Source organism: Croceicoccus sp. Ery5 (assembly GCF_020985325.1).
In the GTDB taxonomy this organism is placed as follows: Bacteria; Pseudomonadota; Alphaproteobacteria; order Sphingomonadales; family Sphingomonadaceae; genus Croceicoccus.
This window is the reverse complement of the sequence record NZ_CP087587.1, coordinates 32,501-946,573: the sequence shown is the minus strand read 5'-3', so window position 1 is coordinate 946,573 and position 914,073 is coordinate 32,501. Positions and strand designations below refer to the sequence as shown.

Here is a 914,073-nt window from a genome sequence, read left to right as displayed (position 1 = left end):
CGCTGCTCAAGATCCTGCGTTACGCGAAACTACCCTTCACGGTGCACGGCTTTCGATCTGCGTTCCGAGATTGGGCCGCCGAGAAGACAAGCTACCCCGGCGAAGTGGCGGAAGCGGCGCTAGCGCACACGGTCAGCAACAAAGTGGAAGCGGCCTATCGCCGTACCAACTATTTGGACAAGCGGCGTGAGCTGATGCGCGAATGGTCAGACTTCTGCGTCGGAAGATAAAGAAGCGCTCTCGTGGGCACGACGGCTTTGCGCCCTCATCCCAGTCATTACGGCCGAACCGGCGATTGCCCGAAAGTAGACGTAGCTATCGGTTGATTTGGCAGCGGGCTTTGGGACTCTCCTGCCGTTCCGGCGTGATTTGTCGAATGGCAGGTCCCGCTAGGGACCGACGCCCAGCCCTGCACCGACTGGCTATCAGTGAGCGACAGAGGCTGAGGAGCAGGTGGGGGAACTCCTGCTGTTCATTCTCCAGCTCCGCCTTCGTGCGGGTGTGCCCCAACCGGGACGCGTGAGATCGATCGTCATAAGGTTTTCCTAAACTGGCCGAATGGGATCGCTGCGGCGGTATGGAATCAGGTGAGGCGCGGACCAGCTGCTCTGATCATTTACTTCTTCCCTTCTGGTGAAAAAATTCGGAAACTGCCGCGTTCATTATGAATGACTTCCACGATCTCTCCCCTCTCGATTTCGAAGAACTCGTCCGCGACTTGCTGCAGGCCCATTGGTCACGGAGACTGGAGAGCTTTGGGCCCGGCAGGGATCAGGGCGTCGACGTAAGATACATGTCCGGACCGCATCAGATCGTCGTGCAGGCGAAGCACTACGCCCGCAGCGGCCCGGCGGCTCTGGTGCGGGCGATGCGTCTTGAATGCCCCAAGGCGATCACTCTCTCGCCGAGCCGATACCTGTTGGCAACCTCCGTCTCTATGACGCCGGCGCTGAAGGCCAAGATCGTGGCGGCGATGCCGGAGGTGCCGCTGGCGGAGGTCGACATCTTAGGCCGCGAGGATCTCAATAATCTCCTCCGCCTCCATTCTGAGGTGGAGCAGCGCCATTTCAAGCTGTGGTTGGCGAGCTCGGCCGTGCTCGAGCGTATCATCCACAGCGGCGTCTTTAACCGGACGGCGGCGGAGCTGGAGATCATCTGCGGCATGATACCGCGCTTTGTTCAGAACCAGAGCGTGGCCGACGCCGAGACGCTGCTGGCGGACACAGGGGCCTTGATCATCGCGGGCGCGCCGGGCGTCGGGAAGACTACGCTGGCTCAGATCCTGCTATGGCGTCATGCCGAGCAGGGTTGGCGGATCTTCGTCGTGGACGATATCGAGGAGGCAATGGCTGTCGCTAGCGAGGGCGAGAGGCGTCTGATCTTCTTCGACGACTTTCTCGGCCAAGTCGCCCTCTCCGCGGACCACGTCCGCGGCTTGGATGCGAGGCTGCCGCCCTTGTTGTCGCGAGTGGCGGCCCAGAAGGATCTCAAGTTCATCCTCACAACGCGCGATTACGTGCTTGCGCAGGCGAAGATGCTATCGGCCCGCCTCGACGCGGCAAAGGGAGTCCGCAGCTACGTCCTAAATGTCGGCGCCTACACCCGCGAGGCGAAGGCGCGGATTCTCTACAACCACATCCACTTCTCAGGCCTGACCGAGACCCAGAAGGACGCCATTCTAGAAGACGGCTTCTATCTGGCCATGATCGACCACAAGAACTTCAATCCGCGCCTAATCGAGATGCTGACGCGGTCCGAATATCTCGCCTTGGACGAGCGGCCTACGCGCGAACTGATCCAGCAGGTCCTCGACAATCCGCACGAGCTCTGGGACCGGCCCTACAGGCAGCATATGTCCGAGGATGCAAGAACGGTGCTTCTCGCGATGGCGATCAACGGCGCGTTCGTCGGAATCACTCTTTTGAAAGACAGTTTCGTGCGCGTCGCCACGGCGTTGGGCAACACTCTGCGCACCTCGGAGATCGAGGCTAGATTCCGAGCCGCCTATCAGGAAATCGAGGGCTCTGCCCTCAGCCTTCTCAACAGTCTCGTCCACTTCACCAATCCTGGCCTCCGCGACTATCTTCGCGGCGTCATTCGGTCAGATCGCTTAATGCCGCTTATCGTCCCCTGCATCGAGACCGCCAACGAGCTCGGCGAGTGCTTCGCGATCTTTCGTGTCCATCGGGACGACTGGGAGGGGTCAACGACGGTCTGGACCGCGGCACTCGACAGGGTTCGCGATGGCGGCAGGGTGCAGCGCTTAGCGTATCTGGAGCTCGCCCTCGACCTCTGCGACGAGTTCCGTGACCAAGGGCTGATCGACAGGATGCTCACGGCGCTGATGGGGATCGAGCAGGAGGGCGTCGACGAGGCGGAGGTCCGGGAGATCTGCTCGCTACTCGAGAGGTCCGCGATGACGCTCCTGCCGACCGAGGTGGAGGCGCGCGTCCGATCAGTCGCCACGGAGGCTGCCGCCACAATGCTTGAGAAGAAGGCGATGTGCCTGCCACTCGAGGACATCGAGAGCATGGACGAAGCGCTGTTCACCTACGGCAACGACCAAGAGCGGGCCGCGACCGCCGTCCAATCCGCCATGTGGACCTTCACGCGCAGCATGGACTGCGACCTCGAGGCGATCACGACCCTCGACGACCTCGACGAGTTCGAGAGGAGCCTGCTCGCACTGTTGGAGAAGCGCGGATTCTCGTCCCACACAGTGAAGCGCGACATCCGATGGCGGCGGGAGGCGTTGGAGGAAAACGAGCCGCGGCACGATCCGGAGGAGGGATACAGGGGAGGCGGCGTCACGTCCCATCGCAATATGAGTGATGTGGAGATCCGGTCTATGTTCAATGGCCTGAAGGGCTGATACCCACACCGTCCTGTGCTAATTTACGCATAGGAGGGCAAATGCTTACCCAAATAAAAAAGATCAAAGGCTTTGGAGTCTTCGACAACTATTCGGCGCCAGATGGATTGCCGATCTTTGGGCGCTTCAATGTCATTTACGGGGAAAATGGCTCAGGAAAAACGACCTTGTCTCGCCTACTGGCTTGCTTGCAGGCTGGGACGCATCCCGATCATCCAGCGCTCGAATTCAGTGTGGAGACAGAGTCCGGCCCGCTGACTCACGGCCAAAATTATCTACGTAAGGTGCGCGTCTTCAACAGCGACTTCGTCGACGCGAATATCGGGCGTTTCGACGGTCCGCTCCGCCACATTCTCATACTCGGCGAGGAGAATAAGGCGATCGCCGAGGACCTGAAAGCGGAGATTGCAACGCGCGACGGACGTCTTGCGACCATACGGACCCAGAATGCAGCTCTCACGAAGCAAGAGGCCGACAAGGGAAAAGTCTTCTCCAAAATCGCTCAAACGATTGGCGAGGCCACCAGTGGCTCGACACTTCGCACATATCGGAAGCCAGATGCTGAGGCCGCCTTCGCCAAACTTACAGAGGATTCCAAATCCCTCAGCAATGAGGAGCTTGAGGCGCATCGAGCGACCGTTCACCAAGAGGAAATGCCGGCCGTCGGTGCGCTAACTCAACCCGCCATCCAACAGCCGGATGGCACTCCACCGATTGGGGTAGTCGCCGCTGCTGGTGGGGCGGCCGAGCGAGCCGGCATACTGACAAACAGGACCGCGCAATCAGCCGTTATTGAGAGGCTCGCCAGCAAACCTGCCGTTGCGGCCTGGGTAGAGGATGGAATCAAGCTCCATAAAGAACACGGTTCCGAGAGCTGTGAGTTTTGCCAGCAGACCTTGCCAGCAACCCGCTTGCAGGCCCTTGCGCAGCATTTCAGCACCGAAGATCAGAAGCTCAAAGAAGACATAGAAGCCGAGAGACTTTCTCTTGCTGGAATCCGGGAGGCGCTCGGCCGCTTCAAGCTGCCCGATCGCCTCGCGCTCTACTCTGAGCTCCGCGCGGACTACGACACCGCGATCGAAGCCGTTGGCAAACAGACTAGAATGTTGATCGAAAAGCTCGACGAAATCGATGCAGCGCTGAAGGTCAAGTTGACTCAGCGCACAACCTCTTATGAGCCGACGATGGTGTCTGACACCGAGCGCCTAACGGCAGCATTGCAGGCTGTCGCAGACATCCTGAAACGTCATGATGCAAAGACGAGCGCATTCGATGCTGAAAAGGCCAATGCTCGAAACGCGGTTGAAGCGCATTACCTCCTGACAATTAGGGATCAGGTGAAGGAGCAGAGCGACTCAATCGCAGCACTGAAAGCAGAGATTCATCTGCTCACCAATGGCGGCAACGGCCTTCCAGACAAGCGAAGCCTTGCGGATCTGTCGCAGTCGATCATCGACAAACAGGCAAAGGTCTCAAATGAACACGCGGGCGGAGCTGACCTCACCGAACATCTGAAGCAATTTCTGGGGCGCACCGATTTGCGCTTTGAATCCGGCGCGGATGGCTATCGCGTCCTCAGGCGTGGCAAGCCTGCCAAGCGCCTCAGCGAGGGAGAAAAGACCGCAATCGCGTTTCTCTATTTCCTAGTGCAGCTCAAAGATCAGGATTTCGATCTCGCCGAAGGCGTCGTCGTGATCGACGACCCGATCTCAAGTCTCGACGCCTCAGCGATCTATCAGGCTTTTTCATTTCTGAAGAATAGTGTCCAGGGGGTGAAGCAGCTTTTCATCCTCACTCACAATTTTGAGTTCCTTCGGTTGCTCATCAACTGGGTGAGAAACATCCCCGGTCCCAAAACGGACAAAACCTACACAATGGTTCTCTGCACCGAGACGGCCGATGGCAGGTCTGCCCGTCTCGCTCCGCTCGACAAGTTGCTGATCGACCACGCTACGGAATATCACTACCTCTTCAAGGTTCTCTATACCTTTCAGTCCGACGGCACGATTCTGGGTTGCTATCATGTCCCCAATATCGCTCGGAAGGTTCTCGAGACCTTCCTCGATTTTCATGTGCCGTCTAGCAAGAGCCTCTATTTGAAGTTGGAGGAAACAGACTTCGACCCCCACAAAAAAACTGCGATCTATAAGTTCGCGAATGATCTGTCCCATCACACAGGAAAAGGCTTCGATCCGGCCTTGGTGGCGGAAGCCCAGAAAAATACCGCCTACCTGTTGGACATGATCAAAGCCGTCGCGCCACTTCACTATGCAGGCCTAAAGAAGCTTTCCGAGGCGTGAGCGAATGGCCCCATTGCGTCAAGTGTTTCCTTCAAACAACCTACCGCGAAGCCTGTCCCTCTACGGACGATATGCAACATTTTCGAACCGATAACTGCCTGTCTGCAATCGGCCCCATTTCATGCCCTTTCGCTACAAGCCAATCTCGAACGGCTTGATCCGCTCCTTGGTCAGCTCAGGTTCCTTATCTCGTTCGACCTTCGGTTCCTGGTTGGCCGCTTGGATCTGACCCGCGCGCTGTCCCTTGGCTGCCGCTAGGCCAAGTCGCTCGGTGATTTCAGCGGCTGATGTCTTCTCGCCCAGATTAGTCGCAATCCCTCGCCCAACCTTGTCCCGGTTGTCGACAATCAGCGTGAGCTCGTCTCGCAGACGTGTGATCGTGACAAGGAAGTTGCTCTGCGAGAGCAGGCGCCGCTCGCGGCTGTCGAGCACGGCAATGCCCTTATCTGCTGTGAGGCCCTGCGCCATATGGGCGTTGAGCGCATAGGCGAGGTCGATCCGCTTCAGCATCGGGTCGTTCGGCTTCAGTTTATGCTCCATGCCGCTGGAGCTCGTGACCGTCACGCCGTCCTGGTTGATCGCGGTCACTATTGCGGTGTCGGCATTTATCAATCCGCGTTTATGGTCGCTCGCCGTCCAACGGATGGCGTCCCCGGTATAGAGATCGAGATCCTTCTTCTCGAACAGCTGCAATGTTTGGTCGCTGCCCTTCGACGACAATTTCGCTGGCACGAAGCGGCGCAAGTGCCCTCGCTCATCGCGAAGCGTAACAACACCCTTTTCGGTATCGACGGCGGCGACCTCATGGCTTCCTCGTCCGAGATCATGCCGCGATTGGCGGCTTGCCACTTCAAGCACCATTCCCGGTTGATAGTTGCGCGCGTAGCGCAATTCCTCGCGGGTCGCGTTCACACGGGACAGAACTGTAAGCCGTGCGCCCGCCGGTCCGATTTCGCCATTGGCGGCGAGCCCGGTTTGAACCGCGGCATTTATCTCAGAGCGCAGACGACGACCTGCCGCAAAGATCGACGTGCGTTCGCGCTCGGCAGGCGGAAGGGACAGCCAACGTTCCGCCGCAACGATTGCACTGTCTTCCTGGACCTCGACGATATGATCCTTGAGATGTTCGAGTGCATCGCTGGTTTTGCCTGACTGGGCCGCCTGCTGCGCCATCTTCAATGTATCTGAGCGCGCACGAAGATTGTGATCCATGCGCGCCGTTTCGGTCCCAGCGCGCTGCGCCAGAGCGAAGGGCTTCCCCGCTTCGACAGCCCCCAGCTGCTTTTCGTCGCCCATGAGGACGAGGCGATCAAGCTTGAGCAGATTGGCAAGCCGGATCAGGCGGTCCTGTTCGCGGGTAGAGACCATTGAGGCTTCATCGAGAACAAGAACAGTGTCGCGAAATTCCTCGCGCGCAGCGGCTATCTCGGCTTTACCTGCCGAGCCATCAAGCAGCTTACGATTCTGCCCGAGAAAACGGTGCAATGTCATCGACGGAATGCCGGTATCCTTTTCCAGCATGCGGACCAGAGTATTCTGAACACCCAAGCCGACCACCCTTTTGCCGTGTTCTTCCAGAAGCTGATTTAGTGGCCGCAGCACGGTTGATTTGCCGGCCCCTGCCACACCTTGGACGGCTACCACGCGATTGGTCGAAGACAGGATCAACCGGCCTGCTGCTTCCTGACCGGTATTCAATTTCATGCCGTAGTTGATGGCTGCCGACGCTTGCAGATATGGCCCGGCAGTGTCCGCGTTGAGGATCGGACGAACTGCGCCTTTTCCCTTCTCGATCTCGGCCAACATGCGGGTCTCCAGCGCCAATGCATTGGATGTGGTCAGCCACCCCTTCTGCGTGCCACGCCCACGCAGCAGCGCACCTTGTTGCGCAAGTTGACCGATGCGCTTTTCGACTGACTTCATCGTTGTCGGCAAGCCGAAATCGAGCGCAGCTTTGGCAAGATCAGTTGCCGTAAAGGCGGATTCTCGTTCGGACAAATGCCGCACCGCCGATGCAACCGCGTGAGCCGTCGCAATTTTTTCCCGGCCTTTCAGATGGATCCGCTTAGGGATGAGCGGATCGCCCTCCTTGATGCCCATTCGCTCGGCGACGCTGGCGATCATTGCCTTGCCCCGTTCAAGTAAAGTGGGGCGATCATTTGCCCGCTTGGCAGCCGCAACAGCCAGCTCGTGCGAACGCAGCTTGGCGTCGCGCACCATGCCTTCAAGGTCGAGCCCCTGATCCCAGGCCTGCCCCTCCCATTGAGCCATCAAGGCACCGCGATCCACATCGCTTTGTTTGGCCTGCCGTGTCGCCAGCGTCGCCACGACGCCCGCCTCAAGCCCGCCGCCGCGTCGGGCTTCGAGCACCTCCTGCCGCCGCGTCGAGAAGGCCATCACCGCATCACGGTCGATGCCCTTGGCTTCGAAGTTGCCGTGCTTTCCGAATGCGCCGATCCGGTAGCCAAGCTTCTCTACCTCGATCCGGAAGCGCGCCATCGTCATGGCGTTGAGCAAGGTATTGTGCTGCCACAGCTTGTCATTGCGGAGCGCCCTCCACTTGCCATCCTTGTCCTGCGTCATATTGGCGACGACGGCATGAAAGTGCAGGTTCGGTTCCTGATTGCGGTTGGTGTCGTGCTGGAACAGCGCGACAGTCAGGTTGTCGCTTGCATGCAGCCGTTCTTTGCCACCCTTCTCGGTGCGAAACTGGGCCGCATTTTTCTCCGCCCATTGGAGGGTTTCGACGACCGCCGAACGGTAGGCGTCAATGATCCGCTGATCCTTGCCGACGAGTGCCAGAAGCGACCAGCTCTTTGGCAGTGAAAAGGTCAGATCGATCCCCGCCCGATGGTACTGTCCCTGGTGCCCGATCCGTTCGCCAGTGGGCAGTTCCCCGCGCAGTATTGCCTCGAACGCCTTGCCATCGACCGCGCCTGAAAGACCCAGCAGCTCCGCACCTTTGCCGACCCAGATTCCGGACCGATCAGCGTCTGCCTTGGTGTAGTAATTGTCGTTGGCGAAGTAGTTGGCCGCACCGCCAGCCGAGCGCACATTGGCAACCGAAAGCATCGCTCAGCGCCCCTCGCGCTTCGCGGCTTTGCGCTCGCGATATTCGCGAATGCGTCGTTGGTAAGCGACCACAACCCGGTCCCGCAGCTCCTTATCCTTGTGGGTTCGGAGCCAGCCATCGAGGGCGATCTTGGTGAAGAGCAGATCGGCCAGAACCTGATCGCGGAACGCCTCGTCCTGGGGCTGCTCGAGCGCCTCGATGACGGTGAGCTTCAGCCATTGGCTGACGCTCATATGCGCTGCATCAGCAGCGGCTTTTACAAGGGCATGAAGGTCTTCGTCGACATAGCATTGAAGGGCAAACCGCACGGCGTCACCTGACGTTTGGCCGCCCCTCCTCGGCCCAATGACCCCTCTCGACTGACATCAGTCTACGGCAGCGACCACCCTGTAGGAAAACGCTAATTTTCGATTTCAAATTAATAGCTTAGATCCGAGCAACTCACATGTGAGTTGCGGATCGAGAAGTGACATCAGATGACAATACTTGGCGACAGATGGTCAAATGGCTGCGAAACCCGCAGAAATCCTGGCATCCCAAACACCGGATCTCCGGGTACGGTGTGCCATCAAATTTCCCGTAACGGCCCCACGTGACCAGTCATTTCGGCAGTGCATTCTGAAGGATTTTCGAACGCATTTCCGAAGGATTTCCGCGCCCGCGCGGCGCAGGAGCGTCGTATGCCTGAAACAATCATACCTCAGCCTCTACTGCCGATCTCGCAATCGCAATTGCCTCTTCGAATCTGAGCCTCGTCGGCTGTCGGAGCCGAGCCAATTTGAACGCTTTGGAGAAATGCGCGAGAATATCTTCGTCTGATTTCTTCGAACGGATTCCGGGTAGCGCCAAACTCGCCAACTCAATCAATGGGATATCCCGGTGCGATCTCCAGTCGGATCTTGAGGGCCTTAGGGGTACGATGGTCTCCGGGCTCGAATGCTTGGAAAAAAGGACAAGGCGATCCCCATCGTGCGACCGTCGGCATTCGGCTGGTACCGCAGCAACGACCCTCTCCTGAATTATCCTTCCCGCCTTTTGCTTCCCGTGCGCGCGGGCGACCCGCTCGACAACTAAGTCTAGGTAGACAGGTCCTTCGAGTTCGATGACTTCCCCGACGATTGATTCCAGCCGTCGTTGATAGCCATCTTCATAAATCTGATCGCCATCGCCTTCGGGCACTGACAACTCGGAAAACTGGTACTCTTGCCCCACCTCGTGAAGGGGCAAACGATAAACCGCTCCAGGCGATTCCACGGACCGATCATTCGAGGTCTGCGGCTCATCTTGACCAGGCAAGGTGGCAAGCTGGTGAAGCCCCCTTCCTCGGCTTTCCACCAACCCGCGCGAATGGAGCGAGTTGCCGCGCGATGGAGAAAGTGCGTTATTAACAAGCTCCTCCCATTTCTCTTCGTGCGGCCTGAATGCAGCAGTTTCGCGGTCTGCAGGTGACAGTGGAAGGTGGTCAGGCAACGTCCGCTTCAGCTGGGCGTTGCTCCAGACCTGTCCATCCGACATCAACTGCAAAATCTCCGCCTGAACTTGGCCTTCAGTGACCCTGGTCGAGTTGCGATCCTTGTCCTCAGCAGGCGAATGCTGAGCAGCTTCATCATTCGTGGTGGCCTGGTTACCGTCACTAGTGTCAGCGGTTTCATCAGGCGCGAAAGTTTGCTCTGCGTCGTCACCTCCAGCTGCGTCAGTAGTACGCCAGGTACGTTGCTCAACATGTCGACTTGTCCACTCGTCGAAACCGCCAACTGGCTGAATGCCACGCTCGGATAAAAATCCGACCAGTTCCTCCAGGACTTGTCCTTGGTCCCTGACGAAACGAGATGCGAAGCATCTCCAGACCGTCCAACCAGCTCTTTCCAAAATACGCTGCCGGTTCATGTCGGCGGCCCAGCGATCAGGGCCGTGATATCTATCGCCGTCGCATTCAATGGCGACACGCCGGTCATTCTCGCCCTCGACGACGAGGTCGATCCTAAAGTCCCCTACCTTGACTTGGGTGTCGACCCTGTACCCTCTCTCGACCAACAAATCATACATCTCGCGCTCAAAATCGGACTCACACTTCTCCCGCCGATCCTTGGCCTCTTGGCCATCAGATGGGAACGGCATCCGGAAATGGTCCAGCAGCGCGCGGCGCAGCTGATCGGCATGTCCAAGGGCTTCTACGTCTACTGAGCGCACAAGATACGTTCGATCACATGCTCGCGAAAGGGCAACGTTGAAGCGTTGCTCAAATCGGACTCCTGACAGAGCGCTGCCGCCCGCTTGAGCAACCAAGGATATGAACATGATGTCTCGCTCATCACCCTGAAACGCTGTGGGATCGCCAACGCGTAGGTGGTGTTGCTCGATCACCTCTGGTCCGAGTTTTTGCTCGATCAGGCCATAAATGTGAGCTGCCTGCTTTTGACCCAATAGGGTTGTTACGCCGATTGTCCGCTTTGCCATCTTTGGGTCGGATGCGATTCTCTCAATTTCTTCGACGATGTAAGCCGCTTCGGGAGGATTTATGTCTCCCTGTCGATATCCGTCTTCAATTCGAACGTCGATCAAGGGAGGATCAAGTCGTTCTGAAGCAGTCGGAAGCCGCAGAGGATTCAGCCTATGATTGTAGAACTGCGCCTTGGAAAATTCGATGATGGGCGCGACGCAACGGAAATGTTCGGTAAGCATGATCGCCCCACCGGCGAAGACCACTTTGCCAAGATCGTACAGCGATTGTTCTTCGCGTAGCGAAGCCCGATAATCGGGGACTTGCCCAGAAAGGTGTCGTGCCGCGAGTTCATCTGCACGCGTCTGGTCGCGTCCGACAAGGTCTGGACTGACCTGTTTATCATCGCCAACGATTAGGATTGCCTTGGCGCGTAGTAGGGCGGGTAATGCCGCTACCGTCGATTGCGACGCTTCGTCAACGATCACGAGATCGAAGAGTCCCAAATCTGCTGGAAGGGACTCTGAAACCCGATAATGCGGCATAATCCAGCAAGGCAAAGCGCCCTTGGCGCGATCGGATGCCTCACGCGCTTGGCGCCTGTATCGGCCAGCACGTTTCCCAGTACCTCGTCCAATTCTACGAACCGCATCTGCATAGGCGGCAAGTGCCGCCTTGACCCCATCACTAGCCTTCTTGCTGAGTTCCAACCAGGTTCGCAGTTCAATCGAGCGTTCGTATGCTCGTTTGAGGAGAACCTCCTTCTCGCTGCGATCAGTGCCGAGTTCCCTGAGTCGGTGATGCTTGTCGTTCGTATCCAGCCACCTCTCTAGGCGACGAAGACGCCACCGGTTTTCCCAATCACCGGGTAGAAGTTCGTCCTCAACACCATTGACCGGATTGGACCTCAAGCGCTGAGCCCATTTTGATGCACCTGATTTCTCAACGAGGTCTGTTGCCTTCGAAACCTTCGCGAAAGCTTCGTGCTTCCCTTTTATTTCTCTCAGGCGCGTAATGAGCGAATTCCACGCTTCTGCCAGTGCATCGATTGAGATTTCCGGGCTGCCCAAACGCGTAGCTGCCAGGGCACGAAGCTCCGTGCTGATTTCGTATTCGCAAGGCTCGAGCTCGGAGAGGAGAGAGGTGCGCAAACCTTCTGCATCAGCCAATCGATATCGCAAAAGATGAGCATCGACGGCTTCAAGTAGGCTGTGAATGGCCTGCTGATCACCATCCCGCAGAGCAGGGAACGAAACAAATGTCGCATCGACTACTGCCCGGATCTTTCGGCGACTGGCTATCAATGCATTGGCAGCGTCGATATGGTCGAACTGACGTTTTGCGAGTTGCGCCACGCCCAACTCTTGCCCCTCCAGGCGATCACCGATCCCGCCAGCCACCACGTTGTTCCACGCTGCCTGAAATCGCCGAATTGAAGCCCGTGCTATGATAAATCGTTGAACGTCGCTCCAGTCCTCGGCGGCTGAAGCTGGTTCGCCCAACACAGTGACCTCACCCAGCTGAGCCTTGAGTTTCGAAGCGAATAACCCGCCAACGAGTCCGACTGCCGGTTTACCTTCGGCCTCTTTCTCGATGGCAACAAGAAACTTTGGATCGCCAAGTGCTTCTTCAGGCACGAAAACCGGTCTGGTCAGGAAGTATTGATACTCGGCTCCAAGCCTTAAAGCCTCTTCGCGCAGGCTCTCCAACGCGGTTAGACGGTCGTCCGGTTCGGTTTGCCCAAGACAAAGAAGCAGCTCGTTAGTCCATGCAAAGGGTGCCCCTGATACCCGTTGCTCCTCTGCAGATAGTGACTTCAGTTTTGCCGTCAGATCTCGCAGGCGCGAAACAGTGTCATCCCGGTCCGCTCGCAAAGCCGGAAGTTCGCCCTTGCTTATCCTCTCCCTTATCTGCTCGGCTTTAGACAGATCCTTGTGCGCATTTAGGAGCGCTTCAACTGTGGGAAGGCGTTCAAGGTCCGGAAGACGCGCGTTTATATAGACGAGGTCGTCGCCTACGACCCTCCGAGCCGTCCTGAGTTCGGCGATGTCGGAATCGGAAAACGCTGGATCGCAGGATGAAGACACATCGAGATCATCCGGCATCCAAGCTGTTAGTTCCGGCGAGGCTGCGACCAGCCGGGCGGCGCGAATTGGTTCGTAAGTGTCGCCATCCAGCGTGATTGGCGAAATTGCCGCGCGACCAATCTTGTCGACCTCTGTATCGATCAGCGCCAGTTGCCGGTGCAGCCTGTCAATCTGCTCGTCGAGATCATCGATCTCGTCCTGCAACTCGTGGCGCCGCAGGCGTTGGAGCTTTTCGGCGATGATATCGACGGATTCCTGAAACTGTTTGAGACCGTCCCGATCGCTTTCGAGCAGGCTCACCGCGAGCGGACGCACCGCTTCCGGTAGTTTGTCTCGCAAAACCTTCAGTGCGGGCGCCTTTTGCGATGTGACCAGGACGCGCTTACCGAGGGCAAGGTAGTGGCTAATGATATTTGCAATGGTGTGTGTCTTGCCAGTCCCCGGCGGCCCTTGAACAACTACACCAGGGCGCACTTCCAGGCGCTGTACCACTTCGACCTGTTCTCGGTTGAAAGGCAAAGGAAAGAACAGATCCTTCCCTTCACCTGTCGAGGTCGTTACACCGGGAATGCTGGAGATGCCGCGAAACTCGGGGTATTCCTCTTCGCTCACCGCATCGGCGGGCTCAACAAGCAGGGAGGCCACTGCGCTCGGCAGCTCCGGCGCCTCTTCCCCGTCTTCAAGAAGTGAGCGGAACCGGCGCAAATCTTCCATCAACTGCGTGGCACGACGCTCTCGCTGGAAGAATGCAAAGGCATCGCCAATGCGGAACTGTGGTTCGACCGAAGGGATGATCCCGGACTGCGGTGGATCCTGATCGGGAAGGTACACAGCGTCAGGGTCGAGCAAGGCAGCGGCTTGGCGAAGCGGCGGCGCAAACGTCTCCGAGGCGAATGGAGACAGGCTCTCTTCCTCCAGTTCGTCAAGAAACTTCTCGGTGGCAGAGCGCCATTGATCGAGCGCACCCAGCCCCATCTTGTCCAGAGCATCCAGTTCGAGGCCAGGATCGGCTTCCATGCGAGGCCTCACCTCAATTGCATGGGTCAACTCATTCAGGCTGATTTCCTGCGCTACAGTCAGCAAGGGGTACCGCAATCGCTTGCCGTCACGAAACAGCGTAGCGAAGCCGATGCCGCACGTAAGCTCAAGCGGGATATCGCTAACGCCTTCGAGTTGCTGGCGCAGCATGAACAGCGCATTATAGAGCGCGATTGTCGCGCGGCGAGGCGTCTCGGTCTCGACCCAACTCGCCCAGGCATTTTTCAGCCAATACTCGAAAAGGAGTTCGACCTCCTCGCGCTCGGCAAAGTGCTCGAACGAAACATGCTCGGGAGCATCTTCGGCCGCGATCAAGCCAGCCTCAACAAGGACGGCTCCTGCGACTTCGCTCTTTAGTCGCGGCTCGCTTTTTGGATCGTCGCGATAGGTCAACCAGACCGATAGCTCAGCGTCCTCCGGGGCTGGCGGCGCCTTCTTTGGCAACCGGTCGACACGCAACCATATCGGATCGTCATCACGGCCCACGTCGAGCGCGACGCCGGGCAACCCTTGAAGCTCAGCGCCGGTTTTCCGGAAGGCCTTGTGGTCCTGATAATCCAGCACGGTCTTCAGCTTGTCGCGCTCGGTGGCTTCGACGTAGTCGATCAGGTCAATCAGGCGATTGATTTCGGGTGCGACTGGAGCGTGCATCAGCCGTTCGCCCTTTCCTGATTGAGCCGGAACAGGCGCGCCAGAATCTCGTCGTCGGTCAGCAAACCGGCGCGGTAGTCGTCGCCCCAGCCGTAGGCTTCGGCAACCGCTTCATCGAGCGCGCGGTGGGCGTGGTCCAGCCATGCGGGGCGGGCATTGTAGAGGTTGGTGAGGGTGCGCTTCTTCAGCTCTCTCGCGGCGGCCTCGTCCTTTGGCAGGATGCGGTCGGGATAGCCTTCAACCACTTCGGGGACGCGCTCGACCAAGTCTGGCGGATTGAGCCAGTTCTCGCGCATTTCATTGAGCCGGGAAGCGGCTGTTGCGATGGCTTGCGCTCGCGGATCATCGGCATAATCGGCGGTCGGGACATCGGGCGTAAGTCCTACCGGGAAAGGGAAGGTCGCGAATACCGAGGTATGAGTATACCTTGGACGGTCTTGGAGGTCAGAACCCTTCCGCAGCGCCCAGAGCTCATGGAACCGGCACTGCAAAATACCAAAGGTCGTATCGTCATCACGCGGGATTACGATCAAGTTCTTGTCTGGCAGTATCGGCAGTTGGAGCCATACGAAGATCCGATACTGAGCAGTTTCTGGCGTGACGAGATATCGATCAACCGCATGGATCTTTGCCCGCATTTCTGGACGTGGCCAATGGGGTTCCCACCATCGTGGGCCCGCCCGATCGCCAAGCTCCGCGCGAAGCTCTGCAATTGTCTTTCCGTCCTCGTCATTGGTTGTTCGGATGTGTTCGAACGGGCTCGCGAATGCGGATGCGTCTGCTTCGCTAAGGCCGAGCGGTAGATCGATGAGCCAAAAATCCCTTGGACGCCCGGTTACATCATCTCCGTTCCAGTATGGCTTCAATATCTCGCTGTTAGGCAAACCATTGGGGTTTGTAGGCTCAGCCAACCATACTCTCGCCATCCCTCCCGGAACGTCGAAAGGACCACTCTTCTGGATCCCAAGATAGGCACCATTCCTGTTCTCGGGTACCGCACGCGCCAATGTTAGATTTAGTCCAGTGGTCAAATCCGGGTTGATTGAATCGACCTCCTGGCCGTTGAGATAGGCTGCCTGCCCACTGTCACCAAAACAAACGAGCGATACGTCGACTGCCGCGCCATCGATGGTCCATTTCTCTTCGCTCCACGCCTCGAAAATCCGCGAGTCATTTAGAATGCGCTTCATGACTGGAAGGTTCGTATTCTTTCGGATGGAGTTCGTGGCAACCAAGCCCGCTCGCTCACAGCGCCCTTCGGAAATTTTCTCTCTCGCCTTCTCAAACCAGTAACAGGCAAGGTCGGTGAAACCGGGCAATCGCCCTTCAAATGCAGCCCGAATTTCTTCCGTCTCTTTCACGCCCAGCAGACGCTTCATAAGCTTTGCGCCTAGGAAAGGTGGATTGCCGACAATTGCATTTGCATCCGGCCATTGTGTTTCCGCCCCATCGGGTGCCAAGATCGCATCTCTGCACTCGATGTTCCCAAGGCTGCGAAGGATCGGGTTTTTGGCGGCCTCAAACCCATTGCGGCGCATCCACTGGATTTCTCCAATCCAGACCGAGACTCGTGCTAGTTCTGCAGCGTAGGGATTGATTTCAATTCCCATGACGTTTTCCGGCCCGCTTGAGGGAAAGCGTGCAGCAAGCGCCGGTGAGAGCGCTTCGGCCTCAAGGTTCGTGCGATGCTCGATATCCTTGAGCGCCAGCAAAGAGAGATAGAGAAAATTGCCCGATCCGCAGGCGGGATCAAGGACGCGGAAATTTCGGAGCCGTTCGTGCCACTCAGCCTGATGGCGCTTGGCCTCGGTCTCTGCCCGCGTCCTCGCGCCGCCAGTGGCTTTTTCGGCCTTGGCCAACGCTTCCTCGATCTTTGCCCGAACCACATCCCATTCCGCCATTAGCGGGCGAATGATGACCGGCTCGACAATCTGCATGATCTTGTCGCGATCGGTGTAATGCGCACCCAACTGGCTGCGCTTGTCAGGGTCCAGCCCACGCTCAAACAACGTGCCGAGGATTGACGGATCAATCTCCGACCAGTCCAGAGCGGCGGCGGCAATCAGGTTGTCGATATCGGCGCGTTCGAGGGGCAAGGCGCTGTCTTCATCGAACAGGCCCCCATTGAACCATTCGACTCTAGTGAAGCCGACCAGTCCGCCGGTTTTCATTGCCCCGAACAGGATGGCTGCGTTGGTTGCGAAGCTATCCGGCTTCCCGACGCTGGCCTTGAGCATGGCAGTGAACATGTGGTCGGGCAGCAGGCCAACGTCCTCGGCGAACATGCAGAAGACGAGCCGATTGACAAAGTGGGCGACGGCATGGGCCTCATGCCCGCGCGCGCGCAGACGTTGGGCAAGCTGGGAGAATTCCTCTGCTGCCTCTTCGGTCAGCATCTGGCGCGTCTTTGCTGGCTTCAGCCGTTCAGGATCGAGGAAGCAATTGCGCAGGAGATCGCGGGTGGCGCCATCGAGCAGATCATCCAGCGCGAATTCGTGGACCTCCTGCACCGTGTTCGTCCAGTTGGTGTGGATGCGGAAGCGGTCCATGTCACTGACGATCAGCAGCGGCGGATTGTCGAGCGCGATGGCATATTGCTGCAATTGGGCGAATGCGCGGTCGAGGTCCTTCTTCTTGCCCTTGTATTCCCAGGCGAAGCATTCCTTGCGCCAGACATCTGCCCAGCCCTCGCCCCCGCCGGTTTTGGAAGCGCCCTTTTCAAAGGTGAACCATTCGCCCTTGGGGTCGGCGGTGATCGGGTCTTCGATGTCGAGCAGACGGCAAATGTCGTTAAAGTGCGACTGGGAAGCCGTACGCTCTTTCAGGTCAACGGCGCGCCATTTCTGGATAAATTCTGCAGGGGTCATGGGTAGTGGTTACTCCGCAGCCTCTAGCTCTTCTTCCGCGTAGTAATCCTCTTCGTCATGGTCGGATGGAACCTCGGCCTCTTTCAAAGCCTCCTTGCCCATCGCGTTTTCGATGATGGTCAACAGCCTCTGGCGCCGATCATCCATGAACCCCTCGAAGTCGTCGGCATGCAGATAGCTTTCCTCGATCTCGTGGCTCTGGAGGATCGCGGTCAGGCGATCGGGGGCAATCGCCGGATTGTTGTCATTACCCTTGGTCAACCTGCCCAGATAGGAGGAAGGGGCAACACCGCCGAGCATCCTGTTGGTGCCAGACGCAATCGGCGTCTTGTTGACGATGCTGTTGTAGATCTCCGGCCCAATCCCGACACTCTTGCACCACGTTTGCGGGAAGATGTGATGGATATCGACATTCTCGTCGAAGAACACCGCCTGGTCATAGGGCTGGCCCGATTTGAAGTCTTCCGCCCCGCATTTCATCAGCAGCGCATGAACACCTTTATAGGCTGCGGAAAGCCTTGAGCGAAGGGTCCGCAACCTGCGCTCCTCGAAGCTGGCTCGCTGAACAGTCTGAGGCTCGGCACCACCGGACAGCCAGGGCTTGAAGTCGCGAATGTCTAGCGCGAACCGGCTTTCCACCGCCGAACCATACAGTTCACCGAAAACGCCCGACCAGTACCAGCGAGCAAGCTTCTGCCGGACTGCGTCGTTTTCCCAAGTGTTCCCAAGCTCCGCCAGGATGGCAGCAAGGGGGACAAGCTGGGTCTGATAGGGAAGATCACGCGCCTTGAAGATCTTCAGCGAATGAAGAAACTTGGCCGCTGCAATGTAGCCAGCTTCGACCTTGGGCGCGAACTTCTGATAAGCCGAAAGTGGCACTTGGAGCAGACTATTGCGCGTGGCGCTGATGGCAGGCGGCTCTTTGCCTGCTGCGATGGCTGCCTCGCGCACTTCCTTAGTATGAAGCAAGGAGATTGCCTGGAGAAACTCGACGGGCTCAATCTTGTCTAGGACCGGCTGGGTCAAAACCAATCGCTTGCGGCGTTCTTTCCAGTCGTCGCGGAGATGGAATTCCTCTGCCGCATACATGGCTGTCACGAGCTCGAATGCATCGAGCGGTTTTCCGCCGGTATTCACCTTCTCAAATACGAGGCAGACCGCCGCTCTGCTCGTGTCTTTGCCCAGCTTGATCACGGGCACTTGATACTGGTCGAAGTTTCTAACCACGCCTTGCATGAAGGCATTGATCAGCTTCAAGTGTTCACTCCGCTGGTCCAGCTCCTTGTAAATCCAATCAATCGCGTTCGTTTGCCAATCCTGAGCGCCGAACATACGGTCGATCGGAAAATGCAGGTGTTCGAACTCGTTCTCCTCGGTGGAAAGGTCGAGCTTGATATCCCGGCCAAAATTCTCCCGAATGATCCGATCTTCGGGAACAGGCACGATGGCTTCACTGCGCGGGACATCGGGATCGAGCGCTGCGCGAATATCGAAGTAGAAATGCAGCTTGATCGGTCGCTTCTTCACAGTCTGGGTTGAGACTGGAACGGTTGTGTAGGTCGACTGGTAGAGCGAGGTCATACGCTGTTGGCCATCAAGCAGGTAAGCCTCGATGTCCTTGGAGGGAGAGGGCGCGCCCTCAACGGGACGAACCGCAAACGACACCTCGCCAGTTGCATCCAAGGTCATGAGCGCACCCACTGGGAAGCCCTCAGAAATCGAAGCCAAGAGGTCTGTGATGCGATCCTGGTCCCAAACCCAACCACGCTGAAAATCTGGTAGCTGAAGTTTGCCTTCATGGCATTCGCGCATGAGGTCGCTGAGCTTATACGGGTTAGTCTGAAATGACGTCGTCAAGATTGCCCCCTTGCGATCTGATTAGCGGTTGTTTGAATTGATAAAGAAGTATTTAGCAAGAATGTAATTGGCATAATTTGCCCTCGATTTTGCCCATTGTGATGATCAACGGTTGGTTTGGCTCCATCAATTCTCACACTCACGCTTCCAAAAGCTTCAGTGCAGCAGCGCTGGCGCGGGTCGATAATGCTTCGGCAATTGGCGCGACAGCATCCTCAGGCGGATTGCCGGGCACCTGAACGCCCTTCTCAATTTCCTCCGTCACTGCGTCAGCAAGGTCACTCACCCTGCGGCGAATGTACGGAGCACCTAGCCCTGCTTCGTCCGCGAACCTCGCCACGCATTTGCTGTCAAATTCTTCGAGGGTCGCCGCGTTACCAAATCTCATTGCGAGCTTGGGGGAGAGCTCCTTCCACATATGCGTGGCGACAAGATCGTAGAGCGGGGCAAGCACCACCTCGCCGTTTTCCCGGCGCAGCAGACTGTAGTTCTTAGCGTGGGCATCGGCGTTGCCGATGATGAGATTGAAGATCGCCGCGTCGGCGAGCTTCAGCACTTCGCGCGCTGGCCGCGTCGCAGCGCTGCGCAACAGCGCGAAGCTATCGCGGAAAGTCGGCCCGCCCTCCGCCGCGTATTTGCGGTTTGAGGGGACGCTTAGTGCCTGAGCGAAGTCTTCCTGATGCAAGCGTTTCGTTTTTCCCTCGACCGACATCCGGTCATAGCGTTCGACCAGCAGCAACGGCTTCCCAGCCACCTCGCGCCACTCTGCAGTGGCAGCATCAATGCCCGCCGCGCGCGCCAGTGCGAGGCAGAAGGCCTCATTCGCAGCTAATCCGGCAAAGCGATCCGGTTCAGGCTTGATCAGGTGCGTGGATGGTTCTCCAAGGCGAGGGATCGCAATGCCACCGTCCGCAGTGACCAGCACTGGCAGTTTGCTCTGTGCGCCTGCAAGGCTGAGCCTCGCGCCGCCCTCGCCTGCCAGCATGGGCACAGCTGGCAACCGATCGAGCAGTTTCGCTAGCTCGCCCTCTTGGAGTGGTTCTGGAGTGGTCTCGGAGCAGTCCTGGAGCGGTTCTTCGTGTTTGGGCAGGAAGGCTAGAGCACCGGCAACATCTCCGCCCAAGGCCTCAAGCAGGCGAAAAGGATTGTCGGGCGAAACTCCAAGTGCCCGAGCGATAGCGGTGCGCTGGCTTTCTTCGGGAAGCAGCCCACCAAAAACGGCCTTGCACGCATGGTCCTTAAACGACTCTTGCTTCTTAGGCATCGCATGGGAAAGCGCCGGGGCAGTTTCATCAGCCAGCCATTCAGGCGTATATGCGAAATGCATCGCGCCACCTTTGTCGATCCAGAGTTCGCCTGCCTTGCGCTTGTCCCACCAGACCATAAGCGTATCCAGAATTGGCAGCGTCACTCCGCCTCATCCTTCTTGGGCGCGACCGCTCGACCCGCTATCACGATCCCGTCAGGCCGCTTGATTTGCAATTCACAACCAAGTGCGGCGAGAACATCGAGCACTTTGCCCATCTGGACGGTTACCTTCCCTCGCTCCAGTTCAACGAGGAAGCGCAAGCCGACGCCGCTTGCAGCAGCCAACTCGTCCTGTCGCAGACCAAGCTCCTTGCGTTCATCGCGAATGATTTGGCCAATAGTGGCAACATTGAGCATGAGCATCACCTTTCCCGAACGGGAAATCTATGCGGACAGTGTATCAATTTCAAGATAATTTTCCCGAAAGGGATATTTGGTGCTCGAAGAGCGGCTATGGAGGCCGCGCTTTCCCGTGCGGGACATATTCTACGTCTCCAAAATTTTGTGATACTCAGCCAAAAGTTACCCAAAAACGGAGGCTCAAATCGCAATTCAGCGAAGTCGGGGAACAATTGTGGTAAATTGCCCTCGAAACGCTTCCCATTTCCGTTAAACAACAAGCCGTTGCATCAGCCCACTTGCCACCTCCGTCTCCGCCATTTTCCGACCATTGCCGGCATGCTCCGCTTCCTCATGCGAAGACGCGGGTGAAGATCAGTGCAAGGCTGGTCACGATTCCCATGGCCGGTACGATCGCGGGAAAGCATCGCACGCCTTGGGGCGCGGGTTCGCCGCGGGCCTTGATCACCAGCAGCGCGGCGCAGGCGGCGGTAAAGATCAGCAACATCAACAGGCTGGTGCCCGCCGCAAGCTGTTCGGTGGGAAAGGCCAGTGCCAGCAGGGCGACGACCGCCCCGCTAAGGATTGTCGCCAGAACCGGCGTCGCTGTGCGCGGATGTATGCGCGCAAGCCACGACGGAGCCGCCCCGCGGCGCACGCCAAGGTCGTAGATGACGCGCGATGCCATCACGATCTGCGCCAGCGCGCCGTTCAGGATCGTCACCAGCCCGATCAGCGCCAGCAGATCGGCCGGGCCGTCATGCGCCGCCAGAATATCGCTGAGCGGTGCGCCGCTGTCGCGCAGGGTTTCGGGCGGAACGGCCGATACCGCGATGGCCGAGACCAGCAGATACAGCACCAGCGCCCCTGCCAGCGAAACGACGATGGCAAAAGGGATCGCACGCTTCGGGTCGCGCGCTTCCTCTGCCAAGGTCGCCAGATCCTCGAACCCGATAAAGGCATAGAATGACAGCACCGCGCCTGCCATCACGCTGCCTGCCAGCGGTAAAGCCGGGGCATGGTTCAGCGCGGCACCGAAAGCGGCTGGGAAATGCGCAAGTTCGCCGCCCAGAAACCCGATCACCAGCAGCAGGCCGCCGATTTCCAGCGCCGTGGTCAACGCCATGAACCATGCCGCCTGCTTCACCCCCATCGCGGCCACCGCGGTCAGCACGCCCGCGACCAGCGGCACCACCAGCGCGTCGGGCAAGGCCACGAAGACGGACAGATATCCGGCAAATCCCGTGGTAATCGTCGCGGCCGATACCAGCCCCGTCAGGATCAGCGCCCAGCCGGTGATGCCGGTCAGCCAGCGCCGGTTGAAACCGCGCGCGATATAGGCCGCAGAACCGCCGCTTTCGGGGATGCGCGCGCTCAGCTCGGCATAGGACAGGCCGGTGAATCCCGCCGCGACAGCCGCCGCCAGAAAGGCCAGCGGCGCCAGCGCCCCCGCCTCGCCCGCGACCTTGCCGACCACGACGTAAATGCCCGCGCCAAGGATCGTGCCGATGCCGTAAACGGCCAGCATCCCGCGCGACAGTGCCGGTTTCAATGCAGTTTCGCGATTGGCCATACCGTCCGCATTCCCCTTGTTGCCGGTGCGCATGCGTCACCCGCCCACCACCAATACGACCTTTCGCCGATGGACCGGAAGGCCCGACAGGCATAGCGTGCCCGATTGCCATGACACAGACGCGACCCAACGCACCGGCCGAACCCGACGAATTGCGCGGTTTTCTTGCCAGCCATCCGCCTTTCGCGCGGCTTGGCGGCGATGCGCTGGCCGCGCTGATGCAGGGGTGCGAAATCAGCTATCACCGGCGCGGCAGCACGGTGACGCGGGCGGGCGACGACAACCGGTTCCTGTCGGTGGTGCGCTCGGGCGCGGTCGAATTGCGGCTGGGCGGCACCGACCTTCACGCGCGTCTGGGGGAAGGCGAATGCTTCGGCTATCCCTCTCTCATCCGCGGCGGCCCTGCGCAGAACGAGGTTCTGGCGATCGAGGATACGCTGCTTTACCGCATCGCCCGCCCCGCCTTTCTGTCGCTGCGAGAGGCCAATGCCGATTTCCGCGCCTTTTTCGATACGGACGAATCGGGCCGGTTGCGACGCGCGCTGGAAGCGATGCGCCGCCAGGTGCAATCGGGCGATCCCGCGGCAGAGGTGCTGGGCGTGCATGGCCCCGTATCCTCGCTGCATCGCAGGCGAGAGGTTGTGACCGCCACGCCCGATATGTCGATTGCCGATGCCGCGCGGCTGATGGCCGATCGCGACGTATCCACCCTGCCCGTCACCGGTGGCGGGCAGTTGCAGGGCATCGTCACCGACAAGGATTTGCGCCGCCGCGTGCTGGCCCCCGCGCTCGATCCCGCGCGCCCGCTGGCCGATATCATGACCCGCGATCCCGTCACCGCGGTCGAGGATACGCCCGTGCTGACCGCGCTGGTGATGATGGCCGAACGCCAGATCCATCACCTGCTCGTGACGGACGCCACCGGCGCGCTGGTGGCGGTGATTTCTTCGAATGACATTCTTGCACGACTGGGATCGAACAGCCTGCTGATCGCCAAGGAGATCGCCGCCGCCGCCGATGCGAGGGAAGTGGCGCGCGCCGCCGCACAATTGCCCGATGCGCTCGGCGGGCTGGTGGCGGCGGGCGTCGATGCCGATCACTTGTCGCGCTATGTCTCTACCATCGGCGAGAGTGCGCACCGGCGCATTCTGGCACTGGCCGAGGAAGAGCTTGGCCCACCGCCTGCCCCCTATGCGCTGGTCTGTTTCGGATCGCTGGCACGCGCGGAACAGGCGTTGGGATCGGATCAGGACAACGGGTTCGTGTTCGGCGACGGTGACGGATCGGCGGGCAGCGATCCCTATTTCATCGAACTCGCCCGCCGCCTTGCCGACGGGCTGGACGGTGCGGGATACCGGTATTGCCCCGGCGACATCATGGCGACCAATCCGGCCTATCGCCGCAGCGTTACCGAATGGCAGGCCCATTTCGATGGCTGGATGAATGCGCCCGACCCCGATGCCATCCTGCAAAGCACGATCTTTTTCGACATGCGCTGCCTTGCGGGCGATGCCGCGCTGGTCGAACGGCTGCGCGCGCATGTGTTCGCCGCCGCCGGCGCCAATCGCATATTCCTGTCCTTTATCGCCCGCGCCGCCGCCAGCACGCGCGTGCCGCTGGGTTTCTTCCGCAACTTCCTGCTGCAGGACGACGCGAACGAGGGGCAGGTGCTGGATCTGAAGACACAGGCCATCGCCCCCATCGTCGATATCGCGCGGGTCCATGCGCTGGCCAATGACATCACGGCGACCAACACGCTGGAACGGCTGCGCGCGGCGGTTGATGCAGGCAGCATGGACGCCGATCCCTCCCGCGATCTGGCCGCTGCATTTGAATTCGTGCGCGATGTGCGCCTGCGCCATCAGGCCGAACAGGTGGCGCGGGGCGAAGCGCCGTCGAACAAGCTGCCCCCTGCGCAATTGTCGCGTTTCGACCGCGAACATCTGCGCGATGCGTTCAAACTGATCCGCGACCAGCTGGACCGGACGCGCAGCCGGTTTGCAGGGGGCATCACGTGATCCTGCCCTTCTGGCCGGGCCGCGAGGGGCGTTTCCGCCGCCGGTTCGATCAGGCCGCCGCAATGGCGCCCGCCGGTCCGCTGCGCGCGTTCTATGCCGCCCCGTTGCCTGAATTCGACACGGATGCGCATGCGCTGGACATGATCGCCATCGACCTCGAAACCGACGGGCTGGATTTCGCGTCCAGCGCGATACTGGAGGCAGGCATCGTTCCCGCCCGCATCGGATCGATCGCGGCATCGGGGTCGCGTCGCATCCGGTTCCGCCCCGCGCAGGCGTTGCAGGCCAGCAGCGTCGTCGTTCACCGCATCACCGACGACGCGCTGGCCCATGCCCTGCCCGAAGAGGATGCGCTGGCCTATCTGCTGCCCGCGCTGGCGGGAAAGGTGCTGGTCGCCCACTTTGCCGAGATCGAGGCGGGGTTTCTGAATGCCGCGTGCCAGCGCGTCTATGGCGCGCCCTTTGTCGCGCCCTTCATCTGCACCATGCAACTGGAAAACCGCTGGTTTCCGCGCACCCGCGCTGCCGACGGGCTGCGCCTCGGCAAGCTGCGGGCGGGCTATCGGCTGCCTGCCTATCGCGCGCATGACGGGCTGACCGATGCGCTGGCCTGCGCCGAATTGCTGATGGCGCAAATCGCGCACCACGGTGCCGAAAACCTGACATTGGCCGATCTGCTGCGGCGGTAGGAACAGGCGCGTGTCCCTGCTGTCGCCGCCGCCGCTCCGGGCATTAGACCAAAGTCGCTCTGTAAAAGAGGTCCCCGTTCCTTAACCCTTCCTGTCAGATCGCGCCTGAAACCGGTGTGGTTCCCACAACGAAAGATAAGAGGGGGAGGACGATATGTCCGACGAAAGTCCCGAGGACGCCGTAGCCGGTAACGGCCACGAAGGCGCCTATTGGAAAGAGAATATACGTCTGCTGCTGACCCTGATGGCGATCTGGTTCGTCGTCTCGTTCGGGTTCGGCATATTGCTTCGCGATTTTCTGGACCAGTTCATGCTGGGCGGGTTTCCGCTGGGCTTCTGGTTCGCGCAGCAAGGTTCGATCTATGTCTTCATCGTGCTGGTGTTTTACTACGCCTGGAAGATGAAGAAGATCGAACAGCGCTACGACCTTCACGATTGAGCGGGAGGCGGACATGTCCACACAGACACTGATCTATATCTTCGTCGCCGTCAGCTTCGCGCTGTATATCGGCATCGCCATCTGGTCGCGCGCCGGTTCGACCAAGGAATTCTATGTCGCCGGCGGCGGGGTTCACCCCGTAGTCAACGGCATGGCCACCGCTGCCGACTGGATGAGCGCGGCAAGCTTTATCTCGATGGCGGGTCTTATCGCCTTCATGGGCTATGACGGTTCGGTCTATCTGATGGGCTGGACCGGCGGATATGTGGTTCTGGCCTTGTTGCTGGCGCCCTATCTGCGCAAGTTCGGCCAGTTCACCGTGCCCGATTTCATCGGCACGCGTTACTATTCCAAAGTCGCGCGCACGGTGGCGGTGATCTGCCTGATCTTCATCTCGTTCACCTATATCGCCGGGCAGATGCGCGGCGTGGGCATCGTGTTCAGCCGGTTCCTCGACGTGTCGGTCGAACTGGGCGTGATCATCGGCATGTGCATCGTGTTCTTCTATGCGGTGCTGGGCGGCATGAAGGGCATTACCTATACGCAGGTCGCGCAATATTGCGTGCTGATCTTCGCCTATATGGTGCCTGCCTTCTTCATCTCGATGCTGATCACGGGCAATCCCATTCCGCAGCTTGGCCTCGGCTCGACCGTCAATGACGGGTCGGGGATGTATGTCCTCGAAAAGCTCGACAGCTCGCTTCAGGCCATGGGTTTCGGCCCCTATACCGACGGCAGCAAGTCGATGATCGATGTGTTCTGCATCACCGCCGCGCTGATGATCGGCACGGCCGGCCTGCCCCACGTGATCGTCCGCTTCTTCACCGTCCCCAAGGCGTCCGACGCGCGCAAGTCGGCCGGTTGGGCACTGGTGTTCATTGCGCTGCTTTACACCACGGCCCCCGCGGTCGCGGCCTTTGCGCGCCTGAACTTCAACGACACGGTGAACAACACCGCCTATGCCGAAGCGCCGGGCTGGTTCACCAACTGGGAGAAGAACAATCTGATCGCCTGGGTCGACAAGAACGACGACGGCGTGATGGAAGTGGCCAAGGGCGACCCGTTCAAGGGCGCGCCCGAATTCGCCGAAGGCACCGGCACCAGCGGGCAGCGCCTGCTGAACAACGAAGTCCTGACCGACAACGCGAACGAGGTCTATGTCGACAAGGACATCATGGTGCTGGCCAATCCGGAAATCGCCAATCTTCCGGGCTGGGTGATCGCGCTTGTGGCGGCGGGCGGTCTGGCCGCGGCGCTGTCGACGGCGGCGGGCCTGCTGCTCGTGATCTCTACCGCAGTCAGCCACGATCTGCTGAAATCCACCTTCAAGCCGGAAATCTCGGAAAAGGGTGAGCTTTTGGCGGCACGTCTGGCGGCAACGGCGGCGATCGTGGTGGCCGGCGTGCTGGGCATCTATCCTCCGGGCTGGGTGGCACAGGTCGTTGCCTTTGCGTTCGGCCTTGCAGCGGCATCGCTGTTCCCCGCGATCTTCATGGGCATCTTTACCAAGGCCATGAACAAGGAAGGCGCGATCGCAGGTATGGTGAGCGGCCTTGCCTTCACCTTCATCTACATCGCCTATTTCAAGCTGTGGAATCCGGATGCCAATGTGGCCGAAAACTGGCTCTTCGGCATCTCGCCCGAAGGCATTGGCGTGATCGGCATGCTGATCAACTTTGCCGTTGCCATCGCGGTGATGAAGATGACTGCCAAGCCGCCGGTGGAAATCGCCCGACTGGTCGATTCCATCCGCGTGCCGCGCGGCGCCGCCGGGGCCCATGCGCACTAGGCCCCAACGCGCAAATCCGGACATTACGCACCGGAACTGAATGACCGGAAGGGGGCGGCAGGAAATTGTCGCCCCCTTTCGTTTTTGCGCTATCACGGCAAACCGCAAAGCCGAAAGGATGCCGCCGCCCCGATGTCGATCTGGATCATTCCCCTGGTCGCGATCGCCTATGCAGCACTGCTGTTCTGGGTGGCCGACGCGGGCGACCGTCCGCAGATCGCCCGCTTCGCCGAACGGCACAAGCGGGTCATCTTCGGCCTTGCGCTTTGCGTCTATTGCACCAGCTGGACCTTTTACGGCGCGGTCGGAACCGCGACCGACAGGGGGTGGCAATTCCTGCCGATCTATCTTGGTCCGATCATCATGTTCACCGTGCTGGGCCGTTTCGTCGAACGCATCCTGCACACGGGCAAGGCGCAGCATTCGACCTCCATCGCCGACTTCCTCTCCGCCCGCTATGGCAAGAGCGCGTGGGTTGCCGCCATCGTCACCCTGCTCGCCCTGTTCGGCGCGCTGCCCTATATGGCGCTGCAGCTGAAATCGGTCAGCCAGACGCTGGGCGCGCTTTCGCCCGAACTGGCGGCCGTGCTGGGCCCCGATCAGGTGGTGCTGGCCGTCGCCGCCGTGCTGGCGCTGTTCGCGGTGCTGTTCGGCACCGGCAGGCCCGAACTGACCGGCCATAACCGCGGGCTGGTGCTGGCCATCGCGCTGGAAGCCGTGGTGAAATTCGCCGCGCTGATCGCTGTCGCCATATTCGCCGCCGTGCTGCTGCACGATATTCCAGCCGGTGCCATCGCCGCCCATGCCGCGCAAAGCTATTCCCCCGCGCAATTCGACCTGCATTTCGCGGTCATGACATTCGTGTCGGCCATGGCGGTGCTGTGCCTGCCGCGCCAGTTTCACATGCTGGTCGTCGAAGCGCGCGAGGATCGCATGCGCGGCGCCGCGCGGTGGCTGTTCCCGGCCTATCTGGCGCTGGTATGCGCTGCCATCGTGCCGGTGATGCTGGCAGGCGGAATGTTGGCCCCTGCGGAAGCCGCGCCCGATATGCTGCTGATCGCGCTGCCGCTGGCCTTCGATGCGAACTGGCTGGCAATCTTTGCCTTTATCGGCGGGCTATCGGCGGCGACCGGCATGGTGATCGTGACGGGAATCGCGCTGTCGAACATGATCACCAACGATCTGGTCGTCCCGCTGATGTTCCGCGACCAGATGCGCCAAAGGGGCGCGGCAGAGGCGCTGGGGCTGGCGCTGGTCAACGCCCGCCGCGCCACCATCGCCTGCCTGTTCGTGTTCGCCCTTCTCTACCTGTCGGCCATCGACCGCGAGGCGACGCTGGCCGGTCTGGGCGAGATTGCCTTTGCGGGCGCGGCGCAATTGTCGCCGGGCCTGCTGTTCGGCCTGTTCTGGCGCAAGGCCAATCGCGCGGGGATGATCGCGGGTCTGTGCGGGGGATTTGCGCTGTGGCTGCTCTATCTGGCGCTGCCGGTATCGGGCATCGCGCTGGTCCCGCCGCTGCCCGGCGACGATCCGCTGGTGGCGGGCATCCTGCTCAGCCTTGCGGTCAATGTCGCCCTGTTCGTGCTGTTCTCGCTGGGCTGGGAACCGGCATTGATCGACCGCGTGCAGGCCGTGGCCTTTATCGACCGCGGCCAGCCCGACCTTGGCTATCCCCGCCTGTCGACGCGCACGCGCGTCGCGGATTTCCGCCTGTTGCTGGAACAGTTCGTCGGGGCCGAACGCGCGCGCCAGACGATCAATGCCTTGCGACTGACCACGGGCCATGCCTATGGCGATGCCGACGCGCCCGACGATGCGCTTGTCGACACCAGCGAGCGCATGATCAGCGCGATTATCGGCAGTTCGTCGGCACGCGCGCTGGTCCAGTCCACGCTGGAAGGCGATCCGGTTTCGATCGAGCAGGTCGTCGCCATGTTCGACGAAACCTCTCAACGCCTGCAATTCGGCGCGGAGCTGCTGCAGATCGCGATCGAGAACATCGATCAGGGCATCTCGGTCGTCGACAAGGAGCAAAGGCTGGTCGCGTGGAACCGCCGCTATGTCGACATGTTCGGCTATCCGTCCGAACTGGTCGAGGTAGGCCGCCCGATTGCCGATCTGTTGCGGTTCAACATGCGCAATCTGGGCGTGGCGGAAGATGCGATCGAACCCGCCATCGAACGCCGACTGCATCATCTGGGCAGCGGCAGCCGGCACAATACCGAACGCGAGCTTGGCGATGGCCGCATCCTGCGCATTCTGGGCAATCCCGCGCCCGATGGCGGCTATGTAACGAGCTATACCGACATTACCGCCGACCGCATGGCCGAACAGGCGCTGGAGGCCAAGATCCGCGAACGCACGCTTCAATTGACCGAAGCCAACGAAGCGCTGGCCAGTGCAACGCGGTCGAAAACGCGCTTTCTGGCCGCGGCCAGCCACGATCTGGTGCAACCGATGAATGCCGCACGGCTTTTCGCCAGCGCGCTTGCCGACGATATCGCGCCCGACCGCCGCAACGAGCGCGCGCTGCTGGGCCAGATCGACCGGTCGATCGAAACGGCGGACCGCCTGCTGCGCGCATTGCTCGATATCTCGCGGCTCGATGGCGGCAAGGCGGCGGTCGATCCCGAACGCTTCGCGCTCGACCTTGCCTTTGCCGATATCGCCAACGAGTTCGAGATTCAGGCGGAGAACAAGGGTCTGGCGCTGGTCACCGTGCGCAGCGGCCTGTGGCTCGAAACCGATCGCGGCTTGTTTATCTCGATCCTTCAGAACCTTGTGACCAATGCGGTGCGCTATTCGACCAGCGGGCGCATATTGATCGGCGCGAAAAGGCGCGGGCCGATGGCGGAAATCATGGTGATCGATCAGGGCATGGGCATCGCCCCCGAAGACCAGAGCGCCATTTTCGAGGAATTCACGCGGCTCAATCGCATGGGCAGAAGCGCTGGTGACGGCGGCGATGATGGCGGTCTGGGCCTTGGCCTCGCCATTGTGCAGCGTATCTCGCTGATGCTGGGGACCGAAATTCGCCTGCAATCCGCGCCGGGGCGGGGAAGCTGCTTTTCGTTCCTGCTGCCCGTGGTGCCCGCCGGACCCGCCAGACCGGCGCCGGTTCCCATGCGCGAAGCGCCGCGCACCGAAAGCGGCGGCCATGTACTGTGCCTCGACAATGATCCGGCATCCCTCGCCGCGCTGGAAAGCCTGCTGATGCGCTGGGGCTATGCCGTGTCGACGGCATCGCATCCCTCGCAAGTGGCGCAAAGCGCGCCGCCCGATCTGTTGGTGATGGATTACCATCTCGATGACGGGCTGACCGGCGACGATGCCGCGCGGCTGCTTTATGCGCGTTGGGGCGGTCCGGTGCCGACCGTGCTACTGACCGCAGAGGATAGCGCGGCGACCAAGGCGGCGGCGGGATCGATCGGGGCGGAACGCATGATCAAGCCCCCCTCTCCGCCTGCATTGCGGGCGCTGATGGGAATGCTGTTACCGCATTGAACCCACGCGGTTCAGGCATTGGCTCCATCTAGCGGAGGGAGACCCGGATCATCCAGCTTCCCTGCCATCAGCACCGCCTGTGTCCGGTTGATTACGCCCAGCCGCCGGAAAATGCCCGTCAGATGCGCTTTGACCGTGGCCTCGGAAATCTGCATTTCATGCGCGATCTGCTTGTTCAGCCTGCCTTCCGCGACAAGCGCCAGAATGCGCCGCTGCGCGGGCGTCAGGCGCGACAGGCGGGCGAGCGCATCGTCCTCTTCTCCGCTCACCTCGTCCATATGTTCGGGAAACCACAAATCGCCGCTGGCCACCGCCGACAGCGCTTCGCGCATCAGGTCCATCGGTGCGCTTTTCGGGATAAAGGCCGCCGCGCCCAACGATTTGGCGCCTTGCCAGATGCGTGCCTCCTCGCTCGCGGATATGATCGCGACGGGCATGGCGGGGAAATCCCTGCGCAGATCCATCAGCGTCGTCAGGCCCGCGCTGTCCGCCATATGCAGGTCCAGCGTCATCAGCGCGACCTCGCCCTTTTCGGCTTCGGCACGGGCGGCGGCGGCATCGGGCACCTCGACAATGGCGTGGCCCGGCCATGATTTTTCGACCGACGCGCGGATGGCCGCGCGCATCAGCGGATGATCATCGGCAATTACGATCGTCGGGCCCGTCACTCCGGCCTCCCCTTCTCCCCGCCGGCGGACCGGCCCATGGATGTTAGCGGCAGCGGACCGCCGCAATCAAGTCACTGCTGCGCGCCCTTTTGTCGCATCGCCGCACAGTCCGAACGCACGGCTTGCCAAGTCCGCGCATCGGGCGCAGAGCTTGCCGACATTACCGGAACGGGTCGCGACAACCGGAATGGAGGATATCTTCATGTCCAAGGCACCCCCTTTTGCACTCGCCGCGGTCCTGTTCGCCGGACCTGCGCTTTTCCTGCCACATACCGCTCTTGCGCAGGATGCGGCCGAAACCGCCGTGATAGTGTCTGGCAGCGCGCAAACCGGCGCGGCGCAGAAATCCTTGGGCCGCTCGGTCCGATCGGGCATCGGCAATGCCGCCAATGCGGTGGGCAGTACGAATGCGGCAAGAACGACGCGCCGGGCTGCTCCCTCCACCTATCGCGCCGCGCCGCGCGGCAGCGGTGGCAGCGTTCCGGCCGGTGTCGATCCGCTCGCCAACAGCGATGCGGCGACCTATGCGCTCGACAACGGGGCGACGATCAAGGTCAGCGGCGGGTTCAGACCGGCGACCGGCGCACATTGCCAGCGCAATTGCCCCACCCCTGCTCAAGCCGCCCCTGCACAGGCCGAGCCCGTAAAGCCAGCGCCGGTTACGCCCGTCACTCCCGAGGCGACAGGTCCCGCTCCGCAGCACTGATACGGTCAGCGGTTCAGCCGCCCTTCGATCAGCCCGTCCACCAGCGACGGATCGGCCAGCGTCGACGTATCGCCCAGCGATCCGAAATCGTTCTCGGCGATCTTGCGCAGGATACGGCGCATGATCTTGCCCGAACGGGTCTTGGGCAGCCCCGGCGTGAAATGCAGATGATCAGGCGTGGCGATCGGCCCGATCTCGGTCCGCACCCACTGGCGCAATTCCTTGGTCAGATCGTCATTCGCCTCGACCCCAGCGTTCAGCGTGACATAGCAGTAAATGCCCTGCCCCTTGATGTCGTGGGGAAAGCCGACGACCGCCGCCTCTGCCACCTTTTCATGCAGCACCAGCGCGCTTTCAACCTCGGCCGTGCCCATGCGGTGGCCCGACACATTGATCACATCGTCGACGCGGCCCGTGATCCAGTAATAGCCGTCATCGTCGCGGCGGCAGCCGTCGCCGGTGAAATATTTGCCGCGATAATTGCTGAAATAGGTCTGGATGAAGCGTTCATGGTCGCCATAGACGGTCCGCGCCTGCCCCGGCCAGCTGCGCGTGATGCACAGATTGCCCTCTGCCGCGCCGCCTGTCGTTTCGTCGGCCAGCACCGCACCGTCATTGTCGACCAGCTGGGGCGCAATGCCAAAGAACGGCCGCCCCGCACTGCCCGGCTTCATGCCATGGGCACCGGGCAGCGTGGTGATCATGATGCCGCCGGTTTCGGTCTGCCACCACGTATCGACTATGGGCGCGTTGCCGTGGCCGACATGCTGGTGATACCAGCGCCATGCCTCGGGGTTGATCGGTTCGCCCACGCTGCCCAGCACACGCAGCGAGGACAGATCGTGCTTGTCGACATGCCCGTCCCCCTCGCGCATCAGCGCGCGGATCGCGGTGGGCGCGGTATAGAAGATGTTGACCTTGTGCTTGTCGACCACCTGCCAGAACCGGCTGTGATCGGGATAGTTTGGCACGCCTTCGAACATCAGCGCGGTCGCGCCGTTCTGCAGCGGGCCATAGACGATATAGCTGTGCCCCGTGACCCAGCCGATGTCCGCCGTGCACCAGTAAACCTCGCCCTCGCGGTAATCGAAGACATAGCGGAACGTCGTCTCGGTCCAGACGGCATAGCCGCCGGTGGTGTGCACGACGCCCTTGGGGCTGCCGGTCGACCCCGAGGTATAGAGGATGAACAGCGGGTCTTCCGCCTTCATCGCCTCGCACGGGCAATCGCCGGCCACGCCCTCGCTCATCTCGTGATACCAGTGGTCGCGGCCTTCGGTCATGTCCACTGCGCCGCCGGTGTGGCGGATGACCAGCACCGATTTGACCGGCACCTTTTTCAGGGCGGCATCGACATTGGCTTTCAGCGGGATCGCTTTCGACCCGCGCAGCCCTTCATCGGCGCAAATGACATAATCGGACCGGCAATCCTCGATCCGGCCGGCGATCGCGTCGGGCGAAAAACCGCCGAACACCACCGAATGCACCGCGCCGATCCGTGCGCAGGCCAGCATGGCGAATGCGCCTTCGGGGATCATCGGCATGTAAATCGTGACGCGGTCGCCCTTGGCCACGCCCATTTTCTTCAGCGTATTGGCCATGCGGATCACTTCGCCCTGCACTTGCGCATAGGTAAAGCGACGCACCGGCGTTTCGGGGCTGTCGGGTTCGAAGATCAGGGCGGTGCGGTCGCCCTTGCCTGCCTGTACATGCCGGTCGACCGCATTGTGGCAGATGTTGATCTCGCCATCCTCGAACCATTTGATCTCGACCGGATCAAAGCTCCATCCCGAAATTTTCGAAGGCTTGGTGAACCAGTCCAGCCGTTCGGCCTGCTTCATCCAGAACGCATCGGGATCGTCCATGCTTTGCGCATACATGGCGCGATACTGGTCAAGCGTGCAGTGCGTGCCGTCCAGCGCCGCTGCGGGGACCGGGATCATATCGGTCGCGGGTTCCATCGTGTCCTGCATGCTATCTCCCGTATGCTCTTTTCATGTGGCCGCCCGATGCGCGCAATTGCCGCGGCGCCCCGGTCGATCCTGTGTCCGCCAGCCTATATCCTAAAGCCCCGCGCGGTCATTGCGACCAAAGTCTTATAGACCATTCGCTAGCTGGGAACGCCCGTCCCGCCCTGCAAGACCCGATGCACCGAAGCATCAATGAAACGCCCGCGCAGACGGGTCGAAACGCATGGCATTGCGGGGGGAGGCTAAGATGGCAAAACAGGCAAAAGCCGTTTGGAAGACCGCTTTCGCGGCAGGATTGATGGGCGCAAGCGCGCTGGTGCCCGCGGGCGCCATGGCGCAGGACGCGGCCGGTTCGTCGAAAGGGTCGATCGAAGACCGGCTCGACCGGCTGGAAGCGATGATCGGCAGGCTGGAGGCGCGCATGGACGCAGCCGAAACGCCGGACGCCGAAAACCAGGCCATGGCACAGGAAATGCGCGCCGCGGTCGAGGAAACACGCGTCGCCGCCGCGCAGCAGCAGGAACTTGAAACCCGCCTTGCCGCGGTAGAGGCCAAGGACACACAGGGTTTCCGCGTGGGCGAAACGCAGTTCACCATCGGCGGCTATGTCAAGCTGGACGCGATCACCCAGCGCACCAGCGCGGGGCAGATACCCGGCGATTCGATCAACCGCGACTTCCTGATCCCCAGCCTGATTCCGGTCGGCGGCGATCCATCGGGTTGGGACACCCATTTCCAGGCCCGCCAAAGCCGCATCATCATCAAGGGCGAAACGCCCGTGGGCGACCAGAAGCTGGGCGGCCATCTGGAAATGGACTTCCTTGTCACCGACGGCGGCGACCAACGTGTGTCGAACAGCTATGTGCCGCGCCTGCGTCAGGCCTTCATCACCTATGGCGGGTGGACCTTCGGGCAGGCGTGGTCGACGTTCCAGAATGTCGGGGCCCTGCCCGACAGCGTGGATTTCGTCGGCACCATGCCCGGCACCGTCTTCAACCGCCAGCCGATGATCCGCTACAAGACCAAAAGCGGCATTTCGATCGCGGTCGAACAGCCCGAAACGACGATCACCAATGCGACGGGCGGACGCATCCTGCCTTCGGACGACCAGATTCCCGATGTCGTCCTGCGCTATGACCGCGGCGGCTTTGCCGTGGCGGGCATCCTGCGCCAGCTCCACGCTTCCGACCGGGTACTGGCCGATGGCGGCGACAGCGCGTTCGGCTATGGCGTCTCCGTCTCGGGCAAGATCCCGCTGGGCGAGCGCGACGACCTGCGCTTCATGGCCACGGCGGGCGAAGGTCTGGGCCGGTATATGGGCGCCAATATCGTCAATGACGCGGCCATCGATGCCAGCGGCAATCTGGACCCGATCGCGACCTATTCGGGCTTTGCCGCGTTCCGTCATGTGTGGAGCGACAATCTGCGTTCGACCATCGCGGGCAGCTATTTCAAGGCCGATAATCCGGTCGATCTGACGGGCGGCGCGCCGACCGACAACGTCTGGAACGCGCTGGCCAATATCATCTACTCGCCCGTCCCCAAACTCGATCTCGGCCTGGAATACATGTATGCCGAGCGCGAGAACGAGGCAGGCGACAGCGGCAATCTGCAGAAGATACAGGCTTCGGCCAAATACAGCTTCTGACCGGCAGCGGAGCATTCGATACCATGGATTACAGGGCAGTCCTGAACGCGGCGGAAAACGATCCCGAAGCCTTCTGGCTGGATGCGGCCAGGGCGCTGGACTGGGACGGTTTTCCCGCCACCGCGCATGACGGCGACGGCGACCTCTGGTTTCCCGACGGCACGATCAACCTGTGCCACAATGCCGTCGACCGCCATGTCGCGGCGGGGCGCGGGGATCAGGCGGCCCTGATCTATGAAAGCCCGATCACCGGCAAATCGGCCAGTTTCAGCTTTCGCGAATTGCTTGGCCGTGTGTCGCGCACGGCAGGCATGCTGGTCGATGCCGGAGTCGGGCGGGGCGACCGCGTCGTCATCTATATGCCCATGGTGCCCGAAGCCGTGTTCGCCATGCTGGCCTGTGCCCGCATCGGTGCGGTGCATTCGGTCGTCTTCGGCGGTTTCGCCGCGCCCGAACTGGCCAAGCGGATCGACGATTGCCAGCCTGTCTGCGTATTATCGGCCAGCTGCGGGCTGGAACCGGGGCGGACCATTGCCTACAAGCCGCTGCTCGACCATGCGATCGAACTGTGTACGCACAAGCCCGATAGTGTCATCGTGCTTCAGCGCGACGAATTGCGCGCCGAACTGACCCCCAATCGCGATATCGACTGGCATGCCGCCTTTTTCGCGGCCCGGCCCGTCGATTGCGTGCCGGTCCGGTCGACCGATCCGCTGTATATCCTCTATACCTCTGGCACGACCGGCACGCCCAAGGGCGTTGTGCGCGACACTGGCGGCTATGGCACCGCGCTCGCCTGGTCGATGGAGCATATCTATGGCGTCGGCGCGGGCGATGTGTACTGGGCCGCATCCGATATCGGCTGGGTCGTGGGCCATTCCTATATCGTCTATGGCCCGCTGCTGGCAGGCTGCACCAGCGTGCTGTTCGAAGGAAAGCCCGTGGGCACGCCCGATGCGGGCATTTTCTGGCGCCTGATCGACAAGTTGCGGGTGAAGGTGCTGTTCACCGCGCCCACCGCGATCCGCGCCATCCGCCGTGCCGATCCCGACGGGGCCTTTATCGCGCAATCAGACCTGTCATCGCTGCAGGCGCTGTTCCTTGCCGGAGAGCGGGCCGATCCCGATACGCTGAACTGGATCGCGGACCTGCTGCACAAGCCCGTGATCGACCATTGGTGGCAGACCGAAATCGGCTGGCCCGCCATTGCCACCTGCCACGGCCTTGGCGAGAGCGAGATCCGGCCCGGCAGCGCGGGCCGCGCAGTGCCCGGTTTCCGCTTCAAGGTGCAGGACGACAACCACCGCGAAGTCGATGCGGACAAGGTCGGCAATCTGCTGATCGAACAGCCCTTGCCGCCCGGCGCATTTCGCGCGCTGTGGAACAATCCGGAAAAATTCGCGGCCGGTTTCGCCGATTTTCCGGGCCATTACACATCGGGCGACGCGGGCATGATCGATGCCGACGGCTTCATCCATATCATGGGGCGGACCGACGATATCATCAATGTGGCGGGCCACCGCCTGTCGACCGGCCAGATGGAGGAAGTCGTCGCCGCCCATCCGCAAGCGGTGGAATGCGCGGTCGTCGGCGCGGCGGACCAGCTGAAGGGGGAAATGGCGGTCGCCTTTGTCGTTACGCGTCCCGACAGCGGCGACCGCAACGCGATCCGCAAGGAACTGGTCGCCTCTATCCGCGAGAATATCGGACCCATCGCCAGTCCGCGCAGCGTCTATTTCGTGGACGGGCTGCCCAAGACGCGTTCGGGCAAGATCCTGCGCAACCTGCTGCGCGCCATCGTCAATGACGAGGAGATCGTGGTACCGCAAACCATCGAGGATCCCGCCGTGATCGACGCGCTGATCGCGCAGCTAGCCGGGGCCGAGGCGGCATCGGGGTAAGGACCGGGCAGGCGGAGGACCGGAAACCGGCGGTTATGCCTGTTTGCGCGGCCATTTCAAAAGGCCCAGACCGACCAATATGCCAAGGCACACGCCCAGTCCCATATTGTCGATCAGCGACCCGAATATGATGCCGCACACGATGGCCATCGGAAAGCCGATGCCTTTCCGGCTGCCACCGCTCTCACCCGTGTCTTCCGTCTCTTCCTGCAATCCGGCCCCCTATCGCCTGACCCATGGTTCTTCGGTGCGCGCCATCGCAATCGCTCCCCGATAGGGCGCGCATAGTTCCTTTGCCATGTCGGGCGCAGCGTTGATCCATTGCGCCCTGTCGTCCGGCGATACGATCACGGGAGACCGGTCGTGGATGCCCTCCATCGCAGGGGCGGCATCGGTCATCACCATGGAATAGACAGGCCCCCATTCGTCGCTGTCGCGCCAGATGGCCGCGATGGTGAATACGGGCTGGTCGGGCAGGCTGAACCATGTCCGCGTCTTGCCGCCCTTGGGGCCCTCCGCCTCGGCAAAGGCGGTCAGCGGGATCAGGCAGCGCCGTTCGGCAAAGCTGTATCGCCACATGAAACTGTCGAGCTTGTCCGAGCGGGTATTATTGACCGGTCGGGGTTTCAGCATCCGGCCCGACTTGCCCTTGACCGAAAGGGGAAAGCCCCAGCCCATGCTGCGCAGGGCGGTGCCGTCGAACACCAGACCCGGATAGCCGGGATAGACTTCCTCTGCCGCGTTCAGACCGCCGGGTGCCACTACGCCGAACAGCTTCGCAACCTCTGACGTGGCCTTGGTCATGCGATAGAGATTGCACATGCGCCAAGGCTGCCCCCTGCGCGGGCGGATGTCAAAGCACTGCCGGAATTGCGCCCGTTAGAGCCGGACGTCTTTTGCTGCCCCGCGCCGGTCGCAATGCCGGCGCGGGGCAGCGCAAAGGATCAGTCGGCAGCCGAAAGATTGACTGCGCTGGCCTTGCCGTTGCGGCCGGTTTCGATTTCGTAGTTCAGGCGCTGTTCCTTATCCAGCGTCTGCATCCCTGCGGCCTGCACGGCCGTGATATGGACGAAGCTGTCCGCCGTGCCATCGTCGGGCTGGATGAAGCCATAGCCCTTGTCGGCATTGAAGAATTTTACGGTGCCGGTCTTCGACATGATGTGTTCCTTTCAAGAACGGTGTGGTTTGCCCGACGCGAAATGCGACAGGGCGGTCGTGCGTAAAGTCGTTCAAAAAAAGGAAGTCGCCGTCTAATTTACGCCGGACTGGTCAACAGTATGGGCGGTCGTCAAATGCCGAAGTCCGTCGCTTGTTTTCGACGTCAGCAGGCGCGGGCAATAGCAGGGTTTGGCTACCGAACCTAATTCTTATTGAAACCCAGTCTATATCGGACTTGCCCGTTCTACTCGTCGGCAAAGGCGAACGGCACGCCCGACTGGCGATAATGGTCGAACCGCAATTCGCGGCCCATCGGCGGGGCGGACCGCGCGATGCATTGCGGGCGGTGGCAAAAGCGGCAGGCGATACCGATCGGCGTCGGCTCTTCCGCGTCGGGCGCATTGCCATAGACCAGCTCTGCGCTGCGGGCATCGGCACAGGCCAGCGCGACGGCGCGGGTCACGCGCTCTGCCCGAAAGCTGCCGCCGCCCGAGATCACGGTGCGCGCGACCGACAGATAGCGTTCTCCATCGGGCAGTTCGATACGCTGGACCAGCACCTCGCCCTCGCGGTCGAAAGCCTTGTGCACGTTCCACAAGGGGCAGGCCCCGCCGTGCCGCGCGAATGGAAAGCCTGCGCCGTCCAGCCGCTTCGACACATTGCCCGCGCGGTCGACGCGGATGAAGAAGAACGGCACCCCCTCTGCCCCCGGCCTTTGCAGCGTGGTCAGCCGGTGGGCGACCTGTTCATAGCTGACCTGAAACTCAAACGTCAGCGCGTCGATATCGTACCGCAGCCTCTTCGCCGCATCGAGGAACGGGCGATAGGGCATCAGCAAGGCCGCCGCCCAATAGGATTCCAGCGCGCGGCGGGCCAGCACCTTGCCGTTCCCGCCTTCGAACCGTCCCTCGGCAATCGCGGCCTCGATCTCCTCGCCCCGTTCCAGCACCGCCAGTTGCAACGCCAGCTGGAAGCGGCGCGCCTTGTGATCCAGCTGGCGCGAGAACAGCACGCGGCGGCGATGGTAATCGTACCAGCGCATGGCCCCCATCAGCACTTCGGGCGGCGCGAAGGAAACGTCGAGCTGGTGCCGGTCCCTGATCCGCGCGATCATCGAGGACACAGTGGGCAGGTCCTGCGCCGCGAGCGATGCGCTGTCGTCGAGCGCGGGAAAGCAATTGCGCCGCGCGGCGAGGAAATTGCGCGCCTCTGCAACCGGATCGGGCGCGGTCGGCCCGGCTTCGCCCCCCGCACCGTCCTCGCGCCGCGCGGCCAGCGCCAGTTGCTCCTCGCCATAGGCGGTGTGAAGGCGCAGCAGTGCCTCGGCAAACGAAGGGAAGCTGGTGGCGATATCGGCCACGTCGAGCGTGGGCAGGTCGATATCGGCAAAGATCGGATCGCGCAGTACGGCCTGCAGGCGGGTCACCGTCTCTTCGCTGTCGTCGCTGGCCAGATCGGCGATATCGATGCGATAGGTGGTCGCGATTTTAAGCAGCAGATCGGCGGTCACGGGGCGCTGGTTACGCTCCATCAGCGCGATATAGCTGGGCGAGACATCCAGATCGCCCGCCATATTGGCCTGCGTCAGCCCCAGTTCGCGGCGCATGCGTTTCAGCCTTGGCCCCAGATAGATTGCTTTGCGCGCCATGGCTGCACACCCGCTATGAATGACTTTACAACTATACAATCAAATCTTGTAAAGTTTGACAAGAGCACACCGCACGCAATTTCCGAAAAGCATTTTGCACTGCACAAGACCGGTCATGCCCCGCATCCGGCAAAGGAGAGGCAGGGGCGAACGAATCACTTTTGCAACGAAGGCCGATCACCAATGACTTACGCAGCAGAAATCCAGCGCCAGCGCGGCACCATCGCCAGCCTCGGCCAGAAATGGGCCGCCATCGAACCCGAAATGGCCGCCCGCATGGCCGTGCAGAACCGTTTCCGCACCGGGCTCGACATCGCGCGCTATACCGCAAAGATCATGCGTGAGGACATGGCCGCCTATGACGCGGACCCCGCCAATTACACCCAGTCGCTGGGGTGCTGGCACGGGTTCATCGGGCAGCAGAAGATGATCGCGATCAAGAAGCATTTCGGCACCACCAAGGGCAAGTATCTGTACCTGTCCGGCTGGATGGTCGCCGCGCTGCGCAGCGAGTTCGGCCCCCTGCCCGACCAGTCGATGCATGAAAAGACCAGCGTTCCCGCCCTGATCGAGGAGCTGTACACCTTCCTGCGACAGGCCGATGCGCGCGAACTGGGCATGATGTTCCGCGAGCTGGACGATGCCAAGGCTGCGGGCGACGTGATCAACACGCACCGCCTGCTTCGCGAGATCGACGACCACCAGACGCATGTCGTGCCGATCATCGCCGATATCGACGCCGGTTTCGGCAATGCCGAAGCAACCTATCTGCTTGCCAAGAAGATGATCGAGGCCGGTGCCTGCGCGCTGCAGATCGAGAACCAGGTTTCGGACGAAAAGCAGTGCGGCCACCAGGACGGCAAGGTCACCGTTCCGCACGAGGACTTCCTGCAGAAGATCCGCGCGATCCGTTACGCATTCCTCGAACTCGGCGTGGAAGACGGCATCATCGTCGCCCGCACCGACTCGCTGGGCGCGGGGCTGACCAAGCAGATCGCATTCAGCAAGGAACCCGGCGATCTGGGCGACCAGTACAACGCCTTCCTCGATTGCGACGAAGTCGATCCGGCGAACATCACCAATGGTCAGGTGTTCATCAGCCGCAACGGCAAGCTCATGGCGCCCAAGCGTCTGCCGTCGAACCTTTACCAGTTCCGTTCGGGTACCGGTGAGGACCGCTGCGTGCTCGACTGCATCACCGCGCTGGAAAACGGGGCGGACCTGTTGTGGATCGAAACAGAGAAGCCCCACGTCGCGCAGATCGGCGGCATGGTGAACCGCATCCGCGAGGTGATCCCGAACGCGAAGTTGGTCTATAACAACTCGCCCAGCTTCAACTGGACGCTGAACTTCCGCCAGCAGGTGTTCGACGCGTGGAAGGCCGAGGGCCGCGACATGTCTGCCTATGACCGGGCAAAGCTGATGAGCGTGGATTACGACGGCACCGATCTGGCCGCCGAAGCCGACGAGCGCATCCGCACCTTCCAGAAGGACGCGGCACGCGAGGCGGGGATTTTCCACCACCTCATCACCCTGCCGACCTATCACACGGCGGCATTGTCGACCGACAATCTTGCCAGGGAATATTTCGGCGAGGCAGGCATGCTGGGCTATGTCGCAGGGGTCCAGCGCAAGGAAATCCGCGAAGGCATCGCCTGCGTGAAGCACCAGAACATGGCCGGTTCCGACATCGGCGACGACCACAAGGAAGCCTTTGCCGGCGAAGCGGCCCTGAAGGCCGGCGGCAAGGACAACACGATGAATCAATTCGCGGCGTAACACCGCGCGACACCAAGAAGGAAGGAGACTAAAAATGCCCGAACCCGCACTTGCCCGTCCGGTCTTCTCGACCGAAGATTCGCGCCTGATCCGCCGCGCTGTGCAGGAATTTATCCGCAACAATCAGGATGATATCGAAACGCCCAAATTCGTGAACCTGCACCACCGGCTCGGCCGGCTTGGATAAAGCGAATTAACTGACGAAAATACATGGAAAGACCCGCCCCTCGAAGCCAGCGCGCTTCGGGGGCGCGGTACAGGAAGGACGAGTTATGCTGACCGATTTGCACCACGAGAGCGAGACCCCCGGCGGGGAGGCTGGGACCGTGTCGCGTGCCGGGTTGCAAGTCGACCGGTCCCTGGCGAGCTTCGTGGAAAAAGAAGCCATGCCGGGGACCGGTATCACTCCCGACGAATTCTGGCAGGGGCTGGCGGCGCTGGTCGCGCGTTTCGAACCGCGCAACCGCGAACTGCTGGCCACCCGCGACAGCTTGCAGGCGCAGATCGACGCATGGCACCGCGCCCACGCCGGTGCCGCCACCGGCGCGCCCGAAAGCTTCCTGCGCGAGATCGGCTATCTGGCGCCCGAACCGGCACCCTTCACCATCGGCACGCAGAATGTCGATCCCGAAATCGCCAAGGTCGCGGGCGCACAGCTTGTCGTTCCCGTGCTCAACGCGCGCTTCCTGCTGAACGCGGCGAATGCGCGCTGGGGCAGCCTGTATGACGCGCTTTACGGCACCGACGCGCTGGATGGCTCGCTGCCGCAGGGCAAGGCCTATGACGAGGAGCGCGGCGCGCGCGTGATCGCATGGGCCAAGGCGTTTCTGGACGATGCGGCTCCGCTGGCCCAAGGGTCGTGGGCGGACTGGACAGGCGGCGCTCCGGCTCTGGCCGATCCGTCGCAATATATCGGCATGCGCGGCGACAATATCCTGCTGCGCCGCAATGGCCTGCATATCGAAATCGTGGTCGATCCCGCCCATTCGATCGGTCGGTCAGACCCCGCCGGTATCGCGGATATCGAGCTGGAATCGGCACTGACCACCATCGTCGATCTTGAGGATTCGGTAGCCGCCGTCGATGCATCTGACAAGACCGACGCCTATCGCAACTGGCTGGGCATTATCCGGTCGGACCTGACGGCCGAATTCAGCAAGAACGGCGAGACGATGATCCGCCGCGCCAGCCCCGACAGGACATATGCCACCCCCGCTGGCGAGCTGACCCTGCCGGGCCGCAGCCTGCTGCTGGTCCGTAATGTCGGCCATCTGATGCGCAATCCCGCGATCCGGCTTCCCGATGGCAGCGAAATCCCCGAAGGGATCATGGACGCGGCGATCACCAGCCTGATCGCCATGCACGACCTGAAAGGGTTGGGAGAGAATACCAACAGCCGCGCCGGTTCGGTCTATATCGTCAAGCCCAAGATGCACGGGCCCGACGAATGCGCGTTCACCAACGAACTGTTCGACGCGGTGGAGGACATGCTGGGCCTGACGCGCCACACGATCAAGGTCGGCGTCATGGACGAGGAACGCCGCACCAGCGCGAACCTTGCCGCCTGTATCCATGCGGTGAAGGACCGCGTGTTCTTCATCAACACCGGCTTCCTCGACCGCACGGGGGATGAAATCCATACCTCGATGCTGGCAGGCCCGATGCTGCGCAAGGGCGAGATCAAGCAGGCCGGATGGATCAGGGCGTATGAGGATCGCAATGTCCAGATCGGGCTGGCCTGCGGCTTTGCCGGACGAGCCCAGATCGGCAAGGGCATGTGGGCCGCGCCCGACCGGATGCAGGCGATGCTGGCGGAAAAGACCGGACACCCGCAATCGGGGGCCAGCACGGCATGGGTGCCATCCCCCACGGCGGCGACATTGCATGCGACGCATTACCATCGCTGCGACGTCGCCGCGCGGCAGGCAGCGCGCGCGCAGGAGAGCATCGCGCCGCTGTCTGCCCTGCTGACCGTGCCGCTGGCAAATGGGGCCAACTGGTCGGAAGACGAAATCCGCGAGGAGGTCGAGAACAATTGCCAGGGCATATTGGGCTATGTCGTGCGCTGGATCGATCAGGGCGTCGGCTGCTCCAAGGTGCCCGACATTCACGACATCGGCCTGATGGAAGACCGCGCCACCTTGCGCATTTCCAGCCAGCATCTTGCCAACTGGCTGGAACATGGCGTGATCACCCGCGACACGGTGGAAGCCGCGCTGTGGCGAATGGCCGAGGTGGTCGACCGCCAGAATGCGGGCGATCCGTCCTATCGCCCGATGATCGCGCGCGGCCGCGACTGCCTGCCGATCAGGGCCTCGCGCATGCTGATCCTTGAAGGGCGCGACCAACCCAATGGCTATACCGAGCCGGTGCTGCACCGGATTCGGGCAGAAGCCAAGGAAGCCGCCCGCGAATTAGCGAGCTAATTCGCCGGAGGCGGCGACCCGGCCGGCGACAGCGCGGGCGACAATGCCCGCGCTGCCGTTCGACGTCACAGCCGCGGCTCTGCCGTGGCTGCGGCTGCTTTCGGGCGCACGGTTTCTACGCGGCAATGGCTGGAATGGGGTGGGAAGCTGACATTTTGACTTTACCAATCGACTGGGATTGGGAGGGTCTTTACAAGCTTTATAATGTCGCGGTTTCGATCCGCGTATCGCTCGTAGTCGCAGCCGAAATCCGCCAGATAATGAGTGTCAGAGGTGGCCGTGTGCCAACGAGCATAGAATGCACCGGCATCAGTTACTGAAGGGACACCTTTTGGGCAGGTGCGCTCGATGAACTCCATTGCACTCTCATCCGAGAACGGCACCGATAGTTCTCGATAAAGCTGAAGGCTTGCTAGAACCTTCGTCAACTCATCTTGATCAAGTTTGAAATGACCTGTCGCCCCGTCCGGAAATGGTTCGCTATCCCTGTAGGTCCCATTACCTTCTTCATCGATCACGATGTCGAGCGAAGACCAGCCAGAAAGCCGCATTTCGAGCCGTTCAATTTTCTCGTTGCCAGTGTCTGGCATGCAACTTGAAGCTACGAGCAATACGAAAGAAGCAAACAACGCGCGCATGTAGCTGCGTTATATCAATTCGTAAATGTCCGAAACCGGTCGTTAGCAGAAATTCCGCTCCCAGCACAAAAGCCCCGCGAAGCTGCCGTTCCAAACCCCAATCCACACCCCCAACCACCCAATCGGGCAAAAGCCCCCGCTCCTCTCTTGGGCCTCGGCCAACCAGCCGCTAATCCCGCAGCAGTGGATTCGCATATTGTCATAGGTCAGGACGCGCACGGGGCAGATGTGCGCGTCGATATAGAGGAACTGCTCGCCACGCGCCTGCTGGTGCAGGGCAATTCGGGTTCGGGCAAATCGCACCTCCTGCGCCGCCTGCTCGAAGAAAGCGCGCAGATGGTGCAGCAGATCATCATCGACCCCGAGGGCGATTTCGCCTCGCTCTCCGACCATTTCGGCCATGTGGTGATCGATGCCAGCGCCCATTCGGCGGCAGAGATCGTGGCGCTGGCCGCGCGCGTGCGCGAACATCGCGCCTCGGTCGTGCTGGGGCTGGACGGGCTGGATGTCGAATTGCAGATCCGCGCCTCGGCCCAGTTCCTGAACGCGCTGTTCGATGCCCCGCGCGAGCACTGGTTCCCTGCGCTTGTCGTGGTGGACGAGGCGCAGATGTTCGCGCCATCGGCCAGCGGCGAAATGGCCGAGGATACGCGCCGCCTGTCGCTGGGCGCGATGACCAATCTGATGTGCCGCGGGCGCAAGCGGGGCCTTGCCGGCATTGTCGCCACGCAGCGGCTCGCCAAGCTGGCCAAGAATGTCGCGGCAGAGGCGTCGAACTTCCTGATGGGGCGCACTTTCCTCGACATCGATATGCAGCGCGCCGCCGATCTTCTGGGGATGGAGCGTAAGCAGGCCGAACAGATCCGCGATCTGGAGCGCGGGCGCTTTCTGGGGCTGGGCCCTGCGATCACGCGGCGGCCCGTCGCCATCAAGATCGGGCCGGTAAAATCGGGTTCGCGCGTCAACGCCAGCGCGCTTGTGCCGCTGCCCAGCGCCCCGCCAGAGGAAATGGAAGCGCTGCTGCACAAGGAACTGGACAAGGTCGTCCCGCCGCCCCCTCCCCCGCCGCCGCCGCGTCAGGATCCGGAGGAACTGGCCCGCCGCATGGAGCCTGCCGCACAGGCACGTGCCCCCTCTGGCGGACCTGCCGCGCCTGCCGTGACTTCGGCGGAGAGCGAGGCGATGCTGGACGAAATCCTGGCCGAAATGGCGGGCGATACCAATATCACCTTCCAGCCCGCCGCCAGCCAGTTCCAGAGCTTTATGATGGCCTGCCGCCGCAGGGGCGCGACCGCCGCGCTGCTCGACATGGCGGCATTCCGGCGCCGTTTCGCCATTGCGGTGGCGGGGCTGGACCATCTGGACGACGACATGCGCGAACGGGTGCTGGGCCTTGGCGCCATGGTCGATGACGATCTGCTCGCCCCGTTCCTGCTGATCGCCCGATCGGCGGCGCAGGGCATGGAATCGCCCGACGAGGATGAATTGTCGCGCGCCTATGGCACCAGCTCGCCGGGGCGCATCCGGCGGTTGCTGGAACATCTGGAACGCAAGGGCCTGATCGTCACGCGCGAGGATTACGGCGGCGGGCGCACGATCAATGTGCCGGGCTTAGAGTTGGCCTAGGCTTCTTCGACCCAGCCGCTGCGCAGCTTCGGCCCCGCCAGCAGCATCAGCAGCCCTGCCAGCAGGTAAAGCGTCAGCCCCAGCAACATCGAATAGCGCAAAGCCTCGTCACCATAGACAGGCGTCAGCAGCGTGGACACCTGCCCCAGCGCATAAATGCCTCCGCCAAGACCGATCAGATTATTGATCAGCAGGAACAGCGCCGATGCCGTCGCGCGTGCGGGCGGGGGAACAAGATGCTGGACAGCCGACAACACCGGCCCCAGCCATACATAGACCAGCGCCTGCGGCAGGATGAACAGCGCAAAGGCCAGCATCACGCTGCCGCTCATGATACCAAGCGCGAACAAAGGCGCGCCGATCAGGAATGCCGCGCCGGGAACCCACGCGAACCATTCACGGTCGCGCCCGCCCAGCCGGTCGCCGATCCAGCCGCCCAGCAGCATGCCCGCCACCCCGCCGATCAGCAGGACAAGGCCAAAGAACCACGCAGCCTCTACCAGCGTCAGTCCAAAGCTGCGCTGCAACAGGCTGGGCAGCCAGAATGCAAGGCCATAGCCGCACATCGAACTCGACGCAGCGCCAAAGGACAGGAACCAGAACGCGGGCTTTTTCGCCAGCATGCGCGCGGTTTCGGACAGGCGGGGCTTGTCGATCACCGGCTCGCCCGCTGCCACCTGCGGACGATTGTCGCGCACCAGCAGGCGGAAGACGGGTGCGATCAATATGCCAAGAATGCCGACTGCCAGAAACGCCATGCGCCAGTCGACCCGCGCGGCGATATAGCCGCCCGCCAGCACGCCCGCCGCCGAACCCAGCGGAATGCCCAGCGAATAGATCGACAGCGCAAACGCCCGCCGGTTCGACGGGAAATAGTCCCCGATCAGCGCATAGCTGGGCGCAACGCCCCCCGCCTCGCCAATGCCGACCCCCAGCCGCGCAAGAAAGATGTGCCAGAACCCCTGCGCCGCGGCGCATGCGGCGGTAAACCCGCTCCACAACACCAGCGATACGGTAATCACCCCACTGCGGCTGGTGCGGTCGGCCAATGCCGCCAGCGGCACGGCAAGGGTGGAATAGAGGATCGCAAAGGCCAGCCCGCCCAGAACGCCCATTTCGGCATCGCTGAGATCCAGATCGGCCTGGATCGGGGCGGCAAGGATCGACAGGATCTGCCGGTCGACGAAATTGAAGATATAGACGACCAGCAGCATCGCCAACACCACATTGGGGCGCGATTGCCGGGGATTGGCTGCGGCGTCGGTCATACCGGATAATGCTCCGTCAGGAATGTTTCGATCGCTTTGCGCGCCGCAGGCTCGTTCAGCAATGGGGTATGGCCGCGAAGGGGCACGTCGACCGATGCAAAGGGGCCTTCGTGCGTGCATTCCATTTCCGCGACCGTGGCGGCGGACAGCAGACCGCTCATCACCCCGCGCACGACCAGAACGGGCAGCCCGTCCATGGCCCGCCATACGGGCCACAGATCGACCTCGCCATTGCCGGATTCGTTCTCGGCCTCGATCGGAACGGCGATGGCGGGATCATAGTCATAGGCAACGCCTTCCGCCGTTTCGCGGCAGGTGCGACGGGCGAATTCCATCCAGTCGGTATCGGTGAAATCGGGAAAGACCGGTCCGTTCACCGCGCGGCATCCCGCCGCCGCCTCGTCCCAATTGGCAAAGACGGTCGATTTGCCGACATAGCCGGCGATGCGGGCCAGCGCGTCGGGTTCCAGATGCGCGCCCACATCGTTCATGATCACCGGCCCCACGCGCGGCGGCAGATCGCGTGAGCGTCCGCGATCCATCGCCGCCATGGCCATTGCGATCAGCCCGCCCATCGACGTGCCGATCAGCCCCGCGCTGTCGATGCCCAGATCGTCCATCAGCGCGAACATATCCTCGGCATAGACGGCGGGGTTGTAATGCGCCGGTTCGGGATCGCGGTCCGACAGGCCGCGACCGCGCACATCGGGGACGACCAGCCGGTATCTGCCACCCAGCCAGTCGATCAGCGGTTCGAAATCGGCGCTGTTGCGGGTGAGCGCATGGATCAGCAGCAGCGGCCGGGCGGCGCTGTCCGTCCCGGGATAATCCCGGGCGAACAGGTCCAGCCGCCCGTCCGCACTGCGGAAGCGGTGGGATCGGTAATCCGTCATGACAATCCGGTCCGCGTGCGGATCAGAAACGGATTTCGCCGGTCACGAACACGCGGCGCGGGTCGCCATAGAAACCGGTCAGCGTCCCTTCCTGCCCCAGCGTGGGCGCCCCATTCGCGCCGATGAAATTATAGCCCGACACGATATAGCGCTTGTCGAACAGGTTCTTGCCGTGGACCCCGATCGAGAAGCGGTCGGAATCGTCGGTATAGACCACGCTGGCGTTGACCAGCGTAAAGCCGTCCTGATCCAGATAGGGATTGGGCACTTCGAACTGGCTGGCATCGCTGCGCATCGAGACCGAGCCGATGAAATCGACGATGCCGCTTGCCACCGGCAGGCCAAGGTCGAAACCGGCGTTGACGGTGAATTCGGGCGTGTTCTGGAACACGCGCTCGTCCGCCACGTCATTGCCGAATGCGTCGATGTATTCGTTGAACTTCGCATCCAGATAGCCCAGCGCGAAATTCACGTTGAACCGGCTGCCCATCCCCGCGAAATCTCGACCCATCAGGGCGTTCATCTCGAACTCCACGCCGTTGACGTCGGCGTCGGCGGCGTTCGATGTGATGCCGATGAACGTCTCGTTCACACCGTCGCCGTCGGAATCGACACCGGCCGAACCCGGGATCTGCACATCCTTGTACTGCGACATGAAACCGGCAAGGCTGATGTTCAGGCGGCGGTCGAGCAGCGAAGCCTTCCACCCCAGTTCAAAGCTGTCGACCGTTTCGGGGTCGAACTGCATGAAGTCATAGACTTCGTCATACGAAACCGTGCCGTCGCCATCGAAATCGGGGGCGCTGCTGGTCTGGCCGCGCGGGTCGAAACCGCCGCCCTTGAAGCCCTTGGAATAGGTGAAATAGAAGTTGTGATCGGGCGTCGGCATAAAGCTGATCGACGCGCGCGGCGTGAATTCCTTGAACGTCGCGCTATCGTCGAAGTCCGAGGTAACGGCGATCGGGATGGACCCTTCGGCGAACAAATCGGAATAGCCGCCGATGAATGTAGTGCGCAGCACCCGCGACGAACGCTTGTCATAGGTGTAGCGGCCGCCGACCGACAGGCTGAGCTGGTCGGTAAGGTCATAGGTGAAATCGCCGAACACCGACCATGTCTTGGTGTTCACATCGCCCAGCGTCTGCGCGGTCAGGCCCGGCAGGCTGATCAGATCGCCCGTGGTCCAGATGCCCACGTCGAACGCGGTATAGGCATTGGCGTCAAGGTAATAGGCGCCCAGCACACCCGAAAGCCGGTCGCCTTCGTACAGCAATTGCAGTTCCTGGCTGAACTGGTCGTTCTTGTAGATCGCGGGCACGTCGACATCGACCGCGGGCAGCGAATCGAAGTCGATGGGCGAGGTCGATTCATCCTTGCGATAGCCGGTGATCGACTTCAGCGTGATCGTGTCGGACAGTTCGAGCGCCATGTTGAGCGCACCGCCATAGGCCTCCACTTCCTGATCCACGACATCCAGACCAGCGCGCGTGTCATAGGGATCGTCCAGAACCGGCGCGCCGCTGACCATGCCCTCGATCAGGCGGTGGCCCTGACGGGCGGCGGAATCGTCCTTGACGTAATCGCCCGACAGGCGTGCGAAAAACGCGCCGCTCTCAAACTCGATGGTGCCGCGCGCGGCCCATACGTCCTTGTTATAATTCTCCACCCCGTCCTGATAGAGATTGTCGCCGAACCCGCCGCGCGACAGGCGCGCGCCGCTGGCGCCGATCTTCAGATTATCGCCGATGGGCGTGGAGGCGGTGACGATCAGATCGGCCTGGTTATAGGAGCCATAGGTGCCGCGAACCTTCACCTCGGTCTCGTCCGGCAGCCGCGCGGTGACATATTTGATCGCGCCGCCGATCGTGTTGCGGCCGTAAAGCGTGCCCTGCGGACCGCGCAGAACCTCGATCCGTTCGACATCGTAAACGTCCAGAACGGCAGCCTGCGGGCGGTTCAGATAGACATCGTCGACATACAGACCGACGCCCGCCTCGAAACCGGCGACGGGGTCCTGCTGGCCCACGCCGCGGATAAAGGCAGTCAGCGTGGTATTGGTGCCGCGCGATACTTCCAGCGTCAGGTTCGGGACCTGCTCGCCGATTTCCTCGATCGTCTGCGTGCCCTGCTTGGCCATGGCGTCGCCGCTGATCGCGGTGACGGAAATCGGAACGTCGATCAGCCGCTCTTCGCGGCGGCGGGCGGTGACGACGATGGCATCGCCGTAATCGACGTCATCGGTAATCTCGGTTTCGGCAACGGCATCGGCAGCGTCCTGCGCAAGGGCGGACGGCGCGGCGATGGCGGTGGAAATGGCAAAAACACACGCGGTCGTATGCCGCAGACGGGCCTTCAGCATCCAATATTCTCCCATTTGGAACCTTTGTTATGAGGGGTTGAATATTGAAACCCGAACCACCTTTCAACTTTAAAATTTTGCCAAGCGCGATTTTGCGGTTTAGCGAGTGTCCTTATGACCACAGATCGCCCCGCCATCGCCCTTGCCGGCGGCAAGCAGCCGCGCACGGAACGGGGCCGCAAAAGCTTGCGCAAGTTGCTGGATGCCGCCGCGCTGGAGTTTGGGGAAAAGGGGTTCCACGATGCCTCTATCAGCGGGATCACCCGCCGCGCGGGCATGGCGCTGGGCAGTTTCTATACCTATTTCGACAGCAAGGACGCGCTGTTCCGCGCCTTGGTGAACGATCTGTCGGCCCGCGTCGGGGAAGAGGCTGGCAAGGCGCTGGCGGGCGGCCACGATGCGCTGGGGGCCGAACGCGCGGCGTTTTCCGCATTCCTCAACTTCGCGCGCGAGCATCAGGAAATCTATCGCATCATCGACGAGGCTGAATTCGTCGATCCCGACAGCTTCCGCGCCCATTACGAATCGGCAGCGCAGCGCATTCACGAACGTTTGCAACGCGGCGTGGCATCGGGCGAATTCCGCCCCGATCTGGACGAGGCTTGCGCATGGGCGATCATGGGCATGAACGTGTTCCTCGGCCTGAAATACGCGGTCTGGTCCGATGGTCGCGCAACCGACGATATTGCCGGCATCGCCAGCGCCTTGCTGGAAAAAGGCATCGTAAAGCGTTGAAAAACCGTACCGCCGCGTAACGAAATCGCATCATTCAGCCGCGATGCAGGATCGGCCTGACAGCTTTCGGGCCGGCTTTGGCGCGCATAATCCGTTGGGGGACGATCAATGAAGCATTTCAGACTGGCACTGGCACTGACTTTGGGCACGGGCTGCACGGCGATGGCGGCCTTTGCGCAGGATGCCAGCGACCCCACCGGTAAAAGCCAGCAGGGCGACGTTTCGGTCACGATCTATAACGGCGATACCGCTCTGGTGCAGGATGTGCGCGATCTGTCGTTTCCGCGCGGGCGGACGCGGATCGAATTTCCCGACGTGTCCAGCCGCATTCGGCCCGAGACATTGAGTTTTGCCGCCGACAATACGGGCATTGTCGAACAGAATTTCGATTTCGACCTGCTGACCCCGTCGAAGCTGATGGAAAAGGCGGTGGGCGAAACGATCACGCTGGTCCGCACCAATCCCGCCACGGGCGCCGAAACGCGCGAACGGGCCAAGGTCCTGTCGGTTGCGGGCGGCGTGGTGGTGCAGATCGGCGACCGGATCGAGGTGCTGCGCGACGACGGCCTGCCGGTGCGCGCGGTGTTCGATCGCGTGCCCGACGGGCTGCGCGCCCGCCCCACCCTGTCGGTCACCGTCGATTCGGGCACGGCGGGGCGGCGGCCAGCCTCTATCCGCTATCTGACGACGGGACTGGGCTGGAACGCCGACTACGTGTCGCTGTATGACGAGGCTTCGGGCACGCTGGACATGCAGGGCTGGGTCACGCTGACCAATAATACCGGCACGACATTCGAAAACGCGAAAACCGTGCTGGTGGCCGGCGATCCGTCGGCCGGGCGCAGCAATTACAGGCCTCAGCCGCCGCGCAATCAGGTCCGGAGCATCGGCACCGAAAGCGCGGATCGCGAGCGTCTGGCGGATTATTATCTCTATCCGCTCGACGCGCGGACCACCATCGCCAATGCGCAGACCAAGCAGGTCAGTTTCATGGACGTGCAGGGCGTGCCCGCGCGCAAGATCTATGCCCGCACATTGAACTGGATGCAGAACGACAGCGATCCGGTGCAGGTGGAAAGCCGCCTCGCCTTCTCCTCGTCGCGCGAGGGCGGATTGGGCGATGCGTTGCCTGCTGGCACTGTGCGGTTTTACCAGCGCGATGGGCAGGGCACCCCGCAATTCATCGGCGAGGACGCCATCGGCCATACGCCCATGGGCAGCGAGATGAGCCTGAAGCTGGGCGATGCGTTCGACATTTCGGTACAGGCCAGCGTCACCGCGCGGGCGAAGATCGATTCCGAGGAATATGTCCGTTCGGCCCGATACCGCGTGATCGAGGATGACCGTGTCCGCCAGATTACCGTCGAGCGCGCGCAGACATTCTATCGCACCACCATGCAATATCGCGTGACCAATGCGAAAGCGCAGCCGGTGACCGTCGATGTCGCACAGGCGGGGCTGGATCGTGGATGGTGGAGCAACGACTTTCGCGTCGTCAGCGAAAGCATCAAGGGCGAACAGATCAATCTGGACAAGCGGCAATGGGCCGTGCCCGTTCCCGCCAATGGCGAAACCGTGCTGACCGTGGTTTACGAGACGCGATACTAGGGGGCAGCGCAATGCGGCGCTTCGCTTTCCTGATCTGCGCGCTGGCGGCGACGGGTGCTGCGGCGCAAGAGCCGCCCGCGCGGCTGGCCGTCGACGCCTCTGCCCCGTCTGACATCGCGGTTACCATCTATCGCGACGAGAGCCGTGGCGGCGATCCCATCGACGTGCGCTGGGTGGGCGGCTTTGCCATGATTTCAGAGGTGCGACAGGTCACCCTGCCGCCCGGCCATTCGCGCATCCGCTTTACCGGCGTGGCCGAAAGCATGGTGGCGGTCAGCGCCATCGTAACCGGCCTGCCCGGCGGGACCATCGAAAAGAACCGCAACGCCGATCTGCTGTCCCCCGCCGCTTTGGTCGACGGCACCTTGGGCAACCGCGTCACCATCACCCGCACCAATCCCGCGACCGGAGCCGAAATCAGCGAAAGCGCGGTGATCCGCACGCGCGCCGATGGCGGGCTGGTCCTGCAAACGCGCGAGGGGTATGAGGCAGTGCGTTGTTCTGGCCTGCCCGAAGGCCTCAGCTTTGACCGCGTGCCGGAGGGGCTGTCGTCCGACCCCGTGTTCAGCGTCGATACGTACAGCGCGGGGGGCGGGACCCATACGGTCACGCTGACCTATCTGGCGACGGGGTTCGACTGGCAGGCGAATTACGTCGCCACTTTTGCAGAGGCCAGCCGCGAGAAGGATCGCACGCTGGAACTGATGGCGTGGCTGACCGTGGCGAACGGCAACGGGCAAAGCTTTCCCGATGCCGAACTGATGACCGTCGCGGGCCGGATCAATGTCACCAGCGATTACGAGGATCTTTCCGATCCGCCCGTTGCCCGCCCCTTGCGGCTGAGTTGCTATCCCATCGGCAGCACATCGCGCGGCACCTATCCGCCGCCGCCTGCACCCCCGCCGCCGCCAGCGCCCGCCCCTGCGATGATGGCGGACCAGATCGTCGTGACCGGCAGCCGTTTACGGAAGGCCGAGATGGAATCGGCCATGGCCGTGACAGAGGTCGAGGCGGGCGAGGAAGCGCTGGGCGATCTGAAGCTCTATCGCGTGCCGGTAGCGGTCGACGTGGCCGCGCAGTCGCAGAAACAGGTGAAATTCCTGACCCTCGACGCGGTCAAGGGCGAATTGATGCACACGGGGCGCTGCGTGGCGGAAATGGAAGAGGCGCTCGCCGGTATCGAATTGCGCAGCCGCAATCTGGAATCGCAGGGTCTGGGCCGGTCGCTGCCGCAAGGCCGGATCGCCGTGTTCGAGCCCAGCGCCCATGGCCCCCTGCTGGTGGCCGAGGACGATATGCGCGACCGCGCCGTCGGCGAGGATGTGGAGATCGCTCTCTCTCCCCACAGCGCGGTGATCTATGCCTGCCGCCCGCGCGGCGCATCCTCTGCCAGCAACCGCGATACCGCGCTGGAGGCATGGCGCAATGCCGTCGCCAAGGGAAAATGGGCCGCGATGGAAGCCGATGTCACCAATCCGACGAGCGAGCCATTGCGCTTCGAACTGGCGCTTGGCCCGGCAAATGCGATCGCCCTACGCCGCGCCTCGCAAAAAATCGCGACCTATCGCGGGCAACAGGTGCTGCGCATCGACGTGCCCGCAGGTGCGACGCGGCGGATCACATGGCAGATGCGCGATCCGAACGCGTCAGAAAACCCTTAGCCAATATTGCATCGCCTTGGGCGTCTCCGCCGCCTCGCCATGGTCTTTCCATGCAAGCCGGGTCACCAGACCCCCCACCGGCGTATAGCCCCGCCCCGTCCAGAACCGGTCATGCGGGTGGTATCTGGCAGGGCGCAGCGGATGATCGTCGGGCCTGACGACCGATGCGAAACACGCCGATGACGCGCCCCATGCCTGCGCCTGCGCTTCCCTTGCGTCAAAGAACGCATGGCCGATCCCCTGCCCGCGATATTCGGGCAGCAACACGCTCTCTCCGAAATAGAACAGGCTTGCCGTATCGATTCCGCGCGCATCGAACGGTGCGCGGAATTCGGGCTTTTGCGATGCCATGGGCGATGCCGTTGCCGCGCCGACAATGCGCCCTGCATCTTTTGCGGCGATCAGTACGCTGTCGGGCTCTGCCATGAATTCGCGGACATATGCCCGTTCGTATTCCGCGCTGCCGTCATAGAGATAGGGGTATTCGGCAAACACCGCGATGCGCAGCGCCGCCAGCGCATCGACCGCATCGTGCAGTGCCGCGCCCGTCAGCACATCGATCGTTACAGCCACATTGAAATCCCTTTAAAGTGAACCGCACCGGTTCTTTTATTTTCCTACTTCCCGCCGATTCGGCACAGCACCCACTGGCCTGCCACAGCAACGGGAAAATGCCATGCCCCTTATTGAATCGCTTATCGGTCCGATCTCAAAGATCATCGACCGCGTCATCCCAGACAAGGAAGCGCGTGAACGCGCCAAGCTGGAACTGCTGCAACTGGAAAACAGCCAGGAACTGAAAACGATCGAGGCGCGCCTGTCCGCCATCGTGACCGAGGCGCAATCCGCCGATCCCTGGACCAGCAGGGCACGGCCCGGTTTTCTGTATGTGATGTACGCGCTGATCCTGTTCGCCATCCCCATGGGATTTATCGCCGCGTTCCGCCCCGATGCCGCCGATGCCATCGCGCGTGGGATGACGGGCTATCTCGGCGGGCTGCCCGAACCGCTCTATGCGCTCTTCGGTACCGGCTATCTGGGCTATACCGCCGCGCGCCAGTGGGGAAAGGCCAAGGGCACCGATCGCTGATCGCCTGATGGCCTGATCGCCTGATGGCCCGCTCCCCCGATCGATTTCGCTCTCTGTCCACCACGATTACCCCTTTACTTATGGGCCATCGTGGATCACAAATCATGCCATGCGAATGGTCGCGTTCAGGGAGCTGACCGTTTCCGCCCTGCTTGCGCTGACCGGCGCGGCGGGCGGATTCACCGGTCGGGAGGGGCCTTCCACACCGGATGCCGCATCGATCGACATTGCGGTATCCGGTGTGGAACGGTCCGCAGGCCGCGTCGTCGTCGCGATTTGCACGCCCGACAGCTTTACCCGCGAAACCTGCCCTTTTCGCGCATCGGCCCCGGCGACGCGCGGCACCACACAGGTCACCGTAGCCGGCGTGCCGCCGGGCACCTATGCCGCGCAGGCCTATTGGGATGCGAACGGCAATGGCAAGGCAGACCGCAATTTCGCCGGCTTGCCCACCGAACTGGTCGGATTTTCGCGCAATCACAAGGTCGGCATGTCGCGGCCACGGTTCGAAGGGTCGGCTTTTACCCATTCAGCCAAGGGTAGCGCCCTGGCGATCACGCTCCGTACGATTCCCTGAAAATATCGTATTTCCAGACAATTACAGCCCGCCATACCGCAAAAGGCGATTGTCGACCGGGTGCAAGTTTCCGCACAAACGCCCCGCCCCCTCTTGCCCTTGGCCAAGCACAAGCGCATAGGCCCGTCCCATTGTGCAACCTCAAGCGAGGCGATGGATGAGCGACGGAAAGACCGCTCCCGGCAAGACGAATTCGGGAATGAACGTTGATAGCGCGCTGGTGCGCGAACTGGCCGAGCTGCTCGGTGAAACCGGCCTGACCGAGATCGAGGTCGAAGATGGCGATCGCAAGATCCGCGTATCGCGCGCGGGCGGCGTGGCGGCCTATGCCGCGCCTGCGCCCGTGATGGCCGCGCCTGCCGCACCGGCCGCCGCCCCCGCGGCAGAGGCCGCCCCCGCCGCCGCTCCCGTCAATGGCGACGCGGTGAAAAGCCCGATGGTCGGCACCTGCTATCTGGCGCCCGAACCCGGCGCCGCCGATTTCATCAAGGTCGGACAGAGCGTGAAGGCAGGCGAAACCCTGCTGATCGTCGAAGCGATGAAGGTGATGAATGCCATCCCCGCGCCCCGTGCAGGCACGATCGCGCAAATCCTTGTCGGCAATGCGGACCCGGTCGAATTCGACCAGCCGCTTGTCGTGATCGAGTGACGGCGGGCCGCTGATCATGGCCATCAAGCGTATCCTGATCGCCAACCGGGGCGAGATCGCGCTGCGCGTGCACCGCGCCGCGCATGAAATGGGCATCGAAACCGTCGCGGTGCATTCCACCGCCGACGCCGATGCCATGCATGTGCGCCTTGCCGACCATTCGGTCTGCATCGGCCCCGCGCCTGCCAGCGAAAGCTATCTCAACATCGCCGCGATCATTTCGGCGGCCGAAATCGCGGGTGCGGATGCGATCCATCCCGGTTACGGTTTCCTGTCCGAAAACGCCCGTTTTGCCGAGATTGTCGAGGCGCATGGCATCAAGTGGATCGGGCCCAAGCCCGAACATATCCGCACCATGGGCGACAAGGTGGAAGCCAAGCGCACTGCTGGCGCGCTGGGCCTGCCGCTGGTGCCGGGCAGCGACGGCGCGGTCGACAATGCCGACGAAGCGCTGAAACTGTCAGCGGAAATCGGCTATCCCGTGCTGGTCAAGGCGGCCAGCGGCGGCGGCGGTCGCGGCATGAAGGTCGTGCAGACGCCCGAGGAACTGCCCGCCCTGATGAGCGCGGCGCGGTCCGAGGCGAAGTCGGCATTCGGCGACGACACCGTCTATATCGAGAAATATCTCGGCAATCCGCGCCATATCGAATTTCAGGTGTTCGGTGACGGCAACGGCCAGGCAATCCATCTGGGCGAGCGCGACTGTTCGCTGCAGCGCCGCCACCAGAAGGTGCTGGAAGAGGCTCCCTCGCCCGTCATCAGCGCGGAGGAGCGCGAGCGGATGGGTGGCATCTGCGCCAAGGCGATGGCCGACATGGGCTATCGCGGCGCGGGCACGATCGAATTCCTGTGGGAAGACGGCGAGTTCTATTTCATCGAAATGAATACCCGCCTGCAGGTCGAACACCCGGTAACCGAGGCGATCACCGGCGTCGATCTGGTCCGCGAACAGATCCGCATCGCCGACGGCAAGCCGCTGTCGGTAAAGCAGGACGAGTTGGTCTTTTCGGGCCACGCCATCGAATGCCGCATCAATGCGGAAGACCCGTTCAACTTCACCCCATCTCCGGGCGGCGTGACCAGCTATCACGCGGCGGGCGGCATGCATGTGCGCGTCGATAGCGGGATCTATGCGGGCTATCGCATTCCGCCTTATTACGATTCCATGATCGCCAAGCTGATCGTCTATGGCCGCACGCGCGAAGGCTGTATCATGCGGCTGAAACGCGCGCTGGAAGAAATGGTGATCGAAGGGGTCAAAACCTCGATCCCGCTGCATCAGGAACTGATCCGGCAGGACGATTTCCTGAACGGCGATTATTCGATCAAATGGCTGGAGGAATGGCTCGCGGAGCGCGAGGCATAGGCCGGCGGCATTCTTCCAATTCTAAAAGGCAGGAAGCGTGACCGATCGCGAACGCACTGGCCCCGACCAAAGGGTCACCTTCCTGCTGGTGGCGATGCTGGCCGCCGGGCTGCTGCTGATCGAATCCGGCGAAATCGCGAACCTCGGCTATGGCTATTTCGCGGTCCTGCTGGCGATCCCCGCGGCGCTGGGCGCGTTGATCCTGAATCTGGCCGATCCGGGCGGTCATAACAGCCTTAAGGGCTGTTTCCTTACCCCGACGCTGTTCCTCTGCGCCGTGGCGGGCATTGCCTATCTGCTCTTTGACGAGGGCGCTTTGTGCATCGTCATGATCCTGCCGCTATGGATTCCGGCGGCGCTGGCCGGTGCCCTCGTCACGCGCCATAACGCCCGTCGCCGCAAGGGGCGAGAAGGTGACCGCCTGTTGCTGGCGGGCTGGGCCGCCTTTCCCTTCGTCCTGTTCGGGATCGAGGCGCAGTCTCCTCCCCAATGGGAATATCGCGAAGTCGTTCGCGAAACATCGATCGATGCCGATGCGGCGACGGTCTGGCCCTTGCTGGTCAGCATTCCCGCCGTCGCCCCGCACGAAGGCAAGGCCAATCTGACGCAGGACATATTGGGCGTTCCGCGGCCCAGCAGGGCGCAATTGGTGAACCGCGACGGGCGCATGGTGCGGCTGGCGCAATGGGGACACGACGTCCGCTTCGAAGAGATCGTAGAGGAATACAGGCCGGGACATGCGATCGGGTGGCGCTTTTCCTTTCCCGACGATTCCGTTCAGCGCCATACCGACCGCCATATCTCACCCGACGGCCCGCTATTGAAGGTGGAGAGCGGCGGTTACGAACTGCTGCCGCTGGCCCATGGCAAAACGCGGCTGCGGTTGACCACACGCTATCGCATGCGCGCCCGTCTCGGCTTCTATCTGGCGTGGTGGGGAGAGGTCCTGCTGGGCGATGTACAGGAAAATGTGCTGACCATCATCCGGGACCGCGCCGAACGGGCCGGTATGAGCTAAAAAGCCCAGCTTACGCGGACATGGGCCAGGCGGCCCGATTTCTTCTGGCCGCCGCCCAGCGCGGCGAGCTCCAGCGCGGGGCCGTCTTCGACGGGGCGGATCGACCATTCGCGTTTCAACCCGTCGTCCACCCAAGGCTGGCGCGGCATGGCAGGCGCTTCGAGCGCGCCTTCCCCTGCTTCTGTTTCGGCCTCTTCGGCGGATGCGGCTTCGGCATCGGTGGCGTGCAGCGCTTCGGCACGGTCACGTCCTGCAAGGTCGAAGTTCATCGCCAGCAGGGCAGCCCCGCCGACGCGGGCCAATGCCGGATCGTCCCGCAAGTTCGCCGGTTCGGCACAAGCAGGCAGCGCGGCCATGCCGGCACCGCAACAGCAGCCGGCAAAGACAAGGCGCGAATAAATCCTGTTCGACATGACGGATGGCATGGATGTGTCCCGAAGCTCCGCAACGCGTAATTTCTATCCTATATCCATTTCCAATGCGAATATTGTGTGACGGTTCCCCCGACGAAGCGAGATATTTGCGGGGGAAAACGATCGATGCCCCGTCCGTACCCATTTCGCGATTGCGCCCCAACCCGCCGCGCCCTAGTCAGCGCGCATTATGGAAACATCGCCGCTGGCCCGCCCCTTTCCCGCCCTTCCCGCCATCGCGGGCGCCGTGCCGCGCGTGGCGCGGGCGGGTTACAAGAACTGGGGCCGCTGCGACCTGACCTTCGTGACCCTGGACAAGGGGACGGCCGTTGCGGGCGTGTTCACGAAGAATGTGTGCTGCTCGTCCGAAGTCGAACTGGGCCGCGAACAGGTCAAGCTGGGCCGTGCCCGCGCGCTGGTGGTGAATGCGGGCAATTCCAATGCCTTCACCGGCTATCGCGGGCGCGAGGCGGTGGAGACGATCATGGCCGAGGTTGCCGCCCATCTGGACTGCGAGCCGAGCGATGTGTTCGTCTCCTCCACCGGCGTGATCGGCGTCCCCCTGCCGCAGGACAAGGCGCGCGAAGGGCTTGCCCGCGTGTTCGGCACGGAACCCTGCGGCTGGGAACAGGCGGCAGAGACGATCGGCACCACCGACACATTCACCAAAGGCGCGCATGCCAGCGCGATGATCGGCGGCACCCGCGTCGAATTCAGCGCCATCATCAAGGGCAGCGGCATGATCGCGCCCGATATGGCGACCATGCTCGGCTATGTATTCACCGACGCGAATGTCGCGCCCGCGTTTCTGCAACAATGCCTGTCCGCCGCGAACGAGGCGACGTTTTCCTGTATCACGGTCGACGGCGATACCTCGACCAGCGACACGGTGCTGGCGTTCGCCACCGGCAAGGCCGGGAACGAGGAGATTACCGGCCCCGACAGCCCGGGCGCGGATGCGTTTGCCGCCGCGCTGCACGATATCTGCCGCCAGCTGGCCCATCTGGTGGTGCGCGACGGCGAAGGCGCGCAGAAATTCATCGAGATCGCGGTGACCGGCGCGACATCCGACGAAAGCGCGCGCCGCGTGGGGCTGGCCATTGCCAATTCGCCGCTCGTCAAGACGGCCATCGCGGGCGAGGATGCCAATTGGGGCCGCGTCGTCATGGCCGTGGGCAAGGCGGGCGAACCGGCGGACCGCGACCGCCTGTCGATCGGCTTTGGCGGCATATGGACGGCAAGGGACGGCCAGCCGGTCGCCGGATATGACGAAGCGCCCGTCGCCGCCCATCTGAAGGGCGAGGATATTCGCATCGATGTCGACCTTGGCCTTGGCGAAGGGCGCGCGACGGTTTGGACATGCGACCTGACGCATGGCTATATCTCGATCAATGCCGATTATCGCACCTGACGATTCACCTTCCGGTGCACCCGAATGGCTGACGGGCGGCTGCCTGTGCGGCACGGTGCGGTTCCGCCTTGCCGCCGCGCCGCGTGATGCGGGCTGGTGCCATTGCCGCTTGTGCCAGCTGAATTCGGGCAGCCCCGCCATGGCCTTTGCCGCCATCGCGCAGGACGATTACCGGATCGAACAGGGCGAAGGGGCGATCAGATCGGTACTGTCCAGCCCGCGGCTGGAGCGTTTGTTCTGCGGCGAATGCTGCACGCCGCTGCTGACCCGCGAAGCCAACGTGGGCGGGGACGCGAACGGGGGCGGAGGCGGGGGCGACTATCACTTCAACCTGCCGACGCTGGCACTTCAACCTGCCGACGCTGGACGATCCGGACGCGGTGACGCCGCAATTTCATATCTATTATGCAAGCCATATCGCATGGGCACCGGCGGCGGACGACCTGCCCCGCCACGCTGCATCACGCCATGACAGCGACCCTGCCGGGGCATAGGGACAGGAGGCCGGAATGCTGACGATCTGGGGACGGCTCAACTCGCATAACGTCAAGAAAGTGGTCTGGTTTGCCGAGGAACTGGCCATCGATTACCGGCGGCACGATGTCGGCGGTGCGTTCGGGATGGACGCGGACTATCTGGCGAAAAACCCCAGCGCGCTGGTCCCGACGATAGAGGACGGCCGCGTGACATTGTGGGAATCGAACGCGATCCTGCGCTATCTGGCGGCCAGCTATGGCGGCGAACGCTGGTGGCCCGCCGATCCGGTGCTGCGCGCCACCGGCGACCGCTGGATGGACTGGCAGGCCGATTACGCCGAAATGCAGCGTCCCGTTTTCTTGGGCCATGTCCGCACACCAGAGGAGCGGCGCGACCATGTAGCGATGGCGAAATCCGCCGCCGCATCGATCGCGCGCATGGCGATCCTCGACGGGTTTCTGCAACAGGCCCCATGGCTGTCGGGCGGTGATTTCGGGATCGGTGATATTCCGATGGGCGTTTACGCGCACACGTTTTTCACCCTGCCCATCGACCGGCCCGCCCTGCCCGCTGCCGAACGATGGTATGGCGCGCTGCAATCGCGTCCCGGCTATGCCGCCAATGTGATGATCCCGCTAAGCTGACAAAGGTTTTTCGATGACTGCCACCCTTACCGATCAAGTCGCCGCGCTGATGCGCGAGGTGGCGGAAAAGGCGATCTTGCCGCGCTATCAATCACTGGCCAGCAGCGAAATTATCGAAAAGGCGCATGACGATCTGGTCACCGTCGCCGACCGCGAAAGCGAAGTGATGCTGGCCGACGGGCTGGCGCGCATCCTGCCCGAAGCCGCCATCGTGGGCGAGGAAGCGGCCCATGCCGACAGCGCGGTCATGGACCGGCGCGGCGCCGATCTGTGCTGGATCATCGACCCGCTGGACGGCACCAATAATTTCGCGCGCGGCAAGGCCCCGTTCGGCATCATCATCGCGCTGGCCGCCGGCGGCGTGACGCAGGCTGGCTGGCTGTGGGATCCGCTGGGTCAGCGATTGTGCCACGCCGAACTGGGCAAGGGCGCGTTTGTCAATGGAGAGCGCATCGACGCGCGCCCGACGGGCGAGGACAAGCCCGTGGCCGCGATCAGCACGGTATTCATGGACGAAGCGCAAAGGCACGAGGTTCAGCGCAATGTCGCCCCGCATTTCCGGCTGGTCGACATTCCGCGCTGCGCGGCGGAGCAATATCCGCGGCTGGCGCTGGGCGTGAACGATGTGTCGGTGTTTCAGCGCACCCTGGCATGGGACCATGCGGCGGGCGTCTTGTGGCTGAACGAAGCGGGCGGAATGGCCGCGCGGATCGACGGTTCGCCCTATCGGCCGGACCAGGACGGCACCGGCCTGCTGGCCGCGGCGAGCCCTTCGCTGTTCGAAAAGCTCGCCGCCTGTATTCCCTGATTAAAGCTCGCTTTCCAGCCAGCCCTTCAACTGGCTTTTCGGCGCGGCGCCCAGCTTTTGCGCGACAGCCTCGCCGTTCTTGAACAGCACCATCAGCGGGATCGACTGCACGCCGATCTGGCCCGGAACGCCGGTATTTTCCATGATGTCCATCTTGGCGATGGTCACCTGCTCGCCCAGTTCCTCGCTGATTTCCTCAAGCGCGGGGGCGATCATCTTGCACGGGCCGCACCAGTCGGCCCAGAAATCGACCAAAACGGGCTTGTCGGACTTGAGGACGTCTTCCTCGAAGCTGGCGTCGGTGACGGCGATAGTGGCCATGAATCAATCTCCAGAAATGCGCAGGGGCGTGAATAGGTCTTGGTCGTATAGATAGGGCCGCATGCCGCAGACGCAAACGGCGGGCGGGCAATGGATTCTACCCCCCCCTTAACGCGGCCTTCTCGCGCTCCAGAATTTCGGGCGGAATCGCGAAAATGCGCGGGGCATGGGTATAAAGCAGCAACGCCTCTACCGTGCGGGCGGGGTGGATCGCTTCCAGCGCGCAGGCATAGGCAGCCATCTGGCGCAAATAGGCTGGCGGAACCTGATCCAGGCGTTCGGGCGGGCGGCGCGCGGTCTTGAAATCGACAATGCGGATCGGGTCGGCAGGTGTATTGCCCAGATGCAGACGGTCGACCGTGCCCGCCACCACCCGTGTGCCGACAGTGGCGGAAAGCGACACTTCCGCCAAAGCCTCGGGTGCGAACAGCGCGGCGCAGGCCGGATCGTTCAGCGTGCGCACCGCCGCCTGCACCATTTCGGCGCGCGTTTCGTCGGACAGATCCGCCGCCTGCCGCGCCAGCCAGCGCGTGGCCGCGTCGGCGCGGCGGTCGCCCGCCAGTTCGGGCAAGCGTTCCAGCAGCCGGTGGATCAGCACGCCGCGCCGCGCCGCATCCACGCCGATCCCGCCCATGGGGGCAAGCGGCGGCTCGGCCGCTTCATGCGGGTCACCCAGCGACGATGGCGCAAGCGGACGCGGCGGCGCGGGTTCCGCGCCCGCCGGTGCCAGCGCCCAGCCGGGCAGCAGGGCGAAACCCGATTGCTTTGCGCCCGCGGGCATGCCGGGAGTGCGCTGTGCCCCCTGCCCCAGCCGTTTCGCGCCGCCCCACACCGGATCGGCCAGCCAGTCGTCGCTGTCCCCGAACAGAGGTGCCAGCCGCGCATACCAGCTGTTCGCGGGCGGCTCGGTCTTTTTCGCCCGCAATGCGCCCGCGATGAACAGCGCTTCCTCCGCCCGCGTCATCGCGACATAAAGCAAGCGCCAGTGCTCCTCGCGCTCCTCGCGTGCGGCCTCTTCCTCGGCCGCGGCGATGGGGCCGAGTTTTTCGGATTTCTTCAGCGAGGGCAACGGAATGGTGCGCGGCGCGAAACCCGCCATGTCGGGCAAGGGCTCGGCCAGTTCCAGCGTGCGCGGCATCGCCAGATCGGGATCGTCGGCGGCGTCGGCCAGAATGACGATGGGGGCCTGCAATCCCTTGGACCCGTGCACCGTCATCACGCGGACCAGCCCGCCCTGCTGGTCGGCCTCGCGCTTCAGCTCGCCGTCGCCTGCCTCGAACCAGCGGATGAAACCGGTCAGGCTAGGCGTCTGGCTGGCGCTGAAGGCCATCGCGGCATTCAGCATCTCGTCTATGGGATCGTTGACTTCGCCGCCCAGCCGCGCCGCCAGCCTGCGCCGCGCCTGCCACGGCCCCACCAGCATCCAGTGGAGCAGCGCCTGCGGCGTATCGTAGTCGGCCAGCCGCAACAGATCGTTCAACATGGCCAGCGCCTGACGGGGGCGGGCTTCGGTGCTCTGGCGCAGCCGGTCATAGAGCCTGACACCCTTTTCGCGCCAGCCGTGTTCCAGCAGCTCTTCCTGCGTCCAGCCGAAGATCGGCGATACCAGCAGGCAGGCGAGCGAGAGATCATCCTCGGGCTGGGCGGCAAAGCGCATCGCCGCCATCAGGTCGCGCACCCCCAATGGCGCGCCCAGCCGCAGCCGGTCCACCCCCGCGACCGCGACGCCCTTGGCATGCAGCCGCGCGACGATCAGCCCCGCCAGTTCCTTGCGCTTGCGGACAAGCACCATCACATCGCCCGGCCCCGCCAGCCGCTCGCCGCCCTTTACCAGCGGAAAGCCCGCATCGATCCAGTGGCGGATCTGGGTCGCGATATTTTCCGCCACGCGGCGGTCGGGGCGCGAGAGCCAGCCCTCTTCACCCTCGTCAGCTTCGTCATCCAGACCGACGGGATCGCCGACCGTGCGCCACATCACCACCTGCCCGGGCCGCTTCTCGCCCAGATGCACGCCCGGATCGTCGGCAAGGCCCAGCGCCTCGGGCCCGATTTCAGCAATCGCGGCATCGACGAAATCCAGAACGGGCTGCGCGGTGCGATAGCTGCGGGCAAGGCCATATTCGCGGAAAGGGCGATGCTCTTTCGCGCCGCGCGTAAAGGACAGGTTCTCGATCGCGACTGCCATCCGTTCTTTCACGCGGTCGCGCGCCAGCTTGAAATTTTCGGGACTGGTGCCCTGAAAGCGGAAGATCGCCTGCTTGTAATCGCCCACCACGAACAGGGTCCGCAACCGATCGCCCCGCGCGCCTTCGCCAGTGAAGAATTCCTCGGTCAGCGCGTCGATCACATCCCATTGCGCGCTGTTCGTGTCCTGCGCCTCGTCGACAAGGATATGGTCGAATTGCCGGTCCAGCTTGTACCGGATCCAGTCGGCCATGTCCGACCGTTTGAGCAGGCGCGCCGCCTCCGCGATCTGGTCGTCGAAATCGATCAGGCCCGCCCGCGCCTTCGCCTCACCCCATTTCAGCGCGAATGCGCGGCCAAGCGTCAGCGCGGGGGCCAGCCACTGCGCCAATGCGCCCAGATCGCGGCAGGCGATAACGCGGTCGATGGATGCGCGCACGGCTTCGACTGCATCGTCATAGGCAAAGCTGTCCTTCACCAGCTTGCGCGGCTCGCCCTTTTGCGTGAACAGCGCGTTGTAGAGGTGGTCGAGCGTCTCAAGCCGCTTGTCCGCATCGCTGGCCAGCCACGCGGCGATGGGTTCGGCCGCATCCAGCGCCTTTTTCCCGCCCTTGTCGCGCAGCATCGACTCGGCCGCTTCCAGCGCGCGGCAATCGAACGCATCCGGCCCGCACAGCGCTGCCACATGCGCCTCGCAATGATCGGGCTTCAGCCCCAGCAGGCGATAGACGCGCGGCAGCAGCGGCGGCACCCAGCTTCCGGTCCCTTCCCATGCCGCGCGCGCTTCGGCGCAGGCCATCAGGAACCGTTCGATTGCGCCCTGATCGGCCCGCAGCGACAGGGTCGCCAGCGCATCGGTCAGCGAAGTATCGCCCCGCTCCTCGGCCTGGATCAGCAATTCGGCCAGCGTGTCGCGCAGCAGCAATTCGCGGTCGCGGTCCTCCATCGGGCGCGTGCCGGGGACCAGCCCCGCCTCCAGCGGAAAGGCCGAAAGCAGCCATTGCGAGAAGGCATGGATCGTCTCGATCCTGAGGCCGCCGCCGGGGCAATCGAGCACGGCGGCAAAACGCGTGCGGGCGCGGGCGATATCCTCGGGGCCGAAATCGGCGCCAATCGCCTTCAGATCGGCGGCAAGGTCGATCTGGTCGGCGCGCACCCAGCTGGCCAGCACGTCATTGACGCGGTTCGCCATCTCCGCCGCGCCCGCCTTGGTAAAGGTCAGGCACAATATCTGCGACGGTTCGACATCTGGCTGAAGCAGCAGGCGCAACACGCGGGCCGACAGCACCTGCGTCTTGCCCGTCCCCGCGCTGGCCGACAGCCAGACCGTATCGGCGGGGTTCACCGCCTCGCGCTGGCTTCCGGCAAGCGGATAGACCTTGGCGGGACCGCTCATCCGGCTTCCCCCTCAGGCGAACCGCGCCCCTGCCATTCGTCCAGCCGCATCAGCTGATCGTAATCATTATATCCGGGCAAATCGGGGTTGAGGCGCGCCGTAAACGGCTCCTCCCCCACGATCCAGCGGTCGAGCGCGTCGTGCAGCAGCCGTTCGCTCTCGGTCAGGAACGCCTCGCGCAGGATGCCGCTTTTCTTGCGGCCTTCCAGTATCGGCTCGTCGCGATAGCCGAACTCGCCCGTCTTGCGGTCGCGGCCCAGCGACCAGTATTCGAAATGCGTCGGTTCGCCGCGCAAGCCCTCGAACCCCTCATGCGCTGCGATCACGCCCGTCGTGCCAAGCTGCAACGCATATCCCGCCGCCACTTCGGATGCGCGCGGCGGGTGGCCCGTCTTGTAATCGACAATCGCCAGATCGCCATTGGCCAGCCGGTCGATCCGGTCGGCCCGCGCGCTGATCTCCACGCCCTTTACGGTAATGCGCCCAGATTGCTCCACCACCGCGATCTCGCGCCCCTCGGCGCGCAGGGCCTGCGTTTCGGCATCCAGCCATTCCAGTGCGGCCAGCAGGCGCGGCTGCCATAACCCGCGCATGAACGGATGGCCCGACAATTCGCGCAGCCGCTCTTCCGCCAGCGGCACCAGCGCGCCGGGGGCGGCATCGTGTTTCTTGTACCAATCCTCCAGGATCGTGTGCACCGCGCTGCCGCGCCATGCGGGCGTCGGCTCCTCGTCGATGCTGTCCAGCCCTTTCAGCCGCATGATGTGCGAGGCATAGAACTGGTACGGGTCCGATCGCAGCCGGTCCAATGCGGTCGCGCTGATGTCCACCTTGCGCTGCACCGCACTGGGCATGGGTTCGGGCTGCGGATGCGGCGGAACCGGCTGGGCGAAATCCATCTGTTCGGCCAGAGCCGGTATCTCGCGCTCCATATGCTTTTCCAGCAATTCGCCCAGCATGGCGCGCACGCGCAGCACAAAGCGGCTGGCAATGGCGGGCCCGCTGGCGTCCTTGCGCGCATAGGACAGCACCACTTCCGGCGCGCCAAGCGCGGCGGCAAGGTCATGCGCCGAAAGCCCGATGCGGAAATCGCCCCCCGGCACGCCCAATGCGCGCATCACGGCGGGCGCGACCAGCGGATCGCGGGCAGGCGGCTGGGGCCAGCTGTTTTCGGTCAGCCCGCCGCAAATGACAAGGTCGGCGCGGCTCATCCGCGCCTCGATCAAGCCATAGATCGCGATGCGCGGGTGCCCGCCATAGGGCGGCCGGACCGAGATCGTGTCGATCGCATCGCGCAGCACCAGCGACACCTCGGCAGGGGCCAGCGCGGTCGGCACCTCGCGCGCGGCGCTGCGCAGGGTTTCCAGCGCCGCGGACAATGCGCGCCCGTCCGCCTCGGCCCAGATGCGCATGTCGCAAAGCGCTTCGCCCGCTGTCGCAATCGCGGACAAAGCCTCGGCCATGTCGACCACTTCGTGCTCGCCCAGCGCGACCAGCGGCTCGATCACCGGCTCGACCGAGGCTTCCCACCAGTCCAGCAGGCGCGTGCTGCCGCGATCCCTGGCGTGTTTTTCCAACTGGGCACGGATCGGCATCAGGCCGGTATCGATGCGCGGCCCGCGCAGCAGCTTCTCGAACCGGCGCAGATTGCGCAGCCATGTGCCGCGATCATCCCCCGTGCCGCCCGCCAGCGGGTGCGACAGCGCCGCGACCAGCGGCACCGGCGACGCGCGGGTGGCCAGAATTTCGGCCAGCAACAGCGCCATGCGCCCTGCCGTGGTGTGCGGCATGGGTCGGCCCGCCGAATCGTCGGCCTGAATGTTCCATCGTTTCAGATGGGCGATCACCCGCCCCGCCAGCCCGCGATCGGGCGTGACCAGCGCGACGCGGCGTTCGGGCGTTTCCAGCGCCTCGCGGATCAGCAGGGCAATCGATTGCGCCTCATGCTCGGGCCTTGCCGTTTCCATCAGCCGAACCCCCGACAGGCGGCGGCGTTCGGGCGGCAGATCGACCCAGCTTGCGCTTTCCTTTGGCGGCAGGAACAGGCTGGAAAGCGCACGGCTGCGCTCGGGCGGGGCGGCGGATGCGCCCCGGCGGTGCCAGTTGCGCACCTCTCCGCGTGCCACGCCCATGCGGTTCAGCAGCAGCTTTAAATGATATTGCGGGTGGGTCACCGCATCGCCCGCGCCCAGCGGCGCATCGCCCGGTTCGGCGCCGATACCCGCGCGGCCCAGCGCGTCCCACACCTCGTCATCGAGCGAGAGGTCGAGATCGGGCAGCACCACCGCCCCGTTCGGCAATCCGGCAATCGCCCGCAGCAATCCGGCAATGGCGGGGCTGGCGCTGGTGATCCCTGCCGCGACAATCGGGCTGGCGGGAGGGGTTTCGCGCCAGCGGCGGGCGGCATGGTCGAACAGCGCATTACGGCGCGCGGGCGTGTCGGTTTCGCCGCGTTCCTGCAATTCGGCCAGCCATAATGCCTGCACCGTCGCAAACAGATGCAGGTTCTGTTTCCAGTGCTCCGACAACTCGCCCACAATATCGAGCACGCGCTCGCCCAGCAATTCCTCGGGCCCGATGCCTTCGACCAGCAGCCGGTCCATCGCGCGCCCGATCTCGCGCGCTTGTCGCAACAGGGCAGAGGCAACGGGGATCTGCATCCCTGCCCGCTCCATCGCGGCGCTCAGCAATTCGGCCAGCCGCAACCAGCGCCGCGTGGGATCGGCGGCAGGGGGAATGTCGGCCCCTTCCCCGATGGGGTCGAGCAGCGGGCCCAAAGTCTCGTCCAGATCGATATCGCCGATCACCGCCATGCGCGGCAGCAACAGGCCGGTCCGGCCTTCGTCGCCCATCAGGCGCGTAAACGCCTCGGTCATGGTGCGGATCGCGCGGCGGCCGGGCAGCAGCAGGGTCAGCCGCGCAAGGCCATAGCCATCCTGGTGATAACGCGGCACCAGCCCCGCTGCGAGCGCATCGGCAAAGCCGCGATGGGCGGCAATGGAATAGATCGAGAGCTGCTGCGAACCCACGATTAGAGCGTGTCGGAGAACAGGGCCTCTGCGGGCGCGATATGCTGCGGTTCGCCGATCTCGATCCAGTCGCCCTGATGGACCACGCCATACAGGCGTCCGTCCTCTATCGCGCGGTTCCAGAATATATTGGTCGAGAATTTCGCCTCTGCCGGCGGATCGCGCAGCAATGCTTTCGATACCAGCTGGATGCCGGTGAACACATAGGGGGCGACGCGGCCCGATTTGCGGCGCGAGATCCGGCCATGCGGGTCAAGGTGGAAATCGCCCTTGCCGCGATAATTATGCGCCCGCTTGTGCGGCACCATCAGCAACAGGGCGTCCATCCGCTCCGCGTCCCATGCGGCCGACAATTCGTGGAACACGTCGACCGGCCCGTCCAGCCACATCGCATCGGAATTCAGGCAGAAGAACGGATCGGCATCGATCAGCGGCCATGCCTTGACCAGCCCGCCGCCGGTTTCCAGCAATTGTTCGCGCTCGTCCGAAATCGTGACCTGCGGGCGGCTGCGCAAATGCATGTGCCCCTCGATATGGTCGGGCAGGTAATGCACGTTCACCACGACGCGCGCGATGCCCGCATCGGCAATCTTGTCCAGCGCATGGTCCAGCAGCGGCTTTCCCGCGACCTTGACCATCGGCTTGGGGCGGCTGGCGGTCAGCGGGCGCATGCGCTTGCCCAGCCCTGCGGCCATCACCATCGCCACATCGGAAACCAGCGGGGGCTTGCTGCTTGCCATGAACCTTACGCCTCTTGCGTTGCGCCGCCGGCCGAGCGGAGGTGGCCGGGAATATTCGCTTCCATCCAGCGCGCCACCGGTTCCAGCGCGGGATGCGCCAGATCGCGCTCCATCAACGCCCAGACGCGCGGGATCAGGTTAAGATAATGATGCTTGCCGTCGCGGCGCGACAGGCGGACGAAAATGCCGACGATCTTGGCATTCCGCTGCGCGCCGAGGATGGCGTAATCCGACAGGAAATTTTCGCCCGCGCCGGTCTGCGCGCGATAATGGTCCAGCATTTCAGCTTCCAGTTCCGGCGCGACATCGCGGCGCGCGTCCTGCAGCAGCGAGACAAGATCATAGGCAGGGTGACCGACCAGCGCGTCCTGAAAATCCAGCAGGCCCTGTTCTGTCAAACCCTGTTCGTTCAGGCCGTCCAGCAGCATGACGTTTTCGGCGTGATAATCACGCAGCACCGTCACCCCGCCGCCGGGCAAACCGGCCTGCGTGTCGAGCACGGGGGCCAGCACCTCGCGCCACGCGGCCTCGAACCCGTCGTCGTCCACGGCAAGGCCATGCGCGACGCAGAACCATTCGGTGAACAGCTTCGCCTCGCGCAGATAGGTGTTGAGGTCATAGGGATCGAACGGGCCCGCGGGCGCCTTGGCCAGCCGCGCCAGCACATCGACCGCCCCTTTATAGACCGCGCCTTCGTCATCGCCCGCCACGTCCAGATGGTCGCGCATGCGCCGATGCCCGAAATCTTCGAGGAGGACGAGACCCTGCGCCGCATCCTCGGCCAGGATGGCGGGCGCGCGAAAGCCGTGATCGGCAAGGTAATGCGCCGCCCGCAGGAAAGGGCGCGGATCTTCGTGCGGCGGTGGCGCGTCCATCAGCATGGCGCTGTCCCCGCCGCGCAAAATGCGGAAATAGCGTCGGAAAGAGGCATCGCCCGGCAGCGGTTCGATCACCGCCCCGCCCCAGCCCGCCGCGTCGAGGAACGCGCGCGCATGCGGGGGGAACGGGCGGGAACTGGATACGGGCGTGCTCATCCCCAGCGCCTTAGCCAATCGGCCCCCGCGCGGGCAATGGCGATCCGCCCTGCTTCACCCGTTTCGATGTGGATTTGCAGGCAGGCCGGATCATATTCGAACCCGCCCGCCATCTCGGGCCATTCGGCAATCAGCGCGGCATCGTGGCGATAATCGTCAAGGCCAAGCTCCTCGGCCTCCATCGGATCTTCCAACCGGTAGAAATCGGCATGGACCAGCGGCAGCGACACATCCGGCGGATCATATGTCTGGATGATGGCAAAGGTCGGGCTGGGCACCTCTCCCTCATGCCCCAGCGCGCCGATGATCGCGCGGGCCAGAGTGGTCTTGCCGGCGCCCAGACCGCCGCTCAGTGCCACGACATCGCCTGCGCGCAGCAGGGCCGCGATGCGTTTGCCGAAAGCCGCGGTCGCGGAAAGGTCGGGCAGCGGGTGGCGGGTTTCGTTCATGACACTCCGGCGATCATGGCAGGTTGATCGTCACCACGACCCGCCCGCGCGCGTCCTGCGCATAGTCGAGGCTGCCCTTGTGCGCCTCGATCAGCTCGCGCGCCAGCGGCAGGTTCAGCCCCGCATTGGTGTCCGCGCTGCCCGATACGCCTTCCTGCGCATTATCGTGGGTGATGATCACGGCCACCCCTTCGCGGCGGCGGCGCAAATCCATATTGATCCGCCCCCCGCGCGGAGAGGACGCGATCGCATTGTCGACCAGATTGCCAATGGCGCGCGCCAACTGCCGCTCGTCCCCCTTGACCATACCCGAGGACCGGTCGCCGCGCAGGTTGAAGCTGATATCGGCTGCCTCGATCGACTTGACGCGGTCCTGCACCAATGCCGTCACCAGCGGCATCAGCTCGACGTCCTCCTCGGCCAGCGGCATCAGCCCCGCCTCGCTTTGGGTCAGGTCCAGCACTGCCTCGATCTGCTGCGACAGGCGGGCCGTGGAATCGAGGATCGCGTTCACATATTCGCGGCCGGTTTCGCTCATCTCGCCCGCCACGCCCTCGCGCAGCATTTCGGCAAAACCCGCGATAGAGGTCAGCGGCGTGCGGAATTCATAGCTCATATTCGCAAGGAAGCGGGTCTTGACCGCATCGGCCTCGACCAAAGCCTCGTTCCGCTCGATCAGCGCGGCCTCGGCCTTTTGGGAATCGGTAATGTCGAGGCTGGTCAGCATGCCGTTCCCGTCAGGCAGAGGCACGCCCATCAATGCCAGCGTGCGCCCGTCGGCCAGATTGACGCGCCCCGTCGCGGGCTGGCGCTGCAAGGTCGCGCTTTCGACCAGTGCGCGGATGCGGCGCGTATCGGCCCTGTCCTTCAGCAACGGCCCCATCGCGTCGAGCAGCGCATCGATATGGGGGTGGCCTGCCAGCATCCCTTCGCGCAGGTCCCATTCGCCCGCGAAACGGCGGTTCCAGATTTGCAGGCGGCCATCGGGGGCCAGCACGACCAGCCCTTCGAACAGATTGTCGAAAGTGGCCGTGCGCGTGCGCAGCAGCGTGTCGCGCGCGCTGGCCAGTTTCAGCTGTTCGGTCCGGTCCTCGACGATCATCACCAGCCCGCCGTCGGGCATGGGCTGTGCCACCACGCGCAAATGGGTGCCGTCGGCCAGCACCCATTCCTCGTCCTTCACCTCGCTGGCGGTGAACCAGCCCTCGTGCTCGGCGCGCCATGCGGGGAAGTCGCGCACTTCGGGCAGGCGGCCCGCATTGCGCATCATGTCGAACACGCGTCCCACGGGCAGCGCTTCCTGTCCGATATTGGGCGGCAGGCGGAAGATGCGCTGCATCGGCAGATTGGTGAAAACCAGCTGCCGCAGATGATCGAACTGCGCCACGCCGCTGCTCATCTGGTCCAGCAACGCGCGCTGCGCATTGCGAAAGGCGCGATATTCGCGCTCCAGCAGCTGCAGATCCTCGACATCCACGGCATAGCCCGCGACGCCGTCATCGCCAACCGGCAGGTCCGACACGCGAAAGGCACGGCGTTCGCCGTCGATGGTGATCATCGCCTGCCGTTCCACTGCCTGCTGCGACGATTTGGCCTGTTCGGCCACTTCGGTCGCGGTCACCCCGTCGACCGTTTCGACCAGCTCGATCCCGCCCGACACGACTTCTTCCGCGCTTTCGGCCCCGACCGCGGCGACATAGGCGGAATTGACCAGCCGCAGCCTTCCGTCGGTATCGCGGAACCACATCGGCACGGGTGCAGCCTCGATCAATCCGACCAGAGCGTGGAAGTCGTGGCGCGACCGTTCCGCTTCCGCCGACAGGCGCGCGATTTCCTCTGCACTGTCGCTGGCGTCGAACACCCACAGCATCACCGCCCCGCCGCCCGCGACCTGCGGATCGGCCAGATGCCCGATAACGGACAGCGCATGGTTGCGCCCGCCGGGATGCAGCATCATGCGCAAGGGCGCCGCGGAGGACCGCGTCTTTTCGACCGCTTCCCACAGGGCTTCGGCTTCTTCCACCGGCAGGCCCGATTCCGGACCCGCCAGCCCGTGCAGATGTTGCGGCAGGCTGGCACAGCCGAACCACGCCGCCAGCCGTTCCGATGCCTCTATCCGCCCGTTCGACCGCACCAGCAGCGGCAGGGCGGGCGATTCGTCGATCATGCGCGACAGGCGCAGATTCGCCTTGCGGTCGCGTCGCGCGCGGCGGAACTTGCGCTGCGATACCACCAGGGCCCAGCCTGCCGCCGCCGTCCACGCGGCCAGCAACAGGCCGATCAGCAGCAAGGCGGGCAGTCCCAGTGTAAACCCTTCGGCAGCGGTCGTTGCATTCATGGCGATGGGCTAGGACAGCTGGGGCGCAAGGGCAATCGCGTTAAGCGCGCTTATGCGCCGCAGCTTCGATGGGGCCGGTTGGATTGGGCCAGTTGGATTCGGCAGGTTCGATACGGCTGGCCATTGCGATGCCCCGCGCCTAGTGGCGATCAGGCGATCGCGACGAGGGAACGCAAGGGGTGGGTAACGCATCGACATGACGGGAAGATTTGCACTGGTCGCCCTGACCCTCGCATGGATCGCGGGGCTGGCCGCATCGGGCTGGCACCCGCACGACCGGCTGACCTGGTGGATGGAAGTCGCCCCCGCGCTGATCGCCCTGCCGGTCCTGTGGTGGAGCATGTCGCCCGCTGCCGCGCCGCGCTTTCGCCTGACCACGCTGGCACTGGTGCTGATCGGGCTGCACGGGCTGATCCTGATGCTGGGCGGCGCCTATAGCTATGCGCGCGTGCCTGCGGGTTTCGCGGTGCAGGACTGGCTGGCGCTCGACCGCAATCCCTATGACCGGCTGGGCCATTTCATGCAGGGATTCATCCCCGCCATCGTGTTGCGCGAATTGCTGGTCCGGCTGGGCGGCCTGGCGCGGGGCGCATTGCTGGCGGTGGTGGTGCTGGCCTGCTGCCTTGCCGTCAGCGCCTTTTACGAGCTGATCGAATTCGCCGCCGCGATGATGCTTGGCCAAGGCGCGGAAGAGTTTCTGGGCACGCAGGGCGATCCGTGGGACACGCAATGGGACATGCTGACCTGCCTGATCGGCGCAATAAGCGCTCTTGCCCTGCTGACGCGGCTGCATGACCGGCAGATCGACCGTATTCAGCCCCCCCTATATTGCCATTGACCCCAACACGCCGCCGCTCATACTTCGGCGCGAGAGAGCGGGGACCGGCATGATCGCAAATATTCAGGCGCTCCGCGCTCTGGCCGCCCTGCTGGTCGTCATCGTTCATCTTGAACTGTTGCTGGCGCCCGTCGGGATAGAGCCGCGCCATATTATGTTCGGCGGCGGCGGGGTCGATCTGTTCTTCGTGATCAGCGGCTTCATCATGGTCTATACGACCGGGCAAAGCTGGCCCAGCACCGGCAATTTCCTGCTGAACCGCGTCATCCGCATCGTGCCGCTTTACTGGCTGATCACGCTGGCGGTCTTTGCCATCGCGCTGGCCGCCCCGTCGCTGCTGTCCAGTACCGAGCCGCGCCTCGATTTTCTGGCAAAATCGCTCGCCTTCATTCCCTATGTAAAGGCGAATGGCGCGGTGGAGCCGATCCTGTTCCTCGGCTGGACGCTGAATTACGAGATGTTTTTCTATCTGTTCCTCGGCATCGGGCTGACGTGGAAGGGGCGCGGGCTGGTGGCGGTGGCGCTGTTCTTCGTCGCGCTGGTGATTTTGGGTGCGATACTGCGGGCATCGGCCGATTTCGCCGATCCGGTGGCGCGCTTTTACACGGCGCCGATCCTGCTGGAATTCGTGTTCGGCATGGGGATCGGCGCGGCTTTTCTCGCCCCGCGCCACGCGGCGATATGGACCCGCACGCCGCGCCTGCTCGCGGTGGCCATGGTCGCGGGCGGCATGGCGCTGCTGATCGGTCTCCCCTTTGCGCAGCCGACGCTCGACCGCGCGATCTATACCGGCATACCTGCGGCCTTGGTGGTAACCGGTGTGCTGATGCTGGAACGACAGGGGACGATCGTACGCGGGCGGTGGGTACTGCTGCTGGGCGATGCCAGCTATGCGATCTATCTGACCCATCCCTTCGTCACACAGGCCATGACCAAGCTGGCCGATACATCGGGCCTGCTGACGCCGGCAGCACGTCTGTCGCTGGTGCCGGTCGCCTATGCGGGCGTGATCGTCACCGGTGTCGCGGTCCATCTGATGATCGAAAAACCGATGAGCCGCTGGCTGCGTCAGGCGATCCATCTGCGGCGCAAGAGCGCACCCGCTGGCGGGATGTAGCCGGCCGGACCGCCGCGCCCCGAACGAAAACGGCCACCTCCATGGTGGAGGCGGCCGCTTGACCGGATCGAGGGTTGCCCGCGATCAGTAACGGTAATGCTCGGGCTTGAACGGCCCTTCGACCGGCACGCCGATGTAATCGGCCTGACGCTGCGACAGCTTGGTCAGCTTCACGCCCAGCTTGTCGAGGTGAAGCGCCGCGACCTTTTCGTCGAGGTGCTTGGGAAGGATATGGACCGAATTGTCATACTGGTCCGCCTTGGTGAACAGTTCGATCTGCGCCAGCGTCTGGTTGGTGAACGACGACGACATGACAAAGCTGGGGTGACCGGTGGCGCAGCCCAGGTTCACCAGACGACCCTTGGCCAGGACGATGATCTGCTTGCCGTCAGGGAAGGTGACGAGATCGGTGCCCGGCTTCACTTCCTTCCATTCGTAATTGTCGAGTGCCGAAATCTGGATCTCGCTGTCGAAGTGGCCGATATTGCACACGATCGCCATGTTCTTCATGGCTTCCATATGGGCGCCGGTGATCACGCCTTCGTTGCCGGTGGCAGTGACGAAGATGTCGCAGCGCTGCACAGCCTCGTCCATGGTGACGACTTCATAGCCTTCCATCGCGGCCTGCAGGGCGCAGATCGGATCGACCTCGGTCACCATCACGCGGGCGCCGCCATTACGCAGCGAATCCGCCGAACCCTTGCCGACATCGCCGAAACCGGCGACGCAGGCGACCTTGCCGGCCAGCATCACGTCGGTCGCGCGGCGGATCGCGTCGACCAGCGATTCTTTGCAGCCATACAGATTGTCGAACTTCGACTTGGTGACGCTGTCGTTCACATTGATCGCGGGGAACGGCAGCTTGCCGTTCTTGGCGATGTGATAAAGGCGGTGGACGCCGGTGGTGGTTTCTTCGGACACGCCGCGGATATTGGCGACGGTCTTCATCAGATAGCCCGGATGCTTGGCGACGAAGGCCTTCAGCGCGCGCTGCATCTCGATCTCTTCGGCGTTTTCGGGATCGGGCATGGTCTCACCCGCGTCCAGACGCGCACCCCACAGCGCGAACATGGTGGCATCGCCGCCATCGTCTAGGATCATGTTCGCCGTCTCGCCGCTGCCGTCGGTGGCGCCCCAGTCGAAGATGCGGCCGACATAATCCCAGTATTCGGCAAGGCTTTCGCCCTTTACCGCGAAGACGGGAATGTCGCTGGCCGCGATGGCGGCGGCGGCGTGGTCCTGCGTCGAGAAGATATTGCAGGTCGCCCAGCGGACCTTTGCGCCCAGCGCGGTCAGCGTCTCGATCAGAACGGCGGTCTGGATCGTCATGTGCAGCGAACCGGTGATGCGCGCGCCCTTCAGCGGCTGGGCTGCGCCATATTCCTCGCGCAGCGCCATCAGGCCCGGCATTTCGGTTTCGGCAATGGCAATCTCGTCGCGGCCATAATCGGCAAGCGACAGATCGGCGATGACATAATCCTTTTCAGCGACGGTGGCCACGGCGGGTGCTCCTGATCTTCGGGCTTTGGTCAATGGTGGCGCGATGCGCCCCTGCTTGTGCAAGCCGCTCTACAGGGACAGCCGCGTTAGGGCAAATATAAAGCTTTCTTTATATCGCTCCGCCATTCCGGCCGGCACGCACGAAAAAGGCCGGAGCGCGATGCTCCGGCCTTTCCCGGCAGGAAGGTGGAATGGATCGCCTTCCTGCGCGCGCCCCCTTCACCGGGGAAAGGGCCCCCGTTTGCGCGGGGGATGGAAAAGCAGCTGTCAGTCCACCATGGCGAATTGCGCCGGACGGGCAGGAGCCAGGAGATGCTCCGCCGCCAGCAGCAGTTCGGCATGGCCGCCATTATGCGCAAGGTCCTGCGTCACCTGCTTCAACTGGTCGCATTCCAGCCAGGGATGGCCCAGCCCGTACTGGTTCGCCATGCCCACGCTGATCTTGTCCATCTCGCGCTTGGCCCCGCGCTCGCCCAGCCGCGCCACATGGCCCGATTTCAGCGTCGCATAGGCCGATTTCATGATCGGCAGACGCTTGGCCGAGAATTCATTGTAATCCGCCTGAAAATCGAACGCGCCCTTACGGCAGCGCAGCGAGGTGACCATCAGCATGATGTCCAGCTTGCGCAGGCTTTCCGCCTGCGAAACCTCTGCCTGCGTGGCAGCCGTCGCCGGAGCGGCGACCAGCATGGCGGCTGCCGAAGCGGCCGCGGCGATTTTTCCGAAAGTCCCCATTGTGCACGAACCCCATTTGCCCGGACCACCCCTCGGCCCATGGCGGCAGGATCGCGCAAAGCGTTTACGCAAACTTAAACCCGTGCGGTAAACCGGTTTTTACCATAAAGCGCCGATGCGCCGGTGCAGGCGATCGCGCGGGCGGACTGGCTGGCACGCGAACATGGCGCATGCCGCTTCTTGCACCTTGGCGCTTTAACCCTATGTCTCGGCCTGACGCGCGGCAAAGCGCGGGACACGGGAAAGAAGGACCCCAGAATATGACCATCCAGCAAGGCCAGAAGCTGCCCGATATCACGCTGATCAAGCCCACCGCCGATGGCCCGGAAAAGGTTCAGTCGGGCGAATATTTCGCCGGCAAGAAAGTGGCCCTGTTCTCCGTCCCCGGCGCTTTCACCCCAACCTGTTCGGCCAAGCACCTGCCCGGATTCGTCGAAAAGGCGGACGAGCTGAAGGCCAAGGGAATCGACGAGATCGCCTGCACCGCGGTCAACGATCCCTTTGTCATGGGCGCATGGAACGAGCGTGACGGCAGCGCGGATGTCACCATGCTGGCCGACGGCAATGGCGATTTCGCACAGGCGCTGGGCCTGACGATGGACGGTTCGGGCTTTGGCCTTGGCCAGCGCGGACAGCGCTGGTCGATGGTGGTCGACGATGGCACCGTCACCGAACTGAATGTCGAAGATCCCGGCGCGTTCGAGAAATCGACGGCGGAATATATGCTCGGCCAGCTCTGATCTCATCGAACGGCTGATATTAAAGAAAGGGCGCTTCCGGCAAAGGAGGCGCCCTCTTTTGCGGGCGATTAAACCGTGTCGCACCGGCGCGCGGGGCCATTCCGCAAAGGCGCGCGGGCCGCTATGCAGGCGGCATGGACGGCGCGAACGACTGGGCCCTGCAATGGGATATGGCCATGCATCTGCTGGCCGCGATGGCCTGCGGCCTGCTGGTGGGGATCGAACGCGGCTGGCGCCAGCGCGACGAGGCAGAGGGCGCGCGTGTCGCGGGGGTGCGCACTTTTACCCTGATCGGCGCGGGCGGCGGACTGGTCGCGCTGTGTTCGGCGGCGCTGTCGCCGGTGCTCGCCGCGATCCTGCTGGTCGCGCTGGGCGCGATGCAGGTCGGCGGGTTCCTGTGGCCGCGTCAGACACGGATAGAGCGCGACGCGACCACCATGATCGCCGCCATGGTAGTGCTGGGGCTGGGCCTGCTGGCGGGCGCGGGACTGGCGGCGCTGGCGCTGGCGGGCGCGTCGGTCACGGTGCTGCTGCTGGCTGCGCGCAGGCCGATGCACGGACTGCTGCGCGAACTGACCGAGACGGAAGTGCGCGCCATCGCGCGTTTCGCGGTGATCGCGCTGGCCGTGCTGCCCTTTCTGCCCGATCGCGGCTTTGGCCCCTATGACGCGTGGAACCCGTTCCGCCTGTGGCTAGTGGCTTTGCTGGTCACGGGTTTTTCCGTCGCGGGCTATGTCGCCAATCGCGTGATCGGGCAGCAGCGCGGCACCATCGTGATGGCGCTGATCGGGGGTGCCTATTCCTCCACTGCCGTGACCGCCGCGCTGGCGACGCAATTGCGCGCAAACGGCGGGGGCGGCAGTTTCGGCACCGGCATCGTGCTGGCAAGCGCAGTCATGTATATGCGCGTCACCGTGCTGGCTGCCGTGCTGGCCCCGTCAGCCGCCTTGCCCGTCGCATCGCTGCTGGCCCCGGCGGGCGCGGCGACATTCGCGCTGGCATGGCTCGTCTGGCGCAGGGAACGCGCGGCGCGGATCGGGCCGGTAGAAGCCGAGGCAGCGCAGGCCGGGGGAGCGCAGGGTAGCGCCCCGTCTGCGGGCGAACCGACGAAGCTGACCGCGCGACCGTTCGAACTGCTCCCCGCGCTGGGCTTCCTGCTGGCGATGGCGGCGGCGACATTGCTGGTGCGATGGGCGCAGGCCGAATTCGGGCAAAGCGGCGCGGCGGTATCGCTGTTCATAGCGGGCAGTTTCGATGTGGACGCGGCCATCGTCGCCTTTTCCGCCCTGCCCGCAGGCGCGATCGCGCTGGCGGTTGCGGCACTGGCGCTATCGGGCACGGTCGCGGTGAACATGGCATTCAAGACCGGCATCACATTCGTGACCGCCGGAAAGGCCGGCCGCACGGCAGGCCTGGCATTGCTGGCCAGCACGCTGATCCTGACCGTCACGCTTGCCCTGCGCGCGCTGATGCTGTTCGTCTAGGCCGCGCTAGACCGGGGCCCGTAACCGGCGGAACAGCGCGGGCCGTCTGCTCTTCGCGCCGACGATAGGCTCGAAGAAATCCGACGGGTCCTCGGGGTCCAGCCATTCCTCGTCCGCCATGCGCTTTTGCAGCCCGTTCAACTCGCGCATGGGCAGCGGTTTCAAACGGCGGCCCGGCTGGGGATGCCGGTCGATCAGCGCATGCATCGATCCATAGCGTTCGATCAGCGGCCCCACCTCTTCCGCCTCCAGCCCGATATGTTCGCCCAGCAGCGAATGGCGTATGCGGCGGATCTGTTCGTCGCAGCCCGCGTTCGCGGGGCGGTTCGCATCGATGAACAGGTCGCATTCGCTGTCCAGCCCCAGCGAGCGGTTGTTCATATTGGCCGACCCCACTTTCAACATCATGTCGTCGACAATGGTCAGCTTGGCATGGACATAGATCGGGCTGTCACCATCGGTATGCGGAACATAGATGCGAAAACGGTTCTGCTTGTCGACGCGGCCGATGGTTTCCACCAGACGCTGGCGCGCGGTATCCATCGCTTCCTGTTCCAGCCAGCCATCGGCGAACAGGGGATTGATCAGCACGACTTCGGGCGGATCGGGTTCGCCCATCCGCTGCGCGATGACTTCGGTAATCCGGCGCGACGCGAAATACTGGTTTTCGGCATAGATAAAGCGCTGCGCCTTGCGGATCATGTCGAGGAACAAGGTCTCGATCTCCGCGATCTCCTTGTGGTCCTTCCACTCGGCGCGGGTGCGGGCGATGCCGATTTCGATATCGGTGAACTGCGGCTTTAACTCGGGCGGCCACGCGCTTTCGGGCTGGTGCGGCAACGGCGGAATGTCTTCGCCACCCGCTATGTGCCAGCGATTGCGCCCCAACTCGTCCAGAGCGCCCGCGACCTCGCCCTCCACCATCATGGTCACATCATGCCACGGCATATAGCGTTTGCCGCCCGGCGCGCGGCGCAGCCTCTCCCCGTCGCGATGCGCGCGCGTGTCCCAGCGTTCGGCAGTCATGTCGATCCCGCCGCACACGGCAAAGCGGTCGTCGATGATCACGATTTTCTGGTGGTGGCTGCATCCGACCGGATGGGCGGCATCGAATTTGAACGTGATCCGCCGGTTCTTGAACCAGCGCCACAGATCGATGATCATCGACCCGCGGAAAAACATCTTCACCGCCGCGAAATTCCATTTCAGCACGCGGATCTTCAGATCCTTGTTCTGCTTGGTCAGCCAGACGATGAACGCGCCCAGCCTGCGCGGCGGGTGGCGGCGTTTGAAGATATTCATCCACCCGCGCCCGCGCCCCAGCGCGATGCGCGTATCGAAATCCCACCCGATCAGCATGATGCGCCGCTGCGCGCGCAGCATCGCCTGCTGGATCAGCAGGAAATAATCCGCCGCATCGACGACCAGCGTGGCACGCGTGCAATGTTCGTAACGCCAGACCCCGCGCTCCTCGCTTTCGGGATCGGCAGGACCGGGTTCGTCCTCGGGCGGCCAAAGAGGGGCAGGCTCCGTTCTTTCGGGGCCGTCCCTCTCGTCATTGTCACTGGTCAAGCGCACCTCCGGCGGTCGATGCGGGTGGGATATTGTCGGTGCCTACTCTTTCGCGTCGGCCATGGCGACAGGGGTTACCTCGGCCTCCTCGCATTCCTCGGCCTTATGCTCGTCGAATATCTTGCGCATATGCGCCTTGTCGGCCTCGGTCAGGTAATTGCCGAAATCGGGGAAATGCTCTTCCTCTTCCTCGTCGATATGATGCGTATAGCGATGCGCCAGCTTGTCGAACTTGGCCAGCCATGCGCTGCTGCTCATATCGGTGGCGGCCAGATCGTTCAGCATTTCCTCGATCTCGTGATGCTCGGCGACCGAATGGCGCGTCTCGTCATTCGTGGGCGGCTTGCGCAGCGTAGTGGAATAGAGCGCCATTTCCTCGGCCGCGGCATGGGCTTTCAACTCCTTGGTCAAAGTCTCCAGCAATGCGCGCCGGTCCTCGCTGTCGCCATGCGTCTCGGCGATCTGCTTCAGCAATTGGCGATGCTTGTCGTGATCTTCGATCAGACGGTCAAAAATCTTGTCGGCCATTATGCGGCTCCTGTTGAATGGGTGTTTGCCCGATCAACAGGTAAAGGCGCGATTGGGTTCCGAAACGGCCGCGGACGGCCCCCGTCAGATCCCCGCATACCAGTCATACCCCACGCGGTCCTCCCAATATCCGCCCTTGCCGCCGCCGATGGGGGCCAGCGAATCGACGATCTCGATCGCCTGCACATATTTGGCGTGCTTGTACCCCAGCTGCCGTTCCACACGCAGCCGCAAGGGCGCGCCATTGGCGACGGGCAGCAACGCATCGTTCATGGCCCATGCCAGAATGGTTTGCGGGTGGAACGCATCGATCAGATCGATCGATTCGTAATAGGGCGTCCCGCGATAGAGGTCGGCGCAGCGAAACAGCGCATAGCGCGCCTGCGTCTTCAGCCCCGCGGCTTTCAAAAGCAGCGACAATGGCGGGCCATGCCATTTGCCGATGGCGCTCCACCCCTCCACGCAGTCGTGGCGCGTGATCTGGGTGCGGGCGGGCATGTTGCGGATTTCGGCCAGCGACAGCGCCATCGGGCGTTCGACCAACCCGCCGATGGTCAGCACCCAATCGGCAAAACCGTTCGCGGCCATGGCGTTGTAATCCGCCGTATCGGGATCGCGCGTGCCATTGGCGCGGAACACGGGCGACATCTCGCTCTCGGCATATTCGCGGGCCAGCGCGTTCCGGTCCATGATCGTGCGTTGCAGCGCCTGATGCGCCTTTTCCCCGCTGAACAATAGCGCGCGGCCCGCGCCGCTGTCCTGAAACGCGTCGCATCCGGCCAGCGCCGATCCGGCCAGCCCGCCGATCAGCGCGCGGCGGGTGAATTTGGGATCAATGCGCATCGGGAATTCTCCAGCGGCCCGTGATCATGGACCGGATTTCGTTCACCGGCCCCGCCAGCAACACCAGCAGCAGGTGAACGACGATAAAGACCATGACCGCCCAGCAGGCGATGAAATGGATCGAGCGCGCCGATTGCCGCCCGCCGAATATATCGAGCAGCCAGGGCCATGCCGCATTCATCGCGGGCGAAAGCGTCAGGCCGGTCAGCACCAGCAGGGGCAGCGCGACGAAGATCACCGAAACATAGGCCAGCTTCTGCAATATATTGTAGGCGGCGGGCCGTTCGGGATCGTGAAAGCGCAGCCGCAGATGCGCCCTGATATCGGCCCACAAATGCCGCGGCGCGATGTCGGCAGCGCGGATGCGCAGGTCGCGCAGGATATGTCCGTTCAGCAGGCTGGCGATCATGAACACAGCCAGATTGAACGCGAACAGCAGCGCAAAGGTCAGGTGCCAGCGCCGCGCCATGGCAAGGTTATACTCGCTGGGAATCGTGATCCAGCCGGGAAAGCGCGGCGGATGCAGCCATGCCGGATCGAAATTCGCCCCGAACTGCCCCCAGTACAGATGCGGATGCGCGTTCGATATCATCAACCCGCTGCCGATCAGCACGAAAACCGCCAGCACGTTCACCCAGTGCCACAGCCGCGTCATGATCCGGTGCCGATAGATGCGCTGCGGCGATTCGCTCTGGCTCACATCCTTCTCCCAACAGGTCGCAGGCGATTGCCCGAACGCAGCCTAGCGGGATCGGATCGTTGCGTCACCGTGGGCCCGCGCAGCTTTTTTCGCATCTCGCGCAAAAAGAGCCACACAAGGGGTTGCCAAGGTTCAAAGCCCGCCCTATTGGCCGCCCTCCAGAGCGCGCCCGTAGCTCAGCTGGATAGAGTACCTGACTACGAATCAGGTGGTCGGAGGTTCGAATCCTTCCGGGCGCGCCAACAAAACACCCGGCTCCTCACCAGAGGGGCCGGGTGTTTTGTTTTTCAGGTCACGGCAGGTTCGAACTGTTCGGAGTCGAAGGCGCGAAAGCGCCGGAGACGGCCAGAGCGAAGCGGCGGCCAATACTTCCGCGCGCCGCCGCCTGCACCACGCCCATCACAATCCTGCCTTCAACTGCCCCAGCAAAATCCGGTCCAGCGGCGCCAGATCCAGCGAATCGATCTCGGGAATCGCGAACCAGCCCAGCCCGCCGCCTTCCAGCGGAGCGGGTTTTCCGGTCCAGATTCGGCAGCTGTAAAGAAGCAATACAATGCCGCGCGCCGGTTCCGGCGGTGAAAAATCGCGTGTTTCATGCGCAAATCCGCGCGGCGAAAATGCGCTGTCCGAAATTGTTACACCCAGCTCCTCGGCCAGTTCGCGGGCGAGCGCGGCAGGCGGCGTTTCGCCTGGCTCGACCTTGCCGCCGGGAAATTCCCACAATCCTTCCAAGTGCTTACCGGCAGGTCGCCGGTGCATCAGCACGCGGTTCGCATCGTCGATCAGCGCGCCCGCGACGACCAGCATCGGCGGCAACACCGCGCTTTCGGCCGCAATTTCACTCCGATCTGTCGGCCCCTTTTTCAACTCGTGCCCCCGCATCAACCAAATCTTAATTTCTGCACGTGATTTTGATGATCGGACCACATGAGGAGGCCCGATTAGCAATGACGAACATCGTTCAACAGATGCTGCAAGACGAACAGGGTGCAACGGCCATCGAATATGGCCTGATTGCCGCTCTGGTCGCGATTGCCGCGATGAGCGCGATGAACGCTTTTGCCGGTTCGACCATCACCATGTGGATGACCGTTTCTAGCAAGACCCTGGATGCACAAACTCAAGCGGCAGGTTCGTAATTTACGAATAATTCAGGATCTTATTCTAGGAAGAGTGGGCTTGATCCAGACTTTGGGGGCACCGGAATTCGTGAGGACTTCCGCCAAATACGGAAAGAGCTGGTGAATTGAAGTACTTTATTTGACCAGGAGAATGACCATGAAGCTTTTCAACGAAATCCTCAACGACGAATCCGGCGCGACTGCAATCGAATACGGCCTGATCGCTGCTCTGATCGCCGTTGCTTGCATCACCGCGCTGACCTCGCTGGGCGGTTCGCTCTCGAACACCTTCGGCGAAGTCGACAGCAGCCTGGCTGACGCGACCGCCTAATTAACGGTTCTTCCGTTACTGAGCGGAGGGGTGGCAGGAAACTGCCACCCCTTTGTCGTTTGGGCATCGGGATTTTACGGCGTCCGTGCGTTCCACGCCTTCTGCGCTGTCCGCTCCGGGCCCGCAAACTCAATAAACGACCAGCTTCACCTTCTGCCCCGGCTGCAGCACCGAATTCTGCGTCAGCGAATTCAGCACCAGAAACCGCTCCAGCTTCGCATTGTCATAAGCCATGCGATTCGCCAGACCCTGCACCGTGTCGCCCGATTTGACAGTCACGACATCGATCCGGCGCGGCTTCACGGCCGATGCCTCGCTGGCCGAAATGCGGCGCATCGACGAATACATCGGGTTGAACACACTCGCCCCGCCCGCCTGCGTGATCGTCACGAAGTGGAAGGCCTGCGATTTGGAAAATTCATAGGCGAACACGGTCACATCGACCGATCCGTTACCCGTATTGGCGCGCGCGGTGCCATAGGCGGCGGGAATGCCGTTCACCGTGGTGCGCTGGATTTGCGCAGGCTGAATCTTTGCCTGCCCCTCGCCCGTAAGCTCTCCGAACACGCCGCTGATATAGCTGTCCATATTACCCGAATAGGGGCGACCGGCCAGTTGCCCCTTGCCCGACTGCCCGCTGATCGACACGGCCTGCGTGCCGTTCACAAGGAAGAAACCGCTGGGTGCCTTGAACGCGAAGCGCAGTTCGGGATGAATGAAATTCGCCCCGTCGACGATGCCCTGCTTGGGATCGTCGCCATATAACATGCCGTCGATCGCGGTCAGGAACATGTCGCGATTGGTCACGGTGCCGGGCTTGCCCTGCGCATCCTGATACGCGCCGCGCACGCGGCTGGCGGGATCGGGGTGGGTGCTGGCCCATTCGGGCACCTGATTCGAACTGCCCATCAGCTGTGCGTCCAGCGTATTTTGCTGCGCCAGACTTTCCAGAACGGTCGCCATCGCGGTCGGATCGTAACCCGCGCTCGACAGATAGGCGATGCCAAGATCGTCAGCCTGCAATTCCTGACTGCGCGAATATTTCAGGGTCAACAGCTGGGACCCCTGCATCGCCAGTTCCTGACCCAGCTGTCCCAGTTGCGAATCGCCCAGCAGAACGCTGGACACAACCGCACCCAGCACGCCCAGAATGCTGTTCTGCTGCGCCGCCTGTTGCCGCTGCTGCGAATGGCGCGCGGCGACATGGCCAACCTCGTGCCCCAGCACGCCTGCCAGCTCCGCCTCGTTATCCATCAGCGCGACCAGCTGGCGCGTGGTATAGATATAGCCGCCGGGAATCGCGAAAGCATTGTTCACCGGGCTGTTCAGCAGCGTCACCGTATAGGCATCGCGCGCGCTGGCGAGGCCGGATTGCGCGGCGATATTCTTGCCCACGCGCTCGACATAATTGGACTGCGTACCGGTATAGGCACCGCCGAACTGGGCAAGGAACTGGGGATGCGCCTCGCGCCCGATCTGCTGTTCCTGCGCGGTAATCGCGCCCGCCTGCCCCGGCGTTACCGGCGCGGTGGTCGCCCCGACGCATGCGGTTAGCCCAATGGCCAGCGCACTGACCGAAGCGATGGCTATGCCCGTTTTACGCGAAAACGGGCGGAAATGGCGGCGGTTCATCGGCATCGGCTCCCTCGATTGGCATCCTGACAGGCGCAATCGGCGCCGCCCGCGTCGGGCAGCGCCGAAGTCCCCATGACGGGTAAAACAAGGTTATGACAGCATTTGTTCCCGCAAGCTGAACGGGAATGCATCAGGGTTGCAGGGCCAAAGCCGCCCCTAGAAACCCGAGCCGATCTGCAGGAAACGCTCCGCCCGGCGTGCCTGCAACTGCGCGGCATCATATTGGGCAAGCCCTGCCAGTTCCTCGCCGATTGCGGCGCCAAGCGCCTCGGACGCGGCTGCCGGATCGCGATGCGCGCCGCCCAAGGGCTCGGGCACGATGCGGTCGATCACGCCCAGCTTCTTCAAATCCTGTGCGGTAACCTTCATCGCTTCGGCCGCGTCGGGCGCCTTTTCCGCAGTGCGCCACAGGATCGATGCGCAGCCTTCGGGGCTGATCACCGAATAGACGGCGTGTTCCATCATCAGCACGCGCTCGGCAGAAGCCAGCGCCACCGCGCCGCCCGATCCGCCCTCGCCCACGATGGTGGCGACCATCGGCACCGGCAGGTCAAGGCAGGCCTGCGTCGCGCGGGCGATCGCCTCGGCCTGACCGCGCTCCTCGGCCTCGATCCCCGGGAACGCGCCCGACGTATCGACCAGAGTGACCACCGGCAGGCCGAAGCGGCCTGCCATTTCCATCAGGCGCACTGCCTTGCGATAGCCTTCGGGTTTGCCCATGCCGAAATTATGTTTCAGCCGCGACTGGACATCATGGCCCTTTTCATGGCCGATCAGCATCACTTTCTGCCCGGATTTCAGCGTGGCGAAACCGCCCAGAATCGCCTGATCGTCGGCAAAGCTGCGGTCGCCGCCCAGCGGCATGAAATCATCGGTCAGATGCGCGACGTAATCGCGAAAATGCGGGCGCTGCGGATGGCGGGCGACCTGCGTTTTCTGCCACGGCGACAGGCTGCGATAGATCTGGGCGCGCTGGTTGGCGGCCTTGGCTTCCAGCTTTGAAACCTCGGCCTTGATGTCGACGACATCGTCCTTGTCCGCCGTGTCGCGCAGCGCCTTGATCTGGGCTTCCAGCTCGGCCAGCGGCTTTTCGAATTCGAGATAGGAAATCATGCCATCGCGCTAAACGCACATTTCGCAATGGGCAAGAGCATGCGTAGCGCCCCTCCCTTACGATGCCCCTCCCTAACGGCGCGCGCCGCCAGATCCGCCCGCCAGCGGATGCTTCGCGTTCACAAGCTCCACCAGCCGCGCCGAATCGACATGGGTATAGATCTGCGTGGTCGAAATGTCGGAATGGCCCAGCAATGTCTGCAACACGCGCAGATCGGCCCCGCCTTCCAGCAAATGGGTGGCGAATGCGTGGCGCAGCACATGCGGGCTGACCGCTTCGGGGGCAATGCCCGCCCTGCCCGCCAGATCGCGCAGCAACTGGAACAGGCGCACCCGGCTGATATGGCCGGTGCGCGAGGGGAAGAGGAAGCGCGCGCCCTTGTCATTCTTCGCCGGAACGATGCGTTTTGTAAGCCATGCCGACAAGGCCTGCCGCGCGCGCGTCGAAACCGGCACCATGCGCTGCTTCCCGCCCTTGCCCGTCAATGTCAGCAGCGGTGCATCGCGCGGCACGCTGTTCAGGGGAAGCGACACCAGCTCGGTCGCGCGCAGGCCCGATCCATACAGCAGTTCCAGCAGCGCCAGCATGCGCACCGCTTCGGGCTTGCCGGTCTGCGCCTCTTCCTCGGCCACGGCGAACAGCGCGGCGATCTGGTCGTGCGTCAACAGGCGCGGCAGCGGGCGGCGGGTGCGCGGGCGGGGCAAGGCGTCCGAAGGATCGTCCTGCCGCAGCCCCTCGTCCACCAGAAAGCCATAGAACTGGCGCAGCGCCGAACAGCGGCGCGCAAGGCTGCTGGGTGCCAGATGCGCCCATTCGCTGCCCAGCCCCGCCAGCGCGTCGCCATCGGCATGGACCAGATCGGGCACCGCCTCGCGCGCGGCATCAAGGTCGCGGGCATAGGCGGCCAGCGTATTGGTCGCGGCCCCGCGCTCCGCCGCCAGATGGGCAAGGAATTCCTGTATGGCGGCGCGGCTCATGCGCGCACCGCCTCAGCCGCGGGCCACGGCTTCTGCCGCGATCATCCGTGCTTCGGCTTCCAGACCCGCAGCCTTCATGGCCGAGACGATGTGATACAGATGCAGCGGCGTCATCTTGGACCAGCCGGAGCCCTGCATGCCAAGACCAGCCAGCATCGTCACCAGCACCGGATTGCCCCGTTCGCCCGCGCGGGCGATCGCGCGGGTCCATGCGGTTTCGCGGTTCAGGTCGAACGCCAGCTCGCCCGACAATTCGCCGGTATTGGCCGGTGTCATCCGCCCCAGCCCCGCCAGCCCCGCGACCAGAAAGCGCGAACGGCGGCCCGCGCCGTCATCATCCATGAAACTGCGGATCGCGCCTTCCTCTACCGGCGTGTTGCGCGCGGGCGCGGCCAGCGCCAGCAGCGCCCAGCCATCGCTGCCCACCGGCACGACACCGGCCCAGCGCATCGCATTGCGGTCCAGCCCCGCCGTCAGCATCGATGCGATCAGATCGCCCGCATCATCGGCCATTCCGGCATTCACCGGCATGCGCGCCGCGGCATAGGCAGTCAGCACCAGCCGCGCATAATGCGCATCGTCGTCCGCATCGCCCCAGATGTCCTGCATCGCGGCCAGACGCTCTGCCGGTGACCCGACATAGGCTTCGCGCAATTGCGCGGCGCGCGCCGCCGCGTCGCCCGACAATTCGGTATCGTCGTAGATCTGCGCATAAAGATCGACCATCGCGGTGCCCGACAGGATGCCCCGCCGCCCCGCCAGATCGGACGCGCCCGCCCGCTCCACGATATTCACCGCGGGCGAACTGGCCGCCATGACAAGGTAACGCGGCCCGCCGGACGCGCGCAGCCCCTCGGGCACTTCGGCCCCCGTCGCCGTCGCCAGCGCATAGCGCCACGGGCTCAGCCGGTCGACATTGTCCCATTCCAGCGTGACCGCGCGGCGCTGCCGCCCGACCGCGCCTGCGTATTTCTGCGCCAGCAGCGCATCGAAACGGTTGTCGTCGCCGCGCCGGACCATGCGTTCGATGCGGTCCATCCCGCCGCTCTCCCCCGAATAGGTCGAGCAGATGGCGCGCCACATATCCCAATGCGCGTCCTCTCGCGAAGCGCCGTGAATGCGCATCATCGGGCATGCGCCGGTGATATCGCCGGTGCCGAGATAGGCGTCATAGGCCGCGGAAATCAGGCGTTGCGAATAATCCGCCGTATCGACCTCTTGCACCAGGGCGCGGGCCACCGACGGTTCGCCCATGCGGTTCAGCAGCGCGGCGCGCAATGCGGCGAATTCCACCCCGTCCATGCCCGCAGGCGCGATCATCCGCCCTGCCAGCGCGCGGCGCAGCGCGATATGGCCCCAGCGCGACACCAGCGGGCCTTTCGTTCCCGCCAGCACATTGCGCACGAACAGGGCGCGCGTATTGGCCAGCGCCGCATCGCCCATGCCGCCTTCGTTCGCGGCCAACAGGCCAACCCGCGCGGTCGAACGGCGCGCGGCGGGCGGGATATCGAACGTCGGCTTCAGGCCAAGCAATTCGTCCAGCGCATCCGTGTCCATCTCCTCCAGCTCTTCGAGCGAGGGGAGACTTTCCAGCAAGCGGCGCGCAGCCTCTGCCCGCGACAGGGCGGGCGGCGCAGCGTTCGCACCGCTAACATCCTGCACCACCGGCTGCGAAACGCTGCTGCCCGTGGCGGGCGCGGCAGGGGGCTGGCCATTGGCAGGGCGTGCAGACGGTGCGGGCGCAGGCGCGGCCCTGGGGGCCGGAGCCGGTGCAGGGGCGGGCGCCGGAGCAGGCGCGGGATCGTCGAAACCCGGCGGCAACAGCGATTCGGGCGATTGCTGCGCCATCAGCACTGCCGCAGGGGTCGCCGCCATCAGCGCGGCGACGGTCAGCCGCATCCTCATGCGCCGTCACCCTGCATGGCGTCTCCCTGCGCGGTGACGGGATGCAATTCTTCCTCGATCAGATGGACATCGCGATATCCGCCGTCGATCCACGCATAGACGATCACGGCCAGCACCACGCCGCCCGCGATCAGGGCCCAGCGCGGCAGACGCGTCTGTCTCCGGCTGCCGGAATACCGGCCCGACGACAGCTTTTCATAGGGGGATTTACGCGAAATCGTACTCACCATCACCTGCTTTGCGCGCATATTCGGGACCTTGCCCGCCGCACCCGCTCAAAATTCACGGCATGGCACGCGCTTGCAAGACCGGTTAGCCCAACTATAGGCATTGCTCAATGTCCCAGCCGAGCAATTCATCGCCCGATATACACAATATGCACGCCGCCCTTCCCTTGCCCGATGCCGCGGCGCTGTCCGCACTGGCCGCGCGCGTGGACCGGCCGGTGGTGTTGGTGGGGCTGATGGGCGTGGGAAAATCGACCATCGGGCGGCGGTTGGCGCAATGTCTTGGCACTCCCTTCGTCGACGCGGACGACGAGGTGGTGGAAGCCGCGCAAATGAGCATTCCCGAAATCTTCGACCGTTTCGGCGAAGCCTATTTCCGCGACGGAGAGCGCCGCGTGATTGCCCGGCTGATCGAGGATAATGCGGGCCGCCCCGCCGTGATCGCCACGGGCGGCGGCGCCTTTGCCGACGACGAGACCCGGGCGCTGATTCTGGATCGCGCGATCGCGGTATGGCTCGACGCCGATATCGACACGCTGGTCGCGCGCGTCAGCCGCAAGAGCACGCGCCCGCTGCTGACGGGCAAGGACCCGCGCGCCGTGCTGGAAGATCTGTTGGCGAAACGCGGCCCCGCCTATGCCGAGGCACCGATCAGGGTGATCAGCGACGGCGGGCCGCAGACGAATGGCGTTGCGCGCATTCTGGCCGCGCTGGGGGACTATCTGGCATGACGATCTTTACCGTGCCCGTCGCGCTGGCGGGCCGCAGCTATGACGTGCGCGTGGGCAGCGGATTGCTGGGCGATCTTGCCGCCGAATGCGGCCCCCTGCTGCGCAAGGCCGCGGTGCCCGTCGTCACCGACGAACAGGTCGCCCCATTGTACCGCGACGCGATAGAGGCATCGCTGGCGGCCAGCGCCAAGGAAGCGCGCTGGATGATCCTGCCCGCGGGCGAGGCGACGAAGAACTGGGCCAGTCTGGAAGCGGTGTGCGATTTCCTGCTGGCCGAAGGCGTCGATCGCGGCGACCATATTCTGGCGCTGGGCGGCGGCGTGATCGGCGATCTGACGGGCTTTGCCGCATCGGTGCTGAAACGCGGCTGCGGCTTTATCCAGCTGCCCACCACACTGCTGGCGCAGGTCGATTCCAGCGTCGGCGGCAAGACCGCGATCAACACGCGCGCGGGCAAGAATCTGATCGGCGCGTTCCACCAACCCGCACTGGTGCTGGCCGATACCGGCGCGCTGGCCACGCTGCCCCCGCGCGAATTGCGCGCAGGCTATGCCGAGGTGGTGAAATACGGGCTGATCGACGATCCCGAATTCTTCGCATGGTGCGAAGCGCATGGCGCGGCCCTGCTGGCAGGGGACGAGGCTTTGCGCGGCGAAGCGGTCCGCCGCTCGGTCGCGGCCAAGGCGCGTGTCGTCGCCGCGGACGAGCGCGAGACGACCGGCACCCGTGCCCTGTTGAACCTTGGCCATACGTTCGGTCACGCGCTGGAGGCCGAATGCGGCTATTCGGGCAGGCTGCTGCATGGCGAGGCGGTGGCGATGGGCATGGTGCTGGCCGCGCGATATTCGGTGCGGCGCGGCGAGATGCACGGGCAGGACGCGGAACGGATCGCGGCCCATTTCAGGGCAATGGAGATGCGCGCCGACCTGACCGAGCTGGGCCTCGATTGCGATGGCCGCCAGCTTGCGGACCACATGCTGCACGACAAGAAGATGGATGCAGGCACGCTGCCCTTCCTGCTGATGCGGGGGATCGGACAGGCCTATCTGGCAAAGGATGTCGCGCTGGACGACGTGGCCGCATTCCTGAACGACGAGTTGGCCCGCCAGGCGGCCTGATCCCCATCACCTGATTTCTTCATAAAGCAGGCCGTCACGAAAAAGGCGCCCTTCCCGCGGGGGAAGAGCGCCCTTTTCTTGCAGACGGACCGTTCGATAACGGGCCGTTCCGCTTAGTTGCTGGCCGCCTTGGCGTTTTCCAGCTTGGCCATCGCGCCTTCCAGCGCCTTGTGCAGGCTCAGCGTGTCGGCGCCCTGGCTCGGCGGATATTCCTGAAGGCTCTTCAGATGTTCCGCGATAAAGGGCGTGGCTGCCGTCGGTGCCCACAGCTTCGATGCCATGAACTTGCGCCCGACATAGCCCCATTCCTCGCTTTCGGGATCCATCTTTTCCAGCGGATCCATCAGCAGGTTGAACACATAGGGGACCGAGGGATAGCTGCGTTCGTTGAACCAGCTGTTGTTCATCTTCACCCCGATGTGCATCTTCCAGCCGTCGATACGCACGGCGGTCAGCTCGGTCTCGTCGTAATAGAAATGGGCGCGGCGGGCCGATTTGGTCGACTTGCCGGTCCACATGTCCAGCTGGCTGAAACCGTCGAGGTGAACCTTGAACACGGTTTCGTCGTCGCCCAGCGTCGTGCCTTCGAGCAGCTTTTCCTTCACGTCGCCCATGCCGGCGGCCGAAGCCAGCGTCATGAACACGTCTTCATGGTTCTGCAGGCCGTTGATCGAGCTGCCGGCCGGAATATTGCCGGGCCAGCGCGCCAGCATCGGCACACGCACGCCGCCTTCCCAGGTGGTGCCCTTCTCGCCGCGGAACGGGGCATAGCCGCCGTCGGGCCACAGCATCAGCTCGTTACCGTTGTCGGTCGAGTAGATGACGATGGTGTCGTCGGCGAGGCCGTTTTCGTCGAGCCAGTCGAGCAGGCGTCCGACCTGTTCGTCATGCTCGATCATCTTGGCGCGGACCACGTCTTCCTCGGCGCGGCCTTCGTCCACGGCCATCTGCGTGTACTTCTTGGGCGGGTGCGAGAAGATGTGGATCGCGGTGGTGTTGAACCAGCAGAAGAACGGGCCTTCCTTGTTGCGGTCCAGCCAGTCGATGGTCTTGTCCAGCACTTCGCCGTCAAAAGTTTCCATGCGCTTGCGGGTCAGCGGGCCGGTGTTTTCGATCTTCTGCTTGCCGCGGATGCCGAAGATGCCGTCATCGGTATCGTCGAACTCGTCCGTCGCCCATGCGTGCAGCACGCCGCGCGGGCCGTATTTCTTCTGGTATTCGGGGTTCTTCTGGCCCGGATAATCCAGCTCTTCGGGCTCTTCCTCGGCGTTGAGGTGATAGAGATTGCCGAACCATTCGTCGAAACCGTGCGACGTGGGCAGGAATTCGTTGCGGTCGCCAAGGTGATTCTTGCCGAACTGGCCGGTCTTGTAACCCGCAGTCTTCAGCACCTGCGCCAGCGTGGGATCGCCCTTTTGAATGCCGCGCGGCGAACCGGGAATGCCGATGGTGGTCATGCCGGTGCGCACGGGCAGCTGGCCAGTGATGAATGCGGCGCGACCCGCGGTACAGCTGGGCTGGCCATAGTGGTCGGTAAAGACCGCGCCTTCCTTGCCGATGCGGTCGATATTGGGCGTGTGACCCATCATGCCGTGGGTATAGGCACCGACGTTCCACACGCCGATGTCGTCACCCCAGATGACGAGAATATTGGGTTTTCCGTTAGGCATTCACTCTACTCCAGGCTGAAAGGCGCTTTGGATGCAACCTTGTCGGCCCGTGCGCTGCCGAACCCCATCAGGGATTCTCCCGAGTTCTGCGGGGGGACATCCTCTGGCAGGCGAAATTTTCCGATCGGAGAACGGGCGTTATCCCGATTTACCCGCCCGGCTGCCGGTAAAAATGAATAAAATATGACAATGTTACGCTTTGCTGGCAGGCTGCGCGTGCTTTTGGCAATGCGCGGCCCGCGCTGCCCCCGACCGGACCAGAGGGGCGGTTCGCGTGACTATCGGAGCGAAGCACAACAATGGCTTACCGCCTGCGCCGTAAGGACCGTTCGATCGAGAAAGCCGTCCGCCGCATCGCGCGCGAACAGATCGGCAAGGCGTTGAACGCGATCGAGGATTGCGAAAATCCGGCCGAACCCGTCCATGACATCCGCAAGCATTGCAAGAAATTGCGCGGGCTGCTGCGGCTGGTGCGCGGGGATTTCGCCGATTACGCGCAGGAAAATGCCGCCTTCCGCGATATCGCCGCGCGCCTTGCCGCACCGCGCACCACACGGGTGACGCTGACCATTTTCGACCGGCTGCGCGACGATATGAACGGCACGGCCAAGGGCAAGGCGCTGGCCGATTACCGTGGCTTTCTGGCCGAAGCCATTATCCCCGACAGGCCCGCCGATACCCCGGCCGCCGCGCTGGACGAATGCCGCGCATTGCTGGAAGACGCTGCGCAGCGCGCGCGCAAATGGCATCTGGACGATGACGGGTGGAGCGCGATCAGGGGCGGACTTGCCCGCAGCTATTCGCGCGGTTTCGACCGTTTCGCACGCCTGTCCGCCGATGTTTCGGATGGCCCTTCCGCCAGCGCGCTGCACGATGCGCGCAAGGATCTGAAGGATCACTGGTATCACACGCGGCTGCTGGAAAATCTGGACCCGGCGAAAATGCGCGCCCGCGCCCGCATCGCGCACCGGCTGACCGAAGCGATGGGCGACCATCACGACCTGTCCGATTTCGAAAGCGCGCTGAATGCGGCGGGCGATCCGCGGCACGAGGAATTGCGCGAAATCTTGCTGGTGCTAGCCCGCCGCGACCGCGCCATTCTGGAAGAGCGCATGCGCGAACTGGGCGCGAAACTGCTGACGCCCGCCCCCGATGCGCTGGTGAAGGACTGGCACGGATTGTGGAAACGCTGGCGTGGCGGACGGGGCTGATCCTCTCCGCGCCCCTGCAATAGAGGTCGAGCGCAAGTTCCTTGTCACCGGCGACGGCTGGCGCGCGCAGGCGGGCACCCGCAGCCATATCGAACAAGCCTATCTGGCGCGCACCGCCGAACGCGAGATTCGCGTGCGCATTATCGACGGACGGGACGCCGTGCTGACGGTAAAATCGGCTCGCCCCGATATGATCCGCCGCGAAGTCGAATGCCCGCTGCCCCCGGACAAGGCCCGCGAGCTGATCGCCATGGCCGACGGACGGATCGAGAAATACCGCCACCGCATCGCGGCGGGCGGGGCGCTATGCTGGGAAGTGGACGAATTCATCGTGACGGGCCGGTCGACGGATGGCAGGTCGACGGATGGCAGGTCGACGGATGGCCAGTCGACGGGGGGCGGGTTGATATTGGCCGAAATCGAACTTCCCGCTCCCGACACCCCGTTCGACCGCCCCGACTGGCTGGGCCGCGAAGTGACCGGCGATCCGGCCTATTACAATGCCGTGCTGGCGGGCGGATGCCCGCAATAATCGGGCCCTCTGGCTGCAATTGTGCTGTCCTACACCCCGCGGTCCATGCAAAAGAGCCGCATCGCGAAATGGCGATGCGGCTCTTTGATCATCGTGTGAATTTTCGCGGCATGTGACCGTGTCAACCGACAGGCCAAATCGGGCCAAAAACGGCGGTTTTCCGCGCTTTCGGTAAGGGTGACACTGTTGCGACAAGTGTCACCTTTGTAACCCTGAAAGCCCGAATTACCGGCCCTTGATCGGCACGCCCGGCTTGTTCTTCGCCGTCCGGATCACCAGCGAGGTTTTGACGCTGGCCACATTGGGTGCGGGCGTCAGACGGCTGGTCAGGAATTCCTGAAAACTTTGCAGATCGTGGCTGACGATCTTGAGCATGAAATCGATCTCGCCGTTCAGCATATGGCATTCGCGCACTTCGGGCAGCGTGTTCATATGCTCCTCGAACGCCTTCAGCGATTCCTCGGCCTGACTCTTCAGACTGACCATCGCGAAAACGGTGATCGTATAGCTGAGAGCGGCGGGATCGAGTTCGGCGTGATAGCCGCGAATGATGCCCGCTTCCTCCAGCGCGCGGACGCGGCGAAGGCAGGGCGGCGCGGTCAGGCCGACTCGGCTGGCCAGTTCCACATTGGTGATGCGGCCTTCCGATTGCAGTTCGGCCAGCAGATGGCGGTCAATTTCGTCCAGAATCATAAGGGTTTATTCCTTTGCCGTCTTCTGCGCCATCGCCATGCTCCCCAGCGGGCGGGACGGATGGTGAGACATATAACAAAGTTTTCGGCGTGTTTCTCGGCAATTTTTTAACATCGATGCAATCGGCGTAAGGGTTGTTCCAGTTTGCAACGTGCCCGCCAACGCAGTTTTGCAATGTTAAGAGTTTGTTTACCTCTTGCGCTGCGGCAGACAGGCGTGCGTTTCCCCGTCCTGTTTGCCGCACTTTTCGGGCCATGTTCGGGTTCGGGTTCGGGTTTTTGGGGGTTTGATGACACTGGACGATCGCTTGCGCACGGTTCTGGGGGTCGCCGTCGATGGCGAACGTGCCGCGCTTGCGCAGTTTCGCCAGCTTGTCGACTTGCTGGGATCTGGCGGATCGGTGGCCGATGGCCAGCTGGTCGCATCGGCCTTTCTGCGGCTGTCGGTTCTTTCCCGGCGCCTGCCCGTCGCCGAACGCGTCGCGATCCTGCACGAACCGGGCCTGCGCCTGCGCACGGCATCGCTGGTCGCGCAACTGTGCGAAGGCGATCCGCTGGTCGCCGAAGCCGCCATCGATTCGGCCGTGCTGGATACCGACGGTTGGGACGCGGTGATCCCGATGCTGTCCAACGGCCTGCGCACCCACGCCGAAAACCGCCGACTGCATGCAAGGGCAGAGGTGGAGGAACCGGCAGCAGCCGATGCCCAGCCGGATATCGACACCGATCCGACGGCCGAACTGGCCACTGCGGAGGCCGCGCCCGTCGCCCCGACCGTTGAAGAGCCCATGCCGACAACGGCGCCCGCCCCTGCGGCAACGCCCGCTCCGGCAGACATCGCGACCGCCGCATGGCGCGCGCCGCGCCCTGCCGCCTCTTCGGGCACTGCCGATATCGCCAGCCTCGTTCAACGGATAGAGGATTACCGCGAACAGCGCGCCAGCCGCGCCGCCGCGATGGGGCTTGCCGGTCCGGTCCGCCCTGCCGAAACGCCGGCTGATATACATATCGCAATGATCGATTGCCGCATCGGCCCCGACGGCCGCATCGGCTGGGCAGGCACGCTACCCTCGCTGCTGACGGGGCTGACGCTGGCGGGCGCAGGGGATGCACCGGCGCGGATCGATATGCGCTCCGCCACTGCACTGCGGCGACAACAGGTTGTGCGGTCGGGACAGGTCACGCTTGAAGGCGCGCCCGCGATAACCGGCAACTGGCGGCTCGACGCCGTGCCGCGCTTCGATCAGGCAGGCCGGTTTCTGGACCATCACGCACGCCTGACTCGCCAGCCCGAAAAGCGCGAGGAAAGCGATCCGCGCGGTGACGAGGTGCGGCAGGCGCTTCACGAATTGCGCACGCCTCTTGGCGCGATTCAGGGTTTTGCGGAGATTATCCAGCAGCAATTATTCGGTGACGTGCCCAACCGCTATCGCGCGCAGGCCGCCGATATCGCTGCGGAAAGCGCCCGCCTGCTGGCAGGGCTAGAGGAAGTCGAGCGGCTGGTTCGCATGCGTAAAAGCGCCTTTGGCACCGGCGGCGAGGCGATGGCCGAAGGGGAAACCGCGCTGGCGGCCCTGCTGGGCCAGCTGGTCGATCAGTTCGCATCCATCGAACAGGGCAATGGCGCGCGATTCGTGCTGGATGCCCCCGGTGCCGATCTGCAGGTGCCGGTCGACACGGACGAGGCGGAAACGATGTTGTGGCGTTTGCTGGCCACCTTGTCGGCGGCCTCTGCTGCGGGTGAGCGGCTGGAGGTGGTGTTGAGCGGCGAGAGTTTGGCCGAACTGGCGATCACCCTGCCCCGCGCCCTGCGCGGTACCGCTCTGTTCGATGCCGATGTGGGGATCAGCGAACGCGGCGAACCGCTGCTGGGCATGCTGGGCGCGGGCTTTGCGCTTCGCCTCGTCGCGGCAGAGGTTCGCGCAGCGGGCGGCAGTTTCGGTCATGACGACGAATATGTCATACTGCGCCTGCCCATCGCGCGCGCCAACGCAGCTGACCAAGTCGCCGCCAGCCGGAAAGCCAGCGCGGCCTGAACCGGATATTTTGCGTCAGCCCGACCATTGGCTTGCCAAGCCAAAACTCTGCGGCTAACCGCCTTGGCGCGATGGGCCTGTAGCTCAGCGGTTAGAGCTGGCCGCTCATAACGGCTAGGTCGCGGGTTCGAATCCTGCCGGGCCCACCATCCGCCTTTGCAGGCATCAGCGTCGGGGAGTGGCGCAGTCCGGTAGCGCGCCTGCTTTGGGAGCAGGATGTCGCAGGTTCGAATCCTGTCTCCCCGACCATTTCCCTCTTCGCTGACAATTTCCCCTTCGCCGGTTTGCCTTTCTGAGCGGGAACGCCTTTGCTCTACCGGCATTGCACTTGCGAATGGTCTGCCGCATCACCCGATGGCTGTTGGCCACTGGCCGAGAAGAAGGAACGATTTCATGACAACCCGATTTGCCGCCACTACCATTCTAGCCAGCGTGGGCGCGCTGGCATTGGCCGCTTGCGGGCAGGAGCCTGCGCCCGCCGATACCGAAACCGAAATGCCGGTCGAGGAAGTGGCCACGCAAACCGCGACAGCCGTTCTGAAAGATGCCGAGGGAAATGAAGTCGGCACCGTGACGGCCACAGGGCACGACGATATGCTGATGATCTCGGTCAGCGCGAGCGGCCTGCCCGAGGGCGAGCATGGCGCGCATATCCACCAGACGGGCGATTGTTCGGCCAGCGATTTCACCAGCGCGGGCGGCCATTGGAATCCCACCGATGCCAATCACGGCAGCGAAAGCGAAGCGCCCAATCCGCATGCGGGCGATTTGCCCAATCTGACCATCGCCGCCGATGGCACCGGTTCGATGGAAGGCACTTCGACGGGAAGCTTTGCGGGTCTGATGGACGAGGACGGATCGGCCTTTATCATCCATGCCGATCCCGATGATTACAAGACGCAGCCCACCGGTAATGCGGGCGCGCGGCTTGCCTGCGGCGTGTTCACCGCAGGCTGATCCGCGCATCCACTGCGCAATAGAAGGGCCGGCCTTGCGTAAGGGCCGGCCCTTTTTGCATCATTCCGCGGTCAATTCACCCGGCGCGTTGGCCAGCAGGGCGACCGTTGCCGTCCATGCCGCCACGTTCTGGCGCAACTGCGCCGGATCGATCTTGTCCAGAGTATCGTCGGGCGTGTGGTGCAAATCGAAATAGCGGGTGCCGTCCTGCTGCAAATCGATAACCGTCGGTTCGACTGCCGCCACGATCGCGCCGGTATCCGCGCCGCCCGTCGCGGGCTGCGTACCGCGAACGACACCCATTGGGGCCAGCAAGGCGGCGAGCCGGTCGGCCAGCGGCTTGCCCAGACGGGTGCTATCGACACGCCACACCTTGTCAGCGCCGAAGTCGCTCTCCATCGCAAAGGCATGCGCTTCGTCCTTATGCGCCGCGCCATAGGCCTTGCCGCCGAATACGCCCACTTCCTCGGCCCCTGCGAACAACAGGCGGATCGTGCGGCGCGGCTTGCCCATGGCGGCCACGCGCTTGGCGGCGGCGGCAATGATGCCGCAGCCCGCGCCATCATCGAACGCGCCCGTCGCCAGATCCCAGCTGTCCAGATGGCATGCCAGCAGGGCAACGCCCGCCTTGGGGTCGCTGCCCGGAATCTCGGCAATCACATTGCCGCTGGTCGTCTCGCCCAGATTGCGCGGGGTCAGCACCAGTTTCAGCATCAGCGGCTTACCGGCCGCGCCCGCACGCTGCGCCATGCGTTCGAGATTTTCGGCGTCGGGCAGCGATAGCGCACCTGCCGGAATCGGCTGTTGCCCTTCGTCCCAGGTAGTGCCGCCTGCATGCGGATTGCGGTGGTGGTCGGTGCCGATGGACTTGATCACGATGGCCGAAGCCCCCTTGCGCGCTGCCAGTGCCGGACCGGTCCACCGCGCGGGACCGGCAAGCCCGTAACCCGAACCGTCCTGCGTCGGCTTCATCCCGTGCGAGATATAGGCGATCTTCCCGCCAAGGCTGCCATCGGGCACCGCCTCCAGCGCCGCGCGCGAAGCGAATACGGCCACCTCACCGGTCAGCCCCTCGGCACCGGTCGAAGCACTATTGCCCAGTGCGGTGACATGCATCGGCTGCGGATAAGGGGATACGATCTCAACCTCTTCCTCCCCGCGCACCCATGTCTGCATGGAAAAGGCCTCGTCCCGCACATTGGCGAAACCCTGCGCCTTCAGCCACGCCATTGCCCACTTGCGCCCGCGCGCCTCGTCCTCGGTCCCCGCCATGCGCGGACCGATTTCGGTGGTGATGCCTTCCACGAAATCCCATGCCACATCGTCATTGGCCAAAGCCTCGTCCCGTGCGGCGGCGATTTCCGCGTCGGGCGCGGATTGCGCCAGCGCGGGGCCAGCGGCAAGAGTGGATACACTGGCGGAAAGCGCGGCAAGCGCGAGGAGCTTTTTCTGCATGGGCAATTTGCTAATGCCCCCGCCCCCGCCTGTCGAGCCGCCAAAAGACGCATTTCCCCGTCAGCGGCGCAAGTTTACCCGTCAACGGTACTGGCGGCGCTAACCGCTTGCCCGAAGCGGCCGCATTCCCTATCTGCGCGGCAACTCTTCCGCACACCATTCGTCACGAAGGACGCCCGATGGCCGCCCAATACGCATATGTCATGAAGGACATGACAAAGACCTTCCCCGGCGCGCAAAAGCCGGTGCTCTCGAACATCAACCTGCAATTCTATCAGGGCGCCAAGATCGGCATCGTCGGCCCCAACGGTGCGGGTAAGTCGACGCTGATCAAGATCATGGCCGGCATCGACAAGGATTTTCAGGGGGAGGCCTGGGCCGGTGAGAATATCACGGTCGGTTATCTTGAGCAGGAGCCCGAGCTGGACCCGACCAAGACCGTTCTGGAAAACGTCAAGGACGGCGCGCGCGAAACCGCCGACATGGTCGAACGTTTCAACGCCATCGGCATGGAAATGGCCGAGGAAGACGCCGATTTCGACGCGCTGGGCGCCGAAATGGCCGAGCTTCAGGACAAGATCGACGCGGTCGATGGCTGGACCCTCGACAACCAGCTCGAGATTGCGATGGAGGCATTGCGCTGCCCTCCCGGCGACTGGCCGGTGACCGATCTGTCGGGCGGTGAAAAGCGCCGCGTGGCCCTCACTCGCCTGCTGATCCAGAAGCCGTCGATCCTGCTGCTCGACGAACCGACCAACCACCTCGACGCGGAATCGGTCGAATGGCTTGAAAACCACCTCAAGGAATATGCCGGTGCGGTGCTGATGATCACCCACGACCGCTACTTCCTCGACAATGTGGTGGGCTGGATCCTCGAACTCGACCGCGGGAAGTACTTCCCGTACGAGGGCAATTACTCGACCTATCTGGAGAAGAAGGCCAAGCGCCTTGCTCAGGAAGAGCGCGAGGAAAGCGGGCGATCCAAGGCTCTTAAAGAAGAGCTGGAGTGGATCCGCCAGACGCCTGCCGCCCGCCAGACCAAGTCGAAGGCGCGTATCCGCAAGTTCGAAGCCCTGCAGGACGCGCAGGCCGACCGCCGCCCCGGCAAGGCCCAGATCGTCATCCAGGTGCCCGAACGGCTTGGCGGCAAGGTGATCGAGGCGAAGAACATCTCGAAAGCCTATGGCGACAAGCTTCTGTTCGAAGGTTTGTCCTTCATCCTGCCGCCGGGCGGCATCGTCGGCGTGATCGGTCCGAACGGCGCGGGTAAATCCACGCTGTTCAAGATCCTGACCGGCAAGGAAACGCCCGACAGCGGCAGCGTGGAGATCGGCTCGACCGTGCATCTGGGCTTCGTCGACCAGAGCCGCGACCACCTGAACGACAAGAACAATGTCTGGGAGGAAATCTCGGACGGGCTCGACTATATGAAGGTCAACGGCCACGACATGTCGACCCGCGCCTATGTCGGCGCGTTCAATTTCAAGGGCGCAGACCAGCAGAAGAACGTCGGCAAGCTGTCGGGCGGTGAACGCAACCGCGTCCACATGGCCAAGATGCTGAAGGAGGGTGGCAACGTCCTCCTGCTCGACGAACCGACCAACGACCTTGACGTCGAAACTTTGGCTGCGCTGGAAGACGCGATCGAGAACTTTGCCGGTTGCGCCGTGGTCATCTCGCACGACCGCTTCTTCCTCGACCGTCTGGCGACGCACATTCTCGCCTTCGAAGGCAACAGCCATGTCGAATGGTTCGAAGGCAACTTCGAAGCCTATGAAGAAGACAAGCGCCGCCGTCTGGGCGATGCGGCGGACCGTCCGACGAAACTTCAGTACAAGAAGCTGACGCGCTGATCGCGCGAAAGCTGATCTGCCACGGAAAGGTCCAGGGCGTATTCTATCGCAACTGGACCGTTTCCACCGCGCGCGGGCTTGGCCTGACCGGCTGGGTCCGCAATCGCGGCGACGGAACGGTCGAGGCAGTGTTGGAAGGCGATGATGCGGCGGTCGAAGCCATGATCGCCGCCATGCACGAAGGCCCGCCCCGCGCGCGGGTCGACAGCATCGAATGTGAAGCGGTAGAGGCCATGGGCTTCACCAGCTTCGAACGCCGGTAATATTCAAAAGCTAGGCGGCAGGCTCACCGCGTTTTACCTTGCCCTCGGCTTTCGACAGGATGGAGCGGGGAAGGAAGTCGCGCGCCAGCTCGTGATAAAGGCGCTTGCGGCAGACCATCGAACCGGCCCAGTCGCCGATCAGTGCCGTGGCGAACAAGGGCAGGATCGCATGGCTGCTGCCGGTCGCCTCGCTCAGGATGATGACCGCGGTCAGTGGCGCGCGCACCACGCCGGTGAAATAGCCCGCCATACCCAGCAACACGATCAGCCCTGCCCGCTCGGTCGGGAACAGCGGGGCCATCAATTCCCCGAAACCGGCGCCGACTGCCAGCGACGGGGCGAATATGCCGCCCGCGATACCGCTGGCACTGGTCGCCAATGTCGCGGCGAATTTCGCCGGTCCGTACCATAACGGCCCGCCCTCGCCCTCCAGCATGGCGCGGGTCGGTTCATAGCCGGTGCCTGCGGTCAGCCCGCCGCTCGCCAGTCCCAGCAGCGCCACGATCAGCCCGCAGACCAGCGCGGTCAGCAAGGGGCGCGCCTTCAGCTTTGCCGCCAGCGTCGAACCCGGCCCCCGCAACGCCAGCATGGCCCGCGTGAACAGCCCGCCCAGCACGCCGCCGACGATCCCCGCCAGCGGTGCGGCGACCAGCACCGTTTCGATCGACAGCCCGCCACCCATCTGCCCGAAATAGACGTAATTGCCCGCCAGACCCTGCGCCGTCAGACCCGCGATCATCACCGCGCCCATCACCAGCACGGCGACCCGCTGTTCATAGGCGACGGCCAGCTCCTCGATCGCAAAGGCAATCCCCGCAAGCGGCGTGTTGAACGCCGCTGCCACGCCCGCCGCACCGCCCGCAATCAGCACGCCCGGTGTCATCGGCACCCGCAACAGGCGATGAACCGCCACCATGATCGCCGCGCCCAGCTGTACCGTCGGCCCTTCGCGTCCCACGGCCCCGCCGCCCGCCAATGCGCCCAAGGTCAGGAAAATCTTGCCCACCGCCGACCGCACCGACACCAGCGCGCGCGCCGCGCGACCGCGCGGTTGGCGACTGGCGGCGATCACTTGCGGAATGCCCGATCCGCGCGCTTCGGGCGCGAGGCGGGATTGCACCACCGTGATGCCGACGAAAATCGCAGGCGTCAGCACCAGCGGGATGAACGGGTTGATATCGCGCACCCGCATGAACAGGACATGCGCCGCATCGGCGGCATGGGCGAATAATATGGCGATCACGCCGACCAGCACCGCGCCGATCAACGTTGCCATCCGCCGGCCCCATTCGCGGCGGCTGATCAGCAGTTCGGTAAGATGGTCCGGCAAAAGGCGGCCGGAGGGCCGGTTGCGCAACATGCAAGCTCACCTATGGACCCCGCGCCGAGTCGTCCACCCCGCGTTCGCCCAAAACTGCCCGCAGCTTGCGTTGCAGCCATGCCGTTCAGAAAACTTACTAGATGAATGAATGGCTGCAGGCCGGTTCAGACTTGCGACAGACGGTTACATTTAGACATCGACCCATAGCAAAAGGCGCGAGGCAACCGGCACCGGCACCCCCCGCCCATTCGGTAACTTTCGGAGAATGCCATGATAAGGGTTGAGAGCTTGAAGAAGCTGACCGGTCTGGCGCTGGCGACCACCATGCTGGCCGGCGCGCCGGTCGCACAGGCCGCGGAAACGCGCATTGCACAACAAGCCGCCACGCAGGCTGGCAGCCCGCTGCTACCCGTCGCGGGCTATGCCGAGGCGCAGGACCGCAACAGCCGCAGCAATAGCGCGTGGCAACGCGCCAAACAGAACGCGCAAAGCAGGCAATCATCGAACCGCCAGTCGTCTAGCCGCCAGTCGTCTAACCGCCAGTCGTCGAGCAGGCAGCGCAGCGAGCCGCGCGGACAATCGAGCCAGGCGCGCTCTGCCAACACGCAAAAATCGTCGAACCGTCAGGCTTCGGCCCAGCGCGCGCAGGACCGCCCCGCCACCCGCTCCGGCAGTCAATCGATGTGGCAACCGCGTTCGACCGCAAATCGCCCCGACACGCGCCCCGCGCAGGGCAACAATGATCGCAACCGCAGCTATTCGGACCAGAACCGCAATCGCAGCTATGCCGATCGTGGATCGGACCGGGACCGCAAAGAATATCGCAATCGCGACGGCGACCGGGACCGAGACCGGAATTATGACCGGAACCGCGAACGCAGCGATCGCGACCGGTATGATCGCAACCGCAATGACCGGGACCGTAACGACCGCAACCGCTATGACAATGACCGTCGCGATAATGATCGCTGGCGCGGCAACGACCGGAACCGTCATGCCGATTATCGCAAGGATTATCGCCGGTGGGACCGCAATTGGCGTCACAACAACCGGTACAACTGGCATAACTATCGGTCGTACAACCGGAACATCTATCGCGTCGGCGCGTATTATGTTCCCTATCGCAACTGGAGCTATCGCCGGATCAGCATCGGTTTCACGCTAGGGTCGCTGTTCTACGGCTCGCGGTACTGGATTAACGATCCGTGGCGCTATCGCTTGCCGGAAGTATACGGCCCGTATCGCTGGGTCCGTTACTACGACGATGTCCTGCTGGTCGATATGTACAGCGGGCAGGTCGTGGACGTGATCTATGATTTCTTCTGGTAGGGCCAAGAGGGTCGCAGCCCTTATCCCGCAAGGGATGGCCTGACAGAAGCGGGGCCCCTGTCCGAACGGTGCTGTCTGGCGGCGGCGCTGACGGGCGGGGGCCCTTGCCGGTATGGCCGCATATTGATTGCAACCCGTTCGATGTGCTTTAGCAGGCAGCGATCCACCCCTCCCCCGACGGATGTCTGCATAGGCTGACCATGGCCAGAATCTCGAAAATCGACGAAACGAACCGCAAGCAATTGCAAGCGATGAACAGCGCCACGCTGGCACGCATCCGCGCGGATGACAGTGTGCAGGTGCTCTGCGACGAGGGGTTGCAGCTTTTCGGCATTCCCGACTTCTTCTCGCCCGAGGAATGCGAGCGGCTGATGCGCATGATCGACATGGTCGCACGCCCTTCCCCGGTTTTCGAGATCGACTACGGGCGGCAGGCGCGCACCAGCTTCTCGGGCGACCTTGACCACAATGACCCGTTCGTGCGCAGCCTCCACCGGCGCATGGACGATCTGCTGGGCGTGGACGAGCAATTCGGCGAAACCCTGCAGGGCCAGCGTTACGAGGTAGGTCAGGAATTCAAGCCGCATCACGACTGGTTCGATACCAGTCAGGACTACTGGAAGGGCGAAGTCGCCAGCGGCGGACAGCGTGCATGGACGCTGATGGTCTATCTGAACGAAGTCGAGGAAGGCGGAAACACCGATTTCCCCAAGGCCAATGTATCGATCCCGCCGCAACCCGGCACGCTGGTCATGTGGAGCAATGTGCTGGCCGATGGCAAACCGAACATGGATACGCTGCACGCCGGCACGCCGGTGATGAAGGGCGTCAAATATGTGGTGACCCGCTGGTATCGCGGGCGGAAATGGTTCTAATCCGGCACGCTGTCTTCCAGCGCGTGCATGTCATCGTCTGACAGGCCGAAGTGGTGGCCTATTTCATGGACCACCACATGGAAGATGAGCGCATCCAGCCTGCCACCGCTTTCGATCCATTCGGCAAGCAGCGGCAGGCGGAACAGCGTAACGATGGGCGGCATCGCGCCGCTGTCCCATATCGATTGCTCGTCCAGCGGGCGGCCGTGATACAGGCCGGTCAGTTCCCAGGGATTGTCGATCCCCAGCTCGGCCAGCACATCCTCATCCGCGAAATCGGCGATTTGAACGACCACCCCTTCGACATGCGGTTTGAACGCGTCGGGCAGCCGTGCCATCGCGGCCAGCGCCAGCGCCTCCAGATCGGCGGCGCCGGGCGGTTCGCCGCCGATGCGCCCGTCCGTCACGCCCGCTCCAGCGCCTCGGCAATCAGGCGGCGGCTGTTTGCGACGCCGTAAAGCGCGATAAAGCTGCCCATGCGCGGCCCCTGTGACGATCCCAGCAGCGTTTCGTACAGCGCCTTGAACCAGTCGCGCAGATTGCCGAAACCGAACTCTTCGCGCTTGCCGATCTCGTAAACTGCGGTCTGCAAATCTTCCGCCGGTGTATCCTCCGCGAACGCGGCCAACGCTTCGTCCAGCGCTTTCAACGCCTCCGCCTCGTTCGCTTGCGGGGCGCGGCGTTGCAGCGTGGGGGCAACGAATGCGTTGTTATAGGCCAGCGCCGAGGTCACCAGCGCGTCCAGCGCCGGATGGGCCGCAGGATCGGCATTCGCGACATAATTGCCAAGATAGGCCCAGACCTGTTCGCGCGTGGCATCGGCACCCAGCACGCCCACCAGATTGAGCAGCAACCCATAGGTCACCGGCAGGCTGTCGCCCGCGCCCGGCGGCAATCCGTTCTGCCCCGCATGACCGCCATTCGCGCCCAGCAAATGCCATGCCGGATTGCCCAGCTGCTGTTCCACCGGCTGTTCGGGCAGCTTTTCGCGAAACTGCCAATATTCGTCCACCGCCCGCGGGATCACGCCCACATGCAATTGCTTGGCGCTCTTGGGATTGGCGTAGAGATAATGGCCAAGGCTCTCTTCGGTACCGTATTGCAGCCATTCCTCGATCGTCAGCCCGTTGCCCTTGGACTTCGAAATCTTCTCGCCATTCGCGTCGAGGAACAGCTCGTAGATCATGCCCTCGGGCTTACGCCCGCCAAGGATCTTCGCGATCTTGCCCGACTGGGTGACGCTGTCGGTCAGATCCTTGCCGCACATTTCGTAATCCACGCCCAGCGCGACCCAGCGCATCGCCCAGTCGACCTTCCACTGCAGCTTGGACTGTCCGCCCAGGATCGACTGTTCCACCACGCTGCCGTCGCTGTCGGTAAAGCGGATCATGCCCGCGTCGGCATCGACCACTTCGACCGGCACCTGCAGCACCACGCCGGTCGCCGGGCTGACGGGCAGCACCGGAGAATAGGTTGCGCGGCGTTCTTCGCGCAGGGTGGGCAGCATCACGCCCATGATCGCATCGAAATTCCGCAGCACGTTCTTCAACGCATCGTCGAACTCGCCCGAGTTATACCGGTCGCTGGCCGCGACGAATTCGTAGTCGAACCCGAAACGGTCCAGAAATTCGCGCAGCATCGCATTGTTGCGCCCGCCGAAACTGTCGTTGCTGCCGAAGGGGTCAGGAATGCGCGACAGCGGCATGCCCAGATGTTCGGTCAGCATCTCCTTGTTCGGCACGTTGTCGGGCACCTTGCGCAGCCCGTCCATGTCGTCCGAAAACGCCACCAGCCTTGTCGGATGGCCGCCCGTCAGCACTTCATAGGCGCGGCGCACGAACGTGGTCCGCAGGACTTCCTGAAACGTGCCGATATGCGGCAGGCCGCTGGGGCCGTATCCGGTTTCGAACAGCACCGGCACCAGATTGCCATCGGCATCGCGCTTTCCATCGGGAAAACGTTTGGCCAGCCTCTGCGCCTCTTGAAAGGGCCAGGCCTTGGAGTTCGCGGCTGCTTCGCGCAGCTGATCGGCAATCATCGTGTCCATGGCGCGGCACTTGCGGGAAACCGGCCCGAATCGCAAGAGCCAGCACGCGCATCCCGCCCTGTTTTCGCCGCAATCATGTCCGGATCGTTTCTGCTTCGTGAACCCCAGATAAACCGGCGATAAACCGTAGATGAACGCCTTCCGACCGGCGATTGTGCTGCACGATCTGCCGCTTCGCCGCTGGGCGGGGCGGGGTTTCGCACCCATATTGCCATTCGACCCGATGACGGCAGCGCATGCCGGCATCGCGATCAAGAAAGGCCGGATGGTCCGCACTCAGTCCCCCTCCCCCCTTGTGCGACGCCATCCGGCCAAATTCTCCTGAACCTCCCTGAAAACCCCAACGCTTCCGAAAACCATGTTGAGCGTCAGATGCTTTCGCCTAGAGTGGCGTCCATCTTGGCGGGAAATCAGCGAAAGGGTTTCGAACTATGCGCGCTTTGCTTGTGATGATGGCCGGCACCCTGCTGCCTGCCGCGCTTTCGGGCTGCATGGCCTATGACGATGGCGCGGCAGAGCCTGCGATCCCGCCTGCGCCGACCTGCCCTGCCGAAACGAAGGAATGGAGCGCGTTCATCAACGCGATGCCGGGCCCCGGCGCGCAACCGACGCTGATCGTTACCGGCAGCGCGCTGGTTCCGGCGGGCACCACCGCCACGCTGACCGCGGGGCCGACCGATCGGGCCATGCCGCCTTCGCAGCGGATCGTGCTTGCGCTGGCATCCTCGCCCGATGCGGCGGGCGGCTGGCAGCAGCTTCGGGCCGAGATCAAGCCCGCGCTGCCGCAATATCGCTCTGTCATCGTGGGTTGCGACGGCAATGCGGTGGCGACCATCACCGATATCCAGATCGCGCAGTAAGCGCGCATGGGCGACATCAAAAAATCGGAGTATTACGACGCGCTCGACCTGCTGGAGCTGGAGCTGGTCGCCATGGCGCGCTGGGCCAAGGCCAGGGGCGAGCGGATCGTGGTGGTGTTCGAAGGGCGCGACACGGCGGGCAAGGGCGGCGCGATCAAATCGATCGCCGGATGCCTGAACCCGCGCCAGTGCCGGATCGCGGCCCTGCCCAAGCCTTCGGAAGACGAACAGGGCCAGTGGTATTTCCAGCGCTATGTAAAGCATCTGCCCACGGCGGGCGAGATCGTGCTGTTCGACCGCAGCTGGTATAATCGCGCAGGGGTCGAACGGGTGATGGGCTGGGCCAGCGAGGACGATGTGGCCAAGTTCTTCCGCGAGGCGCCGGTGTTCGAAAAGCTGCTGGTGGACGACGGGATCAGGCTGTTCAAATACTGGCTAAGCTGCGATCAGGCGCATCAGGAAGAGCGGTTCATGGAACGGCTGAACGATCCGCTGAAACGGTGGAAGCTGTCGCCCACCGATGTCGCGGCGCGGCCCAGATATGCGGATTATACGGCAGCCAGAGAAGCGATCTTCGCCGAGACGCACAGCGGCTGGGCACCGTGGACGATGGTCGATTTCAACGACCAGAAACGCGGGCGGCTGACCTTGATCCGCAACCTGCTGGACCGCCTGCCCGACACCGAGGTGCCGCCCGAACCGATCGAATGGAGCGAACTGGGCCACGAACCGCTGGGCGAGGATTTCGACCGGCTGAAACCGATCCCGCCGTTTCCGATGAAGGATTGAGGCGCGGGATTTGGCCGCGTTTCGGGTGACAAAGGTGACAGTTGTCACCCTGTCCGTAACCCCGCATTTCCCGCAGAATTATGCGGGTTTGAGGCGCCTGGGCGGCAGGTGACACTATGCGGCAAAACACATGAGGTCATGAGGGACGGACAGTGGGAAAGAGCGGTGTCCGTTATGGCAGGGTGTGGGGGTGTAGGAAAATAATCGCTGACTAAAACATACTTGGCTGTGATGGATCAATAATCCGATATCCGCGAAGATCGGGTTCGCGAGTATCTGCTCCTCTTTCCGCCGCAAGTGCGACGCCATTAACGTATACATCTAGCAGTCTGTTGATTGTATCCACGTCAAAACGATGTCGGTCACAACCATGCACTGCTTGAAACATACGGGCCTGCTTGCGTCCGCTTAGCTTTGGCCCAGGTCCTGCATAAAGATATTCAAAATCAGCTGCCGCATAGTTACCTTCTGACAAAACTTCCAATGCAACAGAACACGCAAAATCAATTTCAATATCGCGAGGCCGGTGAGACATTCGGAAGCCGGGAACCACCATAAAAGCTTGATCGCCTTCGACACGAATCAAAGGCGCTTTAATTTTTGCAAAGACGGTTCTTGCAGAGTAGCGACCAACAGCTACGGCAGTTAGGCCTGTCCGATAACACCGAGATTGGTGCTCAAGTATATAAGGCATCACAGCCTTAATCGCACTAGCGTTTTGCGTGCGTCCTTTCGGATTGCCATTCACCAAGCAGTGATTAATGGCGCTTTCAGTAGTGTGGCCGCCACGAAAGGCATCATAGACCGCCTCAATCGACGTATCGTAGTTAAAGCCCCCGCCCTTAGAGCCTTGATAATTCGCCATAATCCAATCCGCCACCGATTCCGGTGTCGCAGCGAAAGGCCTTTGACCCAAACTGCGGGCAACATCGAAAATATCCAGACTACGAACAGTTGCCATGTGACCCTCGGTTAATGCGAAACGAATCTATTTGGCAGTTGGACAAAATAGGAACGAATTGCCTCATCGTCGATACGAAGCGCCAAGTTTCCCACGGGTTTGTCACTATTCCAGACGTTGTCCCAAGGCGATCCAGGCTCGTGAGTAATATCCGAGAGGGTCCACCCATCGTAATCTCGGTAAGAATTAAATATTGTTATTATAAACTCTCGATCCAATTCATCAGAAACTACGGGAGCCTCGAATACCTCACCAGTGAAAATGTCGAATACCTCTGCCTTTACGTCGATACTCCGCTTCTCAAACTGCCTAAATTGATCACGCAATATCCTTAATACAGGACCATAACTCCAAGCTTCAAAGCTTTGTTTTACTAGCTTTCGCCCCTTTACAGCCAGATACCAACCGTGGGCGAAGTAGACAATTTTATACAATTGCATCTGCGTTAACGAAACATTGCTCTCGAACGCATGTTCGAGAATTGTGTTCGCTATCGACCGCGCATCGTAGGGCGGCACTGTGGGCTCTATCTCTGGCGACATAATTGACCAATTAACCCGCCGACGGAGAGTGTTCTTCTTACGTTCTAGTTTATCGACAATATATTCGCAACCCTCACTCCGCCGCTTCGCTATCCCCGAACAGCCCCGGACCGTCGCTCTCGATGGCGTCGTTGGCGCCGTCGCCCTTCGATGCCTTGCGGCGGTTGTCGAAATTGGCCCAGACGGTGTTCCAGTCGCCCTTGGTCGCGCCCTTGGAATATTCGGTCGCGCGGGTTTCGAAGAAATTGGCGTGCTCCACCCCGTTCAGCAGCGGCGACAGCCACGGCAGCGGGTGCTCTTCCTGCATATAGATCGCGGGCAGGCCAAGCTGGCCCAGACGCCAGTCCGCGATATAGCGGATGTATTTCTTGATTTCCTTGGCGCTCATCCCCGGAACCGGACCCTGTTCGAACGCAAGGTCGATGAACGCATCTTCCAGCCGCACGGTTTTCTGGCAGATGTCGATGATGTCTTCCTTGACCGATTTGGTCAGGCAGCCACGTTCCGCGCAGAACGCATGGAACAGGCGCATGATGCCTTCGCAATGCAGCGTTTCGTCGCGCACCGACCATGCGACGATCTGGCCCATGCCCTTCATCTTGTTGAAGCGCGGGAAGTTCATCAGCATCGCAAAGCTGCCGAACAGCTGCAGCCCTTCGGTAAAGCCGCCGAACATGGCGAGGGTGCGGGCGATATCCTCGTCACTGTCGACGCCGAACATCTGCAGATAGTCGTGCTTGTCCTTCAGCTCGGAATATTCGAGGAACATGCCATATTCGCTTTCGGGCATGCCGATCGTGTCGAGCAGGTGCGAATAGGCCGCGATATGCACCGTCTCCATATTGGAGAAGGCGGTCAGCATCATCTTCACCTCGGTCGGTTTGAAGACGCGTCCGTATTTCTCGTGATAGCAGTCCTGCACCTCTACGTCGGCCTGCGTGAAGAAGCGGAAGATCTGCGTCAGCAGATTGCGTTCATGGTCCGACAGCTTTTGCGCCCAGTCGCGGCAATCCTCGCCCAGAGGAACTTCCTCGGGCAGCCAGTGAAGCTGCTGCTGGCGCTTCCAGAAATCATAGGCCCACGGATATTCGAACGGCTTGTAGGTCTTGCGGGCTTCGAGCAGCGGCATGGGCTTTGCGTTCCTTGATTCGTGTGGCCTGTATGGGCGGGGGCGGACGATACCGGTGCCTATATCTGGCGTGCGTTTCGCCCGTGCCCCCGCGCGAACCACAATATCTAGCATCAATTGCCCGCCCGCGCGCCCCGCCCGCGGATAGAAAAAACGCTTATCCCCAACTGGACGAAAGCGTGCCGGAAACAGGCGGGATTGTGGCCGTTTCGCGGCGGTTTTGTTGCGGTTTGCGATGCGACGAACCGTTAGTCGCGCTGGCTTGGCATCTGGTCGCAAACCCGTGCGAATATGGCGGGAATCGGGCGGGATTCAAGGAACGGGGCGCGTGCGACCACGTTCTCATTGCAAGCCGCCGCGACGTGTTTCCCCTTCGCGTCGGGCGGCAACCGATAAAGCAGGATGGAGAGAGAGACCATGGCGCAGCGCGGCTCTGATCGGGCGGCGGGGAAGGAGCCGGCACCAGCCCCTTCGGCGACGGCCCCGTCGGTCACGGCCAAATGCTGGCACGGCGGAAGCTATCTGGGTGCGCCGCCGGTGAATGCGCGGGCCGATCTGGCGCAAGGCGGATGGGGCGCGAAGTCGAAGGAGGATGCGGTGCTGCGCTGCCGGTTCTCGGTCTGAAGTCTGTCTGAAGAGTGCCAATATCGACCCGGACGTTCGGTCCGCCGAGGTCGACGGGAAACAGGACCGACGATCATGCAGATAGTGCATGGCCCTTCTGGCGGTTCGGGGCCATGTCTTCCCCTCCCCCACCATAGCGTGCGGGGAGGGGTTTTCTTATGCGCCGGGCGCGTTTCGGAACGCCTACTTCCAGAACCAGCGCGGTTTCAGCTTTCGCTTGCCGCGGTTCAGCCACATCTGCACATAGAGCCAGAGGCCCGAAATGCTGAAGAAGATCAGCGCAAGGCCCGACAGGACCGAGATGGTCGTGCCGATCGGGCCAAAGGTTTCGCCCGAGTGCAAATGGTGGAACGTGCCCACCATCGAACGAATGCCGGTATTCGACGCGCGCGGCGGCATGCAGCGCCAGCCTTCGGGGCAAACGAAGCCTTCCGGCGGCTGTGCGGCGGCGGCGGCCTCGGCCGAGGGTTCGCCGGCGGGCCAGAGCACCGCGACCTGGCTGAGAAAACCGGTCGCCGCGATCCAGAGCATGAAGACCCCGAAGAAAACCGAAATCCAGCGATGCCATTTCCGCATGGGCAGCCCATCCTTTTTGCCGAGTGAAACCTGCGTGGCGCTCTGCATGTCAGGGCGCGGCATCGCAAGCGCCAAACTGTCGCAAAGCGTAACCGGCGGGGTCCCCGACCCGTGCATCAGGGGCGACGGGCCGAGGAACGGCGGCGGGGGTCCGCCCGTTACTATTACGAACGTTAAATCAACGGGTTGAACAAGACCCGGAAAGGATATTCATGTTTGAGAAGCTGCGCATCAAGGAGCATATGGAAGTCGCCAATTCGGCCGGTCAGCACGTCGGCACCGTGGATGAGGTCGAGAATGACCGCATCAAGCTGACGAAATCGGACTCGAACGACAACATGCACCATTTCATCGCGCTCGACGATGTCGAGAGGATCGACGACAACCGCATCTATCTGAAAGACACCGCGCGCATCCCCGCCGGAGTCTGACGGACCGGATCCAATAGCAAACCGGCCCCGCCGCCATCGCGCGACGGGGCCGGTTGCGTTTGGGTCACCGGATCAGGGCCTTAAATCAGGGCCCTAAATCAGGGCTTGGCCAGCATCTTTTCGGCGCTGACCTTCACGAAGTCGCCAATCTGGCCCGACATCATCTTCAGGAAGGCGGGCACGGTCACATCGGCGTCCAGCCGGTCATCCTCGATCAAAATGGTCACGGGCACTTTCTGGCCCATCGCATTGATCACAAGATCAAGCTGGTTGTCCGACACGAATTCCGACGTCAGCGACCCGCCGCCCGGAATATGCTGCTCCAGCTTGGGAAGGCCCGCTTCCAGCCGCCGCCGTGCTTCCTCGCGGCCAAGATCGTGGGGAACCTGTACTTGCATTGTTTCTATCCTTCCTCACCCGTATCGGCCCGTTTGCGGCGGGGCGACAGCAACAGGGTCGATGTCGCGCTGGCATAGACGCGGTCGTTCGCATCGAACAGCTTCGCCTCTGTATGGGCGACGCGGCTGCCGATGCTGACCACCGTGCCGATGGCGCGGATCGGGCCGGTCTTTTCATGCATCGCGGCGTGATAGGAAATCTTCAGTTCCAGCGTGATGCAATCGGTGGGCACTTTCGTGGCCGAATTGGCCGCCAGACCGCACGCGGAATCAAGGATCGTCGCCGCAAAACCGCCATGGACCGTACCGATCGGGTTATACAGCCTGCGCGAGGGGATCGCGGTAAAGACCACGCGCCCCTCGGCCACCTCGGCCAGATCGATGTCGAGCAGGTCCATCATCGGCGGCCTGATGCCGCGTTCGATCATGGCCCCGATCTCGTCCAGTCCGGTCATCGGCCCAGTCCGGTCATCGGTTTCGCCTTTACCGCCTGTTCCGCCCGATCAGAACTCATCTTCGGTGAACGCCATCATCGATGCCTTGCCTGCGCGGATCGACAGGAAATGCGCGGTCGCCTGCGGCAGGATGCGTTCAAAGAAGAAGGTCGCGGTCTTGATCTTCGTTTCGTAGAACGCCTTGTCTTCCGAACCGAAGAACACTTGCAGACCCGCGATCTTGGTCGCCTTGGCAAAGCAATAGCCCATCGCCACCAGACCCATCAGCCGCAGATATTCGGTCGCCGCCGCACCGGCTTCTTCCGGATCGGCCAGACCCTTTTGCGCGATGGTCGCGGTCGACAATTGCAGCGCGCCGAACGCTTTTTCCAGCGCGTCGATCATCGGCTTCATCGGGCCTTCGCCCTTCGATTCCTCGATGAAATTCGACACGGGATGGAAGAAGCTGCGCAGATTGCGCCCGAAATGCGCGCCCATCTTGCGCCCGACAAGGTCCAGCGCCTGAATGCCGTTGGTGCCTTCATAAATCTGGGTGATGCGCGCATCGCGGACATATTGCTCCACCCCGCTTTCGCGGATGTAGCCGTGGCCGCCATAGACCTGCACCGCCAGATTGGCGCTTTCGCTGGCCAGATCGGTGAACAGCGCCTTGACCACCGGGGTCATCAGCGCGGTGAATTCCTCCGCCCGCTGGCGCACTTCGGGATCGGGCGAATGTTTCTGCGCGTCCAGCGCGCGCGACACCCATGCCGACAGCGCGCGGCACCCTTCGTTATAGGCGCGCATCGTCATCAGCATGCGGCGCACATCGGGGTGGACGATGATCGGATCGGCGGGCTTGTCGGGATATTTGGTGCCCGACAGGCTGCGCCCCTGCACGCGGTCCTTCGCATACCATACCGCCGACTGATAGGCCGCCTCACCCACGCCCAGCCCCTGAATGCCCACCGACACGCGTTCGGTGTTCATCATGGTGAACATGGCGGCCAGACCCTCGTTCGGCTCGCCCACCAGCCAGCCGGTGGATGCGTCGAAATTCATCTGGCAGGTGGCCGATGCCTTCAGGCCCATCTTGTGTTCGATCGCCGCGCATTGCACGCCATTGGCAGGGCCGACCGAGCCGTCTTCCTTTGGCATGAACTTGGGGACGAGGAACAGGCTGATCCCCTTTACCCCCGCGGGCGCATCGGGAAGCCGCGCCAATACCAGATGCACGATATTGTCGGTCAGATCATGCTCGCCTGCCGAGATGAAAATCTTGGAGCCGGTGATCTTGTAGCTGCCGTCACCCTGCGGTTCGGCCTTGGTGCGCAGCATGCCCAGATCGGTGCCGCAATGCGGTTCGGTCAGGCACATGGTTCCCGACCATTCGCCGCTGACCATGCGGGGCAGCCATTCCTGCTGCATGTCCTTGCTGCCATGCCCCTCGATCGCGGTGGTCGCGCCATGGGTCAGGCCGGGATAGAGGCTGAACGACAGGTTCGCCGAACAGATCATTTCCTCGACCAGCTTGTTCACCGCCTCGGGCAGGCCCTGCCCGCCCCATTCGGGATCGCTGGCAAGCGCCGCCCAGCCGCCTTCGACGAACTGGTCATAGGCTTCCTTGAAACCGGCAGGGGTGCGAACCCTGTTGATTCCATCCGGGCCGTTTTCGTGGGTGCAGCCTTCCTCGTCACCCGAACGGTTCAGCGGCAGCAGCACTTCCTGACAAAGCTTTGCCGCCTCTTCCAGAATGGCGTCGGTCAGGTCGCTGTCGAATTCCGCATGGGCAGGCAGATCGCCGAAACCGTCGTCATTATGCAGCTCGTTCAGCACAAAGCGCATGTCGCGCAGCGGAGCATTATAGACTTGCATCTTCTTATCCTCTCGTGACGCGCGATCAGTTGCGAAGCGGCTTGCCGGTTTCGAGCATATGCTCGACCCGGGCCTGCGTGCGGGGATCGCGGACCAGCGCCATGAATTTCTCGCGCTCCAGCGCCAGAATATCGGCTTCGGTGACGATATCGGTCAGATCAGCGTCGCCGCCCGTCAGCACCTCTGCCAGCGCCTCGGCCACCACGGCATCATAGGGCGTGGCCATGCCGCGCTTGCGGAACCCCTCGACCGCCAGCATCAGCGCCGCCTTGCCGCTGGGGCCGGGCAGCTGGAATTCGGGCGGTTCGGGCGGGGTATAGCCATCGGCCAGTTCCAGCGCCTTTGCCTTGGCGTCGGCCAGCAGGCGGTCGCGGTTCATCGTCACCCCGTCGCTGTCGCGCAGGAAGCCATAGCCCTTGGCCTCTGCCGCCGATTTGGCGACCGTGGCGGTCGATACGATTTCGAACACCTTGGACACGGCGGGCATCGGGCCCTTGGGCTGGCGCGGGTTCTTGCGCCAGCGGTCGATCATCTCGCCGCAGCCGCCCCATCCCGGCACGATGCCGACACCGCATTCGACCAGCCCGATATAGCTTTCGGCATGGGCCTGCACAGCATCGGAATGGAGCAGGATTTCGCACCCGCCGCCCAGCGCCAGACCGGCCGGCGCGCTGACGACGGGGAACGGGGCGTATTTCAATGCCTTATACGCATCCTGCCCGCCCGCGACCAGTTTCTCGATCTCGCTCCACGCCGCGATATTCACCGCGAACATGGCAAGGCCCAGATTGGCGCCGGCAGAGAAATTATCGCCTTCGTTATAAACGACCAGCGCCTTGTAATCGCTGGCCACCAGCGGGATCGCCTTGCCGATCAGCTTCATGACCTCGCCGTCGAGCGCGTTCATCTTGCCGGTGAATTCGAACACCGCCACGCCGTCGCCCGCGTCCCACAGCGCGGCTGAGGCGTTTTTCATCAGCGGCTTGGCGTTCAGCTTGATGTCTTCCAGCAGCAGCACGCCATCGGCGCGCACGACATCGTGATAGTCCCCGTCAAGGCCCAGATACTGGCGCGTCCCGTCCTCCACGCGATAGAACGGACGCTCGCCCGCAGTCGTAAGGATAGCGGGAACATCGCGGCCTTCGTCGGCCAGACGTTTGGCCAGCATGCCCGGACCCAGCCGGTCGATCAGTTCGAACGGGCCGTATTTCCAGTTATAGCCCAGCTTCATCGCATCATCGATGGCGACGACATCATCGGCGATCTCGCCCACCAGCGACGCGGAATAGGCCAGCACCTTGCCCAGCACTTCCCAGGCATAATCGCCCACCTTGCCGGGGGCGGCGACCAGCGCGGCCAGATCGCGTTCGGCCTTGCCGGGCAGGCGCGCGGGCTTCACGGGTTCGCGATATTCGCCGCTGTCCAGATCGACGGCGTATTTGGTGCGGGTTTTCTTGTCGAAGCGGTAAAAGCCCGAGCCCGATTTGCGGCCCGTGCGCCCTTCGGCGATCATCCGGTCGATCAGCGGCTGGTCGCGCACCGTATCGAAATAGGGATCGCCTTCGGGCAGGTTCGCCGTCAGGCTTTGCGACAGCAGCGGCATCAGGTCGATACCGACAAGGTCGATCAGCCCGAAAATACCGGTCTTGGGAATGCCCATGGGGCGCCCGCCGATCTGGTCGGCCTCTTCCACCGTCAGCCCCTGATCCATCGCGGCATTGACCGCGACCGACAGCCAGTATGTGCCGATGCGATTGGCAATGAAGCCGGGGGTGTCCTTGGTCGGCACCACGCGCTTGCCCAGCTTGCGGTCGACGAAATCCTCTACCCTGTCGGCCACGGCGGGATCGGTGTGCGGGCCGCGCACGATCTCGATCAGGCGCATATAGCGCGGCGGGTTGAAGAAATGGGTGATCAGGAAGTCACTGCGAAACTGTTCGGTCCGCCCGTCGACCAGCTGTTCCAGCGGAATGGTCGATGTGTTCGACGACACTGCCGCGCCGGGCTTTTTCAGCTGCTCCAGCCGGGCATAGAGGCCCTGCTTGATGTCCAGCCGCTCGACAATGGCCTCGACGATCCAGTCGCATTCGGCCACGCGGTCCAGATGGTCGTCGATATTGCCGGTTTCGACCAGCTTTGCCGCTGCCTTCGACATGAAAGGCGCGGGATCGGTTTTCAGCATTTTCGCCACCGCGCCCTTGGCCACGGCATCGCGATCTTCACCGTCCTTGGGCACGATATCGAGCAGCAGCACCGGCACGCCCGCATTGGCGACTTGCGCGGCGATGCCGGCACCCATGGTGCCCGCACCGATCACGCAGACTTTTTCGATCTGCCCAGCTTCGATCTGCCCAGCTTCGATCTGCCCAGCCATTATACGGCCTCCAGAACCGTGGCGATGCCCTGACCGCCGCCGATGCACTGGGTGGCGAGTGCGTATTTGCCGCCCTCGCGCTTCAGCAGCGATGCCGCCTTGCCCACGATGCGCGCGCCGGTTGCGCCCAGCGGGTGGCCGATGGCGATGGCGCCGCCGTCCAGATTGATCTTCGACTGGTCGAGGCCAAGGTAGCGGATGCAGGCCAGCGACTGGCTGGCGAACGCCTCGTTCAGTTCGATCACGTCAAGCTGGTCGGCGGTGATGCCCGCCCGCTCCAGCGCCTTGCGGCTCGATTCGATGGGGCCAAGGCCCATGGTTTCGGGGTTGCAGCCCGACACGGCGACCGACTTGATCCGCGCAAGGATCGGCAGGCCATGTTCCTTCGCATAATCCTCGCTGGTGACAAGCACCGCGCTGGCCCCGTCGGTCAGCGGAGAGGACGTGCCCGCCGTAACCGAACCCTCTGCATCGAAAGCAGGCTTCAGACCGCCCAGTGCGTCCGCCGTCGTGCCGGGGCGCGGGGTGCCGTCGGTGTCGACGGTGCCGTTCTTCGTTTCGATGGGCACGATTTCATCATCGAAATGGCCGGCAGCGACTGCCGCCGCGGCCTTGTCCTGGCTGGCCACGGCAAAGGCGTCCTGCTCCTCGCGGGTCAGCTGGTATTTCTGCGCGACATTTTCGGCCGTCTCGCCCATCGACATATAGGCCGCGCTTTTCCTGGCCAGCGCCGGATTGGGCATGGGATTGAACCCCGTCATCGGCACACGGCTCATGCTTTCGATGCCCGCGCAGATAAAAGCCTCGCCCGCGCCCAGCTGGATCTGGCCCGCCGCGATGTGAATGCTGCTCATCGACGAACCGCAGAAACGGTTCACCGTCATCCCGCCGACCGAGATCGGCAGATCGGCCAACAGGCCGACCAGACGCGCGATATTGAAGCCCTGCTCGCCTTCCGGAAAGGCGCAGCCCATCACGATATCCTCGACATCTTCGGGTTTTACGCCGGTCTTTTCGATCAGGCCGCGGATGGTCTGGGCAGCCAGATCGTCGGGCCGGACACGCGCAAGCGCGCCCTTGCCTGCCAGATGGAAGGGGGAACGGGCATAGCCCGCGATGACGACGTTACGCATGGATCGAAACCTCTCCGGATGTTTCGTGACTCGATGTCTGAGTCGGTGAATAACCTAATGGTGGCTAAATTGACCTATACGTCAAGTGGCCAGTGGATTTTTGTTTTCAAGACCGGCTGACCCAAGGCGAAGCCACTATGACCGGAACCACCCTGCCCTGCCAACCGTTCCGGACTTGTCACCGGTTCAACTGCCCAATTCTGCAACGATTGGTCGCATATGTGACTATTCTAACGTTTTGACACCTTGACTAACCTATACGTCACCCTGATGTATGGGTTCAACCGATTCGCCATCACGATGGCCCGAATATCGGACCCCCATGTGACGCCGGACCAACCGGCGCGCTTGTCGAGAGGATTTGCATGTCGATCATTTTCTCCCTGCTCGCAGCAGGGGCAGCCACGATGGCAACCGCCGCACCCGACGATGTCGTGGGCCGCTGGAAGACCGAAAGCCGTGGCGGCATCGTCGAAATCGCGAAATGCGGCAGCTCGATCTGCGGAAAGCTGGTCAGTTCCGACGGGCTGAAGGCCGATCCCGCGCTGAAAGACGTCAACAACAAGGACGAAAGCCTGCGCAGCCGTCCGCTGAAGAACCTTGTCCTGCTGAAGGGGTTCACCCGCAAGAAGGACGAATGGTCGGGCGGCACAATCTATAATGCCGAGGATGGCGGCACCTATAAGGCCACCATCACCATGCAGGATGCCGACCATCTGAAGCTGAAGGGCTGCATCGTCTGGCCGCTTTGCAAAACCCAGACGTGGACCCGCATTGGGACCCGCATCAACTGATCCGCGTCCGGCAACCGAACAATCAAAATTACCATCCGGGAGACATCCGAGTGAACACTCGCCTGAAATATCTGATCACTGCCTCGACCCTCGCGGCGGGCCTTGCCGTGCCGCAGGTCGCCAGCGCAGGCGGTTTCTATCTGCAGGAACAATCGGTGCGCGGTGCGGGCCGCGCCTTTTCGGGCGAAACCGCCGACACGGGCGCCGCGTCGCTGTGGTGGAACCCTGCCGCCATCGGCGGGATCGACCAGATCGAGGGCCATTTCGCCGTCAGCGTCATCCTGCCCAGCGCGGATATCGAGAATAACAATACGCTGATCGTCCGCCCCCAGCAGCAGCCCGCCCCCGTCGGCGGCGACCAGCTGTCGAGCGATCCGATCGAAACCGGCGTGCTGCCCGCGGGCGCGGTCGCCATGCCGATCAACGACCGCCTCTCGGTCGGCCTTGCCGTTTCCTCGCCCTACAGCTTCACGACCGATTACGATGCGACCAGCTGGGTGCGCTATACCGCGTTGAAGAGCCATCTGCGCACTTACGACATCCAGCCCTCGGTCGCCTATATGGTCACCCCCGAGCTTAGCGTCGGTGCGGCGCTGAACATCGAATATTCGGATGCGGAACTGACCAATGCGCTGCCCAACCTGTCGGCGGCGCTGCCCGATGGCGAACAGGAGCTGAAGGGCGACGGCTGGGACCTCGGCTGGTCGGCGGGCGTGCAATATCGCTCCGGCCCGCTGATGCTGGGCGCGGCGTACAAGTCCAGCGTCAAGCACAAGCTGTCCGGCACGCTGACCCAGTCCGGCCTGCTCGGCCCGCTGGAAGCAAGCAACGGGGTGATCGACACCGACGCCACCTTCCGCACGCCGTGGCAGGCCAGCGTCGGCGCGCGCTATGCCGTTTCGGACCAGCTGACCCTGAACGCACAGGTCGTTCGCATCGGCTGGGGCGAATTCGACGCGATCCGCCTTGGCGAACCCGTCAATGCCGCCATCCCCGAAGATTACCGCAATACGTGGAGCTTTGCGGGCGGCGTCGATTATGCCGTGTCCCCCGCATGGACCGTGCGCGCGGGCGTCCAGCATGACCAGACCCCCACGCAAAGCGGCGACCGCGACGCGCGCGTGCCCGATGGCAACCGCTGGAACTTTGCCGTCGGCACCAGCTATGACGTGACCCCGGGCTTCACCGTGGACGCGGCGTTCAACTATCTTGCCATCGACGATGCAACGATCGACCGGACGACGGCCGCCTATGCCGGAACGCCGGTACAGACGCCGATCATCGTCGACGGCACGGCCAGTAATGCCAACGCACTGATCTTCTCGCTTGGCGGCCGGTTCGCATTCTGATCGGGGAGCAATAATTCATGAATTCAGCAGCGGCCTCCTCCGGTCTGACACTCACTAATCCGGAGGACATGACGCCGATGGATGGGCCCGCCTATGGCAACAGGCTCATCACCGACCTGCTCGACAGGGCGGTCGAACGTTTCCCCGAGCGTATCGCCATCGACTTCATGGGCCGCTGCTGGACCTATTCTGACATCGGCGATCTGGTCGCGCGCGCCGCACGCGGCCTGCAGGATGCGGGGTTGAAACCGGGTGACCGGTTCGGCCTGTGCCTGCCCAATTGCCCCTATTTCGTGGTGCTGTATTTCGCCGCGCTGCGGGCAGGCGCGATCGTCGTGAATTTCAACCCGCTTTATACCGAAAGCGAGCTGGAGCATCAGATCAGGGATTCGGGCACGCGTTTCATGGCGGTGCCCGATCTGGCGATGATCCACGACAAGGTGGAACATGTCGCCGCCTCTGCCGGTCTGGAACGGATCGTGCTGTGCCCGATGCGCGACATGCTGCCGTTCCTGCAGGGGATCGGTTTCGCTCTGGTCAAGCGGCGGGACCATGCGACCATCCGGGACGAAAGCCTGCACATCCGGCTGAAAGCATTGCTGGCCAATCGCGCCGCGCCCGATCCGGTAAACAGCAAGCCCGACGATGTGGCGGTGCTGCAATATACCGGCGGCACCACCGGCGTGCCCAAGGGCGCGATGCTGACCCATGGCAATCTGACGGCGAACAGCGGCCAGATGGTGGCGCATGTCAGCGCCGCGTGGCCCGACGAAGCGGGCTGGCAGGCAAAGCAGGAACGCACGCTGGGCGTGTTGCCCATGTTCCATGTGTTCGCGCTGACCACCGTGCTCAATTTTTCCATCGATACCGGCGCCGAAATGGTGCTGCTGCCGCGGTTCGAAATGGATCAGGTGCTGGCGACGATCAGGCGCAAGCCCCCGACCCAGTTCTTTGGCGTGCCCACGATCTATGTCGCGATGAACGCCCTGCCCGACAGCAAGATACCCGATCTGTCGATGGTGAAATCCTGCGTCTCGGGCGGCGCGCCGCTGCCGCTGGAAGTGCGCGAATCGTTTGAACAGCGCACCGGCGCCAGCGTGGTGGAGGGGTATGGCCTTTCCGAAACCTCGCCCATCATCACCTGCAATCCGCTGCGCGGGCTGGTCAAGGACAACAGCTGCGGCCCGGCCTTTCCCGGCACGGTGATCGAGATTCGCGATCCCGAAAACCCCGGCAATCTGATGCCGCAGGGCGAGCGGGGCGAGATCTGCGCACGCGGCCCGCAAGTGATGAAGGGCTATTGGCAGCGCCCCGACGCGACCGAAGCGGTCTTTACCGACGGCGCGATCCGCACCGGCGACATCGGCTATCTGGACGAGGACGGCTATCTGTTCATCGTCGACCGGATCAAGGATGTCATCTTCTGCGGCGGCTATAACGTCTATCCGCGCATCATCGAGGATGCGGCCTATCACCACCCCGCCATTAAAGAGGCGGTCGCCATCGGCATTCCCGACCCATATCGCGGCCAGTCGCCCAAGCTGTTCGTCGCACTGGCCGAGGGCGAAAGCCTGAGCGAGGACGAGTTGCGCGCCTTTCTGGCCGAACGGCTGAGCAAGATCGAAATGCCGCGCGAATTCGAATTCCGCGAAAGCCTGCCCAAAACGCTGATCGGCAAGCTGTCCAAGAAAGAGCTGGTCGAGGAAGAACGGAAAAAGCTCGCCTGATGGGCTGTCATTTGTCAATCTATCCGATCAGGACGCCGCAAACGGGATCGCGGCGCCGGATAGGCAGCTTGGGACGGACGCAAGAGTGGCGATGAACGGAACGGGCACGCAGCCCGTAGTACATGAGGACAGCGATGCCCCGCCCGGCGAAGGCCGCAATGGGGGCGACGGGGTTGGCGATAATGCGCTGCTGGGTATTCAGGATGTCGCCCGCAAGCTGGGCGTTACCCTGCGGGCCCTGCGCTTTTACGAGAAAGAGGGGCTGATCAAGCCCGAGCGCGTGGGCACCACCCGCGTCTATACCAAGCGCGAGATCGGGCGCATGCAGCTGATCCTGCGCGGCAAGAGGCTGGGCTTTTCGATCCGCGAGATCGGCGAGTTTCTTGATCTTTACGACGCCGATCCCGAACATCAGGAACAGATGGAACGGCTGATCGAAAAGGTGCGCGAGCGTCTGGCCGAATTGCGCGAACAGCGCGTGGCTCTGGAACTGACGATCGAGGAACTGACCAGCATCGAACGCGAAGCGGCAGCCCGGCTGAAGCGCTAGCGCGGCATAATGCGCGCGGCCCCCTTGTTCCGCGCGCGCATCGCCTCTATCGGTTTCAGCCGTAGCGGATCGGGGGACATCGACTAGCCGCGCAGCGAAATACGAGGTCTATGTCCACGCGCCATCCCCGTGGCCCTTCCCGTCAGAGGGGCCGTTTTCTGGAAAAATTCACCGATCGCTTCGGCGAACGCAGCGTCAGCGTGGCGCTGGCCATCGCGATCGAGGTGCTGCTGATCCTTGCCGTGCTGACGATGGGATCGAACGCCATCGGGGTGAAGGACGGGCAGGAAAACCTGACCAGCATCGATTTCTCTGCCAGCCCCCCGCCGCCGCCGGCCGAACCGGAGCCCGAGCCCGAACCGGCCCCGCCAGAGCCCGAGCCGGTGCCCGAAGTGCAGCCCGAACCCGAGGTCCAGCCCGAACCGGAGCCCGAGCCCGAGCCCGAACCCGAAATAGTGCCCGAGGAAACGCCCCTGCCCCCGCCGGTCGTGAAAACCCCGAACAAGACCGCCCCGCCCCCGCGCGCGAAACCGGCCCCGCCGCCGCCCAAGCCGGCCCCGCCGATACCCGCGCCAACGACAACCGTTTACGGCCCCATGGCCCCGTCCTCGCGCTCGTCCGTGCCCGACAGCCAGCGCGTGGGCACCGCGCCCGATGGCGAACCGCTCTATGCGGCGCAATGGTATCGCCGCCCGCGCGATGACGAGCTTGGCGGCTATCTCTCCACCGCCAGCGGCCCCGGTTGGGGCATGATCGCCTGCAAGACCGCGCCCGGTTACCGCGTGGAGGATTGCGTCGCGCTGGAGGAATGGCCGCTGGGATCGAACATCAACCGCGCCATACTGGCCGCCGCATGGCAGTTTCAGGTGCGGCCGCCGCGTCTGGGCGGCCAATATCTGGTGGGCGAATGGGTGCGGATCAGGATCGATTACAACACGCGCCATAGCGGCCCGCAATAGCGCCGCCCGCCACCGGCAAACGGTGCGGCGGTCAGAACACCAGATCGCCGCGCTGGTCCACCCGCAGCGAGGTATAGGGGATCTGCGCGTAATCCAGCGCCGACCATGCCGCCTTGCCGAACTTGCCGTTCGACCCGCCGAACAGCAATTCGCCCACGTTCAGCCCGACGCCCACGAACGCATGGCGCTTGGGGATCAGCCCCGCCTCGCGGTCCTCGGGTTCGAAATCCGAACCGAAATAGCCGACCTGCAAATCCAGATAACGCAGCGGCGTATCGTGCAATTCCTTGAACCCCGAACCTTTCAGCGCGAAGAAGAACCGCTGCTGCTCGAACCTCTTGGGCCCGCTATAGGTCCAGACTTCCTCGTTCGGCATGATCTCGATCTTGAAGGCGAGTTTTTCCTTCACCCCCGGCACGGTGTTGCGGATGACCGAAAACCCTGCGCCCAGACCGTTCATCAGAATATCGTTCCACGACCAGCCGCTATCCGGCTCGATCGCGTCGGAAATCTCGTTATAGGCCACGAAACCGAAGGCCAAAGTCGCCGCCGTGACGGCATCGCCCTCTGACGCATTGGCCTTGCGGTGCAGGCGGTTGTGCAGGATTTCGGCAGCGAGATAGGTGTTCCACGCATGGGCGAACTTGTCGACGCCGACATATTCGGTGTCCTTGCCGAACCAGCCCTCGTCCTTGAAATGGAACCCCTCGGTCTCTCCGAACAGCTTGGTGCCCGCGCGGATCGTGAAATAGCCGAACATCAGCAGCGCTTCGGTCTTGATCGCGCCGACCTGCGATCCGAATGTCGGATGGGTCGCATATTCGCGCGGCACGTGATCGGCCCAGCGGGTCGGCTGTACCAAGGGCGTCACGGCCGCGACTTGCGGCACGTTGCCCGTCGGCTGCGGCGGCAGCGGTCCTGCGACCGGCGCCTCGCCGTTTGCATCATCACCGGCAAATTCATCGGTGCCAAAATCTTCCGGCTGGGTCAGGCGCTGCCCGCCGCGTTGATGCGCGGCGATTTCCAGCAACTCCCACCGCTCCGCCACTTCGGGCGCCAGCCAGCGTGCACCGCCCTGGCGCGGGGCGATATCGGGGTCGGCATCGGCATAGTCGGCCGACCAGTCGGGAAAATCGCCGTCCAGATCGGCCAGCTCGCCCGCCTGTGCGCCGCACGCCCCTGCCAGACTGCCTGCCAGCGACGATACCGCCAGCGCCAGCGCGCCAGCCGCGCCCCCGCGACCGCCTTTGGATCGCAGCGCCGCAAAAGATAGCATTACCCTCATCAGGCGTGGGCATTTAGTCTTTAAACCGTAACATTTCCACCCGCCGCCCAACGAAAAGGCCAAATAAAAAGGCCGGCGGAATGCGCTCCGCCGGCCTTTGACCGTTCAACAGGATTACCGGCCTGTTATTGGCAGGCGAGGCATTCCTCGTAATCGGTTTCGCCCGAATTCAGCTCGTATTTGGCTGCGTCCAGCGTGTTGTCCGCCTCTACGCCGCCTGCGAAACCGGCGCGCTGCACCGACTTGGACCGCAGGTAATAGAGCGACTTGATGCCCATTTCCCATGCGCGGAAGTGCAGCATCAGCAGGTCCCACTTGTCGACATCGGCGGGGATGAAGAGGTTAAGGCTCTGCGCCTGGTCGATGAAGGGCGTGCGGTCGGCCGCAAATTCGAGCAGCCAGCGCTGGTCGATTTCGAAGCTGGTCTTGAACACGGCCTTTTCTTCGGGCGTCAGGAAGTCGAGGTGCTGCACCGAACCGCCGCGTTCGAGGATCGAGTTCCACACATTGGTCGAATCCTTCGACTTCTCCGCCAGCATCTTCTGCAGATGCGGGTTCTTGACGACGAACGATCCCGACAAAGTCTTGTGGGTATAGATGTTCGCGGGGATTGGCTCGATACAGGCGCTGGTGCCGCCGCAGATGATGCTGATCGACGCGGTCGGCGCGATCGCCATCTTGCAGCTGAAACGCTCCATCGCGCCCATGTCCTCGGCGTCGGGGCACGGACCGCGCTCCTTGGCCAGCATCATCGACGCCTCGTTCGCCTTGGCGTTGATATGCTTGAACATCTTCAGGTTCATGGCCTTGGCCATGGCGCTTTCGAAACCGATGTTCTTCGACTGCAGGAACGAATGGAAACCCATCACGCCCATGCCGACCGAACGCTCGCGCGCGGCGGAATATTTGGCGCGCGCCATCTCGTCCGGCGCGCGGTCGATATAGTCCTGCAGCACATTGTCGAGGAAACGCAGCACGTCCTCGATGAACAGCTTGTCGCCGTTCCACTCGTCCCATGTCTCAAGGTTCAGGGAGGACAGGCAGCACACCGCCGTGCGGTCGTTGCCAAGGTGATCCTTGCCCGTGGGCAGGGTGATTTCCGAACACAGGTTCGACGTCGAAACCTTCAGCCCCAGATCGCGGTGATGCTTGGGCATCATGCGGTTCACCGTGTCCGAAAACACGAAATAGGGCTCACCGGTGCGCAGGCGCACCTCGACCAGTTTCTGGAACAGGGCGCGGGCATTCACCGTCGAACGGACCGAACCGTCCTTGGGGCTCTTGAGGTCGAAATCGGCCCCGTCGCGCACCGCTTCCATGAATTCATCGGTCAGCAGCACGCCGTGGTGCAGGTTCAGCGCCTTGCGGTTGAAGTCGCCCGTGGTGGTCCGGATTTCGAGGAATTCCTCGATCTCGGGGTGGTGCACGTCGATATAGCAGGCGGCCGAACCGCGGCGCAGCGACCCCTGCGAGATCGCGAGCGTCAGGCTGTCCATCACCCGCACAAAGGGGATGATCCCGCTGGTCTTGCCGTTCAGGCCCACCGGTTCGCCGATGCCGCGCACATTGCCCCAGTATGTGCCGATGCCGCCGCCCCGCGATGCGAGCCAGACGTTTTCGTTCCATGTGCCGACGATGCCTTCTAGGCTGTCGTCGACGCTGTTCAGATAGCACGAGATCGGCAGGCCGCGTCCGGTGCCGCCATTCGACAGCACGGGCGTCGCGGGCATGAACCACAGCTTCGAGATATAGTCGTACAGGCGCTGCGCATGGTCCTGATCGTCGGCATAGGCATCGGCCACGCGCGCGAACAGGTCCTGATAGCTTTCGCCGGGAAGCAGATAGCGGTCTTCCAGCGTTTCCTTGCCGAATTCGGTCAGCTTGGCATCGCGGCTGGCATCGGTAACGATGGTAAAGCGGCGTTCCGCCACATCCTTCGACGTCAGCACCTTCTTTTCCGCCGGAGCATCCGTCAGCGCCTTGGCCAGCACCTCGCCCGCCTTTTCAAGCGCGCCGTCGGTTGCCCCGCCGGCTACGGGTGCCGTCTCTACATCGCTGCTGCTCACCTGAACCTCACCGTCATGGCCTGTGTCACCGTTCCTGAAATCCATAGTCGCCGCCCCGTCCTTCAAAATCTCGCATGTGGCGGGGCGCATTTCGGGCCCGGTTGTCATGCAGACCGGATCGTCGAAAATAGCCCCTGCGGCCGATGCAAACCCGTTGCCGCGCCGCCCTGACCTGCCATTCGCCCCTTGTCGGGGGTTTCCGGCGGCAATTTACACTGCACAAGGTCTAGCGGTTCGCTTCATCAGCCGACCGCTAGGGATAGTGCCTCAACCGCTTGGCCAAGCAAGCGCAAGTTTTCCACCGCCTTGCCGCATGACCGGCAAGTGACAGCGCGACCCCTTGGCGCAAGAGCGATGCAAGACCCCAGACATCGTGAAAAAAACTTTTCCACCACTTCGTTGCAGGGTTTCGCCAGCACGCGATATGAGGTCTGACCCGTGGAATTTCCATGAAAGGCCACCGCGAAACAGGCGGGCCGAAACACGAATCAGGCGAAAGGCGAAATACCCATGCTCAATATCATCGGCGCGCTTGTCAGCGGGCTTGTCGTGGGGGCGCTGGCGCGCTGGTTCTATCCCGGCGACGTCGACATGGGATGGATCGAAACGATCCTGCTGGGCATTGGCGGCGCATTGGTCGCAGGGCTGCTGACCAGCCGCGGCCGCCGCGATTTCAGCCGTCCGGGCTGCCTCGCATCGATACTGGGTGCGATGGCGCTGATCCTGATCGGGCGGCTGGTGCTTTAGGGCACCAACAATGTGTCGCGCGCCTCGGGCAGGGTTTCGGGGTAATCCAGCGTATAGTGCAGCCCGCGGCTTTCATGGCGTTTCAGCGCGGAATCCACGATCAGCCCCGCGCACTGGTGCAGATTGCGCAATTCGATCAGATCGGTCGAAACGCGGAACGAACCGTAATAATCCTCGATCTCGCGCTCCAGCAAAGCGATGCGGTGCGATGCGCGTTCCAGCCTTTTGGTGGTGCGCACGATCCCGACATAGTTCCACATGAAGCGGCGGATCTCGGTCCAGTTCTGCTTGATGACGACTTCTTCGTCCGCTTCGGACACCCGGCTGGCGTCCCAGTCGCGGATCGGGGGCGGGCTGTCCAGATCGTCCCAGCAGGCCAATATGTCGCGCGCCGCCGCATCGCCGAACACGAAACATTCCAGCAGCGAATTGGACGCCAGCCGGTTCGCGCCGTGCAGGCCGCTTTCGGTGCATTCGCCCGCCGCCCACAGGCCCGGCAGATCGGTGCGCGCATCCAGCCCGATCAGCACGCCGCCGCAAGTGTAATGCTGCGCGGGCACGACGGGGATCGGTTCCCGTGTCATGTCGATACCAAGGCCCAGCAGCTTTTCGTGGATCGTGGGAAAATGGGTCGCCACGAATTCGGGTGCCTCGTGGCTGATATCCAGATGCACATAGTCGAGGCCGAAGCGCTTGATCTCGCTGTCGATGGCGCGGGCGACCACGTCGCGCGGGGCCAGTTCCATGCGTTCGGGATCGTAAAAGCTCATGAACCGCTTGCCGGTGCGCGGATTGATCAGCCGCCCGCCCTCGCCCCGCACAGCCTCGGTAATCAGGAAATTCTTGACGTCGAGATTATAGAGGCAGGTCGGATGGAACTGCATCATTTCCATGTTCGACACGCGCGCGCCCGCGCGCCATGCCATGGCGATGCCGTCGCCCGTCGCGCCGCGCGGCGCCGTGCTGAACTGATAGACGCGGCCCGCGCCGCCCGCCGCAAGAATCGTGGCGCGCGCGACATGGGTTTCCACCTCGCCCGTGTCCTGATCCATCGCATAGACGCCCCAGACCCGGCCCGATCCCGAATATTTCTCCTCGTGCCGGCCGGTGATCAGATCGATGCACGCGCGGCCGGGCAGCAGGGTGATATTGGGGTTCTCCTCCGCCGCCTTCAGCAGCGCGGCCTGCACCGCCCAGCCGGTGGCGTCGTTCACATGGACGATCCGGCGATGCGAATGGCCACCCTCGCGGGTCAGGTGCAAATCGCCCTCTTCCCGGTTGAACGGCACGCCCATCGCGATCAGCCTTTCGATCGATTCGGGTGCGCGTTCGATCACGAATTCCACCGTCTCGCGCCGGTTCAGCCCTGCGCCCGCGATCATCGTATCGCGGATGTGGTCGTCGAACGTATCGCCCGCGTCCAGCACGGCCGCGATGCCGCCCTGCGCCCATGCGGTCGATCCCGATTGCAGCGTCCCCTTGGCCAGCACCAGCACGCGCAGCCGTTCGGCCAGCACCAGCGCCGCCGACAGCCCCGCCGCGCCCGATCCGATAATGATGACGTCGTGATCGCGCGATCCGGTTCCGGTATTGGGCGTCATGGCTGGTCAGGAATCCTCGATTGTCGTGACGGTCCTTAACGCCGCCGGTATGCCGCACCGCCTTGCCACCGCGCGGGGGCGGCAGGCAAGTGTTTCGCAAATCCGCCGGATTGCCGATCGCGTCATGACATTTAACGCCGGAACTGGACTCGCTTTCCGCATCTGCTAACCCCACATCGCAAACGCACCGCTTCCGATGCGATGGTCGGGGGCCGCGTGCCGCATTTCATCCGGCCCGTTCGCGGCCAACGCACAAGAGGATGCACCATGACCGACGTCTATCTCGTCTCTGCCGCGCGCACCGCGGTCGGCACTTTCGGCGGATCGCTCAGCAATGAAAAGCCGGGCGAGCTGTGTTCGCAGACCATCAAGGCCGCGCTGGAACGCGGCGGCGTTTCGCCCGAGCTGGTCGAACATACCGTCATCGGTTCGGTCATCCCGTGCGAGCCGCGCGATGCCTATGTCGCGCGCATCGCGGCGGTAGAGGCGGGCGTGCCGCATGCCGCCCCCGCGCTGACGCTCAACCGCCTGTGCGGTTCGGGCATGCAGGCGATCGTGTCGGCGGCGCAGCACATCATGCTGGGCGACCACCAGATCTGCATCGGCGGCGGCGCCGAGATCATGAGCCGCGCACCCTATTTCGTGCCCGGCATCCGGTTCGGGCTGAAGATGGGCGACGGCCAGTTGCAGGACGGCATGCTGGGCGCGCTGCACGATCCGTTCCACCGCTATCACATGGGCATCACGGCCGAAAACGTGGCCGAGAAATACGAGATCACGCGCGAGCAGCAGGACGAATTCGCCGCCGAAAGCCAGCGCCGCGCCATGGCCGCGATCGAGGCGGGCTATTTCAAGGACCAGATCGTTCCGGTCGAAGTCAAGGTAAAGCGCAAGACGGTCGAGTTCGATACCGACGAGCATGTGAAGGCAGGCACCACGGCGGAAACGCTGGCCGGCCTGCGCCCCGCGTTCAAAAAGGACGGCGGCACGGTGACGGCGGGCAATGCTTCGGGCATCAATGACGGCGCGGCGGCGACCATCCTTGCCAGCGAGGCCGCGGTCAAGGAACACGGGCTGAAGCCGCTGGCGCGCCTTGTTTCCTATGGCCATGCGGGCGTCGATCCGGCCTATATGGGCATCGGTCCCGTTCCGGCATCGCAGATCGCGCTGAAAAAGGCGGGCATTCCCAAGGATGTGCTGGACGTGATCGAATCGAACGAAGCCTTCGCCGCGCAGGCCTGCGCCGTGTCGAAGCAGCTCGACCTCGACCCGGCCAAGGTGAACCCCAACGGTTCGGGCATCTCGCTGGGCCACCCCATCGGCGCGACGGGCGCGATCCTTGTCACCAAGCTGGCCTACGAACTGCAGCGCACGGGCGGCAAATACGGCCTTGCCACCATGTGCATCGGCGGCGGCCAGGGCATCGCAACCGTATGGGAAGCGGTGTGATTTTGGGCTGGTTTCGCGGTTGAAAACATGAGGGGGGCGGCTTCGAAAGGGGCCGCCCTTTTTTCGCTACGCGCCGTTCCCATCCTTCAGATAAATGAGCACCGCGTCCGCCGGAAGCTTTAGCGTCACATTTCCACGTACAGCAGCGCCTTTGGTGTCTCGCTGGCCGGACCAGTCGTTCTGCTGGCAGAACTGCCAAGGATCTACGTCGAGCCCCTTGTCGGCCCAGGCGCATCTGGTAACGCCACCATCCTCGTCTATCTGCATTTTCAACTCCACCGTGCGGATCGGCTGAAAATCGAGTTTCAGCGTCTGGATCGACGACACTGGATTGCCGTCTGCGTCCAGCGCAGCGTAGAAATGGCTTCCGGTCACGAAATAGCCGCATATATTGCTATCGAGCGAAGCGATCCGGCTGCTCTGCTCGACATGACAAGCTCGCACACGCCCGTCCTCGTTGATATCGAGCCGAACACGTGCTGACGTAGCAGTCTGGATTACGCCGACCCCGTTCTGAAACGCAATCCGTCGCGCGACTACCTCGGGATCGCGAAACATCACGGCATCGCGCGGATAGGTGTCGAGCACGGCAGGATCGATCCGATAATCGGTATCGTCGACCATTCGATCCAATGCTTTCTCCATCCTGTCCGCTTCGGAAGGGGAAGAATTGTCAGCGGATGTGGGCATCCCGCTCGCCAGCAAGCTGACAACGCCCCCGATCAGGACCAGTATGATAATAAACTTGTGCTGCGACCTCATGCCAATATCTTGCCGAGCAGGCGGCAAAGCACAAGGCCTCCACAGCTATGGCTGGGCGACTTACAACAACCCCTCCACCGCCCCGCGCAATTCCGCAGGCTTTGTCGTCGGGGCGAAGCGTTCCACCACCCGCCCTTCGCGGTCGATCAGGAATTTCGTAAAATTCCACTTGATCGCCCTGGTCCCCATCAGGCCCGGTGCCTGATCCTTCAGCCATTTATACAGCGGCGATGCGCCATCGCCGTTCACCTCGACCTTGGCGAACAGGGGGAAGGTCACGTCATAGTTCAGCCTGCAAAAGCTGGCGATTTCCTCGGCATTGCCGGGTTCCTGCTTGCCGAACTGGTTGCAGGGAAAGCCCAGCACGACCAGCCCGCGATCCTGCAAATCGCGATACATCGCCTCCAGCCCTTCATATTGCGGGGTAAAGCCGCACTGGCTGGCCGTATTGACGATCAGCAGCACCTTGCCGCGATAATCGGACAGCGCCGCCTCGCTGCCGTCGGGCCGGATCGCGGAGAAATCATAGATGTCGGTCATGGCGCTCTCCCTTGCTGCATCTGCCAGCATTCCCGATCCGCGCCGCGCTGTCCACGGGAACCGCAGCCCCCCGCCGCTGCGTTACATACATGTACGCCCCCGCAACCGGAAGACCGACATGAACGCGCCCGTCACCCGTCAGACCGCCCGCCTCTATCGCATGGTGATGCCCGGCCATATCTGCCCCTATGGGCTGAAGTCCAAGGATCTGCTGGAACGCAAGGGCTATCGCGTAGAGGATCACCATCTGACCACGCGCGATCAGACCGATGCGTTCAAGGCGCGGCACGATGTGAAAACCACGCCGCAAACCTTCATCGGGGACGACAGGATCGGCGGCTATGACGATCTGCGCCGCTTTTTCGGCAAAAGCGTGCCCTCTGACAAGGACACCAGCTATTGGCCGGTGCTGATGATCTTTGGCATGGGGCTTGCGATGGCCTGCGCCGCCGCGCTTGTCGCGTTCGGCACATTGCTGACCGCGCATACGCTGCGCTGGTTCGTCGCCTTCACCATGTGCCTGCTGGCGCTGCAAAAGCTGAAGGATGTGGAGAGCTTCTCCACCATGTTCCTGAATTACGACCTGCTGGCGCGGCGTTTCGTGCCCTATGCCAAAATATACCCGTGGGCCGAGGGGCTGGCGGGCGTTCTGATGATCGCCGGTATCATGACATGGCTGTCGGCCCCGCTGGCGCTGTTCATCGGCACGATCGGCGCGGCCAGCGTGGCCAAGGCAGTCTATATCGACAGGCGCGAGCTGAAATGCGCCTGCGTCGGCGGCAATTCCAATGTGCCGCTGGGCTTCGTCTCGCTGACCGAAAACCTTGCGATGATGGGCATGGGGCTTTGGATGGGGGGTCGGGCGTTGTTCGGGTAACCGGCAATATCAGGCGATCGAGTAGATAGAGCGCGCAACATAGCGCCATTCGCCTTCTTCACGACGAAAGGCCAAGGTGGCGTATGATGCACAAAGCGGGCCGCAATTCATGGCTTCATTGACGAGAGCAATGTCTCCGCTCACCTCGGGATAGCCAAGGTGAACTCTCGTTTGGCAATCGGCTCCCTCAAGATCGCGGGGATCGTACAGATCAACCGCAAGTCCTTCTGCCAGCCTGTCAGGGATGCGGACACGGACAGGCACCGTCGACTTGGGCTGCGAATAGATTTTGTAGGAAGCACTTTGCAGTTCCCGCCCCAGTTTCTCGGGCAGTTCCTTCAGCGCAGGCCGTTCGTTCGAGCCTGTATCGGGACCCCACCATCCCGATCCATCCTGCAATATGCGCTCGATCTCTGCCGGGCCGAGTTCCGGTTCAAGTTCCTTAAGCGTATCCCGAAATAGGTTAGCCTCTTCGGCATCGATCAAATTGCCAACACAAACGGGACGGCCATAGCCGGTCTCGCCACCAATCTCGGCCAAGGCGGCACGAATGATCTGGCTATTGTCTGGCTGGGACCGGACCGAGCGATAGGCAGCGGGATCGCCGCAGGACGCCAGTGCAAAGCTGGCCAACAGCACTGTAGAGGCGAAGCGCCCGCTCAGCTGATGAAATCCGCCGCCTTGTCTTCCATCAGCTCATAGGCTTTTTCATACCATTCGCTGCCGGGATAGTTCGCGCCCAGCACGGCGGCGGCCTTTTTCGCTTCTTCGGGAAGGCCGATGGCCAGATAGCTTTCGGTCAGGCGATAGAGCGCTTCGGGTGCGTGGCTGGTGGTCTGGTATTCGTCGGCCACTTCCTGAAAGCGCATGGTCGATGCCAGCCATTTGCCGTTCTTTTGATAGAACCGGCCGACCGCCATCTCCTTGCCCGCCAGATGGTCGTTCACCAGATCGAGCTTCAGCTGGGAATCGGCGGCATAACCGCTGCCGGGATAGCGGCGGATCACTTCGGTCAGCGCGGTTTTCGCCTGCATGGTGATCGCCTGATCGCGCTGCACGTCGCTGATCTGCTCGTAATAGCAGAGCGCGATCAGATATTGCGCATAGGGCGCGTCCTTGTTGCCCGGATGGATCGACAGGAAACGCTGCGACGCGCGGATCGACGATGTGTAATCGCGCGCCACGTAATAGGAAAACGCGCTCATCAACTGGGCGCGGCGGGCCCATTCGGAATAGGGGTGCTGGCGCTCCACCTCGTCGAACAGGGCGGCGGCCTGCTTGACCTGTCCGCGGTCCAGCCGTTCCTTGGCCGCGAAATACAGCGTTTCGACATCGCGCGCGACATAGGCGGTATCGGGCGTATTCGCCCCGCCCCCGCTGCCGCCGCATGCCGCGACCATCAGCACCGGTGCGGCCAGCAGCGCGGCGCGCACAGCCATCCGGCCGGAATGAAGGGCGGAACGGCGGACGGCGGGTGCGCGAAATTGGGCAGTCATGCCGTGGCCTATAGCCCTGCCGCAGATGAACGCCAAGTGAAGTTGGCGCATCCATCCACGGGGTTGGCCACCGGGTTGGCCACGGGGTTGGCGCCGCCGCGCAAGCCGGTGCCGCCACACGCGACGAAAAGCGCGTTAACCGCGCCGGTAATCCCCCCGATATCTTTGCCTTTCCCGCCGCGCGTGCGAAGATGGCGTCATGGTCCTGATGAAGAACCTCTTTCCGGCATCGCTGAACGGGTCCGCGCAGAACATCACCGGCGGCTCCTCTGCGCCCGAATTCCGGCGGGTCTATGCGATCGGCGATATTCACGGGCGGCTCGACCTGTTCCGCAGGCTGATCGCCGATGTCGCGATCGACAACCGGCTGCGCGATCCCATGATTACCGGCATCGTGCTGCTGGGCGATGTGATCGACCGCGGGCCGCAATCGGCACAATTGCTGCGCGCCTGCCGCGAACTGACCCGCATGACCGACCGTTTCGTCATGCTGAAAGGCAATCACGAGGCGATGATGGTCACTGCCCTGCGGCACGACCTGCGCGCGATGGGCCCGTGGCTGCGCTATGGCGGGCGCGAGACGTTGCACAGCTTTGGCATGACCGATGCCGAGATCGACGATCCGGAACCCTTCGACCTTGCCGCCGACGCGCGCAGCCGCATTGGCGAGGATCTGCTGGATTGGGTCGATTCGCTGCCGGTTACGCTGCGCGCGATGGATTATCTGTTCGTCCACGCCGGAATCCGCCCCGGCATCCCCTTGAAAGAACAGGAAGAAGACGATCTCCTCTGGATACGTGACGAATTCCTCAATTGGGATGAGGACTTTGGCGGGCTAGTCGTGGTACACGGACACACCGTGTTCGAAGGCAAGCCCGGCATCACCGATCACCGCATCGGCATCGATACCGGCGCCTATTACACGGGACAGCTTACCGCCGTGGGGCTGGAAAGGGGCGAAGGGTGGATCTTTTCCACCAGCGACCCCGAACAGCCGCGGGGGCAGGCCGATGATTACGATCCCGTCGCGGAACTGGCGCAGGCAAACCAGGGCTGAACCGGCGACCGGCGGGCGCGTTGCAGCGGATCGGGATGGGGGCATCCCACCTGCTGCCGGCGCGTATGACCCGTTCTTCTACCGGCCTGAGGGGGCAGCGTTGGAGATGATGCGATGGAGCTAGGTCCGATAAGGCCGCGCCGCCTTGCCGCTTTCGGTGAGGATGCGCTGGACGCCGATCTCGCCTCGATCCTGATGGATCAGGACGGGCCGCAATCGCCCGTGGCGTGGCTGCACGACTGGTGGCACCGGCCCGATGTCGAACGCATCTGGCAACCTCCGCCCAACTGGCGCGACGATCTGAAATATTACGCGGTGGCGCTGGTCGTGCTGCAACTGGTGCTGGCGGTATCGCTGATCCTGCGCGACGGATCGCTGTCGGACGATTTCGGCACGCTTGCCAGCATGGCCGGGATTTAGGGGCCAGCATGGCTGGAATCTAGCGGCCAGCATGGACGAGATCTAACCTTCCCCCACCCGCGCGATCAGCGCATCCAGCGCCGCGCGGCCCGCGCGCAATTCGGGCAGGATCTGGCGCAATTCGTGATTGGTGATCCGCCGCCCGCCCTCGCTATGCGCGGCCTGCATTTCGACGATCCCGTGCAAAGCCTCGACAATGGCAAGCGTGGGATTGCCCGCAGCTCCCTTGCCGCCACCATGCCCCGTCGCCAGACAACGCACCCCCGCCAGCGCCAGCAGGGGATCGATCGCGCCGGGGCCGAATTGCTGCTCGATCCGGATCAGCACGGCAGGGTCCAGCGAAGTCGCCTCTATCCGCGCATTGCGAATCGTGCCCGCCGAACAGTCCAGCCGCTGCGCCATCTGCCGGTCGGACAGCCCCTCTGCCTTGCGAATCGCCGCAATGATGCGCCCTACCGCATGGCGGTACCTTTCGGTCGTGACCAGAGTATCGTTCGGTTTGGCCATGGAATATTTCGCCTTTGACGAATCTTGCCACGTGCAAGATGATGATCGTTCCATCCCCGCTTTGTCCAAGACCTTGCTTGCATGGTTAGTCTATCCGCAGAAACCATGAATTTCAGCCGCCGTAATTTCATCGCATCCGCATCCACCCTGCTGGCGACCTCCGCCACGGTTGCACGCGCCGCACCGGCACCGCTGGTCTCGCAGCCGGTGGTACAGCCCGTCGGGCCCGAACCGGTCGCCCTCGATCTGGTGCGCGGCAGCGGCGTGCGGCCCGATCTGTTCATGTCCGCGATGGAGGCGCTGGACCGCCATGGCGCGCGCGTTAGACGCGACCGCATCGGCATCGTCGATTTCTCGGCCCATTCCTCCCTGCCGCGCTTTCACCTTGTCGATCTGGACAAGGGTGAAACGCAATCGCTCCTCGTCTCGCACGGTAGCGGGTCCGACCCGGGCTATAGCGGCTGGCTGCAACGCTTTTCCAACCGTCCGGGATCGAACGCCACATCCGAAGGCGCCTATGCGACCGCGAATTACTACACCGGCAAGCACGGGCATTCGCAGCGGCTGATCGGGCTGGACCCGACCAACGACAATGCGATGAACCGCGCCATCGTGATCCACAGCGCATGGTATGCCGAACCCGAAATTGTCGAACGCAGCGGCAAGCTGGGCCGCAGCCAGGGCTGCTTCGCCTTTTCGCGCCGCGGACTGGATCAGGTCTTCGCGCATCTGGGCGAAGGGCGGCTGATCTATGCGCGCAAGATGGGCGGCCTGGCGTCTGGCTGATAGGCTGGGGCTGGGCCACGGCAAAGCCGCGGCCCAGACGTCGAACGGCACGCTTCGGGCTTAGGCCCGCGCGGCCGCCGGCCGGATTGATTGCCTCTTGCTTACAAGGCGACGCATTGTGTGCTGGACAATCAATTTATTTTCCTATTCCCCGTTTCTTTTTCATCCCGTTGCGCCCTTCTTGCCGGAGCGCAACGATGACCATCGACAAATCCCGCCCTTCCCTTCCTGTGTCTGTAACCGGACAGCCGCGCGGCACCTTGCCCGAATTCACGCCCGTCCCGCGCCACTACAACCGGCACGACGGCTGGACGCCCGACCGCCAGCGGCGTTTTATCGAGGCCTTGGCCGACACCGGCAGCGTCAAGCGCGCCGCCCATGCGGTCAATATGACGCCCGAGGGAGCCTATCTGTTGCGCCGCCACGCACAGGCAGGCGAATTCCGCGCCGCATGGGAAGCCGCGCTGGCCTTGGGCGTCCAGCGTCTGGAAGATGTCGCCATGGAGCGCGCCATCCACGGCGTGGAAGTTCCCGTCTATCATTTCGGCCAGATCGTCGGCACGCGGCGCGTCTATAATGACCGGCTGCTGATGTTCCTGCTGCGCAACCGCGCGCCCGAACGTTTCGCGGCGGATGGCGCGAAAGGGCTGTCGGCGGTGGACCGCGCGCGGCTGGCGCGTTTGAAGCGCGAATGGCGCGCAGAATGGGAAGCCGAACGCGCTGCGGCACAGGGGCCGAGCGAGCAGGAGGTGATCGAGAGTATCAATCGCAAGCTGGATGCGATGCGGGAGCGGATGAAGCGTGAGGATGCCGAAACTGGGCGAGCGGACGAGGCAGATGAAAAATGACCCGTCAATGCGTCATTCCCGCCCTTTTCGTCGTTCCCGCCCCTTTTCGTCATTCCCGCCCCATTTCGTCATTCCCGCGAAGGCGGGAATCCGCTAGCAACGCCGCAATGCAGCGCAACGCCCAGCCCACTGTCTACATCATGGCATCCGCGCGCAACGGCACGCTCTACATCGGTGTTACCTCCGATCTCCTCCAACGCATCGCCCAGCACCGCGACGGCAGCTTTGGCGGCTTCACTGCCCGCTATGGTGTCCACCACCTCGTCTGGTTCGAACAGCATGCCACGATGGAACCGGCCATCACGCGCGAAAAGCAGCTGAAAAAATGGAACCGCGCATGGAAAATCCGCCTGATCGAGGAAGACAATCCGGAATGGCGCGATCTGGCGACGGATTTCGGGTTCGCGGCGTTGCGCTGACTGGATCCCCGCCTTCGCGGGGATGACGAGGGTGGGTTTGCATCGAGGGGAATTGGCACCATTGCCCGCTCCACCTTCGTCAGTCCACTCACCTGCGTCATTCCCGCGAAGGCGGGAATGGGGTGGTAGGCAGTCAGGGTGTCACTTACCCCGCAAAACGCGCTGACGCGATTTAAGAGTGCTGGCGATGGCTGCTATCCCAAAGAGCGTATAGCCACCGACAAGGACACCCATATCGAACTCTTCAGACTCGCTTAGGGCAAACGAGAGCGCCAATGCCCCTGAGATGATGATCGCGAGAGAATAGCGCCAGCGAGCATTGTTGAAGTTATAGAAATCCTCAACGATTTCTCCCGTGCGATTTTCCATTCCCCAAGCGGCGTGGCCGATCACATGTTCCCACGACCAATCCATCAAGAGCAATACGCCAAGATTGGATATACCGATAGCCATTGGTGACGACGGCGGGGCGGAAGTCAGCATCGGGAAGGCTATCAGCGAAAGGCTCAATGCCAGCAAAGCCCATCTCATTTCCAATTAGTGCCCTTGATCCAAAATTTCCGCAATCGGTCATTACCGGAAAGTCCGCTTTTCGTCACCAAACCGCCAAGGCTGCCCTCACACTCTTCTTGTTCCGTCATCCCCGCGCAGGCGGGGATCCAGAGCGATCCTACGCTGCGGACCGCTGGCCCCCCGCCTGCGCGGGGGTGACGAAGGGGCGCGGGGTGACGAAGGGGCGCGGGGTGATGGATGGGCACGGGGTGATGAATGGGCGCGCGAATGGCTTTACGTTTTCGGAGTGGCAATGACTGCCAACTCCAGCCACGGCAAAGCCGCGGCTGTCACGTCGAACGGCTCGCGGCGGGCTTTTGGCCCGCGCGGCCGCCGGCCGGAGTTACCGGCTCTCACTTCCAGCGCTGCGCGCTAGGCGCGGGCCGTCACTCTTCCCCCATCCGCAGCGCGGCAATAAACGCCTCCTGCGGGATCGACACATTGCCGTATTCCCGCATCCGCGCCTTGCCCTTTTTCTGCTTCTCCAGCAGCTTCTTCTTACGCGTGATGTCGCCGCCATAGCACTTAGCCGTCACGTCCTTGCGCAGCGCCGCAATGGTCTCGCGCGCGATGACCTTTCCGCCGATGGCCGCCTGGATCGGGATCTTGAACAGGTGACGCGGGATCAGGTCTTTCAGACGCTCGCACATGCCGCGTCCGCGTGCTTCCGCCACGCTGCGGTGGACGATCAGCGACAGCGCATCGACCGGCTCGTTGTTCACAAGGATGTTCATCTTGACCAGATCGCCCTCGCGCAGGCCGATCTGTTCATAGTCGAAGCTGGCATAGCCGCGGCTGATGCTCTTGAGCCTGTCGTAGAAGTCGAACACCACTTCGTTCAGCGGCAGTTCGTAGGTCACCTGCGCGCGGCCGCCGACATAGGTGAGGTCTTTCTGGATGCCGCGACGGTCCTGACACAGCTTGAGGATCGGGCCCAGATATTCGTCGGGCGTATAGATCACTGCCTTGATCCACGGCTCCTCGATACTCTCGATCCGGTTCACATCGGGATAATCGGCGGGATTGTGCAGATAAAGCTCGCGCGCCTCGTCGGTGCGCGATGCCGATAGCTGCAGGCGATAGACCACCGACGGCGCCGTGGTGATGAGGTCGAGGTCATATTCGCGGCTCAGCCGTTCCTGAATGATCTCAAGATGCAACAGGCCAAGGAAACCGCAGCGGAAACCGAAGCCCAGCGCCGCGCTCGATTCCATTTCGAACGAGAAGCTGGCGTCGTTGAGGCGCAGCTTGCCGATGCTTTCGCGCAGTTTCTCGAAATCCGCGGCGTCGACGGGGAACAGCCCGCAGAACACCACCGGCTGCACTTCCTTGTACCCCGGCAGCGCCTGCGTCGCGCCGTTCTTCACCGTGGTAATCGTGTCGCCGACCTTGGCCTGCTCCACTTCCTTGATCTGCGCGGTGATGAACCCGATTTCGCCGGGGCCGAGTTCGGGCAATTGCTCGATCTTGGGCCGCATGCAGCCTACGCGGTCGACCAGATGGGTCGTGCCGCCCTGCATGAACCTGATCTGGTCGCCCTTTTTCATGACGCCATCCATCACGCGGACCAGAATGACGACGCCGAGATAGGGATCGTACCATGAATCGACCAGCAGCGCCTTCAGCGGCTTGGTCCGGTCGCCGCCGGGCGCGGGGATGCGCTTGACGACGGCTTCCAGCACTTCCTCGATCCCGATGCCGGACTTGGCGCTGGTCAGCACCGCGTCCTGCGCATCGATGCCGATAATGTCCTCGATCTCGGCCTTCACCTTCTCGGGCTCGGCAGCGGGAAGGTCTATCTTGTTGATAACGGGCACGATTTCATGGTCATGCTCGATCGACTGATAGACATTGGCCAGCGTCTGCGCTTCCACGCCCTGCGCCGCGTCCACCACCAGCAGCGCACCCTCGCACGCGGCAAGGCTGCGGCTGACTTCATAGGCGAAATCGACGTGGCCGGGCGTGTCCATCAGGTTCAGCTGATAGGTAACGCCGTCCTGCGCCGTATAGTTCAGGCGAACGGTCTGCGCCTTGATGGTAATGCCGCGCTCGCGCTCAATGTCCATGTTATCAAGGACTTGCTCGCTCATCTCACGGTCAGTCAGCCCGCCGGTGACCTGGATCAGCCGGTCGGCCAGGGTCGATTTGCCATGGTCGATATGGGCGATAATGCTGAAGTTGCGAATGGTGGAGAGGTCAGTGCTCATGGCAGCGCCGTTAGCAGCGTGTTGCCCCCCTGTCAGCAGGGATTGATCGGGCAGAGCGGGCAATCGCATGTTGTCCGCAAGAGCAGGCGGTCTGTCCCGATGGAGGCTGTCCTGCGCTGCACCTGCGTGCTAGCGGGCAGACATGGAATTCGACTATCGCGACATAAGGGCCGGCGGGCTGACGATGCGTGCCGCCCTGCTGGATGGCGGAAACGATGCCGCGCCGCCCTTGCTGATGCTGAACGGCATCGGCTTCAACGCGGAATTGATGGAGCCGCTGGCGCTGGCATTGGCGAAACCGGGGCCCGATGCGCCGCTGGGGCGCTCGATCGTCATTCCCGACATGCCGGGATGCGGCGGATCGCCCGATTCGAACGCGCATGTGATGATGTACGGCCTGTCCGAGGCCGTGATCGGAATGATGGAGGCGTTGCATCCCGGTCGCCACTTCGATTGCATCGGCTTTTCATGGGGCGGCGCGCTGGCGCAGCAGATCGCGGTTCAGGCATCGCGCCGCGTCACGCGGTTGGGGCTGGTATCGACCACGTCGGGCCTGCCGCTCGCGCCCGCCAACCCGGATGTGATCAAGCGGCTGTTCGATCCCAAGGAATATGTCGATCCGCGCCGCCTTACCGCCAATTTCCGCGCTCTGCTGGCCGAGGGCGGTGCCAATGCGACGCTGATGCAGCGTTTCCGCACACCTACCCCGCAAGGGCTGGGCAATCAGCTGCTGGCCCTGACGGGATGGACGGCCGCGCCGATGCTGCCCTTTATCCGCGTGCCGGTCGCGTTGGTGGGCGTGGCGGACGATGCGGTCGTGCCCTATGCGCATCACACCATGCTGGGATGCCTGCTTCCCCATGCGCAAAAGATCGAATTGCGGTCGGGCGGCCATCTTTCCGCGCTGGCCCGGCCCGAACGGGTTTCGCCCGCTTTGCGCGAATTTCTTGCCGCCTGACCCCCGCGCCCCCTTTTCATTTGCGAGCCATGCGATAGCCTGTCGCTTCGCACCCGAACGGGGCGAGATGGGAGAGAACATCGATGCGGCATATCGCGATAATCGGGTCGGGGCCTGCGGGCTATTACACGGCGGAAGCGGCGATCAAGCAGTGGGGCGACGACATACGTGTCGACGTGTTCGACCGGCTGCCGGTTCCCTACGGGCTGATCCGCACCGGCGTCGCGCCCGATCATCAGACCATCAAGGCGGTGTCGCGCCGCTATGAAAAAACCGCGCTGACCGATAATGTCCGCTTTGTCGGCAATATCGCCATCGGTCAGGATATTTCGCTGGCCGATCTTCAGGCGCTGTACGACGCGGTGATTATCGCCACCGGCGCACCGCATGACCGCGATCTGGGCATTCCCGGTGCGGACCTGCCGGGCGTGATCGGCAGCGCCGCCTTTGTCGGATGGTATAACGGCCACCCGAATTTTGCCGATCTGAACCCCGACCTGTCCGGCCGGCGCGCAGTGGTGATCGGCAACGGGAATGTGGCGCTGGATATTGCGCGCATATTGTCCAAGACCCGCCGCGAATTCGAAGGGTCCGACATTACCGCCCATGCCCTCGACGCGATCGAGGGATCGAAGCTGGACGAGATCGTGATCCTTGGCCGCCGCGGGCCGCATCAGATCGCCATGACGCCCAAGGAGCTGGGCGAGCTGGGCGAACTGGAGCGGGCCGCGCCGGTGGTCGATCCTGACGATCTGCCTGCGGTGACAGACGACGATCCACTGGAGCCCGGCCAGCGCAAATCGGTGCAATGGCTGCGCCAGTTCGCCGCGAACCGCGTTGAGAAACCGCTGCGGATCAGCTTCGATTTCTTCGCCCGCCCCGTCAGCATCGTCGGCAAAACCCGTGTCGAAGGCGTCGAGGTCGAACGGACGAAAATCACCGACGGAAAACTCGTCGGTACGGGCGAATTCTATATGGTCCCCTGCCATCTGGTGATCAGCGCCATCGGATATCGCAGCGCGCCCATTCCCGGCGTGCCGTTCGACGAAAAGGCGGGCCGGTTTGCCAGCGATGACGGACGCATCGCCGTATCGCCCGAAACCGGCGGACTTTATGCCGTCGGCTGGGCGCGGCGCGGCCCCACGGGGACCATCGGCACCAACAAGCCCGACGGCTTTGCCATCATCGCCAAGCTGGCCGAGGATATCGCCAGAGGCGCCATCGGCCCCGAAGGCAAGGCGGGCCGCCCCGGTTTCGATGCGCTGGCGGCCGAACGCAAGCTGGACATCGTGACTTTCCGCGACTGGCAAAAGATCGAGGAAGCCGAAGTCGCCGCTGCCCGGTCCGGCGCCCCGCGCGAAAAATTCACGCTGGTCGAGGAGATGATCCGCGCCGGACGGTAACGGGATCAGCGCCCCTGCGTCTGGCCTTCGGGCGGCTGCATGCCGTCCATCATGGCCTGCAGGCGGGTGCTGAAATCGGTCGCCAGCGGCGCGCAAAGCTTGTTCGCTTCCTCGACATCGCCGACCAGCCCCTGAATCGTCTGCGGATTGATCTGCTTTTCGATCTTCCCGCCGGTCCCCTGTTCATAGCGGCCGACGAAATAGGTCATCATGAAGCCAAGCGCGCGGCGCTTGCCCTGATCCTGTTCCTGCGCGCTGGCGACCAATGCCCATGCGGCGCAGCGCAGGTTCGTGTCAGTCGTGCCCTGCGCCTGTGCCGAAGGGGCGGCAAGCGCGGCGCTGGCAATCAGGCCAAGGGCAATGGCGGTGCGTTTCATTCGAATTCTCCGTCCTCTGGCGCTGCCCATGACGGGGCGGCCCGTTCGGTTCAAGACATGGAAGGCGCCATTTGGACGAGGCGGGCTTTCACCGCGATGAAGCACGCCTGCCACCCGTCGCATCAATGGCCCGCCTTGCCCCGCAATTCGTCCCACAGCGGGCGGTCCAGCGTCAGCACCGCCATTTCGGGCCTGCCAAGGCCCAGCCGCTTCATCGGATGGCCGCCATGGCTTTCGTCGCTGTCCGCGATATCGCGCCACGGGATCAGGGCGGGGGTGTTCATCGGTCGCAGCCACGGCATCGGATAGATCCGCAGCCCACGGCGACAGGCGTGGAGTTCAAGCCCGCGCCCGATCGTTACCCCGCCGATGCGGCCCGATGCGCGTTTCACCACCAGCAGCGGTTTATCGCCGCTGTCTGGGCCCCTGTCGGGATAGCGCCGCAGCACCGCGTTCCAGCCGGAAGACTTCGCGATCCGCCGCCCCAGCATGCCGATCACCAGCCAGAACAGCGCCGTGCCCGCGACGAATAAAAGGGCAATGACGATGGTCAGCACATCGCCTGCCCGCCTTCGCCAGCTCTTTCGGGTCCGGTCAGACCCGCATCGGCATCAGCACGTAAAGCGCGGGGCTTTGCGCGTTCTGCCGGATCAATGTGGGCGCGCCCGCGTCGGCCAGATGCAGTTCCACATTGTCACCCTCTATCTGGGCAAGGATGTCTTTCAGATAATTGGCGTTAAAGCCGATCTCCAGCCCGTCGGCACCATAGTCGGCGGCGATTTCCTCGGCCGCGGTGCCGTTGTCGGGGCTGGTGACCGACAGGGTCACGCGGTCGGTATCCAGCGCCATCTTGACCGCGCGGGTCTTTTCGGTGGCGATGGTCGCCACGCGGTCCACGCCTGCGAAGAAGCTCTTGGGATCGACTTTCAGCAGCTTGTCATTGCCGGTCGGGATTACGCGGCTGTAATCGGGGAAGGTCCCGTCGATCAGCTTGCTGGTCAGCACGATGCCGCTTTCGCCGCCAAGGGTGAAGCGGATCTTCGATGCCGAAAGATCGACCGCCACATTGGTGTCGAGCGATTCTTCCAGCAGCTTGCGCAGTTCGGCCACGCATTTGCGCGGCACGATCACGTCGGGCATCCCCTCTGCCCCGTCGGGACGGGCAATGGTGAAGCGGGCAAGACGGTGACCGTCGGTCGCCGCCGCCTTCAGCTGCGCCGCGCCATTCGGGCCATCGTCGGCCACGTGCAGGAAGATGCCGTTCAGGTAATAGCGCGTTTCCTCGGTGCTGATGGCGAAACGCGTGCGGTCGATCATCTGCGCCAGTGTCGCGGCGGGCAGCTCGAAGCTGGTTGGCAGATCGCCCTCGACGATAACGGGAAAATCGTCGCGCGGCAGGGTCGGCAGCTGGAACCGGCTGCGCCCTGCCTTGACGATCATGCGGTTCTCGCTCGTCTCAAGGCTGACCTGCGATCCGTCGGGCAGCTTGCGCGCGATATCGAACAGCAGATGCGCCGATACGGTGATCGCGCCCGCGCCTTCGACCGATGCGGCGGGCATCACCTCGACCACTTGCAGGTCAAGGTCGGTCGCCATCAGGCGGACATTGCCATCGGCCGAAGCCTCGATCAGCACGTTGGACAGGATCGGGATCGTGTTGCGGCGTTCCACCACCGACTGCACATGGGACAGGCTGTGCAGCAGGGTTGCCCGTTCGATCGTCGCCTTCATTTCAATCAGATCCCCCTAAGCCCGGTGGACATTGGAAACCCGACCGGACGAGAATTTCGGTCAAACTTTCCTAGCGGATGGGCCATTGCGAACAAGGCGAACGGAACGAGAACGCTTCGATTCTGGGGATAAAAGCCGGTGATAGCGCCGGATCGGAGCGGATTCCCCGCCGGTTGGCCCATCGGGGCTATGCGAAAAACGCGCGCGGCTCATCGGCGTAATGGCCAATCATCCGGTCCGGGCCGGTCATGGAGCGGACGACCGCGAATCTCCCGCTCAACCGGCATTGCGGACATCGGACGCGTCGGTCTTGCCCGTCCTGTCAGGCTTTCCCGCGATCAGATAGCGATAGACGCCCACCGCATTGATCGCCAGCAGGCCGATGTTCTGCCAGCCGATGCCCTCGCCCTCGTCATTCAGAAAGCCCCACGCGATCAGCGCGATCGAGCTGGTTACGAAGATCACGAACGCCCAGCCCGTCAGCCGTACGCCCAGGTTCAGCGAGACGAGAAACGCCGCCAGCAGCGCCGCCCCCGCCCCGTAATATTGCAAGATGTCGAGTGCCGTTTCGCTCATCGCCTTACCTTTGTTCACCGTGTCTTGCAGGCTGCGCAAAACAGCCCCGCATCGGCATAAACCCCGATTGTCGCGCTTTGCTCCGCATCATATCGCGCGAGGGAAGCCGGAAAGACGATCCGAAATCACCGGCGGTTTTTCGAGGAATGAGGGATATGCGCAAGATTTTTACAGGGTCGCTGGCCATGGCCGTCGCCGCCGCAATGGCCGCAACGCCTGCCGCCGCACAGGAAGCGGGCGAATGGGAATTCACATTCCAGCCCTATATCATGGTGCCCGCCATGAACGGTGACGCTGCCGTGCGCGGGATCGATGCCGAGGTCGATGTGGGCCGCAAGGACGTGGTCAAGAACCTTAACATCGGATTTCTTGGCTATGTCGAGGCGCATAATGGCGCGATCGGCTTCGGCGTCGATACGAATTACATGAACCTCGACGCCAATGACGACGATGCACTGGTCGCGGCCAATGTATCGCAAACGGCGGTCCAGCCGATGATCTTCTATCGCGTGGCCCCACAGCTCGATCTGCTGGTCGGCGCTCGTTATAACGCGATCAAGCTTACCACCGAATCCAATGTCGAAATTCTGGACGGCGTCAGCCGCAAGGCGGACTGGATCGACCCCATCGTCGGCGTGCGCTTTCGGGCCCCGGTCAGCGACAGCATCGATGTCGGACTGCTGGCCAATGTCGGCGGGTTCGGCGTGGGTTCGGACATTGCGGTGCAGATCAGGCCGATGGTGAATTTCGGTGTGGCCGAGAACATCACCATCGATGCGGGCTATCAGCTGATTTATATGGATTACGAAAAGGGATCGGATGACCGCCGCTTCGCCTATGATGTAACCACCGACGGGCCGATCATCGGCGCGACGTTCAAGTTCTGACCCTTTGCCGGGCGGCGGTGGATCAGAATGCCACCACCGCCCGCAGGTTGAAATTCACGGCATCGGGCGCGTTGGCCAGCACCGGATCGACCAGCTGGGCCGAAGCGGTCAGTTGCAGCATGTCGCCCAGTTGCGCCGCGTAATAGATTTCGCCCCCCTGCTCGTCCCCCACCGGCAGAACCGGTGCCAGCCCGTCGGCGATGCGGTCTTCCAGCGAGAAACGGAAATAGCCGATGCCGAACCGGTCGCGCGGGCGGGCGGCGATGGGCACGCTGCCTGCCAGCCCTGCCGTCATGCTCCAGTCCAGCAGGGCGGGCGCGCCGATCGAAATGCCGGCATGGCCGAACAGGCCAAACCCGCGCTTGGGGTCCGACGGATCCTGCCACAAATAGTGCTGCACCGCATACCGCAAATGGGTGCCGCCCCTGTCGCCCGACAGCAGCGGGGCCGACCCTTCGGGCGGGCGGATATCGGGCAGCCCCTCGGCACTGGGCTTGCGGCTGGTGGCGAATATGGTGACGGTGTGAAAACCCTGTTTCCCGCCGATCTTTGCCGGAAGCGTGCCTGCGACCATGCCGCTGACGCCATTGCCGAACAGGCCGCCATCGATAAATTCGCGGGTCCAGTCCTCGGGGTGCCAGACGCCCGCGCTGATGACCACGCGGCCCGCGGGAACGGTGACGATGCCGCCGAAAATCTTGGGCGATGCGATCAGGCCGGGCGGCGCGGCAAGGCCGATGTGCTGGAATCCCACCTTGCCCCCGCCGGCGACAATGGGAATGGCCGAAGAGCTGTCGAGCAGGTTGATCTTGCCCAGTTGCACCCGAACCTTGCCGATGCGCTGGACGATATTGACCGACAGGTCGAACGCCTCGTCATCGTTGACGGGAAAATTCATCGCGGTGTTGACGGGCAAGAGCGTGCGCGAACCGACGCGGTTGACGCTGTTGCCATAGATGAACTCGCCCTGCGCGTTGATCGTCAGGCCGTCGACGATACCCGCCGCCCCGCCGTCGATTTTGGCATAGAGGTCAATCCGCCCGCCATAACGCGTTTCCCCCTCTCCATTGCCTGCCGCAACGGTAGAGAGGAACTGGCTGAACTGTCCGTCAACGGTGACGATATCGGGCGCGGTTTCGGGTACGGTTTTCGGCGCTTCTTCGGGTGGCGGATCGCCCTCTTGCGCATGGGCCGACAGCGGCAGCCATGCCAGCGCAAGCATCAGCCCCGCGCCCGTTCGATATGTCATGCCAGCTACCTGCCCCGATGATCCCTGCCGCTTCCATCGGTCAGCGGGCACCGCGCTGCAATCGGGGTTTACCCCCAGAAGGCGCGGACCACAGGCGCCGGCACGAAAACGCCCCGCAAGGCCATCAGGCGATGCGGGGCGTTCCGATGGGTCCGGCAGGGCGGATCAGGCGGCAGCCCTGATCTCCACCAAGGTCAGGCCAAAGGTCAGATCCTCACCCGCCAGCGGGTGGTTGCCGTCGGCGGTCACCGTCTCGTCCCCCACGGCGGTGATGGTCAGGTTCATCTCGCTGCCGTCCTGCTGTTTCGCGGCCAGCGTCATGCCGGGCTGCGGCGCGGGTTCGGGCGGAAGGGTAGAGCGCGGGATTTCGATGATCAGATCGTCGCGGCGCTGGCCGAATGCCTGATCGGCGTCGATCGTCACATCCTGCTGCGCGCCGACTTCCATGCCTTCCAGCGCCGCTTCGATAGAGGGCATGATCTCGCCCTTGCCCATCGTAACGGTTTGCGGCCCGTTCTGGTCGGTGCCGCCGACCACGCGGCCATCGGCAGTGGTAACGGAAAAATCGATGACGACGATATCGCCGGTCTTGGGGGTTGCCATGGGTATTCCTTGGATCTTGCGGGTTCCGGCGCCTGCCCGTGTTTCAAAAGGGCGCGCGCCGCTCGACTGGTGCCGCCCCTATATCGCGCAGGGCGGGCACCGCTTGGCCACAAGACTCGCAAGGCAGGGCGGCGAAGTCAAACGAAGTCGGCCGCCCCGCCCCGATGGCAGGCTGAACCCCTGCCTTAGATCATCACCATGCCGCCGTTCACATGCAGCGTCTGGCCGGTGACATAGCCGGCTTCCTTTGACGCCAGATAGGCTACCGCCGCGCCGATATCGTCGCCCTCGCCCATGCGGCCCATCGGAATCTTGCCGTTCAGCGCGGCCTTTTGATCGTCGGGCAGCACATCGGTCATGGCCGTGCGGATAAAGCCGGGGGCGACGCAGTTCACCGTGATGTTCCGGCTGGCCAGTTCCTGCGCAAGGCTTTTGGTCATGCCGGTCAGCCCCGCCTTGGCCGCGGCATAATTCATCTGGCCGGGATTGCCGGTGGTGCCCACGACGCTGGTGATCGAAATCATGCGGCCGAATTTGGCCTTCATCATCGGGCGGGTCGCGGCGCGCATCAGGCGGAACGCGGAATTGAGGTTGATCTGCATCACCGCATCCCAATCCTCGTCCTTCATACGCATCATCAGCCCGTCACGCGTGATACCGGCATTGTTCACAAGGATGTCGAGCTTGCCCAAAGTGTCGATGGCGGCAGGGACCAGTTCCTCGACCTGCGTCGGGTTCGACAAATCGCAGGTGATCTCGACATGGTCGCCGCCAATCTCGTCGTTCAGCTGTTCGCGAAAGCTGCGCAGCTTGCTGGCGTTGGTGCCCGAAAGGGCAAGACGCGCACCCTGCTGGGCAAGGCTGCGCGCGATGGCGGAGCCGATGCCGCCGCTGGCGCCGGTGACAAGGGCGGTCATGCCGGTAAGGTCGAACATCTCTGGATAATCCTCTCGTAAATCTGCGCGGGGGTTCGGGCCTTACAGCGCCTTGGCCAGCGCCTCGCAATCTTCCATCGTGACCACGCTGATCACATCGGTGTCGGTGGTCGAACGTTTGATCATCGGGGCCAGCACCTTGCCGCCCAGTTCCACGAATTGCGACACGCCCACATCGGCCATCGCGCCCATGCTCTCGCGCCAGCGGACGCGGCCCATGACCTGTTCCACCAGCAGTTTGCGGATCTGTTCGGGATCGGCAACCGGCTGCGCGGTGACATTGGCAAAGACCGGCAGGTGCGGGACACGGGGCATCGTCGCCTCGAATGCGGCATCCATGGCGGCGGCGGCGGGTTCCATCAGCGGGCAATGGAACGGGGCCGACACGGGCAGCGGCACCGCGCGGCGTGCGCCGTAATCCTTGGCCAGTTCGATCGCGCGGGCAATCGCGCCCGCATGGCCCGACAGCACGACCTGCGTCGGGTCGTTGTCATTGGCGACGGTGCACACTTCCTTTGCGCCGGTCGCGGGATCGGTCGCCGCGGCCTCGGCCAGTTCGCCCGCCTTTTCGATATCCGCGCCCAGCAATGCGCACATCGCGCCGACGCCCACGGGCACGGCCGCCTGCATCGATTGCCCGCGCAGTTTCAGCAACCGCGCCGTATCGGAAAGCGAGAACGCGCCCGCCGCACACAGCGCCGTATATTCGCCAAGGCTGTGGCCCGCGACATATTCCGCCTTGTCCGCCAGCACGATGCCGAAATCCCTTTCCAGCACGCGCAGCGTGGCGATGGCATTGGCCATGATCGCGGGCTGCGCGTTTTCAGTGAGGGTCAGCGTGTCTTCGGGCCCTTCGGCCATGATCGCGGCCAGTTTCTGGCCCAGCGCATCGTCCACTTCCTCGAACACTTCACGGGCGGCGGCGCTGGCGGCGGCGAGTTCCACGCCCATGCCGATTTTCTGGCTGCCCTGTCCCGGGAACACGAATGCGCGCATCTGTCATCTCCTCTCGCGGGCCCTTTTGCGAAAGGGACCTGAATTCGAATGGGGCGCGTTATTGCCAAGAACGCGGCTTGCCAAGAGCGAAACCGGCCATCCCCAGCGGGGCATCGCGGTCGGTGCGCCCGAACGGCACGATGCGATTGCCCGCATCATGGCCGATATCGGCTTCGCCCAGATAGGCCATGCCCGATCGTTCGCACCAGTGGCGCGCAATTTCCTCTGCCGTCATGCCGAAGTCGCGGTCGTTTTCGGGGATGTCGCTCACCCGGCCCAGCCGCAGGCCAAGGATCGATTTGGGCAAAGCCTCGGTCACGTGGAAGAACAGCCGGTCGACGGCATAAAGATATTCGCTCACTTCCTCGACCATCACGACATGACCCGACAGATCGGGCATCAGCGGCGTGCCCGACAGCATGGCCAGGGTCATCAGGTTGAAGGCAACCGTCGGCCTGCCGTCGAGATGCGGTTCCAGCCGCCCCAGATCGCCCGACAGCCATGCCAGCACGCAGCCGATCGCCTGATCCCCGTTGTCGCGCCGCACGTCCAGCGGCATCGGGGCATGGACCGGCCGCCCGATCCCTGCGCGATACAGCGCGCCCAGCAGATATCCGCCGTCCGAACTGCCCAGCCACAGCTTGTTATGCGCAGCAGGCCCCATGCGCGCGATGGCATCGCCCGCGATGCGATTCGATCCGTAACCGCCGCGCGCGAACCAGACGGCATCGAACATCGGATCGTTGGCGCATTCGACCAGTGCGGCCAGCCGCAATTCGTCGGACCCTGCGAAATGCCCTTGCTCGGCAAAGCACTGGTCGTGGAAATACAGCTCCACATCGCCGAAACCGGCGGCCACGCCCTGCACCTGCGCGGCCAGTTCGCGTGGAAAAGCGGCAGACGGTGCACAGATGGCGACGCGGATCATGAAAACAGTGCTAGGGCCGCAGGCGCGGATTGCCAAGCGCGGCCTGTATCAATAGCCAGCATGGGCATGAGCGTTACCGATCTTTCCGCGCTGCTGGCGCGCCCGTTCTTTTTCTGCGGCATCGGCGGTTCGGGCATGTTGCCCCTTGCCTGCATATTGCGCGGGCGCGGCGCGGCGATTGCCGGATCGGACCGCAGTTACGATCAGGGCCGCAGCCCCGAAAAATTCGCATGGATCGCCGATCAGGGCATCCGCCTGTACGAACAGGACGGCAGCGGCATCACCAGCGCCGACCAGATACTGGTCGCCAGCGCCGCCATAGAGGACAGCGTGCCCGAAGTGCGCCGCGCGAAGGAACTGGGCTGCCAGCGGATGAGCCGCGCCGAATTGCTGTCAGCCCTGTTCAACGGGGCGGACACGCGCATTGCCATCGGCGGGACCAGCGGCAAGTCGACCGTGACCGGCATGACCGGCTGGCTGCTGACGCAGGCAGGCCGCGATCCGACCATCATGAACGGCGCGGTGATGAAGAATTTCCGTTCGGACGATGCCTTGTTCGCCAGCGCGCGGGTCGGCAGTGGCGGCGCCTTTGTGTCCGAAGTGGACGAAAGCGACGGCTCCATCGCGCTATACCGGCCCGGTGTGGCAGTCTTGCTGAACGTGACGCTGGACCACAAGAGCATGGACGAATTGCGCGTGCTGTTCGGCGATTATCTGGCCGCGTCGGAATGCGCCGTGGTCAATGCCGACGATGCAGAGGCGCTGGCGCTGGCAGGCCGCGCAAAAACCGCGATCACCTATGGCATTGACGCGGCCGACGCGCGCATCGGCGTGGCGGGCGGATCGATCCGCGAAAGCGCCACCGGCATAGGCGCAACCGTGCTGGACCGCGCCAACGGGCGCGAGGCGGCGCTGACCCTGCAAGTCCCCGGCAGGCATAATCTGTCGAACGCGCTGGCCGCACTGGGCGCGGCAATGGCAGTGGGGGTCGATTTCGGTGCGGCGGTCGATGCGCTGGGCGGGTTTACCGGCCTTGCGCGGCGGTTCGACATTGCGGGCACCAGCGCATCGGGCATCACCGTGATCGACGATTTCGGTCACAACCCCGACAAGGTGCGCGCTACTTTGCGCACATTGCGCGCGCATGACGGACGCGTCATCGCCTTTTTCCAGCCGCACGGTTTCGGCCCGATCCGCCAGATGGGCCGCGAACTGGCGCAGGTCTTCGCCGAAGAGCTGAACGACGAGGATCGGGTGATCTTGTGCGATCCGGCCTATTTCGGCGGCACGGTCGACCGCAGCATCGGCGGGGCCGATCTGGCGCAATGGATCAGGGACGCGGGGAAAGATGCCGAACATTTCCCGCTGCGCGAAACATGCGGCGACCGCATCGCCGAAATCGCGCGCGGCGGCGACCGCATCGTGGTCATGGGCGCGCGCGACGATACGTTAAGCAGCTTCGCACGCGCCCTGCTGGACCGATTGCCCTAGGCCGTTATTCCGCCGCAACCGACGAACCGGGGGCCGGAGCCTTGGGCGCGTCGGGGGCGAAATTCTCGCCGAAATAATTGCCTTCGTACCACTTGGGCGCTTCGTCGGCATTGGCGGTGATCTTCACGATCTCGTAATTCAGCAGCGCGAATTTGCGCGCCGATTCCCAGTTGAGCGGCTGGGTCAGATCGTCGGTTGGCTGATGGTAATTGGTCGACAGGAATTCGGTGAATGCCGCCTTCCCGCCGTTCTGCACGCCGGTCATCAGGAACAACGCGGGCACCCCTTCCTTGACGAAGCTGTAGTGGTCCGAACGGGTGAACAGGTTCTCCTCGGGCATGAAATCGGGCGACACCCCGATGCCGGTGGCCGCACCCGCCTTGATCAGCGTTTGCCCCATGGTCGAATTTTCGGCGCCGAAACCGACCACATCGGCCAGATCGTACAACAGGACGGGCATGTCGAAATTGACGACGCCGACCGGCTTGCCGTCTTCGCGCACGAAGTGGCGGGCCAGATATTCCGAACCCAGCAGTCCCTTTTCCTCGGCCGTCAGGGCGGCGAACAGGATCGGGCGGCGCGGGCGATGCGGGCTGTGCGCGATCACGCGGGCGACTTCCAGCATGGTGGCAACGCCGGTCGCATTGTCCATCGCGCCATTATAGATCGTGTCGGTATCCTCGCCCTCTTCGGCATCGGACAGGTGATTGCCGACATGGTCCAGATGCGCGCTCATCACCACATATTCACCGGCCAGCGCTGGATCGGAACCCGGCAGCATGGCGACGACATTGGCGCTGGTCTTGTCGTCCCAGTCGGTGGTGACGCTCGCTTTCGCCTCGCCCGTCATGTCAAAGGCGGCGGGACGGCTCTTTGCCTTGGGATCGTCATAGATTTTCAGCAGCGCATCAAGATCCTTGCCCGATGCCGTCATCAGCCTTGCCGCCGTTTCGGGCGAGATATAGGCCTGCAGCTTCAGACCCGGGTCCTGCACATTGGCCTGACCGTCAGGGCCCACCCACGTCTCGCGCGGTTCCTGAAGATAGGTGACCAGCTTGTCGAACGGCAGGCGTTCCAGCGATTCCTTATTGCGGATCGAAATCATGCCGACCGCGCCATTCTCGCTGGCATATTTGGTCTTGGTATTGGCCAGCGTCGCCGCGACCTCGCCCGAAACCGTCTTGGGCGCGCCCGATACGATCACCACGATCTTGCCCGCGATATCGACGCCCGCATAATCGTCGATGCCGTTTTCGGGGCTGTGGATGCCCTGCCCGACGAACACCATCGGCGCGGTCAGATCGACCTGCCGGTCCGTAAAGCTGCCGCCCGCGACGAAATCCTTGCCCGGTTCCAGCACCATTTCGCCGTCGGGCGTGGTGATGGTCAGCGCAGACGATGAAGTGCTGGCATTGCGAAAAATGATGTCCTGCATCCAGCTGCCATTATTGGCAGGTTCCAGCCCCATGGCGCGATAGCGCGAGGCGACATAGGCAGCGGCAATGTCGTAATATTCGCTGCCCGTGTCGCGGCCCTGCAGCAGATCGTCGGCAAGGAATGTGACGGTGGCGGCAATTTCGTCCGCGCTGATCGCGGCGGCGGCAGGATCGGAGCGTTCGGCCGGAGAAAGCGTTGCCGATGACGGGGCGGTTTGGCCATGGGCGGCAACCGGCGAAAAGGCGCAACCGGCAAGCGCGGCGGCGAGGATAAGCTTGCGCATTGGGAAGGAAATTCCTCTCAATTGAGACTATATGCCCCGTTTAGCAGGTGAACCGTTGCTGGCAATGCCCGCGTCTGCGGCATCCTCGTCGCGGCGCCGGATCGGGAACAGCTGCATATAGGTAAGGCAGCGCCACAGCCATTCCAGCGGGCCAAAGCGGAAGCGGTCAAGCCAGGGCGCCGACCACAGCAGCATCAGCGCCATGCCGCCTGCCGCCCATGCCCACAGTGCGAGCCGGTGCCAGTCGCCATAGAGCCCCAGCCCCCAGCCAAGGAACACCGCGCCCATCAGAACCGAGGAAGCGATGTAATTCGTGAACGCCATCCGCCCCGCCGCTGCCATACGCCGGCCCAAAGCCGTCCGGCCCAGCGCGGGCGCAAAAGCCACCAGCAGCGCGGCATAGCCCAGTATCATCGGCAGACGCAGCAGCGAGGCAGGGCCGAATTGCACCCAGAAGCTGACGGCGGGATAATGGTTATGCTGCATGCCCATGACTGCCAGTGGCAGGGTGAACACGACGGTCGCGACGATCCCGGTCGCCCCCCACACGATCATCCCGCGCCTGCTCCACCCGCCCGAGAAAAAGCCCATGCGGTACAGCGCGGCGCCCAGCAGCATCAGCCCCAGATAACCCGGCCCCGTCACCGGCATGAAGGCAATGCGGTCCCACGCGCTGCGCGTTTCGTGCCGGCACGCGACCAGATCGGTAAAGCTGCCCGTCTTGCGCACCGCATCGCTGGCGTGGCTCTGGCCGCGCATCGCCTCGACCTCGGCCTCATATGCTGTGCGGGCCTCGCTGGCGGCAGGGGCGTTGAGCGCGGCCAGCTCGTCCGCGGGCCATAGCGCGATGCCGCCCATGATCCCCATGTAAAAGCTGGCGAACAGGCCGATGAACAGCAATGCCCGTGCGCCCAGCGGCAGGAACAGCATCGCGACCAGCCCGACCACCGCATAGTCCAGCAATATATCGCCGAAAAACAGCAGGTAATAATGCAGCGCCCCGAACAGGGCGAGCCACAACAGCCGCCGCCCCTGCAACAGCAGCGCGCCCGCCATGCCGCGCCGCGCCGCCGCGCGGTCGACAAAAATCGCCATTCCCGCCCCGAATAATAATGCAAACAAACCGCGCAGCTTGCCGTCGAGGAACAGGTACTGGAGCAGCCACCCCGCCTCTTCCCAAAAGCCCGCGGGATGCAGGATGCCCCAGTAATAATAGGGCCCCGTGCGCGCGAAACCGACGACATTGGCCGCCAGAATGCCCAGCACGGCGAAACCGCGCAGCAGGTCGAGGCTTTCGATACGCCGCGCACCCACCGGCTGGTCCGGTGTCGCGCCCCCGATGTCGCTTGTCGCCAATGTCTGCCCCCTCGATTCGAGCGGGCAGCCTAAACGCTATTGCGCGTCAGGCGAAACTCTTGACCAGCAGCATCAGCGACGGGTCGGCCTCGAAGCTGCGCGCCTCGAACCCTTTTTCGCGTTCGAGTTCGATGGCGGCGTGGTTTTCGCGGTCCTCGATCGCGATCACTTCGCGCAGGCCCCGTTCCTCGGCGGCATGGCTCAATACGTCCAGCATGGCCCAGCCCACGCCGCGCCCGCGATAATCCTTGTGCACCGACACGGCGACCTCGCCCGTTTTCATCGCCGTATCGCAGGCCAGCAATGCCGATGCGACCAGCGCGCCGTTCACCGTGTCGAAGGCAAGGAAATTCTCGGTCTGCCAGTGGTCAACGCTGACCAGCGGGTCCAGTTGCCGGTCGCCCAGACGCGCGCCTGCGTTCAGAAAGCGGAAGCGGCGGTCTTCCTCGCTGACATTGCCGAAGAATTCTTTCAGCAGACCCTGATCGTCCGGCTGCACGCTGCGCACGGACAGGTTTACCGCATCGCGGGTAACGACTGTTTGCTCTTCCATGATCTGCATCCCTTCACCGGTGTTGCCGCGGGGGCTCTATCCCCCTTGATCCGCGGTTTCCTTGACCCAAGCCAAGAAACGCGGCTTTGGTTCCGCCAACGCGGGTGCGGCGCAATTGGGCCATGGTCTTATCCTGCCCGCCCTTGCTTTTCCGGCCAGACCCTGTATGGCGCGCGCTTTCCCGAATGGCGCAGCGGCGATTCCGCCCGCGAATTGAAGGAAAACGAAGAAAGCCGGAGGGGCCTTTCGCCATGGGGGCGTAGGTCAGCGATCGGTATAGACAAAGGAACAGGCGCATGCCGCTTTACGAGCATGTGTTCCTTGCGCGTCAGGATCTCTCGCAGAGCCAGGTCGACGCGCTTGCGAACACCGCGACCGAGATTGTCGAGGCAAACGAAGGCAAGGTCGTCAAGACCGAGACCTGGGGCCTCAAGAACCTCGCCTACAAGATCGAGCGTAACCGCAAGGCACACTATGTGATGCTGAACATCGACGCACCCGCCAAGGTGGTCGAAGAGCTGGAACGCCAGACCCGCATCAACGAAGACGTGATCCGTTACATGACGATCCGCGTCGACGAACACGAAGGTGGTCCGTCGGTGATGATGCGCAAGAATGACCGCGAGCGTCGCGGCCGTCGGGGAGACCGCTAATGGCCCGTCCTTTCTTCCGCCGTCGCAAGAGCTGCCCCTTTGCAGCCAAGAACGCACCCGCGATCGACTACAAGGACGTGCGCCTGCTTCAGGGCTTCATGTCCGAGCGTGGCAAGATCGTGCCGTCGCGCATCACCGCCGTCTCCGCCAAGAAGCAGCGCGAGCTGTCCAAGGCGATCAAGCGCGCACGCCACATCGGCCTGCTGCCCTACATCGTCAAGTAAGGAGGGTCTGACCCATGGATATCATCCTCCTGGAACGGATCGAAAAGCTGGGCACCATCGGTGACGTTGTCACCGTGAAGGACGGCTATGCCCGTAACTTCCTGCTGCCCAACAAAAAGGCCCTGCGCGCCAACGAGGCGAACAAGAAGGTCTTCGAAGCCAACCGCGAACGCCTGGAAGCCGAAAACGCCGAAAAGCGCACCGAAGCCGAAAAGGCCGGTGAAAAGGTTGCAGGCACCGAAATCACGCTGATCCGCGCGTCGTCGAACGCCGGCCAGCTGTACGGTTCGGTCAATGTGCGCGACATCACCGCGGCCCTGAACGAAAAGGGCCACGACATCGACAAGAAGATGGTCATTCTTGGCCACCCGATCAAAACGATCGGCATGTTCGACGTGACCGTCGCCTTGCACCCCGAAGTGCACGTGACCATCAAGGCCAATGTGGCCCGTTCGGACGACGAAGCCGCGCTTCAGTCGGAAGGCGTGGACGTTCTGGCCGCGATGTTCGAGGAAGAAGCCGCCGAACAGACCGGTTTCACCGAAGAGCGTGACCCCGATGCGGAACCCGGCGAAATCGCCGTGGACGATGCCGCAGAAGGCGAAGAGGAAGCCGGCGAAGAACAGGCCTGACCGGCCACTTCACCGCTTTCGCGACAGACAGGAAGGGCGCGGACGGCATCGGCTGTCCGCGCCCTTTCCTTTTTGAAAGGGCGGAATTTTCGCATGGTGCGTCATGCCGCCTTTGAAATGTCGGAACGGGGCGGTTATCTCTTGTCGATGAATACAGCTGATGAAATCATTGCCGAACTGGTCCGGCTTTACGACGCGGCCCGCGCCGCTTTGAAGGACGACATGGTCGCCTTTGCCGCGACGGGCGCCCTGCCCGACCGCGCCCGCCGCAACGACGGCACCTATGCCTATCCCGAATTGCGGCTGCGCTTTTCCGGCAGCAGCCGGCCTTCGGAAGTGAACCGGTCTTTCGCGCGGCTGTCGACGCCGGGCCGCTATGTCACCACCATCACCCGCCCTCAGCTGTTCGCCCCCTATTTGCGCGAACAATTGTCGCTGATCATGGAAGACCACGATGTCGAAATCGCGGTCGGCCCTTCGCGGCAGGAAATTCCGTTTCCCTATGTTCTGGACGGAGAGGCGGCGGCCGAGCTTGCGGGCGTATCGCCGCGCGAACTGGCCCGGCATTTTCCCGCGACCGAACTGGCGCTGATCGGGGACGAGATTGCCGACGGTCTGGACGTGGGCGATGTCGACGATCCGATGCCGCTTTCGCTGTTCGACGGGCTGCGCACCGATTTCAGCCTCGCCCGCCTTCAGCATTATACCGGCACCAATCCCGAACATGTGCAGCGTTTCGTGCTGTTCACCAATTACCACCGCTATGTCGACGAATTCGTCGACTGGGCGGCGCAGCAGCTGGACGGGGTAAATTTCACTGCGCTGTCCGGCGCGGGCGGGCTGTATCTGGACCAGCGGCGCGACAATGCGCGCAGCCTGCTTTCCGATACCGCATGGCGCAGGCACCAGATGCCCGCCTATCACCTGATCGCGCCCGATGGCGGCGGCATCACGCTGGTCAATATCGGTGTCGGCCCTTCGAACGCCAAGACGATCACCGACCATCTGGCAGTCATGCGGCCCGAGGCATGGTTGATGATCGGCCATTGCGGCGGTCTGCGCGACAGTCAGAAGATCGGCGATTATGTGCTCGCCCACGCCTATCTGCGCGACGACCATGTGCTGGACAGCGTGCTGCCGCCAGAAATCCCCCTGCCCGCCATTGCCGAGGTGCAGCAGGCCATGGCGAAAGCCGCGGAAGAGATCAGCGGAACCGAAGGCGTGGATCTGAAACGCCGCATGCGCACCGGCACCGTCGTCACCACAGATGACCGCAACTGGGAATTGCAGGTATCGACGATCGGGCATCGCCTCTCGCTGGCCCGCGCCGTCGGGATCGACATGGAAAGCGCCACCATCGCCGCGCAGGGCTACCGGTTCCGCGTCCCCTACGGCACGCTGCTATGCGTTTCGGACAAGCCGCTGCATGGCGAGTTGAAGCTGCCGGGACAGGCCAACCGCTTTTACGAGCAGGCGATTGCGGGCCATTTGCAGATCGGCATCAGAAGCTGCGAATTGCTGAAGGCCGAGGGTGAGCGCCTGCACAGCCGCAAGCTGCGCGCGTTCAACGAACCGCCGTTCCGGTGATTTTCAGGCTGTAAAGAACCGCACCAGTTCGCGGCCCAGCGCCTTTTCGGTCACGCAGGACATATGCGTGCCGGGAATCCACGCCATCTCCGCATGGGGAAGCGCCGCTGCCAGATCCTCGGCCGATCCGTTGTCGTCATCCTCTGTCCCGCACAGCACCAGCACGGGCATTTGCGGGATGGACAGCTGTTCGCGGGTGATGCCCAGCCCGCTGGCGGACAACAGCAACCGCGCCGCCACGCGGTCGATCTTCATCGTCTTCATGAAGGAGACGGCGAAGAAATGCCTGTCCCCGCGCTTCGCCGTTTCGAAATTGTCGATGGCGTCGATAAAGAACCCCGCGCGCCGCCGGAAATCGAGCAAACCCTCCAGCCCCATCCCCACCAGCGCCAGCCGCCGCGGCGTCAGCCCTGCGATCACCCCGCCCAGCGACGTCCGCGAACCGAGCGAGAAACCCGCAAGGTCGTAATCGGTCAACGCGTAATGCGCGACCACATCCTCCAGATCGTCGACCAGCACGGTCGGGGGATAGCAGGCGGGATCGTGCGGCGCGGCGCTATGTGCATGGGCGCGCAGGTCGGGCATGATCAGCGAAAACCCCGCCTCTGCCAGCGCGCGGGCATGGCCATATTTGATCCAGTTGATCTCGGCGCTGGAAAACAGCCCGTGCAGCAGGATCAGCGTACGCTGCGCCTCGCCCGTCGCGGGCTCCATGCGGTGCACGGCAAGGCTGGTGCCGTCGCGGGCGGTAACGGTTTCGGTGGTGACGGGAAATTCGGCAGTCTGGCTCATGCCCGCGTGCCTAGCGGGTTCGCCGCCACCCGCCAAGCGCGCCGGTCGCCAATTATCTCGGCCATAAAGCAACAGCCGCCCCCGCACATGGCAGGGACGGCTGTCATGTTTCCGCCAGTGGTGCGGGTGATCAGCCCTTCTTCAGGTGCCGGCGGCCCAGCAGTTCCGCAATCTGCACTGCATTCAGCGCTGCGCCCTTGCGCAGGTTGTCCGACACGCACCACAGCGCAAGACCGTTATCGACAGTCGAATCCTCGCGCACGCGGCTGATATAGGTGGCATAGTCGCCCACGCATTCGACGGGGGTAACATAGCCGCCATCCTCGCGCTTATCGACCAGCATCACGCCCGGTGCCTCGCGCAGGATGTCCTGTGCTTGGCTCGCCGAAAGCTCGTTCTCAAACTCGATATTCAGCGATTCCGAATGGCCGACGAACACGGGGACGCGTACGCAGGTGGCCTGCACCTTGACCTTGGGATCGAGGATCTTCTTGGTCTCGGCGACCATCTTCCACTCTTCCTTGGTGGAACCGTCATCGAGGAACACGTCGATATGCGGGATCACGTTGAAGGCAATCTGCTTGGTGAACTTGGCGGGTTCGACTGCATCGCCGACAAAGATCGCGCGGCTCTGTTCGAACAGCTCGTCCATGCCCTGCTTCCCCGCGCCCGACACCGACTGATAGGTCGAGACGACGACGCGCCTGATCGTGGCCGCATCGTGCAGCGGCTTTAGCGCCACCACCATTTGCGCGGTCGAGCAGTTGGGATTCGCGATGATGTTCTTCTTGGTATAGCCGTCGATGGCGTCCGGGTTCACTTCGGGCACGATCAGCGGCACATCGGGGTCCATGCGATAGAGCGACGAATTGTCGATCACCACGCAGCCTGCCGCCGCCGCCTTGGGCGCATATTCCGCCGTCGGGCCGCTGCCCGCCGCGAACAGGGCAATGTCGTAACCGGCAAAGTCGAAATGCTCGATATTCTTGCATTTAATCATCTGGCCGGTGTCGCCAATCTCGATCTCGGTCCCGGTCGAGCGGGGCGAAGCGACCGCCGCAATCTCGTCATAAGGGAAGGCCCGCTCGGCGAGGATGGCCAGCATCTCGCGCCCGACATTGCCCGTGGCTCCAACAACTGCCACCCGATAACCCATGATACTTGCTTTCTTGTTCGTGAATGATAATTGCGCAAATGTCCGCCAGCCCTGCCAGCGGAATGCGCGCGGTAGTCAAACGCGGCATTTTGCGCAAGCAATTGCGGGTTTCAGGGGTGTGAAGCTGGGCTTGCACGCCACGGCAAACCCGCTCACGCCTCGGACAGCGGTTCCTTCACGGGGGCATTCGCATCGGGGGCGAAGAAGCTGCGGGCATTTCGTTCCACAGCATCCGCCAGGGTTGTCCGATCGAGCACGGCCAGGAATGCGTCCATCGCATCGCCAAGTATCGGCGTCAGCCCGCAGCCACGCTTCAGCACGCAATTGCCGCAATCGGCGGCCTGCATGCCCGGTTCGGTCTGTCGTACGACATCCCCCAGAGTGATGCTGCCGGGATCTTCAGCCAGCCAGAATCCGCCCCCACGGCCCCGCACCGTATCGACCAGACCCATGGTGGCCAGCTGGTTGACGACCTTCATCAAATGATTGCGCGAGATCCCATGCCGCTCGGCCACATCGGCAATAGAGAGGCGCACGCCCGGATTGGCGGCGGCCTGCATCAGGATGCGCAACGCGTAATCGGTATGCAGGGTCAGCTTGATGGTAAAATCTCCATTTGATGCATCCGGTTTACATCTATTTGCGTGTCGAGTATAGATGCATTTCCAATGCATCAATAAGGATCGACAATGTCCCGTACGCTTTCCGCCGACACCATGACGATCGTCAAGGCCACGGCCCCTGCGCTCAAGCAGCACGGCCTTGCCATTACGCAGCGTATGTATGAACGCATGTTCGACCGCCATCCCGAGGTGAAGGCGATGTTCGACATGGCAGCGCAGGAATCGGGCGAGCAGCCCAAGCGTCTGGCGGCGGCGATCATCGCCTATGCCGAGAATGTCGATAAGCTTGAAAATCTAAGCGGGCCCGTCCTGCGCATGGCTCGCCGCCATGTCGAAACCCACGTTAAGCCAGAGCACTACCCCATCGTTGCGGAAAACCTTCTCGCCGCGATCAAGGACGTGCTGGGTGATTCGGCGACCAGTGAGATCCTCGATGCCTGGGGCGAAGCCTATTGGTTCCTGGCAGATATTCTGATCGCAAAGGAAGCCGAGTTATATGCAGACGAAGCCGAAGGCTGAACGCTGATCATGGCCGTGCCGTACAAATCCACTCCGCAGTTCGACGAGCAGAGCCTGCCCGATGCCATCCGCAATGCGCATAGCACCAAGGCAGGTGTCTGGGGCTTGCTGGTGGTCGACGAGGGGGCGGCACGGCTCATCTTTCACAAGCCCCGGCGTGAGATTGCTGTCGCGCCGGACAAGCCGGGTCTCATACCTCCGCAGGCTGTCCATCATGTCGAGACTTTTGGCCCAGTTCGCCTGCATGTGGAATTCTACCGGGAGAACCCGCTGGACCGGGCCGACCAGTCCTAGGGCGCAGACCGCAGCGGGCTCGCCTCTGCCAGTATCACCATGAACTGGCTCTCATGGTCGTTCCAGCGGTCCACGGGCGTCCAGCCGCCTGCCAGCAGCAGCGCGGCGGCAGAGCGGCGGCCGTATTTGTGGCTGTTCTCGGTATGGATCGTCTCGCCCGCCTGCATGGTGAACGCGCGGCCTGCGACGGTGAAGCTGATATCATGCTGCGCCTCAAGATGCATTTCGATGCGCGCGATATCGTCGTTCCAGATCGCGCGGTGGCGGAATGCGTCGACCGGCATGTCGCCCGCCAGCTCGCGGTTGATGCGGGTCAGCAGGTTGAGGTTGAAGGCCGCCGTTACTCCCTTGGCATCGTCGTATGCGGGGATCAGGATCTTGCGGCTCTTGATCCGGTCCATCCCGATCAACAGCAGCGGCGGGTGGCCATCGGGGCTGCCGCGTTCCAGCGTTTCACGCATGTCGCGCAGCAAATCGACGGCCGTGCGCGGCACCATATTGCCGATGGTCGAGCCGGGGAAGAAACCCAGCCGCGCCACACCCTCGATCTCGGCGGGCATGGTGACGGGCTGCGTGAAATCGGCTTCCACCGGATGGATCGGCAGGTCGGGCAGCTTTTCCGCCAGCCTGCGGGCAGAGGCGCGCAGGAAATCGCCCGAAATATCGATGGGGACATAGGCCGCAGGTTCGATGGCCTGTAACAGCAGCGGCGTTTTGGCCGAGCTGCCCGATCCGAATTCCACCACCGCGCGGCCCGCGCCGATCGACCGGCGAAAATCGCTGCCGTGGGCGCGCAATATCTCTTTCTCTGCCCGCGTCGGGTAATATTCGGGCAGGCGCGTGATTTCCTCGAACAGTTCCGATCCGCGCTCGTCATAGAACCAGCGCGCGGGGACCGCCTTTTGCGGTTCGGACAGGCCGCGCAGCACGTCGCGCCGGAACGCGTTGTCGATGCCTTCCTCGTCCTCGTCCACGATGCGCAAGGCTTGCTGGACCGTCATGCCGGATTATCCCTATATGTCTTGCGCAAGGCGCAGGCCGGTGAATTGCCAGCGCTGGTGCGGGTAAAAGAAATTGCGATAGCTGGCCCGCGAATGACCCCGTGCCGTGGCGCAGCTGGCGCCTTTCAGCACGAACTGCCCGCTCATGAACTTGCCGTTATATTCGCCCACCGCGCCATCGGCGGCCGTAAAACCGGGATGCGGCAAGTAGGCGGATCGCGTCCACTGCCAGCAGCTTCCGAACAATTCCGGCGTGGCCGCAGGCTGCACCGCTTCGGCGCGGTCCATTTGCTGGCCCGCCGATGGGTCGGCGCGGATCGCGGCCACTTCCCATTCCGCCTCGGTCGGCAGACGGCTTTGCGCCCATGATGCGAAAGCGTCAGCCTCGTAATATGAGATATGGGTGACGGGGGCCTGCGGGTCGCGGGGTTGCCAACCGGCCAGGGTGAACTGCTCGTCCCCGTGCCAATAGAGCGGTGCCGTCACGCCTTCCCGCTGCACCCATGCCCAGCCGTCCGACAGCCACAGCGAGGGCGTGCGATAGCCGCCATCGTCGATGAATGCCTGCCAGTCCGCATTGCTGACCAGCCGCCGCGACAGGCGGAACGGCTCCAGCAGCACGCGGTGGCGCGGACCTTCGCAGTCGAAGCAGAAACGGTCGGTCCCGCAATCATGCCCGATCCGCGCGATACCGCCCTGATGGTCGATCCAGCCGTCGGCAGCATGATGCGCGGTTTCAGTCAGGCGGCCGAACATCGCCGGGCCGAGCGGGTTCTGGAACAGGGCGTGCTTGATATCGGTCAGCAGCAATTCCTGATGCTGCTGTTCATGCGCGATGCCCAGCTGGATCAGGGGCGCGCAATCCTCGCGCTCCAGCAGCGGTTCCATCGCCGCATCGACGGCGCGGCGGAATGCGACAATCTCCTCCAGCGAGGGGCGCGACAGCATGCCGCGCGAAAAGCGGGCGATGCGTTGACCTTCCGCCTCGTAATAGGAATTGAACAGGTAAGGATATTTCCCGTCGAACAGGCGGTATCCGTCCAGATGGTCGCGCAGCAGGAATGTTTCGAAAAACCAGCTGGTATGCGCCAGATGCCATTTGGCGGGGCTGGCATCTTCCATCGACTGTATGGTCGCATCGGCGTCGGACAAGGGCGCGGTAAGATCAAGCGTCAGGGCGCGGGTCGTGCGGAACCGGTCCGCAAGCGTGGCGGCCTGCCGGTCCGCTGTATCAGCCGGTCCGGTCGGTGCGGGTCTGGTGGCGATGCCCATGCCATGAAAAATGCGCGAGGCAGGCTATGGTGCCCGCCCCGCGCAAATTTAACTATTGTCGCCGGCCTAAAGGCGGGCGCTCAGGCCGGATCGCGGCGAAGTGTCAGGCCGCGTCGCGGCGGGCGACCATCTCGGCATTCAGTTCCTCGGCCAGCAGGAATGCCAGCTCGATCGACTGCGCGGCGTTCAGGCGCGGATCGCAATGGGTGCGATAGCGGGCCGACAATGCCTCGTCCGTGATGGCGACCGCGCCGCCGGTGCATTCGGTCACGTCCTGCCCTGTCATTTCCACATGGATGCCGCCTGCATGCGTGCCTTCGGCGCGGTGGACGGCGAAAAAGCCCTTCACTTCCGAAAGAATGCGATCGAACGGGCGCGTCTTGAACCCGCTTTCCGACTTGATGACATTGCCGTGCATCGGATCGCACGACCAGACCACCGGATGGCCTTCGCGCTTCACCGCGCGGACCAGCGGGGCCAGCCCCGCCTCTACCTTTTCGTGGCCGAAGCGGCTGATCAGCGTGATCCGCCCCGCCTCGCGCTTGGGGTTCAACGTGTCGAGCATCGACAGCAGCGCGTCGGGCGACAGGCTGGGGCCGCATTTCATGCCGACGGGATTGCCCACGCCGCGCAGGAATTCGACATGCGCCGACCCTTCGAAACGGGTGCGGTCGCCGATCCACAGCATATGCGCGCTGGTGTCGTACCATTCGCCGGTCAGCGAATCGCGGCGGGTCAACGCCTGCTCATAAGGCAGCAGCAGCGCTTCGTGGCTGGTATAGAAATCGGTGGCCTTCAGCTGCGGCACGGTGGCGGGATCGACGCCGCATGCCTCCATGAAATCCAGCGCTTCGCTGATCCGGTCGGCAGTCTGCGCAAAACGCGTTCCCCACGGCGAACGGTCCATGAAATCCAGCGTCCACTGGTGCACCTGCCGCAGATTGGCATAGCCGCCACCGGCAAAGGCGCGCAGCAGGTTCAGCGTCGCCGCCGCCTGGCTGTATGCGCGCACCATGCGTTCGGGATCGGGCTGGCGGCCCGCCGCATCGAACGCAATATCGTTGATGTTGTCACCGAAATAGCTGGGCAGCTCGACGCCGTCCTTCACCTCGACATCGCTGGAACGCGGCTTGGCGAACTGACCGGCCATGCGGCCCACTTTCACGACCTTCTGCTTGCTGGCAAAGGTCAGCACCACTGCCATCTGCAGGATCACGCGGAACGTGTCGCGGATATTGTCGGGATGGAATTCGGCAAAGCTTTCGGCGCAATCGCCGCCCTGCAACAGGAAACCGCGACCCTGCGCGACCTCGCCCAGCTCGGCCTTCAGCGCACGGGCTTCGCCGGCAAAGACGAGCGGGGGAAAGCGGGTCAGCCTGTGCTCCACATCGGCAAGCGCCGCCGTGTCGGCATAGGTGGGAAGATGCTTTGCTTCCTTCGATGTCCAGCTTTCGGGGCTCCAGTCCGCCGTCTTGTTCACTTCGTCACTCCATCGCCTGCCGGGCCTGTTGCCTCGGCAGTTTCTCTCTCCATCCGAAATGTCGGAATGGAGCCGCCCTTACCCCTTGGGGATAGGCTTTGCAAAGGTTTCAGGCGTTACCGTATCAGCGCGAGGCCGCCGCATCCCCCGATCCGTCACCGGCACGCGCGCTGGCGCCCGGCACGATTTCGATCCGCATGGCATCGCCCGTCAGATAGCGATGGGCCAGCGCCTGCATCTCTTCGGGAGTGACCTGCGAATAATCGCGGATGATCGTCCTGATCTGGTCGATCCGGCGCGGATCGCGCGATGCGCCGCTCAACTCGCTCAACCAGAAACCGTTACCGCTCGACACACGCTCGATATAGCTGCGCAGCGGTTCGGTGACGCGGGCGATTTCCTCGGCGCTGGGCGGATTGGTTGCAAGGTCTTCGGCAATGCTGGTCGCCGTGTCGAAGAACACCTGCACCTCGTCCGGCTCGACCTGCGCCATGGCGATGATCGATCCGCCCGTTTCGCGGTCCAGCGGCCAGCGCGAGGCGACATTGGGCGAATAGCTGGCGCCCAGCTTTTCGCGCATCGCATCGAACAGACGGTTGGAGAAAATCTGCGTCAATACCTGCGTCTTGCGCGACAGGGTCACATCGTCGCGCCCGCCACCCGTGGGCCATGCGACCACGGCCGCCGCCTCGTCCGCGTCGCCGCGATGGGTCAGCACGACGGGCGTGTCGCTTGTCTTGGGCGGGGTGGACAATTGCGGCTTGGCCGCCGCCGGTTCGCGCGGGGCCAATGCGCCGAATGTCTTTTCCAGCGCGGCAATCCCCGCAGCGCGGTCGAAGTCGCCGAAGATTTCAACCTGCACCGGTCCGCTCGCCAGAACGGGCGCCCAGGTCGCCTTGAAGTCCTCGGCGCTCACGGCTTCCAGTTCGGCCGGGGTGGGCGATCTGAAACGCGGGTCCTCTCCGCGCAGCAGATATTCGAAGTCGCGGTTCAGAATGCCCGACGGGCTTGCGGCAAAGCTGTCATAGCTGATCGACAGGCCCGCCTTGGCGCGTTCCAGCGGGGCGGTATCCCAGCGCGGATCGGCCAGCTTGGCCGCGAACAGATACAGCTGATCCTCAAGATCGGCGGCACGGGTCTCGCCCGCGAAGACGAATTCGCTATCCTCGATCCCGAACTGCAGGCCCATCTTGCGGCCCGTGGTAATCCGGTCGAGCGCGTCCTGGTCCAGCTCTCCGGTACCCGCGCCCATCAGGGCAACCTCGCCCAGCGCGATCTCGGCATTGTCGTCCGCATCGAACGCGCCATAGCCCGCGCCGAAACGCACCCGAACGCTGACTCGGCCCGGTTCCGCCGTGCTGGGCCAGATCATCGCGGTGACTCCATTCGACAGGCGCAGCAATTCGATCTCGAACAATCCGGTCGCGGCATTTGCCTCCACGCTGCCCGGCGTGCCGAGCGAGGGAAGCTCGTCAAACGAAATCGCGGCAGCGGGAACGCGTGCGGAATCGTCGGCCTCCACCGGTTCCAGCAGGGCGGCGCGGAACGCGGCCTCGTCCGCTTCGCTGGCGTTGGGCACGCTCATCAATCCGCGCACGACATCACCGCTGAACAGCTGTCTGGTATGCTGCAACAGGACATCGGGCGTTAGCTTGGGCTTCATCCCCTCGAACACGCTCAACACCACTTCGGGCGCGGCGACGGTTTCGCGGATATTGATCGCCTCGACCACATTGTCGACAAGATCGGCGCCCTGCTGCACGTCGCGGGTTTCCACGCCGACGCGGAACGCGTTTTCGAACTCCGCCGCCTCGCGGTCGATCTCTTCCTGCGTGGGCGGGTTTTCGATCGCGTCCCTGATTACCGCGCGCACGTCCAGCAACGCCCCCTTCCAGTCGGCACCCAGCGGGGTGATCGACACAAAGGTGGCATCGGTCGAACGGTTCAGATCGTCCTGCGCGACCGACGCGGCGAGATAGCTGCCCCCTGCCCGCGCCCGTGATTCAAGCCGGCGGTTGATGATCGACATCGCCAGCTGATCGGTCAGCAGCCCTTCGTTATAGACGATGGTGTCGACCACCGGCCGCCACGGTCGCATCACGGCATAGCCGATATTGCGCGGCAGATCGGGTTCGACCAGCACGCTGACCTTGTCCACCGGCGCCAGCGCGCCGGGTGCGGTTTTGGCATCGGGGCCGGGCACCGGATCGCCGAAAGCGGGCGCGGGGGTCGCCTTGCCCGAAACCTTCCAGCCGCCGAACGCCGTCTTCACTGCCTGTTCCAGCACCGCCGTCGGGAAATCGCCCGCGACCACGATGATCGTGTTGTCGGGCCGGTACCAGCGGTCGTAAAACGCCTTGACGCTTTTGCCATTGGCGGCCTGCAGCGTTTCCACCGTGCCGATGGGCAGGCGTTCGGCAATGCGCTGGCCCGCGAAATAGGTTTGCTGCGTCGCTTCGGAAATGCGCCGCCCCGCCGCGCCGCGTTCACGCCGTTCGGCCAGCACGATGGGCAGTTCGGTCTGCACATTGGCATCGGTCAGCACCGGCCCCGTGACCATGCCCGACAGCAGGCGGAACACTTCGGCCAGCTTGGCCTGATCCGTTTCGGGCACATCGACATTGAACACGGTCTGCGTGGGCGACGTGAACGCCCCCGTATCCGCGCCGATGGTGGTGCCCAGTTCGCGCCAGCGTTCGATGGCCTTGCCGTTCGCCAGATATTTGCTTTCGCGGAAAACCAGATGTTCCAGCAAATGGGCAAAGCCGCGCTCGCTATCCGCCTCGTGGATCGAACCGGCGTCAACCGCGACGCGCACCGAAACCTGCCGCGCGGGAATGTCGTTATGCCGCACCGCATAGCGCAGGCCATTGGGCAATTCGCCGAAGACCCATTCCTCGTCCACCGGAATGTCGCTGCCGCGATAGAGCCACGGACGATCCTGTTCCACTTGCGGCCAGTCGCGCTTGGCCTCTGCCGACGGGGCGGGCTGGGCGGCGGCGGGAACCGCGACGAGCGAGGTGGAAGCAAGCAGGGCGGAAAGCGCGGCAATGACCGCTTGGCGGGATTGGAATTTCATGAAACCTGTATAGGAAGCGACGCAATGAAGCGCCAGTGAATAGGATTTCCGGCAGAACCGCCGAAAGCATCACCCGTTCCGCGCCGGAAAGCCGCTCTATCGCCCGTGCAAGCAATCGCCGCTTGAATGGCGCGCCGCTTCCCCTAAATCACCACCATGTTTATCGAAACCGAAACGACCCCCAATCCCGCCACGCTGAAATTCCTGCCCGGACGGCAGGTCATGGCATCGGGCACCCGCGACTTTGCGGACCCCGAAGCGGCAGAGGCTTCGCCGCTGGCATCGGCGCTGTTTTCGATGGGCGATGTGACGGGCGTGTTCTTCGGTTCGGATTTCGTATCCGTCACTGCCGCGCCGGGGGCCGACTGGGCCGCGCTGAAACCGCAGGTTGTGGCCGTTCTGCTTGATCATTTCGTGTCCGAAGCGCCGCTTTTCGCGGGCGGCGATGCGGCAGGCTTTGCCGTTCCGGCAGAGGGCGAAACGGTTGAGGACAATCCCGAAGACGCCGATGTGATCGCCCAGATCCGCGAGCTGATCGAAACCCGCGTGCGCCCTGCCGTCGCGGGCGATGGCGGCGATATCGTCTATCGCGGGTTCCGCGAAGGCGTGGTCTATCTGCAGATGCAGGGCGCCTGTTCGGGCTGTCCCTCCTCGACAGCGACGCTGAAGCAGGGCATCGAGGGGTTGTTGAAGCATTACGTTCCCGAAGTGACCGAGGTGCGCGCGGCCTGACCGGCGGCGCAAGGGCCCTCGCCGCGGCGGGGCGCTTGAGGGGGTAAGGCGCGGAGTGCGAACTCTCGTCATCGATTGCGCGACCGAGAATTGTTCCGCCGCCCTGTTCGAGGGCGAGGGCGAGGGCGATATGCTGCGCCTGATCGACGGGCGCTGCGAGACGCTGGGGCGCGGCCATGCCGAACGGCTGGTCCCGATGATCGCGGAATTGCCCGATGGCGGGCGCGCGGACCGGATCGCGGTTTCGACAGGCCCCGGCAGCTTTACCGGCATTCGCGTCGGGCTGGCCGCGGCCAAGGCACTGGCGCTGGCATGGCGGGCCGATCTGGTCGGATTTCCGACACTCGCCCTGATCGCTGCGCAGGCGCGCGCGCAATCGGGCGCCGTGCCGGTCGGCGTGGCCAATAATGCCGGCCATGGCGAATGGTTCGTGCAGGAATTCGCCGCCGACGGGCTGCCCCGTTCGGATGCGCGCTCGCTCCCTCCTCCCGAAGCGCAGGCCGCGCTGACCGCGGAACAGGTCGCAGGCAGCAAGGCCGAGGCGCTGGTCGCCGCGCGCGGGTTCGGACAGGCGTGGCCGCTGCTCCCCGATGCGCGGCAGTTTGCAGCCCTGCCGCAAAGCCTGTTATTGCCCGATCCGCACCCCGCCTATGGCCGCCGCCCCGATGCGGCGATCCCGAACAAGGGCACCACGGGAAGGCGGGTCGACAACAGCCAAAGGGCAGGCTGATGCCCGACCAGAAGATAGCCGATGCGATCATGCGCGTCATGGAAGTGGCCTTCGATCCGGTTTACGGCGAGGCGTGGAACCGTTCGCAATTGCTGGGCGCGCTGGTGATGCCCGACACGCGGTTCGTGCTGGTCGACGATACCGGCAATCTGGCTCCGCATGATCTGGACAGGGTGACTGGCTTTGCCCTGCTGCGCCGCGTAGTGGACGAGGAAGAACTGCTGCTGATCGCGGTCGCACCCGAATCGCGGGGCAAGGGGCTGGGCGGCAGATTGCTGGATCGCGCGGTGGAAACATCGCGCGATCTGCGCTGTTCCAAGATATTTCTGGAAATGCGCGACGACAATCCGGCGCGCCATTTGTATCACGCCCACGGTTTCAAGCCCGTGGGGCTAAGACGCGACTATTATTCGGGACGCGACGGGAAAAGGCGAAACGCGATTACTTTCATGCGCATTATTAACGCATCTTAAATCCATCTTTCCCGCTGCCGCAGCTTGGCATTCGCAACACGGACCAGAATTCGCACGGCGATCACTCCGGAACTTAAAATTAAAATTTTAACAAGCGGGTTTTTCAATGAAAATCCCGCAGTGAATAGTTGTATTTTAATAAATGATGGACCAAAAGACGCGCATCGCCGACGGCATTCGGGGTGGTCAAGCGGCGAAGAACCGTACTGAAAGGATTTTAAGTCATGGATAATCCCGTACTCGACGTGAACGAGACGCTTATTACGCTTACGTCGGACATCGTGGCCGCTCACGTCAGCAATAATAACGTGGAAGTCGGCGACGTCCCCTCGCTGATCAGCAATGTCTATGCGGCGCTTGCCGGTCTTGGCGAAGCGGCACAGGAAGAAGAAACGCCGCCCGAACCGGCCGTGTCGATCCGCGCATCGGTAAAGCCCGATTACATCGTGTGTCTTGAAGACGGCAAGAAGCTGAAAATGCTCAAGCGCCATCTGATGACGCATTACAACATGACCCCCGACGAATATCGCGCGCGCTGGAACCTGCCGGCCGACTATCCGATGGTTGCCCCCAACTATGCGGAAAAGCGTCGCGAACTGGCGAAGAAAATCGGCCTGGGCCGCAAGCCCGGCAGTCGCCGCAAAAAGGGCTGAACGCCCGCAGAAAAGACGGGGGCAGTCATGGCCCCCGCATCGCCCCGCCGGTTTCATCCCCCACCCCCACACGACCGGCACGGGTACAGGAATTCAGGGCGGTTGCGTTGACGGCGGCGCGGTCTATGATCGCGGCAAAGCGGCGCCATCGCCCTTTATTCTTTTCCAACTGCTATCCAAGGCTGTAACCCAGTGCCCAACCCGATCGACATCGAAGCGATCTGCGCCGAACGCGGACTTCGCATCACCGAACAGCGCCGCGTGATTGCCAAGGTGCTGTCCGAAAGCACCGACCATCCCGATGTCGAAAAGCTGCACGAACGCGCATCGGCCATCGATCCCGGCATTTCGATCGCCACCGTCTATCGCACCGTGCGCCTGTTTGAAGAGGCGGGGATTCTGGACCGCCACGATTTCGGCGATGGCCGCGCCCGTTACGAAGCATCGCCCGAGGCGCATCACGACCATCTGATCGATGTCGAAACCGGCAAGGTGGTCGAATTCGTCGATCCCGAACTGGAAGCGCTGCAGCGCCAGATCGCGGAAAAGCTGGGTTTTCGCCTCGTCGATCACCGCATGGAACTTTACGGCGTCCGCCTCGACCGGGATTGATCCTGACATGGGCTGGCGCGCGCCCGTGCGGCTGGCGGCCATGGCGATCTGGCTGCTGGCCTGCGTGATCGCCTTTGCGCTGCTTGCTCCGCTGCCGGGCCGCAATCCCGTGCCGCCGGTATTTCTGGCAGGCATCGCCTTTATCGCCGGGGTTGAGATTACCGTGCGCGGCACCCCACCGCGCCGCGCCATGCTGCTGGCCAATCACGTCAGCTGGATCGACATTACCGCGCTGGCCGCCACCGCGCGGTCGGCCTTTGTCGCGCATGACGGGCTACAGGGGCATCCGGTGCTGAAGAAATTGTGCGAGATGAACGACACCGTGTTCATCGCCCGATCGCGCCGGCACACCGTGTCGCAGCAGGTCGACCAGATCCGCGCCGCCATCGACGAATGCGATGTGCTGACCCTGTTTCCCGAAGGCACCACCGGAAATGGCGACGGATTATTGCCGGTCAAAAGCAGTCTTTTATCCGCGATCGACCCCGCGCCGCAGGGCGTGCCCGTCGTTCCGGTGGTTCTGCATTACCGCGACGCGAAAGATATTGCATGGGTGGATGACGAGGCGGGGGACGCCAATTTCCTGCGCATATTGTCGCGCCGCGATCCGGTGGAACTGACCGTGCATTTCCTGCCGCCGCTGGCAGGCGGGGAGCTGGCCGGACGCAAGGCCATGGCCGCGGCGCTGACCGAACGGTTGGAGAGGGGACTCGCCATCGCGGACGCAAAGGCGTAAGGGCGCGCCCCATGAAATCCCTCTCCGAACCCAAAAGCTATCGCATCAAAAGCTTCGGCTGCCAGATGAACGTCTATGATGGCGAACGCATGGCCGAATTGCTCGGCGCGCAGGGCATGTCCGCCGCGCCCGAGGGCGAGGATGCCGATCTGGTCGTATTGAACACCTGCCACATCCGCGAAAAGGCCGCCGAAAAGGTCTACTCCGATATCGGCCGCTTGCGCCGCGACGATGGCTCTGCCCCGCTGATCGCGGTTGCAGGCTGCGTTGCGCAGGCCGAGGGCGAGGAGATCATGGCGCGCAGCCCCGATGTGCGCATGGTCGTCGGACCGCAAGCCTATCACCGACTGCCCGCGATGATCGAAAAGGCCCGTGCCGGTGAGCGCGTGACCGATACCGACATGCCCGCCAATGCCAAGTTCGGCGTGCTGCCGACGCGGACGAAGCGCGCCCCGTCGGCCTTCCTGACGGTGCAGGAAGGCTGCGACAAGTTCTGCACCTATTGCGTGGTGCCCTATACGCGCGGCGCAGAAATCAGCCGCCCCTTCGCCGATCTGGTCGAGGAAGCGCAGAAACTGGTCGATGCCGGCGCGCGCGAGATCACCCTGCTGGGCCAGAACGTCAACGCGTGGGACGGCGAGGACGACAAGGGGCGCGCCATCGGCCTGGACGGGCTGATCCGCGCGCTGGCGGCGATGCCCGATCTTAAACGCATCCGGTACACGACCAGCCATCCCAACGATATGAGCGACGCGCTGATCGCCGCCCATGGCGAAGTGGGCAAGCTGATGCCCTATCTCCATTTGCCGGTGCAGTCGGGCAATAACCGGGTGTTGCAGGCGATGAACCGCAGCCACAGCGCCGAAAGCTATATCGCGCTGATCGAACGGTTCCGCGCCGCGCGGCCCGATATCGCGATCAGCGGCGATTTCATCGTCGGCTTTCCCGGCGAAACCGATGCGGAGTTCGAGGACACGCTGAAGATGGTCGACACCATCCGCTATGCCGCGGCCTTCAGCTTCAAATATTCGCCCCGCCCCGGCACTCCTGCCGCGACCATGGCGGACCAGATCGCCAAGGAAGTGATGGACGAGCGGTTGCAGCGGCTTCAGGCCGCGCTGCAGCGCGACAGCCTTTCCTTTAACCAGGCGTCGGTCGGCAGGACCTGCGAGGTTCTGGTCGAACGCAAGGGCCGCAAACCCGGCCAGTGGCTGGGCAAGACGCCATGGCTGCAATCCGCATGGTTTGAGGGGGACGCCGCCATCGGCGACCTGGTGCAGGTCGAGTTGCTGGCTGCCGGGCCCAATTCGCTGGAAGCGCGCGTCGTTTAGCTTTCGGGCGCGCCCAGCCTGCGCATCGAATCCCACGCGTCCTGCGCGATCAGGACCGTGCCTTGCTCTTCCTGCAGGATGGCGGGCGGCACGGTCGGGTTCGACGGATAGCGGATACCGTCGAAACGCAAAACGGCATTGCCGCTTTCGCCTCCGCCGCCGCCGACCCACACGGTCAGATCGCGCCAGCCGTGGCTGCTGCTATCCAGCACGGTCACCGGCAGTTTCGACACGCTGGCGTCCATGCGCACGGTAAAGCCCTCACCCGCAGGTTCCAGCACAAGCACATTGCAGCCGCCCGATCCGCACAGCATCGGCCCGCTGGCATAGGCGACAATCTCGTCCATGCCGTCGCCGTTCAGGTCGATGGCGGTCGTTGCGACCGAAACCTCGCCATCATCGGCGAAATGCTGCGCCAGAAAGCCATCGGCCGCGTCGGCCACGGGCACCGCATTGGACGGACCCTCCGGCATGACCTCAGCCGCTGTTGCCTCGGCCGTATTCTCCTGCACCGGCGGCGACCCGCATGCGGTGATGGCCAGCATTGTGACGGGGGCGAGCATGGTCGGGATAATGCGCATGGCCCCTTATATCGCTTGCGGGCCCGCAGGGGAAATGCGAACGAACGCCAGCATGAACCGCCCGCCCCGCCCCGATCCCCGCGCCCTGCGCAAGGTGCTGAAATTCGTGGCGCTTTGGCTTGCGCTGGGCGGCGGCGCATGGCTGGGCGGATGCGATGCCGCACCCGAACGCGATACCGTGGCCGACCCCCTGCCCCTGACCGCACCCGCGGTGATGGAGGATGACACAGTCGACCCGCCCCCCAATCCCGACGGGCTGCAACTGGCGCCCGGATTCGCGCCTCTCGCCTTCGATCTCGCGGGTACGGGCTGGCTGGTCACGGCGGTCGACGGTGTGCCCACTGCCGATTTGCAGGACGACCTGGCGACGGTGCATTTCGGCGGCTCCTATCTGCGATGGCTTGGCTGCAACCAGATGGAATCGCTCTATATTCCCCTCACCCGCAGCTTCGCACTGGGCGAGCCGCGCCAGACGACGCATGATTGCACCGATAGCGCGGTCGATGCCGCAATGGCGTCCGTGCTGGCGGACAAGCCGCTGATCGGCCGCAACCGCGAGGGGAAGATCATGCTGGCGGGCAAGACCCATGCCATCACGCTAAGCCAGATCGACAGCGGACCAAAGGATCCCGAGGCACCGCCACTGGATGCCGCCCCGTTCGAGATCATGTCCCCCGGCGCGCCCGGCGGGAGGCCCGTTCTGGCGCTGAAAAACGGCAGTTTCGCCATCTGGATGGATTGCCCCGCCGCCATTTCGGGCAGCTTGCGCCTGGTCGAGGGTAAATTGCGCACCGGCAATGTGCAGGTGAAGGAGTGCGAGAGCTATCGCAGCACCGCGCGCGATGCGCTGGCCGATTTCTTCCGCGTATCGCCCGCCATCGCACGCGGTCGCGGCGGCGAATTGCTGCTGAGCGACGGGAAACAGGTGATCGCCGCGCGCCAGTGCAGCAACGGATCGGCCGCATGCCGCCGCACCGCATCGGCCATCCACGCAGCCGAAGCGCAGGAAGACGGCGGCGATACAGCGGTTATCCCCAGCCGCTGACCCTGCGGCGACTTGCCTAACCCCGCGGTGCACCTATCTTGATCCCAGCAACAGGCCGGTTTTCAGCAGCGGTCCGAGTCGGTTCCGCATTACCCTTGCCGGTCATGACAAGGAGCACGAGTGAGCCGCAAGAACGCGCGCGTTGCCGCACCCACGGCCCCCACGGGCAACTGGCCCGCCGACCGAACCGCCACCGCGGGAACCCGGGCGCGGACCGAGATGGAATTCCCCGATGCCGAAATGCTGGGCGCATTATTCGGGCAGTTCGATCGCAATCTTGTCCAGCTTGAAGACCGCCTCGGCGTCTATATCGCGGCACGCGGCAATCGCGTGCAGATCGAGGGGACAGAGGAAGCCGTCGCCCGCACCCGCGACGTTCTGGCAGGCATGCAGCAACAATTGCTGTCGGGTTTCGAACTCGACGCGGGCGCGGTCGACGCGCTGATCGCGATGAGCAGCGAGCCCACGCTGGACGGCATCGTCAAGGGCGAGGACCAGACGGGGCTTGGCGCGGATCTGGGCCGCAATGGCCGCCCGCAGATCATGATCCGCACCCGCAAGAAGACCATCGCCCCGCGGTCCAAGGCGCAGGAAGCCTATATGCAGGCGCTGGTCAGCAATGACATCATCTTTGCGCTGGGTCCGGCGGGCACGGGCAAAACCTATCTGGCAGTGGCACAGGCGGTTGCGCAGCTGATCACCGGCAGCGTGCAGCGCCTGATCCTGTCGCGCCCCGCGGTCGAGGCGGGCGAGCGGCTGGGCTTCCTGCCCGGCGACATGAAGGACAAGGTCGACCCCTATCTGCGCCCGCTTTACGACGCGCTGTACGATTGCATGCCGCCCGAACAGGTCGAACGCCGCCTGGCATCGGGAGAGATCGAGATCGCGCCCATCGCTTTCATGCGCGGACGCACGCTGGCCGATGCCTTTGTCATTCTGGACGAGGCGCAGAACACCACGCGCGAACAGATGAAGATGTTCCTCACCCGTTTCGGTCAGAACAGCCGCATGGTGGTGTGCGGCGATCCGCGGCAGGTGGATATTCCCGGCGGCGACCGCCATTCGGGGCTGGCCGACGCGGTCGAACGGCTGGAAGGGGTCGAAGGAATCGCCGTCAGCCGCTTTACCGCAGCCGATGTCGTGCGCCACCCGATCGTGGGCCGCGTGGTCGAGGCCTATGAAGGCTCGGGCGTGCCCGGTTGAACGGCGCGACAAGCGAATCCGCGATGACTGCTCCGACACTGGAAACCGATGTATCGCCCGAATGGGGCGACGATATCGACTGGGACATGCTGGCCCACCGCGCGGCAGAGGCGATTGCCGCCGAAGCGCCCGAGCTGGCCGATCCCAACATGCTGGTCAGCGTGGTATTCGCCGACGATGACGAGGTGCACGCGCTGAACCGGCAATGGCGGGCCAGGGACAAGCCTACCAATGTCCTGAGTTTTCCCATGCTTTCGCGTGAGGAAGTGCTGCGCGCCGCCGAACGCAAAGACAGCGGCGCACCGGTCATGCTGGGCGATATCGTGCTTGCGTTGGAAACCTGCGCGCGCGAGGCGGATGAAAAATCTGTTGCACTTGCAGTTCATGCAACGCATCTGGTGATTCACGGGCTGCTTCATATCGCCGGTCACGATCACGAGCTTGGCGATGCCGAGGCCGAGGCGATGGAAGCACTTGAAACGCGGGCCCTGGCCCGGCTGGGGATCGCAGATCCGTATCATTCCTGAAACCGGCTGCCGGAAACCCCGCTGGCCGGTTCTTTGACGAAGGGTTCAAGAGGCCATCATGGCCGACAGTCACAGTACCGACACCGGCTCTCAGGAGCCGGACAGGCGCCTTCTCTGGCATCGGATCCGGTCGTTCTTCGACGGCAGCGAGGGTGAGCAATCGCTTCGCGCCCAGATCGAGGAAGCGATCGACGAGCACGAGGAAGAGGAAGGCCGCGAAGGCCCCATCCACGAAAACGGCGATCTTTCGCAGATCGAGCGGCAGATGCTGCGCAATCTCCTCCATTTTTCGGAGAAGGACGCCGACGATGTCTCGATCCCGCGTGGCGAGATCGTGGCGATCGACCGGGCCGCCAGCTGGGACACGCTGGTCGCGACATTCGCCGAACACGGCCATTCGCGCATACCGGTGTTTTCGGAAACGCTGGACCATGTGATCGGCATGATGCTGATCAAGGACGTGTTCCCCTTTCTGGCCGAAAACCGCCCCCCGCCCAAGGACTGGACGACATTGATGCGCCAGCCGCTTTACGTGCCGCAGGCGCGCGGGGCGCTGGATGTGCTGGCCGACATGCGCGCGCGGCGCGTGCATCTGGCCATTGTGGTCGACGAATATTCGGGCACCGACGGTATCATCACGATCGAGGATCTGGTCGAGGAAATCGTCGGCGAGATCGAGGACGAGCATGACGACGCCCCTGTCGAATTGCTGGTCCCCATCGACGAGGGGATGTGGGACGCCGATGCCCGCGCGCAGCTGATCGATGTGGCGCGCAGGGTCGATCCGCATCTGGCCGAAGTCGAAGAACAGGTTGACACATTGGGCGGTCTCGCCTTCGTTCTGGCAGAGCGCGTGCCCGAAGTGGGCGAAGTGCTGGAGCATGACAGCGGCTGGAAGCTGGAAGTGATCGCGGGCGACGAACGCCATGTCGAACGCATCCGCCTTCATCCGCCTGTCGGGGATCAAAAAACAGAAGACGAAAGTTCCGATTGATGGCGACACGCCGCCTGCCACCTCTCAGATCGCTGGAAGCCTTTGTCCGCATCGTGCGGCTCGGCTCGGCCAAGGCTGCCGCGGCGGAATTGGCGCTCAGCCCGTCGGCCCTGTCGCGCCGCGTGACCGCGCTTGAGGATTATACCGGCCGCAAACTGTTCAACCGCGGCCACCAGACCATGAAGCTGACCGAAGAGGGGCAGGCCCTGTTCGACGCGGTCGCCCCCGCGCTGGACGAGCTGGCCGAGCAGGTCGGGCGGCAAATGGCCGACAACAAGATCATGCGCCTGCGCCTGAACGTGCTGCCCCTGTTCGGCGAACAGCGGCTGGTGCCGCGTCTGCCCGAATTGCGACAGCTGTATCCGGCGCTGCACATCGATATCGACAGCTATCCCAACCCGCTGGCGCGTCTGGGCGAATCGGTCGATGCGGCGATCATCATTGCCGATAATGTCGATCCGAAGCTGCATGCGGTGCGGCTCGACCACAATATGGTCCACGCCATCGCATCGCGCAAAACGGCCGAGGAAGTGGGCGACGTGCCCGATCCGGCGAAGCTGGAGAAGATGAACTACCTCGTCCATTCGGACATGGACCTCAGCTTTGCGGCATGGCGCGAGGCTGTGGGCATCGACATGCGCAAGGAACCTCTGGTCGATCATTTCGATTCGGGCGCGCTGATCCTCGAGGCTGCGGCACAGGGGCTGGGCATCGCGATCATGCACGGAGACCATCTGACCCGCGCGCGTGACGAACGTCTGGCAAGGCTGTTCCCCGACCTCGAGATCGAGAGCCCCTACAGCTTCTGGTTCGTCTGCCGCCCCAAGGCGCTGGAGACGAGGCCGGTCAGGATTTTCAACGACTGGCTAGCAAACGCCAAGCTGTAGCCAGCGATCTTAGACGAGGATTGCGAAGCAGCCGCAGTCTAGGATCGCAGAGGCGAAAGTCCGGCCGGCGGCCGCAGAGGGCCATCAGGTCCGCAGCAAGCCGTTCGACGTGACAGCCGCGGCTGCGGCTGCTTTCGGGCATTCAGCTTTTACGCGCTAATGACCGGAACGGGGTGGTTTGCGGACCTTTTCTCTGCAAAATCGAAAAATGGCATATTGCTTTAGAACGCGGCTGTTCATCTCGGGCTTGAGCCTTGCATTTTTATGGAGTTGTGACGCTCAGGTTCCGGTCTTGTCCGATAATGAAGTTGCTCTTTTACGGGAACACTCTCCCGGAATGACAGATGAGTGCGTCGAAAAAGCCCGATTTGGTGGGTTCGCTGCCATATCCAGCCTAGCTGTTGACCAGTGTTTCGAGATGGATACGGCTCAAACCTACCGCGGGCTTTGGCGCGACGATTTTGAAGGGTCAAGGTTTTGCCCGAGTCCCCAGACCGAATGCACTCAGGAGACGTCGGGCGAAGCGATTTGGCTAACGTTTTCGCCAGAATTGGAAGGGCGTGAAAATGTGGCGAGAGGCATGAGCGGTAACCTCTATGCCATCGAGTTTATAGGCCGGATGACAGCGCACCGTGGTCACTATGGCCATATGGGCATGTTCAATCGTGAAGCAGTCGTCGATGAAATAACGTCAATCCGACCTCTCACGCCCGGACAAAAGTCACGTTAGGTCAAATGTCCGCAATCGGTCGCCAGCAGACGTTCCGTTTTTCCAGCACCAAAGACCAACAGCAGCCCCCCAACACCACACCAAAAAAGAGGCGCCCGAAAGCGCCCCTCCTTCAATCGTCGCTGACGGCCCGAATTACGAAACCGTAGCCTTCACGATCTTGCCCGGGTTTGCCGGCGGCTCGCCCTTGGGCAGGGCGTCGACGTGGTCCATGCCTTCTTCGACCTCGCCCCATACGGTGTACTGGCGGTCGAGGAAGCGGGCGTCGTCGAAGCAGATGAAGAACTGCGAATTGGCGCTGTGCGGATAGGACGTGCGCGCCATCGAACACACGCCGCGCGTGTGCGGGTGGTCGTTGAACTCGGCCTGCAGGTCGGGCTTGTCCGAACCGCCCATGCCGGTGCCGTTGGGGCAGCCGCCCTGTGCCATGAAGCCGGGGATCACGCGGTGGAACTTCACACCGTCGTAAAAGCCTTCGCCAACCAGTTCCTTGATGCGCGCGACATGGCCGGGGGCCAGATCGGGGCGCAGCTTGATCACGACATCGCCGGTCTCACCATTGCCGGTGTCGAGCGTGAGGGTGAGTTTTTCCTCGGACATGAATTCTCCTTTGTCGCCCCCTTATGCGCCGCCCCTGTTGGCGGGGCCGCGGAGCGTGTCTGCGGGGTCGGCATCGCATATAGGCTATCGCCCGCATATGTCACGCCCGCGACTTTCCACGCCTGCCCACAAGCCATGCCGCCCGATCCACAGGCTTGTACCCCGCTTTCCCACAGCATGGCCCACCGGTTCGTCCACAAATCATCCACACGTGCGAAACCCAAGTTTCCCGGTTGATTTCGCGGTGCAGCAACCTAGACACCGGCACTGATGGAGCGCGACGACCAGAACCTTGCCAAGGAGCATGACGCCGAAGAGGCCGCGATCGCGTCATACGTCGCCAGCGACGATGCCGAGCATATGAGCGAGGCCGAAGAAGCCCGCGCCGAACGGCTGGACGAGGATGACCGGCTGAAGCCCGAATTCGTCGAGGCGGTGCGCGAGGCTCTGGACGAGGACGCCGAGACCGACGTCCGCGATCTGGTCGAACCGCTGCACCCCGCCGATATCGCCGATCTGTTCGAAATCCTGCCGCGCGAGGACCGGCCTGCGCTGGCCCGCGGCATCGCCGATCTGATGAGCGGCGAGGTTATTTCCGAGCTGAACGATTACGTTCGCGACGATCTGCTGGAAGCGCTGCCGCCCGATGCGGTGGCGGGCATTGCCGAACAGCTGGAAACCGACGACGCCGTCGCGCTGATCGAAGACCTTGACGCCAGCGATCAGGCCGCCGTTCTGGCCGAGCTGGACCCCGAAGACCGCGCCGCCATCGAAAGCGCGCTGTCTTTTCCCGAGGAATCGGCAGGCCGCCTGATGCAGCGCGATCTGGTCGCGGTGCCCGAACATATCACCATCGGCGATCTGATCGATTACATGCGCGACAATGCCGATCTGACGACCGAGTTCTGGGAAGTCTTCGTCGTCGATCCCGCGCATCGCCCCGTCGGCACGTGCCAGCTTTCGTGGATACTGCGCACCCCGCGCAGCGTGCCGATCGCCGATGTGATGAAGCGTGACCAGACGTTGATCCCCGCCGATCTGGATCAGGAAGAAGTCGCGCTGCGCTTCCAGAAATACGCGCTGATTTCCGCCGCCGTGGTGGACAAGGGCGGGCGGCTGATCGGCCAGATCACCGCCGACGACGTTGCGCATATCATTCAGGAAGAAGCGGGCGAGGATACGCTGCTGCTGTCGGGCGCGGGCGAAGGCGACATCAACGAACCGATCCGCACCTCATACTCCCAGCGTGTCCGCTGGCTGGTCGCCAATCTGGGTACGGCGCTGGTCGCATCGCTGATCATCGCGGCATTCGGCGCGGCGATCGAACAATTGGTGGCGCTGGCGATCCTGATGCCCATCGTCGCCAGCATCGGCGGCAATGCGGGCACGCAGACCATGGCGGTTTCGGTGCGCGCGCTGGCGATGAACCAGCTGACGCAATCGAACACGCGACGCGTGATCTGGCGCGAAATGCGCGTGGCCCTGCTTAACGGGCTGACCGTGGCGGCACTGATCGGCACGGCGACGGCACTGATCTTTACGCCCATGCTGGGCGGGGTGATCGCCGCGGCCGTGGTAATCAATATCATCACCGCGGGACTTGCGGGCGTGATGGTGCCGGTGATCTTCGACCGGCTGGATCAAGACCCTGCGGTCGCATCGTCGGTGTTCGTCACGATGATCACCGATTCGATGGGCTTCTTCGCCTTCCTCGGCCTTGCGGTCGCGTCGGGGCTTGTCGGCTGACGGGTTGAGGCGGGGCGTATTCGCCCTATCTTGGGGCGATGCCCCTGCACCTCACCAAGATTGCCTTTGGCGCGCAAAGCTATGACGATATCGAAAGCTGGTTCGCCAATCGCCCGCGCGTATCGCTGAACACGCGCTATTGCCCAAAGCGGGTGGAGGAGTTGGAAGGCGGGTCGCTCTATTGGGTGCATGAACATGCGCTGGTGGCGCGCAGCCCGATCACCGGTTTCGAACAGCAGGATAACGGGCGCTGGTGGATCCACCTTGCCCCGCAGCTGATCCGCGTGCAGGCCCGCCCGCGCCGCGCGCATCAGGGCTGGCGCTATCTGAAAGACGAAGACGCTCCGCCCGATCTGGCCGAAGGGGCCGACGCGGGCGATGTGCTGCCGGGCAAATTGCTGGGGCAGCTGACCAAGCTGGGCCTAGTTTAGCTAATCCGCATAGCCAGTCCGTTTAGCTGATCCGTCCGGCTAGTCCGCGGGCCGGTCCAGCCAGTCGCGCAGCAGATAATGCGCGATGGCATGCGGCGGCGGCGGATCAAATGTCTTGCCCGGCAGCCCTTCCAGCGCGGCGAACAATTCCCCGCGCGTTGCCCAGAATGCATCGTCCAGCTCGGTCCGGTCGATCGCAAGGGTCGCGTGATCTGTCACCGCGTGGCAGCCGATCATCAATTGCGACGGAAACGGCCAGGCCTGGCTAGCGCGATAGCGGACCGAATGAACCTTCAGCCCCGCCTCTTCCAGCACTTCGCGCTGCACGCCCTGTTCGATGGTCTCGCCCGGTTCGATAAAGCCCGCCAGCGCGGAATAGCGCCCCTCGGGCCAGCCGAGGCCGCGACCCAGCAGCACCAGTCGCTCGCCATCGGCAGTGGTGTGTTCGACCGTCATGATCGCCACCGGATCGGTGCGCGGGAAATGCGAAGCGCCGCAATCGCGATCGGTGCAATCGCGCTGCCAACCGCCCTTGCCCTGCACCGTCATCGAACCGCAGCGCGCGCAGAACCGGTGTGTCGCGTGCCAGCTGGCAAGGCTGCGCGCGGCCGCGAAAGTGGCGAAATCCTGCGGGTTCAGCTGCCCCGCCTGCAGCCATGCCTTGCCCCGCGCATCGCCCGCGCCGGTGCCGCGCGGCACGGCGGCGAAACAGCCGCGATCGCCATCAAGGCCAAGGAACACCAGCTCCGCCCCTTGCGGCGCATCGTCCAGCGTGCCCCATTCCAGCCTGCCGTCATCACTGACCAGCGGGTCGCATTCGTCCATTTTAAGCAGCAGTGCGCGGTCGCCCATCAGCGCGCACAGAGCATCGGGATCGGCGCGGACGTGATCGGCGCGGTCGATCCGGCGCGAACGGCGGCGGTCGCCGTCGGCCTGCACAATTTCGCCGTCCATCGGGCCGTTCACCATGGCTGTATCCCTGTATCGAATGATCGCTTCAACCCGCGCGGCCTAGCCCCGCCCGCAGGCGAAATGCAATCACTGGCAGAACTTCCCTACCATTTGCTTGTCCCTTATTCGCATTTCGACATGGCCCGGGCGGCATTGGCGAACAGCGTGGGCAGACCGGCATCGTCCAGCCGGTCGATTGCCCACCATTCGCCGTCAAGCCGCTCTGCCATGGCGGGCGGCGCATCGCGCATTGCGCTGATCCGCATGTCGAGGACGAAATGGGTAAACACATGCCGCACGCTGGCACCGCTGTCGCGCCAGCCGCCATCCGCCGGCGGCACCCCGTCGCCATCGCGCCGTGCGGCCCAGCCATCGTCGGGCAAGGCGCGCATGCCTGCCAGCATCCCTTTGGCAGGGCGGCGCACCAGCAGCACATGACCGTCCCGTTCGATCCAATATGCCGTGCCGCTGCGTTGCGGCTTGGGCTTCTTTGCGGCCTTCACCGGCAGGCTGGCGGCAATCCCCCTGCCATGGCCGATGCAATCGCCTTGCAGCGGGCAGATCAGGCATTTGGGTTCGCGCGATGTGCAGACGGAAGAGCCGAGATCCATCATCGCCTGCGCGAAATCGCCCGCGCGCGCATCGGGTGTGATGCTGTCGGCAGCCTCGCGGATTGCGGGGCGCGATGCGGGCAAGGGATCGGCTATGGCGAACAGGCGCGACACGACGCGTTCGACATTCGCATCCACCGCCACGGCGCGCTGGCCGAATGCGATGGCCGCTATCGCCGCTGCGGTATAGGCCCCCACACCCGGCAGGGCGCGCAGCCGTTCCTCGGTCTCCGGAAAGGAACCGCCTGCCCCCGCCACCATGCGCGCGCAGGCAATCAGATTGCGGGCCCGCGCGTAATAGCCCAGCCCCGCCCACGCGGCGAGCACATCGGCTTCGGGCGCGGCGGCCAGCGCGGCGACATCGGGCCAACGCGCGGTAAAGCCGTCAAAATAGGGCCTTACCGCCGCCACCGTCGTTTGCTGCAGCATGATTTCGGACAGCCACACGCGATAGGGGTCGGGCGCTTCATTGCTGCCCGGCGGCACCCGCCACGGCAGCGTTCGGGCATTGGCATCGTACCAGCGCAGCAGATCATGCGCGATGCGCGATGCGCCGGCGCCTGTATGCGTTGCGGGTTTCTTGTGAAGGGAACTGGTCACGACCGGCACGCCTATGGCATGGGCTGGCGGGTCATGGAAAGCGACTCTGAAAAACCCCGCAGCAAGGCCGCAAGCAATGGCGGCGCCAAAAAGGCGGCGGGGCCCAAACCCTATGAACGCCCGCGCGGCGGGGCGGCCAGACCCATCGGCGATCTGATGCCCCAGATCGGGCGCACCGCGTTTCGCCGGTTCGGTTTCGTGCAATCGTCGGTCGTGTCGCGCTGGGCCGAAATCGTCGGTCCCCAACACGCCCGCGTCTCCGCGCCAGAGGCGATCCGATTTCCCCCCGGCGAGAAATCGGGGGGCACGCTGCAACTGGTCGTGCTGCCTGCCCACGCCCCGCTGATCCAGCACGTCATTCCCGAAGTGATCGAGCGGGTGAACCGCTTTTTCGGCTATAGCGCGGTGGCAAAGGTGAAAATCCGGCAGGGTCAGGTTCAGGTACCCGATTCTATCGCTGGCGATGGCAAGGCCAAACCGCCGCCGTCGCTCAAACCGATTCCGATGGAATTGGGGGATTCGCTGCGCGATATCGGCGATCCGGAATTGCGCACGGTGCTGGAATCGCTGGCCCGTTCGCTGGGCGGGACCGTGCCGGGCGGGAATGACAAGGGATGACGATGAAGACGGGTTTGAAAATTCTGGCCTTGGCCATGGCGGGCGCGGCCGCGCTCACCGCGCAATCGGGCACTGCCGGTTCTGCGGCTGCCGCTTCGGGCGCCGCGCAATCGCCGCAAGGCGTGACCCGCGTCGAACCCGGCGTGCACCGCATCGGCCCTGCCAAGGCGCCGGTCACCCTGACCGAATATGTCAGCTATACCTGCCCCCATTGCGCCCATTTCGAACAGGAAGCGGGCAAGGAGCTGGTGATTGCCTATGCCGCGACGGGCAAGGCATCGGTGGTCGTGCGCCATCTGGTACGGGATCAGGCCGATCTGGCCGCCGCGCTGGTCACCAATTGCGGGCAAAGCGACCGTTTCCTTGCCAATCATTCGGCGATCATGTCCGCGCAGCCCGTATGGCTCGACAGATGGTACAAGGCGACTTCGGCGCAGCGCGCGCGTTACCAGACGGGCACCGTCGGCGCGCGCATGCAGGCCGTCGCCCGCGATCTGGGATTCTATGACATCATGGCCCGCCGCGGCTATTCCAAGCCGCAACTCGACCGCTGCCTTGCGGACGAGGCGCTGGCAAAGACCCTGTCGGAAAAGACCGCCGCCTATCTGGCCAGCGGCGTTTCGGGCACGCCCAGCTTTGACATTAACGGCGTGCTGCTGGCCGGAACGCATGACTGGGCCAGCCTGAAACCGCAGCTGGATGTGCGCATGAAATAGGGGTGATTCGCCCGCATCGCGCACGAACAGGCGCGCTGGCGGCGCATTATTGGCGTCACAAGGCGCTGAAACGCCTGGATCGGGTGCGGTGCTTGTGCAAAACCGGCCCGCATTTTGGCCCCCGTGCTTCCGCAAGGTGCCCCGCTTGCGCTAGCTTCTTCAGATTGGAAAGATTTCGATGATCAAAGCCCGTTTCAACCGCCCGCTCCTCGCCCTTGCGCTTGCGCCGCTGGCGATGCTGGCTGCCTGCAATTCCGCCGAAGAGGCGACCGTCGGTTCGGTCGAAAGCGATCCGGTAGAGGCTGTGCCCGCTCCCGAAGGGCAAAGCTGGTCGCAGATCGTGGTGCCGACCGAACAGGGCGGGTACCTGATGGGCAATCCCGACGCGCCGATCAAATTCGTCGAATATGGCGCGCTGTCGTGCTCGCACTGCGCCGATTTCGCCGAGACCGCGGGCGAGGAACTGCGCAGCGAATATGTCGACAGCGGCCGGGTCAGCTTTGAACTGCGCTTTGTCATGCTGAACGCGATGGACGTGCCCGCCGCATTGCTGGCGCAATGCTCCGCACCCGAAGCGACGATCGCGCTGGCCGACCAGTTCTGGGCAAATCAGGCGATGTTCTTCCAGAATGCGCAGCAGGCGGGCGACGGGGCGTTCCAGCAGGTTTCGGCCCTGCCCCCCGAACAGCGCCTTGTAGCCATGGCGCAATTGTTCGGCATGACCGATTTCTTCGCAGCGCGCGGCGTTTCGCGCGATCAGGCCAATGCCTGCCTGACCGATCTGGATGCGGCGCAAAAATTCGTCGAAACGTCGAACGGGTACGAGGTAACCTCGACCCCGACGCTGGAAATCAACGGCACGCGGCTGACCGGCGCTCCCACCTGGGAAGAGCTGGAGCCTGCCCTGCAACGCGCCGGCGCCCGCTGATGGGGCATGGCGGCGACACTGTGATCTGATGCAGTTTCGCCGCCTGCGCCTTTCCGGATTCAAAAGCTTTGTCGAACCGGCAGAGCTGCGGATCGAACCGGGGCTGACCGGCGTCGTCGGCCCCAACGGTTGCGGCAAATCCAATCTTCTCGAAGCGATCCGCTGGGTCATGGGCGAAAGCTCGGCCAAGTCGATGCGCGGATCGGGGATGGAGGATGTGATCTTTGCGGGCACGGCCAGCCGCCCGCCCCGCAGCTTTGCCGAAGTCTCCCTGCTGACCGAAAGCGCCGATGGCGAGGAATTCGACGTCACTCGCCGGATCGAGCGGGGCGCGGGCAGCGCCTATCGCCTGAACGGCAGCGATGTCAGGGCCAAGGATATCGCGCTGATGTTCGCCGATGCGGCGACCGGCGCGCACAGCCCCGCGCTGGTATCGCAGGGCCGCATTGCCGCGGTGATTGCTGCCAAGCCCGCCGAACGCCGCCAGATGCTGGAGGAAGCCGCGGGCATTTCGGGCCTGCATGTCCGGCGCAAGGATGCCGAACAAAAGCTGCGCGCGACCGAAAACAATCTTGCCCGGCTTGAGGATTTGCTCGCCCAGCTCGACAGCCGGATGGGCAGCTTGCGGCGGCAGGCCAGGGCGGCGGAAAAATATCGCGAGCTGTCGGACCAGATCCGCGTGGCCGAAGCGCAAGTGCTGTTCGCGCGCTGGCGCGAGGCGGCGGCGGCGGCAGATGCGGCGCGGGCCCTTGCAAAAGAGAGCGAGGCAGCGGTGACCGCCGCGCAGGCCGCGACCTCTGCCGCGCAGCATGCCCAGCAGGCCAATGCGGTCCGGCTGGCGCAGGCGCGCGAGGACATGGCCGACCGGCGCGACGATGTATCGGCACAGGCGAACCTGTTGACCATGCTGACCGGCAGGCTGGAAGCGGCGCAGGAAAGGCTGGCCGATCTGGACCGGCAATATGCGCGGCTGAACAAGGATGAGGGCGACGCGGAGGAAAACACCCGCAATGCCGCCGAAGCCATGGCGCGGTTGACCCGGGAAATCGCCGCCAGCCAGCGCAATCTGACCGAAGATGAGCAGCGGCGCCCGAAGCTGGCTGCCGCGCAGGACGATGCCGAACGCGCGGGCCGCGTCGCCGAACTGGCACTGGCGCAGGCGACTGCCGATCAGGCGCGGGTCGAGGCCGACTGGCGCGTGGCCGAGGCTGCCGTCGCGCAGGCGCAGAACAGTTTGGCGCGTGCCCGGCGCGAGCTGGAGCGGAGCGAGGCCGAGCGCGACGGATTGGGTAGCGAGGAAGAGGCGAATGCCGCATTGCAGGCCGCCTCTGCCCGCGTCGAACAGGCCAGCGCCGCGCGCGCCGCCGCGCGCGCCGCGATCGACGAAGCGCGCATCGCCCGCGACGCCGCCAGCGCCCGCCGCGACGCCAGTGCCAGCGCGCTCGCCTCTGCCCGTGCCGAGCTGGCGGGCGTGGAGCGCGAGCACGATGCGCTGCTGCGCGACCGCACCGCGCGTGAAAAGGCCGACAAGGGCGCGAAGGGGCGCAAGCGCGCGATCGACGCGGTCAAGGCCGCGCCCGGTTACGAACGCGCCCTTGCCGCCGCCCTTGGGCGCGACGGTGCGGCCCTGCTGGCCGCGCCCGCCGATGGCGAGGAAGGGCGGTTTTGGACCGGCTCTGCCGTGCCGCAGCCGCATGGCGAAAGCCTTGCCGCCCATGTGACCGATGCACCGCCCGAATTGCAGGCCCGTCTGGCGCTGGTGCGCGTGGCGGACGAGGATAAGGGTCAGGCGCTGGAGCCCGGCGAATGGCTGGTGACCCGCGCGGGCGCCCTGCGACGGTGGGACGGTTTCGTCGTGCGCGGCGAAGGCGCGGCGGAAGCGGCCATGCTGGAGGCTGCGAACCGGCTGGATGCGCTGGCCGCGCGCTTGCCCGCTTTGCGCGATGGCCTGGCCAAGGCGGAAAGCGACCAAACCGATGCCAGCGCCGCATTCGAACTGGCGCGCGAGGCCAATGCCGACGCGGAGCGGGCCATGACGGCGGCGGCGGACGAGGAACGATCTGCCATGATGGCGCGCGGTCAGGCAGAGGCGGCGCTGGACCGTTTGCAACGCGCCCGCGCCGATCTGGCCGGGCGGCTGACCGAACTGGCCGCCCGCGTCGACACGGCAAGGGAAGAGCTGGCCGATGCCGAAAGCCAGCGCAGGGCCCTGCCCGATCCCACCGTGCAGCGGCAGGCGAGCGAGGCAGCGCGCGCGCGCAACGATGCCGCCCGCACCCGCCTGCAACAGGCGATGGCCGAACATGCCGCGCTGGAACAGGCGCTGGCCGTGGGGCAGGAACGCATCAATGCGATGCGCACCGACATGCGCGGCTGGGAAGCGCGTTCGGGCGATGCCGCCCGCCGTCTGGCCGATGTCGCCCGCCGGCGCGAAGAGATCGAGGAAGAGCGCGCCATCACTGCCGCCAAGCCCGAAGCCCTGATGCAGGATATCGAGCAGGCAAGCGCGGCGCGCGACCGGTTGACGGCCGAGCTGGACAAGGCGCAGGCCGCCCATTCCGCCGCCGAGGCCGCCGCGCGCGAGGCCGATGCCGCCTTCGCTGCCGCCAATGAAACGCTGGCCGCCGCGCGCGAGGCCCGCGCCGGTGCCGCCGCCCGCGCCGAGAACGAGGAAGCCCGCCGCGGCGAGCTTGCCCGCGCCAGCGGCGAACGGTTCCACTGCCCGCCCCCGCTGCTGCCCGAACGCATCGGTTTCGACAGCGCAGAGGCCGCGACGATGTCCGCCGAACGCCATGCGCAGCAATTGGAAAGCCTGACCATTGCGCGCGAGCGGCTGGGCCCTGTCAATCTGGTCGCCGCGGACGAGCTGGCCGAGGCCGAGGCCCAGCACGGGTCGAGCGCCGCAGAACAGGCCGAACTGGCCGAAGCGGTGCACCGGCTGCGCGGATCCATCGGCAGCCTTAACCGCGAGGGGCGCGAACGGCTGCGCGCCGCATTCGACGCCGTGGACGACCATTTCCGATCGCTGTTCGCCACGCTGTTCGGCGGCGGTCAGGCGCATCTGGCGCTGGTCGACAGCGACGATCCGCTGGAGGCTGGCCTTGAAATCTATGCCCAGCCGCCGGGCAAGAAGCTGCAATCGCTGACCCTGTTGTCGGGCGGCGAACAGGCGCTGACCGCGGTGGCGCTGATCTTTGCGCTGTTCCTGACCAATCCGGCGCCGATCTGCGTTCTGGACGAGGTCGATGCGCCGCTGGACGATGCCAATATCGAACGTTTCTGCGACTTGCTGGAAGCGATGACGAAGCAGACGCAGACCCGTTACCTGATCGTAACCCACAATGCCGTAACCATGAGCCGTATGCACCGGCTGTTCGGTGTGACCATGGTGGAACAGGGCGTATCGCGCCTTGTCAGCGTGGATCTTGGCGGGGCAGAGGAATTGCTGGCCGCAGAATGAAGACGGACACCGATCAGGACAATATGACCCAGCCGCTGACCCCGCTGCACCCCTCGCACCGCACCGCGCTGATGATCGAGGGGGCGATCGTCGCCATCCCCCTGCTGATCGCGGGGGTCGTGATCGAAATCGCCGCGCCGCTGCCGATGGGCGTGGCCATCCTCCCTGCCGCTCTGGTCGCCCTGTGGTGCCTTGGCTGGGCGCCGATGCGCCGTTACCGGCACAAGGGGTTCGCGATGGGCGAGGACCGTTTGCGCGTGGTCAAGGGCTGGCTGTTTCACCGCGACACGGTGGTTCCGTTCGGGCGCGTGCAGCATATCGACGTGAACCGCGGGCCGGTCGAACGCATGCTGGGCCTGTCGACGCTGGTGCTGCACACGGCGGGCACGCATAACAGCTCGGTCACCTTGCCGGGCCTTTTAGACGAAGATGCCCAAGTCATGCGCGAGGCGATCCGCAGCCACATCACGCGCGAGACCGAGGGTGTCTGACCACGCGGAAACACGCCCGCCAACAGCGGGACAACGGACCGAGATTCTGGGCCTTGTCCCCGCGATCGGCAAATCGCTGGCGCAGGCCGTGTTCGCCATGGTCGCCGTCACCATCGGGTCGAGCGAATTGCGCAGCTATCCGCTGGCGCTGATCGGCATTGCCATGCTGGTAATCGGCGGAGCACTGGGTTCGGCGTTCCTGCGCTGGTGGCGGACCGAATATCGCGTGGGGGCCGACGACATCCGGCTGGAAACCGGCCTGCTCTCGCGCGAGGCGCGGTCGGTTCCCTATGAGCGGATACAGGATGTCAGCATTGCCGAACCGCTGCTGGCGCGGCTGCTGGGGCTGGTATCGGTCACTTTCGAGACGGGCGCAGGCGGCAAGGACGAGATCAGCCTTGCCTATGTCACCCGCGCAGAGGGCGAGCGGCTGCGCGCCGTGGTGCGGCGGCAGCATGAAGCGCCCCGCGCGGCGGTCGACGCGCCCGCCGATACAAAACTGTCCGCCCCGCCAGAAACGCCTGCGCAGACGCTGTTCGCCATGGATCTGAAGCGGGTCCTGCATTTCGGCGTGTTCGAGTTTTCGCTGGTGGTGCTGGCCGCCATCGGCGCGGCGTTGCAACAATTCGATTTCCTGCTGCCCTTCGACATATGGAGCGCGCGCTTCTGGACCGGATTGTTCGAAGTGCAGGCCGACACGATCCGCCATTGGGGCTTTATCGCGCAGGCGCTGGGCGCGGTGCTGGCCGTGGCATCGCTGCTGGTGCTGGGCGTGGCGACGGGCGTGGTGCGCACGGTGCTGCGCGATTACGATTTCCGGCTGGAGAAGACCGATCGCGGCTTCCGGCGGCGGCGGGGCCTGCTCAATCGCACCGATGTGGTCATGCCGGTTCACCGTGTGCAGGCGGGCGTGCTGGCGACGGGGCTGGTGCGGCGCTGGTTCGGCTGGCACTCGCTGGCCTTTGTCAGCCTTGCCAATGATGCGAAATCGGCCAGCCACGATGTCGCCCCCTTTGCCCAGCCGGACGAAATCGCGCCGGTCGCGCGCGCGGCACGGATCGCGCTGCCGGGGCCGGAAACGCAATGGCACCGTCCCAGTGCGCGCCCGTGGGTCGACTGCTTCGCGCTGTTCGCCGTGGTGCTGATCGCGGCAGGCGCGGGCATGATGATCGGCGGGGTCGACTGGTGGTACACGCCATGGCTGGTGGTGCCGGTGCTGGCGGGATTGTTCACCCTCAACTGGATGCGGCGCGGCTGGGCAATGGAGGACGGGCAGGTCTTTGTCCGCACTGGCCTGCTGGCCCCCGTGATTACCTCTGCCCCCGCGATCAAGCTGCAAAGCGTGGAGATCGCGCGGGGGCCCCTGGGCATGCTGCGCGGCTATGTCGCGCTGAAATGCGGGCTGGCGGGCGGCAGTCTGGAGTTGGACGGGCTGATGGCCGAAACGGCGGAAAGCCTGCGGCAGGCGATACTGGCCGAAATCGCGCGGGTCGATTTCTCGCGGCTCAATACGCCCCAACCCGCGGTCAACAGCTGACCGGTCAGAAATATTCGCGAATGGCGCGCATCAACCTTGCGGGCAGGGTCATGCGCGCAAAACGGCTTGCGCTTTGCCAGCCGCCCGCGCTGGTGCGGATGTCCAGCGGGTCTGCCGCGGCATAGAGCACCAGTCCCGACAGGCTGGCGAAACCCGGTGTCGCATGCGCTTCGGGCAGGCCGCTCATCCTGGGGGCCGCACCGGTGCGTACCGGCTTGGCCAGCGATTGCTGCATGTAATCGGCCAGCCCCGCCAGCTCGCCGCCGCCGCCCGTCAGCACGATCTGCCGCCCGTTGCCGCCACGCCCCGTCACGAAACCCAGCGATTTCAACGTCGCCGCCACGTCCTGTGTCCAGCGGGCAAGCTGGCTGTTGATCACCGCCACCAGATCGGCGCGCAGGATCGTTTCGGCGCTTTCGGCGCCCCCCCGCTCGCCCACATTGCCCAAGGGAATGCGTTCGCGGTGGTCGGTCGGGCTGGCGATGGCCGATCCATAGACGCATTTCAGCCGTTCGGCCTGCGTGCGGCGCACGCCGAAAGCCGACGCGATGGCATCGGTGATGTCGCCCGATCCGTAGGCCAGCACCGACATGCCCACCAGCACGCCGCCGACATGAACCGATACATGCGTCACCTCTGCCCCGAAATCGACCATGGCGACGCCGAGCTCGCGCTCTTCCTCTGACAGGCAGGCGTGGCCGGTTGCGATCCCTGCACCGACGACGCCCTCGACATTCAGGTGGGCGTTTTGCACCGCTTCCATCAGATTGCGCAAAGGCCCCGTCTCGGCCTCCATCACATGGACGGCGACAGCCAGACGTTCGGCATGCAACCCGCGCGGATTGCCCACGCCATGCGCACCGTCGAGGATGTAATGCGCCGGCTGCGCATGCAGCACCACGCGCGGCGCACCCGCAGGCGGGATGATCTGTTCACGCGCATCGTTCATCAGATATTCGATGTCGTCCTGATCGATGCGGCGCCCGCCCACTTCCAGTTCGATTTCGCGGATTTCGGACAACAGGCCCGCGTTGCCGCAGCCGATCCACACCGATTCCACCTGCGCATCGGCGGCGCGTTCGGCGCGTTCGATGGCATCGCGGATCGCATGGGTCGCCGCATCCATATCGGTAACATAGCCGCGCCGGATGCCCTCTGCCGCGCGGTGGCCGCTGCCCAGCACGACCAGCTCGCCATCGGCCGTCAGCCCCGCGATCATGGCGGAAATACGGAACGAGCCGATATCGACCGCCCCGATGGTCTTTTCTATGCGCATCGCACCCATGGTCCCCGCTTAGCCCCCGATCTCTTCGCCCGATTCCTGTGCCGCCGCGGCCTGCGCAGCCTCACGCTCCAGCCGCTTGCGCTGTGCTTCCATCTCGGCCTCTTCCGCCGCGCGGCCCGGCACGCGCATATAGATGCGGTCGTCGGCGCGCATGTCGAACACGGTCACCTTGCCGCCCAGCAGGCGGTTCATCCCGTCCATCCGGGCAAAGCTGACCAGCGCGTCCGACGATTCCTTGTCCCCCTCGGGCAAGGCGACGACCTGCCCCGTCTTGAAGGTCAGGTTCCAGCGGCGATGGCCGACCCATTCGGCGGCGCGCACCTGCGGTTTCAGCGCAGGCGCGGCATCCAGCAATTCGGACAGTTCGGCAGCCCGTTCTGCCGCGCCGTCGCCCGACAGCACCAGCATCTTTTCCGCTTCGCCGCGCTTCACCGGTTGCAGGCGGTGGCCCGACGGGTCGATCAGCACGAATTCCTCCCCCTCTTGCAGCACGGCATGGGGGCGGCGTTCGACGATGTCGATGACCAGCGTATCGGGCAGCTGGCGCGATACGCGCGCATCGGCCACCCACGGCAATTGCAGCAGTTCCCCGCGCAATTCATCCACATCCATCAGGGGCATGGGCACCTGTTGCGCGGCGACGGCGCGTTCATAGATCGCCTGCCGGTCCATCCGGTCCACGCCGCGCACTTCTACCTTGCGCACGGTAAAGCCCGCCTCGTCCGCCATGCCGCCCACGCGGTCGCGCACCGCTTCGGGCAGGCCCGCATAGATGGCCAGCGCGACCAGAGAGGCGGCCGCCAGCAGCACGAATATGCCGATGAAGAATTTCTGCAGGCCGGTTTCGGAAATCGGCACCTTGTTCCATGCTGCACCGACCGCGCCGCCGGTCTTCTGCTTTGCGCCCTGAACCGCACGGGCCTTGCCCTTGGCGGCGGTGGCGCGGCGCACGCCCTTGCCGCCGCGACGGATGGTGGTCGCGCTCATCGTGCAGCCTCCTCGCAGGCAACGTCTTCGGCGGTTAGCCCGACCCGGCGGATTTCCCATTCCAGTTCGATGCCGCTGTTGTCGCGGACTCGGCGGCGCACTTCCTCGCCCAATGCCTCGATATCGGCGCTGGTGGCGTGGCCGTTGTTGATCAGGAAATTGGTGTGCTTCTCGCTCACTTGCGCGTCACCGATGGAAAGCCCGCGGCAACCCGCGCGGTCGACCAGTTCCCATGCGCGTTCGCCCGGCGGGTTCTTGAAGGTCGAACCGCCGGTCTTGGTGCGCAACGGCTGCGACGCTTCGCGCGCGGCGCTGATGCGGTCCATCTCGGCCTGAATGACGGCAGGTTCGCCCCTTTCCCCGCGCATGGTGGCGCTGGTGACGATCGCCCCTTCGGGCAGGTCCGAATGGCGATAGCTGTAATTGAGATCCTCGGGCGTGAATACGCGCCGTTCGCCGCTGGGCAGCACGGCTTCGCATTCGATCAATATGTCCTTCACCTCGCGCCCATAGGCGCCGCCGTTCATGCGCACGAAGCCGCCCACCGAGCCGGGAATGGATTTCAGGAATTCCAGCCCCGCGATGCCATGGTCTCGCGCGCTGGAACTGGCCAGCACGCCCGATGTGCCGCCGCCCATTTTCAGCGTCAGACTGTCGATTGTCTCGACTCCCGAAAACCCCTTGCCCAGCCGCACGACCACGCCGTTCACGCCGCCGTCGCGGATGATCAGGTTCGAACCCAGCCCCAGCCCCATCACCGGCACCCAATCGGGCAGCGCCGTCATAAAGGCGGCCAGATCGTCGGTATCGACCGGCTCGAACAGCAATTCGGCAGGGCCGCCGGTTTTGAACCATGTCAGCTTTGCCAGCGGAGCATTCTGTGTCAGCCGCCCGCGCGGGCGCGGCAGCGTAAAGCTGCCCTGGCGCAGCGACAGTTGCAGATCGCCGATGTCCTGGGGACTGCTGGCCATCATCGCCTCTTGCCTACCTCATCCGCCAGATCGGCGGCCCAGCGCGTGATATCGCCTGCGCCAAGGCAGACCACGATGTCACCCGGTTCGATCATCGGGGCCAGCGTGTCGGCCAGCGCGGCGGCATCCTCGACAATGCCGGTGTGGCGATGGCCGCGTTCCTTCAGCCCCGCGACCAGCGCCTCGGCGCTCGCACCCTCAATCGGCTGTTCGCCCGCGGCATAGACGGGGGTGATATAAACGATATCGGCATCGTTGAACGCGCTCTGGAATTCTTCCATATGGTCGTTCAGGCGCGAAAACCGGTGCGGCTGCGCCACGGCGATCACGCGATTGCGCGCCCCTTCGCGGGCAGCGGAAAGCACGGCGCGGATTTCGACCGGATGGTGGCCGTAATCGTCGATCACGACGGCAGGATCGGCTCCGTCAAAGGCAATCTCGCCCACTTTGGTAAAGCGCCGGCGCACGCCGCCGAAACGGGCGAAACCGTCGCGGATCGTATCGTGCACGCATTGCATCTCCACCGCCACCGCCACGGCGGCCAGCGCGTTCAGCACATTGTGGCGGCCCGGCATGGGCAATTCGATCCCCTCGATCCGCTCCACGCTGCCGTCGCGCTGGCGCAGCACCGCGTCGAAACGGTTGCCGCCGGGGAACGGGGTCACATTCTCGGCCCGCACGTCGGCCTGCGCCGAAAAGCCATAGGTGACCGTGCGCCGGTCGCGGATCTTGGGCAGGATCGCCTGTACTTCCGGATGGTCGAGACACAGCACTGCCGCGCCATAGAACGGCACATTTTCGACAAATTCGACGAAAGCATCCTTCACCGCGTCGAAGCTGCCGTAATGGTCGAGGTGTTCGGGATCGATGTTGGTGACGACCGCGATGGTGCCGTCCAGCCGCAGAAAGCTGCCGTCGCTTTCGTCCGCCTCCACCACCATCCAGTCGGATTCGCCCACGCGCGCGTTCGAGCCATAGCTTTCGATGATGCCGCCATTGATCACGGTCGGGTCCACCCCGCCCGCGTCGAGCAAGGCCGCGATCATGGAGGTGGTGGTCGTCTTGCCATGCGTGCCCGCCACCGCGACCGTGCGTTTCAACCGCATCAGCTCTGCCAGCATTTCGGCGCGGCGGACGACGGGAATGCGCGCTTCCAGCGCGGCAACGACTTCGGGATTGGTCCGCTTGACCGCGGTTGAGATGACGAGGACGGCGACGCCCTCCACATTCTCCGCCTTTTGACCGATGGTAACGGGTATGCCCTTGGCCCGCAGGCTTTCGACCACGGCGCTCTCCCGCATGTCGCTGCCCTGCACCTTATAGCCGAGGTTGTGCATCACCTCGGCAATGCCCGACATGCCGATGCCGCCGATACCGGCGAAATGGATCGTCCCGATGTCGAGCAGCGGGTCGGAGGTAATCGCCTTCACTGCGCATCCTCCATCGCCTTGGTCGCGGCAGGCGCGGCGGTGGCGGCAGAGGTTTTTGCAGGCACGGACTTGCCGACCTTGATCACATCCATCAGCGGCGTGCCGCCGAAACCCTCGACCAGATCGGCCAGATCGCGTGCCGCATCGGGGCGTCCGCAAATCCACGAACGATGCGCGGCATTGGCCAGCGTCTCCGGCTCCTCGGCCATGGCCATCAGCTGCGCGGCCAGCGCGTCGGGCGTGAATTCGGGCTCGGCAATCGAAAGCGCCCCACCTGCCTCGGCCATCTCGCGGGCATTGGCGGTCTGGTGATCGTCCATCGCGATGGCGAGCGGGATCAGGATCGCGGGCCGGCCCACTGCCGTCAGCTCGGCAATGGTCGATGCACCCGCGCGGCCCACGAACAGATGCGCGTCGGCAAGGCGCTGGGCCATATCCTCGAAATAGGTGCCAAGCTCGGCGGGAATGCCGCTGTCGGCATAGGATGCGCGGACGGCCTCGATATCCTCGGGACGGCATTGCTGCGTGATCTGCAGGCGGCGGCGCATCTCTTCGGGCAGGACGGCGAAACCCTGCGGCACCACGCGGCTGAGGATGCGGGCACCCTGGCTGCCGCCGGTGACGAGCACGCGCAGCAGCCCCTCTTTCAGAAAGGGCGGAAAGCTCCGGTCGCGCAAGGCCAGCACTTCCTCGCGCACCGGATTGCCGACAAGATGGATCTTGCCCGCGGCCTTGGCGGGCATGCGGTCGATCCGTTCATAGGCAGTGGCGACTGCCGCCGCGCTGCCTGCCAGAAAGCGGTTCACGCGGCCCAGCACGGCGTTCTGTTCGTGGATTACGAACGGCACATTCGCGGCCTTCGCCGCCAGCAGCGTCGGCATCGCGGGATAGCCGCCGAAACCCACCACGCAGGCCGGCTCCATCTCGCGGATCAGGCGCAGCGCCATCGCGCGGCCCTTGCGGATTGCGTTCAGCCCGCGGATCTTGCCCAGAATGCCGCCATCCATGCGCCCTGCGGGCAGCACGAAGGCGTCCATGTCCTTTGGCATGCCGGGAATCGCCTCTCCCCGCGTATCGGTGACCAGCGCCACCTTGTGCCCGCGCGCGATCAGCTCGCTCGCAAGGGCAAAGGCGGGAATCATGTGGCCGCCGGTTCCTCCGGCTGCCAGAATATAATGGCGGGTCGCGCGCGGCGCGGCCTGCTTGCTCATCGTCTCATACCTCCATGGCCGACGGGCAGACCGTCGCGCGTAAGGAAAGGGTTGCGCCGCGTGACCGCCAGCAGCAGCCCCACCGTAAGGCAAAGCGCGATCATCGACGAGCCGCCATAGCTGATCAGCGGCAGGGTCATGCCCTTGGACGGAAAGAGTTGCAGGTTCACCGCGATATTGATGAATGCCTGCCCGCCCAGCAGCGAGGCCAGCCCCGTCCCCGCAAGGATCGTGAACAAGTCTTCCTCGTCCTTCAGCCGCCACAGCACGCGCACGACCAATGTGCAATAGAGCAGCGCGATGGCGCTGACCGCGATCAGGCCGAATTCCTCGCCAATGACCGACAAGATGTAATCGGTATGCGCTTCGGGCAGCGAATTCTTGCGCGTGCCCATCCACAGTCCCTGTCCGAACCACCCGCCCGACAGCATGGTGCGCCGCGCCAGATCGACCTGGCTATATGCCTCGCTGCCGCCCAGAAAGGCATCGATACGGTGGCGGGCATTGTCATAGAAGAAATAGGCCGCGATCACGATGGATACGATCAGCCCCACCGCGATCCCGATCCGCTGCACCGGCAGGCCCGCCGTGATCACCAGCACAAGGCATACGCCCGCCAGCAACATGGCGGTGCCGAAATCGGGTTGCAGCATCAGCAGCCCGACCGATGCGAGCAATATGCCGAAGCAGATCGCGATCGTCGGGATTTGCGGATCGCGCACGCGCCACGACAGGATCCACGCCAGCAACACCGCATAGGCGGGTTTATAGAATTCGGATGGCTGGAACGATGCGCCCACATTGATCCAGCGCCGCGCGCCGTTGATTTCATGCCCCACGAAAGGGGTGACGATCAGCAGGGCGAACATGCCGCAAGCCAGCAGGATCGCAAATCTGCGCGCATTGTCGCGCGACAGCATCGACGATCCGAACATCACCGCCAGACCCATGGTCAGCCATGCCAGATGCTGTTTGAAGAACATCAGATCGTCCAGCGTCTTGGCCGCCGTCGACAGGCGCTTGGCGCTGGCGGCCGACCCTGCGGCCACGCCGATGATCCCGACACCCATCAACGCCAGCACGGTGAACAGGATCACGCGGTCGATCTCTCGCCACCAGACCAGCAGATCGTGCATCCGCCCCTTGCGGCGGCGGGGATTGCGCTGGGCGATATGGACGCCGTCGGCGCCGCGTTCGAAATGGGGTGCAACGTTCAACTTTCCCGCTCCCCTTGGCTGTCGCCTTGTGCCAGCATGGCGACAAGGCTGACAAAGGCCTCACCGCGTTTTTCGTAATCGCGGAACTGGTCGAAACTGGCGCATGCGGGCGACAGCAGCACCACATCGCCCGGCTGCGCGGCAGCGGCGGCGGCGCGCACGGCCTCTCCCATCATCTCGGACCGCTGAACGGGCACGCGCCCTTCCAGCAGGCGGGTGAACATCGGCCCCGCCTCTCCGATCGTATAGGCCGCCGCGACATGGTCCAGCATTCCTTCGCATTCGCCCAGCGTGTCGCCCTTGGGCAGGCCGCCGACGATCCAGTGGATGCGCGCACGCCCGTCCTGCGGCGGATATGCCGCCAGCGCGGGCGCAGTAGAGGCCGGATTGGTCGCCTTGGAATCGTTGACGAAGGCGACCCCGCCAATCTCTGCCACCCGCTGCATGCGATGCGGCAGGCCGTGAAAGCTTTTCAGCCCTGCCTCGATCTCGGCCTCTTCCACGCCGAAACGGCGCGCGATGGCGACCGCGGCGGCGGCATTGCCGCGATTATGCGGCCCCTGCAGCGATGGCCATTCGTCGGGATTGCCGGGCAGGGACACATCCTCGATCACCACGGGCGAACGATGCGACAGCGCACGGGCGACTGGCGGCATTTGCAGGCTGGCCCGATCGACCAGCGCCATCGCCCTGGCATCCTGCATGCCGAACAGTCGCACCTTGCTTTCGGTATAGGCCTCGAAACTGCCGTCATAACGGTCGAGGTGATCGGGCGAGACATTCAGGATCGCCGCAGCCTCGCACGACAGGCTGTCGGTAATGTCGATCTGATAGCTCGACAATTCGAACACATAGATCGCCGGGCCCTTGTCATTGGGCTTGAGCGCGCTGGTCGACAGCACGGGAATGCCGATATTGCCACCCAGCCGCGTGGCATAGCCCGCGCTTTGCAGCAGATGGTGCAGCAGCGCGCAAGTCGTCGACTTGCCATTGGTGCCGGTGATCCCCGCCACCTTGTGCGACGGCAGCAGCGGGCGGGCCTGTGCGAACAGTTCGATGTCGCCGATGATGGCAACGCCGGTGGCGCGGGCGATATCGGTAACCGGATGCTTGTTCAGCGGTACGCCGGGCGACACGACGATCCCGTCGAAACCGGCCACCGAGTAACGGTCGATCTCTCCCACCCGCAACAGGCCGCGGCAATCGCCCGCCAGCTGCTCGGCCAGGCGGCGCGCATCGGGGTCGCGGTCCCACGCCAGAACGCGCGCACCCGCGTCGCAAAGCGCGCGGATCGCGGCCATGCCGGTGCGGGCCAGCCCCAGAACGGCATAATTGCGCCCCGCGAAAACGGCAGGTGGCAGAATAGCCGAAGAGGAGGCGCCGGTTTCGCTCATCGCACCTTCAATGTCGCAAGGCCGATCACGGCCAGCACGATGGCCACGATCCAGAACCGGACGACCACGGTGGATTCGGCCCAGCCCTTTTGTTCGAAATGATGGTGGATCGGGGCCATCCGGAAAACGCGGCGGCCGGTACGCTTGAACCAGAACACCTGCACGATCACCGATACGGCTTCCAGCACGAACAGCCCGCCGACGATGCCCAGCACCACTTCGTGATGGGCGGCGACCGCGATCGTGCCCAATGCCCCGCCCAGCGCCAGCGAACCCGTATCGCCCATGAACACGGCAGCCGGCGGCGCGTTGAACCACAGAAAGGCGAGCCCCGCCCCGATGATCGCGGCACACAGGATGGCCAGTTCACCCGCGCCTTCGACATAGGGGATGCCCAGATAGGCCGAGTAATCGGCGCGGCCCACCAGATAGGCGATGATTGCAAATGTGCCGCTGGCGATGATGACGGGCATGATGGCCAGACCGTCCAGCCCGTCGGTCAGGTTCACCGCATTGCCCGCCCCCACGATCACGAAAGCGGCGAACAGGTAATAGAACGGCCCCAGCGGAATGCCGAAGCTGACGAAAGGCAGATAGAGCGTCGTCTCTCCCACCACCAGCCAGGCCGCGATGCCCGCGATCACGAATTCGCCCAGCAGCCGCACCTTGCCCGATACGCCCTTGTGGCTGGCCTTGCGCACCTTGTCGTAATCGTCGAGGAAACCGATCAGTCCGAAACCCAGCGTGACCGCGATACAGGCCCACACCTGCCAGCTGGACAGGTCCATCCACAGGAACATCGAAACCGATACGGCGGCCATGATCAGCAGCCCGCCCATGGTCGGGGTGCCGCGCTTGGCCAGATGGGTCTGCGGCCCGTCCAGCCGGATCGGCTGCCCCTTGCCCTGCCGCACGCGCAACAGATCGATAAAGCGCGGGCCGATGATCAGCCCGATCGCCAGCGCGGTCAGCAGGCAGGCGCCCGCGCGAAAGCTCTGGTAACGGACAAGATTGGCCAGCCCTTCGAATTCGAGCCACTGGGCGATCAGGTAAAGCATTTGCGCTCCTCGGGCACCGCTTCAAACTTGCGGTAACGCAGCCATAGGCAATGGGCTATGCCAACGGCCATGTGAAGCGCCCCTTTCAGCCTTTCCCCACCTGAACGACGGCTGGATTTGCCCCTGTTGGCGGGGTTGTCGACCTAAACCGCCACGGCGAGCGGCTGTTCATCCTCTTCCACATGGCCGCACAGGGCCAGTGCCGCCGCGCCAAGCGAAGCGCCCGCCGCGCGCATCGCGCCCATAATGGCCAGCGATTCCAGCGCGTCGCCTTCCTCGAACAGCCCTTCGGCGAGCGACCAGCACATTGCGCGGCCCATCATATCGGCAGTGACCAGCACCGAACCGTCGTCCAGCGTCACCGTGTCGATCAGGCGGATGTCGGCGCTGGGCTTGCGTCCATAGCCATAGACCTGCGCGCCCGCATCGAGCGCGGCGGCACGCCAAGCAGCAAAATCGCAGCTGTCGGCAGGCAGCACGGCCGCGCCGCCTGCCTGCAACGTGGCTGCGATGCTTTCGCCCACCTTGTGATCCAGCGTCGGGCCCGACACGAACAGATGCGGGCGCAGCGCGCGGGCATCGTCGGCATTGTCGAGTGTGAAGATCGCATGGTTGCGGTCGGCCGCCAGCGTGCACAGCGAAGCCGCCATGCCCAGTTCGGCATCCGCGCTCCACGCCATGCCGCGGCTGGCGCGGTCCAGCGCATCGTGCAGCACCGTATCGATGATCGAATCCGCCGCGAAACCGGCCAGCGCCGTCATCGTGGCGCGCGATCGGTTGCGCGATGCCCGCGCGATGCGGGCCAGCGCCAGATGGATATCGTCGACCAGCACATGCGGCCCGCGCAGGCGGTGCACCGAAAGACAGCCGGCCGCGCCGTTCTGCAGCGCTGCCATCGCATCGACCTCGCCCTGCGCGATATACAGGGAACCGCGCTGCACCTCACCGGGGGTGAAGGCGACATGGTTGGCCGCGAAATCGCCATGCACCGTGCCATCGGCAGCCATCGCCAGCGTATGGGCACGCCACAGCGGACGCTCGCCGCCCGCGTCGCTTTCCTCGATAATCGCCATTCGCATCGCATCGGGCACGGGCCTGATGGTCTTGAGCGCAGGGTTCTTGACCGCTGCGTTCTTGACAGGCTGGCTCTTCAGGGCGGCGGTCTTGAGGACGGATTTCATTTGAGCTCCACTCATGCTGCGCACTCTCTTGCTATGGTGACATCGTCGAAAGGGTGGACGCGGGTGGCTTCGCCGCGTCCATAAATCTGGCCCTGCTCGTGGCCCTTGCCGGCGATCAGGACGATATCGCCCTTGCCGGCCTGTGCGGTCGCGGCGGCAATGGCTTCGCGCCGCCCCGCAATCTCGGTGATATTCGCGGCCCCTTGCGCGCCTGCCAGCACGGCGGCGCGGATCGCGGCCGGGTCTTCACCGCGCGGATTATCGTCGGTTACGATGGCGATATCGGCTTCGCGCGCGGCTATCGCGCCCATCGGCCCGCGCTTGCCCGCATCGCGGTCGCCGCCCGCGCCGAACACGATGATCAGCCTGCCGTTCGCGCCGACATGCGGGCGCAGCGCGGCGATGGCGGCTTCCAGCGCTTCGGGCGTATGGGCATAATCGACATAGGCGGGCGCGCCCGCGCGGTTCAGCGCTGCGCGTTCCAGCCGTCCGCGCACGGGTTGCAACCGCGCCATGGCATCGAACACCTGCGCTGCAGCAGGACCGGCGGCACCGGCCGCCGCGATCACCAGACCCGCCGCCACCAGCGCATTCGCCGCCTGATAGGCACCGATCAGCGGCAGTTTCACCCGATAGTCCGCACCGGCAAAGCCTAGCGCCAGTTCCTGCCCCAGCTCGGTCGGGGTGCGGCTGTGCAGACGGATGCCATCCGCGCCTGCCCGATTGCCGACCGGCAGAACGGAGAGGCCGCGCGCCGCAGCGCGGGCGATGGCCGCATCGCTATGCGCATCGTCGGCCCAGACCACCGCATGACCGCCATCGGACACCACCTCGTCGAAAAGGCGCATCTTGGCGGCGAAATAATCGTCCATGTCGGCGTGATAGTCGAGGTGATCGCGCGACAGATTGGTAAAGGCGCCCGCCGTAACCTGCAGCCCCTCGTTACGGAACTGCGACAGCCCGTGGCTCGACGCTTCATAGGCGACATGGGTCACCCCTTCGCGCGCCAGACCCGTCATATTCGACAGGAATGTCACGATGTCGGGCGTGGTCAGCCCCGTTGAAACGCTTTCGTCGGGGGTGGTCACGCCCAGCGTGCCGATGCTGGCGGCGGAAAATCCGCACATGCGCCAGATCTGGCGCGTCATCTCGACCGTGCTGGTCTTGCCGTTGGTGCCCGTAACCGCGACGACGGTCGAGGGAACCGGCTGAAAGAATTGCGCCGCCATGCGGGCAAAGGCGCGGCGCGGCAGCGGATCGGCCACGTGCAGCGCGCCTGTCACCTCGGCTTCGGGCCGTGCGACAACGGCCACTGCGCCGCTCGCGACAGCGGCAGGGATGAAATCCTCGCCATTGACGCTGGCGCCCTGAAACGCGCCGAACACGGTGCCGGGGGCGACCTTGCGATGGTCGATGGCAAAGCCGGTGACATTCGCATCACTCGCGCCATCGGCCCGAATGGCAGCCCGTTCCAAAAGGGTCGAAAGCCGCATCAGTGCGCTTCCTTTCCGACCAGCGGGCGCAGATCGGTCAGGTCGATGTCGCGGCTGTCGTCGGGATAGACGCCCAGCATCGGGCCGATGCGGGGCACGACATTGCCCACCACCATGGCCGCGTTCCACGCCGCCGTGCGCTGATAGGACGTGGCTGCCGTGCCCTGCGGCTCGTCCATCATGGCGACGACGACATAGCGCGGATTATCCATCGGAAAGGCGCTGGCGAACGTGGTGACGAGCGAGGTGCGCTTGTAACCGCCTGCACCCGGCTTTTCGGCACTGCCGGTCTTGCCGCCAATGCGGAAACCCGGCGCGTCGGCCTTGCGCCCCGTACCGTCGGTGACGATCATGCGCAGCATCTGGCGCATGCGGGCGCTGGTCGCTTCCTTGAACACGCGGCGGCCCTGCGGCACTTCGCCCGCGTTCAGCTTTTTCAGCGTGGCGGGACGCCAGATGCCGCCGTTCACCATCGCGGCATAGGCACTGGCCAGATGCAACGGGGTCACCGCGATGCCATGGCCATAGGACACGGTCATCGTCGTCAGCCGCGGCCATTCGCCCGAACGCCAGATCGGAAAGCCGCGCGCAGGCAGTTCGATATGGGGCCGCTCGTTGAAACCCAGCTGCTCCATCTTGGCCTTCATACGCGCCGAACCCAGCTCGTCCGCGATCTGCGCCGTGCCGATATTCGACGAATGCATCAGGATTTCGGGCACGTTCAGCGTGTTGCCGATCTTGTGGCTGTCACGGATGGAAAAGCGGCCCACGCGCAGCGGCGCGCCGGTCGGCCAGCGACGGGCCAGATTGCCCACCGTCCCCGCATCGATCGCGGCGGCCACCGTCAGCGGCTTGAAAGTCGAGCCAAGCTCGTAAACCTGATTGGTCACGCGGTTGAACATCAGTTCCATGCCGCGTTCGTCGATATGGTTGGGATCAAAGGTCGGCAGCGATGCCAGCGCGACCACTTCGCCCGTATCGACATCCATCACGATGCCGCCCGCGCCCTTGGCCTGCGCCAGGCCCATCACACGGTAAAGTTCGTCCTCCAGCGCGGCCTGAACGCGGGCATCGATGGCCAGCGCCACCGGCGCACCGCGCGTCGAGGGATCGGTCAGCTGCTTGTCGAACACTTCTTCCATGCCGACATGGCCGCCGCCGTCCGCCCCCACATAGCCCAGCACATGGGCGGCCAGCGTGCCTTCGGGGTAATAGCGGCTGGGTTCGGCAGGCGGGTTCAGCGCGGGCTCGCCAATGGCATGCACGCGATTGGCCTGTTCGGGCAGGATGCGGCGACGCAGATATTGCCCCTTGCCGCTGGCAAGGCGGCGGGTCAGGTCCGCCTCGTCCATATCGGGAAAAATCCTGACCAGTTCGCGCGCGATATCCCCGGCCGGACGGGTCAGCGGTTCGCCGCCTTCCATCGCCTTGGGATTGAACCAGAGCGCATAGCTTTTGAAATCGCGCGCCAGCGGGATGCCGTTGCGATCGGTTATCTCGCCGCGGTCGGGCACCAGCAGGCTGGACCCGCTGGCATGGGCGGTATCGGCCTCGAACAGGCCGAGCATGCCGACACGCAGGACCAGAACCGCGGTCGCGGCGGCGAAGATAAAGGCGATCACGATGGCGCGCTGCTTCGCCATTTTCAGCGTTTCGGTGCGCAGGTTATAGCGCCGCGCGGGCGGCGGCGGCGCCATCCCGCTGTCACCTGCGTCCAGCGCGGGCAGGCTGGCCGCATTCAGCGCGCGCGCCGCCACACCCCGCAGATCGGGCAGACTGGCCGAGGGAAAGAGCGGCAGCGTGGCCATCAGGGGTGCTTCGCGCCCGCTTCGGCGACGACGCCCTGAAAATCGAAGCTGTCGGCAAATTGCCGCGCGGTCTTGGGCGCGGGCTCGGGTGCCAGACGGCGCGCGATATCGGCCCGCTCGCCCGCACTCAGCGAGGCGGGCCTGGCGGTTTCGGCAGCGGCAAGGCGGACAGGATTCGAGCGCACCGGATCATTGCGGTCGGGCTCACCCTTCAGCGGCTTGGCCACACGTTCGCCGGCAGGCGCGGTCTTGTCGTCGCGCGCGACCAGCTGGCGCATCATCTGCGGCGCAGCCTTGTCGGCAGCGGCAAGGCGAATGCCGTCGGCGGGCGCCTTTGCGACATCCGATGCATCGGCCATCAGCACGTCGCCCGCACCCGACGGCGCGATATCCAGCGGCTTGCCCAGTGCGGCCAGTTGCGTGCCATCGGCAATGAACTGGCTGGCATCGGGCGCGCTATAGCCAAAATCGACTTCGTTCCAGCGGGCCAGCTGCTGCTGCCGCGCGCGGGTCTGAAATTCGGTTTCCAGCACCGCGATCTCTTCCTGAACCGATGTGATCTGGCGCTCGGTATCGGCGATATCGCTTTTCACAGCGGTCACCTGCAGCATCAGCGCAAAGCAGATCGCGCCCGACACGCCCAATGCGCCGGTCCACAGCACGGAATGCAGGCGGTTGCGATTGGTCATGCGAAGGCCCTTTCGGAAGCGGGACGAGCAGGAGCAGCCGTGCGCACGGCAGCGCGCAGCACAGCAGAACGGGAGCGCGGGTTGCGCAGGATTTCGGATTCGGTGGCACGAACGGCGCGCATCGGCTTTTCGAATGCGGCACGTCCGGACGACCGCAAATCGGGCAGATGGCGCGAAGGCGCAGCACCGCTATTAGACGCATCGCGCAGGAAACGCTTTACCATGCGGTCTTCAAGACTGTGGAAACTTACAACTGCCAGACGGCCGCCTGCGACGAGCAGCTCTTCCGCTGCGCCCAGCCCCGCCGCCAGCTCGTCCAGCTCGCCGTTCACATGGATGCGGATCGCCTGAAAGCTGCGGGTTGCCGGGTCCTTCGGCATATGCGGCTTATAGCCCAGCGCCTTGCGCACCACTTGGGCAAGCTGGCCGGTCGTTTCCAGCGGGCGGGCCGCGACGATGGCACGGGCCACGCGGCGCGATTGGCGCTCTTCGCCATATTGGTACAGCACGTCGGCGATCACGCCTTCGTCGGCAGTATTGACGAAGTCGGCGGCGCTCTCGCCCTCGCGGCTCATCCGCATGTCCAGCGGCCCGTCGAGCGAGAAGGCAAAGCCGCGTTCGGCCTGATCGAGCTGCATCGACGAGACGCCGATATCCATGACCACGCCATCGACCTGCGCCACACCCGCATCGGCCATGGCGCCGGTCATTTCGGAAAAGCGGCGCGGATGCAGGATCAGGCGCGGCGCATCGCCCGCCAGTTCGGGCCATGCGGCGGGATTATTGTGAACGGCTTCGATCGCGGTGGGGTCACGATCGAAGCCGTGCACGATTGCGCCTGCATCAAGCAGGGCGCGGGTGTAACCACCGGCGCCGAAAGTGGCATCGATGATCACATCGCCGGGCCGAGGGGAGAGCGCGGCGAGAACTTCGTCCAGAAGAACGGGAATGTGGGGGGCGTTGGGATCAGCAGGACCGGTCACTTGCGCCCCCTTCCCTTGGAAGGCTTGGCGGCATCGGCCATCATCGCCTTGCAGGCAGCCTTGGCGGCTTCCCATTCGGGGCCCATCGCCATCAGGCGTTCGGGGTTCCAGATGGTGAAGAAAGCGCCGCCGCCCTGAAAGAACAGCTGGTCGTCCAGCCCGCCCAGATCGACCATGAAATCGGGCAGGATGAAGCGGCCCGAATCGTCGAAGGGTACTTCCTGAAAACCGAAAAGCTGGGCCGAGCGCGTGTCGCGGTCGAACGGGCGTCCGGCCTGATAGGCACGGTCTTCCTCGCGGTCCAGCTCTTCCTCAAGCCGGTCGAGGCGCGACAGGCCAAAGCCGGTCAGACAGTCGAAACGGTCATGCTTGGCAACGCAGAGCACGCGCTGGTCTTCGGAACTTTCGCGGATCACCTTGCGGAAGCTGGGCGGCAGGACGAACCGGCCCTTTTCGCCGCGAAGCGAAAAGCCCTGCCCCCTGTAGATGAATGGCCTTGAAGCCACTTGCACCACCCCTGCCTAAACCTGATCCGTCAGATCCCGAAACGCCCCCCCGAAAGCCCGTCATGCGCAGCCGTCCCCGCGCCGGGGCGCACGATCCCGTGGCCCGGCGCACCCCCGGCGGGTGCGACAAACGAAACATCCGATTGATGGAATCGGTCTTACATTGGGATGATCGGGGATGAAAGGGGAAATTACGGGAAATTGCGTTCACAAGCGACGAAACGGTGGAAATCCGCCATCTTGCACCGCTTGCCAAACCGTTTCGCAAAGCGCGCAAACGGCCATAAAAGCCGCAGAATCGCTAGGATTCCGGCGCTCTCCCGTCAATTCCCCGATATGGGCTTGTGGATTTCCCGTCATTTCCCCGATTTGCACCGGAACGGGCGTGTTTCCCTATGCGTCGGGTGCCCCGAACGCGCTGTCCAACAGCTTTTCCAGCGCCGCGCGGGCCGACTCGTCGGGGTGATCCCCGTCCTCTACCAAGGCGGCATCGGCCAGCAGCAGCACCGTGCCCGCACCGATCTGACAATGCGCCACCAGTGCATTTTCGCTGAGTTTACAGCGGCTTTCATGGCCGCCGCCGGTCAACCGCCAGCGCCCCGCCATCCTGACCGGAATGGCAAGCGGCCCGTCCGAAACGCCATTATTCGGGGACGACGCGGGATCGAAGGTCAGTTCCAGACCCCAGCGCGCCAATATCGGGGACAATAGCGCGACCGGCTGCGGCGCGCGCGCATCGCCAAGCCCGTATTCGCTATGCGCCGTCAGCATCGGATCGGCGAGGAACAGCGCATGACCGCCGCCGCGCACCCAATCGTCGAGCGCCACATTCTCGTCCCCCGCAAGCGCGCGCGGCTGCGCCAGCAACAGAAAGTCCCGATCCCCAATCTGCGTCAGCCGATCGACCGGCACGGGGCGGAAACGCGACTCCAGCGCCTGTTTCACCCAATGTCCCGCATGATCCCCGGACAACATGGCGCCCACATCGCCCTCGGCCCAGAAAATCGGCAGGCTGGTCATGACCGCCAGCTCCGGACGACCGGCGGTCGCGGGCGCGGCCTGCTGCGCATCGCAGCCCGCCAGCGCGAGCGCGATACCGGCGAAAACGACATTCAACCTATTGATCGATCGCCTCGGCATCGGCGGGCGTGTTCGCGGGGGGATTTTCGGACACCATCTGTTCGGCGGGAAGATCGGGAACGATGATCTGTTCCGACGGCAATTCGGGCACCACGCCCGCATCGACCAGCGGATCGCCGGTTTTCGATTGCGGCTCCGCCGCCGCCTCGGGCTTGGCCGGATCGTCGGCCTGCCGCGCCTGTTGCATGATCGTGCTGGCCAGCCCGACCACCAGCACCATGGCCGCCAGCCCGCCGATCCCCACTTGCAGCCGCTGCATCGCCTGCGTGCGCGTGCCGCGCAGATCGGGCGGTGTCATCTCGGTCAGCGGGGACTTGGTATCAGCCATGGAACGGTATCAGTCTTCCAGCCACGGAAACACGGGCAGACCCTTTTCGCGCAGCCACGCCGCATTATACAGCGTGGAGAGATAGCGGAAACCCGTATCGCACAGGATCGTCGCCACCCGCGCCGGACGGCCCAGCCTTGCGGTCAGTTCCTGCCCCAGCCGCACGGCGCCCGCGACATTGATGCCCGACGACAGGCCCAGCGCCAGCCCTTCCTCTGCCAGCAGGCGGCGGACCCATTCCAGCCCTTCCTCGTCCGAAATGCGATATTGCAGGTCGACCGGCGCATCTTCCAGATTGGCGGTAATCCGCCCCTGCCCGATGCCTTCGGCCACCGAATTGCCTTCGGCTTTCAGCTCGCCATGGGCGTAATATTCATACAGCGCCGCGCCATGCGGGTCCGACAGGGCAATGGCGATATTCTCGTCAAACGCCTTTAGCCCCATGCCGACGCCCGCCAGCGTGCCGCCGGTGCCGACCGCGCAGGTAAAACCGTCGATCTTGCCACCCATCTGGTCCCAGATTTCGGGCGCGGTGCTTTCGATATGGGCACGGCGGTTGGCGATATTGTCGAACTGGTTGGCCCAGACCGCACCCGGCGTTTCCTCTGCCAGGCGGCGCGAGGTGTGGACGAAATGGGCCGGATTGGCGAATTTCGTGGGCGGCACGGTGACCAGTTCCGCCCCCAATGCCCGCAGCGTCGCCATTTTCTCCTGGCTCTGGTTGTCGGGCATGACGATGATCGTCTTGTACCCGCGCGCATTGGCGACCAGCGCGATGCCGATGCCGGTATTGCCCGCCGTACCCTCCACAACAGTGCCGCCCGGTTTCAGCTCGCCGCGTTCTTCCGCGTCGCGGATGATGCCCAGCGCCGCGCGGTCCTTGACCGAGGCGCCCGGGTTCGCGAATTCGCATTTGCCAAAGATGTCGCAGCCAGCCGCTTCGCTGGGGCCCTTCAGGCGGACGAGCGGCGTATTGCCGATAAGAGAGACGGTGTCAGGTATCGTGTTCATTATGCGTCTTCAGGTAAGGTCGCACCGGCGCAAGGGCAAACAAGAATTGCTTTCACGCCGCCCAAGCCACGCGTTTCGCCGCTATTCCCGCGCGGCGCGGATCGCGGCGCCCGCGGCAAAGGGCGCGATGGCCAGCAGCACAAGGCTGACCGCGCCCGCCAGCGCGATGCCGCCCGCACCCTGTTCCTGCAATCCGCCCGCGCCGAAGATCAGCACCGGCACCGCCAGCGGCAACAGCAACAATCCTGCCAAAGCGGCCCCGCCGCGCAATCCCGCCGTGATCGCGGCGATCATCACGCCCAGCGCCGCCAGCCCCGGCGTACCCGCCAGAAGGCCCAGTTCCACGCGCCACAACTGATCGCCCGGCAGGTTGAACAATGCAGCGGCAGGCAGGGCCGCCAGCATCAGCAGCGGTGCAAAGGTCAGCCAGTGTGCCGCAATCCGCGCGGCCATGGTCCATTCCTCGGCCATGCCGCGCAGCGCCCATTGGTCGAAGAATCCCTGATCCAGATCGGGTTCGACCAGCCGGTCGAGCGGCAATATGCTGGCCAGCAATGCCGCGACCCAGATGACGCCACCGCCCGTCCGCGCCAGCATCGCGGCATCGGGGCCGATGGCGAAAGGCAGCAGGATCGCCACCGACAGGAAGAACAGCACCGGCAGCATCGCCCCGCCGCGGCGCCCTCCGCCCGTCAGCAACAGTGCCAGATCGCGGCGCAATATCGCCAGCCACATGCGCATCATGCCGCGAAATCCGCGACATTCAGCACGCGCCCGCCCGGCAGTGCGATCGGCTGGTGCGAGGCGGCGATGCAGATGCCGCCCGATGCGCAATGGCGGGCGGCCAATGCTTCGACCATGGCCACCGAAGCATTGTCGAGACCGTTCAGCGGCTCGTCCAGCAGCCACACCGGCGCCTGGCCTGCGATCGTGCGAGCAAGGGCGGCGCGCTTGCGCTGACCGGTGGACAGGAAACGCACCGGCACATCGAGCAGTCCGGTAATCGCGGTGGCCTGCGCCACTTCGTCAAGACGCGCTGACGGGACGCCGTCGCAGCGCGCCCAGAATTGCAGCGCGCGGCCCAGCGGCAGATGCGCGTCGAGAGCGGGCCGTTCGTCGAGCAGCGCGATCCGTCCCTTGCCGGTCACCGTTCCCGCAAAGGGCCGCAACAGCCCGGCCAATATGCGCATCAGGCTGGATTTGCCGCTGCCGTTCGGGCCGGTCAGGTGCAGCGCCCCGCCCGCCGTGACATCCAGCGAAAGACCGGCGAACAGCATCCGGTCGCCGCGCACGCAGGCAAGGCCGGTGGCAGCGATCGAACAAAGATCCGTCGGCAGGTCTGTCGGGGCGGCGGCTTCCATCGCTTTGGCCTCTATGCCACAGCACCGGTTTCGCCAAGCATGTTGGAGTTTGCACTATGGTCGCCCGTCTGACCGAGACCGAAATCGCCGCCGCCCTTGACGATCTGACCGGCTGGACCCTGCGCGGGGACGGGCTGGCGATCACCCGCACGCTGACATTCAAGGATTTCGCCGAAGCGTTCGGTTTCATGAGCCATATCGCCATACTGGCCGAAAAGGCGGACCATCACCCCGAATGGTTCAATGTCTATAACCGCGTCGACATTACGCTGACGACGCATGATGCCGGCGGCCTGTCGGCCCGCGATGTCGCATTGGCGCGCCAGATCGACGCCGCCGCCTGACCGGATCAAAGCGTGGCGCTGTTATAGGTGTGCCATGCGAAAATCGCTGCCGCGCCGCGATGGGGGCGAAACGCCTCTCCCATCGCGCGGGTCTGCTTTTCGCTTGGCCGCTCGTCCATATCGGCCAGCCGCCCCACCGCGATCTGCACCGCCAGATCGCCCGCGGGCCAGATATCGGGCCGCCCCTCGGCAAACAGCAGATAGATTTCGGCCGACCATCGCCCGATGCCCTTGATCCGCACCAGCTGCGCGATCGCGTCCTCGTCGTCATCGGGCAGCGAGTTCAGGTCGAGCTCGCCGCTTTCCACCAGCTCGCACAGGGAACGCGCATAACCCTGTTTCTGGCGCGACAAGCCGCAGGCGCGCAAATCGTCGAAACTGGCCTGCAACAGTGCGGCAGGCGCGATGTCCTCTCCCAGATGGCCGGTCAGCTTGCGCCACACCGAATCGGCTGCCGCCACCGACACCTGCTGCCCGACAATGGTGCGCAGCAAGGTGCGATAGCCGGTGGGCCGGATTCGTTCCTCAGGGTATCCGTGCTGCGCCAGCGCCGCGGCCCAGCGCGGTTCGCGCGCCGCAATCGCGTCCAGCCCCGTGCGGATATCGGCGCTTTTCAAGCCCATCGGCGGTTCCGATCCTGTTTCGCGATGCTGCGTATCACCGGCGCAAAAAACGAGCACCCTTGCCTTTTCATGCGGTAGCCTTTAGCGAGCCGCGACGAAAACTTGCCCGTCCCTAACCGTCGGCGCATCAATCGAACAGGGAATTCCGCTTTATATGCCCAGCATCATCGTAGTGAACCGCGAAGGTGAAGAACGTAGCGTAGAGGCGGATGTCGGCCTGAGCGTTATGGAAGTCATCCGCGACAATGGCTTCGACGAATTGCTGGCCCTGTGCGGCGGCTGCTGTTCTTGCGCGACTTGCCACGTCTATGTCGACGAAGGGTTCAAGGCCAAGCTGCCCGCCGTGTCCGAGGACGAGGACGACCTGCTCGACAGTTCGGACCACCGCAACGATAATTCGCGCCTGTCCTGCCAGATCCCCGTGACGGCAGAGCTGGACGGCATGCGCGTCGAGATTGCACCGGAAGACTGATCCGGCATTCCATTCGGCCCGACGGCGCTTGCGGTCGCGGCCCTCCGTCTGGAGAGGAAGCCCCGGCACATTTCAAATGTGTCGGGGCGGATTTTTTGGTTGAGTGTCGCCTGCGATTGCGCGCGATATCAGTCGCGATAGGGCGGCGCGTCCAGACCTTCGGGGCTGAGCGTGAATATCTCGCACCCGTCCTCGGTAATGCCGATCGAATGTTCGAACTGCGCCGACAGGGACCGGTCGCGCGTCACCGCCGTCCACCCGTCGTCCAGCAGCTTGACCGCGGGCTTGCCCAGATTGATCATCGGCTCGATCGTGAAGAACATGCCGGGTTTCAGTTCGGGGCCGGTATTGGGGCGGCCCGCGTGCACCACTTCGGGTGCGTCATGAAACAGGCGGCCCAGACCATGGCCGCAGAAATCGCGCACCACGCCGTAACGCTGGCGTTCGGCATGGCGCTGGATCGCCGCGCCAATGTCGCCCAGCCGCGCGCCCGGCTTGGCAAGGTCGATGCCGATCTGCAGGCATTCATAGGTGACCTGCACCAGCTTTTTCGCCTTCAGCGAAACGTCGCCCGCCAGATACATGCGGCTGGTATCGCCGTGCCAGCCGTCGAGCAGCGGGGTCACGTCGATGTTCAGAATATCGCCGTCCTTGACCTGCCGGTCGCCGGGAATGCCGTGACACACGACGTGATTGATCGAAATGCAGCAGCTGTGCGTATAGCCGCGATAGCCAAGCGTTGCCGGAACCGCGCCGCCATCCAGCGTCATTTCGCGAACCTTGCGGTCGATTTCCGCCGTGGTCACACCGGGCTGCACCACATCGACCATGGCATCCAGTATCTGCGCAGCCAGCCGTCCGGCCTTGCGCATGCCTTCAAAGCCTGCGGGGCCGTGCAGCTTGATCGTGCCGTCACGCGGCAGCATGTCGGTTTCGTCAACAGTCATATATTCGGTCATGCGGGCCTATGTAACGATCCCGCCCCGGTTTTGCGAGGGCTGTTATTGCGGTGAAGTCAGCTGCGCCCCGCCGCGAATCAGCCGCCGGGGGTAAAGAAGCGCTGATATTCCGGTTTGACCGCATCGATCAGCGCGGCATCCACCGCCAGCGTCACTTCGTAACTCCCCTCGGCATAAGGGCCCGCATTATAGGGCGGAACCAGAAATCCGACGCGGTCGAAGCCCTGCCCCGATGCCGACCCCAGAATGACCGTGCTGTTCGCCACCGGAGCGATGCAGTCGGAAAAGCTGTCGTCGCTGCGCTTCACCGGCGCGCCGCGTTTTTTCGCGCGCTGACGGTCGAGTTCGGCGCAGAAACGCGTCTGGACCGCGCGGTCGAGCGACCCTTCGGACAGAAACATGTCCACCGGCTTGATCGCCGCGGCCGCCTGCCGGTCCCAGACCAGCGCGTCGGAATAGCTCATCCCGTGGGCCCCGCCGCTATAGGTATAAATGCCCGCCGACAGCGACAGGAAGCGCGGCAGATCGGTCACCACCTTCCATTCCTTGGAAAACGCATAGGGCGGTGCGCTGAACCCTTCCTGCGCCGCCTGTTTCTGCCAGTCCTCGGCCTCCTGCTTCAATTCGGCGCGCTGCTTGTCGCGCTCTTGCGTCAGCCGTTCGGCCAGCGGCGCGATCGCGCCCGCAGGGGCGGGCCAGCTATAGGCAAATTCATAGGCATCGGTCTTTTCCTCGACCGCCTCTGCCTCGCCCGCAACCGGTTCAGGCACTTCGGGAGGCGCGGGCGGCTGTGCCGTATCGGCGGCATTTTCGACTGCCCCGGGGGCTTCGTCGGGCTGACATGCGGCCAGCAAGGCGGCCAGCAATGCAGTGGGCGCAAGCATCATAAGGGTCGCTGCGGTTCCGGACCAAAGGCGCATTCGATCTCCTCTCGCCATGATCGGCACTTTGTTCTCGCCATGCATGCAGGGCACGCGCTACAGGGCCTAGCATGACCGAAAAGACTGCGCTGATCCAGCCCGATCGCGGACAGGACGCGATCCCCATCCATCTTGTGAACAAGGACGGTTTCGACGACTGGGCCAAGACCCTGTCGGGACCGCAACGCGCCGCGCTGAAGGCGCAGGGGTTTAGCGGCAAGGGGTATGAAACCGCCATCGTTCCCGACAGTTCTGACGCGGGCTGGTTCGCGGTAGGCGGCGTGGCCGACCCCGATGCGCTGTCAAGCTGGTGCATGGCCAAGCTGGCAGAGAAACTGCCCGCGGGCACCTATCGCCGCGCGGGCGGCGAACCGGGTCCGGCCCTGTACGGCTGGCAGACCGCGCAATACAGCTTTACCCGATACCGCGAGGACAAGGACGCCGAAGGGCCGCGCATATTGCTGACGGGCGAAGTCGCGCTGATCGACGAAGCCATGGCCGAGGCCGCTGCCGCCAGCCTTGTGCGCGATATGGTGAACACCCCTGCCGAGGATATGGGCCCCGAAGCGATCGAGGCCGAGGTCGCGCAGGTCGCCAAGGCATTCGATGCCGATATCACCGTTACCCGCGGCGACGCGCTGGAAAGCGGATATCCGATGGTCCACGCCGTGGGCCGCGCCGCCGCCCGTGCCCATGCCCCCCGCCTGATCGAGATGGAATGGGGCCCGAAAGACGCACCCCGCATCGCCATCGTGGGCAAGGGCGTCAGCTTTGATTCGGGCGGACTGGACGTGAAGAGCAGCGCCGGCATGCTGCTGATGAAAAAGGACATGGGCGGCTCGGCCCATGCGCTGGCGCTGGCGAAGCTGGTGATGGAACGCGGGCTGAAGGTGCGGCTGCATCTGATCATTCCGACAGTCGAAAACGCCATTTCGGGCAATGCGTTTCGCCCGGGCGACGTGCTGAAATCGCGTAAGGGCCTGACTGTCGAGATTACCAATACCGACGCCGAGGGTCGCCTGATACTGGGCGACGCGCTGACCCGCGCAAGCGAGGAAGCGCCCGAGCTGATCGTCGATTTCGCCACGCTGACCGGCGCGGCGCGCGTGGCGCTGGGGCCGGACCTGCCGGGCCTGTTCACCCGCCGCGACGAAACGGCGGATGACATGCTGGCCGCGGGCAAGGCGCATGACGACGCGGTCTGGCGCCTGCCGCTGGAGGAAACCTATCGCGACATGCTGAAAAGCGGCATCGCCGATATCGCCAATTCGGCCAGCGGCGGATTCGCGGGCGCGACCACGGCGGCGCTGTTCCTTGACCGCTTTGTCGGCAAGGACATCGACTGGGTGCATTTCGATACATTCGCATGGCGCCCCGCGGCCAAGCCCGGAAGGCCCAAGGGCGGCGCGGCACTGGGATTGCGCGCAGCGTGGCACATGTTGAAGGCGCGCTACGGGCGGCCCTGAACGACGGGTCGCCAAGACGGGTCACCAACAGGGGGCGCCGACGGGTCCGATCGGCCACAGTTCTGGCCCGACATGTGACGGTCGGGGCGCGAACCTTGCCCTTGCGCCCCTGCCGGTCTAAGCGCGCAGCCATAATCCGTTCCGCCCAAAACCGTTCAGCAAGAACCCAAGAACAGAACCACGCCCTTGACCGACCATGCCGCCAGCACACTAGCCGGACAATCGTTCGCGCTTTCGGGGATCAGCACCCGTTTCGATCCGGCCCATACGCCGGTACGCGGCGATCTTGCGCATGTGGCACTGGCAGGCAAGGTGTTCGTGCCGCATTATGCCGTGCCCATGCCGCACAGCGCGATACAGGCGACGCCCGTCTTTCTGAAGGCATCGAAAGAGGCCGATCCGGTCGGGGCCCTGACCGAAGGCGGCGTTTTCGACGTGCTGGATATGGCGGGCGACTGGGCGTGGGGTGTGATCTCGGGCAGTGATAATGGCGATCCGCTCGAATTCGGGCCGGTGGGCTATGTACCGCTTTCCCTGCTGAAAGCCTGGGCGTGACCAGCGTTTTCATCGACGGGGCGGCGGGCACGACGGGTCTGGAAATCGCCGAGCGGCTGGCCGGTCGAAGTGAATTGTCGCTGGTGATCCTGTCCGACGACAAGCGCAAGGACGATGCCGCAAGGGCCGAGGCGCTGAACGATTGCGACATTGCCGTGCTGTGCCTGCCCGACGATGCGGCGCGTTCGGCGGTGGCGATGATCCGGAATGATACGACCCGCGTGATCGATGCCTCTACCGCGCATCGCGTGGCGGCGGGCTGGACATACGGGTTTCCCGAACTGGTCGGGCGCGACGCGGTAGCGGGTGCACGCTTCGTCGCCAATCCGGGATGCTATCCGACCGGCTTTCTCGCTCTGGTCGCGCCGCTGGTGCGCGCGGGGCTGCTGCCTGCCGACTGGCCTTACACGATCAATGCGGTGTCGGGTTATTCGGGCGGCGGCAAGGCGCTGATCGACCATTTCGAAAGTGCGAAATCGCAGGGCAAGGGCATCGCCTTTCGCGCCTATGGCCTCGCCATGGGACACAAGCACGTGCCCGAGATGAAGGCGCTTGCCGGTGTTTCGCACGATCCCCTGTTCGCGCCCGCCGTGGTCGATGCCTATCGCGGCATGGTCGTCGAAGTGCCGCTGCCGCTGTCGGCGATGAAGGGCGCGGCGTCGCCCGATGCGATGCGCGATGCGCTGGCCGAATTCTATGCCGATAGCCCGCTCGTCAGCGTTTCGCGCGAAGTTCATAGCGAGCTTTTGCTGCACAGCGACACGCCCGCCAGCGACTGCCTTGAGCTCTTCGTCTTCGGCGCGGCCGACGGGGCACAGGCGCGTCTGGCCGCGCGGCTCGACAATCTGGGCAAGGGTGCGGGCGGTGCTGCGGTACAGAATCTCAATCTGATGGCCAGCCTGCCGGAAACGCAGGGACTGCGCATCGCGCCTTTGGGTTGAAACCCGACCTCGAACGCCGCTTAAACCAAGGGCACTGCCCATTTTTTAGGCAGCAATTGCACAAGCGTTAAACACCTTATTGCGCCCCTCGCAACGATGTTGCGTGTGCAGCTGCAAAAACCCGCCCGAATCGTTAATCGGCCCCTTTCGCGCCTCTTTTTCAGCGCCTAGTCTCCGCTTTCGACTTCGGCGCGATTCTCGTGGCGCCGATACCAAAAAGACGAATAATGCGGGGGCTCAGGCACAGAGCGTGAAAAAGGTCGAGGCGATTATCAAGCCGTTCAAGCTGGACGAGGTGAAGGAAGCGCTGCACGAGGTCGGTGTCTCGGGCATCACCGTGACCGAGGCGAAAGGCTTCGGACGTCAGAAAGGCCACACCGAACTGTATCGCGGCGCCGAATATGTCGTCGATTTCCTGCCCAAGGTAAAACTGGAAGTGGTGGTCCCCAGCGAAACGGTGGACCGCGTGATCGAGGCGATCGTGGGCGCTGCGCAGACGGGGCGCATCGGCGACGGCAAGATCTTCGTCTCGCCCATCGAAACCGCGATCCGCATCCGCACCGGCGAACTGAACGCCGACGCGATCTGATTTCCCCTGCCTCCGCGAACCGACACAGCGGTGAAACGGCGGCATCCCACAACGCAAATACCCCGGTGACAGACACCGGGCACCATGAAAGGGATCAAAATGGCCTCTGCAAAGGACATCCTGAAAAGGATCAAGGACGAAGAGATCGAGTGGGTCGATCTGCGCTTCACCGACCCCAAGGGCAAGTGGCAGCACCTGCAGATGCTGGCCGCCCCGCTGGGCGAGGACGAGCTGGAGCAGGGCCTGATGTTCGACGGTTCGTCGATCGAAGGCTGGAAGGCCATCAACGAATCGGACATGATCCTCAAGCCCGACCTTGATGCGTGCTATGTCGATCCGTTCTCGGCGACCCCGATGCTGGTCCTGTTCTGCGACATCGTCGAACCGTCGACCGGCGAACTCTACGCCCGCGACCCGCGCGCAACCGCCAAGCGCGCCGAAGCCTTCCTCAAGACCACCGGTCTTGGCGATACCGTCTATGTCGGCCCTGAACCCGAATTCTTCATGTTCGACGACGTGAAGTTCTATGACGGCTACGACGGCTCCGGCTTCAAGATCGACGACATCGAACTGCCCGGCAACACCAACAAGGACTATGAAGCCGGCAACCTGGGCCACCGCCCGCGCGCCAAGGGCGGTTACTTCCCCGTCCCGCCGGTCGACAGCTGCATGGACATCCGCGCAGAGATGGTCTCGACCATGGTGGAAATGGGCCTGCCCATGGACAAGCACCACCACGAAGTGGCCTCGGCACAGCACGAGCTGGGCATCACCTTCGGCACGCTGACCACCACGGCCGACCGCGTGCAGATCTACAAATATGTCGTGATGATGGTCGCGCAGGCCTATGGCAAGACCGCGACCTTCATGCCCAAGCCGATCAAGGCCGACAACGGCAGCGGCATGCACACCCACATGTCGATCTGGGACGGCAAGACCAACACCTTTGCCGGTAACGGTTATGCCGGCCTGTCGGACACCTGCCTGTATTACATCGGCGGTGTCATCAAGCATGCCAAGGCCCTGAACGCCTTCACCAACCCGACCACCAACAGCTACAAGCGTCTGGTGCCGGGCTTTGAAGCCCCCGTGCTGCTGGCCTATTCGGCTCGCAACCGGTCGGCTTCGTGCCGTATTCCTTACGGCGCGGGTGAGAAGTCGAAGCGCGTCGAGTTCCGCTTCCCCGATCCGCTGGCAAACCCCTATCTGTCGAGCGCGGCGCTGCTGATGGCCGGCATCGACGGGATCAAGAACAAGATCCACCCGGGCGAAGCCATGGACAAGAACCTCTATGACCTGCCGCCGGCAGAGCTGGCCGAGGTTCCGACCGTTTGCGGTTCGCTGCGCGAAGCGCTGCTGGCACTTGAAGCCGACCACGACTTCCTGCTGGAAGGCGGCGTATTCACCAAGGACCAGATCGACGCCTATGCCGAACTGAAGTGGGAAGAAGTGCTTCGCTTCGAAACCACGCCGAGCCCGGTCGAATACGACATGTACTACAGCGCGTAATCACGAGGCCGATGGCCGGTGCGAACCGGCCAAAGGGGCGCGGAAGGCTTTGGCTTTCCGCGCCCTTTTCGTCGCACTTGATGCCAGTCGCTGACCCTGTCCCGTCCTGCGACAGGGCGGGCGGGACGACCGACCGGCTGCGACAAGATGCGACGACCAGTGGAACGCCTGTTGCGGCAAGGCGTTCGTGGAGAAAGGAGTCTGCAAGGTCCGTATCGATGCCTCATTTCCCAAAGCTCATGCCCGCCGTTCCCCTGATAAGAGGCCAAGTGATGATCGCCGGCATGGTCGCCGCTGCCCTCTGCGCGGGGAGCGTGCTGGCGCAGCCGAACGGCAACGGGAACGGACATGGTAACGGCAATGGCGGAGGGCACGGCCAGCCAGCCGCACAATCCAAGGGTGGCGGCAACGGAAACGGACCCAAGGCGGATCGCGGCAACGGAAGTGACAGCAAGACTGCGCGGCCCGCGAAGGGCAATGGCAATGGAAACAAGCCCGCGCAGGCCAAGAGCGATGCCCGCGACGTGCCGCGCCAGCCCGCCAAGACGCAAGCCAATGTGACCAAACCGCGTAACAACGGTAATGGCAACGGCAACGGCAACGCAAATTTCAACACCCGTGGCAATGGACAAAACAGCACCGCCCTGCGCGATATCCAGCGCGCCACCGCGATTTTCGCCGGTAACGACCGACTGATCCGCGAACGGGGCCTTCTAACTGGCTGTCCGCCGGGCCTTGCCAAGAAACGCAATGGCTGCACCCCGCCCGGCCTCGACCGGCGCAACGACTACCGCTACGACCGCGCCGGATGGTGGGGCCTCCCGGGCCTTAACGACGGGCGATATCGTTATTACGGCGGCAATCTGGTGCGCCTGTCCGATGCGGGGTCGATCCTTGGCTATTACCCGCTGTTGGGCGGCGCTCTATCGGTCGGCAATGTCTGGCCCAGCTGGTACGATGCGCAGCCACTGCCCCGCTATACGCAGGATTATTACAGCCTCGGCCCCAGCTATCGCTATGCCGACAATGTCGTCTATCGCACCGATCCCAACACCTCCGCCATCACCTCCATCGCGGCCCTGCTGACGGGCAGCGATTTCCAGATCGGGCAGCCGATGCCTTCGGGCTATGACATCTATAATGTCCCCTATGGCTATCGCGACCGGTATCGCGACGGGCCCGACGCGCGCTATCGCTATAGCGACGGCTATATCTACGAAGTCGATCCGACGACCCAGCTGATCAGGGCAGCGATCGAACTGCTGGCTTAGGGAGAGATATATGACGAAGACGCTGGCACTGACTTGCGCATTGGCCATCGCTCTGGGCAGCACGCTGACTGCCTGTTCCAACGATGGCGGCGATGCGGGCGAACCCCCGGTCGGGAACGAAACGCTGGCCGCCGCGCTGGCCGATGGCGATTCCGTGCGCGAGATGAGCGACGCGCTGAAAGATACCGGTCTTGCACAAGTGTTCGACGGCAGTGCCGCCTATACCGTTCTGGCCCCCAGTAACGAGGCTTTGTCTGCGCTGGAGGATCAGAACGATCTGTCCACCGACGAAGGGCGCGCGGTGCTGGCCGCCGTATTGCGCGAACATGTGTTGCCCGGCGCGCTGACACCTGACGACATTGAAAATGCGATCGCCGTTCAAAAGGGCACGGTATCGATCCGCACCATGGGCGAGGGCGCGATGCGTTTTGCGATGGACGGCAGCACGCTGACCGTCACCGACGAAAGCGGCAAGACTGCCCAGGTGAACGGAGATGCGATCCTTGCCAGCAATGGCGTGGTCATCCCCATCGACGGCGTATTGAAACAGCCCTGATATCACCGTCGGCGTTGTAAGGGCCTGTGATCAGTAATCCTTGCTGATCTCTGCCGATACGGCGTTATAGCCCAACGACGACACCGTGCCCAACAGCGACAGCCAGCTGGTCACGCGGAATTCCAGCTCGGTCGCACTGTACCCTTTGCCGTCGGTCACCAGCTCGACATAGAAATCGCGCCCGATATATTCGCCCACCGCGACGCTGGTGCCGCGGCCCAATGCCTCGTCCGCGCCGATCACGCGCAGCCGGTCGACCCCGATGGCACTACGCAATTCGTTGATCGGGTCCATGCCCCCGCCCCCGCTTTGAAACGCGGCCAGCGCGGCGCCCAGTTGCAGCGCCTCGGGGGCCGAAATATTGGCAACCGAATCCCCGAACAACAGGCGCGACAACACTTCCTCTTCCGGCAGTGCGGGCACAGAGGAAAAGCTGATTTCGGGCGCATAGGCCGTGCCTTGAATCAGGATGGTGGCATTGATATCGTTGATATCGGCCTCCGCCTCCACATCAAGGCGCGGATCGGGCGGATTCTCGCCCGAGAAGCTGATCCGTCCGCGCGTCAGGTCGAACCTCTTGCCCGCGAACTGGTAACCGCCGCGCACAAGATCGGCTTGTCCGAAAATCACCGGCGCATCGGTATTGCCGCGCAGCCGCACATCGACGCCCCATTCGCTGTCCAGCCCCATGCCGGTGACGGTAAAGCGGTTATTGGCCTGCACATCGATCAGATATTTCCACGGCGCGCTCGACGCCTTGCGTGTCTGACGGTCGGCCGGCAGGTTGATCTCGCGGCGCGGAATGCTGGGCAGGTTTTCGACCGCCGTCGTATTGCCCAGCTTCCAGCGGCCCGAAATCATTTCAAGCCGTCCTGCAACCGTGCCGACATTATCGGTTGCCACCACGCGGATCGGCCCGCTGACAACGGCGGCCATGTCGTCGCGGTTCAACAGGCGCGCATTTTTGGCCGCAAGCCGCAGATCCATGCTGACGCCATCGGTAAACAGGCGCGACAGGTCGACCGATCCGCTGCCCGAAACCGTGCCATTGCCCGATACGCCGCTGAAACGCGGCAGGCGCAGCACCGAGCCGTCGAAAGTGCCAAGGATCGCGATATCCGTGACATCGGTGCCCGTCAGCGTGCTTTGCAGGCGCAGCCCTTCCCCGCGCAGGGTGCCGCGTATCCGGGGCTGGTCGAAACTGCCGCGAATATCGCCCGCGATCCGCACATCGCCGGTCACATCGAACAGTTCCACCGCTACCAGCCGCCACAGCGCATCGGCAGGCCCGCCATAGCGCAATTGCGCGAACAATGTTCCGGCGCGCAGCCTTTCGACCAGCGTCCCGTCGGCAGGCAGGTTCGACAGGCGCATCTGCAGACGGCCATGGCGGGTCGCATCCTCGCGGATAATGGTGCGCGTCTCGAAATCGTCCGCCGTCAGCTCGGCCACCATGGCCAGATCGACGGGGCGCGAGGTCAGCACCAGACCCGAACGCGTCAGATCATCGAACAACAGCCGCGCGCGTGCCGTGGGCGCAGCGCCTGCCGTCCGCCGGTAATCGACCACGCCCGATGCCTTGCCGCCGATATCCAGATCGTCGACGAACAGGTTCGCGACATCCAGCGGCATGTCGACCACGCGAACGCTTGCCGCGGTCTCTTCGCCAAAGCGCCCTTCGGCCTGTATGGTCCCGCCCGCGAAATCGATCTGGCTGCGCTGCAGGTTCCAGCCGCTTTCATCGCGCAGCACGACCAGCGCGCGAGGCATGGAAATGCGCCGTCCGGCATAGCGTCCGCGCGCCGCCACCTCGACCCGATCGTTTGACACTTCGCCCGCGATGCGCAGGAAAAAGCGGCTGCCGCGCCGGCCCGCGACCATGGCATTGAATGTGCCTTCGCCGTCTTCCAACCTGCCTTCTGCCGCGAAACGGCCCAGAAACAGATCGCCGCGCCCGATACCCTGCGCATTGATCGCCGCGTCCAGTGTGGTCGCATCGCCCAGCACGCCATTGGCCTTGATATGCGCCAGTCGCACGGTGATCGGCGGCTCGCCCTGAAAACTGGCGTCGCGCAGGATGATATCGGCGTCGATCCCCTGCCCTTCCGCTTGCGGGGCCAGCGCGACAGTGCCCTCCACCCCGCCACCGCTTAGCGCCAGTTCGCCCGCGACGCCGCCTTCCTCAACCGTCAGATCGCCCGACATGGTCGTATCGCTCAGGGTAAAGCGATTGACCGCGATGCGCACCGGCTCGTCAGCGGCAGAGACGATGCCGATATTGCCCGTGAACGGCCCCAGCATAGACTGACCCTCGGCGTCGATCAGAAAGCCGTCTTCGTCGGGTGCCAGCGCGATGCGGACATCTTTGACTCCGGCCGCGGGCAATGGCTCGGCAAAGACCAGTTCGGCGTGCGGTCCCTCGCCATCCATCGTGCCGTCGACGGTAAAGGGTCCGAAATCCGCATGCCGCCCTTCGCCTGCCAGCCGCACCGTGCCGTCCACCGCGCGCTCGCCCGATAAAGAGAGGTCGAGCCTGGGCGCGTCCAGCCGTGCGCTGCGGATCAGGATCGGGGCATTGGCTGCCATCGACACATCGGCATTGAACGCGACCGGCGCGCCGACATAGTTCTCGAGCGTGGCGTTGGTCACACGGCTCATCCGCCCGTCGACCTTCGCCGCCAGCGTCCAGCCTGCATTGCCGCCCAGCACCGCGTCGATCTGCGCCCGCGCATTGGCGCTGCCCAGCCCTTCCAGCACGACGCCATTGGCGATGACCGGCCCCGTCAGGCGATATCGCCCCTGCGCCACATTGCCGTCGAGCGCCAGCCGCGCACCAAGGCCCGAGGAATCGAACACGATATCGGGGGCAACCAGCCGGTCTCCGCTATAGGTTAAGGTCGCGCCCAGCTTTGCGCCGCGCAGCCGCGGATCGACCATGGCACTGCCCGTGGCGATGCTGCCCGCCGTGGCGGCAAGCGGCAGTTGCAGGCGCGACCCGTTCCAATTGCCATTGCCCGTCGCCACGACGCGCGTGGCATGGGCATCGCCCGCGCCGATGCGCGCTGCCTCCACCGTATAGGCGATGGCCAGATCCTCGCGGAAATCGCCGTCCAGCCCCAGCCGCGCCTGCAAGCCATCGGTGCGCAGGTCGGGGCCCGTCAGTGCCGGATCGGTAACCCGCGCCAGCACGCCAAACCGGGCAAGGCGATTGTCGTTCAGGTCCACGCCGCCGCGCGCCAGCACTTCGACCCCTGCGCCCACCAGCACATAGCGCCCGTCGATCACGCTATCCCTGAAGGTGCCTTGGGCATTGATGCTGACCACTTCGCCCACGGCATCGGCGGCCACGCCCGACAAATAGCCGTCGGGCCGAATCTGGCCGAGCAAGCCGTAAATCTCGCCCTGCTTGGTCAGAGTCAGCGCGGCCAGATTGCCTTCCCCCTGACGCACGCGGGCATAGCCCTTCCAGGCGGTCCACTTGCCCTTGCCGCCCATGGCAATCTGCAAGTCCTCGCTCGCCCCTGCCATGCCCGCCAGCAAGCCGCCCGCGGGCGCATTATAATCGACCAGCAGATCGATTACATCGCCGCTCTGGTCCGCATCCAGCCGCGCCAGCAACCGGTCCTCGCCGCCCAGATCGCCCAGCATTTCTATCCTGGCGCGCCCGTCGGTGATGTCTGCCCGGGCCCGGAAATCGACGGTGCGTTCCATACCCGCGACCGCCTCGTCCACGCGCAAATCCTCGATCGCCAGCCGGTCGATGCGTATGTCGAAATCGGGGAGGATCGGCGCGTCGGGGTCGCCGGGGTTCAGTTCGGGCATGCGCATCAGATGCCCGCGCCGCGCAACCAGCCTGCGCACGTCGAGCCCGCGCGTGAACCAGTGCAAGGGTCGCCAGTCCAGCTCTACCTCGGGCACGCGCAGGAATTCGCCCTTGGGATCGGACAGTACGACGTCGGTCAGTTCCGCCTCGCCCAATATCGAACCCTCGATCCGGCCGATCTTGACCCGCAGGCCCGATGCGGGGGCATAGCTGGCAAGGCTGTTGGCGATAAAGCGATGACCGATAGGACTGTCGATCAATACCGCGCCCAGACCGATCACACCGAGCAGGGCGATCAGCCCCGCCAGCAGCCGCGTGCGCCAGTAACGCCCCCAGTCGCGTCCCTGCTTCACAGCCTGCGCCGGTGCGGGCGTGCCGTCGGGCGGCAGATCGCCGGTCTCGCCCGCCATCAGAACGCCTGCCCCAAAGAGATATAGACCGCGATATTGCTGTCACCCGGCCGCGGGTTCAGCGGCGTTGCCAGATCGACGCGCAGCGGACCGAAATTGGTGTGATAGCGAACGCCGACACCGGCACCATATTGCATGTCGGACAGGCCCGGCGTGCTGTCGTTTTCCACCGTGCCCGCATCGATGAAGGGCACCACCGATATGGCCCCGTCAAGCAAGCCGGTGCGATAGCGCGCCTCCAGCGAAAACTCGCTTAGCGAAAGGCCGCCGGTGGGATCGCCCAGATTGTCCTGCGGTCCGATTTCCTGATAGCCATAGCCGCGCACCGAACCGCCGCCGCCCGCGAACAGCCTGCGCGATGGAGCGATATTTTCGATATCGGTGCCGGTGATCGTGCCAAATTTCGCGCGCCCCGCCACGACCAGCTTTTCGTTGACCGGCTGGTAATAGCGACCCTCCAGCCAGCTTCGCAGATAGGTCGACCGCGAACCGCCCGTGTGCGAGATTTCGGGCGATGCGAACAGCGATACGCGCCAGCCCCGTGTCGGATCGAGCAGATCGTCGCTCTTGTCGTAAATCACCTCGCCCGGAAGCGCGGCCACGAAATAGGTTTCGCGCGGGCCGATAGCCTTGCCGCCCAGCGTGCCTTCGCGCTCTTGCGTCGCGACCAGTTCGAGGCCGACCGACCACGACAGCACCTTTTGGTACAGCAGCGTCGACACGCGTTCGAACTTGGCCACGCCCGAAATCGTGCGCGCCTCGTAAGCGTCGCGGTCGATGGTGTTGGCGAATACGTCCAGCGTCAGCACGCGGTCGCGCCCGTGCCAGTTGTTGCGGCGGAAAGTCGCGCCGACCAGCTGTTCCTGCGTGCCCGCGATCGCATGCAATTGCAGCATGCCTTCGGGCGGGAAGAGATTGCGGTGCTCCCAGCTCGCTTCGGTCCGGATGCCGCGGCCCGTGTCATAGCCGATGGCCCCCGCTATGGTGCGCAGGGGTGCCTGCTCGAATGCAACATCGACATCGACGACGCCCGGTTCGCCATCGGCAGGCGCGACCACTTCGCGCGGTTTGACGACCAGAGACGAAACGAGGCCGGTGCCCAGCATCGCCTTGCGCAGGTCCTCCACCTCGCTCGCCTTGTAGATATCGCCCGTGTCGAATTGCGAGATTTCAAGAAGGTGCCTGTCCGACAGGAATGCCGGATCGCTGCTGTGCACTTGCCCGAAACGATATTTGCCGCCCGTGGTGACGGGCTGGGTCAGATCGCCCTCGTCGCGGGCATGATCGATCAGCAGGTCGGGCTTACCCATTTCGACAAAAGGATAGCCGGTTTCGCCCAAAGCGACTTCGAGGTCGATCCCTTCATAGACGATCCGGTCTTCCTGAATGAAATCGCCCGATGCAATCTCGAACGCGGCGCGCATCTCGGCATAGTCGTCGCCCGCCGCTTCCAGACCCGGCAGCTCGACCGCGCCATATGTGTAACGCTCGCCCGGATCGATGGTGAAGATAAAGCGCGCATCGTCGGCAACCACCGTGCCGCCCTCGCCCGAACCCTCGCCTTCTGCCGGAGTTTCGACGCGCTGGCGCACATCGGCATCGTAAAAGCCATAGGCCGCCAGCATGTCGGACAGCAGCGCGGTATCTTCCTCGGCCCGATTGGCAAGTTGCGCGAAATTATCGTCGCCGTCGCGCAGGTTTTCGATATCCGAAAGCCCTTCGAAGCGCGTCTTGAAATCGTCGAACTGGCCGAATTCGGCAAAGGATGCCGGATGGCTGAGGGTAATGCGCTTGGACAGGCGCGTCTCGACCGCCTCTTCCTCTTCGCTTTCGTCTTCCCCGCCGCGCTGCGCCATGCCGGGTAGCGCCAGATCGGCGGCAGGTCGTCCATTCTCGCGGCTGAGGAGTTGCGCAAGATCGGGATCAATCGCGATGTCTTCCAGATCGACCCTGAAATCATCGTCCTCGGGCCAGGCGAGCGAGAAGCCGTCCTCTTCCATGGGCGAATCGATGTCGTCCTCGGCCGGAACCGGCGTCGCGGCGGCGTCGGTCTCCATCGCCCAGCTTTCGGCATCGTCCAGCGCGCTGTCGGGGATCAGCGCCTCAAGCTCGGCATCCGCATCGCGGCTTTGCGCGCGCGCAGGTCCGGCCATGCCCAACAGCATGCCACCGGCCAGAACCATGGCCAGCGCATGACACGCCGTTTGCGATAGGGGGATCAGGCGGTTTTCAGCCTTCGAGGATGCGGTACTGGTCTTGGGCGCAGGGCATATTGTCCTTGCTGCCGCCGACGCGCGCGTCTTCGCCTTCGGTGCGCGGCTGCGACACCGTTGCGGCGATAAGCGCATCCTGCCTGCCCGCATCAAAACGTTCCCAGCCTTCGCGACCCAGCCGCTCCAGTGGCCGGTAACGGATCTTGTACTGCATGCGCGAAGACCCCTCGATCCAATAGCCCAGATAGACATAGGGCAGACCGGCCTTCGCAGCGCGGTCAATGTGGTCGAGTATGATGTAATTGCCAAGTCCGGATCGGTCGGGATGATGCGGATCATAGAACGAATAGATCATTGAAAGACCGTCGTTCTGCCGGTCGGTCAGGCACGCGCCTACCAGACGGCCCGGGCGCCCGTCCACATCCGGTTCGCGATATTCGACGACATAGGAGGTGACCGGCGTCTGCTCGATCATGTCGGCGTAATCCATCGAATCCATCGCGGACATGCCGCCACCGGGATGGCGCGCCTTCAGATATTGTTGCAGCAGATCATACTGCTCCACCGTCGACCACGGGCGGCAGGCGGTGGCGACCAGATCGGCATTCTTCTGCATGGTGCGGGTCTGCGTGCGCGACGGCACGAATTCCTCTGCCACCACGCGCACCGAAACGCAGGCGTTACATCCCGCGCAACTGGGCCGATAGGCAACGGTCTGGCTGCGGCGGAACCCGATGCGGCCAAGCGCATCGTTGAGGGCGTCGGAATCGGGTCCGGCAAGTTCCGTAAAGACCTTCCGCTCCTGACGCCCCGGCAAATATGGGCACGGAGCCGGGGCAGTCACATAGAAGCGGGGGAACCTCACGGGTGCGGACACGAACTTGGGCCTGTACCTCTCAACCGTCGATCCGGTGGTCGACCGATGTTCCGGACTGCCCGGCCGGTGAAAGCCACGATGGGCACCGCGCGGCAGGCGGCGACCAGGAAAAGCCAGCCATGCCGCGCGTAGGACCTATATGCCCGCGATCGTTCAAATATTAAAGGCCGTTAACTACGATTCGAACAAAAATGGCCATTTTGACCGTATTTGACGCTCGCCCTGCCCCTTTTGGGCGCAATTCGGGCGGTGGGCCGGGAAGGTGCGCGCGTTCGCCTTCAGGCCAGTTCGACCGTGCTGACCTGATAGCCCTTGGACCGCAGATCGGCGATCAGACCGTCGATCTGCGCCCCGTCGCGCGCCTCGCATTCGATATCGGTGATCAGCCCCTTGGCAGGCAATGTGGTAAAGATGCGCTGGTGATAGATCTCGATAATGTTCACATTATGCGCATCGAACGCATGCATCACGCGGAACAAGGCGCCCGGCCGGTCCTGCAATGTGATGCGCAGACGCGCCAGACGGCCCGACCGCGCCAGATCGCGCAGCAGCACATTGGCCAGAAGCCGCGTATCGATATTGCCGCCGCACAGCACCAGGCCGATTTTCTTGCCCGCGAATTTCTCGCGATTCGTCAGCACCGCGGCCAACCCCGCCGCGCCCGCGCCTTCGACCACGGTCTTTTCGATCTGCAACAATAGAGAGACGGCGTTTTCCAGCGCGCCTTCGTCGACCAGCAATATATCGTCGACCAGCTTCGCCACGACCTTCGCGGTCAGTTCGCCCGGTGCCTTGACCGCGATCCCCTCGGCCAGAGTATCGCCGCCGCACTGGTGCTCCTCACCCCTGATCCGCGCGAACATCGACGGGTAGAGCGCCGATTGCACGCCCACGATCTCGATATCGGGGTTCATGTCGCGCGCGATGGTCGCGATGCCCGAAATCAGGCCGCCGCCGCCGATCGGCACGACCAGAGTGTCGAGGTCGGGCTGATCTTCCAGCATCTCGAGCCCGACCGTGCCCTGCCCCGCCGCGACGAACGGATCGTCGAACGGATGCACGAAGGTCAGCCCCAACTCTTTCTCAAGCTTGCGGGCATGTGCCGAAGCATCGTCGAAAGTCTCACCTTCCAGCACGACATTGCCGCCGACGCTTTCGGTCTGCATGATCTTCACCGTCGGCGTGGTGCGCGGCATCACGATGGTGACGGGCACGCCAAGGCGCGTGCCGTGATAGGACAGGCCCTGCGAATGGTTCCCCGCGCTGGCCGCGATCACTCCGCGCTCGCGCTGCTCCTGCGTCAACTGCAAAAGCGCGTTCAGCGCGCCGCGTTCCTTATAGGCAGCGGTGAATTGCTGGTTTTCGAACTTCAGCCAGATTTCCGCACCCGAAATCTGCGACAGGGTCAGCGATTTCAGCATGGGCGTGCGCACGACCTGTCCGGCAATGCGGCGGGCGGCGGCCCGGACATCGTCGGCATTGAACGGCAGTGCGGCTTGCGCCGTGTTGGCGGTATCGGTCTGAAGATCGGACATAGGGCAAAGCCCCTATCGGATATGGCGCGACTTGCAAATGCGGTTTAGACCCCGTCGCCATGACTGCACCCGTTATGTCCGCGAAACGCCTGTTCGCAACCGTCACCGCCCTTCTTACCGCCACCCTGCCCGCCGCCGCGCTGGCCGATACTCTGATCGAGAATGTGGACGGCATCCGTGTCGAGCGTGACGGCACGGTCGAACGCTTTACCGCCATGCTGATCGACGACGACGGCAAGGTCGCAAAGCTTTATCAACGCCGCGACAAGCTGCCCAAGGAAGTCGATTACAAGCTCGACGGCGACGGGCGCGTCCTGATTCCGTCTTTTATCGATTCGCACCTGCACCTGACGGGTACGGGGCTGGCGGCGATGATCCTCGACCTGTCGGAGACCGCATCTCTGGCCGAGGCGCAGGAGAAAATCGCGGATTATGCCGCACGCTATCCCAATCGCGGCTGGATCATCGGGCGCGGCTGGAATCACGAGAAATGGGGACTTGGCCGCTTTCCCACGGCCAGCGATCTGGACGCGGCCGTCAGCGACCGGCCCGTCTGGCTGATGCGCGCCGACGGCCATGCGGGCTGGGCGAACAGCGCGGCCATGGTAGCGGCAGGGGTCACCGCAAAGACCGTCGATCCCGAAGGCGGGCGGATCATCCGCGATGCCGCCAAGGCACCATCGGGCGTGTTCGTCGACAATGCGATGGGCGCGGTCGCCGCACTCGTGCCCGAACCGCGCCCCGAAGAACGCGACATTGCGCTGGACAAGGCACAGCAATTGCTGCTCGCCCACGGGATTACCGCGGTGGCCGACATGGGCACCACGATCGACGACTGGCAGGCCTTGCGCCGGTCGGGCGATGCGGGGCGGCTGCGCATCCGCGTGATGGGCTATGCCGGCGGGATCGAGCAGATGGTGACGATTGCAGGCGCCGAACCGACGCCGTGGCTTTATGGCGACCGGCTCTTTCTGGGCGGGGTGAAGCTTTACCTCGACGGCGCATTGGGATCGCGCGGCGCATGGCTGCTGGCCGATTATGCCGACGCGCCGGGCGAACGCGGGCTGCCGCTGAGAAACGGCACCCAGTTGCGCAATATGATGAGCCGCGCCGCCATGGCCGGTTTCCAGCCCGCCGTGCATGCCATCGGCGATGCGGCGAATCGCGAAGTGCTCGATTCGATCCTCGAACTCAACGAAACCTATACCGGCGACCGACGCTGGCGGGTCGAACATGCGCAGATCGTCGATCCGATTGACCTGCCCCGATTCGCGCAGCTGGGCGCAGTGGCCTCGGTACAGCCGGTGCACCAGACATCGGACCGCCAGATGGCAGAGGCGCGGCTGGGACCCGACCGGCTGCAGGGCGCCTATGCGTGGCGATCGCTGATCGAGAGCGGCGGCGCCGTGGCATTCGGCTCCGATTCGCCGGTCGAACCAGTCGATGTCTGGGCCGGAATCGCCGCTGCGGTCACGCGGCAAGGGCCGGATGGCGAACCGTTCGGCGGGTGGATGCCGCACGAACGGATCAGCCGCGAACAGGCCCTGGCGGGTTTCACATCGGGCGCGGCTTGGGCAGGCAAGGCGGACGGGCGCTTCGGCTCTCTGGCCCCGGGCGAATGGGCCGATTTCCTGTTCGTCAGCGCCGATCCGCTGCTGGCGGCAGAAGGCGAATTGCGCACCATCGCGGTCGAGGAAACATGGATTGCCGGTCGCAGGGCCTATCGCCGCGACTGACGGAAACACTATCAAAGGTTGTTGCGCAAATGCGGCAATCGCTTGCTGCAAAGCAAAAAAATGATGCTTCACATGTGCTTGGAGCGATTAATGGCGTTGACACTGCACGCTGGAGTCGTATTTTCAGCCTGCAAATCCGGAAGGGTCGCCATGCGCCATGCGTGATGACCTGAAAGGTGTCATGAATTCGTCGCTTGGGGGACATAGCTACGATTCGTGATTGAAGATTCGGTTCGGGGCAGGTTCAGGCCCGCTCGGATTCGAAAAGAATTGAGCGAACAAGGAGATAAACTAATGATCCTCCGCAAGATGGCCACTGCCGCGACCGCGCTGGCTCTCGTTTCGGCACCGATCGCCGCCACTGCTGCCGAAGGCGAACAGCGCGCTGCTGCTCCCGCTGGCGAAACCAGCGAAATGGGCGGCTCGCCGATCCTCGCTGTGCTGGCAGCCGTTCTGATCGGCGTCGGCATCTACATCGCCGTCGATGGCGATGATGACGATCCGATCAGCGTCTGATCTCTCGTCAGAGACACGATACAAAAGGGCGGGGCTTCGGCTCCGCCCTTTTCGTTTGCGCGGCTCGGATATGCGTTTCAAATGCTCGGGCGCGCTTCGCAGACCGGCAAGGCCGCCGGATCGCCACCTGGCCTGAAACCCTCAACCCAAACCCAGCGGCTTGCAATCAGGCCTCGGCGCTCTCGGCTTCCGGCGTATCCTCTGCCTTGGCCGCCTCGCGCGCCTGACGGCGTTCGGTGATCCGCATCAGGAACAGCGACCCTTCGAACAGCAGATAGAGCGGTAAGGCCAGCACCAGCTGCGACCCCGGATCGGGCGGAGTGATGATTGCGGCCAGCGCCACGATACCGACGATCACATAGCGCCGCGCCTTGGCCAGCGAAGCGCGGCTGACGATGCCCGCACGATTGAGCAGCATCAGCAGAACGGGCAGCAGAAAGCTGATTCCGAAGGCCAGAATGAACTGCATCACCAGCGCCAGATAATCGCCCGTGCCCGGCAAAGCCTCTATCTGCAGGCCGCCCGCATCGCCCTGAAAGCCGATGAACCAGCGGAACGCATTGGGCATCACCACGAAATAGGCGAGCGCGGCTCCGGCGGAAAACAGGATCGGCGTGGCGAACAGAAAGGGCAGGAACGCCTTTTTCTCTTTCGCGTAAAGCCCCGGTGCAACGAACTGCCACAGCTGGTTGGCGATAATCGGAAACGACAGGAAAAAGGCCGCGAAGACCGCCACTTTCAGCTCTACGAAAAACGCTTCGTAAAGCTTGGTATAGATCAGCCGCCCCTGCCCGTCGGGAAACGCCTGCGTCAGCGGGCGGACGAGGATGGCGAAAATATCGTCCGCAAAGGGCAGGCAGATCGCAAAGGCCACCACCAGCGTCACAAGGCAGCGCAGCAGCCGGTTGCGCAATTCGATCAGATGATCGAGCAGCGGCGATTCGGTTTCGTCCAGATCGGAAATGCGGAACACGGGCTTCACCGGTCTGCCCCGTTGTCGGCGGGCTTGGCGGCTTCTGCGCCGGATATTTGCGCATCGACCGGCGCGGCAGGTTCGGTTGCTTCGGCCACCGGCTCCATCTGCGGATCGGCGGGCACTTGCCCCGCACCCTCTACCGCCGGTTCGGGCAGAGCAGGCGCTTCGCCGTCATGCGCGGGGCGCACTGCCTCGGGATGTTTGGCCATGATCTCTGCGTTGCGCTTGTTCCATTCGGCCTGCATGTCCTCCAGCTCCGCCTCGCGCACCATGGCGTCGATGCCCGAACGGAAATGGGCCGAAACCTTGCGGATCTTGCCGATCCACCGGCCCGCCGTGCGCATGGCCATGGGCATATCTTTCGGGCCGATGACGACCACCGCGACAATCACGATGATCAGCAACTCGATCGCGCCGATGTCGAACATGAAGAAAGCGTCCTAACGCAGTGCCGCAATGGCGGCTCAGCTGCTCTTTTCGGAATCGCCGGTCGCGGTCGGCGTCTCGACAGGGTCTGCCTTTTTCTCGCTGGCCGTCGGCGCGGGCGACTGATGGTCGATCCGGTCGGGGGCGCGCGCTTCCTCGTTCATGCCCTGCTTGAAACTTTTGATGCCTTTGCCAAAGTCACCCATCATTTCCGAGATGCGCCCGCGCCCGAACAGCACGAGGATCACGATGGCGACGATCAGCAATTGCCAGGGTCCAACATTCATTTGAAATTCTCACTAACACGGGGGTTACCCACCCCGTTTAGGCCGATTCATCGCCCATATCCAGAGAGGGTTCGTCAACACCCTCTACTTCCGCGTTTTCGCCTTGCGCTTCACCGGCTTCGGGCATCGTTTGCGCCATTTCCCGCTCCAGCGCTTCCTCGACCGGTTCCAGCAGGCCCGCAGCCCGCAATTCGGCAAGGCCGGGCAGGTCGCGGCGGGTGGCAAGGCCGAAATGGGTGAGGAAATCGGGCGTGGTGGCATAGATCACGGGCCGCCCCGGCACTTCGCGCCGACCGGCGGCGCGGACCCAGCCCGCTTCCATCAACACGTCCAGCGTGCCCTTGGCCGTCTGCACGCCACGGATCGATTCGATCTCGGCACGGCTGACAGGTTCGTGATAGGCGATGATCGCAAGGCATTCGGTCGCCGCGCGCGACAGGCGCTTCACTTCCTCCCGTTCGCGCCTCAACAAATGGGCAAGGTCGGGCGCGGTCTGCAAATGCCAGCGGGGTCCGCGCTTCACCAGTTCCACACCGCGCCCGTCGTAATGACCGGCAAGCTCGGCCAAAGCCTCGCGCACATCGGCGCCGCCAAGATGATCGCCGATCTCCACCGCCGTCATCGGCTCTTCGGCAGCGAACAGCACGGCCTCTACCGCGCGGACCAGATCATCGGGTTTCCGGTCGGGCGCTTCCCCGCTCATTCGCCGTTAGCCCCGTCACGCCCTGCCAGGGCACGCAGCCGCAGCGGACCGAACACTTCGTCCTGCGCGATTTCGGCCCTGCCCTGCTTCGCCAGTTCCAGCGCCGCGACAAAGCTGCTGGCCAGCGCCGATTTGCGCAGGCGCGGATCGGCATGGGGCGGCAGGAACTGGCGCAGTTCCATCCAGTCGAGCGATACGCCCAGCATCGAGGACACGCGCGACAGCGCGCTTTCCAGCGTCATCACCGCACGATCGCGCACCATGTGTACGACGGGCGCGGTGCGGGCCTTTACCTGCCCATAGGCCTGCACCAGGTCGAACCATTCGCAATGCCACGCCCGCTTTTTCAACACGCGCAATCCTTCCGGCGCGCCGCGGGCAAAGGTGTCGCGCCCCAGCCGGTCGCGCGCCATCAGCCGCGCCGCCACATCGCGCATCGCCGCCAGCCGCTCCAGCCGCAATTGCAGGCGCAGGGCCAGTTCCTCGGGGCTGGGGTCCTCCTGCTCTTCCTTGGGCAGCAGCAGCGCGGATTTCAGATAGGCCAGCCATGCCGCCATCACGAGGTAGTCGGCGGCCAGTTCCAGCCGCATTTCACCCGCGCGGTCGATAAAGGCGAGATATTGGTCGGTCAGCTCAAGGATCGAAATGCGGCGCAAATCGACCTTTTGCCGCCGCGCCAGATCGAGCAGCAGGTCGAGCGGCCCTTCCCAGCCGCCCAGTTCGACGTAAAGCCGCTCGCCCTCCTCGCCCGCGGTGGCAACGTCCTCTACCCAGCCCTCTGCCCCTTCGCCCCACAACAGGCCGGGTTCGGAGCCATCGGCGATCATGCCTCGACGCCCGCCGCCACTAACAGCGCATCCCGCTTGGCGATGCATTCGGCGCGCCGTTCCGCGCCGCCGAACGGGCCGACATCCTTGCCAGCCATCGCCGCATCGAGGCGGCGGCGCGCATCGGGCGCGATTTCGCCGCACGCTTCGACCGTGGCGATCATATCGGGCATTTTCGCCCAGCAATTCAGCACCAGATCGCATCCGGCCTGCAAAGCCCTGACCGAACGGTCCGCGATGGAGCCCGACAAAGCCTCCATGTCGATATCGTCGCTCATCAACAGTCCGTCGAAACCGATCCGCCCGCGGATGATATCTCCGATTATTCTGGCCGATTGCGTCGCCGGATTTTCGGCATCCCACGCGGTATATTTAACATGCGCGCTCATCCCCATGGCCGCATCGCGCAAGGCATGGAACGGCGCGATATCCTGCTCCAGTTCTGCCTCGGTTGCGGTAACGACGGGCATTTCTTTGTGACTGTCGGCACAGGCGCGGCCATGGCCGGGTATATGCTTGACGATGCCCGCGACCCCTGCCGCTTCCAGCCCTTCCAGCACGGCGCGGCCCAGCGCGGCAACGCGCATCGGATCATGGCCAAGCGCGCGATCCCCGATCACGTCATGGGCCCCCGCGCAGCGCACATCCAGCAAGGGCAGCGCATCACAATTGAGCCCTGCCTCGGCCAGATCGAGGCCGATCGCCTCGGCATTCACCTGCGCTGCCTCTATCGCAGAGATCGGCGCGATATCGTAAAGCCGGTCGAACACGCCCTGCGGCGGGTATTTCGGCCATACCGGCGGCTTCATCCGCGCGACGCGCCCGCCTTCCTGATCCACGGTGATAAGCAGGTTGGCCCGCCCCGCGATGGCGCGCAATTCATCGGTCAGCGCGCGCATCTGCGCCGCATTTTCGCAATTGCGGGCGAACAATATATAACCCGCCGGATCGGCATCGCGGAAAAAGGCGCGCTCGTCGCCGGTCAGCACGGTGCCGGAAAGGCCGAAAATCGCAGGCGTCATAAGGGCGCCAGATTCGCGGAAATCGCGCAAATGCGCAAGTTTCGGGGGCGGGACCGCGCCCCTTATCCCCAAATCAGCGCTTTACCTGACACTCGATGCCATTGGCCTTCAGCTCGGAACACAGGGCATTGGCGGACGACGCATCGCCCGTCACCGCCTGCAGCCGGAACACGGTGCCGATATCGGCCCGCCCCTCGACGATTCGCCGGTTGAAATCGCCCAGCCGCTGGTAACGCTGGGTCAGCGTCTGCCACCCTTTTTGCGCCGCTGCCTCGGTCGAATAGGCGCCGACCTGCACCCCCACGCCCGATATTTGCGGCGCAGGCGCCGGCGCCGGCGCCGGCTTTGGCGCTGCTTCGGCCGCCTTGGCCGCTGGCGGCGCGACGGGCACAGGATCGGGCTTTTTCTGGGCGATCCGCGCCTCGCGCTCGATCCCCTCGCCCACCTTGTAACTGGTGTCGCCGGTACCCGCGAAAGTCTTGCCGCCCGGATTTTCGGGCCGCACCTTATACGGAGTGTCAGGCGCGGCGATCACCGAACCGTCGCCTTCGGGCGGGGCCAGTTGCCAGTCGCGCAGCAGCCAGATCGCCAGTGCCGACAGCAGGACGAAACCGGCCACGCCGCCCGCGAACTTGCCGATGCGGGGCCAGTCCAGCCCTTCGTCGCCATCCTCGTCCGCCGGTTCCAGCCAGGGCAGCCGCAGGTCGGTCTCGTCGAGCGCAAGCTGCGCCTCGCCGTCACCGCCATGGCTGACCTGTGGTATCATCTCTTAAAGCCGCTCCGCTGCCTCAACCCCCAGAATCGAGAGGCCGTTGCGGATAACCTGCCCGATTTGCGCCGCAAGATACAGGCGCACGCCCGTGTTTACCATATCGTCTTCCACGATAAAGCGACGGGCCGGATCGTCATTGCCCTGATTCCACAGCGCATGAAACGCAGCCGCCAGATCCATCAGAAAAAAGGCGATGCGATGCGGTTCGCGCGCGCGGGCCGCCTGTTCGACCACGCGCGGGAATTGCGCGGCCTGTTTCATCAGCACCTGTTCGTCGGTGTGCAGGATGCCCTCATTGCCCCAGCTCTGGACTCGCGCCGCTTCCGCCGTGTCGGCCAGCCCCGCTTCTGCCGCCTTGCGCAGCACCGATGCGATGCGGGCATGGGCATACTGGACATAGAATACAGGGTTATCCTTTGACGCTTCGACCACCTTGGCAAAGTCGAAATCCATTTGCGCTTCGGGCTTGCGGGTCAGCATGGTGAAACGCACCACGTCCTTGCCCACTTCCTCGACCATGTCGGCAATGGTGATGAAATTGCCCGAACGCTTGGACATCTTCACCGGTTCGCCATCGCGCAGCAGTTGCACCATCTGCACCAGCTTTACGTCGAAGGGCTTTGGTTCGCCATATTCCGCGCCAGTCAGTGCCGCGACGGCGGCCTTGATCCGCTTGACCGTGCCCGCATGGTCCGCGCCCCAGATGTCGATCAGCGCATCCGCGCCCTGCGCCTTTTGGAAGTGATAGGCCATGTCGGCCCCGAAATAGGTCCATGTGCCGTCGGACTTTTTGATCGGCCGATCCTGATCGTCGCCAAATTGGGTCGAACGGAACAGCGGCAGTTCCACCGGCTCCCAGTCTTCGGGCGTCTTGCCCTTGGGCGCTTCGAGCAGGCCGTCATAAACGAGGCCCTTTTCGCGCAGGAACGCTTCGGCAGCCTCCGGCTTGCCCTCGGCCTGCAATTTCGCTTCCGACGAGAACAGGTCGTGATGGATGCCCAGCATGGCAAGATCGGCACGGATCATGTCCATCATCGCATCGACCGCACGGGTGCGGAACAGGTCGAGCCATTCGCTTTCGGGCGCGTCCTTGTATTGCGCGCCGAATTCCTCGGCCAGCTTCGCACCGATGGGCTTCAGATAATCGCCCGGATAGAACCCTTCGGGAATCTCGCCGATGTCGTCACCCAGCGCTTCGCGGTAACGCAGATGCGCCGACCGGCCCAATGTCTGCACCTGCGATCCGGCATCATTGACGTAATATTCGCGGATCACGGCAAAACCGGCGAATTCCAGCAGGTCGGACAGCGAATCGCCGACCACCGCGCCGCGACAATGGCCCATATGCATCGGTCCGGTGGGGTTGGCCGAAACATATTCGACATTCACCGTCTGCCCCGCCCCCATCGCACTGCGGCCATAGGCATTGCCCAGCACGGCAATCGCATCCAGCTCGGCTTCCCATGCGCTGGGCGCGATCCGCAGATTGATAAAGCCCGGCCCCGCGATTTCGGCCGCGGCGATATTGGCTTCCTTCGACAATTCGGCGGCCAGCCCCTCGGCCAGGCCGCGCGGATTGGTCCTGGCGGGTTTGGCAAGCACCATGGCGGCATTGGTCGCCAGATCGCCATGCGCGGGATCGCGCGGCGGCTCTACCGTCACATTGCCGCGATCGAGACCGGCCGGCAGGCTGCCCGCCGCCTCCAATACATCGAGGGCCTTGTCCACCGCGGCGGAAATGGCGGCGTGGATGGTGAGGGTCTTGTCAGTCGTCTGCGTGCTCATGGCCGCGCGACTAGCGGGGAATCGGACGAGTGGGAAGGAGAGTCTTTTGGCGACTATCCGGCATTGCTACGCAACGCCTGCGCCCGGCACCAGCCCACTCCCCCACCCGACCACCCATAGGGTACGATCGTTGGGTGGTCGGGTGGGGGAGTGGGCTGGTGCCGCCTCGGCCGTCCTGCCTATCGACTTGCAACAGGTTTCGGCACGGCCGGAAAATCAACGCGTCGCGTTATACGCCAGCTGTGCCTCGGTCAGCTGGAAGCCGACCAGAACCTCGAATGTCGAACGGGCAACGGCGGCCTTCACCTCGGGGTCGGCCAGCGGGTCCAGTGCCGCATCGGGGTCGCCCGGACGGCGCTTGCGGGTGATGCGCTCGCGGATATCCTCGGGCAGGGTCGCGGCGGCGGCGTCGATGAACGCGCCGCCCTTGCCTGTCACTTGCGCGCGGTCCTGTCCGGCAGCGAAATTCACCGTCACCGTCCCCACGCGTTTCGACTGCACCGTATTACCGCCCTGCAGAACGGTCACGAAAAACGGCAGCTCCACACTGCGCGCGGTGCTGGCGTCACGGCGGGTGGCCAGCACGTCGAAGCTGGCTTCGGAATAGATCTTCGCGCCCGAATCGTCGCAGGTCGCGCGCAGATTGGTCATCGTCGCGGCCACGTCCATCGACGCCAGCGATGTATCGTTTGCCTGCGCGAATGTCGTAATATCGCCGGTATAGGCGGGAATGCCCACTGCCGGACAGCGCGAACGCACGGCGGTCACGCCCACGCCTTCCTGAATGACCAGATCGCCCTCGCCCGAACAGGCGGACAGCGCGGCGGCACCCCCGACCAGCAAGGCGAAACGGGCAGAACGGCGGGACACAATGTTCATCGGCGGCGAAACCTTTTGCCTTGAATTCGGGCGGCCATGGCGGGCCGCCTTTGCAATAATCCTGCCTGCCCTAGCCGCAGCCATGCCCAAGGGCAACGCCGCGCGCAGGTTAGACCCCGAACTCTCTGGCGATGGCAACCTTTACCGCGGCTTTACGCGCGGCCCATCGGGGCGCTAAAGGCCTGTGTCATGGACACCCCGCATATCGACACGGCCCATGCCGTGAACGCCGACGCACCCGATACCGATGCGCGCCCTCCCCTGCTGGTGCTGCTGGCCGCGCCGCGCGGCTTTTGCGCAGGCGTGGACCGCGCGATCGAAATCGTGGAGCGCAGCCTCGAGAAATATGGCGCGCCCGTCTATGTCCGGCACGAGATCGTGCATAACCGCTATGTCGTCGACAGCCTGAAGGCCAAGGGCGCGATCTTCGTCGAAGAGCTGGACGAAGTGCCCGACGGCGTGCCCGTGGTGTTTTCCGCCCACGGCGTGCCGAAATCGGTCCCTGCCCATGCCGAACAGCGCGGCCTCGACTATCTCGACGCGACTTGCCCGCTGGTCAGCAAGGTGCACCGGCAGGCCGAACGGCAGGTCGAGGCAGGCCGCCATATCGTCTTCGTCGGCCATGCGGGCCATCCCGAGGTGATCGGCACATTCGGACAGGTTCCCGAAGGCGACATGACCTTGGTGGAAACGGTCGAGGATGTGGCAAAGCTGGAATTCGCCCCCGGTGCAGAGCTTGCCTTTCTGACGCAGACCACTTTGTCGGTGGACGATACGCACGCCATTCTGGAGGCGCTGAAGGCGCGTTTCCCCCAGATCGTCGGGCCCAAGGCCGAGGATATCTGCTATGCCACGTCGAACCGCCAGTCGGCGGTCAAGGTACTGGCCCCGCAGGTCGATCTGGTTCTGGTCATCGGCGGCGCGAATTCGTCCAACTCGCTCCGGCTGGTAGAGGTTGCCGAACGCCTCGGCACCACTGCCCGCCTGATCCAGCGGGGCGAGGATATCGAGGAGGGATGGCTTCACGGTGTCGGTGCCATAGGCCTGACCGCCGGCGCCAGCGCGCCCGAAGTGCTGGTGCGCGAAGTGATCGGGCGGCTGTCGCAATTCCGCTGTGTGGAAGAGCAGGTCGTGACCACGGCCGAGGAAAACATGATCTTCAAGCTGCCCCGCCAGCTGACCGACTGACGCGTTCATGGCCGTCTATACCCGCATCAACAGCGAGGACATGGCCGCGCTGGTCGCAGAATTCGGCGTGGGCGAGCTGGTATCCGCCAAGGGCATTGCCGAGGGCGTGTCGAACAGCAACTGGCTGGTGGAGACGCGCGGCACGCCCGATGCGGGGCGCTTTATCCTGACCGTTTACGAAGAACGCACCGACACGCGCGACTTGCCCTTTTTCCTGAACCTGCTCGACCATCTGGCGGCGGCAGGCTGCCCGGTCCCGCGCACTATTCACGACCGGAACGGCGCGGCATGGCGCACGATCGACACGCCGCAGGGCGAAAAAATGCTCGCGCTGATCGAATTCCTGCCCGGCGTCAGCGCCGACGATCCCAGCCCGGCACAGGCCCATGCGGTGGGCGCGGCACTGGCGCAGGTGCATCTGGCGGGGCACGATTTCGCGCAGACCCGTGCCGATGGCATGGGCCCCGACGCGTGGCGCGGCTTCGTCCGCGATTGCGCGGGCCGGTGGGGAGAGATCGATCCCGCGCTGGAGCAAGTTCCCGAACTGGTCGATTCCGCCATCGCCCGCTGGCCCGATGCGCTGCCAGTTTCGACCATCCATGCCGACCTGTTTCCCGATAACGTGCTGCTGGTCGGCAATGACGTATCGGGCATGATCGACTTCTACTTCGCCTGCACCGGCCCGATGGCCTATGACATTGCGGTTACCCATGCGGCATGGAGCTTCGCGCCCGATGGCCGCAGCTTTGACCGTTCGGTCGGCGATGCACTGCTGGCGGGCTATCGTTCGGTCCGCGTCCCCGGTGAAGCCGAACGCGCTGCCCTGCCCGCGCTGGCCCAGGCGGGCTGCCTGCGCTTTCTGCTGACCCGCGCCTTCGACCGGCTGAACACGCCTGCCGACGCGCTGGTCACACGCAAGGACCCGCTCGCCTTCCTGCGCCGGCATGAGTTCTATCGCCGGCAGGGCGCATCCATTTTCGATGCGCTGGACTGATCATGGCTGAAGTGCAGATTTTCACCGATGGCGCGTGCAAGGGCAATCCCGGTCCCGGCGGCTGGGGCGCGATCCTGCGCAAGGGATCGACCGAACGGGAAATGTCGGGCTCCGAAGCCGATACGACGAACAACCGCATGGAGCTGACCGCGGTAATCCGCGCCCTGTCGGCGCTGAAACGGCCCTGCCATGTCGAGCTGTATACCGACAGCAAATATGTGATCGACGGCATCACCAAATGGGTGTTCGGCTGGCAGAAGAAGGGCTGGAAGACCGCCGCGAAGAAGCCCGTTCTGAACGAGGATCTGTGGCGCGAACTGCTGGATGCCACACGCCCGCACCGGATCGACTGGCACTGGGTGAAAGGGCACGACGGCCACCCCGAGAACGAGCGCGCCGACCAGCTTGCCAGCAATGCGGCGCTGGCAGTCAGGGCCTGTGTCGCGGCGCCCATAAGTTGTCGAAACGACCCCCCATAAGATCTCAAATCAGAATGGTGGCCCCTTCAGATGGGCATTTTTTCCACCAGACTAATCGGACGTTGAGCGCGTCGATGGCGAATGATGATGGTGAATAAAGTCGCTGAGATCTGCGAAATAAAGCGTCAGCAATGTCGGACGATCCGGAAGGGCAGGTTTTAGGAGGTAAGTATAGGATAGCAGACATTCCTATGCTACCTGATTAGTCAACCGAGCGCCCTGATCTGGCCAACTTTGCTCTTATGACTAATGTCGGCGAGCTGACCGCTTGCTCGCAAAATCGGCTGGCTACCAATTGCCATGCCCGCACACGCTATGCGCCAAGTCAGCCGATGGCAGCACGAAAGCGCGCATCGATCACCTCCCAGTCGAGGTTGGCCATGAACGCATCGATATATTTGGCCGCCTGCGTCCCGTAATCCATATGATAGCTGTGCTCATACATATCGAGTGTGATGAGCGGTGCGCTAGTTACCGCGCCATGCATATGGTCCCAGGCCCAGTAATTGTGGAGCGAGCGGGTGTGCCGGTTCCAAGTGAGCACGCACCAACCCGATCCGCCCGCGAGCGACAGTGCGGTTCTACGGAACTCCGCCTCCCATGCGTCAAAGCTGCCAAACGCAGCGGCAAGCGCATCGCGTATGCTGCCTGCCGCCTTCCCGTTGCCGCCAAGTGCGTCGAAATATAGTTCGTGCAGCACAACCGAACCGGTGCGGTGCAATTCCTCGCGCTTCAAACCCGAGTAGATGACGTTGGGGAAATCCTTGTCCGCCATTGCCGCCGCAAGGCGGGTTTCGACCGCGTTCAGGCCCTTGACCGAGCCTTGGTAGTTGTTCTCCCAGTGCGACAGGATCAGCTTCTCCGAGAGACTCGGCAGCTTCGCCGGATCGAAACGCAGTGGCTTCGGCTTGTGATTGCCCGCAAAGGCAGGGACCAGCGTCGGCGACACTGATTGCGCTTGCGACTTCCCGGCCAATGCGGTTCCCGCCGCACCGAGGATTGCCGTTCCAATTGCACCTCGCCTTGTCAGATCTTCCATGATCGGCTCCTCAAGAAAGGACTTCGATCAGCAGTCCGATCCCCGCGCACACAGCGAGGACGCGGATTACCGGCCAGTGCAAGGCGAATACCAGAAGAAGTGCCATCGCTGCCAGCAGGCCAGCGCGCCAGTCGAAACTGGTCCACTCAGGCAATTGGAGGTGCAGCGGACCGATCTGGATATCGTCAACGCGTGCGAACAGCACGTGTAGGGCGAACCACAGGCTGAGATTGGCAATCACGCCCACCACCGCCGCCGTCACCGTGGCAAGTCCGCCCTTCAATCGCGCCACATTGCCCAGCCGGTCGATCCACGGGGCCAGCGCGAAGATCCACAGGAAGCATGGCGCAAATGTCACCCATGTCGTCAATCCTGCGCCGAGCAATCCGGCGACCACCGGTGAAAACGGCTCAGGGGTGCGATAGGCGGCGAGATAGCCGACGAATTGCGTGACCATAATTAGTGGCCCCGGCGTCGTTTCGGCCAGACCGAGCCCGTCAGCCATCTCGCCTGGTCGTAACCAGCCGAAGCCTTGCACCGCTTCCTGTGCCATATAGGCGAGCACAGCATAGGCGCCGCCGAAGGTGACCACGGCAAGCTTCGAGAAGAACGCGCCGATGTCCCACAGCACGTGGCCACGCCCCAAGGTAAGCGCGATCACCACCATCGGCAGTGCCCAGATCGTCCCCCAGATCGCGACCGAGACGAGGGTTTCGCGCCACGGGCGAGGCCCAACGTCAGCGTAGGCGGTGCCCTGCTTGAGTGCGAGCCAATCGGGCCGGAGTTTTACGACGATCATTCCGATCCCGCCTGCGCCGAGCACCACCAGTGGGAACGGAAGTGCCAGCATAGCAAGCGCGACAAACGCGGTGACAGCGACGATCCGCTTGAACCCCGTATCAAGTGCCCGCCCCGCGATGCGTAGCAATGCTTGGAGAACAATCGCCAGAACGGCTGCCTTCACCCCGATGAACAATGCAGCGAACCAGTCGAGGTTCGCCGCCACAGCATAGAGCATCGACAGCAGCAGGATTACAATCGCTCCGGGGATCACAAAGAGCAGTCCCGCGGAGAGCCCACCGCGCCATCCGTGTAGCCGCCATCCGATCCAGGTTGCGAGTTGCTGCGCCTCCGGTCCGGGCAAAAGGTGGCAGATGTTGAGTGCGTGGAGGTAATCGGCTTCGCTGACCCATCCACGCTCCTCGACCAGCTCGCGATGCATCAGCGCGATCTGGCCTGCCGGACCGCCAAAGCTGAGCAATCCAATCCGCATATAGACGCGAAGCGCCTCTCGGAAAGAAGGATGGTAAGCACTAGGGTCGGTCACAGGCACCTCGCAACAAGGACCGCGCCAAGGGGCACGGTGACGAGGCAACTCTTGGGCACATGGCCTGACCGGGAGGTTGCGATATCCCGCTTGGCAAGGCTAGCAACGATTTGATTGTCAGGGAAGCGTGAACGGGAGCGCGTGTGTTCGCGGCTCGCAATCAAAATGCCGGATGGCTATCAAACCCTGCCCGGCCAACTGCTATGCAGATCGTCGATGACGAAATCATGCCGATGTTCGGTCTCACCATGTTCCAATAGGTGCGGATGCCCCGCCGCAAGTTCCGGATGTTCGTGAGGCAGATCGCTCTGATCACGGACCGGCCAAAGCCGGAAACCAAGCACCAACCCGATCCCTGCGATTGCGGCAAGCAGCAGGAATGCCGCCGTCATTCCGAAATGCGCGCCGATCTGGCCCGCGACCGGATAGGCGACCAACCAGCAGACGTGGCTCAGTGCGAATTGGGCAGCAAACAATGGTGGCCGATCCTCATCGCGTGACGAACTTCGTAACAACCGTCCACCGGGAGTGACGCATAACGCATAGGCAAAGCCCATCACCAGCCAGCCGGCTAGCAGGAACGGCCACAGGCTATGCGAAGAAAGTCGAGACAGCCCCAAACCGAAAGCCAATAGCACTGCCGAGAGGACCGCGGCTCCGGCAAGCATTGCGGATCGTTCGCTCATCGTCTTGAGGGCGCGTGGCAAAAAGAGGGCGGCCATCATCGATCCGCCGCCATAGGCCGCCAGTGCCAACGCGACATCCTCTTGCGAACGCCCCATCCCCTTCACGATCACCACGGTGTTGACGATGACCATGGCGCTGCCCGCAGCTGCGGCCAGTGTGACTGCCAGCAGGCCGACCAGGCGCGGTGTCTTCAAATATATGCGCGCGCCTCGCGTGGCTTTGTGCCACGCCCCCTCTACTGCCCTTGTCACGACACGCCGGTGTGGCAGCGAAGTCGTGACGACTAACGCGGCCGAGGTGAAAAATCCAATGGCGGTGCCGCCGAACAGCCAATGAAAGCTGATCACGGTCAGAAGCGCTGCGGCCAGCATCGGGCTCAGCAGGCTCTCGAGATCATAGGCCAGACGCGATAGAGAAAGCGCGTTCGTATATTCCTCTTCATCCGGCAGGATTTCGGGGATCGTCGCTTGAAACGTAGGGGTGAACGCCGCGGACGCCGACTGAAGCAGGAAGATCAGTACGTAAATCTGCCAGATGGCATCCACGAACGGCAAGACCAGCGCGACAGCGGCCCGCATCAAGTCCATCGCGACCAGCAATCCCTTGCGAGGGAGACGATCGGCATAAGCGCCGACCAACGGCGCTATACTGATATAGGCGATCATTTTGATGGCGAGCGCCGTACCGAGGACCGCACCCGCATCGGCACCAGCAATGTCATAGGCAAGCAGGCCCAGCGCAACCGTGGCAAGCCCTGTCCCCGCAAGGGCGATGACCTGCGCCAGAAACAAATGGCGGTATGTCCGGTGGCGCAAGATCGCAAGCATCACAAATTCCTCTCGAACGGAAACGACTGCCGGGACCGGATGATCCGGCCCCGACCGTGTGGTGATGCACCGTACGCGCCGGTCAGAGCACCTTGCTGATGTCGCTGTATGCTCCGTCGGTGCGAAGCGTGATGGTGACGGTGCTTGCCGAACGGTTGCGCCAATACCAGCCGTGCTTTCCGTCAAACGCAGCAACCAGAGTGCCTTCCTCGCCTGTCGAGTTCCTGCCCTTGCCATAGCCGTGGTAGTCGATGCCCGGCGCATCTGCATGGGTGTCGAAATTGACGGCACCACCGGCGGTCGACCATTCGAACGCCATACTCGCATCCTTGGCCATGGACGCCTTGATTTCAGCCGCCTGGCCGGGAGCAAGCGTCAGTTCCGTAACATCGGAACGGCTGCCGACAGTTGCCGGTTCAACGCCGGCCGCTGGCGCTGAGCTGGCAGGGGCAACGGTAGCCTCAGCCAAAAGCGCGTCCGCTGCGGCTTCTTGTGCAAGCTGCTCCTTGATTTCGCCCATCTGGGTGAAGCCAAGGGCCTTGCCGACACCGGTAGGATCGATGGCATATTCAGCCGGCAGGACAACCGTAACCAGGATCGCTCCTGCGGCGACAAAAGCAAACGCCGACGCACGCAGCAGCTGGTTGGTAGTTGGCAGATCGTCCGCCGAAGGGCGCTGTGAATTGAACATCAAACTTCTCCGAAAAATTCTGAACTAGGCGACGGCGTAGCCGACGAGCTGATAGCCCGCGAGAATCAGGCCGGCGGTCATGAGGAGGGTATTTGCGGCAAACGCATGCCGCATGAAGCTGGTGGTCTTGCGCCAATATCCCATGATGATGAGGATCGCGCCGAGAGCCAGCAACTGGCCCATTTCAACGCCGACATTGAACGCGAGAAGGTTGGGAATGAGACCATCCTGCGCGATCTCGAATTCGATGATCTTGGTGGCGAGGCCGAAGCCGTGAAAGAAGCCGAAGACCAGCGTGGCGATCTTTGTGTTCGGCTGAAATCCGAACCAGCGCTGGAATGCGCCCAGATTGTCGAGAGCCTTGTAAACGACCGACAGGCCGATGATCGCGTCGATCAGATAGGCATTGGCCGAAATCCCGGTCAGCACACCGAACAGCAGCGTGGTCGAATGCCCGATGGCAAACAGTGTCACGTAAATGCCAACGTCCTTCAGGCGATAGAGGAAGAAGATCACGCCGAACAGGAACAGCAGGTGATCATAGCCCGTCACCATGTGCTTCGCGCCCAGATAGATGAACGGCAGGATCTGGATGCCGCTCGTTTCCTGAATATAGCCCTTGTCGCCTTCCGCGACATTATGGGCCCATGCATCGACGCCAGAGCATAGCAGCAACAGCATCACTATGGCGGCGAACAGATATCGTCCTCTGACATCGTTTACCCTGCTGAGTATGGGTATTTGCATCAATCAAATCTCCGTTTGAATTTGGGTACGAGATGAAAGTTTAGCTGGCCGGGAACTCGGCCGTTTCGGATGATGAAGTGGCGGCAGGTTCCGCGTCGCGCCCTCGTACCAAGCGATAAAGGGCCGGCAGCACCAGCAGGGTCAGGATGGTCGAGGAAATGATTCCTCCGATCACCACGGTCGCCAGCGGTCGCTGCACCTCTGACCCAAGGCCGACGTTGAGCGCCATGGGCACGAAGCCGAGGCTGGCGACCAGCGCCGTCATGAGCACCGGGCGAAGGCGCGCCAGCGCGCCTTCGCGCACGGCTTCCTCCAGTGGTTTACCCTCGTCCATCAGCTGGCGGATGAAGGTGAGCATCACCACGCCGTTCAGCACCGCCACACCCGACAGCGCGATGAAACCCACGCCTGCCGAGATCGAGAACGGAATGCCCCGCAGCAGCAGCGCCGCGACCCCGCCGGTCAGCGCCAGCGGCACGCCGGAGAACACCACCGCCGCATCGCGGGCCGAGCGGAACAGCGCGACCAGCAGGCCGAAGATCAGCGCCAGTGCCAGCGGCACGACGATCTGAAGGCGCGTGGCCGCGGACTGCAGCTGCTCGAACGTGCCGCCGTAGTCGATCCAGTAGCCTTCGGGCAGCTCGACTTGGGCGTCCACCTTCTCGCGCAATTCGGCGATGAAGGAGCCCAGATCGCGTCCGCGCACATTGGTCGTGACGACCGCGCGGCGCTTGCCGTCCTCGCGGCTGATCTGGTTCGGGCCTTCGATCCGCTCGATGCTGGCAACCTCGGCAACTGGCACCGAACCGCCACCGGGCAACGGGATCGGCAGGCGTTCGAGAACCTGTGCGTTCTCGCGCAGATCCTCCGGCAGGCGAACGACGATATTGAAGCGCCGGTCACCTTCGAAAATCTGCCCCGCAGGCGCGCCGCCAATGGCGGTAGAGACCACGGTCTGCACATCATCGACGTTGAGCCCAAGCTGGGTCAGCCGCACCCTGTCCGGCACCACCTGAATGAAGGGAAGCCCGGTCACCTGCTCGGTCTGCGCATCCTCCGATCCTTCGATTGATGTGACGACACCCTCGATCTCGGCGGCGGTGGCGGCAAGCTGGTCGAGGTCGTCGCCATAGACCTTGATCGCCACATCGGCGCGCACGCCCGCGATCAGCTCGTTGAAGCGCATCTGGATCGGCTGAATGAACTCATAGCGCGAGCCGGGCACCTTCTGCACTGCCTCGTTCAATTCGGCCACCAGCTGCACCTTGGGCTTCCTCGGATCGGGCCACTCGCTGCGCGGCTTCATAATGATGAAGGTATCGGCGACCGATGGCGGCACCGGATCGGTCGCCACATCGGCGGTGCCGATCTTGGCAAAGACCTTGTCTACTTCGGGGAAGGTTTTGATCGCGTCCTCCACCGCCGATTGCATCGAGATTGCCTGCGACAGGCTGGTGCCCGGAATGCGCAGCGCGTGCATGGCAACATCGCCCTCGTCGAGGTTGGGAATGAACTCCGACCCCAGACGCGTTGCCGCAAGCCCCGACAGCACGACCAGCGCCGCCGCCCCTGCCAATACAAGCTTGCGCTGCCGGATCGCCCAGTCGAGCAAGGGGACATAGCGCGACTTCGCCACGCGCATCACCCGGTTCTCCTTCTCCTCGACCCGGCCTGTCACGAAGGTGGCGACCGCGGCGGGCACGAAGGTCAGCGAAAGGATCAGCGCCGCGGTCAGCGCCATCACCACGGTGAGCGCCATGGGATGGAACGTTTTTCCTTCCACGCCCTCCAGCGCGAAGATCGGGACATAGACGATGGTGATGATGAGGATGCCGAACAGGCTCGGCTTGATCACCTCGGCAGAGGCGCTGGCGGCGAGCCTGAACCGCTCGTCACGATTGAGCAGACGTCCCAGCGAATGTTGCGCCTGCCCGAAACGGCTGAGGCAGTTCTCGACGATGATAACCGCGCCATCGACAATCAGGCCGAAGTCCAATGCGCCAAGGCTCATCAGATTGCCCGACACATCGCTCTCGACCATGCCGGTGATGGTGAGGAGGAACGACAGCGGAATGACCGCCGCCGTGATCAGCGCCGCGCGTATATTGCCCAGCAGCACGAAGAGCACGACGATGACCAACATCGCCCCTTCGGCCAGGTTCTTCTCGACCGTGCCGACGGTCGCCTCGACCAGCTTCGACCGGTCATAGACAGTGTTCGCGATCACACCGCCGGGGAGCGAGCGATTGACCTCTTCCAGACGCTCGGCGACCGCCACGCTGACGTCGCGGGCATTCTCTCCCACCAGCATATAGATCGTGCCCAGCACGACTTCCTGCCCGTCCTTGGTGGCTGCGCCGCTGCGGATTTCGGAGCCGATGGAAACGTCGGCAACATCGGCGATGCGCACCGGCACGCCATTGCGCCACGCGACGATGATGCCCGCAAGATCGCGCTCGCTCTCGGCCTGACCGGGCACGCGGATCAGGAACTGCGAACCCGACCGTTCGACATAACCGGCACCGACATTGGCGTTGTTCTTTTCGAGTGCAGAGATGACGTCTTGCGCCGTGATGCCGAAACCGGCGAGCCGTTCGGGCAGCGGCGAGACGACATATTCCTTGCGATACCCGCCAACCGAATTGACCTCGGTCACACCCGGCACGGTGCGCAATTGCGGCCTGACAACCCAGTCATGCAGCGTGCGCAAGTCCTGCGCGGTATATTGCGTGCCATCGGGCTTCACCGCCCCCGGCTCGGCCTCGATCGTATACATGAAGATCTCGCCAAGGCCGGTAGCGATGGGGCCAAGTTCAGGCTCGACCGCCTCGGGCAGGTTCGACCGCACGGCCTGAAGCCGCTCGTTCACCAGCTGGCGCGCGAAATAGATGTCGGTCCCGTCCTCGAACACGACCGTGACCTGCGACAGGCCATAGCGAGAGACCGAGCGGGTGTATTCCAGCCCCGGCAGCCCCGCGATGGCGGTCTCGACCGGAAAGGTGATGCGCTGCTCCGCCTCCAGCGGAGAGAAGCCGGGTGCGGAGGTGTTGATCTGCACCTGCACATTGGTGATGTCTGGCACGGCATCGATTTTCAGCCGCCCGAAGTTCCAGATGCCCAGCGCCGCCAGCAAAAGCACGGCCACCAGCACGGCGATGCGCTGCCGGATCGACAGCTCTATGATTTTCTCAAGCATGATCCGCGCGCCCCTTAATGGTCATGGCTCGCGCCGGACTTCTCGATGTCCGCCTTGATCACATAGCTGTTCTCAGCCGCGTAGACGGTGCCCGGCTTGATGCCGCCCAGCACTTCGGTCCACTCCGGCCCCTCCTGCCCCAGTTCGAGCATACGCACCTCGTAAGTCTCGCCGATCTTGGCGAAAACGACGCGGAAATCGCGGAACTGCTGGATCGCATCGGTGCGCACGGCCAAGGGCACGGTGCGCTGGTCGATGGTGACCATCCCGCGCACCGCCATGCCGGGACGCCAGTATTCATCGCGATTGGGCAAGGATGCGCGCGCGGTGATCGACTGGCTGCTCATGTCAGCCAGCGGCAGGAAATCGCGGATCGTGCTGCCCTGCGAACGCTGCCCTTCAAGCCCGCTGATCTGCACCGGCTGGCCGGATCGGATCTTTTCCATGTCACGCGGGAATACCGGGAAGGTCGCCACGGTGCGCGAGGGGTTAGCGATCACGAACAGCGGGCTTTCCCCCGCGATCGTGCCGACATTGGCGTTGCGCTGGGTGATCACGCCCGCAATCGGCGCATAGATCGAATAGGTCTGGAGCGAATAGCTGCTCTCAACCTTGGCGAGTAGCGTGCCCTTGGCCACTGCATCGCCGACGTTCCTGTGAACCGAGACGACCGGGCCGGGAAACTTGGCGCCCACTTCGGCGCTACCCGACGGGTCGATCTCGACCCTGCCGATCAGTTCGACGGTCTCCCCCACCTGTTGCGGGCCGACGGTTTCGGTCGTGATCCCGGCGGCCTGCGCCGCGGCATCGGAAATGGTCGCGCGGCCTTCATAGGATGCGAAATCCCATTGGTGGTTGCGGCCACCTTCGCTCGCCGCCACCGACACGTCGAAACTGTGTGGTTCGACCAGCGTGGCCTGTCCGCGCAGGAAATCGTCCTGCGGCTTGAAGCTGAAGGTCGTCACCTCGCCGTCAAGGCGCTTGATCGTGACGCGTGCCTGCACCTCTTGCGGCTCGACAGGCTTGTCGTCGCGATAGGCATAGAGGCGATATTCGGGCGGCACGCCGTCCTCGAACACGGTCACCTCGATGGCGAAACCCTCGTCACGCAGCATACGGCCATTATGCGGTCCGCGCTCGTAATCGGCGGCGGTTGCTTCGCCTTCGGCTTCGGTCGGCGTTTCGGCGCTTTCGCCGCAAGCCATCAGGGGCGCGGCCAGCAGCAGGGCGGAAATCAGATGAAACTTGCGCATGGTCAGTTACCCCCAACAAGACCCGCAAACCGGCCGGTCAGCCGGTCCAGTTCGATCCTGGCAAAATGATATTCGGTCAAAGCATCCACGAAGCGGACGCGGGCAGCGTGCAAAGCGGTCTGCGCGGCCGAGACATCGAGGAAGGTGAAGCCACCGCGACTATAGCCTGCGCGCACTTCCTTCAGCGTCTGCTCCGCGCCGGGGACGACCTTGTCCCGGATCGCTTCGGCCTCGTGCCGGGCTTCCTCCACCCGCTCGACCGCAAGGGCGAGGTCGCGCCGGCGCTGATAGCGTTCGACGGCAAGGTCGGCTTCGACCTGCCGCTGCTCGGCTGCTGCGCGCTCCATGTTGGCCCTGTTCAGCGCGCGGTTGGCAAGGGGTAATGAAACGCCGGCTACCACCGCGACATCGCCGGTGCCGATATAGCGCGGGCCCGCGAATAGGGTGGGATCGGTGGAGCCATTGGCCTCTTGAAGACGAAAATTGGCGTCGGCCCGCTGACGCCTAGCCTCGAACAGAGCGAGGTCGACGGAGCTGAGGTCCGAACCGGCCCCGACGGGGGAGGACATGTTCAGAAACCCCTCCGACGCGATCTCGGCATTCGCGGCATCAATTCCGGTCAGCAGGGCCAGACGTGCTTTGGCCGCATCCCGCGCATGCTCGGCCAGTTCAAGATCGACCTCAGCCTCGGCCAGCTCAGTCCTTGCGCGGGTTCCGGCAAACAGCGGATCGCGGGCCTCGTCGACGCGGCGCTGGACTTCCTTGCGCAGCGTTTCAGCAATCTCGACCCGGCTCTTCGCCAGTTCGATGTTCAACGCCGCGGCCTGCGCCTCTACATAAAGCTCCTGCACGTCCTGCGCGAGGTCGAGCCGCCGGATCAGCGCCTCGGCCTGCGCGATCCCGATCTCGCCCTCGGCTAGCCGGATGCGCGCCTGACGTTTGCTGCCGCGTTCGAGCTGTTGGTGATAGGTCGCATCCACCTGGAACTGGTCGAATCCGGCCGTGCCGATATTCTCGACGGTACCCTCGATGGTGGGGGCAGGACCGGTATCGGCAGCATCGCGCGCGGCGTTGAGGCCTTCGATGGTCGCAGCCGTCGCCTCGACTTGTGGCGAGCCGGCGATTGATGCGCGGATGGCCTCTTCAAGTGTCAACTCCTGTGCCTGAACGGCACTGGTAGACAGAAACGTGACCGCCAGCAAAGCGGCACGCGTAATCGCGTTCATTATGGAAACTCCTGAACTTTCCGAAACAGACGCACCGGACGGATTCCGGGCGTGAAGAAGGAAAGATCAGGCTAAGGGTGGCTGGGTGAGAGGTGCCGAACTGGTGCCCACGAGGGGAGCAGCGGGCAAAGGCACGGGAAGGGTCCCTGCATAGTCAACAGGAGCGAAGTGCGCTCCGGGTTCCGGCATGCCTAGAACCGCGTGGCCGTGTGGTGCGGGATGGGAAGCTGGTTCGTCACTTTTTGCAGCGTCAGCCGCAGCCATCTGCGAGACCACTGGGTGGTCGGCTTCTGCTACGGCGTGATCTGAAGCGGGCAGATGATGGCCCGCTTCGGAATGTTCATGCCCATGCTCATGCGAATGGTCCACATGCGGCATCGCGCCCGAAAATCCGCCGTGGGATACGAGCATCAAAACTGCAAGAAGAAGGCCAAGAGCAGTGCGCATGAGGGTTAAGCTTATGGTGCCTGTTCAAACGTTGCAACGCTGAACATCGTCTCAGCTCTACCAATTGTGGCCAGAGCGGACATTGTTCAGCGTTGCCAGAACCTTACCAGTCGGGATCCATCTCGGAAACGCCGGGGAAGTGCACGACCTTTTCGCCATACAGCGGATCGTAGTAGTGCCCGCCTTCCTTATAGTCCGGGTTCCACTGCTTCCGACCCTGCTCGTCGAGGCGATAAACGAACGGCGACATCAGCAGCCGTTCAAGGTGCCAGCGGCCTTCCTCGCCCGAAGGAATATCCTCACCAGCGCCGTAAAGCATCAGCCCGCCTTCGGCGTAGATTTCATGCGCCGGATTGGTGGTTTTGTACTCGTGGCTGACGTTCATCACCTTGTGCCCGATTTCATGGGCAATCGTCCGGCGACGGCGGCTCGGAGTCGAAAGATTGGTGATGCTGATGATCCCGCGCAGACGCTCAGGAAGCGTGTCGTGATAGGAATATGTCGGGAAGGAAAGCCCGCCCGTCCGCACCATCTTTACCGTCCAGTTCCGGCCCTCGGCCACTTCCAGGAACGGGAAGATCACGTCCTGAAGCGCAACGAGATAGACGGTGCGCGAATTGGCAACGTCCGGCTCGATAATGCTCTCAAACGCTTCCTTCGCCATATCCGTCATTTCGGAAGGGTGACGCTTCGAAGCCACGTAGGAATTGACGTATTCCGTGTCAGGGATGCGCGGAATCTCGTTCGATTGGATGGCGAGAAAGCGTTCGTCGATCTCGCCCGTCTTCACGAACAGCAGGTTCAGTTGCACGCCCGTCGGAGCATAAATCTCCTTGGCTGCCTGAAACGCTTCCATCATCGAGGGCAAGGTAACCTTCTCGAACCCCTCGTCGAAGTTAGACGGAATATAGATGCCGATATCCACCGTCGGACGACCTGCAACCAGGTCTGAATTGATGGCGGCGACATCCACGCCTTCAGCCATGCTCCACGAAACCGGTGAAGTGGCTGCGCTCTCAGTCGTTTCAGCCGCCGCAGGGCTGGCTCCCGCGCCGCAAAGCGCGAGAGCCAGGAGGGCGGCGGAACAGATCGTTCTGCCATTCATTATCCTCGATCCCCCCAATCAGTCGATCTGTGCGAGGACGGAATCGAACTCGGGATTCACGCTGCGCGCGAACTTGATCGCGGGGTGATCTTCTTCGAGCACATCGTAGTAATAGGCGCCGCCCTTCTGGCGGTCGGCTTCGACCGTCTGCTGCATGTCCTTGATGCCTTCGTTGAAGACCTTGTAGTCGGTGGACTCACCCTTCGGCTTCACGATCAGCAACAGGGCCGGCTCGTTGAACGGTGCTTCCCATCCGGTGGGCATGCCGTCGCCGAAACGGAACAGCGAACCCTCTTCCATCACTTGGCGCTTGCCTTCGCTGGCCAGAACCCACTTGCCGCGAACGGTATAGACGATGCTGCCGATGGGATGTGGATGTTCGGCCAGGAACATGCCGGGCTGAAGCTCGATAAAGAACGCACGCGTTTCTTCAGCGAACAGCAGCGGACCGAACAGGCCCTCGTGGGTCATGACCGTAGCCGGCGATTTTACGGCCGCCTCAAGGCTGGGGATGACTTCGACATTGGTTGCCAGCTGAAGATACTCGGGCGAGATATCGGTGGCAGCGACGAGTTCCGCGTCCTTGATATCGCCTTCGGCAACGGCGTCGACATCATGCGTGTGGCCGCCTTCGCCGTGGGTGTGACCCGCCTCTTCGGTCGGGGCTTCTTCAGCGGTATTGCAGGCAGCAAGCGGAATGGTCGCGCCAAGCAGAAGTAGTGCAGCAAGTCTCATTAATCGAACCCTCCAGTTGGAAATTTGAAATCATACGTAATCGTCGGGGCAGCTTGAGCTTAACCGGCGGAGGTCAGAGGTGGTTTGGACTTCATCGGGCTTGTTCGCTTGAGCCATTTGAAGTCGCGACGGTTGAATGATTTGAAAAGGAGGTAGAAGCCGGTGCCAGACAGGAACAGGACGCCAAAGGCCACCGCGATAATCAGCGGGTGATTGAAGCTGGTCCTGTTCATGTAATCCATGTTGTGGAGCATCCAGAAGAAGTCCCACAGTCGCCAGCCATCTCCGCGAGCCACAAGAAACTGGCCGGTGTCCGCACTGAAATAGGCGCTGGTATTTTCAGCATCATTGAAGTCTACACGCCACATGGGCCCGTCGAACTCGCGTGCCTCCAGATTGGCAGCATCGAGCAGGGATACTGACCGAACGGGGGCGCCATCGATCAGTCCGGCGCGCTGCCGGATAAGCGCTTCGTCGACCACGATGGCATCGCCGCTTCTGCCGTCCAAGAGACGGACTACGCCGTTCTCGGCAATTTCATAGATCGGCCGCCCATCCGACATGTGCAGGCGGATCGATCCAGCCAATTTGCCCAAACCCAACTGGTCGGGATCCAGTAACCCTTCAGCGACGATCGGATGGGAGAAAACCGGCGGCTGCGCACGGACGTCTTCCATATCGACAAACGCCATCATCGCGCCGCTCAGCGACCAAAGAAGGAATTGGATGCCCAGCACCAAACCCACCCATTTGTGGACGCGCCGGAAGAACAGGGGCGTGAACCTTATACGCTTCATGCGCTTTTCTTCCTTTTGCGGCGGCGGGGAAAGGCCCAGATCAGCAGCCATGCGCCGCTGACCGCCATGGCAGTCGCGAGCCACGTGCTGGTGCGCAGCAGTAGATTATTCACATCGCTGCGGTCGTCATAATCCATGATGTGCAGCATCCAGGCGAAGTCGAAGATCCGCCAGAGGGAATGGCGCCGTGAAATAAGCTCGCCGGATTCGGGGGAAATATAGAGGGTGGGACTGTCCCACCGATCGAAAGTGACCTGCCAGTATGGCGGTTCGCGACCTTGCATTTCGATTGGGGCCTCGGTCAGCAAGGCGACGGACTTCACGTCATCATTGGAAGTGTACAGGCTGCGCGCAATGGCTTCCGCCTGGTTCGCATCGATTTGCTCCAGCCGCTCTCCGCTTGCTGCGTCGAACAGCTGGGTGCCCTCGGAATTTGTCACGCGCCATACCGGGCGATCCAAAAGGGTTGTACTGCGTATGTCGGTTGCATCCGGCACAGCCGCAAGAACTGCGCCGGGTGCGACGACAGATGAAAGGTCCAGAGCAGGTCGCTCAACCGTCTTGACGAGGTGATCGCCATGAATCCGGTCGATATGGACGACGACCATGTAGAAACCGGTCGCCGTCCACAACACCACCTGCAGGCCAATAACCAGCGCCAGCCACTTATGCAGGCGACGGACAAATAGTGGCCAACGGATCTTCATTATATTTTCCAACCCGACCGATCAGAAACCGGTGCGGATGCCGAGGTAGAACCTCCGGCCCATCAGATCGTAGGTCATCGTGTCGGTGTTCGCATCCGTGTAGCTCTGGATATAAGGAGCCTTGCGGTCGAAGATGTTGTCAACGCCGATCGAGAAGCGGGTTGCATCGTTCACTTCGAAGGCGATCTGAGCATTGTGATAGAACACGTCGGGCGTCTCATAGCCGATGTCACCCGGATCAGCATTGAAGTCGGTTGCCGAGCCAATCCACTGGGTGGACCATGTGCCGATCACCGGGCCGTTGGCCACCGACAATACGCCATATCCGCGCCAGTCCGGATAGCCGCCATTGCCGCCGCCGATGTATCCATCAAAATGGATTGGGTCGCCGCCCTCGAACGGATAGACAACATATTCGTTGAGCCAGGTAACGTTGAGATTGAGCGAAACCTGGAAATCGCCAATCGAACGGTCGTAAATCATACCCAGATCGAGCCCGCTCATCTTCTCGAGACCCGCGTTAACCGACTGCGCCTGCAGATAGGTCACTTCCCCAGTCAGTGAACTGCGCGTAAAATCGTCGCAGAACTGGCTGCTGAGATTTTCGCTCGCATAGCAGACAGCCAGCTTGGTCGATCCGGGGATGGTCCGGATAGCGTCCTCGATGTCGATGTCGAACCAGTCCGCCGTCAGCGTCAGGCCCGGAACGATGCCACGTGGCTGAAACACTGCGCCCAACGTCCAGGTGGTCGAGCTTTCAGGCTGCAGATCGGGGTTGCCGCCGGTGGTCGTAAGCACGGTGTTGCCCAGTTGGACATATCCGGCAGGAACGCCCGATGCCTGACAATTGGCAATCAGCGTCGCGTTTCCACTGGTGCTGTAACCGCTGCACGGATCGGTTGTCGTCAGATTGCCCTCGGAAACCCCGCTGAACAGTTCAGGGACATTGGGAACGCGGAAGCCGGTGCCATAGGTTGCACGCAGGCGCAGGCCACCGGTGATTTCCCAATCCGCGCCCAGCTTGTAGTTCCAGTCTGTGCCGAAAAGGTCGTAATCCGACAAGCGCAGCGCGCCGTCGATTGTGAAAGCCTCTGCAAAGGGCGCGTCAGCGAGGACGGGGATCGACACCTCGGCGTAGGCTTCCTTCGCACTGATCGAGCCTGAAATCGGATCCTGCTGGTTGGTGTTCGCAATGCCTGCCACCGTCAGCGGATCGGGATTACGCCAGCCTTTCTCCTTGCGATAGGTAACACCCGACGCGAAGCCGACCGAGCCTGCGGGCAGCTGGAAGAGTTCGCCAGTGATGTCAGCGGTGACCGAGAAGAGTTCGTTGCCACCGGTTCCGACCGAGGTGAAGAGCAGATAGTCGAGCACGTCAGGCGTCAGATCGCCGTATCCAAGGATATCCGCACAAGGGATGCCGCCGGTGCCGCAAGTATCCGGGTCTAGAGCAAGGCCGACATTCTCAAGATTGGCGACATTGGTCTGACCTTCCTTCGCCGTATTGCGCCCCCATGTCGCAGCAACTTCCCAGCTCCACGCGCTGGACAAATCGCCACGGAAACCGCCCGTACCCTGAAAGGTTTTCGTATCTTGGAAGAACTGGCGAGGTCCGGCCTCGGCCAGACGACGCTGAACCAGCAGGATGTCTTCGCCGGTGGGGTTGATCGGGTTGTCCGCCGCGATCGCGATATTGCGCAGCGTACCGGGAGTAGCGATCTGGTTGGTGTCACGCTTCGTATAGAGGAACTCACCGAATACCTGAATGGAATCGGTCAGCTCCCAATCGGCGAATGCCGCGATGCTGTAACGTTCGATCGGATTTACGGCATTAAGCGCGGGGTTGCCATTATAGTTGTGCTTTGCCGCACTGTACGGCTCATAGAAGTCGCCGTCGCCGCCGAGTTCCTGATTGAAATTGATCTGCGTGCCATCCGGCAATGCTGCACGCCCCCCGATCGTGGATGCACTGTTACGGCACACCAGCTGCCCATTCGATTCTGAAAGGCCGCACGGCGCGCGGGTCGCCATATTGATCGGGTCTGTATTTTGGTAGCTGGCCGCCACCATGACACCGCCGCGCTCTCCGCGCAGGCCGCCCATGAAGTCAAGCGTGAGATCGCCGCCATCACCCTCGTCGGTGATGCCATAGCGTCCGCCCGCGGTAATGCCTTCGAAATCCGTCCGCGTGATGAGGTTGACCACGCCAGCCACGGCATCCGCGCCGTAAACGGCCGATGCGCCGTCCTTCAGCACTTCGGTGCGGGCCAGCATGTTAACGGGGATCATATTGAGATCAGGCGATGAGTTGGCCCCGGTGCCGCCAGCGACAAGCCGGCGGCCATTCAACAGCACCAGCGTACGCTTGATGCCAAGGCCGCGCAGGTTGACCTGCGAAGTGCCCCAGCCGTTGCCCGTCCAATAGGCAGCGGTCTGGTTGCCGGCCTGACCGGCGTTGGCCGGAAGGCGTTGCAGCAGCGTCTCGACATTGACGATACCGGTGTTCTCGATTTCCTCGGCCGTTACGACCGTCGTGGGGCCCACGCCCTCGATATCGGCACGACGAATGCGCGATCCGGTGACGATGATCTGCCCGGATTCCTCCGAAACGGCCTCGGTCAGGGCGGCGCCATCCTGCGCCTGAGCAGGTGCAGCAACCGCTGCTGCAAGTGCGCTACCAGTGAGCAGGATAGTCTTGAAATGCATGTGGTTGCCTCCCTTGGCCTGAATTCCGGCGGTAATGAAACAGTCACATGAGGAACGGTCAACCGTTTTTTTGTATATACAAGAATTTCCCGCCATATTGTTGTTTTAAAAGGGGGCGACGGACACATTCCAGCATTTCTGGTGACGTCAGACCGGAAAAAAATTATAAATGTGTAATATTATTGCTGACTCGCACCAAAGCGAGCAACCAGGCTATACGAATCGCCAAGGAACAATTGCCGCACTGCGGTAATGTGCTCACCCGCTCGCCATGTGCGCCGAATGACGCATAGGCATGGCGTGTTTTCCGGCACTTTCAGATATTGCGCTGCGCTATCGACAGCACCGGTCGCTGTTATGTGCGTTTCCGCTTCGGTCCATGGCACGTGCCGCAGTAGCCACGTGCCGGGCCCTTCGGGATCAAATACCGTATCGTCGATTTCAGGCACGGCGGTTAGGCTGACCGCACGACTTTCATGAGCAAACGGCTCGCCGTCGGCCAGATGCACGCCAACAGTCCAGAGTACATCGCCTTCGATTTCCAAAGAATCGTCGACTTTGCCAGCATCACAAATTTCCCGATGGAGCAGGCGATAGCGATACGTCTGGCCACGCCCCCGCACCTCATTGGCGAGATCGGGAATGTCCAGGACCATGGCATGGGCGCTGGGGACAGCCACAAAAGTGCCAGCCTTGCGGCGCCGCTGTACTAGTCCGGCAGCCGCGAGTGCGGAAATCGCCTTGTTCACGGTCATCCGCGAACATTCGTATTGCTCCATGAGATCATGCTCGATGGGCAGCCTGTCGCCCGGCTGTAATTCTCCTTCGAGGATACGGCTTTCGATATCGCTTCGGATACGTTCGTGGAGTGACGTCATGCCAGTAGTTCCGTCAGCACTTTTCGATATTCCCTCTCGATCCTGTCGCGCGCGACATGACTGCCCCCGTGGACGACGCAGCGACCACGGCGCCACACCCGGTCTATCGCCCCTGATACAGCGGCAAAGATAAGCTGATCGAGTACCGCGTCTTCATTGACAGCGGACCTGTACACAGCGTTCATGTCCACTGAGACAATGTCTGCAGATGCGCCAACGCGTATACCGGCCACTATCCCCAATGCCGATGAACCGCCCTCGATCGCAGATTGATAGAGGAAGCGACCGGTCGACCGGAAATCGTCCGACGTCATAATATTACGGCTTTGCCTGCTTAAACGTTGCCCATATTCCAACAGTCGCAGTTCCTCGCTCATGTCGATGCGGACGTTGGAATCGGATCCGATTCCGAATTCCCCTCCTGCCTCGACAAACTCCCTGGCAGGAAAGATACCGTCACCCAAATTGGCTTCTGTAATGGGACAGAGGCCAACGCTCGCGCCTGATCGGGCAATCCCTATCACTTCGTCATCGGTCACATGGGTCGAATGGATCAGGCACCACCTTGCTGAAACTTCGGCGTTATCAAGCAGCCACCGGACAGGCGTGGTGCCGAGAGCAGAGCGGCAATCTTCAACCTCGCGCAGTTGCTCGGCGATATGAATATGGACCGGGGCGTCAGGGACGAGTTCCTGCAGACAAGCAAGTTCGTCGCGGCTCACTGCGCGCAATGAGTGGGGGGCGATGCCTACTATTGCATCCGGCAACCTCTGTGCGGCCGCCTTGCATGCATCCAGCAACCGGTCAAACCGGTCCAGATCGCAAATGAAACGGCGCTGCCCTTCCGTGGCGGGCTGACCGCCAAATCCGGAATGAGCGTAAAATACGGGCAAATGCGTTACACCGATGCCGGTCTGCTCGGCAGCCGAGAGGATCGCGTTCGACATTTCGGCGATATCGGAATACTCATCGCCGGCGGCAGTGTGATGAACATAGTGAAACTCGCCAACGCGCGTGAATCCGCTTTCCAGCATTTCCATTTGCGCCATAGCGGCAATCGCATGCAACTGGTCTGGACCGATTGAACCCGCAAGCCGGTACATCCCCTCTCGCCAGCTCCAGAAATTATCGCCGCCGGGACCACGCGTTTCCGCCATCCCCGCAATGGCCCTCTGGAAAGCGTGGCTGTGGAGATTGGGCATGCCGGGAAGGGCAATCGCATGGCGCTCCGCTTCGTCGGGCGGCGGACAGCCGCTCTCGATTGCTGAAATCACACCATCCGTGATCGAAATGGCGACGTGTGAATGCCAGCCGTCATGAAGCAGCGCGCTTTCGAAATGGAGCGTCGAGTGTTGGCTCATTCTATCACCGCCATCATTAGGAGTTATTTTTTGTCTATACATTAATGCGACCCTATGCAACAGAATGGTCGGCGAGGAGATGCTGCTCATGCTGCAATGCGAAACGATCTGGACCGGAGCCAGGCTGGTCTCGATGGCGGAAAATAGCCCGACGGTAATCGAGCAAGGGCTTGTGGCCGCCAATAACGGCCTGATCGTCTATGCCGGGTCGGTGGCGGAGGCGCCTGACCTCTCGGCCACGAAGGTCGTGGCATGCGAAGGTCGGCTGATTACGCCAGGGCTGATCGATTGCCATACCCATCTCGTCTATGCCGGCGATCGCTCCGCCGAACATGAAATGCGCCGGACCGGCGCTTCATATGAGGAAATTTCCAAGGCCGGGGGCGGCATCCAATCGACCATGCGCGCAACTCGCATGGCTAGCGAGGACGAGCTGCTGGCAGAAGCCTTGCCTCGACTGGATGCCCTGATCGCAGAAGGCGCGACGACGGTTGAGGTGAAGTCTGGTTATGGTCTCGATCTCGATAGCGAGATGCGCATTCTGTGGATCGCACGACGATTGGCCAAGGAGCGCCCCGTAACGATCAGGACGACATTCCTTGGTGCCCACGCGCTTCCGCCGGAATTTGCGGGACGGGCTGACGATTACATCAGTCTCATCGTCGAAGAGATGATTCCCGCTGTTGCCGAGGCTGGTCTTGCCGATGCGGTCGATGGCTTTTGCGAAAATGTCGGTTTTACGCCGGATCAGATCGAGCGGGTGTTCGAGGCTGCCAAGTCAAACGGCCTGCCGGTGAAGCTCCATGCCGAGCAGCTTTCGAACCAGAATGGAAGCGCCTTGGGTGCACGCTATCATGCGCTTTCGGCCGACCATCTCGAACATCTGGACGAGGCAGGTGTAAAGGCGATGGCCGAAGCGGGCACCGTCGCGACCCTGCTGCCCGGCGCATTCTATTTCATGCGGGAAAGCCAAAAGCCGCCCGTCGAGTTGCTGCGAAACGCATCGGTACCGATTGCTCTGGCGACCGACTGCAATCCGGGCACTTCGCCCCTCACCTCCTTGCTGCTGGCGATGAACATGGGGTCGGTCCTGTTCGGCCTGACGGTCGAGGAATGCCTCGCCGGAACGACTATCAATGCCGCCCGCGCATTGGGGCTGGCGGGCACTGTCGGTTCGCTGGCGGCAGGGCAGCAATGTGATCTTGCAATCTGGAATGTCGGTGATCCGGCAGAACTCGTGCATCGGATGGGTTTCAACCCGCTGCATGCTCGCGTGTGGAAGGGACGATGAAAGAAATTAAACTCATCCCCGGTGCCGTCACCCTGGCTGATTGGCGCGCAATCTATCGTGGTGCGCGTCCTGTGCTCGACCCAGAGTGCATGACGGCGGTGGACGAAAGCGCCGCAGCGATCGAGCGCATTCTTGCGCGCGGTGAGCCGGTCTATGGCATCAACACCGGCTTTGGTAAGCTGGCCAGCGTGCGGATCGAAAATGACGATCTTGCCACGCTCCAGCGCAATATCGTCTTGAGCCATGCGGCGGGCGTGGGTGAGCCTTCTCCGGAACCCGTGGTGCGACTGATGATGGCCTTGAAGCTGGTCAGCCTTGCGAGGGGAGCGTCCGGCATAAGGCCTGAAACGCTGACATTGCTGGAGGCGATGCTTGTCCAAGGGCTCACCCCGATCGTGCCCTGTCAGGGATCGGTCGGTGCCAGCGGCGATCTCGCTCCGCTATCGCATATGGCGGCAACGATGATCGGCGAAGGCGAGATTATTCTGGGCGGCGAGCGCATGCCTGCGGCGGAGACCCTGTCGCGTGGCGGACTTGCCCCTTTGACCCTTGGCCCAAAAGAAGGGCTGGCGCTCCTCAATGGTACGCAGTTCTCCTGCGCAAATGCGCTGGCGGGCCTGTTCGAGGCTGAAAATCTGTTGCGCAGCGCGCTTGTGACCGGTGCGCTCTCGACCGAGGCAGCCAAGGGTTCGGACACGCCATTCGACGCACGCATCCATGAATTGCGCGGTCATGCGGGACAAATCGAAACCGCCACTGCCTTGCGCCAATTGATGGCCGGTTCCGCAATTCGCGCCAGCCATCTGCAAGATGATGAGCGGGTGCAGGACCCCTATTGCCTGCGATGCCAACCGCAAGTCATGGGCGCTGCGCTCGATCTTATGCGGCAGGCGGCGAATACTCTGGCTGTCGAAGCGAATGGCGTTTCGGACAATCCCCTGATCTTCGCCGATACGGACGAGGCCTTGTCGGGCGGTAATTTCCACGCTGAACCCGTAGCCTTCGCCGCCGACATGCTGGCGATGGCAATCTGCGAGATCGGCTCTCTGTCCGAACGACGTGTCGCCATGCTGGTTGATCCGGCGCTGTCGGGACTGCCGGCGTTCCTGACGCCCAAGCCCGGCCTCAATTCGGGCTTCATGATCCCGCAGGTGACCGCAGCGGCACTGGTCTCGGAAAACAAGCAGCGCGCCTATCCGGCGAGCGTCGATTCCATTCCGACTTCGGCCAATCAGGAAGACCATGTCTCGATGGCGGCGCACGGGGCGCGGCGCCTGGCCGAGATGGCGGTCAATGCCGCCAATGTCATCGCGATCGAAGCGCTGGCCGCGGCGCAAGGGATGGATTTCCACGCATCGCTTAAATCCAGCACCGCGCTGGAGGCTGCCCGTGGGCTGGTACGAAGTGAAGTGCCCACACTATCGGATGACCGATATTTCCATCCCGATATGGAAAGAGCCGCAACACTGGTGCTTTCCGGCGGGCTCGCTGCCGCGACCGGAATGGAACTGCCGGGGGTAGCATGACCGACTGGCTGGAGATTCATCGCGGCCATGCGCCGCTGTTGGTGGCGTTTCCCCACACCGGCATGGATCTGGCTGATGTGGAGGGCGAGTTTCGTTCCCCTTGGCTGGCCCGGCGGGATGCGGACTGGTGGGTGGACCGGCTCTATGGGTTTGCCCGCGATCTGGGCGCGACAACGGTCCGTACCTCGATCACCCGCAGCGTCATCGACGTGAACCGTGATCCTTCAGGCGCGTCGCTCTATCCAGGACAGGCGACCACAGAACTCTGCCCGACGACGACTTTTGATGGCGAGGCCCTTTACGTTGGCGAGGGTCCGAACGAAGCCGAGGTGATGCGCCGCAGGGAACGGTGGTTCGCGCCTTATCATGCGGCGATTGCGGAAGAGTTGGCGCGACTGCGGGGTACGCATGTCAATGTCGTCCTGTTCGACGCCCATTCAATCCGCAGCCGTATTCCCCGCCTGTTCGATGGAGAGCTCCCGCAGTTCAACATCGGGACGAATGGCGGACCAACCTGCGATCAGGCTCTTGCCGAAGCGGTCGCTGCGATCTGCGCGGATAGCGGCTGCAGCCATGTGCTGAACGGTCGCTTTCGCGGCGGCTGGACGACGCGCCATTATGGGCAGCCTACCAAGGGTATCCACGCGATCCAGATGGAACTCGCCATTCGCGGCTATGCCGACGAGCCGGTAGAACCGACGCCAGCGAATTGGCCGACTCCATACGATGCAGACCGTGCCGCTCCGCTCGCCGCAATCCTCACCGAAATTCTGAAGACATGCATTGCCTTTGCCCAAAACGATAAGACGCAGGAAGACTGATTAATGACCCGTATCGACAATTCGCGCGTGATCCGTCCCGCGACCGGCACCCAGCTATCGGCGAAAAGCTGGCTGACCGAAGCGCCGATGCGCATGCTGATGAATAATCTGCACCCCGACGTTGCCGAGCGGCCCGAGGAATTGGTCGTCTATGGCGGCATCGGCCGCGCGGCACGCGACTGGGAAAGTTATGACAAGATCGTCGAAACGCTGAGGCGGCTTAAGGACGACGAGACGCTGCTGGTCCAGTCGGGCAAGCCTGTCGGCGTGTTCCGCACCCATGCCGATGCGCCGCGCGTGCTAATCGCCAATTCCAATCTCGTGCCCAAATGGGCGGATTGGGAGCATTTCGGCGAGCTCGATAAGAAGGGCCTCGCCATGTACGGCCAGATGACGGCCGGATCGTGGATCTACATCGGCACGCAGGGCATCGTTCAGGGCACCTATGAGACCTTCGCCGAAATGGGCCGCCAGCATTACGATGGCGATCTTGCGGGGCGCTGGCTGCTGACGGCGGGGCTTGGCGGCATGGGCGGCGCGCAGCCGCTGGCCGCGGTGATGGCGGGCGCGTCGTGCCTTGCCATCGAATGCCAGCCCAGCCGGATCGAGATGCGACTGCGCACCGGCTATCTCGACCGCAGCGCGGAAACCATCGATGAGGCCATGACGATCATCGGGGAGGCCAAGGCGGCCAAGAAGCCCGTGTCGGTCGGCCTGCTGGGCAATGCGGCAGAAATCCTGCCGGAGATGTTCAGGCGCGGCATCCGGCCCGATCTCCTGACCGACCAGACCAGCGCGCATGATCCGGTGAACGGCTATCTGCCTGATGGCTGGACTGTGGCCGAATGGATCGAACGCCGCGAGCGCGAGCCCGAAGCCGTCGCCAAGGCCGCCAAGGCATCGATGGCGGTGCATGTGCAAGCGATGCTCGATTTCCAGTCCGCAGGCGTGCCCACGGTCGATTATGGCAATAATATCCGGCAGGTCGCCAAGGACGAGGGCGTGGAAAACGCCTTCGACTTTCCCGGCTTCGTCCCCGCCTATATCCGCCCGCTGTTCTGCCGCGGCGTCGGCCCCTTCCGCTGGGCCGCCCTGTCTGGCGATCCCGAGGACATCTATCGCACCGATCAGAAGGTGAAGGAACTGATGCCTGACGATGCGCATCTTCACCGCTGGCTCGACATGGCGCGGGAGAAGATCCATTTCCAGGGGCTGCCCGCGCGCATTTGCTGGGTGGGGCTGGGCGACCGGCACCGGCTTGGCATGGCATTCAACGAGATGGTGGCTAAGGGCGAACTGAAGGCCCCCGTCGTAATCGGACGCGATCACCTCGATAGCGGATCGGTTGCCAGCCCCAATCGGGAAACCGAGGCGATGAAGGATGGCAGCGACGCGGTCAGCGACTGGCCGCTACTGAACGCCTTGCTCAACACCGCGAGCGGCGCGACATGGGTGTCGCTGCACCACGGTGGCGGCGTCGGCATGGGCTATTCGCAGCATTCCGGCATGGTCATCGTTGCCGACGGGACCGAGGCAGCGGCCAAGCGACTTGAACGCGTGCTCTGGAACGATCCGGCGACCGGCGTGATGCGCCATGCAGATGCGGGCTATGATATCGCGATCGATTGCGCGCGCGAGAAGGGGCTTGATCTTCCCGGCATTCTCTAAGGGGTTTGGCGAGAGCCTGCTTCTTGCAAAGCCAGCGCAGCTTAAAAAGACCTGACCACTACCCGGCATCGCGACACAAGATTCGATGCCGGGGAATGCTCAATACTCGGACGGAAGACCTTAATGGGGGCCGTGGCCTGCGTGCGGATCATGCGCGCCCTGATCATGCCCCATCGCACCATGATCCATCGTCGAATGGTCCATCATCTGGCAGACCAACTTGCCGTCCTTACCCTTGACCATCACGCCTTGCATCTTGGTCGTTCCGTGCATCATTTCACACGTCTGGGGTTTGGGAGCGGGTTTTGCGGTTTGGCTGGGCTGTGCAGTAGCGGCCGGTTGGGCATAGGCCGATGTCGCAAGTATTGCGGCGGCGGTGACTGCCATGAAACTACGATACATTGTTGTTCTCCAGGTTTTGATCAGTTGTAATTGCTGAATACGGACAGCCCGTTCGCTCCAAAGGCGATGACCTGATAAGGTTGCTTGTGATCGCCCATTTCCATTCCGGGCGAACCGACGGGCATCCCGGCTACAGCCAGCCCGGCCACGCCTTCGGGCTTTTCGCGCAATAACCGCGCGATGTCGGTTGCAGGGACGTGCCCTTCGATTACATAACCCTCGACGATCATGGTGTGGCATGAACGAAGATCGCGCGGCACTCCGTGCCGATCCTTGATCGCGGTCATATCGGTACTGTCCTGCACCGACACTTCGGACTGCATGTTTTCGGCAAAGTGCTCTGCCCAATCCTTGCAGCATCCACAGTTGGGATCGCGAAACATCGTGCTGCCAGCAGCCTGTGCAGCGCCCGAACAGGCCGCCAATGCCATCAGCAATGCTGCGCCGACGTAGGAAAGCTGCGGAACGCGATGTTGTTTTGACATGTTCATATCGGCCATTACGCTTTGGCCCCGTGCACCCCTCAATTATTTTTGAGGGTTCGTCGCAGTGTCGGCGTAAGGAAGGGCAGCAAGCAGGATCGAGGCAAAATGCAAGACAGCCGACTGGACATGGCCCTGAAGGGAGTAAGTGGCTCTGACGAAGCCGCGATAGCCGATGATTTCATGGATGGAGTCTGGATGCAGGCGGGCCGGTTGGAAGAGATGTCGGCTCGCCGCCGCCGCCTTGCGTTGATGGGGGTTATGATGTTCGTCGGGCTCGGCGCCGGCTTTTCGACCACGCATACGCCTGCCCGCGCGGAAACCGCCGGAAATCGCCTGATCGATGGGACCGATCTGTCCCCCGCTGCTCTATTGCACGTCGCACCGTGAAGTTCGGCGGTCTTCAGCTCTTGCTCGCCATCGCCCTGGCGCTGGCAGCCGGCGTTCTGGGTGCAATCGCCGCCAGTGAACTGCGCGACACAGGACAAAGCCAGACGCTCCACCACTTTGTGCATGAAGAGCTGGACCTGACCGACCGGCAGAAGGCGCAATTAGATCAGCTCGAGGATAATTTCGCGGTCGAGCGCAAGGATATGGAGATTTCATTGCGCGCAGCCAATTCACAGCTCGCGGCGGCGATGGAAGACGAGCATGAATATGGCCCCAAGGTCGTCAGTGCGATTGACGAGGTTCATGACCGCATGGGTGATCTGCAAAAGGCAACGGTTCGCCATGTCTTTGATATGAGAGCCTTGCTCGATCCGCAGCAGCAGTTGCGCTTCGATCGGCAGGTAGCCAATTCGCTGACCAGCGAACCCGGTGAATGACCCGCGGTGCAGGTCGGGCCTGACAAGGATGAGCGTGATCTGATCGGCAAGGCGAAAGAGGGCAATAGGTCCGCTTTCAGCCGGCTTGTACGGCCGCATCTGCCGCGACTGATAGTGCTCGCCCGCCGCATGCTGGGATCCGCGGAAGATGCCGAGGACACCGTCCAGACGGCGCTGGCGTCAACGTGGATGGCACGGGCGAGGCTCGATCCCGAACAACCGATCGCACCATTCTTGACGACGGTCACGCTGAACAAATGTCGCGACAGGATCAGGCGGCGCAAGGTGGCACGGCTGGTTGGCTTGTCCGATGCGATTTATATCGTTTCCTCTGACGACCCGGACCAGTTGCGAACTGCGGCAGGCCGTGAATTACTGACGCGAACTGCGCAAGCGATCGAGGGGCTGCCACTGAAGCTGCGCGAGGCGCTGGTGCTGGTCGCTTTGGACGGACGCAGTCAGGCAGAGGCGGCCCGGCTTTTGGGCGTGACCGGGAAAACGATCGAAACGCGTATCTATCGCGCCCGGCAAAAATTGCGCGAGAAAGTCGATTTTTCCTGAGGGGTCTTTGCCGCCTACGCGTAAGCACGGGTTATGACATTCACGACCGATCGCAAACCACTCTCACTGCAACGTCGCCGGTTCCTCGCCAGTAGCGCTGGTGCTGCCGGCCTGATCGGCCTTGGGCAGGCCGTGCCTGCATGGGCCCGCGCAAACCATGGCGGCACGATGGCGCGCAAGGGCAGCGATGTTCTGTCGGGTGACCATCTCACCATGACGGTCAGGGATGCGGCCTTCGCCACCGGCAAACGCCATGGTCCGGCGGTAACGGTGAATGGAACGCTGCCCGGTCCACTGCTGCGACTGACAGAAGGGCAGAACCTTGTCGTCGATCTGCTGAACGAAAGCTCGGGTGAGACGTCGATCCATTGGCACGGGCTGCTGGTGCCCTTTCTGATGGATGGCGTTCCGGGTGTATCGATGACCGCAGTTCGGCCGGGAGAGAGCTTCCGGTACGAATTCCCGATCCGTCAGGCGGGGACCTATTGGTGGCATGCGCACACCATGCAGGAGCCGATGGGCCATTACGGGCCCATTATTATCGATCCGGCCGATGGCGATGCGCATAAGGTGGACCGTGACTATGTGGTGATGCTGTCCGACTGGTCGCCGATGCATCCGCATACGCTGATGAAGAAGCTGAAGGTGGGCGAGGCACCGTTCAATTTCCAGAAGACCACCGCCAGCGACGACTACAAGCTGTCCGGGGCAGACCGCCGGATGTGGGCGCGGATGCGCATGATGCCGACCGACATCTCCGACGTGTCGGCGCCGCTCTACAGCTATCTGGTCAATGGTCATGGCCCCGATGACGGGCTGGAATTTGCCTTCAACCCCGGTGAACGCGTGCGGCTGCGCTTCATCAATGGTTCGGCGATGACCTTCTTCAATGTGCGGATTCCGGGCGTGGCGATGCAGGTGGTCGCCGCCGACGGTCAGGATGTGCGTCCGGTCGAAGTGGATGAATTCCAGATCGGCAATGCCGAGACGTATGACGTGATCGTCGAGCCTCGCGGTGCGGACGCCTTTGCCATCGTCGCAGAGGCGATGGACCGCTCTGGCATGGGGGTCGCGATGCTGACCGCGCGGCAAGGCACCAGCGCCGCAGTCCCGCCGCTGCGCGATCCGCCGCTGCTGACCATGGCCGACATGGGGATGAACCATGGCTCTGCGGATGGCGCGATGGATCATAGCGCCATGGGCCACGGTGGTATGGATCAATCCGGTAGCGGCGCCATGAACGGCATGGAAATGCAGGACATGGACATGGGCGGCATGACCATGCGCGATACCTCGCTGCTTCCGCCAGAGGTGAAGGTCGGGCCCGGTCTCGACATGGTTTCGATGAACCCCGTGGACCGCATGGGCGATCCGGGCATCGGTTTGGCCGGCGTCGGACACCGCGTGCTGAACTACCGGCAACTTGTTGCCGCGCGCATGAACAGCGACATGCGTCAACCGACGCGGCTGAAGGAGATTCACCTGACCGGCAATATGGAACGCTATATGTGGTCGTTCGACGGCAAGAAGTTTTCTGCCGTTACCGATGATCCGATCCGCTTTGCGTTCAATGAACGGGTCCGCGTGAAGCTGGTGAACGACACCATGATGGCGCATCCGATCCACCTTCACGGCCATTTCTTCGAACTGGTGAACGACGCCCCGCATGGCCACCAGCCTTTGAAGCACACTCTGATCGTGCAGCCCGGTGGCAGCGCGCAATTCGACCTGACCGCGAATGAGCCGGGTGACTGGGCGTTTCACTGCCACCTTATCTACCACATGCATAATGGCATGTTTCAGGTCGTGACTGTCCGCCCCTTGCAGGGAGAGGAAGGTTGATGCGCATGGCTGCCATACTTGCCCTGCCATTGATTGCGCTGCCCTCCGCGGCGCTGGCGCAGGATCACGGCGATCAGCACGTTATGCCGGATGCGGAAGTGCAAGCAGAAACAGATCGCTGTCCGTCCGGCGCGGACACGGCGATGCCGGTGACGGATTGCTCAGACCAGTCCGGGCAATCAGCCTTGGACCACGCGGGCATGGACCACTCGGGCATGGACCATTCGGCGATGGGGCATGATACCATGCCCCAGCCGGAAGTGGATCACAGCGCCATGGGCCATGACCAGATGGATCACGGCTCTATGAATCACGGTCAGATGGATCATGGGGCGATGGATCATTCGGCAATGGGTCACGCTGGAATGGCGGGCGGAAACGATCTTCCCAATTCTCCGCCGCCGCCCGAAGCCTTTTCGGGTCCGCTGCATGCGGCAGACGCTTTCGTCGGGGCAGAAGCGATGGCGGCGTCGCGCGTGACGGTGACGCGGTCGGTTAGCGGAATGCCGGTGTTCTGGCTGCAGGGCGACAGGGCCGAATATCGCGCGCGTGCGGGAAGTGACGGCTATCTGTGGGACCTTCAGGGCTATTACGGCGGCGATATCGACAAGCTCTGGTTTAAGAGCGAGGGCGAAGGCAGCTTCGGCGAAAGTCCGGAATCGGCTGAGGTTCAGGCCCTGTGGAGCCACGCGATCGGCCCGTGGTGGGATGTGCAAACGGGCATCCGTCAGGACCTGACCGGTCCGAACCGCACCCATGCGGTCATCGGCGTGCAGGGGCTTGCGCCGTATCTGTTCGAAGTGGATGCAGCGGCGTTCCTGTCGAATAGGGGCGACCTGACTGCCCGTATCGAGGCAGAGCTCGACCAGCGCATTACCCAGCGACTTATCCTGCAGCCGCGCATGGAGGTCGGCTTGTCCGCGCAGAGCATTCCCGAACTGGGCGTTGGCGCCGGTTTCGACGCGGTGGAGGCGGGCATTCGCCTGCGCTACGAGATCGCCCGCGAGTTCGCGCCCTATGTCGGTGTCGAGCAGGAATGGAAACTGGGCGATAGCGCCGACTATGCCCGTGCCGGCGGCGAGGATGCCAGCGTCACAAATTATGTAATCGGGGTACGTTTCTGGTTCTGAAACACCAGGAAGCGAATATCTAACTGGCTGAATAGAAGAGCTTGATCCAATGGATGGCCAGTTTACCCAGAAAGGCAAAGATGGGCGAACGGCAGCTTTAAGCTGATGAACTTTGGAGCAGGAATGACCGGTTTGTCGGCGGATGTGTCCGGCGGCCAAATGATCGGCAGTTCGCACCCGAGGCTCCAGCGAAAGTTGTTGTACAGTTCCTTTGAAGCTTGTTCGCTGATCATACATTCATACGTTTGTCATGAGGCCTGTTTACCCGCGCGTATCCATTCCCTCGGATATTGGCATTGCCTCAGCAAGAACTTTCAAGTGATGCGTTGGCCGATCGGTCGGACGACCGTGACTGGGCGGTTGTAAGAGCTCGGCTGAACGCTTTTTTACGGGCCCGCGGTGCGCGACCGGAATTGATCGATGATGTAGTTCAGGAGACGCTGGCCCGGCTCCTGTCTATCAGCCGCGAGAAGGAGATCGCGAGTATTTTCGCCTTAGGCTTTCGTATTGCCGAAAATCTGCTGATCGATCAGTACCGCGGTGAGGCAAGACTGGCTGGTGAGCCCGATGTTGAATGGAATTGCGACCGGCCCTCGGTCGATCGCGTACTGGATTCCCGGCGGGCAATGGAAGTGTTCCAGCGTTGCCTGAACAATATGCCGCCGCTGCGACGCGAAGTGCTGGTGCGCAGGCGCGTTCGGCAGGAAACCTGCCGCACTATCGCTGACGATCTTTCCATGAGCGCGAAGGCGGTCGAGAAACATATCACGCGCGGATTGATCGATCTGCGCCGGGCTATGGACAAGGCGGGTATCGATCCGACAGGATGGTCTGAATGAAGCCGGAAAAAGCCCACGATATCGACAGCGAGGCTGCGGTCTGGATCGAGCGGATGAGCCGTGCGGTACAGGATAGCGAAATTGCCGCTGCATTCGACTGCTGGATCGTCGCGGATCCGCGCCATGCCGAAAGCTATGCGCGTCTTTCGGCCCTGTGGCATGCGGACGCGTTGGAACAGGCGCTGTATTCCGGCGTCCCGCTGAATGACAATGATCTGTCGGAATCCGCAGATAACGGCGCGGCTATGTCAGCACCGTCTATCGTTGGCGCGGTTCGCAGGTGGAGCGGCAATCGGCTGGCAGGCATTGCGGCCGCTTTCGCCGCCGCCATCGTCGCCGTTCCGCTGGCGCAAGGCGTGATGGCTCCCGATATCGCGTATAGCGCGCCGCGTGGAGAAAACCGCGCTATCAGTCTGCCCGACGGGTCGACGATTACTTTGGCAAGCGGCGCGCGGCTGAGTGCCCGGATTACGCCATGGTCGCGCCGCGTGACGATGGAGAGTGGTGGCGCTTTTTTCGATGTCGCGCATGAAAATCTGCGCGGTTTTGAGGTCGACACAGGCACGGCCCGCGTCGCCGTGCTGGGGACAGCGTTCGATATCGATCTTGTCGAAGACGGCGGGCGCGAAGTCCGTGTGTTCCGCGGCGAAGTGAGCGTTGAGGCGGGCAATGGTGAATGGCGGCTTCCGGCGGGCAGTGGTCTTGCCATTGGCGCCAATCGCGTCCGCAGCCTCGACGATGTAGAGGGCCAGCGCCCTGCATGGATTTACGGCTGGTTCGATGCGCAGGAGACGACTCTGTCACGGCTGGTCGAACGGCTCAACCGGAATTCCCCGCATGCCGTACAACTGTCCGAACCGGAGCTGGGCGAATTGCAGGTTACGGGCCGCTTCCGCTTGAACCGGCCCGAGGAAATGCTGGAAACGCTGGCGACCATCCACGGGCTGACATGGCGTGAAGAGGGCGATCACTACATTCTTTCCCGTCGCTGAGTTCGTCCTCTACCTGTCTTAAAAATAACATAGAAAATTCATGTAGTTGTAACAAAACTTTTTTGTCGGGTTTTGTGTTGCAACTGCGTCTTCCCCCTGCTTTCGAGCTTTCAGACGGGGAAAATCATGTTTCGCGTAGACCATATTCGCAGCGGCGTTTCGGCGCTGGCTCTTTCGCTTGCCTCTATGCCGCTTGCTGCAACCTTTGCGCCGGCCCATGCTGCTACCGCGCAGAGTTATAGCTTTGCCATTCCCGCGCAGAATCTGGCCAGTGCGCTTCGCCAATATTCACGCACGACTGGCATCCAGATCGCCGCATCGGCCGATACCTTGCGCGGGCGTCGCAGTGCGGGCGTTTCGGGAACGCTCACGGCCGAGGCTGCGCTGGAACGGATCATTTCTGGCGCGGGCGTTGCGGTGCAGCGGCAGGGCAGCACGATTATCGTTACCGAAGCTGCCGCTACGCTTACTCATGCCGCGCAGTCGAACGCCGCTACCGGTGCCGGACAGGTGACTGGACCGGAGGGTCAGGACATTGTCGTCACCGGCTATTTCGAGGCGCTGCAAGAGTCGGTCGAGAAGAAGCGCGATACCGATGTTATCTCCGACACGGTCAGCGCGGACGACATGGGCAAGCTGCCGGCCAATAACGTCTCGGAATCGCTTGCGCGTCTGCCCGGCGTGAACGCCGTCCGCAATGCCACGACTGGTGAGGGTGACCGCATCACGGTGCGCGGCCTATCGACTGAACTTAACAATTATTCGATCAATGGCGTGCGACTTGGCGGCGCGGGTTCGCGTGACGAAGTGTTCTATCGTGGTGTGCGCCTGTCAGTATTGCCGCCGGACGGGATCAAGGAAATCACCGTCTTCAAAACGCTGACTCCCGATCGCGATGGCGACGCATTGGGCGGATCGGTCGATATATCGACGCCCACGGCCTTTGATCAGGATCCCACCTATTTCCGCCTGTCAGCCCAAGGCGGGATGCTTGACAAGTTCGACGATCGCAAATCGGCGCAAGTGTCCGCCGCTGCATCGCGTCAATTCTCGGACAGTTTCGGCGCTTTCGTTTCAGGCAGTTGGAGCAAGCGCCGATCGCAGTTCGAACAGAACGGGGTGGACGGCGATAACCAACCCGACACATGGTATGCTGATAGCGAAACGCTCGGGTGGGACCCGAACCGGTTCGTGCTACGCGGCATGGATCTGGGCTTTGGCGATACAGAGGTGGAACGTTGGGGCGTGAACTCCAGCGTGGACTTCCGTTCGGAGAACCACGATTTCCATTTGCGCGGCCAGTACAATGAATATCGCCAGACCGAATTCCTGAACCGGCTGAATTTCCGTAACGATACCACGCGCAATTCGACCCGCCTGTCGCAGGTGGACGCCGGTCAAACCGGCTTGCTTCAGCCCGAGGATAATATCGTCGGCTATGACGATGCGCTGGGTCGCATCTATGGCTATACGACCGGCCAGATCGCCGATCGCGACGGTGATGGGATCATCACCGATGCCGACCGTTCCGCCCGCTCGACTTATAGTCTTGTCGGCAGCTCGGGACAATGGGACCCGCAAGGCTTCCGCCTTCGTCGATTTTGGGAAGGATCTAACGAAACCGGTACGCTGGGATCGGCCAATTTCGGCGGCGTATCGCGCTTTAACGCCATTACGGTCGACTACGACTTGTCCTATTCGCAGTCCGAGGACAATCTGGACGACGGATATGAGCTGGAATTCCGCAGTGACAAATATGGCTGGCTTGGCAACAAGGGCGTGCTGTTTTCGGCTGCCGAGGATGCGCGCTTTCCGAAATGGCTGTTGAACGATGCGGGTCTAACCGGTGTGCAGGACCCGGCCGAATATAATTTCAGCGGGCTCGAAGGCGAAGTCGGCGGTTCGAACGAAAAATTGTGGCAGGCCCAGTTCAATCTTGAATGGGAACTCGGCGGCGGCCTGCTGGACACGGTGAAGACGGGAGCGAAATATTACAATTCGCGCCGCCGAACCTACGAAGGCTCGTTCCTCGACCTGAATGCCGATGGCACTCTGGCGGATTTTTCCGGCCTGTACGGCAAGGAGATCACCAGCCTGTTCGGCGGCGCCTATAGCGGCGATTACCGTCTTGGCGTAACATTGGACAATGATGCGATGATGGACGAACTGCAGCGCGCCGAAAGCGGTGAGAGCAGCCTGTTCGACGGTTTCGCGGTCGATCCCTCGCAAGCCGATTTGTCGGACGAGGACAGCTTCCATTTCGACGAGCGTGTGATCTCAGCCTATCTGATGGGAACGGCGCAGATCGGCAAGGCACAGCTGATCGCTGGGCTTCGCATGGAGAATACCCGCAATACCATCGATGCGTGGAATATCGATCCGGTGCTGGGCGAACGTTTCGCCAATGACCAGTCCAGTTTCACCAACTGGCTGCCTTCGGTTCATGTCAATTACGATTTCGACAATCGCACCAAGCTTCGCGGCGCAGTATGGACCAGCTTCGCCCGCCCCGATATCGCGCGCATGAGCTCTGCCCGCGAATATGCCTATGATCAGGACCCCGATGGTGACGGCGTGCTTAACCCGACAAGCGACTGGGTGCTGGTCGGAATAGAGATGGGCAATCCCGATCTGAAGCCTTTGACATCGACCAATTTCGACCTGTCGCTGGAACATTATGCAGGTCGTTCGGGTGCTTACTCGGTTGCTGTGTTCTATAAGGACATCAGCAATTTCCTGTTCCGTTCATCGTCGAGCAATATCCGCAACGGGACGGCAGGGGTTAACATCAACCCCGAAGGCGTTGTCGTGACAATGCCGAACAATGGCGAATGGGCCAAGGTTTATGGCGTTGAAATAAGCGCGCAGCAATTGCTGCACTGGCTGCCGGGCGTGTTCGGTTCGCTGGGCTTTGCGGGCAATCTTACCCTTCAACGGTCGGAGGCGAAGACGGGGCTGTCCTGGCATCCTGATGATTACACGCTGCCCCTTATGGAAACGCCAGAAACTATCGCGAACCTGCAGATATTCTGGGAACGCGACGGTTGGGAGATTTATGGCGCTTGGAATTACCAGTCCAAGTTCCTCGCCGGGATCAATGACTTCGGCAACGATCCATACGAGCAGGCATATGATTTCGTGGACCTGACGTTCCGAAAGAGCTTCATGGAAAAGTCGTCGGTCCAGTTTCAGGTGCAGAACCTGTTCGATTCCCACACCTATTGGCAGACCGTGTCGACGGGTGAAGGGGCGAGCCGCGCCTATATCAAGAACGGACGGTCGATGTCGCTCGGCTTCAACCTGATCTTCTGAACGGAGCGAGCAAGATGAAACCGGCTTTGCTATATCTTTTCGCCGCCAGCCTGTTGTTCACTTGCGCCGTCCCCGCGACGGCGCAGGATACCCAACAGCTCGCACTTGCGCCCGCAACCGTCGCACCAGAGCGTATAATCCTGAATCTGACCGAGGATACCGCGCATGAAATGGCAATCAGCTGGCGCAGCGCCCCCGGCCTTGTCGGCAAGGTCGAATTTGCGGTCGCAACGGCAGGGCCGGATTTCGCGAAAACTCCGAGGATCATTGCGGCAGTGACCGATGACGCGACCTATGCGGTGCAGGAAAACCCCGCCTTTAGCGCCGCCTATCATTCAGCAGTGTTGCGCGATCTTCAGCCGGAAACTGTCTACGCCTATCGTGTGGGCGACGGGACGAACTGGTCGGAATGGTTCCAGTTCCGCACCGGATCCGAAACGCCCAAACCGTTCAGCTTTATCTATCTGGGCGACATGCAGAACAATGTATTGTCCGAAGCATCGCGGACCTTGCGCATGGCGTTTCGCATGGGGGGCGAAGCGGCATTTGTGATCCACGCAGGCGATCTGATCAATCGCCATAATTCCGACCGTGAATGGGGCGAATGGTTCGCAGCGGGCGGTTTTCATTATGCCCAGACGCCGCAGATGCCGACGCCCGGCAATCACGAATATGGCAAGGACGAGGCCGCGGCCGCAGGTTCTTCCGTGACCGGCCAGTGGCGCCGTCAATTCACTCTGCCCGAAAACGGACCGGCGGGGCTGGAAGACGGAGCCGAGACCTACTGGCACACCGATTACCAAGGGCTTCGCTTGATTTCGATCGATTCCCCCCAACTTGACAGGAATGAGGAGGCGCGGGCCGAAACGCTGGCATGGCTGGAAGGTTTACTGGTCAACAACCCCAATCGCTGGACGGTTATTTTCCTGCATTTCCCGCTGTTCTCCAGCGAACCCGACCGTGACAATCCCAAAATACGCGCTGCGCTGAAGCCCTTAATCGACAAATATCGCGTCGATCTGGTGCTTCAGGGTCACGATCACGGCTATGCACGCGGCGCTATCGACGCAAATGGTCCCGCCGATGATGGCGAGGGCGCGACCTATGTCGTATCGGTCGCGGGCCCCAAGATGTACGAGGTAGGCAAGCTGGATTGGGCACGTAAATCGGCATCACGTACGCAGAGCTTTCAACTGATCGATGTGGACGCTAACGAGCTGGTTTATCGGTCATTCACGGCAAATGGCGATCCGCTGGATGCGGTGACGTTGCATAAACCCTGATCAACACGCGGCATTATCCATCGAACTCGACCTTCGACAGCTTCCTCTTGCCGGATCAAAAGCTAAGTATACATAGAAAATAAGTTATTTTTGTTAAAGAGGTTGTTCGGTGTTGTCTGTGGGGTTCATCACGGAACGATTGAATGGACGGCAGCTTGCGAAATTCTGATCCGTCTCGCGGAACGTCAGCTTTGTCGGCGTTGACCGACGAACCGCCTGCTTGAACGTCCGCAATCTGCCAGATCGATCCTAAAAGCGGCCGATCCCGCAATCGGCCAAGGGCCGTCATCCGCCTAGGCCGTAGACTCATAAACACGGAGCCACAGCCGCATTGAGGCGAGTTGGACCATGGCCAGGAAGTTTTCGGCCAGCTTGTCGTAGCGGGTGGCAACGCGGCGGAAGTGCTTCAGCTTGGAGAAGAAGCGCTCGATCAGGTTCCGCTCGCGGTAGAGCCAAGTGCTGAAGTACGGTTTTGATCGGCGGTTGGACTTTGACGGGATATTGGCCAATGCTCCTTTCTCGCGGAGAGACGCCCGGATGCGATCGGCATCGTAGGCCTTGTCCGCCAGAACGATTGTTCCGGCTCCAACATGATCGAGCAGATCATCAGCGGCTTGGCCGTCATGGCTTTGCCCTGCGGTCAGGGTGATCCGGATCGGGAGGCCTTGCCCGTCGACGACCGCATGGATTTTGGTCGTGAGCCCGCCTCGGGAGCGACCGAGACAATGATCTCGATCCCCCTTTTTGCCGTCGCGGCCTGTTGGTGGGCGCGAACGGAAGTGCTGTCGATCATCTGAATGTCGCCATTGTGAGCGGCGGTGATAGCGTCCATCATCCGGTCCCATACCCCCGCCTTCCGCCAGCGCACGAAGCGGTTGTAGCAGGTGGTACGTGGGCCGTAACGCTCGGGTAGATCGCGCCACGGCGCACCGGAACGCAGCACCCAGAATATCCCGTTCAGAACGCGCCGATCATCGACGCGAGGCACACCACGAGGCTGTTGGGTAGCAGCGGTTCGATCACGCGCCATTCAAAGTCGGTCAGCTCATATCGGCTCATGTGGAGCCTGAATCAGATTCCGCCGTCGAGTAAAAGATCCTAAGTTCGGATAGCATACGGCAACGAGGTGCCAATGACGGACTTTAAGGTGATAGACGTCCCAGGAATGCTGAGTGTTCCAGTGATATCCTATAACGCTGATGGCAACCAAATCCCCGACGATGGGGAATGGCACCGCCACGTTTCCACAAGTTTATACGTTTTTGCAGAGCTATTGGCCGCCAAGGGGCTCACACCGGGAAGGAGTGTTATCGCCCGCACACCCGATCTCGTAATCAAATGGTCCGAGTTGAACGACGTGGGTCAAGCCTTTGTGAAAATGGCCTTCGATAAATGGCTTAGATCGATCGACGACATCCGAACGACCGAAGCTACGATGGTCCAAAAACTGGAAAAGCGGTGGCAAAAATTCGCTGCGCAGCAATCCGTTTCGTAGCCCGCTTTATGGGTTCACGACCTAATCTCTTTCCAGCCATCCACGATAGTGGACCAGCCTGCCGATCAACGGCAGCGAAATGGGCACGTCAAAGTGAAAGCGGCCATCCTCTTCCCATTCGCTTGCCAGCGAGCGCGGTGCGAGGGCGAGTGGAAGGGGCACGCCGAGCACCGACCAGCCCTTCATGATCATCTTTAGTCCGGTTGCGCTGCTGGGCAGATCGAAAGCGAACCGCAGCGGGCCGAACCTCTCGGTTAGCGCGCCGTCTCGTTCCTCGAGCACGCTGTGGAACAGGGTTTTCCCGAAGTGGCGGGCCCATGTCTCTGTGCCGTCACTTTCGTTGAAGGTCACATGCAGCTCGTAGCGCCCTGCGCGCGGGAAGCCCACGATGCGCGAGATCAGGGCGCCAATGGCATTGGCCGCGCCCGTAACCTGCGCCTCCCCAAATGCGCCGCCGTCGCGCAGTACAGCATGCATCCCGCGAACCGAAGGCGGCAATCGATCGAACCTTTCGCCCATCACCTTGCGATAGGTTGGCCCTGGCAGGGCGATGTCCTCGCGCGTCCGATAGATCGAAAGCCCGGCGAAGGCCTCCTCATAATCTGCCAGCGTCATGACTTCCCCGGCATCGCGGGCGCCGTGGGGAACCTTACCGGCGAGGAGCTTGCCGACCAATGGTGCGATGGTGAGTGTCGGAATTTCCGGCCCGTCGCCATTCTCTGCGATCAGGGTCCAGCGCCGCTCCTCTCTTTGGCCGCGGCTCACCCCGAAAAGCCGCACCTGCATGGCCGAACGGTCGCTCCCCAGCCATGCGGTGATGCGCTGCACCGGCAGCAGCCAACGGGCGAGAGGTGCAAGGCTCGCGGTCCAGCCACGGCGCACCGGCCAGGAAAGGAGCCACAAGGCGAGGTTCTGGAATCCCAGTTCGCCCCCGGCACGAAATACGACCGATGGCTTGCCCGACAGGCGCGCGGGCAAAAGCGCCACATCGGGCACATCGACCAGCGCAACGAGGCGGCCCTTGATCGGCCGCCGGCCCTCGATCGTGAAATCCTGCCGGCGCAGCTCCTGCCAGCCATGAACCGTTAGCCAGCGGCGCCCCCGCCAAAGCTTGAAAGGTTGCCCGACCTGTCCGATGATCGCAGCGGCGACCGATCCGCCCGCGGTGGCACTGTTGGATGCGGAGATCGCGATCTCGACCTGCGATATCGTGTCTACCCCCTCGGCCAGTGCCCGTACCACCGCGCCCGACAGGGCGGGAACGCTGGACGCACCGGACAGGACCGTGACGCCGGCGGCCCTGGCATCTGGATCGAGCGTAGCGATGGCTGTGACGAACGAAGTACTGTCGGCAATGTCGCAATAATGCACCCCCGCCGCGATCGCGGCGCGTGGCACGGCAAGGTCCATCGCCTGAAAGGGCCCAGAGGCATCGACGACAACGGCAGGCCGCCACTGCGCCAGGCCTTCGGCGATGCGCGCCCGCTCCAGTTGCGCGGGGACGAGCGCGACCTTGTTCTTGCAGTAGGACCTCGCCTTTGCCAGCGACCGGCCCGCCACGATCACCTCGAACCCCTTTCGCGCTAGTCGGAGGCAGATCCGTCCGCCGAAACCGCCGTAGCCACCCAATACGAGGATGCGGGTCACAGGCATCGGTCCGACCAGCGGGAGTCGGGCACGAAGCACTGTTCGTTCCGACCGAACAGGCGATTTCGATTGCGAGCGACCCAGCAATAGACCGTATCGCGCAATCGGCGTGGAACGATCCGGGATATCGCTAGCGCGCGCCAAGGCCAGCCAAGTCGCCGCCAGATCGCGATGACCGCATCGCTGTTGCGAAAGGCCATGCCGCCATCAATGACGATCAGCGTTTCGGGGGCCTGGGGATCGACGCCGCAGCGCTGCAGAATGACCGCGCCCTGCATCGCGGCAAGGCGAAAATGGCCATGCCGATCGTTGCGCAATATGAAGCGCGCATTTGCCGAACACAGGACCCAGTGCCCGTCGAACACGATCACCGGGTGGCCGGCGATGCTGTCGTCCGCGTCATGCATCGGCCAGCCCCAGCCCGGGCAGGGGATTGGCGACCAGGCCGGCAACCATCGCGGCCTGGATCCTGTTCGTAGGCCAAAGACGCGACAGCGGCCCGACCAGACGGTCTCTCACGAAGGGCAATATGCGGCTGTCGGATTGATAGACCGGCGTGAACAGCCACGTTAGCGATTGATATATCTCGACATGACCGCGGCGCAGGTCGACCGCATCGCGCAGGGCTGTCGCAATATCACTGTTTCGGGCCATCGCCACGGACAGCGCCCATGCATCGAGCAGCGCCATGTTTGCTCCTTGCCCCAGCTGCGGACTGGCCGAGTGCCATGCATCGCCGATATGGATCATTGCCTCTTCTGCGGGGCGTTCCAGCGTTCGGTGGGCATAGCGCGCAAAGACGAACTGCGCCGGATCGCTGATCCGATCCAGCACCGGCTCGCATTCCGGCCAGAGGTCGCGGACCTGCGCCTTCCACTGTTCCAGCCCTGCATCCCGCCATCGCGCATGGTCGCTGCCTTTCAGAGACCAGAAGAAGGCTAGCCGGTTGCGCGTCTTTCCCCCTCGGCCCAGCGGCAAGACGCCCGCCATCACGCTAGATCGCCGATAATGCTGCGAAAGCGTATCGGTTGGCAGACCGAGGTCTTCGGGCCATTCAAGCGATGCCCAGAGCGCGCCAAAGGGCAGTTCACCGGAATCGCCGGGTGCGAGCGTCGAGCGAGTGCCCAGTGCGTCGACGATCAGGTCGAATGGCTCGCTGATCTGTCCGTCAGCGAAATGCAAGCATCGCCGGCCACCCGTCATCGACGATCCGGTGATTGCGTGATTAGTGCGAAGGTCGATGCCTTCGGCTTGCAGCGCGTCGTGAAGGGCGGCGAAAAGGCTGGCGCGGTGAATGCCGATGCCGAACATCGCAGGCTTCGCCTTCAGCGCCTCATAGCCGACCGAGAGCACCACGCGCTTTCCCGCCATCCCGTGCAGCCGCTCTATTCGAGCACCTTCGCCAACGATCTGCTCGGCAAGGCCAAGCTTGCGCAGCACCGCAAGGCCGGTTGGCTGGATCATCAGGCCTGACCCGATCGGCGTCGGCTCGGCAAAGCGCTCAAACACCAAGACCCGATTGCCTGCCCGTGCGAGCAATAGCGCCGAGGCCAGGCCACACGGCCCGCATCCGGCAATCGCAATCGAACGCCCGTTCATGCCGCCATCTCTTATAGTTACGTCAGTTAAGGGCAAGTTGAATGGATAGCATTTTGTCGCCGCTCAGTAATGTCTTCTAGCCACCGAAAGGCGGCTGTCATGATTTCGTTTCCAAAAGTTGCCGGTCCGCATTTGGCCATCACCGCCATCGGCGAGCACCTGAACGGAAGGCAGCTTTTGCGGAGACAAATCGAGCTCGCGAACGGCAGCTCTGTCGGCGACAGCGGCTTTATGCTGGGATGGGAACGCATCAACCTCACCAGAGAATATCGCTGGCCTAAATCCTTAGCTTAGGATTTCGTCGCCTCCCGCAAACGCCCCGGCGGCTGACCAGCAGCTTTTCCATCTCAAGCACGATGAACATCCCGGCCCCGATCGCGATCACCGTCAGACCCTGCACGATGGTCAGCGGTCGTGTGTCGAACACACCCTGCAACGGCGGCCAATAGGTGAAGGCCAGCTGCGCCACGATCACCACCGCTAGCGCGATCAGCACGGGCTTTGTGCCCAGCACGCCCTGCCATGTCAGCGATGCGCCATGCAGGAAACGGACGTTGAACAGGTAGAATATCTCGGCCACGACAAGCGTGTTCACGACCATGGTGCGGGCAGTCTGCAGATCGTCGCCCATCGCCTGAGTCCCGAAAAACACGGACAGAACCACCACCGTGAACAGCACCGACACCAGCACCACCCGCCACAATATCTCGCGCGAGATCAGCGGTGCATCGCGGGCGCGTGGGGGGCGATCCATAACGCCGGGCTCGGGCGGCTCAAAGGCCAGTACCAGCCCTAAGGTGACGGCAGTAACGAGATTGATCCAGAGGATCTGCGTCGCCGTGATCGGCAAGGTGAAGCCGGCAAGGATCGCAAGGATCACGACAATCGCCTCCCCGCCATTGGTCGGCAGGGTCCATGCGATCACCTTGCGTATATTGTCATAGACCGTGCGCCCCTCGTGCACCGCCGCGACGATGGAAGCAAAATTATCGTCCAGCAGTACCATTTCCGATGCTTCCCGTGCCGCCTCCGTCCCTGCGATCCCCATGGCAGTGCCGACATCGGCCTGTTTCAGCGAAGGGGAATCGTTCACCCCGTCGCCCGTCATCGCGACGATATGGCCATGCGACTGAAGGGCGCGCACGATGCGCAGCTTGTGTTCGGGGCTGGCGCGGGCGAACACGTCGATTTCCTCGACGCAGGCGGCCAGTTGCGTGTCGTCAATCGCCTCGATCTCCGCGCCGGTCAACGCGTGTGGATCGTCGGCCAGATCAAGCTGGCGGGCGATGGCGATGGCGGTGCCCGCATGGTCGCCGGTGATCATCTTGATCGCAATCCCGGCGGTGCGGCACTCGGCGATGGCCAGTCGCGCCTCTTCGCGCGGGGGATCGACGAAGCCCATCAAGCCCAGCATTTCTGCGCCGCCCAGGTCGCCGTGACGCAGCGAGCCCGTATCGGGTGACATCGCCTTCATTGCAAAACCCAGCAGCCGCTCGCCGTTGGATGAGGATGTCTCAATCGCCTCGGCCCAGTCGTCGGGCGTGGTTTCGGGGCAGAGCGCGATCACCGCCTCTGGCGCGCCCTTTATGAAGGTGTAGGGCTGCCTGTCCGGCCCCTCTGCCAGAACGGCCATGTAGCGATATTGCGCGTCGAACGGGATCTCGTCGATCCGCCGCCAGCCCGAAAGCCCGAACTCCCCCGTCTTATAGCCCAGCGAGAGCAGCGCCCCCTCCATCGGGTCGCCCGCGACCTTCCAGCTGCCATCTTCCTCGAACAGGCGCGCATCGTTGCAGAGCACGCCGCAGAGTACCAAGGGCGCGGCAGCCCCGATGCCATCCGCGGGCGAGATCGCGCCGTCAGGGTCATAGCCGCTGCCGCTGACGGTGAATTCGTGGGCATCGGTGAAGAGGTGCACCACCGTCATCTCGTTGCGCGTCAGCGTGCCGGTCTTGTCCGAACAGATCACGCTGGTCGCGCCCAGAGATTCCACGGCGGGAAGCTTGCGGATCACGGCATGGCGCTGCGCCATGCGCTGCACGCCGATGGCAAGGGTGATGGTGATGACCGCTGGCAATCCCTCGGGGATCGCACCGACCGCGATGGCGACGATGGCGATCAGCGCATCGTCCCAGTCGAAGCCTTGCACGAAGACGGCGAACAAAAACAGCAACGCACCAATGCCGAGTATGATCAGCGTCAGCCAATGCCCCAGCCGGTCGATCTGGCGAAGCAGCGGGGTGACCAGCGGTGGCACGCGCTGCAGCATGCCGCTGATACGCCCGATCTCGGTATGCTGGCCCGTCGCGACGACCACGCCGGTCGCCTGCCCGCGCACGACCAGAGTGCCCGAATATCCCATCGATGACCGGTCGCCCAATGGCGCATCCTTCGCCACCGGAGGTTCGCTTTTGTCGGCCGAAAGGGATTCGCCCGTTAGCGCCGCTTCCTCGATAGATAGGCTGCGCGCGCGCAGCAGGCGCAGATCGGCGGGCACGCGGTCGCCCGCATCCAGTTGCACGATATCGCCCGGCACTAGCGCGGCGGCGTCGATCGATTGCTTCTCCCTGTCGCGCAACGCCAGCGAATGGGGTGAGAGCAGGCTGCGCATGCCTGAAAGCGCCTTTTCCGCGCGCCCTTCCTGCACGAAGCCGACTACGGCATTGACCACCACGACCAACAGTATGACGACGGCATCGACAGCGTGCTGCAACAGGAAGGCGGCCACGGCGGAGGCGAGCAGGAAATAGATCAGCGTATTGTTGAACTGCGAGAGGAAGCGAATGAGCGGATGGACCTGCTTCGCTTCGGGTAGGCTGTTCGGGCCGAAGCGCAATTGCCGCTGCCCAGCATCCTCGCTGGTAAGGCCGCTGATGCTGCTGCCCAGCTTTTCCAGCACTTCGGACGCGTGCATAGCATGCCAGGGGCGGTTCGCTTGCTCGGTCATCAATCCCCCAAAAGGTCAGGCGGTGGTGTTGAACCCCGCATCCACATAGATCGTTTGGCCCGTTACGAAGCGCGCCTTGGGCGAGAGCAGGAATGCCGCCATCTCGCCCACCTGCTCCAAAGTCACGAGGCTGCGCAACGGCGCACGTTCGGCGGTGGTGCGCATCAGTTCGTCAAAGTGCGAGAGGCCCGATGCGGCGCGCGTCTTCACCGGCCCGGTCGAGAGCGCATTGACGCGGATTTCGTATACGCCAAGGTCATTGGCTAAATAGCGTACCGTGGATTCCAGTGCGGCCTTCACCGGCCCCATGAGGCCGTAACCGGGCACGACTTTCTCGGAGCCGTAGAAGCTCATCGTCAGGATCGAACCGCCGTTCCGCATCAGCGGTACCGCCCGCCGCGCCAGCCGGACCAGTGAATGGCAGGAAATATCCATGGCAATGCCGAAGCCCTCGCCGGTGCAATCCATAAAGCGCCCGTGCAGGTCTGCCTTGGGCGCGAAGGCAATCGAATGGATCAGGAAGTCGAGCCCACCCCACTCCTGCGCGATACGCTCGAATACCGCGTCCATCTGCCCTTCGTCACTCACGTTGAGCGGTAGCAGGAATTCCGCGCCCAGCCGATCCGCGACAGGCTGCACATGTGGTAGGGCCTTGTCGTCCAGATAGGTCAGCGCAAGGCTGCCTCCCATGTCGCAAATCGCATCGGCGCAGCCCGTAGCGAGCGAATGCTCATTGGCGATCCCGACGATTAGGCCGCGCATGGGCCGGGGCTCCGGGTGGTGATCTCGGTCAGCAGGTCGCGCGCATCGATGGCCATCATCCGCTCCTCGTCGGTTGGAATTACCAGCGTTTCGAATGGCGGGAGAAAGCCCAGCCTTGCCGTAACATCATTGCGGATCGCCGCGGCATTCTCGCCGATCCCGCCAGAGAAGACGATGGCGTCTAGCCCACCCATTGCCACCGTTAGCTGCGCCGTGAATTGAGCAACTTTCATTACGAAGAAATCGACTGCGAAGCGCGCCATCGGTGCATCGCTGGCCAACAATGCGGCCATGTCATTGGTCAGGCCCGAAAGACCTTTCAGACCGGATTCGTTGTAGAGGATGCTCTCGATCTCCTCCGGTCCCATGCCTCGGCGGCCCAGTTCCGTGACCACCCCCGGATCGATCGCCCCGCATCGCGTGCCCATCGGTAGGCCGTCCAGCGCGGTCATACCCATCGAGGTTTCGACACTCTTGCCGCCGACCATGGCGCACAGGCTCGCCCCATTGCCGAGATGCGCCATCACGATCCTGCCATCGGCCAGATCGGGGCGCTGGATCCGCAACTGACGGCTGAGCCATTCGTAGGAGATACCGTGGAAGCCGTAGCGGCGAATGCCTTGGTCCCGTATCCGCCCGGGCAGGGCAAATGTGGTGAAGAGCGGGTCCTGACCGGAATGAAAGGCCGTATCGAAACAGGCGATATCGACCGCGCCCGGCGCGAGAGCGCGCGAGGCGATAATGGCATCGATATTGTGCTGCTGGTGCAGAGGGGCGAGTGGGACCAGTTCCTCCAGTGCGGCAAGGCAGGCATCGTCAACGATGGCGGGCGTACGAAACCGAGACCCGCCATGCACGACGCGGTGGACGATGGCCCGCAGATGCCAGTCGTCGTCATGGCGGTCGATAAATTCCAGCACGGCGGTCAGGGCGCCATGATGGCCTCCACCCTGCGACATGGGGAAGGATCTCTCGTCCGGATAGGTCACCTTGAACCGCGGATTGGACCCAATTCCGGTCACCTTGCCGGACAGCACCACGCTGAGATCGTCCAATGCGAATGCCTTGAACTTCAGGCTGGAGGAACCTGCATTCAGCGCAAGGATCGTATCGCTCACTTGATCCGCCCCATGGCGCGCGCCTTGGCCAGAAGGACGGCGATGGCGCAGGACACGAGCCGGGATCGCGCACTGTCAGCTCTGCTGGTCAGGATCACCGGAACGCGCGCGCCCAACACGATACCCGCAGCCTCCGCGCCGCCGAGGAAGGTGAGTTGCTTGGCCAGCATGTTCCCCGCCTCGATATCTGGGACGATCAATATATCCGCCGCTCCCGCGACATCCGAAACGATCCCCTTTTCTGCGGCCGCCTCGGAGCTGACTGCATTGTCGAAGGCCAGCGGCCCGTCGATCACGCAGCCGGTGATCTGGCCCCGGTCGGCCATCTTGCAAAGTGCCGCCGCATCGAGGGTGGCCGCCATCTGCGGGTTTACAGTCTCCACCGCCGCCAGCACGGCCACCTTCGGAAGGGCGGCAGAGCCCGGGTAAAGCACGTGCCAGAGATCGACGGCGTTCTGGACGATATCCGCCTTGGCCAAAAGGTTCGGCGTGATGTTCACCGCGGCGTCTGTGATGATGAAAGGACGCGGATAGGAGGCGATCGTCATCAGATAGGCGTGGCTGATCCGCCTTTCGGTGCGCAAGCCCGAGCCTGACGACACAATGGCGCCCAAGAGCTCGTCCGTATGCAGGGCACCTTTCAGGATCGCCCCTACCTGCTGGGCGGCGGCCAACTCGGCCGCGACCTCAGCCGCTTCGTGGCTATGCTTGGTCGGCCGGATCTGCCAGCGCGACAGATCTGAACCGCTTTCCGAAGCCGCTGCCTCGATCCGATCGCGCGGGCCGATCAAGATCGGATCGATCAAACCTGCGTTGTAAGCATGATCTATCGCGGTCAATGTACGTGAATTAACCGGATGGACCACCGCGGTGCACAGCGGGTCGCAATTGTCGCAATCCGAAATGATGCTATCCAGCGATACGGTCATGAGCCCCACTTCGATGGCTGGTCTCCAATATATGGACGTGTTGCATTGCAGCGCAACTACAAAGCCGTCAGATCGGCATCAGACATCAGTGCATATTGGGTCAGCCCCAGGCTAGCGGTGAGGATTGACGCACCTGATTTCGCATGAACGACGCATTTCGGCCTGACGTCAAAAATACAAGAAATGCACAACGCTTGTTCGAGAAACGCACAGACGCTCCAATCGAAAAATTGCTCGTCTTCTGTATTGACGGTCGGCCAAATTCGCCAGTTTGATCGGCCTTAACTAGTACGCAGGAGAAGAAATTCTTCAGGAGAGGCTTAGCATCCGCATTTCACCATCAATGGGAACATGTATGGATGGCAGCTTTCTATGTCCGTCGTCCTACACAGGAATGACCGAAATGTCGGCGGTTCCGGTCGCTCGGTCAGCCTCGTTGGCAAAGCGCCAGGACCAAGCAAACCATCGCGACGATGCATGAGATCGTGCGGACATGATTCCAACGGACCCACTCACGCATGTACCGTCGCCACATCGCGTCCGCGTTGGCGCTATCGGCAGGCGTTGCTTCAAGCGCATTGTTGAGCGGCACATTCTTGACGACGGTGATGACGAACATCCCTGCGACATAGACCCCCGATCCTGTCAGGACAGACACTGCGCCAGTGCGCGCCGTGTCAAAAGCCATGATGGTGAACAGGATGCAACACAGTGCCGTGCTACCAAAGAAGAGTGGCAGGAATGCCGATCGCACGATCACGCGATTGATAGACTGCATGGCAATCATGGCAGAGGGCATTCCAATCACATCGAGCGAACGCATCACGAATGCCGAAAAGCTGAAATACACGCCCGCCATGAGCGCGACCGAAACGGCAGACAGCCAAAGCAGGCCATCGATGATGTGGTCCATAATCACCTTTCCCTGCGTCCTGTCAGACCCCGACGGCAGTATTGCGCCGCGCCTCTCCGCGATACGCGCGCGGCGTTTTTCCTGACCATCGCTTGAAAGCCCGCGTGAACGAACTCTGCTCGGCAAAGCCAGTCAGAAAGGCAATCTCGATCAGAGAGTGACTGCCATCGGCGACCAGCTTGAGCGCAGCTTCGCGCCTTGCCTCGTCAACCAGAGACTGGAAGCTGTGCCCCATATCGGCAAGTCGCCGCTGCAAGGTTCGATGGCTCATGCCCAGATCGCTTGCGACGTCGTTGAGGCGCGGGACGCCGTCGCTAAGGTTCTTGGCGACCTGCATTACGACCCTGCGATCTATCAAGTCGGACTTAGTATTGCCGATGATCTCTGCCAGATGTTGGCTAAGGAAGGTCCATATGTGTTCGTCACCGATCCGATTGGGCCTGTCCAGATCGCTGCGGTTGATTACGATGGCGTCTATCTCGGCCCCGCATCGGACCGGGCATCGAAAATATGCTTCGAGCGGTGCCGGATCGCCTACAGGACCGTGCACGAACTGAACGGCAGCAGGGCTAAAGTCATTGCCATTCGCATCGCGCCATAGGGCGACGAATGTTCCGAACGCGGCTTCATTGGAAAGCTGAAACCCATCGCTGGTCACAGCGGTACTCTTTCGGGTCCACATTGAATATTCTCCGCGTTCCTCCAACGAGAAATGCGAGACCGGATTGTAGAGGCGCGAATAGCGATCCAGCCTCTCGAATGACCGACGCAGAGTAGGCGCAGACTTGATCGTCAGTCCGACTGGTCCGAAATCCTCACACCGCATCGATCCCGATGTTCGCATGTGAAAGGCAATCTGCGGACGCTCGGCCTCTGCCAGCGCCTCGAAAAGGGCGAAATGCCGTTCTGCGGGGATGAGCGTTGCGGGATCAGCCAGCTGCTCGCGCGTCAATCCGGCCTGGGCCAGCGCGCGATCGGCATTGTCCGTGTCCGTTTGCGCGATTGCCTTCCGTGCGAAGAGCGCCGCCACCTCCACCATTCGTCCCTCGATGCCCCCGAAAACATGCTGCCTGCCGCGTAGCTTTTGGCAGACATAGACGAAGGGGTTCGCTTTGGCACCACACGTCAAGAAATTGGCATCGCCGATCAAGAAGGCGTGATGACATGCGGACTATTCGCCTCTTCGCCAGCCCAATGGACAAGCCTGAAGGCCGGCGCCGGGCTCACTTTCGGCAGTACCCCCGAAACCCCAAGCAAAGGAGAAGTGAAATGCGCAGACTGTCCGCCCGTTTAGGCTCTGCCTTGGCCATCACCGCCCTTATCGCCGTACCCGCCTTCGCCGAGGACGAATATAATGTCACCTCGGGCCAAACGTTCGAAGGCGCGGGGCTTGGCGTGCATGGCGTCGATACCGTCGGGCTCGGCACGCTAGGCGCTGTCGTACCTGGCGATGCGGCCCTGGCGGTCGTGAACGATGGCGTAACCTACTATTTTGCATCGAAGATCACACGCGAACAATTCATGGCCGATCCGCAGCGCTACATGCCGCAATATGGTGGCTATTGCGCCTATGCGGTGGCGCTGGGGAAGAAGTTCGACGGCGACCCTCGCTTTGCCGATATCGTAGATGGCAAGCTCTATCTGTTCGTCAATGCCGTCGCCTTTGAGAAATACCTGGCAGACAAGGACAATACGCTGCGCATGGCGGCCGAGAAATGGCCGGATATCCAGCACATGCGAGTTGAGGATCTCTGATCGCGGCCCTGCCGCTCATGGCGCGCCAGCACGCTACCTTCCTTCGAGACGTAACGCAGGCCTGCGCTGCGGCGCATGGCATTTCATTGGAGACAAGTGATGACCTATTTCGACACGCACACGATCAATTCTGCACCTGACGGGGCCAGGCCGCTTCTGAACCAGGCAAGTGGAATGTTCGGCTTCGTTCCGAACCTGCTGGGGACCATGGCCGAAGCACCGGCCCTGCTGGAAGGTTACATGACGCTATCGGGCATCTTCGACAAGACCGAGCTGAACGACACCGAGCGCCAGATCGTGCTGATGACGAACAATCGCCTCAACAACTGCGGATATTGCATGGCCGCCCACACCGTCATTTCCCGTGCGGCGGGCGTCCCTGCCGATGTGATCGAGGCGCTGAGATCCAACGCCCCGTTGGCCGATTCACGGCTTGAAGCGCTTCGCAGTTTCGCAGAAGTCATCAACGAAACGCGTGGATGGCCAAGCGATGCCGATGTCGAAGGCTTTCTGGCGGCCGGCTATTCCAGGCAGTCGGTGCTCGAAGTCATCCTCGGCACCGCGCTGAAGGTGATGTCGAACTATACGAACCACGTCGCTGCAACCGAACTCGACAAGGCCTTTGCCGGTGCCGCGTGGTCGGCCGCGGTGGCCGAACCGGCCTGATCGGCCCGCTTCCATCACGCCTTTCCGGAGCGGGTGGCGAGCCATCCGCTCCAGATTTCCGGTTCGATCGGCGGGTCTTTCACCGGACCGCTCGCTCAATAGGGAGTAATCGCATTGACGACGATCATACGAACAGGTGCGGCGACCTTGGGTGCGATGGTCGTCTGGTCGCTGGTGGTCCTGTTTGCCGCCAACGAAGGCTGGTTCAAGACACCGCTTACGCCTTCGTCATCGCCCGAACGGTTCATCGCTGAAGTTGCCCAAATCGAAAAGACCGAACACCGCGGCAATTTCAGCATGCTCCTTGTCGAGAATGGTCAGATTGTAGGCGAATATCACGCATCATTGGGACAAAAGGTGGATCATGATTCCGTATTCCAGGTCGCCTCGCTCAGCAAATGGCTAACGGCCTGGGGCGTGATGACCCTTGTCGATGACGGGGTGGTCGATCTCGATGCTCCAGTTGCGGATTATCTGAAGCGTTGGCGCATTCCATCCGGCGAATTCGATACGGATGGAGTCACGGTCCGCCGGTTGTTGAGCCACACGGCCGGGCTTGACGACGGGCTGGGCTATTCCGGTTTCGCAAACCGTGACGAAGTTCAAACTCTTGCGGACTCGCTGACTCAGGCGGCGGATGCGTCAGAGGGAAAAAGCGGAATGGTCCGGGTGGGCCACGAGCCGGGCTCGAAATGGCAATATTCCGGTGGCGGTTATACCTTGTTGCAACTGCTTATCGAGGATGCATCGGGCGAGACGTTCACCGAGTATATGAAACGGCGGGTCTTCGATCCGCTTCGGATGACGCGCACCAGCTTCGATTTCGACAGGGCAGCCGAGCTTGGTCTGGCTGAAAACTTTGACACTGCGGGCGTTCCAATCCCATTTCGGCGCTATACAGCCCTTGCAGCGACATCCCTTTTCACCACCACGCGCGACATCGGCCTGTTCCTGATGGCTCAGGCACCCGAAGCGTCGCAGCCGGTCCTTTCGAAAGAAACCTTGGCGGCAATGCAAGTGCCACAGGCCCAATCAACGGGCGCCGATATCTGGGGCATTGGTCCGATGTTATTTGCCCCCAACGATCACGATGGCTTCATCATTGGCCATGACGGCAACAATGAACCTTCGATCAATACTGCCGCGCGGCTGAACCCTGCCACGGGTGATGGCATCGTCGTGTTCGAAACGGGTAGTCCACTTTTCGCAACCCGCATTGCAGGGGAATGGGTCTTCTGGAAAACGGGCCGAATTGACAACCTCGCCTTTGTAATGGGCCTTGAAGACACGATCTTTCTTGCGGCGGTCGGTTCCATCTTGATCCTGATCGTCGGAGCGGCATGGGCATCTGTGAAGCGGAAGAAGAACCGTGTTCAGCATTAGAATGTCTCGGCCCGGCGAAGGTGAACGCGCGATCGAGACTTGGCGCAGGGCGGTCGATGCTACGCATCATTTCCTGACGCCTGAGGATCGCCTCGAAATCGATGAGCAGGTGTCCGGCTTCTTGCCCCAAGCACCTCTTTGGCTTGCGGTGGATGCAAATGACTGCCCTTTGGCGTTCGTGCTAATCGACGACGGGCACATGGAGGCGTTGTTCGTCGACCCTGATCACCGAGGGTCGGGCATCGGTTCCGCCCTCGTTCGCCATGGCCTTGCGCTTCATCCAAAAATGACCGCCGACGTCAATGAACAGAATGGTCAGGCTGTCGGTTTCTACGAGAAGATGGGTTTCAAGCGTACCGGTCGATCAGCGCTCGATGACGACGGCAGACCTTACCCACTCATTCACCTCCAGTATTAAGGCAGTGCGCCGAATAAGTTGACCGAGCCACCAATCCCGAGTTTAACGAGTTAAAAGCTGCAGCTTTGTGAAGCGTGGCGATCAACGGCAGATTTTCAGCGGGGTGGCACCGCAAGCCGATAGTCCGCACATTGTCGTAAGCGTCCGCGATCCATCCCGAGCATGAATGTACGACCGGTTTCAGCATGTACGTTCAACGCTTGGGATGACCGCTTTGGCGGCGCATCGAGCCTTTCACTGAAGGGTTTCAACGAATAGCTAGATCATCACTTTCTATTCAGAAGCCGCCGTTCCGTACCTGACAAAATTACCGTCCTTCCGTTTAAAGTTCCCGCCACCGTAATCCGTCGATGACAAGCCTAAATGCCGCCGAACCGTGGCGCCGGTGCGGGTAATAGAGATAGTATGGCGGTAAGTCCTCACTCCAGTCGGCCATAACTCGCTGAAGTTGGCCCGAGCCGAGAAAGCCCTCGACCTGATCCAACGGCAGGTTCGCGATACCCAGTCCAGACAGCGCTGCAGCTTTAATGGGGCTGATGGCATTGAAAGCCATCTGCCCCTCCAGACGCGCATGGACTGTCTTGCCATCCTTCGACAGCCTCCACTCGTAGAATGTGCCCGATGTCGGCATGCGCAGATTGAGGCACACATGTTGGCTGAGTTCGCGCGGATTGGATGGAGCCGGATTCCGCGCGAAATAATCGGGCGAGCCGACGATCGCCATCGGGATTGGCGGCGAGATGCGCACCGCGATCATGTCCTTCTCGACTTGCTCGCCAAGCCTGACCCCGGCGTCGAAGTGGGAAGCGACGATATCCTTAAGGCCATAATCCACTTCGAGTTCGACCTTGACGTCGGGATTGTCCGGCAGGATTTTCGCCAAGGCCGGGACGATATACTGGCTCGCCGCGTGCTCCACCGTGGTGATGCGAACATTCCCTGCGGGCCTTTCCTTGGTTTCGCTCAAGGCCTCGATACTCGCATCGAGATCGCGCAACATGGGGGAGAGGGTTGAAAGAAGCTGCTTGCCGACTTGTGTGGGCGCGACACTGCGGGTTGTACGCGCAAGCAATCGCAAGCCAAGCCGTTCCTCAAGCCGCTGCACAATCTGGCTCAGCGCAGATTGTGACAGGCCTAGGCGCTTCGATGCGCGCGTGAAACTCTCTTCTTCGGCGACGACCGCGAAGGCCGCGAGATCGGCCATGTCGTCTCGCCTCATTTATCACCTCATCGATAAGGCTAAGAAGAATTCAGTACCTAATCGAATTCCAATGGGCGGTCTATCCTCAAGCCAACACAAAGGAGAATACCGATGACCTCGATTTCAAAAGGAAGAATGCAGGCCGCTCTAGAGCAGGAAAAGTCGATATCCGCCGAAGACCACCAGAAGGTAAAGGGCCTGGCGGCTCTCGTGACTTCGCCGCGCAGCTTCATCTTCAAGGATCCCGACTACTACGGCATCGAAGGCTGGGAAGACCTGACGATCCCTTCGGCCGACGGCACCCCACTCGCGGCCTGGTACATGCCTGCCAAGGGTGGCGAGAGCGACAAGCTCATTATCTTCAACCACGCCCTGCCGATGTGCCGCGCTGGATTTCCCGGACATTTCGGCGAACCGTGGAGCAACCTCGACGATTCCGAGATCGACTTCGTGATCCAGTACAAGCACCTTACCGATGCGGGTTACAACGTCCTGACCTATGACTTCCGCAATCACGGCCAGAGCAGCGCCGCCAATGGGGGCGTTTGCGGGATCGGCCAATGGGAATGGCAGGACTGCGTGGGCGTGAAGAAATTCGTCGATGCCCATCCGCGCCTCGGCAAGATGAAGGTCGCGCTTTTCAGCCAGTGCCTTGGCGGCGTGTCGCAATATGCCGCGATCACCAAGCACCCCGAACTCTTCGAAAACGTGCTTTGCATGGCCAGCCCGCTGGTGCCGAACATGTCTGCGATCTTCCAGGCCTTCGGCGAATTGCAGGGTATCGAGCAATATCAGGAGCTGATCGATCTTGAGGTGATCAAGCTTGGCGGCTTTCCTGCTGCGGACATGTCGGGTGCACTTTGGGCACAGGCGGTGAAGATGCCTGTGCTGATGTGGCAGGTGCGCGATGATGCGTGGACGAAGAATCCCGATGATGCACAGCATACTTTCGACCGCCTCGGCAGCGAGGACAAGGAGATGATCTGGATTGAGGGCACGACCCGCCGCTTTAGGGATGGCTACAATTGGTTCGGCCGCAATCCGGAGAAGGTGCTGTCATTCTTCGAGAAGCACTTCGCCGAAGCGCGCGTTGCCAAACCTGCGAAATAAATGATGGAGGGGGCCGTGGACTGCGCCCCCTTTCCAGCCGCACCCGCTGGCCCCGCCAATTCTCGTCGTTGAAAGCTTTTAAGTCTACGCGTGAAACCCGCAGTTCGTTGCCATATCGGGGCTCATGAACCGAAGGCCGGTTACGATGACCTACTATTGCGGTGCGAACGGCAGCTTTGTCGGCGATTTCCGCAGCAGATCGAACTGCGCTGGAGCCGGCAGCAACCGACCAGACCCGGTCGTTCACTCCGTCTGTGCCGAACTTCGGGTTTTAACGGAAGCTGCCGTTCGCTTCGGTCAAATCGGACGATCGGAAACTGCGCCCAACTCAACACGTTCAAGCTCAGCAGGGTGAATGCTGAAAGCTGCCGGATGCGGCTCGGAACTTTCAAGCCGTTTGCGACATGGTCATGCGCAGGCCGGGCGGCGCAAATTCTACTGCTTGTCTGCGGTCAGGTCCAGCACCACCACTTCGATGAGCGCGCGCCGCGCTTCCGGAATGCGGTCGATCAGCATCGCGCGCATCTCCTCGGCGCTGACTGGTGCCGGTAGGCCATCGGGATGGACTTTCAGCCGCCGGTTTGTCGCCGCCGCCACATCACCGAACCACAAGACGCAATATATGCCGCGCTGCTCCGAGCGCCAGTCGATCAGATATTGGGCATCGAGTTGGTCCGTTGCCGCATCCCAAACCTCGGCATGCCACTGCCCCTTGACCTCCACCGGCAATTGCATGGTCCCACTCGCGAAGGCGAGATCGGCGCGCTTGACCTTAGGCATGTCCGCTTCGGTCATGCGCTGGATATCGTAACGCATCAGCTCGGGGCCGACCATCGCCGCCAGCCGGTCGCGGCAACGATTCTCGTCGCGAGGCACACCCTGATCAGTCCAGAACTCGACCACCGAATCGAGATCGTCGCCGATAAGCTTGGCTTGTGCGACCTGCATCTCTTCCAGCACCAACGCCTTGAGATCCTCGATATTCCCCGGCGGGCCGTCATCGAGCAATGCAGCGAGATCGGCTGGCGCCAGCGGCGAAAAATCCTCCTCGGCGCGCTTCTGGCGTTGCTCGGCTGCCATGTGCCGGATCAGTTCGCTATAGCTGTCGACAGGTCCAGCGATCAGACGCTGCAGCGCCTCGCTCGCGGCGATGCTGGTGTCGTCGGCAATCCGGTTGATCAGGCCGCGCAGGAAGTCGGTCGCGTCATATGGATTGGTGTCGCCGGACCCGCTCCCTACCAGCGTCGCGTAGGGCCATTTCGCGCGAAACATCGCAACGATCCATTCCGCTTGATCAATCGACACGGGGAGCATGTCCTGGCGTCGCTCAAACCGGAGCCGATTGCGCAAGAACCAGAGGAATTCGGGATTGCGCGTCCCGATGCCTTCGAGATCGGGGCGGACCGCGTCAAACCGCACCAGTACGTCGATCGCCAGCCACGACAGCATATGGTCGAAATTGCGGGCGACGGCCCCGACGCGTGCCTTCGCGACATCGCGCAGCGCGTCGAGTGCGCCGGCATGGGTGAGGCAATCGACCAAACCTGCTTCGACCGATTCAGGTAAGTCGGGAAAGCCGGTCAGCCACCCGGCGGCCAGTGCGCCGCCGGTTTCCTGCCATTCGGGATCATGCGCGAGCTTGTAGAGACCCTCGACATGCGTGGCCTTGGCGCCGAGCGACGGCTCAATCCATGCGCGCGCGAACGCCTTTCGGGCATCGAGTGTGGGGATCACCCGTGCTTCGAGCGCCTTTTGCAAGGCTTCCTTCTCGTCCTCGAGTTTCCACCCGCGATCGCTATGGCTGAGCAGCAGGCCGGTCAGCAGGGTCGGTTCGGGGAGATCGTCGAAACCCTTGCCGCTGCGCAACCGCTCATAGAGCCCGGCCATGAGCGGGTAACAATAATTGTAGACCGTATTCTGGGCGAAGCCCTCGGCGATCTCGGCCATGGTCGGCAGATCGGGGCGATGGAGTGTGGCTTCGAACCCGACTAAAGCATCGTCGCGAAGCGCTTCCCCGAGCCACTCCGCCACTCGCTCCGCGGGCGCCAGATCGCGCGACAGATCGTTAAACCGTCCGAAATAGGCCTCGGCCAGTGGGAAAATTGCGCCGAACTCGCCCGCGCGCATGTCGGCGCGCACCGCCGCGAAATCACGCCGATGCGTAGCGAAGGCGACCGCCTTTTTCCGAGCGCGCTTGGCAGCGTCCTTCTCCAGTTTGACCTCCCACGCTGGTTTCTTGGGGTTCTCGACCTTGCCGATGAAGGTTGCGAGCTGCGCATCCCCGCGCCGGAATTTTTCCGCTGCCGCGCGCACCGCCGGGTCAGGGCCGTTCGCGCCCCATCCGAGGCGGACCACATCCTTCCAGTCCTTGCGCAGCGCGTTGTCGTGAGTCTTGCCGAGCGCTAGCTTCTCGAAGATCGCGACCAGATCGTCGGGATGTGCCGACATTCCGACCAACCTGCGCTGGAGATACATTTCGGTGACCCAGAGACTATCCTTGCGCCGGTCATGGACGAGGACATGATCCTGGACCGCGCGGCGTAGCGGGCCGTTCGCTGCGAGGCGCTCGGCGAGCGTCTTCTTGATATCGTGATGGAAGCGGATCGCCTGCTCGACCGGTCCGAGCCAGCGCCAGAGGGACGGCGCATCCGTCGTGCCGATTACACCTTCATCGATCGTACGCACGATCAGATGCGCGACGATATCGGCAACGTCGTTGGCGTTCCGCCAGTCATCGCCACCGAGCAATTCGACATAATCGACGACGAGATCGAGCACGCCGCCCAGATGGGCCGCAGGGATCGCGTCGAGGAAGCGATCATAATGCCGGGCGGTATGGACGCGGCGCCCCTTTTTGCGCGGCAGCGGGCAACTGGTCGCGCCCATCTCCGCAAACAGCGTCGCGACCAGCAGCGCATCGGGCACATCGGCATCGATCCGCTCGATCAGCTGGCGTGCGATCCGCGGCCCATCTTCACCACATTCGTCGGTCAGCGCTGCGATCGCGCGCTGCCACCACGCGCGGTCGCGGTGGGGAAACAGGGCATCGGCCGCATCGTCGCGCTCGCGATAGAAGCGTTCGGGCGAGAGCAGGATCGCTTCCAGCGTGTCCGCCAGTTGGCCTGCGAGCACGGTCCCATCCAATCCCTCGATCAGCAGCGACCGGAAATGCGAATTGCTGTCGGCCGAGCCGATGACCGCCTTGATCTTGGGTTCGAGCGCCGGGATCATCAGCCCGGCTGCGGTCTTGCTGTCCCAATCCGACGCGCGGAAATAGGGGTCGATCTTGGCGAGCGCGGACAAGGCTTCGAACAGGCGGTCCGCCAGATGCGGCGTGAGCGCTGTGGTCTCGCCATAGCGGATGAGACCGAACGGGTCGGCAGCGATGATCCGCTCGGCCATCACCGGGCTGTGATAGGCGAGCCAGGCATGAAGCCCGCGCAGGCTGGCAGTGACGCCGCCGCTCCCCTGCAGTTGCGCCACCAGGCGACGCTGCTGACGCGGCGTCGGGGCCTGCCGCGCCAGCCAGCGCGCGGCCAGAAATTCGGCGATGACACGGTGGATCGGTTTGGCGCGCGAAGGGCCGACGCTGTGGAACAGCTTAGACGAGAAGATCGCCCGCACCGCCTTGGCCTGCGCCAGTTTCTCGATGTCGGTGAGCCGGACATCGCCCGCCTGGACCTGCGCCGCGCCGGCAATGCTCGCTGCCTCGGCACCGGCAAACAGAAGCGCGGCGGCTATGGCGCCGGCCGCGTCCAGCGCCTCTTCGTCGGCCAGTTGCGCTAGACCGAGATACTGACGATCGGGGTCATGTTCCGGCCAGACGAGTGTGCAGACCCGTTCGAACAGGGCGGCACGGGTTGCCGGTAACTGCGTGTCGCTTTCGGCGACCCGTCCCATCAATCCGAGCGTTAGCGGATTGCGATAGAGATCCTCGAGGTTGTGCGCTTCCAGATGCTCAAGGACGTACTCGGCATCGGTCGTACGATAGCGGGTGGTAAGGAAATCGCAGGCTTCGCGCCGACGGAACGGTTCGAGCGTCGCGAAAATCGGATCGGAGCCGTAGAGCTGGCGCAGGTTGGTCACGGTGCGCGCCTGCCACTCGCGCGAGCGGCAGGAGAGGATGAAGGGCGGCGCGTCGGCTTCTTCGAGCTGCGCGAGGATTGCGTCGATCGCATCGCCTTCGCGCCGCGACATCGCTTCATCCAAGCCATCGATCAGCAGCGGTTTGCCGGCCGACACCAGTTTGCCTGGGGTCTTGGCGGCGATGAACCGCACGGCGGTGACCGGCTTGACGCCTAATCGTCGACCAAGCTCGCGCATGAGCTCGCTTTTGCCCATGCCGGGCTCGCCGAGCACGATCTTGTTGTCCATGAGCGCCAAAAGACCGTCCTCATCGAGGCTGTTATCAAGAATGGACGCATCGCTAATCGCCACGCGCCGCGTAAAATAGGCCGATCCCGTTGAACCTGCCAAATTTGCTACCGTATCTTTCGTCATGTCAGTCCACGCGCCGCCGGATCACTGTGCTCAGCGCGCAGCATAGCGTACAGATGTCCAGCTTTCACTTGAATCCATGGGAGGCGGCTAGCTCGCGCGCCGGCCAGAACAACGATGATCCCTACGCGATTATCTGGAACACCGACGCCTGATACGATCCCGGCCTCGCACCAAGATGCGGGGCCGCTGCGTGAATTTGGCTGGCGAAAAGAGCGAACTCTATGCGAGGATTGGCGATGACCTCCTCATTCGGGCCTTTCGGTGACAGTGACCCGCCTCCGATCGGCGTGCATTTCGTCCACCAATATTATCCAGGGTTCATCGATGTCCGACCGCATTCTCTTTACCTGATCGACGGTGAAGGCTTGCGCGGCGGGGTCCAGGTGCTTCGCCACGTCCGACCGCTCGTAGTCACCGATTTCGCCAATGAGCTTATCCGCGTTCACGCTGACGACGGCACAGTCCATACGCGCTTGGCGCGGCCGATCAGCGATATCGACCAGGCGTCAAACGCCATCGACGCGAAGGGACTAGAGGGTCGTAGCGCAGCGGCCCTCGCGATCGAGAAAGGAGCCGACGGTCGCATTTTCTATCAGGACGTGTTCACCGAATTGCAGACGCTGACCGAGATCGCGGCGCCCGATTCTTCGGCGGGTCTCGTCGCGCACGAACAACTCGTCGGCCGCTTCGTCGCGGCCTATCGTTTCATCCACAAGGATCCACGCCTGGAAATGCCGTCGGGCATCCCGATCGAGACCACCCCGCTTCGCGTGGGTCATTATTTCTATTCGGCAAAGGAGCGGGCGCTGCCGTTCGACCAACGGATCGCAGAGGCATGGCCGGGCGAATTGCAGCTCTCTATCGCGGCTCTGGGCCGCGGCGTGCGATCGCTCCGCGATCACAACGTCGCGCCAGACTTGCTCGAAAAGCGCTCCTACGACCTGAACGCGCACCTATGTAACGGCTTCGTGCTGAGCGAAAACTTGCTCGAACTCGAACGGCTCGTTGATCTCGCCTTCAGCGGCGGGCGTCGTCGTGCAGCGATCGTCGAGGCCGTGTCTCTCCTCGAAGTTGGCTTGTTGCAGGCGCGGGATCGGTTGCCCGTTGGCGAACGCGCCAAGAGTTCGCGTAACCTCACGCCGGACGATTTGACGCTTAAGATGCTGGTCAATCGGGTGCTGCCGCACCTGCTCCATCATTTCGATGGTGATCCCAAACCGCTCATCAAACGCGCGAACGAGATGCGCGATATCCGCAACAGCGTGGTCCACCAGCGTCTTGAGCCCAGCGCGGAACAGACCAATCACGTCCTCTCTGTCGTCCACACGATCCTGGCGATCCTGGAGCTGCCGGATCGCTTCAAGGGCAATTGGAAACGAAAGTCTGCCGACTGACGCTGTGACCTATTCGGTCGAGACACCGGGTTCATCGGGAAGTTCGGGGAGCCGGAACGGCCTTGCCGCCGCATCGTCGGTAAAATGGAGGATGAGGTGATCGTCGTCTTCATCGGCGCTGCGGGGCGCCATCTCGGTGGCACTGATCGTCAAGCCCATGTCGAGCCAAGTCTTGAAGATGTTCTTGCCCTCATCACGCGGATCGAGCTGGTGCCGAAAACGCTCCTCGCTGAGTCTACCGGCTAGCAGGTCAAGCAGCATCCGCGCGGGGAATTCGACGCTGAATCTCCCGCTCCAGTGGTTGGATCGTATCGTCATGCCGAGATATTGTCCTGTCTTGGCCGGAGAGAAGGCGCCTTGCCGGAAGAGAGATCGCGCCTGATAGCCTTCATAATGCGGCTCCGGCAGCATCGCGGCGAGCGTTAGGAGCGCCGGCGGCGGCTCGGAGCGTTGTGGCGTCCCAAAGAATGCGACCGACCATCGCCGCGGCTTGCGTTGCTTTTGTAGAAAGCCGCCGAACCTTGGCAAATCCTTGTGGGGCGAGAACGTGACGACGGCATCAACGCTGCGCGTACGCGCCTAGAGGAAATGAAGGATGATCTCGCCCGCCGACACGAACCGACGTGTCGGGTCCATATCACGACCGCGTCCTACACGATTGAGCAAGGTCGATCCGACATCGGCGACGAACAGGACGCGGAGCGTAACGCCTATCGCCACCGCCTATTCGTAAACGAGGGAACGGTTCGGCGCATTTTCACCAAGCGGTCTGCATCAGGATATGTGGCGGGTCCGTGTTTCGCGTTCTCGCCGCAGGTACGGCACGGCATGTGGTCGTGCAGGATGAGATGGTCGACATTGTCGCTGAAGGCTTTGACTCCGGCATACGCTTTGGCGGGCGGGTGCCGGAGAACATGATTGACATGTCGATTGGAAGATCCTTGCTCTGAGTTATGGTGGCGACACCTGCCTATTCTCGGCACCTGTGGGAGAGCATTGCCGTCAGGCCAGAGAGCCTTATTGATGTTTGTGCGAGGCGCGGCGCAGATACTGCCGCGTAGGTGCTGATATTGCGGTGTCTTCCGCCCCTTGCGCTGAATCGCCCGAAGGCTTGTCGGCCTAGTAGTTGACCATCTTTCACACGCTGCTTGATAGCGTTGATGGAGCCGCCGCACGGCGCCCCAGGCAATTTGAGAACGCCATAATCATCGACCAGATCGCAACTTGCCAAAATCGCCTTCCGAAGCCGGTCTCTCTTTGCCGCCCGCTCTAATTCCCTGTCGTTCATTGTGAAGTTCATCTTCAACAACCATCGCTCGACCCACCGCCTCGGTTCAGTCCAAAACGAGATTGAGCGTTTGATCGGCAGGACCCAGTACGACCTCGCGGCCCCATCCGAATTCGATGAAGTCCTGCTCGATCCCGTCGGCAAAGATCGTCCCGCCATCGTTCATGCGAGATATGACCGATAGGCCTTCTCCCGCCAGCTTGCCTGAACGCATGTTGGTCCCGGTGGTAACGCTGGGAAATGGTTCACGAACCCAGAAACCCACGGATCGCTCTTCGGGATGCAGATCAAGCTGCAGGTCAGTCGCGTCCGCAATTGACCTGCCCCAGCCGGTTGCACCTGTCCCACTCGCCACGATCAAACCGGACGAGCTCTGGACTTCCGACTTTTCACCCGCTTCGATCCGATAGCGTGCTGACTGGTGACTGCGATGCCCGACGAACACTTCATTGAGAGCGAGCAAGCGCTCACCATTGTCGAGGCGAGCCTGCACCATGGTACGGGCTTCGATGCGGACATCTTCGGCGACACATGCGGGAAGCACTTTGGCCAGCCGATCAACATCGAGCCTCACGAGGATGCCGTCATAGGATGCGGGATCAGGATTGATGCCAAGCACCTGCTGACCGCCGAGGTATTTGGCGACATTCGCGATCAGGCCGTCCTGACCGACTGCGCAGATGATGTCGGTCGGCGCAAACAGAACGCGGTTGAGATCATCGCGCCGCACCAGAACCTGACGCCAGTCATCTGGTACTGCCATTCGCGCGGCTGCAAGCACATCATGAAATCGATCGTGCGCTGCTTCGACAGCCGCAATCGACTGATCGCGTGTCTCGAGGAAAAACCGCGCCTGTGCCTTCGTCGCATGACGCGCAATCAATACCTCGTACTCGCTCTCACGTGTGACGAAGACGACCCGCGGTGCCAGAACTGCCATAGTCATCCTCCGAAAATCGTCGACGCTACTGCTAAATGAACCTCGTCCCGCTCAGCGTGTAAGCCTTGGGGAAGGCTTGCGGAATTCAGCGATGGCTGCGGCCAGCAGATCGGGAGAGACATTGAAGTGCTCGACGGTCTCGAGGGTCTCAGCCAGTTTCTGCGAGGCGAGGCCGATCAACATGGCGGGCGGGAGATCCCGATAGATGGCCACTCGTGCCGCTTCTGCCTCCGTCTTCGCCATCAGGAGCTTGCCGATGGAGTCCGCTTCAGCACTAGCCTCGACACTGCTGGTCTCAGCCTCAGCCTTGGCCTTGGCCAGCGCATTATTCGCCTCTTCGGCGATCAGATCCTTCTGGCGGCGGGCAAGCTCAATCTTAGTGGCGAGTTCGTTCTCGGCAATGGCCCGCTCCTTCTCGACAGCGAAAGCTCGGCGTTGGAACATGGCTTGGTCGGCCTTCTCCTGCAGAGCCTCGAATGTCGGTGTTTGCAATGCCCGCTCCAACTCCGAGGATGGAGCGAGATTAGCCAGTCGAACGGACACGACGGCGATGCCAATTTCGGCCAGACTATCATTGTCGGACAGTGCCTCTTCGAGCGTGTGCCGCAAAGGGCCCGGGCCAGCATCCAGCAACGCCTGCACCGATGCTTCGCTTAGCACCTGCAGCAGCGCTTGGTTGGCGATCCCGGTGATGCGCGCTTCGATCGCCTCGACAGGCTCGCGCTGCGGCTTGCCCGTCGTCAAATCGATAGAGAAATCGATCCGTTCAGCCAGCCTCTGCGAATCGACAACATGCCATCCGATCGATCCCTGCACCGAAACTGCCTGAAAGTCCTGGCTCCGGCCACGCAGAAACAGGGTCATCTCGCGATCATCCATGGGAATCTCGACGATGCTGGCCGATTGCAGTGCGAACCAGAACACGAGGCCACGACCGCTCTGTTTTACCCTGCCGCTACTAAAGCGAATGACATGATTGCTGACCTCGCTCTTGAGCTGCGCAAACAGGCCGAAATTGCGAATATGTGCCATCACCATCTCCATACAAACCGGGTTGATCTCTCGGATCGAGCCCGACGTGAAAGCATTCAAAAGTCGGAACAGTTGGGAGCAAGGATCGCCAAGGTGACCATGCAGCGTTCAATGAGGTCGACAGCCTCCACGGGCAATCGTGTCACGCCGAATATGGCCAGCGCCTCTTCGGTCGCATCGATCGGGTAGTAGGCTTCGGCAAGCCCCTGGACATGATCGTTGCAGTCTAGGCCGTGCTCGTTGAGCAGGCGACGATACGCGATGAGCTGGTCAAATTCGGCAAACCGGGCCGAGATGTTGCTCTCGGCCATTTGTCGCGCAATCTGGTGTGCGATGCCCAATCCTGCGGCGGAAGGGACCACTTTCAGGATAGTGAGTTTCTTCTGTTCCTGCCAGATTCCGCCCGTCTCATGCAGGATGGTCCTCCACCCCGATGTTGCCTCGGCTGGGGCCTTTCGAGCGAATGAAAGGACCAAACAGCAGTCCGACCTAGCCGAAGCCTGACTGCGCCCGCTCGACTGCCACTCCGCCAAGCATGTGATTGAGAAATCGGGCAGATCTTCAATGGAAACTTCGCCTCTTTGACCCGGTACACTCTCTGAGCCAAATGATGATGCGACCGAGGGAAATCGAACGTTGGTCGTGGGACGCTGGCTGAAATGCCGTCTTTCATAAATAGTCATGTTCTAATCCTGTAGAGAATCGAGAACAAAATATGAACACACAACCTATGCTAAGTCAAACCCCTTGCATTGTAGGAAAACAAAAAATTTTAAAATAACGTCATCCTAAAAATATAGACCGAGATCAGGAATTAGCCTTACTAACACTTTATATGTGGATAAATTCCGTTGCATAATGGAAATTATGCCCACTTTGTACATCATCTGTCCAATGAAATTAAAATAGACATAATTTCGAACGCACTTATAGCCAGCCGGTTTCAGACGAGATGGAGGACTTGGTGAGACATTCGCATGTATACAAACCGCCCAGAGATCCTGCTCCTCTTGAAAGACCTGGTATTTCTTGGCGGCTATGCTATCCGCGAAACTTAAAAATCGGTGGTCAGAGAGAATGCTTCACTTGGTCGCGCCACCATGCCGAAACTTCCCGAGTGCATGTCAGACCAGACCGAATAAAAGCATCACTCATGGGCCGCGCTTCGGCGCGGCCTTCTTGCTCGTTCCTACATTATTCTGACCTTTAAGGAGCGCGGCAATGGTAATAGCCAATGCACAAGTTCGAGCGCCACACGCACGTGCTATGGCCCACAAGCTCCGCCAACGAGCACCTTGGCCCGGGGGTTTGTCAATTTCAGACACCCCACTTCGACGAGAGGTGCGACGAGGAAATCCTAATCCGGCTGGCCACATTCTTTCCGCCAAAATGGGGCGGAAGCTTCAATATATTTCCCCAAATGAGAGAGCTTTTCTCCTGCTCTGCGAAATAGACCCGAACGTAATTCGAATCGCCGACAGGCCGATAGAGAGTTGCGTTACATTAAATGGCAAAAATGATCGTCATTTCCCCGATTACGCCGTCCTATCCGGAGGAAAAGTCGAAATACATGAGGTCAAGAGTGACGAGGTTTATTTTAGCGATCGGATTTTAATAGATCGCCTCTCTCGTCACGCAAGGGCAATCGAAGATGAGGGCGCCATCTACAGTGTTGCTCTAAGGAGCGAAATTATGGCAGAGCCCCAATATGAATGGGCAGCGCGTTTGTGGCCTTTCAGTACACATCGCATTAGCCTCCAAGCAGCAAATGCCGTGCTGATGACGGTGCAGGGCGGTCCGATTGTCGTAGCCGATTTAATGTCCAGTCTCTCCCGCAGTCTGGGATCAAACGCACCCTCGCGAGGATCTGTCTTGGGAATGGCCGCGCGCGGGGAGATATTTTGCGATCTCAATGGCCCCGTAGGCATTGAAACTGTTGTTCGCCCGTACGATCCGGCCGCCATGCCTGCACGCTTGCTTCCCATTCGAAGGCCAATTGACGATCTGCGAGATCGGTACGAGGTGGCTTCGTGAATTCGAATGAACCCACCGGCCAGCCATCCAAGGAAGACCAAGGACTCGTGCGACTGAAGATCCATCGCGGCTGTTCGCTCCTATGGAAAGGGCGCGTTGCCCGCTTCGAGCGCAGACAAGGATGTATCCTCGAATGGCGAGTAGACCAGACGTTTGAACATCTTCAGTTTACCGACCTCGAAATTGCCGAAGGCATAGCGTCTGGCGAAATCAAAATAAGCTCACCGAGTGACGCCGAAAGGCTAGATGCTGGCGAAGCAGTGTTACGCACGCGTATTCGCAACTTCAGCAAAAAGTCCATTGCGGAGGCCGACCGCAAATTACGCTACATGGTCGCAGCAAAGAATCTCGGCATCATAAACTGCTCTAAGAAGGAAAAGGAGAGGTTTCTCGAAAGGTTAAGAAAGGAAGCAAATCCCAAAGAACTCTCGTTGCCAAGCGTATCGGTTAGGACGCTTGAACGTTGGCTACTCGAAGACAATGGGCAATGTGAACGTACCCGCCTCATACCCAAACACCACTTGAAGGGTAATCGCAGCGATCGTCTATCGGAGCCGGTCCGAGAGATCGTCGAGCGTCGAATTGATGAACTTTGGATGGTCCGTCCTCGCGCGAACTTTAAAACTTTGCAAGCATTCATCAATGGTGACATCGACAGCTTGAATGCCACGCGCCCACCGAACATTAAGTACGATCATGTGGGTAAGAAAGCTCTCCGAAGCTCTTTAAGTCGGCGCAATCCAAGAGAGCTCGTAGCAGCTGAGTTCGGCGCTGCTGCTGCTGATGCTAAGTTTACCGGCCGCAGGACGCTTGCCGATCCAGATTTACCATTGGACCGGCTTGAGCTGGACAGTACTAAGGCGGACATTATCGTGCTTGATCCCGAAACCAGTCTTCCAATTGGAAGACCGTGGCTTGTGATCGCCACAGACCGCTGCACACGAATGCCAGCCGGCTTCGCGATAAGTTTCGATCCGCCGAGCATCCATACTGTCATGGAATGCTTGCGAAATGCGATCTTCCCTAAAACCTATCTTGTTGTGATGCGTCAGGAGCACGGATGGATCATAAAGCACGATTGGCCAGTTTATGGGAAGCCGCGTACGATCGCCTTGGACCAAGGGATGGAAAATCTGTCTGATTCCGTTCTCGAAACTTGTCTCGATATCGGAATCAACGAGGTCGCGATCATGGGCCGCCGCAGACCCTGGGAGAAAGGCGCCATCGAGCGGCTCATCGGAACGCTGTCCCTCGGGCTCTTTCATACAATTCGAGGCACGACCTATGCCAATATTTTGAAACGAGTTGGGTATAATCCGGAAAAGGATGTCGTAGCAACGCTAGAAGAGCTCGAGCATGGACTTCATGCATATCTTATCGACATCTATGCTCGCTCAGAACACAAAGGGCTGACCACTGGTGTACAGGGGCGCCCCATCGACGCGTGGAATGCTTTGATTGATGAGCAAGAGATCGAGATGATCCCTGACATTACTGAAGCACATCAGTTATTTGGCCGCAGCTTTGAAGCAACAATTAGCACCTCGGGTATACGTTACAAATCCATGCAGTATTATTCAGCCGAGGTGGTTGATGCACTAACAGATCGCAGTTTTTTAAAGCTCTCGCCGCGCCGTCGCGTGCGATGCCGCCTAAGCACCGGTGACATCAGTCAAATTTTCGTGGAGCTACCTCATACCGGAGAACTGCTGCCAGTGCCCATCGCTGAGAAATGGACAAAATATGCAACTGGGCTTTCCATTTGGCAACATGAACGGATCGTAGAGTATCGAAACGAGCAAATCAAAGCGGGTGAAGAAGCAGACGATCTAGCTGGGTGTCGCAGGCGGCTGTCAGAGGAAATGACAAAGGTCAAGCGAAACAAATCCGGACACAGGGTTTCAGCGAAACGATGGGAAGGCGTGTCGCGGCGGTCCCGAGCCGGCGGCAACTCTTCAACCACAGTTGCGGGTTCGAAAGCCCATGAACATGCGCAGAAAACGAAGGCGAAAAGATCCAATTCTTACACCAGCACGGCTGAGTTTTCGCCTCACAGTCGAATTGGCCCGAACGGTGACGCCTCGACTGCAACGGCGGCCCCTTCGCCGTACACCGGTCGCACAAAGAGTATCTTACAATGAGGCGTGACGAACTGCGAAACCGTCAGATGAAACTCTTGGGGAATGCATTTGTGCATCGCAAAGTTGAGCGCGACATCCATGCAGCGCTCGACATGTTGCGCGCCACTCGACTTGACACGAGAGAGCCCAGCAATGTCGTTATTCATGGGGCACCTGGTGTGGGCAAAAGCTTTATTATCGAACAGTACCTCTCGCAGCGACGACACATTAGCCGAGAGAACGGAAGCCTTCGGCAAGATTTGCTTGCAATCGAATTGGAGGGCGCCACGTCTCCTGTCCTAATAGCCGCTGAGATGGCTGCCCAGCTAGGACTGAGCGAGCTTCCGAGGGGGCGTATTGCTTCCGATACGGGGCCCATAACACACGCGGTCAAACATCAAATGCTGATGCAAGGTGTCGAGATGATCATCATTGACGAATTTCATCATATCGCACCTAACGAAGGGTATGGCACCGCTAGCCGAATAGCTCGTTGGGTGAAGAGCCTTTCAAAGAAGAAGGAGCGCTCCCGTCAAGCCCCATTCGGCCAACGCGAGGCAAATATTCCAATCGTGATGGTTGGAACAAGAAAGGTTCATGACTTAGTATTAAAAGATCCTGAGCTTCTGAGTATCACACCTTACTTCTTTGAGATCGGTCGATACACTCATGATACTCCCGAAGAGCAAAGAAGGTGGCAGATGCTACTAGCTGATCTCGACGACAAATTGCCCTTCAGTGAGTTTTCAGGCCTTGGGAATCCTGTTCTCGCATTTAAAATTCATCAGGTAACCTATGGCTTTCTTCGCCAGCTCAGCCAATTGATAATGGAAGCAGGACGTCTCGCGATAGAACGTGGCCTGTCTCGAATTGGCGAGGCCGAACTGTACGAGTCCGTGAACAATCAACGTCTTCTCCTAAGAGTCGGAAATATTCTCGACTGTGGCAGCCACACAGAAAGGAGTAGCATCTCCAACCCATTCGATAGCGGCCAATCTAAACCCATGGAAAGCTAAGAAGTTCTTCGACACCGAGAGGATCTTGAACTATGTCGCAATTGCCGCAGAGATTGTACCCCCGCTCCGGTGAATCCGTACATGGTTTTACTAGGCGTCTCGCGGAAATTAACGGGATTACATTGTCGGCAGTTTTGAAGCTGGCAGGTATCGGTCAGATCACTGCTGCTTGTGAAGATGCTCGGTGGGAAAATCTAGCAAAAGCGGCAGGAATCGCAGCAGATTCTTTTACGCAAATGCAATGTAGACCAGCCAATATCCCTACAGCTCCAGGAGCTGTGACATTCATGGGACATGCGGTTCGGCCTAGCCATCTGGCACGAAATAGACTTCGTGTCTGCCCAGAGTGCATTCGAACTGGCGGAACGCTGCAAGATGCATGGTCCATTTGTCATGTCACATGTTGCGCTACGCATAAATGTCAACTTCTCGATACCTGCGACAAATGTGATCGCAAGCTAAGTTTTTACAATGCGGGTACGGAATACGCTTGGTCTTGTGTTTGTGACAAAGAACTCGCCGACCTCCCCGTACTACCGGCGTCCAAGCTGGCCGTAGCAACCACGGAGCTTCTTTATCCAATCCTCGGTCGTACAGAGGTAACTGGCTATGTCTCTTTGGCAAAGGAAAATACTACAAAACATTCACTGTTTAGCAAGTTATGCCTAAACGATCTACTAGCGACGATTGACCTAATCGGCACGGCAGCGTGTACTCCTGCTGATCTAGATGAAATTATCGGTCATAATAAGGCGGCTTATGGCTCAGCGGGGCCGGCACGGCGAATAGAAGATATAGCTTCCAGAACCGAGGTCGCCATTCGGATCATGCAAGATTGGCCAAAGGCGTGGTTCGAGCTGCTAGACGATATTGCATCCAGAACGCCCGCACCCCCTGCCGGCGCAACTGCGCGCGATATCCTATCGACGCGCATTGGGCGGCAATGCTTAACGCCCGTGCGGGGTTTGAACGGCATCCCCCTAACTGTCATCGCCTCCACAACCCACGCTTGGCTGAAGACTCGCCACAACTGTAATATTCGAAAGGGTCCAGCGACTATCCAGAATTCGGTCGCTCTTCTAATCGGTCGAGCAATGCCAGCCGGTGCAATCGTGAAGCATCTGGGAGTGCGATATTACTTTGCGGATTTTCGCCGTATTTACCAACAGACATTGGACATAATGGCTGAGGAGAATGTTAGTGGGTCGCCTGAGGCGCTTGGTGCCGAATTGCTCGAGCGTGTCACGCAGCAATGGTTGAGACTAGAGCGGACAGTACCCTCATTTGAAGCGTCAGAAATGATCGAGGGTTTGGCCCGAGAACGGCGATTGACGGGTTGGGACCATCCGAGTCTGATAATGCCCGCTTCTGAATTCAACCAGTACGCCAAGAAACGTAAGTCGAGTTATCATGTGGAAGACGTCTCTAAAATTCTAAATAGGATAAAAGAATTTTCTCTAAAAGTTGATGACACCAATGGCCTACACCACTTGACGACAGATTTAATGCGAAGAACACTCACGCCTTATTACACAAAGACGCAGTTTTTACTCGACATCTTTAGTCGCCATATTCCTACATACAGGACAGTCGACCACCCTCGTCTATGTGATCTATATGCGAAATTGGATGATACAAGGTGTCGTGGTTCTTCTTATCGGGCGATTGGTCTTTTTCAAGCTGACGCAATGCTGCAAGCGCGACCGCTCAACAACATGATCGAGTTACAATGGGGTGAGGACGTTCGATTGAAGACATCCGACAGCCGTTTACTTCGAGAAGCGGAAAAAATTCGGTTCGAAGAAACAATAATTTGGAATAAAACCGAAAAAAGATTTCATGTAAATTATCGCTATAGCGTCCGAGATACATTACATTATTTCAAAGAGGCCGTTGGCAGCCCTCGCGATCCGGACTTGAATGTCTTTCTTGAAAATTCGATTAAAATAAGTCAGTTAAACAAAAGCTAACCGTATTAAATGCGTTATGATCCCGCAAATGTTGGACGCCCAAATCTGGACCGCAGAAATGGATCCGCAGCTCCGGCCACGCCTTTGTTAGCCTGAGATCGAAGCGATCGTTCCAACCTTTCTAATCCCGCAAACTTCTTGACGATCAACCGACACTGTCTGGTTGATAGGCTGCGCCAACTTATGGGCTTTGTATTTTACCCCGCGCCAACTTATGGGGGTATAGCAGCGACAGCTTATGAGAGCATCATTCCAATCAAAATTGAAGATTTTCAATATCTTCGCTGCGCAGCTTATGCGAGCCCCGACAGCCTGATGCGACCGGAATGAGGGCGATTGGTCGCGCGCCCTTATGCATCCTGTTTGGCAGAGTGCAGTTCTTTCCCTGATCGCGACTGGCGAATGGCGGTCGCCAGCGCCTTGCTGTGGCCGGGCGACGAAAAAAGGATCGCGGCTACCTCACGCAAGTCTCGCGCCAGCCTTACATCCTGCCAGATCGCCGCAAGCTCGTGCAGACCGATCCAGAACGGATTGCGGCTGTCCAGCCGATGGACAAGGCCGTAATCCGGACGGCGATCCTTGCGCTCTGCACGGAATGTACCGAACAGGCGATCGAATACGATAACCACGCCGCCGAAGTTGCAGTCCAGATATTCGCTTTCCCTGCTGTGGTGACACCGGTGGTGGGACGGTGTGTTGAGCAAATATTCAAACCAACCGAGCCGGCCGACAAGTTCTGTATGGAGGAACAGCTGGTAAAGCAGGTTGGTCCCCAGCAGTCCCGCCACCATCAGAGGAGGAAAGCCGACAAGCACGAGCGGTACGAAGAACAGCCAGCTCCCCATCAGCGTGCCGAACCAGCCGAGACGGTAGGCGCTGGGCAGGACGAACTCGTTAGAGGAATGATGAACCGCGTGATTGGCCCAGAACCAGCGCACGGTGTGGCTGAAACGATGGAACCAGTAATAGGCAAGTTCGACCCCGATGAAGCAGGCGGCCCAGACCCGCCAGTCATTCATGGGCAGGTGCCACGGCGCCATCTCTTGGGCACCGAACAGGACAAACCCCGTCACCACCCCGCCGATCTGTTTGGGGACTATACCCAGCAGCATGACACCCATGCTCGCCGCCGCCGCGCGCAGGTCATACCCCCTCCGAGATGCCCAGCGCCGCCACCCGAATTCAAACAGGGCGACCGACAGGACCAACAAGAGGATGAGCGGACGAAACTCGCCCGCCCCGTCCATAAGGCCAATGTTAGTCACCGGTTCTTCGACGTGTTCTGGAGCGTCGCGCGTGCCGCATCGAGCTCCTGACTGGTGACATAGCCGTCACGGTTGGCATCGGCCATGTCGAACGCGGTGGTGGCCCCGTTGTCGAACTCGCTGCGCGAAATGACGCCGTTGCCGTCGGCATCCAGGCCGGCGGTGCGTTCCTTGATCATGCGGGCAGCCTTCGCCATGCGCGGCATATCGCCATCGTCGAGTACGCCGTTCCCGTCGCGATCCAGACGATCGAACTGCTGGGACCGGTAGCTTACGAACTCGGCCTTCGAGATTTTGCCGTCATGATCGGAATCGGCCTTGGCCATCTGGTCCATCATGCGGGTGCCGTCCTGCGCAGCGGCAGGTGTGGCGAGAGCCAGCAGGAACGCGCTGGCGCCAAGGGAGAGAGCAATCTTCATGTCTGTTTCCATGTCATCTTGTTCCGGGTGCATGACTCCCCCCGCAGGCCCGGGCGGGAGTGTACGGGACGGCCAGAGCGGACGGAGCCATGCGTTCGGTGAGGCGTGTGGAGAGGTTTGTATGGGGTCAGCGGGTCGGGCAGGCGACGGGTTCGCCGTTTGCATTGCTGCACGAATGGCTATGCACGGGCTTTCCGGTATCGGGATCGATGGTCGTCGCGCCATTATAGGTGTTGCCTGACGCATTGCCGGTCACGCTCGTCTCGCTGCCACCGCTCCACGATCCATCTGCATTGCGAGAGAAATCGCTGCTTGTCGCAGCGCTTCCGCGTTCGCCGCTGGCACTGGCGGAGCCGCTGCGGTTCCAGCCTTCGCCGCGCGTGCCGCTCGTGCTTGACTGCCTGTTTGCCGTCGCACCCGTAGCGGTCTGCACCGCCGCGCCGCGCTGCGCGGAATATGCGCCCGTGGCTTCGTCATAGGTTGCGGTTCCGGCGCGAGCGGCCCTGCCGCCCTGTGCAGTCCGCCGCGCGCCGCCACTGGCGACAGTCGTCGACCCGTCATCGTTCTGTACGCGGCCCCGGCCGCGCACCGCCGCGCCGCCCGCTGCGTTCTTTGTGGCAGTCACGGTGCCATTGCTGCCGCGTGCCTTGACGCGCACCTGCGCATCGGCGGCACCGGCGGCCAGTACGGCCGACATTGCTGCAACGGCGCTCATGATCCTGATGGTTTTCATTGCGGTAACTCCTGCTCTTCATGGGGCAGGACCACATCGGCCCTGCTGACGGGCCCGTTTCACCACATGGATGTATCGCGGGAATGTCGCGGGAAGGCCGATTTGCTACCGGTGATTACAGACCGGCCTTCTCGTCACATTTCGAAACATCTTCGTCTCGCGCCTTTGGTAGAGGCATGGCAAAAGAGGGCCGATGACATCGACAGCCCCTCCCGAAACGAAACCCGCGCGCGTGCTGGTCGTCGATGACGATCCCGAATTGCGGAGCCTCCTGCAGCGCTTTCTGGGCGAACACGGTTTCAAGGTGCGCACCGCAAGCGGCGGGGACGAGATGGACCGCGAACTTGCCCGCCAACCGGTGGATATCATCGTGCTGGACCTGATGATGCCGGGCGAGGACGGCCTTGCCCTGACGCGCCGCCTGCGCGCGGCGGGAGAAAACGTGCCGATCCTGATGCTGACGGCTCGGGGCGATCCGGTGGACAGGGTGCTGGGCCTTGAAATGGGTTGTGACGACTATCTGGCCAAGCCGTTCCTCCCGCGCGAACTTGTCGCTCGCCTGTCCGCGATCCTCAGGCGGATGGGGCCTGCCGTGGCGTCAGGCGAAGACATGGTCGTCTTCGGGCCCTATCGCCTTGATATAAGCGGGCATTGCCTGACCCGGGATGGCGCACAAATCGCTCTTTCCTCGCGAGAGTTCGCGCTATTGGCCGCGCTGGCGCAGGCACGGGGCCGCACATTGTCGCGCGCGACGCTTGTCGAGCGGGCTATCGGACGCGATGCCGAAGTGACCGACCGGGCGATCGATGTCGCCATCGCGCGGCTCAGGAAGGCGATTGGCGACGATCCGCAGGACCCGCGATGGGTACGCACGATCTGGGGCAGCGGTTACATGCTGGCCACCGGCGCCGAGTAATGTTGCGCTCGCTCTTCGGCCGAAACTTTACGCTGCTTGTCGTAATGGTGCTGATGGCCCAGCTTGCCGCGGGGCTTGCGTTTTCGGCTTTCATCATCCGTCCGCAACTTGACCGCGCAACTTCCATCGTGGCCGACATGGTGGTCAATCTCTCGCTGACGCTTGAGGCTGTCCCAGCGGATCGACGGGCTGAGGTGGTCGCGCAATATGCCCGCCAGAAGTCGGTTATCATCCTGCCCGACAGCGCGGAACCTAAGGGGGAAGGGCACCGCCCGCGCCTTCTGGAACGTGCCTATTTGCGCATGCTCTCGGACCGGCTGGAGGAGCAGGGGCCGATATCGTGGCAGATGGATGCGAACCAGAGGCTATGGCTTCGTATCAGGCTTGCGGACGAAAAATACTGGATGGCACTGGAAAGCCCGCGCCTGTGGACACCGATCACGACGCTCAGCCTCGTGATCGTGATCACGCTCATAGCCGCCGCGATTGCAGGGTATCTGGTCCAGAAGCGCCTTTCGGCCCCTCTGGAAAAAGTAGCACGCGCCGCTGACAGCTTCGATCCGCAGCACCCGCTCGAACATCTGCCCGAAGACGGCCCGACAGAAGTTGCCAGGCTATCCGCATCGTTCAACCGCATGAGCGACAGGCTGAGCGCAGTCGAGCGCGAACGCGAGATCATGCTGGCAGGGATAAGCCATGACCTGCGCACGCCGCTTGCCAAGCTTCGCCTGTCGATCGCCATGATGGGCGGCGAAGAGCCAGATCTGCTCGAAACATGCGACCGGCAGGTCGATACGCTCGACGCGATGCTGAGCCAGTTTTTCGATTTCGCTCGCGGTTTCGACGATGAACCGGTCGCACATGTCGCGCTTCTCTCGCTCATCGCCAACGCCGTCTCGCGCGCCGACGCTGAGGAAAGGGTTGCCGTAAACTGCCCCGCAGAGCTGTATCTGCCCGCACGCCCCGAGGCTCTGACCCGCGGGATTTGCAATATCGTGCGCAATGGCGTGGTTCATGGCGCACAACCGGTGACAATCGATGCCCTGCGGATGAAAGATGCGGTCGAGCTGCGCATTTCGGACAATGGCCCCGGCTTTGCCATCGAAGAGGAGGCACGCATAACCGCCCCCTTCACTCGCGGAAATGCCGCGCGCAGCACGGCCGGAACGGGGCTGGGTCTTGCCATTGCGAAAAGAGCGGTCGCTGCCAATGGCGGCTCGCTCAGCTTCGAGCGTAACGGCACTTTCACCGCGGTTCTGACGATACCGGTCCAGATCTGACCGCAGAGCAAACCCTGTCGTTTGCCCACATTCGAGCGCAGGCCAAATCAGCCAGCAAACCGGGCACAATAACCCGCGCCGGTGTTTGGCGAACATTGCGAAGCAGCCGGTTATCCGCCTATGCGGAGCGGATGGGAAACGGATCGTCCGCCCCGGACATATCTGCGAACCCGTTGCCGCCGCCTATCGCAGCCGTCGTTTTCCCGTGCACATCTATGACCGATATGTGGTCGGCGCCGGGCCATCACCACCGTCCAGAGCTTTGCTCTACGCTTGAACAGGGACTGCCAGATGACGAATTTTTGCAAGCTTCGGGACAAGGCCAATGGTCTTCGGATGCGGCATGCAGCCATCTGGAGGGCGATAACAGCAAGCGCCATAATAGCCGCAAGCCTGCCGTCTGGAGCAAGTGCATCCGCTGGTGACACCCTGTCCGAAGCCACCGATCAGCGTCCTGGTGAAGAGGATGATGGATACGCCGGTTTTCTAGCGAAATATGTCGCATGGTCGAGCACTGTGGAAGCCGAGGGACTGGAACAGGGAACGCCGCTAACGGCGACACAGATCGAGCTCGCCAGTCTGATCGGGATCGAGCATCCCGAAAAAGTGCGTCTGGTCTATGCTGACGCCGTCCCGTTCCCGAACGAGGACGAGGAGATGCGAAAAATCGGCGAGAATCTCGGCTTTATCGGGCCTGGCATCACCAATAATGCCCAGGCATTTGGCTACACGATCTGGGTGCGCAACGGCTTCACGCTCGACCGTCCCAGCCTGGCCCATGAACTGGTGCATGTCGCGCAAATCGAACGGGCCGACAGTTTCGGCGATTATGTCGAGGAGTATATGAAGCAGCTTCTCGAATATGGACATGCCGACATGCCGCTGGAAGTCGAAGCATACGAAGCCAATCGGGAGTATAAAAAGGATTCGATCGGCTAGGCCATCTTGCCTTTGCCGGTCCGCTTGCCATCCGTTCAAAACTTATTGCAAACCGGCTTTAGCCAACTGCTCCGGCGCGGCAGGTGGGGGCTTTGCCGGCGGGACGGGCCTATTGCGCCTGGCAAAAAACGGCTCGGCACGACGCGCATGACTGCAAACTGTCACCTTGGCCACCTATCCGGCGCGCGGAAACACGCTTTTGAGGTGCGGAATGGCCTGGCTCCGTCCAATCGACCAATGGTTCGCCGACCGGGTCTTCGTCTTTCAGTCGAAACATCGCGCCTATGCCATGCGGCTGACCGGCGATCGCGACGAAGCAGAAGATCTGGTGCAAGAGGCCTATGCCCGCCTGTTCCGCCTGACCAACTGGGCGGAAATCGCCAATCCGCACGCATTCACCATGCGCGTCATCCACAACGAGGCAGTGGAACGCTTTCGCAAGGCGCAGGTCGTGCAACTCGACCGGTCAATATCGCTTCAGGCGCTGGAGCCGGTGGACGAACAGCCTCTGCCGGACCGCATCGCCATCGCGCGGGACGATCTGCAACGCATGGCGGGCCATTTCGAAAACCTTCCCGAACGTTGCCGTGAAGCGGTGCATTTGCGTAAGATCGAAAATCTTTCGCCTCGCGAAGTAGCGGCAAAGATGGAAATTTCCGTCTCGACCTTGGAGAAGCATTTGTCCAAAGGTCTTCGTCTGCTGGCCAAATGGCAATCCGTTGATGGCCACGGCACCGACGAAACACGCGTAACGGAACCCGCTGACGAATGTCGCACGATGCGAAATCACGGGACGAAATAGCGGCGACGGCCGCCGGTTGGCTCGTCCGGCTGGATGCCGGCTCGGCGGATCCCGCCGACTTCGATGCCTGGCGGAACAGCGATCCGCGCCATGCTTCCGTTTTTGCGCAAATGGCCGCCACGTGGAAGCAATCGGGCGACCTTCGCTGGGCGGCTGCGGCCGAAGAGCCTGCTGCGCCCCCCGATCCCACGCCGGATTCCACCGCTGTTGAGGAAGCCGCTCCGGCATGGCCGGGCATGAACCGCCGCACGGCGGTTACCGGGCTTGCCGCGGCCGTCGCCGCCATGGTCGCGGGTACCGGCTATTGGATGCAAACGCGGCGCGATTCCGCCGCCACCGGCATTGGCGAGCGGCGCATATTGCGCCTGCCGGGCGGTGCGCTGGCCAATCTCAACACCGGAACAGAGATCGCCTGGCGTATTGGCGACACGCTCGAAGTCTGGGTCGAAAAGGGCGAGGTCGCGCTCCAGCTGGCTGGCGAAGGGGCATCGCGCGCGGTGCTGCATGCCGCCACGATCCGCGCTGAACTGGCGGGCGGCGCCTATAATCTTCGCCTGTTCGATCAGGGCCCCCGCCTTGCGGTCATGGCGGGTACGGCCGTCGTCAGCGGGACGAACGGCTTTGCCGAAACGCTGCGGGCGAACGAAGTGCTGACCGGCGATGCGTCGGGCTATACCAAGGCGCCGCTGAGCAGCGAGGAGCGAGCGCAGGCCGATGCATGGCAGCGCGGCGAGATCATTTTCGACGGCATGGAACTTGCCGACGCTCTGGACGAGTTCAACCGCTATTTGTCGGAGCCGATCCGGCTGGCCGATCCGGCGATCGGTGCCATCCGGCTGGGCGGGCGTTTCCGCACCGAGGATCCGTCCGGTTTCCTGCAAAGCCTGAACGACGGTTTCGGGATCGAAAGCAGGCGCGGCGATTCCTCTATCCTGCTGTACCAGCAATAGAAATCCGCGCCGATGGAGGGCCGGGAGCCTTCCCGTGCGCTCCCTGCCAAAAAATTTTGCAGCCGCGATAGCGGAATTCCCGTCCGCCTCCGTCTTGGGGGCAGGGTGTTCAAACACAGGCCCGGCAGTGCCGCCATCCGGCGCGCGCGCAGCAATGCGCAGCGCGATTCCGGACGCGGGTAAGTCGTGTCTGAAGCAGGGACGCCCGTGAACGGATTTCACCTCATGGGGGTTTTATGAAAAAGCAGTCTATCGCGGTTTCGGCCATTTCCCTGGCGGCGGCTCTGGCCGTTCCCGCCTTCGCACAGGAAGCCTCTCCACCGCAGGAGGACGCGGCGAGCGAAGGACAGCGGGGCGGCGGATTCGACGAGATTATCGTGACCGGCCGTGCAGGCGGTGCGGAATTGCGCAAGGCCGAAGCCAGCTATGCCATCACCACGCTGAGCGACGAGGCGCTGCGGGTAACCAACCCCGTCTCGGCGGCGGAGACTTTCAAGCTGGTCCCGGGCTTCTGGGTGGAATCCTCGGGCGGCGAGGGTTCGAACAATGTCCGCGCACGCGGCATTCCGACCGACGGCTATTCCTCGGTCTCGTTGCATGAAAACGGCATTTCGGTGCAATATGACGGCGGGCTCGGCTATCTGAATGCCGACCAGTCGTTCCGTTTCGATGAGACGATCGCCCGTGTCGAAGCGGTGCGCGGCGGCCCCGCTTCGATCTATGCGCCAAATGCTCCGGGCGGCGTAGTCAATTTCATCACCCGCAAGGGCAGCGACAATCCCGGCGGCCTCGTGAAATACACATGGGGCGATTACGGGCTGAACCGGGTCGATGCCTATTACGGGACCAGCCTTGGCGACAGCTGGGGCGTGTTCGTCGGCGGATTTTATCGCGAAAGCGACGGCATGCGCGACATGGGTTTCAAGGCCGAAAAGGGCGGCCAGATCCGCGGCACGATCGACTATGACGACGGTCGCAACAGCTTTGCGCTGGATGTGAAACATATCGACGACAAGGTCCCGTTCTACCTGCCGGTGCCGCTGACCTATGACGAGGATGGCGACATTACCGACGTACCGGGCTTCGACTCGCGCTCGGACACTCTGGCAGGCGGCGATACGCGCCGTGTCGATATCCTGAATGTGGGCCAGCCCTATGATTTCGACCTGTCAGAAGGCACGCACACCCAGCTCACGCAGGTTACGCTGACCGGTTCGCTGGCGCTGGGCGATGTCGTCACACTGGAATCGAAAACCCGCTACAAGGATGCCGACATCCTGCGCAACGCCGTGTTCCCCACCGGCAATGTGACGCCGCTTGACGATTATCTGGCATCGCTTTCGGGCGCGCTGGCCGCATTTCCGGGCGCGAGCGAACTGCAGGCCCGCTATGTCAGCGACGGCGCAGTGCTGACGTCGGCAACGAACGGCAACGGGCTGGTTGTCGGCGGCAATCTGCTGTCCGTTTCGGTTCCGATCGAGGAAATCATCACCGACAATCGCCTTGTCGCGGATATCGAGGCAGCCGGCACCCATAATCTCGCGCTGGGCATGACCTATGGCAGCGCCGATTATCGTTTCGACCGGTATATGGGGACAACGCTGCTAGACGTGCAGGGCAATGCCCGCTTCGTCGATGTGGTGGCGCTCGATGCCAATGGCGAAGTGGTGGGTTCGGTCACCGACAATGGCTTCCTGCGCTATGGCTCGATCTATGACAACGTATCAATGGGGGCGGAAAACTTCGCCATTTATGGCGGCGACGAATGGCAGGTCACGCCGGAACTGCGGATCGACGCCGCGGCCCGCTGGGAACGCACCAGCATCAAGGGCGTGGTCGCGCAAAAGACGACCGTCAGCCTTGGCGATGACAGCACCCTGGCCGATGATAATGTGCTGACCGGCAGCGGCGCCTATACCACGGTCGACCAGTCCTTCGACGACTGGGGCTGGACCGTCGGCGTGAATTACCAGTTCTCGCGCTATGCGGGCGTTTTCGCGCGCTATACCGATACGTTCCGCCTGCCCAGCGCCGGCGAATACAACGGCAATCCGACCCGCACCGACCAGCGTTCGGTGCCGATCAAGATGGCCGAGCTCGGCTTCAAATATGGCAGCGATGTCTTCAACCTGTTCGCCACCGGTTTCTACTCGAAGTTCGAAGGCGTCAGCTTTACCAATTACCGCTTCAACGAAGAAACGAACCAGTACGACGATCCGCAGGTCGTGATCGCCGATACCGAGACATGGGGCGTTGAACTGGAAGCGCTGGTAAAGCCGGTGGAGTTCTTCGATTTCGCGCTTCAGGCGACATGGCAGGATCCGCAGTACAAGGGCTTCACCTATACGGATCAGGGCGGCAATGTCGTCGATTACGATGGCAACCAGCTGATCCGCGTGCCGCAGCTGGCCCTGCGCGCCGTGCCGGGTGTCAACCTGTTCGACGGCCGCCTGCGCGCCGAACTGGAAGTGGAACATTACACCAAGCGTTATCCCGATATCGCCAACAACCAGACGCTGCCATCCTATACGCAGCTTAACATCAATGCGCGGGGCGAGGTTACGGAGAATATCGTGCTCGGCCTCAACATCATGAACCTGACGGACGAGCTTGGCCTGACCGAGGGTAATCCGCGCGCCGGATCGTTCGACGCAGGCGATGCGAATTCGGAATATTTCCTTGCGCGTCCGGTGTTCGGCCGCACGGTCCGGGCATCGCTGAGCTTCCGGTTCTGATGCTTGCCCGATGGATGGAAAGAGTGCCGGCCTTCGGGTCGGCACTTTTGTTCGAAGCATGGGCGCTGGCGGCGCTGCCGGTTCTGACCGGCGGCGCACTTGCGCCTGTCGCCGCCTCTGCGCAGGAGGCGCGGGCCCTTCCCGTTCGCGACGCCGATCTCACCCTGACCGGCAGGATCACGGGCGAGGATCACCAAAGCTATCAGCGCGCCCCGTTCACCATGCCCGAAGGGGTGGACCGTCTGGTGGTCGCCTTCGACTATGACGGGCGCGAGGAAAAGACCGTCATCGACCTTGGCATAGAGGACATGCACGGGTTTCGCGGGGCAAGCGGCGGCAACAAGCCCAGTTTCACCATCGCACGCAGCGATGCGACGCCATCCTATCTGGCGGGCCCGATCGACGCAGGCGAATGGGCGCTGTCGCTGGCGGTCCCCAATATCAGGCAGGGCGTGACGGCGCACTGGAGCGCGCGGATATGGTTCCTGCATGGGGCAGAGGCGCAAATGCCTCCGGCGCCAACCGCAGGACGCGGGCCCGGCTGGTATCGCGGCGATCTGCATATGCACACCGGCCATAGCGACGGTTCCTGCGACAGCGAGGCCGGAAGGCGCGTGCCATGCCCGCTGTTCCGCACGGTCGAGGCGGCAAGGGCACGCGATCTGGACTTCATCGCGATCACCGAACACAATACCACCAGCCACGCGGGCGCGCTTTACGAGGCGCAGGCATATTTCGATCGCACCCTGCTGATCCCCGGGCGCGAGATCACGACGTTTTTCGGCCATTTCAATATTTTCGGCATCACCAGCCCGATCGATTTCCGCATCACCAAGGAAGGTGCAATCGGGTTCGACCAGATTGCCGACAGGGTGCACGAGCTGGGTGGCATCGTATCGATCAACCATCCCGCCCTTCCCAGCGGCGAAATCTGCATGGGCTGCGGTTGGACGATGGACAATGTCGACTATGCCAAGGCTGACGCGTTGGAACTGGTGAACGGGTCGTCTCTGGCATCGGCTGACCGCAATGCGGAAGGGATAGTCTCTGCCATTCCGTTCTGGACGAAGCTGCAAGCGGAGGGTTTCGCCCTGACCCCGCTGGGGGGAAGCGACAATCACGATCCCGATGTCCATGATCTGGGCGCGGTGGGCGCGCCAGTTACCATTGTCGAGGCGCAGGACCTGACGCCGCAGGCACTGTTCGACGGCATCCGCATGGGTCGCAGTTTTGTCGCGGTCGATCCGTCCGTCCTCCCCCTGCACGCCGATTTTTCGGCCATGGGCGAAGGGCAATCCGCGCGCATGGGCGGAACGTTGCAGCTTGCCGGACCCCTCGTGCGATTGCTGCCGGATGTTGAGGTGCCTGCGGGAAGCGTGATCGAATTCCATGATGGCGGCACGCTTGTCGCCAGATTGCCGATTGCCGATGCCTCGGCGGGAGTGGAAGTCGATCTGGCTGCCGGAACGCATCCAGTGCATCTGCGCATCCGGTCTGGATCGGGCGATTTGCTGGCCATCGGCAATGCCATCCGGATCGATGTGGCGCGCTGAACCGGGCGCGTTACTGACACGATACTGACCCAAAGGCCGGATAGGGGCACACGATGCCTGGCCCAGTGCGCAATGCGTCGCGTGCCCTTTCCCCCGCCTATGCTCTTGCCTTTGGCCTGCAGCTTTGTTCGGGCATTGCCCTGTGCGCGCTTCCCGCGCCTGCTCATGCGCAGGAAGGACTGCTGGAATTCGACATTCCGGCGGGCGATCTGGCCAGCGCTTTGCAGCTGTTCGCGCGGCAGGCGGGCGTGCAGATCCTGTTCCCCTATGACGCTGCCGAGAGGAAGCGAAGCCCCGCCCTGAAGGGTCGCATGACAGCGACCGCCGCGCTGGACCGACTGCTGGAAGGTCAGGGGCTGGCCGTAGCGACCCGCGATGCACGGCGCATTACCCTGCGCGCGGCGCCGGTGCGGCGCGCTGCCCGCCCCCGCCCGCAGCCGGCGGCGGCACCACGACCGCCCGTGCCTGCTCCACCGCCACCAGTCGACATCGTGGTGACGGGCCGAGCCGTGGATGTGCCCGTTGCCGCCAGTGAAATGAGCTATGCGCTGACTTCCATCCCGCGAGACGGGCTGGACATGTCCGCGCCGCTATCGACTGCCGCGCTGTTCCAGCAAGTGCCCGGATTCTGGGTCGAGTCCTCAGGCGGAGAGGCGGGCAATAATATTCGCTCGCGGGGAATCCCGACTGACGGCTTTTCGGCCATCGCCTTCGCCGAAAACAATATTCCGGTGCAATATGACGGGGCGCTGGGATATCTGAACACCGACCAGTCTTTCCGCATCGACGATACGGTCGCGCGCGTAGAGGCGGTGCGCGGCGGACCGGCCAGCCTGTTCATGCCCAATGCGCCGGGCGGCGTCGTCAATTTCATCACCCGATCCGGCCTCGACGAACAGGGCGGCCGCGTCACGCTGACGGGCGGAGACAACGGCTTCCTCCGCTTCGACGGCTATCACGCACTCCGCCTCTCGGACGAATGGGGTATCGTCGCGGGCGGTTTCTTTCGCAGCGACGGAGGCCGGAGGCCGCCGGGCTATACCGCCGACAGCGGCGGGCAGATCCGATTCGCGCTGGATTATCGCGGCGCGGGCAACAGCCTGTCGCTGGATGTGCGCCATCTGGACGACCGGGTGACCTTTTACCTGCCCGTGCCGCTTCGTCTGGGCAAAGATGGCAAGCCGGAACCGGTTGCCGGTTTCGACCCGCTGCACGATTCGCTGGCCGGTCCGGAGACGCAGACTCTCCCGCTTTACAACGGGCGCGTTCCGACCGATTTCGACTTGTCCGAAGCGACGCATACCAGGCTGACGGCGATCACCCTGCGCGGCACGGCCCGTCTGGGCGGTGGCAGCGAATGGCATGGCGGGCTGCGCTGGCGTAGCAGCGATACCGCGCGCAATGCGCTGTTCCCCACCGGCACGCCGATGACGGGCGCGGCCTATCTTGCGACCATCGAAGACCGGATGCAGGCCGCTTTTCCCGATATGGCGGAACTGGCGCTGCGCTATGCTCTGGACGGGGCGGAATTTCCCGATGCGGCCAATGCGCTGGTGACGGGCGGCAATCTTCTCGCCGTTTCCGTGCCGCTGGACGAGGTTCTGGCCGAAACAAGATTGACCTCCACGCTGCAGGCGGCCGGACGCCACGATGTCGCGCTGGGTATAGGAGCGGCGCATTACGCCTATCGCTTCGAGCGTTACATGGGCACCTTGCTGATGGAACTGGCGGACGAGGCGCGATTGATCGACGCCGTCGCGCTCGATGCCCGCGGGGCGGTTACGGGGCGCTATACCGATGGCGGGGTGCAGCGTTACGGCTCGCTTTTCGATGCCGCGCGCATGGCGGTTGACGCGCTGGCGGTCCATGCATCCGATGAATGGCGCCTGTCGCCCGACATGCGCGTCGATTTCGGGGTGCGGTGGGAAGTGAACCGCATCGACGGGAAGGTCGCTGGCCAGACCTTGGTCGACCTTGGCGACCCGACGACGCTGGCGGATGACCAGTTACTTGTGCCCGACGGTTCCCTCGTTCGGCTTCGGCGCAGCGACAGCGGTTTTGGCTGGTCGATCGGCGGGAATTATGAACTGTCGCCCCAGCTGGGTGTGTTCGCCCGCTATACGCACAGCTTCCGGCTTCCCAGCGCCAGCAATTTCAACACCGCGCCGCTGCGCACCGATCAGCAGACAGTGCCGATCGCCATGACGGAACTGGGCCTCAACCTTGCAGGCGACACATTCGACGTGTCCGCCACACTGTTCAGCACCCACTTCCAGCGCCTTCCTTTCAGCGATTTCCGCTTCGACACCGGAACCAACACCTATGTCGAAACGACCGAGATTGCCGACACCCGCACCGTCGGAGCCGAGCTGGAGGCGGTTTGGGACCCTGCAGGACCGTTCGATCTGGTCATGCAGGCGACGTTGCAGGATGCGCGCTATCGCAATTTTGCCTTCACCCAGCTGGTGGATGGCCAGCCGGTGGAGCGCGACTTTTCCGGCAATCGCCTGATCCGCGTGCCGCGCCTGTCCCTGCGGGCGGTGCCGGGCATCGCGCTGGTGAAGGACCGTCTGCGGGTCGAAATGACGGGCGAATATTTCTCCAAACGCTATGCCGACATCGCCAACGCACAGGCGCTGCCCGCCTATCTGTTGATCGGCCTCAACCTCCGCGCGCTCTTGACCGACAGGATCGAGATGGGCGTGCATGTCACCAATTTAACCGACGCATTGGCCCTGACCGAGGGAAATCCCCGCAACGGTTCGTTCGATAGCGGTGTGTCAGACGACGGATATTTTTACGCCCGGCCCGAGTTTTCAAGAACGGTTCGCGTCGAGGCAGCTTTGACGTTCTAGACTGTGGCGGCGAAACGAGAATTTGACCCGCCATCGGGTCTTGCCAGTCTTCCCGATAGCGTTACCACGACCTTTCAGTTCGCCACCGGCCGACGGGGCACTTTGAATCGTCGTGCTAAGAAGTGGTCAGTCTCGCAGCGAACCACCGCATTGTCGCGACCGGCCTATGCGCGAATGCCTGACTTTTTCAGCTAAGGGTTGGGGCCGGAACGGAACGGTCACGCTCCGGCCTCCATAAGCCGGTCGGCTCAGGTCGTGGTATCGACCACTTCGGCACCGGGGCCGTTCTTCAGAATGGATTCGATCGCATTCTTGGCACTGGCTTTCGAAGTATAGCCCTCGGTCCAGAACATGGTTTCGGAGTTATAGCAGAAATAGGCGACATACTCGCCCTTCTTGTTCTGCCGGATTTCGAAGCGATGCGCCATTACGTACTCCCGTCATTGGCCTTCAGGAAATCTGCATTACCTTGATAGCAGTGCGATTCGCCGGTGCAACCCCGCTTGGCCGCCCCTATCGAAAACGGTCGACGCGATAGGGTGTCGGGTCGATCCCCGTGGCCGGACCCGTCGCATCGCGCCCCAGCAGCATGGCGGCGGCCATGTCGGCGGCGGCAGGCGATGTCTGGATACCGAAACCGCCCTGCCCCGCGCACCAGAAAAAGCCCGCAACCTCGGGATCGAAGCCGTAAACGGGCGCGCGATCGGGAGAAAAGCTGCGCAGCCCCGCCCATTTGCGCTCCACCGCCTCTACCTTCCAGTCGACCGCATGTTCCAGCCGGTCGATAGCGACGGCGACATCCAGCTCCTCGGGCGCGGCATCGCAAGGGGGCGTGGGCGTTTCGTCATGCGGGCTTAGCCACAGGCGCCCGCTCTCGGGCTTAAAGTAGAAGCTTTCCTGAATGTCGAGCACCAGTGGCAGCGCGGCGGGAGCGGCAGGCTGGCAGCGCAATTGCACCACCGTGCGGCGCAGCGGCGTGATGCCGACCGGCCGCGCACCGGCGATGCCGGCAATCTCGTCCGCCCATGCGCCCCCGGCATTGACCAGAATACAAGCCCGCACCGTGTCGCCATGCCCGATAGCCAGCGTCCAGCCATCGGCTCCGCGCTCTGCCGATTTCAGCCGCGCACCGGTTTTCAGCATCGCGCCCTGCGCCCTGGCGCGCGACAGGAAATGCGCATGCAGCGCCGCCACGTCGATATCGGCGCAGCCTTCGCTCCATGTGCCGTGCACCCATTCGGGTTTCAGGCCCGGCACGATCTCCACCAGACTATCGCGGCCCAGCTTGGCGATGTCCGCGCCCAGTGCCTGAAACCGCGCCATAAAGGCGTCGATCGCGCCCTCGTCCCCTGCGCGGCCGATATGGAGCACACCGCGCTGGGTAAGAAATCCGCCTTCGCGCAGATAGGGGCCGCTGCCCACCGTCAGCGGAAAAATCTCCGGCCCGCCATAGGTTTCTTCCCAGAACGCGGCCGAACGTCCGGTGCTGTGATAGCCGGGCGCATCCTCGGCCTCGATCATGATAACCGAAGCCTCGCCCGCAAGGCTGGCGGCAAGGCTGGCACCGGCCATGCCCGCGCCGACGATCGCAATATCGTAAGTCCCGCTCATGCCCCGCCTTCTACAGACAGTTGCGCGGCAAGAAACCCGTCGATCTCGGCAAGGGCGCGGTCGCGAACGGGATCGCTCTCGCGAAGAATCTCATGCGCGGCCTCTGCCCCGAATTCCACCAGACGGGCATCGGGCAGCAGGCGCGCGGCGCGGCGGATGGCCCGTTCACTGACCAGCCGGTCGGCGCTGGTGCCAAGGATCAGCACCGGCAATGTCACCCGCGCCAGCACATCGGCCCGCGCGGTGCGGCGCATCGATTCGGCAGCACGTTCGACCCAGCCCCAGCTGGGCGCGCCCAGCCGCAATTGCGGGCGTTCGTTGCGCCAGAACAGCTCGTCCTCGTACCGGCTGACATCATGGGTCAGGATCGACTGGCGCATCGCGGCGGGCTGGCCGGGCTTCTCGCCCGCCTTCCACGCGGGCCTGCTCGCCGCGCCCAGCGACGCCATCAGATGCGCTGCTGCGTGCCACATCCATGGCGGCAGCGGCGGCCCTGCAAAACCCAGCATCGGCGCGACCAGCACCAAAGCATCGGGACAGGCCGCCCCCTCTGCCACGCCGCGCAAGGCCAGCTGCCCGCCCATCGAATGGCCGATCACGGCACAGGGCGCATCGGGCGATTCGGCGCGCCAGTCACGCCAGAACCCGCGCAGATCGTCGATCCAATGGGCGAAATCGCCGATATGGCCGGTCGCCTCGTCATCGCCCAGCCGCCCCGATCCGCCTTGCCCGCGCCAGTCGACCGCGGTCACGCGCCACCCTTCGCCGAACCAGTATTCCAGCGTCTCCAGATATTTCTCATACGCGTCGCCGCGCCCGCCCAGAAACAGCAGCACGCCGCGCGAATCCGCCGGTTCGGGCCAGTCGATCCGGCGGATCGCGTGCCCGTCGGCCGCATGCCATACCGATTCGCGCGCATGGGCGGGAATGGCGCGGCGCGCGGCGGCAGGATCGACAGAAAAGCGGGTCAAGGCAGCGGGTTCACTTGGGTAACGACATCTTCGCGGGCATGGTTACTGTTTGGTAAGTCCTGCCCTTTAAACCGGCCCTCGATCAGGGGGTTCCGGTTGGACATGAACACGCAACTTATCGCTTACGGATTGCTCGCAGCCTTGGCAATCGCGGTGCTTTACGCAGGCATTACCGACCTGCGGCATCGCAAGATCACCAACCGGTTGACGGGGGCCATCGCCATCGCCGCGCCGTTGTTCTGGATCGCCAGCGGCCTGCCGCTTTGGCCCGGCATCGCGATCCAGCTGGCGCTGGCCGTGGGCTGGTTCGTCTTCGGCGCGGTGCTGTTCAAGATCGGCCAGATGGGCGGCGGCGACGTAAAGCTGTTCACCGCGCTGGCCCTGTGGCTCGAACCCTCGCTTTTCATGATGGTCGTGCTGTTGACCATGATCGTCAACGGCGTGGCCACGCTGATCGTATGGCGCGGCGTGCGCCGCGCGCGACGCGAAGGGCGCAAGGTGGAAGCGCGCTCTACGCCATACGGCGTTTCGGCCGCGCTGGTGATGCTGGTGATGTTCGCGATCCGTTACGGACCCGCCGTTCACACCGCATTTTCCGGTTCTTCGACGAATTTTGCCTGATGTGCGGGTCGTTTTGACCTGATTTTAACCATTGCCGGTGAGTCTGGCAGCACGGACGGGGGCGAAACCCCCATTGGATTGACGAAGGGGCTTTAAGGCCATGGACAAGAAGAAGCTGATCCTGCTGGCAGTCGCGCTGGTCGTCGCGGTGGGTACCGCGCTGATGGCGCGCAGCATGTTCGCCGGGGGCTCCGCCCCGCAGGCAGAGGCCGCCGTGGCCGAACCCGAAGGTCCGCGCGTGCTGGTCGCCCAGCGCGCCCTGCCCGTCGGCACGATCATCACGGCCGATGCGCTGCAGTTCAAGATGTGGCCCAAGGAAATGGTGCAGGACGCCTATTTCGTCGAGGGCGAGGCCGATATGCAAAAGCTGCTCGGCACTGTCGCGCGCTTCCCCGTTACCGCTGGCCAGCCGCTGACCAAGGGCACGCTGGTGCAGCCCGGCGATCGCGGCTTTCTGGCTGCCGCTCTTGGGCCGGGCATGCGCGCCGTGACCGTGACCGTGTCGGAAAAAACCGGTGTCGCGGGCTTTGTCTTCCCGGGTGACCGCGTTGACCTGCTGCTGACGCAGGCGATCGGCGGCGGCCGCGACGAGCCCGGCTTCAACGCCACCGAAACCGTGCTGCGCAACCTGCGCGTTCTGGCGACCGACCAGTCGACCGAGACCCAGCAGGTGGACGGCAAGACCGTCGTGACCAAGTTCCGCACCGTCACGATCGAGGCCACCCCGCGCATTGCCGAGAAAATCTATGTCGCACAGGAAGTCGGCACGCTGTCGCTGGCCCTGCGCTCGATCGCGGACAACCGCGCCGAACTCGACCGCGCCATCGCATCGGGTGAGCTGGTCGTGCCCGAAGGCGCCTCGCCCGAGGAAGAAGAGGAAATCCTGCAACTGGCGATGAACCGCCCGCAGGAAGGCCGAACCACCTTCCAGACCGGCGGCGACGTATCGCGCTTCCAGTCGCGCTATATGCCGACGGCCAAGAGCAGCGGCGGCGACACGGGCGTCGCGACCGCAGCCGCACCCGCCGCTGCCCGCCCGACCGGACCTGTCGTTCGCGTCAGCCGCGGCAACAACACCGTCATCGTGCCGGCCGGCAAGTGAACGACCTCGACGGGAGCGCGCAAGCCGTGATCAAGAACCGTAACAATGTGTCCAAGGGGGGACATAAGATGAAACGCCGCCTGCTTTCGGGCCTCGTGCTCACTGCCACCGTCCTGGCGCCGATCGGCCCCGCGGGCATCGCGACCACCGCGACCGCGCAGACCATGCCGACGCCTGCCGACCAGATCGTGCTGTCGATCGGTCGCGGCCAGTTGGTCAATGTGGGCGGCCGGATGGCCGACATCTTCATCGCCGACGAAAACGTCGCCGACGTTCAGGTCAAATCGACCAACCAGATCTATCTGTTCGGCAAGGCAGGCGGCGAAACCACCGTCTATGCCAGCGACGCGAACGGCGCGATCATCTGGTCGGCCAATGTGCGCGTGGGCACCAATATCGACAGCATCGACCAGATGCTGGGCCTTGCGATGCCCGAAGCCAAGATCTCGACCGCGACCATGAACAACACGGTCCTGCTGACCGGCACCGTCGCGGCCCCCGAAGACGCTGCCGAGGCGGAACGCCTTGTCGCCGCATTCGTGGGCGATGGCGTCAATGTGATCAGCCGCCTGAAACTGGCGACGCCGCTGCAGGTCAGCCTGCATGTGCGCTTTGCCGAGGTGAGCCGCACGCTGGTCCGCGCCATGGGCGTGAACCTTGCCACCTATGACGGCACCAGCGGATTCAAATTCGGCCTGTCGCAGGGCCGCGACGGCTTCCTGCCGCAATGGAGCGTGGGCGGCGGTGTATTTGCCGGCGGAACCGAAGCTTCGGACGGCGCAAGCCTCGTCACCGGCAATGGCAGCGGCAGCACCATCGCAGGCTTCGGCAAGTTCCTCGGGCTCGACATCGCGGGCGCGCTGGATCTTGGCGAACAAGACGGTCTGGTCACCACTCTGGCCCAGCCGAACCTGACCGCGCTTTCGGGCGAAACCGCCGAATTCCTTGCGGGCGGCGAATTTCCGATCCCGATGAGCCAGGGCCTTGGCACCGTGGCCATCGAGTATAAGAAATACGGCGTCAGCCTTGCGTATACGCCGACCGTGCTGGCCAATGGCCGCATCTCGATCCGCGTCCGTCCCGAAGTGTCGGAACTGTCGAGCGCGGGTTCGGTCACGCTGGAAGGTTTCGAAGTGCCTGCCCTGACCACCCGCCGCGCCGAAACGACGGTGGAACTGGGTTCGGGACAAAGCTTCATGATCGGCGGCCTGCTGTCGAATTATTCGAACAGCACCATCGACAAGACCCCCGGGGTGGGCGATCTGCCGATCCTGGGCAATCTGTTCCGCTCGACCAGCTTCCGTCGCGGCGAATCCGAACTGGTGATCGTGGTCACGCCCTATCTGGTGAAGCCGGTCGATGCCAAGGACATCGCCCTGCCGACCGACGGCTATAAGAACCCGACCATGCTGGGCCATCTGATGGGCATGCAGTCCGACGGCGAAACCGGCGGCGTGCGCCGTCCGATGCCCAGCGCCAGCGAAGCGGCCCCGACCGGCCCCGTCGTCGGCATGAATTCCATCCCGCAGCAAGCCGCCCCGGTTCGCAGCGCCGATGCCGGCGATGCCAAGCCCGGCTTCAACTTCTGATCGCAGGAGCAGCAAGGTGACCAAGATGATCAAGACCATCACTGCGCGCAAATCGGCAACCGCCGCGCTTCTGCTCGGCGCCTCGGCCGCCCTTGCGGGCTGCGTCGGCGGAACGGCCTCGAACCGCTCGCTGAATTCGGTGCACCAGCCGGTCGTGTCGCGCACCAATTACGTGTTCGACGTCATGACCAGCTCCTCGGGCGTTCCGATCGGCGAACAAAGCCGCCTTGCCGGTTGGTGGGAAGCGATGGACCTGTCCTATGGCGACAAGGTTTCGGTCGACACCACCAATATCGGCCCCGCGGCCAAGGCTGATCTGATGTCGCTGGCCGACCGGCAGGGCATCATCCTGTCGGAAGCGCCGCCCGTAACCGAAGGACAGGCCGGCCCCGGCGTCGCCCGCGTCGTCGTGACGCGTTCGACCGCAGCGGTCGAAAACTGCCCGCGCTGGACGGACAAGAGCGATTTCAATCCGAATAACGCGACCAGCGACGGTTTCGGCTGTTCGGTGAACACCAATCTCGCCGCGATGATCGCCAACCCCGAAGACTTGCTGACGGGCCAGAAGGGCACGGGCGAGACCGTGGTGATGAGCTCGACCAAGGCCATCGACAGCTATCGCCAGCAAGCGCCCACCGGCGAAGGCGGCCTGCCCAATGTCTCCTCCACCAGCGGTGGCGGCGGCAGCGGCGGCGGCGGCGGCGGCGGCAATTAACGGACTCGCGAAGGAGAAGCTTTGATGAACCAGATGTCATCCGGAATGGGCGAGCGCGATTCGTTTGCCGCCTTCGTCAGCGACGAAGCGACCATGGAAGTGGTCCGCACAACCGTCTCGAACCTCAACATGCCGCATGAAAAATGCAACATGGGCGGGCTTCGCAATGCAGTGCAGACCCTGTCGGTTTCGGCCAGCCCGCAAATCCTGCTGGTCGACCTGTCGGAATGCGGCGACCCGCTGTCCGACATCAACGCGCTGGCCGAGGTTTGCGAACCCGGCACGGTGGTGATCGCGGTCGGCCAGATCAATGACGTGCGCCTCTATCGCGACCTTACCGCCAGCGGGCTGCAGGACTATCTGCTGAAACCGCTGAGCGAGGAAGCGCTGCGCGATTCGCTGCTGCAGGCACAAAGCGTGCTGAGCGCGCCGCGCCAGTCGGCCGACGCCTCGGTCACGCGCAACCATATCATCAGTGCCATTGTCGGCACTCGCGGCGGGGTCGGCGCATCGACCATCGCCACATCGCTCGCGTGGCTGTTCAGCGCCGAACACAAGCTTCCGACCGCGCTGCTCGACCTCGACGTGCATTTCGGCACTGGCGCACTGACGATGGATCTGGAGCCTGGCCGCGGCCTTTCGGACGCGATCGAGAATCCCTCGCGCATCGACGGCCTGTTCATCGAACGCGCGATGGTGCGGGCGAACGACAATCTCTCGGTCCTCTCGTCCGAAGCGCCGATCCATTCGCCGCTGATGACCGATGGCAGCGCCTTTGTGCAGCTTGAGGAGGAGTTCCGTCAGGCCTTCGACATGACCGTCGTCGATCTGCCGCGCAACATGCTGATCAATTTCCCGCATGTGCTGGCCGATGCCGATGTGTTCGTGCTGGCGACCGAACTGACCCTGTCGGGCGCGCGCGATGCGATCCGCATTCTTTCGTGGGTGGCGACCAATGCCTCGCACATGAAGCCGATCGTCGTTGCCAACCGCGTCACCAGCGGCGCGGGCGAAATCAGCAAGGCCGATTTCGAAGCCTCGATCGAGCGCAAGATCGATTTCATCATGCCGATGGACGTCAAGACCGCGACGCAGGCGGCCAAGGTCGGGCAGGTCTTCGTCGAAGCCAACCGCGCCAGCAAGGCATCGGCCGTGCTGCGCGATCTGGCCCGCACCATCATGGCGGCCAATGGCGACGAAAAGGCACCCGCCGGTGGCGGCGGCGCGTCGAACAGCGGCTCGCTGATGGAAAAATTCGGTCTGGGCGGAATGAAGGCCAAGACCAAGCAAAAGGCCTGATGCGCGTATCCCCCGTCCCGTTCGCGGGCGGGGGACGCCATCGGAATGATTAGGGTACCGGAGGTTCACGGGCGATGCAGTTTGCACAGATATTCATAGTCGTTGTCGGCATGATGCTGGTGGTCGGCGTTGCCTTCTACGCGCTCTATGGCTCGGCCTCCTCGCGCCAGCAGGCCAAGCGGCTGCAACAGATCCGCTATCGCCATTCGCAAAGCGCGGAATCACGGGTCGAGGCCCAGCTGAAAAAGGCGATTTCCGCCCGCAAGCCGCGTGCGCGCCATGCCGCCGGCTCGGATTCGCGCATCGCCGCATTGGCGCTGCGCCTGCATCGCACGGGCAAGAACTGGACGGTGCCGACCTATTTCTATGTGTCGGGCGGGCTGTTTCTGGGCATTGGCGTGCTGATCCTGATCAAGACCGGCGCGCCGCTGATGGCGCTGGCGGGCGGCGCGGTCGTCGGCCTTGGCCTGCCGCATTTCATCGTCGGCCGCCAGATCAAGAAGCGCCTCGCCAATTTCAACGCGCGCTTCCCCGACGGCATCGAATTGCTGGTGCGCGGCCTGCGCTCGGGCCTGCCGGTAACCGAAACGCTGGCCGTGGTCTCGACCGAAATTCCCGGCCCCGTCGGCGAGGAATTCAAGGCGATCACCGACCGCGTGAAAGTGGGCAAATCGCTCGACGATTCGCTGCAGGAAACGGCGGACCGCCTCGATATTCCCGAATTCAAGTTCTTCTGCATCTCGCTCGCCATCCAGCGCGAAACGGGCGGTAACCTGGCCGAAACGCTGGCGAACCTTGCCGAAGTGCTGCGCAAGCGTATCCAGATGAAGCTGAAGATCCGCGCCATGAGCTCGGAAGCCAAGGCCTCGGCCTATATCGTCGGCGCCCTGCCCTTTCTGGTGTTTACCATCGTCTACATGCTGAACCCCGATTACCTTGGCGGCTTTTTCACCGACGACCGTCTGATCGTCGCGGGCCTGTTCGGCCTGTGTTGGATGAGCATCGGCGCCTTTGTCATGTACAAAATGGTCAGCTTCGAGATCTGAGCGGGGAAAGGCGCGAGAATTATCATGCAGACAACCGGCCCCACCCTTCTTGGCGTTGACGTCATTCTTGTCGGATCGATTCTGGCGGGCATCGCGGCGCTTGCCACCATGATGGCGATCTATGCCGCGCTGACCGTGCGCGATCCCATGGCGAAGCGCGTCAAATCGCTGAACGCACGGCGCGAAGAGCTGAAGCTCGGCCTGATGACCGAAGCGCAGGTCAAGCGCCGCACGCTCCGCCGCAAGACCGATCTGACCGACAAGGTCCGCGACTACCTCTCCAAGTTCTCGATGCTGCAGGACAGCCAGATCAAGGAGATCGAACAAAAGCTGATGCAGGCCGGTATCCGCCGCAAGGAACTGGCCTATGTGGTGGTCGCCGCGCGCGTCGTGCTGCCGATCGTGTTCGGCTTTGTTGCCGCCGTGCTGGTCTACTGGACCGATACCTATCCCGAATGGGGCCCGATGAAGCGTCTGGCCGTGTTCGCGGGCAGCCTTGCCGCCGGCTATTACGGCCCGGGCATGTATCTGAAGAACCTGATTACCAAGCGCACCGATGCGATCCGCAAGGGGCTTCCCGACGCGCTCGACCTGCTGGTGATCTGCGCCGAGGCGGGCCTGACGGTCGATGCGTCCTTCAACCGCGTCGCCAAGGAACTGGGCCGCGCCTATCCCGAACTGGCCGACGAATTTGCACTGACTTCGATCGAGCTGTCCTTCCTGACCGAACGGCGCATGGCGTTCGAAAACCTGACCTATCGCGTCGATCTGGAAGCGATGAAGGGCGTGACGACGACCATGGTGCAGACCGAGCGTTACGGTACGCCGCTGGCATCGGCGCTGCGCGTGTTGTCGGCCGAATTCCGCAACGAACGCATGATGCGCGCCGAGGAAAAGGCCGCGCGCCTGCCCGCGATCATGACCGTGCCGCTGATCCTGTTCATTCTGCCGGTGCTGTTCATCGTGATCCTCGGCCCCGCGGCCTGCTCGATCTCCGACGCCCTGCTCTAGGGGGTCGACACACAGGGGCGGCCACGCAGGCCGCCAAAGAAAAGGGGCGGCGCCGGATATCCGGTGCCGCCCTTTTCGTGTCCGCTGGTGCCGGTGCGGCACGGCGGATGCGCGATGGCGCAATCAGTCTTCGGGGTCGATGTCGCGAACCTGCGCGAACAGCTTGTCCAGCGTCCTGCTGAACTCGCGCTGTTCCTTTGCGGTCAGGCAGTTCATGATTTCCTGCTCCATCTTCAGCGCCAGCGGCATCACCTGAGCGTGAATTGCGCGCCCTTCCGGGGTCAGCTCAAGCAGATGCGAGCGACCGTCGAGCGTATTGGGATGGCGGCGGACATGGTTGTTTTCGACCAGCACCTTGCAGGCGCGGTTCACGGCCACCTTGTCCATGAATGTCGCCCCCACCAGCTGGCGCTGGGTCAGCGGGCCGACATCGCCCAGCACGGCCATAACGCGCCATTCGGGGACTTTCAGATCGAACTGGGCGCGGTATTCCACCGCGATACGCTGGCTGATCGCGTTCGACGTGATGGACAGGCGATAGGGGAGAAAACGCGAAAGGCTGAGCGACGAGTTCATGACACCCGACATCCGGCAAGACAGCAATTCAGAATTCTAGCAGCTTTTGTTTCCACTGGCCCGTTCTCCGCCCAAACCCGACCCCCGATTGCGACCGCCCCATGCGACCTGTTGCCATCCCGACCCCGCACCGCCTAACGACGGTGCAGCACGCGAATGAAAGGTCGCCCAAACGTGCCCAAGGAATTGTTCAGGCTTAACCCTTCGCTGGATCGCGCGGCATTTGCGGATCGTTACAGATGTAACGGCCGTGTGCAAGTGCGTAACGTATTAACCGAAGCGACAGCGGCCGAAATTCGCAAGATTCTTGCGGCCCATACGCCGTGGGGTATCGCAGGACAAGCCGGTACCCATGCGCGTCCCGATGCGGTCGAAGCGCCCCAGATGCGCACGCCCGACGGCCAGGCCAAGGCACGCAGCATAATCGAGGCCGCGCACAAGGCCGCGGCAGGGGGCGATTACGCCTGCCGGTTTGGCCGCTATCCGATCCTCGAGGCCTATCAACAGCAATGGTCGCCCGATTCCCCGCATGACCTGTTGCTGGAATATCTGAACGCTCCCGATTTCCTGGGACTGGTCCGCGACATCACCGGCATCGACAATCTAGTAAAGGCCGATGCGCAGGCCACCATGTTCGGCCCCGGCCATTTCCTTGGCCGCCATATCGACAGCCATGTGGCCGAAGGGTGGCGCGTCGCCTATGTGCTAAACATGGCAGGGGACGATTGGCATCCCGACTGGGGCGGCTATCTCAATTTCCTCGACGAGGATGGCGACATTGTCGAAGGCTGGCGACCGCGGTTCAATACGCTGAACCTGTTTGCGGTGCCGCAGGCCCATTCGGTCGGCTATGTTCCGCCCTTCGCGCCCGCACAGCGCTTCGCCATTACCGGTTGGGTGCGCGACCGGTGAATGCAGCCGCCCTTCCCCCACAGCAATGGCACGAGCGCGCGATGGCGGCAGAGCGCGGGGGCGACCCGACCGGCGCGGCAGCCATCTATCGCGCGGCGCTGGAACAGCATCCCGACCATGCCGACCTGCTGAATTCGGCAGGTAACCTGCATATGCGGCTGGGCGATCCGGCCACGGCGGCCGAATTGTTCGGCAAGGCGCTGGCCGCGCGGCCGGGCACTTTGGCCATGGCGGTCAATCGCGCGCTGGCGCTGACTCAGGCTGACCGTGCGCAGGAAGCGGCGGAACTGCTGGCCGGATTTGCTCAGCAGGGGGCGAACGATGCGCGTTTTCATTCGACCCGTGCCAATGCGCTACGCTCTGCCGACCGGTTGGACGAAGCGGCGGCAGCCTATGATCGCGCGCTGGCGATCGATCCCGCGCGGGCGATTGCGCTGCACGGAAGGGCTCGGATTGCGCTCGAACGTGCCGAAAGCGACGCTGCCGCGCGCTTCGACCGCGCATTACAGGCGCATAATGCCGACCCGAATGCATGGCTGGGCAAGGCGCAGGCAATGGAAGCGGCAGGCGATGCCGCCGGGGCGCGGGCGATCGCCGAACAGCTGGTGGCACAGGCCCCCGCATGGCACGACGGGCTGCGGTTTCTGGCGCAATTACGGCTGGCTGCGGGCGAAGCGGATTTCGCCAGCCATCTTGCCGATGCCGCCCGCCGCCTGCCGCAAGATGCCAGCATCGCCTTCCTGCACGGCGAATTGTTGGCGGGGATCGACCGTAACGCCGAAGCGGCAGAGGTCGTTCGCGCCGCTCGCCAGCGCCTGCCCGACGCGCCGCGCCTTACCTTGCTGGAAGCGATCTATGCGGGGGCCGCCGGTGACGACGACCGCGCCGAAACCCTTTTGGCCACGCTTTCGACCGACAGTTTCGAACGCCAGCTGCACGAGGCACGCCATCGCATCCGGCGCGGCGAATATGACCGGGCAGACGATCTGCTGACCAGGGCGCTGGACGCCCGGCCGTGGGATATCGGCGCATGGGCGCTGCGCGGCATCGTATGGCGACTGACGGGCGATATCCGCGCGATCTGGTTGCACGAGCAGTCAGGATTATTTGCGTTGCGCCCGCTGGAAGGCGATCCGCAAGTGCTGGCCAATGCCGCGCGCGTGCTGCACGGGTTGCACGACCGGTCGGTCTTTCCGCTGGGCCAATCCCTTCGCGGCGGCACACAGACGCGCGGGCGGCTGTTCCACCGGATGGAGCCCGAACTGCGCCGCCTGTCCGATGCGATCCGCGCCACGCTGGACATGCATCGCGCGGGCCTTCCCCCACAGGACGATACCCATCCGCTGCTGCGCTGGCGCAATGCGCAATGGCGGATCGAGGGGTCGTGGTCGGTCCGCCTGCATGGCGGGGGCGATCACCACACGGGGCATATCCACCCGCAAGGCATCCTGTCCTCCGCACTCTATATCGATTTGCCCGATGTTGCAGGCGATGGGGAAGAGGCGCTGCTGGAACTGGGCCGCCCGCCTGCCGATCTGCGGCTCGATCTGGGACCGCTGGCCGTTTTCCGGCCAAAGGCGGGGCATCTCGCCCTGTTTCCCAGCACCCTGTATCACGGCACCACGCCCTTTGCGGCGGGCCGCCGGATGACCGTGGCGTTCGACGTTACCAGTCACTGACGACCGTCTGACCGTCCACTATCAGCAAAGTCGCAAGCAAAAGAAAAAGGCGGCGACCGTTTCCGGTCACCGCCCCTTCCTTGTTCATGCGATCTTCGATCAGAAGCTCATGCTTGCTGCGACGAAGAAGTCGCGACCGATGACGTCATAGGTACCGGGCCAGGTGTTGGTCTGCTCCTGGTTGTCACCCATCGTCGGCGGCTTCTTGTCGAACAGATTGTTCACACCTGCGGTCAGGTTGAACGATTCCGTGACGTCGAAGCCGAAGGTCAGGTCGAACAGGTCATACGCGCCGATCTTCTCGACAGCGTAATCGGTGCTGTCATCGTCATCCTTGACCGAACCCACATGACGCCAGCGGAAGCTGGTGGTCAGCGGACCGTCGATGAACGAAAGACGCGACGACCACTTCCACTCGGGGATCGGCTCGCCACAGGTCAGCACGCCGAACTTGCCAGCACACTGGAACACCTCGTCCGGAAGCTCGGCCACCGGCGTGTAGAGGTAATCCATGGTGTAGGTGCCCATGAAGCCGAACGAGATGCGCGATTCTTCGCTCATCAGACCGAAGTCGAGGTCGGTGCCATAGTTCAGTTCGAAGTCGATACCTTCAACTTCGAGAGCACCGGTGTTGGCGTTCAGAATGGCCGGTGCGTTCACACCGTCCAGCTGACCCAGCGCGTTACGCGTGCCAACAAAGGCCTGACAGTACTGGCTGTCGATGTCCTGGATGATGTTGTAGCACAGGTTCAGCGTGTTCGCGAGACCGCCACCAAGGGTGTCGATCGCGCCATCGACGGTGATGTTGTACCAGTCAACCGTAGCGCTGAAGCCGGGCAGGAAGGTCGGGCGCAGCACGACACCAGCCGTCCACGTGTCCGAAGTTTCTTCCTGCAGGTCGGGGTTACCGCCGAACAGACCCTGAATCTGGGTGTTCAGCTGGATGTTGCTGCCCCATACCGCGCCCGAAGGAACGCCGGTTGCGATACACAGGTCGCGGACTGCATCGGTCTGCAGAGCGTCGGCCTGGTTGGCACCGCAAGGATCGGTCGCGCCCGGGAAGCCCTGTGCGTTGCCGCCGAACAGTTCCTGCACGTTGGGTGCACGAACCGCGCGCTGATACTGACCGCGCAGCATGACATCCGCGATGGGAGCATACTTGACGCCGCCGCCATAGGCCCAGACGCCGCCGACTGCTTCAAGCGAATAGTCGGAATAACGCGCAGCGGCGTTCAGTTCGAGGCGGTGGATGCCGGGCATGTAAGCCGCGACCGGGATCAGAAGCTCGCCGAAGACTTCCTTGGCGTCATAGCTGCCCGCGGTCGGTTCACCGGCGTTGAAGCCGATGACGTCGCCCGACGACAGTGCCGTGTCAGGAATATATTCGGAAGTCATCTTGCGGTATTCGACGCCGAACGCGAAGCCGGCATCTTCGGCACCCATGCCAAGGTTGAACAGCGAGCCGTTGATCGACGCGTTGGCCACCTGCAGCGACGAGGTATCGCCGTTCTGCGCCAGGATCGAGATCTGGTCGACCATGTCGGGGGTCAGCGTGTTCGGGCCGAAGATGTTGATCGCCGGAGCCGAACCGTCGAGGCCAGCCTGGAACGCCGAGCGCGAGATGTTACCCGCCTGGACGTTCGAGTTGCGGGTGCGCGAATACAGGTAATAGGCGTCGTAACCGATGGTGTCGGTCAGTTCGCCGCGAACGCCGGTCAGAATGCGGAACGAGTTACGCTCGTCCAGCGAGTTACGGCTGCCGCTTTCGGTAACGCGACGCTGCACAGCCAGCGGCACAACGCCGTCGCCGTCGGTGTCGATCGCGTTCAGAGCAGCAACGTCATCGGCCGAGATGAAATCGGCGACCGAAGCGATGTCGACATTGAACGTGCCGGTCACCGGCGTTGCAGCCAGTTCGTTGGCGACGCGGTTGTTGACGAACGAAACTTCGGTGTAGGCGGTGTGGCCGTCAGCGAATTCGTAGTCGGCATAGCCGCCCATCAGGTAACGCTCTTGCGGGACCATCAGGTAGTTGACCGGACCGTAGTTATACAGGTCGGCGCCGGTACGCGGCGAGCTTACGCCGGGATCGCGGTAAACCGCACCGGGCGAGCAGAACACATTGCCGGCGGGGCACAGCGTTGCCGTCGGGTCGTCCGACTCGGTCGGCAGGACCGAAGTGAAACGGCCGTAGGGAACGGTCGACGAACCGCCGGGCACGATGCCGCCTTCATAGTCGTCCCAGTTGACGTTGCGCGAGAAGTCGCGGCCCTGCGCGAAGATCGCGCCGCGCTTGTAATATTCGCCATAGACGGTGGCATGGCCACGGCCGTCGGCGAATTCCGAACCCAGTGCGATATGGGCCTGGTAACGCTTGCCGTCGCCTTCGCCGGTGATGCCGTACTGGCCACCGACTTCAACGCCCTGCACGTCCTTCAGACGGAAGTTCACGACGCCTGCGAGAGCGTCCGAACCGTAAATGGCCGAAGCACCGCCGGTCACCACGTCGACATTGTCGATCAGGAAGGTGGGGATGGTGTTCAGATCGACGACCTGGTTGGTATCGTAGAACATCCAGCGACGGCCGTTGACCAGCACCATGCTGCGCTCTTCGCCCAGACCGCGAAGGTCGAGCGTCGAGACGCCGCCACCGGGGTTGTTCGAGAACGAGGTCGTGCCGGGAATGACCTGCGGAAGGGTGTTGATGACCGATTCAACGTTCACCGCACCCGAAAGCTTGAATTCTTCGTCAGAGACGATTGCGAGAGGGGCCGAACCCTCGAGGTCACGGCGCTGAATGCGCGAACCGGTAACGACGATGGCTTCACCAGCCGTTTCGTCGGCGGCTGCGACCGTCGCGGTATCTTCGGTGCTTTGTGCAAGTGCGGGGGCACTTACAAAGGCACCGACCATGATGGTGCCTGCAAGCAGCGACGCCTTGGTCAGACGATTGGACATGAATTTCCCCTGAGTGAAACGGCGCGTTATGCGCCTGCTCTATGGTTATTCCGGATCGAGTCCGTGGCGGGGTGGTAAGTGCGCACTGGTTCCAACTGCAACGATAATCACAAATCTGCAACGAATCCCCTCGTTACTGTTGCAACTAGGTTACACGCGCTGTGCGGGTGGACTTTCGGCAATTTTATGCCATGACCAATGGCACTTAGGCATGTTTCATGCCGTATACAGTGGAAGAGGCACCGTGCAGATTTTCTCCGCGAAGTCGTTGATTGGCCTGAAATCCTTGGCCGGCATGTCGCTGTCCGCAGTGGCGGTGATCGCGACGCCTGCGGGTGCGCAGGACGCGCCCGCCGCCGATAGCGCTCATGTCGACAAAATGCGCGAATGCAGCGGAATCGCGGACGATGGCGCGCGCCTTGCCTGTTATGACGCGGCCAGCGCATCGCTGCTGGCGGACTTCGACGACGGCAGCGTGCGCCTTGTCCGGACCGAGGAGATCGAGCAGACACGGCGCAGCGTTTTCGGGTTCTCGCTCCCCACCATCACCCTGTTCGGAGGCAAGGACGACGATGGCGAGGATGTGGAACCGCTCGACACGCTGACCTCTACTATTACCCGCGTGTCGCGCATCGGCGAGGACAGCTATCGCTTTACCATCGAGGAAGGCGACGCGGTCTGGGAAGTGCGCGATGCCCCTGCCCGCTTCCGCATGCCCAAGGTGGGCGACAGCGTGGAATTCGAACGCGCGTCGCTGGGTTCCTATTGGGTGCGCGTGAACGGAGCGATGGGCGCGAAGGGCAAGCGGGTTCAGTGAACCTTAACCCCCTTTGGTAATCTTAAAGCGAGGATTGGTTCTGGATCGCCCGTTCACGGATGATTCATGTGACAATTGCGCAACATTTTGCGCAAAATCGTTCCATTTGACACCAGTTAGCCCTTTGTTTTGAACGCCCATTCGGGTGAAGTCCCCTCAATCGCGCCTGCCAAGCGCGGGGTACACAAGGGGGGCCCGGATAACGGGTTGCCAGGCACAAGGGACTGAATCATGACTAAACTCGTGTTGAACGGGCGGCACAGGCTGTTTGCCACCAGCTCGCTCGCCGGCATCGCCGTTCTGGCCGCTGCCGTTCCGAATATCGCAAATGCGCAAACCGCCGATCCCGAAACGATCGAGGAAGAGGTCGCGCAGAGCCAGGTCGATAACGGCGCAGGCGCCATCGTGGTCACCGGCTCGCGCATCCGCCGTGACGAATTCTCGGCCGCCGAACCGATCACCGTCATCACCTCCAAGGAAATGACGCAGGCCGGCTTCAACTCGACCGCCGACGCGCTGCAGAGCAATTCGGTCACCGCGGGTGCCAGCCAGATCAACAACTATTACGGCGGCTTCGTCACCGACGGCGGCGTCGGTGCGAACACTCTGGGCCTGCGCGGCCTGGGCCCCAACCGTACGCTCGTCCTGCTGAACGGTCGCCGTCTGGCACCGGGCGGTACGCGCGGTTCGGTGCTCGCAGCCGACCTTAACGTCCTGCCGAACGCCATCGTCGACCGTATCGAAGTGCTCGAAGCGGGTGCATCGTCGGTTTACGGTTCGGACGCCGTTGCCGGCGTTGTGAACATCATCACCGATAACGAGCTTCGCGGCCTGCAATTCGAAGCTTCGGGCACGCTTCCCGAAGTGGGCGCAGGTTCCAGCTATCGCCTCGCCGGCTCGTTCGGGTTCGAGGCTGACCGTCTGACCGTCATCGGCTCGCTGGAATATTTCAAGCGCAATCCGATCTCGCGCAATGATGTCGACTTCTTCAACTGCCCCATCGGCGGTTACCTGAGCGGTGAAGGCACGGCATTCGGTTCGGGCGACTATATCGATCCCGCAACCGGCGAACCGGCCTGTTTCTCGCTCGACAATGGCGGTGTGACGATCAACACCATCGGTGTTTCGACCCGCACCTCGCCCGATCGCCTGACCGGTGCACTGGGTTCGTACAACCGCCTGGTGCCCGACGCCTCGAACACCGGACCGTTCACCCCGGGCTATACGGGCGTCGATTACTACACGCGCGACACCTATGATCCCGAGCAGGAAGAAGAATATCTCGTCACCCCTGCCGAGATTCTGACCGGCTATCTCAGCGCGAATTACGAGCTGGACGCTCTCGGCAATGCCGAAGCCTATGTCGAAGTGCTCGCGACGCGCCGCAAGTCGAGCTATTATCTCTATCGTCAGCTCGCGCTCGACTATCCCATCTATCTGAATGCGGATTTCACGCCCACCGGTCGTGACAACCCGCTGGTTCCCGACCAGTTCAAGAACTCGGTCATTGCATTCCCGAACGAGACGACCGGCGACGGTTACCTCGGCGTTCGCGCGTTCATCGGCTATGGCCTGACCGAGGGTCGCCAGCAGGTCGATTATGTCCGCGCAGGCGGCGGTCTTCGCGGCGACTTCTTCCTTCCCGACTGGCGGTATGATTTCTATGCTGGCAAGTCGTGGAACGACGGTACGTACGAGCTGGAATCGTTCCTGATCGACCGTATCGCCGCGTCGCTCGACGTGGTGGAAAACACCGACGGTTCGATCAGCTGCGCCTCGGCCGCGATCAACGCGAACTGCGTTGCCGCACCGCCGCTGAACGCAGACACGGTCGGCGGCAACCTGCCGCAGGAATACAAGGACTGGATCCTTGTGAACACCGTGGGCCAGACCCGCTTCCGCGAAACGACCTTCGCGTTCAACGTCGACGGTCCGATCTTCGCCCTGCCGGGCGGCGATGCGGCGCTGGCAGTGGGCCTTGAATATCGCAAGCAGTCGATCAACGACACGCCCGATGCGAACTCGATCAACGGCAACCTGCTGGGTCTGACCGCGGCAACGCCGACGATCGGCTCGGACAATGTGAAGGAAATCTACGGCGAACTCTATCTGCCGCTTCTGGCCGATATGCCCTTCGCTTACGAACTCTCGATCAACGGTTCGGCCCGTTACACGGACTACGACTCCTACGGCAGCGACACGACCTACAAGATCGGCGGTCTCTGGTCGCCGTTCCGCGGTGTCAGCTTCCGCGGCAGCTATGGCACGTCCTATCGTGCCCCGGCTCTGGCTGAGCAGTTCCTGGGTTCGACCAGCGGCTTCATCAGCGCGGGTTCCGACCCTTGCGATTCGGACGGCTTCCCCGCCGATCCGGCCGACTACAACACCAACCAGCAGATCATCGCGGCAAACTGCGCGGCGGTCGGTATCGACGTGGCGACCTTCACGCAGAACAGCGGTATCACCGTCCTGCGTCGCGGTGGTGCGGAAACCGGTCTGTCGGCGGAAACCTCGACGAACTGGAGCGTTGGCGCCGTGGTCCAGCCGCCCCTGCCGTCTTCGGTGGGCTCGCTGTCGCTGTCGCTCGACTACTTCGACATCAAGGTTAAGAACGGCGTGGCCGATCTTGCTGGCGGAACGATCCTCAATCGCTGCTACAGCGAGACGAACTTCGATCCGAACAGCGGCTTCTGCTCTTTCGTCGACCGCGATGCGAACGACATCCTGACGGTGACCAGCAGCTATGTGAACCTTGCCACGGACATCGTGAAGGGCTTCGAGTTCAACGGCCGTTATGCCCGCGACATCGGTTCGGGCCAGCTGACGCTGAACGCGAAGGTCACGAAGTACACCGAACAGTCGAGCAAGCTGTTCCCCGAGGAATATCTGACCGACGCCAACGGTGCCTATTTCGCACCTGACTGGGTCGGCAGCTTCGATGCTCTCTATGCCATTGGCAAGGTTACCCTGCGCTATGGCCTGGACTGGATCGACGGGGACAAGGACGCGACCTACGAATATTACGCGTTCGACGAGACGACCGGCATGGTCGACGAAGCTCTCGAACAGTCGTATCGCGACAACTACAAGTTCGACGTGAAGGATTACTTCACCCACACGATTTCGGGTGCAGTTGCCATCAACGAAGATCTTGAGCTGACCGTCGGTGTGCGTAACCTGACCGACAAAATGCCGCCCAAGGTGACCGCGGCCGTTACCACCATCGGTAACGCCCCGCTGTACTCGGGCTACGACTATGTCGGCCGGACGTTTTTCGCGAACATCACTGCCGGCTTCTGATCGAAGCGACAGCGTAAAAGGAAGGGGCCCCGGCGCAAACCGGGGCCCCTTTTTTGTGCCCGTAACCGTGAACTAAGGGCCGGTCAGGCGACGGAGATGTTCAGCGCCCCGTCCCCCTCGTCGATATTGACCGTCGACCCGTCAGGAATATCGCCCGCCAGCAACATCTCGGCCAGCGGGTCCTGAAGATAGCGCTGCACCGCGCGCTTCAACGGACGCGCGCCATAGACCGGATCGTAACCGACCCGCCCCAGCCAGCGCTTGGCCGCATCGGTCAGGTCAAGCACGATCTTGCGATCCTTCAAAAGCTTTTGCACCCGCTTTACCTGAATCTCGACGATCGGGGCCATGTGTTCGGCGGCAAGGCGGTGGAACAGGATGATCTCGTCCAGACGGTTCAGGAATTCGGGCCGGAAATGCCCGCGCACCACGTCCATCACCTGCGGTTCGACATCCTCGACCTTCTGGCCGTCTTCCATATTGGCCAGATACTGGCTTCCAAGGTTCGACGTCAGGATGATCAGCGTGTTCGAAAAATCGACCACGCGGCCCTGCCCGTCGGTCAGACGGCCATCGTCCAGCACCTGCAGCAGCACATTGAATACATCGCTGTGCGCCTTTTCGACCTCGTCGAACAGCACGACTTGATAAGGCCTGCGCCGCACCGCTTCGGTCAGCACGCCGCCTTCTTCATAACCGACATAGCCCGGAGGCGCGCCGATCAGTCGGGCAACCGCGTGCTTTTCCATGAATTCCGACATGTCGATGCGCACCATCGCGCTATCGTCGTCGAACAGGAATTCGGCCAGCGCCTTGGTCAGTTCGGTCTTGCCGACACCCGTGGGGCCAAGGAACAGGAAGCTGCCCAGCGGCCGGTTCGGATCCTGCAATCCGGCCCGCGCACGGCGGACTGCCTTGGACACGGCGACAACCGCATCTTCCTGACCGATGACGCGCTTGCCGATCACTTCCTCCATCTTGAGGAGCTTTTCGCGCTCGCCTTCCATCATCCGGTCGACCGGCACGCCGGTCCAGCGGCTGACGACACCGGCGATGTCATCCTCGGTCACTTCCTCGCGCAGCAGCGCGTTTTCGGATTGCGCGGCAGCTTCGGCCAGCTGCTTCTCCAGCGCCGGAATGCGCCCGTATGAAAGCTCGCCCGCCTTGGCGAGGTCGCCCGCACGCTGCGCCTGTTCCAGCTCGATCCGCGCGGCGTCCAGCTCTTCCTTGATCTTGCCCTCGGCCGCGATCTTGTCGCGCTCGTTCTGCCAGCGCGTGGTCAGCTCGCTCGATTGCTGTTCAAGGTTCGCCAGCTCCTCGCGCAAAGCGGTCAGCCGGTCTGCGCTGGCGGCGTCGGTTTCCTTGGAAAGGGCCGATTCCTCGATCTTGAGCTGGATGATCCGGCGGTCGAGATTCTCGATTTCCTCGGGCTTCGATTCCACTTCCATGCGGATGCGCGATGCCGCCTCGTCCATCAGGTCGATGGCTTTGTCGGGCAGGAAACGGTCGGAAATATAGCGGTTCGACAGGGTTGCCGCCGCCACGATCGCGCCATCGGTGATGCGCACGCCGTGGTGAAGCTCGTACTTCTCCTTCAGCCCGCGCAGGATCGAAATCGTGTCTTCCACGGTCGGCTCGCCCACGAACACGGGCTGGAACCGGCGCTGCAAGGCGGGGTCTTTCTCCACGTACTTCTGGTACTCATCCAGCGTGGTCGCACCGATGCAGTGCAATTCGCCGCGCGCCAGAGCGGGCTTCAGCAGATTGCCCGCATCCATCGCGCCTTCGGATTTTCCCGCGCCGATCAGCGTGTGCATCTCATCGATGAACAGGATGATCTCGCCCTCGGCGCCCTTCACCTCGTCAAGCACAGACTTCAGCCGCTCTTCGAACTCGCCGCGATATTTCGCGCCCGCAATCAGGCTGCCCATGTCGAGCGCCATCAGGCGGCGATCCTTCAGGCTGTCGGGCACGTCGCCATTGGCGATGCGCAAGGCGAGCCCCTCGGCGATGGCGGTCTTGCCGACGCCGGGTTCGCCGATCAGGGCGGGATTGTTCTTGGTCCGGCGGGCAAGGATCTGCACCGTGCGGCGGATTTCCTCGTCGCGCCCGATCACGGGGTCCAGCTTGCCGTCACGCGCTGCCGCAGTCAGGTCGCGGGCATATTTCTCCAGCGCGTCATAGCTTTCCTCGGCGCTGGCAGTATCGGCCTTGCGACCGCCGCGTAATTCGGTGATCGCGGCCTCCAGAGCCTGCGGCGTCAGATTGGCGGCTTTGAGCGCCTGTCCAGCCGACGTGGTGGTGGCCAAAGTCAGCGCCAGCAGCAGCCGTTCCACGGTGACATAGGAATCGCCCGATTTGGTCGCCAGCTGCTCTGCCTGGTCCAGCACGCGCACCGCATCGTTATCAAGGCCCGGCGTCTGCTGCGCCCCGCCGCCCGAAACCTGCGGCACTTTCGACAGCGCCTCGTCAATTTCGGCGGTTGCGAAACCGGCATTGCCGCCCGCCCGCTGGATCAGGCCCGAAGCCATGCCCTCGCTATCTTCCAGCAGCGCTTTCAAAATATGCGCCGGGCTGATCCGCTGATGGTTCATGCGGATCGCAACGGTCTGCGCCGCTTGCAGAAATCCCTTGGCGCGATCGGTGAATTTTTCCAGATTCATGGGTTTCTATGCCCCCTCATTGCCATAACAGGCCAATTACCGCCGAAGGCCCAACAGCGGCACCTTCGATCCGCCTCAAGATAGTGTTGCCATTTTGCAACACAAGCCTCTCCGGTAAAATTTTTGCGCACCATGACGCGGCCACTTCCGGTCCGGCCCGATAGAATTTCGGAGACCGTCACCCGATTTCAACCCCGCTGAAACCGGCGCGGATCGACAAAATGCAGATTCCCATCGACGAATGTCCTCTATTGGCTGGAAACCGCCGTTTCTTTTGATATCAATGGTTACCAATCGCGCAGGGGGGCGCATCCGCCACGGGCTGGTCGGGTTTGCTGGGCGCGTTACACCGGACTGGAGACATCATGCGTTTGAACACTCGGCTGCTGATCGCAGCATCGGCCCTTTCGATCATGGCCGCGCCTGCCGCCGCTCTCGCCAATCAGGCCGCGCCCGCCGCCGAAGTCGCGCCCGCCCCGCTGTCCGAACTGATCGCGGGCGTCGACATTCCTTATGAATCGTTCAAGCTGGAAAACGGGCTGACCGTGCTGGTTCACGAAGACCGCAAGACCCCCGTGGTCGCCGTCTCGGTCTGGTATGCGGTCGGCTCCAAGAACGAGCCCAAGGGCAAGACCGGCTTTGCCCATCTGTTCGAACATCTGATGTTCAACGGATCGGAAAATGCACCGGGCGACTTCTTCGAACCGCTGCAGCAGGTCGGCGCGACCGATTTCAACGGCACCACCTGGTTCGACCGCACCAATTACTTCGAAACCGTGCCGACCGGCGCGCTCGACCGTGCCCTGTTCCTTGAATCCGACCGCATGGGCCATTTGCTGGGCGCGGTGACGCAGGCCAATCTGGATAACCAGATCGGCGTGGTGCAGAACGAAAAGCGGCAGGGCGACAACCAGCCCTATGGCATGGTCGACTATGAACAGCTCGAAACGCTGTATCCGTCGGGCCACCCCTATCACCATTCCACCATCGGTTCGATGGACGATCTTTCGGGCGCGACGCTGGACGATGTGAAGGGCTGGTTCACCAGCCACTACGGCCCCAATAATGCCGTGCTGGTGCTGGCGGGCGATATCGACCTCGCCACGGCCAAGCAGAAAGTGAACAAATGGTTCGGCGCGATCCCCGCCGGTCCCGCGATCGAGCCGGTGAACGCACCCGTGCCCACGCTGGATGCGCCCGTGACCAAGGTCATTTACGATCAGGTCGCTACCCCGCGCATCTATCGTTACTGGGCGATCCCCGGTCTGAACGACAAGGATGCCGTGCCGCTGGAAATGGCGGGACGCGTGCTGGGCGGGCTCGCTTCCTCGCGCCTCGATAACGAGCTGGTGCGCGGCAAGCAGCTGGCCGTGGCGGTCGTCGCCAGCACCAGCAGCTTTGAACAGGCTGGCCAGTTCGAAGTCTATGCCGATCTGAAACCGGGCGTGGAACTGGCCGATCTGGAAGCCGCGCTGGACGCCGAAATCGGCAAGATGATCGCCGAAGGGCTCACAGCCGACGAATTGCAGCGCGCCGCAACGCAATATGCCGCTGCCGAGATCCGCGGCCTCGACACGCTGGGCGGCTTCAACGGCAAGGCGCCGACACTGGCGCAAGGCCTGCTCTATTCAGACGATCCGGAATTCTATAAAAAGCGCCTCGCCCGCATCGCATCGGTCACCCCTGCCGAAGTGCAGGACGCGGCCGCCCGCTGGCTGAAACGTCCGGTGTTCAAGCTGACCGTGATGCCCGGCACCCGCAAGGAAGGCGGCGAGAATCGCGGCGGCTATGTTATCGCGGGCGATGCGCCGTCCAGCGCCCCGCAATATTTCTGGAACCCTGCCAGCATCGCCGGCCCCATCTCGGCAGCCCCCGTCGTGGCCGCACCCAAGGCCGATCCCGACCGTTCCTCGCTGCCGGCGATGGGCGATCTGGCTCCGCTCGATTTCCCGGCCATCCAGCGCGCCGTGCTGGATAACGGCATGCAGATCTATCTCGCCCGCCGCGAAGGCGTGCCGATGGTGACCGCGCGGCTCAGTTTCGATGCCGGCGCCGCCGCCGACCCCAAGGACGCGCTGGGCACCCAGTCGCTGATGCTGCAAGCGATGGACGCAGGCACCACCAGCCTCGACGCGACCGAGCTAGCGATTGCGCAGGAACGCCTTGGCGCATCGATCAACGGCAGTGCCAGCCGCGACAATACCAGCTTTACCCTGTCGGCGCTGGAGCCGAACCTTGGCCCCAGCTTCGCCCTGCTGGCCGACTATGTGCGCAACCCGGCCTTCGACGGTGACGAGCTGGAGCGCGTGCGCAGCCAGCAGCTGAACCGCATCAACGCCGAAAACACCCAGCCGCTGGCGCTGGCGCAAAAGGTGCTGGCACCGGCGCTCTATGGCCCTGCCCACCCCTATGGCTCTCCGCCCAGCGGTCTGGGCAGCGCCGATATCGTATCCGGCCTGACCACGCAGGATCTGCGCGAATTCCACGCCACATGGCTGCGCCCCGATACGGCGCGGCTGTATGTCGTGGGCGATACGACGATGGAAGAGGTTGTCGAACTTGCCAATCAGGCATTCGGCAACTGGGCGCGCCCCGGCACGCCCGCGCCCGCCAAGAATTTCGACATTGCCATCCCCGCTGCAAAGCCGCGCGTGATCCTGATCGACCGTCCGGCATCGCCGCAATCGCTGATCCTTGCGGGCAAGGTGATCGACAAGAAGGGCACCGACGATCTGGTCACGCTGGATGCCGCGAACAGCGTGCTGGGCGGCAGCTTTCTCTCGCGCCTGAATTCGGACCTGCGCGAGACCAAGGGTTGGTCCTATGGCGTGCAGAGCCTGTTGATGGCTCCTGAAGAAAACGTGGCCTTTGCCGTCTATGCGCCGGTTCAGGCCGACCGCACCGGCGATTCGATCGCAGCCCTGCGCGAGGATATGTCGAAGTTCCTGACCACTGACGGCGTGACCGAGGACGAGCTGGTCCGCACCGTCAACGGCGAGGTTCGCGGCCTTCCCGGCACGTTCGAGACGAGCGGTGACGTGCTGGGCGGCCTTGTGAATATTGTCGAGCTGGACCGGCCCGACAATTACTACGAACTGCTTCCCGGCAAGTACGAAGCGCTGACCCCTGCCGTTCTGGATCAGGCCGCGCGCGAGCAGAAGCTGGACGATGGGCTGGTCTGGGTCGTCGTCGGCGATGCGGAGAGCGTGCGTCCGCAGCTCGACCAGCTGGGCCTGCCGGTCGAAGTCGCAAAGCCCGCACGCACGGGGGAGTAATTCCCCCGCCTTCGGGCGGGGCCTTCGGGCGACAGTCTGGATAAAAAAGGGGCGCCGGTCGGACATGACCGGCGCCCCTTTTGATTCGGTCGGGATGAAGCGGGTTCAGCCGTCCAGCTTGGCCTTCAGCACCTCGTTCACGACCTGCGGATTGCCCTTGCCCTTCATCGCCTTCATCGTCTGGCCAACGAAAAAGCCGAACAGCTTGTCCTTGCCGCCGCGATATTCGGCAACCTTGTCCGCGTTTGCGGCCAGCACCTCGTCGATCACCGCTTCGATCGCGCCGGTATCGCTGTTCTGCTTCAGCCCTTCGGTCTCGGCAATTTCATCGGGTTCGCGGCCGGTCTTCAGGACAATCTCATAGATCTCCTTCGCTTGCCCGCCCGACACGGTATTGGCCGCCGCCAGCGCAAGGATCGCCGCGTTGGCCGCCGTCGTATCATGCACATCGTCCGCGCCTTCGGTAGCGTTCTTGACGCCCGGCGCGACCGAAAGCACCCAGTTCGCGACTTGCGTCGCGACATCCTTTTCGGGCTTGCCGGTCTTGTCCGCCGTCGCGCCCAGAACATCCTCGAACCGCTGGTACACATCGACATCCGCCGTCAGCTGGCCCGCATTATAGGCGCTCAGCCCCAGCTCGTTCTCATACCGGTGCCGCTTGGCATCGGGCAGTTCGGGCAGACTCTCGCGGCAGTCGTGCAGGAACGCATCGTCCAGTTCCAGCGGCAGCAGATCGGGATCGGGGAAATAGCGATAGTCATGCGCGTCCTCTTTTGACCGCATGGTCCGCGTCGTTCCGGTATCAGGGTCGAACAGGCGGGTTTCCTGATCCACCGTGCCGCCCGATTCCAGCACATCGACCTGCCGGTTCGCTTCATATTCGATGACCTGCATCACGAAGCGCACGGAATTGACGTTCTTGGTCTCGGTCCGCGTGCCGAATTCCTCGCCAGCCTTACGGACCGAAACATTGACGTCGGCCCGCATCGAGCCTTCTTCCATATTTCCGTCGCACGAACCGACATAGCGCAGGATCGACCGCAACTTGCGCACATAGGCACCGGCCTCTGCGGGCGAACGCATATCGGGCTTCGACACGATCTCCATCAGCGCGACGCCGCTGCGGTTCAAATCGACATAGGACATGGTCGGGTGCTGATCGTGCATCAGCTTGCCCGCGTCCTGCTCGACATGGATCCGCTCGATCCCGATGCGCTTGGTGCTCTCGGGGTTCTTGTCGTCCAGCGCGATATCCAGATGCCCCTCGCCCACCAGCGGGTGATAGAGCTGGCTGATCTGGTAGCCCTGCGGCAGATCGGCATAGAAATAGTTCTTGCGGTCGAACCGGCTCCACTTGTTGATCTGCGCATCGATCGCCATGCCGGTACGCACTGCCTGCCGGATGCATTCGCGGTTGGGCACGGGCAGCATGCCGGGCATCGCGGCATCGATCAGCGACACCTGCGTATTGGGTTCGGCCCCGAAGGCGGTGGCAGCCGATGAGAACAGCTTCGCCTGCGAAGTGACCTGCGCGTGAACTTCAAGGCCGATCACGACCTCCCACTCGCCGGTTGCGCCGTGGATTCGATAGTCAGTCATCGCTAATTACTTTGCCTGTCTTGGTATCGAAGCGAGCTTCTCCGATTCCATTTTGTCTGCCGAAGTCATCCAACTTCCCAAGAAGCCATCCGAGTGCATACATGAGAAGCCCAAGGCCTGCGCCAGTCGGTATGTTTGAAATTCCGCCTTCCCAGATCCGCGCATAGTAGACCCATACGGCGAGAAAGGCGAAACACGCCAAACGATAAAGCCAACGGCTCACCACCACCGTTCCGGCGTCGCCACGAAGCCCGCCGCCTTCTCGATCGCAAGCCCCGCGTTCAGCACGCCCTGCTCGTCGAAAGCCTTGCCGATGATCTGCAAGCCCAGCGGCAGACCTTCGCGGTTAAGCCCCGCCGGAACGCTCATCGCCGGAAGCCCTGCCAGCGAGGCGGGCACGGCAAACACGTCGTTCAGATACATCGCCAGCGGATCGCTCGTCTTGTCGCCCAGCGCGAAGGCCGCGGTGGGGCAGGTCGGCGCAAGGATCACGTCGCACTGTTCAAACGCCTTGGCAAAATCCTGCGCGATCAAAGTGCGGATCTTCTGCGCCTGATTGTAATAGGCGTCGTAGAAACCGGCGCTCAGCACATAGGTGCCGATCATGATGCGGCGCTTTACCTCGGGCCCGAAGCCGTCGGCGCGGGTGGCGGCATACATGTCCTGCAAGCCTGCGCCATCAGGCAGGTCGCGCAGTCCGTAACGCACGCCGTCATAACGGGCGAGGTTCGACGAAGCCTCTGCCGGGGCAATGATGTAATAGGCTGGCAGCGCATATTTGGTGTGCGGCAGGCTGATATCGACGATCTCGGCCCCCGCGTCCTTCATCCACGCAATGCCGTCGTCCCAGCTTTTGGCGACATCCTCGTCCATCCCGTCCATGCGATATTCGCGCGGGATGCCGATTTTCTTGCCCTTCATGTCGGGGTTCAGGCCCGCTTCCCATTCGGGGACCGGCATGTCGAGGCTGGTCGCGTCCTTCGGGTCGAAGCCTGCCATCGCCTCAAGCATGATCGCACAGTCGCGCGTATCGCGCGCCATCGGGCCCGCCTGATCGAGCGAGGAGGCGAACGCCACCACGCCCCAGCGCGAGCAGCGGCCATAGGTGGGCTTGATGCCGGTGATGCCGGTGAAAGCCGCAGGCTGGCGGATCGATCCGCCCGTATCGGTGCCGGTCGCAGCCGGTGCAAGCCGCGCCGCAACCGCCGCAGACGAACCGCCCGACGAACCACCGGGGGCCAGAGCCGCGTTTCCGCCGTCTTTCCGGCGCCACGGGCTGATCACATTGCCGAAATAGCTCGTCTCGTTCGACGAACCCATGGCGAACTGGTCAAGGTTCAGCTTGCCCAGCATGCCCGCGCCCGCGTCCCACAATTTCTGCGAAACGGTCGATTCGTATTGCGGCTTGAACCCTTCGAGGATGTGGCTGGCCGCCGTGGTCTGCACGCCATGCGTGGCAAACAGATCCTTCATGCCGATCGGCACGCCGCCCATCTTGCCCAGCGCCTCTCCCTTGGCGCGCTTCGCGTCCACGCCTTTCGCCGCCTCGACCGCCGCATCGGGGGTCGCCACGATAAAGGCGTTGAGGTCGCTGGCCGCCGCGACATTGGCGTTGAACGCCTCCGCCACCTCGACAGCGGTGAAATCGCCGCCCGCAACGCCGTCGCGGATCGCCGCGACGCCCAGCTCCGTCAGAGCGCTATTGTTGGTATCTGGCATTATTCGATCACCTTGGGCACGCCGAAAAATCCGTGCTCGGCAGCGGGCGCATTGGCCAGCACCGCGTCACGGCGATTCCCGCCCGTCAACGGGTCGGCATCGACCACGTCATCGCGCAGGCGCAGCGTGTTGGGGATCACCGCGGTCATCGGCTCGACGCCGGTCACATCGACCTCGCCAAGCTGTTCGACCCAGTCGAGGATCTGGTTGAGTTCGGGAACGAAGGCCTCTGCCTCGCCATCGCGCAGCGCGATGCGAGCCAGCGAGGCGATCTTTTCGACCGTTGCTTTATCGACAGACATGGCCGCGCGATTAGCCAACCATCGCGCGTCTGCCAAGCGTCTGTTGCAAGCCCCGGGCGCTTATTCCCCGGCGGGAGGGGCGCCAGCGGGCCCGCCCATGCCGCCCAGACCCATCTGCTGCATCTGCTGCTGGATCGCGCGCAGTTCGGCCTCCGAACGGAAATCGATCAGTTCGACCGTGAAAGTCAGGTCGGCATTGGGAGGAATGCGATCGCCCGCACCCTGCGCGCCATAGGCCTGATCGGAGGGAATGAACACTTCGTACCGGCCGCCGCGCTGCATCTGCTGAAGCGCCGTGCCAAAGCCCGGCACCACGCCCGAAACGGGGAAGACCGCACCATCGGCCGAATCGAAAACCGTTCCGTCGGCCAGCCTGCCTTCGTAATTGACGTTCACAATGTCATCCATTGTGGGCGAACCGCCGGTCCCGGCAGACAATGTGGTGACTTCCAGCCCCTGATAGCGGGTCGCCCATGCAGCGCCGGCAGCCAGCAGCAGCGCGATCACGATGCCGATCCAAAGCTTGGAGAGGATACCCTTGCCAATCGGCTGCAGCGGGACGCGGGTGATTTCGGCCATGATGTGATGCGCTTTCCGGATTAGATGCAAAAAAGGCGCGGGAAGAAATATCCCGCGCCCCTTTGGCGTATGCGGCGATCAGGTTCAAGCGGCTTGCGTAATCAGGCCGCCCGAAAACCCCGAACCTTAACGAACGCCGTCGCGTTCCATCCGCTTGCGCTCCAGCTTGCGGGCGCGGCGGACAGCAGCGGCCTTTTCACGGGCGCGCTTTTCGCTGGGCTTTTCGAAGTGACGACGCAGCTTCATTTCGCGATAAACGCCCTCGCGCTGCAGCTTCTTCTTAAGCGCGCGGAGAGCCTGGTCGACATTGTTATCGCGAACGATGATTTGCATAAAACGCTGCTACCTCGGTTTCTGTCAGGGCACCTGCAGGAAGCGAATCGCCCGCGAGTACCGGATGAACTGATTTTAAATGTTATACGGGCCGAATCCCCACGGGATCAGCCTGAACCGGCGGAGCCGCTACCAGCACAGTCCCCGCAAAGCAAGCATGCTTATGTCGAGAATCAGCCGGAGGCACCCACCAACTGTTGCGTTACTACCACAAAACGGCCATCGGGACCAAATTCACTGCATCACCCGCTGCATCGAATGCGGCGGACCGGGAACGGCGCGTACCTCTTTCGCAAGGCGCTTCGGCCCGTTAAACGCAAGGGTTCCATGGCAACGCCGCTTTCATCGCTGTCCGCATCCCTGCTTGTCGCGCTTGGCGGCGGGACAGGGGCCGTGCTGCGCTTTCATCTGGGGCGGCTGATCGCCCATCTCGCGCCCGCGCAGGCCATGGCCTTTCCATGGGCGACGCTGGCCGCCAATACGCTGGGCAGCGCCGCGATGGGCATGCTGGTCGCGTGGCTGGCCCGCCACGACTCGGGCGCAGGAATATTGGGTGGCGGCGTGATCGGGGGCCCCGAAAACTGGCGCCTGCTGATCGGCGTGGGCCTTTTGGGCGGATTCACCACTTTCTCCAGCTTCTCGATGGAAACGGTGCTGCTGTGGCAACGGGGAGAGGCAGGGCTGGCACTGGCCTATATCGCTGCATCGCTGTTGCTGGGCATCGCAGGCCTGATCGCGGGCATCACTTTTGTAAGAGGCACGCTGTAATGGCCGATGGACCTTTGGCTCCCGAAGATACGATCCGCCGCTTTACCGTCGGACATGACGACGATGGCGCGCGTCTGGACCGCTGGTTCAAACGGCATCTGCCGCAAATCGGCTTCAACACCATCTCGCGCTGGGCGCGCACCGGCCAGATCCGCGTCGACGGCAAACGTGCCCGCCCAGAGGATCGCATCAGCGCGGGTCAGGAAATCCGCGTCCCCCCCGGCGGCGAAAGCGCCAGTGGCGGCGCACCCAAACGCCAGCGTATCCAGCTGACCGAGGATGAGCTGGCCGAAGCGGATGCCATGGTGCTGCACCGCGACCGCGCGGCCATCGTGCTGAACAAGCCGCCGGGCCTTGCCACGCAAGGCGGTACCGGCACCAAGCATCATGTCGACCGGCTGCTCGAAGCCTTCGTGCCCGAAGAGGATTCGAAAGTGCCCCGCCCCCGCCTCGTCCACCGGCTGGACAAGGATACCAGCGGCGTGCTGCTGACGGCGGCAACTCCGGGCAGCGCGGCGTTTTTCTCGAAACGCTTTTCGGGCCGGAGCGCCAAGAAGGTCTATTGGGCGCTGGTAACGGGCGTGCCCGATATCGCGGCTGGCACGATCGATCTGGCGCTGGCCAAGCAGCCCGGCACCGGCGGCAAAAAAATGATGCCCGACGAAGAGGGGCAGCCCGCGCGCACCAAATATCGCGTGGTCGACCGCGCCGGAAACAAGGCCGCCTGGGTAGAGCTGGAACCGCTGACTGGCCGCACGCACCAGCTGCGCGTGCATATGGCCGCGATCGGCCATCCCATTGTGGGCGACGGCAAATATGGCGGTCAGGCCGCGTTCCTGACGGGCAGCATCAGCCGCAAGATGCACCTTCATGCTCGCCGCCTGATCATCGATCACCCGGATGGCGTGCCGCTGGATGTCACCGCGCCGCTGCCCGACCACTTCGCCGCCAGCATGGAACAGTTGGGTTTCGACGAGACTGCAAGCGACGCCCTGCCCGAAGAGGGCCCGCCCCCGCCCACGCGCGAAGAAAAAAAGATCGCAGCGCGCCGCCATGCCAAGGATATGCGCAAGGAACGGCGCGGAGAGCGCCGCCAGCGAACCGCCGGAGCGCCGAAAATGGGCAAGCCGACCACCAAGCGCTCTGCCGCGCCCAAAAAGGGCGGCGTGAAAAAGGGCAAGGGGAGCCCCGTTTCCAAAAAGCCCGCCGGAAAGCCGCGCGGTAAATGACCCGCGTTGCCATCTTCGATTGCGATGGCACTCTGGTCGACGGGCAGGCCAATGTGTGCGAGGCGATGGAGGAAGCCTTTGCGGCATGTTCGCTGGCTGCCCCGCCCCGCACGCTGATCCGCCGCGCGGTCGGCCTTTCGCTGCCGCAGGCGATGGCGCTGATGCTGCCCGACAGCACGGCCGAACAACAGGAACTGCTGGCCGAAAGCTATCGCATCGCGTTTCGCGAACACCGCCGCCTTGGCCGTATTAACGAGCCTTTGTTCAACGGGATCGCCCCGCTGCTGAACCGGCTGCATGCCAATGGCTGGCAACTGGCCGTCGCCACCGGCAAATCGCGGCGCGGCCTGCAGCATTGTCTGGAAACGCATGGCATCGCCCATCTTTTCGGCAGTTTGCAGACCGCAGACGACCATCCGTCGAAACCCGATCCCGCGATGATCGCCGCCGTGCTGTGGGAAACCGATCTGGAACCGGCGGATGCGGTGATGATCGGCGACACCAGTTTCGACATGGCCATGGCGGGCGCGGCAGGCGTGCGCGCCATCGGGGTCGACTGGGGCTATCACCATGCCGAGGAATTGCTGGCAACCGGCGCAGAGGCGGTTGCCGAAACGGTGGAGGAACTGGGGCTGATGCTGGAAGACGCAGATGGCTGATCCGGCGGCAGGACGCTTTTTCGCGATGCAGATCGCCCGCATGGGCGGGGTAGCGATGGCCGTCTATGGCATGCTGGTCGCCGCGTCCGACGTGCCATGGCCCGACGGCCTGCCCCGCTGGCTGGGCTTTGTCCTGCTGGCTGTCGGCATGGCCGACGCGCTGCTGGTGCCGCGCATGATGGCCAAGACATGGAACAGCGAGGCCCTGATCCAAAAAGAAAACGTCGCCAGGGAAATGGCCCGTAAAGAGCAGGACCGGTCGCGCCCATGAAACGTTTTTACCGCGAGGTGACGGTCCAGCCGCAAGTCAATGGCTGGCAAGTCGCGCTGGACGGGCGCGGCATGAAGACGCAGGGCGGCGCACCGCAGATCGTGCCTACCCGCGCCATGGCCGATGCGCTGGCCGCCGAATGGGCCGCGCAAGGGGATGAAATCGATCCCAAAAGCCTGCCGCTGCGCGATATGGCCGATTACGCGATCGACCGCGTTACCCCAGACCCTGCCTCCGCGATTGCCGCCATCATGCCTTTCGCCGAAACCGACACGCTCTGCTATCGCGCGGACGACGGCGATGCGCTGCGCGAGCGGCAGGAGGAAGCGTGGGAACCGCTGGTCGCCGCCGCTGAAAAGCGCCTGGGGATCGAATTCTCCCGCGTTGCGGGCATCAGCTACACGCCGCATCCCCCCGCCACCCGCGCGCGTCTGGTGGAAGAGCTGGAGGAGATGGACCCGTTTACGCTGGCCGCGGTGCAAAACCTGTCCAGCCTTGCCGCATCGCTGATCGCCGCGCTGGAATCGCTGCGCAACGGGCAGGACGCCGAAACGCTGTTCGCCACCGCCAATCTGGAAGAGGACTGGCAGGCGCAGCAATGGGGGTGGGAGCATGAGGCGCTGGCCCGCCGCGACGCGCGCGCGCGCGGTTTCGCGCTGGCATGTCAATTCGCGCTACTGGCGCGAGGCTGACCCGCGCCCGCCCGTCACCCGCGCCTCCTGACGATCAGCTAAAGCCGTTCATCCATTCGGCGACCGACCCTGCCACCTCGTTCGCGGCATTGTTCAGCGCGGGCGCGACATAGGCCGCATCCGCCGAAATGCCGGGAACGGTCGAGGAAAAGCGCTGCGCATTGATCTTGCCTTCGGGATCGACCCGCACCGCATCGAAAGTGACGGTGACCGACATGGCCTGCGCGTCATATCCCATCTCGACCAGCTTGCCATACAGGCGCGTGCGGCGCGGCAGGCCGGGATCGGTGCCCTGTATCACCAGCCGCCCGCTGGTGACCCGCAGGGTTTCGGCCAGCAAGGACTGGAACAGCCGCGCCGGACGGTCGACGTAAAAGGCATTCTGCAAATAGGCGAGGCTGGACGCATCGATCTGCACCGGCACACGCTTGACGTCCAGCCGGTCCTCGACCTCGGGCTCGAACACGAAAATCGCGCTGTCGATCGTGCCTTCGCTGGCCGATCCGGCAGGTGCCTTGGCGGCAGGGGTCAGTGTGATCAGCTGTTCGGGCGGCTCCGCGCCCGATCCGATGCTGACGCAGGACGACAGCAACAAGGCACCGGCGCAAAGCGGCGCGAGGGACAGGAAACGCATCTTCATCCTCACGGCTGATACTCCGGCAAAGGCTGGCTGTTCAGAAAGGCGCCCGCGCCGTCGTCGTCCAGCTTTTCGGTTACATTGCGAAGGGCGCGGGTGGTGGCGCGCAGGTCACGGATCGCCGCCTCGGTCTCGGGCAGCGTGCTGGACGAGAATTGCTGAGCGGCCGGGCGCACGTCGTTCATCGTCGCTTCCAGCGTGACCATCGCGCTCTCCGCGCTTTTCAACGTCTCGCGAAGCTGGTCCGCCAGCGACTGCCCCTCGCCATTGACAAGCTGGTCGGTCGATTGGGCGACCTTCTCGAATTCGGCCAAGGTCAGCGTCGCCTGACGCAAGGTGCCCTGCAATTCAGCCATGGTCTGTTCGAAACGCGGGCTCGCCTCGGCCAGATTGCGGGTCATCCGGTCGGTGTTCTGCAGGATGCCCTCGATCGATTCCTGGTTCTTGTCCGACAGCATCATCGTCAAACGCTCGGTCAAAGTGGCCAGCCGTTCCATCAGCAAGGGCGCATTGGTCAGCAATTCGCCCAGCCCGCCGCGCCGCGTGGGGATAACGGGCACACCTTCGGGGCCCTTTTCGGTGATCGGCGGCGCACCGCGCACGGCCCCTTCCATCTGGATCGTCGAAACGCCGGTGAAACTGCCCTGTATCGTCGCGGTCGTGCCCTGCAACACCGGCACTTCGTCATCGACCGACACGCGCACGCGGACGAATTCGGGGTCTTTCTTCCACAATTCGATCCGGGTTACCTTGCCCACGGGAACGCCGGCATAGGCAACCTCCGACCCGCGGGCGAGGCCGCTGACCGATTGTTTGAAAAAGATGTCGTATTCGTTCTGCGCGCCTTCGTTCAGGCGCGCGATCCAGATCACGAAGGCCGCGGCCAGCGCCAGCAGCACAAGGGTCACTGCCCCCACCCAGATATGGTTTGCCCGCGTTTCCATGCCTGTCTGCCCCTATGCCCCCGCGGGGCCCTTCTTGTCCATCGCACCGGTATCGCGCGTATAGCTCGCTTCGGCCGCGCGGCCGCGCGGTCCGTTGAAATATTCCTGAATCCACGGATGATCGGTCGCCAGCAATTCGGGGATCGTACCCACCGCGATCACCTTTTTATCCGCCAGCACCGCCACGCGGTCGCAAATCGCATGCAGCGTATCCAGATCGTGCGTGATCAGAAATACCGTCAGCTTCAGCGTATCGGCCAGTTCGCGCGTCAACCGGTCGAACGCGGCAGCGCCGACCGGGTCCAGTCCCGCCGTCGGCTCGTCCAGAAACAGCAATTCGGGATCGAGCGCCAGCGCCCGCGCCAGCCCAGCACGCTTTTTCATGCCGCCCGACAATTCGGAAGGATATCTGCTGGTCGCCGTATCGGGCAGGCCCGACAGCACGACCTTGTACCGCGAAATCTCGTGCCGCAGCTCTTCCGAAATTTCGGGATAGAACTGCTTTAACGGCACCTCGACATTTTCGGCCACGGTCAGGGTGGAAAACAGCGCCCCGCCCTGAAACAGCACGCCCCAGCGCGAACGGATGCTCTCGTCGTCGCGATTGGCGGGGTCGAGTATATTGCGCCCCAGCACGTCGATCTGCCCTTCGCGCGGGGTCTGCAACCCGATGATCGATCGCATCAGCACCGATTTGCCGGTGCCCGATCCGCCGACCACGCCCAGAATCTCGCCCCGCCGCACCTTCAGCGACAGGTCCTGATGCACCACGAAATCCCCGAACGCATTGGTGATATTGTCGACCACGATGGGATATTCGCCATCGAACTGCGGCGGTTCATGATCGGTGTTGGCCGCGTCATTGGCCTGTTCGATCAGATGTTCGGCGTCTTCGCTGGCCATCAGCCCCACCCGATTTCGGTAAAGAACACGGCGAAAAAGGCATCGAGCACGATGACCATGAAAATCGCCTGCACCACCGCCATGGTGGTGCGCAGGCCCACTTCCTCGGCATTGCCGGAAACCTGCATCCCCTGATAACAGCCCGCCAGTGCCACGATCAGCCCGAACACCGGTGCCTTGATCACGCCGACCCAAACATCGGTCAGCGGCACGACTTCGCGAATGCGCAGCAGAAAGGTGAAGAATGGGATATCCAGCGCCACGCTGGCAATGAATGCGCCCCCGATGATCGCGATGACGGATGCGAAAAAGCCAAGCGGGATCATCATGAACACAGCCGCCAGAATGCGCGGCATGATGAGACGTTCCATCGGCGACACGCCGATCACGCGCATGGCATCGACCTCTTCGGTCAGCTTCATCGTGCCGATCTGGGCGGCAAAGGCGCTGCCCGAGCGGCCCGCGACCATGATCGCGGTCATCAATACGCCCAGCTCGCGGAAGGCCAGCCGCCCCGTTAGGTTGATCGTATAGATTTCGGCCCCGAACTGGGCGAGTTGCACCGCGCCCTGCTGTGCGATCACGATGCCGATCAGAAAGCTCATCAATCCGATGATGCCCAGCGCCGATACGCCGACCAGCTCGAACTGCCGGACCAGCGCGGTCATCGGAAAGCGGCGCGGATGGCGGATCAACGACCCCATCGCCAGCACCGTCGCGCCAAGGAAATCGACCACGCCGACCACGCCGCTGGCCCAGTTGAGCACGATTTTGCCCATCGATTCGGCCACGCGGTCCACCACCCCGTGGCGCGGCGGGGTGATATCGGCATCGGTGGCGCAATCGTCGACCGCGTCCATCAGGCGCTTTGCCTTGCGGCTGGCGCCGTCGATCCGCGCATCCAGTGCATGGGCGGCGCGCATCACGACCCATGCGCCGACCGTGTCGATGTCCTGCACTTGCGAGATATCGATCGCCGCCAGCGAATCGCTGGCGCGCAGGTAATCGTCCAGCGGTGCGACCGACGAAACCGTCAAAGGCCCCGTCACCACCAGCACCGGGCCGCCGTCACCCTCTTGCGTTTCGAATTCCGCCCATACGCGCATGCGACGGGTCATGGGCGAAAAAGCGCCCGCTCACAAGCGTCTGGCGACGGGCGCACACAACCCATCGCCCCTTCCCCTTGGCGATTGCCGCGTTTCTAGATGCTTGCCCACGGGGCACAGCGCTGGCAAAGCGCCGCAGATGAACGATATTGCGACCCCCGCCACCCAATTGCCCAAGACTTTCGATCCGGCGGAGATCGAAGCGCGCTGGTATGCGCATTGGGAAGAAAACGGCCTTTTCCGTCCCGAACGTCCCGATGCCGAGGGTTTCACCATCGTGAACCCACCGCCGAACGTGACGGGCAGCCTGCATATCGGCCACGCGCTGGATAACACGCTGCAGGATATCGTGATCCGTTACGAACGCCTGCGCGGCAAGGATGCGCTGTGGGTCGTGGGCACCGACCATGCGGGCATTGCGACGCAGATGGTGGTGGAACGCAACCTCAACTCGCAAGGCATCAAGCGCACCGACATGAGCCGCGAGCAATTCCTTGACCATGTGTGGGAGTGGAAGGGCCAGTCGGGCGGCACGATCACCCGCCAGCTGCGTCGCCTTGGATGTTCGATGGACTGGAGCCGCGAACAGTTCACCATGGACGAACATTTCTCCAGGGCGGTGCTGAAGGTCTTTGTCGACCTGTATAACCAGGGCCTGATCTATCGCGACAAAAGGCTGGTGAACTGGGATCCGGCGCTGAAAACCGCGATCTCGGACCTTGAGGTCGAAACGCGCGAGGTTCAGGGCGGCTTCTGGCACTTCAAATACCCGCTGGCCGATGGTGTGACATTAGCCAACGGGCAGGATTTTATCGAGGTTGCGACTACGCGCCCCGAAACCATGCTGGCCGATATGGCGGTCGCGGTGCACCCGTCCGACGAACGCTATGCCAGCGTGATCGGCAAGGACATTCTGCAGCCCATCACCGGCCGCCGGTTCAAGGTGGTCGCGGACGAACATGCCGATCCCGAACTGGGCTCGGGCGCGGTGAAGATCACGCCGGGGCACGATTTCAACGACTTTGAAGTCGGCAAGCGCGCGGGGATCGCGGCGGGGCAGATGCTCAACATGCTCGATGGCGAGGCGCGGGTGGTGCAGACCGCCGACGGGCTGGTCCCGGACGAGTTCCTCGGCCTCGACCGCTTCGATGCGCGCAGACTGGTCGTACAGCGCATGAAGGAACAGGGCTTCCTGATCCCGCATGTCACCAAAGATAAAGAAGGCAACGAAACCGAACACGACGCCGAACCGCGCACCATCGCCACGCCCTTTGGCGATCGCGGCGGGGTGGTGATCGAACCGTGGCTGACCGACCAGTGGTATGTCGATGCCGAAAAGCTGGCCGTCGGCCCGATTGAGGCGGTGAAGGACGGCCGCATCGAAATCGTCCCCAAGAGCTGGGAAAAAACCTTCTTCAACTGGATGGAAAACATCCAGCCATGGTGCGTGTCGCGCCAGCTGTGGTGGGGGCACCAGATACCGGCATGGTATGCCGATGACGGCAAGGTCTACGTGGCCGAGACGGAGGAAGAGGCGCAGGCCCTTGCCGGTGACGGCGTGGCGCTGACGCGGGACAATGACGTGCTCGACACGTGGTTCTCCTCTGCGCTGTGGCCTTTCGCCACGCTCGGCTGGCCTGACGATACGGCGCTGGTGAAAAAGCATTATCCCAACTCGCTGCTCGTCTCGGGCTTCGACATCCTCTTTTTCTGGGATGCGCGCATGATGATGCAGGGCATGCATTTCATGGGAGAGGTGCCGTGGCCGCGCCTCTATCTGCACGGCCTTGTCCGCGCGGCGGATGGCGCGAAAATGTCGAAGTCCAAGGGCAATGTCGTCGACCCTCTGGGGCTGATCGACCGATATGGCGCCGATGCGCTGCGCTTCTTCATGGCCGCCATGGAAAGCCAGGGCCGCGACGTGAAGATGGATGAAAAGCGGGTCGAGGGTTACCGCAATTTCGCGACCAAGCTGTGGAACGCGGCGCGCTTCTGCGAAGCGAACGGCATAACCGCATCCACCGGCATCGCAGCACCCGCCGCGACCAGCGCGGTCAACCGCTGGATCATCGGCGAAACCGTTGCCACGCTGAATGCGTTGGACGAGGCCATGGCCGCGCTGCGTTTCGATGCGGCGGCGAACACGATCTATCAATTCGTCTGGGCGAATTTCTGCGACTGGTATCTGGAACTTATTAAAGGCCAGATGGACGAAGAGACCAAGGCCGTCGCCGGCTGGGTGCTCGACCAGATTCTTGTCATGCTGCACCCGTTCATGCCCTTCATTACCGAGGAGCTGTGGTCGAAGCTGGGCGAGCGCGACGAATATCCGCTGATCACCGCGAAATGGCCCGAACCGCAAGCCGCCATCGCCCCCGCCGCCAAGGCCGAGGTCGACTGGCTGATCGCGCTGACCACGGCGCTTCGCGGCGCCAAGAACGAGCTGGGCCTTGCGCCGGGCGCGAAGCTGGATGCATTCCTGCCCAGCCCCAGCGAGACCGCGAAACTGGCCATTGCCGCCAATCCCGCTGCGATCGACCGCGTGGCACGGCTATCTTCGGTAACATTCGGCGATGCTCCCGCGGGCGCGGCCATGCAGGTGACGGCGGGCGACGATACTTTCGTCATTCCGCTTGAAGGGCTGATCGATATCGACGCCGAAAAGGCACGGCTCGAAAAGGCGCTCGCTGCCTCTACCAAGGAAGCCAGATCGCTCGAAGGCCGTCTGTCGAACGCGAATTTCGTCGATCGCGCCAAGCCCGAAGCCGTGGAAAAGGCCCGCGCCGACCATGCGCATCACTCGGCAGAGGTCGAACGGCTGACGGCGGCTCTGGCACGGTTGGGGTAAGATTTGCCGATCGTCCTCGCCACGACAACGCCGGGCGAGCCGGAGATATTCGCCTCGCTACAGGGCGAAGGACCGTCGATCGGGCGGCCCAGCGTGTTCGTGCGCCTGTCGCGCTGCAACCTCGCCTGCCACTGGTGCGACACGGCCTATACGTGGCGCTTTACCGGCGACAACCGCCCGCATCGCAGCGGGGAAAGTTTCGCGCGCAAGGCGAACCAGATCGCGATGGGCGAACGCGACGCGGCGCAGGCCATTCTGGCACTTGGCCCCGAACGGCTTGTGATCACGGGGGGAGAGCCCCTGTTACAGGCGTCGGCCCTCACCAAACTGCTGACGCTGCTGCGCGAAATCCGTCCCGACTTGCATGTCGAGATCGAAACCAACGGCACGGTAGAGGCACCGCCCGCGCTGGACGCGTTGATCGACCAGTATAATGTCAGCCCCAAGCTGGCGCACAGCGGCAACACGCCCGATCTGGCGCTGATCCCCGAACGATTGCAGGCCTATGCCGGCGACCCGCGTGCCTTTTTCAAATTCGTCATCGCACAGCCCGGCGATCTGGAAGAAGTGCTTGAACTGAAAAGCGAATATGGCATCCCCGCCACCCGCCTGCAGCTAATGCCGGAGGGGACCGATTCGGCCACCCTATACGACCGGATGCACTGGTTGGCCCCGCTGGCGATGCGGCACGGGCTGCGCATGACCGACCGGATGCATATTCATATTTACGGCGACACGCGCGGCACGTAAGGGGCGCGACCCTCAACTCTCGTTCCGCGATTCCCCCCTTTTCGAACGTCCCCAAAATGTCTTGATCACGGCCTATTGGCCGCTGATCGCCCCTGCGTGAGCATACCCTCCATGAAAAGCTGGATTTTGTACAAGGACTCGGCCGCTGCGCTGAAGCCCGAAGCCTATGAAGTGCGCCGCCTGATCGAAACCGGTGCCAAGCGCGGGCACGAGATCGAGGTGTTCAAGCCCGAACAGTTCGAACTGCTGGTCACTGCCGCCAACGAACGCAGCCTGATGGTCGATTCGGCCATCGTCGACCTGCCCGATGTGCTGCTGCCCCGCATGGGCGCGGGCACAACCTATTTCGCATTGTCTGTGATCCGCCAGTTCGAACGGCTGCGCGTGCCAACGTTCAACACCGCGCTCGCCATCGAAACCGTGCGCGACAAGCTGTTCACCCACCAGCTTCTCGCCCGCGCCAACCTGCCCATTCCCAAGACCATGCTGGCCAAGTTTCCCGTCGATGTCGGTCTGGTCGAACGCAAGCTGGGCTTCCCCATCGTCGTCAAAACGCTGAGCGGCAGTCAGGGCAGCGGCGTTTTCCTGTGCGAAGGGCGGCAGAATTTCGAGGATCTGATGGAACTGATCCGCGCCACCCAGTCGAACGCGAACCTTATATTCCAGGAATTCATCGCCGACAGCCGCGGGCGCGACGTGCGCATCCTTGTCATCGGCGGGCGCGTCGTCGCCGCGATGGAGCGGCGTTCGGTCAACGATAATTTCAAGGCGAATTTCTCTCTGGGCGGCGAAGTCGTGCCGTTCCAGCCCGACCGCAATGCCGAATGGCTGGCGCTGGAAAGCGCGCGACTGCTCGGCCTCGATATCGCCGGCATCGATTTGCTGTTCGACGGCGACGGCTACAAGATTTGCGAGGCGAACAGCTCACCCGGGTTCGAAGGGATCGAAAGCTGCTGCGACGTCGATATCGCGGCCGAAATTCTCGATTTCATCAACTTCCGGCTTTGATGAAAGGGCATCAGCGAGGGCGCTTGTTCCGCGCCCTCACCCTGCGTTGCAGCGCCTGATAGATCGCGTCCAGATCGTCGACATCGATATCCAGCACCTCGTCCCAATCGGCCAGCACCGCCTCTATATCCTCGCGCGTGTGGCGCAGGCCCGCCGCGGGCGCGGTCGGCACGACCGGGCGGTGCGGCCAATTATGGCCCGTAAGATTGTTATAGAGCCAGCCAGTCCCCGCTAGCGCAAAGACATTGAACATGATCGCCAGCATAATGGGCCAGCCCCACGCCTCCGCCCCGGACGCACCCAACGCGCATAGCAGGGCACACGCCCCGCCCGGCGGGTGCAGGCAGCGGGCGAAAGACATGGCGGCAATCGCCGCGCCCACCGCCAGCCCGCCCGCCAGCACCGGCATGCCCAGCGCATGACCCATGGCCAGCCCGATACAGGCCGACAAAAGATTGCCGCCAATGACCGACCATGGCTGCGCCAGCGGACTGGCCGGAACAGCAAACACCAGCACCGCCGATGCCCCCATCGGCGCATAGAGGACCGGGAATCCCGCCGCATTCGATCCAAGCAACAGCATGGTGACCAGCCCCGCGACCGCAATCGCCAGCCCGCCGCCGATTGCCCCACGAAACCACCCCAGATGGCCGCCCGCGCCTTGCGGCAGCAGCGATGCGGATCGCGAAATCAGAAATTCAAACATGGGGCGCCCATGGCAGCAAGCGCCGTGTATGGCCAAGCCATTATCGCCTTGCCCTAATCCCCCATTTCGGCCAGTTCGCGTGCCAGTTCGGATAGATCGGCGTCGGGGCTGACGATCCGCCATTGCCCCGGCGTGCGTGTGTCGACCAGTACCACGCCCTGCTTGGGACAAATATCCAGACACGGGACCTCGACGATCCCAAGCCGCGCCTTGCGGGTCTTTCCGGCGCCGGTTTCCTTTTTCAGTGCCTTGGCCAGACTGGTCTTTTTCCCGCCAAAGCCATGGCCGCGCTTTGCCTGCTTGCGGCTGCATTTGCGGCACACCAGAATGGCATGCGACCAGTTGGCGCGAATGTCCTGCTTCACCGTGCGCCCTCTGCCACCGGCGCGTCGAAGATCGACCACCCCGCCCGTGCCGCCAACCGTTCCAGCGCCAGCTTGCCCAGTTGCGAATTGCCCTTGGCGTCCAGCCCCGGCGACCAGACGGCCACGCTTGCCTTGCCCGGCGCGATGGCCAGAATGCCGCCGCCCACGCCCGATTTACCGGGAAGCCCGACGCGAAAGGCGAATTCGCCCGAACCGTCGTAATGCCCGCAGGTCAGCATCAGCGCATTGATTCGCCGTGCCCTTTCGGCGGACACGACGTTGAAACCGGTTTCCGGATTCACCCCGCCCCGCATCAGGAACCGGCCCGCCATCGCCAGCTGCCTGCAACTCAGCGCCAGCGAACATTGGTGGAAATACACGCCCAGCGCCCGCGCCGGATCATTCTGTAAATTGCCGAACGCCTTCATGTAATTGGCCAGAGCGAAATTGCGGAAACCGGTCTGCTGTTCGGCGCGGGCCACAGTCTCGTCGATGAAAATATCCTCGTCCCCCGCCAGCGTGCGGATGAAACGCAGCATTTCCCCGATCAACTCGCGCGGTTCGTGGCGGGCGAGCAGGATATCGGACACCACGATCGCGCCCGCATTGATGAACGGATTGCGCGGGATGCCATGTTCGGTTTCCAGCTGGACGATCGAATTGAACGCGCTGCCCGAAGGTTCGCGGCCCACGCGCGACCAGATGCGATCCCCTTCGCGGCCCAGCGCCATGGTCAGCGCGAATACCTTGGATATCGACTGGATCGAAAACGGCATATCGGCATCGCCCGCCAGATGGCAGGTGCCATCGGCCTCTATAACCGCCATGCCGAAACGGGCAGGGTCCACACAGGCAAGCGGCGGGATATAATGCGCGGGCACGCCCCTTTCAGGGGCTGCCGCCATTTCCGCACCAATATCCGCGACAATCGCAGCAAGATCGACCATGCCGCCGCCTTAGCCCGGGCGGGGGATGCGCGCCAGCGCAACCGCCCGCTTGCAGGCTAGCGCGACTGGGCGCGCCAGCGCATGACCGTGCGTTCGACCGCATCTTCCTCGCCGCCGGACTTCGACCACAGCTCGCTGAACAGCGGGTCTTCCGATGCCGGACGCTTGCGCTCTTCCAGCTCGTCGAATGTGACGCGCATCGGAATGGCCGTGCCCTCGCCGCAGACGATGCATTCGCGGTTCCGCAAGGCCGGAATACTGGCCAGAAAGCCGCGCGCGCCTTCGGGCATGGCGGCCTTCACGAAATCCTGGTCGCGTTCGTTGTTAAGGCGCATCGACAGGATCGTGCCGCACTGCGACAGCACACCTTCGGCAAGGTCGGACGGGCGCTGCGTGATCAGGCCCAGCGAGATACCGTATTTACGACCTTCCTTGGCGATGCGCGACAGGATCTTGCCGACCGAGTTGCCATCCGAATTGCGTTCGTTGGGCACGTAACGGTGCGCTTCCTCGCACACCAGCAGGATCGGCCGCGTCTGTTCGTCGCGGCTCCAGATCGCAAAGTCGAACACCATGCGTGACAGCATGGCGACCACCGTGCTGGTAATTTCCGACGGGACGCCCGACACGTCGATGATCGAGATCGGCTTGCCGTTCGTGGGCATGCGAAAAATGCGCCCGATCACATCGGTCATCGTATCGGCGACCAGCATGCCCGAGAACATGAACTGGTAGCGCGGATCGGCCTTGATCTCCTCGATCTTGCCCTTCACGCGCAGATAGGGCGCCGTATTGGTCGCCTTGTCCAGCTTGCCCATGTCTTCCTGAATGGCGTTGGTCAGATCGGACAAAAGGTAGGGAATGGGCGAGTCCACGGTCAGCTTGCTCATCCCGCCAGACATCTTGTTCTTGCCGCGCGCCTTCAGCAGGCAACGGGCCAGAATGTCCATATCGGCCATGCGGTCCGATCCTTCGGAGGTGATGAACACCTCGCAGTGCTCTTCGAAATTCATCAGCCAATAGGGCATGCGAAGGTTCGAAACGTCGAGCAATTCGCCAAAGCCCCGGAACGCGGCATTATATTCGCCGTGGGGATCGATCATCACGATATGACCCTCGGGCGCAGCTTCGCAGATGCGGTGAAGGATCAACGCGGCACTGGTCGATTTACCCGTACCGGTCGATCCCAGCAGGGCGAAATGCTTGCCCAGCATGGCATCGATATACAGGCCCGCGCGGATTTCCTTGGTCGGAAACACCTTGCCGATCTGGATATTGGCGCGCCCGTCCGACGCATAGATTTGCGCCAGATCGGGATTGGTCGCGGCATAGACCTCTGCTCCCGGGATCGGGTAATTGGTGATACCGCGCGTGAAATTGCGCACGCGGCCGGTCAGCTTTTCTTCCTGCCCCTCGCCCAGAAAGTCGATCTCGGCAATGATCTGACCGGTGCTGCGGTCAAGCGACTGGGTGCGCACGCTGGCCAGCAGCCAGATCTGGCCCACCCGCACCTTGATCTGCGAGCCGACAAGGCCGGCAAGCTGCACGGTCGGATCGCTGTCGGTCCGGCAATCGACCAGCCGGTCGCGTTGCAACATGACGCGCGACATCGAACCCGCAATGTCGAGCACCTCGCCGATCGGCGTCGCGGCCTGGCTGGGCTTGCGCTCTGCCGGATCGCGGGCGGCCTCCTCATCCCCATCGCCGGTGCCATCGGCCCGATCGAGCGTTTCAGCGACCTGTTCGGGATCGGGCGCGCGGTCGGTTTCAGGCGCGCTTCGGGCAGGCTCGGTTCGGGCGGGCGCAGCCCGGCGCACCGGTTCGGGCTCCGGCTCCTCCATCGGGGGACGGGGCGGTTCCACGGGGCGGTACATGCGGTCTTTTTCGCTCACTTCACCGGGGGGAAGCGGGGCACCGGTTTCGCGCACCATTTCTTCGCGATACGACGAAGATTGGGGTGGCGCGGGCGGCAATTCGGACGGAGGCGGCACCGGTACGTGCGGGCGGGCCGGTTTCAGCATTTCCGGATCGGGTTCGGGCGCGGCATTGCGAAAGCGGTTGAGGCGCGCCATGGCCGGAGACTGGCCGGAAGATTGGCTCGGAGATTGGCCCGGAGATTGGCCCGGAGATGAGTGCGCACCGGCCTGCTGGCGGCGATCTTCGGTCGGCGCGGCGCCCTCGTCCTGCGGCAGCGTGTCGGTGGTACGGCCAAAGGGCGAGCGCCTCGGGAAATCGGGGTTGCCGCCAAAAGGACGTCCCGAAAAGCGGGAAGTATGGTCGTTCATTGCCGCGCCTCGCTATGGGGCCGCCAAACGCGGCGACCCGTGAATTACGCAAGGCAGCTTAGGGGAGCAGGGTTAATGCGGTGCTAATACGCATGCACGCCGCGGGCCCTAGCCCAGCGCGAAAATGCGTCCCGCGGCCCAGCCCATGAACACCGACAGCGCCACTGCCATCAGGCCATAGATCAGGCTGTATTCGCGGGACCAAAGCTCTACCGCGCGTTCGAAACCGCGCTTGGTCACGGTCACCTCGCTGGTGGCAGAGGCGATCACCCGCCCGCGCGAGATGGCAAAGGTTTCGGCAGTGTAATTGCCCGTCAGCACGCTGGACGGCAAAGGGATGCGCGCCTGATAAAGCACGCCTTCGCTGATGGTGACCGCGCCTTCGTCCTGAACATACAGACCGCTGGCGACCCGCTTCGCGACCAGACCTGCGACGAAGCGGGACACTTCCTCGGGCCGGATCGCGCCGATGGGTGACAATTGCAGCGATTCGAGGCCCAGTTCGTAAATCGCCGCAGTCCGCGTATCGACAATCTCGGACAGCGGGCGCGAGGAGGCGACCGCGTAATAGGATGGCGCGGACCGGAACTGCGCCGAATCGGCGTTGATCCACATGCCCCAGATGCGCCGCTTTTCGCGCAGGTTGATCGCCTCGGTCGGGCCTTTCAGCACGACCACGATGTCATAGGGCGTATCGCTGCCCGCCCGTCTGCCATCGGGTTGCAGGACGGCGCCGTAAAGCAGCAGATCGGCACCGGTGAAGCCCTGCCGGACCACGACCTCGTGCTGGGAGATTTCGGGAATGAGGATGGGATCCCGCCCCTGCGCCATCGCCGGCATGGCCGCTATCGTGCCACAAAGGGCAAGGATCAGCGCCAGCCATTTCATAGCGGCGACACGGTGAAAATCTCGCCCGGGCGGAAGGTCAGCGTCACCGCCATTTGCAGCGCCACCGCCAGAACGATCGCCGCCAGCACCGCCCGCAGCAATTCGGGGCGCGCATTGAGCGCAAATTTGGCACCGATTTGCGCACCCGAAACCGAACCCAGCAGCAATAGAGCGGCCAGAACGATATCGACCGCATTGGTCGTCAACGCATGCATCATGGTGGTTGCGATGGTCGTAAAAAGGATCTGGAACAGCGAGGTTCCGACGACCACCGCCGCGCTCATCCCCAAGCCATACAACATCAGCGGCACCAGCAGGAATCCGCCGCCGATCCCCATCAGCATCGTCAACGTGCCCACCGCCATGCCCAGCAGCACAGGTGCCAATGGCGAGATATAGAGGCCCGATTTGTAAAACCGCCAACGCCCCGGCAGGCTGGTCACGAACGGATGATGGCGCCTTTTACTGGGCGGGCGCTTCAGGCGTTCGAAACGGTGCGACAAAAGTTCGGGCACCGATTCCATCGCCATCTTGATGCCGACGCTGCCCAGCACGACGACGTAAAGTATGGCGATGGCGACATCGATCTGGCCGATCGATTGCAACAGGCGGAACAGCAATGCGCCAATGCCGGTGCCGACGATGCCGCCGCCCACCATCATCGCACCCATCTGGTAATCCACCCCGCCACGCTTGGCGTGAAAGATCGCGCCCGAAACGCTGGCACCCGTCACCTGGCTGGCGGCAGAGGCCGCCGCGACCGTTGGCGGGATGCCGTAAAAGATCAGCAGCGGCGTCGTCAGAAACCCGCCCCCGACGCCGAACATGCCCGACAACAGCCCTGTCAGACCGCCCAGCAGGACGATGACGAGGCCGTTGACCGACAAATTCGCAATGGGAAGATAAACGTCCATGGCGGGGTTCAGAAGGTCCGGGCGGCGAAACAGCGACTTGCTGCATCATCGCTTATGCAACATGCGCGCTTTCCTGTCTGCCCATGGCGCGGCGATATCGCAAACTTATCGGCGGGTGGCGCAAAATGGTCGCAATCAGAAACCGGTCGACACCGTAATGACCGGACCCGACGCCGGCTGCGCATCGCCAGCAACGCGTTCGCGCCAGTCAATGCTGGCCCGCGCAAAGATGCCGCCGCCCACTGGCGCGGTGACTGAAAGGCTTGGGCCGATATCGATACGCTCCACATCCTCTTGCGCGCCGCCCCAGACGCCCGCACCTGCCTGCACGGTGGCAGGCCCGACATCGATGCTGCGCGTCACCCGCGCCTGCCCGTCGGCAAAACCCGTGGCGTTGCTGCCGCCGACATAGCCCGCCTGCGCATAGAGTTCGATATCGAGGTTAAGCGGCAAAGCCTGCGGTGGCGGTCCGAACACGCCGACCACGGCTGGCCGGACCAGCGTATCGCCCGAAAATCGCCCGACGCGCCCCTCTGCCAGAATTTCGAGCGGCAGCTGCTTTACCGGTTGCACGCCAACACCCGCGGCCAGTTCCCTGTCGGGCGTATCCAGTGCGCCCGTCGCGCGCATATGGGCACGGGGTTGCAGCGTATTGTCATGCGCCAGCCGATAGCGCAGCACCGCACCCGCCTGGCTCGCGCCATAGCTGAGCGCGCCCGGCACATTCGTGGCGCCCTCGCTTCCCTTGCGCCAGAGAAGCCAGCTGTCGGCCGACCAGCGACGCCCCGATGCTTCGCGCGAAGAAGGCGAGAAAGGCAGAAGCCTTGGCGCGATCGCAGGGGCCGATCCGGCAGGGACTGTCGCAGCCGGCGGGGCAGTGGGCGGTACGGCCACAGGCGTATGTGACGGGATCGCGGCAGGCGATGGAAAGAACACCGGCGGCGGGGGAAGCGTTAACGGCAAGGGGCGGATCGTGCGCGCTTCGTGCGGCACATCACTGTTTACAGGCGCGCTCGCCGCGGCTTCGGCTTCCGGCCTGGCCGGAGTAACCGCTTCGGCCATCACCGGCGCGGGTTCGCCCACCCGCTTTACCACATTGGGCGGCACCGGAACGTCGAGAAAATCGCCCGAAGGCACCAAAGCGCGCATGGCGACCCATCCGCCCATCAGACCGGTCAGCGCGACCAGTGGCTGCCCCCGCCGTCTTGCCGCCGATGTCACGAAATGGTGCCCGCCTCGGCAGGGTGGCGGTCATGCTCGGTCTTGTCCCAGACCTTCCCCTTGCCCCGCAAATCCGCGATATAGCGCATCAGCGCCCGTCGCGCCGAAATGATCGCGATGACATTGGCAACGGGAATGCGGATGACCGCGGCGACGCCTTCTCCCCAGCCATATTCGCGGCCCACCAGCACAAATCGCATGAAGGCGCGCCACAGGAACGCAAATGTGGTGAAGATCAATATCCAGTAGATCAGCGGCGGCAGCCGCGATGGCTGATAGATGCCTGCGGCCTCGCCCAGTCGCAACACGCCCGTCAGCAGGACCAGCGCATAGGCGCATAGCAAGACCAGCGCCACCAGCGGCCCCCGCCGGTCGCGCAGGCGCATCCAGAATTCCAGCGGGCTGCGGCTCCACCCCAGCTGTTCCCACCCGTCGAATGCAATGCCCTGCACCCATCGCGCCTTTTGCCTGACAGCCGCGTCCAGCCGGTGCGGGAAATAGGCGCGCGTCGCGATCAATGATCCGTCCACGGCCCGCGCGCGAATGAAGCTGCCGCCCCTGCCACGCTCGTCCTTCCGGCCGATGAGCATGCCCAGCTCGTAATCCTCGGTCAGGGCAGCGGGATCGAACGGCCCCGCTTGCTGGCCGCGCCGCGCGATGATCCGGTCGAGCGCGTCACGCGCAAAGGCGCAGCCGACGCCCGCAGCGGGTATTCCCGCGCCCAGTTCGGCTCGCACCACCATCTCTCGCGCATGCGCGTCGGTAAATTCGTCGCAATAATGGCCCGATATGAATTGCGATGCCTCGTGCCGTTCGGGTCTGACAGGAATCTGTACGAAATCGGCGCGATCCAGCTCTGCATCTATCAGCGACAGGGCCTGCGGATGGACCAGATCCTCCGCATCATGCAGCAGGACGGCACGAAACCGCCTGCCCGTGCGCTGTTCATCCACGACCATCGCGGCGAAGCATCTATTCAGACAGTCGCCCTTCGTCGTCGGACCGGGCGTTTCATTGATGACGATGCGAAGCCGCGGATCGACCGATCCGTCAGTGCGGATACAGGCGTCGGCAATTGCGGCCTGCGTATCGGGATCGTTGACGTAACACCCGGCATAGATGCGCAATTCGCGGTGCGGCCAGACCGACAATGCATGCCGAAGCATCGGGCCGATCACCCGCGCCTCGCGCCATGCAGGCACGAATAATGCGATGGGGGCAGTCAGTTCGGCCGCTAGCGGCGCGGACAATTGCCGCGTTTTCCCCCGGCCGGTCAGCTTGAGCCAAAGCCATGCGCTATCGATGGCCAGCTCGTCCAGCGCCCCGATCAGGAACCAGAAACCGGCGAACAGCAGCAGTTCCAGCCGAACCGCTTCCAATATGGAAAAAAGCGGGGTTACAACCCCCGCGCCTGCGACCATCGATGCCCCCGTCCAGGGACGCGTCACTTCCGACGGACAACGCGCCCCAACATGGCGGGTCTAGCTGCGCTTCAAACGGGCCGCAAGCGAGGCGAACGACTTGTTCGCCTTTGGCGGAATCACCTTACCAGCTGCCGGTGTTTTCCATGCTGGCCCACGGTTCGGCCGGCTCCAGATGGCCGTCCTGCAGCAATTCGATCGAAATGCCGTCGGGTGTTTTCACAAAAGCCATGTGTCCGTCGCGCGGCGGGCGGTGCACGATATGGCCCGCATCCATGATCCGCTGGCAGGTGGCGTAAATATCGTCGACGCGGAACGCCAGATGGCCGAAATTGCGACCGCCCGTATAGGTTTCGGGTTCCGATCCGTCTTCGGCAGGCCAGTTATAGGTCAACTCGACCTCGGCCACGTCCTCTTGCCCGGGTGCGGACATGAAGATCAGCGTGAACCGGCCCTTCTCGCTCTCCATGCGGCGCGTTTCCTCCAGCCCGATCAGGCGGAGGAAATCGATGGTGGCGTCGGGGTCCGTAACCCGGATCATCGTGTGCAGATATTTCGTCATGCCGCGAAACTAGGAAGCCAGCCCCGCCATGCCAAGGGTTCAGGCGCTGCGAACGGCAAAAACAGGTGCACCGTATGAAAAGGGCCCGCGCTCCGTCGGAACGCGGGCCCCAATTCTGCCAGTCCCTCAGGACCGGATTCTATCGATCAGAAGCTGGCCGACAGGGTCGCGACGATCGTGTCGTTCATGACCGGACCAAACTGGATATCGTCGTTCGAAGGCGCTTCTACGCCGACATAGGAGATACCAGCCTCCAGCGGGCCGAAAACCGCCATCGATGCGCCGATCGACCAGTCGAATGCCGTCTGGTCATCGGTGCCGAAATCCGAATAGGTTTCGGGCGACCAGACACCATCGGTATAGCCGAGGTGGCCGCTGATCGTGACCGGAGTGCCGGGGACGCCGAAGCCGACATCGGTGTACAGGTACAGATTGTCCTGATTGGCCGTCGAATCCTGATCCCATGCATAGGCAACGCCGGCAGTCACTTCTGCCGGACCCAGTGCAGCGGTGACCGATGCATAGGGCTCGTAATAATCGGTGTCGCCCGAAGCGCTGGGGTACATGTAATACAGCAAGCCGACATCGAACGAGACCGTATCGTTGATCGCACCGCTATAGCCGCCATAGATGTCGACTTCGGTATTGCCATAGCCGGTCGAGGTCGGCTCGAGCGAAGATGCCCATGTGCCGATGTAGAAACCGCTGGAATGGGCGATGTCGAAACCGCCCTGAATGGCAAAATCGCCACCCGAATAGCTGACGCCGCGGAAACGATAATCGGTCACCATCGCAACATTGGCGGATACCGAAATTTCGCTCTCGTCCTGTGCAAGGGCCGGGGTTGCGACCAGGGCCGAACCGGCGAGCAAAGAGGCGGCGATGGCACCGCGAAGAAGAGTCTTCATATTTTTTCCCTCATTCTTTGTCCAAGGATCCTCGCCCCTCCTGACAATTCCCCGCCGCGCCTTATTCGTGTGGCGCGTGTCGGGGACATGCACTATCCGCAGTGCAATCACTTGCTGCACTGCACAAGGCAATTTTTAACTTTCTGTGTCAAACAGGCCGGTTGGTGTGGATTTCTTGCAACGCAACGCGCCTTCACGCACCAAATATGTCATAGATGCCGGAAATGCCGAACCTTTTGCCGACACACCTTGTCGCGCGATTCAGCGATTATTAACTAGGTTCGATCAATGGCCACGACTGCACTATGAATTTTTTTCGCGACATTCTCGATCGACAGCGCGCCGAGCCGCTGCATGGGCCAACTGTTCCGGATGGTGAGCGCGTCTATGCCGTCGGCGATATCCACGGACGCCGCGACCTTTTCGATCGCATTATCGCCATGGTCGACGCCGATGACGAGCAACGGGGCGAGGCGAATACGACCGTCATCCTGCTGGGCGATCTGATCGATCGCGGCCCCGACAGCGCCGGGGTGATCGCCAGGGCACGCGAATGGGCCACGCGGCGCAAGGTGCGCATGTTGATGGGCAATCATGAAGAGATGATGCTGCGCGCGCTCGACAGTGACGAGAATCTGCGCCACTTCCTGCGCGTCGGCGGGCGCGAGACCCTGCTCAGCTATCCGATTCCGCTGAAAAGCTATCGCACCGCATCATTGACGCATCTTGCCGAGCTGGCGCGCGAGGCCGTGCCGATCGAGGATATCGAACTGATCGAATCGATGGAGGATATGATCCGCATCGGCGATTATCTGTTCGTGCATGCAGGCATCAATCCGACCGTTCCGCTGGAAGAACAGGTGGGGCGCGACCTGCGCTGGATCCGCGAGCCTTTTCTCAGCCATGACAGCCCGCTGGACGTGTGCGTCATCCATGGCCACACGATCCGCGAGGAAGTTGAAATCGGCCCGCGCACCGACCGGCCCAATCGCATCGGCATCGATACCGGCGCATTCCGTTCGGGGCGGCTAACAGCCATCGGACTGGAAGGCAGCCAGCGCTGGTTTATCGAGGCAAGCGAAACGCCCGCCTGACCGGGCATCGCCCACGCGTCACAGCAGGCGCGCACCATCGGGCACCGGCCTGTCGGGTGAGAACAGCGTTATCCGCCCTTCCGCATCCGCAAATCCCAGTGTCAGCACTTCGGACATGATCGGGCCGATCTGGCGCGGCGGAAAATTCACCACGCCTGCCAGTTGCCGCCCGACCAGATCTTCGGGGCTGTAAAGCGCCGCGATCTGCGCGCTGGTCTTGCGCAGACCCACGCCCGGTCCGAAATCGATATGCAAGATCAGGCTGGGCTTGCGCGCCTTTTCAAAGGGTTCGGCCTTTACCACTGTGCCGATACGGATATCGACCTTCAGAAAATCGTCGAAGGCGATCGTATCGGCAGGCGGCGTGCCGGCGTTTTGGTCAATATGCATTCATTCCATTTCAAGGATGATCGCATCGACCGCAAGCGAATCTCCGGCCTTGGCGTTGACCGATTTCACAACGCCCGATTTCTCCGCGCGCAGGATGTTTTCCATTTTCATCGCCTCGACCACCGCCAGCGGCTGGCCCTGTTCGACCTTGTCGCCCTCACCCACGTTCAGCGATACGAGCAAGCCCGGCATCGGACAGACGAGGAATTTCGACATGTCGGGCGGAATCTTTTCGATCATATGTTTCTGATAACGCGCCACATGGGCGGGCAGCACGCGCAATTTGTGGCGCGCGCCGCGCGTCGTCAGTGCGAAACCGGCCGGTATCGGCTCGACCTTCACGGTCAGCGGATCGCCGCCTTCGCCCTCTTCGTCGGCATCGAACACGGCGCTGACCAGGCGCTGGCCGGGCGTGTATTCCATGGCGATATCGATTGCATCGCCGTCGACCGTGACGGCATCTTGCGACAGCGTCACCTCGTGCCTGGCATCGCCCAGTTCGACCACCCAGTCGGCGGGCGGCGACAGGCGGTTACCCAGCTGCCCCTCGATCCGGCGGGCGCGGTCGGCGTGGGCAGTGGCGATAAAGGCCGCGATGGCCGACAGCTTGCGCCCCATGGCCGCATCGGCAGGCGCACCCGTAAAGCCCTCAGGATATTCTTCGGCAATAAAGCCGGTGGTCAGCTCGCCGCTGCGGAATCGGGGATGCTGCATGATGGCCGACAGGAAATCGATATTATGGCCCAGCCCTTCGATGTCGAAGGCATCGAGCGCCGCGACCTGTAAGTCCGCTGCCTCGTCACGGGTTTCGCCCCATGTGATCAGCTTGGCGATCATCGGGTCATAGAACATGCTGACCTCGCCGCCTTCGTAAACGCCGTCGTCCACGCGAATCCCGTCCACACCGCGGCGGCCATTCTCGCTACCGTCATCGGTCCAGCCATTGACCGGCGGATCATAGCGGACGAGGCGGCCCGTGCTGGGCAGGAAACCGCGATAGGGGTCTTCGGCATAGACGCGGTTTTCGATGGCCCAACCGTCGATCTTCACATCGTCCTGCGTCATCGCCAGCTTTTCGCCCGCGGCCACGCGGATCATCTGTTCGACCAGATCGACGCCGGTAATCGCCTCAGTAACCGGGTGCTCCACCTGCAGGCGGGTGTTCATTTCAAGGAAGTAGAAGCTTTCCCCGCTGGGGTCCGCGCCCGAAACGATCAGCTCGACCGTTCCGGCCGAATAATAGCCGACGGCCCGCGACAGCGCCACGCATTGCTCGCCCATCGCCTTGCGCATCTTGGGCGTGACGAAAGGTGATGGCGCTTCCTCGACCACCTTTTGGTGACGGCGCTGGATCGAACATTCACGCTCGTTCAGATAAAGGATATTACCGTGCTTATCGCCCAGAATCTGGATTTCGATGTGGCGCGGGTTGAGGATGAATTTCTCGATAAAAACGCGGTCGTCGCCAAAGCTGTTCAGCCCTTCGCGCTTCACGCTTTCGAAACCCTCGCGCACGTCCTGTTCGGAATAGGCAAGGCGCATGCCCTTGCCCCCGCCGCCCGCGCTGGCCTTCATCATCACCGGATAGCCGATGTCGTTCGAAATCTCGACCGCATGGTCGGTGTCGCGGATCTCGCCCACGAATCCGGGGACGACATTGACGCCCGCTTCCTTGGCCAGCTTTTTGGATTCGATCTTGTCGCCCATGGCGGCAATGGCACCCACGGGCGGGCCGATGAACTCGATCCCTTCTGCGGCCAATGCCTCGGCAAACGACGTGCGTTCGGACAGGAAACCATAGCCCGGATGCACGGCTTCGGCGCCGGTCTGCTTGCAGGCGGCAATGATCTTGTCCGCGATCAGATAGCTTTCCGACGCGGCCGAGGGGCCGATGTGAACAGCCTCATCCGCCATTTGCACGAAGGGCGCGCGCGCATCGGCGTCGGAATAGACGGCAACCGTGGCAATGCCCATCCGGCGCGCGGTCTTGATCACCCGACATGCGATTTCGCCGCGATTGGCGATGAGGATTTTCTTGAACACTAACGGCTTCCTCTCTGGGTCAGTTCGTCTGCGCGAGCGCGCGCAATTGCGCGGTTCGCGTTTCGGTCAGTTCGGTCATGCATCGGTTGTGGATTAGCGGCAGGATCGACCCGCCGGCATAGGGAGCAGCCACCGCCTTGCATTGCGCGTCGCGGAAGGCGATCCACGCGCGCTGCGCCGCCAGCAGGCTGTCGAATGTGTCGCGCTGCTTCGCCACTGCGCGTGCATCGGCCCATGCGGCATTCAGCGCGCCATCGGCGGCCTGATATTCCTGCATGGAACAGGCGTTCATGTCCGCCTGCGTCATCGCATTGTCGCAGGCGGCGGGTTGAACGGCAGTGGCAAGAAGCAGCGCTGCGATCACTCGGCAGCCTCCGCGGGCAGTTTTGCGCAGGTCGCGCCGGTGTCGGGCGCCGCCATCGGCTCCAGCCCCAGCCTGTCGAACAGCGCATCGTCGCTGTCGTCGCCCGCATTGGGCGCGGTCAGCAATTGTTCGCCCGAAAAGATCGAATTCGCGCCTGCAAGGAAGCACAAGGCCTGCGTCGATGCGCTCATGCTCTCGCGCCCTGCCGACAGGCGAACCATGGATTCGGGCATGGTGATGCGCGCCACCGCCACGGTGCGGACGAATTCAATCTCGTCGATCTGGGCCAGCGGCGTATCGGCCAGCATGTCGCCCAGCGGCGTGCCCTTTACCGGCACCAGCGCGTTGACCGGCACGCTTTCGGGATGATCCTCCATCGTGGCCAGCACATGGACAAAACCCACGCGATCCTCGCGCGTTTCGCCCATGCCAACGATACCGCCGCAGCACACGTTGATGCCCGCCGCGCGCACATGTTCCAGCGTCAAGAGCCGGTCGCCCAGGCTGCGCGTGGTGGCAACGCGGTCGTAATATTCGGGGCCGGTGTCGATGTTATGGTTGTAATAATCAAGGCCCGCATCGGCCAGTTGCCGTGCCTGCGTGTCGGTCAGCATCCCCGCCGTCATGCAGGTTTCCATCCCCATCGCCTTTACCTGCCGGACCATTTCGGTCAGCGCGGGCATGTCGCGGTCCTTGGGATTGCGGAAGGCCGCACCCATGCAGAAACGGGTGCTGCCCATGTCCTTGGCCTGCGCCGCCGATTGCAGCACCTGCTGCACTTCCATCAGCTTGGTCGCCTTCAGCCCGCTGTCATTATGGGCGGACTGGCTGCAATAGCCGCAGTCTTCGGGGCAACCGCCGGTCTTGATCGACAGCAGGGTCGAACGCTGCACCGTGTTGGGCCGGTGATGGGCGCGATGCACTTCGGCCGCGCGGAATACCAGTTCGGTGAACGGCAGGTCGAACAGGGCGGCGATTTCCTCGCGGGTCCAGTCATTTCGCGGTTCGGGACGCGTTTCAGAACGCGGTGCGGTTGCGGTTTGGGGGTTGGTCATGCGGCTTTCCTCTGGCGCGCCTCTGCATAGGCGGAAAGCGCGCGTGCATAATGGGGTGCGGCGCGCCGGTCACCCTCGCCCGCACCGAAACCGTGGAGCGTTTCGGCAATCCGCGCAACGCCTGCGTCGCTCAGGCTGCCAAGCGGCGCGACATGCACGCCGATGGTAAAGACGATGGCCTGCGATTTCGGTAGCCGTCGCAACGTCTCTCGCTCGCAGCGCACGAACAGGGTTTCGCCCGCGTTCTCCGGGGTGACATGGGCAAAGCGCTGTGCAGGATCGTCGGTGGGGAGATAGCGCCACAATCCGTTGGGCATCACAAAGGCATTGGTGCGGCCGAAAATATGCGGCGCGCGCAATCCGTCGAGAAAGCGGTCGACACCTGCGGAGAGCTGCTCGGCATAGCCGTCGATGGGTTCATGCACCTTGGCGACGGCTTGGCCCATTTTGTCGGAAAGGTGCCAGTCGGTCGGAAATGCCACCGCCGCGCCGGTCAGTCGAAAAGGCCGACCCGGCGCATCCTGGGTCAGGATGCAGAAATCCTCCCAATGCGCGCGGGCGGCCTGTTCGATGCCGCCCGATACGCCGAGCATGTCGCACAGTTCGGTTTCGGCAGAGCGCGCTTCGGGAAGGACCTGCACGGCATCGGGATGCGCGTCGAAAGCGGCATTGCGGGTCGCCAGGTCGGGGGCTTTCACCAGCCACTCACTCTCGGCCAGACGCACCAGCCCCATGCGCAGCGGGCCAGAGACCCGTGCGTCAGGCAGCAGCGTCTCGACCGAGAAACCGAGGGATGGCTTGGGGGTCATTGTGCGAATGCCTTTCGCAGCAACGCGATCGAACCCACAACAACCGTCAAAGCAGTCAGCTGCGATCCGGGAAAATGCCAGAACTTTTCCATGGTGGACCATTCACAGGCCGTGTTGCTGGAAAACGCCGGGCAAATCCCCATCTGCCAAACGAACAGATGCCCCAGCGACCACGCAATCGCGGCGAGGATCAGCAAAGCCACGATTGCCTTTGCCCAAAGCGGCAAGGTTGGATGGTGATAGCTCACTCAGCAGCCTCGTCCAGATCGGCGGGCGGCATGTTGTGGCCCAGCAGGCGCAGCACGTCGGCTGCGCATTCGACCACGTTGGAACCGGGCCCGTAAATGCCCTGCACGCCCGCATTGCGCAGATATTCGTAATCGCTGGGCGGGATCACACCGCCAGCCGTCACCTTGATGTCGCCGCGCCCTGCGTCCTTCAGCAGGCGGATGAGTTCGGGGATGAGCGTCTTGTGCCCCGCCGCCAGCGACGATGCGCCGATCAGGTCAACATCGGCCTCAAGCGCCATTTCCAGCGTTTCCTGCGGCGTCTGGAACAAGGGACCGGTGGTGACGTCGAAACCCATGTCGCCAAAGGCCGACGCGATCACGTTCGCGCCGCGGTCGTGGCCGTCCTGCCCCATCTTGGCGATCATCACGCGCGGCTTGCGGCCCATGCGGCGGCCCACCGCTTCGACACCATCGACCACGGCCTGATACCGGCTATCGTCGGCATAGGCCGCGCCATAAATGCCCTTCACCGGCTTTGGCATGGTGTCATAGCGGCCGAAAGCAGCCTCCATCGCATCCGAAATCTCGCCAAGGCTGGCGCGTTCGCGCGCGGCATCGACGGCCAGCGCCAGCAGGTTGCCGTCGGTCTTGGCCCCTTCGCGCAGCGCGTCCAGCGCCGCCTGACACTTCTTCTCGTCACGCGTGCTGCGCATCTTTTCCAGACGCCTGATCTGCGCCTCACGCACGGCGGTATTGTCGATGTCGAGCGTCTCGATCGGGTCTTCGTCTTTCAGGCGGAACTTGTTGACGCCGACGATCACATCTTCGCCCTTGTCGACACGCGCCTGACGGGCGGCGGCGGCTTCCTCGATCATGCCCTTGGGCCAACCGGCTGCCACGGCCTTGGCCATGCCGCCCTCGGCCTCGACCTTCTCGATGATGGCCCATGCCTCGTCCACCAGCGATTTGGTCAGCGCCTCGACGTAATAGGAGCCACCCAGCGGATCGACGACATTGGTCATGCCGGTCTCTTCCTGCAGCACGATCTGCGTGTTGCGGGCAATGCGGGCGGAGAAATCGGTGGGAAGCGCGATGGCTTCATCCAGCGCATTGGTGTGGAGCGACTGGGTGCCGCCCAGCATCGCGGCCATCGCCTCGACCGTGGTGCGGATGACGTTGTTATAGGGGTCCTGCTCGGTCAAAGACACGCCGCTGGTCTGGCAATGGGTGCGCAGCATCTTGGACCGCTCGGACTGCGCGCCCAGCTGCGTCATCGCGCGGTGCCAAAGCGTGCGAGCCGCACGCAGTTTCGCCACTTCCATGAAGAAGTTCATGCCGATGGCGAAGAAGAAGCTCAGCCGCCCCGCGAACTTGTCGATATCAAGCCCGCTGGCCACGCCATATTTCACATATTCCATGCCGTCGGCGATGGTGAAGGCCAGCTCCTGCACCTGCGTCGCGCCGGCTTCCTGCATGTGATAGCCGGAGATCGAGATCGAGTTGAACTTCGGCATGTGATCCGCCGTATAGGCGAAGATGTCCGAAATGATCCGCATCGAAGGTTCGGGCGGATAGATATAGGTGTTGCGGACCATGAACTCCTTCAGAATGTCGTTCTGGATGGTCCCGGTTAGCTGCTCGGGCTCTACCCCCTGCTCTTCCGCCGCGATGATATAGAACGCAAGACACGGGATCACCGCGCCGTTCATCGTCATCGACACGCTCATCTGGTCGAGCGGGATCTGGTCGAAGAGGATCTTCATATCCTCGACGCTGTCGATGGCCACGCCCGCCTTGCCGACATCGCCGACGACGCGCGGATGGTCGCTGTCATAACCGCGATGGGTGGCAAGGTCGAAGGCGACCGACAGGCCCTTTTGCCCCGCCGCCAGATTGCGACGGTAAAAGGCATTCGATTCCTCTGCGGTCGAGAAGCCCGCATATTGCCGGATCGTCCACGGACGGCCCGCATACATCGATGCCTTCACCCCGCGCGTGAACGGTGCAAAGCCGGGCAGGCCGGGGTCCCAGCCTTCATTGTCCGCCGCCGTGTAAAGCGGCTTGACGTCGATCCCCTCGGGCGTGTGCCAGGTCAGATCGCGGCCCTTCACTTCCTTGTCGGCGGTGGCCTGCCAGTCGGTCAGCGTCGGTTTCTTGTCACTCATGATAAACCCTCTCAGCGCCCCTTGAAGATGGGGCGGCGCTTGTGCGCAAAGGCGTCCAGCGCCTCCTTGAAATCCTCGGTCCGGCCGGCAATCGACTGGTTCGCGCGTTCGCGCTCCAGCATCTCGGCAAAGCCGGTGTCCAGCGCATCGCCGATCTGCTTGCGGATCAGGCCGATCGCCTTGGCAGGCCCCTTGGTCAGCCGGTGCGCAATGGCCTGCGCCTCCTCCAGCGCCTTGCCATCGTCGGTCACGCGGGTAATCAGGCCCATCGCCCTGGCATCCTCGGCAGTAATCTCCTCACCCAGCAGCGCCAGTTCCAGCGCGCGGGCACGCCCGACGGCGCGGGTCACCAGCCAGCTGGCACCCAGATCGGGGACCAGCCCGATATTCACAAACGCCAGCAGCAGAAACGCCGAACGCGCCGCAACGACGATATCGCCCGCCAGCGCCAACGACATCCCCGCACCGACCGCAGGACCGTTCACGGCCGTGACCAGCGGCACGGGCAGATCGGCCAGCTTGGCCACGAACGGATTGTAATGATCGTCGAGAAGCTCGCCCAGATCTTCGGGCAGGCCGGTATATCCGGCGCCATCGGCACGCAGATCGGCGCCCGCGCAGAAAGAGCGCCCCTCACCCGTCAGCACCAGCGCGCGTGCGCCGCCATCGATGGCCTTGTCGATGGCCTCGGTCAGCTCGGCCATGACATTGGGGGTCAGCGCATTCAGCCGGTCGGGCCGGTTGATCGCGATGGTGACCACGCCGCCATCGCGTTCGGACGTGATGAAACGATAGGACATCAATGCGTCTCTTCGGGGGTTTCCATGATTTCGGTCAGCATGCCCATCATGTCCTTGGGATGCACGAAGAAGATCGGCGTGCCATGCGCACCGATCCGCGTCGGGCCCAGAATGCGCTTGCCGATGCCATCGAAATAGGCGCGCGCCTCTTCGATGTCCGGCACTTCAAAGCAAACGTGGTGCTGTCCGCCCAGCGGGTTCTTGGCGATAAAGCCCGCGACGGGCGAATTTCCGTCGAGCGGCGACAGCAGTTCGACCTGCGTGCCTGCGGTGCCGTTCCCGTCTTCTCCGTTTCCGGGCGTGTGGACGAAGCACACTTTGACGCCCTGCTCCGGCATGTCGAACGGCTCGGTCACGACCGATGCGCCCATCACATCGCGGTAATGCGCGATGGCGGCATCCATGTCCGGCACGGCATAGCCGAGGTGGTTCATCCTTCCCAAGGTGAATGCGGGTTTCATTCCTCAGCCCTCGATAATCGGTTCGATGGTCATGGCGCTCTTCAGGCTGTTCGCGATGATGCAGCTTTTATGCGCCTTGTGGTGAAGATGCTCGATCTCCTCTGCACCAGGCAGTGTCTCGCCGGTAAAGGCAGCGTGCGGGCGCATCACAATGGTCGACACCCACGGATCGCCTGCCTCGTTCTTCTCGACCTCGCCCACCGGATTATCCTCGTAGGAAGAGATCGAGAAACCCGCCTTGGCCGCATAGGCAAGGAAATAGAGCATGTGGCAGCTTGCCGCCGCAGCCAGCAGCGCCTCTTCGGGATCGACCGCGCTTTCGTCGATCAGCGCGGCCGGCAGATAGCCCGGCGCCGCGCTGCCCGGCACCTTCGCTCCGCCGTCGAAGCTCCACACATGGGCGCGGCTGTATTTGTTGGTCGGGAAATCCTCGCCCTCGGAAATCTCCCAACGGACATTGGCGGTATAGGTACCCATCTCCCGTCACTCCCCACAATCTGTCACTGGATTACAGCGGGATATTGTCGTGCTTTTTCCAGGGATTCTCCAGCTCCTTGTTCCGCAACTTGCGCAGGCCCAGCGCGATGCGGCGGCGGGTGGAGTGAGGCATGATCACCTCGTCGATGAAGCCCTTGGACGCGGCTACGAAGGGATTGGCGAAGCGGTCTTCGTATTCCTTGGTCTTGGCCGCGATCTTTTCCGGATCGTCGCGGTCCTGCCGGAAGATGATCTCTACCGCGCCCTTCGCGCCCATCACCGCGATTTCGGCGGTCGGCCATGCATAGTTGAGGTCGCCGCGCAAATGTTTGGACGCCATCACGTCATAGGCCCCGCCATAGGCCTTGCGGGTGATGACGGTGATCTTGGGCACGGTCGCCTCGGCATAGGCGAACAGCAGTTTCGCGCCATGCTTGATAATGCCGTTATGTTCCTGATCGGTGCCGGGAAGGAAACCCGGAACGTCGACGAAGGTCAGGATCGGAATGCCGAACGCATCGCAGAAGCGCACGAAACGCGCCGCTTTTTTCGACGAATTGATGTCAAGCACGCCTGCCAGCACCATCGGCTGGTTGGCGACGATACCCACGGTCCGCCCCTCGACCCGACCGAATCCGCAGATGATGTTCGCGGCATGCTTGGGCTGCACTTCGAAAAAGTCGCCCTCGTCCACCACCTTCCGGATGACCTCGTGCATGTCATAGGGCTGGTTCGCCGATGCCGGAATGATCGTGTCGAGGCTGTCTTCCAGCCGGTCCCACGGGTCGCTGGTGGGGCGTTCGGGGATTTCGTCGCGGTTCGACAGCGGCAGATAATCGATAAAATCACGCGCCTGCAGCAGGGCGACGATATCGTTCTCGCACGCCAGATCGGCCACGCTGGTCTTGGTGGTATGGGTCGATGCACCGCCCAGCTCTTCCTGCGTCACAACCTCGTTCGTCACCGTCTTGACCACGTCGGGGCCGGTCACGAACATGTAGGAGCTGTCCTCCACCATGAAGATGAAATCGGTCATTGCGGGGGAATAGACCGCACCGCCCGCGCAGGGGCCCATGATCAGCGACAATTGCGGCACCACGCCCGATGCCAGCACATTGCGCTGGAACACTTCGGCATAGCCGCCCAGCGAGGCGACACCTTCCTGGATGCGCGCGCCGCCGCTGTCGTTCAGGCCGATGACGGGCGCGCCGACTTTCAGCGCGGCATCCATCACCTTGCAGATCTTTTGCGCGTGGCGTTCGGACAGCGAACCGCCGAAAACGGTGAAATCCTGGCTGAACACATAGACCAGCCGGCCATTGATCGTGCCCGATCCGGTGACCACGCCGTCACCGGGAATGTGGCCCTCGTCCATGCCGAAATCGACGCAATTATGCTCGACATACATGTCCAGCTCTTCGAACGATCCGGCATCGAGCAGCACGTCAAGCCTCTCTCGGGCAGTAAGCTTGCCCTTGGCGTGCTGGGCATCGATGCGTTTCTGGCCACCTCCCAGATGGGCGGCGGCGCGGCGACGTTCGACTTCGGCGATATTGGCAGACATTGCGGACGAGGGCCCCTCTCCATGGTGCTTACGGGTTGCGAAGACGGCAGGCGCCGCCGTCTTGCCAGATTGCCTATTGCTGTCAGCAAATTGCAAGTCCAATGCGAATTTGCAAAATCGTGGCGGCGGGTTTTGCAAAACCGCTGTCACCGCGTTACGAAAGCGCGATGAACCGACCGCAACGCATCTTTGCCGGCAAGACCCTGCGCGCCCTGCGCGGACGGCGGACCATGCGACAGGCCGAGATGGCGGCAAGGCTGGGCATTTCGGTTTCCTATCTTTCGCAGTTGGAAAGCGACGACCGCCCGCTGACCCCGCCACTGATCGCCGCGCTGACGCGGCATTTCGATCTGCGGCTCGACGATCTGGGCGGCGACAGTTCGGACAAGCGGGCAGAGGCCCTGCGCCGCGCCGCATCCGATCCGATCTTTGCCGAGCCGCTGGGAGAGGATGCCGCCGCCCGCGCCGTGCGCCAGCAGCCGCATCTGGCCGAGCGTTTCGTCGCTTTGCATGCCGCGTACCGGCAAGCGGGCGAGCGCTTGCAAATGCTGGACGAGACGCTGGAATCGGGCGAAACCGCGCAATCGGGCCGCCTGCCGTGGGAAGAAGTGCGCGACTGGTTCCACGGCGCGGGCAATTACATCCACACGCTGGACCGCGGGGCAGAGGATCTGGCCGCGCGCATTGCCGATGGTGCACCGCCGCTGACAGAAGCGGCCTTGCTGCGCTTTGCGGAAAGGCTGGGCCTGAATGTCACGCAGGGCGAAGGCGGGCTGCGGCATTACGATGCGGCGCGTCATGCGCTCACCCTCGATCCCGCGCAGCCTGCCGAAACGCGGCGGTTTCAACTGGCGTGGCAATTGGCGGGGATCGCGCTGGCCGATGAAATCGCGCTGGTCACCCGCCAGTCGGGGCTGGCTTCGGCAGGGGCGCGGCAATTGTTGCGCATCGGGCTGGGTAATTACGCGGCCGGTGCCTTGCTGATGCCCTATGAACGGTTTCGCGCTGCGGCGCTGGCCGAACGGCACGATATCGACCGTTTGCGCCAGCGTTTCGCGGTCAGCTTCGAACAGGCGTGCCACCGGCTGTCGACGCTGCAACGCGAAGGGGCGCGGGGCATTCCGTTCTTTTTCTGCCGCGTCGACATGGCGGGCAACATCACCAAGCGCCATTCGGCGACGCCGCTGCAATTCGCGCGTTTCGGCGGGGCCTGCCCGCTGTGGATCGTGCACGAGGCGGTGGCGATACCCGACCGCATATTGACGCAACTGGCCGAAACGCCCGACGGGGTCCGCTATGTCTCGATGGCCAAGGGGCTGGTGAAGCCTTCGGGAAGCTATGCCCGCCCGCCCCGCCGCTTTGCCGTGGCGCTTGGCTGCGAGGCGAAGGATGCCGCCGATTTCATCTATGCCGACGGTCTGGACGTCACGGCACGCGGCGCGGCGACACCCATCGGCATATCCTGCCGCCTGTGCCCCCGCGAAAACTGCGACCAGCGCGCCTTTCCGCCGGGCGACCGCGCCATCGTCGTCGATCCGGGCGGGCGCGGCGTGGTGCCCTATCGCATCGGCTGAGGCGGTCTGGTCGCGCTTCGGCCGGCACGCTTAGGGTTACAAAGGTGACAGGCTGTCACCCGCCCCAAATCCGCGAAAAACGGCGGGTTTCCGCCCTTGGTTGACGCCATGGGGGCCGGACAGATTGACGCATGTGAAAGAGCCGTTGCCCCGCCTTGCACGACGGACAAGGTGATCGCGTTAAAGGCGCGGCGGCGTGAAGGAAAATAAAACCGGCCATTGGCGTGGCGGCAACCCGACGGTCACCGCCACGCGATGATCGCTTACCCCTCGCCTTCCAGCGCATCCGCATCGCTGGCGGCTGTGGGAGTTTCGGCCGGAGGGGCCGGTTCGGCGGCGGGGGTGGCGGCCACGGCGGGCAGGCCCGCTTTGGCCAGCCCTTCCAGCGATCCGCCGTCGAGGCCCAGCTCCTTCATCAGCCCGTCGATCACCGGCGCCTGCGCGCGATACGACAGCGCGGCGGTCAGCGCGTCGCTGGCCAGATTGCCGCCGCCCGCATTCGCGCCGCCAGCCAGCAATGCCTTGGGATCGCCGCCCTTTGCGCCGGTCAGCCCGTCGACCTGCACGATCTTGATCGAATCGATGGCCTCCAGCGGCTTGGCGCTTTCGCGCACCAGTTCGGGCAGGACTTTCAGCAGGGCGAGCTTGGTCTGAAGCGAAATCTGCCCGTCGGACAGGATATTCGCCGCCTCGTTCACCGCGCGCTGGCCGGCGGCTTCGACTTCGAAGCGGATGCGGTCGGCCTCGGCGCGCAATTTCTCCGCCTCGGCAGCGCCTTCGGCTTCCAGCCGGATCGCCTCGGCGCGGTTGCGCGCGGCGTCACGCTCGGCTTCGGCTTCCACCTTTACCTTGATCGCGTCGCGCTCGGCAGCCTTGGCGGCCTCGATCAGCTGGATGCGCTTGTCACGCTCGGCCACTTCGGTTTCGCGGCTGGTCGTGACCTGTTCCTCGGCAGCGACGGCCTTGGCGCGGGCCTCGTCGGCCTCCGCCTTGGCCTGGCTTTCCTCGCGGCTTTTGTTCTGGACCGCGATCTGCTGTTCCTGCCGCGCGATTTCCAGCGCGCGCTGCTGGTCGATGCGCGCTTCCTCGACAAGGCGGTCGGCCTCGATCTGCTGGGCGTCGACCTGCTTCTTCGCCTCGATCTTGGCGGCATCGGCTTCGCGGTTGCGCTCGGCCTGTTCGCGGGCGATCTCGGCCACCTGCGCGGCGCGGCGCACCTCGACCTCGCGTTCCTGTTCCAGCCTTGCATATTCGGTATCGCGGCTGATCTGGAACGAGCGCTGTGCCGCCTCGAGGTTCTTCGATTCCATCTGGACGCGCGTGTCCTGCTCGATGTCGTTGCGCAGTTTCTTGCGCGCCTCGATCTGCTCGGTCAGCTTGGTCAGACCCTCGGCGTCGAAAGCATTGTTCGCGTTGAAATGCTCGATGCTCGTCTGGTCGAGGCCGGTGAGCGACACCGATTCCAGTTCAAGCCCGTTCATCGCAAGGTCGTTGGACGAGACCTGCTGCACCTTCTGCACGAATTCGGCGCGCTGTTCGTGCAATTCATTCATGCTCATGCCCGCGGCCACCGACCGCAGCGCGTCGACGAACTTGCCCTCGACCAGATCCTTCAACGCCTCCGGGTTCATGGTGCGCTGGCCCAATGTCTGCGCGGCCATGGCGATGGCGCCTGAATCGGGGCGCACGCGGACGTAGAATTCGGCCTTCACGTCGATGCGCAACCGGTCCAGCGTGATCAGCGCGTCGCTGTTCTTGCGCTCTACCGCCAGGCGGACGGTGTTCATGTTGACCGGCATCGTCTCGTGCAGCACGGGCAGGACGAGCGCGCCGCCGTTCATCACGACCTTTTCGCCGCCGAAACCGGTGCGGACAAAGCCCACTTCCTTGGTCGCGCGGCGATACAGCCGCGTGATGGTGAAGGCGATGATCAGCAGGACGGCGAAAACCGTGCCCGCGTAAATCGCGATGGTGACCAGCTGGTCCATTATGCAAACCCCCTATTCAATCGAGCCGGAACGGACCGGTGCCCGTCACGGCAAAGAAAATCCCACCCTCGCGCCGCACCAGCAGGACTTCGTCGCCCTCGGTAAATTCGGCGCTGTCTTCATGCGGTTCGACCATCACATTATGCGGCTGACCGAAATGGTCCTTCACCAGCACGCGCGCGGGGCTGCCGCGCCGCGCGGTGCCGATGGAAACGGTGCCGCGCTTGCCCACCAGCCGGTCGGTGCTGACGGCGCTCGTCTCGTCATGCGGCCAGATTTTCGACAGGGGCCGCGCCAGCAGCGATGTTGCCGGAACGCCGATCAACAGCCCCAGCCCCGCCGCGGGCAGCGCAGGCAAAGGCGCGCCCAGCAGGTTTTCGATCAATTGCTGGCCCGACCAGCCAAGCAGCGCGAAACAGCCGAGAAAAACCGACAGCCACGCCATCAGCGGCAAGCGGTTGAGGCCCAGCAGGCTGGCCAGACCGCCCGCGATATCGGTGCCCTCCACATCGATATCGCCATCGACATCGGTATCGAAATCGCCGCCGAAATCGGACAGGCCGACAGACTGCATCAGCAGCAAAAGCGCAAGCAGGGCCAGCGCCACCGCGAAGGGCGTGTTGTGTGCGGCAAGTATGTCCAAGATGCGACCCCTTTCCCCGTCAGCGACACTGGCAGGAAAAGGTTACGAAATAAACTGGTTTCGGACGATTTCCCGCCCCGCGACCGGGGCCGCTATTTCAACAGGACCAGCTCTTCCGCCATGGTCGGGTGGATGGCGACGGTGGCGTCGAAATCCTCTTTGGTCAGCCCTGCCTTTACCGCGACGGCGGCGGCCTGCATGATTTCGGCCGCGTCGGGGCCGATCATGTGGATGCCGACGATCTTGCCCGAATTGCTGTCGCAGATCATCTTGTACAGCGCGCGTTCGTTGCGGTTCGCCAGCACGTTTTTCATCGGGCGGAAATCGGACAGATAGACCTTTACGTCGCCCAGCCTGTTGCGGGCCTCGCTCTCCGTCATGCCGACGGCGGCGATGGGCGGGTGGCTGAACACCGCGCTGGGGATACAGTCATAGGATACGCTGCTCGGCTTGCCGCCGAACACGCTGTCGGCAAAGGCCTGCCCTTCGCGGATGGCGACGGGGGTCAACTGCACGCGGTCGGTCACATCGCCCACGGCATAGATATTGTCGACATTCGTCTTTGAAAAACGGTCGACCTTGATCTCGCCCCGCTCGCCCAGTTCGACGCCCGCATTCTCAAGGCCCAGCCCCTCCACATTGGGCACGCGGCCCGTGGCGAACAGCACGCAATCGACTTCCATATCCTCGTGATTGGTCATCGACACTTTAAGGCACCCGTTGTCCAGCTTTTCGATCCCGCGGAATTCGGCGTTGAAGCGGAAATCGATGCCCTTCATGGTCGAGATTTGCAGCAGCCGGTCGCGCAGGCTCTCGTCATAGCCGCGCAGCAGCTTGTCCGACCGGTTGATGATCGTGACCTTGCTGCCGAATTCGTTGAAAATGCCGGCGAATTCATTGGCGATATAGCCGCCGCCCGCGATCAGCACCCGTTTGGGCAATTCGTCGAGGTGAAACGCCTCGTTACTGGTGATGCCGTGTTCGTGGCCGGGGCAATCGGGCACGCGCGGGCGCGCGCCGGTGGCGATCAGGATCTTGTCGGCAGTCACCGTGCGTCCGCCCGCCAGTTTCAGCGTATGTGCATCGACCAGTTCGGCGCGTTCGTCGAAGATCGTCACATCGTGATTGCCAAGGGTCTGGGTATAGAGGCCCGAAATGCGCGTCACATCGTCAAGCACCGTGTCGCGCAGTTTTTTCCAGTCGAAGCTGGCCTTTTCGACCGTCCAGCCGAATTGCTGCGCGTCTTCCAGATCCTCGGCAAAATGCGCGCCATAGACCAGCATCTTCTTGGGCACGCAGCCGCGGATGACGCAGGTGCCGCCGATCCGGTGCTCTTCCGCCACGGCGACACGCGCGCCATGGGCCGCCGCGACGCGCGATGCCCGCACCCCGCCCGAACCGGCGCCAATGACGAAAAGGTCGAAATCAAACTCGCTGTCGGCCACGCAAAGCTCCTGTGTATTGCAGGGGCGCATATGGAAACGGCGGGGCCCGATGCCAACCGGCAGGGCGTAATTCAGCGTGCGGCGCGCCTTGCCAGCCAGCGGTCGAGTGCGATCAGCAGCGCGGCAAACACCGCGAACGACGCGGCCAGAACGATCACCGACAGTGCCAGCGCCCCCGCCCCCTGCTGCGTCGGATCGAGGAACCAATAGGCATACCAGCCGTCGAACGCCCCGCGCAGCAGCGCATAGCCCGCATAGGCCAGCGCCCAGCCCATCGGCCATGCCAGCGCCCGCCATTCCAGCCCGCCATGCGGAGCGGCGAGCCACGTCAGCACCATCAGGACCGGCGTGGCGCGGTGCAGCAGCATGTCGGCCACGAATTGCGCGCCCGTCGGTTGCCACAAATCCTGCAGGGCCAGCCAATAGACCAGCCCGACCAGCGCAATCCCCACCGTCGCCATCAGACGCACCGGCGGTGCGCCCATCCGGTCGGCATGCCCCAGCGCAAGATGCCCCGCAACAAGGAACACCAGCAGATTGGTCAACAGGGTGAAATAGCCCGCGAACCGCCACAGGGCCGCGCCCAAGGTCATGGTCTGGCCCATGATGTCCAGTTGCAGCAGCAGCGCATAGATCGCGGCCGCCGCCGTCAGCCCCGCCAGAATGCGCGCGACAAGGCCGATGCGCATTCCGGCGGGGACCGGATCGGGATGGGCGGCGGTCATCAGCCCTTAAGGCCGGCCGCCTCCAGCAAGGCTTCGGTGCTGGGATCGAACGGATCGCCCTTGCCGCTTTCGATCTGTTGGGCGATCTGCTTGCCCAGTTCCACGCCGAACTGGTCGAACGGGTTGATGCCCATCAGCACTGCGTTGCAGAAGGTGCGGTGTTCGTGGAACGCGATCAGCGCGCCCAGTGTCGCCGCGTCCATATCGTCGCACAGCATGGTCGCGCTGGGGCGGTTGCCGGGATAGCTGCGCGCCGGATCGTCACTGGGCTTGCCCGCCATCAGCGCCGCGCCCTGCGCGAAACAGTTCGTCAACAGGATGCGGTGATGTTCGGGCGAAAGCTCGTCCCCCGGTGCGATGCTGGCGATGAAATCCACCGGCACCAGCACCGTGCCCTGATGCAGCAGCTGGAACACCGCATGCTGCGCATCGGTGCCCACCCCGCCCCATGTGATCGGCGCGGTCGGTCCGTCGACGGGCTGGCCGTCCATCGTCACCAGCTTGCCGTTCGATTCCATTTCAAGCTGTTGCAGATAGTCGGGAAACAGCTTCAGCCTTTCGTCATAGGCAAACACCGCCCGCGTCTGGCAGCCGCGCAGCCGCGTATAAAGCTGGTCGGCAAAGGCAGCGCGAAGGCACAGATTGCCGCGCCCTTCGGTATCGCGGAAATGCACATCCACGGCCTGCGCGCCTGCCAGCATTTCCTCGAACTCCTCCCAGCCCAGCGCGATGGCGACGGGAAAGCCGATCGACGACCACAGCGAATATCGCCCGCCCACCGTCTCGCTGAACGGCAGCACGCGGGTTTCGTCGACACCCCATTCCACGGCCTTTTCGGGACTGGCGGTCAGCGCGACGACGCGGCCATAGGGATCGGCCACTCCGCCCGTCCTGAGCCAGTCGAGCGCGCTTTCCGCATTGGTCATCGTCTCGATCGTGGTGAAGGTCTTGGACGCGACCGCGATCATCGTCGTTTTGGGATCACAGGCATGCATCGCGTCTTCCAGCGCGCAACCGTCGATATTCGACACCACATGCACATTGATCAGCGGCGCATCCACGTCGCGCGCCAGCATGGCGAGCGCGCAGGCGGGGCCCAGCGCCGACCCGCCGATGCCGATATGGATCAGATGTTTGACATGGCCCAGTTCCTGCGCGCGGATCGCCTCTACCAGCAGCTTCATACGCTGGTGCAGCGCCATCGCTTCCTCGACGCTGGCGTCATTGCCCACGCCGCGCTGGGCCGTGTGTTCGGCGGCACGCCCTTCGGTCGGGTTGGCGATGCCGCCGTTCAGCAGCACGTCGCGGCGGCCGGCGAAATCCATCGCATCGGCCAGTTCCTCGAACGCGGTCAGGTGCGCCTCGTCCAGATGGGTTTTCGACCAGTCGAACAGGATCGAGCCTGCAAATTCCCCTTCGCCCCAGCCGATCCGGCCGGTCAGCGCCGACAGCCGCCGGGGGTCGGCGGCGAAAAGGTCCTGCAATGTCGGCGTGGGCAAAGCGTTGAGGCGGTCGCGGATCGCGGCGGCATCGGTCATGAATTCGGTCCCTCACTGGCCGTAGAATCAATGAAAGCGGCAGGTTTTCGCTTGGCCGCCGTGCGTTTCCTGCCCTATGCCGCGCTGCGATACCAGACCATCGGCAGGCGAAAACAGGTTACATGCAAATTTCCGGCTCCAGCAATAATGGCGAAAACGCGCCGCAGGGCGACCCCGTCGGTCAGGCCCCGGCAGGCGGCGATCCCTTTGCCAAGCCCGCCACCACGCAAAAGCCGAAGAAAGAGAAGAAGGAGGACAGCTTCCCCGTCTTCCTGCTGAAGCTGGCGGTAATCGTTTTCATCTTCCGCAGCTTTATCTTTTCGCCCTTCAACATTCCGTCGGAATCGATGCTGCCGCGCCTGTTGATCGGCGATTATCTGCTGGCGTCGAAATGGTCCTATGGCTTCACCCGCTATTCGCTGCCCTTTTCCATGCCGCTGATCCCGGGCCGCATTCTGGCCAGCACGCCCGAACGCGGCGATGTCGCGATCTTCAAGGCTCCGCCCGACCAGTCGAACGATTACATCAAGCGGGTGATCGGCCTGCCCGGCGACCAGATCCAGATGCGCGGCGGGCAATTGTTCATCAATGGCGATGCGGTGCCCAAGAAGCGGATCGACGATCTGTTGCTGCCCGTCAGCCAGAACATGATCGACGCATCGCGCCTGTCGGGCCGCGGTTCGGCCTGCGTCGATGCACGGTTCGAGGAAGCGCAGCCGGACGGGTCGCTGACATGCCGCTATCCGCGCTATGTCGAGACTTTGCCCTCGGGTCGCAGCTATCAGGTGCTGGACCTGATCGACACGCCGCAGGACGATACCGGCGTGTTCACCGTACCCGAAGGCCATATCTTCGCCATGGGCGACAATCGCGACAATTCGGAAGACAGCCGTTTTCCGGCGCAGATCGGCGGCGGGATCGGGATGGTTCCGATGGAAAACCTTGTCGGCAAGGCGCAGATCATGATGTTCTCTACCGACGGTTCGGCCAGCTGGGTCAAGCCGTGGACATGGGTTTCGGCCACGCGCTGGAACCGCATTGGCGAGACTTTCTGACGGCAAAGGACATGACGGCAAAGGACAAGCACGACCGCATCGCATTCGAACAGGGGACCCGCGACTGGATCGAGACGCAGACCGGCGCGCCGCTGCGCGACGAATGCGTGTGGATCGCGGCGCTGACCCATGGCAGCACGGGCGAGGCATTCGATTACCAGCGGCTGGAATTTCTGGGCGACCGCGTGCTGGGCCTGACCATTGCGGAATGGCTGTATGAACGCACCGACGGGGCCGAGGGCAAGCTGTCGCAGCGGCTGAACGCGCTGGTCAGCCGTGCCGCCTGTGCCAAGGTGGCGCGCGCGGTCGGGCTGGCCGACCATATGCGGCTGGGCAAGCAGGCGCGCGCCGATGGCGGACTGGACAGCGACAATATCCTTGGCGACGTGATCGAGGCGCTGATCGGCGCCTGTTTCCTGGAACACGGTTTCGAAACCGCCCGCGCCATGGTGCGCCGCTGGTGGGACGAAGCGGTCGAAGGGCGTGCGGGCCAGTCGAAACACCCCAAATCGGCCCTGCAGGAATGGGCCGCGGGCAATCGCCGCAAGATGCCGGAATACGAGCTGGTCGAACGCAGCGGCCCCGATCATGCGCTGCGCTTTACCGTGCGCGTATCGGTCAGGGGCGTGGGCGAGGAAACCGGCACGGGCATATCCAAACAGCAGGCCGAAACCGACGCGGCGGCCCGCTTTCTAGAGCGTCACGGATAGACACGATGGACGAGACAACGAACGAAACCGCCGCAACCACCCGCTGCGGCGTGGTGGCCGTGCTGGGCGCACCCAATGCGGGCAAATCGACGCTGGTCAACGCGCTGGTGGGCCAGAAGGTGGCGATTACCAGCCCCAAGGCGCAAACGACGCGCGCACGCCTTTTGGGCATTGCGCTGGCCGATGGCCCCCTGAGCGATGGCGCGGGGAGCGATGGCGCGGGTGGCGATGACGCGGGTGGCGCGCCGACCCAGATCGTACTGGCCGACACGCCCGGCATTTTCGCGCCGCAACGCAGGCTGGACCGCGCGATGGTCAATGCCGCGTGGGAAGGGGCCGAGGCGGCCGATGCGATCCTGCTGGTGATCGACGCGGTGAAGCTGCGCCGGCACGAGCTGATGCCGCTGATCGAAGCGCTGGCTTCGCGCCCCGAACGCAAGCTGCTGGCGATCAACAAGGTCGATGCCGCGAAGAAGGATGCGCTGCTGCTGCTGGCGCAGGAATTTGCCGAAAAGGGCAATTTCGACGAGATTTTCTTCATCTCGGCGCTGACCGGCGACGGCGTGCCCGAATTGAAGGCGCATCTGGCCGCGATGATGCCCGAAGGCCCGTGGCTTTATCCCGAAGATCAGGTGTCCGACGCGTCGCAGCGTCTGCTGGCGGCGGAAATCACCCGCGAACAGCTCTATCGCCAGCTGCGCGACGAACTGCCCTATGACAGCGCGATCCGGCCCGAGGCCTATGTCGAACGGCCCGACGGTTCGGTCGAGATCCGCCAGCAGATCGTGCTGGGCCGCGAAAGCCAGAAACCCATCGTGCTGGGCAAGCGCGGCGCGCGGATCAAGGCAATCGGAGAGGCTGCGCGCGCCGAGCTGGCCGAATTGCTGGGCCAGAAAGTGCATCTGTTCCTGCATGTGAAAGTGCAGGAAAACTGGGCCGAAGACCGCGAGCTTTACGAAGTGCTGGGCCTTGACTGGGTGAAATAGATCAGGCCCCCGTCTCGACATAGCGGGCCAGATTGCGCGCCTTGATCGTGCGATAGCGTGCAAGCGAGCACGCGCCTGCCACCACGGCGAGCGCGATGGCGAGGTAGAACGGCACCGGGCCAAGCCCCAGCCCCAGACCCAGCATCAGGCCCGCCAGCGCCGCCGCATTGGCCTGCCCGAACAGGCGCGACGTCGACAGCACGCCCCCTGCCGCAGCCGCGCGGTCGCGGGGGGCGCTGCCGATCAGCAGGCGCGAATTGGGCGGCATGAAAAACGCAAAGCCGATCGCGCAGGTCACCAGCCGCCATGCGACATCGGAATAGGTCCCGTCGGCAGGCAGAAAGATAAAAGACGCGAAACCCGCGATCAGGACCGACAGGCCGAACAACCCCAGCTTGGTCGGGGCGATCCGGTCGGACAGCCAGCCGGTAAAGGGCGCGAAAAACAGCATGGTCAGCGGAAAGGGCAACAGCAGCAGCCCGACCTGATCGGGCGTATACCCAAGCTTTTGTTCAAGGATGAAGGGCAGCGACACCGTCAGCAGGGCCGTCGCGCAAAAGGCGACCGCTGCCGCCAGTGCCGACAGGCCCACCGCGGGCAGCGCCAGAATATCGACCGGCAGCACGGGCCGCGCCTGCCGCCTTTCGCGCCGGACGAGGTAGATTGCCGACCCCACGCCCGCGACAAATGCGACAATGCCCGGAACCAGCGTTCCGCCATGGGCCGCCAGTTGCACCCCGCCGATCAGCAAGGCGACCGTCAGCGCGCTCCACACGCTGCCCGTGCCGTCCAGATCCGCACCGGGGCGCGCATTGGGCAGGCTGCGTCCCAGCACCAGCGACAGCAGCGCGAACGGCACGGCGACCACGAACACATATTGCCAGTCGAAATCGGCGATGATGTAGCCGCCCAGCGTCGGCGCCAGCGCGGCAGAGGATGCGACCACCACCGAATTGACCCCCAGCCCGCTGCCAAGGCTCTTTTCGGGATAGATATTGCGGATCATCGCCGATGCGACGGCCAGCGCAAGGCTGGCCCCCAGCGCCTGCAACGCGCGCAGCACCAGCAGCATGGCAAAGCTGTCGATGAACCACACCAGCCCCGATGCCACGCAGAACAGGACCTGCCCGATCTGGTAGATGCGGCGGTGGCCGATCCGGTCGCCCAGCTTGGCAAAGGGCAGCAGCCCCATCACCATCACCAGCTGATAGACGGTGACGACCGCGGTCACCGCCCCTTCGTTCACGCCCAGTTCGCGCGACAAGGTCGGCAGGGCGACATTGGCAATGCCCGAATCGAGCACGAACAGCGCCGTGCCGAAACTGACCGCGACGATCGCCCAGAACCGGCGCGGCATCGGCAGGCCTTCGCCCTCGGCGCGTTCGGCAGCGGTTTTCACATGCGGCTTCGGTTCTGTCGCGGCTCTCGCCAATTCCTGTTCCAATCGCAACTGCCGCTTTGATGATGGCCGCGTTCCGAAAACGCGCATGGATCAAAGACGGCAGCGGCGGCAAATCGTTCCGCCGCCGCTATCCGCGACGTGACTATCGGGCCCGCGATCAGCCTTCGGCTTCGTCCGCCTTGGCCCCGGCATCCTTTGTCGGGGCTTTCTTTTTCGTTGCGGCCTTCTTTTTGGCAGGCGCCTTTGTCGCAGCGGCCTTTTTGGCAGCCGGTTTTTTCTTCGCACCCTTCTTCTTGGCAGGGCCCTTGGCGGCGCGTTCGTCGATCAGGCGGATGGCGTCCTCGGCAGTGACATCCTCGGGCTTCATGTCGCGCGGGATGGTCGCATTGGTCGTGCCATCGGTGACATAGGGGCCATAGCGGCCCGCCAGCAGCTTGATCTCGCCGCTGGTCGGATGCTCCCCGAATGTCTTCAGCGGTTCGGCCTTGGCCCGGGCGCCGCGTCCGCCGCGGTTCTGCGCCTCGGCCAGCAGGGTGACCGCCGCGTTCATGCCGGTGTCGAACACATCCGCCGTGCCCGCCAGCTTCGCATATTTGCCGTCATGGCGCAGATAGGGGCCATAGCGGCCGATGTTCGCCTCGATCTCCTTGCCCGTTTCGGGATGCTCGCCCACGATGCGCGGCAGCGACAGCAGCTTGACCGCCCATTCAAGGTCCAGCTCGGGAATATCCTTGGGGATCGACGCGCGCGCCGCCTCTTTCCCTTCGCCCATCTGGATATAGGGCCCGAAACGGCCCGTCTTGCGCTCGATCGCAAGGCCCGTGTCGGGGTGCTTGCCAATCTCTCCGTCCGCGCCCTCGCCATCCTCTCCGGGCTGGCCGAAGCGGCGGGTATATTTGCATTCGGGATAGTTCACACAGCCGATAAACGCCCCGTTGCGCCCGCCGCGCAAGTGCAGTTCGCCCCCTTCGCGCCCGTCGGCGATACATTGCGGGCAGGCACGCGGCGCCAGCCCGTCGTCGCGCGGGGGGAACAGATAATCGGCAAGGAATTCGTCCAGCGCCACGGTGATGTCGCTGGGCTTCTGCTCCATCACCTCGTCCGACTTCGGCTTGAAATCGCGCCAGAACGCTTCGAGCACGTCGTGCCAGTCGGCCCGCCCGCCCGATACGTCGTCCAGCTCGTCCTCCATCCCCGCTGTGAAGTCATAGGCGACATAGCGGGTGAAAAACCGTTCGAGGAAGGCCGTCAGCAAACGGCCCGAATCCTCGGCAAAAAAGCGGTTCTTCTCGGTCCGGACATAGTTGCGGTCCTTCAGAACCTGCAGCGTCGCGGCATAGGTCGACGGGCGGCCGATGCCCAGTTCCTCCAGCCGCTTTACCAGGCTGGCTTCGGAATAGCGCGGCGGCGGCTGGGTGAAATGCTGCGCAGCATCGACCGACTTTTTCGCCGGACGGTCGCCCGGTTTCATCTGCGGCAGCAGACCCTCGTCGTCGTCGTCGCTCTTCTGGTCGAGCCCTTCCTCGTACAGGGCGAGAAAGCCGGGGAACTTCACGACCTGACCGGTCGCGCGCAGCTCGTGCTGGCCGGTGCCGTCGCGCATGGTGACGGCGGTGCGTTCAAGGCTGGCGGCGGCCATCTGGCTGGCGAGAGCGCGCTTGTAGATCAGATCGTACAGCTTGGCCGCATCGCCGGTTCCGCCACGCGCCTTGGTGAAATCGGTGGGGCGGATCGCCTCGTGCGCTTCCTGCGCGTTCTTGGCCTTGGTCTGATACTGGCGCGGCTTTTCGGGCAGATAATGCCCGTCATAGCGGTCGCTGATCGCCTTGCGCGCCTGGCTGATCGCGCCGGGGTCCATCTGGACGCCGTCGGTCCGCATATAGGTGATGAGGCCCTGCTCATACAGGCCCTGCGCCAGCCGCATCGTATGGCTGGCCGAATAATGCAGCTTGCGCGCGGCTTCCTGTTGCAGGGTCGATGTGGTGAACGGCGGGGCGGGATTGCGGCGGACCGGCTTGGTCTCCACATCCTCGACCGTGAAGGCGCCGTTCATCACCGCCGTCTTGGCGCGGATCGCAATGCCTTCCTCGCCCAGCGACAGGCGTTCCAGCCGGTTGCCCTCGAACTTGACCAGCCGTGCCTCGAACGCGGTGCCGTCGTGCTCCATCTGCGCGATGACCGACCAGTATTCCTGCGGAGTGAACCCCTCGATCTCGCGCTCGCGCTCCACGATCAGGCGCAGCGCCACCGATTGCACGCGGCCCGCCGATTTCGCGCCGGGCAGCTTGCGCCACAGCACCGGCGACAGCGTAAATCCGAACAGATAATCCAGCGCGCGGCGGGCGAGATAGGCATCGATCAGATCGCGGTCGAGGTCGCGCGGCTTTTTCATCGCGTCGGTCACCGCCGTCTTGGTGATCGCGTTGAACGTCACGCGCTCGACATCCTTGGGCAGGGCCTTGCGCTTTTTCAGCAGTTCCAGAACATGCCAGCTGATCGCCTCCCCCTCGCGGTCAGGGTCGGTGGCCAGGATCAGGCGGTCCGCCTCTTTCGCGGCATCGGCGATGGCGCGCACCTGTTTCTGCTTGTCGCCATACAGCTCCCAGTCCATCGCAAAGCCTTCGTCGGGCTTTACCGAACCGTCCTTGGGCGGCAGGTCGCGGACATGGCCATAGCTGGCCAGAACCTTGTAGTCCGACCCAAGATATTTCTCGATCGTTTTGGCCTTGGCGGGCGATTCTACGATGACAAGTTGCATGTTACTTCAGATATTCCCGATGCGGGCAGGTGCTGTTCCTGCCCCTCTTACGCGTATACGCGCGAAAATGGGGATGGCTTGCGGTGGCCGTCAAGGCGGTTAAGACCCCTAAATCAGCGATACCCGCCCCCCTGCATGGCGCTGGATGCGCCCTGCAAGCTCCATTTCCAGCAGTGCAAGCTGAACCGCAGAGGGCGCGGCGCCGCTGGTGCGGATCAGCTCGTCCACGCTGACGGGAGCGGACGAGATCAGCCCCGCGATATCGGCGGGGGCAGCATCGGCGATCGTGTCTGCCGCTTCGTCCGGCGCCAGATGCGCGAACACGGGCGTCTCCTCGCGAAAGCGGCTGCGCGGACTGCCGGTAAAGCTGTCGAGCAATTCGGCAATGTCCTCTGCCCCCTGCACCAGCACGGCCCCTTCGCGGATCAGATAGTTGCAGCCCCGCGCCCGTGCGTCGCGCGGATTGCCGGGAACGGCCATCACCTCGCGCCCCGCCTCTGCCGCGATGCGCGCGGTGATCAGGCTGCCCGATTTGGGCGCGGCCTCGACCACCACCGTGCCTGCCGTCATTCCCGCGATGATGCGGTTGCGGCTGGGGAAATGGCGCGCCTGCGGCTGGGTGCCGGCAGGTTGTTCGGCGATCAGCACGCCTTCTGCCGCGATGCGGTCCTGCAGGGCGGCGTGTTCGGGCGGATAGGCGATGTCGATGCCGCTGGCGATCACGCCGGCGGTTGCCCCTTCGGCCAGCGCCCCTTCGTGCGCGGCGGCATCGATCCCGCGGGCAAGGCCCGACACGACAAGCCGCCCCTGCGCCGCAAGTTCGCGCCCGAACTGCCGCGCCAGCGAGATCGCGGCGGCAGAGGCATTGCGCGCGCCGACGATGGCGACGGCGGGTTTCTGCAGCAGCGCCAGATCGCCCCGCACCGTCAGGATCGGCGGGCCATTGTGCAATTCGGCCAGCAGCGCGGGGAATGCCGGATCGTCGTGGAACAGATAGCGTGCGCCTGCCGCGCGAACGGCGGCCACTTCCGCGCGCACCAACGCCTCGGGCGCGACCTGCCCCTTCCCGCCCCCGCGCGAGGCCATCTCTGGCAAAGCCTCCAGCGCGGCGACCGCATTGCCGAAACGCGCCAGCAACTGGCGAAAGCTGACCGGCCCGACATGGGGCGATCGCAACAGGCGGATGCGGGCAAAAGCCTCTTCCTGCGAAACCGGCATGATGCTGGGTGCTGCCCTTTGCGCCTATTTCTTGCCGACGCGCGGTTCGGTGCCTGCCAGCAGCCGCCCGATATTCGCGCGGTGCCGCCACAGGACGAATGCCGCCATCGCCGCCAGCGCCAGCGCATAATGGGGCCAGCCCAGACCATAGGCGGCGAGAGGGGCCGCGACGGCCGCGCTCATCCCTCCGGCGCTGGAAATGCGGGTGATCGCCAGCATGCCCAGCCACACCACCGCGAACGCCAGCCCGACCGGCCACGCCAGCCCCAGCGCCACGCCCATCAATGTCGCCACGCCCTTGCCGCCGCGAAAGCGCAACCACACCGGCAGGCAATGGCCGATCACCGCGGCCAGCCCTGCCCAATGTTCCGTGCCCGGCCAGATCGCGCGGGCGACCAGCACGACCGCCACGCCCTTTGCCAGATCGAGCAGCAGCGTCGCCGCCGCCAGCCCCTTGCGACCGGTGCGCAGCACATTGGTCGCCCCCGTGCCGCCCGAACCGATTTCGTGCAGATTGCCCGCCCCCGCCATGCGGGTGAGGATGACGCCAAAGGGGATCGACCCCAGTACATAGCCGAAGACCAGCGCGGACAGCAGATCGATCATGGTCACGCGGGCACACTCCCAAAATGATGAAACCTGCCGTTAGCCGCTTGGCCGGTGCGGCTCAAGCGCCGGAGCGGAACGAAGCCGGGCCGTGCCCTTGCGGTTGCAAAGCGCCGTCTTGCCAGACCGCCCCCGCTATCGCATGGCATGGGGCATGAGCCAGACTGTCCCGACGATCCGCCCCGATGCCCCCGTGCTGGTGTTCGATTCGGGCGTCGGCGGGCTGACCGTGCTGGATGCGCTGCGCCGGATTTTGCCCGAAGCGCCCGTGATCTACGCCGCCGACAATGCCGGCCTGCCCTATGGCGAAAAGAGCGAGGCGGAAATCGCCGCCCGCGTCGCCGGATTGCTGGGCCGCATGACCGAACGGTTCCAGCCGCGCCTTGCCTGCATTGCCTGCAACACGGCCAGCACCATCGCGCTGGGCATGGTGCGCGACGTGCTGCATATCCCCATCGTCGGCACCGTGCCCGCCGTCAAACCCGCCGCCGCCGCCACGAAAACGGGGGTGATCGGGCTGATCGGCACGGGGGCGACGATCCGGCAGGCCTATGTCGACCGGCTTGAGGCGGAATTCGCGCAGGGCAAGACGCTGCTGCGCCTTGCCGCCCCCGGCCTTGTCGCCGCGGCAGAGGCCAAATTGCGCGGGCGCACGCCCGATCCCGCCGTGATCGCGGGCGTTCTGGCCGAATTCCGGGCCATGCCGGGCGGCGACAGGATCGATACGCTGGTTCTTGCCTGCACCCATTTCCCCCTGCTGGCGGAAGAGCTGGGAGAGGCGTTCGGCCCCGACGTCGCGCTGGTCGACGGGGCCGACGGGATCGCGCGGCGGATCGCCACGCTGACCGGCGGGCAGGAATTCGTGCGCACCGGTCCCGATATCGCGCTGTTCACGCGTGCGGAACAGGGACTGGCAGCGCTGGAACCGGCGCTGGCGGCACGCGCCCTGTCGCGGATCGAGGTGCTATAGCCACGCGATCGCGGCGGCGTTGATGCGAAAAACGGGTCACACTCATCGCCAATCATGCTTTGCATGGCTGTGGACAATGCAGTAGGGGCTTTTCCCTGATTATCCGTTGGCCCAGTCATTTTCGGGGCCATGGGCGGGCGCGGCGCGCGAAATTGATCTGGCGCAATGCGTTCGGGGGTTGACCCTGACAGGACGGCACCCGGCCATCCTGCCAAGCGAAATCCGGCGGATGGGCGGCCACGGAAGAGCAATACGACGTGAACTACGACCAGATTTTCGACCAGGCGATCGACCGGCTTCATGCCGAGGGGCGCTATCGCGTGTTCATCGACATCCTGCGCAACAAGGGCGCCTATCCCAATGCGCGCTGCTTTGCCGGGCACAACGGGCCCAAGCCGATTACCGTGTGGTGTTCGAACGATTATCTGGCGATGGGCCAGCACCCCAAGGTGATCGAGGCGATGGAAACCGCCCTGCACGATGTAGGCGCGGGTTCGGGCGGCACGCGCAATATCGGCGGCAACACCCATTACCACGTCGATCTGGAAGGCGAGCTGGCCGACCTGCACGGCAAGGAAGGCGCGCTGCTGTTCACCAGCGGCTATGTCTCGAACGACACCACGCTGACCACTCTGGGCAAGCTGCTGCCCGGCTGCGTGATCTTTTCGGACGAACTGAACCATGCCTCGATGATTGCGGGCATCCGCAATTCGGGCTGCGAAAAGCGGGTGTTCCGCCACAACGATCTGGCCCATCTGGAAGAGCTGCTGGCCGCCGAGGACGTGGCGACGCCCAAGCTGATCGCGTTCGAAAGCGTCTATTCGATGGACGGCGATGTCGCCCCGATCCACGCGATCTGCGATCTGGCCGAGAAATATAACGCGCTTACCTATATCGACGAAGTCCACGCGGTAGGCATGTACGGCGCGCGCGGCGGCGGCATTTCCGAACGCGACGATGCCGCACACCGGATCGACATTATCGAAGGGACGCTGGGCAAGGCGTTCGGCGTGATGGGCGGCTATATCGCGGCGGACAAGCGCATCATCGATTGCGTGCGCAGCTATGCGCCGGGCTTCATCTTTACCACCTCGCTTTCGCCGGTGCTGGTGGCGGGCGTGCTGGCATCGGTCCGCCATCTGAAATCGTCGAGCGTGGAGCGCGATGCGCAGCAGGCATCGGCCGCTTACCTCAAGGCTGCAATGCGCGAGGCGGGGCTGCCGGTGATGGAATCGACCACCCATATCGTTCCGCTGATGGTGGGCGATCCGGTGCGCGCCAAGAAGATCAGCGACATTTTGCTGGCCGAATATGGCGTGTACGTACAGCCGATCAATTTCCCGACCGTACCGCGCGGCACCGAACGCCTGCGCTTTACCCCCGGCCCCGCGCATACCGAGGAAATGATGCGCGATCTGGTCGGCGCTCTGGTCGAAATCTGGGACCGGCTGGAACTGGAACTGCGCGCCGCGGCTTAGCTTGATCTAGCCCCTCAGGCGCCGGGCGGGCCCCATGCGTGGGCCATGGCTACCTCGCATAGGCTCGGGCGGCCGTTCGGCCTCGCCGGCGTTGGCTTCGGCGCCCGGCTGCGCTTGCCCTACAGCGATTTATCGGGGTCGCTTGCCCCGACAGATATGCCGTGCCAAGCATGAACGATGCTGGCGCGCGTTAATTTTCTGTTGGTCTGCGCATTGATCGGCCTGTTTTACATTCATTCGGCCACCCAGATCCGTCATCCCGTCAGGTTGGCGCTGACTACCGACCGCCCTCCCTCTGAGATCGCAGGATGCATCGACCGGATCGGATGGTGGTCGACCCGCGACGACACGCTTCCCCGACCAATGAGACCCTCACCGATGCGCTATTACCGAAGCGGGTCCCGCGCACTGGGCTTTACCAAGTCCAGTACTGACGGATCGACCAGGGTTTCGCTCGACGTGGCTTTCACAGGAAATCGTCTTACCGTCCGGTCACAACATGACCTGCCCGCCACAACGCTTTGCCGCGTGAGGGCCTGCGCGCAGCATTCGCCTGCCGGTCAGTCCGCCGATGCGCGCTGCGCGTTGCGGTCGGCTGTCGCTTACCGCTAAGCAGCCTTCGCATGCGCCGCGGCAATTCGCGGACAAATTCGGGAACATGGCTTGAAACATATGGTGCGCGGGCACTTCTTTTCTGTGGCAACCAGCGGCCTTGCCGCCGCGCTTGTACCCGCCGTTGCGCTTGCCCAAAGCGCCCCTGCCGCGCCGAAAGAGCCCGACGCGCCCGCTGCCCCCGTCGAAGATGACGTAAGGGAGCCGCAGGATACCCCCGCACCCATTATCGTCACCGGCAAGGGTCTTGATGCCAGCGTCGCCGCGCCCGCCTATGCCACGCGGCAGATCGGGCGCGAGCAGATCGTCGCGGCCGCTTCGGGCAGGATCGAGGATGTGCTGTCGTCGGTCGCGGGGTTCCAGCAATATCGCCGGTCCGACAGCCGCTCCGCCAACCCCAGCGCGCAGGGGGTCACGCTGCGTTCGCTGGGGGGCAATGCCACCAGCCGGGCACTGGTGCTGCTGGACGGGGTGCCGATGGCGGACCCGTTCTTCGGCTATGTCCCGCTATCCGCCATCGCGCCCGAACGGCTGGGCGCGATCCGTGTCACGCGTGGCGGCGGTTCGGGTTCGTTCGGCGCGGGCGCGCTGACCGGCACGATCGAATTGGAAAGCGCCGGTGCCGACATGCTGGGGCCGGTATCGGGCCACGCGCTGGTGAACGATCGGGGAGAGAGCGAGGCCGCCGCCACCATCGCGCCAAGGCTGGGATCGGGCTTTGTCGAAGTCTCGGGCCGCTGGGACCGCGGGCAAGGCTTCTACACCACCCCTGCCGACCAGCGCGTCGATGCCACGTCGCGCGCTGCCTATGACAGCTGGTCGGCCGGCATTCGCGGTGTCGCCCCGATTGCCCCCGATACCGAAGTACAGGCCCGCATGCTGGTCTGGCGCGATGATCGCACGCTGCGTTTCGACGGGGCCGACAGCGCGACCGAGGGGCAGGACGCATCGCTGCGCATCGTCGGGCGCGGCGAATGGTCCTTCGATGCCGTCGCCTATGTTCAGGCGCGCAATTTTTCCAACGTGGTGATTTCGTCCACGCGCTTTACCCCCGTGCTCGACCAGTACAACACCCCCAGCACGGGCATCGGCGGCAAGTTCGAATTGCGACCGCCCGAAACGGCGGGGCACCAGTTGCGGCTGGGCGTCGATTATCGCAGCGCATCGGGCACGATGATGGAAAACGCGATCAGCGCCTTTACCGGCGCGGTCACCGCACGGCGCACGGCGGGCGGGCGGAACGAGGATATCGGCATTTTTGCCGAGGATGACTGGACGCTGGGCGCACTGGTGCTGACCGGCGGAGTCCGCGCGGACCGGACCGCGATAACCGGCGGCTATTACACGGCCCGCGATGCCGGTGGCAGCATCGAAACCGCCGAAACCTATGACGACCGCAGCGACTGGACCGTCACATGGCGCGGCGGGGCGGTGTGGCAGGCGGGCGATGGCATTGCGCTGCGCGGCGCGGCCTATCGCGGGATCCGCCTGCCGACCCTGAACGAGCTTTACCGGCCCTTCGTCGTCTTTCCCGTCACGACGCAGGCGAATGCGGCGCTGCGGAACGAGGAACTGCTGGGGTTCGAGGCCGGTATCGACCTGACGCCGGTGGACGGCATCCGCCTGTCGCTGACCGCGTTCGACACCCGGATCGAACACGCCATCGCCAATGTCACCATCGCGGAAAACCTGCGCCAGCGGCAGAACCTGCCCGCCATCGACGCGCAGGGCTTTGAACTCGATGCCGTGCTGGGCAACGGGCCGGTCAGCCTGACGGGCTCGCTTGCCTATACCGACGCGGCGGTCGACGGATCGGGCGATGCGGCGGAGCTGGACGGGCTGCGGCCCGCGCAAACCCCGCGTCTGACCGCCAGTGCGACACTGGCCTATGAACCGTCGTCCGCGATGCGTCTGGCCGCGACCCTGCGCCATGTGGGCAAGCAGTACGAGGACGATCTGGAAACCGACGCGCTGCCAGCGGCGACCACATTCGATGCCTTTGCGCGGGTGCGGCTGGTGTCGGGCCTGTCGCTGGTGCTGCGCGGAGAGAACCTGCTGGACGAGACCATCGTCACCCGCAATTCGGGCGGCTCGATCGACCTTGGCGTGCCGCGCACCGTGTGGGGCGGCGTGCAGTGGGGCTTTTGACGGCGCGCGCCCTTGAATTCGTCAGGCGGTTCAACCCGGCAGGCGCCTTATCCCAGCAGGCGGGCCCTTGCCTCGGCATATTCGCGTTTGAACCGCGCGATCCGCTCTGCTGCGGGGACCACCGCATCGACCGCGCCGATGCCCTGCCCGCTGCCCCAGATGTCCTTCCATGCCTTGCTGCCGCCGAAATCCATCGCGCTGGGGTCCGAAGTCGCCAGATTGTCGGGGTCCATCCCCGCCCGCTCGATCGAACCGCGCAGATAATTGCCGTGCACGCCGGTGAACAGGTTCGAATAGACGATATCGCCCGCCGCGCTGTCGACGATCATCTGCTTGTATTCGGGCACCGCCACAGCCTCTTCGGTGGCGATGAACGCGCTGCCGATATAGCCGACATCGGCGCCCATCGCCTGCGCCGCCAGTATCGACTGGCCGTTGGCGATCGCACCCGACAGGGCGAGCGGTCCGTCGAACCATTCGCGGATTTCGGACACCAGCGCGAATGGCGAGATCGTGCCCGCATGGCCGCCCGCACCCGCCGCCACCGCGATCAGACCGTCGGCACCCTTTTCGATGGCCTTTTTCGCATAGGCATTGGTGGTGATGTCATGCAGCACCAGCCCGCCATAGGAATGGATCGCCGCATTCACTTCCTCGCGCGCGCCCAGCGAACAGATCACCACGGGCACCTTATACTTCACGCATAAGGCCAGATCGGTTTCCAGCCGCGGATTGCTGCGATGGACGATCAGATTGACCGCGAACGGCGCATCGTCATCGGTCAGTTCGCTGTTCAGCCGTTGTAACCATTCCTCGAACACGCCGTCGGGGCGGGCATTCAGCGACGGGAACGACCCCACGATCCCGCTGCGGCATTGCGCCAGCACCAGTTCGGGCTGCGACACGATGAACATGGGCGCCGCGATGGCGGGCAATTGCAGGCGGTTCTTCAGCCAGTCGGGCAGGCTCATACTCGGTCAAACTCCCATCACTTGTGACGGGCGTTAGCATCGCGATCAGGCCAGGAACAGGGCGACCGAACCGATAAGGTTGAAAGTCATATGCGCTGCCACCGCAGGCAAGAGCCGCCGCCCGCAAATCTGGTAGAGCGCCCCCAGCACCAGCCCGATCAGCCCCGTCACCACCGCGCCCGAGGGGCCATAGCTGTGCGATGCGCCGAATGCGGCGGCGGAGATCAGGATCAACAACGGCACCGCGCCCTTGCCAAAGATCTTCGCGCCCCAGCCGATGACGAAACCGCGATACAGCACTTCCTCTGCCGCCGCGCTGGCGAGGGCGATCACCAGCGTCACCGCGAACACGGCGACATTGCCCGCCACCGCATCCAGCGCGCCGGTATCGACGCCCTTGCCCAGCAGCCCTTCGACCAGCGGGCGGATCACCTCAGCAATCCCTACCGCCAGTGCGCCGCCGACCAGAATGCCCAGCAGCACCGACATCCAGCCTTTCTTCCAGACCATCGCCAACGTCGCCTGCCGCGACGATTTCATCACCGCCAGCACTGCCACCATGATCGCCAGCGAAAACAGGAAACCGAAGGTCGGGATCGCGATCGCGGGCACCAGCGCGCCAAGGCACAGCAGGGCGGGAATCCACTGGCGGGCGGGCAGCGATGCGGCAGAGCTTGTCATGCGCAGGCGATAGCGCGGGTTTGGCTAATGCTTCGTTAGCGGGCCGGATTGCCGGTAATAAAGGCGTGCGGACAATGGCTTGGGCAATATCAGCAATGAAAAACGCCTGATGCGATTGAAACGACGCATTCGATCTTTAGACTGGCATCAGTGATCATCGGGCGGGGAACAGTTCAGATCACAGCATAAACGGGGGACGATCGATGAATATCGCAGTACGATGCGCCATGATTGCTTTTGCGACCGGCGGCCTTTTCTTGTCAGGCGGCAGCGCCCGTGCGCAGACAATTGCCATTCCGGGCGACATGTGCGGCAAAGCCGCCGCCAACAGCGCCGAACCGCTGGCGGGAAAATGGCTGGCGGTCAATCGCGATGGCGGCGGCGCGGTGGGGCCATTCGGCTTTGCACTGAAAAGCAGGCCGACCGAAAACCTGACCCTGCTCCACCCCAGCGGCGGCATATTGACCTTTACCGGCAAGAACGATCTGGGCGACCAGCGGCTGGACATGCAGCCGCTTCCCGTGGCCGAGGCCTTGCCCGACGAGTTCGACGTTCAGCTGGAATCGGGCCGGATCGAAACGGTGGACGTCAGCGCGCTGCTGCCCTGCGCATGGAGCGAGATGCCGGGATACAAGGGCCATATCGATTATCCCCTGCAAGGTCAGGGAGAGATGCGAATGACCGTGATGTTCAACTTCCCCAGCCAGAACGCAGGCTTTGGCCTGTTGCATTTCACCGGCAATATGATGGGCAATCCGATCGATGTGTGGCGCTATGTCACGCTGACGCGCGAGAACAGCAAGGGGATGACATTGGGTTGCAACCCGCTGGAGCCGGTGTGCCGCAAGGCCATCGCCTGTCAGGAGGACGAAGACGGCAACAAGCGCGAGCCGGAAATCTGCGACGCGCCCTGACGCGGACGGAGCCGCCATCGAACCGCCATTGAAAGGGGCGCTTGCCTGTCCTAGATCGGGCCTGCGGCGACCACGTTCCCGCCCCGCGTTCAGGGGATCAAGACCGGGACGGCCCGGCAGCTGACGAAAGGCTGCTGCATGGCGTGGGTAATCCTGATTCTGGCCGGACTGTTCGAAGTGGTCTGGGCCTTTTCGATGAAACTGTCCGAGGGCTTTACGCGGCCCGGTCCGTCACTGGTGACACTGGGCGCGATGGCGGCCAGCTTTATGCTGCTGGCAACCGCCATGCGCAGCCTGCCCCTTGGGACGGCCTATATGGTGTGGACGGGCATTGGCGCGATCGGCGCATTCGTGCTGGGCATCGCGATGCTGGGCGAAGCGGCCAATCCGCTGCGGATCGTCGCCGCCTTGCTGATCGCAGTCGGGATGGTGCTGATGAAGCTGGCGACGCCGAACTAGCGCGAAAAGGGCGGGTACCGCATGCGGCCCCGCCCTTTGATGTTTTATGCCGCCGCCTTTTAACGCAGCGAGATCACATTATCCGAAACGCGCGGATCGGCGCGGTCGCCGCGATACAGGCTGCTCATCGGCTCGTCCGACACGGTTTCGACCGGTCCGTCGCCAAAGCCGTTGAAGCCGGTGCGCATCGCTGCGCCATAGGCACCCAGCATGCCCACTTCGATATAGTCGCCGGCGCGCATGTCGGCAGGCAGCGGGAACGGGCCTTCCATGTAATCGGCATCGTCGCAGGTCGGGCCATAGAACGCGAAATCGGCCGTCTCGGCGTCATTCTCGGGCCCCGCCACGCGGCGGACGGGGAAGCGCCAGCCGATATGGGCGGCATCGAAAAGCGCGCCATAGGCACCGTCATTGATGAACAGCTCGTTCTCGCGCCGCTTTTCGACGCGCACGATCATCGAGTTATATTCCGCGCACAATGCACGGCCCGGCTCGCACCACAGTTCCGCGTTATAGGCGATGGGCAGTTCATAGAAATGGCGGTGGATCACCTGAAAGTAATCTTCCAGCGGCGGGGGTTCCATGCCGGGATAGACCGACGGAAATCCGCCGCCTACGTCGATCATGTCGATCACGACGCTGGCTTCGGCAATCGCCGCGCGCACGCGTTCCAGACCCTGCACATAGGCAAAGGGGGTCATCGCCTGCGATCCGACGTGGAAACATACGCCCAGCCAGTCCGCCTTTTGCCGGACGGCCTGCAGCAGTCCGGGCGCGTCGATCAGATCGACACCGAACTTGGCCGCCAGCGACAGTTCCGAATATTCGGACGAGACGCGCAGGCGCACGCACAGGCGCAGGTCCCTGGCCTCTACCCCGTCGCGGGTGGTGGCGCGCACGATCTTGTCCAGCTCGTCATGGCTGTCGAGGCTGAAGGTCTTGCAGCCGTGGTCGAAATAGGCCTCGGCAATCGCGCGCTCGGTCTTGACCGGATGCATGAAGCAAAGCGTCACATCGGGGCCCAAGGTGCTGCGCACAAGGCGCACTTCGGCGATCGAGGCGACGTCGTAATGCGTCACACCGCCATCGTTCAGCACGCGCAGCAGATCGGGCGAAGGATTCGCCTTCACCGCATAGAGCACCTTGCCGGGGAATTTCTGGACGAAAAACTGCGCAGCACGCCGCGCAGCATGCGGGCGGTTCAGAATAACCGGTTCGTCCGGCGACAGGGCGCGGGCTACAGCAGTTGCGTCGGGATAGATGGACAATTCAAGGGACCCCCAGAGGTAACATTCAACAAGAGCTGCCTTGCGGTTTGGAAGTCCCCATGGGGCAGCGAAGGGGGCGCATATAAGCACCGGTCCGGAAAACGCAAGGTAATTTCACGCGTTCCGGCGGGCCAGAGATAGCGCGACAGGCCGGATTCTGTGTTCGACCAGCGGTTTGAAACGCCGGTTTTTTCCGGTCAGAACCGCACTTCGGGCACCTGGTCCACGGTGCCCACTTCCGAATCGTCCAGCCGGTGGAAATCGGCCTGCCGGAACCCCAGCGCGCCCGCGAACATCACGGCGGGGAAGCTTTCGATACCGGTATTGTACCGCGATACCGCCGCATTCAGCGCGCGGCGGGCGGCGGCGATCTTGTCCTCGATATCGGCAAGCTCACCCTGCAACTGCTGGAAATTGCTGTTCGCCTTCAACTCGGGATAGGCTTCCGACAGGGCGAGCAAGCGGTTGAGCGCCATGGCCAGCTGCTCCTCGTTCCCCGAACTGGGCGCGCCCGATGCGGCGCGGTTGCGCGCGGCGATCACTGCCTCCAGCGTTTCCGATTCGTGGGCGGCATAGCCCTTTACCGTGCTGACCAGATTGGGCACCAGATCGTGCCTTTGCCGCAATTGCGCGTCGATATCGGCCACGCCCTGCCGCACCGACTGGCGCAGCGAAACAAGCCTGTTGTAAATGCCGATCACAAGGATCGCGATCGCAACCACCACGATCAGAACGATAATCCAGCCCGTCATCGACCGCATTTCCCCTTGCGAATCCTTGCCGTTGTGCCCAGCCTAGGCATTGTGTGGCTTCATGGGAAGGGTGCGCCGTCGCGGCGCGCCTTTCCCATCCTGTTTCCCGGCCCGGCCGATAATCCGGGCGTCGGAGTGTGCGATGATCGAATTGCCGCAAGCACAAAGCCTGATGGCCGGCCCGCTGGGTGGCTGGCTGCAACAGCAAAAGGACATGCGCAGCGAGGCGCAGGCCGAATCGCATCGTCGCATGTGGAAGGCCGCCATCGTGCTGGGGCCGGTCCTGATTTTCGCATGGATCGCGATACCCGTTCCCATGCAGTTGAAAGCGGTGGTGACAGGCATGGTCTTTATCGCCGCCACCGCATGGACGCGCCGCCCGATTGCCGAGGCGCGCAAATCGGTGAAGGACGGGATCAACCGCGCCATCGCGCAATCGCTGGGCCTCAGCTTTACGATCGACAGCCTGCCGGGCACCGGTTTCCGCCGCGCCAAGGCGCTGGGCATGGTCCCCCGCCACGACCGCGCCCATTTCGAGGATCACTGGTCGGGTGAAATCGCGGGCCATCATTTCGAACTGCACGAGGCGAAGCTGGAAGAGAAGCGCGGCAGCGGCAAGAACCGCCGCTGGGTCACCGTGTTCCGCGGCGCGATCATCACCATGCAATATGGCCGCGGCATCCATTCGCGCACGCTGCTGCTGCGCGAGGGGAAACATCGCGGCTTTTTCGGCGGGCGCAAGGATGCGGTGAAGCTGGACGGAGAGCGGTTCGAATCGGTCCCCATCGTCCATCCCGAATTCGAGGACGCGTTCGATGCGTGGACCACCGATCCGGTCGAGGCGCGATATCTGATCCACCCGTCCTATGTCGAAAGGCTGCTGGAGATCGAGAACAGCTTTGCCGGCAAGGACATCTGCGCGCTGTTCGACGGGCGCCACGAACGCGGCGATCTGGTGATCGCGGTGAAGACGGGCAATATGTTCGAAAGCGGACACATGAATGCCGCGATGGACGAACAGATGGTCGCCCGCACGATCGAACAATTCGGAACGCTGGCACGGCTGGCCGAAACGATGAACGAGTTTCGCTAGGAATCCCGTATCAGCCAACAGACCGTCAGCCCGTCACCCCATCAAACCGGCTTTGGTCGAACCGCGCGACAATGTGCCCGGCGCGATCATGAAAAGCTGTTTTCCCGCCTTCTGCGCCTCGGGCCCGACGTCGCGATAGAGAAAGGCGCGGCGCTTGTCGTCGTCGATGGGGTCGACGGGTTTCGCCTCTTCCTCGGCCATGCGCTTCATCGTCGCATTATCGGCCTCTCTGTCGCCCGACAGATCGCCCAGACGTTCCAGCACGATCGGCAGTGCGGCAGGTGTGCGATTGGCGTCCAGCGCCGAAAGCAGCAGCAGCCCTTCCATCGATTCGGCGCGCGGCAGGGGCACGCCCTTCAGCACGACGATCAGCGGGGTGCGGCCCACCGGATCGAACAAAAAGACATAGAGATTGCCCGACATGGGGAACATCCAGCCGGTAAAGCTCAATCCCGCTCCCTCCATGATGACTTCCATCATGCCGTCGGCCGTGCGGCGGAACAGTCCGTAATCGTGGAACGGCTGATCGGGCATCAGGACCGAGGGGCGCGTGGTGCGCCAGAACCCTTCATAGGCCGGCGCGCGCGCCGCCAGATCGCTGCCCGATGCTTCGACAATACTGGCGAACGGCCCCTCGGCGCGCATTTCGGGGCCGGTCGGGATACCCGCGCGCATGGCAACGCCCGCCTTTGCCGCAAGTCCCGCCAGATCCTGATACCAGTCGGCCAGGGTCAGATCGGGGAAATTGTCCTGAAACACCGCCGTCAGCCGTGCCAGATTATGTTCGCCGGGATGGACCGTGCCCTTTACCCAGCGGCCGACCAGCGATTTATCCACCCCCACGCGCTGCGCCAGCGCCACGCGGCTAAGGCTGGACGCCTTGAGCAGCAGGTCCAGCTTTTCGGAAAAGGCGTCGACGCGTTGCATCGGGCGCATTTGCGCCAATCGGGACCGGAATGCAACCGGGTTGCATCGGCATGCAACGCGATGCACCGCTTGGTGCACCTTCAATTTTGAACGATCGCGGCGCAATAGGATTGCGCGTGATCGGGGGCCAATCGGGGGACTGGCGCCTGCGGGATCATACCCGGTGTTCGATTATTTCGAAAATATGACGCAAAGGTCCGTAGGGGGCGATTGCTGCCACGGGTCGCATCGGTCCGTTAGGCCTATCGAGTCCGGCTGGCGGCAATGTTGGCAGATGCGGTGTTACGCCCACCGCATGTGGCCGCGGCGATCATCCGTCCATCGCCATGCGCCATCGATTGTCAAACCTGTGGTCGGGCAATCCGTGCGGGGTTCATCCATGGCCCCACGCGGATTGCCCGAAACCCCTTCAAACCGCTCCGTTCAGCTCAACCGGTCGCGGAAATCGCGATAGCCGAAGGTCTTCACCTTCTCGAGCAGGCCGCTTTCCGAATCCCACAGCCAGATCGACGGCAGCGGCACGCCGTTGAACGTGGTGGTCTTTACCATCGAATAATGCGCCTGATCCAGAAAGGCGAAACGCGCACCGACCTCGGGCTCGACCGGCAGGCCGTAATCGCCGATCACATCACCCGCGAGGCAGGATGGACCGCCCAGCCGGATCGGCTCCACATCGTCGCGTTCCCCCAGCATGGCGGGGCGATAGGGCGCTTCCAGCACATCGGGCATGTGGCATGTGGCCGAGATATCGGTGATGCCCAGCGGCATGCCGTTCCAATGCGTATCGAGCAGCGTGCCGACCAGAATCCCCGCGTCCAGCGCCACCGCTTCGCCCGGTTCCAGATAGATTTCGCAGCCCGTCGTATCGCGCACATCGATCAGGAACTGCACCAGCTCGTCCCGCTGGTAATCGCTGCGGGTGATATGGTGCCCGCCGCCGAAGTTCAGCCATTTGAGGTCGGGGATGACATATTCAATATGCGGCAGCAGCGCGTCCCACGTGCGCTTCAGCGGTTCCAGATCCTGTTCGCACAGGCTGTGGAAGTGCAGCCCGTCGATGCCTTCCAGATGCTCCTCGGTCAGCTGGTCGACCGGAAAGCCCAGCCGCGAATGCGGGGCACACGGATCATAGCGCGGCACCTCGCCCTCGGCATGCAGGGGGTTCACGCGCAGACCGATGTCGAATGTTTCGCCGCGGTTGCGCGCCGCATCGATGATATCGGCAAAGCGTTCGCGCTGCATCGGCGTGTTGAAGATCACATGATCGGACAGGCGGCAGATTTCCTCCATGTCCTCTTCCTTATATGCCGCGCAGAAGGTCGCGATCTCGCCATCGTAATGCTCGCCCGCCAGCATCGCTTCCCACAGGCCCGACGTGCACACGCCGTCGAGATATTCGCCGATCATCGGCGCGACCGACCACATCGAAAATGCCTTGAGCGCGGACAAGACCTTGCAGCCCGAACGGTCGCGGATATCGGCCAGCACGCGCAGGTTCGACCGCAGCTTCGCGGCATCGACCACGAATGCGGGACTGTCGACAAGGGTCAGGTCGAAATCGGCGAAGGCTCCGGGATCGCCGGCGCGGGTTTCCATCAATCAAACTCCTGCATTCGGGACTGGGCTGTGCGTCAATCGACGCAGATCGCGCGCACGGCCTTGCCATCGACAACTTCGGCATAGCAGCCGAACAGCGCGTCGTCGGCCTGACACGTGCCTACGATCTGGCCATCGGGCCCGTCGTCGGGGGCAGTCACGCATTTGCCGGTGCATTGCTGGTTGTCGCGGCACGCCTTGCCCGCATCGGGATAGGGATGCACGCACATCAGGGTCTGCGCCCTGCCCCGCCGGTCAAGCGCGCCGCCCTGCGCCTCGCAGCTTTGCGCATCGGGAAGAACCGGCGACGATATGGCGTCAACCGGCGGTTCGGGACCATCGTCAGGCGCGGAATGGCTGTAACAGCCGGTCAGGGCCAGACTGCATGCCAGTGCGATAGCCGACCACGATAGTTTCATTCCCGCTCCTGCCATGATGCGATCCGGCCCATCATTGCGCGTCCAGTTCGGCATGGGCCAGCCAGTCGCTGACCAGCCCCGCAAAACGCGCCGGATCGCTTTCGGGCAAAAGATGGCCCGCCCCTTCCACGACTTCAAGACGGCCCCGCGGCGCAAGACCGGCGAGCGCGCGCGTCGGGATGGCGAATGCCGGGCGGGTTTCGGCGCCCATCGCGGCGATCACCGGAATGTCCAGCGCGCGGACTTCATCCGCCGAAATCTTCACCGGCGGCGCGCCTTTGCCCATCAAAAGCGGCATCATGCGCGCATTATCGAGCGCGAGGCGGCGGCGTTCCGGCGCCATATCGGCGATAAAGCCCCGTTTGCCGACCTGATCGAACAGCGCATGGGCCGCGGCTTCCTCCCCGCCTTGCGCCAATGCCTCGCCCACCGGACCAAAGCATGCTGCGGCGTCGGCGCCAAATTCGGCACGCAGTCCCTCATCCTCGATAAAGCTGGCGAATGCGGGTTCGTACAGCACAAGCGCTGCCACCAGATCGGGGCGGCGTTTGGCCAGCAGCAGCGCGGGATGGCAACTGTATGACCATGCGACCACCACCACGGGGGCGTCCATGGTGGCGTCGATGAATTGTTCCAGATCCTGCGTGTGCCGTTCGGTGCCGAAAGCGCTGCCGTCGCCCGACCATGCCGCCGTGCCGAAGAAAGACAGCGTGATCGCCCGCGCATCCACGTTCCACGGCAATGCGTCGAGCACCGGCCCCCATGTGCGCGCATCGCCCAGCGCGCCATGGACGAACAGGATCGGCGGTCCTTCCATCGGTTCCGCTCCGGTCAGAAGGGCAGCGGCCCGTCCAGCTCCTCGACCGTCCACGGCAGGCCGTGCTTGTTCAACATGTCCATGAAGGGATCGGGATCGAACTGCTCCATGTTGAACACGCCCTCTCCCTTCCACTTACCGGTCAGGATCATGGCCGCGCCGATCATCGCCGGAACGCCGGTGGTATAGGAAACCGCCTGGTTACCGGTTTCGGCATAGGCATCCTCGTGATCGCAGATGTTCCTGATATAGAACGTCTTCTCGCCGCTACCGTCCAGCGCCTCGCCCGTGGCGATATCGCCGATATTGGTCTTGCCCTTGGTCGTCTCGCCAAGGCTGGACGGTTCGGGCAGCACGGCCTTCAGGAATTGCAGCGGGATGATTTCCTGCCCGTTATACATCACCGGATCGATGCGCGTCATGCCCACGTTCTGCAGCACGGTCAGGTGCTTGATATACTCGTCGCCGAACGTCATCCAGAACCGCGCGCGCTCCATCTCGGGCACGAAGCGGGCAAGGCTTTCCAGCTCCTCGTGGTACATCATATACATGTTTTTCGGGCCGACTTCGGCAAAGTCGAACTGCTGCTTCACGCCCATCGCGGGGGTTTCGACGAACTCGCCGTTCTCCCAATGCCGGGCGGGCGCGGTCACTTCGCGGATATTGATTTCGGGATTGAAATTGGTGGCAAAGGCCTGACCGTGATCGCCGCCATTGCAGTCGAGGATGTCGAGCAGGCGGATGGTCTTCAGCTTGTGTTTCTTGAGCCACATGGCGAACACGCTGGTCACGCCCGGATCGAAACCGCTGCCCAGCAGCGCCATCAGCCCCGCGTCCTTGAACCTGTCCTGATAGGCCCACTGCCAGTGATATTCGAACTTCGCGACGTCCTTGGGTTCGTAATTCGCGGTGTCCATGTAATGCACGCCCGCGTTCAGACAGGCATCCATGATCGACAGGTCCTGATAGGGCAGCGCCAGATTGACGACCAGATCGGGCTTCACCTGTTCGATCAGCGCGGTGGTGGCCGCCACATCGTCCGCGTCGATCGCATGGGTCGGCACGGTCACGCCGGTCCGTTCCTTGACGCTGGCGGCAATGGCATCGCATTTGGAAACGGTGCGGCTGGCCAGCACGATCTCGCTGAAAATATCCGCGTTCATGGCCATCTTGTGCACCGCGACCGAACCGACACCGCCCGCGCCGATCACCAGAACCTTGCCCACAACGCATCTCCTTGACTTCGCGGCCCGCGCCGCGGCGGACCAGTAACAGTTGAGTGCGCCGATATAGACCCGCAACGGTGACACGCAAGCGACAGCAGCGCCCCCGCGAAGCCGAATGCAAAGCTTTTGACACCGCGATCAGCGGGCGGCAGTCTCTGGCGCGGCGCGATATTTGGGGGAAACCATGGCCGATACAGCAATTCTGGTTCCGGCAGCCGTGCTGCTGGTGTGGACCATGGTGATGTTCGTCTGGATGCTGGTGCATCGAAGCATGCTGTTCCGCCAGCATGGCATCAGGCTGGACAAGATGCCCCCCGGCGCGATCGGGCGCGATATCCCACGCACCGCGCCCGATGCCAAGGACTGGGTGGCGCAGAATTACAACCATCTGATGGAACAGCCGACGGCGTTCTATGCCGCCTGCGTGATCCTGTCGCTGGGCGGCGCGACGGGATATGATGCGGGGCTGGCGTGGTTCTATGTCGTGATCCGCATCGCCCATTCGATCTGGCAGGCGCGCGTCAATGTCATCACCATCCGCGCTGCACTGTTCGTGGTGTCCAGCCTTGCGCTGGCGCTGTTGTCGGTCCGCGCATTGCTGTCGGTGCTAGGTTAATCCCTGATGAAAAGGCTGGCCAGCTCCACGTGCGTCGACCAGCGGAACTGTCCCACGGGGCGCAGTTTCGCCAGCCGGTAGCCGCCCGCGACCAGCGCCGCGGCATCCTTGGCCCAGCTCGACGGGTTGCAACTGATATAGCAGATCCGCCCCACCGCGCTTTCGGCCAGCCGCGCAGCCTGTTCCTTTGCCCCCGCCCGCGGCGGATCGAGCAGCACCGCATCGAACCGCGCCAGCTCGTCCGCCTGAAGCGGATTGCGGAACAGGTCGCGGTGCATGGCAAAGACTTGCCGCTGCGAAATGCCTGCCGCCGCCTTGCACGACAGATGCGCATCGCGCGCAGCCTCTGCCGCCAGCACTTTCGCTCCGCCTGCCGACAGCGCAAAGGCAAAGGTGCCCAGCCCCGCGAACAGATCGGCAGCGTTTCTCGCCCCCGCCAGCCATTCGCTGGCGGCAGCGACCAGCGCGGCCTCTCCCTCTCGTGTCGGTTGCAGAAAGCTGCCGGGCGGAAGGCCCACGGGCACGCCCGACAGGGTCACGGTGACGGGTTCCGGCTCCCAATGGGTTTCGGGGCCATACCCATCGTTCAGCGTCAGGCGCGCAAGGCTGTTCCCTTGCGCGAAACCGATCATGGCCTCCGTCTCGGCCAGACCTTCGGGCGTATAGCCGCCGATATTGCAGTCGACCCCCTGATCGCACAAGGTCATCTGGATATCGATGGCAAGCCGCTTGCGCCCGAAACCCGCAATCAGCCGGCGCAGCGGCGCGACCATTGCGAAAAGTTCGGGAGCCATCACCGCGCATTCGGCCATATCGACGATATTGTGCGAGCGCGCTTCGCGGAAACCGATGCGGACGGACCGACCGCGTGCCTCGGCGTGCAGGGTCACGCGGCGACGGCTGGCGGGCGGGGACAGCTCGGCAGGCTCAGGCACATCGGGGGTCAGCCCCTGCCCCTCGGCGGCATTGGCGACGCGCGCCGTCACGAAACCGCGCCAGCTTTCCTCGTCCAGCTGCTGCAACTGGCAGCCGCCGCATTGCGGGAAATGGCGGCACGCGGGGGCGGCGTGGTGCGGGCCGGGAATGATCGTGCCATCGGGCGCGACATCGTCGCCCGGCGCGGTCAGCGCGACAAAGCGCCCGTCTTCGGTCTGGCCATCGCCCTTTGCGGCAATGCGCAGAACCTTGCTGATTGAATGTGCGGTCATAGGGCCGCGCCCATAGCATCGCGTACCGATTCCGCCAGCATCGCCGCGGTAAAACCGGCACCGGCCTGCCGCGCAGCCTCTTTATGCAGCCAGACTGCCTGTTGCGCGGCGCGGAATGCATCGCCCGTCACCGCCAGCCGCGCCGCGACCAGCCCTGCCAGCACATCGCCCGTGCCCGCCACCGACAGCCAGCTCGACGCGCGCGGCGCATAGGCCAGCGCGCCATCGGGCGATGCGACCAGCGTGTCCGCGCCCTTGGCGATCACCACGGCATTCGTGGCCTTTGCCAGCGCAAGGGCGCGGGCCTGCTTGCCCCCCTCTTCCGGCAATCCGAATGCCTGTTCCAGCCGCGCCAGTTCCCCCTCATGCGGGGTCAGCACCAGCGGGGCCGTGCGGCCCGCGACATTCGCCAGCCGCAACAGCACCAGCGCATCGGCATCCAGCACGGCGGGATGGCCCGATTCCAGCGCGGCCTCCATCCGTTCGCGCGCCTGATGGTCGCGGCCAAGCCCCGGTCCGCACAGCACCGCGGCGATCCGGTCGTCCGACAGGGCCTGCGGCAGGGTCATCATGCCGGGGGACCGCATGACCACCAGATCGGCGGGCGCGCTGAACACGCTGTCCTGCGCCAGCATTTTGACATAGCCCGCCCCGCCCAATGCCGCAGAGCGGGAGGCCAGCATGGCCGCCCCCTCCATCGCGCCGCCGACCACGGCGATCAGGCCGCGCGTATATTTATGCGCGTCCGCAGCGGGGGCATGGATCGCGGGCCTGCCGATCAGATGCGCCGCGCCGCGCTCTTGCCCGCATCCGATATCGACCAGCCGCGCCGCGCGCCAATGCTGCATCGCGGGCATCAGGAAATGGGCAGGCTTCCACGCGCCCAGCGCGATGCACAGATCGTAATGCGGCAAGGTGTCGATCAGCATCGCCCCGCTGTCGGTCGCAACGCCGCTGGGCAGGTCGATGGCGATACGCTTGCCGTGGCGCGCGGCCAGATCGTGCAGCATGTCGCGCAGCATGCCGGTGACTTCGCGGTTCAGACCGCTGCCGAACAGGCAATCGACCAGCACCGCACCCCCGGCTTCCGCCGGATCCGCCCTGGCACCGCGATAGAGCGATGCCGCACGCCGCGCCGCATCGGTGGCGGGCGGCAGCGCGGCGACGATATGCACGGGAAATCCGCGTTCGTGCAAAGCCTGCGCGATCACATAGCCGTCGCCGCCATTATTGCCGGGCCCGCACAGCACCGTCACCGGCGCGCCGCCTGCGACCCGCCAGACCCATTCCGCCGCTCCGCGCCCCGCCCTTTGCATCAGCGCGTGGACATCGGTGCCCGCATCCATCAGCCTGTGTTCCGCATGCAGCATCTGCGCGGCGGTCAGCACCTGATCGGGTGCGATCGGGTGCGGCTGATGGTGCATGGCGGCCGGCCGGTTAACGGCGGTAAAGCTGGTCGACGTCGCGCACCGCGCCGCGCGATGCGCTGGTCGTCATCGCGGCATAGGCGCGCAGCGCTTCCGAAACCTTGCGCGGGCGCGGATGGGCCGGCTTCCACGCCGCATCGCCCTTTGCCTCCATCGCGGCGCGGCGTTTGGCCAGATCGGCATCGCTGATCATCAGGTTGATGCTGCGTCCCGGAATGTCGATGGCGATGGTATCGCCCGTTTCGACCAGCCCGATCGCGCCGCCTTCGGCCGCTTCGGGCGACGCATGCCCGATCGAAAGCCCGCTGGTGCCGCCCGAAAAGCGTCCGTCGGTAATCAGCGCGCAGGCCGCGCCAAGACCCTTCGATTTCAGATAGCTGGTGGGATAGAGCATTTCCTGCATCCCCGGCCCGCCGCGCGGCCCTTCATAGCGGATCACCACGACTTCGCCTGCCTTCACCTCATCGGCCAGAATGCCGACGACGGCGGCTTCCTGGCTTTCGTAAACGCGCGCGGGGCCGGTGAATTTCAGAATGCTTTCATCCACGCCCGCCGTTTTCACGATGCAGCCGTCCAGCGCGATATTGCCCGACAGCACCGCCAGCCCGCCATCTTTGGAAAAGGCGTTCTCGGCATTGCGGATCACGCCCGATGTGCGGTTGGTATCCAGCGATTCCCAACGGCGGTTCTGGCTGAAGGCGGTCTGGGTCGGCACGCCGCCCGGCGCCGCGGCATAGAAATTGCGCACGCTGTCCGAATTGGTCTGCGTAATGTCCCAGCGCCCGATCGCCTCGCTCAGGCTGCGGCTGTGCACCGTGGGGCATTCGCCGTTGATCAGCCCTGCGCGGTCCAGCTCGCCAAGGATCGCCATGATGCCGCCCGCGCGGTGCACGTCTTCCATGTGCACATCGGACTTGGCGGGCGCGACTTTCGACAGGCACGGCACCCCGCGCGACAGGCGATCGATATCGGCCATGGTGAAATCGACCTTCGCCTCATGCGCGGCGGCCAGCAGGTGCAGCACCGTATTGGTCGACCCGCCCATCGCGATATCAAGGCTCATCGCGTTTTCGAACGCGGCAAAGCTGGCGATATTGCGCGGCAGCGCGCTTTCGTCGTCCTGCTCGTAATAGCGTTTGCACAGATCCACCACCAGACGGCCTGCTTCGCGGAACAGCGCCTCGCGGTCGGCGTGGGTGGCCAGCATCGAGCCATTGCCGGGCAGCGACAGGCCCAGCGCCTCGGTCAGGCAATTCATCGAATTGGCGGTGAACATGCCGCTGCACGAACCGCAGGTCGGGCAGGCCGAACGCTCGATCGCGGTCACTTCCTCGTCGGTATAGCTCTCGTCCGCGGCGGCGACCATGGCGTCCACCAGATCGAGCGCGTGTTCCTTGCCCTTCAGCACGACCTTGCCGGCCTCCATCGGGCCGCCCGACACGAACACCACCGGCACATTGATCCGCAGCGCCGCCATCAGCATGCCGGGCGTGATCTTGTCGCAGTTGGAAATGCACACGATGGCATCGGCGCAATGGGCATTGACCATATATTCGACGCTGTCGGCAATGATGTCGCGGCTGGGCAGCGAATAGAGCATGCCGTCATGCCCCATGGCGATCCCGTCATCGACCGCGATGGTATTGAATTCCTTGGCCACGCCGCCCGCCGCCTCGATCTCGCGCGCGACAAGCTGGCCCAGATCCTTCAGATGAACATGGCCCGGCACGAACTGGGTGAAGCTGTTGGCGATGGCGATGATCGGCTTGCCGAAATCATCGTCCTTCATCCCCGTGGCGCGCCACAGCCCGCGCGCACCCGCCATATTGCGGCCATGGGTGGATGTGCGGGAACGATAGGCAGGCATTGTCGGGACTCCGGTTCACATAAATTGCGCGAAAATACGCTTTGGCGCGCCCTTAGCGCAGCGGGCACCATAACCGAAGCAAGAATTGCTGTCCCGCATCCCCGTCACAGCTTGTCCGCTGTCGGAAAGGACGGTCAGCCGATCAGTTCCGCCGTGCGTCTGGCCACATCGGCGATCATATCGGCCCAGCGCGCCTGTCCGCGTTCGTTGCGGATCAGATCGTTACGCACCTCGATCGCCAGATAGGGGCGGTCATGCGCTTCTGCATGACGGTTCATCGTCGCATTCAGCAGGCGGCCCGAATAGGGTTCGTTATCGCCCACCGTCAGCCCGTATTCCGCGAAAAGCCGCATCGCATGGCGCGCTGCCGTGCCCTGTCGGTTATACAGCAGGCCCACGTGCCACGGGCGCATGCTGTCGGGGTCGCTCGCCATCGCGGGGGTAAAGCTGTGGAGCGAGACGATCAGCCGCGGCGCCGCGCGGCCAAGCCAGTCCTCCATCGCATCGTGATAGGGGCGGTAAAACCGGTCGAGCCGCCCTTCGCGGTCCGCACCGATATTGCCGGGCACCAGCACGCCGTCGCTTTCCGTGGGGATCAGCCTGTCGTGGTCTTCCTCGCGGTGGAGGTCGACGACAAGGCGGCTGACATTGCCGAGATGGGCGGCAATCCCATGGCGGCGGGCCATGCGGTCGGCCACGCCCGCTACGCCGATGTCCCAGCCGATGTGATCGTCGAGCTGCGCCTGCGTAATGCCCAGTTCCATATCGTCGGGCACGCGGTTCGATGCGTGGTCGGATACCAGCACGATGCCGCCATGGACGGGCGTGCCGATGCGCCGCCAGCTTTCGGTTTCCTCGATCACCTGAGGGTGCCCTTCATCCGCCACCAGTCCGGATAGCGCATCGCGATTTCGGCATCGGCGGCATCGCGCGCCTCTGCGCTTTCGTACAGGGCAAAGCAGCTTGCGCCCGAACCCGACATGCGCGCCAGCCACGGATGGGTGGCTTTCAGCGCGCCGATTATCTGCCCGATGGCGGGGACGAGGGCACGCGCCCCGTCCTCAAGATCGTTGCGCGCCTTGGGCACGATGTCGCGCAATGTCCCTTCGGCCAATGGCCCCTGATCGATGCCGTTCCACGCCTTGAACACCGGACCCGTCGCCAGCGGTTTGCGCGGATTGACCAGCAGCACGGCCATGCCGGTCAGCTCGCTATCGATCACGGTAAGTTCGGTGCCGGTGCCGGTGCCGCGCGCGGTCTGGCTGATGACGCAGGCGGGCACGTCCGCGCCCAGTTTCGCCGCGCGCTCCTGCCAGTCGTCGGGCCAGCCGTGGCTGTCGCAGATCAGCCGGATCAGCGCGCCCGCATCGGCACTGCCCCCGCCCAGCCCCGCCGCGACGGGCAGGTTCTTTTCCAGCGTGACATGCCAGCCGTCGTGCCCGTTCCCGACCGGGCGGGGGAACGCGCCAAGAACCTGCATCAGAATATTGTCGCCCACCGGCGATCCGCCCAGCGCATCGGCAAATTCGCCCGCCACCTGCAGGCGGTCCTCCGCCTGACCGGTGCGTACCGACAGCACATCGCCCGCGTCGACAAAGGCGAAAATCGTCTCGATATCGTGATAGCCATCGGCCCGCCTGCCCCGCACATGCAGGGCAAGGTTGATCTTGGCGTAACCGGTGGCTTTCACGTCGCCGCATGCTCCCATGACGGGGGTCTTACATATTGGGATAGTTCGGCCCGCCGCCACCTTCGGGCGTTACCCAGTTGATGTTCTGCGTCGGGTCCTTGATGTCGCACGTCTTGCAGTGGACGCAGTTCTGAGCGTTGATCACGAATTTGGGGTCGCCCTCTTCCACGCCGACATATTCATAGACGCCCGCGGGGCAGTATCGCGCGGCAGGACCGGCAAAGACCGGCAGGTTGATCTTCAGCGGAACATCGGGGTCCTTCAGCTGAAGATGGCAGGGCTGGTCTTCCTCGTGATTGGTGTTCGACAGGAACACGCTCGACAAACGGTCGAAGCTGATCACCCCGTCGGGCTTGGGATAGTCGATCGGCTTGAACAGATCGGCACGCATTAGCATGTCGCAGTCGCGGTGATGTTTCATCGTGACGGGCAGGCCGATTTTCAGTGTGCGCATCCACATGTCGACACCCGCGACCAAAGTGCCCAGCGCACCGCCGAACTTCGCCAGCGCAGGCTCGGCATTCTTCACCTTCTTCAATTCGTCCGCGATCCAGCTCGACCGCAGGGTGGTTTCGTAATCCAGCACCTCGTCGCCCGAACGGTCAGCGGCGATGGCGGCGGCCACGCTTTCGGCGGCCAGCATGCCCGATTTCATCGCGGTATGGCTGCCCTTGATGCGGGGCACGTTGACGAAGCCCGCCGAACAGCCGATCAGCGCGCCGCCGGGGAAGGTCAGCTTGGGCACCGACTGCCAGCCGCCTTCGTTGATGGCCCGCGCGCCATAGGATACGCGCTTGCCCCCTTCCAGAATGCTGCGGATTTCGGGGTGCTGTTTCCAGCGCTGGAATTCCTCGAACGGGAACAGGTACGGGTTCGCATAATCCAGCGTGACGACGAAACCCAAAGCGACCTGTCCGTTCGCCTGATGATAGAGGAAACCGCCGCCCGACGCGTCATTTTCGGAAAGCGGCCAGCCCTGCGTATGCAGCACGCGGCCCGGCACATGCTTCTTGGGATCGATGTCCCACAATTCCTTCATGCCAAGGCCGTAGGTCTGCGGCTCGCAATTCGCCTCCAGGTCAAAACGCGACTTCAGCATCTTGGTCAGATGGCCGCGCGCACCCTCGGCAAACAGGGTGTATTTGCCGTGCAGTTCCATGCCGGGCTGGTAATCGGGTTTGTGGCTGCCGTCGGCGGCAACGCCCATGTCGCCGGTCGCCACGCCCTTGACCGAACCGTCCTCGTTCCACAGGATTTCCGATGCGGGAAAGCCGGGAAAAATCTCGACGCCCAGCCCCTCGGCCTTTTCGGCCATCCAGCGGGTCAGGCTGCCCAGCGATCCGGTATAATTCCCCTCGTTCGACATAAAGGGCGGCATCATCAGATGCGGCATGGCGAACTTGCCCTTGGCGGTCAGCGCCCAGTGCCAGTTATCGGTCACCGGCGTTTCGGCCATCGGGCAACCGTCGTCGCGCCAGTCGGGCAGCAGCTCGTCCAGCGCCTTGGGGTCCATCACCGCGCCCGACAGGATATGGGCACCGATCTCCGACCCTTTTTCAAGGATGCAGACGTCCAGATCGGCATTGACCTGCTTTAACCGGATGGCGGCGGCCAATCCCGCCACGCCGCCACCGACGATGACGACATCATAAGGCATGGATTCGCGTTCGGACATCAAAGGCTCCCTCAAAATTTCATCCAATAAGGCACTGGCGCAATAAGTGCCCGCTTTTCGCGTCAGGGCTTGATTGCAGAACGCCGCGTGGTCAAGGGTGACAATGAAATATCGGCATTCTGACCGGACAACGAATTGACCCCTTATTCCGATCCTGCGGCCCCGAACGGAGAAGCCATGGCCGACGCCGACGGGCGGGCGCTGGTGGAAAGCTGGGCCGCGTTCTGGGCCGATGCGGGCGTCGATCTGGCATTCGACGACGATCCGCATGACTGGATCGCCGAAGGTGCGCCGCCCGCCGATGCCAAGGACAAGACGGACCGCGATGCGCCGCGCCCCAAGCCGGTGCAACGACCGGCCCCGCCCGCGCCGAAAATCGGCGGACCGGCGCAGGGCTGGCCCGGCAGCCTGCCCGCGTTCCGCGACTGGTGGCTGGCCGAACCGCTGGTCGACCGCGGGCCGCTGGCGGGCCGCGTCGCGCCTGTCGGCGACAGGGGGGCAAGGCTGATGGTGCTGGTCGCCGATCCCGCGCAGGACGATGGCGATGCCTTGCTGTCGGGGCAGGACGGGCAGCTTCTGGATGCGATGCTGGCGGCGATGGGGCTGAAGCGCGCCGATTGCTATCTCGCCTCTGCCTTGCCCCGCCATACGCCCGCCGCCGACTGGCGCGGCCTATATGCAGAGGGGCTCGGCGCATTAATGCGGCATCATATCGCATTGGCCGCGCCGCAAATGCTGGCCGTTTTCGGTGAAGACGTGCTGAAAATGCTGTCCCCCGAACGATTCGACAAGGCATCGGCGCAAGGCGCGATCGCGGTGGAAAACGGCGGAATCGACGGGGCCGGCACACATGAAATCCCCCTGCTGGCAAGTTATCCACTGGCCGTCATGCGCAGCAGGCCGCAGGCAAAGGCGGTTTGGTGGCAACGGTGGCTATCGCTCTCGCGCCCGTCTTGACGAAAACCGGCTGCCGATTCACTTTTCCTTGAGTTTCGCCTCTTTACCCTTGCGCCACGGGGATCGCACCCGCTTCGCGCTGGCAGGAACAGGCAAGAAGGAACCGCTGATCCATGACTGTCAAAGTCACCCGCATCGTGTCGGGCACGCTGATTTCATTGCTGGCGATGACCGGCACGCTTGCCGGCGCGCCCGCCGCATGGGCGAATACCGCCAATACGATCGCCGCCGTCGAACAATCGGCCCAGATCCCCGCGCAATTAAGTGCCGAGGACCGCGTCTTTTATGCCGAGGTGTTCCGCCAGATCGACGCGGAAAACTGGGCGCAGGTCGATTTCATGCTGGCGCAGAAGCCCGACGGCTTGCTGACGCAGCTGGCTCTGGCCGAATATTACCTTGCCCCCACCTCGCCAAAGATAGAGCTGCCCGCGCTGAACGCATGGCTGGCGCGCGGCACCGAATTGCCGCAATCGGGCCAGATCGGGCGGCTGGCGCTGAAACGCGGGCTTGAAACCGCGCCCAGCCTGCCCAGCACGCAGCGGCTTGTATCGATCCGCGCACCGGAAAAACGCACCCGCCCGCGTTCGGTGGGTGACGGTTCGATGCCCGATTCCATCGCCAATGCCATTCTGGAACGGATCACCAATGACGATCCCAATGGAGCGCGGCTGCTGCTCGACGGAGTGGATGCGGGCCTGTCGTCGGGCGCGCGCGCGGAATGGCGCCAGCGCGTGGCGTGGAGCTATTATATCGAGAACGACGACGCCAACGCCCTGACGCTGGCGCGCAATGTGGCCAATGGCGGCTCCGGCCCGTGGGTGGGCGAGGGCTGGTGGGTCGCGGGGCTGGCGGCATGGCGGCTGAACAATTGCGAACTGGCCGCCGACGGCTTTACCCGCGCGGCGCAGACCGCCGATAATCAGGAATTGCGCGCCGCTGCCCATTACTGGGCCTCGCGCAGCTTTACCCGCTGCCGCCAGCCCGAAGAGGCCGCGCCCGCGCTGCGCCGCGCGGCGGGCTATTCCGAAACGCTGTATGGCATGCTGGCCGCCGAACAGCTGGGCATGCGCCTGCCGCCGATCCATTCGCAAAACGGCTTTGACCGCGGCGACTGGACCGCGTTGTCGGGCAACACCAACATCCGCTCTGCCATCGCGCTGGTCGAAATCGGGCGCGAGGGCCTGGCCGACGAAGTGCTGCGCCATCAGGCGCAGATCGGCAGCCCGCAGCAATATCAGCCGCTGGCCCGGCTTGCGCGCACATTGGGCCTACCCGGAACGCAGCTGGCCATGGCCTATAACGCGCCGCCGGGGACGAAGCCCGATTCCGCCACACGCTATCCGCTGACCCGCTGGCAACCGGTCGACGGCTGGCGGGTCGATCCCGCGCTGGCCTTTGCCCACACGCTTCAGGAATCGCGGTTCCAGCCCGAGGCGGTCAGCCCCGCGGGCGCGGTCGGGCTGATGCAGATCATGCCGATCACCGCGCGCCAGCACGCGGGTCTGGGTCTTGGCCAAAGCACGTCGGCGCTGAAAGATCCGGCGACCAATATGAGCTATGGGCAGAAAAACCTTGAAATGCTGCGCGATGCCAGCGGCACGCAGGGCCTGCTGCCAAAGATCATGGCGGCCTATAACGCGGGGCTGTCGCCCGTGCAGCGCTGGAACAGCGAAGTGAACGCACAGGGCGATCCGCTACTGTGGATGGAATCGATCCCCTATTGGGAAACGCGCGCCTATGTCGCGATCGTGACGACCAATTACTGGATGTACCAGCGCCAGATGGGCCGCGATTCCGACGCGCGCGAGGCCTATGCCCAGAACCTGTGGCCCCGCTTTCCGGGCGTTACGGGAACGGGCGCGGTGGCGATGCACGGGAAAGAGGTGACGTCCTCTACCGTCGGCAACGGGGGCTGAGGCGATGGCGATCGACGAGACGCGGGCGTTCAAACCCGTCAATATCGCGCTGCTGACCGTGTCGGACACGCGCACCGGGGCCGACGATACCAGCGGCGATATTCTGGCCGACCGGATCACGCTGGCAGGGCACAATCTGGCCGACCGCGCGATCATCCGCGACGATGTGGAGCTGATCACGGCCGAACTCCATCGCTGGATCGAGGATGAGGCGATCGATGCCGTCGTCACCACCGGCGGCACCGGCCTGACCGGCCGCGACGTCACGCCAGAGGCGCTGATGCGCGTGAAAACGCGCGAGATCCCCGGCTTTGGCGAATTGTTCCGCTATCTCAGCCTGAAGACCATCGGCACCAGCACGATCCAGTCGCGCGCCTGCGCCGTGGTGGCGCGCGGCACCTATATTTTCGCGCTGCCGGGATCGAACGGCGCGGTGAAGGACGGGTGGGACGGCATATTGGCCGAACAGCTCGACAGCCGGAACCGCCCCTGCAATTTCGTGGAACTGATGCCCCGTTTGCGGGAGCGTTAGGGACGCCTTTGGCGGAGAACCGACATGGCCGCCGGAACGACCAGCAACCGGCATATGCGCAAGGCGATCCGCGACATCGTCGAACCGGCCTTGCACGCCATGGGTTTCGACGGCGACTATCCCGTCTTTCACCGGCTGACCGGCACCGAATGGCACGGGCTTGCCATTCGCACCGATAAATATGGCGGCGGCTTTTCGATCGATATGGCGCGCGGGCCATTCAGCCGGGCGCGCTATCTCCGGCTCCGAAAAACCGATCCGGCGCAGGCCCGCTTGCCCGATATCGCGGACTATGACCGTCGGCAGCGCGCGTCATTGTGGCATGAGGATGCATCGGGCCGGTGGAGCGGCGATTTCCGCTATGACACGATCCGCGACGACCCCGATGCCTGTCGCGCCCTTGCGTCCGAACTGGCTGCGCTGTTGCCCGAAGCAGGGCTCTGGCTGGGCGAAGGCCGGATCGGGCCGCATGTCAGCGCGAATTTCGCCGATCCCCCCGGCCGCCCCGACAGCCAGCGCAGCCGCACCGCTGCGCGCACGGTGCTTCGCATGCTGACCGGATGGCCCCGCCGCGACAAGGACGGGGTTTACCGGCCCTAGTTCCTTTTGACCCCCATCGCGTCAATCCGCGCGATCAGATCGTCCGCGGCCCCGTTCAGCGCGGCCTTGGGAACGATGTTGAAGAACATCTCGGTCTGATAGAGCAGCACGATATTCTCCGTCTCGTCCCAGCGGTACAGCTCGGCCATCGGGATGTTCGCATCGCCCCTCTCGCTGGTGAAATGGATCGCGCCGCCATCCCACGCGATGCCGGATGGCGCGCGCAGTGCCGCGCTCTGGCGGAACTGGCGGCGGCCCATTTGCGGCACCAGCCACAGGTTGATGATCGCCAGAGCCAGCGGCACCGCAATCACGAAGGCCAGTGAAACTGGCGAAAGCCGCCCGTAAAACAGCAGATCGAGCGCGACGAGCACCGCCAGCAGCACCAGCACGGCGATGAACAGCTTGCCCACCAGCCCGTGTGTCATGCGGCGGATCATGTGCCGGCGCATGGCCTCTACGACCAGATCCTCTGTCACTTCGAATTGATGGGGTCCGTGCATCATGCTGGCTGGATAGGCGGGCGCGGTGAACAAATCCATAAGTTCTTGTTTTGTTCTGAAGGCGTGGGTAAATTGCGACCATGCCGACTCGCCCTCACCCCGATCCCGCGCTCCATCGCGCGCAAAAGGGTCGCGGCGCGCCCAGCAATGCGGTGCCGCAGCGTTTCGGGCTGGCCGAACGGCTGGATGATGGCGACTGGCTGGACGCGGCGCAGGACATCGATGGCGCCGCCCCGCGCCCGCGCACCACGGTGACGGAGGAACATCCGCGCTCCATCCTGACGTTCAATACATCGCCCGACATCGGATTCGACCGTTCGATCAATGCCTATCGCGGGTGCGAGCATGGCTGCATCTATTGCTTCGCGCGGCCCAGTCATGCCTATCACGACCTTTCGCCCGGTCTGGATTTCGAAACGAAGCTGTTTGCAAAGCCGAATGCCGCCGATCTGCTGCGCAAGACGCTGGCCAAGCCCGGCTATACGGTCAGGCCCATCGCCATGGGCACCAACACCGACCCCTATCAACCGATCGAGGGCCGCTATCGCATCACGCGCCGTATACTGGAGCTGTGTCTGGAAGTCGGCCACCCCGTCACCATCACCACCAAGTCCGACCGCGTGCTGCAGGATCTGGACCTGCTGGCCGAACTGGCACGGCGCAATCTGGCGGCAGTGGCTGTTTCGGTCACCAGCCTCGACCCGCGGCTGTCGCAATCGCTGGAGCCGCGAGCGCCTTCGCCCGCAAAGCGGCTGGCGGCGCTGGCGCAGCTGGCAAAAGCGGGGGTGACGACGCATGGCATGATCGCGCCGGTCGTGCCCGCGATCACCGACGAATTCATCGAACGCACCGTCGCGCATCTGGCAGAGGCGGGCGTGTCCAGCGCGAACTGGATCATGATGCGCCTGCCGCACGAGGTCGCGCCGCTTTTCCGCGAATGGCTGGACGTGCATTACCCCGATCGCGCGGGTAAGGTGATGGCGCTGGTGCAGCATATGCGCGGCGGACGCGACAACGAACACCGTTTCCACGAACGCTTTCGGCCCAAAGGGGCATGGGCGCAAATGCTGCGCGCGCGTTTCGATCTGGCCGTCAGGCGCAGCGCCATTCCGCAGCGGCGGCTGGCGCTCGATTGTCATGCGTTCCGCCCGCCTTCGCTCGACGGGCAGCTGGCCTTGTTCTGATCGCAAATGCCAGACCTGACCGGCATAAAGCGTACGAAAAAGGATTAGGCTGCCCTGCAGCTGCCGATTCCGTTTTGCATAAACGCCAATCGGGAATAAATCCTGCGACGGGGTATCTTCCCCCGGGGACCAATAAAACATATGAATTTGAGGATGCTGGCGCTGCTTGCATGCAGCGCATCGCTCTCCGCCTGTGGTGGCGGGGACGGCGGCCAGTCGGGCTCGCCGGTCGTAACGCCTTCGCCGACGCCCTCGCCCGGCCCGTCGCCCACGCCCTCGCCCAGCTATCCCGCCTATGGCGAGCTGACCGGCGACCAGAGCTTTCAGGCGGCATGCCAGACGACGGGACAGGGCAGCGGGGCGTTCATCCTGCTGAACCCCACCCCGTTCTATGCCGATCCGGGCGTCACGCTGGATTACGACGCTTCGGAAAGCACCTATCGCCTGACGGCCTATGGCATCGACGAAAGCTTTGGCCCGGCCGATGTGGACGACACCATCGCCAATGCCGAAAAGGCATATCGCCGCACGGGAACCGACGGTTTTACCACGCGCATGATCCTGTTCGCCCCGCAACCGGGCGGCAGCACGGCGGATTATACGCGCGTCCTCTATGCGTTCGCGCGCAATACGATGACCGGCTATGTCGAAACCTATAATTGCATCTTCGGCGTTCCGACGCTGCTGACCGATCAGCCGTCGCAGACGCAGGTGTCGTTCACCGATTTCAGCACGGGCGGCAATGCCTATCGCCTGTTCCCCGACAATACGGTCGCGCTTTACCGGCTGACCGGCAGCGCGGAATCGCTGAGCGTCAATCTGACGACGGGTGCGGTCAACCTGTCGGTACGCGTGACAGGCCAGTTGCAGAGCGTTTTCGGAACGGGCACCGCCGTACCGTCGACCTATGACTTTGGCACCTTCACGGGCGAAACGTCGCTGGATGACGAGACGCGCGGCTTCGGCGGCATTCTGAATTACCAGAACCCGACCCTGTTCGCCCCTTACGAAGGCTGGTTCTTCGGGCCGCAGGGGGCAGAAGCCGGACTGACGGTCGGGCTTTCCGATCAGGATCAGGACGGGGTTCGCACCATCGGCCAGTTCACCATCGTGGGCGCGCGCTAGGCGAAAAAAGGGGCAGGCGGTCCGGTACGCTTTCGGACCGCCCGCACCCTCTTCGCATCACAGGCTGACGCGAAGGCTCAGCTTGAAATTGCGGCCTGCCATCGGCACGAAATCCTTTGTCGCGCTGGCATGGCGGCGGCCTTCGACGTCAAAGATATTGTCCGCCTGCGCGATCACGGTCAGATTGCGGTTTCCGCGCCACGGCTTCCACGCCAGCGAGGCATCGACCATGGTGAAACCGTCGGTCTTGGTCTCGTAATCGGCCACGCGGTCCTGATCGTCATACAGGCCCAGTTCGACGCGCCCTTCCAACTGGCGCGTCTGCGCGGTCAGCGCATAGCGCGCCGACAGCGGCGGGATCAGCGGCACGGGCGAACCGTCGTCCAGTTCCGCGCGCACATAGCTGGCCGACATCTCGCTGCCGATGGTCACATCGCCCAGCGTGACAAGCGGGAAACTCGTCTCCGCCTCGAAGCCGATGTAATCGGCATCGTCCTGCATCTGCTGATAGACGGGCAGATCGTCGGCTTCCTCGCCTGTGGCGGCCAGATAGATGTAATCGTCGAATTTCGTCGCAAAGCCGGTCAGCGAGAATGTGGCCGGACCGAAACTGCCGCGCAGATACGCCTCGACCCCCAGTGCCTTTTCGGTGTCGAGGAACGGGTCGCCCACTTCATATTGCTGGGTCGCGGGATGCGGCCCGTCGGCGAACAGTTCCTCGCCCGCGGGCGCGCGTTCGACGCGGCTGGCGTTCAGGCCAAAGCGCAAGCCGCCCGATGTTTCGTGCCATACGCCGACCGCGCCTGAGAAACTGTCGAAATTGCGCGATGCAAACCCGTCCGCCGACAGATCGGCATGCTCATAGCGCCCCGCCAGCTCAAGCGTGACGGCATCGAGATCGAATTCCTGCAGCGTGAACAGCGCATATTGGCTGGTCGTGCTGGGCGGCACAAAGGCTTCCTCGCCCGTGGCGTCCAGCTTGCGGCGGTAATATTGCCCGCCGACCGATCCACCGCCTTGCGCGCCCAGCAAGCCGCCACGCTGGACCAGTTCGACACGGCCTTCCACGCCGGTCACGTCGAACACGGTTCCCGTCTCGCCATTCTCCAGCTCGGTATGGGTATAGTTGTTGACGCCCCAGCGGGTCTTTATCTCAGAGAACGGGCCATCGTCGAACGACAGCGAACCCCGCAGGTCGCCGCGCCACTGGCGCATGTCGATATCGACGGTTTCGTGCTCGTGGCCCTCTTCCTCATGCTCGTCGTGATCCTCGTCGGCGTGATCCTCGCCCTCTTCCTCGTGGTGATGGCCTGCGCCCGGACGAAGCGGCACGCCGTAGAACGTATCGTACAGCCCGACCGAAACACCCAGCGTGGCGCGATCGCCGATCCACGACAGGCCCGCGCCTGCCGACCATGTTTCGGTGCCCGAATTCTCAACGATACCGCGCACATTCGCGGCCTCGACCAGCTCCTCGGCTTCTTCGGGTTCGTCGGCATGGTGTTCTGCCTCGTGCAGCAATTCGGCGCGCAAGGACTTGCTGGCGGCATAGCCGGGAATGTCCAGATCGTCGGTCTTGCGCCATGAACCGTCGACATGGACCACGAATTGCCGGCCCAGCGGCGCATCGATCGATCCGCCCATTTCGCGCAGATCGGTGGCGGTATCGGCCGCCATCGTGCCGTCGAAATGGATCGGCTCGTCAGGGATGCGCAGCGGGATACGGCGGTCGATCACATTGACCGCGCCGCCGATGGCCGAACTGCCATACAGCAGGCTGGCGGGCCCGCGCAGCACCTCGATCCGGTCGGCGGTCAGCGGGTCGATGGTGACGGCATGGTCGGCAGAGGTATTCGATGCGTCGATCGCCCCGATCCCGTCGGTCAGCACGCGCACGCGCTCTCCCTGAAAGCCGCGAAGCACAGGGCGCGAGGCACCGGGCGCAAAGCCGGTGGCCGAAACGCCGGGCAAATCCTCAAGCACCTCGCCGATCTGGCCGGCCATCTTGCGCTGCAATTCGACGCCAGTGACGACCGAAGTCCCCGCCAGAATGTCGAGCTGCCCCACCCCGCCGGCGGTCACGACGATATCGGGACCGTGAAAATCGTCGTCGTCGTCATGGGTGGCGGTCGTGGGCGCAGGCGTTTCGGCCTGCTGCGCGCGGGCGGCGACCGGAGAGGCAGCGACCGGCAGGGCAAGGGCGGCAACGCCGATAAGGAGGGGAAGGCGGCGGGCGGTTCGTGCATGATATAACATATCATCGCCGTTAGCGTCAGCAACGCGGGCGGGCAAGCGGTTTTTGCGCTGTCGCTGGCGAATTTCCTGCACATGCGCGCAGCGGCGAGGTCACGCCGAATTAACCCTAGCGATAGTTTCCGCCCGTAAGACCACACTGTTCAATGCCGACGGGGAGGCAGTATGAAAGACCTATTGATCGGGGGCGGTGCGTGCGCCGTGGTGGGGCTGGGCGTGTTCTTTTCGCCGCCCTTTACGTTCGGCACGACCGAAGTGATCGACATCAAGAACGGGCCGGTACTGGTCGCGTCGAATGAGGAAATTGCAGGTCATTTGATGGATGCCGCGCTGGTCGACGGCAAGCCGCCGTTTTACCGGCACAAGACCACGCGCGAGCGTGTCGGCACCGACGCCGTCGCATTCAAGACCGAAGCGGGCATCGATTGCGTCGCCCGCATTCACCGGCTCGACGATCAGCGCGCACAAGTGGTGCCGCAATGCACAACGCCCGCCGCAGGCAAAAGCGCGCAGGGCGCGGCGGTGCAGGACATCATGACGCTGACCTTCCGCGAATTCGTGTGGGCCCGGCTGGAAAACCGCCCCTATGACGAAAAGAAGGTCCGCACCCAGATGGGCGGCGCCGCGATGAAGCACCTGCCCGCCATGCGGCAGGAAGCGATCGAGGCCAACATCCAGATGCACGAGATGCAGGCCGAAATGGGCGCGGCCCGAGATGCGCGCGAGGCGGAGAAAGGCTGGTAGCCCGGGGCCCTCAGGCCACCAGCTTCATCTGCGCCACGGCGCGCGCCTTCAGCGCGACCGACGACACGCCATCGATCTCGCTGATCCGGTCGGTCAACTCGCCGTCCAGCGCGAAATTGCGCCCCAGCAGCACGCGGGCGTGGCGCCCCTCGCCCAGCAAGAGCGTCGCGACCACCTCGCCATTGGCCTTGGGGTCTTCGGCCAGCGCCAGCGCGAGTTCGGGCAGCGCCGCCTCGTTCGATACCGTCAGCGAAAGCTCCATCCGCGCGCTGCCGGTCACTTCGGACAGGGGCCGCGCGCCGCGCACGGTAATGCGCGGCGGTTCGTCGGGATTGGGGCGGTCCAGTTCCACGTTCAGCAACACGCATTCGCCTGCCGCCGCCCATTTCTGGAACGGTTCGACCAGGGCTTCCTCGAAACAGGATGCCGAAAAATTGCCGGTCTGGTCGGAGAATTCGGCCATCACGAAATCATTGCCGCGCTTGGTCTTTCGCTTGTTCACGCTTTCAACCAGCGCGGCCATGACGGCGGCGGAACGGCTGCCGCCGCGCTGCCCCTTATGCGGTTGTTCGACGGGCGTTTCGGCCACGCCCCCTTCGATCAGGCTGGCATGGCTGCGCGCACCATTGGCGCTGGCCACCGCGCGCCATTGCGACACGGGATGCGCGGCAAAGTAAAAGCCGAAATTCTCGCGCTCCTTCTCCATCTGCTCCTTGCGCGGCCAGGGCGGACATTCGGCCAGCCGCAGATCGGCTTCGGCATGGTCCTCGCCGCCGAACAGCCCCGCCTGCCCGCTCGCCTTTTCGCGCACGGCGGCATCGGTCACGGCCAGCAGCAATTCGGCATTGGCCGTCACCTTCGCGCGGTTCGGTTCCAGCGCGTCGAGCGCACCGGCCGCGGCCAGGGCCTCCAGCTGGCGGCGGTTCATCGAACCGGCAGGCAGGCGTTCGAACAGATCCTTCAGACTTTCGAACCGGCCTCTCGCCTCGCGCTCTGCCACGATGGCGTCCATCGCCTTTTCGCCCACATTGCGCAGCCCTGCCAGCGCATAGCGGACCTGATGCCCTTCCTGTGTCGGTTCGACCGTATATTCGGCTTCGGAATGGTTGATGCAGGGGCCTGCCAGCGCGATGCCCGCCCGCCGCATATCGTCGACGAAAATCGACAGCTTTTCCGACTGGTGCATGTCGAAACACATGGCGGCGGCATAGAATTCATGCGGGTAATGCGCCTTCAGCCACGCAGTCTGATAGGCAAGCAGGGCATAGGCGGCAGCGTGCGACTTGTTGAAGCCATAGCCCGCGAACTTGTCGATCAAGTCGAACAATTCGTTCGCCTTCTTCGGCTCGATATCGCTGACGGTCTTGCAGCCTTCGACAAAGCGGCTGCGCTGCTTGTCCATCTCGGCCTGCACTTTCTTGCCCATGGCGCGGCGCAAAAGATCCGCGTCGCCCAGCGAATATCCGGCAAGGATCTGCGCGGCCTGCATCACCTGTTCCTGATAGACGAAGATGCCGTAGGTCTCGGCCAGAATCCCTTCCAGCTTGGGGTGCGGATATTCGATCTCCGCCAGCCCGTTCTTGCGCTGGCCGAACAGCGGGATATTGTCCATCGGGCCGGGGCGATAGAGCGAGACGAGGGCGATGATATCCTCGAACTTGGTCGGCTTTACGGCTGACAGCGTGCGCCGCATGCCTTCCGATTCCAGCTGGAACACGCCGACCGTATCGCCGCGCTTCAGCAGTTCGAACACGCCGGCATCGTCCCATGCGAGACCGTCGAGATCGACCGCGATGCCGCGCCGCGCCAGCAGATCGACTGCCTTGCGCAACACCGACAGGGTTTTGAGGCCGAGGAAGTCGAACTTCACAAGGCCCGAGCTTTCGACATGTTTCATGTCGAACTGCGTCACCGGCATGTCCGAACGCGGATCGCGATAGAGCGGGACAAGCTGCGACAAGGGCCGGTCCCCGATCACCACGCCCGCCGCGTGGGTCGAACTGTTACGCGGCAGCCCTTCCAGTTGCATCGCCAGATCGACCAGACGCTTTACATCGCCGTCGCGCTTGTATTCGCCGTGGAAATCCGCCGCCCCGTCCAATGTCCGCTTCAGCGTCCATGGATCGGTGGGATGGTTTGGCACCATCTTGGTCAGCCGGTCCACCTGCCCGTAAGGCATTTGCAGAATGCGTCCGCAATCGCGCAGCACGGCGCGGGCCTTCAGCTTACCGAAGGTGATGATCTGCGCGACGTGATCGTGGCCATATTTGGCCTGCACGTAACGGATCACCTCGCCCCGCCGCGTTTCGCAGAAGTCGATGTCGAAGTCGGGCATCGACACGCGTTCGGGGTTCAGGAAACGTTCGAACAGCAGGCCGAGGCGCAGCGGATCGAGGTCGGTGATCGTCAGCGCCCATGCCACCGCGCTGCCCGCACCCGAACCGCGACCCGGCCCCACCGGAATGCCGTTGTCCTTGGCCCATTTGATAAAATCGGCAACGATCAGGAAATAGCCGGGAAAGCCCATCTGCACGATGATGTCGATCTCGAACTCAAGCCGCTTTTCATATTCGGCGCGGGCCTCGTCGGTCAGGTCCTCATAGAGTTCCAGCCGCTTTGCGAGACCAGCGCGCGCCGTTTCGGCCAGTGCCTTGGCTTCACCCTCGAAATCGCCGGCAAGGCTGGGCAGGATCGGCTTGCGATAGGGCGGCGCGACCGCGCAGCGCTGCGCGACGACCAGCGTATTCACCAGCCCCTCGGGCAAATCCGCGAACAGTTCCGCCATCTGGTCCGACGGCTTGACCCACGCGTCGCGCGGGGCGCGGGGCCGGTCCTCCGTATCGATATGGGTGCTGTTGGCGATGCACAGCATGGCATCGTGCGCGGCGTGGAATCCCGCCTCGTCGAACAGGGCCGGATTGGTCGCCACCAGCGGCAGGTCGCGCGCATAGGCCAGATCGATCAGCGCCTCTTCGCTCGCCCGCTCATGCTCCGCGCCGCTGCGGGCAATCTCTACATAAAGGCGCCCCCTGAAATACGGGATCAGCGCATCGGCATAGCGGTTCGCCGCAGCCGCCTGTCCATGCGCGAACAGGCGGGCCAGCGCGCCATCGCCCGCGCCGGTCAGGCAGATCAGGCTGTCGCTATGCCCCTCCAGATCGGACAGGGTAACATGCGGCTCCAGATGCAGCGGGCGTTCCAGATGCGCCTTGGACACAAGGTGGCACAGATTGTCATAGCCACGCTCGTCCTGCGCATAGAGCGCCAGCCAGTCGACTGCCGGATCGCCGTTCGTATTCTCGCTATCGGGCCGCGCCACACCCAGCAGCGTGCCGATGATCGGCTGCACGCCCAGATCCTTGCACGCGCCCGCGAACGCGATGGAGCCATACAGCCCGTTGCGGTCGCAAATCGCGATCGCCGGAAACCCGCGATCCTTGGCAAGTTTCGCCAGCTTTTTCGGATCGATCGCCCCTTCCAGCATGGAGTAGCTGGAGAAGACGCGCAGCGGGATATATCGAGCCAGAGTCGGACGTGAGGATGCCATCGCCCGAATATGGCAATGCCATACGCGGCGGCCAAGGCACGCGGCGCGCTATGTGTGGATAGGGTCGGGGAAATCAGCCCTGCGCGGGCAGATCGGGACGTTCGGGCAGATCGGGACGGCGGGCCAGGGTCATGATCTCACCCAGTTCGAACAGGCGGTCGCCCGATTTCTGGATCACCAGCCCTTGCCGGTCCGCTTCGGGAAGCGAGGCGACGAAGCGGATCATTTCGGCAAAGGTGCCGTCGCGGATGATCGCGAAACCGCGCAGCATGTCGCTCTTGTCGCCATCGGCGCGGCGGTGAAGCGTGGCGCGGTCCTGCCAATCGATGCCGTTGGGCACGTCGGATTCGCCGTGAAAAGTGGTGGGGCGGGTCATGGTCATGGTCTTTCTCACTCGGTCTTGCCAAATCAACGCAAGACCGTGCCGCAAGGTTCCGCCCCATGGACCGGCCCTAGCCCTGCGCCAGCACCCCTTCGTGCAGGCGCACCACACGGTCCATCTTGGCCGCAAGCCGTTCGTTGTGAGTCGCGACCAGCGCCGCGCTGCCCTGCCCGCGCACCAGCCGCAGGAATTCCTCGAGCACGCGGTCGCTCGTTGCCTCGTCCAGATTGCCGGTGGGTTCGTCCGCCAGCACCAGTTGCGGCTTGTTCGCCAGTGCGCGGGCCACGGCCACGCGCTGTTGCTCGCCGCCCGAAAGCTGGCTGGGGCGATGGTCCATGCGCGCGCCAAGGCCCAGTGCGGTCAGCAGCTCTTCGGCCCGCGCATTGGCATCGGCGCGCGGCGTGCCCGCGACCAGCTGGGGCAACACCACGTTTTCGCGCGCGTCGAAATCGGGCAGCAGATGATGGAACTGATAGACAAATCCCAGATGCTCGCGCCGCAGCGCCGTGCGCGCATCGCCGTTCGATTTCTCGGCCGATTTGCCGCAGATCGAAATCTCGCCCCCGAACCCGCCTTCCAGCAGGCCCACGGCTTGCAGCATGGTCGATTTGCCCGACCCCGACGGGCCCAGCAGGGCCACGATCTCACCCGGCATGATCGACAGGTTCACGCCGCGCAGCACATCGATGGTGACCCCGCCCTGCGTGAAGCTGCGGGTCAGGTTCGACAGGACGACAACCGGATTATTCATAACGAAGCACCTGCACCGGATCGGTGCTCGCCGCCTTGAAAGCGGGATAGAGCGTGGCAAGGAAGGACAGCACCAGCGCCATGATGACGATGGTCGTCACCTCGGCCGGATCGGTGCGCGCGGGCAGCGTGGTCAGAAAGCGGATCGACGGATCCCACAATTCCTGCCCCGTAATCGCCTCTACCCCCCGCACGGCAGACTGGCGGAATGCCAGGGCCAGAAAGCCCAGCCCTAGCCCCGCCAATGTGCCCAGCGCACCGATCAGGAAACCGGCGGTGACAAAGATTTTCAGGATCGACCGCCGTGTCGCGCCCATCGTGCGCATGATGGCGATGTCGCGGGTCTTGGCGCGCACCAGCATGATCAGGCTGGACAGGATGTTGAACACCGCGACCAGCACGATGATCGACAGCACGACGAACATGGCGACGCGCTCTACCGCCAGCGCCTCGAACAGCGAGGAATTGATCGTCTTCCAGTCGGACACCACGGCCTGCCCCTGCAGTCTGCCGCGAATGGGGGCAAGCGTCTCGCCCACCGTATCGGGATCCTCGGTCGTAATCTCGATCATGCCGATCTGGTCGCCCGTCAGCAGCAGGGTCTGCGCATCCTGCATCGGCATGACGACGAAGGCCTGATCGTAATCATAGATGCCGATTTCGAATATGGCGGAAATCTCGTATCCGATCTCGCGCGGGACGGTGCCGAACGGGGTGGAGCGGCCCTGCGGATTGATGATGGTGATGACATCGCCGATCCGCGCGCCCAGATTCTGCGCCAGCCGCGACCCCACCGCCACGCGCTGCGCACCGGGTTGCAGCGCATCCAGATTGCCCAGCACCTTCTTGTCGCCCAGCCGCGCAATATCCTCGGGCAGATTGCCGCGCACCAGCACTGCCTCTACCCGCCCGTTAAAGGTTGCGAGCAGCGGCTGTTCGATCAGCGGCGAGGCGCGGGTGACGCCCGGCGTCTCGCGCACCTCTTTCAGCACGTCCTGCCATTGCGGCAGCCGCCCGCCATAGCCCTGCACGATGGCATGGCCGTTCAGGCCGACGATCTTGTCCATCAGCTCGGCGCGGAAACCGTTCATCACGCTCATCACGATGACCAGCGCGGCAACGCCGAGCATCACCGCCGCAAGGCTGATGCCCGCCACCATGGCAATAAACGCCTCGCCCTTGCCCGGCAGCATATAGCGTTTGGCGATGGTCCATTCGAAGGGTGAGAGAATCAAGAAGACAGCTCCGGATGGAGTAAAACGGACAGGTCCGACAGCACCCGTGAAGGGGCCTGGATGAGAGGGAGATGAACTAGGGGGCGCGGCGGCAGGTGGCAATAGGTGGCGTCGGTTCGTCCGCTTCGCTCACAGCGCCCGGCACCAGCCGCTTCGGGCCGGGCTGGCCCGCGACAAGAGACATTTCTCCTTCAGGCCCGCAAACCACATCTCCGGTTGTAATCATAACGAAACATCGGCAAAGGCCGCGCATGACGTTGGCGCCCACATCTGTTAGGGCGGAACGATGCAGGCCCCAGGCTATACAGCGGAACATTGAAGGCATGATGTCCACGGACTTCGTCCACCATCCCTTTCACGACGAGGATGGGGATTCCCTGCGCGAGGAATGCGGCGTTTTCGGCGTCGTCGGCGCGCGCGACGCGGCGGCGGTCACGGCGCTGGGGCTGCATGCCCTGCAGCACCGCGGACAGGAAGCGGCGGGGATCGTTTCCTATGACGGTCAGGAATTCCACGTCCGGCGCGGCAATGGCCACGTGGCCGAAAATTTTTCGACCGGCGAGGCGATGGCCGAATTGCCCGGTACCATGGCATGCGGGCATGTCCGCTATTCCACCACGGGCGGATCGGGCCTGCGCAATGTGCAGCCGCTTTATGCCGAACTGGCGACCGGCGGTTTTGCCATCGCGCATAACGGCAATATTTCCAACGCGATGCACCTGCGCGGCGATCTGGTGCGGCGCGGCGCGATCTTTCAGGGAACGGCCGATACCGAGGTGATTATCCACCTCGTCGCGACCAGCCGCTATCCCACGCTGCTCGACAAATTCGTCGATGCGCTGCGGATGCTGGAAGGGGCCTATTCGCTGGTCTGCACCACGCCGCAGGGCATGATCGCCTGCCGCGATCCGCTGGGTATCCGCCCGCTGGTCATGGGCCATATCCCCGAGAAGAAGGGGAAAGGCGCGGTCGTCTTCGCATCCGAAACCGTCGCGCTGGACATCGTGGGCGCCATTTTCGACCGCGAAGTCGAACCGGGCGAGCTGATCGAGGTCGACCTCGACGGCAAGACGACCAGCCACCGGCCTTTCACCAAGACCGCGTCGCGCCCCTGCATTTTCGAGCATGTCTATTTCTCGCGCCCCGATTCGATTTCGGCGGGCCAGTCGGTCTATTCGGTGCGCAAGGCGATCGGCCAGCAGCTCGCCATCGAATCGCCGGCAGAGGTGGATCTGGTGATCCCCGTGCCCGATTCGGGGGTGCCCGCGGCCATCGGCTATGCGCAGGAATCGGGCGTGCCGTTCGAACTGGGCATCATCCGGTCGCACTATGTCGGCCGCACCTTTATCCAGCCGTCGGACGGCGCGCGGTCCAGCAGCGTCAGCCGCAAGCATAATGCCAATCGCGCACTGGTCGCGGGCAAGCGCATCGTGCTGATCGACGATTCGATCGTGCGCGGCACCACCAGCCTGAAAATCGTGCAGATGATGCGCGACGCGGGCGCGACCGAAGTGCATATGCGCATCGCCAGCCCGCCCACCATGCACAGCTGCTTCTATGGCGTCGACACGCCCGAAAGGAACAAGCTGCTCGCCGCGCGGATGGATATGGATGCCATGCGCGAATTCATTCAGGCCGACAGCCTTGCCTTTGTCTCGATCGACGGCCTGTATCGCGCCGTGGGCGAGGAGCAGCGCCAGCCCGCCAAGCCCGCCTATTGCGATGCCTGCTTTACCGGCGATTATCCGACGCGGCTGACCGATCTGGCCGACCGGACCAAGGCGGGACAGCTCGACCTTGCCCCCGGCAAGGCGGAAAAGGTCGCCTGATCCGATGAACGAACAGACCGACAATCGCCCGCTGGCGGGCAGGCTGGCCCTTGTCACCGGCGCATCGCGCGGCATTGGCGAGGCGACGGCACTGGCGCTGGCATCGGCGGGCATGCATGTGGTGATCACCGCCCGCGACGACCGCGCGCTGGAAGCGGTGGAGGAAAAGATCCACGCCGCCGGCGGAAGCGCGACCATCGCGCCGCTCGACCTGGCCGAACCCGATGCGGTGGCACGGCTGGCAGCGGCGATTTCGGGCCGCTGGGACCGGCTGGACGCGCTGGTCATCAATGCGGCGATCCTGCCCGAGCTGACCCCCGTGACCGATATCAGCGCCAAGCAATTCTCTCAGGCGCTGACGGTGAACGTGCTGGCGACGCAGACCCTGCTGTCGGCATTCCACCCGATGCTGAAAGCGGCCGAAGCGGGCAAGGTGATCGGCATCACCAGCTCTGTCGGGTCGGCTCCGCGCGCGTTCTGGGGTGCCTATGGCGCGTCCAAGGCAGCGTTCGATGTGCTGCTGTCCTGCTATGCGCAGGAAAACGAGAAGATTTCGCGGATCACCACGGCCATCGTCGATCCCGGCGCAACCCGCACCGCCATGCGCGCCCGCGCATTTCCCGGCGAGGATCCGAATACGGTAAAGACCCCCGATGTCGTGGCGCAGGAAATCCTAGGACTTGTCCGCGACTCGTTCGTAAACGGAGAGAAATTTCGCGTTAAGCAGCCGTCTTAACCGAAAAATAACCTCGAATCTTCTACCCTGTCCCAATCAGGAACGAATCCGTCCGCCTTCGGGCACGACAGTCCGGTTCCTTGTGCAAGAAGGACAGCGGCCATGACCGACTATAGATTGAGGGATCGCTATAACACGACCGACCGCTATTACGCGGCCGCGCAAGAGGATCGCTCCTCGCCGCGCCTTCGTGTCGCCATTCCGGCCAATCTGCGCCCCACGGGCGGCCACGGTTTTACGACCGTCGTGAACGACCTGTCGCTGGGCGGCTTTTCGGCCGAATGCGTCAACCGGCTGGCGATCGGATCGCTGTGCTGGCTGAAACTGCCCGGTCTGGAAGCGCTGCAATGCGAAGTGATCTGGTGGCAAAGCAATCTGGTCGGCTGCGCGTTCCAGAACCTGCTCAGCCCCGTGATCTATGACGATATCGTCTCGCGCTATCGCGAAGGTGCGGTGCGCCGCAGCACGCTCTGAATTCCGACTTCGCTCCGCCGGGTTCACTCCCTCTCCCGGCGGGGCGGACGACCTGCTTTTCGGGCCGCATGGCCCGGCACGGCGCGTCAGGCGGGTTTTACCAGCGTCACCTGATGCACGTCGATCCCGCCGCCGCGGAACCCGCCCTCGCAATACATCAGGTAAAATCGCCATAGCCGCGTAAATGTGTCGTCAAAGCCCGCGGGCAGGCGCCCCTGTTCCACCGCGCGGTCGAAACGCAGCCGCCAATCGGCCAATGTGCGCGCATAATCCTGCCCGAAACGCGCCTCGTCGCGCCATTCCAGTCCGCGTGCTTCGGCCAGACGGCGGAATTCGGTGGTCCGGATCAGCATGCCGCCGGGGAAGATATAGGTCTGGATGAAATCGGCGCTGCGGGCATAATGGTCGAACAATTCGTCGCGGATCGAAATAAACTGGATCGCCGCGCGCCCGCCCGCTTTCAGATTATGCGCGATGCAATCCATAAAGGCGGGCCAGTATTCGCGGCCCAGCGCTTCCACCATCTCGACACTGACGATGGCGTCGTAACGCCCGTCGACATCGCGGTAATCCTGCTTGCGGAACGCGACATCGGGGGCGGCTTCGCGGGCGAAGGCCAGTTGCTCGTCCGACAGGCTGATCGCCTCTACCTCGTGCCCGCGCGCGGCCAGCAATGCCGATAACGCACCCCAGCCGCAGCCGATTTCCAGCACGCCCGGCCCCGGCGCGCCCGCGATCCGGTTGGCCATGGCGTTCATCTTGGCCTGCTGCGCGGCATCCAGCGTCAGCGCATCGCTCCAGATCGCGCTGGAATAGGCCATCGTCCGCCCCAGCCAGGGCGTATAGAAATCATTGCCCAGATCGTAATGCGCCGCGATATTTTGGCGCGAACCCGCCTTGGTATTGCGCCGCATGCGGTGATAGGCCTGCGACACCATGCGCCACGGCCCCTTGGCCCGCGCGGCATTGCCCAAAGTGTCGGCATTGGCCATGAACAGGGCGAATATCTTCACCGGATCGCTGCTCGACCATTCGCCCTTTTCCCATGCGCGATACCAGCCGACCGATCCGCCCGTCGCCAGCCGCAATATGCAGCGCCAGTCGTGCACGGCGATATCGGCATCGAACCCGCTGCGCTTTCCGCCCAGCGTGATGACATCGCCGTTCGGCAGCCGCGCCGTGATCGATCCGGTGGCCAGACCGTGGTCGATGCGGCGCAATATCCTGGCCTGACCGCCCGAAATCAGCCGCGCCAATATGCCGGTCGAATCGCGACCTTCCCCCGCCGCACGTGTCAGATGTACGCCCCGCCTCTCCATAAGGATAAGAGATATGCAAGCACGGCGCAGCGGGCAAGCGAGTGCGGGTTTTATTCCCCCTTGGCCTGCCGGTATGCTGCCAGCGCCCGTTCGCGCGCTTCGCGGTGGCCGATGATCTTCGCGGGGTAATCGGCCGGGCGGTGGCTGTCGTCGGGATCGTGGATCTGCGCATCGGACAGGTCGGCCAGTTCGGGGACGAATTCCCGAATATAATCCCCTGCATCGAATTTTTCGGATTGCGACAGCGGGGCCATGATGCGCGGGAACATATTGCTGTCCACCCCCGTGCCCGCCACCCATTGCCAGTTCACGCCATTATTCGCGTAATCGGCATCGACCAGCGTGTCCCAGAACCATTGCTCGCCATGGCGCCAGTCGATCAGCAGGTGCTTGATCAGGAAACTGGCCGCGATCATCCGCACGCGATTGTGCATCCATCCGGTCTGCCACAATTGCCGCATGCCCGCATCGACGATGGGATATCCGGTTCGCCCCTGCTGCCACGCTTGCAATTCTTCGGCGATCACATGGCCGCGATTGGGATTGCGCCACAATGCCTCTCCACCCAGATCGCGATAGGATTCAGAAGGATAGGCAGGAAACTGGCAGATCACGTTTTGCGCATAATCGCGCCAAAGCAATTCGCCGCGATAGGTTTCCGCCCCCTCGCCCGTATGGCGCGAGAGCCGGTCCCAGACCTGCGCGGGCGAAATCTCTCCGAAATGGAGGTGCGGCGACAGGCGGGAGGATCCGTCGATCGAGGGCTTGTTGCGATCGTCGTCATAGGCAGCGACGCGGTCGGTGAAATCGTCCAGCTGCCCGTGCGCCGCAGCTTCGCCCACCTGCCATGCCTCACGAAAGCCCGCTGCCCAATCGGGCTTGGTTGGCAACAGGCCCCAATCGTCCGGATCGTCGGATGCGGGCCATGTATCGGGATTCGTCAGCGCGGGTGCGTCCAGCACCTCGCGCTGCGGCAGGCACTGCCGCGCCGATTTCGCGAAGGGGGTATAGATCTTGTACGGATCGCCCGATCCCGTCGTCACCGTGCCGGGCGGCAGCAGATAATTGCCGTCATACAAATGCAGGTCGATGCGCTTGGCCAGTTCGCCCTGCGCTTTCCTCCACCACGGTTCGTAATGGCGGATCGCATGGACGGCGGCCGCACCCGTTTCATTGGCAAGCTTGCAAATCTGGTCCACCGCATCGCCGCGCCGCAGGATCAGCTTTGCCCGGTGCTTGCCCAGTTCGCAGGCCATCGCCGCCAGCGAATGATGCAGCCACCAGCGCGACGCCCCGCCCATGGCACGACTTCCCGCGCGTTCGTCATCCAGCACATAGACGCAGATCACCGGCCCCTGCCGGGCAGCGGAATATAGGGCGGGCTGATCGGCAAGGCGCAGGTCGCGGCGCAGCCATACGATATGCGGGGCGGTCATGCGGGGTGAACGGGCCGGACGGGGCGGGGTTCCTTAACGCAGCGGTATGCAGGGCGTATCGGGAAGCTCGACCATGAAATTACCGCGCGTCGGTCCAAAGAAAAAGCGCGCGTCATAGACCGTCACTCCGCCATCGGGATTGCGCAAGGCGAAAGGTGCCTGACTCCAGAACAGGAACGCGGCGACGTCGGGGCGGTTCGCGCTGGCATGGCGCGCATCGGGCAAGTGGCAGCGTGTCCCCGCCGGATAGCGATAGCCATAGCCGAATTCACGGCCGCTCCAGTCGCTGGCAATCCAGTCGCCACTGCCCCGCGATGCCAGTATATTGCGATGCCAGAATTTGATCGGTACGGGCGCGGCAATAACGGTCTCCGGAAAGGGCTCCGTCAACGTGGCGCGCGCTTCGTGCCAATGGGTAATCCCCGCATTCACCCCGATATAGGCCAACGCCCCCGCAATCGCCGCCCGAGCCGGAGCTCGCCAGTTGCCACCCCGCTTTTCCCGCCGCAGCGACAGGATCAGCCCGATCCCCATCATCACCCACAGCCACACATCGATGATGAACAGCACGTCGCCATGGAACCAGCGGTACGAAAACGGCTCCAGCAGGCGGATGCCATAGACGTTCATCCAGTCGAGCGCCGGATGGGTAAGGCAGGCCAGAAAGGCCAGCGCGAACAGCCAGCCGAAATGCACCTTCAGCCGCTCCTCCGGCCGTGTGCCGCGACTGGCCTGCCAGCGGTCGAACCACCACAGGAACCCCGCCAGCGCCAGCGGCAGCAGCACCAGCGCGATCGGCCCGTGAGTCAGCCCGCGCCGCATCGCAAGGCTTTCGGTGCCCCAGACGACACAGCCCGCGTCGATATCGGGCAGGTTCGCACCGAAAATCAGCGCGGGCATGGCAAGGCCGGTCCTGCGCTTGAGGCCGGCCTGCCCGATCAGCGCGCCGACAAGCCCGTGTGTCAGATTATCCATCGGCGCGCGTCAGGATCAGACCAGTTCCCGCAGCATTTCGGTGCGATATCCCGAAAGCCGGTCCATCGCCCCTTCGCGCACCTTTTCGGCCCAATCGGGATTGGCGATCAGCGCGCGGCCCACCGCGATCATGTCGAACTCGCCTGCTTCCATCCGGCGTTCCAACTGGCCCAGATCGGTCGCTTCGGTCGTCTGGTCCTTGAACGCGCCGAAGAAATCGTCGGACAGACCAACCGATCCCACGCTCATCGTCGGGATGCCGGTGAGCTTCTTGACCCAGCCTGCGAAATTCAACCCGTTCTCGCCGTCGATGTCGGGGAACTCCGGCTCCCAGAAACGGCGCTGCGAACAATGCAGCATATCCGCGCCCGCATCGACCAAAGGCTGCGTCCACGCGGCCAGCTCGTCCGGCGTCGGCGCAAGGCGGCGGGTGTAATCCTGCTGGCTCCACTGGCTGATGCGCAGGATCAGCGGCGTATCGCCAATCGCGGCGCGCACCGCGCTGACGATCTCGGCCGCGAATTTCGTGCGATCGGCAAGGGTCGGGCCGCCCCATGCGTCGCTGCGCTGGTTGGTGCCCGCCCAGAAGAACTGGTCGATCAGATAACCGTGCGCGCCATGCAGCTCCACCGCGTCGCAGCCCATCGCAGCCGCCGCGCGGGCGGATTCGACGAAGGCCGCGATCGTGTCGATCACATCGGTCTCGCTCATCGCCTGACCATAGGGTTCGCCCGGGCGGAACAGGCCCGACGGCCCCTCGGGCGTTGTCGGTCGCGGCTTGTCGCGGAACTGCTCGCGCACAAGGCCGGTGTGCCAAATCTGCGGCGCGAACAGCCCGCCTTCGCCATGCACGGCATCCACCACCCGCTTCCAGCCCACCAGCGGTTTTTCGCCGTGAAAGAACGGAATGCCGGGATCGTTGCGCGCCTCGGGCCGGTTGACGACGGTGCCTTCGGAAATGATTAGCCCCACGCCCCCCTGGGCGCGGCGGCGGTAATATTCGGCCACATTCGCGCCCGGCACGCCATCGGGCGAGAAATTGCGCGTCATGGGCGCCATCGCGATGCGATTGGGAATTGTCAGACCCCGCAGCGTGAACGGGGTGAAGAGGATCGACATAATCAGATTGGGTCCTGTGCTGTGCCGGAAACGGTCCAAGTCTGACCCTTGGCAAGCAACCCCGCCAGATCGCCTTTGCCTTTCGCGCGGGCGGCCTGCATCTGCTCGGCAATGGCCGCGTCATAGGTAGGGCGCGGATCGTCATATATAACCCCCAGCACCATGGGGAACGGGCCGAATTCCAGCTCGACCAGCATATGGGCAAGGCTGCGGTTGGTCTGGTCGTGGACCATCACCCCCGCCGCCTGCCAATCGCCATCGGTGATATCGACCACTTTCAGCGCCATGGTCGCGGGATCGAGAGCGAGCCCCTTGGTCGGCACCTTGTCCTTGCCTGCGCCGAACACCAATGGCTGTCCGTGGATCGCCCAGACCTGTGTTTCGGCGGCGACCTTCTTCTGGGTGAAATCGTCGAACACATCCTTGTTATAGACGATGCAGTTCTGGAAGATCTCGACAAAGGCCGCGCCGCGATGCGCATGGGCGGCCACCAGCACATCGCCCAGATCCTTGGAAACGTCATAGCCGCGCGCCACGAAACGCGCGCCCGAACCCAGCGCGAATGCGCAGGGGTTGGCGGGCCGGTCGACGCTGCCGCCGGGGCTGGTCGGGCTGGTCGTGCCGCGGCGGCTGGTGGGCGAATATTGCCCCTTGGTCAGGCCATAAATCTCGTTGTTGAACAGCAATATCTGGCAATTCAGATTGCGGCGCAGCAAATGCATGGTGTGATTGCCGCCGATCGACATGCCATCGCCGTCGCCCGTCACCATCCAGATATCAAGGTCGGGATTGGCCAGCTTGATACCGGTCACAAAGGCAGGCGCGCGGCCATGGATCGTGTGAAAGCCATAGCTTTCGACGTAATAGGGAAAGCGGCTGGAGCAGCCGATACCGCTGACGAATACGGTGTTCGCCGGGTCCGCGCCGATTTGCGGCAGGGTGCGCTGCACCGCCTTCAGGATCGCATAGTCCCCGCAACCGGGGCACCAGCGGACTTCCTGATCGGTTTCCCAGTCCTTGAGCGTGGTTTCGATTTTCGTGAATTCGTTCATCGTTCTCGTCCCTTCGCTCTTACTGTTCCACCGATTCCGGTGTCGGCAACTGGCTGTCGTTCACCGGCACCTCGCCGCCGATGTCACTGGCCCGCGGTTCGCCCAGCGCGTCGCAGATCGCATCCTCGATCTCGGCAATGGCAAAGGGCTGGCCGCTCGTCTTGGTCAGCGGCTGCGCATCGACAAGGAACTGGTCGCGCAGCACGGTCTTGAACTGGCCGGTGTTCATTTCAGGGACCAGCACCTTGTCGAAACCCTTCAGCAGCGGGCCAAGGTTCTTCGGCATCGGCCAGACATGGCGGACATGGATATGGCTGACATCCAGCCCGCGTTTCCGCGCCCGCCGGACCGCCTGATGGATCGGGCCATAGGTGCTGCCCCAGCCGACCAGCACCAGCCTGCCGCTGTCATTGCCAAGGCAGACGTCCTGATCGGGCACCGCAATGCCATCCACCTTGGCCTTGCGCGCGTCGGTCATCGCCTGATGGTTCGCCGGATCATAGGAGATATTGCCGGTCAGCGCGTCCTTCTCGATCCCGCCGATGCGGTGCATCAGGCCGGGGGTGCCGGGCTTGATCCACGAGCGCTTGCCGGTGTCGTCCCGCTGATAGGGCAGCAGGGTATCACCGTTCTTTTCGGTCAGGAACTGCACCGGAAACGGTTCATAGGTGGCAGGATCGGGCACTTTCCACGGCTCGGCCGCATTGGCGATATAGCCATCGGTCAGCAGCATGACCGGCGTCATATATTGCACCGCGATCCGGCACGCCTCTATCGCGCATTCGAACGCATCGGCAGGGCTGCGCGCGGCGACGACGGGCATGGGCGCATCGCCGTTGCGGCCATAGACCGCCTGATACAGATCCGATTGCTCGGTCTTGGTGGGAAGGCCGGTCGACGGCCCGCCGCGCTGCGAATTGACGATCACCAGCGGCAATTCGGTCATGATGGCCAGCCCCATCGCCTCGCCTTTCAGCGCAATTCCGGGGCCGGACGAGCTGGTCACGCCCAGATGGCCTGCATAGCTCGCGCCGATGGCGGCGCAGATGGCGGCAATCTCGTCCTCTGCCTGAAACGTGGTGACGTCGAATTCGCGAAGCCGCGCCAGATGGTGCAGGATCGCGCTGGCCGGCGTGATCGGATAGCCGCCGAAGAACATCGGCAATTCGGCCAGCTGCGCCCCCGCGACTAGGCCCAGCGACACGCTTTCGGCCCCCGTGATCGTGCGATACAGCCCCGGCTCGCTGGCCACCGGATCGACATGGACCTGTTTGACCGGCCCCGAAATCTCGGCCGTCTCGCCATAGGCGTGGCCCGCGTCCAGCGCGGCGATATTGGCGGCGGCAATATCGGGCGCCTTGGCGAATTTCGCCTTCAGCCAGTCATGGATGGGCCCACGCGGACGGTCGAACATCCACAGCGCCAGGCCCAGCGTCCACATGTTCTTGCAGCGCAGCGCTTCCTTGTTGCCAAGGCCGAAAGGCTTCACCGCTTCCAGCGTCTGGGCGCTGATGTCGAAAGCCAGCAGGTCCCATCTGGCCAGGCTGCCATCTTCCAGCGGATTCCCGTCGTATTTCGCCTTTTCCAGATTGCGCTTCGAAAATTCGCCGCTGTCCGCGATGATCAGCCCGCCGGGTTTCAGCGCCGACAGGTTCACCTTCAGCGCGGCGGGGTTCATCGCCACCAGCACATCGGGCGCGTCCCCCGCGGTTTCGATGGCGGTCGATCCGAAATTGATCTGAAAGGCGGAAACACCGAACAAGGTGCCCTGCGGCGCGCGGATTTCGGCGGGAAAGTCGGGAAAAGTCGCCAGATCGTTGCCCGCCAGTGCCGTGGAAAGGGTGAACTGCCCGCCGGTCAACTGCATCCCGTCGCCGGAATCGCCGGCAAAGCGCACGGTTACGGATTCGGGGACCGGGACGGGATTCGTCGTTTCTGCCATCGCGTTCACTCTTCCATCTGCGGACCGCCTCGTTCGGCGGGCGGTCGTCCTGTCGGGGCATTCCTGCCCGCGCAGTCCACGCGGGAGTGCCCTTTTTTTATCCACGCTATGCCCCGATCGTGTGGCGATCGAGAAATGTTTTGCGCCCGGCGAAGCTGCGCCATATCTGGGCACTTGCGCAAGGGGGCTTGTGCCCTGCACAGGTGTTTTGCGCTTTTGATGCAAGATTACAGCTTTGATGCAAGATTGCAGCTTTGATGAAAGATTACAGGCGGACTGCACCCATATGACCTCTGCCCCCGAAACCAACCGTGACCCCGCCCGGTTCCGCCCCTGCGCGGGCCTGATGATCGTGAACGGGCTGGGCCGCGTTTTCGTTGGCAAAAGGATCGACACCAAGGAAGGCGACTGGTGGCAAATGCCGCAAGGCGGGATCGACAAGGGCGAGGATCTGCACGAGGCGGCATTCCGCGAATTGCACGAGGAAACCGGCATTACCCGCGACAAGGTGGAAATCGTCGCCACCACGCGCGAGGAACTGTTCTATGAACTGCCGTCCCATCTGCACGGCAAATTATGGGGCGGAAAATATATCGGCCAGCGGCAAAGCTGGTTCCTGCTGCGCTTTTCGGGCGAGGATGCGGATATCGACCTTGCCGCGCACGACCCTGCCGAATTTTCGGAATTCCGCTGGATCGAACCCGAGCTGCTGCCCCAGCTGATCATCCCGTTCAAACAGCCGGTTTACGAACAGGTGCTGGCGGAATTCCGCGATCTGATCTGACGGCTGGCTGCCTAGATCAGAAACAGGATCAGAATAGAGACCGAAACGCCGATGCCGAAAGCCTTGACCCGCCAATCGCGGCTCAATTTCTCACGTTCGATGTGCAACCGCTCTTTATCGGCGATCAAATAGCAGAAAACATAAGCCCCGACCGCGCCAAGGAGCCAGCCCATGGCCGTACGCGGTCAGTTCTTCTCGGCAGGTTTCTTGCCCCCCGGGCCGTTCATCGCATCATGCGCACCGGCATCGGCCGATTTCACTTCCGGCAGCGGGCCGCGCGCGATCACGGCGGCGAGTTCCCCCGCCTCTGCGCAATTGCTGCCGCACAGGCTTTGCAGCTTGGCAAGGTTCTGCTCCGCCTTGGCGGTCGCGCCCTTTTCGGCCATGGCCGCCCCTTCACCCGCGATGGCCTGCAGATTGCCGGGGTCGCGGGCCTGCGCCTCGCGGTAATAATGGATCGCCTGCCCCTGCATGCCGCGCGCGCGGGCAGCATCGGCCAGTTCCAGATAGGTCGGCGCAAATCCGGGGTCGAGCACCAGCGCCGCCTCGAACCGGTCGGTCGCGGCATCGGCATCGCCCGATGCAAGGGCAGCGCGGCCCATGGCCAGCAATTCGGTCACGCGCGGATCGTCGGTCTGCGGCACTTGCCCGAAACCCGTACTGGCCGTCACCGCAACGGCAAGCGACAAGGCGAGGGCAAGGGGCGAATAACGCATCAAAAGCTCCATCCATGTGGAGCGCCGTTCAACTGGCGCAGTCCCGTAATGGCTGTCCGGAAATTCCGTTCCACCCGCGCCGACCGGCCCGTCAGGACCGAATGTCTGGCCCGAATGGCCGGTGCTTACCGGAACGTCAGCCATAATGTTTAAGGCTATCAGACCTTCGCCGCCCGCGCGAAGAAAAATCCGTCCGTGCCGTCATGATACGGGGTCAACCGCATGCCCCGCCCCCTTGACCGCCCGGCCGAAAGCGTCAGCGGGCTGGCCGATATTTCCGGATAAGAATCTGTAAAACGGTCGAAAACCTGTGAACCCTCTTCATCCAGCAGCGAACAGACGACATAGACCAGCCGACCGCCGGGGCGGAGCAGTTCGCTGGCGATTTCCAGCAGGCGGAATTGCAGGATCGACAGCTTCCCGATCTCTTGCGCGGTGATCCGCCAGCGCGATTCGGGATTGCGCCGCCATGTGCCCGTGCCGCTGCACGGCGCGTCGACCAGCACTGCATCGGCTTTGCCGCGCCATTGTTCCAGCGCTTCCATCTCGCGCATCGGGTTCAGCAGCAGTTCGGTGATATTGCCCGCGCCCGCACGCTCGGCACGGGGTCGCAGCCGGGAAAGGCGCTGGCGATTGGTGTCGCAGGCGATCAGGGTTCCGCTGTTCTTCATGGCGGCGGCCAATGCCAAAGTCTTGCCCCCCGCGCCCGCGCACAGGTCGACGACGGTCTCGCCCGCCTGTGCATCCAGCGCCAGACAGGCAAGCTGGCTGCCGCCGTCCTGCACTTCGATCAGCCCGTCCCGATAGGCATCCCATTGCTCGACCGGCGTACCGGCAGGCAGGCGCAGGCCATTCGGGGTGAGCAGGGCTTCGCCATCGACCGGCAGGGTCAGCCCGTCGCGCGCGGCTTTCAGCGTATTGACCCGAATATCCAGCGGCGCACGGCCCAGCAGAGCCTCTGCCTCCTCGCCCGCGATATCCGATGCGGCCAGCCGCCGGGCCAGCCATTCGGGCGCGACGCCGCCCTGCGCCGCAACCTCTTCCGCGACGACCGGCGCGGGACCATAGGGCGCACCGTTGAACAGTCCGGCGATGTCGGGCTGAACCTGTGCCAGCCGCAGCATCGCCGCGCGGCCGTTTTCCGGCACCGGTCCGCAGACGCGGATCGCGCCATAGACCAGTTCGCGGATCGCGCGGCGGTCCTTCGATCCGGCATAGCGGCGGGCGCGCAGCCCGTCGGCCACGATGCGATCGGCAGGGGCACCGCCTTCGCGCGCGGCGGTGATGATACCGTCCAGCAATTCGATGGCGGCCTGAACGCGGGCTGCGGGGGTCATGGCCGTTCTACCCCTGCAATCTGGCCGCGCCGCCATTCCGGATGCGCCGCCACCGCGCGGCGATACAGCGTTTCGCAGCGGGCGATGAAGCCGATCTTGGCGAAAAAGCTGGCCAATGCGCCAGAGAAACAGGCGATCACGTCGAACATCACGATTCCATAAATGGCCACCACTGCGCCCAGCCCTGCCAGCACGTTCCAGCCATGAAACTTCCAGACGGCGAGGCCGGCGTCGGCCAACCCTTCACGCCCGATCCACAAACGCTCGCCCCAGACGGCGCGGCTCATCCACGAACGGTCGTCCCGCGCGGGCGGAAAGCTGAGCGGGTTGCGCCACAGCCACAAGGCCGCGACCAGTGCCAGCGGCACGGCCCACCAGCCGATCCACAGACGGCTCCACCCCACGGCGATGATCACCGGCCATCCGGTGATCATGCGGCTCCACCCGCTCCACGGATTGGCGTGACGGTCCCAGCCCGCATCGTCCAGCCCGAAAGCCTGCGCAAGGCGGGCTTCCCAGCGCACCGCCGCCTCAGCGGCCCTGATAGTTGGGCGCCTCGCGCGTGATGGTCACGTCGTGGACGTGGCTTTCCGACAGGCCCGCATTGGTGATGCGGATGAATTCCGCCCGCTGCCGCAGCGAGGGGATATCGGCGCAGCCGGTATAGCCCATCGCCGCCTTGATCCCGCCGACCAGCTGGTGGACGACATCCTTGGCGGGGCCCTTATAGGGGACCTGACCCTCGATGCCTTCGGGAACCAGCTTCATCTGGTCCTTGATGTCCTGCTGGAAATAGCGGTCGGCGCTGCCGCGCGCCATCGCGCCCACGCTGCCCATGCCGCGATAGCTCTTATAGGCGCGGCCCTGATACAGGAACGTCTCGCCCGGCGCTTCCTCGGTTCCGGCCAGCATCGATCCGACCATGATCGTCGACGCGCCCGCCGCAATCGCCTTGGCCGCATCGCCCGACGACCGGATGCCGCCATCGGCGACGACCGGAACGTCGTTCTTGATCGCTTCCTCGGCGCTTTCCATCACGGCGGTCAGCTGCGGCACGCCCACGCCCGCGACGATGCGCGTGGTGCAGATCGAACCGGGGCCGATGCCCACCTTGATCCCGTCCGCACCCGCGCCGACCAGCGCCTTGGTCGCCTCTGCCGTGGCGACATTGCCGGCGATCACCTGCACGCTGTTCGACCGCTTTTTGACGCGCGTTACAGCGGCGGCGACATCCTTGTTATGGCCATGGGCCGTGTCGATCACCACGACGTCCACGCCTGCATCGACCAGCGCCTCGGTCCGCGCAAAGCCCTTGTCGCCCACGGTCGAGGCGGCTGCCACGCGCAGGCGGCCCGCGCTGTCCTTGGTGGAATCGGGATAGGTCACGGCCTTCTCGATATCCTTGACCGTGATCAGGCCGGTGCAGTGGTAATTATCGTCCACCACCAGCAGTTTTTCGATGCGGCGCTGGTGCAAAAGGCGGCGTGCCTCTTCCTGCCCGATATCGGCGCGCACGGTCGCCAGATTATCCGCCGTCATCAGCTCTTTCACAGGCTGCGCGTCATTTGCGGCAAAGCGGACGTCGCGGTTGGTCAGGATACCGACCAGCCTGCCCGAAGCCTCGACCACCGGAATGCCCGAAATACGGTTCGCCATCATGATCGCGCGGGCTTCGCCCAGCGTCGCTTCGGGCGCGATGGTGATGGGGTTCACCACCATGCCGCTTTCGAAGCGCTTCACCTGGCGCACGGCGGCGCATTGTTCCTCTACCGTCAGGTTCCGGTGCAGCACGCCCATGCCGCCCATCTGCGCCATGACGATGGCCATATCCGCTTCGGTCACGGTGTCCATCGCGCTGGACAGGATCGGGATGTTCAGCGCGATATCGCGGGTGATGCGCGTTTTCGTATCGGCCATGCTGGGCACGATATTCGATTCCGCGGGACGCAGAAGAACATCGTCAAAGGTGAGACCCAGCGGGATTTCGGAAGTGATGCGGTTCGCCACGGGACACCTGCCTGCATGATCTGGAAAGGGAGAATCGTGGCGGCCCATGTAACCAGATGACCCCCCTTTCGCTAGAGGGGGACGATGCATTTATTTCACCCCCGTTTGCCTTTCGCCAAACGGGGGTGCGACTGTCCGATAATTACCCGACCGGCGCTTATTGCGCAGTCCATCCGCCATCGACCGAAATATTGGTGCCGGTGATATTGTCCGCCGCCTTGCCGCACAGGAACATGGCGACCGCCGCGATATCCTCTGCGGTCGAGAATTTCTTGGTCGGCTCGCGTTCCAGCAGCACGTCCTTGATCACCTGATCGCGGGTCATGCCCCGCGCCTTCATCGTGTCGGGGATCTGGTTTTCAACCAAAGGCGTCCAGACATAGCCCGGGCTGATGCAATTGGCGGTGACGTTCTGTTCGGCCAGTTCCAGCGCAATGGTCTTGGCCAGCCCCGCCAGCGCGTGCTTGGCCGAGACATAGGCCGATTTGAACGGAGAAGCCGTCAGCGAATGGGCGCTGGCGGTAAAGATGATGCGGCCCCAGCCCTTTTCCTTCATGCCCGGAATGGCAAGGCGCGTACAGTGAAACGCGCTCGACAGGTTCAGCGCGATGATCTGGTCCCATTTTTCGACCGGAAATTCGTCGACCGGCGCGACATATTGCATGCCCGCATTGCAGATCAGAATGTCGACCGTGCCGAACGCGTCCAGTGCCGCCTGCATCAGGCTTTCGCAACCTTCGGTCTTTGTCAGGTCGCCGCCTGCGAAGATCGCCTTCGCGCCGCTGGCGGCTTCCAGCGCGGCGCGCTCCTTTTCGATCTCCGCCTCGTCGCCGAAACCGTTGATCACAAGGTTCGCCCCCTCGGCCGCGAGCGCCTTGGCATAGGCGAGCCCGATGCCCGAGGTGGAACCGGTGACGAGCGCAGTCTTGCCGGAAAGGAACATTTCAGTCTCCACTATGGTTGGGAATTCGTTAGGGTTTTGATCGAGCAGGCCGAATCGCGTGCCGCTTTTACGATATTGGCCAATACGGGGGTAACGATGCGGCTGAATGACATTTCCCGCAATATTCGCGTTCGCGACCAGCGCGGATCGGGCGGCGGCGGTTTCGGCGGAGGCGGGGGCAAGCTGGGCTGCGGCGCGGTGGTGCTGGCGATCGCGGGCTATCTGATCTTCGGCCTCGACCCGATGACGACATTGGGCACGGTCGGATCGATGGAAACGACAACGGCCCCGCAAGCGGGCGGCCAGACGCTGGAACAAAGCTGCTCGGTCAACGAATACAGCCGCGAGACCTGTGCCGCGCTCTCCTCGCTCGACGCCACATGGCAGCCCCTGTTCGCAGAGGCGGGGATCAAATTCACGCAGCCCACGCTCAATTTCTATGACGGGCGCGGTTCGTCGGGCTGCGGCGCGGCGCAAAGCGCGATGGGGCCGTTCTATTGCCCGTCGGATCAGGGCATCTATATCGACACCAGCTTTTACGACCAGCTCGACCGGCAACTGGGCGCGGGCGGCGATTTCGCGCGCGCCTATGTGATGGCGCATGAATACGGCCACCATATCCAGACGCTGACCGGCACATCGACGCAGGTGCGGCAGGCGCAGCAGCAGAACCCCGGCGCGGCCAATCGCATACAGGTGGCGATGGAACTGCAGGCCGATTGCTATGCCGGCGTATGGGCGGCCAAGAACCGGAACCTTATGGAGCCCGGCGACATTGAAGAGGGTATGACAGCGGCAGCATCCATCGGCGACGACCGTTTGACACAGGGCCGCGTCAGCCCCGACAATTTCACCCACGGCACCAGTGCCCAGCGCATGGAATGGCTGCAACGTGGGCTGCGTACAGGTGACGAGGATCAATGCGATACATTCGGCGCGCTTTTCGGCTGATCTATACCGCTATGGCGGGGGCTGCGATGACGCTGTCCCCCGCCGCCCTGGCTCAACAGACACAGGGCGCACAGGCCGAAGCGGCCCAACCCGACGCCGACCAGCCCGACGCGAGCGGGCCGGTCGTCAGCGATAATGTGAAGTTAGAGGATATTCCGCTGCAACCGCTGCGCGACCTCAACCTCGATCAATCCGAAATTCCGCCGCTGCTGGTCGATATCGGCAATCATCCCTACTCCACCGGCGGGCTGACCGATTGCGCCACCATCGGCAAGGCCATTGCGGATATCGACGTGATGCTGGGCGACGATATCGACGTTCCGAAGGAGGAGCGGTCCGACCTGCAAAAGGGCGCGAACAAGGTGGGCGAAGTGGCGCAGGACATCGTCGGCGGGCTGATCCCGTTTCGCGGCATCGTGCGCGAAATCACGGGGGCCAAGGCGCAGGAACAATATGTCAGCGAGCTGGTCGTGGCCGCCACGGTGCGGCGCGCATTCCTGAAAGGCATCGGGCTGGAACGCGGATGCAAGGCACCCGCGCGGCCCGCAGCCGAATAGAAAGGCGCGGGAGAACACTGCCCCCCGCGCCCATCATCGCATTCAGTTCTCGGCCATTCGGTATCAGGCCGGTCAGTATTGAGAGGGCCGCGCGATGCCCGACCAGTCGATATTGCGCGTGGCATACATCACGCCCGCCAGTGCCGCGAACAGCAGCAGCGAACCGATCAGCAGCGACCATGCCTCAAGACTGAGCAGCACGAACAGCAGCGCATACAGCCCTGCCAGCAGCACGCCCATCACCCGCGCCCGCTTCCAGCTTTTCAACACCGACGCGCTATAGGCCGTGATCAGGCCGACAATGGCGGCGCTGGCCACCAGATAGGCGATGGTAAAGCCCGTCACCTCGGCAAAGGCGAGCAGCAGCACGAAGAACAGCACCAGCCCCGCGCCGGTCAGCAGATATTCCGCTGCCGCCACGGTCACGCCCGCGACCACGTCGAACATCAGAAAGGTCAGAAAGGTGAAGCCGATGATCAGAAAGCCGTATTTCACCGAACGGTCGATCCGGCTGTAGAGATCGACCGGTTCGACCAGCCCGATCGTGGCGACGCGCGCCTGCGATCCGCCGTGCATGTCGGGGTCCATGTAAATATTGGTCACGACGGGCGGTTCAAGATCGCTGGTCATGGCCAGCCCCTGCCCCAGCGCCAGATCGGGCACCGCAAATTCAGCCGCGAAGCCCGCATCGGATATTTGCGGATCGCCGGGCAGGAACCCGCCCGAAAAGCTGGGATGCGGCCAGCTGGATGTAACCGACCATTCGGTGTTCCCCCCGCGCGGCACAAGGCTGATCGTTTCGCTGCCGCGCAGGCCATAGGACCATGCGACAGTCATCGCCTGACTTTCGTCCCAGTCGGGAAAGCCGTGAAAACCCGCCCCGCTGGTCGCCGCCGGACCGCCGCCGGGCCGCGTGGCCAAAGCCTTGCCGTTCACCGTTACCGCGCTCTGGCTTTGCAGGCCGCGCGGGTCGGACACGCCGAAACGCAATTCGGCGCGTTCGGGCATCAGCGCGTCGGGATCGATCCCCTGTCGCGCCAGATCGGCAGGCAGTTCGAACCGCGCCGTGCCTTCGACCGCGGCGTTATACAGCACCGAGGCATAGATCGATTTCTGTTTAAGCTGCGGGTCCAGACCGGTCGCGATCTTCTGCTCGACCGGAGAGAGATACAGCTCGCGCGTTACCCTCGTCAGCTTTGACGTCTGTTTCCCGTCGACCACGCTGTTTTCGGCGACCGTCTCTTCATAGGGGATCACCAGCACCGGCCCCGTCACCAGCTGCGCGCCGCCCCAGCCCTGCGTGATCGTCTGCCGCGCCGTATGCGACTGGTCCTGCCGGTCCCAGACCAGCGCATAGACCATCATCAAAGGCACCGCGAGCGCGCCCGCGACCAGCAGGGTGAAGAGTAGTTTTATGCCCGGCGACCGTTGTCGGCCGGATTGATGCGATTGTTCATAGTCCGACACGATGTCGTCTCCCCTTTCGGAATAGCCATTCAGGTGGGCCATTCAGTATGGAGAGACGAACCGTGGTATTCTGTCGATGAATTGAAAGTGAACTACCCGAAATTCAGCGCGCGCCCATTTCCTTGCGCAGCTCGGCCAGTTCGGCATCCAGCTCGGCCATGACCTCGGCGCGCACATCGGCGGACAGCGATCCGCTCGACGCGATGGCAAGGCGCGCGCCTTCGATCCCGGCGATCGCAGCCTGCATGGCGCTGCGCTCTATCGCGGCTTCGTCGATGACGTGTTCCTGCACCACCAGATCCTTGCCGTCCGCGCTCTTGCGGGTGACGCGGATCGTGCGAACGCCATCGGACGATACTGTTTCGGTCACTTGCGGCGCGGCAGCGGCGGCGCGTTCGGCCTCGGCAATAGCGCGGGTCGTTTCGCGGCTGGACCGGCGGATGTCGGCGCGGGCACGTTCCATATCGGCAGCAGCGCGCTCCAGATCGCGTTCCAGCTTCGCGCGTTCCGCGGCGCTCAATTCCTTGTTGCTACGCACGACGCGGATCTCGCGGCGGATTTCCTTTTGCCCCTCGACCAGATCGGCGTCGGCTTCGCTGAATTCGCGCTCGGTCTCGAACACCCAGCTGTGGGTGCCATCGGAATAGACGCCGTGTTCGGGCGGCACAGGCGGGGCCGGTGCGACGGGCGATTCCGGCGGCAGCGGAGCCTCGGGCGCTTGTGGAGCCTCGGGCGGAAGCGGCGCCTCGGGTGCGGCGGGAACCGATGGCGGCGCGGGCACTTCCGCGATTTGCGCCTCGGCATAGGATACCGATGCGGTCAGCGGCACGGCGATGCACGCTCCCGCGCCGACAAGCAGCAGACCGGTGCGACGGCGCAGGCGGGAGGGGGACATGGCAAGACTCCTGAGACGATGGACAATGGCTTTTTCGCCCAGCAAGGGCCCGATCTCCCGAAATCCGGCCATGGGGGCAGCAAGGGCAAGGTTCTGTTCGCGCGCCGATGCGGCGATCACGCTGCCGTAATGCGCGCGGGTGGCGGCATCTCGGCCCTCTATGACCCGCGCGTCGCAGGCCGCTTCCTGATCGCGCCGCATCGCGCGCCAGCCCAGCCACGCGACGGGGTTGAACCAGTGCAGCGCCAGAACCGGCTGTGCGACGATATTGGCCAGCAAGTCGTGGCCGCGGTGATGCGCAATCTCGTGCGCGATGGCCAGATCGCGGCCAGCGCTGTCGATACCGGCCATAAAGCCGACCGGCATGGCGATCACCTTGTCGAACACGCCGAACGCGACGGGGGCCGCAACGGCATCGCTTTCGATCAGGCGGATATCTTCCCATTCGCCCACCGGACGCGCGCCTTTCAGCAGCATCCTGCGCATCGCGTGATAGGACGACCAGCGCCACGCAAGGAACAGCGCCGCCACGCCCAGCCAGACACAGATCGCCCCGCCGACCAGCATGTCGGGCGCGACCAGCGCGGGGGCCGGATCGCCCATGGGAATGTCGCCCATGGAAACGCCCGATACCGACGGTGCGGCGACAGCCGAAACCGCATCGACCGGCGCGGGCGCATGATCCGCGAACAGGGGAACATGACCGGCGCCGCCCGCGACCGGATCGGCAGGGCGCATCCATGCAGGCAGCACCAGCGGCGGCAGCATCAGCCGGATCAGCGGCAACAGCCACAAGGCATAGGCCGCGCGCGGGCCGAACCAGCGCGCCACAGGGCGGCGCAGCACCAGCGCGGCGGCGATCAGCACGCCGGTCCCGACCAGCGTATCGACCGCAAAGTCCAGAAGGCCAATGTCTCCCGTCATTTCCTGAGCTCCCTCAGCAGTCCCTCGATCTCGTTCAAATCGCGCTCGCTCAGCGCCTCGGCCTCGACCAGATGGGCGAACAGGCTGGATGCGCGCCCGCCGAACAGCCGGTCGAGCAGGCGGCGCGATTCGCTGCCCAGAAAGGCATCGCGCCCGATCAGCGGCGTATAGAGAAAGCGGCGCCCGTCGGGCTGGGTCGCAATGGCGTTCTTGGCCACCAGCCGCGACAGCAGCGTCTTGACCGTCGCCAGGCTCCACCCTTTTTCCGCCCCGACGCGGTCGGCAACCTGCGACGCGGTCAGCGCCTCGTCCGCATCCCATAATGTTTCGAGCACGGATTGCTCGGCTTCGGAAATGCGGTCTGCGGCAGCGTCGGCCATGATCGTCCCTTTAGGCGTGTCGTTCGATTACAGATGTAAACGCAATCGACTACAGCTGTAAACGCCCGATCGCGGCCAACCATGTCGCCGGTCGAGCGGTCTATGTCGTTCGTCGGCGCCCGCCCGCTTCGATCCGTGCTTGCACCTGCGCGGCGGCAGCGCGATAGTCGCGCGATGATCCGCGCTCTGATCCCGGCTCTCGCCCTTGTGTCCGGCCTGCTTGCCGCGCCCGCCTTTGCGCAGGAAGCGCCTGCCGCGCCGCTGCCCGATGCTGCCGAAGCGCCCGCCCCGCGGACCGAGCTGGTCGCCATCGAAACCGCGCTGGGCACCATTACCATCGCGCTGGAAGTCGAACGCGCGCCTGTCACCGCTGCCAATTTCCTGCGCTATGCGGCGGGCGGGAAATTCGACGGGGCCGTGTTCTATCGCGCGATGCGGCTTGAATGGGGAGAGCAGCCGAACGGGCTGATACAGGGCGGATCGCAGGGCTATCCCGACCGTGTGCTGCCGCCCATCGCGCACGAGCCGACGGACGAGACCGGCATCACCCACAAGCGGGGCACGATTTCGATGGCCATGCTGGAACCGGGCAGCGCGACCGGCGACTGGTCGATCCTGCTGTCGGACATGCCGGGGCTGGACGCCGATCCCGACAATCCCGACCCCGCCCGCCGCCCGGGCTATGCCGCGTTCGGCCATGTGGTCGACGGGATGGAGGTGGTCGAGGCGATCTGGAACGCCCCGCTAGACCCCGATGCGGGCGAAGGGTGGATGAAGGGGCAGATGCTGGCCGATCCGGTGACGATGATCACCGTACGCAAGGTGGAGGATTAGCCCCGCGCCGCCTCGCGCTGTTCGCGCAGGATCGCCCAGCCGGTCATGAACAGACCCGCGACGACCGGCCCCACGACGATGCCGGTAATGCCCAGCGCGGCAATGCCGCCCAGCGTGGTGACCAGAATGACCCAATCGGGCAGGCCCGTATCGCGGCCCACCAAAAGCGGGCGCAGCGCATTGTCGGCCATGCCGATGACCAGCACGCCAGACCCGATCACCACCAGCCCCTGCCAGATCGCGCCCGTCGCCAGCAGATAGGCCGCAGCGGGCACCCAGACGATGGCGGGCCCCACCGCGGGCAGCAGCGAGAAGATCGCCATCAGCAATCCGAACAGCAGAACGGCGGGCAGCCCTGCGATCCAGAACGTGATCGCCCCCAGCGCGCCCTGCACCAGCCCGACCACGATCGAACCCTTGATCGTCGCGCGCGTCACCGCCGTGAAATTCGCCACCAGCCGCTGCGCAATGGCCGGTTCCATCGGCAGGCTGGCCGTCAGCGTCGCTGTCAGGCGTTCGCCGTCGCGCAGAAGGAAAAAGGTGACATACAGCCCCATCGCAAAGGCCAGCGCAAAGCCCAGCACCCCGCCGCCGATTTCCAGCGCCTTGCTGGCGATCAGCCCCACGCTTTGCTGCAGCAGTTCGACCAGCCTGGCCTGCAACAGCTCGAACTCGCCATAGCCCGAATTGTCGACCATGGTCTGCAGCCGCGCGGGCAATGCGTCATAGCCCCAGCGGAAATAATAGCCCGCGTCGATCTGCTGGTCCTGCAAGGCGACGTAAATGCCCGTCGCCTGTCGCACGATCATCGACCCGATGATCATGGCCGGAATGATCACGGCAAAGGTAATGACCAGCAGCGTCACGAAAGCCGCGCGATTGCGCCTGCCGCCCATGTTCCTCAGCACGCGTCGGAACAGCGGCTGGAACATCATCGCGGCCAGCATCGCCCAGAACAAGGGCGTCAGGAAGGGCCACGCGATCAGCGCCAGCAACACGGTTATCGCGGCAAGGAACAGCAGGAAACCGCCCCGTTCCGTTACGGGCCCGCCCTTGGCCATCGGGTCCGGTTCCATCGTCATACCCCTTCCAGCAGCCGTTCGGCCTGTGCCCGCGCCTCGGGCGTGATTTCCGCGCCCGACAACATGCGGGCGATTTCCTCGACCCGCTGGCCCGCATCCAGCATGCGGACCGATGTGCGCGTCACCGTGCCCTCGCTCGACTTGGCGATCATGTAATGGCTGCCCCCGCGCGCGGCGACTTGCGGGCTGTGCGTAACCGCCAGCAATTGCGCCGCAGCCGCCGCACCGCCGCCCGCCGATCCGCCTGCAAGCCGCGCCAAACGGTCACCGATGGCGCTGGCCACCGCGCCGCCGACGCCGCGGTCGATTTCGTCGAAGATGATGACCGCCGCGCCGCCCTCTTCTGCCAGCGCGACCTTCAGCGCGAGGATGAAGCGCGACAATTCGCCGCCGCTTGCGATCTTGGCCAGCGGAGCGAAGGGCGCGCCCGGATTGGTCGCGATCAGGAATTCCACCCCGTCCATGCCATGCGGGCCCCAGCGTTCTTCGGGCAGACGCTGGACCGATGTGCGGAATTTCGCGGCATCCAGCTTCAGCGGCGCCAGTTCGGCCGCGACCGCCTTGTCCAGCCTGCGCGCTGCCTCGGCCCTTGCGGCAGACAGGGTTTCCGCCTCGGCATGGTAATGCGCGCCCGCGTCGAATGCCTTGCGCTCCAGCATGGCGATCCGCTCGCTGCTATGGGTGATCGCGTCCAGCGCCTCGCGCATGGCGTCCAGCCTTGCGGGCAGCGCGTCGACCTCCACCTCGTGCTTGCGGGCCGCGGCGCGCAGGTCGAACAGGCGGCGCTCGGTCTCGTCCAGCACCTTGGGGTCGAAGGCCAGCGCCTCGCTCGCCCGCGCCAGCGCCTCTTCCGCCTCGCCCCCTTCGATCAGCGCGCGGTCCAGCGCCGCCAGCGCATCGCCCAGCGCGGGGTGATCTTCGGCAATGCGATCCAGCTTGCGGGCGGCGGCGCGCAATTGCGCCAGCGGACCGTCGGACCCTGCGAACACATGGCCAAGGTCCGAAAGATCGCCCGCGAGCCGCTCACCCTTTTGCATGTCCGCACGGGCGAGGGCCAGTTCCTCCTCCTCGCCCGGCACGGGGTGCAGCTTTTCCAGTTCCGCGACATGGGCGGTCAGCAATTCCTGCTCCGCCTCGGCATCGGCGGCGGCCTGCTTCGCCTCGGCCAGCGCGTCCTCCACCTTGCGCCATGCGGCCCATGCATCGGCAACGCGCCCCTCGTCCGCTCCGGCATAGCGGGTCAGCAATTCGCGGTGTCCGCGCGGGTTCACAAGGCCGCGGTCGTCGTGCTGGCCGTGCAATTCGACCAGCGCGGGGGCCAAAGCGCGCAGCACCGCCACGCCGACGGGCTGGCCGTTGACGAAGGCCTTGGACCCGCCCCCATCGTTCCCTTTGGCCGCCTTCACCTGACGGCGTAACAGCAGCGGCTCGCCCGGTTCGATTTCGACGCCCGCATCCTCCAGCACTTCGGCCAGCAGGGGCGGCATTTCGGCAAATTCAAAGGCGGCGGTCACGCTGGCGCGGTCTTCGCCCGCACGAACGAGCGACGTTTCCGCGCGATTTCCCAAAACCAGCCCCAAAGCGTCGAGCAGGATCGACTTGCCCGCACCCGTCTCACCCGTCAGCACGCCGAGTCCCGCGCGGAAATCGAGGTCAAGCGCCTCTATCAGAACGATATTGCGGATCTGCAGGCTGGTCAGCATGGTTGCCGTCCTAAATGGACTGTCGCGGCGGATTTCACCACAGCGTCCCCCGCCTGCTCACACCCCGCCCCCAGCTTTTCCACAGCTTTGCCCCGTCATCCGTCACGCGGCTGTCACAACGTCCCCGAACGGAAACACGCGGCAGGCAGGGCAGAATCACACGAAAGGCGAAATTGGCGCGGCACAACATCAGGGGGCCGGAACATGCGGAACACTGTCTTTACGCATCTTGGATCTGAAAGTTCGATTGCGGTTCCGGGCGCCTTGCCCGACTGGCTCGACTTGCCCGAACCGCGCGGTTTCAGGCCCAAACGCAAATTTCGCACGATCTATATTTCCGATGTCCATCTAGGCACGCCGGGCTGCAATGCCGAACTGCTGCTCGACTTTCTGGCGGGCGTGGAATGCGAAACGCTCTATCTGGTCGGCGATATCGTCGACGGCTGGCGTCTGAAAAAGGGCTGGTACTGGCCCGACGCGCATAATGAAGTCGTGCGCCGCATTCTGAAAATGGCGCATCGCGGCACGCGGGTCATCCTTGTCGCGGGCAATCATGACGAAATGCTGCGCAGCTATGCCGGGATGCATTTCGGCGGGGTGGAAATCGCGAACGAGGCGATCCACGTCACCGCCGATGGCCGCCGCCTGCTGGTGGTGCATGGCGATGCGTTCGACGGTGTGGTGCTCTATGCCCGCTGGCTCGCCTTTCTGGGCGATCAGGCCTATGCTCTGCTGCTGAAATCGAACATCTGGCTGAACCGGTTCCGCCGCGCATTCAAGCTGCCCTACTGGTCGCTGTCGGCCTATATGAAGCACCGCGTGAAGAACGTGGTCCAGTTCGTCTGCGATTTCGAGGAAGCGGTCGCCCATGCCGCGCGCGAACGCGGGGTCGACGGGGTGGTCTGCGGCCACATCCATTGCGCCGAAATCCGCCAGATCGGCGATATCGAATATTACAACGACGGCGACTGGGTCGAAAGCTGCACCGCGCTGGTCGAAAACGCCGACGGTTCGATGCATATCATCGACCACGCCGCCGAAGTGCGCGAACGCGACCGCGCCGCGCGCGAGGAACGCCAGCGTGTCGACGCCCCCGTTTCGGCCGAACCGGAAGCGGCCTGACGTGCAGGAGGGCGAGAGTAGCATACCCATGCCCCGCCGACTCCTGCTGGCCAGCGATGCATGGGCACCGCAAGTGAACGGCGTGGTGCGCACCTTGCAGGAAACCGTCACCAGGCTGCGCGCGCGCGGCCATGTGGTCGAACTGGTCACGCCCGACCTGTTCGTGAACATGCCCATGCCGTTCTATTCCGAAATCCGGCTGGCCATGGTGCCCGGTTCGGGCGTGACCCGCCGGATAGAGGCATTCGCGCCCGATCTGGTCCATATCGCCACCGAAGGGCCGATCGGCTGGGCCGCGCGGCGCTGGTGCCGTAAGCATGACATGCCCTTTACCACCGCGTTCCACACGCGCTTTCCCGATTATGCCGCCGTGCGCACCGGACTGTCGCCGGAACGGTTCTGGCCGATCATGCAGCGGTTTCACGCCCCGTCGCGCACCGTGCTGGCCGCCACGCCCAGCCTGCGCGCCGAACTGGGCGAACGCGGCATCGGCCCCGTCGCCCCATGGTCGCGCGGGATCGATGCCAGCCTGTTCAATGCCGGTGTGGTGCCCGATCCCGCGATCCGCGCGCTGGAAGGGCCCGTGCTGATGTATGTCGGCCGCGTCGCCCCTGAAAAGGGGCTGGACGACTTTCTCGGCTCGCGCCATCCCGGCACACGCGTCGTCGTCGGCAACGGTCCCGCTCTGGCCGGATTGAAGGCCAAATATCCCGATGCGGTCTTTACCGGAAAGCTGACGGGCGATTCGCTGGCCAGCGCCTATGCCGCCGCCGATTGCTTCGTCTTTCCCAGCAGGTCCGACACGTTCGGGCTGGTCATGGTAGAGGCTTTGGCCTGCGGCGTTCCGGTCGCGGGCTATCCGGTGCAGGGGCCGATCGACATCGTCGGGCCCAAGGGGCGCGGCGGGAACAGCGAACTGCACCGTTCCATCGGCGCGGTCGACGATCATCTCGACACCGCGATCGCGCACGCATTGCTCGCCAGCCGCGAGGATTGTGCCGCCTATGGCGCCAGCTTCAGCTGGGAAGCCGCGACCGACCAGTTCATCACCGCGCTGGGCAATGTGCTGGAAGACGATCACGGCGCGCCGATCGCGGCCTAGGTCGGAAAATTCGGAACAACACGGCCATTCGCGCATCTTTCCCATAGAGGATGACGCCGATTGGGCCGCCCGGAAATCTCCGAACCGGCGCCATCATTTTCACTCACGACAGAGGGAGAATGACCATGGCAAACACTATCGAACGCAGCACCGGAACCGCTTCGGTCCGCGATCTGGTCGATGCGGGCCACGCGATGGAACGCGACGAAGGGCGCGACCTCATCTCGTCCGACCGCGTGGACGGGACCGCCGTCTATCGGCCCGATGGCGAAAAGATCGGCCGCATCCATCACCTGATGATCGGCAAGCGTAACGGCCGCGTGGAATATGCCGTGCTCAGCTTTGGCGGCTTTCTCGGCATGGGCACCGAACGCCGCCCCGTCCCGTGGGAAGCGCTGGATTACGATACAAGGCTTGGCGGCTATGTCGTTTCGGCCGAGGAAGACGTGCTGAAAGCCAGCCCGTCCTTCATGGAAAACGAAGACCCGCAGTGGGACCGCGCCTATGCCGCCCATGTCTATGGCTATTGGGGCGTGCCCTATTGACCGGCCCGACAGCCCGCATCACAGGGGCGGCGTCATCACGCTATAGACAAAACCGATGGTGCCCGCGCCGAACACGGCGGCACTGGCCAGTTGCGATGCCATTCGCACGTGACGGTTCCGGAAAACGGGCAGGAAAAGCAGCAGCGCAAGGCCGATGGCCATAAAGATTATGCCGAACTGGATCATGTCGGTTCCCCCCAACAAACGCCCGTGACCACACATCGGGCGAGCCCCAAGCTGATGCCGCGCGGCTTAACGGAAACCTGAAATTAAGCATGAACGAGTGCGGCTAACGCGTTTACCCTGTCCGCCCCCGCACCATTCCCGCCCCATGAAATCGGCATGGCTTTCGCATCGCGCAGTGGACAAGCGGCTTCGCATTTGATGAACTCCCCCGATGCAAGCGCGGCAGGGAGCGTCGGGTGCCGAAAATGGCCCGTCCCTGACAGCGCGGACAGGGACGGATGCGTCGGGGCGCGTTGACCACCATCAGGGGAGGGACCTGATCGATGCTGCACGACCAAGACCATGACATGCCAGATACCGAAGCCGCCGAAGAACTGCGGGCGCGCGGCTATAACCGCCGCCAGATCGGGCGCATTGCCATGATGCTGGGCGGGGGCGCCGCCATGGCCAGCTTTGGCCGCCCCGCCGCTGCCCAGCAATCCGGCCCCGCCGTGGTGGGCGCGGTGCGGATCGCGTCGAACGAATGCTGGACCGGCCCGTTCAGCGAAGGGGTCGCCGCTGCCGCCATGCTGGCAAGGGAAGGCAACCGGTACGAACCCGACAACGACCACGCCCGCCTGACCGCCGCCGTCGCCGAGGTAGAGGGCGTGCCCGAAGATCACATTCTTGCATGGCCGGGGTCCAGCGATCCGTTGAACCGTGTCGTGGTCACCTTCTGCTCGCCCGAACGGGGGCTGGTCACTGCCAATCCCAGCTATGAACAAAGCTGGCGCACCAGCGACTGGCTGGGCGTGCCGTTAAAGCGCGTGCCGCTGACGGCGGATTACCGCCACGATGTCAGGGCCATGCTGGCCGCCAATCCGCAGGCGGGGCTTTACTATGTCTGTTCGCCCAACAATCCCACCGGCACCGTTACCCCGCTGGAGGACATCGTCTGGCTGGCCGAGAACAAGCCGAAAGACGCCGTTCTGGTCGTGGACGAGGCCTATATCCATTTTGCGGGCACGCCCAGCGCCGCGCCGCTGGCTGCCAGCCGCGACGATGTGATCGTGCTGCGCACATTTTCCAAGCTGTTCGGCATGGCGGGGATGCGGCTGGGGCTGACCTTTGCGAATCCGGCGCTTTACGAACGCATGATGCGCTATGACGGGCAGCAGGTGACCTTCATGGTGCCGATGACCGCCATCGCCTGCGGCACGGCCAGCCTGAAACTGGCCGACAAGATCGCCGCCCGGCGCGCGGAAATGATCGCGGTGCGCGAAGAGACGCTGGCCCATCTGAAATCGCGCGGCATTCCGACCGTCGGGTCGCAGGCGAATATGTTCATGGCCGATTGGGGCAGCATCGCCGCCCCTGCCCAAATGCAAGAGAAATTCCTGTCGCACGGGGTGCAGATCGGCCGGTCATGGGACGCATGGCCGACGATGAGCCGGATTACGGTCGGTTCGGCAGAGGATATGCAGAAATTCCGCCTCGCCCTCGACAAAATCCTGATGGCTGAGGCCTGATGCCAAACGAGTGGCGCGCCGTCCGTACCGGCGGCGCGCCGGCCCCGATCAGCCTTTTTTCCTGAACAGCAGCGTCATGCGGTCGCTCTCGCCAATGGCCGCGCGTCGGGCACGTTCGGAATCGTCGTCCGCACCGCGATAGCTGGGTGGCAGCGACCAGACGCCGCCTTCCCAATCGGCGGGGTCCTTGGGGTTGGCGTTGACCTCGCCCGCTTTCACCAGCTCGAAACCGTGGCTTTCGACCAGCGCGATAACATCGGCCTGCCGCAGATAACCCTTGCCGCCGGTGACATAATCGTCGGACGCATCGGCCTTTGCGCGGTGCTGGACGATGCCCAGCATGCCGTCATCCTTCAGCAAGGCATGGATGCGGTCCAGCTCTGCGCCGACGCTGCCCCAGCGCTTCAGATTATGCATCTCGCGAAAGATCAGCACGCGGTCCACCGTGCCGTTTCGCGCCTCGCCCAGATCGGCGCTCGACAGGTTTTCGACCGGCGCGCCCGACAGCGCCCATGTCGGGCTCTGTGCGGCGAAATTGCCGACCAGCTTCGAGCTATAGGCCTTGCCCCCTTCGTCCGAGATCAGCGCCGGATCGGGGTTCAAGCCGATATAGCGCCCCTCCGCGCCCAGATAAGGCACCAGAACGCGCGTGTACCAGCCGCTCGACGGCATGAAATCGGCGACGGTCATGCCCGGTTTGACGTCGAAAAACGCCAGGGTTTCAGCCGGATGGCGATATTGGTCGCGCGCCTTGTCCCCGGCGCGGTTTTCCTGCGCCAGTGCGGCCTGCATCGCCATATGGGCAGCATGATCCTGATGCGCGGCATGCCCCTGATGGGCGGAATGGTCCTGCGCCTGCGCGGAAACGGGCACGGCCAATGCAATGGCGGCGGCGAAAAGGGTGAAACGCATCGAACTCTCCTGCAACTCCATGCGGTAAGGGTTAGGCGGCAACAGGGGCCCCGACAATGTCAAACCGGCCCATCAATGAAAAACCGGCCCGAAGCATGCTCCGGACCGGCCTTTCGTCGCATGATGCGATGGTTACATGCCAACCGCGTCCTTGGCGACGCCCTCGGCCTTTTCCTTGGCCATGCTTTCGGCCTTGTCGCGCACGATGGCTTCGGCTTCGTCCATGGTGGTCGGGTCGGCCTCGTCCAGCGCTTCCAGCTCGGCATCGGCTTTCGCTTCGACGGCTTCGCCCATGGCGTCGGCTTCCTCGTTCGCCTCGACCTGATCCTCGGCGGCGTTTTCGGCGGCGCTGTCGCAGGCAGTAGTGGCAAGACCCAGAGCGGCAACGGCCGCAATGCTAACGAATTTCTTCATCGAGAATCCCCTTCTCACTCGAATTGCATGACCCAAGCTTCGGGCATAGGGCCGCTATCCGCACGCGCCAACTCGCGGTTACTTACCAGTTTCGCCGGTAATAATGCCGATGCCGCAGCACACGGAGGCCATTTACTGGGTTCTTGTTATGACAGGCGCATGACTGAACGGCGCCTTTTCCAAGGCCCGACGGCTCAGTTCCCGCGCAGCAGTCCCGCGCCCAGCAGCAACAGCAGCTTGACGTCGATCGCCTTGCCCGCCTGCCGCGCGTCGGCGACGAATTGCTCCAGCCTGTCCAGCGGTACGCGATGCGGGGTGATATCCTCACCGCCGACACCGCCGCCCGCGCCGATTCTGGTCAGCCCCCTGGCCAGCACCAGCGTAAAGCTCTCGCTCACCATGCCGGGCGAGGAATGATATTCGCCCGCATCTTCCAGCACGGCGGCGCGATAGCCGGTTTCCTCTTCCAGTTCGCGCCCCGCGGCTGCCAGCGGGTCTTCGTCGGCCGCGCTGTCATCGTCGCCGATCAGGCCGGCGGGCAATTCGATGCACGGCTTGCCCAAAGGCACGCGATATTGCTCCACCAGCAGCACATGCCCGTCCTCTACCGCCAGGATCACCGCCGCGCGGATCGATCGTGCGCGCGACACATATTCCCAGCGGCCCCGCTGCTTGGCGATGATCCACTTGCCTTCCCATGCGATATGTTCGGGCGCGTCACGGTCCGCGGTCATGCAATATCCTATAACTCGATCAGGCGGTCGGGGATTTCGTTCTCGTCATCCTCGGCGCGGGGGAAATGCTCGGCCAGCACCCTGCCCACATGCTCGACGCCCGACACCATGGCGGCGGCGGTGCGCCCTTCCTTCAACTCGCCCAGCATGTCGATCATCGCCTCGCCCCACACGGCTTCGGGCACGCGATGGGCGATGGCGGCATCGGCCACGATCTCGGCGCGGTGTTCGCGCATCGACAGATAGATCAGGATGCCCGTGCGCCCGTGGGTGCGCCGTTCGGCCCCGACCTTGAAGAACGACACGGCGCGGGCATGCACGCGCTTTGTCTTGATGCGTCCGGGGACGAGGATCAGGCGGAAGGGCCACCATGCCAGCACGATCATCGCGCCCGCGAATTGCAGCGCCGCGAACAGCCCCGCCATCCAGAACAGTTCCGACGGCGTATGTTCCGCGCCCCATTGCCCCGTCAGCGTGTCCCACACGCGCAGGTAGAAATCGGCATTCATCGCCAGCGCCGCCAGCCCGACCAGCGAAGCCGCCGCCGCCCAGCACAGCGCGACATCCAGATAATCGTCCGATTTCTCGGTCAGGATCGTCACGATCTCGCCCGAAGTATGCTGTTCCGCCGCGCTGACGGCGGCCGTCACGCGAAGATGATCCTCTTCGCCCAGGTAGATCGGTTTCTGTGCCATCCTTACCAGCCCCCGCTCGCGCCGCCGCCGCCAAAGCTGCCGCCCCCGCCGGAAAAGCCGCCGCCGCCGCCAAAGCCGCCCCCGAAACCGCCCCCGCCGGAACCGCCGCCCCAATGGTCGTCCCCGCCCCAGATGATCACCGGCCCGCTACCGCGATACCGGTGCCCGCCGCGCAGGCCGCGCAGCAGCGGAATGATGAAGAAGAAAAGGAAGATCAGGAGGAAGATGATTTCGAACATATTGATCCCGTCGCCCTCGCGCTCGCCATCGGCCTGTTGTTCGGCCTGCGCCGCGACTTTCGCTGCCTCTTCGGGGGGAAGCTCCAGCTGTTCGATCACCGCATCGGCGCCCGCGACGATACCGCCCGACATATCGCCCGATTTGAAGCGTGGCAGGATTTGCCGGTTGATGATCAGGAACGACAATCCGTCGGTCAGTACGGGTTCGAGGCCATAGCCGACCTCGATCCGCACCTTGCGTTCATTGGGCGCGACGATCAGCAGGACACCATCGTTGCGCTCTTGATCGCCGATGCCCCATGCACGGCCCAGCCGGTACCCGAAATCGGCAATGTCATACCCTTGCAGGTCGGGCACGGTCGCCACTACGAACTGCCGCTGCGTGCGGCTTTCGAACTCGGCCAGTTTCTGGCCCAGCATCGCTTCTTCCGCGGCGGGTATGATATCGGCCGCATCGACCACGCGGCCCGTCAGCTTGGGGAAATCCTGCGCAAAGGCGGCCGGTGCGGTGCACAGCGCGACCGCAAGCCAGATCAGGGCAAATATCCGTTTCATGTCACATCCGGACCGCCGGCCTTGGCCAGCAGATCCTCGACCCCTTCTATTCCGGTCAGCGCCGCACCCTTGAAATCGCCCGCGCGGGCCAGCGGCTTCATCGCATCGATGATCGCCTGCCGCTGCGCTTCGTTCGGGCGGACGGGCAATCCATGGCCGGTCGACACGCCCACCAGCCCGTCCGAAGGCGACAGGAACACGATCGCCGCATCGTTGCGGCCCGTGCCGCGTTCCCATCCGGCATGGAACCGGCTGGCGTAATGGTTGAAATTCTCGCCCCGCAAACCGCGCGTCGTCATCACAACGATCCTTGCGCCCGTATCGGTGCGCGCCTTGTCGACCCTTTCGCGCAAGGCCCCCGCCTCTTCGGCAGAGAACAGGCCGATCGGGTCGATCACCGGCTCCACCGTCCGCACCGGCAGCGGCGCTTCATCGCCTGCCCCTGCCGTTTCGCCCACATAGCGGAAGGCGCCGCCGCTCCATGGCAGCAAGGCGCCCGCCGTCAGCATGAAGGCCACCGCGAACCAGCGCCAGTGGCGCAGCGGGTGCCGGACGATGTCGCCTGCTGGGGTCAGAGCATCTCACCCAGATCGGGCGCCTGTTCGGCATTGGGCGTCACCGCCTCGAACGGCTGCATCGGCTCTGCCCCATGCACCAGCTTGGCGCCGATGATGTCGGGGAAGGTGCGGATGGTGGTGTTATATTCGCGCACCGCTTCGTTATAATCGCGCACGGCGACATTGATGCGGTTCTCGCTGCCTTCGACCTGGCTTTGCAGCATCTGGTAATTGGTGATGCTCTTCAGATCGGGATAGGCCTCGAAATTGGCAAGCAGACGGCCCAGCCCCTGCGACAAGGCGCCCTGCGCCTGCGCATATTCGGCCATCTTGGCGGCATCGCCCAGATCGTCGGCGCTGACCTGGATGCTCGTCGCCTTGGCGCGCGCCTCGATCACGTCGGTCAGAATGCCGCGCTCCTGCTCGGCCGCGCCCTTGGCGACGGCGGCAAGGTTCGGGATCGCCTGTGCCCGCCGGTCATAGGCGTTCTGCACATCGGCCCAGCGCGCCTTGGCCTCTTCCTCGGCAGTGGGCACGGAATTGATGCCGCATGCGGCCAGCATGCTGGCCAGCGCAGCCGCAAGAACGATGCGCAGCGGATTGGTGATTGCCATGGCGGTCGGTTCCCCATTCTCGGTCGACGAAAGACAGTTGCGGGAATACGGCCATCCGCACCCCCTCTCTCGACAGATACTATAGGGTGCGCCGCGCGCTCAACAAGGGCGGAGCGACCCTGAATTTAAAAGGGGATTCCTACCGGTCGGCCCAGCCCTATTGCCATATGCAGTCCAGCCGTTAACTCTTGCCGCCTTGCAGACAACAGGGGAAACGGCGTCGCATGCTAACCGAATTCAAGAAATTCATCGCCCGTGGCAATGTGCTCGATCTGGCGGTCGGCGTCGTCATCGGCGCGGCTTTCGGCAAGATCACGACCTCGCTGACCGAAAATATCATCATGCCGCTGCTGGGCTGGATTTTCGGCACGATGGACTGGTCGAACCATTTCATCCTGCTCGGCTCCATCCCCGAGGGGTATGAGGGCGATCCCGCCAATTTCGCTGCCCTGAAAGAAGCGGGCGTGCCGATGATCGGCTATGGCGACCTGATCACCCAGATCATCAATTTCCTGCTGATCGCCTTTGCCCTGTTCCTGCTGGTGCGCGGCGCGAACAAGATCATCGAGGAAGCCGAAAAGCAGAAGAAGGAAGCCGAGGCGACGAGCGAGGAAGAAGCGGTCACCACCGATCCCACGCTCGACGTGCTCAAGGAAATCCGCGACCAGCTGGCCGCCAAGGGCTGATACGCTTCGTTCAGGACAGGAGATAGCAGGATGGAAGAGCTTCCCGGCTGGCTTGTAATCGGCTGGGGGCTCTTCGTCCTCGGCATGCTGGTGCAGATCGTCACCAGCCTCGACAAGATCGCCAAGGCGCTGGACCGCAAGGAACCGCCCGAAGGCGAGTAGCTGCGTATCGGACAAGCGCGATTTGTTTCACGCTCACTTCACATTAATATCGGGATCGCTATATGGGGCGTGCCGGTTTCGACCGGCTATGGCGATAAATTGCGGTGTGCAATAGGCACAGCGGACCCGGGGGCAGTACCCGGCGGCTCCACCAAATACACCCGTTGTCGGGGAATTGGTATCAGGGGGCCGAACCAGGATCGACGTGTGTTGAAAGGCACTGTTTTCGCCCGGGCTGAGTAACCCGTTAAAGGCTCAAAACCTACAAGTGCCAACGACAACGAAGCACTCGCTCTCGCTGCGTAATTTTACGGCCTAACGGCCCGAATTTACAAAGCTAAAGCGCGGTTGGACCCACCGGGCAACAGAAGCGGATTCCGGGGGCTCGGGGGCGGGCCTAGCAACAGAATCGCCCCCACTTCCTCCATTTCAGCCGGGCCCGCCCTGCTACCAGCGGACGATCTGGCCGACGGCATCGCCGATCCTTTGCGGCAACGAGCGCGGGCGGCCGGCGTGCCCGAACATCGGTCCCGCCGGTGCCATATCCGCCGGTGCCGAATCTGCCACTACGGCGCGGGGCGCGATGCCGCGTTCGGCCAGCAGTCTTGCGACCAGCCGTGCCTCGGGCGCGGGGCCGTGGGCGCTCATCCTTGCCATGCGCGGATCGCGGGTAATTTCGGCAAGGCGGCTGCCCCAATCGGCTGCCAGCATGCGATGCGAACGGCGCAGTGCGTCCTCTTGCCTAAGGTCAGAGACGAGGAAACTGGGAAAGGGCCATGCCCCGCGCGGACAGCTGCCCAGCCGCGCCAGCACCGGATCGGTGCCGGGGCGGTCGACATCGGGCGGCTCGACCAGCACCGCGCCCAGCACCGGATTGCCGCAGGCGGGACGTTCATATTCCGCCCACCATGCCGCCACGACACAGCCGATGCCATGCGCCACCAGCACCACGGGCCGCCTTGCGCGATAGACGGCAAGGCTGATGCGGTTGACCAGCGTGTTGCGGTGCAAGCTGTCGGATGTGTAGCCGCCGGTTGTTCTGGCACCGGATGTCTGGGCACCGGATTTCGGGGGAGGGGATTTCGGGGGAGGGGATTTTTGGCCGCCATCGATATCGACCGTCCGGTAATCGATGCCGGTCAGTTCCAGCGAGCGCCAGAAATGCCGCCGCCTTTGCCTGCCGCCCGCCAGCACAAGGATCAGCGGCGGGTGCTGCAATGTTTCTGTATCGAGTTCGAGATAATGGGCCATGTCCTGCCCTCCTGTTTCAAGGGGAAGAGTGGCCGTCCAAGTCGTATGGTCCGACAGGCTCCCTATATTCTCGACCAATTCGGTTGAGAATAGCTTTGCGACGAACCGATTGCGCCATGCGACCTGCGCCTTTGGCCGGTCATTGGTCTTCCGGATAAACGGAGCGGCAGGTTTTACTGTCCTACAGCGCGGGTCGGGCCTAGGCATGCGGGGCGCTTCGACAGCGGGCGCGACGCTCCTTGAAACGGTCGATTTCGCGCACAACTGTCACCGTCAACCGACAGGGCAAAACCCGCGCAATCCTGCGGCTTTCGGGCGGGTGACAGGTTTGTAGGACATGTCACCTTTGTCACCCTGATCGGGCCGGATACGTCGGGGAGCCTGTAAGCCGGGTTCTGTCATGCGAGCGGTATGTGTTTCAACACCAGCCCCGCAAGGGCAGCCATTCATCTCGGCCCTGCGTTGCCGCAGGGCTCCAGCAACCAACCCGGGCGATCACGGGGCGAAACACCCCTGCCCTGACCTTGCGGCCGGGCGCGCCGCCCCTATTCGGTCTTGCTCCGGATGGGGTTTGCCATGCGGACCGCGTTGCCGCGTCCCCGGTGCGCTCTTACCGCACCCTTTCACCCTTGCCTGTGCCGGTTACGGCCATCGGCGGATTGCTCTCTGTGGCACTTTCCCTCGGCTTCGGACGTTCCGGCCTGAACCGTCGTATCCCCGCCGGGCGGGCGTTACCCGCCATCCTTGTTTCGTGGAGCCCGGACTTTCCTCGACGAAGCGAACTTCGACGCGGCTGCCCGGCCCCCCGACGCGCTGGCTTGATAGCGCGAAACACATGGCTGACAAGTGAATTAAGCGGCGCCGCGGCCTAGCGCGTGACGCCGCGGTCGCGGTCGAGCAGCAAGGCGAACAGCATGGCGCGAATCTCGCCATCGACCTCGCCGTCGATACATTCGGGGCGAAACCGCCGCTGGAACGCGCGCACCGCCGCATGGCCATCGGAAATGTCATAGCCGAACCGTTCCAGCGCCAGAAAGAACGCCCCGTCATTTTCGAACGGATCGCCCAGCCGTATATCGGGACGCGGCAGCGCCAGCCGGTGCTTCGCAAGCCGTGCCCAGTCGAACAATTCGCCGGGGTCTACCTTGCGCTGCGGGGCCACATCGGAATGGCCCACCACATTCGCCCGCGGAATATCGTGCCGCTTCACGATATCGGCCAGCAGGATGCACAGCGTTTCCATCTGCGGATCGGTAAAGGGCTCATAGCCCCATGTGTGGCCGGGATTGTCCATCTCGATCCCGATGCTGGCCGAATTCACATCGGTATGGCCGCGCCAGTACGATTTGCCCGCATGCCACGCGCGCTTGTCCTCATCCACCAGCCGCACCAGCTCGCCCGTGCGCGTGATGCAGTAATGGGCGCTGACTTCCGCCTCGGGGTCGCACATGCGGGCGATCGCCTCTTCGACATCGGGCATGTCGGTATAATGCATGACCACCATGCTGACGGGCAGCTTGCGGACATTGAAATTGGGCGAAGGGCAATCGCGGACCATCGGCAGCCCGTCGCCCGGTTTTGCGCCCTTTTCAGCCACAGGGCAAAATGGCGCCCAGCACCAGCGCCCCGCCCGCGCCTTCTGCCAGGGTCAGCGCGTGCTGCACCCCGCCGCCGCATTCCTGCGCCAACAGGCGGACCAGCATGGCAGGGGCGGTATGGGCCGACAGATCATCCATTGCGATCCCGCCTTCCAGCGCGCGGCCGATATCCTTGTCGAATGCGATCCGCATCCCTTCTGCCCGGACGGCGATTTCATAGCTTCCCTCGCGCTCTTCCGCCGCGATGGCCAGCGTTCCGCCGCGCGGCAGGGCATCGATGCCGATCAGCGCATAGTTCAAAAGCACCTTGGCCGCCGACTTGGACAATTCGGCCACGGATACGGCCCATTGCACGTCGATATCGCGCCCCTCGGCCGCTTGCGCGCGGACCAGCTCCTCGATCTCCGCCGCGGGAAGCTGCGCGTCAAAGCCGCCAGCCGCGCCGAACGCCAGCCGGAAAAAGCGCAGCCGCGTCGCCGTTCGCCGCGCACCTTGCGCCAACAGATCGATGCATTGTTCGCGCATTTTCGGGTCGGTTTCGTCGACCAGCAATTCGATGCCATTCGCCATGCCGCCAACGGGCGACAACAGGTCGTGACACAGGCGCGATGCGATCAGGCTGGCAAGCTGGATGGAATCCGTAGACATTACAAAGGTTCAGCGCTTCCTATTGGCTATACCCCCGCCATAACCCGATTGTCGGGGGCAAGAAAGCGCCATGCCCCACATTCCACGGCGAATAGCGGCTTTTCGGGCCGGTCAGGGCAGGATTTGCGGCACCAGCGGCATAAAACCCGCCACGTCGCTGACGAACCAGCCGATCGCGCCATCGGGCGTAGCGATGGCCCAGACCCGCCCGTCGCGCGCCGCCTGCGCCCGATCGGTGGCGGACGGTTCGGGCAGACCGGTGGGATGCGAATGGAAAAAGCCGATCAACCGTTTGCCGCCGGCCCTTTCAACCTTGTGCGCGGCGATCAGGGCCGCGGGATCGATCTCGAAATGGCGGGCGGGGTCGGGGGCGACATTGGCGGTCGGGCGAAAGGCATCGATATGGCCGCCCTGCCCCAGCAACAATCCGCATGCCTCGTCCGGCACAGCCATGCCGGCGGCAGCGGTCATCGCGTCGATCACGGTTCTTGTCACGGAAAGGTCCAGCACCCATCTTCCATAGCATGGGGGGCAAGCCAATCACCATGGCCGACGACGATCTGGCGGACGGCGACGATGCCGAACGGATCGAAGGCACGGTCCCGCCGGGCGAAAGGCTGGACAAGGCGCTCAGCCATGCCAGCGGATTGTCGCGCGAAAGGATCAAGGCGCTGATCGCGGATGGCGCGATCATGCTGAACGGCAAGGCGGTCACATCGGGGTCGGCCAAAGCCGCCAGCGAAAGCCCCTTTGCGATCGTCGTCCCTGCCCCCGCGCCCGCACAGGCGGTCCCGCAGGACATCCCGCTCAACGTGGTTTTCGAGGATGAGCATCTGATCATCGTCGACAAGCCCGCGGGTATGGTCGTCCACCCTGCGGCGGGCAATCCAGACGGCACTTTGGTCAATGCGCTGCTGCACCATTGCGCAGGGCAATTATCGGGTATCGGCGGCGTGGCCCGCCCCGGCATCGTGCACCGGATCGACAAGGATACATCGGGCTTGCTGGTCGCTGCGAAAACCGATCTGGCGCATGAGGGGTTGGCGCGGCAATTTGCCGACCATTCGATCGACCGCGCCTATCGCGCCGTGGTCAGGGGACAGCCCATTCCCGCTGCAGGCACGATCGAGGGACGAATCGGGCGCAGTAGCAAGGACCGCAAGAAAATGGCGGTTCTGGATGACAATGATACGCGCGGAAAACATGCGATTACGCATTTCCGGACAATGAAACTTTTGACGGGTGCGACTTTGGTCGAATGCACGCTGGAAACAGGGCGCACCCACCAGATCCGCGTTCACATGTCGTCAATCGGTCATGCGCTAATAGGAGACCCTGTCTATGGGCGCTCCGATTCCCGATTTCGACCGATTCTCAATCGGCTATCCTTTCACCGTCAGGCCCTTCATGCGGCCATGCTGGGATTCACCCATCCCGCAAGCGACAAACGGATACAATTTTACAGCGAGATTCCGCACGACATGGCGGAACTGATCGATACACTCGCTCGTAGATAGTGAGAATTTAGGCGGGAAATTCGGGGAAAATACGCCTATAAGAAGATTGTGGTCAGGATTGGGGATGCCCGATTGGGGTCCCACGACTCTGATCGACGCAAGGAAAGGTTTCGCAGACGTGACGAACACAAAACCAACCGTTCCGGCCCTTGGCGGCGAACAAAGCCTCAACCGCTACCTGTCGGAAATCAAGAAATTCCCGGTGCTTACGGCTGAGCAGGAATATATGCTCGCCAAGCGCTATGCCGAGCATGAAGACCCTGAGGCAGCGGCCCAGCTGGTCACCAGCCATCTGCGACTCGTGGCGAAAATCGCCATGGGCTATCGCGGCTATGGCCTGCCCGTGTCCGACCTGATCTCCGAAGGCAATGTCGGCTTGATGCAGGGCGTGAAGAAGTTCGAGCCCGATCGCGGCTTCCGCCTCGCCACCTATGCGATGTGGTGGATCAAGGCCTCTATTCAAGAGTTCATCCTGCGGTCCTGGTCGCTGGTCAAGATGGGTACGACCGCGGCGCAAAAGAAGCTTTTCTTCAACCTGCGCCGGATGAAGAAGAACCTCGAAGCCTATGAGGATTCCGATCTTCACCCCGACGACGTGGCCAAGATCGCAACCGACCTCGGCGTGCCCGAGCAGGAAGTGATCAATATGAACCGGCGCATGATGATGGGCGGCGATGCGTCGCTCAACGTCTCCATGCGCGCGGACGAGGAAGGGTCGGGCCAGTGGCAGGACTGGCTGACCGACGATCGCCCTCTGCAGGACGAAACGGTCGCCGACGCGGAAGAAAAACAGGTCCGTCACGACATGCTGGTCGAGGCGATGGACGTGCTCAACGACCGCGAGAAGCACATTCTGACCGAACGTCGCCTGACCGACGATCCGCAAACGCTGGAAGAGCTTTCGCAGGTCTATGATGTCAGCCGCGAACGCATCCGTCAGATCGAGGTGCGCGCTTTCGAGAAGATCCAGAAGGCGATGAACCGCATTCTGGAAGACCGCATGAGTCCCGCACTGGCCTGATTCTAAAAGCCCCCGTTACTGCGGGGACTCAACCGGAAACCTTCGCCAGCAGTTTTTCGCTGGCTTCCCAGAACCGGTCGGGCAGGCCATCCTGCTCGACCACGGGATTCGGTTTGCGCGGTTGGCAGTCCGACCAATAGCCCCCGTTGCATTCGCCCGCTTCGGGCGAAATCGCCAACCAGACCAGAGTTTCGGCACCCTGTTCCGGTGTGATCTTGGCCATCGCGTCTGTATGGCGGCGCGTTTCCGCCGGAACATGGGTAAAGAAATTGCTGTCGACCGTGCCCGGGTGAAAGGCATGCGCCATGATCCCGTCTTCCCCCCAACGCTGCGCCAAAGCGCGGGCGAACAGCACATTGGCCAGCTTTCCGGTGCAATAGGCTTTCCCGGGACTCCAGCCGGACAGGCTTTGCAAATCGTCGCAGTCGATGCCGGGGATCATTTCCGACCCGTCCGACGACGTCATCACCACCCTCGCCCCGCCATCCTTGACCGCGGCAAGCAGAAGAGGTTGCAACCGTTGGGTCAGCCGGAACGGACCGAGATGATTGGCGGCAAAATTCTCTTCCAGCCCTTCGGCAGTCATGCGCTGCGCGTCGGCCATACCGCCCGCATTATTCGCCAGTAGGTTTACGTGGTCGGTCAATCCGCCGATCGCCGCCGCCAGACGGTCGGCTTCGGCCATTAGGGACAGATCGCCCTGCAGCATGGTGATATCCCCATCGGGCATTCTGCTGCGTAACATGTCCTGCGCCGCAGCGGTGCGCACGGGATCGCGGCCCACGCCGATGACGCGCCATCCCCGCCGCAGCAAAGCCTCTGCCGCGGCCAGCCCGATGCCCGAGCTTGCACCGGTAATGACCGCCGTTTTGACCTGACTGCCTTGCATCGCTCGCTCCCGCTTGTTCCTGTTATGGGGCAGGCAGCCTAGCGAAGCGGCGGCGCAGGCAAAGGCCGAATGGCAACGCACCCGCGATGATCCGACACGGCAACAATGGCAGAACCGTTTTGCACCGGGCAAAGCTGCGCTAGATGCAGCATCATGATCCGACGCATCACATTCTTCATCGTCAAGCTGATACTCGCTCTTGTCGTACTCAGCCTCCTCCTCACCCTGATGTTCCGTTTTGTGCCCGTGCCGGTCACCGCCACCATGGTCATGGACGAGAACGGCATCACCAAGGACTGGGAGCCGTTGGAGAATATCGACCGCAATCTGGTCCGCGCCGTGATCGCGGCAGAGGATTCAAAGTTCTGCACCCACGACGGTTTCGATGCCGAAGCCATCGCCAGCGCCATGGCGCGCAATGCGCAGGGAGGCCGTATCCGTGGCGGCTCCACCATCAGCCAGCAAACCGCGAAGAACGTCTTCCTGTGGCAGGGCGGCGGCTATTTCCGCAAAGGTCTGGAAGCCTGGTTCACGCTTTTGATCGAGAATATCTGGGGCAAACGCCGGATCATGGAAGTCTATCTGAATGTCGCGGAAACCGGCATCGGCACATACGGTGCAGAGGCCGGATCGCAGCGCTATTTCAAGCATTCCGCCGAAACGCTGAGCCGCAGCGAGGCCGCGCGCATGGCCGCTGCCCTGCCACTGCCCAAGGAGCGTGCCGTGGTAAGCCCGTCGGGCTGGCTGCGTCGCCACGGCAATACGATCGCATCGCGGATCAATGTGGTGGCGAACGAAGGGCTGGATGGCTGCGTTTACGAATAGGGGAAAAACGCAAAGCGGCGGCGCTTCCGTAGAAGCGCCGCCGCCCTGTTCTACGCCGTTCGGCTGTTGAGGCTTAGAAGCCCCAGATCAGCGAAGCGGTGAAGGCGCGCGGCGCGCCAATGTTCACATATTCACCCGAGGTGGTCAGGCCGGTCGGAGCCGAACCGATATACACCTCGTCGAAGATGTTGGTCACGTTGAACTGCACATAGCTTTCCTCCAGTGCCTCCGCGAAGTGACCCAGCGCCAGGCGCAGGTCGAGGTCGGCAGTGGTATAGCCGGGCAGCTTGATGGTGTTGATGTCGTTCAGGTAACGCGAACCCGTCCGCTTCACCTGCGCACCCAGTTCGACCGGACCCAGCGTACCCTGCACGCGACCACCGATCATATAGTCGGGCGCACCTGCCTCACGCATACCGGAAGTTGCGGCAAATTCTGTGGCACTCGTCTGCACATCGTCTTTAATCTCGGATTCGAGATACGAGCCCCAGACATAGAACAGCAGGTCGCTGATCGGACGATAGGCGATGCTGCCGTCGATACCGTATTTCTCGACCTTGCCGAGGTTACGGGTGATCGTGCAATCGCATTCCAGATTGTATGCCGATGCCAAACGGTTCTGGTAGCCATTAAACCAGCCGGTCAGCTGCGCTTGGATGTTGCGGTTCTGCCAGCGAAGGCCAAGATCGAACGAATCCGACGTTTCCGGATCGGGCTCAAGATCAGCGAAGATAGCACCATACAGCGCATCCGTGCCGGGAACGGAGATGTTCTTGGCATAGCTGGCGAAGATGTTGAAATCATTCGTGATATTGAAGGTCGCGCCGACATTCGGCAGGAATTTGCTGTAGTCTACAGTACGCGACGTCGGGCCGACATAGGTCGGGTTCGCAACAAGATAATCGTCAATCGCGTCGGCACCGTTGATGCAGTTCACATTGCCACCCGAGTCGGTGGTAACGCAATACTGGTTTAGCTCGCGCTTGAAGAACGGCACGCGGGCACCCAGCAGGACGGTCAGCGCATCGTCGAAGAATTCGCCACGATATTCGCCCGAAATCTGGTGAAGTTCCGCAATTGACTTACGGTCGCGCTTGTTGACCTCAATGCCGTTCGCATCAAGGATCGGATCGTTGACGGGGAAAACGTCATAGGGCTCGGCATTGCGATAGAGGTAGCCGAGTTGTCCAGTCTGACGGTGACGGGCACGGTCATAAGTATAGGCGACGCGCACGCGGTTGAAGTCGTTCAGTTCCCAAGCGAGGTTGGCGATCACGCCATACCGGTGCGTCTGGGTCTGGCTCGGCGAAAGTGCGCGGACCGCATCGAGCAGATCGCCATCACCGTTCAGATCGATGCCAGTATAATAACGGCCACCTATAACGCCAAAAATGCCGCCACCATTCGAACCGTCGACGTCAAGGTCGCCCTGCCCATACTCATAGGCAGTGGACGTGCCACCGCCATTGGCTTTTACATACTGGTAGAAAGGATCGACAGTCAGGACCAGCGGATCAGCCAGCGTGAAACGCGAATTGATGCGCACGTTGCCGGTATTCGAAGGATTATAGCGGCGCTCGAACGGGCTGCCGCAGCTGTTAGTCGTATCTGCTACGCCAGCTTCGGGTTCGTCGGTCTGGCAGGGCGTGCCGTCATACAGATCGTAAAAGCGGTCTTCCGGATTCTGAATCGGGCTGGGTTCACCAGTGTAACGGAAAGGCGAACCGTTGAAGTTGTTGCGGTTCTCGTTGTAGTGGCCCGCCACCGCAACGAAATCGCCATTGTCACCGAACGGCTGGAAGATTTTGCCGTTATACTGCTGCTTGTCGACGCCGCCGTAATTCGAGAACGTGGAATCGTTCTGCGTCTTGGAAGCGGTGAAGTAAGCCTTCAGACCGCCCGCCGTCAGTTCGCCGGTCTCGACCTTGGCGAAGACGCGATACATCATGCGGTCGCCCGGATCGCCGCGCGAGATGATGTTGCCATAGGTCAGCGCAGTCATGATGCCGAAATCGTCGTCGGGCGTCTTTGTGCGGATGTTGACGGTGCCGCCCGCTGCCGAAGCGGTCGGGCTGTCGACATCGGTCGAACCCAGGCTGACGGTCGCGCTCTCGATGATCTCGGGATCGATCATCTGGTTGGTGTAAAGGGCGTAGTTACCCGAATCGTTCAGCGGAATACCGTCGAGCGTCTGCGAGATGCGGTCAGACGAGAAGCCGCGAATGGTGAAGCTGCCACCCAGCGAACCGAACGGATCGTTGTTGGTGAAGCTGACACCGGGGACCAGGTTCAGCGTATCGTTGATCGTCTGGCCGGGCACCTGGCGCAGGATCAGTTCGGAATCGAGCTGCACCTTGGCCTTGGGCGTGTCGGGAATTTCGACACCGCCGACATCGGTCGACAGAGCGCCGGTAACGATAATCTCGTCTTCGAAGTCGATCGAGCCGGTCGACTGTGCGTGCGCGGCGGCAGGCACTGCCACTGCGATGATCGCGGTGCTGCGAAGAAGCAATTTCTTCATGGCTGAATTGGTCCCTGAATGGTTTTGCGAACGGCAGGCCGCTTGGAAATTCGCGCCCTTGCTGCGCCGCGCCATAAGCGGAGAATTATGACGAGCAAGTGACAACAGAAACCGGTTTCGCTGACTTCCTTTTGTCACAGGCTCGCAAATCCGCAGTTTTCCTTGATCTTCAAGGCGTTTCAGGCGCGCGCAATTAAATGCCGGGGACTGACAGATAGGTCAGTTCATTGTGCACTGCGGCATTTTTGCAACGATTATCACAAGCCACTTTCGCCTTGCGCATAAGCCGTTAAGAATCGTCGGCATGGGTTTCGCGCATCATCATTCACACGATCATCACCATGGACATTCGCACGGGCATGGGCACGGGCATGGGCACGGCCATTCGCACAGCCATGCTCCCGCCAGTTTCGACCGAGCCTTTGCGATCGGCATTGCACTCAACACCGTGTTCGTCGCTCTGGAGGCGGGGGCCGGTTTCTGGTTCGGGTCGATGGCGCTGGTGGCCGATGCGGGGCACAATCTGTCGGATGTGCTGTCGCTGCTGATCGCCTGGGGCGCCAGCGCAGCGGCCCGCAGACCTCCATCGGAACGCTTTACCTATGGCCTCAAGTCCAGCTCGATCCTTGCCGCCATGGCCAATGCGGCGCTGCTGCTGGTCGCGCTCGGGGCTATCGCGATAGAGACCGTACGACGGCTGTTCGATCCCGCTCCGGTCGAACCGGGCGCGGTCATGATCGTGGCGGGCATCGGGATCGTCATCAATACGGTAACCGCCCTGCTGTTCATTCGCGGCAAGGACGACGATCTGAACATACGCGGCGCCTATCTGCATATGGCCGCCGATGCGGCCGTTTCGGCAGGCGTGGTGATCGCAGGGCTGCTGATCGCGCTGACGGGGCTGAACTGGATCGATCCGGTGGCGGGACTGGCCATCGTGGCGATCATCGCGGTCGGTACGTGGGGGCTTTTGAAGGATTCGGTGAAGATGGGCCTGCTGGCCGTCCCCGACGGGATCGACATGGCCCAGGTGCGCAGCGTGCTGGAAAGCGAAGCGGGCGTTGCCGCCGTCCACGATCTGCACGTCTGGCCGATGAGCACGACGGAAAATGCTCTGACGGCCCATCTCGTCATGCCGGGCGGCCATCCGGGCGACGAAGTGCTCGACGCGCTGGCCCACAGGCTGGAGCATGATCATGGCATCGGCCATGTTACCTTGCAGGTCGAAACGGGCCATGCCGGTTGCCGGTTGGCCAGCGATCACATCGTCTGACGCTTGCGATATAGCACTGCTCTCTCGCTGATAGTGTCGATGCGGCGATCGTCGGGGCCGTACAGCAAGGTCATCGGGTCATGGTCCGCCATGGTGAAGCGATCGGCTTCATAGGCGGCAGCAACCGCGCAATCGGCAAAGCGGAAATGGCTGTGCCAGATCGCCAGCCATCCGCCTGGCGCCAGTACCCTGTCCAAACGCGCAACGCCCGCCGCAAACCGCGCGAAGGGCATGATCGCGGTGCAGGTCGCAGGCGCGTCATCCTCCAGCGATCCGTGGCGAAATACGGCCATTGCCAGAATGGCGTCGAATGTCTCGTCCGGATCTGGCGCATCGGCAATGCGATAGGAAGACAGCGGGTGCCCGTCCCGCTGGCGCGCCTTGCCGATGGCCAGCCTGTTCGGATCCAATCCCACGATCTCGGCGTGCGGCAGATGGCGACGCAGGCTGCGTACTTCCTCACCCGAAGCGCAACCGTAAGAGAGAACGCGCGGCCTTTCCATGCCGTCCAGCTTGCGGGCCAGTTCGGCGAACAGCAGCGGATAACGGTCTTCCCCCGTGGTCGGAAAGGGCTGAAAGAGGTCGATCGACGGATCGTTCATCAACCGGTGCTTTTCGCGCCGCACGGGGTCTAGCCGGCGCATGATCGCACGCGCGCAGGGGGCCAGAATCGGGATCGCCCCAAGAAAAGCGCGGCCACGACCGGTCAAATGGTCGGGCCGCGCCAATTCTTGTCCGCCAATGCTCGCCTACGCGATTAGGCGGCCGCTTCCTTGCCCTTCAGAACCTGCACAGGCTCCTTCCGGCCATCGACGACGTCCTTGTCGACCACCACTTCAGAAACGCCTTCCAGCGTGGGCAGATCGAACATGGTGTCGAGCAGGATCGCCTCGACAATCGAACGCAGACCGCGTGCACCGGTCTTGCGCTGGATCGCCTTTGCGGCAATCGCTTCAAGTGCATCGTCGGTGAAGGTCAGTTGCACATCCTCAAGCTCGAACAGCTTCTGGTACTGCTTGACCAGCGCGTTCTTGGGCTCTTTCAGGATTTTGACCAACGCCTCGACATCAAGGTCTTCCAGCGTGGCGATCACCGGCAGACGGCCGACGAATTCCGGGATCAGCCCGAATTTCAGAAGGTCTTCCGGCTCTGCCTTCGACAGCAGTTCGCCCACCTTGCGCTTTTCGGGATCGGCGACATGCGCGCCGAAGCCGATCGAACGCTTTTGCAGACGGTCGGAAATCAGCTTTTCCAGACCCGCGAAAGCGCCGCCGCAAATGAACAGGATGTTCGTCGTGTCGACCTGCAGGAATTCCTGCTGCGGATGCTTGCGCCCACCCTGCGGCGGAACGCTGGCAGTGGTGCCTTCCATCAGCTTCAGCAAAGCCTGCTGCACGCCCTCGCCCGATACGTCGCGCGTGATCGAGGGGTTTTCGGCCTTGCGCGTGATCTTGTCGATCTCGTCGATATAGACGATGCCGTGCTGCGCCTTCTCGACATTATAGTCGGATGACTGGAGCAGCTTGAGGATGATGTTCTCCACATCCTCACCCACGTAACCGGCTTCGGTCAGCGTCGTCGCGTCGGCCATGGTGAAGGGCACGTCGAAAGTGCGCGCCAGCGTCTGGGCCAGCAGCGTCTTGCCCGAACCGGTCGGACCGACCAGCAGGATGTTCGACTTCGCCAGTTCGACGTCGCTCGACTTCCCCGAATGGCGCAGCCGCTTGTAATGGTTGTGCACCGCGACGGAAAGCACGCGCTTCGCCCGGTCCTGACCGATCACGTAATCGTTCAGTGTCTCGAAAATCTCGATCGGAGGGGGAACGCCTGCATCTTTCTTGCCCGCGATGCCTGCCTTCGTTTCCTCGCGGATGATGTCGTTGCAAAGCTCGACACATTCGTCGCAGATGAAAACGGTGGGTCCGGCGATCAGCTTGCGCACCTCGTGCTGCGACTTCCCGCAGAAGCTGCAGTACAAAGTGCTCTTGCTGTCCGATCCGCTAACTTTGGTCATAAAAGTCTCGTAAAACGCCCGCAGATTCGGGCCAAACTCAAACTTACGCGGCTGTCACAGAGAATCAACCGCAGGCGCACAACACACCCGGCCATACAGTGCATAATTGCAACGCTCTGTATATCCGATTAAAGAGTCAATGCGCATAGCGAAAATGCTAAGCCGGGCGGGCATCGCATGCCCCTTTCGGGCCGGAATGCGACTGCGCCGCATATGCCCGAGAGCAACGGGATGGCCGGCAGGCATGCTGCGCCCGCCGGCCACCCGTCAAGCGATATCAGGCTTCGCCGCCCGCCGCGTCGGCGCGCGACACGAATACCTTGTCGACGATACCGAATTCCTTGGCTTCCTCTGCCTCGAGGAAGGTGTCGCGATCCATCGCACGCTCGATCTCTTCCAGCGGCTTGCCGGTGTATTTCACGTAAAGCTCGTTCATCCGGCGACGGATGCGCAGGATTTCGCGGGCCTGGATCTCAATATCCGATGCCATGCCCTGCGCGCCGCCCGAGGGCTGGTGCACCATGACGCGGGCACTGGGAAGCGCGATGCGCATGCCCGGTTCGCCTGCAGCCAGCAAGAAGCTGCCCATCGACGCCGCCTGACCGATACAAACGGTCGATACGCGCGGCTTGATATATTGCATCGTGTCATGGATCGCCATGCCCGCCGTGACGACGCCGCCCGGCGAGTTGATATACATCGAGATATCCTTGGTGCTGTCTTCCGATTCAAGGAAGAGCAGCTGCGCCACGATAAGCGATGCCATATGGTCTTCGACCTGTCCGGTTACGAAGACGATGCGTTCGCGCAAAAGGCGCGAGAAAATGTCGAAGCTGCGTTCGCCGCGGCTGGTCTGTTCGACGACCACGGGCACGAGCGCGCCGGTTTCGGGGTCGATCCGCATGTTCCCGATCTGATTCATGAAATCCTCTGTGCAATCTGGACCGCCTATGTCGGGCCTTGCCTGCACATGTTCAACCCCGTTTACCGCACCCTCCACCGCATGCTGCATCCCTTGGGCGATTCGGCCCCATATCAGGACAGATCAGGGGCCGCTGACGCGCCGTTCGGCACAGGAAGAACGCGGCGGAGGGTGCGGGCAGACCGGCACCGCTTCCCGAGTGTGAGAAGTTGTGGCTTCCTCAGGTCGCGATACCGACTGTCACTTCGGCCGTAAAACCCGCCGTTACCGATCCGCTGGCGCTGGCGGTCATCGCTTCCATCTGGTCGGTGGTGTTGTCGCCGAACACATTGTCGCCGCCGATCGATTCGCCCGCATAATTCGACTGGCTGCTGGCATAGGCCTGCGTCGCATAGACCGTCTGATTGGCGTCATCGGGCATGGCAATCTGCGATATCAACACGGCATAACGCCCGCTGGTTGCGTTATCGATCGAGGAATAGACCTCGAAATGAATATGCGGGAAGCGCCCGTTATAACAGCCGGGCCAGATCGTGGTGAAGGTTACCTCGCCGTTTTCATCGGCGACCTGCACACCGCGCAGCCAGCTTTCGTTCGGCTGGTCGTAAAGCGAGTAATCGCCTTCTACGTCGCAGTGCCACAGATAGACGGCATAGCCTTCCAATGCGCCGCAGCTGTCGTTCACATCGGCCAGACGCAGCGTGATCGTCAGCTCTATTCCCTCGGCCACGGTCGTCGATCCGCCCAGAAAGCTGGAGCGGATATCGCTGCGGACCACACCGCTTTCGACCAGGACATTCGAGCTTAAGCCGCGCGAACTATTGGTGCCATCGGCGGGATAGGGGCCGTTGGTCTCGCTCGCAAAGGCGGTGCAGCTGCCCGACGAACTGCCGGTGGCGGTCGATCCGGTCGTTCCAGTGCCCGATCCCGACCCGGACGCGGCCGTCCCGCTATCGCTGACGGTGACATTGCTGTCACTGGTCGCGGATGCTTCCGATCCGCCGCATCCCGCCAGCACCAATGCGCCACCGCCCGCACCGATCAGGCCCAGCGCCCGCCGTCTGCCCAATCTGATCCTTTCGATCTCGATCAGATCGGCCCGTAGCCCCGCGTCATGTTGCTCGCTCATCTTCAAACCCGTTCAGCATAGCCGGTCCATCCGGCATCGGGTCCGCTCTGGATCGAATATTCGCGGTCAATCAATAGTGCGACGGGCCCCTGCGACACGATGCGACACAATGATGAGCGCGGGTTACCGTGGCGATGGACGCGATACACCGGAAATCGCCCTGCGACGACAAGGCAGCCGCAGAAACTGGCACGGCAACCAAAGAAAAAGGGCCGCAAGGCTGACGCCCGCGACCCCTTTCCCTATGCTTTCGGGCCTTGCGAAACCTTATTCGGCGTCGGCCTTCTTGGCGGCAGGCTTCTTGGCCGGAGCCTTTTTCGCTGCAGGCTTGGCAGCGGTTTCGCCGTCAGCCGCCTTCTTGGCGGGGGCCTTCTTCGCCGGAGCTTTCTTGGCTGCGGGCTTGGCTTCGGCCTCCGCTGCATCGTCCGCCTTCTTGGCAGGCGCTTTCTTCGCAGGCGCCTTTTTGGCGGCAGGCTTCGCTTCGCCTTCGGCAGCGTCATCGGCCTTCTTGGCGGGGGCTTTCTTCGCCGCCGGCTTCTTGGCCGGAGCCTTCTTCGCAGCTGGCTTCTTTTCCGCTTCGGCGCCTTCCTCGGCCTCGATCGCGGCCTGCAGCTCCTCGCGCGTCACTTCGCGTTCGGTCACTTCCGCCTTGTCGAACAGGAAGTCGACGACCTTGTCCTCATACAATGGCGCGCGCAGCTGGGCGGCTGCCATCGGTTCGGACTGGACATATTCCATGAAGCGCTGACGGTCTTCGGGACGATATTGCTGCGCAGCCTGCTGCACCAGCATCGACATTTCCTGGCCGGTCACTTCCACGCCATTGGCCTGGCCGATTTCCGACAACAAAAGGCCCAGACGCACGCGGCGTTCGGCGATCTTGCGATAATCGTCCTTCTCCGCCTCGATTTCCTTCATCGCGGCTTCGGGATCTTCCTCGTGGCTCGCTTCATGCTGAAGCTGCTGCCAGATCTGCTCGAACTCGGCTTCGACCATCTGGCCGGGGACAGGGAAATCATGGCCGGCGGCCAGCGCGTCGAGAAGCTGACGCTTCATCTGCGTGCGGGTCAGACCGGCGGTTTCCTGCTCCAGCTGCGCCTTGAGCAGTTCCTTCAGCTTGTCGAGACCTTCGAGGCCGAGCGTCTTGGCGAACTCGTCGTCGATCTTGGTTTCGCCCGGAACCTTCACCGCCTTCACGGTGATGTCGAAGGTCGCTTCCTTGCCTGCCAGATGCGCGGCAGGATAATCTTCGGGGAAAGTGACCGTGATGGTCTTTTCCTCGCCGGTCTTCGCACCGGTCAGCTGTTCCTCGAAACCGGGGATGAAGCGGCCCGCGCCGATTTCCAGCGGAGCGTCCTCGGCCTTGCCGCCTTCGAATTCCTCGCCGTCCAGCTTGCCGACGAAATCGATGATCAGCTGGTCGCCTTCACCGGCCTTGTGCGTTTTCTTCGCATCGACAAAGCTCTTCTGACCTTCTGCGAACTTGGCCACCGCCTCGTCCACGGCTTCGTCGCTGACGGGAACGACCAGGCGCTCCAGCTTCAGGCCGTCGGTATTCGGCGTTTCGATCGCGGGCAGCACTTCCAGCTCGATCGCGACTTCGGCGTCCTTGCCTTCTTCATAGCCTTCGCCAAGCGTCACGGCGGGCTGCATCGCGGGGCGCAGCTTGTTTTCGGCCATCACCTTGTCGACGCTTTCGCGCACGGTCTTGTTCAGCACGTCTGCGTGGATCGCCTCGCCATGCATCTTCTTGACCAGATTGGCGGGCACCTTGCCGGGGCGGAAGCCGGGCATGCGGACCTGCGGAGCGATCTTCTTGATCTCGGCAGTGACCTTGTCGGCGATCTCGCCGGCGGGGATCTTGACGGTGTAAGCGCGGGCAAGCCCGTCATTCTTGGTTTCGGAAATCTGCATGATGTCTCTTTCAGGCGTCGCTGTATTGCGTTCTGTGTGGGTCGCACAGACGACAAAGGGCCGCGTCCATTGCGCAGCGAGCCTGGTGCGGGCGAAGGGAATCGAACCCCCACATCTTGCGATACCAGAACCTAAATCTGGCGCGTCTACCAGTTCCGCCACGCCCGCATTGCCCCGTGCCGCCCAGCGGACAGGATTCTCAGGCTCGCGGGCCTCTATCGGACGGGCGGCAAAAGAGCAAGCGCGTTGGCGGAATTGCGCGTTTCGCACCGTTGATAGATTGCGGATCGTTCCGAGCGCCCAAGCGTTTCAGCGATATGGCAACGAACCCGAACATACCCGCGCCCGACAGGATCGAGCCCGCGGCCCCGCCCGAAACACCGGCCACACCCGCCCCGCTGGAAGCGCCGGAAATCGACCCCGCACGACCGGACGAGATCGAGCCGCCCGCACCCGATTACGACAATCCCGATCCGGGACTGCCCGAAACGCCGCCGCCTGCGGACTGACCGTTACAGCCCCGTCCGCGCGACGACCGCCTGCAATAGCGATTCGCCGCGCTTTGCATCGGGGGCTGCGAAAGGCGCGGGGCATGCCATGCAGCGCGCCTGCATGCGCGGGCTTTCCAGCAATGCCAGCAGATCGCCCGCCGCACGGCCAGCCGCCATATCGCGCCGCGCCATCATCACCGCCAGCATATCGCCATCGCCGCTCGATTCCGCCGGTTCGGTCATCGACTGGACAAAGGCGGTGAACGGGTCAGGCTCGTCCTGAATATAGTCCGCGTGCCAGTCGCCTTCTTTCAGCCCCGCCTTTTCTGCGGCAAATGCCAGCGCATCGTCCAGATTGCCGAAACGGTCGACCAGCCCCACCTGTCGCGCGGGTCCGCCAGCCCATGTGCGCCCCTCGGCAATGTCGCTGCGCAATTTCGCCTTGGTGATCTTGCGGCTGTCGGACACCAGCCCGAGGAACATGTCATAGCTGTGCTCGACCTGCGATTGCAGCACCGCATCCATCTGGGGCGAGAATCCGCCGAACAGGTCGGGCTGCCCCGACAAGGGCGTTGTCCGGATCGAATCGGGGGTCACGCCCCATTCGGGCAACGCATTTTCGGCGCTGGGCACGGCAAGGAATACGCCGATGGACCCGGTGATGGTCGACGGATCGGCGAAAATCGCGTCGGCAGGCGTCGACACGTAATAGCCGCCGCTGGCCGCCACATTCGCCATGGAAACGACGACGGGAATGCCCTTTTCCTTGTGGCGCAGGATCGCCTGCCGGATGCGTTCCGATGCCGTCACCGAACCGCCCGGCGAATCGACACGCACCACCAGCGCGGCGAGATCATCCTCCAGCGCATCGTCGAGCAATGCCGCGATCCGGTCGCCGCCCGCCGTGCCGGGGCCGGCCTCGCCGTCCACGATCTCGCCCGCGACGGTGATGACGCCGATCGCCTTGCCCTTTTTCGACGGCGCAACCGCCTTCACCCAGTCGGTGTAGAATGTATGCGCGAAGCTATGCGCATCGTCGGGTGCATCGGGATCTTCGCCGACCAGCTCGCCAACGCGCGCCGCGAAATCTTCGTACGAACCGATCTTGTCGACCATCCCCGCCGCCAGGGCCGCTCTGGCTCCGTCGCCGCCCGCCGCCTGTATCGCGCTTACCGGATCGAGCGCCACTTCGCGCGCCTTCGCCTTGGGGCGGGCCTTGGCGACCTCGTCAACCCAGTTTTCCCACAGCGCGCCATAGGTCCCCTCGATATCGCGGCGCGCGGCATCGGAAAACCGGCTGAGCGTATAGGGTTCGACAGCACTCTTGTACTCGCCCGTGCGATAGACATGGACATTGACCTTCAGCCGGTCGGCAATGTCGCCATAGAACAGAAAGGTCCCGCCCGGTCCCGCGACAAGCGCGCCGCCCAAGGGATCGACCCAAACCTCGCTGGCGTGGGCAGCCAACTGCATTCCGTCGCCCGTATAGGCATAGGCATGTGCCAGCACCGGCTTTTTCGCGGCACGCACCTTGTCGATCGCCTTGCCGATTTCGGTCATATGTACCTGACCGCCGCCCAGAAAATAATCGAGGTCGAGCACGACGGCCTTGATCCGGTCGTCCGTCGCGGCTCCTTCGATGGCGCGTATCACGTCGCGCGCGCGGTGCTCGCGGATGGGCGTGCCGGTCGATAGCAGCATCGAGAACGGATCGACTGCCTCCGGCTCTTCCACCACCACGCCGTCCAGCGCGACCAGCAAGGCCCCTTCCTGCACATGCGCGCCATCGACGGGCCGAAAGCTGAGCGCCGCATAGAGCAGGCCAAAGAACAGCAGCATGAACAACAGGACCAGACCGTCCTTGATCGCCACCAGCAGTTTCCAGACCTTACGCGCGAACGCCATTTTCATATTCCCTTCACGAAAGACGCATGCACGCCTTGGCATTTCCGGCAAGTTAGGATGGCGGGGCCGATGTCGCAAATGCGAAACGCCTCTCATTTTGTAACCGGTGATTTTGTGGCCGGCATCGTCCCATCGCCCTTGCCCGATGGCCCAAGGGTGATTAGACGCCCGATTTCAGAATGAACGACGCGCCCTCTCCTTCCTCCACCCGCTATCCCGCCGGTGGCGATGCGTTCCGGCACAAGGATCTGATCGGCATTGCGCCATTGGCTCCATGGGAAATCCACTACCTGCTGGACGAGGCTGAGCAATGGGTCGCGCTCAACCGCCAGCCTGCCAAGCATGCCGACGCGCTGGCAGGGCTGACCATCATCAACGCTTTCTTCGAAAATTCGACCCGCACGCTGCTATCGTTCGAAATCGCGGGCAAGCGGCTGGGCGCGGATGTCGTCAATATGCATGCCGCGCAGTCCAGCGTGAAAAAGGGCGAGACGCTGATCGATACGGCGACCACGCTGAACGCGATGCGCGCCGATGCCATCGTGATCCGCCATTCCTCGTCGGGCGCGGTGCAGCTGATCGCGGACAAGGTGGACTGCCCCGTGTTGAACGCGGGCGACGGGCAGCACGAGCACCCGACACAGGCGTTGCTGGACGCGCTGACCATGCGGTTCTGGTTGCGCAGCGATGCCTGTCCGCTGGGCGACGAGTTCGCCAAGCTGAAAATCGTGATTTGCGGCGATATAATGCACAGCCGCGTGGCGCGGTCGAATATCCTGCTGCTGACCGCTTTGGGCGCCGAAGTGCGCGTCTGCGCGCCCCCCGCGCTGATGCCTGCCGCGGTCGAGCAGATGCGCGTCAAACCCTATACCGATTTCAATGCCGCCATCGACGGTGTGGACGTGGTGATGATGCTGCGCCTTCAGATGGAGCGCATGGCGGGGCCGTTCATTCCCTCTGCCCGCGAATATCGCCATTTGTTCGGCCTGACGCCCGAACGGCTGAAGCGCGCGGCACCGCACGCCCTGGTCATGCACCCGGGCCCGATGAACCGCGGGGTCGAAATCGATTCCTCGGTCGCGGACATGCTGGAACGGTCGGCGATCACGCGACAGGTTGAAATGGGCGTGGCCTTGCGGATGGCCTGCCTCGACGTGCTGACCCGGCGCGCGCGCGGAATCGCGGGATGGGGGCCGCTCACGCGGGGAGAATGGGCATGATCCCGCGCGAACCCCTGACCATCACCGGCGGACAATTGCTGACCGGCAGCGGCGCACCCGTCGCCGGATCTATCCGCTGCGAAGGCGACCGCATCGTCGCGGTGGGCGACACCGCTGCGCAAGGCGGCGATCGCAGCTTCGACGCGTCGGGGCGGATCGTCATGCCCGGCATCATCGACCTTGGCGTGTTCGAGATCGACAAGCCCGCCTTTCACTTTGGCGGCATCACCCGCGCCGCGCTGATGCCCGATCAGAACCCGCCGCTCGACTATCCGGCGCGGGTCCGTTTCGCGGCCAGCTATGGCAAGCCCGATTTCTGGGTCCACCCCATCGCCGCCGCCACGCGGAGCCTTGCCGGACAGGAATTGCCCGAACTGGGGCTGATGCAGGATGCAGGCGCGCGCGCCGTATCGTCGGGCCGGAAATGGCTGGGCGATTCGGGCATGATGCTGCGCATGATGCAATATGCCGCGATGCTGGGCCTGCCCGTCATCGCCCATGCCGAAGATGCGGGGCTGACCGGCGACGCCGTGGCGACCGCGGGCGAGATGGCAACCCGCCTCGGCCTGCCCAGCGCACCGGCAGAGGCGGAGGCGCTGGCGATCATGCGCGACATCGCGCTGGCCGAGATCGCGGGCGCGCATCTGCATATCAGGCAGGTTACGACGGCGGCAGGGCTTGATCTTGTGCGTTCGGCCAAGGCCCGCGGCCTGCGGCTGACTTGCGGGGTGACCCCTGCCTATTTCATGCTGTCCGATCTGGCGACGGCGGGTTTTCTGACCTTTACGCGCCTGTCGCCCCCGCTGCGGAGCGAGGCCGACCGCCATGCCGTGCGCGCCGCGCTGGCCGATGGCACGATCGACACCATCGCATCGGGCCACGATCCGCGCGGACCGGAAGACAAGCGCCTTCCCTTTGCCGATGCCGCCCCCGGCATGGCGGGCGCGGAAACGCTGCTGCCGCTTACGCTCAGCCTTGTGCGCGACGATGTGATCGACATGGCGCGCATGTGCGAATTGCTATGCGTCAATCCCGCCCGCATTCTGGGGGTGGATGCCGGCAGGCTGGAGGCGGGGCTGGAAGCCGATATCGCGGTAATCGATCCCGATCGCCCGTGGATCGTCGATTCGAACCGCATGGAAGCGCAGGCAGGCAATACGCCGTTTGACAAGCAGCCCGTGCAGGGCCGCGCCACTGCCCTGTTCAAGGGTGGTCAGCGAATTGGCGGCGGTCAGCGCGCCGAACATTAATCGGCGGCGGCACCCGCCTGCGACAGGGAAGCCTCGTCCGGGCCCGGTATCGTCCAGATCGTCACATTGATCGCTAGCACCACGGCAAGCACCAGCATCAGCCCGCCCTGTTTCTTATCGCCGCGCCGGAACGCGAAAAACGCCGCGACGCTCATCACCACGGCGCACAGAACCATCAGGGAAAGGGCAAGATCGGCCATGCGGCTGCGCATAGACCGGCGGCGGCCTGCGGAACAAGGCGAAATAGTGCTGTGTTTGTAGCATTGGCTTGCTACCAACACTGCGGGCTTGGACGGACGACAAGGAGTTCAAGATGGGTATTTTCAGCAAGATGCGCGATTCGATCTTCGGCAAGAAGGAAGAAAAGCCGAAAGCCGCTGCTCCCGCTGCCGCGCCGAAACCGGCTGCCGCGCCCGCTGCCCCTGCCAAACCGGCGCCCATGGCCGAAGTGGATGTAGAGGCAAAGCTGGCAGGCATGGCCGAGGGCAAGACGCTCAACTGGCGCACCTCGATCGTCGATCTGATGAAGCTGCTCGACATCGATCCCAGCTATGCCAATCGCAAGGAGCTGGCGGTCGAACTGGGGCGAACCGATTACGAAGGATCGGCCGAGGACAATATCTGGCTGTACAAGCAGGTCATGCGGGAACTGGCCAAGAATGGCGGCAAAGTGCCCGCCTCGCTTACCGACTGATCCGCGAAAACAGAGGTCCGGGCGGGCATTGCGCCCTGCCCGGACATCGATGGCGCCTATTTCTTGCCGAAGAAACCCTGCGCCATGCCCATGATATCGTTCAGCGGATTGCCGTCGCCGTCGCGGTCCAGCATGTCCAGAATACCCGCCGCCTGCGGATTATCCTTCAGCATTTGTGCGAAATGGGTCAGCGATCCCTCGCCCCCGATCTGCTCGACGATGGTCGACAGGATCGATGTGTCCATGCCGGTGCGGACCGATGCCAGTTCGACCGTATCGCCGGGTGCCTGATGCGCCTGCCCCAGCGCGGCGATCGCCTTTTCGGCCATGGCGGGCTGAATGCCCAGCTTGGTGGCAAGATTGGCGACATCGGGGGTCTCGCTCGAAAGCTGGCCCAAAAGCTGATCGAATACGGCCATGTCCTTTACTCCTCGCAACGGTGGATTCAGGCGGCGGCGTTCACTGCCGCGCGTGAATACTAGACATTTTCGCAGGGGTGGCCACTCACAATGACCGGTTGAAGACAATCGACACCTGTTTCGCGCAAAAGAAAACGCCCCGAACCGCAATGGCCCGGGGCGTTTCGCATTCCAGCAAGCGGAGTTACTAGGCCGCCGTCGGCGCCGCCTTGCGCACGCCTTCGTCGACATGGCTTTCGAACTGGGCGAAATTATCGACGAACAGCTGCACCAGCTTATGCGCGGTCGCGTCGAAATCGTCCTTGTCGGCCCAGGTCGCACGCGGGTCGAGGATGGTGTCATCCACACCGGGAACCGCGACCGGAACCTCGAAACCGAAATTGGGGTCCTTGCGGAATTCCACATCGTTCAGCGACCCGTCGAGCGCGGCATTCAGCAGTGCGCGGGTCACCTTGATCGGCATGCGATGGCCGGTGCCATACTGGCCGCCGGTCCAGCCGGTGTTGACCAGCCAGCACTGCGCGCCGCCCTGCGCGATACGTTCTTTCAGCAAATTGCCATAGACGCTGGGGTGACGCGGCATGAAGGGCGCGCCGAAACAGGTGCTGAACGTCGCCTGCGGTTCGGTCACGCCGATTTCGGTGCCGGCGACCTTGGCGGTGTAACCCGAAAGGAAGTAATACATCGCCTGATCGGGCGTGAGGCGCGCGATCGGAGGCAGCACGCCAAAGGCATCGGCGGTCAGCATGATCACGTTCGACGGCACGGGGCCAAGGTTCTTTTCCGACGTGTTCGGAATGAACTCGATCGGATAGGCGCCGCGGGTGTTTTCCGTCTTCGACGTATCGGTGAAATCGATGGTACGCGTTTCTTCGTCCATCGCCACGTTTTCAAGGATCGTGCCGAACATCTTCGTCGTGGCGTAGATCTCGGGCTCGCCCTCTTCCGACAGGTCGATCATCTTCGCATAGCAGCCGCCTTCGAAGTTGAAGACCGCCGAATCCGACCAGCCATGTTCATCGTCGCCGATCAGCGTGCGGCTGGCATCGGCCGACAGCGTGGTCTTGCCGGTGCCCGACAGACCGAAGAAGATCGCGGTCTTGCCATCCGCACCGACATTGGCGGAACAGTGCATCGGCATCACGCCCTGTTCGGGCAGCAGATAGTTGAGAAGGCCGAATACGCCCTTCTTCATCTCGCCCGAATATTCGGTGTTGGCAATCAGGATCAGCTTTTCGGTGAAGCTGACGGCGATCATCGTGTCGGACACGCTGCCGTGGCGTTCAGGGTCGGCCTTGAAGCTGGGCAGGTTGATGATGGTGTATTCCGGCTCGAAGCCGTCCAGCTCTTCCCTGGTCGGGCGGACGAGCAGCGTGCGGATGAACAGATTGTGCCATGCCAGCTGGTTGATGACGCGCACATTGACGCGATATTCGGGCTGCGAACCGCCGAACAGATCGGCCACATACAGCTTTTCCTCACCCTTCAGCGCGTCGAGGAAATCCGCCTTCAGATTGGCGAAATGTTCGGGCGACATCGGCTGGTTGATCTTGCCCCAGTTGATGGTGTCGGCCGTCATCTCGTCCTTGACGACGAACTTGTCCTTGACGCTGCGGCCCGTGAAACGGCCGGTGTCGACGACCAGCGGCCCGTCGGCGGCAAGCTTGCCCTCGCCATTGGCGAGCGCATGTTCGACCAGTTGGGACCGGCCAAGATTGGCAAAAATCCGGGCATTGGTGACAATGCCCTGACCAAGCAGGGTGGAATCGTTCGGCACGTAGCTCTCCTTTCAGAGACCCCTCTCCAGACGGGGCCGACCGCGCGGCGCAAGCGCGGGCAATTGATGCAATCCTCTCGGGATGGTTCCGAAGTCGAGGAGCACAGGCCTCTCGCCCCGATTTGTTTGATTTTCAGATGCTCACAAATCGCATGTGAGTCAATTATTCTGCGGAAGACTGTCACGAATTGCAGCGCTTGACCAGATTGGTAAGATTCGGTCCACGCCTTCCCCCATCGGATTATCGATCCGAAACGCAACGCAAAGGCCATTTGGCGCTGGCGCGCGAATTGGCTAAACCGAAACGCAAATGGCGGTCGGTGCGTTGCAAGTCACTCTGATCGCGAAAAGAAGGTTTTGATATGGCGCATGTAATCGCCCTGGTGGACGACGACCGGAACATACTGACGGGCCTGTCGATCGCGCTGCAGGCCGAAGGGTTCGACACGCGGGTCTATTCCGACGGGTCCGCCGCGCTGGAAGCCCTGATCGAAAATCCGCCCGATCTGGCGGTATGCGATATCAAGATGCCGCGCATGGACGGGCTGGAACTGCTGCGCCGCCTGCGCGAGAAATCGTCGCTGCCGGTCATCTTCCTCACCTCCAAGACCGACGAGCAGGACGAGGCGCTGGGCCTTGCCATGGGGGCCGACGATTATATCGCCAAACCGTTCAGCCAGCGCCTGCTGATCGCCCGCATCCGCGCCTTGCTCAGGCGCGAGGAGCTGGTGATGAACCGGCTGTCGGGCGATACCAGCCAGCCGCCCGCCGAACTGATCACACGCGGCCGCCTGACGATGGAGCCCGAACGCCACCGCGTTACATGGGACGGCCATCCCGTTTCGCTGACCGTCACCGAATTCCTGATTCTGGAGGCTTTGGCCCAGCGGCCCGGCGTGGTGAAAACGCGCAATCAGCTGATGGATGCGGCCTATCAGGACGATGTGTTTGTCGACGACCGGACGATCGACAGCCATATCAAGCGCCTGCGCCGCAAGTTCCGGCAAGTCGACCGGGAATTCTCCGGCATTTCCACGCTTTATGGCGCGGGCTACAGCTTTGCGGGGGACTGATCCCCATCACGATGCCAGCGAGCGGGCCGACGCGCCCGCCGCTTTGGCGGCGTTGAGCGCGGCCAGCGACAAGCCTGAAGGCAACCGGCCGGAGGGAAGCAGACCGGTAGGCAACAGACTGGGGGGCACCAGATTGGGCGGCGGCGATGCCCCCGATCCGCTGTTCTGGACGCGGCGCTTTTCGCTCACCACGCGTATTTTGGCGGTCAACCTGCTGATCGTCGGACTGGTGCTGGGCGGGCTGTTTGTGCTCGACACCAATCGCAAGCAGCTAATTGCCGAACGCTCGCGCCTTGCCCGTTCGGAAGTCGAGATCATTGCCAATGCACTGGCAGAGGCGCCCGCCAGCGAACATGCCGCGCTTTTGGCGCGCATCGGTGACCAGCAACGGCTCCGCCTGCGCACATTCGACGCGCTGGGGCGGCTGCAGACCGACAGTTTCGTGGTGGGCGAGCCGGTATTCTCGTTCGCCGATCCCGAACAGCAGGATTGGACCCACGCGCTGGCCCGCACCATGGACCGCGTGGTCGACGCGCTGGTCTTTGCGCCGCCCGTCCCGCCCTATGATCCTGCAAAGGATGAAGAGCCGACCACCAAGTCGCAATGGCCCGAGGTATTCGTGGCCGAACAGGCACGCGCGGGCACGGTAATGCTGCGCCACGCACCCGACCGCACGCCCGTCATCACGGCGGCGGCGCCCTATGGCGCGCAGGGCGAAACGCTGCTGACGATGCGCAATGCGACCGACATCACCGCCGCGATCCGCGCCGCGCGACAATTGCTGCTGGTGCTGCTGACGCTGGCGGTGCTGTTTTCGGTGCAATTGTCGCTGTTCCTTGCGCGCACCATCGTCCAGCCGGTCCGCACCCTGTCGCGCGCGGCCACCCGCGTCAGCGCGGGGCGCGAGCGCGAGGTAGTGATCCCGCGCCTTCCCGAACGCCAGGACGAGATCGGCAATCTTGCCCGATCGCTGTCCGACATGACACAGGCGCTGCGCGACCGCATCGACGCGGGCGAGGCCTTTGCCGCCGATGTCAGCCACGAGCTGAAGAACCCGCTCGCTTCGCTGCGCAGCGCACTGGACACGCTGGAAACGGTGGACGATCCCGATCTGCGCCGCCAGCTGGCCGAAATCGCGCAAGCCGATCTGCGCCGCATCGACCGGCTGATCACCGAAATTGCCGAGGCAAGCCGCCTCGACGCCGAATTGTCGCGCGCCTCGTTCGAACCGGTTGACCTGCTGGCGCTGGCCCGCAACGTGCTGGGCGGACGCACTGCCGCCACGCGGCTGAGCGCCGAACGCGACTTGCAGTTCCATGTCGAAAGTGCACCCACCAGTGCCACCATGGTGCGCGGAGACGAAGCGCAGCTGGAACGCGTGCTGGAAAATCTGGTCGACAATGCCGCCAGCTTTTCGCCCCATGGCGGCACCATCGCCATCGCCTTTCGCGATCTGGGCGACAAGGTCGAAGTGACCGTCACCGACGACGGCCCCGGCATTGCCGAGGACCAGCGCGAGGCAGTGTTCGAACGGTTTCACTCGCACCGGCCCGAACCCGAAAGTTTCGGCAAGCATTCGGGGCTGGGCCTTGCCATCGCGCGGTCGATCGTCACCGGCCACAAGGGCACGCTGGTCGTACGCGGCAGAGAGGACGGAGCCAGCGGCGCGGTGTTCGTCATAACCCTGCCCGCACTGGACAGCGGGGCCCGTTCATGACCCTGATCGCCGTACCCGATCACGCGGCCAGCCATCAGGCAACGGTCGTCGCCATCGGCGGCCGCGCGATCCTGATCGAGGGAGAGCCCGCCAGCGGCAAGACCAGCCTTGCCCTTGCGCTGATCGACAGGGGTGCGGTGCTGGTGGGCGACGACGGTGTGCTGCTGGCCGATATGGCGGGCACGCTCTGGGCTTTTCCCCATCCGAACACGCGGGGCATGGTGGAAATCCGCAATGTCGGCATCGTCACCATGAATGCCGCCCCCGCGCCGGTCGCGCTGGCCATCACGCTGACGCATGATGCCCCGCGCCATATCGACGGGGTTGCCCAGCAACTGATCGGCGGCGTGCCGGTCCCGTCGCTGACCTTGTGGCCCGATACGCCGGTGATCGCCCTGCGGACGGAATGGGCCTTGCGCGAACACGGGCTTCCGCTTTCGGGCGCAATCGGGGATAGCAGCCCGCGATGACTGCCGAATCGCCCATCCCGCCCGACAGCGATCCTGCCGGGGACAAAAAGCCGACACGCATCCTGCTGGTCACCGGCCTTTTGGGGGCGGGCAAGACCACCGCCTTGCGCGCGCTGGAGGATCTGGGCTGGGAGCCGGTCGATAATTTCCCGGTACGCCTGCTGCCCCGCCTCGTCTCGACCGCGCCCGGTCCGGGGCACGATCGCAGCGGGGCGGAAAGCCCTCCGCTCGCCATCGGGTTCGATTCGCGCACGCGCGGCTTCGATCCGCAGCAGGTGATTGCCGAAGTCGATGCGCTGGCACGGCGCGACGATATCGCGGTGTCCACCCTGTTCCTGGATTGCGGGTCGGAAGAGCTTGAGCGCCGCTATAACGAAACCCGCCGCCGTCACCCGATGGCGGGCGAACGCCCCGTCGCCGCAGGCATCGCGGCAGAGCGCGAACTGATGGCCCCCTTGCGCCGCTGGGCCGATGTGGTGGTCAACACCACCAGCTTTTCGACCAACGACCTTGGCCGCACGATCCGCGAACTGTTCGCCCCCAGCGCGCCGCAGGGCATGACGATTACCGTGTCCAGTTTCGGCTTTGCCCGCGGCATGCCGCCGCTGGCCGATCTGGTGTTCGACATGCGTTTCCTCGACAATCCGCACTGGGTGGAAGATCTGCGCCCGTTGACGGGCCGCGACGCACCGGTGGCCGACCATATCGCCGGCGATCCGGCATGGCAGGACAATTTCGCCCGCATCCGCGATCTCGTGCTCTCGCTGGTCCCGCTCTACGAAGCGCAGGGCAAGACCTATCTGCATATCGCCTTTGGCTGTACCGGCGGAAAGCACCGGTCGGTGTTCAGTGCGGAATCCATGGCACAGGCCTTGCGCAAAACGGGACACAATCCCGGCGTGCTGCATCGCAACCTTGACACCAGTGCAAGTGATCTGGTCGAAGGCGGAACGCGCGCGCGGTAACGGATGTTGGCTTACTACCGCTGCGCCATTGCAACGAATGCACGATCAAGCGCACGCCATAAAAGGGCGGCGCCGTTTTTGGGTGAGGCCATAGTGAGCTTTGGCTGTTTAGAAGGACGGACATGATTGGCCTCATCCTGGTGACCCATGGTGACCTGGCGCAGGAATTTGTCGCTGCGATGGAACATGTGGTGGGCAAGCAGGACCGGATCGTTCCGGTCTGCATCGGCCCGAATGACGATATGGAAGCCCGCCGCAGCGAAATCGCCTCTGCCATTACAGAGGTGAACGACGGATCGGGCGTGATCGTGCTGACCGACCTGTTCGGCGGCACCCCGTCGAACCTTGCCATCTCGCTGCTGGAAACGGGCAAGGTAGAGGTGATCGCTGGCATCAACCTGCCCATGCTGATCCGCCTTGCCGGTGCGCGTAACGACATGGCCGTGACCGACGCGGTCGTTGCCGCGCGCGATGCGGGCCGCAATTACATTACCGTCGCCAGCGAATTTCTGGGTCAGGACGCATGAGCGATTCCGGCGCCCGCTTCGCACGAGAAGGAGATGCGCCGGATATGCTTTGCCGCAAAGTGATGATTTCCAACCGGCGCGGCCTGCATGCGCGCGCCAGTGCCAAATTCGTCGGCGCGGTGGCCGAATTGCCGGCGGGCACCACGGTCCGCGTCGCACGCGAAGGCAACGAGGCGGCGGGCGGATCGATACTGGGCCTGATGATGCTGGGCGCGGCCAAGGGCGACGAGATCGAGATCCGCACGTCGGGCGAGGCTGCGCAGCAGGCGATGGACGTGCTGGTCGCGCTGGTCGAAGGGCGTTTCGGCGAGGAATAAGGGCACGTGCCCTTTGCAGCCGGCAATAAAGCAGACCAATCGATGAAGACCATCAGCGGCCTTTCCAATCCCACCGTCAAATATCTCCGCTCCCTGCGCGATAAAAAGCACCGGCGGCGCGAAGGTGTGTTTCTGGCCGAAGGGCTGCGCCTGTTGACCGATGCGCGCGAAAGCGGGCGCGTGCCGCAAATGCTTGCCATGGCAGAGGGGCGCGATCCGCACCCCTTGCTCGACGCGCTGATCGCGGCGGTCGAGGAAACCGGCGGCGAGGTGCTGGCCATGTCGGAGGCCGCGCTGGCGAAGATTACCGGCAAGGATAATCCGCAGGCCGTCTGCGGTGTTTTTGCCGAATTCGACACTTCGCTTGACCGGCTGGACCGCGATGCCGCGCCGATCTTTCTGGCCGCGCAGGCCCTGCGCGATCCTGGCAATCTGGGCACCATGCTGCGCACGGCCGATGCGGTCGGCGCGGGCGGACTGGTGCTGATCGACGATTGCGCCGATCCATTTTCAGTAGAGGCCGTGCGCGCCAGCATGGGCGCAATCTTTACGGTCCCGCTGGCCATGGCCCGCTGGGAAGAGTTTCTGCCATGGCTGCGCGGCGGCTCGGGCGGGCAGCTGGTGGCGGCATCCTTGCGCGATGCGGTCGATTATCGCGGCGCGCCCTATGCCGCGCCCTGTTTCCTGCTGGTCGGCAACGAATCGCGCGGCCTGCCCGAAGAATACGAGATGGCGTGCGATTTGCGCGTTACCATCCCGATGCTGGGCCGCGCCGACAGCCTGAATGCCGCCATCGCGGGGGCCGTTCTGGCCTATGAGGCGCTGGCAAGCCTGCGGTAAGATATTGGGCCTGCGGTAAGAGATCGGGCCGTCGATACGATACAGGGCGCCGGATGGACCGGCCATCCGGCGCCCCGAAATCAGTCGCCGGTCACAAAGGCCGTGACCTTCCAGCCATCGTCGCCCCGATTGGCAAGGATGCGATAGGAGCTGACCGGACGCAGGCTTTCCGCCGCGACGAAGCCGCTGGTCGCACCGTCGAGCGTGCTCACCTCGATGAATTCGGCATCGGCGGCAGGCCCATCGCCCGCCAGCTTCACCAGATCCCAGCCGATGGTGCCCGTACTTTCCGATCCGGCATCGGCGGCGGCAAGCACCGGCGCGTCATTCGCGGTGACGAGATAGGTCGAAAGACCGTCGGCCCCATCGGGCAGGCTGGCGAAGATCCACGGCATGGTCACCGCCGTATCGCCCTGCGCGGCACAGCCCAGCGCGATGGCGTCGCCCATTTCGCCCCACAATTCGGGATCGTCGGCCAGACGCTTCTTCAGCTCCTCCACGCCCGCACCGCCGCCAAAGTCCAGCTTGATCGCCGGATCGGCCAGTGCGGCAATGCTGTCGACATTCTGGAAGGTGATCGCACGGCGCAACTGGCCGCGGAAACTGTCAAAGCCGTAAAGCGCGCCGCAATCGTCCTTGGGCGCGAAAGGCCCCTCGGCATTGGTGACGGCATCGGCCAGCGTGGGCGCTTCCTCGACCGGCGCGACCGCTTCGGTCACGGGGGCTTCGTCGGCAGGGCTGTCGCCGCAAGCGGCCAGCAGCAGCGAAAGGGCGCACAGGCCAGCCATCTGGCCGGAAATCGGGTATTTCATGGGGAGGATTCGTCCGTAAGTCGTTTCAGCTCTCATGCGGAGGCTGCGGCATTGCAGCATTCTCTGCCTGAGACAAGACAGGCACATCACTGTGACCGTAGCGCGGCGAACTCTCGACCTGCGGCACATCCTCGATCTCGCGCTTGCCGATTTCGATATGCTTGTCCTTCAACCGGCGACCCGCCGACAGCACATTGCGCTCGAAAGAACCGACGAACTTGTTGTAATTATTGACAGCTGTCTCAAGCCCGGACCCGACACGCTTCATATGCTCGGCCGCGACGGCCAGCCTGTCATACAGCTCACCGCCCATCCGGCCGATCTCCTGCGCCTCTTTCGCAAGCCCGTCCTGCCGCCAGACCTGTGCGACGGTCCGTGCAATAGCCACGAGGTTCGTCGGCGTCGCCAGCAACACGCCTTTTGCAAATGCGAAGTCCCAAAGGGTCGGATCGGCTTCCAGCGCGGCGGCGACGAAATGCTCTCCGGGCACGAACATCACGACATAGTCGGGTGCTTCCTCGAACTGGCTCTGGTACGATTTTGCGCCCAATTGCTGCACATGGGTGCGCATGGATGCCGCATGTTGCGCCAAAGCCGTGTCGCGCGCGTCGTCATTATCCGCCTCGAACGCAGCCTGATAGGCGTTGAGCGACACCTTGGCATCGATCACCAGCATCTTCTGCCCCGGAATGCGCACGATGGCATCGGGGCGCAGCCGTCCGTCTTCGGTATCGATCGAATGCTCGAGGTGGAAATCGGTATGTTCGGCAAGGCCGCAATGTTCGAGCACGTTTTTCAATTGCTGCTCGCCCCAGCGGCCCCGCGCCTTGGGCGCGTTGCGCAGCGAATTGCCCAGCCGCGCCGCTTCGCGCCGCACGTCTTCCTGTCCCTTGCGCATCCCTTCGATCAGGCCGGACAGCTGGCCGAACGCATCGACGCGCTTCGCCTCAAGCTCTTCGACCTGCTTGCGATAGGTGTCGAGCCGTTCGCCCACCGGCGAAAGCAGCGCGCGGATCTTTTCGGCATTGGCCTTCTCGCTCGCCTCGAACCGCTCGTTCGCGCGTTCTAGGAAACGGGCCTGCGCGCCTTCGAGCGCCTTGTTGCCCAGCGCCTCGAACTCCTTGCCCAAGGCCTCGCGCGCTTCGACCAGAAGCTTCTCGCGCTCGGCCAGATTATGGCGGTCACGCGCAGCCTCGGCGATTTTCACGCGCAGCCCGTCGGCTTCCTGCCGCGCCGCACGAAGATCAGCGTCGAGCGCGGCCGCACGCTCGGCCCGCTCGCTCATCGTCGCAAGCTCGGCAATGGCGCTGCGGAATTTCTCGTCCAGCGCCTTCGCCTCTGCATCGCGTTCGCCGTGTCGAGCGCGCCAGTCGGCCACGGGCCGCGATCCGAAGAACCAGCCCAGCGCGGTACCCAGCACCAGCGCGACGAAAGCAACTATGAAAGCAAGCATGTCCATGCGCGGAACATAGCCTGAACACCAACGCATTCAAGCGCAACAAGCCCCGAACCGGACCTTGTCCCCCGCTATCGAAAGATCAAATCGAGGCGCGAAGTGACATCCGTAAGGATATCAACTCGGGGCGCGAAGCGATACCCGCAAGGCCGACCGGCCGCCGCCGCTTATTGCGGCGAAGCCAAGCGGGCCGGATGGCCCGCGCCCGGCGTCTGACGGCCCAAGAAAATCAAGCCGCGGCGCGCAGTTTCTGCAGCTTCTTCATCGCCATGTTCCGCTTCAGACGCGAGAGGTGGTCGATGAATACGATGCCGTTCAGATGGTCCATCTCGTGCTGGATGCACACGGCCATCAGCCCGTCCATATCCTCTTCATGGGTCTTGCCCTCAAGATCTTGCCAGCGCACGCGGCAGGTGGCGGGGCGGTCGACCTCGGCAAAGATTTCAGGGACGGAGAGGCAGCCTTCCTGATAGGCTTTCATTTCTTCCGACGGGTCGAGAATTTGGGGATTGATGAAGACCCGCGGTTCCTTTTTCGTCGGCTGGTGCGTGTGCTCGTGCCCGCCGTGATTGCACGTCTCGGGCTCCGCATCGGGGTCGTCGGGCTGCAGATCGATCACCAGAACGCGCAGCGGCACGCCCACCTGTATCGCCGCAAGGCCGATGCCCGGGGCGTCGTACATCGTCTCGAACATGTCCTCGACCAGCTGCTTCAGCTCGTCGTCGAACTTTTCAACGGGGTCCGACACGCGCTTCAGCAGCGGGTTCGGCACTTCAAGAATTTCGCGGATAGCCATCGCCCCTATTTAGGGGGCGCAGCCGGTTCCGGCAATGATTCGTGAGATGCCGCCCGTCACCCCACCGGACGGCGCGCGCGCAGCGCCTGTGCCAGCGTGCCCTCGTCCAGATAATCCAGCTCTCCCCCCACGGGCAGCCCATGGGCCAGCTGGGTGATGCGCACGGGCCGGTCTTCCAGCCGTTCGGCGATGTAATGGGCCGTGGTCTGCCCTTCCAGCGTGGCATTCATGGCCAGCACCACTTCTTCGATACCGCCGCCATCGTCGCCGCGCGCATCCAGCCGCGCCAGCAATGTGCCGATGGCCAGATCTTCGGGCCCCACGCCGTCCAGTGCCGACAGCCTGCCGCCCAATACGTGATAGCGCCCGGGAAACAGCTTCGACCGGTCGAGCGCCCACAGATCCGACACTTCCTCCACCACGCAGAGCGAACGCGCATCGCGGCGCGGGTCGGCGCAGATACCGCAGGGGTTCTTCGTGTCGATATTGCCGCAGATGTCGCATTCGACCAGCAGTTCCTGCACCGTGGCCAGCGCCTCCAGCAGGCGCGGCAGATCGGATTCGCGCCGTTTCACCAGCCACAATACCGCCCGCCGCGCCGAACGGGGGCCAAGCCCGGGAAGGCGCGCCAATGCGCCAGCGAGGGCTTCGATCTCTTGCCCACCTGATACTTGAATAGCCATTGACGGATAGATAGGGACTGCCGCTCTTTCCGGAAAGCCGTAAGTCTATGCGCATTATTTTCATGGGGACGCCCGATTTCGCCGTGCCGGTGCTGGACGCGCTGATCGATGCGGGGCACGATGTTGTCTGCGCCTATTCCCAGCCGCCCCGCCCCGCTGGTCGCGGCAAGAAACTGCAACCCACGCCCGTCCACCTTGAGGCAGAGGCGCACGGGATAGAGGTGCGCACGCCCGTCTCGCTGAAACCGCAAGAGGAAAAGGATGGCTTTGCCGCGCTGGAAGCCGATGTGGCGGTGGTGGCGGCCTATGGGTTGTTGCTGCCCGTCGCCGTACTGGAAGCGCCCAGGCACGGATGCCTGAACGTCCACGCCTCGATCCTGCCGCGATGGCGCGGGGCGGCGCCGATCCAGCGCGCGATACTGGCGGGCGACCTGACGACGGGGGTGACCATCATGCAGATGGAAAAGGGGCTGGATACCGGCCCGATGATCGCCACGCGCACCACCCGGATAGAGGACAAGACCGCAGGCGAGCTGACCGACGAGCTGTCGGTTATCGGCGCGCGGCTGATGGTCGAGGTGTTGGCCGACCTGCCCCGCCGGACCGCCACGCCGCAGCCCGCGCTGGGCGTGACCCATGCCGCCAAGATCGACAAGGCCGAGGCGCGTCTGGATTTCACCCATGACGCGGCCCTGCTGGAACGCCAGATCCGCGCATTCGCCCCCCGCCCCGGCGCGTTTTTCGAGCTTGAGGGCGAACGTATCCGCGTGTTGGCTGCCGAAGTGATCGGACGCGAAGGGGTTGCGGGCAGGACATTGGACGACGAGCTGACCATTGCATGCGGTTTCAGCGCGCTGCGCCCCACCATCGTGCAGCGCGCGGGCAAGCCGGCGATGGAAACCGCCGCCATGCTGCGCGGCAAATCGATACCGGCAGGCACCGAAATACGGTGAGCCGCTACGCCCTTACCATCGAATATGACGGCAGCGCCTTTTTCGGGCTGCAACGGCAGGCCGATGGCCCGTCGGTGCAACAGGCGGTCGAGGAAGCCGCACTTGCCATCACGGGCGAGGATGTGCGTATGCATGCCGCGGGGCGCACCGACACGGGCGTCCATGCGGTGGCGATGCGCGCCCATATCGACGTGGCAAAGGATATCGCCCCCTTTCGCCTGATGGAGGGGATGAACGCCAGGCTGCGCCCCGATCCCGTCGCCATCACCGCGTGCGAGGACGTGGACGACGACTGGCATGCGCGCTTTTCCTGCACGGGGCGGCGCTATCTTTATCGCATCATCAACCGCCGCGCGCCGCTGGCACTGATGAAGGACCGCGCATGGCAAGTGCCGCAGGAACTGGACGCCGCCGCCATGCACCGCGCCGCGCAGCATCTGGTGGGGCTGCATGATTTCACCACGTTCCGTTCGGCCCATTGCCAGTCCGCCAGTCCGGTGAAAACGCTCGACCGGCTGGACGTAGAGGCAGTGGCAGGACCGTGGGGCGCGGAAATCGCGATCCACGCTGCGGCGCGCAGCTTTCTCCACCATCAGGTGCGGTCGATGGTCGGCTGTCTTGCGCTGGTCGGCATGGGGCGGTGGAGCGAACAGGACATGGCCGACGCACTTGCCGCGAAAAGCCGCGCAGCACTGGGGTTCAATGCGCCGCCGCAGGGGCTGTATTTCATGGAAGCGCTATACCCGTAACGCGCCGGCAGGTCGGCAGGTCAGGCGCCGGGCACGGCACGTTGCATAAAGGCCTTCCAGATGCGCGCAGGCGCGTCGCCGCCCGACAGGCCGGTGCGGTCCTTGTCGTCCGCCTCGGCATAGACCCACACGCCCGCGACGATGCCGCCGGCCCAGCCGACGAATACGGCATTGCGGTTCTGCTGGCTGGTGCCTGTCTTGCCGAAATTCGGGATGCCCAGCCGCGCCGCCTTGCCCGTGCCGTCGTTCACTGCCGCGCGCAGCATATCGGCCATCTGGGTGCGCACCCGCGGGTCCAGCCGGTATTTGCCCGAATGGTCGATCCACTGCCCGTCGGCATCGACGACCGCATAGGGCACCACCGGATATTCCCCCCGCGCCACGCCCGCATAGGCCGCCGTCAGTTCCAGCAGCGACACATCCGCCGTGCCCAGCGGGATCGAGGTATCGTTGGGGTCCATCTGCGCCGAAATGCCGAAGCGCTGCGCCAGATCGACGACTGCGTCGCCGCCGATCCCCTCATACAGGCGCGTCGCCGCCACATTGCTCGATTTCGCAAAGGCGCGTTCCAGCGTGATATTGCCTTCGTAGTGCTCGCCCGAATTGCGCGGGCCACCGGCCAGCGGCGTATCGGCCACGACGGTGCCCGGCGTCATCCCCGATTCCAGCGCGGCGAGCCAGACGAATATCTTGAAGGTCGACCCCGGCTGACGCCCTGCCAGCGCATGGTTGAACTGGTTCGAATTATAATCCTTGGACCCCACCATCGCCAGCACCGCGCCATCGGGCCGCATGGCGACGATGGCGACTTGCGCATCGCCCACATTCACCGATTTCACCGCCGCTTCCGCCGCGCGCTGGATATCGACGTCGAGCGTCGTGGGGATGATCCGCGCATCGGGGTCATAGCCTTGCTTGGCCGCCTCTTGCCGGATCCAGTTGGTGAAATGCGCATAGCGCGGCAGATCGCGCTCACGCGTAAGGCGGAACTGTGCGGGGCCGATGGCGCGCGACTCCGCAGGGGTCAGATAGCCTGCGTCGACCATGGCCTGCTTCACAACCGCCGCGCGTTTCCTTGCCGCTTCGGGGTGGAAGCTGGGCGCGTAATTGCTCGGCGCCTTGGGAAGCCCTGCCAGCACCATGGCTTCGGCCGGGGTCAGCGCTTCGGGTGCCTTGTCGAAATAGCGCAGGGAAGCGGCGCGAATGCCATAGGAACGGTCGCCGAAATAAATCTTCGACAGGTAACGTTCGAGAATCTCGTCCTTGGTCAGCCATGCTTCAAGCCACAGCGCCGTCGGAATTTCCAGCAGCTTGCGGCCCATGGTCTGGTCGTGCGTGAAATAGGTCACCTTGGCCAGCTGCATGGTGATCGTCGAACCGCCCTGCCGCGTGCCCGAAAACAGGTTCGACACGAAAGCGCGCGCCATGCCGCGCGGATCGATGCCCCAATGCGACCAGAACCGGCGATCCTCGGTCGCGATAAAGGCGTTCACCACGTGATCGGGCAGCAGTTCCGCCTCTACCGGCGCCAGCACGACATCGCCGCCCCGCGCAATCGGTTCGCCCTTCTGGCTGACCAGCACATAGGGATCGCCATGCGGCTCCAGCGTGCGTTCCACCGGCTTGGTCAGCGCCAGCCAGCCGACCAGCGCCAGCACCGCCACCGCCGCGCCGATCGCCAGCCATTTGATGAACAGATAGGCCAGCCTGAACGGCAGGACGAGCAGCCACAGGCACCCCCTCGCCGTGCGCCCGGCCAGCGACGGCCCCCTCGGTTCGGGCGGAACGGCATCGCCGTCCAGTCCGTCGAGGTCGTAATCCGCCTCGGTCCGGTAGAATTCCTCGTCCAGCGAATCGGGTTCCGCCCCGCGATGGCGGCGCGAACTGGCGATAATGTCCCGTGCCTGAGAGAGGAGATCGCGGTTCTTCACGCTGGCGAACTAGCAGCCGCAATCTTTCGCGGCGATGAGCGGTGGCCGGTAGTCGACAGCTTGTTGGAAGCAAATTGGCATCACGCGCCCAAGGCTAAACCCCTGCGCGTGCTGCACAAGTGCCGTTTATCGAGCCATATGGGCCGTTGATTGGCCCGAACGCACGCGTTTCAGGCGCGCCCGACCACGCTTTCGGGCAGATCCACGCCGAACACGCGCTGGTAATATTCGGCCACCAGCATACGCTCCGTCTCGTCACATTTGTTGAGGAACGAGAGGCGGAACGCGAATCCGATATCGCCAAAGATTTCCGCGTTCTGCGCCCAGCTGATCACCGTGCGCGGGCTCATCACCGTAGAGATGTCGCCATTGATGAAGCCCTGCCGCGTCAGATCGGCGGTGCGCACCATCTTGGCGAGCGTTTCCTTTGGCGTGTTCGGCACCTTGGTGGACACGATGGTCACCTCGGTATCCTCGGGCAGATAGTTCAGGCCCACCACGATGTTCCAGCGGTCCATCTGGCCCTGGTTGATCGCCTGCGTGCCGTGATAAAGCCCGCTGGTATCGCCCAGCCCCACCGTGTTGGCGGTGGCGAACAGGCGGAAATACGGGTTCGGCCGGATCACGCGGTTCTGGTCCAGCAGGGTCAGCTTGCCCGCGGTTTCCAGCACGCGCTGGATCACGAACATCACGTCGGGACGGCCCGCATCATATTCGTCGAACACCAGCGCGGTCGGCGTCTGCAGCGCCCAAGGCAGCAGGCCTTCGCGGAATTCGGTCACCTGCAGCCCGTCGCGCAGCACGATGGCATCGCGGCCGACAAGGTCGATACGGCTGATATGCGCGTCGAGATTGATACGGACGCAAGGCCAGTTCAACCGCGCCGCAACCTGTTCGATATGGGTCGATTTACCCGTGCCGTGATAGCCCTGCACCATCACGCGGCGGTTAAAGGCAAAGCCCGCGAGAATCGCCAGAGTGGTATCCGGATCGAAGACATAGGCCTCGTCCGTGTCGGGCACACGTTCGTCCGCACGGGAAAAGGCAGGCACTTTCATATCGATGTCGATCCCGAACGTCTCGCGGACGTCAAGCTCGATATCGGGGGCCTGCAGCAGGGTTTCGTGGCTGTTGGTGTTCTGGATCAGTTCGTTCATCGCGGGCACGGGTTATACGCGCCGATGCTGGCGGGCAAGGGGCTTGCTGCAACCGCGTTTATCGCATTGCGGTATCGTCAGGCGGCGCGATCTTGGGCGGCAGGGAGAAAACGGCGGCAAAGCGCAGCGCGGCGTCGCGGTCGCCATGGATCGACAGGCCGGTCGTGGCGGCCACTTCATCGGGATCGCGCTTGCCATAGAATAGCGGCAGGATCGCGCCAGCGGCAGGCGCGCGGAAAAGCGCATCGACGCCTGCCAAATCCTCGGCGCGGCGTATGGCCAGCTTGCCATGGGCCAGTTCGGCGATGAAACGATCGGCTCCGAAATCGAACCCGATCCGCGCCGCCAGCCCCGCCGCTTTTGCCGGATCGAGCATGGTGCGCAGCGACAGCATCGCCGACACCGACGTCAGCGGCAGGGTCGGATCGTGCAGCGGCGAACGGACCGACCAGCGGCCCAGTTCCTGCATGAAGGGCTCTGCCATATAGCCCCATTCGGACAGCTCATAGACCTGGCTGGCGGCGGGCGGCGGCAGTTTCCGGCGGATCAGCACGCCCAGTTCCTCCAGCCGCGCCAAACGCTCTGTCAGCACCTTGGCGCTGATTCCGGGCAATGCGGCGCGAATATCGGAAAAACGGCGTGCGCCCAGCATCAGTTCGCGCATGACATGCATCGACCAGCGTTCGCCGATCAGTTCGAACGCAAAGCTGGCAGCGCAGGCATCGGCATACCAGCGGCCATGTGCCGAAGGGGCCGTGGCGGTACCGGGTTCGGCCTGCCGCGCATTACTTTCATTTTGAAACTTCATGGTTGCTTTTTGTAACTCATGCACGCACGACTCGCAAGCAGAGGGCGACGCGGCGATTCGTGCGCAGGCCCGAAAACAGCGGATAGAGGAGCCTGCATGCCCGTCACGCCCGACGCCGATATCGAGATCAGCGGCTATAACTGGGTGCCGCCCTTTGCCGCCGGTTTCGTTCGCGATCTGCGCGCACGCTGGTTCTGCGAAGAGGTCGGTCTTCCCTATCGCCAGCGGCTTATCAGCGTGATGGACAAGCCTGCCGACTGGCGTAGCGAGCAGCCGTTCGGCCAGGTGCCCGTCCTGCGCGATGGCGAAATCCATCTGTTCGAAAGCGGCGCGATCCTGCTGCATCTGGCGGAAAAGACGGGCCGGCTGCTGCCCGCGACTGGTCAGGCGCGGGCCAATGTGCTGTCGTGGCTGTTCTCCGCCTATAACAGCGTGGAGCCGGTGCAGTTCGAATTGACGGCGATAGAGGTGTTCAATCCCGACAAGGAATGGGCAAGGCTGCGCCGCCCCGAGGTGCAAAAGAACCTGCACAAGCGGCACAAGGCGTTGGGAGAAGCTTTGGCCGACCGCGACTGGCTGGCGGGCGATTTCTCGATCGCGGACATCGCCATGGTATCGGTCCTGCGGTCAAGTGTAACGCTTGGAACGCTCGAAAATCATCCGACACTGACCGCCTATGTCGAACGCGGCACGGCGCGCCCTGCATTCCAACGCGCACTGGCCGACCAGATGGCCGGTTTCGACGACCTGTTCGCACCAAAGATGGAGAAAGCGTGATGTATATTCAGGGCTTTGTGATTCCCGTCCCCGCAGAGAAGAAAGACGCCTATCTCGCGGTTGCCGACCGGTTCGACAGCTGGCTGATGGAACACGGCGCGACCGAAGTGGTCGAGGCTTGGGAAGAGCGGGTGGAGGACGGAAAGCAAACCGATTTCCGCCGCGCCGTCGCCGCGGTCGAGGGGGAAAAGATCGTCTTCTCATGGGTTATCTGGCCCGACCGCGAAACGGCCGAAGCCGCCGAAAAGGCGATGGAAGGCGATCCGATCATGGCCGAAATGGGCGAAATGCCGTTCGACGGAAAGCGCATGATCTGGGGCTGCTTTGCCCCTATTCTCGAACGGGGTCGCTGAAACCCCGATACAAAGCGGGAGAGTGCAAATGGGCAACCGCCATGGAGAGCCGGTCTGGTACGAGCTGATGTGCCGCGACCTGTCGGTCACCGAGCCGTTTTATGCTGCCGTCGTGGGCTGGAATTTCGTCGATACGGGCATGGATAACGCGCCGGGCTATCGCTTTATCAGGCATGGCGCGGGCGATTACGACGCCATGGGCGGTGCGCTGGCGCTTACCGACGAGATGCTGGCGGGCGGGGCAAGGCCAATGTGGGCGGTCTATTTCGCGGTCGAGGACGTCGATGCGACCGTCGCCGCCATCACCGCACGGGGCGGCAGCGTGCTGATGCCCGCCTTCGATCTGGAGCATGTGGGGCGCATGGCCTTTGTCGCCGATCCGCAAGGCAATCCGTTTTATGTGATGCGCGGTTTTTCCGACATGGAAAGCAGGGTTTTTGGAGAAACCGGCGAGGACACCGGCCTGTGCGGCTGGAACGAGCTGATCACGCCCGATGTCGAACCGACGCTGGGCTTTTACCGCGATATCCTGCGTTTCGACACGGAAGAACGCATGCCGATGGGCCCCGAACTGGGCGATTACGTATTCCTGAAAACGGGCGAGAGCATGATCGGCGCGGCCATGATGAAAACGCCCGACAGCCCCGCCGGCTGGCGCTTCTATTTCCGCATCGCCGATATCGAAGCTGGCAAGGCCGCAGTCGAGGCCAATGGCGGGACCGTGGTTTTCGGACCGATGGAAGTGCCGGGCGACGAGATGATCATCATTGCACTCGACCCCGAAGGCACGATCTTTGGCCTCGTCGCACCGAAAAAGGACTGACCCATGGCCGACATCAGCTTCTTCCATAATCCGATGAGCCGGGGCCAGATCGCCCATTGGGCCCTGCACGAGTCGGGGGTCGATTTCGATATCGTGCCGGTGGAGTGGGACGCCAAGCCCGAAACGCTGCTGGCCGCCAACCCGATGGGCAAGATCCCGACCATCGTCCACCACACGCCGTCACGCGACATCGCCGTGACCGAAGCGCCCGCGATCTGCCATTATCTGGCCGTAATCGCTCCCGACAAAGGCCTGCTGCCGCGCGAGGAAGAAAGCGGCGACTACTTTCGCTGGATGTTCTTTGCCGCGGGGCCGCTGGAACAGGCGATCATCGCCAAAAGCATGGGTTGGAATGTGCCCGACGGCCGCGCCGGCATGGTCGGTTTCGGCAGCTATGACCTGACGGTCGCCACGCTGGAAGACTGGCTGGCAACGCATGATTACGCCTGCGGTACGCGTTTCACCATGGCCGATGTCTATGTCGGTTCCGCCGTCGACTGGGGGCTGGCATTCGGCACATTGCCCGACCGCCCCGCCTTTGCCGCCTATGCCGAACGGCTGCGCGCCCGCGACGCCTATCGCGCTGCCAAGGCAAAGGACAATGCCGCCATCGCGGAGAAGCAGAATGGCTGACATCGCCCACGATCCGGCCAGCGCCAGCGCGACCGTGTGCCTATGGTTCGATGGCGAGGCAGAGGCCGCCGCGCATTTCTATGCCGCCACTTTCCCCGACAGCGCGATGGGAAGCATCCAGCGTGCCTCTGCCGATTTCCCGGGCGGCAAGGAGGGCGATGTGCTGGTGGTCACGTTGAAAATCTGCGGACTGTCGTTCCTGCTGCTGAATGGCGGGCCTGCCTTTCGACCCAATGAAAGCTTCTCGCTGCAGATCCATACCGATACGCAGGAGGAGACCGACCGGCTGTGGACTGCGATCACCGGCTTTGGCGGACAGGAAAGCGCCTGCGGCTGGTGCAAGGACCGGTGGGGATACAGCTGGCAGATTACGCCCCGCGCGCTGACCCGCGGCATGGCCGATCCCGACCCCGCCGCCGCGAAACGGGTGATGGAAGCGATGATGACCATGGGCAAGATCGACATTGCCGCGATCGAGTCTGCCCGGCGGGGTTAACCGGGGCGGATGGTCGGCGCAGACGAACGGAGATACCCGATGCACGAGCTGACAATCACCCGCCACATCGCCGCGCCGCTCGAAACCGTCTGGGCGGTGATGGCCGACCGGCAGGAGGAATGGTGGTGCCCCAAGCCGTGGTCGATCACCATGATCGCGCAGGAACGCCGCGCGGGCGGGCGCAGCGCGATGGTGATGCACGGCCCCGATGGCGAGGAAATGCCACAGGAAGGCGTGATGCTGGAATGGGTCGACGGCGTGCGCTTTACCACCACCGATGCGCTGCGGATCGATCCTGCAACGGGCGGCTTCGTTCCGGCGGACCCGTTCATGATCGGTTGCTGGGAAATCGCGCCCGACGGGTCGGGCACGGCCTATACCGCCAGCGCGCGGCACTGGAGCGCGGAAGCGATGGAGAGCCACCGCGAGATGGGGTTCGAGGACGGCTGGGGCGCCTGCGCCGACCAGCTTGCCGCCATTTGCGAGGCCGAAAGCGCCCGCAGCTAAGCGAAATGACGCGCCTTGCGCAGATGTTGATAGGCATCGACCACGCCCTGCAGCCGCTGTTCATGGCTGCGGTCGCCGCCATTGCGGTCCGGGTGATAGCGGCGCACCAGTTCGGAGTACCGGCGCCGAAGCGCGGGCCGGTCGGCATCGTATGACAGGCCCAGCACGTCCATAGCCTCGCGGTCGGCACCCGAAAGGCCCGAACCGCGCGCTTTTTCGGCCCGTTCCCAATCCTGCCGCGCCCGGCTTTTGATATTGCGCGCACGGGCGGAGATCGCATCGAGCGGATCGTCGAAATCGGCCCAGCGCGGCATGCCGTCGATGCCGGCGGTGGCGGAAAAGGCGCTGCGACCGCGCGATCCCCCTGCCCCCCAGCCATAGGCGGGCGATTGGGCGTCGAGTATCTCGTCCGCGCTCATCCCGTCGAAAAAATCATAGCCCGCATTGAACGCGCGCACGTGATCGAGACAGAACCAGCGCCACTCGCCCGGCCCGTCGAATCCCGACGGGCGCGAACCCGGCGCGCGGAATTCGCCTGCCTCTTCGCAACCCGGCGCATCGCAGTCGCGCCCCTTATTCTCGAATCGCCCGTGGAACCTGTCTTGCTTCATCGCCCTTGAGATGAGGGCGCGAGCACCCAAATGGAAGCCCCCGAAGCCGACACGAAAGCCAATCCATGCCCGAAACCGGACCGATCGAAGGCGAAATCCGCCAGCTTTTGACCGATGCCTTTACCCCCGAAACGCTGATCGTTTCGAACGACAGCGCGATGCATTCGGGCCATGCGGGCGACGATGGCAGCGGGGAATCGCATTTCTCGGTCCTGATCCGCGCCGCCGCCTTTGACGGTGTGGGCCGCTTGCAGCGCCAGCGCATGGTGCTGGCCGCGCTGGGCGATATTCCCGGCCAGCGGGTCCATGCCTTCGCCATCAGGGCGCTTGCACCTGCCGAGCCGCTACCCGCCTGATTCGCGCCATTCCCAACCGCGCGGCGCAGGCGTATCGTGCCGCCTTATCCGGCATACCGATCAGGAGCAGGCCGAGTCATGAGCGAATTGTCACCCGAAACCGCCATCGCCCTGCAAGTCGATCCGGTCAGCCACGATCTGGGCGCGTTCGACGTGCGCCGGGCCGTGCCGCAGCCGAAATGCCGCATGGTCGGGCCTTTCGTGTTCATCGACCAGTTCGGCCCGGCGCAATATGACATCGGCAAGGGCATGGATGTACGCCCGCACCCGCATATCGGCCTGTCGACCGTGACCTATCTGATGCAGGGCGCCATCGATCACCGCGATTCGCTGGGCAGTTTCGCCACGATCCGCCCCGGCGCGGTCAATCTGATGACGGCGGGCAGCGGCATCGTGCATTCCGAACGCTCGCCCCAATCGGAGCGCGACGCGGGCGGCAAAATCTATGGCACGCAGACATGGCTGGCCCTGCCCGATGCGCTGGAGGAAACTGCCCCTGCCTTCGAGAGCGTGGCAGCAGGCGATCTGCCGGTGATCGAGGATACATGCGCCAAGGCGCGCGTGATCATGGGCAGCCTGTGGGGCGTGACAGCGCCCACCACCTGCCACGCCGCCACGGTCAATGCCGACATCATCCTCGGCGCGGGCGGCGCGATGCCGATCGATGCCGATGCCGACGAACGTGCCCTGCTGCTGGTCGAGGGCGAGGCGGAGGTCGATGGCGAACCGCTGGCCCTGTTCACGCTGGCCGTCTTGCGCCCGGGCCGCGCCATGGTCCTGCGGTCGGGCAGCGGCGCACGCGTTGTGCTGATGGGCGGAGAGGCGATGACCCGCCGCCACGTCTGGTGGAACTTCGTGTCGTCGTCGCGCGACCGGATCAATCAGGCCAAGGATGACTGGCGCGCGGGCAGGTTCCCCAAGGTGCCGGGCGACGAGGAAGAGTTCATCCCCCTGCCCGACGTGCCGAAAACCGTCAGCTATCCGTAACGCCCGTTCGCGACATACCCATTCGATTGCGCATTTCCGCCGCATTGCGTAGAGGGCGGCCATCATGACCCAGCCGCTGACATTCGCCGTGCCCAAGGGCCGTATCCTCGACGAAGCGCTCCCGTTGATGGCGCGTGCCGGAATCGTGCCCGAGGCGGGGTTTCACGACAAGAAGAACCGGTCGCTGTCTTTCGCCTGCGAAGACCCGTCGATGCGGCTGATCCGCGTGCGCGCATTCGATGTCGCCACCTTTGTCGCCCATGGCGCGGCGCAGGCGGGGATCGTGGGCTCCGACGTGATCGAGGAATTCGATTATCCCGACCTCTATGCGCCGGTCGATCTGTCGATCGGTCATTGCCGCCTGTCCATCGCGGAACCCCGGGATGCCGCCCCGACCGAATTGCGCAATGCCAGCCATTTGCGCGTCGCGACCAAATACCCGAACCTGACCCGCCGCTGGTTCGAAGCGCGCGGCATTCAGGCGGAATGCGTCAAGCTGAACGGCGCGATGGAGCTGGCGCCGATGCTGGGCCTTGCCAACCGGATCGTCGATCTGGTCTCCACAGGCACCACATTGCGCGAAAACGGGCTGGTCGAAACCGCCGAGCTGCTGCCGGTTTCGGCACGGCTGATCGTCAATCGCGCGGCGCTGAAAACCGATAGCGCGCGTCTGGGCCCGCTGATCGAGAAGTTCCGCGCACTAGCCGCACAGCCGCTGGAAGCCGCATAAATGAAGCGTCTGAAATCCAGCGATCCCGATTTCGCCAAGGCCTTTGCCCGCATCGTCACCGACCGGCGCGAAGCGGATGACGATGTCAGCCGCGATGTCGCGAATATCATCGACCGCGTGAAAGCCGATGGCGATGCGGCGCTGGCCGATTACACGACGCGATTCGACCGCTGGACCCCCGCCAGCGATGACGACTGGCGCATTTCGAAAGAGGCTTGCGAAGCCGCTTTTCACGCGCTGGCGCCCGAACTGCGCGGCGCGCTGGAAACCGCGGCGACCCGCATCGCTGCCTATCACCGCGAACAATTGCCCGCGCGGCGCGATTACCGCGACGATCAGGGTGTGCGGCTGGGCGCGATCTGGCGGCCGGTGGATGCGGCAGGCCTGTATGTCCCCGGCGGGCGCGCGGCCTATCCCTCGTCCCTGCTGATGAATGCGATCCCCGCCAAGGTCGCCGGTGTCGAACGGCTGGTGATCGCAACGCCGACGCCCGGCGGACAGGTCAACGATCTGGTGCTGGCCGCCGCGCATCTGGCGGGCGTGGACGAGATCTGGCGCATCGGCGGCGCACAGGCGATCTCCGCGCTGGCCCACGGCACGAAACGCATCGCCCCCGTCGATGTCGTCACCGGCCCCGGCAATGCATGGGTGGCAGAGGCGAAGCGCCAGCTTTACGGCACGGTCGGCATCGACATGGTCGCAGGGCCCAGCGAAATCCTTGTCATCGCGGACAAGGATAATCGCGCGCGCCACATCGCTGCCGATCTGCTGAGCCAGGCCGAACACGATCCGATGGCGCAATCGATCCTGATCACCGACGACAATGATTTTGCCGACCGCGTGGCCGATGCCGTCGGCGTGGAACTGGCGCAGCTGGCCACCCGCCGCGTGGCCGAAGCAAGCTGGCGCGACCATGGCGTCATAATCGAGGTCGCCTCGCTCGACGAAGCGCCCGCGCTTGCCAATGCGCTGGCGGCAGAACATGTCGAGCTTGCAGTGGCGAACCCCGAACCCATGCTGGAATCGATCCGCCATGCCGGCAGCGTGTTCATCGGCCGCCACGCCCCCGAAGCAGTGGGCGATTATGTCGCGGGCCCCAACCACGTGCTGCCCACCGGCCGCCGCGCGCGTTTCGCCAGCGGGCTGTCCGTGCTCGATTTCATGAAACGCACCAGCTTTATCGAACTGGACGAGGCCGCGCTGGCCGCCATCGGCCCCGCCGCCGTCGCACTGGCCGAGGCAGAGGGGCTGCCCGCGCATGCCCGATCGGTCGCGCTGCGTCTGGAAGGAGCGAAGAAATGAGCCTGTCGCTACACGCCGCCACCATTCCCGCCTTTCTGCGCATGCTGGCCAATATGGACCATCTGATCGGCAAGGCCGAGGCATGGTGCGAGGCGAACGGCAAGACCGAAGCCGATATCTGCGCCGCGCGGCTGGCCGAGGATATGCTGGATTTCGCCTATCAGGTGAAATCGACCGTGGTGCATTCGGTAAAAAGCATCGACGGCATTCGCGCAGGCGTCTTTTCGCCCGATCAAAGCGAGCCGCCCAAGGATTTCGCAGGGCTGTGTGCCATTCTGGCCGATGCGCGCGAACAGCTTGCTGCCTTGACCGTGGAGGAAATGGACGCCCTCGGCGCGGCCGATATGGAATTCCGCATCGGCGACAGGCTGGTGGTGCCCTTTACGGGGCAGGAATTCCTGCTGTCGTTCTCCATCCCCAATTTCTATTTCCACGCGACCACCGCCTATGACATTTTGCGCCAGATCGGCGTTCCCATCGGCAAGCGCGACTATCTGGGACCGGACTGGACCAAGAAATGAATGCCAAATCGCAATCCCGCTCTGCCGCCCGCCTTGCCGCGGTGCAGGCGCTGTATCAGATCGATATGGAAGCAACGCCGCTTGCCCGCCTGCTCGACGAATTCCACCAGCACCGTCTGGGCAAGGAGATCGAGGACGAGCAATATGCCGATGCCGAGGTCGCCTTCTTCGACGATATCGTAAAAGGCGTCGATGCACGGCGTGAGGAGATCGACGGACTCATTGCGGGGAAGCTGGCCGAAGGCTGGTCGCTGGGCCGGCTGGACAAGACCATGGTGCAGATCCTGCGCTGCGGCACCTATGAACTGCTGGCGCGGCCCGATGTGCCCAAGGCGGCGGCAATCACCGAATATGTCGATGTCGCCCACGCCTTTTTCGAAGCGCGCGAGGCCAAATTCGTGAACGGCCTGCTCGACGCCATCGGCAAGGACGTGCGGGCCTGAGCGGTTCTGACATATCCGGCGAGGAAGCGTTCATCGCCGCCCTGCGCGAACTGGCGCATGATCCGGCGGCACGCGGCTTGATCGATGATGCGGCGGTGCTGGATGGCACCGGCCCCATGGTCGCCACCCACGATACCATGGTCGAAGGGGTTCACTGGCTGCCAGGCCAGGACCCTGCCGATGTGGCGTGGAAACTCGTCGCGTCGAACCTGTCCGATCTTGCCGCAAAATGCTGCCGTCCGGCGGGCCTGCTGCTCAGCTTCATGCTGGGCGATGCGTATTGGAACAGCCGTTTTCTGGCCGGTCTGGGCGATGCGCTGGCCGCATTCGATGCGCCGCTGCTGGGCGGCGATACGGTATCGCCCCCCGCGCCCGATGCGCCCAAGGTGATCGGGCTGACCGCACTTGGCCGCCCCATGCGCGATCCGCCGCCGTCGCGCGCCGATGCGCAGGCTGGCCAATCGCTGTGGCTTACCGGCCGGTGCGGCGCGGCGCTCGCGGGGTTCGAGGCTTTGCGCGCGGGCAACAGCGACGATGCGCTGACCGCCCCCTTCCGCCGCCCGGTGCCGCGATTGGCTGCGGGGCAGGCCCTGGCCGCAACGGTCGGCGCGATGATGGATGTGTCCGACGGGCTGCTACTCGATGCGCAGCGCATGGCCGATGCCAGCGCCGTGACCATCGCCATCGAAACTCGCCTCGTCCCCGTCCACCCCGCCCTCACCCGCCGCAAGCGCGAGGCGATGGCATGGGGCGATGATTACGAATTATTGTTCACCCTGCCCCGGGACGCGCACTGCCCCGTGGCCGACGATTCGGTCGGCGCCACCCGCATCGGCACGATCCTGCCGCGCGGCGCGCATAGTCTTTTGCTCGACGGATCGCCTCCGCCTGCGGGGCGGTCGCTGGGTTACCGGCACGGCGAATAATGAATGTGCGCTTGCGCAAGATCGTTTAGCGTGTAGCTTTCCCCGCCACGACGCCCGCAAAAGGGCGCGATAAACATAGGAGGGGATGCGAAGTGAACCTTGTCACGATCGCGATTGCACTCGGCCTTTTGGCCGTCATCTATGGATTCGTCACCAGCAGACAGGTTTTGGGCGCGGACGCAGGATCCGCGCGCATGCAGGAAATCGCCGCCGCCGTGCAGGAAGGGGCGCAGGCCTATCTGAAGCGGCAATATACCACCATCGCCATCGTCGGCGTGGTGGTTGCGGTGATCGTCGGCGTGTTCCTCGGGCCGGTCAGCGCGACAGGCTTCGTCATCGGCGCGGTCCTGTCGGGCGTGGCGGGCTTTATCGGGATGAACATCTCGGTCCGGTCGAACGTGCGAACCGCCGCTGCCGCGCAAAAGGGGCTGCAGAACGGGCTGACCCTGGCGTTTCGCGCGGGTGCGATCACCGGCATGCTGGTTGCGGGCCTTGCCCTGCTGGCAATTGCGGTGTTCTATTACTACCTGACCGCGATCGCCGGTTTCGGCGTGGGCACAGAAGACCGCACCGTCGTCGATGCGCTGGTCGCGCTGGCCTTTGGCGCGTCGCTGATCTCGATCTTCGCGCGACTGGGCGGGGGCATTTTCACCAAGGCAGCCGATGTCGGCGCGGACCTTGTCGGCAAGGTCGAGGCGGGCATCCCCGAAGACGACCCGCGCAACCCCGCGGTGATCGCGGATAATGTCGGCGACAATGTCGGCGATTGCGCGGGCATGGCGGCCGATCTGTTCGAAACCTATGTCGTCACCGTCGGCGCGACCATGGTGCTGACGGCATTGTTGCTGGCCGATACGGCGGGTGCCTTGCTGGGCAATCTTATGGTTCTGCCACTGCTGATCGGCGGGGCCTGTATCCTCACTTCCATCGTCGGCACCTATTTCGTGCGGCTTGGAGGCGGCACGAATATTATGGGCGCGATGTACAAGGGTTTCCTTGTCACTGCCGTGCTGTCGATCCCTGCCATCTGGTTCGTGATGCAAATGGCTCTGGGCGACATGAACAATGTCATCGGCGGCCAGACCATCAGCGGAGCCATGCTGGTGGTCGAGGACGGCAATATCGCCGAAGAAGGCCTGTCGGCGCAGGTTGCGGGCTTTACCGGATGGGACCTGTTCTGGTGTTCGATGCTGGGCCTTGTCATCACGGGGCTGATCATCTGGATCACCGAATATTACACCGGCACCAATTATCGCCCCGTGAAAAGCATCGCCAAGGCATCGGAAACGGGACACGGCACCAATGTCATCCAGGGTCTGGCCATCAGCCTTGAATCCACCGCGCTGCCCACCATCGTGATCGTTGCGGGCATCATCATCGCCTATCAGCTCGCGGGCCTGATCGGCATTGCCTATGGCGCGACCGCGATGCTGGCACTGGCAGGGATGGTCGTGGCACTGGATGCCTATGGCCCCGTAACCGACAATGCGGGCGGCATCGCCGAAATGGCGGGGCTGGACGACGATGTACGGGCCAAGACCGACGCGCTGGACGCGGTGGGCAACACTACCAAGGCCGTGACCAAGGGCTATGCCATCGGATCGGCGGGGCTTGCAGCGCTGGTGCTGTTCGCGGCCTATACGACCGACCTTGCGCATTTCTTCCCGAACCTCGACGTCGATTTCAGCCTTGAAAATCCCTATGTCATCGTCGGCCTGCTGCTGGGTGCTTTGCTGCCCTATCTGTTCGGCGCGATGGGGATGACCGCCGTGGGTCGCGCGGCGGGCGATGTGGTCAAGGATGTGCGCGACCAGTTCGCGGCAGACCCCGGCATCATGGCGGGAACGTCAAAGCCCGATTATGTCAGAACGGTCGATCTGGTGACCAAGGCCGCGATCAAGGAGATGATCGTGCCCTCGCTGCTGCCGGTGCTGGCGCCGGTCGCGGTCTATTTCGTGATTACGCTGGTCGCAGGCGCGCAGAACGGCTTTGCCGCGCTGGGCGCGCTGCTGCTGGGCGTGATCGTGGGCGGCCTGTTCGTGGCGCTGTCGATGACAAGCGGCGGCGGCGCGTGGGACAATGCCAAGAAATATATCGAAGACGGCAATCACGGCGGCAAGGGGAGCGAGGCCCACAAGGCCGCGGTGACCGGCGACACCGTGGGCGATCCGTACAAGGACACGGCGGGTCCCGCCGTGAACCCGATGATCAAGATCACCAATATCGTCGCCCTGCTGCTGCTGGCGGCACTGGCGGCCTGATCGCGCCGCAAGGCAAGGGAGCCCCCGTCCGGCGCGGTCCGGGCGGGGGTTCTTCTTTGCGCGGGCGATTGACGGAAACATCATGCGGGGCCATGCGCAATCTATGGAAGACGACGACAATCCCATGCCCGATACGATGAGCGAGGCGGAAAAGACCGCCGCCATCGTTCGCCTGCTGACATTGGACAAGCAGACCGACAACCATTTCCTCGGCCATCGCAAGCCGGGGGGCGTCGGTCGCATCTTTGGCGGACAGGTGGTCGCACAGGCCATGGCCGCCGCGCAAAGCACGGTCGATCCCGCGCGCCGCCCCCATTCGCTCCACGCCTATTTCCTGCGCGGCGGGGACGAGGATTATCGCATCGAATTTTCGGTCGAACGCGATTTCGACGGCGGCAGCTTTTCCAATCGCCGTGTGATTGCGGCGCAGAACGGCGTGCCGATCCTGAACCTGACGGCGTCGTTCCACCGGCACGAGGACGGGCTGTCGCACCAGATGCCGATGCCCGACGTGCGCATGCCCGAAGAGCTTGAGACCGAGGAAGAGGTGATGGCGCGGCTGGCACGCCCGATCAAGGAGATGATCGCCTTTCGCCGCAACCGCGCCTATGAAATCCGCATGCCGCCCATCACGGCAGAAGGGACATTGCACGACCGCGACCATGCCTATTTCTGGTTCCGGATCAAATCGCCCCTGCCCGACGATATGGCAATGCACCGGCTGGTGCTGGCCTATCTGTCCGATTACGGCCTGCTGTCCGCGCCGATGACGGTGCACGGGCGGGCATGGTGGCGCGGCGGGTTTCGCGGTGCCAGCCTTGACCATGCGGTCTGGTTCCATTCCGATGCGCGGATGGACGACTGGGTGCTCTATGCGATGGATTCGCCGTGGTCGGGCAATGCGCGGGGTTTCGGGCGTGGCATGTTCTTTACCCGCGACGGTCAGCTGATCGCATCTACCGCGCAGGAAGGGCTGATGCGCGTGGTCGAACCCAAAAGCGCATGAAAAAAGGGCGCCGCCTTTCCGGCCGCGCCCTTTCTTTCAAGGAAGTCCTCGATCCTTAATCAACCTTGGCCAGACGCGCCTTGTTCGTGCTGTTGCTGCCATTCGCCTGCGCGATCGGGATACAGCCATTGCCGCCTGCCTTCACGGCCGAACACATGGCGTTCGCGCCCTGACGGTCGAAACCGCCTGCGGCCACGCGCCAGTAATCCTTGCCGTCGACATTCGCCTTGGTGATCACCGGCTCTGCACCGCGCAGATTGGCATAGCGCGACTGGAACACTTTCCATCCGGCATTGGCCTGCTCGACACTGGCGTAAGAGCCAAGCTGCGCAATATGCGTGCCGCTGGCGGCGGGCGTGGGAAGCTGCGGCTTGGCTGCCGGTTTCGGAGCCGCCTTGGGCGCGGGTTTCGGCTGGGCCGCGGGCCTGGCCTGCGGAGCGGGCGCAGCCGCCACGCGAACCGGTTCCGGCGCGGGCTTGGCCACGGGCGCCGCTTTTGGCGCGGCTTCGGATGTCGCTGCCGAACTTGCGGGCAGCGAGGCGACCACAACCGGCTTCGGCGCATTGCGCGACGAAGGGACCGCTGCGGAAGCGGGCTTGGGCGCTTCGACCGGTGCGGGCTGCACCACTGCCAGCGAAACCGTCGACGGCTGGGCCGGAACGGCAGGCTTGGGATCTGCCTTTACGGGCGGCAATTCGGCATCGACCGGTTCTGCCGCGGCGACCATCACCGGCTTTGCCGCCGGAGCGGGCGCAGCCGCCATTTGCGGGGCCGGAGCCGCCTGCGGCATCGCGGGCGCCGAATTCGACAGCGCCAGATGCTGCGGCATGCCGGTATCGGCCACGGCCTCTGCCCCCATCAGCGCGGCGACGCGCTGGGCATAAAGGTCGGGACGGGCCGTGCTGGCCCATTCGGTCATGCGGTCGCCCAGCTCGCCTGCGGGCACATCCTGTGCCGCCATGGCGCGCGCCTCGCGCCAGCGCCCGTCGAGAGCGAAGGCATAGGCCAGATTCTGCCGGGACTTGGGCGTGTTATTGCCCGCGCGGATATCGGCAGAAATAATCTCCACGCCGCGTGCAGTTTCACCCGCCAGCGCCAGCGCCAGACCGCGATCGGCCGCGGGAAAGGCGCTGCCCTGCATATTGATGGTGCCGACGGCCAGCCGGTTCTCTCCCGAACCCGCTTGCGCCAGTGCCAGCATCAGCGCGGTGCGCGGCGAGGCATCGCCGAGTTCCACCGCTGCCGCCAGCGAATCGCGGGCCGACACCATGCGACCGGCCTTGAGATAGGCCTGCCCCAGCAGCACGCGCATTTCGGGGTCGCGCGGGCTCTCCACCACGGCGCGCTCGGCATAGGACACGGCCTTGTCGGCGTTTTCCTTGGCCAGCGCGGCCTCTGCCTTTTCGGCATTGTCGCGCGCGGCGGCACCCATGGGAAGCGCCATGGCAGTCGCGCCAGCCAGCGCGATGATCAGGGCGTTGCTGCGGATACGGGTCTTCATGATAAAGTCCTTACCTATCGCTGGCGGTCAGGCATTGCCCATCACGTGCGACGACGTGAAACCGCTTTTGGGCGTGGTGTCGACATAGCGCAGGATCGCACGCTCGGCGATTTCCACATCGCTGCATCCTTCGCGGGCGGCAGCATTGGCGATCTTTTCGCGCATGGCATGATCGGGATGCACCACCAGAACGGGGCCGCGACCAAAGATCATGGCGAACAGATGCACGAACATGGCACGCACATGGCCCAGCAGTCCGACGGGCGATTCGATTTCTTCCGCGACCGGCTCGGGGCGCGTGAAGGCGGGCTGTTCAAAGCTGGCCGTTGCGCCATTGGCAAAGGCGGGTTTCGGCGCAGGCGCCGCCGCCTCGCGCAGGCGGTTCTGCATCGCGCCGACAGGATTGGGCGCGGCGACCGGCGCGGGCGTCCAGCCCGGTTCTGCGCGCTGGTCCTCATCATAACCCTCGGCTTCGTCCCAATCGTCTCCGTTGGAATGAAGATAGAGCGAATCGGCCTTGTCGCTAACAGGCGTCAGCCCGATCACGCCATGGCTCTGGCCAGGCGCGTGGGCAGGCGTATCGCCCATGTCGTTCCAGCCGCAATCGTCCTCGGCACCCGTCAGCCAGCCCGAAAGGCCGGCCATGTTGCCGCTGCCGAAACCGGCCTGCTGAACCTGCGACTGGCGGCGCATGGCGGGTTTCGCCGCGCCTTTCTTGGCAAGCAATCCTGCGGGCATGGCGTCCATGGTCACTCCGTTCATCATCGCCCCCCGATTACGAACCGGCCGCGCGGCGGCCGAAACCGCCACCCGTGCGCGGCGTACCCATCGTAGGGGCAGCGCCCTGCTGGCCGGCGAACACATTGCGGCGGAAATTCTTTTCCAGACGCTCGGCAAGGAAGGCCCAGAGCTGTTCCATTTCCTGCGCCGAACGGCCGTGCGGATCGATTTCCATTACCGTGCGGCCATCGATCATCGAAGCGGCGAAATCGGTCCGGTGATGCAGCACCACCGGCGCGACCGTACCATATTGCGCCAGTGCGGCGGCGGCTTCCGACGTGATCCGCGCCTTTGACAGGGCAGAGTTCACGACGAACACCAGCGGCTTGTTCGCACGGGCGCAAATATCGACCGTGGCGCCCACGGCGCGCAGGTCATGCGGGCTGGGGCGCGTCGGCACGACAACCAGTTCCGCGACCGAAATCACCGACTGGATCGCCATGGTGATCGCGGGCGGCGTGTCGATCACGGCCAGCTTGAACCCCTGCTGGCGCAGCGTCGCCAGATCGTTTGCAAGGCGGGCGACGGCGGTCTGGGCGAATGCGGGGAATTCATCCTCGCGCTCGTTCCACCAGTCTGCCAGCGATCCCTGCGGGTCGATGTCGATAAGCACGACCGGACCGGCGCCGGCGCGCTGGGCCTGAACGGCCAGATGGCCGGACAGCGTGGTCTTGCCAGAGCCACCCTTCTGTGAAGCCAATGCGAGAACGCGCACCAAGAATCCCCCTGAACATTGCGGTCGAACGTCAATCTTGCCGTTCAAACCTAATTTTGGGTTAACCGATGGCAATATTCCCCAAGAACCGATGTAAAAAGTGAGTCGCAAGGGGGCCGCGCGGGTACGGAAATGTCGATCCCGGACGTGCTGTTGCAATTCACTCGCAGAGGTCTTGCTTTTGATATCCACTCGCATTAGTAAGGGATTCGAGAACAGCGAGAGGGTCTTATTCCACGATGATCATCTGCATCTGCAATGCCGTTCGCGAAGGCGATCTACGGGCTGCCGCACGCAGCTGTTCGGGCGATGCGGAAGCGGTCTATCGCTGCATGGGTGTCGAACCGCAGTGCCGCCAATGTCTGGACGAGGCTGCCGACATCTGCATGGAAGAGCGCGCCTGCGCGGCGTAATCCTTTCCCTCCCCTTTCGGAAAACCCGCGGAAACCCTTGCTAATTCGAACGTCTCGCAACAGGCGTTTATGCTTGCATGCCCGCCCCGCTATGCGCGAATAGAGGCGTGAAGCGGCCGGTTTGACCGGCCATGCGATGCCATCGAATGCAAGGAATACGGCCATGAAAAGCGATCCCAAAGTCGTCGAGTACCTGAACAAGGCGCTCACCAACGAGCTGACGGCGATCAACCAGTACTGGCTGCATTATCGCACGCTGCACCATTGGGGTATGCGCAAGCTGGCCGATTACGAACGCCACGAATCGATCGACGAGATGAAGCACGCCGACGTTCTGGCCGAACGCGTGCTGTTCCTTGACGGGCTTCCCAATTTCCAGGCGATCCACAAGCTGAAAGTGGGCGAAACGGTCGAGGAAATCCTGAAGGCCGATCTCGCGCTTGAGATGGAGGCGATCCCGCTGCTGCGCGATGCCATCGAATATTGCGAAAAAGTGCGCGACTATGTCAGCCGCGAGATTTTCGAACGCATCCTTGAAAGCGAGGAAGAGCATGTCGATTTCCTCGAAACGCAGTTCGACATGATCGAACGCATGGGCCTGCAGAACTATGTCCAGTTGCAAAGCCGGCCCGCTGGCGATGACGAGGAATAAGAGGTTGGCGTGACTGTAACGGGGGCAATGTGACATCGATCGGTGAGCCGCTGAGAAAGCAGCGGCAAGGCCGGTTCAAGGGGGCGATGATCCTCGCCATGGCGTTGCTGGCGATTACCGTGCTGGCAGCGATCTGGCTGGCGATCGCTGCCGATGCCCCCACGATCGTCGAAACCGACCCCGAAACAGGCACGCTGGTCATTTCCGGTCCCGAACAGGAATTCGTGGGCCGCGTGGACGGGCGCTATCAGGGACGGAACGTGTCGGTGATCGGCCTGCCGGCCTATGGCGAGCTGATCGAAAATGCCGAGGCCCTGGCGGCGATCTGCGCATTGCGCACCGATCCCACCGCGCAATGGTCCGAAAACAGCGAATCGCTGCGCGCCCATCTGAACGGGCCCGAACTCGACCGCTATTGCGTCACGGGGCCATAAAAACCCCGCGAAATCAGTCCTTATTGGCGTAGGGGTTCTTTGCGCTGCGCAGCATCAGGCGCACGGGCACGGCGCCAAAGCCCAGTTCGCGGCGGATGCCATTGACCAGATAGCGGCGGTAGCTTTCGGGTACATCGTCGAGCCGCGTGCCGAAGATCACGAAACGCGGCGGGCGGGCGCCGACCTGCGTGATATAACGCATCTTGATCCGCTTGCCGCCGGGCGCAGGTGGCGGATTGGCGGCAAGGGCATCGTCGAACCAGCGGTTCAGCGCCGCCGTCGGCACACGACGGTTCCACTGTTCACGAATGTCAAAGGCTGCCTGCAACAGCTGGTCGGTACCCTTGCCGGTCTTGGCCGATACAGCGACCAATGGCACGCCGCGCACCTGCGCCAGCCCTTCGTCCAGCGCGGCGCGGATGCCGTTGAACAAGGCCGACGGCTCTGCCGCCACGTCCCATTTGTTGATGGCGACGATCAGGGCGCGCCCTTCCTCGACAGCATGGGCTGCGATTTTCAGGTCCTGATGCTCCAGCCCCAGGGTCGCATCCAGCAGCAGCACCACGACTTCGGCGAAATCGACCGCGTGGCGCGCATCGGCCACCGCCATGCGCTCCAGCTTGTCGGTCACTCGGGCGCGCTTGCGCATGCCGGCGGTGTCGATCAGCTTCAGGTCGCGGATCTCGCCGTCGCGCGGATCGGTCCAGTGCCAGTCGATGGTGATCGAATCGCGCGTGATCCCGGCCTCGGGACCCGTCAGCAGCCGGTCTTCCTGCAGCAGCCGGTTGATCAGCGTCGACTTGCCCGCATTGGGGCGGCCCACGATGGCCAGCTTCAATGGGCCGAGCGGCTTTTCCTCACCGTCATCCTCGACCGGAAACGCGTCTTCCGGTTGCAAAGGGTCGAGAATAGGCAGGATCGCTTCGAACAGGTCTGCCACGCCTTCGCCATGCTCGGCCGACATCGCCACCGGGTCGCCAAAGCCCAATGCGAAACTTTCATACAGGCCCGCATCGCCCGCGCTGCCCTCGGCCTTGTTGGCGACCAGCACCACCGGCACGCTCTGACCGCGCAGCCAGCGGGCGATTTCCTCGTCCAGCGGTGTCAGCCCCGCGCGCGAATCGATCACGAACAGCGCCAGCGCCGCGCCGACCAGCGCCGCCTCGGTCTGCTTGCGCATCCGTCCGGGCAGCGTTTCGGCCTCGTCATCCTCCCAACCGGCGGTATCGACGATCTGGAATTTCAGGCCCAGCAGCTCCGCATCGCCGAAACGGCGGTCGCGCGTCACCCCCGGCTGGTCGTCGACCAGCGCAAGCTTCTTGCCGACGAGCCTGTTCCACAGGGTCGACTTGCCCACATTGGGGCGTCCGATGATGACGACTTCTGGTAGCATCATGCGAGAGGTGGCGTTTATCGCGCCACCTTGCAACTCAATTGCACGGCAGCGCCGATGTTCAGCCGGCTTTCGCGACCGGAGCGTCTTCGCCCAGATCCTCGAACCAGGCCTCGACCGGGCCGTTCAGCTTGATCGTCAGCGGGCGCCCCTTGCGGTCCATGGTCTTGCCCGCCTGCACGCGGACCCAGCCCTCGGAAATGCAATATTCCTCGATATTGGTGCGCACGGCGCCCTTGAAGCGGATGCCCACGCCGCGGCGCAGCACATCGCCATCGAAATGCCGGCTGCGCGGATCGATCGCCAGATGATCGGGCGGCACGTCGGGCCCGGTGGTGGCCGGTGCGGCCTCGGCCGCGGAATCGGGAGTGGTGTTGTCTTCGGTCATGTCGGTTCGGGCCTCTAGCGGTAACGGGATGCTTGTCAACGGCTTCGCGCTCTGGCAAAGGCGCGCCTCTGCCGACGCAAGGGTGATTCTTCTCGCCCTTTATGACCGTCAGCGGGCGCGTAGCTCAGTGGTAGAGCACACCCTTCACACGGGTGGGGTCGCAGGTTCAATCCCTGCCGCGCCCACCACGGATTGGGCGCCGCCCATAATTCGCTCACATTTGCCTGCTTCGCTATGGGCTGTTGTCCGTCCTGCATTTGGCTGTACGGACGGACGGAAATCCATGCGCCTTATACACAAGCACTTCCTGTTCTTCTCGCTCACCGCGATGCTGGCCGCCCTGTTGATGGCGGGGGTGCTGGCGTGGAATCTTGATCGCGGTTTCGACCGCTATCTCGACGCGCGCGACGCCGAATTGCTCGAAGGGTTCGCGGGGGATTTCGAGACTTTTTTGCAGGAAAAGGATGCCGCAGGGGATTTCGCGCCCGATCCGGCCAGCCTGAAGGCCGCCGTCCGGCAAATGGCGGACGAGGGGCGCATTCGCGGCTTTCCGCCGCAATTCCTGCGCGAACGGCTGGAACAGGAAGGACGTCCGTTTCGACCGTTCTTTCAAAAAAACGGCCCGCCGGAGCCAAAGGGTCAGGAACCTCGCCCGAAAGGTCCCGACGGCCCGCCGCGCATGGGACCGCCCCCGCCCGACATGTTCGCCCGCCGCTTGCAGCTTTACGATACCGCCGGCAGGCTGATCTTTAGCGGCGCGACCGATCCCACGCCGCAATCCCCTTCATCCGGCGCATCCGACGCATCCGGCCCGTCCGAGCCCATCCGCTTCGACGGCAAGCCGGTTGCCACCGCACGGCTCGCCCCGCGCGGCCCTGCCCCGCGCTCGATCGAATTCGTGTTTCTGCGCGGCCAGTTCCGCGGGGTGATCATCGTCACCGGCCTTCTGCTGATGCTGTCGGGCCTGTTCGCATGGTTCCTCGCCCGCGCCACGGTGCGCAAGATCGCAGCGGTGCAACAGGCGACCAATGCCATCGCCAGCGGCGATTTCGCGGCGCGGGTCGAAACGCGCGGCAGCGACGAGATTGCGCTGATGGGCCAGAACATCAACGCCATGGCCCAAGGGCTTGCGCGCTTGGAAAGCGCAAGGCGGCGCTGGCTGGCCGAGATCAGCCATGAATTGCGCACGCCGCTGACCGTGCTGCGCGGCGAGCTGAACGCGCTGGAAGACGGCATCCGCCCCATCGATATGAAGGCAGTGAAGTCCCTTTCCGAGGAAGCGCAGCGGCTGAACCTGCTGATCGAGGATTTGCATTTCATGGCGGTCAGCGATCTGGGTGCGCCCTCGCAATGTCTTGCGGAAACCGATGCGGTGCTGTTGGTCGAGGGGATCACCGCCCGCTTCGGCGCCGCTTTGGACGAGGCGGGTCTGGATATCGAAACCGACAGTGGCCCCGACCTTGCCTTGCCCGTCGTTTGGGACCGGCAACGGATCGAACAATTGCTGGGCAATGTGATCACCAATGCCATCCGCTATACCGATGCGCCCGGCATGGTGCGGGTGACGCTGGCATCGGACGAAGAGACAGTGTCGATCACGGTGGAGGACACCGCCCCCGGCGTGCCTGCCGACCAGCTGGAGCAGATGTTCGAACCGCTCCACCGGCTGGAGGAAGCGCGCGACCGGATTTCGGGCGGAAGCGGCATGGGGCTGGCAGTGGCGCGCGCCATTGCGGCGGCGCATGGCGGCACCATTGTGGCGGGTCCATCGGATCTTGGTGGGGTGAAGATCGCGATCACCCTGCCCGTCAATGCACGGACGCAAAGCGCATGAGCGCCGCAAGATCCATCTTTGTCGTGGAGGACGATGCAAAGATTGCGCAGATCGTGGCCGATTATCTGGCAGGGCACGGCCACCGACCGCGCATATTCCCCGATGCCCGTTCGGTGGTCGATTGCGCGCGCCGCGAACCGCCCGCCGCGATCATCCTCGACGTGATGCTGCCTGCGGGCAACGGCGTCGATCTGTGCCGCCAGTTGCGCGAGTTTTTTCCCGCCCCGATCCTGATGCTGACCGCGCGGGTGGAAGAGCGCGACAAGCTGGAAGCACTGGACATCGGTGCCGACGATTATGTGACCAAGCCCTTCAGCCCCGCCGAAGTGGTCGCGCGCATCAACGCGCTGATCCGCCGGTCGGAAGGGCGCATGACCCGCAATCCCGAAGCGCAAGCGTTTCTGGTGGACGAAGATGGCCAGCGCATCGCGTGGCATGGCGCATGGCTGGATCTGTCCCCTTCGGAGTTTCGCCTGTTGGGCGCGATGATGAAATATCCCGGCCGCGTCTATTCGCGCGCGCAATTGCTGGACCAGCTTGGCGAACATGCGCTGGAAAGCGGGGACCGCGCGATCGACAGCCATGTGAAGAATATCCGCCGCAAGATGGCGGCGGTGAACGCGGATGCGGGCGGGATCGGTTCGGTTTACGGGTCCGGCTATCGCTTCGAACCGACGCGACCCGCGCGCAAGCCGCGCTGACCGGCATTTTCGCCGGCCAGTCGTCCCGACATATCAATCGGCGTTGTCGTCGGGCGTGCTGCGGGGACCGCCCTGGCGCCCAGGCGGCGGCCCCATGCCTTCGGGCAGGCAGGCAGGCGCCTTGCCCTTGGGCGCGCGGCAAGTGCCCGCAACCTCGGTTCCGTCCGCATTGGCAACGCTGCATGCATCGGCCTCTTGCTTACCGCTGCACGCCGCCAGCATCGCCTCGCTCGGCCCACGGCCGCCCTCGGGTCGCTCGGGCCGCTGCTGTGCCGCGGCGGGGCTGACCGTCTGCGCCCAGATGGCGGTGCCGAACAGCACCGGTGCCGCCATCGATGTCGCGATCCGTCCTAAATTCATATCCATTCCTTTCATCGCGCGCCGCATGTTGCGGCGACAAGCCGGTTTCGGCGCGCAATATGGACACATTATGGACGCATTCTTGCTGCACTAACGCGCCGCCGGATTCTGCACCGGCACAGGCACAAAGGCGGTTTGAACGCCGCCCGATCGGGCCTTTGTCCGAAGCTCTCCGCAACGGCTCGTCGCACAAGCCGGTCAAGCGGACCACTCAACTCGTCGTCCTGCAAAAGCTGTTCATCTGACAGCAAGGTTAAGGTAAACAGTCAGCACTGGCGTTCTGGTGCGGCAGCGATGTCGCATGAGTTTTTCAAGTGGGGTGAGAGATCTGACAGTCGGACACGCATCACGGGGGGAAGCGGGGCAGAGCGGCCCGCATTCAACGCGATGATCGGCTGATCGAACTGAAGGAGTGACCTGTATGAATGCCCTTTCCAAACGTTCCAAGGCAATGTTGCTGCTGGCCGCGATGGCCCTGCCCGTAACGGGCGGCGTTGCCGCGCATGCGCAGGATCAGGCCAGCGGCGATGTGCTGACCAGCTCGTATGGCTCGCAGATGCCTGCCCTGTCGCAAATGACCGATGGCCCCGACATCGAAGGCATGATCACCGCGCGCAGCGGCAATCAGATGCAAATCACGGCGGAAGACGGCACCAAGACCGTGATCACCGTGACCGACGAGACCAAGATCAAGTCGAGCGGCGGCTTTCTGGGCCTGAACAAGGACCGTCTGGCATCGAACCAGCTGCTGAACGGCCTGCCCGTTTCGGTCGAGACGCTGCAGTGGAGCGGCGGTCTTGTCGCGGGTGCGATCGATCTGAAGTCCAAGGACCTGAAGACCGCCGAAATGATCGCGAACGGCACCGGCCAGCGTTTCGCCGAGAATGAACTGGCGATCGAAAAGAACGCCGCCGCGACCGAGGCTCTGCGTGGCCGGTTCGGCGATATCGACCAGTACAATGTCAAGGCGGTCACCAACGTCAATTTCGCCAGCGGCAAGTTTAACCTGACCGAAGAAGCGAAGCAGGCGCTGTGCAACACCGCGACGCAGGCCGAGGGCATGGACAATGCCCTGATGCTGGTGGTCGGTTACACCGATTCCGACGGCAGCCAGGAATATAACCAGGTGCTGAGCGAGAAGCGCGCAGGCCGCGTGGTGAACCATCTGCAGCAGGCCTGCGGCTGGAAGCCCTATCGCATGCTGACCCCGACCGGCATGTCGGAAGCCGACCCGACGGCCGACAACTCGACGCCCGAAGGCAAGGCACAGAACCGCCGCGTTGCGGTGAACGTGCTGGTCAGCAAGGCCGTGGACGATATGTAGTCTTTGCGAGGAGGCGGGGTTTCGGCCCCGCCTCTTTCCATTCGGCTGCGCGAGCGGCCCGGCGACCCGACAACGGCATCGCCAGAGACCGGCCTTCGCGCCGGTCTTTTTGTATCTAAAATCCCCACTCTTTATTGCAAATGCGAGCCAATCGCAGTAATGGGTGACTAGCTGGATCAGGGGCAAGCGCGGGTTCTGGGCGCGCGCAAGCCCTTGTTACCGGCGGGCGGGACGGCAATCGGGGGATGGCCTTCCCGCCCAAATCCACCCGCGACAGTCACACCGGCTGACCCTGTATAAAAAACCGAAACCACCCCTTGCGGCAAATTAGTTAGGTGCCTAACTAATGAATATGCCCAACCGCCCGAATCTTGCTGCCGCCCTGCCGGCCGAAGTCATCAGCCTCGCCCGCGCATGGCGGCAATTGGCCGACCAGGTGTTGGCCTCGCTCAATATCTCGAACTCGACCGGCTATGCGCTGCTCCACCTCGAACGTCTGGGCGACGGGGCGCGGCAGGCCGATCTTGCCCGCGCCATTGGCATTGCCGAGGCTTCATTGGTCCGCACGCTGCAACATCTGGAACGCGCCGCTCTGGTCCAGCGCCGCACCGATGCCGATGATGCGCGCGCGAAAACGCTGCATCTGACCGCAGAAGGCGCACGGCTGGCGCGGTTGATCGATGAGCGGCTGATGGATTTGCGCGCCGAACTGCTCGGCGGCATTTCCGACGCCGACCTGCAAACCGCAGTCGACGTGCTGACGCTCGTCTCCGAACGCGTCGCGCAAAAGCGGCCCCGCTGATGATGGGCAAATGGGGCATCGATGCCGCGATCTTCAGCCTGAAGTGCTTTATCGCGGCCATGCTGGCGATGTTCGTCGCCTTTTCCATCGGGCTGGAACGGCCATATTGGGCGTTCCTGACGGCCTATATCATTTCCGGCCCGTTCGCGGGCGCAGTCGTTTCCCGTGCCAGCATCCGCCTGATCGGAACGCTGGCGGGGGCGGCGTTTTCGGTGCTGGTGGTGCCGCTGTTCGTGCACGCGCCGGTCATTCTGGTGTCGGTGATGGCATGCTGGCTGGCGCTGTGCGTCTTTGTCTCGCTGCTCGACCGGACGCCGACATCCTATATCTTCGCGCTGGCGGGTTATACCGCAGGGCTGATCGTGTGGCCCACCGTGCAGGCGCCCGACCATATCTTCGACGTCGCCTCGCTGCGGGCGCAGGAAATCGCCATTGGCATCACCTGTTCGGCGCTGGTCCATGCGGTCGTTTTGCCGCGATCGGGCGCGCAATTCCTGATGGGGCGGATAGCCGACATTCTGGCCGATGCCGAACGCTGGAGCCGCGACACGCTGCAACCCGCTCCCGACCCGTCGGTCGATGCAGAAAGGCGGCGGTTGGCGCAGGACATTACCGAACTGCACCAGTTCGCGACCCATCTGCCGTTCGAGACGAACCGCCCCGCCCCGCGCATCCGCGTGATCCGCGCGCTGGAGGATAATCTGGCCGCGCTGATGCCGCTGGGAGCAGCGATTGCGGATCGCATCGCCTTTCTGTCGGGAGATCGCGGGCTGGCACCGGCTGTCGACCGACTGATCGCCGATGCCCGCGCATGGGTGGCGGATCCGGGCGGCGACCCCGCTATCGTGGAAGAAACGGGCCAACAGCTGATCGACCGCTGCGCCGCGCTGGAACCGGTGATCGACGGTAACAGCGACTGGCACGCCATGATGGAATTAAGCCTGATCGCGCGCCTGTCCGGCCTGATCGAGGCGCATGTCAATTGCCGCCTGTTGCACGCGCAGCTTGCCAGCGCGACGCGCAAACCGGTGTCGCCGCGCATTCCCGCCTTGCTGGAAGGCACAGGCGCCAGACCGCTCAACCGCGATGTGGCGGGCGCGGTGCGCGTAGCATCGGGCGCCGCGCTGACGGTGATTATCGGCTGCACATTATGGATCGGATCGGGTTGGCACGACGGCGGCACATTCGTGATGCTGGCATCGGTGTTTCCCGCGCTGTTCGGCGCGCTGGACAACGGGCTCGCACCGGTCGTCGGCTTTCTGAAAGGGACCGCCATCTCGGTCGTGCTGGGCGCGGCCTATGCCTTTGCGATCCTGCCCTCTATCGACGGTTTTCCCGAAATGGTCGCCGCACTGGCCCCGCCATTGCTGGTGCTGGGCAGCATGCTGAGCAATCCGCGCTATATGGGCCTTGCCCTGCCCGCGCTGCTGGGTTTGGGCAGCCCGTTTATCGTGTCGGAACAATTCGGCGTCGATATCGGCCCCGGCGTGCCTGCCAATTTCGCGACATTCATGAATTCGCAGGTCGCCATGATGGCCGCGATACTGTTCGCGGCAGTGATGATGCGGATCATGCAGACGGCGGGGATCGAACATGCGATCCGGCGTAACCTGCGGGCCGGCTGGACCGATATCGCGGACCATAGCGACAATTGGGCGCGCCCCGATATCAAGGGGTGGATCGCGCGCATGCTGGACCGGCAGGCGTTGCTGGAACCGCGCCTTGCCGCGATGGGCAAATCAGCGGGGGAACCGCTGTACGATATTCTGCGCGACCTGCGCACGGGGGTTGCCATCGGCGAATTACGCGCCTTGCGCCGTGATGCAGCCATTGCTCCCCGCGCCGCACTGGCCGACGTGCTGGGCCGCATCGGCGCATTCTATCGCAGGCTGGTCCCCCACCGCACGCCGCAGAGCGATCCCGCATTGCTGCATGCGATCGACGAAGCGCTGCGCCAGTCGGTGGCATCCGGCGCGCCCGACGTCCGGCGGCGCGGCGTGCTGGCGCTGATCACCCTGCGGCGCACCATGTTCGCCGATGCTGCCCCTTTCGCTGGCCGGCAGGAGAATCGCCCGTGAACGGAGAGTATTCCCTCAACGGCATTTTCGTGCCTTCGCTGCTGGTCTTCGGCCTTGTCGCCCTTGTGCTGACGGTGCTGCTGATCGGCCTGTTCAACCGCCTCGGCCTATATCGCTTTGTCGCCTATCGCGCGCTGGTCGATCTGGCCCTGTTCGTCATCATCTTCGGCGCGGTTGCGCTGATCCTCCCCCTGACCGGTTTTGCCCCATGAAAAACATTCTGCCCAAACTGGCCCGCAGCGTGGCCACCATTGTCATCGTCCTGATCGCACTGTCCGTCGCGGTCTGGATGTGGAACCATTACGAAAACAGCCCATGGACCCGCGACGGCAGGGTACGCGCCGAAGTGGTGCGCGTGACGCCCGATATTTCGGGCCTCGTCACCTCGGTGGAGGTACATGACAACCAGCATGTTGCGGCAGGCGACCTGCTGTTCGTGCTCGACAAGCCGCGATACAGCCTTGCCGTGGAACAGGCGCGCGCCAGTGTCGCCAGCGCAAAGGCCACGCTGGCGCAGGCCCGGCGCGAGGCTGCGCGCGACCGGGCGTTGGGCGATCTGGTCGCCGCCGAAACGCATGAACAGAATGTCGCCCGCGTCGCCGTCGCCAGTGCCGCTTTGGCAGAGGCGAATTCCATGCTGGACGGCGCATTGCTGAACCTGCGGCGCACGCAGGTGCACGCGTCGGTCGACGGCACCGTCACCAATCTCGATCTGCATCCGGGCGATTATCTTGCTGCCGGAACGCAGGCGATGGCGCTGGTCGACAGCGGATCGCTGCGGATCGAAGGCTATTTCGAAGAAACGAAGCTGCCGCTGATCCGCATCGGTGCGCCCGTCACCGTGCATCTGATGGGTGAGGACAGGGATATCACCGGCCGCGTCGAAAGCATCGCGGCGGGCATCAATGACAATACGCGGGGCAGCGCGGGCAATCTGCTGCCCGATGTCGAGGCGACCTTTGCATGGGTGCGCCTGCCCCAGCGCATACCCGTGCGTATCGAGCTGACCGATGTGCCCGATGGCATCCGCCTGATCCCGGGCCGCACCGCGACCGTCACGGTCGAACCGGTCCGCGAAAAGTCAGGGACGGCGGCATGATCCGTTTTCGTTTCCTGTCCGCGAGTGCCGCCGCCGCTCTGGCACTGACGGGTTGCGCGACGGCGGGGCCCGATTACGCGCTGCCCGCCGACAGCATCGCGGTCGCCCCGTCGGCGCAAGGCGCGTTCGATGCGGGCGACAATCCCGCCTTTGCGTCTGATCCGCTGCCCGACCGCTGGTGGCAATTATACGACGACCCCCGTCTGGACGATCTGGTGCAACAGGCGCTGGCTGCCAATGCCGATCTGCGCGCCGCAGATGCCAATCTGCTGCGCGCAGAGGCAGTGCTGCGCGAAACGGCGGGAGAGGAAGGTCTGGGCGCATCGGTCGAAGGTTCGCTGATGCAAGAGCGCAACCATTCGCTGCGATCGGCGGGCGCAGGGCTTTCGGGGGTGCTGACGGGCCAGATCGGGCTACAACTGACATATCCGCTCGACCTGCATGGCAAGATCACCCGCGCAATAGAGGCCAGCAGCGCCGACCGTGACGCAACCGAAGCCGCGCGCGACCACGTGCGGATCACCGTCGCGGCTGCCACCGCGCGCGCCTATGCCCAGGTATGCGCCGCGAACGACCAGATCGCCACCGCGCAGAATATCGTCGATTTGCAACAACAAACGCTGGATGCGACGCGCAGGCTGCAACAGGGCGGCCGCGGCACGGCATTTGACGTCAGCCGCGCACAAAGCGCGGTGGACAGCAGCAAGGCTGCCCTGCCCGCCCTGCGTGCGCAGCGGCAGGGGGCGCTTTACCTGTTGGCGACATTGCTGGGCAAACCGCCTGCGGATTATCCGCGCGACATTGCGCAATGCGATGCGCTGCCCCGGCTTGCCCGTCCGATGCCGATTTCCGATGGCGCGGCGCTGATCCGGCGGCGGCCCGATATCCGGCAGGCCGAACGGATGCTGGCCGCCGATACGGCCCGCATCGGGGTGGCGATGGCCGATCTCTACCCCTCGGTCAGCATTGCGGGCGGCCTGATGCTGTTCAACCGGGTCGGCGATCTGCCCGATACCGATTCGATCAGCTTTGGCCTTGGCCCGCTGCTCAGCTGGAACTGGCCCTATCGCACGCAGGTCGATGCCCGCATCGATCAGGCCGATGCGCAGGTACAGGCCGACAAGGCGCGCTTCGATGCCACCGTGCTCGATGCGCTACGTTCGGCAGAAACGGCACTCGACAGCTATGCCAGCGATCTGGATCAGGCCGCTGCCTTGCAACGCGCATCGCAAAGCGCGGCATTGTCGGCGGATCAGGCTGCGACGCTGTTCCGCTATGGCCGCAGCGATTTCCTCTCGCTGCTCAGCGCGCAGAGTGCGCTGGCATCGGCCGAAGCGCGTCATGCCACGGCAGAGGCTGTGCTGGTCGACGACCAGATCGCGATCTTCCTTGCGCTGGGCGGCGGTTGGCAGACCGGCTGACCGCGCTTCAGATGCCGAGCGCCGCCACGCCATCGCGCGGCCCGCTGTCTGGCCATGCCTGCCCTGACCTGCGCGCGTCTGCCGCAATGATGCGGGCAATGCGGGCGCAGGGATCGGGCCCTGCGAAGCGCGCGTTCCCATCGGCATCCCAGACGATCCCGCCGAACGCGGCGCGCGCGCGTTCCTGTTGCAACGCAGCATAATCGGGCCAGCTGTCAAAGGCATGCTGTATGGCGGCGACCGGATCGTCATCGGGTTCGATCACGGGGCCAAAGCGCCACATCGCGTAATCGGGATTCCCGCGCCATGCGGCATGATGGCCGTTGACGAACAGGCATGGGCGCGGACGGACCAGATATTCGTAAACCTGACTGCTGACATCGCCAATATACAGGGCAGCACCAGCGGTATAGCTCATGTCCACCGACCGCGCCGACCCCAGATCGACCATAACGCGGCCCGCCACATCCAGCGCCTGCCACCGCGCCTTTTTATCCTCGCCCCAGCCTTGGGCCATGCGCACATGCGGCGCGATGACCAGATTATAGCGGTCCGACTCGCAAACGGCATCGGCCAGCCGCCGCGCCATTACCTCTCCAGTGCCCATGCGCCGGTGGAAATGCGGGTTATACAGGATCACGGGCCGGTCATCGGGGAAGAGCGGCGGTCGCTCAGGTGCAATGCGCATCATCTCGGCCAGCTTGACCGGACCGCCGACCACGCAATTTTCGGGCGTGGCACAGCCTTGCGCGATCAGGCGGTGGCGGTCCTTGTCTCCGGCGACGAACACCTTGTCGAACAGGCGAAAGCGGTCCTCGAACCCCACGGCACGGTCGCCTGCGCCATGCGGAATATGAAGCAGCGGCGGGCAGCGTCCGGGCATGCGTTTCAGCATGGTGCTGGTGCGTTCGGCGCACAGGATCGCATCGCAATCGCGGATCCGCCCCGCCGCCAGCAACAGCCGCGCCACCTTATGCGCAGCGCGCGGCAGGATCGCGGCCAGCGGGGGCGGCAGGTCCATGACCCATATTTCGGGCCGCGCGGTGCCCAGCTGCTCCGCCAGATCGGCAATCCGGTCCGCATCGGCAGCCGATGGCGCGAAAATGCGCACGATACATCCCTCGGTCGCGGCCAGTTCGAACGCGACGGGCAGGAAATGCAGGAACTGGTGCGCTCCGCCAATGGCGGGGACATGGATGGTCGCGGTCATGGAACCGCGCGCAATCGGAACGGGAACAGCCATGGGCGCCGCTGTCGCAGGCAAGGCTGATGGCAGCATGGGCGAAACATTTGAATTTGCCCATGTTCGTATGCCCATAAACGTCTGAAAGTCGCATCTCGACCCGCGGGCGGGCACCCTCTATCGTCGCGGCCAACCGCCGGCCTTATTGCGGGCAATCGCGGCGCTGGACCGGGACGCATGGCCGAATGCAGATTTTGCTGATCGAGGATGACGACGCTTTGGCCGCCCATATCGGCGGCGGGCTGGAACAGGCGGGCCATGTCGTCACTCTCTGCCGCGACGGGCGGCAGGGGCTGTTGCAGGCCAGCAGCGAAACCTATGACGTTATCGTGCTCGACCGGATGCTGCCGCATGTCGACGGGATGAAGATACTGGCCGCACTGCGCGCCACCGATGACAAAACGCCCGTGCTGATCGTCAGCGCGCTGAGCGATGTGGACGAACGGGTCAAAGGGCTGCGCGCGGGCGGCGACGATTATCTGCCCAAGCCCTTTGCCATGTCGGAAATGCTGGCCCGTGTCGAAGTGCTGGCCCGCCGCAAATCCGCATACCCTGCGGCCGATAGCAGCCCGATCCTGCACGCCGATCTGGAAATCGACCCGCTGGGCCGGACCGTCCGGCGCGGGGGCAAGCGGATCGAGCTGACGACCCGCGAATTCGGCATATTGATCGAACTGGTGCGCAATGCGGGCCGCGTCGTCACGCGCGCCATGCTGCTGGAACGCGTGTGGGATTATAATTTCGACCCGCAAACAAATATCATCGATCAGCACATCAGCAATCTGCGGCAGAAGCTGGACGGCGACGGACAGGCACCGCTGATCCGCACGGTGCGCGGGGCCGGATACCGGTTCGGCCCCTGATGGACAGGCTGTTCAAATCGCTCTCGTTCCGGCTGGCGCTGATCTATGGGGCGCTGTTCTGCGGCTCGCTCGCCCTGTTGTTCGCGGCCTATTTCTGGCTCGCCGTCGCGCGTCCCATGGGCGCGATCCGCGCACAGGTGAATGAAGAGCTGGCAACGCTGGAGGCGCTTTACGCGCAGCAGGGCACCACCGCGCTGGCCGAACGTCTGGACGCGCGGGCAGAGGCATCGACACCCTTCGACCGCGCGTTTCACACGCTGATCGCGGCGGACGGACGTGTCGTTACGACCAATCTTCCCAGCTGGCCCAGCACCGCGCGGCGCGGATTTTATTCGATCGAGGCCGATGTCTATGTCGAAGGGGGCGAGATCGATTTCAGCGCCCTGTCGCGCGACCATGTCTTTCCCGACGGCACCCGCCTGATCGTGGGCCGCGATGCCGAGGATGTCGAAGACCGCGAGGATCTGGCACTGGCGCTGTTCCCCGGGATGATCGTGCTGGTCCTGCTGCTGGCCATTGCGGGCGGCTATCTGATGAGCCGCGCCATCGGCCACAGGATCGAGGCGATATCGGGCGCCGCGCGCAAGGTGATGGCGGGGCGTCTGGGCGAACGCGTGCCCGTGCATGGCAGCGGCGACGATTTCGACCGGCTGAGCGATACGCTGAACCTGATGCTGGAGCGGAACGAGGCATTGTTCGATTCGGTCCGCCGCGTGTCCGACAATATCGCGCATGAATTGCGCACGCCGCTGTCACGCGTACAGGCCAGCCTGGACCGAGCCGCCACGCAAGGCGAAAGCGACGGTACCGATTTACTGGCCACCGCACGGGCAGAGCTGGCGCGGTTGCAAGCGATATTCGATGCCCTGCTGCGCATCGCGCGGATCGAGGGGGGACGCCATGACGCGGGTTTCGCCCCCGTGGACCTGGCCGCCATAGTGCGCGATGCAGTCGAACTTTACGAACCGGCAGCCGCGCAGCACCGGATCGCCATCGCGCTCGACGCGCCGCCGACCCTGCCGGTGGCGGCGGACCGCGACCTGCTGTTTCAGGCGATCGGCAATCTTCTCGACAATGCGGTCAAATACGGGCGCGGTGGCAGCACCATCCGCATCGCGCTGACGGGCGACGCAGACGCGGCCCGTTTCGTGATTGCGAATGAAGGCGTGCCCCTGCAAAAAGGCGAGGCGGAGCGGTTGACCGAGCGGTTCTTCAGGGGATCGGCTGCGGGCGACCTGCCGGGGCACGGGCTGGGACTGACGCTGGTGGCGGCCATCGTCCACCGGCACCAGGGCACGCTGCGCATCGCCGGCGACCATGCGCGTACCGCCATTGAATTGACCCTGCCCGCGCAGCGCTCCAACTAGAAGGGCCCGCGCAGCGCTCCGACTAGAAGGGCCCGCGCAGCGTCCCGACTGAAACCGGCCGCAATCGGGGTTGACCCCTCAACGCTTCAGGCTGGACGCCCACACACGCATATCCTGCGCAAAACGGGTCAGCACATCCTCGTCCTCGAACGCCGAATGCCCTGCCGGATAGGCGATGGATTGGCGCTGCGACGGGCCGATACCGGCGGCGTTCAGCGCGAAAATGCCGGTGTGGACGGGCGTGGTGATGTCGTAATACCCACCCACGGTCAGCAGGCTGATGTCCGGCTTCTGTTCGCGGGCGGCCACCAGATAGGGCACATATTCGCGCGTGGCATAGGTCTGCCGGTCGCCCCAGTTCCACTTGAAATTAATGCCCAGATTCAGGCTCCGATAGGGGGCGGGCAGCGTATAGCCCAGCTCGTCGCCCAGATAGCGGGCGATGGTATTGCCGGTTTCTGTCCCAAGGCTCATCGAGGGATCGTCGAAGGGCGGATGGAAATTCGATTCCGCAACGGGCCGCGTCACCCGCCCGTCAAGCTGGCCGGTTCGCAATCCCTTGTCGGCCAGCAGCCCCAGCATGAATGCCTGCCGGTCCAGCTTCAGCCCCGATTGCAGGAATTGTTCCGCCGGAAGGCCAAGGAAACGCTCCATCCCTTTTGCAACGCGCTGCCGCTGCGCAGGCTCTGCCGCTGCGCCCAGAATCAGCGCATCGGCATACTCGCCCTGCGCAAAGGCCAGCGCCTTGGCGAAAAATTCGTCGACACCCATGCCGCCCCGGTCGACGGCATCATGATACCACGCGGTCGCGGCCAGCGTCGGGAACAGCGAGACATCGGACATCACCGGCCCGTCACCGCCACCGATCGACAGGGAAAACAGCGCCACCCCGTCGGGCAGCGGCTGATCGCCCTTTATCTGGGCGCCCAGCATCGCCAGTGCCCGGGCCGTGCCATAGCTTTCGCCCACCAATGCAAAGGGGGCATTCTCTCGCCCGTTCGCCACCCGCCATTGCTGCACCATATCGGCCACCGCACGCGCATCGCCGTCAACCGAAAACAGGCTGGCCGGATCGCGCCCCTTGACCGGCATGGATGCGCCGGTGCCGGGAGGGTCGATGAAAACAAGGTCTGCGACATCGATGAGGCTGTGGGGATTATCCGCCATCCGCGCGCTGCCATTGTCCCCGGTCACCATGCGGCGCGGGCCGAATGCGTTCATATGCAGCGGAGAGGACGATGCCCCCGGACCGCCATTGAATATGAACAGGACCGGCCTGACCTGATCCTGCGTCCCGCCTTCGGCGATATAGCCATAGCTGACCGCGACGACCGCGACCTCGCCCGCGTCGTTCCTGACGGGCGTTTCGGTGACGATCGCGCGATAGGGGATGGTCCGTCCGCCGATGACGATGCTGTGATGCGTTTCGACCGTGCGGACCGTATCGCTGTCGCGCGGCTCCATCGGTTCCATCGCGCGCAGAAACGCGGGCGGCATCGGCAGATCGGGGTTCTGCGCCGATGCGGGCGCTGCCAGCGCGGCGGCGGCCATGATCGTTGCGGCGGGGTTCGCCAGCAGGCTTAAAATGGTGCGCAGGGTTTTCATCGGCATCCTGTCAGGATTGGTCGGTGGCATGGGAACTGGCTGGCGGCAGGGCATCGAGCAGCCGTTCGATATCGTCCTGCGTATTGAAAAACGACGGGCACACGCGGAACCGGTTGCGCGACAGCGTGATCTTTACGCCCGCCCGCTCCAGCGGTTCGGACAGGCGCCGGTATGCCCCTTCCAGCGCGCAGGTCACCAGCGGAGTGCGGCTTTCGCGCGGCGTGACGGTTTCATACCCCAGCGAGGCCAGCCCGTCGTGCAGGCGGTCCAGCAGCGGCATGCGGGCCTGCACCAGGCGCTCGACCCCCTGTTCCAGCAGAAAGCGCAGCGACCAGTCCAGCTGTGCCATGACCGCGTGCGATCGCGTGCCCATGGCGAACATCCCTTCGGCATCGTTGCGCGGTGCGGCATCGGCAATCGTGTCGCCCGGCGGATCGAACGGATAGACATGCGGCTGAAAGCTGCCGATCTGGTAATAGCCAAAGCGCGGGCGTTTCAACTGCGGCAGCAGGTCGGGGCGGACATACAGGAAGCCCAGACCGAAATCGCCCATCAGCCATTTATAGCTGGCCGTCGCGGCGAAATCGACCTTGGCTGCGCGCAGATCGACCGGAACCGTCCCTGCCGCATGGATGATATCGGCATAGACCAGCGCGCCGCGCGCATGGGCAATCTCGCAAATGCGGGCAAGATCGTGTTCGAAACCGTTATAGGTCGACACCAGCGACAGGCTGACCAGCCGTGTATCGCCAGTGATGCGTTTTTCATATTCGTCGGGATCGATGCGCCCCGCAACCGGCCTGATCCAGCGCACATCCATGCCCCGTTTCGCCAGCTCTTCGTACAGATAGAACGAGCCGAAGAAATGCAGCGTATCGGTAACGATCGAACCGCCGCGCGCGGGAATATCCAGCGCATCGATCACCAATTGCTCGCCCGCGGTGGTGCTCTGGACGAATGCAAGTCCGGCCGGATCGGCATTGACCAGCCGCGCGAACCCCGCCTTCACCCGCTCTTCCACCTCGTGCGAGGGCCAAGGCGATCCGTTGGCCCGTGTCGCCAGATAGGCGTCGACCGATGCCTTGGCGGCCAGCGGCACGGGATGCATCGTGCCGGAATCGAGGAAACTGCGAAAAGCCATGGGGGCGAAGCCGGTGGGGGATCCGGCTTCGCCCGGCAAGGCCGCCCTGGCAAGGGAAGGAATGAGGGGCATTGCTGCCGTTCCCGCCACCAGCGACCTGCGCGTTAAATTCATTGCCGCATGCGAACCGCGACCATGTTGCGAACCGCGAATGTCGTTCATGGGGCGAACCTATCGCAATTGCCGGGAATAGATAATGCATGTTTCGGCGCAAACTCGCGTAAACCTGCCCGATTTCCGGATCGCAATGCGCCTTGGAACCGCCTTGCGCATAAATCTTCCCGCGATTGGTGGTACCATGGCGACGACAAACCATCTTTGGGGCAATTCATGAAATCCATCGTCTGGCTCACCCTCTCTGCCCTTGCGCCGCTGTTGGGCGCCTGCGCGCATGTCCCGCCGCCGGTCGCTGCCTGCCCCGGCGATGCAATTGCCACGCAGCATAGCGTGAAGGCGGGGGATGACACCCTGTCCTATCGCGCCTGCGCGGGCACGCTTCCCGTCGATGACGCTTCGGGCACGAACCAGGCGGATCTGTTCTATACGGCCTATTTCCTAGACCGGTCAGATGCTGGGCGCCCGATCGCCTTTGTCTGGAACGGCGGCCCTGGTGCGGATTCGCGGCTGCTGCATTTCCACGCGATGGGGCCAAAAGTGCTGAAGGGCGGGGCACTGGTCGATAATCCGGTGACCCCGCTTGTATCGGCCGATCTTGTTTTCCTCGACCCCGCAGGCACCGGCTTCAGCCGCGCGGCCGGTAAGGATGCGGGCAAGGCGCTATATGGCACCATGGGCGATATCGCGGCGACCGCCCGCTTTGTCACACAGTTCCGCGAAGCCGCCGGACGGCAGGCTTCCCCTCTCTATCTGGCAGGTGAAAGCTTTGGCACGTGGCGCGCGGCCGGAACGGCGGACCTGCTGGCCGGATCGGGCGTCGAAATTGCGGGCATTGCGCTGATTTCGGGCGGCATTCCGCAGGGCGATGCACCCGAACGTGCGCTGATGCGCGCCTTGTCGCTACCCAATCGCACCGCCACCGCCCTGGCGCTGGGGCGGTTGCCTGCCGATCTGCAGGCGATGGGAGACAAGGCGGTTGCTATGGCAGAGAAATGGGCGCTGGAAAGCTGGTATCCCGCCCTTGCCGATCCGGCATCGCTGCCAGCCGTTCGCAGGCAGCAAGTGGCGCGCGATCTGGCGCGCTTTCACGGGCTGGACGAAGCGCAGGTCGATGCCGAAAGCCTGTGGATCTCTCCCCGTGACTTCCGCCAGAAACTGCTGGCTGACAAGGGGAAGACGCTGGGCATTTTCGACATGCGGCAAACGGATGCGGGCGCGGACGAAGCGCAGGCCGATGCCGCGATCATTGCCTATTACCGCGAAGTGCTTGGCTATCGGAGCGGCGAATATGCGGGGATCGAGGTTCCCGCCATTCCGGTCGGCGCGCAATGGCAATATGATCAGGCACCCGTTACCGAGGAATCGCTGGCCCGCGCCATGGCGGGCGAAGGGCCGCCCAGCCCGTCGCAGCCATGGGTGGCGCAGCTTTTGGCCCGGTCGCCCGACACGCGCGTACTGGTCGCCACCGGACTTTACGATTCGCTGGGCAGTTGCGCCGCGAACCGCGCGGCTGCGGCGGCTTTCGGGCCGCAATGGCACGGCAGTTTCGTCCTGCGCTGCTATCGCGGCGGGCATATGATGTACGAGGAAGCGTCGCAGGCACCGCTATTCGGCCGCGACCTGACCGCTTTCTTCGGCAATTCGCCCCTGCCGCCCCAAACCGGAAATTAATTCGCTCGCAGTCCGATTTCGACAATTTTGATGCGCGCCGCCCCTTGGTGGACGCATGTTTGCAATCCCTATCGCCCCGACCGCCTGTAACCTTGCTGTAATGGACAAGACGGGTCGTAAAGGACGTGAGGGAATGATGACCGATTATCGCAAGCGCCAGCTTCTCAATTGCCGGACCGGATTCGCCGTGCTGCTCGCATCGACGTCCGCGCCCGCATTGCTGCTGGGATCGACCGCCGCCCACGCACAGGACATCGCGCCGCCCGCCGCAACGGCCGAAGCCGACAGTGCGGCACCGGCGGAAGAAATCGTCGTCACCGGGTCGCGCATCCGCCGCGATCCCGCCGATGAAACCGCGCCCCGCATCGTGGTGAGCGAACAGGAATTCGCCGATCGCGGCTATACCAGCGCGGCAGAGGCGCTGAACCAGATCACATCCAACTCGCCGCAACTGAACCAGGCCGACGGAAGCGGCGAGCAGAGCGGTTCGGGACAGCAGTTTCCCGATCTTTTCGGCCTTGGCGCAGGCCGCACGCTGACGCTGGTCAACGGCCGCCGCATGGTGACCAGTTCGTCCGGTCTGGGCGATGCGCAGGTCGATGCCAATATCATCCCCCTCGGCCTGCTGGAACGGGTCGAAGTCGTGCAGGGCGGCGGCGCAGCGGTTTATGGTTCGGATGCCATCGCGGGCGTGGTCAACTATGTGCTGAAAGACGATTTCGAAGGGATCGAGCTGGACGCGCAGAACGGCATTTCCTCGCGCGGGGATTACCACACCTACAGCCTCAGGGGCACCATCGGCACCAATTTCGCGGACGGGCGCGGCAATATCGCTCTCGACGTCGGCTATGCGCATTCGCCGCTGCTGCGCTTTACCGATCGCCCGCTGTCGGCACTGGGCCGCCTGACGCAAAGCAATCCCGACGACACCGGTCCCGATGACGGCATTCCCTCTGTTCGCGAATTGCTGGATGCGCATTTCTGGGAATTCAACGGCAATGGCGTGATCTTCAACATTCCCGCGCCCTTCCCCTTTGCGCTGACGGGCGGCGGGCTGCAATTCGCGCCCGATGGCGGCGTGACCGGTTTCGACCCCGGCACCAATGTCGGCATTCCCTTTGCCAGCGGCGGCGACGGCTTTGCCTATACCGATCTGGTCGGTCTGCGCACCGGCGTCGACCGGCTGACCGCCAATGCGATCGGACATTACGACCTGACCGATGCGATCACCCTGCGCGGCGAATTTCTCTATGCCAATACCAAGGGGACCGAGATTCCGCAGGGACAGAGCCGCACCATACTCAACAACGGCACCTATGCGGGGCCGGTGGTGTTCACCCGCAACAATCCGTTCCTGACGGCGGACGCCATCGCCACGCTCAGCGCGGCAAGCCCGTCCTTTGCGGCAGGCGCACCGCTCTTCCTGTCGAAATATTTCTTCGACCTGACTCCCGATACGCAGCAGACGACCGAAACCGACACCTATCGCGGCCTGCTGGCGCTGGAAGGCGATTTCGGGCTGGGCGACCGCGATTTCTATTGGTCGGTGTCGGGCAGCTATGCCCGGGTCGAAGGCGAATCCTCCTATTGGGAAGTCGACAACGCCAAATATAACAATGCGATCAATGCGGTGCTGTCGGGCGGGCAGATCGTATGCGCCATCAATGCCGATGCCGATCCGTCGAACGACGATGCGGCCTGCGCCCCGATCAACCCGTTCGGTTTCGGCAATGTCAGCGCCGATGCGCAGCAATATGTCAGCGTGCGCGCAGGCATGGATTACACGAACGAGCAGATCGATTTCCTGGCCACTCTGGGTGGAGATATCGTCGAACTGCCCGCGGGCATGGCGAAATTCAGCGTCGCATACGAACACCGCGACGAACAGGCGACCTTCACGCCCAAGGAAGCCAACCGGCTGGGCCTGTTCGGCGGCGGCACGATGGAGGAAATCCAGTCGGGCGGCTATGACACCGACGAAATCTCGGCCGAATTGCTGATCCCGATCATCAGCCGCGACATGGCAATCCCGCTGGTCCGCAGCCTCGAGCTGAACGCGGCGGGCCGCTATGTCGACAACTCGCTCGCCGGGGGCGAGGAAGTGTGGGATCTTGGCGCAAGGTGGGAGATGTTCGAGGGCGTCACGCTGCGCGCATCGCGCAGCCGCAATTTCCGCGCCCCCACGCTGACCCAGCTGATCGCGCCCAGTTCGACCGGCCTGTCCAACGCGGGCGTCGATCCGTGCGATGCCGACAGGATCAATGCCGGCCCCAATCCCGACGTGCGTTATGCCAACTGTCTTGCGCTGTTTCAGGCCAACCCCGGATATGGCACCGGCCCCGATGGCGCGAACGACGGGTTAAGCGCCGAGGACCGGCTGGCCGCGTTCCAGGACCCTGCCGAGAACTTCCAGCGCACGATGGTGACGACGGGCGGCAATCCCGACCTGCGGAACGAGGTGTCGGACACCTTCACCTATGGCATCGTGCTGCAACCCTATTTCATCCCCGGTCTGACGATCAGCGCCGACCGGATCGAGATCGATCTGGAAGACGGGCTTTCGGCCTTTACGACCGAGGATTTCATGGCGGCCTGCTATGACAATACCGATCCCGATCCGGCGGTCTGCGATGCCTTTACCCGCCTTGACGTCAGCGATGGGATCAGCCCCGGCGGCACGGTGGTCACCGGCACGACGACCACTTTCAACGCAGGCGTCGTCAAATATCGCGGCGAAATCTATGCAATCGATTACGTCTTCGCGCCCGAAGGGCTTGGCGACTTCCACATCGGCGTCAACGCCACGCATAACACGCTGCTGACCACATCGGTCACGGGCGAAACCTTTACCCGTACCGACGGCACCTATTTCAAGCCGGAGTGGGAAGGCCGCTTCAATCTCGACTGGCAAAAGGGGCCCGTGCGCCTGAGCTATCAGGCCTATTACCTCGACAAGACGCTGAACGGTCCGGATGCCACGATCGAGAATAATCCGAACCCCGTGCTCGACAGCAATCTGACCCACAGCCTTTCGGGACAGTATCAGGCGGGCGCGTTCACCCTGCGCGGCGGTGTCGATAATTTCACCGATGAAGAGCCGTCCTATCCGCGCATCAGCTATGGCGACATACTGGGCCGCCGGTTCTGGATCGGCGTGAACGTCAAGATGTAACGGCCACGCCCCTGCCCGTCACGCGGCGGGCGGGGGCATTTCCAGAACGCCCCGAATGTCCGGATCATCCGAGTTCCCATCCATGGCCACGCTTTCATCCCGCCCGCCCGAGGCAACATTCTCGCAATGGGTGCGACAGGCGATCCGGCGCAATCGTTCGTGCCGCGAATTGCAGGTCAACCTGTTCGAAAGCTCGGTCGCAGAACCGACCGAATTGTTGCGCAGCCAGATCATCGAGGCTTTCGGAGGCGAGATCACCACGCGCTATACCAGCACGTTCGACGGCGGGAATCCCTATGTCGTCAAACATCTGGCGAAGGGGTATGGCGTGTCGGAAGACCAGCTTTACACCACCACGGGTGCGACCGGCGCCATCGCGCTGATCTATCATGCGCTTGTCCGTCCGGGCGAGCGTGTGCTGGTGGAAAATCCGGGTTTCGACCTGTTCGGCAATCTGGCCCATGCGTTCGGCATTCCGTTCGACCGTTTCCAGCGCAGCGGTCCCGGTTTCGCCATCGACATCGACGCGCTGGAACGCAGCATCGGCCCCGCCACGCGGCTGGTCGTGATATCGAACCTGCACAATCCCACCGGCGTGCTGACGGGCGAGGATACGATCCGCGCATTGGCCGCGCTGGCCGAAAAGCACGACCTGTATGTCGTGGTGGACGAGGTTTACGCGCCCTATGCGGGCAACAACCTGCGCCCCGCGGCATCGCTTGGCATTTCGCCGCGACTGATTTCGGTCAACAGCCTGACCAAGATTTTCGGGCTGAGCACGCTGCGTTGCGGCTGGCTGATCGGCGACAGCGAGACGATCGCCCCGATCAAGGCGTTCGGCCACGAATCCGAATTCACCATCTCCAATCTGTCGCACGCCATTGCCGCGCTGATCATGGAGAACCCCGATCCCTTCATGCAGCACACCATGGACACGCTGGCACAGGCGCGGCCCGTGATGGAATCCTATTATGCCCACTGGCGCGACGAAGGCTTTATCGAAGGTGACCTGCCCGAATTTGGCTGCATCGCCTTTCCCCGCCTGACCGGCATCGCCGATACGCGCCGCTTTTCGGACTGGCTGGCCGATCGCAGCGGTGTACTGGTCGCACCCGGAGAGTGCTTTGGAGCGCCGGGTTATGTAAGGCTGGGCTTTGCGATGGATCGCAAAAGGCTGGTCTATGGACTGGACGCGCTGACCGACGGGCTGAAATCCTATCGCGCGGCACCGCTGTCCCGCGACGGGGCTTGAAGGGAGCGATCGTTCCGATCATGGACCGCAGAATGAAACCCCATTGGCAAGTGCTGCCGCTGGCCGTGATCTTTGCGCTGCTGTGGGCAGCGGTCGCATGGCTGTCGCCCGCACATGCCCAGGATGGGCCATCCGCGGCTGGAAACACCCGGCGCGGTCAAGCACAAAACGAAACGGCAAGCGCCGGAATTCTTGCCCGCAGGCCGCTTGCGCTGGCGGGCATGGACGGGCCGCTGATGGCCGAAATGGGCGTGTTGCCCGTAACCGCCGGGCCCGATACGCAGGGCGCGACGGCAGGCTATCTGTCCTATCGCGCCGAAAATGCGGATGCGAACAGGCCGGTGATTTTTGCCTTCAACGGCGGGCCGGGGGCAGCCGCGGCGTTTCTGCACATGGGCGCGCTGGGCCCCGTGCTGGCACAGGTCCCGCAGGACCCCGCCGCCGCTGCGCCGGAAGAACCCGTCTGGCTGTCGGGCGCGGCGGAACTGTACCGCGTGGCCGATATCGTGTTCATCGACCCGCCCGGCACCGGCTTTTCGCAGCGCCCCGCAGGTGCCGGCGAAGCACCCTATCGCAGCGTGTCGGGCGACGCGCGCGCCAATGCCGAACTGGTCGCCGCATGGTTGCACCGTCAGGAACGCACCGATGCGCCTGTCTATATCCTTGGCGAAAGCTATGGCACGATCCGCGCTGTCGCCATGCTCGACGCCTTGCAGGAACTGGGCCTTGGCGACCGGCTGCGCGGGGTGATCCTGCTGGGGCAGGCGCTCAACATGATCGAGACATCGCAGCGCCCCGACAATATGGTCACCTATCCGGTATCGCTGCCCACGCTGGCCGCCATCGCCTGCGGACATGGCAGGATCGCCGCCCCATGCGACCCGCAGGACGCAGCCGACGCCGCCGCGCGGTTCGGGCGCGAAACCTATCTGCCCGCATTGTTCATGGGCCGCGACCTCCCCGCTTCCGAACGAAGGCGGATCGCGCAAAGGCTGGAAGAATTGAGCGGCATTTCCGCGCAATTCTACCTCGCCAACGACCTGCGCATTTCCAAGGAACGCTTTCGCGTGGAATTGCTGCGCGAACAGGGGCAAGTGACGGGACGCTATGACGCGCGCTATACCGCGCCGCGCTCCGCGGATGTGACGGTGATGATGGGCCCCGATCCGGCCTCGGTTATTTCGGACATTTATGAAAAGGCGATGCGCGATTATCTGCGCGTATGGCTGGGGATCGCGAATGCGGACGCATACAAGGTCATTTCGCGCTTTGACCAGCCCTGGTCCTATGGCGGCGCGGACAGCCCGTTTGCCGATTGGCCGTTCATGCAGACCGTCGAAACCCATGCCGCGCAAAACCGCTGTCTGCGCCTGTTCGTCGGCACCGGCCTTTATGACCTGACGACCACGGTGGGTGCGGCGGATTATCTGTTTGCGCAATCGAACCTGCCGCGCGACCGCTGGCGGAACGAGGTCTATGGCGGCGGCCATGTGTTCTATTCCGACGATGCCAGTCGCACCGCATTTCTCTCCGACCTCACCGGCTTTGTGCAGGACGATCCCTGCCGGTGAGCGATAGCGCATCATCGCTGCGCAAGGGGATCGGCCTGTGGGGCGTGGTCTCGCTGGGGCTTGGCACGGCGGTCGGCGTGTCGATCTTTTCGGCCATTTCGCCCGCAACCGCGCTGGCAGGCCCCGCCATGCTGCTGTCGGTGGTCGTCGCCGCGCTGCCAATGTATCTGATCGCGATCAGCTATGCCTTTCTGGGATCGGCCATGCCCGTTTCGGGCGCCAGCTTTGTCTGGCCTTCGCGTTTCCTGCATCCGGCGCTGGGATTCATTATCGCGTGGATGCGCATTATCGCCAATATGGGCGCGATGGTGGTGCTGGCGCTGGTGGTGGTCCGCTATGTGTCGATGGTGGTCGACCTGCCGGTAAAGCCGACCATGTTCGCGGTGCTGCTGGCATCCTATCTGGTCAATCTGGCGGGCGTGCATATCGCCGCGCGCGCGCAGACCGCGATGATCGGCGCGCTGGTCGTGCTGTTCGGCGTGTTCGTCGCATGGGGCGGCGCGGTAGCGGCGGAACCGGCGCGACTGGCGCCGTTCGTGCCGCATGGCTGGGGCGGCGTGCTGGCGGCGACGCCGCTGCTGATGGGCCTGTTCTTCGGGCTTGAAGCCGCGACCGAGGCAGGGGCCGAAGTCGCCGACGGCCGCCGTTCGATCCCGCTGGGAATCGCGCTGGCCATCGGATCGGCCACGCTGCTGTATATCGCGGTCGCCTTCGTCGCGCTGACCGTTCTGGGCGCCGACACGCTTGCCACCAGCGAGGCACCGATCCTCGACGCGGCGGCGCAATTCATGGGGCCGCTGGCAAAACCGGTGATCGTCTGCGCAGCGGTGGTTGCGATCGGCACCAGCCTCAACGCCATTTTCACCCTGTTCAGCCGCAGCCTGTTCGCCATGGGAGAGGCCGGCGTGCTGCCCGCGTTCCTGACCCGCGTTCATCCGCGCACCCATGTGCCGCATGTCGCGCTGCTGGCGGTATTCCTGATCGGCTGTGCAGGCCTGTTGCTGCCGATGGAGCTGACCTTTCTGTTCCTTGCGGTCAATATTCCCAATCTGGTGAAATATGGCAGCATCTGCCTAGTCGCGGCGCGGGTCGCGTCGGGGCATTCCGATCTGCACGCGCAGGCTGCGTTCCGCCCCTCGCCCGCTGCGATGACATGGCTGGGTCGCGCAGGGGCGCTCTGCGCGCTGGCTCTGGCGCTGACGGGGATAGAGGCGGACTGGCGCCCCTATGTCCTCTTGCTGGCATGGGGCGCGGCGGGCGCCATCTGGTATTGCCTTCGCCCCCGCCGCTAGGGTCGATCAGAACGCATCCTGATGATCGTGCACCCGCCCCGCAGGAACGTGCGCGGCGGTAACGGAAGGCTGCGCGACGGATGGCGGGGCGGCAAAGGGTGCAACGCCCACTTCCTGCCAGATTTCCGACGGGTAATAGACCACCCCCCCTTTCACCACCATCGCCATGCGATGCAGCGCGGTCATATCCTCAAGCGGATTGCCGTCGATCAGCGCGAAATCGGCCAGCTTGCCCTTGGCCACCGATCCGCGCGACTGGTCCAGCCCCATATAGGCCGCCGGACCCAGCGTGCCGATCCGCAGCACATCGGCAGCCGGAATCCCCGCCTCGGCATAAATCTGCAATTCGCGGTGAAGCGACAGGCCGGTGCCATCGTCGGTTCCGGGCAGCAGGGTAATGCCGCGCGCATGCATATCGGCCAGCAGCGCCTTGATCGTATCGAACGCGCCCTCATAGGCGGCCAGATCCTCCGGCCCTTCCATCGGCGCAATGCCCTGCAGGCGGCGGCGCTTCAGGCTGACGGGCAGATGATCGTAATAGGACCGCACCGCAGGGGCGACCGCGCCGTCGCGGCTTAACATCAGCAGTTCCAGCGTAACGGCCGTGGGGTCCAGCGCAATGCCGCCCTTTTCCATCGCGTCCAGCGTGGCATCGACCCGCGGCGCATGGATATCCAGCCCCGCCGTCCGCCGCATCGCGGTCAGGCGCAGCGGCGTGCGCGTGTCCTCGTCCGGCCGCAGCACCCAGCCCAGCATCAGCTGATTGATATGCGTAATCTCGTCATAACCCGACGCGATCATCGCATCGGCATTGGTAAAGGCGGGAATATGGCCGGTAACCCCCATGCCCAGCCGCTTCGCCTCTTGCGTAACGGCAGGCACCCAACCGGGATCGAAGCTGTTATAGATCTTGATCTGCCAATAATTGCGCGCCGCATACCAGCGCACCGCATCCAGCGCCTCTTCCTGCGTGGCGGCAATCAGCCCGTTGCGCGCGCTATATTCGCTGCGCCCTTCCAGAAAACCGTTGCGCACGATGCGCGGCCCCGCCAGCTCGCCCCCTTCGATCCGGCGTTGCAGGTCGAGCAGCACGTCATTGTCATTGCCCATGTCGCGGACAGAGGTGACGCCCGATGCAATATAGAGCAGCGCGCTTTGCATCGACAGATGCGCATGCATGTCGTTGAGGCCGGGGATCACCGTGCGCCCCTCTCCCTCGATCAGCACCTCGCCCGCGCTGGCGGGGCTGTCCACCGGTTCGACCGACGCGATGCGATCTTCGAAAAATACCAGCGATGCGGGCTCGCCCAATGTGCCGCTAAGGGAATCGAATATGCGCACGTTGCGCAGCCGAACGGGCACATCGAAACGATGGGCCAGCCGCTGCTGCAACAGGGCAAAGCGCGCGGCGCTGCGCTCGGCAGCGATCGCGGACAGCGCCTCGACATGGCGTTCCAGCCCTTCGCGGATCGTCGCCCCGCCCGACGAATAGCTGGCCACCAGATCGCCGCTGTCGTCCAGCAATATGGCCAGGGGCGACATGCCGATGCCCTTGATCAGGAACGACCGGTATCGGGTGCCGCCCAGATCGACCGGCGCTTCCTCTTCCAGCGACAGCATCCCGCCCGGTGCCGATGCCATGGCGTGATCGGCATCGGCCAGCAATGCGCGCGCATACAGGCCCAGCGACCACGGGCTGCCTTCCTGCGCGACATAGATTACCGGTCCGTCTGCCTCCAACGATCCGGTGCCGGTCGAATCGCGCCAGCGCAACATCGCGCCATCGCGGCCAAAGCTTTCGTCGACCGTATTGCCGAATGTGCCGCTGCCGGTCAGGCTCCATGCCGTCGGCAGCCCGTCTTCACCCAGAACGATCCGCTCCTGCATGGTGGGGCCGCGTCCGTTGTTCTTGACATCATGGTCTATCGCCACGCTGTCCCCGTCGATATCTGCGACGACATGACCCACCCGCTCGCCCCCGCTGATCACGACGAACGATTGCTCCTCCGCATGCGCGACCGCCGCGAAGGACAACGCCGTCGCGGCAAGCAGGGACAGGCGGCAGAGGGGAAAGCGGTGCATCAATTGTCCTTTTCGGCCAGATTCTTGCGATAGACATAGGCGGCGGCGGCAAGGTCCTGCACCGCATGGCCCAGCGATTTATAGATGGTGATCTGATCGCTGGCGCTGCGCCCCGCGACTATGCCCAGCAGCACCTCGCCGATTTCCGCGACGATATGATCGGGGCCGACCAGCCCGGCATCCTGCGCCACCAGAAATTCGGCCGCAGCGTCGAGTGCGGATGCCTTGCTGTCGGCAATGTAACGCGCCGCGCAAACAAGCGCGCTGTCGATCTCTACCGGTCCCGGGCCGCTTGATCCCACGATATTCACATGGGTCCCCGCGCGCACCCATTCGCCCGCCAGAACCGGCTGTTTCGCACCGGTCAGCGTGCAGATCACATCGGCCTGCCCTGCCGCTTGCCGCGCGTCACCGGCAGGCTCTACCGGCAGCCGGTCCTGCCAGCGCGCCACCACCGCGTCGACATGGGCGCGGTTACGGCCCCAGATCGCGATACGGTCGAATTCGCGCACCAGCGGCAAAGCCTCCAGATGCGAATGGACCTGCCCGCCCGTGCCCATCAGCAACAGGGTGCGCGCATCGGGCCGCGCCAGCGCATCGGTCGCAACGGCCGTCGCGGCAGCGGTGCGGATATGGGTAATTTCCTCGGCATCGGCGATGCACACGGGGCGCCCCTCGTCCGGTTCGAACATGGCGACCACGCCGCGATGCCGCCTGACGCCCGGATTGCCGGCCTGCGCGAATACGCTGATCATCTTGGCGCCGAACATGTCGTCATCGCCCAGCGAACCGGGCATCTGCGCAAAGGTCCGCCCCTCGCCCATATGGATCATGGTGCGCAGCAATTGCCGCGTCCGGCCCTGCGACAGCGCCTTCATCGCATCGGCCACCGCCGCGATACAGCCCGGATAGTCGAGCAGGCGGGCAACATCCGCCCCGTCGAAAATGGCGACTTCGTCCTTACGCATGATGGTCCGGCCTTTTCCCTTGGCGAACGGGCAGTTGGATCAGTCTAGCCGCAGGGGCGGCAACGCCCGTGTCTTTCCTGTCGCCGTTCAAGCTGTCATAGAATTACCAAGCCAATAAACCATCGACAGGAGCATAATTATGCCTGCGCCGCTTGACCGGCTCGATATTAAGATACTCGACCGTTTGCAGATCGATTCCTCCGAATCTTCCAGCGAGATTGCCGAACGGGTCGGCCTGTCGCAATCGCCCTGCTGGCGGCGGATGCAGCGGCTGAAGGACGAAGGCTATGTCACCGGCAATGTCTCGATCCTCGACCGGTCGAAATTCGGCGAATCCATGTTCATTTTCGCCCAGCTGAAAATGTCGCGCCTGTCGGACCACGAACGCGACCGCTTTGTCATCGCGATCGAAAACACACCGCAAATCATGGAAGCCTATACGCTTTTCGGCGAGATGGACGTGATCCTTAAAGTGCTGGCCCCGAATATGGCGTGGTATCAGAACTTCACCTTCCGCACCCTGCTGCGCCTGCCGGGGGTAGAGGATGTGCGGTCGACCGCCACCCTGTCCGAAATCAAATGCACCCATCGCCTGCCGCTACCCGACGAGACAGGTGCCGGAGCATAGCCTATGCGCAGGCAGGTGCGGATGGCCTGCTGTTCGTGGATGCAATTGCGCCCGACCGGCCTAGGCTGACGGGCATGATGAACCGGTCCCCGCTTTCGTTCGCAGCCATGCTGCTGGCTTGCTCCCTCTCGCTGGCGGCGCTGCCCGCTACCGCGCAGGACGCGCCCGATCTGCACATCCATTTGTCACCCGCCGCGCCCGATGCACAGGGATATATCCGCAGTCTGGACGTCGCGATCAGGATCGAAGGGCTAGCCCCCGATGCGCAGGTTGAAATGCCGGTGCGGCGCCACACCGTCCCGACATCTGCCGATATGCTGTCGGCCCTTGCCTTTTCGGATGCAAAGGGCGTGCTGGCGGTGACCGCCGGCGATGAAGGCGGGGACGGGGATGACGCCAATCGCGCGCGGCACTGGCGCCCCTCGCGACCGGTCGAGGGCGCATTGACCGTTGCCTACCGCGTCACGATCGACCCTGCGCAGCCGCTGTTCTCGCTTCCCCAATACGAACTTCGCACGCGCAACGGCGTGCTGTCGGGCGCTGGGCTGTCGTTCCTGATGCTGCCTGACGACGAGATCGCGCGCGACACCGATATCGACTGGCATTTCGCAGCGACGGATCGCGCTCGCCGCGGGATTTCCAGCCTTGGCATCGGCAATGTGCAGTCCGGTCGCCCGCAAACCGCGCAGGATCTGCAATCCTCCTATTTCATGGCAGGCACACCCCATGCCTGGGAAAAGGGCACTTTCTTTGCTGCATGGGACGGCGATTTCGCATTCGACGGGAAAGAGATCATGGGCTGGGCCGCACGGTTGCAGGACTTCTATGGCGATTTCTTCCGCCAGCGCCCCGATCATTTCGGCGTCTTCGCCCGCGTCAACGAAACCAATCCGGGCAGCGGCATCGGCCTTACCGACAGCTTTGCCTTTACCTTCGACGACACGATGGAGCCCGATGCGCTGAAGGGGCTGCTGGCACATGAAATGCTGCACGCATGGGTCAACTCGCTCGATGGCAAGATGAACGAACCCGACGGCTTCGCCTCGTCCTGGTTCGGAGAGGGTCTGGCCGTCCACTACCAGCGCCTCCTTCCTTTCCGCGCCGGGCTGATATCGCGGCAGGACTTCCTCGACGATCTGAACAGCACGGCGGGGCGTTACTATACGAATGTCATGATCGGCACGCCCAATGACGACATCGGCGCCGGTTTCTGGCGCGACACGCGCATTCGCGTGCTCCCCTATGATCGCGGATCGCTCTATTTCGCCGAAACCGATGCGGCGATCCGCGACGCATCGGGTGGAGAACGCTCGCTCGACGATATCGTGCGCGAAATGCTGGCAGAGCGCGCATCGGGGCAGCCGATGGATCTGGCGCTATGGGAACGGCTTTTGCATCGCGAACTGGGCGATGCAGGCATCGCGCGCTTTCACGCCATGTTGGCAGGAGCCACCGTGCTGCCCCCGTCAGACGCCTTTGGCCCGTGTTTTCGCCGCACGACCCAGCCGATGCGCCGCTTCGATCTGGGATTCGATCCCGCCAGCCTGCTGACGCAGGACCGCCGCGTAACCGGCCTCAAACCCGGCTCGAACGCCGAAAAGGCTGGCCTACGCGAGGGAGACCGAATCCTGAACCGCTTTTCACAGGACGGGCTGCAGGGCCGACAGGACGGCGTCCTCGATCTGGAAATCGAACGCGGCAGCAAACATCTTTCGATCTCCTACCAGCCAAGGGGCGAAGAGGTCACCGCCTATCAATGGCAAACCCAACCCTGCCCCGAATAGCACACGCCGCAGCCCAACCGAGCCGCACGCAGGAAACCGCCCGACGGGGCAGCTTTCTGCGTGTGTTCACAACATGTTGAGAAGTGATGGTGCCAGAAGAGGCATCACATTCGAAATACTTTTCTACGTTTTTTCAAATAGTTAGGAATTTGGCTGTTTGCAAAAAGTCCTCAAAAGGCCCTCAAAAGTCGTATAATGCATTGGTTCGATGCCTTTTTCAGGACTCGGAATTGTCACAGCGGCTTCGATGGCAAGGAAGTTCAATGTCTCCTTTGCGCCCTAATGTCGGCCATTTAAGCTCGCTTGAATCTTTTCCGAAAGCTGCCTGTCGTCAGCATCAGCCCAGATGGCAGCTTCGCACCTTAGCAACCACTCCTTGCGATCGGCGTGCTGTCCCCCCCGAGAGTGGGCGTCGGTTCAGCACAAGGGATCGCTGCAAATGTGCGCTCCTATTGCGACCGCCTTGGTCGGCAGCGCCGAGGCATTGCATAACAAATGCAACGATAACGGGTCGGTATCCTCGCTAGAACGGGGATAGTTGTGGGGCTGCGATTAATAGAACTTATACAGTTATCGCGCCTTCGCGTTGGGATTGTCAAATGGCTCGGAGAAAAAGGGCAAGAAGCCGTGTGCATTAAGCTACAATGGCGAAATGCCTCGCCAACTCGTGCGTGATGCGGTGCAGCTGCCGTGTTTCTCGGTCGATGCAGCACAGGGTCGTGTCCACTTCGGCGACAGACACGCTGCCGCGGCTGAACTGTATTTCGAATTGCGAGCGGGACCCACGAAAGCCCCTGAGGAGGACTTTCGCCTCGAGCTGGTCGCCGAGAAACGCCTCGCTGCGATATCTGATGTCGTGGCGCAGGGCGATCCATGCGATCTTTGCGACCTCCTCCGCCGGCGCATGTGCGACCCAATAGGCGGTGATCGCCTGCTGCACCCAGGTCAGATAGACCGCATTGTTGACGTGATCGAGCTCGTCGATCGCATCAGGGCCGACCGTGATGGGATAGACGAAAGCCGAACCGCCCTCCTGCCCCCTCTGTGGGTTCATGGGCTCGCGCCTTCGTCCCATGCGCCGTCGCCAATCCAGCGCAGGGCCGTGAGCGAGGGCATGAACATGTATTCTCCGCCGCGCAGCCGGTTGAAGGTGGTCACGCCATCGATTTTTCGGCGCACCGGCGTTTCGGGAATGGTGAAAGTCCCGGGCGTCTGGTGCAGACCGACGATCGGATCCCGTTCTTCGCCCAGGTCGACGAAGTTGCCACGGTTGATCCATTCCTGCTGGAGAAATTCGATCGTATCGAATGCCCTGGCGCTGATGAAAATGAAGAACAGCCCGCGATCCTCCTGCGCATCGGACTCCGACGTCACGTCGCGGCTCCATTTCGGACCGTAGGTAGATGAGCGCCTGATGATGCGGTGGATGTTCACATCGCTGAGGATCGTAAGCTGGCTGTCGCGCGGATTGAGGCGGCGCATATGCGCGGCGTGCGGGCAGACGAGGCCGCGATGATCGTCTTCGTAGGAGAAGTCGTTGTTGCGTCGGGAATCGGCGCCAAGTTCCGGATCGTCCCGGTCCGGCGCTAACGGCAATGGCGCACCGCTCTGCCACCGGCCGAACATCTTCGCGGCTATATAATCCTGCTCTCCTTCGTCGGCGGATTGCTCGCGCAGGAAGTCGTTAAACGCGCCGACGCGGCTCTGATATTTTCGCAGCACGATGTATGACCCGTTGCGCCCAAGCGGTGCGGGTTGCGGCATGGCGAGCGGGCTACCGGTCTCGCTGTTCTCGCCCAAGATGAATTCTCCAGGCGCGATCGCGCGCTCCTGACCGGGCAAGGGGTCGACCCCGCTCCCGTCGACCAACGGCTGCGAAATGCTGTCGCGAAAGCCGAAGGGGTTCTTTGCGTCCTCGTCGGCACCGAAACGGTGCGTACCGATCAGCGTGATGCCGGTGGATTTTTCCAGTTCGGCCTCGGCCTTTGCCAGCACGTCGTCGAGCGCATCGTCGTCGCGCGCATAAATGGTCAATGCGATATGGCAAGTGCCGGGGCGATAGGGATCCTCCCATGTTTCGGGCGCGTTTTCGCCGAAATCGCGTAGCTGCTCGGCGCGGGCGGCCATGCCTTGCTGGAAGGCCAGCGGAAAACTCTCCAACGAGGTTTCGGGCAGCCCGAGCGCCTTTAAGCCGTCATAGCTGATGGCGACGCCGGTCCACGAGTCCAGCTCGTCCGTCCAACCCGATGCAGCGGGGATATGGTCGGCCAGGCGGCGCAAAAGATCCCGCCCTCCGGCGGCCTCGTCGACATGGATCATCGAATGGATGCCGACATAGGGTTCGGGCCGGGATCGAAGGATCAGCGCCTGGATATCGTCGAGTTGGAGCTTGACCTTGTCCGGACGGAAGCGGGCGGAAAGTTCTTGCAGAATGCCCATGTCAATAATCCACGCCTTCGGGTTGCGCGATGGCCGTGCTCAGCTCGTCGAGAGCCTTGCTCGTGGCGGGATCCATATCCGCATTCGCCCGGGATTTTTCGAGGAAGTCATCCAGCGCGTGCTCCATCCGCTGGTACCGGCGGGTATCCACAACCGTCACTTGCGGATTGGCCACAAACCATCCCGATGCATCGATCTGGTGATCGGCGATAAAGTCCTTCACCTTGGGGCTGTCGATCCCCGGCCAGCCTTCGACATTGGCGAACAGCAGGTCCATCAACCCCGGAATCTTGGTGGCGAAATCGTTAATATAGGTGTCCCAGTCGCCATCATAGGTTGTGGCGAACAGGATGCGCGTGTCGTCGTCGAAAAATACGAAGCGCATATCGTGCAAGGTCGACACCCGCTGCGCGCCGTCCATATTGCCGTTGGTGAGGTCGAAGATGCGACGCAGGCGGTCCGCCCCGCCGGGCTTGACCTTGGCGATGGCGGTCAGTTCGGACACATTGCCCGACTGCATTCCCGCGCGCCCCGCCTTGTTGGCGGTACCCTTGTAATCGGGATTGTGGTCGCGGATCATCGCTTCCAGCGCGATTTTCGCGAGCTGCGGCAGGTCTTCTGCCAGCTCGCGCGCACGGCGGCGGATTTCTTCGGGCTTGCTCTCATCGGCAAGACGCGGATCGGTGCTTTTGGTCATGGCGCGCTCCTTTTGCGCTTGGTGGTCAATCGGGAATGTCGGACAGGGCCTGCGGCTCTATGCGCGGGCGATCGTTCTGAGTGTGACGATAGGTGCTGGACCGTTCGTAGGCCGCGCGGCGAATGCGCATGATGCCGCCCAGCGGGCGATGCGCCTCGACGCCGTTCCATGGATTGAACGACAGCACATCGTCGCCGAAAACCTGGCGTGGCGGGCTGTAGGGGTCCTGGCTGTCGAAGCGCAGCGTGGCGATGGCACGATGGGGAGACTTTTCCTCTTCCCACAACACGGCAGCATCTTCCACCGGCATCGTTTCGAGATCGGTGCAGAGCTGCGCGCGCAATTCATATTCGGTGCCGTTCGCGCGGAAAAAATCGCCGATTACGTCGCGCATGGTCGAATATTGGACGTCTTCGAGATCCCGACCGGTCAAATCGCGCACGGATTGGGATTTCGGGGCGAGCGACAGTTTGGCGACATGGTCGCCGAACCGGACAGCGGCCTGCGTATGATAGGTTTCGCCGAGAGGATGATTGTTGTCGCGCGCCAACCCCTCGAGCGTCGCGCTCGGCACCTTGCCCACCGCTTCCACCGCATCCTTCGCGCCGCGCGCCACGCCGGCAACGAGGCGTTGGAAGAAATCGGGCGCATGCGCGTTCTTTTCGAGCAGACCCAGCATCTGCTTGTATTTCGGGATCGTGCCGAAGGCGAGCACCGGGAAATTCACCATCAGGAAATCCTGGTTCTCGCCACCGATGTCGGGCGAAAGCCGGTCACCCGGAACGCCGATCACCTTGATCGCGAAACCGCGCGGGGCCGGAACCTCGTCCGAATGGATATCGCCCGGCGCGGACGAAAGCCGCGCGACGACCTCGTAGGTCTTCGGAGAAGCGAAGATGCCCTGCGCAAGCTCAGCCGACAGACCGTCGTGCACGGTCATGCTACCCTTAAGGATCGCGTGCGATTTCGCATGGGCATCGCGATGGGCGTGCCGATGCCGTTCGAACGCGTTGCGCGCCGTCGCATTCATCTGTTCGACGATCTCGCGCGTCAGCCGCTGTTCGTCGGGATCGACTTGCTCGACATTGGGGGTGAACCGTATGGGCTGCATGGGCAACAACTCCTGCCTGTTTTGCCTGCTGAAAAGGATCGACGGGAAACCGATCCTCTGGCCGGGCATTTGAAATATCAAGTGATATCTGAAAATTCGGTTCCGAAAATCAGGACTTTTGAGACGGATCGAGCACCATGAGCGGCGAAACCACCACCAAATCGCGTCGGCAAAGCCAGGCGGAAACACGCGCCAAGCTGATCGAATCGGCCGAGCGGCTGATGATCGCCCATTCCATCCCGGCACTTTCCGTGCGCCAGCTCTGCGCCGACGCCGGATTTACGCAAGGCGCCTTTTATTCGAATTTCGAGAGCAAGGAGTTGCTGCTGCTCGAAGTCATGGAAGGTCACTTGGCCGAACAGCGGGACCGACTGGAAGACCTCGCCGCCTCGATCCCGGAAGCCGATATCGATCAGGCCATGCAAACGCTTGCTGCGTGGCTAGCCGACATCCCCGATCGCCAGGCCTGGGCGGCGCTGGCGCTGGAATTGCAGCTCTATGCCTTTCGCAACCCGGAATTCCGCGCGCAGTACAAGGCTGCGGAGGCGCGTGTAACGGCCCAGTTCCGGGTTCTGATCGAAGGCCTGGCCGCCCAGTTTGGGCAGCCACTCCGCTTGCCCGCCGATGTCATCACCGAAACCTTGCTCATACTCTGGCATACTGCGGTCTTGCGATCGGGCGACGGCACCCAGCCGGAAGAAAGTTACGTGAAGGTCTTCAGGCAGATCATGTTCGGCGAACCGTCAGCCGGATAGCGTTGCGTGACCACCACCGTACCGCGTCACCCTTGCCCGGTTTCGTCCTTGCGCAGGTAAAGGGTCTGTGTCGGGAAGGCGAACCCGATGCCTGCCTGTTCCAATCGCTCGTAGATGTCGAGCATGAGATCGTTGCGGATTCTCAGGCTTTCGTCGAAATCGGCGGTCATGATGTAGGCAAAGGTTTCGATCGCCAGCGAGTCCGTTGCAAAATAACGTAATGTCGCCCGGCGCGGCTCCGGGGCGATGTGCTCGTTCTGTGCGAGCGCCTCTTCTATCAGGCCAATCCCTTCACGCAGCTTGGCCGCATCCAAGGCGTATTCGAGGCCGATCGTCTCGTTGAAGAGGAAACGTTCGCGCTTGGTATAGTTTTCGATCTGGCGTGAGGAAAAATCGCCATTGGGGATCGTGACGACGGTTCGTTCCAGCGTCCTGATCCGGGTCGACCGCATCCCGATATCCTCGATCGTGCCGAGCACATCGCCGACCTTGCACACATCCCCGACCTGCACCGGCCGGTCGGCCAACACGGATACGGTGCCGACCAGGTTCTCGACCGTCTTCTGTGCGCCCAGCGCCAGAACCAGACCGCCGATGCCGAGCGCTGCCACACCGGCGGTGACATCGAAGCCGAGCGTATCGAGGATGCCGAGCGCCCCCAGGACCAGCAACCCGGCCTTGATAACCCGGCGGGCAAAGACGATGACCGACGCGCTCTGGTACCGCGCGCGCCGCGTCATGCGCAGCGACAACCACCGGGCGAGCGCATCGACCAGGCGGAACAGGAACCACAGGAACACGATCCACGCTGCGAGGCCGAGATAGCGCAGCACGACCTGGCGCGCGACGATCGAGATCGGCGCAGCGTCCGACCACAGCCGGAAACTGACAATGGTCACAACCAGCGCCAGTGGTGGCAGGGCGGCATCGAGAACCCGGTACACCGCCCCATCGCGCGAGAGGACCTGCCGCAGACCGAACAGGAACAGCGCGGCCAGCAACCGGGTCGCGATGAAGACGGCGATCAACAGCCCCAGCAGCTTGACCCAATCCAGCGCAGGGGCACCGGCGACGATGGCCTCTTCCTCCGGGATCGCCTGCGGCTCGATATCCGGGAGGGCCTGTAGCGTCTCTGCCGACAGTTGCCAGATAGCGGACCCGTCCGTGCCGCTGCTCTGTGTCAGTAGGATGGGTATCTCGCCCCCGGCGAGTGTCCCGACCTGTTCGCTTGCCGGGTCGAGGCCATCGTCGAGCCGCCCGTTGGGCTCGTTGGCCAGTTCCTGATAGGTGGCGAGCGTCCCGCCCGCATCGAGCGCAGCGCGCAGGCGCGGCACGACCTCCGCGCGATCCATACCGGCAGGCAAGTCGAGATAGGGATCGAGGGCACCGGGATCTTCGCTCGCCAGCACGCCCAGCAGGTTGGTCACGGTCGAACGCGGCGTTTCCCGCCCGAAGGGATCCATCGCCACCTGCGCCTCGGCGGCGTCCCCGGACGACGGAAGAATCGACGTCGCGGCGAAAGCTGCGACGCCGCAAGTGAGCAGTACGGTTGCCAGCAAAGCATGGAAAAAGGCGAGGATCTTACGCATTTTGGGGGAATGTTTGGCGCGCGAGTGGCGGTTTTTCAACAGCAGACGTGCTCACCATTGTGGTACAGGTAACCTCCTGCGCTGGAGAGCTGTCCTGTTTGCCCGAGCAGGCGGGTAGGACACGCGCGCGCCTCCAGCGTCAGATATCAAGGCACAGCAAGAAACCGAAGTCGTAGCATATGGCTCGCTGGATGCGATGTCGGACCCCCGGGCGGTTCGCATGTTCATCAACGAACCTTATCGCGAATGGCAGTTTGCCGCCGCCGCCGGACTGCCCGCAGATTTTCCTGATGGAGAACCCGTGGGCCCCATGCCGCGGATAATGGAAACCACCGATAGCTGGTCGTTCGACTGGTCTGGATTTAATACAATCGTCGCAACGCCGTCAGGCCGCAACGAAGCAAGCGATAACAACTATCGCTTCGAGCGGGATGGACTCAGTTGGCGTCTCGTTGCCATCGAACTTATCGTGCCCATCCGATAAAAGACCATGAGGGGGAGCCCAAGCTGCTCGAGGGCTCCGAGCCTAGAATAGGTTAGGATGCCGAATGTCGACTTACTGCCGTCTGAACACCGGAAGCGGACTGCCTCTTCCCGGCGCGGTCCCAGCCCTCGAAAAAGGTCTATTGGGAGCTAATTCGGGCCGGGGTGCGATCCTCGACAGGGGCTGCGTCCAAATTTTGTGCTATTTGTCAAACATTTGAGCAAACATCACGATAGCTTTTTTGGGACTCGAAACTTAGAATCTCCCCGCCTGTCACTTGACGCATTACCCCATACAACGAGCTAGCGGCGACGCTTCCGCTTTACCCATTCATCATGTGGGATCCAGTCGCCGCGCACCCTCTTGGCCGCCTTCCAATCGTTGATCTTGTCGATCTTAGATGACCTGCGATTTACTACCACGGCACCTCGTGAGAGGCCTCTGAAGATAGATGAAAATATGCCCATTTGAACTGTCTCCTACCCGCGACCTCGACCCACATGCTCAATTCACGCCAAGCCAATTTCCAATCGCCTCTTCGGCAGTCTCTCCAAGTGAAAGGCCGAGCGAGGATGCACGATCGAGGACTGCACCGCGAAAAGCCGCCCCAATAGCCTCAGGACTGGGCGCCAACTCGGAATCGAGCCTAACGCCCCCAAACTGAGCACCGCGCATCACGTACGCAAGCGAATTGCGACCGACCTCAACGCCTTCACCCGCCAGCGCATCACGGCACCACCGCGTTGCTTCGGTTAGATTGAACTCATGGGTCTTGGCGTATTGTGCCAGTACGGCGAAAACCTTGGGCCAGTCAGCTCGATCAATTCTCGGCAGGTCCAGTTCTCTAGCAAGCAGGCCGACGTCGGCTGGCAAGCCGGCGCTCTCATCAGTCCTGTCAGCGGACGGCGGTTGATGTCGTTCGGCATCCCACATGTGATGCTGCGAGAACTGCACATTGGGTAAGTCCAAGGCCACAACCGCTGCAGTGAAGCTTCCGGCTCCGAACCATCCTGATTGCTTTGCATCGACGCATTTTCGCGCTGCATCGAGCGCCAGGGCGGCGAGATTCAAGGGGGCACTTGCCTCTTGATAACGCGTCCGGATCAATGAACTGAATTCGGCTCGACTATCTTCTTGCTCGGTCTCGCCTTGGCTCGGACCAGATTTGTCGACGTCCCCTAGTGCTAGGTCTGCATCTGCTCTTAGGAGTTCTGTGATTGCTTCGAAGCCGACAATGCGATCGGCGATAGAGGTATATGCTGCCGACAAATACCCCGGGGAGACGATCGTTATCCGGCGGTCTTCAGCACGAAGCTTTTGCAGGAGCGGCGTAAAATCGGAATCGCCTGAAGCGAGGACAAACTCATCAAAGTGTGTTCGATGATCGAGCAACTCCAGGGCATCAACAACCATGCGAATATCCGCGGCATTTTTGCCTCCTCGGGATACTGCTGGACAATCGATGACCTCAAAGCCTGCGCGTACCAGTCCCGGCCGGAACCGTGAAAAGTATAACCTCTCGTTGGCGTCTCCAGGGGCGCGGGCAAAGCCCGCCGGGTTCAGGTAGCAACGGGCAACAAGCCAGCGCCTTGGATCACTGATGACATGCGTGTTCGCCAGCACTTGAAGCCAGTCACCCGGCTCTGAAGCAAACCGCAGTGCCGCTTCGCGATCCAATTCCCATAAAGTCGTGAAAACATTGTCGAAATCGACAAAGATGGCGCACTTCGCCAGCATATAAAATCTCCAACATAAAATGAAGAAAGCAACCGAACAATTCGTTTGATTTCCTACACTTCGTCGTCCCAGAAATGCCTAGCAACAGGCTACGCATTAAATCTCGACTCGGTGCGCCTTCAGCATACACGGGTGGTTTGCGTTCGAGAACTGGCAGCTCGGCATGAGAAGGACGGTTGATAGAACCGCTCACTCCCTGTCACGGAGTGAATGTACCCGCTGGCTCGGCGTAGCTCTTGATGATCCTTTCAGGACTTTCATGCCAGCCGATGTTGAATGCCCAATAGGTCGGAAAGAAATAGAGCGTCGAGTAAGGCAGATGCTCATGGATCCATCGAGCGAGGATCCGCCAATCGCCTTGCTCTTGGTGCTTGGCCCAGAAACCAGGAACGACCACGCAAGCCATCGCCCCCATGTGGCCGTTCTCGTCGAGGCGATCCCAGATGTGCCCCGCGAAGTTGCTCTCGTTCGAAGCACAGGTGTAGCCGGCCTTCTTCTTACGCTGCATTGCGTTGCAAAAGCCATTCACCTCACACGAGCGATACGCAGACCGGATCGCAACCCTGCCCCAATGGTCTTGAAGGGGTTCGAGCAATTCCTCGCAAAGGCGTTTGCCCGCCTTGATCGCCAGGTCTGGATCATCTGGGGCATTGTTGAGCCCGTGGATCATTGCGACCTCGGAATAGAGCATGTCCCGCATGAAGAAGGACTTTGACAGTTGGACCCGGCCCAGATCTGTCAGCTTGGGAACTGTCCTGGCCGTTCCGAGCCTGGTGTGCGGGCCGTCGTTCGCCTCCGCAACCCACCCAATACGAAGCGCAACGTCGTCACGAATTTTCGGTTCGCTGATCGCGCCCACTTGGGGGGAAGAAAATCCTAGGGCACTTGCGAATGCACTGAAATCATCAAACCACGAACGACGCGGACAGAAGCTTTGCACCATCATGACCGCGTCTTGTGCGTGGTAGCGCTTAGCTTCGATGATCGCCGATGCTGTCCGGTGAATGAGCTGATACCGCAACGAACCGACTGTGGCAGGATCGAGACCAATCATGCCGCACAGCCGATCAAGTCGAGCCGTCCTGGTAGGAAGATCACCTTTCGGGTCAGCCAGCCATTCTGCGACGGTTGGACCAAAGGTCTCGTCGACTTTCGCTTCGATGGCAATAACGCCAAGCCCGCTCTCGTGACGAACGATAGCCATCAGGTCTGTCTGGCTTGGCCGTTGACCGTCACCGAGATCGACAGAGCGCTCAAGGAAGGCATCCAGCAATCTGCAATCGTGAAGCACGGCATCGGCACTCAATGCAGCCAGTATGGACGACGGCAACGCGTTCGCAGAAAACCAGAGGTCGACCACAGATTTGGCTGACCTTCCGGGCTGCCAATGGGTCGGCGAACCGAGGTGATGGATTGCGTCCTCCGGTCGGAGCAACGGCACGTGCACCCTCGGGATCGAAGTCTCGTCTTGCATTGCCAGTCGCCCACATTCCCCGCTTGTAGCCTTCGCCAATCCAAGGATACTCGAGTTCCGCATCTCGTCTGCAACAAAATGGAAAGAGCAGGAGCGTCATCCGACCAATATGCTGTGCCAGGCAAAGAAGCACCTGTTATAACAATTGATCTGGCTTGGTCTGCGGGGTAGCAATTGAGCGATGGCAGAGACGGTTCTTGAACAAGTGCGAGCGTTCGTCGAGCGTTTACGTCCGGATGCAGTTTGCGATGACTGCATTGCCGATCGTTTAGGGCTGTCAGTGAGGCAGCACGCCAATCACAAGACGCGGGAATTGGCCGGGTCACCGGGTTTCCAGCGCCAGGTTGATACCTGCACGCTTTGCGGTTCTCGCAAGAAGGTTATCCGTCGCGCTTGACGAGGGTTGAGGCGGACTGGCCATATTTATCCCGCAAATCCCGGAAACCTGAAAATGCGGGATAAACCGTTGCAGCCCGGAGCAAAGGGGGCGGGGACAAAACTTGGCTGGGTGCTCGATTCAAACAACAATCACCCGCTTCGACAAGAAGAGACCGTCAGATTTTTGGGATTCGAACATGACCAAATGGCGGCTCATCGTTCTAGATTTTCGCGTGATATCATGTTGAATATACGAAAATTCCCTCAAGCACGGACCTCAGGATTTGTATAAGAAATTGGCCGCCGGTCACGCCACAAGCTTCATTCAAGAACGGCCCAGCCTCAACGAAATTACAAATTGGCTGGCTTCGCCACGTCGGGAAGCAGCGGTGTTGGCTTTCCGCGAGTCGGCGTTCTCGAAGAAACCTGGAAGGGTTGTGAAACGCGTTTCCAAGCATGTGCGCCCTGCTTTCGAAACGGTGCACCTGGCCCAGTGGGACAAAGTGTTGAAGGCAGTTTTCGGTGTTCGCTTGGCATCGGTTCGGGAAACCGATGTCTTCGCCATGTACAACGACGAGGAAAAGGCGTTCTCCGAACGATCAGTAATCATCTCGGATCTCATGTTCGTTGCGAGAGGCCACGAAATTCAAACGACCATAAACATTTCAGCTAATATCTCTCACCACGCCATCTCACGCCTACTGGAACGAGGGGCGTCGACACCAGAAACGATCGAGCGAGATGTCCTACAGATCCTCCAAGAAGCTAGGGCACTAAGGAACTTCTTGTCGTCTGGAGTTGACCATAGTCTCGATAAGCTCATGGATGACATGACCTATGATTTGATGGTCCCATACGGTGAAGGTGGATTGGTCCTGCGCACCCTCCGTATTAATGCAACTCAGAAGTCGTTCTTTTCAGATCCTATGCCTGTTTTTTCCGTTCGAACATTCCTGGACAGGTCGATGTTGTCCTCCCGCCAGTACGAACGCATGGAAAACTTTCGATTATCTCACGATCCTCTTATTTCCGAAGAAGACTGTCGGCATACTGTAGCTTGGCTTAGAAAGAATGCCGAAGAGACTGACCCAAGAAGGCGACTGGTAGTCGAGTAGGCGGCCGTAATTGTCGTTTTCATAGGGGGATCATCGAGGCGAGAGTCACGACTGTAACAAAGGGCAGGATAGTTGAAGAGTGAGGAAATGATAGCGGCGCTAGAAGCCACCGGCGATTTCAAAGTACTACGGCGACTTCGACTGCCGCCCCAGGCAGCCAAAATTCCAGATAATGCCCGGCGAGCCATCTTTATTGATGTGGAGACCACGGGCCTTGATCCTAAATGCGATGAAATCATCGAACTCGCGATGGTGCCATTCTATTATTCAGACCAAGATGAAGTAATCTCGATCGGTGATGCATTCTCTGCCCTGCGACAGCCGGAAGCTCCGATCTCCGAAGAGGTCACGAAGATCACCGGGATCACCGATGCGATGGTCGAGAACAAGTCAATCGATCAATCAGACGTCGCCAAGTTCGCGGGCCGCAGCCTCATTATAGCGCACAACGCAGCGTTTGACCGACCTTTTCTCGAGCGCTTTTGCCCGGCGATGGCACAAAATCCGTGGGCTTGCTCGATGAGCGAGGTCGACTGGCGCGACGAGGGCTTTGAAAGCACGAAGCTCGCCTTCTTGGCGCTCAGCAGCGGCTTCTTTTACGATGGCCATCGCGCCGAAAATGACTGTCGAGCGGCAATTGAACTCCTTTCGAGAAAGTTGCCGAGCAGTGGCAAGGGAGCATTGTCGCAGCTCCTTGCTTCAGCGCGAGGCAACTCCTTTCGCTTCTGGGCCGAGGACGCTCCATTCGAAACCAAGGATCTGCTCAAAGCACGCGGATATCGATGGAATGGCGAGGCAAACGGCCAACCTCGGGCTTGGTGGAAGGACGTATTTGAAGCTGACGTAGAGCGCGAAAAGGCTTTCTTGCGGTCCGAGGTCTATCGGTCTGGCAAGACAGTTCGAACCGCAAAACTCACTGCGCATGAGCGCTACTCGCGGCGCATAATTCCGAACGACTGAAAAAAATGGCATATCGACAGAACCAACGCAGAGAATTCGGGCTACCGATTCAGCAATCCTTGATTGGATCTGTTTCAGACAACTGACGAGAAAGAGCCGGTGTTGCGATTGCTGGCCGGCAGGGGGACTTTGTGATTGAATTAACTGGGGAGCAAAGCGCCGCACTTGAAGCTATCGAGAGCTTCTTGCGCGACGATGACCTCGATGCTTTCATTCTGCGTGGGAGCGCCGGAACCGGCAAAACAACGCTCATTGCCAAATTGATGGACACGATGGGCAAGATGAACTTGTCCTGTGCGCTGATGGCGCCCACTGGCAGGGCGGCACGGATCATCGGCCACAAGGTCGGACAGATGTCCGGCGCCAGTGCTCACGGCAGCTCGACCATTCACGGCGAGATCTATGGATCTCCCAAAGTCAGTGTCAACGAAAGCGCCGAAGCGGAAAACGACCCTGGGGTCCGGATGGTGTTTCCGCTCAAGACCGACGAACCGACGGCCGCGATTTTCGTAATCGACGAGTCTTCTATGCTTGGGGACAAGGAGCAGTCCGGCGATTTCATGCAGTTCGGCTCGGGAAGGCTGCTTAGCGATGTGGTGAAGTTTGTAAGGGCGAAGCGGCCGGGGCGCAGAGAGCGACCTTTGACGAAGTTGTTGTTTGTCGGTGATCCAGCTCAGCTGCCCCCGGTGGGCGACAACACATCGCCGGCCCTCTCAGACGAATATCTTACGCGTGAATTTGGCCTTCGGGTCGCCACATTCGAACTGCGAACAGTTATGAGACAGGCGCAGGAAAGCAGCATTCTAGCGTGTGCCAGCGACATTCGAGATGCCATCGACGCAAAAACCTTCAACCGGTTTTCATTGGCATCCCAAGGCGACGACATCCAAAAGGCCGACAGTCGGCAGGCTGTAGACCTTGTCGAAAGGCATCTGCGCGACCGCGAGCCGAGCGTGGTTGTCGTCTATTCGAATTCGATTGCGCTGGAATATAACCGAACCATCCGTGAGCGCTGGTGGGGCGATGCGAACATGCCGATCCAGGTCGGTGAAACGCTTCTGGTCAATAAGAACAGACCTCCATTGAGCAACGGCGATCTGGTCCGCGTGATGAGGGTCCGTTCCGATCCGGAGACAGTGACCGTTCCTTTGCGAGGAGGACATCGCGTCAGCCTTTCATTCCGCGAGGTCACTCTGGCGTATCGCGAAGCTGATGGAACTATCGTCGCACAAGATACGCTTGTCCTGGAAAATCTACTCGACGCGCCCGGTCGCCAGTTATCCGCGCTTGAACAGCGCGCGCTGCTGGTCGATTTTCGGAACCGGCACCCCGATCTTCGGCCATCGTCCCAGGAATTTCAGCAAGCCATTCGCGCTGATCCATATTTCAATGCGGTTCAGGTGAAGTACGGCTACGCCATGACCTGCCACAAGGCGCAGGGCGGCGAATGGAAAACCGTTGTCGTCGATTTCAACGGCTTTGGCGATCCTCGCAATGAGCATTTCTATCGATGGGCCTACACGGCAATCACCCGAGCAGCGGAAAGTTTGGTTCTCATAAATCCTCCGGAGTTCGCGCCGTATAGTGACCAGATCTGGCGTGGGAAGGATCAACAAAGCACTATTCCCGTGGAAGCCAGTAAGGACCTCTCGGGCGATCCCGACTGGGATCGCTTTTCATTCTCCTCCTCACTTGCCCCACTGATGGAAGTTCACCAAAGACTACGGGCAGCTTGGAATGCGCGAGGAATCGAAATCGACCAACTGCGCCACTTGGACTATTGCGAGCGTTATACACTGACGCGCGAAGGCAAGCTTGCTTCAGTGCAATATCATTACAATGGACAATTTAAGATCAGTCGATCGGGTGAAGCTCCGGGGTCAGTGTCAGACCGCCTGCTAGCAGATGAGGCGCTGAGGATTCTTGCCGAGGTTGCCGGGAAGAAGGATGACATCCGGCCCGACGAATTCATCCAGGAGTTCCTTGATTTAATGGAGGAAGCGCTGGCAGGTTCATCCATCGCACGTACCGGCTTTCAATTGTCTCCATACCGTTTGCGCGTAAGTGTCGCCGATAGCTCACGCAGCGGGGATATCGACTTTTCGTTCAACGGAAAGTCGACCTGGACGTCCGCGCAGGAGGTTGGCGGTTCAGGGCGCACCGACGGCCTGTACGAAGATGTGCAGCGGTTGATGTCAGCAAGTGCAGCGACAAACCAATGACATCTGACACAATTTTTAAACTACGGAAGCAGGGTTGTTCATCCGAGGCGCTGGCTGTCGCGAGAGAAAATTACGATGCGAATGCTCGCGATATCTGGTTTCTGCGCGCATATGCTTGGGTTCTCTACGACCAGTTGAAAGATGTGGTGGGGCGCTTCGAGACGGGTCATTTGTCCGCGACTGAATTGAACAACCAATTTACGCCAACCATGCGGGAATTCGCCAGGTTCGGAGACCTGCTGCGACGCGACACCGCCTTTTCCCAGATCCTGCGCTTAGCGGGCAAGGTTTCGAAGGACTGGCGCGAGTTTCTCGGATTTGCGCGCTGGTCCGGAACGGATGATTTTTCCGATGATGACCGGCAGCCGTTCGTCAATGACAAAGGCAAGACGATCGACAGTCTGGAACAGCGCTTCCGACGAGCAATCTGCAGGGAAGCAGTCGCCCATCTTGCCGATGGTCAATCTTCGTCCGAATTAGTCGACTGGGGACTGGGCATTCTCGATGAGTCGCTTGCCGAAAATCCCAGCGACCAGTGGCTAAATTACTACCAGAGCAAAGCTCACCTGGCGCGCGGAGAGGACGCACTTGCGATCAAGCGCTTGGTGCCCGTCTTACGGCGCCAGGCCCGCGCTGCTTGGACCTGGGCCTTGCTCGGCGAGATACTCGAAAAGTCACAGCCCGACGATGCGCTGGTCTGTCTTGTGTACGCCACGCAACTCGCGAGAGAAGAGCAAGAGGTGGCAAAAGTGCGCATCCATCTCGCTCATCGACTTGCGTCGCAAGAGCGCTATGCCGAAGCCGCTCACCAGATATCCCTTGCACTCAAATACCGCGAAGACACTGGGTTTAAGATCCCCCAGGAACTGCAGCAGTTGGCGAGCAGCGAGTGGTATTCACGCGTCAATGGCGATGGCAGCATGCAGGACTTGCCCGATGTGGGCTCAGCGGCAATGGCGCTTCTTCGCAATTTGGATCGCAAAAGCCTTACGTATGTTCAAGGGGTCGTGGATGACGTGAACAACGACAAGGCGCTCAGCTATATTGCTACGGGCGTAAATACGGGGATGGCGCTGAAACATGCCAGATTCCCGCAGATTGCCGACCTCGTGCCGGGTACCATTTTGGAAGTGGGGCGGGCAGAATCCGACGGACCACCGTTGGACTGGCGACCCTCACAAGCTGTCGAGTTGCCGGGTCTTTGCGAAACGATGTCGGGCCAATTGGAGCGCCATGACGGCAATTCCTTCGCATTCATCCGCGCTTCCCGAGACGATATTTTTGTGCCGCCTGATTTAGCGGCAACTTTCGATACCGGGGGAAAATACGAAGTTACCTGCCTTGCAATCAAGCGTTCGGCAAAATCGGGAAAAATTGGTTGGCGTGCTGTGCAAATCTCTTCCAGCTCTAATAGCCCTTAAAGGGCTGGACGCCACGTGGTTTCAAAGATCTGCCGACTGCTGGATCGGCCTGGTGGCCTTTCCCTCCCGAGAAGTTTGGGCATCTGGTTCCTGGGTGGGGCTCAAATTGAACATTACGAAAATGGGGGTTGGGTTTGATCGAAATCGAAACGCAGGATCCATCCAGAGAATTCTTGGCCATGTGGCAGGCGGCTGGACGACACATCCAGAGCTTTTTTCAAGATGGGCTACAGAGTTGGCTCAAGGTTGAACCTCACCCGCCTTTTCTCGAGCACCTATCATTCCGCATCGGCAATCAGGTGTTCTTTGTGCGCCTGGAAGATGTGGAAGACAAGGCAGAGACCCCGGGCAATCGGGATGGTCTTTTAAGTGTGGCCGAAGGCTGGAATGGCTTTCCGTGCCTTATGCCAATGAGAAGGACGCTGACAGGCTGGAAACCGGAGTTGGGCGGTTGGGGCTTGATGGACCTTAGAAACGCTCAATCGGTCGATCCGTTTTCCCTGGTCTCTGATGAACTCATTGAGGTCACCGACTGGGAACTCCTTGATTTTGCAGTTCAAGTAGTCAAGCAATGGCTCCAAGGGAAGGGTTTCGAGATCATGTCCACTCACTCAAATCCCAAGGTCGATCCGAACATCTGGTTTGTCGGAGACAATGGACCTGAGTGGGTAATCGTACGAGCAGCGCGATATCCAGAAAAGGTGGCTCAGATACCGAGCAACGTAGAGGCCATCGCTAAGCAATGCGAGGCTCTCAGTCACTTGGGGAATTTCGCATCTGTGGGCTTTGCGTTGGCGGAAAACGTTGAAAGGCCCATCTGGCGGGGACATGCCGCCGATGTCCAATTTAGTGGAATTGAACGGGTTTGAGCGAGTTGTATTGCGACGCGCGGGTGCATGCTATCTCGCGGGCTAATTGAATGCACTGCTATGGAAGGCAGAAATATTTCACACTAGAAAATTCGCAAATATGGTCCCTGTTGCGACGAAGAATTTTGAGGAAATTGCAATGCCATTCAATTTGCGCGGAGGAAGACCCAAGAATATGGGTCAAGGGATATATTGGACACAGCGTCATTTGGCCGACACGCGTCGAAGGGCTACAAGCCGCAACGCCGCAGAGCGATTTAACGAGAGGTTTTTCCGCATAGATCGAGAGTTCCACCGCATTTACGATGCCCTAGCGGACAAAAAGGGGAACGTACCGGTCGTATCTGGGAGTAAGCTTGATATCGCATTAGACGAATACAGTTCTATCTTAGCTTACATTAATTCAGATCCTTACGCTGCAACGCAAGGAGATCTCTCGAAACTTGCCACCAGGGCGAAACGCATCCTGATTGAAATTGCCAAAGACCGCGGCCTAAGGCACGAATGGGATGCAAAAGAGAAAATCCTTACGATTGATGCGCGATCAATCGATCTTGCATAATCGTCTGCATGAAATTCAAAAGGTCGCGATCCGATGACTGTTAAGCCAAAGTTTTCGCTCTCAATCGCAGACCTCGATAAATTGGACATGTGTCTCCTCTATAACGATGGGATACGCCCGGTTTTGCTTGAGCTTACCGGGAGGTCTACCAAGAAGCGCCTTACAATGCGCGATGCCACGTCCTCGCTCAAAGACCCGATAAGCGTTCGTCAACTCCTGGTTCCGGTAGCGCGCGTGGCACAGACAGATGCTGTCGTGAAGGATCGCCTGACGGGCTTCATAAACGATTGCGCCACAAGAGCCCTACTCAGCTTCGAGAAAGAATGCCCTTCGGACGACCGACCTAGAAAGGCGATTATCGCAACCAGGTCTTTTCGATCCGGCGAGCTCGACGAGGGTGGCTGGGCGGAAGCATACAAGGAGGGGCTCGCCGCCTGGGCTGGCTGGTTCGCGCCGAAAGGCTTTTATGCGAGCGCAGAATGGGCCGCCCTGGATTTCTCGAGTTGGCATTATCCAAGAGTACGCGGTTCGGCTTGGGCTATCTGGGCAGAATGGGGGGCACTCAACCTGCTCGCCTATCTTGGAATGGATTATCGCAAACGTGAAAAGCCAGACGAGATCGACGATGAAAATGCGGAGGCCCATCAGTGGGCTGTCGAGCGTCTCGCGCTTTGGTTGGAAGAGGACGCACCAGAGCCCCTTCCTCTGCCAGATCCGCGAACCGCAGCACGAGGGAAGGACACGCAGGCACTTTGCGAAGCTAAATACGTCCAGGAATATTACATGGAGTGGCCGACCATCGCTGCCTACCCGACCGGGCTTCAAGAAATCGGCAGACTTCAACTGGAACGCAACGCCAGTATCGAGATTCCGGAGGGAGTTACAAAGATCGGCGAAATCGATGTCTCCGATCATCCTGTCGTGAAACTGCCCGCCAGCTTACGAACGGTCGGAACCGTGGATGCCTCCTACGACGGATACGTCGAACTTCCGGAAGGCGTCGAAACGGTCGAAAGCATACGGCTTTATCTCGACTCGGTCGTGCACCTTCCAAACTCGATCCGCAGGGTCGGTAGCATCAACACCGAGGTGGAATCGCACATCGAAGATGTAGGCGTAGACGACGAGGATGAGTTTTGGGAAGGTATTGAACAACAGGAGACCGAGGGTGTGAAGGATTACCCGTTCTATGACTCTTTCGTCTCCTACAACGGTCGCTGTTTTATCAAGGCGAGGCAAGAGCTGACCTTCGATTGAACTCAAGCCTGTTGAGGCTCACCGAGCCTGCCTAATATCCACTCTTCGACCTCGTCTTCGGCCCAAGCGACCGAGTAGCCGCCCAGCTGCACCGGTTTCGGAAACTTGCCTTCGCTCATCCAGCGATAGATCGTCGAACGGCCAAGCCCGACGCGATGCTGCACCTCGGGCAAACGAATGAGGCGAGTGATCCTGCGGGCTTCGGTCGCTTCCTTGTCGATCTCTTCACCCACGATGGCTTCCTTCTGCACCAGCAAAGACATCGCCAAGGAGCGCGTCCTTGCGCTCGAGCTCGTCGATGTGATCGGAAAGCAAGCGGGCGACACGATGCGCGGTGCCCTTGGCCCACCGCGGCTTCACGTCGTGAACCTGGTTGCCCAGGACACGTTCGAGCGCTGAAGGCAGTTCGCCGGAAAAGTCCTCGAAGAATTGCGCGAGGTCCGATTGCAGCCACGCAATCGCGTGATCGCCGCTGCTGACGAGGAACAAAAGCAGGTGTGCGTGCGGCGCGACGCCGCTCGCGGCAAGAATGCGCAAGGCTTCGCCGAGGCTGGCCGAGCGCTCGCCGGCAAGGATGCGGCGCAGGGCATCCTTATGGATCTGCGCGTCACGCGCGATGTCGCAGCGGGCACGGCCGCTGCCTTCGACAGCGGCCAAAAGCAGCCGGGCGAGGTCGGTGCGAACCTGTTGTTCGGCAAAGAGCACCATGTTGGTCATCGACGAATCCTTATCCCTAGAAGTGATCGACTCCCGGGCTAACCGCGAAGGAAGCCTGTAGGAAAACGAAAAGAACATTTGGAGAACATAGAGGAAAGAACGAACCAGCTTCCTTCGACGATTCGCGCGAATTCCGGTCGCGTTCACGCGCATCGCGGCACGCTTCGCGCTAAACTCGGCACAGGCGGCGCTGATCCGCGATCAACCTGCGCGAATCCCGGCCAATGCACCTTCTGATGTCGCTTTTTGCTTGGTCGGCAGCCCTAAAATCCAATTCCCGATTTCCTACAGCCCGGCTCCGGGGAGAGGAAAGAACATACAGCGAACGCATCGCTGGCTGATGTTCAATCCCTCGAAAGGTTCCATCCATGACCACCAAGACTGCCCTTCCGGCCCAGCAGCGCACGACCAACGGTGCTCGCGGCCGCGACTACATTCTTCCCGCCTGCGTTGCGCTGGCTTGCGCCGGTGCAGCCTTTGCCGGCGCCGACACCACCTTCGATCCCGCGTTGACCAAGTTCACCGACTTTCTCGAAGGCTCGGGCGGCAAGATCATCACCGTGCTCAGCCTCGCGGGCGGTCTGATCGGTCTCGCCTCCGGGCGCTTCTCGCTCGGCCAGGTCGCGGTGCCGGTCGGCGTCGGGATCGGCGTCGGCACCGGCGTGCCGATCGTCACCTCGGTCGTGACCGCGGTCATCTGATCAGCGGATCCGGTCACGACAGGAGGGCGGCATGGCCGACAGGTACCTCGTTCCACGGCGGCTCGACGACCCGGAGCTCATCGGCTTCTGGACCATCGACGAGTTTGCAGGGATCCTCATTCCCTTCGCCTGGGGCATTCTCTCGCAGCATATCTTCATCGGTATCGGCCTGGCCGCCGGGGCCTGGCTTGCCTTGCGGAAGGCAAAGGCACGCGGCGCCGGTTCGGCACTGGTGCATGCTGCGTACTGGCACCTGCCCGGGAGCTTTCTCGGGCTGAAGGCCACGCCGCCCTCCCACTGCCGCCTGTTGGCGGGCTGAGGGAGGCGACCCATGCGAGCAGAATTCGCGCACGAACAGGCGCAGACCTACCTCCGGCAACGCAATCGTTTTGCCGTGCTGGCAGGTGTCCTTGGCCTGACCACGCTGGTCAGCCTCGGCGCGGCGGTCACCCGCGACAAGCAGGTGGTGCTGGTCCCGATCACTGCTGAGCGGATCACCGTTTCGAGCGGCGGGATAGATACGCCCTATCTCGAGCTCGTCACCCGCGACACGGCGCTGATGCTCCTCAACCGGGCACCCGAAAGCCTCGACTACTGGATGGCGAACATCCTGAAGCTCGCCGATCCCGCCGCGCACGGCCGCCTCAAGGCCGAGCTCGTCAGAATCGTCGAGGAGCAGCGCGGCTCGGACATCAGCCAGGCCTTCGTGATCGCCGAAATGCATGTCGACCCCAAGGCCCTGACCTCGACCGTCACCGGCACACTCAAGACCTTTGTCGGCGCGCAGGTGATCGCGAGCCAGCGCCGCTCCTTCCGTTTCCGCTGGTCGAAGCGTGGTCTCAGCCTCGCGCTCGCCGGCTTCGAGCAACTTCCCACCGACAAGGAGGAACCCGGCCAATGAGCCTTCTCCCATCTCCCCTCGCCGCTGCGCTTGCCGGAACCGGCCTTGCCTGTTTCGCGATCGGCGCGACAAGGCGCCCCGATCCCGGGCTCAAGCTGACCGGCCTCGCCGTCCTCGCCTTCGCGATCGCGCCAGTCCCGGCGCATGCCGACCAGTTCGTCGAAGCAGCCGACAATGCGACCATCGACTGCGAGCTCGCCCGCGGCGAACTCACCCGGATTGCGCTCATCGATGACGGCTTTGCCAATGTCTCGAAGATCGCGAGCGGCTTTCCCTACAACGACTTCCAGGTAACGCACGAGCCGGTGCGTGGAGACATCTATATCTCCGTGCCCCCGCAATTTGCCGCTGCCCGGGTCAGTTTCTTTGCGACCAGCAAGGCGGGCTATGTCTACAAGTTCGCCTGCCGCCTCGGCGGCGAGGAAGCGACCCAGCTCTTCGTCACCAATCCCGCGCTCACTAAAGCCGCGGCCACCGAATGGGAGACCGAGACCGGGCCGGAGGATGCCGCGATTCGCCTGATCGAGGCGATGGCGAGCGATGCCGTCCTGCCCGGTTTCACTGCCCGCGCTGAACTTTCGGCTCCGCGCCGTACCGACGGGATCGAGGTCCAGCTGGTCGCCGAATACCAGGGCGATGAGCTTACCGGACAGCGCTTTCTCGTACGCAATCTCGGCAAGGAGAGCCTTGCGCTTGGCTCCGAGCGCGAAGGTCCCGCAGGCGCGCTCGCTTTTGCCTATGGCCGCGATGCACTCGCTCCCGGTGAAGCGACCAGTGCCTTCCTTGTCTTTGCCAAGGGAGGGCTCGACTGATGGCCGAGGCAACACAGAAGGACGCCGAAAAGAGGCCTCTGCCGGGCTCGCCCGAAGCGCGTGAAAGCGGACGGCGCAACCTCAATTCGCAGATCGCGCAGCGCCAGAAGATGCTGCTCGCCGGGATCGGGGCCATCGCGCTCATCGGCGGCGGGATGTTCATCTTCGGCGGCGACGGCGAGGAGGGCGGCAGTGATGCCAATGGTGCGGCGACGATCGACACCGGCGGCCTCGTCAATCGTAACCTCTCGCAGCGCGAATTCGTTGCGAGCTACGGCAACCGGCTCGATGCACAGGGCCGCGCGATCAAGGATCTCCAGCAGGCCCAGCTCCCGCGCCCCGAGATCGAACAGGAGCTCGAAGCCTTGCGCAGCGAGAACGCGCAGATGCGTTCCGACGGCCAGGCAGCGATCGACGCGATCTCGGCCGAGAATGCCAATCTACGTTCACAGCTCAGCGACGCTGCAAAAGCACCTGCAGCCGCACCGCCGCTGCCGCCGCCACCGGCCTATGGCCCCGGCGTCGGCAACGGCGGAGCTGTCCAGCCACAGCAAGGAGCGCCGGAAACGCAGGGCGGACAGCTCAGTCTGATGAGTTTCGGCGCGGAGACGGGCAAGGACAGCAAGCCGCGTGCGGCAGAGACTGCGCCCGCACTGCTGCTCGAAGCGAGCCGCGATTACCTTCCGCCCAACAGCTACGCACCGGCAACGGTCATCGTGGGCGTCGACGCCTCGACCGGCGTTGCCAGCCAGAGCGATCCGCTTCCCGTAGTGCTCCGGATCACCGGTCCGGCCCGCTCGGTCATGCGCGGCAACAAGCTGCTCACCACCGACATTACCGGCTGCCTCGTCAATGGCGCGGCGCGCGGCGATCTCTCGGCCGAGAAGGTCTACGTCAAGCTGGTGCGCATGACCTGCGCGCAGCCCGGTGGCCGCTTCGCGGTCAGCGAGGTCAAGGGGTTCATCTCCTTTGCTGGAAAGTCGGGTGTGCGTGGCCGCGTGGTCAGCCGCGAAGGCAGCCTCGTCAGTCAGGCACTGCTGGCCGGGATCGTTGGCGGCTTCGGGCGCGGATTTTCCGCCAACGCCAACGGCATCTTCACGCAGCCTGTCGGGGCCAACGGTCAGCGCGAGGCGCTGTCGCCGACCGACATCCTCGCCGGTGGCTTTGGCCAGGGTGCCGGCGAAGCCGCCGACACCGTCAGCCGATACCTCATCGAACGCGCCGAACAATACCAACCCGTCGTCGAGATGCCGACCGGCATCGAGGTCGAGATCGTCTTTCTCGACGGCGTCCACGTCAGGAGCCCCTCCAAATGAACTACAATGACCACCGGCCGGGCCTGAAGGCCCGCGCCGCCCACCTTGCCCTTGCCCTTTCGAGCGCCGCCGCCGTGCTGACGCTCGGCGTCTCGGCCGTCACCGCTATGCCTGCGAGCGCTGCAGGCATGGCGAGCGATGTCGCGCGGGCGCTGAAGCTGCGGCTGCCCAAGACCCCGATCGATGCGATCAGCTGCGACACGCTAGGCCCCTGGTGCGAAGTCGTCTCGGGCGACACGCTGTTCTACATCGACGAGACCGCCCGCTATCTTTTCGTGGGCCGTCTCTACGACATGGAAGAGCGGCGCGACGTGACCGCCGCCCGCCTGCTCGAACTCAATCCCGACCTGCTCGCGGCTGGTGCGGCGCGCGTAGCGAGCGATGCACCGGCGGGACGCGACGAAGCGCCGGTCCAGGCGGCCTCCAACCATGTCGACCTCTCGTCGCTTCCGGCTGCAGGCGCGATCCATTGGGGCAACCCCAAGGGCGAACGCCTGGTCGTCTTCTCGGATTTTCAGTGCGGCTACTGCCAACGCCTGACCGCTGAACTCGCCAAGGCCAAGGTCCATGTCGAAGAGCGACCGATCTCGATCTTTGGCGCGGCGAGCCGCAAGATTTCCGAGGCGGTGCTGTGCGCCAAGGATCCGGCAAAGGCACTGCATGCGGCCTATTCCGGCCAGGCTCCGGCGACCGGCAAGACCTGCAAGGACGCCAAGGCGCTCGATGCCAACGAAGCCTTCGCGAAGGCCAACGGATTTGCCGGAACTCCGGTCATCGTGCGTGCCCGCGATGGGGCGGTGCTTCATGGCTACCGCGATGCCGCGGCGATCCGCCGCTTCGTCGCCGAAGGCAAGGGAGTGGCGCAATGAGCCGGCTTCCGATCCTTCGCGCCGTGGTGCTCGCTGCGCCGCTCCTCTTGGCCAGTGGCTGCGCCAGCCTTGGCGGCAATGTGAAAGGCAGCTTTGCCTGCCGTGCTCCCGAAGGGACCTGCGCGCCTACCTCCACGATCGATGCCGGGGCGACCGGCATCGAGAAGGCCGACACGTCTGGCGCGCATCGGACGGTGACCCTGACCGGCGAAGCGGTTCGCCGCCTGCAGATCGTGTTGACGCCCTACCGTGACGCGGCGGGCCGCGACCATGAGGCGCGCGTCGTTCACCTGACGCTGCCCGAACAGGCAGGGACAGGCTGGCGCGCGCCGCAGGGCCGCCGCGAAGTCCTGCGCTCGCTGGCATCGACTATTGCCGCGGCGCGCGAGGGCAACCCCACACCCGATTTCCAACCAACAGACACATTGCCGGAACAGCTGTTCATCCCCTCGCAGCCCGTTCCGGCGATGCCCGGCGCTGACGCGCCGGGACCCGGGGGGCCTGGCTCGTTTTCCCCTCCCCGCGAGCCGGTCCCCCACCCTGACATGACCGAAGGAGAGAGCCAGTGACGCTATCCCTTGCTGCTGCGCGCGACGCGCTCTCGCGTGGCCTGTTTGCCGACACGGCACGGCCTGAGAAGCCCCAAGCACATTTCGGGCTCGACATGCTCTCGGACTGGCTGCCCTACCGGGTATATGACGAGGGGGCGAAGCTCTATCGCAACGCCCGCTCGAAGGGCTTCGTGCTCGAAGTCACCCCGCTGATAGGGGCCGACGAGCGAACCGGCGAGATCCTCGGCCAGTTCTTCTCCGAAGGCCTGCCACAGGGCGCCTGCCTCCAGGTCCTGAACTTCGCATCTCCGCGGATCGGCAGCGTGGTCGGCCCTTGGTTTGCTCCGCGCTACGAGCAAGGCGGGATCTACGAGGCGATCGCCAAGGCGCGCACCAAGCGTCTTTACGATCTCGTCTGGAGCTCGGGCTCGGCGCATGCGCCCTTCCATGCCCGCAACGTCCGACTGATTGTCTCGCTCGGCGTGCCGGTGCCCGGCAGCGTAACCGACGCAGAACTCTCCGAATGCCGCGAAGGGCTGATGGGCATGCTCCATTCGCTCGGCCTCTTCGCGCAAGAGCTGCGTCCGGGCGGACTGCTGGCGCTGATCGACGAACTCACCTCGCCGACCACCGCGCACGAGACCGACATCCATGCGTGGAATCCGCACGATACGCTCGATGTCCAGGCCATCCGCCGCGACATCGAGCTCGAGGTCAGCGACGATCGCCTGATCCTCAGGACCGAGCGCTTTCGGGAGACCGGCCGCGATGAAGAGGGCAATCCCGAAGTCGGCGAATGCTATCCCGACCATTTCGACGTGCGGCATTATGCCGTGCGCTCAACCCCTGAGCGCTGGGCGCCCTGGGAATGCGCGCGGCTCATCGGCGACATGTTCACCGACAAGCTGCGCTTCCCCTGTCCAACGGCGACCATGCTGTGCCTGGTCTACCCCGACCAGGAAGCCGCCTCGGCGCGCGCGGGCTTCAAGTTCATGCGCACGACCAGCCTCAGCCAGATGAGAACGGCGGAGCAATATTCGGCCACGCTAGCGGCGGGATAGTCCTGCTGCGGGCGGCGTAAAAGTCGTCCACCTTGAAGCCTTTCTGCCAAGTCAGGGAGGTGTGGGGATCTACAGCGTGGAACTTTATCTTCAGGTCCGTTTGGCTTGCGCGGATGGCATGAGCCAGCGGGCGGCGGCGAAGCGTTTCAATGTGTCGCGCGATACGGTGCGCAAGATGCTGTCGTTTTCATCGCCGCCGGGTTACCGGCGTCAGTCTGCACCGCAGCGCCCGAAGCTGGACGGGTTTGTGGGGATCATCGATGGATGGCTTGAGGGGGATCGCGGTGTCCCGCGCAAGCAGCGCCATACGGCGAAGCGGGTATTCGACCGTTTGCGCACCGAGCATGGTTTCACCGGCGGCTATACGATCATCAAGGATTACATCCGGGAGCGCGAGCAGCGCAGCCGGGAGATGTTCGTGCCGCTGGCGCACCCGGCGGGAGATGCACAGGCCGATTTCGGGGAAGCTCTGGTGGAGATCGGCGGGGTGGAGCAAAAAGCCTACTTCTTCGCGCTCGATCTGCCGCACAGTGATGCCTGCTATGTGCGAGCCTATCCGGCGGCGGTGGCGGAGGCCTGGGTGGACGGACATGTCCATGCCTTCGCGTTCTTCGGCGCGGTGCCGCGCTCGATCGTCTATGACAACGATCGCTGCCTTGTGGCGAAAATCCTGCCAGACGGCACGCGCAAGCGTGCCACGCTGTTCAGCGCTTTCCTGTCGCATTACGTGATCCGCGACCGCTATGCCCGCCCGGGCAAGGGGAACGAGAAAGGCAATGTGGAAGGGCTGGTAGGTTACTGCCGCCGCAATTTCATGGTGCCGATCCCGAAGTTCCCGACCTGGGAGGCCTTCAACCTGTGGCTGGAGGAGCAATGCCGCAAGCGCCAGCAGGACAAGGTGCGCGGGGAGAGCGAGACGATCGGTGAGCGCTTGCAGCGCGATCTGGCGGCCATGCAGCCTCTGCCCGCTACACCCTTCGAGGCCTGCGATCAGACGAGCGGGCGGGTCTCCTCGCAATCTCTGGTGCGCTACAAGACCAACGATTATTCGGTTCCGGTAGTCTGGGGCCATCAGGAGGTCTGGATCAGGGCCTATGTCGATGAAGTGGTGATCGGATGCCGCAGCGAAGTTATCGCCCGTCATCCTCGTTGCTATGCCCGCGAGGAGGTTATCTTCGCCCCGCTCCACTATCTCCCGCTGGTCGAGCAGAAGATCAACGCATTCGACCAGGCCGCCCCTTTGCAGGGCTGGGATTTGCCCGAAGCGTTCGGGACGCTGCAGCGGTTGATGGAAGGGCGCATGCACAAACATGGCAGGCGCGAATATGTGCAGGTGCTGCGCCTGCTGGAAACGTTCACCCTCGCCGATCTCCAGGCGGCGGTGGAACAGGCCATCGCCCTTGGCGCCATCGGCTTCGATGCCGTCAAGCACCTCGTCCTGTGCCGGGTCGAACGCGTACCGCCCAGACTGGACCTGGACATCTATCCCTTCCTGCCTCGCACCACGGTCGAGAAGACCGTTGCCAGAGCCTATCTGAGCCTGCTCTGCGACAGGCAGGAGGCCGCATGAGCGATCAGGCACCGGAGATTCTTCTCGCTCACCATCTCAAGGCCCTCAAGCTGCCTACGTGCCTGCGAGAGCATCACAAGCTCGCCCGGCAATGTGCCGCTGAAGGCGTCGATCATATCCGCTTCCTCGCCCGTCTCGTCGAGATGGAGATGATCGACAGGGAGCGTCGTATGGTCGAGCGGCGCATCAAGGCCGCGCGCTTCCCCGCCGTCAAAAGCCTCGATAGCTTCGACTTCGCCGTCATCCCCAGGCTCAACAAGATGCAGGTGCTCGAGATGGCGCGCTGCGAGTGGATCGAGCGGCGTGAGAACGCCATCGCTCTGGGGCCATCGGGCACCGGGAAGACGCACGTAGCTTTGGGGCTCGGACTGGCAGCATGCCAGAAAGGACTGTCGGTGGGCTTCACCACTGCGGCGGCGCTGGTCAGCGAGATGATGGAGGCGCGCGACGAGCGGCGTCTCCTGCGCTTCCAGAAGCAGATGGCCGGATACAAGCTGCTCATCATTGACGAACTGGGCTTCGTACCGCTCTCCAAGACCGGTGCCGAACTGTTGTTCGAGCTGATCTCCCAGCGCTATGAGCGCGGCTCCACCTTGATCACCAGCAACCTGCCCTTCGACGAATGGACCGAAACCTTCGGATCCGAGCGCCTCACAGGCGCGCTCCTCGATCGTCTGACCCATCACGTCAGCATCCTCGAGATGAACGGCGAAAGCTATCGCCTCGCTCACAGCCGGGCCCGAAAGGCCAAAACCAGACCCTGAAAATCAAGCCAATGCCGGGGGGAGTGGCCTTCGGGCTACGCCCTCACGCCACTCCCCCCGGCATGTAACACCGTGGCCTGGTTTTACGCCGCCGCATGGCCGACTTTTGCTCCGCCGTTGACAACGACCGCATGAAAATGCAGGTTCGGCTCCTGGTTGCGGTTGGTGTCGTGCTGGAAAAGACCAATCGTCAGGTTATCTGTCGCGACCTTCCCGTAGCCAGCCTGACTGCCCGTCCGGGTCTGCGCCGCGTTCTTTTCTGCCCAGCGCAAGGTCTCGATGACGGCCTCGCGATAGGCATCGATTATCCGCTGGTCGCCACCCACCAGCGCAAGCAACGACCAGCTTTTCGGCAGTGAGAATGTGAGGTCGGTTCCCGGCCTGTGGGCTTGGCCCGCATTGCCGACCTGGATACCACCGGGAAGTTCTCCCCGCAGCAAGGCATCGAACTGCTCGGCGCTGACGCGGCCCTCGAGACCAAGTCGTTCCGCTCCCTTCCCGACCCAGGTTCCGGAACGATCGGCATCGGCGCCGGTGTAGTAATTGTCTGCCGCGAAATAGCTCGCAGCAGCCGAAGGGGAGCGCACATTGGCGACTGAAAGCATTTTGCCTGGTCCTCGTCACGGCTCCCCCCGTGGCCGGTAAACCCCTCCCCATTTCGTCTTCACATGTCGGGCTCGAACTCGCCGAAATCCTTTTCGGGAGGATCTGCGACCGCGCCTTCGCGTAGGTCTTTTTCGACCGGTGTGAGAGGCTGGCGCCCGTTGGCAGCCGAACGGGCTTGAGGCTTCGAACCATCCTTTTCCCCTGCGTCATCACTGGCGGTTCCTGGTTCGGACAGATGCTGTTCCGCGCCTACTGCTGGTGCATCCTCACCGGTTCTTAATGCGGCGAGAGGTAGCGTTGGACCTGCATCCAGATGAGCATCGGAGCGGGTTTCGGCACCGAGATCACCAGAAGCGCGCCCTGCGTTCAACTTTTCAAGCGGCACAAGCTCCTGCCGATCCTGCAGTTGATCGGCGACGCGGCGCTGCCCCTCCAGGTCGAGTTTGAGCTGCCTTAAATCGACAGGCTTACCAGCACCGTCATCGTTCGAGGCGGGATGCTCGTCATTCGGTTTCGAACCCGGTTTTGCTTGGAGCGTCGTTGCCGCCGGACCTTGGCCAGGCTTTACGAGCCGTTTCTCGCGGGCGATGAATCCCTCGGCAATACGACCACGTGTGCGCGGAATGAGCGAGACCGGCGCAGCGGGGAATCCGTCGGGAAACTTGATGTAGGCTGACAGGCGCGGAAGGTTCATGAACTGGTCGGGCAGGAGCAACGGCTCGATCTGCCGCCGGGGGGTCAGGCTGACTGCGTCGCGCGCATTGTTGTATCCGTAGCTGTAGCCTTCTTCCATGTCGCGCACCTGCCGGTGGCCGATGAAATCGGAGCACCAGGTCGCCGTTTCGCGATCGGCTGTCGCCAGGATGAGCTTGGTGCGCGCAAGCGAGGACAGGGTCATGGCCGTGTTCTCGCCGTAAACTTCCTTGAGCTTGGCAAACGCATGCACGCCGGTGACGATCGCTCCGCCGAAGTTGCGCGCGGTTTGCAGCCCCTTTTCGAGGGCCGGTAGTCGGTGAAGGGCACCGAGCTCGTCGATCAGGAACCACATCCGCAGGTCCTGTGTGCGCTCGAGCGTCATGAGCGTATTCATCGCCGTGTCGAGCCATAGCGTCAGCAACTGCGAGGAGATGCTCATGTCGACATAGCGGGCAGAGAGGAACAGGATCGAGCCCGCCTGGCAGTCGCCTTTGACCCAGTCGCGGACCGAAAAGCGCGGTCCAGATGAGGGCAAAAGTTTGAGCACTTTCGCATTCGCATTGAACACAGCGCGGATCGATTCCGCCATGCGGGCGGCTTCCGGAGCGGTCAGCGGATCGGCCATGGTACCGCGCATCAGCTTATGCACTTCGGCCAGGTCAGCGGTCATCAGCCGCCGCGCCAAGGCCTCGTTGGTCGCCGTGCCGGTACGGGCAAGATGGAGACACATCTCGACGAACAGCATGCGCGCCGCGAGCACCCAGAACTGTTCTGAACCACCCCCGTCATGGGGCACGAGCGCTTCAGCGGCGGCGTGAAACTCCGCTTCCGTCGTGCAGTCGTTGAACACGCTCCACAGGGGGCACCGCACATCGACAGGATTGAGAATGACGTCGCGCGCGGGATCGTAGAAGGCCTCAATGAAGGCCCCTGTCAGGTCGAAAATGACCGCGCGCTGGCCGCGTTCACGCGCTTCGGCAACAAGTTCGGTAAGCGCCACGGTCTTGCCGGTTCCAGTTGTGCCAATGAGCATGGCGTGGCTCTGTGGACTTGTAACGGTTTTGCGCCGGTCACCTGAGCGATTTAAGCTCGCAAGAGGAGACCGTCGAGATGATGAAGCATTCAGAAGAGTTCAAGCAGGAGGCGGTGCGGATTGCGCTGACCAGCGGGTTGTCGCGCGAACGGGTCGCAGCGGATTTAGGGATCGGCAAATCGACGCTCGGCAAATGGATTGCACGATATCGGCCGGGAGAATTGGTGGCCGCGCCGCAGGCTGATCTGGCGCGGGAGAATGAACGGCTTCGCCTGGAGAACCGCGTGCTGCGGGAGGAGAGGGAAGTGCTAAAAAAGGCCACGCAGTTCTTCGCGAGCCAAAAGCCGTGAGGTTCGCTTTCGTGCACAGCTGGCGGCACCGTTGGCCAGTGGAATTGATGTGCCGTGTCCTGCAGATCAGCGAGCGCGGCTATCGGTCTTGGCGCTCGCGTCCGATCAGCCGGCGGGAACGAACGGATATGAAGGTGCTGGCGCATATCCGCGAGCAGTACAGCCTGAGCTTGGGCAGCTATGGCCGCCCCCGGATGACAATGGAATTGAAGGAGGCCGGCCTCGATGTCGGCGAGCGCCGGGTAGGACGGTTGATGCGGATCAACGCCATCAAGCCGGTTCGTACCCGCAAGCACAAGGTCACGACCGACAGCCATCATCGCCTGGGTGTCGCCGCGAACTGGCTTGATGGCGACTTCGTCGCCGATAAACCCAACCGTAAATGGGCTGGCGACATTACCTATGTGTGGACGCAGGAAGGCTGGCTCTACCTTGCCGTCATCCTCGATCTGCACAGCCGCCGCGTTGTGGGCTGGGCGGTCAGTGATCGGATGAAGAAGGATCTGGCGATCCGGGCGCTGGACATGGCGGTGCGGCTGCGCAATCCGCCGCTAGGCTGCTTTTTCCATTCCGATCGCGGCAGCCAATATTGCTCGTATGATTATCAGAAGAAACTGCAGGCCTATGGCTTGCGACCATCGATGAGCGACAAAGGAAACTGCTACGACAATTCCGCTGTCGAGACATTCTTCAAATCGCTGAAGGCAGAGCTGATCTGGCGGCAGAACTGGCCAACGCGGCGCCAGGCTGAAGCCGCGATCTTCCAATACATCAACGGGTTCTACAACACCCGTAGACGCCATTCATATCTGGGCGGCATCAGCCCGCTCGCGTTCGAAGCCAAGGTGGCATAGTGAAATAGGTGACCGGCACAAAACCGTTACAAGTCCACTGCTCGAGCCGCCACGGCCAGCTTACACCGGCGAGATGTGCGGGTTGGTAGTGGCCCGCTTCGGCGAGCGCTGACGAGCTCGCAAGCCGCCACTTCCAGCCGAACTTGCGTCCAAGTTCTTCGGCCCGGAATGCCTTGTTGTGACGCTCGATTTCTTCTTCGAGTTCGTCGAGCGAAACAAGCATGGCCCCGCGCTCGTGCTTGCGCTCCTTCGACCGACCGCCAAAGCGCTCGGCAAACCACCAGAAGAACACGAATGCCGGGATCAACAGTACCGCCGAAACGAGCAATCCCTGCTTCACTGCCGAACGAAACGCCTCGACTGCCTCGCGCATTGGCGGGAACTCACGAACGATGCCAAACGGGAGGCCGACCCTTTCGCCGTCAAGCAATTCAAGGTTGACCAGTTTGGCCGGATCGAACTCCATGAATGCATAGAGACTGGCATAGATATGCATCCAGACCAGGTAGATCTGGTGATCACTCAGAGCCGACCGCACTTCCCAATAGCAGGTGCCGACGGCAACCAGGCCGGTGACAATCAGAGGACCCTTCAACCCCGCTGCAAACATGAAACCGAAGTGGCCGAGCAGCTGGCTCCCGCGGGTGAAGTTCAGGAGATTATGCTTCATGGGAATGGCCTCCCATGCTCGCGTTGACGGGGAGGCCAAGACGCTCGAGGCGTCGCCGGTACGCTTCGTGAGTACGGTCGCGCAAACTCGTATCAGAATGGCTGGCCAGAAGCGCATCGAGCGCCACCGAAATGAAGATAGCCTGGCGCGCGGGATCGAGCCCAGCGGGCCGGTCCTTCGCCTCGTTATCGCGCTGCCACGCTGCGACAATGAGGTCACGGATAAAGACGCTGACACTAACGCCATGGTCCGCGGCACACTGGCGAACCCAGTTACCAACGGAGAGAGATACGAATGTCTGAAGCCGATCTTGTCGGGTCATGAAACAGGTTCCTTGTCGGGCCGACGAAACCTGGCTCACCTTGCGGAAGGTGCCGATGAGAATAAATCGTGAACAACTCGCAGTCAATCGAAAGATTCAGACTATATTTCAGCGTTGTAGAGAGATGCGAGTTGTCTGCGGATCAGCGCAAAGCCGCTCTACTCGCAGACGGGTTGATTTCGCCCAAAGCCACATTCTTCAGCAATACCAAAGGGATAAATCCCGAAATCGCGGGGTAGGGTGTGCTCCCTTGTTCCCAAGCGCGCGAGGTGGTCCAGACAATGAGGGGGATTGATCAAGGACGACCTTTCCCGATCGCCATGTTGGAGCGCGAGCAACTAGGCCTGGCACCTCTTCGGATGCAGATCGAGAGCATTTCGACGCCTCCAGCCAAAGACAGCACCTGCGAAAAAGGCAGCGGCCAAGGGCGCGTGGGAAGCAAGGCAAGCGGGGCATGTCGCGTGCCCAGCTTCCCGCCGCCCGACCCGGTGCCGGTTCGCAAGTGCGCGCGGGGCCCAAGAACAAATTACGTCGCACCCTCAGGAACGCATCGCAAGATGCGCGGGACAGAGTGCGTCCACAGCCCCGCTCCATTTATCGGGCGCCGCCGCATTGCGGTGGGCGACCGTCAGAGCAACCGACCGAACGGGGTTCTTGTGCTTGGTTGGACTACCCGGCGAACAAGAAAAAAGGGCAGGAACCGTTCCCGGTTCCCGCCCTGTCTATAGTCTCAGAACTCGTCGAGCATGCCGCCGTGGACCGTGTGGACCACCCGCGCTGCGAGATGCGTTGGCAATATGTTGTAGTCGCCCTCGTCGAGGGCAAAGTACCCGAGTTCGTCATCCTCGATAACGTGCTGATCGAAGAAGCTGTGCAGCGCTCTCTTCTCGGCTGTTTCCAGAGCCTCGAAATAGCTCCGAGACGGAAGGGCGCGATGCATCGAATAAGCCATGATAATCCTCCTGATTTCTGTCGTGAGACGACAGGAGGTGCGCGCGATGGTCTTGTGCATCCCGGGTCAGGGATCGCCCGAATGGGCGACCGCGAAAGCGGCGGTGGGGGTAACGATTTTGTTCGCTGCCGGATGCAATCCGGTGGCGGGCAAAATGGTGGGGCCCCGCCGTCCTTGAGGCGGGAGGCGCAAGGCCATCATGCTGGGAGAACCGTGAGCCAGGACCCACCACCTCTGCCCCAATATCGAACGTCTGCTGGGTGCGAATTGCCTTTCCTACACCCCGGTGACGCGGGCATGGAAACAACCGGGGAGCAGAAGCGAGGGGGAAAAGGACAAGAAACATGCCCCGAAACAGGAGCGCGATTGCAGCCCTGCAAAAACTCGAAGCGGACCGCGGGGCGCTCGACGCCAAACAACGCGAACTTGAAGTGCAAGCGGCCAAGGAACTCGGCGAAATCATCCTGGGAAGCGGCCTCGAAAGCTTCTCGAAGAAGGGCCTGAGGAAGGTTGCCGAAGAACTCGGGAAACTCGGCGAGGATGCCACGATCGAGAAACTGACGGCGCGCGGTTCAACCCGTGCTTCGAATGCAGCGCCGGGATCCCAGTAACCACAGAAGAAGAGGCCCTGCCGCTCGCGGCAGAGCCTCTTCGTAAGGGGAACGACCGGCATCGATGTCAGTCGATATCGGGAGCGTCGGTGTTGTCGTTGTCGTCGCTCGACCCGTTACCGCGGGAGAGGAAGTCGACCTTGTCGGCAAGGATCTCGGTGCCGTAGCGGGTGACCCCGTCCTTGTCCTCCCACTGGGTGTAGTGGATGCGGCCCTGGACGCTGACCAGCTGGCCCTTGGAGCAGTACTGGCCGACGGTCTTGGCGAGGCCGTTGAAGCAGGTCACCCGGTGGAACTCGCTTTCCTTGGCGGTATAGCCGTTCTCGTCCTTGTAGGTCTTGCCGTCCTTGTCGCGTGCGGGGCGATCGGTGACGACGGTAATCCCGGTGACATTGGTGCCGCCCTTGGTCTCGCGTGTTTCCGGATCGCGAGCGATGCGTCCGGTGAGGATTGCGATATTGGTCATGATGATATTCCTTCAGTTCCTCAAACCGGAGACCATCTCCGGCTTGCGAACATCCAGAAGAAGCAGGGCATGGGAGGACTGCACCGCAGGAGCGAAGCTCCAAGGGGAACCTGTTCATGACGGGTGGTGCGGGCAGGCAGCGCAGCTGCCAACACGGCCGGAAAGGAACGGGTTGCCGTCCTCAGCTGACCTGGTTCAGGACTGTTCGCGAAGAAAGCCGGATGGGTATCGGGTGCGGGTCTGAAGGTGCCAAGACCCTGCCGTAATCAGCCTGCTACATCGCCTTCCGAGGCCGCCAGGAGATCCATGAAGTTGCGCGCAGCTTCCCGGTCTTCCTCGTTCTCGAAAGCCACATCGAGATCGGGGGCGGACCCGAACATGTGCAGAAACGACCACAGTGCAAAGCGCTTGCCCCGGTCTTCCTCAAGGCCGAGATCGACCCGGCAGTGCTCGATGCCGGCTGCAAAGGCGTCGGGAGCAACTCCGGAGAGGTCAGTGGTGGCAAAGTAGCGCTGCAGCAGATCGTCAAGTTGCATGACCGGTCCATAGTCGGGTCGGCGCCGAATGCACATCCAGGCAATTTAGATGCAGATGATGAAGGGCCCCTCAGGAGCCGGGAGAGGTGCCCAACGGGCCACGACGATCGACCACGGTGATCCGGCGCGTCTTGGCATCGATCACAAGGCGTTCGGTCACGCCATTGCCCGGAAAGGCGACGAGATAACGCGGATTGAGCGAGAGCATCTGCTCATTACGTTTGAACCCGGCGCGGGCACCGAGACGACGATCGAGCGAATAAGTCAGCTGCTGGACTTCGCGGCGCTCGGCCCAACTCGCTGCCAGACGATCGGCACCCTTGCCGTCGCCGCCATGGACCAGGAAGAGATCGGGAACCGCATCGCGAACCTTGTCCAGCGTCGCCCAGATGTTCTCGGCGTAGGCGCGCGCGTCCTCGGCGCTTTCAAAGCTCTGGCGACCACCCGCAAAGACGACTGGAGTTCCTTCAGGGATCAAGGCGTGACGCCGGCTCTCGGCGCGTGCGCGGAGGAAGTCGCGGGCATCGATCACGGCCGAGGTAAGGTGGCGCGAATGGCTCGCGCGCGAGCCGGAAACGGGCTTCCAAGAGGAGCCGGTCTCGTCGCGGTAAAGTGCTGCCGCCGCCTCGCGCATCTGCTCAAAGGCAAGCATGCTGGCTTCGGCAGCCTGCGCGCGCTCAACCTGCTCTTCAAGATTGCTCGAATGCACTTCGGACCCGTCGGCTGATGCGAGGAGGACCCGGATCTCGTCGCTGGCCCGATCAAGTTGAGCCGACTTGCGGCTGGCTGCGCGGTGGAACAGATTGACCATGCCCCAGGCAATATCCTCGGCATCGGCTTCCAGGGCTGTGTCGGAAAACATCGCGAAGAGGTCGGACCATACGGCGCCAAGCGTCTGCTCGATCGCGTCCTCGCAGGGAAAGTCGGTCTCGTTGAAGGGGGCCGGCCTGATGCTCAGGCCTGAGAGATCGAGGCCGCTCAACTGGTCGATGAAGCTGTCGTACATGGGGTGTCTCCTGATCGCGGGGACAAGGAGAGGAGGCACCATTGCCTCGGCCCTGTCCGCCGGAGCCCGATCAGGGCCGGGAAAAGGGGGCGTGACGCACCGCGCAGCGGGAAACCTGCGGTCCTAGGCTGGCGCGGGCAACACGGGCCGACGGGCCGCAGGTTGCGGCTCGCCCCGACCGGCCCAAGGGCCTCTCCCGGCGGACAGGGATGAGGCAGGATCAGCACCCGGTATCGCAGGTGGATCGGGAGCGCTCGAAGATCGCTTCGCCATTTGAGAGCCGACCGATGAGGCGCAACTCACCAAACAGGTCGATGAACCTTCCTGAGACTTGGCCAAGCCAGTGCCGTGCTCTCGCCGTTCGTGGGTTGTAGAAGTCGGCCTCCCAGTACTGGGCATCGTCGCGTTCGGCGAGCCAGATCGCTGCAAGGCCGCACCAGGTCGATATGCCGCAATCGGCGAAGGCATTGCGAAGGAGGATGCGGTCCTCGCGGCCGCGCCATCCATCGAAGCGCTCGAAGGAAGGAAAGGCCGCCTTCGCAGTATCGATGACTTCGTCGACGAGGCACTCATAAGCCCAGTCGGTGTCGTCCACTTCGCCGTCATCGAGCAGGCGAAAGGCCACTACGGAGCCGGTCGGGTAGCTGACGGAACGTCCCATCTCACTGCTCCTCAGGCTGCATCAGCGAGATCGATGTCAGTCTCGCCTTCGTTAGATTGCTGGCCACCCAGTTCGAGCAACAGGCTGGCCGCTTCCTCGGCCTTGGCCGCAGCGGTGAGGATCGCGCGCTCGTCCGATTTGAGGATCTTGAGCCAGGACGCGATGTAGCTGGCGTGATGGTCGAGATGGGTAACGGGAAGACCCAGTTCTGCCCCGAGAATGGCCGAGGACAGCTCGGCGATCAGTTCCTCGGCAGCATAGGCGTCGCTGCCGAAGCGGTTCTTGAGATCGCGGTCGAGCCGCGAGGAATGCCCCGTCCAGTGCGACAGCTCGTGCGCGAGCGTCGCGTAGTAGTGGTCGTAGGCTTCGAAAAGTTCGGCTGGCGGCATGGTGACGCGGTCGCGCAGCGGCTCGTAATAGGCCTGGGCGCCATGATGGCGCAGGTCTGCGCCAATCTCTGCGAAAAAGGCATCAAGCCGCTCTTCGCGTCCTTCGGGCTCCAGCGCGTCAACGAGTGGCTTGGGATGATAGAACTCGGGGAGGCCATCGCACTGGTCAGCGTTGAAAACGGCGTAGGCCTTGAGCACGCGCCGGTTCTCGGTGTCCACTTCGCCTTCGGCGTTCTCGACCTCCTTGGTGTAGCTCTTGTAGAAAATCGCGATGGTCGATTTCTCACCCTTGCGGACCTGTCCGCCGAGCGCCTGGCACTGGCGATAAGTCATCCAGTAAGGCGAAGCGTAGCCACAGCCATCGGCTACCATCCACAGCCAGAAGGTGTTCATGCCGCGATAGGGCGTCCCGCAGGAGCGCAACGGCCGCGAGACGGGGACACCGCGCCACGGCTTGACCCACGGCTTTGTGCCCTGTTCGAGCTTTTCGATAATGGCGGCGGTGATGCGCGCGGCAGGCGAAGTCGATGCAGTGCGGCGGGACTTTTTCATGGGAGTTCTCCTGATCGCCGGAACGGACATGCCCCGGTTCAGGAAGAGCAAAGCTCCCTCCCCTCTTGTTAATTATTGCCGCTATGCGCCCTAAATTCGGTCATTTTACGGGCAGAATGCTGATCCCGGAAGCGGGCATTCCGGGAAGACATCTTCACACGATGAACGAGAGCGAATTGCCGAAATTGTGAAGCAGAACCGGCAGGAGCAGGCTTCCGGTGCGCAAACGCAGCCAGACCGCGATAAAGGCTGGGATTGCCGTCAGCGCCATCGTGATGGGATCGAAGGCAAAGCTGTCGTCCGAGAAGCCACAGGCATGTGCCAATCCGAACAGGAAGCACGACAGGACCGCGCCCCATCCCCAATCGACCCGAGGAACCGTCTCCTTCCGGTGAAAGCCTGATCCAGCGCGAACAGCAGGATGCCACGATAGAAGAGCTCCTCCTCCAAACCCGGCATGGTGAGCTGAAACGCGATATCTTCGCCGCTAGCCGGGTTTCCAGGGAAGATGAGAGCTATGACGTAGTGTCGCCGAAGCCGTTCGGTCTTCATGCGACCGCCATGCCTACCGCTGCTTAGTCAACTGAGGTAGATCGACGCCAAAGACAGATACGCTGATCTTAGATGCGGTTTGGCTTCGAGCGCTTCCTGCGATCAAGTGCAAGCTAGGTCGCGACAACTTGCAGGTGATGGATAGCGAGGCCAGGCGAGCCTTCGAATGGTCCTAGATGGCGGTGCGGGAGCATGCTTTCATCATGGTCAACTATTTGAATATTGGCTGAGACCGCTACTTGTCATCGGGCCGCCCGCTTTCTGGGTCGCTGAGCGGCGGCTGCCGGGCATCGCTTGTGGTTGATCCCGTCAACAACCGCGCCCCGCGTCCGTAAGTAAACCATGCCCAAGCCCAGTTGACATAGACGACCAGGCGGCTGCGAAAGTCCACAAGCAGCATCAAATGTATAAGTGACCAGACCAGCCAGGCGAGAAATCCCGTGAGCCGGAGCCTGCCGAATTGCGCCGCCGCACGCGAGCGCCCGATCACCGCCATGGTACCATAGTCGCGGTAGCGGAAGGCGCCGGGCTCGCGCCGACCGGCGATACGGGCCGCGAGCAGCTTCCCGACATATGTGCCCTGCTGCTTGGCAACTGGTGCAAGAGCCGGCAAGCGCTCGTCGCCGCCTGCTTCGAAACTTGCGACGTCCCCGATCGCAAAGATGTTTGGATGACCCGGCACCGAACAATCGGACCGGACCGTTACAGCCCCGTTGCGGACCCCATCGATTCCAAGCCATTCAGCAGCCGGACGGGCCTCAGTGCCGGCACACCACAGCACGGCTCCGGTATCTATCCGCTCGCTACCGAGCACCACGCCGGTGGGATCGATTGCCTCGACGGCCGTGCCAATCCGCACCTCCACCCCCATCGAGGTTAGAGCTTCGGTCGCATAGGTCGAAAGCGCGGGATCGAAACCCGACAGCAAACGGCCGCCCGCCTCGCATAGGACCACACGCGTGTCGCGCGGATCGATGCGAGAGAAATCGCGCGCCAAAGTCGCGCGTGCGAGTTCGGAGATGGTCCCAGCCAGTTCCACGCCAGTTGGGCCGCCCCCAACAATAGCAAAGGTCAGGAGGCGTCGTATCTCTGCGTCGTCGGTCGACTGCTCGGCCCGCTCGAACGCTTCCAGCAACCGCGCGCGGATGGCAAGCGCATCCTCAATCGTCTTGAGAACCAGCGTGTGTTCGCGCCAGTTGTCCTGTCCAAAAAAGCTCGAGGCCGATCCCGTGGCGAGTACGAGATAATCGTATGGCAACCGATGCCCATCGCGCAGCAGCACCGAGCGCGCCCTGATATCGACGCCTGTAACCTCCGCCATCAACACACTTAGGTTTGACCCACCGCGCATCAGCACACGATTGGCCGTAGCGATATCGGACGGGGAAAGCGCCGCAGTCGCGACCTGGTATAGCAGCGGTTGAAACAGGTGATGATTGGTTTGGTCGATCAGCGTCACTTCCGCGGCATTGCCGCGAAGAGCGCGCGCTGCAGCCATGCCGCCGAAACCGGCGCCGACGATGACGACCCGGGGGCGGTTCGCCGATTCGGGATGAGACAGGTTCAGCGAAAGCGTTTGGCCTTGCAATTGGGTCTTCCTATTGCGACGAGCGATGATATGTAAACTTATTCGTTTCATTTTGGGCGCATGTCAAAGTCTGATTCGCGCCGAACCGTTTTTGGGCCCAAACCCTTCATGCTGCGCATATTCGTTTCGCTCATTTTCACATGTCTGATCGCAGGTTGTGACAACGCCCCCGTTCCGGAGGAGGCCGATCGGCGTCCCGTCAAACTCTACACCGTGGCGACAGGCGGCCAAGCCAGGACTTATGAATTTCCCGCGATTATCGAGGCAAGCACATCTTCGGATCTAACCTTCGATGTTCCGGGCAAGATCGTCCGGCTAACGGTGGATCAGGGCGATTTCGTCAGGGCCGGCACGGTGATCGCGCAGCTCGACCAGACCATCGCGCGCAACCAGCTCGTCCAGGCACGCGAACAGTACGAGGCGGCACAGGATGCATTCCGCCGCGCCGACGCGCTGGTCGGCGAAGGCGCGATTCCGCGGGCAGTGCACGTTCAGCGCGAAACGCAGCGCGACACTGCGCGAGCCGAACTTGACAATGCGCGCGAGCAGTTGGAGAAGACCGTCTTGCGGGCGCCCTTTTCAGGCCGCGTGGCCAGGCGACTGACCGAGCCGTTCGAATATGTTTCGCCGCAGCAGCCGGTCGTGACCTTACAGACCGCCGGTTCCGCCAAGGCGGTGGTCCAGGTTCCCTCGTCCATCGTTGCCAATGCCGAGCAGCGGGCCCCGATCAACGCGGCGATCGCGCTCGACAGTCTCCCTGACAGGCGGTTCGCGGCCCGGTTGGGCTCGTTCGCCACCGACGCCACGCGTCAGTCGCTCACCTACGAGGCGACGTTCCTGTTCGATCCGCCTTCCGGCGCGCTGATCCTGCCGGGCATGACGGGAACACTGCATGTCGAGCTCGATACCGATGATGCCGAGATGCCGGCTGTGCCACTGGAAGCGATCGTTGGGCGTGACGAAAAGACATTCGTCTGGCGCGTGGACCGCAGGACCGGAGCCATCGCGCTGCGCCGCGTCACCGTAGGCAAGGGAGCAGGCGGAATGCTGCCTGTAACTGCCGGCATCGGCCGCGGAGACCTGATCGTAGCCGCCGGGCTCGCCAATCTCGAAGAGGGGATGAAAGTCCGCCCCTACGAGCGGGACTGAGCCATGTCGTTTAATCCCGCCGTCTTCTCGATCAGGAATCGCCTGCTCATCCTGCTCGTCATCATCGGGACGATCGTTGCCGGGATGGCGGCCTATGGGTCGCTGCCGCGCTTCGAGGATCCCGAGTTCACCATCCGCCGCGCTGTCGTGGTAACACCCTATCCTGGCGGATCGCCGATGGAGGTCGCCACCGAGGTCACCCAGCGTCTCGAGCGGGAGATCGGGCAGATGCAGGAGGTGAAGGAGATTGTTTCGACCTCCGAGGCGGGCCAGTCGCGCATCGAGGTGGAGATCAAGTACGAGTTCGGGCGCAACAAGGAACAGCTCCAGATCGTCTGGACCAAGCTGCGCAACCGCGTGGCCGATGCCGCCCGGCTGCTTCCGCCCGGGGCAGGTCCCTCGATCGTCAACGACGATTTCGGCGACGTCTTCGGCATCTTCTACATGCTAACCGCCGATGGTTATTCGCCGGCCGAGCTGTACGACTATGCCGAAAAGCTGCGCACCGACCTGAGCGGTGTGGAGGGTGTGGGCAAGGTGGTGCTGTCGGGCGAGCAACGCGAGGCCTTCTATGTCGAGATCATGCGCGAGCGGGTCGCGGCGCTGGGGCTGTCGGTGCAGAGCGTCTATCAGGATCTAGCACAGCAGAATTCCGTCGTCGCAGCGGGCAGCGTGCGCGTCGGCGACCAGCGTCTGGAGATCGTTCCCACCGGCGAGATCGATTCGGTCGAGGAATTGCGCGATCTGCCGGTGATGACCGGCCAGGAAGGCGCGGTCGTGAGACTGGGCGATCTGGCCCGCGTGACGCGCGGCTATGTCGATCCGCCGATGCAGATCCTGCGCTACAATGGCAGGCCGGCGGTGGGCATGGGCATCTCGAATGCGACCGGCACAAATGTGGTCGAGGTCGGCGAGGCGATCGAAGCCAAGCTGCGCGCGAGCGAGAGCGACCGCCCGATCGGCATCGAGATCCACGAATTCTACCACCAGGGCAAGGTGGTGTCGGACGCGATCGGCGATTTCGTGATCAATGTCGCGACGGCGCTCGTCATCGTGGTGGTCACGCTGCTGATCTTCATGGGCTGGCGCTCGGCCGTGGTCATCGGCGCCGTGCTCATGCTCACCGTCGCGGCGACGCTGGCTGGGATGAATGCCGGCGGGATACCGATGCACCGCATCTCGCTGGGCGCGCTGATCATCGCGCTGGGAATGATGGTGGACAACGCCATCGTCGTGGTCGAGGGGATGCTCGTCGGCCTCAAGCAGGGCAAAAACAGGCTGGAGGCGGCGCGCGCGATCGTGGGCCAGATGCTGTGGCCGCTACTAGGAGGCACGCTGGTCGGCATCATCGCCTTCGCCCCGATCGGCCTCGCCCCCGGGCAGGTCGCCGAATACACCAATCACCTGTTCTGGGTGGTGATGATCTCGCTCTTGTTCTCGTGGTTCTTCGCGGTCACCGTAGCGCCTTTTCTCGCCAACTGGCTGTTCGAGAAGGAGGAGGATGCTGCCGCTTCCGGCACTGATCGCGAGACAGGATTCGATGCAGGCCACGACGGTCTCGAGGACGAGGCCGCCCCGCAGCGCGAAGCCGGCCGGATCGGCACCGCCTATCGCGAATGGCTCGCGCGCGCGCTGCGCCATCGCTGGCGTACCATGGGCCTGACCGGGGGGTTGTTCGCCGTCTCCCTTGTGGGCTTCGCGTTCGTGGAACAGGGTTTCTTTCCCGCCTCCACCACGCCGCATTTGATGGTCGATTACTGGCTGCCTGCGGGCACCGATATCGAGCGGACCAATGCCGACCTGGAGGAGATTGAGGAGGATCTGGCGACGATGGACGGCGTTACTGACGTTCAGACCGTGGTCGGCATGGGTACCTTGCGTTACAAGCTGGTCTATCAGCCCGAGGCGCCGACATCCTCCTTCGGCCAGATGATCCTGCGGGTTGAGGACGCCTCGACGCTCGAGCGGCTGCAGGCAGATGTGCATGCCTATTTGCAAAAGAACGCCCCCGAAGCGCGCGCCAAGGTCTGGCTGTTCGAACTGGGGCCGGGTGGCGGCTCGAAGATCGAGGCGCAGTTTTCGGGGCCCGATCCGGCGGTTCTGCAGAGCCTGGCGCAGCAGGCCAAGGATGTCTTCGCCGAGGACGAAGCGGCCATCCTCGTGAAGGATGACTGGCGCGAGCAGGTGCCGGTCATCCACCCGCTCTATTCCGAAACGCGCGCGCGTCGCCTTGGCGTCAGCCGCGAGGACGTGGCCGAGGCCTTGCAGGGCACGTTCGCGGGCCGTCCGATAGGCGTCTTCCGCGAGGGCGACGACCTGATCCCGATCATCGCCCGCTCGCCCGAAAGCGAAACGCGCGACGCGCAGAACATGGAAGCAATCCAGGTGTTCAGCGCCAGCGGCGCCTCGCTTCCGCTGCAGGAAGTGATCGACGGTTTCGAGACCCGCTGGCGTCATTCGCAGATTCAGCGGATCGATCAGCGCTGGGCAATCAACGCCCAGGCCGATCCCGCGCCGGGCGAAACCGCCAACCGTCTGCTCGATCGCGTGCGCGGAGACGTCGAGGCGATCGAACTGCCTTCCAGCTACCATTTCGAATGGGACGGCCAGGAAGGAACGAGCACCGAGGCGATCGATTCGCTGATTGGCGTGGTCCCGCTCGGTGTCATCGGCATGGTGCTGGTGGTAATCGTGCTGTTCAACGCAGTGCGCCAGCCGGTGATCATTTTCATGATCGTGCCGCTGGCGATCATCGGCGTAACCATCGGCCTGCTCATCACCGGCATAGCGATGGAGTTCATCGCCATTCTCGGTGTGCTCTCGCTCTCGGGCCTGCTGATCAAGAACGCGATCGTGCTGGTCGATCAGATGGATATCGAGATCGGCGAGGGCAAACCGCGTTTCGATGCCATCATTGAGGCAGCCTATGATCGCGCCCGCCCGGTCATCCTGAGTTCGCTGACGACGGTACTCGGCGTCATCCCACTGCTGTTCGACGCCTTCTTCAAGGCGATGGCCGTGGTCCTGGCCTTCGGGCTGGCCTTCGGGACGGTACTGACCCTGTTCGTGGTGCCGGTCCTCTATGCAATCTTCTTCAAGATCGGCCCTGACGAGACCGCAGCCGAGCCACAGGGGGCAAGTTGAACCATGCGCATCGTCCCTCTCACCGCCATGTTGCTCGGCCTGATGCTGGTGTCAGGCTGCTCGCATCCCGACAGGGTCGGCGATGGTCCGGTCGCACCCGCCCGCGCGGCCCTGCCGCCTTTGCCGGAACGCTGGCGGGCAGTCGCCGATGCCGCAGGGCCGGTCGCGGACGGATGGGTCGCCGCCTTCGGCGACCCGCGCCTCGCCGCGCTCGTGGCCGAAGCGCAGGAGAAGAACAGTGATCTTCAGGCCGCCGCGGCGCAGGTCCAGCGCGCCGCAGCACTTGCCCGTCAGGCGCGTTCCGGGCTGCGTCCGGCCGTTCAGGCGGTCGGCCTGGGTTCGCGCAGCCATATCGAGATCGATGATATCGAAATCGGCGGGCAGGCCGGACTGCCGGTGCCGTCCAGCATCGAATATGACAGCACCAGCTTTCTGGGACTGGCGCAGGCGAGTTGGGAAATCGACCTGTGGGGCAGGATCAGCGATGGCTGGTATGCCGCGCTCGAGAACGAGGCGGCTGCCCGCGCCGACTATTTCGCGGCCCGGCAATCGATTGCCGCGGGCGTGGCGCGCGCCTATCTGGTCTCGATCGAGGCTTCGCGGCAGGTGGGGCTGGCCGAGGAAGCGGTTGATACGCTCGAACATCTGCATCGCCTGGTGGGTCTGCAGGTCCGCGAGGGCGTCGCGATGGATGGCGATCTGGCACTGATCCGCGCCAATCTCGAACAGGCGCGCGAGGCTCTCGCACGGGCACAGGGCGCGCGGCGCGAGGCGATCCGTGCTCTCGAACTACTGGTCGGGCGCTATCCCGCGGCCGAGTTCGCCTCGGGAATTGACTTGCCGCCCATGCCAACGCCGCCGCCTGCCGGGCTGCCTTCGACGCTGCTCGAGCGGCGGCCCGATCTGGTCGCGGCCGAGCGGCGCGTCGCCGCCGCACTGCATGCCGAGGACCAGGCCAGCAAGGCGCGCCTGCCGCGCCTGTCGCTCACGGGGCTGGCGGGCGCGGTGTCGGACGCCCTTGAAAATATCTTCGATCCTACCGCGACCCTGTTCAGCATTGGCGGCAATGTCGCGGCGCCGATCTACCAGGGCGGCGCGCTGGCTGCCGGCGAAAACATTGCCGATGCCGAACTGCGCGCGGCGATCGCGCAATATGCCGGCGCCGCGCTGGCCGCTTTCGAGGAGGTGGAAACCGCGCTCGACAGCGGCGTGGTGCTTCGCCGCCGCCGGGACGCGGCCGTCATCCGCGTGCGCGAGATAGAGGAAGCGCTCAGGATCGAGGATCTGCGGTACAGGGTCGGCGAAAGCAGCCTGCTTGACGTGTTGCAGATCCGGCAGCAGGCGATCACTGCGCGCAGCGATCTGGCGACGATCGAGCGCATGGAACGCGAGCAGTTCGTCACGCTCAATCTGGCGCTCGGCGGAAGCTGGAACGCGCCGGAGGCTGATCCCCCAGAGATTTCCGAGAAGGATGGCGATGCGAACCCGTAAAGAACTCCGCCTGACCATGATGCCGGGACAGGCCATCGACCTGGTGCGAACGCTCGTCCTGGGAGTGCTCGGCCCCGCATTGCTGCTTGGCGGTTGTGCCAGCTTCGACCGGCAACCGTTCGAGGCCGCGCAGATCGAAGCCGCGCACGCGCCGGATTCGCCGAAAATCCGCCATTGGGCCAATTCCCCCGACCTGTTGACACAGATCTCGATCGCCCCGCCACCGCCGGGCGAGCCACTGCGCGTGCTCGCGCTGTCGGGCGGTGGGGATGACGGGGCCTATGGTGCGGGTTTTCTCAACGGATGGTCGCAAACCGGCAAGCGACCTGAATTTGCCGTGGTCACTGGAGTCAGCACCGGGGCTCTCATCGCCCCCTTCGCGCTGCTCGGGCCGGACTACGACGACGAGCTGAAACGCGCCTATACCGAGATCACGCCCGACGACATTTACAAGGACCGCTTCGCGTTGGCGATCCCGTTCTCGACCAGCGTCGCGACGACCGGGCCGCTCGAGGCTCTAATCGCCCGCTTCGCCACTGATGCGGTGATCGATGCCATCGGCGAAGAGCACCGCAAGGGCCGGCGCCTGTTCGTCGGCACCGTCAGCCTCGACCGCCCCGGCAATGCGATCTGGGACATGGGAGCGATCGCGGCCGGTGATGCGCCCGGTCGCTATGCCCTTTTCCGGCGCATCCTGCTCGCCAGCAGCTCCGTCCCGGTGCAGTTCCCCCCGGTGCTGATCGAGATGGAAGCGCAGGGAGAGCGAATCAGCGAACTCCATGTCGATGGCGGCACCATTGCGACCCTGATGGCCGCTCCGCCGGTCGCGAACGACCAGATCCTGCGGGACAGCCAGTCCCCAACGGAGCTGTATCTGCTGGTCAACGGCAAGATGGCAGGCGAGTTCGAGCTGATCGAAGCAGGTCTCTCCAGCATCGCCAAGCGGACGCTTGAGGTGATGCTCTTCTCCAGCCTCCAGGACCGTGTGGCCTCGGCCTATGTCTGGGCGAGATCGACCGGCGCCGGATATCACTTGACCTTTATCGAGCAGGACTTCGACGCGGACGAGCACGATCTTTTCGAGCAGGATTATATGCGCACGCTGTTCGACTATGGCGTGGAGCGCGGTCGGGCACAGGCATGGCAGGATAGTCCGCCATCGTCGGATCCGGACACTGTCGCATCAGCCGTGCCCGAAACGACGAGTTCCGAGGATTAGCGCCCGTCATGGCACCGGGACGAACATACCGCATGAGCTTCGCCTTTTCCGATATCCCCCATCAATCCGGACGGCCGGCCGTCGTTAACGGCGCCAATAGCGGCACCGGCTACGAGATCGCCCCGCACCTGGCGATGAAAGGCGTGCGCGTGCTGCTGGCGTGTCGCGATGCCGAGCACGGCACTTTGCGTGTCTTACAGGCCGTGACCGATCCGCAAGCGGAAGGCGGCGACCATCCCGGTCCTTGCGGTCTCATGGGGATGCGTGGCCAGACTTCGGGTCGCGCGGTCGTGACAGACCCGACTCGCGACCGAAAGATGACGAGAAAGCTGTGCAACAGGTCGGTTGCACTAACCGGAACAGAACCGGACATTGGCCCTGCTGTTCCGTCGCAGACAACGCCTCCCGACAGCGCACCGTAACGCGGATGCGCGACCGGCACCCTCCGTTCATGATACAGCGCGCAGCTTCTCATGCGTTCGGAAATACGGCACTTTCCGCAATCGGCTTAAGTGTCGCTAAGCACGCGGTGGGCCATCCCGGCCTGACGGGCGTTGCACTTGTCGAGGACGGCATAGACGCGTTTGCCATCCGCTCTCGACTCATCGTCGCGGCCGAAAGATCGATCGACCTGCAATATTACATCTGGCGCGACGATCTGACCGGTAATCTCCTGCTGGAAGACTTGCGCAGAGCGGCAGCGCGGGGTGTACGGGTCCGTCTGCTGGTTGACGATAACGGCATTCCCGGCCTCGACCGCAAATTGCGCTGGCTGGCCAGCGACCGCAATTTCGAAATCCGCATTTTCAATCCGTTTCGAAACCGACACTTCAAGCCGCTCGATTTCCTGCTGGATTTCCACCGCGTCAATCGCAGGATGCATTCGAAAAGCTTTACAGTCGACAATCAGATAACCTGTGTCGGCGGGCGTAATGTCGGAGACGAGTACTTCGCCAACCGAGAGCAGGGGATTTTTGCCGATGTGGATGCGCTTTGCGTAGGCGCGGTGGTGCAAGAAGTCTCCGAATGTTTCGATGCGTTCTGGAATTTTCCCGCTGCAGTCGAAATCGACTGCATCGTGAAGGAAGATCCGAAGCAGTACGCGGCAAGCGGGGCAACTGATTTCACGCGGTCAGTTTCCGGCCCCTCCGCGACCGATTATCTAAGCCGTGCCGCCGGATCTGTTTTGCTAGAGCGTGCGCGGGCCGGACGGATTGAATTCGAATGGGTGCCCGTCGAGCTGGTCAGCGATCGGCCCGCCAAGGTTCTCGGACAATCGCGTCAAGGCGATCTCATGGCTAGCGTCCTCAGGGGTCTCATCGGTCAACCGGAAAGGGAATTGCTCGTCGTTTCGGGCTATTTCGTGCCGACCTCATCAGGTGCCAGGGCCTTTGCGCAAATGGCACGCAACGGGGTCGATGTGCGCGTCCTGACCAATTCCTTTGCTTCGACCGATGTCGCTATGGTTCATGCCGGATATGCAAAGCATCGGCATTTTCTCGTGAAGTCGGGGGTGCGTCTGTATGAGATGCCTGCCCCTGGAGACCGGCCCAAGACCACCCGCAAATCTCTGCGTCGACCTTCGCCGCGCAACACAAACGAGAATGCCACCCTGCATGCCAAGATGTTCGCTGTAGACGGCCGTCGGGTCTTTGTCGGTTCTTTCAATTTCGATCCGCGCTCTTTCGCTCTCAATACTGAGCTCGGGATCGTCATCCAGAGTGAGAATCTGGCGGCACAGATGCACCACGCCTTCGATACCATGATCGCGTCCGGCTCCTACAAAATCGTCGTGGATGACAAAGGCCGACTGAACTGGATGGACATGCGCGACGATGTCCGTCAATGTGAACTGGCCGAGCCTGGAACCACATGGTGGTCGCGAGTGCTCACTCGCCTTCTCAGCAAAACGCCGATCGATTGGCTGCTGTGAATACCATCTGGGCGCGGCGACCTACGCGCCGACGTCATTCTCCTGGGTCACCAAATGGACCGTCCGCGTCGGGTAGGCGATAGCGAGACCGGCTGCCTTCAACCTCTCGAAAATGGCCAGCAGCAGTTCCTGCCGGATCAGTCGGCTTTCCGCGTAATCGGCAACCATGATGTAGGACCAGATCTCGATATCCAGCGAGCTCTCGCCGAAATGAGCAAATCGAGCACGGAGGCCATCCTTTTCAATCAGGTGGTGATCGCGCAGGATCTGCTCGATAATCTCCACGGCCCGGCGCAGCTGGCCTGCGGAGATACCGTATTCGACGCCGATCGTGGGATTGAAGAGAAAGCGGTCGCGCTTGGCGAAGTTTTCGATCTCGCGGGAGGAAAAATCACCGTTCGGGATGGTGACGAGCGTGCGTTCATTCGTGCGAATCCTCGTCGAGCGCATACCGATATCCTCTACGGTGCCGACAATATCTCCCGCGCGGCAGAAGTCTCCGACCTGAACAGGGCGGTCTGCGATGACGTTCAGGCTGCCGATCAAATTCTCCACGGCCTTCTGTGCGCCTAACGCCAAGGCGATGCCGCCAATGCCCAATGCGGCAATGCCCGTGGTCACATCGACCCCCAGCGTGTCGAGGACCGCTACCGTCGCCAATAGGAAGAGCACTATCTTTGCCGTACGCCGCAACAGGACGACGACCGACACTGCCTGCCGCCGCTGGCGGCGTTCCATCCGGGCACTAGCAACGCGTGCGATGGCATCGACCAGGCGCAGCGCAAACCAAGCAAGCGCTACCCAGCCAACGATACCGATATAGCGCAGCAAGGTCTGGCGCGCGACGATGGACGCCTCGATGCTGCCCGTCCACAGGTGGAAGGTCACCACTGCGAGAAACAGGCTGAGCGGCGGCAAGGCGGCCTGCGTGAAGCGGTAGATCGCGCTTTTCTCGCGGTCGGCCACAAAACGCCGCATGATGGCCAGAAGTCCGGCCGATATAAGCCAGTAGAGAAAGAAACTGCCGGCTGCGCTCCCGAGCAAGAGAGCCCAGTCCTGCAGCGGGGCTCCGGCCACCTCGGCGCTTTCACCGTCTTCCGGTTCAGCCGGATTTGTCGCCGCCACAGACACTGCTTCGAGAGCTTCAACGGTCTCCTGCGAAATCCCCCAGACCTCGCTGCCGACAGGGCTGTCGGTCCGGGTGAGAAGGATCGGCAGACTTTCCTCGCCGCCGAGCCTGCCTACCTCTTCGGTGTCGGCCGGCAGTTCATCGTCGAGACGCCCACTCGCTTCGTTCGACAAGGCACCGAAAGGCAGGAGCGTCCCCTGTTGGTCGAGCGCGGCTTGCAGCTTGGTGGCCCAGATCGCTCCTTGATCGACAAGTTTAGCCTCATCCTCTTCCGCAGACAGGTGGAAATAGTGAGCAGCCCTCGTGTAGTCCTTCGCCGCCAGGGCGCTGATCAGGCCGGTCACCGTTCCACGCGGCGTCTCGCGACCGAAAGGGTCGGTAGCCACTTCAGCGGCCTGCTCGGCCATCGGCTCCGCCACAGGAGCGATTTGAGCGGAAGCCGGTGTTAAGGCGGCGCAGGCGACCAGCAATAAAAGGGCAGAAAGACGGAGAACCGATATCGGTCCGATCGGGATATTATCTGGAAGGCGCTGGCCATCGCAGTTCCGCAATGGCTTCAACCCTACGAACCTACGAAAGACAGAGATTGCATTCCAACCGCTAAAGCTCGGCTCACTGATCGATCGGAGAGATTGCCTTGGGGGAAAGGCCATTTTTGCTGGCGCCGGCGATGAAAGAAAGTAAACTCACCGGTACCATGCCGTTTTCCGTTGCGGCAGGCAAGCGTTCATGTGGGCATCATTAGTCCGCGTTGCCCGCTGCGGAGCTTTGCCTGGCCATACCACAAAGGCCTCGTCCTACTGGGCAGCAGATCAGATGGCCGAACCAATGCAATAGTGAGAGAATAGATGTCACTTCCCCGCAGAACCTCAAGCGGCGGTCGTCCTTCAAAAGAGGAGGCCGAGAAACTAGGCGAGCACATATTGCAGGAAGCGCTGCAGGAATTTATCGCTAAGGGCCTCGATGCGTCCCGGATGGACGCGATCGCCGCTTCGGCCCACGTATCGAAGCGAACACTTTACGCACGCTACAAATCCAAGGATGAACTGCTATGTGCGACGATGGACTATGGTATTGCGAAGCACATCCGTCCGGTGAGCACTCTTCCTGCCAATGGCCCCATTCGCGAGCGCCTCGAAGCCGTTGCGCATAAATTTCTAGAAGCCTCGCTCACCGCAGAAGGCCGCGGCATACAGACCTTGCTGACATGGCTTGCCAATTACCGCCCCGATTTGCAGAACAAGATCAGGGCCAAAGCCGTGGCTGACGTTACCGGCGTTATGAACCAAATTCTAAAGGACGGCTACGCAAACGGAGAAATTGCGTTCTCAGACTTCCCGGCGATCGCTAAGATAGTCTTCGACTTATTATTCTCCTTGCCGAATTATGAAATACTGAGGGGCATGGGTCCCGAATATCATGGCAGCCAATCCGTCAGCCTGGACAAGGAACTTGATTTCGTGATGGCTGCACTTCGCACTGGCGTCGTCTTTTCGACGAATGGGCGGTAAGCTGGCGCATATCTTATAAATCAGTAACTTCGTTGCATTGGTTTGAACCTAAAGATATTTCAGTATCCTTCGGATTCATCGTGATCGGAGTGTCCAGAAGATGGCCCCGGCTCAATGTGCTCTGGAATCTCGTCGAGCAATGTTCTGCCAGAGGCGTACCGCCGCCCGAGCGTCTCGATAAACCCTTAGTAACGCTTCGCATCACGATCTCCTACAGATCAATGCCGTCGTCGGGGTTGCGAGGCCTGTCGCGCCAGCCCTTGCATCCGTCGCCGCAAGGCCGATGCGCGCGCAGCTTCATCCGGGTCATCGTCGAAAATCGCGAACTCGCCGGTCGGTAACGAGTCCGGCGTTTCTCGTGCGATATCGAGATGATCGGGCAGTTCGGGTTCGCGGCGGAGCCCATGAGTTTTCTCCATGACGGGCCGGTCGGGAGCCTCTCTCCTGACCTCAAAACTTTCACGAAGCGCAGCGTCGCCCTCTTACTATAAAGAGAACGACGCCGCGGTCTGGGCGACGGTGGAGGTCAACCTTACGGCTCTGACTGGTGATCTATTGGCGCTGCATTCAGATGAGGACCGCATCGGCCTCGACCTTTCGCCGGCAAGCCATGTGCTGGGTGATCCCACCGCGCTCGGACGGATTTTTGATAACCTCGTCGATAATGCCCTGCGCCACGCCTCGACCGTCACGGTAAGGAATGTTTCGGATGGCGGTAAGACCTGCTGGTCGTTTGAGGACGATGGCCCGGGAGTTGCGCCCGACCAACAACTGACGTTAGGCACGGCCTATGCCCGTTTCGATCCGTCACGCGATCGACAGACGGGCGGAGCCGGCCTTGGCTTAGCGATCGTCTGCGGACTTGCCGAAGCCATAGGCGGCTCCGTCTCGTTCCGGTCCAAGCCGGGCCGAGGACTGCATGTGCAAGTCGTGCTGTTGTCGGCGGGTAGAAGCTCAGAATGAGCGAGACTCCACTGCAGACTGATAATAATCGGAGGAGTAAATCAAATTGATAAAATTGAGGATCATCAACGATGAGTATCGTCGCTCAACTCGCGATCGGAACGGTGACCGTTGCACTTACCATCATCATGCAAGCGTGTTTTGCCGCAATAGCCTTCTCAGTCGATGATCGCTTCACGCCGCCTCGCACGCGAACAACACGCTTTGGAGCGACCTTGCTTCTTGCCGCTTCTACGATATGGATGCTGCTCGCTATCACGCTGGCGGCTTGGATTTGGGCGGGCCTGTTTATTGTATTGGGTGCCTTCGAAGCGCTGGAACCGGCGCTCTATTTCGCAACGGTTTCCCTGACGACGCTAGGCTTCGGCGACGTTATCCTCTCGCAGGATGTGCGGCTGCTGTCTGCGATCGTGGCTGCCAACGGCCTCGTCATGTTCGGTTTGAGCACTGCGTTTCTTCTCGAATTCGTGGGTCAGGTGCGCGAGGAGAAAGGCAGTTCGAAGCGATCCCACATTTCGACGGCAGAATGACTTCGTACAGAACCGGCTCACTTTGGCTAGCATAAACGATTGTGCCTGCCCACTCTACCCGCATCGCCTTGTCCAAGTAGAAAACGCCGATCCGCCCGGGTTTCGACAAATAGTCTGGGGCTTGGCGCTTGCGTAGACTGGATGGTCAAAAGTGGAATGGCGGGTTGCGACTCTAATGTCGGTCCTAACCACCAACTCGGCGGTTCGCCAGAAGCAGATGTTCGCATGGCATGCGCTCAGGTCGGCTTCGCCCTCTCATCCCAGTCATCCGAGCATTGAGGGCTACGTTCCGAAAGCGGACGTCGGTTCGAGGGCGTCGGAGCGATGCCCATATCGGACAATAGGATTAGTCGGCTTAACGGAGATGGATTGGGCTTAAGGACATCTCGAACGGTGGCAACAAAGCGACCTGGGTTCGGTCTTTATCCGCCTTTGACTTGTGCAGGGTCGAGCGCCTGCACCGGGGTTGCGAGAAAGCGGAATGGCTCGGCGGTTCCTTGCTTCGCGGCCGCGACAGCGTTGATGAGCAGCGCCGCCGAAGCGGCAAACCCTTCGATTGAATTTGCCTTGCCAAGCCAGACCCGCGAGGCCTTGGGCGACACGCCCACGGTAACTTCCAGCGCGGCATTGCGCGAACGCGCGGCCGACCGGTAGAAGCTCTGGTCATCAAAGGGGTCGAGCGAATAGTCCAGATCCTGTCCGGCAAGGATCTTGGCATCGGCCTTCGTGGCACTTCTCCGGTGAACGCCCGACAGCCACAGGGTCCGCGCCTGGCCATTCTCCAGAAATGCGGCGGCCATGGTTGAACGGGATATCGGCAAGAGCCAGGTCGGTGGAACGGCTCGACGTCTCTGACCTTGCCGATTCATCGGAAAGCCTCGCGGTTTGGCTGAAGTGCGATCTCACCTTTGATGCTACCGAGATTGTCGCGAACGTCGACTACGCCAACCTCGTCTTCCAGCAGCGCCTGCACGTCCTGCGACAGCTCTTGCAGCTTCAACATGTCGGGGCCGGTCAGGACGATTTCGATCGGATCGCCCGATGTTGGCTGTCCGGTCTCGGGTGCCACCAGTAGAGTGGCACCGGCGACATTGCGGTCGAGATAGGTCTGTAAAGTCGGGTCGGCAGTCCTCATTTACGCGGGCGGGCGAGAGGAAACGAACTGCATCGCAAGGTCGCTCGACTATCGCCAAGCGTCCCAGTGGACGCCCCACGAAGATCGGACAGGCAATCCTCGCAGACGTGCGACACCTGCTGAGAGGCTTCACCTCTTCGAGCCGGTTTGCTCCGCAAGCAGTTCGACAAGCCTGCGCACGCTGTCCCGCAGTTCGTCAATCCCTTCGGATTTGCGCCCCCTCGCGAGGGTTTCGGGAACATACACTGCCTGGTTGCGCAGTATTTTTCCACTCTCGGTCAGTTCGATAACCACTCGGCGCTCGTCTTCCGGATCGCGTGTTCGTCGAACCAGGCCGGCGGCCTCCATACGCTTCAGCAGAGGGGTGAGAGTTCCGCTATCGAGGTAAAGCCGCGCGCCGAGGGAGCCCACCGTCTGGGGTTCTTTCTCCCATAATACCAGCATGACCAGATATTGCGGATAGGTGAGACCCAGCTCCCGAAGAACAGGGCCATAGAGGCGGCTGAGGAGGTTGGTGGCAGCATAAAGGGGAAAGCAAACCTGTCGATCGAGCAACAAGGGATCGCGCGGGTCCTGTGCTGCTGCCACTCCGTCATTCATTGGGCGAACACATTAATTTTCACATCGACGTTTCCGCTAACTGCGTTGGAATAGGGGCAAGCAGCGTGGGCGTTCTTCACGATCTCGTCAGCCTTTGCCTGATTGACCCCGGCAATTTCGACATCCAGTGTGACAGCGAGATTAAACCCGTCATTACCATTCGGCAAGAGGCCGACCTGGCAGGAGACTTCAATGTCGTCGTCACCCACCTTGTCGGTCTGTGCCCGCGTTACATGGATCACGGCATTTTCGAAGCAAGCCGCATAACCAGCAGCGAAGAGTTGCTCGGGATTAGTCGCGTCGCCCTTGCCACCGAGTTCCTTCGGTAGAGCGAGGTCGAGCTCGAGAATGCCATCTTCGCTTTTGACCTTTCCGGCGCGGCCACCATAGGCGTTAACGCGAGTGTTGTAGAAATTTTTCATGTTAGCTCCTTACGGTTAGACAGCAGGATAAATAGTATCCAATTATATTGTGCGCAATATATAATTTGCAAGGCGCGTCATGCTGGCAGACACGCCTTTGCGTCAAATTCTGACCGCGTCACCTGCCCAAAGCCCTCAGAATAGTCTTCTCGACCGGCGAGTAGCTATTGTCGGAACGCTCGAGACTGATCGGCTCACGCGGTAGCAGTGGCGGCTGCGCAATGAAGCGCGGCTGCTTACCGTAATCCTTATATGCAGAATGCACGAGGAAAGGGTGGCACAGATACACCTTGCCGGCCGGACCCGTTGCCAGTTGCTCCAGGCGATGGGCCGATCCGGCGAATCCGTCCGAGGCCAACTCTCGAAGGGTCAGACCGGCTTCCTTGGCCGGTGCGAGTTGTCGCGCTGTATCGATATGCGAGCCGACCCGAATGCGCGTTGAGGAATCGTGAATACCCACATCCGAGAATAGGAACAGCATCAACAGGGCGCGGCCCTTGCGGTGCACATTGGCCCGCCACTCCATGAAGTCGGGCTTCTCATAAGCGAAGCTGACCTCGATGTGCCACCCGTCGTCTCCAGGTTCTTCGGCAGATGGAAAGCCAACAGCAAATGTTCCGAGTCCGCCCCGCGGCAGCCACCGACCTTTGCCCACAAGCTGGTCGAATGCTGTATGCAGGGCGGTTGTGTTTGCCGCTTCGTGAAACGGAGCCTGATCGAACCGCTCGAGACGGGCCGGGTCCAGGTGGTCGAGTCATCGGGATCGCATCCCGTGGCCACCCACAGGATCGCGCGCACTTCTGCGGCCACCTGGGATGAAAATGCAGCACCCACCCAGACGAAGCCGTCGCGAACGAAGCGGGCAATGGCATCTGCGCCAAGCGCAGAGAAGTATCGATTAGGCGCGTATGGTCGAGCGGCATTGCTGCTTCACGAGCCGGAAACCCGGCCAGCTCAGCCCAACGGAAAGGGTCGAGGCGCGATTGAGAGTGATGAACTTCATGGGCTTCTGCTACCTGATGTATTGTAGAGACACGACAAACGGCTGCCATTGAACAGGTGCTGGGCATACATGGGTGGTCTGCCATGGGGTCGGAAGCAAAATGGCCGATTTGCATTGGTTGCCTGCCCAAAGCAGACAGTCAGCAACCGGCCCAATCTGCACCATCTCGAGCGTTCTCCCTCTGGCCAATCATGGCCAAGGAGAAACAGAATGGGAAACTCAGGATTTGATGCAGCGACGCGGCATCGTCAGGCTTGGAACGCTGGCAAGAATGTCGGAACGAAGCGCCCACTGACGCAGAAACAGATTTGGGCGATCCGCTTCCATCTCGATCGCGAGGAACGATTGAGGGACAAGGCTCTTTTCGATCTCGCCATCGACAGCAAGCTACGCGGCTGCGATCTGGTGAAGATCAAGATTGGTGACGTGGTTGCGGGCGCTGAGATACGAAATCGCGCTACCGTCATTCAGCAGAAGACCAATCGGCCCGTGCAGTTCGAACTCACGGCCGACGTTCGAGCCACGCTGCTAGCATGGATCGAGCGCCGGGGCGGGTCGACAGGCGACTATCTGTTCCCGAGCCGTGTGGATTACGCCGGCCATATGGGCACGCGACAGTATGCGCGTTTGGTTGATGAATGGGTGACTGCGATTGGACTGCGAAAGGCAGAATACGGGACGCATTCGCTGCGCCGAACGAAGGCGGCTATGATCTATCGTGCCACCGGCAATATCCGGGCTATCCAAATTCTGCTCGGCCACACGAAGATCGAGAACACCGTCCGGTATCTTGGCGTAGATGTCGAAGACGCCTTGCTGCTGGCGGAGAGAACCGAAATCTGACGAAAGGAGCGGTCGCTCAGCAGTACTGATCGACCGCTTCTAGGTTCCTCCGCATGCGAGAAGCGCGACAAGCTTTGGGTGGAAAGCTGCTATTCACATTGGCGCGGGGGCTCGGCCCGAACCTGTTGTAGCCGGTTGAACCCGGCCAGAGCAGGAACGCTAGGACAAGAAGATTTCCGAGCCCCACTAGGATGCCAAGAGCTAAGCCTATCGGTTCTCCACTTTTGACGATCCCTGTTAAAACGGCAGGAGCCCATGCGAAAGCCCACCAGCCGCTGCGGTTCTGATCATGCAGCCTACGCACTAATAGTGCTGGGAAGGGGATTAGTAAGATAGCCGAAAGTACAAAAACGGATCGTCCGATGTCGCCGCCGTAAGAGATAGCTTCATGCAGGACAAAGGGGATCATGCCCACTGCGGCTACCGCAACCCAATAAAATATGAACTCGCTCCGGCGAGAGCGTCCCGACAATCGGAATGTGTTGGCGACGGTCGACTTAACGCTTCTCATGAAGTGTTCGGATTCGATCCGCCCGGCAGGCTGACGCAACATTGTCCCCCCAATTTCAATCGCCTTTTTACGCGCGCAAAGAAATGTCCGCAATGGGGTCGGAAGCTGAATGGCAGCTTTCCGCCGGTGCCACACCAAGAGCTGCCAGACCGCTAACGGCCCCAAATTTGACATGCGAAAGGCGGCCCGTCCCGATTGGGACGGACCGCCCGCCGAGTGACCTGGACCTGTCAGGAGGGGTCAGGCAGCCTGCTCGGCAATTTCGTCAGTTGCTTCCACGTTGGCCGCCTCGTCGCCTCCGTGGTCCGCCAGTTCGGCTTCTTCAGAACCGGCGAAACGCATTATAGGTGGAACCCAGGCCTGCGCCCGTTCCTTGACCTCGGGCTCGCCAATGAAGTTGCCGGAGAAGATGCGCTCGGCAGCGCTCGCCAGTTCGGCCTTCTTCGATGCGGCATAGCGACTGACGAGTTCGGGACCGCCGGCGCCATCGAGCGCTTCGAGCGTGCGAGCCTTGGCCACGCGGTCGAAGTAGTTGGCCGCCGTGGGACGCCACCAATGCGCGGTCTCGATTTCAAGTAACGAGCCAAGCGCCTCGTGCAGCGGCACCGAACGTTCGCCTTCGCACGCAAGGCTTGCAACTAGAGTGCGCGAGACGACATGGCCGAGCCAGGCCGAACGCGCCTCATCGGAAAGCGCCCGGAACCTCGCAAACCGCTTCACGTCGCATTCACCAGCACGCCAGCTTTCATCGAGCGACCCGGCAAACTCGGCCAGGGCAGCGCTCGCCGGCGCATCCTTGGCCTCAAACCCGGTGACCGGGCCGGAAGCGACAGAGCCGACCAGCGTCGACGCTTTCTTGGCGCGCCAGTCATGTCCATCGACATCGGCAAGCGTGAAGACCATGAAGTCGAGCGCCAGTGCCGGATCGTTGGCGAGATGGATCGCAAGGATGTCGCGGCGCTGCATGGCCAGTTCGTCGAGCAGGCGCTGGGACAGCGAGCTGCCCTTGGGCTTCGCCGCTCCACTTTCCTCGATTGCCTCGACAACACCTTCGTCAGCGATGACTTCGGTCTCGGTGTAGAACTGCGGGACCAAGGTCGGCTCGCCATTGCGCGAGAGGACTAGGAAGGCACCAGCCTCGGATTTCAGTTCGTCAGCGAGGACCGGCGGCCGGTCATTGAGCGCGCGCATGGCCCGGTCGATGACGACCAGTTCGCGTTCGGCTTTGGCGATCTCCTCTTCGTCGCTGTCCTCGTCTTCGAGCACGGCGGCGACGCGGTCGTAGTCGGCCTCAAGTTCTCCGAGTTCCCGTACTTCCTTTTCGGTCATCGGCGCAGGTTCGCAAGGCAAGCGGCTCATACCTTCGACAAGGTCATGGCTGACATAATTGCCAAGCGTCGGACGCACCCAGGCAAGGCCAAATTCGAGCGCGGCCTTTCCTGCGGCTTCTTCCATGGCTTTGTGCGCGAGATCCTCGAGCAGCGCGACATCGATCCAGCTTTCACTGGCATCATCATCGAAAAGTTCGCGCTCGATCCGGCCACCCGCTGCGATGTAGGCATCGCGTCCGACGAGCACAGCTCGCGGATCGGAACCGCGCACCGTGGCATCAAGCACCATGCGGCGGATCGTGTCGGGCGTGATCTGGTACCAGGCGTCCTGCAGCTCGGCATAGACATGCGCCTGGCGCTCGACGTCGGAGATCGCGCCGTAGGCCTTGGCCATGTCGAGCGTGATCGTGCCTTCGGCGAGCGCTTCGAAGACGCAGGGTGCCAGACTTGCCAAACGCAGGCGCCCTTCGACGAACCGGAGGGTGAGGCCGAAGCGGCGCGCCACGTCTTCGGTGGTAGCTCCTGCTTCGATGATGGAGGCGAAGGCCTGTGCCTCGTCGGCCGGGTTCATTGCGAGTCGCTGGAAGTTCTCGGCAAGGCTGGCTTCGCGCACTTCGCTTTCCTCGCCTTCGATGACGAGGCAGGTGACTTCGTGCGTGTCAGGCAAGGTGCCCTCTTCGGCCAGCGCCTGCAGCGCGGCGAGCCGGCGACCGCCAGCCTCGACCTCGAACTTGCCGCGCTTTCCTTTGCGCACGACGAGGTTCTGCAGCAGGCCGCGCGCGGCAATGTCTGCCCGCAGCTGGAGGTCGGCCAGCACGTCGCTCGACTTGCGAACGTTACGCGGGCTCGGGACGAGCTTCTTCAAGGGAATCGACTGGATCATGGGTGTTCTCCTGATGGAATGAAGGCGCAGGTGAGGATCACGAGGCCCACAAGCCCAAAGGGCTCCCTCCACTCTCATTCTGAGACTGGCGTCGGTCCGAGGGATCAGGCGGCAAGTGCGGGGAGGACCAACGAGGCTCCGGAAACTGGCACGAACAGCCGCGTGCGGTAACGGATGATCTCGGTGAAGCAGCCCTTGTTCTTGTACCAGTCGAGGCGATCGGGCGAGAATCCGGTCAGTTCAAGGCGCTGTTCGCCGCCAACCAGCGCACGCTTCACTGTGAGTGGATCGTGGCTTGCGAGGCCCAACGGTTTGCCGCTGGCGAGGACGAGGTCGCCGATCTGATCGGGTGCCGGTCCGACAACCCCGGAAAGGCCAAAGGTCTCGGCAATTGCGGCGAGATCGACATTGAGCACTTCGCGGCCGATGATTGACTGACCGTCCTCGGCAACGAGCCGGGTAACGCGGACATGATCGCCGGGGAGGCGCTTCCAGACCGGAAGCAGAAGTCCGGTGGCGAGATGGACGCGCTCGGTCACCGGTGAAGCGGCGGCCTCCTCTTCCTCGGCCCGCCAGGTGCTGGTGAACGCGGTGACGCCAATTTCTTCCCAGTGGCTCTCAGCGAGTGCCTCGAATGTCCAGTTCGCGGACTTGAGCGGGCGTAGCAGGCGTCGGCGTTCGATCACGGCCCCGTCGTCGGCGATGAGGCGACGGGCCGGAACCGAGAGCGCGACTTTGCCCGAGCGCGCATTGCGCATCGGGATCGCATGCAGGTTGCCAATCTCGTGCATCCGGACGAGGCGCTGCAATTGCAAAGGCCGAAGGTACCTCGTCACTTCGAGCGAGATGAGACGTGTTTCTGCTCCGGTCACGGGGTCGGTGCGCAGGAGTTCATCTGCCAGGACCGTGAAGCGATCGACCCTGACAGTCTCAAGCCCCTGGTCGAGCGTTCCGGCTTCGCGTGCGGCTTCGATCCGCGCTTCGACGAGGCCAAGATATTCGTCGAAGATCGCGTTCTGAAGCGCGATCGGTAGCGCGAGAATGCGATTGAGCCAGCGCTGGATGGTGGGGAGATTGTCGGTCAGCCCGCCATCGGGGCTTTCAAGCCGGAGGCCGGTGCGCTCGACGAAGTTACCGAAGCTCGTGGCTTCGAGCTTGCCGTCATAGAGCAACTGGAACCAGCGGCTGAGCGCATCTCGCGCATAGTCGCTTTCGAGATTGTCTGCCGGATCGAACAGGTTCTGTCCGCCGGTCTGGCGCTGGCCGCGCGTAAGCGCGCCCAATGCATCGAGCCTTCGCGCAATGGTCGAGATGAAACGGCGTTCGCCCTTTACGTCTGTGGTAACCGGGCGGAACAGCGGGGCCGAGGCCTGATTGGTGCGGTTGGTACGACCGAGCCCCTGGATGGCGTTGTCGGCGCGCCATCCCGGTTCAAGCAGGAAGTGAACCCGGCGTTGCTGGTTCCGGCAGCCGAGGTCGGCATGGTAGGAACGCCCCGTACCGCCCGCATCCGAGAAGACCAGGATGCGCTTGGTCCCTTCCATGAAGCTTTGGGCTTCGGCGACATTGGCGCTGGGGCTACGCCGTTCGAGGCGCTGCTCACCATCGCGGCCCAGGACAAGCCTGCGGGTCCGGCCCGTGACTTCGGCCACGGCGTCGGTTCCGAAATGTTCGATAATCGCATCGAGCGCAGTGGCGATGGGCGGCAGTGCGCAAAGCTGTTCGATCAGCGCATCGCGCGCAGCAATTGCGCGCGGGCAGAAAACGGGATTGCCCTCTCCGTCGCTCATCGCCTCGGAGCGAAGATTGCCGTCCTCGTCGGCGAAGACCTGCATCAATCGTATCGGGAAGCTCTTCGTAAGGTAGTCGATGACGTATTCACGCGGGGACAGATCGATATCGAGAGCTTCGCGTTCTTCCACGGTAAGGTCGGCAAGGCGCCGGTCGAGCATGGCCTCGGCGGTCGAGACCAGCTGCACGACAACCGAATGCTCTTCGCCAAGCGCTACTTCCATCGCGGGGATCAGGCTCGGCAATTTCATCGAAAGCAGGAGCTGGGCAAAGAAGCGCTGCTTGGTGCCTTCGAAGATCGATAGCGCCGCAGTCTTGGCATTGCGGTTGAGCGTGTCGCCGCTGTCCTCGTCGACCACGCGGGTTGCTTCGAGCGCCGCTTCGAGGTTGCGGTGGATGATCGCCCAGGCATCAGCATAGGCATCGTAGATCCGTACCTGTGCTTCGGTCAGGCTATGTTCGAGGATGTCGTACTCGACCCCGGCGAAGGACTGGACTTGTAACGGTTTTGCGCCGGTCACCTGAGCGATTTAAGCTCGCAAGAGGAGACCGTCGAGATGATGAAGCATTCAGAAGAGTTCAAGCAGGAGGCGGTGCGGATTGCGCTGACCAGCGGGTTGTCGCGCGAACGGGTCGCAGCGGATTTAGGGATCGGCAAATCGACGCTCGGCAAATGGATTGCACGATATCGGCCGGGAGAATTGGTGGCCGCGCCGCAGGCTGATCTGGCGCGGGAGAATGAACGGCTTCGCCTGGAGAACCGCGTGCTGCGGGAGGAGAGGGAAGTGCTAAAAAAGGCCACGCAGTTCTTCGCGAGCCAAAAGCCGTGAGGTTCGCTTTCGTGCACAGCTGGCGGCACCGTTGGCCAGTGGAATTGATGTGCCGTGTCCTGCAGATCAGCGAGCGCGGCTATCGGTCTTGGCGCTCGCGTCCGATCAGCCGGCGGGAACGAACGGATATGAAGGTGCTGGCGCATATCCGCGAGCAGTACAGCCTGAGCTTGGGCAGCTATGGCCGCCCCCGGATGACAATGGAATTGAAGGAGGCCGGCCTCGATGTCGGCGAGCGCCGGGTAGGACGGTTGATGCGGATCAACGCCATCAAGCCGGTTCGTACCCGCAAGCACAAGGTCACGACCGACAGCCATCATCGCCTGGGTGTCGCCGCGAACTGGCTTGATGGCGACTTCGTCGCCGATAAACCCAACCGTAAATGGGCTGGCGACATTACCTATGTGTGGACGCAGGAAGGCTGGCTCTACCTTGCCGTCATCCTCGATCTGCACAGCCGCCGCGTTGTGGGCTGGGCGGTCAGTGATCGGATGAAGAAGGATCTGGCGATCCGGGCGCTGGACATGGCGGTGCGGCTGCGCAATCCGCCGCTAGGCTGCTTTTTCCATTCCGATCGCGGCAGCCAATATTGCTCGTATGATTATCAGAAGAAACTGCAGGCCTATGGCTTGCGACCATCGATGAGCGACAAAGGAAACTGCTACGACAATTCCGCTGTCGAGACATTCTTCAAATCGCTGAAGGCAGAGCTGATCTGGCGGCAGAACTGGCCAACGCGGCGCCAGGCTGAAGCCGCGATCTTCCAATACATCAACGGGTTCTACAACACCCGTAGACGCCATTCATATCTGGGCGGCATCAGCCCGCTCGCGTTCGAAGCCAAGGTGGCATAGTGAAATAGGTGACCGGCACAAAACCGTTACAAGTCCAGACAGCGCACGGGCAAGATAGAGGCCCTGGGCCTTGAGATCACGGGCGACGAGCTCCATCGCCGCGACGCCGCCAGCGCGGATCTCGGTCATGAATGCCTCGTGGGTCGGAAAAGCGGTCTCGGGTCCCCAAAGGCCGAGGCGGGAAGTGTAACCGAGGTTGGCAATATCCGAAGCGCCAGTGGCAGAAGCATAGAGCACGCGGGCGCGCGGGAGATGGTTCTGCAGCCTGAGGCCCGCCATCCCTTGTTCGGAGCCCTTGGCCTTGCCGCGGATTGAAGAGCCCCCGAGCGCATTGGCCATGGCGTGGGCTTCGTCGAAAGCGATCACGCCATCGAAATCCTCGCCCGCCCAGGCAAGGATCTGGTCGAGCCGCGTATCGTCGGCGCGCCCCGAGCGCAGCGTCGGGTAGGTGACGAAGAGAATGCCTTCGGACATCGTGACGGGCTGGCCGAGTTTCCAGCGCGAGAGCGGCTGGAGATCGAGCGGCAGCCCGCCAAGCGCTTCCCAGTCGCGGCGTGCATCTTCGAGCAGCGCCTCGTTCTTGGTGATCCAGACATGGCGGCGCTCGCCTGCGAGCCAGCGATCCATGATGACTGCGGCGATCTGTCGTCCCTTGCCCGCTCCGGTTCCGTCGCCGAGGAAGAAGCCCTGTCGGTAGGCGTGCCCATTCCCCGACAATTCGAGCGAGGTGCCTTCCTGGCTGACCTTGAAGCGCCCCGGGAGATCGCGTGCGAATGCCTGGGCAGCATAGACCAGTGTCTCGCATTGCGCTTCGGACAAGAGGCCATTGGCCTGCCAATTTGCGGGGAGACGCGGGCTAACGTTCGGCTGCGGAGCCGCAACCGACCCCATGGCGACCGATTCCACGAGTGGGGTGGGATGAACCGGCGCGCCTTCGAAAGCGATTCGGCTTGGCCGGTAAGGTAGGTAGATGCCTGTCTGTTCGGGCACCGGCGCGGGTTCGGCGAGGACCGAATAGGTGAGGTCGATCGCATTCGCTGCGGCTTTTGATGTCGCTGCGAAAGGCGCCAACGGCCGGACCGGCGTGCGTTGGTTCGAAGTCTTGCCAACGAGGCGCAATGGTTTTCCGACTGGCAGGCGATGGAGGTTGGCGGATATATTCGCCCTTGGCGAAAGCTTCGTGACAAGCGCGTGGAGCGCGATCAGGTCGCAGGTATCCCCGTTGATTGCGGGCGAAGACGCAGTCGGCGTCTTGTCGATGACGACCAGGCGAACGGCAATCCCCGTCCCTGTCCGGCGAAACATCTGCTGCAAGCGAACATGGAGGAGCAGCGACGCTTCTTGCTGTGACTTGGCGAAAGTGGAAGCATCGAAGCCTTCGGGCATGATGGCGACTATCCTTGCGCCACTGGCCGCGGCCCGGATTGCACTACGAAGGTGGCGCTGCGCCGTCTCGCCATCCTTGCCGCGTTCTTGGCTACGCGCGAACGGCGGATTCATCAGGACGACCGACGGAATGGGGCCGCGATGCAGGTCGGCGATCAGTTCCCCGTCATGCGCAGTGATCGTGGCCGAAGGGAAGATGTGGGCCAGACCATCTCGTCTTGCCGGATCGATCTCGTTGAGGAGCAGCGAAGCATTCTGGAGGGAGCTCCAGAGAGCGAGGGCGCCATTGCCGGCGGATGGTTCGAGGAGTGTGTCTTGCGCGCATAAAGCTGCAGCCTTCGCCATCAGCCAAGCCAGCATCGGCGGGGTCGAGAACTGCTGGAGCTCGACCTGTGTTTCGCTGCGCACATGCCGCGGCGGCAAGGCTGCTTCGAGCCAGTCGAGCCGCGCGTCGGCTTCGTGCACGCTTGTTGCCAGATCGATGCATGAGGACTCCCTAAGCCAGAGCAGTGCGCCGATCTCGACCGCGTTGTTGTAGTCATCGATGGTCCAGGCGCTTCCCCAGTCCGGGGTGCCGGTCTCTTCGGCGAACAGCCCGGAAATGTCGGCACGGGTAAGATGCCGTCCCGAAGCGAGTAGTTCGGCAACTCGGGTGCCGATAGCGTAGGCCAAAGGCATTGACGGCAACTGCTCGCCGGTGGGAAACAGGTCTGATTGAAACATGGCAATTCGTCCTCCTGATGAAGGCATCGGGACACGCCCTCTGCCGGATCAGGAATTCGAGAAGCCCTCTCTCCTCTACGGCGCCGCCTTGCGGCGCAGCCATGCTGTGAGTTCGTCGTTCCAGTCGGTGTCGTGGGAGGATGGCTTGCGCACATGGATCGTCCGGCCTTCTTGTTCGTAGGCAGCCAGGCCACGCGACGCAGCCAGCTCGCCGCCAGCGTCGTGATCGACGAAGAGATGAAGCTCGGTCACGCTCTCGGGCACACTGACGAGGCCGAAGCGCTCATTCCCGAGGGTCGCCCAGACGGGGACACCGGTGAGAGCATAAGCCGACATTGCGCTTTCAATGCCTTCAGCAAGGCCGAGCTTGCCAGAGGCCGGAGCGAAGAGGCGGACAGCAGATTCACCGAGCGCGCCAAGCGCGCGTTTCGGCTTGTCGAAATCGGCCTTGGCATTGCCCGAAAGGAACGTTCGATGGACGGCAATCGGCCCCTCGTCGAGGCTGACCGCCGCAATCATCGCCGGCAGCAAGCGGGTTCGGCCTTTCGGGCCAAGCGGCGTCCGTGGATGGAAACGGAGCGCCGACGATGCGGCGAGGATGCCGCGGCTCTCAAGATATGCCTTTGCCGGACTGGCACACAGTCGCTCTGCATCGCGCCAGATCCTCAGCGCTGCCGTCGAGGGTTTGCGCGTTCTGGTCGGCTCGGGAAAGTCAGCCGCCTTAGACCCTGAGAAGAGCGCAGGAGCCTCGAAACCTTCACGCGCCAAGGCGGCAAGTACGCTCTGCTGATCGCATCCCGCAAAGCAATGGAAGAGGATAGCCTGTCGGCCGATCGACACACCGAGCGAGGGCGTGCGGTCGTCATGCGCAGGGCAGCAAGCCATGCCCTTTGTGCCGGACCATTTGCCCCCTCGCGATTCACAGATGCAGCGAGCGGTCTCAACAAGCGACCGGTTGGGATGAGTTTGGATAGACAGGGACATGCGAGCTCCTCAGCATGCAAAGTGGCCCCCTCATCAGCGTTCCTCTCCTCTCCCGAAGGCAAGCATTCGCAGCTTTCCTACAGGCTCATGTTCTATTTATGTTCCATTGCGATTCGAATCAATGGAGCACAAATCGAGATGACCTGCCTCAATCGTCTGACTGCGATATCGGTAGCTTTTTTGGGAATGATCGCGACCTCATCACAGGAAGTCCGCGCTCAGGATTTCACCTTGTTCGAGCACGCGATCGTTCCGCCGAAGACGGACCAGCAGCCGGCAAGGGAATATCTTCCTGCAATCTACCAGGCCGAGCCAGCAAACGTATCCTACCGGGAAGGCTTGTATATGGCGGCAATAGCCGAGGCCGAGCGCCGTTACGGGCTTCCGACCAATCTGCTTCGTGCTCTCATCTGGGCTGAGTCCCGCTTCAATCCGATGGCTGTGAGTCCAGCTGGTGCTGCCGGGCTTGCTCAGCTTATGCCAGCCACGGCGCGAGAACTGGGCGTCCGGAACCCTCATGACCCTTTTGCATCGATCGACGGTGGCGCCAGGTACCTTCGCGACATGTTGGACCGGTTCGACGCGGTCCACCTGGCCTTGGCTGCTTACAATGCTGGCCCAGGTGCCGTCTCCCGATCACGCGGCATTCCGAACAATGGTGAAACGCCGCAATATGTCCGGTCTGTGTTGGGACGTTGGCAAGCAATTGGTACGTACAATTGACGAAACTACCTGATTTCCGGCTATTGTCTGAAATCATGTGGCGGAATGAAGACGGACAACGCTAGTGAGTGAGCCCCCCGGTGAGCCGTTCGACTTTCGCAAGGCGTTGAAGGCACAAAAGCGCCGGAAGCTGAGAAAGGAGATCGCATTGGGTTTGGGAGCATTCGCGATTGTATTTGCTGGAGGGATGCTGGCACTCAACTGGCCAGTCCATGATGCCAGCCTTGCTAACGACGTTCAGCAGCCTCAAACTCTATTCCAGCAAGCGAGCTCCCCACAATTCGACATCTGCGGATCGATCCGGCGCACATGCGTCGTGGATGGAGATACTTTCTGGCTTGATGGCGTGAAGATCCGCATTGCCGACATCGACACTCCCGAGATCAGCGAGCCTCGTTGCGACTATGAGTACCAACTCGGCATGCGTGCAACGCACCGCCTTGTCGAATTGCTCAATGGCGGGCCCTTTGAACTGAGAACCATCGGGAGCAGAGATGAGGATCAGTACGGTCGCAAATTGCGGGTTGTTACGCGCGACGGTCGCTCGCTTGGCAATCAGCTGGTCAGCGAAGGCCTGGCGCGAACCTGGACCGGGAGACGTGAACCATGGTGCTGAACCGCGATCAGGAATTGTGGGCCGTCGCGCTCTGGGTCGACAAGAACCATGGCGAAGAGGGAACCGCGTATATCGCGCAGCAAATCCAGCGCCTATCCAACGAAGGGGACGAGGCAGGCATAGCAACGTGGAAGACTATTGCTGAGCGCTTCGATCAGCTTAGCTGCCAAAGCTCTACGAACTGAGGCTCGGCACGATGCGGAAGTGGCTTAAGGTCTGGGGCATCAGAATTGAGTTCGCCTTGCTCGCGTCAGTGTCCCTGATAGGGCTGGTCCTGGGCCTTCAATCCTGCACTGGCTGAGAAGAAATTCGATCTCCCGATCAACCCTTCGCAAACTTCCCCATGATGACCTTTCCTCCAGTCCGGAGCTCATCGAGGTAGTCGCTCCACCATTGAGCCATCCGCACGCGCTCGTCCCAATGCTTGCCGCGATGGTAGATGCCACGCACAACATTGCTGTCGCCATGTGCCAAGGCACGCTCGATCGCATCCGGATTCCAAAGTCCCGACTCGTTCAGGAATGTCGATGCTGTCGCCCGGAGTCCGTGCGCGGTGACTTCTTCCTTCGAATATCCCATGCGACGAAATGCGGCATTGAGCGTGTTTTCACTCATGGGACGCTTGGAGCTGCGCGCAGATGGGAAAACATATCCTTCGCGGCCGAGCATCTCGGCCAGATCAGTGAGATAGCCTCTAACCTGCTTGGAAAGCGGGACGGCATGCGCTCGGCGCGCTTTCATTTTACCGGCAGGGATCTTCCAGACCCCATCGACGAGGTCGATCTCATGCCATTCGGCGTGCCGGAGTTCGCCGGGGCGTACGAACACATGCGGCGCTATCTGCAAAGCTAACTTCGTCACCATGTAGCCAGTGAAGTCGTCGATTGCGCGCAGCAGCCCGCCTAACTCGGTGGGCTCGAGGATGGCTGCATAATGCGTGGCTCTCGGCGTTACGAGAGCGCCCTTCAGCATACTGGTCGGATCGGATTTGCAGCGGGTGGTAGCGACACCGTAGCGAAACACGCGGCCTGCGAACGAGCGGCATTTCTTTGCAGTCTCGTGCTTACCAGTGGCTTCCAGACGCTTGAGAGGAGCCAGGACTTCGAACGGCTCGATCTCGTGGATGGGTCGGTTCCCGATGGCAGGGGCAAGCTTGTCGAGGAAATAGTTGGCCTTGACGATCGTGCCATCGGCGCGGCCATTCTGAACCATCATCTGTTCAATGTACTCGCGTGCGACTGCCTCGAACGTCTGTGCGGAAAGGAACTCGGCGCGGATTTTCCGCTTCCGCTTCTCAAAGGCCGGGTCGCCCCCAGAAGCAACAGCTCGACGCGCCTCGTAGGCCGCGTCTCGCGCTTGCTTGAGGCTGATGTCGGGATAGCTGCCGATGCAGAGCTTCTTTTGCGCGCCGCCGATCCGGTATCGGAATCGCCAAAGTTTGCCGCCGGTCGGCGTGACCTCAACATATAGGCCGCGCTCATCGGTTACCTTGTACGGCTTATCCTTGGGCTTGAGTGCGCGGAGGCGAGTATCTGTCAGCGGCATGTGGGGGCCTTTTCATCTGGGCCTTTGCGAAACGGCCTCAAAAGGCCCACAAAAGTGTCTGGAACTCCCGAGAACAGGCGGGACGATCCGGAACGATCCAAGGGCCAAATCCCTAGGATTTCTGCGGGTTTTATAGATTATTTGGGAGAACGTGAGAAGAACAAATGGTGCCCAGAAGAGGACTCGAACCTCCACGCCCTTGCGAGCGCCGCCACCTGAAGACGGTGCGTCTACCAATTCCGCCATCTGGGCACTTTTGCGATGCGGCCAGTGTGCCGCTTCGCAGGTAGGAGCGCGCAACTAGGGCGCGGGTTGATTCGTGTCAATGGCTCCGGACCGAAAATCGACGCGCCCGATAAATTTGCCTGAACTTTTCGCGATCAGCCCAGCACCTCACTCGTCGGCGCATGATCATAGCCCAGCTCTTCGGCCACCGCGCGATAGGTGACGCGGCCTGCGTGCACGTTCAGCCCTTCCGCCAGATGGGGGTCGCGGCGAAGTGCGTCCCTCCAGTCGCCCGCATCGAATGCCGCCGCGATGCGCAGCGCGTGAGGCAGGGTCACATTGTTCAGCGCATAGGTGCTGGTGCGCGAAACCGCGCCCGGCATATTGGCGACGCAATAATGCACGATATCGTCGATCACGAAGGTCGGGTCGTCATGCGTGGTGGGATGCGACGTTTCGAAACAGCCGCCCTGATCGATGGCGACATCAACCAGCACCGCGCCCTTTTTCATGTCTTTCAGCATCGCGCGGCTGACAAGCTTGGGCGCGGCGGCGCCGGGGATCAGCACCGCGCCGATAACCAGATCGGCATCGGCGACGACTTCGGCCAGATTGGCCTTGTTCGAAAAACGGGTCTTGGCGCGGCTTTCGAAATAAAGGCCCAGCCGCTCCAGCTGTTCGGGGCTGCGGTCGAGGATGGTGACATCCGCGCCCAGACCCACGGCCATTTGCGCCGCGTTCCAGCCGACGACACCGCCGCCGATCACCGCCACCTTGCCCGGCGCCACGCCCGGAACGCCGCCCAGCAGCACGCCGCGCCCGCCATGCGCCTTTTCCAGCGCGGTCGCGCCTGCCTGCACGCTCATCCGGCCGGCCACCTGGCTCATCGGTTTCAACAAGGGAAGCGTGCCGCCCGCGCCGGTCACCGTTTCATAGGCGATGGCCGTCGCGCCAGATTTCACCAGATCGGCGGTCTGCGCCGGATCGGGGGCAAGGTGCAGATAGGTATAAAGGATCTGCCCCTCGCGCAGCATGGCGCGTTCCACCGCCTGCGGTTCCTTGACCTTTACCACCATGTCGCAGCGGGCGAATATGTCTTCGGGTCCGTCGGTGATGGTCGCGCCTGCCGCGATATAGGCGGCATCGTCGGCGCCGATGCCCAGTCCGCCGCCGCTTTCGACCAGCACTTCGTGGCCATGGGCGACAAGTTCGGTCACGCTTTCGGGGGTCAGGCCGATACGATATTCATGGTTCTTGATTTCACGCGGGGTGCCGATGCGCATGGGATGCTCCGTTGCCGTCGGAAAGGGTTGATATGGCCCTTCGTTAAACCCGAAACGGCCTGCGGATCGACAGGTTTCCGCGCGTTTTCGCGAATGTTGTCGAGATTCCCGCGATCCGGCTTTCGGGCGGTTACCGCGCAGCATTTGCGCGCAAGATTTTTTCCCCACTGGACAGGGCGGACCCGCTTTGGCCATAGCCGCGACCATATGCACGACATCCGCCTTGTACGGGACAATCCCGAAGCCTTTGACGCCGCCCTAGTAAAGCGCGGGGCCGCGCCCGCATCGGCCAGCCTGCTTGCGCTGGACGAGGATCGACGCGCACTGCAAACCCGCGCACAGGAAGGGCAGAATCGCCGGAACGAGGCTTCGAAGGCGATCGGCAAGGCGATGGGCCAAGGCGACAGTGCCACCGCCGATGCACTGAAGGCCGAAGTGGCGACGCTAAAGGAAACGCTTCCCGCGCTGGAGGTCGAGGCCAAGGAGAAATCCGACGCGCTCGACGCCATGCTGGCGGCCCTACCCAACCTCGCCGCCGATGGCGTGCCCGATGGCGCGGACGAGGAATCGAATGTCGAGATCGCCCGTTGGGGCACGCCGCGGGCGTTCGATTTCGAACCGAAGGAGCATGCCGATTTCGGCCCCGCGCTCGGCCTCGATTTCGAGACGGCGGCGGCGATCAGCGGCGCGCGCTTTACCTTTATGCGCGGGCAAATGGCGCGGCTGAACCGTGCGCTGGGCGCGTTTATGCTCGACATGCAGGGCGCGGCGGGCTTCGTGGAGTGCAACCCGCCGCTGCTGGTGCGCGACGAAGCTGCGTTCGGCACGGGGCAATTGCCGAAGTTCGAGGAGGATCTGTTCAGGACCACCGATGGCCGCTGGCTGATCCCTACTGCCGAGGTCAGCCTGACCAATGCCGTGCGCGAACAAATCCTTTCGCACGACCAGCTTCCCATGAAGCTCACCGCCCTCACCCCCTGTTTCCGCAGCGAGGCGGGATCGGCGGGGCGCGATACGCGCGGGTTGATCCGCCAGCACCAGTTCGAAAAGGTCGAGCTGGTCGCCATCACCGCGCCCGACCAATCAGAGCAGATGCACGAGGATATGACCCGCGCTGCCGAGGCGGTGCTGGAAGCGCTGGAACTGCCCTATCGCAAAATGCTGCTGTGCGCGGGCGACATGGGGTTCAGCGCGCGCAAGACCTATGACCTTGAAGTCTGGCTCCCGGGGCAGAATGCCTATCGCGAGATCAGCTCGATCTCGAACTGCGGGGATTTTCAGGCGCGCCGGATGAAGGCGCGGTTCAAGCCGCTCGATGAAAACGGCAAGCCTTCGAAAAAGACCGAATTCGTCCATACGCTGAACGGATCGGGCCTTGCCGTGGGCCGCACGCTTGTCGCAATCCTCGAAAACTATCAGGAACAGGACGGGTCCGTCACCATTCCCAAGGCATTGCACCCCTATACGGGCGGCCTCACCAAACTGGAGCCTGCCAATTAATGCGTATCCTGCTGACCAATGACGACGGCATCCACGCCCCCGGCCTCGACGTGCTGGAGGCGATCGCCCGCGAACTTTCTGACGATATCTGGATCTGCGCCCCGTCAGAAGAAATGTCGGGCGCGGGCCATTCGCTTACCCTCACCCGCCCCGTGCGGTTGAGGAAGCATGGCGAAAAGCGCTTTTCGGTCACCGGCACGCCGACCGATGCGGTCACCATGGGCCTGCGCAAGGTGATGCCGGAAAAACCCGACCTGATCCTGTCGGGCGTCAATCGCGGGGCGAATCTGGCCGATGACATCACCTATTCCGGCACCGTTTCCGCCGCGCTGGAGGGTGCGCTGGCAGGCGTACGCTCGATCGCGCTCAGCCAGGTTTACAGCCACGAAGCTGCGGGCGAGAACGTGTCCTTCTCTGCCGCGCAGCATTGGGGGGCAAAGGTGCTGCGCCCGCTGCTCGACATGGAATTTTCCGAACGCACGCTGATCAACATCAACTTTCCCGCCATCGCGGCAGACGATGTGCGCGGCATCCGCACCGTGCGTCAGGGCTTCCACGATTACGGTCGCGGCACGCTGGTCGAAAGCACCGATCCGCGCGGTTTTCCCTATTTCTGGTTCGGGCTGGAATCGATCGAACACACCCCCGGCCACGAAACCGATCTGGAAGCGGTGCAGGACGGCTATATTTCGGTCACCCCGCTTCAGCTCGACCTGACGCATTATGCATCGCTCGACCGGCTGGCCAGCCGCTTTGCGGATGCCAATGGCGGCTGAGGAACAGCCCCTCGACAAGGCATCGCCCGAAAGCAGGACGATGCGCCGCCGCCGCGAACGGCAGCGGCTGCACCGCCCGTTGCGCCGCCGCGTGAAAGTGCCCGTCTGGGCTGATGTGTTCCTGCGGCTGGGCGCGGCGCTGGCGCTGGTGTTCATGGTGGTGCTGATCCACTGGTGGGACCGCACCGGACTGGTCGACAATGTCGACGGCCATGTCAGCTTCCTTGACGTCGTCTATTTCACCATGATCTCGATCACCACCACCGGTTTCGGCGACATCGCCCCCGTGTCCGACAAGGCGCGCATGGTGGAAGCGATCATCGTGACCCCGATCCGCTTTGCCGTCATCTTCATTTTCGTCGGCGCCGCCTATAATTTCGTCATCAAGAGAAGCTGGGAGAAGTTCCGCATGGCCCGTATCCAGCAAAGGCTGACCGATCACTATGTCGTGCTGGGCTTCGGCGTGTCGGGATCGGAATCAGTGGCAGAGCTGATCGCGCGCGGCTGCGATCCCGAATGTATCGTCGTAATGGACACCAGCGAGGAACGTCTGGCACTGGCCGAACGGCTGGGCTGCAACGTGATAGAGGCGGATGCCACGCGCGACGATTCGCTGCGTGACGTGCGGATCGATCAGGCCGCGACCGTGCTGGTCAGCGCGGGGCGCGACGATGCCTCGATCCTGATCGTGCTGACCGTGCGCCATCTTGCGCCCGATGTGCCGATCACCGTGGTGATCCGCGCGGCTGACAACGAGCTGCTGGCGAAGCAGGCGGGCGCGACCAATGTGATCAATCCGGTGCGGATGACAGGGCTTTTGCTGGCGGGATCGGCCAGCGGCATGCATGTCGCCGATTACCTCGCCGATCTCGCCTCCGTTTCGGGCCGCGTGCAACTGATCGAGCGGGAGGCGAAGCCCGAGGATATCGGCAAGCCGCTGCGCCATCTGGGCACGGGCAGCATCGGCGTGCGCCTCTATCGGCAGGGCCGCGCCATCGGTTACTGGGAGCCGGAGGCGGAGGCCGTGGAAAAAGGCGATATGATCGTGGTGATCCGCCCCACGCCCGACATGGGTGAAGGCGTCCTTTAATCCGGGGCCAATGAAATCCCTTAGGGGCAATCCCCTGCATTTTCTGTTATCTTTTTAACAGAAATTTCATTTTGTCATGGAATTAACAGCATCTGTTCGGAAATCCGTGCCGATTTTCGATCCGTTAACCATGTCCGGAAAGCAACCGGGAAATAATCCTGTTGTATTTCCCGCCACTATGAACTGGTCGCACACCGCCAACACAATCCGCCGCTTCGTTGCTCGCCTTCGCGAGGATGCGGGCGCATCGGTCACCACCATCGTGGCGCTCAGCCTGCCCGTCGTGATCGGCGCGGTCGGCCTCGCCTTCGATCTCAACCGCGGTTACGGCCAGCGGGTGATGAACCAGCGCGTGGCCGACATGGCGGCGCTGACCACTGCGATGGAATATCAGCGCGACGATTCGGTAGACATCGACGCCGTCGCCAATGTGATCGCCATGGCCAACGGGCTGCAGGGCGCGACTGTCGATGCCGAATTGCTCAGCGACTTCCCGAACGAGGGTGAGAGCTCGATACAGGTCACCGTCTCGCGCGATGTGCCCTTTGCCCTTGCCTCGGTGCTGGGATTTTCGGGCAGCTATACGGTCACGGCGGACAGCGCGGCCATCGTGTCGGCACAGGCCAGCTATGCCACGCCCTGCTTCCTCGCGCTGGATTCGGGCAATGCCTCGCTGGTGGTGAACGGCGGCGCGTCGATCGTGGCGCCCAATTGCTCGGTCGCGGCGATTGGCGATCTCGACCAGAAGGGTTCGTCGATCCAGGCCAGCGACATCATTTCGGGCAGCGGGGACATCACGCTCAACTCGGGCTCGCTCGTCGCCAATTCGCTGCGCTATGCGGGCAGCCTTAACGTGCCGCAGTGGAACAACGCGCTGCCCGGCCCCGACGACCGGCATAATGTGGCCACCGGCCTTGCCGATCCGTGGGAGAACAATGTCGAACTGCTGGCCGCGATCGCACAGATCGGCGATGCCGACCCGCTGCCCGCGCTGGCCGATCCGACGACGCCGACGGGCAGCGACTATACGTTTTCGTGGAGCCCCAGTTCGAACGCCGTACCCTTCCGGCAGGGCACCAGCGGCAATTTCATCGTTCCGGCGGGCAACTACACCATCAAGAAGCTGACGGTGGGCGGCGGCAACAGCCTGACCTTTGCCTCCGGGTCGACCATTACCGTGTCCAAGGGCGTGTCGATCGGCGGCGGATCGACGGTCAATTTCGGGGACAGCAACGTCTATATCAACGGCGGGTTCGACAGCGGATCGAACGGTGTGACCTTCGGCAATGGCGTGCTGTGGATCGGGTCGGGCACGGTGTCTTTCAAGGGCACCAATAAAAAGGGCGACGGCGACGTCATCATCAATGGCGACATGTCGCTGGGCGGCGGGCATTATTTCTCTGCCGGCAAGGGCAATCACAGCTTTAAATCGATCACGCTGGGCGGCGGCGGCAATACGCTGCTGGGCGACGGCGATCTGACCGTGCTCGAAGGGATCAAGATCAACGGCAACAGCGAGCTGAATGCGGGTGACGGCGAATATAACATCGGCGCCAGCAAGCAGGGCTATGCCATCAAGCTGGAAGGGAGCGCGCGGCTCTTCATGGGCGATGGCGCATTCTCGGCCCACGGAGACATCGACACGCAGGGCGGCAGCGCCATCGTGTTCGGCGAGACGAACAACCATTACATCACCGGCGATCTGAAAATCGCGGGATCTGCCTTTTTCGGACCGGGCCGCTACACCATCGACGGCGATTTCGAAAACGGCACCGGCGGCACTACCTGGCCGCAGACGTCCAGCCTGAACGGCGAGCAATATGGCAGCTGGGGCGCGGGCTATGACATGGCCGGCTATGATGTCAGCTTTATCGCATCGGGCACGCTGAAGCTGGCGGGCGGCGCGAAAAGCAGGCTGCTGGCCGCCGCGCAATCGGTGCTGGGCGGCGAGATCGGGACCATGCTGTTCCATTCGGACACGACCAGCAAGGCCAGTTGGACCGGCGGATCGGGCAATATATTCGGCGGCGTCGTGCATATGCCCAATACCGAAGTGTCGATGACGGGCGGCAATTCCACCAATGGCGGCGGCGCGTGCTTCATGCTGATCGCGGGCAAGATCAAGGCTGCGGGCGGCGCGGTCGCGGGCAGCGCCTGTGTCTCGTCCGACGAAACCAGCAGCGGTTCGGGCAACACCACGGTAAAGCTGGTGAAATGAGCATGCTGAAAACCCTGCGCCGGATTCGCGACGACGAAAGCGGCAATGCCGCCGTCGAATTCGCGCTGTGGTCGGTCGGCCTGTTCTTTCTGGTCGCGGCGGGGCTCGATTTCGGCCTGTATTACATCGCCCGTAGCCAGGTCGACGAATCGCTGTCGGCCACCGCGATCAGCGCCTTCGACCAGCGCAGCAATGTACCCTTTACTAACCTGCCCACCTATGCCCGTGCGCTGGCCAGCGACGATACGCTGTCGGTCACGGTACGCTGCAACGGCGTGGCGGGGGCCTGCACCAATATCTCGCGCGCCTGCGCCTGCCTGAACGCCGATGCCAGCTTTACGGCGCAGGCATGCGGCACCGTTTGCACGGCCAATGGCACGACCGCAGGCTATTACCTGACACTGGATGCGACGACCAATTTCAACTCTGTGATCGTGCCCGGACAAGCCGTGGGCAATGGCCAGATTTCCCGCAGCATCACGCTGCGGCTGGAATAACGATGCTCAGGCCGCTTTTCCGCGACGAACATGGCGGTACCGCCATCGAATTCGCCCTGCTGGGGCCCGTTCTGGTGCTGATGCTGTTCGGCCTGATCGAAACGGGCCGGCTGTTCTGGACGCAGCACACGCTGGACGAAGTGGCCTATGCCACGGTGCGCTGCATGTCGATTTCCACCGATTGCGACGATCAGACCGCGCAACAGGATTTCGCCGTCGCCCGCGCGGGGTCCTATGGCATCAGGATCGCGGCATCCGATGTGGTGGTGCAGACCAATACCACCTGCAAGACATTCGGCAGTTCGAACCGCGTGATCATCGACAAGGGGTTCAATTCGGTGATGAACCGTCTGGTCCCCAGCTATCCCGAAGAGATCGAGGCCGAAGCCTGCTTCCCCAATCTGGCAGAGGCCGGATAGGGCGGACCGCCCCGCCACAAGACAACGCGGCGGGGCAGCGGCGCCATCAATCCATCGCGGTCGCCATCTTGAAGCGTTCCATGCCCGACGGTTCCTTCACATCGTCAAAGGCAAACCGGACATGTTCGATTGTGCCGGTAAAGGGGAAAAGGCCCTTTTCCTCGTAATCGGCGCAGACGGGCGATACGCAATCCATTCCGACATCCAGAGTTTCGGTGCCACAGCGCATCGGGATCTGCTCTTCCAGCCGCGCGACATCGACCACCGCGCCATCGACCGACAGGGCGATTTTCGCAGGCCCGCCGGGATTTGCGGTTTCGGGCAGGATCGATACCATCAGCTCGTGTTTGCCCGCAGACAGGGCTTCGGACAGCAGATCGGTGCGCTGAATGCCGAAGAAGTTGTAATGGAAACGCGCCTTGCCTTCCCACATGAACAGCGCAAAGCCCGCCGCGTCGCCACCAAGGGCAAAGATCACCCCTTCCGCACCGCCCTCGGGCACTTCGACCGGCGCGGTCAAGGTCAATGCGCGGCTCACTAGATGCGGGCCGCTGCCTTCGGGCAGACGGGTCATGCCGGGATAGAATGTCACTTCCTGCCGTCCCGCGAAATAGCTTGGTCGCAAGGTTACGTCGAGGCGTTCGGCAAAGCGGTCATCGATCGGCAGCACCTGATATTTGGTCGCCTCGCTCAGGAAAAGGCGGCTCATGAAATCGATTTTCTCGGGGTGCTTGTCGGCCAGATCGACTGCCTGGCTGAAATCCTCTTCGATATTATACAGCTCCCATTTGTCGTCGTCGAAACTGAAGCTGCCCGACGTTTCCCACGGCAGACGGCCATGTCGGCACGAAGCGATCCAGCCATCGGCATAAATCGCGCGATTGCCCAGCATTTCGAAATACTGGACATTGCGCGTGCTGGGCGCATCCTTGTTGGCGGCATCGAACGTATAGGCAAAGCTCGTGCCCTCGATCGGCTTCTGGATATAGCCGTTGACTTCCTTGGCCTCCTTGATGCCGACGACTTCCATCAGCGTGGGCATGATGTCGATCACATGATGGAACTGCGACCGGATCGCGCCCTTGTCCTTGATGCGGTCGGGCCATGACACGATCATCGAGTTGCGCGTGCCGCCGAAATGCGATGCGACCTGCTTGGTCCACTGGAACGGCGTATCGCCCGCCCATGCCCAGCCCACGGCGTAATGTGGCGACGTACCGGGCAGGCCCCAGCGATCCTTGAACCCGATAGACTCCTCGATCGATGGCTGACGCCCGTTCAGGCTCATCAGCTCGTTCGGCGTGCCGACCAGCGATCCTTCGCCGCTCGATCCGTTATCGCCCAGGATGTAGATGACAAGCGTGTTGTCCATCTCGCCCAGATCCTCGATCGCATCGACGACGCGGCCGACTTCGTAATCGCAATGTTCAAGGAAATCGGCGAAATTCTCGGCCTGAACCGAAAACAATTCCTGTTCCTCGGGCTTGTGGCTGTCCCACGCGGGGATCTGTTCGGGCCGCCCGGTCAGTTTGGTGCCAGCGGGGATGATGCCCGCATCCAGCTGCCGCTGGTGCACCTGCTTGCGATATTCGTCCCAGCCCATGTCGAACCTGCCCTTGTTCTTGCCGCGCCAGTCCAGCGGCGGCTGGTGCGGGGCATGGGCCGCGCCCGACGAGAAATAGGCCATGAAGGGCCGGTCAGGCGCGATCGCCTTTTGCTGACGGATCCAGCCGATGCATTCGTCGGCCAGATCGGTGGTCAGGTGATAGCCTTCATCGGGCCGCTTGGGCGGTTCGACCGGCGTGGTATTGCGAATCAGCGAGGGATAGAACTGGTCCGTCTCGCCCGAGATAAAGCCATAGAAATAATCGAAACCCTGATTTGTCGGCCAGTTGTCGAACGGGCCGGCCGCGCTGGTCAGATTATCGGGCACGTTATGGTTCTTGCCGAACCACGAACAGGGATAGCCTGCCTGTTTCAGCATTTCGGCAAAGGTCGTGCAGCTTTTGGGGATGATCCCGCAGTAACCCGGAAAGCCGGTTGCCATTTCCTGGATCACGCCGGTCGCCACCGTGTGATGATTGCGCCCCGTCAGCATGGCGGCGCGGGTGGGCGAACATAGAGCGGTGGTATGGAACTGGTTATAGAACAAGCCGTTTTTCGCCAGCTTTTCGGCAGTCGGCATGCGAACCAGCCCGCCGTTCACGCTGGGCCAGCCGAAACCCACATCGTCCAGCAGCACGAGCAGGATATTGGGCGCGCCTTCGGGTGCCTGCTTCATCGGGGGGAAATCGGCCTGCGACTTGTCGGCGAACACGCCGATCTTCGCATTGGGAAATTCCCATTCGGGTTCGGGCAGCTTGTTGCGGTCGATATGCAGCGGGAACGGCTTTTCCGGTGTCGACATGCTGAACTCCTCGATGACAGCGATGGCGCCGTGCCGATACGCAAAGGCACCTGTGGATCGGGGCAAAGTGTGTCGAAGCGCGGCGGGCGATGACATCGGGGATTCCCCGCAAGCAACGCGCTGCCCATACCGACAGCTGGCTGTGGAGGTTAGGCTAGCAGCGAAAGCAAGCATCGTTTCGCTGCGCAACATAATCTTACAAACGGGCCATGCCGCAGCAAAACGGCCCCTTTATCCGCAGCCCTCCAAACACAACAATATCGTTTGCAGGACAGGATAAATCTATGAAAACCGGTGCCTTGCTTGTCGCGGCGGCCGCCTTGGCCGGTTGCGCAACGACGCCTTCCCCACAGTTCAATTCCAACGACACCGCAGCGGAAAGCCCACGTGTCGATCGCTGCATGTGGGCCAAGCCGCGCTGCCGCGCGAAATGACTTCGGGATAAGTCCACCCCGTCCCTTGGTTGCCGGACTTATCCCGATATCAGGCCTGTTGCCGCTTTGACGTGGCGGGTTAATCCCTCTTCCCGCCACACCGGTCCCGATACCGGCACGGGGCGGCGACAGGCCGACCAATTTACGGAGAAGACCCGTTCCAAATCCCTCCAGCCGTTTCGCCCCCCTGATCGCCGCCATGGCGCTGACAGCCATCATCCCCGCCGCAGCGGAGGCCCAGTCGGGGCCGACCATCGATTTCGAAGCGGTGACCGACTACCGCGACCGCGGTCTTAGCTGGAGCGACGGCGAGATCGCCGCGCGCGCGCGGATCGAACTGCCCGTCACCACATCCATCGACGTATCGGTGCAGGCGCTTACCCTGCGCGGATCGGACCGGCATGGCGGCGCCGATGCGGGGTTCGACCTTGCTGCCAGCTATTCGGGTTATGAAGGGCTGATCGACTGGCGCGCGGGCGCGGTCTATCATGTATTCGCGGGCGGAAACGGCGATCTGGACTATGTGGAGGTTGAGGCAGGCGCAGGCGCGTCGCTCGGCCCCGCAGTGGTCGATGTATCGGCCAGCTATGCCCCTTCGCAGGATTCCATCGGCGGCAGCAATTTCTATGGGCGGATCGGGGCCAGCCTTGGCATTCCCGCGACCCCGCTGGTCGTCTATGGCCATGCCGGGCGGTCGAGCGGAACGAACAACGGATCGGGCAATGTGACGCGGCTGCGTCCGGCAGGCTCCTATGCCGACTGGGCCGTTGGTGCGGAATATTACATCATGCCCTTCACAGTCAGCCTGACCTATAGCGACACCGACATTCACCGCGACGAATTGCGCGTTCCGGTGCTGGATCATCACTATGGCGAGAAGCTGGTGGCGGGCGCGTCGATCCGGTTCTGATCCTGACAGGCGGTGGAACCGGCACGGGCGAGCACCGTGCCGGACAGTGATCATCGCGCAAATTGTTAAGCCTGCAGGCGTATAAGATTTCGAGACTCGTTGCGCTTTCATGCGGCAGGCTTAAGGTTTGGTGCGCATGCTTGATGATATTCCCGCGCACTGGATCCTGCTTGTTGCGCTGGCGGCGTTCGCAATCGCGCCCGCACGCTATATTTTCGACTATATCCGCCATTCGCCCCGCCACCGCGACATTACCCAGCCTGACGAGGATCTGGCATGGCGCAACCGGACCGATTTTGCGATCAGTGCAGCGATCCTGTCGCTCCTCCTCGCGATCGCGGTTTTCGCCGTAACCCGGACGGAAGAGCTTGAGCGCTCGGACGGCTTCCCGTCACTCCTTTTCCTTGCGATCGGCGGTTTCTGCCTGTTCGAAACAGTCAGACATCTTCACCGGCGCCACGCTGTTTTGATGATCAAGGGGCTCGACAAGCAATTCGACCGCGAAACGCAGCCGCGCCGCTATTGGGCGACCATTGTCTGGAACCTGTCGCTTTCGGGAGTGATGCTCGCCATACCGCTGGTCATCCATTCCGGCAGAGAGGCAGCGGATTGCGAAAACCGCGGCGAACGGCTGGATCGGGAAGCGCAGGTCGCGGCATGTTCGTCCGCCATCGCAACGGCTGGTAACGGCTGGCTCGACCGCGTCCGTTCAACGCTGGGCCTTACCGGTCAGGATACGCGCGTGGCACGGCTTTACCTCAATCGCGGCTATGCGCGCCACCGGATGCAGGACTATCGGCCTGCCATCGCCGATTACGATGCGGCCATCGCGCGTGTCCCCGACGACAGCTATGCCCTCTATAATCGCGGTCTGGCTTATGATGCACTGGAACAGCACGAACACGCGCTACGCGACTATAGCGCATCGCTGGCCCTGCGCCCGGACAATGGCGACGCCTATTTCTTTCGCGGCATGCTTTATTGGCGCGCATCGCGGCCCGACGACGCTATCGCCGATCTGACACGCGCGCACGAACTCGATCCCGAAAGCATTCCGCCGCTCGCGCAACGCGGGGTGATATATGTGTGGCAGGGAAATCCCCACGCAGCGCACAGGGATTTCGCACGGATTGAAGCGCTCTCACCCGGCAGCAACGGGCTCTTGCGCGGCGAGGCGATGCTCGCCTTTCGTAACGACGATCCGCTCGCCGCCATCGCCATGCTGACGCAACTGCTGCACATATACCCCGACGATCGCACGGCGCTGCGCATGCGGGCCGATCTTTATTGGGATACCGGCAAAGAGGATAGGGCGCGCGATGACGACGACCGGATATGGGCTCTCGCCCGCTGAGCTATCGCGCGCATAGCGATGCGGGTCGCGGGCCTTGCGGGTTTTACTGTCCTACTGCTGCGACATCTGCATAAAGGGCCGGGCCTGACATCGGGCTTCCCGCTCTTTCACAATGTCGAAATTTCGCGTCCCCTTTGTGGTGTCACTCAATCGGCCATGACGCCAGCATTTACGCGGGTTTGGGCCGGGTGACAGCGATTGTAGGACGTGTCGCCTTTGTCAACCGAACGCCCGTCAACCAACGTGCGTCAACCGACCTGCGGGATTGCTGCCTAAAGGCTGCGCAGCCAGAACACCACGCCCATCGCCAGATAGGCTGTCAGCCAGAAGCCCGCATCGATCAGCGCGATGCTGCGCGGATGTCGCTGGTGCAGATAGTTGGTCCACAAGGCCGGTATCACGAAGAACAGCGCCACCCCGCCGGTCATCATGAAATAAAGCCACCATTTCGACGGATCGGACAGCCGGGCGAACATATGCGCGATCATGAAAGCCGAAAGCTGGATCAGAATATAGGTGCCGCCGATGGTGACGAACGGCCTGCGCCGCACTTCCAGCCCGCCCGGACCCGCGCGCACGGCCAGCGGTCTGGCGAAGATGCGATACCATCCCGCCGCCACGGCCATGGCCGCCAGCGCGGCCAGAATGCCGCCGATCCAATCCACCGGTCCCATCCGCTCTCCCGCCAGTATGAATGCAATTACGGCACGCTATCAGGATGTGCTGACCGCAATGTAAACAAGTCGCGTAACAAATGAAAAGATATCGGGCCGGTTTATTCCCTGCGAACCGGTCCCGACCGGTCCGCTTTGTAATCGGCATCACTCTTTCTGGCGCGTTGCCGCGATGCGGTGTAGGGGCGCGCCATGGCAACCGATACCGATTCCACGCCCAGCCGCATTGCGCCCTCGCCCAAGGTGGGCATGGTCAGCCTTGGCTGTCCCAAGGCGCTGGTCGATTCCGAACGCATCCTCACCAGACTGCGGTCCGACGGCTATGCGATGAGCCCCGATTACGCCGGTGCCGATGTCGTGCTGGTGAACACCTGCGGCTTCCTCGACAGTGCCAAGGAAGAAAGCCTTGAGGCGATCGGCGAGGCCATCGCCGAGAACGGCCGCGTGATCGTGACCGGCTGCATGGGTGAAGAGGCCGAGACGATCCGCGCCCGCTTTCCGCAAGTTCTGGCCGTGACCGGCGCGCATCAGTACGAGCAAGTGGTCGAGGCGGTGCACGAAGCGGCCCCTGCCGAACGCGGGCCATTCGTCGATCTGATCCCGCAACCCGATGTAAAGCTGACGCCGCGCCACTACAGCTATCTGAAGATTTCGGAAGGCTGCAATCACTCCTGCGCCTTCTGCATCATCCCGCAATTGCGCGGAAAGCTGGCCAGCCGCCGGATCGATGCCGTCTTGCGCGAGGCCGAGAAGCTGGTGGCGGCAGGCACTAGGGAATTGCTGGTCATTTCGCAGGACACATCGGCCTATGGCGTCGACGTCCGGCATGAGGAACGCATGTGGAAGGATCATGCGGTCCGCACCCATATGACCGATCTGGCCCGCGAACTGGGCGGATTGCGCACGGCGGACGGCGTGCCGCCATGGGTGCGGCTGCACTATGTCTATCCCTATCCGCATGTCGATGCGATCATCCCGCTGATGGCCGAGGGGTTGATCACCCCCTATCTGGATATCCCCTTCCAGCATGCCAGCCCGTCGGTTTTGCGCGCCATGAAGCGCCCCGCGAACGAGGCAAAGGTGCTGGACCGGCTAAAATCATGGCGCGAGATTTGCCCCGACCTCACCGTGCGCTCCAGCTTCGTGGTCGGCTTTCCGGGCGAGACCGAGGACGATTTCAAATATCTCCTCGACTGGCTGGAAGAAGCGCAGCTGGACCGCGTGGGCGGCTTCCGCTTTGAACCCGTCGAGGGCGCGCAGGCTAATGATCTGCCGAACCCCGTGCCCGAGGCTGTGAAGGAAGAACGCTACGCCCGCCTGATGGAAGTGACCGAGCGGATCAGCGCCGCCAAGCTGGCGGCCAAGGTGGGCCGCATCATCCCCGTCATCATCGACGAGGTGGGCGAGCCGGACGAGGACGGCGACATGGGTGCGACCGGCCGTTCGCAGTCCGACGCGCCCGAGATCGACGGCAATGTCTTTATCCGCGATGTGGATGCGGACCTGTGCGAAGGCGATATCATCGAGGTGGTGGTGGAAGAGGCAGACGCCCACGACCTCTATGCCGCGCCCGTTGCCTAAGGTGTTCGCATAGACACCGGTTGATTCGAATCGGGAAAGCGCCTATGCGCGCGCCTTCCCAACAGACATCGTCGGGAAACCTGCGGGAGGAGGCGAGCAGCCTCTGCCTGACCGCTTAACATGAGGGTCTTTCGCCAGATCAAAACGGCGCACGATCCGATAGTGTGATAAAGGAGTGGCCCCATGGCCAAGAAGATCGAAGGCTATATCAAGCTACAGGTGCCTGCCGGCACCGCCAATCCGTCCCCGCCGATCGGCCCTGCTCTGGGTCAGCGCGGCGTGAACATCATGGAATTCTGCAAGGCGTTCAATGCCGCCACGCAGGAACTGGAAAAGGGCATGCCGATCCCGACGACCATCACGGTCTATGCGGATCGCTCGTTCACTTTCACCACCAAGTCGCCGCCGGCCTCGTTCCTTCTGAAGAAGGCCGCGAAGCTGAAGTCGGGCTCGAAGGAGCCGGGCAAGGTTTCGGCCGGATCGATCAAGCGTAGCGACGTGCAGGCGATCGCCGAGCAGAAGATGGCCGATTTGAACGCGAACGATATCGACCAGGCCATGAAGATCATCGAGGGCAGCGCCCGTTCGATGGGCCTTGAAGTGGTGGAGGGCTGAACCGATGGCAAAGCAGACCAAGAAGCAGAAGATGCTGGCCGAAAAGCTGGATTCGGAAAAGCTGTACGGTTTCGACGAGGCGCTGACCACGCTGCGCGACCTGCAGACCGCAAAGTTCGACCAGACGCTGGAAGTCGCCATGAACCTTGGCGTCGATCCGCGCCACGCCGACCAGCAGGTCCGCGGCATGGTTTCGCTGCCCGCAGGCACCGGCAAGACCGTGAAGGTCGCCGTGTTCGCGCGCGGTGACAATGCCGAAAAGGCGCTGGAAGCCGGTGCCGACAAGGTTGGTGCCGAAGACCTGATGGAAGACATGCAGGCCGGCAACCTCGACTATGACCGCGTGATCGCGACTCCCGACATGATGGGCGTCGTCGGCCGTCTGGGTAAGGTGCTGGGCCCCAAGGGCCTGATGCCGAACCCCAAGCTGGGCACCGTGACCCCGAACGTGGCGCAGGCCGTGAAGGACGCCAAGGGCGGCCAGGTCCAGTACCGCGTCGAAAAGGCCGGTATCATCCACTCGGGCATCGGCAAGCTGTCGTTCTCGGACGCTGACCTCAAGGCGAACTTCGACGCTTTCGTCGATGCCGTCATCAAGGCCAAGCCGTCGGGCGCGAAGGGCAAATATGTCCAGAAGATCTCGGTCTCGTCCTCGATGGGCCCCGGCCTGAAGATCGACACTGCCGAGGTGCAGGGCGCCTGATCGCCTGCCCCCCCCGACAGAACTGCAGAGAGCCGGGAAGCCAAGCGCTTCCCGGCTCTTTCTGTCTGTAGAGCGTAAAACTCTATCGCAGGCGCGCCCGTTTCTTTCTGCCCGTTGTCAAATTCGTAAGTCCGCGCCACTATCTGGGGACGGGAACGCGGCAACGGGGGTTGCGGCGAACGGGGGACATTCATGCTGTTACGGGTCGCAGCCGTGGTTTCGATGCTGCTTGTCACGCCGGCGCAGGCACGCTGGCTGCAGGCAGAGAGCGAACATTTCGTCATTTACGCCGAGGATAGCGAAAAAGACCTCATCCATTTCGGCGAGATGCTCGAACGGTATCACGTGGCGATGGAGATACTGACGGGCAGGGAAACCGAAACGCCCAGCCCGTCCAATCGGGTCACTATTTTCGTTCTGGGCAACCAGCGCGAAGTGCAGGAGGCCTATGGCGGCGACAGCCGGTTCATCGCGGGCTTCTATGTTCCCCGCGCGGGCATGTCGCGGGCCTTCGTACCCCAACTCCGCAAAACGGGTGGAGAGCCCGACTTCTCGCAGACCGTGCTGATGCACGAATATGCGCACCACTTCCTTGCCTCGACCTCGCGGTTCGCCATGCCACGCTGGCTGAGTGAAGGCATGGCGGAGTTCTTTGCTTCGGCCAAGCAATTGAGCGGCGATGCATTGCAAATCGGGCGACCTGCCAACCATCGCGCGGGAGAACGCCGTTACGCGCGCCCGGTGCCGATCCGCCATATGCTCGACAGCGCATTGTATGACGAATACCGCAATGGCGAGTTCGACTCGTTCTACGCCCGCAGCTGGTCGCTGGTGCATTACCTCTGGTTCTCCGAAGGCCGTCGTAACCAGCTCAATGCCTATTGGAGCGCCGTCTCGGCAGGAACGCCGTCGCTGGAGGCGGCGGAGGCAATTTTCGGCGATCTCGACAAGCTGGATGACGATCTCGAACGCTATGTGAAGCAGCGCAAGCTGACCGCCTACACCCTGATGCCTGAACAGCTCCCCATTGGCGCAGTGACGGTATCGAATGTCAGCGAAGGCATGAACAAGATGCTGCCCATCGTCGCCCGATCGCAATCGGGCGTAACGCGGGAGGAAGCACTGGAGCTTTTGCCCGAAGCGCAGAAAATCGCGGCCAGCTATCCCGGCGATCCGCGGGTATTGGCCGCGCTGGCCGAAGCGGAATTCGATGCGGGCAATCACGATGCCGCCATCGCCGCCGCCGATCGCGCTCTCGCCTATGATCCGGCACAGCGGGACGCATTGCTCCAAAAGGGGCTGGCGCTGTTCGATATGGCGGATGAGGCGGACGACATCGATGCGGGCTATCGTGAAGCGGTGGAAGCCTTTACCGCGCTCAACGCACTGGAGCATGACCATCCGCAGCCGCTGATCCACTTCTACATGTCATATGTCGCCAGAGGTGCAATGCCCTCGCCGCAGGCCAAACAGGCACTGGTGCGTGCAGGCGAACTGGCCCCGTTCGACAAGGATATCGCAATGCAACTCGCCTTCCTGTTCGCGCAGGAAGGACAGATCGCCGTGGCACGGCAGATGCTCTCACCGGTCGCATCCGACCCGCATGGCGGCAATCGCGCGCAATTCGCGACCATGTTGATGGAGCGACTGGGAACGTCGCCCGAGGGGCAGCCTTTCGATTTCGCGGCGCTGGCGCGGGAAACCGAGGGCGTGACGGGTGAAGCGCCCGCGGGTGACGATCCGGCGGACGGGGGCTAAATGCCCCCCGGCGTGAACTCGCGCCCCAATTCGCCCAACCCTTCGCACAAAGTGTGGACGCAACTGGCCAGCATGTCCGCATCGGTCGAACGGATCACGAAATTCGCCCCGACCTTGCCTTCGCGGAAAAACGGATAGCTGCCGATCTGCACACCCTCATGCGCCTTTTCGACTTCGCGCAGCAAATCGGCCACTTCGCTTTCCGCGATCCAGCAGCCCACGGTTTCGGACAGCACCGGATCGCCGCCTTCCAGCGTGCCGGTCAGTGCGTCGAGCATCCCCGCGGTGATATTGGGGACCCCCGCCATCAGAAAGACATTGCCTACGCGAATGCCGGGCGCGCCCGAATAACGATTGGGGATCAGCTCCGCCCCCTCTGGCGTGCGCGCCATGCGCAGCCGCGCATCGTTCAAACCGCCGCGGGTTTCGTAATAATCGGCCAGGATCGCCCGCGCTTCGGGGTGGACGATGGCCTCAACCCCCAAGGCTGCGGACACGGCATCGACCGTGATATCGTCATGCGTCGGCCCGATACCGCCCGTGGTGAATAAATAATCGTTGCGCGCGCGCAGCGTGTTCACTGCCTCGACAATGGCGGCCAGATCGTCGGCCACCACGCGCACTTCGGCAAGGCGGATGCCCTGCACCTGCAGCCAGCTGGCCACTTGCGCGATATTCTTGTCATGGGTGCGGCCCGACAGGATCTCGTCGCCGATAACGACGAGAGCGGCGGTCCATATCTTTTTGGATTCGGCCATGGCCGGAGGCTTAGCGCGCGATCGCGCGCCATGCCACCGCCAGATTGCCGATCGTGCTTACTTGACCAGTTCGACCTGTTCGAAGTCCAGCTCGACCGGCGTTGCGCGACCAAAGATCGAGACCGAGACCTTGACCTTGTTCTTGTCGAAGTCGAGCTCTTCCACCACGCCGTTGAAGCTGGCGAAGGGGCCGTCGAGCACCTTGACCGAATCGCCGATTTCGTAATCGACGCTGATCTCGCGCTTGGGCGCGGCGGCAGCTTCGTCGCGGGCGCCGAAATAACGGGCGGCCTCACGCTCGGAAATCGGCTGCGGCTTGTTGTTGGCGCCAAGGAAGCCGGTCACCTTGGGGGTGTTCTTGATAAGGTGATAGACGTCGTCGTTCATCGCCAGCTTGGCAAGGACATAGCCCGGCATGGTCTTGCGCTCGGTCTGTACCTTCTTGCCGCGCTTCACCTCGGTGATGGTTTCCGACGGCACTTCCACCGCTTCGACCAGAGCCTCAAGGCCGGTGCGTTCAGCCTCGGCCAGAATCGCTTCCTTCACCTTGTTCTCGAAACCCGAATAGGCGTGGATGATGTACCAGCGAGCCATTGGTTGTCCTTCAAATCCGTGTTGCGGCGCGTCGCGGCCGCGAAATCAGTGTGAGGCCCGGGCGTTACCCCGGTGCCCGAGGCCGAGAAATCAGGCCAGCGTCAGCAGCCAGCGCATGATCGCGCCGAATGCCGAATCGATACCCAGAAAAAACAGCGACAGGATCAGCATCATGATGCCGACGAAGATCGAGGTCTGCACCGTCTCGCCCCATGTCGGCCAGACGACTTTCGAACCTTCGGCGCGAACCTGGCGGATGAACTCGCCGGGCGATGTCTTGCGCTTCTTTTCGGGCTCAGCGGGCTTTGCCACGGGTGTTTTGGCCATTGCCTAATCCAGATCCTGTTCTTCGTGCGGGCCCTGTCGCCAGGGCTCTTTCGCCATCGGCTCATCGCCGCGCCAACCGGAGGTTGGAGACAGCTTTGAATATTCCCGATGACTGGAAACGTTGGGCACATAGCCCCGCCCGTCCCCGTGTGCAAGTGCATCCGCAATGCCCGAAGCCCTCGTCAGGTCAGGAAATAGGGCATGTTGCGCGATTGTTGCTGGCCATCGGGCCATGCAACAGGTAGCCATTGCAACTAATTAGTCATGACGGACTGGGGAAACGCGGAAATATGAGCGCAGAGGCAGAGCCTTCGGGCCTGATCGATCACGTCACCAATATCTCGGATTTTATCTGGGGCGGCACATGGGGCGGGGCAGAAATCATTCCCGTTCCACCGATGGTGATCATGTTGCTGGGCATCGGCCTTTACATCATGATCGGCCTGCGTTTCTACCCGATCGTCAAGCTGGGTAGCGCCTTTGCCGGCCTGTTCAGCAGCCGCAAGAACAAGGGTGAGGGCGAGATCAGCCCCTTTGCCGCGCTGTCCACCGCCCTGTCGGGACAGGTCGGCACCGGCAATCTGGCGGGCGTTGCCACCGCCATCGCGCTGGGCGGGCCCGGTGCGGTGTTCTGGATGTGGATCACCGCGCTGATCGGCATGGCTCTCGGCTTTGCCGAGGGTTCGCTGGCCATCCGTTACCGCGAAAAGACGCCAGAGGGTAACTGGCGCGGCGGCCCGATGAGCTATATCATGCAGGGCCTTGGCCCCAAATGGACATGGCTGGCCATCGTCTTTGCCATCGGCACGCTGTTTTCCGGCCTTGTGACCGGCAATTCGATCCAGTCGAACGAAGTGGCCAGCGGTCTCAACGAATTGTTCGGCATCGAACGCTGGCTGGGCGGGCTGATCGTGGCGATCGCCGTGTTCATCGTGATCATCGGCGGCATCAAGTCGATCGGCTCCATTGCCGAGAAGGTCGTGCCCTTCATGGCGGTGTGCTACATCATCATGGCGGTGATCGCGATCATCCTGAACATTTCCGACATTCCCGAGACCTTCAGCCGCATTTTTGCAGGCGCGTTCTCGGCCCAGTCGGCCAGCGGCGGTTTCGCGGGCGCGGCCATCATCATGGCCATGCGCGCGGGCGTGGCGCGCGGCTTGTTCTCGAACGAGAGCGGTCAGGGTTCGACCCCGATCGCCCACGCGGTCGCCCAGACCGACGATCCGGCACAGCAGGGCCGCATGGCGATGATGGGCACGTTCATCGACACGATCATCATCTGCACCATGACCGCGCTTGTCATCCTGACGGTCGAGGGCCCCTTCACCCATAACGGCGAGGCGGTGAAGCATGTGTGGCAGTCCGATCTGGGCACCACCGCGCAATCGGGCTTTGTCACCACCAGTGCCGCTTTTGCCGCGGCCTTTCCCACGCTGATCGGCAATATCCCGCTGGGCACGCTGGTCGCGTCGGTCGCACTGATCCTGTTCGTGTTCACCACCCTGCTGACGTGGAGCTATTACGGCGAACGCGCGATTACCTTCCTGTATGACCGTATCCCCGGCTCGACCGCGGGCGGTGAGAAAAAGCTGCACGTGATCTGGCGCGTGCTGTGGTGCATCGCGATCTGGTTCTCCGCCACGCAGCCTTCGCAGCTGGTGTGGCGTCTGGGCGATATCTCGAACGCCACCATGGCGCTGCCCAACCTGATCGCGCTGGCCGCGCTGTCGGGCGTGGTGTTCGCGCTGGCACGCGGCGACAAGACGGCGGGCAAGGACTTTCACGTCGACCCGCGCGAGGATTGATCGCGCACCGCGCCGCCAACAGACACAAAATCGAAGGGCCGCGGGAACGATCCCGCGGCCCTTTTGTTATGCACGGTGAAGGCCGCGCCGCCTCACTGGCGCAAAGCGTCAAAGAACGCGCGGCCGACAATCTTTCACCGAACTATCTGGAACCCTCCGACGCTCGTCGGGCGGGCGCTTTCGCGCCTGCCGGGAAGTTCGCGTCTGTCCGGAAGGAAATGGCAGGGGTGACAGGATTCGAACCCGTGGCCCTCGGTTTTGGAGACCGATGCTCTACCAGCTGAGCTACACCCCTGCAGGAAGCTGGCCCTCTATAGCGAAGATGCGGCGCTGACAAGCACCGCTTTTGCCCAAACGCCAGAATGCGTCGACATCGGCGCGTTCCGGCGGCATTATCGCAGCTAATGAGCAACCGCAGTCGCCCCGAAGACGCGCAGGACGTGATCGATCCGGAATTGCTGATGCTTGCCTATCGCAGCGGCATTTTCCCGATGGCCGAATCGCGCGACGACCCGGAAGTGATGTGGATCGAGCCGCGCGAACGGGCGATCATCCCGCTGGACGGCCTGCACATATCGCGTTCGCTGGCCAAGGCTTTGAAAGCGGACCGCTATCAGGTCACCTGCAATGCGGCCTTTGCCGAGGTGGTCGACGCCTGCGCCGCCCCGCGCCGCCCCAGCCAGATCGACGATGGCACCGACAGCTGGATCAGCGAACGGATCGCGGCCAGCTATCGCCTGTTGAACCGCATGGGCCATGCACATTCCATCGAATGCTGGCGCAAAGGCGCAACCGGGAGAGAGCTGGTGGGCGGGCTGTATGGCGTGGGTTTTGGCCGCGTATTTTGCGGCGAATCGATGTTCAGCCGCGCCAGCGATGCATCGAAACTGGCCCTGTGCTGGCTGGTCGCGGCGATGCGTGCCGCGCATATGGAATTGCTGGACTGCCAGTTTATGACCCCGCATCTGGCGACCATGGGCGCGGTGTCCATGCCGCAAGCCGATTATCTGAAACGTCTGGAACACGCGCTGCGCCCCACGACCGAGTCCAGCTTCGCCAGCCTGCCCGACGGGTTTCACTCGCTGGGGGCTGCTTCCTCGCCCGGAAAGCTCATCGCGCAATCCTTGACCCAAACGTCATAGACCGGATGCTCGACCACGTTCAGCGACGGGCTGTTCAGGAATAGCCAGCCCGAAAAGATGCGCTTGAACTGCGCATTGCTGTCCTGCCCCGCATCGCGCACCGCGACTTGCACGAAAGCGCCCGTTTCCGGTTCGGGGTCCCATGGCGGCCTGCGCTCGCAACTGGCCAGCTTGACCATTACATCGTCGATCACGGTCTCTTCGCCCGGCTTCAGCTCGAACTCGACCGTCAGATTATTGCGCTTGTTCAAAAGGCCCAGCGTGGCGACGCGTTCGGCAAGCGGCGTGCCGGTCGGCACTACGTCGCCGTCAGCTTCCTGATCGGCATCGATCGTCTCGTTCTCTGCCTGAGTCGCGATGGCGGGCGCCTCGGCCGTTACGCCATCCTCGGGAACGGGCACGGCCTCATCCTCGCCGGACGTGCCGCAAGCCGCCAGCGCCAGCAGCGTGGCGGCAGCGGCCAGCGGGCGCAGCAGGATCACTGGTCGGGCGACCAGGCTTCGTAATCGCCGGTCGCGCGGGCGCGCACGCCGCCCTTTTCCAGCGCACCGGCGGGGCGATAGGCCGTGGCGGTGCCGGTGGCATTGGGGGTGTAATCCACTTCCCAGATGCGCGGCGGGGGCAGATTGCTTTCGGGCACATTTTCGCCGGCACCGTGCAGCCAGCCGTGCCATTCGGCAGGCACGCGGCTCGCATCGTTTGCGCCGCTATAGATGACCCAGCGGCGTTCCTGCCCCTGCGCACCCTTTTTACGGCCACGGAAATAGCGGTTGCCCTGCGCGTCCTGGCCCACTTCCTCGCCGTTGCGCCAGCTGTCGAGCAATGTGCCGATGGTGGCGCCGTCCCACCAGGTGAAGATCTTCATGAGAATGTTCATCGCGCCATTCCGTTAGCCCGAGCCGCGCCCCATCGCAACGCCAGAAGCGCGCGCGCTATGCGTAAAACTGTGGCGGATCAGCCCGCCGGTTCGTCCCAGACCACCTTGTCGCCGGGTTTCAGCCCCAGTTCGGCGGCCCGCCCGCCTGCCAGTTCCAGCACCGCGATCACCGGCCCCTGCGATTCGATGGTGTCCAGCGAATAGGGGACGGCATTCGCGGCAATGCTCTCGATCGTCGAATCGGCCTTGATAAAGATCAGGTCCAGCGGGATGACCGTGTTCTTCATGTAAAAACCGCGCGGCGCGGGCGGCGCGGCGGGGTTCATGACCTTGTTGGGGAAAATCATCCCCTCGTTCGGGCCCAGTTCGGTGCGGAACATCAACCCCTTCATCTGCGACTGGGGGGTCGTGGTATATTCGACGGTAAAGGCGATATCCTTGCCGCCGCTGGTAATCGTCAGCGGAACAAGCGGCAGGCCCGATTCGGGATGAACCGCCGCGGTTTCGGTCGCTGCCGCGCTGGCGGGTGCCTCTGCCTGCGTGCAACCGGCCAGTCCGCCCGAATGACCAAGGGCCAGCGCCGCCGCTGCCACCATCATCTTGTTACGAAGCGACATTCAGAATTCCTCGTCGAAAATGCCCGCCCATTCCAGTGCGGATTGCCGGTCCGGCGCATCGACCAATTCGCGGGCGCTGTCCAGTGGGTGACCGGCGCGGATCATGGCCGCAACCTGTTTTTCGCGCAAAGCCCTGTCGGCAGGCGGGGTTTCATCGGGGCCGAACGGTCCGAACCGCCGCTTGCGCGCCAGTCGCAGCGCGGCACGGCGCGCCTCCCCCTCGTCCAGATCGCCGCGCTGTTCCTCGGCCACGCCGGCATGGTCCAGCGCGGCATGAATGCGCCGCGCGCCATAGCCGCGCCGCAGCAGCCCGCCCTGACGGATACGGGCATATTCGCTGTCGTTGACATATCCGTTGCGAACAAAGCGTTCGACCAGCCCCGCGACATCGGGCTGCAGCTCATCCTCTGCCCATCCGCGTTCGCGCAGCTTGCGCCTGCAGTATCGTTCCAGACCCTTGGCCGTGGTGGCGAAACGGGCGACATAACCCAGCGCCATTTCCTCAAGACGGGCGGCATCCAGCGGCCTTACCGCTCTTGCGCGGCGAGATGTTCGTGGATAAGGGCCCGCATCCTCTGTCATCGCGCCTTAATCGTGCCACAATCCGGTAACAATGGGAACGACCCGACGAATTAAGGTCGACATGGGGTTAATGCTAGACTTCTAACGGGTTGCGCAACACGGGGAGCAGGGAAAAATGCCGCTTTCGATGCGTGGATCAGCAGTTGATGCAAACCGATACCGTGTTGGTGCAAACCGATACAATGTCGCGCGCAGCGTGACGGGGCCGCTTCATTCGGCGTTCAGCCCCCGATCGGCTAGGCAGCGCACTCCATTGCCGGCAGCCCAGCGGCTTGCCGGTCAGATAGTTTAAACGGGAAAAGCAACACTATTATGACGCAGACCCCCGAACGGGCCGAGGATCTCGTCCCAACCCCGAACGAAGACGCGCTGGAACGCCGCTTCGCCGATTTCGGCACTTTTGCCGAGGCGCTGGATTATGCGGCCCGCGGGACACGCGGCCTCAACTTCCATGACGCGCGCGGCCGTCTGGTGCGCCCCTACCCGTTTTCCGAACTGCGCGACGACGCGCTGAAGATGGCATGGCGCCTGATCGCCGCAGGGATCAAGCCGGGCGACCGCATCGCGTTGATCGCCGAAACCGGCACGGATTTTGCCGCCCTGTTCTGCGGTGCGGTCTATGCAGGCGCATGGCCCGTTCCCCTGCCGCTGCCGACCAGCTTTGGCGGCAAGGAAAGCTATATCGACCAGCTGGCGGTCCAGCTGGCCAGCTCCGATCCCAAGGTGCTGTTCTATCCCGAAGAAATCGCCGCCATGACCAAGGCGGCGTGCGATCGTCAGGGTTGCGAGGGGATCGACTGGAACAGCTTTGCGACACGCGACGCGGTGGAAACCGCGCTGCCCGAACTGTCGGGCGACGATATCTGCTATCTGCAATATTCCTCCGGCTCGACCCGTTTTCCGCACGGCGTGGCAGTGACGCATACCGCGCTGCTGAATAATCTGGCGGGCCATTCGCATGGCATGGCGCTGTCGGATAACGACCGCTGCATCAGCTGGCTGCCGTGGTATCACGACATGGGCCTTGTCGGCTGTTTCCTGTCGCTGATCGCCAATCAGGTGTCGGGCGATTACCTTAAGACAGAGGATTTCGCCCGTCGTCCGCTGGCATGGCTCGACCTGATCAGCCGCAACGAAGGCAAATCGATCAGCTATTCGCCGACCTTCGGTTACGACATTTGCGCACGCCGCATTTCCAGCCAGTCGAACGTGGCCGAACGGTTCGACCTGTCGCGTTGGCGGCTTGCGGGCAATGGCGCGGACATGATCCGCCCCGACGTGATGCAGAATTTTGTCGATGCCTTTGCCGATGCCGGTTTCAAGGCCAATGCCTTTACCCCCAGCTATGGCCTTGCCGAAGCAACGCTGGCCGTGACGATCATGCCGCCCGGCGAAGGGATCAAGGTCGAACTGGTCGAGGAAGAGCGCCTGTCGGGCGTGCCGCGCGATCTGTCGCGCCCTGCCCGCTATCGCGCTATCGTCAATTGCGGCAAGGCCGTGCGCGACATGGAAGTGGTGATCCGGGGCGAGGACGGGCACACGCTGGGCGATCACATGATTGGCAAGGTGTGGTGCCGCGGCCCCAGCGTGATGCACAGCTATTTCCGCGATCCCGAAGCGACCGAGGCCTGCCTGGTCCCAAGCGATGACGGAAAGGGCGCATGGCTGGATACCGGCGACATGGGCTACATGGTCGATGGCTATCTGTTCATCGTCGGCCGCGCCAAGGACATGATCATCATCAATGGCAAGAACCATTGGCCGCAGGACATCGAATGGGCAGTGGAGCAGCTTCCCGGCTTCCATCAGGGCGATATCGCCGCCTTTGCGATTCAGGCCGACAATGGCGAGGAAGTGCCCGCCGTGCTGGTCCATTGCCGCGTGTCCGATCCCGTCGAACGCGTCCGCCTGCATGACGAGATCCGCGACAAGGTCCGCGCCATCACCGGCATGAACTGCGTCGTCGAACTGGTGCCCCCGCGCACCCTGCCGCGCACCAGTTCGGGCAAGCTGTCGCGCGCCAAGGCAAAGAAGCTCTATCTCGCCGGAGAGATCGAGCCCTATCGCCTCGCGGCGTAAGCGTGTTGTCTGGCCGCCTAGCTGGCGAACAGCAGCGGCCAGAGCACCATGCCCAGCCCCACAAGGCTGACCAGAAAGCACAAGGTCCGCACCACCGGAACGCCGGCCCAGTATAGCGGCAGGTAGACGATCCGCGCGCCCAGCCACAACCAGCCGCCCAGCGCCGTCATCGCGCTAGTCTTGTCCGCAACGACCACGCCCAGCAGGGCAATGACGGCGATGGGCAGCGTTTCCATGTAATTGCCGCGCGCGCGGCCCAGCCTGCCCGCGATCTTGTTCAGCGGGGGCAATTCCTCGTCCCGCGCGCCGGTGTTCCAGCTGGTGCCATATTGTTTCGTCTTGGCATGGGCTTCGGCGAAAATATGCACCAGCAGCAGGATCGCCGCATAGGCAAGGATACGGATTTCGACAGCCATGGGCGAGTTCTCCCTTATCGTCTTCAATCGGCGGTTATGGTCGGCACGATCACTTCCTCGGGCACCGGCACGGCAGGGGTGTCGGGGCTGGCCCAGCGCAATTGCACCCGCCCGCTCGGTCCGCCCGCGACGGGCACGGTGGCGACACCATCGGCCGCCAAAAGACGGCGCACCAGCAGCACATCCTCGTCGTTTCCGGCCACTTCGATGGGCGATGCGATGCGTTTTCCGGCCCATTCGACCAGATCGAAGGCCTTGGCGCCCTGTTCGTCCGGGCCGTCGCCGTTCAGCGTGATATCGGGCAAGGCACGGGCGGGCGGCACCAGCGTGATGCGCCATTCGGGCAAGCGGCCCGCGATCCGCTGCTCCAGCTCGCGATAGGCAAGCAATTCGGCACCCTCCAGCGGCTTGGCCATCACTTGCGCGCGGCGATTGTCGCGGTCGACCAGCACATCACCCTCGTCCACGCCCGCCACCAGCGCCATCAGCTCGACCAGATCGCGCACCTCGCGGTCGCTGGCCTCCTGCGCCTGCGCGCGGGCGGCGGCCAGCTGCGCTTCCTCGGCCGCGCTGGCGCTGGTGCCGACCTTGAACTGCTCGATAGTGACCAGAACGGGCTCTTCCATCAGCCGCGACAGCCGCCGCTGGACCATTTCCTGCGCGCGCGGGGCGATTTCCGGCGTCAGAACGGTGGCGTTGACGGCGATATTCTCCCCTTCAAAATCGATATCGATCGAAGAGATGCGCGCCCTGCCGGTAAAGCTGTCCGAAATCGCCGTATTCGCCTGCCGCGTGAACAGTGCTTCCTTGCGGATCTGGTTCAGCGACAGGCCCAGCGGTATCGCCAGCGCGACGAAGGCCGCGATCACCACCACATCCTGAAGGCGCGTCTGGTTCTTGTTGAGGTTCGACCGGAACCCGTAAAGCCGGGCCATCACCGTCGCGGTCAGCGCAATGGTGATAAGGTTCGTAATATACAGCAGCAGCGCGCCCGAAAACACGGTCCAGTTGAATGTCGCGAGGCCAAAGCCCACCACGGCCAGCGGCGGCATCAGGGCGGTGGCGATGGCGACGCCCACCACGGCGCCCTCGCGCCCGCGGATCATCGCATAGGCACCGGCCAGCGCCGAAAACAGCGCGACGAACAGGTCGAACAGATTGGGCCGCGTACGCGCCGCGATCTCTGCCGTCACCGTCTGGATCGGCGACACCGCCACGATCAGCGCAGTAAAACCCACCGCCAGCACCGAACCGATGGCCAGCGCCTTGGCCGATTTGCGCAGCCAGCCGAAATCGCCCGTCGCCAGGCTGAACCCCAGCCCGATGATCGGGCCCATCAGCGGCGACAGCAGCATCGCGCCGATCACCACCGCAGGCGATGACAGCAACAGCCCCAGCACCGCGATCCCCGCCGACATCGCCAGCATAAACAGATAGCGCGCGGATATCACCGCATCCTCGCGCCGCTGTTCGATCACCTCTGCCTGATCGACGCTGGCGCAGACCGTATGGCGCCACCACAGCCGCCACGACAGCAGCACATCGGTAAAGCTGGTCATTTGCCTGCGGGGCGTTTCCTGCACGGGCACATTGGCGTCACTGGTCGTCATAACGCCTGATTGCGCTTGTTTTTTTGCAGTGTCGAGAGCGCGAATGCCAAGATTTGCGCAGCTTTGCCCTTCACAGCGGCGCATCGAAACGCCAGACATTGCGGTGATGAACGATCCGAATCACGTAACCGCCGCCGTCTCGCGCGAGGTTCCGCCGCCGCAGCGCGCCTCCGCATCGCTCGATCTCTGGCCGATCGGCAATTGCCAGTGCTCTGCGCTGATCGATACCGAGGCGACTTTCAGCTGGGCCTGCCTGCCGCGCGTCGATGGCGATCCGGTGTTCTGTTCGCTGCTGGATCACGGCAAGCAGGGGGACGAGGATCGCGGATTCTGGTCGATCTCGCTCGAAGGCGGGAAAGTCGTGGGCCAGTCCTATCTTCGCAACACGCCGATATTGAAGACCAGCTTTGCCGACGACGATGGCAACGCATTCGACGTTTACGATTTCTGCCCGCGTTACAAGCATCGCGGGCGCATGTACCGCCCCGTTGCATTCGTGCGCATTGTCCGGCCCGTCTCCGGCTCTCCGCGCATGCGCATGCGGCTGCGCCCGGCCTGCGAATATGGCGAAAGCACGCCCGAACGCAGCTTCGGCTCCAGCCATGTGTCCTATCGCATGCCTGCCATGGGCATGCGGCTGACCACCGATGCGCCGGTCGGTCTGGTGCAACAGGAAAGCCCGTTCCGCGTCGAGAACGATCTGCATTTCTTCTTCGGACCCGACGAAAGCTTTTCCGACGCCATCGCCTCGGGCATTTCCGACATGATGGCCCGCACGGTCGATGAATGGCAGCATTGGGTGCGCGGTCTGGCGATACCGTTCGAATGGCAGGATGCGGTGATCCGCGCCGCCATTGGCCTGAAACTGTGCCAGCACGAGGATTCGGGCGCGATCGTCGCCGCGCTGACGACGTCGATCCCAGAACATGCCAATTCTGGCCGCAACTGGGATTACCGTTACTGCTGGATCCGCGACGCCTATTACACGGTGCAGGCGCTGAACCGGATCGGCGCGCTGGATGTGCTGGAAAGCTATCTCGAATATTTGCGCAATATCGTCGACAATGCGCAGGGCGGGCATATTCAGCCGCTGTACGACGTACGCGGCAATGGCGAATTGCTGGAATGGGAAGCGCCGGGCCTTGCGGGCTATCGCGGGATGGGGCCGGTTCGCGTCGGCAATGACGCATGGCGGCAGGTGCAGCACGATGCCTATGGCCAGATCATCCTCTCATCGGCGCAGGCCTTTGCCGATCACCGTTTGCTGCGGATGTCGGGGATAGAGGATTTCCAGTCGCTGGAACGTGTGGGGGAACGCGCGTTGAAAGTGTGGTCCACGCCCGATGCGGGGCTGTGGGAACTGCGCAATTCCACCCATATCCATACCTATTCGGCAGCGATGTGCTGGGCAGCGGCTGACCGGCTGGCCCATGCGGCGCAGGCACTGGGCCTGACCGAGCGGGAGGAATATTGGAAAAGCCACGCCGCGCGTGTGCAAGAGGCGATCCTGAAAGCCGCGTGGAACGAAAAGACGGGCGCCATTGCGGCCACTTTCGGCGGCGACCAGCGCGATGCCAGCCTGCTGCAATTGCTCGACCTGCGGTTCATCGGCAAGGACGATCCCAAGTTCCATTCGACGCTGGCGGTGCTGGAAAAGGCATTGCGGCGCGGCGATCACATGCTGCGCTATGACAGCGAGGACGATTTCGGCCTGCCGCACACCGCCTTCAATGTCTGCACCTTCTGGCTGATCGAGGCGCTGCACCACACCGGCCGGAGCGAGGAAGCGCGCACCCTGTTCGAAGCCATGCTCGACCGCCGCACCGGCGCCGGCATGTTGAGCGAGGATATCGACCCGCACAGCCTTGAGCTATGGGGCAATTACCCGCAGACCTATTCGCTGGTCGGCATCATCAATTGCGCGGTAATGCTGACGAAAAGCTGGAACGAATACCGCTGAGCCAAAGCCGCCCGGCGGCGGCGATCAGTCGATCGCTTCCTCGCCCGCGCGGCCGACCGAGCTGATATCCTCTCCCAGTCCCTGCACCGTGTTGCAGGCGGCGAGCGCCAGAAGGGTCGCGGTCATGGCGGCGGTGAACACGGTCTTGCGGAACATCTTTGGTCGTCCTGAGGAATTGGCCCGAACATGGGCTCTTGCCCGCAAATCTAGCGCAGCGTGCGAATTGCGCAATATGCGCGGATGCGGTTGCGAACAGCCATGGTTTGTCGCATTCCTTGGCCCGTCACAGTCCCCTGCCAGAATGGCATGCCGCGAATGACCGGCGGCAGGCATTCTTGAAACGACTGTCTTATATTGCTAATACACCATTCCTATCGGGGCTTCCCCGGCAAGAGATCAGGAACACGATGGCCGACCAGACCGTACCTACCGCGACTGCGACCGAGACCGAGCTGACGCTGGAAGCGCCCAGCCCCGTGCCCGAGGTAAAGCCCGAAAAGGCAGCGGGCCTCGTCCCCGTCAGCGAAGAGGTGAAGTCGAAGCTTGAATCCAAGGTCGAAAGCTTTGTCGAGGATCTGATCGCCGCCGACGCCAATTCGCCCGAATTCGGCAATAAGGTCGACCAGTTGACCAATATGGGCCGCAAGGAAATCGTCGCGGCGGCGGGCCAGTCGAACCGCTTTCTCGACCGTCCGGTCCGCGCCATGGATCAGGATACGGGCGTTGGCGCCGATCTGGCGGAACTGCGCCGCACGGTCGAGGAACTGGACCCCGGCCGTCAGGGCAAGCTGTCGGGCCCGCGCAAGATTCTGGGCATCATCCCCTTCGGCAACAAGTTGAAGAACTATTTCGACAGCTATTCCAGCGCGCAGACGCATATCCAGTCGATCCTGACGCGCCTTGCCAGCGGCAAGGACGAGCTGTTGATGGACAATGCCGCCATCGACACCGAACGCGCCAAATTGTGGGAAGCGATGGGCAATCTGGAACAGATGATCCACATTTCCAAGGCGCTGGACCGCGAGCTTGAGAATGCGGCGAACGAGCTGGACGTTTCCGACCCCGCCAAGGCCAAGGCGATCCGCGAAACCGCGCTGTTCTATACGCGCCAGCGCACGCAGGACCTGCTGACGCAAATGGCCGTGTCGGTGCAGGGCTATCTCGCGCTCGACCTGGTCAAGAAGAACAATGTCGAGCTGGTGAAGGGCGTCGATCGCGCCAGCACCACCACCGTTTCGGCACTGCGCACCGCGGTGACCGTGGCGCAGGCGATGACGAACCAGAAACTGGTGCTGGGGCAGATCACCGCGCTCAATACCACCACGGCGGGAATCATCGATTCGACCAGCACGCTGCTGAAACAGCAGACGGGCACGATCCACGAACAGGCCGCATCCAGCACGATCCCGCTGGAAACGCTGCAACGCGCGTTCCAGAACATCTATGACACGATGGACACGATCGACACTTTCAAGGTGAAGGCGCTCGATTCGATGAAGCAGACCGTCGACACGCTGTCGGACGAGGTGGAAAAGTCGCGCGGCTATATCGCGCGGGCAGAGGGCGCCAACCGCGCCGCTGCCGAAATCCAGCAGTCCGACCTGCTGAGCATCGAAGGTTAAGGCAGCGCGCATGGCCGACAGCACCCATGATTCCGACCGCATCCTCGCCTCGGCCAAGTCCAGCCTGACGCATCAGCGCGCGGGCGGAAGGCGTGTGGGCGGCGGGTCGATCGGCAAGGGTTCGGCCAGAATCAAGCGCGAGCATCTGACCGGCAAGCTGCTGCGGCTGGCCATGGCGCTGGCGGCGATCGTGGTCGCGTCGATGGGCTTTGGCCTGTTCGTGTCGGCGCTGGGGTTCGAAGGGCTGTTCGTCACCGTCCTGCTGATGATCGTCGCGGCGTTCTTCTTCCTGCGCTATCCGCGGATGAAAATGCCCAAGCGGGAGGAGCTGACCCGCGGCAATCTGAAACAGACGGTCGCCCGCACCGAATTATGGCTGGAATCGCAGCGCCCTGCCCTGCCCGCACCGGCGGTCAATCTGGTCGAACAGATCGGCAGCCAGCTCGACGGGTTGGGCGTGCAGCTGACGGGGCTGGACGAAAACACCCCCGCCGCTGTCGAAGTGCGCAAGCTGGTGGGCGAGCATCTGCCGCAAATGGTGGCCAGCTATACCGCGATCCCCGCCCATTTGCGGGCCGAGGCGCGGGCGGGCGGCACGCCCGACCGGCAATTGGTCGACGGGCTTCAGCGGATCAGCGGCGAGATCGATGTCGTCACCCGCCAGCTGGCCGAGGGCGCGCTGGACGAGCTTGCGACCCGCAGCCGCTACCTCGATTACCGCTATGGCGGGCCGGACATGCCGCTGGGAGAGGTCTCGCCCCCCGATACCGCGCTGCCCCCGCCCTCTGCCAGCGATACGGCCCTGCCCGAAGCCGACGGCGACAGCGGCGTGCCCCTGAATTTCGACAAGAGCCCGCTGCCGTCGCGCAGCAAGAGCTGAGACCCGAGGACAGTCCCCGATATGCGCGTCGCCGTTCCCCATTCGCTCGACCGTGCCGAAGTGCGCCGCCGTCTCGACACGAGGCGCGACGATATGGCCGGTTTCATCCCCGGCGGGCTGGCGCAGATCGAAACGTCGTGGTCGGGCGAGGACCGGATGATGATGGTGATCCGTGCCATGGGTCAGGAACTGACCGGCCATGTCGATGTGGAAGATACGCAAGTCGTGTTCGAAATCGACCTGCCTCCGGGCCTGTCCTTTGTCGAACCGATGATCAGCGGCGCGCTGGAAGACAAGGGGCGCAAGCTGCTGAGCTGATGGCTGCCGCTATAGCTTGCGGTGGCTTTCCAGCAATTCGGCCGGAATGCGCAAGGTGCTGGACGCCAGCCGTGCTTCGGACAGAAACGTCACCAATGCGACCATCAGCAGGCTGAGCGCGAGGAGGAAGAACAGCCCGTCCAGCCAGCCCAGATCCGCCCAGTAATAGGTCGTCAGAAAGATCGACAGGACGGTCAGGCCGATCATCAGCGCCGATACCACCAGTAGCAGCATGGCGCGATTGATCATGGCAATGCGCTGATCCACCGACCTGATCTCGCGCACGACCTCATCATGCTCCGCGCCCTGGGTTTCCTTATATTTAACTTGCAGCACGCGGGCGCGATCGACCACGCGGCCAAGGCGGCCTGCCAGCAGGTTCAGGATGTTCCCGATCGCGACCAGCACGAACACGGGCGCAAGGGCGAGTTGAATGGTCTGCGCGATCATGGCCGCAAATGTAATCTGGCGCGGCGCGGGTGCAAGACGCGATCAGCGCGGACAAACCGTTTCAAAGTGCGCGGGCGATCAGGCAACGGCCTGAGGGCGGAAAGCCCACATCCTCAATGCTTTGCGCCAGCGCGCATTGCCCGGGTTCGACCATATCCGCCCCGACCCGAACCGGCCCGTCGCGCGGAATGACCAGCAAGGCACCGGGATAATCGCCGAGGATACCGGCATCGGGCAGCCCGTCGAGCCGGTCGAGAAGGAAAAACGGCCCGTCGACCAGCCTCATCGTGCCGCGATCGGGCACGTGAAAACGCAGCGACGGATCGTGCGGGGCGCCCTTGGCCACGGCCATTCCCTCGTCCAGATGCAATTCGCGCGGACGGCCATAATCGTACAGCCGGTAGGTAATGTCCGAATTCTGCTGCACCTCGATCAGGCTGACGCCCGCGCCGATGGCATGTACCGTATTGGCCGGAATATAAAAGAAATCGCCAGCCTTCACCTCGTGCCAGACCAGCATATCCTCTATCGAGCCATCCAGCGCGGCGGCGCGCATCGTATCGGCATCCACCTCTTCGGCAAAACCCACGCCCAGCGTCGCGCCGGGGTCTGCGTCCATCACATACCAGCATTCCGACTTGCCCTGACGCCCCATGCCGACGGCTTCGGCCTGATCGTCGTCCGGATGGGTCTGGATCGACAGCTTTTCCGATGTGAAGATATATTTGACGAGCAATTCGTCCAGTTCGGCAGGCGGTTCGAACCATACCTCGCCAATGCGCTTGCCCGCAGGTGCCGCGAACGGCGCCGGAAGCTTGTCGCGGCCCCAGACCTTTTCGACTTCGCGCGTGGGCAGGATCGTCATCGCCCCAACCTCGATCATGGCCGCCGACATCATTTGCCCGATGCCCGGATCATTGCTTGGCCGCGCCTTCCAGCTTTCCGACCTTTTGCGCGCCGGCGGCGGTGGTCACCAGCACTTCGTCACCATCCACCACCACGACCACATCGTCCAGTCCAATTACGGATACGCGCGGACCGTCGCTTTCGACATAGACATTCTTGCAATCGACCAGTTCCGCACGGCCATTGACCGTGTTGCCCGAACCGTCGCGGATCAGCGCATCGCGCAGGCTGGTCCAGCTGCCAATGTCGGACCAGCCCATGCTGGCGGGGACCATGGCAGCACGGCTGGTGTTTTCCATGACCGCATAATCGACCGATTCGGATTCGATGGCGGCAAATGACTCTGCATCGGGGTGGAAACGCCGTCCCTCGACATGGCCTGCCTCTGCCGCCTTGCGCGCTGCGGCAGCGATGGCGGGACGGTGGGCTTCCAGCTCTTCCATAAAGCGGTCGGCGCGAAAGGCGAACAGCCCGCCATTCCAGCTATACCCGCCGTCCGCCAGGAACTGCTGCGCCCGTTCCAGATCGGGCTTCTCCACGAAACGCTCGACCTTATAGGCGCCGTCCCCGATGGGCTCGCCCCGCTTGATATAGCCATAGCCCGTTTCGGGCGATGTCGCGGTAATGCCGAACGCGACCAGCCAGCCTTCATCGGCCAGGTCCGCTGCACGCTTTGCTGCCTGCGCAAAGGCGGCGGTGTCGGCGATATGGTGGTCCGACGGACAGACCAGCATCACAGTCTCTGGCGGCAGGCGGCAGGCGGCCATGGCGATGGCGGCTGCGGTATTGCGGGCCATCGGTTCCACGATCACGCTGGCACCGGGGGCATCGCCCAGCTGCGCGTCGACATGCGCCAGATGCCCTTCGCCGGTGACCACGATGGGCGGTCCGAAACTGTCGGCATCGGCGCAGCGGGCCAGAGTGCCCTCGAACAATGTATTGTCGCCAATCAGCGGCAGAAAGGGTTTGGGAAAGCTTTTACGCGAGCGCGGCCAAAGCCGCGTACCGCTGCCGCCGCACAGCACGACCGGAACCATCTTTGCCATTGCGGGGCTTCACTCCATCATCGCCAGTAGTTCGTTTACAGAGCAGCTGGCAAAGCCGACCGCGCTGTCCGAGATACCATATGGAATCAATAGACTGCCGCCCAATTTCAAGGCCCCGCAAGTATATACCACATTAGGCACATAGCCCGACCGGTCGTCATCCTCCGCCGCCAGCACCGGCGCGGGACTGCGCGCCAGCACCTTCGACGGGTCGTCACGGTCCAGCAGGGCACAACCCAGCGAATATTTGCGCATGGCCCCCACCCCATGGGTAAACAGCAGCCACCCTTCGTCGGTAAGGATGGGGCTGCCGCAATTGCCTATCTGGATGAATTCCCAAGGATATTTCGGGCCCATCAGCATGGTCCCCTCATCATCCCAGTTCACCAGATCGTCGGAGAATAACAGGAACAAATTCTTGCCATCCTGCCGCCCGACCATTGCATAGCGGCCACCGATCTTGTTCGGGAACAGCGCCATGCCCTTGTTACGCCCCGCCGTGCCCAGAATCGGCTCCAGCGTGAAGGTGCGGAAGTCGCGCGTGCGCATCAGCTCGGACCGGATCGAGTGGCCGGAATAGGCGGTATAGGTGCCGATCCATTCAAAATCCGACGCACCGTTCTCATCGGGACCGTGGTCGAATCGCACCAGCCGCAAATCTTCCAGCCCGCCCGCCTGCTGTTCGGTAATGGGAAAGATCACCGTGTTCGACAGGCTGCTGTCCGGATGGCGATGCACCTCGACCGCGCAATCGCCTTCGGTCGAGCAATCGGCGGAGTTGGCGGCAGTGGCAAAGCTGGATTGCGGCCACAGGCGAAACGATCCGTCCGCCTCCATAATGCCTTCGCGAAACGCGACCGAGCTGATGTGCCCCTCGCCCACTGCGCGAAGGCTCATCACGAAACGGCAGGAATCGGCGCTCATCCCGCTCTGGTCGGGATGCGGCACGATCGACGGGTTCATCAGCGCCGCGGCGGCATAGGTATACTCATGGCAGAAATAGCTGCCGATCAGCTTTTTGCGCAGATCGGAATAGGCCGCCGGATCAAGCTCCAGCGTCTCCTCTACTTCGGCATAGCGTTCCAGGAACATCTGTTCCGTTTGCCAGTGCCGTTCCAGAAAATCGTGGCAGACATGTGCATATTCCGCTGCGGCCGCTTCTTCCGACAGGCTGGCGATATCCTCGACCAGCCGCATGGCGCGATTGCCATCGGCGGTGCGGGCCTGCCAGCCCAGGTGAAACGGTCGAAGAACTACGCGTGAATGGTCGGCAAAGAGCCTGCTGTCAGAAATTCGCAGCGGGCTTTTCGGATAATCGCCTTTTCTCAAGGATCTCTCCCGCGTGAAACGCCATAGGCTGGTCGTCCGCTTCGGCATCGGGCGACTCCGACTCGCCCGATTGCGAACGTGCCAGCGCTACCACGCCGTAATGCGCAAGCTGAAACGCCAAAATCGATTCCGCACCGCAATTGCGGTTGGGACCGCGCGGAGTGATCCCGTCGCGGCATTGTCCGTTGGCCAGATCGGCCAGCACCGCGCCGCGATCGTTATGGCCGAAAAACCAGCGATAGGCCGTATGCGCATGGTCGATCCAGCGCTGCGATGGATCGGCGCGATAGGCGCTGGCCGCTGCCTCGACCGCCGCTTGCGCTTCCAACGGTTGTTGATCGAAGGGCAGCGCTTCGTGCGGATGGGTAAAGCTGTCCGAACCGACAGGGCGGAACTGGCCGCTGGCCGAAAGCTGCATCGTCGAAATCCAGCGCAGGCTGGACAGCCCGGCCAGCACCCATTCGCCATGTCCGGTGATGCGGCCCGCCTCTATCAACGCCTGCGACAGGCGTGGATTGTCATAGCCAAGCACGGTTTCGAACCAGCCCCAATCGGGTCGGCGCGATTCGGCCAGCAGCCGGTGAAGGAACTCGCCGCTGCGATTCAGCAACGCCAATGCGCCCGCGTGATCCGGTTCGCCTTCGATCCGGCAAGCCGCGCCCAGCGTGGCAAAGGCGATGGCGCGCGGCGATTCGATGGCGCCCATCATCGCCAGCGCTTCATCGAACAGGCCGCGTGCCCACCAGCGCAAATCCTCGCTCCGCCCGCGCAAGGCGGTATGGCCCAGCGCCCAGAGCGCGCGACCATTGGCATCGTCAGAGCCGCATTCCTCGACCCAGCTGCGGTCGTAATGCATGAAATTGCGGAACCGCTGCGCTTCGGGGTTCCATGCATGGTTGATAAAGGCGGCGAATGTCGCGCCAAGGCGGTCCGCGGTCGGCGTGTCCATCGCCTCCGCCTCGCTCACCAACATCAGTGCGCGGGCATTATCGTCAAGGCAATAGCCATGCCGACGGTCGGGCACTTGCCCGATGGCGTGCTGGACCATGCCGGTATCGTCGCACATCGCGACAAACCCCGACAGGCCCGGCGTCCGTAAATCGCAGGTCGCCAGTTCGATCATCGGGCGGCGCGGCGCGTCGGCAGCGACATGATCGATCATGCGCACCACCGCATCGGCATAGCGGGGCCAGATCGTCTCCCGCCCGCGGGCATAGGCACGGCGTTGCAGCGCTTCCAGCTCCGCCGGATCGTCCAGCAAGCTGTTCACCGCATCCGCGATCGCACGGCTCGAACATGGCTCGATCAGCTCGCCCACGCCGTCCGCCAGCAATTCGGCGGCATGCAGATAGGCCGTTGAAATCACGGCCTTACCCAGCGCAACCGCATAGCTGAGCGTGCCCGATGTCGATTGCTGGAGATTGGGATAGGCAGTGACATAGATATCGCTCGCCTCCAGCTGGTCCAGCAATTCTTCCGTCTCGACGAAGCGGTCGACCCATTCGATATGGTCTGCCACGCCCAGATCGTCGGCCAGAGCCTTAAGCCTTTCGCGATAGGCTTCACCCTGCTCTGCCACCAGATTGGGGTGGGTCGCGCCGACGATGCGATAGAGGAAATCGGGATGGCGCGCCGTGATGGCGGGCATCGCCTCGATCACATGCTCCAGCCCCTTGCCGGGCCCGATCAGCCCGAAGCTCATCATCACCTTGCGGTTTTCGATGCCCAGCGCCTGTTTGAACAAGTCCTGCCGCCCGAACGGACGGTCGGGCGCGCCATGCTCGATCACGGTGATGCGGGCGTCGCCCACATTATACATCTGCATCAACAATTCGCGCGAATGGCGGGCCATCACCATCACTTGCGAGGCACGGTCGATCAGCCGCTCCAGTATGGCGCGCTGGCGCGGCGAGGGATCGGCCAGCACCGTGTGCAGCGTCACGATCAGCGGCGCGGCCACACGGTCGACCAGATCGAGCACCATCTCGCCGCAATCGCCGCCGAAAATGCCATATTCATGCTGCAGCCAGACCGCATCGACACCCGAATCGTTGATCCGGCGCGCCATGCGGGCGTAATCGGCGCGATCATCCTGCAGAATTTCGCCCGCAATGGATCCGTGATCGACGGGCCTTGCCGGATCGGCCATCGCATAGACATCGAAGGTCACATCAGGATGATAGAGTGCTGCCTGTTCGACGATATCGCCGGTAAAGGTGGCGATGCCGCATTTGCGCGGGACATAGGTGCCGATCAGGGCAACGCGGCGGCGCGCGGTCTGTGCGGCGGGATCGGAAAAAAGACGAATGACTTCGCTGCCACCCTTATCGGATGTTCGCAGCCCTTGGCCCGGCTGGCGCGGTGGTAGATCCTTCGAAGTCCCGTTTCCCATATTTGCGTAGTCCCCGGCGTTGAGGCGATATTCCCCCCAATGCGCCCGACCTGCTTCCGGTTCCTTCGCGATTGCAAAATTATCGCAAGACTCGGGCGACTGGGCGCATCGTAACCCGCTTTATCCGCCCGACAAAGCAACCAAAGAGGGGTAGAACAAGATTTCGCAGGTGCAAAAAGCTAAGTCCCTAAAAAGAAAGACTGCCGCCATCCGGTAGTATCGGGGACAGGATTGCCATTTCGATCGGTGGCAGGTCTGTAACGAAATCTTTGTTCGATCAGGCGACATGTTATGCGATCCGCTTCCGGATCGCCGCTGGGTCTGGCGATCCGGCAATTGCGTGGAATGCCATCGGTGCCGACGGTGTAATAAACAGTGACCGACGTGCCCGATCGCGCCTTGCTGCCGCGTCGCGGATAATCGCGCGCATCGACGATATCGCCCGCGATCTTGACCGCGCGGCGCGCGACGATACCGCCCATGCCGGTGCCCGATCCGCCGCTGCCCGTGCCGAAACCGGCACCGCCGCCGCCCGATCCGCTGCCCGCATCTGCCGCGCCCGAACGTGTTTCGGTTCCCTCGGCCGGAGCGACCGGCAAGGGCGGGTCAGGCTTGATCACCTGCTTGGGCGGCGGCGCGGCCTTGGGTACGGGCTCTGCCCTGGGTGCGGGGGCTGCGCTGGCGCCCTCAGGCTCCGGATCGGGTTCAGGTGGCGGAGGCGGAGGTTCGGGCGCGCTGACATCGAAGGCCATGATCGAACGGGCCGATTGCGGCAGCACATCGATATCGAATGCGCGCAGCAAGGCATAGATCGCGCCCAGATGGATCAACGCCACCAGCGCGATCACCGCCATGCGCTGTCCGCGCGATTTGCCGTTTCGGGTCGATGGACGGGGCGGAAGGGTCATCGGGAATCAAATCCGCAGGTGTTTACCCCGTTCCCTTCCTGCGCGCTGCCCCCTGCAACAATCGCGAAAGCGGCATTCAGCCGGGCCAGAATCCCAGCGCCGGAACCGACACGACCGCGAAAATCCCGCCCAGCGCAATCGCCACGCCATAGGGCAGCGGGCTCTTGCGCGAAACGGGCTTGCCGCGAAGCTTTGCCCAGACCAGCCATGCGACGATCAGCAGCAGCCCCGCAATGCCCAGTCCGACCAGATAGGCTACGGTGTGCTGGATCGGGATCCACAATGCGCAGACGGCAAAAAACTTCGCATCGCCGCCACCCCATGCGCCAATGGCGAACAGGCCGATGCCGACCACAAGCGCTGCCGCGAAATGCGCCAATCCCCATGCCAGACCCATCCAGCCGAACATCACCGGCACGGCGACCAGCCCGACGACCAGAACGACAAAGTTCAGGCCATTAGGTATGATCTGCTTGCGAAGATCGGTCCATGCCCCCGCAAGGGCGAGCAGGCAGAACACCGCCAGATAGGCGGCCGGCAGAAATGACACGATCTATCAGTCCTGTGCAGACAGCGATGCCTGATTATCGTTGAAGACGAGGCGGATCGGATAGCCGCGACGGGCCGCCGCGCTGCGCCGTGCACGCGCGATCACCGCACGGCTTTCGCTGACGGTTTCCGCGCGAACGGCCGTGCGTACCGGCGATGCGGCTTTGACCGGCGCAGCGGCGGGTGCAACGCGAACTTCGCTGCGCGACACGCGCACCGCATCGCTGGCAGGCCTGCCAGCAACGGCAATGCCCGTCGCGGGCTTTGCCCCGATGGTGATCGCGCCCCGCTTCTCAAGCTCGGGCTCCGCCGCGATGGCGGGCAGTTCGGGCAGCGCCATTTGCGCCATTTCAACCTGCTGAACCTGCGGCATCGCATCGGGCAGCACTGGCGTGCGGTTTTCCAGCCGCGCCAGATTGCGCGAAAAGCGGTCGTCGTTCGGCGCTGCGGCCACAGCCTGATTGAAATAACGATGCGCCAGATCGGTGCGGCCCAGCTGGTCATAGGCAATGGCCATCCCGTTATAGGCCTCGCCCGCAAAGCGCGGATCATAGGAGGCCTGCCGGAACGCAGTGATCGCCTGCGTCGTCAGCCCCTTTTCAAGGTAGTACCGCCCGACCGCGAGGCGACCTTCGAAATAATCGCCCATATCCACGGCCTGCGGATCGCTGCGCGCAGCAGTCGACGGCCCGAAAATCGCCTGACAGCCCGACAGCGCCAGCGCGGCAGCAACGATCCCCGTCGCGGCCATGGCCTTTCTGGTGTTGGTTTTCAGCATCTTAGGATACCCCCCTATCCTTACCCGTTCATCAGCGGGAAAATGTCGCGCACGACACGAATGCTCGCGGGCAGCATCAGAACGCCGATCATCGTCGGCAGCATGCATACCACAAGCGGCACGGAAATCAGGACCGGAATGCGATGCGCCTTTTCCTCGGCGCGCATCCGGCGTTTTTCACGCATTTCGCTGGCATAGACGCGCAGGGTGGACGAAATGCTCGTCCCCAGCTTGTCCGATTGCACCAGCAGCGTGGTGAAGGAGCGGATTTCGTCCACGCCGGCCATATCGGCCATTTTGCGGAACGCTTCCTCGCGGCTGGCCCCGGCGCGCAGGCGCAGCACGGCGACCGACAGCAATTGCGATACCAGCGGGTGCGACTGCACCATCTCGCGCCCCACGCGGTCCATCCCCGCCTCGATCCCCAGCCCTGCCTCTACGCAGACGAGCAGCAGGTCCAGGCAATCGGGAAAGCCGTTCACGATCTGCTCGCGCCGCCGGTCCGCCTTGGCCTGGACATAGATATTAGGCAGATACAGGCCCAGAAAGCCCAGAATCGCGCCAAAGAAGTACACCGTGAAAAAGCCCGGAGGTTCGGGCCGCGAATAGACGATCAGCACAAAGCCGATCACCAGCACGAAGGGCAGCACCAGCCGCGTCAGCGTGAAGATTCGCGGTGCCGAAGGATGGGTGTATCCCGCCTCGATCAGCTTGTCGCGCAGCCGTTCGCTTTGGGTATCGGCCAGGCTCAGGCCCGTCCGCTCCACCATGTCGGCCAGATTGCTCCAAGCCGAATTATTGTTCGATTCGCGCAGGCTTGCCGCCGTTTGCGCCTCGCGCCGGTCGGTGCCCAGCGTCTGCAACCCCGCACGGATCTGCGACCGGCGCGAAAATGCACCAAGCGCCAGATAGACCAGTGCGGCGACAATCGCGAACAGGCCGACAAGCGTGGCGATGCGCGCGGTCTGGTTGGCAAGGATGAAATCAATCATGGCGTCAGACCTTCAGATCGATGATCTTGCGGATCCACAGGAACCCGGAAACATACATCACCATCAGCACGATAAAGCCGATAATGAACATCCGGTCCTCTGCCACCGACAGATAGAATTCGGGGTTTACCATGAACAGGCCGATAAAGGCGGCGACCGGCAGGATCGTCAGCATCCAGCCCGTCATGCGCCCTTCGGAACTCAGCGCGCGAACCTTCATATACAGGCTGGCGCGGGCCCGGATCACTTCCGACAGGTTCTGCAGGATTTCGGCCAGATTGCCGCCGGTTTCGTTCTGTACCGAAAGCGAGACAACGAACATGCGTATATCGTCGAGGTCCCAGCGTTCGGCCATGGCGGTCAGCGCGTCGGTCAGCTCGGCGCCATAGGCGACTTCGTCTGCGACCAGGCCGAATTCGCTGCCGATGGGGTCTTCCAATTCCTCGGTCAGCAATTCCAGCGCGGCGGCGATCGGATGGCCCGCGCGCAAGGCGCGGACGAACACGTCGAGCGCGATGGGAAACTGTTCTTCCACACGCTTGCGCCGCTTGGTCGCGATCATCGACAGCACCATGACCGGCAGCACGAACGAAGCCGATGCCGCCAGCACGATCGACAGCAGGATCGTGCCCGCCGTAAAGCGGAAACCCGCCCCCCCGATCAGCAGCATCAGCAAGGCTGTCAAAACTATAAAGGCCGCGCCCATCACCATGATCATCTGCGGCGGGGTAAAGCCGACCTGCGCCGCCATCATGGTGCGCTCCAGCTTTTGCAGCAGATGCGCGATAACGGGCGGCAGGTTGGCATGGTCCTGCGGCGTGTTCTTGCGCAACCGCGCCAGAATCTCGTCGCGGCTGGTGCCTTCGCGGATCATCGCCAACCGCTTGTTGACCGCGCGGCTATGGGCAGTTTTCGACCAGCTGTAGTTCAGGCCAAGTTGCACGATCAGAAAGACCGTGCCGAAAATCGCCAGCAGCGTCAGCGCCTTGAGAAGTGTCTCGATCATGAGCCCATCTCGAAGTCGGGACGGAACAGTTCAGGCTGAAGATTGATGCCTGCCGACAGTGCATCGGCATGGAACTTGGGCCGGATACCCGTCGCCTCGAACTTGCCGATGACGTTGTTATTCTCGTCTCGGCCCGTGATCTTGTAGCGATAGATCTCCTGCATGGTGATCGTCTCACCCTCCATGCCGGTCAGTTCCGACAGGCTGAGCACGCGGCGGCGACCGTCGGCAAGGCGGCCGACCTGCACCACGACATTGATGGCCGATGCGATCTGCGCACGCGCCGAGCGTGGCGGCATGTCGATGCCGCTCATCCCGATCATCTGTTCCAGACGCGACAGCGCATCGCGCGGCGTATTGGCATGCACCGTAGTCATCGACCCGTCGTGGCCGGTGTTCATCGCCTGCAACATGTCGAACGCTTCACCGGCGCGAACCTCGCCGACGATGATACGGTCGGGCCGCATACGCAGTGCGTTCTTGACCAGCTCGCGCTGGGTCACCTCGCCCTTGCCCTCGACATTGGCGGGGCGCGTTTCAAGACGGGCGACATGTTCCTGCTGAAGCTGAAGTTCGGCCGAATCCTCGATGGTGACGATACGCTCGCGCGGATCGATATAAGAGCTCATGGCGTTCAACAGCGTCGTCTTGCCCGACCCCGTACCGCCCGAGATCAGCACGTTGCGGCGCGAGGCGACCACGGCGCGCATGACATGGGCCATCGGTTCGGGCACCGAGCCCAGTTCGATCAGCCGGTCGATACCGATCCGCTTCTTGGCGAATTTACGAATGGACAGCAGCGATCCATCGACCGCCAGCGGCGAAACGATGGCGTTCACGCGCGAACCGTCGGCCAGACGCGCGTCGACGAAGGGCGAGGATTCGTCGATGCGGCGGCCCACCGCGCTGACGATCTTCTGAATGATGCGCATCAGATGCTTGTCATTCTGGAACTCTGTGGGCGCGCGTTCCAGCAGGCCGTTGCGTTCGATGAAAACGATTTGCGGGCCGTTCACCAGAATATCGGTAATCGAATCGTCCTGCAGCAGCGGCTCCAACGGGCCGAGGCCGAGCAATTCGTCGAGCACATCCTCGACCAGAGCCGTGCGTTCGGTGCGGTTCAGCGGCTCTTGCCGCTGCATCAAGATTTCGCCGATGATCTCGGAAATTTCAGTCCGGATCTGCTCGCGCGGCATTTGCTCCAGCGCGGACAGGTTGATCTTGTCGAGCAAGGCCCGGTGGATCGACACCTTGAGGTCGAGCGCGCGTTTCTTGGATTCGTCCTGCTCGCCATCCAGCGTTTGCAGCGCCGCCATCGACACCACGCCCTCGGGCTGGACGGATTGCTCCGCGCGCTTGACCGACCATTTCATCAGCCTTGACCCCCATGACGCTGGCACATCATTTCGGCCAGCTTTGCGACATCCTTTACGAAGGGTGCCTTCTTATTGACCTCACCCAGCAGGATTCCCTGGTCCTGCGCGGAATCGAGCCCCGCCTTGTCCTTCGCGATGGTCGCGGCGACAGTGCGATGCAGCGTGTCCGACACTTCGTGCACGCCGATCGACTGGAACATCTTCTTCTCGGCCCGGTTGACGATCAGCCGCATATTGTCGCGCGGCACATCCATCATGTCGAACAGTTCAAGACAGCGCTTGGTCTGGCGCAGTCCCGTAATGCTCTGATCGGTCAGGACCAGCATATCGGTGCAGGCCAGCGCGGCCGATAGCGACCAGTTGGTCCAGTTCACCGGCAGGTCGAGCAGCACGTAATCATATTCGCGCCGCGCAAGCGTCAGCATGCGCAGCAGGCGGTCGACGTCCACATCCTCCAGCGGTGTGATCTGGGCAGGCGCGGCGATGATGTAATGGCCGTATTTGGTCTGCACAGCGGTATCGCGGATCAGATCGCCGTCCAGTCGTTCCCCCGCTTCCAGCAGGTCCAGAACGCTGTTCTGCGGGGTCAGCCCCATCTGCGTCGCCACCTCGCCGAATTGCAGGTCGAGGTCGATCAGGCAGACGCGCGAACCGCACGTGCCTTCATCGGCAATGGCCGAGGCCAGATGCGTCAGGATCGTGGTCGCGCCCGTGCCGCCGACGGCATGCACCATGGTCGCCATCGGGGCCAGCCGGTCCATGCCCGCGGCATGGCTGTTGGCAGCCGCGGCATCGATCACCTGCGTAAACAATTCGTCGAAATCGAACGGCAATGCGACCACATCGGCCACGCCCTGACGCAATAATGCGCGCACAAGGCGCAGATCGGCGTTTTCGACAGCGGCCAGCAGCGGCAGATTGGGACGTTCGCGGCGCACCTGCTCCATCCGCAGCAGCGAGGCTTCGCTATTGGGATCGATTTCCAGCACCAGCATCTCGGCCTGATCCATCACATTGGTCGGAACGGGCTGGCCGGCATCGAGTGCGATCGTGTTGAGCTTGCTTGTCCGGCTGCCCCCGACCGCACCGTCAAGGCGTGCGATATGGGCCGGACTTGCGACGACGAAAGCATTCATGGGCAGTTCGGTCCCGCTATTGCCTGCGATGTTGAGTTCACTTCTCATCTGCCAAAGCCTTAATTCGAAAAATCACCTTCGCCATCTTCCATGGTCAGCGTGTAGCTGAGGTCCGGTAGGCCGAAGTTAAATATTCCCGCAAGGAAGATTGGCCGGAAAGCCACATCCTTAACGGTCACTGTTACCAGAGGGTCGACATCCGATCCAAAAGGATCTCCAGAGTATCCCAATCCGGACCAGTCATAATCTATTTGCACGTTTTCGTTACTGATACCGCCGTAAATCTGGTTCATTCTTCCAACAAGATTGGTAAACGAATCTCCGGTGGTCACCGTCGAAAATGAACAGGCCGCTTTACAGGTGCACGTTACTGCTCCCGCAGAAGTACTGGTGCAGGTCACGCCGGGAAAGCTGGACACGGGCACGACATCGCCCTGAGGCACCGCACCCGAAATCGCGAAGCTGTAATTCTTCAGTCCGTTCGCGGTATCGTCGCCCGGTATAATATCCGTCGCCACTGCCCAGCGCGTGCCGATCTGCACGGCCTTTTCGACTTCATTGGTGTTCCAGATAAAGCGGCCGACATCGATAATGCCCAGCAGGAACAGGATCATCACAGGCACGACGAGTGCGAATTCGACCGCCGAGGCAGCCCGGTTATCCGCATAAAGGCGGCGCAATGCGCTGGTCCGGATCATACGCCCGCCACCGCCGCCTGCGCCTGTGCGCGCACTTTTACATTGCCGGTATCGAATCCCAGCAGACCAAGGATCGCCGGATAGGTGACCACCGTGCTGACCATGACGCGCGGCGCGCCGCCGGTAACGCCTTTGTACAGGCCCGTCGTGGTCGACGAATCGCAACTGACCGTGATGGTGATGTCGCTGTTCGTCCAACCCTTCACCTTGGGATAGGCCAGCCCGCTGGGCAGACCGGTGCGCACGACATTCTTGATATTGTCGAGCGGAATATCGGTTGTGCCCGTAGGTGCGGTCGACGCGCAATTATAGCTGGTGAACGGCAACCGCGCCGCATAGCGGGCCCCCTGCCGCACGCCCTTGATCACCTTGTGTTCGGTCCAGAGGTAATAGCCCCCTTCGAAACAGGTGAACATCAGCGCGAAGACAACCGGCGTCATCAGGGCCATTTCGACACTGGCAACGCCGCGACGGTCGCGCAGCAACTGGCGGATCCGGCGGATCATTCGATCAGGAAGGGCTTGTCCTTGCGAACAGTCCCCCCTGTGCTGGACCCGGCACCCAGATCGTTGACGCGGATCACTTCCATATAAAGCCCGTCCTTGACCGAACCGTTTGCCCGTTCGTCCACGATGGGTTCGACCAGAAACATATCCAGCCATTCGCCGATGTTCACAGCGGTCGAGCTTCCCGACAGCGACGCGCAATTCGTAACCACCGCAACGGTCAGCACACGGCGATCGGCGGTTTCCCCACCGCCGCGCGATTGCGAGCAGACCGGGCCGCGCTGGCCCACCGAAGTACCGGGCGTTCCGCCCGCACCGTTTTCCCACAAATATGTCTGATAGCGGGTGATGGTCGCCTTGTTCGACGGCAGTGTCTTGCCCGGATGATTCTTGCGGAAATAATCGCCGCGCGCCCAATTGCCGTTCCCGACACGATTATTGGCATCGGTCCCGCAATTGCTGGCCGTCGCCGCACGATAGCTGGCGTAGTGGCACAAGTCGCGCGGGTGCCCCATCGCCGTGATCGCCGGCGTATGGGTATTATTGTTATAGGTCGACATCCCGTCATAGGACCCGTTCGCCGCGATCGGCCAGAATTGTTCGTCCTCGTCCGGCAGCTCCCAGCCCGAATTATGCAGCTTGCAGGCATTGCCATTGGTGGCCGAGCTGGACTTCACGACATCCTTGGTCGTGTTGGTGGCAGCCGGACAAGCGCCGGAGTTGCAGGCCGACAGCGGATTGCCGCTGCCCGCGCTGGAATTATTGGCAAAGTCGTAAATATCGAACCGCGTATTCAGCGCGTCATACAGCCCCTGCGCATTGCCCGTTTCCGGCTTCGTACCGCCAACCGGCGTGCAATCGAACGGCAAATCCTTATAGGCAAGCGCCCGCACCAGATCGTTTTTTCTGCCCGTGCCGATTTCAAGAAACCCAAAATCGCCAGGCGCCCAGTGCGAAACCGAGCCATCGACGTTGTAATCGTCCTTGTTCCCGCCCGTCTTGGTCGCATTATTGCCATGGCCGGTCACCTGAATGCCGGTACCCGGCAGCAGACGGTTGGCAATCGGCGTCGCATTGCCCGGATCGGGATCGCAGATCATCAGCGGCGGCACATCGCAAATGGCCGAACCGATGCTGGCCACGGCCCGCGCCGACATTGTGGAGAAGATCGCACCCACAATCGGCGTGAACGCATAGCGTGCGGTGCGCGAATCGACCGACACTTCGACAATGCCCGCGTCGGCATCGGTGCTGGCCAGCGTATTGGTCGCAGGATCGGTATAGGCGCTGTAAAAGGTGATATAGGACCGATCGCCGCACTGGTTGCTGCCGGTCGCCGCCGCCGCGCCCGCATTGACAGTGACCGCATTGCCGGTGCCGTCGTTGGACAGCAGGGTGATATTCGACAATAAATTGATCGCCGCATCACCGGCACGCGCGCAGGCCGTATCGTTGCCATCCAGCTGCGTCGCCGCCGCAAGGGCCGCCTGATCCGCCGCGTTTTGCAGTTCGGAGTCCATGCCCGCCATGCGCGCATAATCGAAACCCACGCCGCCAATAGCGATCAGCCCGATCAGCGCGACAGCATAAATGCCGGCAACCGCGCCGCTCTCATCGCTTGCGAAACTGCGAATTCTCCCCTGCATCCTTTTCGCCACCCGTTACAATGTTCGGCGGATCAGGTGCCGCCAATGTTATCCAGTCCGCCGCCGGTATTTGCCTTGGGTTCTTCAACCTCGCCTGCACGATAGGCATCTACAGCATCGCTCGCGACTTCGGCAGAAGAGGTCATATCCTCTTCATAGACCGGATCGGGATTGATGATCATCGCGGCATAGGCCTGCCGGTTGGCTTCACCGAATGCTGCCGGATCGAACGGCCCCGCTTCCTGGCTGCCGTAATAGGAACAGCCGCCGGTCAATACCGCTGCCGCAGGAAGGATCAGAAGCTTAATATTCATAATCGGGAACCTCCTGAACGTTCGCGGCTGCCGCAGGCGCGGCAGGTGCCAGCGGCACGGGCTGGTAATCGTCACCCACCAGATGCACGTCGAGCGGATCGGGATCTTCGACCCGATCGGTCGGCAGGTTCACGTAACCGGGCCGGATCGGCTTGACGAGCCGCGGCGTCACGACGATGAGCAGTTCCGTCTGGCCCTTTTGATATTCGGTCGAACGGAACAGCGACCCGAGGATCGGGATCGAGCCCAGCAGCGGCATCTGCGATACCGTCGTGCTCATATCCTCTCGCAAAAGGCCCGCGATCGCAAAGCTTTCGCCGTCGCGCAGTTCCAGAGTGGTGCTGGCCCGGCGCGTCTGCAGGCCGGGGACCGAAATGTCGTTCACGGTCACCGATGCCGACGGGTCGAGCGAACTCACTTCCGGCTCGACCAGCAGGTTGATCACATTATTGCCCAGCACGGTCGGGGTGAAGGCAAGGCTGACACCGAATGTCTTGAACGTCACGGTGATCGCATCGGCATTGCCGCCCGCGCCGCCTGCGACGGGGATCGGGAATTCGCCGCCCGCTAGGAACGAGGCAGGCTCACCCGATAGCGCGACCAGCGTCGGTTCGGCCAAAGTCTTGGCCATGCCCTTACCTTCCAGCGTATCGAGATAGGCCTCGATATTCACGTCACCCAGATTGAACAAAGTGCCAATTACACCGAATGCGCTCGATGGCGCGGAAGCACCACCGATGGCAAAGCCGAAATCTCCGTCGCTGCTGATGCCGGAACTGCGCACCCCGAACTGGCTGCCGACATTGCGGCTCACCTCGGCAAAACGCACTTCCAACATCACCTGCTGACTGCCGCCTACCGACAGAAGGTTCACCACCTTGTCGCCCGCGAACGCCTCGGCAATGCGCGATGCGCGGTTGGCGGCGCCTGCGTCGCTGACAAAGCCCGACAGGATCACCGACCCCGCCGAAAGCCGCGCGGTCACATCCTCTCCGGGAAGCAAGGCGGCCAGTTCGCTGCGGATACCGTCGACATCGGGGCCGACCGTCACATCCATGACCGCGATGACCTGATTGCTGCGATCATACAGGGTCAGGCTGGTCGTGCCCGATGCCTTGCCCAGCACATAGATCGACCGGTCCGAGATCGGCAGAACATCCGCAATCTCGGCATTGCCGACCATCGCGCGGCTGATGGCGCGGTCGCTGGTGACGACCTGGCTCTTGTTGATGGGCACTTCCAGCCCGCCGGCGTGAAGCCCGTAATCCTGCGCCATGGCCGGCGCTGCGAAAGGCAGTGCGGTGGCGAGCGCGAATGCGGCGATTATGCTTTTCTTGCGCATGTGATCAGCTCCCCCCAAGCTGGCCAATGGAATAGCTCGATGCCTCGGTCCCGCGCACCACCGACATGGTGGGGCCTGCGGGGCGCGCCGGTGCCGCGGCGGCAGCCGGACCACGCGGCGCAGGCGCGGCGGCGGGCGCATCGACATAGGCCGCGCGGACCGGCGAGCGATAGCCGCTGCCGATGTCGCGTGCCGAAACGGCAACGGCCGGTCCCGGCTCCTGATTTTCGACATTGCGCAGGGCAAGGCTCAACTGGCCCAGCTGGCGGGCAAGCGTCAGCTTTTGCGCGTCATATTGGTCGACCATGACGGTCACATTGCCGCCGACGCCGGGTGCGGTCGCATTCTCGCTCGCCACCTGATCGACGGCAAGAACCTGAACGCTTTCCATGATCACCTCGACGATGCGGTCCTCACCCTCGCCGCGGGTCATCAGCACATCCACGATATCGGCCGGGCGCACAAAGCCCGACACCATCGTTGTGGCATTGACCGGGAACGAGATGGCGCGCATCCCGTCGGGCAGATTGGCGGATAGAACCGCGCGGCCGCTCAGCTTGTCGGCAAGGATCGGTTCGCCCGGAACGATCGGTCGGATAGCGACCTGACCACCCTGCACCAGTTCCTCGATCGAGAAAAAGGCACCGGCCGGCACCGAGCTGGCCGGAAAATTCTGCATGCGCGTGTTTTCAGTTGTGACGGCCGTTCCGAATTCCAACGGCTGCGTGGCGACCACGATGCGGGCCACCTCATCCTGCTTGGCCAGCCGCTCCTGCTCATTCTCAATCCCCGTGAAATAGGAATTGGCGAGCACCACGGCGATCAGGCCAAGGCCGATCGCGACCAAAAGGAATATCCAGTTACGTCCTATCATCCCCCTCGCGCCCCCTCAGCCGCGAATTAATCTGTCATCTCTCTAACACGCACTGTTAACCGAAAAAAGTGAAAGACTTACTACTGTCCCAATCTGGGCAAAAAAAGAAAAGGCCCCGCCATCATTAATGGCGAGGCCCATCCCATTAATAAACTTAGCTGACCGTTGCCGCACCCGACTGGGTTGCACAGCTCTGACCAGTATAGGTTCCGGAGGTAGCGCCGCTCTTATTGCAATTATAAACCTCGTTGGCCGCCGTACCCACGGCGCTTTCAACGTTCGCACCCAGCACCAGTGCTGCCGCGCCGATGCCAACGCCGACGACGGCGATGATCAGAGCATATTCGGCAGCCGAAGCGCCCGATTCGTCAGCGATGAAATTCTTGATGAAAGTCTTCATGATATTACCCCTCTAGGTCCAAATTCGGATCCAAGCGCAGTTTCCATAACTCGAAGGTTGCCGGCTTCTATTTCCGGTTCTCCCCCACTCCAGCCGGAATGCACGCCCCGATGGTTTGCAATCGCTCGCAAGCCCATCCCTCAAAGGCCGCGCCCCACGCATCCCTCTGGAATGTCAATAAATCTGCGCCGACCCTTAAAATTCGTCAATGTTTATCCCCGAAGGTCCACTTATCTCGTCTTTACAGAGACTTAGGCCTTAACAAATCTAACACTGGCTGTCATTTCGTTAGAAAAATGAAATGGATCGTTAGGCGATTTAAATTTTCACTATATTTCAACGCCTTATTGCGCGAGTTAAGTCCAAATGGCGCGCGCTGTACCGCGATGGCACGGAATCTTGCGCACAATTTTGCATTTACCACTCATTTTAACCAATTCCGGCAATACGAATCGTTTACTTGCATTACTGTCAGCATCACCGATCTATGCTTCCTATGCGGCAAAAATGCTGCATGGTCAGCTCCGCTTCGAAAGCTCGTTGCAATTGAAACCGGACGGGACCACATCACCCTGACCCGCAGCGCCGCGGGAACGAACGCAGGCCCGGTCTGTATCGATAGAGTCTGTATCGATAGATGCTGCGGATCGTGTTTTGAGAGAGGGATGTCATGGCAAGCGAGGCCAAGGCTGGTAAAGCCAGGAGCAAGACGGTGACCAAAAGCAAGGCAGACATCGGCAAAAAGGCCGATCGGGACCATAAGCGCGCTCTGGCTGGCCATATCCGCGCCTCGCTGCTGGCAGGCGATGCACCCCTGGCCGATGCCGAGATGGACGCCATCACCGGTTTCATGCTGCAAACCGCGGCCTCACGCGAAGAGGGCGAAGCGGTGATCGATGTGGCCACCGCTACCGAGCCGCATCGCTATATGCGCCTTGCCATCGTCAATGACGACATGCCCTTTCTGGTCGATTCGCTGGCCGCCACTTTGGCCGCGCAGGGGCTGGTGGTGGATCGTTTGCTGCACCCCGTCGTCCCCGTTCGCCGCGACGACAAGGGCCGGTTGCTCGAACTATTGACCGACAATGGCGCGGGCGAAGTGCGCGAATCGATGATCTATATCGAAACCGCGCGTGTCGACGCCAAGGCCCGCCGCGAGCTGGTATCCGCCATCCGCACCACGCTGAACGATGTGCGTGCCTCGGTCGAGGACTGGCCCAAAATGCGCGCCGCGATCCTGGAAGACGCCAGCCGCATCGCCGATCCCGAAGGCGCGGCGCTGCTGCGCTGGCTGGGTGACGATATGCTGACGCAGCTGGGCCATGTGACGCGCAAGCGCGACGGTTCGATGACCCAAAAGCTGGGCATCTGCCGCAAAAGCGCGCGCGAAATCCTTGCCGATGCCTCGTTCGACCGCGCCTTTGCATGGTTCGACGAACCCGGCGGCGACAATCGCGGCCATGCACCGCTGATCGTCAAGGCGAATGCCGTATCGCGCGTTCACCGCCGCGTTCCGGTCGATCTGTTCATCGTGCCGGTGATAGAGGATGGGACGGTCACCGCCCTGTCGGTCCATGCCGGAATCTGGACCAGCGCGGCCCTGGCCTCTCCGCCCGATCGCGTGCCGCGTATGCGCCAGCAATTGACCCATATGATGGAAAAGCTGGGTTTCGACAGCGGCGCGCATACGGGCAAGGCACTGGTCCATGCGCTGACCGAATTGCCGCATGATTTGCTGATCGGTTTTTCCGAACACGATATCGAACGCGTCGCCACGGCCATGACCAGCCTTGCCGACCGTCCCCGCCCCCGCCTTACCCTGGTAGAGGCACCGCTGGCCCGCCATCTGTTCGCCTTTGTCTGGTTGCCGCGCGACATGGTTTCGACCGAAGTGCGGCTGCGCATCCTTCGCCTGTTGCAGGACGCCATCGGGGCCGAACTTCTCGACTGGAGCATTCAGGTCGAGGGCGGCAATCTTGCCATGATCCGCTTCGTGCTCGACATCCGGAATATCGACAGCCGGTTCGACGCAGCGGCGCTGGACGCGCAATTGCAGATCATGCTGCGCGGCTGGAGCGAGGCAGTCGAAGGAGAGCTGTCGAAGATCGAGGACGGATCGCGCGCCGCCGCCATTTCGGCGCGCTATGCCGACAGTTTCCCCGCCGGTTATCGCAGTTTCTATGGCGCGACAGAGGCCGCGCGCGACATTGCCCGCCTGCATAATATCACGGCGTCAGAGGATGGTGCCGTTGCCGATGCGCCGCCCGCCCGCGCAGTGCGGCTCTATTGCCCCGAGCATCAGGCGGTCACCGATGAAGAACCGCTGCGTCTGAAAGTCTATCAGCAGCATGGCCAGTTGCCGTTGTCCGATGCCGTGCCCGCGCTGGAGAATTTCGGCTTTCGCGTCATGTCCGAAATTCCGACCCCGCTCGATGGCGGCGATCTGGGCACGATCCACGATTTCGGCCTTGGGCTGCCCGGCGGCGAAGATGCACGCGATTTGCTGAACCGCGCCGAAGCCATCGAGCAGGCCATTGCCGCCGTGCTGAATAACACGGCAGAGAACGACCAGTTCAACCGTCTGGTCATTTCCGCCGGATTGAGCGCGAGCGAAACAGACTGGCTGCGCGCCATGTACCGCTATTTCCGTCAGGGCGGGCTGGGCTTTACTATTGCCTCTGCCGTGGGGACGCTGGCGCGCAATCCCGCGATCACCCGCAACCTGCTGGCCCTGTTCCGCGCGTGCCATCAGCCCGAATTCAAGGGCGACCGCGAAAAAGCCGCTGCCGACGCGCGCGAGGATATCCGCACCGCATTGCTGAAGGTCGAGCTGATCAACGACGACCGCCTGCTGCGCCAGTATCAAAGCCTGGTCGATGCGATCCTGCGTACCAATGCCTTTGCCCCCGCCGCCACAGAAGCATTGGCATTCAAGATCGATTCCGCGCTGGTCCCCGGCTTGCCCAAGCCCGTGCCATGGCGCGAGATCTTCGTTTATTCGCGCCGTGTAGAGGGCATCCACCTGCGCGCCGGCCCTGTCGCGCGCGGCGGCTTGCGCTGGTCCGACCGGCGTGACGATTTCCGCACCGAGATCCTTGGCCTGATGAAGGCGCAGCGCGTGAAGAACGCGGTTATCGTGCCGACCGGCGCCAAGGGCGGTTTCTATCCCAAGCAATTGCCCGATCCCGCCCGCGACCGCGCAGGCTGGGCCGCCGAGGGACAGGCCAGCTATCAGGTCTTTATCCGCACCTTGCTGTCGGTCACCGACAATATCGTGAAGGACAAGGTCTTGCATCCGGCTAGCGTGCTGTGCCGCGACGGCGACGATCCCTATTTCGTGGTTGCCGCCGACAAGGGCACCGCGCGCTTTTCCGACATTGCCAATGCGATTGCCGAGGATCGCGGCTTCTGGCTTGACGATGCGTTCGCCAGCGGCGGGTCGCACGGTTATGACCACAAGGCCATGGGCATCACCGCCCGCGGCGCATGGCTTTCGGTGCAGCGCCATTTCCGCGAAATGGGCGTGGACGTGCAATCCGATCCCGTGCGTGTCGTCGGCTGCGGCGATATGTCGGGCGACGTATTCGGCAATGGCATGCTGCTGTCCAAGGCGATCCGCCTTGTCGCCGCATTCGACCATCGGCATATTTTCATCGATCCCGATCCCAATGCCGCCAAGGGTTGGAAGGAACGGAAGCGCCTGTTCGGACTGTCGCATTCCAGCTGGGACGATTACGACAAGGCGCTGATCAGCAAGGGCGGCGGGGTCTTCCCGCGCACGATGAAGCGCATCCCGCTGTCGGCACAGGCGCAAGAGGCGCTGGGGATCGACGAGAGCGAGATCGAGCCCGACCGCCTGATCGCCGCCATCCTTGCCGCGCCCGTCGACCTGCTGTGGTTCGGCGGCATCGGCACCTATATCAAGGCCAGCCACGAGGTGAACGGACAGGTGGGCGATCCCACCAATGATGCGTTGCGCATCAGTGCCGACGAGCTTCGGGTGAAAGTCATCGGCGAAGGCGCGAACCTTGGCATTACACAGGCCGCGCGCATCGAGTTCGGGCTGAGAGGCGGGCGGATCAACACCGACTTTATCGACAATTCGGCAGGCGTCGATTGTTCGGATAACGAGGTGAATATCAAGATCGCCTTTGCCGCCGCGCGCCGCGCGGGCCGCCTGTCCGAAGAGCGTCGAAACGTGCTGCTGGCCGAAATGACCGACGAGGTCGCCGAAATCGTGCTGGAGGACAACCGCCTGCAGGCATTGGCCCTGTCGATCGCGGAACGCGGCGCTTCGCATGCTACCGCCAGCCATTTGCGCGTGATGGAAATGCTGGAAGAAACCGGCGATCTGGACCGCCGGACCGAGGGGCTGGCCGACAGCGAAACGCTGGCCCGCCGCGCGGCGGAGGGCAAGGGGCTGACCCGTCCCGAACTGGCCGTATTGCTGTCTTCGGCCAAGCTGCGGCTGCAAGCCGATATCGAGGCGTCTTCCGTCCCCGATGACAAGGGGCTGGAAGACATGCTGTTCGCGGCATTCCCCACCCCGATGCGCGGCGAGTTCAAGGCCCAGATCGCGGGCCACCGGCTGCGGCGCGAGATTATCGCGACACAGCTTGCCAATGCGCTCGTCAACCGACTTGGCATCGTCCATCCGTACGAGCTTGCCGAAGAGGAAGGCGTCTCGCTGGCGCAGGTCGCGGCTGCCTTTGCGGTCGCCGTGCGCCTGTTCGACCTGAATGCCTGCTGGGACCAGCTTGAACACGCCAGGATGGAGGAGCCTGCGCGCCTGTTGCTGCTCGACTATCTGGCCAATGCGGTGCGCGGCCATATGGCTGATGTGCTGCGGGCCAGCGGCGGGCAGGTAAAGCCGTCGGAAACCTATGACCGGCTGGCCAAGGGTGTCGCCACGCTGGCGACCGACACGCGCGACCTTTTGGCCGAGGAAGCGCGCGCCAATTCGCAAAAACTGCTCGACCGTTTCGCCGATGGCGGCGTGCCTGCCAAGGAAGCCGCGCAAGTCGCGGGCCTGTTCGACCTCGACGGGGCCGTCGGGCTGGCGCAGCTTGCGTCGGACACGGGGATCGAGCCGCGCCTGTTGACGGGGGCCTTCACGCGGCTGGGCGATCTGCTGGGGCTGCACTGGGCACAATCGACCGCCGCGCTGATGACACCGTCGGACCCGTGGGAGCGGCTTCTGGTCGCCGGATTATCCCGCGATTTTCAGCAGATGCGGCTGGAATTCCTGCGCGATCTGGCACGATCCAAAAAGGCCAAGGCCGATCCGGTCGCCGCGGTCGAGGCATGGACGGCAGAGCGCGAGAATGCGATCGCCCGCTTTCGCGGCATGATCGGCAGGGCGAAGTCCACCGCTCCCATCGCGCCTGCCATGCTGGCCCAGATCGCCAGCCAGGCGCGCAATATGCTGATGCGCTGATACGATGAAACGGGCGCCGCCTATTCCAGCGGCGGCGCCCGGCTTTCCTTCACCGCCTCCAGCGCGATGATCGACTTCACGTCGCGCACTCCGTCCATACGGACCAGCGTTTTAAGCGTGATCTGCGACAGATGTTCCACGTCGCGCGCGATCACCCGCAATATGTAATCCATGTCGCCCGTAACCGCATGGCACGATACGATATAGGGGTTTTCGCGGATCATCGTTTCGAAGCGGGCGATCGTCTTGTCCGAATGCGATTTCAGATTGATCAGCACATAGGCTTCGAGTTCGAAACCCAGCTTCCGCGGATCGAGAACCGGCGCATAGCCGGCGATCACGCCGTCATCTTCCAGCCGCTTTACCCGCCGGCTGACCGGTGTGGCCGAAAGCGCGGCGCGTTCGGCCACGGCAGCGATGGGCATGCGGGCATCATCCTGCAACGCCGCGATGATCCGCTTATCATATGCGTCAAGTCGTGCCATTCGACCAATCTAACGCGATTTCTTGGCTGAATCCACCAAATCCGGCCCGGATGCGGCAAATCTTTGCACGGAAACCGTTTCGCCCGTGTGGTATTGTTCGATTATGGAGAAACCCGGTTCAGCCAATAGTTCGAGCGAGCTTCGCGGTGACTATACGCATGCGGACGCGCGTTACACCGTCCCGCAGGACCATGCGGCCTATACCGATGCCGAGCATGATCGCTGGCGTCGCCTTTACGCGCGGCAGGTAAGACTGGCCGAAAAGCACGCCGCCCGCGCCTTTCGCGACGGGCTGGCGCGGCTGGATTGCGCCGACGGCATTCCCGATTTCGAACGCGCCAGCCGTATCTTGGACGAGGCGACCGGCTGGCGCATCGTGGCGGTGCCGGGCTTTATCCCTGACGAAGTGTTTTTCGATCACCTCGCCAACCGGCGCTTTCCCGTCACCCGCTGGATCCGCGAGGAGCACGAGCTGGACTATCTGGTCGAGCCTGACGTGTTCCACGACTTCTTCGGCCATGTGCCGATGCTGCTCTACCCGACATTCGCGGATTTCATGGCTGCCTATGGCGCAGCCGGTGCGCGGGCGCAGGCGATGGACGCGGTGCCGATGCTGGCGCGCATCTACTGGTACACGGTCGAATTTGGCCTGATCGAAGAGGATGGCGCATTGCGGGCCTATGGCGCGGGCATCGTATCCTCTGCGGGCGAGACGGTGTTTTCCACGACCGACCCCGATGTGCTGCGCGTCCGCATGGACCCCGAACGCATCATGCGCACCGCCTATCGGATCGATGATTTTCAGGACATCTATTTCGTCATCGACGATCTGCAACAGCTGATGACCGGTCTCGTCGATCTCGATTTCGGGCCGATCTATACCGCCTATCGCGATAGCGAGCCCTTTGCCCCCGGGCAGTTGCAGGACGGCGATACGCAGGTTCCCCTTTCCATTTCACCCGAGGATGCCACATCATGACCGATCTGTTCGAAAACCCCATCGGCCTTGACGGCTTTGAATTCGTCGAGTTCTCCGCCCCCGAAAAAGGCGTGCTGGAACCGGTGTTCACGGCCATGGGCTTTACCCATGTCGCCAATCACCGCTCGAAAGATGTGCAGCTCTGGCGGCAGGGCGACATCAATCTGATTACCAATTACGAACCCGGCTCGCCCGCCTGGTTCTTCAGCCGCGAACATGGCCCCAGCGCCTGCGGCATGGCGTTTCGCGTAAAGGATGCGCGCCGCGCCTATGAAGAACTGCTCGACCGTTCGGCCGAACCGGTGCAACTCGAAACCGGCCCGATGGAACTGCGCCTGCCCGCCATTCGCGGGATCGGCAATGCCATCATCTATCTGGTCGACCGTTATGAAGGCGCGGAGCGTGGCGACCTGTCGATCTATGACATCGACTTTGATTTCCTGCCGGGTGTCGAGCGACATCCGAAGGGTGCGGGCTTCCTGCGGATCGATCACCTTACCCATAATGTCTATGGCGGCCGCATGGCCTATTGGGCCGATTATTACGAGAAGCTCTTCAACTTCCGCGAAATCCGCTATTTCGACATCAAGGGTGAATATACCGGCCTGACGTCCAAGGCGCTGACAGCGCCCGATGGCAAGATCCGCATCCCGTTGAACGAGGAAGGCGAAGGCGGAAAGGGTCAGATCGAGGAATTCCTGCGCCAGTTCAACGGCGAAGGCATCCAGCATATTGCCTTTATCTGCGACGATCTGGTCTCGGCATGGGACTCGCTGAAACAGACCGGTGTGCCCTTTATGACCGCGCCGCCCGAAACCTATTACGAGATGCTGGCCGAACGCCTGCCCGGCCATGGCGAGGATGTGGACGCGCTGAAAATGCGCGGCATATTGCTCGACGGCACGACCGAGGGCGGCCAGCCGCGCCTGCTCTTGCAGATTTTTGCCGAGGCGAATGTCGGCCCCGTGTTCTTCGAGTTCATCCAGCGCAAGGGCGACGACGGCTTTGGCGAAGGCAATTTCAAGGCCCTGTTCGAAAGCATGGAGCGCGATCAGGTCAGGCGCGGTACGCTGAAGGTCGACGCCGACTGATCAGGCTGAGGGGAGAGAGCGGGCAATGAAGAACGGGACCGGGGATTACCAGACCGGCTTTGGCAATCACTTCTCTACCAAAGCGGTGGAGGGTGCGCTGCCCGTTGGCCGCAACAGCCCGCAGCGCCCTGCCTTTGGCCTTTATGCCGAGCAATTCTCGACCACGGCCTTCACTGCGCCGCGCGCCGAAAACCGCCGGTCCTGGCTCTATCGCTTGCGTCCCGCCGCCAGCCATTCGCCCTTCACGCCGTTAAAGGCCGCGCCCCGCCTTGCCAGCGCTCCGTTGGCAACAGGCCCGGTCGACCCCAACCGCTTGCGCTGGAGCGCATTGGCCATGCCCGAGCAGCCGACCGACTGGCTCGACGGGCTTGTCACCTATGGCGCGAACGGCGATGTGGCGACGGGCGCGGGCATCGGCGTGCATCTTTATGCCGCCAACCGGTCGATGGAGCGGCGCGCCGTGCAGTTTTCGGATGGCGAACTGCTGATCGTTCCGCAAACGGGAACGCTGGCGATTACCACCGAACTTGGCCGCATGGATGTGCCGCCCGGCCATATCGCGCTGATCCCGCGCGGCATGCGCTTCACCGTCGCACTGGACGGCCCCGCGCGCGGCTATGTCGCAGAAAATTACGGTGCGCCGTTCCAGCTTCCCGATCTGGGACCGATCGGGTCCAACGGGCTGGCCAATCCCCGTGATTTCGAAACGCCGGTGGCATGGTTCGAAGACAGCGACGGCGATTACGAGCTGGTGCAGAAGTTTCAGGGCCATTTGTGGCACACCACGCTTGGCCATTCGCCGTTCGACGTGGTGGCATGGCACGGGAACAGCGTACCGCTGCGCTATGATCTGGCGCGCTTCAACACGATCGGCACCGTCAGTTTCGACCATCCCGATCCGTCGATCTTTACAGTGCTGACCAGCCCGGGCGAAACGCCGGGTACTGCCAATTGCGACTTCGTCATCTTTCCGCCGCGCTGGATGGTCGCAGAGGACACGTTCCGCCCGCCATGGTTTCACCGCAATGTGATGAGCGAGTTCATGGGCCTGATCCACGGTGTGTACGATGCCAAGGAAGGCGGCGGTTTCGAACCCGGCGGGGCGAGCCTGCATAACCAGATGAATGGCCACGGGCCCGATGCCGCAAGCACGGCCAAGGCGATGGATGCCCGGCTGACGCCTGTGAAGCTGGACGATACGCTGGCCTTCATGTTCGAAAGCCGCTGGGTCATCGCGCCCACTGCCGCCGCGCTGGCGCGGCCCGAGTTGCAGCCTGCCTATGACGATTGCTGGACGGGTTTCGCCAAGGCGACGCTGCCGCCAACGGGATGAATGCCGCGCCCTTAGCCCAGATAGAACTGCTGGTAGTCCAGCGCCGCGCGCATCTTGGGCTGGGCATTCAGGCGCAGCCTTTTGCCGCGCTTTTCGATAAAGCCGGTGTCCTGCAGTTTTTTCAGCGTGCGCGACACATGAACATCTGTCAGGCCGGTAAAATCGCCCAGTTCTCGCAAGGTCAGCGGCAGGCCGATCCATTCCTCGGCCTCTCCGCCGGTCGCAAGCTCGTCCTGAATGTCGAGCAGCGCCAGCGCCAGCCGGTCGGTCGCCGGCAGCGAGATAAGTCCGCGGCACCGCTGTTGCGTGCGATGGCAGCGCGCCATTTCATGCCGCTCTATCGCTTCGCGCAAGGGGCGGTTGTCCGCCACGATATCGCTCAACCTTTCACGATCAAAGACGATCACGCGCGAGCGGGCTTTAAAGGTGACGTTTTCGACCAGCATGCCGCCCCACACGCTCGACCAGTTGCAGATCGCGCCGGGTGCAAAAATATCGCCGATATGGCGGCGCCCGTCGGGATAAAGGCTGAACGCAAAAGCAAAGCCGCTTTCAAGCGCGAAGATGCGGTCGTTATGGTTTCGGTCGGCCCAGATCGGCTGGTCGCGCTGTATCACCCCGATGCGGTCGACCGCCGGATGCAGCACGGAAAGATCAAGTTCGCCGCCGAACAACGCCAGCCTGCGCGCCAGATTGGCGATGGCTGTGGCAATATCGGCGTCGGTTGTGCGGAAGTCCCGCTCTTGCCTGAAAAAGGCGCTTTGCGACCCATTCATAACCCACCTGTCGGCACTGTCGTCCGACAAGTACCGCCCCCCATATCTTCCATCGGGCTGATGATCATTCCATCGCTGTTCCAATAGATACCCCGACATATTTCTAACAGGCCAAACTCTAGATTTGCAAGACACATTAAATCGAACTTTGATCCAAAGCAGACTAATCTTGGTCTGGACATCGGGTTCAACCGCAGGATTTATGATGAATTACCCCGGCACGGAGCGCCCAATTGACCGAGCTTGACGAGACCCATGATCCGGCACGCACCAGCTGGGTCGGCGGTGCCAATGGCCATCCCGAATTTCCGGTGCAGAACCTGCCGGTCTGTATCTTCTCGAACGCAGCGGACGATCAGCCCCGCGCGGGTGTCGCCATCGGCGATCACATCGTCGACATCCGCGCCGCGACAGAGGCCGGTTTCCTGACGTCCGATGCCGCCAAAATCGCGGCGAAGGGCGAGACGCTGAACGCCTTTCTTGCCCTTCCGGCCGAGGCGCGCCGCGTGTTCCGCCGCGAAGTATCCGGCTGGCTGTCCGGTCCGGCGAATGACACCGCCGCCGCGCGTGCCACGCTTTGCGCCATGGGCGATTGCCGCTTTCACCTGCCCGCGCGGATTGGCGATTACACCGATTTCTACGTCGGCATCTACCATGCAGAGGCGGTCGGCAGGCTGTTCCGGCCCGATAATCCTTTGCTGCCAAACTATAAACATGTGCCCATCGGGTACCACGGCCGCGCGTCCTCGGTGCAGGCAAGCGGCTTGCCCGTGCCGCGCCCGTGCGGACAGATTCTGGCGGACGGCGCGGTTGAACCCGCTTTCACCCCGTGCCGACGCCTCGACTACGAGCTCGAACTGGGCATCTGGATCGGCGAGGGCAACCGACAGGGGCATCGCGTTCCCGTCGATATGGCCGGTCGTCAAATCGCGGGGTTCAGCCTGCTGAACGACTGGTCCGCGCGCGATATGCAGACGTGGGAATACCAGCCGCTCGGCCCGTTTCTGGCCAAAAGCTTTGCGACCAGCGTGTCGCCATGGATCGTCTCGACCGAGGCGCTGGCCCCTTTCCGCATTGCGCAGGCCCCGCGCCCTGCGGGCGACCCGCGCCCCTTGCCCTATCTGTGGGATGACGACGATCAGGCCGATGGCGCGTTCGACATTGATCTGGAAGTGCTGATCCGCACCCCCGCGATGCGCGATGCGGGCCTGACCCCATACCGGCTTGCCCTGTCGAACGCGCGGCACATGTATTGGACCGCAGCGCAGATGATTGCGCATCATACGTCGAACGGCTGCAACCTGCGCCCCGGCGATCTGCTGGGCACGGGCACATTGTCCGGCCCGGACGCAAGCGGCTGCGGCAGCCTGCTGGAACTGGTTGGCGGCGGCAAAGGACCGATCACCCTGCCCACTGGCGAAACACGCATGTTTCTGGAAGACGGCGACGAAGTGATCCTTCGCGCCAGCGCCAGCCGCGAAGGCTTTGCCACGATCGGTCTGGGTGAATGCCGCGGCACCATCACCCCAGCACAATGTGCCGGTGACATTTAGCGGGAAATGGTGAGCCCTGCTGGGTTCGAACCAGCGACCTACTGATTAAAAGTCAGTTGCTCTACCGACTGAGCTAAGGGCCCGATCCACGACGCGTCGCGCGGTCAGGGGGGTCACCTAGGCAGGGGGCGGCGCTTGGTCAAGCGTGCATGCATATGTCTGACAGAAAGTCCGGTAAAAGGATCGCGCCAAGTGCCCGCAATCCGCGCCGCCGGCCCCAGCACAAAGCTGCGTCCGCGCATTTCCCGATGCGGAACGATCAGCCGCCGATCGACATAGGCACCGCCGCTCCACAACAGAATATCCAGATCGAGCGTCCTTTGCCGCCAGCGCTGGCCGATGCGGCGCCTGCCGAACGCATTCTCTATTCCATTCAGCAGGTCGAGCATGGCGGGCGGATGAAGCGCACAGCGGACAACGCAGGCCGCATTGGCATATTCCCGCGCCGAGGGGCCGACGGGCGCGCTCCGCAGGATTGCAGAGGCGGCGATCACCTCGCATGCATCCTCAAGCGCCGCCATCGCCTTGCCGACGACAGCGGATGGCGGACCAATACGCCAGTGGCGCATGTTCGACCCGAGGCCGATCAGGTAAAGCTGGCCCTGTACCCCTGCCATAACGGGCTGCGTCAGATATCCTCTGCCAGCCGCCCGTAAAGCTGGGGTCGCCGGTCGCGGAAAAAGCCCATGCCTGCGCGATGCGTCGCCGCGCGCGCCAGATCGAGCCTCGCCACCAGCACGCCGGTCTCCTCGCGCCCGAACTCTTCCACATAGTCGCCCCATTCGTCGCTGATGAAGCTGTGGCCATAGAATGTCTGGCAGTCGCCTTCCCTGCCTATGCGGTTCGATGCGATCACCGGCATGCAGTTCGATACGGCATGACCGATCATCGCCCGCCGCCACATGCGGCTGGTGTCGAGATCGGCGTCATAGGGTTCCGAGCCGATGGCCGTAGGATAGAACAGCAGTTCCGCCCCCATCAGCGCCAGGGCGCGCGCGGTTTCGGGATACCATTGGTCCCAGCAGATCCCCACGCCGACCCGCGTGCCGAACACATCCCACACCTTGAAGCCGGTATTGCCGGGGCGAAAATAATATTTCTCCTCGTAACCCGGACCGTCGGGAATATGGCTCTTGCGATAGGTGCCCAGGATCTCGCCATCGGGGCCGATCATGGCGAGCGTGTTGTAATAATGATGGCCGTCACGTTCGAAAAAGCTGGTTGGGATCGCGATCTTCAGCTTTGCCGCCAGGGCCTGCATCGCAGTGACCGACGGGTGCTCGGCAGTGGGGCGCGCCAGCGCGAACAGGGTCTCGTCCTCTTCGCGGCAGAAATAGGGGCCCGAGAATAATTCGGGCGGCAACACGATTTGCGCGCCTTTTCCGGCGGCCTCTTCCACCAGATCGGAAATGGCGGCGATATTCGCCTGCTCGTCATCCGAGCCGAGGGCGCATTGCAGGGCTGCGACGGTGATCTTTGTCATGCGCCCCAAGTATGGTGCCCGACACGATAGGACAAGCTGCGATAGAACAGCACTGGCAAGCGGCGAATGCCGTTCCTATGTGATGGGCCAAGGAGATTTCGATGAGCGAAGAACAGGCAATCGTGGCTGGCGGCTGCTTCTGGTGCACCGAGGCGGTGTTCCGGGACGTGATCGGCGTAACCGCGGTTGAAAGCGGATATATCGGCGGAAATGTCGAAAATCCGACCTATAAGCAGGTTTGCACGGGCGAGACCGGCCATGCAGAGGCTGTGCGCCTGACATTTGACACCGATGTGATCGGACTGGCCGATATCCTCGACGTTTTCATGGGCACGCATGATCCGACGCAGCTGAACCGGCAGGGCAATGATGTCGGCACCCAGTATCGTTCGGCCATCTTCCCGCTCAACGAAGCGCAGAAAACCGCTGCCGAGGCGGCGATCCGCCGCGCGCAGGACGAACGCGACCTGCCCGTCGTGACCACGATCGAGGAACCGACCGAATTCTACGTGGCCGAGGATTACCATCAGGAATATTGGGAAGGCGACGGACAGCGCAATCCCTATTGCCTTGCGGTCATTCCGCCCAAGTTGGCCAAATTGCGCAAGAGTTTTGCCAACAGGTCGAAAACGCCGATCGAATAGACGCCAGCCCGTATCGCGCTAAAGCCGCGTGAAACGCGCGGCGAAGAACCCGTCCATCCCGCCGGTCCCTGCCATCAGGCCGGGATCGGTGCGGAGCCAGCCCTGTGACGTGGGCGCGAGGATTTCGGGCAATTCATCGGGCCGCAGCGGATCGGATTGCAAACGCGTGTCAGCGGCCAGCGCGATGGCGCGATCCTCGCCCTCCTCTCGCTCCAGCGAGCAGACCGCATAGACCAGCGTACCGCCGGGTTTCAGCCAGCCCACCGCCCGTTCGGCAAGAGCCTGTTGCAGCGCGGTCAATTCGTCCAGCCGCGATGGCAGAAATCGATGCAGCACATCGGGATGGCGGCGGCATGTGCCCGTCGCGCTGCACGGCGCGTCCAGCAAGATGGCATCGAAGGCGCCGTCGGGCTGCCATTTAAGTGCATCGGCAGTGACAATTCGTGCATCCAAACTGGTGCGCGAGAGGTTTTCGCGCAGCCTCTCCAACCGCCGTTTTGAAATGTCGAGCGCGGTCACATCCCAACCGGCAGCGGCAAGTTGCAGGCTCTTGCCGCCAGGCGCGGCGCACAGGTCGAGGACGCGCCGCCCATCGCCCTTACCCAATAAGCCGGCGGGCAGTGTGGCGGCGAAATCCTGCACCCACCATGCGCCATCGTCGAAACCGTCCAGTTCGCCCACAGCCCGGCCGCGCGGCAGGCGCAACCGACCGCCACCCAGCGATAGCGCACCCAAACGCTCTGCCCACTCGGCTTCACCCGTCAGGTCGCGAAGCATGATGTCGAGCGGCGGCAAATCGACGAGGCCCTGCCGGATCGCATCGATCCTGTCGGGCCATTGCAAATCCCACCTGTCGGCAATGGGACCGGGCAACGAGGGCAACTCGGGCAAACGCGCCTCGCGCTTCGTCAGTGTCGAAAACACGCCGTGCGCCAGCCTGCGCGGTCCGCCCGCCAGCAATTCCAGCCCCGTCGAGACCACGGCGTGGGGCGGCGTATCCAGCCGTAACGCCTGTGCCAGCATCAGCCGCAGCACCGTGCGCACCTTGGCATCGTCGGCGACAATCTGCCGTGTGGCACTGTCGATCAGCGCATCGAGATCGGGCAACCAGCGCAGGGTTTCGCCCGCGATCGCGCGGGCCAGCGCCGCATCGGCGGGGCGCAGGCGCGATGTGGCGCGCGGCAGCGCCATATCCATCGTCTCGCCCCGCCGCAAAACGGCGTCGAGTACTTGAAGGGCAGCCCTGCGGGCAGGCAATCCGGCGGTATCGGGCAAGAACGGCTCCTGATGGATGAACCGGCCTGCCCTAGCGATGCTTGCGTTTCAGCGCCAGCCACCCCATCATCGCATGATGACGAAACGTGCCACACAGCGGCCTGCCGAATTCAAGAAGCCTGCCCATTGGACTGACGATCCCGCGCCCGCACCGGGCGAGGGTTCGCGCCACGAAGATGTAGAGCGACCCGATCCCACGCGCTATGGCGATTGGGAAAAAAACGGCATTGCCATCGACTTTTAGGGCTTACGCTTACTGTTCGATGATCCGCGTCTCGGGGTGATGTTTATCCAGATGCTTGCGGATGATCTTCAGATTCTTGGTGTTCGACCGGAACAACAGATCGAATGCATCGCCGACCAGCGGTACCGCACCGACCGCCGTGTCAAACGCGACATTGGCGCCCATGTGCCAGATTTTCCACTTGGGCATCCCCAGATTGCGGGCTTCCCACACAATATAGGCCCCCATCGCCGCGGTCACCAGATCGCCGACTATGGGGATCAGGCCGGCGATCGCATCCAGGCCGACAGGATAGTTGATGCCGGGTATGCGAAAGCTGCGTTCCAGCACGCGCTCCAACATCTCGACACGTTGGCGGACTGAGGCCGGGTCGTTGCCCATGCCGATCGATTGCGCCTCGAACATCGGTTGAAACCGGGTTGCGCGCGCGGTGGTTTCCTCTTCGTTCATGCCCCCTAGGTGGGGTTCAGCGCCAGCTGCGACAAGGGATGGACGCCCAACCCGTTCACGGCGAACCCCTCGACCGATCCGCGCACCAGCGAAAAACGGATCGGGGTGCCGAACGGGATGAAGCCGTTTTCGGCAACGATCAGCGCCTCTGCCTGTGCCATCAGCGCCGCGCGGGCCGTCGCGTCGGGTTCTGCCAATGCCTGTTCGACCAAGGCGTCGCCCTCGGCGCTGCAGGCCGCGCCCGAAACGCCGCAATGAAACCGGTTGAGATACCAGCGGGCCATTCGGACATGCGCGACCTCGTCAACCATGTGCAGGTCGGCCCTTGCCGGATTGGCAGCGCGGGTCAGGGTCAGCCCGATGGCAGCAAAATCATTGCGCAGGCGGGCGAACAGCAAGTCACCGCCCCGCCCCGAAGGCAGCGCGATGGTAAGGCCGGGGATCTGCTCGCCCGGCGCGGTCCAGCCCGCTACACGGCGGCGGGCGACCTCTTGCCGTTCGGCGATCGACATGCCCTGCCATCTTTCCTGCGGCGCACTGGCGCTGTCGGGCAGACCGGCAGGCACAAGCCGTGTGGTCGGCACCCAGCCGCCGATGTTGAACGGCGCGATCAATGCGTCACGGTCGATCGCCATGGCAATCGCCTCGCGATTGTCGGCGTCGCTGAGGAACCCGCTGTCGCGCCGCGTGACGGCCAGCCCGAACAGTCCTGATACCGGATCAAGGCGGATGGTACCCCGCAGCAGCCCACCCATGCGTACAAAAGGAAGCCCGTCGACATTTCCGTTAAGCAGCACCGAGGCACGCCCCGACTGGAAGAATTCGACTGCCTCGCGCGGCGGCAGGATGCGCATTTCCAGCGGCTCTACCGCAGCATAGGGGTTATCGGCAGGCTCCAGTCCCGCAGGTGCAAGCAGGAAAGGTTCCCCGCTGCTGTCGGTGTCGAGCACAAGGACATGCGGATTGCGCCGTCCCGTCTGCAACGACAGTTCCGGTCCTGCCAGCAGGTTCAGAAATTCGGGAAAGGGCGATTTCAGCCGGATCTCGATCACTCGGCCGGTGCGGGCATAGACGGCCTCTACCGCCCGCAGATCGAGGCCCAGCGCCGTCTTCGCCTGTTGCTCCATGGCAGCCAGCAGCATGCGCCGAATGATGCGGGCATTGATTGCGGACCCGTCGGCATCGCGCATTTCGCGCAGGCGGAAGATATAGCTCAGCCCGTCATCGGTGACGATCCAGCTTTCGGCCAGGCCCGGGGTGATGCGCCCCTCCGCATCGAAATCGACCAGCCCTTCGCGCGTGGCTGCCATCAACGCCGCTTCTGCCGCATCGCCGCTGCCGTCGGCCGAAAGCGCGGCGGCGCGGTCGCCCACCAGCACGACATCGACGGGAGCCTCGCCGTCACCGCCACAGGCGGAAACACCCATGGCCAAAAGGGCTATTGCAGCGGTCCGAATGGGAAATGGGCGCTTCATTCGCGCGTCTTAGCAAGCAGATGCCGCGCGGTCAGCCATTTCGAAAGGGTAATGGTCAGCCTTCGCCGTTTCGATCCGAAGGATGCTGGACTTCGCCCTCGGGCTCGTCCGTTTCGGGCAGATCGACGTCGGCCACCGGAAATTGCACGAGTGACGACCGAATCGATTCGTCGAATGCAATGCCGCAACGATCGCCCGCGGCCCAAGCGACATGGCCCGCCACGATTCCGATATTGCGCAGGTCGAGGAATATCCTGGCCCCTCGCGAAACGCGCATCGACCCTTCGGCCATGACTCCGGAATCCGAAATATTCCGGAGCTTTACCTCATACGGAGGTCCGTCACGCTCAAGCCTCAGCTCTGCGACAAGGAAGAGCGAGTCGCGGCCGTGCCTGCGGTTGTCCTGGCGGTCGATCATCGCTCGTTTCCCTGAGGACTGATTGTCCAAAACATGGACAGAGCGAAATCTGTCCAATCCGATATGCAATCAGTAGAGAAAGAGGCCTAAGAAAGTCTAAAGCGCATTCGGACTATCCCCAACGGCACGGTTCTGTGCCGCATCGGGACAGGCGCGGCTCAACCCATACCCGCTGAGCCACGCTTCACCGCAGATCAGTCGTCGCGCGAAATCTTTTCGCGGCGCTCGTGCGCTTCCTGCGCCTCCACCGTCATGGTCGCGATCGGACGTGCGATCAGCCGCCCGAGGCCGATCGGTTCGCCGGTAACTTCGCAATAGCCGTATTCGCCCTCATCAATGCGGCGCAGGGCGGAATCGATCTTGGCAATCAGCTTGCGCTGGCGGTCGCGGGTGCGCAGTTCGATGCCCCAGTCGGTCTCGCTCGACGCGCGATCGTTCAGGTCGGGTTCGCGGATCGGCCCTTCCTGCAGGTTCTGCAAAGTGCCGGCCGATACATCCAGGATCGACTGCTTCCACTCGGTCAGCAGGCGGCGGAAAAACTCCTGCTGCTGCGCATTCATATAAGGTTCGTCTGCGCTGGGCAGATATTCGCCCGCCAGCGCATTCCGGGCCGCTGCCAGATCGTCGATCTCGCTACCGTTCGCCAGGCTCATGCTCGTTGCCATCCACACCTCCAGATGCCGCCCGTCCCTCCGACGGCAAATGTGAAACCCCGATGCGCGGCCCTATAGTTGTCCGACTATGCGGGCACAAGCGCGCAATGCGGTTCGTCCATATTCGTGCACAGATTAAGCTTTTCCGAACGGCGTGCCGTTTGTCGGCAAACGGCCCCGTTTGCGCGTCGAAACATCGTTAACGGCTTGTTGACCATATCGCGCGACACTGGTCCCGCGCCGCCAAAGGGGGATGGCGCAGGTTCAGGGGGTTTCAACAATGGGTTATCTCAACCGCCAGAGTTTCGATGGCGCGACGCCGTATATGGCTGCCAAACCGGGCGCATCCGATTATCTCGACATCTATCGCGCGCTGGCAGACGCAGGCGACGATCATGCGCTGTTCGAACTGGGCTGCGCCTTTTCCACCGGCAGCCACGGCGTGGCCTGCGACATGGTCGAAGCGCATAAATGGTTCAATCTCGCCGCCGCCAAGGGGCACGAGGACGCGCCGCATTGCCGCTGCGAGATTGCCGGAGAAATGACCGCCCGCGAAATCGCGGAAGCGCAGCGCCGTGCCCGCGCATGGCTAATGGAACGCCGCACGCTGAACGCCTGAACGCCCGAAAGGGCGGTTTCAGCCCCGGCGGAACGGGGTCAGCGATCGCAGCGCATTCTGCTGCTCGCTGATGCCGGCGCGTTCCTGTCGCAGATAATCGGCAACCGCTTGCCGAAAGCCCTCGTGCGGGATGTAATGCGCCGAAAAAGTCGCGACCGGCTCATACCCGCGCGCCAGCTTGTGCGACCCTTGCGCGCCTGCCTCCACCCGTTTCAATCCACGGGCGATGGCGGCGTCGATGGCCTGATAATAGCATAATTCGAAATGCAGGAAGGGCCTGTCGACAAGCGTGCCCCAATAGCGGCCGTATAAGGCGTCGGGCCCCGCGAAATTCAGCGCGCCCGCGACGGGCATGTCATTTTCATAGGCAAGGATCAGGACAACATCATCCTTCATCTGCATGCCGAACAGGTCGAAAGCCTCCCGCGTCAGATAGGGATGGCCCCATTTGCGTGCGCCCGTGTCCTGATAGAACAGCCAGAACGCATCCCAGTGTTCGGGCCGCAACGCGTCGCCCGTCAGATGTTCGATGCGCAATCCCTCGACCGCGCGGGCGCGTTCCTTGCGGATCGCCTTTCTCTTGCGCGAGGCGAGCGTGGCGAGGAATTCGTCGAAATCCACGAAATCGTGATTGGTCCAGTGAAACTGGATATCCTGCCGGATGAGCCAGCCTGCATCCTGAAACAGGTGGAGCTGTTCGGGCGCGATGAAGGTCGCATGGGCAGAGGAAATATCCTCGTTCACCACCAGCGCTTCTGCGCCGCGCAGCATGATGCGGGCATCGTCCTCCTCCAGCGCCAGAACGCGCGGGCCGGTGGCGGGCGTGAACGGAGCCGAAATCTGCAGCTTGGGGTAATAGCTGCCCCCTGCCCGTTCCCACGCATTGGCCCAGCCATGGTCGAACACATATTCGCCCTGGCTATGCGACTTGAGATAGGCTGGCAACGCGGCGCGCGGCGGCGCGATACCATCGCTCAGCACCAGCGGCGCGGGCGTCCATCCGGTACCGGGGCCGACGCTGCCCGATTGCTCCATGATCGAAAGGAAGCGGTGGCTGATGAAGGGATTGCCGCCCGGGTCCAGCGCGTCCCAGTCGCACGGCGCGATAGCGCCGACCGAACCGGCAAGGCGAATGGCGAGCTCTCCCCCGCTCATCGACGCGCGCTCGGCGAACACAAGCTCATGCACTTTGGCTCATATCAGGCCGTCACCCTCGGCAATCGGGGCGTCGACATGGATCGCGGCGCGCGCGGCCAGCTTTGGATTGCGGATCGTCCAGCTCAGCACGGGCAGGCCCTGCGCGCGGAGGCGGGTGATGTTAGAATCGGGCAGGTCGGCAATGTCACAAGCGATGAAATCGGGATCGATCCGCCGGATCGCAAGTCCCCGCCATGTGGCAAAACCGCCGGTGCCGCCGCTATGCCGCCATTCCCTGCGTCCGATCACCATGCCGACGGGGAACCGCGTGCGGTGACGGAGCAGATACTGCACGATCCGCGGGTCGAAGCTCATCATCGCGGCAGGCCCGCGATAGGGCGCCAGGGCCCGTTGCGTAGCCCGTACCAGCGGCCGCCAGTCGACATCGCGGCGCGATTTCAGCTCGACCAATAGCGGCACCCGCCCCGCCACCAGCCGCAGCATGATATCGAGCGTGGGAATGGTCCCGCTCGACCGGAGCAGCCCGATACGCTGCAAATCATCCGCATCGCGGTCGCGCAGCGCACCGGTCTCGCCAGTCAACCTGTCCAGCGTCCAGTCATGGAACACCATTGCCCGCCCGTCACGGCTTTGCTGCACATCGCATTCGATGCCATGGCCCGCCGCGATCGCCGCCCGAAAGGCGGGCAGCGAATTTTCGAGTGCGCCCTCCGTGCCATGCAGACCGCGATGGGCATAGGACCAGCCGGTCAGCCAGTCGGGACGGTTCGGGACGGGAGCGCCTGCCCCCATGGATCAGGCCTCCATCGTTCAGGCGGGCCGTACGGCGAGGATCGCATCCACCTCGACCGCAGCGCCCAGCGGCAGGACAGGCACACCGACCGCGCTGCGGGCATGACGCCCGATATCGCCGAAAACCGCCATCATCAGGTCTGATGCGCCGTTCACTACCTTGGGCTGGTCGGTAAAGTCGCCGGTCGAATTGACGAAGCCTCCCAGCTTGACCACGCGCTCCACCCGTTCGAGGCTGCCGAGCGCGGCATTCGCCTGCGCAAGGATCATGATACCGCAGGCACGCGCAGCCGCGATGCCGTCGTCCAGCGTCACGCTTTCGCCCAGCCGGCCCTTGACGATTTCTCCGTCGATGAAGGGAAGCTGGCCCGAAATATGCAACAATCCGCCATGTTCGACCGTGGCGACATAGCTGGCCACCGGTGCTGCCGGTTCGGGCAGGGTGATGCCCATTTCGGACAGGCGTTTTGCAATGCTCTTGACGGTCATGCTTGTTCCTTGATGCGGTCGAGCAGCCACGGAAGCGCCTGCTGCCAGTTGTCGATGCGCGCATGGGCATGGCCCGCGGTAAAGGCGCAATCGGTATGGGGCGCCACTTCGGGCTCGCCCACGAAATGCAGGCGCGTGACATGCGGCACGGTTTCGGCAACCGAACCGTGGTGCACGGCCAGATCGTCGATAAAGAAGACAGGGCGCAGCCTGCCCTGTGCGTCATAGCCGCGTTCCTCGACGATGCGGGCGAGCGCCGGACCCTTGGGGCCCTGATTGGTATAGACGGGCAAATCGATGCCGAATGTCGCCAACTGGCGCATGCGCGCCTCGCGCCGGAAATCCATAAGATTGGTCAGTACTACGACCTCGGCATGTTCGCTCAAGGTCCGGATCGCCTCGATCGCGCCGGGAACCTCGTCCTGACGGTGCATTTCATCGTCGAAGAACCCTTCGAGCAGGGTCCAGACCTTCGCCTGTGCGACGACTTCGCCATCCTCATGCCGCAGCGCCTCTCCGAATCCGCGGGTGACATTCATCGAGATGGCGTGATCCTCGGCCAGCCACGCGCGGAAGTGATAGACCATGCGCAGCAGGACTTCGTCGCAATCGGTGATGACGAGCGGTTGATTTGTGTTCGGAGTCGGCATGGCAGCGCCTCTACATCTCTGCAGGCGGCGGGGCCAGCGTGTTGCGCGCCGCGACGATGGTTTCGGGCGACAGGTCGAGCGCATGACTGGCCGCCATCAGATCATTCTCGTGATTCGCGAGGAAATCGAGGATCGATGCGAGAACAGCGGGATCGCCCAGCGCATGGCGGAGATGATCCGGCTCCAGCCCTGTCAAAGCCAGCAAGCGCTGCGCCCTGTCCTCGTCCTGCAACACCCATGAAAGTGCCATCAACGCCACAGTCGTCGCGTCTGGTCCGGCCGAATCTGTTAACGGGATTGTCAAACGCCACCTGCTGCTTTTACACATCGACCTGCGGAATACGGGATAAACGGTGCTCCGCAGGGGGTTAGTCGTGGCAGTACGGGTTCTGGTCGTTGAAGACAACGATCTCAACAGAAAGCTTTTTTGCGACCTTCTCAAGGCGCATGGTTTCGCGGTGGAGCCCGTGGCCGATGGTCTAGCCGCCATCGAACAGGCGATCGCGTTTCAGCCCAATCTGATCATCATGGATATCCAGCTGCCCAATATTTCGGGAATCGCGCTGATCGAATCGCTGAAGCTGGACGACCGGCTCGCGGCGATTCCGGTGCTGGCGGTGACGGCCTATGCAGGCAAGGGCGATGAAGAACGGATCCGTTCGGCGGGCGCACACGGATATCTGTCCAAGCCCGTTTCGATCACCAGCTTTATGAGCGCGGTGAATTCGCTGGTGGACAATCGCGCCGCGGCCTGACTGCCAAAGCCTGTCAATTCAACGGTTTCGCGGCTCCTGTTACAGGAACCGACCATGGCTTCGGCTTGACACGCGGGCTTTGCGCGTCTTTGCCACAGGGCAAACATCTATCCGATTGGCAGGACCATGGACCGCGAAGATACCAAGACCCGCATCGACAGCCTGATCGAACCCTTCAACAAGAAGGAAGTCGCCATTACCGGCGACACGACCTTTGCTGGCGACCTTGAGTGGGACAGCCTGACGGTGATGGATTTCGTCGCCGCGATCGAGGACGAGTTCGACATCATCATCAGTATGAACCAGCAGGCCGAGATCGAAACCTATGGCCAGCTGATTGACGCTGTGACCAGGCTGCGCGGGTAAAGTCGATGAGCGAAGCCATCAGCCAGCCGGACAAACCCGCTCCCCTGCCCGAGGCGGGGCATGATTCGGGCGCGGCGCAGGATCTGTTCTCGAAATTCGATCCGCTGATTAAACAGCGGGCCGATCTGCTCGATTCAGGTCTGGAAGACCCGTTCAATCTGGTGATGGAGCAAGTGCTCTCGCCCGTGACAGCCATGTGCAACGGGCGCGAGACGATCCTGCTCGGCACTTATAACTACATGGGCATGACCTTTGATCCCGACGTCATCGCGGCGGGTCAGCAGGCTCTGGCCGATTTCGGTTCGGGCACCACCGGCAGCCGCGTGCTGAACGGCACCTATGTCGGCCACAAGGAGTGCGAGGCCGCGCTGTGCGAATTCTATGGCATGGATCATGCCATGGTATTCTCGACCGGATATCAGGCCAATCTCGGCATTATTTCCACGATCGCGGGCAAGGGCGACTACATCGTCCTCGACATCGACAGCCATGCTTCCATCTGGGACGGCTGCGCGATGGGCAACGCCGAGGTGGTACCTTTCAAGCACAATGATCTGGACGCCATGGAAAAGCGCCTGCGCCGCATCCCCGAAGGCGCGGGCAAGCTGGTCGTTCTGGAAGGCGTCTATTCGATGCTGGGCGATATCGCCCCGCTGAAAGAGATGATCGCCATCGCCAAGAAGTACGGCGCGATGGTGCTGGTGGACGAAGCCCATTCGATGGGCTTCATCGGACCCAACGGCCGCGGCGTGGCCGAGGATCAGGGCGTGCTGAACGATGTCGATTTTGTGATCGGCACGTTTTCCAAATCGGTCGGGACCGTCGGCGGTTTTTGCGTATCGAACCACCCCAAGTTCGAGATCATGCGCCTTGTCTGCCGCCCCTATGTGTTCACCGCATCGCTTCCGCCCAGCGTGGTTGCGACGGCGGCAACGTCGATCCGCAAGCTGATGGATGCGGGCGACAAGCGCCAGCATCTTTGGGACAATTCCAAACGCCTGCATGCCGGTTTGAAGGATCTTGGCTTCCAGCTTGGAACCGACCAACCGCAAAGCGCGATCATCGCGGTGATCATGCCCGATCTGGAGCGCGGGGCAGCCATGTGGGAAGCGCTGTTGAAGGAAGGGCTCTACGTCAATCTGGCGCGCCCGCCCGCAACACCTGCGAATATGACATTGCTGCGTTGCTCCCTGTGTGCAGAACATAGCGAGGAGCAGGTAGGCCAGATTCTCGGCATGTTCGAGGCTGCGGGTAAAAAGACCGGCATTATCTGATTATGATGGGCAGCGGGGTGCCTGGGCAGCCCGCTGCGTCTTCGGTCAGACCGCGGTGGCCATCTGGCACTGGTCCTTTGCCGCATCGCCTTCGGACGTGCCGACATAGGACAGCACGACAAAACCGCCGACCAGAAGCACGACGAAGGCCGTGGTCAGCATACCCAGATAACGATCGATAAACGCCTTGATCGGCGCGCCGAACAGGCGGAACAGCACGCCAACCGTCATGAAGATGAAGCCCCGCCCCGCGATGGCGGCAAGGGTAAAAGTGGCAAGATTCATTCCGATAAAGCCGGATGTGATCGTCAGCAGCTTGAACGGAACCGGTGTTGCACCCGCGATCACGATCGCTTCCCAGTCCTTGTCGCGCAGATAGCACGCCGCGACGGGGAAACTCTCGCTCAGTCCAAGTGCTGATATCAGCGCCTTGCCGATCGCCTCGTACAGGAAATAGCCGATTGCATAGCCGAACAGCCCGCCGATGACCGAGAAGATCGTGCAGATCAGCGCATAGCGAATCGCGCGACGCGGATTCGCCAGGCACATCAATCCCAGTAGGGGATGAGGCGGGATCGGAAAAAAGCTCGACTCGACGAAAGCGAAGAACGCCAGCCATCCCTGCGCATGGCGGTGCTGCGCCTTTTCGATCGTCCAATCGTAGAGATTGCGTAGCCACCTCATGCCGAGACCCCGTGAACCCTGTGCTTTCTGGCGTTTAGCAGGGTGATGGGCCATGGCCAGTCAAAAGATAAAATAACCTATTTGGCACTTTTGTATTGACATCGTCACGCTCTTTGGTTAGAGAAACGGAACATCGCGATAGAGCGAGTCGCCGGGAACCCCCGCCGACGCTTCTCGCGGATCATCCACCGATATGCGGGCCACTGGTCCGCCCGAACCACCTATAGTGACGGGAGCCGGTCATGACCGATGCTCGGCCAACAAAACGCGTGCGCCGTCTGCGCAACTGGCGTGAACGCTTTCTGGAACAGCTGGCGCAAAGCTCGAATGTCACCGCGGCCGCAAAGGCGGGGCGGATCGACGTCAGCACAGCCTATAAAACCCGCCGCAAGGAACCCGCATTTGCCGCCGCATGGCAGCAAGCGCTTTGCGAAGGGTATGAAGCGCTCGAACTCGCCCTGCTTTGCCGTTTGCGCGAGGGTGAACCGGCAAACGCTGCGAGCGACCGCAAATACGACAATGCCCAATCCATACGCCTGCTTCTGTCGCACCGCGACGCATTCGGCCGCGGCAAGGCGCAGGAAAGCGCCGAGGACGAACAGGCCGTTATCGACCGCATCAACAGCAAGCTCGACGTCATGCGCGAGCGGATGAAGCGGGCCGATAAGGCCAGACAGGCCATGAACGGCGACAGCGACGCTTGAATGGGGCAACACCATGGATGAGCCGAACCGCCTCGCCTGGCTGACCGACATGCCCCATGCGAGGCGCTTGCCCATATTGAACCGGCTGCAACCCGCTGAACAGCAGGAATTGCGTTATTATTGGGAGCTTTGGGCGCGCGACGAACAATTGCCGCCGGATAGCGACTGGTCGGTATGGCTGATCTGCGCGGGACGCGGTTTCGGCAAGACGCGTGCCGGAGCGGAATTGGTGCGGTGCATCGCGCGCCAGCATCCCGATGCCCGAATTGCATTGATCGGAGCCTCGCTGGCCGAGCCTCGGGCGGTGATGGTGGAAGGCGAAAGCGGGCTATTGGCCGTGTCGCCCCATTTTCGCCGCCCGGTGTTCGAACCCTGGCTGCGACGCATCGTCTGGCCCAATGGCGCGCAGGCCTTCCTCTATTCAGCAGCGGAGCCGTAGAGCCTGCGCGGGCCGTAGCACAGCCATGCATGGTGCAGGCGCAAAAGGAATTGTTCCTCAACGAAGTGCAGATATGCTGTTGCAGCCTGTCGTCGAGGGAGAAGCGGGCTACCCTCCAGCCGAACCTGCAGCGGGTGCAACTTATATCGTCGCAGCACCGGCGAGCGGTCCATTCGAAGGTCGCGAAAATTCGCTGGCGTCCTGGCAACAGGAACAATGGATTTTTGCAACACCGGTCGAAGGGATGCGCGTATTCGACCGGAATGCATCGGTCGACCGACGGTATGACAACGGTTGGTCAGTGGCATCGCCGATCGCATCGCCGAACGGAGGGGCCTCGATCGACACGGAAGCGCGTGCGGCCATTAGCGCAATAATCGAATGCCTCCGCCAGTCGGGCAATCTGCCGCCGGCCTGATCTATGCGCAAGCCATTGTCTTTTTTTATGTAACTTAACGGGAACCTTTTTGCTCCACAGCGATTGCCGCCATAACGTGAGGGTAAACTATCAGCGGAAGGTCCATGCCGGGCAAGAAAAGTGATGCGCGAATGCAACAATGCGTCGTTTCACCAAGCTTGCGCGCAAAATCAACTACGGATAGAACTCGCCTCCGTGGCTTCAATCAACAAGATGGAAAATAAGGGGAAACGCTAATGCGTAAAGCGATTATCGGCCTTGCTCTGGCCTCTACGGCCATAGCTTCGCCAGCGCTTGCTCGCGACGACACCTGGTACATTGGTGTCGATGGCGGTGCTATGCTTGTCGAGGATTCGGATGTTGACGTCGATGGCGTCGACAATCAGGCGACCTTCGACTGGGATTACGGTTACGACTTCGACGTTGTGGCCGGTTATGACTTCGGCGGCTTCCGCCTCGAAACCGAAGCGGCCTACAAGGGCGCCGGCGACGATGGTGCGACGCTGTTCGGCGACAATTATGACGACAGCGAGATGAACCTTGAGTTCAACACGCTGAGCTTCATGGTCAACGGCCTGATCGACTTCGGCGACGACGATGGCCTGCAGGGCTTCATCGGCGGCGGTGCCGGTGTCGCGCGCAGCGAGTTCGAAGAACCTGTGCTGATCGACGATTCGGACACCGGCTTTGCCTGGCAGGCGATCGCGGGCATCCGCGCTCCGCTGTCGGACAACTGGGACGTCGGCCTGAAGTACCGTTTCTTCAACCACGACAATATCGACCTAGTGGCGCCGACCGGCGAAGCGATCGAGACGAGCATCCGTTCGCACTCGCTGCTGGGCTCGCTGACCTATAATTTCTGGTCGCCTGCTCCGCCCCCGCCGCCTCCGCCGCCTCCCCCGCCGCCGCCTCCCCCGCCGCCGCCGCCGCCGGCTCCGGAAGTGGTGTGCAACACCGGCCCCTATATCGTGTTCTTCGATTGGGATTCGTCGGAAATCACGCCCGAAGCAGCCAGCATTCTGGACAGCGCCATCGCTTCCTATGCCGACTGCAACTCGGTGCCGATCATGGTGGCCGGTTACACCGATACGTCGGGTTCGAAGACCTACAACGTGGGTCTGTCGGAACGTCGTGCGGAATCGGTGCGCTCGTACCTCACGGCACGCAGCATCCCCGATACGGCGATCACCACCGAAGGCTTCGGCGAAGAGAACCCGCGCGTTCCCACCGCCGACGGTGTCCGCGAACTGCAGAACCGCCGGGTGGAAATCACCTACGGTCCGGGTTCGGGCATGTAAGCCAAAGATCGCAAGATCGACACACGAAAGGGGCCGGAATCTTCCGGCCCCTTTTTTGTGCGCTCAAACTACCGGTCAGGTGCCTAGATGCGAACCTGATAATCGACTGGATCGATCCGGCCGGTTTGCGCAAAACCTTGTTGTCGCAATCTGCAACTGTCGCACAGACCGCACGGACGGCCATCAATAGTCGGGTCGTAACAAGACCAACTCATCGCCGGGTCGAGGCCTAGTTTATAAGCGCGATCGACAATCTCTGCTTTGGATAGATATTGCAGGGGGGCATGGATTTTGAAATCGGCTCCCTCGCTTCCCGCCTTTGTCGCCAACTTTGCCGTTTCCTCGAACGACGCGATAAATTCCGGCCGGCAATCCGGGTAACCGGAGTAATCGAGCGCGTTAACGCCGATAAAAATATCCTGCGCTCCAATTGCTTCGCACCAGGCCAGCGTAAGCGACAAAAAAACCAGATTACGGGCCGGTACATAAGTGACGGGGATATCGCTGCCCACACCTCCCTTTGGCACATCGATTTCGCTCGTTAACGCAGAGCCACCTATCTTTCTCAGATCAAGAGGCAAGACCAGATGCCGCTCGACTGCAAGCGTGCGCGCAATCTCGGTCGCGCTCTCCAGTTCCCGTCGGTGACGCTGGTTATAGTCAATCGTCAATGCGTTGACCGAATAGCCTTGGGCTTTGGCAATTCCCGCCGTCACCATCGAATCCAGTCCGCCGGACAAAAGTACGACGGCCGACTTTTGCATCATTTTACTATTGCTCATGCAATGGCGCTATATCGCGGACCGAAGCATCGCAAGCGCCTTCGATGTCAAACGTCGATCGGGAAAACGCGTGAGCAAAAGGCACAATCGACCCTGATAAGGCCGTCACCATCGCGCATTTCCACCAACTCCTCTGCACCAAAGCGTGAGAGAACTTGCCGGTAATGCTGGGGCGTGCAGCGGCACCCACGCTCAAGTTTCGCGACGGTTTCGACCAACAGCTGTTCTTCTTCATGGAACAGCCGCCACAGCAACGCCTCTAGCGAAAGGCCCGGATCGGCAAGCTCGGCGTGACGGATCGTCGACCCCAGAACGGTGACATGCTCCCAATCAGGATCGTCCAAGCGAACATGGAGTCGTTCCCGACCTTCCTCACCATCCGGGAGATGTTGCAAAAGCAGTCCGCCAGCTACGCAATGACCATCCATCGATTGCACGGCCACTTTGATAACCGTTGGCAATTGTTCCGACTGTCGGAAATAGGCCTCACAAGCACCGGCCAGCGTTTCCGCATCAAGCGGTACAATTCCCTGATATCGACCTCCATCGACCACGTCGAAAGTGATCGCCAGATAGGCTTCCGAACCGACCAATGCAATAAGGCTGGGATTGGCACCCAAATCTGCCAGACGGTCGGCATCATAACGCACATAGCCACGCAGTTCGCCATCGCGGTAGTCACACACCATCATATCGACGATGCCATCGGCGGATTGCGCCTGCATCGTCATCTGGCTGCCTTCTTCCTTGCCCAGCGAGCCGATCAGTGTCGCCAGCAACAATGCCTCGGCAAGCAAATGGCGGATTGGACCTGCGTAATCATGGGCCGACAGGATCGTATCCAAGACCGGCCCCAGGCGTACGCAGCGGCCGCGGACATCCCGTCCTGGCAAGGTAAAACCCAGCACCGCGTCAAAACCGGTTTCGTTGGGCGGGATGGCCGTGCTCTCGTTCACAGCTGACCGAATGCCCAGCGCAGCACCGATTTTTGTGCGTGAATGCGGTTCTCGGCTTCGTCCCATACAACCGACTGCGGGCCTTCAAAGACGGCTTCGCTCACCTCATCACCTACATGCGCAGGCAGACAGTGAAGGAACACTGCATCCGGCTTTGCATGCGCCATCAGTGCTTCATTAATCTGGAACGGCTTCATGGCAGCGATCTTGTCATGCGCCATGTCCTGGCCCATCGAGACCCATGTGTCGGTAACCAGAACATCAGCCCCGCGAGCCGCCTCCGCCGCATCACGGGTCAACGTAACGGTCGAGCCTTGAGACCGCGCGAACGCTACGAACTCCTCTTCGGGCTCATATCCTTCAGGCACGCCATAGCGGACGTTGAACCCCATCAATCCGGCAGCCTCCAGCACCGAATGCAGGACATTGTTGCCATCGCCCAGCCATGCGAGTTCCATGCCTTTCAATGACTTGCCATGCTCGACCAAAGTCAACAAATCCGCCATGATCTGACAAGGGTGCGAACGATCGGTCAGGCCATTGATCACCGGAACGCTGGCGTGCTGCGCCAATGCTTCGATCTTCGCATGGTCATCTGTGCGGATCATGATCGCGTCGACCATGCGGGACAGCACGCGCGCCGTATCGGCAATCGTCTCGCCGCGCCCGATCTGCATGCTCCCCGCTTCCATGATGATCGCGCTGCCACCCAACTGCCGCATCGCCATGTCGAAACTCACGCGGGTGCGGGTGGAGTTCTTCTCGAAAATCATGGCTAGAGTACAACCAGCCAGAGGTGCGTCCGCGTCGACGCGACCTTTGGTCCAGCCTTCGCGCGCCGACTTGCGAGCGAGCGCGTCATCGATCATTGCCTGCAATGCGTCACCGCCTGCATCGGCAAGGTCCAGCAGATGCCTTACGGTCATGATGCTTCACCCGGCTTATATGTTGCTGCGCCAGCGGACAGCTTTTCCATGAATTCGTCGATATGGGCGTCGTCGATGATCAACGGGGGCAATACGCGCATCACGTTTTCGCCCGCGGAAACGGTCAACAGCCCGTGATGGTCTCGCAGATGCGCCACAAAGGGACGGCTCTCAACCGTCATCTTAAGGCCCAGCATCAGCCCCTTCCCACGGACTTCGCTAAAGAGCTCGGGATAGTTCCCGATGAACTGCTCCAACCTGCCGCGCAGCTTGTCACCTGTGGTGCGGACTTGCGCCAGAAATTCGCCATTTCCGACAATATCCATCACCGCCTTGCCTGCCGCCATGGCAAGCGGATTACCGCCATAAGTGCTGCCATGCGTACCGAAGGTCATGCCCCGGGCAGCCTTTTCGGTGGCAAGGCATGCGCCAAGCGGGAAACCGCCACCAATACCCTTTGCCGTCGCAAGGATATCTGGCTCGATCCCATATTGCTCATAGGCATAGAAGGTGCCGGTGCGCGCCACGCCGCATTGAACCTCGTCCAGCACCAGCATCAGGTCATGCTCGTCCGCCAGCTCACGCAGGCCCTGCATGAATTCTTCGCTCGCGACCCGAATGCCGCCCTCACCCTGAATCGGTTCGACCAGAAAAGCCGCCGTATTGGGGCCGACTGCCGCCTTTGCCGCGTCAAGATCGTCGAACTCTACATAGCGGAAGCCGGGGAGCATCGGGTAGAAGCCCTTGTGCATTTTCTCCTGACTTGATGCACTGATCGTGGCCATCGTGCGCCCGTGGAATGCATTGTTAAAGGTAATGATCTCGAACTTCTGATCGGCTCCCACGGACTGGTGATAGATGCGCGCCGTCTTGATCGCGCATTCCACAGCCTCCGCACCTGAATTGGTGAAAAACACCGTATCTGCAAAGGTGAGGTCCACCAGTTGCTGTGCCAGCGCCTCGCCCTGCGGGCTGCCATACAGGTTCGACACATGCATCAGCGTCGCAGCCTGCTTCTGGATCGCATCGATCAATGCCGGATGCGAATGGCCAAGCAGGTTCACCGCGATACCGCTCGCGAAGTCGAGGAAACGGCGGCCATCTTCCGAAATCAGATGGCAGTTCTCTCCTCGCACCGGCCGCACATCGCAGCGCGGGTACACGGGCATCAACGGTGTGATCGACATTTTTATGTCCTTTGCATTCGCGGAAGGGGATTTTGAAAACTGGCTCCCCTGCCATGGGCCATTTGGGCCGAGACCATTGGAAAATTGGAACGGAAAATGGCGGCCCCCGAACGGGAACCGCCATTACTGCCCGTTTAGGGCTTCAGGCGGACCCGGTCAAACCGGTTCCGCCCATGTTAGTCGGTCGGGCCGACTATTCCTGGAGCGGAACGAGGTTCACGGCAGAATATTTGCCGCGTCGGTCCACTTCGAGGTCGAACTCGAGACGATCGCCTTCGTTAATCCCTGCCAGACCCGACCGCTCCACCGCGCTGATGTGCACGAACGCATCAGGCTCGCCATCGTCGCGCGTGATGAAGCCAAAGCCCTTCATGCTGTTGAAGAACTTTACCGTGCCCACCGCCTTGTCGCCGGTCAGCTGACGCTGGGGCGCTTCGCGCTTGGCGGCAACGGGGATCACATCGCCCACGACCTGCAGATCGGCAGCACTGACCTTGCCGCCACGATCGACAAGGTTGAAAGCCAGTTCCTGACCTTCGGCCAAGCCTTCAAGGCCAGCGCGTTCGACCGCGCTGATGTGCACGAACACATCTTCGCCGCCGTCTTCACGCTGGATGAAGCCAAAGCCTTTGTTGCCGTTGAAAAACTTTACGACGCCCTTACCGGCGCCCACAACCTGCGGAGGCATACGGCCACCGCCGCCTCCACCGCCAGCGCCGCCGCGGAAGCCACCGCCACCGCCGCCACGCGGGCCGCCACCGAAACCGCCGCGATCGTTTCCGCCGAAGCCGCCACCGCGATCATTGCCGAAACCGCCACGATCACGGTCAAAGCCGCCACCACGGAAACCACCGGAATCCGACGGTGCCTGGTCGTATCCGAAACCACCGCGCGAAAACGGATCGAACCCTTCTTCACCGAAACTATCGCGCTTGTCACGACCGCGACCGCGCCGACCTTTATCATAACCCATAAACCGAAGCGTACCTTGCGTCTCGCCCTTCCCTCTATCGCCCCGGCGTGCGGACGGACAATCGCCGGACGATCAGACCGATATTGCGGATATCGGTTCCCACTGCCAAGCGTTCATAAAGCATTTATCCGGCAATAGCGAACGAATTGCGCAGATCACTGCGATTCCGCGACATTGCGGTCACACATGCTCTTGCGCGGTTCGCGCACTGCGGGCACAGAAGCGCCATGGATATTGTCGCCCTGTTGTCCGATCCCGCCGCGTGGATCGCCCTCATCACACTGGTCGTGCTCGAGATTGTGCTTGGCATCGACAATCTGGTCTTCATCGCGATCCTGTCGAACAAACTGCCTGCAAACCAGCAGACCAAGGCTCGCCGAATCGGCCTCGCCCTCGCGCTGATCATGCGAATCTGTCTGCTAATGCTGATCGGTTGGATCGTCACATTGCAGACGCCTCTGTTCGATCTTGGCATTACGGGCGAGGTTGGTGAACACGGTACGCCCAGTTTCGAAACCGCCTTTTCCGGTCGCGATCTGATCCTGCTGGCCGGCGGCCTTTTCCTGCTGTGGAAGGCGACCAAGGAAATCCACCACAACATGGATCCCGACGACCATTCGGGCGAGATGCTCGATAAGAAGAAAGGCGTCGCGCAGATCACTTTCGGCGCAGCCATCGCACAGATCATCGCCCTCGACCTCGTATTCTCGATCGATTCGATCCTGACGGCTGTCGGCATGACCGATCATGTGCCGATCATGGTCACGGCGGTCGTGATTACGGTCGGGATCATGCTGATCGCTGCCGATCCGCTCGCCAAATTCATCGAAAAGAACCCCACGCTTGTCATGCTCGCGCTGGCGTTTCTGGTCATGATCGGTCTGGTGCTGATCGCCGACGGCTTCGGCTTTCACGTGCCGAAGGGCTACGTCTATGCCGCGATGGGCTTCTCGGTTGCTGTCGAAATGCTCAATATGGTGAAACGCAACCGCCGCAAGGCCGAAGCGGAGGCAGTGGCATGAGCGATTTCCGACAGATCAACGAAGCTTTCATCGCCAGCCCGCAAATCGGATTGGAAGACATTGCCGAGGCGAAGGCCCGCGGCGTGACGCTGGTGATCAACAACCGGCCCGACGACGAAGAACCCGGTCAGATTGCGGGCGACGCGATCGCGGCCGCTGCGCATGCCGCCGGCATGGACTACCGCGCGATCCCGGTTACGCACGCGGGATTCGGACAGGGGCAGGTCGACGCCATGGCCGATGCGCTGGCATCGACCGACGGGCCGATCCTTGCCTATTGCCGGTCGGGCACACGTTCGACCTTGCTGTGGGCGCTGGCGCAGGCAAAGCAGGGGGTGAACCCATCGGTCATCGCTTCGCAAGCGGCGAACGGCGGATATGATGTGTCCCCCATTCGCCAACTGATCGACATGCTCAGCGCCGGTCGTTGATCCGGTTTTCTAAAGCGCGCTGTCGCCCGATTCGCCGGTTCTGATCCGCAGGGCCGAAGCGAGGTCGAGGACGAAAATCTTGCCGTCGCCGATTGTTTCCGAATTGGCGGCGTTCTGGATCAACTCGACCACGCGGGGCGCCAGCGCATCGCTGGTGGCGATCTCCAGCTTTACCTTCGGCACCATGTTCAGCGAATATTCGGCGCCGCGATAGATTTCGGTCTGGCCCTTCTGGCGACCGAACCCCTTTACTTCCGACACGGTCAGACCGGCAACGCCCAGCTTGCTCAGCCCCTCGCGCACTTCGTCGAGCTTATGCGGCTTGATGATGGCAATCACATATTTCATCGGACGGGGGCTCCTCTTGCGTCAGGCACGACGTGATGCCGCCAAGCGGCCGGTAACTCAAGAAAAAGAGGCCGGAAGCACGTGGCTTCCGACCCCAGTTCACCGTTCGCAGGAGGAACGTCGGTTGGCGGGGTGGGAGAGGAGAGGAAAGATCCACCCCGCCAGACTGTTTTCGCCGTTGCGTTACGTGACGCGGGCGAATTCGGGATAAGCCTCGATACCCGTTTCCGAGTGATCCAGGCCGGCCATCTCGTCCTCGGCCGACGGGCGGACGCCCACGGTGAACTTGAGGATGGTCCAGAGAATGGCCGATACGATCGAGACGAACACGCCGGTGGCGATCACGCCGGTGAGCTGTGCGATGAAGGGCACGTCACCATTGGTGATCGGCACGGCCAGCGTGCCCCAGATACCTGCGCACAGGTGAACCGGGATCGCGCCGACAACGTCGTCGATCTTCAGCTTGTCGAGCAGCGGCACCACGATAACGGGCAGCAGACCGCCGATACCGCCGATGATGATCGCCATGCCCACATTCGGGGTCAGCGGTTCGGCAGTGATGGCGACCAGGCCAGCCAGCGCGCCGTTCAGCGCCATGGTGGTGTCCGCCTTCTTGTACATCAGCTGCGTTGCGATGATCGCGACAACCGTGCCGGCACAGGCCGCCATATTGGTGTTCACGAAGATCTTCGAAACGTCGGACACGTCACCAACGGTGCCCATCGCCAGCTGCGATGCGCCGTTGAAGCCGAACCAGCCCAGCCACAGGATGAAAGTGCCAAGGGTGGCGAGCGGAATGCTCGAACCCGGGAACACGGTCACGCCCGATGCGGTGTAGCGGTTCAGACGGGGGCCGATGATGATGGCGCCCATAAGAGCGGCCCAGCCACCCGTGGAGTGCACCAGCGTCGAACCGGCAAAGTCCGAGAAGCCCATCTGGTCAAGGAAGCCCGCGCCCCATTCCCAGCTCACCACGATCGGATAGATCACGCCCGTCAGGACGGCGGTGAAGATGAAGAAGGCAGTCAGCTTCGTACGTTCGGCAATGGTACCCGAGACGATCGAGGCCGTGGTGGCACAGAAAACCATCTGGAAGAACCAGTCCGAAGCGACCGAGTAGCCGGTGTCGGTGTCGGCCTCGCCAACGCCCTGCATCGGGTAGATGCCCGAAAAGCCGCCGACATAGCCGTTGAAGTCACCCGGATAGGCGATGTTGTACCCCATCACCCAGAACATCAGACCTGCGATTGCATAAAGGCCGATGTTCTTCAGACACTGCACCGACACGTTCTTGGAACGCACCAGACCAGCTTCGAGCATGGCGAAGCCCGCGGCCATCCACATGACCAGGAAACCGCCGATGAGAAACAGCAGGGTGTTCAGGATATAGGCAGTGCCGCCCGAAACGGCTTCTGCGGCCGGAACGACCTCTTCCTGTGCGAAAGCCGCTGCCGGAATGGCAATGGCAGCAGCGGCCAGAGCGGCCGCACCTGTTTTCAGGATTTTACGATCCATGAGTGGTGTCCCCCTTCTCACAGCGCGGTATCGCCGCTCTCGCCAGTGCGGATGCGCACGGCGGAAGCGAGATCGAGCACGAAAATCTTGCCGTCGCCGATGGCTTCGGTGCTGGCCGTCTGCTGGATCGTTTCGACGATCTGCGGCACCAGCGCGTCGGCTGCGGCGATTTCTAGCTTCACCTTGGGAAGCATGTTGGTGGAGTATTCCGCACCGCGGTAAATCTCAGTCTGGCCCTTCTGGCGGCCGAAACCCTTTACTTCGGTAACCGTCATACCGGCGACACCCAGCGAGCCCAGAGCCTCGCGAACCTCGTCCAGTTTGAACGGCTTGATGATGGCGATGATGAATTTCATCCTTGCCCCCTCAGTTGCCTACCGACCCCTCTGTCGGTCGAAAATCAGTTATGCAAAAGCCGTGCCAATTCGCGCTCGCACAACGAATCCTGATTTCATTGGGGGTTGGGCGTAACAAAAGATTCAAAAAGACGCCCAAGACGTAAGCAAACATCCGTGGAGTGCCTAAATTTTAGGCAAAATCGTGCATCAATTGTAAACAAGGGTGCGTGCAACCGCGCGCAGCTAGCCCAGCGAAAGGCGCGCCCACACGGGCAGATGGTCCGATGCCCGCGACGACAGCAGGCTGTGGTGAACGGCCACCTCGTCCACGTTCCAATGGTTGGTCACGATCATCCGGTCGAGCCGCGCGATCGGGCGCCGCGTCGGAAAGCTGCGCCCGCAATCGAGCACGCTCCACCCCTTATCGAAGCAACGGAAAACCCCGCCGCGCGCGGCCCATTCATTGGTGTCGCCTGCCAGTACGGTCGGCACCGGCTTGCCCAGATCGCCCAGATGGGCCAGCAGGCTGCGCGCCTGTTCGCGCCGCATTAATCCCGACAGGTCGAGATGCATGCCGATAATGCGCGCCCGCTTGCCATCCTTGCGCAGATCGATGCGCACCGCGCCCCGCGGTTCCAGCGCGGGCAGGGTCAGCGCAGCTGTGTCGATAATCTCAACCGTCTTCTTCACCAGAAACCCGTTGCCATGCCACCCAAGGCTACCGGGCCGCGTATCGATCGCGACGGGGCGATAGCGGGAATCCTCTATCCTTGCGCGCGGAAGCACGCTTTCCCGCCGCCCGAAACGACGGTCGCATTCCTGCAAGGCAACGACATCGGCATCGATCTCTGCCAAGACCGACAGGATACGGTCGGGATCGCGCTTGCGGTCAAGCCCGACGCCCTTGTGAATATTATAGCTCGCGATCTTCAGCTGCACGCCGGTTCCATCGCTTCGGTCGCGCAAAAGTTCCGCAAACGGTCAATCATGGCGCAAATAGCGGTCGGTGGTGCGCACAGGCAGGCCATCAATGCTGCGGTCGCGCGCCTGTTGTTTGGCGACCCATTCGTCGGGGTCGGCCTTTTCGTGATATTTCACGAGAGTCGGTCGTTCCCGATCCAGCACCATCAGCGGCACGCCATAGCCGCAGCTGGTCTGCACCTGATCCACATCCATCACGAATATCTGCCGCGTGCCGGGCAGTATGTTGAAACGGGTGACCAGCGCATCCCATTCCGCATCGGCAGGCAGCACGGCACGGGCGTGGCCATACAGCCGCAGGATCAGCGCGGGCTGTTCGAAATTGCAGAACATCACGGTGATGCGCCCGTCGGCCGCCAGATGGGCATGCGTTTCGTTCCCCGATCCCCCCAGATCGAGCCACGCGACTTGCGTGTCCGACAGGATGCGGAACACGTCATAGCCCTTGGGGCTGAGGTTTATCCGCCCTTCGGGGGCGGCGGTGGCGGTGAAAAAGACCGGCTGGCGCGCGATCATCGCGCGGTGGTCTTCCCCGATGCTGTCGAAGAACTGTGCCATGACCACAGGCATAGGCCCGCGGTCAGCCGTCTGTCACCTCTCCTTCGTCGCGCCAAAGGTCAGTTTCGGGTTCTTTTCCTGCTGGTAATTCACATCCCACGGCGATTTGGCGAGGAAGACGAGGTCGCCGTCGCGGTCCTTCGCCAGATTGGGGCGGTTGAATCCCTCGAACTCGGCCATGGCGGCGGCGTCGCCCTTGATCCAGCGCGCAGTGGCAAAGGGCGCGGCCTCCAGCGAAGCCTCGACCTTATATTCGGCCGACAGGCGCGAGATCAGCACTTCAAGCTGCAATTGCCCCACCACGCCGATGATCCATTGCGCGCCGATTTCGGGATAGAACACCTGAATCACCCCCTCTTCCGAAAGGTCATCCAGTGCCTTGCGCAATTGCTTGGTCTTGGTCGGATCCTTCAGCACCACGCGGCGCAGGATCTCCGGCGCGAAATTGGGCAGGCCGGTGAAGCGGATGTCGTTCTTTTCCGACAGCGAATCCCCAACGCGCAATGTGCCGTGGTTCGGAATGCCGATGATATCGCCGGGCTCTGCCGTATCGGCAATCTCGCGGTCCTGCGCAAAGAACAGGATCGGCGAATGCACGGCAATGGGCTTGCCCAGCCCACTGGGTGTCAGCTTCATACCGCGCTTGAACGTGCCTGATACCAGCCGCATGAACGCGATACGGTCGCGGTGCTGCGGGTCCATATTGGCCTGAACCTTGAAGATAAAACCCGAAACCTCTTCGCGGGCAGGCGACACTTCGCCATCCTCGGACGGTTGCGGGCGCGGCGGGGGCGCATATTCGGCAATGGCCTCGATCATCTGCACCACGCCGAAATTCTTCAGCGCCGATCCGAAAAACACCGGCGTCAGGTCGCCTCCGCGATAGGCTTCCACATCGAATTCGGGATAGGCTTCGCGGGCCAGTTCGGCCTGTTCGGCGAAATCATCGGGGATTGCGGGATTCTCGTCGATCTTGCCGAGAAATTCCTTCGATCCACCTTCGGGCCGCGCGACATGCCCGGTGGCATAGTCGAGAATGCCCTCGAACTGCCCGCCCATGCCGATGGGCCAGCTCATCGGGCAGACATCCAGCGCCAGCATGTCGGCCACCTCGTCCAGCAATTCGAACGGATCGCGTCCTTCGCGGTCGACCTTGTTGACGAAAGTGATGATCGGCACGCTGCGCAGCCGGCAAACCTCGAACAATTTGCGTGTCTGCGGCTCGATACCCTTGGCCGCGTCGATCACCATGATCGCTGAATCCACCGCGGTCAGCGTGCGATAGGTATCTTCCGAGAAATCCTCGTGTCCCGGCGTATCGAGAAGGTTGAACGTGACGCCGTCTCTTTCGAACGTCATCACCGAGGACGTCACCGAAATGCCGCGCTGCTGTTCGATCTTCATCCAGTCCGAACGCGCGCGCCGCGCAGCCCCGCGCGCCTTGACCTCGCCCGCCAGGTGGATGGCGCCGCCGGTCAGCAGCAGCTTTTCCGTCAGGGTCGTCTTACCCGCGTCGGGGTGGGAAATAATGGCGAAAGTCCGCCGTTCGGAAGCCATGGGTGGTTACTTTTCTTCGCGCGCCACCTGAAAACCGGCAAAGCTCTGGCTTACCGGCATCAGTTCCAGCGTGTTGATGTTGAGATGGGGGGGCAGGTTTGCCACCCACAGGATCGTTTCGGCAATATCCGCGCCCGTCATCGGATTGGCTCCGCCATAAAGGGCATCGCTCGCCTGCTGGCTGCCGCCGGTGCGGACCACGGTGAATTCGGTTTCCACCATGCCCGGTTCGATAGAGGTTACGCGCACGCCCGTGCCGTGCAGATCGCTGCGCAGGCCAAGGCTGAACTGGTGCACGAATGCCTTGGTCCCGCCATAGACGTTCCCGCCCGAATAGGGGTAGGTCGCCGCGACCGACGACAGGTTTACGATTGCGCCCTTACGCTCGATCAGCATGGGCAGCAGCCTGTGGGTAAGCGAGACCAGTGCCGTGACATTGGTGTCGATCATCACCTTCCACTGGTCGAGATCGCTGTCCTGCGCGGGCGAAGTGCCCAGCGCCAGACCGGCATTATTCACAAGGCAATCGATCTGCGCGAACTCGGCAGGCAATTGTGCAAGCGCCGCATCGCGCGCAGCCTCGTCCCGAATATCGAAGACGCATGGGTGAAAACGCTCCGCGCCCAGTTCCCCTTGCAAAGCCGCAAGCCGGTCCGCACGCCGCCCCGTACCCAGCACGCGCCACCCCGCCCCCGCAAAGGCGCGGGCACAGGCTTCGCCGATACCGGCAGTCGCTCCGGTCACAAGGACGGTTTTCATCTTTACTCTCCTGTCTGGGCCGGACGAACGCCAAGCGTCAGGGCAAAGCTGCGCGAATCGCCTGCGGGCAGTTCCATCACGCCCGGTTTTTCGCGAAAATCGCCATCGAAGCCCTGCGGATCGGCAATGCCGGCCCACGGCTCCAGACACAGGAAATCCGCGCCCGGTTTCTGCCAGATGCCCAGCATCGGGCAATCGGGAAAGGCCAGATCGATGGCGGCGGGCGCCAGCCTGTCCTTCCTGTCCTTCTCCTGTCCCTCGGGCGGTTTGGGCATTTCCCCCTCGAACCGCAGGCTGCGGCTGGACAGGCGATCCCAGATCAGCGCATCGGCATGGAAAAGGCCGGTAAAGGGCCGCAAGATGCGATTTTTCACCGGCGTATCCTCGAACGCGCAGACAAGGCCGTCGCTGTCGACACGGCGGATAGGGCCGGTTTCGAAATCCTCGAACACGATGCGATGCGATGCCTTGTCGCCGCCGCCGGGCAGCGGCCATGCAAAGCCGGGATGAAAACCGATGCTGAAGGGCATCGCATCTTCGCCGCGATTGGTGACGATGGCCGTGATCGTCAGCGTATCGCCCTCAAGCGCATAATGCAGGTCGAGGACGAAGGCGAAGGGATAGACTGCCCTTGTCTCGGCATCGTCGGTCAGGCGCAGGATCGCGCTGCTTTGCGTGCGTTCGACAAGATGAAACACACGCCGGCGCGCAAAGCCGTGGCGGGGCAGCTGATATTCCGCCCCGTCCAGCCGGTACACACCGCCCGCCAGCGCACCGACGATCGGGAACAGCACGGGCGCACGGCCCGACCAGACGGCGGGGTCGCCATTGGTCATCCACTCCGCCCCGCCTGCATCGCGCAAGGACACAAGCTCTGCGCCCAGCAAAGCGATGCGGGCCGTCAGCCCTTCGGAGCGTATGGTGACCGTCTCGCTCATCCGCGCAAGGATGCTCCCAGTTTCTCGGCAGAGGCGACCACCTTAGCCGAAATCGCGGACAAATCCGCCTCGGTAAAACTGGCATCGCCGGGCTGCAGAACGATTTCGACCGCCAGCGACTTGTGACCCTCGGGCACGCCTTGCCCACGGAACTCGTCGAAAATGCGCGCATCGGTGATCAGCTGCTTTTCGGCGCCGCGCACCGCCTTCAGCAGATCGCCTGCCGCCAGCGTATCGGGAACGAGGAAGGCGAAATCGCGCATCACCGGCTGCAATGCCGGCGGGGTATAGGTCGCGCGGGTAAAGCCCGAGGCGCCCTTTTTGGCCGGAACCGCGTCGAGGAAAATCTCCGCCGCGACCACTGCTCCTGCGATGTCGAACTGTTTGGCGACCAGCGGATGCAGCGTGCCAAATCGCGCCAGCACGTTCTTGGGCCCCAGCCGCAAGGTGGCCGATTGCCCGGGATGGAACGCGTTGCCAGACCAGCTTTCATCGGCGCCCATCACCATCAGCCTGTCGACAGGCGCGCCTGCCGCGGCCAGCAGCGCCTCGACCTCTGCCTTGGCGTCGAATGCATCAAAGGGCACCGCCTTGCCGTTCTGCCAGCCGCGCGGCTGTTTCTCGCCCGCCAGCACAAGGCCCAGGGCCAGCCGCTCGTCGCTCGCCCCGCCGGGCCCGCGCAAATAGCGACGCCCCAGTTCGAACAGCCGCACATCGTTCGCACCGCGCGCCTGATTGCGCGCCACGGCCGACAGCAAGCCCGGAAGCAGCGATTGCCGCATCACTTTCAGATCCTCGCTGATCGGATTGGCAAGCACCCACGGCTCGCTCCCCTCGACCGCGAAGGCCGCAGCCTGATCGGCGGGCAGGAACGACCAAGTCACCGCCTCGTGCATGCCGCGACTGGCGGCAGCGCGGCGAACGCGCCGTTCCAGTGCCTGCACCGGTGTCGCGGTCGGCCGGGCCACGCCCTCGGCACGCGGCAATGCGACCGATGCGATCGCGTCCAGCCCGCGGATGCGGATCACTTCCTCGACGATATCGGCCGGGCCATCGACATCGGGCCGCCAACTTGGCGCGGTGACCGCCCAATGGCTTTCGCCCGCCTCTTCGACCACCGCAATCTCGAACCCCAGCGAGGTCAGGATCGCACGCTGCTCGTCCTCGCGCACGGCAATCCCGCCCAGCGTTTCGGCCAGCGCAGGTTCGTAACGCACGACATGGGCAGCAACAGGCGGCGCGCCGACATGCAGGGCTTCGCTTGCCTCGCCCCCGCAAATGTCGAGGATCAGGCCGGTCAGCAGTTCCAGACCGGGCGCCAGAAAGGCGGGGTCGATGCCGCGTTCGAACCGGCTGCGTGCATCGCTGGTCAGGTTCAGCGCGCGGCCGGTATGCGCCAGACGCACCGGATCGAACGCCGCCACTTCCAGCAGCACATCGGTGGTCACGTCCGAACAGCCCGAATGCTCGCCGCCCATGATGCCCGCGATATCATGCACCTGCGCGTCATCCGCGATCACCGTCATGCTGTCGTCGAGCAGATAATGCTTCTCGTTCAGCGCGGTTACGCCTTCTCCCGCCTTGGCGCGGCGCGCGGTCAGCGTGCCGGTCAGCTGCGCGATGTCATAGGCATGGCTGGGCCGGCCATAGGCCAGCATCACGTAATTGGTGATGTCCACCAATGCCGAAATGGGGCGCTGGCCCGCCGATTTCAGCCGCGCCTGCATCCATGCGGGGCTTTCCCCGTTGGTCACGCCGCGAATGGCGCGGCCATAAAATGCGGGGCAACCTTCTGCATCTTCGATCGCAATGGGCACGGGGCACGGGAAGCCGCCCTCGTAAACGCGGTCAGGCAGGGGTTTCAGCGTGCCCAGACCCGCAGCCGCCAGATCGCGGGCGATGCCATAGACGCCCATGCAATCGGGGCGGTTGGGCGTGATCGCCACATCGAAAACCGGATCGTCCAGCCCGGCAAAAGCGGCATAATCGGCCCCGACCGGCGCATCGGCGGGCAGTTCGATAATGCCCTCATGCTCGTCCGACAGGTCCAGTTCGCGCGCCGAGCACATCATGCCGTTCGATTCGACACCGCGGATCGCCGCCTTGCGCATTTCCATGCCGTTCGACGGCACCACCGCACCCGGCAGGCCCAACACCCCGATCAGGCCCGCACGCGCATTGGGCGCGCCGCACACCACCTGCAGCGGGTCGCCTTCTCCGGTGTCGACGGTCAGCACTTGCAGCTTGTCCGCATCGGGATGCTTGACAGCGGTCAGCACCCTGGCAACGCGGAAACCCGCCAGCGCCTCGGCCGGATTGTCCAGATCCTCCAGCTCAAGCCCGATTTCGTTCAGCTTCGCCGCGATTTCGGCGGCCGACGCATCGGTATCGAGATGGTCTTTCAGCCATGAGAGCGAGAACTTCATGCCGGCACTCCCACGCCTGCGGAGAGGGTCGGCACGTCGAGAGCGGCAAAGCCGTAATGCTTCAGCCAGCGCAGATCGCCGTCGAAGAAAGCGCGCAAGTCATCCATTCCATATTTCAGCATGGCCAGCCGGTCGACGCCGGTGCCGAATGCAAAGCCCTGCCATTCGTCGGGGTCCAGCCCGCCGAATTCGATGACGCGGCGATTGACCATGCCGCTGCCCAGCACTTCCATCCACGCATGGCCTTCGTCATCGCCCGATCCGCCGACCACGCGGCGCGAAGTGCCATTGGCGCCCTTTTCGATCGAATAGCCGACATCGACTTCGACCGAAGGCTCGGTGAACGGAAAGAAACTGGGGCGCAGGCGCAGCACGATATCGTCACGCTCGAAAAACGCCTTGAGGAAAGTCTCCAGCGTCCATTTCAGATGGCCAAGGTGAATGCCCTTGTCGATCACCAGACCTTCGATCTGGTGGAACATCGGCGTGTGGGTCGCATCCGAATCGCTGCGATAGACCCGCCCCGGCGCAATTACGCGCAGCGGCGCACCCTCTTTCAGCATCGTGCGGATCTGCACCGGCGAGGTATGCGTGCGCAGCAGCATGCTCCGCCCCGCTTCGTCCGCGTCGGGGAAATAGAACGTATCGTGCATCGCGCGCGCCGGATGGCTTTCCGGCATGTTGAGCGCGGTGAAATTATGCCAGTCGTCCTCGATCTCGGGCCCGGTGGCGACGGCGAAACCCATGTCGGCGAAAATCTCGGCCAGCTCGTCCATCACCTGGCTGACGGGATGAACGCTACCCGCCGGTGCTTGCGGCGCGGGGAGCGACAGGTCCACCGTCTCTCCCGCCAGTTTCGCATCCAGCGCCGCGGCTTCCAGCACGGCTTTACGCGCGGCGATCGCATCGGTCACGTTCGCGCGCAGCCCGTTGAACGCGGGGCCGGCGACCTGCCGTTCCTCGGGGCTCATCTTGCCCAGCGTTTTCAGCAGCAGCGAAATGCTTCCCTGCTTGCCCAGAAAGGCGACGCGCGCCGCTTCCACAGCATCGAGCGTTTCGGCCTGTTCGACCTGCGCCAGTGCTTCGGCGCGCAGACTATCGGTATCGGTGAGTGCCATGGTTTCGGGCGGCGTCACTTTGCATGTTCGATTGGTATTCGGGATGAGACGCGCTCTCTAGGACGGAGCCTGCCAAAGGGCAACGCTTGGACAGCGCCCGAGTCGCGAAAACGACCGGCGATTCGGAAAACAAATGTAAGAAAACAGCCTACTGACAGTCATGCCAATGGTGACAAAGCCTGTTCGAATCGCCCTGAATCGCCGCTTTGTCCACCCGAGACATTGCACGTTTCGCCGCAAAGCAGCATAAATCGATCCGACGATAGCGACCGGCGTTTTCCGGTCGCAGCTCGGAAGCTGGCGTGCTGGGTTGGGGGACCTGGCCGCCAGCAAACTGCTGAAAGCAGGTTGAAACGAAAAGGCCCGGGTCAGCGCAACGCTGTCCCGGGCCTTTTCAGTTTGGGCAGGAAAACGGGCAACCGCGGGTCGCCCGATCCCTTTGACGGATCAGGCCGGCAGGGCCTTCTTCGCCTGTGCAATGATCGCACCGAAGGCAGCGCCTTCGTTCATCGCCAGATCGGCCATGACCTTACGGTCCAGCTCGATCCCGGCCAGCTTCACGCCATGCATGAACTGCGAATAGGTCAGGCCTTCCGCACGGACAGCAGCGTTGATTCGCTGGATCCACAGGGCGCGGAAGTTGCGCTTCTTAACCTTGCGGTCGCGATAGGCGTACTGACCGGCCTTTTCGACGGCCTGGCGAGCGACGCGGATCGTATTCTTGCGGCGGCCGCGATAGCCCTTGGCCTGCTCCAGAATACGCTTGTGCTTGGCGCGGGTGGTAACACCCCTTTTGACACGTGCCATGGTTCGTTACCTCCTCAGTTCAGCCCGTAGGGCGCCCACTTCTTGATCGTCTTCGCATCAGCGTCAGAGATCACCGTGGTGCCGCGGTTCTGGCGGATATATTTGCCGTTATGGCTGATGAGGCGGTGGCGCTTGCCGGCCACGCCATGCTTGATCTTGCCGGTCGCGGTAAGCTTGAAGCGCTTCTTCACACCGCTCTTGGTCTTCAGCTTGGGCATTTTCGTCTCCTTACATGGGACACGTTCGACCAGCCCTGGCAGCCCTTTTCGCCAGGCCGATCATCGAATCTCGTGTCGGTGGAGGCGCGCGCATAAACGCGCAGGCCGGTATTTGCAAGTTTTGTTACGGGCAGATGGCGACGCGCGATGCGCTTTTCAGGCGTCCATCATCAACAACAGCGCCCATGTCAGCGCCAGCCCCGCAAAGAACAAAGGCCAGCTCCAATAGAAGGACACGTCATAGACATGCATCATGTGCACCGCCAGCACACCGCCCGTCGTCCCGCCCTTCCCCATGAAGAGCGAAAGTATCCAGCTCAGGAAAATGCCGAAAGGTATGGCTTTGACGAAAGAGAGCAACGATCCCCACTCGCGCTGGCATGGCACACGAAACATCGATTCAATTGCGTGGGATACTGGCATGCAGCGGTAAATTTTTCGCTAACCGGCGCAGCGCGGCATGCGCTTCAGCCGCCGGTATAGGCAGGCCGGCGACTTTCGCGCAGCCATTGGCGGAAATCGCCGCCCGCAATGTTCCTGGCCGCTGGCGGCACCGGCGCGGCCCACCGATAGGTTTGCGCGCGCCGCCAAATGCCGCCTGACAGCACCATCACCGGCACCCTCTGGTATTCGCCGCCCTCATAAAGATCCAGTTTGCGCCAGTCCTGCGGCGCAAGCGCGGCATCGCAGACCATGCCACATACGCGACGGTGCCCGCTGGTGGGCAACAAGGCGGGATAGAAACCGCTGCGTGCCGGAACCGCGATCAGCCTTCCGGCAACGGTCGCATCGCGGCAAAGCCCCAGTCGCGGGGTCAACCAGCGGGCCATTGGCGTCTCGGTCGCGGCCAACAGGGTGCCATAGACGAACAGCCGCTGGACGATGGTCCCGCTCTCCCTAATGATCGTGATGGCAGGCCAGAGCCTCGATCGCATCTTCCAGCCGTGCACTGTCACCCAATGCCAGCACATGCCCGTCGCTGGCAGCGTTCAGCGGATCGCCGTTCCAGTCGGTCATCATTCCGCCCGCACCTTCGACCACGGGGATCAATGCGGCATAATCGTGCAGCTTCAGCCCCGCCTCGGCCACGATATCCAGATGGCCGCTGGCCAGCATGGCGTAATTATAGCAATCGCCGCCCATCACCATGCGCTTGTGATCGGTGCGCGCAGCCAGCGCCATGAAATGCTCGCCATCGTGGTCGTCGAAATAATGCGGGCCGGTCGTGGCCAGCGTCGCTTCTTCCAGCTTGCGGCAGGGGCGGCTGCGGACGGGCGAACCGTTGAGCAATGTCGCCTGACCCGATGCGCCGACCCAGCGTTCGCCCGCGATCGGCTGGTCGATCACGCCCAGCAGCGGCCAGCCATCGACCATCAGCGATATCAGCGTGCCAAAGATCGGGCGGCCCGCCAGAAACCCCGCCGTGCCGTCGATCGGATCGAGGACCCATTGGCGGCTTGCGCCCGCACGCTCGCTGCCGAATTCCTCGCCGATGATGCCGTCTTCCGGTCGTTCCGACGCCAGAATGGCGCGCATCGCCTCTTCCGCCTCGCGGTCGGCAATGGTTACGGGAGACGCATCGCCCTTGCGGTCCGATTCGATCGCGGTGCGGAAATGCGGCCGGATGGCCGCGCCCGCCGCTTCGGCAAGGCGCTGGGCCAGGGCAATGTCAGCGTCGAGACGCATCAGTCGAACAGCGACGAGACCGAGCTTTCGTCGGCAATGCGGCGGATGGCCTCGCCGATCAGCGTGGCGATCGACAGGATCCGGATCGACGAGCAATCGCGCGCCGCTTCGGTTGCCTGGATCGTGTCGGTGATCACCAGCTCCTTCAGCGCCGATTTCTCGACACGGGCAACCGCCGCACCCGACAGCACGCCATGGGTGATATAGGCTGCGACGCTGGTCGCGCCTTCGTCCAGCAGCGCCTGCGCCGCGTTGCAAAGCGTGCCGCCCGAATCGATGATGTCGTCGATCAGGATGCAGTGCCGCCCCTTCACGTCGCCGATGATGTTCATGACTTCCGATTCGCCGGGACGGTCGCGGCGCTTGTCGACAATCGCCAGCGGCGCGTTGTCCAGCCGCTTGGCCAGCGCGCGGGCGCGGACCACGCCGCCCACGTCGGGCGACACGACCATCAGGTCCTGATCGCCATAGCGCGCCTGAATGTCGGCGGCCATCGCGGGCGCGGCATAGAGATTGTCGGTCGGGATATCGAAAAAGCCCTGAATCTGTCCCGCGTGCAGATCGACCGCCAGCACGCGATCGGCGCCCGCCATGGTGATCAGATTGGCGACCAGCTTGGCCGAAATCGGGGTGCGCGGGCCGGGCTTCCGGTCCTGGCGCGCATAGCCGAAATAGGGGATCACCGCCGTGATCCGCTTGGCCGAGGCGCGTTTCAATGCGTCGATCCCGATCAGCAGTTCCATCAGATTGTCATTGGCGGGAAAGCTGGTCGACTGGACGATGAACACATCCTCGCCGCGGACGTTTTCGTGGATCTCGATAAAGATTTCTTCATCGGCAAAGCGGCGCACGCTGGCATCGGTCAGCGGCACTTCCAGATAGGCCGCGATGGCGCGGGCAAGCGGCAGGTTGGCATTGCCGGACATGATCTTCATGGCATCGGTCCTCGAAACGGCTGCGGGGGCAAGTTCGGTTTCTAGATGCGGGCGCAGACACCGCAGCGCGCGCACCGCTCAATGCGCGGCCTTAGCGGGGAGTCCCGCGATTGCAACAATGGCGCGCCCGCTCGCGGTGGATTATAGGGGTTTGCGTGTTGTTCTGGATGATGATCGGGGCGCTGGCGCTGCTTTTGGTGCTTCGGCTGTGGCTGGGGCCGTCGCCGCCGCGCCACGCCGATTCGCCGCCCGCAGCACCAATGCCTGATGCCGGACAGGACGACGAATTATGGACCGTCGACGCGCTGCAGAAATATGGAACGCCCGACACGGTAGCCGATCTATACGAACAAGGCCGCGCAGACGAACTGCGCGGCCTTGGCTATCGCGGGGAAATTCCCGAAGAGGACTAGGCCGCCTCAGACATGGTCGCGATGATGCTCGCCCTTGATCCAGCGCACCGTGCGCGAGGATGCGCGCATCACGACCGAATCGGTCGTCATCCGGCCATCTTTCAGGTGCTTCACACCGGCCAATAGCGAACCGTCGGTCACGCCGGTGGCGGCGAAAATGCAGTCGCCCTTCGCCAGATCGCGCAGGCTGTAGATCTTGTCGAGATCCTCAATGCCCCACTTGCGCGCGCGGGCGCGTTCGTCATCGTTGCGGAACAGCAGCTTGCCCTGAAACTGGCCGCCCACGCAGCGCAGCGCGGCACAGGCCAGCACACCCTCGGGCGCGCCGCCCGAACCCATATAGATGTCGATCGTGGTGTCGGGATTGGTCGTCGCGATCACGCCCGCGACATCGCCGTCGCCGATCAGCACAACGCCGCAACCCAGTTCGCGCAGTTCGGCGATCATCGCTTCATGGCGGGGCCGGTCCAGCACGCAGACGATGATCTCGCCCGGCTCGACACCCTTGGCTGCCGCGACAGCCTTGACGTTTTCGGTCGGGCTTTTCGTCAGGTCGATCACCCCTTCGGGATAGCCGGGGCCGACCGCGATCTTCTGCATGTAAACGTCGGGGGCGTTCAGCAGGCCGCCTTCTTCGGCGGCCGCCAGCACGGCCAGCGCATTGGGGCCGGCCTTGGCAGTGATCGTCGTGCCCTCCAGCGGGTCGAGCGCGATATCGATTTTGGGGCCCTTGCCCGGCGCGCCGCCGACCTTTTCGCCGATGAACAGCATCGGCGCCTCATCACGCTCGCCCTCGCCGATGACGACGGTGCCGTCCATATACAGCTCGTCGAACGCCTTGCGCATGGCTTCCACGGCAGCGGCGTCGGCGGCTTTCTCATCGCCGCGGCCGACCAGATAGGATGCGGCAATCGCGGCAGCTTCGGTCACGCGGACCATTTCAAGGACGAGAACGCGGTCGAGGACGTCACTTGGTTTCGGCACGGAGGCAATTCCTTTCGAATATCAGGCCAGACGCGGGGTAACCGAGCGGCCCTATCTTGTCGAGTTCGACCGGGGCGAGCATCGGGATTGCCGCTAAGGGGCTATGACTGCCCCTTTTTGCCCGATCATTGTTTCAGAATATGCATGACCAGAGGCGGCGCGGTCATGCTGTCGAGGCCCGACAGCAGATCCAGCGCCTTTTCGACCGATGCTTCCTCGCCCTCATGCGTGACCATCGACACCAGTACCGATCCGTCGGTGCCGCCGGTATGTTCGGCGCCCATCTGGATCAGGCTTTCGATCGACACGCCCGCATCGCGCATCGCGGCGGTCAGTTCGGCCAGCACGCCGGGACGGTCGGTGACGAGGAACCGCAGATAGGCCTTGCCCGTGCGGTGCCCGGTCTGCGCGGGCAGCGTGGTGTCCAGCTCGGCAACGGGGATCGAGAACGGCGGATCGATCTCTCCCTCGCTGTCCCAGAAACGCGCGATATCGATGATGTCGGCCACCACAGCGCTGGCCGTGGGGCCATCGCCCGCGCCCGCGCCCTGAAACAGCAGCATGCCGGAAAAATTACCCTCGGCCACCACGGCATTGGTCGGGCCGTCGACATGGGCAAGCGGATGGTTCTTGGGCACCAGATAGGGATGGACACGCTGGAACAGGCGGGTCTTGCCGTCCTCGCCTTCCTCGACATTGGCCATGCCCAGCAGGCGGATCACATAACCCAGCGAATCGGCCTGCGCGATATCGGCGGCCAGAATGCGGCGGATGCCATCGGCGCTGACGCTGGCGAAATCGAGCTCGGTGCCGAATGCGATGCTGGCAAGGATCGACAGCTTGTGCGCCGCATCGATCCCGTCGATGTCAAAGGTCGGGTCCGCTTCGGCATAGCCCTTGGCCTGCGCCTCTCCCAGAACGTCGGCGAAATCGGCGCCCGTGTCCTCCATGGTGGACAGGATATAGTTCGAAGTGCCGTTGAGGATGCCGTACACACGCTCGATCGCATTGGCCGCCGCACCCTCGCGCAGGCCCTTGACGATGGGGATGCCGCCCGCGACCGCTGCCTCGAATTTCAGCGCGTGGCCCGCGGCCTCCGCTTCGCGCGCAAGGCCAAGGCCGTGATGGGCGATCATCGCCTTGTTCGCGGTGACAAAGCTTTTGCCATTGGCGATCGCATTGCGCGCCAGCGTCAATGCCGGACCGTCGGACCCGCCGACCAGTTCGACCACCACGTCGACATCGGGCCGCGTCGCCATCGCGCCCATATCGTCTTCCCAGTCGTAGCGTGAAATGTCGACGCCGCGATCTTTCGACCGGTCGCGCGCCGAAACAGCGACGATCTCGATCTCGCGTCCGGCACGGCGGGCCAGCAATTCGCGGTTCGTCTCAATCAGCCGGATCACGCCCGCGCCAACCGTGCCAAGACCGGCAAGGGCAATGCGAAGGGGGGCAGGCTGACTGCGAGACTGATCGGACACGCGAAAAAGCTCCATGTAGCAAAGGAGCGTGGCGGTTAGGCGAGTAGCGCGCGCTTGGCCAGAGGCGCGTTACAAAAAACGCCTCTGGCCCGAACGAATTTTGCGCCATCGACGCGCTGCCAGCAATCTGGGCGCACCCGCTGAGGCTGGCCCAGGATTCCCGCTTGCTCTGGCCTAGAATTCGCGCTTGCGCTTGCAGGCGCCCAATTGCTGCATCACCACAGCGTAATCCGCCGACGCCTGTTGGCGCAGGCGCGGGTCGGTCGACAATTGCGCCTCGACCGGCAGGGTCGCGGGCAGCGAGCAGGCAAGGCGATACCATTCCAGCGTTCCAGGGCGCGGCGGGCGGGCATCGATCTGCACCAGCTCGCCCGTCGAAAGGCCCCAGACGGGCGGTTGACCCGGCGTTCGCACCACCGCGATCGACGCGGGCGATCCGGTCTTGGTCTTGAGGAAGATCTGCGTCTCACCCTCGCCCGCCAGATTGCCCGGCGTATGCAAAGCATCGCGTACACCGGTTATCTCGGGCGGGGCGTCGGGCGACAATTTTTCCGACAACAGCCCGCGCAGGCTGGTCGTATCGACCCATGCCGCGGGCATTTGCGCGTCGGGGGCGACCAGCTGGATCTCGTCACTGCGGCCCGGAACGGGGCGGGCGAAGATCACGACCTGCTGACCCTTCATCTTGGGCAGCTTGCCTTGGGCGGTCAGCTTTACATCGGCCAGATATTTCAGCTTTTCGCCAATCGTGCTGCTGCCTGCCAGCAGGCTCTTCGTCTCGGCCTCGACGTAAACGCGTGCCCAGCCCTGCTTGATCGGACCGGTGCGCGACGGATCAATCTGGCTCATCTTGCGAATCTCGGCCGTGATGGTCAGCGGCGCGGGAAGCGCCAGATCGGCCAGATCGGCATAGGTCACGGGCGATTCGCCGCCGCCCTGCTGGGCCGCCAGAGGCGTCGCCACGACCAGCGAAACACCAATAGCGGCAGAGGTAACCGTGGATAAAACGCTGCGGTTCGAGCGATTTTGTATACGCAATTCGAAGCCCCCCTTCGGGTGGTGTATATATAGAATCTCGCGCGCATAAACGCGTGCGCGAAGGACGCATCAACCCCTTCAAACGACACAGGTAGTGAATCGCGCCTTAATCGACAAAGCATTTGCGCACCCCAATGTTCGGCGTTAAACCCCCGTTTCGAACGGCTCGGCGTCAGATCGGGCCGCAATAAACTTGCGCAGGTTCAACGGTCGGTATGCCTAATGGGCTAATCCGGCCGGCAGCTTGCGCCCGGTTCTACCGGCAGGGCAGGAAACGTGGGATCGAAATGGTGTATGCACACCATGGACAGTTCCATTTGTTGAGGGCAGGCTTTTGCAGGCCTGTTTGCGCGTGCACTTAATGGAGTGGGTTATTTGAATGGCTTATGCTGACCAACAGATGAGCGGCAACAAGATCGCTGCGATCGTCATTGTTGCGCTTCTGCATATCGCGGCCATCTATGCCTTGGTCACCGGCCTCGCTTACGAGGCTATTGAAAAGGTCAAGGAAACGGTCACCGCGGTAAATATCGAGGATCCGCCGCCACCGCCGCCTCCTCCGCCGCCACCGCCGGACGAACCGCCGCCGCCGCAGGCTCCGCCGCCGCCGGTTGCGCCGCCTCCGGCCGTGCGGATCGAACGTCCTGCGCCGCAGATCAAGACGGTCCAGACGATTCCGCCGCCGTCTCCGCCGGCAGTCCGGATTCCGCCTGCCGCTCCCCCGGCACCGGTCGCTCCTCCGGCTCCTTCGCAGGCGCGTGGCGCCCGTGCGAAGAACCAGAACAGCTGGGCGGCCCGTATTCAGGACAATTACCCCAGCCGCGCGCTGCGTAACGAGGAGGAAGGCTCCGTCGGCATGCGCATCACGGTGGACGCACGGGGTCGTGTTTCGGAATGTTCGGTTACCAGCTCGAGCGGGTCCTCCTCGCTTGACGAGGCAGCGTGCGACGGCATGAAGCGCTATGCGCGTTATGATCCGGCGCTGGATGCCGCTGGCAACGAGATCTCGAGCACGATGTCGCAGACGATCCGTTACCAGATCCCGAGATAAGCAGCGGGCAGTGTTTAAACTGCTACAAAGCTCTGATTTTTAAAACGAAATCACTGTCATTGAAGGAAGTTTCCGCATGATCATCGAAATCCTCGCCGCTGCTGCCTCGGAAGCGCCGGCCAACAAGTTCGGCTTTAAAGAAGCCCTCGAGCAGGGCGGTTTCATCGCCTATGCGACCGTCATCATCCTGGGCATCATGTCCTTCGGCTCGTTCTACATCCTGTTCACGAAGTTCTTCGAGCAGAACAAGATCATGCGTCAGGCCAAGGAAGTCCGCACCGGTTTCTGGCGTGCGAACTCGCTGCGCGAAGGCGCTGGCCGTCTGACCAAGAACTCGGCTTTCCGCCAGATCGTCGACGACGGCCTCGCTGCTGAAGAACAGCACTCGAAGATGACCGACAGCCTCGAAGCACACGACTGGCTGCACGGCTCGCTCGCCCGTTCGGAAGCAATGATCAACGCCCGCCTCGCATCGGGCCTGCCCTTCCTCGCCACCGTCGGCGCGACCGCACCGTTCATCGGCCTGTTCGGCACCGTGGTCGGCATCTATCGCGCCCTGATCAACATCGGCATCGCCGGTTCGGCATCGATCGACAAGGTCGCCGGTCCCGTGGGTGAAGCCCTGATCATGACCGCGCTGGGTCTGCTCGTCGCCGTTCCCGCCGTTCTGGCCTACAACTACCTGCAGGCCCGCAACAAGCGCATCGCCGAGCATCTGTCCGGCTTCTCGACCGACATTCTGGCGAACATCAACTCGAAGGGTGCCGTGAAGCCTGCCGTGACGGCTGCTCCCGCTGCCAAGCCGGCGACGACCGCTGCCGGCGCCGCAGTCAAGAAGTAAGTGACGAAGGGGCAGTCTTCGGGCTGCCCCGTCTTCCCGCAGGCGGATTCGCCTGGATCAGTTTGCGGGGATTGGCCCCCAGGGGCCGAAACGGCCAGATAGGGTAAGATAATGGCGATTTCTAGTGGCGGCGGTGGCGCCGAGACACCGATGTCGGACATCAACACCACGCCCCTCGTGGACGTGATGCTGGTGCTCCTGATCATCTTCCTGATCGCGGTCCCGGTCGCGATCCAGTCGATCGAACAGCTCAAGGTGCCGATCATCGAATCGGAAGAATCGCAGGACAAGGTCGAAAACCTGATGCTGTCGATCACCTCGACCGACGGCAACGGCCTTAGCCCGGGCGAAGCCGGTTACTCCGGTGCCAGCCGTGAAGGCGCGTGCCGCGTCTATATCAACGACACGCCGGTGAACTCCGACGAGTTGCAGGACCGTTCGTTCAAGCGTCTCGACGCGATCGTGAAGCGCGAAGGCGGACCCGAAGCGATTGCGGAAAACCCCGATCTGATCCCGCAGGTGCATATCCGCGCGGACCAGAACGCTCCGTGGAAGTGCGTTGCAGGCGCGATCTATCAGATCCAGGCTGCAGGCTATCCGACCGTCGGCTTCATCTCGACGCCGATCGACCCCGACGCCTGATCGCGCGCTTCAAGATTTAAAGGAGACTTCCCATGGCAATGTCAGGAGGCAGCGACGACGGCTCCCCGATGATGGAGATGAACACGACGCCGTTGATCGACGTCATGCTCTGCATGCTCATCATCTTCATCCTGTCGATCCCCGTCGCCACGCACGCCGTGAACATCGATCTGCCGACGCCGAGCAATGTGCCGACCGAGGTGAATATCGATCCGGTGAAGAACAAGGTGATGATCACCCGCGAGGGCGAGATCCTGTGGAACGGCGAAACCGTCACGCAGGGACAGCTGGTCAGCACGATTCAGGAATCGCTGCTGCTGCCGGTCGAGCCCGAGCTGCAGTTTGAACCCGATGAATTCACCGCATACGAAGTGACGGCCGAAGTTCTGAAGATCATCAAGAACTCGGGCGCTACCAAGTTCGGCTTTGTCGGTAACGAACGGTATCGCATGTTCGAAGGCGGTCCGGCGGGTGTGAACCCGACGCAGACGGCTGGCTGATCGCACGATCACCGACGCAATCGGGGCGGGCCTTCGGGTCCGCCCTTTTTGTTTGCCCCTTACGCACGGGCGCCTTTAGTCGGGCGTCATAGCCAGCGAGACGAGGCTCTCGGCCTCCACCAGAATATCATCGTCCGCCGATCCTGCAGGCATTCTCTCGCGCCCGATGGTCACCAGCACCGGCACGCCCAGCGGGCTCACCCGTTCCAGACGGACATGCCGCGTCTCGCGCTCTGCGCGTTCCAGCACACCCGCCAGCCGCCCGACGTCGGTCATCCGCGTCCGCGCATCCTGCCACGCGGCCTCGATCAGCACATGATCGGGCTCGTATTTGCGGAGCACTTCATAGATCAGATCGGTCGAGAACGTGACCTGCTTACCGGTTTTGCGCTTCCCCGGCTGCTGGCGCTCTACCAACCCTGCAATAACTGCCACCTCGCGAAATGCGCGGCGCAACAGGTGCGAATTGGTGACCCATTCTGTAAATTCATGTGCCAGAATGTCGGGCGACAACAGGGCAGCGGGATCGTCCACCGGTTTCAGCCCCCACACCGCCAATGAGTAATCGTTGGCGACGAAGCCCAGCGGCCCCAACCCGCGTTCCTCCATCCGCCGCGTGATCAGCATGCCCAGCGACTGGTTCGCGTTCCACCCCTCGAACGTATAGAACACGCTATATTCGCGCCCCTCATGCGGAAAGCTTTCGACGAGGAGTTCGCCCGGACCGGGCATTTCGCTGCGCCAGTCCTGCACTTCCAGCCATTCGCGAACATCGTCGGGAAAACGTGCCCAGCCTGCCCGATCAATCAGCAGTCCGCGCACCCGATCGGCCAGATGCGTCGTCAGCGGCATCCGCGCCCCGCCATAGCTGGGGATCATTGCCGATTTCTTCGCCGCGCGCACGATCAACTCAACTTCGCGCAAAGCCTCCACCTCAAGGCTCAACCCCGCAAACTGGAACGTGTCCCCGGGGCTCAGGCTGGCGGCAAAGCGTTCCTCCACCCGTCCCAAAGACCTGCCGTTGCGAAAGCGCACGGTCAGCATCTCTCCATCAAGGATGATGCCCGCGTTCAGCCGGTGGCGGGCGGCGTGTTCGGGATGGGTCAGCCGCCACCAGCCGCCATCCTCGCGCGTGATGCGCTTGAACCGGTCATAGGCGCGCAAGGCATAGCCGCCGTTCTCGACGAAACCCAGAACCCGCCGCCAAACAGTCTCATCCACCCACGAATAGGCCAGCGTCGAGCGGATTTCGGACAGCAGCGCATCTTCCTGAAACGGTCCTGCACAGGCGCATGCCATGACATGCTGGGCCAGCACGTCCAGCCCGCCCGGCCGGAAGTCCTCGCCATCGCGCACGCCTTCCTCCACCGCATCTAGCGCGGCCTGCGCCTCCAGAAACTCGAACCGGTTGCCCGGCACCAGCAGGGCCCGACTGGGTTGATCAAGCCTGTGATTGGCGCGACCGATCCGCTGTAAAAGGCGGGAGGAGCCCTTGGGCGCGCCCATCTGAATGACGCAATCAATGTCACCCCAATCTACACCCAGATCGAGGCTGGCCGTGGCGACAAGCGCACGCAGTTCGCTCCGTGCCATCGCGCCCTCTACCTTGCGCCGCGCTTCGACCGACAGCGACCCGTGGTGGATGCCGATGGGCAGCACATCGTCATTCGCGTCCCACAGTTTCTGGAAGATATATTCCGCCAGAAAGCGCGTATTGGTGAAAACGAGCGTGGTGCGATTGCGTCTGATCTCCTCGAATATCTGCGGGATCGCCCAGGTCGCCGCGTGCCCGCCCCATGGCACCCGCTCTCCATCGGGAAGCAAGATTTCGATCTCGGGCGGGGCACCAGCCTCGCCCACTACATGGGTTACGCCGTCCAGATCGCCCCACGGGGCCAGCCAGCCACGATAGCTTTCGACATCGGCAACCGTGGCCGACAGGCCGCTGCGCCGCAAATCGGGCGCCAACGCCTGTAAGCGGGCCAATGCCAGCATCAGCAGATCGCCGCGCTTACCCGTGGCAAACGCATGCATCTCATCGATCACCACACGCCGCAATCCGGCAAACATCTCAGCCGCCTCTGGATAGGAGATAAGCAGCGAAAGCGATTCCGGAGTGGTCAACAGAACATGTGGCGGTCGGCTTCGCTGCCGCTTCTTTCGATCCGATGGCGTATCGCCGCTACGCGTCTCGATCCGGATGGGCAGGCCCATTTCCTCGACTGGCACCAGCAGATTGCGCTTCACGTCGGTCGCCAGAGCCTTCAATGGAGAGACATAGAGCGTATGCAGCCCGTCAGGCGGCGCCTCTCCACCCAATCGTTCCGGCGTGAATGCCGCCAGCGTGGGAAGGAATCCCGCCAGCGTCTTGCCCGCGCCGGTATCGGCGGTCAGAAGTGCATGTTGCCCGGCATCGTCGGCTTCCAGCATCGCCGCCTGATGCTGTCTGATGCGCCAGTCGCGGGAATGGAACCAGCGCTCTATCGTGTCGGGAACCGCCATGGTGATGGCACAACCCATAGCACGCGATTTGGTTCTTCGCCCGCCTGCCAGAGCTATTCAGGGCAAAAAAAGGCCCGGAGGGAAAACCCGCCGGGCCATGAAGTTTTGGGAGAGGATGCCTGAAAGGCAGGTTCTTTGTGCATCGCAGCACGCGGTTTTGCAACTGCGAAAAAGGTCAGGCGAATTGCGCTTTTTGCAAAAATGTCAGTAAGCCTAGAAATACAGTAATTTAGCGGCGTATCGGCCCTGTGGAAAACCCTTCGCAATCGCAGCAGCGATGGGCTTGGAAAGCGGTGTCATACCTTCCAAGCCCGCGAATCGGACCCTAAAACCTGATTCGTGATTCGGAAAATGGCGGGGACCGAACCCGCCTGCCGTCAGTGCCCTGCTTGCGGGCCCCGTTCCAATCCCGATTCGGCCAGCTGGCCATCGATCTGCGCCATCAGCCGTTCGAGACCCGCCTCACTATCGCTTTCGGCGCGGGCAACCAGAACGTCCTGCGTGTTCGATGCACGTAGCAGCCACCAGCCATCAGCATTGGTCACGCGCACCCCATCAGTCGCGTTCACATCATCGGGCGATCCGGCAAGCCGCTCCTTCACCTCGTCGATCACGGCGAACTTGCGGCTTTCGTCGACCTGAAAGCGCATTTCGGGGGTGTTGATCATGTCGGGCATCGCCGAACGCAATTCGGTCACGCTCTTACCCAGACGCGCACTGGCGAGGATCAGGCGGACGCCGCCGTAAAGCGCATCGTCATAACCGTAATACTGGTCGGCAAAAAATACATGCCCGCTCATCTCGCCCGCAAGCGGAGAGCCGGTTTCCTTCATCTTCGATTTGATCAGCGAGTGCCCCGTCTTCCACATCAGCGGCTGTCCGCCATGGGCCGCAACGCTGTCATACAGGGCGCGGCTGGCCTTTACGTCGGCGATGATCGTGCTGCCGGGTAGGTGCTTCAACAAATCCTCGGCGTAAATCATCAGCAACTGGTCGCCCCAGATAACCCTGCCCGTGCCGTCGATCGCGCCGATGCGGTCGCCGTCACCGTCAAAGGCCACACCAAAGTCGAGCCCTTTCTCGGCCACCAGGGCCTTCAGATCGACAAGGTTTTTTTCTTCCGTGGGGTCGGGGTGATGATTGGGAAACGTGCCGTCGACTTCGGTGAACAGGGTGAAATGCTCCCCCGGCATCCGCGCGACCAGCTTTTCAAGGCACGGGCCTGCCGCGCCATTGCCTGCGTCCCAGCCGATCCGCAGCTTCGACAGATTAGCCATCTCGGCAGCAGGCAGCCCATCGAACGGCTTCATCAGTGCGTCGATATAGGCGTCGACGACGTCGCGGGTTTCGTGGCTGCCGCCGCCGTCGATCCAGTCGCCCGCAGCCGCCATCTCGCCGATCTTCAGAATATCCGCACCGAAAAACGGCCGGCCCTGAAATACCATCTTGAAGCCGTTGTAATTGGCGGGATTATGGCTGCCGGTTATCTGGATGCCGCCGTCAACATCTTCGGCTGACGCCTCCGCATAATAGAGCATCGGCGTCGGGCCCATCCCGATCCGCACCACGTCGCAGCCGCTGGCATTCAGCCCTTCGACCAGCGCATGTTCCAGCGTGGGCGAGGATACGCGCCCGTCATAACCCACCGCGACCCTGCTGCCGCCCGCCCGCTTGAGCAGGGTGGCGAAACCGCGGCCGATGGCGCGGGCGTCGTCGGGGCCCAGCGTCTCTCCGATAATGCCGCGGATGTCATATTCACGCAGGACGGTAGGGTGGAACTGATGGGACATGACGATGCCTTTCGCGACTTTGGACTATACTGGCCGCCAGATGCAGGACGCGACTGGCAAGGACCCACGCTTTAGCGCTTGGTGGGGACAGATTGTTCCAGCAATATGTCACGCGCGGCATCGATGCGAAACACCTCTTCGGGTGATCCCCCCTTGTCCGGATGGGCGGTGCGCATCAGACGTCGGTGGGCAGCCAGAATATCCTCGCGGCTGGCATGGCGGTCGACGCCCAGCAATGTCCGCGCCTGCGCCCTCTGCTGCGATTTTTCGGAATCGCGCCACATGTCCCACGGCCATTTGCGGAACACCATGCGGAACACGACCACCGCCAGAACGGCGAGGATCAGGAATTTCACGCGGCGACGCCCACCTGGTCGGTCCGTTCGATCGGGGGCAGGTTCAGCGCCTTGACCAGCGATCGCAATTCCTGCCGCGCCACCAGATGGCTGGTCGCCATGTCGCCCAGATGCCCCTTGTCCAGCAGGGTCAGGCCCGCCGGGAACAATTCGCGATAGATCACGCGTTCCGACAGGCCCGGCGCGATACGGAAACCGACGCGCTTTGACAGTTCGGACAGCGCGAATTCAAGGCGGCGCATATTGCGCGCCTCGATATGCTGGGTACGGTTGCGCACCACGATCCAGTCCATCTCGCGCCGGCCGCTCTGGGTGGCGAGCCCGCGCTTCTTGCGCGCCTCGAACATCAGTTCGGAATAGAAGGACAGCTTCTTCACCTTGAAGGTTTCGGGATCGACATGGCCGAACAGGTCGAAATCCACGAAACTGTCGTTCAACGGCGTGACCAGAGTATCGGCCGTCGTCGCGACATGGCGGGCATATTTGTCATCGCGGCCCGCGGTGTCGAAGATCAGGAAATCCATCCCTTCGCTCGCTTCTTCGATCATGGCTTCCAGTATTTCGATGCTGGGCCCGCCGAAAACGCCCACCATGGCGCCGGGCAACTGGATATCGCGCCGTTTTTCGGTGTCGAGCCGGTTTTCGAAATAGCGGAAAAACGTGCGCTGGCGGTGATCCAGATCGAGCGCGGCGACCTTTGCCCCCTGATAGGCGAGCGCGACGGCGACATGAACCGCCGTGGTCGATTTGCCGGTGCCGCCCTTTTCATTGGCGAAGACGATGCGGTGTGGCTGGCTCATATCTTGGGTCAACTCTTTACGCCAAATGGCTTTACGCTGCCGGTTTGGGCGTTACACCCCCCCGACATGCACCCAGTTTACCAAGCGGGACTCCCAAGATGCAAACCGTTCACGCGCTGAATCCACTACGGCAAACGGTAGAGCGCTTGCGCGCCGCTGCCCAAGAGGGGGCGAAACTGGCGCTGGTGCCCACCATGGGGGCATTGCACGAAGGGCATCTGACGCTGGTCCGGCGCGCGAAAGAGCTGGCCGATCTGGTCGCCGTCTCCATCTTCGTGAACCCCAGACAATTCGGCCCGAACGAGGATCTGGACGCCTATCCACGCCAGATGGAGCGCGACAGCCGCCTGCTGGAAGCCGAAGGCGTGGCGCTGTTGTGGGCGCCCGATGTGACCGCGATGTATCCCGAAGGCTATGCGACCAATATCGCCGTTTCGGGGGTAAGCGACGGGCTGTGCGGGGCGGACCGGCCGGGCCATTTCGACGGGGTGGCGACCGTGGTGTGCAAGCTGTTCAACCAGGTGCGGCCCGATATCGCCCTGTTCGGGGAAAAGGACTGGCAGCAACTGGCCGTGATCCGGCGCATGGCCCGCGATCTCGACCTGCTGTTCCCCCATGTCGACGCGATCCTTGGCGTGCCCATCGTGCGCGAAGCGGACGGCTTGGCGATGAGCTCGCGCAATGCCTATCTCTCGCCCCGGCAGCGCCAGTCGGCGGCAGTGCTGAACGTGGCGATGCGCGCCGCGATCGACCGCTTGCACGAGGGGCTGCCGGCCGACGCCGTGCTGACCGAGCTGGAAGGCGTGGTGCTGGCGGCGGGTTTCGACAGCATCGATTATGCCGAATTGCGCGATGCCGGCTCCATCGCCTTGCTGAACGCACCCAATGGCAATGCGCGCCTGTTCGTCGCGGCACGGATCGGCGGCACGCGGCTGATCGACAATATGGCGGTCTAGACCCTCGCGATCGCCACAACAGGGTGACAAAAGTGACATATGTAAACAGGCTGTCACCCACCGCAAAGCCGCAGAAACGCTTGGGTTGAACGCCTTTGGTTAACACAGACGGTGCCTGCGGAAATTTCGACGATTTGAAAGAGCGGCTGCGAGAACGGCTAACGACGGACGGGCGTGTAGGACAGCGGGAAAGTGGGTGGCTCCGCCTGCGGCGAGAGGCAGCGGCCCATCCACAGAATGCGGCATCACGCCTTGTCATGGCGCGGGCCAGCGTGCATCCCGACAAGCATCGGAAAATTCGGGTTCGGGAATTGCTTCATGAAATGCGTAGCGTGCCAGTCGGAAGCGTTCGTCGATCGCGGCGGCTATAAATATATCATGGGCGATGCGTGGGTAAAATTTGCCCCTGCCCTGCGCTTGTACGAATGCATGGACTGCCACACCACGCAGGTCGATCACAAAGCGCTCAATCTGGATGCGGTCATTGCCTATTATGGCGGTTCCTATCGCGGCGACGGCCATTCGGCCACATCGGGCGGCGGGTTCGAGAAAAAGGTAAAACGCGGTGTGGGGCTACTGAAAACGGGCGGCCGCTACCTCGGCAAGGCACCGCGCGAGGTTTATGAATTCGGCGCGGGCCATCTGGCCAATCTGGAAGCTGCGCGCAGGATTTGGCCCGATGCCGTGCTGATGTGCGACGATGCCGACAAGGGAGCGATCGGCAGCCATGATTTCCTGCAATATACGCCGCTGGACCAGCTTGACCACAAACTGGACCTGCTATTGATGTGCCATGTGCTGGAACATCTGATCGATCCGGTGGCTGAATTGCGCAAGCTGGCCCAGCATATTGCCCCGGGCGGCATGCTGGTGATCGAAGTGCCGAACAAGCCGTGGCCCAGCGTCAACCGCCAAAAATCGCACGATCCGCATATCACTTTCTTCACCCGCAGTTCGATCGCGCGCATGTTCGAACAGAACCTGTCCGACCTGTTCGAAGTGAAGGAAACCGGCACTTCGGGAGAGATCGAGGCGACGGGACTAAAGGCTTTCCTCAAGGAGAACCTGCGCTTTGCGAAACGGCGGCTGACTAAGATGACCAATATCCATGTCACCAATCCGGTACCACCGCCTGAATGGGTCTTCGAAACACGCGACGATGAGCGCGGTGCGACACTGCGGCTGGTGGCCAAACGGATCTAGCGGGCAGGGCGGGACCCGCAACCCGGTTTCGCAGCGATCAATAACCGCCGGGCGCATCCTCCGGTTCGTCTAATTAGTCTTCGGGCATATCCGCGAAGGCTTCGGCCGTGGCTTCGAGGGCCTCTGCCTCGGCCTCAATATCACCGAAATATTGCTCGACATAAGCTTCCTCGAACGCCTCGGCTTCGGGACTGCCCGGAATGCGCTCGGGGCGCTGCGCTATCGGGCTGGCTGGGTCCAGCCAGATAAATTCGGCACCGCTGCGCGCGATTGCCGCACCGGCGGCCTGCATGGCGGGCCGTTCGATCGAAACATAGATACGCGAAGCTGCAAGGCTTCCCGCCGGAACCGCGTTCGCGGCCCGTGCCAGCGCGGCAACAAGCGCAGCGGGTGAATGGGGCGAGGCGACTGCCATGGCGCCGGGATAGTCGACCTCGGTTTCGAAGCCTTCGATCAGCCATTCCACCGAATGGTCGAAACGCGGGTCGTCCGGTGCCAGAAGGACTTTCGTGGCTGACCAAAGTTCGAACGGATCGGGAGCCAGCCGCGCCACTGCTTCCGTCAGATAGGCATGCCACTCCCCCGTTGTCATGCCTTCCGGCGGTAAAAGCGGTTCGGTCAGATAGGCGATACGCTCATCCATCGACGCCTGCATAAGCTTACGCACGGTTCCGGCACGCGCCTCCGCCGCGTCCCATGATGGCGCGGTCACCCTGCTGGCCGCCCCGCTTGCCAGCGCAATATGCACTTGCGGCAAATCGGCATCGTCGTTCGCGGTCCCGGCGACCGTCAGGTCGGCGTACTCAGGCAGTGCGATCGTCAGGATAGCCGCGGTGCCGTCATCGGAAAATCTCGCCTCCTTGCGCCAACGGACCGAACTGACCGAACGGGGCAGTGTTTCGAGATAGCCTTGGGGTAGGAAATCGTCGGTAATGAAAGACCGGACCAGCCCCGCCTCGCGATGATAGACCGCGACCACGGCATCGCCATAGCCGACCGAATACCAATTGTCGAAAGTGACCAGATAAGCTCCGTCATCCGACACGATGGCCGATGCCGGTGCGACTTCGTTCACGAGTTCGATCATGCCGCGCGGCATCCATACGCCGTCGACCTTCTGTTCGAACAGCGCGATCGGACGGGGACGCCGGACCGCTTCGCCGCCTTTCGCTTCGCCCAGCTTCTCCTCATAATAGGCCAGCGAACTGTCCACCGGCGAAGGTTCGATGGTGACGCGATATTGGGCGCTGGTGGATGCGACCACTTCGGTCATGGGCGGAGGCCAGCTGTCGGCCTGCGCGCAACGTGCACCAACAATCAGAAAAAGCGCGCCCGTCACCGCGAGCAATCGGCTTAACATCGATGCAACCCCGTCCCGTCTTTATGATCCGGGAGCGCCATTCGCGCCCCCTACCCTTTGCCCGTATTCACCACCGGCTGCGCATCGCGGTCGCCGCATAGTACGACCATCAGGTTCGCGACCATATCGGCGCGCTGGTCGGGGGTGAGGTCGACGATGTCGTCGGCCTTCAGCTTGTCCAGCGCCATTTCGACCATCGAGACCGCGCCCATTACCAGCTTGGCGCGGGCGGCGATGACGGCTTCGGCCTGCTGGCGGCGCAGCATGGCGCCCGCGATCTCGCTGGCATAGGCCAGATGGGTCAGCCCGGCTTCGTCGACCACGATCCCCGCGACTTTCAGCCGGTCGTTCAGTTCGGCCTGCAATTCGGCGTTGATCACATCGGCGCTGCCGCGCAGCGTCGTCTCGTCCTCTTCGCCCATATCGTCATAGGGGTGGCGCGCACCCACGGTGCGCAGTCCCGCCTCGATCTGGATATTGGTGAATTCCTTGTAATCGTCGACATCGAACACGGCCTGCGCCGTATCCTGCACGCGCCACACGACATTGCAGGCAATATCGATCGGATTGCCGCGCAGATCGTTGATCTTCACCTTTTCGGAATGGATGTTGTGCGCACGCGCCGAAATCTTGTGCCGCCCCATCCACGGCCAGATCCAGCGCAGCCCGTTGGTCCGGTCGGTGCCGCGATAGCTGCCGAACAGGGTGATCACTGCCGCATTATTGGGCTGCAACATATAGAATCCGGCGATCAGGAAGACCCACAGCACGATCATCGCGATCAGCGTGAACACGGCAAAGCCGCCACCTCCGCCGCCCAGCCGCAGCAGCGCCATGACCGCCAGCACCATCGCGGCCAGCAGCAGCACCAGTACCGGATAGCCGCTGAACGTGTTCGCCGCCGTTTCCTGCGACGTTTTCATCGATTTGAGTTCCATGTCGTGCCCCCGCATCTTGTCCGGCAGGCAGTATAGCACAGCTTTTGCCAAATGATTGACACGGTCGCCGGCAATAAGGGCGTCAGGCGTATTGCTGGATCACGTCCAGAAAATCCTCGCCATATTCGTCCAGCTTGCGCGCGCCGATGCCGGGCAGTTCGCCCAGCTCGTCCAGGGTTTGCGGTTTGAATCCGCACATGTCGCGCAGCACACTGTCGTGAAAGATCACATAGGGCGGAACCCCGCTGTCCTTCGCAAGGTCGCGGCGCAATTCGCGCAACGCCTCGAACAGGGGATCGCCCACGGGATTGGGCGTGGCGTCGCCGCCGCGCCTTCGGCTTTTCGCGCGCCGTGGCGGAAGGACGAGGTCGAGCGGCACTTCGCCTTTCAGAAAGGCGCGCGCGTCGGGGCCCAGCATCAGCCCGCCATGCTCGGTCGGCAGCAATGCGCCGCGAACCTGCAAGGCGCGGGACACGGGTTTCAGCATCTGTGCCTCCTCCCCCTCGACAATGCCAAAGACCGACAGGCTTTCGTGCCCGTTCTGGCGGCTGCGGTCCGATGACTGGCCGGTCAGGATACTTTCGACATAGCCCGCGCCGAACATCTGGCGCGTGCGGGCCACGGCAGAGAGATATTTCTGCGCGGTCACCGTCGCATCGACCGACTTGGGCGGCGACAGGCAATTGTCGCAATTGCCGCAGGTTTCGGGCGGGCTTTCCCCGAAATGGCGCAGCAGGATCGCGCGGCGGCAACCGGCGGTTTCGACCAGCGCGCCCAATGCGCCCAGCCGCGTGCGCTCACCCGCGATACGGTCCTCGCCCATCTCGCCCAGCCGCATGCGCGCGCGGGCGAAATCGTCGGCGCCCCAGAACAGATGCGCGACCGACGGATCGCCGTCGCGGCCCGCACGGCCCGTTTCCTGATAATAGCCCTCGATCGACTTGGGCAGGCCCGCATGGATGACGAAGCGCACGTCGGGTTTGTCGATCCCCATGCCGAACGCGACGGTGGCGACCATCACCATGCTTTCGCTGGCGACGAATTCGGCCTGATTGCGGGCGCGGACCTCGGGCGGCAGGCCCGCGTGATAGCAGCGCGTTTCGCGGCCCGATTTGCCAAGCGTTTCGGCCAGCCGTTCGGTCGCGGCACGGGTCGGGGCGTAAACGATGCCGGGGCCCGGCTGTGCGTCCATCACGCGCTGGATCTGGCGGGCAAGGCTGTCGCGCGGGGTGATGTGATAGCGGATATTGGGCCGGTCGAATCCCGCGACAATCAGCCCGTCGTCGGGAATGCCCAGCTGCGTCAGGATGTCCGCCCGCGTATGCGCATCCGCCGTTGCCGTCAGCGCAAGGCGCGGCACATGCGGAAAAGCGTCCATCATCGGGGTCAGCAGGCGGTAATCGGGCCGGAAATCGTGCCCCCATTCGGACACGCAATGCGCCTCGTCTATGGCGAACAAAGCGATTCGACACTGGGCGAGCAGCTCGCGGAAATAGGGCTGGCTGGCGCGTTCGGGCGCAACGTAAAGCAGGTCGAGCTCGCCGTTTTTCAGCCGCTCGATCGTTTCGGCGCGGTTCTCGTCCACGCTGGTCAGCGTGGCGGCGCGGATGCCGTTGGCCTCTGCGCTGCGCAACTGGTCGTGCATCAGCGCGATCAGCGGGCTGACCACCACGCAGGTGCCGTCGAGCATCAGCGCGGGCAATTGATAGCAAAGCGACTTGCCCGCGCCCGTCGGCATGACTGCCAGCGTCGATTGCCCCGCCAGCACGCGCTCCACCACCCGGCTTTGCACTCCGCGAAAGGCGGAGAAACCGAAAGTGCGTTTAAGCGTATCGAGCGCGCCTGCCATGTTCTGGGCCATGGGGACGGCCATGACAGATCGGGCGCGGCTTCGGAAGCGGCGGGACCCCCGATTTCCTCAGGCGGGTGTCAGATCTGGCTGCCGTCCACCACCGGGCGGCTTTCGCGAGTGGCGCGATAGGTGCTGTCGGGATCGCTCTCGTCACTGGTCAGCAGCACGTGATCCTCGTGCACTTCCAGCAGGGTGCCGACGAATGGCATGCCGTCCAGCTCGCCCGTGACGCGATAGCTGACCGTGTCGCCCTTTTTAAACGTGGCGGGGTCGGTGTTGAACGTGAACGGGCATTCGCCCTCTCCCATGCCCTGCATCGGCCTGATCCTCTGGCGTTGTCTGACGCATGCCATGCTGCGCGCGGAGGAGCCATGCGTCAAACCCCCGCGTTCAGCCATCGACGGGTCGATATCAGTCGAGGTTCGGGCGCAGCCAGCGTTCGGCGGTGGCGATATCCACGCCGCGCCGCGCGGCATAATCCTCCAGCTGGTCGCGGCCGATGCGGGCAACGCCGAAATACTGGCTGTCGGGATGGCCGAAATAGAACCCCGATACGGCCGAAGTCGGCCACATGGCGTTGGATTCGGTCAGCGTGATGCCCGCCTTCGCCTCGACATCCATTAGGTCCCACAGGACGGGTTTAAGCGAATGGTCGGGGCACGCCGGATAGCCCGGTGCGGGGCGGATGCCGCGATATTGTTCCTTGATCAGCGCCTCGTTCGTGAGCTGTTCCTGCGGCGCATAGGCCCAGAGCGTCGTGCGCACATGCTGGTGCAGGCGTTCGGCAAAAGCCTCGGCAAAGCGGTCGGCGAGGGCCTTCAGCATGATATCCGAATAATCGTCATGCGCCGCCTTGAAGCGGGCGGAGTGATCGTCGATGCCGTGGATGCCGACCGCAAAACCGCCGATCCAGTCGCCCGCGGAATCGATGAAGTCGGACAGGCAGAAATTGGCGCGGTCACGCGATTTCTTCACTTGCTGGCGCAGGAACGGGATGCGGGTTCCTTCATCGAGGACTACATCGTCACCATCGCGCTTGCAGGGCCAGAAATGGCACACGCCGCGTGCGGTAAACCATTGTTCCGATATGATTTGCTGCAACATTTTTTGCGCATCGTCATACAGGCTACGCGCGCTTTCCCCGACCACCTCGTCGTCAAGGATCGCGGGGAAATTGCCCGCCAGTTCCCATGCGCGGAAAAACGGCGTCCAGTCGAAATATTGCGCCAGATCGGCCAGATCCCAGCCATCGAACACATGGCCGCCGAGCTGCGCGGGAGCGGCGGGCTTGTCGTTCATATCGGCGGCAAAACCATTGGCGCGCGCATCGGCCAGCGGCAGCAATGCGCTTTGCCCCTTGCCGGCGCGGGCGATGCGCACCGCCTCGTAATCATTGGCCACATTCTCGACGAACGGATCGCGCTGCGTATCGCTGAGCAACTGCGAAGCCACGCCCACCGCGCGGCTGGCGTCGAGCACGTGGATGACCGGCCCTTCATAGGCAGGATCGATTTTCAGCGCGGTATGCACCTTGCTGGTGGTCGCCCCGCCGATCAGCAGCGGAATCGCCATGTCGGCGCGGGCCATTTCCTCGGCCACGGTCACCATTTCGTCCAGCGAGGGAGTGATCAGGCCTGACAGGCCGATGATGTCGGCATCGTTCTCGTTCGCGGCCTTCAGAATGTCGGGCCATGGCACCATCACGCCAAGGTCGATCACCTCATACCCGTTACATTGCAGCACGACGCCCACGATATTCTTGCCGATATCGTGCACATCGCCCTTCACCGTCGCCATGACGATGCGCCCTTTGGCCTTGGTGCTTGCGTCCTTCTCCGCCTCGATAAAGGGGATCAGATGGGCGACGGCCTTTTTCATCACGCGAGCCGATTTCACGACCTGTGGCAGGAACATCTTGCCGCTGCCGAACAGGTCGCCGACCACATTCATGCCGTCCATCAGCGGCCCTTCGATCACCTCGATCGGACGGCCGCCGCGCTGTTCGACGGCGGCGCGCATCTCCTCGGTATCGTCGACGATATGCGCATCGATGCCCTTGACCAGCGCATGTTCCAGCCGCTTTTCAACCGCATAGCCGCGCCATTCGGCGGCCTGTTTCTCTGCTTCGGGGCTTTTGCCCTTGTACGATTCCGCCAGCGCGATCAGCCGCTCGGTCGCGGTTTCGAAACCGCTGTCGACGGGGGGCTGACGCATCAGGATCACATCCTCGCACGCATCGCGCAGCACGGGATCGATCTGGTCGTAGACGTCCAGCTGGCCCGCATTGACGATGGCCATGTCCAGACCCGCCGGAATCGCGTGATAAAGGAACACCGAATGCATCGCGCGGCGCACCGTTTCATTGCCGCGGAAGCTGAACGACAGGTTAGACAGACCGCCGCTGAAATGCGCGTGCGGGCATGTCTTGTGCAGCACTTCCACGGCCTCGATAAAGTCGAGGCCATAGCGGTCATGCTCCTCGATGCCTGTGGCGACAGCGAAGATATTGGGATCGAAGATGATGTCTTCGGGCGGGAAACCAATGCCGGTCAGCAGCTTGTAGGCGCGCTCGCAGATTTCGATCTTGCGCTGCTTGGTATCGGCCTGTCCGGTTTCGTCGAACGCCATGACGACGACCGCTGCGCCGTAATCCATGCATTTGCGCGCAGCGGAAAGAAACGCGTCCTCGCCCTCTTTCATGCTGATCGAATTGACGATGGGCTTGCCCGACACGCATTTCAACCCCGCCTCGATCACTTCCCATTTCGAGGAATCGACCATGATCGGCACGCGTGCGATATCGGGCTCGGCCGCGATCAGTTTCAGGAAGGTCGTCATGGCCACGACCGCGTCGAGCAGCCCCTCGTCCATATTGACGTCGATGACCTGCGCGCCATTCTCCACCTGCTGGCGCGCGACTTCGACGGCGGCGGGATAATCGCCTGCCATGACAAGCTTCTTGAAGCGGGCAGAGCCCGTGACATTGGTGCGCTCGCCGATATTGACGAAGCGGCTTGCCGCTGCGGCAAAGTCCTGTTCAGACATGATTATTCCTGTCGGGCCGTTCAGGCAGCCATGATAAAGGGTTCAAGGCCCGCAAGTCGCGTCTTGCGGGTCAGTTCGGGTATTGTGCGCGGGGCGATGCCTTCGACCGCCTTTGCCATGGCCGCAATATGCTGCGGCGTCGAACCGCAGCATCCGCCCAGCACATTGACGAGCCCGCGCTTTGCCCAGTCGAGTACGAAGCCCGCGGTTGTGTCTGGCATTTCGTCATATTCGCCCAGCTCGTTCGGCAGGCCCGCATTGGGGTAATGCATCGTGCAGCAATCGGCGATCTGCGACAGCGCCGCCACATGTGGGGCCAGCTGTGTCGCGCCGAACGAACAGTTGAGGCCCACGGTCAGCGGATTCGCATGACGCACCGCATACCAGAACGCTTCGACCGTATGACCCGACAGATTGCGGCCCGACAGATCGGTCAGCGTCATCGACAGCATGATCGGCACCTCGCGGCCCAGCGCCTGTTCCATCTGGCGCACTGCCATGATGCCCGCCTTGGCGTTCAGCGTGTCGAACACGGTCTCGATCAGGATGAAGTCGGCCCCGCCCTCGACCAAAGCCTCGCACTGGGCGCGGTAAACGTCTGTCAGATAATCGAAATCGATCTCGCGATAGCCGGGATCGTTCACGTCGGGCGACAGCGAAAGGGTCTTGTTGGTCGGCCCGATCGCGCCTGCCACGAAACGGGGGCGACCGTCGCGGTCCGCGAATTCATCGGCCACGCGCCGCGCCAGCGCCGCACTTTCGCGGTTGATGTCCGCGACCAGCGCTTCCGCCGCGTAATCGGCCTGGCTGATCGTGTTGGCGCTGAACGTATTGGTCTCGGCAATATCGGCCCCCGCCTCGAAATAGGCGCGGTGGATCGATTCCGGAACCTCGGGCTTGGTCAGGGCGAGGATGTCGTTATTGCCCTTCTGGTCCCTGGCCAGGCCAAGGTTGCCCGCGTAATCCGCTTCGACCAGACCTTTCGTCTGGATCTGCGTGCCGAACGCGCCATCGGTGATCAGGATGCGCTGCGCGGCCTGTTCAAGAAAGCTTGCGCGGGCCGCACTGGGGGTAATGCTCATGCTGCGTTCTCCTGAACTTTCGCCGCTTCCCTGGGCCGCATGCCCAGCAGATGGCACACCGCATAGGACAGTTCCGCGCGGTTGAGCGTGTAGAAATGGAAATCGCGCACCCCCTCGGCATAGAGCGAACGGCACATTTCGGCGGCGATGGTCGCGGCGACCAGCTTGCGCGATTCGGGGCGGTTATCCAGCCCCTCGAACAGCTCTTCCATCCAGTCGGGGATGACCGCGCCGCAGGCCTGCGCGAATTTGCGCGTCTGCGCCACGTTCGACACGGGCAGGATGCCCGGCAGGATCGGGGCCGTAATGCCCGCTGCCGCCGCGCGGTCGCGGAAGGCCAGATATTTCTCGGGCGCGAAGAAGAATTGCGTGATCGCGCGGCTCGCCCCTGCGTCCAGCTTGCGCTTCAGATTGTCGAGATCGGCGTCGGCGCTCAACGCTTCGGGATGGGTTTCGGGATAGGCTGCGACCGATATGTCGAAGGGCGCGATCTCCTTCAGCCCCGCGACCAGATCGGCGGCGCTGGCATAGCCATCGGGATGCGGCACGAATGTGTCGCCCATCGTCGGCGGATCGCCGCGCAGCGCGACGATATGGCGCACGCCCGCTTCCCAATAGGCTTCGGCCACTTCGCGGATTTCGGCCTTGCTTGCCTCTACGCAGGTCAGATGCGCGGCGGTCGGCAGGCCGGTTTCGCGGATGATGCGCGCCACCATGTCATGCGTGCGGTCGCGCGTGCTGCCGCCCGCGCCATAGGTGACCGACACGAATTGCGGCGCCAGCGGGGCCAGTGCGAGCACCGTTTCCCACAATTGCTGTTCCGATTTCTCGGTCTTGGGCGGGAAGAATTCGAACGAAACGTCGATGTCGCCGGGAAGCGAGGCGAAAAGGGGCCTGCCGATAGGGGAAGCAGTGTCGGTCATGGGTTGGGTCGCACTTTCGCGTGGGAATTGCGGCGCGGGGCCGCGATGTGGGAAATCGGGGGTTGGCGCGTGCCGGTCCAGATGCGTACGGTCAGCTCCTCGCCCCGCAAGGACGCGGTATCGCCCAGCGCAAAGCCTGCGTCGGCCAGCAGCTTGTCCATCTGCGCATCGGTAAAGCCCAGCCGCGCATGGGCATCGCGTTCGCGCAATTCCTCATACGCATGGGCTTCGAAATCGACGATGGCGACACGCCCGCCGCTACGGGTGACGCGCGCCGCCTCTGCCAGTGCCAGTTCGGGCAATTGCGCATAATGCAGCACCTGATGGAACAGCACCGTATCGAAATCCGCATCGCCAAAGGGCAGTTCGGTGAAATCGCCCTGCAGCAGCGTCAACCGTTCGGGGGGCAGATCCTGAAGCCGGGCGCGGGCGACGCGCAGCATGTCGTTGCTTTTGTCGATGGCGCTGACATGGCTGGCAAAGGGCGCGAAAAGTTCGGCGATGCGCCCCGTGCCGGTGCCGATGTCGAGCAAGCGGCCCAGCGGCGCGCCTTCGCCGTCACCGGCGTCCAGCTCCAGCAGCTCCGCCAGCTTCGCCTCTACCACCGAATCGTCGCTGTGAAGCGAGCGCAACCGGTCCCACTCGTCGGCGTGGCGCGCGAAGTAAAATTCGGCGCTGGCCTCGCGCGCGGTGCGGATCGCGGAAAGGCGGCGCATGTCTTCGGCGCAAAGCGCGGCGAAACCGGCGTCTTCTCCTTCTGCCGCAGCCAGCATCCGGTCTGCCGCGGCCAGCATGGGCGAAGCGCTGCCCGCCAGCCGCGTTTTCAGAAAGACCCAGCTGCCTTCCTTGCGCTTTTCAACCAGCCCCGCTTCGGTCAATATGCGGATATGGCGCGATATGCGCGGCTGGCTTTGGTCCAGCACTTCCGCCAGTTCGCCCACGGCCAGCTCCATGCGCGACAACAGCCGCAACAGGCGCAGGCGCGACGGATCGTCGATCGCGCGCAGCAGCTCTATCAAGGACGGGGCGGAGGTCATGGGCGTGCATATAAAGAAAGCTTTATATGTTTGCAACGATTGCCTGCCGCGCCGATGCACCCTAACTTCCCGTTCGCGCCCGATGGTGCATAAATGCCCGCGCCGGATGGCGCCCGTATGAGGGAGTTTCACCGTTATGAAGAAGATCATCGCCCGCGCCGCTTTTGTCGCCGCGCCTGCCCTGCTGCTTGCGGCTTGCGGTTCGACCGACGATGCCGACGCTCCGGCAGAGGCGGATAATGTCGAAATGCCCGCTGCCGAAGTGATGGCGCAGCCCGGCATGGAAGAAGACGCCGCCGTCGACCCCGCCGCTGCCGATGTGGCTGACGAGGCTGCGCCCGCCGCTGCCGCGCCTGCCGCTCCGGTCGTCGATCCCACTGCCGAAGCTGCTGCCGATGCGGCCGACGATGCCGCCGCCGATCTGTCGGCTGCGATGGAAGGCGAATAATGCGCTTTCGCCCCGCCGCGCTGGTTGTGCTGGCCCCTTTGGGGCTGCTGGCCGGTTGCGGCGGGGCAATCGACGATCCTGCCCCCGCCGATGCGCAGGAACGTCAGCTTTTACGCGATGCGGCCGAGATGCTGCCGCCAGCCGGCCCTGCCGCGCCGGAGCGTGCCGATGCTGCGCCCGCCCGCGAAACCTCTGCACGGACCGATTGAAACGAACCGCCGCGACAAGCGTTGATCCCGCAAAGAAGGAGATACGCTTTATGGCTTTGCTGAAACTCGCCGCTCTGGGTGCGCTGGGCTATGCCGGCTACCGCTATTACCAGTCGAAACACGATGCGCCTGCCGCCTTTGCCGGTGGCCAGCCGCGTGATGCCGATGCTTCGGATGAAGTGACCCCGATCCGCGATTCGGGCCCCGCCGCGATGCGCGACAAGCCGCGCCGCCAGTGGACCAATGTGGACGAGGCCAGCGACCAGAGCTTTCCGGCCAGCGACGCGCCCGCGACCTATTAAATCGTATCGTCAGGCGGGGCCAGACGCTTCGCCTGACGGGCGACCAGCCAGACGCGGATCGCGCTGGCAAGGCCCGGCGGGGTGTCGCTGGCGATCCGCTGTGCGTCGATCTCCGCCACCAGCGCGTTGATCGGCGCTTTTTCCTGTTCCGCCGCTTCCCTCAACATCGCCCAGAATAAAGGTTCGAGGCTGATCGAGGTCTTGTGGCCCGCGATTTCCACCGAACGCTTGACGGGATGGTGATAGAGGGGCGCGTCGTCTGGAGGGGTCATGTCCCGCGATTAGCGCAATCGCGCTCTCGACGCAGCAGGAAACGGACGCTAACGGCTGCGGCCATGACTGCGCATAAGGAAGGCGATCCCACCACGCTCAGCCGGCTGTATGGCCGGTCGAAAGGCAAGGCGCTGCGCGCGTCGCAGCAAGATCTGGTCGATCGGCTGTTGCCGCAAATCGCCGTGCCCGAAGATGGACCGATCGATTCCACCACACTGTTCGGCGATGCACCCGGCCAGGGGCGCCCGCTGCATTTCGAAATCGGCTTCGGCGGAGGCGAGCATATGGCCTATCGCGCCGACATGCTGCCCGATCACGGCTTCGTGGGGTGTGAGCCCTTTGTGAACGGTGTAGCGCAGGCGCTGACCCATATACGCGACGATGCGCTGGGCAATGTGCGCCTGCATATGGGCGATGCGCTGCAAGTGTTGTCGCGCGTGCCCGATGGCGCGCTGTCCTTCGTCTATCTGCTGCATCCCGATCCATGGCCCAAGGCGCGCCATGCCAAGCGGCGCATGATGAACGACGGGCCGGTCGAGATGATCGCCGCCAAGCTGAAACCGGGCGGCGAGTTCCGTTTCGGCACCGACCACCCGATCTATCTGCGCCACGCGCTGATGGTGATGCAGCGCCATACGGACAAGTTCGAATGGCTGGCCGAAACGCCCGCCGATTTCCTGACCCGTCCCGGCGGCTGGCCCGAAACGCGGTATGAGGCAAAGGCACGGCGGCTGGGCCACGAAGTCTGGTATTTCCGCTATCGCCGCCGCGCCTGAGTTGAAATGCAGGAGCAAAGTGGAAGGCGCGATTCCGGCAAGATAATTCGCCTTTTACCCCTGCTTTCAAAACTGTTTCGCCAAAATCGCGCGCCGATTTAATTTGCCGTTCCGGTTCAACAGCCGGGATTGCATTGAATGTCCGCCGAATTTCTGGCCGATCTGGTTCCCTTTATTATCGTCGGCTTCGCTGCCCAGCTGGTCGATGGCGCGCTGGGCATGGCGTTCGGCGTGATCTGCAACTCGCTGCTGGTGGGCGTGCTGGGCATGCCGCCTGCCCTCGCCTCGGCCAAGGTGCATCTGGTGGAATGTTTCACCACCGGGGCCAGCGGTATCAGCCATCTGGCGCATCGCAATATCGCCAAGTCGCTGTTCCTGCGGCTGGCAGGCGCAGGCGTGCTGGGCGGCGTGGCGGGGGCCTATCTCCTCAGCAATATCGACGCGGCCGTCGTGAAGCCCATCGTGCTCGCCTATCTGACCGGCATCGGCATCTGGCTGATCGTGCGCGGCATATTCTATCCTCCCGCGCCCAAGGAAGCGCGCCATGTCGCCCCGCTGGGCGCGGTCGGCGGATTCCTGGATGCGGCGGGTGGCGGCGGATGGGGTCCGGTCGTCACATCGAACCTGCTGGTACAAGGGGTGGAACCGCGCCGCGTGATCGGCACGGTCAGCGCGGCGGAATTCTTTCTGACGGTGGCGGTGTCTATCACCTTCATCTCGCAAATCGGGCTCGCCGATCTGGCGGGCGCGACGCTGGGGCTGATCGTCGGCGGCGTGATGGCCGCACCCATCGGCGCATATGCCGCCAAACGCATTCCGGTAAAGCCGCTGCTGATATTCGTGGGCGTGGTACTGACGATCACCAGCGTGGTGGGCATCGTGACGGCGCTGCGGGGTTGAGGGGCAGTGCCCGAGTGACAGCTGTCATGGCCGCGCAGGCGTGGATTGCTGAAACGGCATTTTTCACCCAAGACTCATAGAAAATCAAATATGAAACTAGGTTTAATAAAAAAATACCGTAGCGACAGCAAATAAAATACTAATTAAAGCCATTAGAAAATAAGTAGCCATCATCGGAAAGAACACCATAGGGTTAACCTGTCTATCCGCATACCAACGTCTGACAAACACTTTACGTTTCACGGCCCCTTGAGTGAAGCGGATTACAGAGTAAGACGCTAATAATAAACAAGCGACTACAAATAGTACATTCGATACCATTTACTGCCTCCCTAAGCGATAATATCCGGTATCAGCGCATCCTCGATCAGCATGATCTGGTCCTTCAGCACCAGCTTGCGCTTTTTCAGGCGCGCGACGCGCAATTGATCCGACGGGTTTTCCGCCAGCGCCGCAATCGCAGCGTCGAGGTCGCGGTGTTCCACCCGCAAAATCTCCAGCCGCTTGCGCATCTCGTCTTCGGTCATGGCCACGCTCATGCCCCGTTCGTCGCGCGCAGGCAACGGCTGTTGCGTCCCGTCGCAAATCGGCGGGAATTTCGTCGCGTCCCGACCGGCGCCTGCCCATTTGCCCCTTCGCAAGATGACAGTTTTATGATTTCCTGTGCCCTGTCGGTAATGCGACCGACACGAGTCGCACCGGCCGCCAAAGCTTGGCTCGATCATGAGGGATCCTTGTCATCAGGGAATCGACCGCCAGATCAGACACACGCGAACGCAGGAGACTGACTTCATGGAATCCACGCACATCAGCGCGCTCAACACAAAGCACGCCGGCCTCGAACGCCAAATCCGCGACGAGATGACGAGGCCCGCACCCGATGATGTGAAGATACAGGCACTCAAGCGACAAAAGCTGAAGATCAAGGAAGAGATCGCCCTGAATTAGGCACAGCCGGATCAGGGCTTGCCTTGGTCAAAGCCTGACCACGAAGCAAGCATGCCGCCCCCGTCGTCCCGCAGGACTTCGGGGGCGTTTTATTTCCCTGCCCGCAATCAGGCCTGCATTTAGGGCCGAAACCGCGCAGGTTTGATTTGGCGGTTGGCGGGGTTTGATATAGTCCCATGGCCATGCCTTCCGCCGTTTCCGCAGCACGACAGATCCTGACCAGCCTTCATGAAGTGATGGCATCGCGCAATCATGCGCAGGGAAAGCTGAACCAGGTGGTCGAACTGATCGGCGAAAGCCTCGATAGCGAGGTGTGCTCGATCTATCTTCTGCGCGAGGGGATGCTGGAGCTGTTCGCCACGCGCGGCCTCAATCAGGACGCGGTTCACGTGACGCGGCTGGCCATCGGCGAAGGTCTGGTCGGATCGTTGGCCGAACATGTCGAAACGCTCAACCTTGCAGAAGCGGCCGCCCATCCGGACTTTTCCTATCGCCCCGAAACGGGGGAGGACAAGTTCCACTCTTTCGCGGGCGTGCCCATCGTGCGGATGGAACGCGCCGTGGGCGTGCTGGCGGTGCAGCATGTCGAACCCCGCCGCTATGAAGAGGTGGAGATCGAGGCGCTGCAAACTGTGGCGATGGTCTTGTCGGAACTGATCGCCAATGCCGGGCTGATCGACGATGCCGATGCCGTGGGGGCCAGCCCGCAGCTGACCGATCCGCGGCAGGTGTCGGGCCTGTCGCTGGTCAAGGGTCTGGCAGCGGGCCATGCCGTGTTCCACCAGCCGCGCATCACCATCGAGCATGTCGTGGCAGAGGATACCGAGGCCGAACGCTCGCGCGTGCTGTCGGCGTTCGACAAGATGCGCGAGCAGATCGAGACGATGTCGAACCAGGCCGAATTCGGCGTTGGCGGCGAGCATGACGAGGTGCTCGAGACATACAAGATGTTCGCCTATGACGAGGGGTGGACCCGCCGCATCAACGAGGCGATCGATTCCGGCCTGACCGCAGAAGCCGCCATCGAACGCGTGCAGCAGCGCACCCGCATGCGCATGCGCCAGATCGACGATCCGCTGCTGGCCGACCGGATGCACGATCTGGAGGATCTGGCGAACCGGCTGCTGCGCATCGTATCGGGGCAGGTATCGACTGCCGCGCGGCTGGGCCTGCGCGACGATACGATCCTGATTGCGCGCAATCTGGGCCCTGCCGAATTGCTGGAATACGACCGCCGCCGGTTGAAGGGCGTGATATTGGAGGAAGGCTCGCTCACCAGCCATGTGGTGATCGTGGCGCGGGCGATGGGCGTGCCGGTGCTGGGGCGCATCCGCGGCCTGCGCGGCATGATCCGCGAAGGCGACATGGTGCTGGTCGACGGGGCGCAGGGCATTGCCAATATCCGCCCCACCCAGTCGGTGATCGAAGCGTTCGAGGCCCGCAGTGCCCGCAGCCGCGAGCGTCAGGCCCGCTATGCCGCGCTGCGCGATGTGGAGCCGTTCACCAAGGATGGCGAGCGTATCACGCTGATGATCAATGCCGGGCTGCGCGACGATGTGCCGATGCTGGGACTGACCGGCGCGGACGGCATCGGCCTGTTCCGCACCGAGTTCCAGTTCCTCGTTTCCGCCGCCCTGCCCCAGCGTGACCGGCAGACGCGGCTGTACCGCGACGTGCTGGAAACCGCGGGCGATAAGCCGGTGGTGTTCCGCACCGTCGATGTGGGCGGCGACAAATCGCTGCCCTATCTGCGGGGCGAGGACGAGGGCGGCGCGGACGAGAATCCCGCCATGGGCTGGCGCGCATTGCGGCTGGCGCTGGAACGCGAAGGGCTGATGAAGGCGCAGGCCCGCGCCTTGCTTGAGGCATCGGCGGGTCGCACGCTGAACGTGATGTTCCCGATGGTGTCCGAACCGTGGGAATTCGACGCGGCCAAGGCGGTATTCGACGGACAGCTCGAATTCCTGCGCAGCCGGCGCAAGGTACTGCCCGAACAGATCCGCTATGGCGTGATGCTGGAAGTGCCTGCCCTTGCCGAAATGCTGGATGTGCTGGCGCCGAAATTGTCCTTCGTGTCGATCGGCACCAACGATCTGACCCAGTTCCTGTTCGCCGCCGACCGGTCGAACCCGAAGCTGGCCGAACGCTATGACTGGCTGAATCCGTCGATCCTGCGCTTTATCCGCCGCGTGATCCGCACGCTGGCCGGGCAGCGGATCGACATTACCGTCTGCGGCGAAATGGGCGGCCGCCCGCTGGAAGCGCTGGCGCTGGTCGGCATCGGCATACGTCGCCTGTCGATCACACCCGCCTCGATCGGGCCGCACAAGGCGATGTTCCGCAAGATCGACACCCGCGAACTGGCCGAACAGATGGAGGCATGGCTGAACGAGCCGGTGACCGATCTGCGCGGCGCGCTGACCGAATGGGCCGACGAACGCGATATCGAATGGGAATAGGCGCCCGGTTTGCGCCTTGCGTAAGAAAATTTTGCGGCGGAATGCATTTCTGCTGGGAAAGAACGCAGGGGGCGGGGTGCAATCGCCCTCGCAATGCCGTATCGCTGGCGGCGCAGGGGTTTATGCTGCACGGCATTTCCGGCTTGCGGGCAGCCTGACGCGAAATATTCGCGGCCGGACTGACGGCGGTTTTGCCAAGCGGGTGCGAGAGGTTAGGGACGAGTGGACGAGAACGAAATCGACGATGCGATCCCCAACGGCAAGTCCGTGTCCGACACGCTGCGCGAGGAGCGTGAGCGGCAGGGCGTGAGCCGCAAGGAAATGTCCGACCGCACCAAGATTTCGGAACGCCATCTGATCGCCATCGACGAAGGCGATTATTCGGCCATGCCCAGCCGCACCTATATTCTGGGCTTCGTGCGCAGCTATGCCAATGCGCTGGACATGGACGGCAACGCCATGGCGCAGCGGCTGCGCGATGAAATGGGCCTTGCGGAAAAGGCGCGGCCCGAACGCCATCTCGACCATCTGGAACCCGGCGATCCCGAACGCAATCCGTCCAGCAAGCTGACCTGGCTGGTGCTGGCGGGCGTGATCGTGCTGGTCGCGGTGGTGCTGGTGATGTGGAAGGGCTTTTTCGTCCCCGCAGCCGAACTCCCCCCGCTGGAGGACGAGCAGGCCGAGGTCGCCGCCCCCGCTCCGGCAGCGGAGGAAGAAAGCGAAGCCCCCGCCACGGCTTCGGAAGAGGTGGTGTTCACTGCCACCGTCGACGGCATCTGGGTCAAGTTCTATGATCGCAACGGCACGCAGCTGTTCCAGAAACAGATGGCGCTGAACGAACGCTATGCCATTCCCGCCGACGCCGATGGCCCGCAGATCTGGACCGGCCGCCCCGATGCGCTGTCCATTACCGTGGGCGGGCGCGCGGTTGCGCCGCTGGCGGCCGAACAGACGGTGATCCGCGACATACCCGTCGACGCCGCCGCCCTGCGCGCGCGACCGGCGGGACCGGGCCTGCCTGCACGCAATCCCTGATCCGGCGCGATAATGCTGCCCCGCCGGTTCTGATGTATCATGTTCATCCGCCGTTCTGACGAGCGGCTTCAATACCCGATTTTCGCGCCATGAATTTCACGAGGTTGCCTTCCATGTCCGCCACGACGCGTTCGCTCTCCCTTTCCGCCACCATGCTGCGCGCGCTGCGCCGCAACGCGATTCTGCTGGGCGGGGCGATGGCCATTGCCCTGCCTGTCGCCGTGCCTGCCCAGGCGCAGGACGAAGCGCGCATCCGCAAGCTGGAACAGGAAGTAAAGGCATTGCAGCGCAAGGTCTTTCCCGGCGCCAGCGGCCCCTATTTCGAGCCTGAGATCGTTGCGCCGCAGGCTCAGCCGACCGGACCCAGCACCACGGCGGGCCCCGTTACCGACATGCTGGCGCGCATGGATGCGGTGGAATCGGCGCTGCAAAGCCTGACCGCGCAGGTCGAAACGAATTCCAATGCGTTGCGCCTGATGAATGCGCGCGTCGATGCGCTTGAATCCGCGGCCATGCCGGTCGATCCGATGGCCGCGCCTTCCGCCGCCGTCACCCCGCCGCCGCGCGCCGACAATGCCACTGGCAATAATATGGCCGCGATGACGGGCGGGGCCGCCGTTGCCGCCACCGCGGCGGCTGCGATCGAAAAGCCGTCGACCGGCGACGATGCCGAAGACACCTATGTCTATGGCTATCGTCTGTGGGACGCCAAGAAATACGCCGCCGCGCGCGAACAGCTGCAAAAGGTGGTGAATGTCTATCCCAGCCACCGCCGCGCCAGCTGGGCCCGCAATCTGATCGGCCGTTCGTGGCTTGACGAAGGCCAGCCGAGCAAGGCGGGCGAGGCGTTCCTGCAGAACTATCTCGCCGACCGCAGCGGCGAGCGCGCGCCCGACAGCCTGCTCTATCTGTCGCGCGCCACGCTGGCGCTGGGCAACAAGGCCAAAAGCTGCGAGGCGCTGGCCGAATTCCGCCGCGTCTATCCCGCCGAAGCCGCTGGCCGCCTGTCGTCGCTGAACACGCAAACGGGTCGAGAGGCGGGCTGCTGATTGATACGCCGCCGATCCCTGACGCGGATGATCTGAACGCGGCAGCGGCGCGCTTTGCCCGCGACTGCGCGCCCTTGATCGAACCCGACGCCCGTCTGGGGATCGCCGTTTCGGGCGGGCCGGATTCGCTGGCCATGTTGCTGCTGGCTGCGACCGCGTTTCCCGATCGCATCGAAGCGGCCACCGTAGACCACCGGCTACGTCCCGAAAGCGCCGATGAAGCCGCGATGGTGGCGCGCGTGTGCCGCGACCGCGGCATTGGGCACACGGTGCTGACCGTAACCCTGCCCGACCACGGCAATGTGCAGGCCAATGCCCGCCGCGAACGCTATCGCGCGCTGGGTCAATGGGCGCGCGAACACGGGCTGGCCGCTATCGCCACCGCGCATCATATCGAGGATCAGGCCGAGACGCTGTTGATGCGCCTCAATCGCGGGTCGGGGCTGAAGGGGTTGGCCGCGATGCGCAACCGGCGGCCTGTGCCGATGGCGGCGGATATCGGTCTCATCCGGCCTTTGCTGGGCTGGCACCGCTCCGAACTGGCCGCGATTTGCGCAGCGGCGGGGCTGGAACCGGCACAGGACCCGTCGAACCGCGATCCGAAATATGACCGCGCCCGCATCCGCGCCGCCATGACAGGGACCGACTGGATCGACCCGTCCGCCCTTGCCCGCAGCGCCCGCCATTTACGCGATGCGTTCGAAGCGCTGGAGGAAGCGGTCGATGCCGAACTGCAGACACGCATTGTTTTTCTCCCCGAAGAACAGGGTGCGGTCTATGCACCCTCGCCGCGCCAATTCGGCGTGCGCGGGCTGCGGTTTCGCGTTCTGGAAAAGCTGATCGGCGAACTGGGGCGATCCCACGGTGCGCCACGCGGGGCGGAAATCGACCGTCTGCTCGACACGCTCGAATCGGGGGGAAAGACCACGCTGGCGGGGCTGGAATGCACCGTGCGCAGCGGCGTGAACGGGCCGGAATGGCTGTTTACCCCCGAACCGGCGCGAAAAACCGGCTGAATCGGTGTGAAAGCGGGGTTTCGTTTGCTTGCCATTCACCATCTCGCGCCTATTTTGGTTGGGCGAAAGGATATCCGGCAAAAGCGATGAACAAAGACGAACAGCCCAACAACAATCCCTGGCTCAAGAGCCTGATGATCTGGGGCGGGATTTTTCTCGCGCTCCTGCTGGTCGTCTCGCTGTTCGGAGAGCGTGGGCCGGCGCAGGGCACGCAGATCAATTACTCCGCCTTCCGCAACAGCGTGGCCGAGGGTAATGTCCGTTCCGTCCAGATCGCGCCCGACCGGATTACCGGCACGCTCAAAAACGATCAGCCGTTCAGCACCACGCCGGTTCCCGGCGATGTCGGGCTGACGCAACTGTTGCAGGACAATGGCGTCGATTACACAGGGGCAGAGCCCGAGCAGCAGAGCCTGCTCCTCATCATCCTGTTCAATTCGCTTCCCTTCCTCCTTATCCTCGGCATCGCGTTTTTCGCGCTGCGTCAGGTGCAGAAAGGCGGCGGCGCGGGCGGCGCCATGGGCTTCGGCAAGTCGAAGGCCAAGCTGCTAACCGAACGTCAGGGCCGCGTGACGTTTGACGACGTTGCAGGCATCGACGAAGCCCGCGAGGAGCTGGAGGAAATCGTCGAGTTCCTGAAGGACCCGTCGCGGTTTTCCAAGCTGGGCGGCCAGATCCCCAAGGGCGCGCTGCTGGTCGGTTCGCCCGGTACGGGTAAGACGCTGCTGGCCCGCGCCATCGCGGGTGAGGCAGGTGTGCCCTTCTTCACCATTTCGGGTTCGGATTTCGTCGAGATGTTCGTCGGCGTCGGCGCCAGCCGCGTGCGCGACATGTTCGAGCAGGCGAAGAAGAACGCGCCCTGCATCCTGTTCATCGACGAAATCGACGCTGTGGGCCGTTCGCGCGGCCATGGCCTCGGCAATTCGAATGACGAGCGCGAGCAGACGCTGAACCAGCTTCTGGTCGAGATGGACGGGTTCGAGGCCAATGAAGGCATCATCATCATCGCGGCGACCAACCGCCCCGATGTGCTCGATCCCGCTCTGCTGCGTCCGGGCCGTTTCGACCGTCAGGTTGTGGTGCCCGTGCCCGATATCGACGGGCGCGAGAAGATCCTGTCGGTTCACATGAAAAAGGTGCCGCTCGCCCCCGACGTCAATTCGCGCACCATCGCGCGGGGCACGCCCGGTTTCTCGGGCGCGGACCTTGCCAATCTGGTGAACGAGGCTGCCTTGCTGGCTGCCCGCCGCAACAAGCGGCTGGTGGCGATGCAGGAGTTCGAGGACGCCAAGGACAAGGTCATGATGGGCAGCGAGCGCCGGTCCATGGTCATGACCGACGACGAGAAGAAAATGACTGCCTATCACGAGGCCGGTCACGCTCTCGTCTCGCTGAACGAGGAAGCGTCGGACCCGATCCACAAGGCGACGATCATCCCGCGCGGCCGTGCGCTGGGCATGGTGATGCGCCTTCCGGAGCGCGACTCCTATTCCTATCACCGCGACAAGATGCACGCGAACCTTGCCGTCGCCATGGGCGGGCGCGTGGCGGAAGAGATTATCTTCGGCCACGACAAGGTATCGTCGGGTGCATCCTCCGACATCCAGTACGCGACCGATCTGGCCCGCAACATGGTCACAAAATGGGGCATGTCGGACAAGCTGGGGCCGCTGCAGTATGAACAGAGCCAGGAAGGCTATCTGGGCATGGGGCAGACCACCCGCACCTTTGCGGGGGCCGAGACCAACAAGCTGATCGATGCCGAAATCAAGAAGCTGGTCGAGGATGCGCACAAGCGCGCGACCGATGTGCTGAACGCGCAGGAGGACAAGCTGCACCTGCTGGCACAGGCGATGCTGGAATATGAAACGCTGACGGGCGACGAGATCGACCAGCTGTTGAAAGACGGCAAGATCGACCGCCCCGACGCGCCTAGCGGCCCCGCCCGTCCGGTGCCCGCCAGCGGCTTTGGCGTTCCCAAGGCCGGCAAGCGCTTTTCGGGCGAAGGGCCGCATCCGGCCTGACCCTCTGATCGAAACGATGAAAACAGGGCGGGTGGCTGCGGCCTCCCGCCCTTTTCGTTTCAGCCCAATTGCATATGCAGGAACTGGTTGAAGGCCGTGGCGGTATAACCGGCAAATGCCTCGCCATGGGCAAAGCCGCGCTTGCGATAGAGTGCCAGCGCAGGTTCGAACACCGCCCCGCTGCCGGTTTCGAGGCTGAGGCGCTCCAGCCCCTCGTCCCGTGCCCGGGCGATGATCGCATCGAGCAAGGCCGCAGCCGCGCCTTGCCTGAGAAAATCGGGATGGGTGCGCATCGACTTTACCTCACCCTGCCTGTGCCCCAGCCGCTTGATCGCGCCCATCGCCGCCAGCCTGCCACCGGCGGCCCACGCACCCAGCATCGTCAGTTCGGGCACCGCCAGTCCCGACAGGTCCAGCGCGTGCACCGCATCGGCGGGCGAGAATTCGTGCATCCCCGCCAGATGCAGCGCCAGCAGTTCCTGCAATTGCAGGTCGTCGAGCGCGACCGGCCCGACGGTGAAATCACCGGTCACCCCAATATGCCCAGCAGCAACAGGATCGTCAGGAACAGCATCAGCACGACCGAGATAAACACCAATGCCGCCGCCGTCCGCACCAGCGCGCCCACACGGCTGAGCGAATAGCCATAACGAAGCTGCTTATAGATATGCACCACCGGCACCACGGTACACAGCGTTGCGATCACCCATGATGGTGGGCCGCGGACGATCGCCAGCAGGCTCGCCGCGATGAACAGTAGCGACATGAACGCGATCGAATAGGTGACGAAAACCGAGTGATCGTAGAGCCCGTATTTCTGTTTCCAGAAAAACATCAGCCACATGAAGGGCAGCGACAGCGGGATCAGCAGCCACGAAAACTTGTAACCGCTGGACTGCAGCTTGTAGATCATCAGCGACGGGTTCTCGCGCCATTTCTTCAGGCCCTTGTCCAGCTCGGGCACGCCCGTGCCGCCGCTGGTCTTACCCTCGGAGTCCTTCGCACCGAACCCGCCCAGAATGCTCCGCGCGGCCACCAGCTTGCCGATTTCGGCCTGCGTCTCCTCGTATGCAGGGCTGCCTTCGGTCTGCGTTTCCAACCTGGCGAGCGCGGCCTCCAACTGGCCCTCGGTCTGCTCGATCGCGGCAGGCACGTCGCCATCGACCCCGCCGCCACGCAAATCGGTGGGCACCGACAGGCCGACCATCGAAAACACCGCGAACATGGCGAACACCGAAAACAGGAACAATGCCATCGGCGACACATGGCGGCGGCGCTTCCCGTCGATATATTCGCGGGTCAAATGCCCCGGCTTTACCGCCAGCATCGGCAATGTGCGCCAGATCTTGCCGTCCAGATGCAGCACCCCATGCATCAGATCGTGCAGAAACGCCCCGATCGTGCGGTGCAGATGCGCTTCCTGTCCGCAGTTATGGCAATGCGATCCGACCAGCTCCGTCCCGCAGTTCAGGCACGCACTCTCGTGGAAATGCCCGCTGTCGCCCTTTTGCGTACTCGCGCTGTCGCCGGCATTGATCTCGCGCTCGACGGCACGGCCGATTGCGCCGCCTTCGACCATGCCCCCGATGCCATCGGTAAAATCGCTCATCCAAGACCCCCTGTTCAGTCCGGAGAGGCAAACTATACCGCGTTGCAGCGCAATTTGAAGGGTCGCGCCGCGCCGAGGTGAAAGGTCCAAATGAAAAGGGCCGCCAAACGGCAGCCCCTTCCCGAATTCGCAATGTCGCGGCAGCGATCAGCCGTCGTAGTCGGAGCCGATCGACGTGTTGCGCGTCGGCGCAGCCGCGGTCAGGCGCAGAGCCTCTGCCGAACGCGACAGCGAGCCGACTTCATCCACTTCGTCATCGTCGTCCACGGCGACCTTTTGCAGACCCTGGACCAGCGTTTCCTTCAGCTCCTTGGGCTTTACCGTCTGCTCTGCGATTTCGCGCAGGGCGACAACCGGATTCTTGTCGCGGTCGCGGTCGACGGTCAGCTCGCTGCCGGCCGAAATTTCGCGCGCACGCTGGGCAGCCAGCAGCACGAGATCGAAACGGTTCGGGATCTTGTCGACGCAATCTTCGACGGTAACGCGCGCCATAGGGCACCTCGGTAAAAGGGTTGGGGTAAAAAGGGTTGGTCCTGTCGGAAAGGCCCGCAATTAGGGAATTGCCCCCCAAGAGTCAAGAAAAGCCACCGCCTGCGCGCCCACTTGCCGATCACCGCGCCGCGCGCCATCATCGCCGCGCAATGACGACGATCCAGCCGGTCTGCAGCGACACGCCCCCTTATGACGATCCGCCCCCGTTCCATGTCACCGCGCAGGGGTACGCGCTGGGTTTCTATCCGGCAGGCGCGGACCGGTTGCAGACTCTGTTGTCGCTGATCGAGGGGGCGCAGCGCTCGATCCGCATGTGCTTTTACATCTTTGCCGAGGACGAGGTTTCGCGCCTTGTGCGCGATGCGCTGGTCGCGGCGGCGCGGCGCGGGGTGCGGGTTTCGCTGATCCTCGACGATTTCGGCTCCAGCGCCAGCGAGCAGTTTCTGGAACCGCTGAACGCCGTGGGCGGGCGCAGCGTGCGTTTCGCGGCGCACTGGTCGCAGCGATACCTGATTCGCAATCACCAAAAGATCGTGGTCGCCGACGACGGTCTCGCCATGATCGGCGGGTTCAATATCGAAAACGATTATTTCCAGCCGCCCGCGATGAACGGCTGGAACGATCTGGCCGTGACGGTGGAGGGCGAGGCGGTCGGCGCGCTGACCCGCTGGTACGATCTGCTGCTGGGCTGGACCGGCAACCGGCGGGCGCGCTTTTCAGGCATTCGCCGGATCGTGCGCGAATGGGATGCGGGCAGCGGGCCGGTACGTCTGCTGGTGGGCGGCCCGACCAAGGGCCTGTCCAGCTGGGCCAGATGCGTGTCTGCCGATCTGATCGCGGGCAATCGGCTGGATATGATGATGGCCTATTTCTCGCCGCATAAACGATTGGTGCGGCGGATCGGGCGCATCGCGGAAAAGGGCGAGACGCGGCTGTTGATGGCGGGCAAGTCCGATAATAACGCCACCATCGGCGCGACGCGGGCGCTTTATCGCTATCTGCTGCGGCATGGTGCTCGGATCTGGGAATTCGCGCCGTGCAAGCTGCACACCAAGCTGATCGTGCTGGACGATGCGGTCTATCTTGGCAGCGCCAATTTCGACATGCGCAGCCTTTATATCAATCTGGAACTGATGCTGCGGATAGAGGATGCAGCACTGGCGGACCGGATGCGCGATTTCGTGGCACAACATCTGCCCGCGAGCGAGGCAATCACCCCCGCCCTGCACAAGCAGCGTTCGACCCTGTGGAACCGTTTCCGCTGGCGGCTGGGCTGGTTTCTGGTCGCGGTGATGGACTACACGGTCACACGGCGGCTGAACCTTGGGTTATAGTCGCATCGCGGAGGCAGAAGGCAAGGTACGATGGCGCGGCGGCGCGAACTGAAAGCGGTTTGCAATGATCTGCTGGCGATATTCGTCAGCAGAAACAACCGCATCGACGGCTATTGGGCGCTGGGCTTTTTTCAAGCCTGGCTGCAAAAGCACCGGGAACAGGCCATGGCATTCCCCTTGATACCCGTGCAGGAAGAAGACAGCGAATTTCTTTTTGCCGAGACCGCCGAATTTTTTCGGAACGAATTGGATCGCCTTGCGGCCACACGGAATATCCCGCCGGAATGGATTGTCCATGCCTCGATCGATGTGACGTCGGTCGCATCGGACAGCCTGCTTTGCACCGCAACCTTGACTGCCGACAATGAACTGCAATTCCAATCCAGTGCAGACGCGCAGGCGCTCATCCACGACCCGAGCAAGGAATTCGCGTCAGGATCGGGTCCACGGCTGCGAGGAAGCAGGCGGAGCTGGCTTGCAAACTTAAGCTAGCGATCGCGATCAGGTTTTGGCATCCAAATCCCGCCACATCCACCGCGCATCCGCGCCATAGCCTGCCAGTTTTACCCTCATCGCCGCATCGGGCACCCCTTCGTTAAAGCCCATGCTGCGCCAGAACGGTGCCGCGCCCGAAACCGCGTCCAATCACGCTCCAGAACGGGCAGGCAAATCCGTCGCCATATACTTAATAATTATTTTACCGGAGTCGTGAAATCTGGGCCGGTTACACCGGAACCGGAATCCATGACGCGCCAATCTTCCATCCTGCAAGACTTCCCGCTCAGATGGGTGTTCTGGTGGGTCGTGCTGCCCAATCTGGCACTGATGGCCATGTGGCTGGTCGGCGGGCCGAAGATGGGTGCACAGATCCTGCTGGCGGGGATCGCCGCCTTGCTAATCTGCTGTTCGACCAATCTGGTGTTGCGCACCATCGGGATGGTCGCGATCTATGCCTTTCTTCTGCTGACCCTGATGTCGCGCATCTTCTATCTCACGATCGAGAAATCTCTCAACTCGCTCGCCTATGTGACCGAGATGAATTTGCTCTCCTCGCCGCTCTATGCCGCGATGGCACTGGTGCTGGGTGCGTGCATCCTGCTGGGTGCATGGTTCGGACCGCGCACTGCCCGTCCGCGCGGTCTGCCGCAAATCGCGCTTGCGCTTGGCAGCGTGGCCTTGCTGGTGCAGGCCGACACCATGCTGAACAAGGCGGATCGCGGCAGCTATATGGCGCGGGCGCCGCAGGGGACCCCCGTTTCCTCGGCGGCGATAGAGGTCGATCTGGCCCCCGAACTTCAGCAATCGCGCAATGTGCTGATCGTCATTCTGGAATCGGTCGGCGTGCCCAATAATGCCCATGACCGTGCGATTTACGACAGCATCTGGGACCGCCGGAAATGGGATGCGAATTATATCGTAGAAACGGGCGAAGTGCCCTTTTACGGCTCTACCACCAGCGCGGAAATGCGGGAATTGTGCAGCGCGTGGGCCGATCCGGCCAGCTTCCGGTTCGAAGGGAGCGATTGCCTGCCCGACCGCTTTGGCAAGGCCGGCTTTGAGACGATCGCGGTTCACGGCTTTACCGGCGAGTTCTTCAACCGCAAGCAATGGTATCCCAAGGCCGGTTTTGAGCGCAGCTTTTTCGGCGGCGATTTGCTGCAAGACGGCAAACCGCTGTGCGACGGCGTTTTCACCGGCGTTTGCGACCGCGACATTCCGCACCAGATTTCGCAAATGCTGGGACACCAGCCCGACCGACGCAAGTTGATATACTGGCTGACGCTGTCGGGCCATCTGCCCGTCGACGACAATGCCACCATGGGGCTTGCGGCATGCGATCTGGGGTCATCAGACTGGCAGGCCGATTTTCCGATGCTGTGCCGAAGCTATATGATCCAGCGGCAGATCGCCGATGCGTTGCAGCGCGAAATGGATAGCCCCGGCTTTACAGATACGGACATCCTGCTAGTAGGCGATCACATTCCGCCGTTTTTTCAAAGCTCGATCCGCGAACGATTCAAGAGCGGGACGGTGCCTTATCTTTATCTCAGGCGGCGGCGCGAACCAGAGGATCTACCGGTCTGACCGTCCCTCGCATTCGCTGCGCTACAGCCCGAAGCGATAGCCATAGCCCACGCCCAGCGCGAATTGCAGGCGCTGGCCGCGCTCTTCGACCAGCGGGGAGCGGCGCGCTTCGCTGCCCAGATCCTCGGCCACGGCGAACACGGTAATGGCGCTGCGGCGGTTGAGCGGCTGGACCGCATTCGCACCCACGCCATAGGATAATATGCCGCCCTCGGCACGATAGGGGGCAAGGCCGGTGTCGGCGGATTGCTGCGCGTCGATCCCGTAATAGGTATCCATGAAATCACCGCTGACGATATTGATGCGTGGGCCGAAACTGACGATCGTATTGCCCAGCCGCGTACGATAATCGAGCGAGCCGTAACCGACCGCGCCATCATGCCCGCCAAATCCCTTGAGCACTTCGACACGCGCCGTCCATTCGCTGCGCGGGCCGAAGCTCTTTTCGACAAAGCCGCCCAGTTCGGCGGAGGGGTCGATATCGCCCATGCCTTGCAGATCGTCACTGCCGCCCGCGATCAGAAAGGGCGAACCGCCATCGTCCTCGTCCCGGCCAAAGCGGATTTTGGCGAGCGGGCCGATTTTCCAGCCATCTCCCTTGATCGCATTCCAGCCCAGCCCTTCGGGGATCGACGCGAAAATCTCGTCGCCATAGGTCACGCGTATATCGGGGACGAGCGACAGGCTCATATCGTCAGAGCCGGTCCATGACGGGGTCAGGATCAGCGCGCCGCGCAGCGATACTTCCCATTCGTCGGGCCGGTCGGCAGGCCGCCCGCGCAATTCGGGCGCGACGGTTTCCTGCGCATGGGCGGGCAGTGTGGCGACAACGGCGGACAGCACCATCACTATCGGAATGCGGGTCATCGGAAATTGGATCGATTTGGACGACAATAGGCGCGGCAAGGCTGCGATCCCCTTTTTCGCTTTGGTACCACAGCCGATACGATATCGCAGCCGTCGGGTTCCTTAACGCCCCTTGGGCTTTTCCAGCACCTTGTCCCTGAACCCGCACAGATCGACCACCGGACAGCGCCAGCATTCGGGAGTGCGGGCCTTGCACAGATAGCGGCCGTGCAGGATCAGCCAGTGATGTGCGCCCACGCGGAAGGGTTCGGGCACTTTCTTTTCCAGCTGCGCCTCGACCTTTTCGGGGGTTTTGCCCCTGGCGATGCCGGTGCGGTTGCCGACGCGGAAAACATGCGTGTCGACAGGGAACACCGCCTCTCCGAACGCGCAGTTCAGCACGACATTGGCGGTTTTGCGCCCCACACCCGGCAACCTGACCAGCGCGTCGCGGTCGCGCGGAACCTCGCCGCCGTAATCGTCGACCAGCATTTGCGCCGCGGCGATCACGTTCTTTGCCTTTGAATTGAACAGGCCGATCGTCTTGATGTGTTCCTTCAGCCCGTCCTCACCCAGATCGAGCATTTGCTGCGGCGTCTTGACCTGCTCGAACAGTCGGCGGGTCGCCTTGTTCACGCCCACATCGGTTGCCTGCGCCGACAGCGCCACGGCGACGACCAGCTGATAGGTGTTGCCGAATTCCAGCTCGGTCTGCGGGTCGGGATTATCCTCTGCCAGCAGGCGGAAGAATTCGAAAACTTCCGCCTTGTTCTTCGGCGCGTGCCCTCTTCGTTCGGGCATTACAGGCCCAGCACGTCGTTCATGGTATAGCGGCCCGCGGGCTTGCCGGTCAGCCAGATCGCGCCCCTGACCGCGCCGCGCGCAAAGATCGCGCGATTCTCGGCGCTGTGCGACAGGGTGATACGCTCCTGCTCTCCGGCAAGGATCACGCTGTGTTCGCCCGCGACCGTCCCGCCGCGCAGCGCGGCAAAGCCGATTGCGCCCGCCGCCCGCGCGCCCGTATGCCCGTCGCGCCCGCTTTCGGTGTGGGTGGCCAGATCGATGGCACGGCCCCGTGCGGCAGCCTCGCCCAGCAGGATGGCGGTGCCCGATGGTGCGTCCACCTTGTTGCGGTGGTGCATTTCCACGATCTCTATATCCCAATCGTCGCCCAGCCGCGCCGCCGCCTGTTCGACCAGCGCCGCCAGCATGGTCACCCCCAGCGACGTATTGCCCGTTTGCAGCACGGCGATCTGCTTTGCCGCCGCGTCGATGGCCGCGTGATTATCCGCCGTCAGCCCCGTGGTGCCGATCAGCAGCGGAATGCCATGCGCCACACAGGCATCCAGCGTCGCGCCCAGCGCCGCGGGGCTGGAGAAATCGACCAGCGCATCGGATTTTGCCGCCAGCGCCGCGACATTATCGCCGCGATCCACGCCGCCCGCCATTTGCTGCCCCGCCTCGCCAATGGCGTGGGCCAATGCATGCCCCATGCGCCCTGCCGAGCCGACGATACCAATACGCGTCATTGCATTCTCCTTGATCGGCGTGCTTCATGGCGGGCATGGAGCGACTTCGCAATATCGTGATCCTGACCGGTGCGGGGGTTTCCGCCGAAAGCGGGATCGATACGTTCCGCTCGGCAGGCGGATTATGGGAGCAGCACCGCGTAGAGGATGTGGCCACGCCCGAAGGGTTTGCCCGCGATCCCGATCTGGTGCTGGGCTTTTACGATATGCGCCGGGCCGCTGTCCAACAGGCGGAGCCCAATGAAGCGCATCATGCGCTGGCAAGGCTGGACGCGGCGTGGGACGGCGATATTTTGCTGGTGACGCAGAATATCGACGATCTGCACGAACGGGCCGGCGTTGCCGATGTGCTGCACATGCATGGCGAGCATCTGAACGCATGGTGCACCGCCTGCGGCACGCGCAGCAGATGGACAGGCCCGCTGATCACGCGCCCGCCCTGCCCTGCCTGCGGTGAAAGCGCGCTGCGACCCGATGTCGTATGGTTCGGCGAAATGCCCTATCAGATGGAGCGCATCTATGCCGCGCTGGCCGATTGCGACCTGTTCGTGTCCATCGGCACGTCAGGCGCGGTCTATCCCGCAGCGGGTTTCGTCCGCGAGGCCAAGGCGAACGGTGCCCTTACGCTTGAGCTCAACCTTGAGCCCAGTCAGGGTTCACACTGGTTCGACGAGACGCGGCTGGGCCCCGCCAGCGAGCTGGTGCCCGATTGGGTCAGCGAAATGCTGGGCGAGTAATCACCCGCCCGGCATTTCGCCCAATCAGCCCAGCGCGAATCAGCTAAGCACTCCGGCTGCCGCCAGCACCGCCAGCGTCAGTACGTCGGGCGCGATCGCCGTCATCGGGGCGATCTGCACCGGCTTTTCCATACCGATCATCATCGGGCCGATAGTGGATGCCCCTGCCAGTTCGCGCAGCAGCTTGGCCGACAAGTTCGCCGATTGCAGACCCGGCATCACCAGCACGTTGGCGGGCGCGGACAGGCGGCTGAACGGATACAGCTTCATCACCGTCGGGTTCAGTGCGGCATCGGGTGCCATTTCGCCTTCATATTCGAAATCCACGCCCTCATCGTCGAGGATGTGAACCGCGTCGCGGATATTCTCCAGCCATTTGCCTGCCGGATTGCCGAAAGTGGAATAGGACAGGAAGGCGACGCGCGGATCGTGGCCCAGACGGCGGGCGACTTTGGCGGTCTCCTTGGCGATATGCGCCAGCATTTTGGCGTCGGGGCGTTCGTTGATCGTCGTATCGGCCAGGAACACGGTATAGTTCTTGCCGATCATCAGATGGATGCCGAACGGCACCTCGCCCTGCTTGGGGTCAAGCACGGTGGCCACTTCCTTGGCCGTCTGCGCGAACGGGCGGGTCAGGCCGGTCACCATCGCATCGCCCGCGTCGATCGCCAGCAGGGCCGATCCGAAGATATTGCGATCCTGATTGACCATACGGCGCACGTCGCGTTCGGTATAACCGCGCCGTTGCAGGCGTTCGTAGAGATGATCGACCATTGCGGGCACATGGCTGCTGTCGGCCGAGTTCTGGATTTCGAAACTGTCGGGATCGTCCACGCCCAGCGCGATCAGCTTGTCGCGCACCGCCTGTGTGCGGCCGACAAGGATCGGATGGCCATAGCCGAAATCGCGGAACTGGATCGCGGCGCGGATGACGACATCTTCCTCCGCCTCGGCAAAGACGACGCGCTTGGGGTTCTTCTTCGCATCCTCGTACACTTTGGTCAGGACCGAAGTGGTGGGATTGAGCCGCGCCTTCAGCGACAGCTTGTAAGCGTCGAAATCCTCGATGCGGTCCTGTGCGACGCCGGTGTCCATTGCGGCTTTGGCTACGGCAGCGGATACGCGTTCCATCAGGCGCGGATCGAACGGGGCGGGGATGATATATTCGCGCCCGAACTGGTGATCGACGCCATAGGCTGCCGCCACCTCGTCGGGCACGCGTTCGCGGGCCAGCTCGGCAATCGCCTCGGCCGCGGCGATCTTCATCTCTTCATTGATCGCGGTGGCGCGCACGTCCAGCGCGCCGCGGAAGATAAAGGGAAAGCCCAGCACATTATTGACCTGGTTCGGATAATCCGACCGGCCCGTCGCGATGATCGCGCGCGGTTTTACCTTCTTGGCTTCCTCGGGCAGGATTTCGGGCGTGGGGTTGGCCATGGCGAAGATGATCGGCTGGTCGTTCATCCCCTTGACCCATTCGGGTTTCAGCGCGCCCGCCGCCGACAGGCCAAGGAACACGTCCGCACCCACCAGCGCTTCTTCAAGGCTGCGCGCTTCGGTTTCCACCGCATGGGCGCTTTGCCACTGGTTCACCTTCTCGCGGCCCGGATAGATCGGGCCCTTGCGGTCGCACATGATGACGTTTTCGTGTTTCACGCCCAGCGCCTTGATCAGCGCGGTACAGGCAATGGCCGAGGCGCCCGCCCCGTTCACCACCATCTTCACGTCTTCCATCTTGCGGCCCGTCAGATGCACCGCATTGATCAGCCCCGCAGCCGCGATGATCGCGGTGCCGTGCTGGTCGTCGTGCATGACGGGGATGTTCATGCGTTCGCGCAGCGCCTGTTCGATGATGAAACATTCGGGCGCCTTGATGTCTTCCAGATTGATCCCGCCAAAGCTGGGTTCCATCACCGCCACGGCATTGATGAACGCTTCGGGGTCTTCGGTCGCCAGTTCGATATCGATCGAATCGACATCGGCGAACCGCTTGAACAGCACCGATTTGCCTTCCATCACCGGCTTGGACGCCAGCGCGCCCAGATTGCCGAGGCCAAGGATCGCGGTGCCGTTGGAGATGACGGCCACCAGATTGCCGCGCGCGGTATATTTGGCGGCCAGCGCCGGATCGCGGGCGATGGCTTCGACCGGTGCGGCCACACCCGGCGAATAGGCCAGCGACAGGTCGCGCTGGGTCGCCATCGGTTTCGACGGCACGATCTCGATCTTACCGGGACGGATCGTCTCGTGATAAAACAGCGCCTCGCGCTCGGTAAAGGAAACGTCGGGCTTGTCGGTGCCGTCTTTGCTCACGGGCTGGCTGCTCCTTGTCACGCCCCTCTCCATGGGACACTGGTGCCTATAGACGTTTCGCGCGGGGGCAAAAGGGGGGCAATCGCTTTTTTACGCCGCGAAATGTATTATACCTATATCAAATAAAGATCATACAACTTGTCGGAGTTATTCGGCGCTGGCGCGGCGGGCCGGTGGCATAGTATTTCCCGCAATCGCATGAACCCGCCCGATCCCGATTCGCGTGACGACATCCGCGCCCGCCTTGCCGCGCTGGAGGCGTTGGTGGGCAGGCAGGATGGCGAGTCCCGTGATGCAGACCCAAATGATGCAGGCCCAAATGATGGCTCGCCCAATGATGCGAGCCTCAAAACCGGCCTATCGCGCCTGTTGCGCCTGTTGCCGCTGGTCGCGGCGGCCAATGCGGTGCTGGCGGTGCCCGCGCTGGTCATTTCGGTGGGGGTCGCCTATTTCGCCTTTGTTCAGGCCGAGGCGACCGACAAGATGCAGGTCGCCAGCGTCTGGCCGCGCGTTACCTATGCCACGTCCAATCAGGACGGGGACGGGACCGAGAGGATCACCCTCTCGCTCGTCAACAAGGGCGTCGGACCCGCACTGATCAGGGGCATGGAAATACGCTATCGCGGCAAGGCCTATACCGGTTTCCGCCAGTTGATCGACGCTTGCTGCGCCCGACCCGACGACCGGCTTTCGCTGGGCATCGGCAGCATAAACGGCGAAGTGCTGCGCCCCGGCGAGGAAATGATGTTCGCATTGATGGAGCCCGACGGCACGCCGCCCGCAGCCTATCGGCGCTTTGCCACCGAACGCGGCGAGCTGGCGGTGAGAATCTGTTACTGTTCGGTCTTCGACGATTGCTGGGTGGACGACTGGCGGCGGGCCGAACCCGTGCCGGTCGCGCAATGCCCCGCCGACTGGGTGCAATATTCCGGTTTCCCCCAGGGACAGGTTTTCCCCAAAGGAGAGTCGGCGCGCCGATGATTTTGCCGGTTCGAGCCGGTAGAGCGGGGCGATGGCCTCTTCCACCGTAACGCCGATGATGGCGCAATATCTGGCGCTGAAAGAAAAAGCGGGCGATTGCCTGCTGTTCTATCGCATGGGCGACTTTTTCGAATTGTTCTTCGACGATGCGAAACGCGCCGCATCGGTGCTGGATATCGCGCTGACCAGTCGCGGCGAGCATGGCGGACAGCCGGTGCCGATGTGCGGCGTGCCGGTGCATGCGGCTGAAAACTATCTGGCGAGGCTGATCCGCGCGGGCTGCCGCGTGGCGATTGCCGAACAGACCGAAACCCCCGCCGAGGCCAAGGCCCGTTCCAAGCGGGAGGGCGGCGGGTCCAAGGCGCTGGTCGCGCGCGACATCGTGCGTTTCGTAACGGCAGGCACGCTGACCGAGGATACGCTGCTGGAAGCGCGGCGCGCCAATGTGCTGGCGGCCATCGCACCGGTGCGCGGCATTGTCGGACTGGCGGCGGTCGATATTTCCACCGGAGAGATGGCGCTGGAAAGCGTGGAGCCGCAAGCGCTGGGCGCGGCGCTGGCGCGGATCGGCCCCAGCGAGATCGTAAGCCCCGAAAGTGTCGCGCCCGAGGATGCCGGATGCCTGCCCGAAGAGGCAATCGGGCGCCCAGCCCGCGATTTCGCCAGCGACAAGGGTGAAGCGCGGCTGAGGGAACTGCACGGCGTGGCGACGCTGGACGGGTTCGGCCAGTTCGACCGCGCGGCGCTGGCAGCCGCAGGGGGGCTGATTGCCTATCTCGACCATGTCGGGCGCGGCACGCTGCCCTTGCTCCTGCCGCCGCGCGCGCGGTCGGCCGCCGGCCATCTGGCGATGGACGAGGCGACACGCGCATCGCTGGAAATTCTGGTGTCCGCGTCGGGCACGCGCAAGGGCAGCCTGATCGATTGCCTCGACCGGTGCCTGACCGGTGCGGGGGCGCGGCTGCTGGCCGAAGACCTGTCGGCCCCGCTATGCGCTGTGGATGCGATCCGCGCGCGGCTGGCGGCGGTGGGATGGCTGCACAACGATCCGCTGCTGCGCGAAGCGGTGCGCGATGAATTGCGCGCCTTGCCCGATATCGGGCGCGCCTTGGGCCGGATCGTGGCGGGACGCGGCTCTCCGCGCGATCTGGGCCAGTTGCGCGACGGGCTGGGCGTGGCGCTGGCCTTGCAGGAACGGCTGGCCGGGCGCGGCGAAATGCCCCCGTTGATTGGGGCCCTGTTACCGCGCCTGCAGGGGCATGGCGCGATGATCGAGCTGTTCTCCCGCGCGCTGGTCGAAGCCCCGCCGACCGAACGGTCGCAAGGCGGGTTCATCGCGGCAGGCTATGACGCGTCGCTGGATGAATTGCGCGATATCGCCAAGAACGGGCGGCGCGCGATTGCCGCGCTTGAGGCGAAATATCGCGACCAGACGGGCATCGCATCGCTGAAGATCAAGCATAACGGCGTGCTGGGCTATTTCATCGAAGTGCCTGCGGGCCGCGCCGATGCGCTGATGGCGCCGGACAGCGGCTTTACCCACCGGCAGACGATGAAGGGCGCGGTGCGCTTCAACGCGCTTGCCCTGCATGAGGAAGCCAGCCGCATCGCCGAAGCGGGCGGCAGGGCTCTGGTGGCCGAGGAAGCGCATTTCGAAGAGCTGGTGAACGCCGCCATCGACGCGCGCGAGGCCATTGCCGTCACCGCGCAGGCGCTGGCCCGCATCGATGTCTGCGCCGGATGGGCCGAACGTGCAGGCGAAGGGGCCGGATGGACCATGCCCGAGGTGGAGGACAGCCCGACGCTGGCCATCGCCGCCGGACGCCATCCGGTAGTAGAGGAAGCACTGGCCAAAGCGGGCGAGCGTTTCGTTGCGAATGATTGCGCGCTATCGGCTTCGTCACGTCTGTGGCTGATCGGCGGGCCGAACATGGGCGGCAAATCGACATTCCTGCGGCAGAACGCGCTGATCGTGCTGATGGCGCAGGCAGGCGGCTTCGTTCCGGCAGAGGCAGCGCGCATCGGGCTGGTCGACCGTCTGTTCAGCCGTGTCGGTGCATCGGACAATCTGGCGCGCGGACGTTCGACCTTTATGGTCGAAATGGTCGAAACCGCCGCGATCCTGTCGCAGGCCACCGACCGCAGTTTCGTCATTCTGGATGAAGTCGGGCGCGGGACCAGCACCTATGACGGGCTGGCGCTGGCATGGGCGGTGGCCGAAAGCGTGCACAGCACGCTGCAATCGCGCTGCCTGTTCGCGACGCATTACCACGAACTCTCCCGCCTTGCCGAAAGCTGCGAGGCGCTGTCGCTGCATCACGTTCGCGCGCGCGAGTGGAAGGGCGATCTGGTCCTGCTGCACGAGCTGGCCGAGGGGCCAGCCGACCGGTCGTACGGCCTGTCGGTGGCGCGGCTGGCGGGTCTGCCCAAACCGGTGATCGCGCGGGCAAAGGCCGTGCTCGACAGGCTGGAAAAAGGCCGCGCGGAAACCGGCGGGCTGGCGGCGGGTCTGGGTGAACTGCCCCTTTTCGCCGCCGCGACCGAGGCAGCGGAGGAGCAATGCGACACATTGCGCGAAACCCTGCGCGACCTTGACGTCGACGCACTCTCCCCGCGTGAGGCGCTGGACATGCTGTACCGGCTGAAATCCGAGGCGGGTGAGACGCCCTAGGCGCGGCGGGAACCCGTATGCCGGCCAGCCGGTTCCCACTCTATGGTCAAGGACGATCCCTATAACCGCAATGCCGGTGACGAAGACCGCGACGATCTGGCGCAGGAGCGCACCCATATGGCCGAAGACCGGACCGTCATGGCGGTCGAGCGGACCTATGCCGGCTGGATCCGCACATCTTTCGGTGCGATCGCGATAGGGCTGGGGTTCAAGGCGCTGTTCGGCGCGCTGGAACCATGGTGGGTGGCGCGTGCGATCGCCAGCGTATTCATTGTGCTGGCAGCGGTTCTGGCTATTCTGGCGGAACGCCGCGCCTGCCGCTCCCTGCAAAGGATGCGCGGGCACGCGGTTGACCGTCCCGATGCGCCGCACCTGCGCTATATCGCATGGGCCGTCTGCGCGGGCGCCGTGGTCCTGATTGCCGCCATCTGGCTGCTGCTCGACATGCAGCCGTCGGGCGGCAATCCGGCTTAAGATATATCAGCTGTCCGAATTACGCGGTTCGTCTTCCATGATGTTGCGGTGGCCGTATTTCTGTTCGTTGTCGTCCATGTTCGGCTCACCGTCATAGGCGCTCATGTCGATGCCGCCGCGATCCATTTGTTTCATGTGATCGACAAGGTCTTCGGTATCGTCGTCTTCGGTCACCGAACCGACGGCCTTTTCGCTATCTTCGTCAAGGCCATAGCTTGACGGGCTGCGGCCGCTGGCCTGATCAGCGACGGTCTGGGCTTGCTCGTCCTTGTCGATCTGTTCGTCATTGACGGTTTCGGGGGCGAGATCGCTGCGCGGATTGGCCATTTTTCGTGTCCTGTTTGCAAAGCCTGAACGCATCAGGCGGTTTGCAGGGGAAACGAATGGCAGGGGCGGCAGGTTCCGGGGGCCTACCTGTTACCGGCGGGCACCCACAACACATCGTCGCGCCCGCCATCATTGGCAAGGCGGGCCAGCACGAACAGCAAGTCGGACAGCCGGTTGATATAGGCGCTGGCGGCGGGGTTCACCGGCACTTCTGCCGCCATGGCGACCACGCTGCGTTCGGCGCGGCGCGCGCTGGCGCGGGCGATGTGCAGCCGCGCGGCCGCTTCGCTGCCGCCGGGCAGGATAAAGCTTGTCAGCGGTTCCAGCCGTTCGTTCGCATCGTCGATTGCGCTTTCCAGCCAAGCAGTCTGCGATTCCACCATGCGCAGCACCATCTCTGACGGCGCGAAATCGCCCCCGTCCGCCAGAGGGGTCGCCAGATCGGCGCCCAGATCGAACAGATCGTTCTGCACGCGCCGCAGCAACGCGCCCGTCGGGTCGTCGCCGAGCGCCACCACCGCAATGCCGATTGCGCAATTGGCCTCGTCCACTGCGCCGATCGCTTCCATGCGGGCGTGATGTTTGGGCAGGCGCGACCCGTCGACAAGGCCGGTCGTGCCATCGTCACCCGTGCGGGTGTAGATCTTGTTCAGCCGGACCATCGGAACTGTGCGAACTAGCGCGCGATCAGCAGCAGCAGTGCCACCACGGCAATCGCCGCGGCCTGATATTTGATGCGCGCGAACATCGCCTTGTTCTGGCGAAGCTGCATTTCCTTCACCCGTTCCTCGCCGCCTTCCAGATCGAGTTTCGTCGTTTGCATGAATGCGACGATCCCGCGCACCAAAGAGACGACGACCATGACGACCAGAATGATAATGGCGATGATGAGGATGATGTTCATGCCGTCCAGATAGGGATTGCGGCAGTTAAATTCCAGCGATTCCGTAACCGCCCGATCCGGCGGTCAGCCCGTCCGGAAAATCGCCGCTGCGCAGCCGCGCGGCCAGCGCCTGCCCGTCCTCTCCCGCCAGCCGCCGCTGTGCGAGCGATGGCGAGCCGCGCCTTTTGGCCAGCTTCTGTCCGCCGGCCTCCAGCAGCAGGGCATGGTGATGCCACACCGGCACCGGCAATCGCAGCAAGGCTTGCAACAGGCGGTGGACATGGGTTGAGGCGAACAGGTCCATCCCGCGCGTGACATGGGTGATCCCGTCCGCCGCATCGTCCAGCGTGACGGCAAGGTGATAGCTGCCCGGCGCATCCTTGCGACCCAGCACGACATCGCCGAATATTTCGGGCGTGGCGGTGATGTCGCCCGCGATTTCGTCGGTCCATGTCAGCGGTCCGGTTCTGCGCAAGGCCTCTTCCATGTCCAGCCGCCACGCGACCGGCCCGTCGGGCGAAAAATTCGCGCCGCTGCCCGTGCGGGGCCTGCATGTTCCGGGGTAGACCGGCCCGTCCGGCCCGTGATGTGTGGCGGCGGCAGCGATTTCGGCGCGGGTGCAGCGGCATGGATAGACCAGCCCCTCGCGCCCCAGCCGGTCCAGCGCGGCGCGATGGTCCGCAATGCGCGACGATTGCCGTATCGCCTCTCCGTCCCAGTCCAGCCCCAGCCAGCGCAGATCGTCCAGCGCGGATTGCGCGAATTCCGCGCGGCTGCGCGCGCCGTCGATATCCTCGATCCGCAGCAGGAAGCGGCCCGCCTGCGGCGCTGCATTCCGTTTCGCCCGGTCATGCGCGACGATGGCGGCATAGGCATGGCCCAGATGCAGCGGCCCGTTGGGGCTGGGGGCAAAGCGGGTGGTGATCATCGCCGCCATTTCTGCCGCGCACGAAGCCATGGCGCAATCATGCATTGCCCGCGGGCGCCTGTGCATAACCATGCGGAAAACAACGGGGATAGTATGGGGACGGCCTGGGGACCGGCTGGGCATAGGCGGTGAACAGACTGTGGAAACCGCCCATCGCGCCATCTTGACCGCGCGAGTCGGTCAGGGCAGCAATCGTAATCACCATGCGACATCAAGCGGTCACACAACCCTGCCACTCAGCGCCCGTAACCGGCGCGGGTGCCAATGCTGCCGTCTGGCCGCAAACCGCCGATGCGCACCGTGGAAGGGCCGTCCAAAGGCCCTTCGCTCAAAAGGAGGCGCGGCAAAGGATATGTTTCGGGCTGAGTTGATCGAACGGAAAGCCAGACTCTCCAGCGCGGATGACGATCCCGTCCGCAAGCTGGCGAGTTGTCCGGCCCTTGTGCTCAACGCCGATTACACGCCTTTATCCTATTACCCGCTCAGCCTGTGGCCATGGCAGACCGCGATCAAGGCGGTGTTCCTCGACCGTGTCGATATCGTCGCCAGCTATGACAGAGAGGTGCACTCGCCCTCGCTCGACATGAAGATCCCCAGCGTGATTGCGCTGAAGGATTTCGTGAAACCGTCGGAATTTCCGGCCTTTACCCGTTTCAACCTGTTCCTGCGCGACCGGTTCTGCTGCCAGTATTGCGGCAGCCCAAAGCATCTGACGTTCGACCACGTGGTCCCGCGCCGTCTGGGCGGCAAGACCAGCTGGGAAAACATCGTCACCGCCTGCGCGCCCTGCAATATGAAAAAGGGCGGGCGCACGCCGAAACAGGCGCATATGCATTTGCATGTCGATCCGATCCGTCCGACCAGCTGGCAATTGCAGGAAAAGGGCCGCGGATTTCCGCCCAACTATCTGCACGAGACATGGCGCGACTGGCTCTATTGGGATATCGAACTGGAAGAATGACGGAGCGGATGGCCATGGCTTTCACAGCACTTCTGGTGCCTACCTATCGCAATATGCTGACCGCGCTGTCGGCATGGCTGGATAAGGCACAGGCCAGCGGCGGCGGCGACGCGCTGATGGCGGCGCGGCTGGCGCAGGATATGTATCCGCTGTCGACGCAGATCCGCTTTGCCTGTGTGCAGGTGCTGGAAGCCATCTATCGCCTGCAGGGCAAGCCATTGCCCGAAGTGGCCGGCGCGCTGGTGGCAGAGGGGCGCGAGGCGGGCGACCATCCCGGCACGATTGCCGAGGGGCAGCGCGTGATCGCCGATACGCTGGCGCAGGTGCAGGCGCTGGGCAGCGATGCGCTGGATATGGATGCCGACGCCGCGCTGGCGCATGAATTGCCCAATGGCATGATCATGGACCTGACCGCGCAGCAATATGCGCGCGACTGGGCGGTGCCGCAGTTCTATTTCCATGTCATGGCCGCCTATGCGATCCTGCGGCAGCAGGGCATCGATCTGGGCAAGGCGGATTATTGCGCCCATATGCTGCCCTTCATCCGGCAGGATGCGCCCGCGGGCTGACCGGCCCCGCTATGCCTTCCAGATCGAGATAGAGAGCGGATCGTGGCTGCCCTCTATCGCCAGCAGCGCGCCCGCTTCGGTCATGACGGGCCGGTCGAACGGATAGAATACCGGCCGCCAGTGCGATTTATACTCCGCGTCGGGCCGGTTTTCATAATCCACCTCTGCGTCCAGCCGGATGCGCAGCCATTGCGCCACACCATTGGCGGGGCCGCCCGTGCATTCCAGCATCAGCCGCGTGCTGCGCGCATCGGCCATCGCGGGATCGGTAAAATCAAAGGCGAACAGGGGCGCGGGCGCGCTGCGCATGACCAGATGTTCGTGATCCGCCCCCATGCGGCGCGGCGTGGTGATCAGCGGGTTGAACGCGCTGAGATCAAAGCCCGACACATCCTCGAACGCGTGGAAACTGTCCCACTCGCACAGGGCGACCATGATGTCCGCCGATTGCGGCACCATCCGCCCGCCCGGCCGCAACAAATGGCCCGCCGCATGTTTCATGGTCGGCTGCACGCCTTCCAGCAGCAGATTATTGGCCAGAATTTCGCCCACGATCACGTCGACGGGCCCGCCCAGATCGGCCTCTGCATCCAGATCGGTGGAGCAGCGGGGAATCACGCGGATACGGTCGGCCATGCCGTTTTGCGCCACGACCTGCGCGGCGGCATCGGCCAGCAGCGGGTCCATTTCGACCGCGATGACTTCGCGCGCACCCGCGCGCACCGCCATCATTGCCAACAGGCCCGATCCGGTGCCGATATCCAGCACACGGTCGCCGGGGCGGACATTGGCGGCGATGGCCCGTTCGAACGCATCGTTTCTCTGCCGGTCATGCAGCATCGACAAATGCCATGACGGGATGGCCCCGCCGATCTGCCCCCCGATGCTGCGGCGCAATTCGGACCCCTGCGGCGCGCAGTCGCGTGCGCGGAGCAACAGGGCGCGCGATTGTTCCCACATGCCCAGCCGCGACGCGCTTTTGGCGATGCCCAGCAAGCGGGCGGGATCGTCCCCGGCATTGCGCACGAACAGGTCGAAATTGGCGCGCAACCGGTTATGAGCGTCTGCGTCGAAACCCATAGGCATCCGTTCGAGAGTGCGACCCCTCTGGCGCATGATAGCAACGATCGATGCGCCTTCGGACGACTATTCCGGATGTGCGGGAGGCCTGTTCATGACATTTGCCGATAGATTGGTAACAGAACGGGTGGGCCCGATGGCCTAGATCCAACCCGCCAGCTCGCGGCGGACCAGTGCCTCCAGCATGTCCATCCCGGCCGCCCCGTCGTTCAGGCAGGACAAGGCGGCGAATTGCTCTCCCCCCGCGCCGGTGAACTGGTCGCGCCCCTGCATGGCAAGCTCTTCCAGCGTTTCGAGGCAGTCGGCGGAAAATCCGGGGGCCGCGACGGCCAGGCGTCTGGTGCCTGCCTTCGCTTCGGCCTCAAGCACCTGATCGGTCGCAGGTTCCAGCCATTTGGCCCGGCCAAAGCGGGACTGGAAGCTGACTTCGATACGCAGGTCCGGATGGGTCCGCGCCATGGCTTCGGCCAGCAGGCGCGCGGTCTTGCGGCATTGGCAGTGATAAGGATCGCCCAGATGCAATGTCCGTTCGGGCATGCCGTGATAGGACAGCAACAATACTTCGGGCATCCAGCCCAGCGCCGCGACCTGCCGCCCGATATCGGCATGCAGCGCCGCGATATAGGCCGGATCGTCGTGATAGGGAGGCAGGGTGCGGATAGCAGGCTGCCAGCGCATGCCGGCCATTGCGCGGCTCAGATGATCCACCGCCGTCGCGGTCGTCGCCGCCGAATATTGCGGATAGAGCGGCGCGAACAGGATGCGGTCGAAGCCCGCGTCTTTGAGCGCCTGAACCTTGTCGACGATCGCGGGCTTGCCATAGCGCATGGCCCAGTCGACCCTGATTGCATCGCCCATCCGTTGCTGCAACGCCTCTGCCTGCCGCCGCGTGATCGCCGCCAGGGGCGAGCCATCGTCGGTCCAGACCTGTTGATACGCATGGGCGGATTTCGCGGGCCGCGTGTTGAGGATGATGCCGCGCAGGATCGGCTGCCATGCGATGGGCGGAATTTCGACCACGCGCCGGTCGGACAGGAATTCGGCCAGATAGCGCTTTACCGCGCCCTTTTCCGCAGCATCGGGCGTGCCCAGATTGACCAGCAGCACCGCCACCCGTCCCACCGGCGCGGCGGGATGGTCGGCGGGACGCGAAAGGGGGGTGAGATTGCTCATCGCGCTATGCTTCCGTCGGGCAGCTCCACCGGCCCGTCATAATCGGGCGCGGCGGCATCGGGGGTGACGTCCTCGGCAGCCGGTTCGGCGATGCCACCTTCGGACTGGGCGGCAGGATCGGATGCGGCAGGGTCAGACGGGCCGGAACCGGATGGGGACCCCGAAACTTCGGCAATGCGGATCGGCATGGTGCGGTAACGGTTACCCGTCGCGGCGCGCAGCGCATTGGCGATCGCGGGCGCCGCGGCGACCACGCCGATTTCGCCCGGATCGAACGGCGGCGCATTGTTTTCGGCAAAACCCACGCTGATTTCGGGCATCCGCCCCAGCCCCGGCAGGTTCAGCGCCGCCAGCGTGCGTTCGCGCGGCAGGCCATTGTCGAACCCGACCGCCATGCCCAGTGCCAGCGACATGCCGTACAGCAGGCCGCCTTCAATCTGTTGCAGCGCCAGATCGTAATCCACGATGCGCCCGATATCGACATAGGCCGACAGGCCCGACACTTCGACGCCGCCTCCCGTCTCGCTCGACCCCAGACGCGCATTGGCGATCACCGCGATGAAACCGCCGCCGTCGGGCCGCCCGGCCGGATCGTCCATCTGCCAGCATGCCAGCCCCTCGCTGCTGCCGTCACTGCCGCCGTCCCAGCCCGCGATCTGCGCCACCCCTTGCAAACAGGCGAACAGGCGCGGATTGTTGCCCAGCATCGAAATGCGGAACGACAGGGGCTCCTCGCCATTGGCGCGGGCGATTTCGTCGACGAAGCACTCGCTGGCGAAACAGGGCCTGATCTCGCCATTGCCGCGCAGCCGTCCCGACGGAATGCCGACATCGGCGGACACGCAATCGACCAGCAATTCGGGAATGGCATAGGGCGGGCGGTGGCCCATCAGACTGGCGGGATCGGTGGTGCCTGCCGCCGTTTCCATCGCCGCCTCTGCGCGCAGGCCGTTATCCAGCCTTTCGTGCATCTCGCGGGCTGCGGGGGGCGCGGCGATGCGGCTGTGCCATGCGCGGATCGTGCCTTGCTGGCCGACCAGCGCGCGGCAGCCGATCCGCGCGGGCGGCAGGGGCAGGGCACGCAAATGCTCCTGCCAGCGTGAATAGGTCAGTTGCACCGGCCTGCCGATCGCATAGGCAATGGCCGCAACCTCGCGCGCGATGGCGATGTCCAGCCGCGCATCGAAACTGCCGCCCGCGCCCACGGGCAGCAGCACGACATCGGCTTCCTTGATGCCCAAAGCCTCGGCCGCGGCCCGGCGGGCGGCGCCGGGGGCCTGCGTCGCCATCCACAGCGACAGCCGCCCGTCGAGAAAACGGGCCGTGGCGCTGGCGGTTTCGATGGTGCCGTGGATCTGCGGGGCAAAGCTGTATTCCGCCTCGGTCACGCCCATCGATTGCAGCGCGGCGGCGGGGTCGGCCTGCTGGAACAGCACTTGCGGATCGCCTTCGGCCAGCGCCTGGTCCAACGCGCCGGCGATGCGCGTATCGTCGGGCAGGTCGCGGCCCGGGCGGAAACGCGGCTTCATCGCCTTCAGCGCCTTTTCCGCGGCCCATTGGCTGGCCCCGACACAGGCGAACCAGCCCTCCCCCTCGACCCGTCCCAGATAGCCGATGACCCGCCGCCCCGCATCGGCATCGAAACTGTCGAGCCTGCTGTCGGCCAGCGGGCCATGCGCGATGGCGGCGAACACCATGTCGGGCAGGCGGATATCGCCCGCGAAAGGATAGCTGCCGTCGACTTTCGACGGGACGTCCAGCCTGCCGAAATAGCCTGCATCGCCGGGGCCGGCATCGCCCGTCATTTCGGGCAGCGTCGCGGTTGCGGGATCGGGCAGCAAGGGCGCGGGATCGGGGGGCGACAATTGTGCCGCTTCGTCAACCAGCTCGCCAAAGCGCAGGCTTTTTTCACCGTGACGGATAAAGCCCGCCTCGGCCGTGCATTCCTCGTAATTCACGTCCCAGCGGTTGGCGGCGGCCATCGCCAGCACCGCGCGCACGGCGGCGGCGGCCTCGCGCAGTTCCTGTTCATAGGCCGCGATGCCGGTCCCTTCGGCCGTGGCCATCAGCCGTTCGGTTTCGGCATGGCGGCGGACCAGATAATCGTCCGGATCGTCCGCGGTGCCCAGAATATTGTCCGACCACAGGGCCGACCAGCGCGCCGCCAGCACCGGATCGGCATAGGCGGCGCTGATCGCGGCAGGCTCCACCGCCACCTGCCGCCAGTCCGCGCCCAGTTCCTGCGCGGCGATGCGCGGCAGCAGCGTGGTGACGCCCTGCCCCATTTCCAGCTGCGGCACGGCCACGGTCACCACGCCGTCGCGGCCCACTTTCAGCCATGCGTTGAATGCCTGTTCGCCATCGGCGGCAGGCAGGGGGACCGGATAATCGCGCGGCATCATCGCCCAGATCGCGATCAGCCCGCCGCCCGCCGCCGCGCCGATCAGCAGGTTGCGCCGCGTAAGATGCGGGCCGATTTTTGCGCGCAGTCCCGCCGTTCCGGTCATCGCACACCCTTTAGCAAACTATCCGCCAATGCGGCAAAGGCATCGGCAATCGGCCCTTCCCCGGCGGCAGGGGGCGTGCCTGCGTCGCTGGCGGTGCGGATGTCGATCGAAAGCGGGATGCGGCCCAGAAACGGATAGCCCAGCCGCTTTGCCTCTGCCTCTGCCCCGCCGGTGCCAAACGGGTCGCTCGCCTCTCCGCAATGGGGGCAAACATAGCCTGCCATATTCTCCACCACGCCCATGACGGGCACATCGGCCTTTTCGAAAAAGGCGATCGCGCGGGTGGCATCGATCAGCGCCAGATCCTGCGGCGTGGACACGATGACCGCGCCCGCTGGCTTGAATTTCTGGATCATCGTCAGCTGCACGTCGCCGGTGCCGGGCGGCAGGTCGATCACCAGATCGTCGATATCGCCCCAATCCGCTTCCAGCAGCTGGGTCAGCGCGCCTGCCGCCATCGGCCCGCGCCATGCGATGGCCTTCCCCGCCTCGACCAGCTGGCCCATTGACAGCATCGAGACGCCCCACCGGCTGTGCACGGGGATCAGCTGCTTGTCGCGCGCGGTTGGCTTTAGATCTTCTGCCGCCAGCAGTCGCGGCTGCGACGGGCCATAGATATCGGCATCGACCAGCCCGACCTTGCGCCCCTTGCGCGCCAGCGCCACCGCCAGATTGGCCGACAGGGTGGATTTGCCCACCCCGCCCTTGCCCGACCCGACCGCGATCAGGCGCGGGCCTTTCGGCGCGGCGGCAGGGGCGGCATCGCTTCGCTCGGCCATATGGGCAACGCGAATATCGCCCACATCCATATCCGCCAGCGCCGCGCGCACGTCGCGTTCCAGCGCATCGCGCGCCGCCGCGTCCATGCCGCCCGTTTCCAGCACAAGCGTCACCGCCCCCGTCGCGCCGACGCGCGCGCCCGCCAGCCGGTCACCGGCAATCGGGGCAAGGCGGGACTGTATCGCGGCGAGAGGGTTCGGCACAGGGTCGTTTGCTTGATCGGACATGCGCCCTGCACTGGCAGCTTGATGCGAAAAATCCAATGGCACAAAAACGATTTCGCCCATCGCATTTGTCGCAAGCGGCCCGCGACGCGCATTTTTGAACCCGCCACGCTTTTTGAAACGCGGCCCCTGTTTTTATCGCCCCGCATACCTATAAGGATAGGCATGAAAGAGATGGGCGGGTCCTTGAAGGACGCAATATTGGGCATGGTCGGTCGCAATCCCTGGGGATCGGCCGGCGGCGGCAGCGACGAACCGCCTTCGGGCGACAATTCCAATGGAGGCGACGCGCCTGCATCGGACGGTGACGGCACACCGCCTGCAAAGCCTGCGTCAAAGCCAAAGAATCCTTGGCTGCCCGAAGGGGGCGCCGGTGCCGCGGGCGGCCCGCGCCGCGCCGCCAATATCGAGGATCTGTTCGGACGCCGCGGCCAGCGCGGCGGCGGCCCAAGCGGCGGCGGGGGCGGCAATTTCCCCCGCATGCCACAGGCACCGGGCGGGAAAAGCTGGGTGCCGCTGGTCGTTGTGGCCGTAGCGGCGCTGTGGCTCCTTATCACCAGTTTCCACATGATCGATCCCAAGGAACAGGGGATCGTCACCACCTTTGGCAAATATGAAAAAACGCTCAGCCCGGGTGTGTCCTTCACCCTGCCATGGCCGATCCAGCAGGTCGATGTAGAGGATGTCACTTCCATCCGGCGCGACACCATTCCCGAGGGAGAGGGTGAGAAGCTGATGCTGACGGGCGACCAGAACCTTGTCGACCTGTCCTATCTGATCCGCTGGAACATCAAGGATCTGAAGCTCTATAAATTCCAGCTGGCCGAACCGGACGAGACGGTGAAGGAAGTGGCCGAGGCCGCGATGCGCGCTTCGGTGGCAGAGGTGACGCTGGATCAGGCCCTGTCGGGTTCGGGCCGCGCAGAGATCGAGCGCAGCGTCGCCGTCAATATGCAGGCGCTGCTCGATGCATATCGCGCGGGCATCAATATCCAGGGTGTCGAAATCAAAAAGGCCGATCCGCCGGGTCAGGTGATCGACAGCTTCCGCAAGGTGCTGTCCGCCCAGCAAGAGGCCGAGGCCGACATCAACCGCGCGCGCGCATGGGCCGAACAGGTCACCGCCCGCGCCGAGGGTGAGGCGCAGGAGTTCAACGAGGTGTACCAGCAATATCGTCTGGCCCCCGAAGTGACCCGCCGCCGCATGTATTACGAAACGATGGAGCGCGTCTTGCGCGAGACTGACAAGACCGTGGTCGAAGCCGATGGCGTCGTCCCCTATCTGCCGCTGCCCGAAGCACGGCGCGGCAGCCGCGCGGCGACCGCGCAGGCGCCCCGGACCACGCAGGAGTCGAACTGATGGACGCGATCTGGGAACGCTGGAAACTGGCGATCATCGGCGGCGCCATCGCAGTGGCGGTGGCCCTGTCCTCCTTTATCGTGGTGCCCGAAACCATGCAGGCCGTGATCATCCGCACGGGTGAGCCGGTGCGCGTGGCCAACCGGTTCCGCCCCAATGCCGATTTCGGCCATACCGGCGCGGGCATCGTCTATCGCCTGCCGATTTTCGAACGCGTCGTCTGGGTGTCGAAACAGGTGATGGATGTCGACATGCAGCGGCAGGAAGTGCTGAGCCGCGACCAGCGCAGGCTGGAAGTCGACGCCTATGCGCGGTTCCGTATCATCGATCCGGTTCTGATGGTCGAAACCGCCGGCAGCACCGACCGCGTGGCCGAAGCCTTGCAGCCGATCCTGAATTCGGTTCTGCGGCAAAGGCTGGGCACGCGCAGCTTTCAGGCGCTGATCACTGCCGAACGCAGCGCCGCCATGGACGAGATCCGGCAGGGTCTGGACAAGGAAGCGCGCGAATATGGGGCACAGGTCATCGATGTGCGCATCAAGCGCGCCGATTTGCCCGAAGGGCCGCTGGAAACCGCCTTTACCCGCATGGAAACCGCGCGCGAGCAGGAATCGCTGACCATTCGGGCGCAGGGCGCGAAACGCGCGCAGATCATCCGCGGCGAGGCGCAGGCCGAAGCGGCCAAGACCTATGCCGATGCGTTCAACCAGGACCCCGAATTCTACGATTTCTATCGCGCCATGCAAAGCTATGACGCCGTGTTCGCCGATGACAGCGTGGGCAGCGAAAGCTCTATCATCATGTCGCCGGACAACGAATATCTGCGCCAGTTCCGGGGCCGCCGTTAATCCGGCGCCCGGATTTGGCATAAGGGCGCGTTTATTCAATCGGCGTTCAGGGCGCGTGGCGTGAATGGAAAATTACGGGTTCGCACCCATATATCGAAAAACCGCCACACGAATTCATGAATCCAGATTTCAAGAGGACCAAAATCGTGCGTTACGCCTATTCGGTCACTGCCGCGCTGCTTGCTGGCGGCGCAGCCCTGTCCTTCGCCACCGGATTTCCCGCCGGTGCGCAAGTCGCCCAGAACGACGATGCGTCGATCAACCGCGTGGTGCCCCGTTCGGGCGCGCCCGCCAGCTTTGCCGACCTGACCGCGCAATTGCAGCCTGCGGTGGTCAATATCTCCACCCGCCAGCGTGTGCAGGTGGCGAATAATCCGTTCGCGGGCACCCCGTTCGAGGGGCTGTTCGGCGGCGGGCAAAGCCAGACGCGCGAGGCGCAGTCGCTCGGCTCGGGCTTTATCATCAGCGCCGACGGCTATGTGGTCACCAACAACCACGTGATTTCGGTGCAGGGCAATGGCGAGCTGGAATCGATCACCGTCACCATGCCCGACGGCGCGGAATACGATGCCGAACTGGTCGGCAAGGATCCCGAATCCGACCTCGCCGTGCTGAAGATCAGCGGCGACAGGGATTTCCCCTTCGTCGAATTCGGATCGTCGAGCGATGCGCGCGTGGGCGACTGGATCATCGCCATCGGCAATCCGTTCGGCCTGGGCGGCACGGTCACCAGCGGAATCATTTCCGCCGTGTTCCGCAACACCAATTCGGGCGGCATCTATGACCGCTATCTGCAGACCGACGCCGCGATCAACCGCGGCAATTCGGGCGGCCCGATGTTCGACATGCAGGGTAATGTGATCGGCATCAACAATGCCATCTTCTCGCCCACCGGCGGCAGCGTGGGCATCGGCTTTGCCATTCCCGCCGACACCGCCGCCCCCATCGTGAAAAAGCTGATCGCGGGCCAGACGATCGAGCGTGGCTATCTGGGCATCCAGATCAACCCCGTGACCGACGATCTGGCGTCCTCGCTGGGCTTGCAGAAGAATCGCGGCGAATTCGTGCAGTCGGTCGTACCCGGCGGCGCGGCGGATCAGGCAGGGCTGAAGCCCGGCGACGTCGTGCTGAAGGTCGCGGGCAAGGATATCACGCCCGACCAGACGCTGAGCTATACGGTCGCCAATATCGAACCCGGCACGCGCGTCCCGATCGAGGTGCTGCGCAACGGCAAGCGCATGAACCTGACCGCGACGGTCGGCCTGCGCCCCAGCCAGGAAGAGCTGGCCAACAGCTTCAGCAACCAGAGCGAGGATGACGACGAAGGCTTCGGCAATCCCGGCACTGGCGGCGAGCAGGAATATATCGCCGAAAAGCTGGGCGTGTCGGCCATTCCGCTGACGGCCGAAATCCGCCGCCAGCTGGGCGTCAGCGCCGATCTGCAAGGCATGGTGATCGCCGCCGTCAACGGCAGTTCCGACGCCGCGCAAAAGGGGCTGCGTCGCGGCGACATCATCCTGTCGGCCAATTATCAGGACGTCAGCACCGTGGCCCAGCTGGAAGCTGCCGTGCGCGCCGCCGAAAAGGACAGCCGCGATGCAGTGCTGCTGCGCGTGCAGCGGCGCGGCCAGCCTGCGGTGTACCTGCCGATCCGGCTGTCGCGGGGCTGATCACCGCGCCGCGCCCAGACGGGCCAGTCAGGACGGGCCAGTTAAGACGGGCCCGTTAAAAACCAGCCATAAAAAAGGGCCGCTCCGGCAACGGGGCGGCCCTTTCGCATTGGGGCGGATCAGAGGTCCGGCCGACCTAGTTCGTCGGTGCGGGCCGGATTTCGACCACCTTGGGCTGCGCTTGCCGCGTCGGGGTGATCACTTGCTGCTGCTGCACCTGTTGCTGGCCCGATCCCGACCCCGGCGGCGCATCGCGGCGCAGGTTCTGTTCCTGCCTGCCCGTCGCGCGGTCGAGGAAGTCCTGATCGATGCCGCGCGGCTGTTCGGGCTGCCGCCCATTATCCTGGCCGCGCTCGGAGGGCGGGGTATTGCCGTAGCCTTCGGGATAGCCATTGTCGTAATAGCCGTCGCGGTAGCCGTCGGGCCCGTAACCCGCCGCATCGCCGGGGCGCGAACCGTCATCGGGCGGCGCGCGGTAATCGCGGCCATAGGGGTCGATGGGATTCCCCTCCTCGTCGAAGAAATAGTAATCGCCGCCCTCGCCGCCGAACCATGCCTCGTCATCGGGCTCCAGCTGCCATTCGGGCATGGTCAGCTCGGTCGTGAATTCCTCGACCGGGCGTTTGGCCGTCGCAACCCGCATATAGGCCGCCCATGCCCGCGCGGGCGCGGTGCCGCCCTGCAATCCGGCCACGCGCGAATTATCGTCCTTGCCCATCCACACGCCGGTGGTGATGCCGCTGGAAAAGCCCATGAACCAGCCGTCCTTGTTGGAACTGGTCGTGCCGGTCTTGCCCGCTGCAGGCCGCCCGATCTGCGCCGCACGGCCCGTGCCGGTGTTCACCGCCGTTTGCAGCAGATCGGTCATTTGCGCCGCCACATAGGGCGCGACCAGCTGGTCCTGCCGCCCGCGCTTGCGTTCATACAGCAGGTCGCCGTCCGCCGTGGTAACGCGCGTGATGCCATAGGGTTCGACCGAACGCCCTTCGGCCTGAACGGCGGCGAAGGCACCGGTCAACTCGATCAGGCGAACCTCCGATGCGCCCAGCACCATCGACGGATAGGTGCTGATCGGGCTGGTGATGCCGAAACGGCGCGCCATGCTGGCCACCGTGCCGAAACTGACCGACTGGCCCAGCTGTGCCGCCACCGTGTTCTTGGAATAGGCAAAGGCCGCGCGCACGTCGATCTTGCCCGCATAGGTTCCGCCCGAATTACGCGGGGTCCAGCCGTCGATGGTGATCTGCCGGTCATAGACGGGCGTGTCGGGGGTATAGCCCGCTTCCAGCGCGGCGAGATAGACGAACAGCTTCCACGCGGAACCCGGCTGGCGCTGGGCCTGCGTGGCGCGGTTGTAATTGCTTTCGACGTAATCGGTGCCGCCCACCAGCGCCAGCACTGCGCCGTCGCGGTCAAGGCTGACCAGCGCGCCCTGCGCCCCGCCCGGAACGTTGGATTTCACTGCCGTGGTCGCCGCGCGCTGCATGCCGACATCCAGCGTGGTCCACACCTCGATCGGTTCGAAACTGTCGGGCACCAGAAAATCGAGCTGCGGCAGCACCCAATCGGTGAAATAGCGGACCGAGTTCTGGCCGTGATCCTCTTTCAGCTTCACCGTGCTGACGTCGATACGGTCCGCTTCGGCCCCGCTGATATAGCCTTCCTGCTGCATCAGCCGCAGGACGATGGCCGCACGCGCTACGGCCGCATCGGCATCGGCCGTAGGGGAATAGCGCGACGGCGCCTTGACCAGACCCGCGATGATCGCTGCCTCTGCCGGTTCGAGCTGGGTGGCCGGATGGCTGAAGAACAGACGGCTGGCCGAATCGATGCCATAGGCACCGCCGCCGAAATAGACCTTGTTCAGATAAAGCTCGAGGATCTGGTCCTTCGAGAATTTCTGTTCCAGCGCCAATGCAAGGATCGCCTCGCGCGCCTTGCGGTCGAAAGTCTTGTTGTTGTTAAGGAAGATATTGCGCGCCAGCTGCTGCGTGATCGTCGATCCGCCTTGCCGCCACACGCCCTTTTCCACGCGCACCATCAGCGAACGGGCGACGCCGATGGGATCGACGCCGTAATGCGAATAGAAACGGCGGTCTTCCACCGCGACCATCGCATCCTTCATCACTTGCGGGATTTCGCCCGAATCCAGCCATTCGCCATAGCTGGGGCCGATCGACACCAGTTCGCGCCCGTCGCGCGCGCGCACGACGATCATCTGGCCATGTTCGCTGGCCTTCAAGGTCGAATAGCTGGGCAGCGAGCGCATGGTGACCATCACCGCCAGCACCAGACCGATGGCCGCCAGCACGCCGATGCCGACCAGCACCGTCAGAATACGCAGCCACCAGCGCTTTTTCGGTTTCTCTGAATGACGCGGCCGTCCGCCTGCACTATTCGACGAACGCCGCTTGCCGTTTCTGGCCATTACCCGCCTATCAACTCATCGGTGCCGCATCGCGCGCAGCCCCGTCCAAACAGACATGGCGATGCGATATGCAGGCAGAACCCATGCTGAACAGGGTTACCGATACGGGAACCCCGTTCAAGCGGGCGGGGCGATCAATCTTCTGTTTTCTGGCTGTCCGCCTGTTCGAAATCCAGCGCCACGCTGTTCATGCAATAGCGCAGGCCCGTGGGTCGCGGGCCGTCGGGAAAGACATGGCCCAAATGCCCGTCGCAACTGGCGCAGCGGATCTCGGTGCGCACCATGCCGTGGCTGGTATCGGTAATCTCGCGCACCGCATCGGCGCTGACGGGCTGGAAAAAGCTGGGCCAGCCCGACCCGCTTTCATATTTGGTGTCCGATGTGAACAAAGGCGCGTGGCATCCGGCACAGCGGTACAAGCCATCGTCGTCATTGTGGTAAAGCGCGCCCGCGAATGCCCGTTCGGTGCCGCCTTCGCGCAGCACGCGATATTGTTCGGGGGTCAGCCTTTCGCGCCATTCGCTGTCGGGCAGATCAAGCTTTTCAGCCATCGTTGATCCTTTCGCCGCCCGCGCCCTTACGGCAGGGCTGGCGGCACTTGAGTGGGTGAGCCCGCGATATGGGAAGCATCGGCAGGGCCGACAAGCAGCACTGCCCCGTCGTGCCCCGTCACCACCAGCCGCGCGCCGACCTGTGCATCGGGGCCGCGCGCGATCCATTCGCTGTCGCCGTGTTTCACCCGCCCGCTACCGCCGCTGATCGCAGTGGTTACGACCACCGCCTCGCCCACCAGCCGCGCGCCGCGGTCATTCATCAACGGGTCGCTGCTTTCGATGGGGTGCATCGACAGCCAGTGCCGCGCGGCGACGACCGACATGCCCGAAAACACCGCGAAGATCAGCACTTGTATGGCAACCGCCAGATCGGCCACCCCCACCACCAGCGCCGTGGCAAAGGCGGCCAGCCCCAGCCAGATCAGGAAATAGCCGGGCGCCAGCATTTCCGCCGTCAGCAGCAATGCACCCAGAATCAGCCACAGCCAGTGATGATCGATGCCGTCGAAAATGCCCATAGAAGTAAATCCTATCCCGAACGCGGCACACCGCTGCCCGTATAGGGACGCTGCGGCGGCTGGGGCGTTTGCGGCGGCACACCGGCCTGCACATTGCCCGACCCGCTGCCCACGGCATCGCGCACCAGCTCTCCGATCCCGCCCAGAGTGCCGATCAGCTGCGTCGCCTCGACAGGGAACAGGATCGTCTTGGCATTGGGGCTGGTCGCGAAATCGCCCACGGCCTCGACATATTTCTGCGCCACGAAATAGTTCAGCGCCTGCGTGCCCGATGTCGCGATGGCGTCCGATACGACCCGCGTCGCCTCTGCCTCGGCCTGTGCCTGCCGTTCGCGCGCCTCGGCATCGCGAAAGGCGGATTCGCGGCGGCCCTCCGCTTCGAGGATGCGCGATTGCTTTTGCCCCTCGGCGCGCAGGATCGCGCTGGCGCGGTCGCCCTCCGCCTCGAGGATTTCGGCGCGCTTCAGGCGTTCGGCCTTCATCTGGCGGGCCATGGCTTCGGAAATATCGACCGGCGGGCGGATATCCTTGATCTCGACCCGCGTGATCTTCACGCCCCACGGGCTGGTCGCATGATCGACCACCGACAGCAGCCGCGCATTGATGTCGTCACGCTGCGACAGCGTTTCGTCCAGATCCATCGACCCCATCACCGTGCGCAGGTTCGTGGTCGTCAGCGCCATGATCGCATTATGCAGGCCCGACACTTCATAGGCCGCCTTGCCCGCATCCAGCACCTGAAAGAACACCACCGCGTCGACGCCGACCATGGCATTGTCCTTGGTGATGATTTCCTGCCCCGGGATATCGAGCACCTGTTCCATCATGTTGATCTTGTGCCCGACACGGTCGACCAGCGGCACGATCAGATGCATGCCGGGATGCGCGGCATTGGTGAAACGGCCCAGCCGTTCGATCGTATAGACATGCCCCTGTCGCACCACGCGCACGCTGGTGACCAGCAGGATCACCACGAACACCAGCACCGCGATTATGGTCGCTTCCATGATTTTTCCGCCCCCTTATTGCGAATTCTTGCGCCAAACCGCCCCCTTTGCGGCCCGTTTGCGCGCATCATGCGCAGTTTTCCCGCGCTTTTCCAGCCAAAGCGGGCCGAACAGGGGCTGGCCGACACAATATGTCACCAAGGTCTTATTTCCCTTTGGCCGGAAGATGGCTAGAAAGGGGTAGCAATGGCTTATGGCGATATCACCCGCAGCCCCGCCGCCAGCGGTGAGGCACAGTCGGCGCGCGAGCAACAACGGCTCGACGCATTGGCGGAGTATGAGGTTCTCGACAGCGAGGCCGAGCAGGCCTTCGACGAGATTGTCTTCATCGCCAAGACCGTCTGCAATGCCCCCACCGCGCTGATCAGCCTGGTGGAACGGGACCGGCAATGGTTCAAGGCGCGCGTCGGCCTCGACGCCTGCCAGACCCCGATCGAACAATCGGTCTGCGCCCATGGCATGCACAGCACCGAACTGCTGGTGATTCCCGATCTGACGGCGGATGCGCGGACCAGGGACAACGCGCTCGTCACCGCAAAGGATGGCGTGCGGTTCTATGCGGGCGCGCCGCTGGTGACGCCTGCGGGCGTGGTGATCGGCATGCTGTGCGTTCTGGATGGCGTGCCGCGCCCCGGCGGGCTGGACCCGACGCAAAAGCGCATTTTAAAGGCGCTGGCGGGGCAAGTGGTGGACCAGTTGGAACTGCGCAAATCGCTGCGCGCCGCCGCGCGCGAGGTGGAGCAGCACCGGTCGCAGACCGAAGTGCTGCGCAATGCCAGCAAACGCCTGCAACTGGCCGAGGAAGCGGGCAATGTCGGCGCGTTCGAACTGAATATCGACACCCGCATGGTCAAGGTCAGCCCCGAATTCTGCCGCATCTACGGCTTTGACAATGTCGAGACGATTCACGGCGGCGCGATCGGCGACCGGCGCAAGATCCCGGCCGACAAGCGGGTCGAGGAAAGCAGCATGGCGGACCCCGACCGGCAAGTGGTCGAGGAATACGAGATTATCCGCGCCAATGACGGTGCGGTGCGCTGGGTGGAAATGCGCGCCCGCTATGTCCCGCCCGAAAACGGCGCTGCGCCCGCCTTTGTCGGGATCGTCACCGATGTGACCGAACAGCACGCCGTAAATGAAGAAATTGCCCACCGGCTGAAAAACACGCTGGCGCTGGTGCAGGCGGTGGCGGGCCATACGTTGCGCGATATTCCCGATCCCGGCCCCGTGCGCGAATTCAACCGCCGCGTCGCCGCGCTGGCTACTGCGCATGATCTGCTGCTCAGGCGCAGCCGCTCTTCGGGCCGGTTGCAGGAACTGGCGCGCAGCGTGTTCAGCAAGCTGGGTATCGACCAGCGGGTCACCATGCTGGGCCATGATTGCGAAATGGGATCGCGCCCCGTGCTGACCCTGTCGATGATCCTGCACGAGCTGGGCACCAATGCGATGAAATATGGCGCGCTGTCGGTGCCGGACGGCACGGTCGAGCTGAACGCCTGTATCGAAGCGGGGGAAGACGAGGCGCCGTGGCTGATCCTGCGCTGGTGCGAAACCGGCGGGCCGCCGGCAAGGGAGCCGGCGTCCAAGGGGCTGGGCACGCGGCTGATCGAACGCGGCATCGATCCCGAGGGCAAGGTCGACATGCGCTTTGGCGAGGACGGCTTTGGCCTGACCCTGTCCGCGCCCATGGCCAATCTGGCCAAATAGCCTTTCGCAAGGCCCGAAGCGCGCAAACGAAAACGGGCCCCGCAAGGCGAGGCCCGTTTCCTGTTTCAACCGCTGGCCCGATCAGGCGCCGCCGGTCGCGGCATCGGTCATCGTTGCCATCACCTTTTCGAGGTTGAAGCTGCCTGCCTTCTGGCTTGGCGGGAATTCCTTCAACGTTTCAAGGAACTTGCCGATGATCCCCTGCATGGGAACCAGAATAAAGGCGCGGTCCAGATACCAGTCCCAATAGGAATTCGACGTCACATCCGCGAATTCATAGGGGTCGGTGCGCAGGTTGAACAATTTGGGAATGCGGCCCGTGACGAACGGTTCGCCCCAAATCTGCAACGTGCCCTGACAGCGCTGTTCCATGAACAGGGCTTTCCAGTTGTCGACGCGCAGGGCCGCGACCTCGCCTTCGTCGGTCCAGTAAATAAAGCCCTGACGCGGCGATTTCTCGCCCTTGGTCAGATGCCCGACCATCGAATGACCGTCGAGGTGGACCTTGTACTTGTAACCGTCCATCTCGTGACCGGCCTTTAGCTTGCCGGTAATGTCGTCGATCCCCGCCATTTCGGCAAAGGTCGGCAGCCAGTCGAGGTGCGAGACAATATCGTTCGACACCTGGCCCGGCTCGATATGGCCCGGCCACTTGACCATGGCGGGCACGCGATAGGCGCCTTCCCAGCTGGTGTTCTTTTCCGAACGGAACGGCGTGGTGCCTGCATCCGGCCAGCTGTTGCGGTGCGGGCCGTTGTCGGTCGAATACATCACGAAGGTATTATCGGTGATGCCCAGCTCGTCGAGCAGCTTGAGCATTTCGCCGATGGCCTTGTCATGGTCGATCATCACATCGTGATATTCGGACTGCCAGCGACCGGCCTGTCCGCGGCTTTCCGGCTTGGGATGGGTGCGGAAATGCATGTGGGTGGTGTTGAACCAGACAAAGAAGGGTTCACCCGATTCCACGGTCTTGCGGATAAAGGCAGTCGCCTTTTCGACCACTTCGTCATCGATGGTTTCCATCCGCTTTTTCGTCAGCGGGCCGGTATCCTCGATCGACTGGCCGCCCTTGCCGTCGGCATGGCAATGCAGCACGCCGCGCGGGCCATAGTTCTTTTTGAAGTCGGGGAAGTCTTCGGGCTTGGGATAGTCGGGGTTTTCCGGCTCTTCCTCGGCATTCAAATGATAGAGATTGCCGAAGAACTCGTCGAAACCGTGCATGGTGGGCAGGTGTTCGTCACGGTCGCCCAGGTGGTTCTTGCCGAACTGGCCCGTGGCGTAACCGGCCGATTTCAAAACCGTCGCGATCGTCGGATTCTGTTTCAGCATGCCTTCCTTGGCGCCGGGCATGCCCACCTTGGTCAGGCCGGTGCGAACGCCGTTCTGGCCCATGATAAAGCTGGCGCGGCCCGCCGTGCAGCTTTGTTCGGCATAGTAATCGGTGAACGCCATGCCCTGTTCGGCAATGGAGTCGATGTTGGGCGTTTTATAGCCCATCATGCCCTTGGTGAAGAAACTGATATTGGACTGCCCGATGTCATCCCCCCACAGGATGAGTATATTGGGTTGCTTGGCCATTTCATGCTCCTGCTTTTTATGCGGCGGCATTCTTGCGCGACCTGACCGAATCCGGCGGCGGCGAGCGGGAGGGTGGGCCAATGATCGGGGGCGAATAATCCTCGTTTACCCCTAGAGCGTGCAGGGGCAGTCGGTAGGGGGCAGGAATCGGTCTGGGGCGCGAATAATTATTGCGCGCGCCGGTCAGGCACGCGGAGCCTGACGGCGATAGCTCAGCGCCTCGGCAACATGGACGCGGCCGGTGGTTTCCGCACCCGCCAGATCGGCAATCGTGCGCGCCACGCGCAGCAGGCGGGTAAAGCCGCGCGCCGACAACCGCATTTTTTCCGCCGCATCCATCAGCAGCGCGCGCCCCGCATCGTCGGGCGTGGCGAACCGGTCCAGCGCCTCTCCATCCAGCGCGGCATTATTGCGCATATGGGTGCCGTTCAGGCGCGCATTCTGCACCGCACGCGCGGCGCGGACGCGGGCGGCGACTTCCCCGCTCCCCTCGGCAGGGGGCGGCAGGGCAAGGTCGCGGGCCGACACCGGTTCCACTTCGACATGCAGGTCGATACGGTCGAGCAGCGGGCCGGATACGCGGCTCTGGTAATCGGCGGCGCATTTCGGCGCGCGCGAACAGGCAAGCGCGGGATCGCCCAGATGGCCGCAGCGGCACGGGTTCATCGCCGCAACCAGCTGCACGCGCGCGGGAAAAGTGACATGCGCATTGGCCCGCGCCACGCTGACTTCGCCGGTTTCCAGCGGCTGGCGCAGCGAATCGAGTGCATTTCGTTGAAATTCCGGCATTATGTAGCAAACGCACCAACACGGTGATGGTCGCAATCACAGGCAATGCGCTATGTATCGCGTATGCAGACACACGCCATATCAGCCCTGCGTGACAAGCGCGGGGAACTCGCCGGACAGATCGACGCACTACAGGACCAGCTACGCCAAGCGATGATCGACTTGGACCACGTAGATTGCACCCTACGCCTATTCGATCCTGACATTGAACTGGACGAGATAAAGCCTAAGCCGCTGCCGCCACGACATCACGCCTTCAAGGGACAGGTAACGCGGTCGATCCTTGCCATGCTTCGTGCAGAGGGGGCAATGGATGCCAAGGCCATCACGTTACGGCTGATGGCAGAGCGCGACCTGAACTTGCAGGACAAGGCGCTACAGAAGGCCATGCAGAAGCGGATAGGGGCTGCACTGCGTAACCTGCGGGAACGGGCGCTGGTACAGTCTGAGAGGGGCGCGGGTGGCTTGCTGGTGTGGTCTATATGCCGGGTGAATTAATTCACCTGCTGGGTTGATCCTGCAGAATCTTGTGCCTAGAATCCGGCACAGTTCGAGCCACAAGAGTGGCCGCGCTGCCTGAGTTAGTTCCGGTTAGAAGTTGAAACTAAGCTGGCGAGGCCAACGGCGGGTGTGCTGACACACATTCTCCCACCGACCAAAGCGCCAGCGGCGGTAAGCACGCACGAAAACGCGCTTCATACGCCACCTCCTTTATTCACGTTGGGATAGACCCAACCCCTCCGAGGGGCCTCGCGCCCCTCGCCCTTTATCAAGGGGTCTGAGGCTGGAGGGTCGAACAAAGTGGCAGCGCGACCGCCATCCTTATCGAATCGTGGTTGCAGTTGAGTCAACCGCAACAGTCATGTTTTGTTCTGAATCGGTGGAAAGCGGTCGGCTATAGCCAGTCGATGATGCTCTGCACCGCCCATGCCAGCGAAAGCAGGTAGGCGGTTAGGAGTAGGGTGAACTCTAGGCGTAGGGGCATGATGGTCGAGATCTCCACAAGTTGTGGACAAATCCACAGGCTGTGTATAAAATACACTTGACACACAGATAATGCTGCTTCGCGCTATTGCTGCATCACGTGGTGTTAGCGTATTTCTTTGAACAACGGGGGTATCGTAGATAATGGCAATTGTCTACGAGTGAGGGGCGGTCACAGTTTCTTAACTGGAACCGCCGGAGTGTCTCCGGCGTTACTGTAGTAGAAACCCAATAGGAGGCCCTGAATGACTGAGGAACTCAAGAATGCTCTTGATGCTCTAAAGGGGCAAAAAATGTCTGCTGAGGAACTTGAGGCCCAGCGCCTCAGCTTCGTCTATGGCAACGCCCCAAAGGAAGATAAAGGGACGAAAGAGGATGTGCGGAGGTCTTTGACAGAGCCGGATTACGCCACCGCATAATTTTTTAACTTGAAGACGGCACAAAAGCCCGGCCATTAGAGGCCGGGTTTTTTATTGTCGGGGTGGGTGTGGGATTATTCATAGAGCCTGAATCAGAACCGGGCGCGTTTGTATCAAAGCAAAATCGCGCGCGGCAGTTCGATTTCCTTCACACAAGCTGGGTAATCGCTACCTATGGCGTCGGCTTACAGATCGACCATGAGTTTGTTTGCGAACTTAACCGGTACGCAACTCACTACATTTCACCACAACCGGGTCAGTACAGACGGCATTACAATGTAAGAGTTGGCGAACACAGGCCTTCTGAGTGGTACTTGGTCTATGAAGAAATGGACCAATTTCTAGAGGTTCTAAATTCTAATTGGGGGAAGTGGGACGCAGTCATGCTGGCTGCCTACGCACTGTGGGGTGTGTGCAATATTCATCCATTTGCAGACGGTAATGGACGCGCAGCCAGGGCACTTTGCTACTTCGTGTTTTGCCGCAAGCAAGGAGCATGGCTTCGAGGACGTGTTGCGTTTATCGAATTAATCAAAGAGCATCGTGACAATGATTACTGTGCAATCTTGCAACGTATGCACGACGCTAAGACCGATGGAATGTTAACGAACTTAGATGAGATGACAGCATTCCTAAATGAGATGATTTTAGCCCAGTTGGCGACGGCTGACAGCTAAACTGCAAGCTAGCGTTGCCAATACCCCGCCCACTGGCGGCTCTGACGCGCTTCCATGGCGGCACCAGCGACCAGCATTGCCTGCGAACCGTTGCACTTGCGGCGGTTGTTCTCGCGCCACGCTGCCTCGCCTGCATAGGCATGGAGATACGGTCCAGCGATATGGTGATGAGTGCCGACTTCCATGCGGCGAAGGCGGGAGAAGTAACTTTCCGCCTGATTGGTGCAGGCACCGTCAGCAGAATAGGCCAGCGAATGATTGATGCGCCAAGTCTGCCAGCCAGCGTGAAGCGCATCCCAGCTTGAAGCTTCGTCAGCATGGATCACTGCAAGGTTGTCAACGCGATCACGAACATAGGGCACTGCATCACCTTCCTGACGCACCACGAAGGGCAGCGCACGGCCTCCACGCTCGCGCATGATGACAACGCACTGGCGCTTGCCGGTCTGGTTCACGGCAAGGCGACGGTCCTTGCGATCTTCCTTGTGGTTCTCAGGGCGAACGTGACCGCCAAAATAGGCACCGTCCATTTCGACAGTGCCGCCCAGCTTGGCGTCAGCCATTTCACGCGCCATCGCTTCGCGCAGCTTATGGAACAGCACGAAGGCGGTCTTATACTGAACGTCCAGATCGCGGCTTGCCTGTAGGGCGCTGATGCCCTTGGCACCGTTCACGAAGATCACGATAGCCGCCAGAAGATCGGTGAACGACAGCTTGCGCGAGGCAAAGATCGTGCCGCTGGTGACGCTGAACTGGTGATGGCAGGCAACGCACTTGAACTTGCGGCGGGTGGCAATGTTGTAGGATTCGACACAGCCGCAACGCGGGCAAACCGCTTCGCCTTCCGTCTCCGGCCAGCGCAGTTCGCAAAACGTGCGATAGGCCGCATCCTCACCCATGCGGAAAACCTTCTTGAGTGAGAGGCTGCGGGCCTGTGCCGAGAGAAGAAAGTGCTGTGCCATATCATCGTTTCCAGTGCTTATGCACTGTATATGATGGCAATAAGCCATGTTGTCAATGATAAACGTATCGCCTATGATGGCATAAAGCATCATTGGAGATAGCAATGCCCGTGCAGGAAAAGGAATGGGAGGACCGGGTGAAGGGTCTTCTGAAAGCCGAATTGAAGCGTCGGAACGTCACCTATGCCGAACTTGTCGGTAAGCTGGCGGATATTGGCGTGATGGACTCTGAGCCGAATATCAGGAACAAGATCAGCCGGGGCAAATTTACGGCGGTGTTTCTCGTTCAATGTCTAAACGCTATCGGCTGTTCTTCATTGCAGTTGCAGGATTAATCTTATCCGGGGCTAGCGCTCCACCAGAAAGCGATCAGAACGCCGAAAACAGCCAAACTGAGAACGAGATTTCGGAAGCGCTTGGGCGCATTGAGCGAGCGATCTCCAATATCGAGATACCAACGGACGAAAATCCAGCTTGCGATCCCGGCGAAGATAATCGCAATTCCGACCTTTGCGCTCAATGGAAGGCTGCGGACTCGGCTCGCGAAGCTGCTAGCTATGCGTGGGCGGGCTTGCTCGTCGGTATAGTTGGCACTGCTATGCTCATCTGGACTTTTCTGGAGCAAAGGCGGACCTCCAGGGCCCAACTCCGAGCCTATATAGCGGTCGACGCGGTGACGCTTTACCTCAACCCCGAGACTGGCGAGGCTGTCGCGGATCTGCAAATCAATAACACCGGTCAGACACCAGCTTTTCACACAGTATGGGCAGGGAATATCCGAATTGCGGATGATGGCCAAATTGAACGCGATTTGGCGGTTACAAGCCGAGAGCAGGCTCAAGGTATCGGTAGGCCAACAGAAACTGCCGTCTCCAATGGCCGACCCGCGAACGCCACCATCTACTCTAACGAACCGCTCACTCAAGAGCAGATTGACGCTGGCGTTAGGGGAGAAAAGGCCCTCTACGTCTTCGGATATGTTTGGTACGAAGACGCGTTCGGGAAAAAGCGCGTCACCGAATTTTGTTTCCGCGCCTATGAAGTCCCGCCCTCCAGTCCCAAGGTCAACGATCCTGTCGAGATGCGTTGGTACATGGCCCCGTTCCATAACAACGCTACCTAGCGCCCGCGCAGAGTTCGCACCGCAAACGATGACAAGCAGCATCGCGCAGATAGATAACCATCTACGCATTGGTGCGCTTGCTACATAATGCCGTGAAATTCAGGCAATTCGTCGAGGAACAGCACGCCCAGATGGGCAAGGCTTACTTCTCTGGGCCTGATTTTCAGCCCGCCGCCCGTCAGCGCCGCGATGCTGGCCGAATGATGGGGCGCGCGAAACGGGCGCGCGCGGCTGATGCGGCCATCCTGCAGCAACCCCGCTACCGATTGCACCATCGATGTTTCCAGCACTTCCTCGGTCGTAAGGTCGGGCAGGATTCCCGGCAGGCAACTGGCCATCAGCGATTTGCCCGCGCCCGGCGGCCCGACCATCAGCAGGTTATGCCCGCCCGCCGCCGCGATCTCCAGCGCGCGCTTGGCGGTTTCCTGCCCCTTCACCTGTTTCAGGTCGGGGCCAAGGGCGCGATCGGCCAGCTCGCCCTTTTCGGGAACAGGCAATTGCTGGACGCCTTTCAGATGGTTGAGCAGGCTGACCAGATCGGGGGCGGCAACGACGGCGGTCTCGCTCGCCCAGCGCGCTTCGGACCCTTGCGCGGCGGGGCAGATCAGCGCCTTGTCCTCGGCCGCGGCATGGATCGCGGCGGGCAACACGCCCGAGGATGCGACGATTCGCCCGTCCAGCGCCAGTTCGCCCACCGCGACATAATCCGACAATTGCTCGCCATCGGTCACGCCCATGGCAGCCAGCAGGGCCAGCGCGATGGGCAGGTCGAAATGCGATCCTTCCTTGGGCAGGTCGGCGGGCGACATGTTCACGGTGATGCGCTTGGGCGGCAGGGCCAGACCCATCGCGGCCAGCGCCGCGCGCACGCGTTCGCGGCTTTCGCTCACGGCCTTGTCGGGCAGGCCGACAATCTGAAACGCGGGAAGCCCGGATGCCAGCTGGCATTGAACTTCCACGCGGCGAACCTCGAGGCCAAGATAGGCCACCGTCTGCACCAGCGCGACCATGTTTGAGACATATCCTTGCGACCCTGTTGCCATCGGCTATGAATCAGCATCGAGGGCACTGTCCAGCCCGCTTGCCGCTTGACTCACAGCTGTAACATCAGTAACCGCGCCCCCAGCAGAGGCTGCCTCTTGATCGGGCGGCCCTTTTTGTTGGCACTGCGCGGTTACACTGCTGCGGTGTCGGAAACGCAGTCAGACTTTGGGAATTTCACCATGAAGCGCACTTTTCAGCCGAGCAATCTCGTGCGTAAGCGTCGCCACGGTTTCCGCGCCCGCACCGCCACCGTTGGTGGCCGCAACGTGCTGCGCGCCCGTCGCGCCCGCGGCCGCAAGAAGCTGAGCGCCTGAGGCTTTTCAGCCTTACGTTCACGCGATTCGCGAGATTATCAAAGCGCCGGCCGGGTTCGCCCGTGCCGGCGTTTTGTTTTGGGAATGCGTCTGATCGGCCACGCTACGCGCTGCCTGCGCGCGGCACCGGCCCACTCCCCCTCCCGACCACCCATGGCACTATCCCGTCGGGGTGGCCGGGAGGGGGAGCGGACCGTTCCATCGAGGGCAGCGATAAATCTCCCAATCCCCTCGCTGACGGCTTAGCCTGACCTTATGACCACCACCCCCGCCCCCGGCGTGATCCGCAAGCGCAGCGATTTCCTTGCCGCGAACAAGGGTTTGCGCGTGGCGCGGCCCGGTTTCGTGTTGCTGGCGCGGCCCAATGGGCTGGAGCCGGATTCGATGCGGTTCGGGATTACCGTCACCAAAAAGATCGGCAATGCCGTCGTGCGCAACCGGATGAAGCGGCGTTTCCGCGAATTGCTGCGGGCCGAATTGCCGCTGCACGGGCTGGCCGGTCACGACCATGTGCTGATCGGCCGGGACGGCGGGATAGAGCGCGATTTCACCCTGCTGCGCGAGGAATTGCGCGCCGCCCTTTCGCGTGCCCGCGAGGGTAAGGGCGATCCGCCGCGCCGGAGGAACCCGGCACGCAAGGGCCCGAAACGATGAAATATATCTTCATCGCCATCGCCCGCCTCTGGCAGCTGGGTCCCTCGCGCATTTTGCCACCTTCTTGCCGGTTTACGCCGTCCTGTTCGGAATATGCGATTCAGGCGCTTCGCAGGCATGGCACGATTAAGGGTGGATGGCTGGCGACGAAGCGACTATTGCGCTGCCACCCTTGGGGCGGGTGTGGCCATGATCCGGTTCCGTAACCGGCAATAGTGGCAACTCAGTTTTTTGGACGTGCGACCGTTTTCGCGGCGCCTGAATTTTAGATCGACTGGATTGGGATTTTGGAAAACCAGCGCAATATCTTGGTCGCACTGGTCCTTGTGGCCGTGCTGCTGTTCGGCTGGGATTCGGCCATGCAGTATTTCTATCCGCAACCCGCGGTAGAAGCCCAGCAGGCCGCGGCCGCCGACGATGCGACATCTTCGGGCCGCAACCGCGAGGGCGGGCTGACCAATGCCGCCGATATAGAGGAAGAGGCCCGCGATCTTGAAACGCAGCTGGCCGATGCAGGGCGCGTGGCCATCGCCGCGCCGTCCATCGAAGGGTCGATCAACCCCGTCGGCGCGCGGATCGACGATCTGACGCTGAACCGCCACCGCCAGACGGTGGACAAGGATTCGCCCCCCGTCCGCCTGTTTTCTCCCAATGGCACGCCCGCGCAATATTTCACCCAGTTCGGCTGGGTCGGCGAAGGCGTAGCCGTTCCCGCCGCCGATACCGTCTGGCAGACCGAGGGCGAGGCGCTGACCCCCGAAACGCCCGTCACCCTGCGCTGGGACAACGGCCAAGGGCAACGTTTCACCATCCGCCTCGAGGTTGATGACAATTATCTGATCACCGCAACCCAGACCGTCGCCAACACCGGCAGCGGCCCCGTGGTGGTGCAGCCCTATGGCTTTATCAACCGCACCAGCCGCACCGCCAGCAGCGATATCTGGAACGTGCAGTCAGGCCCGCTGGCCGATGTGGACGGATCGGTCGATTTCGGCACCGATTACGACGATGTGGACGATGCCAGGGTGGTCAATCTGCAAGGCCGGTCGGAATGGCTGGGCTTTACCGATATCTACTGGCTGTCGGCGCTGATCCCCGACAATGGCGACGCCGCCGACGGTTCGTTCCGCGCGCTGGGCGACCAGCATTACCGCGCCGATCTGATTTATGACGCCGTCACCGTGCAGCCCGGCAAACAAATATCGCGCACCACGCGCCTGTTCGCCGGCGCCAAGGAAAGCGACGTACTCGAAGCGTATGACGAGGCCGGGATCGACCGTTTCAGCCTGTCGATCGACTGGGGCTGGTTCCGCTGGTTCGAAAAGCCGATCCTGTGGCTGCTGAAATCGCTGGCCAATGCAGTCGGCAATTTCGGCGTGGCGATCATCCTGCTCACCGTCATCGTGCGCGGGATCATGTTCCCCGTCGCGCAGAAACAATTCGCCAGCATGGCCGCGATGCGCGCGCTTCAGCCCAAGCTGAAGGGCCTGCAGGAACGGTACAAGGACGACAAGCAAACGCTTCAGCAGGAAATGATGAAGCTGTACAAGGAAGAGAAGGTGAACCCGCTGGCGGGCTGCCTGCCGATGTTCCTGCAGATTCCCGTCTTTTTCGCGCTGTACAAGGTGTTGCTGATCGCCATCGACATGCGGCACCAGCCCTTTATCCTGTGGATCAAGGATCTGTCCGCGCCCGATCCGCTGCATATTCTGAACCTGTTCGGCCTGCTCGATTTCAACCCGCCGGGCTTCCTTGCCATCGGCGTGCTGGCGCTGCTGCTGGGGCTGACCATGTTCCTGCAGTTCCGCCTGAATCCCGCGCAGATGGACCCGGCGCAGCAGCAGATCTTCATGATCATGCCATGGGTGCTGATGTTCGTGATGGCGCCCTTCGCGGCGGGTCTGCTGATCTACTGGATCACCTCGAACACGCTGACCATCGCCCAGCAGAAATATCTCTATTCGCGCCACCCGCAGCTTAAGGAAATCGCCGCGCGCGAAGCCGAAGAGAAAAAGCGCAAGGCGGAAGAAGCAAAGGCGAAAGCGTGAGCGAGGACCTGACGCCCGAGGAAGCAGATCGCCGCGCTGAATACGAAGAGCGCGCGCGCAAACTGTTCTCGGGCCCCGTCACATTTCTGCTCAGCGCGCCGCAGCTGAAATTCCTGCCCGAACCGACGGTGCCGGAAATCGCCTTTGCGGGCCGGTCGAACGTGGGCAAATCCTCGCTGCTGAACGCGCTGACGGGGCGCAAGGCGATCGCGCGCACCTCGGTCACGCCGGGGCGCACGCAGGAGCTGAACTATTTCGACGTCGGCGGGGGCGAGGATACTCCGGTGCAGTTCCGGCTGGTCGACATGCCCGGATACGGTTTTGCCAAGGCGCCGCTGGCCGTGGTGAAGAAATGGCGCTTCCTCGTGAATGATTATCTGCGCGGGCGGCAGGTGCTGAAACGCACCCTGCTGCTGATCGATGCGCGCCACGGCATCAAGCCGGTGGACCACGAAATCATGGAAATGCTCGACGCGGCGGCGGTGTCCTATCGCATCGTCCTGACCAAATCCGACAAGATCAAGGCAAGCGAGCTGGAAGACGTCACCGCCCGCACGCTGGCAGAGGCCCGCAAACATGCAGGGGCCTATCCCGAAATTTCTGTGACGTCCTCGGAAAAGGGCATGGGCATCGCCGAACTGCGCGGCTTTGTGCTGGAGAGTGCGGAGATTTGAGCGCCCCCCCCGCTCAATAACCCACATATCTCCCCGGCCGGTGGTTCACCATCAGGATCGAATTGATCGCCAGCGCCGACAGGACCGAGATCAGGAACGGCAGCCAGTCCAGAGTGACGAGTGACGCGGTCAGGATCGCGGCATCGCCGATCATTTGCGTGCGGCCCGCGTTCCACCCCTTCGTCTTCATCAGCGCCAGCGCGACGATACCCGAACCGCCCACACCCGCGCCGTGGCGGGCCAGCGACAATATGCCCAGCCCCGCCATCCAGCCGCCGATCAGCGCCGCGAACAGGGGATTCACGCTATCGGTCACGATGCCCCACGGCACCACCATGCCCAGCACCATGATCGCCACATTGGCAAGCAGGGTCTTGAACGCAAAGGACCGCCCCATGAAGCGCGCGGCCAGAAAGAAGAACGGGATATTGATGACGATGAACAGGGTCGTCGCGGGCAGCGGCACCAGATAGCTGGCCAGCAGCGCCACGCCCGCCATGCCGCCCGTAACCAGCCCCGCCTTGTGCAGCAGCACCACGGCAAAGGCGATCATGCTGCTGCCGATCACGATGGCATAGCAGTCCTCGGCCAGCGAATGGCGCATCAGGTCGCGCACCGGCGCATGTTCGGCGGCGCGTTCAGCGGTGGCGCACTCGTCGGTGGCGCACCCGTCGATGGCTGGCGATATGTCGGTTCGCTGCTGCATGGCGTCCTTCGAAAAACGAAACGGCCAGGCATCCTCTTGTCATCCCCCTCGCACAGCCTTGGCGGCGTGCTGCGGGAAGAGGCGCTTTTGCGCATTCGCATGGCCATGCGCAAGCCCCGATTGCGGCTGCGCAATATATGGAAAGGCGACTGGAAAGCGCGCGCACTCCACCCTATGCTGGGTGCCGGTGATGGGGCAATACCGGCAAAGAGGGGCAATCGAATGAGCGCGGAATATCCGGCCCTGACAGAGCGGGAAAAGGAAACGCTGCGCCTGTTGCTGGCAGGGCACGAGGCGAAATCGATCGCGCGAGAGCTGGATCTGTCGGTCCATACGGTGAACGACCGGCTGCGCAATGCCCGCGCCAAGCTGGGCGTGAACAGCAGCCGCGAAGCCGCCCGCAGGCTGGCCGAGATCGAGGGCGACCCCCAATTTTCAGGGGCACCCGAATTTTCTGCGCACACACCGCAAGCCGCGCCCGAATCGCTGGCGCACAACGCATTCGGGGTCGAATCCGCAAACGGGGAACAGGCACAAGAGGATCAGTCAACAACCGGCCGCAAGAAAGGACATCCCCTTATGTGGCTTTCAGGAGGAATGATCATCATGTCGCTTATCATCGCTGCCATCGCGCTTTCGTCGATCACCGGAACGACCGGCGCACCCGCCGGAAACGCCGCGCAGACCGCCCCCGTACAAATGCAGGCCGCTGCCGAGACCGAAGGCGCCAGCGCCGTCGCCGCGCGTGGCTGGCTGGCCCTGGTCGACAGCAGCCAGTGGGAACAGAGCTGGGAAACCGCGGGCACCATGTTCAAATCGCAGCTGACCGCGGCGCAATGGACCGAAACGGTCCAGCCCGTCCGCCAGCCGCTGGGCGCGCTGGTATCGCGCCAGCTGGCCAGCACGAACCTTACCGACAGCCTGCCCGGCGTGCCCAAGGGCGAATATGCCGTGCTGCAGTTCCGCACCGACTTTACCGATATGAAGAACACGGTCGAAACCGTTACTCTGGTCAAGGAAGCATCGGGCTGGGCCGTGGTCGGCTATTTCATCAAGCCCGCCTGATCCGGCGCCGAAATGCAATGCGGGATTAGATCGCTCGACTTCACGGTCGTGCAGGTCTAATCCCGCGCCCCATGAAACTGATCATCGGCAACAAGAACTATTCCAGCTGGTCCCTGCGCGGATGGCTTGCTGCGAAACAGTCCGGCCTCTCGTTCGAAGAGATCACCGTCAATATCAGCGGTGAGGAGTGGGAGGATGCCAAGAAGAACTGGGGCGATGTCCAGCCGTCCAGCGGCAAGGTGCCGATCCTGTGGGATGGCGAAGTCGTTATCTGGGACAGCCTGGCCATCCTCGAATATCTCGACGACAGGATCTGCGAGGAAGCCCAGCACGCCCGAAAGGACATTTTGGCGGGCAGCCGGTTCTGGCCCAAGGACCCCGTCGCGCGCGGCTTGTGCCGTTCGATGGTCGCCGAAATGCACAGCGCCTATCAGGCGCTTCGCCGCGAACTGCCGATGAATGTGCGCCGCCGGGTCGAAGGGATCGATCTGTCGGACGAGGCCAAGGGCAATATCGTGCGCATCCTTTCGCTTTGGGCAGAGGCGCGGTCGCGTTTCGGTTCGGGCGGGCCGTTCCTGTTCGGCAGCTATTCTGCCGCCGACATCTTCTATGCCCCCGTCGTCAGCCGGTTCATGACCTATGGCATCGGCGTTCCCAAATTCGCGCAGGCCTATATGGAAGCGGTCTGGGAACATGACTGGATGCAGGAATGGATCGCCGGAGCCGAGGAAGAGGACTGGCGGATCGAAGCGTTCGAGGTCGCGGCGCAATAGGCGTCAATCCCCGCGCTGGCTGATATAGATCAGGCTGGCCATCGCGATCCCGCCATAGATCCACGATCCCATCATCGGCCCTTCGCCCAATGGCATCTGCCATAGCTGATAGCCTGCGACCGCAATCCCCTGAAACAGGCCCCACCAGTTCAGCACCGCGCAGCCCAGCCCGATCTTGCTGATTGCCTTGCCGCGTTCGAACGCGCCCGCATCGGCACCGCGCAGCGCGAACAGGCGCCATCCGCCATACAGGCACAGCACGCCCGCCGCCGCCTCCAGCGCAAAGACCAGCACCATGGCCACAACGATCAGGAAGGGCGGCGGCACCGGCAGCAGGGTCACGGGATAGGCCGTCTGGTCGGCATGGCTGGTGGTATAGGTGAAAAAGGCAAATGCCTCGCCGATATTCGCCAGATTATGCGCGACGTACAGCAGCGCGATAAGTCCGACGATTGCGCTGATCAGCGCCTTCAGAATCCGGTCGACCATGCTAACAGTCCCCCCTGATCGATGCGCCCCTGATGGCGGGGGTTACCACAGGCTGGACGAAAGGGCGAAACGCGTGACCGGTGATAAAGCGGCGCTGGACGGAATATCGGAAGCGGATGCCGCGAACGAGCTGATGCGGCTGGCGCGGCAGATCCGCCATCACAACCGGCTGTATCACGCCGATGACGCGCCCGAGATTCCGGATGCGGAATATGACGCGCTGGTCCGCCGCAATGCCGAGCTGGAAGCGGCATTTCCCCATCTGGTGCGGCCCGACAGCCCTTCGCAGGACGTGGGCCACGAAATCGCCGCCTCGCCCTTGTCAAAGGTGACGCACGAGGTTCGGATGATGAGCCTCGACAATGCGTTCGACGACGAAGAGGTTGCCGATTTCGTGGCCCGCGTGCGGCGCTTTCTGGCACTGGGCGCGGACGAACCGGTGGCCTTCACGGCCGAGGACAAAATCGACGGGCTGTCCTGCTCGCTCCGTTATGAAGGCGGCAGGCTGGTGCGCGCGGCGACACGCGGCGACGGGCAGGTGGGCGAGGATGTGACCGCCAATGTCGCCCATATCGCGGATATTCCGCAAGCGCTGGACGGCGACGTGCCCGATGTGTTCGAGGTGCGCGGCGAAGTCTATATGGAACGCGCCGCCTTTGCCGCGCTGAATACCGCGCTGATGGACGAAGCCCGCGCGAAGGCCGAGGCAAAAGGAGAGGGTTTCGACCCCGAAAGCGTCCGCCAGTTCGCCAATCCGCGCAATGCCGCCGCCGGATCGCTGCGGCAGAAGGACGCGAATGTCACCGCGAAACGCCCCTTGCGCTTCTGGGCGCATGGCTGGGGCGCCGCCAGCGATGTTCCCGCCGCCACCCAGCACGATATGGTCCGCATGCTGCAAGGCTGGGGCCTGCCCGTATCGCCCGATTTCCGCATCTGCCATTCGCTGGAGGAGATGTATGCCGCCTATCGTTCGATCGCCGGGGGGCGGCCCGACCTGCCGTATGAGATCGACGGCGTGGTCTATAAGGTCGACCGGCTGGACTGGCAGCAACGGCTGGGCTTTGTGGCCAAGGCGCCGCGCTGGGCACTGGCGCGCAAGTTTCCGGCCGAGCGGGCCGAGACCGTGGTGGAAGCCATCGACATTCAGGTCGGCCGCACCGGCAAGCTGACCCCCGTGGGCCGCCTTGCCCCCGTGCTGGTGGGCGGGGTGACCGTCACCAATGTCACCTTGCACAACCGGGACGAGATTGCGCGGCTGGGCGTGCGCCCCGGCGACCGCGTGGTGATCCAGCGCGCGGGCGACGTGATCCCGCAAGTGGTCGAAAACCTGACACGGGATGAGGACCGCCCCGCCTTCCCCTTCCCCGACCATTGTCCCGAATGCGGCAGCGAGGCGGTGGCCGAGGAAGGCGAGGTCGATGTGCGCTGCACCGGCGGGCTGATCTGCCCTGCCCAGCGGACCGAACGGCTGAAGCATTTCGTCTCGCGCGGCGCGCTTGATATCGAGGGGCTGGGCGAGAAGACCATCGACGAATTTTTCGCGCTCGGCTGGCTGGAAAGCCCCGCCGATATCTTCCGCCTGAAAGACCGGCGCGCCGAGATTCTTGCGCTGGAGGGGTGGCAGGACAAGTCTGTCGATAATCTGTTGGCAGCGGTGGAAAACAAGCGCCAGCCCGATGCGGCACGCCTGCTGTTCGGGCTGGGCATCCGCCACATCGGCGCCGTTACGGCCCGCGATATTCTGAAAGGCATCGGCGATATCCGCCTGCTGCCTGCCAAGGCGCGGGAACTGTTCGATTATCGCCAGAACAACCCGCGCGGTCCCGCCGAAGCGATCAGCCCGTTCAAGACGCGCATGGCGGACAAGGCCAAGAACGTGCTGGGCGGCGCGGACGGCATCGGCTGGGCCGTGGGCGAGGCGCTGGCCGATTTCTTTCACGAGGATCACAACCGCGACGTCTGGAACGATCTGATCGGCGCAAAGGCGGGCGAAGGCGTGGTCGATCCCCCGTCCTATGTGGTCGAAACCACCGCCAGCCGCGTATCGGGCATGACCGTGGTGTTCACCGGCAAGCTGGAAACCATGAGCCGCGACGAAGCCAAGGCACAGGCCGAACGTCTGGGCGCCAAGGCCGCCGGATCAGTCAGCGCCAAGACCGACCTGCTGGTCGCGGGCCCCGGCGCGGGTTCAAAGCTGAAAAAGGCCGAGGAACTGGGCATCGAGGTCATCGACGAAGCCGGTTGGGCCGCGATCGTGGCAGAGGCGGGTCAGGCCACACGCTCATAAAGGCCGCTCCACCCATTTCATCACCGATCCGGCAAAGGGCGTCCACGCGCCCGTCGGGATACCGGCGCGGCGCAGGCTTTCGCCCGTCCATTCATTGCAGGTGCGGTACAGCGTATAGGTCCCGCGCGCGTCATAGAACACGTCCTGCGGGCCATAGCCAGCATAATGCCGCCGCTGCCCCCGCAGCGGCAGATCGCGCAGCAGGGCACGGACCAGCGCGCGATATTGCGCGGGGCTGATGCGCAGCGGCCGGTAATGCTCCGACGGCTGCGGGTTCACCCAATGCTCGACATGCATCAGCCCCTCACCCCCGAAACCCGCCACGCGCAACACCAGCAGCGGCGACAGATCGGCCCATGTCGGCGTGTCGAGAAACACCTCGCGCTGGCCCCAGCTGATACCGATATGCGTATAGGGGCGCGCCGGTTCGGCCAGATCGGTGACAGGGAAGACGCGGTGCCAGTCGAGGCCATCGGCGCGGACGGGCACCACCACCGACGTATGCACGCCATTGGTGGCGATCATGATATCGATGCCGTCTTCAGAAGCGGCAAATTGCCGATGGGCGGGAAAGGACGACCCGATCCATCCGCACAGGAAATAGGCGCCGATGGCCAGCGCGGCCCAGCCCGATGCCCCGCGAAGGAGCCTTAACGCGCGCTGCGCCGCCGGAGCCACAGGATCGACCAATCGCCATTCACCGCCCGCCGCGCCAGCCGAAAGCCCGCCCGAAACGCCGCGCGCCGCACGGCCTGTTCCTGCGTCGTCAGCAGACCTGCCAGCACCAGATGGCCGCCCGGCGCGCAGATTTTGGCAAAATCGCCTGACAATTCGATCAGCGGCCCCGCCAGAATATTGGCGATTACCAGATCATAGGGCGCGCGTGCCTGTATCAGCGGCGAATCGCAGCCTGCCGCCACTGTCATCACCAGCTGGCCCGCGCCGCCGCCCATGGCAAAGCCGTTGGCCTGCGCGTTATGTTCCACCACTTGCGTGCAGACAGCATCGATATCCGATGCCAGCGCCAGCGCGCGAGGCCACATATCCATCGCGGCAAAGGCCAGCAGCCCCGTGCCCGTGCCGATATCGGCGATATTGCGCACCACCGCGCCCTCACGCTTCATCAGCGACAGCATTTCAAGGCAGCCCGCCGTCGTCTCGTGCTGGCCGGTGCCGAATGCCTGGCTGGCGGGGATCAGCAAATCGCGCACCCCTTCCTGCTCCGCAGGCGGAAAATCGGGCGTGTGCACATGGAACCGCCCCGCGCGGATCGGCTGCGTCAGGTTCTGGCTGACGACCAGCCAGTCGGTATCGGGCAGCTTCTCGACCTCCAGCGCGGGCGCGCCATAGGCGAACAGACCCGTCACCGCCGCCTTGTCGGCCTTGGTCGGCTTTCGCGGCAGCCATGCCTCAAGCTTCCATTCAAGCGGCTTGTCCTCGGCAATCTCGCTGCCCGCGATAACGATTTCGGGATCCCAGTCCCACACATCCTCATGCGCGACAAGGGCAGCCTGCACCACGTCGCGCGGGGCATGGGCGACGATCTTCCAGCTCATTGCGCGGCCTCTTCCGCCAACAGCCGGTCAAGCCCTGCCCCTGCCCGTCCGGCATAGGCGCTGCAAGCCGACGCATCGACCAGCGGCTGATCGCCCCTGATCCGCTCGGCCATGAAGGTCGCCTGCGGATGCGGGCTCATCACGATATCGCAGGGCAGGGCCGCGACCGTGGCAAAGGCGGCGCGTGCATCCGCCACGCGATCGGGATGATCGGTAAAACGATATCCCCCCAGCCCGAAGGTCGTCAGCGAATCGACATAGGCGATTCTGGCGCATATGCCGTTCGCGCAGCTTTCCCACGTGTAACTGGCCGAACCCGGCGCATGGGCGGGCGTGGCATGGACGGTAATCGCAATCGGTCCAACCTCGACCACGTCTCCGTCAGACAGGATGCGCGACACCGCAACCGGCGCCATTGCGGGCAATTCGGCCGCCTGCGGATCGTCGGGATCGGGCTGGCCGCTTTCCAGCACCGTCGCAGCCCGCGCAAGCGCGGCAACCGGCGCCCCCGTCAGCTGCGACAGCGCCGACAGGCCGCCCGCGTGATCGAAATGTTCGTGGCTGACAAGGATCTGCTTCACATCGGTCAGCGCAAAGCCAAGGGCCGCGATATTGGCGGCAATGACCGGCACGCCCGCCGCATCCGCCGCGTCGATCACCACATGTCCTTCGGGCGATGCGATCAGCAGCGCGGTAATGCCGCAGGTGCCCACGTCATAGACATTGCCGAATATGTGGACGGGCGGTGCCGGATCGTCCCACCCGCGCCCGTTGCAATCGCCCAATACGCCCGCCGGTTCATGGTCGGGACGATCCTGCGCGGCGGCAGGCAGGGCGGCAAACAATGCCAGTAATACGGCGGCGACCCTAACGGACATAGCTTGCCCCGTTCGCATCCAGCACGGACCCTGTCATGCTGGGCGGCGCGTCAGTGGCGCAAAATGCGGCGATGGCGGCGATTTCCGCCGGTTCCGCCACGCGGCCCAGCGGAATATCGGCCAGCAATCCGGGCCCGCCCCGCGATGCGAGATAATCGCCCGACCCTTCTTGTGACGAGTCGGTAAAACCCGGGCAGATCGCAAAGGCCAGAATGCCGTGCCCCGCATAGGCGCGCGCGATCGTCTTGGTCATCGCCACTTCGCCCGCCTTGGCCGCGGCATAGTGCCAGTGATCGGGCGAATCGCCGCGATAGGCGGCGCGGCTGGCGATATTGACCAGCCTGCCCGCCACGGGGTCCCGCGGTTCCTTCAGCCATTGGCGCACCGCCAGCCGCGACAATTGCGCCGCGCTGGTCAGGTTGATGCGCAGGCACCGCTCCCACTCGGCCAGCCAATAGGCATCGGTATTGTCGATGGGACTTGCCTCGAACACGCCGGCATTATTGACCAGCACGTCGATGCGCCCGCCCGCCATATCGACGGCGCGATCCCACAACAGCGCCGTTTCGCCCGCGTCGCCCAGATCGGCGGCGACGCCATCCGTGCCCTCGATCCTTGTGCCGTGGCGGATCACGCGAAAGCCGCGCGCCTCGATCGCGCTGGCGATGGCCGCACCGATCCCGCGCGAGGAACCGGTGACAAGAGCGGTGGGGCGGGCTGCGTTTTCCATCGGGCAAGCGGTAATGCGCGCCGCTTCACCCGACAAGCCCCGTGGCGGCGGACTGCACCGCAGGAAATGCGAACGCTTCGCAAAGGCCGGAAATGCGCGATAAATCCTTGCCTAGGGCGCGCTGTCCTGCCATTCGCGCCCGCAGCACTATTCAATTTGCGGCGCGGATTCCGAACAGGCGGTGTCCTTCCTGCGCTGCCCATCGCAGGGGATTGAAATCCATGGCGCATCCCAAAGGCAGCATTGCCCGCCCGCTTTCGCCGCATCTGTCGATCTGGAAATGGGGTCCGGCGATGGCCGCCTCGATCCTGCATCGCGTGTCGGGCAACGGTCTGGCGGTCGCGGGTGTTCTGGTGCTGCTCTGGTTCGTGGGCTCGCTCGCGGCTGGCCCTGCGGCGTATGAAACCTTTACCGGCGTGATGGGCAGCCCGATCGGCATGATCGTTCTGGTCGGCATCAGTTGGGCGTTTTTCAACCATCTGTGCAGCGGCATCCGCCACCTCGTGCTGGACGTGGGCGCGGGTTACGAAGTCGATCGCAACAATCGCTGGTCCATCATCAGCATGCTGCTGGGCATTCTGCTGACCGTCCTGTTCTGGGCGGTGATCCTGTTCGCCAAGTGATTCAAGGGACGGGGATTAGATAAATGGGTAACGGAACTCGTATCGGCCGCGTTCGCGGGCTTGGCTCCTCGCATCACGGTGCGCATCACTGGCTGCTGCAGCGCTTTACCGCCGTCGGCAATCTGGTGCTGGTGCTGTGGCTGGTGTTCAGCCTCGCCACCATGCCCGATTATTCCTACGGCACGGTCTATGGCTGGCTTTCCAGCCCGTTTGCCGCCACCGCCATGGTGCTGCTGATCGTTTCTACCTTCTGGCATGCGCGTCTGGGCATGCAGGTGATGATGGAAGATTACCTGCATGGCGCGAACCGCTTTGCCGTGCTGCTGCTCCTCAATCTCGTGTTTGTCGCGCTGGGCGTCTTTGGCGTCATCAGCGTGATCCGCATCGCGCTGGGAGGCGCGTAAGATGGCCGATACCAATACCCCCGCCTACAAGATCATCGACCACACCTATGACACTGTCGTCGTGGGTGCGGGCGGTTCGGGCCTGCGCGCCACCATGGGCAGCGCCGAGGCCGGTCTGAAGACCGCCTGCATTACCAAGGTGTTCCCCACGCGCTCGCATACCGTGGCGGCGCAGGGCGGCATTGCTGCATCTTTGGGCAACAACACGCCCGACCACTGGACGTGGCACATGTACGACACCGTCAAGGGGTCGGACTGGCTGGGCGACCAGGACGCCATCGAATATATGGTCCGCGAAGCGCCGCAGGCGGTGATCGAGCTCGAGCATGCGGGCGTGCCGTTTTCGCGTAACCCCGAAGGCACGATCTATCAGCGCCCGTTCGGCGGCCACATGCAGAACATGGGCGAAGGCCCGCCGGTGCAGCGCACCTGCGCCGCCGCCGACCGTACCGGTCACGCCATGCTGCACGCGCTGTATCAGCAGTCGCTGAAATATGACGCGGATTTCTACATCGAATATTTCGCCATCGACCTGATCATGGTGAACGGCGAGTGCAAGGGCGTGATCGCCATCTGCCTCGACGACGGTTCGATCCACCGCTTCCGCGCCCATGCGGTCGTCCTCGCCACCGGTGGCTATGGCCGTTGCTATTACACCGCAACCTCGGCGCACACCTGCACCGGCGATGGCGGCGGCATGGTCCTGCGCGCGGGCCTTCCGCTGCAGGACATGGAATTCGTGCAGTTCCACCCCACCGGCATTTACGGCGCGGGCGTTCTGATCACCGAAGGCGCGCGCGGCGAAGGCGGTTATCTGACGAACAGCGAAGGCGAGCGGTTCATGGAACGCTATGCCCCTTCGGCCAAGGATCTTGCGTCGCGCGACGTGGTCAGCCGGTCGATGGCGCTGGAAATCCGTGAAGGTCGCGGCGTCGGCAATGACAAGGACCACATCTTCCTCCACCTCGATCATATCGATCCCAAGGTGCTGGCCGAACGGCTTCCGGGCATTACCGAAAGCGGCAAGATCTTTGCAGGCGTCGACCTGACCCGTCAGCCGCTGCCGGTGGTGCCGACGGTGCATTACAATATGGGCGGCATTCCGTGTAACTATCACGGACAGGTCGTGACCATCGGCGCGGACGGCGATCCGGAAACCGTGGTCCCCGGTCTTTACGCCGTGGGCGAAGCGGCCTGCGTGTCGGTCCATGGCGCGAACCGCCTCGGCTCCAACTCGCTGATCGACCTTGTCGTGTTCGGCCGCGCGACCGGCCATCACCTGAAAGAAACGATCAAGCCCGGCACGGCGCATGCCAACCTGCCCAAGGACAGCGCGGATTTCGCCCTGTCGCGGCTCGACCATTTCCGCCATTCCAAGGGCGGTTCGCCCACTGCTGTCATCCGCGACGAAATGCAGCGCACCATGTCGGCCCACGCCGCCGTGTTCCGCACCGACGAGTCCATGGCCGAGGGCAAGGAAAAGCTGGCCGGCACCTATAAGCGGATGGAAGATGTTTCCGTGGCCGACAGGTCGCTGATCTGGAACAGCGATCTGATCGAGACGCTGGAGCTGGACAACCTCATCTCGCAGGCCACCGTCACCATGCATTCGGCCTTCAACCGCAAGGAAAGCCGCGGCGCCCATGCGCACGAGGATTTCCCCGAGCGCAACGATGCCGAATGGATGAAGCACACCGCCAGCTGGTTCGACGGCTGGGGCGGCAAGGGCGGCGCCGTGAAGCTGGACTATCGTCCGGTGCACGAATTCACGCTGACCGACGATGTGGACTATATCAAACCGAAGAAGCGCGTTTACTGATCCGCGCGTCCGGTTTGGACGGATAGGGAAAGGGCCGGAGGCTTTGCGCTTCCGGCCCTTTTTTGTGCGGCATCAACTCTTACTTCGCCCTAACAATCCCTTGATGCGCCGCCATGCCAGCCGGGGAAGCCATTCGTGGATCATGCTTGCCGAGCTTTGTTTCTCACTATTTGCCACAAAGTGATAGAAGGCCGGATTGACGTCGGAAAAGATTTCACGGGCGATGTAGAAGTCGCGCGCTTTGAACAAACCCGCCGAAATGGCAAGTTCCGGACCGTCGACAGGCCGATGGAAAATATGCGTTCCGCAGTTGCTGCAAAACCCCCTTTCGGCAAAACCGGAGGAACGGAATATTTTCAGCGTGGCACCTGAAACCTTTGCTTCGGGCACCTGAAGGGACATCCATGGCCCGCTGTTCCAGCGTCTGCACATGGCACAGTGGCAGACGCCTATATCATTCGCCCTTGCCGGAACGCTTACTATAACGATGCCGCAAAGGCAGTGGCCGGTCCGCTGAGGTGAATCGTCGTCGCTAGGCATGTATTTCTCCAATACAGGGCCAAGTTCAGCATCGGCCGTATGGTTTGAAGCTGACTACAACCTCGTCCGTACCAGCATCGCCTTCAGATAGTTCCGCCCCGGCCGCAGCACGATCATCAGCACGCCCGCTGCCGCGACCAATGCGCCCGCGATCAGTTCGGGCCCGACATGGTCCCCCGTCAGCCACACGCCTAGCAGCACGGTGAACACCGGCGTCATCAGGGTCAGCGGCGCAATCAGGTTTACGTCGTGCTGGGTGATCATCCGGAAATACAGCGTATGCGCCCCGACCGATACGATCAGCCCCGAAAACAGCACTGCCGCCAAGGCCCCCCACGGCTCCATCCTGACGGCAACAATCTGCCCTTCCTCCAGCGCCAGCGACAGGGGTAGCAGAACGATGGCTGACACCGCGCCTGCCCATGCCTGCATGCGCAATGGCTCCAGCGTCACACGCTTCAGCCCGACATTGCCCAGCGCGCCGACCACCGCAGACGCGCCCACGAACAAAAGGCCGATACTGCTCTGCCAACCCGATGGCGAGGCAACCGCGATCCCTACGCCCAGAAAGGTCAGCGCAATGCCCATGGCGCGGCGCCAGTGCACCTTTTCGCGCAGCAGCAGGATCGCGAACAGCACCGTTAGGGGCGCGCCCGACAGGTTGACGATACCGGCGGCGGAAGGGCTCGCATCGGTCAGCCCGATGAACATCAGCGCAAAGGACCCCCCGCTCACCGCCAGCGCGACGGCGGCGATGAACAGGAACCGGTCGGGCAAGGGCCGCAGCCAGGGCGCGAGCGCCAGCGCCACGATGGCCGACCGCACCGCCGCATAGAACATCGGCGGCATGACAAGATCGCTGACCGCCAGCTTCGACACCACGACATTCAACGCCCAGACAAGGCAAATCGCGACCAGCAGCAGGAAACTGCGCGGGTTCACGAGTGACGGGCCGGAAATTTATGACGACAGCGTATCATGATCGCAGTTCTATGCTGCCCTATAGTTATGAGGCCCGATAGCGAAAGCATGGGGTCCGTTGACGGATTTGCAATATATTTCCGCGCAGATCACGGTCGATCGTTTTGGGAGTCGACGTGTCTTGCTTCAGGAATATGGCCTTTATTTAGGAATGCTTGCTTTGGTGATGATCAACGTCTGGACGATGATCGCCTTTTGGGAAGACAAGCAATGCGCCATTGCAGGGCGCAGGCGCACGCCCGAGGCTACGCTGCTGAACCTTGCCGCCATCGGCGGATCGCCCGGGGCTTTCCTTGCGCGCCATCTGTTCCGTCACAAGACGCGCAAGGAGCCGTTTTCAACCTATCTGCAAGTCATCGCCGTCATACAGGCGGGCCTGCTGGTCGGATTTTTCCTCTGGTAATCACCGCAGATCGGGCGCGGTCGTCTCTGCCCTCAGCATGGCGATCGCCTCGTCCAGCGAGCAGAATTTCTGCTGCTGTTCGCCCAGCGTGCGGATCGCGACCGTGCCTTCCTCCGCCTCGCGCTTGCCTACGACGAGCAGATGCGGAACCTTGGCGACCGAGTGTTCGCGGACCTTGTAGTTGATCTTCTCGTTCCGCAGATCGCTTTCCACGCGGATACCGGCGGCCTGCAATTTCGCTACCACCTCGTGCGCGTAATCGTCGGCGTCGGACACGATGGTCGCCACCACCGCCTGCACCGGCGCTAGCCACACGGGCAGCTTGCCGGCGAAATGTTCGATCAGAATGCCGATGAACCGTTCGTAGGAGCCGAAAATCGCGCGGTGCAGCATGACCGGGCGGTGTTTCTCGCCATCCTCACCCACATAGGTGGCATCAAGCCGCTCGGGCAGAACACGGTCGGACTGGATCGTGCCCACCTGCCAGGTGCGGCCAATGGCGTCGGTCAGGTGCCATTCCAGCTTGGGCGCATAGAACGCGCCTTCGCCCGGCAGCTCTTCCCAGCCATATTCCTCGGTGGCGAGCCCCGCCTCGATCACTGCGTTGCGCAGCTCGTCCTCGGCCTTGTCCCAGTCGGCCTCGCTGCCGAAACGCTGTTCGGGGCGCAGCGCCAGCTTGATCGAATAGGTAAAGCCGAAATCCTTGTAGACGCGGTCGGCCAGTTCGCAGAAGGCGCGGACTTCTTCGACGATCTGGTCTTCGCGGCAGAAAATATGCGCATCGTCCTGCGTGAACTGGCGCACGCGCATCAGCCCGTGAAGCGCGCCATGCGGCTCGTTCCGGTGGCAGCAGCCGTTTTCATACAGCCGGATCGGCAATTCGCGATAGCTGGTGATGCCCTGCTTGAACACCAGCACATGGGCCGGACAGTTCATCGGCTTCAGCGCCATCCAGTCGGCATCGTGGCTGACGACGGGGCCTTCGTCTTCCACGTTCGGCACCTCGTCGGGCACGACGAACATGTTTTCGCGATACTTGCCCCAATGGCCCGATTTTTCCCACTGGCGCGCGTCCATCACCTGCGGGGTCTTGATCTCCTGATAGCCCGCCGCGTCGATGGCGCGCCGCATATAGGCCTCAAGCTCGCGCCAGACCTTATAGCCGTTGGGATGCCAGAAAACGCTGCCATGCGCCTCTTCCTGCAAGTGGAACAGGTCCATCTCGCGCGCCAGCTTGCGGTGGTCGCGCTTGGCGGCTTCTTCCAGACGCATCAGATGCGCGTTCAGCTGCTTCTTGTTGAGCCAGCCGGTGCCATAGATGCGCGTCAGCTGCGCGTTTTTCTGGTCGCCGCGCCAATATGCGCCGGCAACCCGCATCAGCTTGAACGCCTGCGGGTCCAGCTTGCCGGTCGAGGGCAGATGCGGCCCGCGGCACATGTCGAGCCATGCGCCCTCGCTGTTCGGCTGGCCCGACCAGTATACGGTCAGCTCCTCGCCTTCAGGAAGCTCGGCGGCCCATTCGGCCTTGAACTTTTCGCCCTCGGCATTCCAGCGGTCGATCAGCTGCTGGCGCGACCAGACTTCGCGCACCAGCGGCTTGTCGGCCTTGATGATCTCGCGCATCTTTTCCTCGATCGCGGGAAGATCCTCCATGCCGAACGGCTCGCGGGTCGCGGGGGCCATCACGTCGTAATAGAACCCGTCGTCGGTCGCGGGGCCAAAGGTGATCTGCGTGCCGGGCCACAATGCCTGCACCGCCTCTGCCAGAACATGGGCGTAATCGTGGCGCACGAGTTCGAGGGCATCTTCCTCGTCCTTTGCGGTCACCAGAGCCAGCTGCGCATCGCCTTCAAAGGGGCGCCCGATATCGCGCAATTCGCCGTCGACGCGCGCGGCAATCGCCGCCTTGGCAAGGCCGGGGCCGATGGCGGCGGCCACATCGGCGGGGCTGGAGCCCGCCGGCATTTCGCGCACCGAACCGTCGGGCAGGCTGATCTTCAGAAGTTCGCTCATAATCTCTCGGGCCGATCAAAAGGGCAGAGGCGCGCCATGGCACAAGCGCGGCCAAGCCGGAAGGGGCGGCGTCAGCGAAAAACGGGCAATTTCGGGAAGAGACGCCATCTGCCCGAACCTGCGGGCCACGGCGGCAGCGTTCAGCGCGCGACCGACCATGCCCGGGCAAAGCCGGTGGTAGTCGTTGTCGTGGATTTGCGCTGCTGCATCATGATGCCGGTTAGATAGTGACGGCACGCGCAAAAGTCATCCCGCAAAAGCACCTGTGCAGATCGTGTCATGGCTGCACGTCATTTTGACAAGCTCGCTTGACAAAGTGGCGCCATTATGACAAGCAGGCTTTACATCAATTCAAGGAGGCTTGACCATGACCAATCGCAAGGCAGTTCTGTGGGGCGCGGGCATCATCGGGGTGGCGCTGCTCAATATCGCGGGCGTGCTGCCCGACTGGACCACATTCGTCGCCATCTCCACCCTGCCCGCACTGGCCGTAAGCTCGCGCCGGAGGTGCTGCGCGTGACGGGTGCGCGCAGCATGGCGCAGCGCCGCTATCTGCGGCGCATGGCGGTGGCGGCTGCGTTCTATGTCGCCACGCTGTTCGGGGGCAATTACCTGATCGATCATGCAGGCGTGACCGGCCCCGTCGTCTGGTTGCTGGCGCTGTTGCCGGGGCTGGGCGTGCTGGGTTTTATCGCCGCCATCGGCCTGCTGATCGTCGAGGAGGAGGATGAATTCCTGCGCCTGCTGATCGTGCGGCAAACGCTGATCGCCACCGGCATCGCCCTGTCTGCCGCCACTGTCTGGGGCTTTTTCGAGGAATTCGGACTGGTCGCCCATGTCGAGGCTTTCTGGTGGGCGGTAATCTGGTTTTTCGGTTTCGGCATTGGCGGCGCGGTCAACCGTGTCACCATGGGCGCATGGGGAGAATGCGGGTGAAAAACCGCCTGAAAGTCCTGCGCGCCGAACGGGACTGGAGCCAGCAGCATCTGGCCGACCAGCTGGGCGTGTCGCGCCAGTCGGTCAATGCGATCGAGACGGGAAAATACGATCCCTCGCTGCCGCTGGCCTTTCGCATCGCGGCGCTGTTCGCCCTGCCGATCGAGGATATTTTTGCGCCGGATTGATTTTTCCCTGCCTTGGTAACCCTTTGCTTGACACTTGCCCCCTATGGCGTGACCTTTCGGGGCAAGGGTCACGGGGGTTTATCGATGGACGGAACGGGTGCGGGCTTTGGCGCAGGGGGCGGCATGCCGGATGGCGATGATCCACAGGAGCAGGCAGAAGCGCCGCTGTCGGCGTTCAATTTCGAAGGCACTTGGCGCGAATTCGCCCCCATCGCCTTTACCAACCTGTTGCTGACCATCGTCACGCTGGGCATTTACCGGTTCTGGGCCACCACCCGCGAACGGCGCTATTTGTGGAGCCGCAGCCGGTTCATCGACGAACATCTGGAATGGACGGGCGTGGGCAAGGAATTGTTCTTCGGCTTCCTGATGGTGGCGGTGCTGTTCGGCATTCCCTTCCTCGTCCTGCAATTCGTGGTCGAGGCGCTGATGCTGCAGGGCTATCCCGGCGCGGGCGCGGCGGTGATGATCTCGATGTTCCTGCTGATCTTTTACCTGTCGGGCGTGGCGCGGTTCCGCGCGCTGCGATACCGGCTGGGCCGCACGCACTGGCGCGGGATTCGCGGCGGCAGTTACGAACCGGGCTTCAAATATGGCCTGTCCTATATGTGGAAATACACCGTCGGCTATCTGGCGATGGGCCTGATGGTGCCATGGGCGATGGTGTCTTTGTGGAACGAGCGCTGGGGCCATATGACATTCGGCCAGATGCGCTTTTCGGGACAGGCCGATTTCTCGCCGCTGATGAAACGTTATCTGGTTGCCTATCTGGCGCCGTTCATCATCCTTGCGCTGGTGTTCGTCGCGGGCGTGGCGGCAGCGCTGGGTCTTGGCATGATGGAGGAGTACGAGCCGGACAATCCGGCCAGCGCGGCCAGTTTCATGTGGTTGTTCATACTGGGCATGCTGGCGTTCTATCTGCTCTGGGGCCTCGCCTATCTGCTGTTCTATGCCAAATATATCCGCGTCGTCATTGGCGAGATGCGGCTGGGCGACGATATCAGCTTCGGATTTTCGGCCAGCACGAAAGACTGGTTCAAGCTGATCATGGGCGATGTCGGGCTGGTCGTGGTGACATTGGGGATCGGCTGGATCTTCCTGTCCTATCGTCACTGGAAATTCTTCATCACCCATCTGGAAGCCTATGGCGTGATCGATCCCGACGCGCTGATGCAGTCGGATACGCCGATGGCGAAACATGGCGAAGGGCTGCTGGATGCATTCGACATGGGCGCGATCTGACCGATGGACGATACGGTCGAAGCCAGCTGGTATGACGGGCTGACGGCGAAGAAGCGCGACGGCCATGCCGCTCTGGCTGGCAGCGAGCTGCTGTTGACAGAGGATGACGGCACCCGAACGGCACTGCCGCTTCAGGATTTGCGTTTCGTCGAAACGCGTCCCGAAGGGCCGGTGCTGACGCTGAACGACAATCGCGGGTTCCGCCTGCGTTTGCTAGGGGCGATTCCCGACGATCTGGCGGCCCGCCTGCCGGGTGAGAGCCGCTATGGCCACTGGATCGACGGGCTGGGCCTGCCCAAGGCGGCCGTGCTGTTCGCCGGGATCAGCGCGGTGGCGCTGGCGGTGGTGATGACTGCACCCAGCTGGCTGGGCCCGATGATTCCCGCATCGTGGGAACGGCGCGCGGGCGACGCGATCATCGGCGATATGGGCAATACATTGTGCCATTCGCCCGCGGGCGATCGCGCCCTGCTGCGTCTGGCGCAGGAAATCGATCCCGATCGCCCCGTCACCCGCGTCGACATCGCCAATATCGGCATGGTCAATGCCGTCGCCCTGCCCGGCGGGCGCGTGGTGGTGTTCGACGGGCTGGTACAGGAAGCGGAAAGCGCGGACGAGCTGGCGGGCGTGGTGGCGCATGAAATCGGCCATGTGCGCGAACGCCATGTGATGCAGGCCCTGTTGCGGCAATTCGGCCTGTCGATCCTGCTGGGCGGGTTCAATTCCGATGTCGGCAGCGGCATTTTCGGCATCGCGTCGACCAGCTATACCCGCGCGGCAGAGCGCGAGGCGGATGATTACGCCCGCGAAAGGCTGGCGGCGGCGGATATCTCCCCTTTGGGTGCGGCGGCGTTTTTCGAACGGCTGAAGGACGATCACGGCGACGGACCCGAATGGGCCGCATGGGTCGCCACCCATCCGGTGCCGTCCGAACGGCAGAAACAGTTCGAGGATGCGGCGTTGCAGGGTGCGGATTACCGGCCTGCCCTGCCGGATGCCGACTTTGCCGCGCTGAAAGCCAGTTGCAAGGAAGACGCGGACGTCGAAGAGTTCTATTTCTGATCCGCCGAACGGAGAACGACAGAGCATGGCCGAAACCGCGCTTCCCGATATCGCCTTTGCCTCCGGCCCCGATGGCTTGTCGCTCGCCTATCGCCATGCCGCGGGGGCCGGCCCGCTGATCGTGTTCCTGCCCGGTTACATGTCGAACATGGCCGGGTCCAAGGCAGAGGCTGTGCTGCAATGGGCAGTGGACAACGGGCGCGGGTGCCTGCTGCTCGATTATTCGGGCTGCGGGAAAAGCGCGGGGCGGTTTGCCGATGGCACATTGTCGCGCTGGCGCGGGGAAGTGCTGCATCTGATCGAACAGGCCGGTGCGGGCACGGCGGAAACCCCTGTCCTGCTGATCGGATCGTCGATGGGCGGCTGGCTGATGCTGCTGGTCGCAGGCGCGCTGGTTCAGGCCGAGGGCGACGAGGCGCTGGCGGGCATGATCGGCATTGCCGCCGCGCCGGATTTCACCAGCTGGGGCTATGACGAGAAGCAGCGCGCCGTGCTGGCGGGCGGCAAGGTGCTGTACGAAGACAATCCCTATGGGCCCGAACCCACGCCGACGCATCCCGGGTTCTTCGCCGATGCCGAGGCGCAATTGCTATTGTCCGACCCGCTGGCGATCCACGCGCCGGTGCGCCTGTTGCACGGGCAGCGCGACGCCGACGTGCCGTGGGAAACCTCAATCCGGCTGGCGCATGCACTGGCCGGAGAGGATGTGCGCATTGCGCTGGTCAAGGACGGCGACCACCGCCTGTCGCGCCCGCAGGATATCGCTTTGCTGCTGTCCACACTGGAAGAACTGCTGACCGCCAGCCATTGAGGCTGCGCCCCGCCTCCCCATATCGGTCGCATGACGACACTTTCCGTACTCGATTTCGCGCCCATCGTCGAAGGCGGCACCGCTACCGATGCCCTGAACGCCAGCGCCCGCCTTGCCGCCCATGCCGAGGCAGAGGGATACAAGCGGTTCTGGCTGGCCGAACATCACGCCATGCCCGGCATCGCCAGCAGTGCGGTGGCCGTATGCCTTGCCCATATCGGCCATGCGACCAGCACCATCCGCATCGGCGCGGGCGGGATCATGCTGCCCAATCACAATCCTTTCGTGATCGCCGAACAATTCGGCACGCTGGACGCGCTGTTTCCCGGGCGGATCGATCTGGGGCTTGGCCGCGCACCGGGGGCCGACGGACGCATCGCGCGCATGCTGCGCAAGGATCTGCATGGCGCGGCGGAACAGTTCCCGCAGGACGTGGCCGAATTGCAGGCAATTTTTGCGGGCGACGAACGCCTGCCGCTGCAGGCCACGCCGGGCGCAGGGGCCAATCCGGAACTCTGGCTACTGGGCTCCAGCCTGTTCGGCGCGCAACTGGCCGCGCGGCTGGGCCTGCCCTATGCTTTCGCCGCCCATTTCGCGCCGTCGCAGCTTGACGATGCGCTGCAGGTCTATCGCGAATATTTCCAGCCGTCCGAGGCGTGCGAAAAGCCGCATGTGATGGTGGGCACCAATGCCTATGCCGCCGACACCACCGAAGAAGCCTATCTGATGGCATCCAGCATGGACCAGAGCTTTGTCGCGTTGCGCACCGGCCATCCGGGCAAGCTGCCTCCGCCGGTTCCCGGCTATCGCGACAGCCTGCCCCCGCAGGCGGCTGCGACATTACAGGCGATGCGGTCGGTCAGCGCCATCGGCACGCGCGGGGAAGTGGCCGAAAGCCTGACCGCGCTGATCCGCCGCACCGGCGCGGACGAGCTTGTTCTGGCGGGCAACACCTTTGATCCCGCCGCGCGCGAGAGGTCGCTTTCGCTTACCATGCAGGCGATGAAAGCCGCCTGTCCCGCCTGATCCGGCGGGAAGCCGCTTGCCATCCGCAGCCTCTTTGCCCTAGCCCTACGCGCCGCTGGCCCGGCGCGCGAATGCCGGGGGGAGAAGGAACGGAATGAACCAAGCAGACGTCATCATCGTTGGCGCGGGCCATGGCGGCGCGGCCGCCGCACTGGCCCTTCGGCAGGCCGGTTTCGAAGGGTCGATCGCCATGATCGGGCGCGAAAAGGAAGCCCCCTACGAACGTCCGCCGCTGTCCAAGGAATATCTGGCGCGCGAAAAGGAATTCGAACGGCTTTATATCCGCCCTCCCCAGTTCTGGGAGGACAAGGATATCCGCCTCATCCTCGGCACCAGCGTGACCGAGATCGAGCCGCGCGGCAAAAGCGTGAAGCTCTCTAACGGCGAGCAGATGGGATATACCCATCTGATCTGGGCAGCGGGCGGCGATGCGCGGCGCCTGTCGTGTTCGGGCGCGGACCTGCGCGGCGTGCATGCAGTGCGCACCCGCGCCGATGCGGATCGCATGATGGCCGAAATCGACGCGGGCGCGAAACGCTGTGTCGTCATCGGCGGCGGCTATATCGGGCTGGAAGCGGCCGCCGTGCTGCGCAAGCTGGATATCGAGGTTGTGCTGATCGAAATGCTCGACCGCGTGCTGGCGCGCGTTGCGGGCGAGACGCTGTCGCGTTTCTATGAACAGGAACACCGCGATCACGGCGTGAACATCATGCTGGAAACCGGCGTCGATTGCATTCTGGGCGACGGCGACAAGGTGACCGGCGTGAAACTGGCCGATGGCAGCGAGGTCGGGGCCGATATGGTGATCGTGGGCATCGGCATCGTGCCGTCGATCGGACCGCTGATCGTGGCGGGCGCGACGGGCGCGAACGGTGTGGATGTCGACGAATATTGCCGCACATCGCTCGACGACATCTACGCCATCGGCGATTGCGCGGCCCATGCCAACGATTACGCCGATGGCGCGGTGATCCGGCTGGAATCGGTGCAGAACGCGAACGATATGGCCAAGACCGCCGCCATGGCGATCTGCGGCGACAAGCAGCCATACAAGGCGACGCCATGGTTCTGGTCGAACCAGTATGATCTGAAATTGCAGACCGTGGGCCTGTCGATCGGTTTCGACCATTTCGTGGTGCGCGGCGATCCGGCCACGCGCAGCTTTTCCGTTATCTATCTGCGCGACGGCAAGTTCGTGGCGCTGGACTGCGTGAACAAGGTCAAGGACTATGTTCAGGGCAAGAAGCTGGTCGAACGCCATGCGGTGATCGATCCGGCCCTGCTGGCTGATAATGACGTGCCGTTAAAGGAAATGGCAGAGGGTTAGGTCGCGGGCTGGCGCGTTTCCGCCAGCCGCGCCAGTGCCCAGCCGGCCGCTTCTGCGACAACGGGATCGGGATCGGTCAGCAAGGCGCTGACCGGTTCCGCCAGCGCGGCATCGCCGCTGTTTCCCGCCGCGATCAGGCAATTGCGCACGAACCGGTCGCGCCCGATCCGCTTTATGGGAGAGCCGGAGAACAGCGCCCGGAACCCCGCATCGTCCAGCGCGAGCAATTCGCGCAGTCGCGGCGCGACCAGTTCGGCGCGCGGCAAGAAGGCGCGGTTCGCCGCCGCGCTTTGCGCAAAGCTGTTCCACGGGCACACCGCAAGGCAATCGTCGCAACCATAGATGCGATTGCCCATCGCGGCGCGGAATTCATGCGGGATCGGGCCCTTATGCTCGATGGTGAGATAGGAAATGCAGCGCCGCGCATCGATCTGGCGGGGCGCGGGAAAGGCATGGGTGGGGCAGGCATTCAGGCAGGCCGTGCACGAACCGCAGCGGTCCTGATGCGGATCGTCGGGCCGGAACGCCAGAGTGGTATAGATCGCGCCCAGAAACAGCCAGCTGCCATGCTGGCGGCTGACCATATTGGTATGCTTGCCCTGCCACCCGATGCCCGCCGCCTCGCCCAGCGGTTTTTCCATCACGGGGGCGGTATCGACGAATACCTTCACCCCCGCCTCGACCCCCTGTTTCGCCGATTCACCGACCAGCCAGCGCGCCAGCCGCTTCAGCGCCTTTTTCACCGTATCGTGATAATCGCGCCCCTGCGCATAGACCGAGATGCGGGCGCGATCCCCCGCATCGGCCAGCGCCAGCGGGTCATGCGCGGGGGCATAGCTCATGCCCAGGGCGATCACGCTTTGCGCTTCGGGCCAAAGGGTCTGCGGCGCGCCGCGCTGGTCGGCGCGGTCCTCCATCCAGCCCATCGATCCGTGGCGGTCCTGCGCCAGCCAGTCGCGCAGCCGTGCGATCCGGCGCGGGTCGGCGCCCGCGCCTGCGATCCCCGCGGCGACGAAACCTTCCTTTTGCGCCTGTTCCAGAAGCGCTTGCCTTAGAAGTTCAAGCCTGTCAGCGCTTGACCCGTTCAAATGCCTTAACCTTATTTTGCGAGTTTGCGGGGCAAAGCCGCTCTCTCTTACGGGAATTCTACTTGCAGCAGGCGATGACACAAGCGTTCGATCAAACACGGTTCACGCCCCTTGACGACAGCAACCGCCCTCTGGCGATCGAAGCCAACGGGCTGGTCAAGCGTTTCGACGGGGTTCTGGCGGTGGACGGCGTGGATATCGCCGTGCCCGAAGGGTCGATCTTCGGCATACTCGGCCCCAATGGCGCGGGCAAGACGACGACATTGCGCATGCTGCTGGGCATTATCGACCCCGATCAGGGCACCCGCCGCGTCTTGGGGAGCGAGGATCCGCATGCGCTGGCCAATCGCATCGGCTATCTGCCGGAAGAGCGGGGGCTGTATCCCGCGATGAAGGCCGTGGATGCCATCGCCTTTGTCGGCGCGCTGCGCGGCCTGCCCACGGCAGAGGGGCGCAAGCGCGGCTATCGCCTGCTGGAAGAGCACGGTTTCGCGCATATTGCCGACCGCCAGATACGCCAGATGTCCAAGGGACAGGCCCAAACGGTGCAGCTTTTGGCCACATTGGTGCACGATCCGGCGCTGGTCGTGCTGGACGAACCGTTCTCGGGCCTCGACGCGATCAGCCAGGGGCGGCTGGAACGGACCATTCGCGGCCTTGCCGAAAAGGGCACGACGGTGATCTTTTCCACCCATGTGCTCGCCCATGCGGAACGTCTGTGCGAACGCATCGCGATCATCGCAGGCGGGCGGGTGCCGTTCCACGGCCTTGTCTCTACCGCGCGCGACCGGCTGCCGCCGCAGGTGCATCTGGAAACCCGCACCATCGACGGGCCATGGCGCGCGGCACTGCCCGCCGATGCGCAGCCGCAGATCAAGGCGACCGGCGGGGCGCTATGGGCATTTTCGCTGCCCGACGACGGCGTCGAACCGCTGCTGACTGCGCTGGTAGAAGGCAAGGCGGGGATACAGGCGCTTTCCATAGAACGGGCGGGGCTTCACGATGCGTTCGTAGCCATCGCGGGCGAGGCCGCGGCCAAGGCGCTGGAAGACGACGGCAAGGGTGCGGAGAGCGCGAAATGAAGCATTTCCTGTCCAAGATCATGGTCATCGCGCGCCGCGACTTCCGCGCGATCCTGTTCAGCCGGTCGTTCCTGTTCTTCATCCTTGGCCCGCTGTTTCCGGTCATCGTCGCGTGGATGGCGGGCGGCATCGGCGCCAGCGTTCAGGGCGCTGCGGGCGAGGCGAGGCTGGGCATTGCGATGAGCGAGACCGAAAGCGCGCTGATCAGCGATGCGCGCCAGTCGCTGCACCATGCCCTGCCCAGGCTGCCCGGTCTGGAAATGCTGCAAGGCGACCGCAACGGCACGGGCGAGATCAGGGCCGTGATGGCCGACGGTCCGGGCGAGCGCAATGTCGCCGCCGTGCTGGCGGGCACATTGGACGAACCCAGCCTGTCGGGCCCGTCGAACCGCATCGCGGCATGGCAGGGCGATGTCAGCCTGCTGGTCGACGAAGCGCGGCGGCTGCGCGATTTGCGGGCGGGCGCACGGCAGCGCGAATGGCCCGCGATCACCCTGCAACCCATGGCCCAGCCCAGCCAGGTGGACGAAGCGGGCGGCCGCATCCGCACCGCGCAGGCAGGACAGACGCTGCTGTTCCTGCTGACCATGCTGCTGGCAGGCATGGTGCTGTCGAACCTTGTCGAGGAAAAGGCGAACAAGATCATCGAAGTGCTGGCTGCGGCCGTGCCGATGGACGCGGTGTTTTTCGGCAAGCTGCTGGCCATGCTGGGCGTCAGCTTTGTCGGCATTGCCGTATGGGGCAGTGCGGCGGCGCTGGTGCTGGTGGCGGGCGGCAGCGGGCTTTCGATGCTGGCGACGCCGGCAGTCGGCTGGCCGGTGTTCATCCTGCTGTGCATCGCCTATTTCGCCTGCGCCTATCTGTTGCTGGGATCGCTGTTCCTGTCGATCGGCGGTCTGGCGGCCACGGTGCGCGAGGTGCAGACTTTGTCCATGCCCGTCACCATGGCGCAATTGCTGGTGTTCTTCCTTGCGTCCTATGCGCTGGGCCATCAGGGGCAGCCCGTCGAAATGGCGGCAGCGATTTTCCCCTTCTCCTCGCCCTTTGCGATGCTGGCGCGCGCAGCGATGCAGCCCGAAATCTGGCCCCATTTCGTCGCCATCGCGTGGCAGGCCCTGTGGGTATTCCTGATCGTGCGCGCGGGCGCGGCGCTGTTCCGCAAGACGGTGATGAAATCGGGCCCGGCCAAGGGCAGGCGCGGACTGGGCGCATTGCTGTCGCAATCGGTCCGCTCGTTCAGGCGCGCCTAAGGCGGGGCGGGGTAACAGGGGCGGCATGACCCACGATCGCCGCAGTTTTGTCGGATTGCTTCTTGCAGGCGCGCTGACCCCGCTGGCAACGGCCTGCGGTCAAAGCGCCGAGGCGAAGCAGGCATTCCCCTTTACGCTTAGCGACGCGCAATGGCGCAAGCGGCTGACTGCGGCGGAATATCGCATCCTGCGCGAAGCGGGCACCGAACGGGCGTTCTCCTCCCCGCTCGACAAGGAAAAGCGCGCGGGCATCTTCGCCTGCGCGGGCTGCGGCCACCGGCTGTTCTCGTCGCGCACCAAATATGACAGCCACACCGGCTGGCCCAGTTTCTATCGTCCGCTGCAAGGCGCCATCGGCACCAGCACCGATTACAAGATCGGCTATCCCCGCACCGAAGTGCACTGCGCCAATTGCGGTGGCCATCTGGGCCATGTGTTCGATGACGGACCCAAGCCCACCGGCAAGCGTTACTGCATGAACGGGCTGGCACTGGATTTCATTCCCGGCGCTGCCTAAGGGCAACAGGCGCGGCCAAAACGCGCCGCCGACAGGGCAGAGGAAACGCTGCCTATTCGACTCCGACGATTTTCACGGCTAGAGCACAATAATGACTGCCGAACAGGCCCATAACAAACCGCTGACGCCGCTGCTGGATACGGTCGACACGCCCGACGATCTGCGCAGGCTGGCCCCGTCGCAATTGCGCCAGCTGGCCGACGAGCTGCGGCTGGAGATGATCGATGCCGTCGGGCAGACCGGCGGCCATCTGGGGTCCGGCCTTGGCGTGGTCGAACTGACCACCGCGATCCATTACGTGTTCAACACGCCCGAAGATCGGCTGATCTGGGACGTGGGCCATCAGGCCTATCCCCACAAGATCCTGACGGGCCGGCGCGACCGCATCCGCACCCTGCGTCAGGGCGGCGGGCTGTCGGGCTTTACCAAGCGGAGCGAGAGCGAATACGACCCGTTCGGCGCGGCGCACAGCTCTACCTCGATCAGCGCGGCGCTGGGCTTTGCAGTGGCCAACAAGCTGTCGGGCAGGCCCGGCAAGGGCATCGCCGTCATCGGCGACGGCGCGATGAGCGCGGGCATGGCGTATGAAGCCATGAACAACGCCGAACAGGCGGGCAACCGTCTGGTCGTGATCCTGAACGACAATGACATGTCGATCGCCCCGCCCGTAGGCGGATTGTCGAGCTATCTTGCCCGCCTCGTGTCTTCGGGCCGCTTCCTTGGCCTGCGCGAACTGGCGCGCAAATTCGCGCGCAAGCTGCCCCGCCCGCTGCATGTCGCCGCGCGCAAGACCGATGAATTCGCCCGCGGCATGGCGATGGGCGGCACCTTGTTCGAAGAGCTTGGCTTTTATTACGTCGGCCCCATCGACGGGCACGATCTGGAAGCGCTGGTTCCCGTGCTGGAAAACGTGCGCGATGCCGCCGAGGGCCCGTGCCTGATCCATGTCGTCACCCAAAAGGGCAAGGGCTATGCCCCTGCGGAACAGAGCGCCGACAAATATCACGGCGTGCAGAAGTTCAACGTCGTCACGGGCGAGCAGAAGAAGTCCAAGGGCGGACCGCCCAAATATCAGGACGTGTTCGGCGAAACCCTGGCGAAGCTGGCCGAAACCGACGACCGCATCTGCGCCATCACTGCCGCCATGCCCAGCGGCACCGGCGTCGATATTTTCAACAAGGCCCATCCCGCGCGCAGCTTCGACGTCGGCATTGCGGAACAGCATGCGGTGACCTTTGCCGCCGGCCTTGCGGCCGAAGGCATGCGCCCGTTCTGCGCGATCTATTCCACCTTTTTGCAGCGCGCCTTCGATCAGGTGGTGCATGACGTGGCGATCCAGAACCTGCCGGTGCGCTTTGCCATCGACCGCGCCGGTCTGGTCGGCGCGGACGGGGCGACCCATGCGGGCAGTTTCGACGTGACCTATCTGGCGACGCTGCCGAACATGGTGGTGATGGCCGCGGCTGACGAGGCGGAGCTAGCGCATATGACCTATACCGCCGCTTGCCATGACAGCGGGCCGATCGCCTTCCGCTATCCGCGCGGCGAAGGGACCGGCGTGCCCATGCCCGAACAGCCCGAACGGCTTGAAATCGGCAAGGGGCGTATCGTGCGCGAGGGGAGCAAGATCGCGATCCTGTCGCTGGGCACCCGCCTTGCCGAGGGGCTGAAGGCTGCCGACCAGCTTGAGGCAAAGGGCCTGTCCACGACCGTGGCGGACTTGCGCTTTGCCAAGCCGCTGGACGAGGCGATGATCCGCCGCCTGATCGCCAGCCACGAAGTCGTCGTCACGGTCGAGGAAGGCGCCATCGGCGGACTTGGCGCCCATGTGCTGACGATGGCCAGCGACGAGGGGCTGCTGGACAACGGCCTGAAGATCCGCACCATGCGCCTGCCCGACATTTTCCAGGACCACGATGCGCCCGACAGGCAATATGACGAAGCGGGGCTGAATGCCGCCAATATCGTCGATACGGTCCTGAAAGCGCTGCGCCACAACAGCGCGGGGGTCGAGGAAGCGCGGGCCTAGGGCCGTGGGGTGCCGATCACCCCAACCACCGCCATACGCCCGCAGCCACACCGCCCAGCGGCAGATGCAGCCAGCTGATCCCCAGCCATAAGGCCAGCGCGCCCAGCCACATCACCGGCGATATGCGCGCAAGGCCGGACAGTTTCGGGATAAAGCTTGTCCGGGCCTGCCAGCCGGTCCACGCATCGCCCAGCTGCCCCTGTTTCTTGCGGTCCTGCATCGCGGAACCGCCCAGTCCCAGCACGATAAACGCGCCCATCAAGAACAATGTGCGCGGTTCGGGCACCAGCAGAATATGCGAAAACGCCCAGAGCGAGATGCCCCACATCATCGGATGGCGGGTAACCGCGAAGGCTCCCGTCGGCTCCTTGCTGGCGGCCAGTTCGGCGGCTTTGGGCGAAGGAGCGGCGGGATTGCCCGCGAAACTGCCGATCAGCAGCAACAGGGCGAAAAAGCTGATGACCATCGCCGCGATCCATGCCCAGTCGGCATAGGCAGGCCACGCATAGGGGCCCCGCGGTGCCGCGGCAAAGGCATAGACCGTCCAGCCCAGCGTGACGAAGGCGACCAGCGAATAGGCAGCGATAAAACCCGCCTGCCCCAGCAGCGATATCAACGGCTTGCGCAGCTGGTGCGTCAGGATGATGTGGGTGCCCACGAATACGATCGCCGCCGACAGCAGGAAGGAAAGCCTCAGGTCCATGCGGGTTTCCTATCCTTGCTATGCGGCGGGATCGTGGCGAATATGCGCGGGTTTTACCCCTTCAGCTCGGGATGTACACCGCCGGCCTGCGGTTCGCCTGCCTCGCTCTGTCCCAGAAGGTCGTCGCCCACATCCTCGTCCTTCAGCGTGTCGAGATGCATCAGCCGCTTAACGAAAGGCGACAGCAGCAGCACCACCACACCGATACCGAACGCCACCCAGCCGGTCGTCGCCCAGACGTCGAGGTACAGCGCCTTGGCCGCGTTGCCGCCCTCGGCCCCTTCGGCACCGGCCATCGCGGAAATCTGGCCCGCGACAAAATTGCCGCCTGCCGTTGCAAAGAACCAGCCGCCCATGATCAGCCCTGCCATGTGCCACGGCGCAAGCCGGTTCATCGCCGACAGGCCGACGGGCGACAGGCAAAGCTCGCCCATGGTGTGCAACAGATAAAGGAACACGATCAGCCACATCGAGGTCATCGCATCGACCCCCATCGCCCGCGCACCCCAGGTAAGGACGAGGAAGCCCAGCCCGACCTGCACGATGGCAAGTCCGAACTTGGCGGGAGTCGAGGGTTCGAACCCCTTGCGGCCCAGCGTGGTCCACAGCCATGCGAATACGGGCCCCAGCAGCAGGATAAAGGCCGAATTGATCGACTGGAACCATGTCGTCGGCACTTCGAAGCCGAAGAAATTACGATCGACATAGCGGTCGGTGAACAGATTGACCGATGCGCCCGCCTGTTCGAACAGGCCCCAGAACACCGGCTGCAGGATCAGCAGGAAGATAATCACCAGAATCCGGTCACGCTCGTGCGGGGTCAGCCGCGTGAACGCGATATAGGCGATATAGCCAAGCAGGCCGAGGCCAGACACGCCCAGCATCCAGCCGACCAGCGCCTGATACTGGATCAGCACCCACAGCACCGCGATCGCGCCAAGGCCGGTGGCATACAGCCAGTATTCCAGCGGCAGGCCTGCCTTGCGCTGTTTCAGCAGTGCGGGATCATGCGGCTCGCCCCGGCCCAGCAGCAGCGGCTTGCCCAGCATAAAGACGATCAGGCCCAGCAGCATGCCGATGCCCGCCGCGCCAAAGCCATAGGACCAGCCATAGGTCTCGCCCAGATAGCCCGCGATCAGCACGCCCAGCAGCGAGCCGAGATTGATGCCCATGTAGAAGATCGTATAGGCGCCATCGCGGCGCACGTCGGTCTTGGGATAAAGCTGCCCGACGATGACCGAGATGTTCCCCTTCAGGAATCCCGACCCGACGATGATGAAGGCCAGTGCCAGCCAGAAGATATTGATCGCCGGATCGCTTTGACCCCCACCCCCTTCGAACGCCATCAGGAAATGGCCCAGGGTCAGCACGACCGCGCCGAACAGCGTTGCCTTGCGCTGTCCCAGATAGCGGTCGGCCAGCCATCCGCCCAGCACCGGCGTGATATAGACCAGCGAGGTATAGGCACCATAGATCAGCGACGCGTCGCTATCGGAAAACAGCCAGTGCTTGGTGAGATAGAAGATGAGCAGCGCGCGCATCCCGTAGAACGAGAAACGCTCCCACATCTCGGCAAAGAACAGGATGAACAGGCCCTTCGGGTGGCCGAGGATCGTGCCGCGGGCATCGCCGCCTTGCTCGTAACTGGTTGCCATCGGGGGACTTGCTTTCCTTGTCTCGCATCGGGCTCGAAAGCGCGCACCCTAACGCATCGCTGGCGCGGGTAAAGCCCGATTGTTGCATCTGAAACCGGTGGCGTTGCGCAACGGCAACGCCGCGCGGTGCGGGCGCGCATCCCTGTCGCGCGCATCCGCCGCCAGTTTGCGTTACCGGTCCGGCTTGTCTGCATGGGTGTATTATGCCACTATGACGCCATGCCCCGCGAGACCGGAATCCACAAGACGCGCCCCGTCTATCTGAAGCTGCGCGACGAGATTGTCGCCGCGATCCTGACGGGCCGTTTTGCCGAAGGTGCGCTTCTCCCCTCGGTCCGCGCTTTCGCAGCGCAGCATGGCGCGAATCCGCTCACCGTGGCCAAGGCCTATCAACAGTTTCAGGACGACGGGCTGATCGCGGTGCGGCGCGGGATCGGCGTTGAACTGCTGGCGGGCGCGCGGGCGCGGTTGCTGGAATCGGAACGCGCGCAGTTCCTGGCCGAGGACTGGCCTGCCATCCGGACTCGCATGGAATTGCTGGAACTGGATGCTTCCCTATGGGCCGGCGAATTGGATGCCACGGACGCGAACTAACCCCGATCGGTGATTTTCCTATCCTTTTTCGTAACATCCGGCCTGTCCGCCGGATAGTTTCGCCCTTGAATGTTGCGCCTGCGAATGGCATGTTCCTGCGCATTCCGCTCATTGCACTCAATTTCTGGACTGGGAGGGGCCCGGCCGGATCGGGAGGTTCGACAGGCGGATGCCGACGGGGTCGCAGCCACGGCAAACGGGGTGTAAGCGCATGATCAGGTCCGAACTCATCCAGACAATCGCACGGGAAAATCCCGAGCTTCGTCCCGAAGAGGTGGAGGCCGTGGTCAGTACGTTCTTCGACGCCATCACCGACCGGCTGGCCCAGGGCGGGCGCGTGGAATTGCGCGGTTTCGGCGCATTTTCGACTCGCGAACGTTCGGCCCGCGCAGGGCGCAACCCGCGCACGGGCGAAACCGTCGAAGTGCCGGGCAAGAAAGTGCCCTATTTCAAGGCGGGCAAGGAAATGCGCGAACGGCTGAACGGCTGAATACGCGCCCGAACGCCTTCATCGTCACATTTTAATTCTCCCGCGCATTGCGCGGCAATCGGCGTTGCGCGGCGCGCGGCCTACGCCTAGTCAAAGCGCGCGTTGCGGGCGTGGCGGAATGGTAGACGCCGGGGACTTAAAATCCCCTGATCCTCGATCGTGCGGGTTCGAGTCCCGCCGCCCGCACCATTTTCCCCCTGCCATATCTTACAGCCCACACGGCGATGGTTAAGATTATCTAACCGAAAAATCAGCATAATTTCGCGATTTAGCAAACGGTCCTTTAACCATTGCCCCTGTAAACCGGATGTGTGGAAGAGCGGGTTCGCATGATGCGCCCGCTGCAAACGCTAGGGCATACAAGGGAAACAGGCGTGAGCGATCTGGGGCAGCATGCAATGTTCGGCGAGGCAATCGCCAACCGTGCGGAACGACGCAGTGAAGAGCGTTTTCCGATCATTCGCACGGCAAAGCTGGTTTACGGCGATGTCGAGATGCCCTGCGTATTGCGCGATATTTCGAACAGCGCGCTGCGCGTTCGCATCTATGAACCGATCCCCGACGACATGCAGGGGATCGAGCTGGAATTCGGCGACGGCGACCGTCATTCGGTAGATCTGGTGTGGCAGCGCGATGGCCATGCAGGCCTGCGCTTTCCCCAGTTTGCCGATCTGCGTTCGCTGGTCGGAGAGAAAGGTCCTTTCCGCAAACGCGCCATCCGGATCGGCGTCGACCTGCCCTCGTCGGTCACAGCCCTTGGCACCAGGCACGAGGTCAAGATCGAGGATGTCTCGCATCAGGGTGCCCGCATCCGCTGCGATCATCCGCTTTCCATCGGTCAGCAAGTGCGCATTGCCGTGCCTTCGCTGGGCGAAATCTATGCCGTGGTGCGCTGGCGCGAGCAGCCGGTCTATGGTCTGGCCTTCATCGAAACCTTCCGCTTCGAGGATGTGGCCCATATGGCCGGCAATCTGCAGGCGATCTCGCGCGTGTGGCGCCGGGATCATCCGCGCAAGCCGGTGGTCCGCCCCGCTCCGCTCAAACGCGCCGTTAATTTCTGACCGGATCGGGCAACCGCCCTTCCCTGACGGAAATTAACGATAAAACCCGGCCAAACCCGCCGCGTTAACGACCCCTTAGCCATTTTCGGTCAGATTTTGATCAAGGTCAGACCGGAAGCTCCGGTCCGACGGTCAAATCAGGGGGTAACGTGGCTTTCTCGCAGAATTCCATCGGGTCGGGACAAACACCGGAAAACAACGATCTGGCCGTCGATGTCGTCATCATCGGCGCGGGTCCGGCAGGACTGACCGCGGGCTATCTGCTGACCAAGGCGGGCCAGTCTGTCGCGATTATCGAGAAAGACGAGACCTATGTCGGCGGCATCAGCCGCACGGTCGAACACGAAGGCTATCGCTTCGACATCGGCGGTCACCGCTTCTTTTCGAAATCGCAGGCCGTCGTCGATCTGTGGAGCGAGATTCTGCCCGACGATTTCATCAGCCGCCCGCGGATGAGCCGCATCTATTACGAAGGCAAGTTCTACTCCTATCCCCTGCGCGCGTTCGAGGCGTTGCGCAATCTGGGCCTGTGGCGCTCGGCCATGTGCATGGCCAGTTTTGCCAAAGTGCAGATGTTCCCACGCAAGCAGGTCAAAAGCTTTGAGGACTGGACCGTGAACCAGTTCGGCGAGAAGCTCTATTCTATCTTCTTCAAGACCTATACCGAGAAGGTGTGGGGCATGCCTTGCGACGAAATGAGCGCCGACTGGGCCGCCCAGCGCATCAAGGGCCTGTCGCTGTGGGGCGCGGTGGTCGACGGGCTAAAGCGTTCGCTGGGCCTGAACAGGAAACCCAATAACGGCATGCAGGCCAAGACGCTGCTGGAGGAATTCCGCTATCCGCGCCTTGGCCCGGGCATGATGTGGGAAGCCGCGCGCGACCATGTGGAGGCTGGCGGCAACCGCGTGCTGATGGGCCATGCGCTGAAACAGCTGGCCAGCGACGGCGAAGGCGGCTGGCGGCTGGACGCGGTTACCGTCGACGGATCGGAACGGATCATCCGCGCAAAACACGCGATCAGCTCGGCCCCGATGCGCGAGCTTGCGGCGCGCCTGTCGCCTGTGCCCGATGCGGTGCTGGATGCCAGCGGCCTGAAATATCGCGATTTCCTGACCGTCGCGCTGAAGATCCGCAGCAAGGACCTGTTCCCCGACAACTGGATCTATATCCACGATTCCAAGGTACAGGTCGGCCGCATCCAGAACTTCCGTTCATGGTCGCCCGAAATGGTGCCCGACAGCACGGTGGCCTGCGTGGGGCTGGAATATTTCTGCTTTGAAGGTGACGGGCTGTGGGCATCGTCGGATGACGATCTGATCGCACTGGCGACAAGGGAAATGGAAATCCTTGGCCTTGCCAGCCGCGAAGACGTGATCGGCGGTTCGGTCGTGCGGCAGGAAAAGGCCTATCCCGTCTATGACGAGGATTACGCCGCCCGCGTTGCCGTGATGCGCGAAGAGCTTGAGGATAAGCACCCTACGCTGCATCTGGTGGGCCGCAACGGCATGCACCGCTATAATAATCAGGATCACGCGATGATGACCGCCATGCTGACGGTCGAGAATATCATCGCCGGAGCCCGCATTTACGACACATGGTGCGTAAACGAAGACGCCGAATATCACGAAGCGGGCCGCGAGGGCGAGGCTCCCGCCTTTCCGCAGCATGCCGGCAATGCGCAGGACCGCGCCGCCGCGCTGTCGTCGATGCGCGCAGTGCCGATGCCGCTCGCCGTTGACAGCCCTGCCGCAGACAGCACCGGCGAAACCCGGGGGCGCGACGCGGCATGAGCCTGATCCGCGAAGCACGGCGCATGATCGCCTATGGCTTCGCCAGCGCGGTCGCGCTGGGCTTCGACATGGGTTCCTATCTGCTGCTGATCGGCGCAGGCATGGCCGCGCCTCTGGCAGCGGTATCGGGCTATTCGCTGGGCATCGTGATTCACTGGCTGGCATCCAGCCGCGTGGTTTTTGCCGGACGGGTCGCCGAAAAAGGGCTTGGCCGTTCGGTGCAGATGGGGCTGTTCGTTGCCTCTGCGCTGGTCGGCCTGTCGCTGACATGGGTGATCGTCAGCATGGGTGTCGCCAGCGGCATCGACCCGCGCCTTGCCAAGCTGAGCGCGGTCGCCACCAGCTTCGTCGCCACATTCCTGCTGCGCGCGCGCTTTGTCTTTACCCTGGGCGGCGTTGGCGCACCTGCGGATGAGGGGCGCTGACGCCATGATCCAGCGGGGCCGGACAGCATGATCGGGGAACGTCGCCGTCCGGTGATCGACCGCGATCTGGTCGTTCGCGCCACGCTGGCATGGCTGTTGATGGCCGCGCTGCTGGTGATCGCCGGATTGCCCGCGATCATGGGCCGCCAATTCAGCGAAGGCGACGATATCATGCGCCTGCTGGAGGTTCGCGACTGGCTGGCTGGACAAAGCTGGTTCGATGTCTCCCAATACCGGATCGATGCGCCGTTCGGTGCCGGAATGCACTGGTCGCGGCTGGTCGATGTGCCGCTGGCGGCAGTGATCGTCGTGCTGTCGCCTTTGTTCGGGCAGGCTCTGGCCGAGCATGTCGCATCGGTCATCGTACCGCTGGGCACCTTATGGCTGGCGGTGCTGCTGATCGGGCGGATCGCATGGCGCCTGTGCGACGAGGAAGCGACGGGCCTTGCCTGCCTTGCCGCCGCCATCGCCGCGCCGCTGCTGCACCAGATGCGGCCGATGCGGATCGACCATCACGGCTGGCAGATCGTGCTGTTCATGCTGGCGGTCAATGCGCTGATGGCGCGCGATGCGCGGCGCGGCGGGTGGATTCTGGGCGGCGCGCTGGCGCTATGGCTCAATGTCTCGATGGAAGCGCTGCCGATGGTCGCGGTGTTCGGCGCGATCCTGTTCGCGCGCTGGCTGCGCTGCTGGGGTGACCGCCAGTGGCTGGTCGCGATGCTGCAATCGCTGGCGGCCTGTTCGGCGGGACTTTACCTGCTGACGCGGGGGGCTACCCCGTCGCTACCGATGTGCGATGCGATGGCACCTGCGCATATTGCCGCCCTGTCCATCGTGGCTATCGCCGCCACCGGGCTGGGCCGGATCGAAGTGCCGCGTCCGTGGCTGTTGATGGTGCTGGTGCTGGGATCAGGCGCATTGGCAGGCGTTATCGTGCTGCTGCAAATGGCGCCGCAATGCGCGGGCGGCAGCTTTGCGGGGATGGATCCGGTCGCCCATGATGTGTGGCTGGCCAATGTGATCGAAAGCAAGCCGCTGTGGCATCATCCGGTCACGCTGATCGCGCAGGTGCTGGTCCCGACCGCGATTGCCATTGTCGTATCGCTTCGGCTGGCTGCGCGCAGTGCCGACTGGCTGCACCGCTGGCATCTGGAATATACCGTGCTGCTGCTGGCCGCGCTGGCGCTGGCGGTCTTTCTGCCGCGTTCCAGCGGATTGGTCGCGGGTCTGGCCGCCGTGCCCATCGGCATGCAGATGAAGCAATGGCTGCGCCAGCTGCGAAGCCTTGGCCGTCCCGGCAAGCAGGCGATGGCGGTCGCGGGGATGACCGCATCGCTGCTGCCCGCCATGCCGTTGACCGTGCTGATGCATGCTACCCCCAGTCACGCCTCTCCCGCAAAGCCAGCGCCCGCCATTGCGTCGGCCTGCGACGTGTCCGGCGTGCTGCCGGCGCTTGGCGAAGATGCGGCCAATATCATGGCGCCCATCGATATGGGGCCCGCGATCCTGATCGACAGCCCGCATCGCGTGGTCGCAACCGCGCACCACCGCGCGCATCGCGGCATTGGCGACACGATCCGCAGTTTCAGCGGACCGGCAAGCGATGCGCATGCAATCCTGATGAAACGCCGGATCGGCTTCGTCATGCTATGCCCCGATGCCGCCGAAGTGCGCCTTTATCGCAGCATGGGGGACGATAATCTGGCCGATCGGCTGGCCACCGGCAAAGCGCCCGACTGGCTGATGCCGATCACCCACGACGGCGATCGGGGTGTGCTGGTTTGGCGGGTTATCGGGTAAGTCAGGCCGCGCAGGCGGCGCATGTGCCGCGCAATTCCACCACCGTGCGCAAATCCCCGAAACCGGCCGAACCGGCTGCCTGCCGCAACCCGTCCGTCAGCCGGTCGTCATCGATATGTTCGGCGCGCCCGCATTGGTCGCAGATCACGAAGATGCAATCGTGGCGGCAGCCGGGATGGCGGTTGACCAGATAGGCATTCGCGCTTTCGATCCGGTTGGCCAGATTGGTGCGCACGAACAGGTCGAGGATGCGATACACGCTATTGGGTGCGACCCGCTTGTCCCGCTCGCGCGTCAGCTCCTCGGCAATGTCATAGGCCGATACGGGCGCGGCGCTTTTCATCAGCTGGCCGAACACGGCGCTGCGCATATCGGTCCATTGCTCGCCCGCATCGGTCAACGCCGAACGCGCCGCGCGCTGCAGCGATTTGCCCGAGTGTTCCTCGTGGTCGTGACCCGAATGGTCGTGCGGAGCCAGGGTTTCATGAGACATTGCGGGCACCGAGATATTTACTGCGGGGCCCGCTGGCAAGCTTTGGCGGCGGCGTGGCGGATCAACCCCGCCGGAACGATGCGCGGTAATCGTCGGGAAACAGAGCCTGCAATGCCCGCACCTTGGGCGCGTCCCACCGCATGATATAGGGGTGGCGCGGGTTCTTTTGCGCAAAGTCCTGATGATAGGTTTCGGCAGGATAAAACCGCTTTTCCGCCTCGATCCGCGTGACGATCGGCCTGTCCCACAATGCGGCCTGTTTCAGCTGCGCGATATAGGCGCGGGCGACCTTGGCCTGCACGTCGGTCGTCGGCACGATGGCGCTGCGGTATTGGCGGCCGGTGTCGGGCCCCTGACGGTTCAGCTGTGTGGGATCGGCGACAACGGCAAAAAAGATGCGCAGCAATTCGTCATACCGCACCTTGTCCGGATCATAGGTGATGCGCACAGCCTCGGCATGATCGGTCAGGCCTGCGCTGACTTTTTTGTAATCGGCATCGGCGCTCGTTCCGCCGTGATAGCCCGATACCGCGCTGGTCACGCCATCGACATGGCTGAACACCGCTTCCACGCCCCAGAAACAGCCGCCCGCGAAGATCGCGGTGCGCGTGCCGCCCGATTCGCGGGCCTGTATCTTGGCAGGGGGCGTCCGCACCGCCTCTTCGGCAGAGGCCGGAATCTGGCAGGCCGCAAGCCATGCGGCGCCCAGCAACAGAAAGGGCGTGCGAATGATCACGCCCGGCACATTACAGGAAAACGGAGGCGATGGCATCCGATGCAAAGGGGAAGCCCGTCGTCGCGAACAGGCCCGCCGCGCCGATGGCAAAGCCGATCGAGAGATGGCGGATCATGTGCTTGTCGAGAATGCTCATGGCGATGCTTTCGCTTCAGTCTGAAATATGGTTACCGCTTCTACCGGCGGTCCACTGAAAAAAGGGTGAACGGCGCTGTCGTGCGCCGTTCATCAACGTAACCGATTGTCGCGGGAAACCGCCGCGATCAGTGACGGAAATGGCGCATGCCGGTGAACACCATGGCAAGGCCGGCTTCGTCGGCAGCGGCGATCACCTCGTCATCGCGGATCGAACCGCCGGGCTGAATCACTGCGGTCGCACCCGCCTCTGCCGCCGACAGCAGGCCGTCGGCAAAGGGAAAGAACGCATCCGACGCAACCGCGCTGCCCACGGTCTTGGGCTCGGTCCAGCCATAGGTGTCGGCGGCTTCCTTCGCCTTGACCGCGGCGATCCGCGCCGAATCGCGGCGGTTCATCTGGCCTGCGCCGATGCCTGCCGTCTGGCCGTCCTTTACATAGACGATGGCGTTCGACTTCACATGGCGCGCCACGGTCCATGCGAACAGGCAATCCTTCAGCTCCTGATCCGTTGGCGCACGCTTGGTGACGACTTTCAGATCCTTGGGATCGACATGGGCGAAATCGCGATCCTGCACCAGCAAGCCGCCTGCGATCACCACTTGCGAAACCCCGCGGCGGCGCGGATCGGGCAGTGAAGGCACGACCAGCAGGCGCAGATTCTTTTTCTTGGCAAAGATCGCCTTGGCCGCATCGTCGGCACCCGGGGCGACGACGACTTCGGTGAAAATCTGCGTGATCTTTTCCGCCGTCGCCGCATCCAGCGGGCGGTTCACGGCGACGATACCGCCGAATGCCGACACCGAATCGCACGCCAGCGCCTTGTCCCACGCCTCGGCCAGATTTTCGCCCACGGCGACGCCGCAGGGATTGGCGTGCTTGACGATCACCACGGTCGGCGGGCCGTCCGCGAATTCGGCCACCAGTTCCAGCGCGGCATTGGCGTCGTTATAATTGTTGTAGGACAGTTCCTTGCCCTGAAGCTGCTCGGCCTGCGGCAGGCCGACGACATGCGACCCCTCGGGCACATAAAGCGCGGCTTCCTGATGCGGATTTTCGCCATAGCGCAGCGTGGTCACCAGTTTCGACGCCATGGCGCGGCGCGGCGGGAACTTCATCTGCTGGTCGGCATAGGCGAACCATTGGCTGATCGCCGCGTCATAGGCTGCGGTGGCGGCAAACGCCTTGGCCGCCAGCATCTTGCGAAACGCATAGCCGGTGGAGCCGTCGCCCGCGTCCATTTCGGTAATCAGCGCGCCGTAATCGGCGGGATCGGTCACGATCGAGACATAGGCATGGTTCTTGGCGGAAGAGCGCACCATCGAAGGGCCGCCGATGTCGATATTCTCGATAATCTCGTCGCGGTCGGACCCCTTGGCGACGGTTTCGACAAAGGGATACAGGTTGACGACGACCAGATCGATCGCGCCGATGCCGTGATCTTCCATCGCCTTGGCATGGGCGGCATCGTCGCGCACCGCCAGCAGTCCGCCGTGCACCTTGGGGTGTAGCGTCTTGACGCGGCCGTCCATCATTTCGGGAAAGCCGGTCAGCTCCGAGATATCCTTGACCGCCAGCCCCGCATCGCGCAGCGCTTTGGCCGTGCCGCCGGTGGACACCAGCTCGACATTGCGGGCAGCCAGCGCCTTGCCCAGATCGACCAGCCCGGTCTTGTCCGAAACGGACAGCAGGGCGCGGCGGACGGTGACGGGGTTTTCCATGGGTTCGTGGCTTTCGTGACAGCGGCGCCTGTGCGCCATATGTGCGCGTGCGCTTAGGCGCGGAGGCGCCAATCATCAACCGCCGATTGTGACGTTTCGGGGACGGGGACACGAATCCGGCCCGTTTGGGCCAGCTTTCGCATCAGCCCATCTTGCGCAGCGACCAGTGGACCATGTCGCCCTCGCGCCCGACATCGCCGGTGACGACCAGTTGCAGCGTCTGGCGCGGCTGTCCCCCGCCATCGACCCACAGGCTGTCCTCTATCGCCAGACCCGGTTCGTCGACGCGGAACTGCCAGTATGTGCCATCGGGGAGCGCCAGCATCGCGCCGCTGCCGCCATCCTCTGTCTGCACGACGTGATCGGCCGCGACATTGGGGCCAAGGTGGAACCGGATCGCGAAATTATGACTGCCGCGCCGCGCCCGCTTGCCGCGCGGCATCAACGCGTCCTGCCCTTCCAGGATGGACCCGTCATCGGCCAGCGCCAGCCGCCGTTCGTGATACAGCCCGTGCCGCGCGACATAGCCGTCGTGACTGGCGATCATGATATGCGCGCCTTGCGCCCGTTCGCGGTCGAACGTGACCGATTTGACGCCGCTGCCCAGCCTGCCGTCGGCCTCGACCGCCGTCGAATCGCCTTCGCCCAGCATCAGCGTGCTATGCGCGGCGGTAGAGCGCAGCCCTTCCTCGATCCGGCGCGGAACGGCACCGCCCGCCATGGACGCGCCGCCGCAATTGACGAAGATACGCTCGGTCCCGTGGCTGAATTCGATGGCAAGGGTCGATGCGCAGCCGCCATGCGCCTCGCGCCCCGACGGCGGGGGCGCGGCATCGAATTGCAGGACAGCCTGTTTCGCGGCCAACCGCTGGAAACCCCAATGCCCTGCCTCTCGCAACGGGCGCGCATGCGGGTCCGCCGCTTCGCACAGGGTCAGCAAACGGCGCGCACCCATCGGGGCACAGCCCTGCCAGCTGCCCAGCGACCCGTCGGCATGCGCCAGCGCCAGCAGGGGCGGTGTCATCAGCCGCAGCATCGTTTCGATCTGCGAGGGCGGTTCGCGGCGGCATGCGCGATAACACGCGACCAGCCGCAGCAAGGCCGCGATGGTATCGATCTGGTCGTCGGGGCTGCGCGACAGCATGCCGCCATCCTCGCCCACCGCATCGCCCAGCGTGGCGATCAGCCCGGCCTCTCCATACAGGCGGCGCGGCTTGCCATCAGGCATCAGAAGCCCAGCGGCGGTTACCCCTGCCCATGCGAAAATCGCGTCCTGCGGCAGGTTGCGGCGGCGCGCCTGCCGGTCAAGCCAGAGCGCGGTATCGGACATATGGCGCAGCAGCGCGGCGCGGAACGCACGATCCCCGCCCGACAGGATCAGCGGCGCATGCACCAGCCAGCCCAGCAGCCGTTGACCCGCGACCCCCGCCTGCCACGCAGGCCCCTCGCCCACGACCGGATTGGCCAGCAGCCAGCGGCGCATGATGTCTTCGGCCACGGGGGCCAGCTTGTCGCGCGTGCCGGCAGCCTCCAGATCGGGAAGCCAACTGAAGCCGTGGATCGCGCGCGCAATCGGCGGGGCCAGCTTGGCCGAGCTGAAATCAAGGTTCTCGATGCTCAGCCTTTTGCCCGCGATCAGGAAATGGCCCGCGCGCAGCGCCATGCCGGCGGGCCGTTCCCCCGGCAGCGGTTCGGCCACCGTCGCCAGCAGGCGCATTTTCGAAGGCTTGTGAAACGGCCGCACCAGATTGCGCGCCGAAATGCCGCGCGCATAAAGGAACCGCATCGTGCGGTCGATCGGCCCCAATGTCGGCGGCGACAGATCGGCCAGCCCCAGCTCTCCGTCTCGCGGCGGAGGCGGCGCGGATGAACCCTCTGCATTCATCCGCGCGGACGGACCCGAAGCCGGTTCGCCCGCATCATCCTCCACCCAGCCGCCATCGCCGCCGGTGCGGGCAAGCGGAATGCCGCGCCGACCGGCCGATCCCGATTGTGCATCGGGCCCGTCGCGCAAATGGGATGGATGGAATGCCATCGGGTGATCAGTCTCCGCCCTTCAGCGCGGCGATATTGGCCGCATATTGCGAAGGCCCGCCCTTGAACGTGGCGCTGCCCGCGACCAGCACATCGGCGCCCGCATCGACGCACAGCCGCGCGGTTTCGGCATTGACGCCGCCATCGACCTCCAGCCTGATGTCGCGGCCCGTCTTGTCGATCATGCGGCGCACCGCTTCGATCTTTTTCAGTTGCGAATGGATGAAACTTTGCCCGCCGAAACCGGGATTGACGCTCATCACCAGTACCAGATCGATATCGTCGATCAGATAATCGAGCATTTTGGCGGGCGTGGCGGGATTGAGCGAAATGCCCGCCTGTTTGCCCAGCCCCTTGATCGCCTGCACGGTGCGGTGGATATGCGGCCCCGCCTCAGGGTGGACGGTGATGATATCGGCACCGGCCGCCGCGAATTCTTCCAGATACTGGTCGATCGGGCTGATCATCAGATGGACGTCGAAAACCTTGTCCGAATGCGGGCGCAGCGCCTTTACCACGGCGGGGCCGATGGTGATGTTGGGTACGAAATGCCCGTCCATCACATCGACATGGATCCAGTCCGCACCGGCAGCGTCGATGGCGCGCACTTCCTCTCCCAAACGGGCGAAATCGGCGGACAGGATCGAGGGCGAGATGAGTGGTTTCGGCATGAATCACGATTAGTCCACAGGGGCGAAGCGTCACAAGCAACATAGCCGTTTTTTTCCACACGCTCCCCCCGGTTCGTCCCTTATGGAGACAGTTTCACTGGCTGGGCCGGTCTTCAATCGCGACCACCCGTGCCAAGCGGTGCAAATGCGGTTAGGAAAGGGGCGATGATCCGATCGCTTTTCCGCCATGTGCCCCAACTTTTGCGTGCGATTCCGCCGTGGCAGATGGCCCTGCTGGTCGCGCTGATTCTCGCTTCGGCGCTGACAGAGGGTGTGGGCCTGCTGATGCTGGTGCCGATGCTGTCGGCGCTGTCGGGCGGGACACTAGCGGCGGGGTTGCCCGATTGGGCGGCGGCGGCATCGGGCGCATTGGCAGCGCGGCTGGGCCTTGCCGGACTGCTGGCGCTGTTCGTCGCGCTGGTGGCGGCGCGGGCCATGCTCAACTTCCGCCTCGCGCTGGTGCAGGCGCGCAGCCAGTATGCGGTGGTCGACGCGTGGCGCAGCCGCATCTATCGCGCGTTGCTGGCAGCGGGATGGCCGCATTTGTCGGCCATGCGCCAAGCGGACAATACCAGCCTGCTGATCCAGCTGGTTGATACGATCGGCGATGGCATCTTCCGCCTGCTGGTGCTGGCGACCAGCGTGGCGACACTGGCAGTCGTCTGGCTGGCGGCCTTTGCCCTGTCGCCCGTGACGGCGCTGGTGGGGGCCGCGGGCGGGCTGGTGGTGGTGATGCTGTTCGCGCGCTTTCGCCGCCGCGCCCGCGCATTGGGCGCCGATGTGGTGCGCGAAATCGGCGCGTTGCAGGACGAAGCGCAGGAATCGCTCGGCGCGCTGCGCCTCATCAAGTCTCACGGGCAAGAGGATATAGCCGCGCGGCGCCTTGCCGAAAATGTGGGCGCCTTGCGCCGCGCCCAGCTGGCGATGATCGGCACGACGGCGGGCAGCCGCGCCCTGTTGCTGACGGGCGGGGCCGTGGTGATGGCACTGGTCGTCTGGGTCGCATTCGCGCAGGGCGTGTCGCTGGCGGTGCTGTTGCCGCTGGTCGCGCTGTTCGCGCGGTCGGTGCCGCTGCTCGACGCGTTGCAGACGGGGTTGCAGCACTGGTCGCATGCCCTGCCCGCCATCGAACGCGCCGAAACCCTGCTGGCCGGGGCGCAGGCCGCGCGCGAGCCCGATTTGCCCGCCACTCCGGTTGCGCGCCCGACGCGCGAGATTGCGGTGACCGGCGCGACTGTGCGCCATGCGGGGCGCGATTTGCCCGCGCTGGACGATGTTTCGCTCACCCTGCCCGTCGGGTCGATGACCGCGCTGGTCGGCCCGTCCGGCGCGGGGAAAAGCACGCTGGCCGACCTGTTCGGCGCGATGTTCGCACCCGATTCGGGCGGGCTGTCCCTCGACGGGGTGATGCTGGACGGCGCATCGCTGGTCGGATGGCGGCGCCGCGTCGCCTATCTGCATCAGGAACCGGTGCTGTTCCATGCGACGATCCGGCAAAACCTGACATGGGCCCGCCCCGACGCGGACGATGCGGCGCTGTCAGAAGCGCTCGACAAGGCCTCGGCCCGCTTCGTGCTCGACCTGCCCGACGGGCTGGACACGATGGTCGGCGATGCGGGGCGGCGCCTGTCGGGCGGAGAGCGGCAGCGCATTGCCCTTGCCCGCGCCTTGCTGGGCGATCCGGCGCTGCTGATCCTGGACGAGGCGACCAGCGCGCTGGATGCCGCCATCGCCCGCGCCATCGCAGCGCTAAAAGGGCAATGCACCGTGCTGGTCATCGGCCATCGCGGGGCGCTGACCGGTCTGGCCGACCGTATCGTGACGATAGAGGGCGGGCGGATCGCGGACCGCAAGCCTTCTGCCAGCTAAACGGCAAATTCAGCGCCTATTCACGGCATTTGCGGCAAAAAACACGCAATATGCGACCGGACTTGACGATTTTTCGCGCACCACCATCTGGCCGCCCACCCCCTTTTTCCCTTTCACAGCAGAGCCATTTCCGCATGACCCCGACCCCTGTTATCAAGCACCGCCGTTCGCTGGCTGCCAGCGGCATCGCCGCCCTGACTTTGGGCGCGGCCGCGCTGGTCCCTGCGCCCGCCATGGCCGCCCCCGCAGGCTGCGAAGGCGACACAAGCGGCGCAAGCTGGGTCTTTCTGGAAGCGCAGAACATGCGCAATGCCAAGGGCTGGCTGACGGTGAAAATCTATAACAACGCCGACGATTTTCTGGGCAGCGGCGGTTCGATGGACGTGATCCGCGTACCCGCAAAGCCCGGCAACCAGCGCATCTGCATGAAGCTGCCCGAAAACGGCACCTATGCGTTCTTCGTCTATCATGACGAGGATATGGACAAGAAGCTCAACTTCAACTTCCTGAAAATGCGCCCGACCGAGGGTGGCGGCTTTTCGAACAATCCCGATATGGGCAGCATCCGCCGCCCCAGCTGGAAAGAAACCGCGATCCGCATTTCCCGCCCCGGCCTCGCCACGCGGGTGACGGTGAAATACCCGTAACCTGCCGGTTTCGCGCGCGGTTCCGGGCGGGCTTTGCCTGTCAGGCGGGGAAATGTTAGCCCTGTTTGCATGAACATTCACACGACTCCATCGCATGGCGCCGCCCCCTCTCTGGCAGAGGCGGCAGAGGCGCTGGGCGGGGAGATCGTGGCGCTGCGCCGTGCGATCCATGCCGATCCCGAACTGGGTCTGGAAACCCCGCGCACATTGGCCAAGGTGAAAGAGGCGCTGGCCGATCTGCCGCTGGAATGGCGCGAGGGGCCGCAAACGACCGGCGCGGTCGCCGTGCTGAAAGGGCGCAACTCAGGCCGGCGCGTCGTCCTGCGCGGCGATATGGACGCGCTGCCCCTGGCCGAGGAAACCGGCCTGCCCTTTGCGTCGCGGATCGACGGACGGATGCATGCCTGCGGACATGACGGGCACACCGCCATGCTGGCAGGTGCGGCGCGGCTGCTGGCAGCGCGCGCGCAGGACTTTGACGGAGAGGTCTGGTTCATGTTCCAGCCGGGCGAGGAAGGTTTTGGCGGCGGGCGCATGATGGTCGAGGACGGGCTGCTGACCGACGAAAACGGGCCGCCCGATGCCGGTTTCGCCCTGCATGTCATGCCCAATGCCCGCCACGGCCAGATCGCCTGCCGCGCAGGGCCGCTGATGGCAGCGTCCGATACGCTGCAGATCGTGGTGAAGGGCGCGGGGGGCCACGCCTCTCTGCCCCATGGCGCTGCCGATCCGATGCCCGTCGCGGCCGAAATCGTAACCGCGCTGCAATCCATGGTCACGCGCCAGTTCGACGCGGGCGAGCCTGTCGTCGTCACCGTCACGAGGATCGAGGCTGGGCATGCCGACAATGTCATCGCCGACAGCTGCATCATGCGCGGCACATTGCGCACCCTGTCGGAAGAAACCCGCAGCCGCCTGCCGCAAGCGATCGAACGTCTGGCGACGCATATCGCCGCCGCCCACGGGCTGTCGGCCGAAGTGACGGTCAGATCCGGCTTTCCCGTCACGGCCAACGACCCGCGCGCCTTTGCCCTCGCGCAGCAGGTTGCCACGCGCGAATTCGGGGCGGAAAGCTTTCAGGTGCTGGACCGGCCGCTGATGACGGCAGAGGATTTCAGCTATGTTTTGAACCATGCGCCCGGTGCGATGCTGTTCCTTGGCGTCGCCCGCGAAGGGGATGACTGGACGCAATGCTGCGGCCTGCATTCGCCGCGCATGCATATGGACGAAACCGCGCTGCCGCGCGGCGCGGCGCTGCTGGCCGCGCTGGGGCTGGAGGTTTTGCAGAAAGGCCTTTCCACATGACCACCCCCGACGGATCGAACCTGCCCCGGATCGACATCGGCCGGATCGAATCCGACATCAACGCCATCGCCCGCTTCGGCTTTAACGAAGAGGATCGCGGCGTGTACCGGCAGGGTTTTTCGGCGGAAGACATGGCCGCGCGCCAATGGCTGCGCGATCGGATGGAAGAGTTGGGGCTGGCGCATCGCATGGATGGCGCGGGCAATGTGATCGGGCGTTTCGGCGGCGGATCGTGGGACGATAAAGACGCCAAACCCGCCATCGTCATCGCCTCGCACCTCGATTCCGTGCCCGCGGGCGGCATTTTCGACGGTGTGCTGGGCGTGGTCGCGGGGCTGGAAGTGATCCGCACCATGCAGGACGCGGGCATTACCCCGAACCATCCGATCGAAGTGATCGCCACCAGCGAGGAGGAAGGCCGGTTCGGCGGCATGCTGGGCGCGCAGGCGCTGACCGGCAATCTCACCCGCGAATGGCTGGAAAACGCGGCGGACGAACATGGTCTTGCCCTGAAAGACGCCATGGCAGAGGCGGGGCTGGATTACCTGCAGGCCCTGCACGCCTATCGCCGGCCCGAAACATTGCATGCCTTTCTGGAGCTGCATGTCGAACAGGGGCCGGTTCTGGATACCGAAAAAACCACCATCGGCGTGGTCGAGGGGATTTCGGGCGTGTTCAAATGGATGGTCAAGCTGAAGGGCAAGGCCGACCATGCGGGCACCGCGCCGATGCACCTGCGATCCGACGCGCTGATGGGCATGGTCGATTTCGCGCATGAAATCCCGCGCATCATCGACGAGGAGGGAACCGACAAAAGCCGCATCACCATCGGCCATGTCGCGCTGAAACCCGGATTTCCGCATACCGTGCCGGGCGAAGCCGATTTCACCATCGTCGGCCGCGATCTGGACGAGGACGTGATGAAGCGCCTTGCCGATGCCTGTCGCAAGGTGCTGGAATCGATCTCGCGCCGCCACGGGCTGAAATTCGATTACGAACAGATGAGCTGGCTTGCCCCCGCCTATTGCGACGAGGGGATCGTCGCCATGATCGAGCGGAATACCAAGGCGCTGGGCTATAGCTATAAGGTCATGCCGTCGGGTGCCGGGCACGACGTGCAGTTCTTCACGGCGCTGACCCGCACCGGCCTGATTTTCGTGCCCAGCGTGGGCGGCATCAGCCACGCTCCCGATGAGTGGACGCATTGGTCCGATATCGAGCGCGGAGCCCAACTTTTGTGCAACTGCGTGATGGAGCTGGCATGCGCTGCAGAACAGCCATTGCCGGTGGGCCAGCTTGCGTCGGGCTAGGCGGCGACGAACAGGCCCCATAATTGCTGCCCCGCCAGTACGACGAACAGCAGGGCCGAACCCGCCAGCATCGCGTTTGACAGCCAGCCGTTGCGCGCTTCTGCCGGCAGGGTCTTGCGGTTCAGCAGCAACAACAGGGTGATCGCCAGAAATGGCATGAACAGTGCCCCGAACGCGCCATAGATCACCGCCAGCAGAAACGGTTGCTGCGCGTACAACAGCACCATCGGCGGAAAGGTCAGCCATGCGGCATAGGCGCGGAACGGTGCGCTGCGTTCGGGCGGACCATCGCCCTGCGGCCGGTCGAAGAATTGCGCGTACCAGTCGGTGAAAAACAGGCTCATCCCGTGCCACACGCCCAGCACCGACGAAAAGGCCGTGGCGGCGAAACCGACAAGAAAGGCCGTGGCAATCGGCCTGCCAAAGCGGTCTTCCAGCACATTCGACAGGTCGAGCAGACCCCTGTCCCCGCTCTGCAAGGCGATGCTGGCGGCATAGAGCAATTCGGCGCCGACAATCATCATGGCCACCACGAACACACCGGTCAGAATATAGGCGATGGCATTGTCCACCCGCATCAGCGGCAGCCAGCCGGTGCCGTTCCAGCCCTTGGCCTGCGCCCAATAGCCATAGGCCGCGGTGGTCACCGTGCCCCCGACCCCGCCGATCAGGCCCAGCGTATAGAACAGCGCGTTTTCGGGCAGCGCAAAGGCCAGCCCCGACAATAATCGGGGCACGTCGGGCGCCGCCAGTGCGGCAAGGCTGACGATCACGACGAACATCACGCCGACCAGGATCTTGATCAGCCCCTCCAGCCGGTCATATCGGTTGAAGAAGACGAATGTGAAACCCGCCAGCCCCGTCAAGATCGCCCAGCCCGTCAACGGCAGCACCGGAAACAGGGCAGCCAGCGGCAGGGCGGTCGCGCTCATCGCGGTGGCGCCATAGATGAAGCCCCAGATCACCACGTAAATACCGAAATACCAGCCGGTCCACCGGCCCAGCGATTGCCAGCCCGCCAGAATGGTCGATCCGGTGGCAAGGTGATAGCGCGCCGACCCTTCGGACAGCGCGATCTTGACGATACAGCCGACGATGGCCGCCCACAGCAGCGCATAGCCGAAACGCGACCCCGCGATCAGCGTCGCGACCAGATCGCCCGCCCCCACGCCGGTTGCGGCCACGACGATGCCGGGGCCGATGTGGCGCCAGATACTGCCCGACGGTTGCGCGCTCATAAACGAAGTTTCAGATCAGCTCCTCGATCGCGTGCAGGGCGATCGCATGGTTCAGGATGATATCCTTGCGCGTATTCGCAGTGTGATCGTCCGATTGCTTGTATTCGGCAATCGAGGCGCGCAGCTTTTCCTCGTCGAAAATGCCGTGCCGGGCGATTTTTTCGGACGACAGCCATTTGTCGAGCAGCATGTCGATCTCGCGCCCCTTTTCCTCGCTGGTATGCGCGGGCGGCGCCATGAAGGCGAATTTCTCGCGCTTGTAGAGCACTTCGGGCAGCACGTGCTTCATCGCCTCGCGCACCACCCATTTCTCGATCCCGTCGCGGATGCGGACGCCGGGCGGGATGCGCATGGCCAGTTCGGCGACATGATGGTCGAGGAAGGCGGGGCGCGATTCAAGGCTGTTGGCCATATCCACACGGTCGCCGCCCCAGTTCAAAATCTGCCCCTCCAGCATGGTCTTGATCCAGCTGTATTGCACCTTGTCCAGCACGTGCCGCCCGTCGAGCATGTCCTTGTCGAGCGAATAGGCAATCGCCGCGACCGGATCGTAACCGTCGAGCTTTGCAAGGAATTCATCCGACAACAGCGGCTTGACCCGTTCGTAAACCAGCATCCATGGCTGGATCCAGCTGGGGGTAAAGCCCATCACCTCTTCAAATGCGGGGTGGCTGATCGTCTGTTCGGCCAGCACGGAGCCGGAGAAGATCTTGTTCCGCTCCTTCATCTCGGCGCCTGCGGCCGTTTCGGCATAGGCGGGATCGTGCAGGAAATAATCGGCCTTGAACTGGGCATAGCCGCCGAACAATTCGTCGCTGCCTTCGCCTGTGATCACCACCTTATAGCCGTTTTCGGTCACATGCTTCGACATCAGCATCTTGGCGACGCCCAGCGTGTTGTAGAAGGTGCGTTCCGAGTAATAGACCGCATCCTCGAAATTCTTGCCGTAAAGATCGGTGGCGGACACGCGCAATATGTCCTGATCGGCGCCGACCATTCGGGCCATTTCGGTCGCGATCGAGGTTTCGTCGTATCGCGCGTCGTCAAAGCCGATGGTGAACGCCTTCACCGGCGATTGCTGGATCGCCGCCGCCATGCCGAGGATGGAGCAGGAGTCGATCCCGCCCGACAAATAGCAGGCAACGGGCACATCGGCCTCCAGCCGCAGGGCGATGGATTCGACCAGCGCGCGGCGGACATTCTCGATATGCTCCTCATCGGGCAGATCGTCATGCTGGCCATCAAGCGGGAAGTCGGCATCCCAATAGCGGCGCTCGTCCACTGTGAACCCGTCGCCGGTCTTTTTGATGACCAGCATATGGCCGGGCTTGACCGCCCTGATGCCCTTCCACAATGTCATGCCCGGCACCATGACCTGCATCATCTGGTGCAATTGCGCCTTGGGATCCAGTTCGCGCGGCACATCGGGATGGGCCAGCATCGCCTTGATCTCGCTGCCCCAGAACACGCCATTTTCACCCACATGGTAAAACAGCGGCCTGATGCCGAACCGGTCGCGCACCAGAATAAGCTGATCTTTCGTCTTGTCGAACAAGGCAAAGGCGAATTCGCCGCGCAATTCGTGCACGAAATCAAGGCAATGCTTGTCATACAGCTTGATCGCCAGCTCGCTGTCGGACTTGGTGTTAAAGCAATAGCCGTCGGTGCGCAGCAGGCCGCGGATGCGCTTGTAATCATAGAATTCGCCATTGGCGGTCAGCACCAGATCGCCGGTGCCGTCGTCGTCGCGCCCGAAGATCGGCTGGTCGCCTGAATTCAGCCCGATGATCGAAAGCCGCGTGTGGATCATGGCAAGGCCATGCCCCTCATCGACATGGAAACCGCGCCCGTCCGGCCCGCGATGATACAGCGCATCGGCCATTTTCTCGGCCCGGGCCATGGTTTCGGGATGATGGTCGCGGGCCCAAAGCCCGGCAATTCCGCACATGGGCGATCCTTTACTTGATAGCTCGCGTTACTGGATGAGTTCTCTGGGTACGATATTCCGCACCCGTCCGAATATGGCGAGCAGCAGCGCCTGACGCAGCCAGACCGCGCCATCCGCCTGATTGAAATAGAGGTTGTGATCGGTGTTATCGAGGCACACACCCAGCTCCTCCCCGCGCGCCAGCGGGTGCAGAATGACCGTGTCGGGCTTCATCTGGCTGTCCGCCGACAGCGAGAATTCGTCCCCGAAAAAGCGGTAGCCGTCGCCCAGAAAAGCGATCGCATTCATATATATGACGTCGAGATATTCGAGGCTTTGCTTCAGATTGCGGCTGAAATCGATGGTGATCGGGCTGGCATTGGTCAGCGCGCGCAATTCATCGCCCAGCGGGTCCGCCATTTCCGAAAAGATCGTGATATGGTTGATATTCCTGTGAAACAGCAGCGCCAGGGTGAGAAAGCTTTTCACCGTGCGCATGTTTCCGGGCGTGCCAATGATCCCGATGTTCAGCCGGAACTGTTCGGGCAACTCCCCAAAGGCCAGCTCGGGTCGCCATTTCATCAGTGCAAACCAGTCGGCCAGCGCCTGTGTCGGATGTTCGTCTGACCCGTTGCCGCCGTTGATCAGCGGGATGCGCATATATTCGGTCAGCTGTTGCAGCGCTTCCTGCTGCGTGTGCCGCACCACCACCACATCGGCATAGGAATTGAACATCTGCCCGATGTCGCGCATCGATTCGCCCTTGGCGACGCCGGTGGTCTTGGCATCGGCAACGGACAATGTCTTGCCGCCGACATGCAGCATGGCGCTTTCGAACGACAGGCGCGTGCGCGTGGACGGTTCGAAAAAGGCGGCCGCCATGATCTTGTCGTCCAGCGCATGGCCCGCCGGAAACTTGCGCAACTGCAGATAGGCCGCCAGCTTGGACAATTCCTGCATCAGCGGCAGATCGAATTGCGCGGCCGACAGGATCGAACAATGGTGCAGCCGGTCCAGCACATCCAGATCGAGCTTGGGCGACATTTCCAGCAGGTCGCCGGGGTCGGGGCAATTGCCCAGCACCCCCGCCTTGCGCGCGGGATCGGCGCGATGGTCAAGCTGGCTGGCGGATTGGATATCGTTCACCAGATCGACCCCGATTTCGCATCCCTGACCAGCATCGCCGCCAGCGCGGTGGCCGATATGGCGCACCAGCCCAATGCGGCCCAGACCGCGACTTCAAGGAATCCTGCAGAAAAACTCATGCGTCCTCCCTCAACCGCGCCCAATCGAACCGGTTCCGGCCCATCGCACTGGCCGCCAGCACCCAGACCATGGACACGGCGGTGGCAATCGTGGTCGCGACGAACCAGCCGATGGTGAAATAGCATATCAGCCCCGCGCCCGCGCCCAGCACCATGCCGCCCAGCGCGCCCGCCGTATTCGCGCGCCGCCAGTACAGTCCGGTGATGATCGGAAAGATCATCGCCCCCACCAGCGGACCGGCGAAAAACAATACGCTGGCCAATGTGCCGATGCGCGGCGCGCACAACGCCCATGTCAGCACGCCCAGCGCCAGCGTGATCCATTGTGCCGCAGATTTCAGCGCCGCGGGCGAGGCATCGGGCCGGATCAGGCGGCGCCAGATATCTTCGGTGACCAGATCGCTGGTTGCCGCCAGCAGGCTGTCGATACTGGAGGCGAGCGAGCAGAACACGATGATGAAAATGCCCACTGCCCCCGCCGTGCCCAGCACTTGCGCGATCACCAGCGGCGCGACCATGTCGCTGGACGGTACGGCCACGCCCAGCGAGCCCGATGCCAGCGCGATGAAACCGGCGGCAACCGGAATGGGCAGCCAGATCAGCCCGCCGATCAGAAACGCCTTGCCGCCAACCCCCTGGCGAAAGGCAAAGGCGCGGCTCCACCACACATTATTGTGAAAAACCTCTCCCAATCCGAACAGCAGATTGTTGAAGATCGCCATGATCGCGGCGGGGAACAAGACGTCCAGCAGGGCAGGCTTGTTCGCGGAAAGCTCGGCGTGGATTTCACCGACCGACACTTGCGACAGGACCGCGACGCCCACGATGACGATGCCGATGATGATGATCAGCGTCTGGATGAAATCGGTCCCGATCACCGCGCCCAGTCCGCCGCGCATGGTGTAAAGCACGCACACGCCCAGAATGACCGTCATTCCCCAGACGTAATCGATGCCGGCCAGCGCCTCCAGCAATATGCCGCCTGCCATCGCCATGCTGACCAGCCATGTCAGCGAATAGAACAGGGTAAAGACCAGAAACACTGCCCATGCCGCCCGGCCGTATCGCAGGCGGAAGAAATCGCCGCTGGTATAGCCATGGGGCATCAATGTGCGGATGCGCACCGCCAGCGGCGCGAACAGGATCAGGCCCAAAGAAGCGGTGGAATAGGCGATCATGCCCCACACGCCCAGTTCCAGCGCGAATTGCGGGGCGAGCATGGTGGTGTTCGACGTAATCCATGTGGCCGCCGCCGTCGCCGACCCCAGCGCCAGCCCGACATTGCGGCCCGCCAGCGCGTGATCCTCAAAGCTCTTGTTGCGGCGGCCCCAGTAAATGCCCAGCCCCACCCACAGCACGCTGAACAGCGCGAGCAGGATCCAGCCGAGCGTGGGGTCGAGGAAAATCGTGCGTTCAGTCACCGCGGCTACCCCGCAGGATCACTGCCAGAACGGTCAGGAACACGACACCACCCAGCAAGGTCAGCAAAAGCGCGCGCGACAGCGACTGATGGCGCACTTCCAGCACCAGCTCGTCCGTTACGACGCCATGTTCGGGCGCGATGCTGACCGTGTAATCGCCATCGGCAAGGCCGGACAGAAACAGCGTCTCTCCGCGTCCGCCGAACAGCGGGCGGGTGTTGCCCTTCGGTCCGGTGATGGCGATTTCGACGGGCCCGTCCGCCTGCCATGTCAGGCTGGCCTGACCGGTATCGCTGGCAAGGGGATCGTCGCCGGTAAAAACAGGTTGCGCCGTGGCGGCGGGAACGAGCAGGGATGCGGCCAGCGGCACCAACCCTGCGCGGGCGGCGCGTGTCACGATAGATGCCCTGCGTTCTGCGATCCGGCTTGCTCCGTTTCCCTGACTTCCGCAACCGACCTATCAAAGCTGACCCGCAAGGGCCACCGGCAGCGGGCATTTTATCCCGCTGCCGATGTTTGCCCGACAACTCGAACCTGATTCAGTCCAGGGTGGAGAGAAAATGGTGGTTTCTGAGAACCGGCGCGCAGCGTACTAAAAGTACGTGAGCACCGGAAGCGCAGGAAACCGCCATTTGCAACCCTCCATGGACTGAATCCTTAGTCCGCGAGGGACTTGTTGATCTCCTCCACCATCTTCTTGGCGTCGGAAAGCAGCATCATGGTCTGGTCCATATAGAACACGTCATTGTCGACACCGGCATAGCCGACGCCGCCCATGGAACGCTTCAGGAAAAAGACCTGTTTCGCCTTGCCCACGTCGAACACGGGCATGCCGAAGATGGGCGAGGACTTGTCGGTCTTGGCCGCCGGATTGACCACGTCGTTCGCGCCGATGACAAAGGCCACATCGGTCTGCGCGAACTCGCCATTGATGTCCTCCAGCTCGAACACTTCGTCATAGGGGACATTGGCTTCGGCAAGCAGCACGTTCATGTGGCCCGGCATGCGGCCCGCCACTGGGTGGATCGCATATTTGACCGTGACGCCCTTTTCTTTCAGCAAGTCGCTCATCTCGCGCAGCACGTGCTGGGCTTGTGCGACCGCCATGCCATAGCCGGGGATGATGATGACCTGCTCGGCCTGGCTCATCATAAAGGCCGCATCCTCGGCGCTGCCGCGCTTCCACGGCCGGTCGACCTTGGCACCGCCGCCCGCACTGCCGCCGCTGTCGTCGGCACCGAAACCGCCCGCGATGACGGAGATGAAGCTGCGGTTCATCGCACGGCACATGATATAGGACAGGATCGCACCCGATGCGCCGACCAGCGCGCCGGTGATGATCATGGCCGTATTATGCAGCGTAAAGCCCATCGCCGCCGCCGCCCAGCCCGAATAGGAATTGAGCATCGAGACGACCACCGGCATATCCGCCCCGCCGATCGGGATGATCAGCAGGAAGCCGATGATGAAGGCGAGCAGCAGGATAACGGGGAATACCCAATCCGGCGCCGGATTGGCATGCGCGAACATCGCCGTCAGGATCAGGATCGCCGCAAGAGTGCCCAGATTGATCACGTGCCGCAGGGGCAGCATGATCGGCGCCCCGCTCATATTCCCGTTCAGCTTCAGGAAGGCGATGACCGAGCCGGAGAAGGTGATCGCACCGATCGCCGCGCCCAGCGCCATCTCGACCCGGCTGACCGGACTGATGACCAGCGTTTCAAGGCCGCTGGCATCCCAATGCGGCACCAGAATCCCGAACGCACCCGGATTGGCATAGGCTGCGCCCGCCACCAGCACGGCGGCAAGGCCGACCAGCGAGTGGAACGCCGCCACCAGTTGCGGCATGGCGGTCATCGCGATCCTGCGCGCGATGATGAAACCGATCGTGCCGCCGAAAAAGATGGCGATGCCGATTTCGGGCAGGCTGGCAATGTCATGCGTGACCAGCGTGGTGACCACGGCGATCAGCATGCCGACCATGCCGTAACGGTTGCCCGCACGGCTGGTTGCAGGGCTGGAAAGCCCGCGCAGCGCCAGAATGAAGCAGACGCCCGCGACCAGATAGGCCAGCGCGACCCACGGGTTCACGCCATGCGTATCCGCGCCCGCGGCGGCAAGGAAGTTCATGAGGTTCATGCCTCACCTCCTTCGGCCTTTTTGGGGGCACGCGGCTCTTTCTTTTTATACATCGCCAGCATGCGTTCGGTGACCGCAAAGCCGCCGAAGATATTGACGCTGGCCAGCACCACGCCGACCAGACCCAGCCATTTGGCGACAACGCTGCCCGCCTCTGCCGAGGCGATCAGCGCACCGACGATGATGACCGACGAAATGGCATTGGTCACCGCCATCAGCGGCGTGTGCAGCGCGGGCGTTACCGACCACACCACGTAATAGCCGACGAAGCACGCCAGCACGAAAATCGACAGGATCGCGATAAAGTCCATGTTCGTTCTCCCCCTTAGCCCAAAAGCCGTTCGTGGACGATCTTGCCGCCCTGCGTCAGCCGGATGGCATTGCCGATTTCCTCATCCAGAACCGGCCCGCCCGCTTCCTTGTCCCAGAAGGCGGAGACGAAATTGAACAAATTGCGCGCGAACAGGGCCGATGCGTCGGCCGCCAGATGCGCGGGGGTGTTGGAAAAGCCGATGATCTTCACGCCATGCTTCTCGACGGTCTGGTCGGGGACCGAACCCTCGACATTGCCGCCCTGCGCGACGGCAAGGTCAAAGATCACGCTGCCCGGTTTCATCGTGGCGATCTGCGTATCGGTGATCAGGCGGGGCGCGGCGCGGCCCGGGATCAGCGCGGTGGTGATCACGATGTCCTGCTTCGCGATATGGCTCGATACCAGTTCCGCCTGCGCAGCCTTGTATTCGTCGCTCATCTCGGTGGCATAGCCGCCGCTGCCTTCGCCCTCGATCCCCGCCACTTTCTCGACGAAGATCGGCTTGGCACCCAGCGACTTGATCTGCTCTTTCGTGGCGCTGCGCACATCGGTGGCCGATACCTGCGCGCCAAGGCGCTTGGCCGTGGCGATCGCCTGCAAACCGGCCACGCCCACGCCCATCACGAAGACGCGCGCGGCCTGAACCGTGCCTGCCGCCGTCATCATCATCGGGAATGCCCGGCCATATGTATTGGCACTTGCGATCACCGCCTTGTAACCGGACAGGTTAGACTGGCTGGACAGCACATCCATCGATTGCGCACGTGTAATGCGCGGCATCAGTTCCATGGCCAGCGCTTCATAGCCGGCCGCCGCATAGGCATCGGTCAGCGCACGGTCGCGGAACGGATCGAACACGGCAGCGACCCTGGCCCCCGCCTTCGCGCCCGACAGCAGCGCCACATCGGGCGCCTGCACACCGAATACCCAGTCCGCCCCTGCGATGGTCGCAGCCAGATCGCCGACCTGCGCCCCCGCTTCCCGATAGGCTTCGTCGGTAATCGCGGCATTCAGCCCCGCCCCGCTTTCCACCCTGACCGTCGCGCCCAGCGCGATCAGTTTCTTTGCCGTTTCCGGGCTCAGCGCGACCCGTGTCTCGCCATCGGCACGCTCTTTCAGCGTGGCGATGACGGGGCCTGTCGCACCGCCGGCAACATCATTGGCATTGGCCATGCCTGTCGTTCCCTCTTTTATTTTTGGTCAGCGGCCTGTCGCTCTCCAGTTCCGGAGACCGCCTCCCCCCAAGTGATCCGGTATCAATCCGTATAATGCGCCGTCGTCTTGGCTTTCACCTCGTCCGCCGTGACTCCGTCGGCCAGTTCGATCAGCCTGAACGGGCTGTCATGGTCGGGCCGCTGGAACACGCAAAGGTCGGTGATGATCATGTCGACCACGTTCTTGCCCGTCAGCGGCAAGGTGCACGACGGGATGAATTTCGGCGCGCCCGATTTGGAACAATGCTCCATCACCACGATGATCTTCTTGACGCCCGCGACCAGATCCATCGCGCCGCCCATGCCCTTGATCATCTTGCCGGGGATCATCCAGTTGGCGATATCGCCGTTCTCGGCCACTTCCATCGCGCCCAGCACGGTCAGGTCGATATGCCCGCCGCGGATCATGCCGAAACTGGTCGCACTGTCGAAATAGGCGCTGCGGTCCAGCTCGCTGATCGTCTGCTTGCCCGCATTGATCAGATCGGCATCTTCCTCTCCCTCATAGGGAAAGGGACCGATGCCCAGCATGCCGTTTTCCGATTGCAGAGTTACCTCGACACCGGCGGGAATGTGATTGGCGACCAGCGTCGGGATGCCGATGCCAAGGTTCACGTAAAATCCGTCTTGCAGTTCCTTTGCCGCGCGGGCGGCCATTTCATCGCGGTTCCAAGCCATTATTGCGGCCTTTCGTAATCTTGTACGGTGTCGAGACCGGTGGTGTTGGTCTCACGCTCCATATCGACGCCTGCCCAGATGCGCCGCAGCGCTTCCTCTTCGCTCAGGCCATGGCACTGGGCATAGGCGCGCGCGCCGTGGCGGATCGAATCGACCAGCAGCATGCCGAACATCTCGGGCATCTCCAGCCGGTCGGGCTGGATCAGGCAGGTGGCGGGGCCATCGGGTTCCACCCACAGGCGGGCGACTTCCTGCGAATTATTCAGGAAATCCATGCCCGCAATGTCGATCGCACCGGCATGGACCGCCGGTTTGCGGCCGAACATCAGGCAGCCTCCCGCGGGCGGGTCGTCACGAATTCGATCTTCTTGTCATAGGGCGCGCCGACGATCATGCGCTGCACGTAAACGCCGGGCAGATGGATGCAATCGGGGTCGAGGCTGCCGGTCGGCACTACTTCCTCCACCTCGACCACGCAGACCTTCCCGCAAGTCGCGGCGGGCACGTTGAAATTGCGCGCGGTCTTGCGGAACACGACATTGCCGCTTTCATCCGCCTTCCACGCCTTCACCAGCGCCAGATCGGCAAATATCCCGCGTTCGAGGATGTAATCCTCCCCGTTGAAGCTTTTGACTTCCTTGCCCTCGGCCACCTGCGTGCCGACGCCGGTCTTGGTGTAGAAACCGGGGATGCCCGCACCGCCCGCGCGCATGCGTTCGGCCAGCGTGCCTTGCGGGCAGAACTCTACCTCAAGCTCTCCGGCCAGAAACTGGCGTTCGAATTCCTTGTTCTCCCCCACATAGGACGAGATCATTTTCGATACCTGCTTGGTGCGCAGCAGCTTGCCGATGCCTTCATTGTCGATACCGGCATTGTTCGACGCGAACGTCAGGTTCCTGACCCCGCTGTCGCGCACGGCATCCAGCAGCCGTTCGGGAATGCCGCACAGGCCGAAACCGCCGCTGGCAATCAGCAGCCCGTCTTTCAGCAATCCGTCCAGCGCGGCAGCGGCATCAGGATAGAGTTTCTTCATATCGCGAAAAGTCCCGTCTCCGTCTTTCGAACCCGACCGGGCCGGTGCGGTCCATGCGATACGCAGGCCACGGCTGGCGGTTTCGTCTTTGTCTTTTCATTGCGGCGCCGCGGCGGGCGCCTGTTCCGGCGAATGGCGGCAGGCGGATGGCCTGCCTGTCGCTATCTTGCGCGGGATGGCCGCGCACCGCAAGCCCGGAACCGTAAAGGGGCGCTGCAACTGTCATAAATTTCAGGGCGGAATCCATATCCGACCGCGCGTCAAAGGGCAGAAAAGCGGTTGATCGTCAGATCGCAGGCGATTCTTCGGCAGCACCCTGTTCGGGGTCGGCCGGTTCGGCCGGTGCTTCAGGCCCTCCATCCGGCTCGATGAGCGACCGGTCCGCGTCCTCGGGCGCAACGCCATCGGGCAAAGCGGCATCGGGCGGGGGCAGCAGGTCCAGTTCCAGCGGCACCAACCCTTCCATGCCCGGATCGATCAGCAATCCGTCCTCGCCGATCATCTCGATCAGGGGCACGTCCTCTTCCTCGGGCGCGATGGGCGCGGCAGGGGGAGGCGCGCGGCGCAGGCGGGCGGTATCGATGGGCAGTTTCGCCTCGCCCAGATCGACGCCGCGCATGAAGTCGCGCCAGATGCGCGCGGGCAGGCCCCCGCCGCTATTGCCGGGAACGGGCGCATTATCGTCGCGCCCGACCCAGACCGCCGTCACCAGATCGCCCGCAAAACCGATGAACAGCGCGTCGCGCCCTTCCTGCGACGTGCCGGTCTTGCCGAATGTCGGCGTGCGCAGCGCGGCCGCCTTGCCGGTGCCGTTATTGGCCGCATGCCACAACAGATCGAGCATCGGGGCCCATTCGGTCTGCGGGTCCAGCGCGCGCGCGGGGCGTTTGCGACGCCCCACGATCCCGTGCACCTTTACCGGATAGCGCCCGCCCGCAAAGGCGGCATAGGCGCCGACCATTTCCTTAAGCGTGATCGACGCCGTGCCCAGCGCGATACTGGCATCGCCGGGCAGATCGGCAGTGACCCCCAGATCCTCTGCCGCTGCGCGCACGTTTTTCAGCCCAGCGCGGTCGGCCACGCGGATCGCGGCGGTATTGCTGGAAATCGCGAAGGCTTCGCGCAGGCTCATTTCCCCGCGATAGCCGCGATAGCCGTTGCGCGGCTGCCACTGGCCGATGCGCACGGGCGCGTCGGTGATCGTATCGTCAGGGCCCATGCCTTCGCGGATCGCGGCGAAATAATCGAACAGCTTGAAGGTAGAGCCCGGCTGCCGCTCTGCCGTGGTGGCGCGGTTGAATGCCTCTGGCGTCCATTCCTTGCCGCCGACCATGGCGACGACGCGCCCGTCGGGCCGGATCGCCAGCAGGGCCACTTGCGACGAGCCCAGCCCCGCCCGCCGCACCGCGCGTTCGGCGCGGGCCTGAATATCGGGCACCAGCGTGGTCTGCACCTCACCCCTGAAGCTGTCGGGCAAGTCGGAGGCCAGCCAGTCCACGAACCAGCCCGCCTGTTCGACCGGCTTTTCCACCTTGCCGATTTTCAGCCGCGGATCGGCGACGGCCTCTGCCTCTTCCCCGTCGATGAACCCCGCTTCGACCATCGCCGCCAGCACCACGCGCATCCGGTCGGTAGAGGCATCGTAATCGACCGTCGGGGCCAGCCGCGAAGGGGCCTTGACCATGCCCGCCAGCATCGCCGCCTCGCCCAGCGACAGATCTTGCGGAGCCTTGCTGAAATAATGATGCGCCGCCGCCGTCAGCCCCGTCTGCCCTTCACCGAAATAGCAGTTTTCCAGATAGCGCGAGAGGATCGTGTTCTTGGTCGTCCACCCCTCGACCCAGTCGGCCAGCAGCATTTCCTGAACCTTGCGGGTAAAGGTGCGGTCCTGCGTGAAAAAGGCGTTCTTCACATATTGCTGGGTAATGGTGGACCCGCCCGCCACCACGCCGCCCGCGCGCAGATTATCGAATGTCGCGCGCGCCAGACCGCGAAAATCGACGCCCTTGTGGTCATAGAACCGCCGGTCCTCGATCGCCAGAAATGCATGGCGCACATGATCGGGCAGTGCCGATGCGTCGACCTCTGCCACCGGCCTGTCGCCGCGATGGGCCAGCAATGTGCCGTCCGCCGCCAGAAAATCGACACCCGCCGGCCCCGGAGGCGCGCCAACGCGCCACGGCGGCGCCATCCATGTCTGCCAACCGACCAGAATCAGCAATGCCGCGCCCAGCGCCAGCACCCAGCGCGGCTGCGCCTTCAGCCAGTGCAACAGTTTCGCGCCACGGCGCGGTGCGGGAAAGGGCCGGGAATGTGCGGTGCCGGTCATGAAACGCGGGTCATGCAACGGGGTAATGGCGGGTCATGCCCGTGTTTTGAGCAGAATTTGCAAGGCTTGAACAGCGGTCAGCCATGTCGTGCGCAGATTGCCGCCTGTCGTTTACGGGATGGGGCTTGACGGGATGCGGCATTTCGGCAGTCTCGCAAACAAGTAACGCCTGAAATCACCTTTCCTTTCCTTTCCCGCCAGAAATCGGAGCTTTCATGATCGCATATTCCAGCCGGTCGGTTCGCGTTTCGCTGCTTGCCCTGTCGGGCGCGCTTGCCATGGCCCCCGCGATGATTCCCACCATTGCCGCCGCGCAGGATGCGCCGCTGGTCCGCCCGGGCGCTCCCGGTCAGGCATCGACCGCCCTGTCCGCCGATCAGGCGATCGAAGTGGCGCAAGCCGGCTATTCGCCTGCCGACGTGAAATTCATGTCCGACATGATCCACCACCATTACCAGGCCGTGGAAATGGTCGCGCTGGTCGGGGACCGGACCAATAACGACGATGTCGTCGCCCTCGCCTCGCGCATCAGGGCCAGCCAGGACGACGAGATCGCGTTCATGCAGGGCTGGCTGAAGGATCGCGGCCAGCCCGCACCCGATCCGGCGGCGCATGCGGCAATGGGCCACGCCGCCATGGATCATGGCAGCCATCACGGCACGGCGGGCGCAGCGTCCACCATGGAAGGGATGGCCAGCCCCGAACAGATGGCCGCACTCGCCGCTGCCAGCGGGGTGGAGTTCGACCGCCAGTTCCTGACGCTGATGATTGCGCATCACAATGGCGCGATCACCATGGTGGATCACCTTCTCGACCAGTCGGGCACGGCCTATGATCCGGTGCTGTTCAATTTCACGACCGATGTCACGACCGAACAACAGGCCGAGATCGACGCCATGGTGGGCGTGCTGGCGGGCCTGTCCAGCGATCCGCGCACCGGCCTGTCGGCGGGCTTTGCCGATGCGGGCATGTCGGCGGCGAATATGGTTCTGGTCAGGGAACTGCGCAAACCGGCAGGCTTCTTCGATCCCGGGAACCCGTCGAACCTGCCCCCCGCCATTCCCGCCGAAGGAGAGGACGCCGAGCCGTCATATGGCAAGCGCGGGTCGCACCTCAGCTTTGCGAACACCGATATGGCGTTCAGGGACGATCTGATGATCGCGGGCAATTACCACGGCTTCAATATCTATCGCATCGGCACGGACGGAGTGCCCTCGCTCGTCAGCTCGGTCGTTTGTCCCGGCGGTCAGGGCGATGTGTCGGTCGTCGGCGATACGCTGATCATGTCGGTCGAACAGCGCAGCGCCCGCGTCGATTGCGGGCTGCAGGGCATCGATGGCGACGTCAGCGCCGACCGCATGCTGGGCCTGCGCATTTTCGACATTTCGAACCCCGCCTTGCCGCGCCAGACGGGCATCGTGCAGAACTGCCGCGGATCGCACACCCATTCGGTGGTCAGCGGTCCGGACAAGGACGGCAAGATCATCGTCTATGTTTCGGGCACCGGCCGCGTGCGGGACGAGAAGGAGCTGAAGGGCTGCGTCGCCGGATTGCCGGGAGATGAAAATTCGGCCCTGTTCAGCATCGATGTCGTCGAAATCCCCGTTGCCGACCCGTCGAAGGCCCGCATCGTCGACAGTCCGCGCGTGTTCGCCGACGAGGCATCGGGCGAGATTGCGGGATTGTGGCGCGGCGGCAATCACGGCGACGGCACGCAGGAAACGAACCGCACCGACCAGTGCCACGACATCACCGTGTTCCCCTCGCTCAACCTGGCGGCGGGGGCCTGTTCGGGCAATGGCATCATCCTCGACATTTCGGACCCGCTAAAGCCAAAGCGGATCGACGCGGTGACCGACAAGGGCTTTGCCTATTGGCATTCGGCCACGTTCAACAATCGCGGCGACAAGGTGGTGTTCACCGACGAATGGGGCGGCGGCATGCGCCCGCGCTGCCGCGTGTTCGACCCCAAGGACTGGGGCGCCGACGCGGTTTACGACATCAAGGACGGAAAGCTCACCTATCGCAGCCATTACAAGCTGCCCGCCGCGCAGGGAGAGAAGGAGAACTGCGTCGCGCATAACGGATCGATCGTGCCGGTGCCGGGCCGCGATATCTTTGCGCAGGCATGGTATCAGGGCGGCTTGTCGATCATGGATTTCACCGACAGCGCCAATCCGGTGGAAATCGCCCATTTCGACCGCGGCGCCTTGTCGGACGAGCACCAGATTCTGGGCGGATACTGGTCCACCTATTTCTACAAGGGCTATATCTATGGCACGGAAATCGTGCGCGGAATCGACGTTCTGAAGCTGGAGCCGAGCGAGTTCCTGACGCAGAACGAGATCGACGCCGCCGCGCTGGCGCAGGAAGTGAACGGCACGTTCAACCCGCAGCAGCAATTCCCTGTCAGCTGGCCCGAAGATCCGGTGGTGGCGCTCGCCTATGTCGACCAGCTGCGCCGCGGCGGGGTGGATGCGGGCCTGCTCGATCCGCTGGCCGCCGCGCTGACCGGGATGAAGGCGGGGTCGGGCAGCAAGGCAGAGGTGAAAACCGCCGCCGCGCCGCTGGATGCCGCCAGCGTCGATGCCGCACAGGCATGGCGCAAGGATGCGTTGATCGAAATGGTCGGCAGGCTCACGGCCTGATAAGATCAACCGGGCAGGGGCCGGATCCTTGTCATCCGGCCCTGTCGCCTGCCGTCAGCAGGACGTTGCCGTCAGCAGGGCGTTGCCGCCAGCCGCGCCTTTTCCCCGCGCTCCAGCACGACGGCCAGCACATAGATCGCAAGGCCGCATAGCGCGAGCACCGATCCGATAAAGCCCGCCGATGTCAGGCCGTAACCGGCCGCGATGGCCATGCCGGCCAGCCACGGACCCAGCGCATTGGCAGTGTTGAACGCGCTGTGATGCGCGGCAGCGGCCAGCGTCTGCGCGTCGCCCGCCACATCCATCAGCCGCACCTGCATCACGCTGCCGACGCCGCCGCCCATGCCGATCAGGAAGATGATCACGCCCAGCGCCACCGCATTATGCGCCACGAACGGATAGATCGCCAGCATCACCGCGCTCCACGCCAGCATCGCCATGGCGGTGGTGTCGCGCGCACGATCCGCCGCGCGGGCGCCTGCCAGATTGCCCAAGGTCATACCCACGCCGAAAATGCCCAGCACCAGCGGCACGGACGCCTCGGACAGGCCGGTCACCTCGATCATGGTAGAGGCGACATAGGTATAGACCGCGAACAGCCCCCCGAAACCGATCGCCCCCGACGCCAGCGTCAGCAGGACCTGCGGACGGCGCAATGCGCCCAGTTCGCGCAGCGGGCTGGCCGTGCGGTCGGCAGGCTGGTCGGGCGCCAGAAAGCCCACCAGCGTCACCGTCAGCAGCGCCAGCACGGCCACCACCAGAAAGCCGCTCTGCCAGCCCAGCGCCTGCCCCAGCCCGTTCGCCACCGGCACGCCGATGATCGTCGCCACGGTCAGTCCCGACATCACCAGCGCTACCGATTGCGCACGCTTGTTCACCGGCACCAGCGAAGCGGCGACCAGCGCCGCCACGCCGAAATAGGCGCCATGCGGCAGGCCCGACAGAAAGCGGAACAGCAGCAGCCAGTGATAATCGGGCGCCACGGCGCTCAGCGCGTTCCCGACGGCGAACACCGCCATCAGCGCGATCAGCAGCAACTTGCGCCGGAAACGCGCGCCGAACATCGCGATCAGCGGCGCGCCCACCACCACGCCCAGCGCATAGGCGCTGATCGCATGGCCTGCCTCCACCTCGGTGATGCCGAGATCGCGGGCGAAAAAGGGCACAAGGCTCATCGCCGCGAATTCGGCGGTGCCGATGGCGAATGCGCCCATGGCAAGCGCGAACAGCACCCATGCGGGACCGGGGGAGCGTGTGGCGGACGGAGTGGGGGAATGATCATTCATGTTGCAGCGCAATATAGATGGTGCAACTGCGAGCGCCAACGGGGCCGGTAAGCGATAAAATCGATCTGCATGCGCGGAAAAGCCACTTCAAATTTGCAGGAATGCAGGGGGGGCGGACACCGGCATCGGGTCGCAACTTTCGCAAAACTAGGGTCAGCCCTTATGGGCAATCACAGGGTTTTCCGTGATTTCTGATGCAAGATGGCGGCAGGCTAGGGGCCGTCCGTGGCAATCAATGGAAAGGGCGTCTGATGAAAACTCTCTATCGCGGCATCATGGCTTCGATCGCGCTGGCATCGCTGGCTGCATGTTCGACCACTCCCAAGCCCAGCTTCAGCACCGAGGCGGCGCCCGATATCAATCTGGCCGGTTACACCACCTATAGCTGGGCCTTCCCCAAGCGCGGTGGCGGCAATCCGTTCGTCTACGAACGCGTCCAGAACGCAATGGACGCCAGCCTTGCGCAGGCCGGTTACAAGCTTGTCGCCGAGGGGCAGGGCGACATGGAACTGGCCTTTACCCTTGGCGCGCGCGACAAGGTGGACGTGACCAACTGGGGTCCGGTCGGCCCGTATTACCCCGGCTATGGCATGAATTACCGCTATGGCTGGGCCTATCAGTATAATCAGGTCGATGTGCGCAATGTGACCGAAGGGTCGATGGCGCTCGACGTGTTCGATGCCAAGACCAACCACCCGATCTGGCACGGGGTCGCATCGGCCCGCATCGGTTCGACCGACAGCCCCAGCGACGCGCTGATCCAGTCGGCGGTGCAGGGTCTGGTCGACCGGTTCTCCACCGCCAGCGGCAAGTAAGCAAAAGGGGGCGAATTTCGGTTCGCCCCCTTTTTCGTCATCCGGCCGTCATCCGGCCATTATCCGGCCGTCAGCTTTCGCTCCAGCTTCCGCCCAATGCGCGGAACAGATCGACCTGCGCGAACGCCACCGAACGCGTCGCCTCGGCATATTGCGCGTCGGACTGGGCCAGAGTGCGCTGCGCATCCAGCGCATCCAGCGCGTCGATCTGGCCGCGGCTCTGGCGCGCAAGGCTGACATCGGCGGCGCGGCGGGCCGCATCGCGCGACGCTTCCAGCCGCTCCTTGCGCAGCAGCGCGTTGCGATAGGCCGACAGCGCGGTCTCGGTCTCTTCCAAAGCGCGCAGAACGGTGCCGTCGAACAGCGCCAGATCGGCACTGGCATCGGCGCGGCTTTGTTCGATGCGCGATCGCACCGCTTCCTGATTGGGAAAGGCCCATGACAGCATCGGGCCGACCAGCCAGCCCAGCGGGCCAGAACCCAGCACGGCCGTATCGCCCACCGAATTGGTGCTGACCGCCCCGCCCAGCGTGATGCGCGGATACAGATCCGCCGTCGCCACGCCGATGCGCGCCGTATCGGCCGCCAGCCGCCGTTCCGCCGCATTTACGTCGGGGCGGCGCGCCAGCAGGATCTGCCCGTCGCCTACCGGTATCACTTGCCCCACATCGGGCGTATCGCCCCGTGCCCGCACAGCATCGGGCAAGTCCTGCGGCGCGCGGCCCGTCAATGTCGCCAGCCGGAACAGCGCCGCGTCACGCTGCGCGACCATGGCCGGGATCGATGCGGCCTGTTCTTCGCGCAACTGGGTCAGCCGGATCACGTCGAGCTTTTGATTCAGCCCCCGTTCGAACCGCGCATTGGTGATCCGTTCGGACCGGCTGAGCAAGTCGAGCGAACGCGTGGCAACCGCGATCTGCTCGGCACTGCTGGCGGCATCGACATAGGCCTGAACGATATCGGCCACCACCGTCACGCGCACGGCATCGGCATCCTGCCGCGCGGCTTCGTAATCGGCTTGCGATGCCTCTATCCCGCGTGCCACGCGGCCGAACAGATCGACTTCATATCCGACCGCGAATTCACCCGCGACACGGCGCCCTTCGCGGTCCATGCCGGGCAACACCTCGCTTTTGGACACCCGGCCATAGCTTCCCGACGCGCTCACGCCGGTCTGCGGCAAGGCCTCTGCCCGCGATCCGCGCAGCGATGCCCGCGCGCGTTCGATCCGCGCAATGGCCACGCGCACATCGGTATTGGCAGCCAGCCCGTCGGCAACCAGCGCATCCAGCACCGGATCGTCATACAGCTGCCACCAGTTCGCCACCGGCGCGGCATCGCTGATCCGGTCGCCCTGTGCGCCGATAAAACCGGCCTGCGCCGCAGGAGGCACGGCGGGGGACACATGGTCCGGCCCGACGGTGCAGGCGGTCAGCGCGGTGGCGGCCAGCAACGCCGCCAGCGGTTTCGATCTGAAACGCATCGTCACATCTCCTTTCATTCGGCGGGAAGCAGGACGGGATCGGGGCCCTGCGCGTCGCGGGCAGGTCCGTCCTTGCGGCGGCGCAAATGTTCGGCCAGCGTGCGGCACACCACATAGAAGGTCGGGGTGAACAGCAGGCCGAAAACGGTAACGCCGGTCATGCCGAAGAACACCGCCGTGCCCAGCGCCTGCCGCAATTCCGCGCCTGCTCCGCTGGCGATCACCAGCGGCACGGTGCCAAGGATAAAGGCCAGCGACGTCATCAGGATCGGGCGCAGGCGGGTGCGGGCGGCATGGACCGCTGCATCCACGATGGACAAACCGCGCTCGTCCTCGGCCTGTCTGGCGAATTCGACCACAAGGATCGCATTCTTCGCCGCCAGAGCGATCAGCACCACCAGACCGATCTGCGTCAGGATGTTATTATCCATGCCCCGCAGGTTCACGCCCAGCATGGCCGCGAACAGGCACATGGGCACGATCAGGATGATCGCCAGCGGCAAGGTCAGGCTTTCATATTGCGCGGCCAGCACAAGGAACACGAACAGCACTGCCATGCCGAACACGACACCCGCCGTATTGCCCGCCATGGACTGCTGATACGCGATGCCCGTCCATTCGGTATCGTAACCGGCTGGCAGCGTTTCATCCGCGATCCGCTCCATCGTGCTCAGCGCCTGGCCGGTCGAGAAACCGGGTGCGACGCTGCCGTCCACCTCTATCGCGCGCTGCAGATTATAGCGCGTGACGCGATAGGGGCCGGTCACATCCTGAAACGTGGCGACCGAACCGATCGGCACCATGGCACCCGAATCCGACCGGGTTTTCAGATTGGCGATATCCGCCGTCGATCCGCGGAATTGCGCATCGGCCTGTGCCGTTACGCGATAGGTGCGGCCCAGCAGGTTGAAATCGTTGATGAAGGTCGATCCCAGATAGGTCTGCAGCGTCGCGAACACCCGTTCGGGCGCCACGCCCAGCATATCCGCCTTGCGCCGGTCGATATCGGCATGAACGCGCGGGCTGGCCATGTTGAACAGCGTATAGACCTGCTGCAATTCGGGTTGCCGGTTGGCCTGTGCCACCAGTTGCTGGGTCGCCTTGGCCAGCTCGGCATAGCCGCGACCCTCCTTGTCCTCGACGATCATGCGATAGCCGCCGGGCGGCACGATGCCGTTGATGGTCGGCGGCGGGACAAGGATGACGGTGCCCTTGTCGAACCCGGCCATCGCTTCCTGCGCCTTGGCCATGATGTCGGCTTCGGTCACGCCCATCCCGGCACGGTCCTCGAAGCTGTCATAGGGGAAGTAGATCGCGGCGGAATCGGGGGCTGCGGTGCGCGACGGGCCGTTAAAACCGGCAAACATCACCGCGCCCTTGATCCCCTTTGTCGGCAGGATGCGCTGCGCCACCTCGCGCGTTGCCTCGTCCGTACGCGCCAGCGACGATCCGGGCGGCAGGAAGATCGCGGCCAGGAAATAGCCCTGATCCTGCTGCGGGATGAAACCGGCAGGGGTGGACCAGAACAGTCCGACGGTCGCCACGATCAGCGCGGCATAGCCTGCCATCATGCGCAGCGGGCGTTTGACCAGCGTAAAGGTCAGCCTTGCATAGGCATCGCTCATCCGCTCGAACCCGCGGTTAAAGCGGTCGCCCGCCTGTTCCAGCATGCGTTTCCAGCGCGGCGCATCGCCGCCCGCGCGCTCCCGCTCGCGCAGAAGGATGGCGGCCAGCGCAGGCGACAGGGTCAGCGATACGATCAGCGAGATGACCGTCGCGGTCGCGATCGTCACGGCGAACTGCTTGTAGAACTGGCCCGAGATGCCGTCGATGAACACGGTCGGCACGAACACGGCGCACAGCACCAGCACGATGGCGATCAGCGCGCCCGAAACCTCGTCCATCGAACGGCGCGCGGCATCCAGCGGTTTCAGGCCTTCCTCGATATAGCGTTCGACGTTTTCGACCACCACGATCGCATCGTCGACCACGATCCCGATGGCGAGCACCAGCCCGAACAGCGACAGATTATTGAGCGAATAGCCCAGAGCCGCCAGCATCACCGCCGTTCCCACGAGCGACACGGGAATGGCGACGATGGGGATCACCGCCGCGCGCCAGTTCTGCAGAAAGACAAGGATGACAAGGACGACGAGGATCGCGGCCTCGAACAGCGTATCATACACTGCGTCGATGGACTGGCCGATGAACTCGGTGGGGTTATAGATTACCGAATATTCCAGACCTTCGGGAAAGCTGGCCTGCAGATCGTCCATTTCGGCGCGCACCGCCTTTGCCGCGTCCAGCGCGTTGGAACCGGGACGTTGCAGCACCGCGATCACCACGGTCGGCTTGCCCGACAGATAGGTATTAAGCGTGTAATCCTGCGCGCCCAGTTCGATACGGGCGACATCGCGCACGCGCACCTGTCCGCCATCGGCATCGGTGCGGACGATCACATTGCCGAATTCCTCCGGCGTGGACAGGCGGCCCTGAAGCTCGACCCCCACCTGATAGGCGCCCGCCTGCGGGGCGGCCCGGTCATAGGGTGGCTGGCCCAATGCGCCCGCCGACACCTGCACGTTTTGCGCGCGCAGGGCCGATACGATTTCGTCGGCGGTCAGGTCGCGCGCGGCGGCCTTGCCCGGATCGATCCATATCCGCATGCCGTAATCGCGCGCACCGAAAAGCTGCACATCGCCCACACCGTCCAGCCGTGCCAGACGGTCCTTTACCTGCGTCAGCGCATAGTTCGACAGATAGGACCGGTCATAGGTTCCGTCGGGCGATTGGAGATTGACGACCATCAGAAAGTCGGGGCTGCTCTTTTTGGTGACCACGCCCATCGCGCGCACCGATTCCGGCAGGCGCGGTTCGGCAATCGCCACGCGGTTCTGGACCAGCACTTGCGCGGCATCGAGGTCGGTGCCGATCGCGAATGTCACCGTAATCGTGACCTTGCCGTCGCCGGTGGACTGCGAATCCATATACAGCATGTCGTCGACGCCATTGATCTCCTGCTCGATCGGGGCGGCGACGGTGTCGGCCACGGTTTCCGCCGACGCGCCCGGATATTGGGCGGTCACGGTTACGGTCGGCGGCACGACATCGGGATATTGGGTGACCGGCAGGCCGAGATAGGCGAGCAGGCCGACGACGGTGATCAGCACCGCGATCACGCCCGCAAAGATCGGGCGGTCGATGAAAAAGCGTGAAAAGCGCATGGGGCGATATCCCTTTCGGTCCGGCGCGGATTGGGCGCGCGCCAGACCTGATCGGTTCAGTTGGCCAGCGTTGCCTGCGACGCGACGGGGCCAGCGGGTTGTGCTTGGGTAGTGGCAGCGGCTTGCGGGAACGCGATCTGCCCGCGCTTGGTATCGACCTTCGCGCCGGTCACCGCCATCTGGTAATTCGATATGACGACGCGGTCGTCGGGCGAAAGACCGGCGCGGATCACGCGCAGCCCCTGTACCATCGGGCCCGGTTCGACGGGCTTGGCGACAATCGTGCCCTGGCTATCGACCGTCAGCACGATCTTGCGCGCCTGATCCGATTGCACGGCATCGTCGGGGACCAGCAATGCCTCTACCTTGCCGCCGTCGGCCAGTCGCATATTGCCGAACATGCCGGGGCGCAGAAAGCCGTCGGGATTGCGCAATACGGCGCGCACGCGGATCGTGCCCGAATGCGGGTCCAGCCCGTTGTCGGTAAAGTCCAGCGTGCCGTCCCAGCGGTAATCCGCCTCGTCCTGCAGGCGGACCTGAACCCGTGCATCGCCGGTTTCTGCCATGTTGCGCTGCGCTTTCAGGAACAGCGATTCCGAAACGTCGAAGTTGAAATAGATCGGGTCGAGCGCGTTGATCGTGGTCAGCAAGGTCGCGCCAGCTCCGTTATCGCCGGACACCAGATTGCCGATATCGACCCGCCGGTCCGAAATGCGGCCCGAAATCGGGGCGCGCACGGTCGCGAATTCGACATCGAGCGCGCGCCGGTCGGCGCGTGCGCGCGCGGCATTCAGCGCCGCGCTGGCCGACCGGACGCGGGTTTGCAGCTGTTCGACCTCGCTGGCGGCCATCGCCTCGTCACCCGACAATCCGGCTACGCGGTCGTAATCGGATCGCGCCAGCGCCAGCGCGCTGCTGGCCGCGGCGACATCGGCGCGGGCTTCTTCCAATGCGGCGCGATAGGGGCGGGGGTCGACAGTGAATAGCACCTGCCCCTTGCGCACATAGTCGCCGTCGCGGAAATGGATCGCGGTCACCGCGCCCGATACGCGCGGTCGCACCTCGACCATCTGGCTGGGGGCGAACTGGCCGATATAATCGTCCCATTCGGTCACTTCGCGCACCAGGGGCTGCGCGGCGGCGACGGGCGGCATGGCGGGGGCCATGGCCTCTGCCGGATTGTCGGACAGGAAATGCCAGCCCAGCCCTGCGATCAGGGCCAGCGCCAGCCCGCCGGCCGCCCATGTGCGCGGGCGCGGCTTGCGAGGGGAGGTCGCGTCGCCCTCTCCCTCTTCGCGGGCGAAGAAAGTGTCGATCGTGGTCTGCATATTCATGGCGCGGTCTTTCGGATGCCGGCATTGTCCAGCCAGATGATGTCGAGAACGGCGTCGATCTCGCCGCGGGTCAGTCCGGCGGCGCGGGCCTCACCCAGCGCGCGTGCGGGAAGGGCAATGCCCTGCTGCCAGCCGTGGACCGCAAGGCGGCGGATGGCCTCCAGACGGGGGTTGGCGAAGCTGGGCGAGACAGGTTCGGGGCCGAGCAACATGCGGGCCAGACGCCCACGCCCCCTGCGGGGCTTCAACGTCTTGAGGCTGTCCTTGCGGACAATGTCGACCACGCGGCGTTCAAGCCGGGTGAGCACCGGCTCCGCCAATTCCGCGCGGGGGGCCAGATAGTCGGAATGGGTGTCGCCGGCGGTTCTCGCGACCGGAACGGCATGGGCGGTATTCAACGGTTCGTAAAAGGACATGGCCTTCGGCTCCTGTCGCGCCGCACATGGGCGCGCTTGTCCGATCCCGAAAGCGCGCGGCTTCGGGCGGGAAATGGGCATTGGGCGCACAGAACCGCCGCCCGGAACGCGCCGGGCGCAGCCTCTCGCCGGAATGTAGAGGACGGGCCCGGCGCATGGCCGTGGCCCTGAACCGTCAGCAGATGACGGCGGTCGGAACGGGTCTTGTCATCGAAGCCTCCTGCAAAGGCGCTGCGAAAGCTGAACATCAGCTTTCTGTACCAAGCGGTAAATATTGCGGCGCAGCAGAAAGTCAACCGGCTTTCTGTACCGGTCGGTAATTTTTTTATTGCAGGGGAATTAGGCGGGCTGTGGCTCTGCCCAGACGGTCAGCAGCATGTCGATGATTGCATTGAGTTCTTCGCGCGTCGCACCGGCCTGCGCCCTCACCTGCATGCCGCCGATCACGGTGGAGATATAATGGACCAAGGTGGCGGGTTCGATATGCGCGGGCAGGTCGCCCTCGGCCTTGGCGCGTTCGAATCGCGCGATCATGGCCGCTTCCGACGATTTGCGCCGTTCGATGACATGTTCGCGGATCGACGCGTCTTCGGCCTTGCTGCCGATCATGCTGATCACGCCCATGCAGCCATGCGGGTCCTGTGCGCCGCAATGGGTTTCGACCGCGCCGCGCAGCAGCCGTTCGGCAACGCCGCGCGCCGTCTCGGCCTCCAGCGCCCAGTTGATATAGGCAAGCTTGTCACGCTCATACAGGTCGAGCGCCTGTTTGAAGAGCGCTTCCTTGTTCCCGAAACAGGCATAAAGGCTGGGCTTGGTAATGCCCATCGCCTCGGTCAGCAGGGCCATGGACGCGCCTTCGTACCCGTGCTGCCAGAACACGGTCAGCGCCGCGCCCAGCGCGCAATCGGGATCGAACTCCCGCGGGCGCCCGCGTGCCTTGGTCTGGGTTTCAGGGGTCTGGGCTTCAGGGCATTTCATACTGACCGGTATATAGTGACGCGCATGCGCGAGTCCAGACGTCACCGGCCAAGCGTTCGGCAGAAGCCGGGCGCCGCGTCGCGCGGTGGTGCCGGGCCAATGACCTGTCAGGTCAGGCCCTGTCAGTGGAGATGCTTCAGCTTATCGGGATTGCGCATGACATAAATGGCCGCGATCCGGCCCTCCTCGATCAACAGGGCGGTCGTCTGGAGTTCGCCATCTGCCTCGCGCGTGACAAATCCGGGCAAGCCATTGATCGAGCCTATCGCAATGAGTTTCGATCCATGCTTGCGGAACAATACGCCAAGCGCCTTGTGCCATTGCAACACCTGCCTGCTGCCGAACAACGGGCGCACCGCTGCAGGCCTTTTGCCGCCGCCATCCGAATGCATTTCGACATCGCTGGCAAGCATGGCCCCCAGTTCCACGAGGTCCCCGCTGCGCGAGGCATCGAAGAATGCCTGCGCAATGGCCAGCCCTCGCTGCTTTTCCACCGCGAAGCGGGGCCGCGCCTCACGCACATGGCTGCGCGCGCGGGATGCAAGCTGGCGGCATGCGGCGACATCGCGGCCGATCGCGGCTGCGACCTCTTCGAAACTCGTGCCGAATATGTCGTGCAGCAGGAAGGCCGCACGTTCCAGCGGCGACAGACGCTCCAAAGCGAGCATCAGCGGGAGGGTCACGTCCTCGGTCTCTTCTTCTGCGTCCAGCACCGGTTCGGGCAGCCACGGGCCGATATAGGTCTCGCGCCGAGAGCGGGCGGACTTTAACTGGTCGAGGCAGAGCCGCGTGACAATACGGCGCAGAAACGCCTCGGGCTCGCGGACAGAATCACGTTCGGTGCGAAGCCAGCGGATGAAGGCGTCTTGCACCACATCTTCGGCATCGGCGACCGATCCGAGCATGCGATAGGCGACCCGCGTCAGCCAGGGCCGAAGCGGGTGGAATATCGCGGCGGGATTGTCGGGACGATTGTCACCCATACGCTCGCTTCCTGGCTACGGGTTCTGCGTCAGGCAAGGCCTGCCTTGCCAAGCCCGAACAGCGCATCGGCAGAGCCCGGCACACTGCGAAAGGCAATCGACGCACGGGTCCATGCGTTGATGACCATGACCATATAGGTAAGTGCGACCAGTTCTTCCTGCGAAAATTGCTCACTGGCCCGATTATAGGTCTGATCCGATACTCCGTCCGGCCCAAGCTGCGTGAGCGCTTCGGTCCATGCCAGCGCGGCACGCTCGCGTTCGTCGAACAAGGTGGACTCGCGCCAGATCGCAATATGATGCAATCGCAGCGGACGCTCGCCCTGAATGGTCGCATCCTTCACATGCATGTCGAGGCAGAAGGCACAGCCGTTAAGCTGTGACGCACGGATCTCGACAAGGGAAAGCAGCGGTTTCGGTAGGCCGCTCTTTTTCACAGCCAGTGTCAGGGCTGTCAGCTTGGCTGCGAGTTCGGGTTGCTGTTTGAGATGATCGATACGCTGGGTCATGGTCTTGCTCCATCAAAAAGGTGACAGAGCCTTGACGAGAGAGCGGGTCGCGATGTGACATGGCGATCATTTTTTTACAGCGGGAACGGGTGCTCGACCGCTTTAGACACTGACGCGGGGCTTACGCGCGTCAAAGTCGCGTCCGCTTTGGCCGGCGCATGATCTTGGAGCATTGAGGGGTTTGATAGCGGTGGTTGCGGGGGTTGGATTTGAACCAACGACCTTCAGGTTATGAGCCTGACGAGCTACCGGACTGCTCCACCCCGCGTCACCTTTGCTGCTGAGCGCAGCGTAGAGACTAAAAAGCCGCCGCTCGGTTGAACCGGCAGCGGCTTTTTGGTGTTTGTGAATGGGTTTTAGCTGATGACGTCGGCTGCAATGCCTGGCGACGACCTACTCTTCCAATGCTTAGGCATTAGTACCATCGGCGCAGTCTGGTTTCACGGCCGAGTTCGAGATGGGATCGGGTGGGTCACAGACGCCATGGTCACCAAGCAATGAAGCCGGCGTATCAGCGGTTTTAAATCGATGCGCACCCTGTTGGGTGAAGATATATCTGGATGAGGATCGTCCTCATCAAAGACGGCCTGACTGGCAGGACTGTCATTGATGATGTGGAATTCTCAAGCGCGAACAGAACTATTAGGACCGGTTAGCTCCATGCGTTACCGCACTTCCACACCCGGCCTATCAACGTCGTGGTCTACGACGGTTCGAAGATACCTAATCTTAAGGGAGGCTTCCCGCTTAGATGCTTTCAGCGGTTATCCCGTCCATACATAGCTACCCTGCGGCACCCTTGGCAGGATGACAGGTACACCAGAGGTATGTTCACCCCGGTCCTCTCGTACTAGGGGCAACTCCTTTCAAGTATCGACGCCCACGGCAGATAGGGACCAAACTGTCTCGCGACGTTCTGAACCCAGCTCACGTACCACTTTAATTGGCGAACAGCCAAACCCTTGGGACCTGCTCCAGCCCCAGGATGTGATGAGCCGACATCGAGGTGCCAAACGATTCCGTCGATATGAGCTCTTGGGAATCATCAGCCTGTTATCCCCGGCGTACCTTTTATCCGTTGAGCGATGGCCCTTCCACGAGGGACCACCGGATCACTATGACCGACTTTCGTCTCTGCTCGACTCGTCAGTCTCGCAGTCAGGCAGGCTTATGCCATTGCACTCTTGCAGCCGGTTTCCAACCGGCCTGAGCCTACCATCGCGCGCCTCCGTTACTCTTTAGGAGGCGACCGCCCCAGTCAAACTACCCGCCACAGAGGGTCCCTACGCCGGCTAACGGCGCGAGGTTAGACATCAGAAAACAGCAGGGTGGTATTTCACCTATGGCTCCACGTCAGCTGGCGCCAACGTTTCAAAGCCTCCCACCTATGCTACACAACTCTTTCCTAATGCCACTCTGAAGCTGCAGTAAAGGTGCACGGGGTCTTTCCGTCTAACCGCGGGTACTCCGCATCTTCACGGAGAATTCAATTTCGCTGAGCATATCCTGGAGACAGTGGGGAAGTCGTTACGCCATTCGTGCAGGTCGGAACTTACCCGACAAGGAATTTCGCTACCTTAGGACCGTTATAGTTACGGCCGCCGTTTACTCGGGCTTCAATTCGGAGCTTGCACTCCTCCTCTTAACCTTCGAGCACCGGGCAGGCGTCAGACCCTATACGTCGTCTTGAAGCCGACTTAGCAGAGTCCTGTGTTTTTGCTAAACAGTCGCTACCCCCTGGCCTGTGCCCCCTCCTACTGCTTGCGCAGAAAGAGGGCCTCCTTCTTCCGAAGGTACGGAGGCAATTTGCCGAGTTCCTTCAGGATACTTCTCTCAAGCGCCTTGGTATACTCTACCTGACCACCTGTGTCGGTTTCGGGTACGGTCTATACGGAGAGGCTATTTCCTGGGACCACTTGGCTGCCCTTCCAATCCGATAAGGAAGAACAACGTCCGCAATCCGTCACACATCTCCAGGCCCACGAATATTAACGTGGTTCCCATCGACTACCCCCTTCGGGCTCGTCTTAGGGGCCGGCTCACCCTGCGCTGATTAGCATTGCGCAGGAACCCTTGGTCTTTCGGCGAGAGGGCATCTCACCCTCTTTGTCGCTACTCATGTCAGCATTCGCACTTCCGATACGTCCACGGTCGGTTACCCTCCCGCTTCACTCGCTTACGGAACGCTCCGCTACCGCTCGTAGTAAACTACGAACCCTAAGCTTCGGTGCATCACTTTAGCCCCGTTACATCTTCGCCGCAGGAACCCTTATTTAGACCAGTGAGCTGTTACGCTTTCTTTAAAGGATGGCTGCTTCTAAGCCAACCTCCTGGTTGTTTTGGGATTCCCACATGCTTTCCCACTTAGTGATGACTTGGGGACCTTAGCTGTAGGTTAGGGCTGTTTCCCTTTTGACGACGGACCTTAGCACCCGCCGTCTGTCTGCCGGACTAGACTCGATGGTATTCGGAGTTTGGTTAGGTTTGGTACAGCTCGCGCCGCCCTAGCCCATCCAGTGCTCTACCCCCATCGGCAATCATCCGACGCTCTACCTCAATAGATTTCGCGGAGAACCAGCTATTTCCCGGCTTGATTGGCCTTTCACCCCTAAACACAACTCATCCGAGAATTTTTCAACATTCACCGGTTCGGTCCTCCAGTGCGTGTTACCGCACCTTCAACCTGGTCATGCATAGATCGCCGGGTTTCGGGTCTAATACACCATACTCTGTCGCCCTATTCAGACTCGCTTTCGCTGCGCCTACACCTATCGGCTTAAGCTTGCATGGTACATTAAGTCACTGACCCATTATGCAAGAGGTACGCTGTCACTCCCTATGGAGCTCCAACTGCTTGTAAGCATTCGGTTTCAGGTACTGTTTCACTCCCCTAATCGGGGTGCTTTTCACCTTTCCCTCACGGTACTAGTTCGCTATCGGTCATGTACGAGTATTTAGGCTTGGAGGGTGGTCCCCCCATGTTCAGACAGGATTTCACGTGTCCCGCCCTACTCGAGTCTTCATCCATCGCTTTCGCATACGGGGCTGTCACCCGCTATGGCCACTCTTTCCAAAGTGTTCTGCTAGTTGAAGATGAAGCACTGGCCTGGTCCGCGTTCGCTCGCCACTACTAACGGAATCTCGGTTGATGTCTTTTCCTCCAGGTACTGAGATGTTTCAGTTCCCCGGGTTCGCTTCACCAAGCCTATTTTATTCAGCTTGGGATACCTTATCCACCTCACTCAATTACCGGTAAAACCGCCAATCGAGAGAAATGGTGAAGGTGGGTTTCCCCATTCGGAAATCGCCGGATCAAAGTTTGCTCACAACTCCCCGACGCTTATCGCAGCGTGCCACGTCCTTCATCGCCTGTACATGCCAAGGCATCCACCAAATGCTCTTACCTCACGCTTGAGAATCCACACCATCAACAACAGGCCTGCATAACGCCTGTGTCGTCACTAGGTGCGGACGATATCTCAGCCAGATAATCAATTTTGATTGATCTTGTGATGATACCATGATGACGCGAGTTTCCCCACGCCTCTCACGATACCGCCACGGCATCGATTTAAAAACCCATTCACAATGTCAAAGATCGGCAGCGCAAATCGCCGCCTAACCGGTAAAACCGGATTTCGTTGCTTCTTCGTCGGATATCAGAACTGGTGGAGCCTATCGGGATCGAACCGATGACCCCCTGCTTGCAAAGCAGGTGCTCTCCCAGCTGAGCTAAGGCCCCGCACCATTCCTGATTAGCTGGCCCGTTAAATGACCAAGTCATGGTGGGCCGAGGAGGACTCGAACCTCCGACCTTACGCTTATCAGGCGTACGCTCTAACCACCTGAGCTACCGGCCCCCAATTCCTTGCAGACCAAAAGGCCGCATAGGGCTGAGGCCAGCTCAGGCATACAACGCGCACAGGAAACCCTGCGCACACTATATTCCGACGATGAAGGGATATGAGGACGACGGCATGTTCTTTGGAAGCTGCGAAGCTCTTTCCGACACAAGTCCGGACGCTTTCGCATCAATCCTTAGAAAGGAGGTGATCCAGCC

The 914,073-nt window shown here is 63.1% G+C and carries 844 protein-coding genes, 12 tRNA genes, 3 rRNA genes, 2 other RNA genes and 9 pseudogenes (2 of these 870 only partly in view); 394 read left to right on the top strand and 476 right to left on the bottom strand.

The window, feature by feature from the left end; translation table 11 throughout:
* The 3 genes from LOZ74_RS04450 to LOZ74_RS04440 all read left to right on the top strand — a co-directional run.
* A protein-coding gene (locus LOZ74_RS04450; protein WP_230293070.1) for a site-specific integrase crosses the window boundary here: on the top strand, nt 1-230 show its final stretch. Its footprint begins 919 nt before the window's first position; the window shows 230 of its 1,149 coding nt (coding positions 920-1,149); its start codon lies off the left edge, out of view; the stop codon is at nt 228-230.
* 434 nt (nt 231-664) lie between these two features.
* Nucleotides 665-2,872: a restriction endonuclease gene (locus LOZ74_RS04445; RefSeq protein ID WP_230293069.1), complete on the top strand. Its 2,208-nt coding sequence runs from the start codon at nt 665-667 to the stop codon at nt 2,870-2,872.
* A 41-nt stretch (nt 2,873-2,913) separates the two neighbouring features.
* Complete coding sequence (locus LOZ74_RS04440) at nt 2,914-5,172, top strand: AAA family ATPase (protein WP_230293068.1); 2,259 nt, start codon at nt 2,914-2,916, stop codon at nt 5,170-5,172.
* A gap of 132 nt (nt 5,173-5,304) precedes the next feature.
* On the opposite strand, the gene mobF (LOZ74_RS04435) is transcribed toward LOZ74_RS04440, so the two are convergent.
* The 8 genes from mobF (LOZ74_RS04435) to LOZ74_RS04400 form a co-directional block, all read right to left on the bottom strand.
* Nucleotides 5,305-8,244 carry a MobF family relaxase gene (gene mobF / locus LOZ74_RS04435; protein ID WP_230293067.1) on the bottom strand — a complete coding sequence of 980 codons (2,940 nt, stop codon included), beginning with the start codon at nt 8,242-8,244 and terminating at the stop codon, nt 5,305-5,307.
* A 3-nt stretch (nt 8,245-8,247) separates the two neighbouring features.
* The gene (locus LOZ74_RS04430) at nt 8,248-8,478 is read right to left on the bottom strand and encodes a hypothetical protein (RefSeq protein WP_061926353.1); all 231 of its coding nucleotides are present in this window, start codon (nt 8,476-8,478) and stop codon (nt 8,248-8,250) included.
* A 460-nt stretch (nt 8,479-8,938) separates the two neighbouring features.
* Complete coding sequence (locus LOZ74_RS04425; RefSeq protein ID WP_230293066.1) at nt 8,939-14,461, bottom strand: DUF3320 domain-containing protein; 5,523 nt, start codon at nt 14,459-14,461, stop codon at nt 8,939-8,941.
* Nucleotides 14,461-17,328, bottom strand: coding sequence for a DNA methyltransferase (locus tag LOZ74_RS04420; protein ID WP_047822153.1), 2,868 nt, complete (start codon nt 17,326-17,328; stop codon nt 14,461-14,463). The genes LOZ74_RS04425 and LOZ74_RS04420 overlap by 1 nt, the downstream gene beginning before the upstream one ends.
* A 9-nt stretch (nt 17,329-17,337) precedes the next feature.
* Nucleotides 17,338-19,185: a DUF262 domain-containing protein gene (locus LOZ74_RS04415; RefSeq protein ID WP_230293065.1), complete on the bottom strand. Its 1,848-nt coding sequence runs from the start codon at nt 19,183-19,185 to the stop codon at nt 17,338-17,340.
* Nucleotides 19,186-19,324: 139 nt separating this feature from the next.
* Complete coding sequence (locus tag LOZ74_RS04410; protein WP_230293064.1) at nt 19,325-20,596, bottom strand: type II toxin-antitoxin system HipA family toxin; 1,272 nt, start codon at nt 20,594-20,596, stop codon at nt 19,325-19,327.
* A complete protein-coding gene (locus LOZ74_RS04405; protein ID WP_370301330.1) occupies nt 20,593-20,856 on the bottom strand; it encodes a type II toxin-antitoxin system Y4mF family antitoxin in 264 nt (87 codons plus the stop codon). Before LOZ74_RS04405 ends, LOZ74_RS04410 begins: the two co-directional genes overlap by 4 nt.
* A gap of 328 nt (nt 20,857-21,184) precedes the next feature.
* Nucleotides 21,185-22,405, bottom strand: a complete 1,221-nt coding sequence (locus tag LOZ74_RS04400) for an APC family permease (protein WP_230293063.1) — start codon at nt 22,403-22,405, stop codon at nt 21,185-21,187.
* Nucleotides 22,406-22,515: 110 nt separating this feature from the next.
* Between LOZ74_RS04400 and LOZ74_RS04395 the strand changes: the two genes are divergently transcribed.
* The 5 genes from LOZ74_RS04395 (at nt 22,516) to LOZ74_RS04375 (ending at nt 30,844) form a co-directional block, all read left to right on the top strand.
* The gene (locus tag LOZ74_RS04395) at nt 22,516-24,423 is read left to right on the top strand and encodes a putative nucleotidyltransferase substrate binding domain-containing protein (protein WP_230293062.1); all 1,908 of its coding nucleotides are present in this window, start codon (nt 22,516-22,518) and stop codon (nt 24,421-24,423) included.
* Nucleotides 24,420-25,112 (top strand): exonuclease domain-containing protein, encoded by a 693-nt coding sequence (locus tag LOZ74_RS04390; protein ID WP_230293061.1) that lies wholly within the window; start codon nt 24,420-24,422, stop codon nt 25,110-25,112. Before LOZ74_RS04395 ends, LOZ74_RS04390 begins: the two co-directional genes overlap by 4 nt.
* A 154-nt stretch (nt 25,113-25,266) precedes the next feature.
* On the top strand, nt 25,267-25,551 hold the full coding sequence (locus tag LOZ74_RS04385; protein WP_230293060.1) for a DUF4212 domain-containing protein: 285 nt from the start codon (nt 25,267-25,269) through the stop codon (nt 25,549-25,551).
* A gap of 13 nt (nt 25,552-25,564) precedes the next feature.
* Nucleotides 25,565-27,340 (top strand): sodium:solute symporter family protein, encoded by a 1,776-nt coding sequence (locus LOZ74_RS04380; RefSeq protein ID WP_230293059.1) that lies wholly within the window; start codon nt 25,565-25,567, stop codon nt 27,338-27,340.
* A 132-nt stretch (nt 27,341-27,472) separates the two neighbouring features.
* Nucleotides 27,473-30,844, top strand: coding sequence for a PAS domain-containing hybrid sensor histidine kinase/response regulator (locus LOZ74_RS04375; RefSeq protein WP_230293058.1), 3,372 nt, complete (start codon nt 27,473-27,475; stop codon nt 30,842-30,844).
* An 11-nt stretch (nt 30,845-30,855) separates the two neighbouring features.
* Here LOZ74_RS04375 and LOZ74_RS04370 read toward each other — a convergent pair whose 3' ends face one another.
* The gene (locus tag LOZ74_RS04370; protein ID WP_230293057.1) at nt 30,856-31,512 is read right to left on the bottom strand and encodes a response regulator transcription factor; all 657 of its coding nucleotides are present in this window, start codon (nt 31,510-31,512) and stop codon (nt 30,856-30,858) included.
* Nucleotides 31,513-31,714: 202 nt separating this feature from the next.
* Between LOZ74_RS04370 and LOZ74_RS04365 the strand changes: the two genes are divergently transcribed.
* Complete coding sequence (locus tag LOZ74_RS04365) at nt 31,715-32,218, top strand: hypothetical protein (RefSeq protein WP_230293056.1); 504 nt, start codon at nt 31,715-31,717, stop codon at nt 32,216-32,218.
* 5 nt (nt 32,219-32,223) lie between these two features.
* On the opposite strand, the gene acs is transcribed toward LOZ74_RS04365, so the two are convergent.
* Nucleotides 32,224-34,191 (bottom strand): acetate--CoA ligase, encoded by a 1,968-nt coding sequence (gene acs, locus LOZ74_RS04360; protein WP_370638875.1) that lies wholly within the window; start codon nt 34,189-34,191, stop codon nt 32,224-32,226.
* A gap of 244 nt (nt 34,192-34,435) precedes the next feature.
* Between acs and LOZ74_RS04355 the strand changes: the two genes are divergently transcribed.
* Nucleotides 34,436-35,836, top strand: coding sequence for a DcaP family trimeric outer membrane transporter (locus LOZ74_RS04355; protein ID WP_230293055.1), 1,401 nt, complete (start codon nt 34,436-34,438; stop codon nt 35,834-35,836).
* Nucleotides 35,837-35,859: 23 nt separating this feature from the next.
* Complete coding sequence (locus tag LOZ74_RS04350) at nt 35,860-37,737, top strand: AMP-binding protein (protein ID WP_230293054.1); 1,878 nt, start codon at nt 35,860-35,862, stop codon at nt 37,735-37,737.
* A gap of 33 nt (nt 37,738-37,770) precedes the next feature.
* Here LOZ74_RS04350 and LOZ74_RS04345 read toward each other — a convergent pair whose 3' ends face one another.
* From LOZ74_RS04345 to LOZ74_RS04330, 4 genes are all read right to left on the bottom strand, one after another.
* Nucleotides 37,771-37,950 carry a hypothetical protein gene (locus LOZ74_RS04345; RefSeq protein ID WP_230293053.1) on the bottom strand — a complete coding sequence of 60 codons (180 nt, stop codon included), beginning with the start codon at nt 37,948-37,950 and terminating at the stop codon, nt 37,771-37,773.
* 9 nt (nt 37,951-37,959) lie between these two features.
* The gene (locus tag LOZ74_RS04340) at nt 37,960-38,541 is read right to left on the bottom strand and encodes an SOS response-associated peptidase (protein WP_230293052.1); all 582 of its coding nucleotides are present in this window, start codon (nt 38,539-38,541) and stop codon (nt 37,960-37,962) included.
* Nucleotides 38,542-38,681: 140 nt separating this feature from the next.
* Nucleotides 38,682-38,894: a cold-shock protein gene (locus LOZ74_RS04335; RefSeq protein WP_230281680.1), complete on the bottom strand. Its 213-nt coding sequence runs from the start codon at nt 38,892-38,894 to the stop codon at nt 38,682-38,684.
* Nucleotides 38,895-39,139: 245 nt separating this feature from the next.
* Entirely contained in the window at nt 39,140-40,543 is a 1,404-nt protein-coding gene (locus LOZ74_RS04330) for a short-chain fatty acyl-CoA regulator family protein (RefSeq protein ID WP_230293051.1), read from the bottom strand.
* 183 nt (nt 40,544-40,726) lie between these two features.
* On the opposite strand from LOZ74_RS04330, the gene LOZ74_RS04325 reads away from it, so the two are divergent.
* The 3 genes from LOZ74_RS04325 (at nt 40,727) to LOZ74_RS04315 (ending at nt 44,748) form a co-directional block, all read left to right on the top strand.
* Nucleotides 40,727-42,322, top strand: coding sequence for an isocitrate lyase (locus LOZ74_RS04325; RefSeq protein WP_230293050.1), 1,596 nt, complete (start codon nt 40,727-40,729; stop codon nt 42,320-42,322).
* A 34-nt stretch (nt 42,323-42,356) separates the two neighbouring features.
* Nucleotides 42,357-42,509, top strand: a complete 153-nt coding sequence (locus tag LOZ74_RS04320) for a hypothetical protein (protein WP_230281683.1) — start codon at nt 42,357-42,359, stop codon at nt 42,507-42,509.
* Between the two features lie 85 nt (nt 42,510-42,594).
* Nucleotides 42,595-44,748: a malate synthase G gene (locus tag LOZ74_RS04315; RefSeq protein ID WP_230293049.1), complete on the top strand. Its 2,154-nt coding sequence runs from the start codon at nt 42,595-42,597 to the stop codon at nt 44,746-44,748.
* Between the two features lie 161 nt (nt 44,749-44,909).
* Here LOZ74_RS04315 and LOZ74_RS04310 read toward each other — a convergent pair whose 3' ends face one another.
* Nucleotides 44,910-45,386, bottom strand: coding sequence for a hypothetical protein (locus LOZ74_RS04310; protein WP_230293048.1), 477 nt, complete (start codon nt 45,384-45,386; stop codon nt 44,910-44,912).
* A gap of 183 nt (nt 45,387-45,569) precedes the next feature.
* Here LOZ74_RS04310 and LOZ74_RS04305 point away from each other — a divergent pair, with 183 nt between their 5' ends.
* Entirely contained in the window at nt 45,570-47,012 is a 1,443-nt protein-coding gene (locus LOZ74_RS04305; protein WP_230293047.1) for an ATP-binding protein, read from the top strand.
* On the opposite strand, the gene LOZ74_RS04300 is transcribed toward LOZ74_RS04305, so the two are convergent.
* The 3 genes from LOZ74_RS04300 to LOZ74_RS04290 are packed head-to-tail and all read right to left on the bottom strand — an operon-like array spanning nt 47,009 to nt 51,532.
* The gene (locus LOZ74_RS04300) at nt 47,009-48,280 is read right to left on the bottom strand and encodes an MFS transporter (protein WP_230293046.1); all 1,272 of its coding nucleotides are present in this window, start codon (nt 48,278-48,280) and stop codon (nt 47,009-47,011) included. The genes LOZ74_RS04305 and LOZ74_RS04300 overlap by 4 nt on opposite strands.
* Entirely contained in the window at nt 48,277-49,173 is an 897-nt protein-coding gene (locus tag LOZ74_RS04295; RefSeq protein WP_230293045.1) for an alpha/beta fold hydrolase, read from the bottom strand. Before LOZ74_RS04295 ends, LOZ74_RS04300 begins: the two co-directional genes overlap by 4 nt.
* Nucleotides 49,174-49,195: 22 nt before the next feature.
* On the bottom strand, nt 49,196-51,532 hold the full coding sequence (locus LOZ74_RS04290; protein WP_230293044.1) for a TonB-dependent receptor: 2,337 nt from the start codon (nt 51,530-51,532) through the stop codon (nt 49,196-49,198).
* Nucleotides 51,533-51,646: 114 nt separating this feature from the next.
* Between LOZ74_RS04290 and LOZ74_RS04285 the strand changes: the two genes are divergently transcribed.
* The 3 genes from LOZ74_RS04285 (at nt 51,647) to LOZ74_RS04275 (ending at nt 55,536) form a co-directional block, all read left to right on the top strand.
* Entirely contained in the window at nt 51,647-52,267 is a 621-nt protein-coding gene (locus LOZ74_RS04285) for a TetR/AcrR family transcriptional regulator (protein ID WP_230281689.1), read from the top strand.
* A 108-nt stretch (nt 52,268-52,375) separates the two neighbouring features.
* Complete coding sequence (locus tag LOZ74_RS04280; protein WP_230293043.1) at nt 52,376-53,875, top strand: DUF4139 domain-containing protein; 1,500 nt, start codon at nt 52,376-52,378, stop codon at nt 53,873-53,875.
* Between the two features lie 11 nt (nt 53,876-53,886).
* The gene (locus LOZ74_RS04275; protein WP_230293042.1) at nt 53,887-55,536 is read left to right on the top strand and encodes a DUF4139 domain-containing protein; all 1,650 of its coding nucleotides are present in this window, start codon (nt 53,887-53,889) and stop codon (nt 55,534-55,536) included.
* Here the strand turns inward: LOZ74_RS04275 and LOZ74_RS04270 are convergent.
* On the bottom strand, nt 55,522-56,109 hold the full coding sequence (locus LOZ74_RS04270) for a GNAT family N-acetyltransferase (protein ID WP_230293041.1): 588 nt from the start codon (nt 56,107-56,109) through the stop codon (nt 55,522-55,524). The genes LOZ74_RS04275 and LOZ74_RS04270 overlap by 15 nt on opposite strands.
* 103 nt (nt 56,110-56,212) lie before the next feature.
* Between LOZ74_RS04270 and LOZ74_RS04265 the strand changes: the two genes are divergently transcribed.
* The 5 genes from LOZ74_RS04265 to LOZ74_RS04245 all read left to right on the top strand — a co-directional run bounded on the left by LOZ74_RS04265 (nt 56,213) and on the right by LOZ74_RS04245 (nt 60,236).
* Nucleotides 56,213-56,626, top strand: a complete 414-nt coding sequence (locus LOZ74_RS04265) for a holin family protein (protein WP_230281693.1) — start codon at nt 56,213-56,215, stop codon at nt 56,624-56,626.
* A 115-nt stretch (nt 56,627-56,741) separates the two neighbouring features.
* Nucleotides 56,742-57,203, top strand: coding sequence for a DUF2141 domain-containing protein (locus LOZ74_RS04260; RefSeq protein WP_230293040.1), 462 nt, complete (start codon nt 56,742-56,744; stop codon nt 57,201-57,203).
* 157 nt (nt 57,204-57,360) lie between these two features.
* The gene (accB, locus tag LOZ74_RS04255; protein ID WP_370638874.1) at nt 57,361-57,852 is read left to right on the top strand and encodes an acetyl-CoA carboxylase biotin carboxyl carrier protein; all 492 of its coding nucleotides are present in this window, start codon (nt 57,361-57,363) and stop codon (nt 57,850-57,852) included.
* A gap of 16 nt (nt 57,853-57,868) precedes the next feature.
* On the top strand, nt 57,869-59,218 hold the full coding sequence (gene accC, locus LOZ74_RS04250) for an acetyl-CoA carboxylase biotin carboxylase subunit (protein ID WP_230293039.1): 1,350 nt from the start codon (nt 57,869-57,871) through the stop codon (nt 59,216-59,218).
* 37 nt (nt 59,219-59,255) lie between these two features.
* Entirely contained in the window at nt 59,256-60,236 is a 981-nt protein-coding gene (locus LOZ74_RS04245) for a hypothetical protein (protein ID WP_230293038.1), read from the top strand.
* Here LOZ74_RS04245 and LOZ74_RS04240 read toward each other — a convergent pair.
* Complete coding sequence (locus tag LOZ74_RS04240) at nt 60,233-60,649, bottom strand: hypothetical protein (protein WP_230293037.1); 417 nt, start codon at nt 60,647-60,649, stop codon at nt 60,233-60,235. The genes LOZ74_RS04245 and LOZ74_RS04240 overlap by 4 nt on opposite strands.
* A 190-nt stretch (nt 60,650-60,839) precedes the next feature.
* On the opposite strand from LOZ74_RS04240, the gene argJ reads away from it, so the two are divergent.
* From argJ to LOZ74_RS04220, 4 genes are read left to right on the top strand one after another with little or no spacing between them, the layout of a single operon-like run.
* A complete protein-coding gene (gene argJ / locus LOZ74_RS04235; protein ID WP_230293036.1) occupies nt 60,840-62,060 on the top strand; it encodes a bifunctional glutamate N-acetyltransferase/amino-acid acetyltransferase ArgJ in 1,221 nt (406 codons plus the stop codon).
* The gene (locus tag LOZ74_RS04230; protein WP_230293035.1) at nt 62,041-62,532 is read left to right on the top strand and encodes a GFA family protein; all 492 of its coding nucleotides are present in this window, start codon (nt 62,041-62,043) and stop codon (nt 62,530-62,532) included. The genes argJ and LOZ74_RS04230 overlap by 20 nt, the downstream gene beginning before the upstream one ends.
* A gap of 37 nt (nt 62,533-62,569) precedes the next feature.
* The gene (locus LOZ74_RS04225; RefSeq protein WP_230293034.1) at nt 62,570-63,181 is read left to right on the top strand and encodes a glutathione S-transferase family protein; all 612 of its coding nucleotides are present in this window, start codon (nt 62,570-62,572) and stop codon (nt 63,179-63,181) included.
* Between the two features lie 13 nt (nt 63,182-63,194).
* On the top strand, nt 63,195-63,989 hold the full coding sequence (locus tag LOZ74_RS04220; protein WP_230293033.1) for an inositol monophosphatase family protein: 795 nt from the start codon (nt 63,195-63,197) through the stop codon (nt 63,987-63,989).
* On the opposite strand, the gene trxA is transcribed toward LOZ74_RS04220, so the two are convergent.
* From trxA to LOZ74_RS04185, 7 genes are all read right to left on the bottom strand, one after another.
* Nucleotides 63,990-64,310, bottom strand: a complete 321-nt coding sequence (gene trxA / locus LOZ74_RS04215; protein ID WP_230281698.1) for a thioredoxin — start codon at nt 64,308-64,310, stop codon at nt 63,990-63,992.
* Nucleotides 64,311-64,407: 97 nt separating this feature from the next.
* Entirely contained in the window at nt 64,408-67,890 is a 3,483-nt protein-coding gene (gene addA / locus LOZ74_RS04210) for a double-strand break repair helicase AddA (protein WP_230293032.1), read from the bottom strand.
* Nucleotides 67,887-70,919, bottom strand: a complete 3,033-nt coding sequence (addB, locus tag LOZ74_RS04205; RefSeq protein WP_230293031.1) for a double-strand break repair protein AddB — start codon at nt 70,917-70,919, stop codon at nt 67,887-67,889. Before addB ends, addA begins: the two co-directional genes overlap by 4 nt.
* A gap of 2 nt (nt 70,920-70,921) precedes the next feature.
* Nucleotides 70,922-71,659, bottom strand: a complete 738-nt coding sequence (locus tag LOZ74_RS04200) for a nucleotidyltransferase family protein (protein WP_230293030.1) — start codon at nt 71,657-71,659, stop codon at nt 70,922-70,924.
* A 5-nt stretch (nt 71,660-71,664) separates the two neighbouring features.
* The gene (locus LOZ74_RS04195; RefSeq protein ID WP_230293029.1) at nt 71,665-72,693 is read right to left on the bottom strand and encodes an aminoglycoside phosphotransferase family protein; all 1,029 of its coding nucleotides are present in this window, start codon (nt 72,691-72,693) and stop codon (nt 71,665-71,667) included.
* Nucleotides 72,690-73,142, bottom strand: a complete 453-nt coding sequence (gene tsaE / locus LOZ74_RS04190) for a tRNA (adenosine(37)-N6)-threonylcarbamoyltransferase complex ATPase subunit type 1 TsaE (RefSeq protein ID WP_230281703.1) — start codon at nt 73,140-73,142, stop codon at nt 72,690-72,692. Before tsaE ends, LOZ74_RS04195 begins: the two co-directional genes overlap by 4 nt.
* Before the next feature lie 13 nt (nt 73,143-73,155).
* Nucleotides 73,156-75,480, bottom strand: a complete 2,325-nt coding sequence (locus LOZ74_RS04185; protein WP_230293028.1) for a PAS domain-containing sensor histidine kinase — start codon at nt 75,478-75,480, stop codon at nt 73,156-73,158.
* A gap of 196 nt (nt 75,481-75,676) precedes the next feature.
* Between LOZ74_RS04185 and LOZ74_RS04180 the strand changes: the two genes are divergently transcribed.
* The gene (locus LOZ74_RS04180; protein WP_230293027.1) at nt 75,677-76,318 is read left to right on the top strand and encodes a DUF2238 domain-containing protein; all 642 of its coding nucleotides are present in this window, start codon (nt 75,677-75,679) and stop codon (nt 76,316-76,318) included.
* Nucleotides 76,319-76,367: 49 nt separating this feature from the next.
* On the top strand, nt 76,368-77,435 hold the full coding sequence (locus LOZ74_RS04175; RefSeq protein ID WP_230293026.1) for an acyltransferase: 1,068 nt from the start codon (nt 76,368-76,370) through the stop codon (nt 77,433-77,435).
* Nucleotides 77,436-77,519: 84 nt separating this feature from the next.
* Here LOZ74_RS04175 and ahcY read toward each other — a convergent pair whose 3' ends face one another.
* Both ahcY and LOZ74_RS04165 read right to left on the bottom strand, forming a co-directional pair.
* On the bottom strand, nt 77,520-78,935 hold the full coding sequence (gene ahcY / locus LOZ74_RS04170; RefSeq protein WP_230293025.1) for an adenosylhomocysteinase: 1,416 nt from the start codon (nt 78,933-78,935) through the stop codon (nt 77,520-77,522).
* 267 nt (nt 78,936-79,202) lie between these two features.
* Entirely contained in the window at nt 79,203-79,670 is a 468-nt protein-coding gene (locus LOZ74_RS04165) for an S-adenosyl-L-homocysteine hydrolase (protein WP_230293024.1), read from the bottom strand.
* 260 nt (nt 79,671-79,930) lie between these two features.
* Here LOZ74_RS04165 and LOZ74_RS04160 point away from each other — a divergent pair, with 260 nt between their 5' ends.
* Both LOZ74_RS04160 and LOZ74_RS04155 read left to right on the top strand, forming a co-directional pair.
* Nucleotides 79,931-80,410, top strand: coding sequence for a peroxiredoxin (locus LOZ74_RS04160; RefSeq protein ID WP_230281707.1), 480 nt, complete (start codon nt 79,931-79,933; stop codon nt 80,408-80,410).
* Nucleotides 80,411-80,544: 134 nt separating this feature from the next.
* Nucleotides 80,545-81,894, top strand: a complete 1,350-nt coding sequence (locus LOZ74_RS04155; protein ID WP_230293023.1) for a DUF4010 domain-containing protein — start codon at nt 80,545-80,547, stop codon at nt 81,892-81,894.
* 6 nt (nt 81,895-81,900) lie between these two features.
* Here the strand turns inward: LOZ74_RS04155 and LOZ74_RS04150 are convergent, their stop codons facing one another.
* The 4 genes from LOZ74_RS04150 to LOZ74_RS04135 form a co-directional block, all read right to left on the bottom strand.
* Nucleotides 81,901-83,466 carry a phospholipase D-like domain-containing protein gene (locus LOZ74_RS04150; protein ID WP_230293022.1) on the bottom strand — a complete coding sequence of 522 codons (1,566 nt, stop codon included), beginning with the start codon at nt 83,464-83,466 and terminating at the stop codon, nt 81,901-81,903.
* A gap of 42 nt (nt 83,467-83,508) precedes the next feature.
* A complete protein-coding gene (locus LOZ74_RS04145) occupies nt 83,509-83,994 on the bottom strand; it encodes a hemerythrin domain-containing protein (RefSeq protein WP_230293021.1) in 486 nt (161 codons plus the stop codon).
* A gap of 84 nt (nt 83,995-84,078) precedes the next feature.
* Nucleotides 84,079-84,837 carry a molybdopterin-binding protein gene (locus LOZ74_RS04140; RefSeq protein WP_230293020.1) on the bottom strand — a complete coding sequence of 253 codons (759 nt, stop codon included), beginning with the start codon at nt 84,835-84,837 and terminating at the stop codon, nt 84,079-84,081.
* Entirely contained in the window at nt 84,827-85,492 is a 666-nt protein-coding gene (locus LOZ74_RS04135; protein ID WP_230293812.1) for a cytochrome b/b6 domain-containing protein, read from the bottom strand. The genes LOZ74_RS04140 and LOZ74_RS04135 overlap by 11 nt, the downstream gene beginning before the upstream one ends.
* Nucleotides 85,493-85,702: 210 nt before the next feature.
* On the opposite strand from LOZ74_RS04135, the gene LOZ74_RS04130 reads away from it, so the two are divergent.
* Nucleotides 85,703-85,779: transfer RNA gene (locus tag LOZ74_RS04130), tRNA-Arg, on the top strand.
* 157 nt (nt 85,780-85,936) lie between these two features.
* On the opposite strand, the gene LOZ74_RS04125 is transcribed toward LOZ74_RS04130, so the two are convergent.
* Nucleotides 85,937-86,344: a (deoxy)nucleoside triphosphate pyrophosphohydrolase gene (locus LOZ74_RS04125; protein WP_304505967.1), complete on the bottom strand. Its 408-nt coding sequence runs from the start codon at nt 86,342-86,344 to the stop codon at nt 85,937-85,939.
* 140 nt (nt 86,345-86,484) lie between these two features.
* On the opposite strand from LOZ74_RS04125, the gene LOZ74_RS04120 reads away from it, so the two are divergent.
* A complete protein-coding gene (locus tag LOZ74_RS04120; protein WP_230293019.1) occupies nt 86,485-86,676 on the top strand; it encodes a Flp family type IVb pilin in 192 nt (63 codons plus the stop codon).
* A 139-nt stretch (nt 86,677-86,815) separates the two neighbouring features.
* Nucleotides 86,816-86,989 carry a Flp family type IVb pilin gene (locus LOZ74_RS04115; protein WP_230293018.1) on the top strand — a complete coding sequence of 58 codons (174 nt, stop codon included), beginning with the start codon at nt 86,816-86,818 and terminating at the stop codon, nt 86,987-86,989.
* A gap of 129 nt (nt 86,990-87,118) precedes the next feature.
* Here the strand turns inward: LOZ74_RS04115 and LOZ74_RS04110 are convergent, their stop codons facing one another.
* The 5 genes from LOZ74_RS04110 to LOZ74_RS04090 form a co-directional block, all read right to left on the bottom strand.
* On the bottom strand, nt 87,119-88,621 hold the full coding sequence (locus LOZ74_RS04110; protein ID WP_230293017.1) for a M48 family metalloprotease: 1,503 nt from the start codon (nt 88,619-88,621) through the stop codon (nt 87,119-87,121).
* A 159-nt stretch (nt 88,622-88,780) separates the two neighbouring features.
* Complete coding sequence (locus LOZ74_RS04105; RefSeq protein ID WP_230293016.1) at nt 88,781-89,737, bottom strand: acetyl-CoA carboxylase carboxyltransferase subunit alpha; 957 nt, start codon at nt 89,735-89,737, stop codon at nt 88,781-88,783.
* Between the two features lie 72 nt (nt 89,738-89,809).
* On the bottom strand, nt 89,810-90,715 hold the full coding sequence (locus LOZ74_RS04100; RefSeq protein WP_230293015.1) for a tyrosine recombinase: 906 nt from the start codon (nt 90,713-90,715) through the stop codon (nt 89,810-89,812).
* Between the two features lie 12 nt (nt 90,716-90,727).
* Nucleotides 90,728-92,620 carry a hypothetical protein gene (locus LOZ74_RS04095; protein ID WP_230293014.1) on the bottom strand — a complete coding sequence of 631 codons (1,893 nt, stop codon included), beginning with the start codon at nt 92,618-92,620 and terminating at the stop codon, nt 90,728-90,730.
* A complete protein-coding gene (locus LOZ74_RS04090) occupies nt 92,617-92,850 on the bottom strand; it encodes a hypothetical protein (RefSeq protein ID WP_230293013.1) in 234 nt (77 codons plus the stop codon). Before LOZ74_RS04090 ends, LOZ74_RS04095 begins: the two co-directional genes overlap by 4 nt.
* Before the next feature lie 146 nt (nt 92,851-92,996).
* On the opposite strand from LOZ74_RS04090, the gene LOZ74_RS04085 reads away from it, so the two are divergent.
* Together LOZ74_RS04085 and aroB are read left to right on the top strand one after the other, a co-directional pair.
* Nucleotides 92,997-93,578 (top strand): shikimate kinase, encoded by a 582-nt coding sequence (locus LOZ74_RS04085; RefSeq protein ID WP_230281812.1) that lies wholly within the window; start codon nt 92,997-92,999, stop codon nt 93,576-93,578.
* Nucleotides 93,579-93,580: 2 nt separating this feature from the next.
* Nucleotides 93,581-94,696, top strand: a complete 1,116-nt coding sequence (aroB, locus tag LOZ74_RS04080) for a 3-dehydroquinate synthase (protein WP_230293810.1) — start codon at nt 93,581-93,583, stop codon at nt 94,694-94,696.
* Between the two features lie 113 nt (nt 94,697-94,809).
* On the opposite strand, the gene LOZ74_RS04075 is transcribed toward aroB, so the two are convergent.
* Nucleotides 94,810-96,366, bottom strand: a complete 1,557-nt coding sequence (locus LOZ74_RS04075) for an arylsulfatase (RefSeq protein ID WP_230293012.1) — start codon at nt 96,364-96,366, stop codon at nt 94,810-94,812.
* A 299-nt stretch (nt 96,367-96,665) separates the two neighbouring features.
* On the opposite strand from LOZ74_RS04075, the gene LOZ74_RS04070 reads away from it, so the two are divergent.
* The gene (locus tag LOZ74_RS04070) at nt 96,666-97,577 is read left to right on the top strand and encodes a CHAD domain-containing protein (RefSeq protein ID WP_230293011.1); all 912 of its coding nucleotides are present in this window, start codon (nt 96,666-96,668) and stop codon (nt 97,575-97,577) included.
* On the top strand, nt 97,561-98,109 hold the full coding sequence (locus LOZ74_RS04065) for a CYTH domain-containing protein (protein WP_230293010.1): 549 nt from the start codon (nt 97,561-97,563) through the stop codon (nt 98,107-98,109). Before LOZ74_RS04070 ends, LOZ74_RS04065 begins: the two co-directional genes overlap by 17 nt.
* A 225-nt stretch (nt 98,110-98,334) precedes the next feature.
* Here LOZ74_RS04065 and LOZ74_RS04060 read toward each other — a convergent pair whose 3' ends face one another.
* Entirely contained in the window at nt 98,335-98,802 is a 468-nt protein-coding gene (locus tag LOZ74_RS04060; RefSeq protein WP_230281723.1) for an Lrp/AsnC family transcriptional regulator, read from the bottom strand.
* A 289-nt stretch (nt 98,803-99,091) separates the two neighbouring features.
* On the opposite strand from LOZ74_RS04060, the gene LOZ74_RS04055 reads away from it, so the two are divergent.
* The 4 genes from LOZ74_RS04055 to LOZ74_RS04040 all read left to right on the top strand — a co-directional run bounded on the left by LOZ74_RS04055 (nt 99,092) and on the right by LOZ74_RS04040 (nt 101,794).
* Nucleotides 99,092-100,837, top strand: a complete 1,746-nt coding sequence (locus LOZ74_RS04055) for a histidine kinase dimerization/phospho-acceptor domain-containing protein (RefSeq protein WP_230293009.1) — start codon at nt 99,092-99,094, stop codon at nt 100,835-100,837.
* 73 nt (nt 100,838-100,910) lie between these two features.
* A tRNA-Ile gene (locus LOZ74_RS04050) sits at nt 100,911-100,986 on the top strand.
* A 23-nt stretch (nt 100,987-101,009) separates the two neighbouring features.
* Nucleotides 101,010-101,086: transfer RNA gene (locus tag LOZ74_RS04045), tRNA-Pro, on the top strand.
* Between the two features lie 144 nt (nt 101,087-101,230).
* A complete protein-coding gene (locus LOZ74_RS04040) occupies nt 101,231-101,794 on the top strand; it encodes a superoxide dismutase family protein (protein ID WP_230293008.1) in 564 nt (187 codons plus the stop codon).
* Nucleotides 101,795-101,854: 60 nt separating this feature from the next.
* Here LOZ74_RS04040 and LOZ74_RS04035 read toward each other — a convergent pair whose 3' ends face one another.
* On the bottom strand, nt 101,855-103,249 hold the full coding sequence (locus tag LOZ74_RS04035) for a M20/M25/M40 family metallo-hydrolase (RefSeq protein WP_230293007.1): 1,395 nt from the start codon (nt 103,247-103,249) through the stop codon (nt 101,855-101,857).
* A gap of 179 nt (nt 103,250-103,428) precedes the next feature.
* On the opposite strand from LOZ74_RS04035, the gene ettA reads away from it, so the two are divergent.
* On the top strand, nt 103,429-105,102 hold the full coding sequence (ettA, locus tag LOZ74_RS04030) for an energy-dependent translational throttle protein EttA (protein WP_230293006.1): 1,674 nt from the start codon (nt 103,429-103,431) through the stop codon (nt 105,100-105,102).
* Nucleotides 105,099-105,365: an acylphosphatase gene (locus tag LOZ74_RS04025; protein WP_230293809.1), complete on the top strand. Its 267-nt coding sequence runs from the start codon at nt 105,099-105,101 to the stop codon at nt 105,363-105,365. Before ettA ends, LOZ74_RS04025 begins: the two co-directional genes overlap by 4 nt.
* A gap of 10 nt (nt 105,366-105,375) precedes the next feature.
* Here the strand turns inward: LOZ74_RS04025 and LOZ74_RS04020 are convergent, their stop codons facing one another.
* A complete protein-coding gene (locus LOZ74_RS04020) occupies nt 105,376-106,641 on the bottom strand; it encodes a chloride channel protein (RefSeq protein WP_230293005.1) in 1,266 nt (421 codons plus the stop codon).
* Between the two features lie 333 nt (nt 106,642-106,974).
* Between LOZ74_RS04020 and LOZ74_RS04015 the strand changes: the two genes are divergently transcribed.
* Entirely contained in the window at nt 106,975-108,015 is a 1,041-nt protein-coding gene (locus tag LOZ74_RS04015) for an RcnB family protein (RefSeq protein WP_230293004.1), read from the top strand.
* 200 nt (nt 108,016-108,215) lie between these two features.
* Nucleotides 108,216-108,890, top strand: coding sequence for a 2OG-Fe(II) oxygenase (locus LOZ74_RS04010; protein ID WP_230293003.1), 675 nt, complete (start codon nt 108,216-108,218; stop codon nt 108,888-108,890).
* Here LOZ74_RS04010 and LOZ74_RS04005 read toward each other — a convergent pair.
* On the bottom strand, nt 108,887-109,297 hold the full coding sequence (locus LOZ74_RS04005) for a metallopeptidase family protein (RefSeq protein WP_230293002.1): 411 nt from the start codon (nt 109,295-109,297) through the stop codon (nt 108,887-108,889). The genes LOZ74_RS04010 and LOZ74_RS04005 overlap by 4 nt on opposite strands.
* Nucleotides 109,294-110,937: a lysine--tRNA ligase gene (locus LOZ74_RS04000; RefSeq protein WP_370638873.1), complete on the bottom strand. Its 1,644-nt coding sequence runs from the start codon at nt 110,935-110,937 to the stop codon at nt 109,294-109,296. Before LOZ74_RS04000 ends, LOZ74_RS04005 begins: the two co-directional genes overlap by 4 nt.
* A 431-nt stretch (nt 110,938-111,368) precedes the next feature.
* Between LOZ74_RS04000 and LOZ74_RS03995 the strand changes: the two genes are divergently transcribed.
* Together LOZ74_RS03995 and ppk2 are read left to right on the top strand one after the other, a co-directional pair.
* Nucleotides 111,369-111,797 carry a hypothetical protein gene (locus LOZ74_RS03995; RefSeq protein ID WP_230293001.1) on the top strand — a complete coding sequence of 143 codons (429 nt, stop codon included), beginning with the start codon at nt 111,369-111,371 and terminating at the stop codon, nt 111,795-111,797.
* A 6-nt stretch (nt 111,798-111,803) separates the two neighbouring features.
* On the top strand, nt 111,804-112,586 hold the full coding sequence (gene ppk2, locus LOZ74_RS03990; RefSeq protein WP_230293000.1) for a polyphosphate kinase 2: 783 nt from the start codon (nt 111,804-111,806) through the stop codon (nt 112,584-112,586).
* Nucleotides 112,587-112,797: 211 nt separating this feature from the next.
* On the opposite strand, the gene LOZ74_RS03985 is transcribed toward ppk2, so the two are convergent.
* The 3 genes from LOZ74_RS03985 to LOZ74_RS03980 all read right to left on the bottom strand — a co-directional run bounded on the left by LOZ74_RS03985 (nt 112,798) and on the right by LOZ74_RS03980 (nt 115,218).
* The gene (locus tag LOZ74_RS03985; RefSeq protein ID WP_230292999.1) at nt 112,798-113,547 is read right to left on the bottom strand and encodes a hypothetical protein; all 750 of its coding nucleotides are present in this window, start codon (nt 113,545-113,547) and stop codon (nt 112,798-112,800) included.
* An 11-nt stretch (nt 113,548-113,558) separates the two neighbouring features.
* On the bottom strand, nt 113,559-113,987 hold the full coding sequence (locus LOZ74_RS18280; RefSeq protein ID WP_370638872.1) for a Panacea domain-containing protein: 429 nt from the start codon (nt 113,985-113,987) through the stop codon (nt 113,559-113,561).
* 175 nt (nt 113,988-114,162) lie between these two features.
* Complete coding sequence (locus tag LOZ74_RS03980) at nt 114,163-115,218, bottom strand: ribonucleotide-diphosphate reductase subunit beta (RefSeq protein ID WP_230292998.1); 1,056 nt, start codon at nt 115,216-115,218, stop codon at nt 114,163-114,165.
* Nucleotides 115,219-115,620: 402 nt separating this feature from the next.
* Between LOZ74_RS03980 and LOZ74_RS03975 the strand changes: the two genes are divergently transcribed.
* A complete protein-coding gene (locus LOZ74_RS03975; protein ID WP_230292997.1) occupies nt 115,621-115,842 on the top strand; it encodes a hypothetical protein in 222 nt (73 codons plus the stop codon).
* Nucleotides 115,843-116,025: 183 nt separating this feature from the next.
* On the opposite strand, the gene LOZ74_RS03970 is transcribed toward LOZ74_RS03975, so the two are convergent.
* Nucleotides 116,026-116,418, bottom strand: coding sequence for a PepSY domain-containing protein (locus tag LOZ74_RS03970; RefSeq protein ID WP_230292996.1), 393 nt, complete (start codon nt 116,416-116,418; stop codon nt 116,026-116,028).
* A 212-nt stretch (nt 116,419-116,630) separates the two neighbouring features.
* On the opposite strand from LOZ74_RS03970, the gene LOZ74_RS03965 reads away from it, so the two are divergent.
* A complete protein-coding gene (locus LOZ74_RS03965; protein WP_230292995.1) occupies nt 116,631-116,849 on the top strand; it encodes a DUF2171 domain-containing protein in 219 nt (72 codons plus the stop codon).
* A gap of 98 nt (nt 116,850-116,947) precedes the next feature.
* On the opposite strand, the gene LOZ74_RS03960 is transcribed toward LOZ74_RS03965, so the two are convergent.
* From LOZ74_RS03960 to LOZ74_RS03940, 5 genes are read right to left on the bottom strand one after another with little or no spacing between them, the layout of a single operon-like run.
* Complete coding sequence (locus tag LOZ74_RS03960; RefSeq protein ID WP_230292994.1) at nt 116,948-117,247, bottom strand: polyhydroxyalkanoic acid system family protein; 300 nt, start codon at nt 117,245-117,247, stop codon at nt 116,948-116,950.
* Between the two features lie 5 nt (nt 117,248-117,252).
* Nucleotides 117,253-117,702, bottom strand: a complete 450-nt coding sequence (locus LOZ74_RS03955) for a PaaI family thioesterase (protein ID WP_230292993.1) — start codon at nt 117,700-117,702, stop codon at nt 117,253-117,255.
* A gap of 48 nt (nt 117,703-117,750) precedes the next feature.
* Nucleotides 117,751-119,556, bottom strand: coding sequence for an acyl-CoA dehydrogenase C-terminal domain-containing protein (locus tag LOZ74_RS03950; protein ID WP_230292992.1), 1,806 nt, complete (start codon nt 119,554-119,556; stop codon nt 117,751-117,753).
* Nucleotides 119,557-119,581: 25 nt separating this feature from the next.
* Nucleotides 119,582-121,930, bottom strand: a complete 2,349-nt coding sequence (locus LOZ74_RS03945; RefSeq protein ID WP_230292991.1) for a 3-hydroxyacyl-CoA dehydrogenase/enoyl-CoA hydratase family protein — start codon at nt 121,928-121,930, stop codon at nt 119,582-119,584.
* Nucleotides 121,930-123,063: a thiolase family protein gene (locus LOZ74_RS03940; RefSeq protein WP_230292990.1), complete on the bottom strand. Its 1,134-nt coding sequence runs from the start codon at nt 123,061-123,063 to the stop codon at nt 121,930-121,932. The genes LOZ74_RS03945 and LOZ74_RS03940 overlap by 1 nt, the downstream gene beginning before the upstream one ends.
* 407 nt (nt 123,064-123,470) lie before the next feature.
* On the opposite strand from LOZ74_RS03940, the gene LOZ74_RS03935 reads away from it, so the two are divergent.
* The 5 genes from LOZ74_RS03935 to LOZ74_RS18245 all read left to right on the top strand — a co-directional run bounded on the left by LOZ74_RS03935 (nt 123,471) and on the right by LOZ74_RS18245 (nt 128,442).
* Nucleotides 123,471-123,857 carry a DUF2147 domain-containing protein gene (locus LOZ74_RS03935; RefSeq protein WP_370638871.1) on the top strand — a complete coding sequence of 129 codons (387 nt, stop codon included), beginning with the start codon at nt 123,471-123,473 and terminating at the stop codon, nt 123,855-123,857.
* Nucleotides 123,858-123,907: 50 nt separating this feature from the next.
* Nucleotides 123,908-125,206 (top strand): OmpP1/FadL family transporter, encoded by a 1,299-nt coding sequence (locus tag LOZ74_RS03930; RefSeq protein ID WP_230292988.1) that lies wholly within the window; start codon nt 123,908-123,910, stop codon nt 125,204-125,206.
* A 68-nt stretch (nt 125,207-125,274) separates the two neighbouring features.
* Nucleotides 125,275-126,933 carry a long-chain fatty acid--CoA ligase gene (locus tag LOZ74_RS03925; protein ID WP_230293807.1) on the top strand — a complete coding sequence of 553 codons (1,659 nt, stop codon included), beginning with the start codon at nt 125,275-125,277 and terminating at the stop codon, nt 126,931-126,933.
* Nucleotides 126,934-127,120: 187 nt separating this feature from the next.
* Nucleotides 127,121-127,483, top strand: a complete 363-nt coding sequence (locus tag LOZ74_RS03920) for a MerR family DNA-binding transcriptional regulator (RefSeq protein ID WP_230293806.1) — start codon at nt 127,121-127,123, stop codon at nt 127,481-127,483.
* A gap of 110 nt (nt 127,484-127,593) precedes the next feature.
* On the top strand, nt 127,594-128,442 hold the full coding sequence (locus LOZ74_RS18245; protein ID WP_304505966.1) for a hypothetical protein: 849 nt from the start codon (nt 127,594-127,596) through the stop codon (nt 128,440-128,442).
* A gap of 31 nt (nt 128,443-128,473) precedes the next feature.
* Here LOZ74_RS18245 and LOZ74_RS03910 read toward each other — a convergent pair whose 3' ends face one another.
* Both LOZ74_RS03910 and LOZ74_RS03905 read right to left on the bottom strand, forming a co-directional pair.
* Entirely contained in the window at nt 128,474-129,718 is a 1,245-nt protein-coding gene (locus LOZ74_RS03910; protein ID WP_230292987.1) for a DUF2279 domain-containing protein, read from the bottom strand.
* A gap of 134 nt (nt 129,719-129,852) precedes the next feature.
* Nucleotides 129,853-131,838: a ribonucleoside-diphosphate reductase subunit alpha gene (locus tag LOZ74_RS03905; protein ID WP_230292986.1), complete on the bottom strand. Its 1,986-nt coding sequence runs from the start codon at nt 131,836-131,838 to the stop codon at nt 129,853-129,855.
* A gap of 465 nt (nt 131,839-132,303) precedes the next feature.
* On the opposite strand from LOZ74_RS03905, the gene LOZ74_RS03900 reads away from it, so the two are divergent.
* Complete coding sequence (locus LOZ74_RS03900; protein WP_230281748.1) at nt 132,304-132,540, top strand: GlsB/YeaQ/YmgE family stress response membrane protein; 237 nt, start codon at nt 132,304-132,306, stop codon at nt 132,538-132,540.
* Here LOZ74_RS03900 and nadB read toward each other — a convergent pair.
* Nucleotides 132,537-134,141, bottom strand: coding sequence for an L-aspartate oxidase (gene nadB / locus LOZ74_RS03895; RefSeq protein WP_230292985.1), 1,605 nt, complete (start codon nt 134,139-134,141; stop codon nt 132,537-132,539). The genes LOZ74_RS03900 and nadB overlap by 4 nt on opposite strands.
* 267 nt (nt 134,142-134,408) lie before the next feature.
* Here nadB and LOZ74_RS03890 point away from each other — a divergent pair, with 267 nt between their 5' ends.
* Nucleotides 134,409-135,590 carry an acetyl-CoA C-acyltransferase family protein gene (locus LOZ74_RS03890; protein WP_230292984.1) on the top strand — a complete coding sequence of 394 codons (1,182 nt, stop codon included), beginning with the start codon at nt 134,409-134,411 and terminating at the stop codon, nt 135,588-135,590.
* 66 nt (nt 135,591-135,656) lie between these two features.
* Here the strand turns inward: LOZ74_RS03890 and LOZ74_RS03885 are convergent, their stop codons facing one another.
* Both LOZ74_RS03885 and LOZ74_RS03880 read right to left on the bottom strand, forming a co-directional pair.
* Entirely contained in the window at nt 135,657-136,214 is a 558-nt protein-coding gene (locus tag LOZ74_RS03885; RefSeq protein ID WP_230292983.1) for an energy transducer TonB, read from the bottom strand.
* A 198-nt stretch (nt 136,215-136,412) separates the two neighbouring features.
* Nucleotides 136,413-136,892: a glutathione peroxidase gene (locus LOZ74_RS03880; RefSeq protein ID WP_230292982.1), complete on the bottom strand. Its 480-nt coding sequence runs from the start codon at nt 136,890-136,892 to the stop codon at nt 136,413-136,415.
* 118 nt (nt 136,893-137,010) lie between these two features.
* Between LOZ74_RS03880 and LOZ74_RS03875 the strand changes: the two genes are divergently transcribed.
* On the top strand, nt 137,011-137,769 hold the full coding sequence (locus LOZ74_RS03875; RefSeq protein WP_230292981.1) for a glutaredoxin family protein: 759 nt from the start codon (nt 137,011-137,013) through the stop codon (nt 137,767-137,769).
* Nucleotides 137,770-137,778: 9 nt separating this feature from the next.
* On the opposite strand, the gene LOZ74_RS03870 is transcribed toward LOZ74_RS03875, so the two are convergent.
* Entirely contained in the window at nt 137,779-138,402 is a 624-nt protein-coding gene (locus tag LOZ74_RS03870; RefSeq protein ID WP_230292980.1) for a hypothetical protein, read from the bottom strand.
* A 26-nt stretch (nt 138,403-138,428) separates the two neighbouring features.
* Nucleotides 138,429-139,265: an outer membrane protein assembly factor BamD gene (locus LOZ74_RS03865; RefSeq protein ID WP_370638870.1), complete on the bottom strand. Its 837-nt coding sequence runs from the start codon at nt 139,263-139,265 to the stop codon at nt 138,429-138,431.
* 208 nt (nt 139,266-139,473) lie between these two features.
* Between LOZ74_RS03865 and LOZ74_RS03860 the strand changes: the two genes are divergently transcribed.
* On the top strand, nt 139,474-140,322 hold the full coding sequence (locus tag LOZ74_RS03860) for a metallophosphoesterase family protein (protein WP_230292979.1): 849 nt from the start codon (nt 139,474-139,476) through the stop codon (nt 140,320-140,322).
* Nucleotides 140,323-140,436: 114 nt separating this feature from the next.
* Nucleotides 140,437-140,742 carry a hypothetical protein gene (locus tag LOZ74_RS03855; protein WP_230292978.1) on the top strand — a complete coding sequence of 102 codons (306 nt, stop codon included), beginning with the start codon at nt 140,437-140,439 and terminating at the stop codon, nt 140,740-140,742.
* Between the two features lie 42 nt (nt 140,743-140,784).
* Here LOZ74_RS03855 and LOZ74_RS03850 read toward each other — a convergent pair whose 3' ends face one another.
* Nucleotides 140,785-141,249 carry a helix-turn-helix transcriptional regulator gene (locus tag LOZ74_RS03850; RefSeq protein ID WP_230292977.1) on the bottom strand — a complete coding sequence of 155 codons (465 nt, stop codon included), beginning with the start codon at nt 141,247-141,249 and terminating at the stop codon, nt 140,785-140,787.
* Nucleotides 141,250-141,354: 105 nt separating this feature from the next.
* On the opposite strand from LOZ74_RS03850, the gene LOZ74_RS03845 reads away from it, so the two are divergent.
* From LOZ74_RS03845 to LOZ74_RS03835, 3 genes are all read left to right on the top strand, one after another.
* Nucleotides 141,355-142,035, top strand: a complete 681-nt coding sequence (locus tag LOZ74_RS03845) for a murein L,D-transpeptidase catalytic domain family protein (protein WP_230292976.1) — start codon at nt 141,355-141,357, stop codon at nt 142,033-142,035.
* Nucleotides 142,036-142,232: 197 nt separating this feature from the next.
* Nucleotides 142,233-142,883: a hypothetical protein gene (locus LOZ74_RS03840; RefSeq protein WP_230292975.1), complete on the top strand. Its 651-nt coding sequence runs from the start codon at nt 142,233-142,235 to the stop codon at nt 142,881-142,883.
* A 107-nt stretch (nt 142,884-142,990) separates the two neighbouring features.
* Nucleotides 142,991-143,302: a GIY-YIG nuclease family protein gene (locus tag LOZ74_RS03835; RefSeq protein WP_230292974.1), complete on the top strand. Its 312-nt coding sequence runs from the start codon at nt 142,991-142,993 to the stop codon at nt 143,300-143,302.
* Nucleotides 143,303-143,443: 141 nt separating this feature from the next.
* On the opposite strand, the gene LOZ74_RS03830 is transcribed toward LOZ74_RS03835, so the two are convergent.
* Both LOZ74_RS03830 and lepA read right to left on the bottom strand, forming a co-directional pair.
* Nucleotides 143,444-143,833 carry a hypothetical protein gene (locus LOZ74_RS03830; RefSeq protein ID WP_230292973.1) on the bottom strand — a complete coding sequence of 130 codons (390 nt, stop codon included), beginning with the start codon at nt 143,831-143,833 and terminating at the stop codon, nt 143,444-143,446.
* Between the two features lie 407 nt (nt 143,834-144,240).
* The gene (gene lepA, locus LOZ74_RS03825) at nt 144,241-146,061 is read right to left on the bottom strand and encodes a translation elongation factor 4 (RefSeq protein ID WP_230292972.1); all 1,821 of its coding nucleotides are present in this window, start codon (nt 146,059-146,061) and stop codon (nt 144,241-144,243) included.
* 142 nt (nt 146,062-146,203) lie between these two features.
* On the opposite strand from lepA, the gene LOZ74_RS03820 reads away from it, so the two are divergent.
* Together LOZ74_RS03820 and LOZ74_RS03815 are read left to right on the top strand one after the other, a co-directional pair.
* Nucleotides 146,204-147,019, top strand: coding sequence for an alpha/beta fold hydrolase (locus LOZ74_RS03820; RefSeq protein ID WP_230292971.1), 816 nt, complete (start codon nt 146,204-146,206; stop codon nt 147,017-147,019).
* A gap of 83 nt (nt 147,020-147,102) precedes the next feature.
* Nucleotides 147,103-148,422: an FAD-dependent oxidoreductase gene (locus tag LOZ74_RS03815; RefSeq protein ID WP_230292970.1), complete on the top strand. Its 1,320-nt coding sequence runs from the start codon at nt 147,103-147,105 to the stop codon at nt 148,420-148,422.
* Nucleotides 148,423-148,427: 5 nt separating this feature from the next.
* On the opposite strand, the gene LOZ74_RS03810 is transcribed toward LOZ74_RS03815, so the two are convergent.
* The 4 genes from LOZ74_RS03810 to LOZ74_RS03795 form a co-directional block, all read right to left on the bottom strand.
* Complete coding sequence (locus tag LOZ74_RS03810; protein WP_230292969.1) at nt 148,428-148,799, bottom strand: hypothetical protein; 372 nt, start codon at nt 148,797-148,799, stop codon at nt 148,428-148,430.
* A gap of 122 nt (nt 148,800-148,921) precedes the next feature.
* Nucleotides 148,922-149,356 carry a hypothetical protein gene (locus LOZ74_RS03805; protein ID WP_230292968.1) on the bottom strand — a complete coding sequence of 145 codons (435 nt, stop codon included), beginning with the start codon at nt 149,354-149,356 and terminating at the stop codon, nt 148,922-148,924.
* Between the two features lie 37 nt (nt 149,357-149,393).
* Nucleotides 149,394-150,530 carry a DNA polymerase III subunit beta gene (dnaN, locus tag LOZ74_RS03800; RefSeq protein WP_230278841.1) on the bottom strand — a complete coding sequence of 379 codons (1,137 nt, stop codon included), beginning with the start codon at nt 150,528-150,530 and terminating at the stop codon, nt 149,394-149,396.
* Between the two features lie 276 nt (nt 150,531-150,806).
* Nucleotides 150,807-151,106 (bottom strand): hypothetical protein, encoded by a 300-nt coding sequence (locus tag LOZ74_RS03795; RefSeq protein WP_230293805.1) that lies wholly within the window; start codon nt 151,104-151,106, stop codon nt 150,807-150,809.
* Nucleotides 151,107-151,261: 155 nt separating this feature from the next.
* Between LOZ74_RS03795 and LOZ74_RS03790 the strand changes: the two genes are divergently transcribed.
* Nucleotides 151,262-151,993 carry a YfaZ family protein gene (locus LOZ74_RS03790; RefSeq protein ID WP_230292967.1) on the top strand — a complete coding sequence of 244 codons (732 nt, stop codon included), beginning with the start codon at nt 151,262-151,264 and terminating at the stop codon, nt 151,991-151,993.
* A 22-nt stretch (nt 151,994-152,015) separates the two neighbouring features.
* On the opposite strand, the gene LOZ74_RS03785 is transcribed toward LOZ74_RS03790, so the two are convergent.
* From LOZ74_RS03785 to LOZ74_RS03765, 5 genes are all read right to left on the bottom strand, one after another.
* Nucleotides 152,016-153,242 (bottom strand): carbohydrate porin, encoded by a 1,227-nt coding sequence (locus LOZ74_RS03785; RefSeq protein WP_230292966.1) that lies wholly within the window; start codon nt 153,240-153,242, stop codon nt 152,016-152,018.
* Between the two features lie 165 nt (nt 153,243-153,407).
* On the bottom strand, nt 153,408-153,845 hold the full coding sequence (locus tag LOZ74_RS03780; protein ID WP_230292965.1) for a peptidylprolyl isomerase: 438 nt from the start codon (nt 153,843-153,845) through the stop codon (nt 153,408-153,410).
* 185 nt (nt 153,846-154,030) lie between these two features.
* The gene (gene fabG / locus LOZ74_RS03775; protein ID WP_230292964.1) at nt 154,031-154,780 is read right to left on the bottom strand and encodes a 3-oxoacyl-[acyl-carrier-protein] reductase; all 750 of its coding nucleotides are present in this window, start codon (nt 154,778-154,780) and stop codon (nt 154,031-154,033) included.
* Nucleotides 154,781-154,822: 42 nt separating this feature from the next.
* Nucleotides 154,823-155,776, bottom strand: a complete 954-nt coding sequence (gene fabD / locus LOZ74_RS03770) for an ACP S-malonyltransferase (RefSeq protein WP_230292963.1) — start codon at nt 155,774-155,776, stop codon at nt 154,823-154,825.
* A gap of 58 nt (nt 155,777-155,834) precedes the next feature.
* On the bottom strand, nt 155,835-156,704 hold the full coding sequence (locus tag LOZ74_RS03765; RefSeq protein WP_230292962.1) for an LD-carboxypeptidase: 870 nt from the start codon (nt 156,702-156,704) through the stop codon (nt 155,835-155,837).
* A 66-nt stretch (nt 156,705-156,770) separates the two neighbouring features.
* Between LOZ74_RS03765 and LOZ74_RS03760 the strand changes: the two genes are divergently transcribed.
* Nucleotides 156,771-158,195: a Mur ligase family protein gene (locus tag LOZ74_RS03760; RefSeq protein WP_230292961.1), complete on the top strand. Its 1,425-nt coding sequence runs from the start codon at nt 156,771-156,773 to the stop codon at nt 158,193-158,195.
* 4 nt (nt 158,196-158,199) lie between these two features.
* On the opposite strand, the gene LOZ74_RS03755 is transcribed toward LOZ74_RS03760, so the two are convergent.
* From LOZ74_RS03755 to LOZ74_RS03745, 3 genes are read right to left on the bottom strand one after another with little or no spacing between them, the layout of a single operon-like run.
* Complete coding sequence (locus LOZ74_RS03755; protein WP_230292960.1) at nt 158,200-159,915, bottom strand: M28 family metallopeptidase; 1,716 nt, start codon at nt 159,913-159,915, stop codon at nt 158,200-158,202.
* A gap of 27 nt (nt 159,916-159,942) precedes the next feature.
* Nucleotides 159,943-161,271, bottom strand: coding sequence for a DUF418 domain-containing protein (locus tag LOZ74_RS03750; RefSeq protein WP_230292959.1), 1,329 nt, complete (start codon nt 161,269-161,271; stop codon nt 159,943-159,945).
* A 46-nt stretch (nt 161,272-161,317) separates the two neighbouring features.
* On the bottom strand, nt 161,318-161,824 hold the full coding sequence (locus tag LOZ74_RS03745; RefSeq protein WP_230292958.1) for a GNAT family N-acetyltransferase: 507 nt from the start codon (nt 161,822-161,824) through the stop codon (nt 161,318-161,320).
* 296 nt (nt 161,825-162,120) lie between these two features.
* Here LOZ74_RS03745 and rpsF point away from each other — a divergent pair, with 296 nt between their 5' ends.
* The 4 genes from rpsF to LOZ74_RS03725 all read left to right on the top strand — a co-directional run bounded on the left by rpsF (nt 162,121) and on the right by LOZ74_RS03725 (nt 164,920).
* Nucleotides 162,121-162,477, top strand: coding sequence for a 30S ribosomal protein S6 (gene rpsF / locus LOZ74_RS03740; protein WP_230292957.1), 357 nt, complete (start codon nt 162,121-162,123; stop codon nt 162,475-162,477).
* Complete coding sequence (rpsR, locus tag LOZ74_RS03735) at nt 162,477-162,701, top strand: 30S ribosomal protein S18 (protein WP_066845972.1); 225 nt, start codon at nt 162,477-162,479, stop codon at nt 162,699-162,701. Before rpsF ends, rpsR begins: the two co-directional genes overlap by 1 nt.
* A 14-nt stretch (nt 162,702-162,715) precedes the next feature.
* Nucleotides 162,716-163,333: a 50S ribosomal protein L9 gene (rplI, locus tag LOZ74_RS03730; protein WP_230278854.1), complete on the top strand. Its 618-nt coding sequence runs from the start codon at nt 162,716-162,718 to the stop codon at nt 163,331-163,333.
* 147 nt (nt 163,334-163,480) lie between these two features.
* Nucleotides 163,481-164,920 (top strand): AMP nucleosidase, encoded by a 1,440-nt coding sequence (locus LOZ74_RS03725; protein WP_230293804.1) that lies wholly within the window; start codon nt 163,481-163,483, stop codon nt 164,918-164,920.
* 3 nt (nt 164,921-164,923) lie between these two features.
* Here the strand turns inward: LOZ74_RS03725 and LOZ74_RS03720 are convergent, their stop codons facing one another.
* From LOZ74_RS03720 to LOZ74_RS03710, 3 genes are all read right to left on the bottom strand, one after another.
* Entirely contained in the window at nt 164,924-165,712 is a 789-nt protein-coding gene (locus tag LOZ74_RS03720) for an alpha/beta fold hydrolase (protein WP_230292956.1), read from the bottom strand.
* Between the two features lie 130 nt (nt 165,713-165,842).
* Nucleotides 165,843-166,868: an aspartate-semialdehyde dehydrogenase gene (locus LOZ74_RS03715; protein ID WP_230292955.1), complete on the bottom strand. Its 1,026-nt coding sequence runs from the start codon at nt 166,866-166,868 to the stop codon at nt 165,843-165,845.
* A 152-nt stretch (nt 166,869-167,020) separates the two neighbouring features.
* On the bottom strand, nt 167,021-167,440 hold the full coding sequence (locus tag LOZ74_RS03710; RefSeq protein ID WP_230278858.1) for an Rrf2 family transcriptional regulator: 420 nt from the start codon (nt 167,438-167,440) through the stop codon (nt 167,021-167,023).
* 117 nt (nt 167,441-167,557) lie between these two features.
* Here LOZ74_RS03710 and LOZ74_RS03705 point away from each other — a divergent pair, with 117 nt between their 5' ends.
* Both LOZ74_RS03705 and LOZ74_RS03700 read left to right on the top strand, forming a co-directional pair.
* Nucleotides 167,558-168,010, top strand: a complete 453-nt coding sequence (locus LOZ74_RS03705) for a globin domain-containing protein (RefSeq protein WP_230292954.1) — start codon at nt 167,558-167,560, stop codon at nt 168,008-168,010.
* 9 nt (nt 168,011-168,019) lie between these two features.
* Nucleotides 168,020-168,304, top strand: coding sequence for a DUF1971 domain-containing protein (locus LOZ74_RS03700; protein ID WP_230292953.1), 285 nt, complete (start codon nt 168,020-168,022; stop codon nt 168,302-168,304).
* Here the strand turns inward: LOZ74_RS03700 and egtD are convergent.
* The 4 genes from egtD to LOZ74_RS03680 form a co-directional block, all read right to left on the bottom strand.
* Nucleotides 168,301-169,305, bottom strand: coding sequence for an L-histidine N(alpha)-methyltransferase (gene egtD / locus LOZ74_RS03695; protein ID WP_230292952.1), 1,005 nt, complete (start codon nt 169,303-169,305; stop codon nt 168,301-168,303). The two genes, LOZ74_RS03700 and egtD, sit on opposite strands and share 4 nt — an antisense overlap.
* Before the next feature lie 12 nt (nt 169,306-169,317).
* Entirely contained in the window at nt 169,318-170,577 is a 1,260-nt protein-coding gene (gene egtB / locus LOZ74_RS03690; RefSeq protein ID WP_230292951.1) for an ergothioneine biosynthesis protein EgtB, read from the bottom strand.
* Between the two features lie 103 nt (nt 170,578-170,680).
* Nucleotides 170,681-172,057 carry a class II 3-deoxy-7-phosphoheptulonate synthase gene (locus LOZ74_RS03685; protein WP_230292950.1) on the bottom strand — a complete coding sequence of 459 codons (1,377 nt, stop codon included), beginning with the start codon at nt 172,055-172,057 and terminating at the stop codon, nt 170,681-170,683.
* A gap of 124 nt (nt 172,058-172,181) precedes the next feature.
* Nucleotides 172,182-175,136: a pitrilysin family protein gene (locus LOZ74_RS03680; RefSeq protein ID WP_230292949.1), complete on the bottom strand. Its 2,955-nt coding sequence runs from the start codon at nt 175,134-175,136 to the stop codon at nt 172,182-172,184.
* A 156-nt stretch (nt 175,137-175,292) separates the two neighbouring features.
* Here LOZ74_RS03680 and LOZ74_RS03675 point away from each other — a divergent pair, with 156 nt between their 5' ends.
* From LOZ74_RS03675 to miaB, 7 genes are all read left to right on the top strand, one after another.
* Nucleotides 175,293-175,868, top strand: a complete 576-nt coding sequence (locus LOZ74_RS03675) for a NifU family protein (protein ID WP_230292948.1) — start codon at nt 175,293-175,295, stop codon at nt 175,866-175,868.
* Between the two features lie 55 nt (nt 175,869-175,923).
* A complete protein-coding gene (tsaB, locus tag LOZ74_RS03670) occupies nt 175,924-176,598 on the top strand; it encodes a tRNA (adenosine(37)-N6)-threonylcarbamoyltransferase complex dimerization subunit type 1 TsaB (RefSeq protein WP_230292947.1) in 675 nt (224 codons plus the stop codon).
* A complete protein-coding gene (locus LOZ74_RS03665) occupies nt 176,598-177,071 on the top strand; it encodes a GNAT family N-acetyltransferase (RefSeq protein ID WP_230292946.1) in 474 nt (157 codons plus the stop codon). The genes tsaB and LOZ74_RS03665 overlap by 1 nt, the downstream gene beginning before the upstream one ends.
* Nucleotides 177,072-177,295: 224 nt before the next feature.
* A complete protein-coding gene (locus LOZ74_RS03660; RefSeq protein ID WP_230292945.1) occupies nt 177,296-177,724 on the top strand; it encodes a MucR family transcriptional regulator in 429 nt (142 codons plus the stop codon).
* A gap of 192 nt (nt 177,725-177,916) precedes the next feature.
* The gene (locus tag LOZ74_RS03655) at nt 177,917-178,336 is read left to right on the top strand and encodes a Fur family transcriptional regulator (RefSeq protein ID WP_230292944.1); all 420 of its coding nucleotides are present in this window, start codon (nt 177,917-177,919) and stop codon (nt 178,334-178,336) included.
* A gap of 7 nt (nt 178,337-178,343) precedes the next feature.
* Complete coding sequence (locus LOZ74_RS03650) at nt 178,344-179,072, top strand: lysophospholipid acyltransferase family protein (protein ID WP_230292943.1); 729 nt, start codon at nt 178,344-178,346, stop codon at nt 179,070-179,072.
* 11 nt (nt 179,073-179,083) lie between these two features.
* Entirely contained in the window at nt 179,084-180,403 is a 1,320-nt protein-coding gene (gene miaB, locus LOZ74_RS03645; protein ID WP_230292942.1) for a tRNA (N6-isopentenyl adenosine(37)-C2)-methylthiotransferase MiaB, read from the top strand.
* Here the strand turns inward: miaB and LOZ74_RS03640 are convergent.
* The gene (locus LOZ74_RS03640) at nt 180,400-180,984 is read right to left on the bottom strand and encodes a hypothetical protein (RefSeq protein ID WP_230292941.1); all 585 of its coding nucleotides are present in this window, start codon (nt 180,982-180,984) and stop codon (nt 180,400-180,402) included. The genes miaB and LOZ74_RS03640 overlap by 4 nt on opposite strands.
* A gap of 52 nt (nt 180,985-181,036) precedes the next feature.
* Between LOZ74_RS03640 and LOZ74_RS03635 the strand changes: the two genes are divergently transcribed.
* The 6 genes from LOZ74_RS03635 to LOZ74_RS03610 all read left to right on the top strand — a co-directional run bounded on the left by LOZ74_RS03635 (nt 181,037) and on the right by LOZ74_RS03610 (nt 186,370).
* Nucleotides 181,037-182,029 carry a hypothetical protein gene (locus LOZ74_RS03635; protein WP_230292940.1) on the top strand — a complete coding sequence of 331 codons (993 nt, stop codon included), beginning with the start codon at nt 181,037-181,039 and terminating at the stop codon, nt 182,027-182,029.
* 120 nt (nt 182,030-182,149) lie between these two features.
* The gene (locus tag LOZ74_RS03630) at nt 182,150-183,232 is read left to right on the top strand and encodes a PhoH family protein (RefSeq protein ID WP_370637988.1); all 1,083 of its coding nucleotides are present in this window, start codon (nt 182,150-182,152) and stop codon (nt 183,230-183,232) included.
* 23 nt (nt 183,233-183,255) lie between these two features.
* The gene (gene ybeY, locus LOZ74_RS03625) at nt 183,256-183,759 is read left to right on the top strand and encodes an rRNA maturation RNase YbeY (protein WP_230292939.1); all 504 of its coding nucleotides are present in this window, start codon (nt 183,256-183,258) and stop codon (nt 183,757-183,759) included.
* 58 nt (nt 183,760-183,817) lie between these two features.
* A complete protein-coding gene (locus LOZ74_RS03620) occupies nt 183,818-184,753 on the top strand; it encodes a hemolysin family protein (RefSeq protein WP_230292938.1) in 936 nt (311 codons plus the stop codon).
* On the top strand, nt 184,753-185,640 hold the full coding sequence (locus LOZ74_RS03615; protein ID WP_230292937.1) for a LysR substrate-binding domain-containing protein: 888 nt from the start codon (nt 184,753-184,755) through the stop codon (nt 185,638-185,640). Before LOZ74_RS03620 ends, LOZ74_RS03615 begins: the two co-directional genes overlap by 1 nt.
* A gap of 292 nt (nt 185,641-185,932) precedes the next feature.
* Entirely contained in the window at nt 185,933-186,370 is a 438-nt protein-coding gene (locus LOZ74_RS03610) for a hypothetical protein (protein ID WP_230292936.1), read from the top strand.
* Nucleotides 186,371-186,505: 135 nt separating this feature from the next.
* On the opposite strand, the gene LOZ74_RS03605 is transcribed toward LOZ74_RS03610, so the two are convergent.
* Complete coding sequence (locus LOZ74_RS03605; RefSeq protein WP_230278878.1) at nt 186,506-186,970, bottom strand: peptidylprolyl isomerase; 465 nt, start codon at nt 186,968-186,970, stop codon at nt 186,506-186,508.
* Between the two features lie 267 nt (nt 186,971-187,237).
* Between LOZ74_RS03605 and mgtE the strand changes: the two genes are divergently transcribed.
* Nucleotides 187,238-188,716 (top strand): magnesium transporter, encoded by a 1,479-nt coding sequence (gene mgtE, locus LOZ74_RS03600; RefSeq protein ID WP_370638899.1) that lies wholly within the window; start codon nt 187,238-187,240, stop codon nt 188,714-188,716.
* Between the two features lie 38 nt (nt 188,717-188,754).
* On the top strand, nt 188,755-189,147 hold the full coding sequence (locus LOZ74_RS03595; RefSeq protein WP_230278879.1) for a DUF1489 family protein: 393 nt from the start codon (nt 188,755-188,757) through the stop codon (nt 189,145-189,147).
* Nucleotides 189,148-189,186: 39 nt separating this feature from the next.
* Here the strand turns inward: LOZ74_RS03595 and nudC are convergent, their stop codons facing one another.
* A complete protein-coding gene (gene nudC / locus LOZ74_RS03590) occupies nt 189,187-190,101 on the bottom strand; it encodes an NAD(+) diphosphatase (protein WP_230292935.1) in 915 nt (304 codons plus the stop codon).
* 119 nt (nt 190,102-190,220) lie between these two features.
* The gene (locus tag LOZ74_RS03585) at nt 190,221-191,309 is read right to left on the bottom strand and encodes an A/G-specific adenine glycosylase (RefSeq protein ID WP_230292934.1); all 1,089 of its coding nucleotides are present in this window, start codon (nt 191,307-191,309) and stop codon (nt 190,221-190,223) included.
* A gap of 33 nt (nt 191,310-191,342) precedes the next feature.
* Between LOZ74_RS03585 and LOZ74_RS03580 the strand changes: the two genes are divergently transcribed.
* The 6 genes from LOZ74_RS03580 to LOZ74_RS03555 all read left to right on the top strand — a co-directional run bounded on the left by LOZ74_RS03580 (nt 191,343) and on the right by LOZ74_RS03555 (nt 199,059).
* Nucleotides 191,343-191,927, top strand: coding sequence for a DUF721 domain-containing protein (locus LOZ74_RS03580; RefSeq protein WP_230292933.1), 585 nt, complete (start codon nt 191,343-191,345; stop codon nt 191,925-191,927).
* Nucleotides 191,924-192,643: a thioredoxin domain-containing protein gene (locus LOZ74_RS03575; protein WP_230292932.1), complete on the top strand. Its 720-nt coding sequence runs from the start codon at nt 191,924-191,926 to the stop codon at nt 192,641-192,643. Before LOZ74_RS03580 ends, LOZ74_RS03575 begins: the two co-directional genes overlap by 4 nt.
* Before the next feature lie 178 nt (nt 192,644-192,821).
* Entirely contained in the window at nt 192,822-193,571 is a 750-nt protein-coding gene (locus LOZ74_RS03570; protein WP_230292931.1) for a thioredoxin domain-containing protein, read from the top strand.
* Nucleotides 193,572-193,599: 28 nt separating this feature from the next.
* Entirely contained in the window at nt 193,600-197,031 is a 3,432-nt protein-coding gene (locus LOZ74_RS03565; protein ID WP_230292930.1) for a chromosome segregation SMC family protein, read from the top strand.
* Nucleotides 197,028-197,522, top strand: coding sequence for a PH domain-containing protein (locus LOZ74_RS03560; RefSeq protein WP_230292929.1), 495 nt, complete (start codon nt 197,028-197,030; stop codon nt 197,520-197,522). Before LOZ74_RS03565 ends, LOZ74_RS03560 begins: the two co-directional genes overlap by 4 nt.
* On the top strand, nt 197,515-199,059 hold the full coding sequence (locus tag LOZ74_RS03555) for a PH domain-containing protein (protein ID WP_230292928.1): 1,545 nt from the start codon (nt 197,515-197,517) through the stop codon (nt 199,057-199,059). The genes LOZ74_RS03560 and LOZ74_RS03555 overlap by 8 nt, the downstream gene beginning before the upstream one ends.
* 4 nt (nt 199,060-199,063) lie before the next feature.
* Here LOZ74_RS03555 and ftsA read toward each other — a convergent pair whose 3' ends face one another.
* The 19 genes from ftsA to ccmA form a co-directional block, all read right to left on the bottom strand.
* Nucleotides 199,064-200,344 (bottom strand): cell division protein FtsA, encoded by a 1,281-nt coding sequence (ftsA, locus tag LOZ74_RS03550; RefSeq protein WP_370638869.1) that lies wholly within the window; start codon nt 200,342-200,344, stop codon nt 199,064-199,066.
* A gap of 9 nt (nt 200,345-200,353) precedes the next feature.
* Nucleotides 200,354-201,331, bottom strand: coding sequence for a cell division protein FtsQ/DivIB (locus LOZ74_RS03545; RefSeq protein WP_230292926.1), 978 nt, complete (start codon nt 201,329-201,331; stop codon nt 200,354-200,356).
* Nucleotides 201,328-202,302, bottom strand: coding sequence for a UDP-N-acetylmuramate dehydrogenase (murB, locus tag LOZ74_RS03540; RefSeq protein ID WP_230293803.1), 975 nt, complete (start codon nt 202,300-202,302; stop codon nt 201,328-201,330). The genes LOZ74_RS03545 and murB overlap by 4 nt, the downstream gene beginning before the upstream one ends.
* On the bottom strand, nt 202,302-203,660 hold the full coding sequence (gene murC / locus LOZ74_RS03535) for a UDP-N-acetylmuramate--L-alanine ligase (protein WP_230293802.1): 1,359 nt from the start codon (nt 203,658-203,660) through the stop codon (nt 202,302-202,304). Before murC ends, murB begins: the two co-directional genes overlap by 1 nt.
* 68 nt (nt 203,661-203,728) lie before the next feature.
* Nucleotides 203,729-204,943, bottom strand: a complete 1,215-nt coding sequence (gene murG, locus LOZ74_RS03530) for an undecaprenyldiphospho-muramoylpentapeptide beta-N-acetylglucosaminyltransferase (RefSeq protein ID WP_230292925.1) — start codon at nt 204,941-204,943, stop codon at nt 203,729-203,731.
* Entirely contained in the window at nt 204,940-206,160 is a 1,221-nt protein-coding gene (locus LOZ74_RS03525) for an FtsW/RodA/SpoVE family cell cycle protein (RefSeq protein ID WP_370638868.1), read from the bottom strand. Before LOZ74_RS03525 ends, murG begins: the two co-directional genes overlap by 4 nt.
* On the bottom strand, nt 206,157-207,554 hold the full coding sequence (murD, locus tag LOZ74_RS03520; RefSeq protein ID WP_230292924.1) for a UDP-N-acetylmuramoyl-L-alanine--D-glutamate ligase: 1,398 nt from the start codon (nt 207,552-207,554) through the stop codon (nt 206,157-206,159). Before murD ends, LOZ74_RS03525 begins: the two co-directional genes overlap by 4 nt.
* Nucleotides 207,551-208,612 (bottom strand): phospho-N-acetylmuramoyl-pentapeptide-transferase, encoded by a 1,062-nt coding sequence (gene mraY, locus LOZ74_RS03515; RefSeq protein ID WP_230292923.1) that lies wholly within the window; start codon nt 208,610-208,612, stop codon nt 207,551-207,553. Before mraY ends, murD begins: the two co-directional genes overlap by 4 nt.
* Nucleotides 208,613-208,755: 143 nt before the next feature.
* Nucleotides 208,756-209,793, bottom strand: coding sequence for a hypothetical protein (locus tag LOZ74_RS03510; RefSeq protein WP_230292922.1), 1,038 nt, complete (start codon nt 209,791-209,793; stop codon nt 208,756-208,758).
* An 11-nt stretch (nt 209,794-209,804) separates the two neighbouring features.
* Nucleotides 209,805-211,286 carry a UDP-N-acetylmuramoyl-L-alanyl-D-glutamate--2,6-diaminopimelate ligase gene (locus LOZ74_RS03505; protein ID WP_230292921.1) on the bottom strand — a complete coding sequence of 494 codons (1,482 nt, stop codon included), beginning with the start codon at nt 211,284-211,286 and terminating at the stop codon, nt 209,805-209,807.
* Nucleotides 211,286-212,983 carry a penicillin-binding protein 2 gene (locus LOZ74_RS03500; RefSeq protein WP_230293800.1) on the bottom strand — a complete coding sequence of 566 codons (1,698 nt, stop codon included), beginning with the start codon at nt 212,981-212,983 and terminating at the stop codon, nt 211,286-211,288. The genes LOZ74_RS03505 and LOZ74_RS03500 overlap by 1 nt, the downstream gene beginning before the upstream one ends.
* 110 nt (nt 212,984-213,093) lie before the next feature.
* On the bottom strand, nt 213,094-213,783 hold the full coding sequence (locus LOZ74_RS03495) for a hypothetical protein (protein WP_230292920.1): 690 nt from the start codon (nt 213,781-213,783) through the stop codon (nt 213,094-213,096).
* The gene (rsmH, locus tag LOZ74_RS03490) at nt 213,780-214,766 is read right to left on the bottom strand and encodes a 16S rRNA (cytosine(1402)-N(4))-methyltransferase RsmH (protein ID WP_230292919.1); all 987 of its coding nucleotides are present in this window, start codon (nt 214,764-214,766) and stop codon (nt 213,780-213,782) included. Before rsmH ends, LOZ74_RS03495 begins: the two co-directional genes overlap by 4 nt.
* Nucleotides 214,763-215,272 carry a division/cell wall cluster transcriptional repressor MraZ gene (locus tag LOZ74_RS03485; protein ID WP_230292918.1) on the bottom strand — a complete coding sequence of 170 codons (510 nt, stop codon included), beginning with the start codon at nt 215,270-215,272 and terminating at the stop codon, nt 214,763-214,765. Before LOZ74_RS03485 ends, rsmH begins: the two co-directional genes overlap by 4 nt.
* Nucleotides 215,273-215,665: 393 nt before the next feature.
* Nucleotides 215,666-216,388 (bottom strand): GldG family protein, encoded by a 723-nt coding sequence (locus LOZ74_RS03480; protein WP_230292917.1) that lies wholly within the window; start codon nt 216,386-216,388, stop codon nt 215,666-215,668.
* Nucleotide 216,389: 1 nt separating this feature from the next.
* On the bottom strand, nt 216,390-216,740 hold the full coding sequence (locus LOZ74_RS03475; RefSeq protein ID WP_230278898.1) for a hypothetical protein: 351 nt from the start codon (nt 216,738-216,740) through the stop codon (nt 216,390-216,392).
* Nucleotides 216,741-216,749: 9 nt separating this feature from the next.
* Nucleotides 216,750-217,751 carry a cysteine synthase A gene (locus LOZ74_RS03470; protein WP_230292916.1) on the bottom strand — a complete coding sequence of 334 codons (1,002 nt, stop codon included), beginning with the start codon at nt 217,749-217,751 and terminating at the stop codon, nt 216,750-216,752.
* Between the two features lie 81 nt (nt 217,752-217,832).
* Entirely contained in the window at nt 217,833-218,492 is a 660-nt protein-coding gene (locus LOZ74_RS03465) for a heme exporter protein CcmB (RefSeq protein ID WP_370638898.1), read from the bottom strand.
* A complete protein-coding gene (gene ccmA, locus LOZ74_RS03460; RefSeq protein WP_230292914.1) occupies nt 218,492-219,112 on the bottom strand; it encodes a heme ABC exporter ATP-binding protein CcmA in 621 nt (206 codons plus the stop codon). The genes LOZ74_RS03465 and ccmA overlap by 1 nt, the downstream gene beginning before the upstream one ends.
* A 56-nt stretch (nt 219,113-219,168) precedes the next feature.
* Between ccmA and LOZ74_RS03455 the strand changes: the two genes are divergently transcribed.
* Nucleotides 219,169-219,456, top strand: a complete 288-nt coding sequence (locus LOZ74_RS03455; protein ID WP_230278902.1) for a 4a-hydroxytetrahydrobiopterin dehydratase — start codon at nt 219,169-219,171, stop codon at nt 219,454-219,456.
* 5 nt (nt 219,457-219,461) lie between these two features.
* Here the strand turns inward: LOZ74_RS03455 and LOZ74_RS03450 are convergent, their stop codons facing one another.
* Entirely contained in the window at nt 219,462-220,079 is a 618-nt protein-coding gene (locus tag LOZ74_RS03450; RefSeq protein ID WP_230292913.1) for a DNA-3-methyladenine glycosylase, read from the bottom strand.
* A 154-nt stretch (nt 220,080-220,233) separates the two neighbouring features.
* Between LOZ74_RS03450 and LOZ74_RS03445 the strand changes: the two genes are divergently transcribed.
* A complete protein-coding gene (locus tag LOZ74_RS03445) occupies nt 220,234-220,551 on the top strand; it encodes a 2Fe-2S iron-sulfur cluster-binding protein (RefSeq protein WP_230278904.1) in 318 nt (105 codons plus the stop codon).
* Nucleotides 220,552-220,679: 128 nt separating this feature from the next.
* On the opposite strand, the gene map is transcribed toward LOZ74_RS03445, so the two are convergent.
* Both map and LOZ74_RS03435 read right to left on the bottom strand, forming a co-directional pair.
* Entirely contained in the window at nt 220,680-221,510 is an 831-nt protein-coding gene (gene map, locus LOZ74_RS03440) for a type I methionyl aminopeptidase (protein WP_230292912.1), read from the bottom strand.
* 77 nt (nt 221,511-221,587) lie between these two features.
* Entirely contained in the window at nt 221,588-222,397 is an 810-nt protein-coding gene (locus LOZ74_RS03435; RefSeq protein WP_230292911.1) for a DUF4163 domain-containing protein, read from the bottom strand.
* 104 nt (nt 222,398-222,501) lie between these two features.
* Between LOZ74_RS03435 and LOZ74_RS03430 the strand changes: the two genes are divergently transcribed.
* From LOZ74_RS03430 to LOZ74_RS03400, 7 genes are all read left to right on the top strand, one after another.
* Entirely contained in the window at nt 222,502-223,896 is a 1,395-nt protein-coding gene (locus tag LOZ74_RS03430; RefSeq protein WP_230292910.1) for a M17 family metallopeptidase, read from the top strand.
* Nucleotides 223,897-224,082: 186 nt separating this feature from the next.
* Nucleotides 224,083-224,451, top strand: coding sequence for an SH3 domain-containing protein (locus LOZ74_RS03425; RefSeq protein WP_230292909.1), 369 nt, complete (start codon nt 224,083-224,085; stop codon nt 224,449-224,451).
* Nucleotides 224,448-225,392, top strand: coding sequence for an N-acetyl-gamma-glutamyl-phosphate reductase (gene argC / locus LOZ74_RS03420; RefSeq protein ID WP_230292908.1), 945 nt, complete (start codon nt 224,448-224,450; stop codon nt 225,390-225,392). Before LOZ74_RS03425 ends, argC begins: the two co-directional genes overlap by 4 nt.
* A 250-nt stretch (nt 225,393-225,642) precedes the next feature.
* Nucleotides 225,643-225,981 carry a P-II family nitrogen regulator gene (locus LOZ74_RS03415; RefSeq protein WP_230278910.1) on the top strand — a complete coding sequence of 113 codons (339 nt, stop codon included), beginning with the start codon at nt 225,643-225,645 and terminating at the stop codon, nt 225,979-225,981.
* A gap of 99 nt (nt 225,982-226,080) precedes the next feature.
* Nucleotides 226,081-227,490: a type I glutamate--ammonia ligase gene (gene glnA, locus LOZ74_RS03410; protein ID WP_230292907.1), complete on the top strand. Its 1,410-nt coding sequence runs from the start codon at nt 226,081-226,083 to the stop codon at nt 227,488-227,490.
* Between the two features lie 269 nt (nt 227,491-227,759).
* On the top strand, nt 227,760-228,761 hold the full coding sequence (locus LOZ74_RS03405) for a hypothetical protein (protein ID WP_230292906.1): 1,002 nt from the start codon (nt 227,760-227,762) through the stop codon (nt 228,759-228,761).
* Nucleotides 228,762-228,771: 10 nt separating this feature from the next.
* Nucleotides 228,772-229,317 carry a fasciclin domain-containing protein gene (locus tag LOZ74_RS03400; RefSeq protein WP_230292905.1) on the top strand — a complete coding sequence of 182 codons (546 nt, stop codon included), beginning with the start codon at nt 228,772-228,774 and terminating at the stop codon, nt 229,315-229,317.
* Nucleotides 229,318-229,347: 30 nt separating this feature from the next.
* Here LOZ74_RS03400 and LOZ74_RS03395 read toward each other — a convergent pair whose 3' ends face one another.
* From LOZ74_RS03395 to LOZ74_RS03380, 4 genes are all read right to left on the bottom strand, one after another.
* Nucleotides 229,348-233,550, bottom strand: a complete 4,203-nt coding sequence (locus LOZ74_RS03395) for a translocation/assembly module TamB domain-containing protein (RefSeq protein WP_230292904.1) — start codon at nt 233,548-233,550, stop codon at nt 229,348-229,350.
* Nucleotides 233,550-235,733 carry an autotransporter assembly complex family protein gene (locus tag LOZ74_RS03390; RefSeq protein ID WP_230292903.1) on the bottom strand — a complete coding sequence of 728 codons (2,184 nt, stop codon included), beginning with the start codon at nt 235,731-235,733 and terminating at the stop codon, nt 233,550-233,552. The genes LOZ74_RS03395 and LOZ74_RS03390 overlap by 1 nt, the downstream gene beginning before the upstream one ends.
* 46 nt (nt 235,734-235,779) lie before the next feature.
* A complete protein-coding gene (locus LOZ74_RS03385) occupies nt 235,780-236,640 on the bottom strand; it encodes an arginyltransferase (RefSeq protein ID WP_230292902.1) in 861 nt (286 codons plus the stop codon).
* Nucleotides 236,641-236,918: 278 nt separating this feature from the next.
* On the bottom strand, nt 236,919-238,175 hold the full coding sequence (locus LOZ74_RS03380; RefSeq protein ID WP_230292901.1) for a threonine ammonia-lyase: 1,257 nt from the start codon (nt 238,173-238,175) through the stop codon (nt 236,919-236,921).
* A gap of 59 nt (nt 238,176-238,234) precedes the next feature.
* Here LOZ74_RS03380 and LOZ74_RS03375 point away from each other — a divergent pair, with 59 nt between their 5' ends.
* Nucleotides 238,235-239,911 (top strand): amidohydrolase, encoded by a 1,677-nt coding sequence (locus LOZ74_RS03375; protein ID WP_370638867.1) that lies wholly within the window; start codon nt 238,235-238,237, stop codon nt 239,909-239,911.
* A 294-nt stretch (nt 239,912-240,205) separates the two neighbouring features.
* A complete protein-coding gene (locus LOZ74_RS03370) occupies nt 240,206-240,427 on the top strand; it encodes a hypothetical protein (protein WP_230292900.1) in 222 nt (73 codons plus the stop codon).
* 166 nt (nt 240,428-240,593) lie between these two features.
* On the opposite strand, the gene tatC is transcribed toward LOZ74_RS03370, so the two are convergent.
* The 9 genes from tatC to LOZ74_RS03325 all read right to left on the bottom strand — a co-directional run bounded on the left by tatC (nt 240,594) and on the right by LOZ74_RS03325 (nt 248,104).
* Nucleotides 240,594-241,409: a twin-arginine translocase subunit TatC gene (gene tatC, locus LOZ74_RS03365; protein ID WP_230292899.1), complete on the bottom strand. Its 816-nt coding sequence runs from the start codon at nt 241,407-241,409 to the stop codon at nt 240,594-240,596.
* A complete protein-coding gene (tatB, locus tag LOZ74_RS03360; protein ID WP_230292898.1) occupies nt 241,406-241,831 on the bottom strand; it encodes a Sec-independent protein translocase protein TatB in 426 nt (141 codons plus the stop codon). Before tatB ends, tatC begins: the two co-directional genes overlap by 4 nt.
* A gap of 36 nt (nt 241,832-241,867) precedes the next feature.
* Nucleotides 241,868-242,116 carry a twin-arginine translocase TatA/TatE family subunit gene (gene tatA, locus LOZ74_RS03355; protein WP_230292897.1) on the bottom strand — a complete coding sequence of 83 codons (249 nt, stop codon included), beginning with the start codon at nt 242,114-242,116 and terminating at the stop codon, nt 241,868-241,870.
* A 37-nt stretch (nt 242,117-242,153) separates the two neighbouring features.
* Nucleotides 242,154-242,819, bottom strand: a complete 666-nt coding sequence (gene scpB, locus LOZ74_RS03350; protein WP_230292896.1) for an SMC-Scp complex subunit ScpB — start codon at nt 242,817-242,819, stop codon at nt 242,154-242,156.
* A complete protein-coding gene (locus LOZ74_RS03345; RefSeq protein WP_230292895.1) occupies nt 242,816-243,646 on the bottom strand; it encodes a ScpA family protein in 831 nt (276 codons plus the stop codon). The genes scpB and LOZ74_RS03345 overlap by 4 nt, the downstream gene beginning before the upstream one ends.
* Nucleotides 243,643-244,668, bottom strand: a complete 1,026-nt coding sequence (gene nagZ / locus LOZ74_RS03340) for a beta-N-acetylhexosaminidase (RefSeq protein ID WP_230292894.1) — start codon at nt 244,666-244,668, stop codon at nt 243,643-243,645. Before nagZ ends, LOZ74_RS03345 begins: the two co-directional genes overlap by 4 nt.
* Nucleotides 244,669-244,741: 73 nt before the next feature.
* Nucleotides 244,742-245,434, bottom strand: a complete 693-nt coding sequence (locus LOZ74_RS03335) for an SPOR domain-containing protein (RefSeq protein ID WP_230292893.1) — start codon at nt 245,432-245,434, stop codon at nt 244,742-244,744.
* 3 nt (nt 245,435-245,437) lie between these two features.
* A complete protein-coding gene (gene argS / locus LOZ74_RS03330; RefSeq protein ID WP_230292892.1) occupies nt 245,438-247,225 on the bottom strand; it encodes an arginine--tRNA ligase in 1,788 nt (595 codons plus the stop codon).
* A 216-nt stretch (nt 247,226-247,441) separates the two neighbouring features.
* Nucleotides 247,442-248,104, bottom strand: a complete 663-nt coding sequence (locus LOZ74_RS03325; RefSeq protein WP_230292891.1) for a hypothetical protein — start codon at nt 248,102-248,104, stop codon at nt 247,442-247,444.
* A 189-nt stretch (nt 248,105-248,293) separates the two neighbouring features.
* Between LOZ74_RS03325 and ispH the strand changes: the two genes are divergently transcribed.
* The 3 genes from ispH to rnhA are packed head-to-tail and all read left to right on the top strand — an operon-like array spanning nt 248,294 to nt 250,765.
* Nucleotides 248,294-249,292, top strand: coding sequence for a 4-hydroxy-3-methylbut-2-enyl diphosphate reductase (ispH, locus tag LOZ74_RS03320; RefSeq protein ID WP_230292890.1), 999 nt, complete (start codon nt 248,294-248,296; stop codon nt 249,290-249,292).
* Nucleotides 249,293-249,299: 7 nt separating this feature from the next.
* On the top strand, nt 249,300-250,286 hold the full coding sequence (locus LOZ74_RS03315; RefSeq protein WP_230292889.1) for a homoserine kinase: 987 nt from the start codon (nt 249,300-249,302) through the stop codon (nt 250,284-250,286).
* A gap of 2 nt (nt 250,287-250,288) precedes the next feature.
* Nucleotides 250,289-250,765: a ribonuclease HI gene (rnhA, locus tag LOZ74_RS03310; protein WP_230292888.1), complete on the top strand. Its 477-nt coding sequence runs from the start codon at nt 250,289-250,291 to the stop codon at nt 250,763-250,765.
* Nucleotides 250,766-251,090: 325 nt separating this feature from the next.
* Here the strand turns inward: rnhA and LOZ74_RS03305 are convergent, their stop codons facing one another.
* From LOZ74_RS03305 to LOZ74_RS03235, 15 genes are all read right to left on the bottom strand, one after another.
* Nucleotides 251,091-251,804 carry a superoxide dismutase gene (locus tag LOZ74_RS03305; RefSeq protein ID WP_230292887.1) on the bottom strand — a complete coding sequence of 238 codons (714 nt, stop codon included), beginning with the start codon at nt 251,802-251,804 and terminating at the stop codon, nt 251,091-251,093.
* A 10-nt stretch (nt 251,805-251,814) separates the two neighbouring features.
* The gene (gene chrA, locus LOZ74_RS03300; RefSeq protein ID WP_230292886.1) at nt 251,815-253,077 is read right to left on the bottom strand and encodes a chromate efflux transporter; all 1,263 of its coding nucleotides are present in this window, start codon (nt 253,075-253,077) and stop codon (nt 251,815-251,817) included.
* A gap of 233 nt (nt 253,078-253,310) precedes the next feature.
* Nucleotides 253,311-254,645 carry an MFS transporter gene (locus tag LOZ74_RS03295; RefSeq protein ID WP_230292885.1) on the bottom strand — a complete coding sequence of 445 codons (1,335 nt, stop codon included), beginning with the start codon at nt 254,643-254,645 and terminating at the stop codon, nt 253,311-253,313.
* 82 nt (nt 254,646-254,727) lie between these two features.
* Nucleotides 254,728-255,336, bottom strand: coding sequence for a transmembrane anchor protein (locus LOZ74_RS03290; RefSeq protein WP_230292884.1), 609 nt, complete (start codon nt 255,334-255,336; stop codon nt 254,728-254,730).
* Between the two features lie 24 nt (nt 255,337-255,360).
* Nucleotides 255,361-256,017, bottom strand: a complete 657-nt coding sequence (locus tag LOZ74_RS03285) for a HupE/UreJ family protein (RefSeq protein ID WP_230293798.1) — start codon at nt 256,015-256,017, stop codon at nt 255,361-255,363.
* A gap of 106 nt (nt 256,018-256,123) precedes the next feature.
* Entirely contained in the window at nt 256,124-259,279 is a 3,156-nt protein-coding gene (locus LOZ74_RS03280) for an efflux RND transporter permease subunit (RefSeq protein WP_230292883.1), read from the bottom strand.
* Nucleotides 259,280-259,293: 14 nt separating this feature from the next.
* Complete coding sequence (locus LOZ74_RS03275) at nt 259,294-260,532, bottom strand: efflux RND transporter periplasmic adaptor subunit (RefSeq protein WP_230292882.1); 1,239 nt, start codon at nt 260,530-260,532, stop codon at nt 259,294-259,296.
* A gap of 2 nt (nt 260,533-260,534) precedes the next feature.
* Nucleotides 260,535-261,758, bottom strand: coding sequence for a TolC family protein (locus LOZ74_RS03270; RefSeq protein ID WP_230292881.1), 1,224 nt, complete (start codon nt 261,756-261,758; stop codon nt 260,535-260,537).
* Nucleotides 261,759-262,308: 550 nt separating this feature from the next.
* Nucleotides 262,309-263,310: an ImmA/IrrE family metallo-endopeptidase gene (locus LOZ74_RS03265; protein ID WP_230292880.1), complete on the bottom strand. Its 1,002-nt coding sequence runs from the start codon at nt 263,308-263,310 to the stop codon at nt 262,309-262,311.
* A gap of 18 nt (nt 263,311-263,328) precedes the next feature.
* Nucleotides 263,329-264,045, bottom strand: coding sequence for a cupin domain-containing protein (locus LOZ74_RS03260; RefSeq protein ID WP_230292879.1), 717 nt, complete (start codon nt 264,043-264,045; stop codon nt 263,329-263,331).
* Between the two features lie 59 nt (nt 264,046-264,104).
* Complete coding sequence (locus LOZ74_RS03255; RefSeq protein WP_230292878.1) at nt 264,105-264,893, bottom strand: PepSY domain-containing protein; 789 nt, start codon at nt 264,891-264,893, stop codon at nt 264,105-264,107.
* Nucleotides 264,839-265,549 carry a PepSY domain-containing protein gene (locus LOZ74_RS03250; protein ID WP_230292877.1) on the bottom strand — a complete coding sequence of 237 codons (711 nt, stop codon included), beginning with the start codon at nt 265,547-265,549 and terminating at the stop codon, nt 264,839-264,841. Before LOZ74_RS03250 ends, LOZ74_RS03255 begins: the two co-directional genes overlap by 55 nt.
* Nucleotides 265,550-265,570: 21 nt before the next feature.
* Nucleotides 265,571-268,351, bottom strand: coding sequence for a TonB-dependent receptor domain-containing protein (locus LOZ74_RS03245; protein WP_230292876.1), 2,781 nt, complete (start codon nt 268,349-268,351; stop codon nt 265,571-265,573).
* 83 nt (nt 268,352-268,434) lie between these two features.
* Nucleotides 268,435-269,133: a UTRA domain-containing protein gene (locus LOZ74_RS03240; RefSeq protein WP_230292875.1), complete on the bottom strand. Its 699-nt coding sequence runs from the start codon at nt 269,131-269,133 to the stop codon at nt 268,435-268,437.
* A complete protein-coding gene (locus LOZ74_RS03235) occupies nt 269,130-270,494 on the bottom strand; it encodes a formimidoylglutamate deiminase (RefSeq protein ID WP_230292874.1) in 1,365 nt (454 codons plus the stop codon). The genes LOZ74_RS03240 and LOZ74_RS03235 overlap by 4 nt, the downstream gene beginning before the upstream one ends.
* A 91-nt stretch (nt 270,495-270,585) precedes the next feature.
* Here LOZ74_RS03235 and hutI point away from each other — a divergent pair, with 91 nt between their 5' ends.
* Genes hutI through hutU form a run of 4 tightly spaced genes read left to right on the top strand, consistent with a single transcriptional unit; the run spans nt 270,586 to nt 275,800 of the window.
* Nucleotides 270,586-271,785 carry an imidazolonepropionase gene (gene hutI / locus LOZ74_RS03230; RefSeq protein ID WP_230293797.1) on the top strand — a complete coding sequence of 400 codons (1,200 nt, stop codon included), beginning with the start codon at nt 270,586-270,588 and terminating at the stop codon, nt 271,783-271,785.
* A complete protein-coding gene (hutH, locus tag LOZ74_RS03225; RefSeq protein ID WP_230292873.1) occupies nt 271,782-273,311 on the top strand; it encodes a histidine ammonia-lyase in 1,530 nt (509 codons plus the stop codon). Before hutI ends, hutH begins: the two co-directional genes overlap by 4 nt.
* The gene (gene hutG / locus LOZ74_RS03220; protein ID WP_230292872.1) at nt 273,308-274,132 is read left to right on the top strand and encodes an N-formylglutamate deformylase; all 825 of its coding nucleotides are present in this window, start codon (nt 273,308-273,310) and stop codon (nt 274,130-274,132) included. The genes hutH and hutG overlap by 4 nt, the downstream gene beginning before the upstream one ends.
* 3 nt (nt 274,133-274,135) lie before the next feature.
* On the top strand, nt 274,136-275,800 hold the full coding sequence (hutU, locus tag LOZ74_RS03215) for a urocanate hydratase (RefSeq protein WP_230292871.1): 1,665 nt from the start codon (nt 274,136-274,138) through the stop codon (nt 275,798-275,800).
* Nucleotides 275,801-275,920: 120 nt separating this feature from the next.
* Here the strand turns inward: hutU and LOZ74_RS03210 are convergent, their stop codons facing one another.
* Nucleotides 275,921-276,076 carry a hypothetical protein gene (locus LOZ74_RS03210; RefSeq protein ID WP_230292870.1) on the bottom strand — a complete coding sequence of 52 codons (156 nt, stop codon included), beginning with the start codon at nt 276,074-276,076 and terminating at the stop codon, nt 275,921-275,923.
* 146 nt (nt 276,077-276,222) lie between these two features.
* Complete coding sequence (locus LOZ74_RS03205; RefSeq protein ID WP_230292869.1) at nt 276,223-276,693, bottom strand: DUF411 domain-containing protein; 471 nt, start codon at nt 276,691-276,693, stop codon at nt 276,223-276,225.
* A 99-nt stretch (nt 276,694-276,792) separates the two neighbouring features.
* Between LOZ74_RS03205 and LOZ74_RS03200 the strand changes: the two genes are divergently transcribed.
* The 9 genes from LOZ74_RS03200 (at nt 276,793) to LOZ74_RS03160 (ending at nt 287,470) form a co-directional block, all read left to right on the top strand.
* Entirely contained in the window at nt 276,793-277,074 is a 282-nt protein-coding gene (locus LOZ74_RS03200; protein ID WP_230292868.1) for a hypothetical protein, read from the top strand.
* Entirely contained in the window at nt 277,071-277,511 is a 441-nt protein-coding gene (locus tag LOZ74_RS03195; RefSeq protein WP_230292867.1) for a periplasmic heavy metal sensor, read from the top strand. The genes LOZ74_RS03200 and LOZ74_RS03195 overlap by 4 nt, the downstream gene beginning before the upstream one ends.
* A 6-nt stretch (nt 277,512-277,517) precedes the next feature.
* Entirely contained in the window at nt 277,518-278,072 is a 555-nt protein-coding gene (locus LOZ74_RS03190) for an RNA polymerase sigma factor (RefSeq protein WP_230292866.1), read from the top strand.
* Nucleotides 278,073-278,105: 33 nt separating this feature from the next.
* Nucleotides 278,106-279,914: a copper resistance system multicopper oxidase gene (locus LOZ74_RS03185; RefSeq protein ID WP_230292865.1), complete on the top strand. Its 1,809-nt coding sequence runs from the start codon at nt 278,106-278,108 to the stop codon at nt 279,912-279,914.
* 5 nt (nt 279,915-279,919) lie between these two features.
* Nucleotides 279,920-281,044: a copper resistance protein B gene (locus LOZ74_RS03180; RefSeq protein WP_230292864.1), complete on the top strand. Its 1,125-nt coding sequence runs from the start codon at nt 279,920-279,922 to the stop codon at nt 281,042-281,044.
* A gap of 290 nt (nt 281,045-281,334) precedes the next feature.
* On the top strand, nt 281,335-281,883 hold the full coding sequence (locus tag LOZ74_RS03175; RefSeq protein WP_230292863.1) for an RNA polymerase sigma factor: 549 nt from the start codon (nt 281,335-281,337) through the stop codon (nt 281,881-281,883).
* The gene (locus LOZ74_RS03170; RefSeq protein ID WP_230292862.1) at nt 281,880-282,875 is read left to right on the top strand and encodes a FecR domain-containing protein; all 996 of its coding nucleotides are present in this window, start codon (nt 281,880-281,882) and stop codon (nt 282,873-282,875) included. The genes LOZ74_RS03175 and LOZ74_RS03170 overlap by 4 nt, the downstream gene beginning before the upstream one ends.
* A 126-nt stretch (nt 282,876-283,001) precedes the next feature.
* Nucleotides 283,002-286,187, top strand: a complete 3,186-nt coding sequence (locus LOZ74_RS03165) for a TonB-dependent receptor (protein ID WP_230292861.1) — start codon at nt 283,002-283,004, stop codon at nt 286,185-286,187.
* A gap of 14 nt (nt 286,188-286,201) precedes the next feature.
* Nucleotides 286,202-287,470, top strand: a complete 1,269-nt coding sequence (locus LOZ74_RS03160; protein ID WP_230292860.1) for a metallophosphoesterase family protein — start codon at nt 286,202-286,204, stop codon at nt 287,468-287,470.
* 293 nt (nt 287,471-287,763) lie between these two features.
* Here LOZ74_RS03160 and LOZ74_RS03155 read toward each other — a convergent pair.
* Nucleotides 287,764-288,413: pseudogene (locus LOZ74_RS03155) on the bottom strand (IS5 family transposase).
* Nucleotides 288,414-288,602: 189 nt separating this feature from the next.
* Between LOZ74_RS03155 and LOZ74_RS03150 the strand changes: the two are divergent.
* Nucleotides 288,603-288,965 carry a hypothetical protein gene (locus tag LOZ74_RS03150; protein ID WP_230292859.1) on the top strand — a complete coding sequence of 121 codons (363 nt, stop codon included), beginning with the start codon at nt 288,603-288,605 and terminating at the stop codon, nt 288,963-288,965.
* 21 nt (nt 288,966-288,986) lie between these two features.
* Here LOZ74_RS03150 and LOZ74_RS03145 read toward each other — a convergent pair whose 3' ends face one another.
* From LOZ74_RS03145 to LOZ74_RS03135, 3 genes are read right to left on the bottom strand one after another with little or no spacing between them, the layout of a single operon-like run.
* Nucleotides 288,987-290,612 (bottom strand): SDR family oxidoreductase, encoded by a 1,626-nt coding sequence (locus LOZ74_RS03145; RefSeq protein ID WP_230292858.1) that lies wholly within the window; start codon nt 290,610-290,612, stop codon nt 288,987-288,989.
* The gene (locus LOZ74_RS03140; protein WP_230292857.1) at nt 290,609-291,019 is read right to left on the bottom strand and encodes a thiol-disulfide oxidoreductase DCC family protein; all 411 of its coding nucleotides are present in this window, start codon (nt 291,017-291,019) and stop codon (nt 290,609-290,611) included. The genes LOZ74_RS03145 and LOZ74_RS03140 overlap by 4 nt, the downstream gene beginning before the upstream one ends.
* Nucleotides 291,012-292,211 (bottom strand): NAD(P)/FAD-dependent oxidoreductase, encoded by a 1,200-nt coding sequence (locus tag LOZ74_RS03135; protein ID WP_230292856.1) that lies wholly within the window; start codon nt 292,209-292,211, stop codon nt 291,012-291,014. The genes LOZ74_RS03140 and LOZ74_RS03135 overlap by 8 nt, the downstream gene beginning before the upstream one ends.
* A gap of 99 nt (nt 292,212-292,310) precedes the next feature.
* On the opposite strand from LOZ74_RS03135, the gene LOZ74_RS03130 reads away from it, so the two are divergent.
* A complete protein-coding gene (locus LOZ74_RS03130; protein ID WP_230292855.1) occupies nt 292,311-292,505 on the top strand; it encodes a hypothetical protein in 195 nt (64 codons plus the stop codon).
* On the opposite strand, the gene LOZ74_RS03125 is transcribed toward LOZ74_RS03130, so the two are convergent.
* The 6 genes and pseudogenes from LOZ74_RS03125 to LOZ74_RS03100 form a co-directional block, all read right to left on the bottom strand.
* Complete coding sequence (locus LOZ74_RS03125) at nt 292,489-295,122, bottom strand: HAD-IC family P-type ATPase (protein ID WP_230292854.1); 2,634 nt, start codon at nt 295,120-295,122, stop codon at nt 292,489-292,491. The two genes, LOZ74_RS03130 and LOZ74_RS03125, sit on opposite strands and share 17 nt — an antisense overlap.
* A 48-nt stretch (nt 295,123-295,170) precedes the next feature.
* Nucleotides 295,171-295,917: an enoyl-ACP reductase FabI gene (gene fabI, locus LOZ74_RS03120; RefSeq protein ID WP_230292853.1), complete on the bottom strand. Its 747-nt coding sequence runs from the start codon at nt 295,915-295,917 to the stop codon at nt 295,171-295,173.
* Complete coding sequence (locus tag LOZ74_RS03115; RefSeq protein WP_230292852.1) at nt 295,905-297,035, bottom strand: acetate/propionate family kinase; 1,131 nt, start codon at nt 297,033-297,035, stop codon at nt 295,905-295,907. Before LOZ74_RS03115 ends, fabI begins: the two co-directional genes overlap by 13 nt.
* Nucleotides 297,032-297,904: pseudogene (locus tag LOZ74_RS03110) on the bottom strand (bifunctional enoyl-CoA hydratase/phosphate acetyltransferase); the annotation flags it as partial. The gene LOZ74_RS03115 and the pseudogene LOZ74_RS03110, both read right to left, overlap by 4 nt.
* 487 nt (nt 297,905-298,391) lie before the next feature.
* Nucleotides 298,392-298,877, bottom strand: a complete 486-nt coding sequence (locus LOZ74_RS03105; RefSeq protein ID WP_230292851.1) for a DUF1772 domain-containing protein — start codon at nt 298,875-298,877, stop codon at nt 298,392-298,394.
* A 22-nt stretch (nt 298,878-298,899) separates the two neighbouring features.
* Nucleotides 298,900-299,907: an AraC family transcriptional regulator gene (locus LOZ74_RS03100; protein WP_230292850.1), complete on the bottom strand. Its 1,008-nt coding sequence runs from the start codon at nt 299,905-299,907 to the stop codon at nt 298,900-298,902.
* 239 nt (nt 299,908-300,146) lie between these two features.
* On the opposite strand from LOZ74_RS03100, the gene LOZ74_RS03095 reads away from it, so the two are divergent.
* The 4 genes from LOZ74_RS03095 to LOZ74_RS03080 all read left to right on the top strand — a co-directional run bounded on the left by LOZ74_RS03095 (nt 300,147) and on the right by LOZ74_RS03080 (nt 303,099).
* Nucleotides 300,147-300,632 carry a YHS domain-containing (seleno)protein gene (locus LOZ74_RS03095; protein ID WP_230292849.1) on the top strand — a complete coding sequence of 162 codons (486 nt, stop codon included), beginning with the start codon at nt 300,147-300,149 and terminating at the stop codon, nt 300,630-300,632.
* A 99-nt stretch (nt 300,633-300,731) separates the two neighbouring features.
* A complete protein-coding gene (locus LOZ74_RS03090; RefSeq protein ID WP_230292848.1) occupies nt 300,732-301,298 on the top strand; it encodes a carboxymuconolactone decarboxylase family protein in 567 nt (188 codons plus the stop codon).
* Between the two features lie 114 nt (nt 301,299-301,412).
* Complete coding sequence (locus LOZ74_RS03085) at nt 301,413-302,681, top strand: serine hydrolase (RefSeq protein ID WP_230292847.1); 1,269 nt, start codon at nt 301,413-301,415, stop codon at nt 302,679-302,681.
* Nucleotide 302,682: 1 nt separating this feature from the next.
* Entirely contained in the window at nt 302,683-303,099 is a 417-nt protein-coding gene (locus LOZ74_RS03080) for an acetyltransferase (protein WP_230292846.1), read from the top strand.
* A 322-nt stretch (nt 303,100-303,421) separates the two neighbouring features.
* Here LOZ74_RS03080 and LOZ74_RS03075 read toward each other — a convergent pair whose 3' ends face one another.
* Nucleotides 303,422-304,303: a LysR family transcriptional regulator gene (locus LOZ74_RS03075; protein WP_304505958.1), complete on the bottom strand. Its 882-nt coding sequence runs from the start codon at nt 304,301-304,303 to the stop codon at nt 303,422-303,424.
* Between the two features lie 108 nt (nt 304,304-304,411).
* On the opposite strand from LOZ74_RS03075, the gene LOZ74_RS03070 reads away from it, so the two are divergent.
* On the top strand, nt 304,412-305,410 hold the full coding sequence (locus LOZ74_RS03070) for a S9 family peptidase (protein WP_230292844.1): 999 nt from the start codon (nt 304,412-304,414) through the stop codon (nt 305,408-305,410).
* Nucleotides 305,411-305,845: 435 nt separating this feature from the next.
* On the opposite strand, the gene LOZ74_RS03065 is transcribed toward LOZ74_RS03070, so the two are convergent.
* Nucleotides 305,846-309,910 carry an NACHT domain-containing NTPase gene (locus LOZ74_RS03065; protein ID WP_230292843.1) on the bottom strand — a complete coding sequence of 1,355 codons (4,065 nt, stop codon included), beginning with the start codon at nt 309,908-309,910 and terminating at the stop codon, nt 305,846-305,848.
* A 236-nt stretch (nt 309,911-310,146) separates the two neighbouring features.
* Between LOZ74_RS03065 and LOZ74_RS03060 the strand changes: the two genes are divergently transcribed.
* Nucleotides 310,147-311,304 carry a hypothetical protein gene (locus LOZ74_RS03060; protein WP_230293796.1) on the top strand — a complete coding sequence of 386 codons (1,158 nt, stop codon included), beginning with the start codon at nt 310,147-310,149 and terminating at the stop codon, nt 311,302-311,304.
* A gap of 9 nt (nt 311,305-311,313) precedes the next feature.
* On the opposite strand, the gene LOZ74_RS03055 is transcribed toward LOZ74_RS03060, so the two are convergent.
* The 5 genes from LOZ74_RS03055 to LOZ74_RS03035 form a co-directional block, all read right to left on the bottom strand.
* Nucleotides 311,314-311,832, bottom strand: a complete 519-nt coding sequence (locus LOZ74_RS03055) for a hypothetical protein (protein ID WP_230292842.1) — start codon at nt 311,830-311,832, stop codon at nt 311,314-311,316.
* 51 nt (nt 311,833-311,883) lie between these two features.
* Nucleotides 311,884-312,024 (bottom strand): hypothetical protein, encoded by a 141-nt coding sequence (locus LOZ74_RS03050; protein WP_230292841.1) that lies wholly within the window; start codon nt 312,022-312,024, stop codon nt 311,884-311,886.
* 614 nt (nt 312,025-312,638) lie between these two features.
* Nucleotides 312,639-313,532, bottom strand: a complete 894-nt coding sequence (locus LOZ74_RS03045) for a hypothetical protein (protein ID WP_230292840.1) — start codon at nt 313,530-313,532, stop codon at nt 312,639-312,641.
* Between the two features lie 51 nt (nt 313,533-313,583).
* A complete protein-coding gene (locus tag LOZ74_RS03040) occupies nt 313,584-314,564 on the bottom strand; it encodes an SPFH domain-containing protein (RefSeq protein ID WP_230292839.1) in 981 nt (326 codons plus the stop codon).
* A 56-nt stretch (nt 314,565-314,620) separates the two neighbouring features.
* Entirely contained in the window at nt 314,621-314,875 is a 255-nt protein-coding gene (locus LOZ74_RS03035; RefSeq protein ID WP_230292838.1) for a hypothetical protein, read from the bottom strand.
* 1,078 nt (nt 314,876-315,953) lie between these two features.
* On the opposite strand from LOZ74_RS03035, the gene LOZ74_RS03030 reads away from it, so the two are divergent.
* Genes LOZ74_RS03030 through LOZ74_RS03015 form a run of 4 tightly spaced genes read left to right on the top strand, consistent with a single transcriptional unit; the run spans nt 315,954 to nt 321,704 of the window.
* A complete protein-coding gene (locus LOZ74_RS03030; protein ID WP_230292837.1) occupies nt 315,954-316,598 on the top strand; it encodes a hypothetical protein in 645 nt (214 codons plus the stop codon).
* Entirely contained in the window at nt 316,595-318,739 is a 2,145-nt protein-coding gene (locus LOZ74_RS03025) for a hypothetical protein (RefSeq protein ID WP_230292836.1), read from the top strand. Before LOZ74_RS03030 ends, LOZ74_RS03025 begins: the two co-directional genes overlap by 4 nt.
* The gene (locus LOZ74_RS03020) at nt 318,736-319,734 is read left to right on the top strand and encodes an AAA family ATPase (RefSeq protein ID WP_230292835.1); all 999 of its coding nucleotides are present in this window, start codon (nt 318,736-318,738) and stop codon (nt 319,732-319,734) included. The genes LOZ74_RS03025 and LOZ74_RS03020 overlap by 4 nt, the downstream gene beginning before the upstream one ends.
* A gap of 32 nt (nt 319,735-319,766) precedes the next feature.
* Entirely contained in the window at nt 319,767-321,704 is a 1,938-nt protein-coding gene (locus LOZ74_RS03015) for a TniQ family protein (protein ID WP_230292834.1), read from the top strand.
* A 350-nt stretch (nt 321,705-322,054) separates the two neighbouring features.
* Here LOZ74_RS03015 and LOZ74_RS03010 read toward each other — a convergent pair whose 3' ends face one another.
* The 3 genes from LOZ74_RS03010 to LOZ74_RS03000 form a co-directional block, all read right to left on the bottom strand.
* Entirely contained in the window at nt 322,055-322,951 is an 897-nt protein-coding gene (locus LOZ74_RS03010) for a sterol desaturase family protein (protein WP_230292833.1), read from the bottom strand.
* 14 nt (nt 322,952-322,965) lie between these two features.
* Entirely contained in the window at nt 322,966-323,388 is a 423-nt protein-coding gene (locus LOZ74_RS03005; protein WP_230292832.1) for an EF-hand domain-containing protein, read from the bottom strand.
* 127 nt (nt 323,389-323,515) lie between these two features.
* On the bottom strand, nt 323,516-324,121 hold the full coding sequence (locus LOZ74_RS03000; protein ID WP_230292831.1) for a hypothetical protein: 606 nt from the start codon (nt 324,119-324,121) through the stop codon (nt 323,516-323,518).
* Between the two features lie 193 nt (nt 324,122-324,314).
* On the opposite strand from LOZ74_RS03000, the gene LOZ74_RS02995 reads away from it, so the two are divergent.
* The 9 genes and pseudogenes from LOZ74_RS02995 (at nt 324,315) to LOZ74_RS02960 (ending at nt 336,151) form a co-directional block, all read left to right on the top strand.
* Nucleotides 324,315-325,037 (top strand): response regulator, encoded by a 723-nt coding sequence (locus LOZ74_RS02995; RefSeq protein ID WP_230292830.1) that lies wholly within the window; start codon nt 324,315-324,317, stop codon nt 325,035-325,037.
* Nucleotides 325,037-326,317, top strand: a complete 1,281-nt coding sequence (locus LOZ74_RS02990) for an ATP-binding protein (RefSeq protein WP_230292829.1) — start codon at nt 325,037-325,039, stop codon at nt 326,315-326,317. The genes LOZ74_RS02995 and LOZ74_RS02990 overlap by 1 nt, the downstream gene beginning before the upstream one ends.
* A 291-nt stretch (nt 326,318-326,608) precedes the next feature.
* A complete protein-coding gene (locus tag LOZ74_RS02985) occupies nt 326,609-327,256 on the top strand; it encodes a hypothetical protein (protein WP_230292828.1) in 648 nt (215 codons plus the stop codon).
* Between the two features lie 211 nt (nt 327,257-327,467).
* Nucleotides 327,468-328,058: an RNA polymerase sigma factor gene (locus tag LOZ74_RS02980; RefSeq protein WP_230292827.1), complete on the top strand. Its 591-nt coding sequence runs from the start codon at nt 327,468-327,470 to the stop codon at nt 328,056-328,058.
* Nucleotides 328,025-328,165, top strand: a pseudogene (locus LOZ74_RS18275) (FecR/PupR family sigma factor regulator); the annotation flags it as partial. The gene LOZ74_RS02980 and the pseudogene LOZ74_RS18275, both read left to right, overlap by 34 nt.
* 3 nt (nt 328,166-328,168) lie before the next feature.
* A complete protein-coding gene (locus tag LOZ74_RS02975; RefSeq protein ID WP_230292826.1) occupies nt 328,169-329,008 on the top strand; it encodes a FecR family protein in 840 nt (279 codons plus the stop codon).
* 236 nt (nt 329,009-329,244) lie between these two features.
* A complete protein-coding gene (locus LOZ74_RS02970; RefSeq protein ID WP_230292825.1) occupies nt 329,245-331,743 on the top strand; it encodes a TonB-dependent receptor in 2,499 nt (832 codons plus the stop codon).
* Between the two features lie 14 nt (nt 331,744-331,757).
* Entirely contained in the window at nt 331,758-333,296 is a 1,539-nt protein-coding gene (locus LOZ74_RS02965) for a CehA/McbA family metallohydrolase (protein ID WP_230292824.1), read from the top strand.
* Between the two features lie 53 nt (nt 333,297-333,349).
* Nucleotides 333,350-336,151 carry a TonB-dependent receptor gene (locus LOZ74_RS02960; protein WP_230292823.1) on the top strand — a complete coding sequence of 934 codons (2,802 nt, stop codon included), beginning with the start codon at nt 333,350-333,352 and terminating at the stop codon, nt 336,149-336,151.
* Nucleotides 336,152-336,399: 248 nt separating this feature from the next.
* Here LOZ74_RS02960 and LOZ74_RS02955 read toward each other — a convergent pair whose 3' ends face one another.
* The 3 genes from LOZ74_RS02955 to LOZ74_RS02945 form a co-directional block, all read right to left on the bottom strand.
* Nucleotides 336,400-336,579: a DUF1508 domain-containing protein gene (locus LOZ74_RS02955; RefSeq protein ID WP_230278932.1), complete on the bottom strand. Its 180-nt coding sequence runs from the start codon at nt 336,577-336,579 to the stop codon at nt 336,400-336,402.
* 85 nt (nt 336,580-336,664) lie between these two features.
* Nucleotides 336,665-337,762: an FAD-binding oxidoreductase gene (locus LOZ74_RS02950; RefSeq protein ID WP_230292822.1), complete on the bottom strand. Its 1,098-nt coding sequence runs from the start codon at nt 337,760-337,762 to the stop codon at nt 336,665-336,667.
* Nucleotides 337,759-338,733: an alpha/beta fold hydrolase gene (locus LOZ74_RS02945; RefSeq protein WP_230292821.1), complete on the bottom strand. Its 975-nt coding sequence runs from the start codon at nt 338,731-338,733 to the stop codon at nt 337,759-337,761. Before LOZ74_RS02945 ends, LOZ74_RS02950 begins: the two co-directional genes overlap by 4 nt.
* 102 nt (nt 338,734-338,835) lie before the next feature.
* Between LOZ74_RS02945 and LOZ74_RS02940 the strand changes: the two genes are divergently transcribed.
* The 7 genes from LOZ74_RS02940 to LOZ74_RS02910 all read left to right on the top strand — a co-directional run bounded on the left by LOZ74_RS02940 (nt 338,836) and on the right by LOZ74_RS02910 (nt 346,116).
* Nucleotides 338,836-339,354: a prepilin peptidase gene (locus tag LOZ74_RS02940; RefSeq protein ID WP_230292820.1), complete on the top strand. Its 519-nt coding sequence runs from the start codon at nt 338,836-338,838 to the stop codon at nt 339,352-339,354.
* 100 nt (nt 339,355-339,454) lie between these two features.
* Nucleotides 339,455-340,456: a Flp pilus assembly protein CpaB gene (cpaB, locus tag LOZ74_RS02935; RefSeq protein ID WP_230278936.1), complete on the top strand. Its 1,002-nt coding sequence runs from the start codon at nt 339,455-339,457 to the stop codon at nt 340,454-340,456.
* 68 nt (nt 340,457-340,524) lie between these two features.
* Nucleotides 340,525-342,045, top strand: a complete 1,521-nt coding sequence (locus LOZ74_RS02930) for a type II and III secretion system protein family protein (protein WP_230292819.1) — start codon at nt 340,525-340,527, stop codon at nt 342,043-342,045.
* Nucleotides 342,046-342,070: 25 nt separating this feature from the next.
* On the top strand, nt 342,071-342,760 hold the full coding sequence (locus LOZ74_RS02925) for a CpaD family pilus assembly lipoprotein (protein WP_230293795.1): 690 nt from the start codon (nt 342,071-342,073) through the stop codon (nt 342,758-342,760).
* A 24-nt stretch (nt 342,761-342,784) separates the two neighbouring features.
* Nucleotides 342,785-344,059: a pilus assembly protein CpaE gene (locus tag LOZ74_RS02920; protein WP_230292818.1), complete on the top strand. Its 1,275-nt coding sequence runs from the start codon at nt 342,785-342,787 to the stop codon at nt 344,057-344,059.
* A gap of 74 nt (nt 344,060-344,133) precedes the next feature.
* Entirely contained in the window at nt 344,134-345,105 is a 972-nt protein-coding gene (locus LOZ74_RS02915) for a type II secretion system F family protein (RefSeq protein ID WP_230292817.1), read from the top strand.
* An 18-nt stretch (nt 345,106-345,123) separates the two neighbouring features.
* Complete coding sequence (locus tag LOZ74_RS02910) at nt 345,124-346,116, top strand: type II secretion system F family protein (protein ID WP_230293794.1); 993 nt, start codon at nt 345,124-345,126, stop codon at nt 346,114-346,116.
* Nucleotides 346,117-346,239: 123 nt separating this feature from the next.
* Here LOZ74_RS02910 and LOZ74_RS02905 read toward each other — a convergent pair whose 3' ends face one another.
* A complete protein-coding gene (locus LOZ74_RS02905; RefSeq protein WP_230292816.1) occupies nt 346,240-346,692 on the bottom strand; it encodes a MarR family winged helix-turn-helix transcriptional regulator in 453 nt (150 codons plus the stop codon).
* Nucleotides 346,693-346,950: 258 nt separating this feature from the next.
* On the opposite strand from LOZ74_RS02905, the gene LOZ74_RS02900 reads away from it, so the two are divergent.
* Both LOZ74_RS02900 and LOZ74_RS02895 read left to right on the top strand, forming a co-directional pair.
* Complete coding sequence (locus tag LOZ74_RS02900) at nt 346,951-347,604, top strand: 2OG-Fe(II) oxygenase family protein (RefSeq protein ID WP_230292815.1); 654 nt, start codon at nt 346,951-346,953, stop codon at nt 347,602-347,604.
* Nucleotides 347,601-349,283, top strand: coding sequence for a tetratricopeptide repeat protein (locus LOZ74_RS02895; protein ID WP_230292814.1), 1,683 nt, complete (start codon nt 347,601-347,603; stop codon nt 349,281-349,283). The genes LOZ74_RS02900 and LOZ74_RS02895 overlap by 4 nt, the downstream gene beginning before the upstream one ends.
* A 99-nt stretch (nt 349,284-349,382) precedes the next feature.
* Here LOZ74_RS02895 and LOZ74_RS02890 read toward each other — a convergent pair whose 3' ends face one another.
* Nucleotides 349,383-352,241, bottom strand: coding sequence for a TonB-dependent receptor domain-containing protein (locus LOZ74_RS02890; RefSeq protein ID WP_230292813.1), 2,859 nt, complete (start codon nt 352,239-352,241; stop codon nt 349,383-349,385).
* 295 nt (nt 352,242-352,536) lie between these two features.
* On the opposite strand from LOZ74_RS02890, the gene LOZ74_RS02885 reads away from it, so the two are divergent.
* Together LOZ74_RS02885 and LOZ74_RS02880 are read left to right on the top strand one after the other, a co-directional pair.
* Nucleotides 352,537-353,058: a hypothetical protein gene (locus tag LOZ74_RS02885; RefSeq protein WP_230292812.1), complete on the top strand. Its 522-nt coding sequence runs from the start codon at nt 352,537-352,539 to the stop codon at nt 353,056-353,058.
* Between the two features lie 231 nt (nt 353,059-353,289).
* Nucleotides 353,290-356,358: a TonB-dependent receptor domain-containing protein gene (locus tag LOZ74_RS02880; protein ID WP_230292811.1), complete on the top strand. Its 3,069-nt coding sequence runs from the start codon at nt 353,290-353,292 to the stop codon at nt 356,356-356,358.
* Between the two features lie 83 nt (nt 356,359-356,441).
* On the opposite strand, the gene clpB is transcribed toward LOZ74_RS02880, so the two are convergent.
* Nucleotides 356,442-359,021, bottom strand: coding sequence for an ATP-dependent chaperone ClpB (gene clpB, locus LOZ74_RS02875; RefSeq protein ID WP_230292810.1), 2,580 nt, complete (start codon nt 359,019-359,021; stop codon nt 356,442-356,444).
* 365 nt (nt 359,022-359,386) lie between these two features.
* On the opposite strand from clpB, the gene LOZ74_RS02870 reads away from it, so the two are divergent.
* Nucleotides 359,387-362,296, top strand: coding sequence for a pitrilysin family protein (locus tag LOZ74_RS02870; RefSeq protein ID WP_230292809.1), 2,910 nt, complete (start codon nt 359,387-359,389; stop codon nt 362,294-362,296).
* A 105-nt stretch (nt 362,297-362,401) separates the two neighbouring features.
* Here the strand turns inward: LOZ74_RS02870 and gatB are convergent, their stop codons facing one another.
* The 5 genes from gatB to rpsU form a co-directional block, all read right to left on the bottom strand.
* A complete protein-coding gene (gene gatB, locus LOZ74_RS02865) occupies nt 362,402-363,895 on the bottom strand; it encodes an Asp-tRNA(Asn)/Glu-tRNA(Gln) amidotransferase subunit GatB (RefSeq protein WP_230292808.1) in 1,494 nt (497 codons plus the stop codon).
* Nucleotides 363,896-364,114: 219 nt separating this feature from the next.
* The gene (gatA, locus tag LOZ74_RS02860; RefSeq protein ID WP_230292807.1) at nt 364,115-365,614 is read right to left on the bottom strand and encodes an Asp-tRNA(Asn)/Glu-tRNA(Gln) amidotransferase subunit GatA; all 1,500 of its coding nucleotides are present in this window, start codon (nt 365,612-365,614) and stop codon (nt 364,115-364,117) included.
* Complete coding sequence (gene gatC / locus LOZ74_RS02855) at nt 365,614-365,916, bottom strand: Asp-tRNA(Asn)/Glu-tRNA(Gln) amidotransferase subunit GatC (RefSeq protein ID WP_230278950.1); 303 nt, start codon at nt 365,914-365,916, stop codon at nt 365,614-365,616. Before gatC ends, gatA begins: the two co-directional genes overlap by 1 nt.
* Nucleotides 365,917-365,976: 60 nt before the next feature.
* Nucleotides 365,977-366,495 carry an FKBP-type peptidyl-prolyl cis-trans isomerase gene (locus tag LOZ74_RS02850; RefSeq protein ID WP_230278951.1) on the bottom strand — a complete coding sequence of 173 codons (519 nt, stop codon included), beginning with the start codon at nt 366,493-366,495 and terminating at the stop codon, nt 365,977-365,979.
* A 126-nt stretch (nt 366,496-366,621) separates the two neighbouring features.
* Entirely contained in the window at nt 366,622-366,828 is a 207-nt protein-coding gene (gene rpsU / locus LOZ74_RS02845) for a 30S ribosomal protein S21 (RefSeq protein WP_066842689.1), read from the bottom strand.
* 327 nt (nt 366,829-367,155) lie between these two features.
* Between rpsU and crcB the strand changes: the two genes are divergently transcribed.
* The 5 genes from crcB to LOZ74_RS02820 are packed head-to-tail and all read left to right on the top strand — an operon-like array spanning nt 367,156 to nt 370,447.
* Nucleotides 367,156-367,596, top strand: coding sequence for a fluoride efflux transporter CrcB (gene crcB, locus LOZ74_RS02840; protein WP_230292806.1), 441 nt, complete (start codon nt 367,156-367,158; stop codon nt 367,594-367,596).
* Complete coding sequence (locus tag LOZ74_RS02835; RefSeq protein WP_230292805.1) at nt 367,596-368,825, top strand: RluA family pseudouridine synthase; 1,230 nt, start codon at nt 367,596-367,598, stop codon at nt 368,823-368,825. Before crcB ends, LOZ74_RS02835 begins: the two co-directional genes overlap by 1 nt.
* Nucleotides 368,822-369,484, top strand: a complete 663-nt coding sequence (locus LOZ74_RS02830; RefSeq protein ID WP_230292804.1) for an HAD-IA family hydrolase — start codon at nt 368,822-368,824, stop codon at nt 369,482-369,484. Before LOZ74_RS02835 ends, LOZ74_RS02830 begins: the two co-directional genes overlap by 4 nt.
* Nucleotides 369,477-369,755, top strand: a complete 279-nt coding sequence (locus tag LOZ74_RS02825; protein ID WP_230292803.1) for a hypothetical protein — start codon at nt 369,477-369,479, stop codon at nt 369,753-369,755. Before LOZ74_RS02830 ends, LOZ74_RS02825 begins: the two co-directional genes overlap by 8 nt.
* The gene (locus LOZ74_RS02820; RefSeq protein ID WP_230292802.1) at nt 369,752-370,447 is read left to right on the top strand and encodes an ATP12 family chaperone protein; all 696 of its coding nucleotides are present in this window, start codon (nt 369,752-369,754) and stop codon (nt 370,445-370,447) included. The genes LOZ74_RS02825 and LOZ74_RS02820 overlap by 4 nt, the downstream gene beginning before the upstream one ends.
* A 34-nt stretch (nt 370,448-370,481) precedes the next feature.
* Here the strand turns inward: LOZ74_RS02820 and LOZ74_RS02815 are convergent, their stop codons facing one another.
* From LOZ74_RS02815 to LOZ74_RS02800, 4 genes are read right to left on the bottom strand one after another with little or no spacing between them, the layout of a single operon-like run.
* On the bottom strand, nt 370,482-371,081 hold the full coding sequence (locus LOZ74_RS02815; protein ID WP_230292801.1) for an ABC-type transport auxiliary lipoprotein family protein: 600 nt from the start codon (nt 371,079-371,081) through the stop codon (nt 370,482-370,484).
* 8 nt (nt 371,082-371,089) lie between these two features.
* Nucleotides 371,090-372,028, bottom strand: a complete 939-nt coding sequence (locus LOZ74_RS02810; RefSeq protein WP_230292800.1) for an MlaD family protein — start codon at nt 372,026-372,028, stop codon at nt 371,090-371,092.
* A 12-nt stretch (nt 372,029-372,040) separates the two neighbouring features.
* The gene (locus tag LOZ74_RS02805) at nt 372,041-372,931 is read right to left on the bottom strand and encodes an ABC transporter ATP-binding protein (RefSeq protein ID WP_230292799.1); all 891 of its coding nucleotides are present in this window, start codon (nt 372,929-372,931) and stop codon (nt 372,041-372,043) included.
* Nucleotides 372,931-374,037 (bottom strand): ABC transporter permease, encoded by a 1,107-nt coding sequence (locus LOZ74_RS02800; protein WP_230293793.1) that lies wholly within the window; start codon nt 374,035-374,037, stop codon nt 372,931-372,933. Before LOZ74_RS02800 ends, LOZ74_RS02805 begins: the two co-directional genes overlap by 1 nt.
* A gap of 139 nt (nt 374,038-374,176) precedes the next feature.
* Here LOZ74_RS02800 and LOZ74_RS02795 point away from each other — a divergent pair, with 139 nt between their 5' ends.
* The 3 genes from LOZ74_RS02795 to LOZ74_RS02785 all read left to right on the top strand — a co-directional run bounded on the left by LOZ74_RS02795 (nt 374,177) and on the right by LOZ74_RS02785 (nt 378,643).
* Nucleotides 374,177-376,885, top strand: a complete 2,709-nt coding sequence (locus LOZ74_RS02795; protein WP_230292798.1) for a valine--tRNA ligase — start codon at nt 374,177-374,179, stop codon at nt 376,883-376,885.
* A 3-nt stretch (nt 376,886-376,888) separates the two neighbouring features.
* Nucleotides 376,889-377,635 carry a 7-carboxy-7-deazaguanine synthase QueE gene (locus tag LOZ74_RS02790; protein ID WP_230292797.1) on the top strand — a complete coding sequence of 249 codons (747 nt, stop codon included), beginning with the start codon at nt 376,889-376,891 and terminating at the stop codon, nt 377,633-377,635.
* 111 nt (nt 377,636-377,746) lie between these two features.
* On the top strand, nt 377,747-378,643 hold the full coding sequence (locus LOZ74_RS02785) for a RimK family alpha-L-glutamate ligase (RefSeq protein ID WP_230292796.1): 897 nt from the start codon (nt 377,747-377,749) through the stop codon (nt 378,641-378,643).
* 10 nt (nt 378,644-378,653) lie between these two features.
* Here the strand turns inward: LOZ74_RS02785 and LOZ74_RS02780 are convergent, their stop codons facing one another.
* The 10 genes from LOZ74_RS02780 to LOZ74_RS02735 all read right to left on the bottom strand — a co-directional run bounded on the left by LOZ74_RS02780 (nt 378,654) and on the right by LOZ74_RS02735 (nt 388,860).
* Nucleotides 378,654-379,349 carry an HPP family protein gene (locus LOZ74_RS02780; protein ID WP_230292795.1) on the bottom strand — a complete coding sequence of 232 codons (696 nt, stop codon included), beginning with the start codon at nt 379,347-379,349 and terminating at the stop codon, nt 378,654-378,656.
* 53 nt (nt 379,350-379,402) lie between these two features.
* Complete coding sequence (locus LOZ74_RS02775; protein WP_230292794.1) at nt 379,403-379,714, bottom strand: (2Fe-2S) ferredoxin domain-containing protein; 312 nt, start codon at nt 379,712-379,714, stop codon at nt 379,403-379,405.
* On the bottom strand, nt 379,711-380,661 hold the full coding sequence (locus LOZ74_RS02770; protein ID WP_230292793.1) for a glutaminase: 951 nt from the start codon (nt 380,659-380,661) through the stop codon (nt 379,711-379,713). Before LOZ74_RS02770 ends, LOZ74_RS02775 begins: the two co-directional genes overlap by 4 nt.
* 56 nt (nt 380,662-380,717) lie before the next feature.
* Nucleotides 380,718-382,592, bottom strand: coding sequence for an ATP-binding protein (locus LOZ74_RS02765; protein ID WP_230293792.1), 1,875 nt, complete (start codon nt 382,590-382,592; stop codon nt 380,718-380,720).
* Nucleotides 382,593-383,054: 462 nt separating this feature from the next.
* The gene (locus LOZ74_RS02760) at nt 383,055-383,786 is read right to left on the bottom strand and encodes a TIGR02186 family protein (protein ID WP_370638897.1); all 732 of its coding nucleotides are present in this window, start codon (nt 383,784-383,786) and stop codon (nt 383,055-383,057) included.
* A 44-nt stretch (nt 383,787-383,830) separates the two neighbouring features.
* Entirely contained in the window at nt 383,831-384,748 is a 918-nt protein-coding gene (locus LOZ74_RS02755; RefSeq protein ID WP_230292791.1) for a sulfite exporter TauE/SafE family protein, read from the bottom strand.
* Between the two features lie 135 nt (nt 384,749-384,883).
* A complete protein-coding gene (locus tag LOZ74_RS02750) occupies nt 384,884-385,969 on the bottom strand; it encodes a hypothetical protein (protein WP_230292790.1) in 1,086 nt (361 codons plus the stop codon).
* Complete coding sequence (locus LOZ74_RS02745) at nt 385,966-387,417, bottom strand: glycosyl transferase family protein (RefSeq protein ID WP_230292789.1); 1,452 nt, start codon at nt 387,415-387,417, stop codon at nt 385,966-385,968. The genes LOZ74_RS02750 and LOZ74_RS02745 overlap by 4 nt, the downstream gene beginning before the upstream one ends.
* Before the next feature lie 97 nt (nt 387,418-387,514).
* Complete coding sequence (locus LOZ74_RS02740; protein ID WP_230292788.1) at nt 387,515-387,952, bottom strand: VOC family protein; 438 nt, start codon at nt 387,950-387,952, stop codon at nt 387,515-387,517.
* Nucleotides 387,953-388,098: 146 nt separating this feature from the next.
* Nucleotides 388,099-388,860, bottom strand: coding sequence for a TorF family putative porin (locus LOZ74_RS02735; protein WP_230292787.1), 762 nt, complete (start codon nt 388,858-388,860; stop codon nt 388,099-388,101).
* Between the two features lie 305 nt (nt 388,861-389,165).
* Between LOZ74_RS02735 and LOZ74_RS02730 the strand changes: the two genes are divergently transcribed.
* Complete coding sequence (locus tag LOZ74_RS02730; RefSeq protein ID WP_230292786.1) at nt 389,166-389,954, top strand: metallophosphoesterase family protein; 789 nt, start codon at nt 389,166-389,168, stop codon at nt 389,952-389,954.
* 18 nt (nt 389,955-389,972) lie between these two features.
* On the opposite strand, the gene LOZ74_RS02725 is transcribed toward LOZ74_RS02730, so the two are convergent.
* From LOZ74_RS02725 to LOZ74_RS02675, 11 genes are read right to left on the bottom strand one after another with little or no spacing between them, the layout of a single operon-like run.
* Nucleotides 389,973-390,344 carry a tRNA-binding protein gene (locus tag LOZ74_RS02725; RefSeq protein WP_230292785.1) on the bottom strand — a complete coding sequence of 124 codons (372 nt, stop codon included), beginning with the start codon at nt 390,342-390,344 and terminating at the stop codon, nt 389,973-389,975.
* Nucleotides 390,345-392,387, bottom strand: a complete 2,043-nt coding sequence (locus LOZ74_RS02720) for an acetyl/propionyl/methylcrotonyl-CoA carboxylase subunit alpha (RefSeq protein ID WP_230292784.1) — start codon at nt 392,385-392,387, stop codon at nt 390,345-390,347.
* 19 nt (nt 392,388-392,406) lie between these two features.
* Nucleotides 392,407-392,751 carry a lysozyme inhibitor LprI family protein gene (locus LOZ74_RS02715; RefSeq protein ID WP_230292783.1) on the bottom strand — a complete coding sequence of 115 codons (345 nt, stop codon included), beginning with the start codon at nt 392,749-392,751 and terminating at the stop codon, nt 392,407-392,409.
* The gene (gene bioB / locus LOZ74_RS02710) at nt 392,748-393,806 is read right to left on the bottom strand and encodes a biotin synthase BioB (protein ID WP_230292782.1); all 1,059 of its coding nucleotides are present in this window, start codon (nt 393,804-393,806) and stop codon (nt 392,748-392,750) included. Before bioB ends, LOZ74_RS02715 begins: the two co-directional genes overlap by 4 nt.
* Complete coding sequence (locus LOZ74_RS02705) at nt 393,803-394,615, bottom strand: heme-dependent oxidative N-demethylase subunit alpha family protein (RefSeq protein ID WP_230292781.1); 813 nt, start codon at nt 394,613-394,615, stop codon at nt 393,803-393,805. Before LOZ74_RS02705 ends, bioB begins: the two co-directional genes overlap by 4 nt.
* A complete protein-coding gene (locus LOZ74_RS02700; protein ID WP_230292780.1) occupies nt 394,612-394,863 on the bottom strand; it encodes a hypothetical protein in 252 nt (83 codons plus the stop codon). Before LOZ74_RS02700 ends, LOZ74_RS02705 begins: the two co-directional genes overlap by 4 nt.
* Nucleotides 394,860-397,010 carry a methylmalonyl-CoA mutase gene (gene scpA / locus LOZ74_RS02695; protein ID WP_230292779.1) on the bottom strand — a complete coding sequence of 717 codons (2,151 nt, stop codon included), beginning with the start codon at nt 397,008-397,010 and terminating at the stop codon, nt 394,860-394,862. The genes LOZ74_RS02700 and scpA overlap by 4 nt, the downstream gene beginning before the upstream one ends.
* A gap of 11 nt (nt 397,011-397,021) precedes the next feature.
* Nucleotides 397,022-397,810 (bottom strand): enoyl-CoA hydratase-related protein, encoded by a 789-nt coding sequence (locus tag LOZ74_RS02690; RefSeq protein ID WP_230292778.1) that lies wholly within the window; start codon nt 397,808-397,810, stop codon nt 397,022-397,024.
* A complete protein-coding gene (gene mce, locus LOZ74_RS02685) occupies nt 397,810-398,271 on the bottom strand; it encodes a methylmalonyl-CoA epimerase (protein WP_230292777.1) in 462 nt (153 codons plus the stop codon). The genes LOZ74_RS02690 and mce overlap by 1 nt, the downstream gene beginning before the upstream one ends.
* 3 nt (nt 398,272-398,274) lie before the next feature.
* On the bottom strand, nt 398,275-398,748 hold the full coding sequence (locus LOZ74_RS02680; protein WP_230292776.1) for an OsmC family protein: 474 nt from the start codon (nt 398,746-398,748) through the stop codon (nt 398,275-398,277).
* Nucleotides 398,749-398,779: 31 nt separating this feature from the next.
* Entirely contained in the window at nt 398,780-400,312 is a 1,533-nt protein-coding gene (locus LOZ74_RS02675) for an acyl-CoA carboxylase subunit beta (RefSeq protein WP_230292775.1), read from the bottom strand.
* 167 nt (nt 400,313-400,479) lie between these two features.
* On the opposite strand from LOZ74_RS02675, the gene LOZ74_RS02670 reads away from it, so the two are divergent.
* Complete coding sequence (locus LOZ74_RS02670; protein WP_230293791.1) at nt 400,480-401,886, top strand: short-chain fatty acyl-CoA regulator family protein; 1,407 nt, start codon at nt 400,480-400,482, stop codon at nt 401,884-401,886.
* 263 nt (nt 401,887-402,149) lie between these two features.
* Here LOZ74_RS02670 and LOZ74_RS02665 read toward each other — a convergent pair whose 3' ends face one another.
* From LOZ74_RS02665 to pgi, 5 genes are all read right to left on the bottom strand, one after another.
* Nucleotides 402,150-403,874 (bottom strand): flotillin family protein, encoded by a 1,725-nt coding sequence (locus LOZ74_RS02665; RefSeq protein WP_230292774.1) that lies wholly within the window; start codon nt 403,872-403,874, stop codon nt 402,150-402,152.
* Between the two features lie 16 nt (nt 403,875-403,890).
* A complete protein-coding gene (locus LOZ74_RS02660; RefSeq protein ID WP_230292773.1) occupies nt 403,891-404,517 on the bottom strand; it encodes a YqiJ family protein in 627 nt (208 codons plus the stop codon).
* Nucleotides 404,518-404,609: 92 nt separating this feature from the next.
* The gene (gene gor, locus LOZ74_RS02655; RefSeq protein WP_230292772.1) at nt 404,610-405,992 is read right to left on the bottom strand and encodes a glutathione-disulfide reductase; all 1,383 of its coding nucleotides are present in this window, start codon (nt 405,990-405,992) and stop codon (nt 404,610-404,612) included.
* Nucleotides 405,993-406,033: 41 nt separating this feature from the next.
* Nucleotides 406,034-406,687 (bottom strand): Pr6Pr family membrane protein, encoded by a 654-nt coding sequence (locus tag LOZ74_RS02650; protein WP_230292771.1) that lies wholly within the window; start codon nt 406,685-406,687, stop codon nt 406,034-406,036.
* Nucleotides 406,687-408,225 (bottom strand): glucose-6-phosphate isomerase, encoded by a 1,539-nt coding sequence (gene pgi, locus LOZ74_RS02645; RefSeq protein ID WP_230292770.1) that lies wholly within the window; start codon nt 408,223-408,225, stop codon nt 406,687-406,689. The genes LOZ74_RS02650 and pgi overlap by 1 nt, the downstream gene beginning before the upstream one ends.
* Before the next feature lie 122 nt (nt 408,226-408,347).
* On the opposite strand from pgi, the gene lepB reads away from it, so the two are divergent.
* The 3 genes from lepB to era are packed head-to-tail and all read left to right on the top strand — an operon-like array spanning nt 408,348 to nt 410,976.
* Nucleotides 408,348-409,280: a signal peptidase I gene (lepB, locus tag LOZ74_RS02640; protein ID WP_230292769.1), complete on the top strand. Its 933-nt coding sequence runs from the start codon at nt 408,348-408,350 to the stop codon at nt 409,278-409,280.
* An 11-nt stretch (nt 409,281-409,291) separates the two neighbouring features.
* Nucleotides 409,292-409,990 (top strand): ribonuclease III, encoded by a 699-nt coding sequence (gene rnc, locus LOZ74_RS02635; RefSeq protein ID WP_370638080.1) that lies wholly within the window; start codon nt 409,292-409,294, stop codon nt 409,988-409,990.
* 5 nt (nt 409,991-409,995) lie between these two features.
* Complete coding sequence (gene era / locus LOZ74_RS02630; RefSeq protein ID WP_230292768.1) at nt 409,996-410,976, top strand: GTPase Era; 981 nt, start codon at nt 409,996-409,998, stop codon at nt 410,974-410,976.
* 1 nt (nt 410,977) lies between these two features.
* Here era and LOZ74_RS02625 read toward each other — a convergent pair whose 3' ends face one another.
* From LOZ74_RS02625 to plsY, 4 genes are all read right to left on the bottom strand, one after another.
* Nucleotides 410,978-412,375, bottom strand: a complete 1,398-nt coding sequence (locus tag LOZ74_RS02625; RefSeq protein ID WP_230292767.1) for an MFS transporter — start codon at nt 412,373-412,375, stop codon at nt 410,978-410,980.
* 160 nt (nt 412,376-412,535) lie between these two features.
* Nucleotides 412,536-415,136 carry a type I DNA topoisomerase gene (topA, locus tag LOZ74_RS02620; protein WP_230292766.1) on the bottom strand — a complete coding sequence of 867 codons (2,601 nt, stop codon included), beginning with the start codon at nt 415,134-415,136 and terminating at the stop codon, nt 412,536-412,538.
* A gap of 108 nt (nt 415,137-415,244) precedes the next feature.
* On the bottom strand, nt 415,245-416,354 hold the full coding sequence (dprA, locus tag LOZ74_RS02615) for a DNA-processing protein DprA (protein ID WP_230292765.1): 1,110 nt from the start codon (nt 416,352-416,354) through the stop codon (nt 415,245-415,247).
* Between the two features lie 24 nt (nt 416,355-416,378).
* Nucleotides 416,379-416,960: a glycerol-3-phosphate 1-O-acyltransferase PlsY gene (gene plsY, locus LOZ74_RS02610; protein ID WP_230293790.1), complete on the bottom strand. Its 582-nt coding sequence runs from the start codon at nt 416,958-416,960 to the stop codon at nt 416,379-416,381.
* A 154-nt stretch (nt 416,961-417,114) separates the two neighbouring features.
* Between plsY and murI the strand changes: the two genes are divergently transcribed.
* From murI to LOZ74_RS02595, 3 genes are all read left to right on the top strand, one after another.
* Nucleotides 417,115-417,930, top strand: coding sequence for a glutamate racemase (gene murI, locus LOZ74_RS02605; protein ID WP_230292764.1), 816 nt, complete (start codon nt 417,115-417,117; stop codon nt 417,928-417,930).
* 257 nt (nt 417,931-418,187) lie between these two features.
* Nucleotides 418,188-419,408, top strand: coding sequence for a 5-aminolevulinate synthase (gene hemA / locus LOZ74_RS02600; protein ID WP_230292763.1), 1,221 nt, complete (start codon nt 418,188-418,190; stop codon nt 419,406-419,408).
* A 672-nt stretch (nt 419,409-420,080) separates the two neighbouring features.
* The gene (locus LOZ74_RS02595) at nt 420,081-422,168 is read left to right on the top strand and encodes a TonB-dependent siderophore receptor (protein WP_230293789.1); all 2,088 of its coding nucleotides are present in this window, start codon (nt 420,081-420,083) and stop codon (nt 422,166-422,168) included.
* A gap of 47 nt (nt 422,169-422,215) precedes the next feature.
* Here the strand turns inward: LOZ74_RS02595 and LOZ74_RS02590 are convergent, their stop codons facing one another.
* The gene (locus LOZ74_RS02590; protein ID WP_230292762.1) at nt 422,216-423,139 is read right to left on the bottom strand and encodes a nitronate monooxygenase family protein; all 924 of its coding nucleotides are present in this window, start codon (nt 423,137-423,139) and stop codon (nt 422,216-422,218) included.
* A 45-nt stretch (nt 423,140-423,184) separates the two neighbouring features.
* The gene (locus LOZ74_RS02585; protein WP_230292761.1) at nt 423,185-423,820 is read right to left on the bottom strand and encodes a CPBP family intramembrane glutamic endopeptidase; all 636 of its coding nucleotides are present in this window, start codon (nt 423,818-423,820) and stop codon (nt 423,185-423,187) included.
* A 227-nt stretch (nt 423,821-424,047) separates the two neighbouring features.
* Between LOZ74_RS02585 and LOZ74_RS02580 the strand changes: the two genes are divergently transcribed.
* Entirely contained in the window at nt 424,048-424,734 is a 687-nt protein-coding gene (locus LOZ74_RS02580) for a hypothetical protein (protein WP_230292760.1), read from the top strand.
* A 138-nt stretch (nt 424,735-424,872) separates the two neighbouring features.
* Nucleotides 424,873-425,193, top strand: a complete 321-nt coding sequence (locus tag LOZ74_RS02575) for a multidrug efflux SMR transporter (RefSeq protein ID WP_230278999.1) — start codon at nt 424,873-424,875, stop codon at nt 425,191-425,193.
* Nucleotides 425,194-425,252: 59 nt separating this feature from the next.
* Here LOZ74_RS02575 and LOZ74_RS02570 read toward each other — a convergent pair whose 3' ends face one another.
* Both LOZ74_RS02570 and LOZ74_RS02565 read right to left on the bottom strand, forming a co-directional pair.
* Complete coding sequence (locus LOZ74_RS02570) at nt 425,253-426,461, bottom strand: type III PLP-dependent enzyme (RefSeq protein ID WP_230292759.1); 1,209 nt, start codon at nt 426,459-426,461, stop codon at nt 425,253-425,255.
* A 197-nt stretch (nt 426,462-426,658) separates the two neighbouring features.
* A complete protein-coding gene (locus LOZ74_RS02565; protein ID WP_230279001.1) occupies nt 426,659-427,213 on the bottom strand; it encodes a LemA family protein in 555 nt (184 codons plus the stop codon).
* Nucleotides 427,214-427,385: 172 nt separating this feature from the next.
* Between LOZ74_RS02565 and LOZ74_RS02560 the strand changes: the two genes are divergently transcribed.
* On the top strand, nt 427,386-428,306 hold the full coding sequence (locus LOZ74_RS02560; RefSeq protein ID WP_230292758.1) for a DUF3137 domain-containing protein: 921 nt from the start codon (nt 427,386-427,388) through the stop codon (nt 428,304-428,306).
* Between the two features lie 33 nt (nt 428,307-428,339).
* On the opposite strand, the gene LOZ74_RS02555 is transcribed toward LOZ74_RS02560, so the two are convergent.
* The 5 genes from LOZ74_RS02555 to LOZ74_RS02535 all read right to left on the bottom strand — a co-directional run bounded on the left by LOZ74_RS02555 (nt 428,340) and on the right by LOZ74_RS02535 (nt 433,291).
* Complete coding sequence (locus tag LOZ74_RS02555) at nt 428,340-429,233, bottom strand: helix-turn-helix transcriptional regulator (protein ID WP_230292757.1); 894 nt, start codon at nt 429,231-429,233, stop codon at nt 428,340-428,342.
* Between the two features lie 423 nt (nt 429,234-429,656).
* Nucleotides 429,657-430,829 carry a carboxynorspermidine decarboxylase gene (locus tag LOZ74_RS02550; RefSeq protein WP_230292756.1) on the bottom strand — a complete coding sequence of 391 codons (1,173 nt, stop codon included), beginning with the start codon at nt 430,827-430,829 and terminating at the stop codon, nt 429,657-429,659.
* Between the two features lie 35 nt (nt 430,830-430,864).
* Nucleotides 430,865-431,248, bottom strand: a complete 384-nt coding sequence (locus LOZ74_RS02545) for a hypothetical protein (RefSeq protein WP_230292755.1) — start codon at nt 431,246-431,248, stop codon at nt 430,865-430,867.
* 31 nt (nt 431,249-431,279) lie between these two features.
* Nucleotides 431,280-432,065, bottom strand: a complete 786-nt coding sequence (locus LOZ74_RS02540) for an alpha/beta fold hydrolase (protein ID WP_230292754.1) — start codon at nt 432,063-432,065, stop codon at nt 431,280-431,282.
* A 14-nt stretch (nt 432,066-432,079) separates the two neighbouring features.
* Nucleotides 432,080-433,291: a saccharopine dehydrogenase family protein gene (locus tag LOZ74_RS02535; protein WP_230292753.1), complete on the bottom strand. Its 1,212-nt coding sequence runs from the start codon at nt 433,289-433,291 to the stop codon at nt 432,080-432,082.
* A 184-nt stretch (nt 433,292-433,475) separates the two neighbouring features.
* Between LOZ74_RS02535 and LOZ74_RS02530 the strand changes: the two genes are divergently transcribed.
* Nucleotides 433,476-433,907, top strand: a complete 432-nt coding sequence (locus LOZ74_RS02530; RefSeq protein WP_230292752.1) for an MAPEG family protein — start codon at nt 433,476-433,478, stop codon at nt 433,905-433,907.
* Here LOZ74_RS02530 and LOZ74_RS02525 read toward each other — a convergent pair.
* From LOZ74_RS02525 to LOZ74_RS02500, 6 genes are all read right to left on the bottom strand, one after another.
* Nucleotides 433,904-435,115 (bottom strand): class I SAM-dependent RNA methyltransferase, encoded by a 1,212-nt coding sequence (locus LOZ74_RS02525; RefSeq protein WP_230292751.1) that lies wholly within the window; start codon nt 435,113-435,115, stop codon nt 433,904-433,906. The genes LOZ74_RS02530 and LOZ74_RS02525 overlap by 4 nt on opposite strands.
* On the bottom strand, nt 435,112-436,539 hold the full coding sequence (locus LOZ74_RS02520; protein ID WP_230292750.1) for an NAD(P)H-hydrate dehydratase: 1,428 nt from the start codon (nt 436,537-436,539) through the stop codon (nt 435,112-435,114). Before LOZ74_RS02520 ends, LOZ74_RS02525 begins: the two co-directional genes overlap by 4 nt.
* A gap of 13 nt (nt 436,540-436,552) precedes the next feature.
* Nucleotides 436,553-438,409: a dihydroxy-acid dehydratase gene (gene ilvD / locus LOZ74_RS02515; protein ID WP_230292749.1), complete on the bottom strand. Its 1,857-nt coding sequence runs from the start codon at nt 438,407-438,409 to the stop codon at nt 436,553-436,555.
* A gap of 134 nt (nt 438,410-438,543) precedes the next feature.
* Nucleotides 438,544-439,272: an N-formylglutamate amidohydrolase gene (locus tag LOZ74_RS02510; protein WP_370638866.1), complete on the bottom strand. Its 729-nt coding sequence runs from the start codon at nt 439,270-439,272 to the stop codon at nt 438,544-438,546.
* On the bottom strand, nt 439,269-440,117 hold the full coding sequence (locus LOZ74_RS02505) for a 4-(cytidine 5'-diphospho)-2-C-methyl-D-erythritol kinase (RefSeq protein WP_230292748.1): 849 nt from the start codon (nt 440,115-440,117) through the stop codon (nt 439,269-439,271). Before LOZ74_RS02505 ends, LOZ74_RS02510 begins: the two co-directional genes overlap by 4 nt.
* A gap of 10 nt (nt 440,118-440,127) precedes the next feature.
* The gene (locus LOZ74_RS02500) at nt 440,128-441,774 is read right to left on the bottom strand and encodes an electron transfer flavoprotein-ubiquinone oxidoreductase (RefSeq protein ID WP_230292747.1); all 1,647 of its coding nucleotides are present in this window, start codon (nt 441,772-441,774) and stop codon (nt 440,128-440,130) included.
* A 177-nt stretch (nt 441,775-441,951) separates the two neighbouring features.
* Here LOZ74_RS02500 and LOZ74_RS02495 point away from each other — a divergent pair, with 177 nt between their 5' ends.
* The 4 genes from LOZ74_RS02495 (at nt 441,952) to LOZ74_RS02480 (ending at nt 445,779) form a co-directional block, all read left to right on the top strand.
* Nucleotides 441,952-442,731 carry a uracil-DNA glycosylase family protein gene (locus tag LOZ74_RS02495; RefSeq protein ID WP_230292746.1) on the top strand — a complete coding sequence of 260 codons (780 nt, stop codon included), beginning with the start codon at nt 441,952-441,954 and terminating at the stop codon, nt 442,729-442,731.
* A 113-nt stretch (nt 442,732-442,844) separates the two neighbouring features.
* A complete protein-coding gene (locus tag LOZ74_RS02490; RefSeq protein ID WP_230292745.1) occupies nt 442,845-444,647 on the top strand; it encodes a lytic transglycosylase domain-containing protein in 1,803 nt (600 codons plus the stop codon).
* A gap of 4 nt (nt 444,648-444,651) precedes the next feature.
* The gene (gene moaB, locus LOZ74_RS02485) at nt 444,652-445,179 is read left to right on the top strand and encodes a molybdenum cofactor biosynthesis protein B (RefSeq protein ID WP_230292744.1); all 528 of its coding nucleotides are present in this window, start codon (nt 444,652-444,654) and stop codon (nt 445,177-445,179) included.
* A 24-nt stretch (nt 445,180-445,203) separates the two neighbouring features.
* Nucleotides 445,204-445,779 (top strand): hypothetical protein, encoded by a 576-nt coding sequence (locus LOZ74_RS02480; protein ID WP_230292743.1) that lies wholly within the window; start codon nt 445,204-445,206, stop codon nt 445,777-445,779.
* Here LOZ74_RS02480 and LOZ74_RS02475 read toward each other — a convergent pair.
* Nucleotides 445,776-446,321 carry a YcxB family protein gene (locus LOZ74_RS02475; protein ID WP_230292742.1) on the bottom strand — a complete coding sequence of 182 codons (546 nt, stop codon included), beginning with the start codon at nt 446,319-446,321 and terminating at the stop codon, nt 445,776-445,778. The two genes, LOZ74_RS02480 and LOZ74_RS02475, sit on opposite strands and share 4 nt — an antisense overlap.
* A gap of 41 nt (nt 446,322-446,362) precedes the next feature.
* On the opposite strand from LOZ74_RS02475, the gene LOZ74_RS02470 reads away from it, so the two are divergent.
* A complete protein-coding gene (locus LOZ74_RS02470) occupies nt 446,363-447,466 on the top strand; it encodes a PA0069 family radical SAM protein (protein WP_230279019.1) in 1,104 nt (367 codons plus the stop codon).
* A 141-nt stretch (nt 447,467-447,607) separates the two neighbouring features.
* Nucleotides 447,608-448,591 (top strand): hypothetical protein, encoded by a 984-nt coding sequence (locus LOZ74_RS02465; protein ID WP_230292741.1) that lies wholly within the window; start codon nt 447,608-447,610, stop codon nt 448,589-448,591.
* Between the two features lie 57 nt (nt 448,592-448,648).
* On the opposite strand, the gene LOZ74_RS02460 is transcribed toward LOZ74_RS02465, so the two are convergent.
* A complete protein-coding gene (locus LOZ74_RS02460) occupies nt 448,649-450,847 on the bottom strand; it encodes a TonB-dependent receptor (RefSeq protein WP_230292740.1) in 2,199 nt (732 codons plus the stop codon).
* Nucleotides 450,848-451,009: 162 nt separating this feature from the next.
* Between LOZ74_RS02460 and LOZ74_RS02455 the strand changes: the two genes are divergently transcribed.
* Complete coding sequence (locus LOZ74_RS02455) at nt 451,010-451,588, top strand: hypothetical protein (RefSeq protein WP_230292739.1); 579 nt, start codon at nt 451,010-451,012, stop codon at nt 451,586-451,588.
* A gap of 10 nt (nt 451,589-451,598) precedes the next feature.
* On the opposite strand, the gene dnaE is transcribed toward LOZ74_RS02455, so the two are convergent.
* The 4 genes from dnaE to LOZ74_RS02435 all read right to left on the bottom strand — a co-directional run bounded on the left by dnaE (nt 451,599) and on the right by LOZ74_RS02435 (nt 457,502).
* Nucleotides 451,599-455,135, bottom strand: a complete 3,537-nt coding sequence (dnaE, locus tag LOZ74_RS02450) for a DNA polymerase III subunit alpha (RefSeq protein WP_230292738.1) — start codon at nt 455,133-455,135, stop codon at nt 451,599-451,601.
* A 73-nt stretch (nt 455,136-455,208) separates the two neighbouring features.
* Nucleotides 455,209-455,517 (bottom strand): hypothetical protein, encoded by a 309-nt coding sequence (locus LOZ74_RS02445; protein ID WP_230292737.1) that lies wholly within the window; start codon nt 455,515-455,517, stop codon nt 455,209-455,211.
* Nucleotides 455,518-455,587: 70 nt separating this feature from the next.
* Nucleotides 455,588-456,268 carry an ABC transporter ATP-binding protein gene (locus LOZ74_RS02440; RefSeq protein WP_230292736.1) on the bottom strand — a complete coding sequence of 227 codons (681 nt, stop codon included), beginning with the start codon at nt 456,266-456,268 and terminating at the stop codon, nt 455,588-455,590.
* Nucleotides 456,261-457,502 carry a lipoprotein-releasing ABC transporter permease subunit gene (locus LOZ74_RS02435; protein ID WP_230292735.1) on the bottom strand — a complete coding sequence of 414 codons (1,242 nt, stop codon included), beginning with the start codon at nt 457,500-457,502 and terminating at the stop codon, nt 456,261-456,263. Before LOZ74_RS02435 ends, LOZ74_RS02440 begins: the two co-directional genes overlap by 8 nt.
* Nucleotides 457,503-457,825: 323 nt before the next feature.
* Between LOZ74_RS02435 and purF the strand changes: the two genes are divergently transcribed.
* The 3 genes from purF (at nt 457,826) to LOZ74_RS02420 (ending at nt 460,541) form a co-directional block, all read left to right on the top strand.
* Entirely contained in the window at nt 457,826-459,331 is a 1,506-nt protein-coding gene (gene purF, locus LOZ74_RS02430) for an amidophosphoribosyltransferase (protein WP_370638865.1), read from the top strand.
* Between the two features lie 4 nt (nt 459,332-459,335).
* Nucleotides 459,336-460,067 carry an SDR family NAD(P)-dependent oxidoreductase gene (locus tag LOZ74_RS02425; protein WP_230292734.1) on the top strand — a complete coding sequence of 244 codons (732 nt, stop codon included), beginning with the start codon at nt 459,336-459,338 and terminating at the stop codon, nt 460,065-460,067.
* 102 nt (nt 460,068-460,169) lie between these two features.
* Nucleotides 460,170-460,541: a PilZ domain-containing protein gene (locus tag LOZ74_RS02420; protein WP_230279027.1), complete on the top strand. Its 372-nt coding sequence runs from the start codon at nt 460,170-460,172 to the stop codon at nt 460,539-460,541.
* Nucleotides 460,542-460,627: 86 nt separating this feature from the next.
* Here LOZ74_RS02420 and LOZ74_RS02415 read toward each other — a convergent pair whose 3' ends face one another.
* Genes LOZ74_RS02415 through LOZ74_RS02390 form a run of 6 tightly spaced genes read right to left on the bottom strand, consistent with a single transcriptional unit; the run spans nt 460,628 to nt 468,384 of the window.
* Complete coding sequence (locus LOZ74_RS02415) at nt 460,628-461,860, bottom strand: cyclopropane-fatty-acyl-phospholipid synthase family protein (RefSeq protein WP_230292733.1); 1,233 nt, start codon at nt 461,858-461,860, stop codon at nt 460,628-460,630.
* A gap of 50 nt (nt 461,861-461,910) precedes the next feature.
* On the bottom strand, nt 461,911-463,296 hold the full coding sequence (locus LOZ74_RS02410) for a deoxyribodipyrimidine photo-lyase (protein WP_230292732.1): 1,386 nt from the start codon (nt 463,294-463,296) through the stop codon (nt 461,911-461,913).
* Between the two features lie 33 nt (nt 463,297-463,329).
* Entirely contained in the window at nt 463,330-464,271 is a 942-nt protein-coding gene (locus LOZ74_RS02405) for a metal-dependent hydrolase (RefSeq protein WP_230292731.1), read from the bottom strand.
* Nucleotides 464,272-464,286: 15 nt separating this feature from the next.
* The gene (locus LOZ74_RS02400) at nt 464,287-465,390 is read right to left on the bottom strand and encodes an NADH:flavin oxidoreductase (protein ID WP_230292730.1); all 1,104 of its coding nucleotides are present in this window, start codon (nt 465,388-465,390) and stop codon (nt 464,287-464,289) included.
* A gap of 2 nt (nt 465,391-465,392) precedes the next feature.
* Nucleotides 465,393-466,442: a 2-oxoacid:ferredoxin oxidoreductase subunit beta gene (locus LOZ74_RS02395; RefSeq protein WP_230292729.1), complete on the bottom strand. Its 1,050-nt coding sequence runs from the start codon at nt 466,440-466,442 to the stop codon at nt 465,393-465,395.
* A gap of 19 nt (nt 466,443-466,461) precedes the next feature.
* The gene (locus LOZ74_RS02390) at nt 466,462-468,384 is read right to left on the bottom strand and encodes a 2-oxoacid:acceptor oxidoreductase subunit alpha (protein ID WP_230292728.1); all 1,923 of its coding nucleotides are present in this window, start codon (nt 468,382-468,384) and stop codon (nt 466,462-466,464) included.
* A 286-nt stretch (nt 468,385-468,670) separates the two neighbouring features.
* Here LOZ74_RS02390 and LOZ74_RS02385 point away from each other — a divergent pair, with 286 nt between their 5' ends.
* The gene (locus LOZ74_RS02385) at nt 468,671-469,168 is read left to right on the top strand and encodes an RNA pyrophosphohydrolase (protein ID WP_230292727.1); all 498 of its coding nucleotides are present in this window, start codon (nt 468,671-468,673) and stop codon (nt 469,166-469,168) included.
* A gap of 11 nt (nt 469,169-469,179) precedes the next feature.
* On the opposite strand, the gene LOZ74_RS02380 is transcribed toward LOZ74_RS02385, so the two are convergent.
* The 6 genes from LOZ74_RS02380 to LOZ74_RS02355 form a co-directional block, all read right to left on the bottom strand.
* Nucleotides 469,180-469,341, bottom strand: coding sequence for a hypothetical protein (locus LOZ74_RS02380; protein ID WP_230292726.1), 162 nt, complete (start codon nt 469,339-469,341; stop codon nt 469,180-469,182).
* 12 nt (nt 469,342-469,353) lie between these two features.
* Entirely contained in the window at nt 469,354-470,028 is a 675-nt protein-coding gene (locus LOZ74_RS02375; protein ID WP_370637995.1) for a tetratricopeptide repeat protein, read from the bottom strand.
* Between the two features lie 14 nt (nt 470,029-470,042).
* Entirely contained in the window at nt 470,043-471,221 is a 1,179-nt protein-coding gene (locus LOZ74_RS02370) for an RsmB/NOP family class I SAM-dependent RNA methyltransferase (protein ID WP_230292725.1), read from the bottom strand.
* Nucleotides 471,218-471,745 carry a DUF6653 family protein gene (locus tag LOZ74_RS02365; protein WP_230292724.1) on the bottom strand — a complete coding sequence of 176 codons (528 nt, stop codon included), beginning with the start codon at nt 471,743-471,745 and terminating at the stop codon, nt 471,218-471,220. The genes LOZ74_RS02370 and LOZ74_RS02365 overlap by 4 nt, the downstream gene beginning before the upstream one ends.
* A 7-nt stretch (nt 471,746-471,752) precedes the next feature.
* On the bottom strand, nt 471,753-473,276 hold the full coding sequence (guaB, locus tag LOZ74_RS02360) for an IMP dehydrogenase (RefSeq protein ID WP_370638864.1): 1,524 nt from the start codon (nt 473,274-473,276) through the stop codon (nt 471,753-471,755).
* Between the two features lie 109 nt (nt 473,277-473,385).
* Nucleotides 473,386-474,171, bottom strand: a complete 786-nt coding sequence (locus LOZ74_RS02355; protein WP_230293786.1) for a 3-hydroxybutyrate dehydrogenase — start codon at nt 474,169-474,171, stop codon at nt 473,386-473,388.
* Between the two features lie 96 nt (nt 474,172-474,267).
* On the opposite strand from LOZ74_RS02355, the gene LOZ74_RS02350 reads away from it, so the two are divergent.
* Together LOZ74_RS02350 and LOZ74_RS02345 are read left to right on the top strand one after the other, a co-directional pair.
* Entirely contained in the window at nt 474,268-475,122 is an 855-nt protein-coding gene (locus LOZ74_RS02350; protein ID WP_230293785.1) for a neutral zinc metallopeptidase, read from the top strand.
* A gap of 26 nt (nt 475,123-475,148) precedes the next feature.
* Nucleotides 475,149-475,679 carry a hypothetical protein gene (locus tag LOZ74_RS02345; protein ID WP_230292722.1) on the top strand — a complete coding sequence of 177 codons (531 nt, stop codon included), beginning with the start codon at nt 475,149-475,151 and terminating at the stop codon, nt 475,677-475,679.
* 72 nt (nt 475,680-475,751) lie between these two features.
* Here the strand turns inward: LOZ74_RS02345 and creD are convergent, their stop codons facing one another.
* The 3 genes from creD to LOZ74_RS02330 all read right to left on the bottom strand — a co-directional run bounded on the left by creD (nt 475,752) and on the right by LOZ74_RS02330 (nt 479,345).
* Complete coding sequence (gene creD, locus LOZ74_RS02340; protein ID WP_230292721.1) at nt 475,752-477,188, bottom strand: cell envelope integrity protein CreD; 1,437 nt, start codon at nt 477,186-477,188, stop codon at nt 475,752-475,754.
* A 61-nt stretch (nt 477,189-477,249) separates the two neighbouring features.
* Complete coding sequence (locus LOZ74_RS02335) at nt 477,250-478,965, bottom strand: M56 family metallopeptidase (protein WP_230292720.1); 1,716 nt, start codon at nt 478,963-478,965, stop codon at nt 477,250-477,252.
* Nucleotides 478,962-479,345 (bottom strand): BlaI/MecI/CopY family transcriptional regulator, encoded by a 384-nt coding sequence (locus LOZ74_RS02330; protein ID WP_230292719.1) that lies wholly within the window; start codon nt 479,343-479,345, stop codon nt 478,962-478,964. Before LOZ74_RS02330 ends, LOZ74_RS02335 begins: the two co-directional genes overlap by 4 nt.
* A 174-nt stretch (nt 479,346-479,519) precedes the next feature.
* Between LOZ74_RS02330 and LOZ74_RS02325 the strand changes: the two genes are divergently transcribed.
* Nucleotides 479,520-480,179, top strand: a complete 660-nt coding sequence (locus LOZ74_RS02325) for a peptidylprolyl isomerase (protein ID WP_230292718.1) — start codon at nt 479,520-479,522, stop codon at nt 480,177-480,179.
* Here the strand turns inward: LOZ74_RS02325 and LOZ74_RS02320 are convergent.
* Together LOZ74_RS02320 and recN are read right to left on the bottom strand one after the other, a co-directional pair.
* The gene (locus LOZ74_RS02320; protein ID WP_230292717.1) at nt 480,176-481,255 is read right to left on the bottom strand and encodes an AI-2E family transporter; all 1,080 of its coding nucleotides are present in this window, start codon (nt 481,253-481,255) and stop codon (nt 480,176-480,178) included. The two genes, LOZ74_RS02325 and LOZ74_RS02320, sit on opposite strands and share 4 nt — an antisense overlap.
* Nucleotides 481,256-481,257: 2 nt before the next feature.
* Nucleotides 481,258-482,964 carry a DNA repair protein RecN gene (gene recN / locus LOZ74_RS02315; protein ID WP_230292716.1) on the bottom strand — a complete coding sequence of 569 codons (1,707 nt, stop codon included), beginning with the start codon at nt 482,962-482,964 and terminating at the stop codon, nt 481,258-481,260.
* A gap of 204 nt (nt 482,965-483,168) precedes the next feature.
* On the opposite strand from recN, the gene LOZ74_RS02310 reads away from it, so the two are divergent.
* From LOZ74_RS02310 to LOZ74_RS02300, 3 genes are all read left to right on the top strand, one after another.
* Nucleotides 483,169-484,086: a UDP-2,3-diacylglucosamine diphosphatase gene (locus LOZ74_RS02310; protein ID WP_230292715.1), complete on the top strand. Its 918-nt coding sequence runs from the start codon at nt 483,169-483,171 to the stop codon at nt 484,084-484,086.
* A 28-nt stretch (nt 484,087-484,114) separates the two neighbouring features.
* Complete coding sequence (locus LOZ74_RS02305; RefSeq protein WP_230292714.1) at nt 484,115-485,188, top strand: glycosyltransferase family 1 protein; 1,074 nt, start codon at nt 484,115-484,117, stop codon at nt 485,186-485,188.
* Between the two features lie 125 nt (nt 485,189-485,313).
* Nucleotides 485,314-485,733 carry a PRC-barrel domain-containing protein gene (locus LOZ74_RS02300; protein WP_370637998.1) on the top strand — a complete coding sequence of 140 codons (420 nt, stop codon included), beginning with the start codon at nt 485,314-485,316 and terminating at the stop codon, nt 485,731-485,733.
* A gap of 18 nt (nt 485,734-485,751) precedes the next feature.
* On the opposite strand, the gene LOZ74_RS02295 is transcribed toward LOZ74_RS02300, so the two are convergent.
* Nucleotides 485,752-485,919, bottom strand: coding sequence for a hypothetical protein (locus tag LOZ74_RS02295; RefSeq protein ID WP_230292713.1), 168 nt, complete (start codon nt 485,917-485,919; stop codon nt 485,752-485,754).
* Nucleotides 485,920-486,242: 323 nt separating this feature from the next.
* On the opposite strand from LOZ74_RS02295, the gene LOZ74_RS02290 reads away from it, so the two are divergent.
* On the top strand, nt 486,243-487,427 hold the full coding sequence (locus tag LOZ74_RS02290; protein ID WP_230292712.1) for a pyridoxal phosphate-dependent aminotransferase: 1,185 nt from the start codon (nt 486,243-486,245) through the stop codon (nt 487,425-487,427).
* A 48-nt stretch (nt 487,428-487,475) separates the two neighbouring features.
* Here LOZ74_RS02290 and LOZ74_RS02285 read toward each other — a convergent pair whose 3' ends face one another.
* From LOZ74_RS02285 to LOZ74_RS02255, 7 genes are all read right to left on the bottom strand, one after another.
* Nucleotides 487,476-488,339, bottom strand: coding sequence for a class I SAM-dependent methyltransferase (locus tag LOZ74_RS02285; RefSeq protein WP_230292711.1), 864 nt, complete (start codon nt 488,337-488,339; stop codon nt 487,476-487,478).
* 132 nt (nt 488,340-488,471) lie between these two features.
* Nucleotides 488,472-488,753 carry a hypothetical protein gene (locus tag LOZ74_RS02280; RefSeq protein WP_230292710.1) on the bottom strand — a complete coding sequence of 94 codons (282 nt, stop codon included), beginning with the start codon at nt 488,751-488,753 and terminating at the stop codon, nt 488,472-488,474.
* Between the two features lie 194 nt (nt 488,754-488,947).
* Nucleotides 488,948-489,487: an NUDIX hydrolase gene (locus LOZ74_RS02275; RefSeq protein ID WP_230292709.1), complete on the bottom strand. Its 540-nt coding sequence runs from the start codon at nt 489,485-489,487 to the stop codon at nt 488,948-488,950.
* An 8-nt stretch (nt 489,488-489,495) separates the two neighbouring features.
* On the bottom strand, nt 489,496-490,182 hold the full coding sequence (locus LOZ74_RS02270) for a TPM domain-containing protein (RefSeq protein WP_230292708.1): 687 nt from the start codon (nt 490,180-490,182) through the stop codon (nt 489,496-489,498).
* Between the two features lie 2 nt (nt 490,183-490,184).
* On the bottom strand, nt 490,185-490,976 hold the full coding sequence (locus tag LOZ74_RS02265; protein WP_230292707.1) for a YgcG family protein: 792 nt from the start codon (nt 490,974-490,976) through the stop codon (nt 490,185-490,187).
* The gene (locus LOZ74_RS02260) at nt 490,973-491,485 is read right to left on the bottom strand and encodes a TPM domain-containing protein (protein WP_230292706.1); all 513 of its coding nucleotides are present in this window, start codon (nt 491,483-491,485) and stop codon (nt 490,973-490,975) included. The genes LOZ74_RS02265 and LOZ74_RS02260 overlap by 4 nt, the downstream gene beginning before the upstream one ends.
* A 62-nt stretch (nt 491,486-491,547) precedes the next feature.
* On the bottom strand, nt 491,548-492,147 hold the full coding sequence (locus LOZ74_RS02255) for a LemA family protein (RefSeq protein WP_230292705.1): 600 nt from the start codon (nt 492,145-492,147) through the stop codon (nt 491,548-491,550).
* 224 nt (nt 492,148-492,371) lie between these two features.
* On the opposite strand from LOZ74_RS02255, the gene mscL reads away from it, so the two are divergent.
* The 3 genes from mscL (at nt 492,372) to ssrA (ending at nt 493,375) form a co-directional block, all read left to right on the top strand.
* Nucleotides 492,372-492,833, top strand: coding sequence for a large conductance mechanosensitive channel protein MscL (gene mscL, locus LOZ74_RS02250; RefSeq protein ID WP_230279055.1), 462 nt, complete (start codon nt 492,372-492,374; stop codon nt 492,831-492,833).
* Nucleotides 492,834-492,863: 30 nt separating this feature from the next.
* Nucleotides 492,864-492,995, top strand: a complete 132-nt coding sequence (locus LOZ74_RS18215) for a hypothetical protein (protein WP_255673965.1) — start codon at nt 492,864-492,866, stop codon at nt 492,993-492,995.
* Between the two features lie 33 nt (nt 492,996-493,028).
* Nucleotides 493,029-493,375: a transfer-messenger RNA gene (ssrA, locus tag LOZ74_RS02245) on the top strand.
* 67 nt (nt 493,376-493,442) lie between these two features.
* Here ssrA and LOZ74_RS02240 read toward each other — a convergent pair.
* The 5 genes from LOZ74_RS02240 to LOZ74_RS02220 form a co-directional block, all read right to left on the bottom strand.
* Nucleotides 493,443-494,246: an alpha/beta hydrolase gene (locus tag LOZ74_RS02240; RefSeq protein WP_230292704.1), complete on the bottom strand. Its 804-nt coding sequence runs from the start codon at nt 494,244-494,246 to the stop codon at nt 493,443-493,445.
* A gap of 368 nt (nt 494,247-494,614) precedes the next feature.
* Nucleotides 494,615-495,055: RNase P RNA component class A (rnpB, locus tag LOZ74_RS02235), an RNA gene on the bottom strand.
* A gap of 59 nt (nt 495,056-495,114) precedes the next feature.
* A complete protein-coding gene (locus LOZ74_RS02230) occupies nt 495,115-495,804 on the bottom strand; it encodes an N-acetylmuramoyl-L-alanine amidase (RefSeq protein ID WP_230293784.1) in 690 nt (229 codons plus the stop codon).
* A gap of 31 nt (nt 495,805-495,835) precedes the next feature.
* Nucleotides 495,836-496,492, bottom strand: a complete 657-nt coding sequence (locus LOZ74_RS02225) for a histidine phosphotransferase family protein (RefSeq protein ID WP_230292703.1) — start codon at nt 496,490-496,492, stop codon at nt 495,836-495,838.
* Nucleotides 496,493-496,603: 111 nt separating this feature from the next.
* Nucleotides 496,604-497,002 carry a Mov34/MPN/PAD-1 family protein gene (locus LOZ74_RS02220; protein ID WP_230292702.1) on the bottom strand — a complete coding sequence of 133 codons (399 nt, stop codon included), beginning with the start codon at nt 497,000-497,002 and terminating at the stop codon, nt 496,604-496,606.
* A 35-nt stretch (nt 497,003-497,037) separates the two neighbouring features.
* Between LOZ74_RS02220 and LOZ74_RS02215 the strand changes: the two genes are divergently transcribed.
* Both LOZ74_RS02215 and rpoH read left to right on the top strand, forming a co-directional pair.
* Entirely contained in the window at nt 497,038-498,009 is a 972-nt protein-coding gene (locus tag LOZ74_RS02215; RefSeq protein WP_230292701.1) for an RluA family pseudouridine synthase, read from the top strand.
* A gap of 118 nt (nt 498,010-498,127) precedes the next feature.
* Complete coding sequence (gene rpoH, locus LOZ74_RS02210) at nt 498,128-499,030, top strand: RNA polymerase sigma factor RpoH (protein ID WP_230292700.1); 903 nt, start codon at nt 498,128-498,130, stop codon at nt 499,028-499,030.
* A 28-nt stretch (nt 499,031-499,058) separates the two neighbouring features.
* On the opposite strand, the gene LOZ74_RS02205 is transcribed toward rpoH, so the two are convergent.
* Entirely contained in the window at nt 499,059-499,919 is an 861-nt protein-coding gene (locus tag LOZ74_RS02205) for an SDR family NAD(P)-dependent oxidoreductase (protein WP_230292699.1), read from the bottom strand.
* Nucleotides 499,920-500,072: 153 nt separating this feature from the next.
* Between LOZ74_RS02205 and mtgA the strand changes: the two genes are divergently transcribed.
* Nucleotides 500,073-500,744: a monofunctional biosynthetic peptidoglycan transglycosylase gene (gene mtgA, locus LOZ74_RS02200; RefSeq protein WP_230292698.1), complete on the top strand. Its 672-nt coding sequence runs from the start codon at nt 500,073-500,075 to the stop codon at nt 500,742-500,744.
* 73 nt (nt 500,745-500,817) lie between these two features.
* On the opposite strand, the gene LOZ74_RS02195 is transcribed toward mtgA, so the two are convergent.
* Complete coding sequence (locus LOZ74_RS02195; protein ID WP_230292697.1) at nt 500,818-503,265, bottom strand: TonB-dependent receptor; 2,448 nt, start codon at nt 503,263-503,265, stop codon at nt 500,818-500,820.
* A 304-nt stretch (nt 503,266-503,569) separates the two neighbouring features.
* Here LOZ74_RS02195 and LOZ74_RS02190 point away from each other — a divergent pair, with 304 nt between their 5' ends.
* Complete coding sequence (locus tag LOZ74_RS02190; RefSeq protein ID WP_230292696.1) at nt 503,570-504,538, top strand: cation diffusion facilitator family transporter; 969 nt, start codon at nt 503,570-503,572, stop codon at nt 504,536-504,538.
* Here the strand turns inward: LOZ74_RS02190 and LOZ74_RS02185 are convergent.
* The 6 genes from LOZ74_RS02185 to LOZ74_RS02160 form a co-directional block, all read right to left on the bottom strand.
* Nucleotides 504,526-505,164 carry a trans-aconitate 2-methyltransferase gene (locus tag LOZ74_RS02185; protein WP_230292695.1) on the bottom strand — a complete coding sequence of 213 codons (639 nt, stop codon included), beginning with the start codon at nt 505,162-505,164 and terminating at the stop codon, nt 504,526-504,528. The two genes, LOZ74_RS02190 and LOZ74_RS02185, sit on opposite strands and share 13 nt — an antisense overlap.
* A gap of 131 nt (nt 505,165-505,295) precedes the next feature.
* Nucleotides 505,296-506,552: an ATP-dependent Clp protease ATP-binding subunit ClpX gene (gene clpX, locus LOZ74_RS02180; RefSeq protein WP_230279064.1), complete on the bottom strand. Its 1,257-nt coding sequence runs from the start codon at nt 506,550-506,552 to the stop codon at nt 505,296-505,298.
* 277 nt (nt 506,553-506,829) lie between these two features.
* Nucleotides 506,830-507,474 carry an ATP-dependent Clp endopeptidase proteolytic subunit ClpP gene (gene clpP / locus LOZ74_RS02175; RefSeq protein ID WP_230279065.1) on the bottom strand — a complete coding sequence of 215 codons (645 nt, stop codon included), beginning with the start codon at nt 507,472-507,474 and terminating at the stop codon, nt 506,830-506,832.
* A gap of 220 nt (nt 507,475-507,694) precedes the next feature.
* Nucleotides 507,695-508,603: an intradiol ring-cleavage dioxygenase gene (locus tag LOZ74_RS02170; protein ID WP_230292694.1), complete on the bottom strand. Its 909-nt coding sequence runs from the start codon at nt 508,601-508,603 to the stop codon at nt 507,695-507,697.
* A gap of 267 nt (nt 508,604-508,870) precedes the next feature.
* Entirely contained in the window at nt 508,871-510,517 is a 1,647-nt protein-coding gene (gene tig, locus LOZ74_RS02165; protein ID WP_230292693.1) for a trigger factor, read from the bottom strand.
* Nucleotides 510,518-510,600: 83 nt separating this feature from the next.
* Nucleotides 510,601-510,685 (bottom strand) — tRNA-Leu (locus tag LOZ74_RS02160).
* Nucleotides 510,686-510,834: 149 nt separating this feature from the next.
* Between LOZ74_RS02160 and LOZ74_RS02155 the strand changes: the two genes are divergently transcribed.
* The gene (locus tag LOZ74_RS02155) at nt 510,835-511,026 is read left to right on the top strand and encodes a hypothetical protein (protein ID WP_230279068.1); all 192 of its coding nucleotides are present in this window, start codon (nt 510,835-510,837) and stop codon (nt 511,024-511,026) included.
* A gap of 3 nt (nt 511,027-511,029) precedes the next feature.
* On the opposite strand, the gene sppA is transcribed toward LOZ74_RS02155, so the two are convergent.
* On the bottom strand, nt 511,030-512,913 hold the full coding sequence (sppA, locus tag LOZ74_RS02150; protein WP_230292692.1) for a signal peptide peptidase SppA: 1,884 nt from the start codon (nt 512,911-512,913) through the stop codon (nt 511,030-511,032).
* Nucleotides 512,914-513,092: 179 nt separating this feature from the next.
* On the opposite strand from sppA, the gene LOZ74_RS02145 reads away from it, so the two are divergent.
* Nucleotides 513,093-514,133 (top strand): aspartate carbamoyltransferase catalytic subunit, encoded by a 1,041-nt coding sequence (locus LOZ74_RS02145; RefSeq protein ID WP_230279070.1) that lies wholly within the window; start codon nt 513,093-513,095, stop codon nt 514,131-514,133.
* Nucleotides 514,130-515,383, top strand: a complete 1,254-nt coding sequence (locus LOZ74_RS02140; RefSeq protein ID WP_230292691.1) for a dihydroorotase family protein — start codon at nt 514,130-514,132, stop codon at nt 515,381-515,383. Before LOZ74_RS02145 ends, LOZ74_RS02140 begins: the two co-directional genes overlap by 4 nt.
* Here the strand turns inward: LOZ74_RS02140 and LOZ74_RS02135 are convergent.
* Nucleotides 515,380-515,583: a hypothetical protein gene (locus LOZ74_RS02135; RefSeq protein ID WP_230292690.1), complete on the bottom strand. Its 204-nt coding sequence runs from the start codon at nt 515,581-515,583 to the stop codon at nt 515,380-515,382. The two genes, LOZ74_RS02140 and LOZ74_RS02135, sit on opposite strands and share 4 nt — an antisense overlap.
* A 113-nt stretch (nt 515,584-515,696) precedes the next feature.
* On the opposite strand from LOZ74_RS02135, the gene LOZ74_RS02130 reads away from it, so the two are divergent.
* Nucleotides 515,697-516,077 carry a DUF3597 domain-containing protein gene (locus LOZ74_RS02130; protein WP_230292689.1) on the top strand — a complete coding sequence of 127 codons (381 nt, stop codon included), beginning with the start codon at nt 515,697-515,699 and terminating at the stop codon, nt 516,075-516,077.
* Between the two features lie 56 nt (nt 516,078-516,133).
* Here the strand turns inward: LOZ74_RS02130 and LOZ74_RS02125 are convergent, their stop codons facing one another.
* Together LOZ74_RS02125 and LOZ74_RS02120 are read right to left on the bottom strand one after the other, a co-directional pair.
* Nucleotides 516,134-516,496, bottom strand: a complete 363-nt coding sequence (locus LOZ74_RS02125) for a hypothetical protein (protein ID WP_230292688.1) — start codon at nt 516,494-516,496, stop codon at nt 516,134-516,136.
* A 187-nt stretch (nt 516,497-516,683) separates the two neighbouring features.
* Nucleotides 516,684-518,273, bottom strand: a complete 1,590-nt coding sequence (locus LOZ74_RS02120; protein ID WP_230292687.1) for a phosphoenolpyruvate carboxykinase — start codon at nt 518,271-518,273, stop codon at nt 516,684-516,686.
* A gap of 362 nt (nt 518,274-518,635) precedes the next feature.
* Here LOZ74_RS02120 and LOZ74_RS02115 point away from each other — a divergent pair, with 362 nt between their 5' ends.
* From LOZ74_RS02115 to LOZ74_RS02085, 7 genes are all read left to right on the top strand, one after another.
* Nucleotides 518,636-519,346: a response regulator transcription factor gene (locus LOZ74_RS02115; RefSeq protein WP_230292686.1), complete on the top strand. Its 711-nt coding sequence runs from the start codon at nt 518,636-518,638 to the stop codon at nt 519,344-519,346.
* Nucleotides 519,315-521,063 (top strand): ATP-binding protein, encoded by a 1,749-nt coding sequence (locus LOZ74_RS02110; RefSeq protein WP_230292685.1) that lies wholly within the window; start codon nt 519,315-519,317, stop codon nt 521,061-521,063. Before LOZ74_RS02115 ends, LOZ74_RS02110 begins: the two co-directional genes overlap by 32 nt.
* Entirely contained in the window at nt 521,060-521,533 is a 474-nt protein-coding gene (locus LOZ74_RS02105; RefSeq protein ID WP_230292684.1) for an HPr kinase/phosphorylase, read from the top strand. The genes LOZ74_RS02110 and LOZ74_RS02105 overlap by 4 nt, the downstream gene beginning before the upstream one ends.
* Nucleotides 521,530-522,498 (top strand): RNase adapter RapZ, encoded by a 969-nt coding sequence (gene rapZ, locus LOZ74_RS02100; RefSeq protein WP_230292683.1) that lies wholly within the window; start codon nt 521,530-521,532, stop codon nt 522,496-522,498. The genes LOZ74_RS02105 and rapZ overlap by 4 nt, the downstream gene beginning before the upstream one ends.
* Before the next feature lie 122 nt (nt 522,499-522,620).
* Nucleotides 522,621-523,025: a PTS sugar transporter subunit IIA gene (locus LOZ74_RS02095; protein ID WP_230292682.1), complete on the top strand. Its 405-nt coding sequence runs from the start codon at nt 522,621-522,623 to the stop codon at nt 523,023-523,025.
* A gap of 44 nt (nt 523,026-523,069) precedes the next feature.
* Nucleotides 523,070-523,342 carry an HPr family phosphocarrier protein gene (locus tag LOZ74_RS02090; RefSeq protein WP_230281843.1) on the top strand — a complete coding sequence of 91 codons (273 nt, stop codon included), beginning with the start codon at nt 523,070-523,072 and terminating at the stop codon, nt 523,340-523,342.
* A 42-nt stretch (nt 523,343-523,384) separates the two neighbouring features.
* Nucleotides 523,385-524,182, top strand: a complete 798-nt coding sequence (locus tag LOZ74_RS02085) for an RNA methyltransferase (RefSeq protein ID WP_230292681.1) — start codon at nt 523,385-523,387, stop codon at nt 524,180-524,182.
* Between the two features lie 80 nt (nt 524,183-524,262).
* Here LOZ74_RS02085 and LOZ74_RS02080 read toward each other — a convergent pair whose 3' ends face one another.
* The 4 genes from LOZ74_RS02080 to recR form a co-directional block, all read right to left on the bottom strand.
* Nucleotides 524,263-524,994, bottom strand: a complete 732-nt coding sequence (locus LOZ74_RS02080; RefSeq protein WP_230292680.1) for a hypothetical protein — start codon at nt 524,992-524,994, stop codon at nt 524,263-524,265.
* A gap of 25 nt (nt 524,995-525,019) precedes the next feature.
* Entirely contained in the window at nt 525,020-526,447 is a 1,428-nt protein-coding gene (gene rmuC / locus LOZ74_RS02075) for a DNA recombination protein RmuC (protein ID WP_230293783.1), read from the bottom strand.
* Nucleotides 526,448-526,679: 232 nt separating this feature from the next.
* Entirely contained in the window at nt 526,680-527,246 is a 567-nt protein-coding gene (gene def, locus LOZ74_RS02070) for a peptide deformylase (RefSeq protein WP_230292679.1), read from the bottom strand.
* A 56-nt stretch (nt 527,247-527,302) separates the two neighbouring features.
* Nucleotides 527,303-527,929, bottom strand: a complete 627-nt coding sequence (recR, locus tag LOZ74_RS02065; protein WP_230292678.1) for a recombination mediator RecR — start codon at nt 527,927-527,929, stop codon at nt 527,303-527,305.
* 47 nt (nt 527,930-527,976) lie between these two features.
* Here recR and fmt point away from each other — a divergent pair, with 47 nt between their 5' ends.
* Both fmt and truA read left to right on the top strand, forming a co-directional pair.
* A complete protein-coding gene (gene fmt / locus LOZ74_RS02060; protein ID WP_230292677.1) occupies nt 527,977-528,882 on the top strand; it encodes a methionyl-tRNA formyltransferase in 906 nt (301 codons plus the stop codon).
* Nucleotides 528,879-529,631 (top strand): tRNA pseudouridine(38-40) synthase TruA, encoded by a 753-nt coding sequence (gene truA / locus LOZ74_RS02055; RefSeq protein WP_230292676.1) that lies wholly within the window; start codon nt 528,879-528,881, stop codon nt 529,629-529,631. Before fmt ends, truA begins: the two co-directional genes overlap by 4 nt.
* A gap of 20 nt (nt 529,632-529,651) precedes the next feature.
* On the opposite strand, the gene LOZ74_RS02050 is transcribed toward truA, so the two are convergent.
* From LOZ74_RS02050 to LOZ74_RS02040, 3 genes are all read right to left on the bottom strand, one after another.
* Nucleotides 529,652-531,562 carry a transglycosylase domain-containing protein gene (locus LOZ74_RS02050; RefSeq protein ID WP_230292675.1) on the bottom strand — a complete coding sequence of 637 codons (1,911 nt, stop codon included), beginning with the start codon at nt 531,560-531,562 and terminating at the stop codon, nt 529,652-529,654.
* Between the two features lie 170 nt (nt 531,563-531,732).
* The gene (gene cobS / locus LOZ74_RS02045; RefSeq protein ID WP_230292674.1) at nt 531,733-532,719 is read right to left on the bottom strand and encodes a cobaltochelatase subunit CobS; all 987 of its coding nucleotides are present in this window, start codon (nt 532,717-532,719) and stop codon (nt 531,733-531,735) included.
* Nucleotides 532,720-532,777: 58 nt separating this feature from the next.
* Nucleotides 532,778-533,527 (bottom strand): helix-turn-helix domain-containing protein, encoded by a 750-nt coding sequence (locus LOZ74_RS02040; RefSeq protein ID WP_230292673.1) that lies wholly within the window; start codon nt 533,525-533,527, stop codon nt 532,778-532,780.
* 96 nt (nt 533,528-533,623) lie between these two features.
* Between LOZ74_RS02040 and LOZ74_RS02035 the strand changes: the two genes are divergently transcribed.
* The 6 genes from LOZ74_RS02035 to LOZ74_RS02010 are packed head-to-tail and all read left to right on the top strand — an operon-like array spanning nt 533,624 to nt 537,116.
* A complete protein-coding gene (locus LOZ74_RS02035; protein ID WP_230292672.1) occupies nt 533,624-534,304 on the top strand; it encodes a glutathione S-transferase family protein in 681 nt (226 codons plus the stop codon).
* Nucleotides 534,304-534,657 carry a DUF1428 domain-containing protein gene (locus LOZ74_RS02030; RefSeq protein WP_230292671.1) on the top strand — a complete coding sequence of 118 codons (354 nt, stop codon included), beginning with the start codon at nt 534,304-534,306 and terminating at the stop codon, nt 534,655-534,657. The genes LOZ74_RS02035 and LOZ74_RS02030 overlap by 1 nt, the downstream gene beginning before the upstream one ends.
* A gap of 28 nt (nt 534,658-534,685) precedes the next feature.
* A complete protein-coding gene (locus LOZ74_RS02025; protein ID WP_230292670.1) occupies nt 534,686-535,480 on the top strand; it encodes a VOC family protein in 795 nt (264 codons plus the stop codon).
* 3 nt (nt 535,481-535,483) lie between these two features.
* Complete coding sequence (locus LOZ74_RS02020; protein WP_230292669.1) at nt 535,484-536,113, top strand: glutathione S-transferase family protein; 630 nt, start codon at nt 535,484-535,486, stop codon at nt 536,111-536,113.
* Nucleotides 536,106-536,609 (top strand): VOC family protein, encoded by a 504-nt coding sequence (locus LOZ74_RS02015; RefSeq protein ID WP_230292668.1) that lies wholly within the window; start codon nt 536,106-536,108, stop codon nt 536,607-536,609. The genes LOZ74_RS02020 and LOZ74_RS02015 overlap by 8 nt, the downstream gene beginning before the upstream one ends.
* A 39-nt stretch (nt 536,610-536,648) precedes the next feature.
* Nucleotides 536,649-537,116 (top strand): SRPBCC domain-containing protein, encoded by a 468-nt coding sequence (locus LOZ74_RS02010; RefSeq protein WP_230292667.1) that lies wholly within the window; start codon nt 536,649-536,651, stop codon nt 537,114-537,116.
* On the opposite strand, the gene LOZ74_RS02005 is transcribed toward LOZ74_RS02010, so the two are convergent.
* Nucleotides 537,113-537,727, bottom strand: a complete 615-nt coding sequence (locus LOZ74_RS02005) for a J domain-containing protein (protein ID WP_230292666.1) — start codon at nt 537,725-537,727, stop codon at nt 537,113-537,115. The two genes, LOZ74_RS02010 and LOZ74_RS02005, sit on opposite strands and share 4 nt — an antisense overlap.
* A gap of 65 nt (nt 537,728-537,792) precedes the next feature.
* On the opposite strand from LOZ74_RS02005, the gene LOZ74_RS02000 reads away from it, so the two are divergent.
* The 9 genes from LOZ74_RS02000 to LOZ74_RS01960 all read left to right on the top strand — a co-directional run bounded on the left by LOZ74_RS02000 (nt 537,793) and on the right by LOZ74_RS01960 (nt 546,259).
* Nucleotides 537,793-538,083, top strand: coding sequence for a BolA family transcriptional regulator (locus LOZ74_RS02000; protein ID WP_230279101.1), 291 nt, complete (start codon nt 537,793-537,795; stop codon nt 538,081-538,083).
* Nucleotides 538,084-538,161: 78 nt separating this feature from the next.
* Nucleotides 538,162-539,070: a pirin family protein gene (locus LOZ74_RS01995; RefSeq protein WP_230292665.1), complete on the top strand. Its 909-nt coding sequence runs from the start codon at nt 538,162-538,164 to the stop codon at nt 539,068-539,070.
* A gap of 64 nt (nt 539,071-539,134) precedes the next feature.
* Entirely contained in the window at nt 539,135-539,800 is a 666-nt protein-coding gene (gene hisG, locus LOZ74_RS01990) for an ATP phosphoribosyltransferase (protein WP_230279103.1), read from the top strand.
* On the top strand, nt 539,801-541,102 hold the full coding sequence (gene hisD, locus LOZ74_RS01985) for a histidinol dehydrogenase (RefSeq protein WP_230292664.1): 1,302 nt from the start codon (nt 539,801-539,803) through the stop codon (nt 541,100-541,102). It begins immediately after the preceding gene.
* Nucleotides 541,099-541,623 carry a DUF1993 family protein gene (locus LOZ74_RS01980; RefSeq protein WP_230292663.1) on the top strand — a complete coding sequence of 175 codons (525 nt, stop codon included), beginning with the start codon at nt 541,099-541,101 and terminating at the stop codon, nt 541,621-541,623. The genes hisD and LOZ74_RS01980 overlap by 4 nt, the downstream gene beginning before the upstream one ends.
* Entirely contained in the window at nt 541,620-542,066 is a 447-nt protein-coding gene (gene nusB, locus LOZ74_RS01975; protein WP_230279106.1) for a transcription antitermination factor NusB, read from the top strand. The genes LOZ74_RS01980 and nusB overlap by 4 nt, the downstream gene beginning before the upstream one ends.
* The gene (gene thiL / locus LOZ74_RS01970) at nt 542,018-542,992 is read left to right on the top strand and encodes a thiamine-phosphate kinase (protein WP_370638896.1); all 975 of its coding nucleotides are present in this window, start codon (nt 542,018-542,020) and stop codon (nt 542,990-542,992) included. Before nusB ends, thiL begins: the two co-directional genes overlap by 49 nt.
* A gap of 92 nt (nt 542,993-543,084) precedes the next feature.
* Nucleotides 543,085-545,253 carry a sodium-translocating pyrophosphatase gene (locus tag LOZ74_RS01965; RefSeq protein ID WP_230292661.1) on the top strand — a complete coding sequence of 723 codons (2,169 nt, stop codon included), beginning with the start codon at nt 543,085-543,087 and terminating at the stop codon, nt 545,251-545,253.
* A 103-nt stretch (nt 545,254-545,356) separates the two neighbouring features.
* A complete protein-coding gene (locus LOZ74_RS01960; protein ID WP_230279108.1) occupies nt 545,357-546,259 on the top strand; it encodes an acyl-CoA thioesterase II in 903 nt (300 codons plus the stop codon).
* Nucleotides 546,260-546,314: 55 nt separating this feature from the next.
* Here the strand turns inward: LOZ74_RS01960 and LOZ74_RS01955 are convergent, their stop codons facing one another.
* From LOZ74_RS01955 to LOZ74_RS01945, 3 genes are read right to left on the bottom strand one after another with little or no spacing between them, the layout of a single operon-like run.
* The gene (locus LOZ74_RS01955; protein ID WP_230292660.1) at nt 546,315-547,760 is read right to left on the bottom strand and encodes an SPOR domain-containing protein; all 1,446 of its coding nucleotides are present in this window, start codon (nt 547,758-547,760) and stop codon (nt 546,315-546,317) included.
* Between the two features lie 27 nt (nt 547,761-547,787).
* Nucleotides 547,788-548,525: a hypothetical protein gene (locus tag LOZ74_RS01950; RefSeq protein WP_230292659.1), complete on the bottom strand. Its 738-nt coding sequence runs from the start codon at nt 548,523-548,525 to the stop codon at nt 547,788-547,790.
* A gap of 10 nt (nt 548,526-548,535) precedes the next feature.
* The gene (locus tag LOZ74_RS01945; protein WP_230293782.1) at nt 548,536-549,255 is read right to left on the bottom strand and encodes a ParA family protein; all 720 of its coding nucleotides are present in this window, start codon (nt 549,253-549,255) and stop codon (nt 548,536-548,538) included.
* 239 nt (nt 549,256-549,494) lie between these two features.
* Between LOZ74_RS01945 and LOZ74_RS01940 the strand changes: the two genes are divergently transcribed.
* The 3 genes from LOZ74_RS01940 to LOZ74_RS01930 all read left to right on the top strand — a co-directional run bounded on the left by LOZ74_RS01940 (nt 549,495) and on the right by LOZ74_RS01930 (nt 550,754).
* Nucleotides 549,495-549,668: a bacterioferritin-associated ferredoxin gene (locus LOZ74_RS01940; RefSeq protein ID WP_230292658.1), complete on the top strand. Its 174-nt coding sequence runs from the start codon at nt 549,495-549,497 to the stop codon at nt 549,666-549,668.
* Nucleotides 549,669-549,831: 163 nt separating this feature from the next.
* Entirely contained in the window at nt 549,832-550,320 is a 489-nt protein-coding gene (gene bfr, locus LOZ74_RS01935; RefSeq protein ID WP_230292657.1) for a bacterioferritin, read from the top strand.
* 29 nt (nt 550,321-550,349) lie between these two features.
* Entirely contained in the window at nt 550,350-550,754 is a 405-nt protein-coding gene (locus tag LOZ74_RS01930; protein ID WP_230292656.1) for a hypothetical protein, read from the top strand.
* Between the two features lie 13 nt (nt 550,755-550,767).
* Here the strand turns inward: LOZ74_RS01930 and der are convergent, their stop codons facing one another.
* Together der and LOZ74_RS01920 are read right to left on the bottom strand one after the other, a co-directional pair.
* Nucleotides 550,768-552,147, bottom strand: a complete 1,380-nt coding sequence (gene der / locus LOZ74_RS01925) for a ribosome biogenesis GTPase Der (RefSeq protein ID WP_230293781.1) — start codon at nt 552,145-552,147, stop codon at nt 550,768-550,770.
* 61 nt (nt 552,148-552,208) lie between these two features.
* Nucleotides 552,209-552,535: a DUF3297 family protein gene (locus LOZ74_RS01920; protein WP_230292655.1), complete on the bottom strand. Its 327-nt coding sequence runs from the start codon at nt 552,533-552,535 to the stop codon at nt 552,209-552,211.
* Nucleotides 552,536-552,648: 113 nt separating this feature from the next.
* Between LOZ74_RS01920 and LOZ74_RS01915 the strand changes: the two genes are divergently transcribed.
* The 3 genes from LOZ74_RS01915 to LOZ74_RS01905 all read left to right on the top strand — a co-directional run bounded on the left by LOZ74_RS01915 (nt 552,649) and on the right by LOZ74_RS01905 (nt 555,070).
* Nucleotides 552,649-552,723, top strand: a tRNA-Val gene (locus LOZ74_RS01915).
* 95 nt (nt 552,724-552,818) lie between these two features.
* Nucleotides 552,819-554,369 (top strand): ATP-binding protein, encoded by a 1,551-nt coding sequence (locus tag LOZ74_RS01910; RefSeq protein ID WP_230292654.1) that lies wholly within the window; start codon nt 552,819-552,821, stop codon nt 554,367-554,369.
* A complete protein-coding gene (locus LOZ74_RS01905; protein WP_230292653.1) occupies nt 554,366-555,070 on the top strand; it encodes a response regulator in 705 nt (234 codons plus the stop codon). The genes LOZ74_RS01910 and LOZ74_RS01905 overlap by 4 nt, the downstream gene beginning before the upstream one ends.
* A gap of 33 nt (nt 555,071-555,103) precedes the next feature.
* Here the strand turns inward: LOZ74_RS01905 and LOZ74_RS01900 are convergent, their stop codons facing one another.
* Entirely contained in the window at nt 555,104-555,430 is a 327-nt protein-coding gene (locus LOZ74_RS01900) for a hypothetical protein (protein ID WP_230292652.1), read from the bottom strand.
* A 421-nt stretch (nt 555,431-555,851) separates the two neighbouring features.
* Here LOZ74_RS01900 and LOZ74_RS01895 point away from each other — a divergent pair, with 421 nt between their 5' ends.
* The 6 genes from LOZ74_RS01895 to LOZ74_RS01870 all read left to right on the top strand — a co-directional run bounded on the left by LOZ74_RS01895 (nt 555,852) and on the right by LOZ74_RS01870 (nt 562,154).
* Nucleotides 555,852-556,754: an OmpA family protein gene (locus LOZ74_RS01895; protein ID WP_230292651.1), complete on the top strand. Its 903-nt coding sequence runs from the start codon at nt 555,852-555,854 to the stop codon at nt 556,752-556,754.
* A gap of 352 nt (nt 556,755-557,106) precedes the next feature.
* Entirely contained in the window at nt 557,107-557,556 is a 450-nt protein-coding gene (locus tag LOZ74_RS01890; protein WP_230292650.1) for a MarR family transcriptional regulator, read from the top strand.
* Nucleotides 557,556-559,634, top strand: coding sequence for an FUSC family protein (locus LOZ74_RS01885; protein ID WP_230292649.1), 2,079 nt, complete (start codon nt 557,556-557,558; stop codon nt 559,632-559,634). The genes LOZ74_RS01890 and LOZ74_RS01885 overlap by 1 nt, the downstream gene beginning before the upstream one ends.
* The gene (locus LOZ74_RS01880) at nt 559,631-559,846 is read left to right on the top strand and encodes a DUF1656 domain-containing protein (RefSeq protein WP_230292648.1); all 216 of its coding nucleotides are present in this window, start codon (nt 559,631-559,633) and stop codon (nt 559,844-559,846) included. Before LOZ74_RS01885 ends, LOZ74_RS01880 begins: the two co-directional genes overlap by 4 nt.
* Nucleotides 559,843-560,733, top strand: coding sequence for an HlyD family secretion protein (locus LOZ74_RS01875; protein ID WP_230292647.1), 891 nt, complete (start codon nt 559,843-559,845; stop codon nt 560,731-560,733). The genes LOZ74_RS01880 and LOZ74_RS01875 overlap by 4 nt, the downstream gene beginning before the upstream one ends.
* Nucleotides 560,730-562,154 (top strand): efflux transporter outer membrane subunit, encoded by a 1,425-nt coding sequence (locus tag LOZ74_RS01870; RefSeq protein ID WP_230292646.1) that lies wholly within the window; start codon nt 560,730-560,732, stop codon nt 562,152-562,154. Before LOZ74_RS01875 ends, LOZ74_RS01870 begins: the two co-directional genes overlap by 4 nt.
* A gap of 7 nt (nt 562,155-562,161) precedes the next feature.
* On the opposite strand, the gene LOZ74_RS01865 is transcribed toward LOZ74_RS01870, so the two are convergent.
* Nucleotides 562,162-563,364 (bottom strand): glycosyl transferase, encoded by a 1,203-nt coding sequence (locus LOZ74_RS01865; RefSeq protein WP_230292645.1) that lies wholly within the window; start codon nt 563,362-563,364, stop codon nt 562,162-562,164.
* 218 nt (nt 563,365-563,582) lie between these two features.
* Between LOZ74_RS01865 and LOZ74_RS01860 the strand changes: the two genes are divergently transcribed.
* Together LOZ74_RS01860 and LOZ74_RS01855 are read left to right on the top strand one after the other, a co-directional pair.
* Nucleotides 563,583-564,260: a response regulator transcription factor gene (locus tag LOZ74_RS01860; protein WP_230292644.1), complete on the top strand. Its 678-nt coding sequence runs from the start codon at nt 563,583-563,585 to the stop codon at nt 564,258-564,260.
* The gene (locus LOZ74_RS01855) at nt 564,260-565,627 is read left to right on the top strand and encodes a HAMP domain-containing sensor histidine kinase (RefSeq protein ID WP_230292643.1); all 1,368 of its coding nucleotides are present in this window, start codon (nt 564,260-564,262) and stop codon (nt 565,625-565,627) included. The genes LOZ74_RS01860 and LOZ74_RS01855 overlap by 1 nt, the downstream gene beginning before the upstream one ends.
* Before the next feature lie 78 nt (nt 565,628-565,705).
* Here LOZ74_RS01855 and LOZ74_RS01850 read toward each other — a convergent pair whose 3' ends face one another.
* Both LOZ74_RS01850 and LOZ74_RS01845 read right to left on the bottom strand, forming a co-directional pair.
* Nucleotides 565,706-567,238, bottom strand: a complete 1,533-nt coding sequence (locus LOZ74_RS01850; RefSeq protein ID WP_230292642.1) for a peptidase S10 — start codon at nt 567,236-567,238, stop codon at nt 565,706-565,708.
* Between the two features lie 4 nt (nt 567,239-567,242).
* Complete coding sequence (locus LOZ74_RS01845; RefSeq protein ID WP_230292641.1) at nt 567,243-568,373, bottom strand: aminotransferase class V-fold PLP-dependent enzyme; 1,131 nt, start codon at nt 568,371-568,373, stop codon at nt 567,243-567,245.
* A 330-nt stretch (nt 568,374-568,703) separates the two neighbouring features.
* On the opposite strand from LOZ74_RS01845, the gene LOZ74_RS01840 reads away from it, so the two are divergent.
* The 5 genes from LOZ74_RS01840 (at nt 568,704) to LOZ74_RS01820 (ending at nt 577,448) form a co-directional block, all read left to right on the top strand.
* Nucleotides 568,704-570,161 (top strand): peptidase S10, encoded by a 1,458-nt coding sequence (locus tag LOZ74_RS01840; RefSeq protein WP_230292640.1) that lies wholly within the window; start codon nt 568,704-568,706, stop codon nt 570,159-570,161.
* A 133-nt stretch (nt 570,162-570,294) separates the two neighbouring features.
* Nucleotides 570,295-573,333, top strand: a complete 3,039-nt coding sequence (locus tag LOZ74_RS01835; RefSeq protein WP_230292639.1) for a TonB-dependent receptor domain-containing protein — start codon at nt 570,295-570,297, stop codon at nt 573,331-573,333.
* Nucleotides 573,334-573,415: 82 nt separating this feature from the next.
* Nucleotides 573,416-574,585: a pyridoxal phosphate-dependent aminotransferase gene (locus tag LOZ74_RS01830; protein ID WP_230292638.1), complete on the top strand. Its 1,170-nt coding sequence runs from the start codon at nt 573,416-573,418 to the stop codon at nt 574,583-574,585.
* Nucleotides 574,586-574,617: 32 nt separating this feature from the next.
* A complete protein-coding gene (locus LOZ74_RS01825; RefSeq protein ID WP_230292637.1) occupies nt 574,618-576,156 on the top strand; it encodes a septum formation initiator in 1,539 nt (512 codons plus the stop codon).
* Nucleotides 576,153-577,448, top strand: a complete 1,296-nt coding sequence (locus LOZ74_RS01820; RefSeq protein WP_230292636.1) for an APC family permease — start codon at nt 576,153-576,155, stop codon at nt 577,446-577,448. Before LOZ74_RS01825 ends, LOZ74_RS01820 begins: the two co-directional genes overlap by 4 nt.
* 6 nt (nt 577,449-577,454) lie before the next feature.
* Here the strand turns inward: LOZ74_RS01820 and LOZ74_RS01815 are convergent, their stop codons facing one another.
* Both LOZ74_RS01815 and LOZ74_RS01810 read right to left on the bottom strand, forming a co-directional pair.
* A complete protein-coding gene (locus LOZ74_RS01815; protein WP_230292635.1) occupies nt 577,455-579,530 on the bottom strand; it encodes an amidohydrolase family protein in 2,076 nt (691 codons plus the stop codon).
* Nucleotides 579,530-580,498, bottom strand: a complete 969-nt coding sequence (locus LOZ74_RS01810) for an ornithine cyclodeaminase family protein (protein ID WP_230292634.1) — start codon at nt 580,496-580,498, stop codon at nt 579,530-579,532. Before LOZ74_RS01810 ends, LOZ74_RS01815 begins: the two co-directional genes overlap by 1 nt.
* Nucleotides 580,499-580,637: 139 nt before the next feature.
* Here LOZ74_RS01810 and LOZ74_RS01805 point away from each other — a divergent pair, with 139 nt between their 5' ends.
* Both LOZ74_RS01805 and LOZ74_RS01800 read left to right on the top strand, forming a co-directional pair.
* Nucleotides 580,638-581,126, top strand: a complete 489-nt coding sequence (locus LOZ74_RS01805; RefSeq protein WP_230292633.1) for an Lrp/AsnC family transcriptional regulator — start codon at nt 580,638-580,640, stop codon at nt 581,124-581,126.
* Between the two features lie 74 nt (nt 581,127-581,200).
* A complete protein-coding gene (locus LOZ74_RS01800; protein ID WP_230292632.1) occupies nt 581,201-582,910 on the top strand; it encodes a peptidase M61 in 1,710 nt (569 codons plus the stop codon).
* A 634-nt stretch (nt 582,911-583,544) separates the two neighbouring features.
* Here LOZ74_RS01800 and LOZ74_RS01795 read toward each other — a convergent pair.
* Genes LOZ74_RS01795 through LOZ74_RS01780 form a run of 4 tightly spaced genes read right to left on the bottom strand, consistent with a single transcriptional unit; the run spans nt 583,545 to nt 587,157 of the window.
* The gene (locus LOZ74_RS01795) at nt 583,545-583,964 is read right to left on the bottom strand and encodes a thioesterase family protein (protein ID WP_063511171.1); all 420 of its coding nucleotides are present in this window, start codon (nt 583,962-583,964) and stop codon (nt 583,545-583,547) included.
* A complete protein-coding gene (locus LOZ74_RS01790; RefSeq protein WP_230292631.1) occupies nt 583,961-585,349 on the bottom strand; it encodes a Dyp-type peroxidase in 1,389 nt (462 codons plus the stop codon). Before LOZ74_RS01790 ends, LOZ74_RS01795 begins: the two co-directional genes overlap by 4 nt.
* Nucleotide 585,350: 1 nt before the next feature.
* Entirely contained in the window at nt 585,351-586,046 is a 696-nt protein-coding gene (locus tag LOZ74_RS01785) for a hypothetical protein (protein ID WP_063512050.1), read from the bottom strand.
* Nucleotides 586,047-586,071: 25 nt separating this feature from the next.
* A complete protein-coding gene (locus tag LOZ74_RS01780; protein ID WP_063512051.1) occupies nt 586,072-587,157 on the bottom strand; it encodes a catalase family protein in 1,086 nt (361 codons plus the stop codon).
* 137 nt (nt 587,158-587,294) lie between these two features.
* Here LOZ74_RS01780 and LOZ74_RS01775 point away from each other — a divergent pair, with 137 nt between their 5' ends.
* Nucleotides 587,295-587,912, top strand: coding sequence for a TetR/AcrR family transcriptional regulator (locus LOZ74_RS01775; protein WP_185884396.1), 618 nt, complete (start codon nt 587,295-587,297; stop codon nt 587,910-587,912).
* A 26-nt stretch (nt 587,913-587,938) separates the two neighbouring features.
* On the opposite strand, the gene LOZ74_RS01770 is transcribed toward LOZ74_RS01775, so the two are convergent.
* Nucleotides 587,939-589,501 carry a mechanosensitive ion channel family protein gene (locus LOZ74_RS01770; protein ID WP_230292630.1) on the bottom strand — a complete coding sequence of 521 codons (1,563 nt, stop codon included), beginning with the start codon at nt 589,499-589,501 and terminating at the stop codon, nt 587,939-587,941.
* Nucleotides 589,502-589,721: 220 nt separating this feature from the next.
* Here LOZ74_RS01770 and LOZ74_RS01765 point away from each other — a divergent pair, with 220 nt between their 5' ends.
* The gene (locus LOZ74_RS01765) at nt 589,722-589,985 is read left to right on the top strand and encodes a hypothetical protein (protein WP_230292629.1); all 264 of its coding nucleotides are present in this window, start codon (nt 589,722-589,724) and stop codon (nt 589,983-589,985) included.
* 504 nt (nt 589,986-590,489) lie between these two features.
* Here the strand turns inward: LOZ74_RS01765 and LOZ74_RS01760 are convergent.
* Nucleotides 590,490-591,722 (bottom strand): NYN domain-containing protein, encoded by a 1,233-nt coding sequence (locus LOZ74_RS01760; RefSeq protein ID WP_230292628.1) that lies wholly within the window; start codon nt 591,720-591,722, stop codon nt 590,490-590,492.
* Between the two features lie 199 nt (nt 591,723-591,921).
* Complete coding sequence (locus LOZ74_RS01755; RefSeq protein ID WP_230292627.1) at nt 591,922-593,196, bottom strand: hypothetical protein; 1,275 nt, start codon at nt 593,194-593,196, stop codon at nt 591,922-591,924.
* A gap of 662 nt (nt 593,197-593,858) precedes the next feature.
* Between LOZ74_RS01755 and LOZ74_RS01750 the strand changes: the two genes are divergently transcribed.
* The 7 genes from LOZ74_RS01750 (at nt 593,859) to LOZ74_RS01720 (ending at nt 601,980) form a co-directional block, all read left to right on the top strand.
* The gene (locus LOZ74_RS01750; protein WP_230292626.1) at nt 593,859-594,689 is read left to right on the top strand and encodes a hypothetical protein; all 831 of its coding nucleotides are present in this window, start codon (nt 593,859-593,861) and stop codon (nt 594,687-594,689) included.
* Nucleotides 594,690-594,761: 72 nt separating this feature from the next.
* Nucleotides 594,762-595,649: a 3'-5' exonuclease gene (locus tag LOZ74_RS01745; RefSeq protein WP_230292625.1), complete on the top strand. Its 888-nt coding sequence runs from the start codon at nt 594,762-594,764 to the stop codon at nt 595,647-595,649.
* A 131-nt stretch (nt 595,650-595,780) separates the two neighbouring features.
* A complete protein-coding gene (locus LOZ74_RS01740; protein ID WP_230292624.1) occupies nt 595,781-597,871 on the top strand; it encodes an ATP-dependent RecD-like DNA helicase in 2,091 nt (696 codons plus the stop codon).
* Entirely contained in the window at nt 597,868-599,292 is a 1,425-nt protein-coding gene (locus LOZ74_RS01735) for a hypothetical protein (protein ID WP_230292623.1), read from the top strand. The genes LOZ74_RS01740 and LOZ74_RS01735 overlap by 4 nt, the downstream gene beginning before the upstream one ends.
* Before the next feature lie 134 nt (nt 599,293-599,426).
* On the top strand, nt 599,427-600,161 hold the full coding sequence (locus tag LOZ74_RS01730; RefSeq protein WP_230292622.1) for a hypothetical protein: 735 nt from the start codon (nt 599,427-599,429) through the stop codon (nt 600,159-600,161).
* Between the two features lie 100 nt (nt 600,162-600,261).
* On the top strand, nt 600,262-600,723 hold the full coding sequence (locus LOZ74_RS01725) for a hypothetical protein (protein WP_230292621.1): 462 nt from the start codon (nt 600,262-600,264) through the stop codon (nt 600,721-600,723).
* A 165-nt stretch (nt 600,724-600,888) separates the two neighbouring features.
* Nucleotides 600,889-601,980, top strand: a complete 1,092-nt coding sequence (locus LOZ74_RS01720; RefSeq protein WP_230292620.1) for a putative immunity protein — start codon at nt 600,889-600,891, stop codon at nt 601,978-601,980.
* Nucleotides 601,981-601,982: 2 nt separating this feature from the next.
* Here the strand turns inward: LOZ74_RS01720 and LOZ74_RS01715 are convergent, their stop codons facing one another.
* Entirely contained in the window at nt 601,983-602,243 is a 261-nt protein-coding gene (locus LOZ74_RS01715; RefSeq protein ID WP_230293780.1) for an AlpA family transcriptional regulator, read from the bottom strand.
* On the bottom strand, nt 602,206-602,697 hold the full coding sequence (locus tag LOZ74_RS01710) for a hypothetical protein (protein ID WP_230292619.1): 492 nt from the start codon (nt 602,695-602,697) through the stop codon (nt 602,206-602,208). Before LOZ74_RS01710 ends, LOZ74_RS01715 begins: the two co-directional genes overlap by 38 nt.
* Nucleotides 602,698-603,065: 368 nt before the next feature.
* Here LOZ74_RS01710 and LOZ74_RS01705 point away from each other — a divergent pair, with 368 nt between their 5' ends.
* From LOZ74_RS01705 to istB, 10 genes and pseudogenes are all read left to right on the top strand, one after another.
* Entirely contained in the window at nt 603,066-603,398 is a 333-nt protein-coding gene (locus LOZ74_RS01705; RefSeq protein WP_230292618.1) for a hypothetical protein, read from the top strand.
* 31 nt (nt 603,399-603,429) lie between these two features.
* Nucleotides 603,430-603,717, top strand: coding sequence for a type IV conjugative transfer system protein TraL (traL, locus tag LOZ74_RS01700; protein ID WP_230292617.1), 288 nt, complete (start codon nt 603,430-603,432; stop codon nt 603,715-603,717).
* 12 nt (nt 603,718-603,729) lie between these two features.
* Nucleotides 603,730-604,299 carry a type IV conjugative transfer system protein TraE gene (locus LOZ74_RS01695; protein WP_230292616.1) on the top strand — a complete coding sequence of 190 codons (570 nt, stop codon included), beginning with the start codon at nt 603,730-603,732 and terminating at the stop codon, nt 604,297-604,299.
* Nucleotides 604,296-605,111 carry a type-F conjugative transfer system secretin TraK gene (locus LOZ74_RS01690; RefSeq protein ID WP_230292615.1) on the top strand — a complete coding sequence of 272 codons (816 nt, stop codon included), beginning with the start codon at nt 604,296-604,298 and terminating at the stop codon, nt 605,109-605,111. Before LOZ74_RS01695 ends, LOZ74_RS01690 begins: the two co-directional genes overlap by 4 nt.
* A complete protein-coding gene (locus tag LOZ74_RS01685) occupies nt 605,111-606,427 on the top strand; it encodes a TraB/VirB10 family protein (RefSeq protein WP_230292614.1) in 1,317 nt (438 codons plus the stop codon). The genes LOZ74_RS01690 and LOZ74_RS01685 overlap by 1 nt, the downstream gene beginning before the upstream one ends.
* Nucleotides 606,424-607,296, top strand: a complete 873-nt coding sequence (locus LOZ74_RS01680; protein ID WP_230292613.1) for a DsbC family protein — start codon at nt 606,424-606,426, stop codon at nt 607,294-607,296. Before LOZ74_RS01685 ends, LOZ74_RS01680 begins: the two co-directional genes overlap by 4 nt.
* Nucleotides 607,293-607,865 (top strand): hypothetical protein, encoded by a 573-nt coding sequence (locus LOZ74_RS01675; protein WP_230292612.1) that lies wholly within the window; start codon nt 607,293-607,295, stop codon nt 607,863-607,865. Before LOZ74_RS01680 ends, LOZ74_RS01675 begins: the two co-directional genes overlap by 4 nt.
* A pseudogene (locus LOZ74_RS01670) lies at nt 607,862-608,875 on the top strand (TraC family protein); the annotation flags it as partial. The gene LOZ74_RS01675 and the pseudogene LOZ74_RS01670, both read left to right, overlap by 4 nt.
* Nucleotides 608,876-609,026: 151 nt before the next feature.
* Nucleotides 609,027-610,478 carry an IS21-like element ISSsp5 family transposase gene (gene istA, locus LOZ74_RS01665; RefSeq protein ID WP_219852818.1) on the top strand — a complete coding sequence of 484 codons (1,452 nt, stop codon included), beginning with the start codon at nt 609,027-609,029 and terminating at the stop codon, nt 610,476-610,478.
* Nucleotides 610,475-611,242: an IS21-like element ISSsp5 family helper ATPase IstB gene (gene istB, locus LOZ74_RS01660; protein ID WP_007011060.1), complete on the top strand. Its 768-nt coding sequence runs from the start codon at nt 610,475-610,477 to the stop codon at nt 611,240-611,242. The genes istA and istB overlap by 4 nt, the downstream gene beginning before the upstream one ends.
* 116 nt (nt 611,243-611,358) lie before the next feature.
* On the opposite strand, the pseudogene mobF (LOZ74_RS01655) reads toward istB, so the two are convergent.
* A pseudogene (gene mobF, locus LOZ74_RS01655) lies at nt 611,359-611,847 on the bottom strand (MobF family relaxase); the annotation flags it as partial.
* Between the two features lie 59 nt (nt 611,848-611,906).
* Nucleotides 611,907-613,589, bottom strand: a pseudogene (locus tag LOZ74_RS01650) (type IV secretion system DNA-binding domain-containing protein); the annotation flags it as partial.
* Between the two features lie 65 nt (nt 613,590-613,654).
* Between LOZ74_RS01650 and LOZ74_RS01645 the strand changes: the two are divergent.
* Nucleotides 613,655-614,781, top strand: a protein-coding gene (locus tag LOZ74_RS01645) for an IS3 family transposase (RefSeq protein ID WP_370638831.1) whose coding sequence is annotated in 2 segments (ribosomal slippage) — nt 613,655-613,895 and nt 613,895-614,781 — 1,128 coding nt in all. Because the reading frame shifts where the segments join, the coding sequence is not laid out codon by codon here.
* A 37-nt stretch (nt 614,782-614,818) separates the two neighbouring features.
* Here LOZ74_RS01645 and LOZ74_RS01640 read toward each other — a convergent pair.
* From LOZ74_RS01640 to LOZ74_RS01630, 3 genes and pseudogenes are all read right to left on the bottom strand, one after another.
* Nucleotides 614,819-615,451, bottom strand: a pseudogene (locus tag LOZ74_RS01640) (conjugal transfer protein TraD); the annotation flags it as partial.
* Nucleotides 615,441-615,773 (bottom strand): hypothetical protein, encoded by a 333-nt coding sequence (locus LOZ74_RS01635; RefSeq protein WP_230292610.1) that lies wholly within the window; start codon nt 615,771-615,773, stop codon nt 615,441-615,443. The pseudogene LOZ74_RS01640 and the gene LOZ74_RS01635, both read right to left, overlap by 11 nt.
* A gap of 730 nt (nt 615,774-616,503) precedes the next feature.
* On the bottom strand, nt 616,504-616,725 hold the full coding sequence (locus LOZ74_RS01630; protein ID WP_230293779.1) for a hypothetical protein: 222 nt from the start codon (nt 616,723-616,725) through the stop codon (nt 616,504-616,506).
* 344 nt (nt 616,726-617,069) lie between these two features.
* Here LOZ74_RS01630 and LOZ74_RS01625 point away from each other — a divergent pair, with 344 nt between their 5' ends.
* Nucleotides 617,070-617,336, top strand: a complete 267-nt coding sequence (locus LOZ74_RS01625; protein WP_230292609.1) for a DUF6437 family protein — start codon at nt 617,070-617,072, stop codon at nt 617,334-617,336.
* A 67-nt stretch (nt 617,337-617,403) separates the two neighbouring features.
* Here LOZ74_RS01625 and LOZ74_RS01620 read toward each other — a convergent pair whose 3' ends face one another.
* The 7 genes from LOZ74_RS01620 to LOZ74_RS01590 form a co-directional block, all read right to left on the bottom strand.
* Nucleotides 617,404-617,802, bottom strand: coding sequence for a single-stranded DNA-binding protein (locus LOZ74_RS01620; RefSeq protein WP_006832472.1), 399 nt, complete (start codon nt 617,800-617,802; stop codon nt 617,404-617,406).
* Between the two features lie 266 nt (nt 617,803-618,068).
* Nucleotides 618,069-618,338, bottom strand: coding sequence for a hypothetical protein (locus LOZ74_RS01615; RefSeq protein ID WP_050599525.1), 270 nt, complete (start codon nt 618,336-618,338; stop codon nt 618,069-618,071).
* 70 nt (nt 618,339-618,408) lie between these two features.
* A complete protein-coding gene (locus tag LOZ74_RS01610) occupies nt 618,409-619,344 on the bottom strand; it encodes a DUF2493 domain-containing protein (RefSeq protein ID WP_230292608.1) in 936 nt (311 codons plus the stop codon).
* 220 nt (nt 619,345-619,564) lie between these two features.
* Complete coding sequence (locus LOZ74_RS01605; RefSeq protein ID WP_230292607.1) at nt 619,565-620,005, bottom strand: hypothetical protein; 441 nt, start codon at nt 620,003-620,005, stop codon at nt 619,565-619,567.
* An 11-nt stretch (nt 620,006-620,016) separates the two neighbouring features.
* The gene (locus LOZ74_RS01600) at nt 620,017-620,946 is read right to left on the bottom strand and encodes an ArdC family protein (protein ID WP_230292606.1); all 930 of its coding nucleotides are present in this window, start codon (nt 620,944-620,946) and stop codon (nt 620,017-620,019) included.
* 154 nt (nt 620,947-621,100) lie between these two features.
* Nucleotides 621,101-621,271, bottom strand: coding sequence for a type II CAAX prenyl endopeptidase Rce1 family protein (locus LOZ74_RS01595; protein ID WP_230292605.1), 171 nt, complete (start codon nt 621,269-621,271; stop codon nt 621,101-621,103).
* A gap of 462 nt (nt 621,272-621,733) precedes the next feature.
* The gene (locus tag LOZ74_RS01590; RefSeq protein WP_230292604.1) at nt 621,734-623,137 is read right to left on the bottom strand and encodes an NAD(P)/FAD-dependent oxidoreductase; all 1,404 of its coding nucleotides are present in this window, start codon (nt 623,135-623,137) and stop codon (nt 621,734-621,736) included.
* A gap of 57 nt (nt 623,138-623,194) precedes the next feature.
* Here LOZ74_RS01590 and LOZ74_RS01585 point away from each other — a divergent pair, with 57 nt between their 5' ends.
* Genes LOZ74_RS01585 through LOZ74_RS01560 form a run of 6 tightly spaced genes read left to right on the top strand, consistent with a single transcriptional unit; the run spans nt 623,195 to nt 632,022 of the window.
* Nucleotides 623,195-624,235 (top strand): efflux RND transporter periplasmic adaptor subunit, encoded by a 1,041-nt coding sequence (locus LOZ74_RS01585; protein ID WP_230292603.1) that lies wholly within the window; start codon nt 623,195-623,197, stop codon nt 624,233-624,235.
* A gap of 3 nt (nt 624,236-624,238) precedes the next feature.
* A complete protein-coding gene (locus LOZ74_RS01580; RefSeq protein WP_066850902.1) occupies nt 624,239-627,379 on the top strand; it encodes an efflux RND transporter permease subunit in 3,141 nt (1,046 codons plus the stop codon).
* Between the two features lie 3 nt (nt 627,380-627,382).
* Nucleotides 627,383-628,870 (top strand): efflux transporter outer membrane subunit, encoded by a 1,488-nt coding sequence (locus LOZ74_RS01575; RefSeq protein WP_053833465.1) that lies wholly within the window; start codon nt 627,383-627,385, stop codon nt 628,868-628,870.
* Nucleotides 628,851-630,089: a patatin-like phospholipase family protein gene (locus LOZ74_RS01570; protein WP_063612557.1), complete on the top strand. Its 1,239-nt coding sequence runs from the start codon at nt 628,851-628,853 to the stop codon at nt 630,087-630,089. The genes LOZ74_RS01575 and LOZ74_RS01570 overlap by 20 nt, the downstream gene beginning before the upstream one ends.
* A 32-nt stretch (nt 630,090-630,121) precedes the next feature.
* Nucleotides 630,122-630,511 carry a hypothetical protein gene (locus LOZ74_RS01565; protein ID WP_230292602.1) on the top strand — a complete coding sequence of 130 codons (390 nt, stop codon included), beginning with the start codon at nt 630,122-630,124 and terminating at the stop codon, nt 630,509-630,511.
* A gap of 29 nt (nt 630,512-630,540) precedes the next feature.
* Nucleotides 630,541-632,022 carry a phosphatidylserine/phosphatidylglycerophosphate/cardiolipin synthase family protein gene (locus tag LOZ74_RS01560; protein WP_230292601.1) on the top strand — a complete coding sequence of 494 codons (1,482 nt, stop codon included), beginning with the start codon at nt 630,541-630,543 and terminating at the stop codon, nt 632,020-632,022.
* Between the two features lie 21 nt (nt 632,023-632,043).
* Here LOZ74_RS01560 and LOZ74_RS01555 read toward each other — a convergent pair whose 3' ends face one another.
* Nucleotides 632,044-633,558 carry a mechanosensitive ion channel family protein gene (locus LOZ74_RS01555; protein WP_230292600.1) on the bottom strand — a complete coding sequence of 505 codons (1,515 nt, stop codon included), beginning with the start codon at nt 633,556-633,558 and terminating at the stop codon, nt 632,044-632,046.
* Between the two features lie 441 nt (nt 633,559-633,999).
* Here LOZ74_RS01555 and LOZ74_RS01550 point away from each other — a divergent pair, with 441 nt between their 5' ends.
* The 3 genes from LOZ74_RS01550 to LOZ74_RS01540 all read left to right on the top strand — a co-directional run bounded on the left by LOZ74_RS01550 (nt 634,000) and on the right by LOZ74_RS01540 (nt 636,155).
* A complete protein-coding gene (locus LOZ74_RS01550; protein ID WP_230292599.1) occupies nt 634,000-634,662 on the top strand; it encodes a TetR/AcrR family transcriptional regulator in 663 nt (220 codons plus the stop codon).
* Between the two features lie 417 nt (nt 634,663-635,079).
* A complete protein-coding gene (locus LOZ74_RS01545) occupies nt 635,080-635,625 on the top strand; it encodes a HAMP domain-containing sensor histidine kinase (RefSeq protein WP_230292598.1) in 546 nt (181 codons plus the stop codon).
* A 71-nt stretch (nt 635,626-635,696) separates the two neighbouring features.
* Complete coding sequence (locus LOZ74_RS01540) at nt 635,697-636,155, top strand: ion channel (protein ID WP_230292597.1); 459 nt, start codon at nt 635,697-635,699, stop codon at nt 636,153-636,155.
* A gap of 422 nt (nt 636,156-636,577) precedes the next feature.
* Here the strand turns inward: LOZ74_RS01540 and LOZ74_RS01535 are convergent, their stop codons facing one another.
* The 5 genes from LOZ74_RS01535 to LOZ74_RS01515 all read right to left on the bottom strand — a co-directional run bounded on the left by LOZ74_RS01535 (nt 636,578) and on the right by LOZ74_RS01515 (nt 638,967).
* Nucleotides 636,578-636,955: a hypothetical protein gene (locus LOZ74_RS01535; protein ID WP_063612560.1), complete on the bottom strand. Its 378-nt coding sequence runs from the start codon at nt 636,953-636,955 to the stop codon at nt 636,578-636,580.
* Nucleotides 636,956-637,020: 65 nt separating this feature from the next.
* Nucleotides 637,021-637,290 (bottom strand): hypothetical protein, encoded by a 270-nt coding sequence (locus LOZ74_RS01530; RefSeq protein WP_046903470.1) that lies wholly within the window; start codon nt 637,288-637,290, stop codon nt 637,021-637,023.
* Nucleotides 637,291-637,419: 129 nt separating this feature from the next.
* Nucleotides 637,420-637,890, bottom strand: a complete 471-nt coding sequence (locus tag LOZ74_RS01525) for a MarR family winged helix-turn-helix transcriptional regulator (protein WP_046903469.1) — start codon at nt 637,888-637,890, stop codon at nt 637,420-637,422.
* Complete coding sequence (locus LOZ74_RS01520) at nt 637,887-638,312, bottom strand: organic hydroperoxide resistance protein (RefSeq protein WP_230292596.1); 426 nt, start codon at nt 638,310-638,312, stop codon at nt 637,887-637,889. The genes LOZ74_RS01525 and LOZ74_RS01520 overlap by 4 nt, the downstream gene beginning before the upstream one ends.
* A gap of 118 nt (nt 638,313-638,430) precedes the next feature.
* Entirely contained in the window at nt 638,431-638,967 is a 537-nt protein-coding gene (locus LOZ74_RS01515; RefSeq protein WP_230292595.1) for a hypothetical protein, read from the bottom strand.
* Nucleotides 638,968-639,525: 558 nt separating this feature from the next.
* Between LOZ74_RS01515 and LOZ74_RS01510 the strand changes: the two genes are divergently transcribed.
* Nucleotides 639,526-640,158 carry a tyrosine-type recombinase/integrase gene (locus tag LOZ74_RS01510; protein ID WP_230292594.1) on the top strand — a complete coding sequence of 211 codons (633 nt, stop codon included), beginning with the start codon at nt 639,526-639,528 and terminating at the stop codon, nt 640,156-640,158.
* A 16-nt stretch (nt 640,159-640,174) separates the two neighbouring features.
* Here LOZ74_RS01510 and LOZ74_RS18270 read toward each other — a convergent pair whose 3' ends face one another.
* The 3 genes from LOZ74_RS18270 to LOZ74_RS01500 all read right to left on the bottom strand — a co-directional run bounded on the left by LOZ74_RS18270 (nt 640,175) and on the right by LOZ74_RS01500 (nt 644,925).
* Complete coding sequence (locus LOZ74_RS18270; RefSeq protein WP_370638895.1) at nt 640,175-640,669, bottom strand: DUF805 domain-containing protein; 495 nt, start codon at nt 640,667-640,669, stop codon at nt 640,175-640,177.
* A 240-nt stretch (nt 640,670-640,909) separates the two neighbouring features.
* A complete protein-coding gene (locus tag LOZ74_RS01505) occupies nt 640,910-642,883 on the bottom strand; it encodes a ParB/RepB/Spo0J family partition protein (protein ID WP_230292593.1) in 1,974 nt (657 codons plus the stop codon).
* Between the two features lie 104 nt (nt 642,884-642,987).
* Nucleotides 642,988-644,925 (bottom strand): strawberry notch C-terminal domain-containing protein, encoded by a 1,938-nt coding sequence (locus tag LOZ74_RS01500; RefSeq protein ID WP_370638894.1) that lies wholly within the window; start codon nt 644,923-644,925, stop codon nt 642,988-642,990.
* Between the two features lie 306 nt (nt 644,926-645,231).
* Here LOZ74_RS01500 and LOZ74_RS01495 point away from each other — a divergent pair.
* Nucleotides 645,232-646,358, top strand: a protein-coding gene (locus LOZ74_RS01495; RefSeq protein ID WP_370638831.1) for an IS3 family transposase whose coding sequence is annotated in 2 segments (ribosomal slippage) — nt 645,232-645,472 and nt 645,472-646,358 — 1,128 coding nt in all. Because the reading frame shifts where the segments join, the coding sequence is not laid out codon by codon here.
* On the opposite strand, the gene LOZ74_RS01490 is transcribed toward LOZ74_RS01495, so the two are convergent.
* Both LOZ74_RS01490 and LOZ74_RS01485 read right to left on the bottom strand, forming a co-directional pair.
* Nucleotides 646,308-648,467, bottom strand: coding sequence for a strawberry notch-like NTP hydrolase domain-containing protein (locus LOZ74_RS01490; RefSeq protein WP_370638863.1), 2,160 nt, complete (start codon nt 648,465-648,467; stop codon nt 646,308-646,310). The two genes, LOZ74_RS01495 and LOZ74_RS01490, sit on opposite strands and share 51 nt — an antisense overlap.
* A 75-nt stretch (nt 648,468-648,542) precedes the next feature.
* Nucleotides 648,543-649,451, bottom strand: a complete 909-nt coding sequence (locus LOZ74_RS01485; RefSeq protein ID WP_230292592.1) for a toprim domain-containing protein — start codon at nt 649,449-649,451, stop codon at nt 648,543-648,545.
* 87 nt (nt 649,452-649,538) lie between these two features.
* Between LOZ74_RS01485 and LOZ74_RS01480 the strand changes: the two genes are divergently transcribed.
* The 3 genes from LOZ74_RS01480 (at nt 649,539) to LOZ74_RS01470 (ending at nt 650,975) form a co-directional block, all read left to right on the top strand.
* On the top strand, nt 649,539-650,174 hold the full coding sequence (locus LOZ74_RS01480; RefSeq protein ID WP_230292591.1) for a lytic transglycosylase domain-containing protein: 636 nt from the start codon (nt 649,539-649,541) through the stop codon (nt 650,172-650,174).
* A 64-nt stretch (nt 650,175-650,238) separates the two neighbouring features.
* Nucleotides 650,239-650,790: a thermonuclease family protein gene (locus LOZ74_RS01475; RefSeq protein WP_230292590.1), complete on the top strand. Its 552-nt coding sequence runs from the start codon at nt 650,239-650,241 to the stop codon at nt 650,788-650,790.
* On the top strand, nt 650,781-650,975 hold the full coding sequence (locus LOZ74_RS01470) for a hypothetical protein (protein ID WP_230292589.1): 195 nt from the start codon (nt 650,781-650,783) through the stop codon (nt 650,973-650,975). The genes LOZ74_RS01475 and LOZ74_RS01470 overlap by 10 nt, the downstream gene beginning before the upstream one ends.
* 136 nt (nt 650,976-651,111) lie before the next feature.
* Here the strand turns inward: LOZ74_RS01470 and LOZ74_RS01465 are convergent, their stop codons facing one another.
* From LOZ74_RS01465 to ald, 3 genes are all read right to left on the bottom strand, one after another.
* Nucleotides 651,112-652,335 (bottom strand): integrase arm-type DNA-binding domain-containing protein, encoded by a 1,224-nt coding sequence (locus LOZ74_RS01465; protein WP_039279297.1) that lies wholly within the window; start codon nt 652,333-652,335, stop codon nt 651,112-651,114.
* 165 nt (nt 652,336-652,500) lie between these two features.
* Nucleotides 652,501-652,587, bottom strand: a tRNA-Leu gene (locus LOZ74_RS01460).
* 128 nt (nt 652,588-652,715) lie between these two features.
* The gene (ald, locus tag LOZ74_RS01455; protein ID WP_230292588.1) at nt 652,716-653,843 is read right to left on the bottom strand and encodes an alanine dehydrogenase; all 1,128 of its coding nucleotides are present in this window, start codon (nt 653,841-653,843) and stop codon (nt 652,716-652,718) included.
* Between the two features lie 207 nt (nt 653,844-654,050).
* Between ald and serS the strand changes: the two genes are divergently transcribed.
* From serS to LOZ74_RS01425, 6 genes are all read left to right on the top strand, one after another.
* A complete protein-coding gene (serS, locus tag LOZ74_RS01450) occupies nt 654,051-655,343 on the top strand; it encodes a serine--tRNA ligase (protein WP_230292587.1) in 1,293 nt (430 codons plus the stop codon).
* Nucleotides 655,343-656,119: a 5'/3'-nucleotidase SurE gene (gene surE / locus LOZ74_RS01445; RefSeq protein ID WP_230292586.1), complete on the top strand. Its 777-nt coding sequence runs from the start codon at nt 655,343-655,345 to the stop codon at nt 656,117-656,119. Before serS ends, surE begins: the two co-directional genes overlap by 1 nt.
* A 40-nt stretch (nt 656,120-656,159) precedes the next feature.
* Nucleotides 656,160-657,209 carry a TrkA family potassium uptake protein gene (locus LOZ74_RS01440; RefSeq protein ID WP_230293778.1) on the top strand — a complete coding sequence of 350 codons (1,050 nt, stop codon included), beginning with the start codon at nt 656,160-656,162 and terminating at the stop codon, nt 657,207-657,209.
* Between the two features lie 178 nt (nt 657,210-657,387).
* Complete coding sequence (locus tag LOZ74_RS01435; protein WP_230292585.1) at nt 657,388-659,427, top strand: Tad domain-containing protein; 2,040 nt, start codon at nt 657,388-657,390, stop codon at nt 659,425-659,427.
* A complete protein-coding gene (locus LOZ74_RS01430) occupies nt 659,424-659,924 on the top strand; it encodes a TadE/TadG family type IV pilus assembly protein (protein WP_230292584.1) in 501 nt (166 codons plus the stop codon). Before LOZ74_RS01435 ends, LOZ74_RS01430 begins: the two co-directional genes overlap by 4 nt.
* A gap of 2 nt (nt 659,925-659,926) precedes the next feature.
* Complete coding sequence (locus LOZ74_RS01425; protein WP_230292583.1) at nt 659,927-660,343, top strand: TadE/TadG family type IV pilus assembly protein; 417 nt, start codon at nt 659,927-659,929, stop codon at nt 660,341-660,343.
* Nucleotides 660,344-660,389: 46 nt separating this feature from the next.
* Here LOZ74_RS01425 and LOZ74_RS01420 read toward each other — a convergent pair whose 3' ends face one another.
* Entirely contained in the window at nt 660,390-662,750 is a 2,361-nt protein-coding gene (locus LOZ74_RS01420) for an arylsulfatase (RefSeq protein ID WP_230292582.1), read from the bottom strand.
* Nucleotides 662,751-663,034: 284 nt separating this feature from the next.
* Between LOZ74_RS01420 and LOZ74_RS01415 the strand changes: the two genes are divergently transcribed.
* The 3 genes from LOZ74_RS01415 (at nt 663,035) to LOZ74_RS01405 (ending at nt 665,448) form a co-directional block, all read left to right on the top strand.
* On the top strand, nt 663,035-663,184 hold the full coding sequence (locus tag LOZ74_RS01415) for a hypothetical protein (RefSeq protein WP_230292581.1): 150 nt from the start codon (nt 663,035-663,037) through the stop codon (nt 663,182-663,184).
* A gap of 199 nt (nt 663,185-663,383) precedes the next feature.
* Nucleotides 663,384-664,094, top strand: coding sequence for a TorF family putative porin (locus LOZ74_RS01410; protein ID WP_230292580.1), 711 nt, complete (start codon nt 663,384-663,386; stop codon nt 664,092-664,094).
* Nucleotides 664,095-664,230: 136 nt separating this feature from the next.
* Nucleotides 664,231-665,448 (top strand): tetratricopeptide repeat protein, encoded by a 1,218-nt coding sequence (locus tag LOZ74_RS01405; protein ID WP_230292579.1) that lies wholly within the window; start codon nt 664,231-664,233, stop codon nt 665,446-665,448.
* A 272-nt stretch (nt 665,449-665,720) separates the two neighbouring features.
* On the opposite strand, the gene LOZ74_RS01400 is transcribed toward LOZ74_RS01405, so the two are convergent.
* Nucleotides 665,721-666,122, bottom strand: a complete 402-nt coding sequence (locus tag LOZ74_RS01400) for a DUF1761 domain-containing protein (RefSeq protein WP_230292578.1) — start codon at nt 666,120-666,122, stop codon at nt 665,721-665,723.
* Nucleotides 666,123-666,314: 192 nt separating this feature from the next.
* Between LOZ74_RS01400 and rimO the strand changes: the two genes are divergently transcribed.
* The 4 genes from rimO to LOZ74_RS01380 all read left to right on the top strand — a co-directional run bounded on the left by rimO (nt 666,315) and on the right by LOZ74_RS01380 (nt 670,779).
* On the top strand, nt 666,315-667,703 hold the full coding sequence (rimO, locus tag LOZ74_RS01395) for a 30S ribosomal protein S12 methylthiotransferase RimO (protein ID WP_230292577.1): 1,389 nt from the start codon (nt 666,315-666,317) through the stop codon (nt 667,701-667,703).
* Nucleotides 667,704-667,886: 183 nt separating this feature from the next.
* Nucleotides 667,887-668,318, top strand: a complete 432-nt coding sequence (rplK, locus tag LOZ74_RS01390; RefSeq protein WP_230279310.1) for a 50S ribosomal protein L11 — start codon at nt 667,887-667,889, stop codon at nt 668,316-668,318.
* A 4-nt stretch (nt 668,319-668,322) separates the two neighbouring features.
* Nucleotides 668,323-669,021, top strand: a complete 699-nt coding sequence (gene rplA, locus LOZ74_RS01385) for a 50S ribosomal protein L1 (protein ID WP_230279309.1) — start codon at nt 668,323-668,325, stop codon at nt 669,019-669,021.
* A gap of 192 nt (nt 669,022-669,213) precedes the next feature.
* On the top strand, nt 669,214-670,779 hold the full coding sequence (locus LOZ74_RS01380; RefSeq protein ID WP_230292576.1) for a DUF1570 domain-containing protein: 1,566 nt from the start codon (nt 669,214-669,216) through the stop codon (nt 670,777-670,779).
* On the opposite strand, the gene LOZ74_RS01375 is transcribed toward LOZ74_RS01380, so the two are convergent.
* The 3 genes from LOZ74_RS01375 to secE all read right to left on the bottom strand — a co-directional run bounded on the left by LOZ74_RS01375 (nt 670,776) and on the right by secE (nt 672,458).
* Nucleotides 670,776-671,537 carry a molybdopterin-binding protein gene (locus LOZ74_RS01375; RefSeq protein ID WP_230279307.1) on the bottom strand — a complete coding sequence of 254 codons (762 nt, stop codon included), beginning with the start codon at nt 671,535-671,537 and terminating at the stop codon, nt 670,776-670,778. The two genes, LOZ74_RS01380 and LOZ74_RS01375, sit on opposite strands and share 4 nt — an antisense overlap.
* Nucleotides 671,538-671,594: 57 nt before the next feature.
* Nucleotides 671,595-672,131, bottom strand: a complete 537-nt coding sequence (gene nusG, locus LOZ74_RS01370; protein WP_230279306.1) for a transcription termination/antitermination protein NusG — start codon at nt 672,129-672,131, stop codon at nt 671,595-671,597.
* A gap of 90 nt (nt 672,132-672,221) precedes the next feature.
* Nucleotides 672,222-672,458 (bottom strand): preprotein translocase subunit SecE, encoded by a 237-nt coding sequence (secE, locus tag LOZ74_RS01365; RefSeq protein WP_230279305.1) that lies wholly within the window; start codon nt 672,456-672,458, stop codon nt 672,222-672,224.
* A 290-nt stretch (nt 672,459-672,748) separates the two neighbouring features.
* On the opposite strand from secE, the gene LOZ74_RS01360 reads away from it, so the two are divergent.
* Nucleotides 672,749-674,266, top strand: a complete 1,518-nt coding sequence (locus LOZ74_RS01360; protein WP_230292575.1) for a sodium:alanine symporter family protein — start codon at nt 672,749-672,751, stop codon at nt 674,264-674,266.
* Between the two features lie 219 nt (nt 674,267-674,485).
* On the opposite strand, the gene LOZ74_RS01355 is transcribed toward LOZ74_RS01360, so the two are convergent.
* A tRNA-Trp gene (locus tag LOZ74_RS01355) sits at nt 674,486-674,561 on the bottom strand.
* A 109-nt stretch (nt 674,562-674,670) separates the two neighbouring features.
* Here LOZ74_RS01355 and aat point away from each other — a divergent pair.
* Nucleotides 674,671-675,408 (top strand): leucyl/phenylalanyl-tRNA--protein transferase, encoded by a 738-nt coding sequence (aat, locus tag LOZ74_RS01350; protein ID WP_230292574.1) that lies wholly within the window; start codon nt 674,671-674,673, stop codon nt 675,406-675,408.
* Here the strand turns inward: aat and LOZ74_RS01345 are convergent.
* The 4 genes from LOZ74_RS01345 to LOZ74_RS01330 form a co-directional block, all read right to left on the bottom strand.
* Nucleotides 675,342-675,890, bottom strand: coding sequence for a DUF2155 domain-containing protein (locus tag LOZ74_RS01345; protein ID WP_230292573.1), 549 nt, complete (start codon nt 675,888-675,890; stop codon nt 675,342-675,344). The two genes, aat and LOZ74_RS01345, sit on opposite strands and share 67 nt — an antisense overlap.
* Nucleotides 675,887-676,285: an NADH:ubiquinone oxidoreductase subunit NDUFA12 gene (locus LOZ74_RS01340; RefSeq protein ID WP_230292572.1), complete on the bottom strand. Its 399-nt coding sequence runs from the start codon at nt 676,283-676,285 to the stop codon at nt 675,887-675,889. Before LOZ74_RS01340 ends, LOZ74_RS01345 begins: the two co-directional genes overlap by 4 nt.
* A gap of 77 nt (nt 676,286-676,362) precedes the next feature.
* A complete protein-coding gene (locus LOZ74_RS01335) occupies nt 676,363-676,902 on the bottom strand; it encodes a DUF192 domain-containing protein (protein ID WP_230292571.1) in 540 nt (179 codons plus the stop codon).
* On the bottom strand, nt 676,903-677,484 hold the full coding sequence (locus LOZ74_RS01330) for a regulatory protein RecX (RefSeq protein ID WP_230292570.1): 582 nt from the start codon (nt 677,482-677,484) through the stop codon (nt 676,903-676,905).
* A 312-nt stretch (nt 677,485-677,796) separates the two neighbouring features.
* Between LOZ74_RS01330 and LOZ74_RS01325 the strand changes: the two genes are divergently transcribed.
* The gene (locus tag LOZ74_RS01325; RefSeq protein ID WP_230292569.1) at nt 677,797-679,563 is read left to right on the top strand and encodes a fatty acyl-AMP ligase; all 1,767 of its coding nucleotides are present in this window, start codon (nt 677,797-677,799) and stop codon (nt 679,561-679,563) included.
* A gap of 17 nt (nt 679,564-679,580) precedes the next feature.
* Here LOZ74_RS01325 and LOZ74_RS01320 read toward each other — a convergent pair whose 3' ends face one another.
* On the bottom strand, nt 679,581-679,979 hold the full coding sequence (locus LOZ74_RS01320; RefSeq protein ID WP_230292568.1) for an MAPEG family protein: 399 nt from the start codon (nt 679,977-679,979) through the stop codon (nt 679,581-679,583).
* Between the two features lie 23 nt (nt 679,980-680,002).
* Nucleotides 680,003-681,589: a DUF389 domain-containing protein gene (locus LOZ74_RS01315; RefSeq protein ID WP_230292567.1), complete on the bottom strand. Its 1,587-nt coding sequence runs from the start codon at nt 681,587-681,589 to the stop codon at nt 680,003-680,005.
* A 106-nt stretch (nt 681,590-681,695) separates the two neighbouring features.
* Between LOZ74_RS01315 and LOZ74_RS01310 the strand changes: the two genes are divergently transcribed.
* Entirely contained in the window at nt 681,696-683,549 is a 1,854-nt protein-coding gene (locus LOZ74_RS01310) for a glycoside hydrolase family 15 protein (protein WP_230279295.1), read from the top strand.
* Nucleotides 683,550-683,573: 24 nt separating this feature from the next.
* Here LOZ74_RS01310 and LOZ74_RS01305 read toward each other — a convergent pair whose 3' ends face one another.
* Nucleotides 683,574-683,705 (bottom strand): Entericidin EcnA/B family protein, encoded by a 132-nt coding sequence (locus LOZ74_RS01305; RefSeq protein ID WP_370638862.1) that lies wholly within the window; start codon nt 683,703-683,705, stop codon nt 683,574-683,576.
* Nucleotides 683,706-683,956: 251 nt separating this feature from the next.
* Between LOZ74_RS01305 and LOZ74_RS01300 the strand changes: the two genes are divergently transcribed.
* The 3 genes from LOZ74_RS01300 to LOZ74_RS01290 are packed head-to-tail and all read left to right on the top strand — an operon-like array spanning nt 683,957 to nt 686,369.
* The gene (locus LOZ74_RS01300; RefSeq protein WP_230292566.1) at nt 683,957-685,171 is read left to right on the top strand and encodes a toxic anion resistance protein; all 1,215 of its coding nucleotides are present in this window, start codon (nt 683,957-683,959) and stop codon (nt 685,169-685,171) included.
* A 10-nt stretch (nt 685,172-685,181) separates the two neighbouring features.
* Complete coding sequence (locus LOZ74_RS01295; protein ID WP_230292565.1) at nt 685,182-686,051, top strand: hypothetical protein; 870 nt, start codon at nt 685,182-685,184, stop codon at nt 686,049-686,051.
* Nucleotides 686,052-686,072: 21 nt separating this feature from the next.
* On the top strand, nt 686,073-686,369 hold the full coding sequence (locus tag LOZ74_RS01290; RefSeq protein ID WP_230292564.1) for a polyhydroxyalkanoic acid system family protein: 297 nt from the start codon (nt 686,073-686,075) through the stop codon (nt 686,367-686,369).
* 9 nt (nt 686,370-686,378) lie between these two features.
* On the opposite strand, the gene LOZ74_RS01285 is transcribed toward LOZ74_RS01290, so the two are convergent.
* The 19 genes from LOZ74_RS01285 to LOZ74_RS01195 all read right to left on the bottom strand — a co-directional run bounded on the left by LOZ74_RS01285 (nt 686,379) and on the right by LOZ74_RS01195 (nt 705,017).
* Nucleotides 686,379-686,819, bottom strand: a complete 441-nt coding sequence (locus tag LOZ74_RS01285) for a DUF2721 domain-containing protein (RefSeq protein WP_230292563.1) — start codon at nt 686,817-686,819, stop codon at nt 686,379-686,381.
* Nucleotides 686,820-686,880: 61 nt separating this feature from the next.
* Nucleotides 686,881-687,717 carry a class I mannose-6-phosphate isomerase gene (locus tag LOZ74_RS01280; protein ID WP_370638861.1) on the bottom strand — a complete coding sequence of 279 codons (837 nt, stop codon included), beginning with the start codon at nt 687,715-687,717 and terminating at the stop codon, nt 686,881-686,883.
* A gap of 16 nt (nt 687,718-687,733) precedes the next feature.
* Nucleotides 687,734-688,771: a mannose-1-phosphate guanylyltransferase gene (locus LOZ74_RS01275; protein WP_230292562.1), complete on the bottom strand. Its 1,038-nt coding sequence runs from the start codon at nt 688,769-688,771 to the stop codon at nt 687,734-687,736.
* A gap of 9 nt (nt 688,772-688,780) precedes the next feature.
* Entirely contained in the window at nt 688,781-690,100 is a 1,320-nt protein-coding gene (locus LOZ74_RS01270) for a glycoside hydrolase family 130 protein (RefSeq protein WP_230292561.1), read from the bottom strand.
* A complete protein-coding gene (locus LOZ74_RS01265) occupies nt 690,057-692,492 on the bottom strand; it encodes a glycosyltransferase family 4 protein (protein ID WP_230292560.1) in 2,436 nt (811 codons plus the stop codon). Before LOZ74_RS01265 ends, LOZ74_RS01270 begins: the two co-directional genes overlap by 44 nt.
* Nucleotides 692,493-692,671: 179 nt before the next feature.
* Complete coding sequence (locus LOZ74_RS01260) at nt 692,672-693,400, bottom strand: TonB family protein (protein WP_230292559.1); 729 nt, start codon at nt 693,398-693,400, stop codon at nt 692,672-692,674.
* A 76-nt stretch (nt 693,401-693,476) separates the two neighbouring features.
* Complete coding sequence (locus LOZ74_RS01255; protein ID WP_230292558.1) at nt 693,477-693,950, bottom strand: prepilin peptidase; 474 nt, start codon at nt 693,948-693,950, stop codon at nt 693,477-693,479.
* 6 nt (nt 693,951-693,956) lie between these two features.
* Complete coding sequence (locus LOZ74_RS01250) at nt 693,957-694,727, bottom strand: tetratricopeptide repeat protein (protein WP_230292557.1); 771 nt, start codon at nt 694,725-694,727, stop codon at nt 693,957-693,959.
* 20 nt (nt 694,728-694,747) lie between these two features.
* Nucleotides 694,748-695,719: a type II secretion system F family protein gene (locus LOZ74_RS01245; protein ID WP_230292556.1), complete on the bottom strand. Its 972-nt coding sequence runs from the start codon at nt 695,717-695,719 to the stop codon at nt 694,748-694,750.
* A 4-nt stretch (nt 695,720-695,723) separates the two neighbouring features.
* On the bottom strand, nt 695,724-696,725 hold the full coding sequence (locus LOZ74_RS01240) for a type II secretion system F family protein (protein WP_230292555.1): 1,002 nt from the start codon (nt 696,723-696,725) through the stop codon (nt 695,724-695,726).
* Nucleotides 696,722-698,041: a CpaF family protein gene (locus tag LOZ74_RS01235; protein ID WP_370638893.1), complete on the bottom strand. Its 1,320-nt coding sequence runs from the start codon at nt 698,039-698,041 to the stop codon at nt 696,722-696,724. Before LOZ74_RS01235 ends, LOZ74_RS01240 begins: the two co-directional genes overlap by 4 nt.
* 56 nt (nt 698,042-698,097) lie before the next feature.
* A complete protein-coding gene (locus LOZ74_RS01230) occupies nt 698,098-699,285 on the bottom strand; it encodes an AAA family ATPase (protein ID WP_230292553.1) in 1,188 nt (395 codons plus the stop codon).
* An 11-nt stretch (nt 699,286-699,296) separates the two neighbouring features.
* Nucleotides 699,297-699,935 (bottom strand): TadE/TadG family type IV pilus assembly protein, encoded by a 639-nt coding sequence (locus LOZ74_RS01225; RefSeq protein ID WP_230292552.1) that lies wholly within the window; start codon nt 699,933-699,935, stop codon nt 699,297-699,299.
* On the bottom strand, nt 699,932-700,441 hold the full coding sequence (locus LOZ74_RS01220) for a TadE/TadG family type IV pilus assembly protein (RefSeq protein WP_230292551.1): 510 nt from the start codon (nt 700,439-700,441) through the stop codon (nt 699,932-699,934). Before LOZ74_RS01220 ends, LOZ74_RS01225 begins: the two co-directional genes overlap by 4 nt.
* The gene (locus LOZ74_RS01215) at nt 700,438-702,087 is read right to left on the bottom strand and encodes a TadE/TadG family type IV pilus assembly protein (protein WP_230292550.1); all 1,650 of its coding nucleotides are present in this window, start codon (nt 702,085-702,087) and stop codon (nt 700,438-700,440) included. Before LOZ74_RS01215 ends, LOZ74_RS01220 begins: the two co-directional genes overlap by 4 nt.
* Before the next feature lie 32 nt (nt 702,088-702,119).
* Complete coding sequence (locus tag LOZ74_RS01210; protein ID WP_230292549.1) at nt 702,120-702,401, bottom strand: hypothetical protein; 282 nt, start codon at nt 702,399-702,401, stop codon at nt 702,120-702,122.
* Nucleotides 702,391-703,743 carry a type II and III secretion system protein family protein gene (locus tag LOZ74_RS01205; RefSeq protein WP_230292548.1) on the bottom strand — a complete coding sequence of 451 codons (1,353 nt, stop codon included), beginning with the start codon at nt 703,741-703,743 and terminating at the stop codon, nt 702,391-702,393. The genes LOZ74_RS01210 and LOZ74_RS01205 overlap by 11 nt, the downstream gene beginning before the upstream one ends.
* Nucleotides 703,744-703,747: 4 nt before the next feature.
* Nucleotides 703,748-704,617, bottom strand: coding sequence for a Flp pilus assembly protein CpaB (gene cpaB, locus LOZ74_RS01200; protein ID WP_230292547.1), 870 nt, complete (start codon nt 704,615-704,617; stop codon nt 703,748-703,750).
* Between the two features lie 154 nt (nt 704,618-704,771).
* Nucleotides 704,772-705,017, bottom strand: a complete 246-nt coding sequence (locus tag LOZ74_RS01195) for a Flp family type IVb pilin (protein WP_230292546.1) — start codon at nt 705,015-705,017, stop codon at nt 704,772-704,774.
* Between the two features lie 670 nt (nt 705,018-705,687).
* Between LOZ74_RS01195 and LOZ74_RS01190 the strand changes: the two genes are divergently transcribed.
* Complete coding sequence (locus tag LOZ74_RS01190; protein ID WP_370638860.1) at nt 705,688-710,454, top strand: NAD-glutamate dehydrogenase; 4,767 nt, start codon at nt 705,688-705,690, stop codon at nt 710,452-710,454.
* Nucleotides 710,455-710,474: 20 nt separating this feature from the next.
* Here LOZ74_RS01190 and LOZ74_RS01185 read toward each other — a convergent pair whose 3' ends face one another.
* On the bottom strand, nt 710,475-710,939 hold the full coding sequence (locus tag LOZ74_RS01185; protein WP_230279272.1) for an Lrp/AsnC family transcriptional regulator: 465 nt from the start codon (nt 710,937-710,939) through the stop codon (nt 710,475-710,477).
* A 103-nt stretch (nt 710,940-711,042) separates the two neighbouring features.
* Here LOZ74_RS01185 and phhA point away from each other — a divergent pair, with 103 nt between their 5' ends.
* From phhA to hmgA, 3 genes are read left to right on the top strand one after another with little or no spacing between them, the layout of a single operon-like run.
* The gene (phhA, locus tag LOZ74_RS01180; protein ID WP_230292544.1) at nt 711,043-711,918 is read left to right on the top strand and encodes a phenylalanine 4-monooxygenase; all 876 of its coding nucleotides are present in this window, start codon (nt 711,043-711,045) and stop codon (nt 711,916-711,918) included.
* Nucleotides 711,915-713,009 (top strand): 4-hydroxyphenylpyruvate dioxygenase, encoded by a 1,095-nt coding sequence (hppD, locus tag LOZ74_RS01175; protein WP_230292543.1) that lies wholly within the window; start codon nt 711,915-711,917, stop codon nt 713,007-713,009. Before phhA ends, hppD begins: the two co-directional genes overlap by 4 nt.
* A 25-nt stretch (nt 713,010-713,034) precedes the next feature.
* Complete coding sequence (gene hmgA, locus LOZ74_RS01170; protein ID WP_230292542.1) at nt 713,035-714,342, top strand: homogentisate 1,2-dioxygenase; 1,308 nt, start codon at nt 713,035-713,037, stop codon at nt 714,340-714,342.
* An 11-nt stretch (nt 714,343-714,353) separates the two neighbouring features.
* Here hmgA and LOZ74_RS01165 read toward each other — a convergent pair whose 3' ends face one another.
* Nucleotides 714,354-715,118, bottom strand: coding sequence for a Crp/Fnr family transcriptional regulator (locus LOZ74_RS01165; protein WP_230292541.1), 765 nt, complete (start codon nt 715,116-715,118; stop codon nt 714,354-714,356).
* A 233-nt stretch (nt 715,119-715,351) separates the two neighbouring features.
* Between LOZ74_RS01165 and fahA the strand changes: the two genes are divergently transcribed.
* On the top strand, nt 715,352-716,671 hold the full coding sequence (fahA, locus tag LOZ74_RS01160) for a fumarylacetoacetase (RefSeq protein WP_230292540.1): 1,320 nt from the start codon (nt 715,352-715,354) through the stop codon (nt 716,669-716,671).
* 7 nt (nt 716,672-716,678) lie between these two features.
* Here fahA and LOZ74_RS01155 read toward each other — a convergent pair.
* The 3 genes from LOZ74_RS01155 to aguB all read right to left on the bottom strand — a co-directional run bounded on the left by LOZ74_RS01155 (nt 716,679) and on the right by aguB (nt 718,154).
* Nucleotides 716,679-716,754: transfer RNA gene (locus tag LOZ74_RS01155), tRNA-Lys, on the bottom strand.
* Nucleotides 716,755-716,784: 30 nt separating this feature from the next.
* A complete protein-coding gene (gene folK / locus LOZ74_RS01150) occupies nt 716,785-717,288 on the bottom strand; it encodes a 2-amino-4-hydroxy-6-hydroxymethyldihydropteridine diphosphokinase (protein WP_230292539.1) in 504 nt (167 codons plus the stop codon).
* Nucleotides 717,289-717,299: 11 nt separating this feature from the next.
* Nucleotides 717,300-718,154, bottom strand: coding sequence for an N-carbamoylputrescine amidase (gene aguB / locus LOZ74_RS01145; RefSeq protein ID WP_230292538.1), 855 nt, complete (start codon nt 718,152-718,154; stop codon nt 717,300-717,302).
* A 101-nt stretch (nt 718,155-718,255) separates the two neighbouring features.
* Here aguB and msrA (LOZ74_RS01140) point away from each other — a divergent pair, with 101 nt between their 5' ends.
* Complete coding sequence (msrA, locus tag LOZ74_RS01140; RefSeq protein ID WP_230292537.1) at nt 718,256-718,798, top strand: peptide-methionine (S)-S-oxide reductase MsrA; 543 nt, start codon at nt 718,256-718,258, stop codon at nt 718,796-718,798.
* A gap of 18 nt (nt 718,799-718,816) precedes the next feature.
* On the opposite strand, the gene LOZ74_RS01135 is transcribed toward msrA (LOZ74_RS01140), so the two are convergent.
* Nucleotides 718,817-720,073 (bottom strand): RsmB/NOP family class I SAM-dependent RNA methyltransferase, encoded by a 1,257-nt coding sequence (locus LOZ74_RS01135; RefSeq protein WP_230292536.1) that lies wholly within the window; start codon nt 720,071-720,073, stop codon nt 718,817-718,819.
* A gap of 76 nt (nt 720,074-720,149) precedes the next feature.
* Between LOZ74_RS01135 and LOZ74_RS01130 the strand changes: the two genes are divergently transcribed.
* Nucleotides 720,150-720,317 (top strand): DUF1674 domain-containing protein, encoded by a 168-nt coding sequence (locus LOZ74_RS01130; RefSeq protein WP_230293775.1) that lies wholly within the window; start codon nt 720,150-720,152, stop codon nt 720,315-720,317.
* Between the two features lie 9 nt (nt 720,318-720,326).
* Here LOZ74_RS01130 and LOZ74_RS01125 read toward each other — a convergent pair whose 3' ends face one another.
* The 4 genes from LOZ74_RS01125 to dksA all read right to left on the bottom strand — a co-directional run bounded on the left by LOZ74_RS01125 (nt 720,327) and on the right by dksA (nt 723,325).
* Entirely contained in the window at nt 720,327-720,722 is a 396-nt protein-coding gene (locus LOZ74_RS01125) for a DUF4112 domain-containing protein (protein ID WP_230292535.1), read from the bottom strand.
* Between the two features lie 50 nt (nt 720,723-720,772).
* On the bottom strand, nt 720,773-722,194 hold the full coding sequence (locus LOZ74_RS01120) for an ABC transporter substrate-binding protein (protein WP_230292534.1): 1,422 nt from the start codon (nt 722,192-722,194) through the stop codon (nt 720,773-720,775).
* A 103-nt stretch (nt 722,195-722,297) separates the two neighbouring features.
* Nucleotides 722,298-722,660 carry a PilZ domain-containing protein gene (locus LOZ74_RS01115; RefSeq protein WP_230292533.1) on the bottom strand — a complete coding sequence of 121 codons (363 nt, stop codon included), beginning with the start codon at nt 722,658-722,660 and terminating at the stop codon, nt 722,298-722,300.
* Between the two features lie 194 nt (nt 722,661-722,854).
* Complete coding sequence (gene dksA / locus LOZ74_RS01110) at nt 722,855-723,325, bottom strand: RNA polymerase-binding protein DksA (protein WP_230292532.1); 471 nt, start codon at nt 723,323-723,325, stop codon at nt 722,855-722,857.
* A 313-nt stretch (nt 723,326-723,638) separates the two neighbouring features.
* Between dksA and LOZ74_RS01105 the strand changes: the two genes are divergently transcribed.
* Nucleotides 723,639-723,932, top strand: a complete 294-nt coding sequence (locus LOZ74_RS01105; protein WP_230293774.1) for a hypothetical protein — start codon at nt 723,639-723,641, stop codon at nt 723,930-723,932.
* Nucleotides 723,933-723,950: 18 nt separating this feature from the next.
* On the opposite strand, the gene LOZ74_RS01100 is transcribed toward LOZ74_RS01105, so the two are convergent.
* The 5 genes from LOZ74_RS01100 to LOZ74_RS01080 are packed head-to-tail and all read right to left on the bottom strand — an operon-like array spanning nt 723,951 to nt 727,271.
* Nucleotides 723,951-725,087, bottom strand: coding sequence for a GNAT family N-acetyltransferase (locus tag LOZ74_RS01100; RefSeq protein WP_230293773.1), 1,137 nt, complete (start codon nt 725,085-725,087; stop codon nt 723,951-723,953).
* A 39-nt stretch (nt 725,088-725,126) separates the two neighbouring features.
* Nucleotides 725,127-725,882 (bottom strand): glycerophosphodiester phosphodiesterase family protein, encoded by a 756-nt coding sequence (locus LOZ74_RS01095; protein ID WP_230292531.1) that lies wholly within the window; start codon nt 725,880-725,882, stop codon nt 725,127-725,129.
* Between the two features lie 18 nt (nt 725,883-725,900).
* The gene (locus LOZ74_RS01090; protein WP_230292530.1) at nt 725,901-726,371 is read right to left on the bottom strand and encodes a RidA family protein; all 471 of its coding nucleotides are present in this window, start codon (nt 726,369-726,371) and stop codon (nt 725,901-725,903) included.
* Complete coding sequence (locus LOZ74_RS01085; RefSeq protein ID WP_230292529.1) at nt 726,368-727,021, bottom strand: HAD family hydrolase; 654 nt, start codon at nt 727,019-727,021, stop codon at nt 726,368-726,370. Before LOZ74_RS01085 ends, LOZ74_RS01090 begins: the two co-directional genes overlap by 4 nt.
* A 10-nt stretch (nt 727,022-727,031) precedes the next feature.
* A complete protein-coding gene (locus LOZ74_RS01080) occupies nt 727,032-727,271 on the bottom strand; it encodes a DUF3572 domain-containing protein (RefSeq protein ID WP_370638859.1) in 240 nt (79 codons plus the stop codon).
* Nucleotides 727,272-727,395: 124 nt separating this feature from the next.
* On the opposite strand from LOZ74_RS01080, the gene LOZ74_RS01075 reads away from it, so the two are divergent.
* The 3 genes from LOZ74_RS01075 (at nt 727,396) to LOZ74_RS01065 (ending at nt 729,416) form a co-directional block, all read left to right on the top strand.
* Nucleotides 727,396-727,776: a response regulator gene (locus LOZ74_RS01075; protein WP_230292527.1), complete on the top strand. Its 381-nt coding sequence runs from the start codon at nt 727,396-727,398 to the stop codon at nt 727,774-727,776.
* A gap of 126 nt (nt 727,777-727,902) precedes the next feature.
* Nucleotides 727,903-728,142 carry an acyl carrier protein gene (locus tag LOZ74_RS01070; protein WP_230279254.1) on the top strand — a complete coding sequence of 80 codons (240 nt, stop codon included), beginning with the start codon at nt 727,903-727,905 and terminating at the stop codon, nt 728,140-728,142.
* Nucleotides 728,143-728,147: 5 nt separating this feature from the next.
* On the top strand, nt 728,148-729,416 hold the full coding sequence (locus LOZ74_RS01065) for an aminotransferase class I/II-fold pyridoxal phosphate-dependent enzyme (RefSeq protein ID WP_230292526.1): 1,269 nt from the start codon (nt 728,148-728,150) through the stop codon (nt 729,414-729,416).
* A 45-nt stretch (nt 729,417-729,461) separates the two neighbouring features.
* On the opposite strand, the gene LOZ74_RS01060 is transcribed toward LOZ74_RS01065, so the two are convergent.
* On the bottom strand, nt 729,462-730,100 hold the full coding sequence (locus tag LOZ74_RS01060) for a YqaA family protein (protein ID WP_230292525.1): 639 nt from the start codon (nt 730,098-730,100) through the stop codon (nt 729,462-729,464).
* Between the two features lie 242 nt (nt 730,101-730,342).
* Here LOZ74_RS01060 and LOZ74_RS01055 point away from each other — a divergent pair, with 242 nt between their 5' ends.
* From LOZ74_RS01055 to LOZ74_RS01040, 4 genes are all read left to right on the top strand, one after another.
* On the top strand, nt 730,343-730,804 hold the full coding sequence (locus LOZ74_RS01055; protein WP_230292524.1) for a hypothetical protein: 462 nt from the start codon (nt 730,343-730,345) through the stop codon (nt 730,802-730,804).
* Nucleotides 730,805-730,817: 13 nt separating this feature from the next.
* Complete coding sequence (locus LOZ74_RS01050) at nt 730,818-731,243, top strand: terminase large subunit domain-containing protein (protein ID WP_370638858.1); 426 nt, start codon at nt 730,818-730,820, stop codon at nt 731,241-731,243.
* Nucleotides 731,244-731,268: 25 nt separating this feature from the next.
* Entirely contained in the window at nt 731,269-731,661 is a 393-nt protein-coding gene (locus LOZ74_RS01045) for a DUF2793 domain-containing protein (protein ID WP_230292523.1), read from the top strand.
* Nucleotides 731,662-731,897: 236 nt separating this feature from the next.
* Nucleotides 731,898-732,959, top strand: a complete 1,062-nt coding sequence (locus tag LOZ74_RS01040; RefSeq protein ID WP_230292522.1) for an OmpA family protein — start codon at nt 731,898-731,900, stop codon at nt 732,957-732,959.
* A gap of 83 nt (nt 732,960-733,042) precedes the next feature.
* On the opposite strand, the gene queC is transcribed toward LOZ74_RS01040, so the two are convergent.
* The 5 genes from queC to LOZ74_RS18240 form a co-directional block, all read right to left on the bottom strand.
* Nucleotides 733,043-733,741: a 7-cyano-7-deazaguanine synthase QueC gene (gene queC, locus LOZ74_RS01035; RefSeq protein ID WP_230292521.1), complete on the bottom strand. Its 699-nt coding sequence runs from the start codon at nt 733,739-733,741 to the stop codon at nt 733,043-733,045.
* 47 nt (nt 733,742-733,788) lie between these two features.
* Nucleotides 733,789-734,697 (bottom strand): Hsp33 family molecular chaperone HslO, encoded by a 909-nt coding sequence (locus tag LOZ74_RS01030; protein WP_230292520.1) that lies wholly within the window; start codon nt 734,695-734,697, stop codon nt 733,789-733,791.
* The gene (argF, locus tag LOZ74_RS01025; protein ID WP_230292519.1) at nt 734,694-735,623 is read right to left on the bottom strand and encodes an ornithine carbamoyltransferase; all 930 of its coding nucleotides are present in this window, start codon (nt 735,621-735,623) and stop codon (nt 734,694-734,696) included. The genes LOZ74_RS01030 and argF overlap by 4 nt, the downstream gene beginning before the upstream one ends.
* The gene (locus LOZ74_RS01020) at nt 735,620-736,810 is read right to left on the bottom strand and encodes an aspartate aminotransferase family protein (protein ID WP_230292518.1); all 1,191 of its coding nucleotides are present in this window, start codon (nt 736,808-736,810) and stop codon (nt 735,620-735,622) included. The genes argF and LOZ74_RS01020 overlap by 4 nt, the downstream gene beginning before the upstream one ends.
* 193 nt (nt 736,811-737,003) lie before the next feature.
* Nucleotides 737,004-737,783: a cold-shock protein gene (locus LOZ74_RS18240; RefSeq protein ID WP_304505957.1), complete on the bottom strand. Its 780-nt coding sequence runs from the start codon at nt 737,781-737,783 to the stop codon at nt 737,004-737,006.
* 227 nt (nt 737,784-738,010) lie between these two features.
* Here LOZ74_RS18240 and LOZ74_RS01000 point away from each other — a divergent pair, with 227 nt between their 5' ends.
* Together LOZ74_RS01000 and LOZ74_RS00995 are read left to right on the top strand one after the other, a co-directional pair.
* Nucleotides 738,011-738,805, top strand: a complete 795-nt coding sequence (locus LOZ74_RS01000; protein WP_230292517.1) for a TerC family protein — start codon at nt 738,011-738,013, stop codon at nt 738,803-738,805.
* Nucleotides 738,802-739,236 carry a TIGR01244 family sulfur transferase gene (locus LOZ74_RS00995; RefSeq protein WP_230292516.1) on the top strand — a complete coding sequence of 145 codons (435 nt, stop codon included), beginning with the start codon at nt 738,802-738,804 and terminating at the stop codon, nt 739,234-739,236. Before LOZ74_RS01000 ends, LOZ74_RS00995 begins: the two co-directional genes overlap by 4 nt.
* 9 nt (nt 739,237-739,245) lie before the next feature.
* Here the strand turns inward: LOZ74_RS00995 and LOZ74_RS00990 are convergent, their stop codons facing one another.
* From LOZ74_RS00990 to LOZ74_RS00915, 16 genes are all read right to left on the bottom strand, one after another.
* The gene (locus LOZ74_RS00990; protein WP_230292515.1) at nt 739,246-739,584 is read right to left on the bottom strand and encodes a P-II family nitrogen regulator; all 339 of its coding nucleotides are present in this window, start codon (nt 739,582-739,584) and stop codon (nt 739,246-739,248) included.
* A 183-nt stretch (nt 739,585-739,767) separates the two neighbouring features.
* Nucleotides 739,768-741,099: an ammonium transporter gene (locus tag LOZ74_RS00985; RefSeq protein WP_230292514.1), complete on the bottom strand. Its 1,332-nt coding sequence runs from the start codon at nt 741,097-741,099 to the stop codon at nt 739,768-739,770.
* A gap of 17 nt (nt 741,100-741,116) precedes the next feature.
* On the bottom strand, nt 741,117-741,455 hold the full coding sequence (locus LOZ74_RS00980; protein ID WP_230279241.1) for a P-II family nitrogen regulator: 339 nt from the start codon (nt 741,453-741,455) through the stop codon (nt 741,117-741,119).
* Nucleotides 741,456-741,680: 225 nt separating this feature from the next.
* The gene (locus LOZ74_RS00975) at nt 741,681-742,376 is read right to left on the bottom strand and encodes an endonuclease/exonuclease/phosphatase family protein (protein ID WP_230292513.1); all 696 of its coding nucleotides are present in this window, start codon (nt 742,374-742,376) and stop codon (nt 741,681-741,683) included.
* Between the two features lie 42 nt (nt 742,377-742,418).
* Nucleotides 742,419-742,976 carry a pyridoxamine 5'-phosphate oxidase family protein gene (locus LOZ74_RS00970; protein ID WP_230292512.1) on the bottom strand — a complete coding sequence of 186 codons (558 nt, stop codon included), beginning with the start codon at nt 742,974-742,976 and terminating at the stop codon, nt 742,419-742,421.
* A 33-nt stretch (nt 742,977-743,009) separates the two neighbouring features.
* Entirely contained in the window at nt 743,010-744,533 is a 1,524-nt protein-coding gene (locus tag LOZ74_RS00965; RefSeq protein WP_230292511.1) for a peptide chain release factor 3, read from the bottom strand.
* Between the two features lie 6 nt (nt 744,534-744,539).
* Nucleotides 744,540-745,292, bottom strand: a complete 753-nt coding sequence (locus LOZ74_RS00960) for an SDR family NAD(P)-dependent oxidoreductase (protein ID WP_230292510.1) — start codon at nt 745,290-745,292, stop codon at nt 744,540-744,542.
* Nucleotides 745,293-745,294: 2 nt separating this feature from the next.
* Entirely contained in the window at nt 745,295-746,230 is a 936-nt protein-coding gene (locus tag LOZ74_RS00955; RefSeq protein ID WP_230292509.1) for an aldose 1-epimerase family protein, read from the bottom strand.
* Nucleotides 746,227-748,656 carry a phenylalanine--tRNA ligase subunit beta gene (pheT, locus tag LOZ74_RS00950; RefSeq protein ID WP_230292508.1) on the bottom strand — a complete coding sequence of 810 codons (2,430 nt, stop codon included), beginning with the start codon at nt 748,654-748,656 and terminating at the stop codon, nt 746,227-746,229. Before pheT ends, LOZ74_RS00955 begins: the two co-directional genes overlap by 4 nt.
* Nucleotides 748,653-749,774: a phenylalanine--tRNA ligase subunit alpha gene (gene pheS / locus LOZ74_RS00945; RefSeq protein ID WP_230292507.1), complete on the bottom strand. Its 1,122-nt coding sequence runs from the start codon at nt 749,772-749,774 to the stop codon at nt 748,653-748,655. Before pheS ends, pheT begins: the two co-directional genes overlap by 4 nt.
* A 447-nt stretch (nt 749,775-750,221) precedes the next feature.
* Entirely contained in the window at nt 750,222-750,581 is a 360-nt protein-coding gene (gene rplT, locus LOZ74_RS00940; RefSeq protein WP_230279234.1) for a 50S ribosomal protein L20, read from the bottom strand.
* A 14-nt stretch (nt 750,582-750,595) separates the two neighbouring features.
* Entirely contained in the window at nt 750,596-750,799 is a 204-nt protein-coding gene (rpmI, locus tag LOZ74_RS00935; RefSeq protein WP_230279233.1) for a 50S ribosomal protein L35, read from the bottom strand.
* 156 nt (nt 750,800-750,955) lie between these two features.
* Nucleotides 750,956-751,195 carry a hypothetical protein gene (locus LOZ74_RS00930; protein ID WP_230292506.1) on the bottom strand — a complete coding sequence of 80 codons (240 nt, stop codon included), beginning with the start codon at nt 751,193-751,195 and terminating at the stop codon, nt 750,956-750,958.
* A 71-nt stretch (nt 751,196-751,266) separates the two neighbouring features.
* On the bottom strand, nt 751,267-751,734 hold the full coding sequence (locus tag LOZ74_RS00925) for a gamma-glutamylcyclotransferase (RefSeq protein ID WP_230292505.1): 468 nt from the start codon (nt 751,732-751,734) through the stop codon (nt 751,267-751,269).
* On the bottom strand, nt 751,697-752,485 hold the full coding sequence (gene hisN / locus LOZ74_RS00920; RefSeq protein ID WP_230292504.1) for a histidinol-phosphatase: 789 nt from the start codon (nt 752,483-752,485) through the stop codon (nt 751,697-751,699). Before hisN ends, LOZ74_RS00925 begins: the two co-directional genes overlap by 38 nt.
* Nucleotides 752,485-753,420 carry a ribose-phosphate pyrophosphokinase gene (locus LOZ74_RS00915; RefSeq protein ID WP_230292503.1) on the bottom strand — a complete coding sequence of 312 codons (936 nt, stop codon included), beginning with the start codon at nt 753,418-753,420 and terminating at the stop codon, nt 752,485-752,487. Before LOZ74_RS00915 ends, hisN begins: the two co-directional genes overlap by 1 nt.
* Nucleotides 753,421-753,575: 155 nt before the next feature.
* Between LOZ74_RS00915 and LOZ74_RS00910 the strand changes: the two genes are divergently transcribed.
* Nucleotides 753,576-753,833 carry a hypothetical protein gene (locus tag LOZ74_RS00910; protein ID WP_230292502.1) on the top strand — a complete coding sequence of 86 codons (258 nt, stop codon included), beginning with the start codon at nt 753,576-753,578 and terminating at the stop codon, nt 753,831-753,833.
* Nucleotides 753,834-753,839: 6 nt separating this feature from the next.
* On the opposite strand, the gene glpX is transcribed toward LOZ74_RS00910, so the two are convergent.
* The 3 genes from glpX to LOZ74_RS00895 form a co-directional block, all read right to left on the bottom strand.
* A complete protein-coding gene (glpX, locus tag LOZ74_RS00905; protein ID WP_230281854.1) occupies nt 753,840-754,772 on the bottom strand; it encodes a class II fructose-bisphosphatase in 933 nt (310 codons plus the stop codon).
* 170 nt (nt 754,773-754,942) lie between these two features.
* On the bottom strand, nt 754,943-756,298 hold the full coding sequence (locus LOZ74_RS00900) for a homoserine dehydrogenase (RefSeq protein WP_230292501.1): 1,356 nt from the start codon (nt 756,296-756,298) through the stop codon (nt 754,943-754,945).
* Nucleotides 756,299-756,472: 174 nt separating this feature from the next.
* On the bottom strand, nt 756,473-757,336 hold the full coding sequence (locus LOZ74_RS00895) for a hypothetical protein (RefSeq protein WP_230292500.1): 864 nt from the start codon (nt 757,334-757,336) through the stop codon (nt 756,473-756,475).
* Between the two features lie 379 nt (nt 757,337-757,715).
* Between LOZ74_RS00895 and LOZ74_RS00890 the strand changes: the two genes are divergently transcribed.
* The 4 genes from LOZ74_RS00890 (at nt 757,716) to LOZ74_RS00875 (ending at nt 760,370) form a co-directional block, all read left to right on the top strand.
* Nucleotides 757,716-758,387 carry a TonB family protein gene (locus LOZ74_RS00890; protein ID WP_230292499.1) on the top strand — a complete coding sequence of 224 codons (672 nt, stop codon included), beginning with the start codon at nt 757,716-757,718 and terminating at the stop codon, nt 758,385-758,387.
* A gap of 76 nt (nt 758,388-758,463) precedes the next feature.
* On the top strand, nt 758,464-759,228 hold the full coding sequence (locus tag LOZ74_RS00885; protein WP_230279224.1) for a MotA/TolQ/ExbB proton channel family protein: 765 nt from the start codon (nt 758,464-758,466) through the stop codon (nt 759,226-759,228).
* Nucleotides 759,229-759,339: 111 nt separating this feature from the next.
* Entirely contained in the window at nt 759,340-759,870 is a 531-nt protein-coding gene (locus tag LOZ74_RS00880; RefSeq protein WP_230279223.1) for a biopolymer transporter ExbD, read from the top strand.
* 32 nt (nt 759,871-759,902) lie between these two features.
* A complete protein-coding gene (locus LOZ74_RS00875) occupies nt 759,903-760,370 on the top strand; it encodes a biopolymer transporter ExbD (RefSeq protein ID WP_230292498.1) in 468 nt (155 codons plus the stop codon).
* 75 nt (nt 760,371-760,445) lie between these two features.
* Here the strand turns inward: LOZ74_RS00875 and LOZ74_RS00870 are convergent, their stop codons facing one another.
* From LOZ74_RS00870 to LOZ74_RS00855, 4 genes are all read right to left on the bottom strand, one after another.
* A complete protein-coding gene (locus LOZ74_RS00870; protein WP_230292497.1) occupies nt 760,446-762,890 on the bottom strand; it encodes a ligase-associated DNA damage response DEXH box helicase in 2,445 nt (814 codons plus the stop codon).
* A gap of 359 nt (nt 762,891-763,249) precedes the next feature.
* Nucleotides 763,250-764,662 carry a phosphoglucomutase/phosphomannomutase PgmG gene (gene pgmG, locus LOZ74_RS00865; protein ID WP_230292496.1) on the bottom strand — a complete coding sequence of 471 codons (1,413 nt, stop codon included), beginning with the start codon at nt 764,660-764,662 and terminating at the stop codon, nt 763,250-763,252.
* 71 nt (nt 764,663-764,733) lie between these two features.
* On the bottom strand, nt 764,734-765,018 hold the full coding sequence (locus LOZ74_RS00860; protein WP_230292495.1) for a J domain-containing protein: 285 nt from the start codon (nt 765,016-765,018) through the stop codon (nt 764,734-764,736).
* Nucleotides 765,015-765,818, bottom strand: a complete 804-nt coding sequence (locus tag LOZ74_RS00855; protein WP_230292494.1) for a division plane positioning ATPase MipZ — start codon at nt 765,816-765,818, stop codon at nt 765,015-765,017. The genes LOZ74_RS00860 and LOZ74_RS00855 overlap by 4 nt, the downstream gene beginning before the upstream one ends.
* 98 nt (nt 765,819-765,916) lie before the next feature.
* Between LOZ74_RS00855 and panC the strand changes: the two genes are divergently transcribed.
* The gene (gene panC / locus LOZ74_RS00850) at nt 765,917-766,774 is read left to right on the top strand and encodes a pantoate--beta-alanine ligase (protein ID WP_230292493.1); all 858 of its coding nucleotides are present in this window, start codon (nt 765,917-765,919) and stop codon (nt 766,772-766,774) included.
* A 318-nt stretch (nt 766,775-767,092) separates the two neighbouring features.
* On the top strand, nt 767,093-767,977 hold the full coding sequence (locus LOZ74_RS00845) for a class I SAM-dependent methyltransferase (RefSeq protein WP_230292492.1): 885 nt from the start codon (nt 767,093-767,095) through the stop codon (nt 767,975-767,977).
* A 73-nt stretch (nt 767,978-768,050) separates the two neighbouring features.
* Here the strand turns inward: LOZ74_RS00845 and LOZ74_RS00840 are convergent, their stop codons facing one another.
* The 8 genes from LOZ74_RS00840 to LOZ74_RS00805 all read right to left on the bottom strand — a co-directional run bounded on the left by LOZ74_RS00840 (nt 768,051) and on the right by LOZ74_RS00805 (nt 778,214).
* Nucleotides 768,051-769,250, bottom strand: a complete 1,200-nt coding sequence (locus LOZ74_RS00840) for a hypothetical protein (RefSeq protein WP_230292491.1) — start codon at nt 769,248-769,250, stop codon at nt 768,051-768,053.
* 137 nt (nt 769,251-769,387) lie between these two features.
* The gene (locus LOZ74_RS00835; protein WP_230292490.1) at nt 769,388-770,260 is read right to left on the bottom strand and encodes an SPFH domain-containing protein; all 873 of its coding nucleotides are present in this window, start codon (nt 770,258-770,260) and stop codon (nt 769,388-769,390) included.
* Between the two features lie 97 nt (nt 770,261-770,357).
* Nucleotides 770,358-772,136, bottom strand: a complete 1,779-nt coding sequence (gene recQ, locus LOZ74_RS00830) for a DNA helicase RecQ (RefSeq protein WP_230292489.1) — start codon at nt 772,134-772,136, stop codon at nt 770,358-770,360.
* Nucleotides 772,137-772,204: 68 nt separating this feature from the next.
* Nucleotides 772,205-772,444: a hypothetical protein gene (locus LOZ74_RS00825; protein ID WP_230279214.1), complete on the bottom strand. Its 240-nt coding sequence runs from the start codon at nt 772,442-772,444 to the stop codon at nt 772,205-772,207.
* A 94-nt stretch (nt 772,445-772,538) separates the two neighbouring features.
* Nucleotides 772,539-775,172 carry a methionine synthase gene (gene metH, locus LOZ74_RS00820; protein WP_230292488.1) on the bottom strand — a complete coding sequence of 878 codons (2,634 nt, stop codon included), beginning with the start codon at nt 775,170-775,172 and terminating at the stop codon, nt 772,539-772,541.
* 20 nt (nt 775,173-775,192) lie between these two features.
* Nucleotides 775,193-776,254: a homocysteine S-methyltransferase family protein gene (locus LOZ74_RS00815; RefSeq protein ID WP_230292487.1), complete on the bottom strand. Its 1,062-nt coding sequence runs from the start codon at nt 776,252-776,254 to the stop codon at nt 775,193-775,195.
* Nucleotides 776,251-777,177, bottom strand: coding sequence for a methylenetetrahydrofolate reductase (gene metF / locus LOZ74_RS00810; protein WP_230292486.1), 927 nt, complete (start codon nt 777,175-777,177; stop codon nt 776,251-776,253). Before metF ends, LOZ74_RS00815 begins: the two co-directional genes overlap by 4 nt.
* Entirely contained in the window at nt 777,174-778,214 is a 1,041-nt protein-coding gene (locus tag LOZ74_RS00805; RefSeq protein ID WP_230292485.1) for a metalloregulator ArsR/SmtB family transcription factor, read from the bottom strand. The genes metF and LOZ74_RS00805 overlap by 4 nt, the downstream gene beginning before the upstream one ends.
* Nucleotides 778,215-778,350: 136 nt before the next feature.
* On the opposite strand from LOZ74_RS00805, the gene LOZ74_RS00800 reads away from it, so the two are divergent.
* Genes LOZ74_RS00800 through LOZ74_RS00790 form a run of 3 tightly spaced genes read left to right on the top strand, consistent with a single transcriptional unit; the run spans nt 778,351 to nt 779,173 of the window.
* Entirely contained in the window at nt 778,351-778,662 is a 312-nt protein-coding gene (locus LOZ74_RS00800) for a hypothetical protein (protein ID WP_230292484.1), read from the top strand.
* Nucleotides 778,662-778,871 carry a hypothetical protein gene (locus LOZ74_RS00795; protein ID WP_230292483.1) on the top strand — a complete coding sequence of 70 codons (210 nt, stop codon included), beginning with the start codon at nt 778,662-778,664 and terminating at the stop codon, nt 778,869-778,871. The genes LOZ74_RS00800 and LOZ74_RS00795 overlap by 1 nt, the downstream gene beginning before the upstream one ends.
* Nucleotides 778,872-778,921: 50 nt before the next feature.
* The gene (locus LOZ74_RS00790) at nt 778,922-779,173 is read left to right on the top strand and encodes a hypothetical protein (RefSeq protein WP_230279207.1); all 252 of its coding nucleotides are present in this window, start codon (nt 778,922-778,924) and stop codon (nt 779,171-779,173) included.
* Here the strand turns inward: LOZ74_RS00790 and LOZ74_RS00785 are convergent.
* Nucleotides 779,170-779,445: a ribbon-helix-helix domain-containing protein gene (locus LOZ74_RS00785; protein WP_230292482.1), complete on the bottom strand. Its 276-nt coding sequence runs from the start codon at nt 779,443-779,445 to the stop codon at nt 779,170-779,172. The genes LOZ74_RS00790 and LOZ74_RS00785 overlap by 4 nt on opposite strands.
* A gap of 63 nt (nt 779,446-779,508) precedes the next feature.
* Here LOZ74_RS00785 and LOZ74_RS00780 point away from each other — a divergent pair, with 63 nt between their 5' ends.
* Both LOZ74_RS00780 and LOZ74_RS00775 read left to right on the top strand, forming a co-directional pair.
* Nucleotides 779,509-780,222 carry a tRNA (guanosine(46)-N(7))-methyltransferase TrmB gene (locus LOZ74_RS00780; RefSeq protein ID WP_230292481.1) on the top strand — a complete coding sequence of 238 codons (714 nt, stop codon included), beginning with the start codon at nt 779,509-779,511 and terminating at the stop codon, nt 780,220-780,222.
* 138 nt (nt 780,223-780,360) lie between these two features.
* Nucleotides 780,361-781,122 (top strand): sulfite exporter TauE/SafE family protein, encoded by a 762-nt coding sequence (locus LOZ74_RS00775; protein ID WP_230292480.1) that lies wholly within the window; start codon nt 780,361-780,363, stop codon nt 781,120-781,122.
* Nucleotides 781,123-781,454: 332 nt separating this feature from the next.
* Here LOZ74_RS00775 and LOZ74_RS00770 read toward each other — a convergent pair whose 3' ends face one another.
* A complete protein-coding gene (locus tag LOZ74_RS00770) occupies nt 781,455-781,649 on the bottom strand; it encodes a YdcH family protein (RefSeq protein ID WP_230279375.1) in 195 nt (64 codons plus the stop codon).
* A gap of 265 nt (nt 781,650-781,914) precedes the next feature.
* On the opposite strand from LOZ74_RS00770, the gene LOZ74_RS00765 reads away from it, so the two are divergent.
* The 6 genes from LOZ74_RS00765 (at nt 781,915) to ftsH (ending at nt 789,653) form a co-directional block, all read left to right on the top strand.
* Complete coding sequence (locus LOZ74_RS00765; protein ID WP_230279376.1) at nt 781,915-782,070, top strand: YdcH family protein; 156 nt, start codon at nt 781,915-781,917, stop codon at nt 782,068-782,070.
* 176 nt (nt 782,071-782,246) lie between these two features.
* A complete protein-coding gene (gene ptsP, locus LOZ74_RS00760) occupies nt 782,247-784,529 on the top strand; it encodes a phosphoenolpyruvate--protein phosphotransferase (protein WP_230292479.1) in 2,283 nt (760 codons plus the stop codon).
* A gap of 222 nt (nt 784,530-784,751) precedes the next feature.
* Nucleotides 784,752-785,564 carry a helix-turn-helix domain-containing protein gene (locus LOZ74_RS00755; protein ID WP_230292478.1) on the top strand — a complete coding sequence of 271 codons (813 nt, stop codon included), beginning with the start codon at nt 784,752-784,754 and terminating at the stop codon, nt 785,562-785,564.
* A 113-nt stretch (nt 785,565-785,677) separates the two neighbouring features.
* Entirely contained in the window at nt 785,678-786,613 is a 936-nt protein-coding gene (locus tag LOZ74_RS00750) for a tol-pal system YbgF family protein (RefSeq protein ID WP_230292477.1), read from the top strand.
* Nucleotides 786,614-786,687: 74 nt separating this feature from the next.
* Nucleotides 786,688-787,629, top strand: coding sequence for a tRNA lysidine(34) synthetase TilS (gene tilS, locus LOZ74_RS00745; protein WP_230292476.1), 942 nt, complete (start codon nt 786,688-786,690; stop codon nt 787,627-787,629).
* Nucleotides 787,630-787,715: 86 nt separating this feature from the next.
* Nucleotides 787,716-789,653, top strand: coding sequence for an ATP-dependent zinc metalloprotease FtsH (gene ftsH / locus LOZ74_RS00740; RefSeq protein WP_230292475.1), 1,938 nt, complete (start codon nt 787,716-787,718; stop codon nt 789,651-789,653).
* A gap of 59 nt (nt 789,654-789,712) precedes the next feature.
* On the opposite strand, the gene LOZ74_RS00735 is transcribed toward ftsH, so the two are convergent.
* From LOZ74_RS00735 to rpoZ, 3 genes are all read right to left on the bottom strand, one after another.
* Nucleotides 789,713-790,186, bottom strand: coding sequence for a GNAT family N-acetyltransferase (locus LOZ74_RS00735; RefSeq protein WP_230292474.1), 474 nt, complete (start codon nt 790,184-790,186; stop codon nt 789,713-789,715).
* The gene (locus LOZ74_RS00730; RefSeq protein WP_230292473.1) at nt 790,183-791,262 is read right to left on the bottom strand and encodes a DUF3667 domain-containing protein; all 1,080 of its coding nucleotides are present in this window, start codon (nt 791,260-791,262) and stop codon (nt 790,183-790,185) included. The genes LOZ74_RS00735 and LOZ74_RS00730 overlap by 4 nt, the downstream gene beginning before the upstream one ends.
* Before the next feature lie 147 nt (nt 791,263-791,409).
* Nucleotides 791,410-791,754 carry a DNA-directed RNA polymerase subunit omega gene (rpoZ, locus tag LOZ74_RS00725; protein ID WP_230279384.1) on the bottom strand — a complete coding sequence of 115 codons (345 nt, stop codon included), beginning with the start codon at nt 791,752-791,754 and terminating at the stop codon, nt 791,410-791,412.
* A 149-nt stretch (nt 791,755-791,903) separates the two neighbouring features.
* Here rpoZ and LOZ74_RS00720 point away from each other — a divergent pair, with 149 nt between their 5' ends.
* Both LOZ74_RS00720 and LOZ74_RS00715 read left to right on the top strand, forming a co-directional pair.
* Nucleotides 791,904-793,088: a phosphatidylserine/phosphatidylglycerophosphate/cardiolipin synthase family protein gene (locus LOZ74_RS00720; protein ID WP_230292472.1), complete on the top strand. Its 1,185-nt coding sequence runs from the start codon at nt 791,904-791,906 to the stop codon at nt 793,086-793,088.
* A gap of 30 nt (nt 793,089-793,118) precedes the next feature.
* On the top strand, nt 793,119-793,580 hold the full coding sequence (locus LOZ74_RS00715) for a hypothetical protein (protein WP_230292471.1): 462 nt from the start codon (nt 793,119-793,121) through the stop codon (nt 793,578-793,580).
* Between the two features lie 9 nt (nt 793,581-793,589).
* On the opposite strand, the gene LOZ74_RS00710 is transcribed toward LOZ74_RS00715, so the two are convergent.
* Nucleotides 793,590-793,733 carry a hypothetical protein gene (locus LOZ74_RS00710; RefSeq protein WP_230292470.1) on the bottom strand — a complete coding sequence of 48 codons (144 nt, stop codon included), beginning with the start codon at nt 793,731-793,733 and terminating at the stop codon, nt 793,590-793,592.
* Between the two features lie 99 nt (nt 793,734-793,832).
* On the opposite strand from LOZ74_RS00710, the gene LOZ74_RS00705 reads away from it, so the two are divergent.
* Nucleotides 793,833-795,173 (top strand): sulfatase-like hydrolase/transferase, encoded by a 1,341-nt coding sequence (locus LOZ74_RS00705; protein WP_230292469.1) that lies wholly within the window; start codon nt 793,833-793,835, stop codon nt 795,171-795,173.
* A 21-nt stretch (nt 795,174-795,194) separates the two neighbouring features.
* Here the strand turns inward: LOZ74_RS00705 and LOZ74_RS00700 are convergent, their stop codons facing one another.
* The 3 genes from LOZ74_RS00700 to dapB form a co-directional block, all read right to left on the bottom strand.
* Nucleotides 795,195-796,040, bottom strand: a complete 846-nt coding sequence (locus LOZ74_RS00700; protein WP_230292468.1) for a MipA/OmpV family protein — start codon at nt 796,038-796,040, stop codon at nt 795,195-795,197.
* A gap of 102 nt (nt 796,041-796,142) precedes the next feature.
* A complete protein-coding gene (gene nth, locus LOZ74_RS00695; protein WP_230292467.1) occupies nt 796,143-796,820 on the bottom strand; it encodes an endonuclease III in 678 nt (225 codons plus the stop codon).
* Nucleotides 796,820-797,548 carry a 4-hydroxy-tetrahydrodipicolinate reductase gene (gene dapB, locus LOZ74_RS00690; protein WP_230292466.1) on the bottom strand — a complete coding sequence of 243 codons (729 nt, stop codon included), beginning with the start codon at nt 797,546-797,548 and terminating at the stop codon, nt 796,820-796,822. The genes nth and dapB overlap by 1 nt, the downstream gene beginning before the upstream one ends.
* Nucleotides 797,549-797,583: 35 nt before the next feature.
* Here dapB and LOZ74_RS00685 point away from each other — a divergent pair, with 35 nt between their 5' ends.
* Nucleotides 797,584-798,285 (top strand): NAD-dependent deacylase, encoded by a 702-nt coding sequence (locus tag LOZ74_RS00685; RefSeq protein ID WP_230292465.1) that lies wholly within the window; start codon nt 797,584-797,586, stop codon nt 798,283-798,285.
* A gap of 39 nt (nt 798,286-798,324) precedes the next feature.
* Here LOZ74_RS00685 and LOZ74_RS00680 read toward each other — a convergent pair whose 3' ends face one another.
* The gene (locus LOZ74_RS00680) at nt 798,325-800,598 is read right to left on the bottom strand and encodes an NADP-dependent malic enzyme (RefSeq protein ID WP_230279392.1); all 2,274 of its coding nucleotides are present in this window, start codon (nt 800,596-800,598) and stop codon (nt 798,325-798,327) included.
* 198 nt (nt 800,599-800,796) lie between these two features.
* On the opposite strand from LOZ74_RS00680, the gene LOZ74_RS00675 reads away from it, so the two are divergent.
* Genes LOZ74_RS00675 through LOZ74_RS00665 form a run of 3 tightly spaced genes read left to right on the top strand, consistent with a single transcriptional unit; the run spans nt 800,797 to nt 804,724 of the window.
* Complete coding sequence (locus tag LOZ74_RS00675; RefSeq protein WP_230292464.1) at nt 800,797-801,579, top strand: hypothetical protein; 783 nt, start codon at nt 800,797-800,799, stop codon at nt 801,577-801,579.
* A 31-nt stretch (nt 801,580-801,610) separates the two neighbouring features.
* Nucleotides 801,611-804,250, top strand: a complete 2,640-nt coding sequence (gene mutS / locus LOZ74_RS00670) for a DNA mismatch repair protein MutS (RefSeq protein ID WP_230292463.1) — start codon at nt 801,611-801,613, stop codon at nt 804,248-804,250.
* 42 nt (nt 804,251-804,292) lie between these two features.
* Nucleotides 804,293-804,724, top strand: coding sequence for a YidH family protein (locus tag LOZ74_RS00665; protein ID WP_230292462.1), 432 nt, complete (start codon nt 804,293-804,295; stop codon nt 804,722-804,724).
* Nucleotides 804,725-804,730: 6 nt separating this feature from the next.
* On the opposite strand, the gene LOZ74_RS00660 is transcribed toward LOZ74_RS00665, so the two are convergent.
* The 4 genes from LOZ74_RS00660 to gluQRS all read right to left on the bottom strand — a co-directional run bounded on the left by LOZ74_RS00660 (nt 804,731) and on the right by gluQRS (nt 806,862).
* On the bottom strand, nt 804,731-805,051 hold the full coding sequence (locus LOZ74_RS00660) for a hypothetical protein (RefSeq protein ID WP_230292461.1): 321 nt from the start codon (nt 805,049-805,051) through the stop codon (nt 804,731-804,733).
* Nucleotides 805,052-805,134: 83 nt separating this feature from the next.
* A complete protein-coding gene (locus tag LOZ74_RS00655) occupies nt 805,135-805,713 on the bottom strand; it encodes a cob(I)yrinic acid a,c-diamide adenosyltransferase (RefSeq protein WP_230292460.1) in 579 nt (192 codons plus the stop codon).
* A gap of 14 nt (nt 805,714-805,727) precedes the next feature.
* Nucleotides 805,728-805,955, bottom strand: coding sequence for an HIG1 domain-containing protein (locus tag LOZ74_RS00650; protein ID WP_230279395.1), 228 nt, complete (start codon nt 805,953-805,955; stop codon nt 805,728-805,730).
* Nucleotides 805,956-805,980: 25 nt separating this feature from the next.
* Nucleotides 805,981-806,862 (bottom strand): tRNA glutamyl-Q(34) synthetase GluQRS, encoded by an 882-nt coding sequence (gene gluQRS / locus LOZ74_RS00645; RefSeq protein ID WP_230293771.1) that lies wholly within the window; start codon nt 806,860-806,862, stop codon nt 805,981-805,983.
* 352 nt (nt 806,863-807,214) lie between these two features.
* On the opposite strand from gluQRS, the gene LOZ74_RS00640 reads away from it, so the two are divergent.
* Complete coding sequence (locus LOZ74_RS00640; RefSeq protein WP_230279396.1) at nt 807,215-807,823, top strand: HNH endonuclease; 609 nt, start codon at nt 807,215-807,217, stop codon at nt 807,821-807,823.
* Between the two features lie 14 nt (nt 807,824-807,837).
* Nucleotides 807,838-808,392, top strand: a complete 555-nt coding sequence (locus LOZ74_RS00635; RefSeq protein WP_230292459.1) for a DUF1993 domain-containing protein — start codon at nt 807,838-807,840, stop codon at nt 808,390-808,392.
* A gap of 9 nt (nt 808,393-808,401) precedes the next feature.
* Here LOZ74_RS00635 and LOZ74_RS00630 read toward each other — a convergent pair whose 3' ends face one another.
* From LOZ74_RS00630 to LOZ74_RS00615, 4 genes are all read right to left on the bottom strand, one after another.
* Nucleotides 808,402-809,472 carry a 50S ribosomal protein L11 methyltransferase gene (locus LOZ74_RS00630; RefSeq protein ID WP_230292458.1) on the bottom strand — a complete coding sequence of 357 codons (1,071 nt, stop codon included), beginning with the start codon at nt 809,470-809,472 and terminating at the stop codon, nt 808,402-808,404.
* A gap of 141 nt (nt 809,473-809,613) precedes the next feature.
* The gene (gene hemH, locus LOZ74_RS00625) at nt 809,614-810,645 is read right to left on the bottom strand and encodes a ferrochelatase (protein WP_230292457.1); all 1,032 of its coding nucleotides are present in this window, start codon (nt 810,643-810,645) and stop codon (nt 809,614-809,616) included.
* The gene (locus tag LOZ74_RS00620) at nt 810,642-813,152 is read right to left on the bottom strand and encodes a molybdopterin cofactor-binding domain-containing protein (RefSeq protein WP_230292456.1); all 2,511 of its coding nucleotides are present in this window, start codon (nt 813,150-813,152) and stop codon (nt 810,642-810,644) included. Before LOZ74_RS00620 ends, hemH begins: the two co-directional genes overlap by 4 nt.
* A complete protein-coding gene (locus LOZ74_RS00615; RefSeq protein ID WP_230292455.1) occupies nt 813,149-814,159 on the bottom strand; it encodes an Mrp/NBP35 family ATP-binding protein in 1,011 nt (336 codons plus the stop codon). The genes LOZ74_RS00620 and LOZ74_RS00615 overlap by 4 nt, the downstream gene beginning before the upstream one ends.
* A gap of 162 nt (nt 814,160-814,321) precedes the next feature.
* Between LOZ74_RS00615 and hflK the strand changes: the two genes are divergently transcribed.
* The 3 genes from hflK (at nt 814,322) to LOZ74_RS00600 (ending at nt 818,033) form a co-directional block, all read left to right on the top strand.
* Complete coding sequence (gene hflK / locus LOZ74_RS00610; RefSeq protein ID WP_230292454.1) at nt 814,322-815,515, top strand: protease modulator HflK; 1,194 nt, start codon at nt 814,322-814,324, stop codon at nt 815,513-815,515.
* Nucleotides 815,515-816,363 carry a protease modulator HflC gene (hflC, locus tag LOZ74_RS00605; protein ID WP_230292453.1) on the top strand — a complete coding sequence of 283 codons (849 nt, stop codon included), beginning with the start codon at nt 815,515-815,517 and terminating at the stop codon, nt 816,361-816,363. The genes hflK and hflC overlap by 1 nt, the downstream gene beginning before the upstream one ends.
* A gap of 146 nt (nt 816,364-816,509) precedes the next feature.
* Nucleotides 816,510-818,033 (top strand): Do family serine endopeptidase, encoded by a 1,524-nt coding sequence (locus LOZ74_RS00600; protein WP_230292452.1) that lies wholly within the window; start codon nt 816,510-816,512, stop codon nt 818,031-818,033.
* 136 nt (nt 818,034-818,169) lie between these two features.
* Here the strand turns inward: LOZ74_RS00600 and LOZ74_RS00595 are convergent, their stop codons facing one another.
* The 4 genes from LOZ74_RS00595 to LOZ74_RS00580 all read right to left on the bottom strand — a co-directional run bounded on the left by LOZ74_RS00595 (nt 818,170) and on the right by LOZ74_RS00580 (nt 822,540).
* Complete coding sequence (locus tag LOZ74_RS00595) at nt 818,170-820,461, bottom strand: transglycosylase domain-containing protein (protein ID WP_230292451.1); 2,292 nt, start codon at nt 820,459-820,461, stop codon at nt 818,170-818,172.
* Nucleotides 820,462-820,595: 134 nt separating this feature from the next.
* Nucleotides 820,596-821,012: a peptide-methionine (R)-S-oxide reductase MsrB gene (msrB, locus tag LOZ74_RS00590; RefSeq protein ID WP_230292450.1), complete on the bottom strand. Its 417-nt coding sequence runs from the start codon at nt 821,010-821,012 to the stop codon at nt 820,596-820,598.
* Between the two features lie 26 nt (nt 821,013-821,038).
* Nucleotides 821,039-821,533: an NfeD family protein gene (locus LOZ74_RS00585; protein WP_230292449.1), complete on the bottom strand. Its 495-nt coding sequence runs from the start codon at nt 821,531-821,533 to the stop codon at nt 821,039-821,041.
* An 11-nt stretch (nt 821,534-821,544) separates the two neighbouring features.
* Nucleotides 821,545-822,540, bottom strand: coding sequence for an SPFH domain-containing protein (locus tag LOZ74_RS00580; RefSeq protein WP_230292448.1), 996 nt, complete (start codon nt 822,538-822,540; stop codon nt 821,545-821,547).
* A gap of 186 nt (nt 822,541-822,726) precedes the next feature.
* Between LOZ74_RS00580 and LOZ74_RS00575 the strand changes: the two genes are divergently transcribed.
* Nucleotides 822,727-824,247, top strand: a complete 1,521-nt coding sequence (locus LOZ74_RS00575; protein ID WP_230292447.1) for an HWE histidine kinase domain-containing protein — start codon at nt 822,727-822,729, stop codon at nt 824,245-824,247.
* An 81-nt stretch (nt 824,248-824,328) separates the two neighbouring features.
* Here LOZ74_RS00575 and LOZ74_RS00570 read toward each other — a convergent pair whose 3' ends face one another.
* A complete protein-coding gene (locus LOZ74_RS00570) occupies nt 824,329-825,828 on the bottom strand; it encodes an arylsulfatase (RefSeq protein WP_230292446.1) in 1,500 nt (499 codons plus the stop codon).
* A gap of 183 nt (nt 825,829-826,011) precedes the next feature.
* Nucleotides 826,012-826,617: pseudogene (locus LOZ74_RS00565) on the bottom strand (ATP-binding protein); the annotation flags it as partial.
* A 45-nt stretch (nt 826,618-826,662) separates the two neighbouring features.
* Here LOZ74_RS00565 and LOZ74_RS00560 point away from each other — a divergent pair.
* From LOZ74_RS00560 to LOZ74_RS00550, 3 genes are all read left to right on the top strand, one after another.
* Complete coding sequence (locus tag LOZ74_RS00560) at nt 826,663-827,115, top strand: hypothetical protein (RefSeq protein WP_230292445.1); 453 nt, start codon at nt 826,663-826,665, stop codon at nt 827,113-827,115.
* A gap of 731 nt (nt 827,116-827,846) precedes the next feature.
* A complete protein-coding gene (locus LOZ74_RS00555; protein ID WP_230292444.1) occupies nt 827,847-828,020 on the top strand; it encodes a hypothetical protein in 174 nt (57 codons plus the stop codon).
* Nucleotides 828,021-828,082: 62 nt separating this feature from the next.
* Nucleotides 828,083-828,697, top strand: a complete 615-nt coding sequence (locus LOZ74_RS00550) for a Fic family protein (RefSeq protein WP_370638857.1) — start codon at nt 828,083-828,085, stop codon at nt 828,695-828,697.
* Nucleotides 828,698-828,705: 8 nt separating this feature from the next.
* On the opposite strand, the gene LOZ74_RS00545 is transcribed toward LOZ74_RS00550, so the two are convergent.
* Complete coding sequence (locus tag LOZ74_RS00545) at nt 828,706-829,659, bottom strand: IS1595 family transposase (protein ID WP_230293769.1); 954 nt, start codon at nt 829,657-829,659, stop codon at nt 828,706-828,708.
* 104 nt (nt 829,660-829,763) lie between these two features.
* On the opposite strand from LOZ74_RS00545, the gene LOZ74_RS00540 reads away from it, so the two are divergent.
* Nucleotides 829,764-829,994 carry a DUF6471 domain-containing protein gene (locus tag LOZ74_RS00540; protein ID WP_230292443.1) on the top strand — a complete coding sequence of 77 codons (231 nt, stop codon included), beginning with the start codon at nt 829,764-829,766 and terminating at the stop codon, nt 829,992-829,994.
* Entirely contained in the window at nt 829,949-830,782 is an 834-nt protein-coding gene (locus LOZ74_RS00535) for a hypothetical protein (protein ID WP_230292442.1), read from the top strand. Before LOZ74_RS00540 ends, LOZ74_RS00535 begins: the two co-directional genes overlap by 46 nt.
* Before the next feature lie 95 nt (nt 830,783-830,877).
* On the opposite strand, the pseudogene LOZ74_RS00530 reads toward LOZ74_RS00535, so the two are convergent.
* Nucleotides 830,878-831,792, bottom strand: a pseudogene (locus LOZ74_RS00530) (YifB family Mg chelatase-like AAA ATPase); the annotation flags it as partial.
* A 213-nt stretch (nt 831,793-832,005) separates the two neighbouring features.
* On the opposite strand from LOZ74_RS00530, the gene rpmH reads away from it, so the two are divergent.
* From rpmH to yihA, 5 genes are all read left to right on the top strand, one after another.
* On the top strand, nt 832,006-832,140 hold the full coding sequence (rpmH, locus tag LOZ74_RS00525; RefSeq protein ID WP_230279416.1) for a 50S ribosomal protein L34: 135 nt from the start codon (nt 832,006-832,008) through the stop codon (nt 832,138-832,140).
* 255 nt (nt 832,141-832,395) lie between these two features.
* Nucleotides 832,396-832,794, top strand: coding sequence for a ribonuclease P protein component (gene rnpA, locus LOZ74_RS00520; RefSeq protein ID WP_230292441.1), 399 nt, complete (start codon nt 832,396-832,398; stop codon nt 832,792-832,794).
* Nucleotides 832,791-833,000 (top strand): membrane protein insertion efficiency factor YidD, encoded by a 210-nt coding sequence (yidD, locus tag LOZ74_RS00515; RefSeq protein WP_230279418.1) that lies wholly within the window; start codon nt 832,791-832,793, stop codon nt 832,998-833,000. The genes rnpA and yidD overlap by 4 nt, the downstream gene beginning before the upstream one ends.
* 81 nt (nt 833,001-833,081) lie before the next feature.
* The gene (gene yidC / locus LOZ74_RS00510; protein WP_230292440.1) at nt 833,082-834,842 is read left to right on the top strand and encodes a membrane protein insertase YidC; all 1,761 of its coding nucleotides are present in this window, start codon (nt 833,082-833,084) and stop codon (nt 834,840-834,842) included.
* Nucleotides 834,839-835,516 carry a ribosome biogenesis GTP-binding protein YihA/YsxC gene (yihA, locus tag LOZ74_RS00505; protein WP_230292439.1) on the top strand — a complete coding sequence of 226 codons (678 nt, stop codon included), beginning with the start codon at nt 834,839-834,841 and terminating at the stop codon, nt 835,514-835,516. Before yidC ends, yihA begins: the two co-directional genes overlap by 4 nt.
* Nucleotides 835,517-835,529: 13 nt before the next feature.
* Here the strand turns inward: yihA and LOZ74_RS00500 are convergent, their stop codons facing one another.
* On the bottom strand, nt 835,530-836,222 hold the full coding sequence (locus LOZ74_RS00500; protein ID WP_230292438.1) for a YitT family protein: 693 nt from the start codon (nt 836,220-836,222) through the stop codon (nt 835,530-835,532).
* A gap of 222 nt (nt 836,223-836,444) precedes the next feature.
* On the opposite strand from LOZ74_RS00500, the gene LOZ74_RS00495 reads away from it, so the two are divergent.
* A complete protein-coding gene (locus tag LOZ74_RS00495) occupies nt 836,445-837,287 on the top strand; it encodes a DUF4019 domain-containing protein (RefSeq protein ID WP_230292437.1) in 843 nt (280 codons plus the stop codon).
* Nucleotides 837,288-837,358: 71 nt separating this feature from the next.
* Nucleotides 837,359-838,060, top strand: coding sequence for a glutathione S-transferase family protein (locus LOZ74_RS00490; RefSeq protein ID WP_230292436.1), 702 nt, complete (start codon nt 837,359-837,361; stop codon nt 838,058-838,060).
* A gap of 3 nt (nt 838,061-838,063) precedes the next feature.
* Here LOZ74_RS00490 and LOZ74_RS00485 read toward each other — a convergent pair whose 3' ends face one another.
* Complete coding sequence (locus LOZ74_RS00485; protein WP_230292435.1) at nt 838,064-838,549, bottom strand: DUF2165 family protein; 486 nt, start codon at nt 838,547-838,549, stop codon at nt 838,064-838,066.
* Nucleotides 838,550-838,682: 133 nt separating this feature from the next.
* On the opposite strand from LOZ74_RS00485, the gene ligA reads away from it, so the two are divergent.
* The gene (gene ligA, locus LOZ74_RS00480; protein ID WP_230293768.1) at nt 838,683-840,836 is read left to right on the top strand and encodes an NAD-dependent DNA ligase LigA; all 2,154 of its coding nucleotides are present in this window, start codon (nt 838,683-838,685) and stop codon (nt 840,834-840,836) included.
* On the opposite strand, the gene LOZ74_RS00475 is transcribed toward ligA, so the two are convergent.
* The 4 genes from LOZ74_RS00475 to LOZ74_RS00460 are packed head-to-tail and all read right to left on the bottom strand — an operon-like array spanning nt 840,831 to nt 844,000.
* Complete coding sequence (locus LOZ74_RS00475) at nt 840,831-841,526, bottom strand: DUF2459 domain-containing protein (RefSeq protein ID WP_230292434.1); 696 nt, start codon at nt 841,524-841,526, stop codon at nt 840,831-840,833. The genes ligA and LOZ74_RS00475 overlap by 6 nt on opposite strands.
* Nucleotides 841,487-842,392 carry a 50S ribosomal protein L11 methyltransferase gene (locus LOZ74_RS00470; RefSeq protein ID WP_230292433.1) on the bottom strand — a complete coding sequence of 302 codons (906 nt, stop codon included), beginning with the start codon at nt 842,390-842,392 and terminating at the stop codon, nt 841,487-841,489. The genes LOZ74_RS00475 and LOZ74_RS00470 overlap by 40 nt, the downstream gene beginning before the upstream one ends.
* Entirely contained in the window at nt 842,389-843,270 is an 882-nt protein-coding gene (gene bla, locus LOZ74_RS00465; protein ID WP_230292432.1) for a subclass B3 metallo-beta-lactamase, read from the bottom strand. The genes LOZ74_RS00470 and bla overlap by 4 nt, the downstream gene beginning before the upstream one ends.
* Nucleotides 843,260-844,000 (bottom strand): SDR family NAD(P)-dependent oxidoreductase, encoded by a 741-nt coding sequence (locus LOZ74_RS00460; RefSeq protein WP_230292431.1) that lies wholly within the window; start codon nt 843,998-844,000, stop codon nt 843,260-843,262. The genes bla and LOZ74_RS00460 overlap by 11 nt, the downstream gene beginning before the upstream one ends.
* 221 nt (nt 844,001-844,221) lie before the next feature.
* Here LOZ74_RS00460 and sdhC point away from each other — a divergent pair, with 221 nt between their 5' ends.
* From sdhC to sdhA, 3 genes are read left to right on the top strand one after another with little or no spacing between them, the layout of a single operon-like run.
* Complete coding sequence (gene sdhC / locus LOZ74_RS00455) at nt 844,222-844,623, top strand: succinate dehydrogenase, cytochrome b556 subunit (RefSeq protein WP_230292430.1); 402 nt, start codon at nt 844,222-844,224, stop codon at nt 844,621-844,623.
* Between the two features lie 23 nt (nt 844,624-844,646).
* The gene (sdhD, locus tag LOZ74_RS00450) at nt 844,647-845,027 is read left to right on the top strand and encodes a succinate dehydrogenase, hydrophobic membrane anchor protein (protein WP_230279434.1); all 381 of its coding nucleotides are present in this window, start codon (nt 844,647-844,649) and stop codon (nt 845,025-845,027) included.
* A gap of 1 nt (nt 845,028) precedes the next feature.
* The gene (sdhA, locus tag LOZ74_RS00445; RefSeq protein ID WP_230292429.1) at nt 845,029-846,846 is read left to right on the top strand and encodes a succinate dehydrogenase flavoprotein subunit; all 1,818 of its coding nucleotides are present in this window, start codon (nt 845,029-845,031) and stop codon (nt 846,844-846,846) included.
* A 72-nt stretch (nt 846,847-846,918) separates the two neighbouring features.
* On the opposite strand, the gene LOZ74_RS00440 is transcribed toward sdhA, so the two are convergent.
* Entirely contained in the window at nt 846,919-847,248 is a 330-nt protein-coding gene (locus tag LOZ74_RS00440) for a GFA family protein (RefSeq protein ID WP_230292428.1), read from the bottom strand.
* A 192-nt stretch (nt 847,249-847,440) separates the two neighbouring features.
* Nucleotides 847,441-848,328 carry a DMT family transporter gene (locus tag LOZ74_RS00435; protein WP_230292427.1) on the bottom strand — a complete coding sequence of 296 codons (888 nt, stop codon included), beginning with the start codon at nt 848,326-848,328 and terminating at the stop codon, nt 847,441-847,443.
* A gap of 97 nt (nt 848,329-848,425) precedes the next feature.
* Here LOZ74_RS00435 and LOZ74_RS00430 point away from each other — a divergent pair, with 97 nt between their 5' ends.
* Nucleotides 848,426-848,770 (top strand): DUF1294 domain-containing protein, encoded by a 345-nt coding sequence (locus LOZ74_RS00430; RefSeq protein ID WP_370638856.1) that lies wholly within the window; start codon nt 848,426-848,428, stop codon nt 848,768-848,770.
* On the opposite strand, the gene thrS is transcribed toward LOZ74_RS00430, so the two are convergent.
* Nucleotides 848,771-850,783: a threonine--tRNA ligase gene (thrS, locus tag LOZ74_RS00425; protein ID WP_230292426.1), complete on the bottom strand. Its 2,013-nt coding sequence runs from the start codon at nt 850,781-850,783 to the stop codon at nt 848,771-848,773. It abuts the gene before it with no gap.
* A 367-nt stretch (nt 850,784-851,150) separates the two neighbouring features.
* Between thrS and LOZ74_RS00420 the strand changes: the two genes are divergently transcribed.
* The 8 genes from LOZ74_RS00420 to LOZ74_RS00385 all read left to right on the top strand — a co-directional run bounded on the left by LOZ74_RS00420 (nt 851,151) and on the right by LOZ74_RS00385 (nt 857,375).
* Complete coding sequence (locus LOZ74_RS00420; RefSeq protein ID WP_230279439.1) at nt 851,151-851,303, top strand: hypothetical protein; 153 nt, start codon at nt 851,151-851,153, stop codon at nt 851,301-851,303.
* Nucleotides 851,300-851,719 carry a hypothetical protein gene (locus LOZ74_RS00415; protein WP_230292425.1) on the top strand — a complete coding sequence of 140 codons (420 nt, stop codon included), beginning with the start codon at nt 851,300-851,302 and terminating at the stop codon, nt 851,717-851,719. Before LOZ74_RS00420 ends, LOZ74_RS00415 begins: the two co-directional genes overlap by 4 nt.
* Nucleotides 851,716-851,907, top strand: coding sequence for a helix-turn-helix transcriptional regulator (locus tag LOZ74_RS00410; RefSeq protein ID WP_230279441.1), 192 nt, complete (start codon nt 851,716-851,718; stop codon nt 851,905-851,907). Before LOZ74_RS00415 ends, LOZ74_RS00410 begins: the two co-directional genes overlap by 4 nt.
* An 84-nt stretch (nt 851,908-851,991) precedes the next feature.
* Nucleotides 851,992-853,149: a YjgN family protein gene (locus LOZ74_RS00405; protein ID WP_370638855.1), complete on the top strand. Its 1,158-nt coding sequence runs from the start codon at nt 851,992-851,994 to the stop codon at nt 853,147-853,149.
* A gap of 3 nt (nt 853,150-853,152) precedes the next feature.
* Entirely contained in the window at nt 853,153-854,211 is a 1,059-nt protein-coding gene (locus LOZ74_RS00400; protein WP_230292424.1) for a M48 family metallopeptidase, read from the top strand.
* 25 nt (nt 854,212-854,236) lie between these two features.
* A complete protein-coding gene (locus LOZ74_RS00395) occupies nt 854,237-855,022 on the top strand; it encodes an alpha/beta hydrolase (protein WP_230292423.1) in 786 nt (261 codons plus the stop codon).
* Between the two features lie 30 nt (nt 855,023-855,052).
* The gene (locus tag LOZ74_RS00390; RefSeq protein WP_230292422.1) at nt 855,053-856,048 is read left to right on the top strand and encodes an LLM class flavin-dependent oxidoreductase; all 996 of its coding nucleotides are present in this window, start codon (nt 855,053-855,055) and stop codon (nt 856,046-856,048) included.
* Between the two features lie 94 nt (nt 856,049-856,142).
* On the top strand, nt 856,143-857,375 hold the full coding sequence (locus tag LOZ74_RS00385; RefSeq protein ID WP_230292421.1) for an NAD(P)/FAD-dependent oxidoreductase: 1,233 nt from the start codon (nt 856,143-856,145) through the stop codon (nt 857,373-857,375).
* On the opposite strand, the gene queG is transcribed toward LOZ74_RS00385, so the two are convergent.
* Nucleotides 857,372-858,463 carry a tRNA epoxyqueuosine(34) reductase QueG gene (gene queG, locus LOZ74_RS00380; protein ID WP_230292420.1) on the bottom strand — a complete coding sequence of 364 codons (1,092 nt, stop codon included), beginning with the start codon at nt 858,461-858,463 and terminating at the stop codon, nt 857,372-857,374. The genes LOZ74_RS00385 and queG overlap by 4 nt on opposite strands.
* 74 nt (nt 858,464-858,537) lie before the next feature.
* Here queG and LOZ74_RS00375 point away from each other — a divergent pair, with 74 nt between their 5' ends.
* The 4 genes from LOZ74_RS00375 to dxs all read left to right on the top strand — a co-directional run bounded on the left by LOZ74_RS00375 (nt 858,538) and on the right by dxs (nt 863,341).
* Entirely contained in the window at nt 858,538-859,545 is a 1,008-nt protein-coding gene (locus tag LOZ74_RS00375) for an ABC transporter ATP-binding protein (protein ID WP_230292419.1), read from the top strand.
* Nucleotides 859,542-860,795 carry an ABC transporter permease gene (locus tag LOZ74_RS00370; RefSeq protein WP_230292418.1) on the top strand — a complete coding sequence of 418 codons (1,254 nt, stop codon included), beginning with the start codon at nt 859,542-859,544 and terminating at the stop codon, nt 860,793-860,795. The genes LOZ74_RS00375 and LOZ74_RS00370 overlap by 4 nt, the downstream gene beginning before the upstream one ends.
* Before the next feature lie 25 nt (nt 860,796-860,820).
* Nucleotides 860,821-861,312: a peptide-methionine (R)-S-oxide reductase MsrB gene (msrB, locus tag LOZ74_RS00365; protein WP_230292417.1), complete on the top strand. Its 492-nt coding sequence runs from the start codon at nt 860,821-860,823 to the stop codon at nt 861,310-861,312.
* 91 nt (nt 861,313-861,403) lie between these two features.
* The gene (dxs, locus tag LOZ74_RS00360; protein WP_230292416.1) at nt 861,404-863,341 is read left to right on the top strand and encodes a 1-deoxy-D-xylulose-5-phosphate synthase; all 1,938 of its coding nucleotides are present in this window, start codon (nt 861,404-861,406) and stop codon (nt 863,339-863,341) included.
* 16 nt (nt 863,342-863,357) lie between these two features.
* On the opposite strand, the gene LOZ74_RS00355 is transcribed toward dxs, so the two are convergent.
* Together LOZ74_RS00355 and LOZ74_RS00350 are read right to left on the bottom strand one after the other, a co-directional pair.
* Nucleotides 863,358-864,044, bottom strand: a complete 687-nt coding sequence (locus LOZ74_RS00355) for an NnrU family protein (RefSeq protein ID WP_230292415.1) — start codon at nt 864,042-864,044, stop codon at nt 863,358-863,360.
* Nucleotides 864,045-864,097: 53 nt separating this feature from the next.
* Nucleotides 864,098-865,699 carry a peptide MFS transporter gene (locus LOZ74_RS00350; protein WP_230292414.1) on the bottom strand — a complete coding sequence of 534 codons (1,602 nt, stop codon included), beginning with the start codon at nt 865,697-865,699 and terminating at the stop codon, nt 864,098-864,100.
* A gap of 219 nt (nt 865,700-865,918) precedes the next feature.
* Between LOZ74_RS00350 and LOZ74_RS00345 the strand changes: the two genes are divergently transcribed.
* The 7 genes from LOZ74_RS00345 to LOZ74_RS00315 all read left to right on the top strand — a co-directional run bounded on the left by LOZ74_RS00345 (nt 865,919) and on the right by LOZ74_RS00315 (nt 871,859).
* Nucleotides 865,919-866,293 (top strand): GntR family transcriptional regulator, encoded by a 375-nt coding sequence (locus tag LOZ74_RS00345; protein WP_230292413.1) that lies wholly within the window; start codon nt 865,919-865,921, stop codon nt 866,291-866,293.
* A gap of 211 nt (nt 866,294-866,504) precedes the next feature.
* Nucleotides 866,505-866,783: an integration host factor subunit beta gene (locus LOZ74_RS00340; protein WP_230292412.1), complete on the top strand. Its 279-nt coding sequence runs from the start codon at nt 866,505-866,507 to the stop codon at nt 866,781-866,783.
* A gap of 104 nt (nt 866,784-866,887) precedes the next feature.
* Nucleotides 866,888-866,972: transfer RNA gene (locus LOZ74_RS00335), tRNA-Leu, on the top strand.
* Between the two features lie 185 nt (nt 866,973-867,157).
* Complete coding sequence (locus LOZ74_RS00330; RefSeq protein WP_230292411.1) at nt 867,158-867,844, top strand: PilZ domain-containing protein; 687 nt, start codon at nt 867,158-867,160, stop codon at nt 867,842-867,844.
* Nucleotides 867,845-867,993: 149 nt separating this feature from the next.
* On the top strand, nt 867,994-869,634 hold the full coding sequence (locus LOZ74_RS00325; protein ID WP_230292410.1) for an NAD(P)/FAD-dependent oxidoreductase: 1,641 nt from the start codon (nt 867,994-867,996) through the stop codon (nt 869,632-869,634).
* Nucleotides 869,631-870,059: a GtrA family protein gene (locus tag LOZ74_RS00320; RefSeq protein WP_230292409.1), complete on the top strand. Its 429-nt coding sequence runs from the start codon at nt 869,631-869,633 to the stop codon at nt 870,057-870,059. The genes LOZ74_RS00325 and LOZ74_RS00320 overlap by 4 nt, the downstream gene beginning before the upstream one ends.
* A 27-nt stretch (nt 870,060-870,086) precedes the next feature.
* Nucleotides 870,087-871,859, top strand: coding sequence for a hypothetical protein (locus LOZ74_RS00315; RefSeq protein ID WP_230292408.1), 1,773 nt, complete (start codon nt 870,087-870,089; stop codon nt 871,857-871,859).
* A 1-nt stretch (nt 871,860) separates the two neighbouring features.
* Here the strand turns inward: LOZ74_RS00315 and LOZ74_RS00310 are convergent, their stop codons facing one another.
* From LOZ74_RS00310 to rpe, 6 genes are all read right to left on the bottom strand, one after another.
* Nucleotides 871,861-872,352 (bottom strand): Fur family transcriptional regulator, encoded by a 492-nt coding sequence (locus LOZ74_RS00310; protein WP_230279459.1) that lies wholly within the window; start codon nt 872,350-872,352, stop codon nt 871,861-871,863.
* A 61-nt stretch (nt 872,353-872,413) separates the two neighbouring features.
* Nucleotides 872,414-873,082: a peptide-methionine (S)-S-oxide reductase MsrA gene (msrA, locus tag LOZ74_RS00305; protein ID WP_230293765.1), complete on the bottom strand. Its 669-nt coding sequence runs from the start codon at nt 873,080-873,082 to the stop codon at nt 872,414-872,416.
* Between the two features lie 16 nt (nt 873,083-873,098).
* A complete protein-coding gene (locus LOZ74_RS18210; RefSeq protein WP_255673882.1) occupies nt 873,099-873,224 on the bottom strand; it encodes a hypothetical protein in 126 nt (41 codons plus the stop codon).
* A gap of 127 nt (nt 873,225-873,351) precedes the next feature.
* Nucleotides 873,352-874,944: a bifunctional phosphoribosylaminoimidazolecarboxamide formyltransferase/IMP cyclohydrolase gene (gene purH / locus LOZ74_RS00300; protein ID WP_230292407.1), complete on the bottom strand. Its 1,593-nt coding sequence runs from the start codon at nt 874,942-874,944 to the stop codon at nt 873,352-873,354.
* A gap of 142 nt (nt 874,945-875,086) precedes the next feature.
* Complete coding sequence (locus LOZ74_RS00295; protein WP_230292406.1) at nt 875,087-876,979, bottom strand: heparinase II/III family protein; 1,893 nt, start codon at nt 876,977-876,979, stop codon at nt 875,087-875,089.
* Nucleotides 876,980-876,986: 7 nt separating this feature from the next.
* Complete coding sequence (gene rpe / locus LOZ74_RS00290; protein ID WP_230292405.1) at nt 876,987-877,649, bottom strand: ribulose-phosphate 3-epimerase; 663 nt, start codon at nt 877,647-877,649, stop codon at nt 876,987-876,989.
* A gap of 165 nt (nt 877,650-877,814) precedes the next feature.
* Here rpe and LOZ74_RS00285 point away from each other — a divergent pair, with 165 nt between their 5' ends.
* From LOZ74_RS00285 to LOZ74_RS00270, 4 genes are all read left to right on the top strand, one after another.
* The gene (locus LOZ74_RS00285) at nt 877,815-879,518 is read left to right on the top strand and encodes an ABC transporter ATP-binding protein (protein ID WP_230292404.1); all 1,704 of its coding nucleotides are present in this window, start codon (nt 877,815-877,817) and stop codon (nt 879,516-879,518) included.
* Nucleotides 879,519-879,652: 134 nt separating this feature from the next.
* On the top strand, nt 879,653-880,165 hold the full coding sequence (locus LOZ74_RS00280; RefSeq protein ID WP_230292403.1) for a DUF2141 domain-containing protein: 513 nt from the start codon (nt 879,653-879,655) through the stop codon (nt 880,163-880,165).
* A gap of 69 nt (nt 880,166-880,234) precedes the next feature.
* Nucleotides 880,235-881,470 (top strand): M20 family metallopeptidase, encoded by a 1,236-nt coding sequence (locus tag LOZ74_RS00275; protein ID WP_230292402.1) that lies wholly within the window; start codon nt 880,235-880,237, stop codon nt 881,468-881,470.
* A complete protein-coding gene (locus LOZ74_RS00270) occupies nt 881,467-882,780 on the top strand; it encodes a Zn-dependent hydrolase (RefSeq protein WP_230292401.1) in 1,314 nt (437 codons plus the stop codon). Before LOZ74_RS00275 ends, LOZ74_RS00270 begins: the two co-directional genes overlap by 4 nt.
* Here LOZ74_RS00270 and LOZ74_RS00265 read toward each other — a convergent pair.
* From LOZ74_RS00265 to LOZ74_RS00210, 13 genes are all read right to left on the bottom strand, one after another.
* Nucleotides 882,777-884,018, bottom strand: coding sequence for an Nramp family divalent metal transporter (locus LOZ74_RS00265; protein ID WP_230292400.1), 1,242 nt, complete (start codon nt 884,016-884,018; stop codon nt 882,777-882,779). The genes LOZ74_RS00270 and LOZ74_RS00265 overlap by 4 nt on opposite strands.
* A gap of 10 nt (nt 884,019-884,028) precedes the next feature.
* Nucleotides 884,029-885,966, bottom strand: a complete 1,938-nt coding sequence (asnB, locus tag LOZ74_RS00260) for an asparagine synthase (glutamine-hydrolyzing) (protein ID WP_230292399.1) — start codon at nt 885,964-885,966, stop codon at nt 884,029-884,031.
* Nucleotides 885,967-885,993: 27 nt separating this feature from the next.
* Nucleotides 885,994-887,091: an aspartate carbamoyltransferase gene (locus LOZ74_RS00255; protein ID WP_230292398.1), complete on the bottom strand. Its 1,098-nt coding sequence runs from the start codon at nt 887,089-887,091 to the stop codon at nt 885,994-885,996.
* Entirely contained in the window at nt 887,088-887,210 is a 123-nt protein-coding gene (locus tag LOZ74_RS18205) for a hypothetical protein (RefSeq protein ID WP_255671131.1), read from the bottom strand. Before LOZ74_RS18205 ends, LOZ74_RS00255 begins: the two co-directional genes overlap by 4 nt.
* Entirely contained in the window at nt 887,207-888,631 is a 1,425-nt protein-coding gene (locus LOZ74_RS00250) for an urea transporter (protein WP_230292397.1), read from the bottom strand. Before LOZ74_RS00250 ends, LOZ74_RS18205 begins: the two co-directional genes overlap by 4 nt.
* Nucleotides 888,624-889,028, bottom strand: a complete 405-nt coding sequence (locus LOZ74_RS00245) for a hypothetical protein (protein ID WP_230292396.1) — start codon at nt 889,026-889,028, stop codon at nt 888,624-888,626. Before LOZ74_RS00245 ends, LOZ74_RS00250 begins: the two co-directional genes overlap by 8 nt.
* A 260-nt stretch (nt 889,029-889,288) precedes the next feature.
* On the bottom strand, nt 889,289-890,770 hold the full coding sequence (locus LOZ74_RS00240) for an NAD(P)(+) transhydrogenase (Re/Si-specific) subunit beta (protein WP_230292395.1): 1,482 nt from the start codon (nt 890,768-890,770) through the stop codon (nt 889,289-889,291).
* On the bottom strand, nt 890,767-891,081 hold the full coding sequence (locus tag LOZ74_RS00235; protein WP_230279473.1) for an NAD(P) transhydrogenase subunit alpha: 315 nt from the start codon (nt 891,079-891,081) through the stop codon (nt 890,767-890,769). The genes LOZ74_RS00240 and LOZ74_RS00235 overlap by 4 nt, the downstream gene beginning before the upstream one ends.
* A gap of 14 nt (nt 891,082-891,095) precedes the next feature.
* Nucleotides 891,096-892,256 (bottom strand): NAD(P) transhydrogenase subunit alpha, encoded by a 1,161-nt coding sequence (locus LOZ74_RS00230; RefSeq protein ID WP_230292394.1) that lies wholly within the window; start codon nt 892,254-892,256, stop codon nt 891,096-891,098.
* Between the two features lie 83 nt (nt 892,257-892,339).
* The gene (locus LOZ74_RS00225; RefSeq protein ID WP_230292393.1) at nt 892,340-892,975 is read right to left on the bottom strand and encodes a CoA transferase subunit B; all 636 of its coding nucleotides are present in this window, start codon (nt 892,973-892,975) and stop codon (nt 892,340-892,342) included.
* The gene (locus tag LOZ74_RS00220; RefSeq protein ID WP_230292392.1) at nt 892,975-893,301 is read right to left on the bottom strand and encodes a DUF5076 domain-containing protein; all 327 of its coding nucleotides are present in this window, start codon (nt 893,299-893,301) and stop codon (nt 892,975-892,977) included. The genes LOZ74_RS00225 and LOZ74_RS00220 overlap by 1 nt, the downstream gene beginning before the upstream one ends.
* Nucleotides 893,301-894,008: a CoA transferase subunit A gene (locus LOZ74_RS00215; RefSeq protein ID WP_230292391.1), complete on the bottom strand. Its 708-nt coding sequence runs from the start codon at nt 894,006-894,008 to the stop codon at nt 893,301-893,303. The genes LOZ74_RS00220 and LOZ74_RS00215 overlap by 1 nt, the downstream gene beginning before the upstream one ends.
* Before the next feature lie 286 nt (nt 894,009-894,294).
* Complete coding sequence (locus tag LOZ74_RS00210) at nt 894,295-896,337, bottom strand: transglycosylase domain-containing protein (protein WP_230292390.1); 2,043 nt, start codon at nt 896,335-896,337, stop codon at nt 894,295-894,297.
* Nucleotides 896,338-896,552: 215 nt separating this feature from the next.
* Between LOZ74_RS00210 and LOZ74_RS00205 the strand changes: the two genes are divergently transcribed.
* Entirely contained in the window at nt 896,553-898,985 is a 2,433-nt protein-coding gene (locus LOZ74_RS00205) for a DUF305 domain-containing protein (protein WP_230292389.1), read from the top strand.
* A 71-nt stretch (nt 898,986-899,056) separates the two neighbouring features.
* Here LOZ74_RS00205 and LOZ74_RS00200 read toward each other — a convergent pair whose 3' ends face one another.
* A complete protein-coding gene (locus LOZ74_RS00200; protein WP_230292388.1) occupies nt 899,057-900,271 on the bottom strand; it encodes an MFS transporter in 1,215 nt (404 codons plus the stop codon).
* Nucleotides 900,272-900,522: 251 nt separating this feature from the next.
* Between LOZ74_RS00200 and LOZ74_RS00195 the strand changes: the two genes are divergently transcribed.
* Nucleotides 900,523-901,086: a DUF4136 domain-containing protein gene (locus LOZ74_RS00195; RefSeq protein ID WP_230292387.1), complete on the top strand. Its 564-nt coding sequence runs from the start codon at nt 900,523-900,525 to the stop codon at nt 901,084-901,086.
* 70 nt (nt 901,087-901,156) lie between these two features.
* Here LOZ74_RS00195 and LOZ74_RS00190 read toward each other — a convergent pair whose 3' ends face one another.
* Genes LOZ74_RS00190 through LOZ74_RS00175 form a run of 4 tightly spaced genes read right to left on the bottom strand, consistent with a single transcriptional unit; the run spans nt 901,157 to nt 907,543 of the window.
* On the bottom strand, nt 901,157-902,569 hold the full coding sequence (locus tag LOZ74_RS00190; RefSeq protein ID WP_230292386.1) for an efflux transporter outer membrane subunit: 1,413 nt from the start codon (nt 902,567-902,569) through the stop codon (nt 901,157-901,159).
* Nucleotides 902,570-902,583: 14 nt separating this feature from the next.
* Nucleotides 902,584-905,793, bottom strand: coding sequence for an efflux RND transporter permease subunit (locus tag LOZ74_RS00185; protein ID WP_230292385.1), 3,210 nt, complete (start codon nt 905,791-905,793; stop codon nt 902,584-902,586).
* Nucleotides 905,794-905,849: 56 nt separating this feature from the next.
* Nucleotides 905,850-907,127, bottom strand: a complete 1,278-nt coding sequence (locus LOZ74_RS00180; protein WP_230292384.1) for an efflux RND transporter periplasmic adaptor subunit — start codon at nt 907,125-907,127, stop codon at nt 905,850-905,852.
* On the bottom strand, nt 907,124-907,543 hold the full coding sequence (locus LOZ74_RS00175; RefSeq protein WP_230292383.1) for a hypothetical protein: 420 nt from the start codon (nt 907,541-907,543) through the stop codon (nt 907,124-907,126). The genes LOZ74_RS00180 and LOZ74_RS00175 overlap by 4 nt, the downstream gene beginning before the upstream one ends.
* Nucleotides 907,544-907,698: 155 nt before the next feature.
* Between LOZ74_RS00175 and LOZ74_RS00170 the strand changes: the two genes are divergently transcribed.
* Nucleotides 907,699-907,863, top strand: a complete 165-nt coding sequence (locus LOZ74_RS00170) for a hypothetical protein (protein WP_230292382.1) — start codon at nt 907,699-907,701, stop codon at nt 907,861-907,863.
* A 19-nt stretch (nt 907,864-907,882) separates the two neighbouring features.
* Here LOZ74_RS00170 and LOZ74_RS00165 read toward each other — a convergent pair whose 3' ends face one another.
* The 9 genes from LOZ74_RS00165 to LOZ74_RS00125 form a co-directional block, all read right to left on the bottom strand.
* Nucleotides 907,883-908,521: a TetR/AcrR family transcriptional regulator gene (locus LOZ74_RS00165; RefSeq protein ID WP_230292381.1), complete on the bottom strand. Its 639-nt coding sequence runs from the start codon at nt 908,519-908,521 to the stop codon at nt 907,883-907,885.
* 122 nt (nt 908,522-908,643) lie between these two features.
* Nucleotides 908,644-909,504 carry a sigma-70 family RNA polymerase sigma factor gene (locus LOZ74_RS00160; RefSeq protein ID WP_230292380.1) on the bottom strand — a complete coding sequence of 287 codons (861 nt, stop codon included), beginning with the start codon at nt 909,502-909,504 and terminating at the stop codon, nt 908,644-908,646.
* A gap of 29 nt (nt 909,505-909,533) precedes the next feature.
* Nucleotides 909,534-910,013, bottom strand: coding sequence for a carboxymuconolactone decarboxylase family protein (locus LOZ74_RS00155; protein ID WP_230292379.1), 480 nt, complete (start codon nt 910,011-910,013; stop codon nt 909,534-909,536).
* A gap of 191 nt (nt 910,014-910,204) precedes the next feature.
* Nucleotides 910,205-910,281: transfer RNA gene (locus LOZ74_RS00150), tRNA-Met, on the bottom strand.
* 112 nt (nt 910,282-910,393) lie between these two features.
* Nucleotides 910,394-910,508: ribosomal RNA gene (rrf, locus tag LOZ74_RS00145) — 5S ribosomal RNA — on the bottom strand.
* A gap of 127 nt (nt 910,509-910,635) precedes the next feature.
* Nucleotides 910,636-913,427: ribosomal RNA gene (locus tag LOZ74_RS00140) — 23S ribosomal RNA — on the bottom strand.
* A gap of 252 nt (nt 913,428-913,679) precedes the next feature.
* Nucleotides 913,680-913,755, bottom strand: a tRNA-Ala gene (locus LOZ74_RS00135).
* Between the two features lie 41 nt (nt 913,756-913,796).
* A tRNA-Ile gene (locus tag LOZ74_RS00130) sits at nt 913,797-913,873 on the bottom strand.
* A 182-nt stretch (nt 913,874-914,055) separates the two neighbouring features.
* A 16S ribosomal RNA gene (locus tag LOZ74_RS00125) occupies nt 914,056-914,073 on the bottom strand; it runs 1,470 nt beyond the window's last position.
* Together the 16S, 23S and 5S rRNA genes with 3 tRNA genes alongside form the textbook arrangement of a ribosomal RNA operon.

Coding starts and splice junctions, on each gene's coding strand:
- LOZ74_RS04445 (WP_230293069.1), top strand. CDS start 665: ATGAATGACTTCCACGATCTCTCCCCTCTCGATTTCGAAGAACTCGTC.
- LOZ74_RS04440 (WP_230293068.1), top strand. CDS start 2,914: ATGCTTACCCAAATAAAAAAGATCAAAGGCTTTGGAGTCTTCGACAAC.
- mobF (WP_230293067.1), bottom strand. CDS start 8,244: ATGCTTTCGGTTGCCAATGTGCGCTCGGCTGGCGGTGCGGCCAACTAC.
- LOZ74_RS04430 (WP_061926353.1), bottom strand. CDS start 8,478: ATGAGCGTCAGCCAATGGCTGAAGCTCACCGTCATCGAGGCGCTCGAG.
- LOZ74_RS04425 (WP_230293066.1), bottom strand. CDS start 14,461: ATGCACGCTCCAGTCGCACCCGAAATCAATCGCCTGATTGACCTGATC.
- LOZ74_RS04420 (WP_047822153.1), bottom strand. CDS start 17,328: ATGACCCCTGCAGAATTTATCCAGAAATGGCGCGCCGTTGACCTGAAA.
- LOZ74_RS04405 (WP_370301330.1), bottom strand. CDS start 20,856: ATGCTCATGCTCAATGTTGCCACTATTGGCCAAATCATTCGCGATGAA.
- LOZ74_RS04400 (WP_230293063.1), bottom strand. CDS start 22,405: ATGGCCAATCGCGAAACTGCATTGAAACCGGCACTGTCGCGCGGGATG.
- LOZ74_RS04395 (WP_230293062.1), top strand. CDS start 22,516: ATGACACAGACGCGACCCAACGCACCGGCCGAACCCGACGAATTGCGC.
- LOZ74_RS04385 (WP_230293060.1), top strand. CDS start 25,267: ATGTCCGACGAAAGTCCCGAGGACGCCGTAGCCGGTAACGGCCACGAA.
- LOZ74_RS04380 (WP_230293059.1), top strand. CDS start 25,565: ATGTCCACACAGACACTGATCTATATCTTCGTCGCCGTCAGCTTCGCG.
- LOZ74_RS04375 (WP_230293058.1), top strand. CDS start 27,473: ATGTCGATCTGGATCATTCCCCTGGTCGCGATCGCCTATGCAGCACTG.
- LOZ74_RS04365 (WP_230293056.1), top strand. CDS start 31,715: ATGTCCAAGGCACCCCCTTTTGCACTCGCCGCGGTCCTGTTCGCCGGA.
- acs (WP_370638875.1), bottom strand. CDS start 34,191: ATGCAGGACACGATGGAACCCGCGACCGATATGATCCCGGTCCCCGCA.
- LOZ74_RS04355 (WP_230293055.1), top strand. CDS start 34,436: ATGGCAAAACAGGCAAAAGCCGTTTGGAAGACCGCTTTCGCGGCAGGA.
- LOZ74_RS04350 (WP_230293054.1), top strand. CDS start 35,860: ATGGATTACAGGGCAGTCCTGAACGCGGCGGAAAACGATCCCGAAGCC.
- LOZ74_RS04340 (WP_230293052.1), bottom strand. CDS start 38,541: ATGACCAAGGCCACGTCAGAGGTTGCGAAGCTGTTCGGCGTAGTGGCA.
- LOZ74_RS04335 (WP_230281680.1), bottom strand. CDS start 38,894: ATGTCGAAGACCGGCACCGTAAAATTCTTCAATGCCGACAAGGGCTAT.
- LOZ74_RS04330 (WP_230293051.1), bottom strand. CDS start 40,543: ATGGCGCGCAAAGCAATCTATCTGGGGCCAAGGCTGAAACGCATGCGC.
- LOZ74_RS04325 (WP_230293050.1), top strand. CDS start 40,727: ATGACTTACGCAGCAGAAATCCAGCGCCAGCGCGGCACCATCGCCAGC.
- LOZ74_RS04320 (WP_230281683.1), top strand. CDS start 42,357: ATGCCCGAACCCGCACTTGCCCGTCCGGTCTTCTCGACCGAAGATTCG.
- LOZ74_RS04315 (WP_230293049.1), top strand. CDS start 42,595: ATGCTGACCGATTTGCACCACGAGAGCGAGACCCCCGGCGGGGAGGCT.
- LOZ74_RS04310 (WP_230293048.1), bottom strand. CDS start 45,386: ATGCGCGCGTTGTTTGCTTCTTTCGTATTGCTCGTAGCTTCAAGTTGC.
- LOZ74_RS04300 (WP_230293046.1), bottom strand. CDS start 48,280: ATGACCGACGCCGCAGCCAATCCCCGGCAATCGCGCCCCAATGTGGTG.
- LOZ74_RS04295 (WP_230293045.1), bottom strand. CDS start 49,173: ATGACGGATTACCGATCCCACCGCTTCCGCAGTGCGGACGGGCGGCTG.
- LOZ74_RS04290 (WP_230293044.1), bottom strand. CDS start 51,532: ATGCTGAAGGCCCGTCTGCGGCATACGACCGCGTGTGTTTTTGCCATT.
- LOZ74_RS04285 (WP_230281689.1), top strand. CDS start 51,647: ATGACCACAGATCGCCCCGCCATCGCCCTTGCCGGCGGCAAGCAGCCG.
- LOZ74_RS04280 (WP_230293043.1), top strand. CDS start 52,376: ATGAAGCATTTCAGACTGGCACTGGCACTGACTTTGGGCACGGGCTGC.
- LOZ74_RS04275 (WP_230293042.1), top strand. CDS start 53,887: ATGCGGCGCTTCGCTTTCCTGATCTGCGCGCTGGCGGCGACGGGTGCT.
- LOZ74_RS04265 (WP_230281693.1), top strand. CDS start 56,213: ATGCCCCTTATTGAATCGCTTATCGGTCCGATCTCAAAGATCATCGAC.
- LOZ74_RS04260 (WP_230293040.1), top strand. CDS start 56,742: ATGGTCGCGTTCAGGGAGCTGACCGTTTCCGCCCTGCTTGCGCTGACC.
- accB (WP_370638874.1), top strand. CDS start 57,361: ATGAGCGACGGAAAGACCGCTCCCGGCAAGACGAATTCGGGAATGAAC.
- accC (WP_230293039.1), top strand. CDS start 57,869: ATGGCCATCAAGCGTATCCTGATCGCCAACCGGGGCGAGATCGCGCTG.
- LOZ74_RS04240 (WP_230293037.1), bottom strand. CDS start 60,649: ATGTCGAACAGGATTTATTCGCGCCTTGTCTTTGCCGGCTGCTGTTGC.
- argJ (WP_230293036.1), top strand. CDS start 60,840: ATGGAAACATCGCCGCTGGCCCGCCCCTTTCCCGCCCTTCCCGCCATC.
- LOZ74_RS04230 (WP_230293035.1), top strand. CDS start 62,041: ATGCCGATTATCGCACCTGACGATTCACCTTCCGGTGCACCCGAATGG.
- LOZ74_RS04225 (WP_230293034.1), top strand. CDS start 62,570: ATGCTGACGATCTGGGGACGGCTCAACTCGCATAACGTCAAGAAAGTG.
- LOZ74_RS04220 (WP_230293033.1), top strand. CDS start 63,195: ATGACTGCCACCCTTACCGATCAAGTCGCCGCGCTGATGCGCGAGGTG.
- trxA (WP_230281698.1), bottom strand. CDS start 64,310: ATGGCCACTATCGCCGTCACCGACGCCAGCTTCGAGGAAGACGTCCTC.
- addA (WP_230293032.1), bottom strand. CDS start 67,890: ATGAGCGGTCCCGCCAAGGTCTATCCGCTTGCCGGAAGCCAGCGCGAG.
- LOZ74_RS04200 (WP_230293030.1), bottom strand. CDS start 71,659: ATGGCAAGCAGCAAGCCCCCGCTGGTTTCCGATGTGGCGATGGTGATG.
- LOZ74_RS04195 (WP_230293029.1), bottom strand. CDS start 72,693: ATGAGCACGCCCGTATCCAGTTCCCGCCCGTTCCCCCCGCATGCGCGC.
- tsaE (WP_230281703.1), bottom strand. CDS start 73,142: ATGAACGAAACCCGCCACCCGCTGCCCGACCTTTCCGCGACCGCGGCT.
- LOZ74_RS04185 (WP_230293028.1), bottom strand. CDS start 75,480: ATGAATGCAACGACCGCTGCCGAAGGGTTTACACTGGGACTGCCCGCC.
- LOZ74_RS04180 (WP_230293027.1), top strand. CDS start 75,677: ATGACGGGAAGATTTGCACTGGTCGCCCTGACCCTCGCATGGATCGCG.
- LOZ74_RS04175 (WP_230293026.1), top strand. CDS start 76,368: ATGATCGCAAATATTCAGGCGCTCCGCGCTCTGGCCGCCCTGCTGGTC.
- LOZ74_RS04165 (WP_230293024.1), bottom strand. CDS start 79,670: ATGGGGACTTTCGGAAAAATCGCCGCGGCCGCTTCGGCAGCCGCCATG.
- LOZ74_RS04160 (WP_230281707.1), top strand. CDS start 79,931: ATGACCATCCAGCAAGGCCAGAAGCTGCCCGATATCACGCTGATCAAG.
- LOZ74_RS04155 (WP_230293023.1), top strand. CDS start 80,545: ATGGACGGCGCGAACGACTGGGCCCTGCAATGGGATATGGCCATGCAT.
- LOZ74_RS04145 (WP_230293021.1), bottom strand. CDS start 83,994: ATGGCCGACAAGATTTTTGACCGTCTGATCGAAGATCACGACAAGCAT.
- LOZ74_RS04140 (WP_230293020.1), bottom strand. CDS start 84,837: ATGCGCATTGATCCCAAATTCACCCGCCGCGCGCTGATCGGCGGGCTG.
- LOZ74_RS04135 (WP_230293812.1), bottom strand. CDS start 85,492: ATGACGCGGCTGTGGCACTGGGTGAACGTGCTGGCGGTTTTCGTGCTG.
- LOZ74_RS04125 (WP_304505967.1), bottom strand. CDS start 86,344: ATGCTGGTCGTCGCGGGCGCGCTGATCGACGATGCGAACCGCGTGCTG.
- LOZ74_RS04120 (WP_230293019.1), top strand. CDS start 86,485: ATGACGAACATCGTTCAACAGATGCTGCAAGACGAACAGGGTGCAACG.
- LOZ74_RS04115 (WP_230293018.1), top strand. CDS start 86,816: ATGAAGCTTTTCAACGAAATCCTCAACGACGAATCCGGCGCGACTGCA.
- LOZ74_RS04110 (WP_230293017.1), bottom strand. CDS start 88,621: ATGAACCGCCGCCATTTCCGCCCGTTTTCGCGTAAAACGGGCATAGCC.
- LOZ74_RS04105 (WP_230293016.1), bottom strand. CDS start 89,737: ATGATTTCCTATCTCGAATTCGAAAAGCCGCTGGCCGAGCTGGAAGCC.
- LOZ74_RS04100 (WP_230293015.1), bottom strand. CDS start 90,715: ATGAGCCGCGCCGCCATACAGGAATTCCTTGCCCATCTGGCGGCGGAG.
- LOZ74_RS04095 (WP_230293014.1), bottom strand. CDS start 92,620: ATGAGGATGCGGCTGACCGTCGCCGCGCTGATGGCGGCGACCCCTGCG.
- LOZ74_RS04090 (WP_230293013.1), bottom strand. CDS start 92,850: ATGGTGAGTACGATTTCGCGTAAATCCCCCTATGAAAAGCTGTCGTCG.
- LOZ74_RS04085 (WP_230281812.1), top strand. CDS start 92,997: ATGCACGCCGCCCTTCCCTTGCCCGATGCCGCGGCGCTGTCCGCACTG.
- LOZ74_RS04075 (WP_230293012.1), bottom strand. CDS start 96,366: ATGCCTAACGGAAAACCCAATATTCTCGTCATCTGGGGTGACGACATC.
- LOZ74_RS04070 (WP_230293011.1), top strand. CDS start 96,666: ATGGCTTACCGCCTGCGCCGTAAGGACCGTTCGATCGAGAAAGCCGTC.
- LOZ74_RS04060 (WP_230281723.1), bottom strand. CDS start 98,802: ATGATTCTGGACGAAATTGACCGCCATCTGCTGGCCGAACTGCAATCG.
- LOZ74_RS04055 (WP_230293009.1), top strand. CDS start 99,092: ATGACACTGGACGATCGCTTGCGCACGGTTCTGGGGGTCGCCGTCGAT.
- LOZ74_RS04040 (WP_230293008.1), top strand. CDS start 101,231: ATGACAACCCGATTTGCCGCCACTACCATTCTAGCCAGCGTGGGCGCG.
- LOZ74_RS04035 (WP_230293007.1), bottom strand. CDS start 103,249: ATGCAGAAAAAGCTCCTCGCGCTTGCCGCGCTTTCCGCCAGTGTATCC.
- ettA (WP_230293006.1), top strand. CDS start 103,429: ATGGCCGCCCAATACGCATATGTCATGAAGGACATGACAAAGACCTTC.
- LOZ74_RS04020 (WP_230293005.1), bottom strand. CDS start 106,641: ATGGCAACGTTGATCGGCGCGGTGCTGGTCGGCGTGATCGCCATATTA.
- LOZ74_RS04010 (WP_230293003.1), top strand. CDS start 108,216: ATGGCCAGAATCTCGAAAATCGACGAAACGAACCGCAAGCAATTGCAA.
- LOZ74_RS04000 (WP_370638873.1), bottom strand. CDS start 110,937: ATGGACACGATGATTGCCGATCAGCTGCGCGAAGCAGCCGCGAACTCC.
- LOZ74_RS03995 (WP_230293001.1), top strand. CDS start 111,369: ATGCGCGCTTTGCTTGTGATGATGGCCGGCACCCTGCTGCCTGCCGCG.
- ppk2 (WP_230293000.1), top strand. CDS start 111,804: ATGGGCGACATCAAAAAATCGGAGTATTACGACGCGCTCGACCTGCTG.
- LOZ74_RS03985 (WP_230292999.1), bottom strand. CDS start 113,547: ATGGCAACTGTTCGTAGTCTGGATATTTTCGATGTTGCCCGCAGTTTG.
- LOZ74_RS18280 (WP_370638872.1), bottom strand. CDS start 113,987: ATGCAATTGTATAAAATTGTCTACTTCGCCCACGGTTGGTATCTGGCT.
- LOZ74_RS03980 (WP_230292998.1), bottom strand. CDS start 115,218: ATGCCGCTGCTCGAAGCCCGCAAGACCTACAAGCCGTTCGAATATCCG.
- LOZ74_RS03975 (WP_230292997.1), top strand. CDS start 115,621: ATGGAGAGAGAGACCATGGCGCAGCGCGGCTCTGATCGGGCGGCGGGG.
- LOZ74_RS03970 (WP_230292996.1), bottom strand. CDS start 116,418: ATGCGGAAATGGCATCGCTGGATTTCGGTTTTCTTCGGGGTCTTCATG.
- LOZ74_RS03965 (WP_230292995.1), top strand. CDS start 116,631: ATGTTTGAGAAGCTGCGCATCAAGGAGCATATGGAAGTCGCCAATTCG.
- LOZ74_RS03960 (WP_230292994.1), bottom strand. CDS start 117,247: ATGCAAGTACAGGTTCCCCACGATCTTGGCCGCGAGGAAGCACGGCGG.
- LOZ74_RS03955 (WP_230292993.1), bottom strand. CDS start 117,702: ATGACCGGACTGGACGAGATCGGGGCCATGATCGAACGCGGCATCAGG.
- LOZ74_RS03950 (WP_230292992.1), bottom strand. CDS start 119,556: ATGCAAGTCTATAATGCTCCGCTGCGCGACATGCGCTTTGTGCTGAAC.
- LOZ74_RS03945 (WP_230292991.1), bottom strand. CDS start 121,930: ATGGCTGGGCAGATCGAAGCTGGGCAGATCGAAGCTGGGCAGATCGAA.
- LOZ74_RS03940 (WP_230292990.1), bottom strand. CDS start 123,063: ATGCGTAACGTCGTCATCGCGGGCTATGCCCGTTCCCCCTTCCATCTG.
- LOZ74_RS03935 (WP_370638871.1), top strand. CDS start 123,471: ATGGCAACCGCCGCACCCGACGATGTCGTGGGCCGCTGGAAGACCGAA.
- LOZ74_RS03925 (WP_230293807.1), top strand. CDS start 125,275: ATGACGCCGATGGATGGGCCCGCCTATGGCAACAGGCTCATCACCGAC.
- LOZ74_RS18245 (WP_304505966.1), top strand. CDS start 127,594: ATGTCCACGCGCCATCCCCGTGGCCCTTCCCGTCAGAGGGGCCGTTTT.
- LOZ74_RS03910 (WP_230292987.1), bottom strand. CDS start 129,718: ATGCTATCTTTTGCGGCGCTGCGATCCAAAGGCGGTCGCGGGGGCGCG.
- LOZ74_RS03905 (WP_230292986.1), bottom strand. CDS start 131,838: ATGGATTTCAGGAACGGTGACACAGGCCATGACGGTGAGGTTCAGGTG.
- LOZ74_RS03900 (WP_230281748.1), top strand. CDS start 132,304: ATGCTCAATATCATCGGCGCGCTTGTCAGCGGGCTTGTCGTGGGGGCG.
- nadB (WP_230292985.1), bottom strand. CDS start 134,141: ATGACGCCCAATACCGGAACCGGATCGCGCGATCACGACGTCATCATT.
- LOZ74_RS03890 (WP_230292984.1), top strand. CDS start 134,409: ATGACCGACGTCTATCTCGTCTCTGCCGCGCGCACCGCGGTCGGCACT.
- LOZ74_RS03885 (WP_230292983.1), bottom strand. CDS start 136,214: ATGGTCGACGATACCGATTATCGGATCGATCCTGCCGTGCTCGACACC.
- LOZ74_RS03880 (WP_230292982.1), bottom strand. CDS start 136,892: ATGACCGACATCTATGATTTCTCCGCGATCCGGCCCGACGGCAGCGAG.
- LOZ74_RS03875 (WP_230292981.1), top strand. CDS start 137,011: ATGAACGCGCCCGTCACCCGTCAGACCGCCCGCCTCTATCGCATGGTG.
- LOZ74_RS03865 (WP_370638870.1), bottom strand. CDS start 139,265: ATGACTGCCCAATTTCGCGCACCCGCCGTCCGCCGTTCCGCCCTTCAT.
- LOZ74_RS03860 (WP_230292979.1), top strand. CDS start 139,474: ATGAAGAACCTCTTTCCGGCATCGCTGAACGGGTCCGCGCAGAACATC.
- LOZ74_RS03855 (WP_230292978.1), top strand. CDS start 140,437: ATGGAGCTAGGTCCGATAAGGCCGCGCCGCCTTGCCGCTTTCGGTGAG.
- LOZ74_RS03850 (WP_230292977.1), bottom strand. CDS start 141,249: ATGGCCAAACCGAACGATACTCTGGTCACGACCGAAAGGTACCGCCAT.
- LOZ74_RS03845 (WP_230292976.1), top strand. CDS start 141,355: ATGAATTTCAGCCGCCGTAATTTCATCGCATCCGCATCCACCCTGCTG.
- LOZ74_RS03840 (WP_230292975.1), top strand. CDS start 142,233: ATGACCATCGACAAATCCCGCCCTTCCCTTCCTGTGTCTGTAACCGGA.
- LOZ74_RS03835 (WP_230292974.1), top strand. CDS start 142,991: ATGCAGCGCAACGCCCAGCCCACTGTCTACATCATGGCATCCGCGCGC.
- LOZ74_RS03830 (WP_230292973.1), bottom strand. CDS start 143,833: ATGAGATGGGCTTTGCTGGCATTGAGCCTTTCGCTGATAGCCTTCCCG.
- lepA (WP_230292972.1), bottom strand. CDS start 146,061: ATGAGCACTGACCTCTCCACCATTCGCAACTTCAGCATTATCGCCCAT.
- LOZ74_RS03820 (WP_230292971.1), top strand. CDS start 146,204: ATGGAATTCGACTATCGCGACATAAGGGCCGGCGGGCTGACGATGCGT.
- LOZ74_RS03815 (WP_230292970.1), top strand. CDS start 147,103: ATGCGGCATATCGCGATAATCGGGTCGGGGCCTGCGGGCTATTACACG.
- LOZ74_RS03810 (WP_230292969.1), bottom strand. CDS start 148,799: ATGAAACGCACCGCCATTGCCCTTGGCCTGATTGCCAGCGCCGCGCTT.
- dnaN (WP_230278841.1), bottom strand. CDS start 150,530: ATGAAGGCGACGATCGAACGGGCAACCCTGCTGCACAGCCTGTCCCAT.
- LOZ74_RS03795 (WP_230293805.1), bottom strand. CDS start 151,106: ATGAGCGAAACGGCACTCGACATCTTGCAATATTACGGGGCGGGGGCG.
- LOZ74_RS03790 (WP_230292967.1), top strand. CDS start 151,262: ATGCGCAAGATTTTTACAGGGTCGCTGGCCATGGCCGTCGCCGCCGCA.
- LOZ74_RS03785 (WP_230292966.1), bottom strand. CDS start 153,242: ATGACATATCGAACGGGCGCGGGGCTGATGCTTGCGCTGGCATGGCTG.
- LOZ74_RS03780 (WP_230292965.1), bottom strand. CDS start 153,845: ATGGCAACCCCCAAGACCGGCGATATCGTCGTCATCGATTTTTCCGTT.
- fabG (WP_230292964.1), bottom strand. CDS start 154,780: ATGTTCGACCTTACCGGCATGACCGCCCTTGTCACCGGCGCCAGCGGC.
- fabD (WP_230292963.1), bottom strand. CDS start 155,776: ATGCGCGCATTCGTGTTCCCGGGACAGGGCAGCCAGAAAATCGGCATG.
- LOZ74_RS03765 (WP_230292962.1), bottom strand. CDS start 156,704: ATGATCCGCGTCGCCATCTGTGCACCGTCTGCCGCTTTTCCACGCGAA.
- LOZ74_RS03760 (WP_230292961.1), top strand. CDS start 156,771: ATGAGCGTTACCGATCTTTCCGCGCTGCTGGCGCGCCCGTTCTTTTTC.
- LOZ74_RS03755 (WP_230292960.1), bottom strand. CDS start 159,915: ATGCGCAAGCTTATCCTCGCCGCCGCGCTTGCCGGTTGCGCCTTTTCG.
- LOZ74_RS03745 (WP_230292958.1), bottom strand. CDS start 161,824: ATGGAAGAGCAAACAGTCGTTACCCGCGATGCGGTAAACCTGTCCGTG.
- rpsF (WP_230292957.1), top strand. CDS start 162,121: ATGCCGCTTTACGAGCATGTGTTCCTTGCGCGTCAGGATCTCTCGCAG.
- rpsR (WP_066845972.1), top strand. CDS start 162,477: ATGGCCCGTCCTTTCTTCCGCCGTCGCAAGAGCTGCCCCTTTGCAGCC.
- rplI (WP_230278854.1), top strand. CDS start 162,716: ATGGATATCATCCTCCTGGAACGGATCGAAAAGCTGGGCACCATCGGT.
- LOZ74_RS03725 (WP_230293804.1), top strand. CDS start 163,481: ATGAATACAGCTGATGAAATCATTGCCGAACTGGTCCGGCTTTACGAC.
- LOZ74_RS03720 (WP_230292956.1), bottom strand. CDS start 165,712: ATGAGCCAGACTGCCGAATTTCCCGTCACCACCGAAACCGTTACCGCC.
- LOZ74_RS03715 (WP_230292955.1), bottom strand. CDS start 166,868: ATGGGTTATCGGGTGGCAGTTGTTGGAGCCACGGGCAATGTCGGGCGC.
- LOZ74_RS03705 (WP_230292954.1), top strand. CDS start 167,558: ATGTCCCGTACGCTTTCCGCCGACACCATGACGATCGTCAAGGCCACG.
- LOZ74_RS03700 (WP_230292953.1), top strand. CDS start 168,020: ATGGCCGTGCCGTACAAATCCACTCCGCAGTTCGACGAGCAGAGCCTG.
- egtD (WP_230292952.1), bottom strand. CDS start 169,305: ATGACGGTCCAGCAAGCCTTGCGCATCGTGGACGAGGACGAGGAAGGC.
- egtB (WP_230292951.1), bottom strand. CDS start 170,577: ATGGGCATCGCCACCAGACCCGCACCGACCGGACCGGCTGATACAGCG.
- LOZ74_RS03680 (WP_230292949.1), bottom strand. CDS start 175,136: ATGAAATTCCAATCCCGCCAAGCGGTCATTGCCGCGCTTTCCGCCCTG.
- LOZ74_RS03675 (WP_230292948.1), top strand. CDS start 175,293: ATGTTTATCGAAACCGAAACGACCCCCAATCCCGCCACGCTGAAATTC.
- LOZ74_RS03665 (WP_230292946.1), top strand. CDS start 176,598: ATGCCCGACCAGAAGATAGCCGATGCGATCATGCGCGTCATGGAAGTG.
- LOZ74_RS03660 (WP_230292945.1), top strand. CDS start 177,296: ATGGATAATCCCGTACTCGACGTGAACGAGACGCTTATTACGCTTACG.
- LOZ74_RS03650 (WP_230292943.1), top strand. CDS start 178,344: ATGGGCTGGCGCGCGCCCGTGCGGCTGGCGGCCATGGCGATCTGGCTG.
- miaB (WP_230292942.1), top strand. CDS start 179,084: ATGAAATCCCTCTCCGAACCCAAAAGCTATCGCATCAAAAGCTTCGGC.
- LOZ74_RS03640 (WP_230292941.1), bottom strand. CDS start 180,984: ATGCGCATTATCCCGACCATGCTCGCCCCCGTCACAATGCTGGCCATC.
- LOZ74_RS03635 (WP_230292940.1), top strand. CDS start 181,037: ATGAACCGCCCGCCCCGCCCCGATCCCCGCGCCCTGCGCAAGGTGCTG.
- ybeY (WP_230292939.1), top strand. CDS start 183,256: ATGACTGCTCCGACACTGGAAACCGATGTATCGCCCGAATGGGGCGAC.
- LOZ74_RS03620 (WP_230292938.1), top strand. CDS start 183,818: ATGGCCGACAGTCACAGTACCGACACCGGCTCTCAGGAGCCGGACAGG.
- LOZ74_RS03615 (WP_230292937.1), top strand. CDS start 184,753: ATGGCGACACGCCGCCTGCCACCTCTCAGATCGCTGGAAGCCTTTGTC.
- LOZ74_RS03605 (WP_230278878.1), bottom strand. CDS start 186,970: ATGTCCGAGGAAAAACTCACCCTCACGCTCGACACCGGCAATGGTGAG.
- LOZ74_RS03595 (WP_230278879.1), top strand. CDS start 188,755: ATGCCCCTGCACCTCACCAAGATTGCCTTTGGCGCGCAAAGCTATGAC.
- nudC (WP_230292935.1), bottom strand. CDS start 190,101: ATGGACGGCGAAATTGTGCAGGCCGACGGCGACCGCCGCCGTTCGCGC.
- LOZ74_RS03580 (WP_230292933.1), top strand. CDS start 191,343: ATGGAAAGCGACTCTGAAAAACCCCGCAGCAAGGCCGCAAGCAATGGC.
- LOZ74_RS03575 (WP_230292932.1), top strand. CDS start 191,924: ATGACGATGAAGACGGGTTTGAAAATTCTGGCCTTGGCCATGGCGGGC.
- LOZ74_RS03570 (WP_230292931.1), top strand. CDS start 192,822: ATGATCAAAGCCCGTTTCAACCGCCCGCTCCTCGCCCTTGCGCTTGCG.
- LOZ74_RS03565 (WP_230292930.1), top strand. CDS start 193,600: ATGCAGTTTCGCCGCCTGCGCCTTTCCGGATTCAAAAGCTTTGTCGAA.
- LOZ74_RS03560 (WP_230292929.1), top strand. CDS start 197,028: ATGAAGACGGACACCGATCAGGACAATATGACCCAGCCGCTGACCCCG.
- ftsA (WP_370638869.1), bottom strand. CDS start 200,344: ATGGGTGCGATGCGCATAGAAAAGACCATCGGGGCGGTCGATATCGGC.
- LOZ74_RS03545 (WP_230292926.1), bottom strand. CDS start 201,331: ATGAGCGCGACCACCATCCGTCGCGGCGGCAAGGGCGTGCGCCGCGCC.
- murB (WP_230293803.1), bottom strand. CDS start 202,302: ATGGCCAGCAGTCCCCAGGACATCGGCGATCTGCAACTGTCGCTGCGC.
- murC (WP_230293802.1), bottom strand. CDS start 203,660: ATGTCGGGCATTGCCGAGGTGATGCACAACCTCGGCTATAAGGTGCAG.
- murG (WP_230292925.1), bottom strand. CDS start 204,943: ATGAGCAAGCAGGCCGCGCCGCGCGCGACCCGCCATTATATTCTGGCA.
- murD (WP_230292924.1), bottom strand. CDS start 207,554: ATGAGCGAAACCGGCGCCTCCTCTTCGGCTATTCTGCCACCTGCCGTT.
- mraY (WP_230292923.1), bottom strand. CDS start 208,612: ATGCTTTACCTGATCGCCCAGTGGCTCGAATTCGAAGGGCTGGCCAAT.
- LOZ74_RS03510 (WP_230292922.1), bottom strand. CDS start 209,793: ATGAAATCCGTCCTCAAGACCGCCGCCCTGAAGAGCCAGCCTGTCAAG.
- LOZ74_RS03505 (WP_230292921.1), bottom strand. CDS start 211,286: ATGCGGCTTTCGACCCTTTTGGAACGGGCTGCCATTCGGGCCGATGGC.
- LOZ74_RS03500 (WP_230293800.1), bottom strand. CDS start 212,983: ATGGCGCCGCCGCCGCCCGCGCGGCGCTATAACCTGCGCACCGAAACG.
- LOZ74_RS03495 (WP_230292920.1), bottom strand. CDS start 213,783: ATGACCAATCGCAACCGCCTGCATTCCGTGCTGTGGACCGGCGCATTG.
- LOZ74_RS03475 (WP_230278898.1), bottom strand. CDS start 216,740: ATGGCTGATACCAAGTCCCCGCTGACCGAGATGACACCGCCCGATCTG.
- LOZ74_RS03470 (WP_230292916.1), bottom strand. CDS start 217,751: ATGAACACGATACCTGACACCGTCTCTCTTATCGGCAATACGCCGCTC.
- LOZ74_RS03465 (WP_370638898.1), bottom strand. CDS start 218,492: ATGCGCATGTGGCTGGCGATATTGCGCCGCGATCTGGCACTGTTGCTG.
- ccmA (WP_230292914.1), bottom strand. CDS start 219,112: ATGGAAGCCGCCGCCCCGACAGACCTGCCGACGGATCTTTGTTCGATC.
- LOZ74_RS03455 (WP_230278902.1), top strand. CDS start 219,169: ATGGTCGCCCGTCTGACCGAGACCGAAATCGCCGCCGCCCTTGACGAT.
- LOZ74_RS03450 (WP_230292913.1), bottom strand. CDS start 220,079: ATGGGCTTGAAAAGCGCCGATATCCGCACGGGGCTGGACGCGATTGCG.
- LOZ74_RS03445 (WP_230278904.1), top strand. CDS start 220,234: ATGCCCAGCATCATCGTAGTGAACCGCGAAGGTGAAGAACGTAGCGTA.
- map (WP_230292912.1), bottom strand. CDS start 221,510: ATGACCGAATATATGACTGTTGACGAAACCGACATGCTGCCGCGTGAC.
- LOZ74_RS03435 (WP_230292911.1), bottom strand. CDS start 222,397: ATGATGCTTGCGCCCACTGCATTGCTGGCCGCCTTGCTGGCCGCATGT.
- LOZ74_RS03430 (WP_230292910.1), top strand. CDS start 222,502: ATGACCGAAAAGACTGCGCTGATCCAGCCCGATCGCGGACAGGACGCG.
- glnA (WP_230292907.1), top strand. CDS start 226,081: ATGGCCTCTGCAAAGGACATCCTGAAAAGGATCAAGGACGAAGAGATC.
- LOZ74_RS03400 (WP_230292905.1), top strand. CDS start 228,772: ATGACGAAGACGCTGGCACTGACTTGCGCATTGGCCATCGCTCTGGGC.
- LOZ74_RS03395 (WP_230292904.1), bottom strand. CDS start 233,550: ATGGCGGGCGAGACCGGCGATCTGCCGCCCGACGGCACGCCCGCACCG.
- LOZ74_RS03390 (WP_230292903.1), bottom strand. CDS start 235,733: ATGGTTCTGGCCGGTGGCATGCTGTTGGGCATGGCCGGACCTGCGCGC.
- LOZ74_RS03380 (WP_230292901.1), bottom strand. CDS start 238,175: ATGTCCGATCTTCAGACCGATACCGCCAACACGGCGCAAGCCGCACTG.
- LOZ74_RS03375 (WP_370638867.1), top strand. CDS start 238,235: ATGACTGCACCCGTTATGTCCGCGAAACGCCTGTTCGCAACCGTCACC.
- LOZ74_RS03370 (WP_230292900.1), top strand. CDS start 240,206: ATGATCCTCCGCAAGATGGCCACTGCCGCGACCGCGCTGGCTCTCGTT.
- tatB (WP_230292898.1), bottom strand. CDS start 241,831: ATGTTCGACATCGGCGCGATCGAGTTGCTGATCATCGTGATTGTCGCG.
- tatA (WP_230292897.1), bottom strand. CDS start 242,116: ATGAATGTTGGACCCTGGCAATTGCTGATCGTCGCCATCGTGATCCTC.
- scpB (WP_230292896.1), bottom strand. CDS start 242,819: ATGAGCGGGGAAGCGCCCGACCGGAAACCCGATGATCTGGTCCGCGCG.
- LOZ74_RS03345 (WP_230292895.1), bottom strand. CDS start 243,646: ATGATCGCCGATGGCTCCGAACCCGGCCTGTTGTGGGGCGAAGGGGCA.
- nagZ (WP_230292894.1), bottom strand. CDS start 244,668: ATGACGCCTGCGATTTTCGGCCTTTCCGGCACCGTGCTGACCGGCGAC.
- LOZ74_RS03335 (WP_230292893.1), bottom strand. CDS start 245,434: ATGATACCACAGGTCAGCCATGGCGGTGACGGCGAGGCGCAGCTTGCG.
- argS (WP_230292892.1), bottom strand. CDS start 247,225: ATGAGCACGCAGACGACTGACAAGACCCTCACCATCCACGCCGCCATT.
- LOZ74_RS03325 (WP_230292891.1), bottom strand. CDS start 248,104: ATGAACATTGTGTCCCGCCGTTCTGCCCGTTTCGCCTTGCTGGTCGGG.
- ispH (WP_230292890.1), top strand. CDS start 248,294: ATGGACACCCCGCATATCGACACGGCCCATGCCGTGAACGCCGACGCA.
- LOZ74_RS03315 (WP_230292889.1), top strand. CDS start 249,300: ATGGCCGTCTATACCCGCATCAACAGCGAGGACATGGCCGCGCTGGTC.
- rnhA (WP_230292888.1), top strand. CDS start 250,289: ATGGCTGAAGTGCAGATTTTCACCGATGGCGCGTGCAAGGGCAATCCC.
- LOZ74_RS03305 (WP_230292887.1), bottom strand. CDS start 251,804: ATGGAAGATCTGACAAGGCGAGGTGCAATTGGAACGGCAATCCTCGGT.
- chrA (WP_230292886.1), bottom strand. CDS start 253,077: ATGCGGATTGGATTGCTCAGCTTTGGCGGTCCGGCAGGCCAGATCGCG.
- LOZ74_RS03295 (WP_230292885.1), bottom strand. CDS start 254,645: ATGCTTGCGATCTTGCGCCACCGGACATACCGCCATTTGTTTCTGGCG.
- LOZ74_RS03290 (WP_230292884.1), bottom strand. CDS start 255,336: ATGTTCAATTCACAGCGCCCTTCGGCGGACGATCTGCCAACTACCAAC.
- LOZ74_RS03285 (WP_230293798.1), bottom strand. CDS start 256,017: ATGCTGTTGCTGCTATGCTCTGGCGTCGATGCATGGGCCCATAATGTC.
- LOZ74_RS03280 (WP_230292883.1), bottom strand. CDS start 259,279: ATGCTTGAGAAAATCATAGAGCTGTCGATCCGGCAGCGCATCGCCGTG.
- LOZ74_RS03275 (WP_230292882.1), bottom strand. CDS start 260,532: ATGCGCAAGTTTCATCTGATTTCCGCCCTGCTGCTGGCCGCGCCCCTG.
- LOZ74_RS03270 (WP_230292881.1), bottom strand. CDS start 261,758: ATGAACGCGATTACGCGTGCCGCTTTGCTGGCGGTCACGTTTCTGTCT.
- LOZ74_RS03265 (WP_230292880.1), bottom strand. CDS start 263,310: ATGAATGGCAGAACGATCTGTTCCGCCGCCCTCCTGGCTCTCGCGCTT.
- LOZ74_RS03260 (WP_230292879.1), bottom strand. CDS start 264,045: ATGAGACTTGCTGCACTACTTCTGCTTGGCGCGACCATTCCGCTTGCT.
- LOZ74_RS03255 (WP_230292878.1), bottom strand. CDS start 264,893: ATGGCTGCTGATCTGGGCCTTTCCCCGCCGCCGCAAAAGGAAGAAAAG.
- LOZ74_RS03250 (WP_230292877.1), bottom strand. CDS start 265,549: ATGAAGATCCGTTGGCCACTATTTGTCCGTCGCCTGCATAAGTGGCTG.
- LOZ74_RS03245 (WP_230292876.1), bottom strand. CDS start 268,351: ATGGCGGGAAATTCTTGTATATACAAAAAAACGGTTGACCGTTCCTCA.
- LOZ74_RS03240 (WP_230292875.1), bottom strand. CDS start 269,133: ATGACGTCACTCCACGAACGTATCCGAAGCGATATCGAAAGCCGTATC.
- LOZ74_RS03235 (WP_230292874.1), bottom strand. CDS start 270,494: ATGAGCCAACACTCGACGCTCCATTTCGAAAGCGCGCTGCTTCATGAC.
- hutH (WP_230292873.1), top strand. CDS start 271,782: ATGAAAGAAATTAAACTCATCCCCGGTGCCGTCACCCTGGCTGATTGG.
- hutG (WP_230292872.1), top strand. CDS start 273,308: ATGACCGACTGGCTGGAGATTCATCGCGGCCATGCGCCGCTGTTGGTG.
- hutU (WP_230292871.1), top strand. CDS start 274,136: ATGACCCGTATCGACAATTCGCGCGTGATCCGTCCCGCGACCGGCACC.
- LOZ74_RS03210 (WP_230292870.1), bottom strand. CDS start 276,076: ATGATGCACGGAACGACCAAGATGCAAGGCGTGATGGTCAAGGGTAAG.
- LOZ74_RS03205 (WP_230292869.1), bottom strand. CDS start 276,693: ATGAACATGTCAAAACAACATCGCGTTCCGCAGCTTTCCTACGTCGGC.
- LOZ74_RS03200 (WP_230292868.1), top strand. CDS start 276,793: ATGCAAGACAGCCGACTGGACATGGCCCTGAAGGGAGTAAGTGGCTCT.
- LOZ74_RS03185 (WP_230292865.1), top strand. CDS start 278,106: ATGACATTCACGACCGATCGCAAACCACTCTCACTGCAACGTCGCCGG.
- LOZ74_RS03180 (WP_230292864.1), top strand. CDS start 279,920: ATGGCTGCCATACTTGCCCTGCCATTGATTGCGCTGCCCTCCGCGGCG.
- LOZ74_RS03170 (WP_230292862.1), top strand. CDS start 281,880: ATGAAGCCGGAAAAAGCCCACGATATCGACAGCGAGGCTGCGGTCTGG.
- LOZ74_RS03165 (WP_230292861.1), top strand. CDS start 283,002: ATGTTTCGCGTAGACCATATTCGCAGCGGCGTTTCGGCGCTGGCTCTT.
- LOZ74_RS03160 (WP_230292860.1), top strand. CDS start 286,202: ATGAAACCGGCTTTGCTATATCTTTTCGCCGCCAGCCTGTTGTTCACT.
- LOZ74_RS03150 (WP_230292859.1), top strand. CDS start 288,603: ATGACGGACTTTAAGGTGATAGACGTCCCAGGAATGCTGAGTGTTCCA.
- LOZ74_RS03140 (WP_230292857.1), bottom strand. CDS start 291,019: ATGCATGACGCGGACGACAGCATCGCCGGCCACCCGGTGATCGTGTTC.
- LOZ74_RS03135 (WP_230292856.1), bottom strand. CDS start 292,211: ATGAACGGGCGTTCGATTGCGATTGCCGGATGCGGGCCGTGTGGCCTG.
- LOZ74_RS03130 (WP_230292855.1), top strand. CDS start 292,311: ATGATTTCGTTTCCAAAAGTTGCCGGTCCGCATTTGGCCATCACCGCC.
- LOZ74_RS03125 (WP_230292854.1), bottom strand. CDS start 295,122: ATGCACGCGTCCGAAGTGCTGGAAAAGCTGGGCAGCAGCATCAGCGGC.
- fabI (WP_230292853.1), bottom strand. CDS start 295,917: ATGCGCGGCCTAATCGTCGGGATCGCCAATGAGCATTCGCTCGCTACG.
- LOZ74_RS03105 (WP_230292851.1), bottom strand. CDS start 298,877: ATGGACCACATCATCGATGGCCTGCTTTGGCTGTCTGCCGTTTCGGTC.
- LOZ74_RS03095 (WP_230292849.1), top strand. CDS start 300,147: ATGCGCAGACTGTCCGCCCGTTTAGGCTCTGCCTTGGCCATCACCGCC.
- LOZ74_RS03090 (WP_230292848.1), top strand. CDS start 300,732: ATGACCTATTTCGACACGCACACGATCAATTCTGCACCTGACGGGGCC.
- LOZ74_RS03080 (WP_230292846.1), top strand. CDS start 302,683: ATGTCTCGGCCCGGCGAAGGTGAACGCGCGATCGAGACTTGGCGCAGG.
- LOZ74_RS03075 (WP_304505958.1), bottom strand. CDS start 304,303: ATGGCCGATCTCGCGGCCTTCGCGGTCGTCGCCGAAGAAGAGAGTTTC.
- LOZ74_RS03070 (WP_230292844.1), top strand. CDS start 304,412: ATGACCTCGATTTCAAAAGGAAGAATGCAGGCCGCTCTAGAGCAGGAA.
- LOZ74_RS03065 (WP_230292843.1), bottom strand. CDS start 309,910: ATGACGAAAGATACGGTAGCAAATTTGGCAGGTTCAACGGGATCGGCC.
- LOZ74_RS03060 (WP_230293796.1), top strand. CDS start 310,147: ATGACCTCCTCATTCGGGCCTTTCGGTGACAGTGACCCGCCTCCGATC.
- LOZ74_RS03045 (WP_230292840.1), bottom strand. CDS start 313,532: ATGGCAGTTCTGGCACCGCGGGTCGTCTTCGTCACACGTGAGAGCGAG.
- LOZ74_RS03040 (WP_230292839.1), bottom strand. CDS start 314,564: ATGGCACATATTCGCAATTTCGGCCTGTTTGCGCAGCTCAAGAGCGAG.
- LOZ74_RS03035 (WP_230292838.1), bottom strand. CDS start 314,875: ATGGCCGAGAGCAACATCTCGGCCCGGTTTGCCGAATTTGACCAGCTC.
- LOZ74_RS03030 (WP_230292837.1), top strand. CDS start 315,954: ATGGGGCGGAAGCTTCAATATATTTCCCCAAATGAGAGAGCTTTTCTC.
- LOZ74_RS03020 (WP_230292835.1), top strand. CDS start 318,736: ATGAGGCGTGACGAACTGCGAAACCGTCAGATGAAACTCTTGGGGAAT.
- LOZ74_RS03015 (WP_230292834.1), top strand. CDS start 319,767: ATGTCGCAATTGCCGCAGAGATTGTACCCCCGCTCCGGTGAATCCGTA.
- LOZ74_RS03010 (WP_230292833.1), bottom strand. CDS start 322,951: ATGGACGGGGCGGGCGAGTTTCGTCCGCTCATCCTCTTGTTGGTCCTG.
- LOZ74_RS03005 (WP_230292832.1), bottom strand. CDS start 323,388: ATGAAGATTGCTCTCTCCCTTGGCGCCAGCGCGTTCCTGCTGGCTCTC.
- LOZ74_RS03000 (WP_230292831.1), bottom strand. CDS start 324,121: ATGAAAACCATCAGGATCATGAGCGCCGTTGCAGCAATGTCGGCCGTA.
- LOZ74_RS02995 (WP_230292830.1), top strand. CDS start 324,315: ATGACATCGACAGCCCCTCCCGAAACGAAACCCGCGCGCGTGCTGGTC.
- LOZ74_RS02990 (WP_230292829.1), top strand. CDS start 325,037: ATGTTGCGCTCGCTCTTCGGCCGAAACTTTACGCTGCTTGTCGTAATG.
- LOZ74_RS02985 (WP_230292828.1), top strand. CDS start 326,609: ATGACGAATTTTTGCAAGCTTCGGGACAAGGCCAATGGTCTTCGGATG.
- LOZ74_RS02980 (WP_230292827.1), top strand. CDS start 327,468: ATGGCCTGGCTCCGTCCAATCGACCAATGGTTCGCCGACCGGGTCTTC.
- LOZ74_RS02975 (WP_230292826.1), top strand. CDS start 328,169: ATGGCCGCCACGTGGAAGCAATCGGGCGACCTTCGCTGGGCGGCTGCG.
- LOZ74_RS02970 (WP_230292825.1), top strand. CDS start 329,245: ATGAAAAAGCAGTCTATCGCGGTTTCGGCCATTTCCCTGGCGGCGGCT.
- LOZ74_RS02965 (WP_230292824.1), top strand. CDS start 331,758: ATGGAAAGAGTGCCGGCCTTCGGGTCGGCACTTTTGTTCGAAGCATGG.
- LOZ74_RS02960 (WP_230292823.1), top strand. CDS start 333,350: ATGCCTGGCCCAGTGCGCAATGCGTCGCGTGCCCTTTCCCCCGCCTAT.
- LOZ74_RS02955 (WP_230278932.1), bottom strand. CDS start 336,579: ATGGCGCATCGCTTCGAAATCCGGCAGAACAAGAAGGGCGAGTATGTC.
- LOZ74_RS02950 (WP_230292822.1), bottom strand. CDS start 337,762: ATGAGCGGGACTTACGATATTGCGATCGTCGGCGCGGGCATGGCCGGT.
- LOZ74_RS02940 (WP_230292820.1), top strand. CDS start 338,836: ATGAACACGCAACTTATCGCTTACGGATTGCTCGCAGCCTTGGCAATC.
- cpaB (WP_230278936.1), top strand. CDS start 339,455: ATGGACAAGAAGAAGCTGATCCTGCTGGCAGTCGCGCTGGTCGTCGCG.
- LOZ74_RS02930 (WP_230292819.1), top strand. CDS start 340,525: ATGAAACGCCGCCTGCTTTCGGGCCTCGTGCTCACTGCCACCGTCCTG.
- LOZ74_RS02925 (WP_230293795.1), top strand. CDS start 342,071: ATGATCAAGACCATCACTGCGCGCAAATCGGCAACCGCCGCGCTTCTG.
- LOZ74_RS02920 (WP_230292818.1), top strand. CDS start 342,785: ATGAACCAGATGTCATCCGGAATGGGCGAGCGCGATTCGTTTGCCGCC.
- LOZ74_RS02915 (WP_230292817.1), top strand. CDS start 344,134: ATGCAGTTTGCACAGATATTCATAGTCGTTGTCGGCATGATGCTGGTG.
- LOZ74_RS02905 (WP_230292816.1), bottom strand. CDS start 346,692: ATGAACTCGTCGCTCAGCCTTTCGCGTTTTCTCCCCTATCGCCTGTCC.
- LOZ74_RS02890 (WP_230292813.1), bottom strand. CDS start 352,241: ATGTCCAATCGTCTGACCAAGGCGTCGCTGCTTGCAGGCACCATCATG.
- LOZ74_RS02885 (WP_230292812.1), top strand. CDS start 352,537: ATGTCGCTGTCCGCAGTGGCGGTGATCGCGACGCCTGCGGGTGCGCAG.
- LOZ74_RS02880 (WP_230292811.1), top strand. CDS start 353,290: ATGACTAAACTCGTGTTGAACGGGCGGCACAGGCTGTTTGCCACCAGC.
- clpB (WP_230292810.1), bottom strand. CDS start 359,021: ATGAATCTGGAAAAATTCACCGATCGCGCCAAGGGATTTCTGCAAGCG.
- LOZ74_RS02870 (WP_230292809.1), top strand. CDS start 359,387: ATGCGTTTGAACACTCGGCTGCTGATCGCAGCATCGGCCCTTTCGATC.
- gatB (WP_230292808.1), bottom strand. CDS start 363,895: ATGACTGACTATCGAATCCACGGCGCAACCGGCGAGTGGGAGGTCGTG.
- gatA (WP_230292807.1), bottom strand. CDS start 365,614: ATGCCAGATACCAACAATAGCGCTCTGACGGAGCTGGGCGTCGCGGCG.
- gatC (WP_230278950.1), bottom strand. CDS start 365,916: ATGTCTGTCGATAAAGCAACGGTCGAAAAGATCGCCTCGCTGGCTCGC.
- LOZ74_RS02850 (WP_230278951.1), bottom strand. CDS start 366,495: ATGGCCGAAATCACCCGCGTCCCGCTGCAGCCGATTGGCAAGGGTATC.
- rpsU (WP_066842689.1), bottom strand. CDS start 366,828: ATGCAAATCATCGTTCGCGATAACAATGTCGACCAGGCTCTCCGCGCG.
- crcB (WP_230292806.1), top strand. CDS start 367,156: ATGGCAACGCCGCTTTCATCGCTGTCCGCATCCCTGCTTGTCGCGCTT.
- LOZ74_RS02835 (WP_230292805.1), top strand. CDS start 367,596: ATGGCCGATGGACCTTTGGCTCCCGAAGATACGATCCGCCGCTTTACC.
- LOZ74_RS02830 (WP_230292804.1), top strand. CDS start 368,822: ATGACCCGCGTTGCCATCTTCGATTGCGATGGCACTCTGGTCGACGGG.
- LOZ74_RS02825 (WP_230292803.1), top strand. CDS start 369,477: ATGGCTGATCCGGCGGCAGGACGCTTTTTCGCGATGCAGATCGCCCGC.
- LOZ74_RS02820 (WP_230292802.1), top strand. CDS start 369,752: ATGAAACGTTTTTACCGCGAGGTGACGGTCCAGCCGCAAGTCAATGGC.
- LOZ74_RS02815 (WP_230292801.1), bottom strand. CDS start 371,081: ATGCGTTTCCTGTCCCTCGCGCCGCTTTGCGCCGGTGCCTTGTTGCTG.
- LOZ74_RS02810 (WP_230292800.1), bottom strand. CDS start 372,028: ATGGAAACGCGGGCAAACCATATCTGGGTGGGGGCAGTGACCCTTGTG.
- LOZ74_RS02805 (WP_230292799.1), bottom strand. CDS start 372,931: ATGGCCAGCGAAGACGCCGAACATCTGATCGAACAGGCCAATGACGCG.
- LOZ74_RS02800 (WP_230293793.1), bottom strand. CDS start 374,037: ATGCGCGTATGGGCGGAATTCGAAACGCAAGAGGGTGACGGCGGCCCG.
- LOZ74_RS02795 (WP_230292798.1), top strand. CDS start 374,177: ATGAACGATATTGCGACCCCCGCCACCCAATTGCCCAAGACTTTCGAT.
- LOZ74_RS02785 (WP_230292796.1), top strand. CDS start 377,747: ATGAAAAGCTGGATTTTGTACAAGGACTCGGCCGCTGCGCTGAAGCCC.
- LOZ74_RS02780 (WP_230292795.1), bottom strand. CDS start 379,349: ATGTTTGAATTTCTGATTTCGCGATCCGCATCGCTGCTGCCGCAAGGC.
- LOZ74_RS02770 (WP_230292793.1), bottom strand. CDS start 380,661: ATGGTCGATCTTGCTGCGATTGTCGCGGATATTGGTGCGGAAATGGCG.
- LOZ74_RS02765 (WP_230293792.1), bottom strand. CDS start 382,592: ATGGTGCGCGAAACCGGTGCCCCGCTTCCCCCCGGTGAAGTGAGCGAA.
- LOZ74_RS02760 (WP_370638897.1), bottom strand. CDS start 383,786: ATGCCGGCGATGGCGCAGGGGCGGGATCCCATCCTCATTCCCGAAATC.
- LOZ74_RS02755 (WP_230292791.1), bottom strand. CDS start 384,748: ATGGACGTTTATCTTCCCATTGCGAATTTGTCGGTCAACGGCCTCGTC.
- LOZ74_RS02740 (WP_230292788.1), bottom strand. CDS start 387,952: ATGACGAAATATCTGCACACGATGATCCGGGTTACGGACCCCGACGCC.
- LOZ74_RS02735 (WP_230292787.1), bottom strand. CDS start 388,860: ATGAAGACTCTTCTTCGCGGTGCCATCGCCGCCTCTTTGCTCGCCGGT.
- LOZ74_RS02730 (WP_230292786.1), top strand. CDS start 389,166: ATGAATTTTTTTCGCGACATTCTCGATCGACAGCGCGCCGAGCCGCTG.
- LOZ74_RS02725 (WP_230292785.1), bottom strand. CDS start 390,344: ATGCATATTGACCAAAACGCCGGCACGCCGCCTGCCGATACGATCGCC.
- bioB (WP_230292782.1), bottom strand. CDS start 393,806: ATGACCAACCCCCAAACCGCAACCGCACCGCGTTCTGAAACGCGTCCC.
- LOZ74_RS02705 (WP_230292781.1), bottom strand. CDS start 394,615: ATGACCCCCAAGCCATCCCTCGGTTTCTCGGTCGAGACGCTGCTGCCT.
- scpA (WP_230292779.1), bottom strand. CDS start 397,010: ATGAGTGACAAGAAACCGACGCTGACCGACTGGCAGGCCACCGCCGAC.
- LOZ74_RS02690 (WP_230292778.1), bottom strand. CDS start 397,810: ATGTCCTATCGTTTCATCACGTCCGAACGCGATGGCGGCGTGGTCACC.
- mce (WP_230292777.1), bottom strand. CDS start 398,271: ATGAAACCCGCATTCACCTTGGGAAGGATGAACCACCTCGGCTATGCC.
- LOZ74_RS02680 (WP_230292776.1), bottom strand. CDS start 398,748: ATGGGTACCTATACCGCCAATGTCCGTTGGGAGATTTCCGAGGGCGAG.
- LOZ74_RS02675 (WP_230292775.1), bottom strand. CDS start 400,312: ATGTCTGCCAATATCGCCGAAGTCGAACGTCGCCGCGCCGCCGCCCAT.
- LOZ74_RS02670 (WP_230293791.1), top strand. CDS start 400,480: ATGAACCGACCGCAACGCATCTTTGCCGGCAAGACCCTGCGCGCCCTG.
- LOZ74_RS02665 (WP_230292774.1), bottom strand. CDS start 403,874: ATGGACCAGCTGGTCACCATCGCGATTTACGCGGGCACGGTTTTCGCC.
- gor (WP_230292772.1), bottom strand. CDS start 405,992: ATGCGCCCCTGCAATACACAGGAGCTTTGCGTGGCCGACAGCGAGTTT.
- LOZ74_RS02650 (WP_230292771.1), bottom strand. CDS start 406,687: ATGACCGCCGCCCATCCCGATCCGGTCCCCGCCGGAATGCGCATCGGC.
- pgi (WP_230292770.1), bottom strand. CDS start 408,225: ATGACCGATGCCGCCGCGATCCGCGACCGCCTCAACGCTTTGCCCACG.
- lepB (WP_230292769.1), top strand. CDS start 408,348: ATGCAAATTTCCGGCTCCAGCAATAATGGCGAAAACGCGCCGCAGGGC.
- rnc (WP_370638080.1), top strand. CDS start 409,292: ATGACGGCAAAGGACAAGCACGACCGCATCGCATTCGAACAGGGGACC.
- era (WP_230292768.1), top strand. CDS start 409,996: ATGGACGAGACAACGAACGAAACCGCCGCAACCACCCGCTGCGGCGTG.
- topA (WP_230292766.1), bottom strand. CDS start 415,136: ATGCAACTTGTCATCGTAGAATCGCCCGCCAAGGCCAAAACGATCGAG.
- dprA (WP_230292765.1), bottom strand. CDS start 416,354: ATGCCGGTTTCGCAGGAAGAGGCTTTTGCCCGCATCCGCCTGTTGCGA.
- plsY (WP_230293790.1), bottom strand. CDS start 416,960: ATGATCGATCTGCTGTCCGCGCTGGTCTTCGGCTATGTACTGGGGTCG.
- murI (WP_230292764.1), top strand. CDS start 417,115: ATGAGCCAGACTGTCCCGACGATCCGCCCCGATGCCCCCGTGCTGGTG.
- LOZ74_RS02595 (WP_230293789.1), top strand. CDS start 420,081: ATGGTGCGCGGGCACTTCTTTTCTGTGGCAACCAGCGGCCTTGCCGCC.
- LOZ74_RS02590 (WP_230292762.1), bottom strand. CDS start 423,139: ATGAGCCTGCCCGACTGGCTGAAGAACCGCCTGCAATTGCCCGCCATC.
- LOZ74_RS02585 (WP_230292761.1), bottom strand. CDS start 423,820: ATGACAAGCTCTGCCGCATCGCTGCCCGCCCGCCAGTGGATTCCCGCC.
- LOZ74_RS02580 (WP_230292760.1), top strand. CDS start 424,048: ATGATTGCTTTTGCGACCGGCGGCCTTTTCTTGTCAGGCGGCAGCGCC.
- LOZ74_RS02575 (WP_230278999.1), top strand. CDS start 424,873: ATGGCGTGGGTAATCCTGATTCTGGCCGGACTGTTCGAAGTGGTCTGG.
- LOZ74_RS02565 (WP_230279001.1), bottom strand. CDS start 427,213: ATGACGGGCTGGATTATCGTTCTGATCGTGGTGGTTGCGATCGCGATC.
- LOZ74_RS02560 (WP_230292758.1), top strand. CDS start 427,386: ATGGCCGGCCCGCTGGGTGGCTGGCTGCAACAGCAAAAGGACATGCGC.
- LOZ74_RS02555 (WP_230292757.1), bottom strand. CDS start 429,233: ATGCAACGCGTCGACGCCTTTTCCGAAAAGCTGGACCTGCTGCTCAAG.
- LOZ74_RS02550 (WP_230292756.1), bottom strand. CDS start 430,829: ATGGAAACCCGCGCCGGCGATCCCGGAGCCTTCGCCGATTTCGACCTG.
- LOZ74_RS02545 (WP_230292755.1), bottom strand. CDS start 431,248: ATGAAACTATCGTGGTCGGCTATCGCACTGGCATGCAGTCTGGCCCTG.
- LOZ74_RS02540 (WP_230292754.1), bottom strand. CDS start 432,065: ATGGAAGGACCGCCGATCCTGTTCGTCCATGGCGCGCTGGGCGATGCG.
- LOZ74_RS02530 (WP_230292752.1), top strand. CDS start 433,476: ATGGCCGATACAGCAATTCTGGTTCCGGCAGCCGTGCTGCTGGTGTGG.
- LOZ74_RS02525 (WP_230292751.1), bottom strand. CDS start 435,115: ATGACCGCACATTCAATCAGCAAGGTTCTGCGCATTGCCGCAAAGGGC.
- LOZ74_RS02520 (WP_230292750.1), bottom strand. CDS start 436,539: ATGCACCATCAGCCGCACCCGATCGCACCCGATCAGGTGCTGACCGCC.
- ilvD (WP_230292749.1), bottom strand. CDS start 438,409: ATGCCTGCCTATCGTTCCCGCACATCCACCCATGGCCGCAATATGGCG.
- LOZ74_RS02505 (WP_230292748.1), bottom strand. CDS start 440,117: ATGGGAGCATGCGGCGACGTGAAAGCCACCGGTTACGCCAAGATCAAC.
- LOZ74_RS02500 (WP_230292747.1), bottom strand. CDS start 441,774: ATGTCCGAACGCGAATCCATGCCTTATGATGTCGTCATCGTCGGTGGC.
- LOZ74_RS02495 (WP_230292746.1), top strand. CDS start 441,952: ATGGCCGACGCCGACGGGCGGGCGCTGGTGGAAAGCTGGGCCGCGTTC.
- LOZ74_RS02490 (WP_230292745.1), top strand. CDS start 442,845: ATGACTGTCAAAGTCACCCGCATCGTGTCGGGCACGCTGATTTCATTG.
- moaB (WP_230292744.1), top strand. CDS start 444,652: ATGGCGATCGACGAGACGCGGGCGTTCAAACCCGTCAATATCGCGCTG.
- LOZ74_RS02480 (WP_230292743.1), top strand. CDS start 445,204: ATGGCCGCCGGAACGACCAGCAACCGGCATATGCGCAAGGCGATCCGC.
- LOZ74_RS02475 (WP_230292742.1), bottom strand. CDS start 446,321: ATGGATTTGTTCACCGCGCCCGCCTATCCAGCCAGCATGATGCACGGA.
- LOZ74_RS02470 (WP_230279019.1), top strand. CDS start 446,363: ATGCCGACTCGCCCTCACCCCGATCCCGCGCTCCATCGCGCGCAAAAG.
- LOZ74_RS02465 (WP_230292741.1), top strand. CDS start 447,608: ATGAATTTGAGGATGCTGGCGCTGCTTGCATGCAGCGCATCGCTCTCC.
- LOZ74_RS02460 (WP_230292740.1), bottom strand. CDS start 450,847: ATGTTATATCATGCACGAACCGCCCGCCGCCTTCCCCTCCTTATCGGC.
- LOZ74_RS02455 (WP_230292739.1), top strand. CDS start 451,010: ATGAAAGACCTATTGATCGGGGGCGGTGCGTGCGCCGTGGTGGGGCTG.
- dnaE (WP_230292738.1), bottom strand. CDS start 455,135: ATGGCATCCTCACGTCCGACTCTGGCTCGATATATCCCGCTGCGCGTC.
- LOZ74_RS02445 (WP_230292737.1), bottom strand. CDS start 455,517: ATGACCATGACCCGCCCCACCACTTTTCACGGCGAATCCGACGTGCCC.
- LOZ74_RS02440 (WP_230292736.1), bottom strand. CDS start 456,268: ATGAATAATCCGGTTGTCGTCCTGTCGAACCTGACCCGCAGCTTCACG.
- purF (WP_370638865.1), top strand. CDS start 457,826: ATGATGTCCACGGACTTCGTCCACCATCCCTTTCACGACGAGGATGGG.
- LOZ74_RS02425 (WP_230292734.1), top strand. CDS start 459,336: ATGAACGAACAGACCGACAATCGCCCGCTGGCGGGCAGGCTGGCCCTT.
- LOZ74_RS02420 (WP_230279027.1), top strand. CDS start 460,170: ATGACCGACTATAGATTGAGGGATCGCTATAACACGACCGACCGCTAT.
- LOZ74_RS02415 (WP_230292733.1), bottom strand. CDS start 461,860: ATGGAGAGGCGGGGCGTACATCTGACACGTGCGGCGGGGGAAGGTCGC.
- LOZ74_RS02410 (WP_230292732.1), bottom strand. CDS start 463,296: ATGACCGCCCCGCATATCGTATGGCTGCGCCGCGACCTGCGCCTTGCC.
- LOZ74_RS02405 (WP_230292731.1), bottom strand. CDS start 464,271: ATGGATAATCTGACACACGGGCTTGTCGGCGCGCTGATCGGGCAGGCC.
- LOZ74_RS02400 (WP_230292730.1), bottom strand. CDS start 465,390: ATGTCGATCCTCTTCACCCCGTTCACGCTGCGGGGTCTGACAATTCCC.
- LOZ74_RS02395 (WP_230292729.1), bottom strand. CDS start 466,442: ATGAACGAATTCACGAAAATCGAAACCACGCTCAAGGACTGGGAAACC.
- LOZ74_RS02390 (WP_230292728.1), bottom strand. CDS start 468,384: ATGGCAGAAACGACGAATCCCGTCCCGGTCCCCGAATCCGTAACCGTG.
- LOZ74_RS02385 (WP_230292727.1), top strand. CDS start 468,671: ATGACCTCTGCCCCCGAAACCAACCGTGACCCCGCCCGGTTCCGCCCC.
- LOZ74_RS02380 (WP_230292726.1), bottom strand. CDS start 469,341: ATGGGCTGGCTCCTTGGCGCGGTCGGGGCTTATGTTTTCTGCTATTTG.
- LOZ74_RS02375 (WP_370637995.1), bottom strand. CDS start 470,028: ATGGCTGACGTTCCGGTAAGCACCGGCCATTCGGGCCAGACATTCGGT.
- LOZ74_RS02370 (WP_230292725.1), bottom strand. CDS start 471,221: ATGACCCCCGCAGCCCGCGTTCAGGCCGCCATCGAATTGCTGGACGGT.
- guaB (WP_370638864.1), bottom strand. CDS start 473,276: ATGGGCCGCCACGATTCTCCCTTTCCAGATCATGCAGGCAGGTGTCCC.
- LOZ74_RS02355 (WP_230293786.1), bottom strand. CDS start 474,171: ATGTTCCTTTCCGGCAAGACTGCGCTCGTCACCGGTTCCACCTCGGGC.
- LOZ74_RS02350 (WP_230293785.1), top strand. CDS start 474,268: ATGCGGCTGAATGACATTTCCCGCAATATTCGCGTTCGCGACCAGCGC.
- LOZ74_RS02345 (WP_230292722.1), top strand. CDS start 475,149: ATGACGCTGTCCCCCGCCGCCCTGGCTCAACAGACACAGGGCGCACAG.
- creD (WP_230292721.1), bottom strand. CDS start 477,188: ATGGCCCACCTGAATGGCTATTCCGAAAGGGGAGACGACATCGTGTCG.
- LOZ74_RS02335 (WP_230292720.1), bottom strand. CDS start 478,965: ATGACGGGAGACATTGGCCTTCTGGACTTTGCGGTCGATACGCTGGTC.
- LOZ74_RS02330 (WP_230292719.1), bottom strand. CDS start 479,345: ATGGCCGACGCTGCCGCAGACCGCATTTCCGAAGCCGAGCAATCCGTG.
- LOZ74_RS02325 (WP_230292718.1), top strand. CDS start 479,520: ATGATCCGCGCTCTGATCCCGGCTCTCGCCCTTGTGTCCGGCCTGCTT.
- LOZ74_RS02320 (WP_230292717.1), bottom strand. CDS start 481,255: ATGGAACCGGACCCGATGGCCAAGGGCGGGCCCGTAACGGAACGGGGC.
- recN (WP_230292716.1), bottom strand. CDS start 482,964: ATGCTGACCAGCCTGCAGATCCGCAATATCGTTCTGATAGAGGCGCTT.
- LOZ74_RS02310 (WP_230292715.1), top strand. CDS start 483,169: ATGCGGAACACTGTCTTTACGCATCTTGGATCTGAAAGTTCGATTGCG.
- LOZ74_RS02305 (WP_230292714.1), top strand. CDS start 484,115: ATGCCCCGCCGACTCCTGCTGGCCAGCGATGCATGGGCACCGCAAGTG.
- LOZ74_RS02300 (WP_370637998.1), top strand. CDS start 485,314: ATGGCAAACACTATCGAACGCAGCACCGGAACCGCTTCGGTCCGCGAT.
- LOZ74_RS02295 (WP_230292713.1), bottom strand. CDS start 485,919: ATGATCCAGTTCGGCATAATCTTTATGGCCATCGGCCTTGCGCTGCTG.
- LOZ74_RS02290 (WP_230292712.1), top strand. CDS start 486,243: ATGCTGCACGACCAAGACCATGACATGCCAGATACCGAAGCCGCCGAA.
- LOZ74_RS02285 (WP_230292711.1), bottom strand. CDS start 488,339: ATGCGTTTCACCCTTTTCGCCGCCGCCATTGCATTGGCCGTGCCCGTT.
- LOZ74_RS02280 (WP_230292710.1), bottom strand. CDS start 488,753: ATGAAGAAATTCGTTAGCATTGCGGCCGTTGCCGCTCTGGGTCTTGCC.
- LOZ74_RS02275 (WP_230292709.1), bottom strand. CDS start 489,487: ATGACCGCGGACCGTGACGCGCCCGAACATATCGCATGGGAAGGCAAG.
- LOZ74_RS02270 (WP_230292708.1), bottom strand. CDS start 490,182: ATGGCACAGAAACCGATCTACCTGGGCGAAGAGGATCATCTTCGCGTG.
- LOZ74_RS02265 (WP_230292707.1), bottom strand. CDS start 490,976: ATGAAACGGATATTTGCCCTGATCTGGCTTGCGGTCGCGCTGTGCACC.
- LOZ74_RS02260 (WP_230292706.1), bottom strand. CDS start 491,485: ATGCTGACGGCGGGCGCCTTGCTGCCATGGAGCGGCGGCGCCTTCCGC.
- LOZ74_RS02255 (WP_230292705.1), bottom strand. CDS start 492,147: ATGGCAATCACCAATCCGCTGCGCATCGTTCTTGCGGCTGCGCTGGCC.
- mscL (WP_230279055.1), top strand. CDS start 492,372: ATGCTAACCGAATTCAAGAAATTCATCGCCCGTGGCAATGTGCTCGAT.
- LOZ74_RS18215 (WP_255673965.1), top strand. CDS start 492,864: ATGGAAGAGCTTCCCGGCTGGCTTGTAATCGGCTGGGGGCTCTTCGTC.
- LOZ74_RS02240 (WP_230292704.1), bottom strand. CDS start 494,246: ATGGCCCATTATCTCGAACTCGATACAGAAACATTGCAGCACCCGCCG.
- LOZ74_RS02230 (WP_230293784.1), bottom strand. CDS start 495,804: ATGGTCCGCGATTGCCCTTCGCCCAATTTCAATGTCCGCAAGCTGCCC.
- LOZ74_RS02225 (WP_230292703.1), bottom strand. CDS start 496,492: ATGTCTACGGATTCCATCCAGCTTGCCAGCCTGATCGCATCGCGCCTG.
- LOZ74_RS02215 (WP_230292701.1), top strand. CDS start 497,038: ATGGCCGACGACGATCTGGCGGACGGCGACGATGCCGAACGGATCGAA.
- LOZ74_RS02205 (WP_230292699.1), bottom strand. CDS start 499,919: ATGCAAGGCAGTCAGGTCAAAACGGCGGTCATTACCGGTGCAAGCTCG.
- mtgA (WP_230292698.1), top strand. CDS start 500,073: ATGATCCGACGCATCACATTCTTCATCGTCAAGCTGATACTCGCTCTT.
- LOZ74_RS02195 (WP_230292697.1), bottom strand. CDS start 503,265: ATGAAGAAATTGCTTCTTCGCAGCACCGCGATCATCGCAGTGGCAGTG.
- LOZ74_RS02190 (WP_230292696.1), top strand. CDS start 503,570: ATGGGTTTCGCGCATCATCATTCACACGATCATCACCATGGACATTCG.
- clpX (WP_230279064.1), bottom strand. CDS start 506,552: ATGACCAAAGTTAGCGGATCGGACAGCAAGAGCACTTTGTACTGCAGC.
- clpP (WP_230279065.1), bottom strand. CDS start 507,474: ATGAATCAGATCGGGAACATGCGGATCGACCCCGAAACCGGCGCGCTC.
- LOZ74_RS02170 (WP_230292694.1), bottom strand. CDS start 508,603: ATGAGCGAGCAACATGACGCGGGGCTACGGGCCGATCTGATCGAGATC.
- tig (WP_230292693.1), bottom strand. CDS start 510,517: ATGCAGATTTCCGAAACCAAGAATGACGGGCTTGCCCGCGCTTACACC.
- LOZ74_RS02155 (WP_230279068.1), top strand. CDS start 510,835: ATGGCAACGAACCCGAACATACCCGCGCCCGACAGGATCGAGCCCGCG.
- sppA (WP_230292692.1), bottom strand. CDS start 512,913: ATGGCGTTCGCGCGTAAGGTCTGGAAACTGCTGGTGGCGATCAAGGAC.
- LOZ74_RS02145 (WP_230279070.1), top strand. CDS start 513,093: ATGAACGACGCGCCCTCTCCTTCCTCCACCCGCTATCCCGCCGGTGGC.
- LOZ74_RS02140 (WP_230292691.1), top strand. CDS start 514,130: ATGATCCCGCGCGAACCCCTGACCATCACCGGCGGACAATTGCTGACC.
- LOZ74_RS02135 (WP_230292690.1), bottom strand. CDS start 515,583: ATGGCCGATCTTGCCCTTTCCCTGATGGTTCTGTGCGCCGTGGTGATG.
- LOZ74_RS02130 (WP_230292689.1), top strand. CDS start 515,697: ATGGGTATTTTCAGCAAGATGCGCGATTCGATCTTCGGCAAGAAGGAA.
- LOZ74_RS02125 (WP_230292688.1), bottom strand. CDS start 516,496: ATGGCCGTATTCGATCAGCTTTTGGGCCAGCTTTCGAGCGAGACCCCC.
- LOZ74_RS02115 (WP_230292686.1), top strand. CDS start 518,636: ATGGCGCATGTAATCGCCCTGGTGGACGACGACCGGAACATACTGACG.
- LOZ74_RS02110 (WP_230292685.1), top strand. CDS start 519,315: ATGGCGCGGGCTACAGCTTTGCGGGGGACTGATCCCCATCACGATGCC.
- LOZ74_RS02105 (WP_230292684.1), top strand. CDS start 521,060: ATGACCCTGATCGCCGTACCCGATCACGCGGCCAGCCATCAGGCAACG.
- rapZ (WP_230292683.1), top strand. CDS start 521,530: ATGACTGCCGAATCGCCCATCCCGCCCGACAGCGATCCTGCCGGGGAC.
- LOZ74_RS02095 (WP_230292682.1), top strand. CDS start 522,621: ATGATTGGCCTCATCCTGGTGACCCATGGTGACCTGGCGCAGGAATTT.
- LOZ74_RS02090 (WP_230281843.1), top strand. CDS start 523,070: ATGCTTTGCCGCAAAGTGATGATTTCCAACCGGCGCGGCCTGCATGCG.
- LOZ74_RS02085 (WP_230292681.1), top strand. CDS start 523,385: ATGAAGACCATCAGCGGCCTTTCCAATCCCACCGTCAAATATCTCCGC.
- LOZ74_RS02080 (WP_230292680.1), bottom strand. CDS start 524,994: ATGAAATACCCGATTTCCGGCCAGATGGCTGGCCTGTGCGCCCTTTCG.
- rmuC (WP_230293783.1), bottom strand. CDS start 526,447: ATGCTTGCTTTCATAGTTGCTTTCGTCGCGCTGGTGCTGGGTACCGCG.
- def (WP_230292679.1), bottom strand. CDS start 527,246: ATGGCTATCCGCGAAATTCTTGAAGTGCCGAACCCGCTGCTGAAGCGC.
- recR (WP_230292678.1), bottom strand. CDS start 527,929: ATGGCTATTCAAGTATCAGGTGGGCAAGAGATCGAAGCCCTCGCTGGC.
- fmt (WP_230292677.1), top strand. CDS start 527,977: ATGCGCATTATTTTCATGGGGACGCCCGATTTCGCCGTGCCGGTGCTG.
- cobS (WP_230292674.1), bottom strand. CDS start 532,719: ATGAACGAACTGATCCAGAACACCAACAGCCACGAAACCCTGCTGCAG.
- LOZ74_RS02040 (WP_230292673.1), bottom strand. CDS start 533,527: ATGAAGTTTCAAAATGAAAGTAATGCGCGGCAGGCCGAACCCGGTACC.
- LOZ74_RS02035 (WP_230292672.1), top strand. CDS start 533,624: ATGCCCGTCACGCCCGACGCCGATATCGAGATCAGCGGCTATAACTGG.
- LOZ74_RS02030 (WP_230292671.1), top strand. CDS start 534,304: ATGTATATTCAGGGCTTTGTGATTCCCGTCCCCGCAGAGAAGAAAGAC.
- LOZ74_RS02025 (WP_230292670.1), top strand. CDS start 534,686: ATGGGCAACCGCCATGGAGAGCCGGTCTGGTACGAGCTGATGTGCCGC.
- LOZ74_RS02020 (WP_230292669.1), top strand. CDS start 535,484: ATGGCCGACATCAGCTTCTTCCATAATCCGATGAGCCGGGGCCAGATC.
- LOZ74_RS02015 (WP_230292668.1), top strand. CDS start 536,106: ATGGCTGACATCGCCCACGATCCGGCCAGCGCCAGCGCGACCGTGTGC.
- LOZ74_RS02010 (WP_230292667.1), top strand. CDS start 536,649: ATGCACGAGCTGACAATCACCCGCCACATCGCCGCGCCGCTCGAAACC.
- LOZ74_RS02005 (WP_230292666.1), bottom strand. CDS start 537,727: ATGAAGCAAGACAGGTTCCACGGGCGATTCGAGAATAAGGGGCGCGAC.
- LOZ74_RS02000 (WP_230279101.1), top strand. CDS start 537,793: ATGCCCGAAACCGGACCGATCGAAGGCGAAATCCGCCAGCTTTTGACC.
- LOZ74_RS01995 (WP_230292665.1), top strand. CDS start 538,162: ATGAGCGAATTGTCACCCGAAACCGCCATCGCCCTGCAAGTCGATCCG.
- hisG (WP_230279103.1), top strand. CDS start 539,135: ATGACCCAGCCGCTGACATTCGCCGTGCCCAAGGGCCGTATCCTCGAC.
- hisD (WP_230292664.1), top strand. CDS start 539,801: ATGAAGCGTCTGAAATCCAGCGATCCCGATTTCGCCAAGGCCTTTGCC.
- LOZ74_RS01980 (WP_230292663.1), top strand. CDS start 541,099: ATGAGCCTGTCGCTACACGCCGCCACCATTCCCGCCTTTCTGCGCATG.
- nusB (WP_230279106.1), top strand. CDS start 541,620: ATGAATGCCAAATCGCAATCCCGCTCTGCCGCCCGCCTTGCCGCGGTG.
- LOZ74_RS01960 (WP_230279108.1), top strand. CDS start 545,357: ATGGAAGACGACGACAATCCCATGCCCGATACGATGAGCGAGGCGGAA.
- LOZ74_RS01955 (WP_230292660.1), bottom strand. CDS start 547,760: ATGAAGACCCGTATCCGCAGCAACGCCCTGATCATCGCGCTGGCTGGC.
- LOZ74_RS01950 (WP_230292659.1), bottom strand. CDS start 548,525: ATGATGAACGGAGTGACCATGGACGCCATGCCCGCAGGATTGCTTGCC.
- LOZ74_RS01940 (WP_230292658.1), top strand. CDS start 549,495: ATGATCATCTGCATCTGCAATGCCGTTCGCGAAGGCGATCTACGGGCT.
- bfr (WP_230292657.1), top strand. CDS start 549,832: ATGAAAAGCGATCCCAAAGTCGTCGAGTACCTGAACAAGGCGCTCACC.
- der (WP_230293781.1), bottom strand. CDS start 552,147: ATGCTACCAGAAGTCGTCATCATCGGACGCCCCAATGTGGGCAAGTCG.
- LOZ74_RS01920 (WP_230292655.1), bottom strand. CDS start 552,535: ATGACCGAAGACAACACCACTCCCGATTCCGCGGCCGAGGCCGCACCG.
- LOZ74_RS01910 (WP_230292654.1), top strand. CDS start 552,819: ATGCGCCTTATACACAAGCACTTCCTGTTCTTCTCGCTCACCGCGATG.
- LOZ74_RS01905 (WP_230292653.1), top strand. CDS start 554,366: ATGAGCGCCGCAAGATCCATCTTTGTCGTGGAGGACGATGCAAAGATT.
- LOZ74_RS01900 (WP_230292652.1), bottom strand. CDS start 555,430: ATGAATTTAGGACGGATCGCGACATCGATGGCGGCACCGGTGCTGTTC.
- LOZ74_RS01895 (WP_230292651.1), top strand. CDS start 555,852: ATGAATGCCCTTTCCAAACGTTCCAAGGCAATGTTGCTGCTGGCCGCG.
- LOZ74_RS01890 (WP_230292650.1), top strand. CDS start 557,107: ATGCCCAACCGCCCGAATCTTGCTGCCGCCCTGCCGGCCGAAGTCATC.
- LOZ74_RS01885 (WP_230292649.1), top strand. CDS start 557,556: ATGATGGGCAAATGGGGCATCGATGCCGCGATCTTCAGCCTGAAGTGC.
- LOZ74_RS01875 (WP_230292647.1), top strand. CDS start 559,843: ATGAAAAACATTCTGCCCAAACTGGCCCGCAGCGTGGCCACCATTGTC.
- LOZ74_RS01870 (WP_230292646.1), top strand. CDS start 560,730: ATGATCCGTTTTCGTTTCCTGTCCGCGAGTGCCGCCGCCGCTCTGGCA.
- LOZ74_RS01865 (WP_230292645.1), bottom strand. CDS start 563,364: ATGACCGCGACCATCCATGTCCCCGCCATTGGCGGAGCGCACCAGTTC.
- LOZ74_RS01860 (WP_230292644.1), top strand. CDS start 563,583: ATGCAGATTTTGCTGATCGAGGATGACGACGCTTTGGCCGCCCATATC.
- LOZ74_RS01855 (WP_230292643.1), top strand. CDS start 564,260: ATGGACAGGCTGTTCAAATCGCTCTCGTTCCGGCTGGCGCTGATCTAT.
- LOZ74_RS01850 (WP_230292642.1), bottom strand. CDS start 567,238: ATGCCGATGAAAACCCTGCGCACCATTTTAAGCCTGCTGGCGAACCCC.
- LOZ74_RS01845 (WP_230292641.1), bottom strand. CDS start 568,373: ATGGCTTTTCGCAGTTTCCTCGATTCCGGCACGATGCATCCCGTGCCG.
- LOZ74_RS01840 (WP_230292640.1), top strand. CDS start 568,704: ATGAAATCCATCGTCTGGCTCACCCTCTCTGCCCTTGCGCCGCTGTTG.
- LOZ74_RS01835 (WP_230292639.1), top strand. CDS start 570,295: ATGATGACCGATTATCGCAAGCGCCAGCTTCTCAATTGCCGGACCGGA.
- LOZ74_RS01830 (WP_230292638.1), top strand. CDS start 573,416: ATGGCCACGCTTTCATCCCGCCCGCCCGAGGCAACATTCTCGCAATGG.
- LOZ74_RS01825 (WP_230292637.1), top strand. CDS start 574,618: ATGAAACCCCATTGGCAAGTGCTGCCGCTGGCCGTGATCTTTGCGCTG.
- LOZ74_RS01815 (WP_230292635.1), bottom strand. CDS start 579,530: ATGCACCGCTTTCCCCTCTGCCGCCTGTCCCTGCTTGCCGCGACGGCG.
- LOZ74_RS01810 (WP_230292634.1), bottom strand. CDS start 580,498: ATGCGTAAGGACGAAGTCGCCATTTTCGACGGGGCGGATGTTGCCCGC.
- LOZ74_RS01805 (WP_230292633.1), top strand. CDS start 580,638: ATGCCTGCGCCGCTTGACCGGCTCGATATTAAGATACTCGACCGTTTG.
- LOZ74_RS01800 (WP_230292632.1), top strand. CDS start 581,201: ATGATGAACCGGTCCCCGCTTTCGTTCGCAGCCATGCTGCTGGCTTGC.
- LOZ74_RS01795 (WP_063511171.1), bottom strand. CDS start 583,964: ATGAACCCACAGAGGGGGCAGGAGGGCGGTTCGGCTTTCGTCTATCCC.
- LOZ74_RS01790 (WP_230292631.1), bottom strand. CDS start 585,349: ATGGGCATTCTGCAAGAACTTTCCGCCCGCTTCCGTCCGGACAAGGTC.
- LOZ74_RS01785 (WP_063512050.1), bottom strand. CDS start 586,046: ATGACCAAAAGCACCGATCCGCGTCTTGCCGATGAGAGCAAGCCCGAA.
- LOZ74_RS01780 (WP_063512051.1), bottom strand. CDS start 587,157: ATGCAGCCCATACGGTTCACCCCCAATGTCGAGCAAGTCGATCCCGAC.
- LOZ74_RS01775 (WP_185884396.1), top strand. CDS start 587,295: ATGAGCGGCGAAACCACCACCAAATCGCGTCGGCAAAGCCAGGCGGAA.
- LOZ74_RS01770 (WP_230292630.1), bottom strand. CDS start 589,501: ATGCGTAAGATCCTCGCCTTTTTCCATGCTTTGCTGGCAACCGTACTG.
- LOZ74_RS01765 (WP_230292629.1), top strand. CDS start 589,722: ATGTTCATCAACGAACCTTATCGCGAATGGCAGTTTGCCGCCGCCGCC.
- LOZ74_RS01760 (WP_230292628.1), bottom strand. CDS start 591,722: ATGCTGGCGAAGTGCGCCATCTTTGTCGATTTCGACAATGTTTTCACG.
- LOZ74_RS01755 (WP_230292627.1), bottom strand. CDS start 593,196: ATGCAAGACGAGACTTCGATCCCGAGGGTGCACGTGCCGTTGCTCCGA.
- LOZ74_RS01735 (WP_230292623.1), top strand. CDS start 597,868: ATGACATCTGACACAATTTTTAAACTACGGAAGCAGGGTTGTTCATCC.
- LOZ74_RS01725 (WP_230292621.1), top strand. CDS start 600,262: ATGGTCCCTGTTGCGACGAAGAATTTTGAGGAAATTGCAATGCCATTC.
- LOZ74_RS01720 (WP_230292620.1), top strand. CDS start 600,889: ATGCGCGATGCCACGTCCTCGCTCAAAGACCCGATAAGCGTTCGTCAA.
- LOZ74_RS01715 (WP_230293780.1), bottom strand. CDS start 602,243: ATGTCTTTGCTGGTGCAGAAGGAAGCCATCGTGGGTGAAGAGATCGAC.
- LOZ74_RS01710 (WP_230292619.1), bottom strand. CDS start 602,697: ATGACCAACATGGTGCTCTTTGCCGAACAACAGGTTCGCACCGACCTC.
- LOZ74_RS01705 (WP_230292618.1), top strand. CDS start 603,066: ATGACCACCAAGACTGCCCTTCCGGCCCAGCAGCGCACGACCAACGGT.
- traL (WP_230292617.1), top strand. CDS start 603,430: ATGGCCGACAGGTACCTCGTTCCACGGCGGCTCGACGACCCGGAGCTC.
- LOZ74_RS01695 (WP_230292616.1), top strand. CDS start 603,730: ATGCGAGCAGAATTCGCGCACGAACAGGCGCAGACCTACCTCCGGCAA.
- LOZ74_RS01690 (WP_230292615.1), top strand. CDS start 604,296: ATGAGCCTTCTCCCATCTCCCCTCGCCGCTGCGCTTGCCGGAACCGGC.
- LOZ74_RS01685 (WP_230292614.1), top strand. CDS start 605,111: ATGGCCGAGGCAACACAGAAGGACGCCGAAAAGAGGCCTCTGCCGGGC.
- LOZ74_RS01680 (WP_230292613.1), top strand. CDS start 606,424: ATGAACTACAATGACCACCGGCCGGGCCTGAAGGCCCGCGCCGCCCAC.
- LOZ74_RS01675 (WP_230292612.1), top strand. CDS start 607,293: ATGAGCCGGCTTCCGATCCTTCGCGCCGTGGTGCTCGCTGCGCCGCTC.
- istA (WP_219852818.1), top strand. CDS start 609,027: ATGAGCCAGCGGGCGGCGGCGAAGCGTTTCAATGTGTCGCGCGATACG.
- istB (WP_007011060.1), top strand. CDS start 610,475: ATGAGCGATCAGGCACCGGAGATTCTTCTCGCTCACCATCTCAAGGCC.
- LOZ74_RS01635 (WP_230292610.1), bottom strand. CDS start 615,773: ATGACCCGACAAGATCGGCTTCAGACATTCGTATCTCTCTCCGTTGGT.
- LOZ74_RS01630 (WP_230293779.1), bottom strand. CDS start 616,725: ATGGCTTATTCGATGCATCGCGCCCTTCCGTCTCGGAGCTATTTCGAG.
- LOZ74_RS01625 (WP_230292609.1), top strand. CDS start 617,070: ATGCCCCGAAACAGGAGCGCGATTGCAGCCCTGCAAAAACTCGAAGCG.
- LOZ74_RS01620 (WP_006832472.1), bottom strand. CDS start 617,802: ATGACCAATATCGCAATCCTCACCGGACGCATCGCTCGCGATCCGGAA.
- LOZ74_RS01615 (WP_050599525.1), bottom strand. CDS start 618,338: ATGCAACTTGACGATCTGCTGCAGCGCTACTTTGCCACCACTGACCTC.
- LOZ74_RS01610 (WP_230292608.1), bottom strand. CDS start 619,344: ATGTACGACAGCTTCATCGACCAGTTGAGCGGCCTCGATCTCTCAGGC.
- LOZ74_RS01605 (WP_230292607.1), bottom strand. CDS start 620,005: ATGGGACGTTCCGTCAGCTACCCGACCGGCTCCGTAGTGGCCTTTCGC.
- LOZ74_RS01600 (WP_230292606.1), bottom strand. CDS start 620,946: ATGAAAAAGTCCCGCCGCACTGCATCGACTTCGCCTGCCGCGCGCATC.
- LOZ74_RS01590 (WP_230292604.1), bottom strand. CDS start 623,137: ATGAAACGAATAAGTTTACATATCATCGCTCGTCGCAATAGGAAGACC.
- LOZ74_RS01585 (WP_230292603.1), top strand. CDS start 623,195: ATGCTGCGCATATTCGTTTCGCTCATTTTCACATGTCTGATCGCAGGT.
- LOZ74_RS01580 (WP_066850902.1), top strand. CDS start 624,239: ATGTCGTTTAATCCCGCCGTCTTCTCGATCAGGAATCGCCTGCTCATC.
- LOZ74_RS01575 (WP_053833465.1), top strand. CDS start 627,383: ATGCGCATCGTCCCTCTCACCGCCATGTTGCTCGGCCTGATGCTGGTG.
- LOZ74_RS01570 (WP_063612557.1), top strand. CDS start 628,851: ATGGCGATGCGAACCCGTAAAGAACTCCGCCTGACCATGATGCCGGGA.
- LOZ74_RS01565 (WP_230292602.1), top strand. CDS start 630,122: ATGAGCTTCGCCTTTTCCGATATCCCCCATCAATCCGGACGGCCGGCC.
- LOZ74_RS01560 (WP_230292601.1), top strand. CDS start 630,541: ATGATACAGCGCGCAGCTTCTCATGCGTTCGGAAATACGGCACTTTCC.
- LOZ74_RS01555 (WP_230292600.1), bottom strand. CDS start 633,558: ATGGCCGAGCAGGCCGCTGAAGTGGCTACCGACCCTTTCGGTCGCGAG.
- LOZ74_RS01550 (WP_230292599.1), top strand. CDS start 634,000: ATGTCACTTCCCCGCAGAACCTCAAGCGGCGGTCGTCCTTCAAAAGAG.
- LOZ74_RS01545 (WP_230292598.1), top strand. CDS start 635,080: ATGACGGGCCGGTCGGGAGCCTCTCTCCTGACCTCAAAACTTTCACGA.
- LOZ74_RS01540 (WP_230292597.1), top strand. CDS start 635,697: ATGAGTATCGTCGCTCAACTCGCGATCGGAACGGTGACCGTTGCACTT.
- LOZ74_RS01535 (WP_063612560.1), bottom strand. CDS start 636,955: ATGGCCGCCGCATTTCTGGAGAATGGCCAGGCGCGGACCCTGTGGCTG.
- LOZ74_RS01530 (WP_046903470.1), bottom strand. CDS start 637,290: ATGAGGACTGCCGACCCGACTTTACAGACCTATCTCGACCGCAATGTC.
- LOZ74_RS01525 (WP_046903469.1), bottom strand. CDS start 637,890: ATGAATGACGGAGTGGCAGCAGCACAGGACCCGCGCGATCCCTTGTTG.
- LOZ74_RS01520 (WP_230292596.1), bottom strand. CDS start 638,312: ATGAAAAATTTCTACAACACTCGCGTTAACGCCTATGGTGGCCGCGCC.
- LOZ74_RS01510 (WP_230292594.1), top strand. CDS start 639,526: ATGGGAAACTCAGGATTTGATGCAGCGACGCGGCATCGTCAGGCTTGG.
- LOZ74_RS18270 (WP_370638895.1), bottom strand. CDS start 640,669: ATGAGAAGCGTTAAGTCGACCGTCGCCAACACATTCCGATTGTCGGGA.
- LOZ74_RS01505 (WP_230292593.1), bottom strand. CDS start 642,883: ATGATCCAGTCGATTCCCTTGAAGAAGCTCGTCCCGAGCCCGCGTAAC.
- LOZ74_RS01500 (WP_370638894.1), bottom strand. CDS start 644,925: ATGAAATTGCCGAGCCTGATCCCCGCGATGGAAGTAGCGCTTGGCGAA.
- LOZ74_RS01490 (WP_370638863.1), bottom strand. CDS start 648,467: ATGTTTCAATCAGACCTGTTTCCCACCGGCGAGCAGTTGCCGTCAATG.
- LOZ74_RS01485 (WP_230292592.1), bottom strand. CDS start 649,451: ATGTCCCTGTCTATCCAAACTCATCCCAACCGGTCGCTTGTTGAGACC.
- LOZ74_RS01480 (WP_230292591.1), top strand. CDS start 649,539: ATGTTCTATTTATGTTCCATTGCGATTCGAATCAATGGAGCACAAATC.
- LOZ74_RS01470 (WP_230292589.1), top strand. CDS start 650,781: ATGGTGCTGAACCGCGATCAGGAATTGTGGGCCGTCGCGCTCTGGGTC.
- LOZ74_RS01465 (WP_039279297.1), bottom strand. CDS start 652,335: ATGCCGCTGACAGATACTCGCCTCCGCGCACTCAAGCCCAAGGATAAG.
- ald (WP_230292588.1), bottom strand. CDS start 653,843: ATGCGCATCGGCACCCCGCGTGAAATCAAGAACCATGAATATCGTATC.
- serS (WP_230292587.1), top strand. CDS start 654,051: ATGCACGACATCCGCCTTGTACGGGACAATCCCGAAGCCTTTGACGCC.
- surE (WP_230292586.1), top strand. CDS start 655,343: ATGCGTATCCTGCTGACCAATGACGACGGCATCCACGCCCCCGGCCTC.
- LOZ74_RS01440 (WP_230293778.1), top strand. CDS start 656,160: ATGCGCCGCCGCCGCGAACGGCAGCGGCTGCACCGCCCGTTGCGCCGC.
- LOZ74_RS01435 (WP_230292585.1), top strand. CDS start 657,388: ATGAACTGGTCGCACACCGCCAACACAATCCGCCGCTTCGTTGCTCGC.
- LOZ74_RS01430 (WP_230292584.1), top strand. CDS start 659,424: ATGAGCATGCTGAAAACCCTGCGCCGGATTCGCGACGACGAAAGCGGC.
- LOZ74_RS01425 (WP_230292583.1), top strand. CDS start 659,927: ATGCTCAGGCCGCTTTTCCGCGACGAACATGGCGGTACCGCCATCGAA.
- LOZ74_RS01420 (WP_230292582.1), bottom strand. CDS start 662,750: ATGTCGACACCGGAAAAGCCGTTCCCGCTGCATATCGACCGCAACAAG.
- LOZ74_RS01415 (WP_230292581.1), top strand. CDS start 663,035: ATGAAAACCGGTGCCTTGCTTGTCGCGGCGGCCGCCTTGGCCGGTTGC.
- LOZ74_RS01410 (WP_230292580.1), top strand. CDS start 663,384: ATGGCGCTGACAGCCATCATCCCCGCCGCAGCGGAGGCCCAGTCGGGG.
- LOZ74_RS01405 (WP_230292579.1), top strand. CDS start 664,231: ATGCTTGATGATATTCCCGCGCACTGGATCCTGCTTGTTGCGCTGGCG.
- LOZ74_RS01400 (WP_230292578.1), bottom strand. CDS start 666,122: ATGGGACCGGTGGATTGGATCGGCGGCATTCTGGCCGCGCTGGCGGCC.
- rimO (WP_230292577.1), top strand. CDS start 666,315: ATGGCAACCGATACCGATTCCACGCCCAGCCGCATTGCGCCCTCGCCC.
- rplK (WP_230279310.1), top strand. CDS start 667,887: ATGGCCAAGAAGATCGAAGGCTATATCAAGCTACAGGTGCCTGCCGGC.
- rplA (WP_230279309.1), top strand. CDS start 668,323: ATGGCAAAGCAGACCAAGAAGCAGAAGATGCTGGCCGAAAAGCTGGAT.
- LOZ74_RS01380 (WP_230292576.1), top strand. CDS start 669,214: ATGCTGTTACGGGTCGCAGCCGTGGTTTCGATGCTGCTTGTCACGCCG.
- LOZ74_RS01375 (WP_230279307.1), bottom strand. CDS start 671,537: ATGGCCGAATCCAAAAAGATATGGACCGCCGCTCTCGTCGTTATCGGC.
- nusG (WP_230279306.1), bottom strand. CDS start 672,131: ATGGCTCGCTGGTACATCATCCACGCCTATTCGGGTTTCGAGAACAAG.
- secE (WP_230279305.1), bottom strand. CDS start 672,458: ATGGCCAAAACACCCGTGGCAAAGCCCGCTGAGCCCGAAAAGAAGCGC.
- LOZ74_RS01360 (WP_230292575.1), top strand. CDS start 672,749: ATGAGCGCAGAGGCAGAGCCTTCGGGCCTGATCGATCACGTCACCAAT.
- aat (WP_230292574.1), top strand. CDS start 674,671: ATGAGCAACCGCAGTCGCCCCGAAGACGCGCAGGACGTGATCGATCCG.
- LOZ74_RS01340 (WP_230292572.1), bottom strand. CDS start 676,285: ATGAACATTCTCATGAAGATCTTCACCTGGTGGGACGGCGCCACCATC.
- LOZ74_RS01335 (WP_230292571.1), bottom strand. CDS start 676,902: ATGTCGCTTCGTAACAAGATGATGGTGGCAGCGGCGGCGCTGGCCCTT.
- LOZ74_RS01330 (WP_230292570.1), bottom strand. CDS start 677,484: ATGACAGAGGATGCGGGCCCTTATCCACGAACATCTCGCCGCGCAAGA.
- LOZ74_RS01325 (WP_230292569.1), top strand. CDS start 677,797: ATGACGCAGACCCCCGAACGGGCCGAGGATCTCGTCCCAACCCCGAAC.
- LOZ74_RS01320 (WP_230292568.1), bottom strand. CDS start 679,979: ATGGCTGTCGAAATCCGTATCCTTGCCTATGCGGCGATCCTGCTGCTG.
- LOZ74_RS01315 (WP_230292567.1), bottom strand. CDS start 681,589: ATGACGACCAGTGACGCCAATGTGCCCGTGCAGGAAACGCCCCGCAGG.
- LOZ74_RS01310 (WP_230279295.1), top strand. CDS start 681,696: ATGAACGATCCGAATCACGTAACCGCCGCCGTCTCGCGCGAGGTTCCG.
- LOZ74_RS01305 (WP_370638862.1), bottom strand. CDS start 683,705: ATGTTCCGCAAGACCGTGTTCACCGCCGCCATGACCGCGACCCTTCTG.
- LOZ74_RS01300 (WP_230292566.1), top strand. CDS start 683,957: ATGGCCGACCAGACCGTACCTACCGCGACTGCGACCGAGACCGAGCTG.
- LOZ74_RS01295 (WP_230292565.1), top strand. CDS start 685,182: ATGGCCGACAGCACCCATGATTCCGACCGCATCCTCGCCTCGGCCAAG.
- LOZ74_RS01290 (WP_230292564.1), top strand. CDS start 686,073: ATGCGCGTCGCCGTTCCCCATTCGCTCGACCGTGCCGAAGTGCGCCGC.
- LOZ74_RS01285 (WP_230292563.1), bottom strand. CDS start 686,819: ATGATCGCGCAGACCATTCAACTCGCCCTTGCGCCCGTGTTCGTGCTG.
- LOZ74_RS01280 (WP_370638861.1), bottom strand. CDS start 687,717: ATGATGTCGGCGGCCATGATCGAGGTTGGGGCGATGACGATCCTGCCC.
- LOZ74_RS01275 (WP_230292562.1), bottom strand. CDS start 688,771: ATGGCAAAGATGGTTCCGGTCGTGCTGTGCGGCGGCAGCGGTACGCGG.
- LOZ74_RS01265 (WP_230292560.1), bottom strand. CDS start 692,492: ATGGGAAACGGGACTTCGAAGGATCTACCACCGCGCCAGCCGGGCCAA.
- LOZ74_RS01260 (WP_230292559.1), bottom strand. CDS start 693,400: ATGACCCTTCCGCCCCGTCCATCGACCCGAAACGGCAAATCGCGCGGA.
- LOZ74_RS01250 (WP_230292557.1), bottom strand. CDS start 694,727: ATGCTGAAAACCAACACCAGAAAGGCCATGGCCGCGACGGGGATCGTT.
- LOZ74_RS01245 (WP_230292556.1), bottom strand. CDS start 695,719: ATGATTGATTTCATCCTTGCCAACCAGACCGCGCGCATCGCCACGCTT.
- LOZ74_RS01240 (WP_230292555.1), bottom strand. CDS start 696,725: ATGATCGAGACACTTCTCAAGGCGCTGACGCTGCTGGCGATTTTCGGC.
- LOZ74_RS01235 (WP_370638893.1), bottom strand. CDS start 698,041: ATGGCGGCGCTGCAAACGCTGGATGGCGAGCAGGACGAATCCAAGAAA.
- LOZ74_RS01230 (WP_230292553.1), bottom strand. CDS start 699,285: ATGAGAAGTGAACTCAACATCGCAGGCAATAGCGGGACCGAACTGCCC.
- LOZ74_RS01225 (WP_230292552.1), bottom strand. CDS start 699,935: ATGATCCGGACCAGCGCATTGCGCCGCCTTTATGCGGATAACCGGGCT.
- LOZ74_RS01220 (WP_230292551.1), bottom strand. CDS start 700,441: ATGATCCGCCGGATCCGCCAGTTGCTGCGCGACCGTCGCGGCGTTGCC.
- LOZ74_RS01215 (WP_230292550.1), bottom strand. CDS start 702,087: ATGCAGGGGAGAATTCGCAGTTTCGCAAGCGATGAGAGCGGCGCGGTT.
- LOZ74_RS01210 (WP_230292549.1), bottom strand. CDS start 702,401: ATGAATATTAAGCTTCTGATCCTTCCTGCGGCAGCGGTATTGACCGGC.
- LOZ74_RS01205 (WP_230292548.1), bottom strand. CDS start 703,743: ATGCGCAAGAAAAGCATAATCGCCGCATTCGCGCTCGCCACCGCACTG.
- cpaB (WP_230292547.1), bottom strand. CDS start 704,617: ATGATAGGACGTAACTGGATATTCCTTTTGGTCGCGATCGGCCTTGGC.
- LOZ74_RS01195 (WP_230292546.1), bottom strand. CDS start 705,017: ATGAAGACTTTCATCAAGAATTTCATCGCTGACGAATCGGGCGCTTCG.
- LOZ74_RS01190 (WP_370638860.1), top strand. CDS start 705,688: ATGGCAAGCGAGGCCAAGGCTGGTAAAGCCAGGAGCAAGACGGTGACC.
- LOZ74_RS01185 (WP_230279272.1), bottom strand. CDS start 710,939: ATGGCACGACTTGACGCATATGATAAGCGGATCATCGCGGCGTTGCAG.
- phhA (WP_230292544.1), top strand. CDS start 711,043: ATGGAGAAACCCGGTTCAGCCAATAGTTCGAGCGAGCTTCGCGGTGAC.
- hppD (WP_230292543.1), top strand. CDS start 711,915: ATGACCGATCTGTTCGAAAACCCCATCGGCCTTGACGGCTTTGAATTC.
- hmgA (WP_230292542.1), top strand. CDS start 713,035: ATGAAGAACGGGACCGGGGATTACCAGACCGGCTTTGGCAATCACTTC.
- LOZ74_RS01165 (WP_230292541.1), bottom strand. CDS start 715,118: ATGAATGGGTCGCAAAGCGCCTTTTTCAGGCAAGAGCGGGACTTCCGC.
- folK (WP_230292539.1), bottom strand. CDS start 717,288: ATGGCAGGGGTACAGGGCCAGCTTTACCTGATCGGCCTCGGGTCGAAC.
- aguB (WP_230292538.1), bottom strand. CDS start 718,154: ATGACAAAGATCACCGTCGCAGCCCTGCAATGCGCCCTCGGCTCGGAT.
- msrA (WP_230292537.1), top strand. CDS start 718,256: ATGAGCGAAGAACAGGCAATCGTGGCTGGCGGCTGCTTCTGGTGCACC.
- LOZ74_RS01130 (WP_230293775.1), top strand. CDS start 720,150: ATGACGAAACGTGCCACACAGCGGCCTGCCGAATTCAAGAAGCCTGCC.
- LOZ74_RS01125 (WP_230292535.1), bottom strand. CDS start 720,722: ATGTTCGAGGCGCAATCGATCGGCATGGGCAACGACCCGGCCTCAGTC.
- LOZ74_RS01120 (WP_230292534.1), bottom strand. CDS start 722,194: ATGGGTGTTTCCGCCTGTGGCGGTGACGGCGAGGCTCCCGTCGATGTC.
- LOZ74_RS01115 (WP_230292533.1), bottom strand. CDS start 722,660: ATGATCGACCGCCAGGACAACCGCAGGCACGGCCGCGACTCGCTCTTC.
- dksA (WP_230292532.1), bottom strand. CDS start 723,325: ATGGCAACGAGCATGAGCCTGGCGAACGGTAGCGAGATCGACGATCTG.
- LOZ74_RS01105 (WP_230293774.1), top strand. CDS start 723,639: ATGGCTGCCAAACCGGGCGCATCCGATTATCTCGACATCTATCGCGCG.
- LOZ74_RS01100 (WP_230293773.1), bottom strand. CDS start 725,087: ATGAGCGGGGGAGAGCTCGCCATTCGCCTTGCCGGTTCGGTCGGCGCT.
- LOZ74_RS01095 (WP_230292531.1), bottom strand. CDS start 725,882: ATGGGGGCAGGCGCTCCCGTCCCGAACCGTCCCGACTGGCTGACCGGC.
- LOZ74_RS01090 (WP_230292530.1), bottom strand. CDS start 726,371: ATGACCGTCAAGAGCATTGCAAAACGCCTGTCCGAAATGGGCATCACC.
- LOZ74_RS01085 (WP_230292529.1), bottom strand. CDS start 727,021: ATGCCGACTCCGAACACAAATCAACCGCTCGTCATCACCGATTGCGAC.
- LOZ74_RS01080 (WP_370638859.1), bottom strand. CDS start 727,271: ATGGCACTTTCATGGGTGTTGCAGGACGAGGACAGGGCGCAGCGCTTG.
- LOZ74_RS01070 (WP_230279254.1), top strand. CDS start 727,903: ATGGACCGCGAAGATACCAAGACCCGCATCGACAGCCTGATCGAACCC.
- LOZ74_RS01065 (WP_230292526.1), top strand. CDS start 728,148: ATGAGCGAAGCCATCAGCCAGCCGGACAAACCCGCTCCCCTGCCCGAG.
- LOZ74_RS01060 (WP_230292525.1), bottom strand. CDS start 730,100: ATGAGGTGGCTACGCAATCTCTACGATTGGACGATCGAAAAGGCGCAG.
- LOZ74_RS01055 (WP_230292524.1), top strand. CDS start 730,343: ATGACCGATGCTCGGCCAACAAAACGCGTGCGCCGTCTGCGCAACTGG.
- LOZ74_RS01050 (WP_370638858.1), top strand. CDS start 730,818: ATGGATGAGCCGAACCGCCTCGCCTGGCTGACCGACATGCCCCATGCG.
- LOZ74_RS01045 (WP_230292523.1), top strand. CDS start 731,269: ATGCATGGTGCAGGCGCAAAAGGAATTGTTCCTCAACGAAGTGCAGAT.
- LOZ74_RS01040 (WP_230292522.1), top strand. CDS start 731,898: ATGCGTAAAGCGATTATCGGCCTTGCTCTGGCCTCTACGGCCATAGCT.
- queC (WP_230292521.1), bottom strand. CDS start 733,741: ATGAGCAATAGTAAAATGATGCAAAAGTCGGCCGTCGTACTTTTGTCC.
- argF (WP_230292519.1), bottom strand. CDS start 735,623: ATGACCGTAAGGCATCTGCTGGACCTTGCCGATGCAGGCGGTGACGCA.
- LOZ74_RS01020 (WP_230292518.1), bottom strand. CDS start 736,810: ATGTCGATCACACCGTTGATGCCCGTGTACCCGCGCTGCGATGTGCGG.
- LOZ74_RS18240 (WP_304505957.1), bottom strand. CDS start 737,783: ATGGGTTATGATAAAGGTCGGCGCGGTCGCGGTCGTGACAAGCGCGAT.
- LOZ74_RS01000 (WP_230292517.1), top strand. CDS start 738,011: ATGGATATTGTCGCCCTGTTGTCCGATCCCGCCGCGTGGATCGCCCTC.
- LOZ74_RS00995 (WP_230292516.1), top strand. CDS start 738,802: ATGAGCGATTTCCGACAGATCAACGAAGCTTTCATCGCCAGCCCGCAA.
- LOZ74_RS00990 (WP_230292515.1), bottom strand. CDS start 739,584: ATGAAATATGTGATTGCCATCATCAAGCCGCATAAGCTCGACGAAGTG.
- LOZ74_RS00985 (WP_230292514.1), bottom strand. CDS start 741,099: ATGGATCGTAAAATCCTGAAAACAGGTGCGGCCGCTCTGGCCGCTGCT.
- LOZ74_RS00980 (WP_230279241.1), bottom strand. CDS start 741,455: ATGAAATTCATCATCGCCATCATCAAGCCGTTCAAACTGGACGAGGTT.
- LOZ74_RS00970 (WP_230292512.1), bottom strand. CDS start 742,976: ATGGCACAGTTCTTCGACAGCATCGGGGAAGACCACCGCGCGATGATC.
- LOZ74_RS00965 (WP_230292511.1), bottom strand. CDS start 744,533: ATGGCTTCCGAACGGCGGACTTTCGCCATTATTTCCCACCCCGACGCG.
- LOZ74_RS00960 (WP_230292510.1), bottom strand. CDS start 745,292: ATGAAAACCGTCCTTGTGACCGGAGCGACTGCCGGTATCGGCGAAGCC.
- LOZ74_RS00955 (WP_230292509.1), bottom strand. CDS start 746,230: ATGAGCGAGACGGTCACCATACGCTCCGAAGGGCTGACGGCCCGCATC.
- pheT (WP_230292508.1), bottom strand. CDS start 748,656: ATGAAGTTCTCGCTCTCATGGCTGAAAGACCATCTCGATACCGATGCG.
- pheS (WP_230292507.1), bottom strand. CDS start 749,774: ATGGCACTCACCGATACCGATAGTCTGCGCGCCGAAGCACTGGCGCAG.
- rplT (WP_230279234.1), bottom strand. CDS start 750,581: ATGGCACGTGTCAAAAGGGGTGTTACCACCCGCGCCAAGCACAAGCGT.
- rpmI (WP_230279233.1), bottom strand. CDS start 750,799: ATGCCCAAGCTGAAGACCAAGAGCGGTGTGAAGAAGCGCTTCAAGCTT.
- LOZ74_RS00930 (WP_230292506.1), bottom strand. CDS start 751,195: ATGTTTCGTGTGCCATGCCAGCGCGAGTGGGGATCGTTGCTCTCTTTC.
- LOZ74_RS00925 (WP_230292505.1), bottom strand. CDS start 751,734: ATGCGATCGAGGCTCTGGCCTGCCATCACGATCATTAGGGAGAGCGGG.
- hisN (WP_230292504.1), bottom strand. CDS start 752,485: ATGCGTCTCGACGCTGACATTGCCCTGGCCCAGCGCCTTGCCGAAGCG.
- LOZ74_RS00915 (WP_230292503.1), bottom strand. CDS start 753,420: ATGAAGATCATGTCCGGCAATGCCAACCTGCCGCTTGCCCGCGCCATC.
- glpX (WP_230281854.1), bottom strand. CDS start 754,772: ATGGTCCGCGTGACCGAAGCTGCCGCGATTGCCGCATCCTATCTGGTC.
- LOZ74_RS00890 (WP_230292499.1), top strand. CDS start 757,716: ATGGCTTATGCTGACCAACAGATGAGCGGCAACAAGATCGCTGCGATC.
- LOZ74_RS00885 (WP_230279224.1), top strand. CDS start 758,464: ATGATCATCGAAATCCTCGCCGCTGCTGCCTCGGAAGCGCCGGCCAAC.
- LOZ74_RS00880 (WP_230279223.1), top strand. CDS start 759,340: ATGGCGATTTCTAGTGGCGGCGGTGGCGCCGAGACACCGATGTCGGAC.
- LOZ74_RS00875 (WP_230292498.1), top strand. CDS start 759,903: ATGGCAATGTCAGGAGGCAGCGACGACGGCTCCCCGATGATGGAGATG.
- LOZ74_RS00870 (WP_230292497.1), bottom strand. CDS start 762,890: ATGGGTTGTGCCATCACCATGGCGGTTCCCGACACGATAGAGCGCTGG.
- pgmG (WP_230292496.1), bottom strand. CDS start 764,662: ATGTCCCATCAGTTCCACCCTACCGTCCTGCGTGAATATGACATCCGC.
- LOZ74_RS00855 (WP_230292494.1), bottom strand. CDS start 765,818: ATGAGCCAGCCACACCGCATCGTCTTCGCCAATGAAAAGGGCGGCACC.
- panC (WP_230292493.1), top strand. CDS start 765,917: ATGCAAACCGTTCACGCGCTGAATCCACTACGGCAAACGGTAGAGCGC.
- LOZ74_RS00845 (WP_230292492.1), top strand. CDS start 767,093: ATGAAATGCGTAGCGTGCCAGTCGGAAGCGTTCGTCGATCGCGGCGGC.
- LOZ74_RS00840 (WP_230292491.1), bottom strand. CDS start 769,250: ATGACCGAAGTGGTCGCATCCACCAGCGCCCAATATCGCGTCACCATC.
- LOZ74_RS00835 (WP_230292490.1), bottom strand. CDS start 770,260: ATGAAAACGTCGCAGGAAACGGCGGCGAACACGTTCAGCGGCTATCCG.
- recQ (WP_230292489.1), bottom strand. CDS start 772,136: ATGGCCCAGAACATGGCAGGCGCGCTCGATACGCTTAAACGCACTTTC.
- LOZ74_RS00825 (WP_230279214.1), bottom strand. CDS start 772,444: ATGCAGGGCATGGGAGAGGGCGAATGCCCGTTCACGTTCAACACCGAC.
- metH (WP_230292488.1), bottom strand. CDS start 775,172: ATGTCTGAACAGGACTTTGCCGCAGCGGCAAGCCGCTTCGTCAATATC.
- LOZ74_RS00815 (WP_230292487.1), bottom strand. CDS start 776,254: ATGAGCATTACCCCCAGTGCGGCCCGCGCAAGCTTTCTTGAACAGGCC.
- metF (WP_230292486.1), bottom strand. CDS start 777,177: ATGACCGACACTGCTTCCCCTATCGGCAGGCCCCTTTTCGCCTCGCTT.
- LOZ74_RS00805 (WP_230292485.1), bottom strand. CDS start 778,214: ATGACCTCCGCCCCGTCCTTGATAGAGCTGCTGCGCGCGATCGACGAT.
- LOZ74_RS00800 (WP_230292484.1), top strand. CDS start 778,351: ATGAAGAAGATCATCGCCCGCGCCGCTTTTGTCGCCGCGCCTGCCCTG.
- LOZ74_RS00795 (WP_230292483.1), top strand. CDS start 778,662: ATGCGCTTTCGCCCCGCCGCGCTGGTTGTGCTGGCCCCTTTGGGGCTG.
- LOZ74_RS00790 (WP_230279207.1), top strand. CDS start 778,922: ATGGCTTTGCTGAAACTCGCCGCTCTGGGTGCGCTGGGCTATGCCGGC.
- LOZ74_RS00785 (WP_230292482.1), bottom strand. CDS start 779,445: ATGACCCCTCCAGACGACGCGCCCCTCTATCACCATCCCGTCAAGCGT.
- LOZ74_RS00780 (WP_230292481.1), top strand. CDS start 779,509: ATGACTGCGCATAAGGAAGGCGATCCCACCACGCTCAGCCGGCTGTAT.
- LOZ74_RS00775 (WP_230292480.1), top strand. CDS start 780,361: ATGTCCGCCGAATTTCTGGCCGATCTGGTTCCCTTTATTATCGTCGGC.
- LOZ74_RS00770 (WP_230279375.1), bottom strand. CDS start 781,649: ATGACCGAAGACGAGATGCGCAAGCGGCTGGAGATTTTGCGGGTGGAA.
- LOZ74_RS00765 (WP_230279376.1), top strand. CDS start 781,915: ATGGAATCCACGCACATCAGCGCGCTCAACACAAAGCACGCCGGCCTC.
- ptsP (WP_230292479.1), top strand. CDS start 782,247: ATGGCCATGCCTTCCGCCGTTTCCGCAGCACGACAGATCCTGACCAGC.
- LOZ74_RS00750 (WP_230292477.1), top strand. CDS start 785,678: ATGTCCGCCACGACGCGTTCGCTCTCCCTTTCCGCCACCATGCTGCGC.
- ftsH (WP_230292475.1), top strand. CDS start 787,716: ATGAACAAAGACGAACAGCCCAACAACAATCCCTGGCTCAAGAGCCTG.
- LOZ74_RS00730 (WP_230292473.1), bottom strand. CDS start 791,262: ATGAGCGATTTTACCGATGGCATCGGGGGCATGGTCGAAGGCGGCGCA.
- rpoZ (WP_230279384.1), bottom strand. CDS start 791,754: ATGGCGCGCGTTACCGTCGAAGATTGCGTCGACAAGATCCCGAACCGT.
- LOZ74_RS00720 (WP_230292472.1), top strand. CDS start 791,904: ATGACGACGATCCAGCCGGTCTGCAGCGACACGCCCCCTTATGACGAT.
- LOZ74_RS00715 (WP_230292471.1), top strand. CDS start 793,119: ATGGCGCGGCGGCGCGAACTGAAAGCGGTTTGCAATGATCTGCTGGCG.
- LOZ74_RS00705 (WP_230292469.1), top strand. CDS start 793,833: ATGACGCGCCAATCTTCCATCCTGCAAGACTTCCCGCTCAGATGGGTG.
- LOZ74_RS00700 (WP_230292468.1), bottom strand. CDS start 796,040: ATGACCCGCATTCCGATAGTGATGGTGCTGTCCGCCGTTGTCGCCACA.
- nth (WP_230292467.1), bottom strand. CDS start 796,820: ATGCCCGAACGAAGAGGGCACGCGCCGAAGAACAAGGCGGAAGTTTTC.
- dapB (WP_230292466.1), bottom strand. CDS start 797,548: ATGACGCGTATTGGTATCGTCGGCTCGGCAGGGCGCATGGGGCATGCA.
- LOZ74_RS00685 (WP_230292465.1), top strand. CDS start 797,584: ATGGAGCGACTTCGCAATATCGTGATCCTGACCGGTGCGGGGGTTTCC.
- LOZ74_RS00675 (WP_230292464.1), top strand. CDS start 800,797: ATGAACCCGCCCGATCCCGATTCGCGTGACGACATCCGCGCCCGCCTT.
- mutS (WP_230292463.1), top strand. CDS start 801,611: ATGGCCTCTTCCACCGTAACGCCGATGATGGCGCAATATCTGGCGCTG.
- LOZ74_RS00665 (WP_230292462.1), top strand. CDS start 804,293: ATGGTCAAGGACGATCCCTATAACCGCAATGCCGGTGACGAAGACCGC.
- LOZ74_RS00660 (WP_230292461.1), bottom strand. CDS start 805,051: ATGGCCAATCCGCGCAGCGATCTCGCCCCCGAAACCGTCAATGACGAA.
- LOZ74_RS00655 (WP_230292460.1), bottom strand. CDS start 805,713: ATGGTCCGGCTGAACAAGATCTACACCCGCACGGGTGACGATGGCACG.
- LOZ74_RS00650 (WP_230279395.1), bottom strand. CDS start 805,955: ATGAACATCATCCTCATCATCGCCATTATCATTCTGGTCGTCATGGTC.
- gluQRS (WP_230293771.1), bottom strand. CDS start 806,862: ATGATCACCACCCGCTTTGCCCCCAGCCCCAACGGGCCGCTGCATCTG.
- LOZ74_RS00640 (WP_230279396.1), top strand. CDS start 807,215: ATGTTTCGGGCTGAGTTGATCGAACGGAAAGCCAGACTCTCCAGCGCG.
- LOZ74_RS00635 (WP_230292459.1), top strand. CDS start 807,838: ATGGCTTTCACAGCACTTCTGGTGCCTACCTATCGCAATATGCTGACC.
- LOZ74_RS00630 (WP_230292458.1), bottom strand. CDS start 809,472: ATGGGTTTCGACGCAGACGCTCATAACCGGTTGCGCGCCAATTTCGAC.
- hemH (WP_230292457.1), bottom strand. CDS start 810,645: ATGAGCAATCTCACCCCCCTTTCGCGTCCCGCCGACCATCCCGCCGCG.
- LOZ74_RS00620 (WP_230292456.1), bottom strand. CDS start 813,152: ATGACCGGAACGGCGGGACTGCGCGCAAAAATCGGCCCGCATCTTACG.
- LOZ74_RS00615 (WP_230292455.1), bottom strand. CDS start 814,159: ATGTCCGATCAAGCAAACGACCCTGTGCCGAACCCTCTCGCCGCGATA.
- hflK (WP_230292454.1), top strand. CDS start 814,322: ATGAAAGAGATGGGCGGGTCCTTGAAGGACGCAATATTGGGCATGGTC.
- hflC (WP_230292453.1), top strand. CDS start 815,515: ATGGACGCGATCTGGGAACGCTGGAAACTGGCGATCATCGGCGGCGCC.
- LOZ74_RS00595 (WP_230292451.1), bottom strand. CDS start 820,461: ATGGCCAGAAACGGCAAGCGGCGTTCGTCGAATAGTGCAGGCGGACGG.
- msrB (WP_230292450.1), bottom strand. CDS start 821,012: ATGGCTGAAAAGCTTGATCTGCCCGACAGCGAATGGCGCGAAAGGCTG.
- LOZ74_RS00585 (WP_230292449.1), bottom strand. CDS start 821,533: ATGGGCATTTTCGACGGCATCGATCATCACTGGCTGTGGCTGATTCTG.
- LOZ74_RS00580 (WP_230292448.1), bottom strand. CDS start 822,540: ATGGAAGCGACCATAATCGCGGTGCTGGTGTTCGTGGTGATCCTGCTG.
- LOZ74_RS00575 (WP_230292447.1), top strand. CDS start 822,727: ATGGCTTATGGCGATATCACCCGCAGCCCCGCCGCCAGCGGTGAGGCA.
- LOZ74_RS00570 (WP_230292446.1), bottom strand. CDS start 825,828: ATGGCCAAGCAACCCAATATACTCATCCTGTGGGGGGATGACATCGGG.
- LOZ74_RS00560 (WP_230292445.1), top strand. CDS start 826,663: ATGCGCTATGTATCGCGTATGCAGACACACGCCATATCAGCCCTGCGT.
- LOZ74_RS00555 (WP_230292444.1), top strand. CDS start 827,847: ATGACTGAGGAACTCAAGAATGCTCTTGATGCTCTAAAGGGGCAAAAA.
- LOZ74_RS00545 (WP_230293769.1), bottom strand. CDS start 829,659: ATGGCACAGCACTTTCTTCTCTCGGCACAGGCCCGCAGCCTCTCACTC.
- LOZ74_RS00540 (WP_230292443.1), top strand. CDS start 829,764: ATGCCCGTGCAGGAAAAGGAATGGGAGGACCGGGTGAAGGGTCTTCTG.
- LOZ74_RS00535 (WP_230292442.1), top strand. CDS start 829,949: ATGTCTAAACGCTATCGGCTGTTCTTCATTGCAGTTGCAGGATTAATC.
- rpmH (WP_230279416.1), top strand. CDS start 832,006: ATGAAGCGCACTTTTCAGCCGAGCAATCTCGTGCGTAAGCGTCGCCAC.
- rnpA (WP_230292441.1), top strand. CDS start 832,396: ATGACCACCACCCCCGCCCCCGGCGTGATCCGCAAGCGCAGCGATTTC.
- yidD (WP_230279418.1), top strand. CDS start 832,791: ATGAAATATATCTTCATCGCCATCGCCCGCCTCTGGCAGCTGGGTCCC.
- LOZ74_RS00500 (WP_230292438.1), bottom strand. CDS start 836,222: ATGCAGCAGCGAACCGACATATCGCCAGCCATCGACGGGTGCGCCACC.
- LOZ74_RS00495 (WP_230292437.1), top strand. CDS start 836,445: ATGAGCGCGGAATATCCGGCCCTGACAGAGCGGGAAAAGGAAACGCTG.
- LOZ74_RS00490 (WP_230292436.1), top strand. CDS start 837,359: ATGAAACTGATCATCGGCAACAAGAACTATTCCAGCTGGTCCCTGCGC.
- LOZ74_RS00485 (WP_230292435.1), bottom strand. CDS start 838,549: ATGGTCGACCGGATTCTGAAGGCGCTGATCAGCGCAATCGTCGGACTT.
- ligA (WP_230293768.1), top strand. CDS start 838,683: ATGCGGCTGGCGCGGCAGATCCGCCATCACAACCGGCTGTATCACGCC.
- LOZ74_RS00470 (WP_230292433.1), bottom strand. CDS start 842,392: ATGAGCTGGAAGATCGTCGCCCATGCCCCGCGCGACGTGGTGCAGGCT.
- bla (WP_230292432.1), bottom strand. CDS start 843,270: ATGTCCGTTAGGGTCGCCGCCGTATTACTGGCATTGTTTGCCGCCCTG.
- LOZ74_RS00460 (WP_230292431.1), bottom strand. CDS start 844,000: ATGGAAAACGCAGCCCGCCCCACCGCTCTTGTCACCGGTTCCTCGCGC.
- sdhC (WP_230292430.1), top strand. CDS start 844,222: ATGGCGCATCCCAAAGGCAGCATTGCCCGCCCGCTTTCGCCGCATCTG.
- sdhD (WP_230279434.1), top strand. CDS start 844,647: ATGGGTAACGGAACTCGTATCGGCCGCGTTCGCGGGCTTGGCTCCTCG.
- sdhA (WP_230292429.1), top strand. CDS start 845,029: ATGGCCGATACCAATACCCCCGCCTACAAGATCATCGACCACACCTAT.
- LOZ74_RS00440 (WP_230292428.1), bottom strand. CDS start 847,248: ATGTCCCTTCAGGTGCCCGAAGCAAAGGTTTCAGGTGCCACGCTGAAA.
- thrS (WP_230292426.1), bottom strand. CDS start 850,783: ATGAGCGAACTTCTGAAGATCAGCCTGCCCGACGGTTCGGTGCGCGAA.
- LOZ74_RS00420 (WP_230279439.1), top strand. CDS start 851,151: ATGACCAATCGCAAGGCAGTTCTGTGGGGCGCGGGCATCATCGGGGTG.
- LOZ74_RS00405 (WP_370638855.1), top strand. CDS start 851,992: ATGGACGGAACGGGTGCGGGCTTTGGCGCAGGGGGCGGCATGCCGGAT.
- LOZ74_RS00400 (WP_230292424.1), top strand. CDS start 853,153: ATGGACGATACGGTCGAAGCCAGCTGGTATGACGGGCTGACGGCGAAG.
- LOZ74_RS00395 (WP_230292423.1), top strand. CDS start 854,237: ATGGCCGAAACCGCGCTTCCCGATATCGCCTTTGCCTCCGGCCCCGAT.
- LOZ74_RS00390 (WP_230292422.1), top strand. CDS start 855,053: ATGACGACACTTTCCGTACTCGATTTCGCGCCCATCGTCGAAGGCGGC.
- LOZ74_RS00385 (WP_230292421.1), top strand. CDS start 856,143: ATGAACCAAGCAGACGTCATCATCGTTGGCGCGGGCCATGGCGGCGCG.
- LOZ74_RS00375 (WP_230292419.1), top strand. CDS start 858,538: ATGACACAAGCGTTCGATCAAACACGGTTCACGCCCCTTGACGACAGC.
- LOZ74_RS00370 (WP_230292418.1), top strand. CDS start 859,542: ATGAAGCATTTCCTGTCCAAGATCATGGTCATCGCGCGCCGCGACTTC.
- msrB (WP_230292417.1), top strand. CDS start 860,821: ATGACCCACGATCGCCGCAGTTTTGTCGGATTGCTTCTTGCAGGCGCG.
- dxs (WP_230292416.1), top strand. CDS start 861,404: ATGACTGCCGAACAGGCCCATAACAAACCGCTGACGCCGCTGCTGGAT.
- LOZ74_RS00355 (WP_230292415.1), bottom strand. CDS start 864,044: ATGGACCTGAGGCTTTCCTTCCTGCTGTCGGCGGCGATCGTATTCGTG.
- LOZ74_RS00350 (WP_230292414.1), bottom strand. CDS start 865,699: ATGGCAACCAGTTACGAGCAAGGCGGCGATGCCCGCGGCACGATCCTC.
- LOZ74_RS00345 (WP_230292413.1), top strand. CDS start 865,919: ATGCCCCGCGAGACCGGAATCCACAAGACGCGCCCCGTCTATCTGAAG.
- LOZ74_RS00340 (WP_230292412.1), top strand. CDS start 866,505: ATGATCAGGTCCGAACTCATCCAGACAATCGCACGGGAAAATCCCGAG.
- LOZ74_RS00320 (WP_230292409.1), top strand. CDS start 869,631: ATGAGCCTGATCCGCGAAGCACGGCGCATGATCGCCTATGGCTTCGCC.
- LOZ74_RS00315 (WP_230292408.1), top strand. CDS start 870,087: ATGATCGGGGAACGTCGCCGTCCGGTGATCGACCGCGATCTGGTCGTT.
- LOZ74_RS00310 (WP_230279459.1), bottom strand. CDS start 872,352: ATGTCTCATGAAACCCTGGCTCCGCACGACCATTCGGGTCACGACCAC.
- LOZ74_RS18210 (WP_255673882.1), bottom strand. CDS start 873,224: ATGAGCATTCTCGACAAGCACATGATCCGCCATCTCTCGATCGGCTTT.
- purH (WP_230292407.1), bottom strand. CDS start 874,944: ATGGAAAACCCCGTCACCGTCCGCCGCGCCCTGCTGTCCGTTTCGGAC.
- LOZ74_RS00295 (WP_230292406.1), bottom strand. CDS start 876,979: ATGGCATTCCATCCATCCCATTTGCGCGACGGGCCCGATGCACAATCG.
- rpe (WP_230292405.1), bottom strand. CDS start 877,649: ATGCCGAAACCACTCATCTCGCCCTCGATCCTGTCCGCCGATTTCGCC.
- LOZ74_RS00285 (WP_230292404.1), top strand. CDS start 877,815: ATGATCCGATCGCTTTTCCGCCATGTGCCCCAACTTTTGCGTGCGATT.
- LOZ74_RS00280 (WP_230292403.1), top strand. CDS start 879,653: ATGACCCCGACCCCTGTTATCAAGCACCGCCGTTCGCTGGCTGCCAGC.
- LOZ74_RS00275 (WP_230292402.1), top strand. CDS start 880,235: ATGAACATTCACACGACTCCATCGCATGGCGCCGCCCCCTCTCTGGCA.
- LOZ74_RS00270 (WP_230292401.1), top strand. CDS start 881,467: ATGACCACCCCCGACGGATCGAACCTGCCCCGGATCGACATCGGCCGG.
- LOZ74_RS00265 (WP_230292400.1), bottom strand. CDS start 884,018: ATGAGCGCGCAACCGTCGGGCAGTATCTGGCGCCACATCGGCCCCGGC.
- asnB (WP_230292399.1), bottom strand. CDS start 885,966: ATGTGCGGAATTGCCGGGCTTTGGGCCCGCGACCATCATCCCGAAACC.
- LOZ74_RS18205 (WP_255671131.1), bottom strand. CDS start 887,210: ATGAGTTTTTCTGCAGGATTCCTTGAAGTCGCGGTCTGGGCCGCATTG.
- LOZ74_RS00240 (WP_230292395.1), bottom strand. CDS start 890,770: ATGAACCTCATGAACTTCCTTGCCGCCGCGGGCGCGGATACGCATGGC.
- LOZ74_RS00235 (WP_230279473.1), bottom strand. CDS start 891,081: ATGGACTTTATCGCGATCCTGTCGATTTTCGTGCTGGCGTGCTTCGTC.
- LOZ74_RS00230 (WP_230292394.1), bottom strand. CDS start 892,256: ATGGCCAATGCCAATGATGTTGCCGGCGGTGCGACAGGCCCCGTCATC.
- LOZ74_RS00225 (WP_230292393.1), bottom strand. CDS start 892,975: ATGGCTTGGAACCGCGATGAAATGGCCGCCCGCGCGGCAAAGGAACTG.
- LOZ74_RS00220 (WP_230292392.1), bottom strand. CDS start 893,301: ATGTTCGGCCGCAAACCGGCGGTCCATGCCGGTGCGATCGACATTGCG.
- LOZ74_RS00215 (WP_230292391.1), bottom strand. CDS start 894,008: ATGAAGAAACTCTATCCTGATGCCGCTGCCGCGCTGGACGGATTGCTG.
- LOZ74_RS00210 (WP_230292390.1), bottom strand. CDS start 896,337: ATGACCGGCACCGCACATTCCCGGCCCTTTCCCGCACCGCGCCGTGGC.
- LOZ74_RS00205 (WP_230292389.1), top strand. CDS start 896,553: ATGATCGCATATTCCAGCCGGTCGGTTCGCGTTTCGCTGCTTGCCCTG.
- LOZ74_RS00200 (WP_230292388.1), bottom strand. CDS start 900,271: ATGAATGATCATTCCCCCACTCCGTCCGCCACACGCTCCCCCGGTCCC.
- LOZ74_RS00195 (WP_230292387.1), top strand. CDS start 900,523: ATGAAAACTCTCTATCGCGGCATCATGGCTTCGATCGCGCTGGCATCG.
- LOZ74_RS00190 (WP_230292386.1), bottom strand. CDS start 902,569: ATGCGTTTCAGATCGAAACCGCTGGCGGCGTTGCTGGCCGCCACCGCG.
- LOZ74_RS00185 (WP_230292385.1), bottom strand. CDS start 905,793: ATGCGCTTTTCACGCTTTTTCATCGACCGCCCGATCTTTGCGGGCGTG.
- LOZ74_RS00180 (WP_230292384.1), bottom strand. CDS start 907,127: ATGAATATGCAGACCACGATCGACACTTTCTTCGCCCGCGAAGAGGGA.
- LOZ74_RS00175 (WP_230292383.1), bottom strand. CDS start 907,543: ATGTCCTTTTACGAACCGTTGAATACCGCCCATGCCGTTCCGGTCGCG.
- LOZ74_RS00170 (WP_230292382.1), top strand. CDS start 907,699: ATGGCCGTGGCCCTGAACCGTCAGCAGATGACGGCGGTCGGAACGGGT.
- LOZ74_RS00165 (WP_230292381.1), bottom strand. CDS start 908,521: ATGAAATGCCCTGAAGCCCAGACCCCTGAAACCCAGACCAAGGCACGC.
- LOZ74_RS00160 (WP_230292380.1), bottom strand. CDS start 909,504: ATGGGTGACAATCGTCCCGACAATCCCGCCGCGATATTCCACCCGCTT.
- LOZ74_RS00155 (WP_230292379.1), bottom strand. CDS start 910,013: ATGACCCAGCGTATCGATCATCTCAAACAGCAACCCGAACTCGCAGCC.